The following is a 922,746-nucleotide window of genomic DNA, read 5'->3' as shown; positions in this document are numbered from 1 at the left end:
TCTCAATTTTGGCAATGCTGATGCTTTAGGCGAAAATGTTACAACAGCAGGAACACTTACTGCAAAATGGTTATTCGGCGCAACTGCACAAAACCTGAAAGCAAAAGTGGACGCACAGTTATATAAAAGAACAACCAGTTTTCCTAAATTTAAAGATTATGTTTTTGATGATCCTACTTCATCATTCACACCACAATCAAAAACAATTTTTGATGGCACTTTAAGCGCAGAAGGTACTGCACCGGTTAATCCAAAATTCGAAGTTGGTGAAGATGCTCCCGGACAATTACTCGCCAACCTCATGGTAAAAGTATTTGAGCCCGGCGGCAATTTTAGCATTGATAATATTTCCATGCCATTCAATCCATACTCATCTTATGTGGGTGTGCATGTGCCTGAAGGTGATAAAACATGGGGCTTTTTATTAAGTGGTAAAACACACAAGTTTGATATTGCAGATGTTGATACAAAAGGCTCTCCAACAAATGGCTCTACAAGGCTTGAAGTACAATTATATAAAATTCGTTGGAACTGGTGGTGGGATAACAGCGGTGATGATCTTAGCAACTTTACACAGAACGAATACAATAAGCTGATTAGAAAAGATACATTGAACATCAGTAATGGTAAAGGTTTTTATAATGTTCATTTTGATGAAGATGATTGGGGTCGGTATCTCGTTCTCATAAAAGACACACGCAGCGGTCATACAACAGGCAGCACATTTTATGTAGATGATTATGGTTGGCAAAGCCGTGGTGATAACAATGATCCTTCTGCCGCAGCCATGTTATCTTTTACAGCTGACAAAGAGACCTACAACGTTGGTGACGATGTACAACTTACTATTCCTACAAGTAAAGATGGCAAGGCATTGATCAGTATTGAAAGTGGCAGCAAAGTTTTAAAAACTTACCAGGTTAAAACAACACAGGGACAAACAAAATTTTCTTTCAAAGCAGATGCGAGTATGAGTCCGAATATTTATGTAAATGTAAGTTTGATACAGCCACATGCACAAACAGTCAATGATCTGCCGATAAGAATGTATGGTGTAATACCGATAATGGTAGAAGATAAAAGCACCATACTAAAACCTGTTATAAGAATGGCTGATGCGATAAGACCGGAACAAAAAAGTACGATCACTGTTTCGGAAGCATCGAATAAAAACATGACCTATGTAATTGCTATTGTTGATGAAGGCTTGCTCGATCTCACACATTTTAAAACACCAAACCCACATGATGCATTTTATGCCAAAGAAGCATTGGGTGTAAAAAGTTGGGATGTATATGATGATGTAATCGGTGCATGGGGCGCAGAACTGCAACGCATCTTAACAATAGGTGGCGATGCTGAAGCTGAGCTTGCAAGCAAAACAAGGAGAGCCAACCGCTTTAAACCTGTTGTGCAATTCATGGGACCATTCAAATTAAATGGCGGCAGCAAAACACATGAGTTTACATTACCTCCTTATATGGGCAGTGTAAAAGCAATGGTTATTGCCGCAGGCGATAATGCTTACGGCATGGCAGAAAAAGCAGTTACTGTAAAGAAGCCGTTAATGTTACTAGCAACAATGCCACGTGTACTCGGACCAAATGAAGAATTGAAAATTCCTGTTACAGTTTTTGCTACTGATAATAATATTCACTATGTAAGTCTCAGCCTCCAAAGCAATCCATTCATACAGGCTGGTGGTACACAAAATATAAGCTTTAGTGGCACTGGTGAACAGCTTGTTTACTTCACCGCCAAAGTAAAGCCCAATACCGGCATTGGTAAAGTAAAGATCGTTGCAACAGCAGGTAAAGAGCAATCTGTAACAGAAGTTGAAATAGATATTCGTAATCCCAATCCACCAATAACACAAGTTACAGAAGCAACACTACAGGCGGGACAATCATGGAACAGCAATGTTGCTATGATCGGCGATGCAAGCAGCAGTAAAGTAACGTTAGAAATCTCCAGCATACCTGCGATTAATCTTGCAAAGCGCTTGGACTATCTTATTCAGTACCCTCATGGTTGCATTGAACAAACAACATCATCTGTATTTCCCCAACTGGTATTGAATCAGCTTATGGATCTTGACGAACAGGATAAAGTAAGAATCGATGCCAATATCCGTGCAGGGCTCGGTAAACTCAGCAACTTCCAGCAGAGCGATGGCGGCTTTAGTTACTGGCCCGGCGGAGACAACAGCGATGAATGGGGCACCAACTATGCAGGCAATTTCTTACTCGAAGCATCTGCACGTGGTTATGTGGTTTCATCATCTATGTTGCAGGCATGGAAAGTTTATGAACGCAACAAAGCAGTTGCATGGAATGTAACATCAGCGCCATGGTATGGAACTGATCTCATGCAATCATATCGTTTGTATTTGCTTGCATTGGCAAAAGCTCCTGAGCTTGGTGCAATGAACCGTTTAAAAGAATTTAAATTCTTAACACCAGAAGCAAAATGGAGACTGGCTGCAGCATACCAACTTGTTGGTCAGTCAAAAGTTGCCTTACAACTCATCAGTGGATTATCAACTAATTTTCCAAAGAGAGATTATACAGGTATTACATTCGGCAGTGATCTCCGCGACCAGGCAATGGTGCTCGAAACACTTACGCTCATGAACCGCAAAGCAGAAGGCGAACAATTGGTAAGAACTGTTGCCAATAAATTATCGCAGGATGATTGGTACAGCACACAAACAACAGCGTATGCATTAATTGCTATTGCAAAATTCAGTGGTAACAATAAAGATGAAAAGAAGATCATCGCAACGGGCAATGCAGGCACACAAAAATTAAACATCAATTCAGGCAGTGTTGTTTCGCAAACAAACATTGCATGGCAAAATAATAAAGGCGCTGTGCAGTTAACCAACAAGGGCAGCAACACGTTGTATGTGCGCATCATCAACGAAGGCAAACCATTGAGTAACGATACCATTCCCGTTGTCAACAATCCGAATATTTTATTCGTGTCTGTAAATTATCTCAACACCGCTGGTCAATCCATTGACATCAGCAAAGTAAAGCAGGGCACAGATTTCATGGCAAAGGTCACTATCAAAAATCCCGGTCTGCGCGGCACTTATACAGAGATGGCGCTTACACAAATATTCCCGAGTGGGTGGGAAATTCTCAACACAAGATTATACAATAGCGAAGGTGCATATCAATCTTCGCCCAGCGATTACATGGATATACGCGACGATCGTGTGTATCATTATTTCGATCTCAAACAAAATGAAACGCTCACTTATTATGTGCAGTTAAACGCAGCATATCCCGGCAAATATTTCTGGCCCGGCGTATATGCAGAAGCCATGTACGATCATACCATCAGTGGTGGCGTAAGAGGCAAGTGGGTAGAAGTGCAGGAATAATTTTTCTTGTACACCGAAGTTTTAACGAAGGTGTATGAACCAAACATAAGTTTTTCATAGCATCAACTCTTGCGTCGCACTCTTGTACAGTTGATGCTATGAGCGGCTTAACAGAAGCTAAGTATGTAGGACATTACAAAAGGTAAATATTTAGAAATAACTTTACATGGAACTCTTTTACAGTAATCCCCGAAATGACTTATGAATTGGAGCTATGTTTTTTGGTATTGTTTTGAAGAAGCTGCAAACCTAATAGGTCTGGTTGTATGCTATTTTATACCACGTTTCCTTATCAGCTATTATAATAAAACTTTTCTTAAACCAATTTCATTAATAAATAAGATTATTACAATTGCATGCAGTTTTGCAGTTTTAGCTCTTATTTGTTATCATTTTTTTGGTTTTAAATACAATATGGAGAGGCATGAAATAACTACCCCTGAACATGCACTCGCTGTTTTCATTGTTTCTGGAATTGCTTTAGGAATAGGTTTCAATAGTGCGATAAAAAGAGACACAAAATTGACACCACAAGAAAGATGGCAAGATCAAAACCCTCAAAGCAGTAGTGAAAAATTTGGCGATTCTTAATTTTTTATGTTAGACTTAGTGTGTGAAATATCCCAAAGTTCAGAACAGGCAATTATAATAATCTCACATCCTTAATATTCAAAGGAAAAGTTGCGTTACCATTATATGTGTAATTGAATCCTTCATAATCTAAAAATTCTGCCTCAAAGTTTTCATTGTTCCAAATCTCAAGTATAACACCTATCATTCCTTTTTTGATTACAGGATTTAAGTCAACTAATAATTCAACAATTTGATATTGTTTCATAATTGAAGGCTTATAATAATCGATACGCAATGTCGCCATAATTTCTTCAGTACAAGTGTGCGACGCAACGAAAGCTTGGCTATTGGCTAAGTTGGGAAAAGATATTCTTATAAAATACAGCTTTCTAATTCCATTTAATTTTTTCGTGATAGTTTAGCAACAGGTTTTTATCAAAAATTAAGCAACAAGTAAAAATGAAATAAGTAGTTGTTTGTATATTAGCCATTCCTTAAAAAGCAACCCCCGATGAAAACTAAAATCATTTTTCTTTTTTCCGTTTTAAATTTTTTTGCTTTCAATTTTCTAGCTGCTCAAACATTAAATAAACAATTTTATTCTACCAACGGAACCGTATATACCACTGTGCTTGACAATAAGAAGCTGTATGTAGGAGGCCAGTTTTCTGAGGTTGGAAGAAGTGTTAACGGCGTTGCTCAATATTACTCCGGGTCCACAATTCCTGACAATAAATTTCCTTATATAAACGGATATTTTTATCCTGAACCTGATGGCACTGGCGGATATTATTTAGCAGGCACCATATATAGCTACGGCAATATATGGCTTAGCTCTGTTGGGGTGAATGTTATACATATTTTATCTGACTTTTCTTTAGATACAGTTTTTAAGCCTGTGGATGTGGTTAATTCAATCACCTGTATTAAAAAATATAGTAATCGCATTTACATTGGAGGTGATTTTGATTTTGTAAATGGAACAGGTAGAGTTAGAATAGCCGCATTAGATGCAGTGTCCGGCGCCCTTTTAGATTGGCAGGCGCCTTATCCTGATCAGCCAATTGATAAAATTGAAGTATCAGACTCACTGGTATTTGTGCACGGAAAATATTTGAGTAAGATCGGAACAATTAATATTTCTGGTGGTCACGTAGCGACGATAAGTGCTTTTACAGGGAATGTAATACCGGGCATGTTTAATGCGAATGGAGATATAAGCACAATGCAAGTAAAAGATAGTTTAATGTATATGGCCGGACAGTTTACAGAAATTGGAAAAAGTGCTCCTGGTATTATAGCGTTGAATAAAACCACCAATATTTTAAAGAATACTTTCCCGTTTACAGATGGAATAGTGTATGCATTAGCAAGTGATAGCCAAAATGGATACTATATTGGAGGATCATTTAATATTGTTGGAAACGAACCGAAGCAAAATCTTGCGCATATTCTTGCTGACGGTAGTGTTGATAAAAACTTCGTATTTGATATTTCTGGCACAGTTAAATGCCTTGCAATCGATGGGGCTAATTTATATATTGGAGGAAGTTTTACAAAAATAAACAGCCTCAACAGAACTAATGCCGCCGCTATATCGATTCCAACTAACCAGGTCACGTCATGGAATCCAGCCCCAAATGGCATAGTAGAATGTATGCAGTACAATAACGGAGTTGTATATATGGGGGGTTCTTTTACTCTTGTTAAAGGAGCGGCAAGATTTTATGCTGCTGCTTTGACTATATCCAATCAACTTACGCAATGGAATCCAAAGGCAAACAATGTGGTTAAGCAAATGCTGATCAACCAAAATAATAGTAATATATTCTTATGTGGAGCTTTCACGTTCCTTAATGGTAGCTTACATCCATATATTGGAAAAGTGGATATAATTGAAGGCAAAATGGATAGCCTATGGAATCCTTCGCCTAATTCAGTGGTAAACTGCATTAAGCTTATTAACAACATTATATATTTAGGTGGTGATTTTACAAAAATAAACGGAGTTGCTAAACAAAGGATCGCAGCTATGGATACTGCCTCCAATAATCCTTTATCTTTTGAGCTTGATGCAAACAACACAGTTACCAGCATAAGTGTATCAGGTAGCAAATTATATATAGGCGGAACTTTTAGTCAGGCAGGTAACATTACCCAAGATAATATAATACGTTATGATCTTAGTACAAATGCCATTGATTCATGGAACCCATTTTTAGATAATGCGGTATATGGTATTTACGAAGGGCAAACGGATATCATATTATATGGGGCCTTTTCCGCTTGCAACCTTGTTAAAAGAAATCATATTGCCAATTACAATATACCCAGTAGAAAAATTTCAAACTTTAATACAGAAATTTCTTTCCCCTATGTTGGCACAGTAAGCTGCTTGCATACTTATGAAAATGAAATTTTTGTTGGTGGAGATTTTAATTACGTTGATAGCATTACGTTTAAAAAAAATGTTGTATCAATTAATTTAACTACACAAAAATTATCCCATCATTTTAATAGAGACCCTGATGATATCGTATCTGATCTTATATTGTCAGATAACAAACTAATAATCGGCGGTTATTTCAACTTTTTTTATGCACCTTGTATTTTACCACCGGTAAAAAGAAATCATCTTGCGTCATATGATCTCCTTACTGACAGCCTTTCTCCAGATATTTATAACTTGAATAATAATGTGTATAACATACTGAAAGGGCAAAATAATGAACTCATAGTAACAGGTAGTTTTACACTTACTAATTATGAAAACAGATCTGCTTTTGCTGTTTTTGATATCAATAGCAATACACTAGATTCAACCTACTTTCCTATTGGAGGAGAGATAAGGAGTCTTGCAGTAAAAGACTCCTTAATTTTCTTGGGAGGAAATTTTTCAATACCTGACTTACCCAAAAATAATTTTGCTGTTTACAATTTAAAAAACAGTAATTCATTGTCGTGGAATATAGGGTTTAATAACACGATTTATAGTATGGCATTAAAGGATAGTGTGCTTTATATTGGCGGCGATTTCAGAACTGCAAATAGCATCAGTAGAATAAGGGCTGCCGCAATTAATATAAAAACGGGAATATTAACACAATGGAATCCCGGTGCAAATAATATTGTATTATCTATTCTTCCTAACGGCGATAGTGTGTATATGGGAGGACAGTTTAAAACCATTGGCAATATTTCCCGGCCTTATTTGGCAAAGGTTGATAACAAAACAGGCATTCTATCAAACTGGAACCCAAATCCTAACAACACTGTCTATGCTCTTGTAGCGGATTCAGCCAGTTTTTATGCTGGCGGCCAGTTTTCAAAAGTGTTTGGCAAACCAATTTTTTCATTAGCTTCTTTTGATTTAAAAAATGATTCGCTAAAATCTTTTGATGCAAGATTACTAAACAGCTCGGGTACTGCACCTACAATACTTTCTCTTGCCTCAGGAAATAACGCCATATATGTTGGCTCTAACGATGTAAATGGCATTTCTTCTGTTAACAATATTTCTCAAAAACATTTTGTTGCAATTAATAAAACATCACAAACTCCTATAAATTTTGCGTACCAACCTTTAGCTTCAGTAAATTCAATAACTTTAAACTCTTCTACTTTATATACAGGTGGAAGCTGGGTCAATCTAACAGACGATACTTTAATTCCACTGCCCAATGCTTTTTTGAGTGAATATTCATTAAACAACTCAACAGATTGTAGTAATAGTATTAAGCCTACAATAACCTATTCGGGTTCAATTGAAAATGTTTGCCCTGGTAATAATATAACTCTGACCTCTTCAGTTGCAAATACGTATTACTGGAATACAATGGATACAACACAAATTATTACAATTTCAAATGCTGGGGCTTACCAAGTTATTACAACTGATGTAAACAATTGTAAGGACACTTCTCTTGCACTCAACGTCTCTTATCAAAGTTGTAATAAACCTAGTGGATTAATAGTTTCAAATATTTCAACTACATCCGCAAAATTTAGTTGGGATAGTGTATCATGTGCTGTAGGTTATCGGCTCCAGTATAGAAAATCGGGTATACTATTATGGACATCCGTTAACGTTCCAATAAATAGTAAGACAATTAAAACGCTTACGTTGGGCTCTACATATCAATGGAGGGTACAAGCTATTTGTGTTCGCACGCCATTTATTTCAAGCGATTTTTCAAACGGGAATGAATTTACAACACTTACTGGCAGTTCTCTTTTGGAGAATATTTCTAATGTCCGGACCAATTCAGAAGACATAAAAATATATCCAAATCCCACGAGTAGTGATGCTGTTTTAAAACTAAATAACGAATATCAAAATATAACACTAAGTATTATTAACATTAATGGTCAATTAGTCTGGGAGAAGAAACAAACAAAAGCAGGAATAATTTATTTGCCAATAAAAAAATTGCCGAAAGGTCTTTATATTATAAAGGTTCAAAACAATACAAAGCTTAATTTTTTGAAGTTACTTAAGCAATGATTTCTTTTAAAAACAATATTTGTTTCGTCCTAGATTCTGTGATAACTTCTAAATGTTCTCAACTTTTGAGTTATAAATAAACAGAGTCACTAGATTAAAAACTCCTGATTTAGCCACGAGACATTCCATTTTTTAAGAATACTGCTACTTGTGCTACAGTACAAATGTGCGACGCAACGAAAGCATAATTATATTCCCCAGTTTGGCACGTAAAAAAATTCACACTTATATAAACTGAAAAAAGAATTTGTTCTTACTTTAATAAACTATGAGTACTGTATTAAGTGATAAAGACATTGCACAATTCATTAATGAAGGATATGTAAAACTCGAAAATGTTTTTTCTGAAGCAACTGCAGAAGAAGCAAGAAATATTTTATGGAAAGATGCGGGCTGCGACCCAAATGATGCAAGCACATGGACAAAGCCGGTGGTAAGGCTTGGAGATTATGCACAGGAGCCATTTAGAAAAGCGGTGAATAATGAAATGTTGCATACGGCATTCAATCAGCTTGTTGGTAAAGGAAGATGGTTGCCGAGAAATAGTTTAGGAACATTCCCTGTTCGGTTTCCTTCTAATGAAGAACCAAATGATACTGGCTGGCATGTAGAAGCAAGTTTTCCCGGAGATGACCCGCAGGATTATTTTTCATGGAGAATAAATGTGCATTCAAAAGGCAGGGTATTACTGATGTTGTTCCTGTTCTCCGAAATAACAAAAGATGACGCACCTACCAGAATAAAACCGGGTTCGCATATTTCCGTTGCAAAAATATTGCAGCCTTATGGCGATAAAGGTTTATCCTTTTTAGAACTCGCTCAAAAATTAAATGCAACTGCATCGGTTTATGATGTGTTAGCGACAGGCAAACCCGGAACTGTTTATTTATGTCATCCTTTCCTGGTGCATGCTGCACAGCCGCATCATGGAAAGAATGTGAGATTCATGGCGCAACCTCCGTTACTACCCGTCGCAGATCTGCAACCAGAAAGATCAGACGGGAATTACTCACCGATGGAAACCGCTATCAGGAAAGGACTTGAGTGATTTGTATCACTCTGTTACAGTGTCTGTATCATAAGCGAACACTTTGTTTATAGCGAAAGAAAGCCCACGAAAGGCATCCAACAATTCATCACTATTATTTTACCATTCATCACCGGATTTCCGCCATTTGTTACGTGGTTAACATTCTTTAACGGCTTTCGTCATGGCATTTGCCAATGTATAAGCAAATGACCGATTATGAAAAAGATCAAAGTTTTAATACCGATAATAATTGCAGCAGCAGTGGCAGTTTATGCAATGAGTGGCTCAATTAAAGAAATTATAACACCCGCAAAGCCGGTTGAAAAAAATATATCCTTTGCTTTATATAAAAGCAGCGACTATAGTTCTGACGTGTATAATAATACATTAGCAACGGTGCACATTACAATCGAAAAAGTAAGCAGCAATGGACGTTCAACAGTTTGGGAAAAAACCTTTGATGCGCAAACGCTGAAGCAATATCCATCGCTGCAGGAGGCTATAGCGCAAACAGTAAAAGTTCCCAACGTATTTGATTCAAAAGAACATCTTGAAGTTTCTTATACGCTTACATACAATTCAAAAGGTAGCGAATTGCAAATGCAGAATGGTATAATGGTTAATGGCAACGGAACAGATAAAGTATACATAAGCATTTAGGCTACCTGCAAAAAACACCACTTAATATATATCGGTTAGAATTGAGGAGAACGGCGGAGGATGAATGTCCTCCTTTTTTTATTTATAGTATTCATTAAATATTCAAATGCTTTTCCAATAAAAAACAAAGCCCCGCAATAATTGCGGGGCTTTGGATATATGTGTAGTTGTTGTTTTATATTTTATGGATATGTCCACTACCTGATATATGCGAATTGATTGATGCATTACCTGTATAATAAATATCACCGCTGCCGCTGATACGCAGATCAATTGATTTTGCTGCATTCAATTTCATGGTACCGCTGCCACTGATGTTTGCAGTTGCATTATCGCAGGGAGCATTGATGCAGTTAATATTTCCGCTGCCACTCTGGTGCATATCGAGACTGCCGTTGATGCTGCCTTTTAATTCAATTGATCCGCTGCCGCTCATAGAAATATTGGCGCCATTGAATTTTGCAAACGTAAGTTCTATCCTGCCAGAGCCAGACATGCTAAAATCAGTAGCGCCATTATTTTCAAAGTTGCCATTACCACTGATCATGCCGCTGCCACTTTGTGAGATGGCATTGATTGATGTCATACTTACCTGTACCCTTAACTTTATTTGCGGACTAACGGAATTTAAATCTTTCACTTTTATTTTTAGTGTGCCATCCTTTACATAAGTTTCAATGTATGGCAAAATATTTTCATCTCCTTCGATCTTTAGACTAGTAGATGTGCCATATGAAATCTCCACACTCATCGGCCCGCCTGATGAAAGGCCCGTAAAAGAACCAACTTCTCTTGTTTCACTTTTAAGAACACCATTGCCTCTTATGTTTTTACCAATAGCAAAACTGTTCATCGTTATTGCGAGACATGCAAACAGGAATACTTTTTTCATTACCTCAGGTTTTTAATGTTGGAATATTTTCTATTTGGTACGTTTAGCTTTTTAAAAAGTTACAGGCCGGATAAAATTAAATTTCAAAATAACAAGGCTTTATTCAGTACCATGGCCAAACCTGATGATATGTCCATCGGGGTCTTCAACCAGCATCTCTCTCATAAACCATTCTTTATCGCCTGGTGGAGATAATATTTTTGCACCCCTTGCTTTGATGATCTCGTAATATTCATCAACATTATCAAGGTTAATAGCGATCCATGTTCCGGGGCTTCCCTGTGCATTCAAACAAAAAAATAAGCGAACACAATCTTTGGATACGCCGCCGAATGTTGTTGGTTCATCCCACTTCCAGCTATCATCGAATGCAAGCTCGTTCGTATAATAGTTAATACTTCTTGTAATATCTGATGAATATAATATTGGTACGATGCTTTCGAATGACATGCTTATAATTTTAAATATTCAGAAATTTATTCGAGTGGTCTGCCTATCTCCCAGTGATGCCCGTAAGGATCAACCAAGCGTCCTAATCTCCAGCCATACTCTTCGCCAACAGGGAATACTTCTGTAGCTCCTGCTGCAATTGCTTTTGCGAAGACTGCGTCAGGATTAGTTACCGTTAAGATCATGCGAATCCTTTCTTCATCATGTGGTTGTGCTGCATCATCACCTGGCTCAATACTGATCCAAAAATCTGCACCGTCTGCAGAAAGTTTGGAAACAATGCCACCACCTGGATCTTCAAGATGATACGTTTCTATTGCACCAAATGCAGTTTTATAAAATGCAATTGCTTTTGCGCTGCCTTTTACAGATATCCACGGCGCAATGGAAGTGGGAATGGCTTTATCCTGCATATTTTATTTTTTGTATGGCTAAATATTTTTTTGTACTCAGCTGCATAGCTGCTATCACCGTTCCTTGCGTCGCACACTTGTACTGTTGAATATAAGTCAAAAGTAAAAATGCAAAAATCAAAAAGAAAGCAACTGCATTTTGACTTTTTATTTTTGAATTTTGACTTTGCCAAACAACGTTCCGGACGTACAAGTGAGTGACACAACAGGCGATAACAAAAGCACTGTAGCTGGTAACAAAATATCAATAATCTGTTTTTATATTTTTATCGAAGGGAATTTTTAGCATAGTAACAATGTTCACATCATTTTTATTTTGCAATACATCGAGGCCATAGCGAATATCTTTCATCGGTGTATTATTGTACGTGCCAAAGAGCCTGTCCCACACAGAAAAAATATTACTGTAGTTGCTGTCTGTTTGAGGCCGCACAAAGTGATGATGTATGCGATGCATATTTGGTGTTACAATTATATAACGCAAAGGTCTATCTAACCATTCGGGCATGTTAATGTTTGCATGATTAAACTGCGACAACACGACACTTAAACTCTGATACAACATCACCAGCCAGATAGGTGCACCGGTAACCCATACAGCGATGATAGCAAACACAGCACGAAAAACACTTTCACCGGGATGATGACGATTGGCTGTTGTAGTATCAACATAGGTATCTGCATGATGCACCATGTGAAATTTCCACATCCATTTTACTTTGTGTTCTATAAGATGAATGGTGTATGCGCCAACAAGATCAAGCAGCAATAAACCAGCGATCATTTCAAGCCACAAAGGCATATTGATCCATTGAAGTAATCCAACATGGTGAGCAATACACCAGTCGCTTGATAAAACGATCAGTATTGCAAATCCAAAATTTATAACGAGGGTTGTGAAGGTGAAGAAGAAATTTACGCCTGCATGTTTCCATTTGTTGTAACCAAAACGAAATAGGGGAACACCACTTTCAAGCAGCCAGAAAAAAGTAATTCCGCCCGCTAATATCAATGCGCGGTGCAATGAAGGGATAGTTTGAAAATAATTAATGATCTCGTTCATACAACAAATACATTATACCGTAAGTTATAAAATTTCACTGCGTTACGAACAATACTCAATAAATTTAAGAGGCTTGTAAGGGTAACCGAATAACACTAAATGATAATTATTAATCAGGTTGTAATCCCCCATTGCACTAACTTTCAATTTATAAAACGGCTGCTTATATGAAAAGAATACTCTGCATTTTATCATTGCTCTTTTGCGCAACACTTATTAATGCACAAACGTACCATGCGAACTGGCAAAGCCTTGACACAAGGCCTGTTCCGGAGTGGTACCGCAACAGTAAATTCGGCATTTTTATACACTGGGGTGTATATGCAGTGCCAGGGTTTACCTCAAAAGGAAATTATTCTGAGTGGTACCAATACGCAATGGAACATGGCGACAGCGCTACCAAAGCATATCATAAAGCAAACTATGGCAACAATACTTACTACCAGTTTGCAGATCATTTTACAGCAGATCTTTTTAACCCTGATGAATGGGCTAAACTTTTTGAAGCATCAGGCGCAAAATATATTGTGCTTACTTCCAAGCATCATGATGGTTTTGCCTTATGGCCAAGCAAAGATGCAACACGTGATTGGGGATTTCCCTGGAATGCAGTGGATGCGGGCCCTCACAGGGATTTGCTCGGCGATCTTTTTGCAGCAGTAAGAAAAACTTCTGTACATCCCGGTATGTATTTTTCTTTATACGAATGGTTCAACCCAATCTGGTTAAAAGATCATCAGCAATATGCAACACAACATGCATGGCCGCAAATGCTTGATCTTATAAACACATATAAGCCTGATGTTTTCTGGACAGATGGTGAATGGGATGAATCTGATACCACATGGCAGTCAACAAAGTTTCTTGCATGGTTATACAATGAAAGCCCGGTAAAAAACAGCGTGGTTACTTTTGACAGGTGGGGCCGCGGTATTCGTTTTAAACATGGCCAGGTCTTTACGCCGGAATATCAACCAGAGCTTGATTTTGCTGATCATTATTTTGAAGAGAACCGCGGCATGGGTTTCTCGTATGGCTACAACCGCAATGAAGATGCATGGGATTATAATACAGCGCAATCACTCGTATTGCAATTGGTTGATAAGGTTAGTCGTGGTGGAAATTTTTTACTGGATGTTGGTCCGGATGAACATGGAAAAATTCCACCAATCATGCAGGAGCGTTTGTTGCAGATCGGCGACTGGATGAAAGTAAACAATGAGTGCATTTATAATACGGTGCGCTGGAAAAATACCTGCCAGTGGAGTGAGGGAAAAACAGATTACAAACCTGTGCGCAAGGAAGGTGATTTCAGAGCAAGCGGAGATTACATGTTGAAACTTACCATTGATCCCGATCCGGGTTATGCAGTGAAAGAATTTTTCTTTACTTACAATCCAACTGCAAATAATCTGTACGCTGTTTTTGCACAGTATCCTTCCAATAAAAAGTTATTGCTGAAAAATATTAAGTTGCCAAAAGCAACCAATATTAGTTTCCTTGCTACTAAAGAGAAACTTACGTGGAAACAAACAGGCAATAATGTAGAAGTAACGTTACCTGATTATGATCCTAATAAAATAAAAGCGCCGTATGCTTATGTAATAAAGATAGAAGGATACGGTAAATAATTTTTGTACTTAGCTGTATTGCTGCTATTAAGCTTCGGTTGTGTCACTCACTTGTACGCCTTGCACTTTGTTGAGCATTGATAAAAGGTACAAGAGTGCGACGCAACGAAGATGCTATGAAATACTACTGTTTGTCACAAAAATATTATTTTAATAAATTAAATTTTATAAACCACTTGCATGAAATTTATTCCACTGTTATTTTTTATTTCAACTGCTCTATGTGCAAAAACAAAAAGTATTACAAATATTTCCCGCAATAATGTAGTAACGCTTTTTAACAATGGTTATGTAACGCCAGTTGCAGATGTAAGTGACAGTGTAGTAATTGATGAAACAGGTTTACATAAATGGTCTTCAGAAAAACAGGTTATCAAAACATATGCATTGTTTACAACAAAAGGAAAAGTGAATATAAGCATCAATGCAAGATCGCCTGTTGGAAATAGTATTATATCCGTTAGTATTGGAAATAAAAAAACTGAAGTAAGTATTCCAAAATCAGCAGACTTTAAAAATATCAGCATCGGAATGTTTGATATTAATGAAACAGGGTATGTGCATATAGATATGCAGGGTGTAAAGAAGAGTGGTGTTTATTTTCCTGATGTTGCTTCTTTTGTTTTATCAGGCGATGCAACAGAAGGTTTAAAGTATAATAAGAGTGAGTATCGCGGTGCGGCCTCTACGCATTTAAGATACAAAATACAGGAAGGTGATGAAGTAGAATGGTTTTACAATGAAATAAAAGTTCCGGCAGGTTATGATAACCTGAATGCATATTATATGGTAAATGGTTTTAATGGTGGGTACTTTGGCATACAGGTAAATTCACCAACAGAAAGAAGAATTCTTTTTGCAGTATGGAGTAATTACAACACAGATAACCCAACTGAAATTCCTTCTGAGTACGCCGTAAAATTATTGAAGAACGGCAGTAATGACATTCTTTCAGAACCCTTTGGTGGTGAGGGTTCCGGCGGTCATAGTTATTTAAAGTTTAACTGGAAAACAGAGACTGTGTATAAATTCCTGGTGCATGCAGAAGTATCAGGTGCTGATAAGACAATTTATACCGGCTATTATTTTGCACCAGAAAATAATGAATGGCGCATGATAGCGAGTTGGGAAAAACCGAAAACAGGCGGTAAGCTTTTATCAGGCCTTTATTCATTTGTAGAAAATTTTTCAGATAATGGAAATGATGCTTTTAAAGCATACTATGGCAACCAGTGGATCAAAACAAAGCAACAGCAATGGAAAGAATTAACGCAATGCACACTTACTACAACTGCCAGTGAAGAAAAGCATCAGCGTTACGATTGGGGCGGCGGCAGCGAAGATGGTTGGTTCTACATGTTTAGTGGCGGCTTTAACCAGGTTGGTGTTTCAAAATCTAAAGACGTTTTTACAAGGCCTGCAAAAGGCATTGCACCTGAGATAGATAAACTTCCGTGATATTATATTAATTGTTATGCAAAGAATATTAATTTTCTTTTTTATCATCATTGTGTTGCCTGTATTTGGTCAACAAAATTTTCCGGTATTCAATAAAAACAATCTATCAAATCCTAAAGATTGGCTTATAACAAAACCTTTAGAGAAAGCTGCTGTTTACAGGTCTGCAGATAGCAAAGACATTATTCTTTACAATGGATTATTAAAAAGGAGTTTTCATATATCTCCAAATGTTGTTTGCACAGATTTTACCAATATGGGTAACGGGCAACAATTACTACGTGCTGTAAAACCGGAAGCAAGAATTAAAATCAATGGTAAAGAATATAATATCGGTGGTTTGTATGGGCAAACAGAAAATGCATATCTCTTACCTGAATGGTTGAAAAATTTTAAAGATGATGCAAATGATTTTCATCTTACAACTATTACATCAGGAGATATAAAACCAAGACTCAACTGGCAATGTAAAACATGGGCATCCAATAAAAATCAGCCAATAGGTGTTGAACTTGTTTTTCATTATGCACTTAACCAGAAAATAACAAAAGATATAAATGTGTCTGTTCACTATGAATTATATGATGGTATTCCTCTAATGGTAAAATGGGTAGAGATTACCAACAATGGAAATGTTTGTACTATTAATCGCGTAGTAAATGAATCGCTTGCTTTAGTGGAAGAAGAAAGCGCAGTAGTTGGTTCACCGGAACAAATGAAAAAACAACATGGTATTTATGTAGAAACAAATTATGCATTCAACAATGCCATGCGTTATGATATCAGTGATCAAACCACCCATTGGAAAACAGACAGTGTGTATACTTCGCAGGTAAATTATAATTATCAAACACCATGTTTACTGGAAGTATACCCGGAAAAAGTTACGGGTGTTGAATTGAATAAAGGAGAAACATTTACTTCTGTCCGTACCTGCGAATTGTTAATGGATAGTTACGATCGTGAAAGACGCGGATTGATGATCCGTAAGATGTATAGTACGATTGCACCATGGACAACACAGAATCCCATCTTCATGCATCTTGTAAGTAAGAATGATGAAGAAGTAAGAGCTGCAGTAGATCAATGTGCTGCTACGGGTTATGAAGCATTGATCTTAAGTTTCGGTTCGCATTGTAATATGGAAGATACATCTGCGGCTAATATTCAGCAATGGAAATTTTTGGCAGATTATGCACACAGCAAAAACATTTTGATAGGTAGTTATTCTTTATTCAGTTCCAGAAAGATCAGTGATGAAGATGATGTAATAGATCCTGTAACAGGCAAACCTGATGCTGCAGCGTTCTTTGGAAACGCCCCCTGCATGGGCAGCAAGTGGGGATTAGCTTATCTTGAAAAACTCAAATACTTTTTAAGTAATACCGGTTTCAACATTTTTGAAAATGATGGTCCTTATCCGGGAGATGTTTGTGCTTCCACGACACATCCCGGTCATAAAGGTTTGGATGATAGTCAATGGAAACAAATGGAACTTCAAAAAGGCCTTTATCACTGGTGTAATGAACATGGCATCTATGTAAATGCACCTGACTGGTATTTTATGGATGGTACAAATAAAATAGCTATTGGCTACCGCGAAGTAAATTTTTCTTTACCAAGAGAAAACCAGAAAATACTTAACAGGCAAAATATTTATGACGGTACATGGGAGAAAACACCTTCTATGGGTTGGGGTTTTGTACCCCTTACTAAATACCAGGGCGGTGGGGCTGAAGCCGTTTTGGAACCGCTGTCAGAACATTTGAAGGATTATGAACAACTGATGATGCAATATTATGGCGCCGGTGTGCAGGCCTGTTACCGCGGGCCAAGATTATATGATGCAGAAACGACCAAACAAACAGTAACCAGCGTAATTGCATGGTATAAAAAATACCGGGATATACTCAACTCAGACATTATTCATTTGCGTCGCGCAGATGGCCGCGATTGGGATGGTATTTTACATGTAAACCCGCACTTAAAAACAAAGGGGCTTCTCCTGTTATACAATCCATTGAAAGAAAAAATTACGAGAACCATAAAAGTTCCGTTGTACTACACTGGTCTTAATTCTATTGCAGATGTAAGTGAAAAAGACAAGCCAGCCAAAAGATATCAACTCAACCGCAATCACACAATTGACCTAACCTTTACTCTTGAAGCGGAAGGCTTTACATGGTTCATAATAGAATAATATTAGCGGTATAATAATTGCAGAATGGGTTTATTAAAATCATTAACAGTAATAGTACACGAAAAAGACTGTTTCCACGTTAATACCACATCAACTATCTTGCAAACATGTTGAAAAAAATATTACTTGCAGCAGCAATTGGCCTGGCAACTACTACTGCAAACGCTCAACTTTATGAAAGTAATGTGCACCAGGGAGAGTTTGGTGTAGCAATTGGTCTTGGGCATTATTTTGGTGACCTTAATACTTCCGCTTCAATAAGCCGCCCAAAATTTTCCGGTGGAATATTTTTTATAAAACAATTTAATAAGTATGCAGGGCTTAAAGTAGCTGCAGATTACTCCCGGCTTGGGTATTCTGATATATATAGTAAAAATGAAGTAGAGAGAAGACGTAACCTTAGTTTCAATAGCAACGTTTGGGAAGCTTCATTAAGCGGGTATTTTAATTTTTTTAAATTTATTCCCGGTATTGAAGGATATAATTATACTCCTTATGTTTCGTTAGGTGTGGGTGTATTTACTTATGATCCTTATGCTTATCTCGGCGGTCAAAAATATTTTTTAAGGCCGTTAGGTACGGAAGGCCAGGGCCGGGATACGTCGGTAAAAACTGCTCCTTACAGCACTATGGGTGTTTCTTTTCCGTTATCAGTAGGCTTTAAATACAGCATCAATGAAAATATTAATGTGTTTGCAGAATTAACCTACCGGTTTACGAATACAGATTATATTGATGATGTAAGTACAACCTATGCTGATCCAAACTCTTTTCCTACTTTACCAGATGGCAGTCCTTCACCTGAATTTTTATTGCAGGACAGAAGTTATGAAACAGGCACACCCATTGGCATAAAGGGCCGGCAGCGTGGTAATAGCTTACAGAAAGATGCGTTTGCAACACTTCATTTTGGTGTATCTATAAATTTGTCCAGTTATAAATGCCCTCCCAACAAATAATTACCTGGTCATTTTATTCTTTTGTTCCCGGCTTTCATTTTTCATGTCATCGCCTGTTGTGTCACTCACTTGTGCGTTTGGTACATCTATGAGCTATGAGTTATCAGCATGCATAGCATTTTATAATTGAATCCTGGCTGCTAATTGCTGAAAGCAATTCATCAGTACAAGAGTGCGACGCAACGAAAGGCTAATAGAAAATTGAAGCCGGGCTCCCTAAATGTCTGGCTTCTATACGGAAAATCTAAATATGGGCTTAGGTACTTAAACTTTTATAAATTGCGGGATATTGCTAATTTCATTGTTTTCTTAGAACGATTGCCTTGTCAAAATGAAAACGCTTTGTTTGCAAAGTGTATTCATTCATTTGACAAACGAATATTGGTATGACCGCAGAACAACAGCGCCTGAAAGTTAATGCTGCAAAAAAGGTTCCACTTGAACAATGGGGACCGTATGTATCAGAGCGCCAATGGGGCACAGTACGCGAAGATTATAGTGAGAATAATGATGCGTGGAATTATTTTCCATTCAATCATGCACATGCCCGTGCTTATCGCTGGGGAGAAGACGGGCTTGCAGGTATCTCTGATTTTTTCCAGAACCTGTGTTTCAGTGTAGCGTTATGGAATGGTAAAGACAAAATTCTCAAAGAACGTTTATATGGTTTGGGTAATTACCAGGGAAATCATGGCGAAGATGTAAAAGAGCTTTATTATTATCTCGACAATATTCCTTCTCACTATTATATGCAGATGCTTTACAAGTATCCGCAACAGGCATTTCCTTACGAAAAATTAGTTGAAGAGAATAGCAAACGCAGTAAGCTTGAGCCTGAATATGAATTACTCGATACAGGCGTGTTTGATAACAATAAATATTTTGATGTTTATGTAACCTACGCCAAACATGGCAAAAAAGATATAGCAATACGTATTGAGATCATTAACCGCGGCAATACGGCAGCACCAATAACTGTATTACCAACATTATGGTTCTATAACCGCTGGCAATATGGTGGTATAGATAAAAAACCTGTAATAAAAGAAGTAAATGACTGTACGGTAAAAGCAACGCATGAAAGGCTTGGTACTTATTACCTGCATTTTCAAAAAGCCAATGACAGGTTCTTTACAGAAAATGAAACCAACAATGAAAAGTTATTTAGTAAGCCTAACGTAACACCTTTTACGAAAGATGCATTTCATGATGCTATAATAGAGCAGAAGAATGTTGATGCACTGCGAAAGAAAAAAAGCGGTACTAAATTTTCACCGGTTTATAGCGGCACTATAAAGGCTGGTGGCAGCAAGGTTATTTACCTGCGTTTATGCGATACATTAACAGATAATGTTTTTCATAAAGGCTTTGAACAGATATTTAACCAACGAAAGGCTGAGGCAGATGAATTTTATAACGATATCTTTCCACAAAATATTTCTGATGATCTCAGGAATATTCAGCGCCAGGCTTTGGCGGGTTTGTTGTGGAGCAAACAATATTATCATTATGATATTGAAAGATGGATTTCTACAAGTGACGGTATCGCACCATTAAGTGAACAAAGGAAACATGGTCGTAATCATGATTGGCCGCATTTGAAAAATCAGGATGTAATACTAATGCCTGATAAATGGGAGTATCCCTGGTACGCAGCCTGGGATCTTGCTTTTCATTGTATTGCGATGGCGGTTGCCGACCCGGTTTATGCAAAACATCAGCTTATTCTTATAATGAGGGAATGGTATATGAAACCCGATGGACAACTGCCTGCGTATGAATGGAATTTCAGCGATGTAAACCCGCCTGTGCATGCCTGGGCTGCTTTGCAGGTTTACAGTATCGAAAAAGAAAAAACAGGTAAAGGTGATATAGCTTTTCTCAAACGCATCTTTCAAAAACTGTTAATAAATTTTACGTGGTGGATAAACCGAAAAGACCCCAATGGTAATAATATATTCGAAGGTGGATTTCTTGGTCTTGATAATATTGGTGTATTCAACCGCAGTATACAGCTTCACAGTTCGATGGAATTAGAACAGGCGGATGGTACAAGCTGGATGGGAATGTATGCACTTAATCTCATGGATATGGCTATTGAAATTGCGATGCATGATATTTCATTTGAAGATACCGCCACCAAATTTTTTGAACATTTTGTATTTATTGCAGAGGCATTAAATGAAATGGGTTTGTGGAATGATGACGACAAGTTCTTTTACGATATTCTTGGAGCACCCGGCGCACCGCCTATACAATTGCGGATACAAAGTATTGTTGGCTTAACCACATTGTTTGCAGTTTCGATAATAAACCGTAATGTATTGCACAAACTTGAAGATTTTACCAAACGTATTACCTGGTTTGAAAACTACCGTTTAAAAAATCATAAGTTCTGGCCCAATGAAGAGCGTGCAGAAGAAGGTAAAATTTTGCTGTCTCTTGTACCAAAGGAAAGGTTGATCGCATTACTTCAAAGACTGTTAAGCGAAACAGAGTTTTTATCACAAGGCGGTATACGTGCATTATCAAAGTACCATGAGCAGCATCCTTATTCCGTAAACATTGATGGAAGTAACTATTCTATCCAGTATGATCCCGGTGATTCAACTTCAGATTTTTTTGGGGGCAACAGTAACTGGCGTGGCCCTGTTTGGATACCTATTAATTATATAATTATCCAAAGCATAAAAAAATATGGCGAATTCTATGATGGTACATTAACCATAGAATATCCAACAGGTTCAGGCAATTTTATGGAGCTTCAGCAGGTGGGACAGGAAATTACGAAAAGAGTTATCAGTGTATTTGAACTGGATAGTGAGGGGCACCGCCGTTTGCACGGCAATGATAACTGGTTCTACAATAAACCCGAAAATCAACAGCTTGTTTTATTTTATGAATACTTTCATGGTGATACGGGCCGTGGTCTTGGTGCATCGCATCAATCGGGATGGACAGCATTGGTAGCAGAACTTATTAATGAGATAGCAGATAAATTACCAAAAAAGGAAAAAGAAAAAGTTGTTTATGAAGAAGAAGATTAATCTTTATTAAGAGTGCGGAAGGAAGTCTGTTTTCTAAAAAAATGCTTCCAGAGCTTCAGATATTCTGGTGTAGAAAATATCGGGCTTAAAAGATTTGGACAGACTTCCATAAAATCCTTTTTTAATTAATAATTGTTCGGACTCCTCATCGAGAAAGGAAGCTGTAAATGCTAGCACTATAAGAGTGGGATACTGTTGCCTTATTTGTTCTATTGTCATAAAACCATCGAGTTCAGGCATTTTTATGTCCAATAAGATTAAATCTGGTTTTAAACCATTTTCAAGCATTTGTAAAACTTCATTGCCATTCACAGCTTTAGAAATAGTAGCTTTTCTTGCAATTAGCATTTTAGAAATAACCATCATATTAATTGGCTCATCATCGGCAATCAAGATGTGCTTACCTGAGAAATCGCTTTTAGTTTCTTCAGAATAGTTAAATGGTGATGAAGTTGGCATAAATCGTAAAAAGGGGTTCAAGGGATATCTTATATTATTTGCAAATTATCTAAGATGTTTTATAAAATATTCAATTTGAGCTTAAAAACTACTCAAAAATCCATAAAAGTATTGGTTTGCTGGCCGAGTCAATACTTTTTGAAAGCATGCAAAGAAAATTATACGAAACCATTGCGCAACCAAGGCTGTTGCACACCGGTAAAAGGTAAGTTTCTTTATCAGGAACTAAATAATAACTATGCAAACCGATATTTCTTTTAAAAGCATTACTATTTGTAGAGTCGAGTCCATATAATTTATATGCTGCGCCAAACATGCCTTTATATTTAAAACCAATTTCATACTTGCCTAAAGCTGTGCAGCCGCAACCAGGTTGATTAGAAAATTTAGGGTCTGAAAGAAAATTCTGGTTGCAGGAACCATGTGCAACTATTCCAGCATTTACAACAGAATCTCCAATAAGGTTATATGTAAAAAATCGATTCTTACCGCTTGGAAGTTTCATATCAATGAGAAAGCAGATATAATGATTATAGCCATTCGGCAAAATATTTTTGCCTGCGTAGCCATTCGCTGTAGTCTTTCTATTTCTTTATTATCTTCCTCTTTATTAACCTTTAAATAGAAGTTTTCATTGCCTGTGAATGCATAACCGTAATAACAAATAATTAATCTAAGCGCAAGTATTACCGAAGTGAGCAATATTTTCATTACCTTTTTCAATCTTCGTTTAAGATGCATAAATACTGAGTTTCCATACAGTATTATGCTTGGTAACGTTGATCATTTATTTGTACATATAACAGGATATTGCACTTGCAGCAAACTCACTTTTATTTAACAAAAAAGCCACCATGCTAAGCATAATGGCTACTTACTAACCCATAGTAAATTCTATTCTTCTTCAGCCGCAATAGTTGCCGGTTGTGCTTCTATTAATTTTGCCCTGATCTTTCCTTCAATTTCCGCTGCCAATTCAGGATTGTCGTGCAACAATTGTTTTACTGCATCTCTACCCTGACCAAGTTTGTTGCCATCATAGCTAAACCAGCTGCCACTCTTATTTACCACACCCAATTCAACACCCATGTCTAATATCTCACCAATTTTACTAATACCTTCTCCAAAAATAATATCAAACTCCGTAGCTCTGAATGGTGGAGCAACTTTGTTCTTCACCACTTTTACTTTTGTACGATTACCTATTGCTTCATCGCCATCTTTAATTTGTGCAATACGTCTTATATCTAATCTTACCGAGCAATAAAACTTTAGTGCATTACCTCCGGTCGTTGTTTCGGGATTACCAAACATTACACCTATCTTTTCACGCAATTGGTTGATAAAAATACAGACTGTGTTTGTTTTGCTAATAGTAGCTGTAAGTTTACGTAAAGCCTGACTCATCAGTCTTGCCTGCAAACCCATTTTACTATCGCCCATTTCCCCTTCCAGTTCACCTTTTGGTACCAGTGCTGCAACAGAATCTATTACTACAACATCTAATGCCCCGGATAATATTAAGCGATCTGCTATTTCCAAAGCCTGTTCTCCATAGTCCGGCTGAGATATTAAAAGGTTATCTACATCCACCCCTAACTTTTGTGCATAGGCACTATCAAAAGCATGTTCCGCATCGATAATAGCGCAAATACCGCCTTTCTTCTGTGCTTCTGCAATTACATGCGTGGCGATTGTTGTCTTACCAGAAGATTCAGGACCGTATATTTCCACAATCCTCCCTCTTGGTAAACCGCCAACTCCTAATGCTACGTCAAGACCGATGGAGCCCGTAGATATAACTTCCATTTTACGGTCTCCCTTATCACTCATCATCATCACACTACCCTTCCCAAAATCTTTATCTATCTTATCTATCGTAAGCTTTAGCGCTTTTAGCTTTTCTGCATTACTCATGTTAATTTGTTTATAGTTTCAAAATTAAGCAGGCAGTAAAAGTAAAGTAATTTTAATTATCAACACTAATTTATTTAGTATTTTTTTGATAATTTTTTTGGGATGCTTCCCCGGCTTTATTGAACAGAGATGATTTTACTCATTTCGGTAATTATTTTATATGGAATTAATAATTTAATTAATGAAGAACTGAAATGCTTCCGCATAATCCCTTACTTTTTGCATTAATTACAATAGGAAATGATGCACCGAATGATAATATCTGTTTTAGGATAAAGGGAAAACCTTTAGCTTCTTTTATTATTTTCAAAATTTCCGATTTTAATAACTAAATACTTTCTTAGTATGATTTATGACCATCGCTTTTTTGCAGAATAAACTTAAAAGTCATTTTCATCAGGATCAGCTAAATAAATTGCCAATAGCGAATACCAAAGACAGAAGTTTTAAATAAAGATTTTCTTTAAGATAATTTAATAGTTATTTACAGTAGTAGCAGTTATTGGTTAAAAAGAGGTGCCTATATTTTGTTATTTATTATTTTGCACTTTTTACAAAGATCTTATATGAAAAAAAGATTGTTATTAATTCTGGCTTTCATTACCCTAATTGTGTTGTCAACTTATATTTTTATACCTGCCCATATTCAATTAAATAATTCTATACTAGTTAAAGCCAATTCAAAAGGATTATATCGCCGCCTTCAAGATAAAGAAAGCTTGACACGGATTTTTAATACCAGCATGGGAATGCAATTAAACGAATTCGTTTATAATGGTTTTTCGTTCCATATTCAACCTGGCATTTTTGAAGATATTCCCATAAACATCAAAGATCAAGGCATAACATTGAGCAGTTTACTTAAATGTTTTAAGGCAGGCAATGATTCAACGGGTCTAACATGGCGCGTAGATATTGAAACAGGCAGCGACCCTTTTACAAGGCTTATAAAATATTTTACAGCTCAACAATTGAAAGCCACAATTGCTAACATATTGATGAATACAAAAAAATTTGCAGAGGAAGAAGCAAGTGTGTATGGTATTGTAGTAAAACAAATACAGGTTGTTGATACTTTATTGATTACTACGAAGCAATATTTCAAAACTTATCCTTCAGACACAGTTGTTAATGAAATGGTCAATTCTTTAAAAAAATATATTGCTGCAGAAAATATAAAACAAACAGACCCACCTATGCTAAACATAAGGTTAGCTTCTGATAACAGTTATGAAACAATGGTTGCAATACCAGTTAATAAAGCAACAGAAAATGAAGACGAATTCATTTTCAAACGAATGTTCCCGGGCAGGATACTGGAAGCAGAAATAAGGGGGGTGCAAGTACGGTTAAAAAGGCTTTTACCGCCATGGACCTTTATATGCAGGACCACCAGTATTCGGCACCGGCTATACCTTTTGAATCGATGATTACGGACAGGATAAATGAGCCTGACACTTCCAAATGGATAACAAAAATTTATTACCCTATTTACTAATCTTTTTTGCTGCCATTAATTAAACAGCACAAGTGTGCGACGCAACGATGCTCAATTCCTATCCAAAAGACCCAAAAAATTATTTGCATAACTACAGTTGCACTTATTTAAAAGATCCTGCCTTGTATAGGGCGGGGTAATCATCATTTCGGAGAAATAAAATATTTTTTTCTCCTTTAATATTGATAAGCTTTATATCCCGTACCTGACCATCGAGCTGTAAGCCTGACTCTGCATATTCCAGATAGCTGAAATTTTCATTGCCATTATTTTTGAGCACACTACCATAGCTTGCATCGAGGCGTCCGAATTGCGGTTGAAAGCCGAACTTGTTGCCACCAATTATTATATCGCTTTTGTCATCATTATTTATATCAGTGCAGAGAATGGCATTTACACTGGAGAACTGAACCTGTTGTGGCAATGCTGTTATTTTAAACTTTCCATTTCCTTCATTATATGCAATACATGACGATGGATAATTAAATTGTTTAACAGCTGTTTTCTGCAATACCTCGGGTGCAAAAAGTTGTTGAAAAGATTTATCAGCAAATTCTTCATAGCGCAAATTATTTTTGCGTAAAGATGGGATTTGGTCTGTAACATCTTTCTTCAAAAACACTGTTACATCTTTTCCATTAACTGATCTGGTAAGTATTTTATCAACAGTTCCATTGTTATCAAAATCATTGATCCAAAGTTTAACAGGATTATTATTATTAGGCTTCAAATAAAAATTTTCTCCAATATTTCCTAATACAATATCCATATCACCATCACCATCCAGATCTGCAGCAGCAACGGCTTGCCATAAGCCAAACATGTCGGATAGGTTTGTTTTTATTTCAGTAAAATGATCTCCGGTGAAAGAAAAAATACGTGGATTCATCCATTCACCAACTATGATAAGGTCTTCCTTTTTATCACCGGTAACATCTGCCCATATAGCGCCAGTTACAAGTCCAATATTAGCGATATCTGGATTCTTTGTTTTGGCTATATCAGTAAACATTCCTTTCCCATCGTTGATGTAAATAAAGGAATAAGGTGAAGGGCCATAATTTTGCGGAATACTGCGGCTTCCTACGAAAAGATCTACATCACCATCGCCGTCGAAATCTGCAGCAACAACTGTAGCATTATTCATTCCACTCGCAGGTAAAGCTTTTGAATCTGCAGTAAAATTTCCTTTACCGTCATTTCTATATAAGCGGTTCTGCATTTCAAGTCTACCTACCGGATGATCATTTCCGCCAGAACCAACGAACAGATCGAGATCACCGTCGCCGTCACAATCAAAAAAGAATGCAGCAATATCTTCAAACATTGCATAACGCTTAAAATCTTCTTCTTCTTTTTTTACGAAACCCTTAGCTGATTGCAAATATATCTGGCCGGGATTGCCTGCGGTACCCCCTATAAATATATCGGAAAGACCATCGCCGTTCACATCACCAATAGCAGCTTTTGGGCCTTCTTTGGAAAGCATAAACGGTATATTACGCTCTTCGTAAAAATCTATATAATCATTTTCTGTGTGTTTCTCGAAATTTTGCACAACCGGCTGTAGCAGGGCGACACTGTTGCTGGATTTTCTTGGACCTGTATGTATTGTTGTATATCGGGCAGTAGTATCATTGTACCTGATTGAAAGGATCTTATTTAGCGTTGGATTATTGATAGTTGTTATTGAAAGATCTGGCCATATAATTTGAAGAGAATCCGGTTTCTTATTTCCCAGCCCGATGACAGTCTTATAATCAACAGAAGATTGAAAACCCCGGCTGGGCATTACTTCACGAGTTAATATGTCTTTTCCGGCATACACTAATATAGCACTTCCAATTGCAAAAGTGTTTTTTGCTGTACCTTCTAATTTTATTTCCAGGTAATTATTCCTGTGTAACTTATCGCCATTATTTTTATAAACAAACGCCTTTTCATTTACATTATTTACTACAAGATCAAGATCTCCATCATTGTCAAGATCTCCATATGCTGATCCGTTTGAAAAAGAAGGCTGAGCAAGCCCCCATTCATCAGTACTATCAGAGAAAGTAAGATCACCATTATTACTAAATGCTTTATTCGGAATAGGTACAGAAGGCATTTTATTAATAATAGTATCCACCTGCTCTTTCTTACCTGTGAGAGCCATTTTTTGCATTACGTCATTGGCGAAAAAATCAATAAAATCCTGATTTGTAACATCGTGGTATATACCATTACAAACAAAGAGATCATTATTGCCATCATTATCTGCATCAAAAAAAATGCCTCCCCAACTCCAGTCGGATGCAGCCACACCACTGTAGTGAGCTATTTCAGAAAACTTATCATTCCCGTTGTTTAATTGCAAAGTGTTTTGCATGAATTGATGATAAAATCCAGATTTCTCTTTAAGCCTGTATACATCAATGTTATCAAAAGAAGATGTTGTTTTTAAACGATAATCATCACTGGGCAGCATGTCAGTAGTAAATATATCAGGGTATCCGTCATTATTTATATCGCCAATATCTGCACCCATCGATGCCAGGCTGGAATGTTGTACCCAATTCTCTATATCATCATGAAAAGTTCCATTCTTCTGGTTAATATATAAATAATCCCTTTCAAAAAAATCATTCGAAACATAAACATCCGGGTAATGGTCTCCATTTACATCACCAACCGTTACGCCTAAACCAAAACTTATAAGGCTACCATGGATGCCTGCCTTTTCGCTTACATCAACATATTTTCCATTATCGTTCCTGTATAAGTGATCGCCACCACCTTTCAAGAAATCAGCTACAGGCCAATCCTTTGCTCTTAAGTCACGTTTATTGGCATAGTTAAGTGTATTAACAGGAATAAAGCTATTGTTAATAATAAAGCAATCAAGATCACCATCCAGGTCATAATCAAAAAATGCAGCATGCGTTGTGTACCCTCCTCGGTTGGTCAGACCATAAGCAGCAGCCGAGTCTGTAAAAGTAAGGTCATGATTATTGATAAAGAGTTTGCATTCCGGAACCTGATTGTTTTCGTAACCAGCATTGCAAACAAATATATCCAGCCAGTGATCATTATTTACATCTACCATTACAACTCCGGTGCTCCATTGATGTAACTGTTGTATACCTGCTTTTGCGGAAATATCTTCAAATTGAAAATTGCCTTTATTAAGGTAAAGCTTATTGGTTGACATATTTGCAGTAAAAAAAATATCAGCCAGCCCGTCATTATTAATATCTCCGATAGCTACTCCACCACCATTATAAAAGTTCCTATAAGTAAAAATATTAAAGTCCCTTTCATTTTGAACATTGTTTATAAAATCAATACCGGTATTTGTTTGCAGTTGAAATAAAGGAATTGCTGCATTTCCTTTTTTCCCGCAAGCCCAAAAGAAGGTTATGAAAAAAAACAGGAAAAAATGAACAATTATTTTTATAGACATCATGCGCTGAATTAATTTTCGCATTTTCATATTAAGTCAAATGTATTGAATTACAAAAAGGCAATACAAACATAACATCCTGCTCAATATTTAATACGTGCTTATAAATGGTATTTTTTACAATTACGCAAAGTCATTGATGAATCGCATAACGCAGTATAAGTGTGCGACGCAACGATGTTGAATAACGATATGGAGTTTTGGAACAAAAAAATAAAGCTAAAAAACAATTTTATTTTGATCCCAACCGCAGGAACTCCGGTTAGGCATCGTTGCGTCGCAATCCTTTCATCGTAAGAGTATACTTAAAGCCATTTTCCAGAATTATCCTACATTTTTTCAGAGATATCTTAATTAAAATTATCTATACAGAAAAGAGGCTGACCAGTTGGCCAGCCTCATATAAAATAAAAATAATTTGAATTAATAACCAGGGTTCTGTTCCAGATTAGCATTAACCGCTAACTGATTACTTGGAATCGGGAACAACAGATTTTTAGGATCATCAGCAGTTTTTTCCTGCCACAGATCTAAATATTTTCCAAAACGAATTAAGTCCTGTCTTCTCCATCCTTCCCAATAAAACTCCCTACCCCTCTCATCCAATAAATTAGCTTCGTTCAAAGATGTAAGGCTAGATGCACCACGTGCTGTTCGGAGAGAATTAACAATGTCCAATGCACCGCTAGCATCACCTGTTCTCAAAAGTGCTTCAGCCTTCATCAGTAATACATCTGCGTACCTGAAAAGTGCCCAATCATTGTTATTCTGGCTGTTATAATGGTTGTAATCATAAGCGTATTTAACAGCCCTTATACCAGTTACCTCAAGGTTATTACCAGTTTCACGAAGGCTAACTTCACGAGTAAAAGATAAAGGATTGCCTTTTCTATCTTGTAAAGCGGCATCTGTTGTTAGATTGTATTGCTGTCCTATAAAGAAGCCAACATTTCTTCTATGTCCTGGATTTGGACGTGCACCTGGATATATATATTCTTCGCCTATCCTTTTATCGGTTGGTTCAAATTTATCATAAAAGTCTGATAGAGTAGCAAATCCATTCCATCCACCCGGATCCATATTATAGTGAGATATTTGAAACCATGTACCTTGAACATTTCCTCCACGATCTCCATTCTGATTATAAAGTGTGAAAATATTTTCAGTAGATTTTGTATCATTATCCGGAGAAAAATTGTCGTAGTAATCTGCACTAAGAGCGTATTTACCAGAACCGATTATTTGATCTGCCAATGTTATAACCTGATTCATGTTACCGGCGTCAAAACTTGGGTTTGCTCTGTCGGCAAATGCTCCATAATTTAAATACGTTTTCATTAGGAGAAATCTTGCTGCATTCTTATTTGCAGTATACGCTGGTCCTGAATCAGGAAGATCATTTAGAATTGCATTCAATTCAGAAATTACAAAATCGGCAGCTTCTGTTCCTTTAAGCGTAGTAGGATCTAACCTGTAATCATTCAAATCCTCCCTGTAAGGGACTTGCCCCCAACCATCTAGTACAAAAAAGACAGTTAATGCTCTTATAAACCTGGCTTCAGCAGCCTGTTGTGCGGAGGGATTAAATTGCAAAACATTTGAAGCTGCAAACTGAGCACTCAACAAATCACTAAATGCGCCACTCACAATACCATGATCTGCATTCCATGTGTGTGCGTGTAAAGCCCTCCATTGCCCATTATCATCCCAGTCGGGACCACGGGTAGGTCCCAATATTTCATCTGAGGTATGCTCTTCTAAATGCCAGATATTCCCGGTTTGAAATGTACCTAAAGAATTGTAAGCATTGATTAATAATTCTCCCGCAGTAACACTACCTGAAGTGTTTTGCGACAATTCACTTCTAAAAGTTTCATCCAATTTGGTACAGGAGAAAAATGCACCAATAAGAAATGAAAAGAATAATATTTTAATATGTTTCATAAAATAAATTTAATATGATATAACTACTACAATGAGAAATTAACACCTAAAATAATCGTCCTTGCTGAAGGGTAAGGAACATAATCAATGCCAAGGGATGGAATACCATCTAAGCCACCATCCGTATTTACCTCTGGATCAAACCCTGTATATTTTGTAATAATAAAAAGGTTTTGTCCTGTTAGTGAAATATTTAAGTTCTTTATCACTTTCCCTAAATTACCAATGCTGTAGCTAAGTGTGGCATTAGACATTTTTACATAATTTCCTTTTTCAAGATTCCTTGTTGATGGAGCCGGAGCATTTGAAATTGCCTCCTGAACATCTGAATTTATCACATTTTTAGCAACATTCCTGCTTCCAAGATTTCCAATTCCAAGTACAGTTGCTTCAGTATTATTAAATATGTATTGCCCAAAGGAACCATTCATGTTAAGGGTTGCTGTAAATTTCTTGTAGCTAAAGTCTGTAGATAAGCCTAACAGGAATTTAGGATTAGGGCTTCCTACATAAAATTTATTTGCTGAAGGGTCCCCGCCTGTGTAAATACTTTGCCCTGTTGTTTTATCAATTCCTTCAAATATTCCAAGATACCAAACATTTAATGGTTGCCCGCTAACTACTCTTTGTCCATAAACATTGGAGAAACCCTGCCCTCTCAACACTCCGGTTTCATAAAAGCCCGTTAATCCTTTTACTATATTATTTAGGAAAGTAGCATTACCGGTTATATTCCAATTTATATCGCTTTGTCTGATGAGGCCACCAGTGACAGATATCTCAACACCTTTATTTAGAACGTAGCCATCCAGGTTTACCCATATTTTTCCATTAGGTGCCGGTTGTGCTAATGTTCTTTCAAATAATACATCGGTCGTTTTTTTATAGAAATAATCCACAGAACCAGTCAATCGTCCTTTGAACAAACCAAAATCAATACCTCCATTACTAGTAGTTGATGTCTCCCATTTTAAGTCAGGATTTCCAAAATTCGTACGGGAAATGGATTGTTGACCCAAAGAAAACCTGTTCAAAGAAGCTCCGGATGGAAATTCTTGATTACCAGTTTGACCCCAACCCAACCTTAATTTAAGGTTATTAAAAATATTATTTCCATTCATAAAAGATTCATTCATTATATTCCAAGCCACGCCTACTGATGGGAAATAACCATACTTGTTATTTTCACCAAACTTTGTTGAACCATCAGCCCTAAAAGTTCCTGTAACTAAATACTTGTCTTTATAATTTAAAATAGCTCTTGCAAAAAACGATTGAAGTTCTGTGGAAGGAGATGAATAAGAACCGATCGCCCTGTCTGAAGAAGTTGAATATTGTAGATAATCATAATAATTTAAACCAATATTATTAAAATCGTATCCACTTTCATAATTGCTCCTTGAGTCATATATTAGCCATTCATGGCCGATCACGGCATTAATATTCAATGCGGATGAAACTTCTTTATTAAAGTTCAGTGTATTGGTAATTTGTTGATTGGTCTGTTCATTATTTGCAATAAATGCTGTACCTCTGTCCTGAATACCCTGTAGGTTCAATAATCGGTTTGCATAACCTTTTCTTACACCAACCTGACGATTAACGCTATAGATGAATTTATATTCCAACTCTTTGGTAATTTTATAAGACGGAGATATGCTTGCTATAATAGTATTTACATTTGCTTTGTCTTTATAATATTCCAGTGAAGCCAGTGGATTAATAGTAGTTCCTCCCAAATAGGTTATTGAATCACCATCTCTTACTTTTAAAGTAGGATTCCATTGCAAAGCTTGGGCTATTACATTTCCGGTAAATCCAACAAAGGATGAAACTGGTGCAATATCTTCATTTGTCTGTGTTACTAACACATTAATGTCTAAGCCAAGCTTTTTACTATCTAAAAATTTAAAGCTACTAGTTAAGTTTGCTGTTATTTTTTTTAGTTCAGACGTTTCAATTATACCCTGCTGATCTAAATAACCAGCTGAAAGACGGTATCTTCCATTTTCATTACCGCCTCCAATAGCGATATTATAGTTCTGTGTTAATGCAGTTCTGGAAATAGCATCCCATGCATCTTCACTTTGGCCATAATCTCCACTGGTTAAATTGTACTTATTTAACGCACTTCTGTATTCGTCTCCTGTCAATACTTCTAACTTTTTTAAAGTGTTGGAAATACCGGAAGAAGCAATTAAATCTAATTGTGGAATTCCTGATTTACCTCGCTTGGTAGTTATAAGTACTACCCCATTGGCGCCTCTTGAACCATATATCGCTGTAGCAGAAGCGTCTTTCAGAATCTCCATGCTGGCAATATCACTGGGATTGATAAAGGCGAGAGGATTGCCGCCATCACTACCAAAGTCCCCTCCAGTTGCGCCAGGCCGTGCAGACCCACCTGACAAAGGAACTCCATCAATGACGAACAAGGGTTGATTCCCGGATCTTATTGAAGAAGTACCACGAATTCTAATAGTTGTGGAACCGCCAGGTTGTCCTGAATTATTAATTACAAGAACACCTGCGGCCTTACCTTGAATTAACTGATCAGGAGCCGTAATAACACCTTTATTAAAGTCCTTTTCCTTTACTGATGCAACTGCACCGGTTAAATCTTTCTTACGTGCAGTACCATAACCAACTACCACAACATCACTAAGTGAGCTGCTTTCCGGTTGTAGCATCACCGTAACATTTTGTGTAGAAGAAATACTTACTTCCTGAGAAACGTAACCAACATAAGAGATCACTAGTACAGAAGCTGAAGATGGTACGTTTAAGGAAAAGCTACCAGACGCATCTGTTGCAGTTCCTACATTTGTCCCTTTAGCAAGAACAGAAGCACCCGATATTGGATTACCCTTTTCATCTGAAACTTTACCTGAAACAGTTTTGTTTTGTGCCCATGATTGCTGTAGAATTAACATAAACAGCGGGCATAAGAGAAGTACTCTTAGCAATCGAGTTGTAGTCATAATAACAAGCAGTTTAATTTGTTAAAAATAGGTAATCTGTGTAAATTTTACACAATTTATTTTATAAAAAAATTCCATGTGAATATCCCCGAAATATATAAGACAACTTTTTTTCCGTTTGGCTGCACAAATATTTTTTATGGAAGCACTTCAAAAATATAGTTCAAATTTAAGCTAGTAACTAATAAAATTCAGAAAATCCGTACACCCTTTCGTAATATAAAACTCAAACAATTTTCGAAAATTACAATCATTTAAATTGGAAAAAATATTCATTAAAAAACATCAATATCCCGCAAACGTTTGCGAAAATGTTTGCTGTGGAAAATTTAAAAACAGTAATGCTTTTGAAATCCAAAATATCTAATCTTACTCTATGTCTACTCCAATTACAGATTCCAGCATCATTACCTTAACCCTCTAAGTTCTAAGAAAACTGAATAAGTATAGAATTATGAGAATCGATACCTTGTAAAACAGTTAATTATAAAAAACGCCTACCCGCTTTCGATTTCCATATTTACATAAGCACAGCAAAAATGATTTTTTTAAAAATAAAAATATTCATCCATATTACTATTTTCTTCTACTACATTAAGTAGTATTCATATATATTTGAAAGCCTAACGATAATTTAAATGAATGTTGAATGCGAAATTATCCTTCCCGATGAAGGCAGTTCATTCAGATTGCTGCATACAAAAGCAAAAGCAGAACAATTTCCCTGGCAATACCACTATCACCCTGAATATGAGATTGTATGTGTATTAAAAGGAGGTGGAACACGTCATGTAGGCAACCATTTCAGTAATTATGAACAAGGCGATCTTGTATTTATTGGGCCCAACTTGCCACATGCAGGATTTGGCTTAAATGCACATGGCATACACGAAGAAATTGTAATACAAATAAAAGAAGATGTTTTAAAAAACCTTGTCTTACCGAGACCTGAAATGGCCTCTTTTGCTCCATTACTTGAAAAATCTAAATATGGTATCTCTTTCAAAGGATCTGCAAAAGCAGATATAACAAAAAAATTACAAAAGCTTTTAAAACTTCCCCCATTTGAAAAATTTTTAGAGCTACTGAAAGTTTTACATAGTATGGCCCTAACTGAAGAATATGAATTGCTTAATCCATCCTCCGTATTGTCGCAATTAACAAGAAAGAATAATGGAAGACTACAGGATATACTCAATTATGTTGAAAAACATTACAATGAAGACATCGATATTAAAAAAGCAGCTTCCATTGCTAATTTATCAGTTCCATCTTTTTGTAATTATTTCAAAAAATTAATGAGCTTCACATATACCGATTTTATTAATCAATACCGCATACACCGCGCTTGCATAATGATGAAACAGGAAAAGACAATTGCAGAGATAAGTTTCGATTGCGGGTTTAATAATGTTGCATACTTCAATAAAGTGTTCAAAACCATTATCCATAAAACCCCTTCGCAGTATAAAAAGGATAACAAAGTATCCTGGTAAATCCCTGCTGTCAGTGCCTGAGTAATACTGTATCTTCAATTATCATACTTGTCGCATGAGTCAAAATACCACTTTAAAAAAAATTTCTCAAATATTAGACATAAGTATATCCACAGTTTCAAGAGCACTTAAAAACCATCCTGATATTTCAGAAAGAACCAAACAAAAAGTAATTGAACTTGCTGCCGCACTCGAATATGAACCCAACGCGTATGCCATCAATTTGCGAACGAATAACAGCAAAATATTAGGGCTTATTGTACCATCTATATCATATTACTTCTACGATACATTTATTTCATCAATAGAAGAGGAATGCAGAAAAAATAATTACACTTTACTAATACTTCAATCAGGTGATGATACAGAAACAGAGATCAGTAATATTAAAATATGCAGGCATAATCGTGTTACAGGAGTGTTTGCCTGCATAACACCAAACACAAAAGATATTTCTGCGTTCTTAAAACTGGCAGAATCAGAAATACCACTTATTTTTTTTGACAAAGTACCTCCTTATGAAAACTGCAATAAGGTATGTATAGCAGATGCAGCAGCAGCAAAAATGGCCGCTGATCTTATTATTCAAAAACATAAAAAAAACGTGCTAAGTTTCTTCGGGAACAAAAGTATTTCCATAACTCAAAAAAGGTTACCGGCTTTTATCGAGGCTTTCGAACAAGCCAACACTTCTGCAAACCTTGACATAGATTTTGCATTGAGTTTTGAAGAAGCTTATGAAAAAACGCTATTTTATTTAAATAAAAAAAATAAACCCGATACTATTTTCTGCATGAGTGATGAAATCCTGATTGGTGTAATGAAAGCTATACAGCAGCTTCAGTTGAAAGTGCCTGAAAATATAGCTATCGTTGCCCTAAGCAATGGAATTATGCCAAAATGGTATTACCCTGAAATAACCTATATTGAAACAAGCGGAGACAAACTGGGCAGGCTTGCTTTTGCACGTATGATGGAATGTTTGTCAGGCAATATACAACCACAGGAATTAATTATAGGATCAATGCTTGTAGAAGGTGGATCAATTTAAATTTTTATGATCCAAACAATTGATTTTTCAATTAAGCATTGGTTGCGTCGCACTCTTGTACACTTTTATCATAGGTCAGCTAATGATTGCTGATAATTAATCCGAACGTACAAGTGAGTGACACAACAGGTGATACCATGTAGTACTACAGCACACAATAAAAATTATAACACGCATGAATACAGTTAAACTCGAATTTCTGGAAAATGAAATGATCTCTTTATTTAAAAAAATTAGTCCGGATACAAAGCCTTTGTGGGGAGTTATGAATGCGCAACAAATGGTAGAACATTTTAGCGAAACAACAAGATATGCAAATGGTAAAATAAAACTGCCATTGTTTACAGATCTGGATTATTTGCCAAAATTACGCGTCTTCATGTTAAGCGAGAGGCCGTTTAGGGAAAATACAAAAAACCCTATGCTTGGGGAAACACCCGCTGCAACAAGAAATGCATCGCTGCAGGAAGCGGTTGCGGAGCTTGAAAGTGAGGTAAATCATTTTTTTGCCGCTTTTGCACGGAATGAAAATTTAATTACACAAAATCCAATATTCGGCGAACTAAACTTTGAACAGAACGTACATCTTATTCATAAACATGCTTTACATCACTTAAAGCAATTTGGCATGTTATAGTAAGTAACATTTACAACCTTTTATAAGGTAGCAGTTATAAGTTGACTTGCGTGATTGTTGGAATCACTGGTGATACTTTCTTTACCAGGAATCTGTGGTGAATTTGTAACAGGCCAGTTAAATCTGGCACTTAATATTGCTGAGGTTGACGCATACAATTTGTCGTCAGCATATGCAAAAAAGCAACTACCGCCTTTTATAGCATCAATTATTTTTCTATGCTCATTATATGGTACCGCAGGGCAGCCATAACTCCTGCCCATAGCACTTCCTTCATCAGCCCTCTCTTCATTTACATAATCGCTGCCATGCATTACAATTGACCTTGCTTTTACATTATTGTTGATGCCTTTTTCAATGCCGTCAAAACACATACTATAACCAGCTCTGCCTATGTAGGTATTACCAGTTATCATAAAACCAAGCGAGCTTTTATGAGAATCTGCCTTATTGGAAAAACTTGTTGCAAATTCATTACCTGAATTTTTGCCATGCGATACATAGGTGTTGTAAAGCACTTCTCTTTTTTCCATATCAATTACATAAAGCCTTTTATGAGTGCTGCTTTGCGTGTAATCACATATTGTAAGCAGAGAAGTCTTCTGTAGTTTTTGTTGACTTAAAAGGTATTCGTAACCTTTACAGGCGTAGAAAAAAACATTCTTCTGGAGGCCTAATGAGTCTAATTGAAGGGAGTTGTAAACAAAATCTATCCATTGAGAAACGGCCGCACCTTCATCAGATAAAGACGGTAAAAGTGATGCAAATTTTTTATCTCCGGAATTTATATCCGCTGGCGCCATAGAACTGAACCCACATAAACAAACCGCACAAATAATAACCAGTTTCTTCATTTTCATAGTTTTTCAATGATTAAGAATTTTGGATTGAAACAAAAGAACGCCTGTCAATCTCTTTTTATTGCAGGCAGGCAAAGATAACACAGAGTATTAAGATACTTTATTGTTATATAGTAGTTGCTTTCAAATTTTCACATACTAGTTTAAAAATTATATTTAAACTCCTTATTTACAGGTTTTTATTCTCTGATACTTGAATTAAATTTTACATTTTTTCATTAAAAAAATCTTACCATTGCCAAAATCAGGTACAAGGCCAACATTAAATTGATAAAAAAAAAGGTTGATCGTTAAAATATGTAAGCGAATATTCGAATACCTCTTCTCATGTGCTTATGATTTAATAATAAGCACATATTCAGTTAAAAAAAGTATTTTAGCATGTATTTAAAACCAATAATAAAATAGCTATAATCAGGTTTTTTCAATTCATTTCTTTTTATTTGTAGTGATCATAAAAATTTTGCAGGAAAAAACAGCCGATGAATTACGAGGTAAAACAAATTGATAAGTTCAGGTTCATTGAAGAGGGTGAAGGAGAACCACTGGTATTGCTGCATGGATTGTTTGGTGCGTTAAGCAATTTCATGGATCTGATAGAGCACTTCAAAAAATCATATACAGTAGTAGTGCCTATATTGCCTTTATTTGATTTAGATCTATTTCATACATCTGTAGGTGGTTTGCAAAAACACGTTCATAAATTCATTGAGCTACGTGGTTATAATAATATTCACCTGTTAGGCAATTCTTTAGGAGGGCACGTAGCCCTCGTGCACGTTCTAAAACACCCGGAAAGAATTAAGTCTCTTACGCTTACCGGCAGTTCAGGTCTTTTTGAAAACGGAATGGGAGACAGTTATCCAAAGCGCGGGGACTACGAATATATAAAACGCAAAACTGAACTTACATTTTACGATCCCGCAACAGCCACACGGCAACTGGTTGACGAAGTATACGAGATTTGCAATAACAGACTTAAAGTTATAAAGATTATTGCGCTGGCTAAAAGTGCCATTCGTAATAATCTTGGCGAAGAATTAAATCAGATTAACCAGCCAACATTACTTATATGGGGAAATAACGATACAATAACTCCACCATTTGTTGCTAAAGAGTTTAATAATCTTATTCCAAACAGTGAACTTTTTTTTATTGATAAATGTGGCCACGCCCCTATGATGGAAGTACCAGGAGAGTTCAATAAAATACTTGAACAGTTTCTTACTAAACTCAAACACCCTGCTGCAACAATTGCGTGAGTTTTTTTGTCATATAGCTGCAACATTTAATACATGCTGGTATCACAAATTATAGAATCGGGATTTCCTTTACTTACGTTAACAGATAAAGTTGTCTTTGCCTTACAGTTAATGGATGACTATGACATTCTTCATCTTCCCGTAATATCTGCCGAAGAAAAATTTGTCGGCATCGTAAGTAAAGATGACCTGCTTGATGCAAACGAAGCCGACACACTAAGCAGTATACAAACCCATTTTATTGTAGCATCTGTGTTCCCTGAAGAGCACTTTCTCGCAGCACTGAAAATTGCGGGCCGATTTGATGTTTCCATCATACCTGTAATCAGTCGTAGTGGTGAAATTACGGGATGCATCAGAAGAAAGACACTTATACAGGTATTAGCGTCCTTTTTAAACGTTGAAGAACCTGGAGCAATGGTGGTGCTGGAAATGGATAAGCGCAATTTTTCCTTTGGAGAGATTTCAAGACTTATAGAAACAAATAATGCTTTTATTACACAATTAAATACCTACACAGAAAATACAACCGGTTTCTTTATCGTTACTATCAAGATCAACAGGATTGAAATATCCGATATCATTGCCACTCTGCAACGCTACGATTATGTTGTACGGTATTATTTTGGAGAAGAAGAATATGAAAATGAATTAAAGGAAAATTACGATCTGCTTATGACCTATCTTAAAATATAACTGCTGTATCATTAATTTTTTAGTCAAAGCCTGTGCTGTTTGTTAAAAAGTTAACATTCATTCGTCAAAACAATACAATACTCTATTTTTACCGCTCACCAACAACCGGGAACTATTATTGATGAATTTCTGCAAACGTATAATACTGGTTTGGATATGTAGCTGCCTGTATATGTTTGCATCTGCGCAGGCTTACCAACCGGTTCAACAGGATACCACCGGAATCAGCGCGTTATTAAACAGCATTACAAAAAGTGAAAATGATACTTCGCTTGTACTTATTGCTGATGTATCTGTACATGGCAACAAGAAAACTAAACCTTACATAGTTGATAGGGAAATACCTTTTAAACAAGGACAATACATAAGATATAACGAGCTGAAACAACTCCTTACTCTTGCACAGCAACAGGTTACTAATACCGCTCTTTTTACAACAGTTGCGGCATACATATACAAGAGGCAAAACGATCTGGTTTTTATAAACATTGATGTTAAGGAACGCTGGTACCTCTTTCCTCTACCCTATTTTAAACTAGTCGACCGCAATTTTAACCAATGGTGGGTAGAGCAGAAGGCCAGTCTCAATCGAACCAACTATGGCATAAAGTTTATGCAGAATAATGTTAGTGGCCGTAATGATAAACTAGCCATTAATCTTATTTCAGGATACAGCAATCAGGTGCAGGCCAAATATGAGCAACCTTTTGCCGATAATTCGCTAAAAAGAGGCTTTAGTGTTGCTTTCAATTTTTCGCGTCAGCGCGAACTTAATTTTCGCACTGACCAAAGCAAACAGGCCTTTTATAAGCAGGATAAATTTGTAATGCAGGGCATCCGGGCAGAAGTTGCCTATCTCTACAGACCTGCCATAAAAACAAGGCATTCACTTAAACTCGCTTATGTAAATAATCGGATAAACGATACAATAATCCAATTAAATCCCAATTATTATCCGGGTAGCAAAAGTTTAATTTCTTATCCTGAGCTTTCTTACACGGTGCAATATTTTAATGCAGATTATAATGCTTACCCTACAAAAGGTTTTATTGCAGATGCGTCTATCATAAGGAAGGGCTTTTTTAATTCAGCTATGAATCTGACACAGTTACAGTATCACACTAATTACACCGTACCTGTCACAAAAAAAATGCAGTTATACCTGCAAAGCTCCGGCATCATAAAATTCCCATTTGACCAGCCTTTCGTTAACCAGCAACTATTTGGATATGGAGATGCTTACCTTCGCGGTCTTGAATATTATGTAACAGATGGCGTGGCTGGCATTATGAGCAGGGTTACTTTTCGCAGAGAAATATTTTCAACAACACTTAGAACTCCTCCCGAGACAAAAAAAACCATTTCAATACCCTTACGATTTTTTATAAAAGCAGGAGAAGATCTGGGGTATACCTACAGTAAAACACCGGGCAACAGCCTGCTCAGCAATAAGTTTTTATATACAGAATGCTTTGGTGTCGATGTGGTGATCCCGTCTTATGATATTGTACTAAAATTCGAATACAGCTTTAACCAGTTAGGTGGTAATGGTCTTTTTTTCCATGTGCGCACAGATTTCTAAAAAATTATGTACCCGGCTTTTTATTACTATTTTGCTTTTCTTGCGTCGCACACTTTTACGCCTTATTCTTTCATTTGGCAAGATCAGTATCACGGTAATTTATTCAGTACTTTTTTACAAAGGGTGAAAATAATTTTACTACCAGTTATTAAAGGCGCATCTTAAATTTACAAAATGAAAGTAGCTATTTACAGCCGTGGTTTAGACCATGACCTCAAAGCACAATTGATCATACTGTTAAACGCATTACAAAAACACGATATCAATATTTTATTGTTAGATTCACTTGCAGCCTATAATCTTGAGGTAGATGCCAAGGGCATTACGCTTTTTTCTCACTCAAATGAATTAGACAAAACCGTTGATTGTCTCATAAGCCTCGGTGGTGATGGAACCATATTAGATGCGGTAACATTAGTACGAGATAAAAACATTCCCATACTGGGCGTTAATTTTGGAAGACTTGGTTTTCTTGCAGGCATTGGTAAAGAAGAACTGGTAGTAGCTGTAGAAGCGCTTATAGCCGGTACTTATGTAATTGATAAACGTACACTCATACATTTAGATGCAAGCATTCCTTTGTTTGGTGAAACCCCTTTTGCATTAAATGAATTCGCCATTCATAAAAGAGATACTTCTCCTATGATAAAAGTACATACTTATCTCAATGGAGAATTTCTTAATACTTATTGGAGCGACGGTGTAATTGTAGCTACACCAACTGGTTCTACGGGCTATAATATGAGTTGCAACGGACCAATTGTCTTCCCCGAATCTTCAAGTTTTGTAATAACTCCGGTGGCGCCACACAACTTAAACGTAAGACCAATTGTTGTGCCCGATAGCAATGTTATTTCTTTTGAAATAGAAGGCAGGGCAGAACAAATAATATGTGCTATGGACGCAAGACGTGAGATTGTAGATAAAGAAATTCAGCTGGCAGTAAAAAAAGAAAAATTTTCTATAAGCCTTTTACGGCTCAATGAAAATAATTTCCTTTCTACACTTCGCAGTAAACTTACATGGGGACTTGATAAAAGAAATTAAGAAAAGCAATACAGTACTTAGAAATATAATAAAAAATTATTTAGTCTATTCTTTCTTTTCACTTGCTGAGCTTAGTACAAAACGTACAAGAGTGCGACGCAACGAAAGCTTCATATCAGTTATAGAGCAGGGTTCAAAAAAATATTTATATATAATGTTAACTATTCTTATAAAATTGAATGTTACTTCATACGTTGTTAATAAAATTTTTTGTTGAATTTTATGCTGATGTCTGTAAACAATCAGCAATTTTGCACAGGTAATCATATCTTTCATCTCATACATATATGCCGGTATATAATCAGTCGAGGAGCAGGGTAATTCAATTAATTTTCATTGCTATTTTTCTTGTAATTATAGGTCAGTTGCTACACCTGCAACTATTTTCTACTGACCTGAAAATACAGGCGGAAAATAATGCTATTTTCAGGAAAGTGGTTTATCCTGACAGGGGTATAATTTACGATCGTAAAAAACGTGCGGTACTCGAGAACACCATCATGTATGATCTTGTTGTTACGCCTAACCAAATAAAAGGTACCGATACTGCTGCATTGTGTAAAATTCTTTCAATTGATACTGCGGAGTTTAGAAAAAGAATGCTTACTGCCATTCTGAAAAATACGTCTTATAAACCCAGTGCTTTTGCAGCTTTGGTGAGCCCTGATACTTATGCAAGGTTGAATGAGAACATGTATAAATTTCCGGGTTTTGTTTTACAGGAAAGGCCTGTGCGATCTTACCCATACAGTGCAGCAGGTAATGTACTTGGATATATTGGTGAAGTTGATACCAGTTATTTGCGCAGGCATAAAGAAGAAGGTTATGAAATGGGTGATTATGCTGGTTTAACAGGTCTTGAAAGCAAATATGAACCCGTACTTATGGGTGAACGTGGCGTAAAGCGTTATATACGCGACAATAAAAACCGGATACAGGGCTCTTATGAAAACGGCATGTACGATACTGCTGCTGTAGCGGGGAGAAATCTTTATACCAGCATGGATGTAGAACTGCAACAGCTTGCAGAAAAATTATTGGGCAACAAAATAGGCAGTGCTGTTGCTATTGATCCTAAAACAGGAGGAATATTAGCAATGGCAACAAGCCCAAGTTATAATCCTAATCTGCTTACAGGTTCAGAACGAAGAAAAAATTTCAGCCAATTATTTTTAGATACATCAAGGCCATTATTGAACCGTGCTATAAAAGGGCAGTATCCTCCAGGCTCTACTTTTAAACCAATGGGTGCATTGGTTGCATTGGATGAAGGATTGATAACACCTTCTTATGGCTATGGTTGCGGTGGCGCCTATTATGCATGTGGCCGCCCTGTAAAATGCGAGCATCATGATGCAGGCCATGCTGCTTCTTTAAGACTAGCATTGGCACACTCCTGTAACTCGTATTTCTCCCAGGTATTTAGAATGGCTATTGATAATCCTGCATATAAAAGTCCGCAGGAAGGTTATTTAAAATGGAAAGAATATATGAATGCTTTTGGAATGGGTGTAAGGCTGGATGTCGATCTGCCGAGTGAAGACAAAGGAAATATTCCCGATACATCAAGATACAATAAAGATTTTGGTGGAACACGCTGGAACAGTTGCAATATATTAACGCTGGGCATAGGCCAGGACAGAATGCTGGCAACACCTTTACAACTTGCAAACGTCATGTGTTTTATCGCTAATAAAGGATATTATTACACACCACATTTTGTTGACAGTATAGAAAATGAAACAGTTGCAGATTCTGTATTTGTAGGTAAATACAGGCGCAAACACCAGGTAACACATATATCAGATGAAGACTTCGAAGCTGTTCAGCTTGCTATGCTTGATGTAACAGTATCAGGTACTGCCATGATAGCCCGAATTGATGGTATAGATATTTGCGCAAAAACCGGTACCGCACAAAATCCTCATGGAAAGAACCACTCACTTTTTGTGGCTTTCGCACCAAAAGAAAATCCAAGAATTGCTATTGCAATAGTTGTTGAAAATGCCGGCTTCGGTGCTACATGGGCAGCACCTATCGGGTCTCTCATGATGGAAAAATATCTAAACGATACTATTTCTGCAAAACGGTTACCGGAAGTAGAACGCATTTCAAAAGCAGATCTTATACCTGTTGCGATTAAACAGTGGTACGCAAAACAGGATTCTATAAAACTTGCCAAACTGGCTAAACAGATTGACGCAGATAAAGCTCCTGTTTTTGAAAATACCAACGACAACCGTAAGCACACATTCGATCCGGAAGCAGATCCAAATGGCAAGGATTCTGACACTACAGATACGATCAAAAAAACAGGCCCTGCTGTTAAACCTGAAGAAAAACAATTAAAGAAACCAATAAAAGGTAATGGCTAATATATCTCCTATTTCGAAAGGTGTTGACTGGCTGGTGGTATGGCTTTACGCTATATTAGTTGCTATTGGTATACTTTGCATTTTTATGGTAGAATATAACCCTGATACTTTTACCTTTTCTTCTTTTATTTCTTTTAACACTAATTATAGTAAGCAGTTATTGTTTGCAGGTATTTGTGCTATTGTTGCTATTTTCATTTTACTCAGCGATAGTAAATTGTATACCGCGTTTGCCAACTTGTTTTATGTATTTGGCATTGGGTTGATGTTCTTAACTTTTGTAATAGGCAAAGACATTAATGGCTCTAAAAGCTGGATACCATTAGGCGGTGGCTTTAACCTGCAACCGGCAGAGCTTTGTAAAATCTTTACTTCACTTGCATTGGCAAAATATTTATCACAGCTTGATCTTGATTTTACAAAGACAAAATCTCAGGTTATTGCTGCTGCTATTGCTTTGTCGCCGGCCATGCTTTCTATTATGCAAAATGAAACAGGTCTTGCATTAGCCTATTCCAGTTTTTTTATTGTTATGTATAGGGAAGGTTTGCCTGGCATTATCCTTATCATTGGTTTTTCTGTAGGTGCACTGGTTGTAGCAACACTTGTAATGGAGCCAAATACACTGGCTATTATTTTAACGGTTATCGCTGCGGGCTTTATTTATTTCCTGCGTTGGCAAATAAAAAGAAACCGCGGCATGCTTATATTAATCATTGCAGTGTGGGGTTTATCTGTAGGCATACAGCGCTTTGCGGTGCCTTATGTTTTCAATAATGTTTTTCAGTGTTACCAGGCGCAACGTATCTATAGCATGGTGGGTAAAGATTATGATTGCAGCCAGAACCGCAGTGCAAAGATCAGCGAGGCGAATGACAAAAAAGTAACCAAGCCCGATGATTATAATGTGCGTCAAAGCAAGATTGCCATTGGCTCAGGTGGGATCATTGGAAAAGGATTTTTAAAAGGCACGCAAACACGCGGCAAGTATGTTCCGGAACAGCATACAGATTTTATTTTTACTTCCTTGGGCGAAGCATTTGGTTTTACAGGTTGTTTAATATTTCTTGGATTATATTTTCTATTGCTATTCAGAATAATATTTATTGCAGAGCGGCAACGCAGTACATTCAGCCGTGTATATGCTTACTCAATAGCGAGCATTATCTTTTTTCATATCGCTGTTAATGTATGTATGACCATTGGTCTTTTCCCAATTATTGGTATACCGCTGCCATTGATAAGTTACGGCGGTTCTTCATTACTAACTTTTACTGTATTAATTTTTATTCTTGTAAGATTGGATGCAGACAGGCAAATGGTATTAAGGTAATTTTTTGAAGCAAGCTGTAGTGCTGCTAATAAACTCCTGTTGTGTCACTCACTTGTACTACACATCTTTATTTAGCATTAAATTAATATTCCAAAGAATTATAAGGCATTTTGAAAATTGTTTTGGTAGATAAATTCCCAAAGAAACTTCAAAAGGCTATTTAAACATTTATAGAAGTGTTTTTTTGGCGTTATTTATTGCTTTTAAATACGCTACTTTAAAGTTGTATATTTGAAATAACTCAATCTAACAACTTAAAAACTAAATTACATGTACCCAAGCCTTCTGAAAACCATCTTCAAAAAGTTAACCTTTATTTTTTTATCAACCCTGTTTTTAGTTTTAGTAGAAAAAAGTTATAGCCAAATTGCCTTTGATAAAACCTTTGGTAACAATGGTTTTGTTATGTCTGACTTTGGGGAAGATGATGTGTGTTATTCCATTAAATTATTAGACAATAACAACATACTTGCTGTTGGTTCAATAACTATATTCGATGGCTTTAATCACAGAGATTTTGCCTTAGCAAGATACTTACCTAACGGTAATCTCGATCTTTCTTTTGGAGTTAATGGTTTAATACATACTGATATAGGCTCAAGATCAGACGATGTTGCTAAATGCGTTGAAATACTACCAAACAAAAAAATATTGGTAGCAGGTTCGACCAAAACCGATGCTGACTTTGCCGTACTACGTTATAGCGAATCAGGTATAATTGATTCAACGTTTGGCGAAAATGGTAAATCATTAATAGATTTTGGAGGTTGGGATTACTGTACTTCAATAGCAATTCAAAAAGACGAAAAGATATTACTTTCCGGGTATAGATTTCTGAATGAAACTGAACCAGCTATAGTTACAGTAAGAGTAACTTCGGAGGGGCACATAGACTCAAGCTTTGGGCATGAAGGTAAAGTAATAACTACTTTTAGAAATCTGACTTACGGAGTTTCGCTTCTTATCCAAGATGACTCAAAAATTATTGTATCGGGCTTTGAACCCTATTACGATGATTCACTCCCACAACCTGTTGTTATTCGTTATAATATGTACGGTGCTATTGATTCCTCCTTTGCAACAAATGGAGTATTTAAAAAAAGCTTTCCCAACATAATATCCGAAGTATCATCTTCCGTGCTTACTACAGATAAAAAAATTCTTTTAGGCTGTTCTGGTGTAAGTTTTGGTCATTGGAATGCCAGTTTTTTGCAGCTAAATAACAATGGCACAATAGATTCTTCTTTTGGAGAAAATGGGTTATCAATTTCTTCATTTTCAGGGCTTAATGTGTATTCTCAAAAAATTATTCTGCAAAACGATGGTAAGTTTATTGCAGGAGGGACAGCCGAAACGGAATCGTCTAACAAAGACTTTATTTTAGCAAGGTATTCAAGCAAGGGAATATTAGATTCTTCTTTTGGCGTTTTTGGTAAAGTAGTTGCAACGATCCCTGAAAGAAATGAATACTTAAATTCACTTGCGATTCAACCCGATAAAAAAATTGTCATTGGAGGTTCATCACAAAATTTGCATCACTACAATGGCAAATTTGCATTAGCTCGTTATAGTAACGAAATTGTTCTTGCCACTTCATTACAAAACTTTACAGTGTCAAAAATCGACCATAAAGCTTTACTTACCTGGCAAACAAAATCTGAACAAAACAACAATTACTTTTCCGTTCAACGAAGTATTGATGGCAATACCTTTTTTGAGATCAGCCAAATCAAATCCAAGGGTAACAGTAATACTTTACAGTATTATAGTTTTACGGATATCAAACCGAAAGCAGGTACTAACTATTATCGTTTAAAACAGGTAGATGCAGACAATCATTTTATTTATTCTTCGATTATTAAAGTTGATTTCAATGAGACAACTGCAATAAAAATTACTCCTAATCTCGTACAGCGTTTACTTGTGGTGAAAGGTTTGGGGTCAGCAAAAAGTCTTGTGATAGCAGATATAACAGGAAACATTAAAGGTAAAGCCAATTCAGTTAATGATGTATATAATTGGGATGTTCAACAATTGACTGCAGGTACCTATTATTTGATTGTTGAAGATAAAGGAAAACAAATCGTTTCACTAAAATTTATAAAACAATAGAAATAAAAACTGCGCTTATAATCAGCGCAGTTTTAAAAAAAAAGATTGATCATTCAAGATTCTTCAGTAAAAGAGTGCGACGCAACAGAAGTTCAATATTTATTTCAAAGTTTGGCTCATAAAATCATTCACACATTTACAAATCTGCACATCCCCGTATTAATTCAATACACTCTTTTCCTTTTCTGTTTTTATTTTTTTCTCTTCTTTTATTGCAGCCCATCCGCCGGTGATGTTGCGGATATTATGAATGCCCTGCCGCTTTAACATAGAACACGCAATTACACTGCGATAACCACCTGCACAATGCACATAAAGATTGTCAGTGTCGTTTATATTGGCCATGCTGCCGGGATCAACAAGATCATTTAAAGGAAGGTTTACCGCATCTTTTACATGACCATCTGCAAACTCGGGTTCTTTACGCACATCTAACACGACAAGATGGTTATCAAAAGGAATATCCATCGCCAGTTCATCCGGGGCAACATCTATAATTATGTCAACTGTATTGCCACTTTTTTTCCATGCTTCAAAACCTCCTTCAAGGTAACCTGCAAATTTTTCAAATCCAACACGAGCAAGCCTTGTAGCGGTTTCCTTTTCTTTGCCGGGTTCCGTTACAAGTGCTATTTCCTGGTCAAAAGGCAAAAGACTTCCTGCCCATTCTGCAAAGCGACCTTCGAGACCTATGAATATACTGCCAGGCACAAACCCGTTAACAAATTCGTCTGCATGTCTTGTATCAAGAATAATAGCTTCTTCCTTATCAACAATGGCTTTGAAAGCTTCTACAGTTAACGGCTGTAATGCTTTTTCCATCACGGCATCGAGACTTGAATAACCTTCTTTATTGATCTTTGCATTTACAGGAAAATATTGTGGTGGCGCTGCAAGCCCGTCTGTTACTGCTTTTATAAATGCTTCTTTGCTTTGCTGCTGCAATGCATAATTGGTTTTCTTCTCTTCACCAATAGTGCTGTAGGTTTGAGGGCCAAGATTTTTACCACAACTACTACCTGGACCATGCGCAGGATATACAATAACATCATCTGCAAGAGGAATTATCTTTTTCTGCAGGCTTTCATACATCATGCCTGCAAGATCATCCATGGTAACGGTTGCGCCTTTTTGTGCAAGATCAGGGCGGCCAACATCGCCCACAAAAAGTGTATCACCCGTAAACACTGCATGCTCTTTTCCTTTTTCATCTTTTAAAAGATAGCAGGTGCTTTCTAATGTATGGCCTGGTGTGTGTAAAACTTCTATGGAAACATCGCCTAGTTTAAATATTTCTCCGTCTTTTGCTAAGTGTATTTGAAAACCGGCCTCTGTATTTGGACCATAAATAATTGGCGCACCGGTAGCTTTGCTAAGATCAATATGACCGCTTACAAAGTCTGCATGAAAATGTGTTTCAAATATATATTTGATCTTGCTTTTTCTTTCTTCTGCCATTTGCAGGTAATCTTCAATGTCACGCAACGGGTCTATAATCGCTGCTTCACCCTTGCTTTCTATGTAATAAGCTGCTTCACTAAGGCAACCGGTATATAGTTGTTCTATGTACATATTCACTGTTTTGGCAAAGATAAGGAAGGGTTTACAGATGTTAGTTTTGGAACTTAGGCAGCATAAAATTAATAGCTAAAAAAGATGCAACACGTTCAGTAGTATAAGTGTGCGACGCAAGAAAAGCTTCATTCATTTTATTAAGATGGGCACAAAAACTTCTTAGTGCAAAAACAATACTTGAAAAAATAACTGCACAGCTTATTTTTGCCGCTCAACAACAAATACTATTCAATGGTTGATGTTATTTTAGGCTTGCAGTGGGGCGATGAAGGAAAAGGAAAAATTGTAGATTATTTTGCCCCTAAATATGATATTGTTGCACGTTTCCAGGGCGGCCCAAACGCAGGCCACACGCTATATGTAGGCGATAAGAAAGTGGTGCTGCACCAGATTCCTTCCGGCATTTTTCACCAGGGCACAGTAAATATTATTGGTAATGGTGTTGTGCTTGACCCTGTTACACTGAAAAGAGAATGCGATACGGTAGCATCTTTCGGTATAGATGTGCGTAAGAATCTTTTTATTGCTCAGCGCACCAATATTATAGTTCCAACGCACCGTGCATTAGACAAAGCTTCTGAAATGCAGAAAGGCGATAGTAAGATTGGCTCTACTTTAAAAGGTATTGGCCCGGCATATATGGATAAAACAGGTCGCAACGCGTTACGTGTAGGCGATTTACTGGATAAAAGTTTTACTACCAACTATATAAAGCTTCGTTTGAAACACCAGAAACTTTTAGACAACTATCATTTCATCGAAGATATTTCTGCCTGGGAAGAAGAATTTTTTGATGCCATTGAATTCTTACGCACACTGAATATTGTAAATGGTGAATACTTCATCAACAACAAAATAAAAGAAGGCAAAAAAGTTTTGGCCGAAGGTGCACAAGGAAGCATGCTTGATATTGATTTTGGTACGTTTCCTTTTGTTACTTCTTCAAGCACTATTTCTGCTGGTGTATGTAACGGTTTAGGCGTGGCGCCGCAGCAGATCAATGATGTGCTCGGCGTTACAAAAGCCTATTGCACACGTGTAGGTGGCGGACCTTTTCCCACTGAACTGGAAGATGCAACAGGTGAAGAACTAAGAAAGATCGGCAGCGAGTTTGGCGCAACTACAGGCCGTCCACGCCGTTGCGGGTGGATAGATCTTGTTGCACTTAAGTACACCTGTATGTTGAATGGCGTAACCAAAGTGGTAATGACCAAAGCAGATGTGTTGGATAGTTTTGAAGAACTGAATGTTTGTACAGCTTATAATGTTGATGGCAAAGAAACAGAAGAAGTACCCTTTCAGCTAACAAGGGTAAAAACCGAACCCATCTATAAAAGTTTTGCAGGCTGGCATACAGACAGCACGCAACTCAAAGATGCAGCACAATTGCCGCAGAACATGTCAACTTATATTGATTTCATAAACAGCTATGTTGGCGCTCCTGTAAAATATGTCTCAAACGGACCTGGCAGAGAGCAGATCATTCATTTGTAAGTATATTTATTTACTAATTTTATTAAAGAATTTTTTGAACCGGGCTTTTGTAGTTCTTTTATACTTCCGTTGCGTCGCACTCTTGTACGGTTAGAATATTAGTTTAGCAATTCTATCAGTAAGAGGTGTCACGGAAAAATTATTAAAAGAATTATGTGTAAAAGCGTTGTATTTCTGGTTTAAAAAAGTTTTTTTTGCTGAATCAAAAACTCGTTGAAATTTTACGATTATAATCTTTTAGGATATGGCAAAATCTGCTAAAGAAAACAAAAGCACTGGCAGCAAACCTGCAGCACCAAAAAACAGTGAGAAACCATCTTCCAAACCAAAGAAACAATTGGAAGAAGATGATGATGATTTTGATGACGATGATGACGAGATGGATGTAAAACCCTCGTCTGCAAAAGCATCAAAAGGCTCATCAAAAAAGAAATCTGATGATGATGACGATGATGCGGACGTACCCGATGAACCCGATGATTGGGAGAAACCAGAGGAAGAAGATAGCTGGGATCCCGATTTTGAAGAATTTGATATTCCAAAATCAAAAGGAAAGAAAGCCACAGGTGGCGGTGCAGGCACCGGCAAGAAAGCCGCCGGTGATGATGATCTTGGCCTTGACGATGATTTTAAAGAATTCGATCTCTTCAACGATTCAGGTTTTGATGGAGATGATGATGATGATTATTAACGCCTGCATATAATGGTGCAAAGGATCATTGAATCTTTTCCCGTACAAGATAAGGAAGCTTTTAAACAACAGATGCTTTGTTGGGCAAACCAATATAGCATCTGTTGTTTTTTTGATAACAATGCATACAGCAGCAAACATCATAGCTATGAATGGCTCGTAGCCGTTGGTGCTGTTAAAACATTATCACCTGCAGAGCATAAATTGGATGTATTAAAATATTTCTGTGCAGAACACAAGGATTGGTTATTCGGCCATATAGGTTATGATCTTAAAAACGAGATCGAAGCGCTTACTTCAACCCACACCAATTATATTGGTTTTCCCGATCTTTTTTTCTTTCAACCCGAAATAGTTATTCAGTCAAATGCAAACTCAGTAAGCATTGCAACCCTTACAAAAGATTCATCTGAGATATATAGTTCTATTGTTGAAATGCCTTTGCAGAAAGCAACGCATTTACCGCAACCGGATATTCAACTGCGTACTGTAAAGTGGCAATATATCGATACAGTAGAAAAATTACGCAACCATATATTGCGAGGTGATTGCTACGAAATCAACTATTGCATAGAATTTTTTGCAGAAGATGCTGCAATAGAACCACTGCATGTATATGAACAACTCATAAAAATTTCGCCTAACCCGTTTTCCTGTTTTTATAAACTACGTGATAAATATTTATTATGTGCAAGCCCTGAAAGATATATAAAGAAAACAGGCAACACTATCATATCTCAACCTATTAAGGGAACGATCAAAAGAAATACAGCAACAGAAGAAGATGAGAATAACAGGCAACAACTCCTGCACAGTGAGAAAGACCGCAGTGAAAATGTAATGGTGGTCGATCTCGTAAGAAATGATCTGAGTAAAATTTGCAAAGATGGCTCTGTAGTAGCAGATGAATTGTTTGGCATTTATAGTTTCCCACAGGTGCACCAGATGATTTCTACAGTAAAAGGAGAATTAAAAGATGATATAGACTTTGCAGATATAATCAAAGCTACATTTCCTATGGGTTCTATGACAGGGGCGCCAAAGAAACGTGTGATGGAACTGATAGAACAATATGAGCATACAAAGCGCGGTATTTTTTCCGGTGCTGTTGGTTATATTGATCCCGATGGAGATTTTGATTTCAATGTGGTTATACGAAGTATAATGTATAATGAAACAAATAACTACCTGAGTTACCAGGTAGGAAGTGCTATCACTTTTTACAGCAATGCGGAGGATGAATTTGAAGAATGCTTATTAAAAGCAAAAGCAATTGAAAAAGTATTAGGATAATTTTTATTACGCGGATAAAAGTTATTCCATTCTTGTTGCATCATTCTGTTGTACGTCTTTATCATTACCCATCTTTCTTGTCGCAAAATAAATGATCATAAATGCGGCTAATACAATTATGCCTGTTAATGCTGTATTAGGTGTTTGAATGGCAATGCTGATGGCCACAAAAATATAAGCGCAGATAAATATAATGGGCAGCAGTGGGTATAGTTTCATCTTATAAATACCTGTCCCATCAAGATGCCTGGTGCGTTTACGCAGCCAGAATATACTGGCAGCAGATGCAGCCATACCAATACAATCCAGGAAGATGGTAAAATTTAGTATCTGCTCAAATGTTTGCGCAAAAAATAAAATAACAATACAAAGCGCGGCAAAAGTTGTTAACGAAATAACCAGTACGTCTTTCTTTTCAGATTTTTTTTGAAACAGTTTCGGCAACACACCATCTTCACTCATGGCAAACATAACACGGGGATTACTCATGAGCAATACATTTACATAGGCCAGCACAGACAGGAATAATAATGCTGAAAATATGGTAGCGCCAGCCTGCCCAAACATTTTACCTGCAACGATAGATGCTATCTCCTTTTCATTTTTTAATTGTTCAAAACCTATAACATTATAATAAGAAAGATTTACCAGCAGGTATAAACAAATAATAATAGCAATACCCATAAATATACCGCGTGGAATATTCTTCGAAGGCTTATCCACTTCACTACCGAAATTGATGGTTTGCTGATAACCTCCATACGTAAAGGAAACGGCAATAAGGCTAAGACCGAAAGATTGTATCCATTTTAAATGATCGGTTGGTTCGTTTACAGGTTGATATGTAGTGGCCGTGTGTATAGAAGGTATGAACAATGCTGCAATCAGCATTAGTATCATGCTTATCTTAATGATCATTAAAATGTTTTGCGTCTTTGCGCTCATCTTTAATCCCATCAGGTTCACACAATAAAAAAGAATGATAGCACCAGTTGCTATCAAAGCTTTTGTTACATCAGTAGCTGGCTCATTAAAAAACACCTGGCTTATATAACCAGAACCTATCAGTGCTACACCACTCAATGATGCAGCATTCGAAATAAGTATGATGCAGTTTATAGAGAATGCAATGGACGGATGGTAAGCGTAAGAAAATATCCTGTAATAGCCGCCCGTAACGGGGTAGCGGCTACCGATCTCTGCATATGTAAGCGCACCACATAAAGCTATCAAACCACCTGCTATCCATGCAGAAAAATATATACCGGGGTTCAATGCTTCTTTTGCAGATGTGGCAGCCGTTCTGAAAATGCCCATACCAATCACCAGGCCAACCACGATCATCGTAAAATCAAAAAGAGAAAGTTTCTGCTTCATAGTCTTTTTGTGAATGATGAAAATAGGTATTCTTTACCATACAGAATCATAGAGAGAGTTTTTCTTATGAGCCAAACTGTATTGCAGCTATTGATCGTCCCTTGCGTCGCACACTTGTACTTGTTGAAAAAGTTTCTACAGTTAACGGTTTACATGTTTAGCCGTTCTTTGTATTTAAATAACCCGTAAACTTTTGAACCGGTGAACTCATAGACTTGTTCACTTTTCTTCCAAACGCACAAGTGAGTGACACAACAGGTGATGCCATAAAATACCAAAGCTGGTATCCTAAAAATTTGCAGCAATGCCCATTCATTTTTGATAGTACCCCACCATCGATAAAATTCGGGCTTTGAACACATTAAAATACGCTTACTGGTCGTTTATACCGATATTCTTTACAGAGCCTTAACAGGCTCAGCACACAATTTGGATATATTTACTTTTCAATATCTTGCATTGATGAAAAATTTTATTGCTTTTTTTATTCTTTTATACACCTGCAATAATGCACTTTCCCAGAATACTGCTGCCAAAACCGTTGTATCAAAAGACGGTTATAAAATAGACGCTACCATAAAGCCGTACAAAAACTGCTGGGTTTATTTAGGCAACTATTATGGAAAAAATAAAGTACTGGCAGATAGTGCTCATTTCGATGAAAACAGCCACGGCATTTTCAAGGGGCAGAACAAACTGCCAAAAGGTATTTACTTTTTTGTAACGCCGGCACATAGCCTGCTGTTTGAAATTCTGATGGATGACGCACAGCATTTTACCATAGTTGCAGATAGTGCGCATCTTGAAAATCTCTCTGTTACCGGTTCGCCGGACAATGAAATTTTTGCTGCCTATTCAAGGTATCTTACTTCCATAGCCCCAAAGCTTAATGGCTTACAGCAACAACTGAGAAAAGCAACTACTGCAGCAGATTCTGCAGCCATACAACAGGAACAAAAAAAGATAAACAAAGAATTGAATGATTACCGCGATAATGTAATTAAAAATAAACCCGAATCGATGGTGGCTGCATTCTTTCAATCGGTAAGAACGCCAGAACTAAAAGAATGGCCGAAGAAAGCGGATGGTACACCGGATTCACTGGCGGCATGGCGTTATATGAAAGATCATTTTTGGGATGGCGTAAATTTTTACGATAACAGTTTAATAAGAACACCTTTCTTCGATCCCAAACTGGAAGACTATTATAAGTATTATGTGCCGGCAGATCCTGATTCTATTATCAATGAAGTAAACTATATGCTGCTGATGTCACGTGCCGGTAAAGATATTCACCAATACCTTCTAGGAAAGTTTACGGATAAATATATCAACCCCGAAATAATGGGGCAGGACAAAGTGTTCCTGTTCTTATTCAATAATTATTTTTCCAAGGGAGATACTTTGTGGCTGAATGAAAAGCAGCGTAAATATATTTTTGACCGGGCCTATAGTTTGATGGCAAACCAGTTGAATGAACCTGCACCACAACTGGTATTGAAAGATACATTGGGAAAAGTTTCTTCTTTGTATGAAGTAAAAGCGCCTTTTACATTTATAGTTTTCTGGGACCCAACCTGCAGTCATTGTAAAGTAGAAGTTCCCAAACTGGATTCTATTTATGAAGCCAAATGGAAAGCTCTGGGTGTAGCAGTGTTTTCAGTGAATACCAATGAGAACACATTTGATGAATGGAAAAAGTTCATTAATGAAAATCACCTTGAAGGCTGGCATCATGCGTGGCAGGCAAGAGAAGAACGGCTGGCAGATGAACAGTCTGGTGTGGCAAACTACCGCCAGTTATTTGATATCTATCAAACACCAACAATGTACCTGCTTGATGCAGACAAGCGTATAATTGCAAAGAAATTAAGTCTTGAACAATACGATGCTGTTATAGAAGCAAAACTGAAAACAAAAACCTCAACTCAATAAATATATGCGCACCATTAAGATGCCATTGCTGCTTTTATCCTTATTCCTTTTTTCATTCGCCGGCAGGAGCCAGACTTTATTTACATACGGAACCAAAACCGTTAGCAAGGATGAGTTCCTGAAAGCATACAATAAAAACCCTGATACAACCGGTGAGCGTTCTGATAAAATAAAACAATACCTTGATCTTTATGTAAACTTCAAACTTAAGCTGCAGGCTGCTACAGATGAAAAGCTGAGCACTGATGCAAATTTTAAATACGAAGCAGACAATTTCAGAACACAGCTCACAGAAAATTATATCAATGAGCAGGCAAACATACATGGACTTGTGAAAGAAGCATTCCAACGCAGCCAGAAAGATATTTTGCTTGCACATGTATTTGTGGAAGTAAGACCGGGTGGCGATACGACCGATGCTTACAAAAAAATTAAAGAAGCTTATGCAGCATTGCAAAGTGGCAAAGATTTCACTGATGTAATTACTACCTATGCATCCAATGCTGCCGTTGATCCTTCAAAGGGTGTAATAGGTTATATAACTGTTTTTTCGCTGCCTTATGAAATTGAAAATTTAGTGTACACACTAAAGCCAAATACTTATTCTGCTATTTACAGAAGCAGTGCGGGTTATCATATATTTAAAAATCTCGGAGAAAGGCCTGCTGCAGGCAAAAGAAAAGTACAGCATATATTATTAGCAGTTCCTGATTCATTTACACCCGAAGAAAAAGCGAAAGTTACAGCACTTAAAGATTCCATATATAACCTGCTTCAGCATGGTGCTTCTTTCGAAAAAATGGTACAGCAATACAGTGCGCCAAATAACAATTATGATGCTACTAATAACATTGAAGTGGGTGTCGGTCAATATAGTCCGGATTTTGAAAGTCATGTATTTGCTTTGCAAAAAGCAGGCGATATAAGTGAGCCTTTTGAAACAGCTTATGGTTATAACATTTTAAAACTTACAGAGATCATTCCTGTTAATAAAGATGAGAACGATGTAGTAGGTAAAGCAAAATTGCAGGAAAAAATCGAACAGGATAACAGGCTTACTGCTTCAAGAGAAGCATTGATACAAAAGTGGATGCAGCTAACGAAATATACACCTGGTAGTTATAATGCTAAAGACCTTGCAGCTTATACAGACAGCTCTTTGAAGAAAGGTAAACCGCTTCCACTGTATAAAAATATAAATCCTAATACCGTAATTTTTTCTTTTGCAAAAGAAAAAATTACAGCAGAAAAATGGTTCAAGTATAACAAAGACCTAAGGGAAATGAGCCCTTACGAACAATACAATTATGAAACCCTGATGAAGCAATTTATCAAAGCTTCCTGCGATAAATATTACCGTGCACATATAGAAGAATATTACCAGCCGATCGGCGCACAGTTAAAAGAATTCAATGAAGCAAACCTTTTGTTCTCTGTAATGGATAAGCATGTATGGAGTAAAGCTGCAGAAGATTCTGTTGGTCTGAAAAATTATTACAACCAGCACAAGCAACAATACAAATGGCAGCCAGGTGTAAGTGCGTTGGTCGTTTCATCTGCATCAAAAGATGCCATAGATTCTATGGCAGCTGCACTTAAGCAAAATGCAAAAGACTGGCATACTATCGTTGCCGCTTATAGCGAAATGGCAACAACAGACAGCAGCAGATTCGAAGATGGACAATTACCTCTAAAGCAAAATGTACCTATGCTAAAAGGATTTATTTCAACTCCGGAACAAAATGAAACAGGTGATGCTTATACATTGGTATATGTGTTCGATGTATTTAACCAACCCGGCCAAAGAAGTTTCGAAGATGCACGGGGTATGGTCATTAACGACTATCAGCAGGTATTAGAAGAAAAGTGGATAGCAGAGCTGAAGAAAAAATATCCTGTCAAAATCAATGATACAGTTGCGAAAAATCTATAAATTTTAAATACGCTGATAAATGAAAAGCTGGTGTGATTCACCAGCTTTTTTTATTGATCAAGCAGTACTTCATTGTTTTCTCCCGGCCATTTACCGAAACGCTCCTGCACTACTGCAAAGCGAAAAGAAAATATTTTCCTTAACTGTGCACGTACAAAAAGTGTATTCGCAATATCACCGATAAACCAGAATGGAATTTTATAATGCACAATATCCGTCATTTCAACGCCGCCTTCAATGATTTTAAAATGATGCTGGTGATGCCATAAACTATATGGCCCATATCGCTGTTCATCCACAAAATATTTTTTCTCTTCCACATGCGTTATCTCCGTCATCCAATAAAGTGGAATGCCCAGCAAAGGGCTTACCTTGTATTCAATGATCTGCCCTGCATACATCTTTTCTCCATGATATTTACTGGTAACTTTAAAACCAAGATCAGCAGGCGTTATATCTTTTAAATTATCCGGCTTACAAAAAAAATTCCATGCTGTACCTATATCCACGGGCATTCGCTGAATGGTCTTCAACGCGTACACTTTACTCATATTATCTGTTTGCAGGTATAAACAAGAATAGCATAAATAAGTTTAACCAATAATAAATATTTTGAGCCTGGCAGTTGAATTATTATTAAGCTTTCTTTGCGTCGCACACTTGTACGTTTTATTCATTAAGGAGCAATGCGCTTATTTCTTGGGTATCAAACTCATCACTTCATCAGCCCCATTCAATAAGCTTAGCGTATTTCCATTGAGCTTAAGATTTGTTACCTGTTGTGCGGCAGATAAAAAATCTGCTTCGCCATTTCCGGGGCATGCCATTCTTGTCATAGCGCCGGGATCTAGCTTAACACTCATGCCATCTAATTTAAAATTTCCGGTAAAATTATTACAACCTGTTGAACCGGTAAGTTTTCCATCTGATCCAAAAGTCATGCTTGGCAAGCCTTTCAGGTAAGCAGATGGATCAAGTTGCTTACCTGATAAAGAATTTACCACCCAACTGTTTTGTGTGAGAGTGTTCATAACGTTCAGGTTTTTTGTGCTGCTGCAGGAACTGTTCACCACTGCAAGAATGACCAGACCAAAGATTAGCTTTTTCATTTTGTATAGTTTGGTGTAGATGTAACAGTCTAAGATAATTTTTGTTGCCAATAGTTCCAAACGTATAAGTGAGTGACACAACAGACGATGCCATGTTAATACAAAAGTTGGTATCCTAAAATATTATCTTTGAGGTTATGACGGGTAAACAACAGCAATTAGAAAAATTTAATGAAATATATAAAGGGCTAAATGAACAACAGCGTATTGCTGTTGATACTATTGAAGGCCCTGTGATGGTAATTGCAGGACCTGGCACGGGCAAAACACAAATACTTTCTGCACGCATTGGAAAAATATTGATAGATACAGATACGCAACCTGAAAATATTCTTTGTCTTACTTATACAGATGCAGGTGTGGTGGCTATGCGCAAAAGATTACTGGGTTTTATCGGGCCTGATGCATACAAGGTGAACATCTATACATTTCATGCATTTTGCAATGATGTGATACAGGAAAATCTCTCACTGTTTGAAAAAACTGCGCTTGACCCTATTTCTGATCTTGAAAGAATTGACTTGTTCAAAAAACTGATCGATAGTTTTCCAAAAAATCATCCGCTGAAACGCTACAGGGGCGATGTGTATTTTGAGATAAACAACCTCCAGAATTTATTCAGTGCGATGAAACGTGAAGGATGGACCGCAGCGTTTATCAGCAATAAAATAGATGAATATATTGCATCGCTGCCGGAACGTGATGAATACATTACTAAACGAGCCACGAAAGAATTTAAGAAAGGTGATGTACGCACCGATAAAATTGCAGAGGAAAAAGAGAAGATGGAAAAACTACGTGCTGCAGTAAATGAGTTTGATCGTTTTCAACAAATGATGCGGCAAAACAACCGCTATGATTTTGATGATATGATCAACTGGGTGCTGAAAGCATTTGAAGAAAACAAAGAACTGCTTGCTCGATACCAGGAACAATATTTATATATACTCGTTGATGAATACCAGGATACCAGCGGCACGCAAAACAGGCTCGTCGAGTTACTGATCAACTACTGGGATAAACCGAATGTATTTGTAGTAGGTGATGATGACCAGAGTATCTATCGTTTCCAGGGTGCGAATGTGGAGAACATGCTTGCGTTTGCAGACAATTATAAAAACGATCTGCTGACAGTTGTACTTACCAATAATTATCGTTCCACACAACCGATACTGGATGTTTCAAAATCATTGATCGACAGGAATAAAGAACGACTGGTAAAACAGATTGATGGCTTGAGTAAAGCGTTACTATCGTCAAACGAAAAATTGAATCAACTTATTCATGCACCTGTTATAAAAGAATATGAAACGTGGCGACATGAAATGATTGATATAACGCTACAGGTGGAAAAGTTGTTGCAGCAAGACATTCAGCCTGGAAGGATCGGTATTATTTATAAAGAAAATAAGTATGGCGAAGAACTGGCGCAGTATTTTAAATTACGCAATATACCTGTGTTTAGTAAACGCAGTTTAAATATACTGGATATACCCTTAGCTCAAAAGATCATATTACTGGTGCGCTATCTTGCAGCGGAACATGACACACCGTATGGCGGTGATGAAATGTTATTCGAGTTGTTGCATTTTGATTGGTTCCATGTTCCGCCCATTGAAATTGCAAAACTTACGATGGAAGTGGCAGACAAACAATTCAGCGAAAACAAGACTTCTATACGCAGGTTGTTGTATGAGAAAAGTAATACGCCACCAAAAGATCTTTTCTCACAAGGCATACATCCGCAGTTAAAGAAAGTAAGTACCATTATCGAAAATCTTATTGCTGATGTTCCGAATATAACATTACAGGTATTGATTGAAAGAATTATTCGTGAAGCAGGCGTGTTACAAACCATTATGCAAAGCGAAGAAAAGATCTGGCAGTTGCAGGTGCTCACTGGTTTCTTTGACTTTGTAAAAGAAGAAACACACCGCAGGCCCACTATGCATTTGCAGGAACTGGTGAGTATAATTGAGTTAATGGAAAAGGAAGGATTGTCTATGCCGCTGGTGCAGGTAAGTGGCAATGAAAAAGGTGTAAATCTGTTAACTGCGCATGGTTCCAAGGGTTTGGAATTTGAATATGTTTTTTTAGTTGGTTGCAACTCCTCATTTTGGGAAAAGAAAAGAAAGCCATCGGGAGGATATACATTTCCTGATACGATTTTTTCTTCTTCCTCCCTCACCGGGGGGGGGCAGGAGGGGGCCGAAGAATTGCGCAGGTTATTTTATGTAGCATTAACAAGAGCAGAAAAATATTTGCAGATATCCTATAGTCGTTTTAAAAATGATGGAAAGGAAGTAGAGCCTTCCATGTTTATTGCGGAGATACAGGAGCAGTTTCCTGATTTAAAGGCGGAACCTGCTAAAGTGAGTGAAGAAGATGTAGTAGCATTCCAGACTTTGCAATTTATAGAAGCTGCACCTGAGATCGCGAAGATAGAAGAAGAATATATCAGCAGGTTACTGGACAAATTTGTAATGAATGTAACAGCGCTTAATAATTATTTAAAGTGCCCATTGGAGTTTTATTTTAAAAATCTTATCCGCATTCCTTCTCCAAAAAATGAAGCAACAGAGTTCGGTTCTTCTGTGCATTATGCATTGGAGCAGTTGTTTAAAAACATAAGAGGCAACAATGGTGTGTTTCATTCCAGAGAACAATTCATCAGCGACTTTGAATGGTACATGCATCGTCACCGTGAAAGTTTTACCAAAGAACAATTTGCCCGAAGGCTGGAATATGGGCAGGAAGTACTTGCTAATTACTACGACAAATACATTAACACCTGGAACAAAATAGTTGCTGTAGAACGCAACATCAGAAACGTTATAGTGAATGGTGTACCATTAAAAGGCAAACTAGACAAACTGGAATTTGATGGTAAATCTGTAAATGTAGTGGATTACAAAACAGGAGACCCGGATAAAGCAAGACCAAAATTGCAATCACCAAATGAAAAAGAGCCTAATGGTGGCGATTACTGGCGGCAGGCGGTATTCTATAAAATACTTGTAGATAATTATGAAACCAGGCAATGGAATGTTGTAAGCACCGAGTTTGATTTTATAGAGCCAGATAAGAAAAAGAATTATCAAAAGATGAAAGTGGTTATAACGCCTGAAGATATTACCACGGTAAAAGAACAGATCAAAACAGTTTGGGAAAAGATTCAGTTAAGAGATTTTTATACAGGCTGTGGCAAAGAAGATTGCCACTGGTGCAATTTTGTAAAGACCAATAACCTTGCTGTTGCATTGCATGAAATTGTTGTAGAAGAAGATGAGGAAATATAAAACCGGATCATTGCTGCATATAGAACAAAAAAGTACAAGAGTGCGACGCAAGAAAAGTATAATATGTGTTATGTTGCCTGGTTCATAAAGATACTCAGCCGATTTTTACAGGATCATTAGCAATAAGAATAGCGCAAAGCATCTATGTTTGCATACTTTTTATGAAAAAGATTTTTCCCCTGGTTATAATTGCTGTTTGCTTTTTTAACGTTGCAGGTTTAGTTACTGCCAGCGGTTGTGCCAATATTATCCCGCCTACCGGTGGCCCAAGAGATTCTTTACCACCTGTATTAATGGAGGCTTTGCCAAAAGATTCTACTGTAAATTTTAAAGACTATAAGATAACACTTACGTTTGATGAGTATGTGCAGCTTGATAATAACCTTAATGACCAGCTGATCATCTCTCCCAACCCAGAAAAAATTCCTGTTATAGAAGGAAAGCTGCGCAACGTAACTATAAAATTGAAAGACTCTTTAAAACCTAACACCACTTATTCCATCAACTTTGGCAGGGCATTAAAAGACGTGAATGAAAATAATGTGCTGAAAAATTTTACCTATGTTTTTTCTACCGGCGATAAACTGGCTGATGGTATGATAACGGGCAATGTAAAAATTGCTGAAACAGGTGATGCAGATTCTACTTTATTGGTGTTGTTGCATACCAACACAACCGACTCTGCTATAAAAAAATTAAAATCAGATTATTATACAAGGCTTGACAGCAGCGGCAATTTTCGTTTTAAATATTTGCCCAATGAAAAGTTTGCCGTGTATGTGCTGCCCAATGATTATTCTAAAAAATATGATGACAGCACAAAGATGTTTGCTTTCTATAATGAACCCGTAGAAGCCAGCACCAATCCTGCTTCAATACAACTGTATGCCTACCAGGAATACAAACAGGTTAATAAACCAGTTTCTGCCTCTTCCGGTAGTGATAAAGAAAAAAAGGGTAACTCAGATGAAGATAAACGACTAAAATTTGGAACCAATCTTGAAAATAATGAACAGGGCCTGCTCGATAGCCTCATCTTTAATTTCAACAGGCCAGTTGCTAAATTTGATTCTTCAATGGTATTACTCACAGACACGAGTTTTAAAGCCATAAAGAATTATAGCGTAATACAGACCGATACAACTGCAAAAAGATTTGCGCTCATTTACAAATGGCCCGAGAATCAACGCTATAAACTCATTATTCAGAAAGCAGCGTTTACAGATAGTGCAGGCATAACAATTGCGAAGGATGATACTTTGAATTTTAAAAGCAAACGTGAAAGCGAGTATGGAAGTGTGCGGCTTCATTTCAACAATCTTGATCTTTCAAAAAATCCTGTACTACAATTAGTAAAGAACAAAATTGTTGTTCAATCTGTGGTACTCAGCACCAATGAATGGTATCAAAAATTATTCGAGCCCGGCCAGTACGATATGCGTATTCTTTTTGATGACAATAAAAACGGCGTTTGGGATCCCGGAAATTTTGATACAAAACACCAGCCCGAAATTGTACAAAAAATACAGAGGCCCCTGATTACAAAAGCCAATTGGGATAACGAGATAGATATTAACCTGTAATTTTTTTATGAGCCCGGCTTTTGCACGTTATTAAGCTTTGGTTGCGTCGCACTCTTTTACTCCAGAGTGTGTATCAACAGGATGATGTCAACAAATTATTTTGTTAAAAGCAGCACCCAACGGCCATTACTACACCGGATTCTCTATTTTTGAAGCTATTTGCATTTTATGAACAAGAATATTGTACTACTGCTGGCTGCCTTTTTGAGTGCTAACGCTGCATTTGCACAGAAAATGGTTGCAGATAAGATCATAGCGCAGATCGGCGACAAAATAATATTGAAATCTGATATAGATAACGCTATAGCCGATTATAAAAGACAGGATATGGCTGATAACCTGCCACCCAACCCGGAATGTGCTTTTTTGCAGGGCCAGCTTATTCAGAAAACTTTAGTGATCCAGGCAGAAAAAGATTCCCTTTTTGTAGAAGATGATGAGCTGGAAGCCTTGCTGGATAACAGGATCCGTTACTTTATAAGCCAGTATGGTTCGCAGGATATGCTCGAACAAATAGCAGGGCGTTCTGTGTATGAAATCAAGGAAGACCTGCGCCAGCCATTCAAAGAAAAAACCATGGCTGAAAAAATGCAAAACAAGATCCTTGAAAATGTAAAGATCACACCCACCGAAGTAAAAGAATATTACGATAAAATTCCCAAAGACAGTTTGCTTTATTATGAAAGCGAGATCGAAGTAAATGAACTGGTGATGTATCCAAAAGCAAACAAAGATTTGGAAGATTATGTATCTGCCCAATTACTGGATTATAAGAGACAGGTAGAAAGTGGCCAGAAAAAATTTGATGCGCTGGCAAGATTATATACTGATGATCCCGGCAGTAAAGACAATGGTGGACAGTATAGCGTAAACCGTTTGGATAAATCATGGGATCCAACCTTCATTGCAGCTGCTTTTAAATTAAAAGAAGGACAAATATCTCCCGTTATAAAATCTAAGTTTGGATTACACATTATACAAATGGTTAGCCGTGCCGGTGATGATGCAGTAGTGAGGCACATTTTAAAAATTCCACCCGTTACAGATGTAGAAGTAAAACTCGGCCTTGCAAAACTTGATAGTTTACGTTCAAAAATAATTGCAGGTGACCTGTCTTTTGCCGCTGCAGTAACCAAGTATAGCGATGATGAGAACAGTAAATTCAATGGCGGCGCTAAAACAAATAATGAAGGTTCTACCTACTTAAAAATTGATCAGCTTGATAAAGATGCAGTAGTAGCCCTTAAAGGTTTAAACCCCGGTGATATATCAAAACCACAAACTTATACTGATGAGCGTGGCCGCAAAACAGTGCGTATTCTTTATTTAAAAACACGTACAGAACCTCACCGCGAAAACCTGAAAGACGATTATAACAGGGTGGCACAAAGAGCGCTTGAAATTAAAAAACAATCAGTGCTTGAGAAATGGTTTAAAGATCATATTCCTAACTACTATGTAACGATCGATAAAGAGTACACAAGTTGCGAAAGCATTAGCGATTGGCTTCACGCAGCGAGTGCTGCCAGCAGGTAAAAAAATATTTAATAAAAAGACCTCATTTATATAAACCATAAATGAGGTCTTTTTATGTGTATTATAAATAAATACTTTTTTTGGAGCATGCTGTTGTAGTAAAATTATGCTTTTGTTGGGTCACTCACTTGTACGTTCGGAACAAAAGCGAAAAGGTTATAGAGCTTACTGGTTCAAGAATTTACAAGTGTTTAAATACGAAGAACGCGTAAACATGTAAACGCAGAAACTGCAGAAACTTTTTCAACAAGTATAAGAGTGCGACGCAACAGGTGATGCCAGATGCATTACAGCCGGAAGCAAAAAATAATAAAAACAGAGCCGCTATTGTTGTAGCGGTCCTGTTTTTATCATCTGACTCTTTATGGTTTGAATTTAAAGCGCAACATATTTAAAGGAGTATTGCCATTATTTTTTATGCTGAAAGTATAATAACCATTTTCCGTACCCGAAGATCTGATAGTTGTTTTATTAACGATATCCTCCATCTGCGGTTCGCTTATGCTTCCCTGCTTTATGTAAATTATGTAATTTCCTGAAACTGCTTTTGTTTGTTCTCTTGTAGGAACAGGCAATGTAATTTTTCCACCTTCTTTTACAGGTACTATCAGGTCTCTTGCAGATATAACATATAAATACCCATCGGGGTCAGTAAAGTAATTAATGTGAATATTTTTATTTTCTTTTTGTGCAAATATGGGAGCACCCAAGCTTATTGCCATTTGCTTTTCATTTCCATTGGGTATTGCAGAGAAATCAACAAATTTATTTTCCTGTGCGGCAAGTCTGTTAGGCACATTTGTAAGAGACTTATTACAATAAATATTTTGCAGGCGGTCTATATTTTCTTTTGTCATAGATCCATCTGATACAATACGTAAAGGAATACCAGCCGCATATAATTTTTGGAAATTAAGATAAGCAGGCATTAATACATTCTGCCATGCTTTATCGGGTGTTTTAATAAATGCATTACGCTCTTTTTCTGAAACTAATACGCCTTCAAATGCATAAGGTGAAAGATTCTTAAAATATTTTCCATATTCAAGATTCCATTGTAATGGAATTTTAAAATTGTTGGGATCAGAAGTTTTGACATCAATATCAAGATTGGCTATGCAACCTAAAGAAATAAGCGCCGCTGCCGCTAATTCAGCATCATCTGCGGTTTTAATGCGTGGACACCAGATATGTGGCGGGCCGTAAGAGTTATCCCGCATTAAAGAGTAGCAAAAAGCGTTTAAACCAAATAAGGATACATTGCTTTTAAGATTATCAGGCATTTTGAAATTACCTTCCTTTAATGTTGTTTTAAGAGGTATATCAAATTCTGATTTTAGAATAAAGTGCTGGTAAAATTCGCTATTCATATGCAGGTCCGTCTGTGTCGGCCAGCTATTGCCGCTCACCAATATAACAGGGCTTTTTCCATCCTGTGCAAGACTTGCACGTATGTCTGTAAAGAGCTGTTCAATGGTTTTATTGCGGAATTCAAAATACCTTAATTTATTTCCTTTCTTAAAATCACTGACCATGTCTGTGCCATATAACTTTTTGTATGCAGCTTTAGAATAATCAGAAAAATCTCCTCTTAAAGGAATATGCACTTCATCAAAATAAAAACCATCTGCACCATACGAGGCAAGTTCTTTAAGGCGCTCAATTACAACATCACGGTAAGGAGAGTTAAAAGACATGGTAACACCTCTTCTATCTTTTATAGGTTTACCATTTACATCCTTACATGCCCAATCAGGATGTTGCGCATACATTTCTGCATCTTCAAGATGGCGGTAATAAATGATTGCCTTCATATTTAATCCGTGTAATTGGTCAATGATTTTTTTTGCAAGATTTTGGCCGTTAGCATTAAGGCTGGCAGCTTTTGGATTCAGTTTGCCTTCTTTAGAAGGCCACCATGGTTGTTCGTCACCAAATTTTATTTGCCGTGTTAGTACAGTGGCATGATATTTTGCGAGCTTCTCCGGAAAGCCGAAAAAATCTGCATTATTTATATCGTCTAATGAAAGTCTCGTATGTATCTGCACACGGTTGGTAAGATACCAGTCAGGTATATTGTCATATGCATTTTCAAGCTGGGGATTATCATCTTTTGCAGCATAAACAATGTTGTTTTGGACACTGGTATGTGCAGTATCAGCAGGAACAAGTTTATCAGTCTGTATACCTGCAGGTGAGCAAGTAAGCATAAACTGTAAGAGCAACGTAAAAATCAATGGATGTAACATAGTGAATTTATTAAATGATGCAGGTTTGTTATAAGGCATATACTTTGCCAATTATTTATACAGGCACTAAAACAGCATTAAAGACTGATTACAAATATATTTGCTTAACCGGATATTCAGTTTACACAAATATTTAGCTTTTTATGGCGCAGCGGATTCTTCTAATAGGTGGTAATTTTTCCCCGGAACCTACAGGAATAGGAAAATATAATGGAGAAATGATACAATGGCTTAGTGATAACGGATATGAATGTGGTGTAATCACCACATACCCCTATTACCCTCAATGGAAACTGAAAGAGCCTTATAAAAATCATTCTTGGTATAAAAAGGAAATAATAAAACAACCTGGTGATAAATCTTTTGGCACTATAACTGTTTACCGTTGTCCACATTATATACCATCCAACCCTACCGGCAAGACAAGAATATTACATGACCTGTCATTCTTTATCTCTGCGCTTTTTCAATTGCTTATGTTATTACCGGGAAAAAAATATGATGTTGTAATAAATGTTAGTCCACCCTTAATGCCGGGTTTGCTTGCTATACTATATAAGAAAATCAAAAATGCCCGGTTCATTTATCATATACAAGACCTGCAGGTGGATGCTGCAAATGACCTGCAGATGATACGATCAAAAAAATTGATACGTTTTCTTTTTGCACTTGAAAAATATATTTTAAAACATGCAGATGTTATTAGTAGTATATCGCCGGGAATGATCAAAAAAATTAAAACTAAAATCGACCAACAGATAGTTTTTTTTCCAAACTGGTCAGATACTTCTTTTTTTTACCCAATAAATGATAAGACAGATTTAAAAAAAGAGTTCGGTTTTAAAAATGAAGACAAAGTAGCTTTGTATTCAGGTGCAATAGGAGAAAAACAAGGTCTTGAATCCATACTCTTTGCTGCAAAAGCATTCCAAAATTTTTCAGGCCTGAAATTTGTTATTTGTGGTAGCGGTCCTTACAAAGAAAAACTGGAAGCCATATCAAAGGAGATGGAATTGAATAATCTTTTTTTTCTGCCTTTGCAACCCCTGGAAAAATTTAATCGTTTCCTTAATATGGCTGACATGCATCTGGTTATACAAAAAGTAAATGCTGGCGACTTGGTTATGCCATCAAAGCTGACAAATATTCTTGCTGCAGGAGGTCTCGCAATTGTTACCGCAAACCAGGGAACAAGCTTATATGAACTCATAGATGAATACAAAATGGGTATTCTTACAGAAGCAGAAAAACAGGAAGCATTGAACAATAGCATAAAAATTGCGTTAAACAGCAATTCATTGGTAATAATACAAAATGCAAGAAAATATGCAGAAGAAAATTTGTCGGTAAACAAGGTCATGCAACGATTTCTATTTGATAGTTCTATAAAATAATTTATTACGTAGTAATCTGTAAATCAACATCATTTGAAAGATATGTCTTGTTGTTCATAGTATAATATTGATAGAGGTTAACTTTTTAGCCTATTTTTGAAACATCCGAAGACATTTTTTTAAAGAGATGAATTTCTACATACTAGTACTATAATAAAGCCTATGGCATCATTGTATTCAATATATTTTCGCATTACCTGTTTCTTTACGGACCTGATAATTATTAATTTCTCTTACCTGTTTAGCTATTATACAGTTGCAACATTCTACCATGAGGATCTTAAATGGAATAATCGTTATTTGGTAGGTATAGCTGCATTTAATATTATCTGGCTCTGCTCCTCTTTTGTTATGCGTCTTTACACGCAAACTACTTTTAGCGTAATTGAATCTTTTTTCCGTCGCACCTACCGGGCAGCAATAATGCATTTTGTGTTATTCATGTCGTTCCTATTTTTTACTAAAAGTAATATTCTGCAAAGTGTTTTTTTAAGCAGCTTTCTTTTAATGTCAGCATTCTTTGTGATAAGCCGTTTCGTATTGGTATATGCTTCTGAATTTTTCCAAAAAAGAACAAAAAAGGGAAAGAAAATAGCCATACTGGGATATAATTCAACTGCAGAAAGATTGGCTGCTTATTTCCAGAAACGAAAAGGCGATTATGTTTTTGAGGGGTTTTTTGATGATGATTTTGCAAGGTCTACTTCACGTAACAATGCCAACTTTATTGGCAACATGCAAATTTGTTTCGATTATGTAGAACAGAATCTTGTAGAAGAAATATATTCCACTATTTTGCCTAATCAAAATATGCAGGTAGAACAGCTAATGCTTGCTGCAGAACAAAAATGTGTGCGGGTAAAATTTGTGCCTGATTTTTCCAGGCAGCTTGATGAACGCTTTTACATAAGCTTTGTAGAAGACTTTCCAATTATAACGCTACGCAAAGAGCCGCTGGACCAGATTAACAATCGTGTAAAGAAAAGAGTGTTTGACGTTATTTTTAGTTCGCTGGTTATCGTGCTCATACTATCATGGCTTACGCCCATTCTTGCCATACTTATAAAAATAGAAAGCAGAGGCCCGGTTTTTTATATGCAGAAAAGATCTGGCAGAGATAACACGCCTTTCTGGTGTCTCAAATTCCGCAGCATGCATGTTAACAATGATGAGATGCGGCAGGCAACCAAGGGGGATCCGCGTATTACTAAGATTGGTGCATTTATGCGCAGAACAAGTCTTGATGAGTTACCCCAATTTTTCAATGTGTTCGCCGGCAACATGAGCGTAACCGGCCCACGACCGCACATGCTTGCTCACACCCGCCAATACAGCACCGTTATCGATAAATTTATGGTACGTCATTTATTAAAACCCGGTATTACAGGCTGGGCGCAGGTAAATGGCTATCGCGGCGAAACCGAAGTACCTGAACAAATGCAGAAAAGGGTTGAACATGATCTTTGGTATATGGAAAACTGGTCACTTATGCTTGATGTAAAGATCATTTTCCTTACTATTATCAATATGTTCAAAGGAGAAAAGAACGCATATTGATTTTGTGTTCCCGGCTACAATGCAGATAGCATCTTCGTTGCGTCGCACCCTTGTACGGCTGTAAGAAATGCAGCTATTTTTTTTGAAGACTTAATTTATCCTGCTCCAAATATTGCTGAACGTACAAGTGAGTGACACAACAGGCGATGCCAGGTGTTACATGAGTCCGCTCAAAAAAATCGTTTTAAATCAGAAGCCTGTCAAACCATTTTTGCTTTGTGCACATTATTTGCAGTAATGCTTCTTATTTTAAGTTAATTGTCTTCTATTTGCAACAGTATTAAATATTGCTTCATGCATATACCGCTTAGTAAAACCCATTTATTGAAAAACATACTGCAACATTTCCTGCCTTTTTTTATTAGTGTACTTGCTTGTTTGAATAGTAGTGCTCAGGCACCTGCTATGCTGCTTACAAATAGTTATAATGAGCAACGTATTGTATATAACGATGACTCGCTGTTGCATACAGCATGGAGGCCAATGCTCTACACCGATTCAACAGCTGCTGCTGCAAAAGGACCCTGGTTTAACCGTAAGTTTTTTAAAGAACACCTTGTACAGGTAAGAGACAAAGACTTTAATCTTAATGCAGATATTATTTTTGATGAATACATAGGTAACAGTAAAAGACCTATAAAACCTAATACCCCGGGTATCCAAAAAACAAGCAATACACCGATGATAAACACCCGTGGTTATGAAATATCGGGTAACGTGTCTGACAAATTTTATTTTGAAACTGCGTTTTACGAAAACCAGGGCCGCTTTGGTGGTTATGTTGACAGCTTTATAAGAGGCAGCCGTGTAATTCCCGGCCAAAGTGCTTATAAAAATGTAGGTGATGGCTTTGGTTTTGATTTCAGCAACTCAGAAGCAAGGCTGATGTACAAGCCATCAAAATATTTTTTGTTTGACCTTGGTTATGGAAAAAATTTTATCGGCGATGGCTATCGCTCTATGCTGCTAAGCGATTGGGCCTATAATTACCCTTACTTTAAAACATCTATCAATCTCGGTAAGTTCCAGTATAATTTTATGTGGTCTCAATATATCAGCGACCGTGACCCTACGCTGAATAATTATGATGAGCAATTCAGAAAATGGTCACAAACATTCCTCATAGACTGGAAAGCCACCAAACATTTATCAGTAAGTCTTTTTGAAACCGTAATGTGGCCAGATCAGGATTCTATGCGCAGGTCAGACAGAAGTGCCTGGATAGCCAGCCCCATTATTTTTCTACATGGCAGCAAATCACCAGCGGGTGTAAATAACAATGTTATTGTAGGTACTAATTTAAAATACCAACTGTTTAAGCATACAACTCTTTACGGGCAATTTGCGGCCGATCAACTTGGAGATGCAGGTTCCTGGCAAACACGCTATGCAATACAGGCCGGTATACGTTCAGGAAATTTGTTCAACATCAATAATCTTAATGGCCTTATTGAATTTAATACGGCAAGGCCATACATGTATGCCACCAATTCGCTAAACACCAACTATGCACAACTAAAACAACCGTTGGCACATCCACGTGGCGCCAATTTTAAAGAAGGTTTGGTGCTGGTAGATTACAGTATAAAAAGATGGTATTTCCGTGCAGAAGGTTTTGTGACAAAATATGGCGCTGATTCATCTGCTGCAACAAACTACGGCAGCGATATTTTTAAACCTGTATCAACAAGAACTGTTTCAAATGATGTAAAAACCGGCCAGGGTGTCTCCACAAATATTTTATACGGAGACCTAAGAATAGCTTACATCATAAACCCTGTAACCAATATGCGCATTGAAACAGGCTTTACTTACCGCAATGAAAAAAGCGATCTGTTCAATTATCGCGACAGGATATTTTATATAGGCATACGTATGTCATTCAGAAAGATCAGTTACGATTTTTAAGCAATACCTTATCTTAAAAAGATAATATCATGAAGTGCATCGTTATAAAAAAAATATTGCCGCTCTTTATAATCACTATGGTTTGCTTTACGGCAAAAGCGCAACAGGTACCACTTGATGCAGCCGTGCAAAACCGTTTCAATGAAATAACCATTTCAGCAGATACAAATATCTTCACCGGCTTTCGTGCTATTAACTGGCTTGAATTAAAACCTTACCTTAACACGCGTGGTACAGATATTATGGATAGTGTATTTGGCATTTCCAACGACGGAACCAGTTATGCATTCAAACAGATGGGCACAGATAATTGGATAAAAGCAGCATCAGATAAACACGTATTCACAGTTGATCCTTATATAACACTTGCAGGCGGATATGCAAACAATGGCGTTGGCGGTTTATTGCAGGCGGTTGGTGGTGTTCAGTTCCAGGGCGTTTACAATGATAAACTTTCTTATAGTTTTGGTATAACAACTGGCTACAGGCAGTTTCCCGGCTACATTGATTCTTACATCGTATCTAATCAAAATTATCAACCCGGTTTAGGTAAAGGCACCTTGCAGAACAATGGTTACACCTCTACACAATTCAATGCCAACCTTACTTATATAGGTGGTAAACATTTTGTGCTGGCTGCAGGTTACGGCAAAAATTTTATTGGTGATGGCTACCGCAGTCTTATTTTATCAGACAATGCATCCAACAATCCTTATGTAAGATTGCAAACTAAATTGTGGCGGTTTACTTACAATGTTTTGTATACGCGATATGAAAATCCACGTTTTCAAAGTTTTGGTAAGAATGAAGTAAAATACAGCACGGTACATTATCTGGGCATTAACCTTTCCAAAAAATTACAGCTGGCTTTGTATGATAATATCACCTGGCTCAAGAATGATACTACCTCACAGCGCGGCTTCGATGTGCAGTACCTGAATCCGCTAATTTTTATGCGCCCCATTGAGTTTACATTTGGCTCGCCGGATAATGCATTTGTAGGCATTACCGGTAAATATCATTTGTATAAAAATGGGTTCATCTATGGCCAGCTTGGTCTCGATGATCTTAACCTTAGCACTTCACTCGATCATCATTCACAGAACTATGGTAACAAATATGCATTGCAGTTTGGTATCTGGAACAAAGATCTGTTTCATGTACAAAATCTTTCCTGGCGTCTTGAGTGGAATGGTGTAAGACCCTATACCTACGGTCATGGTTTTGGAAAAGTTGGTTTGAATTACACACACAACAACCAGTCGCTGGCAGATCCTTTCAATGCCAACTTTAATGAATTTATTTCCATGTTCAATTATCATAACGACCGATGGTATGGCATGTTGGAAAATCTTTTCACTATACGCGGCGAGAACCCCGGTCTTCCTTATAACAATGGTGAAGATCTCTGGGGTGGCGAAGTTGGTGTACCACCATTTGGCGCAAAGACCATGCAGGGCATAAGGCATCACTATATATACAACCAGCTTTCTGCAGGTTATCTACTTAATACCCGTAACAGGCTTGCAGTACAGGCCGATATTGTTTACCGCAAACACACTGCGCCAGGTATTTCTAGCTCAAATGTGTTTTTTATGCTGGGCATACAAACAAGACTCTTCAATAATTACCACGATTTTTAAATGCAACCAATAGATGTTATAATTCTTTTGTTGCGGGCTGTAGTTTTTCATAGCATCGCCTGTTGTGTCACTCATTTGTACGGTTGGAAGAATGGGGAGCAAAATGAAAAGATAACAATACAATAGTTGATTGAAACAAAGAAACAATATCAGGCTCATCAGAAATGGCCGCAAGTGCAAAGCTTCCTGGACATTGTTAAAGTTGAATATGTTGAAAAGAAGGTTTTTCTTTGGTTGGTATTAGCACAAGCCGAAAAACAAAAGAGTAAATAATTACAGTCTGTGAGGATATAAACCGATAGAAAGTAATCTTCTTTTCTTCCGAGCTCAATAACACTTCAACCGTACAAGAGTGCGACGCAACGAAAGCTTACTATTTATTCAACAGCAGGATACAAAAAAATAATTGCGTCCACGCTTAACATTATAAACATTACCGACAATAAAAAATGCAGCCCCTGGTTTAGAAGCTGCATAATTAATGTTGACTAATGCTAACTTACATGTTTATCATTTCGCCCATTACTTCCTGTGGGCTTGTTGAATTTCCCATTGCATTTACCTGTTCAAAATAATTGTACCAGCCTGCTCCCTCAACCATTTTTTCGAAATTTTGAGCAGCTTCCAGGTTTGGAAATGTCCAAACCGCGAAGTAATCATAATCTGCCCTGCTAAAAGTAGCAGCTGAGTTATTTCCCCAACTTACAATTTGAACACCACTTTCCATAAGCTGCTGTATTGCGGGCCCCAGGGCAGTTAAATAATTGCCTCGTTCTTCTTTTGAAAGATCAAACCATGCTTGTTTTGATTTCCATAATTCAATGTAAGTGATCATGTGAGTTATATTTATTATTACTGGTGAATATAAGAATCTTTCTCTGGTGTAAAATTTATTTGTCGGCGCAGCGCAGTGTGTCATACGATCTATAATCCTCACTTTTTCACAAAGCTCAATACATTGAAATTGCACAAGAGTGCGATGCAACGAAAGCTTACTATTTATTCAATAGCCGGGTACAAAAAGGTAATTGTTTTATTATTTCAACACAGTGCAGATAATTGGCAAACGCAATTATGATTACTGATGTTGTGCTAAAAAAATATAGTTGTAAAAGAGGTTATAAGCAGTTTACCATAGATATTTTTGATTAACAGTTTTCAATTTAAACACCACTTTTATGATACCCGAACACAAACAACCTGCCGTAACAAAAGCATTGCAAACAGTTTTTAACACAGATGCATTTGAACACATTGAACAACTAACAAAAGGTCTTTCAAGTGCATTGATCTTTAAAATTATGGTACGTGGAAAACCTTACCTGCTAAGGGTTATAACACGCACGGATGCTATGGGAGATCCATCGTTCTATTATGGTTGCATGCAAGTTGCTGCCGAAAATAACATTGCTCCACACATACATTACATGAGTGTTGAAGACAGGATTTCTATAACTGATTTTATTATTGAACAACCATTTTCTATTGCTGCTGCAAAAGAAATGATGCCGCATTTATTAAGGAAATTACATGCGTTGCCAAGGTTTTCTTTTCGCATGAATTACTTTGACACAATGGAAACGTTTCTACCGAAATTCAGCGATGCAAACATTTTACCTGCTCATGAAACAAAAGATCTGTTTGAAATATACGAACGCATTATGAATGTTTATCCGCGAAACGATGTGGATAATTGGGTTTCCTGTCACAATGATTCAAAAGCTGAGAACATTGTATTTGACGGGCAGCGTCCATGGTTTGTAGATTGGGAGGCCGCCTTTTTAAATGATCGTTATCTTGATCTTGCTATTGTTGCAAATTTTGTAGTGATAAATGAACAGGATGAAACCACTTTTCTTGAAACATATTTTGAGGAAGCGGTTGATGCATACAAACATGCCAGGTTCTTCCTGATGCAGTTAATATTGCACTTCTACTATTTTATATTTCTAACTGTGGTTGACGGTGGAGGGAAACCAATTGACATAACTACAATAAACAAACGCCAGTTCAGGGAGTTTCATAACGGCATGTGGAATGGAGCAATCAGTTTAGCTGATACTGATACAAAGCGTGAATACGCCATGATTCACCTGGAACAATTTCGGTTAAAAGCGCAAACCAAACTTTTTGAGGATTCGTTGAAGATACTTTCAAAACATATGGTGATGAGTTGAAAGAAAAATAATTTTGTTGTCGGCAAAAGTTTTTATTTAGTTATTTGTTATTTTATTTTAGCCAAAATGAATGCTGCATTTTTTATATTACAAGCGACAGCATTTCATGGCATCGGCGGTTGTGTCACTCACTTGTACGGTTGGAAGAATAAGGAGCAAAATGAATAATTGTTTATAGATTTATTGCGGTAATAGAAATGTTATCCATTATTTATTACAGTCTTTATGCAAGAACAAGTTTTGTTAGATTATTTGCAACACAAGATTTCTGTTGATGAGTTAGCAACCAATTTAAAAGAGGCTCAACAAAAGACAAGTTACGATACTACATCTGTTTATGTTGACAAAATTGAAAATGATGGTGAATTCAAGGTGAAAAGAGAACATTTATTACGTTTATGCAATGAAGTTATAGACGGTAGAATTACTCTTGAAGATTTGAATACAATTGCTTTTGTAATATTAATGTCAGAGTATTTTACACATGATCATGATGATGAAATTGCAGACCGTGTCTTATTTGATTGGGATAATCCAGAAATAGGATTTCCTTTGTCTCTTGACAACATGCAGAAATGGAAAATACTTTTGGAGAGTGATGAAGATGTCTTTGATAGTAGAGAATTAAAAGAATAGAGAAAAAGTAACGATTAACATTATATCTTTCACACAGCACAATGCATTCCAAACCGCACAAGAGTGCGACGCATCAAAAAGCTTAATATTTATTCCGCTGCCGGGTACAAAAAAATAATTGCTTTATTGTCTCCATTGCATGTCTGCAATAACGGGATAATGATCGGATAATTTTTTTTGTTCGCGTTTGCATTGCAGCACCTGCAGGGAAGTATCGGGCAGGCAAAAATCTATGCGAAGCGTTGGCCCAATTTTATAAAAGGTATTGCCCATGCCTGAACCCTTTGCCAGGAAAGCATCCTGCAGGTTATTGCCTTTTAAAAAACGGTAGTTGTAAGAGGTGGGTGTAATATTCATATCGCCGCAATAAATAACAGGATAAGGACTTTTATCAATTGCATTGCGAATGATCTTTACTTCTTTTTCGTGATGAATTTCTGTTTCTCTTATTTTATAGCTGGCCTGTCTTTTTCGTTTGTAGGTGATCTCGTAAATATTATCCTCTTCATTATTGGTGGCGGTATCTTCATAAATGTAAAACGACTGCAGGTGTGCAGTAAAAATCCTTACGCGTTTGTTGTTGAACAGTACATCTGTATAAATAAGATTCTCGATCTTATCGTCATGATTTATGTTGATGCGGCCACTGTCTAATAATGGATATTTACTATAAACCGCTACACCATCCGTAACCTTTGCATATTTGTTTTTAGCAAGCGGTGTAACCTTGTCGTTAGAACAATAATAAAATTTATACCCAAGAGAATCAAGTTGCTTTTGTACAGGATAGCGCCGCATGGCATTCTCAATATTCCGGTATTCCTGTATGCAAAAAACATCGGGGTTATAATCATGAATGGTTTGCAATATGCCGTCTCTTGAGGTTTTATAAGCAGCGGCTGATTTTTTACGCAGGTTATTGGTGAAGCTTTGCACGTTCCACGTCATAACGCGAAGTGCAGTGCTGTCTTTCTTTGTATTCCATGTTGCTGAAGTATGGAACGCAAATGTGTTTACAATATTGAAATATGCAAGCGGCAGTAAAAACATACGCAGCAATGCCTGTTTAATATTGATAAACAACCCTGCTATACAACAAAAAATAAATACAGTTAATATATATGGAAAGCCAAGACCTAAAACACTTGCAAAAGAAAAAGAAGATGGTGGTATAAAAGTGCTGAGCGAGGAGATAATAAAACTGCATGTAACCAGGATGCATAGTATACGCCATGCAGTTCTAAAAAATCTTTTCATTTGCTGTTGGGTAAGGTTGTTTAAATATCTTCCTGGCTTGCTTTTTTCAAGAATTCTTTTTCTTCTTCAGAGAGTGAAGCATACCCTTCCTGGTTTATTTTATCGAGTAATTCATCCAGTTTTTGCTGTGTTATCCTTGGGGTTTTTTCGAAAGGCTTGCGGGAAACTTTGTAGAAGCGTTGTTGTGCAACAGGCTTTCTGCGGTATTTTTTTTCAGGATTAAAAAGATCGTTTGCCCAGTTATAAAGACTATTCATCCATGCGCCCATATCATTTCCACGTTCCATCTGAAACGCAAAAATAAAACCGATCAATCCACCGGCAAGATGAGCAATAATTAAACTTCCATTTGAACGTGCTACAAAAGCAAGGTCAATAGCTACAAAAACAATTGTAATAATCCATACAGGTATGCCACCATTGATCATGGGGAATATCTTATATTTTGGTGCAACTGTTGTAGTAGCAATTGCAACAGCCATTACAGCTACACTACCACCCATTAAGGGAAGTGCACCAACATTCATTCCCGGAATAAGATTTGAAGCAATTGTAAAAAAAATAGCACCCGCTAAACCACCATATATATATACAGGAAAAAGTTTGGTGTTGCCGGTAAGGTCCTGGAAAATATATCCAAAACCCCATAACCATAAAACAGTGCCTATCATTTCCCATACATCTTCATGCGAAAACATATACGTAAGTACTGTCCATGGACGGCCGGCAAGTTTTTCAGCGCTGGCTGGCAAAGATATCCAGTCAGTGATCTGTATGTGAAAATTTTCTACAGCCTCCATATGGCCATCGTAACCAAGACGGTAAACAATATTTATAAACCCAAGTATGATGAAAATGACAGCATTAATAATAAGCAACCAGGTAAGGGCATTATTGTCCTGGCCGAGGAGTATGGGATTTCTTCTATTTTGCTGTATTACGCCCATGATAATTATTTACCAAAGTTAATTGCTATTAAAATGTTTTCTTTTAATAAAACGTTTTTTTGTTGGTTTTGTTCCAGAAATAAACCATAAGAAAACCTGCCAATGCGCCACCAAGATGAGCTACATGCGCAACTGTATCTCCGGCACTGTTTTGAACAGCCGAAAAAAGTTCAACGCCTGCATATATTATTACAAGCCACTTTGCTTTTATAGGTATTAACCCCATAACGTAGAGGTTGTCATTGGGAAATAAATAGCCAAATGCTGCCAAACATCCAAACACGGCTCCTGAAGCGCCAATGGTAGCAGTATTGAGCCTATCCTGCAAAGCTGCTGCATAATATTGCTGCTGTGCCAATGACCATGTATTATAGTCATTGATTATTTGCTGGTTCTCAAAATACAATACAATCATATGGCAAAGCGCAGCACCAAGACCACATACAATATAAAAAGTAAGAAACCTTTTAGGCCCCCATACATTTTCCAGCACAGAACCAAACATCCACAATGCCAGCATATTAAAAAAGATATGAGAAAAATCATCCGTGGAATGCATGAACATATACGTTACAAACTGCCATGGTTTGAATAAATCACTTTGCCACGTATGTAACGCAAAAAGGTCGTCAACATTCACACCTGACTTTGGTAGAACAAATTCTGCTGCAAATACCAGTACGTTAATAATGATCAGGTTCTTAACAATGGTTGGTAATATTTGAAATCTGCTTGGCCTGAAATCTGTCATGTCTCTAATGGTTAATTCAATAATTAATTTTTCAATTTCAACTGTACCACATTTTCTATATGGTGTGTATGTGGAAACATATCTACCGGTTGTATTTTCTCCACCGTATATTTTTCTCCTAACAATGCAAGATCCCTTGCCTGTGTAGCAGGGTTACAGCTTACATATACTATAAGCGGTGCAGCCATCTCCAGTAATTTACTTACCAGTTTTTCATGCATACCTGCTCTTGGCGGATCGATAATTATAACATCTGGTTTTCCGTGCATTTCAAAAAAAGCGTCATCACATATCTTGGTCACATCTCCACAAAAAAAAGATGCATGAGCTATGTTATTAAGCGTTGCATTTTCTTTGGCATCTTTAATAGCATCTTCAATTACTTCTACACCAATGATCTTTTTTGCCTGCCCGCTTACAAAAATACCAATACTCCCTGTTCCGCAATAAAGGTCATAAACAGTTTGATTGCCATCAAGCTCCGCAAAATCTCTTGTAACCTGGTATAAACGTTCTGCCTGTTTGGTGTTTGTCTGAAAAAACGATTTAGGACTGATCTTAAATTGAAAATCTTCCAGCTTGTCTGTAATAAATCCTTTGCCAAAATAAGTTATCGGTTCAAGATCATTTAGGCTATCGTTAAACTTGGGATTGATCGTGTACAATAAAGTTGTAATGGCAGGAAAAGTTTTTAGCAAATGATCAAGCAGTTCTTTGCGTTCTTTTTCTTTTTCATACCCGAGAATAATATTCACCATTATCTCTCCTGTTGCCGCAATACGCACCTGCATATTACGCAACCAGCCTTTGTGTTGCTTAATATCATAAAAAGGCAAACCAAGTTGTTGCACAAATGCCGCTACACTCTTTCGTATAAGGTTAGTTGGTTCCGATTGCAGGTGACAGGTATCTATCTCAACCACTTTATCAAAAACACCTTTTGCGTGAAACCCTCCCACCTGCTGCATTATAGCTGCATCTATATCTACGCCCTGCGCTTTCATGATCTTGAATTCAGCGTCAGGAATAAATTTTTTTGTAGCAAAAGTATATTCCAGTTTGTTGCGATAGTGTGTGGTTTGTTCGCACCCAATGATCGGCATTATTTCAGGTAAAGGAATTTTACCTATCCTGCGCAGGTTATCAGCTACTTGTTTTTGTTTATAAAAAAGCTGCCGTTCATAAGGCAGCATTTGCCATTGACAACCACCGCAGGTACCAAAGTGAACGCAAAAAGGTTCAACCCTTTGTGGCGCATATTCTTTAAAATGCATGGGCCATCCTTCTGCCCAGTCCTTTTTATTTTTAAACAGGAACACATCTACCACATCGCCTGGAACTGTATTTTCAATAAACACCACTTTACCATCCACTTTTGCAAGCGACTTACCTTCGGCGGCATAATCTTCCACTAAAACATTTTCAAGTATTACAGGTTTATTCTTTCTCACCCCGCAAATGTAACCATGATTGACCTCAATTTTATACCGCACAAAAAGTTTAGTTTTTTATGTTTCCGGCTGCTGATTTTTATGGCATCGCCGGTTGTGTCACTCACTTGTACGTTCGGAACAATTTGGAACAAGCCGTGAGCTTTGAGCTATGAGCTTCGGGCAAAACACAATAGCTCATAGCTCGCAGCTATCAGCTCATAGCTGTTTCGTCAGTACAAGTGTGCGACGCAAGGAACGATAATAGTACTACCAAAGTCCGGCTCATAAAAATGCAGCAAATAATCCGTTACCGCTATTTATCAAGATGACATTGTATGTTTGCAAAATGCCGGGAGTAGAAAATATTAAGACCATTTGTGTATGTGGTGCAGGTACCATGGGCAGTGGTATCGCGCAGGTTGCAGCGCAGGCTGGTTTTAATACTATTCAATTCGATCTTAACGAATCGATGCTGGAAAAAAGTAAGGCAGGTATCGTTGCCTCGCTTGAAAAACTTGTTGAAAAAAATAAGATCAGTATTACACAAAAAGATGAAACGATCAGCCGCGTATTTTTTACAAACAATATAGACGATTGCAAAGCGGATATAATCATAGAAGCCATCATTGAAAATAAAAATAAAAAGACCGAGCTTTTTAACAGGCTTGCACTCATTAACGATGCACACACCATCTTTGCTACCAATACTTCCTCTATCTCTGTGCATGAAATTGCATTGTCAACAACAGCTAAAGAAAGAGTGGCGGGCATGCATTTTTTTAATCCTGCTCAATTAATGAAACTGGTTGAGGTGGTTCATCATGCAGATACTGATGCAACAGTAATTGACACGCTTGTAGCAGTGGCAAAGCAAATGGGTAAAATACCTGTTGTGTGTAAAGATTCACCGGGCTTTATTGTAAACCGTGTGGCACGTCATTATTATCTCGAACCAATGTTGTTGGTTGAAAAAGGATTGGCAGATGTTGAAACAGTTGATGCCATCATGGAAGCATCCGGATTTAAGATGGGGCCGTTTAAACTGATGGATCTTATCGGCATGGATGTAAACTACTCGGTAAGCAATATTGTTTGGGAAGCATTGGGTAAACCCGAACGTTTAAAACCATCTGCTTTACAAAAACAAAAAGTTGACAAAGGTGAACTGGGCAGAAAGACAGGCAAGGGATTTTATAATTACTGATCTTAAGTATACGTATGAACCTGGATGAGCAAAGAAATATTTTAGTTACCGGTGGCAGTGGTTTGGTGGGTTCTCACCTGATACAATTATTGGTGCAACAAAACAAAAAAGTAAAAGCATTATACAGAAATACTATCCCCTCATTTGAATATGCAGATAAAGCAGAATGGGTTCAGGGAGATATTCTTGACATTCTTTCTCTTGAAGAAGCTTTATCAAATGTGCAGCAGGTGTATCATTGCGCAGCGATGGTTTCTTTCAACCCAAAAGATAAAGCAGCGCTGCATACCGTTAATATAGAAGGTACAGCCAATATAGTGAATGCCTGCCTGGATGCCGGTATTGAAAAGTTAGTATACGTTAGTTCTGTTTCTGCAATGGGACGTATAAGAGAAGATCAGCCTGTTACAGAAAAAATGAAATGGTCTGCCGGGACCAGCAACAGCGTGTACGGCAAAACAAAATACCTTGCTGAAATGGAAGTGTGGCGCGGCGTTGGTGAAGGTCTCAACGCAGTGATCATTAATCCAACAATTATTCTTGGTGCAGCCGACTGGACCAAAAGCTCAACAGCTATTTTTAAAAATGTGTACAATGAATTTCCATGGTACTCAGAGGGTATTACCGGTTTTGTAGATGTTGCAGATGTTGTAAAAGCAATGACCATGCTGATGGAAAGCAATATAAATGGAGAACGTTTTATAGTAAGTGGCGAGGATGCAACTTACCGCAACCTGCTCAATCTTATTGCAAAAGGCTTTGGCAAAAAACCACCATATAAAAAAGTAACTCCATTTTTAGCATCGCTTGTATGGCGTGCTGAAAAATTGAAATCAATATTCACCGGAAAAAAACCTTTAATAACAAAAGAGACTGCAAGAACAGCACAGGCGAAAGTGCATTTTGATAACAGTAAGCTGCTGCAATATTTACCTTCATTTAATTATCAGCCGTTAGAGCAAAGTATACAACGCATTTGCGCTGAATTCAAAAAACTGTATAAACTGCCATAAGCAATACCATCTTCCTCTTCTTTGTAAAAAATTCTTTGATGATTATTTCAGCTCCTATACGATGATGATAAAAAATTATAATTACTGCTGAAGCGTTTACCAAAGTTTAATTTTTATGAGCCCGGCTTAATTATTTCTATGTAGCTTTTGTTGCGTCGCACACTGCAACGTTCAGACAAATAAATGAACAGTAAGCACAAGTGTGCGACGCAACGGAAGCTTTATGCATATTCTATTGCCAGGTACATAAAAATTATTCCATTACTTTCTTCCATAATTCGGGGATACGTTTAACCCAAACCAATTCCTTCTTTTTTACCTGTGCATCTTCGGCAGGGCTGCCAAAATAAACTTTACCACCTTCCAAAGAAGCCGGAACACCGCTTTGCGCATACACCACTGCATTAGCGCCGATGGTTAGTGTTTTACTTACACCAACCTGGCCCCAAAGCACCACACCATCTTCAATAGTTGTGGCGCCGGCAATACCTACCTGTGCAGCAAACAAACAATTCTTTCCAACATTGGTATCGTGACCAATATGCACCATGTTATCTATTTTGGTTCCTGCGCCTATACGTGTGCTTGCTGTAACACCACGATCGATAGTGCAGCCAGCACCAATTTCAACGTCATCTTCAATTAATACATTACCGCAACTCTGCATGCGGCGGTACCATACATCGCGGTTCTTTTTGGTGTTATAATAAAATGCATCGCTGCCGATAACAGTACCTGCCTGTATAACAACATTATTACCAATCTCTGTATAATCAAGTAATGATACGTTAGGATGTATAACGCAGTTACTGCCGATCTTAACATCTTTACCAATAAATACATTGGGCATAATAACTGTTCCTTCACCAATAACAGCAGTATCACTTACAGATTTTACTGCAGCGGTAAATGGCCTGAAATGATTTACAATAGTTAAGTATGCTTCAAATGGTTCTGCAACAACAAGCAATGTTTTACCGGCAGGTACTGTTACTTCCTTTGTGTTGATGATGATATGTGTAGCATTACTGTTAAGACATTTATCATAATACTTTGGATGATCTACAAAACAAAGATCACCATCTTCCACTTTATGAATTTCATTGATGCCATAAGCATTCATGGATGCATCACCAATTGCTTCTGCATTTATAAGATCTGCAATCCATGCTACAGTAACAGGCTGCGGGAATTTCATTTTTTAAATTTTTACAAATGTAAAAGTGATTCTCTTTATATACTAATGTATTAAACGGAACAAGGCAGCTTGCTTTTTACAGTCACTAAAGTTTATGGAACAATGATCAAAGGAGTATTTATACTTCAAAAGCCTTTCAAACGCACTATTTGCAAAAATATTTTTTCAACTTTTTTAAAGTGGTTATAACTTGTGTAAAACGATGAAGCATTAAAAAATAAAATTCAAAAAATAAAATTAAGTGCTCATCTATAAACATACTGCTATACTGAAACGCTTTGTATATCTATGTTTCAGCGCATGCTATTTTTTTCACTTCTTCCTCAAAGCTTTATTGTTGTATTAAATGAGTATGAATAGCAAGTAGTTTGCATCTTCATAATTCACACTCACGTAAAAAATGTTAATAAAATTGTTTGAAAAATTTTTTGTGTTAGAAAAAACAATTTATAATATTGTGTTGGGAATTTGATTCCCCTTACTTACTAACCCATCCATATACAGAATCCCGCTTCGGCGGGATTTTTGTTTTCAAGAAAAACTTGTGCTAAAAACATGATGCATTAAATGAAACAGTACTTCATTGTATACAAACCTTACCTGGTCTTATCGCAGTTTACTTCAGAGTTAAAGAAGCAAACGCTTGCTGATTATTTTGCAGTTCCTAAAAATGTTTATCCTGTCGGAAGACTGGATGAAGACAGCGAAGGCTTATTGATCTTAACCAATGATGAACAATTGAATCATCGTTTATTAAATCCTTCCTTTGCACATGAACGCGAATATTTTGTACAGGTAGATGGTGCAATAACACAAGAAGCTATTCAACAATTACAACAAGGTGTTGAAATAAATTTGAGTGGCAAAATGTATAAAACAAAAAAATGCAAGGTTGAATTATTTAAAGAAGCACCAACAGTTCCGGAAAGAAATCCACCAATACGCTTTAGAAAAGAAATTCCTGCACCATGGATAAGGATGATCTTAACTGAAGGTAAAAACAGGCAGGTAAGAAAAATGACGGCAAAAGTTGGTTTTCCTACCTTGCGTTTGATAAGATACAGGATCGAAGAAATTGAACTTGGAAATTTGCAACCGGGAAAAATGATCGAACTTCAACAAAAAACAATTTATAAAAAACTGTTCCATGAATGAACATTATGAAGCTGCGAAAGATAATTACCTTATCAGCACCGATAAAGAAAAACTAGATCTGGAAACCATCTATAATTATATAGCTTTTGAATCTTACTGGGCGCAGGGCATATCAAGGGCGGTTGTAGAAAAATCAATAGCCAACTCTTTGTGTTTTGGTCTGTATGAAGGAACAAAGCAAATTGGTTTTGCAAGACTGGTTACAGACAAAGCCACTTTTGCCTACCTCGCAGATGTTTTTGTATTGCCTGAACATCGTGGTAAGGGTTTGAGTAAATGGTTAATGGCAACGATTCATGCACACCCTGAATTGCAAAAACTAAGAAGATGGTGGCTGGGTACTAAAGATGCGCATGGTTTATATGAACAATTTGGCTGGACTCGTATAACGGAAGATGTAGCCAAACGTTTTATGCAGAAACATAACCCGGATGTTTATAAGAAAGCTGAATAAAGTTTCGAACGTACAAGTGAGTGACACAACCAAAGTTTAATAGTACTACAAAAGCCCGCCACCAAATATTCTATTTCCATTCGCGCATCAACACATTTGCACATCCGCACATTCGCATTATCTTCGCGGCATGGAAGCATTGTTGCAACAGATAGAAAATTATAAAAAGGAAATAAACGCTTACGAGGCTGCAAATGCAGAAGCGGTGGAAACGTTCCGCATAAAATATTTAGGTACAAAAGGCCTTGTAAAAACTGTAATGGGCGAAATGAAAAATGTGCCCAATGAACAAAAAAAACAATTTGGCCTGGTTCTTAACGAGTTTAAATTATTTACAGAAGAAAAGTTTGCATCACTGCAGGCCCAAACGATAAACGACAAACAGGAAACGATAAACAATTTTGATTGGTCGCTGCCCGGTGATTCATTTGCTGTTGGTACCCGTCATCCTTTGATGATCGTTCGTAACGAGATCGTTTCTATTTTCAAGCGTCTTGGTTTTGCAGTTGCCGAAGGCCCGGAAATTGAAGATGACTGGCACAACTTTGGCGCTATGAATTTACCGGAAGATCATCCGGCACGCGACATGCAGGACACATTTTACATTAATCAAAATCCTGCGTGGTTGTTGCGTACACATACCAGCAGCGTGCAGGCACGAGTGATGGAAAAACAAAAACCGCCGATTCGTGTAATTTGTCCGGGTCGTGTGTACCGCAATGAAACCATTAGTGCAAGAGCGCATTGCTTTTTTCACCAGGTAGAAGGTTTGTACATAGATGAAAATGTAAGCTTTGCCGATCTAAAACAAACGCTGTATTTCTTTGTGCAGGAAATGTTTGGCAAAGAAGTAAAGGTTCGTTTTCGTCCTTCTTATTTTCCCTTCACAGAACCGAGTGCAGAGATGGACATCAGTTGTTTGATCTGTGGCGGTGATGGTTGCAATGTTTGCAAACATACCGGTTGGGTAGAAATATTGGGCAGCGGCATGGTGCATCCAAAAGTGTTGGAGAACTTCAATATTGATTCGAATAAATATACCGGTTTTGCATTTGGTATGGGCATAGAACGGGTGTGCCAGTTAAAATATCGCATCAACGATCTTCGTTTGTACTCGCAAAATGATGTGCGGTTTCTGAAACAGTTTACAAGTGCATTGTAAATTTTTATAAACCAAGCCGCACTTATACCATGATGCTTTCGTTGCGTCGCACTTTTGTACTATAAATCATTAAGCAACAGTTTAAAGAATTGTTGCTTTTTTATTGCGTCAGATTAGGAATGCAAGACTATCATATAATTGCTATAATTTTATTTCCGCCAGAATCCTATATGTAGTATTTACACCTATAATGTGTCTTTAATAAAAAAGATGGTCTTGTAAATAAGACATCAAGCTTTATAAAAACCAATCTTATTCTCCACGGTTTGCAAAGCGATGCAACTGCAGGTCGCTACAACAGCCTGCATAATTCAGGAACTGCAGAGTTAACAGATATTACGTTGTTGTCAGATTATTTTCCCAAACCATTTATTAGTTTGCCGCCATTTGGTATTCTTGGTATTCCATTTACTGTTGTTGGTACACAAGAAGATCCGCAGGTAAAACTCCGCTGCGAAAAAGATTCCGATAAGTTAGAAGAAACGCAGGAAAAAGCCGATCCTGATGAACCGCAATAAGAAAATTTTTATGGGCCTGGGCTATAGATTTTTATGGCATCGGTTGTTGCATCGCACTTTTGTGCTTTCTGTTACTTATTGATCTGAAAGATGAAGTGAGTGACACAACCGGCGATGCCATGAAATACAAATGCCGATAACAAAAAAATATAAAACAAAAAAAAGCCCCATCCCAAAAGAGACGGGACTGTAATATGTACCCCCAAAAAAAGTTATATCATTTATACAATGCTATAAAGTTTTATGCAACAATAACACCTGTTTCTTTATAACATAGTTTACAGACCATGCTGTATAAAGGAAGTTTAATAAACAGAAAAAATTTTTCAATGTTTTAAGAATTGGCCCGATTCTTCTTTGCCTGCATCCATCAGCACATAACGGTCTATCATGTTTATCTTTATCTCATCCAATGCATCTACCACATTGCTGTAAGTGGCGTCGGGCAAGGGTTTTATCAGTACTACTGTTTCTTTTCCATCGCCATATTTTTGCTGTACCTGCAGTTTCTTATTTCGTATCACTGCTCTTAAACCCTGCGATGAAAAATTAGTGTTGTGCATATTGTTTATACTATCGCCATAATAGTAGTAAACAACATTGTCGGCAGCAAGCAATACGTTCAACGTTTTGCCTCCGGCGGTAACCAGAGAATCGGGACTGTCATCCGGCATATTAAGTTTCATTACTGTTGCCTTGCTGATTGAAGTGGTAAATACAAAAAAGGTAATGAGCAGGAAACCAAGATCAACCATTGGAGTAAGATCGACCTTGGTAGAAAGTTTTTTGCTGCGCTGTATGCCTTTCTTTTTATGCGTTTCGGAAGTTTGTACATCTGCCATAGTGTTGGTTTTATAATAAGATGCAACACTTGTTTTAATCCACATAATTAGCAGTGATACCTTTTATCAAATTAGTTATATGCGGTGTATAAAATTCTGCATTTATTTGCTGTATATTTTACAGTAAAAACAAAACATTATGATACGCAACCATGAAATTGATTACCGCATTTTTGGTGAAGAAATGCAATATGTAGAAGTCGAACTTGATCCCGGAGAAACGGCTGTTGCAGAGCCAGGTGCTTTTATGATGATGGATGACAGTATACAAATGCAAACCATTTTTGGAGATGGAAGCCAGCAACAAAGTGGTGGGTTATTGGATAAACTCTTCAGCGCTGGCAAGCGGATGCTTGTTGGAGAAAATTTATTCATGACTGCATTTACAAATGTGGGGCAAGGTAAAAAACATGTAAGTTTTGCATCGCCCTATCCCGGTAAAATAATTGCGCTTGATCTGCTAAGTTTAGGCGGAAGAATAATTTGTCAGAAAGATGCTTTTCTCTGTGCCGCAAAAGGTGTAAGTATTGGGATAGAATTCCAGCGCAAACTAGGCACGGGTTTATTTGGCGGTGAAGGTTTTATTATGGAAAAACTGGAAGGTGATGGTATGGCATTTATGCATGCCGGTGGTCATGTGTTTCAAAAAGATTTACAGCCGGGAGAATTACTAAGAATCGATACAGGTTGTATTGTTGCATTTACCGGTGGTGTTGATTATGATATCCAGTTTGTAGGTGGCATAAAAAATACTTTGTTTGGTGGTGAGGGTTTATTTTTCGCTACACTGCGTGGACCGGGGAAAGTATGGATACAAACTTTACCTGTAAGCAGGCTTGCTGCACGTATTCTTTCTTACGGCACATATAACCGCAAAGAAGAGGGCAGCATACTTGGCGGTCTTGGTAATTTGCTGGACGGTGATGGATTCAGGTAATTAGAAATAAAAAAATATAAAGCCTTCACTTTTTAGTGAGGGCTTTTCGTTTTAATTTTTTGTACTTAGCCGTAGTGCTACTATTAGGCTTTGGTTGTGTCACTCACTTGTACGCTATAACTTTATTGAACAAGAAATACAACGTACGTTTCCTTTTTATTAAGCTTTATGCTTTATTATATTCACTGCTCTTTCTTTTCTTCCTTTCTTTTTACCAGTAAATACCAATCACTTTCTAATGGTAAATAGCCATACTCAAAACAGAAAAAGTAAATGTCTCCTTTTTGATTTACATATTGATGTGTATGATAGCTAAATTGAAAACCTGCCTGTAATAATTTGGTTTTTGCAACTTTTGTGATTCCTTTATCTCCTAAAAAGTCAGCAAGAATACGGCGGTTCTTTTTTAGTGTATTAATTATCTGGCGCACCAATGTACTCTCATCAAGTTTAGTTTGGTTGTTATAAACATTGCGACAATAATCATCGCAGAATTTTTTGTCAATACGGCCCTTCACAGGCTTTCCGCAGGCGAGGCAAGGACGGGTTGTAGCTGGTTCCATGCATTCAAAATACGGTAGTGTCTCAGTTTGAAATTTTATGACTTTTGGCTATGCTTGACCGAATAAGCAACGTAAATTTGCTTCATGGCAAAGAAAATCAAACTTCCGGCTGATGTAAACAAGAAAGCTAAAAGCATAGTTGATCTTGCAACAAGTGAAGAAGAAATAGTAAGTGACGGTAAAAATCCGGCTGCTGTTGCTTTGGGTAGGTTAGGAGGTTTAAAAGGTGGTGCAGCAAGGGCTAAAGCATTAACTTCAAAAAAGAGGTCTGAGATAGCTAAGAAAGCAGCTAAGGCAAGATGGAAGAAGAAAGATTAAGAAATTATAGCAGGGATGCTAATGTATTTTGATACGGCTTTATAGTCATGGTATTCGTAAATATTAATACCACCTACATTAAAAAACTCCTCTTCACAAACAGCACATTCTAAATCTATGTTTCTGCATATTGGATAAAACGTTTTATGATCTGCTGTTAATGCCAAATCTATATTCCTGTTTTTCCCCGACATAGCAATCATATAATCTCTATTTATCCATTCTCTTGCCATCATTAACTCATGCGTTTTCCATCCTATTTCTTGTGCAAACCGATGCAATTCGGTTCTTGACAAATGATGGGAAAGGCTATTTGCTATCTCAACACCTATTTTATCGTCAAATGCAATCAATTCAACATTCTTACTATTTACCACACTTAGTACCTGCATAATTAATTCTCTCTCTGTTTCATCTGAGAGTAATTCACTTAAAGTTATAGTTGAAATGTAAAACTGTCTTTCTTTGCCTGAAGCAGTATTATTATTTACCAAATAGGACATTAGCTTTTGTATAAAAAGGCATATAGGATCATTTGATCCCTTCTTAGCAAGAAATAAGTTTATAATTACAGTAGTATCTAATAGAATTTTCTCCCACCCGGTTAATAGTCTTGTGTTAATCGCCATATAGTTTTTTTATTACATCACTTGATTCTTTTATATCACTCAGGATTTTTAAATTTTTGGCATCAAGTGAATTTATATTTTCTAAAAGGTTGAAATTAGAGAGTGGGTCAAATTCAATCAATTCTGCACTTATTACATGGCCATCTTTGGTAGATATTTTTTGTCTTAACCTGAACCGTAATTTATGAGTTTTATAATACGGTTTAAGTAGTAAATCTTGTTCCTCATTTATATATATCTTGAATTCCAAACCACTAATAAATATATGCGGTTTGGCTTTCAGACTTTTTGCCCCATGTTCAGAGAAAATACCATAAACTAATTGTGTATTATAATAATGCTCTATTTCCTGGGCTATTGAAAGACTTCTAAGTTTAGCTACTTCAGCACCTGTTTTATCATATGCTTTTAAATAAAACTTATCTCCAAGTATTCCCTTTAATGTTTTTGCGTATTTCTGTTCTTTGTCTCTTAAATCAACCTCTGAATGTTGCTCTAAGTTTTTATGAACAACAACAAAATTATCATGCATTTTTTCATCTTCTGTATAAAAATCAAGTGCATAACAATTACCCCTGATTTCCCCTAAAGTACACTTGATACCTAACTTGGTTTCAATTGCATCATATAGGTCTTTTAGAAGCACAGCAATTTTGTCAAAAGAAATACCATTTTCTTTTGAGAGAGTATGATTATCATCGTCTATTTTAACTGAAAATTTTAGCATGGTTTTCATCTCAGTAAATTTTGAGCAAAAGAAATATTGTTAGTAATTTTGCTTTTTACTAAGTATGAAATAGGGCACAAAAAAATAAACAAAATATTGAATTAAAGGGGAACGGTTGCAGCCGTTCTCCTTTTTTATTATATCTAAGGTATAAAATAAACTCCCAAAATGTTACTTCATAGACATTCTTAACCATATAAAAGTTAAAAAAGCAGAAAATAAAATTAAAATGAACAAAATGCTTAACCGTTCAAGCATAATACCATATCTTTATGATATGAACAGATTACCACTACATAAAAAAGTACAGATTATTACTTTACTGGTTGAGGGTAATAGTCTCCGCTCATGCTCTCGCATAGCTGATGTAAGTATCAATACAGTTACTAAGCTATTGGTAGATGTTGGTATTGCTTGTCAAAAATTCCACGATGAAAAAGTTGTAGGTATTACATCTCAAAAAATTCAGTGTGATGAGATTTGGTCTTTTGTTTATTCAAAAGAAAAGAATGTACCTGATGGCATGGAAGATCAAGCCGGAGACGTTTGGACTTGGACGGCTTTAGATGCTGATACAAAACTCATGGTAGCATGGAATGTTGGGAGTAGAGATGCAGAAACAGCAAATGAATTTATGTATGATGTTGCGAGTAGATTAAACAATAGAGTGCAGTTAACTACTGACGGACACAAACCTTATTTACAAGCTGTTTCAGACGCTTTTGGCACTCAGATAGACTTTGCTCAGTTAATCAAATTATACGGTGGTAGTGAGGGTACAACAAGCACAGAAAGAAAATACAGTCCGGCTGAATGTACAGGCTGCAAAAAGACTATTGTTACTGGCGAACCTGATGCAAAATATATAAGCACTTCTTATGTTGAAAGATCAAATTTAACTATGAGAATGGGTATGAGAAGATTTACAAGATTAACTAATGCATTCAGCAAAAAAATAGAAAATCATTGTCACGCAATAGCACTTCATTTTGTGTATTACAATTTTGTACGCATACATAAAACATTACGTGTGCCACCTGCAATGGCTGCTAAGTTGATAAAAAGACTAATGACTATTGAAGATATTGCAAGGTTAATACCTGATGAAGCACCAAAGAAAAGGGGTAATTATAAAAAGAAAGAGGGCTAAAATAGCCCTTTCTTATTAATTAATACCCATATAATAGCATTCCATAAAATGTTACATTTTCCCTATCATCTAAGACGTTGCTAATCGAAATATTAATTGGAACAATATCTTGCTGTTGGCGTATAAAAAGATTAATCTTATCTTCTAACCGCTTGTGCGATTCAGCTTCAAAACTTTCCACATTGTAATTACTCATTTTTTGTTTTTTTAATTTAAAAATAGCAATTAATCATAATAAGGGAAGAACAAATAGAATACACACTTAGCATAAAAGATAAGTAGTCGTATTATATATGGTTTCTTTTTTCTTCTCATTTTAAATCTATTTAGGATATGGTATCATTTCATCTCTCCATGTTTTCATTATGAAATTATAATTATTCCCATTTTGATCTTTCATACTATTTACAATATCAACTAATTTTTTTACTGAATTCGGATGAACTGCTGAAATCAGTATGCCTACTTGTGGGTTTATTCCATCTATTACACATCCATCCCAATACATTCTTAATTGGTACACATCTTTAAATGTTGTCTTGTCTTTTTTGCCTTCATAAATTGTAACATCATTTCTAAAATCCATGTACAAATCTATTCTTGCGTTTTCACCCACTGTATTGAAAACATATTGTTGAGTAGTAGCATTACAACCTACTAAATGAGTGTTTTTTTGATCTCTTAATGTTTCAAATAGGCTAATTTCATCTTGGTCTTCGTCCCTTACGTCTTCGTCTGTATCTGGTTTTTTATATTTCTTTCTTACCCACTCATATATTTTTTCAAGTTTGCCGTCTCCTTCTCTGATTCCATTTTTTGAAGTTCTTGTAGTTGGTAATCTACTTTTATCATTTGAGATAATATTCAACTTAATAAGCAAATGATTGTATTTAGGGTGGGGTTCTAAATTCCAAATGTCTTTAAATATATTATAGCTTAAAAGCCTTCCATTTATTCTAATTTCTACACCAGACGAAGATTGATTTTTCAAATAGTATTTATTATACATTGCTTCATTAGTAGCACCAAACTGGTAATTTATAGTAACGTTACCATTCCCTAAATCATAATCTTCATTTCCTGATTTTGGGCCTATAAATTCTTTCCAATTTGGTTCTACTGCCGCAACTACATAACTATTCTTTGGAGTGACGATTGATATAGTAGCATACCCATCTTTAAGAATGTTAGAATAAACAAATCCTAAGTCTTCTTTAAAAAATGCCATAAACCCATCTATACTTAATGGCAAAGCACCTTTTATTCCTTTCCTTAAAGTATTAAACATTTCTCTTTTACATTCAAATCTTACAAATGTTCCTGATGAATTAAATTGTCCGGGCCATTTTTCTTCATCTATTGTTATTAAGTCTGCTTCAAAATCTACAATCTTATATGGAGAGGATATTTTTTTAAATTGATTTTTATCAAAATCTTCTTTAGTTCGAGTATAAACAGCCCAATTATTATTTTGTGGATTTGCTGATGCTAATGCATGTTTCATTCCAAAACCATGTTCATTAAGTGGGGAATCTCCAATTGAAGTATTGCCTAAACAGAATGCTACATTTAAGTCTTTAATACCTGTTCCCTGATCTTCAATCAGTACTTCAACATTATTGCCAATATCTCTAAAAGTTATAAGAATATTTTTAGCCAAAGAATTATTGCCAATAAAATTAGAGATTGAATTATCAATAAATTCATGAATTATTTGACTTAAAAAGTCAAAATGGCCTCCGATACCTTTCCATACTTCATTCGCTTGCGGAGTATTGTTAATTGGAATTTTTTGACCCATAATATCATTTTGAAGGGACGTTAAAGATATATCTTGAAAGTTGCTTTTCATAATTTTAAATAATTAAATGAGTGAATGAATTTTGCTATATTTATATAGCTCTTAAAGTAGATATACTTCGTAGTTCTGGCCGTTATGCTATGGGCTTAGGTTCATTCCTAATACAATAGCAGAGCGTATTTGCTGCTCTTTTACTTCAATGAGAAATATGATTTTGACACGCTCTTTGTGTCCTGTACAATGTCAAGTATTCTGAGACTTGAAACCATATTTTGTCCCCTAAACATCAAATTTTTAAAGGACTTCCGGGGGAGCATATTTTCAAACTGAGACACTACCCAAAATACAAAAATTATCCGTTTTTAAACGTTTAAAAACGTTTATATCCGTAAGTAAACCGCAACTATGTTCGTGTTGGGACAAAAAAATTTAGAAAAGTAAATTGGTGAGGAAAGTGTGAAATTTCAATAGTTAATCCAAGTCTCGAAATACTTGCTTTGTACAGATTAGGGAACTTACCCCTTTAAACTAACTTTTGAAAACGGCTTTTGAATGAAAAGCCTGTAGTGGGAAAGAGCAGTATTACAAATATGCCGATAGGTTATAGCTCTAATAACCCCTGAGCGGTACGTCAATAAACGTTATTATGTAATACTCATTTAGGCTTGGAAACGGGCGGCTTTGTTGGCGTTGCTAACTCTTTCAGTAATTCATCGAAAGTCCCATTAATTTTGAGCTTTTCATCGTACTTCTTCGCACGTGTTTTTACTGTTGTTTGTTCATCCGCTTTCCCAGTCCCCTTAGTGTTTTTAGCCATGTAATTTTGTTTACAAACTAAAGGTAATAAGATTTACCATTACTTTTCGGGAGATATTTCATTTTTGCCTGTGAGAGTGTTATATGTTAACCTGCCATTTACTCTTTCTAATGTAAGATTAAACCTTTCCTTATCAGATATTTTACGGGAGTTGTACCTATAGCTAAATTCATCAGCATAGCGTTCAAGGTGCTTAAAACTTATTTGATGGTATATACCATAAACACCTCTTTTCATTACACCCCAAAAGTTCTCTACATTATTAACATGCACCTTATCAACTATCATACTTTCCTTTACCCACTCTTTTTTCGAATGGATAACTTTCTCTCTAAAGTATTCGTCCTCCACAGAATTGTATAATTCGCTTCCATCAGTATGTAATACGCTCCCTTGTGATACATTTTTTCTTACTGCATCCACTACAAATTCAGTCTTATTACTTTCAAAAACTTTTACTCTTATTGTGCCATTCTTTCTATCTGCTAAACCTAATACAGCACCTTTATTTTTTATTTTAGAACTTAACTTATGGTCTATTTCTTCAGGTTGTAAACCTTTGTAATCTGCTCTATATTTACGACCCATGTATGTTTCATCTGCTTCTATTGTGCCGTCCAATAATGGGCTATTCTTTTCTTTTAAAGCCTCTCTTATTCTATGGTTCATGAACCATGCTGTTTTCTGTTCAACACCTAAATCCCTTGCTAACTGACAAGATGAAATACCTTTCTTATGAGCAGTAATAATGTGCATTGCAGTAAACCACAAAGACAAAGGAAGTTTGCTATTTTCAAATATTGTTCCTGTTGTTGCGCTGTATTTTTTATAGCATTTATTATTCGCACATTTATATCTTTTACCACCTTCAATAACGTAGTATTTTTCATTACCACAAAAAGGACAATGTGGCTTACCATTTTCCCATCTTGATGCTTCGAGCATTTTTCTACATTCATCTTCTTTCTGAAATTGTGAAAAAATATTAGGCATAGCAGATAATTTTCATAAAGATAAAACTTGTCCTGCATTATACCTAATTTATTTTTACCCGCTCAACATATTTACATTTTGTCATGTTCCTTAAAAATATTATCTTACAATTCAAGTATCCGGCCATATAAAATATATAATGATTGTCATACGTTTATAAAATGAATACATAAAATAAATACAACTTTATTCACAAAGTGTTATTAAGTATCAAATTTGATATATATCTTGCGAACCGTAAAGCGAATTAAATCATGAGTACCACAGAAGCAAACATTAAAATTGCCCGTCACAATGGGATAGTTACTTCTATTTCGGTATTTATGCCGATTTGGAGTAAGACCTCAGATCATGGCAAATTACTTATTCAACTTCCTTTGTTGGGTATAGATACTATTGCCAAAGATGAAGCAGATTCAGAAATAGCTATTAAAGAAGCTATTCAATCATTCTGCATTGTAGCAGAGAAATTCGGTCAAGGAATTGAAATAGAACTACAGGCATTAGGTTGGATTGCTGTAGATGGCGAAAGTGGAGAACCTCTGCTTGGATACAATGTAGAAGAAACTGATGAATTACTTGAACGTTTATTTCATACAGGAGAAAATTATGTAAATCCACACTTAGAGATTGTAGCTTAATTTATGCCAGATACCTTTTACCCGTCTGTTGATATGGACTTTATAGAAACCCACATGAAGACAATGGGTAAACTTGCTAAAGATGGCATAGTAAAAGTGGGGACTACCACCACTTTTATAATTGAAGGAACACAAGCAATTTACAAAAGAAGCATATTAATACGTGAACTTGAACCAGGACAGGTATGTTTCGAACAAGCTACTGGATTAGCGGCAAGGTTTGGGTTTATGGGAGCTTTACTTGAATGGTTAGAAACAAATCAAAATTGGAAAGAAGGCGCATATATTGTTGCTGAATAATAGATAGAGCGGTTAATTATAACCGCTCTATCTATTTTATAATACGTATCCATAATATCCAATCAATTAAATAGATAATAACTATTATCGCTATAATAATAGCCCAAATTTTGAGCATCCAATGCGCTTGTTGTAATCTCCAATTTCTCATACACTATTAAGATAATACATTGTATTTATTAATGCAAATAACCGCATATACATACTTGTTGGGACTGATATTTGAATTGAAAGTCAAGTATTTAATGTAAATCAAAAAACCCAAAAGACATTTTTTCTAAATGCATTTTCGTAAGTGTTATTCAGGCTTATTTATTAAGTAAATTGTAATAAATATATTTTGTATGATTGATTTAGTGAAAACAAAAATTGAAAGTCTATCTTATAAAGATAGAAACAGCATATCTGAATTGAAAAAATTAGCAGGTATTGCAAACTTTGTAATTCAAGATGAAGGCAGAAATATTTCACCAACGCCCGAAGAATTTAGTGATGCTATGGGCAAAATAAGCGAAGCTATTTCTTTATCTACTGATAATTATGAGTATGAAAAGCTGTTTAGTCAACAGAAAGATGCAATGCTAAAAGCATTAAATGAGTTAGAAATTTTTTTAGAAAGTAGTGGATTAAAAAATAGAAGTATGAGTGGTATGTTACATGGTCAAAAGTATGTTACACTAACTAATGAACTGGACTTTGCCCTATTAATGGTTGAGCAAAATAATTTAGATTATTTTATACAACAACCTTCTGATAGATACATTCATGATAGATTGGCTTACCATATGTGGACACGATATAACCAGCCAATTTTTGAGTTTGGTTTTATCGATTCAGATTTGCCGCAAAAAATAAAAGATGATGTTACGATGGCATTTGAAAGCTGGAAACAGTGGGCTGCGAAGCAATAAATTCTTTAACTAATTCAAATACCTTTTTCCCGCTTAATGTAATACTTTCTTTAGTTTCCATATTTGCAATTGTTATAGACCCATCTAAGGAAAGTGGTTGCTGATTTATAGTATCGTAGATTATATATTGCATATTTGCATTCAATCAGTAAACCTCGCACACAATTAATTCACATTCTCCTGTTGATAAGTTTCCAACGCAAAATACATCTTGCTTTGTATTAGTATTTTACAGTAGGTTTGCTATTTAGATGCAAAAAGGTTGCATTAAGCAACCTTTAAACAATTCAAAAATGGGGGATGTTCTGGTGACCGTTCGCCTCCTACCCAGTTGGTAACGGCCAGTTCGATTCTGGTATCCTCCTTCTTTAAACCCTCACTTATTTAGCTTGGAAGGCAAAAACCGCAAGGTTTACCCGGTATAAAAACCGGGTTTTTTATTTGTACCATAAAAGTACCAATAAATTGGTACAAATGTATTGCTTTTGATGATACTAATAGTTTCTTTATTGCCACTTTATAAAACATGTCAATTAAGCGTGAACTACATTATAAAACACCCGCTTTATTATTCAAACACCACTTTTTGAGTTAATTTATTAGACCTATTATGTGGTACTGGTGGCCTCTCTCTGTTGCAAGCTACTTATAAATAGGATGTTATGAACAGGGTAATATCCCTAAAAGTTAAGTTTGTCCTTTATGTTTTTTGTAATATGTTAGTGAGTTTGCAATACTCTAATTATCAATTAATTGCAAAACTTGTATTTGTACCAACAGGTACATAGTTCCGAAGTAAACGACTAAACACCGGGTAAGGCTTTTGTGTCATCGCAATTTTGTGTCATCATCGGTTGGCCGCCGCAGTTGAGCAATCAAATTTGAAAATCAAGTAAAAACAAAAGTCATGAACAACGTAAGGAACAAAGTACAATTGATCGGAAATCTTGGTAATACACCGGAAGTAAAAGTATTGGATAGTGGTAAAAAACTGGTCCGTATAAGCCTTGCCACAAACGAAACTTATAAAAATGCAAAAGGCGAAAAAATAACCGAAACACAATGGCATAATGTTATTGCATGGGACAAAGCCGCTGAGATAGTAGAAAAATATTTCACCAAAGGCCTTGAAGTATTAATTGAGGGTAAACTGGTGAACCATAGTTATACAGATAAAGAAGGTATAAAAAGATATGCTACAGAAGTACAGGCAAACGAATTGCTGATACTTACCAAAAAATAAGATCCAACTTCCCTATTCCATATACAAGGTGTTTGTGCGTGTTCGCATGAGCACCTTTTTTATTAATATCATTTTCAAAAAAGGGTGCAGATTTATTAGAATTGGAAAGAAAATATTTTGCTCAGATTTTTAATGAAATGTTTCAAGAGACAGCTATAGATCTTATCGATTACCTTCTAGTTATACTTTTCTATTATTTAAAATTGATAATGGTTTATCTACAAGCTTACGTATTTATTAATAGAAAAGACCCATTGTAGAAACAACAGGTCCTCTAACGATTGCTTGCCATATGAAATTCGTCAATAATTTTTATAAGACAATTAAATATTAAAAAAATACTATATTTTATATTTTTTATTTATTGTAAAATATAATGTATAAATCCACGTAAAAATATGTATTTTAAATCAAAATATTATAATTATTATAAGAAAGTAAATTAATATATATATATATTACATTTGTAATATTATAAATATATTTGATATAACTGGGAGCAAAATAAAAAACCCGGATTATTATAATCCAGGTTTTTATAATTATGTAAGCACTCGTTAGTTAAAATCAGTCGTTAAAAATAATAGTATTTTGCTTAACAGGAACAAAAATTCCCTATTTTTTATCAAAACCTAGTAAAATATTGTCAGATTATTAAGGACTGAAAGTTCTGAACAATTCACAAGAAAAACTCTGCTCAACTTCATAAAGTGATGACAACGCAAGGATGCTATGAAAAACCATTACCTGTATCATTATCATCGAGTAACGCCAGTATCTCTTTGTCTATAGCTTGTGGTTCAGCAGATTCTTTTACTCTTTCACTGTCGAAAGAACCTTGAATATTATTAATCCACACTTCAGAATAAGAAAACTGAAGAAAGTCCAACATTCGTTTGATCTCGTTATGATCATTCATAATATTTTCCATGCTGAATGTTTGCATATTTTTTCCATATAATTCACTGTAAATTTTTTTATACCTCTGGGCTGCTTTAAAAACGGCGACGTGATAATACAACAAACCTTTCTTTTTTACAATAGTTGCAAAATTTTTTAGCTTAGGGCCGAAAGGCAGGGTGCCCGCTACTTGGCGCAGGTAAAACATTCTGGCTGTGTACTGCAAAAAACGAGGGATATCTTTAAAAGAGATTTGTTTAAACAACCCTCGCTCACTAATAGCTCCTTTCAAATCTTCGGAACCAGTGTAAACAAAATATTTTTTAAGAATGATGGATAATTTAAAGGAATCTCTTTTCAAAGAGCGGGTATAATTGGAATAAATACAGCGAACAGGATTTCTTTCTATATAGACGATCTTTGCATCAGGGAATACTTTGTAGACAAGATTTGGCCGTAAACAATTGATAGGCGACTTTTCTATAAGCACTTTGCCAGACAAATCTTTTGTAAGCTTATTACGGATACTTGCAGCAATTTTATCTCTATCATCATATTCCTCATCATTTAAGTATTTAAAATTACCTGATTTCCAAAGCGCATGCGGTTCCACTTCTATATGTACCCCTGGTAGGCTACCTAAAATATGGGAAACTAAGGTAGTTCCGGAGCGAGCCATACCAACAATCAATACAGGTGCTTTATTCATTCATTTTAAGATTTAAAGATCTCCAGCAATTTTGGTAAAGTAATGTTCCGTTGATAAGTTTCGAGATAAGATTTGCGGGCATTACAAGCCATTTGATGCCACGAAGAAAACTCAAATAAAGTTTCTATTCTATCAGCAATTTCTTTTGGTGATCTGGCCTGTATCAAAAATCCGTTTTTGCCTTCTGCTATCATGTCTGGAATACTTGCATGATATGTAGATATTACAGGCGTTGCAGCATTAAAAGCTTCAATTATAGAAAGAGGTTGTGCTTCTACAGGATAATAGGTTGGTAATACCAAGACATCTGCTTCCAAAAAGAAAGATTTTATTTTAGCCCTATCGGTAACAGTTCCATAAATGTTTACCAATTCTTCCAACTTTTCTTCTTTTAATTTTTTTTCGAACTCTTCTCTTATACCATCTGAAGGCCAGCTTCCTACAAGATGAACTGAAAATGATTTTGTATTCTTTTGTTTCAAAATTTTTGCTGCAGCAATTAAATCTTCATAGCCTTTTTCAATTATCATATTGCTAATAAAAAAAATCCTGAATTGACCTTCATTTTGTCTCGCACTCAGCTTTTCTTCAACTTCTTTATTAGTACAAACAACATCAGCTGATATCATATTTGTAAGAAAGAAAGTTTTCTCTGCGGGATACTTAAAATGCTTTAGCAAAGGGCTCAGGAAAATAAGCTTGTTTGTCTGCTGCAACAGATAATCGAATAATTTTTTTTTGATGCCCTTTTTAAAATTGTCTCCGTAGTTACCGCAATGCAAATGAGCAATTAAAACAGCTTCACTTGATCGTTTAATGATTATCGTATATGCTAAGTCTCTTAATAAGGAAAAAGTGTATGGCGCAAAAACCACGTAGACAATATCATAACTTTTTGTCTTGAGCTTTTTTCTCAGTTCTACAAATTTCTTAACCAGTGTAATTACTATCGAAAAACTGAAAGCTCCTGATTTTCTTTTGAATCGGTTTTCATCAGCAATGTTAATTACGTCTATTGAGTAATAATCTGCAAGTGCATCATGAATAAGTTTTGTAGCGATAGTTTGTCCTGTATTGGGCGGTGGGAAACTACAAAAGAAAAGTATGTTCGCTTTCTTGTCACTCATCAACTTCTACTTTTTATTTTCTGAATCTCTTTTTGAAATAATAGTAGCCTTCGGAGCAAAAACAATTGAATACGGGGGAATCTTTTCAGATATTACAAGTGCATTAGCACCTATTTTCGTTCCTTTCCCAATTTTGCATTTTCCGATAATTTTAGCACCAGCACCAATAAAAACATCATCTTCAATCAGGATATCCCCAAAGGAATATGTTTCGCCATCAATTATACCAATAGTAACATCATGATAAATTGTTACATTCTTACCTATTTTAGCAAAAGGTGTTATTATAACATTGTCAAATGCATGGGGTATCCTTAAACCGGGGTCAATAACCACTCTTTCAGTTGGTATATTGGATCTTATGATGTAAGACACAAAGAGGCTAAATATTTTTGAAAGGAACAACATTACCCTGTTCTTTCTAATTTGAAAATAATAGAATTTATACCTGTAAGCTTTAATTGCAAGGCGTCTTTTCCAACCCTCTTTATTAATTTCAAGCTCCTGCTTTAACACACGCTTTAAATTAAAATCAGCTAACTTCATAATCATTATATAAGTTAATCGAATACCTGTTAAGCGTATCTTTAATATAATTCAAATCTTCAGCAGATAGCATCTCTTTCCATTGACCTGTTTTACCGGAACGTGCAAACTTAAAATTACTATTCACCTTTGATGGATCTGCAAGCCCTCTGGATTCTTCTATTTTCTTTATGTTCTCAAACCGGGATTGTTCTACTGACTTTAAAAAAACATTTTTATCTACAGATAAGCTGAGGAAATTATTCATCTCTTCAAAAATATTTATATCTCTTTCTTTTAAATCCTCATACTTTACTATCATGGCTGTATATCTCTGCCAGGAAAGAAAATGTTTACACCATGCTTCTATACCGAATTTTTGATTTTTAATAAATGCACTTATGTTATCTCCGGTAAAATTTGATACTGACTTGGTTTTTTCAAATTTAAAATAAGATACCATGACATCTCTGGGATCACGCACCACTAGTATTGTTCGGTGTTTACCCAAAACCGGTTTATAAGCAATATGAGTTTTTATTATCCGCGGAAACCCCTTATAGGGCCATGAAACGGTAAGATTATTTTTTCCTAATTCGGGCATTATATCATCCAGGATCTTAAAATCAATTGGCTGATCTGTAAAATGTAATGATGGTATATTATTAAGCAAGTTACAAAGATAAAAACGAACCCAAGTATTGCCGGACTTTGGAAATGATACAAGAAATACATCTGTTGATTTAAGTGCTAATATATTTCTTGCATAAATGCTTATTTTACTTATTAAATACTTCATGTTTTATTTATAAATGCTTATTCCAGATATTAAGTACATCACTTTTTATAGGTTGATTCTTTTCAGGCAAGGCTTTTATAATTTTGTTTGTTTCTATTACAGAATTTTCAAAAAGTTCTGCAAGTAAACTATAAGCTGCTTTTTTCTCAGGTGATAACTCCTGTTTTGTTTTAGGAGAAGAAGTCAGTTGATTTAATTTGTTTGAAACAGCTGCGATTATTTTGGATTTAGGAGCAATCCTTTCAAATGCAACAAGCCATTTTGAATAACTGTTTTGTTTCGGTCTTTCATTAATAGCAACAGGAACAAAATTTTTATCAATATTCAAAAAATTGTAGATCTGCTCTAACACTTTTCCAGGCTGCTCTTTAATTTCCTCATACAATAAAACCAGTATTTGCTGCGGTTGAAATAATGCAGTATACCTCGCAAGTTGTGTATGATACATGCCCCGTTCTATAATATCTACTCCCTGTACATCTCTTCTTCCTTCAAGGTAACAGGTTTTCAGATATTGAAATGTTTCTAAAATATTCTTATCTGATGGTAAGAGATTCTTGCGCAAATACCAATAATATGCAGAGATAGCTCTATCTGCCGGATTACGTAAAGAAGCAATAAGTTTTACATCAGGCAGTAATTCCTTTACTAACGACGGCGAGCTTGGATCCCACATATATTCTACTGATACATCTCCTTTCAGCTGATTTTGTTTTGCATGTTCCACCAGCGAAAAATACCAATCAGTACCTTTTTCCTGAAAAATTTTGCCCCCTATATATTCTATTTCTTTTTTATCTGCAGGTAAACATATCTGAGGATGCTCTTTAAGGCATTCATACAGCCATGTAGTTGCCCCTTTTTGAGTACCAATTACTAAAAAATCAAGTTGATTATTCATTCTCTTGCTGCATCTTTTACTTAATAAATATTCGATCAATTTTATTATACGATAGCATTATTTTATATGAACATAAACCTACTTATTGCCGCAAAGAATAATTTTTGACCGAATGATAAGATGTTTCGATATATAAATTCCTTTTTGCTTTCCTTTTTTGAAACCAGTTCAGCATATAACCCAAAATAATTCCTATTATAAGATAACGAAAGCAATTTCTCACGGGATATCCCTGCATCTTAAAGAAAAACAAAAAGGCAGGAGAGAGTAGCAGCATGCCAAGCAAATTATATCGTGCAACAATTTTATTGCAATATCTCACTGCGAAATATAAAAAAAAGATGGCAAAGAGAAAGAACCCTGCTCCAAGGAAATATGTCTCACCTATAAAACCTACCGGTGCGTAAGGACTAAGTAAAAGCCTGTTCTTATCTTCTAGTTTGTCGTTATACCCGTCGATACTTGATATTAAAGGAGAAAAGACAAGCATCTTATATTTCAGATCAAATGACACATCTTTAGTTTCAAACTTCTTCAATGACAAGCTTAGGTTCCATCCACTAGAAAAAGCAGTAGTAGCAATTTTTGGAAAAAGTAAAGCCGCACCTTCAATTCCATTTCTTATATTACCCGATATTGCTGCGATACCTTGTGTATTGCGATTTGCCGCGTTTCTTCCATACAATACACCTATATAAAGCAGTAGCGTTAGCAATAAGCATGCACTTATAGAAATTACAGATCTAATACTTTTAGGTTTATAGAGAAATGGTAAAGCTGATACAACTATCAATGGTGCCCACCGCGAATTGCCTGCTACTTTTAATAGTAAATAATACAGAAAGAAAGGAATTAGTAATGTTCCCATAATATATCTGCCGCTTTTATACATCAACAGAGAAAGTATAAGAACAAGTATAGCAATGATGCCTGCAGCAAAATGTATGATGCTTGCAATAGGGGGAAGATTTAATTCATCAGGATTACCTAATAATAAATATTGATTATTCTGCCATAGTATTTTAGTATCTAAATTACTGAAATGATAGAGCGTCATTGCCAAAAGTCCAACAAACAGTATATAAAAAAAACGAAGTGTTTTTTCATTGGCAGGAAAATATTGTTTGTTTAATATTTCTGTAATTTTTCCACTAACCTTGTTTGCTTTTTCATTCCCCGTTTCTACCTGGTTTACTTTTAATTTATACATAGAAAGAAAACACATCACCATATACAACTGGTGTATAAGATAAACTCTATAGTCATATTCAAACTTGGTGTAAACACCTATTTTAAAACCATTTGCCAGCTCAGGATATATTGAAAAATAATAGTACACTGTTTGGCCAACCATAAGAACAGAGGAAAAGAAAAGTCCGGGCATTAATAAATAGGCATCAAAGTTTTTCTTTGCATACCTGAATGTAAAAACATATATCATTAATGACAGAAAGAACATCTATGCTTTCGAATATTGTAATTGAAAAATAATACTTATCAAATATTATAAACCCGTCTTTAGTTTTTTAATTAAACTTTCGTTGCGTCGCACACTTGTACGCTTTGTTATTAATTTATCAGAATTTTATAATTTCGTCCGATCTAAACTTACTTCACCAATTGCTGATTTACGTAAAAAAGTACAAGAGTGCGACGCAACAAAGCTTCTATTAAAAACTTTTGATGGTAACCAAAAACGATTTTGAAAATTTTCTTAGAAAATACATCACCCTATAAGATGCTCAAACTGCGTTTTATTTTTTTGTTTAAAAACTTCAATATCTGCAGTAACCATTTCTTTTACCAACTGATCAAGTGTGCACTCAGGCTCCCATCCTAATTTTTGTTTTGATTTGGAAGGATCGCCAATCAACAGATCTACTTCTGTTGGCCTGAAATAAGCGGGGTCTACCGCTACAACACAAGTGCCTGTTTCCAATGGAAAATCTGCATGTGTGCTTGCAGCAACATAACCTTTTTCATTAACGCCACTTCCCCGAAACTCAAGCTGCACACCAATTTCGGCAAAAGCCATTTTTACAAATTCTCTTACCGGTGTAGTTATGCCTGTTGCTATTACAAAATCTTCCGGTTCGTCTTGTTGTAATATTAACCACATAGCCTTTACATAATCCCGTGCATGACCCCAATCGCGGCGTGCATCAAGATTTCCGAGAAATAGCGTTTTTTGCAAACCCAATGCAATAGCCGCAACTGCTCTCGTTATCTTACGTGTTACAAATGTCTCTCCACGCAAAGGACTTTCATGATTAAATAAAATGCCATTGCAGGCAAACATCTTGTATGCCTCACGATAATTTACTGTTATCCAGTAAGCGTATAATTTAGCCACAGCATAAGGGCTGCGTGGATAAAAAGGCGTTGTTTCTTTTTGCGGTACTTCCTGTACCAGTCCATATAACTCAGAAGTGCTTGCCTGGTAAATACGTGTTTTTTTCTCAAGGCCAAGTAAACGCACAGCTTCCAATATGCGTAGGGTGCCTATGCCATCTGCATTGGCAGTATATTCAGGTATATCAAAACTTACTTTTACATGGCTCATAGCAGCAAGATTGTATATCTCATCAGGCTGCACTTCCTGTATAATGCGTATAAGATTGGTACTGTCTGTCATATCACCATAATGCAGGCGAAAGCGTACACCCTGTTCATGCGGATCCTGGTATAAATGATCTATTCGTTCTGTATTAATAAGAGAAGCACGGCGTTTTATACCATGCACCATATAACCTTTTTCAAGCAGGAGTTCCGAAAGATATGCACCATCCTGTCCGTTCACGCCTGTAATTAATGCTGTCTTCATTTGCTTATTTTTATAACTATAATTAAGATCAGTATTATTTTAAAAAGTATTTATTGTCTATACTTTATTACTGCTATTATGCATTTGTTGCGTCGCACACTGCAGCAGCAGTAGTATCTTCAACAAAACGCAGTCAACAATAAACAATCAATTAGCCATATTTTCAACTGATTGTTTACTTAGAAAATCTTCATATGCAAGCTTTATGCCTTCTTTAAGTGTTGTATGATATTTCCACCCAAGTGTATTCAATTTAGAAACATCCATTAGTTTGCGTGGAGTGCCATCCGGCTTGGATGCATCAAATACGATCTCTCCTTCAAATCCAACAGTTGATCTTACCATCTCTGCCAAGTCTTTGATAGTAAGGTCTTCACCTGTACCAATATTTACAAATTGTTTTTCACTGTAATTTTTCATTAAGAAAATGCAGGCTTCTGCAAGATCATCTGCATATAAGAATTCACGCATTGGCGTACCCGAACCCCAAACTGTAACAAAAGCCTCGTCGTTTTCTTTTGCTTCATGAAACTTGCGTATCAAGGCAGGCAGTACATGAGAATTTTGGGGATGATAGTTATCTCCAATACCATACAAATTGGTTGGCATGGCGCTTATAAAATTACATCCATACTGATCTCTGTACGCTTCACATAATTTAATACCGGTGATCTTTGCTATTGCATAAGGTTCATTAGTAGCTTCTAAAAAACCAGAAAGCAGGTATTCTTCTTTTAATGGTTGCGGCGCAAGTTTCGGGTAAATGCATGAGCTTCCCAGGAACATTAATTTTTTTACTCCGTTTATATAAGCTGCATGAATAATGTTTGTTTCGATCATCAGGTTATCATACAGAAATTCTGCACGATAGGTATTATTGGCCATTATACCACCAACCTTTGCAGCAGCAAGAAATACATAAGCAGGTTTTTCCTGTTCAAAAAATTCCATTACTGCCGCCTGGCTTCGGAGATCGAGCTCTTTTGATGTACGTGTAAGCAGGTTTGTATATTCAAGTTTTTCCAGGCAACGTTTTAGTGCCCCGCCTACCATACCTCTGTGTCCTGCTATATATATTTTATCGTCTTTCTGCATAGTTTCTGAGTTATTCTTACAACTATTATTTTAGTTTTTAAAGTTTCAGAAGGCAATAAAATCGTAAGCTCATTTAAGGATCAGTACTTACAAAATCTGCTCTTTATTTTATACGAGCTGATCAGCGATTGGGTTGTATAAGTTGCGTGCATATTCTTTAGTACAAGAGTGCGACGCAAGAAAAGTTCAATTGAAATACGAAAGCCTGGCTCATAAAAAATTCTTAGCTTTTAAACCCAAACCATTTTTTCTTCGATTTCTTTTCAGCCTCGGTATAACCATAGCCATAACCGTAACTGTAACCATAGCCGTACCTGTAAGATGAGCCTTTTTTTACATCGTTAACCACGAGATAAAGATTAGAAAGACGCTCATGCTCAAGCAGGTCGTTTATAATATCGAGATTATGTTTCAATGTGTAATACTGCCTTATTACGTAAAGATTAATATCACTATACTTTGATAATATTTGAGCGTCTGTAACGGCGCCAATCGGTGGTGTATCGAGTATAATAATATCAAACTCTTCATCAAGTTGTGCAAACAGATCACGCATTTTATCAGACATGAGTAATTCAGCCGGATTGGGTGGGATAGGTCCCGAACTCATAAGAAAAAGGTTATCTTTTTGAGGCACGGGTTTTATAAAGTCCTGATAAGGTTTGTTTGAAATAATATAATTAGATAAACCGGTATTATTAGGCATGTTAAGCATAGAAGAAAGTTTGGGCTTTCTAAGATCGAGCTCCATTAGTAAAACCTTTTTGCCACTATAGGCATATAACATACCAAGATTAGATGCGATAAATGATTTGCCTTCTCCTGTCATGGAAGATGTTATAAGTACATGTGCAGGTTTTTTGTTGGCTATAAGAAAATCCATGTTGGTACGGAACATTCGGAATTGTTCTGCAATTACAGAACGGCCTTCCGTATCCGGTGATAATACACCTTGCTTATCGCTATGCCCGATTTCAGCTAAAATAGTAGCATGAGTAGTATTAGTGATATCTTCTCTTGCCAAAACTTTTGTATTGAAAAGCTGTTTAAAAATAATAAAACCAGTAGGAACAATTAGCGCCACAAGCACACTTAAAGCAAGTATTACAGGCTTATTGGGAAAATATGGAAGAAAATCGGCTCTTGGTTTTTCAATAATAGCAGCGCTTGACATATTTGAGGCCTTGGTAATTGCTGTTTCTTCTTTCTTTTGTAACAGGTAAAGATAAAGCGCCTGCTTTACATCTCTCTCACGGGAAAGATTTACATATTCGCGCTCCTGTGCAGGTACGTCGTATACTTTACTTCCTAATAAATTGTTTTCTTTAACTATTCTGTCTCTACCTATTTCAATTGTTTTTTGCTGGTTCTGAAGACTTTTTACAATATCATTTCTAAGTGTTGTGATTTGATTTGTTATATTTTGCGCTATGGGGTTTCCTTCTTTTACAGAAAGTAACACCCTGCTTTTTTGTATAATCAGGTTATTGTATTCCTGTACAAGGCCAAGGAAAGTGGGATCGTCTGTAAGTAATGCAGGAACAGGACGGTCGTTATTGCTTTCGTTCACTATATAGCCAAGCATAGTTTTTACTACGCTTAACTGCACGTCAAGCTCATTAAGCTTTGCATAATATGTACTGCCATTATCAATCAAAGCCTTTGATTGCTCTGTAATATCTGCGATCTTATTAGATTGTTTGAAATGCTGAATATCCGTTTCTATAAGACCCAGTTCTTTTGAAACAATATTTATACGACTGTTTACAAAAGCGATTGTACTATCTGATATTTGGTTTTTTTCATTAAGATTTCTATTGATATAGGAGGTGATAAGATTTTGTAACATATCTTCTCCTTTCTTAGGGACATTGGTATTATAAGAAAGAAAAATGACCGTAGTCTCTTTGTCTTTAATATCAATACTGAGGTTCTTTTGGATTGCATCAATTACAGCATCCACTGAATTCAATGAAAGTATGTAACTATTACTTTGAAAAGGCATTCCTGAACGTGTAAGAGTTAGCTTACCAGTCGGGATATTTAATACATCACCGAATTTTGCTGTATAGCTTGTATCACCAATATTAATAGTAAAGCTATTATCTTTATTCTGTTGTGGAAATGTAAGATATATGGTTGTGGCAAGTATCGTATCTACAGAAGGTTGAAAATTTACTGTGAAAGGTGCTTTTTGATAGACCTCCACATCTCTTATATCGCCCTTATTATAACAAACCACATTTAGATTCATTTCTTTCACTACTTTTTCAAGCAGATCTTTAGTTTGTAATATAGCAAGCTCGTTATAAACGTTATTTTGCACGTCAAATAAATCCCCAAAATCACTCATAAGGTCCGAAGAAGGAAAGGAAGAAGAGCTTGCTCCCTGATCTTCCTGTACCAGCACCTGAGCATTAACTTCATACAATGGCGTTGAGTATCTTATATACATTAATCCAAGAAAAACAAAAAAGATTATAGCAATAACATAGAATTTCCAATATCCGAGAAAGCGGCCGATAAGTTTTTTTACATCGAATTCGTCTTCCTTTTTTTGAAACCCCTGTTTATGATTCATATTATTATTCATCCGGATCGGATTTTTCAAATTATTTATTATTTTCCAATACGTGTTACAAGAACAAGCAAAATTGTTAATGCAGAAGCTGCAAGTGTAATATTCCTGTTTCTTATCGCATCTACACTGGCAATTTTGTATTTGCTTGGTTCTACATACACAATGTCGTTAGGTTGTAAATAGAAGTAAGGGGAGCTTACTATATCCTTTGAATTAAGGTTTAGTCTTATCATCTGCTTATCACCAAGTGTATCACGCAACAACAATACATTTTCTCTTTTTCCAAATATGGTAAGATCACCTGCCATTCCTAGTGCATCAAACAGATTTATTTTCTCGTTCGGTGCAATGTAAGAGGCCGGCCTGTTAACCTCTCCAAGCACGGTGATTTTAAAATTTGCAAATCGCACATTTACCACAGGGTTATTAAAATATTTATTGGCTTCTTTTTTTATAAGATTATGAGCTTCAGATGTGGTTAGTCCGGCCAATTTTATTTCTCCGATAAACGGAAGTTCAACATTTCCCGCTTTGTCCACTAAATAACCGGCAATCGCTGATTGATTAGGTGTGCCTGGTGTTGTGGAGCTACCTGCTACAGGTAAACTACTGTTTCCACCATTAACCCCATTATTATTATTCAGCAAATTTGTTATGTCATTATCAATTGTTTGGATAGTAATCGATAAAATATCATCAGACTGAATAACCGGCGTTTTAAAAGGAATTGTTTTAATAATTGCAGGCTTTGCTGTATCCGGGAAATCCTGAAAATAAGGCACATTTTTATATGTGATACAGGACTGGAAAAAAAACATTGACAGAAAAAGTATGCATGATACAGGAAGAACAACTTTTTTTATTTGCATTGGACAATTAATAGGTAAAATAAAAATTATAATAATTACGAATTCTCAATATTTTATGCCTTCTGACCAAGAAGGCTGTGGGCAAAAAAGATAATAAAATACATGCCATATTTGTTCAAAAAGAGCTTCTATCCAAAAAATCATTAAGTCTTACTAACCACAACAATTGAGATATTATCTATCAAACAATCCTATTAGTTATCAAAAAGCATTAAAGCATTTTGATACCCTTGCTTTGAAAAGGCTTGTTAAGTAATTTTGCAATTCAGCTTTTCCTGCGTGCGAAACATGACCAGTTGAATGTTTCGCGAAAATAGCATGTTTTTGAGTGTGTAGGTTATTTTTCGTAATTCTTTATTGATTAGTAAGCACGGCTCTTATCATTAAATATCTTTATTAAAGTCAAAAAAATAATTTTTATATCCAGCCATAGGTTGCCATTTTCTGTATACCATAAATCATGATACACTCTTTCCTCCATAAATCGTATATCTGCTGTTTCACCTCTGTATCCTTTAACCTGGGCCCATCCTGTCAATCCCTGCCTTACGGTTAGCCTTTTCATATAATTATCAATTCTGGCCCCATAAAATTCAGTATGTAAAAGCATATGCGGCCTTGGGCCAACAATACTCATTTCTCCCTTAAGTACATTAATAAACTGAGGGAACTCATCAATACTTGTCTTTCTTAAAAATGCACCTATTGCTGTAACTCTGCTATCACCTTTTGTAGCTTGTAATTCATCGCTGCTTTCATTTACATGCATGCTTCTGAATTTATAACACCAAAAAGGTCTATTATTACGCCCCGATCTAAGTTGCCTGAACAATACAGGCCCGCGGCTTTCCATTTTAATTAACAGGCCTATTAATGGTACCATCCATGAAAGAAAAAATACAATTACAAATAAACTCACAATTATGTCAAACAACCTTTTTAATAATCTATTGATCACTTTCTTTACTGCTAAGTCACCTTTGATTCCAATGTTATATGGGTTTAAATATTGTTTGCCAACAGCAATTCTATCACCAAGGTTTACCCTATCAAATGTATATTCCGCATTTTCTAATACTTCATCTATTTGAATTTCACCATTTATCGAAACCCTGCTTATCTTAGATATATCTCCTTTTGAATTATAAAGAAGTGTATTCATTTTTTTATTTTCAAATCCCGAAATAGATGGTTGAAAATTGCTGTCATAGAACTCATTGCCAAAATAATCTTTTAGTCTACTGATTATTTTAGGTTCAGGCCGTTCCCTGTCTTTTTTATATAATATTAATAACAGTATTTTTTTTAATGCTTTTCCAAAAAAATGCAACAACAAAACCGATAAACTAAATACACCATAAATAATCAAAAAGAACTTCCGGTTCATCCCAGGTATCCAGAAGATTGAATTAAGTAAATAAAAAGAAATAAGCTGAAATAGTAAAGCCTCGGCTTTTTTTGAAACAAAAAGAGCTCCATTATTTTTAAAGTAATTGAAGATCATAAATAATAGGAACCACATAGTATTAACCAATAATAATAATGGGATAAGGTAAGCGCCAGGATCGTGAGGAAATGAAATAAAAATTAACCCAGTTAAGGCCACATTAACGATGATATTATTAACAGCAGATTCGAAAAAATATAAGGTGTAATGTTTATCAAGGTTCATAAGATAAATTTTGGATTCACTTAAAAATTTTGTAAAACAACTTTTCATAGCTGAAAATCACAAAAATTTAAGTCCTATAACGCTTCAAAAATATATTATTATATCCAAACAAGACATCATATTTTTTAACTTAATCTATTTTATATTACTACAATTTGATTATTAAATACTTATGAATAAATTAAGGTTTTTATTAACCCGAAAATTGCAGGTTTAGTTCTACCCGACTGCAGCAAATATATCATCACCTCTTGCGTCGCACTCTTGTACCGAAGAATGCATTTCTGCAAAAACCGCTCATTCATAATTGCTGATAAATGTTCCGATAGTACAAGTGAGTGACACAACAGGCGGCGCTATGAAAAATTGCAGCAGGTAAGAAAAAATTATTCCAGATTAGGTCTTAACCAACGATTGGCCTCTTCATTATTCCAGCCTTTACGTTTGGCATAATCCTCCAACTGATCTTTGGCTATTTTGCCCACACCAAAATACTGGCTCCGGGGGTGGCTGAAATACCAGCCACAAACACTGGCCGCCGGATACATTGCCAATGATTCGGTTAGTTGTATACCTGTATTCTCGGTTGCGTTGAGCAAATTAAAAAGCTTGTATTTTTCTGTATGATCCGGGCAAGCGGGGTAGCCCGGTGCAGGGCGAATGCCTGTATATTTTTCTTTAATAAGGTCTTCATTGCTAAGCTGTTCATCTTTTACATAACCCCAATATTCTTTACGTACTTTTTGATGCAGGCATTCAGCAAAAGCTTCCGCAAAGCGATCGCATAAAGCCTGCAACATGATCTTATTGTAATCATCATGCTGCGCCTCAAACTTTTTGATATGGGGTTCTATTCCTTTGATCGTAACTGCAAATGCACCGATATGATCATGTGAAGTTTCAAGTGGAGAAATAAAATCTGCCAGTGATAAATTGGGTTGATCAGCGGCTTTCTTTATTTGTTGCCTTAATGATTCAAGTTTTACCCTTGACTTTTCAGTCTTCACTTCTATTGTGTCTGGTGCTGTGCGTACTGCTTCCCAAAAGCCGATGACACCTGTTGCTGTCAACCATTTTTCCTGAATGAGATTATCCAATAATGCATTGGCATCATTATACAATTTAGTAGCTTCCTTACCTACTACTTTATCAGTAAGAATTTCAGGAAAGTTGCCATGCATTTCCCATGCTATGAAGAAAGGTTTCCAGTCTATATAGTTGCGTAATTCTGTTAATGGAAAATCATCAAACACTTTTGTACCTGTAAAAGATGGAGCAGGTGCTTTATAATTCTCCCAATCTATTTTTACTGCATTGTTTGCTGCATCTGTATAAGACAAATATTGCTTAACAGATTTTTTGTTATCAAACCCTTCTTTCAATTTAACGTACTCGTTGCGGATATCATCAAGGAATTGCACTTTCTGTTCTTTGCTTAATAAAGAGCCCGCTACAGTTACACTTCTTGAGGCGTCTAATACATGCACTACACCATTATCATATTGTGGTGCAATCTTTACTGCAGTATGCATACGGGAAGTGGTTGCACCACCGATCAACAATGGCTGGTTCATATTGCGTCGCTTCATCTCGTGAGCTATATGTACCATTTCATCAAGCGAAGGAGTGATCAACCCACTCAACCCAATAATATCAACATTTTCTTTTACAGCAGTATCCAGTATTTTATCAGCGGACACCATTACGCCAAGATCGAGGATATCGTAACCGTTACAACCCAATACAACGCCAACAATGTTTTTACCAATGTCGTGTACATCACCTTTAACAGTGGCAAGCAATACTTTGGCAGCACCTGCGCCTTCTTCATTTTTTGTGCCGTCTGCAATATGTTTTAGTCTGCGTTCTTCTTTTTCTGCCTCAATATAGGGTGTTAGTATAGCCACTGATTTCTTCATAACCCTGGCGCTTTTTACCACTTGCGGCAGGAACATTTTTCCGGACCCAAAAAGGTCACCTACCACATTCATCCCATCCATTAATGGACCTTCAATAACTTCAAGTGGCTTACTATATTTCTGCCTGGCTTCCTCTGTGTCTGCATCAATATAATCGGTAATGCCATTTACTAATGAATGTGTTAAACGCTCCTCCACACTACCATTGCGCCACGCTTCATCTTTTACCGTTTCTTTTCCTTTTGCTTTTACTGTTTCTGCAAAAGCAATCAGTTTTTCTGTAGCCTCATTATTATCATTATTTCGGTTAAGTAACACATCTTCACAAAGATCTCTTAGTTGTGGTTCTATTTCATCATACACTACAAGCTGCCCTGCATTTACAATACCCATGTCCATGCCCGCTTTAATGGCATAATAGAGAAATACACTGTGTATGGCTTCACGCACATGATCATTACCACGGAATGAAAAAGATACATTACTTACACCACCGCTTACTTTGGTAAGTGGCATTAATTTTTTGATCTCTCTTGTTGCTTCTATAAAATCAACTGCGTAGTTGTTGTGTTCTTCAATACCCGTGGCTATTGCAAAAATGTTCGGGTCAAAAATAATATCCTGCGGTGCAAAGCCCACCTTCTCTGTAAGTATTTTATAAGCGCGGTGACATATCTCCACTTTACGCTTTTTTGTATCAGCCTGCCCTACTTCATCAAAAGCCATAACTATAACTGCAGCACCATATGCCTGGCATGTATATGCCTGTTGTATAAATTTCTCTTCTCCTTCTTTCATAGAGATAGAGTTAACTATACATTTGCCCTGCACACATTTCAACCCTGCCTCTATGATCTCAAACTTCGAAGAGTCGATCATGATCGGAATCTTTGCAATATCTGGTTCGCTTTGCAGAAGGTTGAGAAAGGTGGTCATAGCCTGCACACCGTCTAATAGCGCATCATCCATGTTTACATCTAATACCTGTGCACCATTCTCTACCTGTTGCCTTGCAACACTCAATGCTTCTTCATACTTATTCTCACGAATAAGCCTTGCAAATTTTTTAGAACCAGTAACATTGGTTCGCTCACCAACATTTACAAAATTCATTTCCGGACGAATAACCAATGGCTCCAGCCCTGATAATCTTAAGTAAGGTTTTATAGACACCGTTTCGCTCATAAAATAAAAATCTCTTATTTAATATACTTCCTCAACAACAGGCAATTGCCTTGGCTCAAATTGTTTCACATGCTCTGCAATATGTTTAATGTGATCAGGCGTAGTACCGCAGCAGCCACCAACAATATTTACAAAACCTTCCCGTGCCCACTCTTCTAAGAAATGCGCAGTTTGTTCTGGTTGCTCATCATATTCACCCATTGCATTGGGCAAGCCTGCATTAGGGTAAGCAGACACATAACAAGGTGCTATCTGCGACAACTCTTCTATATGTCCACGCATTTCTTTTGCGCCCAATGCACAGTTCAAACCAACACTTAATGGTTTTGCATGTGCTATGGATGTATAAAAAGCTTCCAGGGTTTGACCGCTTAATGTTCTGCCACTGGCATCAGTAATTGTTCCGCTGATCATAACAGGCAATTCTGGCTTGCCTGTTTCCCTGAAATATTTTTTGATGGCGTAAATTGCTCCTTTTGCATTGAGTGTGTCAAAGATGGTTTCTATCAGCAACACATCTACGCCACCATCTACAAGACCACGTACCTGTTCATAATACGCCTCAACAACTTCATCAAAAGTTACGGAACGATAACCCGGGTTATTTACATCCGGTGAAAGACTTAATGTTTTATTCAACGGGCCGATAGCACCCGCCACAAACCTTGGTTTAGATGGATCTTTTGCAGTGAATTCATCTGCTGCTTTACGTGCAATTTTCGCACCGGCAACATTCATTTCGTATGCAAAAGGTTGCAGGTCATAATCTGCCTGTGCGATCTTTGTTGCAGCAAACGTATTGGTCTCAATAATATCTGCACCTGCTTCAAGATACAACTTGTGTATGCCTTCAATTATTTGTGGCTGGGTAAGATTCATCAGGTCGCTGTTGTTCTTAACATCTTTATGCCAGTCTTTAAATCTTTCACCGCGGTAAGTTGCTTCTGTGGGTTTATGACGTTGTATCATGGTACCCATTGCACCATCGATGATTAGAATCCTTTCTTTTAAACAATCTTTGATCGACTTCATATCACACTAATTTTTTTGAGCCAGGCATTTGTATTGCTATGATACTTCCGTTGCGTCGCACTCTTGTACTGAAGAATAGTTTCAGCAGTTTACAGGTTTACAAGTTCACAAGTTTGATAAGTAACAAACAACATATAAACTTTTTGAAACACGTAAACGCGTAAACTTGTTCAATAATGTTCCGAACGTACAAGTGAGTGACACAACAGGCGATACCATAAGCATTACTGCAGGCCAACAAAATATTACTGTACTGATTAAACGTTGGGAAACCGTTAAGTGGAGTTTCTGTGGCGTTTATTAGTTCAGATTTTTTGCAGGCCGAACAATAAACAAATCTGCCTGAAGTGGCTGCAAGTTAATGCAGATATGAATGCTACACAAATTCTATTCTCCTGCCAGCCAGGATTTGAATGCAGCAGAGCGTTCTGTGCTAACAATGGTTTCAAATTTTGATGGCGGATTAAGTTTAATAAGCACCCTTGATTTTGAGTAGCTGACCATTTCTGTAATGGAGTTGTAACCAATGATAAACTGGCGGTTGATGCGGAAGAAACTTTTTGGGTTAATGAGTGTTTCAAGCTCATCGAGGTTATGATCTACAGGATATCTTTTACCATCTTTCATAACGGCATAGTTGGCTTTGTTCTCTGTATAGAAATAAGCTATGTCCTGTGTTTCGATTGTCTTGATATGCTCTCCAAAGCGAATGATGAACCGCTCTTTATAGTTTGCAGCAGGTTGCCTGAAAGACATAAGCATTTTTTCAATATCAATATTATTATTTGCTTTGCTGGCATGCATTTTTCTAAACTTGGCAATTGCTTCTGTAAGGTCTTCCTTCTTAACCGGCTTAAGCAGGTAATGGATACTGTTGTGTTTAAATGCTTCCAGTGCATACTGATCGTAAGCTGTAATGAAAATAACCGGGCAATCCAGTTTTACCTGCTTAAATATTTCGAAGCTGGAACCATCGGCAAGATGTATATCTGCAAAAACAAGATCCGGGTGCTGGTTATTTTTGAACCAGTTTACTGCAGCATTTATGCTTACAATAATATCAGTGATTGCAGCATCTGGCATAAGTTCTGCAAGAAGTTTTTGCAATCGTTTTGAAGCGGCTACTTCATCTTCAATAATTAAGACCTTGATCATACGGGAGTTTTTAATAACGGTATTTTTACAGTAAAATATTGCTCGTCTTTTTCAACAATAACAGACTTGCGTGAAATAAGCGCATAACGTTTCTGAATATTCTGCAACCCCATACGGCTTCCTTTCTCTTCCTGTAATTTTTTTGAAACGCTGTTCCTTACAACGAGATATTCATTTTGATCTACGAAAAGCTCTATTATAAGGGGTTTCTCAAGTGAAACAACATTATGCTTAATTGCATTTTCAATAAGTAACTGTAAAGCAAGCGGTGTTATATAAAACGCTTTTTCCTGCTGTTCTGTTATCTTATTGTTTACCTGAATTGCCTGCCCATATCGCTTTTTTTGAATAAATGCATAATCATCCAGTATAGACATTTCTTCCTGTAATAAAATCAGATCTTTCTCACGGTTCATAACTATACTCCGGTAAAAGTCAGATAGCTTTTCTACATAAGTAACTGCCTTTTCAGGGTCTTCTTCTATCTCTGAGATGAGTGTATTAAAACTATTGAAAAGAAAGTGAGGGTTGATCTGGCTGCGTAATGTTTCCAGTTGTGAACGTATTTTTTCCCTTTCCAGTTTATTGAATTTATTAATAGCTCTTTCCCTGTTCTTAATAATAAGAAAAATAATACCAACCACTAAAGCAATACAAAACAGGATAAACCAGACATTGGTCCAGAATGGTCTTTCGATTGAAAACATGAAGCTCGCTTCAGGTGCTGCAGAAAAATTATTATTGAGTGATACCCTTACACGAAACGTATAATTGGCTGGTGGCAACTGAGGAAAATTCTTGGTTTTATCCTTTGTATCAACCCAATCTTTATCGTAACCTTCCAGTTTGTATTGATACATTACTTTTCCAGGTTGTGAATAATACAAGCCGTCATAATGAAAGCTGATAGTATTCTCGTCATAATCAAAACTGTGGCCACTTTGCACCTGTACATCATGAAGGAACAATTGCACATTATCTATCAGGATCGTTGGTTGCAAGGCAGTATGATAAGAAGAATGATACCTGCAAATAGTACTGTCGGATATAAAATAAAGATTACCTTCTCCATCCGTTGTATAAGCATTGAAATCTGTGTTAATATTACCAATGCCCTGTTCATCATCTACAAAAGTAATTGCACCTGTTTTGGCATTTATAATGTCAAGCTTATCCCGGTGTAATACAATGATGTTATCTCTTGCAGTTGCAAGGCCTGTAATATTCATATCACTCAGGCCTTGTGCAGTAGTATAATTATACCATGAGTTACCATTGTATTTTACTATACCATTTCTATACGTTGAATACCAAATATTACTGAACGCATCTTCTACGATGCGGTAAACAACATTCCCAAATTTTGATGTCTGTTGCTGCAGGCTTGTAAATTTCTCCTTGTCAAAAAGTGTTAGCCCCTTACCATCGGTAGCAAACCAGGCGCGGCCTTTACTGTCGGGAAGAATATAATTTATATAATTACTGCCTATATCTTCAATACCAGTATAATTGGTATATCTGAAAAAATCATTACTGATCTTTGCGCAAACAATTCCTTCAAAACCAGAAATCCATATTGTACTATCCCTACCGGAAATAGATATAATATTGCTATTCACCAGCAGGCTGTCCTCTTTTACCACACTTTGCTTTCCGGTAAAAGGATCTAACAAAACAATTCCTTTACCAAGGGTTCCTATCCATATAATACCACGTTTATCCTGGTACAGGCAACTAATATCCGTATTACCAAGATTTTTGATGGGATAATTTTTTTGTTGCCAGTTGTTTCCTTCACGAAAAATAGCTGAAACATTATTACCCGCATTAAACCAAATACTTTTATCGGCGGCATACAACAGGCTGTGCACTTTTTCCACTGCTGTTTTAGGTAAGTTGTACAATGTCTCAATAGTTGATCCGGCAGTCCTCATCAGGAAATTATCTCCCGATGCCCAGACATTATTTTCCCTGTCTCTAAGCAGGCAGTTTATTTTCTTAAGATGCTCTTCTTTGTAAGATAAGGTTGTAAGGTTGTTATGTTCATCATGGTCATAAACAATCATTCCATTGTCTTCTGTGGCTATAAAAACCTGCGAGGAAGTTGTAACAATATCGTTTACCTGCCCATAGGGCCACTTAGTTGTTGCAGTTTGCGTGGTCATGGTTTTGTCCAGACAAATAACACCTGCATCCTGCATACCGAGCCATGAAAAAGAATTGGATGTTTCAAAAATGCAACGTAGAATATTATCAGGCAGTCCATCTTTGGAGGAATATACTTTTACATTTTTTTTATTGCCTGAAAGCGAAATAATATTAAGCCCCCTGTCTGTAGCAGCGCTTATTGTGCCGTTGATAGTAACAGCAATATCATAAACATAATTATCGCTTAGGCCATCATCTTCATTTATATTATACATGCGTTTGTTGCGCAGATAATACACGCCTTCCCCTGCCGTTGCCATCCAAACAATATTATTCTTATCAACAATTATTTTTTTAATAGCTTTTGTAGGATGGCCTTCTTCAAATACAAGCGGTAGTATTTTGTTGTTTTTTACCAAACCAAGCTTTCCATCTTCAAAACCTACCCAAAGCTGGTTATTATAAACTTCACTTATTGTTGTTACAGCGGCAGGTGTATCAATAGCATACTTGAAAAAATCCAGGCCGTCAAACCTGTACAGACCTTTGGTTGTACCTGCAAGAATATAACCCTGCTTGTTTTGATACAGTGAGAGTATTTTAGGTTCATCGCCTTCGGGGCCGCTAATAGCAAATATTCTTTTGCCGGTGCTTTGTGCATGTAATGAAAAGGCAATGGCTGTAAGTGCAAAGACAGTAATATATATTCTTATTCCAAACATTAGCGGGGTTCAAGTATAGTATTTACTTCTACTTTAATTTCATTTGCCAGTTTTTTATACACCACAATAGGTATGGGGATGTTATGATCACTTAATAACACACTAAAATTACCTTTGATCGTAATCTTTTTATTTTTTACACTCACGTTCGTTTTTATAATTCTTTCCTGCGCTACACCATGAATGGTAAGCAAACCTTTGGCCCTTACTTCATACTCACCGTCTTTATTAAGATCTACTTCTTCTATTATTTTGCCGCTAAATGAAGCCTGTGGAAACCTGTCGGACTCCATATAATTCTCATTAAAATGTTCTTTCTGCAAAGGGCTGTTAAAGCCCTGGAACGATCTTATGTTTATCTTGAAAGAGAATGTTCTTTTATCATTATCAAGCAAGCCTGCTAACTGATCAGACGAAGCCCTGATCAATTCAAGAGGCGCTTCTGAACTAAAAGATATTTTACCACTTACCGTTTGATAAATAGATTGTGCCTGCACAAAACCAAAGCAACCGGTTAGCAGGAACAAAAAAGTTATGACAGCATATTTATTCGTTGATCTCAAAAACATAACGCAGTTTACACATAATTTCCCGTTTAGTGTATGATTTGCATTATGTAAACGTTTTTTTGCAGTTGAGATTGCTATTGCTGCTGCCTGCAATGCAGCACAGGAGTGCGACGCAACAGAAGTTTAACAGCATTACTAAGGCCCGGTTCATTATTGTATTTCTTTAAATACCAGCTGCAGTTTTTTTATAGCCGCGTCCCTTGCGTCGCAAGCACTTCATCTGTATCTGTTTTGGCTACAAAAAGTGCTGAATTATTCATTAACGCTTTTGGCTTTTTTTACTACGAATACCCTGGAAATATTAAAACCGAAATGAATATCGCCTTTGTTCCAGCGGCCTGTGGTTTCTGCAATAAAGGTCCGGTCAGTCATGCCGGTAGAATTTGTAACATGCAACTGGAATACATGGCCGCCTGTTTCAATTTCATAGCCAATAGAAAATGAATTATAAGTACCAGGTAACTGGTGGCCAGGCAATTGGTAATAGTATTCGAAGGTAAGGTATGTGCTTGGTGTAACCCTTACTCTTGCACCAGCACCAAGTGCATATACATCATTTGAAATATTTGCGGCAGGTGCTACATTGTAATGTATGACTGTAGGCATTAACTGCAAGGAAAATGGTTTGCCAAATTTGCGTGCAAGTATTGCCTGGAAAGAATAAGAATACCTGTCGGATGCGTTTATTTTTATTGAATCGGAAGCGTCGCTTTTAAGTGTTTTTAGATTTACAGATGAAGCAAGTGTTAGGGATAGTGGTATTGTGCGCTTGCCTTCTGATTGCCATAATAAACGATACTTAAGCATCCCATCATATTGCTTTTCAAAAGTACTTCTGCCAAACCCAATGGCCAACCTGTTAGTAATACCATATTCAAACCCTATGCGCATAGATGCAGCATCTAAGCCAAAAGCATTATAAAAACCAGAGTTTAGTGTGCCAAAACGATGCAGTATAATAAAATTAAGTATACCCTTTTGTGTCGTTTCTATACTCTGCCCGTTTATAATATGCGTACCGGCAAAGGTGCTCTGCACAAAATACACTTTAGAAGAATCAGGTGTTTCATTTGGTGTATAGGTACCTGCATGCTTATCATTTTTGGCTGAAGTCGCATTCAGATCAGGCAACTCTCTTCGCTTTGTATTTATATTGAAGACCCTTGAAATATTGAAACCGAAATGTATGTCGCCAGCATTCCAACTGCCTGTTGTTTCATTAATAAATGTTGGCTCCGTCATACCGGTAGAATTGGTAACATGCAACTGGAATACATGGCCGCCGGTTTCTACTTCGTAACCCAAAGAAAAAGAATTATGTGTATTTGGAAATCTGCTGTTAGGCAACTGGTAATAATATTCAGCCGTTATGCTGGAACGTTTTGTAAGTTTAAGTCTTGCCCCTGCTCCTATAGAGTAAAAATCATTGGGCATATTGTCTGTTGGTACTATATTATAATGTACAAGAGTGGGCATTAATTGCATAGAAAAACTACTGCTAAATTTTCTGGCTATCAATGCCTGGAATGCAAAGCTGTACCTGTCAGACGCATTTCTCTTTAAAGAATCTGTTGCATCTGCGTTCTTTATTGTTTTGAGTATGGATGATGCAACCAGTGTTACGGACAAGGGAATATTTCTTTTACCGCTAGACTGCCATAATAAACGATACTTAAGAAAAGCATCATACTGCTTTTCAAAAGAACTTCTGCCACCACCAACAGTAAGCCTTTTTGTAACGCCGTAATCGCCACCGATACGTACACTTGCCTGGTCAAGACCAAATAATTGGTAAGGACCCTGGTTAAGTGTTCCAAAACGATGTGATATTTTGAGATCAAAAACACCCGGCTGTGTTGTTTCTACAGAATGCCCGTTAATAAGCCTGCTTGTTTTAAAAGTTGCATCTGTGTATTGTATTTCACTTTTGGTTTTCTTGCTCATTTCTGCATCAAGCAAAGAATCAAGATTTACATCCTGCGCAAATACATGCACGCAGGTAAAAACACTTAAAAATATGATCAGACTTTTTATACGGTACATACTTATTACATTATACTTTACACACTATCTTTTATCGTACTGACAGTTAACTGTGACCTGAATTTCGTCAGCAATTTTTTTCTGCATAAAAGATTCCCCTACTATATGAAAGTCGAGTCTTTTTACACTAAAGTTTGCTTGTGCAATTACCTTACCATTGCTTACAGTAATAACACCTTTTGCAGCAACTGGCTTTGTTACATCCTTAATGGTAAGATTACCTTCAACCGTTACATCGTAAGCACCATCCTTTGTAAAATTAACGGCTGACAAATTCGTGATCTTGCCTGAGAATGAAGCTTTGGGATATTGCTCGCTGTTCATATAATCGCTGTTATTAAAATGATCCTCCATTGCCTGTTTCGGGAAATGAAAACTTTTAATAGCTATTTTGAATTCTATTGAACCTGTTGTTGTGTTTAACAGGCTTACTACTTCATTATTACTACCCTTTATATCTTCAACCGAAGTGTGTGAAAACAAACTAACATTCCCATTTCGTGTAAGGTAATCCTGTGCATTAGCGTAGTGGCCCATTAAAAGACAAATTATAAGGCATATTTTTTTCATAGTAGTAACTATTAATTGATAGTGCTTAATTCTCAGGAGCACCGGCATTTATCCAGGCACTGAATTTATTAATATTGCAATCAGACAATTTTGCGCCGCTCTGTGGCATAGGTAAAGCAAGAATACCATCCTGTTTTATAGAAGATAAAAGCTTTCCGTTTGACGCTGCTGTTTTAATCGTATTATAGTCTTCAAGGTTATAATTACCACCAAATGAGGACGCATTTGCACTGCTATGGCAACTAAAACAACTTACTGACATAATATTATTGAGATCAGTACTGAGTTGCACATTAGTAGTATCGCAGCTTTTACTGCTAGGATATACCAGTGATGCTTTATCGTAGTAACAACTTGTATAAATTAATATACATGAAAGCACAGCAACGAAATATAAAACATACTTTCTCATCATAACACTCTTTTTTAATTATGCAAGGCTCCGGCCTTTATCCATTTATCTATTTGCGAAAGTTTACAATCACTTAGTTTATCAGCATTCTGCGGCATGGGAATAAGGCCGTCATCATGATTTACAGAAGCCCGGAAATTATCGTTATCTACCTGTGTTTTTATTGCCTCATAGCTACTAAGATCAACATTTTTATTTTCGCTTGTAGCTGAATAATGGCATCCTAAACAATAGGTTTTAACCAGTGGTTCTATGGCACCGCTATAAGTATAAACTTCTGGGTTGCATCCTGTCTCACATCCTGTTGTATTTATTGCACCCTGATTTATCCAGGTTGCAATAAATTGTATCTGTACTGCACTTAATGCAGGAACTGGTGACTGAGGCATTTTGCCCGCCAAAAAACCAGTAAGTGATTTTACTATTTCACTTTTATTCGCATCTCCTGAAACAATTCCTTGCTTAATGATATTATCATAGCTGTCTAACACATATCCACCCTGATGCGAGCTTTCATCATGACAGCCACTTTGCGCACAGGATGATTGAAAAATTGGAAGCACCTGTTCTTCAAAGCAAATTTTGGTAGTATCACCATAAGGATTTGCTATCTGGTGCCTACATGAAAAAATTAAAACGCAAAGGGTTAAAAGGCTGAATAATTTCTTCATTAAGTTCTCTTTTGGTTTTAGTTGTTAGGCGTTCCCGAATCAATCCATTTCTGTATTTGTTTAATCTCACAATCACCCAATTTAGCAGCGCCTTGCGGCATGGCAACATAGCCTGTAGAATGCGTGATTGTGCCCATTAACTTTCCTGCAACTGCAGCACTTTTAACACCATTATATGTAGAAAGATCTACGCCACCATTCTTTAAAGAGGCTGAATGACAAGCTACACAATTATTCTGCATAATTCCGTTTACAGCACCGCTATAAGTGTAAATGCTTGTATCGCAGCCACTGCAACCCGTGGTATTATTTGCACCTTCCAATATCCATTGCTTTATAGTAGCAACCTGGTCTATTGTAAGGTTTGGTTCACCGGCAGGTGGCATCTCCCCGTTAACAATTACCTGGTATATTTTACTGCCATCGGGGTTACCAGCCTTAATACCTCTCTTCATGATATTCTGATAAGAGTTGAGCACGTAGCCTTCTGCTTTAGAAGAAGGATCATGACAACCACTTTTGGCGCAACTGCTTTGAAAGATCGGTAATACTTCTGCTTCGAAACAAATGACACTGGATGTATCTGATCCTCCATCATTGTTTCCTGTTGTATCTGTAATACCACCATTTCCATTATCCTGTGGACCAATTACCTGGTGTTTACATGCAAAAAGCAATCCTGCTGTTATTATAAACAGCAAAAACATTTTTTTCATAAGATGAACATTTTAAAACGGGGTTATTACTTAATAATGATTCCCTGGTTAATTATAACATCACTCAAATAGCCTGTACAAATTCCTTTGAATGTTACAATAGTTCCTGTTTCTAAAGGCCCAGGGTCTTCTTTAAAAGTGCAATTAACCCCGAAAACGGGATCACTGGTTTTCAGGTAAACAACGGCTTGTCCATCCTGGTTCTTTTTCATTCCCGATACCTCACCAGTTACCTGGATGGCTTTATTTAAATACAGTTCATTAGCTCTCGTTTCATTAACTGTAAATGAATCAAAAATTGCAGCGGCAGATATTATAACACCTTTTTCGTCTTTTACATCCCTGTGCGGCTTGTTCCAAACATACAATCCATAACTAACCCCTGCCAGTATTAATGTGATAAATATGATCAATATTCTTTTGCGCCCTTTCAACATAAATGCAAATTCTTAACCAAAATAAACTGATAGATTGTTAATGCACAACGAAGCAGTACCGAGCAGGAAAAAGAAGCTTCTGAACCGGCAGAATGCCAAATTAAAAAATTATGATTTTACGTATTGCTGCACAGGCAGGCGATTAGCTAGACTTCTGGCAAGTGTCATTTCATCTGCATACTCAAGTTCACCACCAAATGCAATTCCTCTTGCAATGGTAGTAACAGTGCATGGCAGGTGCTGAATTTTCTTTTGAATATAATAAATAGTAGTATCGCCCTGTATGTTTGGGCTTAATGCAAAAATGAGTTCTTCTGTTTGTTCTTTCTGTATACGATGTACCAAAGATTCTATGTTCAACTGATCTGGTCCTACACCATCGAGCGGAGAAATAATACCACCTAATACGTGATAAGTGCCGTTGAATTGCTGTGTACTTTCAATCGCAATTACATCTCTTATATTTTCAACCACGCATATTATATGTTGCTTCCTTTGAGAGTTTGCACAGATAGAACAAATATCAGCATCACTCACATTAAAACACCGCTGGCAAAATTTTATTTCCCTGCGCATCCGTCCAAGTGTTTCACTGAAATATTCCACTTCATTTATATCCTGCTTTAATAAATGTAATACCATACGCAACGCCGTTTTCTTACCAATGCCAGGCAGTTTGGCAAATTCGTTCACAGCATTTTCAAGTAAAGAAGAAGGTAATTGCATATAACAAAGATAGTAAGGGAAAGAAGATTTTTTGGTAACAAGCTTTTGATCTTTGTGGCATCGGTTGTTGTGTCACTCACTTGTACGTTTAGAACATTATAGAACAAGCTTACGCGTTTTACGTGTTTCAAAAGTTTACATGGTGTTGGTTACTTACCGAACTTGTAAACGTGTAAACTGCTGAAACTATTTCTTCAGTACAAGCGTGCGACGCAAGGAAAGATGCCATGAAATATCATTGCCGGAAACAAAAATCAGTATTGATCTTACGACACAATACTGATTTTTAATTTTTATAATTATGTTTTACAACGTACGTTTTACTTCTTCTTCTTCATATGCTTCTACTATATCTCCCACTTTAATATCGTTGTAATTCTTAATGGTCAATCCACATTCCATACCGGATACAACTTCCTTCACATCATCTTTATAACGTTTAAGTGAAGCAAGTTCAGCGCCGCCGCCTTCACCCGTTGGGTATACCACGATACCATCCCTGATGATACGCACTTTGTTGTTGCGGTTGATTCTTCCATCGAGTACAAAACATCCTGCAACAGTTGCTTTATCAAATTTGTATACTTCACGAATCTCAACATTGGCAACGATCTTCTCTTCAATCTTAGGCTCAAGCATACCTTCCATGGCGCTCTTGATCTCTTCAATTGCGTTGTAAATAATGGAGTAGTTTCTTATTTGTACGCCTTCATTTTCTGCAAGCCTCGATGCCTGCATGGAAGGTCTTACATTAAAGCCTACGATCACTGCATCAGAAGCTGTGGCGAGTACCACATCACTTTCAGATATTTGGCCAACACCTTTCAAAATTACCTGCACAGCTATTTCTTCAGTAGAAAGTTTCTGCAACGAATCACTCAATGCTTCTACAGAACCATCCACGTCACCTTTAATGATCAGGTTAAGCTGCTTAAAGTTGCCCAATGCAAGACGACGGCCAATCTCGTCGAGTGTAATATGTTTTCTTGCACGCAATCCCTGTTCACGGGATATCTGTGCACGTTTAACCGCAACCTCTTTTGCCTCTGCCTCGTCTTGGTACACTTTAAATTTCTCACCGGCTTGTGGTGCACCATTAAGGCCAAGAATCTGTACGGGTGTTGATGGAGGTGCCGCATCAGAGCGCTGATTTCTTTCATTGAACATGGCCTTGATGCGTCCATAATATTGGCCACTCACCATTAGATCTCCTAGTTGTAATGTACCATTCTGTACTAGTACAGTAGCAACATAACCACGGCCTTTATCAAGTGAAGCTTCAATAACAGTACCCACAGCTTCTCTTTCAGGATTTGCTTTGAGATCAAGCAGATCTGCTTCGAGTAATATTTTTTCAAGTAACAGGTCAACGTTCAAACCCTTCTTTGCAGAGAGTTCCTGGCTTTGGTATTTACCACCCCATTCTTCTACCAGGATATTCATCTGGGAAAGTTGCTCATATATCTTAGTTGGGTTTGCGCCATCTTTATCAATCTTATTGATCGCAAAGATCATGGGCAGGCCAGCAGCCTGCGCATGGCTTATTGCTTCTTTGGTTTGAGGCATCACCGCATCATCTGCAGCAATTACAATTACGGCGACATCGGCTGCTTTGGCACCACGTGCACGCATGGCTGTAAATGCTTCGTGACCAGGTGTATCAAGGAAAGTTATTCGTTTACCTTCTGCAATAGAAACCTGGTATGCACCAATATGCTGTGTGATACCACCTGCTTCACCAGCAACTACATTTGCGCTTCTTATATAATCCAGCAAGGACGTTTTACCATGATCAACGTGACCCATAATAGTAACCACCGGAGGACGAGGCACTAATTCTTCAGGAACATCTTCTTCTTCTTCATCGTCTTCCTCCACTTCATCAAGACCAGTAAATTCCACTTCATAGCCAAACTCGCTTGCCACTAATTCTATTACTTCTGCATCGAGACGCTGATTGATAGAAACCATTATACCGAGACTCATACATTTACTGATAACATCAGTAAAACTTACATCCATCAGGTTAGCAAGTTCGCTTACTGTTACAAATTCCGTAACCTGCAATTTATTATCATCAGTCACATCACCTACGGCATCTGCCATTTCCTGGCGTTTTTCACGACGGTATTTTGCCTTCAGGCTTTTCCCGCGGCCACCGGACCCGGCAAGTTTTGCCTGTGTTTCACGTATTTTTTCCTGTATTTCTTTCTGATCTATTTCTTTATCCTCACGCCTTATATCTCTGCCGCCTCCTCTTCTATCATTGCGTCCTCCCCTTCCCTGCTGTGGGGCTGCGCCTCCGCGGTTATCGCCAACTTTTTGTATCTGCATCGCCGGGCGGTTTTCCCTGTTTGGTGCAGCAGTTTCAGGCCTTTTATTTCGATCACCACCACCTCTGTTGGGTCCGCCTTGTCCACCACCTTGTTGCGGGGCCCTATTATCTCCTTTCTTGTCTATTGGGATTCTCTTCCTTTTGCGCTTTTCATCACCACCGCGGAATGTAGGCTTAGGTCGCGTATCACTGTCTATGGGCAATTCTATTTTGCCCAATATTTTAGGTCCTTCAATTTTTTCTGCTTTAATGTTTTCAATTATGGGACCATGTTCGTCTTCCTCAATATCTGCCTCATCAAAATCTTCTTCCAATTCCGGTTCATGAACTACCTGAGGTTCTTCAACAATTAGGCTGGCTACAACTGGTTCCTCTGCAGGTTCTGCTTCTGCAACAGGTGCATCATCCTGCTGTTTCTTCTTTATATTCTTTTTGGGCCTTGTAGAAGAGTCTATGGCTGAAAGATCAATCTTACCGAGTGTTTTTGGACCTTCTATCTCTGGTGCATCGATCTTTATTATTTCTGGTTCCTGTGGTTTAGGTTCGGAAATTATTACAGGTTGCTCTACTGCTACAGTTGAAGGTGTTGGTGCCGTTACAGGTTCTGTTACAGGTTCAGCCTGCTTTTCAATTTTCGGTTCTTCCTTCTTAAAAATAAATTCTTCTTCCTCTTTCTTTTTTCTTTCTCCTCCGGCACCTTTGGGGATCTCAATTTGGTCAGCTTTTGTTTTGGCTACCTTATCGCTTTGAAATCCTTGCTGCAAAGAACGGTACATTTCTTCCGTAAGCTTAGCTGTAGGTTTAAGATCATCACGATTAAATCCTTTATTGGCCAGGAAGTCCACAAGGGTATCCTGACCAATATTAAATTCTTTGGCTGCGGCCAATAACCTGGGTAATTTCAGTTCAGACATTCAGTATTATTAATATTTAGCCTGCATTTTATACAGACATCAGATTCTTAATTCTCCGTTACCTTATTTAGTAACCCTTCTGATACAACATCAAGTGAATAAATTCTTATTGATGAAGGGTTAAAAAAAGGCAACGAACAATTATTATGTTTTTCTTTTTCATGTAAATGTACCAAAGGTACTATACCAATGTACCTGTTACGTAAGAATTGTTGAACAAAGATCTATCTGCTGAAGTGTGCGACGCAAGAAATGTTCTATAGCAACACTACAGCCGACCCACAAAAATCTTCCTTACTATTCTTTTTCAAATTCTTCCTGTAAGATTCTCCTGATCTCAAGTATTGTTTCTTTTTCAAGATCGGTTCTTCTTTCCATTTCTTCTGGTGTTAGTTTCAATACGCTGCGGGCAGTATCGCAACCAACACGTTTCAATTCATCAATTATCCAAGGCTCAATTTCATCTGAGAATTCTTCCAGGTCAATATCAAATTCTTCTTCTTCTTCACCTTCGTTTTCGCGGAATACATCGATATCATAACCTGTTAACTCACATGCAAGTTTAATATTTACACCACGGCGGCCAATTGCCAAAGAAACCTGGTCTGCTTTTAAATAAACATCAGCATGTTTCTTTTCATTATCGAGATCCATGTAGCTGATCTTTGACGGCGTTAATGAACGCTGGATCAGCAACTGAATATTAGTGGTATAGTTGATTACATCAATGTTTTCGTTTTTCAATTCACGAACAATTCCATGGATACGGCTACCTTTCATACCAACGCAGGCACCTACCGGATCAATCCTGTCATCAAAACTTTCTACGGCAACTTTTGCCCTTTCACCGGGCTCACGAACAATTTTACGAATGGTTATCAAACCATCAAATATCTCCGGAACTTCTATCTCCAATAATTTAGCCAGAAAATCAGGACTGGTGCGGCTTAGAATGATAACCGGTGAATTATTTTTCATATCTACACGGCGCACAACTGCACGAATGTTCTCGCCCTTTTTGAAATAATCCTGTGGAATTTGTTCAGATTTGGGAAGAATGAGTTCATTACTTTCTTCATCAAGCAATAACACTTCTTTTTTCCAAACCTGATAAACTTCTGCAGTAATTATTTCACCAATCCTATCGCTGTATTTCTTAACCAGCACATTCTTTTTAAGATCGCCGATGCGGCTTGCCAATGTTTGCTTTGCAGCAAGAATGGCGCGGCGACCGAAATCCATAATATCCATTTCCTCATATAATTCCTCACCCACTTCAAAGTCTGGTTCTATTTTCGTAGCATCTGTATAACCAATTTCTGCAAGCGGATCCATTACTTCGCCATCTTCTACGATCATGCGGCGACGGATCATTTCAAGGTCACCTTTTTCAGCATTTACGATCACGTCAAAATTTTCATCGCTTCCGAATCTTTTACGAAGTAAGGTTTTGAACACATCTTCCACCACTTTCATCAACGTTGGGCGGTCTATATTTTCCGCATCTTTAAATTCCTGGAATGCGTCAATCAGGTTTATACTAGCCATAGCTCGAAATGTTTTGATACGAATTCCACATAGCGAAATTCGTAAGAATTAGAATTTGATTTGAACTGTTGTTGTTTTTATATTATTAAATGGTATAACCAATTGCTGGATTGCTGCTTTTTTACCTTTCCCAGTAGTTAACTCTAAAATAATGTCTGCTTCTGCTACCTGTAAAAGCTTGCCTTCTTTTTTGCTACCGTCAATAAAAATAACTTCAACAAAACGACCGATATTCTTATTGTACTGCCGGTGCATTTTCAAGGGCTCATCAACACCCGGTGAAGAAACCTCCAAAGAAAAATCTCCATCCGGGAATAATGCTTTTTCTTCTAGTATCTTGTACAGCTTGCGATTGAACTGCACACATTTTTCTATAGATACGCCTTTATCGCCATCTATAAAGACTTTAACATTATTGGTAGGCTTTATCTTCACATTCACCCTGAAATACTCAGGTTCCGGTGCCAAAACCTCGTCTGTAAGCCGCTCAAGTTCCTTTATAAGTGTATCTGTTGCCATATGATAAAAAGAGAAGGGAACGATTTCGTTCCCTTCTTCCGTTTTATTTCCGATTGCAAATGTAATGGAAATAATAAATAGCTTCCAAATTTACCTCACCTCTCTTTCCTCTCTCCTTAAGGAGAGGAGACGGCTCTGTGTAATAAAATGATAATTTTTATGCTGGTTGTTTGTTGAAATTGTTATGATTTTTTGATACCGGCATTTGCTTTTCATGGCGTCTTCGTTGCGTCGCAATCACTTTATCTGTACAACTTATGGCGACAGTTATGCAAACAGTTCTTCAGCTTTTAGAATGCTTTCGGGTTTGCCAACATCGATGAATTTACTTTCAGAATGATCAAAACATTTGATGGTTTCTGTTGCAGCCAACGATAAGTAAACATCAACCATAGAAAATTTTCCCTGCTGCTGCATTACATCAAATATTCTATTGCTCAATACATGAATGCCACTAAAAGCTTTTTGATAATATGAATCTGCGGATTTTGAGATTCTTTCTTCACCGGTTGTTGTATTACGCCAGCCACATAATTCACCATTATCATTAAATAAAAAGTAGCGGGAAGTTTTCCTGTTTGTTACAGCCAATGTTGCTAAAGAATCCTGTTGATTATGATAGTTGGTAAGCTTTGAAAGATCAAGATCGGTTAAAATATCGCAGTTTATTAGAACGAAAGACTTTGAATCTTTTAAATATGGCCCGGCTTTTTTTAAACCACCACCGGTTTCTAATACAACATCTGTTTCATCGCTGATAATTATGTTGCTGCCCCAGCCTTTGTTTTCTTCGATTGCATTAATGATCTGGTCTGCAAAATGATGCACGTTTACAATTACGTCATATATATTATTTTGCTGCAGGTATTCAACATTGCGTTGTAATAAACTTTTACTGTTTACTATTGCCAATGCTTTGGGATGCTTGTCTGTCCAGGGTTTTAAGCGCGTGCCAAGTCCTGCCGCGAGAATCATGCCTTTCATGAAAATATTTTTACTGTGCTTTGCTGAATTGAATTACTTAAGTACAAGCGTGCGACGCAAGAAAAGCGTCATACTTGTTCCGCAGATAGGTTCATAATCTTATACTTTTATTTCTTTTACCCAATTGGCTTCATTGCAATGCTCCAACTCCACTTTTACTTTGTACTTATTCTTTAAATGTCTTGCAGTTTGCTCGGCTGCATAAACGCTTCTATGCTGACCGCCGGTGCACCCAAAATTGATGGAAAGGCTTTCAAAATCTCTCTTAATATAATCTTCAACTGAAATATCAACAATGTCAAAAACGCTGTTGAGAAAATCGTTCATTTTGGTTTGCTGTTCAAGAAAATCAATAACTGCTTTATCCTTGCCGGTAATAGTTTTGTACTGCGCAAAACGACCGGGATTTAAGATACCGCGACAATCAAAAACAAAACCACCGCCATTGCCACTCGTATCTTCGGGAATACTTTTTTTGTAAGAAAAGCTTTTGACTTTTACAACAAGCGGTGTGTTTTCATTTGCCTGCATTGGCTGAAAATGCTCAATGATCTCATCGCTGACAATTATATTTAGCATCCTGTCAAACTCTGGCAGCACAAGCCCCATAGGTTGATCTTGTAAAAAATATTTTAGATTTTTCAAAGCCAGCGGAATACTTGCTAAAAAATGTGCTTTGCGTTCAAACAAACCACGAAAACCATAAGCGCCGAGTACTTGCAACAAACGAATCAAAACATATCCATTGAACTGGCTGATAAAAATATTTCTATCAACAGGTTTCTCTAAAAGAGCATCAATTTTATTCATGTAAAAATTGAGTAAACTGTTTTTCCATTCATTGCTTAGCTCTGCTTTTGCCTGCCACAGAAGACTTGCAACATCATATTGTAATGCGCCCTGCATACCACCCTGGTAATCTATAAAAAAAACTTCGTCATTATTTACTATGATGTTCCTGCTCTGAAAATCCCTGAACATAAAATATTTATATTCTGTTTTAGTTAAGTAAATACTTAATGCGTCAAAGTCGTCGAGCATTGCTTGTTTATCGTAAGGCAGGCGAAGTGTATCAAGAAAGTAGTATTTGAAATAAAGCAGATCACTTAGAATTGCCTGTTTGCCGAACTCTTTGGCTGTAAGGCACCAATCGTAATTTAAGTCTGCATGTCCTTTGATCTGGATATTGGCAAGTTGTTCGAGGCTTTTGCAAAACAGGCTGTACACATAATCATTATGCCCATGTTGCTCAAGTTTGTTCAACAAAGATTCGTTGCCAAGATCCTGTTGTATATAAGCAGTGTATTCTTCATTTACAGCAAATATTTTAGGAACAGGCAAACCTTGCTTTTTAAAATGCCCGCTGAAGTTTACAAATGTGCTATTCTCTTTTACGTTTAAACCAAAAGTGGCTATGTAAGAAATATCATCATCAAGAATACGAAAATAAATTCTATCGCTGCCACTTTGCGGTAGTTTGGTTAATTCGCTGTATTGTCTTCCAAAATGCTGCTGAAATAATTTTTCTATTGTTTGCACCGTAGCATCCATGCACAAAAGTTTGGCGGTAAAAATAGACGATTATTTGTTTTACAACAGCATGACAAACCTTAACGTTTAAATTAAGTGTAGATACATTAAATTTGCAGCCTGATGTTACAGGCTTTAGACATATTAAAGGTAGCACACCGTAATACAATTGATCCGGTAATGAATCTCTTACACATGAAAGAGCAACATATTCCCGGTTCAATTCAATATGTTATACGCAGGTATTATCCGCAACAGAAGTGGCAAAGCGATGATACAGGCATGCTTGTATATCATTATAATCCAAAAAGGGCAGAAGAAAATTTTCTTGAACTTCGCTTCTGCATAAGTGGCAATAAATATTGTTTTGAAAGAAATTGTTCCGAATGCAGTGAATTACCTACCAATAACTGCAGTGGAAAACATGATACAATAGATGTTTTTTCTTTTCATTTCTCTTCTACTTTCCTGCACCAGTTTGTACATAATGTAAAGCTTAGCAACAGGAAAGATGAAGTACTGGCATTTAAACACCCTAATTCTTTTACGAAGATATTTCCAATCTGTAGCCGCAAACGCAGGAGTCTTGATGGTTTATTAAATCATAGTTACAGTGGATCGCTTGAAAATATTTTTGTGAATGCCAAAGTACATGAATTACTGTTGTATAGTCTTGAATGTTTGGTAGATGAAAAAGAAGATGGTTTTACCTGTAAATTTCTTGCAGATGAAGCAGGCCGTGACCGTATCTATTTGGCAAGAGAAATTTTATTGCAGCATATAGGCGACCCCATCACCATTAAGGAGTTGAGCCGAAAGGTTGCCATGAATGAATGTTACTTAAAGAAAGGCTTTAAAGAAGTATTTGGCACAACCATATTTGATTTCTATCAGCAACAACGCATGGAGCATGCCAAATATCTATTATACGAAAAAGGCTTGAGCGTTACTGATGTTTCTGCCCTGCTTGGCTATTCGTCCATCTCACATTTTTCTGCAGCATTTAAAAAACATACAGGTTTGAAACCTTGTGATCTTTTAAGATAATAAGATTATAGTTACCTATCTCTTTATTTAAAAATGGTTGTGAATCTTAGTTGTTTCGTATAACTTTTGTATTCGTCCATTTATCATGCCACGGATAACCACTAAAAGCACTAAGTACATCGAAAGGAACGATACGGCACAAACTACGCATAAAAGCATCTTTGCATGTTATAGCAGTTTCATCTTCTCTTACCGCCTTTGTTCTTGTTACCAATTTTCCTATAGTACGACCTCCTGAAGCGCCTTCACAAAAAGTATAGAAAATTACATAGATAGAATAAGAGATAAGATAATTGAATAATTGATTTCCTGATAATGTATCGTTGCCAGCATCTTCATAAGTAACTCCTGCGACTGCAAAAAGAATTTGTATTATTACTGATATCCCCGCAATAACAATAAAAAACATAATCAGATCGATAAAATAATTTATGAATCGTTGGCCTACCGATGCACTTTCTGTTGCAAACATTGTTTCTTGTTGAAAAGATTCCGGGTTACCGAAGAAATTCTCCTGTTGGCTCATGAGGTTTAGTTTTGGTTGATATTTCGAAGATAATATTCCTATTACAGGTGGCCATTTTTACAGTTATATATTTTTAATCTGCTGCGATAACCTTAATAGTTTATGATATAAATATCTCAGCCTGCACTAAAAAATATTTTGGTATACGCATAAAAAAGCTGTGACATATGTGGTCACAGCTTTCCTAATTAATTATAAATATTCAGTTAAGATTGAGTAGACTCCCCTCCTTCTGCAGGAGCAGCAACCGGTTCAGCAGGAGTTTCAACAACTACCGGTGCTGGTGCCGGAGCAGGTTTGGCTTTTTTAGGAGCTGCTTTTTTTATTGCTTTTTTTGGTGCAGCTTTTTTCGGTGCAGCTTTTTTCGGTGCAGCTTTTTTCGGAGCTGCTTTTTTAGGAGCTGCTTTCTTTACTGCTTTTTTAGGAGCAGCTTTCTTTGCCGCCTTTTTAGGAGCTGCCTTCTTTACTGCTTTTTTAGGAGCAGCTTTCTTTGCCGCCTTTTTAGGAGCTGCTTTCTTTACTGCTTTTTTAGGAGCAGCTTTTTTAGCGGCCTTCTTTGCAACTTTCTTAGGGGCTGCCTTTTTAGCGGCTTTCTTTTTATTTGCTTTTGCCATGGGAGAGGAATTTTTTAAAAATTATATATAAGTTGTTAAGGTAAAAATGTTTTTCAAATAATAACATTAACTCATAAAAAAAATTTCATTTTATATCTAATTATTTTTTTGTTAGGATGTTTTTTATCCTTCCTGCAACAGTAAAGAATTAGAATTATCTTATTAACGCATATTTTGCTGAAGAAAGATTAAAGCGCTAAAGTGTGCGACGCAACAGGTGTTACTAAAAGTAATGGAGCCTGGTTACCAAAAAAAATCCCTGCTTTATTCATCACAATAAGTGCAGTTTCGTAAATAAAATATTTTACTTTATCTTCTTAAAACTACAACTATGGAACTTGGTAATGCGCTTAACTGGTTCGAGATACCAGTAAATAACTTTGACAGAGCAAAAAAATTTTACGAAACTATCTTCAGTTACCAGATGCCTGAAAACACAATGGGGCCTGCCCGCATGGGCTTTTTGTTATATGATTTTCCCGGTGGAAAAGTTGGCGGCGCTATTGTGCATAATCCAGGCCTCTATACAGCCTGTGATAACGGGTCTTTAATTTACCTGAATTGTCAGCCAGATCTGCAAGTTGTGCTCGGGAGGGTAACAGATGCAGGCGGTCAGATTCTTACACACAAAACAGCTGTAGCGCCCGGTCTTGGTTTTTGGGCGCTAATAAAAGACAGCGAAGGAAACAGAGTGGCCTTACATTCTATGGGATAAAAATCGTATCAGTTAATTTCATTGGGAAATTTTGCTACCAGCTGTGTTTTTTATGGCATCGTTCCTTGCGTCGCACACTTCAACATTATATCGTAGATAATGCTTTATTGATTGCATTGCTATTCTAAAAATCAAGTAAAATACATTTAGCTATCGATAGAATTCGTAAGCCTTATAAATTTTACTTTCAATAAATTTTGAAAATTCAGAAAACAAATTTAGTTTTACACCATGAAACTAAATGAAGCTAAACAACAATTTATACATAGCTGGGGGGTGCTTGGCAGTCAATGGGGGATCAACAGGACCATGGCACAGGTTCATTCTTTACTGCTTGTAGCAAGCAAACCGCTAAGCACAGATGATATAATGGAAGAACTAAGCATCAGCCGCGGTAATGCCAATATGAATATACGTGACCTGATGGAATGGCAATTAGTGGATAAAGTAATTGTACCCGGTGACAGGAAAGAATATTTTACCGCAGAAAAAGATATATGGAAAGTAGCCACACGCATTATGTACCAGCGAAAAAAACGAGAACTGGATCCTATGCTGAAAGTGCTAAACCAGTTAAGTGATATTGAAGGTGATAAACGCAATGCTGATGTAAAAGCCTTTACAGAAACTGTAGACAACATAAAAAAATTTGCAGGCCAGGCAGAGAAGACAATGGATATGATGATAAAAGCAGAAGAGAGCTGGTTCTGGAGCAACTTTTTAAAGATGCTCAAGTAGCCCATATGTAAGCCGGTTATACCGGCTTTATTAAAATATTTTATTTTCAATTTTTACTGAAATTATAAAATATACAGTATGAAAAATTTTAAACAGTTTGATTGTTGGCTGCAACTGCTGCCAATAATAGTTTGCACGATGCTCATTGTTACAGGTACTATGGATTTCTATTATGGCTATTTTATTATTGGGGGCCGGCAATTCATAAGTATGTTGGTGCATGAATTTACAGAAAGCTTTACATATAAGGGTTCTGCAAGACGTATCTATCAAAATATAACTTATATAATTGTTGCCTGCATGGTATTAACGCCGCTAGTATATGTAACAGGAATTGTGTTTGTCCCAATGCTTTTTGCTGCGCCATTTATGGCGGCATATTATACAGGAATGTGTTACAGGGAAACATTTATTTATAGTAAGAGACCATTGTCAATGCTTAAATAAAAATCGGGTACTGCACTATTTTATTCTTAAAACTTACGACTATGAAATTCGAAATACCCAACTGGCTCATTCTGCTCGGTGCAGCCGGGCAAATGTTCACTGCATTTATTTATCCATATATAAGACATAAAGTTTTTGATTGGTACAACGACATAAAAAAACTAAAACCTCTTAATCAGGAAATTGCTAAAACATATGGTCGTTATATTCAAGGTCTAAATTTTTCTTTCGGCCTCATCTCAGTCTTGTTTACAGAAGAACTCAAAAACAAAACAGGTTTAGCGGTTGCGTTAACAGGTCTTATTGCAGCATACTGGACAGGAAAGTTAATAACACAATTCAGTTATTATCCGATGTATCAAATACCAAGGAAACCCTTCTTTAAGGTTGGTGAAGTGCTGATGAATACAATGTTCGTTTCATTCTGCCTGATCTTTGTTGGACTTTTCGTATCCAACTTGTCTGGATATTTGAATAAATAATTAAACCATGAAAATAATTATTGCAGGAGGTACAGGTTTTATAGGACGCTATGTAGCTGAATATTTTGGCGAAAAAAACGAGGTTGTTATCTTAACAAGAAACATTAGTACCAGTATCAACAATGCTTTTAAAGATTTTTGTATAGCAGATAATCTGAAAAGTAATATTCGTTTAGTTCAATGGAATGGGGAAGATAATGGTGATTGGTGCAAAGAAATTGAAAGTAGCGATATAATAATAAATCTGGCAGGCAAATTAGTTAACTGCAGATACACTGAAACCAATAAGAAAGAAATATTTGATAGCCGCACTAAAACTACCAAAGCGCTTGGTGAAGCAATAAAAAAATGTGTCATGCCCCCAAAACTTTGGATCAATGCAGCATCAGCAACCATATACCGGCATGCAACAGATAGGCCGCAGGATGAATATAATGGCGAAATCCAAAATGACTTCAGCGTGCAGGTTTGCAAACTTTGGGAAAAAACTTTCTTTGATCAGCAAACACCCTTTACTCGTAAAGTCACCCTACGAATGGCAGTTACACTTGCCGACGGTGGTGTTATGATTCCATATATTAATCTTTGCAAGTTTGGTCTTGGTGGTAAACAAGGCAATGGCAAACAAATGTACAGCTGGGTGCATATAGAAGACATTTGCAGGGCAATTAATTTTATATCGCAACATTCTGAACTTGAAGGTATTTTCAATGTATGCAGTCCAAATCCTGTAACTAATGAAACATTCATGCGTAGCTTGAGAAAAAAAACGGGCAATAGTATTGGTTTTCCAGCCGGAAAATTATTGTTGAAGATTGGCGCTACGTTAATAGGAACAGAAACAGAATTATTATTAAAAAGTCGTTGGGTCTTACCTGCAAAATTGCTTCAAAATGGCTTTGCTTTCAAATATAATAACATTGATGAAGCATTCGAAAATATTATAGCAAACCTTCCGCGCAAAAGATACCATTTGTAGCTATTGTAACAGAAGAGTATAATACATCCCCTTAATTTTACATAAACTTCTTGTTCATGCAACATAAGAAAACATTGGTATTAGGCGCGTCAGAAAATCCAGGGCGGTATAGCTATCTTGCCATTAACCGTTTGCGTGCAAAGGAACATCCTGTGGTTGCTATTGGTAGAAAAGCCGGCAAAGTTGCCGATATAAATATCATTGCAGAACATCCGCCGGTGAATGATGTAGATACAGTAACACTTTATCTCAATCCAAACAATCAAAAAGAATATTACGATTATATACTCTCCTTACATCCCAAACGAATAATCTTCAATCCTGGTGCAGAGAATGATGAGCTTGCTGCAATTGCCACACAGCAAGGCATACAGCCAATCGAAGCTTGCACACTTGTATTATTAAGTACGGGCCAGTATTAATAAATTATTTTTGCGCAGGCTGCATTACTACTATTATGCTTCTATTGTGTCACTCACTTGTACGTTCAGAACTTTTTTCAGCAAGCTTAGCATTTTCACTAGAATAAAAGCTCTTCTATGCAAAGAGTAATTCAGCAAACAGAAGACGGGTCGCCAACAATTGTTGTTCCGGATTTGCAACTTAGCTATCACAGCAAACATGGCGCATTGCAGGAAAGTATACATGTATTTATTAATGCAGGGCTACTACCATTATTCAATACAAAAGAAACGATACATATTTTTGAAGTGGGTTTTGGTACAGGGCTAAATGCTATATTAACACTACAACAATCAATACAAAAACAGCAGAAAATTCATTACTCCACAATTGAGTTATTTCCACTGGAAGCACTTATTTATGAAAATCTTGATTATACAATCTTGTTGAATGATCCATCCCTTCAATCGTATTTTATCGCAATGCATAATTGTAAATGGGAGGAACAGGCAAATATTCATACCCTATTTACATTGTGTAAGTCAAAAACATCGCTATCATGTTTCTCAACAGATCAGTTATTTGATCTTATTTATTTCGATGCATTTGATCCTGTTGTTCAACCAGAATTGTGGACACAGGAAATATTCGAAAGATTATTTTCCAGTTTAGCTCCAAACGGCATTTTGGTTACTTACTCCAGCAAAGGCGATGTAAGAAGGGCTATGCAAGCCGCTGGTTTTTTGGTGGAAAAATTAAAAGGTCCTGCGAAAAAAAGAGAAATGATTAAGGCCATTAAAAAAGCCTGACTTTAATAACCTGCTTATGTCAGCAATTTAGTACCACGCAACGATGCATTTACTGGAATCTTTGTCTGAAAATAAGTGAAAAAAATAGCAGAAAAATTTGCGTAGTTAAATAGCTACATTTAAATTTGTAGTCAAATAGCTACATAAATGAATCTTAGACGAGACGTATTTCAAGCCATAGCAGATCCCACAAGAAGGGCAATACTGCTGTTAGTTGCAACACAGTCAATGACAGCAGGTGCAATAGCTGCAAATTTCGACACCGCACGACCTACAGTTTCCAAACATTTACAAATACTTACAGAATGCGAATTACTTGAACAGCAGCAAAACGGCAGAGAAATTTTCTATTACATCAATGCAAAAAAAATGAAAGAAGTGTCGGACTTTATTGAGCCATTCCGTAAAATGTGGGATGACCGATTTAATACGCTTGAAGCGGTAATGAAAAAATATAAAGCCAAAAAATAAAACCATTATGGAACAAAAAACAAAGATCAATGCAGAAGATGGCAGACAGGATTTTCTGATAACAAGGGAATTTGAGCTACCATTGGAATTATTGTTTAAAGCGTATGAAGATCCAGACATCGTTGAACAATGGATGGGAACAAAAGTGCTAAAGCTTGAAAGCAAAAAACAGGGCAGCTATCAATTTGAAACAACCGATCCAAAAGGAAACAAGCATGGGTTTAATGGCGTAATACATGAGTTTATCCCCAACAAGAAGATAATCCGAACGTTTGAAATGGAAAATACGCCAATGGGCGTTCAACTTGAGATCTATGAATTTGAACAACTAACCGACGATAAAAGCAAGCTCACCATGCACGTGATATATGAATCAGTTGCACAAAGAGAGCAGGTATTAAAATTGCCTTTTGCGCAAGGCATTAATATGGCGCATAACAGGATTCAAAACATTTTAAATAAACTAAAATAACATACTGTGGCAAAGAGAAATAAGATCATCTATTGGATAGCTACCATCTGGCTGGCGTTAGGAATGGTATCCACAGCTGCAGTTCAGTTATGCAAAGCGAAAGAGGGACAAGGCGGCGCAGACATGATTGCACATTTGGGTTATCCTGTTTATTTGCTCACATTGTTGGGCGCCTGGAAAATTTTAGGAGTTGTAGCAGTTCTTATTCCTAAATTTCCTTTATTAAAAGAGTGGGCCTATGCAGGTTTTTTCTTCATTATGTCCGGGGCTATATTTTCACATATTGCCCTGGGTGATTCTGTGAAAGAAATATTACCTGCTTTGTTACTTTTAGCCCTTACGGTGGTATCCTGGTATTTAAGGCCTGCCGGTAGAAAGATTATTTTAAAAACTGTTTAAATTATTTTTTTATACAGGTATTTTTTTTAGCATTCGGTGAATGCCGTATTTATTATTTGTTTTCATCGGTGGCTTTTCATGGCATCGCCTGTTGTGTCACTCACTTGTACATTTAGTTTTCATTTCAGATGTTTATAAAAATATGTTTACGTATGAATCCTAAAGTTGATTTCTATTTTGATAAAGAAAAAAAGTGGCAGAAGGAAATTGAACAATTAAGAACAATCGCTCTTGATTGCGGGCTTGAGGAAGAGTTAAAATGGGGTTGCCCATGCTACACGTTCACTGGCAATAACATTGTTTTAATACATGTCTTTAAAGAATACTGTGCTTACTTATTTTTCAAAGGTGCATTGCTAAATGATGCCAATGGTATCCTTATCCAACAAACAGAGAATGTACAGTCTGCAAGACAAATTAGGTTTACCAATGTGCGGGAAATAGTTAAGATGGAAAAAATGCTGAAAGCCTATATATATGAAGCTATAGAAGTGGAAAGAGCCGGCTTGAAAGTAAAACTAAAAAATACATCAGATTTCAAAATTCCTGAAGAACTTCAAAACAAACTGGAAAAGAACGCTGCATTGAAAAAAGCTTTTAATGCATTAACACCTGGGCGACAAAGAGGATATATTTTTTATTTCTCTCAACCCAAACAATCCAAAACACGTGAGTCAAGAATTGAAAAATATATACCACAGATTCTCAATGGAAAAGGCCTAAGTGATTAGTTTCAGGTAAAATATTTGAAAAATAATTTTACTAACTAAATTGAATAAATAATTTGTTTCTCAATTTTTGTTCTTTAATTAAACTTCATTGCATTGCGCTATATTCATCTTTCGGATTAAGCATTAAACAGTGTGTATTTTTATTAATGCAATTATATTGATGCTAAGAAAGCTAAACGATGAAGTGCTTGCGACGCAACAGGTGATGCTATGAAAAACCTTAGCTGGAATTAAAAAGAAATATTTAAAATAATTTCTTGATCTATAAAATACACTTCACTAACGATAATAAAAGTATGAACAAGAATAATATTAAAAAGAAGTTGTCACCCCAACAATGCAATGAATTAATTAAAGTATTGAAAACCCGTTTTGATAAAAACCTGAAACGCCATAAGGGTTTTGAATGGGATAAAATTCAGGCAAAACTGGAAGCTAATCCGGCAAAACTGTGGTCGCTCAATGCAATGGAAGAAACAGGTGGAGAACCTGATGTTGTAGGTTTTGATAAAAAGACAGGTGAATATATTTTCTATGATTGCTCACCGGAAAGCCCCAAAGAACGCCGAAGCCTCTGTTACGACCATGATGCGCTGGAAAAAAGGAAAGAACATAAACCTGCAGATAGCGCCGTGAATATGGCTGCTGAGATGGGGATTGAGCTTTTAACGGAAGAACAATACCGGGAACTACAACAGCTTGGCGCATTTGATACAAAAACATCGAGCTGGGTAAAGACGCCTGCTGATATTAGAAAGCTTGGTGGTGCTGTTTTTTGTGATCGTCGCTACAATACTGTTTTTGTTTATCACAACGGCGCGGAATCTTATTATGCCGCCAGAGGGTTCCGTGGTTTGCTAAGAGTTTAAATTATATGCATCGAAATAGTGATCGTGGATTTTTTCTGCATATGATAATTCAAAACCTGGAAAGAACTCGTTCTGAAAAGGGTGGCGAAAAAATGGTAAGTTATAAAAACACAAAATAACCTTTCAATCTAGAACTTTTCCAAGTCCTTCCTTTACGATAAAAAAAATTCCCGTCGCACTATTAAAATTAATGCATCCGGGAATTTGTTTGGTAGTCCCGACAAGAATCGAACTTGTATCTAAAGTTTAGGAAACTTCTATTCTATCCATTGAACTACGGGACCAACAGGGCGCAAAAATAATAGTTTCTATTGTTTTCCAGCATTTAAAAAATCACAATTAGGCTCAACCATTTTTCAAATGTGTTGAATAAAAAGATTGAATGTAATTGTTGAGCATTTTATCATTTATCTGGTAAAATTGTAAAAGCCAGTTGTCTTTCATGAATTGTTATCGGTAAATCCGGCTGTCAGCACATTATACATTCTCCTATCTTTGCGCTCCTAAAATGTGCGTATGAAGTTTTATAACATAATTATTAAATATCGTTTTCAGCTTAGTATACTTGCATTGGTATTGGCCATTGTTGTAAATATTTATGCAGGATTCTGGCCTTCTTTTATTTTATACTTCCTGGCAGTAATTGGTTTATTCAGTCATTTTTTTATTGGCCCTATGCGTTTGATACAGGAACCTATGGAAAATGGCGATGTGGAAGCTGTAGAGAAAATATTGAAAAGCATTTGGTTCCCGGGTCTTTTGTATAAACCAATCCGCTCCACCTATTATACCGTAAAAGGTAACCTTGCAATGATGGCGCAGGATTTTGATACCGCCGAAAAACATTTAAAGAAAAGTTCTGCATTAGGTGCTGCAATGCCAGAAGCTGAGGGCGCCAATAAGCTACAGCTTGGCATGATGGCCTTGCAAAAAGGTGATTTCAGAAATGGTGAACAATATGTGCGTGCAGCCATTCGTGCAGGCATACCAGACAAAGAAAGTGAAGCAGTTGCTTACCTGAGCATGTGCCAGATCTTTATGAATAAACGTGAGTTCCGGGCTGCAAAAGATTTTTTTAGAAAAGCAAAAGCCTGTAAACCAAAAACCAAGCAGGTATTAGATCAGATAAAAGAAATCGAAAAATACATTTCAAGAATGCCTGGTTAAAAAATTAATGAGACATAAATAAAAATGCTGAATGATACCATTCAGCATTTTTTATTTAAACAACTTCTTTTACAACATCTCTTATTAATCTCGGCTTACCCAATGTATAATAATGCAATACCGGAACACCGAACACTTTCAGTTCTTTGCTCTGTTGTATCAGCCATTCTGTACCTACAATCTCACAATCAGCATCAGTCTTGCATTTCATAATCTCTGTAGAAAGATCGGTAGGAATATCAACATGAAAAATGCGTGGTAAAACAGATAATTGCTTTTTGGTAGTTATAGGCTTTAAACCTGGTATTATGGGCACATGAATATCGTTAGCACGGCATGCATTTACAAATTCGAAGAATTTATTATTATCAAAAAACATCTGCGTCATAATATATTCTGCACCGGCATCAACTTTTTCTTTTAAACGACGCAGATCAATTTCCAGGTTGGGTGCTTCAAAATGTTTTTCAGGATAACCAGCTACACCAATACAGAATTTTGTTTTGCCACCATCGCGTATATCATCGTCAATATAAATCCCGCTATTGAGGTGAACTACCTGTTTTAATAGATCAATCGCATATTTGTTTCCACCCGGTTCCGGTTCGAAGGATGCTTCATTCTTTGCCGCATCTCCACGCAGCACCAGCACATTATCAATGCCTAGAAAATTAAGATCGATCAATGCATCTTCTGTTTCCCGCATGGTAAACCCGCCGCAGATCATATGTGGCACAGCATCTATCTGGTAATGGTTCATGATGGCCGCGCAAATACCAACCGTGCCGGGCCTTTTACGCACTTCCACTTTTTCAAAATTACCATCTGCCTTTTTCTTGAAAGCCGTTTCGCTTCGGTGGTAGGTAACATTTATCCACGATGGTTTGAATTCCATTAAAGGATCAAGGTGATCATAAATAGATTGAATGCTTTTACCTTTTAGTGGCGGCAGAATTTCAAAAGACAGTAATGTATCTTTTGCCTGTTGTATATGATCGGTTACTTTCATTTGCTGTTGCTTCTTGCTTTTACCTGGTATTTTTTGGTAATGTACTATTGTTCTTTTGGCATCGGTTGTTGTGTCACTCACTTATACGTTCTGATCTTTCATCAGCAATGTTATGCTGTACAAGTGTGCGACGCAAGGAACGATGCCCAATGATATAATGCCGGGCCCCAAAAAAATTCGCCGTGCAAAGTAATGTAAAAAACAAGTGTTAAGATGCACATTACTGTGCCCGTATTGTATTAGTTACTATATTTTTGCCCAAATACTATACACGTGAGCCTTGTTATTACCACAAAAGACCTTATTAAAAGCTATCGCAGCCGTACTGTCGTAGATCATGTATCTATAGAAGTAAAGCAGGGAGAGATCGTTGGTTTACTTGGACCAAACGGTGCAGGTAAAACAACTACTTTTTATATGGTGGTAGGTCTTATAAAACCAGATGTGGGCAAAGTATACCTGAACGCGGAAGAAATAACCAAACTGCCGATGTATAAAAGAGCGCAGATGGGTATTGGCTACCTGCCGCAGGAAGCAAGTGTATTTCGTAAACTGAGTGTAGAAGATAATGTAATGGCAGTACTGGAAATGACAACTCTTACAAAAAAAGAGCGCCGCGATAAACTGGAAGCTTTACTCGATGAATTTAACCTTCACCATGTGCGTAAAAATAATGGTGACAGTCTAAGTGGCGGTGAGAGAAGAAGAACAGAGATTGCCCGTGCACTTGCAGTTGACCCTAAATTTATTTTATTAGATGAGCCTTTTGCTGGTGTTGATCCTATTGCAGTTGAGGATATTCAAAGTGTAGTTGCCAAAATGAAATATAAGAATATTGGTATCCTTATTACCGACCATAATGTAAACGAAACACTATCCATCTGCGACCGTGCTTACCTGCTTATAGATGGAAAAATATTTAAACACGGCACTGCAGAGCAGCTCGCAGATGATGAACAGGTGCGCAGGTTATACCTCGGAACCAACTTTGAATTGAAACGCAAAGACTGGATCATTGACATGGCAAGAAAGGGTAAAGAAGGCATTACTTCAGGAGAAATCATAGATGCATTACCTGAAGAATGAATTTTTTATAAAGCGAAAAGACACTTTAATAATTCGCTATCTCCTCAAGATTTCTTATTTTGCTGTTGTCGGTAATGAAAATCTTATCTCCCGCAATATCAAGACTGGCCCGCTTCCGTTATTGGAAGATCGAGCATTGGGTTAATGATCCTGTTGCCGCACAGCGGGAAGTATTACAGGATCTTATTACACATGCACAACATACCGAGATAGGGCGCAAATATGGTTTTCATGAAATATTTAAGATTTGCGATTTCAAAAAACGTGTTCCCATTCATGAGTACGACGATCTTAAACCTTACATAGAGCGATTGATGAATGGAGAACAAAACCTGCTCTGGAACACGCCTGTTTATTGGTTTGCAAAAAGCAGCGGCACTACCAGCGATAAGAGTAAATTCATTCCCATAACAGAAGACAGCCTGGAAGATACACACTACCAGGGTGCCAAAGACGTACTTACTTTGTATTATCAGCAACACCCGGATAGCGATTTACTTACCGGTAAAGGTTTAGTAATTGGTGGCAGCCACCAAATCAATTCTCTTAATGAGGAAACCCATTATGGAGATCTGAGTGCAGTGCTTCTCCAAAACACTCCTTTCTGGAGTACGTGGATACGCACACCTGAACTTTCCATTGCATTGATGGATGAATGGGAAAGTAAGATTGAAACTTTAGCACAGTCCACTATAAACGAAAATGTAACTTCTATATCAGGTGTTCCTACCTGGACATTGGTGCTTATAAAACGTATACTTGAATTAACAGGTGCTGCAACTTTAAAAGAAGTATGGCCCAATTTCGAACTATATATTCATGGCGGCGTTTCCTTTACTCCTTATAAAGAGCAATTCAAAAAATTGATGGGCGAAGACATCAACTATCTCGAAATGTACAATGCGAGTGAAGGCTTTTTTGCAGCACAGGATAACCCACATGAAGATGGCATGTTGCTTTATCTTGAACATGGCATTTTCTACGAGTTTATGCCGGTGGAAGAATATGGAAAACCAGATCCGCTAACAATTGGTTTACGCGATGTGGTGATCGGTAAAAATTATGCGCCTGTAATTAGCACGAATGGTGGCTTATGGCGCTACCTGCTTGGAGACACTATTCAATTCACCTCTTTGATTCCCTACCGTATAAAAGTAAGTGGCAGGCTAAAACATTATATGAATGCATTTGGCGAAGAAGTGATCGTTGATAATACTGATAAAGCTATTGCGATTGCCTGTGAAAAAACAAACAGTATTGTTATTGATTATACAGCAGCGCCTGTTTATTTCAGCGATGAAAGTAATGGTGCGCATGAGTGGCTTATTGAATTTGAAAAAGAACCCGAAAACCTTCCCCGTTTTATATACGAACTTGATTGTGCACTTAAATCAGTCAATAGTGACTATGAAGCAAAGCGCCATAAAGATATAGCGCTTAGAATGCCCATTATTCATAGTGTAGCACACTGCACTTTTACATCCTGGCTGCGCAGTAAAGGCAAGCTTGGCGGACAACACAAAGTCCCAAGACTTTCGAACGACCGAAAATATATTGATGAGATCATAAGTATGATGAACAGCAAAGATTAAATTTTTTTCTGGCTTCACCACACTATTAAGCCTTCGTTGTGTCACTCACTTGTACGCCTTGTTCTTATTCAGCAATTACTCACATATTATTCTGCACGCTCAATTTTACAGATAAAGCAACAAGCTTCCGCATTACGTGCATGTAAATATGCAACATCAGGATGTTCATCAAATATTTTCACGATCAATTCATCAATATCTGCGTCACCAACAAGCCGGGTAAACACCATCATCTGGTTGCTATTATAGCCAATGAGTGTCAGATGAAAATGTTCCTTATCATTTTTTATTTCAGCAGGAAATGTATAAACATCTTTATAAGGTTCAACTTCGTCTGCATTTATAAATACAGGCCCGCACTGGTTATACGCATTGTCAATTTCGAAAGGGCTGTGTGTAAACAATAAACGTTTATCAACATTTCTTTTAAAAGGTTTTAGTGACACTCTACATGGGCCAAGACCGGTAGCTAATTGTTCAATTACTTCATGGCCAAAATCATCTTTTCTTTTGTTTCGTATAGTTTGCGCATATTCAGCAGATAGTGGAACGATCCTGAACTTATTCATATCATTTTATTTTTGTTACACAAATTTCTGCCGGAATAAAAAAGAAATCAACCCGATAATTGCGGAGTTTGAAAGCCCAATAAAGTTCTGAACGTACAAGTGAGTGACACAACAGCTGTGTAATAGCAGTAATGCAGTTCGGTTTAAAGAAATAAAAAAGGTCATACTTTTCAGCATGACCTTTTTATAAAGAGATTTAAATTTTTAGTTTCTTCTTCCTGCAAAACGCATTAATAGTTTGAGTATTTCGAGATATAACCAAACCATTGTTACCAGCAAGCCAAATGCGCCATACCATTCCATAAATTTGGGTGCACCCATATCTGCGCCTTTTTCTATCATATCAAAATCGAGAATAAGATTCAACGCAGCTATTGCAATAACAAACAAAGAAATGCCAATACCCAATGCGCTTGAATCGTACATGAAAGGCATGTTAACGCCAAACATTCTCAGCACAAGTGTAATGAGATAAAATACCGCTATACCCATTGTTGCTGAAATGATAATGGATTTAAATTTCTCTGTTGCTTTAATGATCCGGAAATTATATAACAGGAACATAGCGATTGCAACACCAAAAGTTAAACCAACAGCCTGCATTACAAGGCCGGGATATTTTTCCTGGAAGGCATCATTTACAATTGCTGAAAGTGCTCCAAGAAATAGCCCTTCCAGTATACCATAAGCCGGTGCTATATAACCAGCCCAATTAGGTTTAAAAGAAATTGTCAGTGCACAAATCAATCCACCAATCATGCCTATCCATAAATAAGGCATAACTGATTGCGCTGCTGTTTGTACCAATAATTGGTCGTAGTACTTACTCCAGGTAAAAGCTGCGCCACCAAGTACCATTAATAACAGGAATCCAAATTTATTGATTGTGCCACGCACAGTCATTACTTCAGCAGAAACTTCACCTGCAGATCTGCTGAATATTTTCTGCGATAATGTAGGGTTGCCTGATTCAAAAAGTGCCATAGTTTATAATTTTTATCAATTTACAAATTTACATGAAAAACGAAATTTCTGCCTGTTAATTATTTGAAGCGACACCGGGATAATGGTCTATTGTTTCAAACACATTCCGGGGGTCCTGTTTTAGCATTGTTATGAATTTACTAAGCGAATCCGCGTATTGCCCTTTTTGAAACATACGGTCGTGAGCTAATATTACCAGATGATTCTTTATGAATTCTTCATTATGATCGAAAGCAGCGTTTACTTCCCGCAGCATTTCATTAACACTCTGTACAGGGGTTGTGCAGCCTTTAAAATTCCACACTACATCCCAGCCAATACCTTTATAACCTGCAGAATCTGCCGTACGGCAAAAAGCTTTGGTTAAATCAGGGCTGCGAAGCCTTCCGTTTAAAGCCCATGAATTGTTTGCAGGTGTGCGAAATATTTTTATTGGTACACGAAGGCTAACCTGTGCTTTTTCGAGGTCTTGTAAAGCAGAATCTGTATGACTATAAAAATATTTATACTTATTAAAGAAAGCATGCGTGTACGTGTGGTTGCATAGCAAAAACTGTGGATAGGCATCCCTGATGCTGTCTACCTTCAATTTCGATCTTTGTTCCACACCCTGCACACCGATCATAAAAAAGCTTGCCTTTACATTAAGATCAAGCAGCAAATGATAACAGTTCATGGTGCCTGGTTGTGGCCCATCATCAAGTGTTATGTAAATGTATCTTTTCGTACTGTCGTAAGATATGGGAGTACCGGGAATGGCTTCCCTTACTGAAACATCTGCATTTTTTAGATAAAGAGTATCTTCATTAACAACAGTACTGTCGGTATTATTTTGTTGTGATAGATTAGAACCACAGCTGCATAAAGCGCTGATCAAAGAGAAGTAGAAGGTCGCTATCAATATCCTGCTACACCTGCCGGTGCCATCGTCCATAAAAGGGTTATAAATAATTTTCAATACAAAGATAGTGGCGATGCCATTGAAACAAAAAACAAGAACAATTTAATTATGTGTTAATTCATTTTTTTTTATGCGTTACAGTTTTGTCTGCATAAAATAATTAATGATTTTGTCTATTGCCGAATACAGTTTAAAGCGCACAAGTGAGTGACACAACGAAGTATTATAGCAGCAACAGAGCCTAAAAACCATTATTTAAAAAATAAAATATTTAAATAAATCACCCGTTAATAACCATAGCAAAGTTTTTTACTTACAACCATTAACTTTGCAATAACCATTCTAACGATTCTTCAAAATTTCAATTCGATGGACAGACAACAGGTAGTATTGAATGATGTAGTTATAAAATTTGCAGGCGATAGTGGAGATGGTATGCAACTTACCGGCTCCCAATTTACCAACAGTACCGCATTGCTGGGGATTGATCTTGCTACATTCCCGGATTTTCCGGCAGAGATTAGAGCCCCAATAGGCACGGTGCCTGGTGTAAGCGGCTTCCAGCTACGCTTTTCGAGCGAACAGATATTTACGCCGGGTGATCTTTGCGATGTGCTTGTAGCTATGAATGCTGCCGCATTGAAAGTAAACCTTAGGGGGCTAAAACCAGGCGGCAAGATCATCATTAATACTGATGGCTTTGATGCGAAAAACCTGCGCCTTGCCAATTATCCCGAAGGTGTAAACCCATTAGAAGATGCAAGCCTTGATGGTTACGAAACAATAAAAATGGATGTAACCAAAATGACCCGTGAAGCATTAAAAGAGTTTACTGACCTTGGTATAAAAGAAAAAGACCGTGCAAAAAATATGTTTGTGCTGGGCTTTCTGTATTGGATGTACAACCGCTCTCTTGATACTACCATTAATTTCCTTACTGATAAATTTAAAAAGAAAGATACTATAAGGCTGAGCAACATAAAAGCTTTGCAGGCCGGTTATAATTTTGGAGATACCACAGAAACCTTCAGCAGCCGCTATATAGTTGAGAAGGCAAAACTTCCTTCCGGCTTATACAGGAGTATCATGGGTAACCAGGCCTTATCATACGGTATTATTGCAGCTTCGCAGAAAAGTGGGCTGCCATTATTTTTAGGTTCTTATCCTATTACGCCTGCTTCCGATATTTTACACGAATTAAGCAAATACAAAACATTTGGGATACGCACTTTCCAGGCAGAAGATGAAATTGCAGCTATCACTTCGGCCATTGGTGCTGCTTATGGTGGTAGTATTGGTTTAACTACTACATCTGGCCCAGGCATGGCGCTTAAATCTGAAGCTATGGGTTTGGCTGTAATACTTGAAATTCCCCTGGTGATTGTAGATGTGCAACGTGGCGGGCCATCAACCGGTTTACCTACCAAGACTGAACAAAGCGACCTGTTGCAAGCTTACTACGGCCGCAATGGTGAATGCCCTATGCCTGTTATCGCTTCTTCTACTCCAAGCGATTGTTTTGAAGTTGCATACGAAGCCGTGCGTATTGCAGTACAACACATGACACCAATTATTATCTTAAGTGATGGTTATATTGCAAATGGTGCCGAACCCTGGCGTTATCCAAAGGCAGATGATTTGCCTGCTATTCCTGTTACATTCAAAAAGGGTTTGGATGAGGGGGAAGAGAAATTTTTGCCTTACAAACGCGATGAAAAACTGGTGCGCCCATGGGCAATACCCGGTGTTGCCGGGCTTGAACACAGAATTGGCGGTCTTGAAAAGCAGGACGTGACCGGTAATGTAAATTACGAGCCCGAAAACCATCAGCACATGGTATTTACCCGCCAGGCAAAGGTTGACAGGATTGCTCAATATATTCCCGAACAGCAATTAGACAGCGGACCGGAAAAAGGTAAAGTGCTTGTTCTCGGCTGGGGCAGTACTTATGGCGCCATAAAAAGTGCAGCATTGCAATTACAGGCAGAGGGCCACAAGGTTAGCCACGCTCACTTGCGTTACGTAAGGCCTTTCCCCCGTAACCTGGGAGAAATACTCAAAAATTTCGATCATGTCATTGTGCCTGAAATAAATAATGGCCAGCTTGTAAAAATTATACGCGATCAATTCTTTATAGACGCCCAACCTTATAATAAAATAATGGGTGTGCCTATTACAAAAACTGAATTACTTGATGTGATCAGGAAATATTTGTAAATACATTCTTACAATATTTTTAAACCCATGCTCTTGCATGGGTTTTCTTTTTTGTACCGAACACTATACTTTCAATTGAGCATCGTTGCGTCGCACACTTAAAGTTTCAGAACAATTATGTGCAGGCTTATATGCCTAATAATTATGAGTTGCTGCAAATTTATGCCGGAGTAAAAGAGTGCGACGCAACCAGGATGCCATGAAATGCTGCAGTTTGAAACAAAAAAATTACTGCTCTTATTAAAAACAGAAAAATAATAAGTGCCGGCATAAAAGCAAAACCAAGTACACAAAAATTACTTGCTACCTTTTATAATGATTTCCGGATTGGTTTCAGGTTTAATAACGCTGCTATCAGTGGATGGAACTGCGGTTACGGGTATCGGAATCTTGTCCTGGGGAAAATCGAAGGAATAAGAAATGCTTACGCCCTGGCGTATGCGACGTCCAATGATGCCGGTGGTAACATCAAGGCTGCTTTTATTGAATACAATAGCACGAAGTTTACGATCAGTGGAGAGAATAAACTCTATAGAGATGTCTGGCAAAAACTGGAAGTTACCTGTTTGTACTGCAGAACTGCCAAGGTTAAAGTCGAGACCAGTGCCGAGTGTTATAATGACCTTATCATTCAATATGCTTTGGTTTACTTTAAGATTTACTACCTGCCTGTCTAAACGGTTCTGTGTATTAGAAGTTCCGTAAAGAGTAGAGCTGCTGTAGGTGGAAGTATTAATATCAAACTGAAGACTTTTATCGCCGGTTATTTTGGTAAGAAGATTGGAAACAAGTTTATTCAGCTCATTGGTTATCTGCTGGGAAATAGTATTGATGCCAGTACTCTGCGCAATGTTCCCTCCATTGCCCAATTGCCCATAAGGAGCAAAGGAACCAAATACAATGAGAAAAGTCACCTGCTTGATCATCTCATTATCATCGTTCTCTACTTTTGCAAGGAAGAGCTGGAGGTTATTATCATTCTCTATAGGTGAACCACCCGGGAAATCAAACGAAAATCTGATATCGGGATTGCTAAGATTGCCGGTTAAGTGCGCAATAACGTAAACTTCGCCACGATAACCGCTTACGGCGCCGCCAAGATTAATACCTGTGTTGCTCAGCAGTTCATTAAATGAGACATTCTTTGCAGTATACTGTGCATCAATCTTCATTTGCGCTTTATAAGGGTCGCCGTTCCATTCAATGTAATTACCTGCGTTTCTTCGGAGATCAAAAGGTTTGCGTAAAAAAGACTGGAAGTTGAAATTATAACGACCACTTTCTATATTATACCGGCCGTTCATGGTCATGCTGCCGGTTGCCGGTACATTAATACGCATCCTACCCTCACCGGTAGCGCTGATAACATCGCCGGTTAACTGGTCGAGAATTACATCGATCTGCGCTTTATTATTTGCAACAAGATCGAGTGCAATATTTAGCTTTGTATCAGATTGCTTTTCTGGTGCAATTATTTCCGTACCATATTTTTTAAAGACAATAAAATCTGCATCCGTGCTTTCTTTGCTACCCGAAGTAACGATAGAGATATGGGTGGTATCAACAGGTTCGCCGCTAATATTCATTTTCATGTTTTCCTGCGGCCCCTTTATACTTAGGGTGGCTTTAGCGATTGCCTTACCATAGAACTGCTGGTTGTCTTTAAATTTTGTATCAAGCACCAGTAATTTGTCAGTAGCCATATCAAAATCATAACGCATATTCTTAAAGCCATTTTCATATAGAATACCACGGACAGAACCTTTATTATTGTATTTGTCTTTGATAGAAAACCGACCGAAATCGATAGAGCCTTTATTGAAGGTTAATATTGCAGAATCAACAGTATAACGTACCTGGGTATAATCAACGGTAAGGCCCGCATTTCTTAAAGTGGCCTGTCCTAAAAGATCAGGGGAACGGGGATCTCCTTTTACTGTAAGGTCACCTGTGGCAAGACCTTCAATATTTGAAAATATACCAGCAAGGAAAGTATTTACAAAAGTGATCCTTGTACCCTTCATATGCATGGTTGTATTTAAAGGCTCGTTTGTAGAATCTTTTACATTGTAGAAACCATCGATATCAAAATGATAATCTTCATTATCTGATTTTACTTTAAAAGATACTTTACCTGATTCACTACTATATGCGCCATTTAAATTAACTACGCCAACAGAATCATCATCAAGTCTGAATTGTTCTACCTTCAAACTTGTTTGCGCATTGAATCTGGTATAAAAATCACGCAGGTAAACAACTCCATTAGCAAGGCCCTCCAATCTTGGATTAGTGGTTACAAGGGATGTGAAGTCTCCCATATTTACATTCTTCAATCTTACCACCAGGTTGCTGGCATTGGTACCCTCTTCTTCTTCAGTTTCAACTGTTATCTCCTGAAAACCCTGCGAAAATTTTACATTCTTTGCTGATGCAAAATTCTTCCTGATGATCAGCTCGCCTTCTTTATTCAGTTCCCATTTTTTTGTATTCACTACAAAGGAAGATGGCTGAAAATTGATGCGCACACCGTCTTCCAATGTAACCACATCTGCGTTAAGATCTGCATTATTAAGTGTTTCACTTGCGCTGGTAGAAATATGTACACCAGAGTGATCGTTTGCAGATAAAATATTCAGGTAAGTATTTGGGAAAAAAAGGCTGTCGCCTATATAAATGCGTTCTACGTCGCCGGTAAGGCGAAGACTATCAGCGCTGCCAATACCTTTTATATTGGCATTTTCAAGTTTATATTTATCAAATTTTGCATAAGGAACTTCTGCACGCAGATAGAAACCTGAATCCCTGTTGATAGTATTCACTCCGCCTGAAAGTTGCATATAATCCAATCCTGATAAACGTGGATCAATAACCCTTGCATATTTGTCAAAATCTTTTGTGTTTATCTGAACAAAAAACCGCTGATCTTTTGGCTCTTTCGCAGGCGCATTGATGTATGCAGGATAATATCTGCTAAGAAAGGATTGAAAGCTATTGGGAAGATCAAGGATATTATATTGCCCGGTGACCTTTACATCGAACTGGTTACTCTCTGCGCTCAACACTTTCCTGTTTGCATCGTCGATATAAGCATTTACAGATAATGAATCAAAATCAAGTTTTGTGCTATCATGCAGTAGCGTAGCATTAAGGATTTTTGCAGAACCCAGAAAATCATCAATGTTATGACCGGTAAAATTTAAATCGAATAACCCGGTAAGCTGAAAATCTTTGTTTGTAAAATTGAGGCTCCTGAAATTGGCTTTTGCAAGGTCACCAAGAATATTGAAAGACGGTTGTTTATCCGAAAGATCGATTTGGATGCTGCTAAGAAAATCGAAATTGGGATCATCTGCCTTAAAGTCGCCATCAATTTTTTCTTTTGCTATTGCCCCGCTAAAGGTAAGGTTCCTGTATGTGTAACCATTGAACTGCAAAGAATCAAAAATGCCATCCAGGGTTGTTTTTACTTTATCTAATTCAAAGCTCCTGCCTTCCACTTTTCCTTTGAAACTCATTTTACCAAGCGTACTGACTCTAACAAATCTGCCCAGGTCAAATTGTTTGGTTTGTATGTTTCCTTTGTAAGAAGGTTCACCTTTTGCTGGAAGGTTCATATTAATGTCTGCATACATGCCGCCAAGCATACTACTTAATGTACCTGTAGTGCTGAAATTATTTATCGTACCCTTAAAGTTTCCCCTAAATAAAACATTACCCAGAGCTGCCATATCTGGCGTGGTGATCTTTGTAATTCCGGGATAAAGGAATGCTATTTCCCTGTTATTAGTTTGAACAGTTGCATCGTTAAAAGTGATAATGGTTTTACCAACATCAGGAAGACCTTTCATAGTTAAATCCCCCGTGGCATAAGTGTTAGCATCTGTGCGCACAAAAATATTGTCTACTTTAAAATCATCTACAGTTCCTAGAAATTTTCCACTTATGGCAGCCTTCTGTTTCCAGGTGGATAATTCAGGCGCAAAAAAAGCGATATCATCACTGCTTACTGTTGAATTGCGAAAACGTGCATCCATTATTACCTGCTCGATATACGCAGACATATCTTCATTGAAATCTTTATACCGCATAGCGTAATAGTCTCCAAGCCTGCTGTGTGGTGTTCTTATATCCAGTTTAGCAAACTCCATTATCTGCGGTGTTAACCTGAAGTCTGCTTTCAGTTTACTCAATTCAAATCCGCTGCGTTCAAATGCAGAAAGGCTAATCTTTGCCTTAATGGTATCCTTTATAAAGCTGACGTTTTCTATATTGCCGTTTATCTTACTAACTCTTATATTGGTTCCATCAAATACACCTTTATCCGGTACATCTCCACGTTTCATGCTTACGAAACCTCCATCTGTCATTTTAATTGAGGCCACTTTTAACAACAGATCGCCGGTATTAAAATACATGCCGGTATCTGTATTTTTTTTTCGCAAACTATCGGGTCTGTAACCATCATAATCTTCAATAGAGAAATAGGGCCTATCAAGATCAACTGTATTTACAAGAATAGTATTATGTTTAAGATCAGTTTTACTAATATCAGCTAGCATACTACCAATCTTAACGGTCATCGTTTGACCTATCCAATCATCCTGCTGCACAAAGCGCACTTTCTTAAGATCGATTTTTTGAAGGTTTAAGGTAATGTTCTTACCGTCTTTACTCGTTGTTGTATCAGATGATGCAAAATGATCCGCAATGAACTGGTAATTCCATACAGAATCTTTTCGGTTCATTTTTATCAAAGCATTTTCAAGGCCAATATATTTCAGGTCAATATTATTTTTTAAAAAGAACCAGTCTGTTACACGCACTTTCATAGTACCTGCATAAAGAAGCGTGTCTTTTTTATTATCCCGTATCAATGTCCCGTCAAGATCAAGCTTATCAAAAAAAGAAATGCTTACATGCTTAATGCTTACTTCTGTATTAAGATCTTTTGAAAGCCGCTTTGTAACTGCACCAATAATAATATTTTGCACATAATCAGTTTGCAACAGCAATAGCACCAGCAATAGCAAACCAAGTATGCCAAGCAATACTTTTCTTCCAATTCTGCTTAATAATAATACCAACACAGGAAGTATAAAAAAGGGAAGCAAATTATCCGCATAACCTGCTATGTATGCAAGCAGGTATAAACCCAGCAAAGCCAGAAGGATAATAGAAGAGATCCTGAGAAATTTATTGTTCAATGATGCCGGATTTATTCGGTAAAAATAAAGATAAACCCTGAAGGGCAAAACCCACTGCTCCTGGCAAAAGAGTTTAGATAAATTTGAGTGAATATTTGGAAGTGATCTGTCTGATATCTATTAAGCTTCTGTTGCGTCGCACCCTTGTACTGTAAAACAAGTTTCATCAGGTTGTAAGTCCACGGGTTCATAAATTCTCTGTATTTAAAAAAGTGTAAATATTTTAAGCTCGTAAATGTATAAGCTTGCCGATGTTTATTCTGAACGTACAAGTGAGTGACACAACAAACGATGCCACGAAAAAAAGCAGCTGGCATACAACTACTATAAAATTTTATGCAACAGGTTTGCCAGCAATTCAAGATCTTCTTTTGTGTGCAATGCACTTAAAACAATACGGTTTATTCTTTTACCCTGTACATCGGGGTAAGCAAAGGAAGAAATAATGATGCCTGCTCCGAACAGTTTTTGCTCATTAATATTTTCAGGCAAAATAAAAACGGGCAACTCGGGATGATAAGAGATACAGGTTAAATCTTTTACAAGCTGCTGAAAATATTGCCTGTTGTTTTGCAATTTTTGTCGCTGCGCTGCATAAATATACTGACCTTTTATAAAGGCATACAGCAATGCTGGTGATGGCGCAGTAGCAGATGTATATGCATGATCTTTTTTATAATTGGCTGCCATTTCTTTACTGCAACTGATAGCGCCTGCGTTTATGTGAAAGGCCTTTGACAAAGAATAAGTGAGTATATATTGCGTGTAGTTATTTTGAGGAAGCCTGCTTATAATACCTTCACCTTCGTCACCAATTAAGCCAATACCGTGTGAATCATCCACAATAATTGTTTTACTAATTGTGCTCCCGGTAACAAATGAGAAATCTGTAACAGAAGCATTAAGCGTTTCCACCGAATCAACTGCAAAAATATTTGTATGCTGATGATCGTTGTTTCTTTGTATGGCCGGATGCGAAGGATGAAGATTAACGATTGTATCTGCAAAAGCTGCGGTTGCAATACGGCCCGCTATATAACCTGAAGCAACTATAACTGATGCTTCCATGCCTGTAATTGCTGAAAGCAATAGCTCTGCTTCTTCAAAAATTTCCAGTCTTGTATTTGATATGCGTGATGATGGAAAAAGCCACCCATATTTATCAATACCCTCTTTTACCAACGCTGCAAATTCAGGTACCTGTTGCATACCAAGGTAACTGTAACCGGAAAAGAAAAGATATTCCTCCCCTTTTATTAATGCAGTTCTTCCCGGTATTGCATCGAAAGCAAAAAAATTCATGCAGACATTATTTGTAGTTTTACTTTTTTTGGGTATCCGCCATCTTTGCATTAAAAACCTGGCTTCCACCTTTTGGTATACTTAATGTTTGCCAATCTTTACCTTTTAGCATTTTACCAATATACAATATCTGACCTACATGATGCGGGTAATGCGCCAGTTGTCTTAATATAGCATCGTAAACAAGCAAAGGTTCGGTACGTATATAAATTGTTTTAAGAAGGTCTGCAGGTTTTAAACTTTCAAGCGTTGTAAAAACGCAGTTCCAGCCTGAATTCCAGAAAGAAAGCACATCTTCTTTGGTTATATCAAATACATCAAATTCAGCATCACGTTGCCGCCATTCTTTCTCACCATCTTCCGTTAAAAAATTAGTGAACCTGCTTAGCATGTTGCCATATAAATGCTGAACAATAATGGCTATACTATTGCTTTCTTCATTGGGCCTGTAGAAGAAATCCTGCTCTTCCAGTTGTTCAAATGTTTTATCACCCAATTCTTTATAATACTTTAACCGCTTAATGGAATCTTTTAAAAACCCTTCTTCTAAATTCATAGGTTCATTATTTATAAAAAGTTTTATAACATAAGTAATAAATTTAAAATATCCATTACTATTTACTTTAGGTTTTAGAGCCTAATATCCTGCTACACTATCATCACCCCTTCCATCTGCAGCAGATTCTCTTTTACCATCAGCAAGAATTTTTATTAATTCAGTCCTGCCGATTCCGCCACGATCAACCATTTTATATCCCATTTTTTCCAAAGTCATTTTTGTTTCTGCAGAAAAATTGCTTTCGACCATTACCTCATCCGGCAGCCACTGGTGATGAAACTTTGGTTTGTTAACAGCATCAGTTGCATTCATATTAAAATCAATCACGTTGACGATGCTTTGAAACACTGATGTTGGAATAGTTGTTCCCCCTGGCGTTCCTACCACCATAAATGGTTTGTTTCCTTTTAATACCAGTGTAGGTGTCATGGAGCTTAACATTCTTTTACCCGCAGCAATAGCATTAGCTTCACCTCCTATTGCACCATACATATTGGGCACGCCTGGCTTTATACTAAAATCATCCATTTCATCATTCAAAATAAATCCTGCACCATCCACTACCGTCTTACTTCCATAGCTATTGTTAAGTGTAGTTGTAACTGCAACCATATTACCCTGTTCATCAATAATGCTTATATGTGTTGTCTCTTCGCTTTCGTGTATAGTACCGGCTTTTATATCTGCGCTTACCGATGCTTTATTGGGATTATAATCTTTCATTCTTTCTGCCAGGTATGCATCGCTCATCAATGTTTTTTGCGGCACTTTCCAGTAATCAGGATCGCCCATATGCTGCGCCCTGTCTGCATAAGCACGACGCTCTGCTTCTATCATCAACTGCACACTTTTTGCAGATTGAAATCCATAACTACCTACAGGATATTTTTCTATCATCTTCAGCATTTGTGCCAGCAAAATACCGCCGCTGCTTGGTGGAGGAAAACTGATAATGTTATAACCACGATAATCAAATGCTATTGCAGTACGTTGTTTTACGGTATAATTTTTCAGGTCATCGTAAGATATCATACCATTACCCCGCTGCATTTCTTCCACTATAAGCTTTGCTGTCTCACCTTCGTAAAAACCTTTGCTGCCATTATCTCTTATCCGTTTTAATGTTGCAGCAAGCTGTGGCTGAATTAATGTATCACCCGCTTTCCATGGCTGGTCTTTTATAAAGGCAGATGGCTGGCTGCTGTATTTTAGAAAATCTTCTTTTGTGCTGTTCAATGCTGCAGCCTCATGTGCAGTAATTACAAAGCCATATTCTGCAAGGTCAATAGCAGGTTGTATCAATGCTTTAAAAGAAAGTTTCGCAAATGGCATGGTTGCAAATAAGCCAGCTACGGTACCCGGAACACCAGAAGATAAATGACCGTTCTCTGATAATTCATTTTGTGCATTGCCATCTTTATCCAGGTACATATCTCTTGAAGCCTTTGCCGGCGCCATTTCACGGTAATCCAGCGCCACTGATTTACCATCGCTTTTCCTTGCTATTAAAAAGCCACCACCACCAAGATTACCTGCCCCGGGATATACAACCGCTAATGTGAGTTGAGTGGCAATCATTGCATCAAAAGCATTACCGCCCTGTTTCATGATGGCTGCACCAACTTCACTTGCCAATGGATGTGCACTTGCTACAACAGCTTTATTGAACGTTACAGATTTTACAGATGCATAATGATAAGGATCAACTGTTTTTCCCGCGCCAACAATAGACGCAGACTGTTGAGCATTTGCCGTACTAGTTATAAGAAATAATATAAATACAATTGTCTTCTTCATGTACACAAAAGTAGGAGAATAAAGAAGATTAATTATGTAGCGGGCTGTAGTTCTTTATGCATCATCCCTTGCGTCGCACACTTGTGCAGTCAGCTATTTTGCAGCAATAACATTTTATTGCTGAATATAGTTATGCAAGTACAAGTGTGCGACGCAACAGGCGATGACACAAGCATCAAATGCCGGGCTCATAAAAATAAAATTGCAATAAGCAATTCGTGCAAAAAAATTACTGGAACACTCTTACATAATCCACTACCATGCGTTGCGGGAAACTGGTATTACTGTCAGGGCTGCCGGGCCAGTTGCCACCAACAGCTATATTAAAGATGAAAAAGAAATCCTTATTAAATGGATAATCACTGCCTGTAAGATCTGTTTTGGTTACTGTGAGATATTGCACATCATCCACGTATAGCTTTATAGTGTCTTGTTTCCATTCCATACTGTATACATGAAACTGTTCATCAAAAGAACCGCTGCTGAGCACATAGTTATTGCCTTTTGATTGATGCACTGTGTAATCTGCACCCCAATGTAAAGTGCCATACATTTTGTTGGGCTCCTGGCCCAGCAATTCCATAATATCTATTTCTCCGCAAGCGGGCCAGTTTACTGCATCAATATTATTGCCCAGCATCCATAATGCGGGCCATACACCTTTTCCTTTGGGCAATTTTGCACGAATATCTACGCGGCCATACGTGAATATTTTTTTGTTTTTAGTGATCATGCGTGCAGATGTATAATCACTGGTTTGGTAGGTCTCCTTTCTTGCTTCAATTACAAGATTGCCAGAAGATACAAACGCGTTCTGTGTGCGGTTTGTATAATTCTCCAGTTCGGCATTGCCCCATCCGTTATTGTTACCTTGCTCAAAGGTCCAATCGGCGCTGTTTATACTGTTGCCATTAAATTCATCACTCCATGTAAGTGTATAACCCGGATAACTATCTGGTGTGCTGTAACCGGTATTATCCACAGGAAAGTAAAGTCCGTTCTCATTTAAAATATTTCCTGAGCCTTTAGCAGCTGCACCGAGTTTACAATTCTTAGGGTCACTAAGCTGCACATAAAAAAATTGGTTTTCTTTGCGTATACTGTCGCCTGTAACTTCTACATCAAAGCTTGCCTGCTTTTGTCCGGCTGCTATTGTTAGACTACCTGAAACGGGTTTATAATCTTTATTTTCTTCCGCAGTTGCAGGCAGAGTAGCATAATGTACAATGGCATCTGAAGTAGCTGCTTTATCAAGCGATACAGTAAAATGAAAATTACTGGTAGTAAGTGTACGATCCTGGGAAAGGCTATTGATTGTTACAACAGGCAAAGTATCAACAGGAGAACTGCCGCCGCCTTTGCTGCAGGCAGTAAATAATAAAGCGGTATAACTACAAATAAAGAAGTTACTGGCAATGCGCATAACGAAAAATAAGTGTTTAAGATATGGTTGACGATTTCGCAAACAATATAAGGAGTTTCTTTTGTTTTTGACTATTGTGTTAAAGCGGCTTTATAGTAAATGCTTTTCTTTTTGTGCCAGGCTGCATTTCTTTTATGATGCTGTGGTTGCGTCGCACTCTTGTACTTAAGAACAGCTATGAGCTATGATGTATTGCTCAAAGCCAATAGCTCATGGCCCGAAGCTAGTTGCTAAAAGTTTCGGAACGTACAAGTGAGTGACACAACAGGTGATGCCATGAAACACTATAGCCTGTATCATTAAGTCCATAAAAATGATTTCCACTCTTCAACCTCATTTGGCAGCGAACATTTCTTTCAATATTTTCACCACTTACTATATTCAACTATGAGAAAAATTTTCTTTGCAATATTGCTGCTGCAGGTTTGTATAGCTCATGCACAAACGCTGCAATCTCCCGACCAGTTTCTTGGCTATAAAGTAGGCACTGAGTTTACAAAGCACTTTAAGATAGTGGATTATTTTAAAGCCGTTGCCGCTGCCAAACCAGATATGGTGAAAGTTGAAAAATATGGCGAAACATATGAGGGCCGCGATCTTATGCTTGCATATATAGCATTGCCGGAAAATCTTCAAAAACTGGATGCAATACGTTTGAATAATTTACGCATGGCCGGTGTAAACAAAGATAAAATGGCGCCGGTAACGGATGGTGCACCTGCCATTGTATGGCTTAGTTATAATGTGCATGGTAATGAGCCTGCATCTTCCGAAGCAGCGATGAAAGTATTGTATGCCCTGGTTGATCCAAACAATAAAGAAACAAAAGAGTGGCTGAAAAATGTAGTGGTCATTATTGATCCATGCATTAACCCCGATGGCCGCGACCGCTATGTAAACTGGTATAATAATGCTGCAGGAGCAACTTATAATCCCAATCCATCGGCAAGAGAGCATCAGGAACCATGGCCACAGGGCAGAACCAATCATTACAACTTTGATCTCAACCGCGACTGGGCCTGGCAAACACAGATAGAAACGCAGCAACGCTTAAAAAAATATAATGAGTGGTTACCGGAAGTGCATGTTGATTATCATGAACAAGGTTATAACGCACCTTACTATTTTGCACCTGCGGCAGAACCATACCACGAAGTAATTACCAAATGGCAGCGTGATTTTCAAACACAGATCGGTAAGAACAATGCAAAATATTTTGATACCAATGGCTGGCTGTATTTTACTAAAGAAGTATTTGATCTGCTGTATCCATCTTACGGAGATACTTATCCTACTTACAATGGCAGTATTGGTATGACGTATGAGCAAGGCGGTATTGGTGCAGGGCTTGGTGTAAGAACAAATGACGGTGATACGCTTACACTTGTTGACCGTGCCACGCATCACTACACAACAAGTATGTCTACTATAGAGATCAGCGCAAAAAATGCGGCAAGGCTTGTAACTGAATTCAAAAAATATTTTGATGATAACAGGAATGCCATTGGCAGCGATTATAAAACCTATGTGCTTACTGCAAAAGATCCTAACAAAATACAGGCTGTAGCTAAACTGCTTGATGCAAACGGCATTGAATATGGAAATGTAAGCAACACTGCATTTCGCGGATACAATTATTTTACAGGTAAAGAAGAAGCTTACAGCGAAGAAGGCTACCAGCTGGCGATATCAGCTTACCAACCCAAAAGCAGGATGGTAAAGGTTTTATTCGAACCAAAAAGTTTCATCAGCGATTCGGCCACTTATGATATTACAGCGTGGGCAGTACCTTACAGTTATGGCATAAAAGCTTATGCTTTAAAAGAAAAATTAGATGTTGGCCCTTTCAAAACAGCGGCGGCTATTACGAACGTTGCAGCCGATTATGGCTTACTCATTCCCTATACTTCGATGAATGCAGTTAAGCTACTATCAAATTTATTACAGCAGGGTGTAAAGGTTCGTTATTCAGAAAAACCTTTTACTTATAATGGTAAAAATTATGCACAGGGAACTTTGATCGTTTTAAAAGGCAACAATATTCAAAACTGGGAGCAGCTTACCAATGATGCCTGTAAACAATTTAATGTGCAGGCCGATGAAGTTGAAAGCGGATTTGTAGATAAAGGTGCAGACTTTGGTTCTTCCTATATACATTTTATTACGGCGCCTAAAGTGGCATTGCTTACAGGCCGTGATGTGTACAGCGATGCAGCCGGGGAAGTGTGGAGTTTTTTCGATAACACTTTGAACTATCCGGTAACACAATTAAACGCAGAGAATATTGGCAATACCTTGAGCGACTTTGATATATTGATCATGCCGAATGGATCTTATAATTCTTTGAACAACAAAGAAGCACAGGATAAGATAAAAGCGTTTATAAAAAACGGAGGCAAGGTAATCGCTTTAGAAAAAGGCGCTGCTTTTATTGCAGGTATGGATCTCGGGTTCAAATTAAAAAGCAATGATGATGATAGTGCCAGGAACAAAGATGAATACGCTGACCTGAAAAAGTACGCAGACAGAGAACGGGACGTTTTGCCACAAAGTATTTCCGGCGCCATCTATAAAGTGGAGTTAGATAATACACATCCACTTGCTTTTGGCTACCCTGATTTTTATTACACGTTAAAACAGGACGACCGCCTGTTTGAATTTTTAAAAGACGGCTGGAATGTAGGCGTTCTAAAAAAAGCAGGCTACACTTCTGGTTTTGCAGGCAGTAAAATAAAACCACAGATACAGGATGGCCTTCTTTTTGGTGCTGTGGAATCTGGCAAGGGCAGCGTTGTAATTATTACAGATGATGTGTTGTTTCGGCTCTTTTGGGAAAACGGAAAAATGCTTTTCAGCAATGCTGTTTTTCTGGTAGGTCAATAAATACAAATATCAAGAAATAAAAGCTGTTGCAGGTATTGCAGCAGCTTTTATTTGCATCTACATTTTTTGTTACCAAACAACACTACTACTATTAAGCTTTCGTTGCGTCGCACTCTTCAACTGCTAAAGCTATTTGCAGCAATGCGAAATATAACATCCAATAAAAAAGCCGTACGTAGATTGTTTTACCAACCCGATACGGCTAAAGGAACAACTACCAGCTATTTAAAATAATTCAGGAATATTATCATTTTTCCAGGAAGCAAGTTACCAGCCTTCCACGCAAAAGAAACTAACCAAAATCATCTTTTTACATGATCTTCGCCATATAACTTCCATCTGAAATATACTTGTATTGAATTACCAGGTAAAAAAGATAAAATGCTTTTGCCTCAATCTGCTGCAATGTTTTATAATTACCTGCTATTTAGCCAACAAAAGATATACTGATGAAGTGATTGCGACGCAAGGGACGATGCTATAAAATTCCACAGTTGGTATCATAAAAAATTTTCGAACGCACATTATTTTACACCGTTAATATCCTATTGAAATATCAATTCATGCTTTCAATGCCGCAATACATACACGTATTGCTTGATAAAAGTGTTACATAGATTTTGATTTGCGTTATCATTTTTATAGCTAATCTGAATATATGAAACACACGCTACACTTTTTTTTATTTGTGCTGGTATTTACTACTGTTGTTAATGCACAGGTTACAAAACTTGCCAACAATAATAACATACAAACAGGTTTTGCATTAGGTAGTACAGGTATTCTCATCGACAACAATGATTCTTTATGGAAAACGGATGGTACTGCTGCAGGTACAAGTTTATATGCACATAATGTAAGAGTGAATACAGAATCTGGCTTTGCTATTCTAAATAATAAATTATACTTCTCTGGCACCAATGCTGCTGATGGGGTTGAATTATGGGTAACAGATGGTACTGCCGCAGGAACAACAATAGTAAAAGATATTGTGGCAGGTTTTTATAGTTCATCACCCGCAGAGTTATATGTATTCAATAACACTATTTATTTCTTCGCATCTACTGCCGCAGAAGGAACGGAGCTTTGGAGATCTGATGGTACCGCTGCAGGAACAATACTTGTAAAAGATATTAACCCGGGTATTAACAGCAGTCTTGATAATTATGCCAACTTCTTTATAAACAATAATATTTTATACTTTACTGCCAATGATGATGCGCATGGTACAGAGCTATGGAAAACAAACGGCACAGCAGCAGGAACAGTTTTAGTAAAAGATATTAATAATGGCAGTGGCTCTTCGGATTGCACGGAGTTCACCGCTTTTGGAACATTAGCCATATTCGCTGCAGATAATGGTATTAACGGTAAAGAAGTTTGGGTAACCGATGGCAGTGCCAATGGAACTAAAATGGTAAAAGATATTGTGGCAGGTGCCGGGCCTTCTTCTCCCACACAATTTATTCTCTTTAAAAACAAAATATATTTTACTACTGTTGAAAATTTTATTCAGTACAAACTATATGTAACAGACGGCACAGATGCAGGCACTACGGTTGTAAAAGATTTTACAGGTGGTTATGCACAGGTTGCATTTGCCATTTACATGCAGGATAAATTTTATTTCACCGCACTTAACAGCACCAATGGCACTGAGCTATGGAATTCAGATGGAACGGCTACAGGCACCACATTATTCAAAGACATACAGCCAGGTAAAAAATCTTCCAACGCTTTTGTTTTTCCAAACATAACAGGCATTACAGACTACCACCAGGTACATAACAATTTATACAACGGAAAAATATTTATGATGGCTGATAACGGAACCAATGGCAATGAGCTCTGGATCAGTGATGGTACCGATGGCGGCACTAAGATGGTAAAAGATGTTAACCCGGGAACCGGCGCTGCATTTGATTTTCCTGCTTATTATTATACATCAAAAGGATTATACTTTGCAGCAGATGACGGTACTAACGGCACAGAACTTTTTAAATCAGATGGTACAGACGCAAGCATGATAAAAGATATTAATACAGGTTCAGAAAGTTCAAATCCAAACTTCATTATGACGCTGAACAACAAACTTATCTTCACTGCCAATGATGGCGATAATACAAATGGTGATATTGATCTTTACCAGGTTGATGAAACAATCCTGCCGCTAACACTGCTTGATTTTACAGCAGTATTAAATGGTAAAGCAGCGCAACTGGAATGGAGCACTTCAACTGAGGTTAACACAAAAGATTTTACTATTCAGCGCAGTTTTGATGGATACAATTTCCAAAGCATCGGCTCAGTAACAGCAGCAGGCAACAGCACACAAAAAAGAGATTACAAATTCATCGATGCCGGAGCATTGGGCACAGGCTACACTAAAATTTACTACCGATTGCAGATGAATGATAAGGATAACAAATTCACCTATTCAAAAATTGAAATTGTTACGATCAAAAACAATGCTGTCGACTATAGTGTTTATCCTAATCCCGTAAAAAATATATTGACCATTTCATTTCCCAATGCGTTGACACATGTTAGTATTATTATAACAGACCAGCAGGGAAAAGTTCTCCTGACGCAGCAACTGAATAATATACAGCAGGGTTACAAAGCTTCTATAAATATGGCGGCATACAAAAGCGGCATTTACTACCTGCAGGTAAAAACTAATGATGGCGCACAAACAAACAAGATCATAAAATTTTGATAGGTGAATGCGGGTGAAGGAAAAGAGGCAACATAAAGTTGTCTCTTTTATTTTATGCACAAAGCTAATGTGCTGCTATGAAGCTTTGTTGCGTCGCACACTTGTACCTCTTATTAATTACCCGGCAATTATTCAAACTATTTAAAATGTAGTATTACAGGTAAACCTGGTCACATAAAAAAATTGAACTAATTAGTTTTAGAAAAATCATTCATCAGTTCTGCTTCGTTATTATGAACAAGTACTGTTTTCATTGAGTTTGCATTTTCAATATGAACTACAAACACTTCGTCCTGGCCAGGCTGGCTTATTTTTTCCATTCCTGAAAAATAATAATTCGCAAAACTACGGCTTACCACATCCATAATATTTTTTGCAAGACTTTCCACCGGATAATATTGAATGGAATAAATAATTTTTCCTTTTTTGTCATAAGCAGACACTACTTTATAGCCGTCTATTAATGAATGCACAGTGTAACTTTTGTCTGCTGTATTTTTATCATTTGCATAAGTGGCAGATGCAGATAACAGAACAATTATTATAAGTGCAATTGCTAAAATTTGCTTTTCCATTTTAATTTTTTTTATTTCTTATTGATTATTTGTTTTGCTGAAAGCTTTGCTGTTATTGGTTTACTTTCAATTGCAGAACAAAAGTATATTACTGCACAGTGATAATGTTTGCTAATGAGACAAACACTTAAAACACTGCTGCGAAAGAAGGAAAATCAGCGTGAGGAGAAACTTTTATAATAAATATGTTATGAAAATGCAAACGCCTTTTCTAAAATAGTTACGGGTAAAAGCTTTAATAAATTAAAATAAAAATTAAAGATTCAGTTAACTTAGATACATTAAAATGATACTATGAAAATTGCATTGGCATCACCTGCATTAACCAAAACAATCACTGAAGGTCTAACACAATTGGAAATACTCGTAAAAGAAGCAGCAGAACAAGAAGCAGTAATAGTTTGTTTTCCTGAATCATTTATTCCCGGTTATCCAACAACAGAAAATAAAGTAGAAAAAGCAACGGCTGATGATCTGCAAAATGCTTTACAAAAAGCATGTGCAGTTGCAGCAAAGAATTCAATCACTATTATATTGCCAATGGATTGGTACGAAGCAGATAAATTTTTGAATGTAGCATTTGTTATCTCAGCGAAAGGAGGAGTATTAGGTTATCAATCAAAGAATCAACTCGATCCTACAGAAGATGGTATTTGGGATGCGGGAACAAAACGCCAACTCTTCGAAGTAAACGGAATAAAGTTTGGAATCACTATTTGCCATGAAGGTTTTCGTTATCCTGAATCGGTAAGATGGGCAGCAAGACATGGAGCAGCGATAGTATTTCATCCCCATTTTACCGGAAGTAATATAAGCGGACCACAACTGACAGAATGGGGTAATATGAATAATCCTTACTACGAAAAAGCTATGATGATCCGTGCCATGGAAAATACAATTTACTTCGCCAGCGTAAACTATGCAACCACATTCCAGGAATCTGCAACATCATTAATAGCGCCGGATGGAAAATGTATTGCACACCAGGAATATGGAAAGTCGGGCATTATAGTCGTAGATATTGATCCATCTTTTGCAACAGGTCTGTTGGCAAAAAGATTCAAGCCTGATTTGTATGCTTAAGTGTTTCTGTATTATTGCTGGACAAACTATAAGTTGCAATAATGTTCCATTTATCAGTATCATGTTGCAGTAAATAAAAAGCATCTACTTCAAAGTCCTCGTTGAAAGATTTGTGCTTGTATTCTTCCCATGCTTTTTCAAACATTGCAGGCTCAAGATCTCTGTATGCAATAGTAACATGCGGTTTGAAGTCTACATCAACAGGATGAATATCTCCCGGAAATAAACTGCTGAAGCTTGCAATAATTTCTTTTTGCATAAACTGCAATTCTTTTGACTGCATTGGATTTATATAGACAACCGGATTCTTACTATTAAGAAATGCACCGAAGTTTTTTAACTGAATAGCAAAGGCCTTTTGTTTTATATGCAACTCGCTAAACCATTTCAATAATTCTTTATGTGCGTTTTCAACACATTTGAAAGGAGCTTTCAATGTTATATGCGGGTATACTTTTAAAGCTTTGCTACTGTTAAACCTGTTTGCAAAGTCCTGTTTAAATGCATTGATCTTTTCAAGTAGTTCTCTTTTAGGTATAAGAGCAATGAAATAAAGATTTTCTTTAGGCATGACTCTAAAATTCAGATATCAAAATTCGACTTCTTCTAAATTTTCAAGAGCCGGCATCTCGTCATAAGTTTTTCCGTTAAGTATTCTACCAGTTTTCTTTTTGTTTGTCCCGCCCCATTGTTTAAAGAAGAATGCGACTTCACTTTTTTCACATTGGTGTTGAATATCCAAAACCCAATCAACATTCATTGGTCTAGGTTTTCTTCCACTTTCGCCACCAACAATAACCCAATCAATATGCTGAAGATTCATATTTGGCAATGGACCAATCAATGGCTCGCATGAAAGGAATTTTACTCTTGCATGTGTTTGTCTTAAGTAATCAATCCGGTTAACTACTTTATCATTTTCTACAGAAACGCCCATCCAAATATTATGCGACCAGTTAAGATGTTTGTCATGTTTCAATAGAATATCTGCACGTTTGGTAAGTACCTGGAAAGTATGCTGCGGATTTTCATTCATTGTTTTAAAAACTTTTTGAATAAAAGAAAGCGGAACATCTTTGTGAAACATATCGCTCATGGAATTAACAAAAACGACTTTCGGAGATTTCCATGAATAAGGAATCAACAAGGCATCCTCATGCAATCTTAATTCAAAGCCATCTTTATATTTGTCGATTCCCATTGCCTGCAATCTTTTCGACATCACTTCTGCATAACAAAATTTACAACCAGCAGATAATTTATCACAACCTGTGGTTGGGTTCCAAGTCATTTCGGTCCATTCGATGCTAGATTGAGCCATCTTTTTTTATTTTATAATCTAATTTTCTTTTGTTTTTATAAACATTTTCGTAGGTGACCAAAGGCGACAAGCCTTCATAATCAATCTCGCCATTCTTCTTCATTTCCTTTAAACAGTCTGAAGCATGCTTACCAATGTGCCCTTCGTCATGAACAAAACCTAAAGCTTCAATATTGTTTTGAATTTCTTTTGCTAAAACCTTTGCGCGCAGGTTTTCTTTAAATTTTTCAATTTTGGTTAATTTTTTGTCACCAAACAAATCTAGTTGATTTTTCTTCGAGTCATCGTCAATGTCAAAGTTTGCATCGCCATTTATAGGATTACGACTCCAAGCAATATTTAAAAATTTATCAACTGCTAATGGATGTTTAGCTCCAAATACAATTCCAAAAATATTTGCTCCCTTTTTTAAAGAATATGGATACAGTTTTAAATTTGAAGTTATTGGTAACTTTTTCCTTAATTGTCCAATCACATTTCTATGAATAAACTTATACGGATTATTTTCAATTCCTCAATATCTAGATTTACATGTTTTCTAAACTCTTCAGTATTGCCAAGCCATTTGAAATAAGAAGATGAAACAAAATATAGAAAATCAGTTTGGCTTGTCTTTTCAAGTTCCATTAAATATTTTTCAGATAAAAATTTGATCCCATTTTGGTCAAGATAAACTAATGAAGGAAATTTTTTTATTTCTGAAATTAATTCTGGAAATAATATTTCAAAATCTTTATTGAAGTATTCAATTTCAATTGCACGTTTAACGTCTTTATATTCTTCAAGATATTCTAGACATGCCTTTTGAAGAAGTTCAAATTTCTTTTGCTTCTTTTTAGCTGGCTCAAATTCATTTAAGTAAACTTTTATTTTGACTTTTTTTTGAAAGATATAGCCAATTTGCTCTCTTATTTTTTCAAGAATACGAATTGGACTTCCTGCAACGCCATTGTTATCATACCCAGTTCCAGCAAAGAAATCAAAAATGCATATTATAGGAGTTCCTTGCATTACAAAAGTTGGAATCCAAGCCTGAGCATAATCTTCAAATATTTCTAACTTAGCGATTGTACCGTCATCAAACGGATCTTCATGTAAATCTTTTTGTGCCATAATTAGGGTTGCTTTTTGTATTTGAAGCTAAGCTATTTTCTCTAAAACAACCTCCCTTGCTCTCCCAGTCTTTCAAACAATCTTCTCTTTTTGATGTTCAATATTCCTTTTTTACATCCTTACAAGAAATATTACCACAAATCCATTCAAAACTTTCTGCCCACATGTAAACCTTTTTTATAAATTCCATTTTCCATTCTTCAGAAACTATTATTGCATCGACATCTTCAATGAATTTGTCTTTTAAAAATGTTTTCAGCATTTCATCGAAATAAGGATTTGATTCAATGAAGCTTATTATATCTGTTTTTGTAACAACAATATCATATTCATTATAAAATTCATTTTGTTTTACTCCAAGCGACATAGTAATCATTTCGATGATGATATTATAAATTGTGATCCTTAACGCCGATCTTGTCACAACATTCATAATAATTAGAATTTAAAACAACTTCCCCTGAACATCTCCCGGTCTCTTAAACAAGCTTCTATCCAAACTCCATTCTTCTGCATTCATGCCATATAACTTACCATACTTGCGATACTGTTGTGCTACCAGTTGTGCAATAGGTCCTTCGCCACGCATACGCACACCAAAGCGTGTATCATTTACTTTTCCGTCATGACTGTTTTCTATCAAATGCCATACCTTATCCGCACGGTCAGGAAAGTTTTTATACAACCAGTCGTGAAATAAAAATTTAATGGCGCCATTCAAACGAATAAATGTATATGCTGTAAACGTAGCGCCATTATCTCTTGCCGCTTTCATGATGCGTTGCATCTCATGTTCATTCAATCCGGGGATCATTGGTCCCATCATAATACCCATGCGTACACCTGCACTGCTTAATTCATTGATGACTTTTAATTTTTGTTTTGCTGTTGTTGTTCTTGGTTCCATTACTCTTCTCAGATCTTCATTGAAAGAAGTAATAGAAACCATGGCTGATACAATTTGCTTCTTACCCATTTCCTGTAACACATCTTTGTCTTTCAGGATCCATGAATTCTTTGTAAGAATCCCAACCGGCTGATTAAACTCATTACATACTTCAAGCATGCCGCGTGTTAAACGATACTTTTGTTCTGCGGGCTGGTAACAATCTGTATTACCGCTTAGCATGATCGGCGTGGCATCCCATTTTGGATGCATGAGAAACTTGCGCAGCAATTGTGGCGCATTTTTCTTTACAATGATCTTTTGTTCAAAATCCATTCCTGCGCTGTAACCCCAGTATTCATGGACGTTTCGTGCATAGCAGTATATGCAGCCGTGCTCACAGCCTGCATAAGGGTTCATGCTATAGCTCATCCCTACATCCGGGCTGTCAACTTTGTTGACGATTGTTTTCACTTCTTCTTCTATGTATTGCGTGGGTAATGTTATGTCTTCCCAATCGTCTATGCCTTCAATATGCTCCTTCGTTATTTCATTTACCAGGAATTTGTTCTTTGTATTGAACTGCGCTCCACGACCCGTATGATATTGCACTTCATCATCTTTGTTTTTTGGTTGTGGTTTTGCATTGGGATTGTGTGTGATGTCTTTCATTGGTTAAATGTTTTGCTGATTATTTTATTATTGTTCTTTTGCCTTGATGCAAAAGAACCAAAAGATCAAGGCTCCAGAAAAATGGCCAAAATTTATTGCATGCAGCTACAGCGAAGAAGCTTACTATCATCTATTGAATATTATTGTGCATAGACTTAAATCATCTTTTGTTTATAACTGTACATCTTCGCTGTTTAACGCTGCATTACATAAATTTAGCTCCGGCATTTTTATGTTTTTATTTGCCTCGCTGAACCTCCTTCGTCGGTTTCTTAACGCCATTTTTCTAATGCCATTGGTTGGTGTTGATCATAGGTAATTATTTATGAGATGGTGTTTTTCGATTTTTGACTTACTTCTCTTTGCCTCCTTGCCTCTTGCCTTGTTGCCTCTTCTTCCTTCAGTACAAGAGTGCGACGCAACGGAAGCATCATAGGTTTGCAACAGCCTGGCTCATAAAAAATTTCTTACTAATACAAAATGCGGAAGTCTTCACTTTTATGTTTGGGGTTTTTATTGTGGTCATTATTATGTGTCAACAACCTGCTCTCAAGAATGTGAATGACGCATGTTACAACGCCCCACACGCTCATGTCTGCAAACTCTGTTAACTCTATATTGCTGTACCGCGGATTATCTGCCTGCAGGCTTACACCATTAAAATGCGATTGTATGCGCCGCACCATCAGGTCGCCATTTACCGCTATCACAGCGATCTTTCCATTCGTTGCTTTTATGCTGCGGTCAACGATCAACACATCGCCGCTATTGATGCCGGCGCCCGTCATTGCCTCTCCATTCATTCGAAAAAAAAACGTAGCAGGTTTGTTTAAAATGAGTTGCTCGTTGAGGTCTATGCCGCGTTCTGCATAATCATCTGCAGCTGCAGCAAAACCATTGGCATTGGCGGTTCTCGCCTGGTGCTGGGTATAACCCTTTGAGCCGCTGTAAGCGGCATTGTACATAAATTCCCTTTCCATATACTTAAAAATTTAATGACTAAATTATTTAGTAAAATTAAACTAAAATATTTATCTTTATCATCAAATAGGGAAAGAAAATTTTTTTGGTCAGTAAGTAACTCAAAATAAATGTATATGGAAAAGGGATTTGCAAGAACAGCTCCTGCATTGAGCTTTGCTATGCAGGAATATTACGAGTATTTGCTCGTGGTGCATCCTGCAGCCGATGTGTATGCGCAGCTGATGCAGGAGAAACAATATTTCTTTGAGACATACAAAGAAAAGGTTGCCATCAAAACAAAGCCACACATTACGGTAGCAAATTTCATGGCAAAGGAAGCGATGGAAGATACCATCATCCGCTACATGCACCGCATCCTTAGTATGCAAAAAAATTTTACGGTCACGCTTAATAATTTCAGCGGATTTCCGCCACATACGGTGTACGCACGTGTGCTAGATCATCAGCCGTTCAAGCACCTCGCTGCGATGTTAGCACCGGTTGATCATTATGTAAAAGGCAACGGTTGTCCGCCGGCAAAATTCATCACGCATCCGCATGTGTCAATTGCACGGAGGCTTAAACCCGACGTGTATGATAAAGCCATGTTTGAATTCTCGCAACGCACATTTTTTGCTTCGTTCAATGTAGAAGAAATGGTGTTGTTGAAGAGGCAACACCAGTTTGATAAATGCAGGCAGGTGAATGTGTTTAAGCTGTTGTTAACCTCACCCTCGTTCCCTCTCCTTAAGGAGAGGGATACCTTTGCGTAGCAGTGATTAGTTCTTTGTAACAGGGTTTATTTGATTGTATTGCGACGACGAATTTTTATGATACAAACTCTAGTGCTTATAGCATCACCTGTTGTGTCACTCACTTGTACGTTCGGAACATTGAGCCGCAATTTGTCTGAACCATGATTTGGGGAGATTAAAAGGATTTGCGGATTTATAAGTAGAAGTGAAATAATACAATTCTTCGCATGATAGCTAAAGTTATTCTGCTGAAGTCACAATAATACTACAGCTTAATCAAGGCGTGTGCACGGATGTGTTGTATCCTCATCTGTGCTTGAACTTTTTGGTACTTTTTCTTTCAAGAGAAAAAGTACAAGGAAGAAAATTAAATAAAAATGATACTTAATAAAATTATCATCGCTGAAAGAGGCTTGGAGAAACTTTTTAAATATGAAGTTGCTCCATGGCAATCTATACGAAGAAATACCAGCAAAAGAAAAAGTACGTAGAGCAAGGCTTACTTACATCTTCGGGTTATTTGGTAAATGAATACGCAATTGTATTGCAACCACATGAAGAACTAAGTAATGCAATTATGGAAGAGAAAAAAATGTATGCAGAAACATACCAATGTCCGGAAGCACTCTATGTAAAACCACGCATAACACTGGTGCATTTTAAACAGCATGAACTGATGGAAACGCATATTGTAAGATTGGTAAAAAATATTACAGCAACGCTTTTAGATTTTAAAGTAGAGTTGAAAAATTTTGGCAGTTTTCCGTCACACACGATTTATATCAATGTGGTAAGCAAAGTGCAGATCATGGATATAGTAAAAGAATTAAAAGCATCTCAAAAGCTTATGAAACTGGATGATGAGAACAAGCCCCATTTTCTTACAGAGCCAAATATTAGTATTGCAAGAAAACTATTGCCCTGGCAATATGAGAAAAGTTGGCTGGAATATGAGCATAAACATTTTCATGGAAGATTTATTGCAGATCATGTATTGTTATTGAAGCGGAGAGAAAACACCAAGATGTGGAAAACAGCAAACAGGTTTGATTTTGAGCATATAAAAACCGATGTAAAGCAAGGCGCATTGTTTGCTGCACCAGCCAATTATAAAAAGAAATAGCTGCGTATTGCTGTAACAGTACAAGAGTGCGACGCAAGAAAAGTTATATAGCGATACAACAGTTGGGTATATAAAATTATTTTTATGCAAACAGCAGAAAACATTTCGAAAAAATATGCAGCTTATAATGCAGTTAAAGAAGGGAGAGAACTTTCTTTCACCGCCGTTGTTGACTGCAATAGTTTTTATTGTTCTGCAGAAAGAGTGTTTCGTCCCGATCTGCATAAGAAACCTGTTGTTGTATTAAGCAATAATGATGGTTGCATAGTCAGCCGTAGTGATGAGTCGAAAGCAGTTGGTGTTGGTATGGCTGATCCATATTTCAAATCAAAAGAAATAATTGAACGATATAATATAGAAGTGTTTTCATCCAATTATAATCTATACGGCGATATGAGCTGGCGTGTAATGGAAACATTGCGCATTATTATGGGAGAAAATAAAGTAGAAGTATATTCTGTTGACGAAGCTTTCATTAATATGGATGATGTGCCGTTTGAACGATTGCACAATGCCGCATTGCAACTAAAAGAAACCGTTGAACGCTGGACAGGAGTTGAAGTTTCCGTTGGCGTGGCGCCAACAAAAACCTTGAGCAAAATTGCCAATCATATTGCCAAGAAAGATAAATCTGCAACAAATTGTGTAACCGTTTTAGACAGCATAGAAAGTGTAAATGAAGCATTGTGTAATACGCCCGTAAAAGAAATCTGGGGCGTTGGTACACAATATGCAGAAAAGCTAAAAGGGTTCGGCATTTACGATGCATATCAACTGAGCCAGATGCCCGAAGAATGGGCAAGAAAAAATCTTGGCGGTGTTGTCGGTGTGCGCTTACTAAAAGATCTGAAATGCGAACCGATCATTGGCCTGCATGAAGAATTAGATACAAAAAAAATGATCGCTACAACACGCATGTTTGGTACGCCGGTATCAAAGCTGAGCGATATAAAAGAAGCCGTTGCAACCTATACATCAAGAGCTGCAGAGAAGCTGCGTCGCCAGTATGGCGCGGCTTCGATGATCAGCGTATTTGTAGTGCTGAAAGAAAAAAGAAATCCCGGAGAACACTTTCGTCATGGCTCTACTGTTAACCGTGCAATGACGTTGCCACATGCAACATGTGTAACCAGCGAGCTAATAAAACCTGCATTGCAATTAGCTGAACAGGCTTACGACAGAGCAGTAAATGATTACAAAGTAAACCTTTTCCAAAAAGCCGGTGTAATGCTCAGCGGTATTGTACCAGACAATACATTACAGGGAAACTTATTTGTGCCTGCAGCAAAGAATAATAGTCGTCTTTTGATGGATATGATGGACAACATCAACTTCAGCATGCGGGATGATATGCTGAAATTTGCAGCAAGCGGCACAGTACGCAACTGGAAGATGCGACAGGAAATGCGCAGCCCAAGATATACAAGCAGGTGGGATGAATTGAGAGAAGTAAAATAAATTTTTGAGCCGGGCTTTAGAATTTTGTAGCATCTTCGTTGCGTCGCAATACTTTTATCTGCACTACATAAATTGAACTTTAAGAAATGCACTAAATTCCTACCCCATGGTAACAGCAGAAAATGCAAAAGCAATAGCATTATCATTACCGGAAACCGGCGAGCAACGGCATTTTAACCGCACTGCTTTTACAGTAAAGAAAAAAATATTTGCCACGCTTTCCTTTGAAGATAAAACACTCAATTTAAAATTTACTCCTGAAGCCCAGTTTATCTTTTGCCCCCCTGGCAGTGATATAATTTTTGCCATTCCAAATGGCTGGGGCAGACAGGGCTGGACAACAATCAATCTTGATAAAGCATCAAAAAAATTAGTTATGGATGCTTTGAAAGAAGCATACAGGATAAGAGTTGCAAAATAAAGAATAAACATACTTACTCGGTGTAACATACCTGCCGATATATAATCAACCCGTACAAGTGAGTGACACAACAGCAGCTGAATAGAATTACTGTTGCCCACTAAAAAATTATTACGAAAGCAAATATTATTTTGATCATCTGCAAACAGCAGTAAAGTAAATTTCTCTTTAAACACGTATCTTTCATTCCTGTGTTAGTGGCACGTGTTATATGAATTTTTCTGCAAGCAAACGATCAACATGAATACTAACGACTCTAAAGGAATCTGGAAAGTTATTGGTGCTTCTTCTGCAGGTACTTTAATTGAGTGGTACGACTTTTATATTTTCGGCAGTCTTGCCACGGTTATTGCGAGCCAGTTCTTTCCGAAAACAAACCCAACGGCTGCACTGCTTTCAACGCTTGCAACATTTGCTGCAGGATTTATCGTAAGACCGTTTGGCGCATTGGTGTTTGGAAGATTGGGCGACATCATTGGAAGAAAATATACATTCTTACTCACGCTGATCATTATGGGCGGATCAACATTTGCTATTGGTCTTGTGCCGGGATATGAAACGATTGGTTTTGCTGCGCCTATCATTGTTTTATTATTGCGTTTATTGCAGGGGCTTGCCCTTGGTGGTGAATATGGCGGCGCTGCTACTTATGTAGCAGAACATTCGCCTGAAAATAAAAGGGGCTTTTATACTTCATGGATACAAACCACCGCTACGCTTGGTTTGTTTGTGTCGCTTGGTGTGATATTGATTACCCGTCATAGTCTTGATACGGACGCAGCAAAGTCCATTGCAAAATTCAACGACTGGGGCTGGCGCATTCCTTTTCTTGTTTCGATCATTCTTGTTATCGTCTCCATTTACATACGCATGAAGATGAAAGAATCGCCGCTGTTTGCAAAGTTGAAAACTGAAGGCAAAACTTCTGTGAATCCATTGAAAGAAAGTTTTGCACATAAAACAAACCTGAAAATGGTTTTGCTTGCATTGTTTGGAGCAACAATGGGCCAGGGCGTTGTTTGGTACACAGGACAATTTTACGCGCAATCATTTATTGAAAACGTTTGCAAGGTTGATTTTGATCAGTCGCGGACAATTCTTATTTGGTCAATTTTATTTGCAACGCCATTCTTTGTTGTGTTTGGTGGTTTGAGTGATAAGATAGGCAGAAAATGGATCATGCTTGTGGGTATGTTGCTGGCTATTTTTACTTACATACCATTATTTGGAAACTTACTTTCAACAACAGATATAAAAACAAAAACGGAGATAACTGAGAAAAAACAAATTGATTCATCAATAACAACTATTGCAAAAACAAATGATGCGTTAAAGAAGACTGTTATAAAAACATTTTATACAGACGGCATGCAAATGACTGAAACAAGAACAGACACATTATTTGCCCAGGCAGGAAAGAAAGAAGCAAAACCTGATATAAAAATTTCCAAACTTATTTCAGACGCAGATTACTGGTACATGGTACTCCTTGTTTTTGTAATGGTACTGTACGTAACAATGGTTTATGGGCCAATCGCAGCGTTTCTTGTAGAACTGTTTCCCACAAAGATCCGCTATACGTCTATGTCTTTGCCGTATCACATCGGAAATGGTGTGTTTGGTGGCCTAACACCATTCATCGCAACATTGCTTACAACAATTTATACTGACAACAAATTAGTTGGCCTTAATTATCCCATCATTGTTGCAGCGATATGTCTGGTTATCGGCACATTGTATATTTCGAACAGGATAGATAAAAATGTAAACGACTAAACATATTTTATGAACAGTATAAAAAAATTTGCAGGCATTATATGGTTCCTGCTTGCACCGGTTGGAATGTATTTTCTTATCATCACTGCATTACACGAGATCGAAAAAACGCCGGTCATTGATACAAAAATTCAATGGAGTGTTTTCATCATCGTATTCGCTCCAATTGCAATTGGCATGATGATCTTCGGTTATTACGCCATGAAAGGCGAATATGATCATTTGCCCACAAGTTCTGATGAAATAACAGATTAATTCACGCACTTAACTTAAGTACTTATAGCATCACCTGTTGTGTCACTCACTTGTACTTCCTGTACAACATGCAACAAATAAATGCAGTAATAAGAATAAGGCGTACAAGTGTGCGACGCAACGAGGCTTAATAGCAGCACTAAAGCTAAGTACAAAAATATTTAACTAATCATCATCATCTTTCTTTGCACTAAGTTTTACAAACGCTGCTCTGCGTGGCGCAGGCATTACAGAATTTTCTCCTTTTACTGCTTTCCATATTACTTCGCTGAACTGATCATCAGGGATACGATCTTCTTTTGTAAAATCAAATGTTTCACTCCTGCGTTGCCATGCATTCGATACTTTGTTTCTTTCATTTAGATCAACAAGAGCGGGTTTTGCATGAAATGCAGTAAGATCTGCTGTGTTGGAAAAGCAGCGCCACATAGGCGTTGCAGCGGCATCGTACTGACTCATGGGCGGCATACCAAGAATAAGTTCAATCGTACGTAACATAGAAGCAGTTGAATACATTGTATGATCAACATAATGACGTTTTACAAAACCACCTGCAACATATGCTGTGCTTCTGTGCGCATCTACATGATCCGGACCATCCTGTGCATCATCTTCTAAAATAAATACAACGCTCTCTTTCCATAAAGGGCTTTCACTTAAATGTTGCAGGAACATGCCTACTGCAAGATCATTGTCTGCAACCTGTGCAAAAGGTGTAGGTGCACCTTTTGAAAGTCCGCTTGTATGATCGTTTGAGAATCGCAAAGAATTAAAATGCGGCACTTCATTGATAGCCACGAGTGAATCAAATTCTTTTGTCCACTGCGCATATCTTGTTGTGTCCCGAACTGTAAGATCCCAAGGTGCATAGTATGGACAGAAATGATTGTTCAAAACAGGGATAACTGCTTTGTAGCCATCAGCAAATTCTCCATAGGTGCGATAGCTTACATTGGATTGTTTACAATCGTCCCAGATATACATTTTATTATTTGCTACAGGCCTGGAGCCTTCACCATCATATTGACCACCGCGGCCGCCGTAATTTGTAGGCCAGTTCTTCTCAATAAAATCAGTTGCATAAGCACCCATGCTCCAGCTATGCCCATCTTCACTTACTTCTGCATTTACATAAAAATTATCCAGCAGTACAAAGTCTTTTACAATAGCATGCTGGTTGGGTGTTATTTTTTCACCGAAGAGAACAATACTGCTGTCGCCATTGCCTGCTGATACATCACCGAGCACCTGGTCATAAGTCCTGTTTTCTTTTATGATATAAAAGACATATTTAATAGGAGAGGTATCTCCAATATGCATGGGTATAGGGTTTCCGGCTTCTCCCATTGCATTTTTTTCCTGTTCCTTTTTGTAAGGCGTGTTTGTATAAACCAATTGAGAATATTCACTCAATTGAGAATCAGTTGGAGTATTGATAATGCTTAATGTTCCTTTAAACAAGCCACCGATATACCATTTATCATTGTCGCCTTTTTGATAACCCATTGTTGAGTTGGTATGGAAGGGATCAAAGTGAGTGTTTGCCATCGAAGTAAACCCTTTTCCATTCGCAACATAAATTTTATTCCCGATCACACGTACACAAGTAGGGTACCAGCCCACAGGAATAAAGCCTTTTGATACACTCTTACCTTTAATTGTTACATCAAACACTGCAAGACAATTGTTATCTGCGTTTGCTATATACAAAGTTTTTTCATCTGCACTTAATGCAACACTGTTTGGTGTAGAACCAACAGGCGCATGTGGATATAATGCAGTATTGAGTGTTTCCACCACTATACGCTGTTTGATATTGATAACAGAAACACTATTATCATTTGCATTGCATACATATAAGTATATTCCGTTCTTTGATAAACAAATTTCATTAGGATTATCGCCAACAGGAACCGAGGCGATCAATTTTTTCTGTACAGTACTATATACAAGCAGTTTATCGCCACCCCAAAGAGAAATATACAATTCTCTTTTATCAGGAGAAAGCAGGCAGGTATAAGCTTCAGCGTCAAGATTCAATTTACCTGTAATTTTTTTCGTCTTAAGATCAAGGGTATATAAACTATTATTTTCTTTTGTTACCACATACATTTTCTGTTGCGCATCATCAATATCAATCCCTGCAGGAGAGATTTTCTCCGGCCATTTATCACCCAGTTTTATGCTGTCTTTTAGAATAAGCCTGTTGTTTATGATTGCGTATTTCAATATCCAATTGTCATTGCCGCCGCTTGCATAAAGGAATTTTTCATCAGCGCTGAACTTCAGGCCCAGCCAGCTTTTTGGGATGTCAATACTGTCAAGCCTTTTGTCTGTGCGTGCGTCTATCAATTGAATACTTTGCGTGCTTTGACCGTTATTGGTAACCGCAATAAATTTCTTTGTTGAGGAAACAGCAATATTTAAAGGCAGATCACCCAGTTGCAAACATTTGCCAACTGGTGTAAGGCTCCACCCGTTCGGTAAGCCAATTCTTTTTTCTGCTAATTCATTTTTTGTTTGAGCGCTAATTACTGCGCAGGAAAAAACAAATACAATGGTCAACAAATTTCTCATCCCGGATATTTTAAGCAATAAAGGTAAATGCATCCGCATTAAAGTGCATGAAGTAATAATGAATTAATAGAAGTTTTAGTAAATCAGCTTTTCAACTCTGTTGAGCCTTTGTTGTGTCACTCACTTGTACATTCTGTTCTGTATGCGGCAACCTGTCCCCGTTCCCTATTCTTAAGGAGAGAGAGGTCAATCTTTAGTTCATATCTCATCGCATATTAATCAAATCTGCTTTTGCTTTTTAATCAGCAACGATCTCAATGATGCCCTTTCTCTTTTTATGATTGTATTTTTGCAACAGCATGATAACGCATAAAACCAAAGGCATTGTATTGCGTACAGTAAAGTATGGCGAGACCAGTGTTATTGCTACAGTGTACACAGAGCTATTTGGCATACAGAGTTACATTGTAAAAGGCGTACGGCAAACATCAAAAAAAGGCTCATCAAAAGCATCTTATTTTCAACCGGCTGCAATGCTGGAAATGGAAGTGTATCATAACGAATTAAAGAATCTGCAGTTCATTAAAGATTATCAATGGAGTTATTTATATACCGCACTTTTCTTTGACGTAATTAAAAATGCGGCAGCCATGTATTTAATAGAATTATTACAGCATGCACTAAAACAACCCGAAGCCAATCCTGAATTATTTTATTTGATTGAAGACAGTTTAAAACAATTGGATAAGGGCAATGAAACATTAACCGCAAACATGCCTTTATATTTTACGCTGCATCTGCTAGCTGAATTAGGTTTTCAGGTGCAGGGTGAATACAACATGCAAACACCTGTGCTCGATCTGCAGGATGGCAATTTTGTTGCAGCTATACCAGATCATAATTTTTATGTTACAAATGATCTTGCCAAAACCACTGCTGCAATTAATAATATCAACTTCTATAGCGATCTCGAAAATTTTCAACTTAACCGTAATACACGCAGACAACTGCTGGAAGCTTATGCGCAATATCTTGCACTGCACATTGAAGGCTTTGGCGAGTTAAGAAGTTTAAAAGTGTTGCAGGAAGTGTTGAGTTGATAGTTGAATAAAGACCTGAATGTACAAGTGAGTGACACAACAAAAGTACAATAGGAGCAATGGAGTTGATACACAAATAAAAAAATCCCGGAGTTTATGCAGGACTTCTATTTTATAGAATGATGCTACTATATTTTTCCATTCTTTATTTCTTCCACAACACCAGGATCGAGTAAGGTAGTCGTATCACCAAGGTTTTGCGTTTCACCTTCTGCAATTTTTCTTAGAATCCGGCGCATAATTTTACCGCTTCTTGTCTTGGGTAAACCACTTACAAACTGAATTTTATCTGGCTTCGCAATAGCACCAATAATGCGTGTAACAGTTTGCAAAATATCTTTTCTTCTCATTGCTTCGTCGCCATGTGATCCCTGGAAAATTACGTACGCATAAATGCCCTGGCCTTTTATATCATGCGGGTAACCAACCACCGCACTTTCAACAACACCTGCATGCATATTGATAGCATTCTCAACTTCTGCCGTACCAATACGGTGACCGCTTACATTCAACACATCATCAACACGACCGGTGATGCGATAATTACCTTCCTCATCTTTCAATGCGCCATCTCCGGTAAAATATAAATTTTCATACGTGCTGAAATAATTTTTTTTACAGCGTTCATGATCTCCATATGTTGTACGTATGGTTGAAGGCCATGGTGCTTTAATACAGAGATTTCCTTTATACAGCCCATCTTCTTTTTCTGTTACTTCTTTACCATTCTCATCTACAAGTATTGGCTGTACGCCGGGCATTGGAAGCGTTGCCCAGCTTGGTTTTGCCAGTGTTACACCCGCCAGGTTAGAAATAAGTATACCTCCTGTTTCGGTTTGCCACCACGTATCTACAATGGGACACTTTTTCTTGCCAATATGTTCATCATACCAGTGCCATGCTTCTTCATTAATGGGCTCACCAACTGTGCCCAGTATTTTTAATGAAGAAAGATTTTTCCCCTGCAATGGGCCTAGACCAAAACCCATTAAGCTTCTTATAGCTGTTGGCGCGGTGTAAAGAATGTTTACTTTGAATTTATCAATAATATCCCAGAATCTTCCTGCATCGGGCCATGTAGGAATGCCTTCAAACATCAGCGAAGTGCCGCCAGCGCTTAATGGACCATAAACAATGTAACTGTGTCCGGTGATCCAACCAATATCTGCAGTGCAGAAATGAATGTCTCCACGCTGGTATTGAAATACGTTTACAAAAGTATAATTGGTATAAACCATATAACCAGCACATGCATGCACAACACCTTTTGGTTTTCCTGTAGAACCTGAAGTATATAAAATGAATAACGGGTCTTCTGCATCCATTTCTTCTGCAGGACAATCAACCAGGCCAAGTGTTTCAACTTTCTTTACTTCATCTTCCCACCATACATCACGGCCTTTGATCATAGAAACCGCTGTTCTTGTTCTGGTGCAAACAATAACACGCTTTACTGTTCTGTTGCCAATCAATGCATCATCAATAACACTTTTCAGCGGAATATCTTTTGCACCACGATAAGCACCATCACAGGTTACAATATATTCCGCCTGCGCATCGTACAACCGATCTGCAATACTTTGTGCACTAAAGCCGCCAAATATTACAGAATGAATAGCACCAATTCTTGCACACGCTAACACAGCAATAGCAAGCTCCGGTATCATACCCATATAAATACAAACACGATCACCTTTTTTTACGCCATTGCTTTTAAGCACATTCGCAAACTGGCAAACCTTTGTATAAAGATCTTTGTAGGTAATTACGCGGTGATGTTCTTCCGGATCATTTGGTTCCCAGATAATAGCGGGTGTGTTGGCTAATGTTTTCAAATGCCTGTCGAGACAATTCTCCGTAATATTCAGTTTTGCACCTTTATACCATTCTATTTTTGGCTCTGTGAAATTCCACTCAAGCACTTTTTCCCACCTGCGTTTCCACTGAAAATAGCCGCCAATATTTCCCCAGAAAAGATCGGGGTTATCTACACTTTGTTTGTAAGCCTCTTTGTATTGTTCCAAAGATTTTATCTGGTAAGGATATGACATGTCAATCGTGTTATTTAAGGGGCTAAATTTACAACCAAAGTTTAATGGATGCGCATACTTGCTAAAACGTTTGTGATTTTTTTGGTTACAAACATTTGTTCTTTGGGCATCGCCTGTTGTGTCACTCACTTGTACGTTTTGCACAGATCTCAGCTATCAGGTATCAGCATTCAATGAGTCACGGATATTTAGCTTAAACCTGATTGCTGAAACCTATTCTTCTGTATAAGAGTGCGACGCAAGAAAAGCTTAATTTATATTCATGTGTATGGCTTCAAAAAATCTTCCTGTCTTTATACTTCTTATATTTGAATCATGTCAATCGTTGTAAACAGTTTACTTAAAACATACGGCGCACAGAAAGCAGTAAACAATATTTCGTTCTCTATTGAAAAAGGTGAGATTGTTGGTTTTCTTGGGCCGAATGGTGCAGGAAAAAGTACCACTATGAAGATCATTACCGGTTATCTTTTGCAGGATGCGGGTGATGCAAGTGTTTGTGATATTAATGTTATAAAGAGGCCGATTGAAGCAAAGAAAAAAATCGGCTACCTGCCCGAATCTAATCCATTGTATTACGACATGTACGTAAAAGAATATTTGTCTTTCGTAGCAGGAGTTTATGCTATTCCAAACAGAAAATCTGCAGTTGATAAAACAATTGAGCTTGTTGGATTAACACCTGAGAAACATAAAAAAATAGGGCAACTTTCAAAGGGCTACAAACAACGTGTCGGTCTTGCTGCTGCATTGCTTCATGATCCCGAAGTATTGATACTGGATGAACCCACAACAGGTCTCGATCCCAACCAGATCATTGAAATAAGAAATGTAATTAAAGAGCAAGGCAAGCATAAGACCGTATTATTCTCTTCGCATATTATGCAGGAAGTACAAGCCATTTGTGACCGGGTAATTATTATCAATAAAGGAGAACTGGTAGCAGATGATTCTGTAAATAACCTGCTTGGCAGAAAATATAAAAATGAAGTTGTTCTTGTTATAAAAGAAAATGTAGCGCAAAATATTTTTGAAAATATTCAGAACGTACAACAAAAAAATGAAAATACCTGGCATTTTACAACGGATGATCCTGAAAGTCTCAAAAGAAGATTAATGGAAATTTCTTTACAGAAAAATTTAAGTATCGTTTCGCTTAATAGCGCTGTTAACAATAATCTTGAGGAAATATTCAGAACACTTACTACAGCATCAGAACAAAATTAATTTTATCTGTTCCTTCTACGCTGTCTTCTTCTGTCCCGATGTTTGAGAATAGGCACTTTACTTTCTGTACCATTAAGAATGCGATTAATGTTTTTCTGGTGTGTAAGAATTACCAGCAATGCTACGGCTACGGAGAATATGCGATAGAGCGTAACATCATCATTAAATATGAAGAGTATAAAAATTGCGAATGAAATACCGGCTAATATCGAACTCAGCGAAACGAAACGGGTAAGATAAAGTACCAATAAAAAAACACCCACACAACAAACTGCAACAAGTGGTTGAATTGCTACGATCATACCAAACAGCGTAGCAACACCTTTACCACCTCTGAAGCCCGCCCATATAGGAAAGATATGGCCAATAACTGCAGCAAGACCAAGGCCGATCATCAGGTTTGTTCTGTCCCATTCATTATTGATGTTTGCGTAATAAGGAAGTAAAAAACAAAGTAATGCGGCAGCGATTCCTTTTGCCATATCAACGATCATCACAATGGTACCCCATTTAGAGCCAAGTACACGAAAAGTATTGGTAGCCCCGGCATTACCACTGCCATAATCGCGAATGTCTATTCCGAAAAATCTTTTGCTGACCCAAACCGCTGTGGGGATTGAACCAATCAAATAAGCCAATATTATGAGTAAAAATTCATTCATTGGTTAAAGTTGGAATGGCAAATATAAGGGACTATTATTTAAATAATAATCTATTAACATGTGCATTATTTAGAAATTAATTAAAAATCTGTACGCATATCCAATTATTTTTATGCGTCGTAGATATGTGATTGACGGCCAACGCTTTGATTGCTTGTAAAATATCTGATTCGTCTTCTTTTAATAACCCGCTCAATAATAATTGTCCGTTTTTATTTAAACGGCCAACAAGCAAAGAAATGTATGTAAGGATCACATTTTTATTGATGTTGGCGAGAATGATATCAAAATTGCTTTTTTCGCCTGGTTCCTTTTCCAACGAAATATCTATTAAGCTGCAATTATTTTTTTCAGCATTTTCCCTTGCGTTTTCAATGCTCCATTCATCATTGTCAATAGCAAAAATATATGCCGCACCAAGTTTTTCTGCAAGAATAGCAAGAATCCCTGTGCCTGTTCCAAAATCAAAAACATTTTTATTTTTAAAATCAATTTCTCTCATTTGTTGCATCATCAAAAAGGTTGTGGCATGATGCCCCGTTCCAAAGCTCATCTTTGGCGTAATGATGATCTCATACTGGACTTCTTTTACAGGTGCATGAAAATCAGCCCGTACAGCAACAAAATCATCCACAACTACAGGCTCAAAATTCTTTTCCCATTCTTCATTCCAGTTCTTTGAAACGATTGCTTCTATTGAATATTCCAACTTCATCGGCACCAGCATTGTTACAACTTCTTCATTAGAAAATTTATCTACTGTTGCAAAAGCTTTCAATGCATTTTCCGTTTCTTCAAACCCATCAAACCCTAATTCAGCAAGCTTTGCAACCAACAAGTCTGATTGTTCTGCAGAAACATTTTGAATCGTTACCTGGATATAATTTGTAGGCATTTTATTTTTTTTTCTTTTTGAACCGGGCTGTGGTTATTATGGCATCGCCTGTTGCGTCGCACTCTTGTAGGTTCCTTTCAATGTCCAGCGATGAACAAAACGTACAAGTGAGTGACACAACTAAAGTCAAATAGTATTGTTACAGCCAAGTACATAAAAATAAAAAGTCTGCAGAACTGGATTCCGCAGACTTTCAAGTATAATTATTAGTAATTAATTATTGTCCTGTCCACCTTCAGTCTGCGGTGCACGTTGCTGCTGACCTCCAGGGTTTGGCATCAACACTTTGCGACTTAGTTTGAACTTGCCTGTCTTGTGATCGATTCCAATCAATTTCACTTTCACAGTATCGCCTTCTTTCAAAACACCTTCAAGGCTGTCAAGACGTTTCCACGAAACTTCACTAATGTGCAACAACCCTTCTTTCTTTGGAAGAAACTCAACAAACGCACCATAAGGCTGAATGGTCTTTACTTTAGCTTCGTAAGTTTCGCCTACAGAAGGCACAGCAGTAATACCTTTGATCCAGTTTACTGCTTTATCAAGACCTTCTTTAGCAGGTGAGAAAATGCTTACTTCACCATAATTACCCACTTCTTCAATATTGATAGTAGCGCCAGTTTCTTTCTGGATCTCCTGTATCACCTTTCCTTGTGGTCCGATAACCGCTCCGATAAATTCTTTATCGATGAACAGTTTTTCCATACGTGGTGCATGAGGTTTTACCTCTGCACGGGCAGCAGGAATACATTCATACATCGCATCAAGAATATGCAAACGACCTTTGCGGGCCTGTTCCAATGCAGCACGCATCACATCCATACTTAAGCCATCTACTTTAATATCCATCTGCACACCACAGATACCATCACGTGTACCGGTAACTTTAAAGTCCATATCCCCAAGATGATCTTCATCACCAAGTATATCTGTAAGGATTGCGTATTTACCATCTTCTGCCCTGGTTATCAAACCCATTGCCACGCCACTTACGTGTTTTGGGATAGGTACACCTGCATCCATCAATGCCAGTGAGCCTGCGCAAACAGTTGCCATAGAAGACGAACCGTTTGACTCAAGTATATCGCTTACTACACGCACTGTGTAAGCATAATCATTACCCGGCATCATTTGTTTTAATGAACGCTGTGCAAGATTACCATGACCAACCTCGCGGCGGCTCTGGCCACGCATCATTTTTACTTCACCAGTGCTGAACGGAGGAAAATTATAATGTAGGAAAAATTTGGAATCAACAGATTTTGCAGCGCTTTCGATTAACAACTCATCTAATGGCGTACCGAAAGTTACGGTAGTCAAGGATTGTGTTTCACCACGGGTAAACAATGCAGAACCGTGTGGTGTTGGTAGCGGATCAACTTCCATAGCCAACGGGCGAACCTGATCTAATTGACGGCCGTCCAAACGGGTACGGTCATCAAGTATCATATGGCGAACTACTTCCCATTGAAGGTCTGCGTAATATTTCTTCGCTAATTTTTTATCCGTATCGGTAATATCTTCACCAAGACTAGCAATCAGTTCATCTTTCAATACACTGAAAGCATCACTACGGTCGTGCTTTGCAGTAGCACCTTTGGCTATTGCATAAATCTTATCTTTTGCAAAAGCTATTACCTGAGCTTTGAGTTCTTCGTTTTCTTCCGGTTTTTTATAATCACGTTTACCGGTAACACCTTTCTTTTCTCTCAGTTCATGTTGCGCTTTGATCTGTACACGAATAGCATCATGTGCCAGTTCCAACGCTTTTACCAGGTCTTCTTCGCTGCACTCTTTAGCCTCCCCTTCCACCATCATCAGGTTCTTTTCGGTAGCAGCAATGATGAATTCCATATCTGCTTTACCCAGTTCGGTGCGGGTTGGATTTACAATAAACTCTCCACCAATACGGGCTATACGTACTTCTGAAATAACTTCTTTAATAGGAATATCGCTTACAGCAAGGGCAGCAGATGCGGCTAAACAAGCCAGCGCATCAGGCATTACTTCCATATCGCTGGAAACAAGGCTGATCAATACCTGCACATCGCAAAAATAATCTTCGGGGAATAGCGGACGTAATGCACGGTCGATAAGACGACTGGTCAAGATTTCATAATCGTTTAAACGAGCCTCACGTTTAAAGAATGAGCCTGGAATACGCCCGGCAGCAGCAAATTTTTCCTGATAGTCCACACTCAAAGGAAAAAAATCCTGACCTTCTTTCGGATCTTTATTGGCAACAACGGTAGCTAATATTACACAATTGCCCTGACGAACAGTAACGGCACCATCGGCCTGGCGGGCAAGTTTGCCTGTTTCAATAATTACTTCTGCACCATTTGGCAGTTTGAAACCGGCCTGAATAGGTTGGGATAACATAAATCAATTTGAAGTTTGAGGATAATGATCACGTTTGCGCAAGGCAGGAATGGCAATTAAAGCGCTTCACGTAACCGTAAATAATGTGATAAGTAGCGAAAAAAAAGGCATGAATAGAAAAAACGATTCCCAACCGTTGTTATAATCAGTTGGGAATTGCTTTTACATATATTATAATTATTTCCTTAGACCTAATTTTTCGATCAATGAACGGTAGCCCTGCAGGTTATGTTTTTGCATATAAGCAAGGAGGCGCTTGCGCTGGCCAACCATTTTCATGAGGCCGCGGTGTGTTGAAAAATCTTTTTTGTTTGCTTGCAGGTGCTGGGAAATACCCGAAATGCGCTCAGTCAAAAGAGCAATCTGTCCTTCGATTGAACCGGTTTTCTCTGCTGTTCCGCCATAGTTAGCGAAGATTCCTGCACGTTTTTCTGTTGTTAAGTAAGGCATCTCAATAATTTTTAAAAGGCATCCAATTAGTTACATCTTTTTTTAGTGGCGGCAAAGGTAAAGAAAGATTTCTGATATTTTGAAATGAAAAACGATATTTTTTGGAACCCGGCAGTTGTACAAGTAGCATCCCTGTTGCGTCGCACTCTTGTATCTTTTGAAGAAAAAGCAACAGGAATGCACGTTCAAAAGCTTTGTTTAACATGGTTCTGAACCCTGAAGTGAGTGACACAACAGCAGATGCTATGAAAAGCCGCAGCTTACTAGCCAAAAATCTATTGTAATACTTCGGCAAGTTTTTGTTCCAATTCCGGGCCACGCAAAGAAGAAGCGATGATCTTACCACTTGGATCAAGCAATACATTAAATGGAATACCATTGAACTGATATGAAGCAACCGATTCATTCTGACCGCCATCCAGGCTGCTTATCTGTGACCAAACCAGGCCATCAGTTTTAATAGCTTCGAGCCATGCTTTTTTATCATCATCAAGTGAAATGCCCAATATTGTAAAATTTTTATCTTTGAATTTATTATAAGCTGCAACCACATTAGGGTTTTCTTTTCTGCATGGCTGGCACCAGCTTGCCCAGAAATCTACTAATACATACTTCCCTTTAAAACTGCTAAGACTTACAGGCTTGCCATTTGCATCGTTCATGGTTAACTCCGGAGCCTGTTTATTAAGTAGTGGGTAATTAGCTCCGGTTGGAGGCTCTGCACGTTGCGCTAATTCCTGGGCCAGCAAACTTTTAAAGATAGCAAGACCTGCATGCTCTTTAAACCGTTCAGAGGTAGTGCGTGTAAGTGAATCCAGTTCCGAAATATCAAGTACATTTCTTGAACCAGCAACTGTTAATGCATAGTAAGCAGCGGCAGGGCTTTTGGTGCTCATGATATATTTTTTGATGTACTCTTTTATATCAGTAGCCATTTTTGTTCCCTGCACCTGCATTACTGCCAACGTACTATCGTTGGGATTGATTTGGTATATCTTATTCATTTCTGTGAATACTACTCCTAATGCAGAATCTTTTGCACGGAAATCGTTCAAAAAATTGTAAACACTTTTAGTGGCGTCACTATTGGAAATATACGGTTCGCGGAAACCAGTACCAAGATTGGCGCTGATCTTTATATCATTATTATCATTAATGAAAAAAGAAACGGGTTGATGATCCAGTGTAATTATATATAATGACTGCTCTTTGGCAATGGCTTTAAGGCTATAACTGCCGTCGGTAGCTAGTTTGCCGGAATCTATAACTTTCGGTTCGGTATTATCATAAGGAACCTGCTCTAAAAAAATATTTTTAGACTTGCTGTTTTCAATTTTACCGCTGACAGTAAAATTTGTTCCGTCACCGCTTCCACTGCTGCAGGATGTAATTACTGCAGCGATCATGAGCACAAATGCGAATTGCTTTTTCATTATATCAGTTTATTCAGATTAGTTATTTTAGTTTTTCTTCCAGTAATTCTGTTACTTTTTTAGGGTCAGCTTTTCCTTTACTCATCTTCTTAACTTCTCCAACAAAAAGCCCAATCAAACCCTTCTTACCTTTTTTGTATTCTTTCACTTTATCCGGCATTCTTTCAATAGCAGTGTTTACCCATGTTTCCAATTCATTACTATCACTTACTTGTAAAAGATTTAATTCTGTGGCAAGTTCAAATGCAGATTTATGCTGATCTTTTATAAGCGCATGGAGCAGTTTTGTTGACGCAGCAGAAAAGCCAACCTTACCATCCTCCACCAATTTGATAAGCTCAGATAGTTGTACCGGTTGCAATGCAAATTCAGCAATAGTAAGTTTGCTTTCATTGAGGTAATGTCGCACAGGGCCATTCATCCAGTTCGCAACTGCTTTGTAATTAGCGGTATGCTCTATTACCGCATCAAAATAATCTGCATTTTCTTTATCATGACATAATTGTGCAGCGTCATATTCACTTAAACCTAAGCCCTTGTATTTTTCCATTAATGCATGCGGCAAAGCAGGCAAGCTATCACGAATAGATTTTATAAAAGATTCTTCTAACAAAAAGGGAGCAAGATCTGGTTCCGCAAAATAGCGGTAATCATTAGCTTCTTCTTTATCACGAATAGCAAATGTAGTATCGTTATTTGCATCAAAACTTCTTGTTTGTTGAGTAATGGAGCCACCTGCTTCTACCACTTCGATCATGCGTTCGACCTCAATTTCTATAGCACGTTTTACATTGCGGATAGAATTAAGATTCTTTACTTCTACTTTTGTTCCCAGCTTTGTTTCTCCTTTCAAACGGATGGAAACATTGGCATCACAACGTAAACTTCCTTCTTCCATGTTGCCATCACAGATATTTATCCAGCGCACCAGCCTTCTTACTTCGGTAACATATTGATAAGCTTCTTCCGCATTATGCAGGTCAGGTTCAGTAACAATTTCTATCAATGGCGTTCCTGCACGATTGAAATCCACACAGGTATAATCTTCATCCATATCATGAATGCTTTTGCCTGCATCTTCTTCCATGTGGATCCTGTTTAGCTGCACATTACGCTGACCATGTTCTGTTTTAATCATCACATAACCACCTTTACAAATAGGCGTTGTATGTTGTGATACCTGGTAACCTTTTGGTAAATCAGGATAGAAATAATTTTTGCGGGCAAAATAATTATACCGCTCAATTTCGCAGTTGCAGGCCAACCCCATTTTAATTGCATATTCAACTGCTTTCTTATTGGTTTTCGGCAAAGTGCCCGGATGCCCTAAAGTGATCGGGCTTACATGTGTATTAGGTTCGGCGCCAAAAGCCACACTGTCTCCACAAAACAATTTGCTTTTCGTAGCCAGTTGCGCATGCACTTCAAGACCAATTACCGCCTCATATTTATCTGATGGGATGCTCATAAAATTGCTGCAAAAGTAATATAGCAGGCTGTTATGAAAGTGATATTTTTTGGGAGACGGGCTTTTGATATTCTATGGCAGCTGCGTTGTGTCACTCACTTGTACGTCCGGTTAGCATAGCATCAACAGCAACTATTGCTTTTTCAAGCCTTTGTTCATAATCTCCGCTAATATCGATCCATGGTGTTTGCTGGTTGATCATGATGTCTTTATATATCTGGTATAATTCCTTACGTGGCTCTTCATTGGGATATTCCCGCAATTCATCTGCTACCCAGAGAAGATCAATATTGCAAAACAAATAGAGATCATATTTTCTTGCTACAATCTCATCCAATATAAACTGGTGACATTTTCCAAAAACGTACTCGCACCAAACCTTCATTACATACATGTCTGTGTCAATGAAGATTTCAGATTGCCGATTGCGGATTGCAGATTGTATTGTTTGCTCTTCTAAAGAAAGTTGCCCTTTTGCAATGGTAAGCAAATCATCAAAGTTGTAAGCAGTGCCATGCTTCAGTAAATATTCACGTGCATATTCAGCGCACCAAACAGTTTTATAATGTGCTGCAAGTTGCTCACATAAGGTACTCTTACCAGTGCTTTCCGGACCTATAATGACAATTTTTTTAAGCATGTGCAGGCTTTATTTTTTTGATCCAGGTTATCAAGCCCATTACTGCCAGCACTAAAAATACAACGTATTGTACACTGGTGAAAACAGCTCCTTTATAAAAATAAAGCGGTATAGATACAAGGTTGGTAATGATCCACCAAATCCAGTTCTCTACTTTTTTTCTTGCCATTTGCCACATACCTGTATAAGCCGCTGCAGAGGCAAAAGAATCTCCCCATGGCACAGTGCTGTTGGTATGATTTTTTAAAATATAATACAAGGCTATCCAGCTTATTATAAAAAAAGAAACACTGATCAGCCAGTCTTTTTTATTATTCCATGTTATGGGAATAACCTTGCCTTCTTTCTTTCTCGTCCACACATACCAGCCATAAATACTCATTACCGTATAATAAAAATTCAGGCTGCCTTCTGCATATAAATTCCACCAGGAAAAACAAAACCAGGTATATAAAACAGTATTAATTATGCCAGTTGGATAAACAAGAATATTCTCCATTCTTGAAAAAAGTACACTGGCAATACCAAAGAAAACCGCCACGTATTCAAGCCATGTAGTAGTTTTCATTCCGTCTATAAACTCCTGAGTAATTTGTTCCAAACTCATGGCGTGAAGATACGTTGCAGAATGATTTATTTCTGCCGACATGAAATACAATTGTACAAGTGTGCGACGCAAGAGAAGATGCCATGAATTAAATAGTGCCGGGCTAAAAAAGTTAGACAAAAAAGCCCCGCATTACTGCAGGGCTAATAGTATATTCATAGAAATAATATTTTATTCCGCTTCTGCTACTACTTCTTTTACTTCGGGTATCATTCGTTTCATCATGCCTTCTATACCTGCTTTCAGTGTTATCATAGAAGACGGGCAACCACTGCAACTTCCCTGCAGCATAAGGTTTACCACACCTGCATCATAACTTTTGAATTGTATGGCACCGCCATCCATTTCCACCGCGGGTCGTACGTAATTATCCAGCAATTCTTTTATACGTTTTACCACATCATCATCATCCGCATCAACGGTATTGGTAGCTTCCTGTTTTATCTTGGCCACTTCTTCTTCATTTACCACGGGGCCGCCGTTTTCAAGATAATCTTTCAAAAATTGTTTCACAGATGGTATCACATCCTGCCAGTCTTCTGTTTCAGCAGTTCTTGTAAGTGTTACAAAATTGCTGGCGATGAACACACTTTTTATAAAAGGAAAACTAAATAATTCTTTTGCCAGGGGCGATGGTGCAGCGGTTGTCTCATCAGGAAAATCAATACTCTTTCCCGGATAGAGCAACTTGTTGGCCACAAACTTCATGGTTTCCGGGTTAGGCGTCATTTCTGTATAAATGCTAATTACCGGGTTGCCTGTTTTGATCATATCACACTTTTTTGTTGTTCCTTTTAAGAAATTTAATGAGCCCGGCTTTTGTAAAAACGGGCATCGTCCCTTGCGTCGCACACTTGTACAATTTGTACATAGTGCGGCTAAGAGAAGGGCAAAAATAATGCAACAGTGCTGTTTTCTGTTTACGAATGAAGAAAAGAACCAAAAACTCAGCCATACCGGTCAACATTTTAAGCTCATTCTTTGTTCTTTTGCAAAAACTTGTACATGAAGAAGATTTATCATCTCAGTACGTGTGATACCACACAAAATATTTTAAAAGAAGTAGAAGCAGTAAAAAAAAGTGCAGACCTGCAGGACATAAAAACAGAAAAAATAACTCCTGCTCAATTGGATGAAATGAAAAAACTAGCAGGTAGTTATGAAGCATTGTTTAGTCGCCGTGCTTTAAAATACAGAAGCATGGGTTTAAATGAAAAGAAACTTACGGAAAAAGACTACCGCAACCTGATACTGGAAGAATACACATTTCTTAAAAGACCTGTCGCTATTGTTAACAACAAAATATTTATTGGCAATACAAAAGCGGTTGTTGCAGAGTTAAAGAAAGCGTTGTAGTTAATTGTTTAATTGAAAGAAGAACCCTGAAGTGAGTGACACAACAGCCGATGCCATTATAGTTGAAGCTTGTTCCATAAAATTAATTCACAAAAATCTCATCAATAAAGAACCAGCCTTTATCTCCTTTACCCCGGTGCCATGCCGGCAAAACCCTTACTGCATCAGCTTTTACGCGGATATATTTTACTTCTGTTGCCGGGAAACTGCAATCGTAGCCGCGCAGGTACCCAGCTTCTGTTTTATTTGGTTGCTGCGGCGTAATGCGGCTTAGTAATTTTAAATGATTGGTGTCTGTTCCACCCCACACTTCTATTGATTGTGCAGGCATTATATAGGCATCGATATCGATCAGCGTGCTGATGGTTACTGTCTTTGCTTTTACAGGTTGATTGAAGCGCATGGTTGCAACCATTTGTTTTCCCTGGAACCCGATCCACTTAAATGTTCGTGAACTAAGATCTCCCTTTTCATGATCGGTCAATGATTTTGCGCCATCTGCTTTATAGAGATAATCACCTTCCGATGATAAGTAAATAGAATCCGGTGTGTAAGTTGATCTGTAAAACCATGCCTGCAATATGTCGCTGCTGATCCATCCTTTCTTAAACGCTTTCGCTTTTAGCAATGCAGTAGTATCAATAATGGTGTTATTTGCATAAACAGGAGAATTGATGCTGTCAGGGTCTTTGCCGTCAAGCGTATATCTTATTGTTGTTCCGTTAATGTAGTGTTTCAGTTGCAATGCAAGCGGGCTTGTTAACACCTGCGTTTCGTTTTGCAAAATGGGTGGCGTTAGTTTCATTACAACGGTGTCGCTGTAAAACCCTGTCTGTACTATATAATTGGCTTTTATTTTTTTTGCCGCTTCCTCTGTAATTGAAGTGTTCCAAACGTAAACATCTTTGAGTTTTGGAAATGAGTGCAGCACATCAAGATCATTGAGCTTAACGTCTGTTCCCGATAAAGAAAGTTCTTTTAGATTAGCGAGCTTATTTAACTGTCCAATGGATTTGCCTGTGATTTTTGAAAAATTCAAATTCAATTTTCTAAGGTTGATGAATTGTGCAAGTGTTGCAACATCTTCATCTGTTGCAGGCATATGCGCAAGATTGATGGAAACAATTTGTTCTTTCAGTTTCAACAGTTCTTTTAAAGATTGTGCTGTATAATTTTGACTGTTATAAAAATCAACCGAAAGCGCAGGTGAATTCAATGCAAGTGGAACAATAACGCGATTGTTATTCGAAAGTTGCTGAATCATTTTTTCATCTGCTGCGGCAAAATCATATTGCTCTTCCACATTGGTTTTAAAGATTGCCAACGCCATCATGCGCAAAGTATCCGCAGCAGGCAGGTCTGTAACTTTCGTGGTGAAATTTGAGCCGTCTTTCAACCAGTAATACAAGATGTTCATTTCTTCCTGGCTTAGCTGTGGCTTGCCTTGCGGCGGCATGTGTTTTTCATCTTCTTCGGGTAAATGAATTCTTTTTAGTAAAAGGCCCGCATCAACATTTGTTGAATCCCACAACTTACCATCTTTACCACCTTTCAATATTAGTGCAGGCGACTCCATTATCAATTCACCTTTTGCTTTCTTGCTGTTGTGGCAACTAATACATTTAGATTGTAATATTGGTTGCACCATATCTGTAAATACAACTGCATCTTCCAGCGCTACTTGTCTTGGCTCCTGTTTTGGCAGTACAGGTGCAATCAAATAATTCTCTCCGTGTGTAATACCTGCACCAAGATCACCGGTAATTAACAGCAATGCAAATACAACTAAACTCATAATTGCATTGGCAAGTTTTATTTTATCAAACTTTTTTACAGCTACACACCATATAAATGAAACAAAAGAAAGCGATACACCTGTGTATTTATGAAATGCCAGCGCATCGGGGTCATAGCCTTCTTCTTTTGATAAAAGCAACCCAAACAATGCAGTAACAGCAGCAGATAAGGCTGCGGCAAACAATAATATTTCTGCAATACTCTTCGATTGTTCCGTTTGAAATTTTCTTATAAACCACAATTGCCAAAGAATATAAAGTACCAATAACACTACCGGGAAGTGTAATATCAAAGGGTGCATGCGACCAAATACCTGCACCCATGCAGACACTGCAATGTGGCTATAAAACAAAAGCAAAAACAATAAAAGACAATTGAAAAATAATGTGGCGTTGAAAAGTATATTCCTGGTCCTTTGCATTATGGCTGAAAAAATTTATTGCTTTATATAGTAAGCTTGTTATTTTATGTTGAATATATTATCTACAGTACAAGAGTGCGACGCAAGTAAAGCATTATAGCATTGCAACAGTTGGGTTCATAAAAAATTATACAACCGGCATAAGTTTATACGGATAAACATTGCCGCTGTTCCATTGCGCCACATACATATTTTGATCATCATCTATGCATACATCGTGCGGGTATTGAAACACTGCATCAGTTTGCTGCATCTCTGCAAGTGTGCCATTATTATAAACAGGTTCTGTACCGGCAAGATTCGACACTACCTTGAAATCCTTATCCAGCACGGTTATAAAGCCTGATTGCTTCCACAACTTTGCATTGCTCTGCAAAACGGCGGCGTATAAATGATCTCCGTTTATAACAGGTCTGCAGACCCATGCTCCGGGCATTGCAATTGTGTTAAGATATTTTCCTTCCATGGTATAACGCTTGAAAGCATTCTGCTGACGCGATGTTACAATAAGCGTTGGATTATTTTTATCACGGGAATCTATGCACACACCATGCGCATTCAATAAATGTGCATCAGTATTTCCGCGCCCACCAAAGTGACGAATGTATTTTCCCTTGCTGTCGTACTGAATTACAAAATCTTTCCCGTAACCATCGGCAACATAAATATCGCCGTTTGCTGCAATAGCAGTTTCTGTTGGAATATATTCATCTGCTTTTGTGTACTGGCCAGTTTCTACAGGATAATCCAATGTCATCAACACTCTTCCATCAAGTGTTGTTTTAATAACCTGGTGACGATTGTTATCGCAGATAAACAAAACTTCTGTTCCATTCTCATTGAACAATGTTAGTCCATGTGCACCCGGGTATTCTTTGCCCCATGTTGTTAAAAGCTTACCAGACTTACTATAAATGATAACATTGTTATGCGTTTCATTGGTAAGTAAAATAATGCGTCCCTGGCTGTCCTGCACCATTTCGTGGCAATCTTTTACAGGGTATTGCGCAAAGTCGAGCTTACCCCAGTTGGTATCAAGCTTATAACGTTTGTTGTTGTGACCAAGAATAATATCTCCACCTTTTGCTGCACGTGCCGATGCACCAATGGCCATAGCAGAAGCAGCAAATGTTGACTGTTTAATGAAATTACGGCGTTGCAATGTGTTAGAATTTTTTTGAAATTACGGCATTTAGTTTATCCGCAAGTCAATTGCTAATTTTCTCTGTAAGCGGGGTAATTTTTTTGAACTAAGCTGCAGGAATACTATTAAGCTTTTGTTGCGTCGCACACTTGTACGATACTTACATTATTCACCTTATTTATTAAGAAATGAAAGCACAAGTTTTATAAGTGCAACTCTTTTATTGGTAAAAGGATGATCTGTATCCCAAACTTCGTAATCGAAGTAATTTTTATTTTCTGCTTTTAAAGCTTCCGCAGTTTCTTTATTGCCATTGTGTTCATCAAGCATGATGATTTGCTTACCTGCCAATGCTTTACCATCATTTGCAAGATTGTAGAATTGCTTGTTGTTCCACACAGGTTTAAATATTTCAGCAATTGGAGTATTTAATACAAAATAATCACCACCATTTGCTTTTTCTTTGGCAACAAATTCTGATTCTGATTTTACATCTTTGGTGTCGTCGTAAATATTCCATGCAGATAACGCAAAGCCTTTTTTAATACCAGGCAATCTTTGTAATGCTTTTAAACAAACCCAACCACCCATGCTATGCCCAAACAATACAATATTGGAAGTATCGATCTGTAGAGAGTCGCTGTATTTTTTGCAAAAGCTTACTACATTCACTACATCCTGCACGCAATTTTCGAAACTGAAATTTCCCTGGCTGCCCCATGAACCACGATAATTAAAATAAATAACATTCCATCTACGGGCTCTTGCAACCTGTGCCAGATCAAGGTTTCGTTCATTGCCCGGGTAACCATGCAGCAATAATAGCAATGGATGTTTTTGCGCACCATTCGCTTTGTACATAAAACCCTGCAATAAACTTTTGTCTGATGGTATATTCAGTTCTATCTGCGATGCACTGGAAGTTTGATCCCATTCAATATCTTTAAGAACAAGTGTGTCGTTCTGCGTTTGAGCAAAACTGCAATTGAAAAATAAAACAGCAAATATTGTTGTTACTAGAAACTTCATCATGAAATTGATTGATTATTGAAAGATTTGCTAAATATAATTATTCAAATCAATTTCTTTAATACAAATAGATGAGTTGAATTAACTGATGTATTACAAGTGAGTGACACAACAACCGATACCATGAAAAACGTCGTTACGCCGCACTCTTGTGTTGTTGGGAAGGTATAGGGCTGTTGAGCGTAAATTATTACAAAGGACCTCTTGTTAACGTCATATACTAATTTTTCTTCTTAAAAAGATAGCCATTTATTAATAGTCCGTTACTTCTTATAACTGCAGTCATTTTTTTGCGCTGCTCAATTTCTTCAAATTGTCCGTTATCCAACTTTTTTACTTCGTGGGGACAATAATCGCAATGATCCATTTTAAAATCAATAGTTATTATACTGTCTTCAGTTTTATAAATTCCATTATAATAATAAAATGCCCCATCAGAAGTAGAAAAGGAGGTGTCTTTTTTATAAATTGAAATTGGATTTTGTTCAAGAAATATACTGTCGCTTTCAATTGTTAAATAACTTAAATGATACCATTTCCGATTTGGTTTTGAAGGATCCTCATAACATTCTTTTTTTCCAAAGCTGTCTACCAAACACATTTCTTCCAATCCTATATAAACTCCATTCAAAGCACCAACAATTGTGTCTTTGATAAAATCTTGTGTGATTTCAGGAGCGTCAGATTTTGTTGAGCAGGAGTTATAAATAACAAATGTCACAAAACATATTATTGATATTACTTGGAAGGGTCGCATCATATCGTCGTCAAGGCTTGTATTTGCCCAATAAATCTATAAAACAATTATTGATTCTGTTCATTATTCTTCCGACCGTACAAGTGAGTGACACAACAACCGATGCCATGAAATACAAAAGCCGGTAACCAAAAAATTACACACCCAAAATAACCGGCTCGATCGTTTTATTCAGCCTGCTTTTTTCTGCGGCAAATGCCATAAGGTGGCTCTCTACAGAAACATCAATAGTAGAAGAAAGTATCTGCGCATTTTGATGGCCAACTGCCTGCACCCAATCCTGCATCAGGCGATGATCTCCGCCCCCGTGATAATCTGTCTTTAGCGACCAGCTTGTTTCGCGGCCCGTTTTAAAATCGGTTACGGTATAGGTTTCCATATTGCCAACGATATCTCCCTTGGTGCCCATGATGCGTGTGCAGCGGCCCTCGTAAGAAGTAAATGCTTCCATAGAAAAAGAAGCAGTGATATTTTTATCGAACTGCATGTTTACGGTAAGATGGTCGGGTTGGTCATTATCCATGCGGTACACGCATTTGCCATAATTGGTTTTCTTAAGATTACGCAGGATGATCTTGTTCCATTTGCGTGTATCATCGGGCAAATCAAAAACATACAATCTTTTTTTATCGCGGTAATAGATCTGCAATGCAGAGAAGGGACATTCACCTTCCACCGCACAACCATCTATGCACCGTTCGGTGCTTCCTTCAGGCGCATTAGCAGCTTTGAACCAGGAGAGACCACCAAAACATTGTACATGCTGTGCAGGTTCATTGATAAGCCAGCGCAGGATGTCTGTATCATGACAGGATTTTGCAAGTATAATAGGCGATGTTGTTTTGCTGTTGCGCCAGTTGCCGCGTACATAGGAGTGCGTCATGTGCACATACTCGATAGGTTCAAGATGTTGTACACTGATAATTTCGCCAATTGTTTTTGCTTCTAAGATCTGCTTTAGCTGCCGGAAGTATGGAGAATAACGCAACACATGGCAAACACTTACAATGCGGCCTGTTCGTTTGGCTGTTTCAAGAATAATCCGGCATTGCTCTTCGGTAGGCGCAGCAGGCTTTTCAAGCAAAACATCATAACCCATTTCAAGTGCTTTTATGCAAGGTTCAAAATGCAAATTATCAGGCGTTGCGATAATAACTGCATCTGCAAATTTTTCTCTTTTAAAAACATCTTCCCAATTGTAAAAGCGATTTTCAGCAGGCAGATCATGTTTGCGTGCAAAGCGGCCATTACGCACAGCGTTAGGATCTGCAATACCCACCATCTTCACTTCATCAGGACGGATGAAAGCATAATCTGCATAAATATTGCCACGATGCCCCGCACCAATAAGTATGGCTGTAACAGGTTTTGCAAGCGGCTTGTGTAGTGGATTGGTATAAATATCCTGGTTAAGACCAAACAATGATGCAATTTCTTTCCACGTAAGTATCAACGATTCAGTTGCAAAACTGAGCGTCTTCAATGCTTTTACTGGTGATAATAATTCTTTTAGTGTCATGCCTGTGTTTTTCCAATTAATAAATTCGAGCTACAAAAGCAATTGGTTACAGCAACTTTAAAGCCATATAGCTTATAATGATATTATAAAGTTATAGACTCTGTAATAACAAGGATTGTTTATGTGTGTAGAAATTTTTATATGCCCGGCAATATCATTGCTATTAAGCTTTTGTTGCGTCGCACCCTTGTACATTTTTGTCTTTAGGCAGCATGATGAACAAGCTTACGGAGTTATATTAATTTACCACTAATTGATAAGTTGTCTCAAAAGAATATGTTTTCCCGGGCTTAGCAATGATCAACCCGATTCCATTGTTAAAAGCATCTGGTACACTGCTCAGGTTTTCTATTGCAATGCTATTGCGATGTGGTGGTGTATAAATCTGCAGGTAAGGATAGGCAGCAGAAGGAATGATATTTAATTGCAAACCGTTGCTGCTGTTTTTTAAAGTGCAGGCAACAGTGCCTGTTTCATTTAGCTCAAAACAATTATCAAGAAAAGTGTCGCCAAATTTTTTCATTTCGTTGAAATGATCATAAGGCAGGTAATTACCCGTGGGAACCAACTTGTCATCAAACTCAACCATACGCTTGCTGTTGAATTGCACATCGAGTTCATCTACTGCTGATCCCAGTGTAAAGTAAGGATGCCATCCATCACTTAGTGGCATATCTGTGTTGCCTGTGTTGGTAATTTTTGTTGTAAGCGAAAGATTATTGTTTGCTGTTAAAGTATATATTATTTCCACCGCAAAAGAGAATGGGTAACCTTCATTTTTTTTGTTGTATTGATAATGAAAAACACTAAACGCTTTTTCATTATCTGCGCCTGTATTTCTAACTGCAAATTCCTGGTCAAATAATAAACCATGTATGGCTGAATCGCCCATATAAAATTTATCGATCTTATAAGAAGAATTATTGAATTTATATTCTCCTTTTGTAAGCCTGCAAACAAATGGGCTAAGCTTGGTGCTTTTAAAACCCTTTGCAATGTTTTGTTGTGCATCCGCAACAGAAGTAAAGCCATCAATAACATTAACGCTGCCTGTAGTTGAAAATTTATTAAGTAGGGCACCGAAAGAATATAGTTCCGCTTTACAACCTGTGACATCATCACTTAATGTTATAACCTTACTGTTACCTTTCTCCTCTATTGATACAGAAAATGCCATGCTATGTATTTTTGCGCAACAAGCTAATAAAATTTACAATGCAATAAAAATTCTATGCGGGCACTAAATAAAAGATGTTTCGCATTAGAGTGTAGAAAGAGAATATTTTTAATATTCTCCAGATGCACCTGCACCACCGGAACTACCGCCGCCAAATTGCACACCATCCTGCTCCACCGTAGCTTTTTTGCCGACTACCTGTGCAATGATCAATGCTTCAGCATTAAGCAGGTTTTTGTTTCTATAGCCATCATCTTCAAACGTAAATCCTTTTTTGGGTGTAGAAAGGTATTTGATCAATGTATAGCTTATAGCTATAAGCAGTATTCCAAAAATGATCATGGCTACTTCTGCGGAAAGTACAGTATGATAGTAGCGAACCGTTAATATACCTGCCACCATTAACACAAAACCCGTTCTGTAAAACATGTTTTCTTTTTGCTTCAGCCCATAAAAAATATATGCCGGAGGGGCACCTAAAGTAAAGATCCAAAACAGCCATCCCATCACTATAGATGTACCAAACATTTCCATGCTTAACCGATCTACTGCAAAATAATTTCCAGCTGCATAAAAAGTTATGAGTGTAAGCAAGGTTACCCATTGCATACAATACTTATATATAACCAGTTTATGTATGCTTAACAATTGCTGTATATACAGGTATATCAATACGGCAAATACCATCAAAACAAATGGTGCAGTTAATTTACTTACAGAACCAAGTTTGATATATAAAAGAAAAAAGAAGGTGATCGTTGCCGCATAAGCAAGAATGGCCATAAATGCATCATTAAACCTGATAGCAAGCCATAGACATACAAGCATTGTGGTGCAACTGATCACTTCATAATTATTGTCAAAATCATTGACGAGAAATGCAGAAATGATCAATAATACAATTGCTGTCATTAATATATTATCGATACCAGCGTTATAATATTTTTTTTGCTTTACCATTAATTCCAGCAAGCCATAGCAAAGCACTGCAAAGAATATCAGTAATCCTATAATTGCATCATCAGAAGAGGCTCTGGTGATCAACCATAATAATACCAAAGAAAATGTCAGTGCCATTATCGTTAGTAATGCCAGCCCTATTCTTATAAAATAATTTGGCGTGTACAAAGTATGCGCATGTTTTTCAAGAATGTTTCGATAAGCATTTTCATCAATACATTTATTGCGAAACGCAGCTGACGCCTGCTCCTGTACATATTTGTTATACAGGTTTGTATTACCGTATGCTGTCATTTGCTTTAATGATTTTATTGTAGTACATCAGCAATCTTATTAATACAATGCCTGAACCTATGAAATAAAATAAGCCAAGATAAACAGCGCCCATGCCGCCACCTGTGGCATCTAATAACCTGATAATAAAATAACCTGCGGCTATATAACTGTATAGAAATGTAACAACCAAAAAATAGAATGAGTTTTCTTTTACTGCATGCCTGTAAAAGAAAAAAGCAATAGCACCAAATACTGCAATACCTAAAAGGTAAATATCTTCAAATTCAAACAATGCAGCCAGTAAGGATATGAATAAAATATGCGCACCAAAATTTTTATACGTAAAAGCAAAATGACTTTTTATATTTCGCTTTACTGTTACAATTGAAAACGCGATAAGGCCTGCCCCTAAAACAATACCTGACAAAATTATACGCTCATTGCTGAAATCATTGTCATCTAATATCTGCATTGGTGTTACGGTTATACCAATCCATGCAGCAAGATTGGTGATGGCCAAACTTAAAACGCCAAGGTGATCAAAATAGTAAGCGGTAATAAACAATATTACCATTGGCATAAACGTGGCCAAACCCCAGCGGCTGCCAAATGCACTGTACTGGAATTGCACATAACCAATTAGTGTAAGGAGCAACAAACAACCAAGAAGCAGAATATAATCGAACCATACATTGGATGATTCGACCTTTTTATTGGCATATCCTTTTGCTTTCCGGGTACAATAAAAAAAGCAGGCAGCACAGCTTACCGTAATAGCAGTTATAATGATATCGTGCCCAATGGTGTCGATGTTCTTGTAAACAATAATACCAATGCCGGTTGTAAGCAGAAAGATTCCCAGGTAAAGCAGTGTACGCAGATCCCAATGCACGGAGACTGGTTGCGATGCTTCAAACGTTTTTACTTTTTCAAGATCAGCATCAGTAATAATTTGCTGATCCCGCAATTTTTCAAATGCTGGAATATCCATAAAGGTTAATTACGATTGAAAGTAAGCACAATCCTTTGTTTCACTAATAGAAAAATATTCCAGGCAATCAAAAACTATAATAAAACAGCCGCATAAAAGATTAAGCTGTTGTTTGAATTTGATATAACTGGTATAATTGTTAAACTGTGAACAGGAAGTACACGTGTGCGACGCAAGAGGCGATGCTATAAAAATATAAAGCCGGGTTCATAAAAACTCAGGAAACCCTTGCTTTCGTTGCCAGTAATGCAGTACCAAAACCTATTACTGCCATTAAACCAAATGACCATTGCAGGCTTAGTGCCTCAGCTATATAACCAATAAGTGGAGGGCCAAATAAAAATCCTAAAAAACCAACACTTGATACAAGTGAAATAGCTATACCGGCAGATATTTTTGCAGACTTACCTGCAAGCCCATAACTCAAGGGTACCACAGAAGAAACACCAAAACCCGTGAGAAAAAAACCAAAAGCGGCAGCATAAAAATTTGGAAATGCAACGGCTATGAGCAAGCCGGATGTAATAAGCGTTCCGCTTGCCTGCAACACACGTGTGGTACCAAATCTTGTAACCATGGCATCTGCTATAAAACGGCCCGTAGCCATGGTGGCCATAAACACTGTATAACCCACAGTAATAAGATGAGCAGGCGCTTTCACAATATCGCGGAAATAAATACCACTCCAGTCAAACATGCAACCTTCGCAACCCATACAACAAAAAGCTATAATGCCAAGCGTAATTATTGATTGTACATTACTCCAGCTGAATTTGAATTTCGTTTTTTCACGGCCATGATCATCTTCTTTAAGTGTGTAACGAAAAAAAATAATCACAGCAATACTCATAAGTGCTGCAACGATGAGAAAGTGTGTAAGCGTAGAAACGCCGAGTGAAACCATTAATGTACCTATAGCGGCACCTGTAAATCCTGCAAGACTCCATAAACCATGGAAAGAAGCCATAATGGAGCGCTTATATAAAGCTTCTACACCAACTGCCTGTGTGTTTACAGATATATTCATGAGGTTGCCCGACATACCAAAAAAGAACAACGCGGCAACTAGCTCCCACACTGTATCCACGAGACCGATGGAGCAAAGTATACCTGCATAAATAAAAGAACCAACTAATAAACAATTACGACTGCCAAATTTTGTAACCAGCCAGCCTGCAAGCGGAAGACAAAGCATAGAGCCAACAGGCGAAGCAAATAGCACCGTACCCAGTTCGGCTTTACCCAGACCAATATGATGTTGAATATCCGGGATGCGTGATGCCCATGTAGCAAAACATAAACCTGAAATAAAAAAGAAATTACTAACCCCAATACGTGCGGGGCGATGTAAAGGCATGCTGCTTGCTAACATGCTACAAATTTAATGTCAAAAATATTCACTCATTTGATTTGAATTACCCATTTATAGTACTTGTTTAATATGAATGTTGTTTTGTATTTTCATTGTACTAATTAATGTTTCATGAAAAATTCAAACAGGAGAAAATTTATTGCCACCGCAGCTTCACTTGGTGCTGCTGCAGCAGTTTCTGCAATGCCATTAAACCATAAAGTAAAAACCAAGCAACTGGCACACCATGCATTGTTCTGGTTGAAGAATCCCGATTCAATTGAAGATCTTGATAAGCTGGTAGAGGGTATAAAAACTTTATCGAAGGTCGAAACAGTCCGGGAATTACATGTGGGTGTTTTAGCCAGCACAGAAAAGCGTGATGTGGTTGATACAAGCTGGCAGGTATCTGAAATTATGTTCTTCGACGATCTTGCCGGGCAGGCTGCTTATCAAACGCATCCTGTTCATCTTGATTTTGTAAAGAATTATGGACACTTATGGGCTAAGGTGATCGTGTATGATGCTATGGAAGTATAATTATTTTTTTTGAACCCAACTGTTGTACCAATGGCATCGCCTCTTGCGTCGCACCCTTGTACAGTTTGTTATCAGCCGGGCATATTAACGTAGCAATAAAACTGTTCCCTGTTTCACCAGTCTTTTGTTTTGATCACTCACCAATTCCAGATGATAAACATAGGTACCGGGTGGTTGTACCATACCATTAAATGTTCCATCCCAGCCATTGTATTTATCATTTGTTCTGAATAATAATTTTCCCCAACGGTTATAAATAATAAGCTGAACCAATTTATAATTATCAAGCGGCAATACACGAAACTTATCATTATTACCATCTCCATTTGGCGTAAACGCATTGGGTATTTTTATTCCTTTATATACTGTTACCAATACTTTATCCATGCCTGAACCACAACCAACAGTTGATGTTGCCGATACGGTATATTCTGTACCTTCTATGGGAAATACTTTTGGCCTTATAGCATGCACATCACTTATTGCTGTGGGCGGAGACCATGTAAAATCAATTGCAGTACCTTTTATCGTTGCATCAAGTGTTGCAGTATCTCCTGCAAGTATTACTTTATCAATGCCTGCATTGAGTTCAAGATTTCTATATACATTAATCGTTAAGTAAGCAGAATCTTTACAGCCAAATGAATTGGTAACAACTACTTTGTATTCCGTTGAATCGGTTGGCCTTGCTATGGGGTTTGGAATTGCATCATTTGATAACCCTGTTGAAGGATACCATTGATACGTACCGCCACCTGATGAAGAAACAGAAAGCTGCTGACTTGCTCCTTCGCAAACCGGATGCGGCGGTATGGCAGATATTGTAGTGCTGGGATAAATTTTCAAAAAGAAAGAATCAAATGTGGTGCAGCCAAAATAAAAATTTTGTTTAAGTGTGTACAATCCGGTGTCTGCATATTTTATTGAAGGCACAACTGCCAGAGGGTCTGCCAGGCTATACGAGTAATTATTTGGGCCTTTCCATAAGATCTGCAAAGCGCTGGGGTCAGTTGCGGGAAGAATCAAATTTTTATCAAGGCAACCAAGTATATTTTGTGGTGGATTATGCAATGGCACCGGATGAATTTCTGTATAGATATCATTGGATGCAGTGCGGCAATTCAAAGAATTAATATTGGCTCGTTCTGCAACCACCATCCTGTAATTAATAACACCCGTCATTCTTCTGGGTATGGCATAAGTGGTGGTGGTCTCACCTGGTATATCCTGCCAGGTTTTGCCGGTATCCACACTGCTTTGCCATTGCACTGCAGGATCATTATAGTAAGCGCTATATGTACCTTGCAAAATAAAAGGGTTGGTATAATCTGCGCATACATTACCACCATCTGTAGCCCCATCAAGTGTGACAGTAACCAACGGGCCGCAGCTTCTGAAAGTAATATCATCAATTACAAAACCACTGCCGCAACCATAGGTAGGATTGGTAGTTATGCTTACAATTACTTCTGGCGTATTGGCTGGAGTTGTAAATGCCAGTCCATATTGTTTCCATATTCTGTCATCAGCAACAGGTATATCTCCTGTGCTTGAAGTGGACAATACAGTGCCATCTAATTTTTTTACCGTGAACGTAAGATTGGCAAGTACAGGGTTACCACCACAGGTAAAATTCTGCATGGCATTTGAGACCCAAGCCGTGAAAACATAATTAGTATTATCACAAAGATCTTTTGCAGTATCTGTATAAATAGTGCCCGGTGTGCTCTCGGCATTTATAAGCATGTAATTACCATCCAGATCTCTTGTATGATCTCCTATCATTTTTATCCAGGAATGATCATTGTTGCTGCCGCAGCCAAATAAAAAACTACTGATGACGAATTGACCTTTATTGGGGCAACCACCTGCCTGCTCAAAAGTTGTGGTGTTCTTTGGCATTACAAAACCTTTTGCACCAAAGGTCATGTTCAAAATAGGGTCCCCTAAATTTCCATTGCATAGTTGCGCCGTTGCCTTTATGGCAAAACAAAACAACAAGCCTGCAAACAGAATGGAATATTTCATAGTAATTGTTTTCTGGTACGGATTATATCAATTCATTTTTAAAACCGTTCTTTCTTACCTCATTCTATAAGGTGTGCCAAACCGTATTGGTTGTGGCATCGCCTGTTGCGTCGCACTCTTGTGCAGAAGAACCTGAATCGTCAATCATAAATCGCAGGTGTAATTGTTCTTAACAACCGATCTACAACTACCATCTTGCGTTGCTAATATTGTTCTGAAAGTACAAGTGAGTGACACAACCGGCGATGCCATGAAAAACATTGGCCGGTATAATTATCTTCGTCTTTCTTACAAATTCTTTTATTACTGCATACCTATTTTCTTCAACAAATTATTACCTACCATTGCGCCGTGTACAAGACCAGTATCAAGACTTGGACGATAATGTATGCCACCATACAGCCTGCTTATAGAAGCTTCTGCCGCTGCCTGTTTGAATGAGGTGAAATCTCTCGTCATGCCAATATAAGCTGAATCGCTGTTATCATGAAAAGCAAAATTCTGGCCGAACAAATCAGACAGCACTGTTGAAGCCGAGCCGGAAATACTGGCGTGGCCCGCAGTATATTCAGGGAATGGCGGTGTTTGCAAATATGCATTCCAATCTCTGTCGATCCAGGCATTAATTAATGTGATAGGACGCACGTATTCATACGTAAATTTCGAATCCCAGCAGGAGATGAAAGCATCCAACAAAGAAATAGCTGTGAGGCAATAAGCCTGGGCCGTTTTTACTTCGTCTGCATTTGATTGTCTGCATGCAATTGTTGTAATGCCCATCCAATGTCCGCCAGGTGTAATTTTCTTATTAGCAAACATCAGATGACCCGAATGCTGCACTACAAAGGGATTGTCATCCCAGTAATCGGCAATTGTTTTTTGCGAGTCAGAAAGATTTTTATTTACGGTATATACTTCTTTTACCATTTTATAAAAAGCGCTGTTTGTGTCTTTGCTGAATGTAAAAGGTGGCGCTGGCCTAAACTGCGAACATGTATCCAATGAAAATGATTTTATCATTTTCCAGTAGGGTTCTGTACCATCAAAATAATCCGGTGGTGTTGGCTGCCATTTACCATCTGCGTCGCTTCCCAGGTATTTGGCCATACCGCGTGTTTCTTTATACATGTCTTTTTGGGCACGCATCAATATTGTTTTGCCGATCGTATCTCCAAATGCAATGGAGCGGTTATATATATCTTCAGGAATAGCGGCTTTAAATACGTTTTCCAGTGAGTCTTCATAACGATGTAATACTGTATCTGAGAATATTCTAATGTTATAGGCAACCGTACAAAATGCTTTGGATGCAGCCAGTGTGTAATTATATTGCTTACCATTTTCAGGTTGCGGCATTTTACCAAAGCCATTCAGCTTTTCAGCAATGGATGCATAACCAGGTTTTGCAAAACGTATGGCTTCATAAGATGCCAGTGACGTATATGCATAAATACGTGAGGCAACAGGTGGAGAAAAAACATCATAAATAATGATCTGTGTTAACTGATCTTCATTTTGGTGAAGTACTTCGGTATCATTTATTACAGGTTTATTTTTTTCGGTGCATCCGAATAATAATACACAGCATAGGAAGACCTGTATCGAATAAATAACATATTTCATGTGGCGCTTATAAATTTAATTTTGAAAAATAAACTAAATAACTAACATAAACATATTACCGCAATTACCTGCCAATATTTTTCAAAAAAAGGAAGGGCGGCCCTTTTTCAAATGGCACTAACGATTTTATCATTGCAGGTGCAGAAAAATTGCCCAGTACTATATCTGTCTTTCCATCTCCGTCGAGATCGCCTGCATCCATGGTAAGCCATCTACCCTTTTGTGTTTCCGGAAGATTGTATGCTTTGAAATTAAAGTTTCCATTATTTTCCAAGTATACAAAACCTTCTTCGGGGCGATGCTGATAATCTGCAAAAAAAGAAATGGCGGCAATATCAAGGTCACCATCATTATCAAAATCCCTTGCCATAGCTTTAAAGCAACCATTTATGTGAAAGAAATATTTCTGTGTAAAATTATTCTTACCATCATTGAGGTAAATATAAATTCCATGATAAGGTTTTAATATGGCAGAAAAATCTGCATTATCTCCACAGGTGTAAACAATATCAGGAAAACCATCTTTATTAAAATCTGCCAGTTCAAAATAAGTAGAGCCATAAACAGGTGGAAAGCGCAGCAATTGTTTCTCTTCAAACTTTCCGTTGCCCTTATTAGTATATAAAAAAATACTTTCATCGCCCTGGGCAAATAAAACATAAATGTCAGGAAGACCATCATTATTATAATCCTGTACATATGCTTTTATTGCACCAGGCACTTCTCTTATTACATGCCTTTCAAATTTATTATTACCAAGATTTTCATTCCATGAAAGCGCACCTTTAAGATTGCCATATTCACAAACAAGATAATCCTCCTTGTCATCTTTATTTATATCAGATACAATTATTTGCACAGGCCTTCTAAGACTGTCAAACATAGGAATTGTGTCATAAGACATTTTATTATTTCTGCTTATAGCAAGATTATTTATTGTTCCATGCTTTCCGTTATTAGGAACCATTATCCCAATATTACATGCCACTGCACTGGCTTTTTTCATACTCATATCCACAATACTGCCTACAGGATAAAGTGAATCGTGCAACTGCAAATCGTTGTTGAATCGAAAAATGCCTTTTCTGTTTACCTCACATATAATGACATTATGTGGCGCCATAACTGTATCGACATTAATATAACTTATGCGGGGTACAGGATCATTAAATGCGGGCACTATTGGTTTAAACTGTGAAAGGTCTGATGAAATACTTACATCATCTTTATTTGCAACCAATGTATCAGGCGCAAGCGCTGTATAGTAATCAAGAATAGCCTGCCACTGCACCACATTCAATATTGGTTGCGACGGATAAAAGTCTTTATCAACATCCTTATCTCTTCTGTACGACGGATACTGTTCAAAGCCATTATTAAAAATGCCAAGCCTTGGACCCATCATGGGCAATACACCTTTTTCCCAACTCTTTGCGTCGAGCAAAGATGGATCGGGCAGGAGATGACAGGATTGACAATATGTTGCAGCAAGCTTCTTGCCCATATCAATACTTTCATCGCTTACATTTTTATGTGTGCTGTTTTTTTGATATTGCTGACACGAAACAAAACAAGCAATAAAAAAACTCATGCAAACAACTCCAACTACATATCTTTTATATTTCAACAAAACACTCATCAATATTTTAAGGTTATAAGCTCTGATAAATTATTTAAAAACCATTTTTGTCCCTGCAATTACTCTCTATTCAGCTTCTGTTGCGTCGCACACTTGAACGCCCAATACTTTGCTGAACATATATGCTGCCACACTATCATTAAATTTTATATAGCAAAAACATTCCTTACTTTTTACTGCTTACAGAATCTTTAATGACCTCTCCTATAAAAGCGATCTTATGGTAAGCTTCATTTGTTGTATTTGTTCTTACACTGATCGTTTTCCTGATCGCTCCCAATTGCCCGTTCCATTTATAAGCAGAAGTTACGATTCCTTCTTTACCGGGCTGTATCGGTTCCCTGGGATAATCAGCCACCGTGCATCCGCAGGAGGGTGCAGCAGTAATAATGAATAAAGCTTTATCACCAATATTTTTAAACCTGAATTTTATTTTTGCTGTATCAGTTGTTTTGATAGTGCCAATATTTACCAGTGTATCCAGCCAAAATATTTTTGTATAATTAGCCGTATCCATCTGTGCTATTAATGAAGGTTCAATACCTAAATTATTTTCATACGGGTTTTTATTACTGCTGCAGGAAATAAAAGTTGTTATACAAATAATAAAACAAGCCGCTATATTTTTCATTCGCTGGAATATCGATCGTTATTTTATTTTTGTTTAAATGCTGCACAATGATATCCGGTACAAGAGTGCGACGCAAGTAAAGCTAAACAGGCTTTCTGCAGCCCGGCCCATACAATCAATAGCAAATCATTTACAGAACTATCTTTCGTTGATTTCCATTTGCATCTGTTATGATTACTGATGCCATGGTATTATCTGCATTTATAAATCTTGCGGACTGCGAGAGAAATGAACTGCCGTAATAACATTCCTGCTTTTGTGTTTTGCCATTCCTGTATTGTATTACAGCGCTTATATCGTTTGGCTGCAGCGCTATACAATGCACATCTCTTTTAAGTTTAAATATTTTTAACGGTCCGCGGTTTTGAGATGCAGCAAGCAAACAGCTGCCTGTTTTACTTCTGAGTTTTACAAGTGCTTTGCCATTACCAGGAATATAAATGCCGCTTTGCAAAATTGTTTGTGGTACAAAATTGCCTTTGCCATCTCCCTTCATAAATAAGCCATTCAATGCATCATAGCGGCCAGTTGAAACATCGGTGCCATAATCATTTCCATTGATCACTACGTCCAAATTTCCATCGCCATCAAAATCTTCAACTGCCATGCCACAGAGCATAGATAACTGCGCTTGCATTGGCAATGGTTGTAAAGTGAATTTACCATTGCCATCGTTGCGTATATAACATGACTTTAAATTATTTGCATGATAGATGATGGCATCTTTACGCTGATCTGCCAAAAGCACAGAATCCATTGTAGCGTTTGCATAAGTGCGGTAGCTTTGAAACCTTGAACGCATAGCAATCATCTGCTTGATAAGATCGTCTCTCCCGTATGCAGGAAATTCTCTTTTTGTTTGGTCTTCCATGCTTGTTGGAAGATACAGCGCCGGTATAGCATCATAGTTTCCATTGTTGTCAAAATCTTTTGCATACACAGCAATCGGGTATTGATCGCTTGCTTTGTAAAAAGAATTTTCTCCTACGTTGCCTGCGATATAATCTATGTCGCCATCATTATCAAAATCGCCGGGTGCAATAGTATTCCACCAGCCAATCTGGTTATTAATACCTGATGCTGATGATACATTTTTAAAAACACCTTTATCATTTTTCAAAAATGTGATGGGCATCCATTCGCCGGCGAGTACAATATCTGTCCAGCCATCGTTATCAAAATCCGTAAACACAGCATCGCAAACAAGTCCAATATTGTTCAGGTCTTTTGCAACAGAAGCAGTAACATCTGTAAATTGAATCTTTCCATTTTTAGTATCGTTCCTGAAAATAAAGCTGGATACCGGTTTAGGATAGTTCCATGGATCTACACGACCGGCAACAAAAAGATCGAGATCGCCGTCTTTATCATAATCAATCGCTCTTACACAAAATTTGCTGGTGAGATTTTTGGCCAATGCAGTGGTATCTTCTTTAAAAATTCCTTTACCATCATTAATATAAAACCTATCGCGGTATGATGCATCATTATGATTATTCTGGTAACCACCGCTTGCAATATAAAGATCGGGGTCGCCATCCTTATCTGCATCAAATAAGAGTATGCCAAGGTCCTGTGCTTTTTTCTTATCCATACCTGTGTCTGCAGTAAGTGCTCTTTGTATAAAATGGCCATTGCTTTGTTGCAAAAATATTTGCGCACTGTACCCAATAGACCCTCCGATAATAAGATCATCAAGACCATTGTTATCTACATCGCCTGCTGCTAATGCAGGATCAAATTCAGAAAATTTATGTGGTAATAATTTTTGTATGTTGAAGTCAACAAAATCTTTTTCATGATGCACATAATGTATGTTTACTGAATCAGAGAAATCTTTGAATAAAGTATTTTTTGCAAGCATTTCATGCGAAGATGAATACTCAATTTTTGCATCATTGATATTTACTTTCAGTAATTGATCAGCTTTAATATTGGGAATACTTTGCTTTTTTCCATTGGGCCATTTGATCACAACAGAGTCTACCATTGTTGTTTTACCAAGACCAAACTGCGCACGGCTGTCAACAGAAGAAAGATATCCACGGTAAGGTGTATTCTCCCAAAACTGTATTTTGCCGTGATCATAATATACATAAGCATAAGCACCGACGCCGTTTTTGTTTTTGCTATCTCCTGCAAATTGAATTTTTAGATAGTGGCTGCTATCAATAAATTTTTGTCTTGAACTATTATTATACACTATTGCCTCGCTGTTGATATTATTTATCACTACATCAAGATCACCATCATTATCAAGATCAACATATACCGCCCCGTTGGAAAATGTTGGTTCGCTTAAACCCCATTTATTAGTTACATCAGAAAAGGTAAGATCTGCATTATTTTTAAATGCATAGTTGTGCAGCTTTACCTCTGGAATCTGTTGAAGAATGATTTTTTTAGAAGCAATATTTGTTGCCTGGTTTCTGTAAGAAATAAAATCATGATCTGTAAGATCTTTGGGATACCCGTTGGTAACTATTATATCACGGTTACCATCATTATCAAAATCTGTAACGAGCGGCGTCCAGCTCCAATCAGTTTCAGCCATACCGGCAAAAAAACCTATATCACTAAAAGCAGGAACACCAATAGAATCATTAGCGCCAACTCTTGGCCCCTGGTTTAATTGTAGTGTATTACGCACATACTGATAATTATACCCAAAACGGTCACTATTCTGGTATCGCTGATAGCTGATAGAATTCAGCATCATTTTCTTCCTGAAATTATCTTCAGGATCCATGTCCAGGGCCACTACATCGGCAAGGCCATCATTGTTTATATCCACGATGTCATTACCCATGGCATTTGCTGAAGTATGCTTGAAATATTTTGAAAGTTCTTCTGTAAAAGTGCCATCATGATTATTAATCCAAAGAAGATCATTGGAGATAAAGTCATTGGTCACATAAATATCTTTCCAGCCATCCTGGTTGATATCAGTAATGTTCACAGAGTGACCATAACCTTCTGTTTGTATCCCGGCCTGTTTAGAAACATCTGTAAAGAACGGATGCTTTAAAGAATCACTCCAGTCATTTCTGTAAAGCCTTCCGGTGCTGGGGTTCTCACCATTTTTTAAAACAGGATGAAAGTTATCGGGAAACTTAACTGTATTAACTGCATTCGTTACTACATATGCATCAAGATCACCATCATTATCGTAGTCAAAGAAAGCTGCCTGGGTTGATTGACCTGTATCTGCCAAACCATACGTTTCAGCCATCTCTTTAAAGTGAGGCACATTATTTTTATCGTTTCCCTGATTTATATACAGTAAATTTTTGCGCTGATTAGCTTCATGTTTTAATGTTGCACATACATATATATCCTGCAGGCCGTCATTGTTTATATCAACAACAGCAACACCCCGGCACCATTCACCATTACCATCAACCTTAGCAACATCCGTTATGTCTTCAAATTTAAAATCGCCTTTGTTCAGGTACAACTTGTTGCTCACTATATTGCCCGTAAAATAAAGATCCTCCAAACCATCATTATTAAAGTCTCCAACGCCTACACCGCCTCCATTATATATATTGGTTATATCCAGCGGATTTATGGTATCATTTTCTACTATATTATTCGAAAAATCAATACCTGATTTACCGGAACTTACCTCAGTGAATAAAGTATCGTTACCAATACATGCAGAAAATGAAACTATCAAACTAAAACAAATCAGAAAATTAATAACCCTCATTCTAAAAGTTTTACTTAATGCATCATTACGATGCGCATATAATAAAAAAATGTACCCGGCTTAAACACATATTGCATCTTTACTTGCGTCGCACTCTTGTACTTTTAGTAAGCACCTCGGCAAGATCGAAAATTCTAAAAGTTTTTTTCACCTTTTAAAACCTTTTTTATTACATAATCCAATTGCAGCAGCTGGCTCTTAACAATGTTCAAAAGTGTTCAGAACGATGAAAGGATTGCGACGCAACGAAGATAAATCTGTGTTATATAGCTGGTATCAATAAAGTATTTCTTTAGATATAAAATAACATTACGAAAAAGAGGCAGAGTTATTAGCTCTACCTCTCTTATAAAAACTAAATCTATTTTATCTATTATTAATATCCTGGATTTTGAACTAAACGTTCTGTTCCATCAGAATTCAGGTTATCAATTTCTCCTTGCGGAATTGGGAAGTATTCGTTCTTTCCTGCTGTCCAGTGTGCATTTGCTTTTAACGGCATGATTGATCTGTACCTGTCATAATAAGCATTTAATACTGTACCTGCAGTCCCGTATCTTACAAGGTCAAAGAAACGATGACCTTCCATAGCAAGTTCAAGTCTTCTTTCAAATTGTACCGCTTTTATAGCATAATCTTTCGAAGGGAAAGAAGTATATAATCCAATCTTATAAGTATCAGCATTGGTACCTCCGGTATAAACTGCATTTGCGGCATCATAGCTTCCACCTTTTTTAACCCATGTGTTTGAATCTGTAACCCTGTCGCGAACCTGGTTTACATAATCCATAGCAGCAGCAAGATCACCTGCATCAGCGGCACATTCTGCAGCCCAAAGTATTACATCGGCAAAGCGTATAATATTCACATTGTTTGCAACCAGTTCAGTTGGCCCCCAATAAGCACTGCCAACATCTGTATAAGAATCTTTCTGAGAAGCTGCATAAACATTTTTTATTGGACTGAAATGACCGTCGGCACCTGGGTTTCTGATCCATGCATCGCCTGGATGGTTACCCCAATCCAGATAAGGAATACCCTTTCTTCCCATTGTCCAGTCAATTCTTGGATCTAAATTACCTACATAAGGAGTTGTAACATCGCTAACGTGATTACCGCTATACCAGGTGTCAAGTAATGGAAGACCATTTGCGTCAGTTTTAAATGCATCAGCCAGATCCTGTGATGGATTATAAAATCCACAGCAGGCACCCGGGCCACCTGTGTAAGGGAAGTTTAGGATATCACCGTAATTTCCGTTTGGATCACCACCCCAGTCAACTGAAGAACCATCCTGTACAGAAGTCTGTGCAGCAAATACAGACTCTGCACTGTTTTTCTGAGCGGGGTTGAAATTAGAGTAGAAGTGTGGCAGGAGCGCATACTTTTCGCCTTTTGTAGTTTTACCGTTGGCGATGATATCTTTCAACAAAGTATAAGCATCAGAATATTTATGCTGAAACATGTATGTTTTAGCCAATAATGCTTTTGCCGCCCATTTATTCACTCTTCCTTCGTCGCTAAATGTTTCAGGCAGGTTATCTACAGCAAAATTAAGATCAGCTTCAATATTTGGCCAAACATCTGTTGTATTTGTAGTATTGTCTAATGTTAGATTTTCGTCAGCATAAACAATATTTCCAAATATTTTCTTTAATTCAAAATGATAAAATGCTCTTAAAAATCTTGCCTGTGCAGAGATTTGGGTTGCTTCTTCAGCAGGAATATCAGTTGCAAGAGGCAATACTCTTAATACATCGTTACACCGTTGTGCACCTGAATAACAAAGTTTCCATTTTTGCGGTATAGCACCATTTGTGGGGGTTATGGTCCAATCTTCCATTGGTGCTGCATCCGCCACATCAGATGGATCGGAACCCTTATTAGCATCGTCCGATGCTACACCACCAAATATCCAGTTTGAAGCGCCGGAAGCAAATCCATCACCTGATGCGCCTTCCCCATCAACAAGGGAATAAGCGCCAATTAATACACCCTGAACTCCTACCTCAGACGCAACAATTTCAGGGTTTAATGTTCCTAAAGGTGGCTTGTTAAGAAAGTCTTTGCTACATGCGGCAAGCACCACAATAACAGAAAGACTTGCAGGAATAATAATTTTATATTTTATCTTTTTCATATAGACTAAATGAGTTAGGAATTAAAAATTAAGGTTGATGCCAACAAGATATGACGGTGTATGCGGGTAGTTACCCTGATCTATACCTAAGTTATTAGCATTCGCAGAAGAAGGATCTGTTGATGTCAACTCGGGATCAAGACCGTTATATTTTGTTATTGTAAACAAGTTTGCTGATTGCACATATATGCGCAAATGCTCAATTCCGAATCTTGATAATAAAGTACCGGGCAAAGTATACCCAAGCTGCATTTGTTTACAACGGAAATAAGAACCTTTGCTGATAAAATAGCTACTGGTTGACTGATCAGAGCTAAAGCTTCCTGTATTATACAAAGCAGGTATGGAAGTATTTGTATTTTCCGGTGTCCATGAATTAACTGCAGCTTCTCTTCTGATGCCTCCCTTGAAAAAGTCTGGAAAATCTGTATAATACAACGTTTGGTTATATATATCATTTCCTTTAGATCCGAAGAAAAATGCAGAGAAGTCAAAACTCTTATAGCTCATCGCCAAATTTAATCCATAAGTAAAATCAGGATGTGGGCTTCCGATATAAGTTCTGTCATTGGCATCAATGGTACCGTCATTATTCACATCCCTGTATTTAAACAATCCTGGTGCTGCACCAGGTTGTGAAGGGGATTTATCAATATCATCCTGGCTTTGGAAAAGACCTATAACATCATATCCAAAGAAAGCTCCCAAAGGATGACCAACTTCATTACGCTGAATAACAACGTTTCTGATACCGCCTGCATCAAAATATCCGGAACCAGGTATAGAAACGATCTTGTTTTTATAAGAAGTGAAAATACCTGTAACATCCAGCTTAAAGTCTTTAGATACATTTGCATGATAAGTCAGACTTAAGTCTAAACCGGAGTTCTGATTATCAGCGATGTTAACCTGTGGAAGACCTGCATCACCTACATATAATGAAGCCCATTGAGGACCCTGAGCGCCATATAGAAGGTCATTTACTTTCTTCTTATACCATTCAACAGTGAAATCGATTTTATTTTTAAGGATAGTCGCATCTACGCCGATGTTGGTAATTATATCACCTTCCCAGGTTGTACTTGGGTTTCCTACGTTGCTCCTGAAGAAGCCGGCGTATGGTGATGTACTTGTACCTGAAATATCATAAGCAGAGCGTCCTAATCTTGTGCTATACAGGTTAAAAGGATTCGTTGCACCAACGTTTCCTGCAGTACCCATTTTACCCCAGCTCCCGCGCAATTTCAGATCGTTTATAAAGGAAACTCCTTTCATGAAGTTTTCCTGTGATATTCTCCAGGCAGCAGAAACACCGGGAAAATAGCCATATCTAACATCTTCTGCAAAAACAGAGGCACCATCCCTGCGTATGCTAGCATTCAGAAGGTATTTTCCTGCATAGCCATATTCAAGTTTTGCAAACTGAGACCAAAGAGAACTTTGATAGGCGCCACCTGCGTTAGATTGAGTACCAGTACCTGCACCAAGTACCCAGTAATTTGGGTTTTCCGAAAAATAATTACTTCTTGTTCCAGATAAATTTCTGCCGTAATAATTTACAGCTTCAGTACCTACAAGCACCTTTACATTATGATTACCAAAAGTATTACCATATGTTAAGGTATTGGTATAAGTCCAGCTGGAATTATAACCTGCTCCTTCTGTAAAAGAATTAGCACCAGTATTGCCTTCTGCATTTTCGTAACCAACATAACTAAAATAATAGTAATAATTGTTATCAACCACTCCACCAAAACTTGTGCGGGCAGTAAAATGTTTCAGGAAGTCAACTTCGGCGTATACGTTTCCTGTAATATCCCAGTTATTACTCTTGTTATCCTTACTTCTGTATATGTTGGCATAAGGATTTTGAGCATTTCCCAGATCCTGTGATTTAGTACCAGCAAAATTGCCAGCAATATCATAAACAGGAATGATAGCGTCCTCGCGAAAAGCAACACTAAAAGGGCTGCCTTCACCCTGATTACCATAAGTAGGATTATTCTTGTAGAAGACATATGCGTTTTCCCCTACACGAATTTTATTACCGATATTAAATTGAGTATTTGCCCTTACAGAGTATCTTTTATTATACTGAAACCTGGCAATACCCTGTTGATTAAGATAACCAAATGAAAAGAAATAAGAACTCTTATCAGAACCAGAGCTTACAGATATATTATGGCTTTGTGTAGGTGCATTTCTCGTAATAACATCATACCAATCAGTACCTGCTTTATTAGCACGTGTAATCTGATTAGAATTGATATTGTAAGTAGCCGGATCTGTATTTGGATCACCTTCAAAAGCTCCTGTTGGAGTTATATAATCAGGAATAACAGGATTTACACCGGTTCCATATTGTTTACTACCCCAACCTTCGTCACCGGGTTGCAAACCAGAATTGATGCGCTGTTGCCAAATAGCATTAGCTTCTTCCTGTGTATTGGCCATGTCAAAACCAGGGCCTTTTGTAGTAACACCATAATAACCATCATAACTAACCCTGGCTTTACCGGCTTTACCTTTTTTGGTAGTTACAATAATAACACCGTTTGCACCTGCAACGCCATAAATGGCAGCAGAGGCATCTTTTAATACCTGTATTGATTCAATATCCGAAACGTTGATGTTGTGAAGATCGCCTCGCACTCCATCAACCATTACAAGCGGCTGATTATTACCAAAAGTGGTAACACCGCGAATACGAAGATCACTTGCAGCTCCAGGCTGACCTGAGCTAATTACTGTAAGACCGGAAGCGCGCCCCTGTAAGGCTTCTTCACCTGTTCCTACAGGCACTTGCTTCATGTCTTTTACATTAACCACAGCAACAGCACCGGTAATTTCTTTTTTCTTCTGTGCAGTATAACCTGTTACTACGATCTCATCTAATGAAGATGTTTTTTCTTTTAATGCCACAGAAATAGTTGATTGACTTGATACATCAATTTCCTGATCATCAAAACCAACTGAAGAAATAACTAAGATTTTTTTACCAGCAGGAACATTAATGCTAAAAGTTCCTGTAGGAGAAGTGGCAGTACCAACATTGGTACCTTTTACCAGAATGGAAGCACCATTAATTGGCTGATTATCTTTTGCACTCGTCACTGTACCTGTGACTGTTTTCTGTGCAAACGCCGTAGCTGCAATAAACATGAAGAACACGGCTGCGCATAAACGCACAGCCAAGCAATCGATTTTTTGTCTCATAAGCGGGCAAGTTATGGTTGTGTTATTAAATTGGGACGGCTAAAATTAGGGAATTAATCTTTTGTTAAAGAAAAAAAATAAACTTTTTTTTATTGTGTCATACGTACACATTATAAATTGTGTGTTACTGACACAATGAATTCTTTATAATATTGATATATTAGGCGTTATGCTATTTTCATTTTTTATGCCTGATGCCAAATAATCATTAATATCTGTTAACAATGTATAACTATTACCCCACTTGATATTAGGATCTTTTTTAAACCAGGTTATCTGCCTTTTTGCATAATGTCGGGTATTAATTTTCACTTTCTCAATTGTTGTGTCTAATAACAACTTTGTATCGAAGTACTCAAACAGCTCCTTGTAGCCAACAGTCTGTAATGCATTCATATTTCTAAAAGCTTTTAACGATGTAACTTCTTGTATTAATCCTTGCTCAAACATTTCAGTGGTACGCTGGTTTATATTTTTATGTAATTGTTCCTTTGAAATTTCAATACCAAGTTTAATAATATTAAAAGGCCGTACTTTTTTTTCTCCCTTGTGAAAATCTACAATAGATTTTCCTGTGGTGAATTTTACTTCCAACGCCCGCATTAACCTTTGAGGGTTTTGGCGTTCTGCTATTTGCCAGAAATCCGGATCATGTATCTGAATTTGCTTTTGAAGCCAGGCTATTCCATTGATCTTATAATTATTAATTACCTGGAGTCTTATTTTTTCGTCTGCTTCCGGTATTATGTCCAGTCCTTCGCAAAAAGCTTTTATATACAATCCTGTGCCGCCAGCCATAATAGCTACATTATTATTTCTAAAAATTTCTGCTGCAGCATCAAGCGCATAGCGTTCAAAGGTCTGAGCTGTAACATTTTCATGAATTGAATGTGAGCTGATAAAATAATGTTTTACCATACTCAATTCCCTTTCAGAAGGTTTTGCCACACCAATATTTAATTCTTTAAAGCATTGACGGGAGTCGGCAGAAATAATAGAAGTATTAAATCGCTGCGCAAGTTTTATAGCCAGAGCAGTTTTCCCGGAGGCTGTTGGCCCTGTAATAATTATAACTGTGTTGTTATGATGGCTCATAAAATAGTTATAAAGACTATTAAGAGGTTTAAAGAAATTTTTATTTACTAAACAATGTAGATATATTTAGCTCCTGTTGCGTCGCACTCTTGTACCTGTAGCAATAATTTCAGCAATTAACAATCATTGCTTTTTGATGCCATTATTTACTTATAATTTACGCAATACCTCCTGCTGATAATTGTTTTGAAACCTGAAGTGTGCGACGCAACGGGTGATGCCACATATAATGCTGATGGGTACAATAAATTATGCAGGCAAAACATAACTTTTTATATCTTCCATAGTAATAGTTTTACCGGAAAGTATAACCAGTCTTTCCACTACATTTCTTAACTCGCGAATATTACCTGTCCAGTTATGTTGCTGAAGTAGCTCCATTGCCTTAATATCTATTGATTTTTTTGCCTGGCCATAATCCTCCGCAATATCTTCCAGAAATTTATTTATTAGCAAAGGAATATCATCACGTCTATCATTTAGTGAAGGCACATGTATCAATATTACGCTTAGCCTGTGATAAAGATCGAGCCTGAATGTTTTGGCTTCAGTTTCTTTCAGCAGGTCTTTATTGGTTGCGGCAATAACGCGTACATCAACAGGTATTTCTTTATCGGCACCAACCCTTGTAATTTTTCCTTCCTGCAAAGCGCGTAACACTTTGGCTTGTGCACTTAAACTCATATCGCCAATTTCGTCAAGAAATAAAGTTCCACCATTTGCCTGTTCAAATTTTCCGATACGCTGTTTAATAGCTGATGTAAACGAACCTTTTTCATGACCAAACAATTCGCTCTCTATAAGTTCGCTGGGGATAGCAGCGCAGTTTACTTCTACCAGCGGTCCTTCAGCGCGATTGCTTTTTTCATGGATCCATTTGGCAACAAGTTCTTTTCCTACACCGTTCTCCCCTGTTACCAAAATCCTCGCATCTGTTGGCGCTACTTTTTCAATAGTATCTTTTATACGCATGATGGGTTCGCTAACGCCAATCATTTCCTGCACGCGGTTTACTTTGCGCTTGAGTACTCTTGTTTCTTTACTAAGATTATTTTTATCAAGTGCATTACGTATTGTAATAAGCAGCCTGTTAAGATCCGGTGGCTTTGCTACATAATCATAAGCACCTTTTTTTACAGCATCGACTGCCGTTTCAATTGTGCCATGCCCGCTGATCATGATAACAGGCACATCCGGGCTTTTTTCTGCAGCACGTGTTAAAAATTCAAGCCCATCGATCTTTGGCATTTTTATATCACATAACACTACATCATAATTCTTCTCATTAAAAAGTTTCCAACCTTCTTCGCCATCAGCAGCTTCATCAACTTTAAAACCCTCATACCCCAATATTTCGCTAAGAGTTTTACGTATCGCCCTTTCATCATCAATAATCAAAATATTCGACATATTATCAAAGTTTACGTGCTAAGATATATTTATTTACTTGTGCAACCAGCAAAAGAAACTAACCGGTTTAAATATTAAAGTATTTTACAGAAATGAGCAAATGGCAAGTGAAATAGTTAACGTGGTTACTCATTAGAAATATGAAAGATGCAGTGTGCGACGCAACGAAGCTTAATCCGTGTTACAATAGCTAAGTTCAAAAAAATATTTATTTATAAAAGTTATGCGACTATCTGACGATATTGCCTCTTACGTCCGCTGATGTATTTCTCATGAATAATATCGCTCATTGTTTTATTATACACTTTACCTTCTACCCATGATATTACATCCAGATAAGCAAACGCTCTTGTTTCAAAACGGTTCTTTTCAAGATGTTTGATCTTATGCAGGAATTTTTCGAGCTCTGGTTTTAGCTGCTTGTTTGAAAGGCTGAAAGAGTTGCGCACAAACCGAAACATTTCTTCTTCAACAACTGTAAGGTTCTTCATTTTAGCCATAAACCGATAGACAGATTTCATAAGGGACTCGATGATATCATCGTTGCCCATTTCATAATGCGCCATAAGATGCAACAGGCGTGCATAACACTGCAGATCTATGCGCAGATCTGCATTATCTGTAATGATGCGGTGAAGATAATCTATAGACTTGCTGTACTCGCCGCTGCCAAAATAAAGTGATGCAATTTTATAATTGAAAACAAGAATACGATGCCTGTCTATATATAATCCATATTCATCCAGCTTTTCTTCTATGTATGGTATAATAGTAAGCCCATCTTTAAAAGTGCCTGTCATAAGATGCCAGTTTATTTTTGCACTGTAAATGTATATGAATGTGTGTATCCGAAAATTATCGTGAAGATTTGCAGCCGGTGTTTGAGCAAATGCTTCAAATTTTTTAAGTGTGATTTGGAATTGTTCAAAATTACGCAGATCAAAATGTGCATTCAGCAGGTTATGCATGCCTTTTATAAAGTGGCCCGTTTCAACACTTTTCATAGATGGCTCATCTTCAAAAAGATTAATCCATTTTTGACTATAACGGTAATACATCAAAAAATCCTGTTTTATAAAAGCATACCAGCTATAACTCTGGTATAGATAAAGCAGTTCATAAAAATCTGTAATGGTTTCTGTGTGCTTGGGCAGACTACTTTTAAAAAATTCATTAATAGCTTTTACATCCTGCCCATGTCGGGCATGACCATTTTTAACGTACCACCTGTAAAGCAATAATGCAAGATTAGATAATTGAGACACCCTGTCTATGTGTCTGCTTATATCTTTCGCTTCAATTGCAAGCTGTTCAGTCTTTTCCAGTGAACTACGAGTTATATGTAAGGTTTCAATTTTTTTTTCCAATGATATTACCTGGGCCAGGTAATTGAATTTATGATTGGTCTTGGCTAATTCTTTAGCTTTTTCCAATATTTTAAGACTTTGCAACTTAAGACCTTTATTGTAGAGTATACGGGCATGATCAAGGTGCTCACTCAACTGCAGATCAATGTTATCAGATGTCTTCAAAAGTCTTAAGCTACCTAATAATTCTTTGTATAAATGTACTTTTAAATTGGCCAGTTGAGGTTTGCTTACAGGAGAAAGCCTTTTTATCAATAATTTTTCATCATAGTCCTGCATTTTATCCATCGCATCGAAAAGCTGTATGATTTTAAGGTCTTCTTTGGCTGAACTACGTTTAATATATAGCTTAAAATGCCGTTTTTCAGCCTTTTCCAGGGATCGAACCAGTTGAAATAATGCGTCTGTAAACCTGTTGGACATCATAACGAAAATCTCCTAAAACTCAATGCCATTAATCGTTTTAACAAAATTTATTCCGCTTTGGCATCATTAAACACGGACTAAATTGATTGTTGTGTTGTAAATACGCGTTATACATTTGTACTGCTAACGCGATAATCATACGGCAGGCAATCGTTAAAGCAAGCAAATGTTGGAGGCCTGAAAATTATACAAGCAGCTTGGCTGCAAAAATAAAAAGATTCTATTTAAGATTTTCATATGGCAAGCAATCGTTAGAGGCCGTCCTGTTTCCACAGGAGGGCTTTTTCATTTGGCCGCCGAATGTACAGCCAATTATTCTATCCAAAAAAAATTATCAGTATTTTTTTGCCATCTATGAGGATTTTTTTGTCATATGCTTCATATCTCTGTACATTTTTTTCTGAGTCACTCACTTGTACTAAACACTACATTCAACAACCGTTCGTTTAACATATTGGTATTTACTTCTCATTCTTAATACAGCATCCAGATTCCAGCAAAATCCGGAATGATATTTGGCTTTACAGAATTGATCATAAAATTTAAAACATTTATTATGAAAACACGATTTTTCAGATTACTCTTCGCACTCCTGATTATTTGTTCTTCAGTTGGGTATGCCACAGCGCAAAAAGAAAAAGAAATAGAGCCGGCAGAAAAAGGGACATGGCAGCATATCGGAACCGCAACTGTTGGTTTTAAGACGGACAGAGATGTAGTAGTGGTAACAGGAGCCGATGCATTCCGAAAACTTAAGTTCAAAGTAAAGGATGCTAAAATTGAAATACTGGACATGGATGTAATTTTTGAAAATGAAGAACATCAAGACATACAGGTAAGATCCATTATAGAACGTGGAGGTGAAAGCAGGGTAATTGATTTGAAAGGTAATTCAAGACGAATAAAAAGAGTTGCTTTTGTTTATAAAACAATACCGGGCTTCAATTTTGAAAAAGCAGAAGTAACTTTATGGGGCGAAAAATAATTGTAGGAATTTATTAGAATTTAAAAAATCTTAGAAATGAATATCAAATTTAAAGAAACTATTGGCATTATACTTTTAGCAACCGCAGTCATAACTACATTAGCATGGTTCAAAAACAAGAGCAAAAAAAATGCTGACGATTATGATTGGATAATGTGGTAATAAATATTTATACAAATAAAAGCTCCTGAAAAGGAGCTTTTATTTGTTTGGTGCAAAAATTACAAAGAAACCTTAAAATAATAACACTTATGGGAATTTGGTTGCTCACTTAATTACTCACTTTATAATCCAATTACTGTTTATAAATTTTATCTGCCGTCCATACTTAATAAAAGCCCCACAAAAAACTGACTGTGTAAAAGGCTTCCAAAATAAAACGGCATTGTGATTTTTCACCACTTCATATGTGATTTTCCACATTGATGCAATAGTTTATACAATTAATTTTGCGTTCTCAAAAACTTATGAAAATGGAAAACATCAGTGAGAAAGTTATGATGTGCATGATCGCAATAGCCGCCATTCAGTTCATCATCATTTTTATTATTATTAAGTCTGGCGTTAAACAGACTCACCCGGATTATGAAGCATGTAAAAAAAATTTAATCGAACTCCTAAATAATTCTACAAATGTTTCTGATGCCCAATACTGAAAATGCTTTTTAGTATTACTTTAAGAAGTATGTTTAAATATATAAGCTAATCCTATGAAAACAATTCACCGCAAACAAAATAATACTCATTTAAATTTAAAAATTGCTACTGAATTTTATATCGCTCTTTCAGTTATATAATATTGAATGCAAAGAGGGATTTAGTAAAATGCCCAAGCTTTCCAAAACAGATAAGAGGAAAATACTTACATCTTCCGTATCCATGCAACGAAAAAATAATGTAATACAACAGTTAAGCACACATTTATCTTCCTGGGCCGACATATTTTGTAAAAAATAACTGATAAGCTAAAAATGAGGGCGTACAAAAAATGCAGTGCAAAAAATTATGTTACCTGCTGTTGCCAAGTGTGTCATCTGCAGTTGTGTCACTCACTTGTACGTTCATAGCAACATTCAGCTACGAATTGTAGGCAATAACTTTTTATACTTATTAATTGCTGCAATTCTTTCTTAAGTACAAGAGTGCGACGCAACGAAAGCTAAATTTTATCACTGTCGCTCGACAACAAAAAGTGATATTGGCATAAATAAAAAAGCCACCTTAAAAGGCGGCTCTATTTTTTCTTTGTTTTTATGTAGGGTTATTGGCTAGTAGTTTTAATGATCTTAATGTTTTCAATATGCACACCTTTTAGTATACGAACAATATACATACCCGAAGCAAAATCACTACCGAAACGATATTGCTGGCTGGCACTTCCACTCGTTTTGTATACTACTTTTCCAGTCATGTCAACAACGAGAATATCTATCCTTTCCGTGCTATTTCCATTTGTAATAAGTGTAAAAGCAGATGGTGATGGGTTAGGCAATATCATTGCTTTGAACAAGCTGTCGTTTGGATTGAATACGATTGACAAATCCGGTCCTGAATTACTACAATCTTCTGTTCCAGGCATCATTTTTACATCAATCGTAGCTATGCAAGCTTTACTATCTGTTACTGTAATAGTATGAATACCTGCTTTTACGTTTCCGAATATATTTCTTGTTATGAATGGCTTGCCATCAATGCTGTATTGGTAAGGTGCAACGCCACCGATTGTTGTTATGGTAATCGTTCCATCTGAACCACCTTTACAACTTATTGCAGTTGTATCAGCTTTAAGATGCATTTCTGATGCTTTACCAATTGTTGCAATTGCAGATGCAATGCAATTTCTGCTGTCTCTTACCTGCACTGTATAAATTCCTGCAGGGAGGTTATTGAATACATTTGAGGATTGAGAAACGCCGCCGTTAATACAAAACAGGTAAGGGCCTGATCCACCGCTAAACCCAAGTGTAATTGCGCCATCGTTTTCGCATGCACCCGCATTAGTGATGCTTTGAACCTGTGCAACCAATGGTGGCAATTTTGTCATATCCACATTTATGGATTTTGTACAACCACGCCAATCTTTTACTGTAATAGTGTATTGCCCTACACTTAAATCTGTAAATGTGCTACTGCCTTTAAAAGGTTGGCCATTTACACAGAATTGATAAGCACCGCCTCCACCTGAAGCCATTACTTTTATTTCGCCATTGCTATTCTTACAGCTACTTACGGGTATCAGGCTGCTTACCTCTAAAGCGAGTTGGCTATTTCTTCTAATATTTGTTGACGCAGAAGTTTCGCATCCCCGACTATCTTTTACTACCACCGTATATTCGTTTTCCGGTAATTTGGTAAACACATTTCCACTTTGGAAATCTTCGTTGTTAATACTGTATTCAAAAGGTCCAATACCGCCTTGATTAATTACTGTCCCTGAACCATCAGCAAATCCACAAGCACTTACATCAGTTACTTCACTAAACCATGCTTTCATTGGAGCACTCTTTGTTACAACTGTCGGAACAGAACTAATGCATCCATTACTATCTTTTACGATAACTGTATAGGATCCATCAGCAAGATTATTAAATTCATTACTGAGCTGGTAATTACCTGCATTCAAGTTGTATTGGTAAGGAGTTGTACCGCCCGTTACATTTACAGTTATAGCACTAGACAATCCTTTGCAAGCACCATCGTCCGCATTGCTTGAAATACTCACGTTTAGCGGGGCAGGTTCCGCAACTGTAATATTTGCATTGCAAATATTCCCAAGTGCATCTTTAACTGTATAGGTATAGGTGCCCGCAGTAACGGTATATATACCCGTACCTGTATAAGGAGCCAAGCCACCGGTTGCATTTACTTTTACGGTAGCAGTACCGCCGTTACATAAAATTGATCCCTGTGTTGCTGTTGCAGCCAACTGAGCTATTTGAGTGTTGGCTATCATAATGGAATTACTTGCCTGGCAACCGTTGGCATCAGTAACTGTATAACTATGCTGACCTTCTGTTGCAGTAAAATTACCTGTACCTGTGTATGGAGTGATTCCTCCATTAGCCGTTACGGTTACAGTTGTTGCCTTTTGATCATTGCTAATAGGTTCAGCTTTCACAAATACTTCTAATGCTGAAGGCTCTGACAGATTAATTGCTTGTGTTGCAGAGCAGCCATTGGCATCAGTAACCGTAAAACTATAACTGCCTGCCAGAGCTGTAAAATTGCCCGTGCCAATATAAGGGGCAGTACCGCCTGATGCAGATACAACAATATTTGTTGTGCTGCTATTACAAAGAATAGGATCGGCGGACAGACTGACATTTAATTTTTGAGCCGGCTCAATAATATTAATCGTCTTTACCGCAGTACATCCATTTCCATCTGTTAAAGTGTAAGTGTAAATGCCCGCATTAACGGTAAAGTTACCAATACCTGAATACGGAGTAACTCCTCCGGTTCCAGATACATCTATATTAGTAGTCCCGCCGTTACACATTATTTTTTCAGTGGTCACAATAGCGCTAAATGCTGGAGGCTCGTTTACAGTTATGGTTATAGAACTATTAGTACCATCAGCATCCGTTACAGTATAAGTATAAGTACCTGCAGCAACTATAAAATTACCTGTACCCGAATAAGGTTCAGTTCCTCCTGTTGCAGTAACTGACACTGTTGTAAAACCACCATGACAACTGATATTTTGTGAAGAAGCAAAAGCTTTGAGGGAGCTTTTAGATTTTGTAACAGTAAGTACAGTATTCGAATTGCAGCCGTTGGCATCTGTAACGGTATAAGTATATGTACCTTCTCCCGCAGAAAAACTACCCACCCCTAAGTAAGGGGAGGTGCCTCCAGTTGCTGATACAGTAACCATAGTAGTATTTTGATCTACCGAAATTTGAGAAGCTTCTGCTGTAACCTGCAATGCAGTTGGGCTTGTTATCTGTACAGTTGTTTTTGTAAGACAACCACCAAGGGAATTTACCGATACAGTATACGTTCCCGCAGCTAATCCACTTACGTCCTTAGTAGTGGCTTTGAAATTAGAAGTTCCTGACCAGTTATAGGTAAACGGTCCTTCGCCGCCACTACTTACAAGGTCAATGGCTCCATCTTTAGTACCAAAGCAACTTATTGATTTTACAACTGGTTGTAATGTAGGACTACTGTTTACTGATGTAGCCTCTACCAAAACATTATAGGTGGGAACATTGTCTCCACGAACCGGAATATTTCCATTATAAACACCTTCCTTGATAGGCTTAAACTTTACAAAAACTTTTTCACTAAATACTGCCCCCCGATCTTTTATAATTACAGAATCAGGATAAGTTTTACCACTATCAATTGAAAAGGCAAACCCATTCAGAGGACCAATTATGGTATTTCCCTGAGGCAGGAAACTACCGCTAACATAAAGTGTTTGGTAAGCAGATCCCTGTATGCACATTGGCGAAAAAGGTTTAAGCGAGGAGGCTGAAAAACCAGCTACCTCACCAACATTCGGTCTCTTTAATTCTACAGTGGAAAAAATAACATCCTCCGTTCCGGTACTTTTAATATAAAAATCTGCACCATTTTTTGCTCTATTTCCAAAATAAGCATCATTAATGGTTACAGACGCTCTTTTCCATGAATTGGTATTGGTTCCTGTTACCTGTATAGACGATTGATCGGTATTTACTGCACCATCATAAAATAACTCCCAGCTACCGTAAGAATTATCAAAATATATTATTTCAATAACCACCGGTTGTTTGCTATCAAGTGGGACATCATTAAAAAATGCATCTTCAACATTAAAGTATAAAGCATTTTTCCCTTTTGCTAAATCAAATCCTCTGGCAAACCTGCCATACATATCATTCTTATTAGCAGACTGAACATTCCAATATCCTACGCTTGTTTCATTGGCCTTTATCTGGTGAAGATACCTTTCATAATTACCTGGAAAAATATCCCAGCCAACATCATTAATACCTTTGGCGCCAAGATTACTTATTTCGTCATTCATAGCACTGTGCACATCCTCAAGTTTTGCACCATGTGAAGCAAATTCATTCGCGATTTTTGTATATCGGTTGGGGTTTCCCCTTACAGCCTTCCCATATAAATTTTCAGGAAATCTTACCGCGTCAGAAGCATCAAGACCATCTCGTAAAGCACACAATGCATGAGCACTTTTTGACGGATCTTTTTCTCCTGCATATTTATTAAAAAAACCATAGGCAGAATCGTATACTTTATTCCCAATCTGCTCATATCCCTGGTTATTCCAGTCAAGTCCCCAATATATATCATAACACATTAAAGCAAACATGTTCATTGCTGGTGCCTTTGTCCACCATGCAGATTTTGTAGCACCACCTGTTATCTCTGAGCGTGCTCTGATATATTCACCTGCAATTTGCTGATTCAATATCGGATACAGCCATTCAGCTTTAGATCCTTCATCATTTAACTGGTACCCTTTTCCAATAGACCCTGCTTTTAACCATCCGCCGGGACAATTACTTAAAAGCCAAAGCGCCTGATCAGGGCCATTATTTTTGGGGTTACTTAATACATATATTTTAGGATTGGTATTCCTGTATTCATCGTAATAAGCCTGACTGAATTCCTGGAAAAGCGCATAAAAACCAGCATTTGTTATCCTGTATTGTCTGTCAACATCTCCTTTATAACTGATATAATCTCCGGTGCTGCCAAAACATGCCTGCACAGCCAGTACCTGATTCCGAACGTTGGACGGCAATGTTTCTACATGTTCACGCACCCTTTGGATCATGCGCTTAAAATAAAATTTGTAGTTAGGATCTTCATAAAAAGGACAATAAGCAATTACATTCCCCCTGTTATCTTTTTCTGCAACTTTTGGTACGCCATTACTGTATAGCCATTCCGGCGCATCCTCTTCCGTAAATACCATAAATATCAGGGGTAAACTATCAGCAGCTCTTAAGGCAAGATTATAATCAAATTCCTTCCAATCCCATTTATCAGGAGCAATTTCAAGTTTTGCCCATTTGAAATTGCATAAGCGTCCACGTATTTCAGGATTAATGGTAGAGGAAACAGGGTCTCCATATGTTTGCCAAATCCCATATTTGGTTTTTGAAAGATCAGTTACCTGCGAAAATACAGGCACCGACATTAAGGTGAGTATGATTGCACAGAGGCATACCACGCGGTTTTTCATAAACCAGAATTTGGATATTAGATATTGGATAAAGCCTGCATCGCAGGTAATGCAAAAATATATATCAAACGCAGCAAACCCCTTTGGTTACAATTAAATAAAAATTAATAGCCCGTTAATGATCTGCGTCGTCTATGTATTATCACGCACCTAACTAATACGCTTAAAGCAACAAATAATTGTATGCACCCCGGTATTTTTACCCACAGAAAACAATGTTAATACAGCATATTAAGGTTTTTGTCCCTGGCAGCAGTACATTTTTAATCTTGCGTTGCGTCGCACTCTTGAACTTTCTGTTGATCACTAATCAGAACGATCCAGTGTGCGACGCAACGAAAGCTCCATTTTTGCACTGGTGCTGACTACCAAAAAATCATTCCTAACTTTGCCCCTATAAATTTTTTTATGGCCGAAGATCTAAACATTATAACAGGAACAAAGAAAGAACAGTATGAGACGTTGATACCGCAGATAAATGGATTACTGAAGGGCGAAACAGACCTTATAGCTAATCTTGCAAATATAGCAGCAGCGCTAAAAGAACAATTCGGCTGGTTGTGGGTAGGGTTTTATTTGGTAAAAAAAGATGAACTGGTTTTAGGGCCGTTCCAGGGACCGGTTGCCTGCACACGTATTCGTAAAGGGCGTGGGGTATGCGGTACAAGCTGGGCCAAAGCTAAGACATTGATTGTTCCGGATGTTGAAAAATTTCCGGGGCATATTGCCTGCAGCAGTCTTTCGAAATCTGAAATTGTTGTACCTGTGTTATTAAATAATGAAGTGGTAGCTGTACTGGATGTTGATAGCGAACTTTTTAATCAGTTTGATGAAACCGATCAATTATATCTTGAACAGATCATAAGTTTTATTTCCTTCAATTAAAATGTAGGGTAGGATTTAACAGAAACCCATTTCGATGCAATGGGTTTCTCTGTTGTAAGAAAACATGTTATTCAAAAGTGCTATAGAAATATGGGGTTTTAGCCTCAAACTCTGCACTGCAGGTATCTACCATTTTGTAAACACGGATTATTCCAAGCGACTTTCTTTTCTCGTAAATCTGCTCTTCGGTTGTATTGCTGTGGAGAATACGGGCAATCTGCTCGTCTCCAAAACCGTTTTGTTTGGCTTCTTTCAAAAGATCTGCTGTTAAGCTTTCCAACGAATGATTGGCCAATTCTTTTTCAATACGGCAAATCTCCTGAATCTGGTAAATAAACCAACGGTCAATACCTGTTGCCTTCACGATGCTTTTAACTGTAACACCCTGCATCAGTGCATCTTTTATACGGAAGATTCTGTCCCACTTCGGCACTTTTATATATTCGATCAGGTCATCGCTTTTCATAAGGCTCTTGCCATAATAACCAAGACCAACCGCTTCATTTTCCAGGCTCTGACAGGCCTTTTGAATAGCTTCTGTAAAGCTTCTGCCGATAGCCATTACTTCACCCACGCTTTTCATTTGAAGACCTAAGGTATCATTGGCGCCTTTAAATTTGTCAAAATTCCAGCGTGGAATTTTGACGATCACATAATCGAGCGCCGGTTCAAAATATGCCGAAGTTGTGCCGGTTATCTGGTTCTTCAATTCGTCCAGTGAATAACCAATTGCCAATTTAGCTGCGATCTTTGCAATAGGGTAACCGGTAGCCTTACTTGCCAACGCGGAGGAACGGCTTACACGTGGGTTAATTTCCACGGCAATCAGTTCTTCTGTTTCGGGATTCAACGCAAACTGCACATTACAGCCACCTGCAAAATTGCCTAACGAGCGCATCATCAGCATAGCCTGGTTACGCATGTCCTGGAAGGCTGTGTCGCTCAACGTCATTGCAGGTGCTACCGTTATAGAATCACCGGTATGAATACCCATCGGGTCAAGATTTTCGACCGTACAAATGATCACGACATTATCATTCTTATCACGCAATAATTCCAGTTCGTATTCTTTCCAGCCCAGCACAGCTTTTTCTACCAGTACTTCATGTATTGGTGATGCCTGCAAGCCACGCTGCAAAGCTTCATCGAGTTCTGATTTGTCATGTACAAAACCACCGCCGGTACCGCCAAGCGTAAATGAAGGACGAATTACCAGTGGGAAACCAATCTCCTGTGCAAATTCTTTTCCTTCCAAAGAACTGTTGGCAACCCTGCTTGGTGCCACTTTTATCCCGATCCTCATCATCAGCTGGCGGAACTTTTCCCTGTCCTCCGCTGTATCAATGGCAGCCACATCTACCCCGATCATCCGCACATTGTATTGCTCCCAAATGCCCAGTTCTTCCGCTTCTTTGCAAAGGTTCAAAGCAGTTTGACCGCCCATAGTAGGCAATACTGCATCGATATTATTTTCTTTTAAGATCTCCTCAATACTTTCCACGGTAAGCGGCAACAAGTATACTTTGTCGGCCATCATCGGGTCAGTCATAATGGTGGCGGGGTTACTGTTTATAAGTATCACTTCAATTCCCTCCTCACGCAGACTTCTTGCCGCCTGGGATCCCGAATAATCAAACTCGCAGGCCTGACCAATAATAATGGGCCCTGAACCTACTATCAGCACACTTTTAATCGAATTGTCTTTTGGCATGGTATAGATAAATTGCGCAAATGTAAGGGCGTTTAAAGTTTTTTACGGAGTTAAATTTTAATAACATCAGTTAGTATGAGAAGTTCTGTGGATAACCAGGTTTTTATGAGCCATGGTGCTGTTACAAAGATGGGGCTGCCGTTGCGTCGCACTCTTGTACTTGTTAAGCAGCTATGAGCTAATAGCCGCGAGCTTTGAGGTATTTATGTTTTGCTCGAACCCCACAGCCCGGATATAGAGGCTTGCTCCCGATAGTTCAGAACGTACAAGTGAGTGACACAACAGGTGTTGCTATAAAATACAAAAGCCGGTAACAAAAAAAAATTAAGAATTCATACGCCACCATTATTTAACCAGCGGGCTTATTTTTGACGCATGGGAAGATTTGTATGTGTTGTTTTATTTTTCGATTTATTGTTTTCGGTTGATACATCGGCGCAGATAAAAAGTCTTTATCCGCAAAATTATTTTCGCAGCCCGCTTGACATTCCGTTAGACCTTTCTGCAAACTTTGGTGACCTGCGCAGCAACCACTTTCATATGGGTCTTGATATAAGAACGAAAGCCAGAGAGAACTTAAATGTATATGCTACTGCGGATGGCTATGTAAGTCGTGTGAAAATTGAAAAGTGGGGTTATGGAAAAGCGATCTATATAACGCACCCTAATGGCTATACCACTTTATATGCGCACCTGAATTCGTTTTATAAAACACTGGAAGATGCTGTAAAAGCAAAACAATACAATGATGAACAATGGGAACAGGACATTGCTTTTTTGCCGGAACAGTTCCCTGTAACTAAAGGGCAATTCATTGCATTAAGTGGCAATACCGGTGGTTCGGGCGGGCCGCATTTGCATTATGAGATACGCGATACAAAAACAGAGAACAACCTTAACCCTGAATTATTCGGTTATAATATTCCCGATAATTTAAAGCCAACCGTGAATGGTTTGTACTGGTACGACAGAAGATACAGCACCTATCAATCACCTGCAAAATCTATTGCCGTAAAAGCAAGTGGCAGTGATTATACAACTGCACTAAAAGTGGTGCAGGTAGGCTCTCCATTAGTAAGTCTTGCTGTGAAGACATTGGATAGACGCATGAATTCTTCTTTTCGTTTTGGCATTTACCAGGCAGAGTTGTGGATGGATGATTCGTTGCTGAATGCTTTTCAGTTAAATGACTTTTCATATCCTGATTCTCGGTATATTAATGCTTGCACAGATTATAGTGTATATGTAAAAACAAAAAGTTTTATACAACATCTTTCTATACTGCCCGGCAATTTATTAAAAGTATTTTCCGAGGCTGGTGGCAGCGGCATAATAATCCTTAGCGATACTGCTATACATAAAATGCGTATTGTATTAAAAGATGTGCATGATAACACAACAAGTATAAATTTTTTGTTGCAATATAACAGGGCGTTACAACAAAACATTACTTATCCTGTCAACGCAAAACCTTTTGTACCGGGCCGTGCCGACAGCGTGATCGGTAAAAATGTAAAAGCATATTTTAGTTCCACCGCTTTTTATGATGCCGTCCCGTTTCAGTTAGCAGAAAATACTTCACCCTCGCCTAAGGCTGTATCCCCAATGGTTGCATTGCACAATTATACAGTTCCGGTGCAGGATAGTTTTACCGTGCAATTGAAAATTACCAAATTTCTCACTGCGTCTTTAAAAGATAAAGTAGTAATGCAACTGATCAGTAATAAGCATAAGGAAGTTACCAAAGGTGAATGGAACGGAGATTGGATGACAGCAAAATTCAATCGCCTTGGCTTCGTGCAATTATTGCTTGATACAATTACACCGGTAATTAAACCAATTGGCTGGGTAAATGGCACCAAATTCACTACTCAAAAAACATTGCGGTTGCGCTGTACAGATGAGCTTGATGAAGTAGAAAAATTTACTGCAACGCTAGATGGACAATGGTTGCTATTTGCTGAAAAAAATGATGATTTTATTTACAGCTTTGATCAATACTGCAAACCTGGAACACATATATTAGTAGTTACTGTCACAGATAAGGCGGGAAACATTGCAAAGCAAAATTTTAAGATCATTAAGCAGTAATCTTTACTCTACCACAAAGATTGTTTGATAAAAATTATTTAGTGCAGAAATAGGTTTAAGTTTTACATAGAAACATTCACGGAAAAGTTTTACTGCATAGAATTCATGGTTGGGTACATTGAATTCGTCAAAGATCAGCACATCACCTTGTTTTAAATAAGGATATAGTTGAGACAATACAAACAAGGTGGATGAAAAAAGATCTGCATCAAGGTGAATGATCTTTCTTCTTTGTTTTTCAAGCAGCGCTTTATTATCATTTATCGCTTTTACTAAAGTATCCTGGAAAATGCCTTTGAAAAAAGTGTGCCTTTTATCTGCAATCTCTTTCATATCATGCGCCATAGCTCCCTTCTTAAAAAACAAACCCCAGTCTTCTGGCAAACCTTCAAACGTATCAAAGCCAAAGAAAACAGCGTCGGCGTTTTTTACATGATTCAGCCACCATTCAAATGAAACACCTGATGCCACACCAAATTCCAGATAGGTTACAGGCGCATTTTCCAGTTGAAATTTATTGACCACAAAATCAAAACCATTTATTCTTTTAGTATAATTTCTTTTCCAGACAAAAAAGTCTTTTTGCTCAACATTTTTTTTATTCTTTTGTATCCATGCAGTAAGCGCTGCAAGATTAGAAAGGAATAATAAAAATTTTCTGAAGGGATAAAATAGATAAGCAATACGGCTTGCGAGAACAATATCTTTTACAAAACTGTTTATCTTTCCAAACATATTTATAAATTAATTATAAAGCGCCCAAATATAGCGCAGCTAAAATTATTTCACTTATAAATAATAACAAACATGCCCGTTTTAAAAGAAGGCGATAAAGTACCTGCAATAAAAGGCGTTGACCAGAATGGCAATAATATTTCGCTTGCAGATTATAAAGGGAAAAAAGTGGTACTCTACTTTTATCCGGAAGATGATACACCAACATGTACGATACAGGCATGCAACCTGAGAGATAATTATGCCTTATTGAAACAGCAAGGTTTTGAAGTAATTGGTGTAAGTCCCGATGATGCAAAAAGTCACAAAAAATTTGAAACAAAATTCAATTTACCATTTACACTTATTGCAGATCTCAATCATAAGATCATTGATAAGTATGGATTGTGGGCGCCCAAGCAAATGTTTGGTCATAAATACATGGGTGTTTTAAGAACAACATTTCTTATAGATGAAAAAGGAAAGATCAGGAAGATCTTTGCAAGACCAAAAAACAAAAGTCATGCAGAAGAAATTATTAAAGCATGGAATGAGTTGAAATGATTTTTGTTTGCAGACTTTAGAATAAACAGGAAGCTTTTGTTGTGTCACTCACTTGTACGCTTTGTTCATAGCCCAGCAAAGTACAACATGTACAAGAGTGCGACGCAACAGTTGATGCCATGAAAATATACCGATGGGTCAATAAAATTATCAGATAAAATTTAAGTAATCATATTGTTGCTTCAATATAAGCTTATCATCAGTTGCAAGCCATTTATTTAAAATTGTGGCATACACATTTTTAAAATCAATTTTATGCTGCAGGTCTCCATCCTGCAGATTAGTAAGATCAGGAAGTTCGTTAATAATACCTTTTTGATTTAGTGCACCACTTACTAAAAACATATTATTAGCAGTTCCATGATCAGTGCCGCCACTTGCATTTTGCGCAACACGTCTTCCAAACTCGCTGAATGTAAAAAGCAACACATCATCAAAACGGTGATTGTCTTTCATGTCCTGCACAAAACTCGTAACTGCATCATTCATTTCTCTGAACAAACGCTGTTGCGTATTTTGCTGGTTAACATGTGTATCAAAACTACCGAGACTTACATAATAGATTTTTGTGTTGATGTCTGAAAGAATTAGCGATGCAATTGTTTTGAGGTTACTACCCAATTCCGTTTTTGGATAACTTGCTTTTGTGGGTCTCAATTTGCTTTGCTCAAAAATATAATCAGCGCTGCTGAGTGTTTCAGCCATTATTTTATAGAGATAATTAACCGGTGCATCGTGATCATGAAAATCATGCGCATCAACCAATTTCTTATAATCCTTTTCGCGACTTGCATTATATAACCTGCCCGGATCTTTTACTGCGATCGCTTTCTGTTCTGCACCTTTTAGTGCAAGGCTTAATACATCATCAATTTCCAAAGCCTGCGTAGGATGTGCACAGCCACTGCATTGTGCGTCGAGATATCTGCCTATCCAACCAGTGTTTACATATTCATCACTCTTTGATGCACTTTGCCAGATGTCCATACTGCGAAAATGACTCCTGTCAGGATTAGGATAACCAACATTATTTAATATTCCCAGACTACCATCATCAAACAAAGATTTAAAACCCGCTAACGCAGGATGAATACCTGTTTCATCATTCAACAATAATGCTTCTCCTTTGGCAATGCCAAGCTTTGGCCTTGAACTATAATAGATATCATTACGTACTGGTATCACTGTATTCAACCCATCATTGCCACCACTTAACTGTAATACCACCACCACTTTGTTACCCTGCGGAACAAAGCCATTATTCTTTTCAAATGCTTTCAAAAATTTCGGCAGCATAAAGGAGGCTGTTGCAAGCGAACCTGTTTGTAAGAATTGTCTGCGTTTGATGTACATGATTCGTATATAAAGTATGTAAAGTATATAGTGTAACGAAACTTCGAAGGCATCCTTCTTAAACTCCCCTTTAGGAGGTTTGCCGGCTTAACACATCTGGTATTCCGGTGTACACATCAATGCCAGGGCAATTGATTGTATATATTCGTCTCTTGATTGTTTACCTGAACCAACACCTGCATAGCCAATATCAATTTTATTGTTTGCTGTTTGCAGTATCACCTTATGCACTGTGTTGTACAGTTCTTTATCGGATATCTTTTTAAATTGTTTCGTGAATTTTTCCCAGTGTATATCCGCAAAACCCGTTGTATCGTCTTTTACTTTTTTTAAACGCGTTATCTTTTCGTTTTGCATACCCATTTGTATGTCATCATCTGTCTTGGCAGAAATATTTACATTGTCATATTGCATCATTTGCGGAATACGTAAGCGGGTCATCAATGTTGAACTGTCTATCCAATTCTCACCACCAGGCCATCCTGCAACATTTGGCGGATAAAATAATACCTGTCCTAAACTTCTTTGTATCAGCAATTGCATTTCGGCAAGCTGCATATCCATGGGCAATGCTCTGCGCAAACCCACCAGCAATGCTACAGGAGATTTTATAACAGCGCCAATATTCTTTTCATCGTAAAACCAATCTGATGTGAAAATATTTCTCATCAATGCTTTTATATCATAATTACTTTCATAGAAGTCATTGGCAAGCGCGGATACTCTTTCTTCATCTACATTATTATTTACAAAATATTTATACAATTTATTAGTGATGAAAAAAGCTGTTTGTTTTTCCTCCAATAAAATGTTCAACACATCATCACCGGAAAAATTACCGGTTCTACCAAGAATAGTTTTGCTCTCATCATCATGAAAAATTTTCCTGAAAACAAATTCGCCCCTCAGGTTGGAACCCCATCCCGTAAAGGCTCTTGCTGCTTCTTTTACATCTGATTCCGTATAATGGCCACGACCCATGGTAAACAACTCCATTACTTCACGTGCAAAATTTTCATTGGGATGTTGCTTTTTATTTTGCTGATTATTCAGGAACTGCAGCATAGCTGCGCTGGTACTCACAGATTTTAAAAGATCCCCAAAATTACCCAGCGCATTTTTGCGTATTACATTTATCAATGCCTGCTGGTAATAATAATTTGAAAGCCTGCATGCAAAATGACCGTGCCAGAACAACGACATTTTTTCAACTAACTGTGCCTCGCTATTTACCATTGTGTCTATCCACAAAAGATTCAGCTTTTTTATATTCTCTGTACTCTTTCGTCTTATCTCCCTGCGCTCTGCATCAGATAATTTTTGTTGCATGCTCATGTCGCCGTTTTCTTTACCATCCATCAAATCTGCTATATTACCCGCACCGGCAACTTTTAAGATATCAGCATTTTCGGAAGATCTTTCTAATTGTTGGTATACCTTTTCTTCATTGGTTGAATTAAGCAAACTAATTTGTTCCGCAGCAGGGCCAAACCCGGCACGCCATAACAAATGCTTATTTCTTTCAAACTGCTGTAAAGACATAATGTTTATTGAGATTTATTTGAACCCGGCTTTTAATTTTCAACTGATCGTTCTTTGCGTCGCACACTTGTACAATATAAGTTATTCAGCAGGAAGCGAATAAAAGAAATATGTATTACACGCAGTATTGCAATCGCCTCGCCTGTTTAAAATAAATAAGCCTTATTGACCAAATTTTATACTAAAGGTTTAACAAATTTCAGAAGCGCCTGATGCCTTTTTCACACTTAGATTCATAAGAAGCATTTTCACAAAATAAAAAAGCATCCGTTTTACAGGATGCTTTTGAGAGGTTTTTTCAAAGAGATTATGACGGCATCAGCACAGTATCTATTACATGAATAACACCATTGCTCTGATAAACATTCTTAATAGTTACTGCAGCCATATTACCTTTTTCATCAGTAAGCATAAGTTTAGAGCCTTTCATCGAGAACGTAAGCGTACCGCCACTTACAGTTTTAAGCATTGCTTTACCGTTACCTGCTTTAATAAGATCAGCAATTGCTTTTGCATCATAATTGCCTGCAATAACATGGTAAGTAAGGATCTTTGTAAGTATGGCTTTATTCTCTGGTTTTACAAGGTTGTCAACGGTTCCCTTTGGTAATTTGTCGAAAGCTTCATTGGTTGGTGCAAACACAGTGAAAGGCCCTTTACTTTGTAAAGTCTCTACAAGACCGGCAGCTTTTACTGCAGCAACCAATGTTGTGTGATCTTTAGAATTTACTGCGTTCTCAATAATATTTTTTGATGGATACATTGGAGCGCCGCCTACATTTACAGTTTTCTCACTAGTCATTTTTTCCTGCGCGTTTGCAGTGTTTACTAATACTGCTGCACCTAAAAACAGTGCGAAGATTTTTACAAGTTTCATACGTTTGATTTTTTTAGTACCTGTTCACAGGCATATCTTTTATTTTTTTTGTTTTAAGAATTGTTACATGTAATCAACGCAAACAGATACGGCAGATGAAGAAGGTTGGATTTACCGGAGTTGAAAAATTTTTGAGCCAGGCAAAAGTATTTCATGGCATCACCGGTTGCGTCGCATACTTGTACTGGTGAACATAAGTAGTCATAGCGAGGAGCGAAGCAAAGATTTGTGCGACGGTGCGACGTGGCTATCTGTTTATTGAGATTGCCACAGCTTTGCCATACACAAGACTATGAGTAAAGCTTCGCAATGACGATAAGTGAATTCACTGTACAAGTGTGCGACGCAACGAAAGCATTATACCGGTACTGCAGTTGGGCTCACAAAAAAATTAATTGATCAATGTAATGGGCAAGATAAATTCCCATTGATTTGGTTGCAAGCCAACAAGCTCATGATCTATAAGCCTGCTGTAACGAATGCCGAATTGCAGTGGTTGCTGGTTCCACCACTTGGTATCGAAATAAATTTCTGCACCGTAGGAACGAAGCTGGTAATGCGTTTGATAACGCAAGCTTTTTAGATCTGTATAATCGTAAAACACATTTGCCCGTATGCGTGTGAAATAAACAATGTTTGCAAAACCCCAATCAGGATACACAATTGGAAAATGATAATTGGCACCAAGTTTAAACATGCGTGGAAAATTTATCGCATCATAACCTCTCGAATACGGAAAGCTGTTGGTATAGGAATATTGTTGGGCAGTATCGCGACTTTGATAAGCTGCATTCAACACAATGCTATGTGTTTTTGCAACGCCGGGTAAATACAAATTTCCACTGGCAAGAAACTGATGTGCTACAACATTGGTAGCACTTGCACGATATTGCAGCAACAACGACTGCGCCCAATGCGGGTAAATTTGTTTGGGTGCTTTTTGTATTTGTCCTGAATAGCTAAGACTTGCTTTTATGTAACTAAGATCGTTGAGCAATTTTTTAGTGTCGCTTTTCCATTCTATACTGTTGATGTTGTAAGATGCAGAAAGTGTTAGGCTTCTGTATTGCTTGCCACCGGTTAGTATCAGCGGTAAACGAAGCCCGCCAGAAGCAAGTACCTCATTCCATTTAACAGTTAGTGAATCATTAACAACCCCACTGCGGTTAAATGTTTTATTGATATCGATATAAGGTTGTATGTACCATCCGCCAAACACAGAAGTAAAACCTGCCTGGTGATATTTTTCATTTGAATTGTATGTGTAATACAGCTGACTTTGTAAAGTATTTAAGACATTCTCTCCATATACCGTGAAAGAATAATCCGGATCGCTATAAGATGGAACCCAACTGTGGAAGTTGAAAGGGTTATAAAGCTTAGGATATTTTTTTGTTGCAAATGTTCGTGAAGAAAGATTTGTCAAAAGATCATTGTCGGTTGCACTGAATGGTTTTGTTACATATTGTGGCGTAAGTGTATCGCTGTCGATATTCACTTCCTGCCACTGAGGTTGAAATTTTGCCAACCTGTAACCATTGCTTGTAAAAACAGTACTTATTAATTCTCCATTCGTATTAGTGCTTGCCTGGTATAAGCCTGTCGTATAAGAGGCAAGCCTGTAATTTTTTTGTATTGCATTGATGTAGGCAAATATTTCGTCGCGACTATTATTGGAGCAGGTATAAAACAATGTGTCTCCCTTAACCAGAGGAAAACCGATAATCCGATTGGCGTAAGGAACAAGTATAGTAAGAGCATCTTCATCAACAGTTTTTTTAAGTAAAGCCATCTCTCCCCTTGCATTTCGGTCTATAACAAAAATGCTCTTATCATCTGCAGAAAATTTTGGATAAGAAAATACGTGGCCGCTTTCCGCGTTAGTCGTGTGTAATATACTCCCATCTGCAGTAAATAAAATAAGTTTTGATTTTTGCTCAGGTAAAAACTCAACTGCAGCAATGGTTTTGCCATCATGCGAAATATCTGGTGAAAAATATTTTGTGTGATGACTGATCTTTTTTTCTTTACCGGTATTTATATCCAGCATTTTTATAACGCTGTAATCCCGGTTACCCCATCTGCTATCAGGTTCAAGTACAGCATAAATTATTTTGCCATTGTTGTAAGAAAAATAATCATCATAAGCAATATCTCTCACCGCAATTTTTGTTTCGTTGCCTTTTGCATCTATTTTATAAAATGCAGGAATTATTGCTCTCGTAGTTTTCAAAACTATTGTTGAACCGTTCTGTGTAGAATATGGATATTGATAATTTATTACATCATTTTTCTTGGTATCTGTAATCCATTCAGGTTTTGATAACCCATTATCTTTCTGCCATTGCTGCTGATAAAATTCAAAAGCATTCTTTACAAACTTATCATAAGAAATACCGGCATATTTTTTCAATGCACCCTGCATAGGATAAAATAATGGCTTGTATGAAGCGGCATCATGCGTTATTTTCTGCCAGAAATCTTCTCCATATTTTTCTTTGCCATAAGCATTTAATAAATAACCTAATTCATAATGACCTGGAATATAATGTTGCAAAGAACCATTACGCATTTGCATATAACTATAATGCCTGTTATCTACATACAAACTTTTATAACTGTTAAGAAATAGCGGCAATCGTCCACGACCCTGAATACTATATTTTGTTTCATTGTAAACAGCATCACCTTCAAAGAACCAATCTGGTACTGCTGCTGAATTTGCAAGTGCTTCTCCATATTGTCCAAACAATACAGAAAACACTTTTGATAATCCAACATTGAAATTGCTGTATTGCTGCACATGGCGGTATTCATGAATGGCGAGATTGTCAATCCATCCTTGTGCACCAAGGTCAAATGCATCCTGTGGTGGCATTAAATAATATTCGCTGCGGTAGGGACCGAGCTGTACAAAAGCATTTGAAACAGTAACATCTTTCTGCAGTACGATATTTATTTTTTTTATTTTAGCACCAATGCCTGTTGTGTAATTGTGTTGTAAAGTATGTGTAACATTTGCTACGCGCTGTGCTGCAGAATCGAGTCCCTCAGGATAAATAACACGAAGTGTATCTGTATTGATCTGTTTCCATTTTACAGAAGATGGATTACCACCGAACTGCTGACTAAACCCAAAGTGAAAAGTGAAAAGTAAAAAGTAAAAAAGCAGCAGTGCAGAGCGTTTATGCATGAAATATTTTTTATGAAGATAAAGATATGTGGAAACAAAAAACCATCACACAGCAGTGTGATGGTTATATAAGGTTATTTAAAAGTCTATTCATCCCCACATTCGCACATCCTTATGCCATTACTTCTTTTGTCAAATGCACTTTGGTCATTTGCAAATAATGGTTTTGCAGTTGATGCACATAATGCACATCAGGATGATCTCTCCGGTCTTCGCGGTACCACATTTCCACAACAGAAAAATCACCTTCTTTTGGTATCACCATCCTGAAAGATCCTTTTTTATATTTCACTACGCCATCCGGCATTATTTCTTTACTGAAGTTCAGATTTTTCATGGCTTCATCAGACATTGGTATTGGGTAAAGATCATCCGGTTCATACCAGAATTCCTGCACTTCTGTTTCCACACAAACCTGTTTTTCATCACCATTCAGGCGTACCACTTCACCTTCACGCCTGCTGCCTTCGTATTCGGCAATTACGTAATCACCTTGTTTAAGTTCGCTGAATTTTATCATAGTTCAATCGTTTTAGAAATTTAATTTACGATTCTTATCCAACCTGTAAAAAAAAGTTTTTGTGAAGATTTATTGTGAACCCAACTGCATTGCTGCTATTAAACATCGTTGCGTCGCACTCTTGTGCGCCTTGATATTCTGTTCAGCATCTAATAAATAAGTATAATGCTAACACTTGTAAAAATCTTTTTGGTATATAATTTTTCGTGACTACTTTCGCAACCGCGATGAAAATAACAATGAAGCATACAAAGGGAACAAAGAAGATCTACTCAAACGAGGAAGGTGTTTAAACTTTTGTGTGTAGCAAAAATATAACTGAAAGCCTTCCTCGAAACAGGAAGGCTTTTTTTGTTTCGCTTTTATTGCTGAATAGAACTACCGAACGTATAAGTGAGTGACACAACAGGCAATGATAGTAGTACAATAGTTAAGTACATAAAATATAAAACCATAAAACAACAATAAAAATTCCATTACAATGAAAGTAGCAGTTGTAGGCGCAACAGGTCTTGTAGGCACAAAAATGCTGCAGGTATTGGCCGAAAGAAATTTTCCCGTAACAGAGTTGGTGCCGGTGGCATCTGAAAGATCAGTTGGTAAGGAAGTAACATTTAAAGGCAAGCAATACAAGGTTGTAAGCATGGCAGACGGAATAGCCGCAAAACCAGCCGTAGCAATATTTTCAGCGGGTGGCAGCACTTCATTGGAATGGGCGCCAAAGTTTGCAGAAGCAGGCATTACTGTTATAGATAACAGCAGCGCATGGCGCATGGATCCGACAAAAAAATTAGTAGTTCCTGAAATAAATGCAGATGCATTAACGGCAGAAGATAAGATCATTGCAAACCCTAACTGCTCTACTATTCAAATGGTAGTTGCGTTGAATCCATTGCATAAAAAATATAAGATCAAAAGAATTGTGGTAAGCACTTATCAAAGTGTTACTGGTACCGGTAAAAAAGCCGTTGATCAATTGATGAATGAACGCAAAGGCGTGGAGGGAGAAATGGCTTATAAATATCCGATCGATCTGAATGTAATTCCGCAGATTGATGTGTTTCTTGACAATGGTTATACAAAAGAAGAAATGAAAATGGTTAAAGAGACATGCAAGATAATGCGTGATGATTCAATTCGTGTTACTGCTACAACGGTGCGTATTCCTGTAATGGGCGGTCACAGTGAAAGCGTGAACATTGAATTTGAAAATGAATTTGATCTTGATGAAGTAAAGAGTTTGTTGAGTAATGCACCTGGCGTTGTGCTTCAGGATGATCCTGCAGCGCAGTTATACCCCATGCCAATGTGGGCACATGATAAAGATGACGTGTTTGTTGGTCGCCTCCGCCGCGATGAAACGCAGCCAAAAACATTAAACCTCTGGGTGGTGAGTGATAACCTGCGTAAAGGCGCTGCTACCAATGCTATACAAATCGCAGAATATTTGGCGTCTAAAAATATGTTGTCATAGATTTTTTGTGAGTGAGCAACCGAAAATGTGTAATGCCTCCTTTTAAAAAGTGAGGCATTTTTGTTGTGTAACAGGCAGTTGAATAAGTATAATACTTTTGTTGTGTCACTCACTTGTACTGCTGGCAATTCTTATCAGCATTAATTAAATTTGCTTATGGATATCGAAACACTACGCGAATATTGTCTTGCAAAAAAAGCTGCAACAGAAGGTTTTCCTTTTGGAGAAGACACACTTGTATTTAAAGTAATGAACAAAATTTTCTTACTTGTATCCCTATCATCAAGCCCGTTGCAATTCAATGCCAAGTGTGATCCTGACAAAGCCATTGAATTGCGTGAACAATATTATGCTGTGCAACCGGGATATCATATGAATAAGAAACACTGGAATACCATCATTATGGATGGAAGTTTGTCAAATACATTACTTAAAGAAATGATCAATAATTCTTACAATCTTATTGTACAATCATTACCAAAAAAAAGATAAAGAAACGCTTAGCTAAATTCATTCTTCGATAGCATGGTTTAAAAAATTTATTAATGGTTGCAGCGCCTCAAATGCATCTGCTATTTTCTTCACCAGGTTTTTATCTGTTAGTTCTGTATCTGTTATTGGTGCCATTGCAATAAAACTTTTCAGTTTTATGTATTCAATGGCAGGGTTCTCTGCTTCATAATCTTTTGGAGGACGGCTTAATTTCATTTCACTACTGTGATCAAGGTCTTTGTAAGTGAAGGCAAATTTTTTATTGCCGATTATTTTTTTGAAGTCGTTGAAATTATAATCGATCTCCTGTCTTACTTTTTTTAGTATTCCAGGTTCAGGCATATATAACCCTCCACCCACAAAACTGCCACCTGGCTCAAGATGAAAATAATAACCTGCCGTATTCCAGGCTTTTTTACCAGCTTTATTTATGCTGGCGCCCATATTGGTTTTATAGGGAGACTTGTCTTTACTAAAGCGCACATCTCTGTTGATGCGAAACATACAATCCTTTGCTATTAATGTGGCGATAGTTTCATCCTTTTTACCAAATTTATCAATAGCGGACTGTACAATCTCAGCAAAATCAGCTTTGGCTGCTTCATATAGTTTCCGGTTTTTATCAAACCATTCTTTGGTATTGTTCTTCTTTAAATCTTTCAGGAATTTGATTGTGGCTGGTTGTAGCATAAAAAAAATTGAGGAACAAATGTAGTAGCTTATTGCTCAAAAAGTACAAGTGTGCGACGCAACAGGTGATGCCAAAAATATAAAAGCAGGGGCAATAAAAATTATTACACCCAATTTTTCAAACCTCAATACATAGTTTTGCATTTAATTTGGTACACAAATTGAAAAACTAATTAAAAAATTATATGCGCTATAAAATCGTTGGTCTTCTTGCTCTGCCTTTTATTATTAATAGTTCATGCACACACAATGCCATTACAGGGAGAAACCAGCTTACATTGGTATCAGAAGAACAGGTAGAAACTACAGCCGTTACAGAGTATAAAAGTTTTCTTTCAAAAAGCAAGGTTGTGAGTAGTACTGGAAGCAAAGATGCAGAAATGGTAAACCGGGTGGGTACACGTATTGCCAATGCGATTAACGAGTATTATAAAACAAAAGGTCTTACCAATGAACTTGCCAATTACAAATGGGAATTTAACCTTGTTGACAGCAAAGAGGTCAACGCATGGTGTATGCCGGGTGGCAAGGTGGTGGTTTATACGGGGATTTTACCGGTAACACAGAATGAAGCTGCGTTGGCTGTGGTACTAGGTCATGAAATTACACACGCCGTTGCGGGGCATGGCCGCGAAAGAATGAGCCAAAGCATGCTTGCCCAGGGTATCCAGATTGCAGGTAATGTGGCTTTAGGCAGAGATCCGAAGACGCTAAATATTTTCAATAATGTATACGGCCCTGCAGCACAGGTTGGGGTTCTGTTACCCAATTCCAGAAATCAGGAATATGAAGCTGATCATTACGGGTTGATATTTGCTGCTATGGCAGGATATAATCCACAGGAAGCCATTCCATTCTGGCAGCGTATGGCCAAAATGGGTGGCGAAAAGCCTCCTGTTTTTTTAAGTAGCCACCCCGCCGACGAGGACAGGATAAAGAAATTACAGGAACTTATGCCAGAGGCGTTGACCTATTATAAGCCTGTTTCTAAATAACTATAAATCTAAAAACCTTATTAAAATAAGCCACATTCTTAAAATAAATGTGGCTTTGTCATTTATTCTATTATATATTGGTTACTTTTGCACTCCGTTTTTTACATTAACCTTAAAAATTTCTTTAAGGATGTCAACACAAAGTTTCTTTGAAAAATTACAGTTAAAAGATGAGAAAAACCTACTAATTCAGGGTCTTCCATCTTCGATCGAGAAGCAGTTTGCAAAATTGTCTTACGCAAAAAATGTAACGCCACTTTTAAAGAGCCGGAAAATTGATTTTGCACTGGTATTTGCGGTTAACCACAACCAGTTGTGCAATATTTTGCACGAAATTTTCCCCGCACTTCATGCTGAAAGCAAACTGTGGATCGCCTATCCGAAATCGAGCAGTAAGATTGCAAGTGACCTTAACAGGGATTGCAGTTGGCAGATTTTGAGTGATAATGAGTATGAAAGCATTACAGAAGTTACACTCGACCATGTGTGGACTGCAATGCACTTTAAGAAATTCGAACCTTTGCCTGTAAAAGCTAAAACAATTGCAAGGCAAAAAGCGAAACTAGAAATGGTTTAGTTACCGTTAAAAATTAACGGTCTTAGATGAAACACATTAATATCGAAATCAAGGCAAAATGCTTCCACCCCAAAAAGGTGGAAGCATTTTTAGTTTCTGCAAACGCTGTTTTCAAAGGCACAGACCTGCAAAAAGACACGTACTTCAATGTGTCCGATGGCCGGCTGAAATTGCGACAGGGTAATATTGAAAACAATCTCATCTTCTACAATCGCAATAATCAGAAGGGCCCGAAACAATCAGATTTTCAACTTGTGGCCGTTTCCAAAGCCGGAGAACTGGAAACTTTACTTATCGAAGCACTAGGTGTGAAAGTGATTGTAGAAAAAAAACGAAAAATATTTTTCCTTGATAATATTAAAATACATCTTGATGAGGTGCCTAAACTTGGGTCTTTTGTTGAGATAGAAGCAAGCAATCTTTCAAATCCTTCACTTACTGTTGAGCATCTGCATCAACAATGCGCAGATCTTATGCAGCAGTTTGACGTAAAATATGAAGACCTCATTGAACACAGCTACAGCGACATGTTGATGGGCTTGTAATTTTTATTACCGGCATTTCATTTTCATAGCATCACCGTTGTGTCACTCACTTGTACTTTCAGAACAATAAGCATCATTCATTATTGTTTCAAATAGTACTTGCATTTTTAAATTCTCTTGAATATCTTGTATACAAATGTGCCCATGTTCCGACTCTATTTGATAACAGGTATAATTTTCATCCAACTTATTTCGGCCGCCCAACCATATGTAGATCCGCTTAATATAAGGTACACGCATGCTTTTAAAGGGAAAAATAAACCGGCTACACCTTTCCAACATCTTTATCTTGGATCAGATTTGCCCGTAAAGCTGAAGAACAATGCCCTATTTGTATTCAGTCCTTTTTATGAAAGCTGGAATATAGATTCTGCAGACAAAAAGGATTTTCTTCCTGAGGTAAGCAGCATTGCTTTTCCGATAATTGCACAGATTCCTTTACAAAACAAAAGCTTGTCACTCACATTGGCTGCCATACCAAAGTTTAATAGTGAAGGATTAAAACTCAATGGCAATACATTTCAAATGGGCGGCATTGCAACCATTAATTATAAGTATAATGAAACACTAAAGTATAAGCTTGGTGTATATGTAAATAGTGACCAATTTGGTTTGTTTGTAATACCACTGGGAGGTGTTGACTGGAAAATAAATGCCCACAATTATCTTTTTGGCTTATTACCGGGGCGTTTAACCTATGAACATAAGATAACTGATCACTTTTATACCGGCGTTAACTTTAGAGCATTAACCTTTTCTTACTTATTGAACAATGGGAGCTATTTGCGTATAGATGATAACCAGCTCTCTGCTTATCTTGATTGCTATGCCACAAAAAATGTCGTTATATCAACTGAAGCAGGTTATGGCATTATGCGCAAACTTAGGGCAGGGAATGGTCATAATAAAAACTACACAACAGATTATAACTGGGGGGATGGCCTGTTTGTAAAACTTTGTGCATCTTATAGGATAAGGTTGTGATTTTTGCTGCTTGCCTATATGCTGTACAAGAGTGCGACGCAAGGAACGACGCCATAATAATAATAAATGCCAGGCCCATAATCTTTCACTATTTCCGCTAATACTCATTTCCCGCTTACCCATATCTTTGCAGTCCTTTTTAAAAAGCAAGTATGAGCCAACATTTATCTGAACAGGAGATCATCCGCAGGGATAAGTTAAAAGAATTAGAAGCGGCTGGCATTAATGCATACCCGGCGCCATTGTATCCTGTTTCACACTATTCAAAAGATATTAAAGACGCATTTACAGAAGAAACAAAAGATGCATTTGCTGCAGTTTGTGTTGCAGGACGCATTATGAGTATAAATGATAAAGGCAAGGTTTTCTTTATAAAGATCCAGGACAGCAAAGGCATTATACAGTTATATGTAAAACGTGATGAGATTTGCCCAAGCGAGGATAAAACTTTTTTTGATACAGTTGTTAAGCGTGGTCTCGATTTGGGCGATATTATTGGTGCAACCGGTTATGTATTCATTACCAAAACCGGCGAAACATCTTTGCATACACAAACACTTACTTTACTAACCAAGTCATTAAAACCTTTACCGGTTGTAAAGCGTGATGAGTCGGGCCACGTGTTTGATGCAGTAACTGATCCTGAGTTTCGCTACAGGCAGCGTTATGCAGACCTAATTATTAATCCCTCAGTAAAAGACACATTTCTAAAACGCACAAAACTTATTAATACCATTCGCGAATTTCTGAATGAGCAAGGTGCATTGGAAGTTGATACTCCTGTATTGCAGGCCATTCCCGGTGGTGCTGCCGCAAGACCATTTGTTACACATCACAATGCACTCGATGTTCCTTTTTATTTGCGCATTGCAAATGAACTGTATCTAAAACGTTTGATTGTTGGCGGTTTTGACTGGGTATATGAATTCAGCCGCAACTTTCGCAATGAAGGAATGGACAGAACACACAATCCAGAATTTACTGTGCTTGAATGGTACACGGCATACAAAGATTATTTCTGGATGATGGAAATAACAGAGCAACTTTTTGAAAAACTTGCGCTGGCATTGCATGGCACAACTGATGTGAAGGTGGGTGATAAAACAATCAGTTTTAAAACACCATTTAAACGTATTTCTATTTATGATGCCATAAAAGAAAATACAGGCATTGATGTAAGTGAAATGCATGAAGAACAATTGCGTGATATATGCAAACAACTGCACTTGCAGCATGACGCAAGCATGGGCAAAGGAAAACTGATTGACGAACTCTTTGGTGAAAAAGCCGAAGGTAATTATATACAGCCCACGTTTATTATTGATTATCCTGTAGAAATGAGTCCGCTTACCAAAAAACATCGCAGCAAAACCGGACTGGTAGAACGTTTTGAGCTTATGATCAATGGTAAAGAATTAGCGAATGCTTATAGTGAATTGAATGATCCCATTGATCAGCGTGCGAGGTTTGAAGAGCAGTTACAGTTAATGGAGCGTGGCGATGATGAAGCGATGTTTATCGATTATGATTTCTTACGGGCATTGGAATATGGTATGCCACCCACAAGCGGAATTGGTATTGGTATAGATCGTTTGTGTATGTTGCTTACTAATCAGCCTTCTATACAGGATGTATTGTTTTTTCCGCAGATGAGACCGGAAAAAACAGAAGAATAAATTATAGAACTTTGCTAAAATAAAAGCGCCCCGTTTTGGGGCGCTTTTTCAATTATACTTCTGCAACATCAAGTTTATGCTTTTTAGCAAATTCATCACGATATTGTTGAAGTTTGTCAAGCAACTGAGAGAGGCGCTCAATATTCGAATCGGCCTGTTCATGCACATCTGGCAATTCATTATCCAATAAACTAACGCCAACATTAATGTTTTCTGCCTCTATCTGCGCAACTTTTTTCAGCAGAGATTCCTGACTGTTTTTTACATCTTCTAATTCGCGTATCATTTTTTCGATCGCATCTAATTGTTGTCTTTTCTCCATAGGTTATATTTTAGTTTAATAACACAAACACCATACTTAAGTTCATATCTTAATGCAGGTTCCCTCTTTTTTAACAGTCCTCGCTTTGAATGTTATTTTTTCGGATTACCATCATTTACTTTTCATAGCATCATCGTTGCGTCGCAAATCGACGAAGAAGATTCGTAACCCCCCCAAAACAAAAGATAGGTGAGCAATCACTTTATCTGTGGAAATAATTGCAGCCTTAGTTTGGGTATACGATCATGCGCAAAATTTACCACACTTCATTTCATGTAAAAATGAAAGCATAAAATTTTTATCTTGTTGCCATGGAACATGTAGCACACCTCAAAAAGGATAAGAAGCTTTCACTGATAATTACGGAGCCTTATCATGAACTAAAATTTCATAAGAACATTCCACTGCATCTGATTGCAAGTATTATGAGTCAGCAATTAAATACTAAAGTTGCAGATGTAATATATCGCAGGTTTCTCGACATATATAAAGGAAAGGAACCAACACCAAAGCAAGTATTGAATACAGCACCTGAAGCATTGCGTGCAATTGGTTTATCAAATGCAAAGGTGAGTTATGTACATAATGTTGCAAGATTTTGCATAGAGCATAAAATAACAGACACAAAGTTACTTGCCATGAGCAATGAAGAAGTTATTGCACTGCTTACGCAAATAAAAGGTGTTGGTAAATGGACTGTTGAAATGTTATTAATGTTCACATTGGGTCGCGAAGATCTTTATGCAATTGATGATCTTGGTTTGCAGAACGCTGTAGTAAAATTATATAAACTCAAAATCGAAAATAAAAAACAATTGAGAGAAAAGATTTTGAAGATATCTGCTAAATGGAGCCCTTACAGAACATACGCCTGTCTTTACTTATGGAAGTGGAAAGACAATAAACCAGTTACTTAAAATTAAACTATACAAACATGCTATTAACCACAACGAACAACATCGAAGGAAAACCTATTCAGCAATATATTGGCATTGTTACAGCCGAGGCTATTATAGGTGCAAACATCTTTAAAGATCTATTTGCAGGTATAAGAGATATTGTGGGCGGTCGCAGCGGCACTTATGAAAGAGTTATTGAAGAAGCAAGAGCTAATGCCTTACAGGAATTACAGGGAAAGGCGCAGCAGATGGGTGCTAATGCAGTAGTAGGTATTGATCTTGATTTTGAAACCGTTGGAAGCGGCGGAAGTATGCTAATGGTTGTTGCTACCGGCACCGCTGTAAGAATATAAAATAAAAAGCATGCAGCAAAAGCTGCATGCTAATTTTCTTGTTGTGTTGAAATTACAATTTTGTTACTACAACATCATCTACTGTTTTTATAGCTGTGTTAACCTCGAAGCTGTTCTCAAGTGCCTTGTTAGAAGACCTGATCGTGAACTTATAGCTTGTGTTATCACCACCTTTTAACAGCTTTACTTTTTTAGTAAAGTTGGCATCAGTGTATTCTTTGTTGAATAACACTTCACCATCTTCTGCCTGGATAACAAGTGTGAACTTGTCTGCTTTAGGATTGCTGATCTTCACATCGAAAAGCAATGCACTTTCTGTACTTCCGGCAAATTGTACAGACGCTGTATTTTCAGTAGATAAAATTTCAATGGCAGCTTTTTTGTTATCGTTAGCCTTGCTTACTACAGGTGTTAATACAGCTACAGATGCTGCGATAAACACAACTGACATAAATTTCCTGCTTGTAAATTTCACAAATGACCTTTTCATAATTCTTACATTTTAGTTTTAACAAAAAAAGTTCACTACGGCAATCAAACGATGCAAGAAATCATTAAGGCTTAAACAATCGGGGAAGTTCTCGTTAAAAGTTCTACAATGAAGTTGTAGTTTTTCAAAGCTTTGAAATATTGGAAAGGCTGTAACCCTTTGCGTAATTGTGACACAAATATATACCTGAAACTTTGAAAAGTAACCTGTCTTCACAAAAATTTAATAAACAAATAAGTGTTAGCCAGACAATTATCAATAATAGCAATTGATTAAAGCAAATAATATGATCTGGGTAATATCGCTTAAAAAAGTATTATGCTTTTTTATTCAGTAATTGCCAAAGCATATCTTTTAATTGCATAAGACCTTGTTGTGTTACAGAAGATATAAAAACATGTGGAATATTTTCAGGAAGCTCTTTTTCAATAGCCGTTTTTAGTTCATCATCAAGCATATCAGATTTACTGATGGCAATCAAAAAATCCTTCTGCAGCATTTCAGGATTATATTCTTTCAGTTCATTTAATAAAATATCAAACTCTTTTCTATGATCTTTACTATCCGCAGGAATCAAAAATAATAACACTGCATTACGTTCTATATGTCTCAGGAAACGATAGCCCAATCCTTTTCCTTCTGCAGCACCTTCAATAATTCCCGGCAAATCTGCAATGCAAAAAGATTTACCATCACGGTATTCAACCATTCCTAATTGAGGAATTAATGTTGTAAATGCATAATCTGCAATCTTGGGTTTAGCTGCAGTAATTACAGACAATAATGTTGATTTACCTGCATTAGGAAAGCCCACTAAACCCACATCAGCTAATACTTTTAATTCAAGTATTTTAAAACCTTCCACACCAGGCTCCCCGGGCTGTGCATGTTCAGGCGCCTGGTTTGTTGGTGTTGCAAAATTTGAATTACCTAAACCACCACGACCACCGGGCATCAATATAATTTCCTGCCCATCTTCAAGTATCTCCGCATTAATTTCACCGGTTTCTTCATCACGTGCAACAGTTCCTAACGGCACTTCAATAATAATATCTTTTCCAAAACGGCCGGTACTATTGTTCTTGCTGCCATTCTCTCCATCTTCTGCAATCACATTTTTATAATAACGCAAATGCAGCAATGTCCACAACTGGCTGTTGCCCTTTAAAATAATATGCGCACCTCTGCCACCATCTCCACCATCAGGCCCACCAAATGCAGTAAGTTTATTACGCATAAAATGTTTACTACCTGCGCCGCCGTGTCCACTTTTGCAGAATATCTTTATGTAATCAATAAAATTTGACTTGTCCATTGTTTTGTAAAAATGCAAAGATATACTTATGGAGCCAGCATTGGCTTTTTATGGCATCGGTTGTTGTGTCACTCACTTGTACCTTCGGAATAAATGTGAGCAAGTTTACACGTTCACGAGTTTAAAAGGTTTACGTGTTGTTTAAATACTGAGAACTTGTGAACATGCGAACTTCTAAACTGATGAAACTTATTTTACAGTGCAAGAGTGCGACGCAACAAAAGCTTAATAGAATTGATACAGCCTGGTACAAAAAATTATTCTTCATTTTCTTTTACGGGCACAGCTCTCTTAATTTTCTCAACTGTTTCTATAAAGAGTTTTCTTTCTGTGTTACCGGGGCAACATTCTTCAAAATAAGCAGGCTCATAGTAAGATGGATCTGTGATCTTATCTTTGGTAATGATCAGCATGCGCCAGGTAACGCCATCGTTAATATTGCAATTCTTCTTTTCGGAGCCGCTACAAAAATCTTTTCCGTTATCGCCTTTTATTTTCCATGCTTGTTGAGTTTGAATAAATTTCCATACTCCATTGCAGCTATCATTTGAAACATTGATAGTTTCATGCTTTTCAGAAACGCCGCCTGTTGTACGTTTATAATAAGTATAGCCTTTCCACACACCTTTATTTAATGTGATTATTTTATAATCAACAGACCTTACCCATGCATAACTTTCCACCGCAAATGCAATCACCACTTCATTTTGCTGTTGAAGAGAAAGGAGGAATGAATCTGTAACCTGTTCTGTTCTTGCATATTGGTCAAAACTATTGGCAGACATTACACGTGTGTTATTACATGATAAAATAACAGCTACAAACAATACAATCAAACTACCTTTCATAAGAATCTTTTTATTAAAGATGCATTGCTGATAAATATTACACAGCCATCATATTCTTTTTTTTAAAGAATTCCAAAACTGGTACAACATTTCCTGTGCAGGTCTTTCTTGCGGCACTTCGCGCAAAGGTTCACATTCCTGCCAATGCGCTTTCATATCTGCGGGTAACGACTGGTACAATTTTGTGCCATCCGTTTTCCATGCGATCATTTCATCGCTTACCTCTTTTATTTTCTTTGCAGGATTTCCAACGATCAAACTCCGTGCATCAAAATGTTCATCTGCTTTTATAAAACTCAAGGCGCCAACAATACATTCGTCACCCAGCATAACATTATCCATCACCACTGCATTCATACCAATCAAACAATTTTTTCCGATCGTAGCACCATGTATCACAGCACCGTGACCAATATGTGCTCCTTCTTTCAGCATTACAGTTACACCAGGAAACATATGAATCGTGCAATTTTCCTGCACGTTACAACCATCTTCAATAACAATGCCACCCCAGTCTCCCCGTATAGCGGCACCTGGACCAACATACACATCTTTCCCAATAATTACATTTCCTGTAACACATGCCTGCGGATGAATAAAAGATGATTCGTGTATAACGGGAATAAAATCTTTGAAAGAATAGATCATGTAGTATTTTCTTTATAATAAAGATTTCTCAGTCTTATAACAAGTGCCTTTAAACAGTGCAACTAAATCATTATTTTGATTTCTCACTTCAATCATATACAAACCTGTTCGGTTTGTTTTATTAATAAGCTTTGCTTCTGCTGTAAGTACATCACCCTCTTTACCTGCCTTAGGAAAAGAGATACTTACATCAAGCGCAACTGTTACTTTACCATCACTATTACAGGCAAAAGCAAAGGCGCTGTCTGCAAATGCAAATGTTATTCCACCATGTGCAATACCAAAACCATTCAGCATTTCTCTGCGCAGCGTCATTTCTATTTTACTGTATCCTTCTTTTACATCCAGTATTTTCACGCCCATCCAGTTGCTAAAATGATCGGTCTCTATCAACCTCACAGCAACCTTGTTGGCAAGTACATCTTTATCCGTCATATATACAATCTTTAATGATAGTTATTCGCCCGTATATTCAGGAACGCGTTTTTCAAGAAATGCTTTTACGCCTTCTTTATAATCATGTGTTTCTACAGCCTTCTGCTGAAAAACATCTTCAATTTTCAACTGCTGTTCAAACGTATTGCTTACAGAAAAATTAAGCGCATGTTTTATCAATGCAAGGCTGCGTGTAGGCATATGCGAAAGCTTTTCAGCGATCTTTATACTTTCTTCCACAAAAATTTCATCGGGAAAAGTTTTGTACAGCATACCCATTTTCTCCGCTTCTTCAGCAGGTATTTTATCTGCCAGCATCATCAATGCACTGGCACGTTGCCAGCCGATAAATCTCGGGAGAATAAACGTACCGCCGCTATCCGGAACCAACCCAATTTTCGAGAATGCCTGTGTGAAGTAAGATGACTTTGTTGCAACAACTACATCACAGGCCAGCGCCATATTTGCACCAGCACCTGCAGCCACACCATTGATCGCACCAACAACAGGTTTTTCCATCATGCGAATTTTCCATACAATGGGATTATATTGTTCACGCAGCATTTTATTCACTTCCTGTCCGTCTGTCTCTACTACTTCAGAAAGGTCCTGCCCGGCACAAAAACTTTTGCCTGCACCGGTTATATAAACGCAACGGACATTTTTGTCATGTTGACACTCATCAAGCTTTTGCTGAAAAAGTAACGCCATTTCCCTGTTAAAAGCATTCAGTTTTTCAGGACGGTTCAGTGTTATAAAGGCAATCTGGTCTTTAACCTCAAAAAGTATAGAAGGCATAGCAGGCATTTTTTACAAAGCTATTGTTTCTGCCGCAGTAAATTTTGCAAAAACTAATGAATGTTAATATTAAAGAAAGTGTGTGGATTTATGGGCCAAACCAAAGTTCTTTGGGCATCAACTGTTGCGTCGCACTCTTGTACTGCCAGTAGTAGGAGCAGCAAGTGAAATATCGAAAGTGAAGAAGCACAAATGTTTTGACATTTTTACCTTTTCACTGTACAAAAAATTTCCGAACGTACAAGTGAGTGACACAAGGGAAGATGCTATGAAACTCCACAGCACGCCAAAAAAGTATTATAACAAGCTAAACGCGTAACAGTTACCTCGTGCAGTTTCAGTAACTTTAATTTTTTCAGTATCATGCGCATAACTCCAAAGAAACGATTGCTCACAGTTATATCTGTATTGGCCATACTTATTCTTTTAAGTGCGTGGATGATTCATGCCTCTACAGATAAAATTGATTTCAGTACACAGGTAAAACCTATCATCAACAAAAATTGCATTACCTGTCATGGCGGTGTAAGAGCCAAAGGCGGTTTTAGTTTGTTATTCCGCGATGAAGCGCTTGCAAAAACAAAAGACAGCAACTATGCAATTGTGCCAGGAGATGCTGATGCAAGCGAAATGATCAAACGGCTTACATCAAAAGATCCTGAAGAAAGAATGCCTTACCAGCATAAACCTTTACCGAAAGAAGACATTGAAATTTTGCGTAAATGGATTGACCAGGGTGCACAATGGGGCGAACATTGGGCTTATGTTCCACTAAAACCAGTTGAAGTGCCACAACCAAAAACATTCTTTGGTTTATTCAGTTCAAAAAGTGGTTGGGCGCAAAATGAGATTGACCATTTTATAGAAGATAAATTTAAAGAAGCTAAACTAAAACCTTCTCCGCAAGCAGATAAAGCAACATTACTTAGAAGAGTTAGCTTGGATATTATTGGTATGCAGCCTTCTGAAAGTATTGCGCAAAAGTTTTTAAACAGCAATGATCCGAATGCATACAATGAACTTGTTGATTCATTATTATCATCAAAACATTTTGGGGAAAAATGGGCAAGTATGTGGCTTGATCTTGCACGCTATGCAGATACCAAAGGTTATGAACGTGATGACAGTCGCAGCATTTGGCGCTACCGTGATTGGTTAATTGATGCATATAACAATGACATGCCTTATGATTCATTTCTCATTAAACAAATTGCCGGTGATCTGTTGAAAGATCCAACCGATGATGATTATATAGCCACAGCATTTCACCGCAACACCATGACGAATGATGAAGGCGGGACCGACAATGAAGAATTCAGAACCTCTGCTGTGCTTGACCGGGTAAACACAACATGGGATGCGATCATGGGAACAACATTTGCTTGTGTGCAATGTCACAGTCATCCTTATGATCCGTTCAAACATGAAGATTATTATAAATTCATGGCTTTTTTTAATGATACACGTGATGAAGACACCGAAGCAGATTATCCATTGCTGCGCACTTATGATAACGATACGTTGAAACAAGATCTTGCAACAGTTGTAGGCTGGATTAAACAAAATGTTTCTGCCGATAAAGCAAAAGAAGTTTATACCTTTTTAAAAACATGGCAGCCTTCTTACAACTCACTCACGTGCGATAGCTTTACGAACAGTGAATTGAATGACACCAAGTGGACATCATTCCGCAACCATGCTATTTGTCGTTTAAAGAATGTTGACTTAAACAATAGAGATCATTTAATATTTCGTTACCAGGGTTGGGTCGCAGGCGGCGTTTGGCAAATACATCTTGATAGCGCAAAAGGGGAAGTGATTGCTTCAACATCTTTACCAAAAACCAAAGATTGGCAAATAACGGAAACCAATCTTAAACCTTCAACTGGTGTACACAATCTCATATTCACTTACGAAAATAATAATTTAAAAAAGCCTGTAGATGCAGGTGCACTGCTTGACTGGTTATACTTCACACAGGAATTTCCGGGCAAAGACAAACAAGATTATGCTGATATAAAAGATCTTTACTGGAAAGTATTAAGAGCAAATGTTCCAACAACGCCGATCATGATGGATGATCCACCGGATATGCATCGTGCATCTTATGTTTTTGAGCGTGGCAACTGGTTAGTGAAAGGTGATAAAGTTACACCTGCTGTACCTGCATCATTACACCCTTTGCCAAAGAATGCGCCGCAAAACCGCCTGGGGCTTGCCTTGTGGCTTACATCAAAACAAAATCCTTTGACTGCACGAACAATGGTGAACCGTGTTTGGGAACAATTGTTTGGAAACGGCTTAGCAGAAACATTGGAAGACCTGGGCACACAAGGCGTTCCGCCAACACATATGGAGTTGCTGAATTATTTAAGTTATCAATTTATGAATGATGATCAATGGAGCATGAAAGCACTCATCAAAAAAATTGTAACGAGTGCAACTTATAAACAGGATTCAAAGATTACACCTGAGCTGCAGCAAAAAGATCCGGAGAATAAATATTATGCAAGAGCATCACGTGTTCGATTGTCTTCTGAACAAGTACGCGATCAATCACTTTGCATCAGTGGTTTGATAAGTACTAAAATGCATGGTCCGGGTGTTATGCCTTACCAGCCAAAAGGCATCTGGCTCTCGCCGTGGAATGGAGCAGATTGGGTGCAAAGCAAAGGCGAAGATCAATATCGTCGTGCTATTTACACGTATTGGAAACGCTCTTCTGCTTATCCTTCCATGTTAACGTTTGATGGTGTTTCAAGAGAAGTTTGCACGGCTCGTCGTATACGCACTAATACACCGTTGCAGGCGCTTACAACTTTAAATGATTCTGCTTTTATAGATGCTGCAAGGAACTTTGCTTACCGGATGCAAGAAAACAGCAAGGATATTAAAACGCAGATCAGTAAAGGGTTTACGCTTGCAACTTATAGGCAGATCAATGATAAGAGTTTGAATGCGTTGATGAATTTATATAACAATGCTTTAGCGCAATTCAGGAATAATGATGAAAAAATTTGTGAGATGACAGGCGGAGTTAGCAATCATACCAATGCAGAAACAGCAGCACTAATCGTTGTTGCAAATGCCATGTTGAATTTAGATGAAGTGGTAACAAAGAATTAGGTTTTACAGAAATCAGTTTTGTAAACATTAAATAAAAATCTATGGCAACTAAAAAAGATAATCCCGCTGTGGTCGTTCCGCCACCACTTATTTATGTGGCTGTGTTTTTTTTATCATTGATGCTGCAAAAATATTTTCCGATAAATAATTCTTTTTTTACATCTGGCTCTTCAAAAATTACCGGTCTTGTGCTTATGGCAATTGCGCTTTTATTTATACTTCCTGCATTATTAAAATTTGCACAATCAAAGAACACACTAATGACTATCAGACCAGCAAACTCGCTTCAAACAAATGGTATTTATAAAATATCAAGAAACCCGATGTACGCAGGTCTTATATTTCTTTATTCCGGTATTGGCATGTTGAAAGGGAATTGGTGGACATTTATTCTTATACCAGTAATAATTATTATAGTGCAATTGTATGTTATCAAGGGTGAAGAAAATTATTTACAAAGAGCATTCGGCGAAGCATATATACAATACAGGAAGAAAGTAAGAAGATGGATCTGAGTCTTACAAGCATTATATCATATAGCATCGCCTGTTGTGTCACTCACTTGTGCGTTTTGAACAATGTTGAGCAAAGAACAAACCGTACAAGAGCGCGACGCAACAAAAGCATCATTCAAAAACAAAAAGCTCGGCTCATAACAACAGAAGAATTGATATACAAAAATGATAAGTTACTACATCAATATAATTAATAATTAACAGTTCGGCCTCCTTCTCCTTAAGGAGAAGGAACGAGGATGAGGTTTTATGACACAAAAAGAATTACATAACCAGCGGTTGCTGCGTGAAGCGGAGCGAAAAGTTTTGCAATCGCATACACGTAGACATTTCATAAAAGAAAGTGCGATGGGCTTGGGTGGATTGGCAATGGCTGCATTATTTGGTTGTGGAGATAAAACAAATGCATCAACACAAATTGCCTTTGATCCTGCGCATCCGCTGGCACCAAAGCTTCCACCGTTTCCTGGCAAAGCAAAGAGTGTAATTTATTTGCACATGGCTGGCGCGCCATCGCAACTTGAGTTGTTTGATTATAAACCCGAGTTGATGAAAATGGATGGACAACTTTGTCCGCAATCATTACTCGAAGGCAAACGCTTTGCATTTATTCGTGGTGTGCCGAAGATGCTCGGTCCGCAGGCAAAGTTTGCACAGCACGGACAAAGCGGGGCATGGGTAAGTGAGAACATGCCGCATCTTGCATCGATCGTTGATGAAGTAAGTTTCTTAAAAGCAGTAACAACAGATCAATTTAATCATGCACCTGCACAACTGATGGTGCACACCGGTTCGCCGCGTTTGGGCAGACCAAGTATTGGCAGTTGGGCTACTTATGGTTTGGGAACAGAAAATGAGAATCTTCCTGGCTTTGTTGTGTTAACGAGTGGTGGAAGAAATCCTGATGCGGGCAAAAGCGTGTGGGGCAGCGGGTTTCTGCCGAGTGTGTATCAAGGTGTGCAATGCAGAAGCGAAGGTGATCCTGTGTTGTTCTTAAATGATCCTGATGGCATGAGTCGCGATCTGCGCAAAGCAAGTATTGACGCGATCAACCAGGTAAATGCGGAAGAATATAAACAGTATAATGATCCTGAAATTCTCTCACGCATTTCGCAATACGAGATGGCATATAAGATGCAGATCTCTGTGCCCGAAGTAATGAACATTAACGACGAACCACAATATATTCATGATATGTATGGCACAAAGCCCGGGCAGGCTTGCTTTGCAAACAATGTGTTGCTTGCAAGAAAGCTTGTTGAAAAAGGTGTGCGATTTGTGCAGTTGTTTGATTGGGGCTGGGATAGCCATGGTACCGATGCAAATCTTGCCATAGATGTTGGCTTCATCAACAAATGCAGACAGGTTGATAAATGCATAACGGCTTTGATACTCGATCTTAAACAACGTGGTTTGCTCGAAGAAACGTTGATCGTGTGGGGCGGAGAGTTTGGCAGAACTCCAATGATGGAAAACCGTGAAGGCAAACAAAATCCATTCAAAGGAAGAGATCATCACACAGAAGCGTTTACAATATGGATGGCTGGTGCAGGAATCAAGAAAGGTGCAGTGCATGGAGAGACAGATGAGATTGGTTACAGTGCTATCAGCGGCAAGGTAGAAACATTTGATGTACAGGCTACAATTCTTAACCAGATTGGGTTTGATCATGAGAAGTTCACTTATCAATTCCAGGGAAGACCATTCAGGTTAACGGATACAAGAGGTAAAGTGATTAATGAAATAATTGCGTAAAATTATTTTGTAACAAGCTTTCGTTTTTTATGGGATCGTCTGTTGTGTCACTCACTTGAACCTTCGGAATATAGATTAGCAAAGAGCAAATTACAAAAGTGTGCGACGCAACGAAAGCTTAATTCATATTCCAATGTTTGGCTCATAAAAAAATAACAATATAAAATTGAACAGAAGAAATTTTTTACAAACAACTACTACTGCAACATCGGCATTAATGCTTTCATCATTGAAAACATTTGCAACACCACAATCAATCAGCAATATGAATAATAATTTTCAATTGAAAATTTTAGCCACCAACTGGGGCTTTAACGGTACGATAGATGAATACTGCGCCAAAGTAAAAAAAGAAGGTTACGACGGCATTGAGATCTGGTGGCAAACAGAAAAGAAAGACCAGGACGAAGTATTTGCAGCATTGAAAAAATATAACCTCGAAGTTGGGTTTTTAACTGCCGGTCATGAAAGTGATTTTAAACAACACTTTCAAACTTTCACCAACATGATAGATGCGGCGGCAAACAATACCGTGCAAAAGCCGCTGTATATAAACTGTCATTCGGGAAGAGACTATTTTACGTTTGAGCAAGGCAAAGCATTTATTGAACATACCACTGCATTGCACAAATCAACAGGCATAAAAATTTGTCATGAAACACATCGGTCAAGATTAATGTATGCAGCGCCTGTTGCAAGACATTATTTGGAAAATGTTCCTGAACTGCGTTTTACATTAGATATATCGCATTGGTGCAATGTGCATGAAACTTTACTCGAAGATCAAAAAGAAACAGTTGATCTGGTGTTGTCAAGAGTAGATCATGTGCATGCAAGAATTGGTCACCAGGAAGGGCCACAGGTAAATGATCCACGGGCCCCGGAATGGGATGACGCAGTAAAAGCGCATTTTGCATGGTGGGATAAAATTGTTGAAATGAAAAAACAACAGGGCGATATGCTTACTGTATTGACAGAGTTTGGTCCGCCGAATTATTTGCCAACCATTCCATACACACAACAACCTTTGGCAGACCAATGGGCAATTAATGTGTATATGATGCAGACATTGAGAAAGAGGTATGCTTAGAACAATTATTTTTTACGCTTAAATTAATTCGTGTAATTCGTGTATTAAATCTAATTCGTGTTATTAAGCATTACAGAATTTCTCGGACACTTTCATCCACTTCTTGTTCATCTTCCAATTGGTATTTTACTAATTGGTTTATTGCTGCAATTCCTTGCGCGGAAGAAGAAATACTATATGCTGCAACATGCAGTTCCTATAGTATTATTAACCGGTGCAATAACAGGTTTATTCTCTTCCGTTACAGGCTACTTATTATCTATCAGTGATGATTATGATAAAACACTGGTAAGCTGGCATATGTGGATGGGCATTTCTACAACGCTTGTGGCACTTGTGTTATATGCAAAAGAAAAGAATGATCAGTTTAAAGTAAACAAGACTTTTTTGTCGGTTGGCTTATTTATATTGATCATGATCACCGGGCATTTGGGTGGTTCGCTTACGCATGGCTCTGATTATTTATCAAAACCGTTGAAAAATATTTTTAGTGATGATACGGTATCTGCTGCTTCTATCAGACCAATTGCAAATGTGCAGCAGGCGCAGGTTTATACAGACGTTATCAAACCGATCTTTGAAACAAACTGTTATTCCTGTCATGGTGCTAATAAACAGAAAGGCGGTTTAAGAATGGACGACAGTTTAAAACTGATGAAAGGTGGTAAAGACGGCGTTGTAATAAAACCCGGCAATGCAGATGCAAGTGAGATGCTGAAAAGATTAATGCTGCCAACAGATAATGACGATCACATGCCACCAAAAGAAAAATCACAGCCTTCGGAAAGCCAAATTGCGTTGTTACACTGGTGGATAGCGAATGGTGCTGCAATGGATAAAAAAGTAAATCAACTTCCTCAGGACTCCACAATAAAACCCAAGTTGCTTGCTTTGCAAAATGTAAGCAGTGAAATAAAGCAAGCATCTGATCTTCCAACAACACCTGTTGATCCTGTAGATGCAAACATTGTAAAACAACTAAAAGACAGAAACATTTTAGTATTGCCTGTTTCGCTAAACAGCAATTACGTTGCGGTTAATTTTATTAACGATACAATGATTGATAGTAATGACTTGCTATTAATTACGCAATTAAGTAAGCAATTGGTTTCTTTAAAATTAAGCAGTACAAATATTACTGATGAAGGCTTGAAAACGATTGCTAAATGTACAAACCTTATAAAATTATTTTTAGATGATACGCCTATAACAGATAATGGATTACAAAATCTAACTACGATTACAAATCTTCGCTACCTGAATCTTGTAAACACAAAAGTTACTGCCAAAGGCATTATGCAATTAAAAACGATGCCTAAACTTGCATCGATCTATTTGTATAAAACATCAATTACAAAAAGTGATTGGGCTACATTACAGCAGGCATTTTCAAAAACACGACTTGATTCAGGTGGTTATATAGTGCCTACGCTGGTAACAGATACTACGCTGGTGAAAGTAAAAAAGGAATATTAATTTTTGTACTAAGCTTTGGTATTGCATAGCATCGCCTGTTGCGTCGCACACTTTAACTGTATAACATTGCTCATCAAATAAAAGGAAGTACAAGAGTGCGGCGCAACGAAGACGCCATTTGCAATGCAACTGGGTACATAAAAATTCCTGCTCAACAAAATACTTTCCCTGTTCAACATCAATTTTTTCTAAATTTCAGGTTACAAAACCTTTTTCAGTTAATACAAATAAATGTAACCGCATGGAGGTTGTTAGAAATTACTCAGATACGGAGCTGATACATATTCTAAAAGATAACAGGCAAATAGATGCGGGTATTAAGTTCATTTACAGGGAATATTACGGTTTGCTGGAAAATTATGTAACGAATAACAAAGGCTCAAGAGAAGACGCTGCCGATGTGATACAGGAAACAATAGTCGCGTTTATTGAAATAATAGCAGAGAATAAATTTCGCGGCGATTCGAGTGTAAAATCTTTCCTGTATTCCATTACGCGAAATCTCTGGCTATCTGAACTTAGAAAAAGAACAAGCACCGATAACAGGAACAGGATTTTTGAAAAAGCAAAAGACACAACAGAACAGGAAACTGTACAACATCTTGTAAAAAGAGAATATTACAACTCAATACAACAGGTTTTTGAAAAACTTGGTGATAAATGTAAACAGCTTCTAATGCTGGTTTATTATGAAGATCTTTCTATGAAAGACATTGTTGAAAGAATGCCTGACTATCAAAATGAACAGGTGCTGCGTAACAAAAAATATAAATGTATGAAGCAGCTTGAACAAATGATACAGGATAATGAACAATTACGAACACAATTTAAAAACGCACTAAGACATGCAGGATAATTATACATACGATGAAATGGAATTATTGATTCGCTACATGGATGGCGAAGCTGATGCAGAAGAAAAAGCCGCAACAGAAAAAATGTTGCAGGAAAATACTTCACTGCAGGAGCGTTACGAAAATTTGCTTACAGCAAAAGGAGCAATAAGATCACAAGGTTTAAAAGAAAAAGTGCAGGCTTTGCACCAGCAATACTTTAGTGAAACGCAAATAGCAAAAACTGAGCCGGCAAAAATTATAAAACCAGCATTTGGCATTAAAACATTTATGCGTATTGCAGCCGTGCTTATTCTTGTGATTGCTGGTTATGGTGTTTATCAGTTTACCTCTACGAGCAATGATTCTTTGTATAAAGCAAATTTTGAAACCTATCAACTGCCTGTAATGCGGGGCGAAACTACAACCAATAGTATCGACTCATTGTACAACGCAAATAATTTCACTGCTGTAATAGCAACAGCTAGTTCAAAACCTGTCAAAACTCAAAAGGATTATTTTCTTACAGCACAATCATACCTGCAAACCAATAATGCATCGGCAGCTATCAATGCATTTAAAAATGTTGAGCAGCTTAACAATACATCTGCTGAAAAATATTTTGTACAGGAAACGGATTATTACCTGGCACTTGCATACATAAAGGCCAATGATATTTACGCGGCAGAAAAGCAATTAAGCAAAATTACTGCCAACAAACAGCACATGTTTTATAGCAAAGCGAAAGAAATAAGTTCTACAAAATTGATGATACTTAAATGGAAGGAGTAATATTATGAGTCGGGCTTTTGAATTACTATTAAGCTTTACTTGCGTCGCACACTGCAACAGCCTTTTATATACTCAACAATAACAGCTACTGTTTTTTCTTTCTTATTTTAATGTAAGCAATTACCGAAATAATTGTGAGCATCAGTGCAATTAAAATAAGCCATAAAAGAAAATCAGAACTTTGTTCCTGCACATCACCTATAAAAATAAGATGGCTCCAGTATTGCGGGGAATGAAACTGGCTCATAGAGGCATCCTCCAGCATATCTTTTTTTGCAAGCTGTAATGCTTCAGCATAACCATAACCTTTTTCTGCATACTTATAAAAATGTTTGCTGATATAGGCTGTCGATCTGTCTTCTGCTTTCCATAAAGAAGTGACAATATTTGGGCACCCTGCAAACGCAAATGCTCTTGATAAACTAAGTGCTCCTTCACTCTGCGAAATTTTCCCCGTCCCCGATTCACAGGCGCTTAAAAAAACAAGACTGGCATTGGGTAACTGCAGGTTATACAATTCGTGCGCAAATATTTTATACCCGGTATCGGCATTTCCCTGGTTGTAAAAGGCTATATAAGAATCTGAAGGTTCATCATAATTTACTGAAGCATGCGTGGCCAGATGCAAAACCGAAGCATTACTTACCCTTGCCATAAAATTATTTTTTGTAGCATCTGCATTTAACAGTTGCGATCGTTTTGAAAATCCTCCTATTTCATCAGCAGAAGAAGACAATACAGCCATTTTTGTATTGCCATTGTTAGCAGCGAATGGCGCAACTGCCAATGCGTTCGTTTCATCAAAATCAATTTTATCTTTTTTTAGAAACGGCAATGCGTACTGGTAGGATATCGCGTAGTCTTCTACCAGGTATTTATCATCTGCAGGTTGTAATGCTTCAAAAGGCACGTTGATCAACTCCTGGTCAGGGATAATGATAAGGGAAGTTATACCGGCAAGATACTTTAGCAAAGGCTGCATTAAAACAGTATACAAATGTTTTGCAGCGCCGGCGTTATAAGTTTGACCGGCATTTGTTGATACAAGCCCTTGCATATACCTGTTAATATTTTTTTGCAGTGTTGAATCTGCAGCAACCTCCTGCACTATAATATTATCATGCTTTATAATAAAGACCTTAATATTATCGGCGCCCCTGAAATATGACAGCACAGCAGTCTTGTCACCGATCACATTTTTTTGTATCTCACTTATATCAACATTATCCGAAGCAAATTTTTCTTTGTAGTAAACAGGATATTTTTTAAAACTATTATTAAGCGATTGTAATTGCAGCGTTGCTGTATTAATCGCAGAAAGCAGGTTGCTTTGGGTAGTACTGTCTGTGGTACGCTGCAATTGCAACTTTAATCTTGATATATTGATCCTTGTATTTTTTTCTTGCTGCAGTAGTGAATCCGGAAGCCCTGCATATTTTTTTATGGTATTTTCCTTCAGACTTATAGCAAGAGAAGTAGCACGGCTCTTACTGATCCACTCAAGTGCATGAATAGTAAGCTTCTTATCCTGTTTTGTATTTGCCTCCGTTAAAAAATCAACAGCTTTTCTGTACGCATCAAAAACTTTATCTGCTATAAAGAATCTTGCCTGGTCATTATCAATTGACTTCTTGATATAATCCGCTAACACAAATGCTGAATCATAAGTGCTTTTGGCTGCATCAAAATATTTTCCTTCCTTTTTCTGTACAAATAGTAAACTAAAGCAAGCAGCTTTCGCTGTTAGTGCTTCAAATAAATTATAGCTTGCAAAGTCTCCTATAAAATTACCCGGGTTGATAAAAACGTCTCTGTCATTAAATTTAAAATTATACTGTATAATGGCCTGCTGGTAGTAGTTTAAGGCATCTTCTGGTTTGTGTTCCATCATCAGCAGGTCGCCATAATATTTACAGGTAGCACCATAATAATTATTTTTTAATTGCTGTTCATTCGCTTTATATATTGCTGTGGCCGTATTCAAATGTAAAGCTGCGTTTAACGTATCTCTTTTCAGCATATAAGCCTGCGCAATGGAGTTATGAAAAATAATTGCATAACTCCCGTTTATTTCTTTGGCGGTATTTAAGTAATAAAGTGCACTGTCAGGCATTTTTTTAGTAAGATAAATACCTGCAAGATTGTTCAGTACAGGAAGCGATGGAGCAGCAGGATCCAGTAATTCTTTATACAAATGAATTGCAGAATCTACGTAACCAGTAACCTTTAATGCAAAAGCAATATTGGCAGACATTGCAAATATTGCTTCCTTAAGTTCCGGCTTTGTTTTTTTAGTTATCTCTAAGGCTTTGCTAAAATAGTTTCCACTCTGCATATAGTCGCCCGATTCATTATATAAAGCCCCAAGTGAATTATACAGATCTCCTGCAAGCCCTGCGCCGGGATATTGCTCAATGATCTTTTCTGCAAGTGATAAATAATATACAGAAGAATCAAACAGACCTTCGGAATAATACAGGTTACCTGCAGAAAGCAGCAACCGAAAAGAAATAGAATCCGCAAGATGATACGCATGCTGAATATTCAAAGCTGTATAATATTCCGCTAATACATCTTTTGAATCATACCCGAGCCCTTGTTTAAGAATGCCCATTCTTTCGTAGCAATCATATAATAATTTTGCATACCCCGGTGCTGCAGTTAATTTCTGTGTAATTAAATTATAATAACCGATAGCAAGTGAATCTGTAGCTTCTGTTGCCTGGCCGTTAAATAGTGTATCAGCTTTTTTAAAAAGCGCATACCATAAACTGTCATTGCTTTTTTGCTGACTTTGCAGTTGTAAAAACACGAATATTAATATTGCTGCGGCGGGCAGTATAAATTTATTTTTCATGCAGAGGCAATACACTAAAATACATGAAATATGTTTTATAACTATTTCGATGCTTGTTATGCCGCAAAAAAAGAAAATGGATTCATTATGAACCCATCTTCAGTAATACTATTTAACATTGTTGCGTCGCACTCTTATACGCTTTATTCCTTCTTTAACTGTTGAGACTATTCCTTACGTACAAGTGAGTGACACAACAGGCGAATGGCATATGCACTACTGCCGGCTACAAAAAAATTATTGTTGCACCACGATTATATAAGGCGGCCTGCATTTTACCTCTCCTGTGCCATTTTTATTTGTGATAGAAGTAAATACTGGTGCAGAAAGTGTAAAATTTTGAGTGCTTCCGTCATTCAAAATTACCTGCGACTTTTTAGCGGCCAGTTGTTTCTTTAAACGTGCAGGTATTTGTGTTTTATTTTGAAAATAATACAAACGGAAAGAAAGTTTATTCAATGTTTTAACACTCTTATCGGAAATGCGATAGTTTAAAACAAAATCTTTGAATGTACCCGGTAATGGATTGGGACCCAGTGCTCCATTTGCAATTGTTTGCCTGAGGTTAATTGCCCCTGTTGATTTATCAAGCGCAACGCCTTGCGGTATTACTTCCTGGCCCGTAGGTGGTTCATCTAAAAAGCCATCACCATCATCGTCATCGTGGCCATCATCAAATTCCGCATTACTGCCGCTCGACAAGCCCGGCGTTGAATTATAAACCGGCTTTGCAACACCAGGTTTGTTCTTCAAAGTGTAAATGCTGTCTGTATAATCTATTCCTGAAACTGTTATAAATTTTCTGCAGGTATCTGTGGTACCTGTTGGCACAAACCACACTATGTATTTAAGTCCTGTTTCGCCTTCTGTAATATCAATATCACCATTCAGGGGGTTCATTTTTAATTCATCGGGAAAACAGCCAAACGTTCCTGACAACGGCGTAAGCGTATGAATAATGTAATCATTCGGCAATTCCTGTGGATAGAAAATTGTATCTCCATAGCTAAACTGGTCGCAAATATTTGTTACAACATTCTCAGGTTGTGCAGATGCAAAGCTTGCGTTGGAAACATTATTGTTACGAAGGCTGTTCTCTTTACTGCAGGCAAGTAAGCAAACTGCTGCTGCGGTAATACTTGTGAAAATAAGTTTTTCAGTTTTCATACTACTCGTTTTGGGTTACTAATGGCTTTTTCAAATGGCAGCGTAATGATAGTCTGTAAATGTAAACTGCAAATTATGATTACTCAATGCATTACCTGTTGAACAGGAAATTTTACGTGTTGACCCGGTATATACTTAAACATACATTGCACAATCATTTATTTAAACTAAGTATTACCAATTACTAAAAATGTAACCATACAACAATCATCAGTTCCTGTAAAACAAAAGCCATACCCCACGTAGGGCATGGCTAATTGCTACTTTAATCAACCATTCTTAACGTGGGCCTGCGCTTAATAATGTACCGTTTGATGCAAATACTGCTCTCCAGCGTTGGCCATTCATAAGAAAGTCTGCCTGGTACTGAGTTCTGCCATGCTCAGTTTGTCTTTCCCATCTTACATTGGTAGCTGTTGGAAAGTTTGCGGCAAAAGAAGCACGTACTGCAACCGGAACCTGTGAAGCAGGTATATGTACACCTCCTCCTGATTTTACTGAAATAGTTACTGCAGCATGAGCACTGCTAAATCCTGTGAATGTTGCTGCAGCGATAAGTAATGATGCTGCTAAAAAGATCTTTTTCATAAATGTGTTTTTGAAATAAAAAAGTTATTTAAATGCGGACAAGCGGAGCGGTGTTTTTGTATCCTCTTCATCCGTTGTACATTATTATGTTGCAGCCCGGGAAAAGGATGTAACCAGCAGGTAAAAAAAATCTAAAAAAATTTTTCTGTTTCTTCTGCAACAGTGTATGTTGATTAACTTTCAGTTTTATTCATCTTAAAATAAAACCAATGAGAAATTTAGTTACGGGCTTAATGGGGTTATTATCTCTTTCGTTTGCCATTGGTTGTGGAAGTGGTTCCGGCACGTCAGATACAAAAGACACAACAGTTGCCGCACCAGACACAACAAATTCTTTTGACATTGCTTCCAACTGGAAGATTGGTATTCAAACATGGACCTTCAATCATTTTACACTTGCACAGGCTTTAGACAAAGTTGACAGTGCTGGCGTAAAAGATATAGAGTGCTATTGGGGTCAGCCCTTAGGTGCGGATATGAAAGGGGAGTTTGGTATAAAAATGAGCAATGATGCAAAAGACAAACTAAAACAATTGCTGCAGTCAAAAGGCATACAGATCGTGGCAATGGGTGTTATCTCTCCGGATAATAAAGACCAATGGATCAAAGCATTTGATCTTGCAAAAGAATTTGGTTTGAGTTATATAACTGCAGAGCCAAAGAAAGACCAGTGGGATATGATCGATAGTTTAGCTGGTGCATACGGAATAAAAATTGCTATTCATGAGCATGGAAATCCAAATCCTTACTGGAGCCCTGATTCTGTTTTGGCTGCAATAAAAGGCCATGCAAATATTGGCGCCTGTGCAGATGTTGGTCATTGGGAACGTAGCGGCCTCGATCCTGTTGATTGTTTGAAGAAATTGGAAGGTCATGTTTATGGCGTGCATTTGAAAGATATTAAAGTGTTTAACGATGTAAATGCGGAAGACACCGTCGTTGGCAAAGGAGTAATAAAGTTCGAGCCAATTTTTGCAGAACTTAAACGCCAGCAGTTTCATGGGATGATCTCTATAGAGCATGAATCTAACTGGTTGCACAACCTGCCCGATGTTATTGAAACAGTAAAATTTTATAACGACCAGGTTGCAAAACTTAAATAGTATTTTTATGTACCCGACTGTAGAATAAGCATTGAGCTTTTCTTGCGTCGCACTCTTGTACTGCATAGCACTATGCAGCAAGTAAAAAGTCAAAAGTGAAAAATAAAGATGTGATAAATACTTTATCTTTTGACCTTTCACTTTTCACCGTCGTTCCGAACGTACAAGAGTGCGACGCAACAGAAGCATCATAGCAATGCAAAAGCCGGACTCATAAAATTGATCTTAACCTTAACCACTAATGAATGAGAAGCATTTTTACATTATTTAGCTTATGTTGTTTTGTGTCATTGCTTCATGCGCAAAAAACAAATGAACCTGTACCTTCCGCCAGACAACTGCAATGGCAGGATATGGAGTTTTATCTCTTTACACATTTTGGTCCTAACACATTCACTGATCTTGAATGGGGCAAAGGCACAGAGCAGGAAGAAGTATTTAACCCAACACAGCTCGACTGCAGGCAATGGTGCCGCATTGCAAAAGCTGCAGGCGCAAAAGGAATTATTATTACTGCAAAACATCATGATGGTTTTTGCTTGTGGCCTAGCGCATACTCCACACATACCGTTGCGCAAAGCAAATGGAAAGACGGCAAAGGCGATGTGCTGCAGGAGCTGAGTGATGCATGCAAAGAGTACAATTTAAAACTTGGCATTTATTTATCGCCGTGGGATCGTAATCACCCAAAGTATGGAACTGATGAATACAATGATGTTTTCATAAACATGATGAAAGAAGTGGTTACACGTTATGGCCCTTTATTCGAATTTTGGTGGGATGGTGCAAATGGTGAAGGCCCTAACGGTAAGAAACAAATCTACGACTGGCATAAGTTTGAACAAACTATGAGGACCATTGCACCTAACACACCAGTGTTTAGCGATATTGGTCCAGATATTCGCTGGGTAGGTAATGAAAAAGGTTTTGCCGGAAAAACCAACTGGAATTTATTAGATACTGCTGGTTTTAAAAGAGGCGAAGGTTCGCCACCAACAGATACACTGAATAGCGGCAATTATAATGGAAAGAACTGGATTCCCGCAGAGTGCGATGTCAGCATAAGGCCGGGTTGGTTCTATCATGCGAATGAAGATGATAAAGTAAAAACACCGCAGGAACTTTTTGATCTTTATTTAAAATCTGTTGGCCGCGGAGCAAGTCTTTTATTAAATGTACCGCCAGACAGAAGGGGTCTGATAAATGAACATGACAGTGCAGCATTAATGGGTTTTAAAAAACTGCGGGATGAAAGTTTTGCAACTAATCTTGCAACCAATGCAAAGAAAGAAACCTATTATGATAATGTGCTTTTTAAAAAACAGTTCTTTGCAGATGGCGATGTAAACACTTATGAAAGAAACATCAATTATAAAAAAACATCGTATTGGCTCAGGTTTACAGACGGTCAAAAGATCAATTGTATCGTACTTCGTGAGGCAATAGAACATGGGCAAAACATTAGTGGTTTTAAAATTGAATTGCTGGATGGTGCAAAAGTTTTACAAACCATCAACGGCACCACTATTGGCAGAAAACGGATCATTACATTTCCTGCAGCAGAAGTAAGTGCTATACGTTTTATAATAACAGCCACAAAAGATCTGCCACTCATTAGCGAAGTAGAAGTGTACAATATTAATGATGCACTAATTGAAAAGAATAATTGATCGATTAAATAAGCAACATGAAAGCAGAGCGTTTCTCATGGATAAAAAAATTAATGGCTTTGCATAAAGTTGGTTTATGTTTAGCAATAGCATTACTGGTCTTTTTTATTATTCCATGGGACATGGTAGATGTTTTGTCGCATGTAATGATAGGGTGGCTCACATTTAGCCTCGCCATTCTTACTATTGACTGGCTTGTTTTTTATACAACACCTTCGAAGCAAATTCGTAAACAGGCGCAGGTACAAGATGGTTCACGCTTTATAATATTTGCTATTGTATTAGTGGCAACATTGGCAAGCTTGCTGGCAGTTGGTTCTTTACTTATCCAGGAAAAAGACTCACATAAACTTCTGCATATTTTTGTTGCAGTTCCTTCTATGTTGCTTTCATGGTCATTAGTGCATACAATTTTTACTGTTCGTTATGCACACTTATATTATGGAGATCATAAAGAAAAAGAAAATACTCCTGCACGTGGCTTAGATTTTCCTGATGAAGAATCAACGCCAAATGATAACCCAGATTTTATTGATTTTGCTTATTTCTCTTTTATCATCGGCATGACCTTCCAGGTATCAGATGTGCAGGTTACCTCACGCCGTTTACGCAGGCTGGTATTAATGCACAGCCTTATTGCCTTCGGCTATAATACAGTGCTGGTGGCGCTTACTATTAATACACTTGCCGGTTTAAGAAGTAGTTGATTTTTTGGGGCCTGGCAGTCGAAAATAAATTAAGCTTTTGTTGCGTCGCACTCTTGTAGGTTCGGAACAATTGTGAAAAGTGAAAGGTCAAAAGCCAAAGTATTTATCACATCTTTATTTTTCACTTGTTACGTTTTACCTGCTGCATAATATTATGCAGTATAAGTGTGCGACGCAACAGGTGATGACATGAAATATTAAAGCAGGAAACAAAAAATTATTCCCCTTTAAACACAGGTTTCCTTTTTTCAAGAAATGCATTGGTGCCTTCTAACTTGTCTTTTGTACCAAAGCATTCGCCGAATGCCTCTACTTCAAAAGCAAATCCATCTTTTGTTTCATCAAACACAGCATTGGCGGCGGCAATACATTTGCCAACTGCAATTGGCGCTTTGCTAATAATATTGTGCAGAATATTTAAGCCTTTTGCAAGCAATTCTTCCTGTGGCACCACATAATTTACAAGACCATATTGCAAAGCAGTTGCAGCATCGATCATATTACCACTGATCATTAGTTCTATGGCGCGGCCCTTACCGATCAGCTGTGTTAAACGTTGTGTGCCGCCATAGCCTGGCAACAATCCAAGGTTTACTTCCGGCTGCCCAAATTTTGCATTATTACTGGCTATGCGAAAATGACAGGCCATCGCCAGTTCGCAACCACCACCCAATGCAAAGCCATTTACACAGGCAATGATTGGCTTTGCGGAATGTTCAATCTTAAAAAATATATCCTGGCCTTTTTTTGCAAGTGCTTTGCCTTCTTCCACACTAAGCCCGATAAACTCACTGATATCGGCACCTGCCACAAAACTCTTTGGCCCGGACCCTGTAATGATCGCAGCTTTTATTGAAGCATTGCTGTATACTTCATCAACAGCAGTATTTATTTCTTCCATCACTGTTTTGTTCAGTGCATTTAATTTATCAGGCCTGTTAATAGTAATGATGCAAATACCGTTTTCTATGGAGGTGAGCAACGTTTGATACATAAAATAGTTTTGCCAAAAGTAAAAGAAATGTAATAACTGCTAACAAAAAAGCCTCTTCGCGAATACTTCACTCAGAGGCCTGTTGTTAGTGGAAAACAAACACCGCCGTTTATGGCATATCGATAGCTCTGATGTTTACATTGTTTTCAATTTTACCGTTGCCGTTCTTGTCCCAGAAAGTAACATTTACCGCATACGTTTCTTCCCATTGCATGGGCGCACCGGTATTTACCGTGCATTTGAGATAAGTGATATCTTTATTGAATAGGCCTGCATCACCCGTTAAAAGATCTGGTTCATTTAGTAATTCTTTACCATTTTTATCTTTTATAACTAATGAGCAGCCAACATTTACTTTACCATCTTTTTCTTTTAAGCCTTTTACATTGTCGTTCACCAATATAAAACTTTCGCCCAAAGGAATATCTGTATGGTCAAGCACTTCTCCATTCATAACAAGCATTACTTTTTCAGGTTCAACGTTATTATATTTTGCTGTAAGCCCTGTAGTAAGATCTTTTTTAATACCCGCAGAGACCTGGCTACTACAGGAAGCAAGCGAAATAAATAAAAATACTACCACTGCACCCGCAAGAATTTTTCCGGGTAAAACAAAAGATGCTTTATTGCTTAATAACACCTCAGCAATTTCTGTAAGAAAATATATTGCAAATAATGAACTACCCAATATGCTGCCGATCAAAATTGTTTTTGAAAATATAGATGCTTCTTCACCCATTTGTATATTATAATCATGAAATAGAGATCGTACTAAAATATAAATGGTAATGGCTGCAAGGTTGCAGAAAAACAATAATGCCTTAAGTACGTGAAGATTTTTGATAAATTTCTGCCCAATAAGGCCGAAGATCTGTTTGTTCATAAGTGTAACGTTTATTGTGTGATTTTGTGGGTGCAAATATGGTGTGGCATAAAGCCGGTTTGCAATTATTACTCGCCGGAGTGTAGCAAAAAAAGATTGAAGTGTTTTTATTGCAAAGCAGGACGCAAAGGGGCTTTCATAAAAGGCAAACCAAAAGCGTTTTATCTTTTCCTTTACTATAATATAGCCCCAAAAAAGTTACTTACTCTTTAGTATTTATACTTTCCTGCTTCAATCAATGATCCATACGGTTTATTGGAAAAAATACAAGGTTGAGTAGTATAAATTTCTTTACGGTACTTACACATATCATTTTTGTGCAACAATTCATTTAAATATTCATTCTTGTTGTATGACAAATAATCAAATTCAGATCGTAAAAAAAACATGGAGCATAGTAGCTAAGCTAGATCCTTCCGTTGCAGGCACGTTATTTTATACACGCCTTTTTGCAGGCAGCCCCGAAATAAAAAGTATGTTCAAAAAACCCATACAAGAGCAATCTGCAAAGCTTATTAGCATGATTAACTATGCAGTTAGCAAACTTGACAGGCCTGCCACGATGCTGAAAGATGTGGCAAAACTGGCAAGACGCCATGTGGAATATGGTGTACAACCAGGCCACTACTTATTAGTAGGCAACGCTTTGATATGGACATTGGCCCAGGCACTTGATGAACATTGGACAGAGGAAACAAGAATGGCATGGGCCAGTTGCTACACTTTGCTGTCCAATACAATGATAGAAGCCGCTTACAGAAATCTGAGCTCCGAAGCTGCATAAATAATGTTTAGTTTAGGGGGTGAGAGCCCGTGTATTTGCATGGGCTTTCTTTTAAAGTTTACAGCAAAATTGTGAGATATGACAGAGGAGCAGGTAATATTAGTAAAACAAAGTTGGAAAAGCTTCTACAATGTTGATGCGCATATTTTAGGCGATCTTTTTTACAGCAAACTTTTTTTTGATAATCCGCGTTTGCGCAAAATGTTTCCCGAATCAATGGAAGCACAGCATTACAAACTTATCAATATGCTTACTGCTATTGTGCGCAGGATCGATGATCCGGATGCATTGGCAGAGGATATAAAAAACATGTCTATGCGCCACACCGGTTATGGTGTAAAACCAGATCATTATCGTTTGGTGGGTAATGCATTGCTGTGGACATTGGAAAAAGGTCTTGGCAATAGCTGGAACGAAAAGGTGAAAGATGCCTGGCGTGCATTTTATGAAATGATCGCTGCGATGATGATAAGTGCAGGCCGTGCGCAGATGGCATAATTTTTTTGGAGTCATGCTGTTGGATAAGCATTTAGCTTTTGTTGCGTCGCACTCTTGTACTGCATAACAGTAGTCGGCTGTCGACAGTTGCTCCGAACGTACAAGTGAGTGACACAACCGGCGATGCCCAAAGCTTTACTGTCGGCAACATAAATATATTCTTCATTGTTTTTGCTGTATGCTTTATTTGAAATAAGCAACACTTCATTTTATTTTTCGCAGGCTGCATGCAGAATGTTTTTATAAAGCAAGTGTTTTCACTAATTTGAAGGTTAATTACCAACTGCATGTTTGCAATACCAAAACATAGTTTTTTTTTCCTGTTTATTTTATTTGTTTTCCCTGCAGTTGCATTTAGTCAGTCAGAAACATTTGAAGTAACAAAGTTCGATGAAACATCGGGTCTGCAGAGCAATGCCATCAATACCATGCTGCAGGATTCTCATGGCTATTTGTGGTTTGGTACTACTACTGGTTTGTACAGGTATGATGGCTATAGTTTTAAGGTATTTAGAAAAATAAAAGGCGACAATAGCTCTTTACCTGAAAATACAGTACTCAAAATTTCAGAAGACAAAACAGGCAGGTTATGGCTTGGGCTTAACAAAGAAAAGATCTGCAGTTATGACCCCGCAACAGGGATATTTAAGAATTATAATGTAACAAGTTTCGATACTACTGCGCATGTGGCATCATACATATCTATGTTATACGTTGATAAAGAAAATTCCGTTTGGGCAGGTCTTTCGCAAAAAGGTTTTATTAAGCTTGACCCTGTAACAGGTAAGGTTGAGCATTACAATATTATTTCAGACACAAACCATTTTTATTCTGATGAACTCAGGGTTATTTATAACTCTGTGTATGATATGCTGGAAGGAGATAATAATATTTACTGGCTGGCCACACATGATGGCTTATATAAATTCAATGCGTCTTCAAAAGAAATAATACCGGTACGGGCAAAACCATTGGAACATGACCAGATAAGGGACGACCTGTTCAGTGTAATGCTCCCTGATGAAAATGGTTTCTGGCTTGGTTCCTGGGCAGGCGGTTTAAGTTATTATAATATTCGCACCAACCAATGGAACACTTACAAATTTGATATGCACAAAACAAGCGTTGCTACTACAAATATTGTAAGTGATATGAAATATAAAAACAAAAAAGAATTATGGATAACCAGTAACGATAAGGGATTTGGCAGTTTTAATATAGAAACCAGGCAGTTTCATTTTTTTGGTGGTGACAGCAACAAAGAAAATAATATACCGGGACAATTATGCTACCACTTAATGATAGACAAGCAGGATAATATATGGCTTTCGTTTCCTGTTGGTTTATTAAAAGTAAGGCAGGATGATTCAAGGTTTCATTATACAGGGATACCCGTTACCCGAACTGACAATGGGGTGTATTGGGGTGTAAACAGTATGCTGGAAGACAAGGCTGGCAGATGGCTTTTTACAGGTACCGGATTTGCAGATGGGCTGCATGTGACTGATAAAAAAACAGGCAGCACTAAAACCTTTTCATTTGATGTATCGCCACAAGAAGAAAATATTCTTTCTGTACCAGATATGATGGAAGACAGTAAGGGGAATATCTGGATCGTAACGAGGGATTTTATTTATCAATATGATCAGCAAAAAAATAAGCTTGTCTTAATAACACAGCCACCTCCTTATACCAGTACGCTCAAATCAAATTACTTTATACATATTGCAGAAGACAAAGAAGGTAAGGCATGGATTGCCTCTGAACGAAATGGTGTTTTTTGTTATGATGAAAGTAACAAAACATGGGATCATTATTACAATAATGCAACAGACAGTAAACATCTTTTACCTTCAAATATTATCAAAGGTCTTGTAGTAGATGCAACGGGAAGGATATGGATAGGCGGCACAAGAGGTTGTTTTGGATATTACGATAAAACATTGGGCAGGTTTATAAGTCTTGATGTAAATGCAAAGCCTTCTTCCAAAGTATCAGACAACCGTGTCTTTTCTTTATTTGCTGACAGCAATGGTGATGTCTGGGCAGGAACGGATGCAGGCTTGTCTTTTTATAATACGCATGAAGCTTTTCCTAAACTCAATACAATTATTGATGCAGAAGCGGGCCTTATGGGCAATATGATTACAAGTATAAGGGAAGATAAAAAAGGAGATATATGGTGCAGTTCTGCTTCTGGTGTTTGCAGGATAACGAAAGGTACTTATAACGTTACCAGTTATGGCGCAAGGGATGGTATTACAGCCAACACAGGTGATAATAATCTTTATGCCTTCCGCAACGGAAATATGGCCATTTTTTCTTCTGCCGGATATTATGTTTTTAACCCTGCTGAAGCAGACCTGAAAAGCTATAAAGTTCCACTGACTATAACTTCTTTTAAAATAGATGATAAAGAACAATTTTTCAACAGTACTATAACTGCGGGTAAAAGGTATACAATACCGTCAAACGCAAATGTTGTTTCTTTTGAATATGCTGCATTGGATCTTGTAAGGCCGGATAAACAGGAATATACCTATATGCTTGAAGGTTTTGATAAAGATTGGGTAAATGCAGGCAAACGTCGCTATGCGGGTTATGCAAATTTGCCCGGGGGTGATTACACCTTCAAAGTAAAGTCAACTAATAAACCTGGTCATTGGGACAGTGCCATAATATCGATACCAATACATGTAGAAGAGCCTTTTTATAAAACATGGTGGTTCTTTGTATTGCTTGCTATCATTATAGCTAACTCAACTTATATTTTTTACCGTTACAAATTAAAAAAGCAGCAACAGATCATGCAGCTTAGCGGAAAGGCAGATGCTTTGGAAAAAGAAAAAGCATTGGTGATGTATGAAAGTCTGAAGCAACATCTTAACCCGCATTTCTTATTTAATTCACTAACATCTTTAAGTAGCCTTATACGCTTTGACCAAAAGCTTGCAGTGGATTTTTTAGATGGCCTGTCAAAGATCTATCGTTATATACTCAAAAGTCGCGACAGGGAAACTGTGCCGCTGATGGAGGAAATAAAATTCGTAGAAACCTTTATTCAACTGCAGCAAACCCGGTTTGAAAAAGGACTAGTGGTAAACATTAATGTTCCTGAAGAATATTATACCTATAAGATAGCGCCTGTTACGTTGCAGAATCTTATTGAAAATGCCATCAAGCACAATATCATTGATGAAGACTCTCCATTGATAATAGATATTCTAATCGAAGATGAATACATCGTTGTAAAGAATAATCTGCAAAAGAAAAATTTTCTTGAAACAAGCAACAAACAGGGCCTGTTAAACATGAAATCGCTTTACAATTTCCTAAGCCATAAACCTATTATTATTGAAGGAACTGATCAATATTTTTTCGTAAAAGTTCCATTAATATAATTGTACCACATTTAAACTCAAACTTATATGAAAGCTGTGATCCTTGAAGACGAAACACTCATTGCAAAAGAGCTGCAGAATAAAATACAAACAGTAGCCAACGACATTACTATTGTGGAAGTATTGCCCAGTCTTAAAACTGCTAAGAAATGGTTCATGCAGAATGCAGAACCCGATCTTATCTTTATGGATATACAGTTAAGCGATGGCGTAAGCTTTGAACTGTTTGATATTTATAAACTCAATTGTCCGATTATTTTTACTACTGCTTATGATGAATACGCGTTGAAAGCATTTAAAGTTAACGGAGTAGATTATCTTTTAAAACCTGTAGATGAAGATGAATTAAAAAAGGCCATTGAAAAATGCAGGAGCATTGTAGAAAGCAAATCTGCAGCACCAATAGATATTCAGCAACTGGTAAAAAATCTTAAGCAGGGCAACACAACTTCTTTATACAAAGAAAAATTTATTGTAAGTGTCCGTAACAACTGGATACCTGTAAACACCAATGATATTGCCTGTTTTATGCGGGAAAACCTGAACTATCTTTTTACCTTTAACGGCGATAAATATATTCTCGATTTCACCACGCTTGAAGAAGTGGAGGAATTGCTTGATCCGAAAAAATTCTACCGTGCAAACAGGCAATATATTATTCATATTGATGCCATACAAAGTGTAAAGCCGCATGAGAATGCAAAGCTTACCGTTTCGTTAAAGGCACCCTTAAAGTTTGAAGTAGATATCAGCCGCGAAAAAGCGCCGACATTCAAAAAATGGTTCGACAGATAACAACACTCCGTTGTTAACCAGCTCAATTTATATTCATCAGATGAAAGGATTGCGACGCAAGGAACGATGCCATAAAAACAAAGCTGGTATCATAAAAGCTTTTCTATCCTGCTACTATTGGAATATTAAGTTCTCTGCCCGACGGTTCATTCATAGTTTTAAACACTTCGTTACGCGTTTTGTGTTCCCTGTCTTTATTTACTTTCCTTGTTTTGTTTTCTGTTGCAATTTTACATCGTAATAAATGATTAACACTTAAAACAAGCAACCATGGAACACCAGAAAAGAAGAAGGATGCAGCACAAAGTAGAGCTCTCTACATTGTTAAGATTGGTTGTTGCATCTTCAAATGTAAAAGTAAACAATAGTGAACGTGCAGAAACTGTGTGCAGAAACCTGGCAGAAGAGGCCATTGAATCTGTAAAACACAACGACCTGTCATTTAAATCATATAAACTATCAGCTTAGTACACTGGTAGATAATAAGAGCTTACAGGACCGAAAAACCTTCTCGCAAACAACCGTTGCTAACTTCGTAACCCGCTTTATAAGCGGGTTTTTTATTTTTGTAACGCATCATTAATTTCATTGCTTAATTTGTTCCATGAATTTTCTTGACCTGCTTGCATACGCCGGTATTTTTATCTTCGCCATTACAGGCGCATTTAAAGCAAGAACCTATAAGATGGATATTTTCGGCGCTGCAGTGCTTGCATTTGTTACCGCTTATGGTGGTGGCACTTTACGGGATCTGCTTATTGGCGCAAGACCTGTAAGTTGGGTAAATGATAATATTGCTTTATTACTTGTACTTGCTTCGATTGTTATTACTTTTTTGTTTCAACTTAATTACCGGCAGTTCAGGCGCACAATCTTTTTTACAGATGCTGTTGGAATCGGTCTCTTTACTGTAACAGGTATTGAAAAAAGTTTAGCATTTGGATTAAACGATACGTATGCAGTTGTTATGGGCGTTATCACTGCTACTTTCGGTGGATTGATCGCCGACATCTTATGCAACGCCGTTCCCAATTTATTAAAGCGTGGAGAACTTTATGCCACAGCCTGTGCTATTGGCGGCGTTATATATATTCTGTTGAAAAAAATTCCGTTAGAACATCATATCAATCTTTCCATCTGCATTATCATTATTGTTGCAGTAAGAATCTATTCTAAAAGAAAGAGATTGAGTTTGCCTGAGATTTAGTTTTTTTATGAACCCGGGTGTTGAATAAAAATTTAGCTTTTGTTGCGTCGCACACTTGTACGTCTGAAACTGTCGTCAGCTATTTATTATCTTTATAGGAACCAAACTTCCCTGCTATGAAAAAATTATCCGTACTCGTTACACTCCTTACCTGTGCTATACTAGATACAAATGCACAAAGTAATACACTCAACAATGTGGCCACCACGCTTTTTAAAAATGTAAAAACAAAACTTACTGTTGCAGAAAAAAATGAAATAGCAACAAAACTGGGTTTTATATTATCAGGTAATAAAGACCAACCATTTGCTTCAGATAAAGACAGTAAGGATTATCCATTCACTGCAACAGTATTACCTACCGATATGAATAAAGATGGCAAGGAAGAAATTTTTGTTTCATTCGGCAATTCGTATACTTCAGGAAATGCAGGCACCAGCATAGCATTGTTTATAAAAGATGCTAAAGGCATTTATGTAAATCACCTTGGTTTTCCGGGCATGGTGCCTGACGCACTTGCAACCGCAAATCTTGGTTATCCTGATTTGTTGATTGGTGGGCCCGGCATGGAATATCCTGTGTGGAGATGGAACGGCAAAGCCTATGCTTTCAACAGGCAGGTTAAAGATGCAGCTTATGAAAAATTGAAGAAGCAAAGCATTGAAGATGTAAGCAAGGTTTATCAAATTACTATAAAAGAATAATTGTTGCGGCATATTGATAAAGTACAAGTGTGCGACGCAACAACAGCTTAATAGTAGCAATAAAGATTGGCTCAAAAATTATTTACTTTCTGTAACCTGCAGTACCACACTTGTTCTTCTGCTATTAACATCAGGGTTAATACCTACATTCATTAAAAATGCGCCACTATAAATTTTACTTTCATCAATTGTTGTTCTTGTGCCGGGATATAAATTGATTTCTTTCACAGCATATTTTTTATCCTCATCAAGGCCATTTAATTTAACAGGTCTTTCACTGGCTTCATTCACACGTGTATTGTGCATGTAAGTAAACATGATGGCATTGCTTTTATTTTTATCTACATACATGAAAGATGCAAAAGGATTTTCATATGGGCTTGCCAACCGATATTGATCTCCATGCCACACAATATCTTTAAAGCCATTATAATTTTTTACTGCCAGCTTGCAATACGCAAGATCATTTTCGCTGAGTTTGCTGGCAACAATATCAAATCCAAGTTTACCCATGCTTGCCACATCTGTTCGAAATTTTATAGGCTGTTTTCCCCAATCAGTAACGTGACAATCTGTTGTAATCGATGGAAAGAAATAGGAATAATTCCATTGCTGAAAAATGCGTTCAATTGGTTCCGTATCATCGCTTGGCCAGAACTCTGTAAAGTATTTTAGTATTTCATAATCGCCACGGCCACCTCCGCCGGAACACAGCATCATCGGCGCTTTCGGATATTTTGCTCTTATGCGTTGCAGCACTTTGTATAAACCATTTACATACTCAACATACAAATGTGTCTGCGGAATTTTATTCTTTTCGAGATAAGCAGAGTAAGCATTGTAGATAACTGCATTGCAATCCCATTTTATAAAAGCCAGTTCAGGATTTTTTGTAAAGAGATTATCAACCACACCAAAAACATGATCCTGCACTTCAGGATTTGTAAGATCCAGCACGAGTTGATTACGATAATATTTTTCAGGACGCTCTGGCTGACGTATCACCCAATCCAAATGCTTTTCATACAATTCACTTTTAGGGTTTACCATTTCAGGTTCTATCCAGATACCAAATTTTACACCAGAATCTTTTGCTGCTTTAACAAGGTAGCCAATACCATTCGGCAATTTTTTTTCATTTTCCTGCCAGTCGCCAAGACCAGCATTATCACCATTGCGTGGATATTTATTACCAAACCATCCATCGTCCAGCAGGAACATATCAACTCCTAAATTTTTTGCATCTTTAAATAATGCAGCTAATTTTTGTTCATTGAAATTAAAATAAGTTGCTTCCCAGTTATTAAGCAATGTCAACCGCTCTCCTTCCCCATCAAGTACCTGATATTTTCTTGCCCAGCTTTGTAACTGGCGGCTTGCCCGACCTGTACCATTATCAGAAATGGTATAAATAAGTGAAGGCGTTTTAAAAGATTTACCTGCAGCCAGTGTATATGCAGATGCATAAGGATTGATGCCTGCTATCAACCGCAGATTCTTATAAGAATCAATTTCAAAATCTAATTTATAATTACCACTCCATGCAAGTTGACCCAACAAAACTTTGCCACTGTTTTCGTCTGCAGGTTTACCAAACGATACCATAAAATTTGGTGTACCTAATAACATAGCACGTGTACCCAGCTTGCTTTCTATTACACGATTGCCTTGTAATAATTTTTCTTCCTGCGGCTGCATCTCTGTAAGATATTCTCCCTGGTAACTGGTGAGATAAAAATCTTTCTCAGAAAAAAATAAATTAGCAGATGCATATTTCTGCATCACCACCGGGCCTTTTTCATTGTTTACAATTTCGCTCCATTGCTCAATTACATTTTCATTTTTCCATGTTTTATAAAAAAGATTCACAGCAAGTTTGTACAATGGATCCTGCAAGTGAATGGTAGTAAGACTTGTGTTATCATCTAATGCTGTTGCTTCATAATTAACATATTTCAGATCAGTTGATGGATTGCCATCTGAATGTGTAACCTGTATCGCAGGCTCCGAAAGACTCCATGTACCAGCAGGTGTATACGCATTATTATAACTGCCAGCATTATCTGTAGAAAATTTAAACATACCTGCAATAGCGCCATAGTCTTTCACTTCATTTATCCGGTCTCCGCAATACACCATGCTGAGGTAGTTATTTTTATCTGCCTGCAGAACAATAGCGTGATCTTTTGTTTCAATAGGAATAAATGTTTGTGCAATAAGTGAATTGGAAATGCAAAGCAAGCTTGTTAGTGCAGTGAGGAGATATGTATACTTCATCAAAAAAAGTTTGAGAGTGAATATACATATTGTTTTAATTATGATCCGGGCTGTAGGTTATAAATAATGCTTTTGTTGCGTCGCACTCTTGTACTGTAATAATTATGGCAGCAATGTGATACTAAAAACTTCTGTTTCTACTAACCCAATCTTTTATATAATCAGCAATCTCCGTTGTAGCGGTACCAGGTGCAAATAATTTTCCAACACCCATTTCATTGAGTGTATTCATGTCATCATCAGGAATAATGCCACCGCCGGTAAGTAATACATCATTCATTTCTTTTGTTTTCATCAGTTGCAGGATCTTTGGAAATACGGTCATATGTGCGCCGCTGAGAATACTTACACCAATAGCATCCACATCTTCCTGTAATGCAGTGTTCACAACCATTTCAGGGGTTTGACGCAGGCCTGTATAGATCACTTCCATACCCGCATCGCGTAAAGCAGTAGCAATTACCTTAGCACCGCGGTCGTGACCATCGAGTCCAACTTTTGCTACCAAAACTCTTACCGGGCGATTTAATATTGTACTCATGCAACCGTTTTATTGACGAGCAAAAATAAGCATTTGGATTTTGTATTATCTGCAGAAGAAAATTGTGCAGTACAAGAGTGCGACGCAACAATGATTAATTGAAATACAAAAGCTGGTAACCCAAAAATTATTTAAACTCGTCTTTGTCTTTTTGAATTTTCTCTTTAAAGAATTGATTGAATTTTTCATTTGCGCCTTTTAGTAAGATCACAAAATCTCCATGCTCCCTTGCAAATGGAGTAGTGATGCTGTCAGTTAACACTGCCGAAGAGAAATCTTTTATAAAATCATGCTGCATTTCATTGGGATCATCAGTAAGTAGCAACAGGTTGTCAATATGCATTGTATCGGGTAGCCAATACAGGAAGCTTGCATTATCACTATATGCTTCCGGCAGATGATATTTTTTTGCGTAGAAAGAAACTGCACCCGCCATGCCATAATTATCGCAGAATAAAACAGTATGTTTCTTTTCAGCGCTGTCAAGTGTTTCATACGCCTTACTCATTTTCTGCGCCATTTCTTCCCAGCCAAGCATATCAGAAAAATCCTGCGGTAATGGATGATCTTTGAGATCCTCCCATTTTAATGCGCCTGTGTTCTTTGTTCCCATCTTTTCGTATAGATCTGCAAGTTGTTGCGGAGGAAAAATTGGCAATGCAATTGGTATCATTAATGTTCCCAGCACGACCGGGAAAATGATAAATGCATAACACAATATTTTTCGCTTTTCGCTCGTAAATTTTTCCAGATTGTAGGCACCAAAAGCAAATAGCACAGGATAAACGCCCAGTGAATAATAATTTTTTCCATGCCCGATAAGAAACAAAATGATTACAATAAAGTAAGCATAGCCAACAAAACGAAACCGTTTCTCTTTGTGCGAAAAGAGCACATACCACAAACCTGATACCCATATGAATACACATGGAATATTCATCAACAATTGGTCTTTCAAAAAATCCAGTGGGCTTATATACTGCAATTGTGTATCGCGCAATTCCTGCATATGATGTGCAACCGGAAAATCTCTATTGTACTGCCATAAAAGATTAGGCAAAAAAATGATAAACCCGATCACTGAAGCATACCAAAAATGCTTATTGCCAATAACACTTCTGTATTTTGTAAACATCAACCCAAGCAACACACTTACTGTAATAAACGCAACAGAATATTTACTCATCATGCCAAGCCCTACGCTTATACCAAACAAGTAAAGCCATTTATTCTGCTCCGTTTGAATAAAGCGAATAATGCTGTACATGATCAACGTCCAGAAAAAAATTTCAGGTGGATTTGGCTGAAATAAAAAGAATAGCCGCAGGTAAACGCCGAATATGAATGGCAGAAACAATAATAACAACGAGAAACTTTTGCCACCAAGAGATAAAACAATTCTTCCGGCAACAATAAAAGTTGCAGCGCCAAATATTGATGGCCATAGTTTTATCCAAAACATTCCATCACCAAAAATATGTGTAAACCATGCAAACACTGAAAGCAATGGCGGTACTTCCATAAAACCCCACGCCATATGATGCCCTTCTGCCAGGTAAAGAAACTCATCTCTGTGCGGCCCGTACACATTATTCTGAAGTAAATAAGGAATGATAATTTTTAGGAGTGCCAGAAAATACAAAAGCCTGTTATTCTTATTCATGCAGTTTATTTGCAGGAAGATACAACAGGCTTCGATTATAAAATACAGGTTTTTATTAACGGAATTGCCAAACGCTGAATGGTAATTATGACTGCAATAAAGACAAAGTATGTTGAATACGTTTAACCGTGTCTTCTCTGCCAATAATAGTTGCAATATCGAATACACCTGGACCAAACTTACCACCCACCAACATAATTCGTAATGGCAGCATTAATTCCCCCGGTTTTATTTGATGTGCAGCTGCCATTTCTTTAAATTCTTTTTCCAGTTCATCATGCTCCCATAAAGTAGCAAGCTCAAATGCACGGATCAATTCGGTGAAGAAAAGATTTTTCTTTTCATCCCATTTTGGCTTGATAGCATTTATATCAATATCAACAGGCGATTGAAAAAAGAAAGATGCCTGTTGTACAAAATCGGGGAGTAATGTACAACGCTCTTTTACTAATTCTAAAACAGTTTCAAATTTTTTATCATCACTGGCAACAATATTTTTTTCATCAAACAGCTTTTTTATCTGTGCCTTATAATTTGAAACAGGTAATTTTTTTATCCATTCATGATTATACCATTTTGCTTTTTCAAAATCGAATTTGGCACCGCCCTTGTGCACACGGTCCATTGAAAATTTACTGATCAATTCATCAAGTGTAAAAATTTCCTGGCTTGTTCCATCATTCCAGCCGAGCATTGCAAGCATGTTTACAAATGCTTCTGGTAAAAAACCTCTTTCCCGAAAGCCTTCTGTCAGTTCATTCATTTTGGCATCCATCCAATTCATCGCAAATACAGGAAATCCAAGACGGTCTCCATCACGTTTACTTAGTTTACCATTACCATCTGGTTTTAAGATCAAAGGAAGATGCGCCCATTGCGGCATATTTTCCAAACCAAATAAATATTTCCAGAGTATTACATGAACCGGTGCGCTTGGCAACCACTCTTCTCCACGAAAGGCATGTGTGATCTTCATTAAGTAATCATCCACCACAACTGCCAAATGATAGGTAGGCATGCCATCAGCCTTTAGTAAAACTTTATCGTCCACCTGTGAAGAATTAAATGAGACTTCACCACGGATCATATCAGTAAAAGTAATGGTTTCATCAAGTGGCATTTTGATACGGATCACATAAGGCGCTTCCTCACTTAACAATCTTGTTACCTCGTCATCTCCAAGCGTTAATGAATTACGCATCTTCTCACGCAGCACATAATTATATTGTGGCGAAGTATTCTCCGCAGTTTTAAATTTGCTGCGCATTTCGTCCAGTTCTTCAGCTGTATCAAATGCATAGTAGGCGTAACCATCTTTTATTAACTGTTCTGCATATTGTTTATAGATTGGCTTGCGTTCGCTTTGCCTGTAAGGTGCATATGGGCCACCATGCAATGGGCTTTCATCTGGTTCAAGGCCACACCATTTTAAACAATCGAAAATATATTCTTCTGCACCAGGAACAAAACGTGTTTGATCTGTATCTTCTATACGCAGAATAAAATCGCCACCATTATGTTTGGTGAAAAGATAATTGAATAACACTGTTCTCACACCACCAAGGTGCAGCCCTCCCGTTGGTGAAGGTGCAAAACGGACTCTTACTTTATTATCGCCGGGCATAGATTTATTTTAAATACTAAAACTTTTTTAGGATTGCAAAGATAATCCTTGTAAGGGCTGCAACCCAATTCTGTGTTTTATGCTTTTATATTGAAATAGTAATGTAGTTTCGTTTCCAGTCAGCTAAATCATTGATCAAAACGATGAACGGAATGCGACGCAACAGGCGATGCCATAAAAGGCAAAAGCCGGTACCCAAAAAACCACACAACATATTTTTCAGCAAAGTTTTTTTTGCTGTTGTATTTTTCTTTTCATTTTCTTCAGCTTCTTTTGCACAATTAACATACGCTACATTATCTGTTCAGTATGATTCGCCATGGGTTTGTAATAACCTGAAATTGATACCTGTGAAATTCAGGGATACTGCTGTTGCAAAGAAAAGCACTCAAAGCAATAATATTATTTCTTTTGAAGATGCTTTGAAAGAGGGAAAAATAACGGTAAGAGAAATGACCACACAGGGTGGTGCAGATGTTGGTATGCTTGAGTTGAGAAATCATTCGAAAAAAAATGTTCTTATTGAAAGCGGCGAGATGGTTGCAGGTGGCAAACAGGACAGGGCATTTGCAGAAACAACAATAATTCCACCGGGTGATGATGAAAATTTTGTGCCAGTATTTTGTGTAGAGAAAGGGAGATGGGAAAACAGGCTGCGCAATTTCAGGTATGCAGGCCCAGCCAATTCATCATTGCGAAAGCAAATGAATATTACCAAAAAACAAAACAAGGTTTGGAAAGAAATTGACCGGCAATTGGCAGATGATAAAAAACAAAGTGCAACAAGCGCATATCTTAATTTATACCGTGATACATCTGGCGCAGATTCTGCCTGTCTTGCTTTCTTCAGGAAAAAAATGAAGGACAGCGATAGTCTTTATGCGGGTTTTGTAGCACTTTCAGGAGATCATATTATTAATTGCGAACTCTTCGGCAGCAGCGATCTTTGCATTACTTCTTTTGAAACAATGCTAAAGGGTTATATGCGTAGTGTGCGTGATAAATCAGGTACTGTAAGCGTTTCAGACGATGAAGTAAAAAAATTCCTGGACAAATTTTTAAAGACAGAAGAACAGCAACAAAAATATCTTGCTGACCATGGTGCTATTTTTACTTATGATAAAAAAGTAATTCATCTTATTGCTTATAGTGATTAATGTTTTATACTTAGCGGCTTTACTACTATTAAACTTTCGTTGTGTCACTCACTTGTACGTTCTGTTAACTATTCAGCAAAATGCCATTGCATTGTAATATTCTGACATGTTTGCTTAGTATTTTACCTGTTTTATTTTTTGTGCATGCAGAATAATTCTCATTTCGAATGCTATACTTATCTTTAAACAAATACATGCCGCATGAAAAAAATGTACCTGCTCATATTATATGCATGCATAGCAATTTCTTCTTACGCACAAAGCAATTACACACCTGCTCCCGAAAATCTTAAAGCAAGGCAATGGTTTGCAGATGCAAAATTTGGATTATTTATTCACTGGGGGCCTTTTAGTATTCCCGGTGATGGAGAATGGGTAATGAACAACCGTAATATTACCGTAAAGAATTATACAAGGCTGATGGATTTTTTTAACCCGATTGAATTTGATGCAGCCAAATGGGTTGGCATGGCTAAAGATGCAGGCATGAAATACATAACGCTTATTACAAGGCATCATGATGGGTTTAGCATGTGGGATACAAAGTATTCTGATTTCAATATTATGAATACGCCCTATAAAAAAGATATTGTAAAGATGATGGCTGATGAATGTCATAAACAGGGCATTAAATTATTTCTTTATTACTCTTTACTTGATTGGAGACGAGATGATTATTCGTGGACAACCGGAAGAACTGGTAAAGGCACCGGCAGAACAGTGCAGGGCAATTGGAACGACTATATTGCTTTCATGAAAAATCAATTAACGGAATTGCTAACTAATTATGGAGAGATAGGTGGCATCTGGTTCGATGGCCATTGGGATCAAACAGCACCGGAAGGTGCGGCAGACAGGAGTGCAAGAATTGACTGGCACTATGATGAGATCTACGGCCTTATTCATAAACTGCAACCACAATGTATGATTGGGAACAACCATCATTTGACTCCCTTTCCCGGTGAGGATTTTCAAATGTTTGAGAAAGACCTGCCCGGGGAAAATAAATCAGGTTTAAGTTACCAGGAAGCTTCTGATAAGTTACCTGTTGAAACTTGCGAGACGATCAATAATTCATGGGGTTTTAATATAACTGATACAACATACAAAACGCATGAGCAACTATTGCAATACCTGGTAAAAGCATCCGGGCTTGGTGCAAATTTTTTATTGAATATTGGTCCAATGCCTAATGGTGAAATTCAGCCTGAATTTGTGGAACGTTTGCATTGGATGGGCGAATGGTTGCGTGTGTATGGGGAAAGCATTTACAACACTACTGCGGGGTACGTAAAACCGCAAAGTTGGGGATGTATGACACAAAAAGAAAATAAAATATACCTGCACTTTTTTGACAAACAAAGAGCTTCTGTGATCTTAGAGCAATTTCCATATAGGAAAATAACAAAAGCATATTTGCTGAAGGATAAGAGTTCTGTAAAGACACAATTAAAGAATGGAACTGCACAACTTTTTCTTCCGGATAATGATATGGAACCTGACATGGTTGTTGTAATGGAAGTAAAGAATTAATCATTCAAATAAAATTATAAAGACGCTGTATTGATAATACAGCGTCTTTATAATTTTACATCATTATTTTCTGATTTATTTTTGATATATGTTCTATACCGTGAAAGTACCGTGGCTGATTAAAAAATTATATCCTTCGTTGACCTGGGAAAAACCAACGAAAGAAAAAGTACTTTACCTCACCTTCGACGATGGCCCGCATCCGACTGCCACTCCTTTCGTGCTTGATCAATTAGCAAAATATAATGCAAAAGCAACCTTCTTCTGTATAGGGAAAAATGTAGTGGACCAAACTGACATTTACAAACGCATTCTTGATGAAGGGCACAAAACAGGAAACCACACCTACAATCATCTTAATGGATGGAAAACAAGCAATGAAAAATATTTTGAAAATATTTTCGAAGCTGCCAACTACATCGATAGTGATCTGTTTCGCCCTCCTTATGGAAGGATCAGTAAATTTCAAATAAAATTATTACAGGAATCAAAAGAAAATAAATACTATTCAAGACCATTTAAGATAATTATGTGGTCTGTTCTTAGTGGAGATTTTGACCTGGAGCTATCCCCGGAAAAGTGTCTTCAATATGTATTACTCAATGCAAAGCCTGGCAGCATCATTGTATTTCATGACAGCACGAAAGCATGGGATAGAATGAGATTTGCATTACCTAAAGTATTGGAGCATTTTAGCAAACAGGGATATCAATTTCATTCGTTGCAATAAATAACTGTTTTGAATAATTTATATCTGAAGTACAACTAAGTTCAATATAGATTAGAAAGTGAAAATGTGCGACGCAACGGAAGCTAAATAAATGATTCCAAGGCTGGGTTCAAAAGTTTAGTAAAATAAAATGAAAACGTCTATAAAAAAAGAGAGCTAAGGTAGACACCTCAGCCCGTTTTTAATCCGTACCCTATGAAAACTTTACGAAGGTAAATCTTTCGATTTAATTACCCAAAGGTTTTACCAAATTATTTCAAAAATATTTCCGTTAATTGTTAGTGTGGCTTTCCTGTCGCACGTGCCATCGCCAAAATCAAGTGTACTTTTCACATTTACACTATTAATTTCTATCTGACCAGATACATTCCACGGGCAAAGGAACTTATGTATAAGAGGCTGAGTTATTGATGCAGTCCATTGAAAACTGCTTGCTCCAACATAGACTGTACCATTTGAACTACCTGTGATATTATATACATCATCCAAAGGGATATAAGGGGTACCGTTTCCTTCTGTTTGTGTCCAGGTACGTGTTCTGTTCCATACCACATAATTGCCGGAAGGGCTTGTAATTTTCCCATCCTGTATCACAGAATTAAAAATATGATTATCTGCTGTACTGTTATTAGTTAGTGTATGCGTGCCTTCAACATGTAATGTATCAAAATAAAAATCTTGTAACGTTGTAGTAGCTATACTACCTGCCACGAACATAGGGCCGGTATATACTGTAATAATTTTCCCTTTACGCATATGCCCATCCCGACCTTCGCAACCCGGGCCAAAATCAAGTGTAACTGTTTTTGGATATACGCCAATTGCTTCAGGACTGATCGTAACTGTAAAGCAATGTTGCCAGCCTGTTTCCCATGGCGCAACATTATTGGCATCTGCTACAAAAACGCCGATCCCTGTTCCCAAACCTATTTCGCTGTTAACACCCATCACATTGCTTGTAACATCGTTATAAACAGCATCAGCCTGGTTATCAGCAGAAGCGCTGGCGTTTAAGGCAACCTGGTCTGTGGTCTGCGGAGTTGAATTACCTGACTTTGAACAGGCTGTAAAAATTGAAACAAAAATAATAGAAGCAGCAACCATGCAGGCAGGAGCGATGGTCAGTTTTTGCATAAAAAATTTATTTTGGTAATAAATGATTGAAAGCCCTTTAACGGGTTAATGCGTTTAAACATTATAAATAAATACTTAAAATTTGTGAAGATTTATATATAAACCATTTAAGGTAAAATGTGTTTTTGTGCCAAGCTCAATTATTTCATAGCGTCATAGTTGCGTCGCAAGTACTTCATTTGCAGTAAAAAAGGCATCTGCGGTTTCCGGTGTCACACTTACACATAATAAATGAAAAATACACTAACAGCAGGTGGTTTAATAATAAAGAAGTTTGCAACTTTGTCGCCATTATAGAAACACATGAAATTTATTGATACACATTGCCATTTATATCTCGAAGATTTTAAAAGTGATATTAACGATATTATAGAAAAAGCAAAAAAAAATGGTGTTGAAAAGTTTTTTTTACCTGCCATAGATAGCAGTATAATTGAGGCAATGCTGACAATGGAAACAAAATTTCCAGGTGCATGCTTTGCAATGATGGGCCTACATCCCTGCTCAGTAAAAGCAAACTATAAAGAAGAATTAAAAATAGCAGAAGACTGGCTCATAAAAAGAAAATTTGCAGCTATTGGGGAAATAGGTCTTGACTTTTACTGGGATAAGACTTTTACCCCGGAACAATACGCTGCTTTTGAAATACAAATGCAATGGGCGCTTGAAAAAAGTATGCCCATTGTTATCCATACCCGTAATGCCATGCAGGAAACTATTGATACTGTAAAGCCCTTTGCAGAAAAGGGTCTTAGGGGAATCTTTCATTGTTTTAGCGGCACCTATGAAAATGTAAAAGCCATTATAGATATGGGTTTCCTGGTTGGTATTGGTGGAGTACTTACTTACAAAAATGCCGGGCTGCAACAGGTAATAGAGAAGATAGGCCTTGCGCACATAGTATTAGAAACAGATGCTCCTTATTTAACGCCGGTACCTTATCGTGGGAAAAGAAACGAAAGCAGTTATATTGTATTTATTGCAGAGAAGCTGGCCGAAATTAAAAAAGTTACCATTGAAGAAGTTGCTGCTATTACTACTGCAAATGCTGAAAAAATATTCGGCTGCTGAAAAGAGAACGATTATTTTTGCAACCCCTAAAAACGGAGAGTTGTCCGAGTGGTTGAAGGAGCACGCCTGGAAAGTGTGTATACGGGAAACTGTATCAAGAGTTCGAATCTCTTACTCTCCGCACAAAAATGGTTATGAATTTCTTCGTAACCATTTCTTTTTGAACAGCGTGTTGCCTTGGCTATATAACAACAGTCTAACTAAGTTCTATCTGCAAATCATTTCAAAAAATTCCAGATGCTATTTTTACAACAGTTAAAGTGATTGCGACGCAAGGGACGATGCTACATAATCCGTTGCTGGTATTATTAAGAATATCAACTCAAAGTACGGTTCAAATTTTTACACAGCTTTACAGAGTATTTTTTTACTGACTTATTTTTTAATTAAAAATTCAGCCCCTCATAACCAATGCTCTTTAGCTTGCGTTCTAGTCAAAATTACTTCATTTCTAATATTTATTTAAACGACCCATGTGTACATTAAGACCCTTACTTACTGGTTTAATTGTTCTTTTCTTTACTTTAACTGTTAGGGCACAGGATAAAGAAGAACCCGTAAACAGCGGAGCTATCCTTGAAAAATGCAGCAAGTTATATGAAGATGGTGCTTATACTAAGGCCATTGAATTATATAAAACAGTTTCCCGCAATGATACCAATTACAGCACCATACTACATGAGCTAGCCTATGCCAGCTACATGGACAGCGACTATGAAAAAAGCATCAGCTATGCAAAACAAGGTCTTGCTGAATTTCCTGAAAAATCAGGGGATTGGTACAATCTTATAGGCAATACTCTTGATATTACAGGAAAAAGAAAAGAAGCGGTGGTTTATTACGACAGTTTGCTTTTAATAAATCCAAATAGCTATTTAGGGTGGTACAATAAAGGCATTGCATACTCAAATATGGAGAACTATGCAGATGCAAAAAAATGTCTTCAGAAAGCATTACTCATTTACCCCTTTCATACATCATCTCATTATTTTCTTGGCGTAATAGCTGCAAAAGAAGGAAATATTGTTCCTGCAATGTTGAGCTTTTCAACCTGCCTTTTAATGAACCCTGAAAGTAAATATTCAGGTAGCTGTGTTACCTTCTTAAATAATATTGCTAAGGTAACCGATGATATAGCTGAAAAGATCGGCACAACCAAAATCTCTACAGACGACGACTTTGAACTGCAGCAGGAAATTATTTTAAGTAAAGCGGCTTTAGACAAAAAATATAAACTTCAAACAGATCTTGAAGATCCCATTACCAGGCAGCTACAGGTAATGCTGGAAAAACTGGAATATAATGCTGCAGACAATGGTTTCTCTATGCAGTATTATGTCCCTTTTTATACAGATCTATATAAGAACGGTCAATTCAACATTTTCCTTAATTATATATTTAGTGGTCTTGATATAAAATCTGTAAAAAGTTTCAACCAGAAAAATGATAAAAAAATATATGCATTTGTAAAAAGTGCTACAGACTATTTTAGTGCGATAAGAAGAACAGAAAAGCTGCAATACACAGCCAGAATGGCAAACACGCAACAATATTATTTTAGTGACGGAAGCCTGCTGGGCATTGGCAACTGGCATAACAATGGCAAAGAAGATATATTCACAGGCCCGTGGGTTTTTTATTATGAAAATGGCCTCGTAAAATCAAAAGGCAATTTTGATGATAATGGAGAAAAAACCGGAGACTGGGAATTTTATTTTGATAATGGAAAGCTGAAACAGAAATGTTCATTTATAAATGGCATGCTGGAAGGCAAGGTTACTACATGGTTCAGCAACGGAAATATCTCTGATGAAAATATATATGTGCATGACAAACTAAATGGTGAAAACAAAACATATTTCTACAACGGGCTATTACAAACTATTAATCACTACATAGACGACAAAAGAGAAGGAGAAGAAAAAGGCTATACTTACGATGGCTTTTTGAACTATACAGCTACTTACAAGAATGATGAACTGGAAGGAACAGTAAATGTTTATCATAACAATGGCAAAACTTCGCTGATAAAAAATTATTCAAATGGAAAATTAAACGGCGCCTATAAAACCTTCAGTTCAAATGGTGTCTTAACAATGGAAGGTACATATGACCAGGATAAACTTAGCGGGCAATGGAAAGAATATTATGATTCAAAGGCCTTAAAAAGTGAGTATAGTTACAACAATGGTTCTATAAATGGTTTATATAAATCCTATCACGAAAATGGAAAGCTTTCTGAAACATTACAGTATGCAAATGGCAAAGCAGATGGCAAAGAAGAAGGCTTTGACGAAGACGGTATTAAATACAGCGAAAGCATCTACGAAAATGGAAAACTAAGAGAGCTTACATTCTTTGATAAAAAAGGGCAAACAGTAAATTCATTTACTACGCGGAAAGGGGCAGGTAATCTTGCTTTCTATGATGCGTTTGGAACAAAAGATAATGAGGCATCTTTTAATAAAGAAGGTTACCGCGATGGAAAAAGCACCTACTACTTCCCTTCGGGCAAAATAAGCACAGAAGCTAATTACAAAGAGGGTTCTTTGGACGGTGAACGCACCATTTATTTCGCAAACGGCCAGATCTCAGAAAAAATGAATTTTACAGATAATGAAGAGAATGGCATGTTAAGAAGTTTTCATATCAATGGCAATCTAAAGTTTACAGGTTATTTCAAAAGTGGACGCAGGGAGGGAGAGCATATCTCTTATAACCAGTTTGGCACTCCTGTAGTTTCTTATTACTATTTAAATAACGATCAGGATGGATATACAACATACTACTCTGCTAATGGCAAAAAAGATTACGAGGAGCAATACTACAGAGGATGGCTCAAAAAAGCAGTGCAATATGATACACTTGGCAATGTACTAGCTGTGTCAGATTTCCCGGGTGGCACTGGAGAACTTATATACAAACATTACAATGGTAAAGTTTACATAAAAGCATCCTACAAAAATTATATGACGCAAGGTAAATACGAAGCCTTCTACTTTGATGGCGCTCCCCGCATGACTTTGTTCTATAAAAATGGCTATAAAGATAGCATTGCAAAAACATATTATTATAATGGTAAACTACAGAATGAGGGCCGCTATACACTTGGCGAGAAAACAGGAGAATGGAAATATTATTATGAGAATGGAACAATTAATTACACAGAAAATTATGTAGACGGAAAAGAACAGGGTGAGGAAATCTTATATAAAGAAGATGGAACAAAAGACAGGATACTTACTTACAATAAAGGCCAGCTTGATGGTACTTATATAGTTTATGGGGATAATAATGAAATTGCAATACAACTAACCTATCATAATGACGTTCTTATAAATTATACTTATTATGGTAAAGATGGGAAATTAGTAACCCCCATTCCTGTAAAAAATGGAACCGCTATGGTTACTGCCTATTACAAAAATGGCAATAAAAGCGCAGAAGTAAATTACGAGAACAGCGACGTAAACGGCGTTCGCAAATTCTATTATACAAGTGGTGCGCCCTATATTGATGGTGCAAGATTATACGGCTACGATAATGGAATAAGAAAAACGTATTATACAAACAACAGGCTTGCAAAAGAAGAAAATTATTATTATGATAATCTACACGGCACTGTAAAAAGTTATTACCCTAATGGAAATATAAAAGCAGAGGAAAACTGGTATAATGGTGAACTAAATGGTGCTTCAAAATATTACGACGAAACAGGCAAACTGAAAGAAACACGCACTTATTATTATGATCTTCTGTTGAGCGTTTCAAAAAATTAAAGTTCTTTCTAAATAATAATAATATTTATAAACCATGCTGCATAACTGATATAAAGCTTTGGTTGCGTCGCACATTTGTACGCTTTGTTCGCTGCGCTGCATATGGCAACTTGTTTATATTTGCTGCGCATCAGCGGTTGAATAAAGTTATAGGGGTACAAGAGTGCGACGCAACCGGGTTTAATAGTAGTAATACTGCCCGGTTCAAAAGAAACTCCACTTTGCATAAATGGCTAGTTTATAAAACGATATTTAAACACGAACATTAAAGAAAATTATATTGAAAAAGATACATAGACCATACATCTACTTTTTTTTATCGGCAGCTGTAATACTGTTCTCACGCAAAGCGAATGCACAGTCGTTTGAAGAGCTTGCTGCAAAGTATCCAAACGATTATGCCGTTATACAAAACATCAGCAAGTCGCTTACAATATTTATGAAAGACGGCCAGCCGTATGCAGAAAGTAAAAATGAGCAGGACATACTTGTACTGGATGATAAAGCTAACGGAGCTTACAACAGGCAATACATTTATAATAATTCATACAACAGTCTTCTTGATTTTGAAGCATACACAAAAGTGCCCGATGGCAAAAAATATAATAAGATAAAAGTTACCGATGTAAAAACAGAGAGCGCAAGAAGCAGGAGTATTTTTTATGATGATACAAAACAAACAGGTTTTGATTTTCCATCGCTTGTTAAAGGTGCAATAGCACATATGGAATATTCAGAAGCTTACAAAGACGTGCATATGCTTATTCCGTTTTATTGTGAATCTTATATACCTGTGGTAAATGCCGTTTATACAGTTACACTTCCCACCGATATGCAATTAAAATACACCGTGCTGAATGATGCGGCAAAAAAAATAAACGTAACAGAATCAAACAGAGGTCGCCAGCATACCTATACTTTTACCGCCAGCGATATAAAACCTACGGATAGATTTTCCAATGCTCCCGCAGCCTCTTATTATGAACCGCATATAATTATACAGCTCGTTTCTTACAAAAATGATAAAGGAGAAACAGTAAATTTCCTTGGCAACGTTAATGACCTGTATAAATGGGATTATGGATTTATAAGCCGCGTAAATAATGAATCAAAGGAATTGAAACTGCTGGCAGACAGCCTAACCGCCGGTGTTACAAATGATCTTGTAAAAGCAAGAAAGATCTATGAATGGGTACAATCAAATATAAAATATGTAGCTTTTGAAGATGGTCTTGAAGGTTTTGTGCCGAGGCCTGCTGCCGCTATTTGCACACGCCGCTATGGTGATTGTAAAGATATGGCCAGCATATTAACCGCATTGTTGCAGGCTGCAGGTTTAAAGGCTTATTTTACCTGGATCGGAACCAGGGATATACCTTACGATTATAATGATGTGCCATTACCAATTACAGATAATCACATGATAGCTGCATTGAATACCGGCAATGATTGGATATTTCTTGACGGCACTGATCCTAATTGCATATTTGGTTTGCCCAGTGCTTTTATTCAGGGCAAGCAGGCAATGATAGCTATCTCTGCAGATGAGTATAAAATAATAAGAGTGCCGGAAGTTGATGTAAACAAAAGCACACTGGTAGACAGTACATATATTACTTTAAGCGATAATGGCATCAAAGGATTTTCAAGTGTGTATTATGACGGTTATTTTGGATCTGACATTTATACAAAGCTTATGTACAGCGATCCAAAAGAAACAAAGGATTATGTAAAGTATCGTATGGGCAAAGCAAGCAACAAATTTATTCTGGGTAATTTCAACATCAGCAAACTTGATAACATTGCTAAGTCAGTTAATATACAGGCAGATTTTGAAGTGCCTGATTACAGTAAAAAGATCTCTGATGAATTATACATAAATCTTAATCTTGAAAAGCTCTTTACTGATTACAGCATTATTGATACAGCAAGAAGAAAAATACCAATGGAGAATGATTATAAATATTCTATTAAACAATATACCGTGCTGGAAATACCTGAAAAGTATAACGTAACATATATACCAAAGGATTTTACTGTAGATAATCCATCATTCAGTTTTGCTATAAAATATACAAAACAGGGAAATAAAATAATAGCTATGCAGGAGTTTCGCAACAACTACCTGCTGATGCAGCCGAAAGATTTTCCTGATTGGAATAATGCAATCAAAAAGATCAATAACCAATATAAAGAACAGGTTGTGCTGGAAGCACGCAAATAACTACAAGCCCTTATCATGAAGAAATTAATATTATTAGGTTTATTAAGCAATGCGGTGATCTGCTTGCATGCACAGGGTTTCAATTATGATCTTAAACAGTCCTGGGCAGAGAAACCGGTATTGCATAGTGTAAATAAAATATTTGATTCAGCAAGTGCGGTGGCAATACTGGATGAACGCACCATTGAATATGTAAAGGTCAAAGAAAGCCTTGTTATATATGAAACAGATCATGCTATTATTAAAATAATAGATGACAAAGGAATAGAGATGTATAATAAAATATACATCCCGCTTTACTCACCTTCAGGAGTAAAAGACATTAAAGCAAGGGCTGTTTTAAAGAATGGTAAAGTAATTGATCTTCCTGCAGGCAACATAAAAGAAATAGAGGAAGACGGCAGAAAATATAATTTGTTTGCAATGGACGGCCTTGAAAAAGGCTGCGAAGTTGAATATACATGGTTAGAAGAAAAGCCCCTTTCATTATTCGGCTCAGAAATATTTCAGCGTAGCAACATACCGGTACAGGAGGCAAGATTTTTACTGATTACCCCAGACTATTTAAAGTTTGATGCAAAAGGTTATAACGGTTTTGCAGTAAGTAAAGATTCAGTAATTGGTGAGCAGCGTGTTATTGCAGGTATAGGTACCAACATGAAAGAAATGGAGGAAGAAAAATATTCCTTTACAGATCCCTATTTGCAACGTGTAGATTATAAACTAAGCTATAATATCTCAAAGAGTGCGAATGTGAGGCTATATACCTGGAAAGATCTGGCAAAGCAGGTTTATCCATATTACACAGAACGCACTTCCAAAGAAGAAAAAGTACTGGATGGATTTGTAAAAAAGATTCCTGTTACAAACAGCAGCGATGTTGCATCAACGGTGCTTGCAGTAGAAGATTATCTTAAAACAAACATTAACATCAATGAAGAGTTGATTGCAGATGAAGCAACGAATATTGAAGCCATCATAAAAAGCAAAGCCACCAACCATAATGGTATCGTTAGGTTATTTGCAGGCATTTTTGACAAACTGAATATTAATTACCAACTGGTATACCCTGGCACCAGAACAGGCTTTACCATAGATGAAGAATTGGAAGATTGGGACAGGGCCGATGATATGTTGTTATATTTTCCTTCAACCAAAAAATTTATTTCCCCAACGAGTGTAGAACTACGTTATCCTTACATCCCTTTTGAATATACTTATACAAAAGGATTATTTTTAAAAGGCACTGTGCTTGGTGAATTTAAAACAGCCATTGGTGTATTTGGAAATATTACTGCAGAAGATTTTAGCCAGCATGCCATCAACATGGAAGCAACCATAAAATTTAGCGAAGATCTTGATACCTTATTACTAAACAGCAGACAAATATTAAAAGGTTATGGCGCCACATCATACCGCCCTATTTATACTTTCCTTCCCAAAGACAAGCAAGATCAGGCAAATAAAGAAATTATAAAAGCAGTTGCAGGCAGTGAAAATATTTCCAACATAAAAATTGAAAATGCAGCGCTTACAGATTATTTTGATAATAAACCGCTGATCATAGGTGCAGATATAAAAAGTACAACTTTGCTTGAAAGGGCCGGCAATAAGATTCTTTTTAAATTAGGAGAAGTAATAGGTCAGCAGGCCCAAATGTACCAGGAAAAGCCACGTCAGTTACCCGCAGAGCTTCCTTTCCCGCATGTGCTTGAAAGAAAGATCATCATCCAGTTGCCCGATGGCTACACCGTCAAAAATCTTAACGACATTAACATGAATATTGTACACAAAGACAACGACGAAATAACAATGGGCTTTGTAAGCAGCTATACACAAACCAATAACACCATCACTGTCCAGATAAAAGAAACTTATAGTAAGGTATTTTATCCGCTTGATCAGTTTGAAGATTTTAAACGTGTTATCAACGCTTCTGCAGACTTTAATAAAATTACACTCGTGTTACAAAAAGCTAATTAAGCAAAAATTTTATTCTTTCAGAATTATAAAAAGGGTTGCACATCTTTTGCGCAACCCTTTTTTGCTTGCGCCTGTTAATGAAAAATAATACATCCCTGTAAAATCTACATGTTCCGCATTTGTGTAATTTTTTTCTCAAAATATATTCCGCTCTCTACAACCTTCAATAAAAACAGGTTAAGTAGCTTAACTTTTATACATGGCATAAAATTTTCAAAGCATTTATAATTACTCATTTAAAAATAAAACACTATGAGAAGTTTGTTGTACATCATCGCCGTAATACTTGTGATAGGCTGGCTTTTAGGGTTTTTTGTTTACAGCTCCACAGGTCTCATTCATATATTATTAGTGCTTGCTGTAATTTCTTTATTGCTGGCTGTCATTCAAAAAGCCTGATACATAATGTTTTACATATATACCTCACTATTTGAGGTATATTTTTTGTATCTTAACAGGAAAGAAATGCCTGCCATGATTTACACACAACCTACATCCTCCGAAAGGATGAATATGCGCTACACCATTGCACGATTAGAACCACTGAAGTTATTATTATCTGCAGTACGCTTAAAGATGGAACAGATAGCATTACAAACGGAAGATAAAAGCCTGCGCGGTAACATTTTGAATTTTGTTATTGAAACAGGTCCTTGCGAAGAGCAGGTAAAAAGTTATATGGATTCTTTAATGCAATTGTTTCCTGTAAATGACCTTTCACCTGTAGCAAAAAATGAGAATGATACAGTTCAGATCAGTTGCCCTTTTGAGTGCGCAAGATTCTATGAAAAAAAGATCCTGAAAGTTTTCAGGAACATTATCAATGATTATAAAGTTATACAAGAAGTAAGAGAGCTGATGCGCACCCAGCTAAATGAAATACTCTACGCATTTCTCAAAATAAAAATGATCAGCAGTTTTTCTACTAAAGAATTGAGAGCAGAAACAAATCTTTTTTAATTTATTAGCCGTAAGCCGATACTGCTATTGAGCATCCGTTGCGTCGCACTCTTATGCGTCCAGATCTTTATTGTACATATAGCAGTATAAGCAAAATTTTGCAACGCATTTTTAGAAACACAACAACCATCTTACAGAAATTAAACATGTAAATAATAAAACATGCCCCTGTTGAAGCATGTCATTTTTAAATTTTAAACAGTTAACCATGAATTACAAAAAAACAGCAAAATCAGTTGCCGCATTATTAGCAGCAGGACTCCTGATATCGGCCTGTAACAATGCAACAGAAAACAACAAAACAGAAAATCCCGCAAAAGCCGCAGAAGAGCAAAACGACAAGAAGTTCAGTAAAGCAGATGAAAAAGATGCACAGCTTATAGTAGATGCATGGCTTGGTAGTTCTTTTGAAATGCGCATGGCAGACTCCGCAAAAAAGTATGTGAATACAGATGAGGGTAAAAGATTAGCCGGAATGCTTGCTGATGCGCATGCTAATATTAATAGCCGCATACAACAACTGGCCGCCGATAAACAAATAACGCTGCCAGCAGATATCACAGACGATCAGAAAAAAAAGATAGAAGACATAAAAAATAAAAAAGCAAAAGATTTTGATGAGGAGTTTGCTAAAGCAATGGTAGAAAAGCATGAGGACGCCATTAAGATGTATGAGAAATGCGCAAATGATGCTACAGATTCAGATATAAAAGCATTCTTCACTTCAACGCTTCCTGAACTGCGCAGCCATCTTGACATGGCAACAAAAAGCAAAGACATACTGGATAAATAAAGTGTGGAAATAAATAGACATTTGTTTAAGCCGGTTATCATAAACCGGCTTATTTTGTAAAAGCATATATCAACAAAACATATAAAATTTCGATGGCATTTGTTTTGTACAATAGCGGGCAGAATGCCGCAGTGTGCGACGCAAGAAATGCTTAATATTAATTACTACGGCTGGGGCCATAATTTTTTTAAACTAAGTTCATAAATACGCCAATATGGAGAACGCAACTTTACTACAATTCTTTCACTGGTATTATCCGCAAGACGGAAGCTTGTGGAACAAATTAAAAACTGACGCAAAGCAACTGGCAGAAAAAGGTATCACAGCAGTGTGGTTGCCACCTGCGTCAAAAGCTTCGGCAGGTGGTTATTCTGTTGGCTATGATGTTTACGATCTTTATGATCTTGGCGAATTTGATCAGAAAGGTACAGTGCGCACAAAATACGGAACAAAAGAAGATCTGATAAATGCGGTAAATACCGCCCATGATGCGGGTTTAAAAGTATACGCTGATATTGTAGTGAATCATTTAGGGGGTGCAGATGAAACTGAGAAAATATTTGTAAAAAGGGTTAATCCTGATAACCGGAAGGAGTTTACGAGTGACGCATTTGAAATAGAAGCGTATACAAAATTTACTTACCCGCAGCGCCACGGAAAGTATTCAGATTTTGTTTGGGATCACCGTTGTTTCACCGGAACAGATTATGCAAGTAACCTGCAGGAAAAAGGCATTTTTTCTATCCTGAATGAATACGGAGAAGGTTGGGAAGAGGTAGTTGATGAAGAAAAAGGAAATTTCGATTACCTGATGTATACGGATATTGAATTCAGAAATAAGGCAGTGCGGGAAGAATTAAAGCGTTGGGGAAAATGGTATTATGATACTGTTCATTTTGATGGTGTAAGACTCGATGCCGTAAAACATATCGCCCCGCAATTTTATAATGAATGGCTCGATTATATGCGTACCGAAGTAAAACCGGATCTTTTTGCGGTAGGTGAATATTGGGCGCCAGGCTATCTTGATTTACTGCAAAAATATATTACTGCAACAGAAGGCAGGATGAGCTTATTCGATGCATCACTCCATCATAATTTGCACCGCGCATCAAAAGCAGGAAAAGATTTTGATCTTACTACTATTTTCAACGATACACTCGTCGCAGCTAATCCGTTACTTGCAGTAACGATTGTGGAAAATCACGATACACAACCATTGCAGGCGCTGGAAGCTCCGGTAGAACTCTGGTTCAAGCCAATTGCTTATGCGTTGATATTGCTTAGACAGGATGGATATCCCTGTGTATTTTTTACGGATCTCTATGGCGCATCGTATATTGATAAAGGAAATGACGGGAACGATTATGAAATATTTTTACCAAAATGTGAAGAACTTGATACACTGCTATATGCAAGAAGGCAATTTGCTTATGGCACGCAACGCGATTACTTTGATCATGGCAATTGCATTGGCTGGACAAGAGAAGGTGATGATGAACACAATGGTTGTGCAGTGGTACTATCGAACGGTGAGGAAGGTTTTAAAAATATGGAAATAGGTAAACGTTATGCAGGCAAAACATTTATTGACCTATTACAAAAACATCAGGCAAAAGTTGCAATAAACGAGGATGGATGGGGGGAATTTTATGCACCCGCGGGTTCAGTAAGTGTGTGGATAGAGAAGCAATAGTATTATTTTAATTTTAAGAATAACAGGGAAAGTAAATTCCATTATCTTTAAAAGGTATTGCTAACCACTGTTGCACATGTTAAAAATGTGTTGTATTCATAACCAATTTCTTCATGAAACTACAGATTGAAAATCGCGTAAAGGCAGGTTATATCGCAGTCTTCCTGCTGCTAACACTGTCATACATTTCTTTTTTTATCTCTACCAGTAAGCTGAAAGAACAGACAACCCTGGTTCAGCATACCAACATTATCATCAACAGGTTACAATCCCTATTATCTCATCTTACAGATGCGGAAACGGGTTCACGCGGATACATGATCATAAAAGACACGCAGTTTCTTTCGGAATATAATGAAAGTTTTTCCCTGTTAAAACCTGATTTTCTTGCATTAAGGGAATTATGGAAAGACAATGAAATGCAGGAAACAAGGCTTGAAACACTTAAGACAAGGATAAATGAAAAATACAGGATAATGAAGGAAATGATTATATCCTTCGATAATCATGACATGCAGACAACTGATTCACTTAAATCAATGTCATACCACGGTAAGGAAGTTATGGACACTATAAGAGATATGGTAAATACAATGGAGAATACGGAAAAAAATTTCCTGGCGGAACGCACAAATAAGATGAACAGCGTTTTAAAAACGCTTAATGTATTTATTATTACTTCTATTATAATTGCTGTAGTGCTTGCGCTCTATTCCTGGGTGGTTTATAATAAAGAAAACAGGGCTAAAAAAATCGCAGCCTCGCATGCAACGAGATACCGCATTGAGCTTGAAAAAAGAGTTGATGAACTGAATGAAGCCAACCGCGAATTAAAGGAATTGAGAAGTATTGAAAAATTCGCGGCCAGTGGCCGTATAGCCAGGCAAATGGCACATGAAATAAGAAACCCCTTAACCAATATAGGTCTTGCTTCAGAACAATTACGCAGCGATCTTAATGGCAATGAAGATTATGTTATCTTTTTTGATATGATAGACCGCAATGCAAAACGTATTAACCAATTAGTGTCAGACCTGCTTAATTCTACAAAATTTGCACAATTACAGGTAGAAGATATTTCTATTAATGATTTGATTGACGAAGTGCTGATAGATGCCAACGATCGCCTGGAATTAAAGTCCATCAAACTCGTAAAAGGCTATGAAGATGGAATGTGCATGGTTTCTGTAGATAAAGAAAGGATGAAGATAGCCCTGTTAAATATCATAGTAAATGCCATAGAAGCAATGGAAGCAGAAAAGGGCATTTTAAAAATAGGTACTGCCAATGTAAATAATAAATGTTGCATTACCATAATCGATAACGGCTCTGGCATAAACAAAGAATCTATTGCTAAAATATTTGAACCCTACTTTACAGGGAAACCCAAAGGAACCGGCTTAGGACTTACATCCACGCAAAACATAATATTAAACCATAAAGGAACTATTGATGTAGAAAGTGAGGAGGGAAAAGGTTCTACATTTACCATCAACTTAAACTTCGCTGAGAACTGCTAAGTATAAAAATTTCTGGCAGCATTTTTTCTTATCATACTGGTTACAGGTATTGCAAATAATTATGCAACACATATATAACAGTAATTATTTACCAGAAATTTAAACTTATGAACACAACAAATGAAATGACAACCCTCAGCAGCATACTGGAAATGCTCCGTTTAAAAAAAATGGATCAGGAATTCAGGTGGACCAGCGAAGGTTTTACAGCAAATAAAGGAAAATTTTACCAGCCGGAAGAACTAACCATTATCAAAACCTATCGCTTCGAAGGGGATTCTGATCCTGGCGAATCATCTATTCTTTATTTAATAGAAGCAAACGACGGACTTATCGGTTACAGCCTTGATGCATATGGCATGTACAGTAATCATGAAGATGAAGAAGGATACGACAATTTTATTCGTCAGTTGAAAGTGGAGAACAGGGATGATCAGTTGATATTTGAATTGTAAAGATTTTTGAAACTTACCCGTTTTGCATAATTATGCAAAACGGGTTTTTTATTTTATGTATCCGGCTGCAATACTTTATTCAACTTTATTGCGTCGCACTCTTGTACGTTTATCTCGTTATTCAGCACACTGAATATTATAGTTACTTTCAAGCCTGCGTTACCCGTGCAAACGCATGAATGTATTGCTGAATATAAAGGTCTTTTGTTTTCAGCTTGTACTGCATCACAAATCTTGGATGTGAAAGTGCTTTTATCTCATCAAACCATGCATGTTTTTCATTCAGTTTTTTGAGGTATTTAAAATTTTCTCCTTCACCAATGCAGAAACAAATGTTTCTTTTAATACCAAAAACAATTTGCTTCTCCATGCAATCAATTACAAATGGTTCTATACGTTGTTGTAATACCTTATCATCATAATAATTCAGGTTCTTTCCTGCTCTTACAAAACCCAACGGACTAACTGCTGAAATATAAAACTTACTGTAGAATTTTTGTGTGCCTCCATACGCATTGATCATATCATAAATAAAAACAGAAGAAAGCTCCTGTTTCTTTTGAAAGTTATTTTCAATACCGCAATCATTTTGTAAACGTACAGGGTCTGTAAACGGAATACCGGTTACGCCACCACCGAAACGGCCGGGGTTAATGCCAATAAGCAAGTATCTTTCATTATGATCTGTATAAAATTTTTCATAAAAAATTTTACAGGCTGCATGTACTTCAGGCAGTTTGTGCGCATCTAATACTTCTATTTTATTGGGCAGTTTAAATGGTAGTTCTAAATCAAATAGAAAATCAAGTATGTTCTCTGCAAATGTTTTCATGCTTCAAAAGTAATTACAGCAAAGAAGGCTTTACAACTTATTTTCATTTTTGTACGGTTCGTTCAAATGAAAATACGTTTCATACAAATGAAATATTTTTCTGTTGATCAATTCTGCAATTTTACGTCGTTAGAAACTTACGCAAAAACATACATAAGCAATTGAAGACGGGCGGCAATTCTTTGCTGCCTTTTTGTTTGCCCCTACCTTAAAGGGAGCTATTTAGATACATAATCTTTGTTGAAGAATGATAAAACGTACAAGAGTGCGACGCAAGAATGTATAATAGTAGCAATACAGTTGGGTAAACAAAAAAGAAGGTCTTTTTAGACCTTCTCATAAATATTGTTTGCTTAATGCTGCTAGAATTTAGCCATCAATGAAACACCAATTGTTCTTGGATCAGCCAAATGCACCGCACCAAAATCATATGCATAAGCTATGTAGTGTTTGTCTGTAATATTTCTTGCCCAGAAGAAAAGATCAGCATGTTTGCTGCTTACACCAATACGTGTATTCAGCAACTGGTAAGGCGACTGGCTGATATTATTGGCAAGATCAAAATATGTAGTGCCAAGATAAAACCATTCAGCACGTGCAACTAATTTTACCTGCTGTTTTTGATTGAGCAACAAACTGTATTGGGCAGCAAGCATAGAAGTTACATCCGGCGTAAAGATCTGTTTGTTGCCATTAAGATCAATAGATTCTCCATTACTGGAAACCTTTAGTGATTTATATTTTGCATTGGTGTAACCAAAATTATAATCAAGCTGCAGGCCTTTTACGGGTGTGGAAGATACTTCAAGTTCTGCGCCTTTACTGGTAAGCTTGCCCGTATTTTTAGTAATGGTAATTGCTTCGGGTAATACCAGTGTTGGCACCTGCGCATCGGTAACGAAAGTTATGAACGCAGTAATGTTTACACGCAAACGGTCATTAAAGAAATTATTTTTTATGCCCGCTTCAATATTATCGCTGTACTCAGGCTTGTAAGGATAAAGCGGCGGGTTCGATGGATCAGAAGATAATTGGGTTAAGCCGCCTGTTCTGTATCCGCGGCTGTATGTTGCAAAAACTAGATTGTTTGCCGTTGCATGGATATTGATGCCCAGCTTTGGCGAAACTGCATTGAAGTTGGCTGTTGCACTTGTATCGGGCAATGTAACAATAGTTCCAACACCTGCTTTTTCATACTCACCCAGCACAGATAATTTTTTGCTCTCATGATCGTAACGCAGGCCAGCTATCAATTCAAACTTTTTACTGAATGTATAATTGATCTGTCCATATGCTGCTATGCCGGTATTCTTGCCGGTGCTTGTACTGATGGTAGAGAAATCGGTATCCGGAATACCATAATAACCGGCATCTTCGCCGAAATAAGTTGCTTGTTTATTCGGAACATTTTGATGAAAGAAGTATGCGCCGGCAGTCCATTTTAATGCAGCAGCATTATTGGCTGGCGAACTGAAGCGTAATTCCTCTGTAAATACTTTTACGTTGTTCCATTTTTTACCATAATCATTAATGATACTAATTATATCAAGAGTGGAAAAATCTCCATCGAGTGGTGCATTATAATAACGGTGATTTTGTTGCCATGCTGTTTGTGAAGAAAAATTAAATCTATTGCCTGTATGATTAACAACCAGCGATGCGTTGAAAGTATTATCGATCATTTTCGCCAATGCATTCTGCGAAAGTTTATAAGGATTATTGAATGCTTCATCAACACCATTTACCAAGGGAAATGCGCCATTGTTTCTTGTGTTCTGATGTTTGGCGTTTAATGTTATTACCCATTTTTGATTGGGTAAATATTTCAGATAGTAATTACCGGTGAAACCATTTTGTTTATCGTAGGAAGAATTATTGAATTCATTGGTATAAAAGCCATCGCGTTTGTTGAACATGGCTGCTGCACCAAAGAATAATTTATCTTTTATAACCGGCAGGCGAACACCAAGATTGTAACGCTGCTGGTTATGATTACCAATGCTTATTTCTGCAAAACCACTTGCTGTGTTGGTTGGTTGCTTGGTAATGATATTGATCACGCCTCCCATTGCATTGCGGCCATACAATGTGCCTTGTGGCCCACGAAGAATTTCTATTCTTTCAACATCCAGTAATTGCGGCATGTAAGTATCAAGACTGAATTGATTCACGCCATCAATGTATGTTGTTACCGCAGGATCGTATGATGTAGTAGTTATACCTCGAATAGATGTAACATTTCTTTCATCACCGGAATTATTTGAATAAAGATTAGGCACGATCGCTGTTAATTCTTTGCTGTTCCAAAGCCTGTATTGCTGCACTTGTTTGGCAGAAAGTGAGGTCATACTTAAAGCCGTTTGCTGAAGGGATGCTTCTCTTTTTTCTGCACTCACAGTTACATCATCTAACTGTTTATAATCTTCTGATAATAAAATTTCTAAAGACTCACCTGTAGAAATTATCTCATTTTTTGTTGCATAACCTAATGCTTCGATTGTGATCGTGTAAGAGCCTTTTGCAATATTGCTGATCGTAAAATTTCCGTGTGCATCCGTAATGGTTACGGCATTCGAATTAAGCACATGTACTGTTGCACCCTCTACCGCATTAGATTTAGATCCTTTTACTTTCCCCGAAATGGTTGCCTGTGCACAAACCGCGTTAGTTAGTACTACAAAAACAGCAACCTGTAAAACCTTTGTAAGCATTCTTTGTTGTTTAAAAATTTCTGACACTGTTAGTTAATTTATGAGCCCGCCTGTAGTTTTTTATGCATCGCCTGTTGCGTCGCACTCTTGTACTTTCCGAACTACAGGCAGCAAACCATGGCAATTCACATACTGCCTTAAAAAACTGCAAAGCTATTTGTCAAAACAACACAAAGCGCAACAACTTTACAATCGTTTTATTCTGACTATCTTTATCTATATAGGATTAATTTAATAGTTATGAACAATAACAATGATCTCAGGCTTGCCGTTTTAATTGATGCTGATAATGTTCCATATGCCAGCGTAAAAGAAATGTTTGAAGAAATTGCGAAATATGGAACACCTACATTTAAAAGAATTTATGCAGACTGGACAAAACCAACTGTTTCAGGCTGGAAAGGTGTACTGCTGGAAAACGCCATTACACCCATTCAGCAATACAGTTACACCACCGGAAAGAATGCCACCGATTCTGCAATGATCATTGATGCAATGGATATTTTGTATTCGGGAAAAGTTGATGGGTTCTGCATTGTATCAAGCGATAGCGATTTTACCCGGCTTGCCACACGCTTACGTGAGGCCGGTATGAAAGTGTTTGGCTTTGGGGAAAAGAAAACACCCAAACCTTTCATTTCTGCCTGCGATAAATTTATTTATATAGAAATCCTTACTGCCGAGCCTGAAGTGGAAGAATCCGAAACAGGCAAACCTGCTGCGGCTAAACCATCTTCCCAGCATCAAACAAAGCCTGCACCAAAACAACCGATATTAAAGGCTGATAAGAAACTGATCAAACTTATTTCAGACAGCATTGAAGATATTGCCGATGAAAATGGCTGGGCTTTCCTAGGTGACCTTGGAAATATACTTATTAAAAAGATGCCCAATTTTGATAGCCGTAACTATGGATTTGGCAAATTGGTGCAATTAATAAAGAACATGAATGTTTTTGAAATAGATCAGCGCGAAACCGGAAAAGGAAATATTAAACATGTTTATGTGAAGAGAAAATAACCATTTAGGAATAATACAATTACTTGCTCATAATGATCTGAACGTACAAGTGAGTGACACAACCAAAGCTTAATAGTAGCTCAAAAGTTTGTCCTAAAAAATTTCTTACCCCCTTTAGGGCCGGGTATCATCACCAGTTGCCCATATGTTCTTCCACTATTCTTTCCTGTTTGCCAACAGGATGATTTTTCCAATCGGGATCGTATTTAACAAACCAGCTAAACCACATGCTACGCGACAAGCGCATGAAAACAGGTTGCAACAATAACATAGAAATGGAATTGAAACCGAGCCAGTAAAATATGCTGTTATCGTAAATGGAAAAGCCAAGCAGTACCCACCAGGCAATAAAAGTGGCTACAGAATAAGCAACCGTAAGCGTATAACTAACATAACTGGTGCCGTAATAAAACCCAACTTCAATTTCTGTTGGTTGACCGCACACCGGGCATTTCTCCGGCATTTTTATATAAGAGCTTTTCTTTAATGCGTAGGCATTTTTTGATTCGAATATATAACCTTCGCGGCACCGCGGACATTTGTTCCCCAGCACGCTCAACAAATAAGATGGTTTTGCTTTCTGCTCACTCATGATCTGTAATTTCGCCTGCAAAGTTCGTGTTTTAATTGCTCAGGTAAGTAAATTTTATGCAGCAAGCACCGCATGTTGTTTTATAACTTTAACCAACTGGTTTGCAGGCATAACCCCTGATTGCCGCCATAATACTTTTCCACTTTGGAATAAGATAAGCGTAGGCACACCACTTATATTATATTGAGCCGCAAGCTTTGGGTTCCTGTCCACATCAATTTTTAAAATACGCACCGCGCTGCCCAGCATACCATGCAGTTCTTTAAGTATCGGCGCCATCATTTTACAGGGTCCGCACCATTCTGCAGAGAAATCTACCAGCACAGGCGTTGTCCCGTTGATGATCTCGCTATAAGTTTCGTTTACTGAAGTTGCCATAACAAAAATTTTTATAAAAGCATCAAACTTACTGCCAGTTATCCCATGCGCCACCGTTGAAAGCTTTTACGCCTTCTTTCTGCAACATCGTCACCGCCATAGCACTTCTTGCGCCACTTTTGCAAACGGTTATTACGTTTTTTCCTTTCAGCCTGTCTGTTGACTGAACCAACATTTGCAATGGAATATTAATTGCTTTTGGAGCATGACCAGCATTAAACTCTTCCCTGCTGCGCACATCAATCAATAATGCGCCTCTGTCGAGTAAGACCTTTAATTCATCTTTGTTGCCGTTGCCAAATAATTTTTGAAAGAATCCCATATTTTTTATTTTAGGCAAAGGTCAGCCTTGCATTTTAGAATAAAAGTGACTAACGTCACAGAACTGCTTTTGCATTCAATTCTATGGAGTTCCTGTTAAGTACAACCAGTCCGCGTTGCTCCATTTTTTTCAGCAACCTTGAGATCACTTCCCGGGAAGAATTCAGTTCGTCGGCGATTTGCTGGTGAGAGAGAGAAATAATATTGGAGTGATTCGTTTCTGTATAGCGTTTTAAATAGAAAAACAAGCGTTCATCCATGCCTCTGAATGCAACATTATCAATAACAATAAGCAATTCCTCAAACCTGTTGCGATAAGTCTCCAGAACAAAGTAGTACCAGCTTTTGTATTTGCTCATCCATTCATCCATGAATCTTATCGGCACCATCAAAGCAGTTGTGTCTTCCATTGCCACGGCGCTTATCTGGCTTGTTTCTGCTTTTGATGCACAAATAATAGAGATGGCGCAAGCCTCACCCGGTTGCAGGTAATACATCAAAAACTCTGCACCTTCCTCATCTTCCCTAAAGATTTTTACAATGCCTTCTAGTATAAGTATGGTGCTTTTGATGTATTGACCTTTACGCATCAGTATGTCGCCTGCAGTAAATTCTTTTATCATGCCTTCTGTTTCCATTTCATTGATCAAGGCGGGTTCCAGCTGAGGAAATTTTTCACGAAGATTCATAGTTATTATTTTTATGAGCCGTGCAATTGTTTTTATGGCATCACCTGTTGCGTCGCACTCTTATACGTTCTGCTCATTGTTTAAAAAAGAGAAAGAGTATCACGCAGAGCAAAACATAATGAGGAAAGCTGCAACGCGTATTTTCTCGCTTCTTTGGCCTTGGCGTCTTTGCGGGAAAAAAGCTACACAGGCTGCAAAACTTTTTCCATTGCCATACTTCTCGATCCTTTTACAAGCAGGTAAGTATTTTCAAAATGTTGCTGCTGCAACCATACTGCAGCTTCTGTTGAATTAGCAAAGAAAGTATAAGCATGATCAATCTTAGCAAAATCTCCACCCACTAATACAACAGCATCCCATTTATATGCATCAATTTGTGCAATAATATTTTTATGCTCTGCAATGCTTTCTTCGCCAAGTTCCATCATTCCGCCGAGCATTAAAACTTTTTTATCAGCATGCAGTTTGGCAAAATTTTCTATCGCCAGTTTCATGCTGCTTGGATTGGCATTATAAGCATCAAGAATAATTTTGTTGCTTCCCTTTTCCATTAACTGAGACCTGCTGTTAGATGGTATATAATTTTCAATGGCCGATCTTATTTTTTCATCAGGCACATTAAAATGTTTCCCTACAGCTACCGCACACAAAACGTTTGGCAAATTATAATCGCCTACCAATTGCGTTTTAAGAGAAGTAAAAGAACCTCCTTTTGTAAACGCCACTTCCAAAAATGGTTCGCTTTGCAACACATGACCAGTAACAGTTCCTTTTTTTGATCCATACCATTCAATGTGTTGAATGTCTTTGCTCATATCGTGCAAATAATCGTAATCATCATAAGCAAATACAGTCCCATTGCGGGCTCTTATATAATCAAACAATTCACCCTTTCCTTTCCTTACACCTTCAATGCCACCAAAACCTTCCAGGTGTGCTTTGCCGCAATTGGTGATGATGCCATGTGTTGGTTGTGTATAAACACAGTAGCTTGCAATTTCTTTCTGGTGGTTGGCACCCATTTCTATCACGGCCATTTCAGCATCTTTTTGTACACTTAGTAATGTAATAGGAATGCCAATATGATTATTCAAATTTCCCTCTGTAGTATATGTTTTAAAATGTGAAGCGAGCACAGTGCTCACTAATTCCTTTGTGGTGGTTTTACCATTACTCCCGGTGATAGCGATAAAAGGAATATTAAATTGTTCGCGGTGGTATTTTGCGAGTTGCTGTAAAGCAGTTAGTACATCGTCTGTCTTAATAATGCTGTCATTTGCACCTTCAATATCTTCATCAACGATTGAATAAGCCGCACCCATTTCGAGTGCTTTCAATGCAAAAAGATTACCGTTGAAGTTTGGTCCTTTAAGCGCAAAGAAAAGGTCGCCTGGTTTTAGTTTGCGTGTGTCTGTTTGTATAGATGGATGCTGCAGAAATATCTGGTATAATGATTCTATGGTCACCTGTAAAAATTTGTGGCAATTTACGGAAACAAAGGAAGATGTAACTATTGCTGCTCATTGAACCGGACGTACAAGTGAGTGACACAACCAAAGCTTTATAGCAGCACTGCAGTTCGTTCCCCAAAAATCCAGAATCATAAATCACAAATCCGAAATGTGAATTCCCTACCTTAGCTGCATGGCTAAGAAATTATTTTTACTGGATGCGTATGCACTTATTTTTCGTGCATATTATGCATTGATACGTAACCCACGTATTACGTCGAAAGGTATTAATACCAATGCGCAGTTTGGTTTTACCAATACATTGTTTGACCTTATGAATAAAGAAAAGCCCTCGCACATGGCCGTTTGCTTTGATGTAGAAGGTGTAACAGAAAGACATACCGACTTTGCGGATTATAAAGCAAACAGGCAGGAGACACCGGAGGATCTTTCGGCTGCAATTCCGTTTATCAAGCGCATTATTGAAGGATTTAATATTCCCGTAATTGGTGTTACAGGTTATGAAGCGGATGATGTAATTGGAACGCTTGCATGGCAGGCGCATGATGCGGGTTACGATGTGTATATGGTTACACCGGATAAAGATTATGGTCAGTTGGTTAGAGATGGAATATTTATTTATAAACCCGGTTACCAGGGCGGAGATGTTGAAATAATGGGTCCGAAAGAAGTATGTACGAAATGGGATATTGAAAGGGTTGACCAGGTAGTGGATATTCTTGGGTTGATGGGTGATGCAGTAGATAATATTCCGGGCATTCCGGGAATCGGTGAAAAGACAGCAGCAAAGCTTCTGAAAGAATATGGCTCTATAGAAAATATTCTTGCAAATGCAGATAATATAAAAGGATCGCTAGGTGAAAAAGTACGCAATGGAAAAGAAAGTGCCATCATGAGTAAAAAACTGGCAAGAATAATTACCAATGTGCCTGTTGAATTTCACGAAGAACAATTCTGTTTGAAAGAATGGAACAAGCCTGCATTAATAGAAGTATTTACAGAGCTTGAATTTAAAACGCTTGGTAAACGTGTGTTGGGAGAAGAATTCAATGTGTTTCAAACTGCCCCGGTAGGTGTTCAGACTGACTTGTTTGGAAACGTTGTTGAGCAAAGCGAAAAGTCAAAAGCAAAAAGTGAAAAGAAAGAAGTTGCTGCAAATACAGATGGTAATGCAGATGTTGAGGCTACTGGTTTTGGTGCTGATAAAAATATCAACAACACAGCACACAATTATATTCTTGCAGATACACAAGAAAAGATTGCTGCATTAGTAAAGGACCTGTTGCAACAAACAGAAATATGTTTTGACACAGAAACAACAGGCATTGATGCAAATGATGCTGAATTGGTGGGAATGAGCTTTTCTTATATTCCGCATGAAGCTTATTATATTCCTTGTCCTGCAGATCAAACAGCAACTAAAAAAATACTGGAACAATTTACGCCGTTGTTTAATTCAGAAAAGATTACATGGATCGGGCAGAATCTTAAGTACGATATGCTTGTATTAAAGTGGTATGGGATTGAATTGAAGGGAAATATTTATGATACGATGCTGGCACATTATGTAATAGAACCTGAAGGCAGACGCAGTATGGATTTGTTAAGTGCACAATACCTGGGCTATGAGCCGGTGCACATTGAAGAACTTATCGGCAAGAAAGGCAAGAACCAGGGCAACATGCGTGATGTGGAAGTCGAAAAAATAAAAGATTATGCTGCGGAAGATGCAGATATAACCTTACAACTGAAACATGCACTGCACCCGGGTTTGAAAGAAAAAGAAGTGGAAAAAGTTTTTTATGAAGTGGAAAATCCTTTGGTAAAAGTGTTAACTGACATGGAATTTGAAGGCATAAAAATAGACGAAGGGTTTTTAAAAGATTATTCCAAAGAATTAGAACGCGAAGCAAGATTAGCTGAAGAAAATGTGTATGCAGGAGCAGGTGTAAAATTCAATCTGTCTTCTCCGAAACAATTGGGTGAAGTGTTGTTTGAAAAATTGAAACTTGATCCCAAAGCAAAGAAAACAAAGACCGGCCAGTATGCCACAGGCGAAGATGTGTTGTTGAAACTTTCTCACACAAACCCAATCGTTGCGGATATTCTTGTTTACAGGGAATTGACAAAATTGAAATCAACTTATGTAGATTCATTGCCTTTACTGATTAATAAAAAAACTGGGCGTGTGCATACATCTTACGCACAGGCTGTGGCAGTCACAGGAAGACTGAGCAGTAATAATCCTAACCTACAGAATATTCCAATCCGCACAGACCGCGGTAAAGAAATTCGTAAAGCATTTATACCAAGAGATGATAAACATGTTTTGGTTAGCTCAGATTATTCGCAGATTGAATTGCGCATAGTCGCCGGCATCAGCGGTGACCCTAACATGTGCGAGGCGTTTAAAAGCGGCATAGATATTCATACTGCCACCGCTGCTAAAGTATATAACATAGAAGCAAAAGATGTAACGAAAGAAATGCGGTATAAAGCAAAGAGCGTAAACTTCGGGATCATTTATGGCCAGGGGGCGTTTGGACTGGCAGATAATCTTGGCATCAGCAGGTCAGAAGCAAAAGAGATCATTGACAATTACAAGAAGGAATTCATTGGCATTACAAAGTATATGGATGACACCATCAACTTTGCAAGAGAACATGGCTATGTGCAAACACTGATGGGGCGTAAACGCTGGTTAAGAGACATCAATTCATCAAACTTTACAGTTAGGGGTTTTGCCGAAAGAAATGCCATTAACTCTCCTATACAGGGCACTGCTGCTGATATGATAAAACTGGCAATGATAAAAATTCATGCAGCCATGAAGAAAGAAAAATTACAAAGCAAAATGCTTTTACAGGTACATGATGAGTTGGTCTTCGATGCATTGAAAGAAGAAATGGATACACTTAAGCCTTTGATACTCGAAAACATGAAGGCAGCATTACCATTACCACACGGCGTGCCAGTTGAAGCAGAAGTTGGTTTTGGTGATAATTGGCTGGAAGCACATTAATCAATGAACAATTTACAACGAGCACTAAACAATAAATTAAAATAGTTTGATCATCGTTATTCAATGTAAGGACCAGGTAGGATTAGTTGCGGCAATTTCAGGTGCGCTGGCAAAAGAAAACATCAACATTATTTCTATGCGTGAACATGTAGATAAAGAAGAGAACCGCTTCTTTATGCGTGTAGAAATTGAACAATATTCGGATGCACAAAATTTAGAAGAAAAAATAAGAAATGTATTACCAACTGATGCAATAATAAAAGTTGACCCAAGTCCTGAGAAAAAAATAATTGTACTCGTTACAAAAGAATATCATTGTCTTGCTGATATTCTTATCCGCAATCATTTTAAAACATTGGGCGCATCTGTGCAATGCGTAATTGGCAACCACATTACATTAGAAAACATTTGTGATCGCTTTGATATTCCTTTTCATTTCATTTCGCATGAAGAAAAAGATAAGGTTGCATTTGAAGAAGAATTGCAAAATGCCATCGGTGCTTATAACTACGATTACCTTGTGCTTGCAAAATTCATGCGTATTCTCTCGCCGGAATTCGTGACTTATTTTCCTACTCAAATCATTAACATTCATCATTCGTTTCTCCCGGCATTCATCGGCGCTAACCCTTACAGGAAAGCGTTTGAGCGTGGCGTAAAACTGATTGGCGCAACTGCGCATTTTGTAACAAACGATCTTGATGAAGGTCCCATTATTGCGCAGCAGATCATTCCGGTTAACCATACATTTACAGCAAGTGGCATGATGAAAGCCGGTAAAGAAATTGAAACAGCTGTGCTTGCAAGAGCTTTGCAACTTGTGTTTGATGATCGTGTGTTTGTCTACAAGAATAAAACAGTTGTGTTTGAATAAATACATAAGCGGTGCAACGCCCGGTTTTTTTTCTTTGTCATTTTTAAAAACATTGCCAAATGAAAAATGTATTTCTTACGCTTCTTACAGCCGCTTTGCTTATTACTTCCTGTAGTAAAACTGCTGACAAAGAATCTGCAGTAAATACCTCTGACAATTCATCTGAAAAATCCACCGGAACAATTACAGGATTGAATCCGGACAAGTGTGCCTGTTGCTGGGGCTGGCTTGTAAATATTGACGGCAAAGAATATAAGTTTGACAAAATTCCGGAAGGCTCTTCTTTAAATGTGAACAATATCAGTTATCCCACCAAAGTAAAAATTGAATGGAAAGATGCCGGAGGCGATTGCAGCGGTAAACTCATTGAAGTGCTAAATATATCTCCTTTATAATTTTTTTGTTGTCAACTGCATGTCTTTTGGCATCGCCTGTTGTGTCACTCACTTGTACTGCAGGATAAATAGTATCGAAGCAGAAGGCAAAAACTTGTCGCCTCTGGTTTGATTTCTGATTTTTGAATTGCATTCTTCAGTTCAAGTGTGCGACGCAACGTAAGCATCATGCATATTCTATCGCCAAGCTCATAAAAATTATTACCTTTCTGCATCAAAACAGAACACCATGGTGCACCGCTTGCTGCAATTATTTTTCTTATTATTTATTCTTGCCTATTATGGTTGTGGTACAACAAGCGCTGTAAAACAGAATTACACTTTTGAAGACAAACAGGTATTTGACCTTGTTGATCGTTTGAAGAAAAACCCAAATGATGAAGAAGCGAAACACTTGCTGCCAGAGGCTTACAGGGCAGCATTAAATAAAAGAGATAGCCTTACAGATGCAAAATATTATAATCTTGGCGGCGGTGACAGGCACATTGCTTTAGCCAATGAATGGCTTGTAATGCAACACATGTATGAAGCGATTCTTTCCACACCTGCAGCAAAAGAAGCATTGCCCAACCCATGGGATCCGTCTTATAAAATACAGGAAGAATATAATCATGCGGCAGATGAATATTATGAACAAGGAGTTTCCAATTTAAATTACAACACAAGAGAAGGTGCACAGAAAGCTTATGATTATTTTGTAAAAGCAAACAAAGCGGTTCCCGGTTATAAAGATGTAAAAGACCTGATGGCGGAAGCTTATGATAAGTCTTATATAAAAGTTATTGTGAATCCGGTTAACTATTACAACAATGGTTATAATTTCTGGGGGTTTCAAAATGACTGGCTGCAACAACAAATGGTTCGTGATCTCAATTTTCGTTCTTACCGCAACGTAAAATTTTTCAACGATTGGGAAGCAAGATCTCAAAACATACAGCCCGATAAAATTGTTGATCTTAATTTCACACGCATTTTTATAAGCCAGCTTTTTACACAATATTATACACTTAACAGAACTGCACAGATAAAAACAGGAGAAACAAAAACAAACCCGCCAAGACCAATCTACACAACAGTTACAGCAACTGTATATGTAACCAAACGCTACATGCAAAGCAATGCCACATTGCAATGCCGCATTTATGATGCATACAGCAGCCGAAATAGTTTCTATGATAATTTTTCCAACACTTACAACTGGGAGATTCAAACTGCAACATATCGTGGAGATAGTCGTGCATTGACTGCCGATGATCTTAGATTGATCAACAATAGTTTCGTAAATGAACCACGCAGAGAAGATATTGCTGATAAATTATTACGTGACAGTTATAACATGTTGCTAAGCAGAATAAATAGCCGCGTAAGTTTTTAAAATGTTATGAGTCACGCTTTAGAATAACTATTAAATTTTTCTTGCGTCGCACACTTGTACACCTGATCATAATTCATCATATTGATAAACCACCTTGCGTTCTTCCGTTCATTCTTACAAATGCTTCTGCAGCTTTTACACCAATTTCTCTTCCACGAAATTCTTCCATAGCCGCATGGCCGCAGGCATAGATGCCCGGCGGCTCCTGGCTGGTGTGGCAATACACCGCTTTTCTTTTTTGTTGCTGTGTATCGCTGATATCAATATAATCTGTTGGATGAAAAGTCATGGTTTGTTCGCCGGTACAAACTTCAAAAAAATACAATGGGAATTTTTGTTGTGCACGCATCCATGTTTGTATAGTTAATAAACTTGCGCATTGATGATCTTTATGTGAATCAATCGACCAGTGTGCAAACACAATATCAGGAGATTCATTCTTGATGAGTTGTTGCAGCTTTTGCAACCATTCATTATTTACAATCGTATCTCCATCTATTTGTCCGGCAAATACAGGTTTTGCATTTAATATTTTGCATGCATTAATGGCTTCCTGTTTTCTAATTGCAGCTGCTTCATCATGAGATTTGCCTTCTATGCCTGCTTCCCCTGTTGTTAAATAAATAATTGTTACATCATGACCTGCATTTGCAAACTTAGCAAGCGTGCCGCCACAGCCACTTTCAGGATCATCCGGATGGCCGCCGACACAAACAATTTTCTTCTTGTCTTTTTTATTCGTAACCTGCGCATTTAATAAAGCAGGCAATGATAACATTCCCAATCCTGTTGCTGATTGTTGCAAAAATTTTCTGCGATTGTTTTTGAAATAACTCATAACAAATGTTTGATTGAAGCAAGTTTTGTAAACCTAATCAAAAAACTCTTTGCCTCCTTGCCTGTCGCCTGGTTGTTTTGAATTTCTTCAGTACAAGAGTGCGACGCAACGAAAGCTCAATAATAGCAATACTGCCGGTTACATAAATAATTTCAATTGCATCAAAAATCCTGTTAACATTGCTGAACGGTTTTAATTTCTTTTGCTGCAATAATATCTTCACTCAAACATCTGCTATGTATAGATCCCTTCTGCAAACAATTGTGGCATTTGCGTTCATTGCGCAATCTGCACACTGCCAGACCACCGACAAAATGGGGTTTGAGGAATATGAACCAACATCAACACTGGTGGTTCCTGAACATCATATAACAAAAGCAAAATATCCTTTCATTGACGTGCACAATCATCAATGGAATATGGGCAGCGGCAGTCTTGATGGTTTGGTGAAAGACATGGATAACCTGAATTTAAAAGTGATGGTGAATCTTAGTGGGGGCAATGGTGGTTCTTTGAAACGCATGGCAGATAATGTGAAAAGCCAATACCCAAATCGCTTTATCATTTTTGCAAATATTGATTTCGACAGGGTTGGCGCACCAGGCTGGACAGAAAAAGCAGTTAAACAATTGGAAGAGGATGTGCATAATGGCGCGAATGGTCTGAAGGTCTTCAAAAATCTTGGCTTCTCAGTAAAAGATGTGAATGGCAAACGTGTAACAGTTGATGATCCGAGACTTGATGCCATTTGGGAAAAATGTGGTGAGTTGAAAATTCCCGTGCTCATTCACACTGCAGACCCTGCACCTTTCTGGGAACCAATGGATGAACACAATGAACGCTGGCTTGAATTAAAAACACATCCGGAAAGAAAAAGAAGCGCAACCAATCCTGCGCCCTGGGAAACCTTGATTGAAGAACAACACAGAATGTTCAAGAAACATCCGCATACAACTTTTATAGCGGCGCATTTTGGATGGTATGCAAACAATCTTTCTAAACTCGATTCCTTGCTTACAGATATGCCGAATGTTGTTGTGGAATTTGGTGCTGTGATTGCGGAAATTGGTCGCCAGCCAAAAGCGGCAAAAGCATTCTTTACAAAATACCAGGACCGCATTATGTTTGGCAAAGACAGTTGGGTGCCCGAAGAATACCAGACTTATTTTCGTGTGCTCGAAACAGAAGATGAATATTTTCCTTATCACAAAAAATATCATGCATTCTGGCGCATGTACGGAATGGGATTAACAGATGATATTCTGAAAAAGATCTATTATAAGAATGCGCTGCTTATAATTCCAAACATTGATAAATCTCTTTTTCCTTCTGACTAAAAAAGATAAAGCCACATAATTTTTATGTGGCTTTATTATCAGAGAATCTATGGCAGGCTTAATCTTTTCCGCCCCAGTTATCCTCCATCTTTTTATACGACTTTTTCGAGATCGTAGATTTTTTTCTGCTTCTTGAGATTCCCTTCTTCTTTCTTGCATTTATGTTATTTACAAGCGAGTTTTTAACGCCAGGCTTATTCTTCTTTATTCCTTTCTTTTTAACTGGTTTAGCCATACAATTCGCTGTAAAGAAATAAATGTATATATAGATCCGGAACTTACGGGTACCGGAAGAATTATGCTGTCAAAACTCCTGAACTCAATAATCTTGAAATTGAATAACCAGCTTCTTTAAACAGTTGCTGAAATTTTTCGATGGTCATATTGTATTTGTTTGCCCAGTAAGCAATTTCTTTTGATTGATTGAAATTCACATTTACGTTTTCGCTTAACGCCGATTTTGTTCTTATGCGTGTCATAGGTAATTAGTTTAATTGTTATGCAGGTAATAATTCAAATGCTGTGCCAGTAAAAAATTAAATAAAAATGAAGTAAAAATGTGTGGAAGTTTTGATGTAAAATTTCTACAGGAATGAGATAAAATAAAATTTGTTGGCCGGCTGCAGTATATGTGGCATCGCCGGTTGTGTCACTCACTTGTGCGTTCTGAACTCTTTTCAAATTTTGCACAAAGTACCGTAACACGTAGCTAATGCTCAAGGCTATTCATGAGTACAAGAGTGCGACGCAACGAAAGCCTAATACTTGTGCAGGAGATTGGTAAAAAAAATTATGTATTTTCTTTTTGTATTTCAACCGTTCTTTCATTTTGTGCCCGCAATCTTTTGCATAACATCTTTATGGCGCCTTTAATGATCTCGGGCCTTGTTTCAATTAATTCATAAAACGGAAGTTGCTCTATTTTAAACAGAAAACAATCTGTGTTTGCCGTTGCGCTGGCAGATCTTTTTTCTGCATCAAAGAGTGAGAGTTCGCCAAACACATCGTTTTCTTTATCCAGAATAGTAAGCGTTGTGGTACCCTTGTGTATGCGCACACTGCCCTGGTAAATAATATACATGCTATCGCCAATAGCGTTTTCTGCAAATATTTGCGTGCCTTCTTTAAACTCCACTTCCTGCATAAGGGGTGCAAGGTCTGCGAGTATGTGTTCCGGTGTTTCGGAAAAAATAGCTGTACGCTTTAATACAAGTACTTTTTCCAGAAGTAATAATTTGCTGTTCATAACATTATTGAGTGTGAAGTTTGCGGTCTCTTTCAGGACAGGGTTTTCTGCATACAAATATCTTTTTACCAGTGCACTGTCATACGGAATTTTATTTTTTTGTAAAGTATAGGCAGCGCATGACTTTGACCAGTCGAGGAAAATTGTTTCGCTGCTGCGCAAGATATAAGAAGATATTTCAGCGGTATCTTTTGCGACAGTATTTTTTTTATTATACAGCATTGCAACACGCTGTTCAATATCTCCTTTTTCGTAAATGGCAATAAAATCGTGTGATAGCTTTTTTGGCACAGATATTTCCAGCATTTCAAAAGCATTGGCTGTTTGTTCTTTACTGTTAAGTGCCAGCGTGCGGCGTACGTTTTCAATTTCGGTAGCCTTATAAAGAATAGAAAAAAGATATAGCAGGCTCTCTCTTGTTTCATCCAATTCAATGGTAAGTGTATCCATCAATAGCTTTAACTGTTGGTGGCTTGAATATAGCTGATGCTGCATTTGCAGAATTTCTGCAGCTTCCACAATACATTTTTGTGCAACGGCTTCCAGGAATATATGGTTGTTTACAATCGTCTTTTGGCTGCAATTATAAATGGCTTTTATAATGGTATGCGCATGTTCAGGAAGCTTATTATAAATATCTGTAAGGGTGTTGATACTTATTTCACCACCTATTGCGCCACATACTTTTAGCAATTGCTTACGTTCATCATAATTTGCTTCGTTGCTTATTATATAAGCCGCTATATAAGGAAGTGCAATAGGGCCTGCGGCAAGTAACGCATGGCAAACTTCATTTCTTTTTGTTTTTATATGTTTAAGTATAGCTATTACTAGTTGTTCGTTGGGCCAATTGCCGGATGCATTGATCGCTGTATTACTTACAATACTGTTTGGATCATTTATTAACTGAATCAATTGGTCTTTGAATACCTCATTCTTTGATTTTGCAATAGATATTGCGGCAGTAATGCGGTTTTGTTCATCATCAGAAATAATAAGGTCAGTAATAATGATCCCGGCATTTGCAAAATATGCTGATTGAGGGCTTGCCAAAAGTTTACCCAATGCTTCAGAGCGAATAAGATCATCATTATTTTGCGCATGTAAAAAAATTGTTGCATCATCTGCATCTTTACTGCACAATATGGAAAATGCTTTGCGTTTTAATGGCAGTGCAAGCGTGGTATCTGCAAGCATCTTCTGAATGGCCGCAGCGGAAATATTTATAATGCCAGCCTGGGATAACGTCAGCATCTCATCTTTTATTCCATCTGAATTATGGTACAGCAATTTTTCTATAAGCACTTCATTTAAAACAGGGTCTTCTCTAAACCGTATAAGTCTTAGTATATGTATGATTTCTAACTCGCTGCCTGATTCAAGCGTTTTCCTGATAAATGCGATGGTGTCTGCATCATCAATTGCCAGATCTGATCTGTTATAGAATTTACTGGTGATAGCTTTTAAAACGGTGGCGTAATACTCTTTATCAACGAAAAAAATTCCTATTATCCAGCATAAAGCAAACGCTAATAAAAAATAAGAAAGTGCCGTAAGATTAATACCATGTTGAATTTTTATGAGTTCAAATAAAAAAGCGCCTGAAAACAAATACGCAAAAGGGTCCATAATGCCTTTTACAATATTATGAGAACGCAACCGGTCATGTATAGGAAGCGGTTGCATTATACTAAGAAAGACAGGAGAATTGATGGACGTTTTCAATACATCAAGTACTATACATGTAGCGCCAAACATATATAACACTGCCTCTTCCGCATGAAATACATACCTGAGTAATATTACCATGACAATACAGCCCGTAAATATTATCGGCGTTAGCAGCAATGAACGTTTGATGCCCAAAGACGCTACCAGCCTGCTTGTAAGTAATAACTTAACCAGTAAGGCACATATGCGTATAACTGCGAGGAAAGAACCTATAAATATAGCAAGCTCAATATCACTATGGTAGGCTTCCTTTATTTTACTGTAAAAAGAAAAATTAGCTACAACCAGACATACAGACATAATGAAAGAAAGTATGGCAAGCCATAAGATCAGTTTATCCGAAGTGAACTTTTTTATAAATGTCTTGATCATCCCTTCACCATGCTCTTCTTCATGCCCATGGAAGTGATGGTGTGCATGTTCGTGCAGTGTACCAGATTTTACAATCTTATGGAGAAACGGAAGGGATGCAAGTACACAGACAAAAGAAGGAATTAATAAATTGGCCGTGCCCACATAAGATACTGTTAGCGAAGCAAGTGTATATCCAATAAACTTCGCCGGAATTTCCCCTGCACTTATAATACTAAAAAGTCTTTTACTCTGCCTTACTTCAAACACAAGCGCTGCAATACCCCAGAACTCAAGATTACTCAACAGATAAAGTACGTTGAACCATATCAATATAAAATAATCAAACCCCGGAATAGGTACAGAATAGCCAACTATTCTTATCAGCAGAATACTCCCGGCCATGAACCAGACTATATACCTGCTAAAATCTGAGACGTGGTATTTATGCTCCAGTTTACCATAAATAAGCCCGGTTAACCAAAGTAATATAGCTGTGTATATGTATACAAAAGAGAGATCAGATACTTCATGATTATTAAGAAATGTTGCATACGCTGATGTGAAAAAAAATGCTACACCTGCACCCTGGAAAAACTGTATCCAGAAAAGTTTTGCAACCAGCCATCTTTCTTCCTTACGCACATTCAATAAACGTGCTAATGCTGCTATTGTCATGGTTGTTTTTTATAAGCCATATTGCAAGCTGAAAATCGTTTTTAGTTCCTGAAGCCGTTCTTGTTTCCTGGAATTTCTTTTGCTATTGGATGTTGCAGTAAAGTATTTGTGCTGTTCAAAAAAACTGATCTGTTTTTCCTGCCATTCACGGTCATTTTTCACAATATTATTGGCAAGAAACTCAAGCCGCAATGCATTGCTTATAGGCCCAAAATCTTCCCTTCCTAAATAGTCCAGGTCTGCATCGCAAATGATCTCTTCAAGAGGCGTCAGAGGTTTTTGTGGAATTTTTGTAGCCATTATTAATCCGCATATCTTCTCAAGCGCAGCTTCATCAAATATGTGTTGCATTTGTACACGCACTATGGCACAGCCTTTTGCTTCATGATTCTTATATACCTTCAAAAAACCTGTATCATGAAATAATGCAGCAATTTTCAAAAGCATTATTTCTTCTTCATTGGTAAAACCTTCCTGCTGTGCAATATATTGTGCCTGCTCTAAAACATCTGCTGTATGTGATGCGTTGTGGTAAGTAAGGTTCTCAGGTAACTGATCTTCCAGTTGCCTGAGAACCTTACGCTTTATTTCTTCAAACTCAGCAACTGTCATATTGATCGCTGTTTATCTTATAGCCCTAAATATAAAATTTTATATGCTACAAAATAAATAAGCAAAAAAATATGAAAGATTTATTATGTACCATGCAATATAATTTCATAGCATCGCCTGTTGCGTCGCACGCTTGTACGTTACAACTTTATGCAACAATATATAGCTTTACTCAGACTAACTGCTACTAAATAATAGCGCTATTGCAAAGAACAATTATCACTATAAAAAAAGGCTGCAATCAATATTGATCGTTAGCCTTTTTGAAATTTGATCATCTATTTTAAAAAACATTTATTCCATCCTCGCTTTTATAAAGTCTTTTACTTTGGTATAAGCATCTGCAGTAGCATCTTTATCATAATTGGGATTACTTGGGTTTGCGAACGCATGTGTTGCTTCATAACGATTCACCATTAATTTTACGCCTGCAGCATCTGCAGTTTTTACAAATCCATCCACCATGGCAGGGCTTGGATGCGTGTCTTTATTACCAAAAAATCCAATGATATCGCAGTTAATAGTTTTTAACCTGTTTACATTTTCTTCGGGCTGACCATAATACATAATACACCCTGCCACTTGTTTGCCACCTTCTATAGCGGTTTGCAAACTCCAACCACCTCCAAAACACCAGCCAATCGTAAACACTTTTGCATTTGCGCCAACAAAATTGTACGCTCCATGAATAATAGCCATAGCTCTTTCTGTTTTTACAGTTTGCATAATTTTAGCCGCATCGGCAGGCGTTGTAGCAACCTGATTGTCATACAAGTCCAGTGCTATTACGTTTATACCAAGATCATTGGCCATTTGCTCACTTTGCTTTTTGATATAATCATTCAAACCCCACCATTCATGTATTACGAAAAGATAGTAATCAGTGGGTTTATCAGCCTTAATCATCCATCCATGCGCATCAGTGCCATCAGCAGCTTTATAAGTAAAATCAGCGCCGGGGCCAACATAAGTATAAGGCAATGGAGAAAGGTGTGCTGCTACAAAATCTTTGTCATTGGCATTAAGTGCATATTTTTCAGTTGCATTAACGGGCAAACAACAATTCATGTTCATTTGTGCATAGGTAGCTGTAACCGAAATACTACCAAACAGGAAGACAATTAACTTTTTCATGATACCAATTTGTTTTATTTAGTGATAGTTAACAACATATTAAAGTTAAAACAGTTCTGTTGTTTACAATTTTTTCACACAGCAGTAACCGAAATTTTTTTGAGCCGGAAATTTGGTCTAAGTTTGCACGACCTCTGAGAATTTATTTTTCTCCCGTTTAGGTCAACCGAAAAGCATTCAATTTTATTGAAAAATTTTGCAGGAACAAACAAGTTTTGTTGGTGCATTTTTTTTGTTTTATCGGTATATAAAAAGCAGTGGGCATAGTTAATTAGACTGCACCGGATCTGCCCGGCAAAGAACAAAGCGCTGAAGAGTGCGACGCAACAGGCGATGACAAGAGAAGATAAAGCTGGGCTCATAACAAAAAAATTCAGCTTATTAAAGTATAAACTAATTAACCATATAATATGGCAAAGTATATTTTTGTTACCGGTGGTGTAACGAGCAGTCTGGGTAAAGGAATTATTGCGGCTTCGCTGGCAAAGCTGCTGCAGTCAAGGGGTTTCAGTGTTACGATACAGAAGTTTGACCCCTACATTAATGTGGACCCCGGTACGCTCAACCCATATGAACATGGAGAGTGTTATGTAACAGAAGATGGTGCAGAAACAGATCTTGACCTTGGCCACTACGAACGTTTCCTGAACATTTTTACCACACAGGCAAACAATGTAACTACCGGCCGTATTTATCAAACCGTTATAAACCGTGAAAGAAGTGGCGATTTCCTGGGTAAGACCGTGCAGGTAGTACCGCATATTACAGACGAGATCAAACGTCGTATGCTGAAGCTGGGTAAAGAAGGCAAATATGATATCGTTGTTACAGAAATTGGCGGAACCGTGGGCGACATTGAAAGTCTTCCATTTATTGAAGCAGTGCGCCAGATTCAATGGGAATTGCCAGAAGATGATGTAGTGGTAATTCATCTTACATTAATTCCTTACTTACGTGCAGCAAAAGAATTGAAGACAAAACCTACCCAGCATAGTGTAAAAATGCTGAGCGAAACAGGTGTACATCCCGATATTATCGTGGCAAGAACAGAAGAACCTTTGGGTAATGATATCAAAAGAAAGATCGCTTTGTTTTGTAATGTAAAACCAGAAGCGGTTATTGAAGCCATGGATGCACCCACCATTTATGAAGTGCCATTGGCTATGCTGCGTGAAAAACTGGATGTGATCACCATGAAAAAGCTGGGCATTGGTATTTTCCCGGAACCAAATCTCAATAACTGGAAGAATTTTCTCGACAAGCTGAAATATCCAAAAAGCACGGTAACGGTAGGTTTGATAGGTAAATATGTAGAATTGCAGGATGCCTACAAATCAATACTGGAGAGTTTTATACATGCAGGGGCTATTAATGAGGTAAAAGTAAAGGTGGTAAATGTACACAGTGAATTCATTACCGATGAAAATGTTGCTGAAAAATTAGATGGTCTTGATGGCTTGCTTGTTGCGCCTGGCTTTGGCCACCGTGGTATTGAAGGAAAGATCACCGCTGTAAAATATGCACGTGAAAATGGCCTTCCATTCTTTGGCATTTGCCTCGGCATGCAAATGGCGGTTATTGAATTTGCAAGAAACGTTTTAGGTTTAAAAGAGGCACATTCCACGGAGATGGATGTAAATACGCCGGATCCTGTTATTGATATGATGGAAGAGCAAAAGAAAATAAAGATGATGGGTGGTACTATGCGTTTGGGCGCTTATCCATGCGAGATCGTTGAGGGCAGCCTTGCATACAATATTTATGGTACTACGCATATCAGTGAAAGACACAGGCATCGCTATGAATTCAACAATGCCTACCTTGAGCAGTTTGAAAGCAATGGTATGATCGCCAGCGGAACCAATCCGGATACGGGTTTGGTGGAGATCATGGAAATTCCTGCGCATCCTTTTTTTATTGGTGTGCAGTATCATCCTGAATTAAAAAGCACTGTTGAAAAACCTGCGCCTTTGTTTGTAAGTTTTATTGCCGCAGTAAAAAAATATAGTGAGCAGCGCAGCTCTGTAAAAAATCCATTGTTGCAAAGCGAGATGATCTGATAATATCTTGTACTAAGCCGTAGAATAAGTATTAAGCTTTTGTTGCGTCGCACTCTTGTACGTTCTGTACATTCATCCGCATAAAGAGCAGTATAAATTTTAAACACTAAGCATCGCACAGTGCGATGCTTAGTGTTTTGATACATCCGCTCATCAATTTCACAATCTTTAGTACAAAAGATTCGTGCAGAAACTTTACTTTCAGCATTCTAAATCTTTCTTTATGCTCAAACGCGGAATTCTATTATTTACCCTTTTTGTTTGCTCCCATATAATTGTAATTGCGCAACCGCCAAAAGGTGTACACTGGACATCTGATGGAACTGGTTATTATGAAGCCGGCCAATCAGGAATTGTTTTGCATGCATTACCCGCTGATACCAAAACGGTAGTTGTAGATAAATCCCAACTTACTCCTACGGGTACATCAACTTCACTAAAAGTGCGCAACTTTTTTTTCTCGGAAGATGGTAAAAAAGTATTGATCTACACCAACTCAAAACGTGTGTGGCGCTACGATACAAAAGGAGATTACTGGATTCTTGATCTTAGCGATAACAAGCTTACGCAAATAGGAAAATCATTACCTGCATCATCACTGATGTTTGCAAAGTTTTCTCCTGATGCATCTGAGGTTGCTTATGTAAGTGGCCATAATATTTACCTGGAAGACTTAGCCACAAATAAAATAACACAGCTTACAAAAGATGGTACAGACCGTTTGATCAATGGCACATTTGATTGGGCATATGAAGAAGAATTTGGCTGCCGCGATGGTTTTCGCTGGAGCCCCAATGGCAAAAGCATTGCGTACTGGCAAATTGATGCATACAAGATCAGGAACTTTTTGATGATCAATAATACAGACAGTATTTACTCCTACACTATTCCTGTTGAATATCCTAAAGTTGGCGAAAGCCCTTCCGCATGCAAAGTTGGTGTTGTTGACATTGCTACACAAAAAACAACATGGATGAATGTTCCCGGAGATCAGCAGCAGCACTACATTCCGCGCATGGAATGGGCAGCCAATTCAACAGAGTTGATATTAGAGCAACTCAACCGCAAACAAAATGAAGCAAAAATATTTGTATGCAATGCAAAGACTGCAGAAGCAAAAGAAATATACAGCGAATCAGATAAAGCATGGATCGATATCAAAGAAAGATGGAATGATGGGGATCCCGCAGGTTGGGAATGGCTGAATGATGGCAAACAATTTCTGTGGGTAAGTGAAAAAGATGGCTGGCGGCATATTTATATTTTCAGTCGCGATGGAAAGAAAGAAACGCTTGTTACAAAAGGTAATTATGATATCATCACCATCAAAGCAATTGATGGCAAAAGCGGCTATGTTTATTTTATGGCATCGCCTGATAATGCAACACAGCAATATTTGTATCGCACCAAATTAGATGGCACCGGAGATAAACAATTGCTTTCGCCCGCTGCAGAAAAAGGCACGCACGAATACATCGTTTCTCCCAACGGCGCATTTGCACAACATAAATTTTCCAATGCAAATTTCCAAGGCTTTAAAGAATGGGTAAGTCTTCCTGAGCACAAGTCTTTGGATGGCAACAACAACAAATTTGATCCATCTACAATAACAAAAAACGTACAATTCTTCCAGGTTATAACAGAAGATAATGTAGCACTCGATGGTTGGATGGTGAAACCAAAAAATTTCGACAGCACAAAAAAATACCCTGTAGTGTTTTATGTGTACACAGAACCTGCAGGCCAAACTGTTACAGATGAATGGGGCAGTGGAGATGACTTTCTTTATGCAGGCGATATGCCCGCCGATGGTTATATTTATGTAAGCCTTGATGGCCGTGGCACGCCGGCGCCTAAAGGTGCTGCATGGCGCAAAGCTATCTATAGAAACATTGGTCGCATTAACATTCGCGACCAGGCAATGGCTGCAAAGAAATTATTGCAATCACCCTACTTCGATACAAGCCGCGTTGCTGTATGGGGCTGGAGCGGCGGCGCATCCACAACGCTCAATCTTTTGTTTCAATATCCTGAAATTTATAAGACAGGTATTGCAGTTGCAGCGGTTGCCAATCAACTTACTTATGATAACATTTACCAGGAACGTTACATGGGTTTACCACAGGAGAACAAAGAAGATTTCATTAACGGCTCACCGGTTACTTATGCAAAAAACCTGCAGGGGCATTTGCTGTATATACATGGCACCGGCGACGACAATGTGCATTACCAGAATGCGGAGATGCTCATTAATGAACTGGTTAAATTCAACAAACAATTCCAGTTCATGAGTTATCCGAACCGCTCTCATGGTTTAAGCGAAGGCGAGGGAACTATGCGCCACCTTGCCACATTATACACAACATTTTTGCAAACATGGTGCCCGCCGGGACCAAGATAATTTTCTTACTATAAATGATAATGCCGGATGAATATTTTCATCCGGCATTTTTTTATGTACTAAGCTGCATTGCTACTATTAAACTTTGGTTGCGTCGCACTCTTGTACGTTTCTGCTCTTTATGCATCAGTGAATGACCATCATCAATAACTTCCATTCATTATTTTCTTTTACCCATAAGCGCATGTGCGCTTGTTTGGTATCTCCTGTTTGTGCTTTACCATAAACAGCAAACATATCTGTGTTCTTTGAAACAACAATATGATCTATAGGTAAGAATTTAATCCCCGCAGGTAAAATATTTGCCGATGCTTTTATAGCCGTAGCACCCTTTAATGGCGCACTGCCATTTATGCTAAACCAGCTATCATCTCTTACTGCCTTTTTTATTGCGGGAGTTTTGTCTGCAACAAATTCATCGGTGAAATTCATATCAACATTCATTAATAAAAAAAGCTCGCTGTCTTTTTCTTTGGGTTTATTCAAAACCAACTTTGCAGCCTCGCTATTGTTGTTGATCTTTTCATTATAACCAATCCCCATATCAAATACAGCTTTCCATTCTCCTTTGTCATTCTTCTTCCAGATGGTTGCAAAATGTCCATGCGCAACAGATGTATCCTTTAAAGATGTTTGCCTGTATTCCCACGGACCGGTTGTAGCACCTAAATCTCCCGACGAAGATATAATTGCAAACTCTGGCGCCCAGGTAAGTTTACTGCTGTCTTCTTTGCGTTTACTGTATTCTTCAAAAAGATTTACCTGCTCACCATTACGATAGCCAATACAATTGCTATCGAGGAAAGAAAGGAATGCAATTTTTGTTGTTTGCTCTTTACTTGTTGCTGCAAAACTTTTTTCTGTAGCAATTAATTTGTCAATTGGTTGTTGTGCATATAATTGGGCGCCAGTAAATGCTATTGCCAAAGAAAGCAAATATGATTTCATCATTAAATATAAAAATATCTTACCGCTATTACAGGAAATTATATTAATGGCATTTGCCTAATTGAAAGATGAACTTTGAAGAGTGCGACGCAACAGTTGATGCTACTTATTTTTAAGCCCGCTTATAAAACTATCTCTTCCAAAAAGCATTTATTCTTTGCTGTGCATTTTCTCTTACGCTTAAATAATAAAGATTGTAATCTGCAATATGGTAGTTGGGATTCTTTAGAAAAATACTGCCGAAGAAATGCGGCCGGTTTGTCCACAACACACCATTATGCACGGCAGCGCCTGCAACATTTGGTTTTAGTTTATTGAACTTCTGCAATACGGCTCCTTTGTTTTCAAAACGACCTGCAGAAGTTTTTGAGCTATCCCATGTAAGCGGGTTGGTAACGATAGCAGTGAATTTCTCTTTATCGATAAATGAATCGGTGTGCCCTTCGCGAAAGGTGCGCCAGCTACAGATGCAACCTGTTTGATTGGGATTGGTGCACACAGGAATGTTATAAAAATAATCAGGCTCCACAGGCATACCTGCAAGATACGCAACCACCATGCGGTTTTGCAAAGGCTTGCCTTCTATATACTCTTTTATTAAACGTTTTGCATGCGTGGTGCCCTGGCTATGCGAAGCGATGATGAATGGTCTTCCGTTGTTGTAATGTGCGAGATAATATTCAAAGGCTGCTTTTACATCATCGTATGCAGTGTCGAATGCAGCGATTGCTTTTGCTGTATCAGTTGGAAAGTAAGCGAAATAATTTGCCTGCCTGTAGCGTGGCGCAAATACTCTGCCCGCTGTGTTGAAAATACTTGCCTGGTAAAGAATAGTAGTAAAATCGGTTTTGTGATTGATAGCTGAATCATCTATACCAGCATTCCATCCGCGTTTCATTGTCTTATCGCCAAATGTTGTTGGATGCAGGAAAAAAATATCTACAATAGAATCTGTTGTATAATTTTTTTGCAGTGCTTTTGGCAAACTGTCTGATGGATCTTTCTTCCAGGGATGTGCAGCCCAATAATCTAAGTTACTATAGTCCGGAACACCATTTGGCGATTTGAAATCATAATTTGTATAACTGATATTTTTGTTTGATGCACACGAAGCAGCTACAATAATAAAAATCGACAACAGCATTTTTTGCATGCGTCAAACTTAGAGAATCTTTAGCAAAGGAATGCTTATTGATCGTATATCTCCATCAGTTTTAACAAGACCCCATTCGTCCAGCCGAAACCGTCCTGGGATGGATATTCCCCGCCGCCAGCATCAAGCGCAGTATTATAGACATTATACTTTTCCATGAGTTTGCCGGTGCGTTGGTAAACTTTTTTATTTAGCGAGATCCATCTTATAGCTATTTCTTTTGCAAGATCATGCATACCATAGTTTTCCAAGCCTTGAATGGTTATCCATTGTAAAGGTGCCCAGCCATTTGGTGCATCCCACTGCTGACCTGTTGCTTCAAGTGTGGTTGTTACGCCGCCGGGTTGTAAAAAATTCTTTTCAGTTATTGAAGCAACAGCTTTTGCTTGCTTTTGTGAAGCAACTTTAAAATAAAGTGGAAACGCGGCAGCAATAGTTTGCAATTCTTTTTGTTTACCAGAAACAAAATCATAATCGAAGTAAAATTGTTGCTCCTCATTCCAGCAATATTGTTGAATAGCAGTTTTACGCTTTTCTACCCTTTCAGCAAAGAAAGTTTGTTGCAATTTATTTTCTGAATGCTTATATGCTTCGCACAATGTTTCTTCCAGGTGCAGCATTAAACAATTGAGATCAACAGGAATGATCCCGGTTGTGTGAATAGTAGAAAAATCATTCACATCTTTAAACCAGCGGCAACTGAAATCCCAGCCACTCTCTGCTCCAGCCCTTAAGTGCCTGTACATTGTTGCTTTATCTTTTGTATGATGCGCAAGTTCTACATCTTCTCTGTATGATTCTGGTCTTGGTGTATCATTTTCATCCCAATAACGGTTTAGTAAACTGCCATCGGGCATGTGTACAGCATGATGCGCCGTTATATTATTTTTGTTCAATGTCTCGCTTCCTTTCATCCAGAATGTATATTCTTTTGCCAACTGCGGCAGATACTTTATTAATATATCATTTCCCTTTTCATCTGCAAGTAGCCTGACCATTAATGAATAGAACGGTGGTTGAGATCTACCGATAAAATAAGTGCGGTTACCATTTGGTATATACCCAACATGATCTATAAGAAAAGAAAAATTATCGACCATGTTTTGTATTATATCAACTTTTCCTGACGCCTGCAAACCAAGCATGGTAAAGAAACTATCCCAGTAATATATTTCTCCAAAACGTCCACCAGGAACGATATACGGAAAGGGCAATGCAATGAGTGAAGTAACTCCCTCCTGACCCCCCCCAGTGGGGAAGGAAATTGCATCAGCACTTCTTGTAAGTACAGTCCAAAGATTATTGATATGATCTTTCACATCTGCTTCATGCGCAGCATAATTACTTTGTGGCGCAACCGGGGCAGTAAAATTTTCATACACAAATGTTTTAAGATCGAAGTCTGCATTGTTTTTTTGTTGCTGATATTTTTGATCAATTTCTTCCAGTGGAAATTTTGCTATGCAATCTGTAAATGTTTTGCCATCAGCAAAAACCTGTTGCATTTGTACAGCTTCGAAAAGGTCTGTGTATTGAAATAATTCTTTCTTACTCATGACATGTTTTTTGGTTGGTAAACATGTTGCCGTTATGTTGAATAGCATTGTTGCAGTACAAGAGTGCGACGCAACGATGCTTAATATTTATTCAAAAGTATGGTTCAAAAACTTAATGACCAGCCATCGTATTGAATTCAGCCACATCATTGCCTTTCTTTAATTTATTAAAAAAGAACAGGCACATAATTAAAAGCGCCATCGGTACCAGTGAGAAATAAAATGCTGCCTGCCCGCCATAAACATCAAAAATATTTCCTGTAAGCAATGAACCAACTGTTCCGCCAATTGCTGAAAAAATAATAATAAGCCCAGACATAAAACCATGATGTGTTTTTGGCAATGATGTTAGAATAACAGAATTTATGGCAGGATAAATTGGTGCCAACAAAAGACCGATCAATGGAAAAATATATGCGGCGATTGGTGCACTTAACCATCCTGTAGCTGCTGTACCTGTTTCTTCTTTAGCAAGCGGCATTGCAATAAGCACAAGCGTTGCAGCAAGCAAAAGACAAGCAACCAATACATAAAACCAATTTAATTTTTTCAATACAATTCCGGCAAGAAAACGGCCAAGTGCAGTTGAGCCCGCAAGAATGCTTCCCATTTGTATGCTTAATGTTGCAGGCAGCAGCAACACTTTATTATTAAATGTGGGCAGAAAATTTTGTATGCTTTGTTCTATTAAAACATATAAAAAGGCAGAGGCCAGAAACGCAAGTACAACAGGCTTTAGAAATAGTTTCAACATATCACTCAACTGCTCGGTGATGGGTTTCTCGGCTTCAGATTTTATAGCAGATTCATCTAATACAGAACTCAGCAATAACAAGAATGCAAGCAATGAAAGTATACCCAAAACATAATAAGCATTCAGCCAGTTTGTAGATTGGGGGTTATTGTTATCAACAAAAGAACTGAAAACAAAATACAATGTAAGATTACCGATCATAAAAAATGATTCAATAAAATTCATAAAACTAATATGCTCCTTTGAATCTTTCGTTATGATGCCGATAGTACTATAAACACTCATTTTTATCAATGCAAAACAGGCGCCTACTGCAATGAATAATAATTTAACTGCAAAAAAACTGGGCACATTTGGTATAATAAAACAGATACCGGCAATAGCTCCCAACGCAATCAGCATAGCACGCCTGTAACCGATCTTTGTTATGTAAGAAGACACAAGAAAAGACATAATAGCAATACTGAAATCTTTACAGGGATCGATCCAGGCAGCAGAACCTTTGGACACACCAAAACTGTTCTGCACCTGCAATATTGCAATGCCGGAACTATTCAGTAAAATAGCAAACACAAAATAGTTGAGGAAAAGAGAAACCTTTATTTTCCAGTTATGCATAGCAGTCGTTTTGGCGGTTATAATGATAATGAAAGATACAATTTACCCTTATAGCAAATAAGAATTTTTTGAGCCCGTCCCAGGGCATGTAGCATCGCCTGTTGCGTCGCACGCTTGTACTGTAATTCATTACTGAGCATAAAAAAACACCATGTAGAAACACAGTGTTTGCTTCTTATTATTACTTTTATTATTTACATATTCATTCCAAGGCCTATATAAAAAGTTCTGCCATCTGCCGGTAAAATTCCAGGACCAGGATAGAAAGTAATCCTGCGATTGAAATAATGCGCATTGGCAAGATTGTTTACACCACCGGAAAACCGAAAGGCTTTTGCAAACTGCCAGCCGAAATTCCAGTCCCAAACATGATATGCAGGAATAGCGCCTAGCACACCATTACTGCTGTATTCGGTATTGAAAGCGTCGTTATATGTTTTACTTGTATAACTGTATTGCAGGCTGGTACTGATATTTTTTACACGAAAGTCGATACCGCATTTATTATTCCATGCCGGAATGTTCTCAACATAGTTTCCGGCTACGCTTGTGTTCACGCCACTTTTATTTATTACGCCGCTTGTATATGTAGCATGCGTGTAGGCCAAAGAATTAAATAACCGAAGATCAGTTTTGTTATTACGGGCATTAACTAAACGCAGTAATGATAATTCAACGTAAGCTTCTACCCCTTTTGAAACAGAGTTACCAATATTGGTTGTAAACAAAAAGTTGTCACCTGCATTATCCTGCTGCGTTATCAAACCAACGCGGTCTCCGTAGAAAAGATAGAAAGCATTTACATCAAACCTGAATATGTTTTTAACACGGCCGCGATAACCGAGATCAATATCATAGCCTTTACTATCTTTCAAAGAAGGGTCTATTTTATCAATCCTGTCTGCAGGAGTTACATTTGCATACAGGTACGGTCTGTACGCCTGTGATATGTTTCCATATAACTGTGTAAGCGGCGTAGCCTGGTATTGTACACCTGCACCAAACAACGGAAAATTTCTTTTGCTTTTGTAAGCCACCGCATCTGCTGCATTATTAATTACGCCATCAAGATCCGTTTTTATTATTTCGTAACGTATGCCCGGTGTTACGGAAAATTTTGGCGTAAGCTGAAAAATATTTTCAGCAAAAGCTGCATAGTTATGCGTTGTAAGGCGAAGATTAATTCCATAATCGTTTGCAAGCGATAAATCAAAATCACTTCCCGTTGTGCCAACGCCTTTTTGTTTTCGTTTTGTAAGTTCTGTAAAATACCGTAAACCTGCAGCCAGTGTACTTTTTACATTTCCTAATTTGTACTGGTGCAGTATTCTTGCTTCGGTAGTAAATGCTGAATAGTAATCTCTGTCTACCTGTCTTGGATTGTAACTGTTCAAAGCAAGATTAAATGTATCAGCAATGTTTGCCGTATTTATGAACTGTACGCTGTTTCTTTCACCAAATAAACCATGAGATGTAATTTCCAAACTCGTTGCTTCATTCAATTTATACCTGAACAACAACGCAGGAATATTTATAACCGGTTGAAAGAAATTTCTTGATCGTTCGGATTGTTTTGGATCAGCAGCAAATTGTGCGTCTGTTAAACCGCCTGCTATTTGCTGTACATAATCCATTCTCGAAAACTGGAAAGCAAGACTTGCTTTACTGTTAAAATGATAGTCAAGATTTATGTAGTATGCGTGATAGTTGAATTTCGCATTGTCTCTCCATCCATCACCGTGGCGGTAATCGAAATACGCATAATAATTAAGCTTGCCTTTTGTACCACCGATTGCATTGTAAGAATTGAAAAGATTGTTGCTGCCTGTGGTTTGTTCACTTTGTATTTCAAAAGGTTTGGTGCTATCGCCTTTGCGCATTACAAAATTCATCATACCACCAAATTGTGGTCCATACTGCAATGCGGCAGAGCCACGTACAAGCTGCACTTCCTGCACGGCCTGTAATGGAACGGTATAGTGATTCTCAGGATAACCAAATATATCAGAATTGGTGCAGTATCCGTTTTGCCGCATATTCATTTCAATACTGCGATGCGAGTCTGTGCCACGGGAACCAATATTTAATTGAGTGCCTGCGCCATCCATATCCCACATGGTTAAACCCGGAATTTGTGCAAACGAATTTCTTGCTACATTCTGTGCAAGATTATAGCCATTGGGATTTAACTGAACAGTATTCGTTTTCTTGCCTGCAAAGATCTGCACACCATTTACATCAGAAAGAAAAGTTTGTGTTCTTATAAAAGAGTTCACCACCACACTATCCAGCACTCCTGTTAAAACTGTATCTGCTGATGCCACTTGCGTTACATTTTGCGCTTTGCCCACTGCAACCTGGAAAAAACAAAAAACAAATATCCCAATCCTGTTCTTAACCGAATATTTCATAGCCTGATATTTTTATAAGTTATTCTTTTTGCAGCAAGCTGTATTACTAATGTCATCTTCTGTTGTGTCACTCACTTGTACCTTCATTTCTATATTCAACCTTATGCATCACTGTTCATTAATTGCGTACTTGCCTTGTTCTGCATTCCACAAAACAACAGCCACAGCAATGAACACAATATTTTTAATAATGTATTGCCCTGTAAGCGTTAAGCCATATGGTACGTGGCGAAATGTTTCTTCCGGGAAAAATATAAAAGGTGTAAATGTGCAAATCATATGCAGGAACAGCAACACCAATACTGGTTTAATGAATTTTCCAATTATAAGCATTACACCAATCATACATTCCCAGGTTGCAAGCATCATCAAATTCGTATGATCGTTTATTAAACCAAATGTTATTCTATGAATTGTTTCAGCAGCAAGCTGCTCGGCAGGACTTACTCCCTGGAAAAATTTTAATGCACCAAACCATAAATACACTATACCGACGCTTACTCTTAAAACAGATAAGGATGAGTAAAAATTTTTATTTGCTGCTGAAAGTACTTTCGTTTGCATAAGCTGTTTAAGTTTTAATGATGGCTTCAAAAATAGAAGCACCTCCGATTATAACAGATGATGAAAATCATACATCTGCTATTAACGTAAAAAATAGTTCTTTCCCTAAACCTAATACTGCAGCAGGTTTTAGCGTATTTACAATAATGCATTTATTGCTCAATAAAGAATAAAACGTTGCAGTGTGCGACGCAACGATGCGGATTATTTGTCTGGAAGATGATACCATAATACTTCTTTTTAGAAAATATCCTTCCTGTAGAAACAGGAAGGATAACCACTATAACTGCCTTAATCTATATGAGAAAAAATCAATCTCTGTTTTGTTATCCCACTAGTCATTTGCTCATTTTATTATAGAAGGCCCTCCCCGTAGAAACAGGGAGGTATCCTATAATCGCTTATTATTAGACAAAAAATTTAATTTCATTTTTATTCTGCTCCATCTGTTAATGCACGCTGTACAGCATAATTACCCACGTTCTTTCCTACATCCATACCTACTTTACAATCACTTGCATTATAATGAATGCCGCCAAGCAATCTTGATTTAGCTGCCTCCTCGGCCATCGCCATATAGGCATCTGCTCTTTCCGGAATTATGTGACCAAGTATTACGGCAGCAGCACCGCTAAATGTTGAATGACCTGATATATATGATGGAAAATTAGGAACGCCTGTTAATGTTTTTATAGCAGGATTCAATTGGCTTGGACGAGGATTGAAATAAGCATATTTAGCATCCCAGCAAACTATCGCAGCATCCATTTCTGCCATATTGAGCAAGGCAAAATTGCGTGCCCATCTTACTTCACTGAAATTTTGTTTTACAAAATCTTCCGCTGCAATAGCATCCCAATGACCCGCCGGTGTAAATGTTCCTGCGCCATCTGCCCAGAACTGTACTATCTTAAGATTCTCTGCTGTGGCGTTTGAAGTATAGCTATACACTTCCTCTGTTTGCTTTTTCATTTCATCGCTTCCTGTAGATGGTGGTGGGCCCGGGCGCAATACATTTTTTACAGTCAATGAATCAAACAGGAATGGTTTTACGTTTCCAAAGAAAGGTAACATTGGCGGACGTGCAGGTGTTTCCAGACTATGCCATGGAATTTCTCCTTTAGCTGCAGTAGCTGTTGCAAGACTGTCCCACTGGGCTTGTGTCCCCCCAGCTTTTGAAGTATTGTCTGTACGGCCACGCGCAGCAAATACAGATGCTATTTGCCTTCCAAGTGTTTCGCCTGCAACCCAATCGCTACGCACACATGCGCCTGAAGCCATTGTTGCTGTTTGCAATTCATCAACTTTTGAATTTATATAAGCAATCTCTGTTGGGAAAAGCATCTTCATCATTTCTGCTGTAACACCTGCCAGCACTGCCTGCTCAGAAGGATAAGAGGGCAGATCTGTTTTTACCGCGATTGCATTAGCTCCAATAGTTGAATCAACTTTGTAAGGCGCAGGCCTGTTATATAGTTTTTTATAGTACCAGCAAGCAACAAGCGCGTCATATTGTGCTGCGCTTACATAACCGCAAGCACGTGCTGCATAAGGTGGATTTGAAAACGGGAATTGTGGATATGCAAAAGGGTTGGCACCATTTGGTGCCGGATAACTGCCGTCTTCATTTTGATAAGGTGGAAGATTATATTTTGCAACAAGTTCACGCATGATCTCATTCCATCTTAAAGTTGCACCTGCACCCCAGTATTTTATTTTATCTCTCTCATCATCAGAAAGGTTTGCCTGTAACCCTTTTACTTCATTTAGTTCCCCGATATAACCAGGAAGATTTGTTGCAGCCGGTGCTGCCACCACAAAAGAATCGGGGCGTGATAATAATACAAGTTTCCATGAACCTGCATCTAAGTCAATGTTTGAAGGATTCAATGCAGGCAGGTCGTCAGTTCTTCCATGAATGTCTTTTGAACAACCGAGATATACAAGTCCTACGGTTGTTGTTAATGCAATAGCAAAAAATATTTTTTTCATTTCTTATTATTTTGAATTATCAGAGGAGGTAATAATTTTTCAATTTTATTTTGAGCATAATTTGCATGAATGAGATGTAGCAGCAGATTTGGACATTTTGAATATATAGAACACACCTCCATTGAACATGGTGCTTTGCCCCACATTCCTTCCATGCAATACATAATTGCTACCACCAACCAGGGATAACCCCGGAACTTTTTTGAAATTGTATTTTATGTTCACACCTAATGATGTCCAGTCCATATTGTTACTGGGAAAAGGCATATCATTCTTTCTTATATCAAAGCCGCCAATAGTATTATTGTAATCAAATAATGCTTCTGCGATCCAACGATTTGTTCTATACCCCGCTCTGAATTGTGCAGCAACCATATCAGGCATATCTACTTCATTTGTATAATGCATGGATGTGGTATAGTAAGCATCCCTGTTTATAGTAATATTATTTCTAAGGGTGTAAGTACCCGATGCGGTAGCAAAGAAATCTCCATGCTGAATATCTGCAATCACTCTTCCGCTAAAAGTTGTGCTGTGCAGGCCTAAAGCAAGCGGCAAATAATCACCTTCATAGTTTGATAACGGCGTACTAAAACCCCCTACGCCATAAACGGCATAAGTAGTTTTTTTACCGATCGTTTTTTCAAGAGGCATCCATTTCAGCCATAAAGAAAGATCCTGTATCCCATCTGTTCCGGCCATTGTTCCTGCAGAAGCTTTTGTTTTCACATATGGAGCGCCAAAGAGGAAATTAAGTTTACTCGTGATACCGTAATCACCCATTACAGAAACCATTTGGGATGAAACAGTACCAAGGTTCAGGGCGCTTCTTTTATACGTTCCTTCCCAATAATTTTCCCAACTGCCGTAGCCATACATAGGACCGACACAGAAATTATTTTTCGCCATCATAATGGCATCAGCATCTGTTTGTGCATTTGCAGTTTGTGTTTGCAGTGCAATTACCAATACTGCTGCAATCATATATTGTTTTGTACGTTCACTAATTCTCATAATGCGGTTTTTTTGTTTCATTGATAGTTATGGTTGTGGTATGTTTACTTTCTTTTGGATCCCCTCTTTTCGTTCTTTCTTCGTCTTTACTTGCGTCGCACTCTTGTACTTCCGGTAATCTTATGCAGCAGTGCGAACTATCAATCTGTATTAGGATTTTTTTAAATCCTAATACAGATTTGAATGAATATCAAAATTTAATTGCCACACCCATATTGATAGTGTAATCAGCAAAGGCTGCATCACCTTGTTTGAATGTGTGATATTTTTCTGAATATTGTTTATCTGTTACACTCTGTGTTCTGTTACGCACTAAAGCTATTGGCACAGCTGCATATACATTTACTTTTTTAAAGCTATAACTAACCGTAGGCTCTGCAGACATGATGTAACCTGGTCTTCTGAAATCGCCGCTGCCACCAATAAGATCATAAACAGGAATTCCTTCCCAACGCACACCTGCACTAACCTGCAAATGATTTACAGCATAGTTAAACCCAAACCTTGCCATATATTGGTCCGGCACACTCATAATGTTTTCATTATATAAAGAAGGAGCCAATGTTTCTCTGTAAGTTCTTACCCCATTCTGTTCTCTTGGATTAGAGAGATAATAGAAGTTACCATAGAAGTTAAAATGGTGGGTTATGTTGTAAAAAGTGTTCAGCTCAAGCGTAATGCCTGTTCCACCATCACCTAATTGTATTGACTGGTCTACAGTACGCAATTCTTTTGTTGTATCCGGGCCAACGTTGTACCAGTAATCCTGGTAGTCATCCTGGCCTGTTGGAAGTTTAATACCAAGGCCTAACTGAAAGTTGAACTTTTTACTTTTTGCAGGATCAAGCATCCACCTGTACACTGCAAAGCGTATATCTCCTACACCATAAGAATGTGTTGAATGTCTTTCCTGTTTTATATATACACCGTTTACGAGCCCATGCTCATAAAGAGAGGAACGTGTATTTGCAAGCATTGGCATATCTATCATAACAGACCACCTGTTAGTTAGATTTCTCGTCAGTGTAAGGTCTACCGCTGTTTGGTAATTGATTACATTTGAGCCTTGCTCCACACGTTCGAATTGTTCGTCTTTTCCTTTATAATGTTTATAAGATCTGAAATAACGATAATTGGTTCCAAAAGTCCATTTTGGTGCGGTAGAATCGGGGTGTGCTAATAAGCATGTGGCGCCATTACCACGAATAGCCACACAGCCCTGCGCATTAGCATTAAAAGAAATAATTAAAGAAAAAATAATGATAGAAGTAACGCACAATATATTTTTCATAACAGAAAGTTTGGTTGTTGCTGATAATTTTAGTTCGTTAATAGTGCTCTGATAACTCCATACAGGAGGCTGCTCAAAAAAATAAATTTTGAAAATGTTACACTATCAATTTCCCGTACAATGCCCTGCTGCATGATGCACAACAGTACAAGTGTGCGACGCAACAGTTGATGACATGTAATACAAAAGCCGGCTACATAAAAAATTACTTCTTCATGTGCAAACGCTGTATCACCAACTGGCCAACGAGCTTGCCCTCTGCGTTACCAACATCGCAGGAATTTTTGTAATGGATGCCGCCGTATACCCTTGATATAGCGGCTTCCTCTGCAGCTTTTCGAACGGAAGTAAAGGAGCGTGGTGCAATACCAAACTCTGTTTCTGAAGTATCTGTATAGGAAATATTATCGCCAAAGATATCTGTCATTACTTCCGCCGCTGCTGCAGATATTACTGCATGCCCGCTTGTATACTCGGGAAAAGGCGGTGTTTGAATATAGGGCCTCCACTCAGGATCAAAATATTTATTGATCACTGTTTCGGGCCTTACATAGTTGCTGCGGTATTTTTCATCCCAACAACTGATGAAACCATCGAATAACGCGATTGATGCCTTTGCATATGCATAAACGGTTTCATCGAAATCTGCTTTCTTTTTATCGGCAATGATGCCTACAATATTCATCCAGTGGCCGGGAGGTGAGAACTTTTTGGTAGCGTACATTACGTGACCGCTTACATTAAGTTTAAAAGGATTATCGTCCCAGAAATCAGCTGTAAATTTTTGTTCATCATTCAGACTATCTACAATTCCTTTTACTTTCATTAATTCTTTCATGAAAGCGCAGTTCTTGTCCTTAATATTATATACAGGGGGGCGAACCGGCATGAACTGTGAAGCAGAATCGAGCACCAGTGTTCTTACCTCCATCCAATGAGGTTCAACAGCCTGCGCATACATAGGCGGTGTAGGTATCCAACGGCCTTCTTCTGTTGTAACAGTATATTTTGTAGCAGACCTTGTTTGCGCATAGTTATCTTTTTTGCTCCAGCTTAAGATGCTGTCTGCAACTTTATTACCATAAGCAATACTGCCTTCAAAAGTTGATGAGGGCATACCGGCATCCTTTGCTTTTTGTTTCAGCTCATCCACATAAGTATCCATACTGCCTTCAGGAAAAGTAACGGCATTGCCTACTTTACAAAATGCAATAAGCGCAGCAAACTGAAAATCTACTTTGTCGTCCTTTGATGGCTTAGGCATGGGCGGCAAACTCCTGATCTGCCCGCTAAGCGAAATATAATTGCTGTCTCCGGCTACTATTACTTCATACGCGGCAATATTTGCATACGCATAATTACGTGCACCGACCATCGGAGGAAAATTATTTTCCAGTACAATATCATTCAGCTTTTTTACCGTTTTATTGTACAAAATCGGGTCATGTATTTCCTTAATGTATGCAGTATTATCCGAACAGGATACTAAAACAAATGCTGCTGCAATGGCTGCGAAAAATATTTTCATTGCTTATTGGTAGAAAATGATACAGTTGCTGTTGTTGGTCAATTACTATTATAATCCATGTAAGTTGTTATAGTTACAGGTATAATATTACCGGCATTATTGTTAATAGTTAACAACTGTTTTTAAAAGCGGACCGGATAAATATTATGCCATCACTTCAGGTGGCTGCCCGTTTACAGGAAGAAATTGTTGGGACAAGATAGTGTTTCTGTATAGGTTAGTAACTGCTTGTACATTTATGCTGCTTAAAGAAGCGGCATTTTCGTTGATATCAAAATCAACAGTAAGTTGTTTAAATACTTCTGCTTTTTTATTATTATCGTTTGATGGCAGATCATTTACTTTACCTGCAAATTCGCTGGCTTTGTTTTGTAGTGCCGTCTTTTCGTAGTGTGGGATACAAAGCAGGGTCATGGTGTCACTCTGTACTTCACGCATTACATAACGATATACTTGGCCATTTACGTTAATCTCCCCATCTACCCTTTCAAATCCTGCACGATTTACCTGATAAGGCATATTGATAGGGACCTTGATGGTAATGAGGTCTTCCTTATTATATCTCCCATTATCCAGTTTTGCTGTAAAAGCCGCGTCTGTACTACTTTCCAGCATATCAAAAAGAAACCTGTAACCAACGGTGTTGAATACGAAGAGAGTGAGGAGTAATATGGCAGCTAATTTTTTCAAAGCGGCACAATATACGTTTTTTTTAAAATCAGCATGGGACTGCAAAAAAAATTTCCACCTATTTTAAGACCTCCGGGAATACTTTATCGCTGCATGCACAGCTATTGCAGCTGCAGTTGGTTTAACTGTTGCACCACTATCTGCGGCTTTTCTTTAAAGATATCTATCCTTCCAGTAATACAAATAGTTTTATTTTTTAGATACTCTTCGGGTTTGTAAGAAAACAATTTTCGCGTGTTGCACCATATAACAATGGTCAGCAATTGCTTGGGGTATGCAGCACCCATGTTTAGAAATGTAGGCTGGTTTTTTGCTGCATCTAAAAATTTGCCTCCGAAGATTTTACCGCATACGGTTACACTATCGCCGATATGTTTATTTATTTCTGCTAAAGTTATTTTTTGCTGGGCTTTGCTCTGCATGCCAAGCATGAAGCAGATTATAAAGCTTAAAAGGGTTTTGCGCATAAAGGGATTTTGAACAAGATAAAAAAAAGATGACTTAAAATACAAATAATGCATCTTAAAAGCCAGTAATGCTAAAGATACTCATTCTCTTAAAGTTGTTCCATACTTTCTTTGTCTTAATATAAAGAAAACAGGAAGAAGGAAAAGGAAATACTGACTGCACAAGTTTAAATACTTTACAAACCTTTTTTATTTTTCTCTTGTATCAGTTCTTTTACGCGTTGCAGTTTAGGATCAATGCCCTTTGAGATATCAACTGAAGAAGGCGGTATATACATATCTGGCGCAATACCTTGCCCGTTCTTTATTTTGTTACTGTTAAACACCAGTCGGTATAAAGGCAGTACCACGCGTACCTTACTGTTTGGCAAAACAATATCCGGAAGATATACAGCGCTGGTGCCATAATCGCCGCCACCCGTTTCTTCGCCGGTAACTGTTACATTCTGCTGACCTTTTAACTGTAATACAAACATTGCTGCTGCTGAAAAAGTATAACCACCCTGTATAATAAAAACATTACCATCGTAATGAATATTTTTAACAGGCTTACAATTGTGTTGCTCGAGCTGTTTGAAATGAAATTTGCCGTCTTTCTTTTTGGCAGTAGTAAACCGCATGGCCATCCTGTAAGGAAAGGAAGGTTGTATATATCTGCTGTAACTAAAGCTGCGGCTAATGGCAGCCGCAGTATCTGCTGTGTGAAACGTTTTATTTTTTATATACCGTGTAAGAAGTGTGCTCATATTAATATTACCGCCACTGTTTTCGCGAAGATCAATTACCAGATTACTTAATTTATTTTCATGCAATTCTTTAAAACTCTGTCTGAAAAAGCGGCGCAGGTTACCCCCGCTAAAGGTGGCCAGCCGCATGTATGCAAGATTATTTACAGAGTCAAAGATCATACTGCGTTTTGACACCAGCATTATTTGCTTTATTTGTTTGCGTGATGGTTTAGGTGGCGTAACAGCAGCTGGTGTTTTCTTGCTTTTGCTGATATCAATAAAGGGTTTGTTCAATTGAACATAAGTTTGTTTTTCTATACCAGAATCTATATAACGAACAAAAAAAGAATCTTTCAGCGGAAAGGCAAAACTGTAATAAAGGGGGAAATTAAAACTTACGGCCTGGCTTTTAAAATTATCGCCATGCCCATCTGTGCTTATAAAACGAAACAAAGAATCGAGCAGTGTCCGGTTGTCATAATTTTCAATGGATGTTATAACAGTGCCCCGTTTAAATAATGTGTCCTGTTTATTTAAGCTGCCAAGAAAGATCAGTGAATCATTCCACGTTTTAATGAGCAATGGAAAGCGTGGCTGCTTATGTGCAATAGCGTAATCGCTGTAGGCAATAGATGGCCTTACAGATGTATGACCACATTTGATTTTTGAAATGAACCAGGCTACTTTATTTTTGAATTGTATTTCAGTAAGTGAGTCATTGATGCTTTGCATCACTTCGTTGAAATATATATCCACGCTGTCTTTGGGCGTATACCAGTAAAGACTTGGGTGGTTTGCTTCCAGTATTTTTTTTAGCAGTGAAAAGTCTTCTTGAAGTTTAGCAGCAGGGATTTTTGCAGCGGGATTATAAGTGCTGTGTTTTGATGTAGCACAACTGCTTAATAAAAGCAATATGCCTGTAAAATATAAAAGCGAAATAGTTTTTTTTGTTACCGGCAATTGATTTTTATGGCATCGTCCCTTGCGTCGCATTCCGTTCATCTGTATCTCGTTTGGCATCAAAACGATAACCGTATAAGTATTGTTGTTTTTTAATCAGCGTTTATCCCCGGAAGGCATTCCAGCCTTGTGCTGTTATATCAAAAGTATTGCCTCCTTTTGTTAAGAGTTTACAACCTTCTTCCAGTTCTGACATGTAACCAATTACAGCAATTTCTTCATTGAGCGTTATCTTGTCATAGTCTTCCTGCTTTAAAGTAAAGATCAGTTCATAATCTTCACCGCCATTTAATGCACAAACAGTTGGGTCAAGGCCAAATTTAAAAGCAGCCTGTCTTGTTAATTCAGCAATAGGAAGTTTCTCTTCATACAACCTGCAACCTAGATTACTTTGTTTGCAGATATGTAAAATTTCACTGCTGATGCCATCGCTTACATCCATCATGGCAGTAGGCACGATATCATTTTTTTCAAAAAACTCAATAATATCTTTTCTTGCTTCAGGTTTTAGTAAGCGGCCAACTATATAATCTTCATTCTCTAGGTCTGGCTGTATTTGCGGGTTCTCTAAATAAATTTTCTTTTCTCTTTCCAGTAAAGTAAGGCCAAGAAAAGCGCCACCAAGATCACCACTAACACAAACAAGATCACCTTTTTTGGCGGTACTTCTTTTTACAAACTTATCAGGAGCAACTTCACCAACGCCAGTAACAGAAATAATAAATCCTTTCTGCGACGCAGATGTATCGCCTCCAACAAGATCAACATTATATTTTGAGCAGGCTGCATATACACCTTCATAAAATTCATCCAAAGCTTCCACACTAAAACGATTACTGATACCGATACTCATGGTTATATGCGTAGGAATCGCATTCATGGCATACACATCGCTAAGATTTACAATTACACTTTTATAACCAAGATGTTTCAGCGGTGTATACATTAGATCAAAGTGAATACCTTCGATTAGCAGGTCTGTAGTTATTACGGTTTGCTTGCCAAAATGATCAATTACGGCAGCATCATCACCTACACTTAAAATGGTAGATGCATTTTGTATCTCAAAATTCCTGGTAAGATGATCTATTAAACCAAATTCACCTAAAGAGGATATTTCTGTTCTTGTTTCACTCATTTAAAATAATTTTTTATTCAGGTGTGTATGTCGACATATATTTTACAGATGAAGTGATTGCTCACTTATCTCATATTTTATTTGGTGTTCGCGAATCTCTTTCATCGATTTGCAACGCAACGAGGGTGCCATAAAAAACTAATGCTGGTATTATAAATTTGCAATCCGCAATTGACAATCATAACTTTTTTTCATTGTTCACAACTGCCATCAATTCATCGTGTATTAAGCCATTCGTAGCTATAATCCCAGGTTGATAAGGATTATAGTAATTGCCTTTTAAATCAGTAACTTTTCCACCTGCTTCTTCAACTATTAAAAAGCCTGCAGCACTGTCCCATGCCTGTAATTTGTGCTCATAAAATCCATCAAACCTCCCTGCAGCAACCCAGCAAAGATCGATAGCAGCGCTTCCTAATCTGCGCACCGGTATGCCTGCACGGATAAGCCTGTCGAATACTTCAAGCGGGCCGTTTGTCTGGTCCAGATAGGTGTACGGGAAACCGGTAACCAGGCAACTTGTTGCAACATTATCCTTATCACTAACATGAATTATTTGATCATTTAATGTGGCACCATAGCCATGTTGTGCAAAAAAGAATTCTTCAATAAATGGGTTATATACTGCACCCAGAATCATTTTGCCATCCTGCTCTACACCAATGGAAACACAGCAGATCGGAATGCCATTGGCAAAATTGATGGTACCGTCAATGGGATCGATGATCCATTTATAATTGCTATCCTGTATAATTTCGCCTGTTTCCTCACTTAAAATATAATGATCCGGGTAATCATTTTTTATAACTTCAAAAATGGCTTTTTCCGATGCGTGATCCGCCTCTGTTACCAGGTTATTAATACCTTCCTTGTGTGATATTGTAAACTTACCGTTGAAATATTGCTTCAGCACAGCTGCGCCTGCCTCCGTTGCTTTTAATAAAGTTTGTTTGAGCATGCGCAAAGATAAGTGAGATGCATATTATGGTTTAGACTGTACTTATAATAAAAGATTCATTTTAGATTTGCAAAATGAATTGATAGAAACTGCTGCAACATTAAAATTTAGTTTGTCAATAAAGCAATTAACTACCTTTCCTGTTGCCTAACAAGTTAATATCTGATGAACCTCTCTGTTATTATAGTCAGTTATAATGTAAAATACTTTCTTGAACAATGTTTGTGCGCTGTTGAGCGGGCCATTGCCAATATAAGATCAGAAGTAATAGTTGTAGACAACAATTCTTCAGACGGAACAGTTGAATACCTGCAACAAAAATATCCCTGGGTTAATTTTGTTTGCAATGAAAAGAACGAAGGTTTTGCCAAGGCAAATAATAAGGCTCTTTCAAAATGTAATGGTGAATTTGTTTTGTACCTGAATCCGGATACAATAATTCCTGAGAACATATTAGTCGACTCACTTGCCTTTTTTAAAACGCATAATGATGCAGGGGCAATTGGTGTGCATATGATTGATGGTCGTGGCGTTTTTCTACCGGAAAGTAAACGTGCTTACCCTTCACCATTGGTGGCGTTTTTTAAGCTTAGTGGTTTATCTGCTCTTTTCCCATCATCTGGTTTTTTCAATAAATATGCCTTGGGCAATCTTGACAAAAATACTATACACGAAGTAGATGTGCTTTCAGGTGCATTTATGATGGTTCGTAAAAGTATTTTGCAGGAATTAAGTGGGTTTGATGAATCCTTTTTTATGTATGGGGAAGACATTGATCTGTCATACCGCATACAACAACTGGGCAAAAAGAATTATTACCTGGGTAACCTGAACATGATACATTTTAAAGGAGAAAGTACTGGTAATAGTAAAAGAAAGCATACTCGTATTTTTTACAATGCCATGAATGTTTTTGTGACAAAACATTACACAGGAATCAATGCATGGGCCTTGAAAATATTTTTATACACAGGTATTTTTTTAAGGGCAGTTATAAGTTTCCTGGGGCTTCCAATAAAGATAATAATGAATGATATCAGGCAGGCTTTGAAGGAAGACCAGGTAAATGTTTATCTTGTAGGAGATGCGTCATCAGCAGAAGAAGCAAAAAGAATTATGCTTAAGCATAAATTGCAGAAAACATTCAAAGGATCATTGTTGATTGAAAAAAGAGATATATATATTCCTACTAAAGGTTCTGAAATTATCTTCTGTACAGGTGCGCTTTCCTTCGCTGATACTATTGGTATTATTACAAAATACCCGAAGAAAAATAAGTATATGTGGCACGGATTAGATTCCAATAGTATTGTTTTTAGTACGGATAAAAATGAATGCGGAACTGTTTATTCAATTGAAGAAGTGAAAAGTGACATAAAAAATAGAACTGCAGAACCGGAATTTATATCAGGGAATTGTCTTAGATATGCTGACAGCGATAAGAACGTACAAGTGAGTAACACAACCAAAGCTTAATAGCAGTGCTATAGCCCGGCAGCAAGAAACTTTTACCACATAAAATAAATCACCTAAATTTAATAGTCTCTTTAATGTAGTTTCGCCAATTAAATATTCCCAAACGCATGGCGTTATTTGATATTCAGTTACCATTAAGTATTGCAAGGGCGCTTCGGTTGCCGCAAAACGATCCACGCAGGCAACAATTACGTGTTTTAAAAAAACTTTTGCGCAAAGCAAAATTTACAGAGTTTGGGCAGAAATATCGCTTTGATGAAATTTTGATGAGCCGTCACATCGGTAAAAAATTCCAGGAATTGGTGCCTATTTATAATTACAATACTATCTATGAAGAATGGTGGCATAAAACATTGGAAGGGGTGCCTGATGTGTGCTGGCCAGGCAAGATAAAATATTATGCACTCAGCAGCGGAACGAGTGAATCTTCCAGTAAATATATTCCTATTACCAATGATCTTTTAGCAGGCAACAGGGTTGTCATGATCAAACACATACTTACATTAAGAAACTATCAGGATATTCCCGTGAGGTCAATTGGGAAAGGCTGGTTAATGATCGGTGGCAGTACCGCACTTCAAAAAAATGCTGGCTATTACGCCGGAGATCTTAGTGGTATTACCGCTAAAAAAGTGCCCTTTTGGTTTCAGCCATTTTACAAACCCGGAAGAAAAATTGCCCGGGAAAAAGACTGGAACAAAAAGCTGGAAGATATTGTAGAGAAAGCTCCTGAATGGGATATTGGTTTTATTGTAGGTGTGCCTGCATGGATACAAATGTGCATAGAAAAGATCATTGAGCGCTATGAAGTGGAAAATATTCATGATATATGGCCCCACCTGGCATTCTTTGTACATGGTGGTGTAAGTTTTGAACCATACAAAAAAGGGTTTGAAAAATTATTGGGTAAACCCATTACTTACATTGAAACCTACCTTGCCAGCGAAGGGTTTATTGCTTACCAGGATCGTCAGTATGCAAAAGGTATGAAGCTCGTAACCAATGAACATATCTTTTTAGAATTCGTTCCTTTCGACTATAAAAATTTTGACGATAATGGTGATATTGTCCCTAACCCTGAAACACTCATGATTCATGAAGTGGAAGAGGGTAAAGATTATGCATTACTCATTAGCACCAGTGCAGGTGCCTGGCGTTATCTTATCGGCGATACAGTAAGGTTTACCGATAAAAAAAGATGCGAGATCATCATTACGGGACGCACCAAACATTTTCTGAGTTTGGTAGGCGAGCATTTGAGCGTTGACAATATGAACAAAGCCATCCAGACCGTTAGCGAAGATCTCAATATTTCTATTCCTGAATACACGGTTGTAGGCAAGCCTTACAATAATTTCTTTGCGCATCACTGGTATATTGCAACAGACGATAAAGTAAATGCGGAAGAATTAAGACTACGCATTGATGCAAAGCTTAAAGAGATTAATGATGATTATGCAGTAGAAAGAAAAAGTGCACTAAAAGAAATATTTTTAGACGTATTGCACGAAGAGCGTTTCATGGAATTCATGCGCCTGAAAGGAAAGATTGGCGGCCAGCATAAATTTCCCCGTGTTTTAAAAGGCCGTATGCTCGAAGACTGGAATAAATTTTTAAAAGGAGAATTAGTATAATAATTTCTTTGATCCCATTTTAAGAATAAGTATTAAACATTCTTGCGTCGCACTCTTGTGCATCCTGTCCTTTGCTCAGCAATAAAATCACAATGACAATTCGTGTAAGTCGTGTTTCAATTTGTTAATTTAAGTTCCAAACGCACAAGTGAGTGACACAACCAAAGCTGACAGTAGCACTATAGTTCGCAAAACACTTCATTTCGTTCATCTTTCAAACTTTGCACAAACACCTATTTTTTTGCCATTCAGTTATTTAATTTTTTCAACCAACCGCTTTGCTATAAATTCATTCCTTCATATTAGTATCAGATTAAATATAAAACCTAACGATTTAATTCATGAACAACAATCAATCAAACAACAAAAGCGGTAATTCCCGCAGAACATTTATCCGCAACTCGGCTGCGGCCGCAGCAGGTTTTTACATTATTCCAAGACATGTAATGGGACGTGGTTTTATTGCTCCAAGTGACAAATTGAATCTTGCCGGTATTGGTGTTGGCGGAAAAGGTAACTCTGACATTAACAATGCATGGAACAATGGTTCAGAAAATGTAGTAGCACTTTGCGACGTGGATTGGGGCTATGCAAAGGCACCAGCTCAGAAATTTGCTGACGCAAAAAAATATAACGACTACCGTAAGATGTTCGATGAAATGGGCAAAAGTATTGATGCTGTTACCATCTCCACACCAGACCATATGCATGCGCCTATAGCAATGGCTGCAATGCAGCTGGGCAAACATGTCTATGTTCAAAAACCACTTACACATGACATCTACGAAGCAAGAATGCTTACTGAAGCAGCACATAAGTATAAGGTTGTAACACAAATGGGAAACCAGGGAGCTTCAAGTGATGGCTCATCCCAACTGGTTGAATGGTTTGATAAAGGCATCATTGGAAAAGTTGATACAGCTTACATCTGGACAAACCGCCCGGTTTGGCCACAAGGGATTCCATTCCCAACAGAAACACCAGCTTTACCGTCAACCATGACAAAAGAAGACTGGGATCTTTGGATCGGCAGTGCTCCATATTTTGATTATAACCCATTGTTTCACCCCTTTAAATGGAGAGGCTGGTGGCCTTTTGGTACCGGTGCACTAGGTGATATGGGATGCCATCTTATCGACCCCGCTTTCAGAGTGCTAGGGCTTGGTTACCCAACTGAGGTAGAGTGCAGTGTAGGGCAGGTTTTTGTAAGAGATTGGAATCCCGAATATATTCCTAACGGTTGCCCCCCATCTTCTCATGTACAGCTCAAATTCCCGGCTTCAAAAAAGAATCCCTCAGAATTGAAAATGGTTTGGTCCGATGGTGGTATTCGTCCATTTCACCCGGATCTTATTCCGGCAGATGATTTCATCGGAGAGCCCGGCAGTGCCAACGGCGGTATGCTTATTGGCGAGAAGGGTATTATGACTTTTGGCACTTATGGAATGGCGCCACAGGTTTATTTAAAAGATGGTACCAAACTTACCCAGACAAACACTAAGACAGAATTGCAGAAAATGCCTGAAAGCGGCCACCAGGTTGCATGGACACGCGCCTGCAAAGCCGGTTTTGAAAGCAAGGAGCATAAAAGCCTTACTTCTTCATTTGATTATTCAGGCCCGCTTACTGAAACAGTTTTAATGGGTAATCTTGCTATCCGTAGTTATGGTGTAAGAGTTAAAGAAGGTAACAATGGATACGCAAACCCTGGTCGCAAGAAATTGCTTTGGGACGGAAAAAATATGAAGATCACAAACTTTGATGATGCTAACCAGTTTGTAAAACGTACATACCGCGATGGTTATAGTTTAGGCGTATAGTATTTTTGTAACCAGTCTAAAGCTTTTCATAGCATCAACTGTTGCGTCGCACTCTTGTACTTTCAGTTCAATAGGCAGCCCGGAGAAAGTGAATAAGTTTCTCCGGGCTTTTTTATGAATAATGGTTTATTTGTACTGCGTAGTTCGGAACGTCAAAGTGAGTGACACAACCGGCGATGCCATATATTTTTAGCTTGTTCAAAAAATATTGAGAATAATTTGGAAAATTAACAATGTTAAGTATTTTTACATCGTAATTAATTTATCATGGGTATCGCAGAAAGGAAAGAAAAGCAAAAAACGGAGATCAGGAAAATGATTCTTGATGCTTCTATGAAGCTTTTTGTGGAAGAAGGTTTTGAAAATGTTACTATCCGCAAAATTGCGGATCTTATTGAATATAGCCCCACAACAGTTTATCTTTATTTTAAAGATAAGAACGAGATCTTTTACCAGCTTCATGAATTGGGTTTTCAAAAAATGGCAGAAGCTAATCAAATGCTCGCCGGTATGGAAAATCCACTGCTTCGTTTACATAAAATGGGCGAGAACTATATCAACTTCGGTCTTTCTCAGCCTGAGTTTTACGATGTAATGTTTATTCAGCGTGCACCTATGCAGGTATTGGAACAAATGGATGATTGTGACTGGCATCATGGTGAAAATGCACTTAATTTTTTGCGTAGCACAGTTGGTGAGTGCATGCAAAAAGGATTGATAAAGAAAGGTAATGTGGACTCCGTTTCTATGGGTATATGGGGCATGGTTCATGGGTTGGTGTCACTGGCTATCCGCCAGCGACTTGATAAGCTTTGCCCGGCTGACCAGGAAAATTATAACAGCGAAGAGATAAAAAACATGATGCACGAATCATTGAACTGGTTGATCAATTCTATTGATCGTTCAGGAAGGGGGTAACCTTTTTTTTGCCTTTTAACTTAACGTTGTTAATTATAATAACAATATTTTAAAACTAAACTTATGATCAAAAAGGCACAATTGAAGCTAATTCTTTTGCTGCTGCTAGCTTTGCTTGCAAAACAATCTTTCGCGCAGCAAATACTGAATACTTACGTAAAAGAAGGCTTGGACAGCAACCTAGCTATCAGGCAACAAAGTTTTGACCTGGAAAAAGCAAAGCTCGATCTTGATAGAGCTAAAGCATTGTTCCTTCCGCAGGTGGGTGTAAACGCGCAATACACACTTGCTTCCGGCGGAAGAAAAATAGACGTGCCTCTAGGAGACCTGCTTAATAGTGTTTATAGTTCCTTAAATGAAATAACTTCTTCAACAAAATTCCCGCAGGTACAAAATCAAAGCATTCAATTTTTACCCAACGATTTTCAGGATACAAAGATTGAGTTGAGTGTGCCTATTTACAATCCATCCCTTGGCTATAATAAAAAGATCAAAGAAGAACTGATCAATACTAACCAGCTCGAATTGAATAAATACAAGCGGGAACTAGTCTTCAATATTAAGCAGGCATACTTTCAATATTTGCAGGCAGTAAAAGCAGTTGAAATTTATAATAATGCTTTGGCAACAGTAAATGAAAGCTTGCGATTGAATGAAAAGCTTGTAAAGAATAATGCCGCTACAAAGGATGTTATACTGAAAGCAAAAGCAGAAGTGAGTAAAGTAGAAACATCTTTAACCGAAGCAGAACAAAACAAAAATAATGCTGCTGCATATTTCAATTTCTTACTCAATAAACCTTTGGAATCTTCCATAGATGTTGATTCAGTTCTTGTTCGAACATTACAAAAAGAAATGGAAGTTTTATTAGATGTTCCCTCAAACCGAGAAGAACTGCAACAACTAAAAATTTCAGAAAAAGTTTTGGAAACAAATCTGAAGCTGAACGACACATACAAACTACCAACACTTAACGGCTTTTACAATGCAGGCTTCCAGGGTTATGGTTACAAGTTCAATAATGATCAATTCTATCAACTTGGCGGTTTGCAATTAAAGTGGAATATTTTCAGTGGTAACGATAATAAACTAAAATTTAAGCAAGCACAAATTGATATTGAGGCTTTACAAAATCAATACAGTGATGCGGAGAAAAAATTACAATTACAGTTAACAACTGCATACAATACTTACCGGGCTGCATTGAAAGCATTGCGTAGTTCAAATGATGAAGTAATCTCGACAAAAGAAGTCTATCGTCTAATGCAAAGTCGTTACATACAAGGTTCTGCACTACAAATAGAATTAATAGATGCACGAACTGAAATGACTACTGCTGAACTTAAATATTCACTCGCACAACTAACTGTTTTAAATAAAGCTGCTGAACTCGAAAGAGTAATGGCAACATACAAACTTGATTAATCTATAAAAACTATTTTATGAATAAGCTATTATCAATTCCACTTGCATTACTTATTGCTGCATCTGCATTATTCCTTGCATCATGCAGCGAAAACAAAGCCCAAACAAAACTTGCTGAAGATGCAGTTGTTGTAAGAACTCAACCGGTAACATTCACTGATTATGCATCAAAGCTTGAATACTCTGGCTCACTTGCATCAACAAGTGAAACAAAACTTTCTTTCAAGATCGGTGGTATTATTTCAAAGATCTATGTAAAAGAAGGAGATCATGTAAGCAAAGGCCAATTGCTTGCTACGCTTGATCTGACCGAGATCAACGCACAAGTGCAACAAGCAAGCCAGGCAACTGAAAAAGCAATACGTGATGAGAACCGCATTAAAAATTTATTTGCAGATACTGCTGCAACATTAGAACAATTGCAAAATGTGCAAACGCAATTGAATGTTGCGAATGAAAGTTTACGCATTGCAAAATTCAACCAGCAGTATGCACAAATAAGAGCAACTGAAGATGGAACAATCATCAAAAAATCATGAATGAAGGAGAGCTTGCATCAACAGGTTCGCCAGTGTTGATGATGAACGGCACATCAAACAATGATTGGGTTGTACGTTTTGGTGTGAGCGATAAAGATTGGGCGAACCTCCGGAAAGGAGATGTAGCAACAGTTTCACTCGATGCATATCCTGATGAAACATTCAAAGGCATCATTAACAAAATGGCTGAAGCAGCAGATCCGCAGAGTGGCACTTATGAAATTGAAGTAAAAGTTTTACCTGGCGATAAAAAGTTTGCGGCTGGGTTTTTTGCAAACATTCAACTCAACAGCACCGCGGTCCAAAAGGTTACCATGATTCCTATCGAAGCACTTGCAGAGGCAGATGCAAAGACAGGTTATGTATATGTGCTCAATGCAGATCAAAAAACGGTAACAAAGAAAAAAGTGCAGATCGCTTTTATTGATAATGACAAAGTGGCTGTAAAAAATGGTCTTGAAAATATTGCTGCGGTCATAACAGATGGCACAAGTTATCTCACAGAAAATGCAGTAGTAAAAAGAGCCCCCAACCCCTAAAGGGGAGTAAAAAGATAAGGCAATTTTTTGTAACCAAGCGATAGTATTTCATGGCATCGATTGTTGTGTCACTCAGTTCAAAGTTCTTCGCAATGCTCAGCAATGAACAAAACGTTGAAGAGTGCGACGCAACGAAAGCTTCATAGAACTTCAACCGCCGGGCTTATAATAAATAGTAAGAAATAAATTTATTTAATAATCATCTTAAGTCCCTTTAGGGATTTAGGGCAAGAGTTCTCTTATGAAAATAACAGACTTCGCTGTAAAGAATTATCAGTTTACACTCATTGTGTTTGTAATGCTGATTGCAATTGGATTGAATTCTTTTTTCAATATGCCGCGTGGTGAAGACCCGGACTTCCAGGCGCCGCAATTCAATGTGGTGGTGGTTTACCCGGGAACGAGCCCTCGGGATATGGAGCAACTTGTTGTTGACCCTATCGAGAAAAAAATAAACGAGCTCGATGATATTAAACGAATAAGGTCGCAGATGAACGACGGACTTGCTGTGATAACTGTTGAGTTCAAATATGAAACCGCTCCTGATAAAAAATACCAGGACATGGTACGTGAAATGGATGCAATTCGTCCTGATCTTCCTGCAGATATTTTTGATATTGATGTAATGAAATTTAGTCCGAGTGATGTGAATATTATCCAGGTCGCGTTAATGAGTGAGACTACTCCATATAAAGATCTGGAAGAGTGGAGCAAGAAACTGAAAGAACGTTTGGAAAAAATAAAATCACTGAAGAACGTTGATAACTGGGCATTTCCACAGCAGCAGGTGCGCATATCACTGAACCTTGATAAGATGTCGCAACAAAAAATTCCATTAAATAAAGTGATTGGTGCCATCCAAAGTGAGAATGTAAATATCCCTGGTGGTAGTATCGATATAGGCACAAGAAAATACAATATAAAAACAAGTGGTGATTATAAAAGTCTTGATGAAATAAATAATACAATCGTTTCAAGTGTGAATGGGAAGTCTGTTTATGTAAAAGATATTGCTGATGTTTCGTTTGATTATGAAGAACAAAATTATATAGGAAGACTTAATGGGCATCGCGGTGTATTTGTAACTGCAAGTCGCAAGATGGGTACAAACATTTTTGATGTAGAGAAAGAAATGAAACCTGTGCTGGATCAGTTTCAAAAAGAATTACCAAAGAGCATAAAATATGATCAAAGTTTTGATAATGCAGCTAGCGTTCACACAAGATTAAATCACTTCAGTAATGATTTTGCCATCGCAATTTTTCTTGTGTTGCTAACACTGCTGCCACTTGGTTTTCGTGCAGGTTTAGTGGTAATGATCTCTATTCCTTTATCCCTTGCCATTGGCTTATTCATTCTGGATTCATTTGGCTTTACGATTAACCAATTAAGTATTGTTGGTTTTGTTGTGGCACTTGGGTTATTGGTTGATGATAGTATTGTAGTTGTAGAAAACATAGAACGTTACTTACGCAATGGTTACTCCAAACGCGAAGCTGCAATGGCTGCAACAAAACAAATTGGTTTGGCAGTATTGGGTTGTACTGCTACACTCATCTTTGCTTTTCTTCCATTATTATTTTTACCGGAAGGTGCAGGAGATTTTATAAGAAGTTTACCTGCTGCTGTTGTTGCAACAGTGCTTGCATCATTATTTGTGTCCCTGACCATTATTCCTTTTTTATCAAGCCGCATTCTCAGCAACCATGAAAATCCTGAAGGCAATTTATTCTTACGTGGTTTGAAAAGATTGATCAGCGGATCTTACAAAAGATTGTTGCATCGTGCCCTGGCAAAGCCTTATATAACATTGCTTATTGCATTGGCAATTTTTGTCGGAGCTATTGCATTAGTTCCCGTTGTAGGTTTTAGTGTGTTTCCTGCGTCAGAAAAACCAATGTTCATGATCAATATTGAAACACCATTGGGGACAAATCTATCCACAACAGACTCAGTTGCACACTATGTAGAGAGCAATATCAAAAGCATTCCTGATCTAAAGAATTATGCAACAAATGTTGGTCATGGTAATCCACGTATCTACTACAATGTTGTACCAGTTGGCAATGCAGATAACAAAGCGCAAATATTTGTACAACTAAAAGAAACACCCCCTGAAGATAAAAGAAAATTGATTGATCAGTTGCGTACCAAATTCAAAGATTATCCAAATGCAAAAATTGAAGTAAAAGATTTTGAGCAAGGTCCGCCGGTAGAAGCACCCATAGCAATTCGTTTGTTCAGCGAAAACCTTGATACATTAAGGGCTTTATCATTTCGTGTAGAAGATATTTTAAAGAAGACAGAAGGCACGATGTATGTGAACAATGATCTTACAACATTGAAAACAGACATAAAAGTAAAAGTAAATAAAGACAAAGCTGCAATGCTTGGCATTGCTGTCAGTGAGATCGACAGAACCATCCGCATGGCTGTAACAGGCTTAAACATTGGCACTTACAGGGAAGATGATGGTGATGATCATAATATCAACATCACATTGCCACATGAAGACAAACAAACTTTTGATGTGTTTAAAAAGATTTATGTTGCTTCTTACAGTGGAGTACTCGTTCCATTAAATCAAATTGCAGATATAGAATTTCAAACATCACCAACAAATATTAAACATTACAACAAAGACCGCTACACGATCGTTACATCATTTGTGCAGAGTGGATACAACACTGCAAAAGTTACAGACGTTATTCTCCAAAAGCTTGGTGCCATGCAGTTTCCAAAAGATACGCATTATGTTGCGGCAGGAGACATAGAAGCAAGCCAGGAAAGCTTTGGCGGACTTGGAACCATTATTCTCATCACCATCTTTGGTTTGCTTGGCATATTGATTTTAGAATTCAAAACATTTAAAGGCACACTCATTGTTTTATCTGTAATACCGCTCGGCATCATTGGTGCAGTTGCTGCATTACTAATTTCGGGAAATACTTTTTCATTTGTTGCAGTCATCGGTCTCATCGCACTCATCGGTATTGAAGTAAAAAATTCCATCCTGCTTGTTGATTATACAGATCAATTGCGCAGAAACGGCAAGAGCATCAACGAATCAATTGAAGAAGCCGGAGAAACACGTTTCATACCGATCATCCTTACAACATTAACAGCCATCGGCGGTTTAATACCTTTGGTGCTTGAACACAATCCATTATATTCGCCACTTGCATTAGTGATCATTGGGGGATTAATTAGTTCAACATTATTAACAAGAGTTGTTACGCCAGTGTTGTATAAACTCTTAGCGCCAAAAGTTATTCATGATGAAACCAAAGAGAAGAAAATAATTGTGAGTCCGGCTATAGAATATGCATAATGCTTTTGTTGCGTCGCACACTTGTACAGCATTGCCTCAGGCAACAAGTAAAAAGGCAAAAGTTAAAAGTGAAGATGCAGAGATGCTTTGACTTTTCAGCTTTCACTTCTCATCTGATCATAAAAGTTCCGAACGTACAAGTGAGTGACACAACAAAAGTTTAATAATATTGCAAAAGCCCGCCCCCATAAAAGCTACCCATTATTAATTGTAAATAAATTTTTGTACACTATGAATCTTCATACCATACTTGGTGCAGGTGGTGCAGTAAGTAGTCAATTAGTTCCTGTATTAAAGGCCAATAACGAAAGCATAAGACTGGTTTCGAGAAATCCAAAACCGATAGAAGGTGCGGAAATTTTTGCAGCTGATATTACCAATTATACACAAACTCTAAATGCAGTAAAAGGATCATCTGTAGTGTATTTGCTGGCGGGCCTGCAATATGATGTGCGTGTATGGAAAGTAAGCTGGCCAAAGATCATGACGAATGTGATCAATGCATGTAAAGCAGCTGGAAGTAAATTAATTTTCTTTGACAACGTTTACATGTACGGTAAAGTGGATGGTGTAATGACAGAAGAAACACCATTTAATCCGTGCAGCAAAAAAGGAGAAATACGTGCAGCCATTGCAACGCAACTGCTTGATGAAATGCGTATGGGAAATATAAAAGCGTTGATTGCAAGAGCTGCAGATTTTTATGGGCCTGTAGGTTTTAAAACCAGTGTACCTAATATGCTGGTTTTTGAAAATTTAAAAAATAGTAAAAAGGCTCAATGGCTGGCCAATGCAAAAGTGCCACATTCGTTTACGTATGTACCTGATGCCGCAAAAGCTTTGTATATGCTGGCTAATGATGACACTGCATTTGGACAAACATGGCATGTGCCTACCGCAGGCCATCCATTAACCGGGGAAGAATTTATTAAACAGGCTGCAGAATATATGAAAGTGTTTAATAATTATTCTACCCTGCCTGTATGGATGATGCAACTGGCAGGTATATTTAACAGGCCCATTAAAGAATCTGTTGAAATGATTTACCAGAGCCAGTTTCCGTATATATTCAACTCAACAAAATTTGATAAGGCATTTAATTTTGAACCCACTTCTTATCAAGATGGAATAAGAGAAACAGCAATATGGACGATGGAGCAGTAAGACAAAACCTGTTAGGTTTTAAAAACCTAACAGGTTTCTATAAGCTAATTATACTCCATCACAGGATGTCTTTCAAAAGGATTTCTATTCGTATCAAAAATATAACGGTAAGTAACCATGCGGCGGCTTTGGCTTCCACCAAGGCTTTTATAAATATTCAGCATCTTGGGGTTCCAGTCCGCGGCCCAACCCATTTCATAAGTGTGATACCAGCCTTTGAACTGGATCAGTAAACTTCCCTCATAGATCATAAAAGAATCGATGCCCAGTGCCTGGAATTTTGGAACAATACCAAATGCTACACCCGTAAATTTTTTACACATGCCTTTTTTCTTCATCCACAACAGGCGTAGTTTTTCGATCAATCCAAATTTGCCATTGAAGTGTTTGAAATATTCATTCAGGTCAGGAATGTTGATCCACATGGCAATGGGCTCTTCTTTATAATAAGCAAACCAGATGAGCCTTTCATCCATGATTGGCTTCATTTTTTTGAAAAGCTTCATTACCTGTTCAGCAGTTATTTCTTTCGCTTCTCCATGTTGGGCCCACGCAGCGTTGTAAACAGTGGCAAATTCCTGTGCATGTTTTTCCAGGTTTTTAATAGAGATATGTCTTGCAGCATAACCAGGCTTTGCAGCAAACTTTGCATGGCGTTCGGGGAAACGTGCAGGCAAAGGATCATCCACATTCATTGCATAGTAATACTGGTTATAGTAATTCTGAAAGCCATAACCTTCCATCAATTGTGCATAGTAGGATGGATTAAAAGGCATTCCATAAATAGGAGTTTTGTCAAAACCTTCTACCATTAGTCCCCACCATTTATCGCGATCACCAAAATTAATGGGCCCGTCCATTGCTTCCATTCCCTGGCTTTGGAGCCATTGCTTTGCCGCATCAAATAAAAGATTAGCTGCAATTTGATCATTGATACAATCAAAGAAACCAACGCAACCCGTTGAAAACTCCGTGCCCTTATTTATATACTTTGAATGTGTAAAAGCGGCAACGCGGCCAATCAATTTTCCATTGTTATCTTTTAATATCCAACGTTTTGTTTCGCCGTATTTGTAATGTTTATTTTTGGCTTTATCAAATACTTCATCTACTTCGTTATCCAGCGGACGTACATAATTCGGGTTTGATTGATTCATCAACACATTTACCTTAATAAAATCTACAGCTGTAGCTGCATTAGTCACTTCAATTAATTGCATAAAACCCTTTTTAAAGCTTAGTGCTGCACAAGATATTTATTTTACCGAATTTGCAACTAATCTTTCACAAAGCTTTTATATGCGGAACCTTACTATCATTTTATTTTTCTTATCCGGCACCACTTTTTGCTATGCACAAAAAAGTCATTACGACAGTATCAAAAGAATACTTCAACAGGATAGTATAGAATATGAACAGGAGTTAAAAGATGCAGATAAAGTAAAAAAGCAAACCGACAGTATATTACAAAAAGAGTTGGGTCACATGGAGAGAATTACCCCCGGCCCTGATAGTGCTACGCTTGCAAAAAATATCAGGGCAATTGCAGAACAGGAGATACAAAAACAAAATGAAACAGCGAGCAAACAATATTATTTATTTGTAACGGCCTTTGCTGTTTTACTAATAGTAGCAATAATACTTTTTAAAAGAAACCAGTTTACAAAAGAAGATACAAAATAAAAAAGCTTAATTACAAACCTTATCCGCGCAGCAACTGCTGGCAAAGGCTTCAGGCTTGGCTTTAAAGGCAAAACCCATTCCTAATATGTAACCCATGGCTTCACGCAAGGCATCGTTGCTTTTGAATTGCGGATTGGTATTAATGTCAGCGTGCACTTCCATATCTACATCGTACTGAATAAAAAGGTTGCATAGCTCATATGCAACCTCAATGCTCTTCGCAACTTCTACCAGCATACGCTCTTTAATGTTATACTTATGCCTGGTCTTTTCGTTGTGAATGTACATGAAGCCCCCACTGTGTTCGCGCAGAAAAACAATTACAGTTGCAAACTCTGTTTCAGCGCCTTTTACCTGGCTGTCTGTACCAATGCAAACTTTGAGATGAATGCCTTTTTCAGCTTCTTTTTTTATGGCTTCTTCTACGGCATCTTTGATGGGCAGGTTAATAGATTCGCCATTAAATTTTCTCCAACGCATATAAATGAAGTTTTTTCAAGTTACGTATCAATTACTTTACAAAAATGAATTCATCGTTATCTTCTTATTAACAGCCGTGGATAACGGTAATGAACTAATCTCTAACACGTAAGTTACATATTTGTTTTTGAAAAACTTTATGTACCAGGCATTTGAATAGGTATGAAGCTTTCGTTGCGTCGCACTCTTCAAAGCTTTGTACTTCTGTCGACAGTCGACTGTCAACTGTCGACGGCTTTCCCGAACGTACAAGTGAGTGACACAACAACCGATGATAAAAGTACCGTTGTTAAGTACAAAAAAATCAGGCAGTATTTCCTGCAATGCCTCCAAAGAATTCCTGAAGATCTTTAAACATATCTTTAAAGAAGGGAAGAATATAACCCAGCGCATTGATGACCTGCGGGCCCCAGGGTTCAATAATAGCGTATGTTTGAGAAGCTTGTATGGTTTCTTCTTTTAGCAACCCCATTTGTGTTGCATAAAATAAAAGCACGCTGTACACCATCATGTAAAGCAGCATGTAAAGTATGATGCCGCCTAATTTATTTAACCACCCCAGCAATACAACTTCTATCGCGGCCTGTGCAAGATTGGCTATCCATCGCACCAGTAAAATAACAAAGATCATAATGATGATGAAAGAAAGAAAAGGCAACCATTGGGTACCGACATTGGTATTGTTTTGCAGCCACGCTGCTACAGTAACAGACAATTTCATTGCTGCTGCAAGACCAATGATGATGGCAAAAAACGAAAGTATAGAAACAATAAGGCCACGGCTGTATCCTTTAAAGATTGCCATGGCCAGTATAATAATTGCAATGATATCGATGAACATAGCAGCAATTTAATAAAGTAATAAACGCTGCTGCCGATAATTTATTTGCTAAGTAACTCTTTTACAGCAGCGGAAATTGCTTTGCCATCAGCTTTGCCTGCAAGCTGTTTAGTGGCAGCGCCCATAACCTTACCCATATCAGCAGGAGATGCTGCACCAACTTCTGTAATGATCTTTGCCAAAGCTTCTTTTAACTCAGCCTCACTTAATTGTTTAGGAAGAAATTTTTCTATTACTGCAATTTCTTCTACTTCTTTTTGCGCAAGGTCTGCACGGTTTTGCTGCTGGTAAATTTCCAATGAATCTTTACGCTGCTTTACCATTTTCTGCAACATTTTTAATTCCGTGTCTTCAGAGATCTGGCCGTTTGCACCGGGTTCTGTCTTTGCTTTTATGATCTCTGCTTTTATAGCACGCAGGCTACGCAAAACAGCTTCGTTCTTAGATTTCATGGCATCTTTCATTTCGGCCATGATGTTTTGTTCTAAACTCATATGTAAAGTTTATAGTTTAAAATTCTTTTTTTCTTACTTGCTTTCCTTCAACTGTTGCTCACGAAACTTATTATAAAAATCTTTGGCAAATTTTTTCATATCATCTACCATCTCCTGGTTGTGTGTGGCCCGGTTGTAAGTATCAGCCATGGTGATGAGCGTTTGATAAAAGAAATCGGCCATTTCATCTACCATCATATCTTTTGTCCAAAGGTCAATGCGTAAGGCACTTTTATCTGCACCATCCCAGAAAGAAAGCATTACTGCTTTTGCATGCTGAGCTTCTGCGGCAGTGCTGCTGTCTGCTTTCCAGTTGATCTGCTCGGGTACTTTGTCATTATCCAGATGTACGTCAATTGTAATTGTTGATGTTTGCATATTGCTCTAATGTTAAAACGGTGCGCAAAACTAAGTCAAAAGATATACCATCTTTTATTACTGTTGTTGTGTCAGTAATTGCCATAGTTGTTCTGTGAAATCCTGCTGTTTATAATTGGCCGTTTGAAGTGCAGCGGCTTCCACCATTTTAGTTTTCTGCTCTTCTTCTTTGTATAGCTGATTAAGTTTATCACCAAAAGCTTCGGGATCTTTTTCTGCAACATACACAGCCGCTTCGCCACCATATTCATTTAAACTTTCCTGGTTTGTTGTAATAACCGGCGTATTACATTGCAATGCAATGATCATCGGCCAAAGGTCTGCATCGTTCATAGCCGGATGTAATAAGGCGTAAGCAGCGGCAATCAGATCGGCAACATCTTTTTTGTCTGCATCATTTACCAGACTTACATCTTCGCGGTATTTATAAGTATCCAGCTTTTGTTCTATAGCTTTTGAAAAACCTTCTTCTTTGGGCAACAATATCAGTTTCATACCGCTTTGCTGCCACTTCTTGAATTTTGAATAGGCTTTTAACAGGTCAACAAAAACAGCTTCATTGTTATCTGGTAAGATAGCAATAAAATATTCCTTGTTCTGTGCATACCGGCTTTTTACATAGAGCTTGTTATGCCATTCCATAGGCACAAAAATCTCTGGGGCTGTATAGGGGATCACGTTTATTTTTTTTTCAATATTTGTAACGGCCCTTACAGCTTCTGCAGCAGTGGCTGAATAAGTTAATACGGAAGCGGCCAGTTGTAAGCTTTCCTTCATTTTTGAAGTGGCGAACTGTTGCCACAACAACATTCCTTTTTGCGGCCGCAGCAAAGCCATATCCGGCACAACCAGTATTTGATCAATGTTGGAAGAAGTGCAAACACCATACAGGCAAAGCGTTTTATCCATCCTGTATTTCTTTAAGATGCGTGCCAGTTTATAGCTATACCAGTACTTTAAAGAAAAACTACTGTTTGCGGGAATAACGATGTGGAGTAAAACATTTTCTTCTTTGATGCTTTCTCTTGCATTTACCACATGATCATAATCTTTGATCACATATTCTTTTGAAGTGGCTATTTCATCCAGTAATGCCGCAAGGTAAGCGGCATAATCATTGGAGAGATCATCACTGTGATGTATAAGTGCTATACGCATATACCCCGGCCCCTGAGATTTTTTACTGTTCAATATATATTCCCCTGTACAAGTGTGCAACGCAAGGAACGATGAAAAAAGAGTTTTAGTTTGGCTCCAAAATAACTCCCGTTTATAAAAGTAAACCTCAAAAATGTCTAATTCTGTTTTACCATTTTCTCTGCATTCTCCGCTACTTGTAATGCTTCTATGAATTCATCTATATCGCCGCCGATTACAGCGGGCAAATTGTATGATGTAAGCCCGATACGATGATCGGTAACCCTTCCCTGCGGCCAGTTGTATGTTCGAATCTTTGCGCTGCGATCTCCTGTACTCACCAGTGTTTTACGATGACGCGCAATTTCCTCTTCATGTTTACGCACCTGTTCCTCATATAGTCTTGTACGTAACATCGTCATAGCTTTTTCGCGGTTGCCAAGCTGGCTGCGTTCCGTTTGGCACACAACTACGGTTCCTGTTGGAATGTGTGTCAACATAACTTTTGTTTCCACTTTGTTCACGTTCTGTCCACCAGCACCACCACTTCGTGCTGTTTCCATTTTTACATCGGCGGGGTTTAATTCAAAATCTACTTCTTCTGCTTCGGGCATTACAGCAACCGTTGCAGCAGATGTATGCACGCGGCCCTGTGTTTCTGTATCAGGTACACGCTGCACACGATGCACGCCGCTTTCAAATTTCAAAGTACCATACACATCCTCGCCCTGCACTTCAACCACTACTTCTTTATAACCACCAACTGTTCCCTCACTTTCACTCACAATAGCTGTCTTCCAGCCCTTCTTTGCACAATATCTTAAATACATGCCCAGCAGATCACCGGCAAATAAAGATGCTTCATCTCCACCGGTTCCTGCACGAATTTCAAGCACTGCATTCTTATCGTCCTGCGGATCTTTTGGAATCAATAATTTAGTTAGCTCTTTTTCGAGTGCCTCTTTTTTATCTTCCAGTTCGGGCAATTCCATTTTTGCCAGTTCACGCAATTCTTCATCGCTGCCATTCAAACTTTCTTTGGCAAAAGTGTAGTCAGCAGATACCTTCTGATATTCCTCGTAAGGCTTCACAATTTTTTCTAACTGCCGGTATTCCTTGCTGTATTGCTGAAACTCCGTCTGGTTATTAATAATTTCAGGATTCGTTAAAGCAACGCCCACCTGCTCAAACCTGGCTTTTATAGCATCTAACTGGTCTAACATTTTTTTGAGAATTTTTATGAGCCGTACAGCAAAGCTCTGATTAAGCTTCGTTGCGTCGCACTCTTGTACGCCTTTATCGCTAATCGGCGATTAAGGGCAGCAAAATTAAGCGTTTTTGGCACTTTATACATCTGTTATCTTTACAGCATGAGTTACAGGAAATTCCAGGCAGACCAGATTTTTACAGGTACACAGCTGCTTGACGGTAATAATGTATTGATCACGGACCAAAAAGGTATAATAGAAGATATTGTTTCAACACAGGATGCCGGTGATGACATTCAAAAATTCAGCGGGGTATTATCACCCGGCCTTATCAATTGCCATTGTCACCTGGAATTAAGCCATATGAAAGGATTAATTCCGGAAAAAACAGGATTGGTTGATTTTGTTTTTAAAGTAATAACTGAAAGACATTTTAGCGAAGAAGAAATTTTAGATGCTATTGCAAAAGCTGAAGATGAAATGCTGATTAATGGAATTACGGCTGTTGGTGACATCTGTAATAATGCATTAACCCTGCACCAGAAATTAAAACAAAGATTAGCGTATTATAATTTTATAGAAGTAAGTGGCTGGCTGCCGCAAATCGCAGGAACACGTTTTGAAAGAAGCAAAAGTTTTTATGATGAGTTTACTCATTCACAATTCACAACTCACAATTCGCAACCCAAAACTTCTCTAGTTCCCCATGCCCCATATTCTGTTTCCAACGAATTATGGAAATACATACAACCTTATTTTGACGGGAAAACAATCAGCATTCACAACCAGGAAACTGCTTTTGAAGATGAATTGTTCCTGAGCAATGCAGGAGATTTTGTGCGTATGTATGAAATGATGAAGATCGATCATAGCCATTTTGTATTAAGTGGAAAAAGTAGCCTTCAATCTTACTTTGATAAATTGGCTGCAGCAAAGAATGTAATACTGGTACACAATACATTTACAAAGCAGGAAGATGTGGCCTTTATTAATGGTGAATCGGCAATCGGCAATCAGCAAACTTTTTTTTGTATATGCATCAATGCGAATTTATATATTGAGAATTCTGTACCTGCAATAGACATGCTGATGAAAAATAATTGTAAAATGGTTTTAGGCACAGACAGCCTTGCCAGTAATCACAGCCTTAATTTGCTGGATGAAATGAAAAGCATAACACAACATTTTCCACACATAGCGTTACAAACATTATTGCAATGGTCAACGATCAATGGTGCAAAAGCTTTGCAGATGGATGATGTATTAGGTAGTTTTGAAAAGGGGAAACAACCCGGAGTGGTACTGATTGATGAATTATATAATCAACATATTACTCTCAGCTCTGCAGTAAAACGAATTATATGATCAAAAATGAGATGAATGCAGAAGTGTGCGACGCAACGATAGTTTAATGCTTGTTCATTAGCCGGGCTCAAAGTATTTTACCATTTATTGGTTTGTTTTATACTTCTTCCACATTGCTTTTAAAAAATGTTTATTTTACAAGTCTTCCAATAAGCACTTCAATTAAAATTTATGGCAGGCAACTATTCCAGATCAAGAAGATCATTTCTCAGGAACGCAGCAGGCACTGTTGCAGCATTTACAATAGTTCCAAGACATGTATTGGGCCGTGGATTTATTCCACCTAGTGATCAGCTTACGAAAGCTGTGATTGGCGTAGGTTCTATGGGCCGCAACCATTTTGCTTATGCGGGCACCCGTGTGGTGGCAATTTGTGATGTGGACAGCAATCATTTGAAAGAAGCGGCTGCGATGCTGGATAAAGATGTAAAAACATTTGCTGATCACCGCGAAGTACTTGCCTTACCTGAAGTGGACATTGTACATATTGCTACACCACCACACTGGCACGGTATTATTGCAGCCGATGCAGCACGTGCAGGTAAAGATATCTGGTGCGAAAAGCCAATGACAAGAACAATTGGAGAAGGTAAACGGTTGATAGAAGTGGTTCAACAACATCAACGCATCTTTCGTTTAAATACATGGTTTCGTTTTACCGACGAATTCTATGGAATGAAAACAACCGTTGCACCAATAAAAAAATTAGTGCAAAGTGGTTTGCTTGGCTGGCCATTAAAAGTTACCGTGAATAAAGCCACCGGGTTCGACTGGAAATTTTATTGGGTGGGTAAAACAAATCTTGAAACATTGCCTGTTCCACCAGAATTGGATTATGACCGCTGGCTGGGACCTGCACCACTAAAGCCTTACAACCCGCATCGTGTGCACCAGACATTCCGTGGTTACTGGGATTATGATGGTGGAGGATTGGGTGATATGGGCCAGCATTACATTGACCCTATTCAGTATTTTTTGGGTAAAGATGATACCAGTCCTATCTCTGTTGAGATCGATGCGCCTGTGCAAGATAAAGATGCAGTGGGTATTTTCAACCGTATTGAATACACGTATGCAGATGGCTGCAAAATAATTTTAGATGGTGAGAATAAAGATGTAAACGCTGCTTACATAGAAGGACCAAAAGGGAAATTATATCCTGAATTCAGGTCTGATATTCCGGACCTGCAAACGAAGCTTGCGGCATTTCCGGACCCTGCACCACAGGTAACTGATTTTGTAGAAGCAGTAAAACAACGTAAAAAATTTGCATTGAATGAAATGAATGGTTTCCGCTCCTGCACTATTGTAAACATGGGAAAGATTGCGTGGGAACTGAATCGTTCATTAAAGTTTGATCCTGTTAAGCAATTATTTATTGATGATGCTGAAGCAAACAGCTATATAGATCAACCGATGCGGGGTGATTGGAAAATATGATTTACTTTTTTGTATTGACACAAAAAAAGTCAAGAAAGAAAAGATATACTGCCCGTTTCTTTCTTTCGCCATGATTAAGCTGTAATGCTACTGTGACTTCAGCAATTAATTATTTAATCAACAGTGCGAAGATTGATTAGTATTTGATTCTTTGCAGAACGAGTTTTGAGTATTTACTTACTGCCGAGGTAATAAGCACACACTGTATTCATAACACACACTTCGCATTTGGGGTTGGTAGGCCTGCAAATTTCTCTGCCAAGAAAAGACATGGCCATGCCTGCATCCCATTGCTTTTGCGGCAATACATCCATCATTTGTTTTTCAATTTTCTTGGGATCAGTACCCGTTGCAATACCAAGCCTTGGTGCTACACGTACCACATGCAGGTCAACAATAATTCCTTCTGCTTCCGCACCAGATTCACGTTTGATAACATTAGCAGATTTGCGGCCGATGCCAGGCAGCTCAGTCAATTCATCAAGGGTTAGCGGAATATTTTTATCCTTCTTTATTTTCTTTGAAAGCTCACTTAACCATTTTGATTTATTGCCAAAATTTCTCACATCACTGATGAGTTCTGCAATTGCATCAGTCGTTGCTTGTGAAAGTGCTTCCATATTTGGAAATGCTGCAAAGAATTGTGGTGCAATCTGGTTGATGTGTTTGTCAGAGTCCTGTGCTGATAAAACCACCATTACCAATAATTGATAGGTGTTGCCATAATCAAGTGGATGTTTTGTGTCTTTGTATTTTTTGAGTAAAGGTTTTACAGCTTCCGGCCAATCTACTTTTGACATACTAAAAATTTATAACCATAAATCTACTATAAATAGTAATTGAGAAAAGAAGAATATGAAGAGTAATTTTTATGTAGTCAACTATATTACTACCGTCATCACCTGTTGCGTCGCACACTTCAGGTTCTTCTTCTTTACTGTGCAATGATCATTATCATAAGCATAAAAAAACATTCCTTCATTTTATAGAAGGAATGCTTAAAATAAAATGATCTTATTTTTACTTGATGCCTTTTTTATTGCAGTACAAGAGTGCGACGCAACAGCAGCTCAATCGATGAACTGCTGTTGGGTACACAAAATTGTTTCTAATTATTCCCATACGCTTTATCTAAGAAAAGATAACGTGCATCATCTGTTGCCTTCACTGCTTTTGATTCTACATTAATGATCATTATATCAGGGTCAGGTGCATCTTTTAATGCAGCAGGCCAGTTAGGCAGGTCTTTGCCGTTAGGGTTTCCTGTTTTGATAAAGTTTGCAAAATATTCTTCCATTGTTGCTGATACTTTATAATCATCATCCGTCCATGCGTAATCTTTTACAAGGTATACATTGCCCATGCAATATTCGATCTCGGAAGCATGTGCAGCACCAACAGGAGCGGGCATTTTAGATGCGTTTGCATCTCTTTTTACTGTGCCGCCTGCGAGGCCCGGTGTAAGAGAATTATCAGCCAATGGTGGTCTTATGCGTGAGAACATATACCTGTACACAGGCTGGTTGCTGTACTTTCTCTGCAGATCAAACCATTTCCATGTGCTGTAAGCAATAAACCTGTCAGAAGCCAATGCAGTAGCAGATAATTCAATTTCTTTTTCAGAACCATGCGGGTATAATTTCAATACTTCTTCATAATCTTTAGGGTAGGCTTCCTTTACTTTTTTTACATAATTCTCATCCGTGTAAGGCCCCTGTGTAAAAGCCATGCCGGGAATTTCAGCAGAATTCCAGCCCACAAGCAAAGGAACTTTAGATTGTTCACCGGCTTTAAAAGTTTCAGGAACTGTTTTGGTGTAGAAATAACCATCTATAACTGTAGGGAATCCAAATCTTTTTGAAGCAATATAATATTCATATAATTCCTGTGTACTCATAGCTCTAAGCTGTGCAAGTGTTGGCGCATTAATGCTTTTCGCAAAATCAAGTCCTGTTTTTTCTGCGTCTTTAAGTGGTACCGGAGATAAGGTTGGATTAATCGATGCACCACTTTCACCAATAGCGCCTGCAAACAATCCTTTTGATAATGGCGAGGCCATTTGTGCAGTTACAGAAATAGAACCTGCAGATTCACCCGCAATAGTAACTTTTGAAGGATCACCACCAAAAGCTGCAATATTTTTTTGCACCCATTTTAACGCAGCATTCTGATCAAGCAAACCATAATTGCCGGAACCTTTATAAGATGCTTCTGCACTTAATTCAGGATGTGAAAAGAAACCGAAAATATTTAACCGATAATTTACCGTTACTGCAACGATCCCTTTCTTTGCCATGCTTGCACCATCATATCTTGGCTCAGAGCCATCGCCTGCTACAAAGCCACCTCCATAAAAATATACCAGTACCGGGAGCCCTTTGGTGTCATGCTTTGCAGACGTCCACACATTGAGGTAAAGACAGTCTTCACTCAGGCCTGCAGATCTAGAGCTCATATCTCCAAATACAATTCCCTGAATTGGCCTTGGCCCAAATTTTTTTGTCTGTAAAACGCCTTTCCAGTTGTCAACAGGCTGTGGTGCTTTCCATCTAAGGTTTCCCACAGGTGGCTTGGCGAATGGGATACCAAAGAATAATTGTAATCCTTCTTTGGTATTGTAGTTCCCTTCAATAATACCGTTTTCAATTTTCTTTTGAACAGGAAAATTGTAATCGGTTTGCGCTACGGCCACAAAGCAGCCCCATACAGCAGCAAACAAGAGTGTGATCTTTTTCATTAGCAAATTATTAATATTTATTGTCTCAAATTGAGACAATAATAAAAACTTTTTTTTACATTGGGCTTATTTATTTTTGAGAAAAGAAAATAGCAGCATGCAAGTAAAACTAAAGAACCCGGCAGAGGATAAGGAAGGGGATAATTATCTTAATAACATAGCCTACGATTCCGTAGTATTCGGGTTCTCGGGTGAGAAGCTAAAAATATTATTGATGGAGTATCACAACACCGGTTTTTTTGCATTGCCTGGCGGGTTCGTGCGTAGAAAAGAAAACCTGAATGATGCAGTACGCCGTGGCTTAAAAGAACGAACAGGTCTTGATAATATTTACCTGGAACAATGCTATGTATTTGGTGATGTAAGCCGTTATAAACCCCAGGTAATGAAGACCATTCTTAAAGCCAATGGGCATGATACTCCAGAGAATCATTGGCTGCTTGACAGGTTTATAACAGTTGCTTATTATGCACTCATCAATTATGAACATGTGGTTCCAAAGCCCGATGCTCTATCAGACTCCTGCACATGGTATAACGTGGATGCACTGCCCACACTTATGCTTGATCATAAAGACATTGTTGAAAAAGCATTACAGACATTGCGTGCTAACCTTGATCAAAAAATTGTGGGGATGAATTTATTACCTGCACGTTTTACTATGAAAGAACTGCAGCAGGTTTATGAAGCTATTCTTGGCGAACAAATACGTCGCACAACTTTTCAAAGAAAAATACTAAGTCTTGGTATTGTAAAACGGCATGGAAAACATTTCTCAGGTAGCGCTAATAAAGCACCTTACTTGTATAGTTTTAAAAAATAGATTTTGCTGCAGTCAACAGAACAGATGGCATCGCCCGTTGTGTCACTCCCTTGTACGTTCTGAATTTTTTGCAGCAATAGAAATTTATAGAGCGCTGATTATAGAAAATTACCAATCATTAAACGCAGGCCTACCAACCCAAGACAAACCGCTAATATTCTTACAATAATATTTGTTTTTATCTTGTGTGAAATATAAGCACCAAGTTGTGCGCCCACTATTGCACCCACTCCCAGATAAATAACCATACGTAATACAGCAGGATCGTCATAGTTGCCTTGTATCACATGCACTATAACACTTACCACAGACATGATGGATAGAATAAAATGCGAAGTGGCCGTGGCAACATACACCGGAAAAGAAAGCCATTGTATCAATGCAGGAACATGTATAATACCTCCGCCAATACCCAACAACGGAGAAAGAAATCCAACAAGAATGCTTATCAAAATGCCTCTACGCTGGTTATAACTGTAAGAAAATGTAATACCCGCTTTATCAGTTATTGTATGATGCTTCCACCCTTTGGGCAGGATACTCAACTCTTTTGCCGGCTTCTCTTTCTTTTTAATAAGTAATACCGCTGAAAGCAGTAACAGTAATAAACCAAAAAAAATTCTAAATGCATTTTTAGGTATATAGGCTGTAAGCAATACACCTAAAATAGATCCTGGTAGCGTAAACAATGCAAATAACAACCCTGCCCTGTAATCTATTCGCCCAGATCTTGCATAAGCTATGCTTCCTGAAAGAGCATTTGCAGCCACAATAGCAATAGAAATAGCCGTAACAATTTCAGGTGTTAGAGAACGGTCTGTGAGTAATAAAAAAGGTACCAGTATAAAGCCTCCGCCTGCACCGATCAATGTGCCAAAGGTTCCAATAAAAAGTCCAATGCTTAGCAACTCAATTGTAGTATACATCCGGATGTGAGTTTAACTGTGAGTGCTGCCATCTATGCGCATGATAAAATATGCAACAGTATAGAAGATAATTAAAGGTATACGATAATAAATTACTAAGGTTACATAGATATTGAAATCTTTAAGTGTATCCGTTATTTTTATACTAAAATATTAGTGATTGATTATATTACATACTTTTTTCCTAACACTTCTTTTATGAAATCAAATGCAATTGCGTGTTTGTCACTGCTATCCTTTTTTATTACCACATACACTAATGCACAAACAACTTCACCTGTGCAGCATATATTTCCCAAGGAAACTGTTACGTACAGTAATATTCCTTATGCTGATGATACGCTCACAAAGCATACGCTTGATGTGTATCTTCCGGCCAAAGCAAAAAATAATTTACCTCTTGTTGTATGGATTCATGGCGGTGCCTGGATGCTGAATGATAAGTATGCAGACATGAGTTATATGCAAAATACGGTGCGTGGTTTTATAGATAGTGGCTATGCTTTGGCGTCTATTAATTACAGGTACAGTACAGATGCTGTTTTCCCTGCACAAATACAGGATTGCAACAAGGCGCTTGAATTTCTTTACCAGCATGCTGCACAATATCATATTGACAATAGCCGCATCGCTGTAATTGGTTTTTCTGCAGGCGGGCATCTTGCATCGTTAATGGCGTTATCAAATAATAATGATGTAAAAGATTTTTATCCGCCGGGCCTAAAAACACATTTTCACATAAAAGCCTTACTTGACTTTTATGGGCCTTCCGATTTTATTGCTATAGCATCAAATCCTGATACCTCTGTAAACAATGCACGCAACCCTGTCTCCATATTATTAGGAGCCCAACCTGTAAACAGGCCTGATCTTGCAAAACATGCAAGCCCTGTAACCTATGTAGATAAGAATGATCCCCCGGCACTTATTGTGCAGGGCGAAAAAGATGAATCCGTGCCTAACACACAGTCAAGGTTATTAAGTTCATGGCTAACAATCGCAGGTGTAAAAAATCAATTGATCATTGTGCCTAATGCACCTCATTATGGTGTAATGTTCGATACAGAAAATATCAGAAGAAATGTGTTTGCCTTTTTAGCAACATACCTGCGTCAATAAATTATGACAAGTATATATTAGTCTTTTTTTTCGTAGAAACGTAAAACTTTAAAAGTTAAACTTCCGTTTTCACCGTTCATTATTTTATATTGTACCACACGTGTACCGCCGGTAGCAATGTCTGTATCCCCAGGCTTATAAACAGGAAAACTTTGCATCAATGTACTAATCATGGTTGTGAATTCATCATGCCCTTTATAGCCTTCACTAATTTTAAGATCACTGTATATATCCGGAAAGCGAACAGGCACAAAGGATTTATTACCGCTTGAAGCAATGCAGGTAATATTACCTATTTCCCCATTTATACCGCCATAAATACATAACAGCAGGTCCGGGTAGCCATCACCATTTAAATCGTCAACCAATATTTTTCGCAACCGCCCTCTTATCATAAAAGCAAGATCCCTTACCTCTTTGTCAAACCCTTTCGGAGAAACCGAAACCTGGTTTTCACCTTCATCTTTATTACTGCACTGAACACGATAGCCTATACTCCCTACAGTTGCAGTAGTGTCAATTTTTTTAATCTGCGCATCAGCCGTTACAGATAACCCTGTTATAAGTAGAACCAGAAAAATAATTTTTAACATAGCACAAATTAAAAGTATTTTTTGTAAAGTATATTTATGTTGCTGTATTTGAAAAATTATTAAGCCAGCGTTACCAATACTATTTAACTTTAGTTGTGTCACTCACTTGTACGTTTAGCTATCTGTTCAGCTTTTATTCATAGATCTATATAATTAAAAGTAGCGGTTAGTATTTCAACAATTCCAATATTATTACATCCTGTCAATAAAACTAATGACTAACTTAGTTTTTTGTAATTACAGATTGCTTCAAATTCCCTTGATAAAATTTTCCATATGATTAAAAAAATTATTCCATCAATCGTTTTTATTATTTCTTTTTCAGCTTGTTCAAACATTCCTAATCAACAATCAAACACGTTAACTGCAGAAGAAAAAAGGGAAGGCTGGCAGCTACTGTTCAATGGGAAAGATTTAACAGGCTGGCACTCTTATTTATTAAGCAACCCAGGTAAAGCATGGCAGGTAAAAGACGGCGCTATTGAATTGAATAAAAATGATGAAAGTGTTTATGAAGATTTTGCAGACCTTACTTCAGATGCAGAGTTTGAGAACTTTGATCTTAAGTTAGAATTTAAAACAGACACCTGCGCCAACAGTGGTGTTATGTTTTATGTACATGAATCACCTGAATATAAAAATACCTGGGAAACCGGTCCTGAAATGCAGATAGATGATGTCATCTGCGGACCCGACCATCTTTCTAAAATGAACAGAATGGGAACGCTGTATGATTTGTTTGCAGTAGATTCAGAATATGTAGGTGCGGCCAACACCTGGTATGAATATGAAATAAAAGCTGATAAAGGCCATTTACAAATGTTTCAGAATGGTCATAAAGTAATTGACACTTACATGTGGAATGATCATTGGAAAGAATTGATAGCTGCGGTTAAATTCAAAGACATGCCTGGTTTCGGAACTTTTAAAAAAGGCCATATTGCATTTCAGGGAACAGAGAATGGTAAAATATGGTTTCGGAATATCAGGATCAAAGAGCTGTAATCTCAATAAAATCACATAGATAAGTTGCCAAATGTGCAGAACGATGAAGTGCTTGCGACGCAACGAAGTTGCTATAAAAAACTATAGCTGGTATCTTAAAAATTTCTTCAACACATTTTCAAATTTGCCATTATGAAAAAGAATTCAAAAAATAAAATCAGTCGCGGAAGCTTTATAAAAAATGCTGCACTTGCAACCGCAGGATTTTACATTGTGCCAAGACATGTGCTGGGCAAAGGTTTTACAGCCCCGAGTGACAAACTCTATATTGCTGCTGTTGGCTGTGGTGGCGAAGGCGAAAATGATATTCATCATTATGCAACCGCGCCAAAGAAGAATGCGGAGATAGCATTTCTATGCGATGTAGATGATCGCATGGCTGCGCCACGCCGCAAAGAATTTCCCAAAGCCGGCTTTTATTACGACTGGCGTGAGATGTTTGAAAAAGAACACAAAAATTTTGATGCAGTTTCTGTTGCTATACCAGATCACAACCATGCGATCGTTGGTTTAAGTGCGATGCAACTACATAAACATTTGTATTTGCAAAAACCACTAACGCATGATATTTATGAAGCACGTATTCTTACACAGGCTGCATCAAAATATAAAGTCATCACGCAAATGGGAGACCAGGGTGCATCATGTGATGGCATACGCACCATGCGTGAATGGTTTGAAGCAGGATTGATTGGTGATATACAAACCGTGTATAACTGGACGAACAGACCTGTATGGCCGCAAGGCATTCCATGGCCTACAAAACATCCGCCGGTTCCTAAAGAATTGAAATGGGATCTTTGGCTGGGCACGGCGCAATACACAGAATATTTTGATAACCTGGTTCCATTCAACTGGCGTGGCTGGTGGCGTTTTGGGACAGGTGCATTGGGCGATATGGCTTGTCATATTATCGGTCCCGCATTTAAATTATTGGAGCTTGGTTATCCAACAGAAGTTACCTGTAGTGCAACTACAGTTTACTCGGGTATTTTCAAAGAAGCAGATTTTCCGGAGAGTATTCCGCCATCGAGTAAGCTTTGTTACAAGTTCAAATTAAAAGATGGGCGTGATCTGAAATTATACTGGATGGATGGTGGTATTGTGCCTGATCGTCCTGATGAACTGGATGCAGATGTAAACATGAATGAAGCGTTAGCAGATGTGCCTGAAGAAAATGATTTTGAAGGTGGCAGTTTATTCATTGGCACAAAAGGAAAAGTTTCCTGTGGCTGGGGTGGAAGCCATCCAAGATTGTTGCCACTTTCTTTAAATAAAGATGTGAACGTTCCAAAAAAATATCCGCGTGTGGAAGGCGATATGGACGGGCATTGGTGGCAATGGATAGATGCATGCATTGCAGGTTATGGCAATGCAGAAGTAGATTCTCCTTTTGAGGGTTATGCTGGTCCGCTTACAGAGACAGTATTGATGGGCAATTTGTTATTGCGCAGTTTTAATCTTCGCAAGACCATCAAAAGAAAAGATCCTGTGTACGGAGAAATGGAAGATTATGAAACACCAGGGCGCTATGTTGCATATAAATGGGACGGCGAAAATATGCGCATCACCAATTTTGAAGCAGCCAATCAATTTGTAAAAAGAGAATACAGGAAAGGCTGGGGAGAATTGAAATTATAAGTGCAAAATATTTTTTGCCGTCTTTTGTTTTTCATAGCATCAACTGTTGTGTCACTCACTTGTGCGTTCGGAATTTCATTGAGCAATGTTTTGCTTAGTATGTCATATATTTTTTTTAGTGGACTGATTTGGTCCTTAGCTTAACAGCAGGCACTAACATGGGAACCTTTGAGACATATTTTTTATAAGTCTCACCGTATTTTATGAGCAGTTTTTTCTCTTCAAATTTTATCCCGATCATTACATACAGCGTAATGATAATGCAGACTATCAGGCTGCTTGCATCAGCAGAAAATAGCACTAAAGACCAGGCTGATAATAAAGTACCTGCATATAAGGGATGCCGGATAACTGAATTCATTCCGCTATAAATAAACTCATCTTTAAACTCATTCTTTCGTAAAATCTTCATACCCGTTACTTGCAAAAAATATTTTTTTGAAGCGCTGATCATAATTATTAATCCGGCAATAAGTGTAAAGGTTGTCAGGAGTTTGATAGTATTATTAACAGGGAATAATAATAATTCGGAAAGTTGAAACTGGTATTTTAGGAGTAATACTAAAAATATAAAAAAGAACAACGAGTACAATAATCGATAATACTTAAAATACTTTCCCAGCAAGTTTTTTATAATGGCTTTAAACCACAGCGTTGCCATTATGCTATGCAGTAAACAAAATGCCAGCCATCCTGCTGCCAGGTAAGTATATAATTCAAGCATTTCTTTGCAATCAATGATGTTATCTAATACTATTCAAAAATATTAATATCACTTAAACCGCATCTCTTTTAATTTTCGGGTACCAATGTTTGGGTACATCAGGATCCGTAGGCTGCGGGGCTTCCTGCATATCAACAACAGGGAATAATTTGGTTTTATATCCGTCAAAATCTTTTGCCCATTCTTTATGATGATAGACACAAACAGGTAAACAAGCAGAGCAATAGTTGTGTTTGGCAAAATAAGGAAAGCATTTTCCTGTATCAACTTTATAACGGTAATTACCAAGATGATCTTTGCCGGCTTCAACAGAACGCTCATCGGGTATCGCATTGGCAGGACAGTAAATTCTGCAGGCTTTGCAATTGTCGCAGAACGCTGCAATGCCTGCATCAATAGGATGATCGATTGCAAGTGGCATATCAGTAATAACACTTCCCAAACGAAATAACGGACCCATCTTTGGATGAATGATAGAACCATGCCTGCCCAGTTCGCCAAAGCCTGCTTTTAATGCCAGTGGAATATGCAACACATCGCTGTCTCCTATCGGGTGCTCAACCGTACATGCATAACCAAGGCTGCGTATATAATCTGCCAGCTGTATCACCACTTCACCCAGCGAAAAATATATACGCAAACATTCAACGGCAGAATTATGAGAAGGCACTTGCTGGAAATTGCGCCAAAGCATTTTTTGCCCTACTACGATCGCATATTTTTCTTTTATCTCCCTGCCTTTATAAATGTCAGATGGTTCTATTTCTGCGACACCCACTTCATCTGCGCCTAATGCAAACGCTTTTTGTTTAATAGCTTCAGATGCAGCTGCAGCATTTTGGAAAAAAGTTTGTTGCGGGTTAACTTCTCCTTTGAATTTTGGATATTGATATTCTTTTATCTGGTAAAGAATATTATCTACTTCTGCAATACTAATAGTTCTGCCACCAACGGATTGATACCAATCGTCCCAGCTAAATGCGGGTGCTGATGTTTCAGAGCCTTTCATGGCACATATTTTAAATGCTAAATAAAATTGAAGATAATTTTTTTTGATGATTAGAATTGCACCGGCAAATAATGAAAGCAAATAACATATTTTTTTTTGTAACCGGCATTAGTTCTTTGTGGCATCGCCTGTTGTGTCACTCACTTGTACGTTCGGAACTGTATTGAGTAAGTTTACGTGTTCACTCGTTTCTTAAGTTTACGGTTGCTTCAGTCGAAGAACTTGTAAACTCGTAAACTTGTAAACTGCCGAAACATCTTATGCCGTACAAGAGTGCGACGCAACGAGAGCTTCATACATGTACTGAAGCCTGGTTCATAAAAATGTATTTTGCAATAGGTAAGTGTTGCATAACTTTAAAAGATCTCTTCAATATTTATTTTTATTAGTATGAACAAAGATGATATATCGCTTGCCCAATGGGCATTGGTAGAGGAAATACAAACGGGGAAATGGAAGACACTTGATTTCCCTAAAATAGCCAGGGAAGATTTTGATCTTAACGGCATTGAGTTTGTAAATACGTTGTTTGAAGTGCCCACGGCAACATACTTAAATGCATTAAAAAGAAATGCTGATGATTATGGTGTTGCCATGGTGCTGATTATGGTAGATGATGAAGGAGATGGATGTGCATCCACAAAAGCAGAACGAAAACAATTTGAGATCAATCATCGCAAATGGATAGATATAGCACATTATCTCGGTTGCCATGCTATACGCACCAATTGCAGAGGGAATGAAATTATTTCTAAAAAGGATGCATTGCGATATGCTGCAGAATCTTACAATTTATTATTGCAATATGCAGAAGAAGCAAGCATAAAAGTGCTTATAGAAAATCATGGCGGCGTGTCAAACGATCCCGATTTCATGCTGGCGTTAATGAAAGAAGTGAGTCATCCTTTGTTTGGTACGTATCCTGACTGGCGCGAACCAGCTGATGATTTTGATAATTATGCTTACCTGCAAAAAACTGTTCCTTTTGCAAAAGGAATGTCTTACCGCAACCAGCCTTCAGAAGCGCTTACTGCAAAAATGATCGGGCTTTGTAAACGAAGTGGTTATCACGGGTGGTATGGCATTGAATCGGATGGAAGAGCAGCAGTACAAGAAGGCAAACGTTTATTGCAAAAATATCTTTTTAATGAAGTGTAGGTTAAGCTGTTGCCAAATTAAAAAGTATAATTGCCAAGACCTGGTTACTGATTGCTGAAACCTGTTTTTTAGTACAAGTGTGCGACGCAACAATGCATCATATTTATTCAAATGTTGGGTTCATAAAATAAAAAAAGCCTCATTGCTGAGGCTTTGTAAAAATTATTAACGGATTTATTTTGCAAACTTTATCCAGTCAAGTAAGCACAAACCTTCTCCAGCTATTTCGCCATCTTTCTTAAATACAAAATACAGATCATGTTTGCCACCGGGGTCAGTAACTGCGGCTGTGGCTTGTTTGAATTTGTTCCAGTCGCCGGATGATGTGTAGTTGAGCGTGCTTACTACTGCGCCTTTTGTTGAATCAAGATGTATCTCAAGTGTTGCGGCATTATCTTTTGCAGCATAATTATACGTAACCTGTTTGATGTCTTTAAGATCAATACCCTTTAGCACAAAATATGATCTGCTTTTTACTACGCCCAGTTTATTATCATAGCGTTCAATACCACCCAGAACATCTGCATCCTGCGCAGCGATCATTGGCTGACGTAACACGATCTGCTGTGTGCCGGTTAGTGGAACAACGCCATTGCCGTTATCTGTATATGCAGCAGACAACACATAAGTACCGCCTTGTTTACCTGCAACAGATACTGTTCCTTTTGCAGGTAAACTGTCCTGGGTCTGTTGCTGTTTAAGTGAAAGGATATATTTCACAATGGTGCTTGCCTGGTCTTTGCTAAGCTGAGGATGCGCTGTCATATAATGTGTATTGCCCCACACACCAGCGCCACCGGTGATGATCTTATTGGCTAACTTAGAAATTACATCAGGCCTGGCTTCGTAACTTTTGGCAACTTCTATAAATGCAGGGCCTAAAACAGTTTTATCAATTTGATGACATGCTTTGCAATCACTTGCCTGTATAAGATCTTTTGCAGGAGTGACCCATACGCCTTGCCCGTTTACTGTTTTGAATGTACCCGCTTCTTTTGGTACATATTCCAGTTTTACATTTATTTTCTGCGGGTCAATATTGGCGTCTTCTTTGTCCTTTACATCAACAGTATAATCAAGTGATACAGCATCAAAATAAAATGAACTATTGCCTGTTGTGTTGATACTTACCTGCGGCGTTGTATTACCTGCTTTCATTTCCATGGTATCAACAGAACTTAAGCCAGAAGGATCAGTTACTTTCAACGTTACTTTATATACACCTTTGTTATTAAAAGTATATTCAGGGTTTGCATCGGTTGAACCAACTTTATTTCCTTCAAATGTCCATTCGTATTTTAGTTGATCATCTTCATCATTGTCATAACTCTTATTGCTATTGAAACTTACTTTTAATGGTGTTAAACCAATGGTATCCTTTGCACTGATCTTTGCAACCGGTGCACGGTTACCATCATTATAATCCACTCTCACCAATCTTGCATCATCATTATCTGCGCCGTAAACAGTACCATATTCCAGTACATACATAATACCATCAGGTGTAATATCCATGTCTATCGGTCTTCTGAAATCCCCTGTTAAAGGCATGAAGGCTTCCATGCGTTTATAGTTTTCATGCTCATCAAAACGTAAAGCAAATACCCAGTTGCGCATCCAGTCAAAAACAAATAAACAATTATCATAGTAAGCAGGAATACTGTTTTTCTTCGCAAGACTTTTGTTGTAATGATAAAAAGAACCTGCCATAGCAGCTCTTCCACCTTCACCAAGCTCAGGGAACTCTTTATAGAAACCATAAGGATACCAGATCATAGGCTTCGTTGGAGCAGGCAGCTTTTTTAGTCCTGTATTATTTACAGAATTATTGGTTGGCCCATTTACATCGAAAAGATCACCTACTGCTTTAGTAGCAAAATCAGAATCGTGGTATGCTTTGCTGTCTCCTACAAAATAAGGCCAACCATAGTAGCCCGGCTTTTTAGCCTGGTTAAATTCATCATAGCCTCTTGGTCCGTGACGCGAATCATCACCTGCATCAGGACCAACCTCACCCCAATACAAAGTGGAAGTTTCCTGGTTTATAGAAATGCGGTAAGGGTTTCTGCAACCCATTGTATAGATCTCTGGTCTTGTGTCCGCGGTGCCTTTGGCAAACAGGTTTCCCTCAGGTATGGTATAACTGCCATCAGCTTCAGGGTGAATACGTAAGATCTTTCCGCGCAGGTCATTGGTATTGGATGCAGACCGTTGTGCATCGAATGTTTTTCTTCCTGCTCTTTCATCCAAAGGTGCATAGCCATCCGATTCAAATGGAACGGTGTTGTCGCCAGTGGAGATAAAAAGATTTTTATTTTTATCCCACGCCAGAGAACCACCGGTATGTGCACTTACTTCTCCGTCAATGGGCACCTGTATAATTATTTTTTCTGAGGCAAAATCGAGTGAATCATCACCAATCATTTTAAATCTTGAAATGTTCTGGTGATAATTTTTATCAATAGGTGTGTAAAAGAAATAAATGAATTTATTGGTTTCAAAATCCGGATCAATAGTTAAACCTAATAAACCATTACCAGACACTTGTTTGGTATCCAATAACACAGGAAACTTGTGTACAAGCTTTGTAGTATTTGCTACAGGATTATAAGCATAAAAATTGCCGGAGCGCTCAATGATATAAACCGTTTTATTTGCAGTAACGGCAATCTCCATTGGTTCATTTAAATCGTTGGTAAGAACAGTTTTGGTAAACCTGTTTTCTTCAGGAGCTTTTACAGCGTATGCTTTTGAGTAATCCAGCTTTGCTGTATCAGCCCCCATTGCATATTTTATTCCACCTGCAAGATGTTTCAGAAATAAAGGCTCACTAAAACTTTCTTCAGTATGCCCGCCACCGGTATAGAATGCCCTTCCGCCATCATAATCATGATACCAGGCAATAGGGTGATCCTTTCCATTCTCACCGCCTTCGTAACTATCTTCATCAAGTGTTGCAATTACATTAAGGTCTGCATTGATGTTTTTATAATTATACCATTCATCTGTACGTTCCCATTTTCCAGGAATACCTTTCATAGCTATATTGCCTGTATCTTTTACTACAACGGTTGCCTTTCTTACATTCGGATTGCCGGGATGGCTTTTAAAATATGCACCCACCAGTTTATTGTACCATGCCCAGTTGTATTCTGCATCAGCCGCCGCATGTATGCCCATAAAACCACCTCCGGCTTCAATATAGTGTTGAAATGCCAGCTGTTCGTCGCTATTAAGAATATTGCCAGTTGTGCTTAAGAAAATAACAGCTCTATATTTTTTGAGATCTTCATCATTGAATACACTTGAGTTGGAGTCAACATCTACACTAAAATTATTTTCTTTACCAATCTGCTCTATTGCTGCAACACCTGCCGGAATAGAAGCATGATGATAACCTTTTGTTTTTGTAAACACCAAAACTTTGCGGGCATCAGAATCCGTTTTACAACCGTTAAAGAATATTACAACAGTTAAGAGGCAAATGAAGGAAGCAATCTTTTTCATGATAAGTTGATAAGCGAGTTAATTAATACAACCGAAAGATATTCTAAAATGTTTGATTGGCACTTATACTTTATTATCGCTTTTTACAGCAGTTTTGTCTTATTTGCCATTAATAATCCCATTAACCAATAGCTTCATTTTTTGGAGGCCTGTTTTTGCAACCAATAAGGCATCTTGTTTCCAGTAGTTCTCATTAAACAATTCAAGGGATAAAACCTTTGTTCCGCCCATTGTCATCAGGTCACGAAGCAATTGTTTTAGTGGAGCAGTACCATCTCCCGGATACACACGATCACCGTCTGTTTGTTCTTCTCTTGGTTTAGAAGCAGGATAATCATTCATATGAATAATGTCGATCATTCTGCCATTTAAGAGCTTTAAACTATTAAAGCCTGAACCGCCACGGAATAAATGATACACATCCGGTAATATCCGCGCATCTGCATCATCTGCGGCAGCAGCAATGGCAAGGGCCTGGCTAAGATTATAAAGTGTACCCGATGCGCCCCAAAATTCAAGCAATGGCATTACATTATATTTTCTGCCTAGTGCAAGTATGTCATGATATCGTTTACCTGCAGTTTGAAAATTTATCGGCTCATTGCTTTCCACGCCAGCCGGTGGTGCTGCTATACGATGGCAACCGAGTACTGCCATCATTTTCATTTCTTTTTCCAGTTCAATCAACCCATCTTTTCGTTTAGTTTCATCATCCACCATCCAGGTTGTAAAGCTGATAGCATCTTCCACAGTAATGCCCCTTGCTTTTATAAACGTTGCTAAAGATTGAATGCTGTTTCCCTTATCTAAATAATCTTTTACGTCGCTTACCCAAAGCTCCACGCCATCATAACCGGCTTGTGCTGCTATGTCAATATACTTTAACAGGCCCACTTGCTGACCGCTTATGGTACTCGTATTAAGGCAAAAACGAAAAGGTGCTTTAGAAGTTATAGCTGCCCGCACCAACGATCCCGGCAATAACGTTGCAAGTGTTGCTGCACCCGATAGTTTTAAAAGCTCCCGTCTGTTAAGCATAAAATATAACTGGTAATACCAGTGAAATAATTGTTGTTCTGCAAGACTACCGGAAAGATAATTAAATAAAAAATGCGATCTGCATTTTTACAAAGAAGCATGTAAGTGAGAGAAGGAAATATGGTACAGGCTGAAAAACTTTATTAAACTTTTGTTGTGTCACTCACTTGTACGTTCGGTTATTTGTGCAGCAAATCAACATATACTAATGATTTTTTGTAAGAATTCTTTTAGCACCACTGCCTGATTATGTTGTTCATCTTTTGCGCCATATATCAATGTGACTTTTTTATGTGTCTTTGTCAGCCTTATAATTTCTTCAATAGCTGTTGAATGTTTAAGCTCAGCATTGTATTTAGCTGTAAATACTTTCCATTTTTTTACATCATGATTAAACCATTTACGTAATTTTGAAGAGGGGGCAATTTCTTTTAACCAAACATCAACATGCATATCTTCTTTTTTGATGCCGCGTGGCCAAAGCCTGTCAACCAATATTCTGAATCCATCTGATTTTTCTTTTGGCTCATATGCTCTTTTAATTTGTATAGTCGCCATATAAAAAAAATTAACACAAATATACTATCGCTTCAATCAAAGATCCATTAATGATCTAACCGATGAAAGTAGTGCGACGCAACGAAGCTAAATCAGGGCTTTACAGCTGGTATCAAAATAAAATTACTTTTGATTTTTTATTATCATACACAACAAATCAATGATCAGGAGAAATTTTTTGAAAGCAACTTCTACGATTGGTGCAGCAGGTTTACTGCAATTCAATAAAGCACGTGCTAAATATACTGCTGAAAATTTTGATAGCGACCGTGCATATTGGGTGCATATGCTTACAAAAATTACACTTCCGGGCTTGCAGGCATTGAGTGCGAAAAGGCTGAAAATATTAATGCCCGTTGAAGCAAAAGAAGGCGCACTTAATGATCGTAAAAAAGTAACTTACCTGGAAGCACTTGGCAGAACTCTTGCAGGGCTTGCACCCTGGCTGGAACTTGGACCTGATGATACAAATGAAGGAAAGCTTAGAAAACAATTTATTGAACTTGCTGCTGCATCTGTAAAAAATGCGGTCGATCCTTCATCGCCGGATTATATGAATTTTACAGAAGGGGGTCAGTCATTGGTTGATGCTGCATTTCTTGCACATGCATTGATACGTGCACCCAAACAACTTTGGGGTAATCTTGATACAGCAACACGCATACTTTTAACCAATGCGTTGCAATCAACACGAAGTATACAACCTCCACAAACCAACTGGCTATTATTTTCTGCAATGATAGAAGCAGCGCTTTTAAAATTTACCAACACGTATAATGAGTCGCCCGTAACTTATGCTCTGCAACAACATGAAGCATGGTACAAAGGAGATTCGATATATGGTGATGGTGCAGAACTTGCATTTGATTATTACAACAGTTTTGTTATTCAACCAATGCTACTTGACATTACAGCTACAGTTAATGAAGCAACTCGACAATACGGGGACAGAATGTTGTTGTATGAAAAACGCTCGCAACGCTATGCAGAAATACAGGAACGTTTTATCTCACCTGAAGGTGCATTTCCACCGGTAGGCAGATCATTAGCATACCGCTGTGGGGCATTTCAGTTACTGGCACAACTTGCATTGCAACAAAAGCTTCCTGCATCATTGCAACCTGCTCTGGTGCGCAGTGCATTAACTGCTGTGATAAAAAAAAGTATGGACGCACCGGGTACTTTTGACAACAACGGATGGCTTACTATTGGTTTTTGCGGACATCAACCAGATATTGCTGAGCTGTATATTTCCACAGGCAGTTTGTATTTATGTACGGTTGCTTTTCTTCCGCTTGGGTTGCCTGCTACAGATGCATTCTGGGCAGATGGTGCAATGGAATGGACAAGCAAAAAAGCGTATTTGGGCAAAAGTTTTCCAATCGATCATGCCTTAAAATAAGGAGCAGTATGAAAAGAAAACAAATTTTTATTTCCATTTGAAACCTGAATTTTACAATGACTTTTGTCGCATATCGCCCCTCTAAATGTCTCAATAGCCTCATTATACTGTTAACAGGTATAGTATCTTTATGTAGAATTGAAATTCCGTAAAGCTTTTATAAAATGACAACAAAAGAATTAGCCATTCGTTTGGTGGATTTATGTCGCAATGGCAAAATAGAAGAAGCCAAAGAAGAATTATTCGCGCAAGATATTGTTAGTCTTGAACCATATGAAGGCATACTGCCAAAAGAAACAAAAGGCATGGATGCTATAAGAAGGAAAGCCGAGTTGTTTATTTCAATGGTAGAAAATTTTTACGGTAGCATTATATCTGATCCGGTGGTGGCAGGCGATTATTTTTCCGTTGCATGGGATACTGATCTGCAAATAAAAGGAGAGCCCCGCAAAACAAACAGCGAATTATGCGTGTATAAAACAAGTGCTGGTAAGATTATTTCTGAGCAGTTTTTTTATTAAGTCAATTGTTTTTCCCACACAGCAATATTTACGCCTTTAAAGATCAACCACAGGCATAATGATAATTCCGCGATGAACGGAGGCAGCAGTATTGCAGGAAATATTTTATCAGAGGATTCTGGTGCAAAGATGTTTGCCAAATAACACACGCCAGCAATTTGCATCAATACGCCGATGGTCTTTGGTAAGTAGCCACTCTTGAAGATAAGGTAGCCCATAATAAGACATGTGCAGCCAAAAAACATAAGGCCAAGCCCAAAACCATATCCATGCGCTTTTATAGAAAGATAAGCAAGTGTATAGAGTTGTTGCGCATCAAAAGACTTGAGATAATCTCTACTACTTAAAGGAAACAGCGCTACTATAAGACTTAATTTATTAACTACCAAAACAGCAGTTTGTATTAAATTGAAAAGCAATGACATTAGCGCAAGGTTCTTATCCACCGGTTTAAGTAATAAATAAAATATCAGCATCAAAGGAATGTCACAAATATGCATTAGCAGGTCTGTTGCAATACCACTGCGCCAAAGTAATTGCGAAGTGATAATGTTATTGGCAGTAGCAGCAGCATTGCCTGACACAATAAGTTTAGAACGCACAAACATTTCGCCATAGAAACCGGCTGCTATAATAATTAAATAAAGTATTCCACCAATCCTAGCGGTCTTGTTAACAGAAGTACTCATATGCTAAAAGTTAGGTGTAGTGTTCTTCAAGAAACTAAATAAATATCAAAGTTTTTAAGACATACTAGATAGACGGCTCATTTGCATCTTTAGTGGCTACTGCGTTTTAATAAACAGGGCAGCCCAATCGCTATTTTATCATTTAATTTTACTGCTATAAAGAATTAATCTCATGAAGCGATTGTTGTGTATAGTTGCTATAGTTGCCATAACCACTTCTTTTACAAAAAAAGAAATTACCTGGACAGCCATTGGCGATTCCATTACGTATCTGAATAACCATGTTGATGAAACAGGCAACCGCATTACCAAAGGTTATATGACATTGGTCACAGAAAGATTGCCATACATCCATTACATTAACCAAGGACATAACGGCTGGACATCCGGAGGTATTGCAAATGAGATCGAACATCTAGGCCTTTCAAAGAGTGATGTATATTCCGTATTTCTGGGAACGAATGACTGGTGGTCCGGGCGTACATTGGGTATACTTGCAGATTATCAAAACAACACTGGTAATAATACTGTATATGGATCGTTTCGTATTATTATTAATAAGCTGAGGAGCTTGAATAATAATGCTAAGATCATACTTATTACCCCTATGCAAAGAGTGGATTTTATTTATATCAACGATATGAAAAATAATGCGTGGGGTTCTTACAAGCAGAAAAACGGTCAAATGCTTTCACAGTTTGCGGATGCCATTATTGGAATTGCAAAATACGAGCACTTTGATGTTGTTGACCTCTATCACAAAAGCGGTATGGATTATCCAAACCTCGTAAACTTTAAGCGTTTAAAAGATCCCAAAACGGGTACTTACAAAAATTATCCATATCCTGATTTTATTGATATCCCCTTTAACGCGAATACAGACGATTATCCTTATCCTTTAGATGCGGTCAACATCACATATGATGGATTACATCCTTCTGATAAAGGCTATGCTATTATTGCCGCCATGTTGGTAAAAATAATGAAGAGGTATTGAGATGAGGCAATTGGGTACAGATATATTTTTTAATTAATCAATTAATTATAACTTGAAGTTTCATTATCCAATTTTATCATTTACCAAAATCAGATCAAAACATGAGAAAGTTTATGAAAGCAGTCGGGATTGCCGGCATGGCATCAATTTTAATTACTGGTTGTAAAAAAGAAACAAATACTGTTGCTCAGCAGGCAGTTGTTTCAGATGATGTATTAGCTCAGATCAAAAGTCTCGGTTTTTCCAACACAAATGTTGAGAAAATTGACGAAGGCTATTTGGTAGAAGGCGATATCATTTTAACGCCGCAGGATCTTGCTACCCGAAATACAGTTATGGCAATTCGTGTTGCCAATACAGAGCAGTACCGTACCACAAATCTTGTAACTGGTTTACCACGTAATATTACGGTGGCTATATCAAGTCAGTTACCTTCATCATATACAGCCGTCCTGGATGAAATGGTGAGGCGCTATAATGCAGAAGGTTTGCGAATTACATTTACACGTGTTTCAAGCGGCGCTACTATCACTTTTGCAAAAGCAAATGGATCTTATCTTGCATCATCAGGTTTTCCTGATGCTGCAGGTAATCCTTATCCTACAGTAAAGGTTAATTCAAGAGCCATCGGAACAGGCACAAGTACAACATTTATTAATTATGCGGCAACTATTTTTGCTCATGAAGTGGGTCATTGCATTGGCTTCCGGCACACAGACTACATGGATCGTAGTTATAGCTGCGGTGGTGGCTATTCAAACGAAGGTGCATCTACTGTGGGGGCAATTAATATTCCGGGTACGCCTACAACGGCTGAGCCAAACTCATGGATGCTGGCTTGTATAAGTGCCAATCAAAACCGGCCTTTTGATTCTTATGATAAAACGGCTTTATCGTATTTATACAAGTAATATAATCCTTCAAAAATAAAAAGCGGCATTCTGTTTTCCAGAACGCCGCTTTTTATTTTACTGACACAAAACCTTCGTTACGCCAAGTTCCGGACGCCGAAGAGTGCGACGCAACAGGTGATGCCATAAAAGGTAAATGACGGACTCATAATAATTCACAGCTACAATATTTGTAACGGATGAAACTGCATATGCTTATGCACTGCCGAATGCAGCCTGTATTTATTCTATACAATCAACTCTTATCCTATCTTTAATCATTACTTACTCCAACAAGGTAAAACCTTACTTAAAAAAAGTTTATGACCTCCGAAATGTTAAGAAAGATCCCATTGTTTGCAACACTCAATCCTGAAGAATTAGAGGATTTGTTGAAGCAGCTTATAACTGAAAAATATCCACCTCATACAGTTATTTTCTGGATGGATGAACCAGGCGATAAACTTTATTTAATTGAAAAAGGAGAAGTGCGCATAAGTTATACCAATAAAAATGGCAAGGAAATTACACTTGCAACACAAGGCGAAGGAACTTTTTTTGGAGAGCTTTCATTACTTGATGCGGGGCCACATACAGCAACGGTGCGTACAATCAATGAAACAACTGTACTTTACATAGATCAGGGCACCTTTTACAGTTACCTGGATAAGCATCCTCAATTTTCACGCACCCTACTTGCAGTACTTGTTGACAGGCTTCGGACAAATATTGTGAATATGCATTTGCATACGACAGAGAAGCCTGTTGTTTCTTACCAGCCTGCTTCATTTAGAAGATTTGTTGACAAAGCTGCAAGCCTTGTATCCAGCAGCCGTTTTCTTATTTGTGCAGCTATTTTCGTGGCAGGGTGGATTATTTTCCAAACATGGTATTACCAAAAGCTTCACAATGGTGTTATTAGTTTTGCAGATAATCCTCCTACATTTTTCTTTTTGGGGTTTATGCTTACGCTTACATCTTTTTTGTTAACTATTCTTGTGCTTACCAGTCAACGGCGCTTGGCAGAGCAGGATAGAATAAGAGCAGAAATTGAATACCAGGTAAACTTAAAAGCGCAGGCAGAAATAATGCGGCTGCAGTTGAAGATGGATGAAGTATTGAAGTTGCTGGAAGAAAAAGATGACCACTAAATAAAAAGGTAATGCTCAGTATGGTTGATAGCAGGTACTAATTTATTCCAGATTAACAGCTAAAGATATTTCTTATAATATGGGCTTTCTGAGGTAGGGTTTTATTATAAAAAAATAGAATAGTGTAGCCGCCAGCATTACAATTATAAAGAACAAATAATAATAAGAACCGGTGAATCGGGAAAATAATCCGTCGTTAGCTATGCTACCATTTATTAAAGACAGTATAATATTTCCAATAGACAGAGAGAGCAAAAAGAAAGCCATGATAGTGCTTTTCATACTTTCTGGCGCCTGCGTATAAGCATATTCTAATCCTGTCTGGTATATTAGTACTTCTGCAATGGTAAGTAACATATATGCAAAGAATTGCCAGCCAATACTCGGATGAAACCCTTTGTCTATTTGTGTCTGCAACCAGTAAATCCCAATAGAAAATAAGCTTACAATAAAGCCAGGACCAAACTTGTTAAGTGGATTTATCTTCACCCCATTTTTCTCGAGAAAAGGAAAGAGCACAAATGTGAAGAAGGGAATAAAAACAAGCACAAGAATGCCATTGGCCGGGTTAAAAAATTGTCTCACTAAAAAAGTAGTAAGTATGGCACTCATTCCGTAAAAGCTGAATCGTTCAGCTATCTCATTACTCATTATATATGGAATACCTGCGGGCAGTTTATTTTTTTGTGTTGGCATGGTGTCAGGAAGATACATTTTTTTGCATTCAACTATTGCTGTTATTGAATATGGCTTCTCACTCATATACAAACAAAAATTTCAACAGCATACACTTTCCGAAAGGCAAGGTTTTGTTGGCCCCTGCTTTTGAATATCATTAAGCTTCCCTTGCGTCGCACTCTTGTACATTCGGATTTTTGCTCAACCCTCAGTTTTGCTTCTGTTCTAAAACTCTAGCTATAAAAATTAAGTAACAGGTGGGTGTAGGTCTTATAAGACCCTCAATTAAGAAAACATAACTGCGCAATTTTGGGACGGTAAATTCCCAGTATCGGAATAGTTTCATTTGATCAATTTTTAAAAACATTGATAATCAATAATTTATAGCGCAAAAAAAATTGGCATACAGCTTGGCTTTTCTAGAATGCTTTTATATCCTAAGAAATGAAAGCCTATATAAAATCCAATAGTATGAAAAAGTCGTTATCTACACTTAGTTTGATTTTGCTAATTTCATGCGCTGCCCTTTGTCAATGTTACGGACCAACTACTACAGGTACTTATCTTAATGGCAAAAAACCTTCTGTAAGCAGTAATTATTTTGTAAATCATATTTTCAGCAGCTTTACTGATACAACAATGGCTGTTTTGAACGGAAATTCATTTACAGTTTCCAGCCAAGGCGGTGCAACAAGCAATACTATCAGTTCTTCTATTGCGCCGGGAGAGAGCCTTGTGACAGGTTCCGGATTCCCTCTATCAGTCCCAGCCATGCAAAGCATAAGTACAAATAGCACTAATATTAGACTAACGCATACATTTTCATCAGATCTCCAGGCAGGAACACACGTTTACCTGCAGGACATTGATATGCAGGAGGGATGGTCAATCGTGTTTAAAGATGCTTCAGGTACGGTAATAAATCCTTCTGATTTTACCCCATTTAATGTGTCTACAACAAATTTGCCTTCCACTTTTACAACAGGTATTACCAGTCTTTCATTTAAGTCAACATCGGGTGGCAACAGATCAGAACCACTTGTGGGTATTATTATAACCAGTTCTATTGTAAGAACAATTGTATTTTCTGTAACTACTGTAGCAGGATCTGCTTCGCAAACAGAAATCTATTACTCAGTTCCTGTAATGCCTTCATTTACTGCAACTGCAAATAGCAATAGTATTGTTTGCTCGGGAAGCACATTAAGCCTGACAGCAGGTACATCAGCACTTGCATCCACAGTACCTACGCCCCTTACATATATGTGGAGTGGTCCTAACAGCTACTCAAGCAGTTCGACATCAAATTCCTCAACTATTAGTTCGATAACTACAGCGGCTGCAGGCACCTATACCTTGCAGGTAAAAGATGCTTTTGGATGTTTTACAACGACAGCAGTTACAACTTCTGTAGCGATTAATACGTCTCCTGCCATAACAGCGACGGGAAATGGGCCGGTGAATTATGGCAATACAATAAATCTATCTTCATCTGTTTTGAATGGTGTAGCTCCTTACACATTTATATGGTCGGGACCAAACAGCTTCACGGCAACTACGCAAACGGCGTCTATCAGCACTGTTAGTTCTGCAAACGCAGGGGTATATAGTGTAAAAGTAACAGGCGATAATGGCTGTAGTGCAACTGGCAACGTTTATGTGGCAGTAAAATCAGCATGGATCTATATTCATGATAAGAATATTAATGAAGAATCTTCGGTAAATTTTACTTACAAGGTAAAAGATTCAACAGGATCTGTTGTGAATTCTTTTATAACAAATGATTCCGCAGGTAATACGCTTAATGTATATGATCTGGGTGCGGGTCATGATGATGGTGCAGGAACACTATGGACAATTGCGGGAACAGCAGTTGGCACTTCTAATACGGGTACTGTTTATAAAAGAATCACAGGTAGCAGTAACTGGATTTCAACCACAGTAACAACTGCTACAGCAATTGATGGAGCAGGTTTGAACCAGTTTGTTTATGTAAACAATTCAGGTAACGCCTATTTTTATAATGCCGGCACTTCTACCCTGATCTTTGATCATACAATTTCGCATAATGGCCAAACAGCCAATGCAAGTGATATTGCTTATGGCGGCGGAAAAATAGCCTTGCGAAACGCAAACGGCAGGGTATATCTATATACAGGAGATTTCTCGAATGATAGTTGGACAGATATTTCATCTAATACCAATATTGCAGACAGAATTGATATAAGCAGCGATGGATCAAAGATCGTATACATCTTAAGCGCAACAGTAAAAACTTATACCATTTCCACTGGCTCTGTCACAACCTTTCCTGTATTTACTACGACTTCCGGCGCAGGTGCTGCCAGCCTTATAGATGTAGCAATAGATGATAATGGAACTATTTATGGTACAGGTACAACAGGCAATACTTCTTGCTGCGGCAACACTTCTATTGTCTATAGCTTTGCTCAAGGCGCATCAGCATGGATAGCTGAGCCCGAAGCCAGGGGTGTGCAAAGATTAACAGGGGGACCCGCAGGAGAAGCTTGGGGTGGAGTAAATATCGGCACTACCTTTCCACAAACCATATACACAAGAGTATCTGACAATAACGGTGTTCACATCTGGTTAGATGATGAAAGGGTGAAAAATTCTGCTACACTATACAGTAACAGCATAATAATGGAATATAATGCGGGGACCTATAAGATTAGTGCAGTTATGCCTGACACTACCTGGGATGCTACACGTTTTAATATATATGATCCTTCGGGAAATACAACAGGAAACTCCACAACGAATACAACAACAATAAAGGCTGATTATGGTGAAGTAGTGAATGTCGAATTCATCGTTGAAAAATTAAATCCAAAACTTATCGATAATGGCAACTGCAATACAAGCATTTTACAAAGCTTTGACGCTGGTAACGGAACACGCCAATTCGGTAATGGTACTTTTGGAACACCATTGGAAGGAACCGCTTATCATTATTTTAGCCAGACAAGTCCTCAGGATGGATACTATTACCTTACCAAAACCACAGATGGTAATTGGTTTACTTCACCTGGCGTAACTGATCACACTGGTAATGATGGTTATTTCTATTTGGTAAATGCTTCCTATGCTAAAGATGAATTTTATCGTCAACGTATTACAGGCCTCACAGAAAATCTTACCTATAGAATTCAGTTTTATGTTTCCAATGTTTTACCTACAAATCCCATAAGACCTAAGATTCGTTTTGGTATGCAAACTCTCGGTGGCGTTATATTTGGCGACAGCACAACAGCAGAAATTACTTCAAGTGCTTGGCAGCTCTTTTCAGTTTCTTTTACAGTTCCTGCAGGTATTACTACGGCCGACTTATTTTTGCGTAATGAAAATATCGGGGGTTTAGGCAATGACCTGGCAATTGATGATATTTCTATAAATCCTATCCCAACCCCCCTGACCCAAAATGTAATTTCGCCTTCTGCTAACCTTTGCGTAGGATCTACTTATACAATTTCCAATTCCGTCACAGGAGGCTCATGGAGTACCAGTGATTCATCAATTGTTACAGTTGATTCGGCAACAAGTAGTATTACAATCCATAATATGGGCACGGCTAATGTTACGTATACTTACATCAACAATATCTATTGTGTAAGCAAAGCAGTAAGCACTGTTGCTATAAGCACTCCTCCACAGGTAGTTGTTACTACAAGTTCAAATGATGCTTGCAAGAATGGCATGGTTACACTTAATTCAAACACTACAAGCGGTACTGCACCCTTTACTTATGTATGGTCCGGAAATGGAGGTACGTTGAGTTCGACGACAGCTGCCAATCCTGTTTTAACTGCTCCATCAACTGGCGGCACATATAACTATTCAGTCAAAGTAACAGATAGCTTTGGCTGTACATCACCGGTTTCTACCACTTCAGTTACCGTTCATGCTCCGGCTGCAGTTATATATCCATCTTGTTTTGAAAATGCAGCACATCCTTATACAACTTTACAAGAAATTGGTGGTACAACAGGCTCCTCCTGGCTATGGTCATCTTCATCGGATGATGCGCTCTTTTATTCCGGCATTGATATGACGAATGGTACTGCTACTTCAACGCTACAGGCTCCATATGTCAATTATTCTTCAAAATATAAGGTTGTCCTTACAGATGCATTTGGCTGCAAAGATTCTACCACTATGTTGTTTACAAATAGCATGTGCTCTATTTTATCTGTTTCACTTTTAAACTTTACAGCTGTAAAGAATAATAATGATGTACAACTAAATTGGTCAACAGCCACTGAAGCCAACAGTAAATATTTTGTAATAGAAAGAAGTACCGACCAACAAACATGGTCACAGATAGGTTATGTAAATGCTGCTGGTAACAGCAATACCATTAAAAACTATTCGTTTGTTGATTCTTTGCCTTTTACAGGTTTAAATTATTACAGGTTAAAGCAGGTGGATATGGATGCCAGGTATTACTTGTCTTCTGTAAGATCTGTGCAGATCAGTAGTAAGTGGAAAATAAATATTTATCCAAACCCGGTAACAGGTAATGTGCTGCAGCTTACAAGTAATGCGCAGTTAAAGACAATTATTATATCAGATGTTTATGGCAGAATATTACTGAAAAGAACAGCTTCAGATATAACAAACGCTGACCGTGTAAATATTGCAGGCTATGCAGCGGGTTTATATTTTATCCAGGTGAGTAGTGATGAAAATAAGGTACTTCGTACATCTTTTATTAAATACTAACATACGCCTGTGTACTTGTCTGTTAAAAAATACAGGGATTGCAATTCTGAATATGAAAAAATAAAGTAAAATTTTCTTCCGTCATTTGTTTTTATGGCATCGCCTGTTGTGTCACTCACTTGTACGTTCAGCTCTTTATGCAGCTATAGGTTTTCTTATCTCTTTTACATTGCTTATTTGTATCAGGTGCGTCAATTGACGCACTTAATACTTTTATTCTGCAGGTAAAAGCTAATTTTTAATCCACCTTAGTCACGCATTAAATGTTTGTTGAAGCCTGACACAATAAGTTGTTCATATGCCTCCCATATACCTGCAGGAATTTCCTGGAAAACCTGGAACCCTTTTTCAGGGTAGAGCTTTATCCGTTGAAGATCCCCAACCATAATGTTAATGACTTTTTCAAGCGGTATCTCTTCTGTTGGATATGCTTCAAAAGAAATCTGTGGAGAGGTAACGTATATTTCTTTGTCAGGCCAGTGTTTTTTAAATGTGGCATAGCTTCTTCTTTCCATGTAAGGTTTTTGTACAACAATAAATGATTGCGGATTGAGACCTTTTTGTGTAAGCAATTGTTGCGTGAAAAGAATATTTTCACCAGTGTTAGTTGATTTGTTTTCAATGAGTATATCATATTCCGGAACACCCATGTTTATGGCTATTGCAGCAAATTGATCTGCTTCACTTTCTGTCCACACTTCTTTTGTAAAATTACCTAGGCCTCCCGAAAAAATGATCATGGGTGCCCATCCTTCCAAATACAATTCAGCTGCACGTTCTGCAACACGAAGATCATGACTGCCTAATACCAGAATGCAATCTGCTTTTTCAAGCGCATGATGCATGTGGTGATAATCCCAGAGTTTCTTTGCTAAGTCAAGTGTTATATTGTTCACCATAAGAACTACGAAAATACAGAAGTAAAAATCATTAATCTTTTTTGCAGAAGCACTTGTCATCTTTGCTTATATAAAAAGCTTAATAACAATAGTGCAGATGAACGTAATGCGACGCAACGATGATGCCACAAGATTTACCGCTGGTTTCAAAAAAAATCCGTTTACCTTTCAAATTAATAATTCATCTTGCTTACTGTTCAAATTGCACTGCATAATGCCAAAGCTTTTTCTTTCATTGTCTTGCCTGCTTATGATTATTAAAGTTTCTGCACAGGTAAAATTACCAAGGCTTATAAACGACAGCATGATACTGCAAAGAGATATAGATGTGCAGATTTGGGGCTGGGCTGCTGTTGATGAAAAAGTAGCGGTTACTTTTCGCGACCAAACATATGCTACAACAGCAGGCAAAGATGGCAAGTGGATGATTTCACTTTCTCCTATGCATGCCGGCGAACCTTATGATATGCAGATCGATGCCAGCAATCACATCACGATAAAAAATATCCTGGTTGGTGACGTATGGATTTGCTCGGGACAATCAAATATGGAGTTGCCTATGGAAAGACTAAAAGATAAATATCCTGCAATTATTTCCGCCGCTAACAATTCAAACATCAGGCAGTTTAATGTCTCTACCAATTATAATTTTCATGCAGCACAGCAAGACCTGCCATCGGGCAACTGGGAAACAACAACACCGCAATCTGTTTTGCACTTTACGGCTGTCGGATATTTTTTTGCAAAAGCTTTGTACGAAAAATATCATGTGCCGGTTGGTTTAATAAAAGCCGCAGTCGGTGGCTCACCTGCAGAAGCATGGCTGAGTGAAGATGCATTAAAACAATTTCCTGCTTACCTCTATAAGACAGATACTTTAAAAAACGATGCTTATGTTGACAGCATAAAAAAATCTGACAAAGCCAACAGCGATGCATGGTATAATAATATCTGGCAAAGAGATAAAGGTCTGCATGATGAAAAGAAATGGTATGATACTGGCTACGACGCATCATCATGGCAAACCATGCAGGTGCCCGGTTACTGGAAAGACGCAGGGCTGCCAGATACAAATGGTGTTGTATGGTTCAGGAAAGCATTCGATGTTCCGGCAAACATGCGCAACAAACCACTGCGGTTATTTTTGGGTACCATTATTGACAGGGATTCTGTTTATATCAACGGAACATTTGTTGGCGCCACCCAATATCAATACCCGCCAAGAAAATATATTGTGCCCGCAGGTTTGCTGAAAGAAGGAAAGAATATACTTGTTGTTCGTGTGATCAACTATGCAGGTTCAGGTGGCTTTACCAAAGACAAACCTTATAAATTATTTACCGGAAATGACACGATTGATTTAGCCGGAACATGGCAATATAAACTGGGTGCTGCAGCAGGGCCTATTCCGTCTTCGACAACTTTTAACTATATGCCCGGTGGCTTGTACAATGCAATGACGGCGCCGCTTACCAGCTATTCCATCAAAGGCGTAATATGGTACCAGGGCGAATCAAATGCATCAAGAGCTTCGGAATATCATCAATTATTTGCCGCCGTAATAAAAGATTGGCGCCGTCAATGGCAACAGGGCGATTTTCCTTTTTTATATGTGCAGCTCGCCAACTTTATGCAAACAAAAGAACAGCCATCTGAAAGCGATTGGGCGGAGCTGAGGGAAGCACAGCTCAAAACATTAGCTGTTCCAAATACAGCCATAGTTGTAACTACAGATATCGGCGAGTGGAATGATATTCATCCTTTGAACAAAGAAGATGTAGGAAAACGTTTAGCGCTGGCTGCAGAAAAAATCGCTTACTATGAAAAAGACATTGTTTATTCAGGGCCGCTTTACCAGTCAATGAAAATTGACGGCAATAAAATAATTATCAGCTTTACAAATACGGGTAGTGGGCTAATGGCGAAGAACGGCGATCTGAAATATTTTTCCATTGCCAGTAGCGATAAAAAATTTATTTGGGCAAAAGCGACGATCAAAAACAATACCGTGATTGTTTGGAATGATGCGATCAAAGATCCTGTTGCGGTTCGTTATGCATGGGCCGACAATCCGGAAGGCGCCAATTTGTATAACAAGGAGGGCTTGCCTGCATCAGCATTTGCAACCGATAAATGATGCAAATTGCGAATGTGCTTTTTATACTGCAGGCTTCTGCACTTCGTGGCATCGGTGGTTGTGTCACTCACTTGTACTAAAGAACTGCAATCAGCTATCAGCATTGAGCTGCGAGCTTATTAATGTTTTGCTCGAAGCTCATAGCTCGCCGCCCGAAGCTATACTGCACAAGAGCGCGACGCAACAGGAGTTTAATGGCAGCAATGCAGTTTGGCTCATTATCAAAAAATATCCATACTAAGTGCTGTTCCCATTCTTATTCATAAATCACAGTCAATGAAAAAATATTTTCTTTTTGTAATGCTTGTTTCCGCTGCAACGCTTCATGCCCAGAATAAAATGTCAACGGAAGACAGTTTGCGTTGGGAGAATTTTAAACGGGAACAAAAGTTGATTCAGCAGGCATCGGAAGTAGATTACAAAATAATGCTGAAACAATTAAACATCGATTCGACAAGACCCGGACCTTCAGGAAATCCGCAGGCACCCAATGCTGCAAATGCTGATGAATCAAAAGTTCCTGCCTATACTTTACCCGATCCTTTACTATTGAAGAATGGCAAAAAAGTAACCGATGCAAAAATATGGTGGACACAACGAAGGCCCGAAATTGTGGAAGATTTCGATAAAGAAATTTATGGCCGTGTTCCTGCAAATACCCCTGCAGTAAAATGGGAAGTCATCAGCAGCACAGATACAACCATCGGTAATATAAAAGCGATAACGAAAAATTTATTGGGTCACATCGATAATTCAGCTTATCCAAACATAAAAGTCGATATACAGCTTTCGCTAACTACGCCGGCAACAAACAAGCCCGTGCCTGTTATGATGGAATTCAGTTTTATATTTCCACCGGGTTTTAAATTACCAACAGCGCCCGGACCAACATGGCAGGAGCAGGTGCTCGAAAAAGGCTGGGGTTATGCCATATTAATTCCCACGAGTTACCAGGCAGATAATGGAGCAGGATTAACAAAAGGCATCATTGGGTTGGTCAATAAAGGCCAGCCCCGCAAGCCCGATGATTGGGGCACATTGCGGGCATGGGCATGGGGCACCAGCCGTGCGATAGACTATTTTGAAACAGACCCTTCTGTCGATACAAAACATATAGGCATCGAAGGTTTGTCGCGTTATGGCAAAGCCGCATTGGTTACCATGGCTTACGAGCCGCGTATCGCCATCGGCTTTATCGGTTCCTCAGGTGCTGGTGGTGCAAAAATTTTGCGTCGTGTTTTTGGCGAACAGGTGGAGAATCTTGCGGGCTCAGGAGAGTATCACTGGTTCTGCGGAAATTTTATAAAATATGCCAGCACCCTTACGCCAAATGACCTGCCTGTTGATGCACATGAACTCATTGCATTATGTGCGCCGCGGCCCGTATTTATAAGTGTTGGTTCCCCTGCTGTGGAAGGCAATTGGGTGGATGGCAAAGGAACTTTTATTGCCAGCATAAATGCCGGGCCTGTGTATAAACTGCTTGGTAAAAAAGATCTTGGCACGACTGAGATGCCGGCCATGGAAACTTCGCTGATTGATGGTGAGATCGCATTTCGTCAGCATAGCGGCGGCCATACCACGGGACCTAACTGGCCAACATTTCTTGCCTATGCAGAAAAATATTTTAAACAGTAACCGGATTAAGACTGGCCGCCGACAACCAAGTATTCTAAATTTATTGTGACCCCAGGTTTTGATGTAATCCAGCTTTGATAACGCATGCATTAACATTACTTTTTGTCGGGGATAAGGGCATGCAAGATCGGTGCGACCCATTCGTCTTTGCCGATATCATACACAATAAAATCAGAATCGAATTGCCAGTAACTCCAGCTCCATTTGCGTGCTTCAGCCTGCCTGGCAATGTAGTTAGTCCATCTTACACGGGAAGGCATATCCGCCTTTTCGTAGGCGCCAAATTCACCCAAAGTAAGTGGGCGGTTATACGTCTTTGACCATTGCTGTGCCATATCGAAATCGCGCTGTACTGCCTCGATTTCTGCGTCATTTCCCGTCCACGTTATGCCACTCAGGTCTTTGCTTTGTTCTGACCAAGGAGCTCCCTGGTGGGTAAAATGAATGGGACTGTAATAGTGAATCGCCACAATGACGTTGCGATCGTTTTCAGGTAAGACCAAATCCTGCAGGAACCTGATTTGATTACCATAAACAGTACCAATAATTAATGTTCTGCCGGGATTAGATTCCCTGATTATTTTATATGCCTCCCTATAAACCTGGTTCCATAGTTCAGGCTTCATGTTCGGCTCATTGGCTATTTCAAACAACACATTATCCGGGTAATCTTTACAATGCGTTGCGATCTGTTTCCACATGGCCAAAAACATGGGCTTCGTACCAAGCGGATCTTTGCCCATGGCGTTGTGCTCGTGAAAATCCACTATAACCATCAAGCCATTTTTCAGCGAAGTCTTGATGGCCCAATCAAGTGTTGTAAAAAACATTGGATTGATCGTAAAGTCAGTGTCGCCCATCGAAAACCTGAAGGGACTTATCACAATGCGAACATTGTTAAAGCCGGCTTCTTTTATCAGCTGGAAATGTTTTTCTTTCATCCTTGCTTTGGAAGAATCTTTCCACAGCGGGTCATAACCAATAATATTTACACCACGTCCAAGCTTTGCGTTTTGCTCAAATGCAAAACCTTTTCCCGCTGTATCCTGTGCTGAAACGCTTATCGCATTTATCAGAAATGCGAACAACACAAGAAATGGATGATTGAGTAGTGCAAGTTTTCTTATCATGATTTATATTGATTACAAATTTTGAAGCTTATTGATACGCCTCATTAATCGCAGCTGTCAATTGCTGCAGCATTTGAGGAACCAGCGTAAAAGGGTCGTAAGGTTTTCCTTTTACCAGCAAGGTTTCAATGGGTAAGTAACCTTTGTACCCACCATCTTTTATTATTTTAACCAGGCGTTTAAAATCTGTAGGCACTTCGTTTCCTAAACCAAAAACACTTTCTTTTATCTGCCAGTTAACGGCATAGGGAACCACCTCTGCAATGTCTTGATAGGGATCTGCCGTTTTGAAATTGCCGGTGTCTATAATCAAGCCAACCCACTTTGAGTTAACGGCTTTCAGCACATAAATACATTGCGCTGCGGTTTGCAACATATCTCCATGATTCTGGATGCCGATCTTAATGCAATACTTTTCGGCGAATACTGCACATTGTTTGTAGCAATCGATCATCCAACCAGCGACTTCTTCCCATTTATCTTCATAGCCTTTTGGAATTTCACCGGCAAATAATCTTACTACGGGGGCACCCATTTTTGATGCGGTAATGATCCAGTTCCTGGCAAGTTCAACGCCTTCAGCACGCACTTTAGGATCGGGCGAAGCAAAATTATTTCGTATGCCTGTGCCGCTTATTACAATGCCTAACTCCGCTGCCCGATTTTTGAATTTTAGCAGGTATTCATCTGTTGGCACTTCCGGGTAAGTGGGGAAGAAATAGGCGGTAGGATCCAGTGCTTTTATTTTTTGCGCCGCACACCAGTCAAGCAGGTTGAACAGCGTATAAACTTGTAGGTTATTGTGCGCATCTTTTGCAGACAGCAAATCACTGAAAGAATAGGCATTCAATGCGGGAATCAACGGCAGATCCTTTTGCTTTTTTTGTGCAATAGCAAATGAATTAAACAGGCTTAACAATAAGACTGCTGTAACGATAAAGGGCTGAGCTTTTTCACCCCGGTTTGTTTTGACAAATGGCTTTTTCATACGCTGATATTTTTCTTAATTCGTATCAATCGAAGAGACCGTTTGTATTTGTTCATAATGAGAAAGGCGCACAAGAGTGCGACGCAATTGGGCTTTATAGCAGCAATACAGTCTGGCTCATAAAAGAAATTACCATTTTGCAATCATTAAAAAATGCTATTGCTTACAAACGCTATCTTCTTATAGTTGGGCGACTAGCTGGGAACATTGATCTTTCCCTGCCCGCCCTACAAATAAGAATCATTTGTATTGCGTTATTGTTTAGCGTAAAATATTATTTATCCTTGCCAGCTCTTCACCGGTAAATGAATAATTGTCAAGACAACGGATGGAATCCAATATCTGCTCCGGCTTACTTGCACCAATTAATACACTCGTAATGCGCTTATCTTTCAATATCCATGCAAGTGCCATTTGTGCAAGATTCTGTCCGCGTTCTTCTGCCAGTGCATTTAATTGACGCACTTTATTTATTTTTTCATCGGAGACCTGGTCTTCATCAATGGCGCCATTGCCGCGGTGACTGGCTGCTCTGGAATCTTCGGGAATGCCTTTTAAATATTTATTGGTTAACATGCCCTGGGCCAATGGAGAAAAGGGAATACAGCCAACTCCATTTTCTTCGAGCACGTCGAGTAACCCATCTTCCACCCAACGATCGAACATCGAATATTTAGGTTGATGAATTAAACAAGGTGTACCTAATTGCTTTAAAATACTAAAGGCCTTCGCAGCTTCATCGGGTTGGTAGCTTGATATACCAACATAAAGACATTTTCCCTGGCGCACCATCAGGTCTAATGTACCCATCGTTTCTTCCAGCGGGGTATTGGGATCGGGACGATGATGATAAAATATATCTACATACTCCAGACCCATTCTTTTTAAGCTCTGGTCAAGACTTGCCACCAGGTATTTTTTGGAGCCCCAGTCTCCATAAGGCCCGGGCCACATGCCCCAGCCGGCCTTGGTGGAGATGATCAACTCATCGCGATAGGCGGCAAAATCATCTTTAAATATGTTGCCGAAATTTTCTTCTGCAGAGCCCGGAGGTGGCCCGTAATTATTGGCTAAATCAAAGTGCGTAATGCCGTTGTCAAAAGCCACTCTTAAAATATTGCGGGCATTTTCCAGGCGATCAATATGTCCGAAGTTATGCCAGAGCCCCAGTGATAAAGCAGGCAATAACAACCCGCTTTTGCCGCAACGGTTGTAGGTCATTTTTGTGTACCGGTCTTCAGAAGGAGTGTATCTCATGTTTTAGTATTTATATCGTTAATGATGGTTGTTTCTATAAAGTATTTATGGAATGATTTTTATGAGCCAGACTGCATTACTGCTATTATACATTGTTGCGTCGCACTCTTGTACTGAATCAATTTTATTCAGCATGAATAAGCAAGCCTACCAAGCCCGATGCCATTAAACCTTTTCTGCCTCAGCAAGTGCTTTTACCATTATTTCCAGGTCCGTAACACCCCTGAAACCACTAAATCCAACAAATAATTTCGCTCCGTTATGCATGGTCAATGGTTGTCCACCCTCCCATCCAATCAGGTCCGGCGCTTCTATACCGTTTCCATTTTCTTCCACTTCTTTATTAAAAACCATTCTTTCATATTCGCCGGTCCTTACTCCTGTAAGCCATACCTGGTTTGCCTTTGTCCATGCCACTTTATAAGATTGCCTTAACCTTGCTTTATTACTGCCAAACATTCTACCATACAATATTCCGTTTTCATCGATCAAGCAAGCGGCAACATTTCCATTCGATATAGCTTTATCTTCCGGGTCTTCTATGTACACCGGAATCATTTTTTCAATAGCATCGAACAGGGCATTTATCACTGCCTGGATTTCTTTGTTCTTCATGTTACTTGTTCTAAATATTTTTTGATATGGTGCAATGATGATACTTATTAATTGTAAGAATAAGATGCCAAAAGTTATTCAGATGAACGTAATGCGACGCAACGATGATGCCATGAAATGCTGCTGCAGGTAACATAAAAAATCAGTAGCTTTTATAAAGATCATTAAAAAGAAAAGTGCATCGAAATAAAAGACAGTTTTGAGCCTCACAAAACATAAAAGCGCTTAAACATTTTTCTGTTACCGTTCGTTAAAGGGCCTTGTTTTTAATCTATTCTTTTAAAGTTGATAAAATCATAATTCATGTTCCCGACATCAACAGTATGAATGGTGAATGTCTGCAATCCCTTATCCAAATGAATTGATGCGATATTGTCAATATAATTCCAGTGATGCCATTGCCGCCAGGCCACCGTATCAGCAGCCACAAAAGTGGACGGAACCATAATAGGCCCGGTAACATCCTTATCATTCACGGCAAATGATATCTTACCATTTTTATTGGAGGTGAACATTAATCCCAACTGGTAGTTGCCGGATTTTTCAACCTGTATAGTATACTTTATCCACTCGCCGGGTTGGGTCCACCCAACATAAAACTGATCTTTATCGGGCTGTACAAAATTGTAGGGCGTATTGTCTATAGCAGGGTCGCGGAATTTGGTAAAAGAAATATCCACGGCCTCGTTAATGCGGAATTCGTGCAAATAGCTTCCGTCTGCCGGATTTAATTTACCGCTCCCTGAATTGATGGAATCATTATCGTGATAAGCTACGCCTTCACCACCGAAATCATAGTACTCGCACTGGAGTTTTCCGGGAATCTTTTGCGCCCCTTTTTTATAAACACTGTCCTCAAATGGAATACCCTTGTAATGCATTGACTGACTTCGCGCATCATTAACACCAACTGTTAAAAGACCAAACCCGGTAACAAAAACTAAATGACCGTATTTTCCCGGCATAGCTGTATCGTTTAAACTCAGAGCTTTATTTCATAGTTTTTCAAAAGTAGGATTAATCAGACATTCAATAAAAATGAATTTAAAAAATCTTTACAGGCTATCTACACTGTTTCTTATTTACTCTATTCAATATGATAACCCAAAAGTGGTCAAATAAAAAACTAATATTAAATTAACTATCTAATTATCAATTATATTTTAATAATATAAATTCATACATACATTTCGACGTCATCGGCAAATAGTCTTAAGAAGAGTTTAGCAAGGAATAAAAAGTTTAATTTATTTCAAAATATACAAAAGTCTGACTCACTTATTATAAAGAATCTTAGATGGCCTTTTCGAAATTAGTTTCCATCAACTGAAATATTTAGTTTTGACATTGATCGCATTATTTGCAAAAGCGATGAAATTAAGATGAAGGAAATGGTTGCACAACAGGACAAGTTTGATTTCCAGTCCAACCTGAGTAAGATAGCCGTACTTAGGCTTATAAGGAATGAGAAGAAAATAACCAGGGCAAAGATTCTTCAGCAAACGGGGCTGAGTGCACCCACGCTAACACGTATTATAGAAAGCCTTGTTCAAATGAACCTGCTGCAAACAGACAGCAAAGGATTATCAGGAGGAGGAAGACCACCACAACTGGTAAGGTTTAATTCAAAAGAGAATTATGTGATCGGTATTGATATAGATGCCAGTTTTATACGCGCAGTACTCTCGAATTTAGCTGGTGAATTTATTTTTGAAATACATATTCCTACCAACTTCAAAGATGGTTTTGATGAAGTGATGACACAGGTTGGCGGCCTTATCGGGAAATTAGTTGACCGTGTCCGCCAAAAGAAATTACGGCTTTGGGGCATCGGGATTGCAGTGAGTGGAATGGTCAATAAAAGTTCAGGGATCATAGAGTACTCACCCATCTTTAACTGGAGAAATGTAAATATCCGCGAAGCGCTTTCTAAATATACGGATTTGGAAATAGCCCTGGGAAATGTGGTTGACCTTGTAGCAGTAGGGGAATTGTTGTATGGCGTCGGCAGGCAATATGCAAACTTTATTTGCCTCAATCTTGGCTATGGTATTGGTGCAGGTATTATTCTTGATAGAAAACTGTTTTCCGGTGCGGATGGCTTTGCCGGCGAGATCGGGCATGTAGTAGTTGATAAAAACAGTACAAGAAAAGGAATGGAAGGAGTTACCGGCACCCTTGAGGCATTGGCCTCCGGATATGGCATTGCAGAAATTGCACAAGCGCAGGCACCTCTCTACAATAAAAGCATTTTACACAAACTGGAGGCGGGTAAAATTGATGCTGCACTCGTATTTGAATCTGCGAGAAAGGCAGATCCATTAGCAATAGAAATCGTAAACAACGCAACCGCTTACATTGGTATCGGCATTGATACGTTGATAAAATTATTCAATACAGAATGTGTGGTGCTTTACGGAGAGTTAATAGAATATGAGCCACAGTTGATTGAAAAAATCAGCAGGCAATGGGACCAGTATTCCATGAAGGCCATCTCCCGTAAAGTTCCGGTACTCTCTTCAAGCTTTGGCGAAAACGCTGCCCTAATAGGCTCCTTCTCCCTGATACTAGAGAAAATTCTTCAGCTGGAAATATCATTACCCGGTATGCCGGATTAAAAATGCTTTATCTGTAAGATACAATACAAGTGTGTCGGTTGAAATAATTTGACTGCCTTTCTGTTGTTATTACTTATAAGAATCATTAAAAAGGATGGCTAAATCAATGCACTATTTAATTTAAATCCACCAATCAAGGGCCGATATATCGGGAGGTTTTGTATCAGACGCTGCCACACATGACACGATCTGGAAATAAAACTAAAACAGGGATTACAGCAACACTTTTCGAATTAAACCATAAACAAGTGTATAGATAAAAGTGACTATTCCCCACGTAATAAACAAGGTAATAATAGCGTTAGATTTAGCAAGTAAAATATTTAACCTTACAAGTAGTAAGTTATACCAACAGCATTTAGCTTGTTGATTCTTTTTGAGGTTTCGAAATGCTGTTACTTATATTATCCAAACCAATAAAAAACCAATCGCTATGCTTAAGAAGATTTTAAGCACCAGTTCGTTTATCCAATTATCCTTGAGGCCATTCATCAAAAAAAGCCGTAAGGTAATTTCACATTTAGAAGAGCCATTTTACCGAACTGACAACCCCATGGGTTATGCTATTTTAACTGGGATTATTTTAGGAAGCCTGATATTTATGGTCCTGAGTGGAAAGAGTTTATTCGGATCTCTGCATTAAATGTATAGCCATTAACCACAGATAAGCTGCAGTACAGGATGTCCTTAAAGAAAATGATAAAGAAATAAAGTATCACCTGCAAAGGCAAGCTTTGGCTGGTCCTTTATTTCCAGTTGAATAAAGAGCGTGCATTTGGTAATACCTCTGAGGTTGATGATAGATTTTAGCAAAACCCTGCATCTTACTTCGCTGTTTACAAGTACAGGCTGCCCAAACTTAAGTTGCTCTATCCCATAATTTACTTCCATCTTAAGATTCTGCACATCACAGATCTGTTTCCAGAAATATGGGATAAGAGAGAGTGTAAGGTAGCCATGTGCTATAGTAGTTTTAAAAGGGCTTTCTTTTTTGGCTCTTTCTACATCAATATGTATCCATTGATGGTCCAGCGTAGCATCGGCGAAATTGTTGATCTGTTCCTGGGTTATTTTATGCCAGGGAGAGACGCCGATCTCTTTGCCTAAGTGCGCTTCGAATTCTGCATGACTTTTTATGACTACCATAGGTGGCTAAGATACTGGAATGATTTGTTTTTTTTGTAATGTTTTTGTTCTTTTCAGATTCTGCGAAGATGGTAATATTTTTTTGACCAACACTTGTACATCTGGCATCGCCTGTTGCGTCGCACACTTGTACGTTTGGTTCTTTATGTTGCACATGCAGTTCTTTTACACCATCCCGGCTTTTGAGAAATTGATAGAGAAAATTATTGAAATTATAGGCAGCATCTTAGACCATTTGGGAAAATCTCATTTTTTTTATGGACGTATCCAACTAAATGAATAACCTGTTTCTGTATTGCTTCTGGTGGCAATTCTTTGCAATCTGTCTGGTAAGCCGATAATATAATCTCTTGCCTTTTCGCCGGCATCGGTCAGGGATCTCATCCCGGTAATCTTCCATTCTGTAATCAATGATCTTAAAATATTTACATAATCAGTAGAGGTGTACACGCCAATACGTTGTGCAGCATCTGAGAAATGGCTAAAGGTTTGGCCCTTAGGCAATCCCATTTCCCGTAAGAAATGAGCAGGCATTACAATCTTTTTTCGCATCATATCTTCAAATGCCAGCATCATTTCACTGGGGTCTATCTCAAAGACTTTTGCAACAAATGATTTGTAGGCGTTGGCATGTCTTGCTTCATCACTTGCAACATTGCCACAGAGTTTTGCCAATAAAGTATCACCATATTCTTTAGCAAACTGTGCAACTCTTCTGTGTGACAGATTAGTGGCTAATTCCTGAAAACTGGTGTAAATAAAATTGCGGTAAGGATCCCTTGATGTACCTATATCAAAACCGTCTGCAAGTAAATATTGCGTTGATATTTCCATTTGCTGCATGTTCACTCGCCCAGAAAGGTACAAGTACTTATTCAATACATCACCATGGCGGTTTTCTTCCGCGGTCCACGCCCTTATCCATTGGTTCCATCCACCTTCCCTGTCTTCTGTTATATCGTTTAAAGATAATAACCATGATTCATAGGTAGGAAGCGCTTCTTCCGTAATAGTGTCACCAATCAGCACCGCTAACAGGTCATTAGACAAACCTTTAGCACTTTGTTGCAGTTCTTTTACATCTTCGTAAAAGCTTTCACTACTGGCATCTGGAAGCAGGTCTGAAGGTTGCCAGATATCATCAATTGGTTTTAAATATACTGTTACTGCATTTTGAATATCCTTTTCCAAATGCTTCAGCACATCAAGTCTGGATCGTAAATTAACTTTCATATACGTAAGTTACTTAAGATATTTGGTATGGCATTTTGATCAGATAACTGGGTAAAAAAATTTGTAAATGAAAATTATGAGGTAATGAAATCAGCGTAACAGAAACGCACACCTATACATATACTCCCTCAAGCCCATCATTAATATTAATAAACAGAAAGAAAATTTATTTTATTGTACTTAACTACATTTACTATTAAGGCGGGACGTGTTACTAAACTTATACAATTGATTCTTTATACAGCAGAAACAAAACAGACTTGGGATTAGCTTCTTGTTTTTATATTAACATTTTTAGATTAACGGAGTAACCAGAAAAATGACGTAAATCAAACGCATAAATGATTTGCCTCATTCAATAGCATTTTATAATAAGTACATTTGATTCAATAAATTAATCATAATAAATAAAAACAAGCATCATGGGAAATTTATTATATATCGTAGCAGTAATATTAATCATTGCATGGGGCATCGGATATTTTGGAGGCTATGCTACTGGCAATCTCATCCACATTTTGCTGGTAATTGCTATAATTGCAATAATATTAAGAGTTATTCAGGGAAGGAGAATATAACCTGTTTTAAGTTTACAACATTCACTCTTCAACTTCCTCTTACCCTTAAGTTTTATGATTTACGCTATCAGGTAAGCAGCATCTTCACTTTTTTTATTTTTTTAAAATCAAACGGTTTATATATGAAAGGACATAAAAGCAATATTGAAAAGGATACTTTGGAAAACAATAATTTTCGTAAAGTATTATACACTGGCCATCACCTCCAACTTGTTCTGATGAGCATCAAAGCTGGGGAAGACATTGGACAAGAGGTTCATAAAGATCATGACCAGTTTTTCCGTTTTGAGAGTGGGGTTGGAAAATGTTTTATTGACGGAAATGAGTACGACGTGAAAAATGGAGATGTAATTGTTGTACCGGCAGGCGCAAAACATAACATTATCAACACAGACGATAAGACAGCATTAAAATTGTATACAATTTACAGTCCGCCTAATCACAAGGACGCTATTGTAAGAGCGACAAAAACAGATGCTGAAAATATTCCTGAAAAATTTGACGGAAAAGCAACTGAATAGGTTGCATTACCGGGAAGCATTTCTCTTTCCTCAATATTATCTCTTAGCTAAAACTTTAAGAGTAGCAAGTCCATGAAGGCCTTGGTATGTGGTTACTGTTATCATAGACTCTAAAAAGGTACCTCTTAAGATCCTTGTATACAAAATCTCACATCAGTCTTGCATTAGCATCTTGTTTTTATATTGCTATTTTTAAAAAAACCGGTATAAGAAAAACAAAAATTATTTAGTTGCTCTCACAGAATCTGCGGAGAAGATATATTAAATTGGACATACAAAATAAATCTAAAGAACTATCGCATTCCAAGATCACATATACGAGGCGGCATCACTTTTTATTGAACAGGCCAATAGCTTCTTTAGCCGTGATAGAAAATGCTCTATCATACTTGACAAGGATCTTTTTGATGGAGCGATATATTCAGCAGAAGAATTCTTTGAGTACGTAAAGCCAAACTTCAACAGCCCTGAACTTTTCTATAAACGCTTCAACAGTGAACAAGGAGAAAACATAAAAGAACTACCATTTAAAAATAAGAATGGTTACAGGCTTTACTCCTTTCCTTCGCCTGTTAAAACACCATGGCCAGAAAACAATACTGTTTATTGCCGGATGTTTACTTCAATACCTGCTGCAGACACCATCATTATTTTTGTGCCCGGATGGGCAAGGGCTAACCTTGAAGCGGAAGAAGGAATGTGCAGGCAGTTTTTAAAAACAGGTATCGATACCTGTTTAATTACTAAACCATTTCACCAAGAGAGAAAGGCTATAAATACTTTTTCAGGGGAGTTATTTATAAGTGGAAATGTTTTTTTAACGGTCATGAACTTTCGTCAACTGGTTGCTGAATTAAGATTATTAATTCATGAGTTTAGAAAAAAATATAAAAATATTTGCCTGCTCGGAATGAGTAGCGGAGGCTTTCAAACTGCGCTTGCCGCAGATGTAGAAGAAGTAGATTTTTATTTTCCTGTAATTACAGGAGCCAAATTAGGAAGTATAACATGGGAAGGTAAACTAAGCAGGTTTGTAAAAAAAGATGTTATTAAAAAAGGCATATCTGAAGATCAATTGAATCAGGTGTGGGCCATTGCAGACCAGGAATATCTTGGTCATAATTGTAAGGCAAAACATGTTAAGCAATTCATTAGCCTGTATGATGAAATTGTGCCTACTAAATATCAATATATGTTATGGGAGATATACCATAATCCACCATCTTATGAAATGCAATGCGGACACGTAAGTGTTGTTTTTTATTTTAAAAGAATTGTACAGGAGATCGCTGATTTTATTGCCGAGCGTTCCTGATGCAACCGCAACAACTTCTAAATAAGCAAGCTAATTGAGCATGCCGAAATTTATTCTGCAGTACAAGTGAGTGACACAAGGAACGATGATAGCAGTAATACAGTTTTGCCCAAAATGAAACCAACAAAACAATAATACCGGGTTGCAATTCATAATTCAGAAATTTCATTTCATACACATCTCACTTCTTATAGTTCAACTGTCATTATAAGTTTGCACTCAAAATAATTAACCATGAAAAATATTCTTTTGACTACGCTATTAATCGTAGTACTTGCAACAGGCACAAGTTGCAAAAAAGACAGTAGTGAGCCGGATACAAACTTTGATCTGCCTGCAACACCTGCACCTGCGGGTTTAACAGGTAACTGGTCAAGCGGCTTCGGATCAATGCTGCAACTGTATGACGCGTATACAGGTGATTTAGTTGGCCCCTCATGGCAGAGTGGAAAATTTTTCAAGATCACTGCAGATGGAAAGAATGCAGAGTTCTATTATATAGCAGAGACGCAATACCTGCAATCAGCAACAAAAGCAGTTGGCACTATAGCGTTTGATGCAGGTTCAACAGCCACAGAAGGCTCTTTCACGTTTTACGCAGGATGGGCACACTACAACGGATGGGGAACTACCAATGTAAACAGGGACGCTACCAGTGATGAGCTTTCTAATAATCTTACCGGCAGGTATTATTATAAGATGGAAGGGCAGTGGCTTAGAATAGAACCAGGTGCGCCAGTTAATGAATATACCAGCAGTTTCGAACAGATCAACTAAAATGCTTCTGGCAAATATGGTTTAGTGGAGACATTTGGTTTCTTAGCCAGCAATCTTATTATGATTGCTGGTTTTTATTTTATGTAGTAAGCTGCAGTAATACTATTAAGCATCGTTGTGTCACTCACTTGTACATTCGGTCCTTTATGCAGCACTTACAGCATTTGGAAACTGTTGTTATTGTTCGTCTGCACTAGGTCCGTACATGCTCGGTATTGGTACATTTAATAACCGCAGGTAAACCGAAAGCTGCCCGCGGTGATGTACCAGGTGGTTTAAACCCCAACTGCGGATAGCTACTTTTTTTGGCAGCTGCATCATTACGGTGCCGTTACGTTTTACCGTCCATATTTTATCAAAGTCTGCATCTGTAGCCTGCTGTAAACTTTCCAATGCTGCATTTAGTTTTGATTCAAAATTCTGCATCAGCACATCCTTTTCTTTTGCGATATTAATAGGTGGGTTGTTTACAAAATCAAATTCGTCTGCGCTAAGAATACGGGTTATCCAACCCGGTATATCTGCAATATGTGTGGCCAGTTTTGCAAGGGGCATTGATCTTTCATGCGGTACCCATGCCGGATTTTCAAAGGGTACACGTTCCAGCAGCTTTCGTGTGCTGGCAGATTCAAAAGTTAGTTCTGCAATGAGTGGTGCGTTGATAGCCATAAATATTTTTTTGCAAGTTAGTTGAAATGGATTTTTTAAAAGTCATCTTTTTCTCAGTCTTACGCACCTTCTTGTTTTTATCAATATTCTTAAATTAGGATGAAGAATAACCTGTTATATTTTCGCTTTTATTATAACTGCCACTCTGGTCTTATATAATGACACGTGTATCCATAAGGATGCTTCTGTAAATAATTCTGATGCTCTTCTTCTGCATCCCAAAAGTCACTGGCAGCAACTATTTCGGTTACAATGGTGCCAGGCCATTTACCGGATGCATTCATTTCACTGATAAGATCCTGTGCAGTTTTCTTTTGTTCTTCGCTGAGATAAAATATTGCTGAGCGATAAGAAGTGCCCACATCGTTACCCTGCCTGTCTCTTGTAGTAGGGTTGTGGATCTGGAAGAAAAATTCCAGCAGTTTGCGATACGATAATTTTTCCGGATCGAAAGTGATTGCTATTGCTTCTGCGTGAGTACCATGATTACGATACGTTGCGTTTTTTACATTCCCTCCGCTGTAGCCAACCCTTGTTGATAATACACCCGGGAGATTTCTTACCAGTTCTTCTACGCCCCAGAAACAACCGCCTGCTAATATTGCTTTTTCGCTTGCCATATATTTGTGTTTATACTGTGCTTAATAAGGCAACTTTAAAGCCAATTTCTTTTACTGGCAGCTTGACATGCAATAGCTTTTAATCAATGGCAATATTTCTGCCTGTGCTCATAGATTTTTGGAGGTATGGCAAAGAACAAAAAGTTTATTTTTTGCTATTGTTCTTCATGGCATCGGTTGTTGATTCACTTACTTGGTTTAATCAATAAGTTCGATCTTCCTTTATCATTTATTTTCCGAAAGACTCCACGGAGAAGGGAACTTAGGCGTATCAGGAAACATTGCTATATGTTATAACAATTGAAAAGGACCAGCTATCCATTGTTGAGTATTCACTGCTGCGCAAAGATTCAGCGTACAAGTGAGTGACACAACGAAGTCTAATAGTACTATTACAGCCTGCTCCAAAATATTATGCATGTATGCTATGTACTTAGAATTTCAGTCTCTAAGTCTTCTGCGGGGCTATACAAATTAACTGACCAAGGGGCATAAATGCTTATACCAATTTTTATGCAGGCATTGCATACCCGGGAAAGATTTTTTACATTAGATAGGTGCTTATTATCAAATTCTTTCAACAACCACTATGACTGAAATAACAACACTGGGCGAATATATAAATGAGGTGAATAAAATTCAAACCAGGTGGACCAAAGAAGAAAATGGAGAATTTATCTTTCCATGGTTCAGAGGTCATGCTAATGAAGCTTACCACCTGATGCCAAGCCTATACAGGGAAAAGGGCCTTCATGAAAATGAAGATAGTTACAGGCATGATTTTCAACAAAAAGGTTTTCCGTATTTATCTGATACAACATTTGGTGTTCCGGTGGCAGATTGGGAATGGTATTTTCTTATGCAGCATTATGGGCTGCCGACCAGGTTGCTGGATTGGACAGAGGGTAGTCTTATAGCATTATATTTTGCTCTTTTTTATAAAGCAAAAGAGGATGAAAGCAACCCTTGTGTATGGATGTTAAATCCTTTTGCACTTAACAGGATGCTGCACAGGAATGAAGCTATATTCTTATTTACAGATAAACAGGTAGACGACTATTTACCTGCTATATGGTCAGGAAAAAATTTACCGGTTCACCCTATTGCATTTCAACCGGCATTTAAATCTAAAAGAATCGCCGCACAAAAGGGATGCTTCACCATTCATGGTGCGAATCAGGAACCGCTTGATAAAACAGGTACGCTTGACAGTTGTTTAAAAAAAATAGTTATTAAGTATTATAACATTAACCTCATCAAAGGAGAATTGATTGTAGCAGGCATTACAGAATCTTCATTATTTCCTGAATTGAGCGGGCTTGCCAGAGAGTTAGTAGAATATTATAAGAAATAATGTATCGAAGTAGCAAAGGTAACTTTCGGTACAACGAAATACAAAAGAAACAACTTCAGCCCCGGTGCCGTGTTGTAATTATATCTTACTAAATTTTTGAATAACGCAGATTTAATTTTTACTGAGCAAACAGGTTCCGCGAGTATAACCAGACATATTTATCCCTGCACTGCTTTTTATAATACTTGCAAAGATTATTTTACTGATTAACTGATAACGTGCCGGTGCCATGTTGATTGTAATGTATAAAGCCTCTACTTCTAGTCACAAAGCTGTAATGTTTCGGTGCTTCTGGTGCTGATCTGCAGCTTATTGATCTTACCGGTTTTATTGTAATACAGCACCAGGGTCCCGAATTTGGTTTGATAAGCATCCCAGTTAACATCTTTTATCTTTGGGCTGCCCAGCAGCCTGAATAAACTTTCACGACTGGCGCCCATAAGAGCCGGAACCAGTTTACCGGTAAACCTTTCTCTTATTTCAATATAATTCCTTGTAGTAAAAAAACAAATATCCCTGTCTTTATACAAAACTGCTCCACAGTCTTTGGCAGCGGTTGAATTAAGGCTATCGGCAGTAAAACAGGGGAAAAATTTTTTTACTTCACCGGCGGTAGAGTTACAATCAAGTTTGCCGCTAACGGTACCTTCCAGGAGATCAACTGTAAACGGCGGACATACAACAGTTGTTTTTAACTGGGCGCCTGCAAACTGTATATCAATAACCAGGACTGCTAGCACGAAGAGCATTTTTAGATTCATTCTTTTTTTATTTTATGATGCTTATTACGAAAAAGATACCTGTTTACAATAGCAAATTCCCTGCTAAATTTAGTTAAGGATGTATTGTTCACAAAGCAGCAAATAATTTACAGAGACCTTATAACAACCAAAAAATGTTGCTGCAGTTGAAGTGTGCGACGCAAGCAAAGTTTAATAGTACCACAACTGCCGGTTACAAAATTGCTTTTACTTTATTCCTCAGATATTACTCATCAATTTTTACAACGGCAACAAGTTTTAAAAGCTCTGCGAAAACTTCTTTATTTAAAGTGGCTGCATTGATAAAAGCGCTTTGATTGGAACGCATGTAAGGATCAAAATCTATATCATCCTGTTTATCGAACATTGCTTCATCTGCAAAAAAAGTAAAGTTGGAATAATTGTAATCAGAGCCTGCTTCGGGGTAAATAAGCCGGTTAAAATTATGAGCAGTTTCAAATTTCTTTTTGATAAGATCCTGGTGAATAGGAAGCCAGTCTGCTGTTTCGAGTTGCTCGTATGGCCTTTCTTTACCCGGTGTTGCTTTTACATATTTAACCAGCAATAATTGTGGTTGTTTATTTAACGCGCCTGCTTCTGTAACTACTTCAGATATGGGTGTATAAATAATATCGAATGAATCACTTTTATGTATGCTGGCACTATCCATTCTTCCTTTTGTTAAGCTGTAGAAAACTCCTTTGGAATCGCTGTTTTTATATTCGGCCAGCCAGTCATTGAAATTCCTGAAAACAGTAGCTGTTATATAATCATACTGGTTTTTATTATGGGCCGGGTTTGCTACCTGCCACACACTGCTCCACACAACCGACTTAAATTTTTGTTCCTGTATATTTACTCTTTCACGGGCATATTTCATCACAGCGGAAGTATCGGTAACACCTGGTTTCATTTTAATAAACTCCATCAAAAGGTATTTACTGCTTTGTGCATGGCCGGTAACTACTGCTATGGAAAACAGGAAAATGAATAAAAAAAAGGTAAGCGCCTTCATAGAATGATTTTGACAACATTAATAAAAATCTGTGCCAGATTTAAATGACAGGGCATATTTGTATTACCCGCTTTATTTTTAAGCTAATAACAATCTCTCATTCATGCGTCTTTTTGCAACGCAAGATATTGACAGTTGCTTTTATGCCTTATGAGCTTCATCGCATCCCACCTGCCTTAATAGAGATAATAAAGTAAAAATACAAATACATAATTTTTGGAGCAGGCTTTCAAATTACTATTGAGCTGTGGTTGCGTCGCACACTTGTACTGCCCAAAGTAACAGCGACAAAAAACATGTTTATAAAAGATATAACCGAATAAGTGCAGGCAAAAGGAAATTATTATTATCGCCTATAAAATGACTATATTTAGTATGCTTCTTTTATTCTTATTTATTCCTCAACTCAACAAATGCATATGAAAACGATGATCCTTTTTATTACCGTAATAATGCTTTGCAGCAACTGTTATGCGCAAAATGATGTTCCCTCTGCCGACGTACAAATAAAAGCTGCGTTATTGGCTGCACCAAAAGAAAAGAAAGATAGCTGCACGGTATACGGTTACGACACTAATAAACAATTTATCCTTTTAAGAAAGGGCACCAATGAACTTATTTGTCTTGCTGACGATCCTAATCAAGCCGGGTTTTCAGTTTCCTGTTATCATAAAGACCTGGAACCCTTTATGCAACGGGGACGCGAACTGAGAAAGCAGGGTATGAATGACCAACAGGTATACGATGCACGTGAGAAAGAAGTAAAGGATGGCAGTTTGCAAATGCCCAAACAACCGGCAGCGCTCTATGTGTATTCTGCAGAAGATAAAGATTTTGATCATGCAACAGGTGAAGTAACCAACGGCTATCTGCGTTATGTGATCTATATTCCTTATGCAACATCTGCAAGTACAGGTTTACCTGAAAAACCAACCGGGAAGGGTATGCCATGGATCATGAACCCAGGCACTTACAGAGCGCATATTATGATAAATCCTTAGTGACAATAAAAATCTTTGAGGTGTAAGTATACAAGCTTTACACTTGTATACTTACACCTTTATATTTTAGCTGGGTGTATAAGGCCAGCAGCGCAATTGTATTTCGAAAATCTAACTTCCTTTGCTTCAATGAATATAGCTGCGCCTGTTGCAACGCAACAAAAAGCTCATTGCTTATTTTTCTCCGGATACATAAAATTTCATGCAATTCCACATTCATAATTTTCCTTTACCTAACACTCCATAAATTGCGTTTGCATTAACAATAAATATTATGATGAATATTGATGAAAGCCTGTTAAAAAAATATGCAGCGGTGATGGTACTTTATGCATTGAATAATGGCAAGGGTATTAACAAAGGCGACACTGTTTTTTTGGTAGGGCAGGAATGCAGCAAAGATCTGTATATAGCCGTAGCCAAAGAGATTTATGCAGCGGGTGGCAATGTTATTACTAATTATCTGCCCGACAATATCCGTACACAAAGCCTTACACGGTATCTACTGCAGCATGGCAACGACGAGCAATTGTCATTCTTTGCAAATTCTTACTGGCAGGGTATTGTAGATGCCATTGATCATATTCTGTTTATTATTGCAGAACCAGATATTCATGTGTTTGAAGGTTTACCTTCTTCAAAGATCAGTATGATGAACAGTGCAAGGGCACCATATATGGCCATGCGTGAAAAGAAAGAGCAGGCTGGAAAATTATCGTGGACATTATGTCTTTACGGTACGCAATCTATGGCTGACGAAGCGGGACTTACACTGGAAGAATACTGGGAGCAGATCATTGAAGCATGCTATTTAAGAGAAGATGATCCTGTAACAAAATGGAAACAGGTGCAGCGGGAGATAGAAACAATAAAAGATAAACTGGATGCTTTGGCTATCGAAAAGCTGCATGTAAAAGGCGACGATGTTGATCTTGAAATATTAATTGGTAAACATCGTAAATGGTTAAGTGGTGGTGGCAAGAACATCCCCAGCTTTGAAATATTTACATCGCCTGACTGGAGAGGAACAAATGGTTCTATCCAATTTAATCAGCCATTGTATTATTCGGGCAAACGTATTGCAGGCGTATCACTGCAATTTGAAAATGGTGTGGTGGTTGCATCTTCTGCAACAGAAAATGAAGATGCCTTGAAAGAAATGATAGCACAGGAAAATGCTGATAAAGTGGGAGAATTTTCGCTTACTGATAAAAGACATTCCCGAATTACCAGATTTATGGCTACTACCTTGTTCGATGAAAACATGGGTGGTGCATTTGGCAACACACATATTGCACTGGGTAATGCTTATAAGGATACATTTGCCGGAGATATGTCTGTAGTAACAGATGCGCAGTGGGCTGAAATGGGTTATAATAGTTGCCCTAAAGTGCACACAGATATTGTAAGCACAGCCAACAGAATTGTTACAGCCACAGTTGCTGACGGCTCAGAAAAAATTATTTATAGAAATGGCATGTTCGTTTTATAAGCGCCGGCAATTAGCCAAAGCGTTATAAACCAAAATACCAAAAGCATCACCTGAAAGTAATGCCATGGCATTTGCAAAGTGCTATGTATAGGTTATATAATAAATATTTAGGTAAGTGAAATCGTAGCATACAAAAACCCGCATTAAAACATTTACCCTGGTTTTGTTATTGGCTTTGCGGCCGTCAATACTGCCCCGCATATAGGGCATTTGCCCGTTTCGTTGCTCACCACATCTTTATGCATAGAACAGCTATAAATCTTGCCTGCCTGTTTAGAGCCTGTTCTGTTAATAACCAGTTTAGATTTGCACTTTGCGCATATTCCTTTATGATCACTCCCCACTTCGGGATGCATGGGGCATATATATGTATGCGTAACGTCCTGCTTCATTTGTTCTTTTAAAGAAGCTGTTAACGGCATATTGCATTTTGGACAGTTGCCCGGCTTATCACTCACAACATCCGGATGCATGGAACAAGTATATCTTGCCTGTGCAGCCGAATCTGCTTTTGGCGGAACAGACTTACTCTTTTGTGCAAAAACAGCTGTTGTTGCAGTTAATACAAACAATAATAATATTATCTTTTTCATTTTTTTATTTTTTGATTCACCATTCACTATATTATTTTCTCTGGTAAACACTCGATGAATCAAAGTTAAGTGCAGTGATAGTTTTGTGCCATGATAACAAGCAATACAAAATATGATATTTGTCAACAAAACAGGAAGTGTAGTAATTGCTTTTCTTTTATACTATTCTATTTACAAACCATAAAAAAAGAGACGTTAAAACTATTTAGATACCTTGAGTATATATTTTACCTGTTTCGTTGTTAACTGAAATTATTGTTATCAACATCTTAATCTCCTGTATTTAATGCTTGCTTGTGTTTATTAATAATCTGTTTGGCAGTAACAGCTTGTGTACTGTATATTTAATGATCTAATTTACCTTAATAACATGCAAATCCTGGCTATAGATATTGGCGGCTCTAACATAAAAGCAATGATCCTTGACGAAAAAGGTGCTCCCGTTTCTGAATACAAAAAATTAGAAACACCAGCACCTTCTACTCCTGCCAATGTAATGGAAATTATAAAAACGCTGGCAAAAAATTTTACCGGTTATGATGCCATCTCAGCAGGCTTTCCGGGCTATATAAAAGATGGTGTTGTAAAAACAGCACCTAATCTTGGTACAGAACAATGGAAAGATTATGACCTGCAGGCGGCATTAACCACAATGTTTAAAAGACCTGCAAAAGTGGTAAATGATGCAGACCTGCAGGGTATTGCTGTAGCGAGTGGTAAAGGTTTGGAAATGGTCATCACGCTGGGAACGGGCTTTGGTACTGCATTGCTTAAAGATGGCAAACTATTACCACACCTGGAGATTGGGCAGCATCCGATCAAAACAAACAAGACCTACGATAATTATATAGGGCAGAAGGCATTTGAAAATAAAGGGAAAGCGCATTGGAATGAAAGACTTAAAAAAGTGATCAATATTTTAAAGACGGTTTATAACTATGATCGTTTGTATATCAGTGGCGGCAATGCAAAGAATATAGACTTTAAGCTTGATGATAATATTACAATTGCTAATAACCGCGATGGTATTAAAGGCGGCGCAATGCTATGGAAAGACGAGCATAAAAATGCAAAGTAGTTTTTTGGGCTGAGCTAAACAATGCTATTAAACTTTGTTGCGTCGCACACTTTAGCTTCCTTATCATTATTGAACAAAACAGCAACTGTAGCTAAAGAAAGTTATATAATAATTAAGCCTGGTTATCTTCTTCTCTTTCAACAGAAATAGTACATTCTCCAATTAATGCTGCCAATGCACCGACTGCTGCCAGTACAGGCGCTAATACAGCACCTACTACACCAATGGTTAACGGAAATGACATAAGTTCTTTTCCTGTCTTATCATGAATAGTTATTTTTCTTACGTTACCCTCTTCTATCAGTTCTTTAATTTTATGCAGTAACTGTTCACCTTTCAACGTAAAAGTTTCTTTAAATGTGTTGGCCATAACAGCATATTTTGGTTAAATGATACCGGAAGTTAAATAAGTATCCTCAAAAAAAGTATGAGGTAAAATATTTTTTGCCCTTGCCTGTACGCGGATATTAGTTACCCAGCTGAATATATTTATGAAGCCTCAGAAAGTAAATAACTGCTTCAACTGAGGGATAATAAGACATTACAAATACTTCAAAATTTTCATCAGAATCTATTTTTGCAATAGCCTTTTTATTATCATTTCCATTACACCACCAATCGCTAAAAACCATTTTTAATTTTTTTGGCGGGGTTATCAGCAAGGAAGTGATTTTTCTTTCATCAAGAAAATTCATCTTATTAAGCATGGCTTTGCCTATTATACCGGCATACTTTTCCGCCTCTGCTTTTGCTTCATTATATGTCATAATTGTCTTTTAAAAGGGGGGATCAATTTTTATACCTGGGAAGAAACATCATTATTCTGCTACCGTTTATCGCATTACCGTATCCATTAAATGCATAACCCCATTTGTTATCTTAGCTTCCCGGGGAAATACAGGGATATCACCGATACTTGCCTGCCCGTTCTTTACACCTATCTTCAATACTTTGCCATTTACAGTGGTAAGTATATCTCCGTCTTTTAATTCAGCATAGCTTACTTTACCTGTTACCACATGATTTTGCAACAAGTCGGCAAGCTTTGCCCTGTTTTGCGGTTCCAGTAATGTATCAAGCAACCCCGATTCTAATTTTTCAAATGCAAGATCTGATGGTGCAAACATAGTAAAAGGTCCGGTGCTGCTAAGCAGCTGGTCTGTATCTGAAGCATGCACGCTTTTCTTCAGCATTTTCATATTCTTATCTACATTAATAACCTGTGTAATATTTGACATTGTATTGATTTAACTGCCCATAGTATTATGAGTAACAGAGTAAGGTAATCTTTTTGTAACCAGGGATACTGTTAATGTTTATTATGTTCTGCATAAACTTACAATCAGGCAGATATTGTTTGTATTGAACTGAACAGATAGAAGCTTCTTAAACAATAGAACTATTAAGAAATTCAGCCAGGATAGAGTGCACCGTTCTTTTCAGCTGTTGCGTAATGATATATGGTACAAGAGTGCGACGCAAGAAAAGCATCATAGCATTAATACAGACCAGTTCAAAGTATTTTTATACTTATCCCTTGCTAATTAGGTGCAATAAAAGGGTTTTGTCTTGCAGTATTCATTTGATTATATGGATATACCGTGTAGCTGCTTCTTTCAATACCAATACTGCCAGAAATAGAAAAAGTTTTTTGATCATTGACATACATAAGTCCCATCTCTGCTCTTGAATACATATCAAAACTGTTAGATTTAAAAACAGCATTATTTGAATAAAATTTGCCGGTATTTGAAGCAAGAAAAGTACTGTTGAAGTTTACATAAGCAGGCGCTACAGACACACCTGCAAAAACGTATAGGTTGTTATTTAGTTTGCGGTTTAATTGTAAGCCCATTGGCGCAGCAACAACAGTTGCATTACCACCTTTAAAAAAACTAAAGCTTGTAGAAATTCCGCTGTACCTGCTTAAGAACCATTTCTTATTATGGGTGCTGTCATTTAGGTGAATATTATGAACAAAGGATTGCCTTTGTGTGTAGTCCATAAAGCCAGACGGTAAAGATGTTTGTGCGTTTAATGTTGCGGAAACAAGCAATACCATTAATACCATCATTGTGCGCATACACTTAAAATTGTACTATAAAAGTACGTGTTATTAAAGTATAAGAAGTCAAAAGCATAAAAGTTAACATCTACTGATGGAAAGAATACTCAGGTCTTGTTTTAGTATTATGAACCGGCCTTCATTGTTATCATGAGACGCCGGTTGCGTCGCACTCTTCAGCATTCCTTCCTTTACTGTGCATTAAAAAAAACTGTATCATTCTAACATATAACCTAAATTGATATTTGAGCCCAGCTTAAATTTTGCAAACGCTTGATCAAAAGAAAACAGGCTGCCATCAACAATGGAATTAATACCCATAATAACCACGGAAGTTTTAGAAAAATCAAAAGATAATGCAAACCCACTGTAACAGATACAATGATCAGTTGCAAAAGCGCTTTTAAAAATTTGCCTGTTTGCTGTTGTGTATTTGGCTGACGCGAAAAGGGTAAATAATGATCTGATAAATTGGCAAAAATTAAAAAGCAAAAAAGATTATTACAAAACGCAAACAATGCATCATCAATAACAGGCAACCCCCATACATATAAACAGAATATGGTAATACATGTAAATACCGGTACAAAGAATTTAATGAACAATGACTTTGCCATGCCTGAAACAAGCATGCCGGGTTTACCCACCGGCATACTGTGATATACCCAGGCGGCAAGATAATTTTCATTGAATGAAGCGATCATTAAACTGCTGCTTACCGTCATCATAGGAATATAAAAGAACCAGAGAAAACTACTGGATGCAGGCAGGTTGTTCCATACAGCAGCAATATTATTACCGCTGTTAAAAACAAAAATAAAAATGAATACAGCTATATAAGCCAGGCCTGGGTAGAACTGCAGTTTAAAACTTTTATCCCTGCCGGTAATTTTCCAGGTGATTTCAAAACTACTTTTCTCTGCCGGGGCTTTACATATTATGTGTGAAACTATTGAGGACACAGGTTTTTTTTCTTTTTGAATAATAGTGGTGCTGTTGTCTTTCTTAATGCTGTCCCCATTATTCATAGCTGCCAGCTTTTGGGCAAAAGAAGGGGCCAGATATTTATTCATGACCCAAAAAGTAAGTATTGGTACTATAAATGCCAGTACAATCATACTAATATGCAATACATCAAAATTGAGTGTGACTATTGCTTCAATTGTTAATGCCATCCATACAGGGGGTAATAGATAGGCATACCAATGCAATTCGAACTGCATACTAAGCTGCGACAGATTAATCATTCTTGGCAATACCTGGAATGATACCATAAATATTACTGCCATAAAAATCTGGGAGTATGTAACGATATCTCTTACCCTGCTTTCATTGCTGAATCTTATAATTAAGAGATATAAAATGTATGTACTAAAAACTGCCATTAACACAGTGAGAATTACCGTAATGATCATAACTATGCCTGCTGCAAATCCATATTTATAAAATGTTACCGCCAATGGAAATATTGCAATGGCAATAGTAAATTGAAGAAGATAAATTAAAATATGCACCAGCCTCGCCATAAATAAGGTTCTGCTGCTAACCGGCCTTGGTAATATCACCTGGTTATCTGTGGTATCCAGTAATACAGTAGAGAAATCAGTGATCAGTGTCATAGACATCATAAACAGTACATAAGTATGTACCAGTATCATGCCCAATAGTAAAGAAGGCACAGCAAATAAAAATGTGGCTATAAACAAGCCCATCACAGTATAAAAAAACAGCACACTGTTTAAATGATTGGTGTTTTCTTTTTGTTGCTGTCTTTGCCGCCAGTTCATATACACACGACGTTTATCCATAGTGAGCTTGGCTTCTACTATGGTTATCATACGTGCATAATCAATCCCCTGACTATTGAAGAAGCCTTTGAACAAACCCACCAGCCTTAAAAGTATTTTATCCATCAGGAAAAAGTGTAGTTAGAAATAGGTTTGGTAAAATGGTTTTTTAGAACCCTTTTAATTCTTTAGTATATCTACAAAATCATGTGCAGTACTTTCATAGCCGGTATCACCTGTGAGTGCCGTAAAAATATTTTCAAGAGAACCTTTATGCGCTTCAGATTTTAATGATTCAAATGTGCCATCAGCAATTACTTCACCTTTATTAATGATGATGATCCTGTCTGAAATTTTTTCTACCACATCCATAATATGTGAAGAATAGAAAATGGTTTTGCCTGTATTTTTTAGCTGTGCCAGGATCTCCTTTACCAGTATTACTGCATTGGCATCAAGACCACTCAATGGTTCATCAAGGAAAATAATTTCTGGATTATGAATAAGTCCTGAGATCAGTAATACTTTTTGTTTCATGCCCTTACTAAAGCTATTCATGCGTATGTTTGCCTTATCATCCAGCTCAAATAACTTCAGCAGATCCATGCTTTTTTTATAGATCAGATTTTCATCCAATTGATACAACTTGCCAATAAAATTTAAATATTCTATGGGTGATAATACTTCATACAAAGCAGCCTGTTCGGGTATATAGCCAATGCGTTGTTTTATTTCAACAGGATTTTGTCTTACATCCATCTCCAGTACAGTGGCATTACCTTCAAACTCATTGATGATACCTGTTAATATTTTAATAGTGGTACTTTTGCCTGCACCATTGGGGCCAATATAACCAACGATCTCGCCTGCGGAAAAGCTAAGGTCTATTCCTTTTAAAACATAAGTTCCGTTGTACTGTTTTTTAACCTGGTTTAGTTGTATAATACTCATAACAGCTTAATTATTGTCAGGTGAAAATAAGGCAAGATTTTTACACACAATTATAGCCGGCGTTATCTTTTCAGCACTAAAGCACTTGAGTTGGGCAGCTATTTGCCGATTAATTTAAGCAGAAGTTTTTATTAGCTGCATAAAGCATTCAACAGTACAAGAGTGCGACGCAACATAAGTTTAATAGCAGCACAAATGCAGGGAACAAAAAAGCTATAACGAATGCTTTTTTAGCCTTGGAATAATTGAGCAAATACAACACATACTAATCTTTCAGCTCAATCCATACAGGAGCATGATCGCTAGTTTTTTCCCAACCACGCACCTGCCGGTCAACACCCGCTGCAATAAGGCGGTTGCTGATTTGCGGGCTCAACAAAAAATGATCGATACGTAAACCGGCATTGCGTTCATAAGCATTGCGGAAATAATCCCAAAAAGTATAAATAGTTTCATCGGGATATAGTTTGCGTATCGCATCGGTCCAACCCTGGTCTACCAATGTTTTAAAAGCAGCTCGTACCTCAGGCCTGAACAATGCATCATCTACCCAACGCTCGGGTTTGTACACATCTTTTTCGGTAGGCATTACATTGAAGTCGCCGGTTATCAATACAGGCTCACCTGACTTCAGCAGTTGTGCTGCATGTGTGGTAAGTCGTTGAAACCAGTTCATTTTATAATCAAACTTTGGGCCCGGCGCAGGGTTGCCATTGGGCAGGTACAGGCAAGCTATCAGGAGGCCATTTACATGTGCTTCTATATAACGGCTATGCGTATCATCATCATCACCAGGCAGGGCACGGCGGACTTTCTGTGGCTCATTGTTGCGTGACAAAATTGCCACACCGTTCCAGCTTTTTTGTCCGTGCCAGATAGCATGGTAGCCAGCGTCTTTTATTGCCTGCTCAGGAAAATTTTCCTGTATAGCTTTTAATTCCTGCAGACAAACAATATCGGGTGTTGCTTCTTTAAGCCAGCGTAGCAGTACAGGCAATCTTGCATTAATACTGTTTACATTGTAGGTAGCTATTTTCATTGGATTATTTTAATTTGAAACGATAGCAATAAAGATAATAAACAGCAAACAGGCAGCCATAAATAATTGATCTCTTATGTTACCATACAAAAACTTTTTGTTATTTACTTTACTGGTTTTGACCGGGTACATATATCCTGCAATAATACGGAGCAATAGTGTCTCTTTTTATTTTTTGGATAAGCTTTTGCAACCTGTGTCATCGCCTGTTGTGTCACTCACTTCAGCGTTATCATCAATATGCAGCATAAATGAATTAGCCCTGTAATAAAACCTCATCATAAAAAAAGTTTATATTCAATGATAAGAATTCTATACATGAAAAAATATACCCCTTTATTGCTATCAGCCATTTTTGTTTTGCAATGCCAGTCTTCAAAAAAAACAATGCTGACAAGCGATGGTTTTCCTCAGGAGCTGGTTCAATTTATTCCTTACAAAAATAATCCTGTTTTTTCTGCAACAGGTGCCAGCACATGGGATAAAGAAATAAGGGAAAGAGGTTATATACTCCGCGAAGATGGGATATATCATTTGTGGTATACAGGTTATACAAATATTGACAGCGTGAAATGGTTGGGCTATGCTACATCGCCTGATGGTTATAACTGGACACGCTATAAAGAGAACCCCATTTATAATCTCGGATGGGTAGAAGATATATGTGTAGTTAAATCTGAAGGCGTTTATTACATGTTTGCAGAAGGCAAAGGAGATACAGCCCATATGCTTACTTCAACAGACCGTATTCACTGGACAGAACAAGGCAATCTTGATATACGCAGAGCTGATGGCAATAGCATTTCAAAAGGTTCCTTCGGAACTCCATTTGTGATGAAAGAAAAAGATCTGTGGTATTTGTTTTATGAAAGAGAAGATCTTGGCATCTGGCTCGCTACTTCAAAAGATCTGAAGATATGGACCAATGTACAAGACGAGCCAGTATTAAAAATGGGGCCTGAATCTTATGATCAATATGCAGTGGCAATGAACCAGGTTGTAAAATACAAGGGTCGTTATTATGGCTACTATCATGCTTCTGCATTTAAAGACTGGCATGAATGGAGTACCAATGTAGCTGTTTCAGATGATCTGCTGCATTGGAAAAAATATGCTGGCAATCCTGTTGTGGGCAACAACAAATCAAGCGGTATTTTGGTAAACGATGGCAAGCGCTACAGGCTGTACACAATGCATCCTGAAGTAAATGTTTATTTTCCCGAAGTAAAGAAGACTCCTAAATAATAAACAATTCTTTGAGCAGTCTGTTTATACTAAAGTATGAGCATGTTTTACAACACATCGGAGATACAATCATGGGAACGTTTTTACCGGGCCAATTTAATCAACAGTCTTACCGGTTTTAAATCAATAAGCCTTATTGGTACCATTAATAAAAACGGGCAAACTAACCTTGCGCCGTTTAGTAGTATTGTACATATTGGTTCTGATCCTTCGCTGGTAGGCTTTATTAACCGACCGCTTAAAGCCGCACCACATACTATTGCCAACATTAAGTCAACAGGTGTTTACACGATCAATCATGTTCATCCTGCATTTCTTGAAAAAGCACATCAGGCAAGTGCAAAATATGATGCATCAATAAGTGAGTTTGATGCTGTAGGATTAACTACAGAATTTATGGAAAATATAGTAGCGCCTTTTGTAAAAGAAAGTATAGTAAAGTATGCGCTAAAATTAGAGGAGATAATACCCATTAAAATAAATAATACTTTCCTGGTAATCGGGCGCATAGCGTGTATAAAACTGGAACAGGATATTTTAAGGGCTGACGGCTTTCTTGACCTGGATAAATCATTATCTCTTTGCAGTAACGGCGCTGATAGCTATTACACAACAAAACTAATTGGGCGTTACGCATATGCAAAGCCAGATACAAGAACAGAAAAAATAATGTAACATGAACCGGGGAATTTTTTTATCGGCCAAATGGGAATATCTGGCAATGTTTAATTATGAAGTTGACGCTGCAGTACTGGAAGAACATTTACCTCCCTATACTGAAGTAGATTATTTTAATGGCATTGCACTGGTGAGTGTTGTTGGATTTCTATTCAATAACACAAGCGTTATGGGCGTTAAATGGCCGGGCTTTGTAAACTTTGAAGAAGTAAACCTGCGCTATTATATAAAACATTTTAATGGCAACCAATGGAAAAGAGGTGTTGGCTTTGTTTCGGAGATCGTACCTTCTGCTATTGTTGCAGGTTTGGCCAACCGTTTGTACAATGAACATTACAGCACTGCTAAAATGAAACACAGCATTGATGTGAAAGATGATCAGTTGCATGTAGAATACAAATGGAAAAGAAAAAATGAGGAATGGAATACTATGCAAGTAAAAGCAGCAGATAGATTATATGATATAGAGCCGGGATCTGAAGAGGAATTCATTTTTGAACATTATTCCGGTTACAATAAATTGAATAGAAATACAACAATTGAATATACAGTAGCACATCCCCGCTGGCAGGTATACCCTGTTAAAGAATTTATACTATCCTGTAATATTGAAAAATTATACGGCAAAGCATTCATTCCATTTATTACAGACCGGCAACCACATTCTGTGTTTCTCGCAAAAGGTTCTGAAGTGAGTGTAGGCAAGCCTTTAAGGATAACACATTCAACGGTAAAAAAGCATTACAGTTTTATATAGCTATTATTATAATACTTTTTTTACTGCTGAAAAAGATGCCTTAAAAACAGGAATTTGAACCGGGCGTGGCAACGAAGTTTAATTACAACTCAATAGTCTGTGCCAAAAATCACTTTACATCAAACGGCTTTTATGTACCAAAACGCTCCGCTCTAAAACTGTGTAAGCTTTTTCACTACCTTCCTGCTAAATTATTTTGTATGAAACATACACGATTGCTTTTAATTGTTTTACCAATGTTGTTTGGTGCATTTCAATCCGGGCAGGTTGTGGTTGAACAAGAGAGCACCAGCAAATGGGTTACGCTTTTTAACGGGAAAGATCTTAACAATTGGTTGCCAAAAATAGTGGGCCATAAACTGGGTGAAAATTTCGGTAACACCTTTCGTGTAAAAGATGGAATACTAAGTATAAGGTATGATGCTTATGATAGTTTTAATAACAGGTTTGGGGCTTTATACTACAATAAAAAATTTACCAATTACCGTTTAAAAGTTGAATACAGGTTTGTCGGTAATACTACGCCGGGTGCACCTTCATGGGGGTATAGGGATGGAGGTATTCAATATCATTGCCAGGACCCTGCTTCTTTAGACATTAACCAGCCCTTTCCTGTTTGTCTTGAATATAATTTGCTTGGCGGCAATGGTAAAGATGAAAGACCTTCCGGTGAAATATGTGCCAACGGCATTTATGTTGAAATCAATGGAAAAAGAAATGCAAGCTATTGCACGCCGCCCACCGTTAAAAAAACTTTGCACGGTGATCAATGGGTTACTGCAGAGATCGATGTGCAGGATGGAAAAATAAAACACTACATCAATGGCGAAGAAGTGCTCGAATTCGAGAACCCAAACTACGATTCAGCAAATGCACTTGCAAAAAAATTTATTTTAAATGGTAATGATCTTGTAAAAGATGGCTATATCTCTTTGCAATCAAACAGTCATCCGATGGATTTCAGGAAGATTGAGATTATGGAATATCGATGAGATTTTTTGATACAAGCTTTCTGTTTTCATGGCAGCTGTTGTTGCGTCGCAATCACTTTAGCGGCTTGTTATTAATCAGCATATAATTGATTTTTCTTTAGACGATATGAAGAATGGTTTCTTTTAAAAATTATAATGTTGTACATTTAAGTTGAAAAATAATTGATGGATAGACAGCTTACAAATACCGGGAATTCCAGATACTATTTATTTAAACAGTTTGAATACCTTGACCTGTTTCCCTATACCATAGCGCTTATTATGCTAAGTGGAAGTTTTTATATTTTGAATGCTTTTATTACAATAGCCCACTCCATGGAATAATAATTTTACTTCTTACAATCTTTCTCTTTTACATTTATTCCATAATTTCTGCAAGCCAAACTGTTTTAAGTAACTTTAGCAATGTTATAGCGTGTCTAAATAAATGAAGTATGAACAGTGCAGTTGCAGATAATAAAACAACCCATATTTTTTTTGTGGAGAAAGGCTCTATTGTAAGAGCGATATGGGGTAAAGCGGATACGATACTTTTTATTTTTGCAGGATCTGCTGCAGAATTTGCGTTGAATAAAGCTGTGGATTGGTTATACTTCACAGGCAAATTGCCTGCCGATCCTTTGGGCAGGTTATTTTCTACAGTAAGCTATGCAAGGCAAATTGTATTTGCTGACAAAGAAGATGCGCTTCGTGCTATTGACAGGATCAGCGCTATACATGCGGGTGTTGAAAAAAATCGTGGCAGCAATATTCCGGACTGGGCGTACCGCGATGTGCTTTTTATGCTGATCGATTATTCCATTCGTGCGTATGAATCTTTGGAGCGAAAACTTACTGCCGCCGAAAAGGAAGATGTCTTCCGGGTATTTTATAAGATAGGATTACGCATGAACTTAAAAGGATTGCCACACAACTTTAATGATTGGCTATTAATGCGTAAACAACACCTTGAAGAAGACCTTGCTTCCAGTTACTATACACTTGATCTTTTTAAACAGTATAAAAAACATCTTGGCGCCTTTCGTTATACAATATTGCTGGAAGTGCAAAAGCTTATTGTGCCAAAAAAAGTAAGACAGCTTCTTCAATTTAGTAATGTTAATCTTATTACCCCTGTCCTGGCATCTTATAAATTAAGCCGTAAATTAAAACTTGATTGGTTTTTGAAATCATTATTTCTGCCAGCTGATTATAAAACGCAAATAAAAATGCTTGACCAGTATGATGCATAAAATTTCGCTGCTTAACTTCTTTCACCAAATAGATGTTGTATGTGCTGAAATATGTACAGGATGTACAAGAGTGCGACGCAACCAAAGCTTAATAGCATTACTACAGCCAGTAACAAAAATTCTTCCCAGTTATTACTGATTGTTTTATAGTTGAATACTGTTGGCAGCAAATGATCTTTATGCTAACTTGGAAGCAATAAAACACAATAAACATCATGCGCAACAACTATCCTGACCGTCGCAAATTTATACGTGGCGCTTCTGCAACGCTTGCCCTTGCTGCATTGCGTGCTAATGGAATGCCTGCATCAATTGCAGCACAAACAAGACGTGTAGCATTGATAGGCACAGGCTGGTATGGTAAAAGTGATCTCTTCAGGTTAATGCAGGTAGCGCCTGTAGAAGTTGTGGCATTGTGCGATGTGGACAGACATCAATTAGAACATGCAGCAACAATGGTTGCAGAAAGACAACAAAATAAAACGCAACCTAAACTCTATAATGATTACCGTCAACTGTTAGCTGAAAATAAATTAGATATTGTACTTATTGCAACGCCCGATCACTGGCATGCACTAACAGCTATTGAAGCCATGAAGTCTGGTGCAAACGTGTATGTCCAAAAACCTATCAGCGTTGATGTTATCGAAGGTGAAGCAATGGTTGCTGCTGCAAGAAAATACAATCGCGTAGTACAGGTAGGTACTCAACGTAAAAGCACACCGCATTTGATAGATGCGAAGAAAAACATTGTAGATGCAGGCTTGTTGGGCAAAGTTTCGCATGTTGAAATGTGTTGTTATTATCATATGCGCGATAATGGAAATCCGCCGGTAACTGCAGTGCCTGATTTTTTTGATTATGAAATGTGGACCGGTCCTGCACCAATGCGACCATACGATGGATTGCCACATGTAAGGTGGTGGCGCACCTTTATGGAATATGGCAATGGCATTATGGGAGATATGTGTATTCACATGTTTGATACCGTTCGCTGGATGCTGCGCATTGGCTGGCCCAAACGCGTCAGTTCAAGCGGCGGCATTTATGTTGATAAAACAGGTAAGAGTAATATTGCCGATACACAAACGGCATTGTTTGAATATGATGGCCTTAATTGTGTGTGGACGCACAGAAGCTGGGGTACGCCTGCAGATCCTGAATATCCCTGGGCTTTTAAATTGTATGGCGAGAAAGGAACATTATGCGCCAGTACTATGCAGTATGATTTTATTCCTGAAGGCAAAGGAGACAAAATTCATAAAGATGTAGTGTACGAAAAAGAGAAGTACCCTGAAGATTTGAAAGAACCAGACATTGAATTAAATGCTGCGCCAGCTACGCGTTTGCACATGCTCAACTTTCTTGATGCAATAGATAAAAAAATAAAACCGATTGCCGATATTGAAGAAGGTCATATTTCCACGGCCAGTTGCATTATTGCCAATCTCTCTATGAAGCTGGGCCGGCCATTAAGTTATGATCCGTTAAAGAAAGAAATTATTGGTGATGCAGAAGCCACAAAACTTTTGCAAAGAGAATACAGGCAACCCTGGATACATCCGCATCCTGATACGGTATAAAATAATTGTGTACTTAGCTGTATTGTTGCTATTTAGCTTTGGTTGTGTCACTCACTTATACGTTCGGTTCGTTATGCGTCAATCGTGAATCGTGAGTGTTGAAAATTTATTGACGATTCACGATTGACCATTCACGATTCCTCAGCACAAGAGTGCGACGCAACAGTTGATGCCATTTACACTCTTGCCTGCTAACAAAAAACTCCTTTTTTATAAGCATTTTCTAAGCTGCATTAATGCATATTTCACAAGCGCAGGCGTTAATGCATAAAATACTTTATCCAACAGAAAAACAAAGTACCATGAACAAACAATTTAAACCAGGCGATGCTGTTAAACTAAAGATCAGCGATATGCAAATGATGATAAGGGGCATTGCCAATATTCCATCGGAGCAGGAGTCAATTGCAAAAAAAGAAAGATATGAATGTGTTTGGTATGATAATGCAAAACTGCAGCATGCTATTTTTTCTAAAGAACTTTTAGAATGGCTGGCGCCCAATTATGATGTGTTGCATTTTGGTAATTATGAATAATCAAAAACAGCAGTGTATAAAATAAAATATTAAAGAAAGAGCAGTTTAAGAACAAAAGCAAGTGTAATACCGTATGCCATTGTAAATATCAAAAAGTTACGTTTCCTGGTTAAGTATTTGGCTCGGCTGGTTTGTGTAGTTTTGTTTAAGTTAGTATTTCTTTCAAGCATAATGAAAATGTTGGCGTTTGCAGTTTGCATACTAAACAGGTTTTATGCTGCAAAGAAACTACGTAAAAAGGCCGGGGAAAATAGAGTAAACTACTTTACTGTCATACAATTTTTTTCTCCCGGCTTGTAGATTTTTTACTACAATACTTTTTACTAACTATAATTCGCCTTTTTTCATCTGGCTCATGGCATAATCTGCAGCCCGTGCCGTTAAAGCCATATAAGTAAGCGATGGATTCTGCGTTGATGTGGAAGTCATACAGGCTCCGTCAGTTACGAATACATTTTTACATGCATGTAACTGGTTCCACTTATTCAGTATAGAAGTTTTGGGATCGTTGCCCATTCTTGCGCCACCCATTTCATGAATATCAAGACCGGGAGCCTGTTTGGAATCGTTCGTTTGTATATCTGTAAACCCAGCTGCAGTAAACATTTCTGTCATTTGCTCCAGGTAGTCCTTTACCATTTTTTCATCATTTTCATCGTAATCAATACTCACTTTTAGTAATGGCATATCCCATGCATCTTTTTTGTTGGCATCAAGACTTACGGTGTTGCTTTCTTTTGGAATAGTTTCACCCATCATATGCGAACCTACGCGCCATGGTCCTAATTCTTTTGAAGCGAGATTGTTCTTAAGTGTTTCTCCAAAACCATCTCTGTTTATATTTGGGTAACGGCCTGCAGAAAAACCTGCTGCATAACCACGCAGAAAATCTGTTTCCTGTTTTTTTACATTTCTGAAACGCGGCAGGTAAGCACTTGTAGGGGTTCGACCATCTGTTTTAGAATCTTTAAAACCATCATATTTACCTGAGATATGTGCACGATAATTATGAAAAGCCACATACTTGCCCAGTACGCCGCTGTCATTTCCCAAACCATTGGGGAAACGTTTAGAGGTAGAGTTTAGTAAAACAAGATTTGTATTTAAGGCAGCGGCGTTTACAAAAATAATTCTTGCAAAATATTCAGTGGCGGCCTTTGTATTTGTATCAATTACACGCACGCCTGTTGCCTTTCCTTTCTGATCATCATAGATAATAGAATGCACTACAGCATTTGATCTTAATGTAAGGTTGCCGGTTTTTTCAGCCCATGGAATAGTAGAAGCATTACTGCTGAAGTAGCCGCCAAACGGACATCCACGCTGACAAAGATTTCTTTTCTGGCATTGCGCTCTTCCCTGATCAAGATGAATTTGTTGCGGCACTGTTAAGTGTGCGCAGCGTGCATAAATAACATGTCGATCTGTATATTTTTTGGCAACAAATTCTTTGAAATAATTTTCAACGCAACTTAATTCAAGCGGCGGTAAAAATTCTCCATCAGGCAAAACATCAAGTCCATCTTTATTACCTGAAATACCTGCGAATTTTTCTACATAACTATACCACGGCGCAAGATCATTGTAACGAATAGGCCAGTCTACTGCAAAACCATCACGGGCCGGTCCCTCAAAATCGTAATTGCTCCAGCGCTGCGTTTGCCTTGCCCATAATAAAGATTTGCCACCAACCTGGTAACCGCGTATCCAGTCAAATGGTTTATCCTGTACGTAAGGATGGTCTGTATCTTTTACAAAAAAATGCATGGCATCTTCGCGAAATGCATAGCAGCGGCTCACTACAGGATTATCTTTTTGAATAGCATAAGGCACTTGCCCACGATGTTCAAATTCCCACGGCATCATATTCGTTGTGGGATAATCTTTAAGATGTTTAACATCTTTACCACGTTCGAGCACCAATGTCTTCAACCCTTTTTCAGTAAACTCCTTTGCAGCCCAACCGCCGCTGATACCAGAGCCAATTACTATTACATCAAATGTGTTATTATCTGCCATGATTAAATGTTAGAATATTTTTTAAGCCAGCTTTTGTATTTTAATTAAGCATCGTTGTGTCACTCACTTGTACGCTTTGTTATAAAGCAACCCTTATGCACCAGCTTTTACAGGTACACAACCATGATACCTGCCGGGCACCAATTCGTAAACCTGCACTTTGGTAAGGTAAAATTGTGAAGAGGTGTAAGCATGCACCGTTAATTTTTTTACAGTGCCATAAAATTGCGCAGCATCATCTTTTTGGTCCTTATCCTTTTGCGTTTCAAGTTCTGTAAGAACTTTGCCTCGTTCAGTTGCTGTTGCAGCTGTAAAAGATTTGCCCAGTTGTTTGTTGCTATAACTTTCAAAAGCAGTAAGCCCTTTTAGAAATTTATCCTGGTCTTCTTTGCTGCTGCAATCATCTATCATCTTTAAAGCAAACAAATGCGCAGAAATATCCTTTGCGCCTGGTGTATCTGTTTTGGGAATGATTGTTTCAGCAAGTTCTGCAAGTAATTGTTCCTGTCCTGCAGTAATAGAAAAATTCTTCAAAATAACAGATGCTTTATTTTTATCCTGCATACATGCTGGTATCAGCGCTGCGCCTGCAGAAACAAAAAGCAATTGTTTAAAAGCTGTGCGACGGTTCATATGCATAACAAATGTTGTGAGCTAAAGATAATTATAAACTACAAACCTACTGTGCTGCTGATGATAATAATTGTTTTGTGTAATGTTTATCGGGAATGGAATAAAAAAGTGTGGGCCGTTTTTAAAAAACGGTCCACACAATTATTGCACAATAAATTTATGCAGTACAAGGGTGCGACGCAACAGTTGATGCTATGGAAAATTACAGCCTGGCTCAAAAAAATTAAATCACATACACATCACCGGTACCACCAATATTGAATGAGAATTGTTCTTTAAATGCGCGTAGTTCATGCTCCAGACTGCTATCTGCAAGTGGTACGTATTCCAGTAACTTTGAATTACGTTCTACCTGTAGATCATGCCCTGCATAATTCTGGTTAATAAAGAATGATTCAAGCTCAGGATAAATATTTTGCAATGCCTCACTTATATCAAGTATACTTAAAGTTTTATCGGTAAGATTATATAAACCACTTGGAATATTTCTATGCAGCAATTGTGATAAAACAAAAGTTACTTTATCAATATGTATGAATGATCGATGCTGGTTGCCGGTACCATTGATGGTGATACGACCTGTGTAATGCGCATCGAACATGATGCGGTTAATGGCTGCGTCAAAACGCATGGACTTGCTGTAGCCATATACATTACCTAACCTTATAATGATGGCATTTGTTTTATTGAACAAACGTTGCACATGTTGTTCTGCACGATGCTTGGAGATAGAATAAAAACTATCTGGTCTTGGTTCTGTGGCTTCCGTTGCAGGCTCTGTAGTACTTCCATATACCGCAGTACTGCTTACAAATATTAATTGTTTCACAGGATTTTCTTCCAAAGCGTACATTAGTTCTGCAGTGCCCCAGTGATTTACCTGTTCAAAAATATGGCCATCAAGATTGGCAAATGGCGTAGTAACTTTTGCTGCAAGATGATACACGATATCTATATCTTTTAGAACCTTTCTAAGATTGCGGCTATCCAATAATTCGCCGTGTACAAACTTTACTTTCTCGCTGTTAACGGGCTTGCCAAGAAATAAATTAAAGTTGCCACGACTAAGATTATCATAAACAGTTATGCTTTCGATTGCATTGTTATTTGCAAGAGCATATACGAGTTCAGTACCGATGTAACCGGCCCCACCTGTAATTAAAATGCGCATGAAAAATTATTTTGTAACGAGTTCGGTATTCAATCCACATTCCGTTTTCTTGAGGCCAAACCAGCGGCCACCGCGGCCATCTGCCGCATCAAGATCAAATTTACGGGTACATGGTTCACAGCCAATGCTGAAATATCCTTTTTCTTCCAGCGGATTGCGTGGAATGTTATATTCATTAATGTATTGGTAGATCATCTTGCCATTCCAGTCAAGCATGGGATGAAAACGTGTAACACCAAATTTTGCTTTTTGCTCTATTGCAAAACTTTTACGGGTATCGCTTTGATCTGCACGTACACCATTGATCCAAACATCATGTTCGGCTAATATCGGTTCAAGTGGGGCAACTTTATTTAAGTAACAACAGTAATCAGGATCGCTTGCAAAAAGCAGTTTACCATTTACATCACGCTGGTTAATTTTTGCAGTTGTTGAAAACACGTTCCGCAGGTTTAAGCCAAACAACTCCGTTATCTGGTCGCGGTATTGCAGTGTTTCAGGAAAGTGATAACCGGTATGAATAAAATATACCGGGATGTTTTTGTCGATGCGGCTGATCATATGCAGCAGCACCATACTGTGTGTCTGAAACGAAGACGTAGTAAAAATCTTAAGTCCTTGCTCATTATAACTTTCCAGCTTCTCTTTTATCTCTTCGAATTGCATAAGAGGGCAAAGATAATGCGGCAAGCGTTAATAGTCCACTAATTTTGTGGGGATATAGTTTTATTTCCTTTTTCGAAATTATTATGAGCCCTGCGCATTTAAAAGCATTAAGCTTTTGTTGCGTCGCACACTTGTACAGTTATATCTTTATTGATAACTAAAATTTGAAATAATGAGAAAGATCATCCTGAATGTTGCAGTAAGTATGGACAGTTTTATTGAAGATGCAAATGGTGCATACGACTGGTGTTTTATGGACCAGGATTATGGCATGAAAGATTTTATGAACAGGATAGATACCATTTTCTTTGGCAGAAAAAGTTATGAGCTTGTATTAAAAACAGGTCTAGGATATTATGCAGGATATAAGCATTATGTTTTTTCCAAAACATGGGCAGATAGTTCCACTAATAATTTTACGTTGGTAAATAAAGATCTATCGACAGCGGTAGCAAACATCAAAGAAGAGGCCCGGAAAGATATCTGGTTATTTGGCGGTGCAAGCCTTGTAAGCAGCTTTATGAATGAAGGTCTTGTTGATGAATTAATGTTAGCTGTACACCCTATTTTATTAGGATCTGGTAAACCATTGTTTCAAGATCTTAGCGCCAGGACAAAACTTGCACTTACCGATTCCAAAACATATGATACCGGGCTTGTACAACTGCAATACGATATTTTAAAATAATTTTTATTGCTCAACAAAGTTCAGAAACCTGAAGTGTGCGACGCAACAACTGATGCAATAAAAACTAAAAGCAGGGCTAAACAATTATTTCTTCAAAAACTTTATTCAGTAGATTTTGGGGAAAATGAAACACTAACTAAACTGTTTTTATCATTATATTCGGGTGAACCAAACTACACTTTATGAGAATAATTAAAATGCTGCTGGCGTTTACGCTATTATTATGCATACAAACATCGTTTGCTCAAACTGTTACAGGTAAAGTTACTGATGCCTCTTCGGGTATTCCGTTGGAAGGCGTGGCCGTAAAAGTAAAATCCGCTTCAACCGGAACTCTAACAAACAAACAGGGGGAATTTAGCATTAAAGCGGCTGCAACAGATATTCTTGTATTTAGCTTTATTGGTTATGCAGACCAGGAAATTACTGTTGGCAGTCAAACTGCCATAAATGTCCGTATGGCCTCTACCATCGCAGATATTGGACAGGTAGTAACGGTTGGTACGCGCAGTGGTGGCCGCATAAAAACAGAATCGCCGGTACCGGTTGATGTTATAAATATTCACCAGGCAGGATTGCCTACAGCAAAAATGGATCTTACCTCTATATTAAATGTATCTGCTCCTTCTTTTAACTACAATAAACAAAGTGGTGCTGATGGTGCCGACCATATTGACATTGGTACATTACGCGGTTTAGGTGCCGATCATACACTCGTACTCATCAATGGAAAGAGAAGACATCCTACAGCGTTTGTTGGTTTGTTTGGAACAAGAGGACGTGCAGGCTCGGGTGTTGATATGAACGGGTTCCCTGAAGAAGAGGTTGACCGTATTGAAATATTACGTGATGGTGCTTCGGCCCAGTATGGTTCGGATGCCATTGCAGGTGTTATAAATATTGTTTTGAAAAAAGACATTAATCATCTTACAATAGATGCAGGTTGGAGCGGTTATTGGGATACAAAAAATAATTCCAGAAAGTATAACGCCAACAATGATTACTACAGCGCAGGCGCACTCGATGGAAACACATTTTCTGTTGCATTAAACCACGGCGTTGGTATTGGTAAGAATGGCGGGTTTATCAATTATTCAGGTGCTTACCGTACACAAGGCAAAACATACAGGGCTGCTCCTGTATCAGAAGATTTTGCTACAGATAAATATGCTTTGCCCGATGTAAACTATGGAAGAAGAGCTTTTGGTGATGGGTCTCTTACCACAGGCGGTATAATGTACAACATGGAAATACCTACAAGTGCTACAAGAAAAACTTCGTTTTATTCTTTCGCAGGTTACAACTATAAATCATCGGATGCTTTTGCTTATACAAGATCATGGGATGCCAAGCCAGAGCGATACCCTGTTAATGCAGATGGCAGTATAATAATGGTTCCATCTATCATGCATGTTACAGGGGATGGCAGCATTTACTACAACCCGCATATTCAAACACATATTACAGATGCTTCTTTTGCCGCAGGCATGAAAGGTTCAATGGTCAGTGGCTGGAACTGGGATCTGAGCAATAGCACAGGCTACAACAAGTTCCACTATTTTGGAGACAAAACATTTAATGCTTCTATTATTGGAGATGCTTCTCAAACACATTTTGATGATGGAGGTTTCAGCTTTCTGCAGAATGCAACCAATCTTGATTTCAGCAAATCTTTCAAGACCATAGCGCAGGGAATGAACCTTGGTTTAGGCGCAGAGTTCAGGTATGAAAATTACGAGATATTTTCGGGCGAAGAAAAATCATATAAAGGTTACCACCCCGATGCGCTATATTATCCCAATGTAGATGAAAGCAGAACACCGGCATCAGGTTCACAAGGCTTTCCTGGCTTTAGCAACACGGATGCTGTAACTGCAAACCGCTCTAACATTGGCGTGTATGCAGATGCAGAATTGAATGTTACAAAACAATGGCTGATAGATGGAGCTGTGCGTTTTGAAAATTATTCGGATTTCGGGTCAGTGCTTACGGGGAAATTTGCTACACGTTTCAAAATAACGGACAACTTCAATATTCGTGGTTCTGTAAGCACAGGTTTTAGAGCACCTTCATTAGCTCAAATACATTTCAGCAATACGCTTACTTCTTTCAGCACCGGTGCATTGGTACAATCCCTGATTGCACCTAACACAAGCAATATTGCAAGAGCGGCAGGTATACCCGAATTAAAGCAGGAAAAATCAGTAAACGCAAGTCTCGGCTTTACAGTTAGACCTGCACCAAAATTCACTATAACAGTAGATGGTTACCTGGTTAAAATGAAAGACCGGGTTGTGTTATCAGGATTATTTAGCAAAGACGATGAAACATTGCCTGAAGAATTCACATCGCAGTTTCCTCCTGATGTAGCAACTGCTCAATTCTTTGCCAATGCAGTTAATACAACCAACTATGGTGTTGATCTGGTTGTAGATTATACGCATAAATGGGGAAAGAATAATTTACGGTTTTTAGTGGCCGGTAATTTTCAACACATAAACATTGATAAGATAAATGTGCCTGCCCCACTAAATGGTACAGAACTTAACCGCAAAACTTTTTACAGCGATCGTGAAGAAGCATTCCTGAAAGCATCTGCACCGGGCAGTAAAGTTTCGTTAGGTATTGATTATGCAACAGGGCCATTAGGTTTTAAAGTTCAATTCACATCTTTTGGAAAGGTTGTGCTCATGGGATTTGGCGATGGTGAAGCGCCTCCAGGCGATAATCCAAATTATTCAGGCATTAATCCGCAGGTGCCTGCAGATGATGGTAGTGGTTATGTTCCCGAAGTGTTCAACTATAATCATAAGATCACAACAGATGTGTCAGCGTCTTATAAAATCAGCAAGAACATAACCATGTTTGTTGGCGCAGATAACATTTTCAATGTTCATCCTGATCTTGGTGTAAACCCTAAAGCAAAATGGTGGTACGGAGATAATGAATCCGGCGGACCATGGGATTCTGTACAAATGGGTTTCAATGGTTGCAGAGTGTTCACCAAACTGTCCTTTAATTTTTAACTTATCGTATTTTACAAAATAAAAAAGAGTATTCTCATGAATGCTCTTTTTTATTTTGCGTACTTAGCTGTATTCCTACTATGAAGCTTTGGTTGTGTCACTCACTGGTACGCTATATCTTTATGCAACAAATAAATATTGTACCGAAGCAAAACTATGGGGTTACATTCTGTTGTTTGCTCACCAATGTTCAGAACGTTGAAGTGAGTGACACAACCGGCGATGCCATTTGCTTTGCAGCCGGCAACCAAAAATTATAAATTATTCTTTTGCCCTATTGCTTCATAAAACACATCCTGTATAGCGCCACGAATATTTAATTCCCCAAGTCGTTTATTAACGCCGCCGTCAGGATACACACGGTTTGAAAGAAAAATATATACAAGATTATATGCAGGGTCTACCCACACACATGTACCCGTATAACCTGTGTGGCCGTACGTTTGCGGCGATGCGAGTTTGCTGGGATAAGGTTCTTCGCGTGTAGCGTTATCCTTTTCAGGTTTGTCAAAACCATAACCGCGGCGACTGATTTCGCTATGATAAGCCGTAAAAAAATCAATCGTTCCTTTCTTTAAATATTGCTTGCCATTGAATGTGCCGCCATTTAATAACATCTCGTATAATTTAGCAAGATCATATGCATCGCTAAACAAACCCGCATGCCCTGCTACGCCACCAAACATTGCTGAGCCGGGATCATGCACGGTACCACGCAATTGTTGCAATCGAAATTTCCTTTCTCTTTCTGTTGGGGCAATATTATTTAATTCGAATGATTGGTCAGGAAGAAAGCCCGTGGTACGCATGTTCATGGGATCATAAAAAGTTTCTTTTGCATAAGTATCCAAAGTTTTACCTGTTATTTGTTCAACAACTTTTCCCAGGAATATAAAATCATTATCGCTGTAAATGTATGCGCCTTCTTTGGTCAAAGGACTTTGTAATATGCGTGCATACATCGTGTCTCTCCAATCGTGGCGCATATATAATGTATCTGCAACACGAATATCGAATGTGTCATCGGGCATGGATTTATAGAAACCCGGTTTTTGAAGGCCGGTAACGGTATCTATTGTTTCTTCGTAAAAAGGAATGAATGCTTTTAAACCCGCCTGGTGCAATAAGATATCGCTGATTACAAGTTTTGCTTTATCAGTATTTGCAACCCATGGCAGGTAATCGCCCAATGTTTTATTTATATCAAGCAAACCATCTTCATACAACTTCATTACACTTACATTGGTTGCAGAAATTTTTGTAACAGAGGCCAGGTCAAAAATGGTGGTTGTTTTTACGGGATCGGTACTATCGTATGTCATGTAGCCATAGGCTTTATCAAAAAACACTTTGCCGTCTTTTGCTGCAAGCACTACACAACCCGGATAAGCTCGATTAAAAATACCTGCGTTTGCAATAGAATCAACTTTGTATAAAAGACCATCATTAATGTTTAATGCAGCAGGTGTAGTAAATGGTAATGCATTGTCTTCAAGAATTAATTTACCATCGCCTGCCTTAAAACTACAAACACTTACAGGCAGTGTTCCTTTTGCTATAAACTTTGCACTTAGCCAGTCAAATGCTGCCTGCTGAAAGATCGCATCATCTTCATAACATATCGCAAGATCTGTTGCTGTGCACAGATACTTCACAGCATAAGGATTACCAAACAATAAGGTAGCAGCAGGTGTAGCCTGCTGCAGATCCTTTACCAGCTGTATGGCTGCATTACTTAATCCAAATTGTTTTGCCGGATACTTTGATAAATTATGCACACCAATAATAACCTTATCATATTTTGCTTTCAACGAATTAACCAACGATGTTGCAGCATCACTGTCTTTTGTGTAATCGAAGTAATACAGATCTGCATTGTAGTTATCTTTCAAAAGTGTTGCGAGTACATTAGGTTTGTACGTGCCCACGCCTACATAAGCAATCCTTGCTGTTTTATTCAAAGGCAACAAACCAGGCTGTGTCGATTTTAAAACAGTCAATGCATTTTCTGCGATCGCTTTTCTTAATGCAGGCACATCTTTATTCAGATCAACAGTAAGGTGGTCAATATCTACCCATGGTGCACTGGCTAAACCCATATGATATTTCACCAGCAACACTTTTTTTATTCTTGCTTCCATATCATTTTTATCAAGCTCACCTTTTTTTATGGCAGTAAGAATTCTTTTAATTGTGCCCGGCACATCTCCCGGCAAGCACAACATATCGTTACCTGCAATGATAGATTGAAAGCCCGCTTCGCCTGCAGGATAGTATTTTGCCACGCCCTGCATCTCCAGCGCATCTGTAAATGAAATGCCTTTAAAGCCCAGTTCATTTCTTAATAAACCAGTTACATTATTCTTCGACAAAGAAGTAGGCTGATGTGCTGTTGAATCAATAGCAGGAATACTCAGGTGTGCTATCATTACACTGCCTACACCTGCTTCAAATAATTGACGAAACGGATACAACTCCAAAGAATCTAATTGCTCTTTTGTTTTATTGATCACGGGCAGATCAAGATGCGAGTCAACACTTACATCTCCGTGACCGGGAAAATGTTTGGCTGTTGCCATTACACCCACATCCTGCAAACCCTGCATGATCTTTGTTCCATACAACGCCACTTTATATTTGTCTTCCCCAAAAGAACGGTAACCAATTACGGGATTATCAGGATTGTTATTAATATCAACTACCGGCGCATAATCAACCTGTATACCTGCACGCTTGCATTGTTCACCCATTGCTTTACCCACATTATAAATAAGGCCTGCATCATTCACTGCACCCATAGTTAGCTGGTCGGGAAATTTCATTACACTATCATACATTCGCATGCCCACACCTGTTTCACCATCAATGCAGATCATCAATGGGGTTTTAGCCATGCGCTGAAAATTATTTACAAATGTTGCCTGCACCACAGGGTTTCCCTGAAACAAACAAATAGCGCCTATATTGTATTTTTTTATTTGCTCCGTTACTTTATCATCAAAGAATTTAGCGCTGCCATCGGGGTTGCGGCTGCTGAGGCGCACCACCATCAGTTGTGCAATGCGTTGCTCTTTTGAGAGCGATTTGTACACGCTGTCAACCCAGTGTTTTGCTTGGGATGTTTCACTGTAAAAAGAAGTTTGCGCAAAAGAAATAATGCCGTATAACATAAAACTTAAGCATATCATAAAGCCTTTCATCAGCAACAATTTTAAAGCACAATTTATGGATTAATGTGTAAGAGAAATGTTATCCGCAGAATTCTCTGAATGTACCTGGCTGAAGTTTTCTATGGCGGTGGTTGTTGCGTCGCACTCCTGTACAAAAAAATAAAAGGCAACAAAGCATTAAGGCAAAGAGTATAAAGAAAAGTTTCTGCGAAAGTTATTTGATCTTTAATGAATTTAGCATTTCATCAGCAGTCTTTCCCTATATTGCCTTCGCCATGGCACATGTGACGCGCAACATGGCAGGGATAAAATGCTCTGGCTTTTGCCGTTTTACTTTGCTGCCTCTTCTTCCCCGAGTACAAGTGAGTGACACAACGAAGTTGCCATAAAAAGCAAATGTCCTGTTCATAAAAAATATAAGATTATGTACCAGAAGTGCCTGCTGCAAAAATGATGATTATCATTTTTGAATGTTTTGAAATGCACTTAAAATCAGTTTGCCTACGTTTTATTTTAAAATAATTTCACTTAATTACTTTTTTATTTTGACGCACATATTTTTTTATTACCTTGCTCTACATTTCAATCCCAAAATCCTATCCAAAGCCATAACTGCAATCTCCTGTAGAGAACCAACTAATTTATAATCAAAACACAATTACATGAAAACAATCCGTATCGGTGTGGCGTTGCTTGCCATTACCCTAATTGCCTTTAGCTGCAGTAAAACAGAGTTAAACAAACCGCAATCACAAGCCTTAAGTGCTGGTGCATTAAATGATAATTCCGTGGCCGGTGTTTGTGGCGAGCCCATTGTTTACACGCTTTCAGACTGTAACGGTCTGCAATATGGTACTCTTTCCGTAAGTAATGACGATGTAAATCTTTTTGTAACTTTTGACGTTACCAATCCTGATTACAAGATCCAGAAATCTTCTCTTGTAATTGGTACACTTGCGCATGTAACTGCCGCAACAGATGATGTTGCCTGGCCAAAATTGCCAAAGGGACCATACCCTCCGGATTTTAGTAACCAGTTTAAACCGGAATTGAGTTCTTATACTTATACTATTCCACTTTCTAATTATGAAAGCTGCTTTGATATTTCTGCTTTTGCAAAACTTTTAAAACGCGATCCTGTTACGCACAAACCGGTAGATGCCCAATTTATTATTTTGCAAAGCAGCACAAAAACAGGTACAAAGAAATGGTCAACCTATGTTGAATATTGCAAACAGGATTGTCCTCCGCCACCATGCGGCCAGCTTACCACTTATACACAAGGTGGCTATGGTAATGACCAGGGTAACGGAACAGGAACTGCATACATGATCGCAAACTTTGATGGTGCGTTTCCTGGCGGTGTAACGGTAGGTTGTTCAGGTGGATTTACTATGGTAATGACAAATTCTGGTGCCGTTCAAACATACCTGCCTTCCAGCAGCACACCAGCAGTACTTACCCAAAACTATACAGACGATGGACCTAACACAGTTCTCGGCGGGCAATTACTTACACTTGCTTTGAGTGTTGGCTTTGACAATTATGATCCAAACTTTGGTGCAGGCACACAACACCTTGCGGATATGGTTATTGCCAGTGGTGATTTCCAGGGAATGACCGTTGGAGAATTCCTTGCAATTGCCAATGATGTATTTGGTGGTTGCAGCACTGATTATACACCAGATCAAATAAATGTAGCTGCTACAGCTATCAATGAAAATTATGATGAAGGCAAAGTGGACAATGGCTTCCTTAACTGCCCAAATAATTAATATTTAAAAGATCAGTTTTATAAAGACCCGGTTATCAGCCGGGTCTTTTATTTTCAGGGATGTTATGCAACCGGCTGAAGTTTTTCATGGCATCGGCTGTTGTGTCACTCACTTGTGCGGGTGGAAAAATAGGCAACAATGAATTGCTATTAGTAATTAATAAATTTTGTAGGTTTATTGCAAATACAAACGTTAGCCCCCTCGCCTTACTTGTCCCACGTACCACAACTCCGCTTTAATCGAAGCCGCTATATAATCCAACAGTACAAGAGTGCGACGCAACGAAAGCCAAATGGTTGCAGTGCAGCCCGGTTCATAAAGATCACTTCTCCACACATTCGGCAAATAGTGGCAATAAGGTTATTTTTGCTGTTCTAAAAAATTCTGAGGATCGTTACTGTGGCGGATATCATACAATTATTACCCGATAATATTGCAAACCAGATTGCGGCAGGTGAGGTGATACAGCGCCCTGCCAGTGCAGTAAAAGAATTACTTGAAAACGCCGTTGATGCGGGTGCCACGCATATTCAACTGATCGTAAATGATGCGGGCAAAGCGCTGGTGCAGGTTATTGATAACGGCAAGGGAATGAGCGAAACCGATGCACGGATGAGTTTTGAACGCCATGCTACCAGTAAGATAAAAGTAATTGACGATCTGTTTCATATAAAGACCATGGGCTTTCGTGGCGAGGCATTGGCATCTATTGCCGCGGTGGCGCAGGTGGAATTAAAGACCCGTCGTGCAGAAGATGAGCTGGGTACTTACATAGAAATTGAAAACAGTGCGGTGAAAAAACAGGAACCTTGTGCAGCAGCTATTGGTACCAGCATTTCTATGAAAAATGTTTTCTTTAATGTGCCTGCAAGAAGAAATTTTTTAAAAAGTAATCCTGCAGAAACGCGGCATATTGTGGATGAGTTTATTCGTGTGGCACTTTCATTTCCGAATATATTTTTCTCTTTAACCAGTAATGGCCAGCAGGTGTTTCACCTGGAAGCAGGTACATTGAAACAACGTGTAACACAGATACTCGGCAATCAATATGCAGCCAAACTGGTAAACATAAAAGAAGAAACAGATTACATGAACATCTACGGTTTTGTAGGCAAACCCGATACGGCCCGCAAAACACGTGGAGAACAGTATTTCTTTGTGAACAACCGTTTCATCCGCAGTGCTTATTTGAATCATGCGGTGATGAGTGCATTTGATGAGATGATCGCAAAGGATAGTTTTCCAATGTATGTCTTGTTCATAGATCTTGATCCTTCACAAATTGATATTAATGTACATCCTACAAAACAGGAAATAAAGTTTGAAGATGAAAAGATCATTTATGCTTTTGTGCAGGCAGCAGTAAAACATGCACTGGCACAATTTAGCATTGCACCTTCGCTTGATTTTTCATTGAATGCAGAGATACAGCAATTAGATGCAGTGAGTAAACCATTTACAAGCGACAAACAGGAATCTGTTGCAGCGTCATCTTCTTTATTCAAAACATTTACACAAAAGAACCAGGCGCATTTTATAGAACCAACTGAAAGGAGCGAGTTAAAGCACTGGAAAGATTTTTTTGTGAATCGTGATTCTTCAATGACGAATGGAGACGCAGAGAAAATACAATCTACTATTGACCGTCAACTATCCACAGATAATCTTTCGAACAGTAAAAATAAACTGGCAGCTGATGCTTTGTTATTGCAATTGCACAACACTTATATAATAGCTCCCACACAAAGTGGTTTCTTATTAGTACACCAGCAACTGGCACATGAACGTATTTTGTATGAACGCTATAGTGCAGCTATTCATGGAAAAAAAATGGCCACACAACAAAGCCTCTTTCCCGTAACAGTCGAGTTAGGTGCACAGGATGCCGCATTATTGCATGATCTGATACCCGACCTGCAATCATTGGGTTATACAGTAGAACCTTTTGGCAACAATGCATTTGTTATTCAAGGTACGCCTGCAGACGTGCAACAAGGCAATGAAAAGCATGCGATAGAATTGTTGGTAGAGCAGTTCAAACATTTTAGCAGTGATATAAAATTCAGCAAGCGTGAAAAGCTGGTACGCTGTATGGCAAGACAGCAGGCTATAAAAGCCGGTCAGCAATTAACACAAAAAGAAATGACAACTTTGGTAGAAGCATTGTTTGAATGCACTACAGCCAACGTTACTGCAACAGGAAGCCCCACTTATATAGAATTTAAAGAAGATTATTTGGACAGGATGTTTGGGAGATAAAGCCCCCTCAAACTCCCCCGGGTGGGGGGAGAACTAATACGCATTAATTACAGACGACAAAAATGCATCTATTTTTTTTCTCATTATAGTTGCTGTACTCATGTTATTATTGACGAGTACTGAGAATATCAGCGTCTTTCTTTTATTGGTAATTATATAACCACTTAAACAAGTTATGTTGCTCATAGAGCCACTCTTTGCATAGACCTTTCCTGTAAGATCTGTTCCACTGCCACCTGTTGGGAAAATACTGGTGATACGATTCCATGAAAACTCTTTGCGCATTTTATCCAACACGAAAACAAAGTCCTGTGGCGTAAAATTATTATAACGGCTGAGTCCGCTGCCATCTACCCAACGCGGCTTTTGAGGCATGTTTTTGAAATCTGTTTTTAATAAGGTATCAATTATTTTTTCATCGCTCATTACATTGAGTTCTTGATCACTCACCATGAGTAATGCTTGTTCTGCATAGAAATTATCGCTGCGGTGCATCATTATTTTGAGGAGCGAATCAGTGGGTTGGGAATGGATTTTATAAGAAGCAACAATTGGCGGAAAAGCATGCCATCCATCAGATAATGTGTATATCTCTTTATGAATGGTATCAGCGAGAATCTGCAACACTAATGAGTCACTTACAATAAAAGGTATTGAGGGATTGCTTTCTTCTTTGCTATACTTATCAGCTACGAATTCATTTGCATTCAGCGCTCTTTTTATATGGCTAATGAATAAAGCCGAGTCCGTATAAGAGTTGCTGAAATTTTTTATACAAGCAGCTGGTTGTATTGCAACGCTGCCATTGTTTCCATACACTGTAACAACATTGCCGTAAACAGGTAAAGCACTTCTTTCCATTGAATAATAATCCTGGTAATCATCCCAGGCCCAGCCTTGGCCTAAAGCAGTTTCCTCCCATTTTCCTTTTAAATATACAAGCTTACTTGTTTGGGCCTTTAGGAAATCCACAACAGGATTAGTTTTAAAATCGGAGTGTAATAAAGTAGGATCGCCGGTTGGATATAAGAGTAAAGTATTCTGGCAATCATCTACACGCAACCCTACCAAACTATCTCCCAAATATTTCATGGCAGTATAGCAGGTAATGATCTTGGTATTACTCGCAGGTGTAAAATATTTGTCGCTTTGATAATTGCAGAGATATTTATTTTCTGAAGGATCGTATACAGCAATACCTACATGAGCCGTTGATAATTCCTGACAGTTGATTAGTTCATTTGCAGCATTATCAATAATGTTTGTAGTTCCAGTTTTATTTATTTGCCTTTGCACAGAACAGGAAGCAAGCAGTATAAAATATAAAACAGCAATTAGTCTTTGTGATAAAAAGAAATGCAAACAAAATTTTTTCATGTTACTTTTTGTTTGATGCTATTTGTACAAAAGATGAAAGGATTGCGACGCAAGGAACGATGCTATGAAAACCTATAGTTGGTATTATAAAAGGCTATCCTCTTTCTACAGCTCTTAACCATCTTTCCGGAATATCATTTTGCGAAGCAATTATATAATCATGATGACTGCAGGCTATATAATTTCCTTCAGGTAGCTGCACCCACCAGCGACCCGTTTTTTTGCTTTGCAAAAAAGTTGTTTCCACTTCTGCAAATGCAATGCGGAATTCGTTGAAGTTGTGTTGCTCTGTTAAACGTGCTTCTTGCTTGCCTTTCAGAATGCCATCCATTAAATACCAAAGCATGTGGCTGATCTGTTTTGCAGTCAACGCATTTGTATCAAGCTCTTCTCTATAACCATAAATGCCAATGGAACTTACATTGTTGCTCATACCTGCATATTGCATCAGCATGCAGGCTTCTTCGCCGGTAAAACCATTTGGTGTAAGATGATTGGCCGGTGCATGTGCATGCTGAATAGCGCTGATGTCGAAAGAGAACAAATCAGCATTGCGTACTACAGGCTCCATATCTTCCATGTTCTCTTTTACTTTACCTACACGGAAACAATCGAAGCGCAGTTTATCAATTGTTTCCAACATACCCGGGTGTACAAAATAACTTTGAAAGCCGATATGATTGTAATGACGTATAAAATTTGGTTCACTTGTAAGTAGCTGCATCAAAAAATTATCGGCAGGTAATACACTGTCCATATTAAGATCAATGGCTGCATCTACAACTACAGCTTCAATGATCTTATTTTGTTTTGCGTACACATCATACTGCGCCAATGTAAGATCATGCGAGCCGCCAATGATCAAAACTTTACGACCATGTTTCATTAGCTCACTAACTACAGTTCTTAATGCAGCATAAGTATCCTGCATAGTTGCGCCGGGCTTTATATTACCCGCATCAGCCACATGCACTTCTTTATGCCATTGAAAAAGTTTATACAACTCTTTGCGCACGGCGTCGGCAGACGATGTTGAATTCTTCTGAAACACGCCACCACCACGATTTTCATCGCAGCCTACTATTACAAGATCCGCATGTTCTATATCAGGAAAATTGTTTTCATATGCGGCAATATTATTTCCGAGTTGTGTGTCTTTATACCCTTCATCATCACTCAGCAAATGTTTATTCACCGGCTCAAGAAAATCAAGAATGGTATCAATAGAATCAAATGCCATGACATTTCGTTTGTAAACAAACATACAGCAAAGCTGTGAATGCTGCTCAGGCTATAGTGAATAGTGCATAATTAAAACAGGAAGATTTTTTTGTTCCCAACCGGTGTGCATGTATTAGACTTTTGTTGCGTCGCACTCTTGTACTAAAAAATATATTGCAACCGAAAAAGCTGTAGACTATAAATATTTTACAGAAATAATTTTACGTATAACCACACAACCGGCGTAGTAAATAATAAAGAATCAAAACGATCAAGAAAACCGCCATGACCGGGCATTATATTGCCACTGTCTTTTACACCTGCCATTCTTTTTAGTTTGCTTTCAAATAAGTCACCGGTGGTGCCTGCAATGGCAGCACTAGCCGAGATAACAATAAGTGTTATATAATCAGTCATACCAAAAGCAAAATAACCAAGCAGTGTAACTGTTGCTACAGCAAGTATAGCACCGCCCAATGTTCCTTCCCATGTTTTCTTGGGGGAGATGGAGGAAAAAGGTGTTTTACCAATAACTGATCCTACCATGTATGCCATTGTATCATTTATCCATATTGCAGCAATCATTACTACGGGTAACACCCAACCAAGATCGAGTGTAAAAAGATTGCCGAATATTAATATGCCTTCAGATCTAAGATCCATCATTAGCCCCCAGCACAAGGAAATATAAACAAGACCGCTCAAAGAATAACCAATGTTTTTAAGATTCAAATGCCTGCTCAAAACTATTTCCGCAACAGGCATGGTAAATGCCAGTATCAGCATTAGCCACCAGCCTATTTCAGAGAGTTGGAGGTTGCCGACAAGATAGGCGTCGTTCGTCATCCACATCATAAAGCCCCAGCCAAACAGCATTACACCATACCTGTGAATGCCCATTATTTGTTTATAATCCGGATCGATAATTCCAACCAGCTTCTGGTATTCAGTCCAGCAACCAAAATGAATAAATGTAAACAATAAAAAAAAGGACCATTGATCAATAAACAGTCCACATGCCATAACCAATATAAAAACAAGAGCTGTTAATGCCCTGGTTTTAAAAACAACAGGATTAAGCGCCATTTACAACGAGCTATTTAATGAGGGCAGCTTTTTACCTTTAAGAAAAAGTTGCCAGAATTATTTATTAAAGATAACTGATAAAAATAATGGGCTTTATGAGAAGTTGAATATTGTTATTTGGATAAGTTTTGATTATTGCTGTTTGTTGCTATTAGCAATGCAGTAAAAGAGTGCGACGCAACCTGGCTTCATGGCAGCAATACAGTTGGGTTCATAATTGCCTTTACTAATATATTAACTGTTCCACCGGTTGGTTGCAATATCTAAGCCGGCAAGGTCAAGCACACGATCAACTACGGTGAGTGAAACATCTTCAATACTCTTCGGCTTATGATAGAAGGACGGCGTTGCGGGGCAAATAATGCCACCAGCCACAGTTACCGATTCCATGTTCTTTATATGAATAAGGTTATAAGGCGTATCTCTGACCATTAGTATCAGTTTGCGTCTTTCTTTCAACATTACATCTGCGGCACGTGTTACAAGATCATCGCTTATGCCATTGGCAATACGGCCAAGCGTGCCCATACTGCAGGGCGCTACGATCATAATATTATATTTTGCAGAACCAGATGCAAATGGTGCAGAAAAATCATGCTTTTCAAAATAACTTACTGCATAATTATTATAGTCTTCATTTCCTAATTCTGTTTTCCAAACTTCTTTTGCGTTGTTGCTCATCACAACACTTAATGCACTCCACTGCTCTTTTAGCGATAATAATTTTTCGATCAGCAGTTTTGCATAAATAGCACCGCTTGCTCCTGTAATTGCCACAACAATTTTATTGTTCATGCAAATGATTTATAGTTCAACAAAAGTAGAGGGTAAAAGGTTATGTAATTTACCAGGAGAAATAAAGATTTTTTACCGGGCCTTTGTGCGGGTATTAAGCATTTGTTGCGTCGCACTCTTTTACGTTCGCTTCTTTGTTGAGCTAGTGATGACTTTGAAAAAAATAAAAACCCCGCATAAAAGCTGCGGGGCATATATATAAAACATCCATTTCAATTTATCTCATCAATAACATTTCGCGGTACTTGGGTAGTGTCCACAATTCATCATTAATAAGTTGCTCCAGTTTATCCACCTGGTAGCGTATATCATCAAAGAATGCTTCTTTAACCTGGCTGCAATAGGCAATTGCCTTGGTTCGTGTATCTTCCATGTTGTTTACAACTTTGCGCGCCTCAACCATGGCATGAACTTTTTCATAAACAGTTTGCACACGTTCTGTCATTTCTTTTAGTATGGCCATTTGGCTTGCGCAGGCACTTTCCGGTAAACCTGTTGCTTTTATACTGTTGATATTGGCGGTAAGTTTATTCATGTATTCAATAGCCGAAGGAATGATGTGATTCAATGCAAGATCGCCCATTATCCTTCCTTCTATCTGCACCTTCTTAATATATTTTTCCAGTTCAATTTCGTGACGGGCCTCTAACTCAATGTGATTGTATACATCATTTGATTCGAAAAGTTGTTTTGCTTTTTCAGTGATCATTGCGTCAAGCGCAAGTGGTGTTGTTGGCACATTTGGTAACCCACGCCGCTCTGCTTCATGATGCCATTCTTCGCTATAGCCGTCGCCTTCAAACAACACCTTTTTACTTTCAACAATATATTTCTGAATGATATGCATGATGGCAATTTCTTTCTTCTCTCCTTTCTCTATTAATGCATCTACATCCTGTTTAAAAGTGCGCAATGTTTCTGCCATAATGGTGTTCAATGCTATCATAGCGTTGGCACAATTGGCTGCAGAGCCCACAGCGCGGAACTCAAATTTATTGCCTGTAAACGCAAAAGGTGAAGTACGGTTTCGGTCTGTATTATCCAGCATTAATTCAGGGATACTACGATGAAGATCCAATTTGAGAATTGCTTCATCCTGTTCATCAAATTTATCACCTACACGTGTTTCTATATCGTATAAAACTTTGGTAAGGTATTCACCAATGAAAACCGAAATGATAGCAGGGGGCGCTTCATTAGCGCCAAGCCGAAAATCATTTCCTGCAGAAGCAATTGACGCTCTTAAAACATCTGCATAATCATGTACTGCTTTTATAGAGTTTACAAAAAATGTGAGGAACATTAAATTCGTCTTCGGCGTTTTTCCCGGTGCAAGCAGATTTACACCTGTGTCTGTAGCCATGCTCCAGTTATTATGTTTACCACTTCCATTAATACCTGCAAATGGTTTTTCATGGAATAACACTTTCAGTTTATGCCTGCGTGCCACACGTTCCATTATGTCCATCAAAAGAATATTATGATCAACCGCAAGGTTAACTTCTTCAAAAATTGGGGCACATTCAAACTGTGCCGGCGCCACTTCATTATGTCTTGTGCGTAAAGGAATACCAAGTTTATAAGCTTCCTGCTCAAAGTCACGCATAAAAGTGTAAACCCTTTCAGGAATGGAACCAAAATAATGATCTTCCAACTGTTGCCCCTTGGCAGGGGATGCACCATAAACAGTCCGTCCACATTGAACAAGATCCGGTCTTGCATTGGCAAGACCTTCATCAATTACAAAATATTCCTGCTCCCAGCCAAGTGTAGGGGTAACCTTAGCCACGTTCTTGTCAAAATAATTACAAACATCTACTGCTGCCTTATTTACAGCCTCAATAGCTTTTAATAAAGGTGCTTTATAATCGAGTGACTCTCCTGTATACGATACAAAGATCGTTGGAATGCAAAGTGTTTTACCCTGACCAATTTCCATGATAAAAACAGGCGAAGACGGATCCCAGCCTGTATAACCACGTGCTTCAAAAGTTGCCCTTAAACCACCACTTGGAAAAGAGGAAGCATCAGGCTCCTGCTGAATTAATGCCGCTCCATCAAATTCTTCCAGTGGATTACCATCACTTTTTATGGTAAAAAAGGAATCGTGCTTTTCGGCTGTACTACCTGTTAACGGCTGAAACCAGTGGGTAAAATGTGTAACGCCCTTTTTTTCTGCCCACGCACGCAGACCATTAGCGATCTGGTTGGCTACAGCACGGTCAATTTTTTTGCTTCCTTTTATACTTGCATTAAGGCTTTTAAAAGCTTCGTCACTAAGATATTCACGTGCTGTTTTTAATGTAAAAACATTCTCTCCAAATATTGCCGTGATCTTTGAAGGACTTTCTACACTTACATCTGTATTGTTCAAAAGATTATTGAGTGCCTGAAAACGAAGTGACATATGTATATTATTTTGAGATTAACAAAGAAAATAATTTTTAGATGAAGCAGCAATTTAATCTCTCCACAAAATATATTGTTCTTGCTTTTATGTACCGGGCTTTTACGCTATTATTAGGCTTTGGTTGCGTCGCACTCTTGTACTTCTTTTTTTTGCTCACCAATGAACAGAAACCTGAAGTGAGTGACACAACAGCAGCCTAATAGTTTTACAACAATTAAGTTCAATATAAAAAAAGGCTGTCTTAAGACAGCCCTTTATATTTTGAAATTGGTGCAGTACTAAGAAACTGATTTAACAGTCTTAATAATGCGGGCTGCCACTTTATAAGGATCTGCTGCAGAGTTAGGACGGCGATCTTCCAGGTAGCCTTTCCAACCGTTAGCTGGTACGCCAACAGGAATACGGATAGAAGCACCGCGGTCAGAAACACCATAACTGAAATCATGAATACTTGCAGTTTCATGTTTGCCTGTAAGGCGTAAATGGTTATCTGCACCATATACTTCAATATGCTCTTTAACTACAGGGCGGAAGGCTTCACATACTTTATCAAAAATCTCTTTGCTTCCAGCAGTTCTCAACAATGAGTTGGAGAAGTTAGCGTGCATACCTGAACCGTTCCAGTCAAGTGCACCCAAAGGTTTACAATGCCAGTTTACAGCTACTCCGTATTTCTCACCGATTCTTTCCAAAAGATAGCGAGCTATCCATATCTGGTCACCAGCCTGTTTAGCACCTTTGGAGAATATCTGGAATTCCCACTGGCCTGCAGCAACTTCTGCGTTAATACCTTCTACATTTAAGCCAGCCTCTATAATTGCGTCGAGATGTTCTTCAACAATCTCACGTCCGAATGCATTATAAGCGCCAACTGAACAGTAATAGGGTCCCTGTGGAGCAGGGAAACCGCCGGCAGGAAAGCCAAGAGGCTTATTTGTTGCTGTATCCCAAAGGAAATATTCCTGTTCGAAACCAAACCAGAAATCATTATCATCGTCTTCAATAAGTGCTCTGCCGTTAGACACGTGTGGTGTCTTATCTGCATTTAATACTTCACACATTACAAGATATGCATCTTTGCGTTGTGGGTCTTTTACAACATACACAGGTTTGAGCAAGCAGTCAGAAGAGCCGCCCGGTGCCTGTTCTGTAGATGATCCATCAAAAGACCACATAGGTAAGTCTTCTAATTTTCCACTAAAATCTTTTTCAATCTTGGTTTTGCTACGGAGACTTTGAGTTGGTTTATAACCATCAAGCCAGAGGTACTCAAGTTTTACTAATGACATGTTGTTAGTTGTTTATAAAATTAAAGAAGATGTAAATGAATTTTGATAAAATCATTTTTTGAGCCACAAATTTACAATGAAACGTGGAAATAAATAATATTTTTTTATGTTTTCAGCGAAAACATTGCGAAAAATGAAACATTTATTTTTTTAATATTTATTTGAGATTGATTTTAGATTTACTCTGAAAAGTTTGCACGAATATTTTAATTCCTGCTGCCGTAACAAAAGCTATAGAAGCTTACAGAATATAAATATGGACTATATTAGTAAAACTAAAAATTGATGCTATGCCAATTCGAATGGTCGATGATCCTAATGATCAGTTTGACAACAGCGGTAATGATAACGGAGGCGGTGGCAGGAGAACTTCGGGTGGCGGGGGAGGCTTATTCCAGTTATTGCCTTTGCTTTTCGGATTAATAAAAAATCCGATTGGTTTAGTATTGGTATTGCTTGTAGGTGGCTTTCTCTACTTTAAAGGAGGGTGTACCGGTCTGACACAACAAGCGTCCTCTGTATTTTCTACCGGCGGCATATTAGACCCAAAAGAATTTGATAAGGCGCAAGTATATGAGGGTCTTGATGAGAGTAAAAATAATTTACCCGAAGCGGTTTCTTTATTAAAGTTTGCGCCACATCCAGGCAACCAGGGTCAGCAAGGAAGCTGTGTAGCATGGAGTAGTGCATATGGAGCAAGAACAATTCTTGAGGCAAGTTCTACAGGTGAAAATCCTGATCAAAAAGCTTTTAGCCCTTCATTTTTATATAACCAGATAGGCCTCGATGGATGCCAGGGAAGTTATATTATCCGGGCAATGGAAAATATGACCAAGGTCGGTGCTGTACCACTTGATCAATTTCCATACGATGAAACGGATTGCAGCAGACAGCCATCCCCGCAGTTAAAAAATGAAGCTTCGCAATATCGTATGTTGGGCTTTACAAGACTCACTAGTGGAGAAAGTGTAAATAACCTTGATCTCTATGCAATCAAACAGCACCTTGCTAAAGATGTGCCAGTTGTAATTGGAATGATGGTAGGAGGCAGTTTTATGCAGGATATGATAGGCCAGGAAGTATGGCATCCAACAGATGACGATTATTCTATGATGGGGTTTGGCGGACATGCAATGTGTGTAATTGGTTATGACGATCGTAAAGAAGGTGGCGCGTTTCAAATCTTAAATAGCTGGGGCAGCGAATGGGGACAAAATGGTGTGGGATGGGTGCGCTACAATGACTTCAAACATTTTACCAAAGAGGCTTATGGATTAAATCCTATGCCTAAAAGCGGAAGTGCTGACGCCAAAGATCTGGAATGTAGTATTGGCCTGGTTGAGAACAAAACAAAACAATATATATCGCTTAAGTTGAGGAACAATAATATTTTCGAGACCACTGATCCCATTATAAAAGGCACCCAGTTTAAGATAGAAGTTAAAAATTCAAGTTCATGTTATGTATATGTTCTCGGAATGGAAACAGATGGCAGCAGCTATGTGCTGTTTCCTTATCCCATGAAAACCGATCCTACACGCACAAAATTTTCTCCTTATTGTGGCATTACAGGCTACCGTTTGTTTCCGCGTGGCATGAGCATGATGGCAGATAGTATTGGCAATAAAGATTACATGGCAGTAGTAGTAAGTAAAGATTCATTAAATGTTTTTGCTTTTAATGATGCTGTCAATAATAAGCGTAGCAACGGTTTTGCACAAGCTATAAATACTGCAGTAAGCCAGTATGCAATCACCGGTGTTAATTTCAGTAATACTTCTGATGGAACCATAAGTTTTAAGACAGAAGCTGCAAATAAGGTGGCGGTAGCCTGTGTGGTGGAAATAGACAAGAGATAGTTTTTGGCAGACCGGCTTTAGTACAAATATTAAGCTTATGTTACGTCGCACTCTTGTACTTTAAGTCAGTAACTCTACATATAAATACATCATCACAATTTTATTACACAAAAGGCTTTACTTACATAAATCAATTTCGTGAATCCGCAATTCCATCTCTTCAGAAAGCAAATCATCAGTCCTTTTAAGTTTCGTTTGTTTATGCTAAACAAATTACCGGCAGCATTCTTTGCTGGTCTCAGAATTGAGTTCTTTAATGAAACAAAAGCTGCTGTAGCTGTAAAGCAGAAATGGTTTAATAAAAATCCTTTCGGGTCTGTATATTTTGCCGTATTAACAATGGCTGCAGAAATGAGCACAGGTGTTTTGTGTATGGCAAATATTTATAAACGAAACCCGGCAGTAAGTATGCTGGTAATAAAAACGGAAGCAGTTTTTTATAAAAAAGCAACAGGTAAAATTTTGTTTACCTGTTTAAATGGAACAGCTATCACTGCGTTAATAGACGATGCAATTGCAACTGGAGAAGGAAGAACTATTGCCTGCCAGTCTACAGGTAGAAATGAAGCCGGAGAAATTGTTGCTGAGATATATTGTACATGGAGCTTCAAAGTTAAAACCATAAAACAATAACATGCATTCTGCAAAATAAAAGTGCTGAAATTGCAATAGTAAAAGCCCTATTTATGTTTACAGCTCAAGTGTGCGACGCAAGGAACGATGCTATTAACAACAAAAGATGACGACACAAATAAATACTTAACATACCATAGAAATATATCTATGATGTTTTGATCAAAGTATTTACAGAAGGAAAAAGATGTCAGATCTTCTTTGCATTACTGGCAATATACATTGCAAATGCAGCCATTGCCAGATTCTGCAGAATATCAATAAAAGAAGAAGTTTTTAAATCCGGGTCTCCGGCATTTAGATAATTGGGCAGATGAAAGGTAAGCACAATTATGATCAGCAATAAGGCTAAAAGATAACCTGCAAGCTTTACCATTTTATGAGCTATAAAAGCAATTGCTGCAAGTATAAGGGCTATTCCTGTTATGTATACCCAAATAATTCCGCCGGGTAAAAATGAAGGGATAAAAGTTATCATGTTACCCGGATACATTAAATGATAAACTCCAAAAATTGCCAGAATAATCGCTAGAATAACTACCGCAATGCGGGAAATAGTATCTTCTTTCATAATGCAAGCTTTTATCCTATTAAGTTACCATTTTTGTTTTACATGAAAATAAATTTTTTCTTCATTGAATAAACCTGCTTCAAAAGTTTTTAAACCAATTATGTAGTATTTAATAATTATGATAAATTGAGTGTTACCATTACCTTTAATAAATCATCAACGATCATTCTATGAAGCTTGCATTTCATGGCGCTGCACAAACAGTTACGGGTTCAAAGCATTTATTAACGCTCCATAATGGAAGGAAAATATTATTTGATTGTGGCATGTTCCAGGGCATGGGCAGAGAAACAGATGCTCTTAATGCAACCCTTGGTTTCGATGCAAAAGAAGTGAACTATCTTTTATTATCACATGCACATATCGATCATTCAGGCCTTATTCCAAAACTGGTGAAAGAAGGCTTTAACGGAAAAATATTTTGCACGCCAGCCACTAAAGATCTTGCTGCAATCTTACTGGAAGATTCTGCAGAAATACAAAGAGACGATACGAAATTTATCAACAAGAAAAGAGCTAAACAAGGTTTGCCGCCCTATGAACCATTGTATACACCCGATGATGTAACCGCCGTGCTTCCATTATTAAATGAAGTGCAATATGGATCGTGGTTTACAATTGAACCCGGCATTGAAGTTTTATATACAGATGCAGGCCACATTATTGGCAGCGCTGCTGTACATGTACGTATAAACGAAAATGGCAACACAACACAAATAAGTTTTAGTGGAGATGTTGGAAGATACAGGGATGTGATACTTCGTTCACCGGATGTATTTCCGCAGACAGATTACATTATTATTGAAAGCACTTACGGTAATAGTTTGCACGAAAATATTTTCAACTCTTCTGATAAATTATACGAGTGGATAGATAAAACATGTGTACAGAAAAAAGGCAAACTTATTATTCCGTCTTTTAGTGTAGGCAGAACGCAGGAGTTGTTGTATTTCCTTAATCAATTAAGCAATGAAGGCAGGTTGCCAAAAATAAAAGTATATGTAGATAGTCCACTTAGCAAAGAAGCTACAGATATAGTAAGAAGTCATCCTGAAAATTACAACAGCAGGCTGCAAAAATTATTGAAGACAGATTACGATCCTTTTAGTTTTGATGAACTCACTTTTATAAAAACAGTTGATGAAAGTAAACGGCTTAATGATCTTCCTGAACCCTGTATTATTATCTCTGCAAGTGGCATGGCAGATGCAGGCCGCATAAAACATCATATCGCCAATAATATAAACGATAGCCGCAACACTATTTTATTGGTTGGATATTGCGAGCCCAATTCGCTTGGTGGCCGTTTAATGAATGGTGCTAAAGAAGTAAAAATATTTGCCGAGTATTATAAGGTACAAGCCGAGGTTGGCAGTATGCGCAGCATGAGTGCACATGGAGATTATGATGACCTCAGCCAGTTTCTTGCATGCCAGGTTCCCGCTACGGTTCGCCAGCTATTTATTGTGCATGGCGAGTATGACGTGCAACTCGATTTTCAGCAACGTTTATTAAAGAAAGGTTTTAAGGAAGTTATAGTGCCTGCATTACACCAGGAGTTTATGCTTGAATAACTAATTTTTGTTTTACCGGCTTTTGGTTTTATTAATGTATCTGTTATTTTATTTTTATTATTAATGAATGTTGCAATTTTTATTATACGGGCTGCAGCATTTCATGGCATCTTCGTTGTGTCACTCACTTCATAGTTCTGTTCATTGATGAGCGAAGGACAGTACGTACAAGAGTGCGACGCAACAAATGAACAATAGGTGTACGTAAGCACGGCACATATATCATGCTAACCAACGTTAACTTAAAATTTAAATTAATTATCCCCATTTTATTCAAACATCATTAACTTTACGTCCTCAAAATTTTTAGATCACAATTTTATGCTGAACTGAAATTGAAACAGAACACAACACATAGTAGCCTTTTATCTTTCCATCCTGCAATGATGGGTGTTGTTAATTTGCCAAACCCTTTCTGCTTCCGACCGGTACGACGACCTCGTATCTGATATTCCCACAGCATACCGGAATCTCATACACAAAACAGACGCTTTACGTAAAAAGCATTCGTGTATCATTATCTCCTAATCATCAGTATTTACAACAGTGGAACAAAATATAAACGTACGTGTAGCCAATAGTGGCGACGTACACTACGCAGAAACGATTACTACCGAAATGGAAGCTTCCGCAAAAGCCCGTGGCACCGGCATTGCAAAGCGCAGCCCCGAATATATTGCCAATAAAATGAACGAAGGCAAAGCCGTGATTGCACATCTTAACGATGGTACATGGGTAGGCTTTTGTTATATAGAAACATGGGAAGGTGAATATGTTGCCAACAGTGGACTTATTGTAGCTCCGGAATTTAGAAAGAGTGGTGTGGCAAAGCAGATCAAGAGAAGGATCTTCAATCTTTCAAGAGAAAAATATCCAAACGCAAAAATATTTGGATTGACTACAGGTCTTGCTGTAATGAAGATCAACAGTGAGCTCGGTTATGAGCCCGTTACTTACAGCGAGCTTACGCAGGATGAAAAATTCTGGGCAGGCTGCAAGAGCTGTGTTAACTATGATATTCTCATGAGCAAAGAGCGTAAGAATTGCATGTGTACTGCAATGTTGTACGATCCTGCAGATCATTACACACCAGAAGAAACAACTCAGGAGTTTGAAAAGAAGAGTAAAGTGTATGAGCGTTTGATGCACATCAAGCAACTGGTGTTTGGCAAGAAAGAAAAGAACATAAACGGAGGCGCATCAAAACCGAAATCACTGATGCATTATTTCTTTGGGTATTAGAAGAAGAATTTTGAGCCTTACTTTTGAATAAGCATTAAGCTTCCGTTGCGTCGCACTCTTGTACGTTCTTATCGCTATGAAGCAATTAAAGAAAAAATATCGCTGCTGATTAAAGATAAAAAGTTGAAGTCACAGATGTTACAAAAGCTTAATCACTGCGAATGAAGAAATGTGTTGTATATCATTTCTTCTTGACTTTTTTGCTACTTTTTGAGTCAAGACAAAAAGTAAATAAAGAATAAAGTTGACCACAAAAAATAAGACATGAAGAAAGTTGTATTAGGTTTTAGCGGCGGTCTCGACACCACTTACTGTGTAAAATACTTAACCGAAGAAAAAGGCTATGAAGTACACAGTGTAATTGTAAACACAGGTGGCTTTGATGCATCAGAATTAAAAAAAATAGAAGAACACGCATATAAACTTGGTGTAAAAACACATACTACAGTTGATGCAGTAAAAGGTTATTACGATCGAATTATAAAATACCTGGTGTTTGGCAATGTTTTAAAGAACAACACATACCCTTTAAGTGTAAGTGCTGAGCGTTTAGTGCAGGCACTACATATTGCAGAGCATGTACAAAAACTCAATGCAGATGCCGTAGCACACGGCAGTACAGGTGCAGGTAATGACCAGGTACGTTTTGATATGGTATTTCATATCATGATTCCAACTGTTGAGATCATTACTCCAATCCGTGATTTGAAATTGAGTCGTGAACAGGAAATAGCTTATCTGAAAGAGAAAGGTATTGAAATGAATTTTGAAAAAGCAGCTTACTCTATTAATAAAGGTTTGTGGGGCACGAGTGTTGGCGGAAGAGAAACATTAAACTCAAAAGGTTTGTTACCCGAATCTGCATGGCCTACACAGGTAACAAAGCATGAAAGCGAAGAAGTAAAACTGCATTTTGAAAAAGGTGAACTGACTGCAATTAATGATAAAACATTTTCCCATTCAAGCGAAGCGATACAATATTTACAAACCATTGCAGGCGCTTATGGCATCGGCAGAGATATACATGTTGGTGATACGATCATTGGTATAAAAGGACGTGTTGGTTTTGAAGCAGCTGCGCCAATGGTTATTTTAAAAGCACATCATGCGTTGGAAAAACACGTGCTTACCAAATGGCAGCTTAGCTGGAAAGATACTATTGCCAACTTCTATGGCAATTGGTTGCATGAAGGTCAGATACTTGATCCTGTTATGAGAGATATAGAAGCATTCTTGCAAAGCTCTCAGCAAAATGTAACGGGCGATGTGTTTGTACAATTACAGCCTTATCGTTTTCAAATCATCGGTATAGAAAGTAAGTATGATCTGATGAGTAGCAAGTTTGGTAAATACGGGGAAATGAACAGCGGCTGGAGTGGTGAAGATGTAAGAGGCTTTAGTAAAATATTCGGTAATCAAACAGCCATGTATCATTTAATAAAGAATGCTGCTGATAAATAAAAGTGGAAACCAATTCGTCAGTACAAGAGTGCGACGCAAGGGACGATGATAGCAGTTCTCAAGATCGGCTTATAAAAATAAATAATTACTCATTAATGAGTGCAGTAAGTAAACATAATTCTTTATATCACTACAAATGGGGAAATGATTGTGATGGCTGGGTATTGGTTGATACAAATGCGCTTTCAGTAAAACAGGAACGCATGCCTGCTCAGACATCGGAGGCATTACATTATCATGAAAAGGCGCAGCAATTCTTTTTTATACTAAAAGGAATTGCCACCTTTGAGGTAGAAAATGAGAGCTATACAGTTTATACTCAGCAGGGCTTTCACATAGAGGCAGGAAAAAAACACCGCATTATAAATAATACAGCAGAGGACATAGAATTCATTTTAAGTTCTCAACCCAGCACTAATAAAGACAGGTTTAATTGTGTTTAGCATGAAAAAAATTAAAGTAGGCATAGTTGGCGGCGCTGGTTATACCGGCGGAGAATTAATAAGGTTGCTGCTTCACCATCCACATGCAGAAATAAGTTTTGTACACAGCAAAAGCAACAGCGGCAATCCTTTGCACAAAGTTCATCAGGATCTTATTGGAGAAACAGGCATTCTTTTTACAAGCGAATTAAGTGAGGACATTGATGTGTTGTTTCTCTGCACAGGTCATGGTGAAGCAAGAAAATTTTTAGAGTCAAATATAATTGCCGCGAACATAAAGGTTATTGATCTGTCTAATGACTTCAGACTTTCCTCAAATGCATTTTATCATGGACCAGTCAAGGCAAATGGAGAAGATATTATAACAAGATATTTTGTTTACGGCTTACCAGAATTGAATAAGGAACAAATTCAATCTGCACAAAATATTGCGAACCCTGGTTGCTTTGCAACAGCAATACAACTTGGTTTATTGCCTTTGGCAAAAGCCGGTTTACTTGAAGAAATTTATACGACAGGCATTACGGGTTCTACTGGTGCCGGTCAAGGATTAGCAACCACTTCTCATTTTAGCTGGAGAGCAAATAATATTCAGGCTTATAAAACATTAACGCATCAACATCTCGCAGAGATCGGGCAGTCATTATTGCAGCTACAATCTGGCAGCAATATAGATTTAAGCTTCGTTCCATGGCGTGGTGATTTTACCAGGGGTATTTTTATCAGTTCCACATTACATTGCGACTTATCGCTGGAAGAAATAAAAAAACTTTATAAAGATTTTTATTCAGGTCATCATTTTACAATTATCAGCGATGATGCCATCTTTTTAAAACAAGTGGTTAATACTAATAAATGTGTGATACAATTAGAAAAAGCAGGAACAAAATTAGTGGTTCACTCTGCAATAGACAATCTTCTGAAAGGCGCATCAGGACAGGCTGTTCAGAATATGAACTTAATGTTTGGTCTTGATGAAACAGCTGGTCTTCATCTTAAAGCAAATTATTTTTAAATCAATTACAATGAAATTATTTGATGTATATCCTTTGAATGACATCACCATTACAAAAGCGCAAGGCTCTTATGTATGGGATGAAAATGGTGCGCAGTATCTTGATATGTATGGTGGTCATGCTGTAATTAGTATTGGTCATACACATCCTCACTGGGTAAAAAGAATTGAGGATCAGTTGCACAAGATTGCTTTCTACTCAAACTCTGTACACATACCTATTCAAAAAGAACTGGCAGAAAAGCTTGGCAAGATCAGTGGTAAAGAAGATTATCAACTCTTCCTTGTAAACAGTGGTGCAGAAGCAAATGAAAATGCATTAAAACTTGCATCTTTTCATACAGGTAGAAAAAAGATTGTTGCTTTTGAAAAAGCATTTCACGGCAGAACATCTTTAGCTGTTGCAGCAACAGATAACCCAAAGATCGTTGCGCCTGTTAATGAAACAGACAATGTTGATTTTCTTCCTTTCAATGATGAAGCTGCACTCAAAACATATTTCCAAAAAAATGGAACCAGTGTTGCTGCTGTTATCATCGAAGGCATACAAGGCGTTGGCGGCATCAACGTTGCAACGGAAAGTTTTTTACAACTCATCCGCAGTTTGTGTGATGAATATGGTGCGGTTTATATTGCAGACAGTGTGCAATGCGGTTATGGTCGCAGCGGTAAATTTTTCTCGCATGACTATGCCGGTGTAAATGCAGACATCTACACCATGGCAAAAGGCATGGGCAATGGTTTTCCTGTTGGTGGTATTCTTATTGCTCCGCACATTAAGGCAAAGCATGGAATATTGGGCACTACGTTCGGTGGCAATCATCTTGCATGCGCTGCGGCATTGGCTGTGCTTGAAGTTATCGAAGAAGAAAAACTCATTGATGTTGCCAAACAACGCGGACAATATTTATTCAACCGGCTCAAGGCAATTGATGGCATTCAAAATATTCGTGGTCGCGGCATGATGATCGGCTTTGATGTGCCTGAAGAAATAAAAGACCTGCGCAAAAAATTATTTAATGATCATTTTATCTTCACCGGCGAAGCAAAACCAAATGTTATCCGTTTATTGCCCGCAATGAATATTTCAAGAAAACAGGTAGATGAATTTTTAGATACGTTGAAAGAAGCGATCGCCGAAATGAAAGCAGCGAAAGAAGTAGAAGCATAGAAGAATTGTTTTGATACTAGCTTCTGTATTTCATGGCATCGTTTGTTGCGTCGCAATCCTTTCATCGTTCAGTTCAATAATGAACAGAACGCAAAAGAGAGTGACACAACAAAAGTTTAATAGTAGCAATGCAGCTTTGTACATAAATAAATATATCAGCAGAAGTGAAACAATTTATTTCCGTTCATGATGTAAAAAACATTAATGCATTGGTAGAAAAAGCATTGATGTATAAAGCAGACCCGTTTAAAGACAGAACACTTGGTGCGGATAAACGCATTGGGTTGCTGTTTCTGAATCCCAGTCTGCGTACACGTTTGAGCACACAGGTAGCTGCAAGCAATCTCGGCATGGAAGCTATTGTTTTCAACGTAGATAAAGAAGGCTGGGCGCTGGAATTTGAAGAGGGCGCTATCATGAGTGGCAGTTCAGTAGAGCATATTAAAGATGCTGCACCAATACTCGGAAGTTATTTTGATATACTTTGTATAAGAACGTTTCCTTCATTGAAAAACCGTGAAGACGATTACAGTGAATTGTATATTTCTCAGTTCATAAAATATTGCGGCGTGCCGGTGATTAGTTTAGAAAGTGCAACACTACATCCATTGCAATCATTAACGGACATTGTTACCATCACAGAGGAATTACAAAAGTCAAAAATCAAAAATCAAAAATCAAAACCAAAAATTGTTCTCACCTGGGCGCCGCATGTAAAAGCATTACCGCAATGCGTTGCCAATAGTTTTGCGCAATGGATCAATGCATGGGGCGAAGCGGATTTCGTTATTACCCATCCGGAAGATTATGAATTGAGTGAACAGTTTACAAAAGGTGCGACCATCATTCTTAACCAGGATGAAGCTTTGAAAGATGCAGACTTTGTGTATGTGAAGAATTGGAGCACGTATAAAGATTACGGAAAGATCTACGAGAATGATCCGCGCTGGATGCTTACAGAAGAAAAACTGAAACTTACCAATAATGCAAAAGTGATGCATTGTTTACCTGTAAGAAGAAATGTAGAATTGAGTGATGAAGTATTAGATAGCGTTAACAGTATTGTTACGCAGCAGGCAGGAAACCGTGTTTGGGCGGCGCAGTCTGTGATAAGTGAAATACTGCGCACCCTCTAAATCTCCCCCGTTGGGGAGACTTTAATATACATCTTAATGCTATGGCAAAGTCGAATAATTTGGAAGAGGTTACAAACTCTTCCCCCACAGGGGGAAGCCGGAAGGGGGCTTTATATGTTATAAAGATTGGCGGCAATATAATAGATGATGATGTAAAACTTCAAATGTTCTTATCATCATTTGTTGCAGTAGAAGGAAAGAAAATATTGATCCATGGGGGAGGAAAGCTTGCTACAAAACTTGCCGCGCAATTAGGAGTTGAACAACAAATGATTGATGGCAGAAGAATAACAGATGCAGAAACTTTGAAGATCGTTACGATGGTGTATGCAGGATACATCAACAAAAATATAGTTGCACAATTACAATCACGCGGCAGCAATGCACTTGGTCTATGCGGCGCCGATGGTAATGTGATACAATCACACAAACGCAAACATGCAACTATTGATTATGGCTTTGTGGGTGATGTAGATGCTGTAAACACTTCTTTACTGAGAAGTTTATTAGATCAAAATGCAGATGTAGTATTAGCGCCGATCACACATAACAAAGAAGGTCAGTTACTAAATACTAATGCAGATACTATTGCACAGGAAATAGCGCAAGCCATGAGTGCATTGTATGAAGTACATTTAATTTATTCTTTTGAGAAAGCAGGTGTTTTGATGGATGCAAATGATGACAACACGGTTATAGCTTCTATCACACCTTCATCATACACAGAACTAAAACAACAGAATGTAATTTTTGCAGGTATGATACCTAAGCTTGAAAATGCTTTTGCAGCATTGAACAAAGGTGTTCATCGTGTAATAATTGGCAAAGCGGAAGAACTGCAGGAATTAATACAACAACAATCAGGTACAAGTATCATAGCCTCCCCAAACCCCTCCGGTGGAGGGGCTTAAAGAAAGCTCGTTTTATGTACATAGATAATACTTATCAGGATGGTTCGAAGGTCTCTCCCACCGGGGGAGATTTAATGGAGGCTGCAATCGACCTTTTAAAAAAGCTCATTAGCACACCTTCATTTTCAAAAGAAGAAGATAACACGGCAGAGATCATTGATAATTTTCTCGATTCAAAAGGAATTACTACTTATAGTTATCTCAATAATATCTGGGCGAAGAATAAATTTTTTGATGAAAGCAAGCCTACGATTGTTCTCAACTCACACCACGATACAGTTAAGCCAAATAAAGCATATACACTCGATCCATTTACGCCAATCGAAAAAGATGGAAAGCTTTATGGTTTGGGAAGCAATGATGCAGGCGGTTGTTTGGTTTCATTGATCGCAACATTTATTCATTATTACAAACAGGAAAATTTAAAATACAATCTTCTTATTGCTGCAAGTGCTGAAGAAGAAATTTCCGGGCATAACGGTATTGAAATTTTGTTGCCGCGATTACCTAAAATTGATTTTGGAATTGTTGGGGAACCAACATTAATGAATATGGCTGTTGCCGAAAAAGGCTTGCTGGTGCTGGATTGTATCACGCATGGCAGAGCTGGTCATGCGGCAAGGGAAGAAGGTGAGAATGCTATTTACAAAGCATTAAAAGATATTGAATGGTTCAGAACATATAAGTATGATAAAGTTTCTGATTTGCTCGGACCGATGAAGATGAGTGTAACCATTATCAATGCAGGCTCACAACACAACGTAGTTCCACATGAATGTAAGTTTACGGTTGATGTTCGCGTTAATGAGTTGTATACTTTTGAGGAAGTGCTCGGCATTATCAAAAGCAATGTTAGTTGCGATGTTCAGCCACGCAGTTCACGATTGCGTTCCACTTCTATTGCATTGGATCATCCGCTCATTAAAGCTGGCATTGAACTGGGGAGATCATATTATGGTTCGCCCACAACAAGTGATAAAGCATTAATGAATTTTCCTACATTGAAAATGGGTCCCGGCGATAGTGCACGCAGCCACACAGCAGATGAATTTATTTATGTTGATGAAATAAGAAACGGAATTAATTTGTATATAAAACTGCTTGATAAAATATTATTGTAGCATTATGTGCCGGGCAGAAGAGTAACTATTAAACTTCGTTGCGTCGCACACTTGCACAGCAACAAGTATTTCAGCAACGAGGCAATAAATAAAATGAACATGAAACTCTGGGCAAAAAATACAGCATCATTAAAAGAAGTGGAACAATTCACTGTTGGCAAAGACCGTGAGTTTGATTTATTACTTGCACCATTTGATGTGCTTGGAAATATTGCCCATGCAAAAATGCTTGCAACAGTTGGCTTGCTTACAATTGATGAAGCTGAGTTACTTACAAAAGAACTAAGAGAAATTTATAAATCTACGCAAGACTCAACATTTAAAATTCACGATAATATTGAGGACGTTCACTCGCAGGTTGAATTTTTGCTCACTGAAAAGCTTGGCGACGTTGGTAAAAAAATACATTCTGCACGCAGCCGTAACGACCAGGTTTTAGTAGATGTAAAATTGTTTCTAAGAAGCGAATTGGAAAAAACAGTACAATCTGTTCAATCATTTTTTGACTTACTCATTACGCAAAGCGAAAAATTCAAAACGCATTTATTACCAGGATACACGCATTTGCAATTGGCAATGCCATCATCATTCGGTTTGTGGTTTGGCGCTTATGCAGAAAGTTTGGTTGATGATACAATAACGCTAAAAGCTGCCTTCGATATTGTAAATAAAAACCCATTAGGTTCTGCTGCTGGCTATGGTTCTTCATTCCCCATTAACAGAACACTTACAACAAAATTACTTGGCTTTGCAGATTTAAATTATAATGTTGTTTACGCACAAATGGGTCGCGGTAAAGCAGAAAGAATTGTTGCATATGCATTATCAAACATTGCAGATACGTTGAGCAAACTTAGCATGGATGCTTGTTTGTTCCTTAATCAGAATTTTAGTTTTGTAAGTTTTCCCACACAGCTTACAACAGGCAGCAGCATTATGCCGCACAAAAAAAATCCTGATGTTTTTGAATTGATCCGTTCTCATTGCAACCGCATCAAAGCGTTGCCAAATGAGATCATGATGATGACCACCAATCTTCCATCCGGCTATCACCGGGATCTTCAATTGCTAAAAGAACATTTATTTCCTGCATTTGAAACATTGCGCAATTGCATAGATATGGCTGGACTTATGCTAAGCAATATGGAGGTAAAAGAAAATATTCTCGAAGACGATAAATATAAATTCCTCTTTAGTGTAGAAGAAGTGAACAAACTTGTTTTGCAAGGCACACCTTTCCGCGACGCTTACAAAAAAATTGGCTTAGATATCGAAGCAGGCAACTATACTTACTCCACCAATGTCAATCACACACACGAAGGCAGTATTGGAAATTTATGCAATGAACAAATTGCTGCCAACATGAAAAAAATAATGAGCAGCTTTACTTTTGAAAATTATCATAACGCCATTGATCATTTGCTGGGTAAGTAATTTTTTTTAACCTGCTGTATTACCGGTATTAAACTTTTGTTGCGTCGCACTCTTGTACTGTTACAAATCTTTGCAGCAATTCCATAACTTTAATTTCTCCTGCCATTCTGCATGAGGAAAAATTTATGAAATACAATCCCGTTCAAAATTATATCAACGGAAAATTTGTTGATGCCACAACCGATAAAACATTAGATGTTATTTCTCCCTTAGATGGAACACGTTTATCAACTGTTCCTTTGTCGTCTTCCGACGATTTAAACAAAGCAGTTAAAGCAGCCAAAGAAGCATTTCCAAAATGGAGCAAAACGCCCATCAAAGAAAGAGTACAGGTGTTCTTTCGTTACAAATATTTACTCGAAAAAAACCTGGATGAGCTTGCTGCATTGATCAGCGAAGAAAATGGGAAGACCATTGGTGAATCTGTTGCTGAAATAGAAAAATGCATTGAGCTCACGGAGTTTGCCTGTTCATTACCCCAATTAGTAACAGGCGAATTATTAGAAGTGAGTAAAGGTATAGAATGCAGAACAGAGCGTATTCCGCTTGGCGTTGTAGCATCCATCGTTCCGTTTAATTTCCCTGCAATGGTTCCCAATTGGACCATCCCTAACGCAATCGCACTTGGCAATTGCATGATCATAAAACCATCAGAAAAAGTCCCATTGACATTGACACGTATTGCAACTTTGTTAAAAGAAGCAGGCCTGCCAGATGGCGTTTTCAATATAGTAAATGGTAATAGCGAAATTGCAACTGCAATTTGTGCCCATCCGGATATTGAAGCCGTTACATTCGTTGGTTCAACTAAGGTTGCGAAGATCGTTTATCAAACGGCTACATATAACTTTAAACAATGTCTTGCATTGGGTGGTGCAAAAAATCACCTCATTGTTTTACCTGATGCCAAACCTGAAATGACCGCACAAAATATTACTGCATCCATGAGTGGTTGTGCGGGTCAGCGCTGTATGGCAGCATCTGCAATGGTAGCAGTTGGCGATGTTGACCACATCATCAATAAAATTTGCGAGGAAGCAAAGAAAGTAGTGCCGGGAAAAAATCTTGGTGCTGTCATTAGCAAGCAATCAAAAGAAAGAATTGAACAATACATTACAGAAGCAGAACAGCAAGGAGCAAAGATTTTAGTGGATGGCCGCGGTGCAACTGTTGAAGGAAAAGAGAATGGCACTTATGTTGGTCCTACTGTAATTGATTTTGTAAAACCCGAAATGTCTGTTGCAAAAGAAGAGATATTTGGTCCTGTTATCAGCATAATGCGTACAAATAGTTTGGAAGAAGCTGTTGCGATTGAGAATAACAATCCTTATGGCAATGCTGCAAGTGTATTCACACAAAACGGTAGTTACGCAAGGTTTGTAATTGACAAAGCAAGTGCAGGAATGATCGGCGTAAATGTTGGTGTGCCTGTACCGCGTGAACCTTTTTCTTTTGGTGGTTGGAATGAAAGTAAATTCGGCAGTGGTGATATCACAGGGAAAAGTTCAATTGAATTTTTTACCAGGTTGAAAAAATCAACGATCAAATGGAATCCTGAAGCTGGAACGAATTGGATGAGCTAATGTCGTGAATGGGGAATTGTCAATTGTGAATAATTTTTGTTTGTCGGCTTTAGTATTTTATGGCATCACCTGTTGTGTCACTCACTTCAAAGGTTTGTTCATTGTTAAGCAAAAAATGGAACGCACAAGTGTGCGACGCAACGAAAGCTCAATGCTTATTCTTCTGCCGGGTTCAAAAAATATTTTATTATATTTATTATCTGACCTTTTCATACCAACTTTCAAATAATACTATATGTACAAACTGCTTATTCTCTTTGTATGCGCAGGCATAAGCGCCGCTGCGCAGGAAACCCTGTTGCTGCGTTCGCCGTCTGTAAGTAATAACAAAATTGCATTTGCCTATGGCGGAGATGTGTGGACAACAGACCGCGATGGGTCACATCCGCAAAGGATCACTGTAAATCCCGGCGTTGAAAGTAACCCAATGCTTTCGCCCGATGGAAAGTGGATTGCATTTAACGGAAACTACGATGGAAATGAAGACGTATATATTGTTGCTGCAAGCGGTGGTACACCAAAAAGATTAACGTATCATCCTTCACCGGATGAAGTGCGCAGTTGGGATGGCAACGATAAAATTGTTTTTTCTTCTTCAAGATCCGTATGGCACAACTTTAACCTGCAGCTTTTTGAAGTAAGTATTACTACTGGCATAGAACAAATGTTGCCTATGCCTGAAGCAAGCCAGGGTAGTGTTTCACCTGATGGAAAATATACTGCCTATATACGTTCTGTTGATGTAAATGAATGGGCGAACTTTAGATTGTATCGTGGTGGAGATAAACTGCGCATCTGGATCTTTAATAATTCAACACATGATATAGAAGAAATTGCCGCTGCAAATTCAAACAGCAGCAGACCTGTATGGACAGACAATAACACGATCTATTTTTTAAGCGATCGCGATAATCATTACGTGAATGTTTATAAATACAATGTGCAAACAAAAGCTGTGTCGCAGGTTACATCGCTAAAAGATTTTGATGTAAAAACACTTTATTCAAACGGAAGTGAATTGGCGTTTGAGCAGGCGGGGAAAATATTTTTACTAAACCCGTCTACCGACCAGGTTACACATGTGCCTGTGACAATACAGGAAGACATGATATCAAAACGTTCATACTTTGCAGATGCTGATGGCAGCATTACGAATGTAAATATTTCTCCAACAGGATTAAGAGCGTTAATGGAAGTGCGTGGTGAAATATTTACTGTACCACTTGACAAAGGCGATGTAAGAAATATTACCAACACAACAAATGCCAACGAAAGAGATCCTGCATGGAGCCCCGATGGAAAATGGATCGCATACTTCAGTGATGAAAGTGGTGAGTATACTTTGAAACTGAAAGATCAGAAAGGAGAGAAAGATGCTGTAACGATAAAGCTTGATAGTATTGGTTTTTATTTTCATCCTGTGTGGAGCCCTGACAGCAAAAAGATTGCATACACAGACAAACAAAGAAAATTATTTATCATTGATATTACAGAAAAGAAGCCTGTTGAAATTGATAAAGACTGGTACACTCCCGGAGCCCCACAAATAAGTTACTGCTGGTCTACCGATTCAAAATGGATAACGTATAATAATCGCGTTGACAACCATTTTGGAGCCATCTTCCTATACAATATTGCTGATAAAAAGAAATACCAGTTAACAGATGCAATGAGCGAAGCAAACTTTCCTGTATTCAGTAAAGATGGTAAATATATTTTCTTTACTGCAAGTACAAATTATGGCCCGGGCGAAGCATGGCTTGATCTAACGAGCTATGATCATGAAACAAGAAGCAATATCTACGCTATTGTTCTATCAAAAAAGAATCCATCCATACTAAAACCCCAAAGCGATGAAGAAACAGTAGCTGCTACAGCAGAAAAACCAGCAACTACTGATGATAGTAAAAAAAATAAAAAAGACAAACCTGCAGACAAAACAGATTCTTCAAAAGAATCAGCTGTTGTAATTGATCTTGATAATATTCAGCAACGTATAGAAACATTACCAATTCCAGCGAAAAATATTTATGCATTAAGCGCTCTTGTTGATGGTCAGTTGTATTATCTAACGCAGGATTATCATGTGCCGACTGCAACATTAAATGGTTATGATATTGAAAAAAGAAAATCAGATGTGGTAATGAGCGGCATAAATTATTATATAGTAAGTAATGATGGGAAGAAAATGCTTTATATAGCTAATGGTTCGTATGGAATTGTTACAACTAATAAAGCCAATGTTGGCGATGGTGCGTTGAATACTGCCGCTATAAAAGTATATGTAGATCCTGAAAAAGAATGGGCACAGATGTACAATGAAGTTTGGCGCATTGAAAGAGATTTTCTCTATGTAAAGAATGCTAATGGTGCAAACCTCGAAGCATTGAAAAAGAAATACTCGATATTTCTTCCATACCTCGCACACAGAAGCGACCTGGAATATGTGATCAGGCAAATGTTAGGTGAACTTGTGCTGGGTCATGTGTTTGTTGGTGGTGGAGATTTTCCTAAAACAAAAAGCGTTAGCGTTGGTTTGCTTGGCGCAGATTATGAAATCGTAAGTGGATATTATAAGTTTAAAAAAATATATTCAGGTCTTAACTGGAACCCCAATCTTACTGCGCCGCTTACACAGCCCGGTATTGATGTAAAGCAAGGTCAATATTTGCTTGCCGTAAATGGCATTCCGCTTGATGCAAAAATAAATGTGTACAGTCTCTTTCAAAATACAGCAGGAAAGCAAACAAGAATTACAGTGAATGATTCTGCATCGATGAAAAGTGCAAAAGATTTTATTGTAGTGCCTGTGCCATCTGAAAGCGGTTTGCGGTTCATGGACCGCGTAGAAGAAAACCGACGTATTGTTGATTCACTAAGCGGCGGAAGAATTGCTTATGTGTATTTGCCAAACACTGCTGATGGCGGTTACGATTTCACGAATCGTTATTTTTTCACTCAGTTAAATAAAGATGCAGTAATTGCAGATGACCGCAATAACATGGGTGGTTATGCTGCTGATTATATTGTTGACCTGCTTGCACGCAAAACGGTTATGTATTCCAATCAGCGCGATAACAAACCTTTCTCAATTCCAAATGCTGTCATCAACGGACCAAAAGTTATGCTTACCAATTCACATGCACTATCCGGCGGAGACCTTATGCCATATATGTTTCGTGCAAAAGGGGTAGGCAAACTTGTTGGTACAACTACGTTTGGAATTCTTGTCGGCAATGCCGGCAATCCCGGCTTAATGGATGGCGGTTATATAACATCGCCAAACATAGGCATCTTTAGTACAGATGAAAAATGGATCATTGAACAAACAGGTGTTGCGCCGGATGTTGAAGTAGAAAATTATCCAAAAGATTTACTCAATGGTCATGATGCGCAATTAGAAAAAGCAATAGAAATTATTATGAAAGATCTGCCTCCACATAAAGAAGTGCATCAACCTGCAGATCCGATTCGTGTAGCAGATTATTAGTGAAGAATTTTTTGTTACAAACTGCAGTGCAGGTGGCATCGGTTGTTGTGTCACTCACTTGTGCGTTCGGTATAATATTGAACAGAACGTACAAGAGTGCGACGCAACAGTTGATGCCATGAAATACAAAAGCCGGGTACAAAAAAAATCAAAACTGTTTCAAATAACTTACTTTAAATATTACATGATCTTCTGATTGCTTTACATGTTGAAGATCTGTAAGGCTTCCATGATTGTAAATAAAATAAATGTAAGACAGCGGAGAATATTCCCATGAAAAACGAATGTTGTAGCTATCAGAATTATCGAGTGAATTTTTTTGATAGAACCCAATCAGCTGCATGCGTGGATTCAATGCAAAGCGACCTTGTATAATGTAGAGATCAATTGTTGAATTGGTTTTTGGCTCACCAACATCTATAAAATGATTTCGGTTAAATTCTGCAAGCAAAGAAATGTGCGGAATAGGCGCAAACTGTAATTTCCAGTCACTGGCATTTAGTTTCCCGTTAAAGTAGGTTCCCCATTTGTAATCACCCGCAATACTCAGCACCTTCGAAGGATCGCTTGTAAAAATTATTTCATTTTGGAAATAATTATAATCGCCTGGATTGATTGTTATGCCAAGCGGTTGAAATGGTTCTGTTAATCGTTGAAAGACAGGTGTAATTGAATATCCCAAATATGCACCGTTTTGAAAGTTCAGCCACACGGGCCAGAAGTATAAACTTCGTTCAATAAATTTTCCGGTAGATGTCTGCCAGTAAAATTCGGGAAGAAAGCCCGGTTCGTAGGCACGTAATATTTTTTTAAAGGGTAATAATTTTCCGCGATAATACCAGTTCATACCAGGTGTGGTACCAATAACATCTTTGCGTGATACAAAACCCATTTCAGGATCGAAATTTTTTGTAACAACAGATTGTGTCCACCAGAATTTATAGTGATTGGTAGAATTATAATATTGTGCAAAGCCTGCAAACCCCTGCTGATTGGCATTTGTAGAGATTGTGTGTGTAAGAATTGTATTCAGAGATTGTGATTCTCCCAAACGAAAGAATCCATCAATTGTACTTTCAATATTTGAACCTGACGGAGTATTTTTTATGCTTGATAAAATGCCAATGCGATTTTGCTGGCCAAAATTTTGAGAATATCTGCCCACAAAATAATTCGTTGCAGGGCTGTTGTTTGTTTCTTCCTGGCGCATAACAATTGCTCCATAATTTCTTTTTGAAGAACGGTTCACAAATCTTCCACCGGCAACGATTGGTATAGGATTACCGAGCGTATCCAATCCAATCGTTCTGCTAAAGAAAGGTTGTATATGCATAAAGCCACCGGAGCCATCACCGGCTTGCTGAATAGCCGGGCTAAATAACGAAGCATTCTCTAAAAAGAATTGACGCTTCTCAGGAAAGAATACAGAGAATCTTGTTGCATTATTTACCTGCAGATCTGCATCTGCCTGTGCAAAATCTGTGTTAACGGTAAGATCGAGCACTGCGTTTGTATTGACAGCCCATTTTATATCGCCACCAATCTTTGTTTTTGTTTGATTTGGTTTTACAGACTCATCAAAATTTTTATAATGATCAAATGAACTAAGCACATATGGCTGAATACGAATATTAGGCTTTGGTGGCGGTGGTTGCAAATCTTTAAGTACACCTGCATACTCCATTCTTGAATTACTGAATACCCGTGGAAAAGGTGAGAACGCTGATATCTCGTTTGTAAGCCGCCTGTTCCTATAAACATTCATTCCCCAATTCTGAATACTGTCTTTTGTTCTGGGGTAACGAAGCGTTTGCCATGGAATGGCGATTTCTGCATACCAGCCAGAATCAGTTCTTGTAGCACGTACACGCCAAAGACCATCCCAGTTCTCGTCAAAATAAAGATCATCAAAACTCAGGTAATCGCGCTGTACACCATAAGCATTAACTGCAAAACACATGGCATTGCGCTTATCGTTGAATCCATCAAACGAAAAATTTATAAGATCATGCTGGCGGTAGTCAAAATCTCTTTTAAAATCTGTAGCACGAATTGCTTTTCTGCCGAGTGAATCATGTGAAAAAATTCCAAGGTATAAATACAGCTGGTTGTATAAAACTTTTACATCAGTTCTAAAATTTGACAATTGACCCTGGTAAGGTTCAATCTGTATAAAATCAGGAGATGGTTTTGCAAGGTTCCATTCGGGTTCATTCAATATACCATCGACATGTAAGGTGCTTTTTATTTCTACAGCATTCAATTCTTTTTTTATGGAATCTGGTTTAAATATTTCTGCTTGCTGGCAAAATGATCGTAATGAAATGAACAACAGTAATAGTAATGGCAGCTTCGAATACATGGGCCTCAATATACAACTTGTATCTATTCCGTATATTTTACAGGATAATATTTTTTTGGTACCGGGCTTTTGAATCAATGATTAAGCATTGGTTGCGTCGCACTCTTGTACGCTTTGATCTTTGCTCAGCAATGCTTATAATGCTAAAGAGTGCGACGCAACAAAAGTATAATAGCAATTGTGAAGTTGGGATAATAAAAATTTCGTCTACATTTATAATTGAATATTCAACATACATTTTATGCCGCAAACAATTTCTATTTCTGAAGCACAGGAGATCATAAAGAATAATCTTGATTATACTTTGTTTTCATGGAGTAAACAAAAAGGGCTTAGCCCGATTGCAGTTAAGTATGCAAAAGGTGTTTACCTGTACGATTATGATGGCAAACGTTATATAGATTTTTCTTCCGGTTTGATGAATGTAAATATTGGTCATGGAGATCAGCGTGTAACAGATGCGGTGGTAAAGCAAATGCAGCAAGTAAGTTATGTTACGCCTGCATGTGCCACTAAAGTGCGTGGCGATCTGGGGAAGAAGATTGCAGAGATCAGTCCGGGTAATCTTACCAAAACGTTGTTCACGATTGGTGGGGCAGAAGCTATTGAGAATGCCATTAAAATGGCGAGATTGTATACAGGCAAACATAAGATCATTGCACGTTACCGGGCTTTTCATGGAGCAAGTTATGGCGCTATGACTGCGGGCGGTGATCCACGTAAACTGGCAAGCGATGCGCAACAAATGCCGAATGTAATTCATGTGGAAGATCCTTATTGCTATCGTTGTCCATGGGGCAAAGAGATAACAAGTTGTTCAAGAGAGTGTGTAAGCCATATTGAAAGAGTGATACAATTTGAAGGCCCGGAAAATATTGCTGCATTGCTAATGGAAGGAGAGAGCGGTTCATCAGGTTGTATAAAATATCCTGCTGATTATTTGCAAAAGGTAAGAGCACTGTGTGATAAATATAATATTCTGCTGATAGCAGATGAAGTAATGAGTGGGCTTGGCAGAACGGGCAACTGGTTTGGTATTGACACACATGGTGTAGTGCCTGATATAATCGCAACAGCGAAAGGGTTGACATCGGGCTATTTGCCTTTTGGTGCGCTAATAGTAAGTGATAAGATAGCTGCTCATTTTGATGATAATGTATTGTGGCTGGGACTTACTTATTCAGCACATGCCACGTGCTGCGCTGCTGCATTGGAAGTGTTGAATATATATGAAGAAGATAACCTGATAGAGAATGCAGAAACAATGGGAAAATATATTGAAGCGGAAGTAGAAAAATTAATGGCAAAACATCCAAGCATTGGAGATTTCAGGAATACAGGATTGCTTGGTTGCATTGAATTGGTAAAGAACAGAGCAACAAAAGAACCGATGGCGCCATTCAATGCAAAGCCTGATCAAATGACCATCATGAATAAAGTAGCAGCAAAATTAAAAGAGCTGGGTATGTACACTTTTGTAAGATGGAACTACATTTTTATCGCCCCACCATTATGTATTTCAAAAGAAGAAATAGATGAAGGTCTTTCTATTATCAGTGAAGCGTTACAAATAGCAGATGAATATGTCTCACGATAGATATAAAAAAAGGACGCTGGTACTAACGTCCTTTTTTAATGAATTTGTTCTTTTTCCTTTTCGGAAAGGAAAATATTTTTGAGGAGATCTGGCGTAAGTGGTTTTACAATGTAATCTGTTATTTCAGGATTTGATTTTGCTTTTTGAATATCCTGGCTGTCTGTTGATGAACTTAAAATATAAATGTCTATTTTCTTTTGAATGGTCGACCTGATCTTTACAAATTCATCCATAAACTCCCAGCCATTCATAACCGGCATGTTAATATCTAAAAAGATCAGTTCAGGAATTTCACTATCTGAATGTGGTGTTTTAAAAAAATTAATGGCATCAAGACCATTTGAAAACTCAATAACTCCTTCCGATGGCTGATATCGTTGTATCATCCTTTTCATTCCAAACTGGTGGATAAAATCATCGTCAATAAGGCAGGATCTGACCTGCCTGCTGTTTGTTGACATCATCTTAGAATTTAATTGTAAAGGTTGTACCTGTTCCTGGCTCACTTTCTACATTAATAGTGCCGCCCATAGCTTCTATCTGGTTCTTCGTAATCAACAAACCAATGCCTCTTGAATCCGGATGATTATGGAATGTCTGGTGCATACGGAAAAGTTTATCTCTATGCTTGGTAAGGTCTATGCCCATTCCGTTATCCTTAATAGTGAGCATGGTTTTACCGTTGTCCATATAGGATCGTAAAACTACATGCGGTGTTCTCTGCGGGCTGCGGTATTTAATAGCATTGGATACAAGGTTCAGTATGATACTTTCAATATAAGCGGGTACATAATCAATGATCGGGCATTTACTAAAATCAGATTCAATAGTTGCTTTTGTATCATTAATCTGTTGAGATAATGTGCCTGTCACATTATTAAGTACTTCTTTAAATGAGATAGGCACCCTTGAAATATTTAACTCTGTTTCTACAGCCATAAGGTCATTTAGGTTACTAATACTTTTTGAAAGCGATGTAGAAATTTTCTGCAATGAATCGAGACAGAATTTGCGCTCTTCTTCATTCTGCGTAGTACTTAATACCTGCAATATCATTTGCAGGTTGCTTGCATGACTTCTAAGGTTATGCGAAGCAATATGTGCAAAATTCAGTAACCTTTTGTTTTGCTCACCCACCTGGTTTGAAACGGAACCCGCTAATTCAGATTCTGTTGCTTTTCTGCTATTGAGCTCTTCGATAATACCTTTTAAAGCCACAACCTTACCTGTGCTATCAATTACAGGGCCGGCTTTTTCCCGCAAAGTTTTGATATTACCTCTTGGTGTAGTACAGGTGAGAATTATTTCATATTGCTCTCTTGCATATACTGCTTTATTAAATCCTTCCTGGAAAGCCTCCTGCGAAGTATCTGTAAACATATTATTTATCGGCTCAAACTTTAGAGGTGCTTCCACTCCCAATTCGAGTATTTCCAATACTTCATTAGAGAAAGTGAACCTTGCACGGTTAAGGTCGTATTCAAATTCTCCCGAAGGCAATTGAACAGGTGACGCAGCAGCAATATTTTCCAATACAGGGGCCGTTTCAACACGCTCTTTTCGTTTAACTATAAAACCCGTTATTTTAGATGGTTGATTTTCTTCATTATAAGAAACCTTTCCTGAGGTTTCAAACCAGTTGTATACGCCGTCTTTATTTTGTAGTCTGACATCAAGCGAGTAAGGTATCTTATGCTTTATGTGGTCATCAATTGCTTTTACAAGCCTGCTATTATCTTCCGGGTGTGTAAGTACATGCAAGAGGTTAAAATAAGTTGGCGCAATCTCTCCCGCATTATAACCTATGGCGTTGTAAAAATTGTCAGACCAATATTGTTTCCCCTGATAAATATCATAAGACCATATACCGGCGTTCATAATATCGATTACAGTTTTATACTGTTCATGATGTTCTTCCAGTACAGTATAATCTTTAACGATGCCTGTTATATCTGTGTCATAACCAATCATGCGCACAGGATTGCCCATATAATCCCATTCTGTTATTTTTCCTTTGGAAAGTACATGTACTATGCTGCCGTTCTTGTGCCTGAAGCGGGCACGTACTTCATAAGGGTAAGCTCCTTTTGAAGAAACATGTTTCTGATAAGAATTAATCACAGTAGGCTGATCTTCTTTCAGAATCAGGTTTATCCAGGTATCCGGATCATCGGAAATTTCGTGATCTTCATATCCCAGCATGTTTTTGATTACAGGGCTGAGATACTTTTTTCGTGATGAAATTTCCCAATCCCAGAACCCGATTAGTTCTTGTTCTTGAATGAGGGTCATTGCGTTTTCATTACTACTAAATCCATTGAAGTTTAGTAGGATATTTTGGTACGGTTAAAAATAAAAAAGATAACCCTGGGTGTGTCGGTTATCTGTGTGCAATCTAAGATTTTATCTATTCATCGTGAACATTTTTTTTAAAAAAAATAAATCCACATGTCTTAATAAGTCCTGTCCCCACACCATTTTAATTTGTTTTAAAGCATCGGAATATATTCTTGTAAACCCTTCGTGGTTTTTTAAAAATGACTACTCTCTAAAATCATATATCTAAGGTAACATAAGCCAGTACAGCTATTTAGCCACGGTTGCGTCGCATTACATTCATCGTTCTGTAGTATTATTCAACTTGATGCAATGTTTTCCACATTAAAAGAAATTCAATTATAAATGCCTTTATTAAAAAATGATTTGTATTCTATTTCTATTAATCTAAAATCAAAAAGATGAATAAATATTCAACAGATGAACGTAATGCGACGCAACGAAGATGCTACAAGATACAGAAAGCTGGCACCATTTAAATGCAAGTTGCTTTACCGGTACTAACATTCAATAAAAAAGACAGCCGATTAGCTGTCTAATATTTTATAGCATTAACTGAATTTATAAGCCACTTATCGTTAGTCCTATTGAGTATGGATTGGTAGAAGATCCGGATGCTGATTTTAGCAATCCCGTTAAACTATAGGAACCATCTAACGAAAAATTACCCATACCTATCCTTGCTGTAGCAGCTACACGACTGGTATTAAAGAATTTTTTATCATATTCTTTTTGTGCATATGATTTGCCATATAAAGAAGTGCCGGAAGCATTTTGCAGGTCTTTCCCTTTAGTGTATGCTTTAAGCATAAGCCCGAATTTCAAACCCAAAGCTGCTTTCCAACCCTTATCTGGTGTTACCGGGTTTGATGCATAGCGGAATTCCAAAGGTGCTTCAATCCAGGTAGTAGTAAGTTTATAATGCTTAAAATGATCTGTAGCAGATACATTTTTAAAAGGCAGTGTGGTAGAAGTTGTAGACTTGAGGTCTATATAAGTATTGCTAAAGAAAATATTGCTGCTGGCAAACCCGGCTCCTATACCAACACTATAATGAGGGTTGGCTTTGAAAGGCTTGTCAAGCATAAAATAGAAATTGAAATGTCTTGAAAAGCCACCTGGGTTAGCGGAATCCGGAGCATTTGACCATCCATCATATCCAAACTGGATCATAAAATGATCATTGGCCCTATTGCTCAGATCAAGTTTTTTCCAGTCTGTTTTAGGTTTTTCCTTTGCTTTTTCCAAATCTTTTATTGCAGACGTGTCTTTTATTTGAGCGTTTGCAAGCGTAAAAATACCCACACCTAATATTGCCAGCAATATTTTCTTCATTATGCAGCTTTTGATAATTAAATTTGTTTCCGGATTTTGACCAGCGCCGACAAAAATAGTAGAATTGAAGCCATGTATCTGGTTAAAATAAAGTCAAAACGTAAAAGTCTTGTTTCTAAATAATTTGAATACTCGTTATTTCATGCCAATACACAATTATTTCCATGATGTAGCTATATCCTTAAAAACCAAAAACCCATGAAAATATTAATTGCAGAGGATGACCCACTGATGATGGTAGTTATAAAGCAGCAGCTTACTAATGAAGGGTATACGCTGAGTATAAACACGGATGGCCGTGAAGCATTGGAAGCACTGGAGTCATTTAAGCCTGATCTTATTATTACAGATATATTGATGCCTTTTACTTCAGGCCTTGATCTCATAAGTGTGGTGCGGTCTTCCGGAAATAAAGTACCCATACTTGTACTTTCTGCTATGGACCAGGAAGCTACTGTGTTGGAAGCGCTAACACTTGGTGCCAATGATTATATTTCAAAACCATTTAAGCCGGCAGAAATATCTGTGCGTGTGAAAAGATTGCTTAAGATAAAATAATTATTGGCCCTGTGCAAGGCTATATGCTTTTTTATCACCCAGCATCAGTAATAGTTCCGAAGAGCATATTTTGAAGTTGCCGCTCATGCTTACGTACAGCCCTAGCACATCCTGCTGGTTCAGCGGAAAATCATCAATGCTTTCAAAACGTACATTGTACTGGTTTACCAGGTTTGTATAAACTGAACCTGTTGGCCAAACCTGTGTGCCACGGTTACTGATATTAATAAGCTTAAATTTAACACCGGCATGACGCATACATTTATTAGCTATAGTAATGGGTTGTTCATTGCTTTCAATAAAGAAATCCACGCCCACAATTTTTTCATTAGCCACATCTGCAGATTCCATCATCGGATTTTTCTCTAATTTAAAATATGTTTGAGTGGTGGGCAGATCTTTCAATAAAGGTTTGGCACCCTGTTCCGGTACTTTACCAAAATTGCCAATAATTGCTTCCGCAAACTCAGTGGTATTTAAAGACGGGATTGATTTATTTCCAAAGTCGCCTGTATGGATTCCCTGTTCCAGGGTATATAACAAAGCATTTTCTATAATCGCCGCACTTTCCATCATCCCAAGGTGACGAAGCATTCCAAAACCACTTAATAATAATGCAGTTGGATTTGCAATATTTTTCCCTGCGATATCAGGCGCTGTACCATGCACTGCTTCAAAAATACAAATATGATCGCCTATATTCGCAGACGGGGCAAATCCAAGCCCGCCAACCAATCCGGCACAAAGATCACTTACAATATCACCCTGTAAATTGGTTAATACAACCGTATCAAATAAATCAGGTCTTGTAACGAGTTTCATACAAAGGTCATCAACGATTACATCATCTGCTTTAAGTTCAGGATAATCTTTGGCAACTTCATAAAACACTTCAAGAAACAAACCATCAGTTATTTTCATAATGTTTGCCTTGTGCCCACAGGTAATGCGTTTGGCCTGTTTTTTCTTGGCCATTTCAAACGCATACTTTATCAATTGCAAACTTCCGGGTCTTGTTATAAAGCGACGGCTCAATGCCACATCATGAGTAAGCATGTGCTCTACGCCACCATAAGTGTCTTCAATATTTTCACGCACAACTGTAATATCAATTGGAATACCCGCTTTACTAAAAACAGTATCTACACCATGCAATGTTTGAAAGGTTCTTTTGTTGGCGTAAGTGTTCCATGTTTTACGCGCCGTAACATTTACGCTTTTTACACCTTTACCTTTCGGGGTTTCCATCGGACCTTTAAATAAAATGCCCAATGTTTCAATGCTGCGTTGCGCATCCGGTGTCATCCCATTGCTGTAACCTTTGTCAAAAACCCATTTGCCCATATCCACAAATTCATATTCCAGCGGTACTTTTGCGGCATCAAATATTTTTAACACCGCGTCCATAATCTCCGGGCCAATACCATCGCCTTTAGCTACAGCAATTTTTGTCATAACAATAAAATTTGTTGTGGAATAATGTGCAGCAAATGTACGGCTGCAAGGCATGTTTGTAACTAAAAGCGATAAGTATTTTTTGGTTACTAACCCTTGTGCTTTGGGCATCGCAGGTTGTGTCACTCACTTGTGCGTTCGGAACTGTATCGTCCTAAAATAGTGAACAATATTTCTATTCGCAAGCTACACAAAGATCATTTTGTTAATAAACCTCATGCTGTTCTTATTTACAAAATATTTTAGTTGCTAATTTTGATTCCCCTCCACCCAGGTGTGCGACGCAATCAAAGCTGCCATGAAATACAAATGCCGGCTCCAAAAAATTTCTTCTCATGCAACCAGCATTATAATACTAACAAAAATAAAAAAACCGTCTCGTTAAGGAGACGGTTTTAGATCAAAAGAAAACACATCTATTGAACCATAACTTTTACCAATTTTTTTCCGTTGCCTACAATCATTTCCACATTATAAAATCCTTTGGCATATTTGCTGAGATTAATACTTTTTATATTGGTTCCGGGGTTTACAGCAAATTTTTCTGTGCTTATTTTTTTACCGGTCATATCGTACACATTAACAATAGCGCTACCACTTTTTGCAGCACTTACAGAAAGTCTTACTAATCCTTTTGTGGGGTTTGGAGATGCTGCAACGCTTATATCATCTTTTGTAATTAAGGATGACGAAGTAACCGCTGTTATTTGCGTGCCTTCAGCGCCGCATTTTATTTTCAGCGTGCATACAACAATACAGCCGTTTGCGTCTGTTGCTGTTACAGTATATGTTCCTTTACAAAGACCATTTCGTGCAACACCTATATAGCCATCATTCCAAACTACTGTGTAGGGTGCTGTTCCTCCTTTTACTTTAATTTTGGCCGCGCCATCACAAGCATAATTTCGAAGGGAGAAAGACTGCAGCAATAAATAATATTGCCGCGAAAGATAAAATTCGCTTCATAGTTAAACGGATTAATGATTAATTAATAGATATGCAACTGCCAAACAATGCTGGAATAACGGGTTTAGATCTTGAATAATCAGAAGTCGTTATGCTGAATGCTTAGGGCAGAAAAACATACCATACGGATTACCCGGTAAAAGTAGATTCTTTTATATAAAGAAAACGGGTTTTAAGTTTTTACGAAATTGTTTTAATGGATAATTAAAACAAAGGGCGGCTTTTAAAAGCCGCCCTTTGTTTTACTGATTAGGTTTTTGTTTTATTTAGGATAATGGTTTTATTTTCCAAGATCGCCACATTCCTGCAGGCAATAATTAGTACCACCATACCATTTACCGTTTGTTATCTGCATAACATTGCCACCCCATGCTGTTTGTGTTTCTGCTATAGAACTACCATCGCATCTTACTACAACAGCGTGTGGATAAACGCAAAAACATGTACATGTGCCTAACTCAGCTCTGGATATAACAAAAGTGTAACTGGTAGGTAAACCCGTACTAGGATCACAAGGACCGGCCGTTCCAGCATTAAATACCATTTTGTAAGGAAATTTACCAGGTGCCAGATCAGAGCTCTTTGCCTGCGTACAATCTCCATTGGTATTGCAGTCAATGCTTAAATGAACTTCTGATAACTTCCAGTCGCCACTGGTATTATAAGTTACATACACATTGTTCGGATCATTTTGAATAGAGATTGAACCTGCTGGAATTGTTTGCCCTGCTGTTAATGGAGCTTCAAGTGCGATGCCACACATAGTAGTAGGGTCAAGATCGAGATTACTTGAGCTTGTAGCAGAAACCCTTGATACAGGAGCAACGGTTCCTGTTGCGCTTTTAGAACATGCATAAAAAAGACTGATCGATGCGGCTAGCATTGCCGTTAGAACAAAAGTTCTGTTGGTTAACTTCATAAAAATTGGATTTTAAATTGAAAAAATATTTAATTGTTTATCAGTTACTGAAAGTCTGTAAGTAGATACTCAAAGAAACAATACTAACCGAAAAACAAATAAATAATACTTATAGGCAAAAAAGTTTTTTTATGGTTTATAATGTTGGTACAATAAAAAATCCGCCATTGTCAGTAGCGGATTTGTAAAGTAAAAGTAGTACAAACAAACAGCATAAGCAATTAGTGGGGCTTAAATAACTATGAAGATTGTATAAACGATCACTGTAATTTTTAATGTGCTGACTGTTTGCTTCTCAATTATTTTTTGTAAGCAATAGTTTATAATGGCATCTGTTGTTGTGTCACTCACTTGTACATTCAAAGCTTTATTCGTCAATTGGGAAATGAAAATGGTAGATACAGAGAAGATTAAATTGACGATTCGCGTTCAACAGTACAAGAGTGCGACGCAACGAAAGCTAAATAGTTATTCAATTGTGGGGCTAACAAAATTCATTATTGCTAACATTACATTCACAAACAGATCACAATGGCTTAATGTTTACATAACATGTACGTAATATAATCTTGGGACTTTTGTAAAACCCCAATACTATGGAGCGCAGATATGTTGATGTTGTGGTAATGAGTGACCTGCATCTTGGCACCTATGGCTGCCACGCCAATGAACTAGTTAATTACCTGAAAAGCATTACCCCGCGTATTCTTGTTTTGAATGGCGATATTATTGATGGCTGGCAATTCAGTAAAAGATATTTTCCTGTGGCACACATGCAGGTTATAAAAGAAATCATGAGCCTGCTGGGAAAAGGCACACGGGTAATTTATATTACCGGTAACCATGATGAAATGCTGCGCCGCTACAGCGATATTGAAATAGGTAATTTTCAACTTACCGATAAAATGGTAATGGAAATAAATGGTAAGATGACGTGGATTTTTCATGGAGATGTATTTGATGCAACAACAAAAGGCAGTGCAAAAATGCTGGCAAAACTTGGCGGACATGGCTATGATCTTTTAATACTCATCAACAGTTTTATAAATTGGGGTTTAAAACTGATGGGCCGTGAAAAAATGAGCTTTAGTAAAAAAGTAAAAAACAGTGTAAAGAAGGCAGTATCATGGATCGCTGACTTTGAACAAACAGCTGCAGAGCTTGCCATTGAAAAGAAATATGATTATGTTATCTGCGGGCATATACACCAGCCGCAACAAAGAATCGTTGAAACAAAAGATGGTAAAGTAACATATTTAAACAGCGGAGACTGGATTGAGAACCTTACCTCACTTGAATACATGGATAATGAATGGAAGATCTATCATTATGATGAAAAGGCATTTGAGGCCCAGAAAGCAACAATAGTAAAAATGGAAAAAAAATTGCCCGAATTAAATGTGCTTACCAATGAAGTGGCTATGTTTATTACCTCACTTAAAGTAAAGGCAGATTGAAAATATTTTATGCAGTACAAGCAACGGGCAATGGACATATAGCAAGAGCCGCAGAACTGTTGCCCTTTCTTCAACGGTATGGAACAGTAGATATTTTTCTTAGCGGAAGTAACAGTGACCTGCAAACTGCCCTTCCTGTAAAATTCCGCAGCAGAGGATTAAGTTTGTTTTATCATAAAAATGGCGGGCTTGATTACTGGCGCATGCTAAAGGAATTGAACGTAGTAAATGCTTATAAAGATGCAAAGCGATTGCCTGTAGAAAAATACGACGTGGTGATCAACGATTTTGAAAGCATAACTTCTTTGGCCTGCAGGCAGAAAAAAATTCCTTCTATAAGTTTTGGTCACCAGGCAAGTTTTCAAAGCGATAAAACACCACGACCTTTAAGGAAAGACCCGGCAGGTGAATTTATTCTCAAAAAATTTGCTACTGCTACAAACTATATTGGCCTTCACTTTGAACAATACGATGATTTTATTTACAACCCTGTTATAAAAAATGATATTCTTGCCGCCGAACCTGCTGATAAAGGGCATATAACCGTTTACCTGTCTCATTATGCAGATGAGGTTGTTGCGCCACAATTGCATAAAGTAAAAGATACACGGTTTGAAGTATTCTCTAAAAAAGTAAAACAGGTAACAGTTGATAAGCATATTACATTTATACCAATCAGTAATCATGCTTTTAATGAAAGTATGATCAACTGCACGGGCATTATTACCGGTGCAGGTTTTGAAACACCTGCAGAAGCATTATACCTTGGTAAGAAATTATTATGCCTGCCTATCAAAGGGCAGTATGAACAACTATGCAATGCAGAAGCGTTGAAAAATTTTGACGTGCCGGTAGTTAATGGTATTGATGAAAACTTCTCAACGCATGTAAACAACTGGTTACAAAATGATCCTCCATATAAATTACTTCTTACCCATACAATAGAAGAAATTGTAAGCACAGTTATGCATAAAGCAATACATTGTTAATTTGAATATGCAGGAACTGGGTAGATGTTTTTCTTATTGAGTTGGTACTACCTGTGATTGCTTCTTAGGTTTAAATGGTATCATAATACCCGTTGAATAATTTACATTGTCTATACTTAAAGCTGAATTAGACGGAACAGCTATTGTAAGGCTGCCCTGGAATTTCAAACTTTTAAATCCTCCTCTCATCATAATTCCCGGCTCCCATATAAAAAATGATTTGGTGTTTTTTAGCAATTGTATGTCATCGTAATCTACCGGAAATGCATCTTTATTTACAGAGGAGTTCTTTACCTTAAAGTTTGCCAGACTAAATTTTGAAGCAATCGCTATATCGAAATAGGGGTTCGTAAAACCAAAGGAGGGCTGTACAAAAAATTTGGTTACCCCTGCTTTTGAAGTTTCTGCAGATCCATACTTATTATTAACGACCCCAGTTCCAATACCTGCATATGTTTCAAAGACCCATTTATGATTAGTGGTGGGTTTAAAATACCCGCCTGCTGCTTCTATATAGGAGCCATTTCCTGATCCATAGTCTTCCTCACTTTCCGATGCTGTAAAAAAATTCAATTGTACACCTACATGGTTCCCAACTGCATAAGCGCTTTGGACTTCAACTCCCTCGTAATAATTTCCTACACTATATTTAAGTTCAATATTCCCATCATTTTTTTCTTTTAGTAATGGAATGTTATTTGAACTGGGAGCATAATAATAGTGCATGCAGGAACTTGTAAACAAGCTAACTGCAACTGCAATCAGCAGTATTGTTGATCTGTATTTCATGGCAGTTTTATTTATTGTTTAAATGTTATAAGTACTATGAAGAGGTTCTTAAAGGGCGCCTGGAAAGGCACCCCTTATACTTCAAACCCCTAAACAGCATTCTATTAATTACAAGTTGGCAACGGATCTGGCGAGCTTGTTTTAAAAATATTATTAGCCCAGCAGTTATTAATACCTGCTCCATCCCATAAAAGATCAACACCTGGTAATTCTATTGGTAATGGTGGCGGTGCAGAACCATTTCTTTTTGCCTGGTTCTTGAAAATGTAAGCACCATCCGGATTAGGTTCTATATCTGCAAAATATTCCGGTGGAAGACCCGCCAGTTCACCAAGCACCAATGTGCTAAATACTACAATGCCTGTAAAATTGTTATCTGTTACGTTGTTGTTATCAACCTGTGTATTATCAGTACCAAGTATTAATATGCCAATACCAACAGGCACTACAGATTCAAGAGAACCTTCTTCACCAAAGTTTATATGGTTGTTATTGAACACATGGTTTCCGCTTACATGAACATTGTTCGATGTCTTAATGTCTTTCTGTGGAAGCAGATCTACCATTATACCTGTGCAGTTATCGTAAGACTGGTTATGGGTTACTTCTATATCATCTGAATTCTCTGCTTCCATTCCTATTACATTGCCAAATGCAGTGTTGCTTTCCATAGTTACATTATTGGATTGACCAACGTATATACCAGTGTCGCTGTGCCCTGTTGCACTGCAATGAGATATAGTGCCATTACTGCAATGCAGCGGAAACAGACCATACTCTCCATTGCTAATGGTAGCAATATGAATAAGCGAAAAGCCATCTACGCTGTCAAGATAAACACCGTTTTCTTCAAAATTCTGTACAGTAACATTTCTTAGTAAAAAACCATCACCTGCATCTGTAACAGTGATACCATTTTCTTCATCACCAGGATTTTGAATAATCACTTCGCTGGTTGCGGTTGGAAGACCAATGATCTTAATGTTTGCTTTTTCTATATGCAGGGCCTCTGTATAGATACCAGCTTCAATTTTTATAACATTTCCCGGCTGTGCGGCATCAATTGCAGCCTGTATAGAAGTGCCTGCCTGCACAATTATATCAGCTTTGATATTGCTGACATCAGCAGATGTAAGATCCTGGCTTGTTGATTCTTTCTGGAAAGCTGTGTCTTGTTTTTTACAGCCGAAGATCGTAACGATCACCAGGAAATTAATAATGAGTAACAGACTACCAACGCCCGGTTTTTTTTGTTTAGTACCGGTAACTTGCTGGACTTTGTTCATAAGAACCTCCTTTGTTTTGATTGTTTATAATTGTGTGGACATAGTATTAGTGTTCAGTTATTTCAGGCTAACTGTTAAGTAGCTTTTAGGAATGTTTGTTGAATTTTTTCTATGCCAGCTTACCATACACTGGCAGCGATTTTTTTGAGAAATTTTTTGGGTATAAACTGCAGTTCTTTATAGCATCTCCTGTTGCGTCGCACATTTGTACTGCAAAATATTGTTCATCATTTTATTCATTTCGTTTTCGTGCTGAATAAAGAACAGAAACCTGAAGTGAGTGACACAACAGGCGTTGCTACCTGTATTGCAGCATGGAAACAACTAATTCACCGTCTTATCTGTAGCCATAAACAATCATTGATTTTGTATAGCTGCAATAGCAATCGGGGCCCTGCGTACAACATAAATATGCGTGTACAGAAACTGCATAAAACTGTACTAACAGTTTTGTCAATGGGAGGCGTTGCATGGCTGAAGTATTGAGGTTAGAAGAAATTTTTTTGTTGGTAACAGATCCGGTCAAAAGTTTGCTAACACTTAATTGCTGAAAAAGTATTTACCGTATTTTTTTGCAGCATAAAGCTAAAAACACCGGGATGCAGATGCTAATTGAATATTGCGGTTCTACTCAATTTTTTTGCATTTTATACTAATAACAACGGCAGTGGTACAAAGAATAAGTACGAAACCTTAACGGGCATTATAAATAAGTTGTTTATTACGCTAAACAATTAATAAGAGCTTCGGGCATCCCGGAGTTCACAAAATCAAGTTTTGTTGCCCCAAAAATCAAAGCTGCCCCTGCTATCTTGTGATTTATCACCGGAAATATTTGAGTTGGAAAGCCCACCTCGTTCATTTGATAACAGTGTAATCCAGTCTGTAGAAAGAGTAAGAAACTTTTTATGTTACCAGCATTTGTACATGCATCATCGTTCTTTGCGTCGCACTCTTGTGCTGCATAATATGTATCCCGCAACGAGAGAGAAATCGCTATGTTCTGATCTTAGGTTTATTTATTACCGAACACGTAGCCCAATTTTATTCCCCAGTAAGCATTGTAAAATTTTGATGTATTGTCGTTTGAAAGATTTACAAAACCTGTATTGATATTTGTTGCTACAAATAAACCATTTTTAAAACGAAAGCCCGCAAGCAGGTCTACACCCGCATCAAAACTCTTAAGATCATCGTTATCGCCACTGCCAAACTTTATGTCCATTGTGGTATGTTCGTTGCCGGCGCTTAATTTATCTTTTCCTGAAATACCAAAATCCAGTGATGGACCGATACCAAAATAAAAACGGTTTCTTCTGCTGTAAATAAAATCCAACGGTAATTCAAGGTAATTAAGTGTAAGTGTACTTTTGAATTCAGTGCCTGTAGTATTATCAGTTTCTATACCACCTTTTTGTACAAAGGACAACCCTGGTTCGAAAGCAAAATGTTTTCCCATAGCAATATGTACATTAATACCTGCGCAAAACCCTGCTTTAAAATCGGCAGAAGATGATTGATTATAATAATCATCACTTGTATAATAAAATGAAGGTGAAAGCCCTGCCCATACAGCAAATTTTGTTTGCGCCATACTATTGCCTGCAAATACAAGCAACAAAATAATCAGTATTGATTTTAAAGTCTTCATGGTTGAAATGTTTTGATTAATAATGAATGTTACTTTTCTGAAATGATAATTTCATTTCAATAATCAAGCTATTATCTATTTACTGCTGTATCAACAGAGAGTTAATAAATATGCTGTTACAATTTATATAATGCAGTAATTGATGTATAAAAGAGTTTGCATAATAAAAGAAAACGGTTGCCAGGCAGGAATGAACAGCCGTAATACAATTATGTAAAGAAGTATGTGAATCCGGTTGATAAATTCTAAACCCGAAAGAATAATTTATTTAGGGGGAAGGTAAAAATATTGATGTCTTGTTTTTTCTGCCAGGAAAGAAATTAAGAGAGAACCAGCAGTATTCCATAAACCTGTTGAAGAAGATCCTTGATAGGTATTATCATAAAAAAATAATGGCATTCTTTTATAATCCTGCATTGTATCTGAAGGGAAATGAATATAGTAACCATTTGACAGTGCCGATGATTTGCCCATGAATATATTTACACTACTATGCAAACTGTCTTTTACTGCTATCTTTTTATTTGTAGAATCACCCTGTGCAATTGCATGATATGCGACAAATATTAAAGCAATAGAAATAAGGATCGGCTTCATACATGTTATAGATTATGTCTGGCATTTTCATTTTAAGTTATACTCCCGATAAGTATCATCAAATATACATTTAGCAGATAGTGCTTTTCACTTGGCAGTTTGCCTCTTTAAGCTAATGGTGCTAAAAGTAAATAAACAGTTGTCAGCCCGGATCGGTATGTTATAAACCCATATCGGAGGTTTACTTAAACGCATTATGAAATAGAGTAAAAGAATTTTATATTTAGAAGATGAATAAATGTTATTCATGCAGTGTAACTACCAGTAAGCATATGTCAAAACCATTTCGAATATTAATACTTAGCTTGTTCATTTATTCCGCTGCTTTTGCCCAGCAATTTGAAACTATTCCACAAGATGTTTTTTCAGGTATAAAACTGTTGAAATTTGGCAATATTCTATGTACTACAAAAGGTTCTGTATTGGTTGCTCATTCCATGGGTATAGCTGAAATAGACAGAATGCAAATTGAACTTGTTACAACTTCAGGTCCTTTAATTAATGACAAAGGAGGGAAATCATTTCTAGGTAAGAATTCAAATATTTTTAAAGATCAGTATGATTCTCTTACAGGGATAAAACTAATGTGTGAAGGCCCTGATAAAATAATGTATGTTGTAAGCAACCATAACAATTTTGGATGTATAAATTATAATCTAAACAAAGCCATTGGCTGTGCACCTTTTAATTTCCCCACTGACAATGGAGAACAAAAAGTAGTTACCAATATATGGATTGATGGCGAAGGCAATTTGTTCGTTGCAACAAATAATGACAGCATTTACATCATTGAAAAAGCGACAAAGTTATTTAAGTCCGATAACAGTAATAAAGTATTACCAACATTTGTGCCTGGGATCGATAAGGATAGCAATTTTGTTGTTATCACCGGCGCGCTGCCTGTAAAACGTTTTAGCCTGGGGCCTGGCATTATACCTTACTCATTTGCACAAAACTCTGATGATACAAGAATCATATTAATCGGCACTAACAACGGGCTGTATGGATATGATAAGCAAACCGGACAAAACATTAATTACTTTAAAGATGAAAAAAATAATAAACTCACAATTACAAACATTGAGGAAAATAAGATTGGTTCATTCATCTGGTTTAGTACATTGGAAAAAGGAATGGGAAAATTTAATATAGCAACGAAAAACGTTAACTTTTTTGAATATCAAAAAAAGAGGTCGGGAAATGATACAATGTACCCAATAAACACTTTTTCAAGAAAATCTGCTAATGAACTTTTTGTTGCTGTCGCCGATTCTCTTCCCGCAGTTTTCAACACCAGTACAGGTGAATATTTATTTATAAACGATACTATATTTTATCATACCGCAAATAAAACAACCGATATTAAAGCAGATGCTTTAGGCAATTTATTTATAACCAAAGGTGATGGCTTTTACTGGAGCAAAAACTGGATGCAAAATAATTCATCATCATTTAAATCAGACAGCAGTTTGTATGGCCCGTTTGTTACTGATATCCTGCTTAATGGTATTCGCTATAATTCCAGGTATGAATTTTATGGCCGGTACGAATCATTAAAAAAGATCAATTTAAAATATAATGAAAACTATATCCAGATTTATTATTCATGTCGCGGTATCAATCCTGATAGTCTTATATATTCCTGGAAGATGGATAATTTCAGCAGCGAATGGCAGGTAATGCCGTACTCAATTTTTGGTGACGAACTGAACATAATCAATTTTGAAAACCTTAAACCCGGAACTTATAACTTGCGGATAAGAGCAAAAAGCGGAAGTCGGCCCTGGCTAAAAAATGAAGTACAATTAGTAATTACTATTGCTCCACCTTTCTGGCAAACATGGTGGTTCTGGTTATCAGTAATTATAGGCGTTTTATTACTTGTATTTGTAATTGTAAAGTGGCGCGTAAATGCTGTAAGAAAACAGGAAAGGGTAAAAGCAAAACATGAAAAGGATATGCTGCAACTCGAAGCAAAAGCGCTTCGTGCACAAATGAACCCACATTTTATTTTCAACTGCATGAACTCAATTAAAGCACTGGTGCTACAAAAAGAAGAAGACAAAGCGGTGAATTATTTAACTACTTTTTCTAAACTGATACGAACCATTTTTCAAAACTCAGATAAGAGAGAAATTACATTGTATGATGAAATAGAGACCTGCAAACTATACACACAATTGGAAAGCATGCGCTTTGGAAAAAAATTCAGTTATCACTTCAATATTGATGAAACAATTGATTTAAAATCTATACAGGTACCTGCACTTATCATTCAACCTTTTATTGAAAATGCTATCTGGCATGGCATTATGCCAAAAGAAGAAGGCGGAAAACTTACTGTCTCTGTCACCAAAAAAGGAGATGCTATTTCCTGTATTATAGATGATGATGGTATCGGCAGAGAAATGTCCAAACAAAATAAATTCAAAGGCGAGCCTTCCACGCACCAGTCAAAAGGTGTGCATTTAACACAAAGCCGCCTCGATCTGAATAATGCATTAAATCAAAGAAATGCTTCCGTTGAAATTATTGATAAGAAAGATACAGCAGGTAATGCTGCCGGTACAAAAGTAGTCCTGACCTTTGTGGAATTTTAGTAGTAATTTTTGTACTTAGCTGTAATACTTTGTGCAGCTGTTGTTGCGTCGCACACTTGTACTGCAGAATATTGCTTACTCCTTAATTCTTTTAGGCCTGAATGTTTTTAACTTATATAGATATTGAAGCTATAAGGAGTTATTTACCTCTCACGATTGCAAACAATCCGTTCAAAAACTTAGATAAAGTAAAATAATTAAATGAAAATTAAAGTATCATCATATTGGAAATGTCAACTAATTGGGTGGAATATTTTTGCATTCTTCCTATATTTCGTAAATGTTCTTACCAACCCTGGAGGGTCAGGTTTTTTTGTACGTGCACTTACAACTGTATTCTTTGGAATTGTATTTAGCCATTCGTTAAGGGTAACCATAAAAGCTTTTAAAATATTTCAAAAAAACTTTGCACATCAAATAGTTTATTTGTCTTTGCTAAGTGCCCTCTGGGCTTTTTTGGGAACTGTATTTTTTCTTTGGGTTCTTACCATTACAGGTATACAGCAAAGCACAAACCCTCAGAACCCTCTTACAGATGAATTTTTTGGTTTTACCATCTATGCTTATTATCAAATATCAATCATTACGACCAGTTGGACAGCAATCTATTTTTTAGTTCATTATATAAAAGAAATCAGGCAAGTTGAACAAGAAAGAGCTTCTCTCAAAATAAAACTAATCGAATCAGAAGCACAGGCTCTTCGTGCACAAATGAACCCACATTTTATTTTCAACTGCATGAACTCAATTAAAGCACTGGTGCTACAAAAAGAAGAAGACAAAGCGGTGAATTATTTAACTACTTTTTCAAAACTCATCCGCACCATCTTTCAAAACTCAGATAAAAGAGAGATCACTTTATTCGATGAAATCGAAACCTGCAAATTATACACGCAGTTAGAGAGCATGCGCTTTGGAAAAAAATTCAGTTATCACTTCAATATAGATGAAACGATCGATTTAAAATCTATGCAGGTACCCGCACTCATCATTCAGCCTTTTATTGAAAATGCTATCTGGCATGGCATTATGCCAAAAGAAGAAGGCGGAACGCTTACTGTCTCTGTCACCAAAAAAGAAGATGCCGTTTATTGTATAGTAGAAGATGATGGTATCGGCAGAGAAATCTCTAAACAAAACAAATTCAAAGGCGAACTATCCACGCATCAATCAAAAGGCGTGCACTTAACACAAAGCCGTCTTGATCTGAATAATGCATTGAATCAAAGAAATGTTGCTCTTGAAATTATTGATAAAAAAGACGTTAATGGTAACCCTTCAGGAACAAAAATTATTTTGACGTTTATAGAATTTTAATTGCTTGTAAGCATGCGTTAGTAATAAACTCTTTTGTTGAATAATATTGTATATGTACAAGTGTGCGACGCAACAGAAGCTTAATTGAAATATCAATTGCCGGGTACAAAATAAAGATCTATTTTTTTATTACTTGATAAATACAGTGATCAGTTAATAAGTTATCTGTCCTGTATCAAGATCAATCCGCAAACCAAGGATATTAACACCAGGCTCTAAGGACAACGCGATCATGGGAACTTCGGGTATAGGAATAGTGCTGAATCCATCGAAATATAAGCCATCTTTTGCTGCAATGCTTGTTGACAATTCAGCAAGCCCTATGAGAAGATTCCAGGCTGCCTTGTTGGAATTGCGCCTTGTGGCGTCTAATGTAGGGGCAATATAAAATGCAGCATCTCTTCTTTCGAGCTGGTAGAAATTGTAACCGTAACGTACATACATATTCCTGCCATCGCAATAACCCCAATAGGAAGTGTCAGGAGCTTCATTGCTGATGTCTTTATCAACACGGTAATGCATTACTTTCAATAAGTTTTTTAAACTTTCATTGTTCTCATAAAGAAATGTTGGTTCATTGTTTACAAATTCAGTAAAGTTTCGGTAGAAGCCGGGTTTAAGGCTGTCTGCAAGTAAGATAGGTTTATCTCTTTTTTGTAAACCTTGTTGCTGTATTTCTGTAGCAGTAAAATATTTATTTGCTTCAATTGCTGTGCTGTCAGTTACAGCAGATGAGTCTGTAAGCATTGCATCGCATAAACGTAAGAGATAATAATCCCAGAAATCGTTGTTGGAGTGTTTACCATTTTTATGTGAACGAAGTGTTTCATAGCTATATGTCTCTTTAATTATTGTATCAACTAACCTGTAATACTGATAAGCATTATTGCCACCATAATATTCTTTGCAGGAGACATTTCCTGCTGCATAAACAAAATTGCTGTGCGAAATAATATTTTCCTCTACACTGAATTTTTCCAGCTGGATAAGTAACGTGTCTTTACCGGGTGTATATAACTGATGATAGTATTTGTCAATGATATGTTGCAATGCGACCTGCTGGGTTGAATCCTTTAAAACAAGATACCCATCTAAGTATAAACCGATATTAGTTGTATCGTAACGGCAATCAATAATATGGATAGCTGAAAAAGGAATAGAATCTTTTAACTGGATGGTTTCATATTTATCAGTAATAGACCGGTTAAGTGTTTCAATGGGTTTCTTTGGCGTAAAAATAAACTGGCCTGCAGCATTAAGAAATATAAATACTGTAAGAAGTATTACGAAAAAATATCTTATATGCATAGTTGAGCGTTATGAAGTAGTTATATTATGCTAGTAGTCTTTTATGCTAAGTATAACTGCAAACAAAGTAGCAATGGCCTGCTGGTACGACAGATCGATATTTTTACGAATCCATATAGTCGGATGTTTCTGTTTAAATGCAAGTGCAGCAAGATGTTCGCCTTGTTGATTGATGAGTACGAGATCAGCTTCAAATGAAGAATATGTTTGCATATAAAGAGAATCATGTTCATTCTTAAGGAAACCTCCGGCAATAGAAGCTGGATTTGAAAATGGCCCCTGGCTTTGTCCTGACCCGCTAACAAAATCATCAATAAAAAATTTCCATACTATTGAATCAATGCCTTCTCTTATAATTCCAGGTACATCCCTGTTTTCATCAAGTATCTCATCTTTATCTTCATCATTTTTACTCATCATTTTTCCGAGAAAGGTTTGTCTTTTTTCATGCGAAACAGAAGCAATAGCAAAGACGGCTTCTGCAGCGCCCGAAGCTGTACCAAGTGATAGTTTATAGAACTTTGTTTTTTCAATGGTCATGAATTTGCTCTGATCGAAATCTGTTCCCTCACTTGAAATTTCTGCGCCTATATAAGAACTATCTTTTGTTTTCTTTTTTATGACAGCCGAGTCAAGTTTAGAAACATTAAGTGTGGCATAATTACCAAAGGCTGGCTTCGATAACCCAAACAAGCCTTTATTCAGTTTTACGGAAAGCCTTTCGCTATTTGCAATTATCAGGGAATCATCGTTTGCCTGGCTAAAGGCAGTTAAATAACAACAAAAGAAGGTTGCAAAAAATAAACTGGTAAGGGTATCAGTTCTTCTCATAATTCCTGTGTGTGTTGTTTTCAAATTTTAAACCGCTTAATTAAAACACAAGTTCTTTATCAATTGCCGTTTTAGACACGCTATCACTGGTTTCACTTCTCTTTCTACCCATTACTTTTAAATACCTGTAATGGGACTTAATTGCATTGATCAATGTAAGCTTATTATACTGCACATTAAATTCAATTGCCTTTTGTTCGATAACGGGAGTAATATAAGGGTAAATAGTATGCGGTAACTTTGGATACAAGTGATGTGCAGCATGCGAATTAAAACCCCCAAAAATAAAATTGAAAAATTTATTGGTAGGGTAAAAATCAAGTGAAGTTGCCAGTTGGTGAGCATGATAATCATGTGGCAGGTAGCCATGCTTATCCGGCTTGGGAAATTGTGTTTCCATACATAAATGCGTTGCTATCAGAGAATGAATGAAGAATAAGGAGTCAGTCACATGCATAATCAAAAAAGCGATCAGAATTTTTTCAAAAGGGTAACCAACTAAAACAGGCAGCGCCAGCAACAGGAATACATACAATAGTTTCCAAACAAAGAACAGGATCCATTCATGGGCAGGATGTTTTTTATTTTCAAGATTTGCCAGTCTCTTTTTTGTAAGGTATAAAAAGTCTTTAAACAGAAACCAGTGCAATGTATAAATGGCATAAATAAAAAAGGAGTAAATGTGCTGAAACTGTTGGTGCCATCTCACCGGGTGTTGCGGAGAAAGGCGTATCATCGGGTTATTGTCTATGTCTGCATCGCAACCATCAACATTTGGAAAAAGGTGATGAGATGCAGTGTGACGAACCTTCCACAAATAGGCATTGGTACCTTGTGCGTTGAATGAAAGATGATAAAGCCAATAATTGATGCTCCTGTTCTTTGAAAATGTTTCATGGCAGGCATCATGAGAAACATTGTATGCCAGCAGCATTCCCGAAAGACCGATAAAAATATAATTCGAAATAAAGCTTAGCAGGCTTACATGTGGAAATGCATACAGCATTACATATGCGCTTAGGTGCAGCGAAAAATAAAACATCATTTTAACCCAAAGTAACCGCCTGGCTTTATTTAAATAATCATTGGTTTCTATCAAATCTTCCACTTCCTTATTAAGTGCACTAAAAAAAGGAGAGGTAGAACCAACATGAAATTTAATTTTTTGCATGATTAATGATTTAAATAAAAGGTACAAAGACCCTAAGTCTTTTGATCAAGCCATTCAAAATATTATCTACGCCAAATAACTTATGAACCAGACGACAGTATCACTTTCAGGCTTCCGTTGCGTCGCACACTTGTACTATAGAATTGCCATTGAGCTTTACTTACCGGTAGTTTCAAAAGGCTGTAACGGCTTATTAAAGTGAATACATAAATATGTATAAACAAACCGTCTTTTCACAGGTACTTGCTTTGACTTGGCGGTTTGCTTTTTTTAATTGATGACTGACGGGAAGCGAATCGGTTACCAAGCTAATTATATGAATTATTAACCCGCAAGTGGCATTTGTCATAATACAATATGCATTTTAGTAAACAGTGTTTAACTTTAAATCGTATAGCATAACTAAATACTCGGATGGCTTCTTTTTGGTCATCACTTCCTATGCCGTAAAAAATAAAAAATGATCAATGCAATAATCATAGACGACGAACAGCATTGCATAGATGCGCTGGCTGCAGATATTTCAAAGCATTGCGGCAATGTGCAGATTGTTGACAAATGCAGCTCTGCCAAAGAAGGTATTCTTGCCATAAAGAGAAATAAACCACAGCTTATTTTTCTTGACGTAGAGATGCCCTGGATGAACGGTTTTGAAATGCTGGAAATGCTTGATCATATTGACTTTTGTATCATCTTTACCACAGCCTATGATAAGTTCGCGGCAAAGGCTTTCCGCATAAGTGCTGTTGACTATTTATTGAAACCCGTAGATGCCGGCGACCTGAAGGCCGCAGTGCAAAAGGCGGAAGAAAAAATTTTATCATCAGCGGGTAATGTAAATATTCAAAACCTGTTGCACAATATAAGGCAGCCATCGCAACAACAAAAAATTGCATTACCCAACAGGGAAGGCTATGAATTTACACAGGTAAATTCTATTTTGTATTGCACTGCCGAAGGTGCTTACACAAAAGTTTATCTTACAGAAAAACGTTCTTTATTGATATCGCGAACATTGGGTGATATTGAAGAAATGTTGCCGCCTGAAATATTTATCCGCATACATCACTCCACTATTGTAAACCTGAATGCAGTAACTCATTACCTTAGAACAGACGGCGGTTATGTAGTAATGAACACCAATGAAAAGCTGATGGTTTCAAAAGCAAGGAAAGATGTACTGCTGCAAAGATTGGGGCTTAAGAAAGATTGATAAATAACGTGTTATTTTTTTATTAGCCTATCTGTGTTACTGCTATTAAACTTTTGTTGCGTCGCACACTTGTACGTTCAGATCATTTTGCTGCAGGTATTGTTACAGTACAAGAGTGCGACGCAACGGTTGCTGCTTTGAAAAGCCGGTGCCCGGCTCATAAAATTATTTAAACACACCGTCATCAATACCTTTGTTGATAGCATAAGAACTATAAGTAATTTCTACTTTCCCTTTTTTGTTCTTCAGTTTATCTGTGTTGGGATTTTTTTCTCCCTCATCAAATTCAAGTGTTACACCTTTGGGCAGTTTATAATCTTTAGTATTAAAACTGAAAACGATCTTATCAGGCAAACCATAGTTACTGTATTTGCCATAAGTTAAACCGATCTCGTAAGTACCGTTATCTTTTGTTGTTGTAATTGTTTTTCTCACCAAAAGATTTGTTTCGTCAATATACAGCGTTGAAAGAACAATATCACTATTTTCATCGGTGGGCAGCATTTTTACGACCTTGGTTTTAACACCCTCTACAACAGATTCCCCGGCAGCTAATGCTACAAAATTATCTGTCATGATCATGCTGCCCGTGTTCATACTTACACCACCTTTTGGTAGAATAGAAATACCACCATCTTTTTTTAGTTTGAATTTATCAGGCTTTTTAAAATACACTTTTACTTTTCCTGCCGGGGCCTTGATGAATGTAACATCAGTTTTCAAAACGCCTTCTGCAGTGTAGTCATTTACTTGGTCAAGCTTTGCTTTTACTTTATTGATCAAAGCACTCATATCCTGTGCTGTTGCCCTAACACAAAAGGCAATCATCAAAAAGAAAATCAACAGGCGTTTCATTATGCAAATATTTTTAAAGTTGTTAGCTCAAAACGTCCTTCTTTTTAAATACAATAATAGAGGCAGTCACCAGCAAGATAATATGACCCGCCAGCATCAAAGCTGAATCAATTATTTTCTGCGGGTCCTGAACGCTGCCTCGTATTACTATATTCTGATCATTTACCCGTTCATCAAAAAACTCTTTCCAGTTCACCATATGCGTAGTAAAAAGATAAGGTTGTATTTTCTGGAATATCGGAATGGTCATGGTGCTAAGTATTGTAAACACAATAATGATACTCATGGTTGTGACAATTGGTCCAATAGAGTTCTCTGCAAAGTTTGATAAAAAAAATGCCAGCGCAGTAACAGTAAGCATGGATAAAAAAGCAAAACAAAATGCACCGGCATAGCGCCAGAATACATCGTCCTGCGAGATCTGCACTACATAAGAAGTTTTCTGAATAATGAGATCATCTGTGCCAAACAACCAGATACTGCCGCCAAGTGCAAGGAATGCTATCCACACCAGCAATATGAATGTGTAAATAGAAGAAGCAAAAAACTTTGCCAGCATGAATGATGTTTTGCTTACCGGTTTTGTAAGCAGCAGGCGAAGTGTACCCATGTTGGCTTCGCCGGATATCATATCTGCAGCTATCAGTGAGATCAGTAAAGGCACATGGATTAAAAGTAATTGCAGTATCACATAACAAACAAGATAGCCATTGAGAATCTTGCCATCAAATTCAAACGTGTCTTTCAGGCTGCTCATCAAAAAATCTACATACGCATCACCATCCATCTTTAGACCAAGCTGAATTACACATATCAGCGCAGTAATAGCTGCGAAAGAAATATAGGTTCTCGGCCTGCGAAATATTTTATATAGCTCAATCTGTAAAAGCTTCCACATATTGTTTTCCTGAGGTTACCTGTAAAAAGAAATCTTCCAATGTATGTCTGGGTTGTAAAGAGATTACATCAATATTTTGTTGTACCAGCCATTTATGTAAATGCGGTAATTGATCACGGCTTGTTTTTAATAAAATACTATGGTTACGCTGCTGTTGTAATGCTTTATTCCATTCACTTTGCTGTAATAACTGTAAACATGCCGTATTGTTGAGCGTATCAAGTTCTACAATTGTTTGCGAAGGATCAAACAGTTCGGCTGAAGTGCCTTCCACCAGTTTTTTCCCCTTATCAATGATCAGCAACCTCGTAGCCACCTGTTCAATCTCACTTAATAAATGAGATGATACCAGCACAGTTTTTTTTAGTTCGCGGCTCAGGTGTAATATAAGATTGCGAATGTCTGCAATGCCCTGAGGATCCAGCCCATTGGTGGGTTCATCAAGAATAATCAGTTTAGGATCATGCACCAGCGCAACGGCAATACCTAATCTCTGCTTCATGCCCTGGGAAAAAGTTTTTACTTTATCATGTGCCCTTTCCGCAAGGCCAACCATCTCAAGTTGCTGCATCAACGTCTGCTGCGAATATTTTATACCACTAAGCTTTGCAAATAATTTCAGGTTTTCATATGCAGAAAGATAACCGTACATGTCCGGCTTTTCTATAACTGCACCAACCTGTCTTAGAATTTCTATACGGTGCTGCTGCAGGTTGTAGCCAAACAACTCCATACTCCCTTTTGTTGGCGCTATCAATGTAAGCAACATGCGGATCGTAGTAGATTTACCTGCACCATTTTGACCCAGGAAGCCATATACATCACCTTCCTGTACAGTAAAAGAAAGATCATCTACGGCGGTTAAATTCCTGAACTGTTTGGTGAGAGAAGTAACTTTTATTATTTCCTGCATTACATCGCTTATAACAGTAAAGTTAGATAAGTGGTTGTGTATAGGTTGATAAAAAACTTTTAATCATTTTGTCTGCTAAAACCTGATGGGCACCGTTACTTTAATGGTATCCCACATTATAACAAGATTGGTTCCGTCTTTTACATCTTCAAAATACATGGTAAAGGCTTCAATAACTTTTGTGCCCATCATAACATCGACATCCGTGCGCAATACGTCTTTCTTAGGGTTATAATACAAGCCCCATACATCTTTTTCGCTGTTGAAAATAATGGTCCATTTTGTTTGGTTGCAAATGGCATACATTGTATACTTCCCCTTTGGAATAGTTTTGCCGTCTATTTTAACATTTTTAAAAAATTCAATTTCTGTTGCTTCATTTGCACCCAATCTCCACACCTGGCCATAACTGATGATGCCGCCAAAAATATCCCTCCCTGCTTTTTGTGGCCTGCTGTAAACGATCCTGCAATTAGGCTGTACAGTTGTTTTACCATTCATTTTTAAAATAGGATAACCCTGCGGCGAATAATTCATATCCATTGGGCTTTTATCAAGATCGGTAGGTTGCACCTGGGCAAAAGAAGAAAAAGAAATAAACAAAAAAACTACTGCTACAATATTTTTCATGTTGAGTTTTTTATGCGCTTATAACGTATATGCTTTTTTAAAGTTGCAAATATTTACAAATATCTTACCACAACCAATACTATTATCAGAATGATCTATTAACTATTTTTTATGGGCCGGACTTCATAACCTTTTTCAACTTCTGTTGCGTCGCACTCTTGTACAATTGATGCACTACTCAGCAAAAAAGCCAAAGACTTTTATAAGGCCGTAATAATATTGCGTTGAGACTGTACCATTGCCTTAACATCAGGAAAAAACTTGTTATAACAGTTATTAAGAGAAATATAATTTTCTTTAAAGCAGTTAAATGCCGCTTCAGTATATTCAATATATTTTGCCCTTCTGAATAATCCGCCAAAGCTGTTTTCTATACCTTTTGTTGTGCGGTAATTAAGCAACCAGTTTTGATCCATCATATACGGCAACATCTTTTGAAATCTTTCGGGTAATACATTATTAAAGCTATTTAGCCTGCTGTATGTGCGATCTGCAAAATCAGCCAGGCCATTGCTGTGAAATTCATTTTCATCATTGGCAAGAAAATGGTCATACACCACATCAACAAAAGCGCCTGCATAAGCACCAACCACGGGTTTAAAAAAAGTAATGGCAGTTTTGGTAGCCGGATGAGCATCTGTAAAAGTATCGATCATTCTGTGCAGCATAATTCCATGCTGTATGGGTAACGGATAATCAAACTTCTTTTTCCCTTTTACAAAATCACTGATCATATTGCCCACCAGTATTTCGCTGCTGTCAAAAGAAAGATATGCATGTGCCAGGTAATTCATTGTTCCAATATAATGAAAGCAAATCGTAAAGTGCAGCGGCGGAATTTGAAAATAATGCTTTTCATATAAACGCATGTATTTTAACGGCACATTTACAAACTTTATAATTTCGTTAAGGATTGCCCTGAAATTCAATGCAAGCAATACTTTTCCTCAAAAGACGCGTTCTTTTCATCATCTCTTTTTGCCGCTTATATCATTAAAGTACGAAAACCTTCTTATTTATCACAATCCTTACATTAACATAGGCAAGGTTAATACTTTTGGTCTGTCTTTAAAAACAAAAAACACCTGATAAAAAATTATTCAAGAAAAAAATTAAGAACCATGAAACCTCAAATCAATTTGCTTATCAAAAAGGCACAGAAGTCCTTCAGCAAAAAAATAATGATCGTTGCCGTTGCAGCCACTCTCATTGCCACCAGCGCTTTTGCAGGCGGTGAAGAAAACAAAGCAAAAGCCATCAGCAGTCTAAAGAAAGAATTCAACACTGCAAAGGATATAGAATGGAAGGTTACAGACAATTATATTAAAGCAAGTTTTAACTGGAATGATCAGCAACTGGAGGTATTTTATAACTATGATGGCGATATGATCGCAAAGTCGCGTCACATTAATCCCTTAAGCCTCCCTATAGATGCTCAGCAAACTCTTGCAAAAAAATATGCCGGTTATAAATTTGATGAAACAGTGGAATATAATGGCCAGGAAGGCGACCATTATTTTTATACTTCTATGATAAAAGAAAACACAAAAATTTTATTGCAGATAACACCTGAAGGTTCTGTAAGTGTTTTCCAAAAATAAATGATATGCTTTAATAATAAAGCCGGAGCAAATTTGCCCCGGCTTTATTATGTATTAAATGCTGAGTAGCGTACTTAATGTAAAAGTGTGCGACGCAACTAAGCTTAATAGCAGCAATATGGCTTAGTACATAATTCAACTATTCAACAATTCTAAGCTTTGCATAGTTCAGCATGATCTTTTTTTCTCCATTCAACTCGAACTGCACTGTAGCGATTGGATTATGTGCACTGCCTTCCATTTTACTTACCATACCAAAACCAAATTTCTGGTGCTCCACTTTTTGACCAGCCTGTAAATTAGAAGTATCGCTTGCCACAAAATCTGCAGCAGGCTTATGCTCTACCACTTTTGGTGCCTGTGGTTTAGGTGGCAGATAAGAAGGTGTTTCTTTCTTTCTTGCAGGTGGTGGCCCATAGGTTTTTTCTGCTTGTGCAGCAGCGCCAAACCCACCATGCATTCTGTCAAATGCGGAAGTATTGTTAAAGCTGCTGCCCTGGTTGCGGGCTCCACCACCGGCAAAAGTTCTGTCTAAAAATTCTTCAGGGAGTTCTTCCAAAAAGCGGCTGCCTTCATTCTGAACAAGACTGCCAAAGCGATAACGTGCATTGGCATAGCTTAACCAAAGCCTGTTCTTGGCTCTGGTAATGGCTACATAAAACAATCTTCTTTCTTCTTCCAGTTCTTCGCGACTATTAATGCTAAGCCCACTTGGAAAAAGCGTTTCCTCCAAACCTGCCACAAACACACATTGAAACTCCAGACCTTTTGCAGCATGCACGGTCATAAGTTTTACCACATCTGCATTTGGATCTTTCTGGTCTGCGTCCGTAAGTAAAGTAATTTGTTGTAAATAAGCACCGAGACCTTTATCACCAACTTCACCATCTTCTTCGTTCAATGGCGTTTCGATCCATTCTTTTATGGAGTTGAGTAACTCCTGTATGTTCTCATAACGGGCAACACCTTCTGTACTTTTATCATTAAATAATTCTTTTACAAAATTTGTTTGTTTACCAATGTGAAATGCAATTTCATAAGCATTGTGTTTTACCATCATGCTTTGTGCACTGCGGATCATCAACACAAAATTTTCTATTGCTTCAAGTGTACCTGCTTTGTAACCAAATTCTTTTGCACGTTCCAGCACATCCCACATCGTAATGTTATTTTCATTGGCATACAAAATGGCTTTATCAATAGTTGTTTTGCCAATGCCACGAACCGGATAATTAATAATGCGCTTTAATGCTTCTTCATCTTTTGGGTTTACAATTACACGCAGGTAAGCTATATAATCTTTGATCTCTTTGCGTTGATAGAAACTAATGCCGCCATAAATAATGTAAGGAATGCCCATCCTGCGCAGGCTTTCTTCAAATGCCCGGCTTTGCGCATTGGTTCTGTAAAGCACGCAAAAATCTTTGTTGTTATAATGATTGCGCAGCTTTTGTTCCTGTATGGCATCAGCAACAAATTTTCCTTCATCATTATCTGTCATTGTGCGCACCAGTTTTATTTTTTCACCGGTTGCATTTTCCGTCCAAAGGTTTTTTGGTATCTGTCCTTTATTGTTGGCGATAATATCATTCGCTACTTTTAAAATGTTTTGTGTGCTCCGGTAATTCTGTTCCAGTTTAATAATGCTTACATCATCATAGTCTTTCTGGAACTGTAAAATATTTTGAATAGTTGCGCCTCGGAAACTATAAATACTTTGCGCATCATCCCCAACAACACAAATATTTTCATGTTGTGCAGCAAGTAGTTTTATGATCTCGTATTGTGCCGGATTGGTATCCTGGTACTCATCAATCAATATATACCGAAACTTGCTTTGATATTTTATTAAAGCTTCCGGAAATTCTTTCAACAAACGATACATTAGAAACAACAGGTCATCAAAATCCATTGCACCATTTTTAAAACAACGCTTTGCATAAGCATCATAAATATTTGCTATCAATGGTCTGTTGCTGCGCATGTCTTCCTGCTGAATATAATAATCGTTTTTATATTCTACCGGACCAACCAAAGCATTCTTTGCTGCAGATATCCTGTTGTAAACAGTGTTGGGTTTATAATGTTTATCATCAAGGTTCAACTCATTGATCACCGTTTTCACAACACTCTTTGCGTCATCCGTATCATAAATGGTAAAACTGTTTGGGTAACCAAGCCTGTGCGCTTCAGCACGTAGTATGCGTGCAAACACGCTGTGAAATGTACCAATGTATAAATTACGTGCATCACTGTTGCCAAGAATATGTTCAATACGCTCTTTCATTTCTTTGGCAGCCTTATTGGTAAAGGTCAATGCTAATATGCGAAACGAATCAACACCATTTGCCATAAGGTGTGCAATGCGTGTAGTAAGCACTTTTGTTTTGCCGCTGCCTGCACCCGCCACGATCATCAGCGGGCCCTCAGTATGCAGTACGGCTTCCCGCTGCGGTTCATTCAATCCTTTCAAATAATCGATCATGCGGCGAAGTTAAGTTGAATGGTTGAGCAGTTGAAATGTAGTAATTGTTTGGGGAAATTTTTATGTACTTAGCTGCAGTAATGCTGTTGGACTCTTGTTGCGTCGCACACTTGTACTGTTGTTTTACATGTCCAACAAATAACACTACAGCTATAGTAAGATAGCCAGTAAGAAATATTTATTGTCTTTTATTCGTTAGAAGATTAACAAAATCCTTAATGTGTGAAAAACTTTTACTTAATCATCCTCCTATTTCCTGTTGTATTGCAGGCGCAAAGGAATGTAGATCTTGACCGCTATAATTTTACTGTACAATACCGTTCATTGCCGGCTATAAAATTAGACAGCTCTTACCGCACTTATAATGTAGAGATTGAAAGCACTAAACTAATGCAGCCGTTGCTTAATGAAATACACCCGGAAAATAATGTATTACTCGAAGGCTGGCGCAAAATGGAATCAGGCGGGCACATAACTGTACATGTACAACTGGAGGATCTCTTGCCCGAGTCCGTTTCTGTAAAAGAAAGAGTAGAAAACATAAAAGACAAGAATGGACAGGTAACAGGCACAAGAATATTTTATAGCGAAGAAGTGATCTACACTTTTGCTGCCACAGCTGCCATCAACGACTATAAAGGAATACATATTATGGATGAAGTACTGGCAAACCGTAGTTATAAACAGGTATATAGAAGCCCTGAGTTCCAGGTAAAAGCATTGGCGCAGGGTTATTTTGCTGTAAATGCACTAAGCGTTACAAAGAACCTTTATGAAAGATGTGTAACCAATGCCATGCATAATCTCAGTGAAAGAATAACAACAAATTTTGGGTTCCCGGTAGTAACAGCGCATGATTTTATGTGGATCATAGATAGCAAAAAAGATCCCGAATATACTGCGCACCGTCAGGCTTTTCTTACATTAACAGATGTGTTATTTGGAATGAACGCTAACACATCCATTGAAGGAGCAAAAGAGCAATTAAAACCTGTGATGGAGTATTTTGAAAAAGTAAAACATTTATACACTTCTTCCGGTAAGCACGATCGTAAAATAAGATACGCCAGCTATTATAACCTGGCTGTGTTGTATTACTATCTCGATGATCCGCAGCAAATGATGAGAGAAGCAAACGGACTTGAATTAAATGATTTTGATGCAGGTGATGCAAAAGGCTTTCAGCAAACAGCCACCTGGCTCAAAAATATTTTTGTGCAATCAAATATTTATACGCGTCATTTTGCTATTGATACTGCTGTTTTTAAAGGACCATATGAAAAAGACGCAGTTACCATAACTCATTAAATTTCTGCAGGTAGAAAGTTTTTGTATAAATTGCTTATGCAGCTAACCCAGGCATAATTCCTAGTAAATATTCCTGATGTCCGAGAATACTTTTCTGCTATTTGCGAAAAATACAAAAGAGCAAAGCGGTAATGCGGGATTCAGTTAGTGTTCACCTGTTGTAATGAATAGCTTGGCAGTATAAAACTGTAAGCAATGAAAAAGATCACTACAATAGCACCCGTACTTTTTATTACCGTAATCTTATTATTTACAAGCTGCACAAGTGATGGAACTTTTGACTTCAGTTCATCTGGTGGAGGTGGGTCCGGCGGCCCCTATTTCACGGCACTTGATAGTGCAATAGCAACAGAGTGGTTTGCTGAAGATAGTTCGCAGTGGTATGAGAGCCACAATGAATCAGGTAAAAAGATGATATTTTGTACTCCTGATATTAATACAAGATATTCGAACTCAATTAAGCTGTTTGGGTACGTGAAACGTCTGGATACAACAGACATTGCACATTCAATGTCATATACCCTGGGTGACTATAAAATTAGCCTTGTAAATGCCAGCGGCCAGGAGCAATTACAGATTACCAATATTGCAAATGATGTATACCCTGATCCCGCAGAAATAGCTGATCTTTTACAATTCAGGGTCTTTATTATACCTGTTGAACAATGGTCAGCAAGTCTTAGTGTCTATCATTATGATGAAATATGTGCTTATTATAATATAGGACCTTAAGTTAGTTGTGCCGCCTTCTTCAATAATCTGAAGCATCTGAACTTTAGCTTTATGCATTTATCTTTTCGCCTTTGACATTACTTTGTGAAACCAACACAGGCATAACAGCAACAATATTTTTCCTATAAAATGAATTTTCGAAATTGAAAAAATAGTTTAAGTAAAACCACTATAATTCTGCAGAATATTAAACAAGTTGTACAAGTGTGCGACGCAACAAAGCATTATAGCAGCACTATTGCCGGGCTCATAAAAAACAAAAAAGTGAGCAAAAAATACCCCGTTCCCCTCCCTATCAATTAGCCAAAAAACCTGTTACCATCAAATTTTTTTTCCAATTCTTTCTGCACAAGCTTATGTGCATTAATGCTGTAAAAACAGCGTAAAAGTTTTTGATATTCTGTAAAAACCGCACATTCCTGTGTATAAACCATATTAAAGTGTGAACTTCGTGTGCACATGGATATGAATAAAAAATATGTACTGGAAATTATTTATTGAGGTTTTAGTGCAGTTATATTCGTTCCCCCTTACTCAACGGGATGATTTTTTGGAGCAAGTAATGCAGCCGGTTCTTCAAAAAAATTTTAATCTCTGTGAGCATTGGTGAACGAAAAAAGTTTACTAACCCGTATCGATTTTTTATTGCCTGATGGAACTTACAAATTTTAACAAAGACAGAAAGAAAGGAAGAAAGCCCGCTATTGATCTTAGTACAATGGTGTATGGAAAAGTGCCGCCCCAGGCCAAAGATCTGGAAGAGGCTGTACTTGGCGCCATCATGCTTGATAAAAGTGCATTTGATACGGTGATAGAAATTCTTAAACCCGAATGTTTTTATGTAGATGCCAATCAACGCATCTTCCGCGCATTTCAAAACCTGGCGCAGAAAAGTTTACCGATCGATATCCTTACTGTAGTCGAGCAACTAAAAACTACCGAAGAATTAGATATGGTTGGCGGACCATACTACGTAACCAAACTTACCAATGCAGTTGTGTCAACTGCAAACATAGAAGCGCACTCAAGAATAGTTCTGCAAAAATTTGTACAAAGAGAACTGATCCGCATAAGCGGTGAAATTATCGGCGATGCATATGAAGACAGCACCGATGTTTTCGACCTCATGGATGATGCAGAAGACAAGATCTTCCAGATCACCAACAACTTTTTAAAGACCGATTACAAGGAAATGAGCAGTGCACTTGCGCAAACGATTAATCGCATAGATGAATTGCGCAAACGTACCGATGAAATTTCCGGCGTTACCAGTGGTTTTGCTTCGCTTGACAGAATTACTTATGGCTGGCAACCGACCGATCTTATCATCCTTGCTGCAAGACCTGCGGTGGGTAAGACAGCCTTTGCATTGAACCTTGCACGCAATGCGGCCATGCATCCTACAAGACCTGTTGCTGTTGGTTTCTTCTCGCTTGAAATGAGTGCTGCGCAATTGGTGCAGCGTATTCTTTCTGCCGAGAGTGAGATACTGATGGAAAAAATTGCACGTGGTAAACTTGAAGAACACGAATACCAGCAATTGCATAAACGCGGTATTGCACGTTTGGAAAAAGCGCCGATCTATATTGATGATACTGCAGCGTTGAATATTTTTGAGTTTCGTGCAAAAGCAAGAAGGCTCGTAAACAAACACAAAGTTGGTATCATCATCATCGACTATTTGCAGCTCATGAGTGGCAGCAACGATAACCGCAATGGCAACCGTGAGCAGGAGATCAGCACCATCTCAAGAAACCTGAAAGCACTTGCAAAAGAATTGAATGTGCCAATCATTGCACTCAGCCAGTTAAGCCGTGCGGTGGAAACACGAAAGGAAAGCAAGATGCCGCAGTTGAGTGACCTTCGTGAATCCGGCGCCATTGAGCAGGATGCCGACATGGTTATGTTTATTTACCGCCCCGAATACTACGAGAACTTCGCCAACGAAAATGGTGAAAGCACCCGTGGCGAAACGCATATAAAAATTGCCAAGCACCGTAATGGTTCGTTGGATATTGTAAAACTCCGCGCCTTACTGAACATACAAAAGTTCGAAGAGTGGGATGATAACAGTGGTCCCGGTTTTACGCCTCCTTCCGCCGGCAATTGGAAACCGCTTGGCCCATCGCCTGTGCCCGGAAACACTGGCGGAGATGAAGATGCAGGCCGCTTCTTTATTCAGAAAGGAAGTAAAATGAACAGTGGTGGTTTTGATGATGGTGTAGATGAGCAGCCGCCTTTCTAATACAATTTATTTTTTGTTTACCAGCAGTAGTTTTTCATGGCATCGGTTGTTGTGTCACTCACTTGTACGATTGGGAACTGTGAGGGATCTTGTTTAAAGCGCGGGTTTGTGTATCAAATATGTAAAGGCAAATGCAATGATATTGATTAACTATAGTTTTTCAAGAAATGGAAGATGAAAAAATTATTAGGCAAGAAGGTTTGGATTTTTATAAATCGAAAATCGAGCCTTCACAAAAATATCACGCAGTTGATGATTTTCATGAATTAAAAATGCGCTTGGATGATTTCTATGCACCAGAAAGTAAGGCAATTTTTTTAGATGAAATTGCAAATAAAATTGCTGAAGATCTTCAGAAACATCGAGACAAATCACATGGAGGCCAGCCCGGAATCAATTGTGAGAAGGAAAGAAAGCCTCCAAAATTATTATTTTATATAAAGCAAGAACTAGGAACGCTACCCCTTGTTGCACATCAGCGAAGTTTATCAAATCCTCAACAAACAAGAAATAAGGTATTCATTAGCTATAGTCATTTTGACAAAGATATTTTAGTTGATGTACAAAGACATTTTAAGCCTTTTATAAACCAAATTGAAATTTGGGATGATTCAAAAATTTTGCCTGGTCAAAAATGGAAAGAAGAAGTAAGAAAAGCTATTGACCAAACTAAAGTTGCAATCCTTTTAATTAGTACAGATTTTTTGGGTTCTGAATTTATTGCGAATAATGAATTACCTCCATTATTGCAAGCAGCAGAAGAAAATGGTGCGGTTATTTTAATTGTGATTCTAAAGCCTTGTCTATTTGAGGAGTTCGACAAGCTTAATCAGTTCCAAACCTTAAATCCGCCAAATAATCCAGTTATTAAAATGGATAATACTGAGAGAGAAGAGACTTTTGTGAATCTCGTTAGACAAACAAAAAAAATTCTATCAGCAGAATAAATTCCAACTCCGCTTCAATTAAAGCCGCTATATAATCCAGCCGCACAAGAGTGCGACGCAACGATGCTTAATTGAAATTCCAAAGCCCGGCTCAAAAACTTTCTCTATACATTAGTAGCAAATAATAACTTCACTGTCATTAAGCATATAAACTTCGCTGTATGAAATATTTGCTGCCTTTAATGTTGTTATGTGCGGTTGCTGTGGCAGGCAATTCGCAACAAAAAACCTATTGCAATCCCATCAACATAGATTATGGTTATACGCCCATTCCCAACTTTTCTGAGCAGGGCAGGCACAGGGCCACGGCAGACCCGGTGATCGTTTTATTTAAAGACAATTATTATTTGTTCTCCACCAATCAATGGGGTTACTGGTACAGCAGCGATATGCTAAACTGGAAATTTGTGTCGCGTAGATTTTTAAAACCATACCATCATGTGTATGATGAATTGTGTGCGCCTGCAGTGTGGGCACAGCATGATACATTGCTGGTAATTGGTTCAACGTACTCGCATAATTTTCCGATCTGGATGAGCACCAACCCAACGGTTGATGATTGGAAAGAAGCAGTTGATTCATTCCAGGTAGGCGCATGGGATCCGGGATTTCTTGCAGATGATGACGGCAAATTATATGCATACTTTGGATCGAGTAATACATTTCCAACTTACGGACAAGAGATAGACAGAAAAACATTCGACACCATTGGGCCAAGAGTTCCATTGCTGCGTTTGAACGACAGCATTCATGGCTGGGAACGTTTTGGAGAGTATCATGACAACACTTTTTTAAAGCCTTTTATAGAAGGCTCGTGGATGAATAAATACAATGGTAAATATTATTTGCAATACGGCGCGCCTGGCACAGAGTTCAGTGGTTATGGAGATGGCGTGTATGTGAGTGATCATCCGCTTGGGCCGTTTACCTATCAAAGTCATAATCCATTTTCGTATAAAGCAGGTGGCTTTGCAAGAGGCGCTGGTCATGGAGCAACTTACCAGGATAAGTTTGGTAACTGGTGGCACGTAAGCACTATTGGCATTTGCGTAAAAAATAATTTTGAACGCCGCAATGGTATATGGCCAGCGGGTTTTGATAAGGATGGTATTTTATACAGCAACTCTGCATTTGGTGATTATCCATATTATCTGCCAACAAAAAAAGAAGACAACAATAAAGTGCATGAAGCTTTTACAGGATGGATGTTGCTCAACTATAATAAACCTGTTGTAGTTTCTTCAACACTTGGTGCTTATGCTGCAAACAATGCAGTAGATGAAAGTATTAAAACATACTGGAGTGCAGCAAGCGGCAACAAAGGCGAGTGGTTGCAAACAGATCTTGGTGCAGTAAGTACTATAAAAGCAATACAAATAAATTATGCAGACCAGGATGTTGACAGTAGTTTTCTTGGTAAGATCAATGGCATTTATCACCAGTATATTTTATACGCATCCAACGATGGCAAAACATGGAAAATATTGGTTGATAAAAGCAAAAACAAAACAGATGTGCCGCATGATTATGTTGAGCTGGCAACACCTGCGGAAGCACGTTACATTAAATTAGAAAACATACACATGCCGGGTGGAAAGTTTGCTATCAGTGGTTTGCGTGTGTTTGGTAAAGGTCATGGTGCAGCGCCGGATACCGTTAAAAATTTTATTGCATTACGTGGCGATAGTGAGCGCAGAAATGTGTGGTTCAAGTGGGAAGTAAATACCAATGCAACCGGCTATAATATTTATTTCGGCGAAGCACCAGATAAACTCTACAACAATGTAATGATCTATAATGCAAGCGAATATTATTTAAGTGCGCTTGAAAAAGACAAACCTTATTATTTCCAGATAGAAGCGTTTAACGAGAATGGTATTTCAAAAAGAACAACGATCATGAAAGCGGAGTAGAAGTATATTGGTCTGACGCTTCAAAAGCGTCTGACCAATAAAGAAAACTATTATGTACTTAGCTTTTGAATAAGTATTAAGCTTTTGTTGCGTCGCACACTTGTGTTGCGTTGCACATCTCAACTTATCTCACGCAAAGACGCAAAGTAAATAAGCAGCAAAGTTTTTCTTTGCGACTTTGCATTTTATATTTCTTTGCGTGAAAGGTTGCACGAAGTTCTAATGTACAAGAGTGCGACGCAACAAAAGTACCATAGCAGCAATAAAGTTTGGCACAACATTTATTTTTGGGTTTGGCACAATTCAATCAGCACACCATTTGTATTTTTAGGATGCAGAAAGCAAACTAATTTATTATCGGCACCTTCTTTAGGCACTTCATTCAGTAATTGAAAACCTTCATTTGAAAGACGCTGCATTTCTGCTTCTATATCTTCCACTTCAAACGCAATATGATGCACGCCTTCTCCCTTGCGCTCAATAAATTTTGCAATTACACCATCGGCATTCATACTTTCCAGCAATTCAATTTTTGTTTCGCCCTGTTTGAAAAAAGCAGTGTTGACTTTTTCGTTTTCTACTGTTTCCAGTTTATAGCAAAAGGTATTTAATAATTTTTCAAACAATGGAACAGAAACGTTCAGGTCTTTTACAGCAATGCCAATGTGTTCAACTTTTTGCATGTGAATTGATTTTCGATATGCGCAAATAGATTCTTTCGATCAGAAGCGGGGACTAAAATAGAACCATTTGGCTTAAATTTGTTATTAGCTTTTAAACAATTTGTAATCATGCTGAAATTGCCCGTTTATCTTGACAATAATGCTACAACGCCAATGGACCCAAGGGTGCTGGAGGCGATGCTGCCTTATTTCACAGAGCATTTTGGCAACGCGGCAAGCCGCAATCATGCCTATGGCTGGGAGGCAGAAGAAGCAGTAGATTATGCAAGAGAGCAGGTGGCAAAATTAATTGGCGCAGAAGCGAAAGAGATCATTTTTACCAGTGGTGCAACAGAAGCAGATAACCTGGCCATCAAAGGTGTTTTTGAAATGTATGCCGGTAAAGGCAATCATATTATCACCTGCGTTACAGAACATAAAGCCGTTTTAGATACTTGTCATCATTTAGAAAAACTTGGTGGCGAAATAACATATTTACCGGTAAGCAATGATGGCCTTATTGATCTTAAAGAACTGGAAGCTGCAATAAAACCTGAAACCATACTTATTGCTGTTATGTACGCCAATAATGAAATTGGTGTGATACAGTCTGTAAAAGAGATCAGCAATATTGCAAGAAAACATGGCGTATTGTTTTTTACAGATGCTACGCAGGCCATAGGAAAAATTCCGGTTAATGTTCAAAATGATGGTATAGATATCATGGCTTTTTCCGGGCATAAATTATATGGCCCAAAGGGAGTGGGTGCGTTGTATGTACGTCGTAAACATCCACGTGTAAGGCTTACAGCACAAATGGATGGTGGTGGTCATGAAAGAGGCATGCGCAGCGGTACATTAAATGTTCCCGGCATCGTTGGTTTTGGAAAGGCTTGTGAACTTTGTCGCCTTGAAATGGAAGCAGATGCCAAACGAATTAAAGTATTGCGTGACAAACTGGAAGATGCTTTATTACAAATAGAAGAAACATATCTCAACGGCAATAAAGAATTGCGACTGCCGCATGTTTCAAACATCTCCTTTAAATATGTAGAAGGCGAAGCGCTGATCATGTCTTTTAGTAAATACATGGCACTCTCTACAGGCTCTGCCTGCACTTCTGCATCAATAGAGCCAAGCTATGTTTTAAAAGCATTGGGTAATAGTGATGATATGGCGCATGCCTCTTTGCGTTTTGGACTTGGCCGTTTTACTACAGAAGAAGAGATAGATTTTGCTATTGAGCAAATTACAGCAGCAGTATATAAACTCAGGGAAATGAGCCCCATGTGGGAGATGTTTAAAGATGGTGTAGATATGAATTCTATACAATCAACGCAGGCCTCGTAATTTTGCTGCATTACATCGAAAGGGTTGTGAGTTGAAATATAAAAAATTGCCGGAGTGTAACAGCGCTTCGGCTTTTTTGTTTTTAACCGCAGAGACGCAAAGACAGAGAGATAAGCCTTTGTGTTGTTCTCTGCGCCTTCATGCCTCTGCGTAAGGAAATCTCTGCGGTAAACAAAAAGCAAAACTTGTTTTGTAAATACATTATTTCTTATAGCTTTGAACCATGTGGATGATCTGCACAAAAGAATGGCGACAGTTTTTTAGTTCACTTTCAGGATACATAGCAATGGTGGTGTTTTTACTGCTCTGCGGTTTATTGCTTTTTGTTTTTCCTGATACAAGCTTACTTGATTTTGGATATGCATCTCTTAATGGATTCTTCGATATTGCTCCATGGATCTTATTATTTCTTGTGCCAACAGTAACTATGCGCAGCCTTGCTGATGAATACAAGGGTGGTACATTCGAGTTGCTTAAAACAATGCCGCTGAAACCATCGCAGATCGTTTGGGGGAAATTCTTTGGCGCACTGCTCATTATTACTCTCACTATTCTTCCAACCATTGTTTATGCATTTTCTTTACAGGCATTAAGTGCAGTTGGCGGTCTTGATATTGGCAGTACCATCGGCAGTTACATCGGTCTTTTAATGTTAGGTGCTGTGTATACATCAGTGGGTATTTGTACGAGCAGTTTTACGAATAATACAGTCGTTGCATTTATAAGCGGCGCATTTGTTTGTTTTCTTTTGTTCACTGGTTTTGAAGCAATAAGCAAACTGCCCGTGTTTGCGGGAGGCACCGGTTATTATATAGAAATGCTTGGCATCAGATTTCATTATAGCAGTATCAGCAAAGGCGTAATAGATATTCGTGATGTAGTTTATTTTCTTGGCGTGATTTTTATTTTTTTATTGATCACGCAAAGGAATGTAGCAAAGCGATAAAAGAGATTTTATGAACCCGGTATTTGAATAAGCATTAAGCTTTCGTTGCGTCGCACTCTTGTACGTTCTGTTCAATTGTGAACGGATGCGGCCTCAGAAAAAAGGCGTTAAGAAATTTTATAAGTGCAGCGTTAAGCAGCGAAGATGTACAGTAACATTCTAATGCCGTTCATAAGTCTTCTTTGAAAAACGATATATAGTTAAATGCTTAGCTTCTTCGCTGTAGCGAAACGAAGAAAATTTTAGTCTTTTTTCTGGAGCCTTGACTTTTTTGTTACTTTTTGTGTCAAGACAAAAAGTAAATAACAAGATAAAACAAACATGAACAAAATATTACAACATAAGTATTGGTGGATAGCAATTTTGTTGTTGTTCCCTGCTATTACTTATGTGTCTTCTTTATTTCGCTATCGAATTGATCTTACCGCAGAAAAAAGATTTAGTCTTACACAGCCTACAAAAGAATTATTACACAATCTTGATTCCACCATTGACATACAGGTCTTTCTTACCGGCGATCTTCCTGCCGATTATAAAAAACTCAGCATCGCCACGCAGGATCTCTTGAATGAATTCCGTGATCTTAGCAATAATCGCATACAGGTGCATTACGAAAATCCCGGCGAAGGATTAGACGATACAAGCAAAGCATATTTGTACGACAGTCTTTCCAGTCTTGGTGTGGTGTTCGATCAAACACAGGACGTTTCAAGTGCAAACGATAAAGCAACGAAACAACTCATAATTCCATCTGCATTGGTAACTTACGGCAACCGCAAACCATTTGCCATCGACCTGCGCAGTAGCCGGAAAGTGTATAAGAATTTCAATGTTGTAAACGATATTCCACAGGAAGATAAAGAAGCCACACTCAATGCCGCAGAGGCTTTGCTGGAATTTAAATTTGCCAATGCTGTAGATAAACTTACAAGAAAGTATGTGCCTGTTGTTGTATATACAATTGGCAACGGAGAGCCTTTACCACTAAGAGATCCGCGTGTAAATGATATTGGAAAGAGCCTTGAAAATGAATACCGGTTAGGCATCTTCGATCTTAAGCAAGGCTATCCTGATCCACAACAAATAGATGCGTTACTCATTGTAAAACCGACACAGCCTTTTACTGATGAGGACAAACTAAAAATAGACCAGTATGTAATGCATGGTGGCAAAGTGGTTTGGTGTATCGATAAATTATATGCAGAACTTGACAGTCTGATGCGCAGTCAAAGTGATTTTGTTGCCTTCGACCGCAACCTGAATGTAGACGATATTTTATTCAAATACGGTGTTCGCATCAACGGTGATCTGTTGCAGGATCTTAACTGTGCAAAGATCCCGATTGTTGTTGGTCAGAACCCTGATGGCAGCCCGCAGATGCAACGTTTTCCATGGCCGTATTATCCGTTTGTAAGTACCACGAATAATAATCCTATTTCAAAGAATCTTGATCGTGTATTACCTATATTTCCGTCAAGCATAGATACAGTAAGTGCACCGGGCATACAGAAAACTATTTTATTGGCAAGCGATACCAATAGCCGCCGTCTTAGTTCACCCGCAATAGTAAGTTTGAACAGTATAAAAGATGATGCGGAGTTTCAAAGCTTCAACAAAAGTTATATACCGGTTGCAGTTTTACTCGAAGGGAATTTTACTTCACTTTATGCAAACCGTTTAACGAAAGATATACAGGATTCTGTAACACGTGCATTGGGCAAACCTTTTGCACGTGCATCAGAAAAGCCCACCAAACAAATCGTAATGAGCGACGCAGATATTGTAACCAATACTGTAAGTCAATCAACCGGTCCATTATCCATGGGCGAAATTCCGTTCGAAAATTATCGTTTTGCTAACCGCGAATTCTTTCTCAATTGTATTGATTACCTCGTAAGCAACAATGGCATTTTCCAGGCACGCAACAAAGATTTTACGCTGCGTTTACTCGATAAGAAAAAAACCGAAGACCAGCGCAGCATGTGGCAGCTCATTAACATTGCAGTACCGATAGTTGTAATACTTTTGTTCGGTGCGTTGTATCAATGGAGAAGAAAACAAAAGTTTAGCGTATAGATCTTTTTGAGCCGAACATTTGTATTTTATGGCATCATCTCTTGCGTCGCACACTTGTACTTTCAGAAATAATTGAGCAAGTTTAAGCGTTCACAAGTTTCGGAGTTCACACATTGTTTAAATGCAAAGAACTTGTGAACATGCAAACTTGTAAACTGCTGAAACTTTTTCTACAGTACAAGTGAGTGACACAACGATGCTGAGCAGTGTTACTTCTGCCGGCTAAAAAATATTTTATAAAAAAGCAATCATGACAACAGACCAGTTAGTGTATTTGGTATTTGGCGGCGTACTTGTATTAGCGCTTGTATTTGATCTTGGCCTGTTGAGCAAAAAAAATAAAAAGATTACATTGAAAGCTGCATTGATGCAAACCTTTTTTTGGGTTGCACTGGCATTATTATTCTTCGTGTTTTTATGGTGGCAGGAAGGGCAGAAACCTGCGCTTGAATATATAAGCGCTTATTTAATGGAGTGGAGCCTGAGTATTGATAATATCTTTGTGTTCATCCTTATTTTTAATTCATTCCAGGTAAAGGAAAAACATTATTCAAGGGTATTGCTCATTGGCATTTTAATGGCTATTATTTTCCGTGTATTATTTATTACCGTGGGTGTGGCGATTGTAGAACGCTTTGAATGGGTGTTGCTTTTGTTTGGTGCATTCCTGGTGTACACAGGTTATAAAATGTTTACGACAAATGAAGATGAAGAGTTTGATCCGCATGAAACAAAGATATACCGCTTCCTGAAAAAATTTTTACCATTGGCCAATCATGATGGCGATGGAAAATATGTGGTAAGAGAAAATGGAACGCCTGTTTATACTTCATTGTTTGTTGTGGTAATACTACTGGCTTCTATTGATCTTGTTTTTGCGCTCGACTCTATCCCTGCGGTAATGGGTATTTCAAGAGAAAAGCTCATCATTTACACCTCTAATATTTTTGCAGTACTGGGTTTGCGTTCCCTGTTCTTTTTATTAAGAGGGGCCGTAAACAGATTTGATTATCTGCAACAGGGTATTGCTGTTGTGCTGGTGTTTATTGGTTTAAAAATGCTGGGTGAACATTGGGTAAATGAATGGATAAGTAAAGAAGTGCAGGTATTTATTTCATTAGGCGTGATACTAGTTTGTATCACCGGCTCCATTTTTTATTCCATATTTATGGATAAGAAAAAGGAGGATGCGGATGTTCCTGACAAAGATATTTATTAAATCAATTTTCGATCTTGATCTATACTGCTGAAAATATTGCTGAAATACTTTGTGCAAAAGCTACACTTCAAAATGCTAATGCAATTATTGAACATTTGATAACAGACAGCAGGCGAATTTCTTTTCCTGCTACTTCATTATTCTTTGCACTACAAACAGCAAGAAGGGATGCACACAATTTTATACAGGAAGTATATGAAAGAGGTGTCAGCAATTTTGTAGTAAGAACAGGTTTTGATACCGGTGCTTTTACTAATGCTAATTTCATTTTTGTTGATGATACATTGAAAGCGTTGCAGAACTTAGCTGCTCGTCATCGTGCACAATTCAACTATCCTGTAATTGGCATTACAGGCAGCAATGGTAAAACAATTGTAAAGGAATGGTTGTATCAATTATTATCTCCTGGTTATAATATCGTTCGCAGCCCACGCAGTTATAACTCGCAGGTAGGTGTGCCACTTAGTGTGTGGCAGATGGGCGAAGAAAATAACCTTGCCATTTTTGAAGCAGGTATTTCTATGCCGGGAGAAATGGCAGCTCTCGAAAAGATCATTCAGCCAACGATTGGCATACTTACAAATATTGGTGATGCACACAATGAAGGATTTAAAGACCGCGCAGAGAAATTACAGGAAAAACTGAAGCTCTTTAAAAATTGTAAAACCTTTATTGGTCGTGAACAGGATCTTGCTGCGTTGGACATTTCAAATGGCATATTAACCTGGGGAAGCAGTAACAAGAATACATTCATCATCTCTGGTGTAGATAAACGGAAAGAAAGCACGCAACTAAACATTACTTATAAAGAAACCGTACTAAATCTTTTCATTCCTTTTACAGATAACGCATCCATAGAAAATGCCATCAGTTGTGCATGCGTATTATTACAATTAGGAATAGACAAAAATATTATTGCAGAGCGCATGCGGCAACTGCAACCGATAGATATGCGTTTGCAGTTAATTCATGGTATCAATAACTGTGTTGTTATAAACGATAGTTATAGTTTTGATATCAACTCTCTTTCCATCGGCCTTGACTTTTTATTGCAGCAGCAACAGCATGCACAAAAAACAGTCATCATCTCAGATATTCCTTCTGCACAAAACAGCGAGCCTTACGAAGAAGTAGCTGCCATGTTGCAGGCAAGAAATATAGAACGTGTAATAACTATTGGTGAACAATGGAATCATTACCAGCAATACATAAAAGATAAAATTGCTGTCACACAACATTACCAAAGCACGGCTTCATTCATTGAGCATTTTAGCGCCAATCATTTTCGCAATGAAGCAATACTGCTGAAAGGTGCCAGGGTATTTGGTTTTGAAAAGATCGTTGCGTTGCTGGAGAAAAAAGTGCACCAGACCGTAATGGAAGTAAACCTGAATGCTATTGTTCATAATCTCAATGAATACCGCAGTCGCCTGAACAAAGGCGTAAAGCTGATGGCGATGGTAAAAGCTTTTGCGTATGGCAGTGGCAGTGCAGAAGTAGCCAGCTTATTACAGTTTCACAAGGTTGATTACCTCGCTGTTGCTTATGCTGATGAAGGTGTGGAGTTACGTAAGGCTGGTATTCATTTACCCATCATGGTAATGAATGTAGACGAAGCGGCTTTTGAAACCATTATCGAAAACAATCTTGAGCCTGAACTTTTCTCATTGAATATCTTCAATGCATTCATTAGCTTTTTGCAGAAGAACGGATTGCAGCAGTATCCTGTGCATATTAAATTAGATACAGGCATGCACAGGCTTGGCTTTGAACAAAAAGACCTGCCTGCATTGTTGCCTTTGTTAAAGGGTAATCACTACATCGTTGTGCAGTCTGTGTTTAGTCATTTGGCAGCCAGTGAAGACCCCAATGAAGATACATTTACCACGCAGCAATCAACATTATTTGAGGCCTGTTGCGCACAAATTCGTGAAGTATTGGGTTATCATTTTACCATGCACATCTCCAACTCCGCTGCTATTTTCAGGAGGCCGGAACTGCAGTACAATATGGTGCGGCTTGGCATTGGTTTGTATGGTGTTGACAGCAGCAATGCGCAGCAACTTGCGTTGCAAACAGTAGCCACGCTTAAAACAACCATTGCCCAACTGAGAACTGTTGTTGCAGGCGATACCATCAGTTATAACCGCCGCGGCAAAACAACCCGTGATTCCCTCATTGCTACCATACGCATAGGTTATGCAGATGGCTTTAGCCGCAGGCTTGGTTATGGCAACGGCAAGGTTTTTATACATGGCCATGAGGCGCCTGTTATCGGCACTGTAGCTATGGACATGACGATGGTAGATGTAACCAGCATCCCTAATATAAAGGAAGGCGATGAAGTGGAGATCTTTGGCAAATATATCCCCGTACAGCAAGTAGCCAAATGGTGCGATACGATTCCTTACGAAATACTCACCGGCATTAACCAGCGTGTAAAAAGAATTTATCTGGAAGAATAGTTTTATGAGCCGGGCCGCAGTAATGCTATGATACTTTCGTTGCGTCGCACACTTGTACAGATTTGCACAACTCGACAATAATTTACCCAAACATAATAAGGATAAAGCTTCGTATATTTATTTTCATAAATTTTTATTTTGAAAACTCTAATACTCTTAACTCTTTTATTTGTAAATGCATTTCCATCTGCGGGTCAGCCAACTAAAGATAAACAGCAAAAAATACAAAAACTAAAAGGCGATTTGAATTGTGTTTATAAACCCAAATATTCTGAAACACAACGTAATCAATTTTATCCCTTCAATATTGCTGATACTATTAAATTAGTTTCGTTTCGTTATCACAATCATAATTATCCTATCAAGAAAGATACTTTAATAGCTGATAGTCTAATTGAAATAAAAAGTTTGACAAAGGATGAGGTAAATGTGCTAACAGATATTTTGTATAATAATTTTTACAAACAAAATCCTAATTATGGTGAATTAACACAATGCTATTTTCCAAGGAACGCCATTTTATTTTTTGACAAATCAGGAAAACTAAAAGAGTATATCCTTATTTGTTTTCATTGTAACAGACATGAAGAGAGTTCTGATAGCGTTGTATTTGGCAGTGAGTGTACGCAAAAAATAGAAAAGTTGCGACAGTTCTTTGTTTCTACAGGTCTGAAGTTTGGGACAGACAATAATATAAATATATATGAAGGAGAAAGTGATGAATATGATGTTGTCGCTCCTCCAATCAACAATTGATAAAAATGGCCATGCTATCTCGCTTCTTTAAAAGCTAAATTAATTTTCCGAACGTACAAGTGAGTGACACAACAGCCGATACCATGAAAAACATCAGCCGCTAAACAAAAAAATTACTGCACGGCTTTCTCTACACGAATACCTGCATTCATAATATTCTGCAAAGGATCTTCACGCATGATCTGCTGAACGGAGAAAGTATATTGCCCGCCTTTGAGTTTAACGGGAAATTTGGTAAGCAATACACGGTGCTCTACAATATCATCCATGCTGGTGCCGAGCCAGCCGGAGTTATTTCCCAGCGTAAGATTTACTTTTTGGTCCGTTACTTTTTTATCAGGCGTGATGGTGGTAACGTTGAGCCAGATATTGTTGAAATGATAAGCATCTTCGTGGCGGATAACCGCAAAGATGTTGTACAAAGAAGTGGTATCTGTAATGCTGAAATTGAAAGAAAGTTTTTCTTTACTGCTCCATGCATGCGAAGGAAAAGGTTTTGTTTGCTCATACACATCAATGGTGTCGCATGCAAAAAATGTAACGGCCGTAAATGCGAAAAATAATAACTGCTTCAAAGTTGGTTCAAACTAAGTTTAAAGAATATTGAGGATCTGTTCTTTTGCTTTTTCCAGTTCATCTTTCATTAATACCACGCATTTCTGAATGGTGGAATCATAAGCTTTGGAACCGGTAGTGTTGATTTCTCTGCCTATCTCCTGCAAAATAAAGGAAAGCTTTTTGCCTTTGCTTATTTCCTTTTCGTTTAAGATGGTGCGGAAATAATCGCAGTGATTTTTTAAACGCACCTGCTCTTCACTGATGTCGATCTTTTCAATGTAATAAATGAGTTCCTGCTCCAAACGGTTGGGGTCATAATTTTCTTTGCCTACATTTTCTTCCAACACTTTTTTCAAGCCGTCTTTTATTTTTTCTCTTCTTGCAGGTTCAAGCGGTGCGATGATGGCTTGCTGAAATTCTATATTCTGTATGCGTGCCAGCAGATCGTCTTCCATTGATTTGCCTTCATCTCTTCTATGTTCATTTAACTGGTCAATTGCTTGTTGTAATACTTTTTGGAAACCGTTCCAATCATCATCGCTGAGCATTTCATTGGTTGGAGAAACCACTTCCGGTAATTTCAACAAAGCGCTTAAAATATTTTCTGTACCGATCCCGAGTTCTTTGGCCGTTTCCATAACCGGCGCATAATATGCTTTTAGCAATGCAGTATTAATAGATACCGGTTTTGATGAGCCATTCTGTTTGAGACTTATATTACATTCAATGCTACCTCGCACAAGGCCTTCGTTCAGCATGCCGCGAATGTCCATTTCAAAACTCTTCAAAAGGCCGGGCATGTTAAGCCGTATATCGTACTGCTTACCATTCAGCGAACGCACTTCTACCAGGAACACTTTATCATTGATTGTTTGCTCTGCACGCCCATAACCCGTCATTGAATACAGCATAGTAATTATTTGTGTGTTGGTAAATTAACGGCAAATATCCAAGATAAAAAAACAAACCGCAAAATCTGCATTTTGCGGCCTGTTTTACTTCTTCTTATTGATGTCTTTAAAGCGGTGTTTTTGTTTACTTTTTTGTCTTGACACAAAAAAGTAACAAAAAAGGTCAAGGCTTCAGAAAAAAGGCTAAAATTTTCTTCATTCCGCTACAACGAAGAAGATTACTATGTAGCAATAATTCATTTTTCAGCTATGACTTATAAATATCTTTTATCTATAACTTAGCATCTTCGTTGTTTAACGCTCCATTCCGAAAATTTCTTAACTCCTTTTTTCTGAGGCCGCCCACTGTGTACTACAGTAGCACCTAAGAATAAATACTATTGCAATATTTCTTTTGGAACTGGTTTTTCTAATAAGTATTTGTAATAATATTTTGCTTTCTCATTGTTGAAATGCGCCCAACGATCTTTGAGATTACCCCATCCGTGACGGCCGCCGGGGTAGAACATCATCGTGAAGTCTTTCTTCGCATCTTCTAAAGCTGCTATGAGTTGCAAACTGTTTTGCATGTGTACATTATCATCCATTGTTCCATGCACAATAAAAAGATTGCCTTTATATTTATTTACATAAGTTAATACTGAATTGCTTTTGTAGCCTTCTACATTTTCAGATGGTAAGCCCATATAACGTTCTGTATAATGGGAATCGTACAACGCCCAGTCCGTAACACTGCCACCTGCAATACCATGTGTGAAATAATCAGCGCCGCGTGTTAATGCCATGCAGGTTACATAACCACCATAGCTGAAACCTGTAATGCAGATCTTGTTTTTATCTACATAAGATTTTGCATCCAGCCATTTTACTACTTCACTGTAATCTTTTATTTCCCAGTTACCAAGGTCTTTGTAAATATAATTTTGACCAACCTTTCCAAAATGTCCTGATGCCCTGTGATCGATAGATACCTGTATCAATCCTTCTTTTGCCCACCATTGTGCCTGGCCCAAACCTTTCCAACCATCATACACAGTGCCTGCATTAGGTCCGCCGTAGATGCTGATGAGTACAGGATATCTTTTACTGCTATCCATATTCAATGGCCACGTGATCAATACAGGCAATTCAAAACCATCTGGTGTGGCAACACGCAGCAAGGATGTTTTGGCAATATTATAATTAGCCAGCTCTTCAGTTTTACTATCTGCTATTATATTTATTTTTCCTTTTGTATCTACCAATGCCATTCGTGTTGGAGAGCTGACACTTGAATAAGTTGTAATAAAGTAAGAGCCATTGGTAGAAACATTAGGTGCATGTGTGTATTCACCAAAAGTTAAACGCTGTAAACCTGTGCCATCCATTTTTATTTTATACAAATCAAAACGTGCAGAATTTTCTTTGCGTGCTGTAAACCAGATGATGCCTTTGGGTTCATCATACTTAACGATATCTTTTACGGTCCAGTTGCCATCAGTAATTTGTTTTATCAAATTACCATTCATGTCATACTGGTAAATATGCATCCAGCCACTCTTATCGCTTTGTATTATATATCCTTTGTTGTTGGCAAGAAAGTGAATATCATCAAGCCAATCAACCCATGTTTTTTGTTGCTCATCATACACAGATTTTTTGGCACCGGTTGCAGGATCAATTGCATAAACGACCAAGTGATTTTGATTGCGGTTCATCCACTGTAACCAAAGAGAAGAGCCATCAGGTGCCCAGAAAGGAGTTCCAAAATATTGATCATCTTTTTCATTAAACTCACTCCACACTGTTTGCTTACTGGTAATATCAACAACGCCAACTTTTACTTCAGGGTTTTTATCACCTGCTTCAGGATATCTTGTGTTTTCAATATATCCATGCTGACCATCCGCCCCAACAATTGGGAATAAAGGAACCTGGCTGTCATCAAAATGCATATAGGCAATGCGTTTGCTGTCAGGGTTCCACCAGAAAGCCCTGTAATGTGATGACCTGCCTAATATTTCTTCATAATAAACCCAGCTTGCCCAGCCATTATAAATTAAGTCGGTTCCATCTGTTGTTAAGCGGTCTTCTTTACTAGTGGCAATGTCTATTACATAGAGGTCATTTTTTCTTGTAAAGGCAACTTTAGTTCCATCCGGAGAAAGTGTTGGATTTTTTTCTTCGTCCTTGTTATCGGTCAATTTTTTTTCCGTCCCGTCTGCCGCTTTATATACAATGTCATTTTCTTTTACACTTACACTTGCCTTCGTTTCAACAGGCGCAGTGTAATGCATTTCTTTCCCTGATTTTGCATCCACCAAAACCGTATCATACTTTTTGTCGCCGAGTGGTTTATAAAGAATATAATGCGTATCATCTTTCCATCCACCAACTCTTGGCAGTTCATTGAGCAGGCCTTTTGTATTCCCCCTCAACATTTGATCTGTTGTTAATTCTTTCAATTGTGCGGATGCATTAACTGCGTAGAATGCAATACCGGCAAGCAGTATAAACGCTTTTCTCATGTGCTGATTTTTTTGAAGCTGGCAATATAACTGAAAATGCAATTACTCTTTCTTAAATGTGATGGAAGAATTATTATGAACCCGGCGAAAGTATTTTATAACATCGCCTGTTGCGTCGCACTCTTGTACTGTTCAATAAAAGGCAACAAAGCAACAAGCAAAGAGTTTTAGTTGTTCAATATTGTTCCGACCGTACAAGTGAGTGACACAACAGTCGATGCCCAATGGGAGGAAGCTGGTAAACAACTAAGATTTATTATTAAGATTTACGATGCCATTCTTTACGGCATAAAGTGCAAGTCCAACCCTTGTCTTGATATTTAATTTTTCAAACATGGCATCCCTGTAACCATCAATGGTGCGTGGACTGAGAAACATTTTATCAGCAATTTCTTTGTAACTTAATTCAGAGCATACGTATTGTAAAAATTCAAGCTCACGGTCGCTAAGCAGCAGCGCGGTTTTTGCTTTAGGATCTTCATCAAATTTGTTAATGGTGTTGATAAGATGACCCGTTACGAGTTCGGAATAATGATAACCTTTATGTATGATAGAATCAAGCGCCAGCTTTAACTCGGCAGGTTCTGCATCTTTTAGAATATAACCTTTTGCCCCATTCTTTAACATGCGGATAATGTAATTTTCATTATCATACATACTTAATGCAAGAATTTTTACCGATGGATGATGATGCCTGATCCAGTTAGCGGTTTCGTAGCCATCCTTTTTGGGCATGTTAATATCAAGCAATGCTACATGCGGCAGATCATGCAAAGGAAGCTGATCAATAAAATCCTGACCATTTGCTGCCTGAAATAACACTTTGTAATCAGGGAAACTATTGATAAGACCTGCAAGACCATTGCGTATCAAAACATGATCGTCTGCAAGTGCAACAGTGTAAGTTTGTGCACCATTATTTTCTAACGGCATGCGTCGAAAAGCGGGATTGGAGTAAATCATTTTTGGGAGGTTAGTTTTCAGCCAGGTTGTTTTTGTAATGCCGGTGTTTATAATTAAAGTAAAGAAGTTTTTGGTAATTCCATAAGCACTTTAGTGCCACTGCCGGTGATGCTGGATATCTCTATTGTTCCACCTATCATACTCATACGGTTTGCCATGTTGCGCAAGCCAAGACTGTTTTTATTTTCTGCGGAGCGTGCAGTGCTTATATCAAATCCCTTACCATTATCCCTTACTGTAATAATAAGTCTTTCTGAAAGATACTGCATTTCTATATCAATAGCGCTGGCTTCAGCGTGTTTCACAATATTATTGAGCAATTCCTGCACAATGCGATAAACTACCAGTTCGCGTTGTGCATTGTTTTTGAATACAATGCCTTCAACAAGAATAGAAGTTTTGTATTGTCCTGTTTTGTCGAGTATCTGCAATAGTTGTTCAATAGCAACCTGCAAACCTATCTCACTTACAAAATCTGTATTAAGGCTGCGTGCCAGGTCCCGGAGGTCCTGTATTGTTTTTGTAAGCAGGTTTTTAGATTCTGATAATTTATCTATTACCAATGAAGCATTGTGTGGATCAACCAGGTTAAGATTAAGTTTTACAAAGCTCAATGCCTGTCCAATATTGTCGTGTATTTCCTGGCTTATATTGCGAAAAGTTTCTTCCTGTATTTCCAAACGTGTTTTAAGCAGCTCCTGCTGAAAACTTGATTGCAGTTCCTGCCTTTCTTTTAGGTTGGTGTAGTATCTTTTTTGATAGAGAGAAATAAAAAGAATGATGAATACCACAAGAATAGAAAGGAGTGCAACGCCTCCAATAATTAAAGCAATTTTATTGATCTCAAAGAAGTGCATTTACAAAATATTGAGTTCATTTTTTTTATTTACCCAAAAGCCAACAGAAATAATGCAGTACATCAATGCATTTATAACACTATGTATGTTCCACAAATTAAAATTTTTCGAAAGCGGATCATGTATCTGATCGTAAAAAACGAAAAGGAAATAAGTGGTTGGTGCATATATTAATATTCCCAGGCAAAACCAAAACAATGGTTTGGTTTCTATCCTCGATATTTCATAGCTTTTGTATTGCTCATAAAAATATACCGTAACCCATAATACCTGTATTACACTTGTAGCGCAAATCATTTCTTTAAAAAGAACATGGTCAATTTTTTTTATACTTATCAGGTAAAGCCAAAGTGCTACTTGTACAAAGGGTATGAATGCGACCAATCTCCTGAGCTTTTTATTGCTGATATTCCTGAAAAAAAGAATGCTCCAGACTAATGGATCTGCGAGTGAATAACAATTTCTCAATGTTAAATTAAATGCATTGTATTTAGGTTCCGGAAAGAACCCATATGCAAGCTGCGGCACACCGGCAAGCAAAATCAGAATGAACATGATACGTGCATTTTTATCAAACTGTCTGAAATACAAAAGCCCTACAACAATAGGCAGCAGTATGGAATACGCTGATATTTTTGAAAGAACATCAGACATAAAAAAAATTTTTCCAAAGGCTGGTTAAGACTGCCATTTTGAAATTGATTGCGCCGTCATGCATTGAAATAAATATACAGCAATTTGCAGAGCCGTGACGCGAATCTTATTCAACTTATTCTTACATACTTGTATGTTTTTACACTACTGCTATCTTTCAAAACAGATATTTTTTGTTACCCGGCTTTTACAGCTTTGAGCATCATCATTGCGTCGCACTCTTGTACGGTTTGTTCTCTATTAACTGTTGAGCGTTTTCAGAAAGTACAAGAGTGCGACGCAACGATGTTTAATATCGATTCATCTGTATGGCTCAAAAATTTTTTTTACAACCTAAAAAGTATCGTCAGCTAAATCAAAGTTGGTTTGGTTGTAACCAGACTTTGGACTTATTGATTTTGGATATTGTTTAGCAGGTACGCTGCTGGTAGTGCTTGTTTTGTTAACTGCTGTTATTATATCGCCCTGGCCATTTTGTGATACAAGGCAGGCAGTAATAATAATAGTTGGCTCAGGTATAGTGCCGTCGGAGTTTAACCCAAAATAGATGCGTATGGCATTTGCATCTGTGTAGGTGCTAAACAATTCATCGATATGTTCTTTTTTAAAAGCAAATGAAAGCTTGTCTGACATGAAGAATTGTTTCATCTTTTCCAGGTTAGAACCTGGCGTTGGACTTGGGAGGTATGTGTCTAATGAATCTTTCAATTTGTCGTGTACCAGCAAATAATCTTTGATTTCCTGAACCGCTTTAGGGTACGTAACGGTATCGCCGGAGAGTGGCATAGGGAATAGGTTTAATGGTTAAGAAATTTTGTACCTGTATTAATACAACTACAAGATATTCTACAGTATAATTATTTGCAATGTGAAAAAAACCCGATTATATCTGTGTTTTAACGGTAAGTAACCCGAAGGAGGAACCAATATAACATCATTTTCTGGATCTTAAGCAGGTATAAATCACAAAATAAGATGTGAAAAATCACATGTATTTTGGTGAGAAACCACCTTGTACAGACTTAATAAGGTTTGCATCTTTGTGTGGCAGTTATGGTTCTCTCATGTGCAATTATAACTGAATCTCATTGGGGGTTATATGCTGACACAATCACAGCGGTTTTCTAGCCGCTGTTCTTTTTTTATAGATATTTATAATTCCAGTTCGAGCACCGTTTTGGGGTGTGTAAGATGGATAGTCTGCAATCCTACCGCTTTAGCGCCTTCTATATTTTTAAAGGTATCATCAATAAAAAGTGTTTCAGTTGGCTGCAGGTTTTGTTCATCGATAATATATTGAAAAGATTCCGGGTAAGGTTTTCTCAATCCTATTTCGTGGGAATAATAAGCCTTTATAAAATTGCTGTTAAAGTCAGTAAGGCCAGTTTGTTCAAAAAAACTTACTACAAAAGCATCATAGTGTATCTTATTGGTATTAGAGAAAAGAAAAACCTTATACCGTTTATTTATTTGCTGCAGCCAGTGTATTCTCTCAACAGGAAAATCAAGAAGTAAGGCATTCCAGGCTGTTATTATTTGCTCATCTGAAAGTTGCATGCCTGTCTCTTTTCGAAATGCTGTACAAAATTCTTCAGGTGAAACATGCCCGGTTTCCAGCTTTTCAAAAAGATCGGAAGCGTGATGTTGTGTAAAGAAGGAATTGAAATTTGTTATGCCAAGATCGGTAAATGCTTTTTCTGTTTTAGCAAAATCAATATTAAGGAATATGCCACCAAGATCGAAGATGATATTTTTGAATTGTTGCATAGCACAAAACTAAGGTCGAAACTTTTTATTCTTGGAAAGTATGCTATTTTTTCTATTTTTGCGCTCCCAAAGTATTCCTGCAAAAGGAATACCGGGCCTATAGCTCAGCTGGTTAGAGCACCTGACTCATAATCAGGGGGTCCTTGGTTCAAGCCCGAGTGGGCCCACAAGCGAAGTCTGAAAATGGCTTCGCTTTTTTTAATAAGCCAGGCCCCTTTTTAACATACAGGGGCGTTAGTAAAATGATTATTGACTATCTTCAATATTCATTATTTATTTTAATCCAAATATCTGGATAGTGGTTAGGTACCTCTATATATTTCTATTATTATCAGTGGGCTGTTCATCGCCTGTTTATAAAAATCCTCATGTACAAATAGAAACAAAATTTGGTAAAATAGAAATCGAACTTTACCCTGACCAGGCCCTAAAACCGTTGCAGCATTTCTGTCTTATATTGACTCTGGCTATTATAATAATGCTTCTTTTTATAGAGTACTCACTGATGATAACCAGCCGTCAAACGCACCAAAATCCGAATTGATACAAGGCGGTATTTGGAAAACCAATTATAAACTGGCTTCTTCATTAAAGGGTATTGAGCATGAGCCTACTAATCAAACTAAGATCCTACATAAGAATGGTGTAATATCTATGGCCAGAGCAGCACCAGGCACGGCAGGAGCAGAATTTTTTATCTGTGTTGGCGATCAGCCCGGTTTTGATTACGGGGGTGATAATAATCAGGATAAACAAGGTTATGCTGCTTTTGGAAAAGTAGTAAGGGGTATGAATGTTGTGCATGCTATTTATGATGCTCCTGAATATGATCAGTCACTTGACCCGCCTGTAATGATTTACAGTATTAAGCGTTTGTAATGCATATCCATTTTTAAAAAATTATTTACCGTATATGATAACAAAATTTATTTCAACTCTATAATTATGCGTGAACCAAAATATATCTGGTACAAAATTGCTGAATCCGAGAATGAATTACATTTTAACAACAATAATCTTATTGTAGCTATTGCCAATAAAAAGAAAATAACTATTGGAAAATTTAAAGAAAAGCTACTGGCTTGTAGTTATAATTGTCCGCATGCAGGCGGTATATTATCTGATGGGCATATAGATGCACAAGGGAATATTGTTTGTCCGCTGCACCATTACAGGTTCAATATGGTAAACGGACATAATATAACTGGTGAAGGATATTTTTTAAAGACCTATCCTGTTGAAGTTCGTGAAGATGGTGTTTATATTGGTATGGAGGAGAAAAAGTTATTTAGCTTTTTATAGCTGGGCATTAGCAAGGTAAATACCTAATTTAACTTGATTGGGATTAAGTGTAAAAATAATTATGATACCAGCTTTTATACCCTGATTGATCTTCGTTGCGTCGCAATCCTTTCATCGTTCTGATTATGAAAGGAACTTTTAGCAGATAAAAAAGATATATTGATGAAGTGCTTGCAATGCAAGGGACGATGCTATGAAATTCCACAGTTGGAATTATTAAACAATAAATTCTTATTCACAATGCACATTATTTTTTTCTAAAATGTGATGCAATAACCGAGCATAATATTTTTTGCAGCATTCTTTGCCGGAAATAAAAAAAACCTATTTTTGCAACCCCAAAAGGAAAATGCATTAATCCCGAATAGCTCAGTTGGTTAGAGCATCTGACTGTTAATCAGAGGGTCACTGGTTCAAGTCCAGTTTCGGGAGCAACAAACCCCGCATAAATGCGGGGTTTGTTATTTATAATCAGGATATAAAATATAAAAGGAGTTCTGGTTTTTGTTTTCTTTTATAGGTGACAAAAAAATAGGCCCGCCCTGGAAAGAGCTGGCCGTTGCTAACCTATGAAAAACACCTATTTAAATTAGTTTACTTTTCTTGATTTGACACCTCCATTTTTAGGAAGTCGTTGCTGAATACCCGGCAGCCTTTTACGTCTTTGCCTGTCCTGCCATTCTTTTTTGAAAAGATCCCGTAAATTTTTCTCTGAAACAAATACTTTATTAACCCTTTTATCCGAATTCAATACAGTTCTAAACTGACCTTGGTATTTTTTTCTTATTTGTAATTTTTTTTCTTCAAAGGCAACCTCATCATTTCCATAGGTAGCCTTAGCCTGCCTTATTTCGTTAAAGTAATTATTATAAACTGGCCAAAACTTCTTTGATTCATCAGGAGTAAGGTTTAACTCCTTTGTCATATAAGCAACCGTTACATCCTCAGCCTTATTTGAATTATCGATTGATTGTGTCTGAGCGACACAAATATAATTACCTAAAAATAATAAAGAAACAATAATAAAAAATTTTTTCATCTTTAATGCTATTTAAATCCCCTTAATAATTTCTTCACCGCTATCACTTTCAGTATCAAGGTATCGCTCAATTTCAGCATCACTTGCATTAATCAGCATGTGGTTAATATCCGGGTCATTATCAGTGGAAGTAGCAGTATTTGGATCAAAATCACCAAGATCGTTCTGCAGGTAATTGATAATTTCTTCATCCTTAAGTGTCGCCATCCTTTGCCCAATAGTAAGAGATTTGTCAATACCCTTTAAGTGATGATTAATGTATGCATACGAAGCTGTTGATAAAATAAATAGTACAGATGCAGCAGCAGCATAAGTCATCCATTTTCTAACAGTTGTTGTAGCACTCATCAAAATAACCTTAGGCTCTTTATTTTCTCCAAAAGGTTTAACTTTCAGATTATCAAAATAATCATCCGGAACTGACAATATATTTCTTTTGCTTATTGTGTTTAGCAGAGGTGTTACATGTACCAATTCATCAAAAACTTCTGAATGTTTTTCCCTTTGTATGCTATCAATTCTGATAAGTATATTGTTTGCCAATCCCTGGAAGTAATCCTGTGGAACAGTATAAGTTTGCTTTTTTAATGTACGTATCTCTACTAATGATGGCACTTCTAGAACTTGTTTCATAACATTTTCAGCAATGTTATCAAAATAACCCATAGGCACGGAGTATGGGTTATTTTTAACGAGGTTTGCAACGGCCGGGGCTATTTGCTTTAACTCTTCTGATATGTTTTGAACATTTGACATTTTAACATTTCGTTAGACTGTGGAGTCAAAAAAAGGTTTAATTATTTTTGATATAATCCTCGATCTTTTTTGCTGCATGATGATAGCTTGCTTTCAGCGCTCCTTCGCTTGTTTCCAGAATACGACTCATCTCTTCGTAGGGCATTTCATCATAATATCTAAGATTAAATACAACTCTTTGCTTTTCAGGTAATTGCTGTATTGCTAATTGTAGCTTCCATTCCAAACGGTTAGCATCAAAATTTTTATCCGCAATTACTTTATTTGATAGCCCTGTTTCTACGTCACTTAAACTCACAGAAGCTCTCTTCTTAGATTGCTCAAGAAAAGTAAGAGACTCGTTTGTAGCAATACGGTAGAGCCAAGTGTATAATTGGCTATCCTCACGAAAATTATTTAACCCATTCCAAACTTTTATAAACATATTCTGGAGTACGTCATTTGCATCGTCATGATCTATAACCATTCTCCTGATGTGCCAATAAAGTTTCTCCTGGTATTTTTTTATAATCGCTGTAAATGCTTTTTCTTTCGTTTCAGTTTGCCTGAATTCGTGTAAAAGCTCTTTATCTTCAGCATGCATGCAGAGTTTGCTTTAGACTATGAAATTAAAAAACCCATCTCTATCAAAGATGAGTTTTTATAACTAAGGTTTAAACTAAATTTTCGTTTTATGATTTTTTTCTGGCCATTGCTTTTTCAGCAGCAACAATTATATCGGGGGTGTCTAACCCGTATTTCTTCAGTAATTCCTCAGGTTTGCCACTTTCGCCGAAAGTATCTTTAGTGCCAACCATTTCTATTGGTATAGGCTTGTGATGCGATGCGACCCTGGCTATACTTTCGCCCAGGCCACCAAGAATATTATGTTCTTCGCAGGTAACGGCACAACCAGTTTTTGTGATAGATGCAATTATTGCATCTTCATCCAAAGGCTTTATCGTATGTATATTAATAAGATCAACTGTGTATCCTTTTTCTTCCAAGATCCTTCCTGCTTCTATCGCTTTCCATACAAGATGACCACAGGCAAAAATGCTGATATCCTTTCCTTTGCCCAAAACCTGTGCTTTACCAATTACAAAATCGCTTCCATCTTCTTTGGTAAAATTGGGCCATTTAGGTCTTCCAAAACGCAAGTATACAGGCCCTTCATAATCTGCAATTGCCATTGTTGCAGCTTTAGTCTGATTGAAATCACATGGTACAATAACAGTCATACCCGGCAACATTTTCATCAAACCTATATCTTCTAATATCTGGTGTGTAGCACCATCTTCACCAAGCGTAAGGCCTGCATGGCTTGCACAAATTTTTACATTCTTTCCGCTGTAGGCAATGCTTTGACGAATCTGATCGTAAACCCTGCCTGTGCTAAAGTTTGCAAATGTTGTTGTATATGGAATGTGGCCTCCAATAGTTAAACCAGCTGCTATGCCCATCATATTGGCTTCTGCAATACCGCATTGTACGAACCGCCCCGGAAAATCTTTTATAAATGGCCCAAGTTTAAGAGAGCCTGCAAGATCTGCAGTAAGCACTACCACCTTTTCATTTTTCTTACCTGTTTCATAAATGCCTTCCCCGAAGCCGCCACGTGTTTCTTTTTCGTTTAAAACCTGAATGTCTTTCAGCATAATGTATGTTGTTGTTTAGTTGTTCTGTTTAATATTTTTGAGCCCAGCTTTTGCACTTCGATTATGCTTTTGTTGCGTCGCACTCTTGTACATTTAGTTCAACCTTTCACATTGCTGATTTTTATGCTGAACGCCCAAGTGAGTGACACAACAGGCGATACCATGAAATACTACAGTCTGTATCAAATTCTTGAAAAGCTAATTCAGTACCGGATTTTGTTTCTTTATCAATTCTTCGTCCTCTTTTATTTTGAGTTCCCATTCCCATGCACTGCGCATCATATCTTCAAGATCGTATTTTATATTCCAGTTCAAAGATTTTACCGCATGATTATTATTGGCATAAATGGCAATAACATCTCCCTGCCTGCGAGGAGCAATAGTATAATTAAGTTTTACACCACTAACCTTTTCAAATGCCTTTATCGCTTCTAGTACAGTTACACCATTACCTGTTCCTAAATTAAAAACATCGCAAATGGTTTCGTTCCTGTTTTCCATTAAATATTGCAATGCCAGGGTATGTGCATGTGCTATATCGCAAACGTGGATGAAATCGCGGACGCAACTGCCATCTCTGGTATCATAGTCATTGCCCCAAACGCTCATCTGTGGTATTTTACCTATAGCCGTTTGTGTAATGGCTGGTACAAGGTTTTGCGGTCTTCCAAGTGGCAGTTCGCCCAGTAAAATTGATGGGTGAGCGCCAACCGGGTTAAAATAGCGCAATAAAATAGATTTAGTGTTATTTGCCCTTGCAAATTCCTGTATGATATCTTCACCCATTTGTTTGGTAGCACCATAAGGCGATTCTGCTTTTTTTATGGGAGACTTTTCTGTAACAGGTATAGAATCGGGATTGCCGTAAACTGTGCAGGATGAAGAGAAAACAAAATTAGGTACAGAAAATTCTTTCACGCACTTAAGAAGATTAATAAGTGAAAAAAGATTATTCTCAAAATAGTCTAATGGCTTTTCAACAGATTCACCAACAGCTTTGTAAGCCGCAAAATGTATAACGCCCGTTATGTCTTCGTTTTCCTGGAAAACAGCAAGCGTTTCATCAAAATTCTTGAGATCTACCTTATAGTTCTTTAATTTTTTCCCGGTAATTTTTTCAATCCCATCTATCAGGTAGGTAGTGGAGCGGGAATTATCATCGATAGAGATAACATCAAAGCCGTTTTCTATAAGATCAACAACTGTGTGCGATCCTATATAACCGCAGCCACCTGTAACAAGAATTTTTTGCATACGCTTATTTTGGTGCTGCAAAATAAATAAAACTTGGCTACATAACTGTTATATGAAAAGCTTAATGAGAGAATAAATGCCGGCAGCGAGCAATCCACTCACAGGAATAGTAAGAATCCATGCCCATATAAGACTTACCGTAACACCCCAGCGAACAGCACTAAGACGTTTTGTGGCACCCACACCGATAATAGAACCCGTAATTGTGTGTGTAGTACTTACAGGTGCACCAAGATTAGCCGCGGCAAAAAGTGTTATTGCTCCGGCTGTTTCTGCACAAACACCTTCCAACGGCGTCACTTTAGTTATTTTTGTACCCATTGTTTTTACAATCTTCCAACCTCCGCTCATGGTGCCAAGACCTATTGCAGTGTAACACACAAAAGGAACCCACACTGGTATGTCTGCAATTGTGGGTATATAATGTCCTGCCACCATTGCTGCCCCAATAATACCCATAACTTTTTGCGCATCACTACCGCCATGACCAATGCTTAATCCGGCAGATGAAACCAACTGCAGGCTTTTGTACATGTTAGCCGTGCGATAGGCGTTTTCTCCTTTCAGATAATTATAAAAATAAGAAGCAATAAAGATTACCCCTAACACCAGGAGCGCCCAAAATTCGAAAGGCTTTTTGAAGTTAATAAATATCAAACAGCTTGCAACAACAGCAATTATAATTGATATTTTAAGCCAAAAATTTTTCTGTATGGTAACTAAAGTGATGAATATAGAAATGATCATTCCAACAATTGGCGCCAATAAGATGAAAAGTAAAGTAAGGCTTATACCTCCGTCCAAAGACCAGTTTACACCACTGAATCCTGAATGAGCAACAGCAGCACCAGCAAATCCTCCAATTAATGTATGTGATGAAGAAGATGGAATGCCGTACCACCACGTCAGCAGGTTCCAGCAAATGGCAGCAATAACTCCTGACAATACTACGTAAAGGTCATAGCTACCTTCATGAACTGTTTTAGCCACGGTATTAGCAACACTGTGATCACTAAAAATAAAAAAAGCGAGGAAGTTAAAAAAAGCTGCCCACACAACGGCCTGAAAAGGTGTAAGTACTTTTGTAGATACGATGGTGGCAATAGAGTTGGCTGCATCATGAAAGCCGTTAATAAAATCAAAGCCTATCGCAAGAATAATAATTGTAATCAGTAATATAGACATATCGATTGCTTATGGTATGGTTCAACTTTATTGCAGTAAAGATGAGAGCTTTGTTTAAGCGTATTTTACAATAATTGATTCAATAACATTTCCTGCATCTTCACATTTGTCTGTTGCATTTTCCAGGGCCTGGTATATTTCTCTTTTTTTGATCACTTCTTTTACATCTGGTTCTGATTGGAATAAGCGATCAATGCTCATGTCGTAAATATCATCTGCCTGATTTTCTATGCTGTTCACTTTTACCAGGGCATCAGTAATCTGTCGCATATTGCGCATATTACGCAATTCCATTACTGCACTTTTTACATGTTCTGAACTCATCTCTATTAAATCAGCCATTTTTTGAATACCCGGGTCATTAGGATTTACGCGGTAAAACCTGATCTTCTTTGCGGCGTTATATATATAATCAGCAATATCATCGAGAGCACTGGCAAGATAATGTATATCCTCACGATCAAAAGGAGTGATAAAATTGCGACCAAGCTCTGTAAAAACCTTATGTGTAAGTTCATCATTTATATGCTCCATTGTTTCCAGCTGCGAAACCAAGGCATTGCGTTTTTCTACATCCGTTTCGTAAACAAGCTGTTTCAATACCACACCCATTTTTGCAACCGTATCTGCTATTTCTTCAAAAAGTGAATAAAATACTTTGTCTTTAGCCGTGAAGAATTTGAGGAGATTAAATGCCATATAAAAATTTTGGCAAAAATATATCCCTTTGTCCTAAGGGATAAGTATCGCAAGTTTTGGTAACAATTTCTTAATATAGGGTTTTTAATGCAATTTTACTTTTTCGCAATATTATTATTTTATGAATAAATTGTTAAGACTCTGGACTTTTACCGCTGCTCTTTTTCTTTTCTCCGCAGGGCAAACCCTTAAAGCGCAGTTTCTTATGGACATGGTAGATACTACAAAAGATGTGGGTAAGGGGATACTTTCAATCTACAAAAAGTATGATCATATACGTATAAGTGGCTATATGCAACCACAATTTCAGGCAATCCAGACGAAAGGCGCAAAAAGTTATAGTGGTGGAGATTTTGCCCCAAATGTTGATAATCGCTTTATGATGAGAAGAGGTAGGCTTCGAATAGATTATATACATTTCAGCGATACTAAAAAGCCATCTGTGCAATTCGTTTTCCAGTTTGATGGCTCAGAAAAGGGATTTTTTACCCGCGACTTCTGGGGAAGGATCATGGAAAATAATACCAAACTATTTTCATTTACAGCCGGTCTTTTTGCGCGACCATTTGGGTATGAGCTGAATCTGGGTTCGGGGGACCGTGAATCACCCGAACGTGGCCGCATGTCTCAATCATTAATGAAAGTAGAACGGGACCTTGGTGCCATGGTATCTTTTGAACCTCGGGAACGCACCAATTGGTTGAAATATGTAAAGCTCGATGCTGGTGTTTTCAATGGCCCGGGTTTAACCGCTACAGCTGATTATGATTCTTATAAAGATTTTATAAGCCGGGCTACTTTAAAACCGTATCCTCTGCAAAAAAACCTTTCCTTATCTGCAGGTCTTTCTTACTTTAATGGTGGACTTATACAAGGAGACAAATATTATTACACACTCTCTTCTGAAAACGGACAAAAGCAATTTACCATAGATTCAGCGCAAACAAATATTGGCCGTAAATTACCAAGAAAATACTACGGTATTGATGCACAGTTAAAATGGAAATACAAAAATGGTGGGGCTACAGAATTGCGGGCAGAATACTGGCGGGGTACACAAACTTCTTCCGCCGCTACTTCTGAAACACCTGCTGCAGTATTCTCTACAGACGCTTATTATGCAAGACAATTTAATGGTGCTTTCTTTTACCTGCTGCATTCCTTTGATAGCCATAATCAATTGGGTATAAAATACGACTGGTACGACCCTAACACAAAATTATCCGGCGATGAAGTTAGTACTGCATCCGGCAGCCATGCAGGAGATATCAGGTACAATACACTTGGAATGGGGTACATACATTATTTTGATGAGAATCTTAAGCTGGTGGCCTGGTACGAATTTATAAAAAATGAAACTACTGCATTAGATGGGTATACCAGTGATATTAAAGACAATGTGCTCACGTTAAGACTGCAATTCAAATTTTAAAATGCCTGTTCTGTTATTTCATGTTGCCAGCTTTGACACTGCTATTATACTTTTGTTGTGTCACTCCCTTGTACGCTTTGTTTATTGCTCAGCATAGATAAGAACGCCGAAGTGAGTGACACAACAAAAGCTTAATAAATATTCTAAAACTGACTAGCAAAAAATAATGCAGCAAAAGAAACCAGACTATTCATTAGCACAGCTTACCAAATATTTTCTCAAATTAGGCACGACAGGTTTTGGTGGCCCTGTGGCACTTGTAGGTTATATGCAAAGAGACCTTGTAGAAGATCGTAAATGGATATCAGAAGAAGAATATAAAGAAGGGCTTGCATTGGCGCAGTTGGCGCCAGGCCCATTAGCTGCCCAGTTGGGTATGTATATTGGTTTTGTACATTATGGCTGGTTGGGAGCAACACTTGCCGGGCTTGCCTTTGTGATACCATCTTTTATTATAGTGGTGCTTATTGGGATGGCGTATAAATTGTTTGGCGGGTTGCCGTGGATGCAGGCTGTATTTTATGGGGTAGGTGCTGCGGTAATAGGAATTATTGCCATGAGCTCTTATAAACTTACTACAAAATCGGTAAGCAAATTTGAATGGAAAGCTGTTAAAGATCGCTGGCTATTATGGTTGTTTTATATCCTTGCTGCAATAATAACTATTGTAATACAAACAGAAGAAATACTACTATTTGTAGGTGCTGGTCTTATTTATATGATGGTAAACGCACCTCCCAAATGGATACAAAAAAATACGGCCGGTGTATTACTTACAGGCATTGGTTTTTGGGAATTTAAAAGTAGTACATTGATTGAGATAGCCATATTTTTTGCAAAAGCAGGTGCTTTTGTTTTTGGCAGCGGACTGGCTATTGTACCTTTTTTACATGGTGGCGTTGTTAAAGAATATCACTGGCTGGATGAAAATCAATTTGTAGATGCAGTAGCCGTGGCAATGATTACCCCTGGCCCGGTGGTGATAACAGTTGGTTTTATTGGGTACTTAGTCGCTGGCTTTCCAGGCGCATCGGTTGCAGCTTTAGCAACTTTTCTTCCCTGTTATTTATTTACAGTTCTTCCCGCACCTTATTTTAAAAAAATTGCTAAGAATGTGTCAATTAAGGCATTTGTAGACGGCATTACAGCTGCTGTTATCGGTGCGTTAGTTGGTGCAGTAATAGTGATCGCAAAACGGTCAATAACTGATATTCCTACGGGTATTATTGCTGTTGCCACTATTTTGACGCTCATTTATATTAAAAAAATACAGGAGCCATATATAATATTAATTGCTGCGATACTGGGCGTAATTATTAAAACACTGCAATAGTCGTTTATATTCTTATCTCGCTTGGGTAAGTTCGATGTCTCCAATCAATAAAATTAAACAACCCCGATTTTGTCCGAATTATTAAAAAAAATAAAAATAAAGCGCACTTTTAGACTTTTTTTCAAATATTAAAATAATTGGTTCAGTTTTTGAGTTAACTTTAATAAGTTTTTTAAGGGTTTAGGGTTGAAAAAATTGCCCCGTTATTCTTATCGGGGCTTTTTTATTTTTTTATCCTTTCATTTTTCTATTGCCTAAATAAGCCTGCCTTATTATTCATCTTATATATGCTTCCGTTATTATCATTATTTCGCTCGTACTTTTATGATAACTGGAAACAGAGAAAAATTGAAAATAAATTAAAACAAAAACTGCCTAAAATATTATATATTTAAGGGCTTTTTTAAGCGCTCGGAAATTTGAGACATGAAATATACCAGTAGGAGTTGCCTCATAGACCTATGAACATTTACCAGATTATTTCAGTCAAAATTTATTTCAACTTTTTAAAACACTTAATCCGTTGAGTTATGAACCGAATTCTATCACTTATAGTTGTAATGTTTTTTACAATTTATCTGATTCCCTGTAAATCATCTGCACAGCAAAAGCCTTCAGGCAGAGTAGCAAAAATTATTCGCATCAAAGATCTCAAATGTAATATCGAGATAATAGGTGTGGTAACTGACGTAAATTGTTTCGGTGACAATACAGGTGGAATAGACTTGACTGTTACAGGTACAAAAGGTTCAGTAAGTTATTTATGGAATGATGGAAGTACAGAGCAGAACCGTGATGGATTAAGCGCAGGCACTTATACTGTAATGGTGAAAGATGAAACAAAGCGTAAATCTACTGCATCTTTTACTGTAACACAGCCCGATGCACCACTGACAATAGATCCCATTATAAAACAACCATCTTCTGACACTAAATGTGATGGTTCGGTGGTATTGGATATAGCCGGTGGAAATCCGCTTTATTCTATTTCGTGGAGCGATGGGTATACAGGCAGTTGCAGAAAAGGACTATGCCCCGGAAGTACATACAGAATATGTGTAACTGATTCAAATGGTTGTTCCGCTACTACTAAAGTAAAACTAACAGCACCATCAAATCTTATAAGTCAATCAATAGATGCTTCCACACTGGTTACAAAAGATATTACAACAGTTGTTGCATCGCCAAATCCAACAAAAGGAATGGTACAACTGGCCATAACTGCTAAAACAAATGGCACCGCGGTAATCAATATCTATGATGCAAATGGTAAAATATTAATGAACCTGAAATCAAATGTATTACAGGGTATTAATAACAAAACCGTTGATCTTACAAAATATTCAAAAGGTATATACCATATTGAGATGCTCGTTGATGGACAGAAAAAAACTACAAAAATTATGTTGCAATAACTGAGTGATTGCTTTATTAAAAAGCCATCTCTGTATAAAGATGGCTTTTTAATAAATTTTCTTTTCTGCACATTTAAAAAAGTGAACGCCGCATATCGTTGCTATACTCTGCCTGGCAATCTATTGTATCATACACCACCACTTTTTGCCACAGATGCGAACACTCCTTCACAAAATTCAAATGAATAGGATCAACCTGGTAACTGTCCTGGTCTGCCTTGTTTTTAAATAACAGGAACCATGAAAATGAATAAGAGCCATCTATAACTTCACGACTCGTTGCAGCTGGTTTGCCAATGTGAAATTGTTGAATAGTTTCAACTGCAGATAATTTTTCAAGGCCGGCTAGCAATGCAGCAAGGTCTTCTTTGCTACCCGGATTTTTTAACCAGAAGAACACATGGTGAATAAAAATGTTTTTCAATTGCATGCTATTTTTTTTGTGCAAGTTATTATTCAATCGGCATACTGTCAAGCAAAGGATTTTATTCTTACAACTGATTTAAGTAAATTTTTTGTCCCCGGCTTTCTAATTACCTGGGGAAACTTCCGTTGCGTCGCACACTTCAACTACAACAAATTTATGCATCAAGCCATGCCATTATTACTTCATCAAGAAACCTGTTCTCACTTTTAAGATGTGTAAATTTTCTAAATATACCTTCTTTTACAAAGCCTGCTTTTTCATAGAGATGAACAGCTTTTTCATTAATGGTAGCAACACTTAGTTCTACACGCAGAAATCTTTGCTGTTTTGCATAAGCAAGTATTTCATTCAGCATTGCACAACCATAACCTTTACCTGCAAATGCAGGATCGATGGCTAAGCCGCCGAGATAAGCTATATGAGAATTGCGATGCGCCAATGGTATAAGTTTAAACATACCAACTGCATTATCCTTTCTTCAAAAATATATTTAAAGCTTTTTGATATAAGCTCATCATAGATTGGTTTAAATGATGCTGCATCCATGATTTCATATAACAGAAAAGGATTTACCTGCAGATGCATGTATAGACTATAGATAAAATCGAAGTCTTGTAAAGCAGCTTTGCGAATCATGGTAACATTATTGATGCAAATACATTTTGGCGTACAAGAGTGCGACGCAACGAAAGCTTCATATTTATTCAACCCTCTGGTTCAAAATACTTTTCTTCATTTTACATCTGCACATTTCCACACTAAAGGTTCCCTTTCTTTAATTCCCCGAATGCAAAATCTGCGGCCCTTGCGGTAAGCGCCATGTAGGTGAGTGAAGGATTCTGGCATGCGCTGCTGACCATGGCCGCACCATCTGTTATAAAAACATTCTTTGCATCCCAAACCTGGTTGTTGCCATTGAGTACAGAAGCTTTTTCATCCCGGCCCATGCGTGCTGTGCCCATTTCGTGAATGCCCTGGCCAACAGCATAAACTTTACTATCCCACGTAGTAACATTTTTTATACCTGCCACATCAAACATAGCAGTAAGTTCTTTGATGATGTCTTTGCGCATTTTTAATTCATTTTCTTTCAACTCGGCATCCATGGTAAGCACAGGCAAGCCCCATTTGTCTTTTACATCTTTGCTTAAATAAATTTTATTTTCATGATAAGGCAGTATCTCACCAAAACCTGTAGCACCAATATGCCATGCACCGGGCTCAGTTAATGCTTCCTTGAATTCTGCACCCACATTGAGTTCTGCAATGTCGCGGCTCCATCCATCGCGGCTTGCACTGCCCTGGTAACCATAGCCACGCAGAAAATCACGCTTATCGCCGTTCATATTTACAAAACGTGGAATATAAAACCCATTTGCACGTCTGCCATAATAATACTTGTCTTCAAAGCCTTCTATCAAACCACTTGCACCTAACATGTAATGATGATCCATTACATTATGACCAAGCTCTCCGCTGCTACTGCCCAGGCCATCAGGCCAAATATCTGTTGCAGTGTTCATAAGTATCCATGCGCTGTTTAATGCAGATGCGTTTACAAAAACAACTTTTGAATAAAACTCATAAGTCTTATTTGTTTCCGCGTCTAATATCTCTACACCTTTTGCTTTCTTGGCATCTTTATCGTAAATAAGTTTGGTAACTATACTCCATGGCCGCACAGTTAAATTCCCTGTTGCCATTGCTGCAGGCAACGTTGATGATTGTGTGCTGAAATATCCACCAAAAGGACACCCTTCCCAGCAACGATTTCTGAATTGACATTTTGTTCTGCCAGGAATTTCTTTTGTAAGATTTGCAACGCGGCCAATGAACATATGGCGTTGCCCTTTATAATAATTTTTTATTCTGTCTGCAACATCTTTCTCTGCACAATTCAAATCCATTGGTGGCAGAAATTGTCCATCAGGTAAATGAGACAATCCTTCCTTACTCCCACTGATGCCTGCAAAGGTTTCAACATGATCATACCACTTTTCCAAATCTTTATAGCGTATGGGCCAGTCAATAGCAATACCATCTTTGGCGTTGGCTTCAAAATCAAGATCGCTCCAACGGTAACTTTGCCTGCCCCACAAAATAGAGCGGCCACCCATTTGATAAGAGCGCCACCATGCAAAAGGTTTTACCTCCACATATGGAGAATCTTTTTCCTTTACCCAATAATCCATGATGGCCTCCTGTGCCGCTGTTCCATACATTGCCCAATCTCTTGATATAACAGGATTATCTTTTTTGTACTGCAATGGTGCACGTCCACGATGTTCAAATTCCCATGGATTTTTACTCGCTGTTTTATAGTCGGTAATATGATCAAATTTTGGCCCGCGTTCGAGCATTAATACTTTCAAACCTTTTTCAGTCAACTCTTTTGCAGCCCATCCGCCGCTTATGCCCGAGCCTATAACTATTGCATCGAACGTGTTTTGCGCAGCAGCTTTATTGTTTACATTTAATGAATCACCAGGCATAGTTGTATGTTTTAGTAATGAGTAATGTTATTTTTTATAATACCAACAGTCGTTTTTTATAGCATCGCCTGTTGCGTCGCAATCACTTTATGGTTCTGAATCTTATGGCAACAGATGAGGCAATTAAATTACCATTATTGTACATCTATAATTTCAACAGGTGCATTATTTTTTGCTACAATAATTAATTCTTTTTTTCCTTTTTTAATGAGCTGCATATCCCTCACTGCGCCTTTGATGCTGATGCCACTTTGTTGAGGTGTCAGAGAGGTAAAGTTTCCTTTGCCATCACCTTTTAAAACAGTGGCATAGCTTGCGTCGTAAATACCCGCTTCCGGTTTGCTTTCGTAAAAATTGCCACCCATCAGTATATCAGTGTTGCCATCTTTATCAAAATCAGCTGCTGCTATTGCGTACATGCAACTGAGCTGTGCAGATGCGGGTAATGGTTTTGCAGTGAATGATGCATTCTTATTGTTTATGAACACAGTGCTCTGCATTGTATAAGCTTCAAGTTTTGTGGCGCTGTCTAACTGCTCTTTAGAGAATATATCTTCTATAGTCTGGTTTTTATAGCTTTCGTATTTAAGGTATTTCTTTTTAAGTGCGGGCAACACGGCTACAAGATCATGTCTTAATACCATTGGGTAAGCACTGTCACCGTTGTAGCAGGTTACAATCTGCTGGATGGTACCATTATTACCAAAATCTGCTGCATACATGCATACGGGTTTTTGCTGTGTTGCCCTGAACCTTGAGTTGAGCCCGTGATTAGCGGCAATGATATCGGGGTAACCATCATTGTTTACATCTGCAATTTGTATCCTGTTCCACCAGCCATTTGTGTTTTGCATATTGAGTGTAGCCGTTACTTCTTTTAATTTACCGCCTTCATTGTGGAATATTTTTACAGGCATGTATTCGCCTGCCATTACAAGGTCCGGTTTGTTGTCTTTATCATAATCAAACCACCTGGCATCAGTTACCATACCTGCTTTCAGGAGTTCAGGGGCTGCTGTGTTTGTTACATCGGTGAAAATACCTTTACCATTATTCTGCAGTATATATCCTTTGCAGGGATAACCATAACTGAAAGGTTTTAGCCTTACACCAACAAAGAGATCAATGTCACCATCCGCATCATAGTCTGCAGCTGTTACACAACTGCTGCTTTCAAAAATATAAGAAGGCAGCACCTGTGGAGATTTGGTAAAATTGCCCCTGCCATCATTGATGTACAACCTGTCAATCAGGGCTGTGCTGTTAGGAGAGAACTCATTACCCCCGCTGCATACATAGAGGTCTTCATCACCATCACCATCTGCATCAAAAAATAAGGCATCTGTGTCTTCGCTGACAGCATCTTTTGCAAGCAGCGTTTCATTACTTTTTTTAAAACTGCCTTCTTTTGTTTGAATATATAATACACCGCTTTGATCTTTGGCGCCGCAGATATAGATATCATCAAGCCCGTCTTTGTTCACATCACCTTTGGCCATCCTGGGTCCTTGCGTGGAGAGCATATGGAAGATGAGCCTGTCACGGTCAAAATCCACAAAGTCATTTTCTTTATGGGTAAAGCCGATGCCGTAATGATCATGTTCAATAGTGAAGATTGTTTTATCCGCTGCCGGCTGATGATTGACGGGAGGCAGAACCGCATCCTTTTGTTTAATAGTTAAGAGCTGGTTTGGTTTTACATCTTTGAGGATGTTTGTTTTCCCATCATTCCATACCACTGCCACAGAATCTATCTTTGCTGTTTTACCCAGGCCGAAAGTAAGCCTGGTATCAACTGTTGATTCAAAGCCACGCATGGGCATCTGCTCCTGGTAAGCCATGGTATTATTGTAATGCACAGTTACTTTTGCACCAATACCAAATGTGTTACTGCCATCACCTTCGAGTTTTATTTGCAGGAATTTGTTTTCGGGATGTTGTTGCACTGCCTCGTTTCTGTAAATAAAGCAGGGCATATTTACATTGTTAACCACCAGGTCAAGATCGCCATCATTGTCAAGGTCTCCATATGCGGATCCATTGCTGAAACCAGGTTGTGACAAACCCCATTCCTTTGACTTGTTGGTAAAAGTCAGGTCCCCATTATTACTGTATGCATAATTAGATATTGGAGTAGAGGGAATTAAATCAATTAACTTCTTGAAATCTGCTTTACCTTCTACTACCTGTCTATAAAAATTTTCATTAGAGACATATTGTATATAATCTTCATTCGTGAGATCCTGGTAGATACCATTGGCTATAAAAATATCTTTCTTTCCATCATTGTCAAGATCTGTTATTAATGCGCCCCAGCTCCAGTCTGTTGCACTTACGTTTGCAAAGCGGCCGATCTCACTAAAATTAACCTCTCTTTGTCCTCCTTTGGCAGAATAAGCGGAGCCATTGTTTAGCTGTAGCATGTTTCTTGTGAACTGGTGATAATAATCATACTTGAGATCGAGTTGATATTTATCCCAGTTTTCGAATGTTGTTTTCGTTTTGAGGCTTGCATCATCTTCAGGAAGCATTTCTGTAACAAAAATATCGGGGTTACCATCGTTGTTAATGTCTGCCATATCTGCACCCATAGAAGCATTGCTTATACTCATCATTTCATTTTCGAGGTCTTCTTTAAAGGTTCCGTCATGCTTGTTTATATAAAGATAATCCCGTTCAAAAAAATCATTGGATACATAGATATCCTGCCAGCCATCATTGTTCACATCACCGACGGTAACACCCAAACCAAAACCTATCACGCTTCCATAGATGCCAGCTTGTGCACTTACATCTGTGAAATGATGACCATCATTGCGAAAGAGTTTATCACCACCAATTGAATCACGAATATTTCTTTCATTTCGCTGAAGATTAAAACTACCAATAGCTTTAAAAGAATTATTGAGCAGAAACATATCAAGATCCCCATCGTGATCATAGTCAAAGAAGGCCGCATGCGTGGAAAGACCTTTATCATCTAAACCATACTCATGTGCCTTCTCAGCAAAAGTTCCATTACCATTATTAATATATAATTCGTTCTGCCTGTTATCGCCTTTTATATCGCCACTGTTGCACACATATATATCAAGAAAACCATCTCCATTTATATCGGCCATACTTACACCCGTTGACCATTTTCCGATTTTACCTATGCCTGCTTTTTCTGTAATATCCTCGAACTGCATATTACCTTTGTTTAGGTATAGCTTATTAGGCAACATATTAGCCGTAAAAAAAATATCGGGTAAACTGTCATTATTAATATCGCCTATTGCCACGCCACCCCCATTATAAAAATTTCTGTATGTATAAATATTGAATTTAGCATCGTATTGAAGATCATTACTGAAATTAATATGCGTATAAGAAGCATCTAGTTTTTCAAATAAAGTATTGGTAACTGTCGGTGCATTGTTATTACAGGATGTTAGTAAGAGTAATGATATAAATAAAGCCATCGACATCCGCCCATTTCTGCTACCAAAATGAACATATGTATATGACTGCCCCGGCATGATTACTTTTTCACCAAGTTTTTTATTTTTTATTGAAATGCTGTTTTGTTTTTGCTGAGTATTGTTAGACCCGGCAGAAGAGTGCGACGCAACAGGAGCCTGATAGCAGGAATGCAGCCGGGCTAAAAAAAAATATTTATTAAGTAATTGTATGTATACTCTGTTTGGCATTTTAATTTTCTCATTGTTTGTCTACCAGTAAATCTGCGTAATCAACTTTCACTATCATATCATTGTAGCGGCCTATAATGATGCGCCTGTTACCATCTACCTTTACATAGATGGTGCCACGCTCCTTATCGTGCATTTCGATAAAAGGGTTGCCACTGCTATACCATGTTTTGTATAACTTCAACAACTCAGGCAGTAAACTGTCTGAGTACATGTGCTTGTTCCATGGCGCCCAGCCATCGTATTGAAAAGTGGCCCACATTTTATAGATTTTGTTCTCCCGGAACTCAGGATAAAAATTCATGGAAGCGGGGTACTTTAATTCATTTTTATTCAGCTTATATAATACTGCCGTATTGTTATTACCATCCGTAAAAATACCTTGCTTATTAAGTTGCCAACACTGCGTAAAAAATTGTTTACTTGTCATGCCTAAATAGATGCCAAAAAAAAGGCTATCTGCGCGTTTGCCGCTTGACACTTCTTTTGCCATTAATGATTCGTAATCGTTTGCATCATTATTACAGGAAATGATAAACGATAATGCAGCTATGAAAAAAAATACTTTCATACTAATGTGATACTACCTGTACCTGATCGTTATTTTTTGCTACAATAATTAATTCTTTTTTTCCTTTTTTAATGAGCTGCATATCCCTCACTGCGCCTTTGATGCTGATGCCACTTTGTTGAGGTGTCAGAGAGGTAAAGTTTCCTTTGCCATCACCTTTTAAAACAGTGGCATAGCTTGCGTCGTAAATACCCGCTTCCGGTTTGCTTTCGTAAAAATTGCCACCCATCAGTATATCAGTGTTGCCATCTTTATCAAAATCAGCTGCTGCTATTGCGTACATGCAACTGAGCTGTGCAGATGCGGGTAATGGTTTTGCAGTGAATGATGCATTCTTATTGTTTATGAACACAGTGCTCTGCATTGTATAAGCTTCAAGTTTTGTGGCGCTGTCTAACTGCTCTTTAGAGAATATATCTTCTATAGTCTGGTTTTTATAGCTTTCGTATTTAAGGTATTTCTTTTTAAGTGCGGGCAACACGGCTACAAGATCATGTCTTAATACCATTGGGTAAGCACTGTCACCGTTGTAGCAGGTTACAATCTGCTGGATGGTACCATTATTACCAAAATCTGCTGCATACATGCATACGGGTTTTTGCTGTGTTGCCCTGAACCTTGAGTTGAGCCCGTGATTAGCGGCAATGATATCGGGGTAACCATCATTGTTTACATCTGCAATTTGTATCCTGTTCCACCAGCCATTTGTGTTTTGCATATTGAGTGTAGCCGTTACTTCTTTTAATTTACCGCCTTCATTGTGGAATATTTTTACAGGCATGTATTCGCCTGCCATTACAAGGTCCGGTTTGTTGTCTTTATCATAATCAAACCACCTGGCATCAGTTACCATACCTGCTTTCAGGAGTTCAGGGGCTGCTGTGTTTGTTACATCGGTGAAAATACCTTTACCATTATTCTGCAGTATATATCCTTTGCAGGGATAACCATAACTGAAAGGTTTTAGCCTTACACCAACAAAGAGATCAATGTCACCATCCGCATCATAGTCTGCAGCTGTTACACAACTGCTGCTTTCAAAAATATAAGAAGGCAGCACCTGTGGAGATTTGGTAAAATTGCCCCTGCCATCATTGATGTACAACCTGTCAATCAGGGCTGTGCTGTTAGGAGAGAACTCATTACCCCCGCTGCATACATAGAGGTCTTCATCACCATCACCATCTGCATCAAAAAATAAGGCATCTGTGTCTTCGCTGACAGCATCTTTTGCAAGCAGCGTTTCATTACTTTTTTTAAAACTGCCTTCTTTTGTTTGAATATATAATACACCGCTTTGATCTTTGGCGCCGCAGATATAGATATCATCAAGCCCGTCTTTGTTCACATCACCTTTGGCCATCCTGGGTCCTTGCGTGGAGAGCATATGGAAGATGAGCCTGTCACGGTCAAAATCCACAAAGTCATTTTCTTTATGGGTAAAGCCGATGCCGTAATGATCATGTTCAATAGTGAAGATTGTTTTATCCGCTGCCGGCTGATGATTGACGGGAGGCAGAACCGCATCCTTTTGTTTAATAGTTAAGAGCTGGTTTGGTTTTACATCTTTGAGGATGTTTGTTTTCCCATCATTCCATACCACTGCCACAGAATCTATCTTTGCTGTTTTACCCAGGCCGAAAGTAAGCCTGGTATCAACTGTTGATTCAAAGCCACGCATGGGCATCTGCTCCTGGTAAGCCATGGTATTATTGTAATGCACAGTTACTTTTGCACCAATACCAAATGTGTTACTGCCATCACCTTCGAGTTTTATTTGCAGGAATTTGTTTTCGGGATGTTGTTGCACTGCCTCGTTTCTGTAAATAAAGCAGGGCATATTTACATTGTTAACCACCAGGTCAAGATCGCCATCATTGTCAAGGTCTCCATATGCGGATCCATTGCTGAAACCAGGTTGTGACAAACCCCATTCCTTTGACTTGTTGGTAAAAGTCAGGTCCCCATTATTACTGTATGCATAATTAGATATTGGAGTAGAGGGAATTAAATCAATTAACTTCTTGATCACATCATTTTTCTTATCTAAAATTTGCTGGCGTATTTCTGTGTAGGCAGCAGCCGTATACTGAATATAATCCTGGTCAGTTATGTCTTTATAAATGCCATTTGCCACGAATATATCTTTCTTTCCATCATTGTCAAGATCTGTTATTAATGCGCCCCAGCTCCAGTCTGTTGCACTTACGTTTGCAAAGCGGCCGATCTCACTAAAATTAACCTTGTTAGAATCAGGCATTGGGCCATTATTCAATTGCAGTGTATTTCTTACAAATTGTTTATAATAACCATTTGAAATATTTGAGTGATACTTATCCCAGTTCTCAAAATTTGTTTTCGTCTTAATGCGTGCATCGTCTTCAGGTAACATATCAGTTACATATATTTCAGGATAGCCATCATTATTAATATCTGCAATATCAGCACCCATTGCATTCATACTTATTTCATGAATATATTTTTCAAGGCATTCTTCAAATGTGCCGTTATGCTTGTTTATATAAAGATAATCCCGTTCAAAAAAATCATTGGATACATAGATATCCTGCCAGCCATCTTTATCAATATCAGCAATTGTAACACCTAAACCAAATCCTACCTTGCTGCTGTAAATACCAGCCTGCTGTGTTACGTCAACAAAATGATTATCATCGTTGCGATATAACTTATTTCCGCCGAGTGTATCAACAATCTTGCGCTGATCTTTTACAAGATCATAGTTGCCTACAGATTTAAACGAGTTGGTCAGTAAATAACAATCCAGATCGCCATCTTTATCATAATCAAAAAAAGCTGCATGCGTGGAAAGGCCTTTGTTGTCTAAGCCATACTCGTGCGCTTCATCAGTAAAGTGAAGGCTCCCATTATTTATATATAAAGAATTGCTTCTGTTGTGACTGGAACTGTCCCCTGATTTACACACGTAAATATCCAGCAAACCATCTCCGTTTACATCGGCCATTGTAACACCGGTATTCCAAACATTCTCAGAGGCCACACCAGCTTTATTGGTAATGTCTTCAAACTGCATATTGCCTTTGTTTAGATAAAGTTTGTTTGAGTGTTGGTTGCTGCAAAAAAAAATATCTGGCAGACCATCATTGTTAATATCACCAATGGCAACGCCGCCACCATTAAAAAAATTACGAAAAGTATAAGGATTGAAATCTTCTGTATAAGTTACGTTATTAGAGAAATCAATGCCGGTATGTTTTGTATCCAGCAATGTAAAAAGGGCAGATAGTTTTTTATCTGTATTGCACGAAATGATTACAACAAAAAAAATAAAAATGCTGCATACATATTCATTAAGAAAAAGCAAACAGGTACCAGAAAATTTTCGCCTCGCCATGCACTAAAATTAGTTGCTTGTTTTAAGTATCGCTTCGAATATCATAATTCTTTTGTTGCCAACTTTACAACTTCAGGCATCGCCTGTTGTGTCACTCACTTGTACTTCTGATAAAACTCAGCAAAATCAGAAATACTATGTCTATTTTAAACCCTTTCAACACTTTTAGCCGTGCTGCTTTACCGACCAGAACGTACAAGAGTGCGACGCAACGGAAGGCCATTAAAGAAATAAAAGCCGGCACACAAAAAATATTTTTAAATACATATATAGGTTTTATTTTAAAAAGAAAGCAAGCAATAGAAATTGCCTGCTGTTTTAAACTGCTCGATATTAATAAAAATTAGTATCCTGGATTTTGCTTTAAATTATTATTCGCATCTATTTGAGCTGATGGAATAGGGAAAAGATTAACATGCGTATCAGGATCTGCAGCATGAAATTCAAACGCACTGTTGTATGTTCCAAACCTAATCATATCCTGTCTTCTCCATGCCTCAAAAAACATTTCTCTGCCACGTTCTGCAAGGAATGTAGCCGCGGTTAGAGAGGCAAATGGAGAAACACCACCATGTTGTGTTCTTATTTGATTTATGACAGCCAGAACAGTAGGATCGTTCCAATTACCTTCTTTTCTTGCAGTTGCTTCTGCTTTTGTTAAGAGAATATCTGAATAACGGAAGATGGCAAAATCATTATCCAGGTCTGGTGTCATTCCCTGGTAAAACTGCCATTTGCCAATTCTTGCACCAGACTGACGCCATGCGTTAGGCTCAAGCTCGTTAATGTAAGGTGTAAAGGTAAAAGGAGCACCATCGGGATCATCGGGCTCTGCGTTGCCAAGTAATCTTACACCTGTGGAAGAATATTGCGGGCCTACAAGAAAATTAGCAGTCATTCTTTTATCTACTGTAGCTGTTATGCTGTCGCCTTTTGGATCAAGACCTACAACCTGTCCCTGCGGACCAGGGTTTTGTACGGGATCTATATAAGAATTATAAAACTCCGCCGTAGTTGCAAAACCATTCCAGGGCTGGTTATTTATATTATAGGTTTGTTGATTAAGATAACTTAGTGTCATCATGCCAACATTAAATCCTGTAAATTTTATATGATCATAAGGAATGGCCCATATAGATTCTTTAGAATTCTGGTTGTTTTGTATAAAATTCTCAACGTAAGTAGGAGATAAATTATATATACCTGAGTTGATTATCTCATCACAAGCTGCAATCGCTTTGTCCCATTGCGGCGTGCCGGTATACACCTCTGCATTTAAGTATAATTTGGCAAGGCAAGCTTCGGCAGTGTAATAATTTACGCGGCCATAAGTAGCAATATCCGGTATAGATACTGGTTTTTTTAGCAATGGGGCGTTAGTGGTAAGCTCTGATTCGATAAAATTATATACTTCCTGTTTTGAAGCATTGGCTGGCGGGTCTGTATCTGCAAAATCTATACTTAAGGGAACATTTCCGTACCAGTCGAGCAACCAATAATAATAAATAGCGCGTAATGCTTTTAGTTCGGGAATATAGGCTAAGGAAGTCTCAGTGTTAATAGTGGTTAAAGTAGCTATTAGCCGGTTACAGGTGGTTATACCTGTATAGCAAAAATTCCAGCCATTACTCGGATCCGGATCAGTAGCAGTATACGTATGTTTTTTTAATCTCACCCAACGTCCGCCATCACCCCAGTCCGGGCCACGGGTTGGTACCACTACTTCATCTGTGGTAACTTCATTCATGGTGAGATAATGATTGTTAGAAGCAACTCCTGACAAATTTGAATACGCAGCACCAACTGCCGAACTTATTTCAAGATCTGTTTGACCAAACTGGTCTCCCGTAACCCTGTCGTACAGGTACTTGTCTTCATCTAATTTGGTACAGGATAACCCTGAAATTAGCAGTACCACAGCCAAAATCTTTATAAATAATTTACTTTTCATATAGTAAGTATGTAAATGAATAAATTTATTTGTTATAAACCAATGTTAACTCCCAATGTGAATGAACGGGTTAGTACCCAGGTCGATCTTCTGTCGATGCCAGGTGCCAATATGTTTCCATTCAAATTATCAGAGTATCTCACTTCCGGATCTGCACCAGTATAACCGGTAATAGTGAACAGATTATGACCCGTAATAAAAGCCCTTATGCTTCTTACAGAGGCCATACCACCTTTCTTGCTAATATTGAAATTATAACCCAGAGTGGCATTGTCTAATTTCACGAAATCACCTTTTTCCACAAACAGGCTGCTGAATATTTGGGCATCATTCAGGTCCGGATTAAAGTATTTTGTGTTTACAACATTATAAATTGAAGCGACGTTGGTATTTTCAAAAAAGGCCCGTTCGGTATTAATAAGATCGTGCCCAAAAGAACCGCGAAGGAAAAAGTTCAGATCAAAGTTTTTATAAGTAAACGTATTGGTCCAACCCATTTCAAACTTAGGTAACCCATGGCCAATTACTGTTTTATACGTGGTGGCACCAGAAAGAACCGCGTTTCCATTACCATCATCAAATAAAAACTTTCCATCCTTATCAACACCCCTATATACTGCATTGTAGAATGCACCAATTTCAGCACCTTCATAGGACCTTGTTATTAAAGTCGCTTCCTGACCCGGTGACCCCAGATTGGTTTCACCAATATATGAGCCCGCAGAAGGATCTAGCCTGGTTAATACCACATGGTTGTGAGAATAGTTTATGCCTGTGTTCCAGTTTAATTTTCCACTTTTCAGCACCTGATAATTCAGCGCTATTTCATAACCAGTACCCCTTAAATCACCAACATTCCTCCAGGCTCTGTTAAAGAGTGCAGGAGGTGACGGAACTGTAACATTAAAAATAAGATCTGAGGTTTTGCGATTATAGTAGTCGATTGTACCGGTTAATCTGCTGTTAAATGCAGCAAAATCAAGACCTATATCAATTTCAGCTTTCTTTTCCCATTTTAAATCAGGATTTTCATTTTGATTGGGTCCATAAGTTGCAATCCAGGCGCCATTAATCAGATAATTTCCTCTTCCATTAAAGGTTAATTCAGACAAACCTGAGAACGGAGGTAGCGCTCCGGTTACACCATAGCTTCCTCTGAGTTTAAGTGTACTAAAACCTGGTACGCTTATTAATTTATTCAAATCCACACCAGCACTTACTGCAGGAAAATAACCCCATTTATTGTTAGGTCCAAATTCTGAAGATCCTTCTCTTCTCAAAGAAGCGGATAGGAATGCTATGTTATTATAATTAAGATTAACACGGCCAAAAAAAGCTACAAGCCTGTTGCCATTTTTATAACTGCCTACTGAGCCGAGGCCATTTTGAAAATCCTGTGCGGTAGAAAAATCCTGGCCAGATAAATCAGTAATAAAATTTCCTCCACCAGCATTAAAGCCCTGATAAATAAAATCCTGGTAAGAGTAACCGGCAATCGATGATATCTCTAGATTTGAAATTTTTCTTTGATAGGACAACGTGTTTTCATATAACTGGGTCAGGGCTTCATTATCGCTTTTATAAGAGTATCCATGACGGCCAACGCCTGTTACACCATTGTAAAATCCACGATCAATAAAAGCATCACTTGGACTATAAGCCGTGAGATAAGTGCTGGTAGACTGTTGTGCATACCTTACCAGGAATTTCAGTCCTTTTAGAATTTCATATTCAGCAGAGCCGGCAAAATTGAGCCTTTTTAAAGTTTGCTCATTGGTATTTTGCTGCAACATTGCAACAGGATTTGAATATTCCGTAGCACTTACTTCAAAATATCCTCCACCAGCTAAATCCTGATCAGGGGTTTGTGCATACACAGGGGAAGTAGGGTTATAAATTACTGCATATTCAAAGGCATTAGAAAACCCCAGATCGGCGATTTTACGGGTTGCGCCAAATTCTACATTAAAAACTAATCTATCATTTAAGGCCTTGTGTGTAATATTTAAACGGCCATTCAATTGTTTAAAACCCGTTGTAATAGCTATGCCTTCCGCATTTCTATAATTTAAAGAAGCATTGTAAGTAGTATGATCATTTCCACCGGAAAAAGAAAGATTGTGCTGATGAGAAAGAGCAGGCCTTGTAATCTCATCATACCAATCTGTATTAAAACCATAGTCTGTGCCGGCACCTAAATTTTTTATAAGCGCCCTGTATTCATCAGCAGACATGTGTTTTGTTAACCTTGCGGCAGTTTCCACACTAACAGAACCATTGTAGTTAACCTGAGATGTACCACGTTTTCCTGTTTTGGTGGTAACGATAATTACGCCGGCAGAACCGCGGGTGCCATAGATGGCTGCGGAAGAGCCGTCTTTTAAAACATCGATGCTTTGAATATCATTTGGATCAATTGAATTAAGATCAGCTCCAACCTGACCATCTATTACAACCAGTGGCGATGTGCCTGCGCCAAGTGTGGAAAGCCCCCTCAACCTGATTTCAAAACCTCCATTAGGATCTCCACCCGGACGAGCTATGGAAAGACCTGCAACCTTACCCTGCAGCAACTGAGCCACATCATTAATGTTTCCTTTATTAAATTGTTCCGCAGTTACGCTGGTAATAGCACTTGTTATTTCCTTTTTCTTTTGGGTGCCGTAACCTACCACTACTACGTCAGTAAGCTTGTCTATACTTTCATTAATCTTTATTTCAACCTCGCTTTTGTTGCTTACATTAACCTCCTGTGTCTCGTATCCTATTACCGACACTACTAATACTGAAGACCCATTTGGCATAGTTATAACAAATACGCCATCTTTATTACTGGTAGTACCAATGCTGGTACCTTTTACCAATATACTGGCACCTTCAACAGCAATGCCAGTTGACGCATTCAAAATTTTTCCTGAAACTTTTTTTGATTGTGCGAAAATACCTGTACTTGCGAAAGTGAACAGAAGGACAGATATAAACACTCCCTTCAGAAGTAGTTTGATCCTCATAAAGCAATCGTTTTAGAAGTTAATTAGTAGTGTGATTTTTAAGTGTAAAAAACACATTTATTTAATAAATGTATAAAATACACTTGATTAAAAAAAATAATTTTAACAATTCCATAAACTTTTTACCGGCAACAACAATAGCATAGTATTTATAATAAGTGAGGGCTAAATACTACACAGCGTTAAAATTCAGTAATACAAAGAGATAAGTATGTAATTACCGGGATAAGTTAGAATTGAAATGAAGATGGAGGCTTGCAATTGGTTGTGCTGCAAACAAACCATTTACCTTATATATTACTAGAGCCTTCTATTGTAACTTGTATTTTCTGAAAAAATTTTCTTTGGCATCTATCACCCATAAAAGTGTATCTGGTTGTTGATTTCCTTTTTCATCAAACACACCAAGAATGAAAAAATGTGTGGAGTCTATCCAGCGGCCATCAATAAAATTTCCTGATGCACCAAGGAAAATCAGTTGTGCGGATGAATCAGCTTTCGGAAAAAGCAAAGAAGCCTTTGTATCCACTTCGCCATCTTCTATTTTGGTATTGCCCATTTTATCTTTCACCAACACCTTGCCATAAGTTCCAATATCCAATATATAACTGCTGTCCGGTGACCATTTTAATAAGGGGGCATAATCTTTATAAAATCCAGGTTCAGGTTTAAAATATTTTTTCTGCATACTTTCCTCGTACCAAAATTCCTTTAGTTTAAATTTTTTCCAGGTACCGGCATTATTATGAAGTGATAAGTCTAACCATTTGTCTGCATTGTTTTCAAAGATCAATGCGCTATCTTCAGAGGCAATATCCTGTACCACAGTTACAGAATCTTCTTCTGTTTTTGTTTCTTTTTCCTGAGAATTGTTGCAGGATAATGCCAGCATAAAAAGCAGCAGCTGCAAACAAGCCAGCCAATTTTTTTTTCTTTTGTTGGTATGTATAAAGAGATCTAAATACTTCATGTTATTAAATTTATGCAGAACCTAAGTTTTTCAAATTCCCGTTCTAATGCCTGTATTATTTTTGCTCAGTAATATTGATTTGCAGCAGATCTTCTAATCTTTCTTTTATAAGCCTAAGGTGGTGTTCATCTTTGTTTGCAGGAGGAATGCTTAACAGCAGAATTGATTTACCTGGTTTGATATTCATTACAAATAATACGCTTCCCGGCATACCCCTTTTTCTAACCAATTTAATATTGTTTATATCACTTCTGTTGATATTTTTTTCCTTCGTTCCAAAGATCGTTTTTTGTACAATGTACAGCTCTTTGTGTTGTACAATCTTTAACTCTGTTATATAAGAGCGTGTAAATAATAAAACAGCTACAAATAAAGTAACTGCTATCAATACGTAATTCCAGCCCATAGGTATGGAAGCGCCAACCTGCTGTAAGAAAAACCATGTAAATAAAATAAGAAAAAGAGGAACCAGTCTTGTTACAATAAACTGGTAGCGTTCCCGGTTTTCACTTTCCTTCAGGTGCAGGCAATCCTCCGTATCAGCCAGCGCTTCGTATGGATGATAGATATTCATAATTGCAAGTTAGCAAGTATAATATAAATGAAATGTGATGATTGTCAGTTCGGTTGCTCCTGTCGAAGGGAATACTGAACGTACAAGTGAGTGACACAACAAATGAATAATAGCAGTAATGAAGCCGGTTAAATAAATTACAAAAGTTTTACCCAAATATGATCATCCATTAGTACATTATTTTTTACAACAGATCTTCGGCGGATGCCTTCCAGATAAAAATTATTTTTCTGCAACACACGCATAGAAGCTTTGTTGTGTGCAAACACTTCTGCATAAATGCGCACCACGTCAAAACGATGTTGCACATACTCCAGTAAAATACGCACCGCTTCTGTGGCAATGCCGTTTCCTTTAAACTGTTCACCAATAAAATAACCGATCTCTACGCTCTTGCGGTAAACATCTGTCTTTGGTACACAGCCAATGCTGCCTGCAACTTTGCCGTTATAAGTAACTGCAAAATTAATTACAGGATTCTGTTCTTTACAATGTGCAATCCACTGCAGTGCATCCATTACGGTGTAAGGATGTGGAAGATGATCGCGAAGGTTATTAAATATGTTGCGGTCATTTGCAATAGCGGCAAGCGCCTGTGCATCTTCGCGCTGCCATGGACGCAAAGAAATATTATGCATGCTCATCTTCTACAGGATGTTTTAAATAATCTGTGTAATAAGGAAACACTGCTTCAGTTAACAAGCTGCATAGCTATGATTTTTTTTGATACAAAGAAATTATTTATGAACCCGGCTACAGCATTGTAATCATGCTTTCGTTGCGTCGCACACTTCAGCGGTTTGTTCTTTATGGAACATGTAAACCGATTACCTACTTTTGTTTTATGAAATCTTTTGATGAACAACTGGAGCACCTGGTAAGAGAAGCATTAGCAGAAGATGTAGGCGATGGCGATCATTCAACACTCAGTTGCATACCTGCTGATAAAAAGGGCAAAGCTGTTTTAAAAATAAAACAGGATGGTATTCTTGCAGGTGTGGAGGTTGCAAAGAAAATATTTACCATTGTTGAACCTGCAATGCATTTTCAACAATATAAGCAAGATGGGGATACGATGCAATTTGGAGAAAAGGCTTTTGAGGTAGAAGCGTCTATTCATACTATTTTGATCTGTGAAAGACTTGTGCTTAACTGCATGCAACGCATGAGCGGCATTGCGACACTTACACACACTTATGTTGAAACGCTAAAAGGTTACCACACTAGAATACTTGATACAAGAAAGACAACACCCAACTTTCGTTTACTGGAAAAAGAAGCCGTGAAAATTGGTGGCGGCATGAATCATCGTTTTGGTTTGTTTGATATGATCATGCTGAAAGATAACCATATTGAATATGCAGGCGGGCTGGAAGCTGCTATCAACAAAGCTTACAACTATACACAAACAATAAAGCCCGGTTTAAAAATAGAAGTGGAAACAAGAAGTATGGATGATGTAAAAACAGTTTGCAACATTGGTAAAGGAAAAGTATTTCGCATAATGCTGGATAATTTTGAACCGGTGCAAATAACAGAAGCATTAACTATTATTAATAGAGATTTTGAAACAGAAGCCAGCGGTGGAATTAACCTTGATAACATTATTTTTTATGCAGCAACAGGCGTAGATTATGTAAGTGTTGGCGGATTGATACACCAGGCAAAAAGCCTTGACCTTAGTTTAAAAGCAGTGATTATTTAATTTTCAATTCTTATGAGCAAGAAAAATAAACCGGATACAAGGGGGTTTGTATACAGCACAGATCCCAATTTTGGTTTTGAACCGGAAGATAATGCAGAGCAGGAAACATTGCCGCCTGCGCAACAAAAGCTGCGTATAAAATTAGAAACCAAACATCGTGCTGGTAAAGCTGTAACATTGATCACTGGCTTTATTGGTACAACAGATGATCTTGAAAAGCTGGGCAAAACGTTAAAGAATTTTTGCGGCACAGGTGGCAGCGCAAAAGATAAGGAGATCATTATACAGGGAGATCAGCGTGATAAAGTTTTGCACTGGTTGCTGAAAAACGGTTACAGTAATTCAAAGAAAATATAGTAAACAATATGCTCTTTACCTTGTTTCTACTATCATGCAATTACTTGATGCTCTAAGTGCACTCTTTTATTTTTATGTATTAGCGTTTGCCATAACAATACTCATTTTATTTATTGGTCTTCGCATGGCTTATGTGGCATGGACAGAAAAGAACGATAACCTGATGCGGCGTGCAAAATTAATTTTACTGTTTTCTATAATTACGATATTATGTATTGCTATTGTAAGTTTTTTTGAAACGGGGAAGTTGCCGGTTGAGTAGTTACAAGAGTTTGCATCTTAGTTTACTTCCTGAAAATTTTAATTTGCTCAAGTCTTATCAAAGCTTGTTCTTTTGTATAATCTTCTTTTCTTAATGTTTCGACCCATTCGTAGTTCCCAAAATGGATTCGCTTAATTCCAGGTCCAGGTGAAATCAAATTTAACCCGCTGCAATTTTTGCATTTCACGATGAACCAATCAGTATCAGGAATACCTTCCTGTTTTTTAGTATTAAGGTTTCAAGTTGAGTCTTACAGTTACTGCATTCTTGTAATTGCTTTTCTATCACTTTTTCACTCTTTCGAAAAAAGCTACTTAACTTTAGAAGAATTGTTAATACTGAACCATACATCCACGTACTCAAAGCATCATTAAAAGCTACATTTACAATTGTCGCTAATTCTAAAAAGAGATCGCAAATGAATTCTCGTTCTTCAGTGTCATAGTCAAACTTATTGAAATGGGAAAGTTCAGTTTTTAAAATTACTTTTAATTTTTTCTCAGTATAGTTTTGATTAACTGCATTAATTAAATTATCTGTACAGGAGTTAAAAAGTACTGTCAGTTTTTTACACAACTCGTCGTCAGAAGGAATTAGCCCTCTTTTATCCCAGGCATCTGCAGAAAATTTATCTCTTTGTTTAAATGCTAAAAGTTTATCTATAGTTTTTTGCATAAAGTTTTGAGTTGGGTTGTGAGTTTGTTTTAGTTGAATTATTTATCTGGACGTACAAGTGAGTGACACAACAACCGATGCCACAAGTACAAAAGCTTGTAACAAAAAACTAACTCAAATACTTACCTACAATCGGCACTCTTCGTCCTACACCAAATGCTTTTGGAGACACACGTATAATAGGACAAAACTGGTTGCGCTTGTATTCATTTGTGTTTACGAGTTTCAAGGTTCTGTCAACAACAGCGGCATCGAAACCCATATCCTTTATTTCATTTGGTCCCATGCGCCGCTCAATGTATTGGTATAAAATTTTATCAAGAATGTTGTAATCGGGCAGGCTATCACTGTCTTTTTGATTGGGTCTTAACTCTGCACTCGGCGCTTTGTGAATGATGCTATTTGGAATAATTTCTTTGTTGCGGTTGATATAATGCGCCAACGCATACACCTGCAGTTTATAACAATCGCCGAGCACACCAAGGCCACCCGCCATATCTCCGTAAAGTGTACCATAACCTGTTGCGAGTTCACTTTTGTTGGAAGTATTGAGTAAGATATATCCAAATTTATTGGAGATGGCCATCAGTAAATTTCCACGTGTTCTGCTCTGCGTATTTTCTTCGGCAAGCGAAAAAGGCAAATCACCAAAGATGGGTTTGAGTGTGGTTAAAAATGATTCGTAAATATCATTGATGCGAATGATGTCGTAAGGATTATTGAGATTCTTACTCAGTTGCACTGCATCATCAACAGAATGTTCTGTTGAGTAAGGAGAGGGCATTAACACCGCACGAACATTTGCCGCACCAAGTGCTTGGCATGCAAGTGCCAGCGTTACTGCGCTGTCAATGCCACCCGAAGAACCAAGTATGGCTTTTGTAAAACCCATCTTCGTAAAATAATCTTTGATGCCCATTACCAGTGCATCATGCACCTGTTGAATATTCAAATATTCATCCAGTGTTGGAGGATTCAATTCATGATCGGGAATGCGGTCTGCAGTTTCAAGAATGGGTGCCTCAATAGTGCCATCATCGTTTAATGTAACAGTTTCGATGGCTTCTTTAAACATGGACAGCTTCTTGCATAAGTTTGCATGTTTATCAAATACTAGTGATGCTCCATCAAATACGATCTCTGTCTGGCTGCCAACACCATTACAATAAAACATGGGTAATTTATATTTCAGTACGTTTGCTTTTACAATGGCTTTGCGATCTTCATCATGTGTGTAATCAAATGGTGATGCGCTGATGTTGATCATCAGGTCCGGGCTTTGTTCCATTAATATATCCATTGGGCAAATGCGATAGATAGGATTATCGCCCAGATTCCAGATATCTTCGCAAATTGTTAATGCAATGCGCTTGCCTTTGAAGTCGATTGTTTTCCAATCATAAGCAGGCTCAAAATAACGGTATTCATCAAACACATCGTAAGTAGGTAAGCAAGTCTTATGAATTTCGGCTTTTACTTCCTTCTCATACAAAAAGAATGCGGCATTGAAAAGATCTTTCCCTTCTTTGATAGGGTTACGTGCAGGTGAGCCAACGATTACCGCAATCGTGTCTGCGTGCTCCTTTATCGCATCAATACCCGCATAACATTTATTGATAAAATCATTGAACTCTACAAAGTCGCGTGGCGGATAACCGCAAACACATAATTCACTAAACACTACAATATCGGCCTGATGTGTCTTGGCTTCTTCTATAGCCTTTATGATTTTATTGATATTGCTTTCAAAATTGCCAATATGATAATTCTGTTGTGCTAAAGCGATCTTCATGGTGCAAATTTCACGAATATTAAAACACGAATTTCGCGATTAACAAAATCATTTCACCGCTTTATCGTTAATTAGCGGTATGAAAAGAATTGCATTTGCATTATTGGTAATTATTTGTGCTTATTCCTGTTCAGATAAAAAGAGCATTCCCAATGTCTCGAATATAAAAGTGCAGATAGATGTAAAACGTTTTGATAAAGATTTTTTTGCACTTGATACAAATAATGTAGAAACATCTTTGAACAAACTGCAACAGCAATACCCAACATTCCTGAATGATTATCTCTACAACATACTCGGTATAGAACCAATACCTGATAGTGTTACCAAAAAAGTTAAACGATTTATTTACGATTATAAATCCGTTTATGAGTCTGTGCAATCAACCTTTACTGCAACAGAAAAAATGCAAAAAGAAATTACAAAAGGTTGCCAGTTTGTAAAATATTATTTTCCCGAATACAAACTGCCACAACATATAATAACTTATATAGGCCCTATAGAAGGTTATGCCAATGTATTAACCAATGAAGGCCTTGCAGTTGGTTTACAGCTATATCTTGGCAAAGATTATTCACTTTATCAAACAGGTTTTGTAAGAGAAGTTTATGCAGAGTATCAGTCACGTCGTTTTGAGCCGGCTTATATTCCTGTTAACTGCATGAAGAATATGATGGATGAAATCTATCCTGCAGCTAACCCTGATCAGCCATTGATATATCAAATGATAGAAGCAGGCAAACGGTTATATATGCTTGATCAATTTTTGCCGGAAACTGCAGACAGTCTTAAAACCGGTTATACACAGGCACAATTAGATGGTTGTTACGAAAGCGAAGCAACGATCTGGAATTTCTTTCTCCAGAATAATTTATTGTATATAACAGATCCATCGCAAACAAGAGATTATGTAACAGATGGGCCACGTACAGAACTGCTTGGCGAAGCATCCCCTGGTTTTATTGGCCAGTTTGTGGGCTGGCAGATCGTAAAAAAATGGATGAGTGAAGATTCAAAAAGAACTTTGCCGCAACTATTGAAAACACCTGCTAAGGAAATTTTTGAAGAAGCGAAATATAAGCCGAGATAATTGGATCAATTAGGTAATTTGAAGATTTGAAAATGCTTTTTGTTTTATACAAGCAATTAACATTTTATTTTCAAATTAGTTGTTTTTAAACGGCGCAATCATTTCAAACGGTGGGATCTTTACTTTAAAAGTAACTTTCGAGTTTTGGTTCTCCATAATATATGTGCCATACATGCGGCCCATTTCTGTACGCAGGTTACAACCACTTACATACTGAAATTGTTTGCCTTGTTCCAATACAGGTTGTACACCTACAACACCTTCGCCATCTACTTCCCGCTCCTGGCCATTACTATCAAAAATATGCCAGTGCCTGTGCAGTAACTTTATGGTAAAGTGATTGTGATTCTCAATTGTAATGCGGTAAGCAAACATAAACTCATTATTCACCGGGTTACTGTAGTCCGGCTGGTAGAAAGTCTCCACGCTAATTTCAACGCCTTCGGATATTTTGGATACCATGTTACTGATCGTTTGCCTCTTGTAAAGGTAATGATTAGATTCTTTAATTGAAATACAGGTCATACATCCAACGATGCAAAATAAGTGGATATTGTTTTTGTGCCCGGCATTTGTAGAAGCATTTAGCATTTGTTGCGTCGCACTCTTGTACTACAATGCAGATAGCTGCAAGTGAAAAGACAAAAGTGAAAGGAGAAGAATGCACAATGGTTTTGACTTTTCACCTTTCACAGGTCATCATTCCAACTGTACAAGTGAGTGACACAACAGCCGATGCCATGAAATGCTGCCGCTGCAAAATAAATAATGAATAAAGCATTCAGTGAAACTAAAAATAAAAGCCGCAAACCAAATTAATTAATACATCTCTTAACGTATCAATACAATCGTACCTTTTTTTGTTACAACTCTACCGGTATAATCTATTGCCTGCACCATATAAACATAAGTGCCTGTGGGTTGTGGCGTGCCCGAAATATTTCCATCCCATCCCTGGTCAAGCGCTGAAGTAGCGTATAGCATTTGCCCCAGACGGTTGTAAATTCTGAAGTAATTAAATTGTTTCATGCCTACTACTTTTGGTCGTATAATATCATTGCGTCCGTCACCATTTGGCGTAAATGCAGAAGGCACAAATATGTTGGGCTCCGTTTTGAATACGATCACTTTTATATCGTCGCCTGCAGAACAACTATTAATGCTTACTGTAACATGATAAGTCATGGAATCATATTGCGTACCAAGTGTAACAATTGGATTTGCTACATAAGGATCATTCATACCTGTAGTTGGCGACCATGTATAAGAAGTACCACCCGTTGCATTTAATTGCAATGGCTGGTTGGCAACAATTACTGTGTCGTTGCCCCCAAATGCAGATATAGGTGGGGTTACAGTAATGATGGTAGTATCGCTTGCCGGCTTTGGGCAGCCATTATTATCTGTAACAGTGATAATGTATGCAGTTGTTGATGTAGGTGCCGCAGTTGGCGTCAGTGTGTTTGCATTCAATAAACTATTTACAGGGTTCCATGCAAAAGACGGTGCTATTGTTTTGGCAAAAAGTACAACTGTTTTTCCATAACAAATAGAGGTGTCTGCACCCGAAGTAACCTGTGGATATGGTGCCACATTTATTTTTATGCTGTCTGATGCGGTGCAACCCCCAACAGTTGCTGTCAATTTATATTCAGTATTAATTAATGGTTTTGCAAAAGGGTTTTTTATTTTACTATCGCTAATGCCCGTTACCGGAAACCATGCAAAATAAATGGCATTCGTGGCAGGGAAAAGCTGGATGCTGTCTGTTAAGCAAATGGTAGTATCTGCACCGAGATCGAGTGTGGCAAACGGAACAACATTCACTGTAACAGAATCATTAACGGTGCAGCCATTATCATTAAGTGCAACCTGGTAAATGCTGGTTGATTTTGGATAGACAAATGGATCAGGAATATTTGTGTTGTTAATGTTTATTGCAGGCGACCAACTAAATGCAGGGGTATTTGCTAATGAGTCTGATGCATGTAATTGTAAAGTATCTGTTGCGCAGATAAGCGTGTCTTTAAAAGCTAATTGCAGTGGCGGTTTGTCATATACAATAATCTGTTTCATAATAGTATCGAGACAACCTTTTGTATCACCTACAATTAATGTAACTGCTGTTTGCTGTGGTGATGGATATAAGTATTGCGGGTTTTGAATGATTGATGTATCTGATGTTACCGGGTAATCCCCAAAGTTCCATTTCCAGTTGCTTACCGTTCCATATTTTGATCTGGTAAGATCCATAAATTGATACGGCACCAATACACAGCCTCCCTTTGCATTAAAATCAGGAATAAAACCCGGGTAAATTTTTGCAAGTGTTGTGGTAGAATCAGAGCATTGTGCTCCCCTGTTTGTAATAAGTGTAACCTTGTATATACCTGAATCAGGAAAATTATAGCCCGGCGTTGGATTTGTTGAGGTGTCCAAAGCATTTGTTGGATCACCAAAATCCCAGTAGTAAGAAAAGATAAGCGGCGATGTAGATTCGTTTTCAAAATTAAGATGAAAGCCATCGCAGGTTAAATAAGATGGTTCAAGTTTGGCTTTCGGGATATTGCATTCTTCTACGCGGATGATAAAATCTTTTTGGTGCGATGCGATCAATTTACCATGCCGCCATTCGTATACAAACACATTTACAATATACCGTCCCGCTACAGAAGAAGCCGTTCCACTTATTATGCCTGTAACAGGATCTATGCTAACATCTTTGCCAAGTGGTTGCGTGCCTGAAAAACCAAAAGCCGTATTATAAGTAATAGTATCATATGGTGGCGGGCCCGCACAAGTACCTTCACAGACAAGGCCTGTCTCAGGTGTAGCTGTACATCCATCCGACCAAAAAATGCCGCCATTATACGCAGAGGCAAAAGCATAACTTAACGAATCTCCGTTTGCATCATCGGCACCAAAATCAATGGCAAACTTAGTTCCCGAACATACAAGGGCAGTATCTTTTAGATTGAAAACAGCGCTGCTGTTATGCTCTGCAGGTAAAACATTTTTTCCCGGAATGTTTGCTGTGTAAGTGACACCTGGTACACCGCTGGCCGTAAATTCAACACCAAATTGATTTTTAGATGCTGCCCTGCAGCAATTTTGATAAGCCATTATATAACCAACATCATTATCTGCAAGTGATACGGTGTCTGAATATGTTTTTACTTCATAGCAAACAGGCGGTTTGTAAGCAACACAGGGCGGATAAGTAGTAAGTGTTATAGATAAAGAATCTCTTAGCGGTAAGCCAAGTATTCGCATACGTGAATATGGCAATGTACCAAGGTAAATTGTTACAACTGCTCTTACAGGCAGGCAGGCAACATTTGTACTATCTCCACAGGGAACGTTACAATCACGGAATAACCGCAGTGAAATTTCATAAACGCTTGTACCTGCAGAACTGCCAGGGCCTATATATTTATAATACACTTCCCCGCCCACAATATGCGATGCAAAAATTTTTGTTGCACAAAAGAAAAGCAGGATAATTAATATAGTTCTTTTCACGGGTAATATTGTTACAGCAAGGGAAGCTTCATGAAGTTACATTTTGTTAGCGTAAAATATTGTTGTAAGAAGTGAGTAACTTTTAATGTACCCAACTGGAATGCATCTATTATGCTGCTGTTGCGTCGCACACTTGTACTGCTGCACATTACGCAACAATCAAAAAACAAATGAATATTATTGTATTGATACAAGCTTATAAAAAAGCAAAATGCTGATAATATTACTGGTTTTACACAATCCTTTATTTATACATTTGATAATAAAATCTGCATCGCATCATGAATAAACTTTTATTCTTCTCACTGTTATTTATTACTTCGTCGGTTTGCGGACAGGAGAATTACGAGATACAGGTGTATGGCGCACAAACACAGCAAAAGAGCAGTACCATATTTGAACTGCACAGCAATTACACTTTTGATGGGGAACGGCAGGAAATAAAAGGTGTGAGACCCACTTATCATGCACTGCATGAAACGATTGAAATAACACATGGCATTACAGATAATTTTGAACTAGGTTTTTATCTTTTTATGAATTACCTGCCAGGTTATGGGTTTAACGTTATTGGTACGCATTTACGTCCACGCATTATGGCGCCTGCAAAATGGAAATTACCGGTGGGTTTAAGTTTATCCGCAGAAATAGGTTACCAAAGTGCACATTATTCTGCTGAAACATGGAGCATAGAATTAAGACCAATTATAGACAAGCAATGGGAGAAATTGTATATTTCATTGAACCCTACATTAGGTGTGCAGTTAAAAGGAATTGAGGAATCATCCGCGCCGGCATTTGCTCCCAATATAAAAGCCAATTATGCTTTTTTTAAAAATGGCGCCATAGGCGCAGAATATTATGGAGATCTTGGGCCGTTAAATGCATTTGAAAAGGGGCCGCAACAAAGCCAGGCCATCTTTGCCACTTTTGATCTTTTGAATAACACACACTGGGAGCTAAATACAGGCGCAGGTTTTGGACTTACTGATGCTACTGATGGTTTTGTATTTAAGGTACTGGTAGGCAGAAGGATCTACTGGAACAAAGAAAAGAAATGATCTATTTTTTGTTGCCATAAAAGTAGACAGTACAAGTGAGTGACACAACAAAAGATGCCATAGCATACAACTGTCTGTTCCCAAAATTATTCTCCGCTAGCAATTACATTTCTGCTAAAGCTTTCGTCGAGGGATATAAATGTTTCGGTGCGTTCGATGCCTTTTATTTTTTGAAGTTCATCGTGCAAAACGAAACGCAGTTGCTGGATGTCTTTGCATACTACTTCTGCAAACATGCTGTAGTTTCCTGTGGTATAATTAAGGCGCACAATTTCAGGAATTTTTCGCAGGTCTTTGGCCACGGTATCGTAGAGAGAACTTTTTTCAAGGTAAATGCCAATAAAAGCGATCACATCATAACCCAATGCTTTGAGGTCGACACTTAGTTTTGTACCTTTAACAATTCCAACTTCTTCCAGTTTTTTGATACGTACATGAATAGTGCCGCCGGAGACAAATAATTTTTTGCCCAGATCAGCATAAGAGATTTCGGCATTCTCCATCATTTCCTGAATGATCTGGTAATCGAGCTTATCCAAATTTACTTTATGACTCATTTTCAAGGCAGGTTTTTTGATGTTTTCGAATAGATGGTGCAAATATTTAGAATTTATCTATATTTTCAAAATTTTTATTGAAATATTTGTAATGAAAAGAATTCTTTCTTTAATATTGCAGTTCCAAAACGCAAGATAAGCGTTTAAAATTGTGGGGTGATGAAACTCTTTGGCAGACATGCCCTCTCGTCTCGGGGGTGGGGATAACAGGATAAACGAAGTGTAGAGCCGACCGACCAATGGTTAGGCCGACCAGGGTTGACCACTAAAATCTTCTTTGCACTTTGGCTAACTGCCCCGTGTAGGTTCGAATCCTACCCCTACAGCTAAAATAAAAAGCCACTGAACTTTTCAGTGGCTTTTTTTGTAGAACTCCATTGGCACCTGTTGTGTATCATAATTTTTCTGCTCACAATCTTTTACTTTTGTTGCAACACTTTGCTCACCAAAATAATAATTATGAAGAAAGCACTAATGGTCATTTCATTCATTATCCTCACTGTTGCTATAACCTATGCGCAAGACCAAACCATCAAAACTCTGCAAACAGAATCCGGCAAAACAATTGCAAAAGATCCAAACGACACCATACCTAAACAGTGGAAAACGGGCGGCACTTTTAGTTTGAATATAGCGCAGGGCTCATTAAGCAACTGGGCAGCAGGTGGAGATGAATTCTCCCTTTCTGCCAATACTTTTATAAATGCACACGCTTTTTACAAAAAGGATAAAAACAGTTGGGACAATAATGTTGATTTTTATCTGGGTTATGTAAAAACAACCAGCCTTGGTACACGCAAGGTAGATGACCGTATAGATATACTCTCCAAATATGGCTATGCTTTAAATTCAAAACTCAACCTCAGTTTATTGGGGAATGTTAGAACACAATTCTTTAAAGGATACAGTTATCCTGATGCTACTACAAAAATTTATACTTCTAATTTATTTGCACCTGCTTATGTATTACTAAGCCCGGGTCTTGATTATAAACCAGTTCCCAATCTGTCCATCTTTGTTTCACCGGTTACAGCAAGATGGGTACTGGTAAAAGATACTGTACTATCCACACTATACGGTTTGGAAGCAGGCAAAAAAAGTGATTTTCAGTTTGGCGCATACGTAAGCATTAATTACACGGCCCAACTTGGTAAGGTTGTTACATACCAGGGAAAGCTTGATCTGTTTTCAAATTATCGTCATAACCCAGGTAATATAGATTTATACATGACCAACCTTTTTACTGCCAAGCTTTCAAAAGTGCTGTCTGCTACTTACAGCCTCGCAATGATCTATGATGACGATGTAAGGCAATTCGGCCCAAACAAAAATTCACCCCGCTTGCAAATACAATCATTATTTGGTGTAGGCATACTGGTAAAACTGTAAAGTATCTTCAGAAAATACTTAGAACCATCATAGCGCTTATGATGGTTTTTTTGTTTCCGGCCGCATTGCTGCTATCAGGCTTTCGTTGTGTCACTCACTTGTACTTCATAATTTTACTCGGCAATAATCCATACCTTTCGCCAACTATAATTTATTCGTAATTGGTATGAGATCCAAACAGCCAACTATCAAGGAAATAGCAAAGCGTTTAAACATTTCTGTTTCTACGGTATCAAGAGCATTGCATGATCATTCCAGCATTGGCCTGCGAACCAAAACACAGGTAAAGCAACTAGCCAAAGAACTAAATTATGAACCTAATCAAACCGCTATCTTTTTTCAGCAGCGTAAAACATTTACTATAGGTGTTATCTTACCACATCTTGCAGAATCATTTTTTTCAGAAGCCATTAGCGGTATAGAAGATGTAACTTATAAAAATAAATACACAGTATTATTAGGGCAATCGCACGATGATGTGGAAAAAGAAAAGCAACTGGTAGAAAAGATGAAGATACATCGGGTGGATGGTATGCTTATTTCAATTTCAAAGAACACTGCCACTTATGAGCATTTTGAAATGCTAAAGAAAGCGAACATTCCTGTAGTCTTTTTTGATAGAATCCCTAAAGTGCAGGACATACATTATGTAGCCTGCAATATGATTTCTGGTACTATGCAGGCAGTAAAATTTCTTTTAGAAAAAGGCCATCGCGTAATAGGTTTACTAAATGGCCCCGAAAACCTTTTTGCCTGCAAAGAAAGACAGGAAGGGTATGTGCAGGCATTAATAAAGAACAGAATAAAGTTCGACCCATCACTTGTCGTAAATACAGATCTTTCGCCGGAAGGAAATATCAAAGCAACAAAAGAATTGCTTGCGCACAAAAGAAAAGTTACGGCTATTGTGGTATTCAACGATTATGTAGCCATGGATGCCATGCATTACGCACATCAGCAAAAAATAAAGATCAATAAAGATGTGTGTTTTGTAAGTTATGCCAATCTTCCTTTTACGCACTATCTAAAGTATTGTCCTATGGCGTCGGTAGAACAATATCCGTATAAACAAGGCCAGAAAGCAACTGAAATGCTTTTAGAGCTTCTTGATAAAAATGAAGAAGAAGCTGCACCCACCAATTATAAGATCATTCTCGATTCCCAGCTTGTAGTGTACAATGGCTAAGACTTATAGTTTTTCCGTGCAAACGTTTGATTGTGCTAACTTATCTTTTCATACCTACATTTGAATGGTATTGATCATTTATCATTTGCCATAATTTAGTATGACGTCCGATATTTTAAAGGAGTTCAACATAAAAGGGGAAGATGTCGAAACAGAGGATTTTGGCAGCGGTCTCATCAATCATACATGGCTGATAAAACATGCAGGCAAAAAGTACATCCTGCAAAAAATAAATAAGCATGTTTTTACTGAACCACATGGTATAGATAATAATATAAGATCACTTGCAGAATACTTAACTATTCATTATCCTGATTATCTTTTTACAAAACCTATTTATACAACAAACCAGAAAGGCCTTGTAGAACCGGATGATCATTCAAGTTATCGCCTGTTCACTTTTGTGGAGGGTTCCCATTCTTATACAATAGTTGAGCGTAAAGAACTGGCCTATGAAGCAGCAAAACAATTTGGAAAATTTACAAAACTGTTGTCTGGTTTCGATACTTCGAAACTTAAAATAACCCTTCCCGATTTTCACAATCTTTCTTTACGTTATCAACAGTTTGAGCAATCAGTTTCTAAGGCTACTAAAGAAAGGCTTGCCAATGCAGCCAGCTTTATTGAGACACTTATTTCCTACAGGCATATCGTTGATGAGTATGAAAATATTCTTGTTAACCCATGCTTTAAAAAAAGGGTTACACATCATGATACCAAGATCAGCAATGTATTATTTAACAGCAATAACAAAGGCCTTTGTGTAATTGATCTTGACACTGTAATGCCGGGGTATTTTATAAGCGATGTCGGTGATATGATGCGTACTTATCTTTCACCTGCAGGTGAAGAAGAAACAGATTTTTCTAAAATAGATATACGCGAAGATTATTTTGAAGCTATTGTAAATGGCTATCTCAGCGAGATGCAGCAAGAACTTACTGAAACAGAAAAAGATCATTTTATTTACGCAGGTAAGTTTATGATCTATATGCAGGCGCTCCGCTTTATGGCAGACTATCTTAACAATGATATTTATTACGGTGCAAAATATGAAACACATAATTTAAACCGCGCCATCAATCAAATTACCTTGCTGAATAAACTTTCAGAAAAGGAATCAAAACTGAAAGAAATTATTGCAAAGGCGCTTTTAGTAAATGATGTATAGGAATTTTATGAGCCTGGCTATTTACAGCTATTGAACTTTACTTGCGTCGCACTCTTGTACACTTTGTTCATTGTCCGGCATAGATAAGAACGTACACGTGAGTGACACAACAATGCATCATAGAAATATTGCAGCTTGTTTACAAAATTTCTTGTTCATTGTTTTTTGTTTTCAAATATTCTAAAGAAGCAATTACCAGTTTTATTTCTCCATAACTGACATCATTTCCCAATTGTTGCTTTAAAGGATTAACAGCATTGCCTTCAAAATTTTTTGCCAGCGGTTCTATTAATAAAATCTTTTCTTTGCTAACAAGCTCTTCAATAGAAATATTTCCCTGCGAAACATAATGCGCAAGATGACCTTCGATTGTGCCGACAGATAAATTTCTTGCTTCCGCAATTTCCTTAATTGTTTTCCCTTCTTGATACAACTTATAGGTTTCAAGTTTTGTATCAGTCTTTTCTTTATTTGGATCTTTTTCCCTCCTTTCTTTTTTGGGTATCTTCTCATGTACCTGAGAAGTAAGATTGCGTTGGTTGCAATACGCTATAATTATATCAAGAAATTGCTGGCCATAGCTTTCGAGTTTTGCTTTTCCAAAACCGCTGATCTGTGCAAGTTCCTGCACTGTTTGCGGCAGGTAACGTGTAAGTTCATCCAGCGTGGCGCCTGAAGCAACAAGATAAACGGGTATGTCTTTCTGTGCGCAAATCTTATCACGCAACACCCTCAACTGCTGATACAGTGCAGGATGTACTGAATCTGTTTTGAATGTTTTATTGGCAGCAGAATATGCATTTACTTTTAAGTTTGCCGACACAAATTTTTTCTTGTGCATCGCAAATGCTTCTGCATTGAAACCATGCTCTAATCCTTTCATTGCATGCAGTTTTTGTGCAATGGCTATGTGCACATCCTGTAATATCATGTTATACACCATGGCTTTTTGTTTGCTGTCTGTAACAGCAACAGACGAAAGCAAATACTGTGAAAGGTTTTGCAAATGCTCAGCAAAATACTTTGAAGCAGCGATTATTCTCTTCTGTAAATTTTCATTTTGTTCGGGTAATGCTTTTTCATCCAGTAATAGTTTTAATTGCGGCTGAAATTTATCAGCCACTTCCTGCAGTTGAGATATTTTTTCTTCAAGCATTTCCGTCCATACTAAAGCTTCTTCGTTAAAATCTTTGAGCGTTTCTTGAACATATTTTTTAAAAGGTTCAACAGCTTTTGAAATTGCATTCAGATCAAACAATGTCTTCAGCACAACAGACTGGTAAGCTTTCTTTGATTCATTTAATGCATATGCTAATTGTGTGGCTACGTCTTTTTGCCTGGAAAATTGTACAATGCGTTCGTCATTTTTTAAACCGTTATTATTAATCCTGCTTTTTAAAACAATACCACCAAGTGTTGTACAACGGCTTAATGCAACATATACTTGCCCGCTTGCAAATGCAGCACCGGCATCGATTACGGCTTTTTCAAAAGTCAGGCCCTGGCTTTTATGAATAGTAATTGCCCATGCAAGCCTTAATGGAAACTGCTCAAACGTTCCGATAACATCTTCTTCAACCTGCTGTGTTGACGGGTTTAACGTATAACGGATATTCTCCCACTTTTCCCGTTTTACTTCAATGGGAAAAGTATCGCCCTTACATTGCACATGCACAATTTCATTTTCCAGTTTTGTTATAGTGCCTATCTTGCCATTGAAATATTTTTTCTCTGCATCATTCTTTATCATCATTACTTGTGCGTCAACTTTCAGTTGCAGCAATTCTTCTGCGGGGTAACTTTTTTCGTAGAACTCACCTGTTATTATTGCTTTGTAAGAAACAAAATTGCTCTTTAATTTTCCAACCTCTTCCGCATTAATTATATCTGCTTTGTGATTGTGTGTTGTAAGCGTTATGTAACCATCATGCTGCGAAGGCTGAAAGAATGCATCATACCTGCTGTTCAGCAAATTGAATCCTTCTTCATCCATTTCATTGTTGCGCACTTTATTCAATAAATCAATAAACCGTTGTTCATTCTGCCGGTAAATTTTATTCAATTCAATATGCACCGGTTCATCATCTTTTAAAACTTTACTATCAAAGAAAAAAGGGCTTTTATAAAATGGTGACAATATTTTCCATTCATCATCCTGCACAACGGGTGGCAATTGAAACATATCACCGATAAACAATAACTGCACACCACCAAATGGTTCATTGTAACGAAAACGAAAATGTCTTAACACCACATCAATCGCATCAAGCACATCACAACGCACCATGCTTATTTCATCAATGATCAATAGTTCCAGTTGCTGCAAAACCTTTCTTCTGTCGCTGTTCATTTTTATTCTGCCCAGTAAATGATGCCTGTCAATACTTTCCTCACTGCGCTGAAAGCCTTTACTTTCGGGCACATACGGTGTAAACGGTAGCTGGAAAAATGAATGAATGGTTGCTCCTCCTGCATTGATTGCTGCCACACCTGTTGGCGCTACAACCGCAGTTTGTTTGTTCGTGTTTGCTTTTATGTATTTTAGAAAAGTTGTTTTGCCAGTGCCTGCACGCCCGGTAAGAAATACAGACCGATTAGTGTAATGTATAAAATCCGCGGCAAGGGTAAATAAGGTATTTTGATCATCGTGCAGCATAAATACAAAACTGTTGATGGAATATAAATATAAGATATTGTGACGGGCAGAAGAATAAGTATTAAGCTTTACTTGCGTCGCACTCTTGTGCGTTACCTAATATTTCAACGACTGTAAAGATTAACTCTCTTCTTCAAAATATAGTTTGTAAAATTTCTTCCCCGTTAATTCATCATAACCTTTTTCGATCATATCTCTTCGGCCATGAATATAAATATGGAAATTCTTATCAAGCTTCAACACACTCTTAAAAACTTTTGCCTGTTTCTTTACAGCAGCAAGATCAATATCAAATTCATCATCCATTTCAAATTGCCTTGACACTTCATAATTCTTTTTGAACTGTACAAACGAATCTGCAACTTCAGGATGATGAATTACTTCTTCAGTGAACTCATTTAAACTAAACTGCTCTTTGGTTTTAAAATATTCAGCAGAACGGTTCATCAGGTCTATCTGGTCTGTTTTATTTACATCAAATTTATCTGCGTAATCATTGGTGATGAAGAGCCTGCACATATCCATATACTTATTTGTATTGTGATAACTATCTGCATAAGGTTCAACCTGTAAAAAATCTTTTACCCAGTATTGTGCGTCCTGCTGTTTGTTGGTTGCATCAACAACGCAAACAACATAACCATCTTCTTTGTTTGTATTAAATACCAAACACCCTTTATCCAGTTTATTGATATTGATACCTTCTTCACCAATAACTTCCCAGCTTTCGCCATGTTCAAATACTTTTAAGAAAGTTTCTTTGGTCTCGCTTTTAAAAATGCCAACTGCATCAATGAAGTCGTTACCAAAAGGAACATCTTTAAATGAGGCAACATACAATTCGCCTTCTTTCACTTTTACATGGGTACTTTTGTTATAAAGAAAATGTGCAAGCAATGAGGATTGTTGAGTAAAGCTTTTTTTGTCCTGAAAAATACTGGTAACATAATTATATACTTCATTCATTCCTACATCACTCAGGTGTGTGAAATGATAGTGTTCATTTTCATTAAAGGCGCCAAGAAAATATTTGTTGAGCATGCTTTTTACCAGCTCATCATTCAGCGTAAGCGGGTTTACAGAAAGCTTTAATTGCTCACCACGGGAAGGATTACCCACTTTATGAACGATCACCTGTTCAAGTTGAACATTGTCTATACCAGTCATGCTGCAAATATAAAACGCCAAACCCCTAAAGGTGAGTAAAATTAGAACGCCTTTTGTTAACACATAATCCGACCGTACAAGTGTGCGACGCAACGGAAGCTACATTCCTGTTCAAATGCCTGGCTCATAAAATATTGAACTTTCATTCAATCCTCAAATTGCGCAGTAATATGTAAACAATACAGTTTGTATTTCTTTCTTGCTTATCTTTTCGCTTCAAAATGTTGCATATGAAAAAAATGTTGCTCTGCTCTCTTGTATTAGTAAGTGTGTTTGCAAATGCACAGCAAACCAGTACTGTTAAAAATATTATTCCTGTTCCTGCATCGGTAACGGAAAAACCGGGAACATTTATTTTAAAAAATAATTTCAGCATCAGTGCGCCAAATGACGCTGATGCCATGAACGTTGCCAAACAATTATCTGCGGCCTTGTCTGCGCCAACAGGATATGCGGGCACCATTAAAAACAGTGGCGGTAATATACAATTACAATTGTTATCTGCAACAGATAATACCATTGGCAATGAAGGTTACAAACTTTCTGTAACATCAAAAGCAGTAACTATCAGCGCAAATAAACCTGCCGGCCTGTTTTATGGCATGCAAACATTACTGCAATTGTTGCCGCCATCAATTGAAAGCAAAACTACTGTTGCCAATACAAACTGGACAATTCCCTGTGTGGAGATAACTGACGAGCCGCGTTTTGGATGGCGTGGTATGATGTTCGATGTAAGCCGTCACTTCTTTACCAAAGCAGAAGTGAAACAATTCATCGATGATATGGTGAAATACAAATACAATCTGCTGCACTGGCACCTTACCGATGATGAAGGCTGGCGCATTGAAATAAAAAGTTTACCAAAACTTACAGAAGTTGGTGCATGGCGTGTAAACCGTGAAGGTAAATGGGCCAACACAGGAAACCCTTTTCCAAACGAACCAAAAACTTACGGTGGTTTCTATACACAGGATGATATAAAAGAAGTTATTCAATATGCCAAAGAGCGCTATGTAACAATCTTACCTGAAGTTGATGTGCCCGGCCATAGCCTTGCCGCACTTGCTTCTTATCCTGAACTTTCCTGCACCCCTGGTCCTTATGAAGTGAGCAGTGGAGCGCCTTTTATGAATTGGTTCAATGGCGGTCATGAAGGCTTAATAGATAACACGCTTTGCCCGGCCAATGAAAAAGTGTACGACTTTTTAGACAAAGTATTTACAGAAGTGGCGCAGCTTTTTCCTTTTGAATATATACACATGGGTGGCGATGAAACAGCAAAAAATTTCTGGGCTAAGAGCGATCAGATAAAAGCACTGATGCAAAAAGAAAATTTGAAAGACATGAATGAAGTGCAAAGCTATTTTGTAAAACGTGTAGAAAAAATTGTTGAAAGCAAAGGCAAAAAACTAATTGGCTGGGATGAAATTCTCGAAGGTGGTTTAGCACCTTCTGCTAACGTAATGAGCTGGCGCGGTATGAAAGGGGGCATCACTGCAGCAAAGATGGGCCACCAGGTTGTAATGACACCGACAGATTTTGTGTACATGGATTATGTGCAGGGAGAGCCTTCTGTGGAAGCGCCTGTATACGCTTCTTTGCGTTTGAATAAAGCGTACCAGTTTGAACCCGTGCCTGATGGTGTTGATCCAAAACTTATTCTTGGCGGACAAGCCAACTTATGGACAGAACAAATTCAGCGCTACCGCACCGTGCAGTATATGATGTGGCCACGCAGCCTTGCTACGGCAGAATGTTTATGGAGCCCTAAAGAAAAAAAGAACTGGAACGATTTTGCCAACCGCGTGCAGAATCAATTCCCACGCATGGATGCCGCAGGCATTCGTTATGCACGCAGCATATACGATCCCATTATAAAGGTGAAAGATTTTAAAGGAAGCCCTGAAGTAAGCATCAGCACAGAGATTGAAGGGCTTGATGTTTATTACTCCATTGATGAAAGTATTCCTGATAATTATTTTCCAAAATACAGCAAGCCAATTGTTATGCCTGCTGATGCAGAACATTTAAAAGTGATTACATACAAAAATGGCAAACAGGTTGGCCAGTTAATCAGTTTATCTATTGATCAGTTAAAGAGCAGGGAAAGAGGAGAAGATTAAATTTTATTTGCTTAATATATTTCGAACGTTGCAATAATAACACGTTGCAACGTTTTTTTATTTTATATACTCAGCTTAAGGAATGCTATTAAGCTTCGTTGCGTCGCACACTTATACAGTTGAATTCAGTTCAGCAAAATAAAATAAGGTTCACTATTACTTATTAAACTGTCCGAAGTGCCAGAGTATACCAGATGGGTCGTGCAAAAAACATTCGCTGCCCCATGACAATGTACGTATAGGCGTTACCCTTACATTTTTATATTTCGCCGGCAGATCCAAAGCAATAAGTTCGTTCCAGAACTTACTCACATCCTCCACTTCCATAAAGATCATAGAATTATCTACCCAGTCTTTTACATAAGCGTTCTGCAAATAGAATGCAGGCCCCTCTTTTGTTTTGAATACACACATATCGTCTCCCAACACAATTTCTTCAAAACCCAGATCCCGGTAAAAACTTCTTGATATTTCATAATCCTTAGCGCCGATAAATGGCCGGATTGATAATGTTTTTTCTTGCATCGATTTTTGTTTTTGTAACCCTAATGTAGATAATACATTTTATTTCTATATTGGCCTTAGGAGGCAGAAATGATAATGCTTACTGTTTAATAGAAGTTGTATTACCTGCAACATCTTTTCTTTTTATGCTGTTCCATATAAACATTGCTGCTGCATAGCAAAGCCATACGGCAGAGAAATAAATCAACCCCTGCAGGTTGGCATGAACATCTTCCGGATCAAAATTGCCATGAATTTTTTTATGCAGGTAGGTGTTGGAGTATTGTTGTACATATTCTATACCAACACCGAAGATGTACAACAAACCAAAAATAATAGCATGTATCAGCAGGTTTCTTCTTGCAAATAAAATATTGAGAAAGGCAGCGGCAAGGAAATAAAAAAGCGTGTGCATTTCTTTATCCGAATGCGAGAATACAGATGGCAGTCTTACCATAAAACCTACCAGTGCAATAGCAAAGAATGCTATAGTTAATGTTATTTTTTGCCAAAGCTTAATACGCATTTTTAACAGGGGTTCTTGTATTGACCGTTTTAATGGTACAATTTGTTTTGCATTGGTAAGATAAGATTTGTTGCTGCATATTTTCCAGGATATTGTATAAGAAAACAAAAAACTTTTCCGGGTGCGGTGTTATGCTCATCTTTCCAAACTAAAAAAGGTGGCCATATATTGTTGCGTACAAGAGTGCGACGCAACGGAAGTATTATTGAAATACAAAAGCCGGACTCATTATATTCCCGGCTTTTAAAATATGAAGCACTTATTAATTATAATAAGGCATATGTGCATCGAGAAAAGTTTTTTGCGCTTCATTCCATCTTTCTGTTGCTTCTTTGCGGCTGTTGTTGCTCTTCTCGTTGGTTTGGTTATATATGTTTACAGCAGCGTTCAAATCATTTACACCTTTGTTGTAAGCATCCACATCCTGTCGGGTGCGGTCTTTTTCCTTCTTTGCTTCGAATGCCTTTTTGATCTTATCGAAATTGGCTTCCTTCAACAAAAAGTCTGTAAGTTTTGGAGCATCTTTTTCTGCAATGCTTTTGTAATCATTCAATGCAAATTTACATGCAGTGGAAAGGTTTCGGTCTCCTTCAAAAGCCTGCAGGCTATCCAGGGCAGCAAGGCCTTCATTTGCATAAGCAAGCAATGCATTACGTGCCTGTTCAATATTATTGAGATTTTTTGATTCCACTGCATTTACCAGTTGCTCATCCTGCCAGTTACACTTAAAAAAGAGCAGGTATAACTGGTGTGTGTAGTGATTTACCTTACCACTCTTTTCCATCTTTTCGCTCAGTTCATCTTTTGCATCTATTAGTTTCACATTGTATTTATTAGCAAAAGTTTTTATAGCAGAGTCGATAGTTACATTTGCTTCTTTTAGTTTTTGGTTTGTTTTTTCCTGCATCAGTATATATGCTTCCATTTCATCGAAAGACTGCTCTGCTATTTCTTCCATATTTACAATGTGTGCATAATCGTCATTAAAAACTTTATAACAAAGATCTACGTAACTCATGCTGCTTTGGCGCAGGGAATTATCTCCTTTATAAAGTGGCAGGTCACTTATTTTATATTTACAATTGAGTACACTTTCTAATGTTTTCTCACGCATCTTCTCCACTTTCTTTGCATTGCCGCTGTGCGCTACGGCACTAATGTAAGACATATAGTTTTGGTTCATTTCCTGTTGTGCATTTTCAATAGCACTTAAATAATCAACAGGACTGTCAAGATTCTGCGCATAAGAAGAAAAGGTTAGAAAGGAAACAAGGAAGAGAAGAAAAAAAATTTTCATACACTTTAGTTTTTAAGGATTTTTATAAAACTCAAAAGAAATATATTTTCGGTTTCATTTCCATTAAATTCTTACGAAAATTTTATTTTATCTGTACCAGTAAAACTTTATATGCAATATCCAATGCATGGTCTGATGCCAGGTATTCTTTTATTTCATCATTCAGTTCTTTTAGCGAACTGTCTGCTTTTAGTCTTTCATTTTCAAATTGATTATTCTCTACAGTAAAACCAGGCTTCCACCCGTTTATTCTTTTTGTTAATATTGGTATAGTAGCATCTTCTTTTTTATAATTACTTATGGCATCTTCCCATTTTAAATTCATGTCTTTGGGTTGTTGCAGTAATTTATTGGTCTCTATATATTGTTTAAGTGTGATGAAATAATCATCTGACGCTATTTCTTTTGTTGCCAGCGATTTTGCTTCCGCATAATCTGTTTCGGGATAAGGCCTGTAAAATTTATTGGGGTCTATTTTATTTACGTTAAGTGCCAGTGGTTCATTTAATTCCCGTTCACTGCTCATGTCCAAAATATCGGGTATTAGAATATCGGGCTCCACGCCTTTCTTTTGCGCGGTGGTACCATTTACACGAAACAATTGTTCTATTGTAACTTTTAGAAAAGCAGAGGTTGGCTTCATATTGGAAGGGCTGCCTGATAAACTTACCGTTGTATCCAGAGGTAAAATCACCTGGCTGGTTGCTTTACCATAAGTAGGTGTGCCGGCAATTAATGCCCTGTTGTAATCCTGCAAAGTTCCTGCAACCATTTCCGATGCAGAAGCACTGTAACTGTTTACCATCAGCAATAAGGGGCCACTGTAAATAGTGCCTCTGTTTGCGTCTTTTAATGTATATACTTTTCCTTCTTTATCTTTTATTTGTTCTACCGGGCCGGCATCTATAAATATTCCTGCGAGCTCCATTGCTTCACGCATGGAGCCCCCGCCATTATACCTGAGATCAAGTATAAGACCTTCAATATTTTCTTTTTGTAGCTTTATTATTTCGGTAGCAACATCATTAGCACAGCCATGAACATTATTGTCATCATTATCCCAATCTGAATAGAAGGCAGGTAATGATATATACCCAATGGTTTTACTTCCTTTTAGTAAAAAACTTTTTACACGGTTGTCCTCGTCGTCGGGATCTATTCCCTCTTTTTGTAAGGTTAGCTCCCGGACAGCGCCATCTGCTTTTTTTACAGTAAACACGATCTTGTCATGATTACTGGCACTTAATATATCACCCACTTCCTGTCTTGAAGCATCAGATACATCAATACGATCTTTGCCTTCCCATTGCAGTGCCATTATCTTATCTCCTTTATTTAATAACCCGCTTTTAAATGCAGGGCTGCCAGGTTTAAGGCTGTTGATTACAACGCCTCCGTTTTCCTCATCATCATCCATCCCAAAACCAAACCTGAAAATATTATTGCCGAGTTGAGCTTCAAGATTTTCTTTTTCAGCAAGTGGTAAATATTCTGTGTGCGGGTCGTAACAGGTGGCCACTGCACTACAATACACTTCACCAAGTACCTGCGGTAAGCCACCGGGATATTCCATCTTCATTTTAATGGAACGTTTATACAAATGCTGTGTTCTCTTCCTGTATTTTATTTCCAGTGCATCCAGTTCTTTTTTAGATAACGTATGCGATGAATCTTCAGCATCGATAACATCTTCTGCCATAGATTCCAGCACTGCACGTTTGATACTTTTATACATCTTACTGTGCATGGCTGTTGCATTTGCCGGGTAGGAAGTATCTTCTTCAACAGTAAATTTTTCGGCTGTAGAAAAATTAAATGGTTGCTTACAGATATTATCGATCATAGTATCGGCTTGTGCCATGCGGCTTTGGTATAACGACAGTAGCGTTTGCAGAAAATCATTTTTTCTTTGTTTTACCTGCTCATCCAAACTGCTGCGAAAAGCATTTAATTTGTTCATGTCTTCCAAAGTAAAATAAATACGTTCCTCATCCAGATTTTTGAGTATGCTGGTAAACATGTCTTGTGAAAAATCATCATCCACCAGTCTTGGCTGCACATGAAATTTTGCCGCCATACGTGTAATGATGTATGCGTCTGAAGTGGCCTGGTTTAAGGGCTGTGTTTGGGCAAAAGAAAGTAGGGAATCAAGGAGCAACACAATAACAAATAATACTCTCATAGTAATAAAGATAAATACAGGTTTATAGGTAATTTCATTTCAGAAAAAAATTTTTGTATTAAGCTGCAGAACATTTGGCATCGCCGGTTGTGTCACTCATTTGTACTGCAGAAACATTATTGAAAAGTTTACATGTTGTTTGTTCTTATCCAACATGTGAACGTATAAACATGTAAACAGCTGAAACTATTTCTTCTGTACAAGAGTGCGACGCAACAATGCTTAATTATTATACAACGGCCGGGCTCAAAAATTGCTTTTTATTAATCATCAAACTTGCTTTTTGTTTTAGGTATATGCACAAGACTTTTGCGCAGTGTTTGTTTTAATTGTGTTTTTACCAGCTGCCCCATTGTTTTGCAGCGCAAAAAAGAAAGCTCATGAAAATGATCGGCAAGCTCTACGCGTAACTGGTGTATTTTTTCGTAGCTTGAAATATCTGCACTGTTCATAATGTCGAGCAACTCCATAACGCGATACCTGGATGAAACCAGGCGGAACGTCATCATGGTACGCTCTTCGGCCTGGTACTGTGCAATAGACTCGAGGTCCAGATGCTTTAGCACAACATCTACAAAAGGTTTATTCTCTTTAAAAAATTGTGGCAGGTATAAATTTTTACGGCCTTCATAACACTGCTGATCAAAATCTATGGCACGTATGCGATACTGAAAATCTTCATCAATATCTGGTGTAACGTTTATTACGAAATTATAGCTGCGCATATCGCCCAGCAACCGCACAAAACAGCGTTCATTAAACTTTACAAACTCTTTGGCAAAGCGAATGATATTTGTTTTACCATCATGCAGCTGCTGTTCTGCAAACACGTCGCCGGGGATACCGGGGATATGTTCTTCTACCAATGTATCATGATGTGTAAGAAATGTAATTCGGTTGGGAGATAAAAGATGTTCAAGCTCCAGCCCGTATACACGGCTTGCATCTGCCTGTTTTATATAATAATGATCGTGGTTGTCATTGAACTTATTTACAATGCGTATGCGAAATGGCTGACTGTTGCCAAAGCTGCAGAAATCTATGCGTGCCACATCGAGGTGACTGGTAAAACTAAGATCGCCTTCCGTTTTAAGAATGGCGTATATCTGCACAAGACTATCACGCAGGTATTCCCATTCGCGCATATCATAAGTAACCGTTTCCCATAATGAAGGTTTACCGCTCTTATCTTTCAGTGGTAATGAATAAGTGAAGCGTAAAAGATCTTTATAAGCGGCAGGTAGTTTTACTTCGCGGCCATATTTTTTCAAATAGCTGCGTAGCCTGTTGTTTACATGAAAGATAGGCTTCTTCCTCGATGGACGTATGCTACCAATTTCTTTTGCTGTTTCGAACATGAAGGGAAATTACAACTTCGCGGGTTATATGGTTAAAACCGGGTTGGTTTTATTTAGCGGATCCTGGTTTAATAATTCTTTCAGGTTTTCAAAAAGCTCGGGATAGCATATTTTCATTGCTTCCGGTCTTTCAAAAAATAACTCTATGCTTTCTGCCCAGAATTCCTGCAAATTTTTATAAGCATTATCAGAATAAAGTATTTTGTGCTTATGTTTAAGTGCATAAATATCTTCACTTTCTTCCATTACTTCTGAAAGTTCTTTGATGAATTCATTCTTCTTACTTTTGTTTACTATCACCTGTTGGTAGTATAATGCATGCGCCATCTCGTGTAATCCAACATTCACACCATCATGATCATCTTCTATACCCTTAAGAAAATGGTTCCATGCCACGGTAATAATATTGCTTTCCACATGACCTGCCAATACACGTAATGCATTCGGATCGTCTGCAAAATATTCTTCCGCGTGTATTCGAATGTATTGAAACCAGGGAAGCTCAAATTCCCTTAGACCAAAGGTTAGCTGCACAGCAGCAGCAGCTAATAACACAGGCACATCTTTATATGCTTCTGTACCGGGAATTACAAATGTTTTCAGCGTTATAAACCTCTTCACTCTTTTTTCAAAAGATTCTTTCATTTCCGGAGAAAGCGAAATGTAATAAGGAAATCGTTTCGTAAGTATCTTCTTTATGTCTTCATCGCTTATGTCGAGTTGCTGACCGTTATAAACATATATATCCTTTAAGCCGGTTTCGCCTGCAGGTATTTCTCCTTTTGGCTGAATACGGGAAGATGGTTTTAAAATCCTTGAAAGTTGCAACAACAGCAGAAAAATAACTATGCCTATAAAAATAAATATTTCAGCAGCCCCGCCAATTGAAGCATTTATTTCATTGTTATGGCTAAAGCCCTGCAAGGCCTTGCCTGAATAAACCGGAAGGTCTTGAATTTTAGCCGGGGTTGAAAGATGTACTGTATCAGACATAGATCAATCTAAAAGATCTGGCTCATTATCTTCGAGTAAATTAAGGTTAACAGCATCTGCGCCTGCAATACCCTCAATTGAACCTTTTATATGAGCTGCATTTAGTAATACTTTTTCCAGTTGTTTTTCACGGGCTTTCCATAATTTCTCCATGGCATCCCGCTCTTTTTGTATGCTTAGTTTCATGCTCATGAAACCTTCCCGAATAGCTTTCCATTGCTCTCCAAATTCATTGCCTATAAGATAATCGTACAGCATTACCATTTTATCGCCCCTGTTTTCCTGGCTCTTCTTCGTATCGGCAATTTTTAAAATAGCATTTCTTAACAATAAAGCTACACTTCTTACTTCTGAAAAGGAGCATATATATACCCCATTCTTTTCGCCAAACCTGTCCATATCTTTTGGAAAAGCCTGCGTCACAATAACGGCTACATCCGCACCTAAAGTGCGCATATCATGCTTTAATTTTTCTATCCAGTCGCCGCCAAAATCTTTAGTACGTTTGCTTTCATAAATGATCTTTCCTGCCTCACTGCCAAATTGGTTACGAACGATTTGCACACAATCGGCACCCCTGACACCCTTACCCACTTCTTGTACCTTGTCAAACGGAAAAGTTGACTGCAATATTTCCTCCAGTAATAATTCCTGCGCCTCTCCCTGCAGCTGCATGCTGCCCTGCTCCGCTTTGCGTTTCATCTCATCAACCAGTTTTTTCTGGTCTTCGATCTGCTTTTCCATTTCCCGCATGCGCAAATTATATTCCTGCTCTTTCAGGCTCATTCTTTCCTGCTCTTCTTTTTGCAATTGTTCTTTCATCTTCCCTCTTTCTGCCATCAACTGTCTTTGCAACTGCAATTCCATTTCAGATTCCTTCTCTTTTAATGCCTTTTCTCTTTGCAAAAATTCCAGTTCTTTTTTGCGGGCCTCTTTTAATTTTTCCTCATTCTCTGCAGCAGAATCTTTTAGCATTCGGAATTGATTCTCATAATCTGCAGACAAAGATTTGCGGATGGATTCTTCCATGTACTGATTCTTTTTCTTCAATTCATCATCAAGTCTTTTTTGAAAGCTATCTTCCTGGAATTGTTTCTGCCGTGCAAAATCTTCTTCTTTTCTGCGCAGTTCTTCCTCCTTTGTTTTCTTATAATCAAGCATTTGCTGGCGCAATTGTTGTTTTTCCTTTTCAATAGATTCCTTCAATTCATCGTTCAATGCATCTTCCAACGGAAATTCAAAACCACAATTAGGACATTTTATTAGCGTAGCCATCGGCTTATTTTTTCACAAATTAATCGGAAGCGGTTAGATAAAAAAGCAAAGATTTTTGATGCCGGCTTTGGAATTTCAGGCAGCTGAGGTTGTGTCACTCACTTGTACGTCTGAAACAATTTTGAGCAATGAACAATAAATAATGACAGACTCATAGAAACTCTTTGTCTATTCTTTGCTCTGTTGCCTTTCTTGTTTCAGTACAAGAGTGCGACGCAACGAAGCTTAATAGCCGTAATAATGCCGGCTTATAAACAATATCATACGTGTGTAATTATATACCCATTTAGTGTGGCGCAGGAAAAGAATAGTTGGTTGTCTTTCCTTCCATGGCATCGCAATACGGAACGGATCCAACCCTGAATTTAACGGGAAACTTTACGATTTTCTGCACCTGGATTTCCTTTTTGCAGAAAAAACCAAGGTTGGAAGCATAATAATCCTGTGCCAGCAAACGCATTGGAACGATTTTTATACTGTCTTTTGACATTTTGATTACACGAAATGCAGTATCATTGCGCCGCTGAGCATTTGCAGCTATACTACTGTATAAAAAACAAGTAAGAAACAAACAAATTAGTTTCACGTTTATGTTAAATGTATTTGTATGTAAATTTACGGCGTTCAGTAAAGAAAGGTTGTTAAAGGCACAGTTATATTATATTATTGAAAAGCGGCACCATTTAGGTATTGATTCGGAGAGATTTAACCTATGGCATTAAGTCAATCGTTACAACAAAAGTTATTACAGAAATTATCCCCCCAGCAGATTCAGTTAATGAAGCTGCTGCAGGTTCCTACTGCCCATCTTGAAGAACGTATAAAAGAAGAACTGGAAGAAAACCCCGCTCTCGAACAAGGCGAAGAGGACCATGATGAAGATTTTGACAGCGACCTGACCGGTGAAGCAGAAAATTTTTCTGAAGACGGTGATAAAGAAGAGTTAGATGGCAGCCAGGACGAATACGAAAACATAGACATAAGTGAATATGTTTCTGACGGTGATGACGATATAGCCGATTACAGGACAAGGGACGACAATTATCCCGAAATGGATGAGCAGAAAACCCTGCCGCACAGAGTTGAAACCTCCTTTCACGAATCTTTGCTCGACCAGTTGGGTATGCTTTCACTTGACGAAAAAAATTACAAGATAGCAGAACAAGTGGTTGGCAGTATTGATGATGATGGCTACCTGCGCAGAGAACTTTCCTCCATTGTTGATGATCTTGCTTTTCGCCAGGGGGTAGATGCAACGGAGGAAGAAATAGAAGAGATTATTAAAAAGATACAGCATTTCGATCCACCTGGCATTTGTGCAAGAGACCTTAGAGAATGTTTATTACTCCAGCTAAACCGTCAGCTCGCCGAAGGAAAAGATGTTTATTTAGCTATACAGGTACTCGACAAATACTTTGATGAGTTTACCAAAAAACACTACGAAAAAATACAGCGTGGCTTAAACCTTAGCGACGAGGATCTCAAAAATGTTATTGGTGCTATTATACGTTTGAACCCAAAGCCCGGTGGCAATATGGGTGAGCTTAACAAAGCAGAAAGCTATATTGTGCCTGACTTTTTTATACTTAACAATAACGGCAAACTGGAGCTTACCCTTAATTCCCGCAACGCGCCTGACCTGCGCATCAGTGAAGGGTACCGCGACATGCTGAAGGAATACGACAAAGGAAGCAAGAAAGACAAACGCCAGAAAGAAGCCGTGCTTTTCATAAAGCAAAAAATAGATTCTGCCCGCTGGTTTATAGACATGATCAAACAGCGGCAACACACTTTGCTTAGCACCATGAGTGCCATTATGAACTACCAGGAAGAATTCTTTCTTACCGGCGACCAGACCAGCCTGAAACCAATGATCTTAAAAGACATTGCAGAAATTACAGGCCTGGATATTTCCACAGTTAGCCGTGTGGCCAACAGCAAATTTGTGCAAACAGAGTTTGGTACATACCGTCTTAAATTCTTCTTTAGTGAATCACTTAGTACAGACAGTGGTGAAGAAGTAAGCACAAGAGAAGTGAAAAAAATTCTCAGCGACCTTATAGAAGGCGAAGACAAAAAGAAACCGTTTAGCGATGAGCGCCTTACCGAACTGCTGCAGGAAAAAGGTTATAATATTGCACGCCGCACGGTAGCTAAATACCGCGAGCAATTAAATATACCGGTAGCAAGATTGAGAAAGGAATTATAAGTCTTAAAAAAACGGCAACCAAGATTTATGCAGGAAGTATCAGCCAATAAAAGTATTAGTGTTTTTACAGTTACAGCAAAGATTTTTTCTTATATTTTTCATCCGCTGTTTATACCAACCTATGTTTTCTTTTGGTTGCTCATTCGTTTCCCATACCAGTTTGGGGGCATTACACCAATGGCTTTGTTTGCAAGAAAGATCACTGTATTCTGGATGACAGCTTTCTTCCCGGCATTCTCAGTTTTCCTTCTATGGCGTTTGAAGTTTATAGATAATATAATGCTCAGAACGCAAAAAGAACGTATTGCGCCTTACATGATCACTATGATCTTTTACTGGTGGATGTGGTACCTCAGTCGCAATTTCACAGACCAGCCCATTGTACTCAGGTTCTTTTTTCTCTCCATATTTTTTGCCACAATTCTTGGTTTAGTGCTAAACAGTTTTTTTAAAATAAGCATGCATGGTATGGGTGTTGGCGGACTACTTGTTTTCGTACTCATCACCAATTTTTATTACCAGACTTTCCTCGGTATAGATGTAGCCATCGTTACACTTATCACCGGCATTGTTTGCACCGCCCGCCTTTTACTGAGCGAACATGATAATTTCGAAGTTTACAGCGGGTTACTTATTGGCGCACTCTGCCAGTTAATAGCCTTTTGGGTTTCCGCGTAATTTTCTGGTTATCAGCTTTTGCACTTTGGGCAACTTCGTTGTGTCACTCACTTGTACGTCCGCAACTAAAATGAGCAAGACAGTAAATCAATCGGTAAAGACTGTGTAACAGTGATTTTATTTGCCGGCTACAGCAAACTTATTTTTTATAAGATAATCCTGGCTTTTTTTAATGGCTTCAAAAACATCTGTTGCAACCACATCCATTTCAATAACCATCCATTCTATGTTGGGCTTTGCGGCAGCAGCTATCGCCGGAATATTTTGCGTGCCCTTGCCAAGTGCTACCATCGGTTCCGGCTTATCTGCGGAAAGTGAAGCTGTATATTTTGCGGGGCCATCTTTCATATGAAGGTACTTTGCCCTGTTGCCAAACTGTGTAATAATTTTTGCAGGGTCGTGGCCCGCTACTTTTACCCAGTAAGTATCTATCTCGAAGAATATGTTGCTGTCAACTCCTTCCAATAACCATTCGTACACAAAACGGCCGCCTACTTTATTGCGGTATTCCCACCAATGGTTATGCAGACCAAATTCCAAACCATTGGCTTTGGCAAATTTGCCGGCCTCGTTGTATATGCCAATGAGCTCTTTGGTGCCTTCTAAGCTACTGTAGCGCTTATCTTCGGGCCAGCCATGCCAGATCATACGTTTACAATTATATGCTGCTGCAGTTTCCAGCATGGCGGTTTTGCTTTTTTCATCAACCGGAATTTCTATATGGCTTGAGCATACTTTTAACCCGGCATCTTTTATATATTCTGCCGCCTCTTTTACCGTTACATTTTCAGTCCAAAAAGCGGTTTCAACGTTTTGTATGCCAAGGCTGGCTAAACGTTTAAGCGTTCCGGGTATATCTTTAGCCAGTTCGTTTCTTACAGTATATAACTGCAATGCAATAGCAGGGCTTATTGCGGCTGGTGCAGCAAAACCGGTACCCGGCAATACAGCTGTTCCCACAGCTGCCATGCCACCTACTTTTAAAAAAGAACGGCGGGAGAATTTTTCTTTCATACACTTACTTTTTAGGCAATTAGAAACATTTAAGATAGGTTATTTTCAAACAGTACAAGTGTGCGACGCAACAGCAGATGCCATAAAAAACAAAAGCCGGGTACCAAAAACTATTTTGCATCCGGCAATGCAAATGCCACATAACTATCGCCGGAATGCTTGCCCAGTTTACCGCCACCACAGGCAATTACAAGAAATTGTTTGCCATTTACCTGGTACACTGCAGGTGTGGCATAACCACTGGCGGGCAGATCAACCTCCCACAACAGTTTGCCGGTGCGTTTGTTAAAGGCACGCATTTTTGAATCGCTGGTAGCAGCAATAAATACAAGCCCGCCGGCTGTAACAGCAGGTCCGCCATAATTTTCTGTTCCTGTATGAATGCCTTTTGCTTTGAATTCGGGAACATCTCCAAGTGTGTCTTTCCAAATAAGTTCGCCGGTGCTGAGGTTAATGGCATTCAATGTACCCCATGGTGGCAGAACTGCGGGATAACCTTCTTTGGTTAAGAATTTATTGTAGCCGGTAGCGCTGTATGGCATTTTGTTCCATTCATCATCAGGGCGAACAGGAACAACAAATTTTTCTGTTTGTTTTGATTTGAGATCGAGCACAAAAGAAGCCAGCGCTTTTTTCTCACTCTCTGCAAGTTGATTGAACGCAGGCATCATTCTTCTGCCTGAAGAAACAAGTTGCATAAATTGTTCTTCAGTATATTTTTTACCTGCACCGATAAGCGTGGGATTGTTGCCACCGCCTTGTCTTTCGGGACCGTGACAAGCCATACAGGTTGTGGTGTACAATCTTTTACCAGCCTGCAAATTTGTTTCAGCAACAACAGGTTTATCTTTCAGGTCAACCATGGTAAGCACCCATGGCATTTCGCTTGCATTAATGTAAAGAATACCTGTTTCGGGATCAACAGCCGGACCGCCCCATTCGCCGCCGCCATCGTAACCGGGAAAAATTACCGTTCCTTCTTTTGATGGTGGATTGAAAATAAATCCAGTTTTATATGAAGCGAGTTTTTGCTTGATATCTTTATAAGAAGAATCGGGAACAAGATTGTTGAGGTCTTTTTCTGTTAATGATTGCCTCGCAAAAGGCAAAGGCAATGAGGGAAATGGTTGTGTAGGGTTTGGCTTTTCGCCAACCAGTTCTGTTGCTGTTGGCACTTGCTTTTCTTCAATTGGATAAATTGGTTGTCCTGTTACACGATCAAACATAAAAACAAATGCACTTTTTGTTGGTTGAATTGCTGCGTCAATTTTCTTTCCATCTTTTGTAATGGTTACAAGTGCAGGCGCCATAGGAAGGTCACGATCCCAGATATCATGATGCACTGTTTGAAAATGCCAGATTCGTTTGCCGGTGTTTGCATCTAACGCAAGTAATGAATTCGCATAAAGATTTTGTCCTGTTCTTTTACCGCCATAAAAATCATAAACAGAAGAACCGAGTGGTGCATATAAAATTCCGCGCTCTTCATCCAAACTGAAGCCAGACCAGCAATTGGCGCCACCAACATGTTTGTAGGCTGTTGAATCATCCCATGTTTCAAAACCGGGTTCCCCGGGTTGTGGTATCGTATGAAATATCCAGCGCAGTTTTCCCGTGTGCACATCATATGCTCTTATATGTCCCGGTGCTGCAGGCATTTCTTCATTTACGCGATCACCAATAATAATCATGTCTTTATAGATCATTCCGGGCGTTGTTGCTGCAACATAAAGTTGTGATGCATCAAAGCCAAGATCGTTGTGCAGATCAATTGTTCCGTTATTTCCAAATGTTATTACAGGTTTACCTGTGTTTGCATCTATGCAAAATAATCTTGGTCCTGCTCCATAGAAGATTCTTTTATCGTCTTTTCCATCTGTGTAGTAGGCAACGCCGCGACAAACATTCATCATAAAATAATAATTGCCAAAAGCTTTTAGTTGTACAGAATCTGCGGATGGATCGAAAATCCATTTCTGTGCACCTGTTCCTGCATCTAATGCAAAGAGTTTCAGCTTTGGCGAAACTCCATACAACACACCATCAACCATAATGGGGTTTACCTGAATCTGTGTTCCTTTATCAGAATCATGCGTGTGATATTCCCACGCTACCTGCAATTGCGTAACATTATTTGTGTCGATCTGTGTCAATGATGAGTAGTGATTGTTCTCTTTATTGCCGCCATACACGCCCCATGTATCGTAAGCTTTTTCCGGCTTTGATGTACATGAAGCAACAAGCAGCATAATTGATAAAGCCGGCAGAAATCGCAGTGTCATTTTATTTTGGTTTTATGAAAAGTTTTATGAACCCAGCAGTCGAATGTGCATGAGGCTTTGGTTGCGTCGCACTCTTGTACCGAGGACCGGTAGTCGTCAATCGGGAATCGCAAGTTTGATCTTTCTTTACTTGCGATTACGACTACCGACGTTGCTCAAAATTGTTCCGAACGTACAAGTGAGTGACACAACCAAAGCTAAATGAAAGAACAGAAACCGTGGCCAAAAATGATTCTTAACAAACATTTCATGCCCAAAAGATTTATTTCATTTCTACTTCTGCCAATAATTCCTTTACTTTTGCAAATTGCCCTTTTCTGAACGTTTGTTGTTGTTGGATGCACATAAAACAGCCTCAAACTGTAAACTATAAACTCATAGATGGCTCTACCGCATTTAGTTAAGTACATATACAATAACGGCACAGATGAAGTTATACGCCGTGGAAAGAAAATACACGCAACAGGCAGCGTAGAACTGATTGAGCACGATGACCTTTTAAGTTCTGTAACCTTTCGTGTAAAAGATGATGCCTACTCTACTTATTATAAAGTTTATATTAATAAGTTCAAGGATGCAAAGACATTGTCTATACGTTGCGGCTGCCCCTATAACTTAGGTGAAATATGCCGGCATGAAGCTGCTGCTTTGTTTCAAATGCAGGAGATGCTTGACAAAAATTTATTCGGCGAAAAAGAACCAGAATATAATCAGCGTCATACCGTAGTAAAAATGAAGCAGCTTGAGCTGAAACTCATCAGGCTGCTTACTGCTCCTGAATCTTATACAGAAGCCGAAGATTATTTGCGCAGCAATAAAGCAAATATTACCGAAGCCGCAAACGAACGTGTGGTTGCAGACCTTGAATTTTTTGGCAGTGAGTATAAAGTTGTGATTCAAAAAAATGAGGAAAGGAATTTTGATACCAGTTGCACCTGTCATGCAGATTCATCTCATCCGCTTTGTACACACAAGACGATCGTGTTACTGCAATTACTAAATGCATTCGGTCCCAATTATTTTGATACCATTCGTAATCTTGATAAAGAAAAAAATAAACTGCTTGCCTTATATGGTTACTCAATGGATGATGACATAAAAGGTAAATTTGAATTTACTTATAAAGAAGGTAAACCTTTTTTGCGTGTACTGGACACTTCTATAAAAAGAGTTGTGTTACCCGCTCAACCATTAAGGCCAAGACCAGTTGTTGAAGAAACGATAACCGCAGTTGCAGAAGAAGAAGAAAGCATAAACAAATCCAAACTAAGGCTGGGTGTGGTTTTCAGCTACAATGCGCACCAGTATCCTTATATACAAATTGATGCGATACAAGGTGAGACCGATGAAGAAGGAATTTCTTTTGCTGGCAAGGTAGAGAGGCTTGATCTTACAAAATTCATCAATACTGATATTTTAGAAGAGAATGATAAGACGTTAGTACAGCAATTGCGTAAACTACTTCCCGGTGAAGTAAGCCGCTATCTGAACCGCAATTCACCATTCAGTGGAATATGGGAAAATATTATTCAGCAGCATGATGATGAATTGCCTGAAGAAACAAGACATTTAATTGCAGAATACCTGCAACCGAAATACAAAAAAATATTTAGCGATCTTGCAGAAAGCAATTTTGTTTTCTTTTTGCCACCACGCAAAAGTTTTCAAACTGCTAATCTCGAAAAAGGAAAATGTTCCGGTACTTTTTTATCGCCGGAGTTTTCTGTTAAGTTGGTAAATGATGCATATGAAGTAAGCTGCATGGTTAAATTACCGGAAGGGCCTTACTCTGTTGCCAGCAATGAATTGTCTTCTTCTTTTGTTTATAAGTTTCATGACAACCTGTATATGTGGCAAAAGCAGGAAGACGCGGTATTGGTAGAAAAATTTTTACCATCAGGTAAGCTCGTTATTACAAAAGAAGACTGGAACAAACAGCTTGTTGAATTCCTGTTACCCCTTTCAAAAGAATACAATGTACAATTCACCAATGTACAACGCGAAGAAATAAGAGACGAAAAACCTGAAGTAAAAATATTGTTGAGAGAACGTGGTGATTATTTGTTGTTTCAACCTGTATTTAATTATCGCGGCTACGATGTAAAACCAGCCGATAAAGAAAAAATTATTCTTCCGCTGGTTGACAAGTTGCTGGTGATCCACCGCAATACTATCGCAGAATCTGAATTCATAGATAAGATTGAAAATCTTCATTCTTCTTTTATACGCCCCGAAGAAGGAAATACGCTTGCCTTAAGGGGTACCGATGTTTTAAAAAATAACTGGTTCTTTCTTTTTTCTGATGCTGTAAAAGAAATGAACATACCGGTATACGGTTATGAAGCATTAAAGAATTTTCGCTTCAATACAGCAAGGCCATCTACTAAAATTTACATCAGCAGCAACACTGACTGGTTCGATGCAAAAATTGATATTCATTTTGGCGAACAGAAAGTAACGGTTGCAGATGTAAAGAAAGCGCTTGCCAATAAACAACAATACGTGCAATTGGAAGATGGCACATTGGGTATTTTGCCTGAAGAATGGATACGCAAATATTCATTGTTGTTCCGCGTGGGAGAAGGCAAGGTAGGCAACATGAAGCTGAGTAAATATCACTTCAGCATCATTGAAGAATTATACAATGAACGTGATGAAGAAGAGTTGTTTGTAAAGCTGGAAGAGAAATATGACAAGCTTCGTTACAATCATTCTATTGAAGCGATAGAGCCTCCTGCACATTTAAAACCTGTATTACGCCCTTACCAGTCTTCTGGTTTTCAGTGGCTTAATTATTTAAGCGAAGTGCATTGGGGTGGCATTCTTGCGGATGATATGGGTTTGGGTAAAACCATACAGGCATTATCTTTCCTGCATCACCTGAGGCAAAAGAATGGAAAACTGAAAGCATTAGTTGTTTGTCCAACTACATTGATGTATAACTGGGAGAATGAAATAAAAAAATTTACCCCCAATCTTACTTATTATATACATCATGGCGGTGCAAGAACACATGACACATTACTTGATCCTACAATTGATGTTATCATTACCACTTATGGCACATTGCGTAGCGACATCAGGCAGTTTGTTGATGTGCCGCTTGATTATGTAATACTTGATGAAAGCCAGGCCATCAAAAATCCGTCAAGCAAAGTTGCAAAAGCAGCAACCTTATTAAATGCAAAAAACAAATTGTGTTTAAGTGGTACGCCACTACAGAATAATACATTCGATATTTATGCGCAGATGAATTTTCTTAACCCGGGCATGCTGGGCAGTATGGAATTTTTCAAGCATGAATTCTCTGTGCCGATTGATAAGTTTGGAGAGAAAGAACAGAAAGAACATCTGCGCAAACTCTTGTATCCATTCATTTTGCGCAGAACAAAAGAGCAGGTAGCAAAAGATCTTCCTGAAAAAACTGAAATGATACTCTTCTGCGAAATGGGTAAAGAGCAACGTGATATTTATGATGCATACCGAAATGATTATCGTGATAAGATCCTTGGTGTGGTGGAAGAACAGGGAGTACAAAAATCTCAGCTTACTATTTTGCAGGGCTTAATGAAGTTGCGGCAGATTTGTGATAGCCCTGCTATCATGAAAGATGAAGAAAAATTTCCGAATGTTTCTGTAAAGCTGGAAGAAATAGGCAGAGAGATCACAGAAAATATCAGCGATCACAAAGCACTGGTATTCTCTCAATTCCTTGGCATGCTGGCGCTCATCAAAGAAAAGCTCAATGAACTTGGGGTGGCTTATGAATATTTTGATGGCAGCACCTCAGCACCGGAAAGGCAACGTGCCATTGACCGCTTTCAAAACGATCCTGAATGCCGCGTGTTCCTGATCTCATTAAAAGCCGGCGGCGTGGGTTTGAATTTAACTGCAGCTGATTATGTGTACATCGTTGATCCATGGTGGAACCCTGCCGTAGAGCAACAGGCTATTGATCGTACACATCGCATTGGGCAAACGAAAAATATTTTTGCATACCGCATGATCTGCAAAGACACAGTTGAAGACAAGATACTTTCGCTGCAGGAAAAGAAACGTTTACTAGCAGCAGATCTTATTACAGATGATACGGGATTTGTAAAGAGCCTTACAAGAGAAGACATCGAATACCTATTCAGTTAATTCAGTCATTTTATTTATTTGAAGCCGGTGATATTTATGTTACCGGCTTTTGTATTTTATGGCATCGCCTGTTGTGTCACTCACTTCTGCGTTCTGAAAAATTTCATCAGTCAAAAATGAAATGTCAAATTTTATTAAGCTTTCACTTTTGACCTTTATCTTTTCATTTGTTGCTTTACTTCCTTAAGTACAAGAGTGCGACGCAATCAAAGCCAAATAATAATTCTACCGCCGGGTTCATAAAACAAATCCGCTATCTTTAGTCAAACGATCCTGTGTATGTCAGCATTTTTTATTGACCCCAACATAGCAAAAGCAAAAACAATAGACACAGATTATTACACAAGCCAGCATTACTTTAATGAATCAAAAGAAAAAATATTTGCACCATCCTGGCAATTCATTGGTGACACTGATCTTGTAAAAGAAAATGCATCAGCATATCCATTCACTTTACTGGAGCATTATTTAAATGAACCTTTGTTGCTTACAAAAGATAAAGATGGCGCATTGCGTTGTATGAGCAACGTGTGTACACACCGTGGCAACCTTGTCGTGTATGAGCCCTGTAAGCTTAATCAATTGCGTTGCAAATATCACGGACGCTTATTTTCACTGGATGGAAAATTTATTTCTATGCCTGAGTTTAAAGAAGTAGAAAATTTTCCAACAGCGGCTGACAACCTTCATCCAATGCCCTTATTTCAATGGGGTAGATTATTATTCACCAGTTTAAATAATATAATACCTGCAGAAAATTATTTTAAAGAAATGATCGATCGTGTTGGCTGGTTGCCGATGGATAAATTGGAATACCGTTCTGATCTTTCCAAAGACTATCATGTAAAAGCAAACTGGGCTTTATATTGCGAGAATTACCTGGAAGGCTTTCATATTCCATTTGTGCATGCTGGTTTAAATGCCGTTCTCGATTTTGGTGAATACACAACAGAAGTATTTCGCTATTGCAATCTGCAATTGGGCATTGGAAAAAAAGGTGATGTATGTTTTGATCTTCCAGAAGAGTCTGTAGACTATGGCAAGGAAGTAGCAGCATATTATTTCTGGGTCTTTCCAAATATGATGTTCAATTTTTATCCATGGGGTTTGTCACTGAATATTGTACAACCACTTGGTGTAAGTGAAACAAAAGTTTCTTTTCTTACTTATGTTTTTGATGAAAGCAAACTCGGAAGCGGTGCAGGCAGCGGGCTTGATGAAGTAGAACATGAAGATGAAGAAGTAGTAGAGAATGTACAAAAGGGAATTCGTTCCCGTTTCTACACACATGGCAGGTACGCGCCAAAGAGAGAACAGGGCACACATCATTTTCATTCATTAATTGCTGAATTCATCCGGTAAAACAAATAAATGAGTTCAACACAATCCCTCAACCGTACCATTGGATTTTCTACAGCAATGTCCGTTGTTATTAGTGGCGTAATTGGCTCGGGTATTTTTATGCGTCCGGCTGAAATGGCCGGCCTGCTTGGTTCTCCCTTACTAGTGCTTGGCACATGGGTTATCGCCGGAGTTTTTTCCGTCTTTAGTATCATGGTGCTTGCAGAGATCGGTGCAATGATGCCTGCAACAGGTGGTCAGTATGTGTTTATGGAAAAAATGTATGGCGACTTCTGGGCATACCTGTATGGCTGGGCAAATTTTGCTGTTATCAATACCGCATCCGGTGCCGGTATTACTTTTATTTGTGCGCAGTATGCACAGTATTTTTTTAAACTGCCCCGCTTTTCAACAGAAGTTGAGCAATCAGTTGTATTGCATGTTCCACTGATCGGAGATATATTACCGCTTGAAGATTTTGGTGTAAAAATGCTTACACTTTTACTTGTGAGCATATTTTCTTTTATTGCTTACAGAAGTACTAAACTTGGTGGCAGGGTGCAGGTATTTTTTACAATTGCAAAAGTGCTTGCCATTATTTTGCTGGTAGGTGGGCTGTTTTTTTCCGGCAAAGGAGATGCCTCAAATTTTATTACCAGTGCACCTTCCATTGAACCAACAGGGTTTGTACTACTACTGGCTTTGGTGGCGGCGTGTAATGGTGCATTGCAGGCATATGATGGCGCTTACCAGATCGTATATATGGCCGGCGAAGTAAAGAATCCCGGCAAAACTTTACCACGCAGTTTAATACTCGGGCTTTTTATCTGCATGATCATTTATATGCTGATCACTGCAGCAATGATGTACATATTGCCTGTGCAGGATATGGCTGTATCGAAGCTTGTAGCATCAGATGCAGCGAAAGTTGCATTTGGTACAATTGGCGGTGGTATTATAGCCTTGCTTATTTGTTTATCCGTTCTCGGCGCAACAAATTCAACAATACTGAGCGCTCCACGCCTCACTTTTGCCATGTCAAATCACAGGAATTTTTTTTTATGGGCAGGTAAGATCCATCCTAAATTTCAAACACCCGGCAAAGCCATTATGTTGCATTTGGTGTGGATGATATTTATGGTCATCAGTGGTTCCTTCAACATACTTGCAGACATGTATATTTTTATCGTTTGGGTTTTTAATATTATGCTCATGTATGGCCTGTTTATTCTCCGCAAAAAAATGCCTGGTGCAGAACGGCCTTATAAAGTGTGGGGTTACCCCTGGATGCCAATACTTGTAATACTCTTCAACGCTTTTTATTTGATCGTAATGCTATACAACGATATCAGTAATTATATCAACGGCAAAACGCATATCATGAATTCGGTATTTGGTCTTGTACTTACCGCTACAGGAATTCCGTTGTACTGGTATTTTAAAAAGAAATACAAAACCAAAGAAGCCGTGTAATTTTTTATGGAGCCTGGCTTTTGTCTTCGGTGGCTTCACCTGTTGCGTCGCACTCTTGTACACTAAACCTTTTCGCAGCAATACTGAAGACGAGATCATAACTTCTTTTCAAAGCAAATGCTGTTCTCAACATTTAAATACTGACCATAATTAGGGATATTAACATAACCACTTTTGTTGTACAATGAAATTGCTTCAGGCTGTTTCTTACCTGTTTCTAAAACACATTTTGAATAGTTTAATTCTTTTGCCCATCGCTCAAGTTCAGCAAGCACTTTTGATGCAATGCCTTTTCCACGCTGCTCCGGCAGAACATACATGCGTTTTACTTCCACTGTATCCGGCGCAAATTCTTTTATAGCGCCACAGCCAACGGGTACTCCATTTTCATAAGCAACAATTGCATGTTTTAGGCTGGTTATCTTATTGAACTGATTATAAAAAGCATGTTCCTCGCCATCAATGATTGCAAGGTACGTATCAAGTTCTTTTACAAGTGTTATAAAGTCTGTATTTACTGAATCTGTGCGGAGTAAAGTGAACATAAAATTTTGTTTTTCATGCCAAACAAATATGTCTGCAATAGTTCGGAACAATGAAGTGAGTGACACAACAGGCGATGCCATTTGATAAACTGCTGGCTTCAAAAAAATTCTCTAATTAAACCTTCCGAATTGCTCGATCTTTCTGTACGGTTGTACAAAAAAATTATGCACCGTTTCATTAAACTGGTCTTTGTAAAAAATAGGTGTGGAGTGCCCTGAGTTTGGCAAGATCCACAAATAAGATTGCGGAATATTATCTGCTATAAGCATAGTATGCTTTGGAAGCAAAACGTCATGATCGCCGCCAATTATCAATGACGGACATTTTATGGTTGCGAGTTGCGCCAGTGAAATGTGTGGCTCAAACGATAAAAGATGAAGCAACTTTAATTGATGTTTTACTTCCGGTGTTTGTTTCATTTTGGAGGCAGAATCATTCATTTGCCGCGCCCAGTTATATACCCAGGGATCAACTGCTGTGGTATCTGGTGTAAGATTGGCGCCGGTAACAGCAAGCTTTTTTACTTTATCGGGATGACGGATGGCAAGCAACAAACCATTGATGCCCCCATCGCTCCAGCCGATGACATAACAGGAATCGAGATGCAAAGAATCAAGCAATGCATTAAGATCATCCGTCATCATTTCATAACTCAATGAATCGCCGTCATCAATTGACTTGCCTTGTGAGCGGCTATCTGCAAGAATTACTTTATAATATTTTTCAAAATAGGGAATCTGATAAAAAAAATTATTGATAGAGCCGCCATTACCGTGAATGATAAGTAAAGGTTCTCCTTTGCCATAGGTTTCATAATACATATTAAATCCACGTATTCGTATGTATTTACCTGCCTCTTTGTTTCGTCCATAGATAGTAGTATCAAAAGGTGATTGAGCTCTGGCAGATAAAGTAGCAAGCAACAAAATAATTACTGCAAGCAAATTTTTATTTCTCATGTTTATTTTATTTGCTTAAAAATAGGAAATTATAAAAGAGGCAGCGCCATTTTATTAACTACACAATATAGCAGTTCATAAAAGTTCCGAACGTACAAGTGAGTGACACAACAACCGATCCCATGAAAAGTAAAAGCCTGCAGCCAAAACATTCTTCCTGCTTTAACCCATCATTAACCGGATTGTAAAAAATACCTGAACAGTAGTATATACTTTTGTGTTCTTATAAAATGAAGAGCAGGTTTACTATATTATTGATCTGTACATTCCGGTGTATTTTCTTGTGGGCACAACAGCCGCCTGCGCAATTGCCTTCCCTGCTTGACGATGGCTACCAGTCGCCAGTATTGAAAACCGGTGAAAGCCCTGAAACTGTTATGCGCAAAAGCATTTATGTAAAAGCATTTGCAAGCAGCAAAAGCGTGTATACCGGCGAGCCTGTAATGGTTACCTATAAATTGTATGCGTCTATTTTTTGCAGGTCGCGTGTAAATAAACAACCATCATTTAATGGGTGCAGTGTGATGGAGCTTTCTTACTCAGGCGATCCTGATATTGAAATAATCGACGGCAAAACCTTTCATGTTTTCACGGTAAGAAAGCTGCAGGTAATACCATTAGAGGATGGCCCGCTGCATTTGGGAGAAGTGGAGATAGAGAACATTGTTCCGTTTATAACTGCGGATAAGCAACAGGATAATTTTTCTATGACCAGCCGTAATGAACCATTGATCATAGATGTAAAACCATTGCCGCTAACAGATAAACCAAAAGATTTTTCGGGCGTTGTTGGAAGCTTTACCATGCAGGCAAACGTTGACAGCAATAGTGTACCTGTTGGTGATAATGCAACACTGAACATTACGATAAAGGGTAGTGGTAATTTTACAGGTATTCATGTTCCTGCTATACAATGGCCACATGGCACAGAGCATTTTGAAGTTTCAGATACGCAACATGTTGACCAAGATAATTATCCAGTTGAAGGGGATAAAACTTTTTCTATTCCTTTCATTGGGGCTAAAGAAGGAAAGGCCGCAATCGGACCAATAAGTTTTAATTTTTATGACCCTTCCACAAGCAGCTACAAAATATTAACTACGGAAGTTCCGCTAACGTTTACAAAAACAGTAAGCAGGGATGAGCAGATGCAGGATGTTGTGCAGGAAGATGTGGGTAACAGTAAATATTTATGGATCGTTGCCGGCATAGCCGCAGTAGTTATTGTTACACTAATGGTTAGCATGCAATTGAAAAGCAGGAAACAATCTTTGCAGATAAAAGAAAGCGTCATTGTCCCAAAACTGGAAGCCGTTGTTGCTGAACAAAAAGATTATGGTATAGAAATATTGTCTGCTTTAAACAGGTTAGGCACTGTAGAAGAGGATAAAAAGTTTTTGGCTGCTGCCGGATATTTACTTATTGCAAGTTTGCAAATAAAACTTGGGGCGCCTGAAAATGCCACAGCAGATGAACTAACTGAACTACTGAAAAAGCATGATAACACAGATCTTTCAAGAACCTGTAGTAAGATCTTTGCAGACTGCAATCGCAATCTTTATTCCCCCGATGCAGAAGAAGGCATCAAAGAAAAAATTTATTTTGAGTTAAGCGCGGTTATAAAAAAACTCTTTCCAATAACATAAGTTTTTACTTATTGGGGCGCAAAGAAAGAGAGTAATTTTTTTGATACCAGCTACAGCATTTCATAGCATCGTCCCTTGCGTCGCAATCACTTCATCTGTGTAACTTTTGGGTACAGAAAATCAAGTGGGTTTTCGAAGCCTCCCTTGGGTTTACTCCGTAAACTTATACCCCATGCCTCTTACTGAATGGAAATGTTTTGGATTGCGGCTGTCAGGTTCAAAATATTTTCTGAAGCTTAGAATAAAATTATCGATGGTTCTTGTGGTAGGATATACGTTATAGCCCCAAACCATTTGCAATATCCTTTCACGGGTTACAACCTGGTTCTTGTTTTCGATAAGCAGTTTCAGCAACATGATCTCCTTTTTACTAAGTTCAATTTTTGTATCATTCCATGTTGTTGCAATCTGCGCTTTGAAGTTTATTTTATTACCGCTGAATGCATAATCATCGCCAATCGTTTCTTTTACCTGTATCTTTTTATTCTTGTCGATGAGTTTTTCTACACGCAATAATAATTCTTCAAGATTAAAAGGTTTAGTAAGATAATCATCAGCGCCTTTCTTTAATCCCAACACTCTGTCTGCCCCGGTATTCTTTGCGCTTAATATTAGGATAGGCACATCATTTTGCTGGAGCCTTATATTCTCTGTAATGCTGATGCCGTCTATACCCGGGAGCATAATATCCATAATTATGAGATCGAAGTATTCATTTTGCACAGCTTTCAATGCTTCATTCCCATCGAAAGAAGAAGTCACTTCATAGCCTTCAATTTCAAGATTCAGCTTCAACGCTTCATGAAGATTCTCTTCATCTTCTACCAATAAAATACTCAACTTATTTTCACTGCTCATATTACAGGTATAGTTACGGTAAATACAGATCCAACGGGTTTGTTATCTTCTACACTTATTGTTCCTTTATGATCTTTCACGATCCGTTTGCAAAGATACAAGCCAAGACCCGTGCCTTTTGTTGTTCTTACCGATTCATCGCCGGACCGGTAAAATTTATCAAATATTTTTTTCTTTTCTGAGGATTGGATCCCTGCACCTTCATCAATAACCTTTAGTACCGCATTACCATCACTATACAGCTTTACCCAAACAGGCTTATCTTTTGACGAATACTTCAACGCATTTTCAACAAGATTATTGATGAGCATTTGAAGCAACATTAGTTCTCCTTCAATAAAAATATTATTTGTCACTTCCGCTTGAATAGTCCGGGTGCGAAATCGTTTTGTAAAATCGGCTATCGCCTCTCTGGTTATTGCACTAAAATCAACACGCTGTTTGTTTACAATATAATTTCCCGATTCAAGTTGCGAAGCAACAAGTATATTATTCGTTAACAGGTTAAGCCTGTTTGTTTCATCCAGCGCAAGAGAGATGAGTTTTTCCTGCTGTTGTTCATCCAGTTTTCGCTTTTGAAGTGTTTCAAGATTAAGTCTCGTTACAGCAATCGGTGTTTTCAATTCGTGCGTAACTGCCATCATAAAATTCTGTTGCTGTTGAGACAATCTTATTTGTTTACGCGTAGCACGATAGACAAAAACAGCACCCAACAAAATCAACAATAAAAATGTGCTGCCTTCTCCAATATATTGTGCAGTCTTTCTTTCTCTTTCCTCCTGTAGCTGAGTTATTTTTTGTGTGTACGAAGGGTCGTCCTTATTTAATTCGCTCAAACGATAAGAATACATCAGGTCGTTCTGTTGCTCAAGCGAAATAAACCACCACACCAACGCAGCAATAATATAGATGAGCAGAAACCAGTAAACAAGGGTAATGAAAGCAAGTCTTTGTTTTCGTAATCTTCTTATCATGCCGTATATTTATTCACCGCAAACGATTGCAACCAATACACAAATGTATAACTGTATTTTGTTTTTGCTGATTCGCTAAATTTAGTGTCCCCAATAACGATCGCTTATGTCATTTTTTAAGCCCCGGCTAAGCTTCATGCAGATCATTAATATGAATGTCGGGTTCTTTGGCATTCAGTATAGTTTTGGTTTGCAGCAAAGTGCAGTCAATCCTATTTACGATTTTCTTGGTGCGCATCCTGATCAGATTCCCATACTTAATCTTGCCGGACCGATGACAGGTCTGCTCATTCAACCCATCATCGGTGCAATGAGCGATAAGACCTGGCATCCACGATGGGGTCGTCGTAAACCATATTTTTTTATTGGGGCTTTATTCTGCAGCCTTTGCTTGTTTGTGTATCCATTCAGCAGCAGTCTTTGGATGGCTGGCGGTTTATTGTGGGTGTTAGATGCTGCCAATAATACAGCAATGGAACCTTACCGAGCATTTATTGCAGATAAACTTCCTTCCGATCAATTGGCAACAGGCTTTTTAACCCAAAGTTTTTTTACAGGGCTTGGTATTACACTCGCCAATATTTCTTTGTTTGTTTTTCAAAAAGTAACTTATCTAAAACAAATGCATGGGCAAATACCTTACTGGGTATTTGCATCTTTTTTTCTCGGTTCTGTATGTTCTATTTCATCAGTGTTATGGTCTATCACAAAAACGCCTGAAATCCCACCAACAGAAGAGGAACTCGCTAAACTAAGAGCAAACAAGCATAGTATTCTTGATCCTTTCACAGAAATTCCACACGCTATAAGAGACATGCCTAAAGTAATGTGGCAGCTTGCGTTGGTTTATTTGTTTCAGTGGTATGCGTTGTTCTGTTATTGGCAGAACGCAGCAAAAAGTATTGCTCAATCTGTTTGGAAAACCTCCCCGTCAAAAGATCCTACACTTTACCAGGAAGCTGTGGGATGGGCCGGACTTGTAAACGGTTGGTATAACATTGTAACATTTGTTTCTGCATTCGGGCTTGTATGGTTCACAAAAAAATTCAGCCCAAAACTTGTGCATATTGTTTGCTTGTTTATGGCTGGAGTAGGCTTACTTATCTTTCCTCATGTCGAAAACAAATATTTACTCTTTGCTCCCATGACTGGCTTTGGCATTGCGTGGGCGAGCATGATGGGCGTTCCTTATCTTATGGTCGTAAACAATATTCCAAAAGAAAGATACGGCGTATACATGGGCATCATCAACATGATGATCGTAGTTCCAATGATATTACAAACAACAACATTCGGCTTTGTGTTAGATCATTTTCTTGATAATGATCCGGGCAAGGCAATCGGTTTTGCAGGAGTATTGTTGTTATTGGCTTGCGGCGCCACAATGCTTATCAAATCTACAAAGCCAACAGATGATATAGTAATGCCCGTTGGCGGAGGACATTAGAAAAGATTATGAGCCAAACAACAGATGAGGCATTAAGCATCCGTTGCGTCGCACTCTTGTACGTTTAGTTCTTTATTCATCATTACGAAATTTAAACACGTTACAAATCAACAAATCGTAAACGTGTTTATAAAACCCTCCCCTTACCAGGGGAGATGGAGGGGGCCTTATGAAAAAAATACTCTGCATCGGTGAAGCATTAATAGATATGATCTGCGTTGACAAAGGCAAATCATTATCTGAGGGCAATAACTTTTTAAAAAAAGCAGGTGGCGCTCCAACAAATGTTGCAGCCGCCGTTGCTGCATTAGGCGGGCAAGTAGAACTTGCTGCAAAAGTTGGTATTGATCCATTTGGTAAACACCTGATAGATGTAATGCAATCTTTTGGTGTATCAACAAAATGGATGCTGCAGGATGAACACTACTTTACAACGTTTGCATTTGTATCATTAATGGAAAATGGCGAACGTGATTTTTATTTCAATCGTGGTGCAGATGGACAATTAAGCAGACAAGAAGTAGAAGGCATTGACCTTGATGAATTTTCTATTATTCATTTTGGTTCTGCAACAGGTTTTTTACCCGGGCCATTACAGGCTGCTTATGCAGGTCTTATGCAGAAAGCATTACAGCAAAATATTTTTATCAGCTTCGATCCAAATTACAGGCACCTGCTGATAAAAAATGATACGCAAAACTTTGTTGACCAGAGTTTGAATTTTGTAGAAAGTTGCCATTTCTTTAAAGTAAGTGATGAAGAGGCAATGTTGCTTACCGGTAAACCAACATTGGAAGATGCGGTTCATTCATTGTTTCAAAAAACAAACGCGGTTTTTACCATAACACTAGGAAAGGATGGAACAATGCTTTGTTTAAATAATAAAACTGTTATTGTACCAAGCATTGCAGTAAGCCCTGTCGATACAACAGGTGCAGGCGATGCATTTGTTGGTGCTGTGCTTTACCAGTTAAGAGAAAAGTCATTGACAGAAATAAGATCAATGGACGAAGAAGCATGGAAAGCAATTGTTGCAAATGCAAATAAAGCCGGTGCGAGAACCTGCGAATACATGGGCGCTATGGAGGCATTCAAACATTTAAGCAATGATATTTTTAAGTAATCGCTAAGGCGGAAAGGCGGAAAGAAATTTTGCTATATTCTCTTAGCATCTCTCCGTCTTTGGTTTAAAAACAGTCGCTCAAAGTTCTGAACGATGAAGTGCTTGCGACGCAACAGGCGATGCTATAAAAAACTCCTGAAGGTATTATAAAAGAAAAGGTATGTACGACTACAAACTTCATGAACACATTAATAAATTACTGCACGCCGAAACGGATATTGCAGGTAAAGACAATTTGTTTTATACACGTTTTCTAGCCAATGCATCGGCGATAAAAGAATTGTATGATGAATTGTACACGCAGCATTCGAATGGCGCTGCGGCATTTGATAAAATGTTGCAAACAATTATTGCTGCAAATACAAATCGTGCAGAGGTTTTAAAGCAAAGAGATCTTGTAAAGAGTGAAGAAGGTTATTGGTTCTTGTCGAACAAGATCGCAGGTATGAGTTTGTATGTTGATCGTTTTTGTGGCAGTTTAAAAAGGCTGGGCACAAAACTTTCTTACTTTGAAAGACTTGGTATTAATTTTTTGCATTTGATGCCTGTATTTGAAAGCCCCGCAAATGAAAGTGATGGCGGATATGCAGTAAGTAATTTCAGGAAAGTTGATGAACGTTTTGGAACACTTGGTGACCTGAAAGCTGTGCAGGAAAAGATGCTGAAAAAGGGCATGTATTTGATGATAGATATTGTACTTAATCATACATCGCACAGGCATGAGTGGGCGCAGAAAGCAAAGGAGGGTGATGCATATTACCAGGATTTTTTTTATTTCTTCAACGACCGCACATTGCCTGATGAATATGAGAAAACAATGCCGGAAGTCTTTCCTGAAGCGGCTCCGGGAAGTTTTACTTATGTGCCCGAATGCAATAAATGGGTGATGACAGTGTTTCATAATTATCAGTGGGATCTGAATTATCGCAACCCCGAAGTGTTGGTTGCAATGCTTGATACAATTTTCTTTTATGCAAATCTTGGTATTGATATTATCCGCATAGATGCGCCGGCTTTTATCTGGAAAGAGATCGGTACAACTTGTCAGAATTTACGTGAAGCACATACTATTCTTCGTTTGCTGAAACAATGCGTGCAGGTGGCAGCACCAGGTGCCGCATTACTTGGTGAAGCGATCGTTGCACCAAAAGAGATCATGAAATATTTTGGTACAGGTTCATATACTGCAAAAGAATGCGACTTTGCTTACAATGCTACGCACATGGCATTGCAATGGGATGCATTGGCAAGTGGCAATACAAGAGTGATGCTTGCGGCGCAACATGAAATTTTGAAGAAACCACATGGCACGTCGTGGATTACGTATACACGTTGTCATGATGATATTGGTTTGGGTTATGATGACTACATGATAGAAAAAGCAGGCTTGAATGCTTATGAACACAGAACATTTTTGAAGAATTTTTATTCAGGAAATTTTCCCAACTCTCCTGCAAAAGGTGCGCTGTTTGCAAGTAATCCAAAAACGGGTGATGCACGTATCAGTGGTTCGCTGGCTTCTTTGTGTGGATTAGAAAAAGCGTTAGATGATAAAGATATTTATCATACAGAATTGGCGATAAGAAAAATATTACTGATGCAGGCGCATAGTTTTTTTCTTGGTGGTGTGCCAATGATTTTTTATGGTGATGAAGTTGGTTACACAAATGATTACTCTTATTTAAAAGATAAAGGAAAAAGCTATGATAACCGCTGGATGCACAGACCTGTTATTGATTGGGAAAAAAATAAACGCATCGAAACAAAAGGAACAATTGAAGAACGTATATTTTCCGGAACTCAGCATCTGCTGAGTATTCGCCGTAAACTGAGTATTGTGGCGGATCACAGCAACATTACGTGGCTTACACCGCACAATATTCATATTGCTGCATACATGCGCGACTTTGATGATAAACGAATGTTCTTTGCATTTAATTTCTGTGCAGATGTTGTTTTTCTTACATGGTTTGCATTCAAAGAAAAAAATCCTGCGCCTGCAAGGTTGTACGATCACTGGAGTAAAACATATTTAACCGTTGGTGGTGATCATGAATATTTAATCATGGAGCCTTATAGCTTTTATGTTTTAGAACCGGAATAGGATATTTATGTACCATGCAAAAGAATAATAATAAAGCTTTCGTTGCGTCGCACTCTTGTACGTCCTGTTCAATATTGATCTGAACGCTGAAGTGAGTGACACAACAGGCGATGACATAGTAAACCGAAGCCAGCTAAATAAAAAAGGGATGCAATGTTTGCATCCCTTTAAATTTTACTAATTATTTTATTGCACGTTCATGTGCATCATTTTTTGAAGTCGCTTTGTTAGTAAGAATAAAATAAGTGAAGCCAGACCTGCCATGCCAACAAACAGCATAAAAAATTCATGGAGATTACTCATCTGATAACCGAAGAATGAAGTGGTTTTATTATCGGGATACAATGCGCTTAATACACCGGCAAGTTTATTAGCTGCGGCATTGGCAAGAAACCAAACAGCCATTAATAGTGATGCGAATTTGAATGGGGCAAGTTTATTAACCAGCGAAAGACCGATTGGAGACAGGCACAGTTCGCCGCATGTATGCAAGGCATACATACCTGTTAACCAAATCATGCTCACCTTAATTCCGGGAGCTACATTATTTACACCAAAGGCTATCCACAGATAGCCAATAGCAAGCAACAATAATCCAAGCGCCATTTTTGTCGGAGAAGACGGTTCCTTTTTACCAAGCTTTAACCATAACCATGCAAATAAAGGCGCTAATGAAACTACAAATATTGAATTGAGAGATTGAAACCAGCTGGCAGGGATTTCATTTAACTCTATTGACATCATGCCTTTGGAAAGTAAATAAATATTGCCTCCAAGAATGCTTAGGCCAAATAGCAAAAGAAGTCCATGCACTGTTTTACGTAATTCTTTATCGTTATCCGAACCAAGTGTCTTTTTTGTTTTTACGAACAGTTTATAGATGTAAAACAATAATGCAGCTGAAGATGCAATTATTAACCATATCGGGATGTTTAATCCTACGATCCTATTGGTTTGTTCATCCGCAAAAAAAGTAAGTGACGCTCCAGCCTGTTCAAAGGCACTCCAGAAGAACACCACAAAAAAAGATACAATAAAAATTACAGCTATTCTTTGTTTTTCAATTCCTGAAAGTGACTTATCGCTAAAAATGAAAAATGCAATAAATACAACTGCTGCAATCAGCAAATAGGTAAGATAGCTAAACACTTTTGCATCAATATACAAAAGCCCGATTGTTACAAATGAGAGTCCTAATAAGCTACCTATAACAACAGCCGGGCTTATCGCTCTTTTGGTTGAAGTAGCGGGAGTTAATCCAAGCGTCTTGTTTTCAGGGCTAAGCACATACTTATCGTGAAAGATTTTTTGAACTACAACACTTAGCGACATTGCTATCCCGCCTGCAAGAAATGCCCATTTAAAATCGTCAGGGTTGCCAGTGTTACCTACCAACCCACAAATAAAAGGCCCTATTGCGCCACCCGTATTTATACCCATGTAAAAGATAGTATAGGCTGCATCACTTCTGTGGTCACCTTTTGGATACAACTGACCAACCATTGAAGAAATATTAGGTTTAAAAAAACCATTGCCTGCAATCATTAGGCCCAACCCTACAAAAAATAATATAGAAGAAATATCGGCATTAGACTTATATAGAGAAGCACAAAAAAACAAAATGAATTCTCCAATTGCCATTACAATACCTCCGGCGATTATGGATCGCTTATTGCCCCAATATTTATCTGCGATATAACCTCCAAGCAGTGGGGTTAGATAAACAAGCCCCGTATAGCTACCGTAAAGATTTGAAGCAAAGACCTTATCAAACATTAAGGCTTGCGTCATAAACAACACCAGAATCGCACGCATACCATAATAGTTGAACCGCTCCCACATTTCTGTTGCAAACAAAATATAAAGACCTTTAGGATGTCCCTTTTGTTCAATAGCTTGATTCATAGCAGGCAGTTTTGAATTTCAATTGAAGGTTTGATAATAATTAAGTGGCTCAAAATACAGTAAAATTCTAAATGCTAACGTTCATTTATAAATACTGCTTTACTTTCGCGCAACTTTATTCATTTTTAACTGCATATTTTATGAATATCCTTCTTTTAGGTGGCGGTGGTCGTGAACATGCATTGGCATGGAAGATGGCACAAAGTAAACTTTGTGCTAAACTGTTTATTGCACCGGGAAATGCAGGAACGCTTCAATACGGTACTAATCTCAATGTAAGCGTTACAGATTTTGAAGCACAGAAAAAAGTGTGTCTTGAAAATAAGATCGATCTTATCGTAGTCGGTCCCGAAGAACCACTTGTAAAAGGTGTATACGATTTTTATGAAAAAGAATTGCCAGGTATTCCTGTTATTGGCCCGGCGGCTTATGGCGCACAATTGGAAGGCAGCAAAGCTTTCTCAAAAAAATTCATGCAGCGTCATAAAATACCAACGGCAGGTTATGCAGAATTTACCAATGAAAATTTTGAGGAAGGAAAAAAATATATTGCTCAACATACATTGCCCATTGTTTTAAAAGCAGACGGGCTTGCTGCTGGTAAAGGCGTTGTTATCAGCACCACACACGAAGATGCTTTAACAACTTTTGAAGAAATGATCATCAACAAACAATTTGGTGATGCAAGCAGCAAAGTAGTGATAGAAGAATTTCTTGATGGCATTGAAACAAGCGTGTTTGTTTTAACTGATGGGAAAGATTACAAAATCATTGGTCATGCTAAAGACTATAAAAGAATTGGTGAAGGCGATACGGGTTTAAACACAGGTGGCATGGGTTGCGTAAGTCCTGTACCTTTTGTTGATGATATATTTATGCATAAAGTAATTACAAAAATTATAGAGCCTACCGTCAACGGGCTCGCTGCGGAGAATATCATTTACAAAGGCTTTATATTTTTTGGGTTGATCAAAGTAAACAATGAACCTTTTGTTATTGAATATAATTGCCGCATGGGAGATCCTGAAACGGAAGTTGTAATGCCACGATTGCAAAATGATATTGTTGAGTTATTTCTTGCTATACACAACGGAACACTTAAAGAAAAAAATATAACCTACAATGATAAAGCTTATGCAACTGTTGTTGCGGCAAGTGGTGGCTATCCCGGTGACTATAAAAAGAATTTGAAAATCGGCGGACTTGACAATTTAAAAATGGCGAACGATTCAATCGTGTTTCATGCGGGCACAAAACAAATGGATGATACGGTTGTAACAAATGGAGGACGTGTATTAACGGTTACTTCTTCCGGCGCAAATATCACAGATGCAGTAAATAAATCAACTGCCATATTGCAGCAAATTTATTTTGATGGCATGTATTACAGGAATGATATTGGTTACGAGTTTAAATAATTTTATGAGCCTGGCTACAGAATAAATATTAAGTTTTTCTTGCGTCGCACGCTTGTACGTTTAGTTCTTTCTTCAACAATCAATTTATTATTGCAGGTATTTATCCAATTGGGCGTACAATGAATCTTTATCACTTGGGTGTTTTGCACTGGTAATAGCAACTTTGCCTTGCTTATCAATAATCAAATAATGTGGCATAAGAACGTTGGTATCTTTAGTTGAAGCTTTGTAAAGCTCATCATATTGTTCGTCTTCCAGGAATACATGATAGCCATCTATTCCATACTTGTCTATCTGCTGTTTCCATAAATATTTATTTCCTCTTGAAATGTATAAATAATTTATGTCTTTGTTCGTCTTGTACCGTTCTTTAAGTGGCTTAGTAAAATCTCTGAATTCTGCAAGACAAGGACCACACGTGGTCCCCCAGAAATCTACATACACAACCTTGCCTTTAAAATTCTGGTCATACAAATTTTGAAATGAATATTCATTTGCAGGTAACGTTAGAAAATTTGTTTTGTCATTAGTGCTAAACATTATTACTGAAAGAATTTTTCCAGACAAAAAGAACGCAATAACAATTACACAAACAGCAACAGATTTAAATGGATTTACCAGCTTTTCTTTTTTGTAAAGCCTGAAAAAATATATGCTTAATAAAAGCAGCAATATGCTGCAGAATATTTTTGTATAAAATAGAAAAGTCAGTGTTTCATTGCGTTCAAAGACTTTATCAAGTAAGGCAGTTTTTTGCTCTTTAGTAAATGAATAAACATCCTGTACTGCATAAATAAGTTCTTCTCTTACTTCTTTTTGCCAGTCCACATAATGTTGTGCAATATCAATGCTAAGCAAAGGAATAATGGCTAAAGCAATTGTTGCTACCCAAAAGTTTTTAGATTTTATCATTGGCAAGGTTTGACTTTTTTTCTTGAATTGCTGTTTTGGAATTTTTTAGCAAAGAAAATCCGATAGCCATAGTTGGTACCAGCAATAACACATCTGCTACATGTGCAATCCATTCTACTCTTGGTATTCTGCTTGCCGGAAAAGCAATTGCCCCCAGGCATAATAAAATGGCTATCCATGCTGCAACAGTTTTTGTACGAAATAAAATAATGCCTAAAATCAGCAGACTTAAAGGAAACAATGGACCGGTTGCAAACAATAATAGTTGCGATGAAAAAGGATATTCGGAAAGCTTTTGTAAGTATGCAGAGTGAGAAATATTAAATATGGTTGTTAAGTAACCAAGAAACATAAAACATACGCCAGATATGCATCCAAACACAGCGATCCATAATCCATAGGTTGCATAACGTGGCATTTTATTTTTAAGCAGGCTGAACAGACCTGTTAATGCAGGTATCCAGAAGAATAATGAGATTATTCCAAATGTTGCAGCTGCAATACCGTATTCTCCATTTACCCAAAAGAAAGTAGAAGCTGCAAATAATACAGGAGCAATTATTAGTGCCATGGCCTGAAAATTTTTTTCGATTAATAATGCATTTGAATTGTTCATAGCAATTATGTTTTGGTGGAAGTTTAGTTTGCTGAATAAAGAACAAGACGTACAAGTGAGTGACACAACGAAGCTTAATAGTAATGCAGAAGCAGATTCCATAAAATAAAAAACCGCAGCTATAAAAATAACTGCGGTTCGATTGTGTCAGCGAAAGAGAAAAAATTTTAGAAGGGAAGAACCCCGATCCGGAATTGGTTCAGGGTTCTTTTGTTCCCAACCTTAACCGAGTTTATATAGCAGTTCTTTCAATAAACGTTGTTGCCAGATCGTGAACATTTATATTCATTATTCTTTTTGTTGCCGGTTCTTCTATAGCTACTTTAACTTCTTTTTGTTGCTGTTCTTCTTTTGCAGGCTGATAATGATATCGCGTAGAATCGTTGCTGTTGTTTTTGATTGTGTCTATACGATCTTTATAATTATCTGAAGGTGATGTTTTATCATTGTCGTTATTGTCATCGTTTTCGTCATTATCATGTTTCTTTTCTTCGTGTGTACGTTTCAGCCCTTCTGCTGTCATTGTATATTCAACATTGCTTTCCCAGTTATAACCATCTTCATCGTATCTCCAGCGCCAGTCATCAACATCATTACCAAGTTCGATATGAAACCTGTCGCTCCAGCCTACATTGTCTTTGATAAGAATTCTTTTTCCTACGGGAACATATACAGTTATGTAAACAGTCTGGTTGCGAAATTTGTCTTCTTTTGAAATTGGTATGCCCCTGTCAAATAAAAGGCTGCTGTCTTTTTGTGTAATGTTGAACTGCATTCTGTCTGCCTTTTCATCAGCTTCTGTTTTAGTAGCTGCATTCACCATTTTCAGTATAGTAGCATGGAAGCTATCACTCTCTGATTTCATCACACGTATGTGTATATTCTGAACGAAAGCAGTGTCTTCATCAATGTTTGCAAACGGTTCAAAGTGCAGGAAGTTGTTGCTAAAATAATAACGGGTGTCTTTCTGCAGTTTTAATTCCAGTTTACCAATACCAGGATTAGTAAGTGGAATATTAGCCTCAACAGGAGAGTTATGGTAAGAGAAATCATTTCTTAAAGAAGCGATCAAACCAATCACGCAAAACAAACCTACTATCCACATGGCAGCGAAGCTAAAACGCATTACACTGCTGTTGCTTTTGATCCTTGCTATTCTGCGTATTATCCAGGTAATGATGCCAATTACAGGAACCCAAATGAAGAATATATAGGCACCCCATGCTAATGTATTCTGCCAGCCATCATTGATAACATAAGATTTCAAAGGAAGTAAGCCTGTAAAAGCTATGCCTACTCCGAATAATGCCCCTACTATTGCGATCAGTACCACCGCAAGAATAAAGTAGGCAAATATTTTAAAGATCAGAACGATAATATCTCCTAATGTTGTGCCTGCTTTTTTTGCCACACCGCCTGCCTCTGCACTAAATTGCTTTCCCCTTGCACCTATATTGCTGCCAAGTTCTGCGGCCCTTTCGCCCACTTCTGCACCAAACGCTTTTGCTCTTTCACCAAAACCTTCCATATCTTTTTGAATTGTATTCTTGATGCTGTTAAGATCTACTTTCTCTCCTTTCATTTCAAGTTTATCTGAAGTAGTTGAAGCCTCAGGAAGCACAAGCCATAAAATGATATATATTAAAGTTGCACCCGGACTAAAAGATAAGTTGATGAAGTTGGGAAAATCAAAGACGCCCCAATGATTCCAGCTTGTAACGATTGATAAGAATGGTATCAGGAACAAAATTCTTGGTATCCATATGTTCACACCAAAATAGGAAGCAAGACCACCACAAACACCACCAATTAGTTTATTTTCGGGATCACGAAAAAGGCGTTTACGCACAGACCCAATAGTAGTAGAAGCAGAGCTTGGAATGGCTACCCATAAGATCAGGTAAGTTATGAATCCAAAACCAAAACCAAAAGTGAAGATGATAAACAGGATCCGAACCACCAGTTTATCAATATTAAAATAGTTAGCCAAACCAGCACACACACCACCAAGGAGTTTGTTGTTCTCATCCCTGTAAAAACGCTCTGGTCTAACACTACCAGTACTTTCTGAATATGTTTGAGATGATGAGGTACTGCCTGTATTGGAATACTGTTTTTGTTCGCCACTTAGTTGTTCACGCACACTAGCTTCTTCTGTTTCAAATTCTTCAGGGCGCCCCATACTGTTTATGATTGCATTTACATCGTCGTCAGTAATACAGGTGCCCCCTTTCTTTAATGTTTCCCCAAATAGTTCAGCAATACGGCCTTCTATATCATTTATGATCTCATCCTTTCCTTCTTCATTGGCAAAAAAGCGGCGAAGACTTTCAACATACTGCTTCAGTATGTCGTAAGCAGTTTCCTCAATGGGAACCACTCTGCCCTGGAAGTTTATGTTTATTACCTTTTTCATTGTTCATCATTTATTTGGTTAAGGTGGGGGTTTCGTTCTCGTTGTGGTTAGGCTGTGTAAGTGCATGTACTGCATCTGCCAGTTCTTTCCATGTTCTTTCCAGTTCACCGTAAAATTCAATCCCCTTGTCGGTCATCAGGAAATATTTCCTGGGGGGGCCGCTATTGCTTTCAACCCAACGGTAAGTTAAAAGCCCCGCGTTCTTTAGCCTGGTAAGCAATGGGTAGAGGGTGCCTTCCAAAATCTGCAGGTTGGCAGATTTCATTTGTTCCACTATATCACTTGGGTAAACTTCACCCTGACGTATAACGGATAGAATGCAAAACTCCAATACTCCTTTCCGCATCTGGCTTTGTGTGTTCTGAATATCCATATTCCGGGAGTTTTTGGTTGTTCCTCCGTTGCTTACTTCATTTTGTAAACAATGGCGGAACGGTTATTAAATCTTGTTTCGAATTTTTTGTTTGTCAGCTTTTGTTTCTTTGTTCATCGTCTGTTGTGTCACTCACTTGTACTTTCTGAACCTGCTCATCTAAGTCTTATTTTGACAACACAAAGATGAGGAGTTTTTTAATACTATGCAATACAAAGTACCAAGTTTTTTCAAGTAATCGGCGGTGAGAGATAATAGGCTAAGAATAAATTCATTACTAATCAATCATTTATAAAAAATCAGGTGAAATATTAAGTCCTTACAAAATGATGAACGGCAAAATAGAGGGATGAAAATTAATTGGAGGGAGGCTTTTAAGAATAAATAATATTGTAAATAAAAAACCCCGCCATTACTGACGAGGCCTTTTAAAGCGTGGTGTGGGGCGGGATCGAACCGCCGACACAAGGATTTTCAGTCCTTTGCTCTACCGACTGAGCTACCGCACCATTCACTTTTCCCTTTCGGGCTGCAAATATAAGTTGTAAATCCAAATCCCAAAAACAAATTCTAATTGTTATGGGTCGCATTATACCTATTCTATTCCAAGCTAAAACTCGCAGTTCTTAGGCGTCCTTGCAAATGGAATTACATCGCGAATATTGGTCATCCCTGTAACAAATAAAACCATTCGTTCAAAACCTAATCCAAAACCTGCATGAGGCACCGTACCAAAACGCCGGGTATCCAAATACCAACTCATTTCCTCAACAGGAAGATGCATATCTGTCATACGTTGTTCCAGTTTTTCCAAACGCTCTTCACGCTGACTTCCCCCGACAATTTCACCAATACCAGGCGCAAGTATATCCATTGCTGCAACCGTTTCTTTTCCGGGCTCACAACCATCATTCAATCGCATATAAAATGCTTTAATAGCTGCCGGGTAACCAGTGACGATCACCGGCTTTTTAAAATGTTTTTCTACAAGATAACGTTCATGTTCACTCTGCATATCTATTCCCCATGCCACGTCATACTTAAACTTTTTCTTTTTATACGCAGGTGAATCCAATAAAATATTAATTGCCTCTGTATAAGTAATTCGCTCAAATTTATTTTCTGTTACAAAACGAAGTTTTTCGAGCAGTCCCATTTCGCTGCGTTCTGACTGAGGTTTTTGTTTCTCTTCATCGGCAAGACGCTGATCAAGAAAAGCAAGATCCTCTCCATTATGCTCCATTGCATATCTTATAAGATATTGAATAAACTCCTCCGCAAGATTCATATTATCTTCAATGTCACAGAAAGCCATTTCAGGTTCAATCATCCAGAATTCAGCCAGGTGGCGGGTTGTATTGGAATTCTCTGCACGGAAAGTTGGACCAAATGTATATATTTCACTAAATGCAGTAGCACCCAGTTCACCTTCGAGTTGTCCGCTTACAGTTAGGTTGGTGCTTTTACCAAAAAAATCCTCTGTAAAATCTACATCACCATTTTCTTTTCGCGGAGGATTATCAATTGGAAGTGTTGTAACACGAAACATCTCACCGGCACCTTCTGCATCACTTGCAGTAATAACTGGTGTATGCAGGTACACAAACCCTTTATCATTAAAAAATTTATGAGTAGCAAAAGCCAGCGAATGCCTTATGCGAAATATAGCTCCAAATGTGTTGGTGCGAAAACGCAGGTGTGCTATTTCTCTTAAAAATTCAAGGCTGTGCTTCTTTGGCTGCAAAGGGTATTTTTCCGCATCACTGTCACCAAGAATTTCTATTGCTGCTGCTTTCAATTCCATTTTTTGACCCTTACCCGGGCTTGGCACTACTTCTCCAATAACTTTCAAAGAAGCACTGGTAGTAATACGTTTTAATGTTTCATCATCGAGCAAGCCAAGCTCAACCACAACCTGCAAATTATTATTGGTACTCCCATCATTCAATGCTATAAACTGGTTGTTACGAAATGTGCGCACCCATCCCATTACTGTTACTTTGTGTCCTGTTTGCTTACTTTGTAGCAGCTCCTTTATTTTAATTCTTTTATTGAACATACCCTTTTCTTTAATGAAATTTATTTTTTGTTACAGACTGCGGTAATGCTATTTTACTTTGTTGTGTCACTCACTTGTACTGCTTGTAAGTTTATCAGCATTTAACTGCTAGGAATGTCACAATTTGGTAATACCCTTTACTACAACTGGCTTTGGGGCAGCAAAGATAAGGCTGGACAACTACAGTATAATACCATAAAATCACGAATACTTGTTACGGGTATTTTTCTACACTTCTGCAACTTTAGTTTCCTGAAACTAAAGTTGATTTTATGCATTCTGGTGCTTATATATAACTGGAAAAAACCGCTATCATTATGTTTTAACTTTTTGTTTAACGATTAAAGATTCTCTTGCTGCCATCTCATCTTACTGAACACGCTGTGCGACGCAACGAAGATGCCAAGAAAACATACAGTCCGGCTCATAAAAAAAATCTTTGGCTTTAAACATTTTGCCGTATCATTGCAGCGGAAACAAGCTGAATAGTCTGTGTCAAGCCCTCTCAGCTCACTCGTTTTCTCAATCAACCGATCATTAATCTTCAATTTTTTAGACGGGTAAAGATTTAACATCAATTATTCTTTTTACAATATTTTTATGTACGACATTCTGCAATTGAACGACATGCTGGTGCCTGAATTGCTCGACATCGCTGATCAACTAAGCATCCCTCATGCTAAAAAAGCCGATAAACAGGAACTTATTTATAAGATCCTTGACAAACAGGCTCTTACATCAGGAGAAGCAGCTAAAAACGGTGCTGAAAAACCAAAGCGTAAACGCATTATTAAAGCAAATACAGCCAACGTAACTGAGGAGGCTGAAGTTATAAATGAACCTGAAACAACTGCAAATACTGATGCAGCTGATGTTGCTAAAGACGACAAAAAGAAAAGGGGGCGCAAACCCAAAGAAAAAGAGGAAGCAGAAAGTGCAGATGCAAAACCACCTGTAAAACCCGAGAAACCAGCTCCAGTAGAGCTAGATCTCCCTGACCTTGAAATGGGGAGCAGGTTGATAAGCATGCTGGGTGATGATGAACCTTTAATACTCGATGATGATCCTGTTGATCTCATGGATGAGGTGGAAGAAGTAGCAGCTCCTAAAACTTATAGTAGCAAGAAGGAGCCCGCTTTTAATATTGAATTCGATGGAATTATACAGGCAGAAGGTGTATTGGAAATGATGCCTGATGGCTATGGATTCCTGCGCTCCTCCGATTACAATTATCTTTCTTCGCCTGATGATATTTATGTCTCTCCTTCACAAATAAAATTATTCGGTTTAAAAACCGGTGATACTGTTTTTGGTGCAGTGCGTCCTCCAAAAGAAGGTGAAAAATATTTTGCATTGCTGAAGGTTGAGAGTATTAATGGAAAAAGTCCTGAAGAAGTAAGAGACAGGGTACCATTTGATTATTTAACTCCACTATTCCCATTTGAGAAACTTAACCTGTTCACCACTCCATCTAATTACAGTACCAGGATCATGGACCTTTTTACACCAATCGGTAAAGGTCAGCGTGGTTTGATAGTAGCCCAGCCAAAGGTTGGTAAAACAATGTTACTTAAAGAAGTAGCGAATGCTATTGCAGCTAATCACCCTGAGTGCTATTTAATGGTAGTGCTTATAGATGAACGTCCGGAAGAGGTTACTGATATGGAACGCAGTGTAAAAGCAGAAGTAATTGCTTCTACTTTTGATGAACCCGCAGAAAAGCACGTTAAAGTTTCTACTGTTGCTTTACAAAAAGCAAAACGTTTGGTAGAGTGTGGCCATGATGTGGTGATATTGCTTGATTCAATTACCCGTTTGGCCCGTGCACACAATACAGTAGCACCTGCAAGTGGCAAGGTTTTAAGTGGAGGTGTGGAAGCTAATGCAATGCAAAAACCTAAACAGTTCTTTGGTGCAGCCCGTAAAATTGAACACGGCGGATCATTAACTATTCTTGCAACAGCGCTTATTGAAACCGGTAGTAAAATGGACGAGGTGATTTTTGAAGAGTTCAAAGGCACCGGTAACATGGAACTTGTTCTCGATCGCAGATTGGGCAACAAACGTATCTATCCGGCCATCGATCTTGTGGCCTCATCTACCCGTCGTGATGATTTGTTATTAGACAGAGAAGTCTTGGCAAGAATGAATATTCTCCGTCTTTATATCAACGATATGAACACAGAAGAAGCAATGTCTGAATTATTGAAACGTATGCGTGGCACCAAGAGCAACGAAGAGTTTCTTGCCAGCATGAATGGATAAAAAGATTTGTATTGCCTGCAATAAAAAAGCCACCTGTTAACGGATGGCTTTTTATTTTTTTGAGCCTAACTATAGTCCTTTGTGCGTCTTTGTTGCGTCGCACTCTTTTACTTCAATTGCTTTATTTAGCAGGAAAAAGTTAAAAATTATACTTATAAAAAATCCCGCCGGAATCTGGCGGGATTTAAGAATTAGCTGATTCTTATCGAAATAATCGATAATTTATCACCCCGGTCTTTCATCAATAAGGTTATATTATAACTTTTAGAACCACCTTTAAGTTTGCCGGTAAGATACATGGTGCCACCCATTTCACGCTGGGATGTTTTTTCAAAACCGCTAACGCTATTATCACTAAAAAAGCTTTTAACGGTAATAGTAGCCTGATTTTTACCAACGTTCTTTATTTCGTCCTTTTCAGGAAGTTTTATATCAAGAAAGTCATCAAAGTAATTACTGAATTGGGCTGCGTTACCTGCATTAAGGGCATTGATTATTTTATCAATATCACCGACAACAATAAAGGAGTTCATCGAAAGAACTATCCCCATCATTATCATCATTTTTTTCATAATAAATTTTTATTGTTCTTGATAGGACTAAAAGTATGCCAAATTGCAGAATTTTACAGTGCTATCATTTATTCCACTCCGGCAAATTATCAAATTAATGTAGTTTTACCGCAACAGCTTTCACAATTAATATAGAAAAAAATGAAAAATAAAAAAGCAATACTGGTTATCATGGATGGATGGGGTTTAGGAAAAGTAAAGACCTCAGACGTTATTCAAAATGCAAATGTTCCTTTTGTAACATCTTTATACAAAAAATATCCCAACACTACCCTAGTTACCTGCGGTGAAGCTGTAGGTTTACCAAATGGACAAATGGGTAATAGTGAAGTTGGACACCTAAACCTTGGTGCAGGTCGTGTTGTTTACCAGGAATTGCAACGCATAAATGTTGCTGTAAGAGATGGAGAACTTGCAACAAATGAAAACATGCTGGCTGCCATCCGTTATGCAAAAGAAAACAGCAAACCTTTTCATTTACTTGGCCTGGTAAGCGATGGCGGTGTACACAGTCACATCAGGCACCTGGAAGCTATTTGTGATATCTGTAAAGCAAATGGCCTTACAGAAGTATATATTCATGCGTTTACAGATGGTCGGGATACAGACCCAAAAAGTGGTCTTGGATTTATAAAAGAGCTGCAGCAGCATCTCAACTCTTCTGTTGGTAAAATAGCTTCTGTAAGTGGCCGCTATTATGCTATGGACCGGGATAAAAGATGGGAACGTGTAAAATTGGCTTATGATGCATTGATAAAAGGAGAAGGTCAAAAAGCAACTGATGCAATTGCTGCTATTGAACAATCTTACGCTGCAGAGATTACAGATGAATTTATAAAACCTACCATAATAGTTGCAGAAGACCAGCAACCATTGGCTACCATAAGAGATGGAGATGTAGTAATGTGCTTCAATTTTCGCACAGACCGCTGCCGAGAAATAACGGAAGTATTAACTCAAAAAGATTTCCCTGAGTTTAACATGCATGCTTTGCAGCTGCATTATACTACCATGACAGAATATGATAAAACTTTTAAGAATGTACACATCATTTTTGAGAATGACAACCTGAACAATACAATTGGTGAAGTATTACAGGCAAATAATAAGAAACAAATACGCATTGCTGAAACAGAAAAATATCCCCACGTAACTTTCTTTTTCAGTGGTGGCAGAGAAACACCTTTTACCGGTGAAAGCCGCATCATGGTGCCTTCGCCGAAAGTTGCAACTTATGATCTGCAACCTGAAATGAGCGCTGTGGAAATAACAGATAAACTTATTCCTGAAATTGAAAACGAAACAGCAGATTTTATTTGCCTCAATTACGCAAACGCAGATATGGTTGGTCATACCGGCGTTTGGCAGGCGGCTATCAAAGCTGTTGAAACAGTTGATAGATGTGTAGAGCGTGTTGTAACCGCAGCATTAGCGCATGGTTATACAGTATTCCTTACAGCAGATCATGGTAATGCAGATTATCTTATCAATGAGGATGGATCACCGAATACAGCACATACATTAAACCTGGTTCCGTTGTTTGTAATAGACAGTGACTGGCATGGCACTGTTAAACCAGGTAAATTAGGAGATCTTGCACCAAGTATACTAACTATGATGGGTCTTTCGATTCCAAAAGAAATGACAGGTGAAATATTAGTTAGTTAATATGACAATCATCAGTATTTTGAACTCATAATCTTTTCTATCTTTCAGGGTGTAAAATATATATTTTACACCCTTTTTTTAAGTAAAAACTCCTTTGCATGAAAAAGAAAATATTTATTGTCCTCGTAGTATTAATTGTAGTTATACAATTTTTCAAGCCCGCTAAAAATCTAAGTACCTCAAAAAGTCCAAACGATATTTCTAGTGTATACAATGTGCCAGAGAACATAGGTGTAATACTTGACAAAGCATGCAATGATTGTCACACTAACAATACTGTGTACCCATGGTATGCGGAAATACAACCAGTAGCATGGTGGCTTAATAACCACATTGAAGAAGGCAAAGAAGAACTTAACTTCAGTGAATTTGCATCCTATTCCCCCGCACGTCAATACCGCAAGCTGGAAGAAGTAAAGAAACAGATCGATGAAGGTGAAATGCCAATCAGTTCTTACACGCTTATTCATACCAACGCAAAACTTACTGATGCAGAAAAACAAACTTTGCTATCATGGACCGAAGGAATTCGCACTGAAATGAAAGCAAAATATCCGGCAGACAGCCTTGTTATTAAAAAAGGGCCACGTCCTCCTGAAGAATAGCAATATTAGATTCATTAAAGTCCATCGCCTCTTTGTTACTTTGCATGCATGAAAATAAAAGAAGCGGCATATGTTATCTCAAGCCCATCAGTAGAGCAATGTCCAAAACCTGATAAGCCTGAATATGCTTTCATTGGTCGTAGTAATGTAGGAAAATCTTCACTCATTAATATGATCTGCGGAAGAGACGCGCTTGCAAAAATTTCCGCTTCTCCTGGTAAAACAAAACTCATCAATCATTTTATTGTAAACAAAGAGTGGTACCTCGTGGATTTGCCTGGATATGGCTATGCAAAGATTTCACAAAGCGAAAGAAAGAAATGGGAAAAGATGATCGAAGATTACCTGCGCAAAAGAGAAAGCCTTGTAAATATTTTTGTTTTGATAGATAGCAGGCACATGCCACAGAAAATAGATATCGAATTTGTAAACCAGTTGGGCGAATGGCAAATACCTTTTACACTTGTTTTTACCAAAGCAGATAAAGAAAAGCCCGGTGCCGTCGATCGCCATGTAAAAGCATTTCTTGATATCATGCGACAGACCTGGCAGTTTCTTCCACAAAGTTTTGTAACAAGCGCAACAAAGAAACAGGGAAGAGATGAGATATTAACTTTTATAACTGAATGTAACAAGCGTGTAAAAGAAGGTTAAGAATTTTTTGTACTAAACTTTGTTACTGCTATTAAGCTTTTCTTGCGTCGCACACTTCAGTGTTTTGTTCTTTGTTCAGCAATAAACAGAACGTACAAGTGAGTGACACAACAGGCGATGCCAAAAGATATAAAGACGATAATATAATTATTTAAAAAAATATTTTCATAATTAAGAAACAATAGTAATATTCTCTTCTTTCAATAAAGGAAGATTTTTGAAACGCAACAGAAGGTTAGCTACAACAACTACATCACGCTGACAATAATCAACAATACGCTGCAGGTTTTTTTCTTTATAATATACATGCTGCACATCAGCGCCATTAATATCTGTTTTCGAAGTGGGCACATCCAGTACATTGGCCAGCAGATGAAGCGATGTGTAATGCTTATAATCACCAAACTTCCACCATTGCAATGTATCAATCATTCTTACTTCCCAAGGTTTAGCGCCGTGCAGGTTTAAATAAGCAGGCAGATTTACTTTATTGATAAGCATGCGGCGACAGAGATATGGAATATCAAACTCTCTTATATTATGACCTGCAAATTGAAAATTTTTATTATGTTTATACAATTTATCTGTTATCTCTATAAATGATTGCAGCAACGACTTTTCATCATCGCCGAAAACGCTTTTCAAGCGAAGTGTTAATACTTTATTCTCATTTAAACAAAAATAACCAGTGCTTATACAGATTACTTTTCCAAACTCTGCAAGTATGCCGGCCCTTTGCTGGTAAGTGTCTTCAGCCGAAAAATTTTCTGGCACGGTTTTGGAAATCTTGTCGCACCAGAGGCTTTTCCATTGTTCCGGTAGCTGCGCATATTCCGGGTACTGTGGTACAGTTTCAATATCAATTACCAATAAATCATATACAGATAAATCACCATTAACTATATTCATAACTTTTTAAATTTCGTAAATATGAGCTATACAAATTATCCAACCACCGGTAGCACCGAACAACAGCAACCTCCAAAGGACAACCGTAAACTAATTTACGGATTATTAATAGCCGCATTGCTTGGCACGTGGGGTTATGTTGTTTATGATAAGAGTAAATCTAAAGAAACGATCACACAATTACAAACGCAATATTCAAATGTTGACTCTGCACGCAATGAGATTCAGGATGAGTATAATGATGCACTTGCACGCATGGATTCTCTTACAGGTAGTAATACACAAATGAGCGGTGAGTTAAGCGAACGCCAGAAAGAGATCGACAAACTAAAGGCAAACATTAAAACTGAGCTGGCAAAAAAAGGCGCTGATTTATCTAAAGCCAAATCAATGATTGCCGAACTTAATGGCAAGATCAACGATCTTGTTGCTGAAGTTGACAGGTTAAAAGCAGAGAACCAGGAATTGACAACAACTAACCAGCGTGTTACCGCTGAAAGAGATACCGTTGCTGCGCAAAAACAGGTAGTAGAACAAACATTGTCTACTACACAACAGGAAAAAGCGCATGTAGAAGATATTGGATCTACATTACATGCTTCAAACATAAATATAACAGCTATTGATATAAAGAATAGTGGTAAAGAGAAAACTACTACTACTGCAAAACGTGTTGATGTTTTCAGGATTTCTTTTGATCTTGATGAAAACCGTATCTCACCAAGTGGTTCTAAAGAATTGTATGTATCTGTTACAGGGCCTGATGGAAAGCCAATAACAATGCCTTCTACCAGCGGCACATTCACAACAAGAGATGAGGGTGATAAAACTTTCACAAGTAAAGTAACAGTAGAATATGAACAGGGTAAACGTACACCGGTAAGTTTCGACTGGAAGCCAGAAGCAGGAAAATATCAGACAGGAAATTATAAAGTAGAAATATATCAGAACGGTTTTAAAATTGGAGAAGGCACCAAAGCACTGAAGAAGGGTGGCATATTTGGGTAGTTAATGTTTTATCTAATAATATATTCGAATAAAACCCCGCAGTTTGCGGGGTTTTTTATTTTTTAGGCGTACAAAGATTTTCTATTTTAGAAGCATGATACAATACTGGTTGAATGGCAGAACACTTTTATTCATAATCGCAGTAAGCATTGTTACGGGCACAATTTTTTATTCTCAATACCTCTCTAAAAAAATTGCGGCAGATGAAAAACAAAGAGTTGAAACCTGGGTAGAAGCACAAAAAACAATTATGAATGCTACAGACCAGACAAGTCTTAATCTTGCTGCAAAAATATCTTCTGAAAATAAGGATATACCAATTATAGAAACAGATGAAAAGGACAAAATAAATCCGGGCAATTGTGTAAATCTTGATTCAGCAAGTATAGCCAGTGATAAACATTATCTGTCTAAAAAATTAGAAGAATTTAGAAAACAGAATGACCCCATAACACTTATATTAATAGACAGCCCCTATACAGCCAATAAATATTATTTTGGTGAAAGTGTGTTACAAAAGGAAGTACGTTATTATCCTATCGTACAACTAATTATTGTAGGTCTCTTTATAATTATAACGGTAATAGCACAACGAACTTCTTATATAAGTACACAAAACCAGTTATGGGCTGGGATGGCTAAAGAAACAGCACACCAGCTTGGCACGCCGGTAAGCAGCCTTAAAGGATGGATTGAAGTATTAAAAGAAATTCCAGGCAATGAAAAGGTAAATACTGAAATAGAAAAGGACGTAAAGCGTCTTGAGCTTATCACCGATCGTTTTGGCAAAATAGGCAGCAAACCAAGTCTTGAACTTTGCAACCTTTCAGAGCAGGTGAGCAGCATGGTTGAATACATTAAAAAAAGGTCTGGTGGCAAAGTTGATTTTATTTTCAACACAAATGGAGCAAGTGAAATAATTGCAATGATATCTCCGCCATTATTCGATTGGGTAATTGAGAACCTTTTAAAGAATGCCCTTGATGCCATGGAAGGAAAGGGGAAAATTACTATAAATATGACTGATACAGTAAGCCAGGTTAAAATAGACATAACAGATACCGGAAAAGGAATTAACAAAGCCAATCTTCAACATGTTTTTGAACCCGGTTTTACTACCAAGAAAAGAGGTTGGGGTCTCGGTCTTACACTCGCCAAAAGAATAATTGAACAATACCACAAAGGTGCTATTTACGTAAAATCAAGCGAGCCTGGAAAAGGCACTACTTTCAGGATAGAATTGAACAAATAGCAATGGAAAAATAATGCTATCCCCTTACATTTGCATTCCCAAGTTGCGGAGGTGGCGAAACTGGTAGACGCACTACTTTGAGGTGGTAGCGCCGTAACTGGCGTGGGAGTTCGAATCTCCTCTTCCGCACTTAAAACTTCTTCATTAACGAAGAGGTTTTTTTATTTATGTGCCTGGCAATGATACTGCTATTAGACTTTTCTTGCGTCGCACTCTTGTACATTCTTATCAATGCTCAGCAAAAAACAAAGCGTACAAGGGTGCGACGCAACAATGCTTCATTGAAATGCAAAAGATTGGTTCAAAGATTATTCAATCAATTTTTCAATATGTGCAATTCTGCCATCTTTTGTTACTCCTTCAACAATTACCCGAAAGCTGTTTGTAATATCGTTATTATAAAAAGTTAGCCTGACCAACCGGTTTTTACCGGTAGTTATAACCATAGGGTTCCAATATAAAGTAGAACGCAGATCTTCATATTCATTGCGCTGGTCGAAAGTTCCGTAATTAGGAGAATAGAATTGTTTTTCCGGCGCATAACCAATAACCAGTTTTGAAGGCAGGCCTTTGCCTTTAGCCGCTGTATTCGGTCCCCCTTTTTTTGTGTAAACAGCAATGGCTCCGCTTCCGCCACCGCCAAAAGCTCCAAAAAAAGGTGGATTGAAAACTTTTATGAATGCAACATCACTCATACTTATACTTGTTAGCTGTGTTACATCAACATTCATTTCATTTAAATAAAAAGAAGGTGTGCCGCCACGCCAGGAAACAGAAGCCTGACTGCCTGGGCCAGTTTGCCCTGAAATATTTAACCCGGCTACACGGCCTTTTAAGTAATTCAGTACATCCATTGAACCCTGGGCAGATACATCATTTTCCACATCAAACTGTCTTGCCTGCCCGCCGGAAAAAAGACCCGAAGTATATTTTTCATCAAGCACTTGCTCCCTGCTTTTTGTTTTAGTAGTTACCGTTACTCCCTGTAAAGTGTTTCCTTCCATTAACTTTGCAAGGCGTGCTTCTGCATTTGCAAAGAAAAGAGTGCGGTTTTCGGCAGCGCTATCCAGAAAATAGCGGCTTTTACTTTTATCAAAATAGATTTTCGCCGGGGAAGGTAATGTGCCATTATTAAAGGCAACTTCGGTAGAGTTGACCATGTCTTTATTAGCAACAAACTGATAATATATCCTGGTAGTATCAAAAAGAATAACATTGGGGTCAGAAAAATTACCGTCCTTATCCAGTGTTACTTGCAGGGCATTACGTGTACTATCACTTTTATGATCTAGTATTAGAAATAATATTGCAGATTGTCTAATGTCTGCAGCAGAAATTCCAAATACTTTTCCTGCAAGAGTCAGATAGGATGTATCATTTGGATATTTTATCGTTGGCATTTTTCCAGCTGTAAGATCATCCCATTTTATACGTCGCCAGCCATTGGTAAGCATAACAAGATCTAACTGATTCTGCAATGAATCACTATTGTCTGAAAAATAATAGGCTGGTTTATAAACATTACCTTTCAATTCTCCTGTGAGCAACAAACGTGAAACGATATTATCGCTGCTATCAATGCCAATAGCTGCATCCGTTACAGCCACGGAAAGATTTGCTTCAAGCGTATCAGGAACATTTATTATCAAAACATTTTTTCCATGCTTTGAAGTTCCCAGTGTGGAAAAACCAACTTCAGGTTCAAAAATGTAATCGTTGTTATTAATAAAAGTAATGCGCTCTGCTACAGCTACCCAGTTTGAATCAAACACAGTTAGTTGCAATATACCGGTTGGAAGTTCCGAAACAGGAATCGCACCACCTGCCACCAGGGATTCTTTTAGGTTTACATTGGCCATATATACAAGCTGCTGATCCATTGTTGCCACCAGCTGTACCTGTTGCAGGTTTCCGGCGCTTGCCGCATTTCGCTTTATAACAAATCCTCTCTTACCTTCTGCTATCTTAACTTCAAGAGAAATGCCTGTATTCTTAACCGCAGGCAATGCAGTTTCGTATTGTTTGCCTTGTTCATCTTTCCATCGTGCTGTATATTTTTCATTTATTTTAGCATCAAGGTAGAAGTACCCCATACCATCATGAATTGTTTTTAGATCTGCAACTACTTCTCCTTTAGAATTTACAACGCTGCCTTTTACAGTAAAGGGTCTTCCGTTATCATATATTGCTTTAAATGCTATTTTACTATTTATTCCTGCAATACAGTCTCCACTTTCTGGAAAAAAATCTACAATAGGCTTGTTAATTGCCGGTATAGTTTTGACTGCAGCTTTTTGTTGAATTATTCTTATGTCTTTTTCAAAAAGAAAAGCAGAATCAAAATTCAACATCCACTTAGTGTACGCCCTTATGTGTATGCTACTACCCCCATAAGTTGCAGGTATATCGAAATTACTTTTTGCAGAAGATTGTAAAACAGGCAGTACCATATGTGATAATACTTTACCGGCAGGATCAGCACAGTCTACATACAAATTGGCACTGATTAGTGAAGGTGTTGTACCCGAAACGATATACGCTTTATACCAGATAGTTTCTCCTGGGGCATAGGCAGGTTTATCGAACTGTATATAAATTTTTTCCTGGGGAAACCCATTGCCTAATTGCTGGAGATTAGTAGTGAATGCTTCTTTGTTTTTTACCTGTGCAAACAAGGATAAGGGCAGCATTATAATAAACAATAAAAAAAAAGGCTTTTGCATATCAATTTCTTTTATTCAAAATAGATGGCTCAAAATAATTCAAGAATATTATACATTCAGCACCTTAACAGTTTAGCAACAAAACTTGTGAAGCAAAATCAGCGCAAGTGCTTTTTTAAAATTAGTTAACTTCAAAAATTCAATTAATATAATTATGCTACGACCTACTTTATTACTTCTGTTATGCATTCCATTAATATTAACAGCACAAAAAACAGATACAAAATTACAGTCGCAGATAAAATTTTTGCTGCAGGGTTTTCATGGTAATGTTGGCGTGTTTGTGCATGACCTTAAACATAATAAAATAGTAGCCTTGAATGCTGATTCCGTTTTTCCTACGGCCAGTATTGTAAAGATGCCTATTCTGCTTGGCATTATGGATAAAATAACTACAGGCCAGCTTAATTATCATCAGCGGCTTACTTACACAGATTCGCTTTTTTATGATGAAGGAGATGATATCCTTTCCTCTTTTAAAGACAGTGCCACAATAGAGCTTAGTAAAGTAATGATGCTGATGCTTACCATAAGTGATAACTGCGCCAGCCTTTGGCTGCAGGGCTTATCAGGCGGTGGTAAAAGGATCAATGAATTGCTCGATAGTCTAGGTTTTAAAAATACCCGTGTTAACAGCAGAACACCAGGGCGGGAAGCAGACAGAAGTCAATACGGGTGGGGCCAGACAACACCACGGGAAATAGCCGGATTTATGGAGCGGGTTGTAAATAATCAATTATTGGATAAAGCATCTGATGAAAAGATGTTACGGTTGTTAGGGCGCCAGTATTGGGATGAAGAAGCTCTTTCTCAAATTCCACCTGGTGTTTTTGTTGCTGATAAAAATGGCGCTGTGGATGAAAGCCGCAATGAAGTAGTGTACGTAAACAGTAACAACAACCCCTATATCTTCAGCATTTTTTCAAAAAATAATGCAGATACAAGCTGGGAATATAATAATGAAGCCTGGGTGCTTACCAGAAAATTATCTTCATTGTTGTGGCAGTATTACAATCCAAAAAGTAAATGGCAGGCAACATCAGTTTCAGAAGTTAAATGAATCATTATGTTTCCGGCTTTTTTGCATTAATGGGGCTTTTGTTGCGTCGCACCCTTGTGCTCCATAACAGCCATGAACGGTCTGTCGACAGTTCTTCCGGACGTACAAGTGAGTGACACAACAGGCGATGCCATGAAAGGCTAAAGCCTGTAACCAAATAAAAAAGCGATTGTGGGAACACAACCGCTTAACCATAACTAACTGCTTGTTAGCGAAAAACGACATTTGTATTTATCCAGCTAATCCGAATAGGGATCTTGCTTACTTATATTTTTATGATGAAACATTAGTAATTTACTAAACCGCTCGATCTTTTTCAAAAAACTTTTCACAAATCGGTGCAAGGTTGCGGCTGGTGGCAGAATCGTAGACATTGGAAAGACTGTTTGTGGTTTTGAAAGGAATTGCTACAAAAGCCCGTTGCAATTTCGCTTTAGTGGCTTTCTTTTCCTATTCAAACGATTTAAGAACAGTTGTTCGTATACCTGCAAATATTTTAATTACTTGCAAAGTAATTTTATAACATGCTGCTTTCAATTATACCTGACTACTATTTTCAAAGATCATTCATAATTCTATTGTCAACCAACAGATTCACCTGACAAACATACATTTTGAACAGTTATTAAATGTACACAATCGTTTGCCCAATTGCAATTAAATATTAATCGCAATTAAATATATACGTTACAGATAATGATTTTTGGACCCGGCTTTTGTTAGAGACACTACATTTGCAGCTTTATGGGACAAAAAAAACTCATACGTTTTGCAGAGATCAAAAGTTTTTCAAATGTGCTGGAATATCCGGCAGGTATAAAAGGCAAGTGGAACGATTTTTTTAAAAATACAAGCCCGATTATTTTAGAACTTGCCTGCGGCAAAGGAGAATATGCTATTGGATTAAGCAGGCTTTACCCGCAAAGAAATTTTATTGGTATAGATATTAAAGGAAACAGGATATGGCGTGGTGCAAAAACAGCGCTTGAGGAAGGGCTTTCCAATGTTGCTTTTGTACGCTCACAGATAGATAAGGTTACTGATTATTTTAGTAAGGATGAGGTTGCAGAGATATGGATAACTTTTCCAGACCCGCAGTTGCGTTTATCAAGAATGAAGAAGCGCCTTACGCACCCAAGGTTTTTAAGATTATACCAGCAGTTTTTGCAACATAATGGACTGGTTCATTTAAAAACAGACAGCCCGGTACTTTATAATTTCACCAAAACTGTTATCAACCTTTACGACCTTGAATTGTTAGATGATTATGATGATGTGTACAGGCAAACCACCCCAGGAAAAGAATTAAGTATAAAAACACATTATGAAGGATTGGATATAGCCGGTAGCAACCGCATTCATTACCTGCAGTTTCGATTGAATAAGATAATTGATCCCTTAAAAGACAAAATACTAAAAAACATGATCGGTGAGCAGCAAATTGATTGAACAAACACATTATTATTTTAATGAAGCTGGTTTAATGGTTTTTACAAGTGCATACCACCTGGAACGCGGTTATTGCTGTGGTAATGGCTGTTTACACTGTCCCTATAATTTTGAAGCTGTTCCCGAACCGCAAAAAACCTATTTATTACAGCAAAGAAAGAACAATGCTATTGCAAAAGATTCATCCGAATAGTTGCTAACTTTCAATCATGAAGAAAAGCGCAATACTAAAAAAGCAAAAAGAAAAAGTTCCTGTAAAAGATAAGTCAAAAGAATTTTCTTTCTTCGAAGATGTATGGGCTGTAGTAAGACAAATTCCTAAGGGACGTGTCACTTCTTATGGCGCTATTGCCAGCTATCTCGGCACAAAACTTTCAGCCCGGATGGTTGGATGGGCCATGAATGGTGCATCGTATGCTAAACCAAAAGTTCCGGCACAAAGAGTTGTAAACAGAAATGGAATGCTCAGTGGCAAGATGCATTTTGAAACACCGACCCGAATGCAGGAGCTTTTGGAAAAAGAAGGGGTTAGGGTCGAAAAAGATAAGGTAATAGATTTTGAAAAACGGTTCTGGAATCCTTTAAAAGAGTTAGGGTTGTAATTTGTATAGGTCGCTCAAGCAGTATTGATCAATTTTTGTAGCCAGGCAGCGTAGCAACTATTTAACTTTTGTTGCGTTGCACTCTTATACGTTCAAACATTATTCAGCTACATGGCTTTTTATTGCCTGTGTTTAAAAAGATATTTCTCTTTTTCTTCTTCCACGTCATTCAGCACTTGCTGCAAGTGATAAGTTAACCGCAGTTGTGCAATATCATCAAGTGTTTGCTGTAATAAGACCGGTGTATTCCATGCTTTATATTTAAACAACAATGGCTGCATTTTTTTCATACCAATTAAATAATATCCCCCTTCCTGTGCAGGCCCTATCACAACGTCATAATTATTCAGATGATCATAAGCATGTATAAGATGAGTAGTTTCTGTTTCTATACTGTCACTGCATATCATTACAACTTTTGAATAACCCATTCTAAAAACTGTTTCAAAAGCATGCATCATTATGTCTCCTCTTCCCCAGCCTCTCTGCATTCTTCTAAGATAAATACTCCTGTTCCATATATCATCATCCGAAGATTCATTTACAAAAAGAAACTTGTCTGCATCCAAATCAATAGTAATATGCCTGGTATGCATTAAAAGCTGACGACGCATGGCAAAGGACTCCTGTTCACTGATGAAATCAACCTTACCGGTCTTTACTGTACAGGGAACGGGATCATGTACCAATATGATCAATGCCGCTTTCATGCAATTATAAGAGTGCAGTTCGCAGATTTTCGCTGCATGTCTTAATCCTCAACGCAAAGTATTTACATCATTTTTAAGAATGAGATCGTTCTTTCATTTATTGTTCGCATGTAGGTGGGTAGTTATATTTGCAGCATGTCCGCAGAAAAGATCATCTCAGAGTGGAAAAAGAAAAATTTCAAATCGCTTTACTGGCTGGAAGGCGAAGAGCCTTATTACATAGATATGGTAATTAATTATGCGGAACACCATATTCTCAATGAAAGCGAAGCAGGCTTTAATCTTACTGTTTTTTATGGACGCGATGCTGACTGGGCATCTGTCGTAAATGCCTGCATGCGTTACCCCATGTTTGCCGAAAAACAAGTGGTATTGCTGAAAGAAGCGCAACAGATGAAAGATATTGAAAAGTTGGAAAATTATGTGAGCAGGCCTTTGGTCTCTACCATTTTTGTAGTAGGCTATAAAGACAAAAAATTAGATGCACGTACCAAATTTGCGAAGCTCATTAAAGAAAAGGGCGAAGTCGTTACTACCAAAAAGTTATACGATAATCAGCTTCCTGAATGGACGGGACAAATGATCGCATCGCATGGTTTAACCATTAACCCAAGAGCATTAGCATTATTGGTAGATCATATTGGTAATGATCTTAACCGCTTACAAAACGAAGTAGAAAAGCTTTCTGTAAATCTTGGCGCCAGGAAAAGTATTACAGAAGAAGACATTGAAAAATATATTGGCATCAGCAAAGAATTCAATGTATTTGAACTGCAGGATGCGATTGCGCAAAAGAATCTTGCAAAAGCTATACGCATCATTCAATACTTCGCTGCTAACCCTAAAGCAGCTCCCATACAATTATTACTGCCAACATTATATAGTTATTTCAGTAAAATATATTCTATCTATGGCATGGAAAATAAAAATGAACAGGCGCTGTTTGGAATATTCAGAAATAATTTTGCTGTAAAAGCGGCACAACTTTCTATGAATAATTACGGCTATGATGGTGTAGAAAAAATATTGCTTTTGCTGCATCAATACAATTTAAAAAGTATCGGTATTAACGACAGCGGTACGGAAGATGCTGACCTGATGAAAGAAATGGTTGTGAAGATAATGGCGTGAGCATGTAGTTAAGTATATAGCGTAAAGAAGTAAGTTGGCTGCGATTATTGTGGAAATTCAAAATCGCCGCATCTAATAGAAAAAGCTTTTATGCTTAAATCAGGTTTATTTCTTCTTGCCTTTTATTTACTTTCATGTGGCACCAATAGACAACAGCTAATAACATTTAGCGCCCTAGATGATACATCTCTGAAAATCTTCACGACAGGGATTCCAGATTTAGAAGCAATAACTCAAATGAACTTTCTCGCTAAAAGTTATGGATTTAAATACTCTCCAATTGGTTGCGTTGTGACAAAAACAACAATGGACAGTGTTCAAAAGGCAAATGATTCGGCTTACAAAATTTTGGAAAAAAGATTTGGTAAGGAATGGAAGACAAATTTCTATTCACAATTTGATACAATAAATCAAATAAGACAATACGCTGATAGCGTATTTATTTCGCAGGTCAAAAACAATGAGAAATACTTTTATTACTTAGTCATGCCTGACTCTATAAATAAACAATACAAGATAAAGTTATACAGCAAGGATTCGCTGAATTCGAAATCAGAACTAATAGTGCATTATATAATGACAATTACTTTAAAACAAAAACTAAAAGCTAATATTTATAAAATTGTAGAGAAATTATAACTGCAGACAACATGAGTAAAATATATAGTTGCCAGACAAAGAATATACGTTGCCTATAATTTGCTCAGTAATATTTCAAAAGTTGAAGTGAGTGACACAACAGGCGATGCTATGAAAAAATGCAGCTTGTAACAAAAGAAAAAGCCGTTCATTTAAAACATGAACGGCTTTGTTGTAAAAAAACTATTTTGTTTTAAAACCAACTTCCAATAAATGCTTCATTTACATTTTTATTATCCTTCAATTTTCTTGCACGTCTTTTCCTTTCAATCCTGTGATAAAGTGAAGTAACAATTACCATTGGTATAAATAGTAATGTTAGTGGCGGTATGCCCATAAAGCTTACCCATTTACCGCCATACATGCGGCGCATTGGTCTGCGCAAACGTTCTACAATTATATACATACTGGGCACCATGAACAACGTCATAAAAAATGCGAATGCAAGGCCAAAGATGATTGTCCATGAAAGCGGTTTCCAGAATGCTGCGCTATCTCCACCAAAGAAAATATGCGGGTTCAATTCTGAAAATAGTGTTATAAAATTTATATTGAACCCAATGCCCAATGGTATCAATGCAAGTATTGCTGCAAGTGCTGTAAGCAACACAGGAATGATACGTGTTTTACCTGCTTCTATAGCCGCTTCTCTTGTCTTCATGCCTCTTGCACGTAACTCATCTGTAAATTCAATTACAAGAATTCCATTCTTTACCACGATACCTGCAAGACCAACAATGCCAATACCCGTCATTACAGCACTTAATTCCATACCTGTAAGTGAGAAGCCCAGAATAACACCAATAATGCTGAATAATATTTCTGTAAGAATAATTATTGATTTACTTACAGAGTTAAACTGAATAACCAATACTAACAATATGATCAACATGGCTGCTACCATTGCCTTTTCAAGAAAGCTGAATGTTTCCTGTATCTGTTCGTTGGCGCCTGTTTGTTGTATACTAACATTATCAGGCTTCTGTGCGCCATACTGCTGTATAGCCGCTGCGATTTGCGTGTTTATTTCACTCTGTTTGCTCTGATATTCAGTAAGCAGGTTAGAACGCACAGTAATTACACGTTTGTAATTTTTGCGCTTAACACTGCCAAGTGTATTGGTATAGTCGAAATTTACCAACGATGCAATGGGAACATTTTTAACCGAGCCTGTTGCAAAATCGCGGAAGGTAATGGACATATTTAAAAGATCAGTAAGATCTCTACGTTGCAACTCATTATTGCGCAATTGAATTTTATATTCGTCTTTGCCATCTTTTATTTTGGAAACTTCTTTACCAAATAAAGCCGTTCTTATTTCTGTACCAACCTGTGCACTGCTCAGACCTTCACGCATACAACGCTCCCTGTCAACAGTAAGTGTTATTTCAGGATTACTGAGATCAACATCCATTTTTAATTCCTCTATGCCGGGAATCTGTAATGAATCAAGATAATATTTAAAGCTTGCAGCTGTTTTAGTAAGCACATCAAAATCATCACTGGAGATTTCTACGTTAACAGGTGGTTCTTCCGGTGGGCCGCCTTGTTCCTGGGCAACAGAAATTTCTGCACCGGGAATTCCTTTTATAGCATTGCGTATAGAATCAAGATAAGGTCTTGAACTTAATCCATTACGCTTGGAAAATTCTAAAAAGGAAACCTGTACGCGACCCCATTCAGGATGGACACTCTGGTCTCCGTTAAAAGGATCGCCTGCGCCCTTTGCCACATTGCTGATAACACTTTCAACAATTGGGTTTGTTTTGTTGTGCGCTTTGTCAATACCCAGCACCCTGTTTACTTTTGCTTCAATGGTATGTGTAACAGAATCTGTATAATCTACATCAGTACCTACAGGCAGTTTTAAATAAACATAGATCTGGTTGGGGTCAGCTTTTGGAAAAAGTCCCACAGGTGGGCTTACTATTGCGAAAAGTATCACAGAAAATATGAGTAACCCAAATACGCTTATCAATAAATATACAGGCCTCCATCCTTTCAAGGCCCAGCGAAGCAACGATTCGTAATGACCCATGATCCATGGCAATGCTTTTTTCTGAAAACTATGGATCGCACCTGCTAACACAAATCGATTGAAAAGCGATAAGATCACAAGCGTAAACAATAGATTGCCCCAAAAAGTCTGACCAGCTATATCAAGAATAAAAGCCAATACAACAGCTATCCATAATCCTGGTTTTTTGAATATGGCTGTTTTCGATTTTCCATCATGTTCTTCATGATTCATAAAGTCAACTGCAAAAACCGGATTCATAATAAACGCTACGATCAGCGATGCCACAAGTGTAAAAATGAGGATCGTTGGAATATATATCATGAACTTACCGATCAATCCCGGCCAGAATAGAAGAGGAAAAAATGGCGCAAGTGTGGTAACGGTTCCTGCCAGTACCGGAACAAATACCTCCCCGGCAGCCATCATTGCTGCTTTGTCAGATCGTAACAGCCCTTTCCCTTGAACAAAGATCCTATGCGTATTTTCAATTACCACAATGGCATCATCTACTATTATACCCAATGCAAACAGTAATGCAAACAACACCATGAAGTTTAGTGTTACATGCGTACCCACTATATAATCTGCTGCGGGCATAAACATAAATGCAACAAACACACTCAGCGGCACACTCAATGCTACAAAGAATGCATTTACCACGCCCATAAAAAACATCAGTATCACCAATACAAGTATAAACCCGATAACGATTGAATTAACCAGGTCATTCAAAGAAGTGCGTGTAGCATTACTCAGATCGCTGGTAACAATAACATCAAGCTTGGGCGGCAACTGAGATGCCTTCATACGCTCTACTACCTGCTTTACCTGGTCTGATGTTTCAATTAAGTTTTCTCCGGGCCTTTTTAAAATGCTAAGCGTAATAACAGAATTGCCATTCAGCCGCGCATAACTTTCGCTTTGCTTTATGGTATCTTTTATGGTAGCAATATCCCGTAAATAAATTGGGGAACTTCTTATATTATTTATAACAACCTGCTCTATATCGAAAGAAGTTTTAAATTGACCTTTCAATTGCAGGTTGCGTTTCATATTCCCTACCTGCAGCAAACCTCCTGATATATCTACATTCTCTCTTGCTACAGCATTGGCAATATCATCATAAGTAACACCAGCAGCCTGCATGCGTGGCCTGTCAACGTTTATCTGGAACTCTCTTTCAGGTGCACCTATTTCATCAACACGATTGATCTGCGAAATATTTTCCAAACTGTCTTTTACATCATCAGCATATTTTTTCAATTGCATCAGGTCAAAATTCCCGCTCACATTTACATACATGATCGGGAAATCAGAAGTACTGATCTCCAGTGCAGTTGGTTGCTGTGTAAGATCTGTGGGCAGATCCTGTTTAGATTTATCTACCGCATCTTTTACTTTCTGTAATGCCACATCTGTTTTTACATCGGTACTAAATTCAACTATTATCACAGAAAAATCCTGTTGCGATGTACTTGTAACCTTATTAATCTTTGCGCCGCTGATACTTTTGATCTGTTTTTCAATGGGCCTCGTTACAAGATTCTCTATGTCTTTAGGAGAGTTACCAACATAAATGGTTTGTACATAGATCTGCGGCTGCACTACATCAGGATATTGTTCTTTCGGCAATGATATAAACTGGTAAACACCTATAATGCTCACAATAAGCATTAGCAGGTATATAGAAGTTTTATTTTTTATACTCCACGTAGTGGGCTTAAACTGTTTAAACTTATCCGTAAAATTTTCTAATGCGCTCATAAAATGCTTTTGAAATATTTTGGTGTCATCTTTCTGTTCTTTGGTCATCGCCGGTTGTGTCACTCTCTTGTATGTTCGGAACAACTATCAACAGTCGACCGTCATCAGTCGACGGCTGTTATGCTGTACAAGAGTGCGACGCAACAGAAGCATCATAGATATTCTGCTGCAGGGTTCATAAAATTTATTTCGCTTCTATTGTTATTGGTTGTCCGTCAAATAAACCCTGGTAACCATCGGTAATTATTTTATCACCTTTTTCCAACCCACTTTTTATTTCTATAAAACTGCCATACAACTGACCGATCTCAATTGGTTTTTTCTTTGCTATCCATTTGCCGTTTTCGTTTACAGCAACCAATACAAATTTTCCTTTTTCATCTGTTTGTAAAGTATTAACAGGGATAGTGATAGCGTTGGTTGCAACATAATCCTGCAACTTAACGAGTGCAACCTGATTTGGCCTGAGATCCTTGTCTGACGGTAGTTTCGCGTCAACATAGAATGAGCGGCTGTTGGGATCAATGATCTTTCCTGAAACCGATGCAGCTGTATTATAAGTCTTATTGGCATCAGGCAATGAAACGATCATGTTCGTTCCGGTGTTTACACGATCTGCATAATTTTCAGGAACCTGCACACGTACTTTTAAATGCTCATTGTTTACAATTGCTATCTGTGGCGTTTGACCAACATAACCAGTAAAGAATTCTCCTACACGTACATTTACCTGCTCTGCAATACCTGATACATCTGCATAAATATTGGTCATGCTCCATTGTTCTTTTATGGTAGCAATCTGGTCGTTTAACTGATCTACATTTTGTTTGGCTTGTATCAACTGCAACTCTGTTCCTATCTGTTGATCCCACAGGTTTTTTTGGCGGCGATAGAGATCTTGTGCATAAGACAATTGTGTTTGCGCCTGCTGAAGATTTTTGAGATATACAGCATCATCCAGCTTTAATAACTGCTGTCCTTTACTTACATGATCTCCCTGCTTCACGAAAATCTGTTTTACCAAACCGCCTTGTCCGCGTGGAGAAACATAAGAAATATTGTCAGATGTTACTGTGCCCTGCAGATCTATATAGTGTGTGAATGTTCCTGTTTCAACAGAGTCTATTGCGACAAGTTTTGTTTTCTCTGTCTTTGCAGAAGATGGATCGAGTTTCGCAATATCTGCCTCAAGTCTGGTAATATCATCTCCTATTTTCTGTTGTTGTTTTTTCAGTTCTTCCAGTTGCGCTTTTTTAGCTGCAAGACCACCGTTATTCGTTGCATCACTTTTTGCACCGCATGATGCGAGAAAAAGTGCAGAACCAAATAAAACAATGTTTACGATCTTTTGCATATAGTTGTCTTTAAAATTCATTTTACAATTAGAGTTTACCCGTTGCTTTTAAATAATCTACTTTGGCTATAATTGCCGTGTACAAGGCGTTGATGTAATTGTTTTGAGCAATGCGAAGGTCCGTCTGGGCATTCGTTATTTCTGTTGTACTGCCTGTGCCTATTTCATATTTTTTCTTTGATTGCTCATATACTTTTTCAGCTAGCTCAATATTTTTTTTCTGGAAATCCAGCGTATTCACAGCATTCCTGAAATTGTTGGTAGCTTCTTCTACTTCTTTATCAATAGAGAGTTTAAGAAAATCTATCTGATCATTGGATTTCTGTACATCAAGCTTTGCCTTTTCAAGATTAGATTTTCTTGCAAAACCATCAAACAAAGAGAGGTTTAGGTTCAATCCAACATAAGCTGTGGTAAACCAATCTCCCTTGCCAAAAACATCGAACCTGGTACGTTGTGCGTTTTTACTGTAATCGCCATTCAATCTTAATGTAGGTAAAGCACTTAGTTTATATCTTTTTACATTAAACTCATTTAACCGTTTACCAAGTTCTGCATATTGATATTCCACCCTGCTCTTGTAATCATAAACGCCTTCATTTAGCAACCCTTCTTTTACTTTTTCATCAGAGATTGAATCGGTGAGTACGAGTGAATCTTTTACAGACATACCCATTAACAATTTCAATCCTAAGTATCCGTTTGCAATCTGGTTAAGTGCTGATTGTTTTTCTGTTTGCAGATTTGCCAATTGTACGCTTGCTTTGTCTACATCAATCTTTTCTGCAAAACCATTTTTAAAAAGTTCATTGGCATCGTGTTCCAGTTTTGTAAGACGCTCTATGTTTGCATCTATTTGTGCAATCTGTGTGTTGCTGGCTACAAGCTGGTAATAAACCTTATAAATGTTTGATTTCACATTTTCAAGAACTACATCAATGTTCTTTGTGTAAAAATCCACCGCTGTTTTTCTTGCCTGCAAGCCAACAAAAACCTGTCCGTCAAAAACTACCTGCTGTAGTGTAAGTGCTGCATTTGCGTTATACTGTGTACCAAATTTCACAGGAATAAAAGTGCCCGCCGGCTGCCCGAAAAATTCACCGGGCAATAGGTTCGTCGGTATTTTTAAATAATCAGTAAGGCTTCCGCTTGCTGCTACATTTGGTAATGCCGCAGAAGTAATGCCCCTGTTTGTTTGCACCTGTTCTTTAAGATCTGTGATGGCGTTTTTTACCTGTACATTATTTTTCGCAGCAAAATCAACGCATTGCTTTACAGAAAATGTATGTATGGTGTCGTTTTGCTTTTGATCCTGTGCCTGCGTCTTAACTGAAAGCACAAACAGGCCAATAATAAATCCCTTTCTCCAATTCATATTGCTAATGATTTATTTTTTTGTCTTTGCTGTATATTTTTCTCAATCAGTTTTTTACCCTTTGCCGTAGCTATGCCATGCATATAAAGAAAATATATTTCGTTGGAAACCTGCAGCAGGTTGTATTTACCAAAAGGAAAAGTCTCCTGGCTAAATGCTACAAAGGAGCTTTCGAGCCTGAATCTTGCAATAATATCAATATCAAAATCATTGCGGTACAGTTCTTCCTGTATACCTCTCTGCAGGTTCTTTTTTATAATATCAAGCAGAAAAGTGTGCTTATGCTTTTTAAATTTTTCAAAGGTTTTTGGATAGAATTTTTCCAGGTCGAAAATGATCTGTGGATTCATACTGTCCATCACTTTTTCCATAGAATCCATATCCTTGAAAATTTCATCAATAGCGTTGTCTGATTCCCGCATTTGTTTCATGCATTCATCATGCATGTAATTCATTTCTTTCTGCATTACCGCTTCAACCAGACTGTCTTTATCTTCAAAGAACTGGTAAACAGTCTTCTTGCTTATGCCAAGCTGACCGGCAATCTCATCCATTGTTACAGACCTGAACCCATAACGCATAAAGAGTTCTTTTGCCTTTTGTTGTATTCTTTCTTTCATTTCCATATTCACTTAATAATTGCGGCCGCAAAACTATGGAAACTTTTTTTGTAATTCAAGTTTCCTTGAAATTATTTTTATTCCGCTGTATAAATGGTTATATGATTTGATTAATGGAAAAACAACTACACCTCTGCCGAATAATCGTTTACTTTATCATTAAATTATCCGCTTATGTCTGACTGGAAACACCGCGTATCAGATTCCTTCCACTGGAAAAAACTGCTGCAATATTTTTTCCAGGGGCTTATTATAATTGCACCATTGGGCATAACTATTTACGCTGTATGGTGGCTGTTTACTACTGTCGATAATATACTTCCCAATATCATCCACTCACTATTTCCGCAACTGCTTGGCACAGATGGAGAAGGTGAACTAAAAAGAATCCCCGGTCTTGGTTTCATCGTTGCTATCCTTATTGTATTATTCGTAGGACGGGTATCTTCTTCCTTTGTTATGAGCAGGCTGGTTGATCTGCTGGATGGTTTACTGGAACGTACCCCAGGTATAAAATTTATTTATAAATCGGTAAAAGATTTTCTTGAAGCGTTTACCGGCAACAAAAGAAAGTTTGATAAACCCGTACTGGCAAATGTTGATGGCGCCGATATCTGGCGTCTTGGTTTTATTACGCAGGAAAGCGCTGCCAACTTTCAGATGGCCGAATACTCTGTTGTTTATATTCCTTTGTCGTATGCACTTACCGGTGTAATGTATTTTGTACCCAAAGAAAAAATAAAAATACTTGATCACATCAGTTCTGCAGAAGCAATGAAGTTTGCGGTATCAGGCGGAGTATCTGAAGTGGATTGATTTTTTTGTTACAAGCTGCATCACTTTGGTCATCGCCTGTTGTGTCACTCACTTGTGCGTACCGTTTTTAATTCTGCAACCAAAAGTACCCATAAGGGACGGTTACACAGCCTTTAAGCAAGAATTTGAGCAAGCTTTTAATGACAGAAAAAGTTATAACGAAAAATAGGTCATGCAAAAAATGACAGACCAAACGTTACACCAATTTTTGTTTTTCTGACGCAACACGGCTACGTGCAGTGAGCTTTGGTAATAGTGAAAGTTACTTGTACAAACGAATTAAAAATTCTTTATACGCTAAAATAAAAGCCAAAAAAAATTCCAAACGTACAAGTGAGTGACACAACAACCGACGCCATAAAATACAAAAGCCGGTAACCAAAAAATTACCGGCTTTATTTGTTTCAATTTAAATTTATGCAGGATCGTAAGCCCATTTCAATAGCGTGGCGCCCCAGGTAAAGCCGCCGCCAAAAGAAACAAGAATAATATTATCTCCTTTCTTTAAACGTGGTTCCCACTCCCACAAACACAAAGGAATTGTTCCGGCAATAGTGTTGCCAAATTTCTCAATGTTCAGCATTACCTTTTCCATAGGCATGCCTACTTCTTTTGCAACCGCTTCAATGATGCGCAGGTTAGCCTGGTGCGGCACCACCCATGCAATATCATCAGGAGTTAGATTGTTGCGATGCATAACTGTAGTAATTGATTCGCTCATGCAGGTTACGGCATATTTAAATACCGCTTTGCCATCCATATAAGCAAAATGTTCACGTGCTTCTACGGTTTCATGTGTGGCAGGTTTTAAAGAACCGCCTGCTTTCTGGTTCATCAACTGGCGGCCATAACCATTGCTTCCAAATTTGCTGTCGATAACGCCAAGCCCTTCTGTATTGGGTTCCACCAATACCGCTGCACCACCATCGCCAAAGAGTATGCATGTATTGCGATCCTGGTAATCAACAAAAGCACTCATATTATCTACACCAACAACAATTATCTTTTTATAACGGCCACTTTCGATATAGCTGGCTGCAGTAGTAAGTCCGAAGATAAAACCGCAACATGCTGCTGTAAAATCGTACCCCCATGCGTTCTCTGCACCAATTTTCCAGGCAATATAAGCTGCAGTTACCGTGAGCTGCATATCTGGTGTCATGGTGCAGCATATGATACATTCGATCTCTTTTGGATCAAGATTTTTCTTTCGCAACACTTCATTGATCGCTTCAATAGCAAGATCACTGGTTGCTTTTTCCGGGTCTTTTAAAATGCGGCGTTCTTTGATGCCGGTACGGGTAACGATCCAGTCATTACTGGTAGCTACGAGCTGCTCCAGTTCCTGGTTGGTTAAACGATAATCGGGTACATATCCACCAATGGCAGTAATAGCGGCGGTAAGCTTTTGGTCAGGCATAGTTGGGATTATTTTTAGTAAAACGCATTTTCTAAATGTTTCATTATAGGTCTTAGCAGGTTTACCTTAAAATAGTGAAGATACCAGAAGAATTTCCCTGCATTAATCAGTAAAACTGCGGCCGCAAGATACAACCGAAAAAGTTATAGCTGGCCAATCCTGCCATTTGTTAGCTTTGCTGACGAAAATTTAAAGCCATGCAAAAACTGGGAAATTATGTAACAGGCAAATGGATTAACGGAGATGGTGATGGGCAAGCATTATACAATGCAGTAACAGGAGAAACAATAGCAGCCGCTTCTACAAAGGGATTGGATTTTAAATCTGTGCTTGAGTATGGAAGAAATGTTGGCTCACCGGTTTTGCGCGGCATGACCTTTCAACAAAGGGGCGCTATGCTTAAATTGCTCGCTTTACATCTACGCAATCATTTGGAAAAATTTTATACCATCAGTTATCAAACCGGTGCAACTAAAGCAGATAGCTGGGTTGATATTGAAGGCGGCATCGGAAATCTTTTTGCCAACGCCTCTTTGCGCCGCAAATTCCCTGATGAAAGTTTTTGTTTGGACGGTGAAGGTCACAACTTAAGTAAAAACAATACTTTCATGGGGCATCATTTGCTTGTACCAAAAGAGGGTGTGGCTATTCATATCAATGCTTTTAATTTTCCGGTGTGGGGCATGCTGGAAAAAATTGCGGTGAATTTATTGGCAGGTATGCCTGCTGTGGTGAAACCAGCAACCGTAACTTCTTTTCTTACCGAATCAGTGGTAAAAGAAATTATTGCATCAAATATTTTACCTGAAGGGGCATTACAATTAATCTGTGGTTCCGCAGGTGATCTTCTGGATCATGTAACATCCCAGGATGTAATAACTTTCACAGGCTCTGCATCAACAGGATTAATGTTGAAAAGTAATACAAACATTATGCGTGAAAATGTTCCATTCAATATGGAAGCGGATTCTTTGAATTGCATTGTGCTTGGAGAAGATGTAACGCCTTCAATGCCTGAGTGGGATATTTTTATAAAAGAAGTGCGCAAAGAAATGACCACGAAAGCGGGGCAAAAATGTACTGCTATCCGTAGAATATTTGTTCCTGCAAACAAACTGGAAGATGTACATATTGCATTGGGCAAAGCATTGGCACAAACAACCATCGGCAACCCATTGAATGAAAAAGTAAAAATGGGTTCGCTTGCCGGGCAAGGTCAAAAAGAAGAAGTAAAAGCTCAGGTGCAAAAATTATTGGCTTCGTCACAAATTATTTATGGCTCATTGGATAGTGTTGAAGTTATTGACGCAGATGCAAACAAAGGTGCTTTTATAAGTCCGCTATTATTACTGAATGAAAATCCATTGCGTACAACGGAATCGCATGAAGTGGAAGCATTTGGCCCCGTCTCTACCCTAATGCCATACAGTTCAATAGATGAAGCCATTCATCTTTCAAAGATGGGTAAAGGCTCTTTGTGTTCATCAATAGTTACAGCAAATGATAGCATTGCGAAAAAATATGTATTAGGTGCAGCATCACATCATGGAAGAATTTTGGTATTGAATAATGATTGTGCAAAAGAAAGTACCGGTCATGGCTCGCCGCTGCCATTGCTGGTGCATGGCGGACCCGGCAGGGCAGGGGGCGGTGAAGAAATGGGTGGTGTGCGTGGCGTAAAACATTATATGCAACGTGTAGCTATTCAAGGTTCGCCAACAACTATTACTGCTATCTCAAATGTTTATCAACCCAATGCAAAAGGCATAACAGATAACATTCATCCTTTCAGAAAATATTTTGAAGATGTAAGAATTGGTGAGCAAATTATTTCAGGAAAAAGAACAATCACTGATGCAGATATAAAAGCATTTGCCAATCTCAGCTGGGATCATTTTTATGCGCATACAGATCATACTTCACTTGCAGGAACATTGTTTGAAAAACCTGTTGCGCATGGCTATCTTATCATGAGTGCTGCTGCGGGTTTGTTTGTAGAGAACAGCGCAAAATGCCCGGTATTGTTGAATTACGGCATTGATGAGTTGCGTTTTACAAAACCCGTGTATGCTGACACAACCATATATGTACGCTTTACATGCAAAGAAAAAATTGCGCAGGAATTAAAAGATGAAAATGATATTACAAAAGGCATTGTTAAATGGTATGTTGAAATGTTTGACAGCAATGATGAACATATTGGCATTGCAACAATTCTTACAATGGTGAAGAAAAAAGAAAAGTAATTTTATTTCCCATCTTCTGATTTTTATAGCATCGCCTGTTGTGTCACTCACTTCATCGTTCAGATCATTATTGAACAAAGCGTACAAGAGTGCGACGCAACGAAAGCTTGATGCTTATTTAAATGTCCGGTTTAAAAAAGTTTACAATTTTCTTTCGCTTTGCTAATATAAAATTTGATTAACTTAATACTATCTTTCAAAACTTTAATGCTTACACTATGATACAGGAATTTAAAGAAGGATATGTAAAAGTTGAACGCGAACATGGAATAGCAACTATTGAATTTTTTCATCCGCAAAGCAATTCTTTACCAGGCAAAATACTGGAAACACTTGCACACGATATTCATAGTGAAGGTTTGAATGCTGTTACCAAAGTTATTGTGCTGCGCTCTGCAGGGGATAAAGCATTTTGTGCAGGCGCATCCTTTGATGAGCTTGCGGCGATTACCACAAAGGAAGAAGGTGTAAAATTTTTTAGTGGCTTTGCAAATGTTATTAACGCTATGCGTAAATGTTCTAAGCTGATCATTGCACGTGTGCATGGCAAATGTGTAGGTGGTGGCGTAGGTATTGCTGCCGCTGCGGATTATGCCATTGCTGCAGAAGGCGCGGAAATAAAACTAAGTGAACTTGCACTAGGTATTGGACCGTTTGTTGTTGGTCCGGCAGTTGAAAGGAAGATGGGTACATCTGCATTTTCGCAGTTAGCAATTGATGCGGGTTTGTGGAGACCTGCAGACTGGGCAAGACGCAAAGGTTTGTTTGCAGAATTGCATGCAGAAATTTCAGGCATGGATGATAGCATAACAAGATTATCTACTTCGCTTTCTCACTATAATCCTGAAGCAATGCACGAACTGAAAAAAGCTTTATGGAAAGGCACAGAACACTGGGACGAATTATTGCATGAAAGAGCTGCGATTAGTGGCAGGCTTATTCTTAGCCAATTCTCCAAAGACTTTATAGAGAAATTTAAAAGCAAACAGAAAATTGCTTAGTCGTAGTTTTCATTCCAGGTAACACTTATTGATTCTACTTTGTTCATATTCGTGTGAAACTGTATGTTGTTGCCTCCATCGTCACTTTGTACCCAGATTGTTGCACGTGTTTTACTTCTGGAAGTGTAATTATTTTCATAATCAGGAACGATCCAGATAGTATATGCTTCATAGGTATTAATGATCTTTATCTTATCATCGCCAATCGTAATGCCGGATGGTGTTTTCAAGAATGTAGAATTGCTTTTTATTTCGCGGAGAATGATATCATAATTTTTCTCGTCTGCCGATTGCCTGTCAAATACAAACGTGAAAGAAATGTTGTTGTAATCATAAGAAACGGTATCATAAGTCCAGTCTTCTTTTAATAGATTTTTCAATTTTATTTCTTTACCAAGTATCTTTTCCAGATCAGTTTTTTTCATATTGAGTTTAAAAGGGCCAATGCCATTCATAGTTACGCTGTATGTTTGCTGTGCATAAGAGTATACTGTTATAACTAAAAACAGCAGCGATAAAAATTGTTTCATTTTGAATCATTTCAGGGTTAACGAATAAATATGGAGTGTTTTAACGAAGATAATTTTATTTCGCTTTGCGATAAACTTGCTAAAAAAGATAAAGACCTCAAAACGGTAATCAAGCAGTATGGATATCCTCCATTCTGGAGTCGCATCCCTTCTTTTGCCACACTCATTCACATTATACTGGAACAACAGGTTTCCCTTGCTTCTGCAAAAGCAGCCTTATTAAAGCTTGAAGCAAAGATTGGACACATTACTCCTGAAAAAGTTTTATCGTTATCAGATGAAGAAATGAAAGCTTGTTACTTCAGCAGACAAAAAATTATTTATGCAAAACATCTTGCCTTGTCAATTGTAAATGGTGAATTGTTGATAGAAAAACTTATTGAAATGGATGACGAGTCTTTAAGAACAGAAATGAAAAAATTAAAAGGAATTGGAGACTGGACCGTTGATGTTTTCATGATGATGGCATTGCATCGCTGCGATTGTTTTCCTACCGGAGACATTGCTTTAATGAAAAGCGTTAAAGAAGTAAAAGGATTAGATATGCAGACAGACAAAGAAGAAATTCTTTTGCTTGCAAATGGTTGGAAACCTTACAGAACCCTTGCTGCGTTTATATTGTGGCATGCTTATATAAAGAAAAGAAATCTTGTGATTTAAAAAATCTAAAAGGCTTTGCAAAGAATCATCGGAGCAACCCACCAGCCCATTGCACCGCATAGTACGTTTTCTGATACTTGATTCTTAACTCAACTAATTTTTGCCCCGCCTCTATCATTTTATTTTCCCGGCTGTTTACAATAAAGAGCGAAGACTCTCCATTACGAAAGCGAAGCTCTTCCTGCTTTAATAAAATATTGTAATTATTGAAAGCGCTTTGCATTATTGCTAATTGGTTTTGCATCTGTGTAAACTGATTATAGTAAGAACGTATTTTATTTTCAGTTTCGCGGCGCTTTACTGAAAGTGCATAATTTGCTTCTTCTATTTTAAGCTTAGCTTTTTGGTAATCGCCACGCCCTTGCCTCAGAAACAAAGGCAATTTGAAATCTATTCCCCACTTGTAATTGTTTTCTATAAATCCAGCGTTTAATCCTTTAAGTACGTTATATTCCCTGTTTAAAATATTTACTTTTGCATTTATTACAGGTAAGAGATTTTGAAATTTTAATTTCTTTTCTACCTGCAATGCATCAAGCTTGTAGTTATAAATATTTAGTAATGGGTTTTGCAAAAAAGCAGTGTTTACAAGCTCTTCCTGCGACTGATATTGTAATGGTTCGCCGAAGCGAACTGTATCAGGAATAAATGTTGCTGGCAATGTGTATGCACTATCGTTTTGCTGCCACAGAAAAGTAGAAAGCTCCAGGTATGCGTCATTAAGTTTCATAAATGCATCTGTCTGTAACATTTCAAAATTTTGCAGTTGCGTATATGCTTCAAGCGTATCCATTGAAGAGCGGTCGCCATTTATAAAAGCAATTTTTACCAGCCTAAATCTTTGGGATGCTGTTTGCAAAAACCTGTTGTATAAATTATACAAAGTGTATGAGCCTGCCCATTGCCAGTAAGTTGTATACGCATCAAATAAAAGGTCATTTAAAATTTGTGCCCGCTCCTGTGTGCTTTGGCTTTGAAATATTTTCGCCTGTTGTATGGCAGCCCTTCTTTTGTCCATAAACAATCCTTTTGCAAGCGGCACTTCTACACCCATATAACTTGTATTGCCGCTCGTTACTTCGGGGTTAAGATATGCACCGCCATTACTTTCAAGCCCGGCTTTTATATCTGCACCGATCCATATAGGAATTTTCAATTCGGGGTTGGTGTAGAAATAATAATTTTTCCCATCAAATGTTTTTCGGGATGCATCAAACATAATTGCAGGATCAAGATTTCCCCTGGCTGCCGTAACCGCTGCTACTGCCTGTTTTGTAATAAGGTTTGCCTGTTTTGCAACAGGATGAAATTGTTTAACCTGCTGCACAAAGTCATCTACGGTAAAAACATTTTTTTCCTGTGCAGTTAAAATGCAATGCACGTAACAATAAATAATACTTAATAAAAATTTTTTCATTACTGAAATGTGTTTATTTTTTGTAGGAGGCATTTGTTTTTCTCATTTTCTCTTTAAGGCTGGATTATATTGCACTCTTGTACTGAATAATACAAATCAAATAGACTATAACTAAATCTGAATTTCTTCGGGACTTTTAGTCTTGCCGAATCGCGGACCAGACGTACAAGAGTGCGACGCAACGAAAGCTTTATACTTATTCAACGGCTGGGTACATAAATTACTGCTTTATTGTTTCTGTTTGCTGTGGTTTATAATATTCCGGCGGAAAACCATTGATGTTTCTCCATAGCTCATACCATACCGAAACGGTTTTCAGCAATGCAATGCCACTGGCTCCGCCGCCAATACGCAATTGCGGCGGCCAAGTTTTATCTGTACTGTCTTCTGTAACCAGTACACGAAATTTTCCGTCTTTATTTGTATTGTTTTCAATTGCGGTTACAATACCGCCAAATGTTCCGTAAGATGCAGCGGGCCAGCCCTGGAAAACAATTGCGGGAAAACCATCAAAAACAAAACGTACTTTCTGTCCGGCAGCTATAAGCGGCAGATCCATTGGATTTACAAACATCTCAACTGCATATTGAAAATGATCGGGGACTATTTCCGTAATCAGTTCTCCTTCTTTTACAATTTCACCGATGCCTGCTTTTTTTATTTGAATAATTTGCCCGCTTTGCGGAGCCAAAACATAATAAAGCTTGTTACGTGCATCATACCCTGCATATACATTTTGCAGTTTTGTAACATCTGCATCTGCAGATGCCGCACTTGACAAAGAGGCAAAACGATCTCCTTGTGCCTTGGATATTTTGTCTGTATAATCCTGAATGGTATTATTTTTTTCCAAAGCAATATTTATTAATTCCTGTTTTGACTGCAGCAATTTATTTTCTGTACTAATTCTTTTTGCAAGGGCGTTTTGAAAACTTATTTTTCTTTTTTCAAAATCTGTGAGCGCAATTACGCCGCTGTCGAGCATTTGCTGCGCTGCATCTGCCTGGCGCTTAGCAATACTTAATTCATTGTTTGCTGTTATAAGATCTATGCTGTCGTTTTGCACTTTCAACAGCTGTTGCTTTTGTTTTATATCAACCTGGCTAAGTTTAAGATCTCTTGACTGTGTTAATGCGGTAATCTGTGTAACGGCAGTTCCTGCTTTGCTTTTATAGTTTTCTGCACTTATAGATTTTGCATCAATTTGTTCCTGTGTACGTTTTAATAATTGCGGGTCGAAATACTCCGGCTTTACTTCGCCAAGTTGCAAAATGGTATCGCCCTTATTTACATGATCGCCCTCTTTTACATACCATTTTACCACACTTCCGGCAATAATATTGTTGAGTTCTTGTGTTCTTTGTTCGGGGCGAAGCGTGGTAACATTTCCTTTTGTTCTTACATTTTGCGTCCACGGTAAAAAAAGAATTATACCCAATGCAATAAGAATACCTGCAACCCATTTTTTTATTGCACTTTTTTTGTGTATCCTATAAATATGCTCAAATGATTTGTATGTGCTGTTTTCAGCAATTTGTTCAATGCTGTTTTCAAGATACCTGTTCATACATCAGAGTATTTTATTTTTTACTTCATGCCACGGGCCTTGTGCATAAATAATCCCATTTTTTAACAGTAATACTTTATCGCAGGATGCGGCTACTGTTTCATCGGTTGTTGCAATTACGATGGTTGCAGTTGTATCATTCTTAAGAAACCTGAGGATTTTTTGTGTATTTATTTTATTGAAATGCTGGCACGGTTCTTCTAATAAAAGCAACCTGTGTTCACCCAACAGAGCACGCATCACTAAAATAGACTGAATAAATTTTTTTGGAAGTCCTTGCCCGGCCGGGTCGAGTATAAAATCATATCCTTCTTTTTGCTGCTCTGTCAGTTCAGACAGACCGGTTATTTCTGCAAGTGTTGTTATTTCTTGTAGTGAAACCGCTTCGTTGCCCATTGTGATATTTTCAAGAAGCGAGCCTTTAAAAATGTCCTGCATACTTAGCAGTATACCTGTGTGAGCACGCAAAGACTGCAGGCTGTAATTGCCAATAGGAATTTCATCTATTAAAATATTACCATCAAATTTTTTAAATGCACCCGTAAGTAACCGAAGAATTGTTGATTTACCTGCGCCCGAATCTCCCATAACAGCAATATGCTGTCCGGCTTCTACTTTAAATGAAAGGTTGCGTAAAACGGGGTTTATCGCTGAATATTCAAAACTTACATTATCAAATTTTAAAGCAACGCCGCTTTTAAAATCCGGTAGTATTAAAGAACCCTCAGATTCTGTTTTGCTGCCGGTTACTTTGCCGAGTTTTTCCAATGCAGTTAAAACATCGTACACTTTATCGAGGTTAATAATAAATTTTTCAACCGCTGCAATCACCATTATTATTACCAGTTCTGCTGCTACAAACTGCCCTATGTTAAGCTTTTGATTTATCAGCAGAAGTGCGCCTACTATAAGCATGGCTGCTGTAATAAGTACTTTAAAGGCAATGAGGCTCCAATATTGTTTTTGCAGTATTTTAAAATGTTCTGTTCTTGCATTGAGATACCCTGTAGTAAGTGTGTCTGTTTGTTTAAGGTGTATCGATGTTCCTTTTGAATATTTAAATGTTTTAATGGTGCGTGCAATTTCTTCAATCCAGCCCGCAACTTTATACTTGTAATCACTTGCCAGCATATTTGTTTCCATACCTTTAACGGAGGAAAACCTAAGAATAAGAATTACCAGTAAAAAAAGAGAAACACCAAATGCAATAAAAACCGGATGATAAAATGATAAGAGGATAAGGCCAAATATAAGCTGAATAAATGCAGCAGGAATATCAAGCAACAGTTTTGAAATGCCTTTCTGCAGAGACATTGTATCGAAAAATTTATTTACCATTTCAGGTAAATAATAGCTGTTCACTCTTTGCATATCTATCCTGGGCAACCTGTCTGTAAATTCAAAGGCATATCGTAGAAATAGCTTTTGTTCAATTTTTTCAATTACCTGCATTTGTTTTACCTGCAGCAGACCTGAAAAAAATACGCCTGTAACAACTAAAACAATAAGAACAATCATAGATGCAGATAATACACCTGCCATTACAAAACCAATAATGGTTTGTATGCCTAAAGGAAGTGAAAGCTGTAAGAGGCCGCTAAAAATAGCATAAGCATATATTGAGTAAAAGTCTTTCCGGTCAGCTTTTATTAATGTATAAAATTTATACAATGCGCCGCCAAGCGCATTGGCGCTTTTATCTTCCATCTCAGAATATTTTCAAAGAGAGTTAAAAATATTAAACAAATCTTACCTGCCAAAAACAACATTCTTATAGGTCATCATATTCATATATGTCATCTATATGCGTACCCGCTTCCATTTCAAAAACAGGATTTATAATGCCATCTTTTAATCCATAGACCCACCCATGCAAATGCGGTCTTTGTTCATGTTTCCATGCACGCTGTACGATAGATGTTTTGGCAAGATCCATCACCTGCTCCCTCACATTCAATTCGCAAAGTCTGTCTGCACGCGCATCAAAATTTTCTATCGCATCTAATTCTTTTCTGTGCAACCGATAAACGTCTTTAATATTGCGCAGCCACATATTCAGTACTTGCTTATAATCGTGATTACTCATCGCTGCTTTTATACCGCCGCAACCATAATGCCCGCAAACAATAATATGTTTTACTTTAAGATGATTAACTGCATATTCAAGCACGCTTAGCACATTAGAATCTGTATTCACCACCATGTTTGCAATGTTACGGTGTACAAAAATTTCACCCGGTTGTGTGCCTGTTATTTCGTTTGCCGGCACGCGGCTGTCGCTACAGCCGATCCACAAAAATTCCGGCGTTTGTATATGTGCAAGGCGATTAAAATAATCAGGATCATCTGCAACTCTTTCGTGCGCCCATGCCTTGTTTTCAAGTAAAAGTTTTTGATATGATTCCATAGTAGTCAATTTTTTATTTACTGTAGTTTGTAAAGTTATTAATGAAAAAATGTTGAGGAATTTTTTTTTGAGCCTGGCTCCAATGCCTGTGGCATCGCCCCTTGCGTCGCACACTTGTGCCGTTGAACAATTCTCTGCAAAAAACTGCTCATTAAAGAACAAAACGTACAGGTGTGCGACGCAACAACAGCTCAATAGGTTTACAACGGCCGGGAACAAAAAATTACACTGTTACCAATTGTAATTTTTCTTCGATTAACTGATGATCTTTTTTGTAAAGACTTTTTCTAATTTCCACGCGTATATTTTTAAGGTGTGCATGATGTTGAAAATCGTTGATGACTTCTATTACATCTTTGTCTAAAAAATCTGTTCTCGAAAGATCTATTAACACGTATGCATTTGCAGGAACTTCTTCCAGTTTTGCCTTTAGAATAGGTTTATTAAGAAACGAAACATCTTTGCGCAGGCGAAACAAATATTTATTATTATCATTTACAACAAAGAGTGCCGTTTTAAAATTACTGCGCAACACAAAGAATAAACCAACCACAATGCCAATTAATATTCCAATAAGAAGATCTGTGAAAATGATGGCAAGTATTGTAATTACAAAAGGCACAAACTGGTCAAACCCTTTGTGGTAAAAAGATCTGAAAATGGAAGGTTTGGCAAGCTTGTACCCGGTATAAATAAGTATTGCAGCAAGTGCCGAAAGAGGTATCATCTTTAATAATCCGGGTATCAATGCTACACTTAACAGTAGCAGTATACCATGTGCAACTGCAGACATTTTTGTTTTTGCTCCTGCATTTACATTCGCTGATGTTCTTACAACAACAGAGGTTACAGGTAGCCCTCCAAGTAAACCTGAAACAATGTTTCCAATGCCTTGTGCTTTTAGTTCCCGGTTTGTTGGTGTTACTCTTTGATAAGGATCCAGGTTATCTGCAGCTTCAATATTTAATAGTGTCTCAAGGCTTGCCACAATGGCAAGCGTAAGTGCCGTAGTCCATACCAAAGGATTTGAAAAGCCACTCCAGTCGGGCATTGTAAAGAATGTAAAAAATTCTGTTGCGTTTGAAGCAACAGGAAGGTTTACCATCTGCTCTGGCTTTAATACATTTCCGTTACCTGCCGCGAATTGATAAATGAATATCGAAGCAACCACTACCACCAATGGCGCGGGAATCAATTGAAAGAATTTCCCCTTTTTTACCAGCACCTTGTCCCACACAATTTGTATTGCGAGTGAAATAGCCCCTATTATTAATGCAACTGGCGTTATGCGCTGTGCGGCCATTATGATCTCACTAAATGTATTCTTACTATCTTTTTGCACAAACTCATAGTCACCCTGAAAATCTGCATCATACCCCAGAAAGTGTGGCAATTGTTTTAAAATAAGAATTATACCTATTGCACTAAGCATTCCTTTAATAACACTCGAAGGAACATAATCGCCAAAAACGCCTGCTTTTATAAACCCAAGAATTATCTGTATAACCCCTGCTAAAACAACAGCTAATAGAAATGTTTCATAGGCTGGCATCTTTAAAATTGCTGCTGCAACAATTGCGGTTAAGCCGGCCGCAGGACCACTAACACTTAAATGGGAGCCGCTTAAACTCCCCACTATAATTCCACCAACAACTCCTGCAATAATTCCCGAAAATAACGGAGCCCCGGAACCCAATGCAATACCTAGACATAATGGTAATGCCACCAGGAAAACAACTACAGATGCGGAAAGATCTGCACCTGCATTTTTAAACATATTTTTCATTGAATAAAATGCTTTAAGTACATGAATAAAACAACACATTATTGAAATGATCAATAATAGCAAGCAAAAAATAATTAATGTACTTAAGCTATGTTTGGAGGAGGTGTATGAATTTCACCGGCATGATTATGCGGAAGTAAGCTGGCAAAGTGAACATATTCACTTATGTTGCCAGAGACAAAATCATTTTCAGCGAAAGTGTTTAAAAAATAATCATCTTTTAGCAGCAGTTTACAGGGATTATCTTTTCCTATATCCAGTGAGTGAGGAATTTCTTCGTTTATCTGGTTGCCAAAAAGAACTGCACCAATTGCCTTTACAGGCAACATTTGCGTTGACAATGTCAACAAACAAAAAAGTGCTATGATCTTTTTAAATTTCATCAGGTGCAAAGAAACAATATAATATGCTAAACCACAACAATGAAATGATGTTTAACAAAAAGGCTTTCCCGAATAAAAAAGCGGCCAATTACCCATCTTTTAAATATTCAGACCTCCGCAAACGCTAAGTGTTTGGCCGGTAATATAAGATCCCATGTCACTCGCAAGAAATAGTGTGGTATTGGCTATTTCTTCAGAAGTACCAAAACGCCCAAGCGGGATTCTTTTCAAAAAATCTTCTCCTGCTGCGCCATCTTTTAAATAATGTGTCATATCTGTTTCCACAAAGCCGGGCGCAATTGCATTGCAGCGGATATTACGGCTACCCAGTTCATGCGCAATAGATTTTGTAAAACCAATAATGCCTGCTTTACTTGCAGCATAACTGCTTTGCCCTGCGTTACCGCGCATCCCTATCATCGAACTCATATTTACAATGCACCCTTTTTTTGCCTTCATCATAGGGCGCATCACATGCTTGGTCATGTTATAAACGCTTTTAAGATTTGTATCCATAACATTGTCCCACTCCTGTTCAGAAACACGCAGCAATAAATTATCCTTGCTTATTCCAGCATTATTAATGCAGATATCAATTGCTCCAAATTCTTTCAATACATCATTCACCAAAGATTCGCATTGCGCAAAATCAGACGCATTGCTTTTATATGCTTTTGCTTTTATACCCAACGCCTGCAATTGTGTTTCCAGTGCTGCTGCTTTTTCTGCACTGCTGTCGCTTACATAAGTAAATGCAATGTTAGCTCCATGCTCAGCAAACTTTACAGCAATGCCTGCACCAATACCACGTGCGGCGCCGGTTATTATAGCAACTTTACCTTCGAGTAATTTCATAATGTTGATTTTGGTATGCGCAAAAATAAAGGTTTATATTATGCGATTTTTTTTGTTCCGGCTAATGTACTTGTGGCATCTTCGTTGTGTCACTCACTTGTACGCTTTACTATAAACTGAGCATAAAAATTCATTTAATAATTCACTACCTGCTCTACGATTGTCTCAGGAATTTTCCTCCATTCATATTGCTGGTTGCGCAACTGCGGTTCAAAGCCTGCCTCTTTAATGGCTTGTTGTATTGACCTATAAGTAAACCTGTGTGGCGCACCTGCAGCACTTACTACATTTTCTTCTATCATGATGCTGCCAAAATCGTTGGCGCCGGCATGCAAACAAATTGATGCCGTTTGCTTGCCTACGGTTAACCAGCTCGCCTGTATATTTTTTACATTAGGCAGCATAATGCGACTAAGCGCAATCATACGAATATATTCATCCGGTGATGTAAGATTATGAACGCCTCTTATTCTTGCCAGTAATGTATCTACATCCTGGAAGGTCCATGGAATAAAGGCTAGAAAGCCTTTTGCATGTTCCGGCTTTTTTGCCTGTATTTCTCTTATGCGTGCAAGATGAATAAATCTTTCCTCTATTGTTTCCACATGACCAAACATCATCGTAGCACTTGTTGTGATATTTAGTTTATGTGCCTCGTGCATAATGGCCAGCCATTCATCTGCCCCGCATTTTCCTTTGCTGATCAGCCTTCTTACACGATCAATTAATATCTCTGCACCTGCGCCGGGCAGTGAATCTAATCCTGCTTCTTTCAATGCTACAAGCACATCATGATGACTCATTTTTTCCAGCTTGCAAATATGTGCTACTTCGGGTGGCCCTAAGGCATGCAACTTTAGTATTGGATATTCCTGTTTTATCTGGCGGAAAGTTTTTGTATAAAAATCCAAGCCCAGTTGCGGATGATGCCCACCCTGCAATAAAAGCTGATCTCCTCCGTATTTAAATGTTTCTTCTATCTTCTTACGGTAAGTATCCATATCTGTAATATATGCTTCTGCATGGCCGGGAATGCGATAAAAATTACAGAATTTACAATTGGCAATACACACATTGGTGGTATTTACATTACGGTCTATCTGCCAGGTAACTTTTCCATGCGGCACCTGCTTTTTCCTAAGTTCATTGGCTACAAACATAAGGTCGGCCAACGGTGCCTGGTGAAAAAGAAAAACACCTTCTTCCACACTAAGGAATTCAAAATCTAATGCACGCCGGTACAATGAAGAAAGATCCATACAATCACTTTTTTTGTTCGGCGCAAAATTACGGCTTGTTGCAGCAGAAAAATCTTTTGCCTAAAGTATGAGTAGTAGAATAACATTATTAAAGGTTTTGCACTATGTGCAGCGGGACGTAACTTCAATATGTCTGGAATATTAACTGACGATTGTAAACCCAAAAGTACAAGAGTGCGACGCAACGAAAGCTTAACCAGGGTATCTGTTGCCTGGTACATACTTTTTCTTTGTTGTTTTATATGCAATCAAATGCATGCGCAGGAGGAATTTGTTCCACCTGAAGCCAGGCACATCACCTTTGTTCCCTTTTCTATGCTTACCGGAGGTATCATGATTGTAAGGGCTACGCTTGATGATCATAAAGACTCGCTGAACTTTGTACTCGATACAGGCAGTGGCGGCATTTCATTGGATTCTGCAACTGCAGCTTACCTGCAGGTAGAGCAAAAAATGAGCGACAAAACTGTGCGTGGCATTGCCGGAGTTAAAACAGTGATGTTTACCTATAATCACACGCTTCATATGGAGGGGATATCTGTTGCGAATCTTGATTTCCACATCAATGATTATGATATTCTTACCAGTGCTTACGGTGTGCGCATAGATGGCATTATTGGTTACAGTTTCCTGCGCCGCTATATTGTTTCTATTGATTATGAAAAAATGATTTTTGAAGTACTTACACCGGGAACCTACAAATATCCCCGTGGCGGTTATATGCTTAAACCCCAATTCTCAACACTGCCCATGCAGATGATTGGAGTAAAAGACAGTAAAGAAATTCTTAGCAAGTTTTATTTAGATACCGGCGCAGGGTTATGTATGCTGCTTAATGAAGATCTTGTGGAGGATAGTGCTTTGCTGCGATCTAAAAGAAAATTATACCCTACAGAAGCGGAGGGTTTAGGGGGTAAAAAATCTATGAGCCTTACTGTTGTAAAAGAAGTAAAAGTAGGTCCGTATAAATTCCGTAATGTACCAGTGTATGTTTTTGATGATGAGTTTAATATTACCCAGTATCCTGTTTTGGGCGGCCTGCTTGGCAATGATATCTTGAGGAGGTTTAACGTAACGCTTAATTATCCTGAACAACAGATCTATATAAAACCCAACAAACGCTACTCCGATTCTTTTGATTATTCTTACTCCGGGCTTGGCATGTACCTGATTGATGGCGCTATTACAGTAACGGATATTATGAAGAAGTCTCCGGCCGAAGATGCGGGTTTTGTGCCAGGAGATATTGTTATGGGTGTTGATAACGATCTTTCAGGAAATATACAATCCTATAAGACCCGCCTGCAAAATGCCGGCGAAAAAGTAAAAGTGCTTATAAGCAGAAAAGGGGAGTTAATGGTAATTACCATGAAGATCCGAAGTATACTCTGATATATTTATTCTGCGTTTTTTGAGCCAGACTTTAGAATAACTATTTTACATCGTTGCGTCGCACACTTAAACGCTTTATCCGCTGTTCAGCATTTATGCATTGTTTCGTTAGCAGAAATTCTTTTTTGTTACTGCACGGTTTACACCTTTCTAAACTTTTCATTAATTAAATTGCATGTCAGCAATTAAGAAAGCTATGATTAATTATAACAGGTTTGTTCTCGATAATGGTTTACGTGTACTGGTGCATGAAGATGATTCTACGCCAATGGCGGTAGTAAATATAATGTACGATGTGGGCGCAAGGGATGAAGATCCGGAAAAAACAGGCTTTGCTCATTTGTTTGAACACCTGATGTTTGGCGGCAGTATTCATATAAAAGATTACGACGAACCTTTGCAAAGAGCTGGTGGAGAAAACAATGCCTACACAACAAATGATCTTACCAATTATTATTGCCAGCTTCCTGCGCAAAATATTGAGACAGCTTTCTGGCTTGAAAGCGACAGGATGCTGAGCCTTGCATTTGGTAAGAAAAGCCTGGAAGTGCAACGCAAAGTAGTGATCGAAGAATTTAAAGAACATTACATTAATCAACCTTACGGAAATGCGTGGCATAAATTGCGTGATCTTGCTTATACAACGCATCCTTATCGATGGATGACAATTGGAAAAGAGCTAAGCCATATTGAACATGCACAACTTGATGATGTAAAGAATTTTTTCTTTAAACATTACCGTCCGGTTAATGCAATACTTGTCGTTGCAGGTAATATAAAAACAGAAGAGGTAAAACGTCTTGCAGAAAAATGGTTTGGCGATATACCCATGGGTGAAAAATATAACAGGCAATTACCAATAGAACCATTACAAACGGCTGCACGCAAATTAGAGCTTACCGGTGATGTGCCTTTGGATGCATTTTATAAAACCTGGCATATGCCCAGCCGGCTTGAAACAGGTTATTATGTTGCTGAACTAATAACAGAAATTCTAGGTGGTGGTGCATCATCGCGATTATACCAGAGCTTAATAAAAGAAAAGAAATTATTCAGCAATATTGAATGCTACCAGTTTGGCAGCACTGATGCGGGCCTACTGGCTATTGAAGGAAAATTGATAAAAGGTGTTAAGCCCGATGCTGCAGAAGAAGCAGTAGAAGAAGAGCTTTCAAAAATAAAAGAGTCAGCCGTTGGCGAAACCGAACTGGAAAAAGTAAAGAATAAAACAGAGAGCATTATTACGTTTGAAGATATGAGTGTGATGAGCCGCGCCAATAGCCTCGCTTATTATGAATTGCTCGGTAATGCAGAACTGATGAATGAAGAGATGGGCAAGTATGCTGCTATTACAGCTGATGAAGTTGTAGAATACAGCAATAAAATATTTGATAAGAACAATGGCAGTACGTTGTATTATTTGAGTAAAAATTAAATTAATTTCACACTTATAAACAAAGCCTGAAATTCTTTCAGGCTTTGTTTATTTATGAATGTTCATTTTAATTTTTCCTAATCAATGATTGCAACCCATATTTTTTCTTCTTCTGAATATTCAACAACACCTGTTGTAACAAAGCCTTCATTGTCGTCTAATAAAATTGTAAGCCCTGAATACAAGTGTATATTTTGATTTTTAATATCATCCAACGTGCCCTTTGTAATTAATCGTACTCTTCCGCTTTTATCAGCATTATTAAAATCTACAAATATTTTATAAAAAGGATTCATTATACATTAAAGATATACCGTACAAGTGAGTGACACAACAGGCGATGCCACCTGCACCATTGCCGGTCACAAAAAAAATTTACGCCTTTATTGCTTTTAAATAATTTCATAGCATGATAGAGGAGACAAAAAAATACCTGCACTTAATTCTTCCATTTTTTAATACCAAGCGTACCAAAGAAATTTTCAGGATTAATCCTACTGTTATTCCTGCAAGAGAAGAAGCTGCTGATGTAGCGATCTACGTGTATGACTATGATCAAAGCGAAATGAAAGAATATGAACTGGAAAAAGTAACTGATGCTTTTAATTGCCGCGATAACAACAAAATAAGCTGGATAAATATTGATGGCATCCGCAAAAGCGATGTGGAAGCAATCTGCAAGCATTTTGGTGTGCATATGCTGCTGATGGAAGATATTCTTAGTGTTGGTCAACGACCAAAAATGGATGAGATCGATAACATTCTTTTCTGCCTGATGAATATGCTTTATTTCAATGATCATAACGGCGCCGTAGAATCTGAACAGATAAGTATTGTATTGGGTAAAAATTTTGTGATCAGTTTCCAGGATGATAAGAACAGGGATGTGTTTGACCAGGTGCGAGATAAATTGCGGATACCTAATTCAAAGCTGCGACAAAGCGGCGCAGATTATCTATGCTATGCAATGATAGATCTTGTGGTAGATCACTACTATCTTGTAATGGAAAAACTTGGCGAAAGAATTGAACAGCTTGAAGAAGAAATTATTCGTTACGGCAATTCACGTTCTCTGGCGCGCATTAATAACCTGCGCAAAGAGCTGATCGTACTAAAAAGAAATATGGCTCCTGTAAGGGATATGATAAATGGCTTTTTGCGCAGCGAAAGTGATCTGTTGCAGGATCGCACAACCAAATACTTTAAAGATGTGTACGATCATATAGTGCAGGCCAGCGATCTTGTAGAAAACTATCGTGATATGATGATGACCTTGCAGGATCTTTACATGAACAAAGTAAACCTCCGTTTGAATGAAGTAATGAAAGTAATGGCCATTGTAACATGCCTGCTTGCGCCTGCTGCTGTTATTGGCGGCATTTTTGGAATGAATTTCGAAGTAATTCCTTTAACACATCAGCGCGAAGGTTTTTATGTTGCAGTAGCATTAATGTTCATCATACCAATATGGATGATCCGGGTATTTAAAAAAAGAGGGTGGTTTTAATAAAATGAATTTTGTACAGGGCTTCATTACAACTATTAAGCTTTTCTTGCGTCGCACTCTTGTACAACTGTATCGGTACTATGCAGCTGGTATTATGCTTCGTTATATTTTCAGAACCAGTGTATATTTGTTTTTTATTTTATAGTTTTTTTGAAAAACACGTCTGCAAAAACTTCTCCGGAACAAACCTTTATACCATGAGTAAGATTATGATATTTGATGATGATAAGGATATACTGGATATATGCTCTATTATTTTAAAAGCCAAAGGTTATAAAGTATTTACTGAAACTTCCTGTGAAAACGTGATAGAAAAAATAAAGGCCTGTGAACCCAAAGTAATTTTGATGGATAATAAAATTCCCGAGACCGGTGGTATTGCTGCCACACGTTTTATAAAACAAACAGAAAGCACCAAAAATATTCCCGTAATTTTTTTTAGTGCCAACACTAATGTGGCGCAGCTTAGTAAAGAAGCCGAGGCAGATTATTTTCTGCAAAAACCATTTGATATAACTGAGCTGGAAAATATGATTGAACTTGTTGCGGGAATATAATTGCATAGTTTTTACGCCAGGCTGTTTATGAATGCGCCAATATCCCTGCTGTTTAAAATGTGATCCGCTGTGGTAAGTTCAAGTGCCTGTTCCGGCATGTAAGAAACTTCTGCTTCTGCAGGATCCTGCACAATTATCAGCGATCCCTTTTCTTTTGCATAACGCAATCCTTCCGCACCATCGGCGTTTGCGCCTGAAAGTAATATACAAAGCAGTTTATTTTTATACACTTCTGACGAAGATTTAAAAACAACATCTATACTTGGCCTGCTGAAATTAATTTTCTCAGAATAATCAAGCGAAAAGCTGTGATCATTTTCTATCAGCACATGATAATCTGCAGGGCATATATAAATTTTCCCCTTATCTATTTTTTCTTTCTCTTCAATTTCTTTTACCGGCATACTTGTTTTAAAAGAAAGCAGTTGCTCAAGTGCAGAGTCGTAACTTACATTCCGGTGCAGCACCAGTAAAAATGGGATGGAAAAGCCTGGTCTTATATTTTTAAAGATCCTGAATATAACCTGCAGGCTACCGGCAGAGCCCCCAATCACAATAAGTTTATAAGAATCTTTCATTTAAGCTTTCTCCATATTTTTTCACGATCCTCCAGCTGTTTGTATTTATGTGCAATGGATGAGAAACGTAAAGATTCTTTTGAGCCTAATGCAAGAAAGCCAAGCATGTCCAGGCTGTTGTCAAATAAGTCTAATACTTTACCCTGCAAATTTTTTTCAAAGTAGATAAGTACATTTCTACAAAAGATGAGCTGGAAAGAATTGAAAGAAAAATCAGACACGAGGTTATGTGTAGAAAAGATCATTTTGCGCTGAAATATTTCGTTGAACTTTGCAAGATTATAATTTGCAGTATAGTAAGAAGAGAATTCCTGCAAGCCGCCGGATAGTATATAATTCTTTGAATACTGCTGCATTTGGTTTACCTGGAAAATCCCATTTCTTGCTCTGTCCAGCACCAATGGGTTTAAATCTGTGCCATACAATAATGACCGCTCTAACAGATTTGCTTCTTTCAATAAAATTGCCATTGAATAAACTTCTTCTCCTGTTGCGCAACCTGCGTGCCATATACGTATGAAGGGATGTGTGGCAAGTACCGGTATAATTTTTTCTCTTATTACTTTATAGAATAGTGGATCGCGGAACATCTCGGTTACATTAACGCTTATCTCGGTAACTGCATGATTAAAATAGTCCTGGTCTGTTTTTATACGATATCTTAAAGCAGCAAACGAAGAAAATTTATCCATTATAAAAAGACGTTGTATCCTGCGCTTAAAAGATGCTTTTGAGTACTCTGTAAAATCATAACCGTACTGCTGCAGCATATCATCAAGCAACACTTCTATCTCTTCGTCTGTTATTATAACCTCCACATTTTCTATTTTAAATATTTTTCTACCAAAGCAAGTAATGCATCTACATCTACAGGTTTTGCAATATAGTTGTCGGCTCCGGCGGCAATACATTTCTCTCTGTCACCTTTCATTGCCTGCGCTGTTACTGCAATAACAGGCAGTTCCTTAATTTGCTCTTCATTTCTTATTACACGCAGCGCTTCGTACCCGTCCATTTCAGGCATCATCATATCCATTAACACGATGCCTATTTCTTCTTTTTCTTTCAATTGCTGTATACCTTCTGCGGCGCTTGTGGCAGATACGGTTGCATACCCTTTCGCTTTTAATGTTGCTGATAGAGCAAATATGTTTTTATTATCATCATCAATGATCATAATCTTTTTCATAATAAGAAAACTCTTGTTTCTTTTTTGTTACAGGCTTTTGTATTATTGTGGGGCTTCGTTGTGTCACTCACTTGTGCGCCTTGTTCTTTGCTCAGCAATGATTAACAGTACAAGTGTGCGACGCAACAACAGTTTAATAAACAGGTTACAGCAAGGTTCACAATTATTCCTTATGCATTTTCATAAAGCCAGATGCGCATTAACGATATTAACTGGTCTGTATCCACCGGTTTTGAAATATAATCTGATGCGCCGGCCTGAATGCATTTTTCTCTATCGCCTGTCATTGCCTTTGCTGTAACGGCTATAACCGGAAGCTTTTTCCACTTAACATTTTCCCTGATCTTTTTTGTGGTTTCATAACCGTCCATTTCAGGCATCATCATATCCATTAGCACAATGTGTACATTGTTATTACTTTGCAATGTTTGTAATGCTTCTTTCCCATCCATTGCAGAAAGAATATTCATCTTATGCTTTTCAAGGGCTTTGGTGAGAGAGAAAATATTTCTTACATCATCATCTGCAACAAGCACCGTTTTATTTTTTAATACCTGGTCTACCGAACCTAATTTTTTTGATGTATATCCAGGTTTCTTTTCGTGTGAATTTTCTTCTACCAAATGCAGAAAAAGCGAAACTTCATCTAATATGCGCTGGTAAGAATGCGCTGTTTTTATCACGATAGAATCTGCATATTGTTTGATCCGTTGTTCTTCTGCCCTTGATATATTCTTACCTGTAAAAATGATGATCGGAATATTCTCCAGATCTTTATTTTTTCGAACTGTTTCCAATGTTTCATATGCTTTCATGTCGGGCACTCCCATATCGAGTATTACACAGTTTACTTCTTCCTGTTTAAAAGATTCTATTGTATCGTTTACATTGCCTGAGATAGCTGCATTAATATTGTTCGTTGACAAAAAGTACGACAACGCTTTTGCATGTTTAGAGTTATCTTCTACTATCAATACTTTTTTCTGATCATTTTTAATTACGTGTTCAATTTTTTTAAACACATGGTCCATTTGTTCGTAGGCAAATGGTTTGCTTATAAAATCAATAGCGCCTTTTGATAGGCCTTCTCTTTTCACTTCAAAGGAAGACATCATATGGACGGGTATATGCCGGGTGCGTGGATCATTTTTTAATTCATCAATTACCTGCATTCCATCTTTTACCGGTAATTGAATATCTAACAAAATTCCCTGTGGCTTAAACAATTGTGCTAATTCAACCCCCTCGTCTCCTCTTACCGCTACAATACCTTTATAACCTTTTTGCCGTGAAAAATCCAGTAGCGCTTTTGCGAAAGCAGTATCATCTTCTACAATAAGTATGATTTTGTCGTTTGGTTCAATCAACTTTCTGTCGTCGGGAATATTTTCAGGTATCTGCGTGGTAATATACTGTGGTATTGGTTTAGCTAATGCTGTTATTGTTTTGTCTGGGGCTGGTGACTGCAGTATAAAAATTTCACTTTCGCCGTTTCCTTGTTGTTTTGATATGGCTAATTTATTTTCCGGAATTATTAAAATAAATTCACTTCCGTAGTTTGGTTTACTTGTTAGTGTTATATCTCCAAATAGAAGCCTTGCCAATTGACGGCTTATAGATAGACCTAACCCTGTGCCACCATATTTTCTTTTGGTTGACCCATCTGCCTGCTGAAATGCTTCGAAAATAAGTTGTTGCTTTTCTTCCGGTATACCAATACCAGAATCTCTTACCGAAAAACAAATATGCCTGTTTTCATTAATGGTCTGCACAGAAACCGTAAGGTCTATCGAGCCTCTATTTGTAAATTTTAGTGCATTAGAAATAAGGTTGCGTAAAATTTGTTCAACCCGTAGTTTGTCTGTTTCTATCTGATCCGGTACATTTTTTCCCTTGTGAATATTGAATGCAACATTTTTTTCGTTTGCCATTGGTTTAAAAAGTAATTGAATGTCTCTTAGAATTTCTTCAACCGAAACGAACGCATATTCTAATTGCATTTTGCCAGACTCAATTTTTGAAAGATCAAGTATTTCGTCTATCAGTTGTAACAGTCCATGGCCAGAACTTCTTATAACATTGGCATATTCAACTTCTTCTTTGTTAAGTGTTTTATTATTGTTTTCAGATAGTAGTCTTGATAACAGTAAAATAGAATTGAGTGGTGTTCTAAGTTCGTGAGACATATTTGCCAGGAACTCTGATTTATATTTGGTACTCAGGGCGAGCTCTTCTGCTTTTTTCTGAATCTCCAGATTTCGTACTACAATCAAATGATTTTTTTCTTCCAGTAATCTTGAGCGCTCTTCAAGCTCCTGGTTTGTTTCCATTAATTCTTCCTGCTGCACTTTTAATTCCTCTTCTGATATCTGTAATTTTTCTGTTTGGGCTTCCAGTTCGGTATTTAAGTTTTCCAGTTCGCTATGTTGAGCTTGCAACTCTTCTGTCTGTGCCTGGGTTTCCTCTAATAACTCCTGAAGTCTTGTGCGGTTATATGCTGTATTAACTGCAGTGCCAATATTTCCCGCTACATTTTTAAGAAACTCTATCTCTTTACCCCCATATATATGTATGCTTCCTAATTCAATAACACCAATTACTCTTCTCTCAAAAAAAATGGGGCAAGCAACAATATTTTTAGGTTTAATATTGCCAGCACTCACATTTATGTAAAGGTCTTCCTCGATCTCGTTTAATAAAACTTCGGTACCTGCAGAAAAACTTTGACCCACGATTCCCTCGCCCGCTGAAATTTGGTTCTTTACATTTCCAGATATCCCATAACTGCTCTGCAGGTATAATTGCGTATTATTATTTGTTAAGTAAAAAGCTCCGATCTGGCTGTTTGTGTAATGTACTATAAAATCTAAGGTTCCTGCGGAAAGCGAGTGAACGTCTTTTTCACCTGCCATTCTCTCGCCCAGTTGCGCTGATCCTTTTTGTAGCCATTCATTTTCTGTAATTAGACTAAAAGAGTTGTCCAGTGATTCTGCCATTTTATTCAAGGAAACAGAAAGGTCTCCAAGTCCATCGTTATCTTTATTGTCTAGTCTTATTTTATAATCTCCCGCAGAAATTTGTCTGGCTATTTTTTCAATAATATTTATTCTCGTTATAATCTCTTTCTCTTTTCTGTCAAGCGTTTCATTTAGTTTTACTTTTTCTGCATATTCATCATTTATTTTTTTAAAAAAAACTATTGTAATGGAGAGAGCAAGTAAAGCGGCTATGATAATGACAGGTGGAGTGTATGCTGAGTATTTATTAAGGGATGCAGTTCTTTGTGCCAATAAGTTTTTTTCTGCATTCTGAATCTTTATAACAACCTGCCTTGCCTGGTCCATAAATATTTTCCCATTTCTAAGCAGGAAAAAATCAACCGTTCGGTTTTGTTTGAACTGGTCTATGCCCTGTTGAATAAAATTATAGCGTCTGATTATTATAGTGTAAAGGCTATCGCATCTTGCCTGCTGATCTATATTATCGCGGGTAAGCTCTTTTAAATTGTCCAACGCAGCTTTCGTTTTTTCAAAAGAGCCATTGTATGGCTCAAGAAATTCCAAATCATCAGTCACAAGAAATCCGCGCTGGCCGGTTTCCGCATCCTTCATATATGAAATCACATTCTCACTTTCCTGTAATACCTGGTTCGTATGATTTAAAAGCTCAGAACTTGATATAAGATTTTTTATGCTGTAATATGAAGCTATTGAACTCAATAAAAGCAGCAATAAAGAAAGGCCGAAACCAATTTGTAAATTTCTTGTAAAGCTATTCTTCATAACATTTTTTGTGTACCCTATTAATTAATCTCTAATGGAATCAAAAAATAAAATAACGAGCCTTTGCCTGGTTCGCTTTCTACACCAAATTCAAAATTGTGTCGTCTCAAGATTTCCGCGCAGATATATAAACCTATTCCAAGCCCCTGAAAATTATGCGTAGAAACTTCTGTTCTGTAATATTTATCAAAAATATTTTGTTGATCTTTTTGCGAAATGCCAATGCCAAAGTCTTTGATGCCTATAAATAATTTATTGCTTGGTTTTCGCTTGGTTATAACCTCAATCTTTTTTGATTGCGGGGAATATTTAATTGCATTAGAAAGAAAATTGAACAGTACTTGTTCCAGTCTTATTTCATCACCAAAGACTTTTACATTAGCCTTACCTGTTCGTTCAACTATATAATCAGTATGCGTTTGACTTGTTATCTCAATAGTGTTCTCTATCATACTGTCTATATCAAAGAGCCGCATATTGAATTTAAGTTTTCCACTTTCTATTTTTGAAATATCAAGAAGGTCTGCAATTAAACTATCCAGTTTTCTAATTTGTAACAATGTTCTTTCAATGTACAACCTTGATGCATTGTCGTGGCTTATTCTATCCAGTAGTTGTACATATCCCTTTATACTTGTTAATGGCGTTTTTAATTCATGGCTGGCAATGCTTATAAATTCATCTTTTCTTTTTACAGTTTGTTTCTGGTCTTCTATATCTGTAAATGTGCCTACCCATTTTACAATAGCATTCTTTTCTTTAACGGGTAATACCCGCAATAAATGATATCTGTATTGCTGCTGATCATGTTTTTTTACCCTTACTTCCAGTTCTATTGGTTTTCCTTTTTTTACCATTTTTTTTAATTCTTCCGCAATACAAACATCATCCGGGTGTGTTACAGGAAAATCACTTTCAGAATCTGCATAAAGCATCCATTGACTATTTCTGTATTCTATTGTTCCATCGGCTTTGGTAGTAAAAGCAATCTGCGGTATAGATTCAAGCACAAACTTTAATTCAAGTGCTTTGTCATTAATTTCCTGCTGCGCCTTTTTCCTGAATTCTATTTCCGAACGCAGGCTGTCCTGCATTTCATTTAGCTGTCTTGTTTGTTCATAGAGTTTGTAAAATGTCTTGACCTTTAATAAAAGAATTTCGGGATCTATAGGTTTTGTTATGTAATCTATGCCTCCAGAATTATACCCTCTTGTTATAAATCTCTTGTCTGTATTTACCGCCGATAAAAAAATAATAGGTACATCTTTCGTTTTACTATAGCCTGAAATTGCTTCTGCTACTTCAAAGCCGTCCATATCGGGCATTTGAACATCCAGTATAATAAGTGCGTAATTATTCTTCAGCACTTTTTTTAGTGCCGCTTCACCACTGGATGCACTGTCTGTAGGAAATGAATGCAACGACAGCACCGATTTAAGTGAAAGAATATTTTCTGGTTTATCGTCTACGATAAGTATCATGAATACGGGGGATATGATTGTTGATTAGCTAATCTCAAGACTTTTGTGTTAGTAAATACATTTTACAAAATTGATGCCTTGCTTATTTTGTTTTTTGGTATAGTTTTTTGAGCCATGCATTTGTCTGGTATAAAGCTCCTGTTGCGTCGCACTCTTTTGCTGCAACAATTATATTGAGCAAAACGGGAAGATTGAATTAGTTAATTGGGATTTACAAACTAATTAAGTGTTGATATAATTCTACAGTGATATAGTCGTGTGTGGATTTGAGTAAACACGGCAGAATAAACCTTTAAGCAATATTATATACAGTTTTGCTGCTATAAAAACAAGCAGTACAAGTGAGTGACACAACAGGTGATGCCATAAAAACAAAAGCCTGAATTATACATTATTTCTTTTTAAAAATGGGTACCGTACTGCAGGGTTCGCCGTACATAATACTTTTAGCATAAGGTCTTAGTTTAGCAGTTATGGTAAGATATGCGCTTTCGGGAATCTTTATATCGCCACAACCTTTTATCACCACACGCTTATCGGTGAAAGAAGAAACATCAAGTGCATTGATATTCTTTTGCAATAAAGATGTTATCAACGTTTCGCTGTTTCCAAAAACTATTTCTTTTGAAACGGGCTGCAGATAACTTGCCACAAGCATATACGCCCATACAGGAATAACAGCATCGGCTGTGCAGGTAACTGCAACATTTTTATCATAGTATAGATTCCAGTCTGTAGCAAGTAAGGCAGCGCGAAAATCTTTTTCTTTCAATATAAGACCCCTGAACAAATGATCTTTAAGATCGTAGACGACGATCTCCCCATGCGGATAATACGTTTCAAGATTAAGTGTAATAATGCCACTCTCCGCAACCTTATTCACAATTGTTTCCTGCATAAATCATTTTTTTGCAAAGCTAATCAAGAATAATGCAAACAGTATCGAGGGCAAATGCTTTTCCGTAATACGAAAGAACCCCGCATAATGCGGGGTTCTTTCCAACTTATCTGGAAGAAGATTAATAAAATTTGGAGCGATAATCTTCAATATCTGCTGCATCTTTTACTGCAGTCATAGAACGATAGCCCATTTGCTGTTTCATTTGATTTTGCAATTGAGCGCGCAGCATTTCTGCATTTAATCCCAGCGAAGGAGCCGCATAAACACTTTCTCCCTTTACTACAAATACTGCTGACATGCCTGCAATTGGCGTACTTGCCTTTCCTTGTAATTGTTTATTGAACGCAGCACCAAGAATTTTTGGTTCATTACCAACGCCGTTTATTACAAACGACTGGTAAGAAATACTATCAGCAATCTTTATAGAAGATCCTGTTGATTGTGCTAATTGTTCAAGAGTTGTGCCTTTGAATTTGGTATTAATGATCTGCTGTGCTTTTTTCTCGTTTCTTATAATCGGCTCTACCATTGGCTTTGCTATGGTTACGCTTTGCAGACCCGGTTTGTTTATGCCAAGTATAACCGCTACCACATATTTATCGCTTACTTCAAAAGGTTCTGATACGTCTCCCGGATCGTTTTCTGCTATCCATTTCACCATTTGCCTGTTATCACCTATTCCCTGTATTGTAAAATCGTTTGGCTTTATATCTGTTGCAAACTGTGTTGATTTATTTAATTTTTTAGCATTTGCATCAAATTGATCTTTTGTTCTGCTTGTAGCAGCAAACTGTGTAGCAGCTGTGCTTGCGGCATTTATAGTTTCCTGGCTTGCTACAACAGGTTTTGCAAGATAAGCGAACTTATACCCTGTTTCAGAACCCTTTTGACCAAGCACTTCTATGTAGTGATAACCGTATGCGGTTTTTACAATATCTTTTGCGCCAACAGGATTATTAAATGAGAAATCATTAAACTCTTCCATCATTCTGCCTGATGCAAAATAATCATATACTCCCCCTTTATCTTTGCTGCCCGGATCATCAGAATAAACAGCACACACCGAATCGAAGTTGCTTCCTGATTTTATTAATGCAATAGCGCTATCTAATCTTTTCTTTGCGGTACTGTCATCTCTTACTCTTGAAAACTGGCCGCTCTGTGTCTGCTGCGCTGTAGCAACAAGTATGTGACGCACTTTTACTGAATCTGGTATTTGTCTTTCTGCAACAAGTTTTGCCAGCACATAATTATTATTATCTGCATAAGGCCCATAAATAGAACCGACAGATAAAGAGAATAAAGAATCGTTTATAGCCTGCTTGATCTCTTTTTTATTCAGGTAACTATCATAGTAAGTAAGCTCACTGTTGTTTCTTGCAAGAAAAGATTTTTCATCTCTGGTAGAAGCAAATTCTCCCTTCAATTGATTGAGCTGGTTGATAACTTCAACAGTATCTGCTTTACTAGGCGCAGCATCAAAAGAAACATAAGCAATCTGTCTTGTTTCATCTTTTTGCTGGTATTGTTTGGGATGCTTTTTTATGTACGCTGCAATCTCATCATCAGAAACTTTTATTGTACTGTCGCTGATAGTTGCATAAGGAACACTTACATAAGATATTTTAGCCAATGAATTATTATCTGCATTTGTTTTTTCTGCCATCCATTTTGGTACATAAACTGCACCCGTAAGCATTGACTGATATTTTTCGCGTAATGTTTGTAGAATAGTTGGTTCTAAATAGCCTTCATATAATTGTGCATTACGCGGATCATCTGCATTTTTCTTTATCTGTGCAAACTGTTGCCTTGCTGTTTCAGGATTATAAACACCTGTTTTAGGATCTGTAAACGCCTGCTGCATCCATTGTGGCGGATTATCACCAAACAATACGTCACTTAATTCGTCAGAATTTACTTTAAGCCCTAATTCATCATATTGTTGCTGCATCAATGTTTGCTCTACCATATAATCCCATACGCTTCCCATCAATTGTGCACGTGGTGTTCCGTTTGCCTGTTCATAAAAATCAAGCTTATGTTCATACAGATCTCTATCAATGGTTACACCATTTATTTTTGCAAGCGTAGTACTGCTGGAGAAATATCCACCACGTCTTGTAAAGGCATCCTGTAAAATAAATGCGATAAGTGACAGCGCAATCGCACCGAAAACGAACCAGGCAGCTTTATCACGTATTCTTTGAATAACTGACATAATATTATATATGGTTTTTAGAGGATGGCAAAAATAGGGTAATAAAACATTTGAACAAATTGTGAATAACTTGAGTGGTAAGTATAAGCTATTTTTAAACCCTAAAACTGTTTATAAAGCTTTGTTACGGGCAAATATTATTATGGCAGCTTCGTTGTGTCACTCACTTGTACAAAATATCAATAATGGGTTTTTCTCAAATTATTTAATATAAGCTTCCTTTTGTATAGGCAATTATTAATATTATTAGCATTAATAGGTCATATTTATTTTCAAACACAAAGCTGTTAATAAGATGATTAACCTGTTAATAAAAGCGCATAATAAGAAATTGAAAAGGGGAAAGAGGTGGAACAAATTGCCCTCTTTTCACTCGTCTCTTGTTTTTGAAAAAATTGCTGACATTTTCAGACATCTTAATTAACAGTGCATTTAATGTGGGTTTGCATTTGTGGAAATTTGCAGATATTTTATCAACGCTTGTTAAGAACCAGGCAAAAACATTACCAGCATTGAAATGCTTCTTGTGGATTTTTTGTTTATTCCTGTTAGTAAATCAAGTGTAATTAACTTTGCACTCTGGGGATAAATAAGTTATTCCGATATGAACAGCCGTAATAGTAATAGGTCTTTATAATAATAATGTATTAATATATTTATTACAATGGAAATTAACATTGCAACAGCAAAAAGAAAAATTCAGGAAAAAGGTTTTCTTGATGTTGACATTGATCCAACGCTGGACCTTTTTCATGAAATAGAGCGATTAAAAAAAGAAAAGAATGCTGTGTTGTTGGCGCATTACTACCAGGAACCAGATATACAGGATGTTGCAGATTATATTGGGGATAGTCTTGGCCTTGCGCAACAGGCTGTAAAAACAAATGCAGATATGATCGTTTTTGCAGGTGTTCATTTTATGGCAGAAACAGCAAAGATTTTAAATCCTTCAAAAAAAGTTTTGTTGCCAGATCTTAAAGCTGGCTGTTCGCTTGCTGATAGCGCACCTGCTGATTTGTTCAAAGCATTTAAAGAGAAACATCCAAATCATATTGTTATTTCTTATATAAACTGCAGTGCTGATATAAAAGCACTTAGTGATATTATCTGCACAAGCAGTAATGCACAAAAAATAATTGAAAGTGTTCCTGAAGATCAACCCATCATTTTTGCTCCTGATAAAAACCTGGGAGCATATCTCAATAAGAAAACGGGAAGGAATATGGTTTTGTGGAATGGTGCGTGTATGGTACATGAGATATTTAGCCTTGAGAAGATCACCAGGTTGAAAATAAGACACCCAAAAGCAAAGTTGATAGCTCATCCTGAGTGTGAGGAAGCGGTGCTTAAAGTGGCTGATTTCATCGGCAGCACTACACAACTTTTGAAATATGCCATTAATGATAGCTGTAATGAATTTATTGTTGCTACGGAGACTGGCATATTGCATCAGATGCAGAAAGATGCTCCGAATAAAACATTTATTCCTGCACCTCCAAATAATGCTTGTGCTTGTAATGATTGCCCACACATGAAATTAAATACATTGGAAAAATTATATCTCTGCATGCAATATGAACAACCGGAAATTTTGATGGAGGAGCAATTAAGAGTTGCTGCTTTAAAACCTATTGAAAGAATGCTGGAAATTAGTAAGGCTGCGGGTTTGGGAGGATAATCAAATTCTGGTTGTTGATATATATTCGGGAGATGAAAGGATTGCGACGCAAGAGGTGATGCTATGAAATGAATTTGCTTGTATCAATATTAATTGTCTTCTTTTTTTAATATTGCATCTTCTATGCGTCCGTTATTCTGATAAATGGCAAATATTTTTTGGATGTAGTAGCCAAGTTCAATTTCATTCATTGTAATTAGTAATTCATAAGAAGGCTTACTTATTTCTATAAACGAATCAAGTGCATTGAATTTTAAACCTGTGAGTTTACCAACCAGATATTTTGTATAACGATGATTGACATATTTTTCACGCTCCTGTTCTTCTAAACGTTCCTGCATAGAAAGTATTTGTCGGTTACGTCTAAAACGAAACATGTTTATAAATTCATTTATATCCAGGCCAACAGTAACAGCGCCGGGTGTATAATTGTTAGGAGAGGCAGAGTTCAATCTTACTGTAGGTTTTCTGAAGTTAAAAACCTTTGCGTAATCTTCCCTGTTTTGAATGGAATCCTGAGTATAATTTTTGTTACGTACTTTAACTGCGGGAAGCCATTTCGCATCCACATATAATGCAATCTCAAAATTTGATAGATCTCTTATTGTATCAACAGGATATTTTAATGTATTTTTTGAAAGAAAAGAAAACCATACAGAATCTTTTGATGAAACCGTTACTGTAAATTTTCCCAAAGAATCTGATATAGTATGTAAACCTGATGATGTCATTACTGTTACTGCATCAAGAGGTTTTTTACTAAAATAATCATACACAGTCCCTCTTAATTTTAACTGAGCATATGATGCTTTTGAAAAGCAAAAAATATAAAAAAATGAAAGAAAAAAGTGTAGTATTATTTTCAACAGCGAATTATTTAACTGTAATATTAAAACATATCATGCTTAAGAAATATCACAATAATTCTATTTAACCGGAATTTAGATTTTATGTACCAGGCTGTATTTCTAGTAGCGTCAATTGTTGCGTTGCACTCTTGTATTGATGAGTAATAAGTGAGCTTATTTAATATAAAATAATTAACGGCCCATGTAAACCATTAATATTTGTACATCGCTCGGATTAACACCGCTTATCCTGCTGGCTTGTCCTAACGTTCTTGGTTTTATTTTTTTAAATTTTTGTAAAGCTTCATTACTGAGTGCAGCTATTTTATCGTAGTTAAACGAATCCGGAATTAATAATTCTTCCATAGCAGACATGCGGACTACGAGGTCTCTTTCCTTTTCTATGTAGCGTTCGTATTTTATTTGTATTTCTGTTTGTTGCAATGAATCGATGGTGAATTTTTCTTTCAGTTCTTGTAATTTAGGAACTGAATTAAAAAGGGATTCAATATTCACATTAGGTCTTAATAGTATTTTTGCTGCTTTTTGTTTATCTGATATTGTTGATGAACCAATTTGGATTAAGTAAGTATTTATTTCGTCGGGTTCTATATAAATGTTTTTAAGAAGTCCATGAATAGATTCTACCTGGTTTCTTTTATTAATTACTTTTTCCATTCTCTCCTGAGAAGCAAGACCAAGGCGAAAACTTTTTTCTGTTAACCGTAAATCCGCATTATCCTGTCTTAAAAGAGTTCTATATTCTGCACGGCTTGTAAACATGCGATATGGCTCTTCCGTTCCTTTACTTATAAGATCATCTATTAATACGCCTATGTAGGCTTCACTGCGTTTTAAAATAAATGGGTCTAGATTGTTAACTTTTTGATGTGCATTAACACCTGCCATAAAACCTTGGCAAGCAGCCTCTTCATAGCCTGTAGTTCCATTTACCTGCCCCGCAAAGAAAAGATTAGCAACCAATTTTGTTTCTAACGAATGATTTAATTGTGTGGGAGGAAAGTAATCATATTCTATTGCATAGCCAGGACGGAAAATCTTAGCGTTTTCAAAACCTTTAATATTACGAAGCGCTTCGTATTGTACTTCTTCCGGTAAAGATGTAGAGAAGCCGTTTACATATATTTCAATAGTATTAAAGCCTTCGGGTTCAACAAATAATTGATGTCTATCCCTTTCTGCAAAGCGATTAATTTTATCCTCAATGCTTGGACAATATCTGGGTCCTATGCCGTCTATTCGACCGGTAAACATCGGGCTTCGATCGAAACCAGTTTTTAAGATATCATGAACTTTTTGATTTGTATAAGTTATATGACAACTCTTCTGTTGTTCGGGCCTTATTTTTTTTGTATCTAAATATGAAAAACCAACGATTTCATCATCTCCTTTTTGCTCTTCCATTTTAGAATAATCAAGGGAACGACCATCAATTCTTGGAGGAGTTCCGGTTTTTAAACGATTGCTTTCAAAGCCATATTCTATTAATTGTTCAGTAATTCCGCTAGCTGCTTTTTCTGCCACCCTTCCTCCGCCAAATTGCTTTTCCCCTATATGAATAATACCATTCAAAAATGTGCCACTTGTCATCACTACAGCTTTAGATACTATTTCGTGCCCTAAACCAGTTATCACTCCACAGGCCCTCCCCTTTTTTAGAACTATTGATTTAACCATGTCCTGGTAGAAATCAACATTCGGCGAGTCCTCCAACATTTGTCTCCAGGTAGTTGCAAATAACATGCGATCACTCTGTGCTCTCGGACTCCACATTGCAGGTCCTTTACTTCTGTTCAACATTCTGAATTGTAGCATACTTTTATCTGTAACGATGCCACTATATCCTCCCATTGCATCTATCTCTCTCACAATTTGACCTTTTGCGATTCCACCCATTGCCGGATTGCAACTCATTTGGGCAATAGTTTGCATGTTCATTGTTATCAATAAGACATTACTACCAAGATTAGCCGCGGCTGCGGCTGCTTCACAGCCAGCATGACCTGCTCCGACGACAATCACATCATATTCTCGGAACATAATTTTTGATTTTGAATGATAATTTGCTTCACGTGAAACAACTAGCGCCTCTAGCCTTTTAAATGTTCCACGGGAAACTTTTTAATGAGATGAAAAGCTTTAATGTAGTAGTTTTCTTTCGCTCTCATGATTTTAATTTCTGTTTTCTTCTTGTCCTTATAGCCACATAAATGTAAGGCTCCGTGAAACAAAACCCGCAATAATTCCTCTTTAAAAAAAACGCCCCTTTGAATTGCATTATCTTTTACACGGTCTAAGCTTATATATATCTCTCCGATGGTCTTATTTGTTTCTGATAGATCGAAGGTTATAATATCGGTGTAAAAATCATGGTTAAGAAATTGATTATTTATCTGCAATAAATACTCATCGGAGCAAAATACATAGTTAAGCTTGTCCAGCTTTAGTTTCTCTTTTCTGAATAGGAATTCAACTGTCTGCTTTATTTTGTTTTTACCTGCTATCGTAAGCTTTCTATCTGCGTAATGAAAATAAACTTTTTGCAATGCATATTCTTTTTTGACTTCCAAAATTCGTAATAAAAAACTGTTATACAGCACTACATTTGCATTCTTCAATTATGAAAAGATTATCACAGATAGCTGTTGGCAAAAAAGTAATTATAAAATCATTTGAAAAAGACGACATCTTTATAAAATTGATGGAAATGGGTTGCATTCCCGGCGAAATAATCAGAGTAGAGCAGGTTGCACCGCTTGGGGATCCAATTTCCATATCAGTAGCAGGTTATAATTTAAGCCTTCGGTTGAATGAAGCCGATCAAATATTTGTAGAAGATTCTGAATAATTCCCCTTCTTATCTTTACCTGCATGAAAATCGGTCTGTATTTCGGTTCATTTAACCCCATTCACATCGGGCATTTAATAATTGCGAACCATGTTCTGAACAGCCTAGATATTAAAAAAATATGGTTTATTGTTTCTCCTCAAAACCCGCTAAAGCATTCAAATTCACTTTTGAATGAATACCAGCGACTTCATCTGGTAAGACTTGCCATTGAAGACAACCTCTCCATGGTAGCATCTGATGTTGAGTTTAAATTACCTCGCCCATCCTATACCATTGATACACTTGCTTATCTTAAAGAAAAATACCCCGGACATGAATTCTCTATTATTATGGGCTCCGATAGTTTCCAGAACATTCATAAATGGAAAAATCCTGAGCGAATTATTGCCAACTACAGGATCATTATCTATAATAGACCTGGTTTTGAGATTAAAGACTCAAATCCAAATACTGTAATTCTTAAGGACGCACCCAGGCTTGATATCTCTGCTACGGCTATCAGGGAGCTTATAAAGAACGGAAAATCAATAAGATACCTTGTTCCAGATAAGCCCGTTGAAGAAATTAAAGCTTGTGGCTACTATAAGAAATGAGAAAGCCTTTCTTTTTGCTGACCAATAATTAAGCCCTGATGTATACGACGCATAAAATTAAATAGTTGTATTGCAAACCGGTTTCAAAAATCTTCATCTTATTATTACAGCAGCCTGCCGAGCAAAAGACAGAAAAGTACAATAAAGGGGGCTCGTATTTTCGTGAAGCTTAATGCAAGAAAAGTTCCGGTGATAACGATGATATTCATCAGCGGTATAGCTGTTCCGTCTATTATATCGAAGGAAATACTCTTCATCAATACAAATGTCGCAGCAATCATAATGCCTACGACTGCAGCATTTATTCCTTCAAGTGATCGAAAAATAACTGCGTATTTTTTTAGATTATGCCATACTGGAAAAAAGAAAAGCACCAGCAAAGCGCTTGGTAGAAAAATGGCCACCGCGCCAATAATACAACCGAATATCTGCATCGTAGGTTGGGGTTCTCTATCTTTTAAGGCCATACCACCCATGTAAGCGCCAATTGAAAATACAGGGCCAGGTATGGCTCGTACCATTCCCGAGCCAGTAAGAAAATCCTCCTTACTGATTTTCAACACTTTAGGGTTTTCGGTTTCTATCCGTTGCACATCTGGCCTTACTACATACTGCTGGTACATCATAGGCATAAGCACATCCCCACCCCCAAATACCAGGCTGCCAAAACGATAAAAATTTTCAAACAGATTATATGCCCCCCTATTTTTCCAGTCTTCTTTACGCGCAGTTTCACTGAAGTAACCAGCAATAATAAACAACCCAAGAAAAATAACCATATTTCCCCAATTGATCTTTTTAGGTGGAACCCCTTTTTGAGGAATTCGTTTATCACTAAAGTTGGTGACAATTCCACCCAACACAATAATAATTGGAAATATAAATGGCGTGTTAAAAAGCAAAAAAGTACTAATTGCCGCCACTACCATTATAATTCTTGTAATAGTATTATTAATGGAGATTTTAGACATACGAAAAGCTGAAAACGCAATAAATCCTACTGCCATAGGTTGAATAAACTTAAACAATTCTGTACTCATATAGCGCTTATCTAAGTACTCCAACAGAAACGATAACCCGCCCATTAACAAACTGGCGGGCATGATCCAGATGATCAAGGTAATTATTGCAAGGGTTAGTCCACCCCTCTTATAACCTATAAGCGTAAGCGTTTGCGTAGATGAGGCGCCAGGTAGCATTTGGCAGAAAGCATTATAATCCAACAATTCCTGCTCCGTTAGATCGTGGCGACCGTGCACAAAAGTCCGCAACATCATACCAAAATGGCCTTGAGGCCCGCCAAAGGCAGTAAGGCTATGTAAAAAAACAGCTTTCAAAAAAGGTCCGTGGCGTAAGAGTACCAAAAGCTAAGGTTTTTTAGAGTGAGCAAGAATGAGATTAAAATTAGAGTTTTTTTATGTTTCCCGGCGATAGTATTATAATCATCATTTGTTGTGTCACTCACTTGTACGTTCTCTTTTCATGGCGGCATTGTAATCCTACACTCTCTACATGATAATCACATCCTTTTATTTGCCAGAATATAAATTAATTAACTATGTAAATGCAAGTAAACCAGCATTTTAATTTAAAAATCATAAGCAAGATCTAATTATCAGCAGAGAAACGCGGCTATCGATGATGCTCTTATTCCCGGTTGCTGAAGAACGAACTTTTATCTGCGGAATTGAAAATTGTACGCAAAAATTGGTACCACAATTCTCGACCGCTTGAAAAAAGGTACGGCTTATTAAAAAGTATCCAGGTGCTCATAAATACAATCTGTAAACTCTTTTATCTTTGCCGCCCTATGAGTATGCAACAGGAAAACAGGTTCCAGGCGATAATTGCCCATGCAAAAGAGTACGGTTTTGTATTTCCCAGCAGCGAAATATATGACGGGTTAAGTGCTGTATATGATTATGGTCCGTGGGGCAGCGAGCTTAAAAAGAACATCCGCGATTATTGGTGGAAAAGCATGACGCAAATGCACGAAAATATTGTGGGCGTTGATGCAGCTATTTTTATGCATCCGACAACGTGGAAAGCCAGCGGGCACGTGGATAATTTCAGCGACCCGATGATCGATAACAAGGATAGCAAGAAGCGTTATCGTGTTGATCATTTGATTGAAGCTTATGCAGATAAGCTAAAAGAAGCGGGAAAAGAAAAGGAATCAGAAGACCTGCTTTCCCAAATGGATGTACTACTTTCAAAGGATAATTTTGCTGGGTTAAAGCAATTAATAGACGATAATAAGATCTCCTGTAGCATAAGCGGAACCAGCAACTGGACTGATATTCGCCAGTTTAACCTTATGTTTAAAACAGAGTTTGGTGCAATTGCATCTGATAATCCCGAGGATAGTATTATTTACCTGCGCCCTGAAACAGCCCAAGGCATTTTTGTAAACTTCCTCAATGTGCAAAAGACCGCAAGGATGAAAATTCCTTTTGGTATTGCACAAACCGGTAAAGCGTTTAGAAATGAAATAGTTGCACGCCAGTTCATTTTCCGTATGCGTGAGTTTGAACAAATGGAAATGCAATTTTTTGTACGCCCGGGTACAGAAAGTAAATGGTACAAATACTGGAAACAAGAAAGGCTGGCCTGGCATCTGAGTTTGGGGACTCCTGCAGATAAATATCGTTTTCACGACCATGTAAAACTTGCCCACTACGCAAAAGAGGCCTGCGATATCGAGTATGAATTCCCAATAGGATTTAAAGAGGTGGAAGGTATTCATAGTCGTAGTGATTTTGACTTGAGCCAGCACCAGCTTTACAGCAAAAAGAAGCAGAATTATTTCGACAATGACATAGATGAAAAGACCGGAAAACCATATGGCAACTACATTCCATATGTTATAGAAACATCCATCGGTTTAGATAGAATGTTCCTTTTGATCATGAGCCAGGCATACGATGAAGAAACGATTACCAAAGAGGATGGATCTCAGGATAGAAGGGTGGTGATGCGAATTCCGGTTAAGCTAGCACCTAATAAACTTGCTATTCTACCTTTGGTTAAAAGAGATGGTCTGCCAGAATTAGCCAGACAGTTAATGGATGAGTGCAAACCACATTTTCGCTGTTTTTATGAAGAGAAAGATGCCATCGGGAAACGATATCGCAGACAGGATGCCATTGGTACGCCTTTTTGTGTAACAATTGATCACCAGACCAAAGAAGATGGAACTGTTACGATTCGGGAAAGAGACAGCATGGAGCAAAGACGTATTAAACTTAGCGAAGTAAAACAGGAAATAAGTAAATTTTTATAATATAAATGGTATTTTTACGTAGTACGGTTGCTCAAAAACGGAACATACCTTTTTATAATTCAGCACTTAAAAATCTTTAAGTAAACCTTTTTAGGATAAATCCCGTTTTTAAATATTACCTCCCCTAAATGAAAAAGTAATAATATGACAGAAATGCTCAACATTTTAACCCCGTCTACGTCCAACATATTCTTTATGACGGCGGTTGCAGGTATAGGCGGTTTTGCTGTGGGATTTTTAATTAAATCGGCTGCTATTGCCAGAAACAAGAAAAGAGTTATTAGTCTTGAAGATGAAATGCTCGCAAATCATTCTCGTATCCTTGATCTCGAAAAACAGCTGGCAGAGCTTAGGGAAGAAAAAGCAAAATTCAGTAACGCGTCAACGGTCCCGAAAGTGGAATTAAAAGTCTCCTGATATTAGTTAACCGTATAACTCCAGGTGAATATCTTTTCGGTCATACCCAAGCCCGGTTATTCTTTGTTTTGCTTCATCAATCATGTTTTTCCAACCACACAAAAAGAACTTAGCTTCAATATTTCCTGTGCTCAATATTTCCTCATAAACATTGTGCACATAACCCGTTCTTTTATTTGCTTCGGGTTCTTCACGGGAGAAAGTCGGTAAATAATGAAAAGAGGGCATCTGTTTTTCTAACTCTTCTAATTCATCTCTGTATAAGGCATCGCATTCTTTTCTGCAACCGAAAATGAGATAAAGATTTTTGTGCGGAATATTATGTTTGTGAATATAATGTGCCATAGACCTAAAAGGTGCAATACCAGTGCCTGTGCAGATTAGAAAAAGATCCTCATTGATTGTTTCTGGTAAAGTAAATACACCCTGTGGTCCTCGTAATAAAATTTCCGAACCTTCTTTTATTTCTTTGAAAAGATAAGTGGTACCTGTACCCTCTTCCAGCAAAACAATGATCAATTCAAACACATTGGTGCCATCTGGCGCCGAGGCGATAGAATAGCTGCGCCATCTTTTATTTTTTTTCTCGTGTATGGGTAGATCAAGTGTTACGAACTGGCCGGGTTTAAAATCAAATTTTTCAAGCTCGGGAATTTGTATCCAGAAACGTCTTGTAGAAGGGGTTACATCTTCAAGTTTAATCACTATTCCCGTGCGCCATGGCTCAAGCATAAATAAAAATTTTATTCAAAATACAAATTCAAAAAAAGAGTGTTGTGGACAAACTGCAAATTTTATAGCACCTTCCGTTGTGTCACTCACTTGTACGGTCGGAACATTATTGAGCAATGGATAAAACGTACAAGAGTGCGACGCAACGGAAGCTTAATTTATATTCTGTTGCATGGGTTAAAAAATTATGCTAAAGTATAACTGATGTTGCCATCCTTTTCATCTTTCAACATTACGCCCAACGATTCTAACTCTTTTCGAATTTTATCACTGGTTACATAATCTTTACGGTTCTTTGCTTCTTTTCGCATGGTAATCAATACCTGCAAAACGCCATCGAGCTTACTATCATCGGTTGCAGCTTCATTCCTTAATCCAAAAATATCTTCTAAATAAACTTTCAGCTTCTTTTGTAATTGTGTAATGATGTTACCACTCAACGCTACTGCTGAAATATGTTTGTCCTTTATGCCATTGATAACAGGCACGAGTTCAAATATGTTAGCGAGCACTTTTGCCGTGTTGAAATCATCATCCATAAATTCATCAAATTCGCTTGTAAGTTTCTGCACTTTTGTTTCCAGTTCTTTATCTGCAGAGTCAGCAGTATTATCAGTTGAAAGATTTTTAAGATTATCATAAGCTTCCCATAAACGTTTCAAACCCTTTTCTGCTGCTTTTAAAGCGTCATTACTAAAGTCGAGCGTAGATCGGTAATGTGTTTGAAGAATAAAGAATCGAATAGTCATGGGATGATAAGCCTGCTCCAATGCAGGATGATTACCGGAAAAGAGCTCTGTAAACTTTATAACATTGTTATAGCTCTTACCCATCTTTCTTCCGTTAATGGTGATCATGTTATTGTGCAGCCAGTAGCGTGCAGGCATAACATGATTGCAAACAGAGCTTTGCGCAATCTCACACTCATGATGAGGAAACTGAAGATCCATACCGCCACCATGAATATCAAATTGCTCACCCAAATATTTTACACTCATAGCAGAGCATTCAATATGCCATCCCGGGAAACCCTCCCCCCACGGGCTTTTCCAACGCATGATATGTTCGGGAGGTGCGTTTTTCCACAAAGCAAAATCTGCCTTGTTACGTTTTTCTTCCTGGTTATCCAGTTCTCTTGTTGTTTCAAGCATATCTTCTAAAATACGTCCGCTGAGTATTCCATAAGGCATTCCTTTTTTTGAAAAGTCTTCATTGTATTTTTCCACATCAAAGTAAACAGAGCCATTGGCAACATAGGCATAACCGTCCGCAATGATCTTTTCTATCATTCCAATCTGTTCTACTATATGGCCAGTGGCAGTAGGCTCAATGCTTGGATCAATATTATTAAAAGCCCTCATGGCTTTATGAAAGAGGTTGGTGTATTTCTGCACCAGTTCCATCGGTTCCAGTTTTTCAAGTACTGCTTTTTTACTGATCTTATCTTCTGCTTCACGGCCTTCCTCTTCAAAATGCCCTGCATCTGTAATGTTACGCACATAACGAACCTTATAACCGAGATACATGAGATAGCGATAAATAATATCGAAGGTTATATAGGGACGTGCATGACCAAGATGGCTTTCGCCACTAACTGTTGGGCCGCACACATACATACCGACGTGGCCTGCTGTAATAGGTTCGAATACTTCTTTTTGTCTTGTTAATGAATTATATACTTTGAGTGACATGCGTTTGATTATTGATATTTTATTGTTGAGTTGTTTAAGATTAGAGCGAGCAAAAAATGCTGATGTTTTAGCAACAGCAACAACAACAATATATTGAGGAGTGGATCATAGTACAGCGAAGATATTTTATTTTTTCATACTAATATCGGCAACCAAAAGATGATGGTCGCTAAGGCCTTCGTCTACCATTTCAAACTGGTCTATTGTAAAATGGTCATCTGGCATGATGTAATCAATACGAAGCGTAGGCGCAAGTGCACTATAGCTTTTGCCAATACCGAAGGCCGAAGAAAGAAAGGCATCCTGCCTTTTATCCCTTATATGAAAATAAGTATAGGAATTCGGTACGTCATTAAAATCTCCGCACATAACAGAAGCATATGGGGTTTTATCCAGCTCAGCTTTTACTATTTCTGCCTGTTTACTTCTTCTTGCAAAAGCTGTTTTCATTTTAGAATAAATGCTTTCTGAAGCATCAAGCACTTCTGCATCTGTTTCTTTTATTTTTTCTATGTTAGCATAATCTTCCTGGGTAAATTCAAAAGATTGTAAGTGGCTGGTAAATATTCTTATGGTGTCGCCTCCTTTTACTATGTCTGCATAGATGAGACTTTCCGCACGGCGGCCCGGATATTTTATTTTTACAGGAGATATAAGCTGGTGTGTTGAAAATATAATAGTTCCGGAAAAATATTTTGCAGAGTTGGTTTTAAAATCTTCTGAAAAATAATAATAAGGATATTTCTTTTTTAACAGGCCAATATTCTCATCATCCGGGTTTTTAATATTAATAATGTTAGCGAACTCCTGCAGACATACAACATCAGCGTCAAGCTTATTTACTAAATTGGCTATCTCCGTACGATTACGTTGCTGCGTGTATGCACTGTTGCTTATACCATACATACCACGAACATTCCAGCTTATTACACGTAAATTGTTACTTGTATCGGTTCTTTTTTCATTAAAACTTTTCGATGGATGCCATGCAACAATTACTACCAATTGGTTCCAACCGATCAGTAACGTTATAAAAGGAAGTAATGCCAGCCAGGGTTTTGCTATCAGCCAGAAAATAATATACAATAATAGTATTACTGCTACGTAAGGAACAGCAAGCGAAAGAAAACCTATAGGCGCCCATTGTGCAGGACTTATAAAAAAAGCAAGTAAAGAAAGCAAAAACAGGATGCAGCAAATAATATTAAGTACAAGAAAAACCCATTTTGTAAATTTTCTTATGATACGACCTGCCATCCTGTAAATTTAATGATTTATCATTTTTGCAGTTATCCAATTGCGGCAGGAAGTGTTAATAAAACGAAGAGTACAAAGAAATTATTTTGGTTGCGACTTGTAGCAAATATGGCATCGTCCCTTGTGTCACTCACTTGTACTAGTGTACATAGAGTAACTTTTAGTAGAGCAAAATTCCCATAATAGTTATTTGTTGATAAAAGTTCCGAACCTCGAAGTGAGTGACACAACCGGCGATGCCATAAAAACCCAACAGCTCGCTATAAAACTACAATACTTTTAGCGCAGAAATTTTATCAAGAGCCAGCTGTTCTTTCAAAGCATCAAGACCATTAAACTTAACTTCGCCACGCAAATATTGTTTTATATATACGCGCAGAATTTTGCCGTAAATATCCTGGTTAAAATCAAAAATATTTACTTCAATCATGCGCTTTGTGCCATCTACAGTTGGACGCACACCAATATTCATCATGGCTTTATATGAACTCTGCTCAATGGCTGCTATTACTGCATATACGCCGTTTCCGGGAATTAATTTTTCTGTTGTTTCAATTTGCAAATTGGCTGTTGGGTAGCCAAGTGTTCTACCTAATTTATTGCCTTCGATAACAGTGCCCTCAAAGAAATAATCATAACCAAGATAATTATTAGCGGTAGTCACATCACTATTCAAAAGCGCTTCTCTTATTTTGGTAGAACTAACGGCAATGTTATTCAGAACATGTTCCGGAATTTCTTTTACTATAAAACCGAGCTTCCCGCCAAACTCTTCCAACAAATGATAATCACCTTTGCGGCCCTGCCCAAAACGATGATCATACCCGATTATCACTGTATGGGGATGAAATCTTTCAAATAAAAAATGCTCTACATATTCTTTTGCTGTTTGTTGCGCAAAATGCTCATTAAATGGTACCACAACCAAATGATCTATTGCTTTTTCCTGTAGCAATTCTATTTTTTCGGCTAATGTATTAAGGATAAAAACTTCTTTATGCATTACTACTTTCCGGGGATGCGGATGGAATGTAATGATAACCGTTTCGCCGCCGATCTCTGCGGCTTCCTGTTTCAATTGTGCAATGATCTGCTGGTGACCGGTATGTACACCATCAAAAGTGCCGATGGTAACAACAGCATTCCTGAAAACAGGCAACATGTTTATATTAGAATGAACCTGCATAGAGTGGCGCAAATATAAGTCCCATGGCATTAAAGGGATCAGAAAATTAGCAGTCGTTCTTTAAGGCAGCAAGACTTACTTTTGCAGCGCAATCTGCAATCTCAAATTTGCAATCTCAAATGTCGCTATATACCAAACGCGGAGTTTCCGCCCAGAAAGAAGAAGTACACGCCGCCATTCAGAAACTCGATCAGGGTTTATACAAAAACGCTTTCTGCAAAATGTATCCCGATTTCATAGGCGGGGATAATGATTTTGTAAATATCATGCATGCTGATGGTGCCGGCACAAAAAGTATCCTGGCCTATCTATACTGGAAAGAAACCGGCGACATAAGTGTATGGAAAGGAATAGCACAGGACGCTGTAGCTATGAATCTTGACGATCTTCTGTGTGTAGGTGTCTATGATAATTTATTATTTTCTTCCACCATTGATCGTAATAAAACCATCATACCTGGCGAAGTGCTTGAGCAAGTAATTAATGGCACACAGGAGTTTTTTAATGAACTAAAAAAATTCGGTGTAAACGTTCATTATCTCGGTGGTGAAACTGCAGATGTTGGCGATGTTGTACGTACCATTGCAGTTAATGGAACTATGACGGCACGCTGGCCAAAAAATAAACTTATCACAAACGATAATATTAAGCCAGGCAATGTAATTGTTGGTTTTGCAAGTTATGGCCAGTCGGCATATGAAACAGTATACAACAGCGGGCTTGGTAGCAATGGATTAACGAGTGCAAGACATGATGTGCTGCAGAAATACTATGCGACAAAATATCCTGAAACATTTGAACCAACGCTGAGTGATGAAGTAGTATATATTGGTAAAAATAAAATGAGCGACATTACTGAAACGGGAGTCAATATCGGTAAGCTTCTGCTTTCTCCTACCCGCACTTATGCTCCGCTCATGAAAGTACTGTTGGAAGAATATTTCGAAAACATTGATGGTGTGATACATTGCAGTGGCGGCGGCCAAACCAAGTGTATGAAATACCTGCCTCAGCCTTTACGTGTTGTAAAGAACTATCTTTTCGAAGCGCCATATATTTTTAAATTGATCCAGGAAAATTCCGGTGCAGACGAACGCGAAATGTACCAGGTATTTAACATGGGCCACCGCCTCGAAATTTTTACCAATGAAAATGCTGCCATAAAAATGATTGATGCAGCTAAACAATTAGGAATTGATGCAAAGATTGTTGGCCACACAGAAGCTGCTGAAAGAAAAGAATTAATACTTTCTGTTAATGGAAACCAGATTATTTATTAGTATTCATTTCTTTTTTATGTACTCAGCTGTAAAGCTTTGTGCATCTGCTGTTGCGTCGCACACTTGTACAATAGTTTCATTGTGCAACACTCATTATTGTTGAGCAGAAAACACGAAAATTTACTTGCATATATGATTTCCAAACTTCCTGATGTTGGCACTACTATTTTCACTGTTATGAGCCAGCTTGCCGTTGAACACAATGCTATCAACCTTGGTCAGGGCTTTCCTGATTTTCCAATGAGCAGTGAGTTGACCAATCTTGTAAACAAAGCCATGCAGGATGGACATAATCAATATGTGCACATGAATGGTTTGCCGCTGCTTACGCAACGTATTGCAGCAAAGATTGAAAAATTATATCAAACATCTATTGATGCCGCTGCGCAAATAACTGTTACACCCGGCGGCACATACGCCATTTACACTTCACTTACAACAATATTACATGCAGGCGATGAAGTGATCGTTTTTGAACCGGCATATGATAGCTATATTCCAAATATTGAGATCAATGGTGCAAAAGCGATCCGCATTTCACTACAATATCCAACTTACAATATTCCATGGCATGAAGTGAAACAAAAAGTGAATGCAAAAACTAAAGCCATCATTATTAATTCGCCACACAACCCAACCGGCGCAGTGCTGAGCAAAGATGATATGACGCAATTGCAATCAATTGTTGATGGCACTTCTATTTATATTGTCAGTGACGAAGTGTATGAACATTTGATCTTCGATGGCATTCGTCATGAAAGTATTTTGCTTTATCCTGAATTGTTGAAAAGAGCCTTCGTATGTTTTTCTTTTGGCAAAACATATCATTGCACAGGATGGAAGATTGGTTACTGTATAAGCGCCGCAGATATTATGAAAGAGTTTAGAAAAGTGCACCAGTTTAATTGCTTCTCGTGCAATTCACCCGTGCAGTTTGCGCTTGCAGAATATCTGTTGAATGAAGATGCATATTTATCGTTAGGTGATCAAATGCAGCAGAAGCGTGATTATTTAAGAACATTAATGCAAGCAACACCGTTCAAATTAATTCCATCGCATGGCAGTTATTTTGAGTGCTATAGTTATGCAGGATTCAGCAATGAAACAGATAAAGATTTTGTTATGCGATTAACAAAAGAGAAAGGTGTTGTTGCCATTCCGATAAGTGCGTTTTATAAAGAAGCAACAGACAATAAAGTAGTACGTTTTTGTTTTGCCAAGAGAGAAGAAACATTGAAGAAGGCTGTAGATAAAATTATGAGCTAAGCTTTCTGTTCTTTATTCTTCTTCGTTGTGTCACTCAATTGTACTTCCTGTTCAGTATTGAGCAAAGCGTACAAGAGTGCGACGCAAGTAAAAACTTAATAGTTATTCCGAAGCCCGGCTCAAAAAATTACTCCACGATTAAAGCACCATCTTTATACTGTGGCAAGACATTCGCAACATCTGGTGTTACACAATATTCAAGATCGCTTTCGAGACCATAGGAAGCAAGCCTGTGCCAGTGCGTGGTTTTACGAATGAAACTGTACATGTCTTGCTTATGCATGTTGTACATATCTTCAGCCATAAGACTGCTATCGCAATGCATAATAAAATTTTCTTTTATTCTATTAATAACTGCGCCTGCAAATAGTGTGTCTTCAAGATTGAAACGGTTCTTCCATGCAGAGCAACCAAGAATTACATTTTTATTCATCGCAAGCAAATGATCACACACCGCAGAAAGATTGGGAAATGATCCTGTAACAACTTCAGACGCGCCACTTTCTAACGCCATATGCAAAAGCTTCGTGCCATTGGTTGTCGTAAGCACCAATGTTTTTCCTTTTATAAAAGAAGCAGAATATTCTGCAGGCGAGTTGCCATGCTGTAATCCTTCAATTATTTTTCCATCTCTTTCGCCGGCAGTAATAGCATTCAATTTTTTGCCAATAGCAATGCAATCTTCAACTTGTGCTACGGGAATAATTTTAGTCGCACCATTATACAATGCAGTGGCAATAGTTGAAGTAGCACGAAAAACATCAATGATAACAACAATACTGTCTTTTACTTCGTAAAGATCTAAAAGACCTGGAGATAATATGGTATGAAGCGTAGATTTCCTGTTCATAATTCGGCTGCAAATATACACAGAGAGCAGAAGAGATAAATTTTGAATGTAAAATGAGAAAGATTGCGCCATAACCAACATAGTTTGTACTTACATTTGGTAACGATCATTACAAAAAATTCATCATGAACACACGTAGGGATTTTTTACAATCAGCAGGCATAGTTGGTGCAGGATTATTATTAAGCAATAATCTTTTTGCAAAGAATAAATTCGAGTTTACAAGTAACAGACCTCCGCTTGCGCAAAGAAAATTTACAAGCGAAGCAGTTGAAGCAGCTATTCAACGCATCAAGAAAGATATTCCCAATCAGGAACTAGGCTGGCTGTTTGAAAATTGTTTTCCAAATACACTTGATACAACTGTTGATTTTGAAATGATCGATGGCAAGCCTGATACGTATGTCATAACCGGTGACATAGATGCCATGTGGCTGCGCGACAGCAGTGCGCAAGTTTATCCATACCTGCCATTAATGAAAGAAGATGAAAAACTGCAACAGTTGATTGCGGGTGTGATTAACAGGCAAACAAAATGCATTTTGAAAGATCCTTATGCCAATGCGTTTTATAAAGATGAAAATAAGATCAGCGAATGGAAACAAACAGATATCACCGACATGAAGCCTGGCATTCATGAAAGAAAATGGGAAATAGACTCTTTATGTTATCCTATTCGTCTTGCATATAATTATTGGAAAATTACCGGCGATGATGTCCCCTTTGATATTGACTGGATCAAAGCAATTGAACTAACTGTAACAACATTTAAAGAGCAGCAAAGAAAAACAAGCGAAGGTCCTTATATATTTCAAAGAAATACTTCATGGGCAACAGATGGCGTGCCGCTGAGTGGTTATGGTTATCCTGTAAAACCTGTTGGTCTAATCTGCTCTATGTTCCGCCCAAGTGATGATGCCACTATCTTTCCTTACTTAATTCCTTCAAACTTTTTTGCAGTTGCTTCTTTGAAACAAGCGGCAGAAATGATCAGTAAAATCAGTGGAGATAATAAGTTTGCAAATGAATGCACACAACTTGCAACAGAAGTAAACAATGCACTGAAACAATATGCAATTGTCCAGCATGTACAAATGGGTAGAGTGTATGCGTATGAGGTAAATGGCTTTGGCAGCTTCAATCTTATGGATGATGCAAATGTGCCAAGTCTTCTTTCGTTGCCTTATCTGAATGCTGTTTCGTCAACAGATCCGCTTTATCAAAGCACAAGAAAATTGTTGCTCTCTTCATATAATCCTTTCTTCTTCAAGGGCACGGCTGCAGAAGGTATTGGCGGTCCGCATGCAGGCATGAATATGATATGGCCATTAAGTATTACTATGCGTGCACTTACCAGCGTTAACGACGCAGAAATAAAGCAATGCGTGCAATGGTTAACAAAAACACATGCAGGTACAGGCTTTATGCACGAGTCTTTTCACAAAGACGATCCAAAAAAATTTACGCGTAAATGGTTTGCATGGTCAAACACTTTGTTTGGAGAATTGATCATGCATTTGCACGAAAACAAAAATGCTTTACTGAAAAGTATATGAGAATTTTATAAGTCCTGCATTATATCATGTGGCATCTTCGTTGCGTCGCACTCGTGAACTTCCTGTACATTAATGATCTGAACGTTGAAGTGAGTGACACAACAGGTGATGCTACAAAGTACAGAGGCGGGTAACAAAAATTATAAACCCAACTTCTCTATAGCAAGTTGTGCTGCAACCTGGCTGGCATCTTTTTTATTAAAGCCTTTTCCTTCAGAGAGTATCTCGCCGTCAAGCACGGCAGCTATTGTAAAAATACGGCGACCGTTTTCCAGTTTTTCCTGTACCGTTTCAAAGCCAAGGTTCTTACCATTCTTGCTTGCCCAGCCAATGAGTTTATTTTTGAGATTAATATCGATCAGTTCGAGATCCTCAACAAACAAGTGTGGAATAACGATGCGTTTGAGTACCCATTGTTGTGTTTTCTTGTAACCTTTATCGAGATAAACCGCACCAACAACAGCTTCTAATGTATTGCCAAATATCTGGCTCGATTTAAGCGCATTATCGAACTTATTATACATAGTAAGTTTCTTTAAACCCATCTTCAGTGCAACTTCGTTTAACTGTTGCCTGTTTACCATTTTGCTGCGCATTTCGGTTAAAAAACCTTCGCCTTTATATGGATATCTTTTAAAAAGGTAATCGGCTATAATAGCGCTCAGCACTGCATCTCCGAGGTATTCAAGTCGTTCATTATTTTCATCGGCGCCTTCTTTAACGGAACGATGACTTAGTGCAGTTTGGTACAGCGTATAATTACCGGGCTTTACACCCAGCACATTTTCTAATTGCTTTGCAAACGATGGGTTGGACGAAGACTGTAAAATTTTTCTAAGGAAATTCACAATGGTCAAGCTACGTATTTTTTTACAATTACGCATGCATTGTGGCCACCAAATCCAAAAGTATTACTAAGGGCGGCACGTATAGTTTTTTTCTGCGCTTTATTGAAAGTGAAGTTTAATCTGGAGTCGATGTCGGGATCATCGGTAAAGTGATTAATGGTTGGAGGCACTATATCATGAACAACACTCATTACAGAGGCGATAGCTTCAATAACGCCGGCAGCGCCGAGACAGTGGCCAGTCATAGATTTAGTAGAACTGATATTAAGTTTATAGGCATGCTCTCCAAATACACCAAGAATAGCTTTTACTTCAGCACCGTCTCCCAAAGGAGTTGAGGTACCATGCGTATTGATGTAATCGATATCTTCAGGGCGCATACCCGCATCTTCGAGAGCTGCTTTCATAACATTCCGTGCACCAAGACCTTCAGGATGAGGGGCTGTTACATGAAAGGCATCTGCTGTTGCACCTGTTCCTGCTACTTCGCAGTAAATCTTTGCACCTCTTGCAATTGCGCTTTTTAATGTTTCCATTACAATAATACCACCTGCCTCGCCCATTACAAAACCATCACGGTCTTTATCATAAGGGCGGCTTGCAGTTGTGGGATCATCATTTCTTTCGCTTAAGGCTTTCATAGAAACGAAACCACCCATGCCCGCTTCAATAACCGCTGCTTCGCTGCCACCCGCAAGTATAATGTCTGCCTTATTCAGGCGGAGGAGATTGTATGCTTCCATTATGCAGTTAGTGCTGGTAGCGCAGGCGCTAACCACGGCAAAGTTGGGACCACGAAGATTATGACGCATAGATATTTGGCCAGAGGCAATATCCAAAATCATTTTTGGAATGAAGAAGGGACTAAACCTTGGCGTTCCATCCCCCCTGGCAAAATCAGACACTTCCTGTTGAAAGGTTTGTACACCACCAATACCGCTGCCAAAAATAACACCTACCCTGTCAGGGTTAATATTATCCTTTGATAAACCAGCATCAGCCATGGCCATATCACTTGCAACCAATCCAAACTGGGTAAAGCGATCTACTTTGCGCGCTTCTTTACGATCAAGATAGTCTTCGGGTTTGAATCCTTTTACCTCACAGGCAATACGGGTTTTGAACTTGGAAGCATCATAGAGTGTGATTGGACCGGCACCAGAAACACCATTTACCAGATTATTCCAATAGTCATCAAGATTATTGCCTATTGGTGAAATAATGCCTATTCCTGTTATTACTACTCTGTTTAGCTCCATATGACGTGCCTTAGATTGAGAGAAAATCCGCCATGCGCAGTGCAAAGCATGTGCATGGCGGATTTAAATAAAAATATCTTAACCGGGGATTATTTGCTATTTAGCATGTTCTTCTAGGTAAGTCACAGCCTGACCAACTGTAGTAATGGTTTCAGCCTGCTCATCGGGAATTGAAATGTTGAATTCCTTTTCGAACTCCATTATTAACTCTACGGTATCCAGAGAATCAGCGCCTAAATCATTGGTGAAAGAAGCTTCTGTAGTAACTTCTGCTTCGTCTACTCCTAATTTATCTACAATGATTTTCTTAACTCTTGTTGCGATGTCTGACATTGTTTTATGTTTTGTTATGGGTGCAAAAATATAATTTTTGGACAATTAGCAATAAGTTAAGTTTTTTTTGTTTAAAAGTGATAAAATGCTTTGTAAATACGATGTTTAAAATATCCGGTTTACTCAAAAATCATTAAATTGAAGTCTCATCATTAGCTATGGCAGTAAAAATCATCGACTACGGCACAAAAGAGTATAAACAAATGGTAGACCTGCGCTATCATATTTTGAGAAAACCGCTTGGACTGTCGTTTACACAGGAGGAACTGGAAAGTGAGAAAGGAAATATTCATGTGGGTTGTTTTGATGATGACAAGCTGGAAGGATGTTGTATGCTTGTGCCTAAAGATAAAACCACTATCCAATTAAGACAAATGGCTGTAATATCAGGATTGCAGGGAAAAGGTATTGGCAAGGTACTTATGCAGTTTGCTGAAAATATTTCAAGGGATCTCGGGTACAAAAAATTAATTATGCATGCCAGGAAAACTGCAATTGGATTTTATGAAAAGCTTGGTTATTCAAAAACAGGCAATGAATTTTTAGAAGTAACCATACCGCATTTTGCTATGGAAAAAGAACTTTAAATCGCAATTCTTGATACCAGACACTTTGAGTAATAATTAAACATTGGTTGCGTCGCACTCTTCAGCATTTAATTCTTTGTTGAACTGAGTATAATACAATTTCCTGTTTTAACTAAACATGGCCTGGATAATAAATTATTTATTTTGCTGAATTTTTTCATTCAGCAATCCCCGCAGGTTATGCCTGAAATCATCATCCATATTATCTTTTGGAACAAGAAAAAAAGACTTGGCAGAAAAATAAAGATGGAAAAAATGAGGGCTTTCAATAAATTTTGTGAACTGGCCCCATTGCCACTGCATATGTCCTCTTTCATTTTGCAGGGTTACCGCACTGTTGCCGAAATCAATTAAAAAATTATCCTGGAAAGTGGCAGACTTCTTATAAATATTATTTGGCAGCATAAACCAGAAAGAAATAATAAATACCAACCAGATAAAAGAGCCCAGCAAAAAGGGTTCAGGCCGAACTTTACCAATCATATAAAGCACTGCAGAAATAATATCAAAAATAATAACAACAATAAGTAATATTCTTATTTCCGGTTGCCATATAAAATGATAACGTAATGCCTGCAAAACTTTCTTTTTATTGTAGGTAAATCTTAATTGCATGTAATTTATTGAGGCGTCAAAAGTAGATAATAATCAGGTACACCACAATCCGGATAAATGAGTATTCATATATCAGAAATTTAATAGCTTATTACCGCACTGTTTATTTACAGCTACACACTGTGCAATTTTTTTATCACAATATTGCCCGAAATCAATAGATAATTATTTAAGCACAGTGTTATGTAATCTGGTATTTAGTTTGTACCTTATTTGTATGAAAGCGATCTCTACACAGAAAGAAATTCTAATTATGACGGGCACAACATTCGTTGACAGAGAATGGTGCAGTGATAATATTATGGACAAAAAAAATTATCTGACAAAGCAACAAATGCTGAAAGAAGCCGATTGCTGGAACGGAATACTGCATGAACTTTTACCTGAAATACCCAATGATATTCATGAAGAAGAAAAATTATATTTGTGGCTTGTAAGGCAAGGCCATGCTTTTATACAGCTGGAGTTATGCCCAGAACCTCTTGTTATAGAAAGGGAATTTTCTCTTGACCCCTACCTGTTCCTTTCTGCACAAATAAATAACTAATATTTTGCTTAATAAATATAGAGGCGCACAAGAGTGCGACGCAACGAATGCTTAATTGTATTCGAACCGCTGGCTCCAAAATCACAGCCATAATAAATGGCAAAAGCTTACTACATTCACTGTATAATTATGAGTTATGTCTATACGCATTTTTATTACAGGTGGAACATTTGATAAAGAATACAACGAAATTACCGGGCAGCTTTTTTTTAAAGATACACATATGAGCGAATTGTTGAAACTGGGGCGCAGCCGCATTCCTGTTGAGATACGTACGCTTATGATGATCGATAGTCTTGAGATGACAGATGCAGACCGGAACCTGATAGCAGAGAATTGTCTAAAAGCAGCAGAGAATAAAATTATTATTACACACGGCACAGATACGATGGCAGAAACCGCAAAAGTGCTGGCTTCAAAAGCTATGAAAAAAACAATTGTGCTAACAGGCGCCATGATACCATACAAGTTTGGTAGCTCTGATGGATTGTTTAATATGGGTAGCGCCTTGGCTTTTGTACAAAGCCTTCCGCATGGTGTTTTTGTAGCTATGAATGGCCGGTATTTTAATTGGGATAACGTGCGCAAAAACCGGCAAACAGGCGCTTTCGAAGAGCTTAGATAGCTGATTATATTTTGTAGTAAAGGGTTTCTTCGCTACCATTTAATAATACTTATACACTCATAATAATTTTTAAAATAAACTTTTTATGCGGCTTACCTGTCTGTTTTTATTTGTCTTTTTTGTGGATAGTTTGTTGGCTCAATCAACCTTTACATCAGGAGGAAAGCTTAGGCCGGAACAGGCTGTTATGGATATTCGACATTACACCATTGCACTCGATGTAGATGTGCAGCAACACACTATAAGGGGGTATACTATTATTGATGTAGATATGCTTCAGCCGACGAGCATTTTGTTATTTGATCTGCTTGATTCATTCAATATTAAAAGCATAACCGTTAATGATAAAAATCAAAAATTTGTTTATAAGAATAACCTCATTACTATTAACCTGTCACAGGAATTACCTGCAGGCAAAGCTGCTGTAAAAATTGAATACAATGGCAAACCACATGTAGCTATACGGCCACCATGGGATGATGGCTTTACCTGGACAAAAGATTCAAGTGGTCATCCGTGGATTGCTGTTACAGCAGAAGGAACAGGTGGGAAATTGTATTACCCCTGCAAAGACCATCCATCTGATGAACCGAATGAAGGTGTTGATCTTACTATAACCGTACCCAAGGATCTTGTAGTAGCAGGGCCGGGATTGTTGCAAAAAATAACAAAGAAAAGAGACAAAGCAACTTATTACTGGAAAACAAATTATACCATCAACAACTACAGCATTGTTTTTAATATTGGCAATTACAAAGTTGTAAGCAAAAATTATATAACTATAAATGACAACACAGTACCCATGCAGTTTTACGTGTTACAGGAGCATGCAGCCATGGCAGAACATCATCTAGATGTTTTTGAACAATCAATGCATGTGCAGGAAAAATATTTTGGTGAATACCCGTGGATAAAAGAAAAAATAGGAATCGCCGAAACACCACATCTTGGTATGGAACATCAAACTATGAATGCGTATGGCAATAAATTCAGGTACACAAAGATCGGGGGCAAAGACTTTGACTGGCTGATGCATCACGAACTTGGCCATGAATGGTGGGGCAATAAAATAACAGCAAAAGATTGGGCTGATTACTGGATACACGAAGGCATCTGTAGTTTTGGAGATGCATTATATACACGGGAAATGGAAGGAGAAGCCGCATATATAAAGTGGTTTAAAAACAGCTCACTGCATTTTGAAAATAAACAGCCTATTGTGATTGGAAAAGATATCGATGAAGAGCAAGCTTATCATGCCGACATTTATGGTAAAGGTGCATTCTTTATGCATACGTTGCGTTATGTACTTGGTGACAGTATTTTTTTCCCCACATTAAAACAGTTTGCTACAAATGCTAAATATAATTACGATAACCTGGTAAATACAGATGATGTTGAACAATTTTTCAGCAAGACTAAAGGCACAGATCTAAAGCCGCTATTCAACTTGTATCTGCGCACAACAAATAAACTAGAGATATTAGTAAAGCGAACAGGCCTTACTGAATATAATGTAAGCCTGGGCAATATTGATATGGCGCTTCCGCTTGATATTGCAACAACCAACGGGTTGAAGAAAGCGATGATTAATAAAAAAGGAATTACGATTAAGAGCAGCACCTTACCGGTAATAGATCCCGACATGTTTTATCTTACTAAAATTATTATTGAATAAATTATTGAGCCAGGTTGTAGTAACACTATTAAGCCTCACTTGCGTCGCACTCTTGTACTTTCTATTCATTATTGAGCAATTCATTCTTTTTCATGAAACATTATGAAAGGGAGAAAAAATTTTATTTTCTTATTCTGGCTTCCTCCAGGTCAAGTTCTCTTTCCTTTTCGCGTAATAATTCATCGCTATATAATTTTGAATTACGCATTTCATTTAACTGCGCTCTTCTTACCTCGATCATTTCGTAAAGCATTTTATAATAGTTAGGTAAAAAAGAAGGAGGCTCGTCTTTTACCTCAGCTGCATCTAATTTTTTTTCTGCAATTTCAACCATACGTTCATAACGTTCTTTTACTCTTTTGTAAGCTTCAATGTTTTCTGTTTCATCCGAATAATTATTTATTAAATGCTTAAGTACAGCAACTGCCAATTTATATCTTATTTCTCTCTCTTGTTGTTGAGGAGACTCTGTTGATTCGATCCCTAATTTGCGTATGATCCACGGCAAACTTAAACCCTGAAGAACAAGTGTAAACAATATCACCACAAAGGTGATGAACAAAATAAGGTTGCGGTGCGGAAATGCAGTTCCATCATTTAATACAAGCGGTACGGCTAATGCGGAAGCAAGTGACACTAAACCACGCATGCCACTCCAGCCGGTTATAAAAATAAGTTTCCAGCCGGGGTTAGCTTCTTTTTCTCTTATGCCTTTAAAAAGAAATCTTGGAATATATGCACCTGGGTAAACCCAAAGCAGTCGTATAACTATTGTAAGCAAACTAATAACTACTGCATAGGTTATTGCTTCAGTTATCGAATAATTATCAAGCCCTTTAATGATCTCCGGTAGTTGCAGACCGATAAGAATAAACACTATTCCATTTAACAGGAATACCAATGTTTGCCAAACACTGATGGCCTGTAACCTTGTATCGTAAGAAAAAATTTCATGAGACCTGAATGTAAGAAACAAACCGCCACTTACTACCGCCAGCACGCCTGAAAAATGAAAATGCTCGGCAGTTATATACATGAGATACGGAGAAATAAGTGTAATGGCTGTATCAATGCTGGGGGTGGTTGGCAAAAACCGGTGCAAAGCATAAATGATATGTGCAATAGCAACACCTATGAGAATGCCCATGATAACAACAAGAAAGAAATCTCCAGTTGCATTCCAGAAAACAAATTGTCCTGTTGAAATAGCTGCCAATGCAAAACGAAAAACAATAAGGCTCGATGCATCATTAACCAGGCTTTCTCCTTCAAGAATGGTAACAACCCGCTTCGGCACTTTTAGCTTTTGAATAATACTTGTAGCCGCGATAGCATCGGGAGGAGAAATGATGCCACCTAATAAAAAGCCCATTGCCAGTGAAAAGCCTGGTATCATTGCATGAGCTGCAAAGGCAACGGCTCCTGATGTAAAAATAACAAGTCCGAATGAGAGCATTGAGATCGGTCTTTTTGCGGACCAGAACTCATGCCAGGAAGTATTCCATGCTGCTGCGTATAGTAAGGGCGGCAGAAAAATGAGGAAGACAAGATTTGGATCGAGTTTTATAACAGGCATACCTGGTATAATGCTGATCAATAAGCCTGCTATCACAAGAAAAATGGGATAAGGAATGTGTAGTTTCTCGCTAAGCATAGAAAGCATAGACACACAAAATAGCAATCCGATAATAAGAAGCAGCTGGTCCACTATCATAAGTTCAATTTAATATATGCAGTTGAAATTACTATAAGAGATAATGCACAAGACGAAATAAATTATCGAAATGCCTTGCGCTTTGCTCATAAATTTTCGGGACGCTGAAGTGAGTGACACAACCGGCGATGCCAAGAAGACCAAATGCCTGTATAAAAAATAAAAAAGCAGCCTTTAAAAAAGACTGCTTTAAATAAAAATATTTTAGGAATTAATAATCTCCAAGTGTTTCGGGCAATTGTGCCAATGCTTTTGCAAGCTGTTCATCATTTGGTGCAATGCCATGCCATTCGTGATGGCCTTCCATAAAATCGACGCCCTTACCCATTATGGTTTTCATGAGAATGCAAATGGGGCGACCGTTCCCAGTTAAAGATTTCGCTTTGTTAAGGGTGGCAATCACATCCTCCATATCGTTTCCATCCATTTCAAGAACCTGCCAGTTGAATGCTTCAAACTTGGCATGCAGATCTCCAAGATTCATAACCTTGCTGGTAGGGCCATCGATCTGCTGGCCGTTCCAATCTATTGTGCTGATAAGATTGTCGACTTTTAAATTCGGTGCACTTAAGACTGCCTCCCAGATCTGTCCTTCATCCAGTTCTCCATCGCCATGCAATGAATATACAATATGGGTATCGCCATTTAATTTTTTACTAAGTGCCGCACCGATAGCCACGCTCATCCCCTGACCAAGAGAACCGCTTGCTACTCTTATACCGGGAAGGTGCTCATGCGTAGCCGGATGGCCCTGCAACCTTGAACCTAGCTTACGAAAAGTGGATAACTCCTTTACATCAAAATAACCTGAGCGTGCCAGCGTTGCATAAAATACCGGTGAAATATGACCGTTGGATAAAAAGAAAACGTCTTCATTTAAAGCATCCATGTTAAAGGATGGATCATGTTTCATAATATTAAAATAAAGGTCCGTAAAAAAATCTGTACAGCCAAGAGAACCACCGGGGTGGCCACTTTGAACAGCGTGCACCATTCTTACAATATCCCTGCGTATTTGCGTGGCAATATCTTTTAATTCGGTTACTGATTTCATGTTCGCCTTTTAGGTGTGCAAATCTAAGGGATAAACGTTTACCTACTGCAATAGCATGCTTGTGTAAAAGGAATATTATTTTAAGTTTTTTTAAAAATTATACTCTATTTTCGTGATGGTTTTGATCGCTGCTGTATTGCCGTATGAAGGAAAAACAGTTGATCATTAAAATTTACCCTAAATGATTTTAGTTGCTGTAGGGATGTTCATTGCTTATATTATTACTTTCTTATTAATGCCTTTTATCATTAGAGTTGCAAGAATAAATAAGCTTTACGACAAGCCCGATGAAAGAAAAACACACACGAATTCAGTTTCCTCACTTGGTGGTGTGGGTATGATTGCAGGCCTGTCAATCAGCCTTCTTCTCGTATCAGATTTCAGAATTGGAGATTCTGCATTCCAGTATTACCTGGCCGCTTTTTTTATTATTTTTATGCTGGGTGTTATAGATGATCTATTTGTTCTTCATCCTCTTAAGAAATTGGCAGGTCAATTATTGGTGGCACTGCTTGTAACTACTAAATCACATTTGCTGATTACTAATTTGCAGGGGCTTGGCGGATTTTACGAAATAAGCAATTCAGTAAGTTATATACTCACCTTTTTTACAATACTGCTTATTATAAATTCATTTAACCTTATTGATGGTGTAGATGGTCTGGCAGGATCACTAGGGCTAGCATCTTCTTTTTTCTTTGGATTATTTTTTTATCTGAAAGGCGATATGCCTTATGCTATTCTTGGTTTTTCTATGGCTGGCACACTTATGGCATTTCTTGTATTTAATTTTCCCCCTGCAAGAATATTTATGGGTGATTCCGGATCTATGCTGATTGGCCTGGTAAACGCTATACTTGTTATACGGCTTATCGAAGAAGGGACCTTTACTACTGGCATTTCTGTATATTCTTCATTTGCATTAGGGTTTAGTATCCTGCTTATTCCGATGCTTGATGTGTTGCGTGTTTTTATTATCAGGCTTACGAAAGGAGCATCCCCTTTTGCACCGGACCGTAATCATATACATCATCTTCTGTTAAATAAAGGATTTAATCATACCCAGGTAACAGTAACCATGTTATTGTCAAGTATTATTTTTACAGCTGTGGGTTATTTTGTCAACGACCTTAATATTAACCTGGTTGCCGGTATATTAACCCTGCTGTTCTTCAGTGGAGTGTTTGTTATTAAATTCCTTACCTCTTTTAATCCATTGCATGTTGTGCAATCCAAAGACGGAATTGGAGCCGATGCAAAAGTGCTTACGCTGTATGGTGATGAGAATGATGTGAGTAAGATCGCTCCCAAAAAATCCAACCCCGAGAGCTTGAATATACATCCGCCTAAAACCAAAGCAGAATAATAAAACTTGCCCTTACACGGTAAATTATCGAAAGGAATTATTAAAATCCTCCGGGCATTTTGTCATTGCATCAGCTATTATTAGTTTTGCTGCACTTTAAATCAAGTAATATGTCACTGGAAGAACTGGAGCTGATAACGGAAGATGCAGAATCATCAATGCAAAAAGCTATCGCACATCTTGAAACAGAACTTACTAAAATAAGGGCTGGCAAAGCAACTCCTTCCATGCTGGATGGTATTTCGGTTGATTATTACGGGTCGGCAACCCCTGTTAACCAGGTTGCCAATATTAGTGTGCTTGATGCAAGAACGGTTAGTATACAACCATGGGAGAAAAATATGCTGGCGCCAATTGAAAGAGCAATCCTTCAGGCAAATATTGGCATTACGCCACAGAATGATGGTGTTCAGATACGCCTCTTTCTTCCGCCACTTACCGAAGAACGCAGAAGAGATCTATTTAAAAAAGCAAGTGCAGAAGGCGAGCATTCAAAAGTTGCGATTAGAAATATCCGCCGCGATTCTATAGAGCATATAAAGAAACTGCAGAAAGATGGCTTAAGCGAGGACGCAGCAAAGGATGCAGAGAAAGATATACAGAACATAACCGACAAGCATATAAGTTTGGTTGATAAACATCTTGCCGCCAAAGAGAAAGAAATGATGGCCGTTTAAACAATAGCAATGATAGAAGTAGTTGTAACCATATTAATTTTATACCTGATCTATAAACTGGTCTTCGACTTTGTAGTACCCGTTGCCAGAACGACTTCGCATTTTAAAAGCCAGGTAAATGAGATGCGCCGCATGCAGGAAGAACAAATGCGCAAACAGCAGCAACAGGCTCAAAATCCAACTCAACAATCAAAACCTTCTTCTACAAAAAATACAACCACGACAGATGGCGAGTATATAGACTTTGAAGACATAAAATAATTTTCATTTTCAAAGAAGTGTATGTGTCATGCTTTTGAATAAGTATTAGGCTTTGGTTGCGTCGCACCCTTGTACTGCAAAAATATTTCATCAAAGAAACATGGTAGTAAAACCGCAAAGTCTCCCTGTGCCTTAAAAACTTTGCATCTTTGCGTGAAATTCTTTTTATCAAAATTTGTTCAAATCTTATACATACAAAAGCGCTTTCATCAAAAGACTACTGAAAAACAAAGGAGCTGTTTTTGGAACTGTTGTTATCCTCATTGCTTTTGTAGCTGCAATGTTTGCTTACTTTATTGCGCCGGATAATTCGCCTTATGCAAACAGGATCATTCCTGAAATTGCGAATAAGAAAGCGGGCTTTACTATTCAACTCGTGCAAATAAAAAAAGACAGTGCTGCTGCTACACATGTAAACTTTTTTGAAAAGCTTTTAAACGGCGAACCCGATACTTACAGTTTTGTTCCTGTTGTTTCTTATTCAAAAACCACTGACAGTATTATCGCACAAAAATTTATTGATGATGGTATCACAGAACGTGTAAGTTTCTCTTTATCGCAACTTGCGGCAATACCTGTTATTGAACAAAAGTTTACGCTTGGTACAGATAAGTTTGGAAGAGATATTGCCAGTCGTCTTATTGTTGGTACAAGAGTTAGCTTAAGTGTTGGATTAATAACCGTAATCATTTCTTTGACCATAGGTATTTTACTTGGTGCATTAGCAGGCTACTTTAAAGGGTGGGTTGATGATGTAATCATGTGGCTCATTAATGTTATCTGGAGTATACCGACATTGCTGCTTGTATTTGCAATCACTTTATTATTAGGGAAAGGTTTCTGGCAGGTTTTTATTGCTGTTGGGTTGACCATGTGGGTAAATGTTGCAAGACTTGTACGCGGACAAGTTCTTGCCGTTCGTGAGCTGGAATACATAGAAGCAACAAGAGCATTAGGGTTCTCTTATACAAGAACAATTGTATTGCATATTTTACCAAATATACTCGGACCGGTTATGGTAATTGCTGCAAGTAATTTTGCATCTGCTATTGTAATTGAAGCGGGCCTTAGCTTTCTGGGTGTCGGTGTGCAGCCACCACAACCAAGCTGGGGTTTAATGATAAAAGAGAATTATAATTTTATTATTACCAATAACCCCATGCTTGCATTAGAGCCGGGCATTGCAATTATGTTGTTGGTACTCGCATTTAATTTATTGGGCAATGGACTAAGAGATGCATTAAATGTGAAAGAGAAGATTTGATGTTTCTGCCCATTTAATTTTCAACCGCACAAGTGAGTGACACAACGAAGATGCCATAAGCACTGCAGTCCGTAACAAAAATTTATTCTCCCTTCTTAAACGTTCCACCATCTACATCTTTAATAAACTTTATAACGCCGGGATAAAAATGTTTTTGATCATCCCACATGGCAAGATGGCTGCCTTCGGGGCAATATAAATAAGTGCCATTCTGTACCTGTGTGCTCATCCATTTCATGTGATCAGGATCCATGGTATCGAACTTTGCACCAACTGTAAGCGTGGGCACTTTTATTTCTTTTAGTCTGTCTTTGATATCCCAGTTTGCAAGCCTGCCTGATATACCAAACTCGCTTGGTCCCTGCATCATAGTATAGATAGTCATGTTAGCATGTTTAAATGCACGCTGCACAGGATCAGGGTTTGGCACAATGCGGCAAAGATGTTCATTGTAATAACCTTCAAGCAACGCTTCATATCTTGGATTAGATGTTTGCCCTTTGTTTTGCAAAAGCATAATACTGTCAACAACTGTGTTATTCATCTGCTGCTGCAATACAAGATTATATTTACCATAATCAGGGCAGCTTGCCATCATGTTGCAGATGATAAGACCTTTCAAATTATCCTGGTACTTCAATGCATACTCCATGGCAAGAATGCCACCCCATGAATTGCCAAGCAAATACAAATTGTCCTTGCTTAAACCAAGTGCTTTACGTACCTGTTCTACTTCTTCAACGAATCGATCTGTCGTCCACAAACTGCTGTCTGTAGGTTGATCAGAATAGTAAGAGCCAAGCTGGTCGTATTCTATCATTTCAAAACCTTCACGCGGAAAAAAACTTTCAAAACACTCCATGTACTCATGCGTCATGGCAGGTCCGCCATGCAGCAGCAACACTTTTATACGCGGATTATTGCCAATTGTTTTTGTCCATACATTGAATTTTCCAACCGGCGTTTCTATCGGGATCATTTTTATACCGGCACTTTGCACGCCTGAATCATGCGGCGCAAAATAATCCTGCACCGTAACGCTCTTCGATTGTTCAGCAGCGGGTTGATTGCATGATGCAATGATGGCAGCAGTTAGTACTACAAGAAAGTATTTCATAAAGCGTGTTTGAATAATTAATATGTTGAAGTTATGAGTTTGAGTTTTTGTAGCAAGTTTTTGTGGTGCTATTATACTTTGGTTGCGTCGCACTCTTGTACTGATGAATACGTTTCAGCAATCAGCAGTCAGGTTTAAGCTAAATATCAGTTGCTTATTGAATGCTGATACCTGATAGCTGACACCTTTTCCAAACGTACAAGTGAGTGACACAACAGGCGATGCCATATGTACTATAGCCGGTAAACAAAAATCACTTCTTGTCTTTATCTTTTTTGAATTTCTTCTTTGAAAGCCTTGGTGTAAATTTTATTTCGCCATATTGATCGTTCTTTGCGCCGATCCAAATACTAAGACCGGTTTTGGCATCAAGCCCTTTGTTCTTTGCGGGTACTGTTTCATCGCGTTCACCAAAGTTGCTAAAGGGAACCTGTATCAGCATGTCTGTATTCTTACCATAAATATCGTACTGGCCTTCGAGGTACATGCTGATGGCGGTTGATTGAATTTCCATTCTGTTGATGTATAAATAATCGGGTGTTATATCAAGCCGGTCTTTAAGTTCCGCAAAACGAACATTGCTCATGTCACGATTCTTGAGAAAAAGTATTTTCATTTCTTCAAGCCCTTTGTGATTAATGATGGCGCCGTTCTTTAAAGAAAAATCTATTGCGCCCGTCATTGACCTGGGAATTACAACGCCTGTACCTGAATTAATTGTCATATTAAGATGCGCTTCGGCGTCCAGCACTCCTCTTAAATTTTTTCCTGTAATGCTGTTTTGCCCGAAATTATTAAAGCCGGTAAGCAATTGTTGTATATTTATTTGCTGTACTTTGATATCTGCATGTGCCGCAGATGTTTTTGCATTGCGCTGGTATAATTTGCCAGTTGCAGAAATAGAACCGCCTGCATGATAAAGTGATAAATAATTTACGTTCCAGTTGTTTTCCTGCATGGCAAGTTGAACCTTTAGTTTCTCTGCATAAAAAGGACCCTTACTTACCTTATCTGCGGCAAGATTAATGATCCAGTTACTGTTAGCAAAAAAATCGTCTATTTTATTAGCCGTAGCGGCAAACTGTGCTTTTCTTTTTTTAGTGGTTTTTTTCTCTGTTGGTTGCAATACCTGGAATATCTCGTCAAGATGTAGATAGGGGCTGCTAACGTTCAACGCCAATGCTGCTTTATAATTGATGTTTTTTGAAAGCCCACTCATATCATTGCCCTCAACATTTACCGCAAAATGACTGTTCTTAAAATCAAACTCAAAATCTTTGAACAATAGTTTATTGTCGCCGATAGATACAAAGCCCGTACAATTTTCCAGCATTATATTCTTAGGCTCATATAAGAGCTGGCCGTTTTTTAGTTGTAATGCTGCTGTAAGATTTTTTAATTGAGAAGGATCGGCAATAAGAGGCCCCTTATAAGACAATCCGATAGATGCTGTGCCTGCTAGAAAAGTTATTGCATCAGAGCCAATAGCATTATCAACATCTGTAAGAGATGCAAACGAAGACAGGTTAAACTGAACAACCGGCTGCTGCAGATTATTCACCTTTATATTTTTACCGGTAAGTTCCAATCCCCGCCATTTGCCTGAAAAAGTTTGCATAGTTATTTCAGAGAATTGATCTGTATGTGGCAGTGTATCCGAAATATTATTGGTAAAGCTTCCTGTAAAAGAACATTCATCAAATGTAACAGGCCCACTGCTCAATTGATTGTTCTCGGTTTTCCAGGAGGCAGTAACGATGGGTATTTTTCCATTCGCTAATGGGCCGTTTAGCGCAACATGTACCGCGAGCGGTTCTGTAATCTGTATGGCACTTAGCCTCGTTCTTAATTTAGGGGTAAGTACTACATAGGTTTTTTCAAACTTTGATTCATTGCCTGCTATATCAAGATGAAAAGAGGGTTCGCCGGAAAAATTGAATAATCCGGTTACAGTATATGGTTGCTCATTGATCTCCATTTCACTTCTTTCGCAACGCAATGTTTTGGATGCTCTGTTGAAGTAAAGATCCAAATTACCTTCTACAGCCATGTTTTCAAGATAGCTGCCTTTTGCACGATTAAAGATCATTTTCATTACCGTTGTCTTATGCTCAACAGCGATATGCAAAAGGGTATCTGTTTGTTTCAGCTTTGCAGTAAAATCTTGTATATGAAAATCAAAGTCTTTCTTTTTTTGCTCATTGTCTATAACAAGATCAATACGTTCAAGCATTACGGTGCGGATCACAAAACCCTCTTTCTGTTTTTGTGTTGTTTCTTTTTTGGGTTTTAAAAACATACCAAGATTGCTATATCCGCTGCTGTCTGTATAAATATGTATGCGCCCCTGTTTTAAAACAACTTTTGAAAGCTGGTGTTGTATATCTCCTATTTTAAAAATATTGATGCGGCAACTGAGCACGCTGCATTTTAGAAATGGCATTTGATAAACAGAATCGATGAGCTCTACATTTTCAAGGTCAACAGCAATATCGGGGAAAGTGCTGATGGTACTTATACTGATATCTTTTACTTCTAGTCTACCCGCTACATTATTGCCAATTGTTTCTTTAACCTTGCTTAACAAAGAATCCTTATTAAAAGCGAGATAAATATTTACTGCCGCCAGTAATAAAATAATAATCAATAGCAGGCTGCTAAACACCCATGCGGTTATGCGTAACGCTTTATTTTTTATAAATGAAAAGATCATGTAATAAAATGCTGTGACAATAATATTCAATTAACGTACCCGCAAACGAAATTGGTGTTTGAAAGGTGCAGAACAGGGATAAAAAGTACAAGTGAGTGACACAACCACAGCTTAATAGCAGCAATGCAGCCGGTTCAATAAAAATTAACTGCATTGTTACGGGTAAAACTAAGTCTTTAAAACTTTATATCGATAATATAAGGTAGCATTGCCCTCCATGTTGGCCAGTCATGATTTATATCCGGCCCCCAAATGTCCAGGTCGTGCCAGATGCCTTTGTCCCACAAAACCTGTGAGAATCTTTTATTTGCTTCGGGGTCTTCATGCGCACCACCGCCGGTATAAATATGTATATGATGCGATGCTTTAATTTTATCAAGATACCATTGATCCTGCAAATTGGGCACATAATGAATGGGGCTGTTGAAATAAACCTGTTCATCCCAAAAACCTTTTGTGTATTCAGTAAGATCGTACACACCACTGAGGCTGATAGCGCCATTAATGAGATCGGGTTTTTTGAGAAAAAGGTTCATTGCATGTAATGCACCAAATGATGCGCCACTGGTATAAATAAAAGTATCGGGGCTGGTATTATTGCGGATGTAGGGAATTACTTCATTGAACACATAGTCGTTGAACTGGTTGTGACGAATAGCTTTATGATCGGGAATCATTTCATGGTTCAGCCAGCTTTCTTTGTTCATGCTGTCTATGCTGAATACCTTTAGTTTCCCGGAATCTATTAGTGGTTGTAGTACATCTATCATTTGAAAACGCTCATATTCCAGGTAATCTGCTGCTGCTGTGGGTATCAATAATAACGCAAAACCAAAGTGACCATAAGAAGCGATAGGCATTTCTTTACCAAGGGCGGGGCTGTACCATGATGTAATTTGTCTGTTCATAGATTTTTATTTGCTGTATAAATTTTGTAGCTGATACAAAAATCAAAGGCATGTTTTCTTTATTTCATTCCATAGATCGCGGTAGCATTGCGCAGCATAACTGCTATTGGCAAATTCAAAAATGGGTTGTTGGTGCGTACCCATTTTCTCCACGTCACTCAGGTATGGGATATAATTTTTAAAGAATAGCTTGTCTTTATAAAACTCCTGCATCACTTCATGGTGCAGGTTCTTGCGGTGATCTACCATACTAAAAAAACATTTCAGAGTGCCTGCGTCAAGATCATTTTCTTTAAAATAATTCATTACCGTTTCAAACGACCGTATGGATAAAGTAGTAGGAATATTAGGCATCAGCACCCAGTCTGCCGCATTAAAAATATTTTCGTGTAGGAGTGATATGCCCGGCGGGCAATCCAGTATTACCAGGTCGAACTGTTTTAAACCGGTCAGTACGCTCTTCAGTTTCTTTTTACTTTGTTTCAAATCATCCAGCGCCAGGTCTGCATTGCGTGCTGAAAGATCGGCCGGTATTACCCAAAGGTTTTCAAATGCCGAATCCTGCGCGGCATCTTTGGCCGCCAGTTCGCCGGTTATCAGTTTGCGGCTTTCATTTTTTACATCTGCTTTTACATTCAGGTAAAATGACGAAGAGCCTTGTGGGTCAAGGTCCCACACCAATGTTTTTAAACCATCTGCAGCGGCCAGGTAGGCCAGGTTTACGGCAGCGGCAGTTTTGCCCACACCACCTTTTAAATTGTAAAGTGCTATAGATACCATAAAATAAATATACAAAAGATTTATTGCTGTTAACCGAGGGGGAACAATCTTTTGGATGGAGAACTTTTTTATTGGCCCGGCTCCAGTGCATAAGCGGGGCATTGGTTGCGTCGCACTCTTGTACTACTAGAACTTTATGCAGCTTTATTGATGGTGCCGCAGCCCGTAAATATAACTGACGGCTTAATTCCGGCAACCAAACGAAAACGCAGGTTATAAGAACCTGCGATGCTGTTTTATTGTCCGTATTTTAGAATAATGCCGAGTTGACCCGCATGATAAGCCGTATGTGTAACAATTCTGCCCAAAGCCTCTGCCATCGTTTTTGTGCCAAACTCCTTTGTGGTGATTGATTGCTCCCAACTTTCTTCCTTTACCTGAAGGATTGCCTTTCTTAATACAGTTGCAGACTGGTGCACATATTCTTTTAACTCAGCAAGGGTTATCCATTCTCCTGTATCTTTTTGGGCAATCACTGTTTTAGCATGAACCTGTATTTCCTTTAGTTGAAATACATTTTTGGCAAACAGCATTTCCACATCACCAATATGGCGAATAAGAAATCCTATACTATTTGGTGATGGCGATAATTTCTTAGGTAAATCATCTTCGGCTACAACATCCAATAGTTTAGTAAAACGGGTTCTGCCTTCTTCCCAAAGCATCAAAAGATTTTCTGTCATCATGGTTGTTAAATTATATGGATAAATAATGGGCTAAAATAATAGGTTAGTAAGTTATTGATTTTATTCGGCAGTAAGAATGATGAGGAATTGCTTCCTGTTGCCATAAAAAATCAATAGTATAAGTGAGTGACACAACGAAGATGCCACAGTGTATTACAGCCGGCAACATAATAAATGATAGCATTGTTTACCCGGAAACTGCACATAAATAATATGTTTGGGTATGCGAAAATTTTTTTTCATTTCAATTATGTTATTGGCATTGGTTAGGGTTGCGGCCCAGAATAACAAAAAAGTTACTATAGCCGTGGCAGCCAATATGCAATATGCGATGAATGCATTGAAAGCAACATTTGAACAGCAAACAGGTATAAAAGTAGAAGTAATATTGGGCTCATCGGGCAAGCTTACCCAGCAGATCCTGGAAGGCGCACCTTACGATGTATTTATTTCTGCCGATACCAGCTACCCGCAAACACTACACAGGAACAAATTTGGTACGGTTCCACCACGCGTTTATGCAAAAGGTGTGCTGGTATTGTGGACAACAACGCCGGGCATTGTGCCTTCAAAAGATCTTAAGGTGCTGCTTACCGGCAATGTAAAAAAAATTGCCATTGCCAATCCCAAAACAGCGCCTTATGGTGTGGCGGCAGAAGCAATATTAAAGCATTATAATATCTATGATAAAGTAAAAGATAAACTTGTTTTTGGCGAAAACATTACACAAACAAATCAATTCATTTCGTCTCAGGCTGCCGATATTGGTTTTACAGCAAAGTCTGTAGTGCTGTCGGATGAGATGAAAGGAAAAGGCCGTTGGATTGACCTTGATATAAACACCTACGCACCCATTGAACAGGCCGCCGTTATCCTTAAGCATGGCGCAGAAACCAATAAAGATGCATCGGAAAAGTTTTACAGCTATCTTTATTCCAAAACTGCAAAAGATATTTTTAAACAGTTTGGGTATATTGTAAACTAGTGAAGTATTTATTTTAGGAGCCGGGCTGCAATGCAGGTGGCATCGCCTCTTGCGTTGCACACTTGTACTGAAGAAACAAAATTGAACAATAATGACCGCAGAACCGCCGAGACGCGAAGAAAAATGGAAAAAAATTCCTCTCCGTTTTTGCGCCTCAGCAGTATAAACTTTTATATCGATAGCCAAACAAGCTTATGATAGAATTTGAACCATTTTGGTTAACGTTGAAACTGGCTTTTGTTACTACACTTATATTGCTTGTTATTTCTATACCACTTGCCTGGTGGCTGGCATATAAAAAGAATAATTTTAAAACAGTTATAGAAGCAGTGGTAAGTATGCCGCTGGTATTGCCGCCTTCTGTTATTGGTTTCTATCTTTTGCTAGCCTTTAGCCCATCTCATGCATTTGGCAAATTGCTGCAGGATTATTTTGACATAAGGTTTGCATTCTCTTTCCCCGGTTTGGTAATAGCATCTGTTATTTACAGTTTGCCTTTTATGGTACACCCGGTGCATTCGGGTTTTAATTCTTTATCTCCCAATCTAAGGGAAGCATCTTATTCATTGGGAAAAACAAAATGGCAAACACTGTTCAATGTGTTGCTGCCAAATATAAAATCTTCATTGCTTTCTGGTATTGTACTAACCTTTGCGCATACTATTGGAGAATTTGGTGTGGTGTTGATGATCGGTGGTAATATTCCTGGGCAAACAAAAGTGGCATCTATTGCAATCTATGATGAAGTGGAAACAATGAATTATGATGCAGCAAATACTTATGCCCTGATTCTTTTTATTACTTCATTTATTATACTGCTTACATTGTATCTTGTTAACCGCCGTTTTGATAAGATAAAATTATTATGATCTCGTTTTCTCTGCAAAAGAAATTACATGCCGCCAACGGGAATATGCTTTTTGATATTAGCCATAATATTAAGCCGTGTTCTTTTATTGGTATCTATGGCGCATCAGGTGCAGGTAAAACTTCTTTATTAAGAATGCTTGCAGGTTTTCTTGAACCGGAAAAAGGGTTTATAAAAGTGCAGGAAAATAACTGGTATAGCAGCAATAGAAAAATAAATCTTGCTCCCCAAAAAAGAAGTATTGGTTTTGTATTCCAGGATTATGCCCTGTTTCCCAACATGACGGTAAAAGAAAACCTGTTGTTTGCAATAGATAAAGCTTCTCCTAAAAATCTGGTGGAGGAATTACTTGCTTTAGTAGAACTTGAACAACTCCACAACCGTAAGATACAAACACTTTCCGGCGGACAAAAGCAACGTGTGGCACTGGCAAGGGCACTGGTACGCAAACCAGACCTGCTGTTGTTAGATGAACCACTTTCTGCATTGGATGAAGAGCTAAGAGACAAACTACAGTCGCTTATTTTAAATGTACATAAACAATTCAATTTAACTACGCTGCTGGTAAGCCATGATATTGCAGAGATGATACGGCTTGCAGATGAGATCCTTTTTATTAAAGATGGCGTGGTAGAAAAAAGTGGCAGCCCGGTGGAAATGTTTGCTGCGCATAACAATGGAACGCTTCAGCTTGGCGGTATTGTAATAGACAAGATAAATGATGAATTGTGTTTGTTAATTGGCAGGGATTTGTTCAGGATAAAAGTTGATGCTACAAAATTAATAAGTTTTGAGAAAGGGGATAGTGTGATGGTGAATTTGGAAACGAAGGATGTTAAGTTGAAGAAATTAGTATAATATGCTTTTATTATGTTAGCTTTTTCTCCTTTCAGTAAAACTATCGTGAATTCTCATAGAGTTTTCTGATCAGGGCAGGTAGCCCATTTAAAGTGCCGCCGTAATACTCACCTTGTTTGAATAATGGTATAAAGTCATTGTCAATTGTTTGTTTGGTCTCACTATCGCTTAGTATGTTTTCAAGTCCATAGCCGATCTCGATTCTTATTCGCCTATAATTTGAAGAAATGCCTATAACTATACCGTTCTCCTTTACTTTTTACCTACTCCCCACATTCTAAAAGTAAATAATATAAAGTCTTCAAAATTTTCTTTTGTTGCAATGTTGTGTCTATGTTAGAATGCAGATTTCAATAGTTTTTTATTTTCAAAATCAGTGATAATACTGTCAAGTTTGGCTTTGGTGGCTTACTATTGCCTTCGATGACACTCTTGTTGTATTATTTATTTGGTAAAGGGCAGATTTTGTGCCGAAATAAATTACTTCAATTCTCAAGATTGTATTTAGACAAAACAGATCAAGAACTTGATAAAAAGAAGCAACTAAGTTTTATTGCTATTAAATTAATCAGCTTCCAAAACTCATTAAGTCATTAAAACTTATTAGTCCAGAGTTCCACACTTGGGATAATTTATTTAATTATTATAGAATGAAAACAAGTTGTACAAGAGTGCGACGCAACAGGCGATGCCATTATAACCTCAGCCAGGCTCAAAAAATCACTTCTTCTTCAATTACTTATGGAGTTAACATTGGCGTAACATTGCGGTAATGATTGCTTAACATTGGGGTAACATGCCCATAACATTGCCGGTATTCCTTTGCACAAAATTTAACACATGCAGGCGATTAGATGGGTAAACCGTTTAGTGATTGTGGGATTCTTTATTTTAAGTGCACAGGCTGTAAACGCTCAGAATGGAAAAGTTTCAGGCACCGTTTCAGATGAAAATAACAAACCGGTTATTGGCGCATCTGTAAAAGTACTCTCTCTTAATATTGGTGTGGCCACAGATGTTGATGGCCACTTTGAACTTACACTTCCTTCAGGGAAAAAATACGAGATTGAAATATCTGCTGTTGGTTTTGGTACCAAAACATTGACGGATGTTGAAGTAACTGCAGTACAGGTCAATAACCTGAATATTGCCCTGGTTGCAAAATCTGGTAACCTTGAAAATGTAACCGTAAAAACTTCTGCAAGAAAAGAAAGCACCAATGCTTTGATCACCTTCCAGAAAAATACCAATGCCGTTGCACAGGTTATTTCTGCGGAAGCTATACGCCGCTCACCAGATAAAAATACCGGGGAGGCCCTGAAACGCGTTACAGGGTTATCTATACAGGAGGGAAGATATATTGTGGTGCGTGGTTTAAGTGATCGTTATAACCAGGCAATGTTAAATGGAGTGTTGCTTTCCAGTACTGAACCAGACAGGAAGACTTTCTCCTTTGATATTTTTCCGGCAGCTATTGTTGAGAACATTATTGTAAACAAAACTTTTATTCCGGAGTATTCAGGTGAGTGGGCCGGTGGTTTGATACAGGTAAATACCAGGGATATTCCTGCCAAAGGATTTTTCAATATATCTATAGGAACAAACTTTAATACCAATACAATTGGGAAAGATATTTATACTTATCCCGGTGGTAAATTAGATTTTCTTGGTATCGATGATGGTTCAAGAGCATTACCTAATGGCTTTCCTACAAAAAATGCCTTTGGTGCATTAGACAATGCAACAAAAACACAACTTGGTGTAAGTCTTGCTGCCAAAAGCTGGGCACCGGAATTAAAAACAAGCTTTCTTAACACGCTCGGTCAGTCATTCCAGGCAAACGGAGGTTTCGTAACAAAGTTATTTAAGAAAGATTTAGGCGGTGTTGTTACGGTTACCTATAACAGAAGCGTAAAGAATCTTGATTACCAGAACAGTTTTTTTAATATCAATGATAACAAAGCAGATGCTTCTTTTATTTACCAGAACAATAAATATACCCAGGATGTATTGTGGGGAGCATTAGCGAATTTTTCTTTGAGACTTAATACCAATAATAAGATCAGTTTTAAAAACCTGATCAATGTAAACACTTCTGATTATGCTACGCTGCGTACGGGTAAAGACTATGAGTTTAACTCCCAGTTAGGGGAAAATATTAAAGCATATGAATATGGGTTCAGAAACAATACTTTCTTTAATACGCAATTAAACGGGGAACATAATATGCCCTCGCTTAAGTCTAAGTTTAACTGGTTTGGCAGCTTCAGTATTCTTGACCAGTATATTCCTCAACAGCGCCGTATCCAATATAACCAGGATCCTACTGATCCTAACGCACCATATCTTGCTTTGTTATCAAATACCCTTTCACAGAAAACAGGTAGCGTTTATTACAGCAACCTAAATGATTATATCTACAATTTTGGCGGTGATATAACTAACAATTTTACAATTGGCGGTAAGAAGCAATCGATAAAAGCAGGTTACAATTTCCAGGTAAAAGACAGGTTGTTTAATGCAAGACCGTTCTCAATATCTCTTGCATCAGATAATCCAACATTAAGAGCGCTTGATCCTTCACAGATATTTGCTGCTCAAAATTTTGGACCTGCAGATAATCAATTTCATTTTGATGAATTGTCAGGTATTTATTTCCGCTATTTAGCAAACACCATTTTAAATGCGGGATATATACAGTTCGATAATAACCTGACAGATAAATTGAGAGTTGTATGGGGTGTGCGTTATGAAAACTATGACCAATTAGTGGGTAGTACAAGAAAATCTGATCCAAGATACAGTTATAGTAAAGTAGGAGATTTTCTCCCCGCTATAAATACAACCTACAAACTAAGCCCAAGATCAAACCTTCGGTTTGCTGTATCACAAACCGTGGTAAGGCCTGAATTCAGGGAATTAACAGGAACAGCGTTCTATGATTTTGAAGTAGGTGCCACTATTATTGGTAATCCTAACCTCGAAAGGACAAAGGTTTCCAATATTGATCTTCGTTATGAAATATATCAAAGGCCCGGAGAATTATTTACACTTGGTGCTTTTTACAAATACTTCAATAACCCCATCGAGCTCGCCTTTAACCAAACAGGTGCAGGTTCTTCCAGCACATTCAATTACCTGGATAATGATAAGACAAGCGCACAAACCTACGGTGCAGAAATTGAATTCAGAAAGAAGCTTGATTTTATGCAGGCATTCAAAAGATTTACATTGGCTGGCAACTTCTCATATATCTACAATCGTGTAAAGTTCGATCAGCAATCTTTGAACAGGCCAATGCAGGGCCAGTCACCTTATCTGATCAATGCATCAATGCAGTATGATGTAGAAGAAGCCGGTCTTTATGCCACGCTCCTGTTTAATGAAGTAGGCCGTCGTATCCTGTATGTAGGTAATGAGCAATTGCCTCCGGTATGGGAAGCACCAAGACCATTGCTTGATCTGCAGATAGCAAAAAAGATTATGGACAAGAAGGGCGAATTAAAATTAAACATTTCTGATTTGCTTAATCAAAAAGCAAGATACTATCATGATCTTGATGGCAGCAAGAAGTACAACAGTGTAGATGCACTTGCTTTATCAAGAAACTATGGAACAAATGTGAGCTTAAGTTTTGCATACAACTTTAAATAAATCATAACTCATTATTAAGATCATTCAAACTCTTTAAATCTATAACACTTTATGAACAAGTTTTTGAGTCTATTAGTTGCAGCAGTAGTTTTAACTACATCGTGCCGCAAAATTGAAGAAGACGTAACTGTTATCGGGGGTAATAACGGCGGTACAGATTCTACGGCCGAGAATACTATTCTCGAAGGAAAGATCTCATCAGACAGAACATTGAAAGCAAATTATACTTACAAACTGAGGGGTATTGTATATGTTGTAAATGGTGCGAAACTTACTATTGAACCAGGTACCGTAATACAAGGGGAAAAAGGCACAAACTCAAGAGGCACACTCGTTATTACAAAGGGTTGTCAGATCATTGCAGATGCAACAAAAGATAATCCTATCGTTTTCACCTCAGATCAGGCAAATCCTGCGAGAGGCGATTGGGGTGGTATAGTCATTCTTGGTAATGCAAAAACAAACGCGTCTTATAATGGTGTGGCAGGCGTTGGTTCTGTTGAAGGTGGTGTAAATAATGCTGAGGGTCTTGGTTTATATGGTGGCACAAACGATGCCGATAATTCAGGCACACTCCGTTATGTACGTATTGAATATGCAGGTTATGCATACCTGCCCGATAACGAATTGAATGGGCTAACACTTGCCGGTGTAGGTAATGCAACTACTATTGATTACGTAGAAATTTTCAAAGCAAATGATGATGCTATTGAATGTTTCGGCGGATCAGTAAATCTTAAACACACTATTTTCATCAGCACACTTGATGATGATTTTGATACAGACAATGGATGGAGCGGTAAAGTTCAATGGGGGATTGTAATGAGAGATTCATCTGTTGCCGATATTTCAAAATCTGAATCTTTTGAAAGTGATAATGATGCAAATGGAAGCTCTCTTTTACCACAAACATCAGGCGTGTACAGCAATATTACTGTTATAGGGCCCAGAGCTACTACAGCAAACATTGGTAACAGCTTGTTCCTTGCAGGTGCACAAATAAGAAGAAATTCAACCATCTCTATCTTTAATTCTGTTATCATGGGTTATCCTACAGGATTGTTGATCGATGCAAGCAAGGGTACGCCAACAGATAATAATATTGCTGCAGGAACCTTATTCGTACAACATACAACTATTGCAGGTTGTGCTACACCGGTTAGCTATTCTGAAAGCACAAGTTCACCAACAGGATGGAAATCAGAATCCGCTGCACTCTGGTTTGCTACAACTGAATATGGTAATAGTATATTAGCTGCAAATGATGATGTAAAACTTGCGGCTCCTTATAATTACAGCAGCCCTGATTTTACTCCACAGGATGGTTCTCCGTTACTTACCGGTGCAGATTTTACCAATAGCAAACTTGCATCAGGATTTACGCCTACCAGTTATCGCGGTGCTGTTGGGCCAGTAGGCAGCGCAGATGCAGATTGGTGGAAAGGCTGGTCTAAACTTAATTTAAGCCTATAAGTTTTATAATACTGAAGCAGAGTTAATAATTAGATTTTATTCTGTTCACGCAAAATTTAAAGAGCATAAAGAATTTTGCAAATCAGTTTGTTCATATAGCATACAAACAACGAAGCAAGCAGATTATTTCTCATGTAACGGTCCCGGTTTTTACCGGGACTTTTTTATGAGCCAAGCGCTCAAACATGCATTAAGCTTTTGTTGCGTCGCACTCTTGTACTAGTGAATTGGTTTCAGCAATCAGCAGCCATGGTAACCTGTATATCCCTAGCATATTGAGTGCTGATACCTTATGGCTGACACCTGTTCCAAACGTACAAGTGAGTGACACAACAAAGATGCCATGTAATGCAAAAGCTTGTCAACAAAAATTAATGATCACAATCACTACTGTGTGCATGATCGTGTACACGGCAATAACTGTAATTAATAAAGTGTGCGCTTACAATAAGCAACACGGCGGGAATAAGAAACCAGAATTGATATTTGTGCCAGGCCTGTTTGCAAAACAACAAAGCAATACCAGTAGCAAATAGTAGAAATGGCAGCCAGCTGTGGTGGTGTTTCTTCCAGCCATGGTAGAGGGAGTAAGAACCAATGACCAATGCAAGCAAGATCATAAACACTTCGAAAGAAACATTGTCAATAATATTTACACCAAACAGGGGAAGCGAAGAAAGAAATAATGGCAGCAACGCACAATGTATAGCGCAGGCAAGCGATGTAGTAATTCCAAGTGCGTCCCAATTAATTTTCCTGTTCATCCGGTTATTAGGTGTTAGCCTGCAAAAATAATGGTTTGCAACTTTGTTGCAAAACAAAAGTTAACTTGATTTACCATACCTGCAGGAGCTTTAACTTTGCGTTGTAATTTTCTGAGGTAACAACACATGAAAAAAAAATTCATCGGTTATAGCATCTTCTTTGTAATACTTACAGGCTTGTTTCTGCTGTTTTCTTTTTGGGGCACCGATAACTGGAGGGCAAAATCACCGATAATAAGCAATGTAAAGCCATTTACTTTTTTAAACCAGGATGGTAAAGACTTTACAGAAAAAGATATGCAAGGAAAAGTGGTGGTGGTAAACTTTTTTTTTACAACGTGCAAGGGTATTTGCCCAAAGATGAATGGCAACATGCATAAGATCTATGATGCGTTTAAAGATGAACCGGGGTTTATGATCGTATCGCATACCTGCGATCCTGAAACAGATTCGGTGCCGGTAATAAAACATTATGCAGATTCTTTGAAGATTGATGAACACAAATGGGTTTTCTTGACGGGCAGGAAGGACAGTCTTTATGCACAGGCAAGAAATAGTTATTTGCTGGATGATCCAAAGAATTCACTCGTGAATATTAACGACCAGTTTTTACATACACAATTCTTTGCACTGGTTGATAAAAATGGTGATGTACGCGGACAGGTATACGACGGATTAAAACAGGAAGAACTTGACAAACTAAAAGATGATATAAGAACCTTATTGAAAGAGAAAGCAAATGGCACAACGTTTAGTAATAATCTTTTTGGTAATTAATCTTTAGTATATGAAAAACGAAGTTGCAGAAATTCTGAAGCGCAATCAACTAAGCATTACAGAAAGCAGGAGAAAAATACTGGAGTTGTTCAGGCTTACAAATGGCGCATTGGCACATGCAGATATTGAAACAAAAACCGGTGAACATTTTGACCGCGTTACCATTTACCGTACACTGCAAACTTTTGTAGAAAAAGGTATCATACATACTATTCCAACCGTTGATAATTCTGTGCTGTATGCTTTGTGCAAAGACCAATGCAGCGAAGGCCATCACCACGATAATCATGTGCATTTTATTTGCGATGATTGCGGCACTGCTTATTGTCTGGAAAATATTTCTATTCCTGAAGTAAAATTGCCGGCAGGTTTTAAACAGTCACAGACAGATGTTTTGGTAAGTGGTGTTTGCGATAAGTGTTCGTAGATTTTTTATGAGCCCAGCTCAGGAATATAAATGAAGCTTTTGTTGCGTCGCACTCTTGTACGTTCTGTACTTTATTCTTCCCACACTTTCAAACCTTCACTGCAGTTAGCACAGATATCAATATTCTTGCGGCTTGTCATTAACTCTTTTCGGAATTGTTTGTAGTTATCATTGTTCCATGTTTCTTTAAAAGACTGCATTTTTAAATTACCCAGCTGGTGCGTTGCGTCTTTATCAAAACAACAGGGCACAACTAAACCATCCCAGGTAATTACATTGGCATGCCACAGCTTCCAGCAATGATTATTTAGGCCGCTTTTTATTTTCATCTTACCATCTTTGCCAACTTTATAGCGGCTGTATTTTTCATTTGTTGGAATTAACTGGTTGGGATCATTTTCATAATCGTAGACCTGTGCAGTTTTAAAACGCACCTGATCCACACCAATTTCTTTTGCCAGTTTTTTTATGTCTTCTATCTGGTGCTCATTTGGTTTAACTACAAGAAACTGGAAGAATACAAAGGGTGTTTTGCTTTTTAATTCTTTTTTCCATCTTACAATATTGCGTGCACCTTCCAGTACTTTATCCAGTTTTCCACCAACGCGGTATTGTTGATAAACATCCTGCGTGGTACCATCTATGGAAATGATCAAACGATCGAGGCCACTTTCTACCGTTTTCTTTGCTTTCTCATCTGTTAAGTAATGTGCATTGGTTGATGTAGCGGTGTAAATACCTTTATCATGAGCATACTTTACCATGTCGAGAAAATCAGGATTTAAAAAAGGCTCTCCCTGGAAATAAAAAATAAGGTAGAGCAGCTCTTTATAAATATCATCAATGGTTTCCCTGAAAAAATCTTTCTTAAGCATACCCGTTGGCCTTGAAAATTCTCTTAAGCCGCTGGGGCATTCGGGGCATCTTAGGTTGCAGGATGTAGTTGGTTCAAATGATATAGAAACAGGATAACCCCACTGCATGGGCTTACCGGTAAGTTTACTTAACTGATAACTAGCCATTACACGTGTAGCATTCCATACACGGCGTATGGTAAGTTTGCTAAATAAGTTAATGGTGTCGTTCCAATTGAAATAAGGCATAGAGTGACAAAATTAAGCCTATAATAATATACATGGTTTACGAATGGAGGTATATGTTTATTATCTTGCAACTGCTGACAATTGTTAGTTTAAATGTTGCTGGATTAAGTTGATACCGTACAAGAGTGCGACGCAATAGGAGCCCAATGTATATTCTGCTACCCGGTTCAAAAAAAATTGTATTTCAATATCCTGTTGCTTAAATAAAAACTAATCAGTTCTGTATGAAAGACAAATTATTTTTTGCATTATTTCTGCTGGCAACAAATTCTTTGGATGCGCAACAGCTTTGTAAGGAAGTAAACAATATTGCTGGCATTGAAAGAGCTGCGCATGCAAAATTATTGAACAAGGACTTGTCGTCTTTAACGCAGGCTTCGGGCAATTACAATGTTACTTACTATAAATGTGAATGGAATATTGATCCTGCAAATTATTATATTTCAGGAAAGGTTACACCTTATTTTATCATAACAGCGCCAACAGATAACATTGTATTTGATCTTTCCACTGCATTAAAAGTAGACAGCGTTATTGTGCGTAAAAGAAAGCTTTCTTTCTCGCAGGGTTCGGATGAAACACTTACAATACAATTGCCAAAGGCCTACAGGAAAGGCAAAAGGGATTCTGTTGCTATTTATTACAGAGGAGTTCCAGTTGGCAGTGGTTTTGGCTCTTTTATACAATCTCAACATAATGGCGTGCCGGTACTGTGGACACTGAGTGAACCTTATGGGGCAAGGGACTGGTGGCCCTGCCGTAACGGCCTTGATGATAAAGCAGACAGTATTGATATTTATGTTACCCATCCAAACCAATACAAAACATCTTCAAACGGTGTATTGATTAGTACAATACCAAATGGTACAAATATTACAACGCATTATAAGCATCGTTATCCGATCGCAAGTTATCTCGTAGCAATTTCGGTTACCAATTTTAATGTGTTTACAGATAATGTACAATTGGGCAACATTTCTCTGCCCGTAATTTCTTATGTGTACCCGGAAGACTCTGTTTACTTTCATAACAACACACATTTAATGCTGGATGCAATGCGCTTATACAATCAGCGCTTTGTTCCTTATGCTTTCATGAACGAGCGATATGGCCAGACTGAATTTGGATGGGGCGGCGGTATGGAACATCAAACCAATTCATTTATTACTTCACCTGGCGAAAACCTGATGGCACATGAACTTTCACATCAATGGTTTGGTGATCGTGTTACCTGTGGCAGCTGGGAAGACATCTGGCTGAATGAGGGGTTCGCTACTTTTTGTGCAGACTTTTTATATACAGAAACATATCATCCTGATCAACTGGCAGAATCAGTAAAAAATAATCTTGATTATATTGTTTCAGAACCCGAGGGCTCTGTGAAAGTGGATGATACTACAAGCGTGGGACGCATCTTTGACAGCAGGCTCTCTTATTCAAAAGGCGCCTTTCTCTTGCGTATGCTGCGATGGACATTGGGGGATACCAATTTCTTTAAGGCTATCCATAATTACCTGAACGATCCAAAATTACGGTATGGCTTTGCACGCACTTCAGATCTTAAAATAAAGCTGGAAGCAGTAAGTGGCAAAGATCTTACTTACTTTTTTGATCAATGGTTTGCAGGTCAAGGGTATCCCAGCTTTACAGTAAATTGGAGCCAGGATGCTGCTAACAAAGCAAGTATAAATATCAGTCAAACCACATCCAATAGCTCCGTAAGTTTTTATAAAGTGCCGCTGGCATTGAGATTTAAAAATGCAACACAAACAAAAACTATTGTGGTAGACCATACTACAAATAACCAGTCGCTTGTGGCTGATATCGGATTCAAAGCAGACTCTGTATTCATCGATCCTGATATGGAACTTATCAGTAAAAATAATGTATCCATAAAAACAATGCTCTCCCAACCAGCGCCTGCACTTACACCGCTTCTGGTTTCACCAAATCCATTTACCAACACTATTAATTTTTCTTTGCCTGATTCAGGAAACAAGAAAGTATTGATCCGCTTGTTTGATATGTATGGCCATCTCGTACTAACAAAGTCCGTTGTCACAATAACAGCCAATCAAAAATACAGTATTGATGTGCCTGCTTTTGCAAAGCCTGGAATATACATGCTATATATTACTGTTGACGGCAAATCAACCTCACATCTTGTAATTAAGGAATAGTACATTTTTATCAGCGTTTGTATTTGCTTGGATATTTATTATTTTATTTTGAACTAAGCCAATGCCGCTGATTTTTATTTTACAAGCTGCGGCATTTCATGGCAGCGCCGGTTGTGTCACTCACTTGTGTTTTCTAAACATGACGCGTCAGTACAAAAGATATTTTATTTACAATTTTCTTAGATGATCGTCACTTTAAAGGCAATCATTTTTGTTTTATCATTGTGCCATTCAATATGGCAAAACCGGCAGCAAAGAAAAAGCGTAACAGGTGGTGGCTTATACCCTTTATAATTGTAGCATTGTTGTGTGCATACATTGCTGCATTTTACTGGTGGCAGCAACAGTCAGAAAACAAAGCAAAATTTACGATGTATCCCGGCTTCGGTATTGAACTTCCTTCCAGTTATGCCATACATGGCATTGATGTAAGCACTTTTCAGCAAACAGTTTACTGGCCCTCTGTAAAAAGCATGCAGGTTAAAGATGTAAAAGTTGGCTTTGTTTTTATAAAAGCAACTGAAGGTTTACTCAACACAGATAAACAATTCAGGAGAAACTGGCAACAGGTTAAGGCAGCAAATATTCCACGGGGTGCTTATCATTTTTTTCTTGCAACAAAAGATGGCAAAGCACAGGCCAATAATTTTATCAATCGTGTAAAGTTGGAACCCGGCGATCTTCCACCGGTACTTGATGTAGAACAACTTTATGGCGTTGCTCCAGCCCTTATGCAGCAGCGTGTAAAAGCATGGTTACAAACGGTAGAAGCTGCGTATGATATAAAACCAATTATATATTCTTCTGCGGATTTTTATAACCGCTATCTCGGTAAAGATTTTGATGATTATCCATTGTGGGTGGCGCATTATTTTGAACAAAAGCAGCCACATGTAGAAAGAACGTGGCAGTTTTGGCAGCATAGCAGCATTGGGCATGTAAACGGAATTACCACAAATGTTGACTTTAATGTTTTCAATGGTGATTCAGCTGCGTTCAAAACAATATTGGTGAAATAAATTTCCCAGACCTGTCAACAATAATTATTTGTGTCATAAACACACTTCCAAAATTTCCATTCATCATATTTTGCATATTGCATTCAAATCAATTGCGTAAAGAGTACAGATTCTGCTATATCTTTATTTTTTAATCACCTGGGAAAAAACTTATCATGCATTCAATGCAACGCTTCATTGCATTATTATTTATAACAACGCTATTTTTCTTTTCGTGCAAAAGTAAAAAGCAGGCACCTCAAACTCCCCCAGCCTCGCCACCTGTGGAAGTAGATGTAATTGTTGCAGCAGGTGAGAACATCAGCAATTCTATTGAAGTAAACGGAACAGTAGTAGCCAATGAATCTGCGGAACTGCGGCCTGAAATAAGTGGACGGCTTACTTATCTTAATGTTCCTGAAGGTAAGCCGGTTCAGCAAGGTACCGTGCTTGCAAGGATCAACAGTGCAGATCTTGAGGCACAGATAAGCAAAAGTAAAGTGCAGTTAGATCTTGCGCAGCAAACAGAAGAGCGGTTGCGTAAACTACTGGATATACACGGTGTAAACCAGGCTGACTATGATGCTGCATTAAATAATGTAAACAGTTTAAAAGCAGATATAAATTATACAGAAGCGCTCATCGATAAAACAGTGATCCGTGCGCCTTTTACAGGCGTTATAGGTTTGCGCCAGGTAAGCCCAGGGGCTTATGTTACACCTGCTAATATTATTGCTACCATACAACAGGTTAATAAATTAAAAATAGATTTCACTTTGCCGGAAGCATACGCAAATGCTGTGCAGCGCGGCGCTTATATAGATGTACTCACAGATGAAGCTACCGGAAAAAAAGAAAAGGCGCTCATCATTGCAACAGAGCCACAGGTAGATATTAACACACGCAATCTTAAAGTACGTGCAGTGCTGGAATCTTCTAATGCAAACCCGGGTTCGTTTGTAAAAGTTTACGTGGTTACAGGCAAAGACCGCAGCAGTGTAATGGTTCCAACGAATGCAATTATTCCTGACGCAATGAATAAAAAAATTGGTACTGTAAAAAATGGTAAGGCTAAGTTTGTAGATGTAGAAACCGGCGTAAGAAAGCAAGGCACCATTGAAGTAACAAAAGGGGTGCAGGCAGGTGATACAATCATTGTGAGCGGCGTTTTATTTGCACGCCCCAACTTACCGGTACAAATAAGAGCCGTGAAAAAAATTGATGAAGTTGTAGAGCATTAATTTTTTTTGTGATCAGTTGTACATGCAGCATCACCGGTTGTGTCACTCACTTGTACGTCTAGTCCAAAAGTCAGCAAGGTCCGAGATTCGGCTACATTAAACGATGGTCTTTTGACTTACCGACTTTCTGACTTGTATACTTCAGTACAAGAGTGCGACGCAAGGAACGATGAGCAAAGAGCAAAACGGCAGGCTCATAAAAAAAGAAAAAATTTTTGATAAATAATTCTTTGCGGTAAAAAATAGCATACTAACCAGATGAATATTTCAGAACTTTCATTGAAACGCCCGGTATTGGCAACAGTTATGAATCTTGCCATTCTGTTATTTGGTGTGGTAGGCTACACTTTTCTTGCATTGCGTGATTATCCGGCTATCGATCCTCCCATTATAAATGTACGTACCAGTTATGTAGGGGCTAATGCTGATATCATTGAAAGCCAGATCACCGAACCAATAGAGAAAGAAGTAAATGGTATTCCGGGTATTAAAAGTATTACTTCATCAAGCCAGGTAGGCTCCAGTAACATTACAGTAGAGTTTAACCTTGATGTAGACCTTGAAACTGCGGCTAATGATGTTCGCGATAAAGTGAGCCAGGCCCAGCGTAGCCTGCCGCAGGATATAGATGCGCCTCCCGTTGTAAGCAAAGCAGATGCTAACGGTGATTTCATTATTCTTATGGCTATACAAAGTCCAACGAAGAGTTTACTGGAGTTGAGCGATTATGCGGAAAATGTGCTTCAGCAAAGACTCCAGACTATTAATAATGTAAGCGCCATTAATATTTTCGGCCAAAAAAGATATGCCATGCGCATCTGGCTGGAGCCGGATAAAATGAGTGCTTTTAATATTTCTTATACAGACATTAATGATGCGCTCAACAAAGAAAATGTTGAAATACCCGCCGGTAAAATTTACGGCAACAATACTGAGTTAACAATAAGAACATTGGGCAGGCTTACAACAGAACAACAATTTAACGATGTTGTTATTACAGAAAATGCTACCGGCATTGTGCGTTTGGGCGATGTGGCTAAAATTGAATTAGGCCCCGAAGTACTTGAGCAATCCTGGAAATATAATGGCGTAAATGCTGTGGGTATTGCGGTAATTCCGCAACCGGGCGCCAATTATGTAAAGATCACAGACGAATTTTATAAACGACTTGCTGAGATAGAACAATCAAATAAAAGCGATATAGTATTCCATGTGCTTAATGACAATTCAAAACTTGTTCGCCAGTCAATCTCAGAAGTGGAAGAAACATTATTGATCTCTTTTAGCCTTGTGGTATTAGTGATACTTTTTTTCTTCAGGAATTTTTTAATAGCTATTCGTCCGCTGATAGATATTCCTATTTCTCTGGTAGCCACATTTTTTATTATGTACCTGGCAGGGTTTTCTATCAATATATTAACGTTGCTGGGTATTGTGCTGGCAACCGGTTTAGTGGTAGATGATGGCATTGTTGTTACGGAAAATATTTTCAGAAAACTGGAGCATGGGTTTCCCATACGTAAAGCAGCATTAGAAGGAAGTAAGGAAATTTTCTTTGCAGTTATTTCTACTTCTATCACACTCGCCGTTGTTTTTTTACCGGTAATATTTTTGGAAGGATTTGTAGGAAGTTTATTTCGTGAGTTTGGTATTGTAGTAGCAGCAGCTGTATTGATCTCCGCTTTTGTATCGCTTACAATAACACCGGTGCTAAATGTGTATTTAACAAGCAAGAATGCACAGCATGGTTGGTTTTACAAAAAAACAGAACCATTCTTTGCAGGCATGGAAAATGGGTATAAACGAACATTGCAAAGATTTATGAAAGTGCGGTGGATGGCATGGGTTATTATCGCCATTTGTGGTATTATTATCTGGTTCGTTGGATCACAGTTGCAAAGTGAACTGGCGCCGATGGAGGATCACAATGTTGTTCGTTTTTCATTGACTGGCCCTGAAGGAACCAGCTATGATAAAATGCAAAGTATCTCAGACAGTGTAGTTAATTTTTTATATGACTCTGTGCCGGAACGGGATTTTGTTTTTGCAGCTACACCAGGCTTCAGTGGAACCGGCGCTAACAGTGGTTTTGGCCGTTTGGGACTTACACCTTCTGCAGATCGTGTAAGAAGCCAAAATGAAATAGCGCAGGACGTTAGCAAAAAAGTTTCCCGCTTTAATGATGCAAGAATCTTTGCCATACAGGAGCAAACTATTGCTGTAGGATTTGGTTCGCGGGGAGGGTTGCCTGTTCAATTTATTTTACAAAACCTCGACTTTCAAAAACTACAGGATGTAATTCCTAAGTTTCTCGAAGAAGCAAGAAAAGATCCAACCTTCCAGAATGTTGATGTGAATTTGAAATTCAATAAACCGGAACTCCAGTTAACGGTAGATCGTGTAAAAGCAAAAGATCTGGGACTTTCCACAACGGATGTAGCGGGTGCTGTGCAGGCTGCATTCAGTGGAAGAAGGCTTGCTTACTTTATCATGAATGGAAAGCAATACCAGGTGATAGGACAGGTAGAAAGACAGGACCGCAACAAACCTGCAGACATAGAAAAATTATATGTACGGAATAACCGCGGTGAAAATATTCCATTGAGTGCCGTAGTTAATTTAACGGAAAGCAGCAGCCCGCCTACATTATATCATTACAACCGTTTTAAGAGTGCAACCATTTCTGCATCACTCGCTGATGGTAAAACAATTGGTGATGGTGTAAAATCAATGCGTGCAATTGCGTCAAAATTATTAGACGAAAGTTTTCAAACATCACTTAGCGGCCCTTCAAGGGATTATGAAGAAAGCTCTTCTAATACAGCTTTCGCATTTGGGCTTGCACTAATGCTCATTTATCTTGTATTGGCCGCACAGTTCGAAAGTTTTCTTGATCCTTTCACTATCATGTTAACAGTGCCATTGGCGTTGGCTGGCGCATTGTTAAGCTTATATATATTCGATCAAACGATCAATATCTTTTCACAGATCGGTATGATCATGCTGATCGGTCTTGTAACAAAGAATGGTATATTGATCGTTGAATTTGCCAACAAAAAAAGAGAGAATGGTATGTCGCGTATGCAGGCAGTTGTAGAAGCTGCAACACAGCGTTTGCGCCCCATCTTAATGACAAGCCTTGCTACTTCTTTTGGTGCATTGCCAATTGCATTAAGTTTAGGAGCATCAGCCACAAGTCGCATACCATTGGGTATTGTAATTGTTGGTGGTATTATATTTTCACTGATACTTACTTTGTTTGTAATACCTGCTGTGTACACATTCATATCCGGTATTCATAAAACAAAAACAATAGAAGTTTCTGAATAATTTTTGAGCCGGCTTTAGAATAAGAATGCAGCTTTTCTTGCGTCGCACACTTGTACTTGTGAATGGTGAATCAGATAGCAGTACCAATTTATTGACCATTTACGATTGGCGATTCTCGTTCCAAAAGCACAAGTGAGTGACACAAGAGGCGATGAGTAAAGGACTTTAGCTGGCTTCAAAAAATTGATTTGTATAATAAACAGTAATGAAAAAATTTCTTGTCGTATTATTATTGATCAGCTTTCAGGCAAAAGCACAACAAAGACTTACCCTGGAAGAAGCGATCAATATTGCATTGAAGAACAGTTTTGATATTCAGCTTGCGAAAAACAATGTAGAAGCAAACACTATATTAAATAACTATGGTGTGGCGGGCGGGTATCCAACAGTATCTGCTACGGCAAATGATAATGAACAGATCACCAGCCTCAATCAAAAATTGAGTAATGGCACCAACACAAACAAGAGTGGTGTTGCTGCAAACAATCTTACAGCTGGTGTTACCGGAAGTATTCTTTTGTACAATGGAATGCGTGTGGTAACTACTAAAAAAAGGCTTGAACAATTACAACAGCAAAGCGAGCAGTTGCTAAATGTTCAGATTCAAAATACGATCGCATTGGTGATGACGCAATATTATGACGTGGTACGCCAGCAGAGTTATTTAAAAACATTGAATGCTTCTATAGATGCTGCGTCGCAACGCCTCGAAATTGTAAAAGCACAACAGTCTGCAGGCTATGCTAATAATGCAGACCTGTTTCAATCGCAGCTTGACCTGAATACTTTGCAATTAAGTAAGCAGGCACAACTGGTAATTATTGACCAGGCAAAAACAGATTTTCTGACTTCATTAAATCTGAAAACCGACAGTACCATAACCATAAATGATACCATTATTACCGGTAAAAATATTTTGCTGGACAGTGTACTGAATAATCTTCCTGCAAGCCCTGAGGTTATTGCAGCAGAACAACAGATTAACATCAATCAGCTGGTAGAAAAAGAGATCACTGCACAACGTTATCCATCGCTGCGTTTAAATACGGGGTTTAATTACAACCGCTCTCAAAGTGCTGCAGGATTTACATTACTGAATCAAACATACGGCCCAACCTTCGGATTAAATCTCTCTATCCCAATTTATAATGGCTCTGCATATAAGCGCCAGCAGAGAGTGGCTGAGATAGACACAAAGAACGCAAAGATCCAAAAAGAGTCTTTACTTAAGGACAATGAATCCAATGCTGTAAAAAAATACCAGTCTTATGCAAGTGCCTTAGAACAATTGGAAACGCAAAAAGAAAATTATTCACTCGCACAACAATTGCTTGATCTTGTATTGAAAAAATTCGAGCTTAGAAACGCCACAATAGTTGACGTAAAAAATGCACAACAAACTTTTGAGAATGCCGGGTATTTATTGGTTAACCTGAATTTTGTTGCTAAGTCTGCGGAAATAGAATTAAAACGTCTTAGTAATCGTCTTGATTTTTAAATGTGTTAATCCGCATCTTTGCAATAAAGTTTTTCTATGAAGAAAGTTGCATTGATTCCTGCACGTTATGCGGCTACCAGATTTCCTGCCAAGCTGATGCAAGTGCTGGGTAATAAACCTGTGATAAGACATACTTACGATAATACAATTGCCACCGGTTTGTTTGATGAGGTGATCGTTGCAACGGACAGCGATATTATTTTCAATGAAATTACACAGCATGGTGGCAAAGCGGTAATGAGTAAAAGACCGCACGAAAGTGGCAGCGATAGAATTGCGGAAGCTGTTGCAGATATGAATGTGGATATAGTAGTGAATGTGCAGGGTGATGAACCATTTGTAAAACGTGAACCGCTAAAAAAACTCTTACACGTTTTCGAAGTTGATGAAGGAAAAAAGGTGCAGGTAGCAAGTTTAATGCAGGTGTTGAAAGAACAACAATACATAGAAGATCCTAATTACGTGAAAGTAGCCGTTGACAAGAATTGCAATGCCATTTTCTTCAGCCGTTCTGTAATTCCTTATCCCCGTAATAAAGAGATGGCCATTACTTATTACGAGCATATTGGTGTGTACGCATTTCGTAAACAGGCATTGATAAATTTTACCAACTGGCCCATGACTCCACTTGAATCTGCAGAAAAAATTGAATGCCTGCGCTATCTTGAAAATGGCATTCCGCTTAAGATGGTTGTTGTTGATTATATGGGTGTAGAGATAGATACACCGGAAGACCTGGCAAGGGCAGCAAAATATTTATAACTCAAGCCTGTTCGGCAATTTTTATTTTCAGTTTTATCATTTAATTTACCGATAAAAAATAATATGCCTGTAAAAACACATAAATATTCCAACGGAGAAGTTACTGTTGTTTGGAAACCCGATGTTTGTATTCATTCAGCTATTTGTTTCAGGGGATTGCCTGATGTGTTTAATCCGAAAAATAGACCCTGGGTAGAAATTAATGGTGCTAGCACAGATAAAATTATTGATCAGGTTCGCAAATGTACGAGTGGCGCGGTGAGTTATTTTATGAATGCAGAAAAGAACGATGAAGAATAATTGCAATCCTGTATTCAGGAAACACACAGTACAGCATTTTGCCTGTTAAATTTATATTCTGCAGATGAACGTAATGCAACGCAACAGGCGATGCACAAAGTACTATAGCCGGATCCAAAAAAATGATTAATGCACTACCATTAACGGTACATGGCTATGAAAGGCCAATGCTTTGGTATGGCTCTTGTGAAAAAGCGCATCGAACCAGCCCATCTTTTTTGGAATAGTAATAATAAGGTCAACTTCTTTTTCCAATGCAAATTTGTTGATGGCCTGTACAAAATCTGCATCATCAATAAAATGATATTCCGGATTGTAACCCTGCAATAAAGTGTCAAGCATTAAACTTTCAAAGGGGGTATCTGCAGTAAAGTGTTTTTGCCTGTGGTCGATGTTTACCACAAATAATTTTGCACTGGTTTCATTCAGTATTCTTTTTATAGGATCAACGGGTGTGGTTTCTACCACCTGTGAAAAATCGCAGGCCAGCATAATTTCTTTTATATCTGTATAGCCGGCGTCCGGAGGTACAATGATCACTGGCACTGTGGCTTTTCTTGAAACATCAATAGCGAAACTACCAATAAGATTTTCTGCAATTTTTCCGGTGCCGGTAACGCCCATCACTATCAGGTCAATATTATTATTTGTGCACACTTCATTAATATCCATGGTTAACACACCATATTCACTCAGTGTTTCTAACTCCATATTCTTATCACAAAATGCTTTTAGTGTTAGCTTAAAAGCAGTAAGATTTTCCTCGCTTGCCTTTTTCATTTCTTCTATGTCAATAGCATCCACTATAGCCATATTAGCATCTGTTACAATAGGTGTCTGGTAAGCATTGTAGAAAATGATCTTTTTACATTTTACCTGTTTTGCAAAATTGATAGCATACATGGCTGCATTTCTTGCAGCAGGCGAAAAGTCTGTAGGAACCAGTATGGTATTCATGGTGGTTTAATTTCTATACGAAGTTAAAAAAGGCTAACAGTTTAAATACTGACAAAAGTCATGCTGAATAAAGTTAACAAAAAAGGGTTCTACTCCAGGAGGAACCCTTTTAAATTAATATAATTGCCGAGACGGAGAGGCCAAAGCCTTAATACCTTTTTTCTATATGCCTTTGCTTCTCAGCAGTAGAAAAATTACACAATATTTTCAATGATGCCTGCAATGCCTTGTCCACCACCAACACAAGCTGTAACCATACCATATTTTTTGTTCAGTCTTTTCATATCACCAAGTAATTGCACGGTAAGTTTACAACCTGTGCAACCCAAGGGATGACCGAGTGCGATAGCCCCACCGTTGATGTTTACTATATCAGGATCTAAATTAAGTTCACGTATTACAGCAAGCGATTGTGATGCAAAAGCTTCATTCAATTCTATCAGGTCAATATCTGCAAGATTCATACTGGCCTGTTTCAAAACCTTTGGTATTGCAGCAACCGGTCCTATACCCATTATGCGCGGATGCACACCAGCAACTGCACTGTTCACCAAACGTCCTATTGGTTTAAGACCAAGTTCATTGATCATTCTTTCGCTCATTACAATTACAAAAGCAGCCCCATCACTTGTTTGAGATGAGTTCCCCGCAGTAACAGAACCACCCAACGCAAATGCGGGTTTCAATTTTGCCAATGCATCTATTGTTGTATCCGCACGTACGCCTTCATCTGTATCTATTACATAATTGCGTGTTGCTTTCTTGCCTTTTTCATTTAAGTAAACTTCTTCTACATTAACAGGCAATATGCCTGGTTTAAAATAACCATTCTGTATAGCATGCATCGCTTTTTTATGCGAGTTCAATGCAAATGCATCCTGGTCTTCTCTGCTTACTTTAAATTCTTTTGCTACAGCTTCTGCAGTAAGACCCATACTTAAATAATAATCAGGGTCGTCTTTGGCAATAGCATAAGAAGGAACTGTTTTCCAGCCAGCAGTTGGAACAAGGCTCATGCTTTCTGTGCCGCCTGCAATAATGCAATCAGCCATGCCTGTACGGATTTTGGCTGTAGCCATAGCAATGCTTTCGAGACCACTTGCGCAATAGCGGTTGATAGTAATACCTGCCACTTCTATGCCCAATGCTTTGGCGGCAATGATACGCCCAAACTGTAATCCCTGTTCTGCTTCAGGCACAGCGTTGCCTACAATTACATCATCCACACGTTTTGCTTCCAGTTGCGGTACCGATGCCATTAGTCCTTTTATCACTTCCACCGCAAGATCATCGGGCCTGTAAAAACGCAGACCACCTTTCTTGCTTTTACCTACTGCGGTGCGGTAACCGGCAACAATATATGCTTCCTGCATAAAATAAATTTTGATTATCAAATGTAATACAAAGTTGTTTATGCAACTAAATGCGAAAGTTAAGATTTTGGTACTGGCTGTAGTGCCTGTAGCATCGCCGGTTGTGTCACTCACTTGTACGTTCGGAATAATAAGCAAGCTGCGAGCTTTGAGCCATGAGCTACGAGCAAAACGCAATTGCTCACGACTCGCTATTAGCTCACATCTATTCTTCAGTACAAGTGTGCGACGCAACAATGTTAAATAGCATTGCTGGTGCTGGCTCAACAAAATAAAACCAACTATCTTTGCAGCCGCAGATTATGAACTTAAGTGCGTTGCTGGAACAGTATCAACAATCTCCCCGTCTTTTTCAGCTGACGGACAGGCTTCTTTTTGCCGATACCCAAAAAATCTTTCTCAAAAATTTACAGGGCAGCAGTGCAGAATTTGTGGTAAGCAGTGTGTTCATGCATACTAATACGCAGCAACTAAATCATCTTGTTGTTTTGAACGATGCGGAAGATGCGGCTTATTTTCACAACACGCTGGAGAATCTTACCAGTGCGTTGGACCTGTTTTATTTTCCGGCATCATTCAAGAACAGGAAGAATTTTAAACTGCTCAACTCTTCGCATGTAATGCTACGTACGGAAACACTTACGAGACTTGCTGCCGGCGGTAATAAGAAGATCATTGTTACTTACCCGGAAGCACTGTTTGAAAAAGTTGTTTTGCCAAAAACACTTAGCAGTAATATTATCAGTATAAAAACAAACGACACCATAAATCTCGAAAGTCTTTTGGAGTTGTTTGTAATGTATGGTTTTACACGAACAGATTTTGTGTATGAACCTGGCCAGTTTGCACTGCGTGGAGGCATACTGGATATTTATTCTTTTGGAAATGAAAAGCCTTATCGTGTAGAATTGTTTGGTAATGATGTGGACAGCATACGAATCTTTGATCCGGAAACACAGCTTAGTGAACGAAAGCTTTTGCAAGTAAGCATTATACCAAATATTGAAACACAGTTTGATAGTGGTGAGAAAGTTTCATTACTCGAATTTCTCCCCGAAAACACGATTGTGTGGTTAAAGGATTGGGATGTAATAAAAGAGAAGATCTTTTTGCAGGAAGAAGACCTGGAAGGTTTTATCGCTTTGCTTGATGACGGATATCGCATGCAGAACAGTGATGAAGACGATGATACGCAGGTTGTGAAAGAAATAAAATGGGATGATTTTGTAAAGCACGATGTGATTGAAAAGCAACTTGCGTCAAGACATATTGTAGAGTTTGGATTTAAGCCACAACTTGCAACATTTGAAATAGAGTTTGCTACCAAACCTCAACCTGCCTTTAACCGTCAATTCGATTTGCTGATAAAAGACCTGAAAGCTCATGAGTCTGCAAAATATAGCATTTACATTTTTGCAGAGCAGGCAAAACAACTGGAAAGGCTCAACAGCATCTTCAATGATCTCAATACTGAAATACAATTTGTACCTGTCGCAACTTCTATTCATGAAGGGTTTATAGATGAAGACCTGAAAGTTATTTGTTATACAGATCACCAGATATTTCAACGTTATCATAAGTATCGCGTAAAACAGGCATACAACAAAAACAAAGCTCTTACTTTAAAAACATTACGTGATCTGCAGCCCGGAGACTTTGTTACGCATATAGATCATGGTGTGGGTACTTACAGTGGCTTGCAAAAACTTGAAGTGAATGGCAAGCTACAGGAAGCCGTACGCATTATTTATAAAGACAGCGATATACTTTATGTAAATATCAACTCGCTGCATAAGATCTCAAAATACACAGGCAAAGAAGGAACGATACCAAAAATAAATAAGCTGGGTAGCGATGTATGGAACAGGCTGAAAGAGAAGACGAAGGCTAAAGTAAAGGAAATAGCATTCGATCTCATCAAGCTATATGCACAAAGAAAAGCGCAACAAGGCTTTGCACATTCTCCGGATAATTATATGCAGACCGAACTGGAAGCTTCTTTTATATATGAAGACACACCGGATCAAAGTAAAGCAACAGCAGATGTAAAAAAAGATATGGAAAGTCCATCACCGATGGATCGTCTTGTTTGTGGCGATGTAGGTTTTGGTAAAACAGAAGTAGCCATTCGTGCAGCATTTAAAAGTTGTGTCGATGGCAAACAAGCTGCTGTATTGGTACCAACCACCATTCTTGCATTTCAGCATTATAAAACTTTTAGCGATAGGTTGAAAGATTTTCCGGTTACCGTTGATTATGTAAATCGTTTCAAATCTGCAAAGGAGAAAAAAGAGACTTTAAAGAAATTAGAAGAAGGCAAAATAGATATCATCATAGGTACTCATGGTTTGTTGGGTAAAGAAGTAAAATTCAAAGACCTTGGCATCATGGTGATTGATGAAGAGCAAAAGTTTGGTGTAGGTCATAAAGAAAAGTTGAAAACGTTAAAGACAAACGTTGATTGCTTAACGCTAACGGCAACGCCAATTCCACGTACACTGCAATTCAGTTTAATGGGAGCAAGAGATCTCAGTATTATTAATACACCGCCACCAAACCGTCAACCTATACAAACAGAAGTACAGGTATTCAATCCTGATTTCATAAGAGATGCCATCTATTATGAAACAGAACGCGGCGGCCAGGTTTTCTTTATACATAACCGTGTACAGGGCCTGGGCGAAATGTCTGGGTTGATACAAAGTCTCTGCCCCGATCTTAGCATTGGGTATGCTCATGGGCAACTTGAAGGTCATGAACTGGAAGAACGAATCCTTGATTTTATTGATAAAAAATACGATGTATTGGTTTGTACCAATATCGTTGAAAGCGGTGTGGACATTCCAAACGTAAATACCATTATTGTAAACAATGCACATCATTTTGGATTGAGCGATCTGCACCAGTTGCGTGGCCGCGTTGGGCGTAGTAATAAGAAAGCATTTTGTTATTTACTCGCTCCTGCAATGAGTACGTTGCCAACTGATTCCCGTAAACGTTTGCAAACACTGGAACAGTTTAGTGATCTTGGAAGCGGCTTTCAGATCGCTATGCGTGACCTTGATATACGCGGTGCAGGCAATATGTTAGGTGGTGAACAGAGTGGTTTTATGGCTGAGATAGGTTTTGAAATGTACCAGAAAATTCTTGATGAAGCAATACGTGAATTAAAACGCACTTCATTCAAAGATCTTTTTAAAGAAGAGATCAGCAAACAGGATGATTATGTAAGTGATTGTACCATCGATACCGATCTGGAAATTCTTATCCCTGATGATTATGTAGAAAGCATTACAGAACGCTTATCGTTATATACAAGATTGGATAGTTGCGAAACCGAAGAAGACCTTGTTGCTTTTCATGCAGAGATGCTGGATCGTTTTGGTCCAATGCCAAAAGCTGTCGAAGATCTTTTTACAACGGTACGTTGCCGCTGGCTCGCTGTAGATCTTGGCTTCGAAAAAATGAGCCTGAAATCAGAAACCCTGCGTTGCTATTTTATTAACAGAAATGATTCTCCTTATTTTGAATCAGACATCTTTAAAAACACTTTGCAATATTTACAAACAGGTACCAACAAAGCAAGGTTAAAACAGGTAGCTAAAAATTTCCTGTTGGTTGTGGATGATATAAAAGGCATGGAAGCTATGCAAAGATTTCTCAAGCTAATGCATAATGCAGTTATAAGAAAGAAAGAAGTAATGGAGGCATAAGCTTTTGCAGAATTCATTTCATTTCTTTATCTTTCTCTAAAATCCCCCGCACTATGTCACAAAACTCTTTTCTCGGTACAGATAGTTTACCGGCAATTGTGCCTACCAGTGATGAAAAAACATTGGGCCTGCTTGCACACGTATTAACATTTGTAGCATCATTTCTTGCACCGCTAATTATTTATCTTATTAAAAAAGATCAGTCAGAATTTGTTGCAGATCATGCAAAAGAATCTTTGAATTTCCAGATAACACTTTTTTTAGCAGTAATGGTTTGTATTCCTCTTTCTATAATTTTAATAGGTATTCCTGTTCTTATACTTATTGGAGTGCTTTCATTGGTTTGGAGAATTGTCGCGACAATTAAAGCAAGCGAAGGCAAAATATACAGGTATCCTTATTGTTTACGATTGATCAAATAAAGGGAATCTTTTGTATCCGGCCGCATTACTACTATAAATCATTTCTTGCGTCGCACTCTTGTACAGTTTGTTCTTTAATGATCAAAATATTTTCAAAGCATACTATTGCTCAGGCATATATAAATAAAAAGCAGCGAAAACTTTCGCTGCTTTTTATTTGAATCTTGTATAGATCTTAGAAACCTTTCTTTGCCACACCATCAGCAATGGCTTGTAAAGCTTTCGCTTCGCTAAGAATGGCCGCCATTTTATTTCCTTTTCCATCATGACCGGAAGCCATATAACCGCCTTTTGCAGTTTTGCTTACAACAGCATCCTGCATAGGAACATTCTTTTCTTTTGTTTTAAGGCAGTATGCTTTAATCATTTTCGAAGTGTCCATTTTTAAGTATTTAATTGGTTAGTTAATAGATTTTTACCCTTAGAAACAGCACAATCTATATTTTTTTTTTATAATCTGCAACAGACGTAGAAAAAAGTATTGCACACAAAAACATTCACAAGTTTCCTGCCAGGACGAAATTTTACTCCAACGACTTCTTTTTTCCTGCCGAAATATCAACTAAAAGTACAAGTGTGCGACGCAAGAGAAGCCTCATAGCAAGAAAAATGCAGGACCCATAAAAAAGAAAACCATGCATAGTTTGCATGGCAAATATTTTTAAAAGAAACCGGAATTAGTTACACATCAATCCTCGCATACTTGGCATGCGATTCAATGAATTCGCGGCGTGGAGCTACTTCATCACCCATCAGCCTTGTAAAAATTTCATCTGCAGTTATCATATTATCAATGGTTACCTGCTTCAATGTTCTGCGTGTTGGGTCAAGTGTAGTTTCCCAAAGCTGTTCTGAATTCATTTCGCCAAGACCTTTGTAGCGCTGTGTAGTTACGCTGTCGTCTTTACCACCGCCAAGCTTGGTAATAAGTGTCCTGCGTTGATCTTCATTGTAGGCGTACTCCTGCTCTTTACCTTTCTTAATAAGATACAAAGGTGGCTGTGCAATGTACACGTAACCTTGTTCTACCAGTTCTTTCATGTAACGGAAAATGAACGTAAGAATCAGCGTTGCAATGTGCGAACCATCTACATCGGCATCCGTCATGATAATAAGCTTATGATAACGCAGTTTAGCAAGATTCAATGCTTTTGGATCTTCCGGCGTTCCAACGCTTACACCCATTGCTGTAAACATATTGCGTATTTCCTCGTTCTCGTAGATCTTATGCTCCATGGCTTTCTCTACGTTCAGGATCTTACCACGCAACGGAAGAATGGCCTGGTGACTTCTGTCGCGACCGGATTTTGCTGTACCACCGGCGCTATCACCTTCAACCAAAAATAGTTCGCATTTTTCAGGGTCACGTTCGCTACAGTCGGCCAGTTTACCAGGTAATCCGCTTCCGCTTAGAACAGTCTTACGCTGTACCATTTCCCTTGCCTTCTTTGCTGCCACACGTGCCTGCGCAGCAAGAACAACTTTACTGATGATGTTTTTAGCCTCTTTTGGATTTTCTTCCAGGTATGCTTCCAATGCACGGGCTACGGTTGTTTGCACAATACCGCTTACTTCGCTGTTACCAAGTTTTGTTTTTGTCTGGCCTTCGAATTGTGGCTCCGGAACTTTCACAGAAATAATAGCGGTTAAGCCTTCACGAAAATCATCACCTTCTACTTCCACTTTTGCTTTTTCAAATAAGCCTTGCTTATCACCATATGTTTTAAACACCCTGGTAAGCGCCTGTCTGAAACCCGTTACGTGTGTGCCACCTTCAATGGTGTTGATGTTGTTAACGTAAGAGAAAATATGCTCTTTAAAATCGTCATTGTAAGTCAGTGCTACATCTACTGCTACATTGCTTGCTTCATCATGTGCTTCCACATACAATGTTTTAGGGATAAGCGGCGTACGTTTAGCGGCAGTATCCAGCATTTCAACAAACTCTACAATGCCACCTTCGCTGTAAAAATTCTTGCTGTAATTATTACCGTCTTCATCCTTTTCACGAAGATCTGTGATAGTAATACTGATACGTTTATTAAGAAAAGCAAGCTCACGAAGACGGCCTTCAAGTATTTCCCTGTTGTAAATACCTGTCTGGAAAATGGTCATATCCGGCCAGAAGTGAACAGTGGTACCAGTTTTTTCGGTAACACCAATTTCACGAACAGGATATGCTGGTATACCCGTATGGTATTCCTGTTCAAATACTTTTCCCTCGCGGTTTACGGTTACATGTAAAGTACTGCTCAATGCATTTACACAACTAACACCCACACCATGTAAACCACCAGAAACTTTATAGGTATTTTTATCAAATTTACCACCAGCATGCAAAACAGTCATTACAACCTGTAAAGCGCTTACACCTTCTTTTTGGTGAATACCTGTAGGAATACCGCGACCATCATCACTAACACTGATGGAATTATCCTCATGAATAATAACAAATATGTTTTTGCAATAACCGGCCAGCGCTTCATCAATGGAGTTATCTACAACTTCGTATACCAGGTGATGTAACCCTTTTACACCTATATCGCCAATGTACATTGCCGGTCTTTTTCTTACGGCTTCCAGGCCTTCCAAAACCTGTATACTGTCTGCACCGTAGCCATTTTGTTGGGGAGATACGGCAGGCTTTAATTCTTCGCTCATATGTGTGTAATACCTGCATTTTTTGCAAGTGGGCGAAGTTAAGTAAAAGCAACTGTTTAACAGCTATCTTAACGGCCAATTTTCCCACAATTTTCCCGGTGATTTTTTGATAGATTTTGGTGTTTTTTGAACCAGGCTTTGCAGCATGAATAAAGCTTTCGTTGCGTCGCACTCTTGTGCTGGAGCAAATGTTGCAGCATAATTGAAAACATGCCTTAATTAACCCATTTATCCAATAATGTTTTATTATTACTGATCTTCCCAACGATTCTATATTTTGAATAGTAAAGAATGCCGGATTGTTCAGCTATTTCTTTTACAACAGCTTTCGGATTTACCCATTTGGAATGTATAAACCAACATGTTTTTCCATCGTAATAAATAAAACCAACATGACTGTCCAAACCAACAATAAATAAACCTGCACCTTTTTCTTTCACAAAACTCAATGTAGAATCAAGCGGTTTATTCGAAAATGTTTTGATGTCTTTCTTGTCTGCAAATGCTTTTATAATTTGTTGGGAAGCTGATTGACCAATCATTACCCTATTTAAAGAAATTCCTGCGTCACAGAAGTTCTCATTTGAAATGATTGAACTAGTTTGATGCATTCAACTCATTTTTTCATAAAACTTAGCTGTATCTTTTTCTAATACTAACTTAGTTAAATGAACGGCCTTATCATTTTCGTAATCTGCGGTGCTATTTTGTTTTGGATCCTCTTTGGAAAAAAGAAGACAAAAGAAAACAAAGCGGTGTTTCCTGAGAACTATCGCCAGTTACTTGAAGATAATGTTGCTTTCTATCGTTCACTTGATGATGCAGGTAAAATCCGCTTTGAAGAAAAAATAAAAGCTATTTTTTCATACATAACCATAAGTGGTGTAAATACAACAATAGATGACCTTGACAAATTACTGGTAGCAAGCAGCGCCGTAATTCCAATTTTTGGTTTTAATGAATGGCGTTATTACAACCTGCGCAATGTTTTACTTTACGAGGATACTTTTACTGCAGATCAGTTTTCTACTACAGATAAAGACCGAAATACTTTAGGCATGGTTGGTACTGGCGCTATGCAGCAAATGATGATACTCTCCAAACCTGCGCTGCGATTGGGATTCAAAAATGAGACCGATAAAAACAATACTGGCATTCATGAATTTGTGCATTTGTTGGACAAAGCAGATGGAGAAACAGATGGTATTCCTGAGCAACTTTTACAAAAACAATATACTATCCCGTGGCTAAACCTGATGAACGATTCCATTACAGAAATCAGAGAAGGAAAATCTGATATTAATATTTATGGGGCTACCAGTAAAACAGAATTTTTTGCTGTAGCGGCAGAATATTTTTTTGAACGACCCGATCTGCTGCAACAAAAGCATCCTGAACTTTTTGCGTTACTCGAACAAGCTTTCCATCAAATACCTGCAACTATTAAAACAAAGTGAAAGCCTTTTGTATTTGTAAAGCCGTTGACAAATGTTTGTCATCAAATAAAATTAAAGGCTCTTCATTTCCTTACTTTTGATTTATGTCTGCACAATTAGATGCTACAAAATGGGTAAATGATTACAGTGATATGCTCTACCGGTATGCACTACCGCGTGTAAACGACAGCGAAATCGCAAAAGACCTGGTGCAGGATACCTTCCTGGCGGCATGGCGCAATTATGATAATTTTAAAGGAGAGATATCGGAAAAAAATTGGTTGTACGCCATTTTAAAAAATAAGATTATTGATCATTTTCGAAAAGCTTCCACACGCTTAACGGATAGTTTGCCGGGAATGGCCGATGATGATCCTTACTTTGACGAAGCAGCGCATTGGAAACAATCAATGCACCCAAAAGAGTGGGATGACAGCGACAGCCTTGTTACAAAGAAAGAATTCTATGAAGTGCTCAGCAACTGCAAGAATAAACTAAAACAAATTCAGGATACGGTGTTCACTATGAAATATCTTGAGGGGCTCGACAGTGAAGAAATATGTAAGGTGTTAAATTTAACATCGTCTAACTATTGGGTACTGATACACCGGGCAAAGCTGCAATTAAGAGCATGCCTTGAAAAAAACTGGTTTACAAAATAGATGTTGTGCGTATGAAATGGATGATAACATGTAAGGAGGCCACTAATTTTATTTCTTTAAAAGAAGAAAGAAAACTCACGGTTAAACAACGCATACAGCTATTGTTGCATTTGGGCATTTGCTCTTTATGCAAGCTTTTTTACAGGCAAAATAAAATTATAACGCAGCGTGCAGCTCATCTTCATGAGCATACAAATGCAACACTTTCACAACCTGAGAAAGAAGCGATAATCCAAAGAATAAACGCAGAATAATTTTAATACCAACTGTAGTGCTTATAGCATCTTCTGTTGCGTCGCAAGCACTTCATCGTTCCGTTTTTATAGCTACAAGGAAAAACATTTCAGTGCATCTGGCTGAGTGTAGGCAAAGCCGCACAAGTGAGTGACACAACTAAAGCTTAATAGCATTCCGTAAGTCTGAAACTCATATAAACAAAAAGCGCCGAAAATTTTTTTCGGCGCTTAGATTTTATGTGGAAATGTTAGAAACAATAACAGCCTTCCTCTATCATCCTATCTGCAATGCGGCGGCGCGACGCTTTGGTGTTAAATGGTTCTGTTTTGGTAAAACGTCTCAGGCCAATTTGCATCATACGCAATTCATCGCCATCTGCAAAGGCATTTAATGCATCTTTGCCAGCTTTATTAATACTATCGGCTGCATCATACAGGTAAGTGTTCATCATATCTTTTTGAACCAATACTGCATTGGCACCATACAGTTCTGTTAACTTTAGTACACGTAGCAATGCACTTTCCGCCATAAAAGTATTGATGCACATATCTGCAATATTCATCAGCACTTCCTGTTCTTTATCAAGATTCATCATCAGCTTTTGTACGGCAGCACCAGCCACCATAAGGATGGCTTTTTTAAAGTTGGATATATACTTTCTTTCTTTTGCAAAAGGTGCATCATTTTCTTCTAATGTAGGAATGCTCATTAATTCTTTGCTTACAGCCATTGCCGGCCCCATTAGATCAAGCTTTCCTTTCATGGCACGTTTAAGCATCATATCAACAGTCAATAAACGGTTAATCTCGTTGGTACCTTCATAAATGCGGTTGACGCGGCTGTCCCTGTAGGCTTTACTTATTTCATATTCGTCACTAAATCCATTGCCGCCATGTATTTGTACCCCCTCGTCTACACAATAATCCAAAAGCTCGCTGCCAAATACTTTTAACATGGCGCATTCTATTGCGTATTCTTCTGCGGCACCTAAAAAGGCAGTATTAAATGGTTCGCCTGATTGCAGTAATTCTATATCACGCTCACTTATCATACTACCTACCCGATAGGTAGCGCTTTCGCCAACCCATGTACGGATGGCCATTTCAGCAAGTTTATGTTTAATGGCACCGAAATTTGAAATGGGTTGTTTAAACTGCTCTCTGTTCATGGCGTACTGGAGTGATAATTCTACAACAGATTTACTGGCGCCTACTGTTGCTGCGCAAAGTTTATAACGGCCAATATTTAAAATGTTGAACGCTATTATATGTCCACGTCCGATTTCTCCCAACACATTTTCTACCGGTACTTTGCAATCCTGAAAGTAAAGTTGTACAGTTGACGAACCTTTGATTCCCATTTTTTGTTCTTCTGTACCCTGCGTAAAGCCTTCAAAACCTCGCTCAACAATAAATGCAGTAAATTTATCTCCATCCACTTTTGCAAATACCGTATATACATTTGCAAAGCCGCCATTGCTTATCCAGCACTTCTGCCCGTTAAGAATATAATGTTTACCATCATCGCTCAGGATGGCCGTTGTTTTAGCACCTAAGGCATCACTGCCACTTCCCGGTTCTGTAAGTCCATAAGCTCCGATCCATTCGCCGGTTGCCAGTTTAGGTATATATTTTAGTCTTTGCGCTTCTGTACCAAAATATAAAATCGGCATAGTGCCAATTCCTGTATGAGCCAAATATGAAACAGAAAATGAATAACCACGGCCCAGGCCTTCCATTACGATACTGCCAGTAACAAAATCTTTTTCAAGCCCACCGTATATTGCCGGTACACTAACGCCCAACAAACCTTGTTCGCCGGCTTTTGCCAGAAGGGTTAAATTATAAAGCGGATCTTTTTCAATTTTTGCATGGTTGGGAATTATTTCAGTTTCCATGAACTGGTGACACATATCCATCACCATTTTCTGCTCTTCGTTAAATTGTTCAGGAATAAAGGTTTCAGCAGAATCACTTTCTTTAATAAGCCACTCACCTCCTTTTAAGGCGTGGTGTGTTAGTACGGTTGCGGATTTATCCATAGAATTGTTTTTAGTTGCTACTGACGAAAGAAGAAGTCATAGGTTTAAACGCTATATGTTATAAAATATTTCATTATGATAAACGGTATGTAAAAAGAAAGCAGGCGTTATTTAATCAGATGCAACCCGACAAGACTATGGCAATACTTATGCCACTAAATAATTTTATATGAAAATTTTAGAAGCAATATTTTTTTTCTTCAATCATTTTATCGGCAATACGCCTTCTTGCCGATTTTGTATCAAAAGGATCAAGTTTTGTAAAACGTTTTAGACCTATATGCATCATACGCAAGTCATCCCCATCTGCGAATGCATTCAATGCATCTTTACCGTTCTTATTTATTCTATCAGCAGCGTCATATAAATAAGTTTGCATTATGTCTTTTTGAAAAGTAACAGCCGCTTCCCCGAAAGTATCTGTAAGTTTCATTACGCGCAATAAAGCGCTTTCTGCATTGTAGGTATCAATAGCCATATCTGCTATATTCATCAATACTTCCTGCTCTTTTTCAAGATTCATCATTAATTTCTGAACAGCAGCCCCAGCCACAAGTAATATTGCTTTCTTGAAATTGCTTACATATTTTTTTTCTTTTGCAAACGGGGCGTCATCTGTGGTGAAATCAGGGATACTCATTAATTCCTTAGCGACTGCAGTTGCCGGTCCCATAAGATCAAGCTTACCTTTCATGGCACGTTTCAATACCATATCGACGGTAAGTAGCCGGTTAATCTCGTTGGTACCTTCATAAATGCGGTTGATACGGCTGTCGCGGTATGCCCTGCTTATCTCGTACTCATCACTGAAACCATTACCGCCATGAATTTGTACCCCTTCATCTGCACAAAAATCCAATACCTCACTGCCATATACTTTAAGCATGGCACATTCAATGGCGTATTCTTCAGCTGCGCCTAAATAAGCTTTTTCATAAGATAAGCCACTTGCTGAAAGTTCTGCTTCCTTGTTATCTATGTTATGACCAGTTCTGTATAAGGCACTATCACCAACCCAACAACGAATGGCCATTTCTGCCAGCTTATGTTTAATAGCACCGAAATTGGCAATGGATGTTTTAAATTGTTCCCGCTCAATGGCATATTTAATAGATCCATTTAAAGCTTCTTTTGAACCCCCTATAGTTGCAGCACACAGTTTGTAGCGACCAGTATTTAAAATATTGAAGGCTATAATATGACCTCTGCCAATCTCACCCAGCACATTTTCTACAGGCACCTTGCAATCCTGGAAATATAATTGCACAGTTGATGAACCCTTAATACCCATTTTATGTTCCTCAGGACCTTGTGTAAAACCTTCGAAGCCTCTTTCTATTATAAATGCAGTGAATTTGTCGCCATCGACTTTTGCGAATACGGTATATACATCAGCGAACCCACCATTTGTTATCCAGCATTTTTGACCGTTAAGAAGATAATATTTTCCATCCTCACTGAGTTTTGCTGTAGTTTTTGCCCCTAGTGCATCGCTGCCGCTGTTTGGTTCTGTAAGCCCGTAAGCGCCTTTCCATTCGCTGGTGGCGAGTTTCGTAATATATTTCTGTTTTTGTTGCTCTGTTCCAAAATAAAGTATGGGCATAGAGCCAATACCCGTGTGTGCGGTAAATGCTACAAGGTAAGAATATCCACGGCCCATTGCGGCATTAACAATAGTACCGGTTACAAGGTCTTTTCCTAATCCTCCATATGCTTCAGGAACAGCAATTCCTGTTAGGCCTAACTGTCCGGCTTTTTCTAGTAATGATGGCATGAGACCTTTTTCAAGATTTTCTATTCGCTGCATAATAGGATGTACTTCTGTGTTAATAAACTGGTGGGTCATCTCATTTATCATCTTCTGTTCTTCAGAAAAATCTTCCATGATAAAAATATCAGCAGGGTTGCTTTCTTTTATCAGCCATTCTCCACCATTTAACGCTTTTGTTTTTTGTGTTGTGGTGCTCATAAATTATAATTTCGCAAGAGTTAAAAAATATTTATTAGCTGTATTGTTTAATAGAATACAAAGCGTGGAAGAGTGCGACGCAACAATGCCTGATTTTTATTCCAAAGCCCGGACCAAAATCTTTCTTCACTGTTTTTTTAAATTCTCGTAGACCTGGTAGAGTACTTTTTTTGCCGTTTCTATTTCGCTTTTATTTAATCCTATAAGAGCTTCATCCATTGTTTGGTTAGCCAGGTCAACGGTTAAATTTTGCAAGTCTTTTGCTGCCTGCGTAAGACAAACAAGATTTATCCGTCTGTCTTCTTTGGACGCTATCCTTTTAACGAACTTTTGCTTTTCAAGATTGTCAATAAGTCTTGTCATACTGGGCTTGTCACGGTAAGTACGCTTACAAAGATCCTGTTGGCTAAGGCAATCTTCCTGCCATAAATGGTATAAAATACTCCATTGTTCAATCGTTATTTCCAGTGAAGCTTCCCTGAAATGCTTTTGCAAGCGACGGGCTATGGCACTGCTTGCAATACCATTAATAACACTGTATAATTCCTCGCTTTTAAAATGGTTGTTTGGCATACTGTTAGTTATGCAACTAATTCAAAATTCTGTTATCTTTATGAAACCACCAAACATTAAAGACTTAATTTTTTCGTATACATAATTAAATAATTAAGCCTAATTGCAAAAGCAATCTGAAGCATATAAAAACTCTGAAATTTGGTTTGGTGTTGAAGGCACCGGGCCATCTCTAATTGTATGCCTGCACGGTTTTGGTGAAAACATGGACAGCTTTGCTTTTTTAAATAATACAATAGATAAACATTATACTTTATTATGCATTGACCTTCCTTTTCATGGCGATACAAAGTGGCAGGAGGGTCTATTATTTGCGCCTGATGAATTGCTTCAAATTATTAACGGAATACTTGAAAGATCAGGGTTTAGCAGCAACTGTAAATTTTCATTGCTGGGTTATAGTCTTGGGGGGAGAATTGCTTTGCATTTACTGCGGATGATACCTGAAAGGATTGAACGCGTAGTTTTAATTGCGCCGGACGGCTTGCGTGTCAATTTCTGGTATTGGCTCGGTACCCAAACTTATATTGGTAATAAATTATTTCATATAACCATGCAGCATCCAGACTGGTTTTTTGCTATGACCAATTTTGCATATAAAACCGGATTTCTGAATAAAAGCATTATAAAATTTTTGCACTATTATCTTGATGATAAAGAAGCACGGCTTATGTTGTATAAGCGATGGACAACACTACGAAAATTTAAACCAGATCTTCCTTTGGTAAGAAAAATTATTAAAGAACGTAAAATACCAGTACGGTTTATTTTTGGCAACTATGATCGTATTATACTTTACAAAAGAAGTGATGCCTTTAAAAAAGATAAAGAGAACGTAAAAGTTTTAGTGCTTAATACCGGTCACCAGTTGCTCAAAGAAAAATATGCAGTTGACATAGCCATGCAGTTCTCTCAATAATTTGATTTTCTTTGCAGCCATATGTGGTTATTCATTTTTTACCTGTCTATTGTGTTAACAGCATTATATTGTTTGCTGATCCTGATTTATACCTTTTTTTTTAACAAGCTTGTTTTGTATAAAGCAGCTGTTTTATTGCAGCCTAAAACCCGCTTCAGCATTGTAATACCGGCAAGGAATGAAGCAGCCAACATAGAAGTATGTGTGTTATCTGTTTTGCAAAATGATTATCCGGATTATCTTTTTGAAATAATAGTGGTAGATGATTTTTCAACAGACGATACAGCGGCCATTGTTCTGAAACTGCAAAGAAAATTTCACAATCTTAAATTGATACAATTAAAAGATCATATTGACGGCAAACAAAATTCTTACAAGAAAAAATCAATAGAAACAGCCATCTCTTTTGCAGCATATGAATGGATCATTACAACAGATGCTGATTGTATTGTAAAACCATCATGGCTGCAAACGTTTGATGCATATATTCAGCAAACCAACCCGGTTTTTATAGCGGCGCCGGTAAAATTTATTAATACAGGATCTTTTCTTTCTGTTTTTCAATGTCTTGATTTTATAAGCCTGCAGGGCATTACAGCAGCATCTGTAAGTGCCGGTATACTTAGTATGTGCAATGGCGCTAACCTTGCTTATAAGAAAGATGCATTCTATGCTGTAGGTGGTTTCAAAAACATTGATGCCATCGCCAGTGGCGATGATATGTTGCTAATGCATAAAATAAAAAAACAGTTCCCACATAAATCAGCATACCTATTTAGTGAAGATGTTATTGTATCGACACCACCAATGCCAGACTGGAAAAGTTTTATTAACCAGCGCATAAGATGGGCAAGTAAGGCTACCAGCTATGATGACAAAAGAATTTTTTTTGTATTACTGCTTGTATATTTTGTAAATCTTTTATTGCTGGTACTACCTTTCCTAAGTATTTTTTATGCGCCAATATTTTTTTTGTGGCTTATACTTTTACTTTCCAAAATATTTTTTGAAACAATATTTATGCGTCAGGCCACAGCTTTTTTTGGCGAGCAAAAATTAATGTGGTGGTTTCCTGTAATGCAGCTTTTTCATATTGTGTACACTGTTGTGTCAGGGTGGCTTGGTAAATTTGGAACCTATGAATGGAAAGGAAGAAATGTAAAATAGTTTTTTGTTGCCGGCTTTTGTATTGCATGGCATCGCCTGTTGTGTCACTCACTTCAACATTCAAAACTTTAATGAACAAGCTACGAGCCTTGAGCTTTGAGCTGCGAGCAGAATATGAAAGCTCACAGCTCAAGGCTGTTTTAAAGTACAAGAGTGCGACGCAACGAAAGCTTAATGCTTATTAGTACGCCTGGTTCAAAAAAATAAAACGGTACGATTTTTATTCACAACAATGTACCGCAACAACAACATCTTACATTTGCAACATCAAATTGAACTCATACATGAAGAAGCTCTTATTGCTGATAGTATTATTTCCCTTATTAACTTTTGCACAAACAAAAAAGCAACGCAAGGCACAGGAAAAGGCCGATAAAATAACCATTACAAACATCCAGGCACATATTAAATACCTGGCCGATGACAAACTGGAAGGCAGGCGCACAGGCACTCCCGGGGAAACACTTGCTATGCAATATATAGTTGATCAATTCAATAAAAACGGATTACAACCAAAAGGCACTAATGGGTTTGTGCAGGAGTTTGAAATAAACGAAGGCAAACAATTTGAAGATTCCGGTAACGAATTTTCTATAAACGATACAAAGCTGGAATTGAAAAAAGATTACTTCCCGCTGGCATTTTCTGCAAACAAAACTGTTACCGGAATTGCATCACCGGGCTTAAGAGAAAAAGACGAACCATGGTTCTATGATGTAAAAGATGTGCTGGCAGAAAATAAAAGCAATCCACATTTTGATATTTATGATGCGATCATAAAAGAAGCAACAAACACCGGTAAAAAAGGAGGCACAGCTTTGATTGTATATAACAGTTCTTCTGCAGTAGATAACATTCAGTTTAACAAGAATGATAGTACAGCTTTGGCAGATATTCCTGTAGTTTTTGTTACAGGTGATGCTGCAAAAAAATTCCTTGATGATTCAACAGGCACGTATGATCTGGGAATAAAAGTTTCGCTTACCCATAAAACAAGAAAGGCGCATAACGTTGTTGGCTACCTGAATTTTAATGCGCCTACTACCGTAATAATTGGTGCACATTATGATCACCTTGGTTATGGTGAAGACGCCAATAGCCTTGATGGACAAGGCCAGATACACAATGGGGCCGATGATAATGCAAGCGGCACAGCTGCATTAATTGAAATGAGCAGGGTGCTTCAAAAAACAAAAGCACATAATAATAACTATTTGTTTATTGCTTTCTCAGGAGAAGAGCTAGGCTTGTTTGGTTCAAAATACTGGCTTGATAAACCAACGATGAACATTGTTCCAAATTACATGATCAATATGGATATGGTGGGCCGTTATGCAGATGACAGGAAGTTGACCATCGGAGGTTATGGTACTTCACCTGAATGGGGACAGGTATTTGCAACCGCAACAGATAAAAGGCTTGCAATAAAATTTGACAGCAGCGGCAGTGGTCCAAGCGATCATGCTTCTTTCTACAGGAAAGAAATCCCGGTATTATTTTTCTTTACCAATAGCCACCCTGATTATCACAAAGCAACTGATGATTGGGATAAGATCAATTATGCAGGCGAAGTAGAGATCGTTGATTATATCAACCAAATTATAGAAGCAACGGATACAAAAGGCAAACTTACTTTTACAAAAACACGTGATGCAGAAATACGTTCTGTATCATTACCGGTTACCCTTGGTGTAATGCCGGATTATGGTTACAGTGGTACAGGCATGCGTATTGATGGCGTAAGCAAAGGCAAAACAGCAGAGCGAATTGGTCTGCAGGCTGGAGATATTTTACTTCAATTGGGCGATTATAAATTTGTAGATGTAACTACTTATATGCAGGCACTACAGCATTTTAAAAAAGGTGACAAAACAAAATTGCATATTAAACGCGCCGATAAAGAAATTGATTTTGATGTTGAATTCTAAAGATGAAATTAAAACTGAACATAGATGAATTAACAGATGATTTTTTTGAAGACACCCGTTTGCTTGGCATTACGGCTACAACAAAAAGTTATCGTTTCTGCTGGGCCATCAATAACATGATCGGTTTTAATTTCAGGCTTAACCCAGATATTGAAATTCATTTGCAGAAAAAAGGCCGGCAATATTTTTTTCCCGTATACCAGTTCACGGTTCCAAATACAGATCTGCATCATTTCATTTATCACAATCAGTATGACGGTGAGTATCTTTTGCCCGAATTTAAGCATATGGATTTTTTGTGGCTGGTAAAAGGGGATTGCTTTCCTGATGAAGATTGTTACAACTTAATACAGTCTGTAAAAAAAATAAATGGCGTACAGTTAATAGCAGAACTAACTAATGAGCATATAAAAAATAAGGGAAACTTAGTCTTTTAATTTTTTTTGATACTGGCTGCATCTTTTTATGGCATCGCCTGTTGCGTCGCATTACGTTCATCTGTGGTATCATTATTGATCAAACTACTTTAAACATCTTTATTATGTGGACAGAACAAAACAATACACTCTATAAAAAATTTGAGTTCAAAAATTTTTCAGAAGCATTTGCTTTTATGACAAGAGTGGCAATAGAAGCAGAAAAAATGGATCATCATCCATTATGGACAAACGTTTACAATAAAGTAGAGATCTGGCTTAGCACACATGATGCCGGGGATATTGTTACAGAAAAAGACCGTAAACTTTCTAAGAAGATAGACGCATTGGTTGCATAGCGAATAAAACGTACAAGAGTGCGAGGCAACAATGCTTAATTTAAAATCATTCGTTGGGTTCATAGAAATTCACTGTAAAGTATTTACTGATACAGATATACAGATGTGCACGAAGTTTCGTTGCTTTGCACATTAATGACTTTTATGCAACAAACAAGTTCTATCAACGTAAGCTCAGAGATAGGCACATTAAAACGATTGCTCATTCATAGCCCTGATGGTGGTATTGGTAAAGTTGTTCCCGGAAAATTTAAAGAATGGCTGTATGATGATACAGTGCATCTTGCGCAAATGCGCAGGGAATATAATGAGTATATAAAGTTGCTGTTGTATTTTCTTGACCCGGAAAAAATTCCATACATACTGGAGTGCGAAAAGAAACAAGTAAACCAAAAACAAGCTGATTGTTTCAAACCCGATAATCCCGCATATTTCAACAGTGATAAGGTTTTAGAAACGCAATTTCTTTTAACACAGATATTGAAGAATGAAGCGTTGCGTCAGCGTATTATTTCCGGGGTATGCGCCTGGGAAGGCTGCAGCTTTGCAACAGAACGTACACTGCAAACCATTACAGATGCTGCAGAACTTGCCAAGGTTTTAATTACCGGCGTGCTACACAATAAAGATAAAAGCATTAAAGAATTTGTATTTGCACCTGTTCCTAATTTTATTTTTACAAGGGATATTGGCATTACTATAAACGATCATTTATTACTCAGTAATGCTGCAACTGCTGCAAGAGAAAGAGAAAACCTGCTGATGAAATTTATTTCTTTCTATTACCTTTTTGAAGGCAATGAAGATAAACTGATAGAAATTTCTGAATCAAGTGATTTCTTTTTACTCGATGAAAATGAACAGAAAGATTTTAAAACTTCTGTAGAAGGTGGGGATGTGATGATGATCGCTCCTAATCATTTGTTGATCGGCGTAAGTGAACGAACCACACCGTCTGCCGCAGATGAAGTAATACATAAAATATTTGCCAACAATAAAACAGGGATCGAAAAAATCACCGTGATAAAAATTCCGCATCACCGTGCTGTAATGCATATTGATACGGTGTTTACACATGTAAGAAAAGACACCTGGGTATTGTTTGGAAAATTTTCAGAGCGTGTAGGCCAGGAGAGAAATGATAAGCAGTTTGCTTATTACCGTTACCTTTTAGATAAAGATTATGTGCCAGAGCATGAAAGTATAGAAATATTCCGATTCTATAAGCCGATAGCTGAAACATACCAACCGGGTAAAGATTATCTTACTGATATAAGCGATAAAGTAAAGGGTCTTGAATCATTGTTGCGTAGCATAAGTATAGAAGATTTTGGTATTGCTGAAAGTGATGTGAAAATTATTTACAGTGGTAACAATGTTTTTCCGCATGATGAACGTGAACAATGGACAGACAGTTGTAACCTGCTTGCACTGAAAAATGGTGTAGTGGTAGGTTACGACAGAAATGAAGAAACCTTCAAAGGCTTTATGGCCAATGGTTTTACAGTGATAAAAGTTGGAGAATTATTGAAGAAATTTGAAAACAATGAATTAACACCTGCAGAGGTAAAAGATACATTGATCGTTTTACCTTCGGCAGAATTATCAAGAGCAAGAGGCGGTGCGCATTGCATGAGTATGCCTTTGCTGAGAGAAAAAATATAATCTATGAGCCAGATAGCATCTACCATACTAATGGTGCGTCCTGCAAGTTTTGGATTTAATGCAGAGACAGCACAGAATAATGTGTTTCAAAAAAACATAAAAGCTTCGCAGAAAGAAATACAGCAAAAAGCTGTTGAAGAGTTTGATAAGTTTGTTGCCACTTTGCGAAAAAAAGGAATTGAAGTAATTGTGTTTGAAGACACCGCAAAGCCTGTAAAACCCGATGCGCTTTTTCCTAACAATTGGTTTTGCACACTGGAAGATGGCACGCTTGCCGTATTCCCGATGTATGCACCCAACAGGCGTATAGAAAAAAGAAATGACCTGCTGCAGATGCTGGTTGATAAATATAATGTTCGGGATGTGGAAGACTGGAGCGAGTATGAAGCAGAAAGCCTTTTTCTGGAAGGCACCGGCAGCATGATTATAGACCAGCAATACAAAGTTATCTATGCATGCATCTCACCACGCACCAATAAAAGCGTACTTGAAAAATTTGCGCATGCACATGGGTATAAAGCCATGTTATTTTATTCGAAAGATGAGAACGGAACTGATGTTTATCATACCAATGTTATCATGCATCTTGGCGAAACATATGCTGTTATTTGTATGGAATCTATTACCAACGAAACAGAACGCATTGCTGTTTCACAATTGCTTATATCAACCGGTCATGAAGTAATTCCAATTAGTTTGAAACAGGTGCATGCCTTTGCCGGCAATATGTTGCAGGTAAAAAATACAAAGGGAGAAAAATTCACGATACTTAGTAAATCTGCATACAATTCACTTACTAAAGAACAGAAGAATATTTTACAACACCACACCACGTTATTACCAGTGGATATTACTACTATTGAAACAATTGGTGGTGGCAGCACACGCTGTATGATGGCAGAGATATTTTTAGAAAAGAAATAAATTTTTGGGCCGGGCATTTGTAATAATTATTAAGTTTTTGTTGCGTCGCACACTTGTACATTTATACACATAGCAGCAGGTGAAAAGACAAACGGTAAAAGTGAATATGTTTTCCCTTTTCAACTTTTATTTTTCCCTTGTTCAATCTTTTTCTGAAAGTACAAGTGAGTGACACAACAGGTGATGCTATGAAATGCAAAAGCCGGTAAAATAAATTTTTAGAAGATGTGGTACACCAGTAGGCTCATGAAGTATGCAAGGCCCGTCATATAAACAAGTTGTATAGCGGGCCATTTCCAGGAACGAGTTTCACGTTTTACAACAGCAAGTGTGCTCATACATTGCATGGCCAGTAAATAAAAAACCATCAGTGATAAACCAGCAGGCAAAGTGTATACTTTAGTGCCGTCTTCGCGTACAGCGCCTTCCATTTTTTGTTTAAGCGTGCTGTTGTCACTTTCTTCTACACTGTAAAGTGTAGCCATAGTGCCCACAAAAACTTCTCGTGCAGCAAAAGAAGTGATTAGTGCAATGCCAATCTTCCAGTCGTACCCCAAAGGTTTAATAGCCGGTTCAATTGCTTTACCAAGAATGCCTGCATAAGAATTCTGCAGTTTCTCCGAATTGTATTGCTTGGTAATTGATTTTGTTGATTCTGCCGTATTCGGTTGTTTCAACAATACCGCATATTTTGTTTCAACTGCATTCATTCTGCCCGAAGGCCCATAGCTGCTTAGAAACCATAACAACAAGCTTATGAGTATAATGATCTTGCCTGCGTCTGTTACAAATATTTTTGCTTTCTCTACCATGGTTATGCCAACATTCTTCCAGCGTGGTGCACGGTATACAGGTAATTCAAGTATAAAAAAACTTTTCTCTTTTAGCTGTATAAAAAACTTTAAAACATAACTAACTATAAGTGCCATTATGGTACCCAACAAATAAAGCCCCATCATTACAAGGCCTTGTAAACTAAGTATCCCAAAAAAATAAGTGTTTGGTATTACCAACGCAATAAGTATAGTAAATACCGGTAGCCTTGCACTGCAACTCATTAGAGGAGTTACCAATATAGTAAGCAATCTTTCCTTCCTGTTTTCAATATTACGGGCACTCATTATAGCCGGTACAGCGCAGGCAAAGCCGCTGATCATGGGCATCACGCTCTTCCCGTTAAGCCCAACTTTACGCATCAGTTTATCACTGAGAAAACTTATACGCGCCATATAGCCTGTATCTTCCAGCACAGTGATGAGCCCAAACAATATCATTATCTGCGGCACAAAAACGAGTATGCCATTTAATCCAGCAACCAATCCATTTATCAGCAGATCACTCCACCATACCTGCGGTAAAAAATCATTCAGTGCTGCCGTAAGTTTTGAAAAACTCCAGTCAATAGCATCCATCGGAAATTGCGCCAGCCAGAAAATACTTTGAAACAAAAGAAACAGTACTATCATTAAAATAACATAACCCCAAACGCGGTGTAATAAAATATTATCAAGGTATTCTGTAAATAATTTTTTCTGCAGCGGGTCAGGCTCTACCACATTTTGTTTCATTACTGTTTTAATACGCGTATAGCGTTGCATAATTTCTTCTGCCTGTGTTTTTACGGGGTTGAATTTATGTTCTGCTTCTATTTGCTCTATTCGTTCCTGGTTTGCATCGTTCAGTGAAAAATTTTCATGATTAATGAGGTAATGAATAGCCGCATAATCACTTAAATGCGGAAATATGTGCTGCACATTTGCAATGGCATCAGCAGCAAGTTCTTTGTTTGGAATAAAATCAAATTGTTGCGGAACAAACTGGTGTTTTGCTGTTTGTTGCAATTGTTTTTTTAATTGCGCAATGCCTTTGTTTTTCCTGGGATTAACGGGTATAACGGGTACACCAAGTTCTCTTTCCAATCCCTGCACATCTATTTCTATACCTTTTTTACGGGCAAGATCCATCATGGTCAAAGCCACAACCACAGGATGTTTTAAATCAATTATCTGGCTGCAAAAAAGTAAATTTCTTTTCAGGTTACTTGCATCAGCAATCAGTAGTATTATGTCTGGCTTTATTTCTTCATCAGCATCCATCAACACTTTATAAGCAACCCATTCATCAGCACGGCGCGGATACAAACTGTATGTGCCCGGAAGATCTATAAGTGTGGCACCTGTGTTATTATCTAATTGTGTATAGCCGGTTTTTTTATCAACCGTAACTCCGGGAAAGTTTCCTACCTTTTGATTTAAACCGGTAAGTACATTAAATAATGATGTTTTGCCACTATTGGGGTTGCCTACTAATGCTATATGTAAACCCTTTTCTGCCATTGAATGATTTAGCCTGCAAATGTAACAGGCATCAATAGCATAACATTACGAGATTGGGAGATTTGTTTTTATGACCAACGTCAGTTCTTTGTGGTGTCGCCTGTTGTGTCACTCACTTGTTCCTTTCCTTAATATGTCAACAGGCAAAATAAGTAAGGTATTTATATCTTTGCCCTCCTGCGTGCATTTATCTTTTGTATTTTATACTTAACACCAGAATAATAATTTTAAAATGCAGATTATCCGCTTTGTGCGTAAGAAAATAAAAGACTCGTTTGATAATATTCGTAATGAAAGAGTAAAGAAAAATATTCTGCAGGCAATTCCGTTTTGGTTGGGTTCCATAATTACCGGTCTTGTTGCAGTCTTTTATGCAAAGCTTTTTGCCTACGCAGAAACGGGAAGTATATATATTTATGATCATGCATCCTGGTGTTTTTTTATTTTAACGCCAACCTGTTTTGTGCTGGGTTGGTGGCTGGTAAAAAAATATGCACCTTACTCAAGGGGTAGTGGTATTCCACAGGTAATTGCGGCAATTGAGCTTGCCAATCCCCGCCACAATGAAAAGGTTGACAGGTTGCTAAGTTTACGAATTATCATTATAAAAATATTCTCTTCTTTGTTGGTTGTATTTAGTGGTGGTATTATAGGCAGAGAAGGCCCAACCATACAAATTGCCGGCTCTGTTTTTAGAAAAATAAATCAATGGCTGCCTGCATGGTGGCCCAAGATATCCAGGCAAAATATGATCATGACCGGCGCTGCTGCAGGTCTTGCTGCAGCATTTAATACACCGTTAGGCGGAATAGTGTTTGCAGTAGAAGAACTTACTAAAACGCATATCAGCTATTTTAAAACCGCATTGTTTACTGCTGTTATTATTGCAGGATTAACGGCCCAGGCATTTTTGGGACCATATCTATATCTTGGCTATCCTAATGTGAATGGTCTTTCTAAGTGGGTTTTTTTTCCGGTCTTGTTGGTGGCTTTTATTGCCGGCCTTTCAGGTAGCGCAATGTCTAAGCTTATGCTTGCACTTTTTAAATGGAAAGCTGGTTTTCGATATAAATACCAGTTTATATTTTATGCAATTGTTTGTGCACTGGTTATTGCCTCCCTGGGTTATTTTATTGGTAAAGAATCTCTGGGTTCCGGTAAAGAATTAATGGCCACTAAACTTTTTACTGCTGATAAATATGCGCACTGGTATGAGCCACTTATAAGAATGGCCGGCTCAGTAGTTACATTTACAACAGGAGTTGCAGGTGGTGTATTTGCACCTGCACTTGCAGCCGGTGCATCAATTGGGTCTGTAATTTCAGGTTGGTTCAATATGCTTCCTGCAGATGCTAACCTGCTTATACTTTGTGGTATGGTTGCATTTCTTACAGGTGTAACAAGAACACCTTTTACTTCTGCAATACTTGTATTGGAAATGACAGACAGGCACAATGTTATTTTTTATCTTATGCTGGCAGGCATGGTGGCAGGACTGGTTTCACTACTTATAGATAAACGATCTTTTTATGAGCACCTGAAACATCAATACATTCATGAACTTCATAAAGAAAATATAAAAACCCATGAGGTTGCTGTTCCGGCCACCTGAATAGTGAATCTATATTGATTCCCTCCCCTGAGTACTGAATTATTTTTTTACCAGGCAGCAGTATAACTATTAAGCATTGTTGCGTCGCACTCTTGTACTTTAATACAGCTATGAGCCGATAGTTGCAAACTTAGAGCTGGGTAGCTTGTTCATTAATGTTCTGAACGTACAAGTGAGTGACACAACAACCGATGCCATAATTGGCAAAGCCAACACAAATACAAAAGAAAATAAAAACATATTTGCTAAATGCAAGAGCCGGAGGAATAAATTGCCATGTTATAAAAACATGATTCCATGCTCCGTTTTTTAAAAACGTGTTTTTATTAACTGCATATTACCTTTGATAAAAAACAAAAGAGATTGATAGAGAAAAAGCAGAAAATAGAAAACGAAGACAGAACTGTACTGGTTGGGCTTGTGCAGGGGGAGCAAACCTATGAACAGGTAGAAGAATATCTTGATGAACTGGCATTCCTTGCAGAAACGGCAGGAGCGATTGCTGTAAAAAGATTTACCCAGAAATTAAAACATGCCGACAGTAAAACTTTTGTTGGTAAAGGAAAACTCGAAGAGATCAAGAATTATGTAATCAGTAAAAATATCACTCTGGTTATATTTGATGACGAGCTTACCGGCTCACAAATTTCTAATATTGAAAAGGAATTGGGTGTTGTAACAATTGACCGCAGTGACCTAATACTCGACATATTTGCCCGACGTGCAAGAACTGCGCAGGCAAAGGTGCAGGTTGAACTTGCGCAATATCAATATTTATTGCCAAGGTTAAAAGGTATGTGGAAACACTTAGAAAGACAGGGTGGTGGAATTGGTACACGAGGACCCGGCGAAACAGAAATTGAAACAGACCGCCGTATTGTAAAAGATAAGATATCACTCTTAAGAAAAAAATTGTCTGAGATAGACAAGCAATCATTTACACAACGCAAAGACCGTGGTGAATTTATACGTGTTGCTTTGGTTGGTTATACAAATGTTGGTAAGAGTACGCTGATGAACCTGCTTAGTAAAAGTGATGTATTTTCTGAAAATAAATTATTTGCCACACTTGATACCACAACCCGTAAAGTAGTATTTGAAAATACGCCATTTCTTTTAAGTGATACAGTTGGATTTATACGAAAGCTTCCACATCATTTGGTGGAAAGCTTCAAAAGTACGCTTGATGAAGTAAGAGAAGCTGACTTGCTCTTGCATGTTGTAGATATTTCGCATCCGCAATACGAAGAACAGATTGGTGTGGTAAATAAAACCTTGCAGGATCTAAAGGCATTTGATAAGCCTATAGTGATCGTATTTAACAAGATGGATCTCTACGAGGAAAAAAATATTGATGAATGGGTAGAAGCAGAAGTGCGTCTTGAAATACTTCGTGAACTTCATGAACGCTGGGAAAATGAAACCAACGGCAACTGCATATTTGTATCAGCAACAGAACGCATGCATATAGATGACCTGCGTGCTACAATACTTACAAAAGTGCGGGAATTGTATAAGATAAGGTATCCTTATAAAACAGCTTTCTTTTATTAGTTTTCCTGCTTGGTTAAAAAATCTTTTTTCAAATTTGTCCAAACGGAATCGAATGATCTGCCTTCGCTTTTTTTCCAGCGACCAAGCTTTTCCAGCATTTTTTCTTTTCGTTGTTGTTTGGCCTGTTCAAAGAAATCTTTTATAAATTCACTGTCCTGTTCAAAGGCAAGCTGGTTATACAATTCTTTAAGATCAGTTTCTTTTCTGGTGTTGCGTGCGGCAATTTCTCTTTCCATTTCTTCCTGCAATCTTACTTTTTCGTCATATGCACCAACAGGTAAAATTGTTTTTGCAATTACGGGCATCAGTTCTATCAGTACCAGTAAAATTACCAGCAGATAATAACGGAATGCCATAGCGCTGTTGTTTTCTACTAAGTGTTGTAGGGCTTCTATGCGTACCAGGAAGCCATCATTCAGTAATGCTTCGAATTTTTTTTGTTCTGCCTGCTTTGCTGTTTCGATTGTAGCAAGTGTACTGTCAATTGCATGCAAGCGGGGTTGCAATGCACCATTTAACTGCGTGTAATCATTATCCAGTTTGCTATACTCATTTTGTTTGGCTTTGGCAATATCGCGGAGACCTATTTTGCCGCTACCTCCTGTTCCATCTGTTTCTGCAATGAATGCTTCTCTTGCGTTGCTTACTTCATTGTATTTATTATTGAGTTGTAACTGTAGCGCATTCTTTTCATTTATAAGTTCTGTTTTCTGCGCAGCATATAAGCTATCCAGCTGTTGCAGCTTTAATCTTTTCTTGCCTTCGTTGTCCAGAGATATTTGCAGATGCACTTCCTTGTCGAATAGATATAACAAAGCAGGTTGCGCCATAAATGTGCCGATGGTTATGGCAAGTATAGCACGAAATAAAAGCGGTGTAATCTTGTTTTTGTTTGAGGCTGTGATACCTTTAATTAATGCGCGGTCAATACCAAGGATAATGCCTCCCATAAAAATACCGAGCAAGGATGCTATCCAGAAATCTGTTACAATAGTGGAAAAAAAATAAGTCCAGGCCAGTGTAGCAAAGAGCCATGTCCCCAGAACGGTCATACCTGTTATGGCATACCGGTTGCGGTCAACTTTGCAATCAATAACTAATTCTTTTTCCGCGGTGCTTAGCCACCATAGAAACCTGGTAAATAACGAGGGTTCATATTCCGCCCTTTGGGAGAGCGACTGTATACTTTCCTGCATAGCAAGGTTTTGTTGGGTAAATAAATTTGATACGAGTGGTTAAGGAAGGAACAACATGGCAGAGAACGTAATAAAGGTACCAGTAATTTTATGGTCTGATTGATTTTGGTTTATTTTAACGAGGATTATTAACCGCAAAGACAGAGAGATGCAAAGTAGATGTTTGGCCCTGGATAAATTCTGTTTCCATAATGCTTATAGCCAGGAAAAAGTAGAACAAGGTTCTGAAAGATGAAAGGATTGCGACGCAACAGGTGATGCTATGAAAAGCTGAAGCCGGTACTATACCACTCATATTAAAAAATTACAAATCATAAAAGCAAAACCGGCAATCCCGTTCCAATCCCTACCTTTGCCGCTCAATTTTTGAGATATATGAATATGGATAGAAATACCGTTATCGGTATGATACTGCTGGCGGGACTGTTTTTTATGTTTTTCTGGTACACAAACAAACAGCAGTCCGCGCTTTCTGCAGACAAGCAGCGAATAGCAGATAGTACGGCCAAAGCTGAAGCTGCTAAAATAACTCCCGAACAAAAAGCAGCCGCCTATAAAGATTCACTGAACAGGGATTCTGTTTCCAAATTAAGTGCAGCAGGTAATTTCCAGGGAGCGGCAATTGGCGCAGAGCAGTTGACCACGGTAGAAAACGAATTGATGAAAGTGGTTTTTACCAACAAAGGAGGCAGCCTGAAAAGCGTAGAGCTTAAGAAATATAATTCACTGGATAGCACACATAAAGTAATACTGGCAGGCGGGAAGGATGATAAGCTGGGCTACAGTATTAATACTGCTGGCAACCAAAGTGAAGAAACATCTTCTCTTTTCTTTACCAATGCACAGGTAACTAAAAATGCAGACGGTTCTCAAACCATTGTTTATACATTGGGTGATTCTGCAGGAAAAAGTATAACGCATCAATATATAGTTAAGCGCAATAACTATATGATAGACTGGAATATTATACTGAATGGCGCCGATAAATTGCTTACACAAAATTCATTGAACCTGCACTGGAACGTACAAGTGCATCAACAGCAGGTTTCTCATGCTTATGAAGTACAGCAGTCTAACATTAGTTTTTATGATGAAGACGGCTATGATTACACCACTGCAGCAAGTGGTGCAAACAATACATTCGATAAACCTGTTGAATGGTTTGGCTTTAAGCAACAATTCTTTAATACTACCATCGTTTCAAAAAATAAATTTGCTTCAGGTACAGCACAAATGGTAATACAACCTGATACGCTCAGAGAATTATACAATTCCACCGCAGCTGTTAAGATTCAGGTACCTGCGGCTTCTACAGCAACAATTCCGCTGCAATTATATTATGGACCCAATGAATACAAAACATTGCAGCAGTATGGCAATGGCATGGAAAATATTGTAAACCTGGGCAGTGGCATTTTCTCCTTTGTTAAGTATATTAACAGGTGGATCATTATGCCGGTGTTTAATTTCTTTGCCAACCTTATTGGCCACTATGGATGGGTAATTGCGTTGCTTACTTTATTTATCAGGTTGGTTACATCGCCATTAACTTACCGCAGTTATTTAAGCGGTGCAAAAATGAGGGTACTTCGTCCGGAGATCGATGCATTAAAGAAGAAATTCCCCGATCAGCAGACCTTTGGTATGGAGCAGATGAAACTGTTTCGCGAAGCAGGTGTAAACCCATTAGGCGGTTGTATGCCGGCACTGCTGCAGATACCTATTTTCTTTTCATTGTATAGTTTCTTCAGCAGTAATATTGATCTGCGCGGCCAGGGATTTTTATGGATAAAAGATATTTCTGCTTATGATGTAATGGTTAAGTTACCTTTCTCAGGAGATACCTTTAATCATATCAGCCTCTTTACACTTACTGCTGTTGCAACCAGTTTCCTTATTTCTATATATAATATGGCCATGACTCCACAACAGGACAATCCTGCTATGAAGTACATGCCATATATATTCCCTTTCATTTTGTTGTTTGTGTTTAACAGACTGCCATCCGCGCTGACATGGTATTATACCGTTTCAAATCTTATCACATTAGGTATACAATTCGTGATACAGAACTACATTATAGACCACGATAAAATACTTACACAAATGCAGGAAAAACGCAAAACACCTAAAACAAAAAGCAAGTTCCAGGAACGTTTTGAGCAAATGCAGGAAAGCCAAAAGAAACTGCAGGATATGAAAAATAAAAACCAGGGAAAGAAATAATTTCAAATTTTAAATCTTTATAAGACCCGTCAGTTATGACGGGTTTTTATTTGTAGGTAATGAACTGTTGTACTTATGGCATCGCCGGTTGTGTCACTCACTTATGCGTTTGGAACGGGTGTCTGCTATCGGTATTTATTAAGTCAAACATATAAACTGAAAACTGACTGCAGAAATCCATTCCGCAGTACAAGAGTGCGACGCAAGAAAAGCATGATAGCAATAATGCAGATGGGTTCAAAAATATTAATTCACTGCACTATGTATAAAGAGTTTGCAATTATGAAAAACTCTGTTTAATTTAACTCTCTGTAGCAACCGGCACCGTGTAATGAAATGTCTTCTCTATTTATCAGCACTTAACTCTTCAAATTTTAGAGCAAGTAATCTCATACCGTTAAAAGACGGTAATTGAATAAGTGATTTAACTATTGACACATGAATTTGATGCATGTAGTTTAGTGCTTGACTGTTTACATGAATAAATATACCCGGAAGCCGAAAAGGGGATTTAAGAGTAGGCAAAAAAATAAAAGATCATGACCGGCTCAGTAATACTTGATGTCATCATAGGATTGGTGTTCATTTATCTTTTATATTCCTTACTTGCTACTATTTTACAGGAATTAATTGCAACGAAGCTCGCATTCAGGTCGAAAGTTTTGGAGAAAGCAATTATAAGAATGCTTGAAGATGGTAACACAACCAATAAAACTACCTTGGGAGACAGGCTTGATGGCTTTTACCATTTATTGTTCAAACCCAATCGTTTAAAAACCAAAAAGATTGCTTCATGGTTTTATGCGCATCCACTTATAAAATATCTAGGGGAAGATAATTTCTTCAGTAAGCCCGCTTATATATCTTCTTCTAATTTCTCTAAAGTAATACTTGATCTCTTGCATGGCATTGATGGAAACGATCAGATGAATGTGCTGAATATAAAAAATTCCATACTAAGCGGAACGATCAATACTTTATCTGTAAGCCAAAAGGATAAAAACCATCCTGCCATTCAGGCAATTACTAAACTGGAAAAACATGATGGTATAGAATTTATTAATAAAGACACTGCATTATTCCTCAGATCTCTTTGGATGGAAGCTGAAGGTGATCTTGAAAAATTCAGAGCAAAACTTGAGAACTGGTTTGATGATACTATGGAACGGGCAACAGGTTGGTATAAACGTTATACTAAATACATTCTTTTTATTATTGGTTTTTTAGTTGCAGTTGCGTTTAATGTTGACAGTGTTGACATAGCAAAAAAACTTTCCAGAGACCCAAAACTGAGAGACCAGATGGTGCAAAATGCCAGTAATTTTTTAAAAGAAAATCAGCAGCTGGGTTTACAACTTCAACAAATGCATGATAAAAAACTTGATTCTACTCCTGTATTTCAATCTACACAACGGAATTATGATAGTCTTGCTAAAAGAAGCAAAGATTTAATGGACTCAGCCAATGCTCTTGTAAATGGGGACATAAAAAATACAAACACACTTTTAGGTTTAGGTTACAACTGCGATCATTATGCGTTATCTCATATTTTATTCTTTTTATATCCTGATGCATCGTTCAGGAATTTTATTGGATGGCTTCTTACTGCGCTTGCCATTTCTCTTGGTGCACCATTCTGGTTTGATATGCTAAATAAGCTTATGAAATTAAGAGGCTCAGGAACAAAAATAGATTCGAACGATACAGTAATCGACATTAATAAACCTGCTGCCCTACAGCCGGTAGTTGTAACAGTAAACTCAAATCCAGGTGAGGAGGCTGTAGGTTAGTTATGACAAATTTGATAGTTACTGTTCCCAAGCTGAACAAAAGAAAAGTAATTCCTGCGAGTTTGCCTGATGCTAGCAATGTAGCAGGAGTTGTGTTTAAAAATTTCAGTTTTGTCGGTGAAGAAGTTTCAAGCGGATTGCTGCCAAATCCTTCTCTTGGTTCATGGTTTAAAGATGCCGATGGATTTTTCTATTGGGCCGGGGGTCTCTCTATTGCTTCCTTGCCTGCTGCTACAGGAATCCGTACTTCATCTATACTCGCGCCTCCTGTGAATGTTCCACATGACCTGCCTTTAAGCCGAAATCAATGTTTAAAAGCCGCAGGCTGGTTAAAGCAAAATTTTGAAGAAAGAATAAAAAATGCAGTAAAAGATACACCTTTCGATAAAGAATTAATCTATGCGATTGCATGCCAGGAAACTGCTTATAAATGGTTGTTGTGGATAGACAATGAAAAATTCTCTGCCACTACTATTTTAGAAAGATGTGTATTTGATGCAAGTGGTGATTTTCCTGACACACACCGCTCTGCATTTCCAAGAAATAAAAAAGCACTCCTTGATGAATTTGGTCAGGAGATTACCCAAATGTTAGTAGATGAAGGAAATAAAATGCGTGCCATGCCACAACCCGGTTCACCAAATGGTTGGGGTAAAGCAGATTTTTTATATAAAGGTTATGGCATATTTCAATACGACCTGCAGTTTATAAAAGAAGATAAAAAATTCTTTACAGATAAAGGTTGGGCTTCTATTGATGAGTGTATTGCAAAAGCATTGAAAGAATTAAAAACCAAGTTTGCAGCTAAACACGGAAACATGTTTGAAACTGTAAAAGCCTACAATGGCAGTGGTGAAAGAGCTGAACATTATGCAGAAAATGTATCGCAGTTTTATACATGGATCAAGGCAGTTTCATAAACTTCTTTTGATGCCATTATATATAAAAGATGAAGTGATTGCGACGCAACGAAGATGCCACGAAAACATATAGCTGGTATAAAAAATGAACCCGGCATTTCCAATGCTATAAAGCTTTGTTGCGTCGCACTCTTGTACGCCTTATTCTTTTATCAACAGGTTTTATAAACCAAACTATGAACTAACATATGCAGCTAACAGTTAAAGCAAAGAAGCTATTTAAGCGAAAAGTTATTCCATCGTTTCTTCCAGATCCAAAAAATATAATTGGTGTTGTAAATGAGAATTTCACTTTTGAGGGAGAGGAAGTAACAACTGTCCCTAATCCTGATTTAGGCAAATGGTATGTAGATAGAGACGGACATTTTTATTGGGGTGGTGGGTTGAAATTGCCCGGTTCTGCTGAAAACTTTATTCCGCAGACATCGGTAAAAAGAGATACGGAAGTTGCTGTAAGAATTGACAATCCTTTATTAGGCAATTTAAAAATTGATCAAATATGGCAGGATGGTGAAATGGGTGACAGAGCTGTAGTTGCAGTATTGGACAGTGGTATTGCTTTTAATTGTCCCGATCTTGTAAATGCTATTGGGTTAAAAATTGGAGATGATATCAATAATTCACCCCGAGTAAGAAATTTTGTCAACGGTAGCACTTCGTTAAATGATGATAAAGGACATGGGTCTCATTGCGCTGGTATTGTCGCTTCCAGGAATAATGATCATGCTGTTGGAATTGCGAAACGATGTAAGCTTTATATTGGCAAGATTTCCGATGCAAATAATAGTCCTTCGGTTGCTAACATGCTTAAAGGATTAAGATGGGCAGGAGGTTTAGATGCTGATAGCCCACAGGATGTTGATATTATCTCTATGAGTGCAGGCAGTTTATTGAATATGCCAGACATGCAACCAACAATCAGTGAAATTTTAAATAAAGGAAAAATAATTGTTTGTTCAATTGGTAATCGCAGTCCTCAGAGTTTACCTTATGGAGGAACATTCCCTGCAAAATTCAAGGGAGTGATATCTGTCGGTTCAACAGATTTTAATAATGATTTTCAAAGCTTTTCTTATGAATTCCAGGATCTGACGATAGCCTGTGCAGGAACAAATATAGCATCGTACTGGATCAATGGAGAAACACATTTAGAAACGGGCACAAGTCAATCTACTGCTGCATGTGCTGGTATAATTGCTTTGCTTGTTTCAAAATTGAAAAAGAAAGGTGAGCAAAATATTCAATCTAAAATTTTAAATCTCTTAGCTAGTTCAAATACTAAAACTACAAACGGCTTTAATTATCATTTTCTTGAACCTCTTGTATTGTGTAATTCCATTTAAAAATATTTTTTATGCAACGAAAATTTTGTGTGCTATTAGTTTTTATTTTGACTTTTATCACATCTTCAATACGATCTCAGAATCCTTATTATGATGCTATAACCATTTCTCAACGCTTAGATTCAAAAAAACATTTTGGGCCACTTACGTTACCGGTATTTTATAAATATTTTCCTGGGAAAGATGATAATGAAATCGCTGAACTACTTCTTAAAAATCCTTTTTTAGATTCTTTATTTGATGCTTCAAGTGAAGCCAGTCTTGGTAATTTTTTAAATAGCAATATTCTCTCTCCTCTTGGAAACCTTGATGTTACCAACATTGCAGATGGTTTTGCAAAATTTCTTGTAAAGCGCACCAAAGAAGAACTGAATGTGACATTCTTTGAAAAGTTTAAAGACATAATTCATAAACCTGGTTATGAAGATGCGTTTATTTTATTTCCGCAAACCTGCGCAACATTAGACGCCATTGGCGACCAGATCTACAATTATGAATCCTACATGAATGTTCTAAGAGAATCGTTTGAATCAGATATAAATGCACTTGTAAGCAATCTGCCAAAAATAATTGACAACCCAAGGCATGCTGATTTTTTCAATCAACACAGAGAAATAAAGTCAACTTGCCAAAGTGTGTTGTTTGTTGCAAACGAACTCCTTAATAAAGTCCATCCCGGAAATATTCTTGCAGATTTTGATGCAGATTTTCTTGATGGCTTTGCCGCATCAGATGGCAACAATATAAAAGCAGCAGTACAAACATTACAGTTATTTTCCAACTCATTAAGATCTACTTCAAAAGATCATTATTGGTTAAGTGCAGATTCTTTAAAGTTACTTCTCAATGATCCAATTGCATTACAGATATATTTCGGTTTGATCTATCAGCAAGCGGGCAGTAATAAAATAACTTTTGCAGGAAATAAAGATCTGCAGACCCTTTTGAAAAATACTTTACTTCCGGCACAGAGCAAAATTGTCACACTAAACAATTTCATTCGTGGCTTTATAAGCCAGGCAACAATACTCACAAAAAGTATTCAAAACCTAAGCGGTAAAGAAGCAGATAAATTAACTTTCACGGATTACTATAGTTTTTACGCTTCCACAATTGATCTGTTTCAATACGCAACTCAAGTAACTCAGATACCTGAATTATCATCTCTAACACTTGGGCCTAAGTTTAATGATTATCTTTTGGCAGCAAAAGCTGCTGGTAATATTGCACTTGATATAAGCCGCAAAAATTATGGAGCAGCAATCATAAACTCTTATCAGTTATATTCTTTTGCGTTTCCGGGAGATGAAACTAATAGCTTATTCAAAAAATTTCTTTTACAATACGGTTCATTTATTTCTTCTGTAGCCCAAGCAGAAAATAGTGATGACGTTGAAAAAGCAATAGAAGCTGCCGCTTTGCCATCGGGAAGTTCACGTGTTAAACGCGAGACTGACTGGAATATAGCATTAAACGGGTATGTAGGTATTTACTATGGTTACGAAAAAATAAAAGGTGTTGATTCAGGCGGAAAATGGAACAGTTATGGAGTTACCGCACCCATAGGCATTTCATTAAGTAAAGGGAGCATATTAAAAGGAAAAGACGGATCGGGGGGCGGCAAATCAATTACTGCATTTATTTCGCTTATAGATCTTGGGGCTGTTACAGCGTTCAGGTTCACTAATGATAGTGCAGAAAAAGTTCCAACAATTGAATTAGAAGATATTGTTTCCCCGGGTATATTTTTATCCTACGGCCTTGGTAAAGTACCAATGTCTTTTAACGTAGGCTATCAATACGGGCCATTGTTGAGGAAGGTAAACCTGGATGAGAATTTATATGAAAAAAATTATTCTCGTTTTAGCATTTCACTTTGCGTAGATATTCCGTTTCTGAATTTTTATACAAAATCAAAATAAAAAAAATAAATATTGTAAAATTAATTTTTGGAAAGTAAGTTTGGTTTGCTATTCCATTTCAGAGTATTAAAAGTGAGTGACATTAAAGAGTTTTATTTTAAATCACAGCCTCAACACTTTGTCATTACGCTAAATCTTCGTATCTTAACTTTTCCTAAAATTCGCTTCCAAATGAGAAAAGTTGCAGATATACTCCGTCGTAAAGGAAATCACGTAACTACTGTTGAACCTGGTATAACAGTTATAGATGCCCTGCATATTATGGCAGAGCAGAATATTGGTTCCGTGGTAGTTGCTGAAAATAATAGATTTCTTGGAATCATGACAGAACGCGATTATTCCCGTAAAGTGATATTAAACGGCAGGTCATCAACCGATACAACGGTTGGTGAGATCATGACCAAAGATTTTCCACCAGTTGCTGCATCTGATACTGTTGAACATTGTATGGAACTTATGTCAAACCAAAATCTTCGTTACTTACCCGTTATGAATGGAGATGTTTTGGCTGGCATTATTTCTATTAATGATGTTGTAAAAGAAACCATACTAACCCAGCAGGAAACCATTTCTCACCTACAGGATTATATTCATTCCTAAAAAAAGTTTGAATTTTTTATAGAAAGTGTTCCGGCGGGCTATTACCGGAACATTTTCATTTTTATGCCCGGCTCAGACTGTTATCCAGCTAATCATTGCCCTGAACCATGAAGTGAGTGACACAAGAGCCGACGCCATAAAATGCTACCGCCTGTAAACCAAAAAAATCCACCTGATATCCACAATTTCCCTGATTTTACTTACTTTTGCCGCCCCGAACAAAAACATCGGGATTTTATATCATGAGTGAAAACAATATTGTTAACGAAAACGCTGATGTACAGGAGAATGCTCCAGTGGCTGAAAATGTAACCACCGAAGCTTCTGCAGCGACAACAAATGCACCTGTAGTGGAAGCTGCTGTAGCAGAATCTATACCTCAACCCGTTGAAGAAACCGTAGCTGCACATGATGATTTTGACTGGAGTATTGATAAACGCAATGTTTCTCATTATTCTCAGGAAGAAAAAGAAAAATACGACAAAGTGTATGACAGCACTTTCGTAGCCATTGAAGATGGTGAAATTGTAAATGGTAATATTGTTGCTTTGACCAAGACAGATGTTGTTATTAACATCGGTTTTAAAAGCGATGGTCTGGTTTCCCTGAATGAATTCCGCGATACGCCTAATATTAAAATAGGTGATGACGTGGAAGTGATGGTAGTTGAAAAAGAAGACAGAAATGGTCACCTTTTTCTTAGCCGCAAATCTGCCCGCATTTTCCGTGCATGGGAAAGAATTGTGGAAGTGCACAAAACTGGCGAGGTGGTTACCGGCCTGGTTACAAGCAAAACCAAAGGCGGTCTTATTGTGGATGTATTTGGTATGGAAACATTCTTGCCAGGCAGCCAGATCGATGTTAAGCCCGTTACTGATTACGATCAGTTTGTAGGTAAAACAATGGAATTCAAAGTGGTTAAGATCAATGAAGCCATTAAGAATGCTGTTGTTTCTCATAAAGCGCTTATCGAAAGCGATATCGAAGCACAACGTGCAGAGATCATGAGCAAACTTGAAAAAGGCCAGGTGCTTGAAGGTACTGTTAAGAATATTACAGACTTCGGTGCATTTATGGACCTTGGTGGTTTGGATGGTCTGTTGTATATCACCGATATTTCATGGGGCCGTATCTCTCATCCAAGCGAGGTGCTGAAGATGGACCAGAAACTGAATGTGGTGGTACTCGATTTCGACGACGACAAAAAACGTATCAGCCTTGGTTTGAAACAATTAACTCCTCATCCCTGGGATGTGCTGCCTGAGTGGATCCACGAAGGCGCTGTTGTAAAAGGTAAGGTGGTTAATATTGAAGATTACGGTGCATTTCTCGAAATTCAACCAGGTGTTGAAGGTCTTGTACACGTAAGTGAAATTACATGGGCAAATACACCGATCAACGCTAAAGAATACTTCAAACTCAATGATGAGCATGAAGCTAAAGTAGTAACACTTGATAAAGACTCACGTAAAATGAGCCTTTCTATCAAACAGCTTACTGAAGACCCATGGAGCAGCATTGAAACCAAATATCCAGAAGGCAGCAAGCACAAAGGTTTGGTGAAGAACATTACCAATTATGGCGTGTTTGTGGAGCTTGAACCAGGTATCGGCGGTATGATCCACATCAGCGATCTTAGCTGGTTAAAACGTTTCAACCATCCTTCTGAATACACTAAAGTTGGTGAACATATTGATGTGGTTATTCTTGGTGTGGATAAAGAAAACAGGAAACTGCAACTTGGGCATAAACAACTTGAAGAAGATCCATGGAATGCATTGCAGGATACTTTCGCAGTTGGAACTGTATTGGAAGCAACTGTTATCCGCAAAGATGATAAAGGCGCAATCGTTCAGTTACCTTACGGGCTTGAAGGTTTTGCACCGGCACGTCATCTTACAAAAGAAGATGGCAAAACTGTAACGGCTGAAGAAACTTTACCATTCCAGGTAATTGAATTCGACCGTAACGAAAAACGCATTCTTCTAAGCCATAGCCGCATATGGGAACAGGCAAAAGCTGAGGAAGCAGAAGCTGCTAAGAAGGAAGCAAAAGTAGAAGCAGATAAAACCAAGAAAGCCGTGAAGAATATTCAGGGAAAAGTTGAAAAAGCAACATTGGGAGATCTGGGTGCTTTAGCTGAGATCAAAGCAAAATTGAAAGAAGAAGAAGGCAATAAAGAATAAGAGTGGATGAATTATAACAAAGGCCCCGCAGTAATGTGGGGTCTTTTATTTTTATTGTGATTAGAAAGTTTTTTGAACTTAGCAAGAGTGCTGCTATCATCCTCGTTGTGTCACTCACTTGTACGTTCAGATCAGGCAGGAGCTTTCAGGTAAAGCAAATTGTATTTAGCTGACAGCTGATTACTGAATGCTGAGACCTATTCATCAGTACAAGAGTGCGACGCAAGCAAAGCTCGATGCCTAAGTAAAAGTTGGGCCCATTAAATTAAACTCTTATATAGATTTTCTTTTTATCGAGCATATAAACAATAAGCCAGTAAAAGGCTATCATGCAAAACGCATAAAATAAAGAACCGATTCTAAGATCAGGAGCAATGTTTTTACAAATATGTTCGTAAAACCATCCAAATGGTGTCGTGTAAAGTTGCTTTCCCTCTGCAGAAACTTCTGTGGGAATACGGATTAAAGCAAGCAACCTTGGAAGAAAACCACTCAATACAAAAATGAATAAAGGGTTCTTTCCAAACACATCAAAGAAGCGGCTCCACACGCCTTTTATATTTTTGAATTCAATAAGAAAGATGAAAGTAGAGAGTGTAAATATGGCCAGCCCCGTAGTATAAATGGTATAACTGCTTGTCCATATTTTTTTATTGATGGGAAATGCAAGCCCCCAAAACAAACCGGTGAAGGCAAGCACTGCCCCGGCCACAAAAAGATTGGAAAGCATTTCGTAAGTCTTACCTTTTTGTTGAATGTATTGCCCGACTAAATAACCAAAAATCACCTGAACAATTGGCGCAAAAATGCTTGCGAGACCTTCCGGATCAAATGCGACGCCTTCTCCTTGATACATGTGAGGCTCACCCAAAACAGTTTTGTCCACATGTGTACCAAAATATCCCTGCAAACTATAAGGATCAGTTTTATCACCAAATGCAAAACATAAGCCCCAATAAAATAGTAGTAATGCAGCTGCAAAAACATAAGCACCTTTTGTTTTAAAAAAGTAAACGATCAGTGATGCAAAACAATAGGCCAATGCAATACGTTGCAGCACTCCTAAGATTCTTATACCATGTTGTATGCCTTCCGCGTCTGTCCACTCCCATGATTTAAAAACAATTGTATCGTTTTGCCACATTAAAAAGGGGCTCCAGTTTAAGAACAAGCCGATTAGAAAAATAAGCAGTGTTCTCTTAAAAACTTTTTTCAAAAAATAGGCAGTTCCTGCCTGCTCCATTCTCGGCATTACAAAGGCCATTGCATTACCAACCGCAAAAAGAAAGAATGGGAATACAAGATCCGTAGGCGTACAGCCATGCCATGGCGCATGATCTAATGGAGCGTAAATGTGCTCCCACGATCCCGGGTTATTTACCATGATCATTAATGCTACTGTAGCACCACGAAATACATCTAAAGAATAATATCGCTGATTCATTTTAATGAAGTTAAACAAGTAACGAAGCTTATGTCTTTTTATTTGAAATGAATTGGTTCAGCATGCTGTTTAGTCATTTGTTAAAGCTGTCGTCCACATACTAAAATTACTATCTTTGCCACCGTCGTTTAAAAAAATGAGTATCTATATTGCTAACAGCTAAGTATCGGTCGGGGATGTAAAGTGACTGATACTTTTTTATATATGGGACTCACATGGCGAAGCTTTGCATTGATAGTTTCAAATTTTTTATATTGCGCTGCTTTTAGTTTTAGATACCGACCTGCTTCGACCCGTAAATAATTTCTTTATTACAAATAGTATGAAAAAACTTATCGTATTTTTTTGCTTACTGTTTTCAAGTATAACAATGCTTCAGGCACAAGGGTTACTTAATCAGGATTTGAGGCAAATACATGTTGATCAGTTAAGCGATGCTGAAATTCTTCTTTATTCTAATAAAATTCAACAGGCAGGCATATCGATAGAACAAGCTCTGCAAATGGCTGCAGCAAAAGGAATGCCTGCTACGGAAATACAAAAGCTTAAACAAAGACTACAGCTTATTAATTCAAGAACCGGTTATTCTACAAACCGCATGAGATCTAACGATACTCTTCCGGGTAGAGATAGCAGTCTTTATTATTATGATTCGTTAAGAGCTCAGAAACCATTAATAGATCCTAAAATATTCGGCTCAGAACTTTTCAATAATGCAACCCTGAACTTCGAACCGAATATAAGGTTAGCATCACCGTTAAATTATACAGTTGGCCCGGATGATGATTTGGAGCTTTCTGTTTATGGCTTGCAGGAAACAAATTTTTCTTTATCGGTAAGTGCAGAAGGCGCGGTTACTATTCCTAATGTTGGGCAGGTAAAGGTTGCAGGATTATCATTGGATGAAGCGACACAACGCATGAAAATTGCCATGCAAAAAACAGCTTACAGCTCATTACAAAATGGACGCTCAAAACTTTCTGTAACACTTGGTAATATCAGAAGTATACGAGTTACAATAATAGGGAGCAACAAGCCTGGTAATTATACATTGTCATCACTAACAACAGTATTCAATGCCTTGTTTGTGTGTGGGGGGCCGTTGCAAACCGGCAGCTTCAGAGAAATAGAATTAATAAGAAATAACAAGCTGTATAAAAAAATAGACTTATACAGGTTTCTTGTAAACGGAGATCAGTCAGACAATGTAACGCTAAAAGATAATGATGTAATTAGAATACCTTCTTACAAAACGAGGGTTGAATTGCAGGGATACGTAAAACGCCCCGGTATTTTCGAAATGCTTCCGGGTGAGACATTTGCCAATCTTCTCGAATTTGCATCCGGCTTTGCAGACAGTGCATACAGATCATCTATTAAAGTAACACAGTTTACCGAGAAAGAACTAACTGTAAAAGATGTAAGTAATACTGCGTATTCAACATATATACCGCAGGCAGGGGATAAAATTGAAATAGCAAAAATTCTTGACCGGTATACCAACAGGATAAAAATTTCAGGCGCAGTTTTTCGTGAAGGAAATTATGAATTAACTCCTGGTATGACTGTCGGTGACCTTATAAATAAAGCTGATGGATTAAGAGAAGATGCTTACATGAGCAGGGGCCAGATATTCAGGCTGAAAGATGATCTTTCAAAAGAGCTTGTTTCTTTTAATCCTGAAAGCAATACAAACATTCTTTTAAAAAGAGAAGATTCTATTGTAATTAAATCTATTCTTGAATTGCGCGATGATTATTATATATCTGTACAGGGCGAAGTACGGGTTCCGGGTTTTTACGAATACAATGACAGCCTTACACTCAAAGATCTTGTGTTGCAATCAGGCGGTTTAACCGATGCAGCATATCCACAAAAAATTGAAATAGCAAGGTTGATTCAAAGAGATACGCTCACTTTTGCTGATGTAAGGGCAAGTGATATTATTGAGATCAACGGCATGGAAGATTTTGCCGACCCTAATAAAAATGTTCTATTAAAACCCAATGATGTGGTAACTATTAGAAGAAAACCCGGCTTTCTTAAACTTGAATCAGTAACTGTTTCAGGAGAATTGCAATATCCCGGCCCTTACGTCTTACAGAAAAGAGAAGAACGCGTAAGCGATCTTTTAAAAAGAGCTGGTGGTTTTACACCGGAAGCATATCCTGCAGGAGCTTTCATTAAAAGATATAATCTTGATGATACCATCAGGCTTTTCAAGAAGCAGACTATTGCCAATATACAACAGCAATTAAACGACTCTACTACACAGCTTACGCAAAACATAGAAAGAGAGTACGACCAGATTCCACTTGATTTCAGAAAGATACTATCAAACCCAGGCTCACCGGACGATGTAGTTTTAAAATCAAGAGATGAATTAATTGTGCCAAAGTATAGTGCCCAGGTTAAAATAAGCGGCAGTGTTTTATTTCCCACACAAATAGCATATAACAAATCGTATAATTTTAAAGACTATCTCTCATCTGCAGGTGGTGTTTCAGACGCGGGCAGAAGAAGCAAGATATATGTAATAGCAGCAAACGGTAAAGCGCAATCAACAAGATCATTTCTTTTCTTTAAAAAGTATCCCGATGTAGAACCGGGTTCAGAGATTATTGTTCCCGCAAAGGAAGAAAGAACAAACAGGCTCACAACCGGTGAAGTAATAGGTATTTCAAGTGCACTTGCTTCTTTGGCCGGTGTTGTAATTGCGATATTGCGGTTGTAACGGCATCCTGAGAAATGGTTGCAATTTTATGATACAGGCAAAATTGCTGATGGCATCGCCTGTTGCGTCGCAAGCACTTCATCGTCCGGTACCTTATTGAGCAGCGAAAATACAGGCTGATGAACTAAGTATCCTCAGTACAAGTGTGCGACGCAAGGGACGATGCCATGAAATATCTTTAGCAGGACTCATAAAAATTCTTTACTAACTTCTAATTGTTATCAATATAAATTATAACGCCATGGAGGCTTCGGAAAAAGAAATAACCCTTAAAGAATTTGTTCATAAGATAAAAGAATCTTTTAAGTTCCTTTTTTCAAAATGGCTTATAATAAGTATTGTAGCAGCAGTTGCAGCCGGCATTGGTGTTATTACAGCTTATGTTATATCGCCTGTTTACAGCGCAACAGTGAGTTTTGTTTTGTCTAATAATTCATCTCCTGCTGGTGGGCTTATGGGTTTTGCTACTCAGTTTGGTTTAGATCTTGGCAGTAATGGTTCCGATGCATTTTCCGGCGATAATATTATTACACTGATGGGGTCAAAAAAAATGGTTCAGGAAGTGTTGTTAAAAAAGCCCGACAATAAAACTACTTTATTAAATACCATAACACAGAATCTTAAGCTGGATAAGAAATGGGATGAGACTGACCGTACAAAAAATATGTATCCTTTTCCTGATGCTGCATCAAAAATGACTCCCATACAGGATAGTCTTTTTAGAGAAGTATGTAAAGTAATACAGGATAAAATGCTGGATGTTTCGAAACCAGACAAGGACAAAAATATTTATGAAGTAAAAACAACATCTAAAAATGAGTTGTTCGCGTTCTATTTTACTAATTATCTTGTTGATGCTACTTCTTCTTTTTATATAGATACAAAAACAAGTACAGCAAAACGCAACCTTGATATGCTTCAAAACGAAGCAGACAGCCTAAGACATTTATTGGGTGACGTTATTGTTACAACGGGTGCACAAACTGATCAGACATTTAACTTAAACCCTGCTTACCAGGTACAGCGTTCAGGTGCACAGCAAAGCCAAGTAAGAGCTGCAGCACTTGGAGAAGCTTATGGTGAGGTTTTAAAAAATCTGGAAATCGCCAAAATAACATTATTAAAAGAAACACCTCTGTATCAGATTATAGATCAACCTTCGCTGCCATTATTAATAGAAAAGCCAAGCAAGTTATTATACCTAATTATTGGTGGTTTTATCGGAGCTTTCTTAATGATGATTTATCTTATTCTCAGGAAAGCACTTACTTCAGTTTAGAATAGTACTGCTTACTATATTAAAACCCATCATGTCTTTTAAAAAAACATTTCTCAGGAATCTGTTTGTTTCAGGCGGATTTACTTACCTGGCACAACTGGTAACTTTCCTGGCCAGTTTTATTACTTCGAGATTATTAAGTCCGAAAGATTTTGGGTTAGTGGGTCTTATTGCTGTGTTCTCAGGGTTTATTACAATTTTTTCAGATAGTGGTATTTCAATGGCTGTAATCCGATCTCCGTTTAAAGAAACTTATTACAGGGGGCTGCATTATCTTTCAATAATTATCGGGGCATGTTTAACCGTAATTTCTATATTACTTATTTATCCCATTGCTTTATTTTATGATAACAGAGACATTATTTTACCTGGTATTGCCATTGCCTTTCTTTTTATTATAAAATCCTTTTCCATTGTTCCTATTGCAGTGTTACAAAAGGAACTGCGCTTTGGAGCTGCAGGGCGTGCTGTATTTATCAGCACATTAATTGGTACGATCAGTACCATAGTTATGGCATTTACAGGGTTTAAATTTTGGTCACTTATCTGGTCACAATATGTAACTGCTGTAATATCTGGAATTCTTTTGTACAGCAACTCTTCTGCAATTTTTAAGAAGACAAAATTGAGCGTAGTAAAGAAATCATTCCTACTGGCTAAAAGACTTATTGGGAGTCTTATTGGTTTTAATATGATTAATTATTGGGCACGCAATGCTGATAACCTTATCGTAGGAAAATATTATGGCACTGCAGAGCTGGGCATTTATAACAGGGCGTATATGATGCTGCAGATACCACTAAATCTTATCACCGGTATATTTTCTACTGTTCTTTTGCCAAGTTTTATAAAGCATAAAGAGGCGGGTGGCGATATGGAGCAGGAATACTATTTTATTTTAAAAATAATATCCATATTAAACTTGCCTGTCGCAATTATTTTATTACTTTTTCCTGACAAGCTCGTTATGATTTTATGGGGGCCAAACTGGATTGCAGTAGCAAAACTGTTACCTTATTTTGGATTACTGGTACTTACACAAACCCTGACTTCTACACAAGCCAGTATCCTTGTTATTTTAAAATTTGAAAAAGATCTGATGTTTTTAGGATGGATCAATTCTGCTTTTATGGTTACAGGAATTATTATTGGTGCAACTATTTCTCTAACATCGATAGCAGCTTTTTATTCTTTATCATATATATTGCTGGTGCTGCCGCTTTACATTTTTTATTTGTTTAATTATAAATTACGCAGCGGTAGAAATGCGCTCCGTTTTTGGCTGCCAAAATTATTTCTGTCGGCATTTATCTGGTCAGGTATTTATTATTCCGTTTTTCCAATTGTTTTGTGCGGTCTTATTTTGTGGACAATAATAATACTCTGGGATGCGAGAAGTGGACTGGCAATAGTTTCAAAAAGATTTTTACCAGGCCTTTCAAAAACTTAATTTTCACAGAACATTCTTTCGATTTTATCAGGTGGATATTTTTTTTGATACCTGCTTTGTAATATTATGGCATCGTTTGTTGTGTCACTCACTTGTGCTGCATATTTTATAGCAGCAAAATAAACTGTAAACAAATTTCATGAAGTTAAACATCAGGAAAATTATTTATCCGCTATTTAAGATTAGTATCCTGGAAAAGATACTGCAGATTATTATGAGGGGCAGGTATTCAAACAGCCTGTTGGTGTCTTTTATACCACCACCAAACGCATACACCAATCCCACATACAGGATAGCAAAAAAAGGATCATTAAGATTATATGCCAACCTGTATGATTATAATGATTGGAAAGCATATTGGGGAATTAAAGAGATAGAAAGAGATGCACTTTATAAATTAGCGGAAAATGCAAAAACAGTAATTGATATCGGCACAAACAATGGTTGGGTCCTGATGAACATTGCCAGCATTATTAAGAAAAATGATGGCTTTATTTACGGCTTTGAACCATTTCCGGATACCTATAAGCGCTGTATTGACAATATTAAAAGAAGTAAACTTGAAAACACGCAGGTATTTAATTTTGGTTGTGGTGAATCAGAAAGTTCTTTTTATATGTCTGTAGTCCTCGACAGCAATAGTGGCCAAAACAGGATCGTTGATGGAAAAGAAAGCAATGAAAAATTAGTACAGGTTAATGTAACTACGCTTGACAAAAAATTAGAAAGTTTGGAAAGCATTGACCTTATCAAAATTGATGTAGAAGGTTTTGAGCTGCATGTTTTAAAAGGAGCAGGAAATCTTTTAAAAAAACACAGACCTGTAATATTTATTGAAATCAATGAACCGTTATTGCGGGAAAACAATACTTCGCCGTATGAGGTTTTGAGTTTTTTAAAAAATAATTATCAGTACAGTTTTGTAAATGCTGCGAATAAACAACCTGTTGATATAACGAAAAACTATAAAAATAGTCAGCTTGATGTTATCTGTTATCCTCCTTTAAACAAAGCTGCAGGTAACTAAAATATATTCATGAACGACTTGCAAAAATTCAGGATTATTTATATTACACATTACACTGAATTATATGGAGCAAACAAATCATTGCTTAACCTTATTGATGGGCTTACAAAAAAACGAATAACGGATCTTTTGGTAATATCACCTGCTAAAGGAAAAATAACAGAAGCTTTAGCCGATAGAAATGTTCCATATAAAATAATTCCTTTTGTAAACGAAATACATGAAGCTGACAGTAGGCCACCTTTTTTTAAGATGATGGCAAAACTACTCTACAATTGGTATCTCGTTTTAAAATTTGGAAATAAAATAAAAGGAAATAAAAGATCTCTTATTCATACGAATGCTTCTCCTGCTTTAATTGGGGCGTATTTTTCTTATTGGTTAAAAGTGCCGCATGTATGGCATATTCGTGAATTCGGCTTGGCAGATTATAATTTTCAATACAATTTTGGTGAGAGCTATTTTAAATACTGGCTTAATAAATCTAAAGCTGTTATTGCTATAAGCAGATCAGTTTATAACGAAAGGCTTTCAGAATGCAAAGTCTCTTTAAAGAAAGTTATCTATAATGGTGTTATTTTTCAATCTGAACTAAGTACTGAAAGGTCACATGCACGATCTAAAAAAGATACTGATTTTGTCTTTGGAATTATAGGATTAATAAGTAAAGAAAAAGGACACCTTGATGTAATAGAAGCATTTTATCTCTTTAATAGAAAAAATAAAAATTCAACACTGGCAATTGCAGGAGCAGGCAATGAGAAATTTATTGATCTTTTACAAGAAAGAATTGCAGCCTATAACCTAGAAAAAAAAGTGATCTTCTATGGATATGTTACTGACACAGAAAAATTCTATAACAACATAGATATACTATTGATGTGTTCAAAGAATGAAGGATTAGGCAGGGTTACAATTGAAGCGATGAGTTATAATGTACCGGTGATCGGGTATAATAATGCTGGTACAGCAGAAATAATTGAGCACAATTATAACGGATTACTATATAATGGAACAGTAAATGATCTTTACGAAAAAATGGAGTCTTCATACAATAATAAATACCTTGCCGAGATAAAGAAAAATGCTTTAAATACAGTGAAAGAAAAGTTTACGATTGAACAATATACGGATAGCATTTGTGAAATATATGAAGCCATAAAATTTGACTAACAGATGGATGGAAACTTGCCCCTGTTAACAGTAATTATAGTTGTATATAACGGAGCTGCTTCTATTGAAAATACTATACAATCAACCCTGCATCTTAATTATGAAAACAGGAAGATCATAATTATCGATGGCGGTTCTTCAGATGGCACAACTGATATTATTAAAAAATATCAGCAACAAATCTATTATTGGATCAGTGAGCCGGACAAAGGAATTTATGATGCAATGAATAAAGGCTGGGCACAAGCAGACCATGATAGTTATATTATTTTTTTAGGAAGTGGTGATAAAATCCTTCAACTGCCGGATCTGTCAAAAAACATAGATCATAACATTATTTATGGCAGTGTATGGATTGGTGAAAAACTATTTAATAGTGTTACTGATTTCAGGTTAAAGCTTGGAAATACTGTTCATCACCAGGCACTGCTAATCAAAAAAAGCATTCATCCGCAACCGCCTTTTTCATTAGATTATCCTGTATATGCAGATTTCGATTTTAATCAGCGTCTGTATAAGTCGGGTATACCATTCATTAAAGACAAATCCTTTTATAGTTATGCGCTCGAAGGTGGTGTTAGCGCTGTAAAGAATAAAAAAGAATCATTACGGGTCGTAAAAAAAAATTTTGGAAAATTATATTCGCTCTTAGCCAGTATCTATTATTTTTTGCAGGATGCACGAAACATTAAATAATCTATATGCTGTAATAGTTTTATATAAAACTGATTTGCAAAGTTGTCATACTTTCAATAGTCTTTTAAAAGCTGCACAATTCCAGCATGGCGTACTTGGTTTGTTATTGTATAATAATTCGCCTGATGTAAAAATAGATATTTCAATTTATGAAAACTCAAACGTCCATATTAAGGTGGTGGAGGACATGCAAAACTCTGGTGTAAGTAAGGCATATAATACAGCGTATATTTTTGCAAATGAACTAAAAAAAAAATGGCTACTGTTACTTGATCAGGATACATTGCTACCGGAAAATTTTTTCACTGATTTTTTTGCTCAAAGAAAACTTGATGTAAATAATATGGACCGGTTGTATTTTCCAATAATACTTTCTAAAGACAAGATAATATCACCAGCTACTTATATTCCATACAGAGGTATTATTAAAGAAAAAGTAGAACCCGGATATCAGGATATCCGCAAACTGGCAATAATAAATTCAGGAACAATAATTGACCTCTCTCTTTTTAATGCGGCAGGAGGATTTAATGAAGCTGTGGCCTTAGACTTTAGTGATGTTTCCTTTTTCAGGCGTGTAAAGCACATACAGAACAGCGGGATGCTTTTAGATGTAAAATGTATTCATGGCTTTTCCGGAGTTGAATATGATGATTACGAAAAGATCATGCACAGGTTTAAAATATTCAACCAAAATGCAATCGCATTCAGTAAAGAAAAAGGTGTCCGTAAAGGTTATGTATTTACAACCGTGTTTATACGCGCTATAAATCTTTCGCTTAGGTTCAAAACACTGAGTTTTTTAAAAGAGATAAAATTTTCATTTTAAAATTATCTATCAGTACTGAGTATTTTGATAGTCAGCTTCAATATGCTTGGCATCATCTGTTGCGTCGCACGCTTGTACAGCATAACATTATGCGGCAGGGAAAACAATTCTAACAAAACAAATCTGCTTCCTTTATAAAATATGCTGTTATATTCAGAAAACAGGCGTTCACTGATCTTTATTTTTTTCGTCTTCTTTTTTCTCGAGCTATGCCTCGGCGGATCAGGCGGGCTATTGAAGTATGACTTTATCACCTTGCGAAAAATCGATTTCATTATTGCATTGGTCATAACCGTATTTATTTACTCTTTTATTAATAAACTCGATTATGAGATAGTTTCTATAACCTTTGTTTTCCTGGTCCTTCTTTTGTTTAGCACTATAGTGGGGTTTTTAAATTATGGGAATGATGCAAGAGTGTACGAGAACTTTTTCATGCAATCGTTTTTTCTGCTACTCCCCTTTTATCCCTTGTTTATAAAAGGGAAAAGAGATGTTATACTAATAACAAAGCTTTTCATTTTTGCATCTGCTTTGCTGGCAATATCTTATACTTTATTATGGCTTTTAATGCTCACGGGAGTAATTCCTTTTTTATCTGTTTATGCAATCTTAACGCAATCAGATGAGTTTATGGGCAGGGGCGGCATAGCATTTTGGTACAAAGGCTTCTTATACTTATGCGTGGGAATTTATTTTGTGAGCCTCATTAACAATAAGCTCACAAAAAGATTTTTACAACTGATAATATTTATAGCGCTCATTCTAACTTTTACAAGGGGGTTCATAGCAGCATTATTTGCCACTGCTATTATTTTTAATTTCTTTTTTAAAAATATAGTGTGCAGTATTTTAATTCTTGTAATTGGAGTTTTGGGATTTGTTTTTTTAAGCAGTGCCTTCGAGCAGGTTTCATTTAATAGAGATGAATCAGACCAGGTAAGGTATCTCCAGATAGACCAGGTTATTCAGAGTACAACGCCTGTATCATTTATAGTAGGTCACGGTTTAGGAGAAGGCGTGAAAGTGAGGGAGAATCATATGGAGATTAATTATCTTGAAGTTTTTCACAAACAAGGTATAATTGGGCTGCTCTTTTGGTTTTTTCTGCTGGGGTATATAGTATTTATTTACTGGCAAATTAAACGTACAAACATTGCGAACGAGATCTATGCCCGGCCTTTCTTACTTGCAACAATATTCGTGTATATAGAATCATTCACAAATCCGTTTCTCACCAATTCTATTGGAATGAATATTGTAATGGTATCCCTTGTATGCCTGAATATTTTAAAAAAGCGGGAATCGGTTCCTGCTCATGTACAAGTACCGGAAATAGGATAAACGAAAATGTATTTAAAAAAAGAGTGTTTTGAGTTAATTATTTTTTAGCAAATTCCCCGCAAAGATGCCCACTGATATACAGATAAAGTTATTGCGACGCAAGGGACTATGCCATGAGTGATGTAGCTTGTATCAGAGCAAATGTGGCATTCCTGAAACTAAAATAAATAACTCGTGCAGCTCCTTTTTTCAAAAAATGCAAAATGAAAAAAAACCTTAGAAAAAAACACCGGATATATAACTTACTCTTTTGTTTGCTTAGCATTATATCCACTGTAAGCTTTGCGCAAGCACCTGCAGAGCGTTTTGCAGGTGTACATTTTGATTTTCATGCGAAAGAAACGGATAGCAATATAGGTAAGTCTTTTACGCAGGCCATGGCAGATTCTTTTTTGCAGCTTGTTAAACCTGATTTTATCCAGATAGATTGCAAAGGACATCCAGGCTATAGCAGTTATCCAACATCGGTAGGAAATGCCGCTCCAAATATTAGCAATGATCTAATGAAAATATGGAGTGATGCTACAAAGCAAAATCATGTAGGCTTATATGCACATTACTCAGGATTGCTTGATGCACGTGCATTAAAACAAAATCCTTCATGGGCCATAACTAATTCCGACAGCTCAAAAGAAAATGTTATTTCACCATTGAGCAACTACAGTGATGAAATAATGATTCCTCAACTAAAAGAACTTGCATTAAAATACAAAATTGATGGTGCATGGATTGATGGTGATTGCTGGGCTGTAAAAACAGATTATTCATCATCTTTAATAAATGCATTTAAAACAAAATATGCAAACACTAAAATACCTGTAAAACAGGGAGACGCTCATTATGCAGACTGGATACAATTAAACAGGGAATGCTACATAAAATATTTCTCGCACTATGTAGAAACTGTTCATAAATACAGGCCCGATTTTAAGATCATTAATAACTGGGCCTTTAGTGCTTACATGCCCGAAAAGGTAGATGTAAATGTAGATTTTTTATCAGGAGACATTCGCGGCAACACTCCATATGATGCAGCTTTTGAAGGCAGATGTATGGCTGCAAAAGGAAAGCCTTGGGACCTTATGACATGGTCACAGGTAAACCGCAATAATAAAATGGTTACCAAATCATACAGGCAAATGGCGCAGGAAGCAGCAAATACAATTGCTTTAGGCGGCGGTTTTCAAACATATTGGCCGCAGAGAAGAGATGGTTCTTTGCCTTCAGAACATTTTAAATTAATGGCAGATATTATTAGCTTTTGCAAACAAAGAAAAGAATACACTTTTAAAGGGAACATCGTTCCACAGGTGGGTTTGCTTTTTTCTGATGAGATATGGAAAAATGTTTTGATCACAGATCATTTATATGCTGAAACAGGTTTAGGTTATTTCAGACAGGTATTTAAAATACTTTCAGATGCTCAGTACAGCACAGATGTTCTCATGTACTACGACCTGGACAAAAGGTTGTCTTCTTATCCTGCAATCGTTGTTCCACTATGGAGCAGCCTAAGTCCGTCTGTTATTAAAAGCCTTATTAACTATGCAAACAATGGTGGCAACCTTTTGGTAATAGGCGCTAATGCTGTAAAGCAATTTGCATCTGTTTGTAATGTTACCCTTGTAGGAAATCCTCTTAGAACTGCAGATGTTAAATTGTCATTGGATTCATCTGCGGCATTTAAAACAGATCTGCAACCGGCATCTGTTAAAAGTGGTAATGCAGAAGTAGTAGGAAATATAAAAAATGGTTCAGCAGCAAATTATCCTGCCGCTACAATTCATAACATCGGTAAAGGAAAGATTGGATTAATATATTTTGATCCAAAAAATTTATATGGAGATGAGCATGTAACAATGGTAAAAGAATTTACTGCTACTGTTCTTGCAAAGATGTACAACAACCCTGTTGTTACTATAAAAAATGCACCTTCTGTTGAACAGGTAGTTACTACAAAAAACAATCATTTATTTATTCATCTCATAAACATGAGCGGTAACGAATCTGCTTATGATAACCCAATGAAAATACCAGCATTCCATGTAGTGGTAAATCGGCCTGCAAAACCTTCTTCTATTGTGTTGCAGCCTGAAAAAATAAATCCTGAATATACTTATAAGAACGGTAAACTTGATATTGTGATTCCCGGGCTGGATATTTATTCAATCCTACAGATAGATTAAACAAACTGCCTGTCGAATATTTTTTGAGCCAGGCAGCATTAGTGCTATTTAGCTTTGTTGCGTCGCACACCTTGTACGGTTGTATTATTGCGCAGCAAATTCAAAATTCCGGGCTAATATAGGTGATGCCAAAAGTTATGTGGATAAAGAGATTGCGACGCAACGATGATGCTATAAAATACTGAAGCAGGTATTCAAATTATTCTTTTAAAAGTAGCTCTAAAATGCCCCACGCGGAGATATCAATAGTAATTGCAACATACAATGGAGAGAAACATATAAAAGCCCAATTAGGTTCTATTCTGCATCAAATAAATGACAATACGGAAGTTGTTATATCCGATAACGGATCGACAGATAACACGGTTCAAATGATTAATGCATTTAATGATCCAAGGATTAAGCTATTACAAAATCTTGAAAAAAAAGGAAGCACCAATAATTTTGAATTCGGTTTACAGCATACCACCGGAAATATAATATTTCTTGCAGACCAGGATGATATATGGCTGGAAAATAAATTTAACACCTGTCTTGAAAAGCTTAAGCAGTACGACCTCGTTGTAACAAACTGTAAAGTTGTAGACGATCAGTTAAATGTGTTGTATCCCTCTTTTTTTGAACTCAATAATTCGGGAAAGGGAATAGTAAGAAATCTTAAAAAAAATGCTTACCTGGGATGTTGTCTTGCATTTAAACGTGAGGTGTTGAATATTTCAATGCCGTTTCCGCAAGGGATAGAAATATATCCGATGCACGATATATGGATTGGGTTTGTTGCTGACTGCTTTTTTTCAACATATTTTATTGATACGCCATTACTTTTATACAGGCGGCATCAAAATAATATTTCTACGGCATCAAACAAATCTCCGTTTTCCTTTACACGTAAACTTAATTTCAGATGGCGAATAGTTAAATATTTCCCTTTGATATTGTCAAGGTATTGGAAGGTAAAATTTGGGAAAAAGAAAAACTAACCTACGGTTATAAATAAAAAAGAACAGCATCTCAATCACCAAAAAGCTGCGAAAAAATTTCTATGAAAGTATCTATCATTACGGCTGCATTCAATAGTGAATCTACCATAAGGGATACTCTGCAATGCATTACAGAACAGGACTACCCGGAAATTGAGCATATTATTGTTGATGGAAAATCGACAGACAATACAATTTCTGTGGTAAAAGCTTTTCCGCATGTAGCAAAAATAATTTCTGAGCCGGATAAAGGAATTTATGATGCAATGAATAAAGGAATTTCAATTGCTTCGGGCGAAATTGTAGGTATACTTAATTCGGATGATATTTATACACACTCGAATGTAATTTCGAAAGTAGCTGAAATTTTTAAAGACAGTTCTGTAATGGCACTCTATGCCGATTTACAATATGTTGCTGCCAATGATTTAAACAAGGTGCTACGTTCATGGAAGTCTGGCCCCTTTAAGCGCAAAAATTTTTACTATGGGTGGATGCCTCCACATCCTGCATTTTTTGTCAGGAAAGAGATGTATAATAAATATGGCTTATTCAATACTTCTCTTAGAAGCGCTGCTGATTACGAATTAATGTTGCGCTTTCTGGTTAAACACGAAGTAACACCTGTTTACTTACCGGAGGTAATAGTTAAAATGCGTAATGGTGGCATAAGCAACGCAAACTTAAGGAACAGGTGGAGAGCCAACAGGGAAGATAATATGGCGTGGAAGTTTAATGAACTGAAACCCTATTTCTTTACCGTCTATTTAAAGCCACTAAGAAAAATCTCTCAATTTTTAGTTAGATAGTGAAAACAAAAAAAATTGATTGCATAAATTATGCAGAAGCACTAAAATGGTAAAATGAATGCAAAAAATTGATCTTACCATATCAGTTGTTCTTTATAAAAATCCACATTGGGAAATTGAAAAACTAATTTCCTGTATTATTCAAACGGGTTTAAACTATAAACTTTTTCTGATAGATAACTCACCAACAGATTTTTTACGAATTTTTGCTTTAACAAAGAACACAGAATATTTTTTCAACAATAGGAATGTTGGATTTGGAAAAGGGCAAAATATTGCTATTGATAAAGCACTTGGGCAAAGTAAATATCATCTTATTTTAAACCCTGATATAAGTTTCAATAATGGCACGCTTGAAAATATTTACACTTTTATGGAGCAACATCAGGATGTGGGACAAGTAATGCCAAAAATTTGTTATCAGGATGGCAGCAATCAGAAGTTATGCAAATTATTGCCTCACCCGATTGACCTTATAGGCAGACGTTTTTTTTATAACCTCTACTCGTTATCAAAGCGCAGTAAAGCTTATGAATTAAATGGGTTCACTTATGACAAAATGCTTGATACCCCAGCTTTATCTGGTTGTTTTATGTTTGTTAGAACCGCTGTTTTAAAAGATGTTCGTGGTTTTGATACACGTTATTTTATGTATATGGAAGATATTGACCTTACCAGGAGAATAAGTAGGATATCTAAAACAGTTTTTTATCCTGGTGCTATCGTAATACATGCATTTAACAGGGGATCCTATTCAAACCCCATACTTTTGAAATATCATATCATATCAGCTATTAAATATTTTTATAAATGGGGTTGGTTTTGTGATAGTGAAAGGGCAGTGCTAAACAAAAAAATTTTATTGCAGTTGCAGGGATGAGCGAACAAACCCATTCTGCAAAACAGGTAATAGTAATTTCGGGTGTTAACCTGACAGAAGGAGGTCCGCTTAGCATTTTAAAAGATGCCGCAAATAATTTTGTTACACATTTTATTTCAGGATATATATTGGTACTCCTGGTTAATAAAAAAAGCTTACTTGATGATATTTGTTTTGATCCACGTGTAGAGATACAGGAATATAAATATCCAAAACGATCATGGTTGCTACGTTTGTGGTTCGAATACATTCATTGTTGGTTCATCTCAAGAAAGATAAAACCCTTTATATGGCTTGCATTGCATGATATGACTCCAAACGTAAAGTGTGCAAACAGGATTGTTTATTGTCACAACCCGGCGCCGTTTTATAAGCCGGGGTTGCGTGAAATATTATTAGAAAAATCCCTACTTTTTTTTAAACTCTTTTATGGGTTGTTTTATTATATAAATATTAATAAAAACAAATTTGTAATTGTACAACAGGAATGGATCAGGCGTGAATTTGAATATAGGTATAAAATAAAAAATACAATCGTATCATATCCGAATGTTCAAATGGATGTTGACAAAAGTGAATCTGTATATTCTGCCGGCAGAAGCTTTTGTTTTTTATATCCTTCCTTACCAAGAGTGTTTAAGAACTTCGAAGTGCTTCTTGCAGCAGCAGAAATACTGAAAAAATCGAAATACAATTTTGAAATAATATTGACTTTTGACGGATCGGAAAATAAGTACGCTTCGATGCTGAGAAAAAAGTATGCTCATTTATCCTGCATAAAATTTACAGGCATTCAAAAAAGAAATGAATTAATAAACTTATACAACATTGCTTCGTGTATAGTATTCGCTTCAAGAATGGAAACCTGGGGCTTACCAATAAGTGAGGCCAAATTATTTAATAAGCCTATACTTGTTGCAGACCTGCAATATGCGCACGAAACAGTTGGAGATTATGATAAGGCATGTTTCTTTGATGCTGGTGATGCTGTCGCACTGGCATCATTAATGGAAAATGCTATGAATGGCTCTTTGCAATATCACAAACCCTGTTATACAAAACCTCTGCAACCATTCGTACAATCATGGAAAGAATTATATGAATTAATCCTTTCGGATAAATCGCAGGGTAATATTGATGCCGGTTATAAATTGTCAACCATATATGATGCATAATGTGCAACAGTACAAGTGTGCGACGCAACAGAAGTTTAATAAATGAATTATAGCTTGCTATATAAATAAGCCCTCTGCCATTAAAAAGACTTTAGTAATAATAACCAATCGCCTGGTAATAGGTGGCATTACAAACGATGTGATTTCACTGGCTCAGTATTTAAAAAGTGATTTCGATATAAAGATTTTATATGGTGAGAAAGAGCCAGATGAAAAAGAAGCAAGGCATCTTATAAAAGATGAAGAAGGTATTACTTTCAAAAAGGTTCCTTCACTTAAAAAAAGCATCAGCCTGTTTGCAGATATAAAAGCTTACAGAATGTTGTCAAAGCATATAAAGGATTCGGGTTGCGATATTGTTCATACGCATGGATCAAAGTCCGGGTTCCTAGGCAGGCTTGCAGCATATAAAAATAAAGTACCTTGTATCGTACATACTTTTCATGGCCATGTTTTTCACTCTTATTATAGCTCAGTTACTTCCTGGTTTATTATAAAATTTGAAAGATGGATGGCGGGTATTACTACAAAAATTGTTGCCATCGGAAGCGAGCAGCAAAACGAACTTGCAAATATTTATAAAATAGCGCCTCCGGAAAAACTTGCAACAATCTATCTTGGTGTTGATAAATGCCAGTTTGAAAATAATATTACAGATGACCTTTATTCAATTAGACAGCGCTATAATTTTCCTGCCAACACAATTGCTGTGGGAATAATTGGCCGTATGGTTGCAATAAAGAACTTTGACCTGTTTGCAGAAGTAGCGCATAAAATTTTAACTTCACACTCAGGAAAGATGGTTAAATTTTTTATTGTAGGTGATGGTGAACAAAAAGAAAAAGTACAATACCAGCTTGAAAAACTCAACATACAATGGTGCACTACAAAAGATTATTTTCCTGAGGCACAAATAATATTTACATCGTGGATATATTCTGTAAGCAGTATATTAAAGGAACTGGATATTGTGATGCTTACTTCAAGAAACGAGGGTACTCCATTATCATTAATAGAAGCTCAATTTTGCGGAAAACCTGTAATAGCAACTGACGCAGGTGGTGTAAGAGATACTTTCATCGATAACCAATCTGGCTTTTTAATTCCACAAAATGATGTAGAAATGTTTGTAGAAAAACTAAGTTTGCTTGTCAATGATAGATCATTGCGTGAAGAAATGGGAAAGAGAGCAGCAGTATTTGCGCAATCAAAATTTTCCAAGAGCGCCGAAGTAGAAAATACAAAACAATTGTACAACGATTGTAAAAACCCTTTTCATACATGACGATCCTTGTTACAGGCACCGCAGGTTTTATTGGCTTTCATGTTGCCAACCGTCTTTTAAAAGAAGGTCATGAAGTAATTGGCATTGATTGCCTGAACACTTATTATGATGTAACATTAAAGCATAGCCGTCTTGCACAGGCAGGCATCAACTCTTCAATTGTTCAGTATAACACTGCATGCAACGGTATAAGCTGTTATACATTTTACCAGGTTCAGCTGGAAGATAAAAATGTGTTAACACAGATATTTAATAACCACAAACCTGAAGTAGTGGTGCATCTTGCAGCACAGGCGGGTGTGCGTTACAGCCTGATAAATCCTGATGCCTATATCAGCAGTAATATTGTTGCCTTTACGAATATCCTGGAGTGTTGCCGCCAGTTCAGCATAAAACATCTTGTGTATGCAAGCAGTTCAAGTGTGTATGGATTGAATGACACTATTCCATTTTCCACTGATCAAAATGTAGATCATCCGATTTCATTGTATGCTGCAAGTAAGAAGAGTAATGAACTGATGGCGCATACTTACAGTTATCTTTTCAATTTGCCCACAACAGGTTTGCGTTTCTTTACGGTATATGGTCCGTGGGGCAGGCCCGATATGGCTTTATTCATTTTTACAAAAGCAATCCTTGAAGACAAGCCTATCAAGGTTTTTAATCATGGAAATATGCAACGCGATTTTACTTATGTTGATGATATTGTTGAAGGTATAGTTCGTGTTATGCATCATGTGCCGCAAAGAAATGATCAATGGCAGCAAAGCAATTCAGATGTTTCCTCATCAAGTGCGCCGTATAAGATCTATAATATTGGCAATAACGCACCGGTGCTGTTAACAGATTTTATTATAGCTATCGAAAATGAATTGGGCAAAAAGGCTATCAAAGAATTATTGCCATTACAGCCAGGAGATGTGCCTGCAACCTATGCAGATGTAAGCGATCTTGTACGGGATGTTGGCTACAAACCAAACACAACTGTTAAAGAAGGTGTTCAAAAATTTATTGATTGGTATAAAAAATATTATCATATAAATTAGTTGCCAATCTTTATTACTACTATTTGGTTGCTGTTGCGTCGCACTCTTGTACAATTTGTTCGTTATTCGGCAATATGAACACAAGTTTAAACGTATTAGCACCTGTAATTTCTAAAATGCAATAATTATAATGCAGAAAAGTATACTTATAACTGGAGGAGCAGGATTTATTGGTTCTCATGTGGTAAGATTATTTGTAACCAAATATCCGGAATATAAAATCGTAAATCTCGATGCACTAACTTATGCAGGTAACCTGGAAAACTTAACAGATATTGAGCATAGCAGTAATTATGTTTTCGAAAAAGTAAATATTCTTGAGCCTGAAAAATTGAAAGAGATCTTTCAGAAACATGCAATAACAGATGTTATTCATCTTGCTGCAGAATCTCATGTTGATCGCTCCATTCTTTCTCCAATGGATTTTATTTATACCAACATTATTGGTACAGTAAATCTTTTGCAAACAGCCAAGGATTTTTGGAAAGACAATTTATCTGCTCATCGTTTTCACCATGTATCAACCGATGAAGTGTATGGCACGTTAGGTAATGAAGGCTTCTTTACAGAAACAACAGCGTATTCGCCAAACTCTCCATACTCTGCAAGTAAAGCATCATCCGATCACTTTGTAAGAGCATATGGAGAGACTTATGGAATTCCATTTGTAATTACCAATTGCAGTAACAATTATGGCCCTAATCACTTTCCTGAAAAGTTGATTCCTTTATTCATCAACAATATCATCAATAATAAACCCCTGCCTGTTTATGGTAAAGGTGAGAATACAAGAGACTGGTTGTATGTAATAGATCATGCAAGAGCTATTGATACGGTTTTTCATAAAGCAGCAAATCATGCTACCTATAATGTTGGTGGTTTTAATGAATGGAAAAATCTTGATCTTGTTAAACTGCTTATCAGACTAATGGATGAAAAATTAGGCAGGCCATCAGGCACAAGTGAAGCATTGATCACTTATGTAAAAGACAGGCCTGGCCATGATCTCCGTTATGCGATAGATGCAACAAAGATTAATAAAGAACTGGGCTGGTCTCCATCTGTTACATTTGAAGAAGGATTAAGCGCCACTATAGACTGGTATCTTGCAAACACAGAATGGTTGCAACATGTTACAAGCGGTAATTACCAGAAATATTATGAAGAACAGTATGCAGTAAGATGATACAAGGATGTGCAGGCAAATAAATTTAAAAACGAAACCAAATCTGTTAGCATTTTTTCTTTTTCCTGATGCAATACTTTCTTCAGTACAAGAGTGCGACGCAAGGAACGATGAATAGAATTACTTGAGTTTGGTACATAAAAATATAATAGCATAAATGAGAATTGAGGAAACACCACTTAAAGATTGTTACATTATTCATGACACCGTTTTTGAGGACAGCCGTGGTTATTTTTTTGAGAGTTTTAACCAGCAAAAATTTACAGCGCTTACAGGAATAGCAAATCCTTTTGTACAAGACAATCAATCACGCTCAGTTCGTGGTGTATTGCGTGGTCTGCATTTTCAGCGGGGAGAACATGCGCAGGCAAAACTGGTGCGTGTATTGCAAGGCTCAGTGTTAGACGTTGCTGTTGATATAAGAAAAGATTCGCCAACATTCGGAAAACATTTTGCAATGGAATTGTCTGACACATCGAAGACACAATTGTATATACCACGTGGGTTTGCGCATGGATTTATTGTATTGAGCGATACTGCTGTTTTTTTTTATAAATGTGATAATGTTTACAACAAGCAATCTGAAAGTGGTATTATTTATAACGACCCGGCTTTGGGTATTGACTGGAAACTTGATGAAGCCTCTTTATTACTAAGTGAAAAAGATAAAGTAAATCCTTTATTAAAAGACATTACTGAAACTTTATAATATATGAAAGGAATTATTCTTGCAGGCGGTTCCGGCACGCGCCTTTACCCGATTACTAAAGCCATCAGTAAACAGATCATGCCTATCTATGATAAGCCCATGATCTATTATCCGTTATCTGTGCTGATGCTGGCAGGAATTAAAGATATTCTTATCATCACCACACCTGATGATTCAGCACAATTTCAGAAGCTGCTTGGCGATGGAAGCGCTGTTGGGTGCAACTTTACTTATGCGGTGCAGGCTGTGCCCAACGGACTTGCACAGGCATTTGTAATTGGGGAGAAATTTATTGGTAATGATAAGGTAGCATTGATACTGGGCGATAATATTTTTTATGGATCAGGCTTTAGCAAATTGGTTCAGTCATTTAATGATATTGATGGCGCAGCCATTTTTGCTTATGAAGTAAATGATCCTGAAAGATATGGAGTGGTTGAGTTTGACAAAGATTTTAAAGCGTTGTCTATTGAAGAAAAACCCAAACAACCAAAGTCAAATTATGCAGTTCCGGGTTTATATTTTTACGATAATGAGGTAGTGAGTATTGCAAAAAATATTGCACCGTCTGCACGTGGCGAATATGAAATTACAGATGTAAACAAAGTTTACCTGGAAAGAAAACGATTAAAGGTTGGTGTTATGAATCGAGGTGTGGCCTGGCTTGATACAGGAACATTCGAATCACTTGCAGATGCCAGTGAATTTGTGCGTGTGATTGAAAAAAGACAAAGCCAGAAAGTTGGGTGCATAGAGGAAGTAGCATACCGGATGGGATTTATTGATCATGCACAATTAATGAACCTTGCAAAGCTTTATGAGAAGAGCGGCTATGGTGAATATTTGAGAAGAATAAAGTTGTAACAAAATCTTTTTATAAGTTAAAACGCCACACAGTATACTGTGTGGCGTTTTTCGTTCTACACCATGGCATCAATTCATCACAAAACTTTTGTTCTTCTTTGCATCATCATTAAATTTTCTGAAACCATTTTCCATTCCAACAATAACATCCTGCAATTCAAAATATTCTTCACTGAAAATTCTTGAGCTTTTTAATTGCTGCAAAAAGTGATAATATTCTTCCATATTTTCTGTTTCAATATTGATCACATCTGATACAGATGCATGAAATGCTTCTGTGCTGAAAACCTGTATTTGAAGATCAGCAGTGTAATTTAGAAATAATGGATATACTACATCTGTAAACACTTTGTCCCTGTATGCTTTAGATAATCCCATCCATTTTGATGTTGCTTTCAACAGCAATAAAATCTGGTATTTCATAATAATTCCTTTTTATAATTAACAGGATGAAAACTATTTTGTTCAAAATTATGTTTCTAAAATTTTCCTGATTGTCGTACGTTTTACAACTGTTGAGGCTTTAAAATATTGCAGGCGCTTTCTTTCAAACAAAAGAGTAGCAGTGCATGGTAGCGGGAAGAAATTATTTTCTTTACGGGCTGCCTATCATTTGGCGTCTTCGTTGTGTCACTCACTTCAGGGTTCTGATCAATGCTGGTCAGTGGACAAAGCGCACAAGTGTGCGACGCAAGAGAAGTTTAATAGCAGCACACAGCCTGGTTCATAATAGTTACTGGTTATTGATTATAGTAATTATATGCGTATTATCTTATGTTTTCGCAATTCATCCAGTGTTAGTGGCTGGCCATCATTTAAATTCTTATAAGCAATCACACTACAGAGAAATAAATGATGATCCGGCATAGTAGTATCCGGCAGCAAAAGATCATGGGCTTGCAATTCTATAACTGCCAGTGCATGCTTAAGTATATAAAACCCATTCCATGGTTGCAGCAGATTTTTCTTTTCCAGGTAGATTATTTTGTTATAATCATTGCCGGATTTCCTGCCTAATATATTCACCAGTTTGTATTGCTCTTTGGAAAGTAACTGCAACACAAATCTTTTATGCGTTTGTACAAGCTCTAATGTTTTAGTGCCATAATAAATGCCACATATAAATTGCTTTGGCTGCATACTTACCTGCGATGCATATGTAATGATGTGCATGTTATGAAAGCCTTTTCCATCTGTGCTGCTAACGGAATATACAGGCAGATTTACACGATTCCATGGTTTTTTGCGAAGGCTCATACTTGCTTATCTGATTGTTGTAAATGATAATTACTTAGATGACTGCGAAGCCAACTTACAACAAATGCTTTGCCTAATTGTTGTTCGACCAATATTAAACGATCTCTTATGGAAAGTATTAAAGGGAAGAATATATTAATAGCAGGCGCAACAGGGAGTATTGGTGCAGCACTTGTAAAACTATTAATGGATAGCGGTGCCAATGTATTTATTACCGGGAGGAATGAAAAAAAAATTCGGCAGGTTGCTATAAGTAATAAAATTTCCGGGGAGAAAATCTTTGCAGCAGATCTTTCAAATGAAGAGCAGGTAAAGCAGTTGAAGGAAAGATATTTTATGGCAATGCCTGGTATAGATGTTTTAATTAATGCATCGGGAATAGGAATTATAAAGCCAGTAGAACAATTAACAGAAGACGATTTTATGCAAACGATTAACACAAATCTTTATGCGAGTTTTCTTTTGGTAAAAACTTTTTTGCCCCCCATGAAAGAAATGAAGAAGGGGCTGATCATTAATATTCCGGGTGTGTTGGGTAAAGTGCCGATGGCAGGTGCTGCAGCATATAGTGCTTCTAAATATGGATTGGTGGGTATGATGCAAAGCATCCGTGAGGAATTAAAACGTACAGAAATACGCATCACAAATTTATTTCTCGGCGGTGTTGATTCTGCTTTCTGGGACACTATTGATCTGCGCGTGCAAAGAGATAAGATGATCATAGCCGAAGAAGCTGCTAAAGCTATCTGGTTCCTTTGTCAACAACCTGCAAGCGGGGTTGTTAGCGAGATGGTATTACAACCATTTAATCATCAGGCAATATAGCTGAACAGATGCTTTACTTAGTTATTTAGGCTTTTAATGCTGCTAAGGTTGTTTCAGTAAACAGGAATGCTGCAGGTTTTAGTGAAACGTCATAAGAAAAGCCAATTGGAATACCGCAGGCCATGCTCTAAATATGTTTAATTTATTTATAATTTCTTTTAAACAAAAAACCAGTCATATTTGTAATATAATATATGAACGCGTTTACCATAAAAGATCTTGAAAACCTCTCCGGCATTAAAGCTCATACCATCAGGATTTGGGAGCAGCGTTATTCTTTTTTAAAGCCGCAACGCACTGATACAAATATCAGGTATTACAGTTCTCATGAGTTGAAAACTGTACTTAATATTTCACTGCTTAACAAATATGGCTACAAGATTTCGCATATTGACAGGATGAGCGAAGCGGAGATGAAAGAGAAAATTCTTTCATTGTCGCAGGCGCAGGCACAGCAGGAAAGGATAATTAATGAGCTGATACAACATATGGTTGATCTTGATCTTGATGCATTCGAAATGTTACTCGATAATTTTATTCTTGCACGTGGGATTGAGAAGACTATCACATTTATTATTTTCCCTTTTCTTGAGCGCATTGGTATTTTATGGGTTACTAATCACATCAATCCCGCACAGGAGCATTTGGTAACAAATATCATAAGGCAGAAGTTGATTACCGGTATTGAAAGTGCCAGTACACATCTTAGTGTAAACAAATCTGTGCTGCTTTTTTTACCTGAGGGAGAGCATCATGAGCTTGGTCTTTTATTTATGCATTACATGCTCAAAAGCCGCGGTGTTAAAGTTCTGTACGTGGGTGCCAATGTCCCTTTAAATGATATTGAATTTGTTGCAAAACTTAAGAAGCCCGATTTTTTATATTCACATCTTACTTCTGTAGCGCTGAATTTTAATTTTGAAAAATACCTTTCAAAGATATCAACGCGATTGCCGGATCAGCCTATTATTATATCAGGCCAACTGGCACAGCACTATAAGAAAAAAGTTCCGCCAAAAATTTCATTAAAAAAATCTCTGCACGAAGTAATGGAGTATGTGGCTGCTCTTGCCTGAAATAATTTTTCTTTTGTACCTGGCTTTATATCAATTATCAGCTTCGTTGCGTCGCACACTTCAACTTTTGCAACAGATGCGGCGATGAAGCACCACTTTTTATTTCTGTTTTTATATCTAGCACATTAAGTAAACTACCTTCTTAGCCTTCCGGGTCTGTTTTATTTTTGGTTAATCTTATATAGTAATCCCAATAGGATGTCTAGGAATCACTCCGTTAGTTATACTACTTCTCCTGATAATAAATAACATACATAGTCAAAATATTTTGTTTCATTTTTTAATAACAAATTTTAAACAAAATATTTGGAAACCTAAAAGAAATATGTTTAACTTTACTGGTATAATAATTAAACAATCTTTGCCATGTCAACTGTAGAATTTAACCAGATGCTGGTAAGTAATGCCGAATTTTTAAAGCCATTTGCAGCAACGCTTACCCGCGATACGGAGGCGGCAAAAGACCTCTTCCAGGAAACGCTTTACAGGGCATTGGCCAATAAGGAGAAATACAATGTCGGAACTAACATAAAAGCATGGTTATACACGATCATGCGTAATATTTTCATAAATAATTATCGTCGCAGGTCAAAACAGAATGTCGTTTTCGACAATACGCCCAATGATTTTCTGCTTAACCTTAACCAGGCATCCGTAACAAATGAAGCGATCAGTAAGATCAATATGAAAGAAGTGCATGAAGCAATATTTAACTTACCAGAAATATTTAAAAACCCGTTTCTTTTATACTACGATGGTTTCAAATACCATGAAATAGCAGATATGCTTAGTGAACCATTAGGCACCATCAAAAGCCGTATACACTTTGCAAGAAAATTGTTGAAAGCGCATATAGAAAGATTCTAAAGAACTTTACCTAATTTCCTGTTCTCGCTTGTGAAAAAAAAAGTACTTATTATCGGCAGTGGTTTTGCCGGCTTATCGGCTGCATGCTTTATGGCCAAAGCCGGTTGTGAAGTTATTGTGCTGGAAAAACATGCAACACCAGGTGGCCGGGCAAGACAGTTAAAAGCTGATGGGTTTACTTTCGATATGGGTCCAAGCTGGTATTGGATGCCTGATGTGTTTGAACACTTCTTTAATGCTTTTGGAAAAAAAGTTGCTGATTATTATACACTGCACCGTCTTGACCCTTCCTATCGTGTTTATGAAAAGAATAACATAATGGATATTCCGGCAGGTTATGAAGCGCTTAAAGACCTCTTTGAAAAAATGGAATCAGGCAGTGGAAAACAATTAGATAAATTTCTTAACGAAGCTTCATACAAATACAAAATTGGCATTAATAAACTGGTGCATAAGCCAGGTCAGTCACTCAGTGAATTTTTAGATTGGGATTTGCTCACAGGTATATTTAAGCTGGATGTTTTTAATTCTATAAAAGCCCACGTGGGTAAGTATTTCAAACATCCTTCAATTCAGCAATTGATGGAATTTCCTGTATTGTTCCTGGGTGCACTGCCAGAAAAAACACCTGCATTGTACAGCCTCATGAATCATGCTGATATAAAAGGCGGCACATGGTATCCCGGTGGGGGCATGTATAGTATTGTAAAAGCCATGCATGAACTTGCTTTGGAGCTTGGTGTAAAGTTTTATTTTGAACACGATGTATCAACGATTAGTATAGAAAAAAATGCAGTAAAAAAAGTGATCACTTCCTTTAAAGGAGAAGTCGTTTCTTTTGAAGCTGACGCAGTAATTGGTGGCGCAGATTACCATCATATAGAAACTGCCTTATTGCCCGCTGAATATAGATCCTATACGGAAACTTACTGGAATAAGAGAATTATGGCTCCGGGTTGTCTTATTTATTATATTGGCCTAAACAAAAAACTCAATGATCTAAAACATCATACATTATTTTTTGACACATCTTTTGAGCAACACGGAAAAGAAATATACGAGACAAAACAATGGCCAGCAGATCCGCTATTTTATGTAAGTGCTACTTCTGTTACAGATAAAACCGTAGCGCCGGAAGGTTGTGAAAATCTTTTTTTTCTTATACCCGTAGCCACAGGATTGGATAATGATACAGAAGAATTGCGTGAATATTATTTTGACAAGATCATTACACGAATGGAGCAAAAGACCGGCCAGTCAATTAAACCGTATATCGTTTACAAAAAGACTTTTGCGCACAGCGATTTTGTTCATGAATACAATTCCTTCAAAGGAAATGCTTATGGCCTTGCCAATACCTTAATGCAGACAGCTATTTTAAAACCGGCATGTCGGAGTAAGAAAGTGAAAAACCTGTTTTATACCGGCCAGTTAACAGTGCCCGGCCCCGGTGTACCGCCCAGTTTGATCAGCGGGGAAGTTGTTGCAAAAGAAGTGTTGAAGAGTTTTAAAAGCTAATAAATTCAATGCTTAACAAAAATATTTTTTGTATAAGATTAAGGTGGTAAAGCTGAACTTTTAATTTGTTCATGGGTTATAAATCAGATATTGTATCACACAAGTAAAGTGTGTAAGAAAATCATTATACAGTTATGATGAATCTTTTTCATGAAGTAAGCAGGGAGTGCAGCCGTATAACAACAGAACGTTACAGCACTTCTTTTTCATCGGCCATCAATCTGTTGCACAAAACGCTACGGCCGCATATCCACAATATTTATGGCTTTGTGCGTTTCGCAGACGAGATCGTTGATACTTTTCATGATCATGATAAAGCTATATTGCTTAATGAATTCAAACATGAAACCTATTTAGCCATTGAAAGGAGAATAAGTCTTAACCCTATCTTACATAGTTTCCAGGAAACCGTTAACTACTACAATATTGATCTTAAATTAATTGATTCTTTTTTTACAAGCATGGAGCAGGACCTTAATAAAATTCAATATGACAAAACAAACTATGAACAATACATTTATGGTAGTGCAGAAGTAGTTGGATTAATGTGTTTGTATGTTTTTTGTGAAGGCGATAAAGTTTTATACGATCAGTTAAAATCCTACGCACAAAGCCTTGGCGCTGCATTTCAGAAAGTAAATTTTCTGCGCGATATAAAAAATGATTTTGAAGGTCTTGACCGGATGTATTTTCCTTCTTGCGATTTCAGAAATTTTAGTGAAGCAAATAAGTTTGCGATAGAACAGGATATTCAAAAAGATTTTGATAATGCATACCAGGGCATTGTCAGGTTACCTGTAAAAGCAAGATTTGGCGTGTATGTAGCGTATAAATATTATCTCTCCCTGTTCCGTAAAATAAAAAAACTGCAGCCTCAAAATATATTAGAGCGTCGCATCCGTATACCCAATTATGGAAAAGCCATGATACTTGCCAAAGCAGGGCTAAGAAGTCAGTTAAATCTATTATAGTTTTTTGTGCATTGGCTTACTCCTATTTGGCATCAACTGTTGTGTCACTCACTTGTACGTTTAGCCCATAATTCAGCAAATAAATACCACCCTTTAAATATACAAAGCTGCTAAACTTTTCACAGGTTGCAGGCTAATACTTATTTTTAACGCATGGAAAATGTAATACTGGTAAATGAGCATGATGAAGAGATTGGTATAATGGAAAAAATGCAGGCGCATGAAAAGGGGTTGTTGCACCGTGCATTCAGTATATTTATTTTTAATGCAGAAGGCCAGATGTTATTGCAGCAAAGAGCTAAAAAGAAATACCATAGCCCTAATTTATGGACCAACGCATGTTGCAGTCATCCCCGTCCGGGAGAAACAACCTTACAGGCTGCAAAAAGAAGGTTGCAGGAAGAATTGGGCTTTGAGACAGAATTGCAGGAAGTGTTTGAATTTACTTACAATGCACCTTTCGATAATGGTCTTACAGAACATGAATTTGATCATGTATATACAGGCACATACGATGGTGTAATAAAACCTAACATTAATGAAGTGCTGGATTATTGCTACAAATCAATGGAAGATATTCAGCAGTCTCTGGATTCACATCCACATAAATATACAATTTGGTTTGCCATAGCATTTCCCCGCATTTTAGATTGGTGGAAATTAAAGTATGCTGCATAAACCAGGCTGTTCGTAATAACTTTCGCAAAATTCTAATACGTGTCTCATTCCCTTCGTGCAATAGTTATAGGCAGTGGTGTTGCAGGCTTGGCAAGCGCTGTAAGACTTGTGCTGCAGGGAATAGAAGTAACGGTGTTTGAAAAAAATAATTACCCCGGCGGCAAGCTCAGCCATTTTGAAATGAATGGTTATCATTTTGATTCAGGCCCCAGTTTATTTACACAACCTGAAAATATTGAAGAACTATTTGAGTCGGCCGGTGAAAACATCTACGACTATTTTGAATATGCCGCAGTAGATGTTGCCTGCAAATATTTTTATGAGGACGGCACAAAACTTACTGCTTACACAAACAAAGAAAAATTTGCCAAAGAGCTTGCAGAAAAAATTAATGAGCAACCGCAAAACATTCAGCAATACTTGCAGCAATCAGCAAATTTGTATAATAATATAGGCACTGTTTTTCTCAATCATTCGTTACATAAAAAAAGTTCGTTGTTCAAAGCGCCGCTTGGCAAAGCAGTAACTACCGTTAGATGGAATTATTTGTTTGGGACATTAAATAGTGTAAACAAGGCTTCATTCACAGATGAACGTACCGTGCAACTTTTTAATCGTTACGCAACATACAATGGCAGTAACCCTTATAAAGCACCTGGCATGCTTTCGCTAATACCGCATCTTGAATATAACCAGGGAACATATTATCCAAAAGGCGGTATGATTAGTATTACAAATTCGTTATATCAGCTTGCATTAAAAAAAGGCATCAAATTTGAATTTAACCGCCCTGTTCAACGTATCATTAACAGTGAGGGAAAAGTAAAAGGCGTAGTGGTAAATAATAAAAATATCCCTGCAGATATTGTTGTAAGTAATATGGATGTTTATGGAACATACAAGTATCTGTTAAACGATAATTCAAAAGCTAACCAGTTATTAAACCAGGAGCGCAGCAGCAGTGCATTTGTTTTTTATTGGGGCATCAATAAAACATTTGATGAGCTTGGCCTGCACAATATTTTCTTTAGTAAAGATTACAAAGCAGAATTTGAGTCTTTGTTTGCATATAAAAAATTCTACAACGATCCTACCGTTTATATTAATATCACGGCTAAATGTGAACCGGGGATACAGGCACCAACAGGTAAAGAAAATTGGTTCGTAATGGTAAATGCACCTGCAAATGTTGGACAGGACTGGAAAGCATACCAGCAACAATACAGGGCAACTATTATTGCAAAACTGAATCGGTTATTGCAAACAGATATTGAGCCATTAATAGAATCAGAACAAATACTGGATCCTGTTTTAATAGAAGAGAGAACTGCCTCATATATGGGTTCGTTATATGGCACAAGTTCCAACAGTCGCATAGCTGCTTTTCTGCGGCATCCCAACTTTACCAATAAAATAAAAGGATTGTATTTTGCAGGAGGCAGTGTGCATCCGGGCGGTGGCATTCCTTTATGTTTAAAGAGCGCAAAGATCATGAGTGAACTGGTAAAGGAGGATATAAAAAAATGGAGGCATTAATTGTTTAATAATATTGTTGCTGTACAAGCGTGCGACGCAACGGAAGCATTATAGCAGCAATGTAGCCCGGTCACAAAAAATTCAAAAAATAAAAATTGATCACAGGTAACCAGAGACAAAATATTGCATTATTTCTTGCCATACTTTTTCATGTATGTGGCGTTATTGGCATTTTGTTTACACCGTACAAGCAGTGGTTCATCAACAATACACCGCTTACACTTTTGCTGATGGCAGCCTTACTGATCTTTACACAAAAAGATAAAACAATTTCTTTCTGGATGTTTGCAGTATTATGTTTTGCAACTGGTGTTATTGTGGAAATAGTTGGTGTTAACACTGGTTATCTTTTTGGTAATTATAGTTACGGCACAGTGTTAGGCCCGAAGATATATGCAGTGCCATGGTTGATTGGTGTTAACTGGTTTACTACCGTTTTTTGTGCAGGCAATATTATACACAGGCTGAATGAATGGTTGCTACAAAAGATTGATGTAGAAAAGCGGCCATCTGCTACAGTACAAACGCTTTCCTTTCTGTTCGATGCAGCTACCCTTACCACTGTTTTTGATTGGGTGCTGGAACCTACGGCTATAAGGCTTGGTTACTGGCAGTGGCAGCCCGAAGGGGAAATTCCGCTCTTCAATTTTGTTTGCTGGTTTGCAGTAAGCGCGGTACTCTTAACAGTTTTCCGCCTGCTTAAGTTCGATAAACACAACCAATTCGCTTTACATTTGTTTATCATACAATTGTTATTCTTTCTTGTATTACAAACATTTTTATGAGCTGGATCATTTGCCCAATAATTGCCTTGTTAACTTTCCTGCTTATGGAAGGTATTACATGGTGCACACACAGGTATGTGATGCATGGATTTTTGTGGTACCTGCACGAAGATCATCATAATCCCAACCAGCATCATGTATTCGAAAAGAATGATGCATTCTTTCTAATATTTGCAATACCGGCTTGGCTTTGCATCATGCTTGGCTGGATGCAGGAAGCATGGTGGGTGGTAAGTATTGGTTCAGGCATAACCATGTATGGCGTTGCATATTTTATGGTGCATGATGTAATTATTCATCAGCGTTTCAAATGGTTTACACGCAGTAATAACCGTTATGTAAAAACCATACGCTGGGCACATAAGATGCATCATAAACATACAGGCAAAGAAGAAGGCGAAAGTTTTGGTTTATTATATGTTGCGAAAAAATACTGGGAAAAAGTAAAGCGTGATGAAGCAATAAGAAAGAAGAAGATAATGAACCCGGCAGCATAATTTACTTACAGTGAATGCCGCAATAATAGTTATGAACTTAGCTGCGGCATTTTATGGCATCGCCTGTTGCGTCGCACGCTTGTACTGTTTATCATTACGCAACTATTTTACTCATCATTTACTCATCATCACTACTGTCAACTCAATACGATTATATCATCACCGGTTCTGGCTGCGCAGGTCTTTCATTGCTGCACCGCATGATGCAACATTCTTTTTTTCATGACAAGCAAATACTGGTAGTAGATCAATCATCAAAAAAAACAAATGATCGTACCTGGTGTTTTTGGGAAACCAATGCCGGAGCCTTTGAAGAGATCATTCATCATCGCTGGAAACAAATAGATTTTTTTTCAGATCATTTCTCTGCACGTTTTGATATTGCACCTTACGAATACAAGATGATACGTGGAATAGATTTTTACAATTATGTTTTGGATAAAGCAAAACAACAAAGCAATATTCATTTTTTGTATGGCGATGTTCAATCACTTTCCAATGATGCAGGCAAAGGAAAAGTTACCATTGAGGGCAGGCAATATTTGGCAAATTATATTTTCAACAGCATCATTTTTAATACCACCATTAAGGTTCCTCCTTTAGGTGGAGGCGTGAGCTTCTATTATTTTCTGCAACATTTCAAAGGCTGGTTAATAAAAACACCTACCAATATTTTTGATGAACGCATAGCCACCTTCATGGATTTTCGTATAAGCCAGCAGCGCGGTACCAGCTTTGTTTATGTATTGCCTGTTGCACCAAATAAAGCGCTGATAGAATATACTTTGTTCACAGAAAAAGTATTGGAGCAATACCAATATGATGATGCTTTAGAGGACTATCTCAAAAATTATCTTAAGGTCTTTGATTATATAATAGAAGAAGAAGAATTCGGTGTAATCCCCATGACCAATTTTCCTTTTTCAAAAGGTGAAGGAAGTATTGTAAATCTCGGAACTGCCGGCGGGCAAACAAAAGCCAGTAGTGGGTTTACCTTTCGGTTTATTCAAAAACATACAGATGTTATTATTAAGGCTCTCATACAAAAGAAAGACCCGCATATTGATACTGCTTTTATCCAAAAACGTTTTGCTGTTTACGACAATACATTGCTTAATATACTCCATCACAAAAAATTAAGTGGCGATAAAATATTTGCAGATCTTTTTAAAAAGAATCCTCCGCAACGTGTACTTCGTTTCCTCGACAATGAAACAAATCTAAGCGAAGAGTTAAAACTTATGAGCACTGTACCAACTGCTGTATTTTTGCCTGCAGCGGTACGGGAATTGTTTCGTTAAAAGAAAAGATCTATGCGTAAATTTTTTACACTACTTCTTCCGGCATTTTTTTTAGTGTCATTTATATCAGCCGATCTTAAACCGGTTGATGCTGATAATGCAGTAAGCTTTGCTATCAAAAATTTTGGTATCAATACCAATGGAGAATTTAAAGGCCTGAAAGGAGTTATTAAGTGGGATAACGCAAATCCTGCTGCCTCTGTATTCAATGTTACAGTTGATGCAAACACAATTAATACGGGTATAGACATGAGGGACGATCACCTGAGAGATGAAGACTATTTTAATGTGAAAAAATATCCTGTTATCAGTTTTGTAAGCACAGCGGTAACCGCCGGGAACATTACGGGCAATCTTACTATAAAAGGTACAACCAAACAAGTAAGTTTTCCATTTACTGTAACCCCATCGAATGGCAGTTATTTATTTGAAGGTTCATTTACTATTAACCGCAGAGACTTTGGTATTGGAAGCAGCAGCATGTCATTAGGAAACAATGTAACGGTAACTTTAAAAGTTCAGGCAAAATAATTAAGTCTAGCCACCATTTATAGAGTGCGCTGCTTTTAAAAGCAGCGCACTCTTTTTTTATAAAAATGAAAAGCTACATTTGCAGCAACCGGCCTCGTAGTACAATGGATAGTATAAGAGTTTCCGAAGCTCCAGATACAGGTTCGATTCCTGTCGAGGCCACAAAGCGCAAAAACCTAAGCAACTGCTATCAGATAATGCTTAGGTTTTTTGTTTTGGTAAGACTTTATGTAAGAGTGCCAACTCCCAGGAATCATTACATAGCTTACCGCTTTCGTTTTTTGAAAAGTGCATTGAGCAGGTAAGAAACAATAAAGCTTGCTCCTCGATAGCTATGCGCAGAGCCAGGGATGTTGCGGATTCGGTTAGTGCCTATTATCTTTATTGCATGCCGGTAAGAAGAAATATAGACAATACAAGCGGTATTTATTCAATTACGTTCACCTGCACCAATTGGCTCTCTTTGTTTGAAATAGCAGATGCATACCAAAGTGTTTACAACTGGTTTAATATATTAAAAGAACAAGGGCATTATATTGTAGGGTATACCATTATGCCTAATCATTTACATGCAGTAATTGCGTTTTGCAATCGTGGTAAATCTATTAATACTATTATCTCAAATGGCAAGCGGTTTATGGCTTATGATATTGTAAACAAATTGAAAAAACAGGATAACACTTCAATACTGCGTTTATTAAGTAACGCAAGAAATGAAACAGAGATCAAAGCAAATAAGCAGCACAAAGTATTTGAAACATCTTTTGACTGGAAATGGTGCAACAGTGATAAAATGCTGGAACAAAAACTCAGCTATATACACAGCAATCCATGCAAAGGAAAATGGAATCTTGCAAACAGCCGAGGTGATTATATACATAGTTCTGCAAAATATTATTTAACAGGTGAGCAAGGATTTTATGCAGTTACACATTATAAAGAAATTGAAGAAATAGATTTGCATACATTACGGTAACCGAACATCTCCTCCATAGCATATGCGTAGAGCCAGGGATGTTGCGGATGGTTGCCATGGCTAAAATTTCTACTACAGTTTGCTGCCATAAAAACAGAATGCACAAGTGCCCGCCTGTTGGTTTAAGAATATATACGAGATGTTGGCCCTGTTGGTTTAAGAATATATAAGAGATGTTGGCGCAGGAATGAGGGGCTGGATTTGTGTGTTAGCTTCCTGTGCCTTGGTTAACGTAATTATGAAGACCGATGCCATAATAACAGAGCGCACAAGTGAGTGACACAACAGGTGATGCAATGAAAAGCAAATGCCGGTAACATAAACATTTTATAAAAATCTTTTATTCAAGCACGATATATCCAAAACTAAATTATTATTTTCGATAGCTTGTAAATTGAAACCCAACAACCATTTTATGAAAATCAAATTAATCCTTATTACCCTTTTATTTGCATCCTGTTATTCCTGCAAAAAAGATATTGCAACATCTGCAACTGTTTCTTCTTCAACAATTGATGAAGCCAATATTTTAAAAGGCGGGCTGGTTATTTTTACTGCTGATTACGATAGTAAAACTGTTGTACATGCGGTTGATGCCATAACAGGTGCAAGCAAATGGATACGTGAATTATATGATGAGAACCTTACATTGGGTGGGCCATGTGTAGCCAACGGGATGGTATTTGTGGTAAGTACAAATCCCAGTCCACATGTGTATGCATTGGATGCTAAAAAAGGCGTTCAGATCTGGAAGATCAATCTTAATGAAAATATTTATTCCGCATCATGCCCGTTCTACAAAGATGGTTATTTGTATGTGGCTTCCCAACGCGCCATTTATAAAATAGATGCCAATACAGGAGCAAAGATCTGGTACCTGCGTGATCCCATTACAAGCGACAATGGCACATTTAATTCTCCTGTTGTAATAAATGAAACGGTGTATTGCAATAACAACAAAAAACTGTACGCAGTAGATATTAATACAGGTATTACAAAATGGGCGGACTCGAGTGAATATTATTACGCCACTTCTCCATGCTATATAAACGGCAACTTATATTTTGCACCAAAAGATAATGGGCTTAAATGCATTGATACATTGAATCACTTCAGATGGACATATCCTTTTTCATCAACAGCAGATGGATCCTCTGCGCCCACATTTGCCAATAATCTTATCTATACACATACCAACTATCAAAACGGTGATATACCTATGTGTGATGTGTATGCAGTAAATGCAAAAACGGGTGTACAGGTATGGAAATATACTTTAAACAAACCCCCTTATTATGCCAGGAATAAAAATGAATTTACAAATGGCAAACTGGTATTTGTAACTGCGCCTGACAGTTTAATAGCATTGGAGGCTAAAACAGGTATAGAAGCATGGAGCTTTAAAACTCCGTCATCATTCTATACCCTACTTTCATCTCCAACTTCTCTTGGTAATGCTGTGTACGTTAGCGCCGCTAACAGAATTTTCGCTATTAATACCAGTACTGGTGCATTTTTATGGGAGGCTGGTTTTGGAGATACATCAGGGTTAGAAAATGTTTCTGCGCCGGTAATTCTAACAAGCACGGGTATTGCTGTACATCCTGCAGAAAGTGGGATGACGCAGTAGGATGGGCTAAAAATTGAAAATATTTGAAGAACTCATGTCTCCCAAACATCGAACTTTTTATTCATGTTTATGCATATAAATGCCATCAAATTCAGGAAAATTCCTTCAATGCTTCCAATATAAGGTTCGAGTTTATAATCCTTTGGAGTCACTATAAATACATGCATTCATCAATTATCTGAACGCTGAAGCGTGCGACGCAACAGGTGGCGCTATGAAAAACAAATGTCGGGTACAAAAAATTTACACCGCTAATAGCTATAACTATTTAGTGATCCTGCAGCAACAAGCAAAAAATAAATTACATATACAACTATACCTGCAATTGCTCCATACATAGCCCACTGCTTTGCTTTTTTTGCTTCATCAACAGCCTGTTCGTATTGGCCTGTATTATAAAGACCATCGACTTTAGTTGCATGAATGATGGAGACAATACCAAGTGGCAGACAACAAAGTATTGTTACAAGGATGCCCCACAACAGATTATTATCCGGCTTCGGAGTTGTATGGTAAGCCGTACCACCCTGGTTACCGGGATTTGGCGGATTGGGTTTAGGCTGAGGTTGTGGGCCGGGCTTAGGATGAACCTGCTCTTCATCTTTTGGCAATATCTTCTTCAATGCTTCGGCCAGGTTACGCACATCATCTTCAAAACGTTTGGGATCTATTTCTATAAACTGACGCCTGCAAAGCAGTCTTAAGTTTTCGGGCAATTCTTCGGGTTTGGGCATTGGTGTTCCGTCAAACAAAACAGGCACTACCGATATGCCTCTTTCAAGCGCGGTGGCCACTTCGAGTCTTACAAAATCATCAGGATCATCAAGCCTGCGTTTACCATCTGCGCCTTCCATGTGCAGCCAGTTCCTGCCAATTACAACCAGCAACACGTTACATTTATTCAATGCATTTTGTATGCTAACCACAAAATCATCGCCGGGAAGAATGGCGTTGAAGTCTTTAAACAGTTGTTCTTTTTTAAAATATTTCTGCAGGTCGTTGTACAAAGCCAATGCATTCCAGTTACTGTCGTCTTTGCGGTAGTTGATAAAGATTGTTCCTGGATTGTTTGACATGGCAGGTGTTTTTTGTAAATGTTGAGATGTATAAATTTAATTACACTTAAGAGAAAATGCAAATCATTTATTTAGCAAAGAAAGATCAGCTGTCTTTTACAGCGGCATAAGAAAAGTTACAAAGTGAAATTACTAATAGCTTTTTTGATACCAGCAATAGCTTTATTGAAGTGTCTGTTATTTATTCTAGTTTCAATGAAATGAAATTCGAGGATACTTTTTTAAATAAAAGAGTAATCCTCAATGCCGCAATTATTATGATACAAGCGTCGGCATTTCATGGCATCTTCGTTGCGTCGCAAATCGACGAAGGAGATTCGCGACCACAAAAATAAAATTACAGATAGGTGAGCAATTCGTTCATCTCTATAACATCAGTTAAACTGTTTTAAAGAGCAGGTTTGCCACTAAACAAAAAAGCGGCTTCACATTTTGTGAAGCCGCTTTTTTGTTTTATAAACCATGTATACACTATATACTTTTCCTTTACTTCAAACTATACTTATATTTATATTTCTCGTATAATTGTTTCTGTTTGTCATCAAGATTTATTTGCCTGCCCTGTATAAATGCGTAAATAATGTTACTTGTTTTCATATCAAGAATGTCTCCATCACTTACTACAATGTTGGCGTCTTTGCCGGTTTCTACAGAACCCGTGCGTGCATCTATGCCTAATATTTTTGCTGCGTTTAATGTAATAGCCTGTAATGCCTGTTCTTTGGTTAAGCCATAGCCCACAGCCACGCCCGCATTAAATGGCAGGTTGCGGTAACGGCTTTGTTCGTCCTGGTCAGAGATGCAATAAGTAACGCCAGCCTGCTGCAAAAGATAAGGCAACTTATAGGGAAGATCAACATCATCATCCTGCATGTTGGGCAATGTGTGCATTTGGTCAACAATAACAGCAATATTGTTTTCTTTTAAATAGTCAGCGATCTTCCAGCTGTCAGAGCCACCAACAATCACTGTTCTGAAACCAAACTCTTTGGCAAATTCTGATGCAATCATCATTTCTTTCACCAGCTCGCAATGCACAAAGAAAGTCTGTGTTTTATCAAACAAACCTTTTACCGCTTCGAACTTTAAATTCGTGTGCTCATGTTTTGGTTCATCAAAATATGCTTTTGCTTCACGGAAGAAAGTCCGTACTTCATCAATATTTTTCATCGCATCTTTCATTGGGTCATTATCTTCTGAAAACCGTACAAGAAAAGGCATACGAAAATGAATGCCACCATCCATTTTGTAAACAGCATCTTCCCAGTTCCAGCCATCAAGCTGCATTACAGAAGATGAGCCACTGATGATGCCGCCATTGGGAATAACATTAGCTAATAGTATTCCATTATTTCTAACTGTGTTGATAATCTTTGAATCTGTATTGTAAGCAATAACAGAACGAACACTTGGATTGATATTACCTAATTCATACTCATCTCTTGTGGAACGCACTGCACCAATCTCGTTCAAACCAAGATTGGTTGCTGCAGAAATAAGCCCTGGATAAATATGTTTGCCGCTGCAGTCTATAATTTTGGCGTTATCTTTTATTGGCTCGGTAGGTCCCACACTCATAATTTTCCCGTTGGCAAATACAACCATTGCATCCTGCAAAACAGTTCCATTACCAATATGAATAGTAGCATGTGTGAGTGCAATATTGCCTTGTTGCGCCGGAGCCGGGTAGACAGTCTCCTGCGCTTTTGTTGTTATGATTGTTGTGAGTAAACAAATACTCAATAATATTTTTTTCATTGTATATGTATTATGCTATTTGAAAGAGTCTATAAACACTGTCTTGTATGTTGAAATGTTTGTTGCAGTACAAGAGTGCGACGCAAGAAAAGTTTAATTGAAATACCGTTGCCTGGTTTAAAATTTTTTTCATACGATTTATTTTTACTGCTGTTGCCATATTGAATGATTATGCTGCATATCTATTTCGCATTCGTTGATAACATCGAATGTTACAGTAGCTGCTGTTGTTTTAGCGCCACCTTTTTTTGCGTTAATCATTTTTTGTATCAAACAATTTCTTTCTGCGGCTATCTGTTGCTGCATTTGTTTGTCTTTTTCAATATCGAAATAAACAACGCCATCAACGATTGTCTTTTCTGGTTTTGCGTAAATGCTTACCGGGCTTGCGCTCCAGAGCACTACGTCTGCATCTTTACCAACTTTTATACTGCCGACCCTGTCTGCAACATGCAGCATGGTAGCGGGATTAATGGTATTCATATTGAGCGCCTGTATTTCGGAAAGATTACCGTACTTGATACTCTTGGCCGCTTCCTGGTTAAGGTGTCGCGCCATCTCTGCATCATCGCTGTTGATGGCAACAATAAGCCCAACTTTTTGCATAATGGCAGCATTGTATGCCATGGCATCCTGCACTTCCATTTTGTAAGCCCACCAATCACTAAAGGTTGAAGCAGCCACACCATGTGCTTTCATTTTGTCTGCAACTTTATAGCCTTCGAGTATATGCGTAAATGTATTTACCCTGAAACCAAAAGTATCTGCCACATGCATCAGCATATTTATTTCACTTTGCACATAAGAATGGCAGGTAATAAATCTTTTCTTTTCAAGAATTTCTGATAGCGCTTCGAGTTCAAGATCCTTGCGTTTGTTTGGACCAAGTTTTTCATAATCTCTTGCACGTGTGAATGCATCCATCAATACCTGTTCAACGCCCATACGTGTATCGGGGAACCTGTTGTTTGATTGGCCAAAAGAACGTTTTACGTTTTCACCCAATGCAAATTTTATAAAGCCATCCCAGTTAGCAAACTTCATCTCTTCTGCATCTTTACCCCAACGCATTTTAATGAGTTGTGTTTGCCCGCCAATCGTATTACAACTGCCATGCAATATATGTGCACTGGTTACACCACCTGCAAGCTGGCGGTAAATTTGAATATCATCAGGATTGATAACATCCGCAACCCTTACTTCTGCCGTTACTGATTGAGAACATTCATTTACGCTACCTGTAACAGCAATGTGTGAGTGTTCATCAATGATACCTGCAGTTAAATGTTTTCCTGTGCCATCAATAACTTTTGCATTACCTGCAGTAAGATTTTTTCCTATGGCTGCGATCTTTCCACCTTTTAACAGCACATCTGTATTTTCAAGAATACCTTCTTTTTCACTTGTCCATACTGTTGCATTTTTGATCAGCATGTCTTCCTGTTTGGGTGCTTCTGTCCAGCCAAAACCAAGAAAAGGATACATTACTTTAGCAGTTACACTATCTTTTTTCTTTTCTTCTTTTTTGGGTGTATCAGGCTTTTCAATAAACGTTGATACATACTGCATGTTCCAGCTTATGGCATTGCCTGCACTGCTGTAGCCGTTACCCATCCATAATTTTTCATTGCTAATTAAACCGGTAAGCCTGTTAAGATTGCTGCTATCTGCTTTCAGGCTCCACGTCATTTTTACCATCTTATCATTTACAGATAATTTGACATCATTTTTTACAGAGTCACCTGGTGTTTGTAAAGTTGCTGAAAGATCATCAGGTTTTCCTTTTACTTCAACATTGTAAGTGGTGCTTTGATTATTTTGCTTTACAGTTAGTTTATAGTTACCGCGATAATCATTCCAGCCGCTTTCTGTAAGTGTATATTTTTTACCCTGAACCCAGTTTTGGAAAAAGGTTGTTTTTTCATCAAACACAGGACCACTGGTGATGATGAAATTGGCAAGCTTTCCTGCATCAAGACTACCCACTTTATCATAAGCGCCGATCATAATGGCGGGTGTCTTGGTCAATGCTTCAAGCGCTTTTGTTGCACTTAATCCATTATCGATTGCTTTACGGAGATTGCTAAGAAAGTCTCCTGTGCTTTTCAAACCCGACGCTGTCAAAGCAAAATTGATATTGGCTTTTTCAAACATCCCTGGCTCCAGTGGCGCCATTTCCCAATGCTTCATTACACTCAATGCTACAACCCTTGCATCATTGGGGTCTTCAATATCTATTGCCAACGGAAAATTTACCGGAAGGATGAATGAAGCTTTGCTTGCTTTCATTTCATCCATGCGCTGGTATTCATTACCACCACCTTTTATAATGTATTGCACGCCAAATTCATTGGCAATCTTTACAGCCCGCAGATCATTCCATTTATCACTTGCATCAAATATTTGTGGCAGGTTTTGGTTATCATCCCATGCCTGTAAACTTAAATTAGTACCTTCTGTTGCAGGGCGTGTTTTGTACCACTGTGCATCTAAATAAGTTTGTCTTAATAAAGCAATACAACCCATTAATGAGTTGGGATAATCCTGTGTTGATGTGCCTGTATTAAAAGAATAAAAAGCTGCTGCTTTATCTTTCAGCATGGCAAAATTTTCTCTTTCATCTGTTAGCGTCACAAGTGTTCCTGTACCTCTTGCAATACCATCCTGCTGGTGCGTAAGCACCACGCCAAAACCTGCACTGCGCAGGTCGCCGGCTTTACCATTATCTGCAGCAAAAATTTTTGAAGCGTCGGTCTCAGGTTTCAAAGACTGGTTCCACCCATACGCCCCCTTTGTAGGACTGCTATTGATATAATTAAAAAAATCACCACCACCGGATGACTTTGGTGCAGCAATACCATAATCGCTGAAGATGTCAATAAATGAAGGATAAATATATTTACCCTTACAATCAATTACCACGGCATCTTTGGGTATTGCAATGTTTGCACCCACTGCAACTATCTTTCCCCGCTTAATTAAAAGCGTTGCATTTTGCAAAGTGGTTTGTGCATCTTTTACAATAGTGGCATTGGTAAATACAAATTGATCTGAACGCAGATCCGAAACACCATTGACCGGAAACGTTTCCTGTGCCGCTGCTATTATGTACATACAAAAGCATAGCACCAATAAGCTTACATGTTTCATAAGTAGTTAATTGGAAAAATTGTGTGTTGACTAAATGAGCAATAAAACTAAGTGTTTGTGAAATTAGTTGTTGATAAAATCTATCAGCGGTTAAAATAAGTATTGATTTTTATGTTACCAGCTATTGTACAGGTAGCATCGCCGGTTGTGTCACTCACTTGTACTGTTGAGCTTTGAGCAGCGAGCTTTGAGCTTCGGGCTGATAATGCTCATAGCTGTTCTTTAAGTACAAGAGTGCGACGCAACAAGCGATCAACATAAAAACAAAAGCCGGGCTCATAGAATTTCTTCAAAATAATATCAGCACAAATGTTCTTAACTTGCCCGCTCTGAAAATGAAATATATGAAACCTGCCACAAAATTTATTCATGCCGGTGTAGAGCCAGACCCAACAACCGGTGCTATTATGACGCCTATTTATCAAACGTCAACGTATGTGCAAACGGCGCCGGGCAATAACAAAGGATATGAATATGCACGGTCGCAAAACCCAACGCGGTTTGCATTAGAAAAAGCCATGGCTGAAATTGAAAATGGAAAATATGGTTTGGTATTCAGCAGTGGCGTAGCGGCAACAGATGCAGTAATAAAATTATTATCGCCGGGTGATGAAGTGATTGCTGCGAATGATATGTATGGCGGTACATACAGACTGTTCACCAAAGTGTTTGAAAAATTTGGTATCGTGTTTAAGTACGTGAACATGCAGGATGCCAATAATATTGCAGCAATAATTAGCAATAAAACAAAACTGATCTGGACAGAAACGCCTACCAACCCTTTGATGAATATCACAGATATTGCTGCTGTTGCTGCTATTGCAAAACAACATAATGCATTGCTTTGTGTGGACAACACTTTTGCTTCCCCTTATTTACAAAACCCGCTTGATCTTGGGGCAGACATTGTAATGCATTCTGCAACAAAATATCTTGGTGGCCATAGTGATGTGATACAAGGCTCGCTTGTAATGAACGATAAAGCGTTAAGAGATGAATTATATTTTATTCAAAAGAGCTGTGGTGCAGTTCCCGGTCCACAGGATTGTTTTTTGGTATTACGTGGTATAAAAACGTTGCATGTGCGTATGCAGCGGCATTGTGAGAACGGTGAGAGGATCGCCTATTTCTTACGCAATCATAACAGAGTGGCAAAAGTTTATTGGCCGGGCTTTGAAGATCATACAAATTATGCAATTGCTAAAAAGCAGATGCGTGGTTTTGGTGGTATGATTAGTTTTGAATTGAAAGATGACAGCGCTGACGAAACAAGAAGAGTTTTATCTTCTACAAAAGTTTTTGCATTAGCGGAAAGCCTTGGTGGTGTTGAATCTTTGATCAATCATCCTGCAAGTATGACGCATGCATCCATACCAAGGGAAGAACGGATTAAAAACGGGTTGACTGATTCTCTTATAAGATTAAGCGTAGGCATTGAAGATATAGATGATTTGATAGAAGATCTGCAGCAGGCAATTTGTTAGCGCAGAATATGAAAATATGGGAAGGTGAAAATGAAAGAAAAAAATGAGCTCAAGGATTTTTTAGACAGTAAAGTTGAATTATATAATCAGCGTGGTTTTATAAAAGATGATCCTGTTTGCATTCCGCATTTATTTACTAAAAAACAGGATATTGAAATAGCGGGGTTTTTTGCAGCCATATTTGCATGGGGCGGTAGGAAAACCATTATCAATAAATCAACAGAGCTTATGCAGTTGATGGATATGCAGCCACATCAGTTTGTTGTAGGGCATAACGACAAGGAATTGAAAAGCCTTTTACAATTCAAACACAGAACGTTTAATCCAACAGACCTGCTTTATTTTATTGAGTTTTTGAAATTTCATTATACAAAGAATGATTCTCTGGAAACCGCTTTTTCAAAATGGATATCACCAAAAGATGATACAATAGAGAAAAGCCTGGTTGGGTTTCATCATTATTTTTTTTCTTTGGAAGATGTTCCCGCCAGAACGAAGAAACATATTGCCACACCGGAAAAGGGATCGAACTGTAAAAGATTAAATATGTTCCTGCGCTGGATGGTACGGAAAGATAACAAAGGAGTGGATTTCGGAATCTGGAATAAAATAAAACCTTCGCAGCTTATTTGCCCCGTGGACCTGCACGTAGCCAGGGTGGCAAAAAAGCTTAATTTATTAATAAGAAAGCAAACAGATTGGCCTGCGGCTTTGGAATTGACAACTTATTTACGAACTTTAGACCCCTCCGACCCCGTAAAATATGATTTTGCTCTGTTCGGGCTTGGAGTTATTGAAAAATATTATTGAACTTTTTAAAGTCATACATATGAAAATAACAGAACTCATCGCACAACACATTACCGAAGTGTTTGAAGGAAACAACTGGACCGATGTTAATATAAAAGATACCATTGACGATATTGATTACCGCGAAGCAACTACTGTAACAAAAGCATCTTATAATACTATTGCAGCATTACTGCATCATCTCAATTTTTACAACGACGTAGTATCTATGCGCTTAATGGGCATAAATCCTGAGATCGATGAGGTCAATGGTTTTAATGTGCCAGCTATAAAAAATGAACATGACTGGCAGCAATTGAAAGATGCGGCTTTTGCATCGGCAGCAAACCTCGCAGATGCAGTAAGAAAATTTCCGGAAGAAAAGATCTATGACCTTACTGTAACAGGTCACTCCACTTATTATAAAACATTGCATGGCATTACAGAACATGCGCATTATCATCTTGGCCAGATAATGCTTATCAAAAGACTTGTAAGGGCTGCTGTTCTGCATGGCGCAATGAGCAACAGTTTATGACAACAGAAGACAACCAGCTTCTGCAGCAGCAGATAATACTTGCAACGGACGACAAGCTTGTGCTTCAAAATTCTGAGCAGCTTTTCAGAAAAGAACTGGCTGAATACATTCATTTTCTTATTAATAATGACTTTGAAAAACTGGTGAGCATTTTATACAGGCTGGATGTAAATGAAAAAAAATTGAAAGCCTTACTTGCAGAAAAAAACACTGATGATGCTGGCTTGCTGATCGCGGATGCTATTATTGAAAGGCAATTGCAGAAAATTATTTCACGGAAAAAATTCAGTGACTTTAATAAAGATATTCCGGACGAAGAAAAATGGTAGCAACTATTCTGCTGAATAGAATAAAAGCAGTACAAGAGTGCGACGCAACCGATGCATAGTAGCAGCACTTCAGCCCGGCTCAAAAAAAATCACATTATAACTATTATTTTCAGCTGTTTAACAGGCAAAATTCTACACAATTCATTGCGTATTTTGTATTTACCTATATTTACAAAAAAGCATTGCCTGCCTTTTATAACAATTTCTTCCGCAGATAAATTTTTATGGGTCAGTTCAGAACAATAATAACCGGAACAGGATGCTACATCCCTTCTGAAATTAAAACAAACCGTGATTTTGCCATCAACACATTTTATGGTGAAGATCATTTTCCTGTAAAAGGCTCGCAGCTTGAAGTGGTGGATAAATTAAAATTAATAACAGGCATAGAGGAAAGGCGTTATGCGCCTTGTGATCTTTCCACATCAGACATAGGCGCCATAGCCGCAAAAAAAGCAATAGAAGATTCGAATATTGACCCTGAAACGCTGGACCAGCTTATCGTTGCACATAATTATGGCAACGTAATGAAGCATAATATACAGTCTGATACAGTGCCTTCTATTGCTGCACGTATCAAGCATACACTTGGCATACGTAATCCAAATTGTGTTGGGTATGATGTGTTGTTTGGTTGTCCCGGTTGGCTTCAGGGTGTAATACAGGCAGATGCATTTTTTAAAGCGGGTATTGCAAAAAAAGCATTGGTGGTAGGTGCAGAAACATTGAGTCGTGTAATAGATGTATATGACCGCGACAGTATGATCTTTAGTGATGGTGCAGGTGCATGTGTATTGGAATTTAACGACGATGCGGATAGCGGTATTTTGAGTTGCTCCACGCAATCTCATTCAATGGAGGAAGCTTACTATATAAGTTTTGGTAAATCTAATTTCCCCGGCGCAGATCAGCGCATACGTTATATAAAAATGAAGGGCCGCAAAGTATATGAATACGCGTTAAAGCACGTACCCGAAGCAATGAAAGATTGCTTTGATAAAACAGGATTACCGCTTGATCAGCTTAAGAAAATATTCATTCACCAGGCTAATGAAAAAATGGATGAAGCCATTTTAAGGGCTTTCTACAAATTATATAATAGTTCTATGCCCGCTGATATTATGCCTATGAATATTCATAACATGGGCAACAGCTCCGTAGCTACTATTCCTACCTTGTACGATATGGTTAGAAAAGAAACCATCAGCGGTCATCGTGTAGCAAAAGGTGATGTGATCATATTTGCATCTGTAGGTGCAGGTATGAATATTAATGCTGTTTGTTATAGGGTATAATTTATTTGCCCTGCATTTGTATAAATGGCATCACCTGTTGCGTCGCACTCTTGTACTACTTGTTATTAATTCAACTGTAGTGTTTAATCCTAAATTAGTTCACAGTAATAATTTGTATTATAATACTAAAGTTTATTCTGTATAGTTTTAAAGTCTCCCTTTAGGGAGATTTAGAGGGCTTCATTAACATTCATTAACCTTACACTCAGGTTACTTAACCATGTTTGCAAAACAGCGCAGCTATTTTTGAAACAAATATGCTGCTATGCAAAAACTGCTGTACATTTTCTTTTCATGTTTTGTATCTCTTTCTTTATTCTCACAAAAAATTACCATACAAGGAAGAGTATATGATTCCATCATAAATAAAGGACTTGCCTATACAACTGTTTCCCTGGTGCGGCAAATAGATTCTACACTCGTAAGTTTTTCAAGAGCAGACTCTGCAGGTAATTTTAAAATGAACGGCGTTGAAAAAGGCAAATACCTTATCTCCACTTCTTATGTTGGTTATATTGCGGTTTGGAAACCTATAGAAATTATTGGCAATTCAAACCCGCAGGATATTGGCGATGTATATATGCAGGATCTTAGTTCTGCAGGTGAAGTAACTGTAAATACTAAACGTCCACCGGTTACCATCAATAATGATACACTTGAGTTCAACACAGAAAATTTTAAGACACAACCCAATGCAGTTGTAGAAGACATGCTGAAGAAAATGCCTGGTGTAACAGTTGAAACGGATGGTACAGTAAAAGTAAACGGACAAACAGTAAAACGTGTGCTGGTAAATGGCAAAGAATTTTTTACTGGCGATATAAAAATGGCTACAAAAAATCTTCCTGCAGATGCAGTAGATAAGGTACAGGTTTTTGATAAACAAAGCGACCAGTCTTCATTTACAGGAGTAGATGATGGCAATGCAGAAAAAACCATCAACCTCAAACTAAAAAAAGATAAAGCCAACGCATTGTTTGGAAAAATAGCAGCCGGTGCAGGCAACGATAAACGTTATGATGCACAAACCAATATCAATAAATTCAAAGGTGACGAGCAATTGTTTTTAATTGCTATGGCGAATAATACAAACAGGCAAGGGTTTTCTATTAGCGATGTTTTAAATTTCACCGGTGAAATGAGCCGGGGTATGCGCAATGGTGGCGGCATTGTAATAAGAACAGATGATGATAACGATAATAGCTTACCAATCACAGGTCTTGGTCAAAACCAACAGGGTGTTGCCAATACAACAGCAGGCGGCCTTAATTATAATAACGCATGGAATAAAAATAAAACTGACCTTAATGCTAATTATACAGGCAGCGATATTCACCTTCTTACTAATAAACAAATCAACACGCAATACATTGCAGGGGAGAATAGTTATAATCGGTTTCAAACAAGCAACAGTATTAATGATAATACCCAGCATCGCTTGAACGCTATACTAGATCAGAAAATAGACAGCAGCCTTTCTTTAAAAATAACAAGTGCAGCAACCTGGCAGCAAACAAGTAAGCAAACTGCTTCAACCTATACTTCAGAAGATCTTAATAAAATAAAATTGAATGAAGGCTATAGTAATAGCACTTCAAATGCCGATGCATTTAATCTTGTTAATACGGCATTATTAAGAAAGAAATTTAAAAAGAAAGGAAGAACGTTGTCTTTAAATATAAATTCAACCTATAACCATAGTACATCTGCTGGAACTTTATATTCAGAAAATAAATTTTATACGGATGCGGGCAGTAACGATTCATTGATCAATCAAACGAACAGCAGAGATGCAATCACAAGAAATGGTGGCGCCAATCTTACTTATACAGAACCAATCGGGAAAAAATCACTGCTGGAATTCTCTTCATTTATTAATGCCAATATTGGTAACAGCAATAAGCAAACTTATGATTACAATACTGCATCGGGCAAACATGACGTACTGAATACCAGGCTCAGCAACGATTTTAAAAGTAACTATACCTATGCAGGAGGCAGCATCAACTTTAGAACCAATATGAAAAAAATAAATCTCACAGTTGGTTCTTCACTGCAGTCTGCTACTTTAAGAATCACTGACAATACGCATAGCCAAAATACACTGCAAAATTTTACTGACTTGTTGCCCAATGCTATGCTGCAATACAATATCAGCAAAATGAAAAACATAAGGTTGCAATACAGCACATCCACCACTCAACCTGGAATTGCACAATTACAACCGGTGGCAGACGTAAGTGATCCACTCAATATCATTATTGGTAACCCTTTGTTGAAAAGACAATATAATCACAATATCATGCTCAATTTTTTTGCAGCTGATCCAATAGAGCGGAAAAACCTTTTTGCGTTTTTTAATTTCACTACTTCATCAGGCAATATTGTTCAGGCACAAATAATTAATCCAAATGGATCAAGAATCAGTACTTACACTAATGCAAATGGTATTTACAACCTGATGGGTAACATCAATTATGGTTTTCCTTTAAAGAAACTGAAATCAAGAATAGAGATTGGCACGAGCACCACCCTCGGCAAAAGTGTCTCTTATATAAATGCACAGCGTAATAATATCAGCAATACTTCGTTCGGTCCAAACATTGCATACGATTTTAACCTTGAAGAAAAACTCGACATTCGTGTAACCGCCCGGCTAAATTTCAGCAGCAGCAAATACTCACTGCAACAAAATGCTGGCAACAATTACCTGCAGCAACGTTATGGACTTGAAATGGTCAATTACTTTCCCGGTAAGATCACCGTAAGTAATGAGTTCAACTACACCATTAACAGCGGCCGCTTCGATGGTTTTAATACCAGCATACCACTTTGGAATGTATCTGCTGCAAAATCATTATTAAAGAATAACCGGGGGGAAATAAAATTCAGTATTGCTGACCTGCTAAAGAAAAATACAGGTATCAGCCGCAGCAGTAACCTTGGTTATATCACTGATGAAAAATATAACGTATTGCAACGGTACTTCCTGCTTACATTTACCTATAGTCTCAACAAATCCGGTCTGCATGGCGGCCCCAGAACAGTAATAAGAACACTGGATAATTAGTTTGAAATCTATCTGGCAAAGAAAGTGTTATCAAAATATCGGTGGCACTTTTCTGCAAGACTTTCGGATTCAAAAAAAATTTCTGCCTGGGGAATAATAAATGTCATAATAACACTTATCTTTAAATTCTGCTTTTGTCATATTTAAAGAATAAAGCTGATTTTATTATGAAACGATTACGCTTGTCACTATTAGCCGTGTCATTATTTACTTACTCGTTTTTGTTTGCTCAGCAGACAACAGTTGTAATAAATAGCACTTCCGGTACAACTATCAACAAAAACATCTATGGTCACTTTGCAGAGCATCTTGGCCGCTGCATCTATGGTGGTTTTTATGTAGGCGATACCAGCAAAACCATTCCTAATACAGATGGTGTACGCAATGATATTATTGATGCGCTAAAAAAATTAAAGATACCCAACCTGCGCTGGCCAGGTGGCTGTTTTGCCGATACATATCACTGGAAAGATGGAGTTGGCCCAAAAGACAAAAGACCAACTATCGTAAACAAATGGTGGGGTGGTGTAACTGAAGACAACAGTTTTGGTACACACAATTTTTTGAACATGTGCGAATTGCTTGGCGCCGAACCTTATTTGACTGGTAATGTGGGCAGTGGCTCTCCGCAGGAAATGGCCGACTGGGTACAATATGTAAACTTCGAAGGCAAAAGCCCGATGAGCGACTGGCGTAAACAAAATGGCAGGGAACAACCCTGGAAAGTAAAATTTTGGGGTATCGGTAATGAAGCATGGGGCTGCGGTGGTAATATGCGTCCGGAATATTATGCAGATGAGTTTCGCAGGTTTGCAACTTTTATGACAGACTGGGGAAACACTGGCGGATTGATGCGCATTGCATCAGGCGCAAGCGATGCTGATTACAACTGGACAGAAACTTTAATGAAGAATATTCCCGTTGATATGCTAGGTGGTCTTGGTGTGCATCATTACTCCATTATTGACTGGGGCCACAAAAGTTCTGCAACAGATTTTACCGAAGACCAATACTTCGCAACCATGAAGAGTGCTTTGCAGATGGATGAACTGGTTACAAAGCATGCAGCTATCATGGACAAATACGACCCTAAGAAAAAAGTGGCGATGATCGTTGACGAATGGGGCGGTTGGTATGACGTGGAGCCAGGTACGAATCCAGGGTTTTTATATCAGCAAAATACTATGCGTGATGCTATGATTGCCGGTGTTACGCTTAACATTTTCAACAATCATGCAGACCGTGTTCGCATGGCTAACCTTGCACAATGCATCAACGTATTGCAGGCCGTTATTCTAACCGACAAAGAAAAAATGATCCTTACGCCAACATATCACGTAATGGAAATGTACAATGTGCACCAGGATGCAGCCTTATTGCCGGTAACTGTTAAGACAAACGATTATAGCCTTAATAACCAAAAGCTGCCGGCGGTTTCTGTTTCTGCATCAAAAGACAAGAGTGGCCTGGTACATATTTCACTGGTAAATATAGATGCACACAAAGCACAGAATATTAATGTTGATATAAGCAGCTTAAAACTAAGTAATGTTACAGGAAGAATATTAACCTCTTCAAAACTGCAGAACTACAACTCATTTGATGAGCCTGATAAAATTAAACCTGCAGTTTTTAATGATGCAAGTATAAAAGCAAATACATTGAATGTAAAGCTGCCGCCATTTTCTGTAGTGGTACTAGAGTTAAAATAAATTTTTTGAACCGGGCATTGGAATAAGTATGTAGCTTTCGTTGCGTCGCACACTTGTACTTTAAAAACAGCTATGCGCTGATAGCGGCGGGCTTTGAGAGGCGTGTAGCCCGCTCATCAAAGTTCTGAACGATGAAGTGAGTGACACAACAGGCGATGCCACAGGTACTATAGCCTGTACTACAAAAATAATTTTCATCAATTGCGCGATATGGAAAAAATAAAAGCGGTTTGTTATTTGCTTGCATCATGGCTGTGCATAAATACAACGAATGCACAACACACTTTAATTGTAAAAGTTAATGAGCCAAAAGCTGATATACAGCCCACGATGTGGGGCATCTTTTTTGAAGACATTAATCTTGGTGCGGATGGTGGTATATATGCAGAGCTTGTAAAGAACCGTTCCTTTGAATTTATAAAGCCAATGATGGGATGGACGATTCAGCAGTCAAAAAAAGCTGATCCGCAAATTGCTGCAATGAATCCGCCCGTGCTGGTGATAAATAAAAAAGATGCAAACACGGCAAATCCCCGCTACATAAGGGTTACAGTAAACGACGCAGCAAAAGGAGATATCGGTTTAACAAATGAAGGTTTTCGCGGCATGGGTATAAAAAAAGATCTGCGTTATGATTTCTCTGTTATGTATCACCAGGATGCGCCGGGAATAAAAATGCATATTGAATTAGTTGATAGCAACAATAATGTTTTGGGCGGCACAACAGTTACACCATATGAAGCAGGAATTGTATGGCATAAAATTGCAGCAAGTTTTACGGCAAATGCAACAGTGATGAAAGCAAAGATGAACATCTGGTTTGAAGGCAATGGTGTTATAGATCTTGATATGATCTCTTTGTTTCCATCAGATACATGGAAGAACAGACCGGGCGGCATGCGTGCAGATATGATTCAAAAACTTGCAGATCTTCATCCTGGGTTTATTCGTTTTCCCGGCGGTTGTATTGTGGAAGGTTACGATCTGGAACATCGCTACCAATGGAAAAAAACACTCGGACCAATTGAAGAACGGCAACTCATCATCAACCGCTGGAACACAGAATTTGCAAACAGACCGGCGCCGGATTACTTTCAAACATTTGGGCTTGGCTTCTTTGAATATTTTCAACTGGCAGAAGATATTGGCGCAGAACCATTACCTATATTGAATTGCGGTATGGCTTGTCAATTTAATTCTGCAGAAGTTACAACAATTGATGAGCTTGATCCTTATGTACAGGATGCTTTGGATCTTGTAGAATTTGCAAACGGCGACGTATCAACAAAATGGGGAAAGGTTCGTGCAGATATGGGTCATCCTGCGCCATTCAATTTAAAGATGATGGGAATTGGTAATGAAAACTGGGGCCCGCAATATGTAGAACGCTTAAAGATTTTTACCAAAGCGATCAAAGCAAAATATCCAAACTTCAAATTGATCAACAGCTCTGGCTTTGCGCCGGATGGAAGTTTGTTTAATTACCTGAACGATACATTGCGTGCTATGCATGCAGATTTTATTGATGAACATTATTACCGCTCACCGGAATGGTTCTTCTCTAATGTAAAACGCTATGATACTTTTCCCCGCAATGAAACAAAAATTTTCGCCGGCGAATATGCATCGCATGTAAACGGTACAAACGCCGAACAAAAAAATTGCTGGCTGTCTGCTTTGTCAGAAGCAGCATTTATGACCGGGTTGGAACGCAATGCAGACGTGGTTTCTATGGCATCTTATGCACCGCTTTTTGCACACATTGATGGCTGGCAATGGACGCCCGATCTTATCTGGGTAAACAACCTGCAATCTTATGGTACGCCTGATTATTATGTGCAGCAAATGTATTCGCTTAACAAGGGCACAAAAGTTATTCCTGTTACAATGGACAATAATGCCGTTACAGGGCAGGACAGTTTATTTGCGACAGCCGCAATTGATGCAACGACAAATGAAGTGATCATTAAACTGGTGAACGCATCAAACAAATCACAAAAGAATACCATTTCCTTGCAGGGAATAAAGAAACTTGCTGCAGAAGGAAAATCGGTCGTTTTAAAAAGCAATGATCTCTATAGCGTAAATTCTTTTAGCGAGCCAACAAAGATTTCGCCACATGAATCAGCTATAACTATAAAAGGAAAAAGTATTGCATTAGATGCTGCACCTTACTCATTTAATATTATAAGAGTAAAGATGTTATAAGTATCATTACTTTTAAAATTCAAAAAAGCTATATGAAATCTATTTCGTTCATCTTATCAGCAGCATTAATCTTATCAGCAGTTGCCTGTAACAATGCAACCAAAACAGAAGAATCATCTGCTTCCGCAAAACCAGGCATTACAAAAGCAGATTGGGGCGCAGTTGACAGCAACAAAGTGTATCTCTATACGCTTACCAATTCAAAAGGCACGGTAGTTACCATATCAAATTATGGCGGCACTGTTACATCGTTTGTAACTGCTGATAAGAATGGAAATCGCTCCAGTGTAATTATCGGATTCGATAGTTTAAGCGGTTACCTGGCACATCCGCCATATTTCGGAGCGATTGTTGGTCGCTATGGAAACAGGATCGGTGATGCAAAGTTCACGCTTGATGGTAAACAATACAAGCTCGCAGCTAATAATGGAAAAAATAGTTTGCATGGTGGCCTTAAAGGTTTCGATAAAGTAATATGGACACCAACTGTGATGAACGACACCGTTCCAATGCTTATGCTTACCTACTTCAGCAAAGATGGAGAGGAAGGTTATCCAGGTAATCTAAAAGTAATGGTGCATTACACGTTAACCAACGATGACGAGTTGAAGATCGAATACACTGCAACAACAGATAAAGCAACGCCTGTAAATTTAACAAATCACAGCTACTTCAATTTAACAGGCGATGTAAGCAACACAATTCTCAATCATACATTGATGATCGATGCAGATAATTACACGCCTGTGGATACAACACTTATCCCAACAGGCGAGATAAAATCTGTAAAAGGAACTGCATTTGATTTCACCACTGCAAAAGCAATCGGCAAAGACATTGATTCAGTAAAAGGCGGTTACGACCACAATTTTGTTTTAAACAAAAAGGATAATTCGTCACAAAAAGTTGCAGTGTTGTCAGACAGCACAAGTGGTCGCATATTGGAAGTTTATACAACAGAGCCCGGGCTGCAATTTTATACCGGGAATTTTCTCGATGGAACGTTTAGAAACAGAGATGGCAAGCCAATCAACCAACACACGGCGCTTTGCATGGAAACGCAGCATTTTCCTGATTCGCCAAACAAACCAAGTTTTCCATCAACCATTTTGCAACCGGGTCAGGAGTATCATTCAGAAACGGTTTATAAAGTTGTAGTGAATAAATAAGATGAGGTACTTAGCTGCAGTGCATGTGGCATCTGCTGTTGTGTCACTCACTTGTGCGTTCTGACCATAAATGAACAAGGCGTTGAAGAGTGCGACGCAACAAAAGAGTATAGCAGCACTACAGCTTGGTTCATAAATTTTTTTATAACAATCAAAATAGTTCATGATAAAAGCATTTCTTTTTGATCTTAATGGAACGATGATAGATGATATGGAGTACCATGCAAAAGCATGGAGCGATATTTTGAATAACGATCTTAATGCAGGACTTACTTATGATGAAGTAAAAGCGCAGATGTATGGGAAGAATGATGAATTACTGGTGCGTGTGTTTGGCGAAAATTATTTTGAGCCGCAAAAGATGCAGGAGCTGTCTATAGAAAAAGAACGGCGTTACCAAAGTGCCTATAAACCTAATCTGAAATTAATAAGAGGACTTAAAGAGTTTTTAGAAGAAGCAAAACAGCAGGGAATAAAATTGGCGATTGGTTCCGCTGCAATTCCTTTCAACATTGATTTTGTTTTGGATAACCTGGATATAAGAAATTATTTCAGTGCAATTGTGAGTGCAGATGATGTTGCAGTTAGCAAACCTGATCCTGAAACATATTTAAAATGTGCGAAAGAATTAGGTATTGACCCTGCACATTGTATTGTTTTTGAGGATGCACCAAAAGGTGTGGAGGCTGCTGCCAATGCAGGAATGAATACAGTTGTAATAACTACAATGCATGGAATAGATGAGTTTGGGCAATATGAGAATGTAGTAGCGTTTATTGATGATTATAGCAACAGCAGTCCTTCAGATTTTATGTAGAGATTGGATTATAAATGTAAACCTGACACTTCTGTAAATTTATTTTACTTTGCTTTATTAAAGCTTCTCATAAGAATATGCAAACACGATCATTTGTAATAGGGGTTGATTATGGTACAGATTCTGTACGCTCCATAATTGTAGATACTTCCAATGGAAATGAAATTGCATCTTCGGTATTTTATTATCCCCGCTGGAAAGACGGTTTGTTTTGCAATGCCGCGGAAAATCTTTTCAGGCAACATCCTTTAGATTATGTGGAGGGTTTGGAATCAACGATAAAAGATTGTTTGCAAAAAGCAGGTGCAGGCGTTGCTTCAAACATAAAAGCAATTTCTATAGATACAACAGGCTCAACTCCGGTTGCTGTAGACAGGCATGGAACACCACTGGCATTGCTGCCCGATTTTGAATTGAACCCGCATGCCATGTTTATTTTATGGAAAGATCATACTGCAACAAAAGAAGCTGCTGAAATAAATGAACATGCAAAGAAATATCCGGTAAATTATTTACAATTTGTTGGTGGTATTTACTCTTCAGAATGGTTTTGGGCAAAGCTGTTGCGTACATTGCGTGAAGATGAACAGGTGCGCAATGCATGTTATTCGTGGGTGGAACATTGCGATTGGATTCCTTTCCTGTTAACAGGCGGCAACGATGTTCACCAGATGAAAAGAGGTGTTTGTTCCGCTGGTCATAAAGCGTTATGGGCTGCAGAATTTGGCGGCTTGCCACCAAATGATTTCTTCAGAGAGCTGGATACTTTGCTCAATAATTTTTCTTCAGGATTATTTACAGAAACATACACTGCAGATAAAGCCGCAGGAAATCTTTCTGCAGCATGGGCAGAAAGGCTTGGTCTTTCAACAAATGTTGTAATTGGTGTTGGCGCATTTGATGCGCACATGGGTGCGGTAGGTGGGCAAATAGAGCCTTACCACTTAAGTAAGGTAATGGGCACCTCCACATGCGATATGCTTGTTGCACCAATGGATGAAGTAAAAGATGTTCTGGTTAGGGGAATTTGCGGACAGGTGCCCGGCTCTGTTATTCCAGGTATGATGGGCATGGAAGCCGGTCAGTCTGCATTTGGTGATGTATATGCGTGGTTTAAAAATGTTTTATCATGGCCGCTAAATACTTTATTGAAAAATTCTTCTGTAATTGATGCTGCCACAGCAGGAGCTTTGCAAAAAGAGATCAGCGATAAAATGATCAAAGAACTTTCTGCTTCAGCATCAAAATTACCTTTAAATGAAAAAGATGAACTGGCAGTTGATTGGCTCAACGGCAGAAGAACACCTGATGCGAATCAATTACTCAAAGCATCTATCACAGGTTTGAATCTTGCAACAGATGCACCACGAATTTTTAAGGCATTGGTAGAAGCAACATGTTTTGGTGCAAAAGCTATTGTCGAAAGATTCAATAATGAAGGCGTGCCTGTAAAAGGATTAATTGGTCTTGGTGGCGTTGCAAGGAAATCTCCATATATCATGCAGACGATGGCAGATGTAATGAATATGCCTATTCGTATTCACAAATCGGAGCAAACATGTGCAGCCGGGGCAGCCATGTTTGCTGCAACTGCCGCAGGGATATACAGCAAAGTAGAAGATGCAATGGCAGCAATGGGACAAGGATTTGATATGGAATATTTTCCTGATCAAAGTAAAGTTGGGATATATGCAAAACGATATGAGCAATATAATGCGCTCGGCAAATTCACTGAATAATAAATGAAATACGAACATATACAACAGGAGGCTTACGAAGCCAACATGCAATTACCAAAACTCGGTTTGGTATTGTTTACGTTTGGTAACGTAAGTGCAGCTGACAGAAGTCTGGGTGTATTTGCAATCAAGCCAAGTGGTGTGCCTTATGAAAATCTTTCGCCTGATAAAATGGTTGTAGTAGATTTTGATGCAAACGTTGTTGAAGGAACACTGCGACCGTCCTCAGATACAAAGACGCACGCTGTATTGTACAAATATTGGGAAACACTTGGTGGCATTGCGCATACACATTCCACCTATGCTACATCCTGGGCACAGGCGCAAAGAGACATACCAATTTTCGGAACCACTCACGCAGATCATAATACGGTTGATATTCCCTGTGCACCGCCAATGCACGATGACATGATCAAAGGAAATTATGAACACGAAACAGGTTTCCAGATCATGAATTGTTTTAATGAACGTAAACTGGATTATAAAGAAGTGGAGATGATACTTGTGGGTAATCATGCACCTTTCACATGGGGCAAGAACGCCGACAAGGCTGTTTACAACAGCGCGGTGCTTGAGCAAATTGCACACATGGCTTTTATTACAGAATCAATAAATGCAGATGCACAGCGGTTAAAAGAAACATTGATCAAAAAACATTTTGAGCGTAAGCACGGACCTGATAGTTATTACGGACAATAGGCTGATTCTCTGATTAAGCTGACAAGAAAAAAGTTGATCAGTCACATCAGGTTAATCAGGTTAGAATCATAGTTTAAATGATGCATAAAGTTCCGGACGTACAAGTGAGTGACACAACGGATGGTGCTATGAAAATCTATAGTTGGTAACAAAAAAATTCTAACAATCATGAAACGGATCATTCTCTCTTTTTCATTACTCTCAACAACTTTTTTGTTTGCGCAAAAAAAGGATTATCCTATACAGGCGGTGCCTTTTACGAGCGTAAAACTTACCGATAATTTTTGGCTGCCACGTATAAAGATGAATGCCACTGTTACTATTCCTGCATCGTTTGAGCGATGCGAAAGCACAGGTCGTGTAAAGAATTTTGTAATGGCGGCAACGCACCAGGGAAAGTTTTGTACCATCTATCCTTTTGATGACACAGACATTTATAAAACAATTGAAGGCGCATCTTACTCATTGAGTTTATTTCCGGATGTAAAGCTTGCGGCGTACTTAGATTCATTGATAACGATCATTGGCAAAGCGCAGGAACCAGATGGATATTTATACACTGCAAGAACAATCAATCCAAATGATGTTGGTGCGTGGGTGGGCAAACAACGTTGGGAAAAAGAGAGAGAGTTGAGTCATGAATTATACAATGCCGGTCATTTATATGAAGCAGCAGCAGCGCATTATATGGCAACGGGCAAAAGAAATTTGTTAGACATCGCATTGAAGAATGCAGATCTCGTTTGTTCTGTTTTTGGTCCGGGTAAAAGACATGTGGCACCCGGTCATGAAATAGTTGAAATGGGGCTGGTAAAATTATACCGTATCAGTGGTAAGCCTGAATATTTAGCAACAGCAAAAGATTTTATTGAATATCGCGGGCACTATAATGGTTACGATTCAACGAGTAAAGATGAATGGAAGAATGGCATGTACTGGCAGGATGATAAGCCAGTTGTTGATCAACGGGAAGCAGAAGGTCATGCTGTGCGTGCAGGTTACTTATACTCCGGCGTTGCAGATATAGCAGCACTTACAGGAGATCAGCAATTGCTTGCAGCTGTTGATAGCATCTGGACAAATGTTGTTACAAAGAAAATGTATGTACAGGGTGGTGCAGGTGCAATTGGAGATGGTGAACGTTATGGTGAGAATTATGAATTGCCCAATGAAACTGCATACAATGAAACGTGTGCAGCTATTGCAAATATATTCTGGAATCAACGTATGTTCCTTTTGCATGGAGATTCAAAATATATTGATGTGATGGAGAAAATTTTATACAACGGGTTTATCTCAGGAATCGGTTTGGATGGAAAATCTTTTTTCTACACCAATGCGATGCAGATAAAAAACACTTTCTCGCATGCTGATATGGAAGCACAACGTTCAGGATGGTTTCCTTGTTCCTGTTGCCCTACCAATGATGTGCGCATACTTCCATCAATTCCCGGTTACGTGTATGCCCAAAAAGATGACAAGTTGTTTGTAAATCTTTTTATCAACGGCACTTCAAACATGAAAGTGATGGATAAAGATGTTTCTGTTGAGCAGCAAAATAATTATCCATGGGATGGTGATCTTAAGTTCATTGTCAACACAAAGAAGCCTTCAAATTTCTCCATGCTGGTGCGCATTCCGGGCTGGGCAAAAGGTATTGCAATGCCTTCAGATCTTTATACTTTCAAAAATCAGATGCGCATACAGGTGCAAATTCCAATCACGGTAAATGGTCAGCCTGTTGAGTATGAAATGGAAAATGGTTACGCAGTCATCAAAAGAATATGGAAGAAAAATGATGTTGTTGAAGTAAAACTTCCAATGAATGTGGAGCGTGTTGTTGCAAATGAAAATGTAAAAAGTGATATTGGAAAGGTTGCATTACAGCGTGGCCCTGTTATTTATTGCGCAGAGTGGAAAGACAATGAGGGCCGTGCAGCAAATATCGTAATGCCAGACGCAGCAACTTTTACAACAGAATTTAAACAGGATATGTTAAATGGTATTCAGGTTATTAAGTCCACAGTTCCTGCGGTTATTGTTGATGCAAACGGGGAAACAGTTCAAACCAAACAACAGCCTTTTGTTGCTATTCCATATTATGCATGGGCAAATCGCGGCAAAGGTGAAATGATGATCTGGTTTCCGGAGAAAGTAAAAGATGTAGACATTATTGCGGGTGAATAATTTTTTGTGCCCGACAATTTGTGCATGCATCAGGCTTTCGTTGCGTCGCACTCTTGTACTATAGCAATCATTTCGGCTTTAATAAAACATAAATTAAATACTTACAGCTTCTATTTCATTTTAGGAGTCAGGACAAAATAACTTTTATGAAGAATCTTATTTATACAGATGGAAGCAAACCTTTAGGTAAACTGGAAGTGTGGTTTATTACCGGAAGTCAGAACCTGTATGGCGAAGAAACGCTGCGGCAAGTAGCAGAACATTCCAAAGAAATTGCAGCAGCATTACATGCTTCTGCAGTAATCCCGGTGAGCGTGGTGTTTAAACCAACAGTAAAATCAACAGAAGAAATTTATGCGCTTTGCCAGGAAGCAAATACAGCAAAGAGCTGTATTGGTATTATTACATGGATGCATACTTTCTCTCCTGCAAAAATGTGGATCAATGGTTTGAAGATCTTGCAGAAACCAATGCTGCATTTGCATACACAATACAACCGCGATATTCCATGGAGTGATATTGATATGGACTTCATGAACCTTAACCAAAGTGCACATGGTGACCGTGAATTTGGTTTTATGATGAGTCGTATGCGCATGAGAAGAAAAGTTGTAGTGGGTCATTGGCAGAGTGCGGACGTACATGAACGCATCAATGTATGGAGCCGTGCAGCAGCCGGATGGCATGATTGGCAGGGTGCAAAGTTTGTACGTTTTGGAGACAATATGCGTTATGTTGCTGTTACGGATGGCGATAAGATAGAAGCAGAATTGAAATTTGGTTTTTCTGTAAACACATATGGTATCGGGGACCTGGTGCAGGTGATCGATGCTGTGAAAGATGAAGATATTGATGCGCTTTGCGCTAAGTATGAAAAGCTGTACAAGGTACAGGACAGTTTAAAAAAAGGCGGTGCAAGACATACCTCTTTGAGGGATACGGCAAAGATCGAAATTGGCATGCGCAAATTTTTGGAAGATGGTAATTACAAAGGATTCACAGATACATTTGAAGATTTGCATGGAATGGCACAATTGCCGGGACTTCCTTCGCAACGCTTAATGGGTGAAGGTTACGGCTTTGCGGGAGAAGGTGACTGGAAAACGTCAGCACTTATAAGAGCTATGAAAGTAATGGGCACAGGTTTAAAAGGCGGTAACTCTTTTATGGAAGATTACACTTACCATTTTGAACCCGATAACGAAATGGTTTTAGGTGCGCATATGCTGGAGATATGCGAAAGCATCGCAGATGGCAAACCATCGTGTGAGATACATCCATTGGGGATTGGTGGCAAAGCAGATCCGGTGAGACTTGTATTCAATGTTACAGGAGGTACAGCCTTAAATGCATCAATAGTAGATATGGGTAGCAGGTTTCGTTTGCTTGTAAATAAAGTAGTGGCAGTAGCGCCACAACACGATTTGCCTAAACTTCCGGTTGCAAGAGTATTGTGGAAACCGTATCCCAACATGGCAGATGGTTGTGCTGCATGGATCTATGCAGGCGGAGCCCATCATACTGCATACAGCCAAAACCTAACTGCAGAGCACTTAGAAGATTTTGCAGACATGGCAGGCATTGAATGTATAATGATAGATGAGTATACCAAACTGCGTGAATTGAAAAATGAATTAAGATGGAGTGACGTATACTACCAGTTGAATAAGTAATAAAAGAATTATAAGTGTACTTTCTGTTTTTTAATTTTTTGAAAACAATAAAACTGTATTTTGTGTAATCGTTTGTTCATTCTTTGTAATGTTATTTTTATTTGCAGTGGACCATGCTGCATAAAAACCAGAAAGTAGAAGAGTGCGACGCAACGAAAGCTAAATAGTAGTATCAGAGCCTGGCTCAATATTATATATAACCTCTAATAACGATTGATCTGTTATGAACAAACTTCTCTTCCAGGACAAACTCATCTTTGTTGTTTACTTTATTATTGTTGCAGGCTACGGTTATTACATCTATCGCAGGAAAAAGAAAGCGGTGATGGATACACACGACTTTTTTCTTGCAGAAGGATCACTTACATGGTGGGCTATTGGTGCATCACTGATTGCTTCTAATATATCTGCCGAGCAATTTATTGGCATGAGCGGTAACGGGTTTACTATTGGTGTAGCAGTTGCTGCATACGAATGGATCGCTGCCATTGCGCTTATCATTGTTGCGGTGTTTTTTATGCCGGTATACCTGAAGAACAAAATATTTACTATGCCGCAGTTTCTTAAAACACGCTATAATGAAACGGTGGCATTGATCATGGCGATCTTCTGGTTATTTTTGTATGTTTTTGTAAACCTTACTTCTATCTTATATCTTGGAGCAGTAGCCATCAATAATCTTGTGGGCGGTTCTGAAAATAATTTTCATCTTATTATTATAGCATTGTCTGTATTTGCCATTTTCATTACACTTGGCGGTATGAAAGTGATCGGGTTTACTGATGTAATACAGGTAAGCGTTTTGATTATTGGCGGGCTTGCTACAACTTATGTAGCGCTTACGGTGGTGAGTAAAGAATTTGGTTACGGAGAAAGTGCATTGGAAGGATTTAATCAACTACTTAAAAATGCGCCAGATCATTTTCAAATGATCTTTTCAAAGCCTGACGCAAATTCTACGCAGCAGCAGGTAACGAACTACTTAACTATACCCGGTTTGCTTTCTTATGCTGCAGGTATCTGGATCATTAATCTTAATTACTGGGGATGCAACCAATACATTACGCAAAGAGCTTTGGGTGCAGATCTTAAAACAGCACGTAAAGGAATTTTATTTGCGGGTTTTATAAAATTAGTAATGCCAATCATTGTGATGCTTCCCGGTATTGCTGCTTATGTGTTATATCAAAAAGGATTGCTGCAAAATGAAATGATGGCACACAGCAAGAATGGAATGGTTGTATCAGACAATGCATACTCTGCTATTCTTGGCTATTTGCCAAACGGGCTTATAGGTTTATCGCTTGCCGCATTAACTGCCGCCATTGTTGCATCGCTTGCCGGTAAAGCAAACAGTATCTCTACCATCTTTACTTTAGATATTTACAAGAAATATATTAAGAGAGATGCAACAGAAACGAAGATGGTATGGACAGGCCGCATAGCCATTCTTGCAGCAATGATCGTTTCTATTTTATTAACATGGAAAGATTCACTGAACATAGGTGGTGAAGGAGGCTTTACATTCATTCAAAAATATACAGGCTTTATTAGTCCTGGTGTTTTTGCCATGTTCATTTTGGGTATGTTTTGGAAGAGAACCACAGGTGCTGCAGCCGTTGCTGGTGTAATAGTAGGGTTCCTCTTATCGGTTGTTTTCAATGTATATGCAGCATCATGGTTTGGACCGGATACATGGTTTTATACAGCATATAAAAATGCAGACGGTATTTATGAAATACCTTTCCATGTATGTATGGGTCTTGCCTTTGGTTTTACAATGCTTGTTATGATCTTAATGAGTCTTACAGGTCCTAAAATAAATCCCAAAGCATTTGCACTGGACAAATCCATGTTTAAATTACAACCAGGCATCCTTGCTATGATTGTAATTACTTTACTTATTATTTCACTGCTTTATGTAAGGTTCTGGTAGCATCATTTTTTGTTACCGGCTGTGGTATTTCATGGCATCAACTGTTGCGTCGCACTCTTGTACAGGTTACAGGTTATTGATAAACCGGGCGTAAATACTGATCAAGTTTTTATTGGCTGGTTAAAATTTTCCGGTAAACTTTCAAATTGATTTCCGTCAGTTATTAATATTGCATACAATTTTATATTTAAAGCCTTACAAAGTTTGCACATAAAATGCCCAGTATAATACAGTATAAAGACCACGACCGTTTTCTGCTTGCAGTAGATTGTATCATTTTTGGATTTGACGGGGAACGGTTAAAAGCACTCTTTATTAAAAGAGGCTTTGAACCGGAAACAGGTAAATGGTCATTAATGGGCGGCTTCGCAAAAAAAACAGAAAGCGTGGAAGCCGCTGCAGCACGTATCCTTAAACAACTTACCGGTCTTGATAATATTTACATGGAGCAGATCGGCTGCTTTGGCGATGTTGACAGAGATCCTGGTGGTCGTGTTGTATCCATTGCCTATTTTGCATTAATAAAGATTGCAGACTATAGTGAAGAAATAATGAAAGAACATAATGCAAAATGGTTTACCATAGATAAGATCCCGGCCCTCATTTTCGATCATAAAAAAATGGTTTTACTGGCAAAAGAAAGATTACAGCAAAAAGTTGCCAATCATCCTATAGGCTTTGAATTGCTGCCCGAAAAATTTACGTTGCGCCAGTTGCAGAATTTGTATGAAGCCATTTATGGCAATGAGCTTGATAAAAGAAATTTTACCAGGAAAATACTTTCGCTTGGCATTCTTCATAAGTTGAATGAAAAAGAAAAAACATCTTCGCGCAAAGGTTCATACTATTTTGTATTTGATGAAAAGCGGTACAAAAAATTAGAAAGCGAAGGCGTGAAATTTATTTAGCCAGCTGCAGTTTTTTGTGGCATCTTCGTTGTGTCACTCACTTGTGCGGTTATATAATAATCAGCAAATGAATCTTACACTATAATCCGTATTAAAGTAAATAAATGCCATTAAGCCGGAAGCATTCCGGAAATGCCCTTGCCACCATGCAAAAGCCGTTTGGAAATTTTTGCAGCGAATAAATTGATTTAACGGCATAGAAGATGATGTAAAGGAAAATCTTATAAAAAGTATTTAAACATCTTTATTTTTTAATCTGCCTGTTGCGTAGAGGGTTTGAAATATAACATTGTTTTGTTGAAATAATTTATAGACTTCGGTGCAATAGTTTTTAACAAGTAAGCGTTATTAATTGCGGATTTCAAGTGTACTTGTGAGCTTTAGGAATAAGGGTATAGTAACATTAATACCTGGACGATTCCATGAAGAATTCGTTAACGCTCTATTGCTTTCGGAACATTATTGAACGGAAAAGTCATGGCTATAAAAGCTATGGCTTTTTTGCTTTTAGTGCAACTATATGTTGAATATTGTTTTAACTGCACAAGTGTGCACGCAACAAAGTTTAATAGCAGAAATGCAGCCTGGCTCATAAAAAAATAAGAGGAAGTTTTTTCTTCCTCTTACTAATTTATTTTAGAATGGTGTATCGGTTTCAAAAATAAACCTTTCCGGTTGTGGCAAAGGTTTACGCGGCAACATTTCATCCCGCATGGCAGCATTGTAAACAAACGCTGCAACAATAGTAGCAGCTTGTTTTAAATCATCAATAGAAAGATGATCGTAATTGTCCATATTGCTGTGGTGTGTGCGTGTTTCATATTCAAGAGGATCCTGAATAAACTGGAACGCAGGAATACCAACCGCATCAAATGAAAGATGATCTGTAGAACCCGTATTGCTGCTGGTAATTCCTGTTGCACCCATGTCTGCGAAAGGTTCTAACCATGCTTTAAATATATCGCGAACAGCTTCATTGTTTTGCAGAAATATACCACGTATTTTTCCGGAACCATTATCAAGATTGAAGTAAGCAGAAACATCTTTTTGCTCAGGTTTCAGCTTCATGTCTTTTGGATCGCCATAATGATTTTTTACGTAACCAAAAGAACCATACAAGCCTTGTTCTTCACCACCCCACAAACCAATGCGGATAGTTCTGCGTGGTTGTACACCCAGGGTTTTTAAAATACGCATCGCTTCCATCATTACAATGCAACCTGCGCCATTATCTGTTGCACCTGTGCCGCTGTGCCATGAATCAAGATGGCCGCCAAGCATAACAACCTGGTTCTTTAAGTTTGGATCAGTACCAGCAATTTCACCAACAACATTATAGCCTGTCAGATCATCATCATAAAATTTATTCTGCACATCCATTTCAAGCTGCACATTTTCTTTATCTGTAACCATGCGTTGCAATCTTAAATAATCTTCCCTTGTAATAACAAGTTCCGGCAATGGCGCATCATAACCTTTTGCATAAGCAGATGTACCATCAACAGTAATGGTACCGTCTCTGCCACTTGAATTTGATTTTAGTAATGCTGCTGCACCTTTCGATTGCAAATACAAAGTTGTTTTGTATTCATTATTTACAAGCGGAACAAAATAATCTATCTGCTTCCTGTTAAGCATATATGTATCAGGCATTTTGTTTAACACAGAATCTTCATATCGTGTTGAATAAGCTTTAGCTGCAGATCTAAGATTGATGTTAGCTGTTTTTACCATTACAATTTTTCCTTTCAGATCTGCACCCAGTTTATCAATGTTTGCAGAGTCTAATTTATCGAGCAATATTACCGGTGCTGTAATTTGTTTTTTTGTTCCATTGGTCCACGCAACAGGATAGGCGATCATTGGCTGATAGTATGGTTGCTTCAATGCTACATAAGATTTCTCTGTGCTCCATCCTCTGCCGAATTCTCCCCATGCTTCAGGCCCTGTGTTTACTAATCCCCAATCTCTGAATGTCTTTGTAATAAGATCAATTGCTCTTTTGTAACCGGGTGAATTGGTAAGTCTTGGACCACATACGTCAGTTATGTTGTGTGCAATAGTTGTGATCTGCGAATTATTTTTTTCTTCGTCTTTAATTTTTTGCATCATACCCATATCAACTTTTTCCTGGGCATGAAGCATTGTTGAGAGCAGCAGAAGCATAGCAACAACAGGCAGCATTATTTTTCTCATGTGTATTATTTTAAATGAATATACAAATTATGAAATCGAAACCAAACGATGTACTGTAATTATGATAACCGGAATAATTATTTTGCACTTAGCTGCATTGCTGCTATTAAGCTTTTGTTGTGTCACTCACTTGTACGTTCTGAATAAAACTCAGCAGGCATCAACCACGCTCACTAAGATCAACATGATTGGATGATACCTGTTCGCCATAAAATGCAGCGGCATGTTTATCAAAATCCAGCGTATCATCAGTGGTATAAAATACGCGGTTATTATTTTTGGCTAATCGTGTTTCTATTTCGGGATGACGATGTAAATAATCTGCAAGACTGTTCGCAACAATTTCTCCTTGTGTAAGAATGGTTATATCAACGGGCGTATATTCTATTATTTTTTTGATCAGTAAAGGATAATGTGTGCATGCCAGTAAAATGGTATCGATCAACGGTTCTTTTTTTAGCAACTGGTGTATATTTTTCTTAATAAAAAAATCTGCACCGTGACCCTCATGTTCATTGTTCTCAACAAGCGGAACCCACATAGGGCATGCTTCCTGTGTAACTTTAATATCGGGAAAGAATTTTTCAATTTCTATTACGTAAGAATTGGATTGCACCGTACCATTTGTTGCTAATACGCCTACTTTTTTTGTCTTGCTGTATTCTCCCACAACTTCTGTTGTAGGCCTTATTACACCAAGCACCCTTTTATCGGGTGCTATTTTAGGAAGATCATTCTGTTGTATGGTGCGCAGCGCTTTTGCTGATGCAGTATTACAGGCAAGTATAACCAGTGGGCAACCCTGTTTAAAAAACCATTCCACACACTGCAGTGTATAATGATAAACTGTTTCAAAAGACCGGTTGCCATAAGGTGCACGGGAGTTATCGCCGAGATAGATATAATCGTACTGCGGCAGTTTTGCCACTATTTCTTTTAGCACAGTAAGACCACCATAACCTGAATCAAAAACGCCTATGCTACCCTGCATAACAAAAAGAATTTTATTGAAGTTACTGCAATTAAGTTTACAAGTTTACAAGCTGATGATTCTTTGCATTTGTAAAATTGTTGAAATAGATACAGGTGTACAAGAGTGCGACGCAACAGTTGACGCCCTTTTTATAGATGCTGAATACCTAAAATAAAAAACCACGCCAAATGACGTGGTTTTTATAACTATTATAAATAGCCGCTTAATTCGTTTTTGGTTTTGCACCAGTTGCAGGTGGTTTAGTACCAGCAGGTGCTGTTTTTGCATCGGGATCATCACCAACCTGTAATAATTCCTGTGGCAGAGAAGTAAGCTTTAATTCTTTTGCAACGGAGATAAAAAGATTGTCGATAGGGAAACCAAACTCATAAGTCTGTGGTTTTAGAATAAGAGCATACTTTTTTGTTTCCAATACTTTTTGATAAGCATTGGCAACCTGTACGTAAAGTGGCTGGGCTAACTGACCTCTTTTTGCTTCAGATTTTCTTTGTGCTATCTGCTGCCAGTACACAAGGTTCATGGCCATTTCCTGGCGTTTGCCTGCAGTATAGTCTAATATCGCCTTTGCTTTTCCTGCAGCAGAGTCTGATTTGAATGTGCTGTCGAGCCGCTGATATTCGCTTTGGTAAATATTGTATTCAGTAGTAAGAGAATCCTGCTGATAGATCTGTAAGAGACTGTCTACGGCAGCATAGCCGGGCATAGCCTGTACCATATAATCAATATCAAATACTGCGACCTTAAACTGCTGTGCCTTTACGTCTTCGCCTGCAAACATTACAGCAGAAAGAACGAGCATTGAAAAGATAACTTTTTTCATGAGTGTGCTGTTGATTTTATTAATTGATTTTTTGATGACTTATTTTATTCCCAATTCACGTAATATATCGTCGCTCTTGTCCAATTTTGGGTCGGCAAATATAACGGTAATTCCTTCACTTTTATCAAGTATGAAATCGTAACCCCTTGCCACCGCAATTTTTTGCACGGCGTTGTAAACTTTGTCCTGTAAAGGTTTTACCAGTTTCTCTCTTTCTTTAAAAAGATCGCCCTGGTAACCAAAACGTTTTTTCTGGAGGTCTCGTAATTCTTTTTCTTTATTAAATAATTCGTCTTCGCGTTTCTTTTTCAGGTCGTCGCTGAGCATAAATTGTTCTGCATCGTAATCTTTATACATTTTATCTAACTCAGCTTGTTTATTGTCGATCTCTTTTTGCCATTGTTCGCTAACTACCTGTAATTTTTTATCTGCGTCGGTATACTCAGGCATTTTGTTGAGGATATACTTTGTATCAATAACTGCATATCGTTGTGCATATGTAGTTGCAGTGAGCAGCATAAAGCCTATGGCAATGATCAATATTTTTTTCATATAGAAGTTTTTATGAAATTAAGTGATTATGCGATAATGCATCAATCAGGTTCAAAGCCAAGCATAAAGGTAAATCGTGATGCATCTTTGAGCGTTCCGCCAGACCTATACCTGTCTAAACCTACGCCATAATCAAAACCAAGTAACCCAAACATAGGCAGGAAGAAACGAACACCCACACCCACAGAACGGCGTAATTGGAAAGGATTGTAATCTTTGAAGGAATACCATCCGTTCGCAGCTTCAAAAAATGTTAAGCCATAAATAGTACTACTGGCACTGGTGCTGAAAGGATAACGCAGCTCCAGCGTATATTTATTGAACATCGTAAAATACTGGGAAGCGCCCTGCTGATCAGGATTTACACGAGGATCAGAGTTTTCGTAAACCGGGTAACCCCTATGTGAAATGATATCATAACCAAGTAATGCATAAGTATTACTTAAACCCGCATCTCCCACCTGGAATCGTTCAAAAGGCGATACTTCAAGGTCATTATTATATCGGCCTATATAACCAAATTTAGCTGCCATCTTTAATACAAACTGCCTGTTGTGCTCTTCACCTGCTGGTTTACCGATGGGTACATACCACTCACCAGTAAAACGCCATTTGTGATATTCAATCCATTTATAAGGGTTAGAAGAATTCACCAGGTTTTTGTTTAATAAAGAAAAAGGCGGTGTTAATGCGAGACTCAAACTAAAGTTAGAACCCGTACGTGGAAATATCTGCTGATCGAGTGAGTATCTTGTAAGATTCAGTCGGAGACTTAGGTTATTGGAGTAACCATTTCTGAATAAAGTGCCATCAGGAAGTGCAAGTGTTTGAGAAATAGCATAATTTCTAAGCTTGTACCTCGCATAGCTTATAGATGCTCCAAAAGAGAAATAATCATCGGGCCATTTCAATTGTTTCTGCAAGCCAATAGAAGCACCGGTTGTTTTAAAATAAGAAGTATCTGCTGCAGTTTTTGTGTATTGTCCGGTAGCATAATCATATGCATTGGCAAATTTAGTATCGTAAAAACTTACGGTAAATGCATTTCTTTTTTTGCCTCCCAACCATGGTTCTGTAAAGGAAATATTATAAGAGCGATAAGCACGGCCATTACTTTGGATACGAAGGCTTAATTTCTGTCCGTCCCCAACAGGCAATGGGTCCCATGCCTTTTTATTCCAGATATTTTTTACAGAAAAATTGTTGAATGATACACCCACAGTGCCGGTTAAACCAATACCACCGCCAAAACCAGCACTCAATTCAAGCTGATCACTTGATTTTTCTACCACATTCCAGGTTACATCCACAGTTCCATCTTCAGGATTGGGAACAATATTAGGGTTGATCTTTTCCTGGTCAAAGAAACTAAGATTGGCTATTTCACGTTGCGAACGGATTACATCACTGCGGCTAAATTTTTCACCCGGTAAGGTTCTCAATTCACGGCGTATTACATATTCTTTGGTTCTGTCATTACCGGCAATGCGCACATTTTTCCATCTTGCCTGCGGGCCTTCCTGGATCTTTATTTCAAAATCGATGGTATCGTTATATACAGCAGTCTCAATAGGGTTTACCTGGAAGAAAAGGTAACCATCATCCATGTAAAGGCCACTAATGTCACCACCTTCAGGAGATATGCTTTTACCAAGTTTCTTATTGAGTAATTCAGCATTGTATATATCGCCTTTTTTAATACCGAGCAAAACTGTAAGCAATGAATCAGAATATTTAGAGTTGCCTTTCCAGGTAATATCCCCGAAATAGTATTTATGACCTTCATCCAGCTTAATATCAATATTGATATTGCCTTTATTATTTGGATATACTTTGCTGTCAACTATGGCGGCATCACGGTTGCCAAGTGAGTTATAATAATCTATGATCTTTTCTTTGTCGTCCTCATATTTCTTTTCATCAAACTTAGCATTGGTAAAGATCTTAATGCGTATATACGGATCAAGTACACGTTTTGTCTTTGTAAAAGTGAGGTAACCTTTCTCGTTTAAATAATCACTAAAAGTGTAACGTGTAGGGTTAGCTAAACCACCGGAATCTCTGGGAGGATAAAGGGTTAAACGGCTCATTTCTTTAGTGCCCTTCATTTGCTTCTTCAACTTCAGTTCACTAACTGTTTTGTTATCTATAAAGTTGATCTGGTTGATTTTTACTTTACTTCCTTTATTAATGTATAAATACAGCACAACCGAGTTTTCGAGACCTGTATCTTTCTGCGCATCGATATTCACCTTTACATTGCGGAATCCTTTCTCAAAATAAAATTTATCTATGGCATCAATTGCAGTACGTTTCATATTTTCCGTAACTACTCTTCCTTTTATCAGCCCTGTTTTTGGGCCTAGATCATCCTGCTCTGATTTATTGATATTTTTTAGGAAATAGTTAGAAAGCCTTGGTCTTTCTGTAACATTTATTTCCAGGTAAATATTGGTTCCTTCCAGTTTAGTTATGTAAATGGCCACATCGCTAAAATAATTCTGTGCCCATAATTTGTTGATCGCTTTAGAAAAATTATCGCCACCGGGAATTGTTATTTCATCACCAACACTTATGCCCGCAACAGAAGTAAGTAATGCCTGGTCAAAGTATTTATTGCCGGTAACCTTAATCTCTGCTACCTTATACTTTTGTGGATTTTTTTGATTGAATATATTCAGCAGGTCTGCATCTAAAGAATTGATTGTTGTGTCTGTAACCTGTGCATGAACTGCAAGGCCCGATAAACCAAAAATAAAAAGCGGTAATAAAGACTTATAAAATCGCTGCATCCGGTTCATGTTTGAAAGGCTTCTGCAATTAGTTTTAAGATTACTGCAGTTGCTTAAATTTAAGTTGGGCAAATTAAAGGGAATAATCAGAATTGTGTCAAAACTGTTTGTTAAAACAAATAGTGCTTATTTTAATTTAATGCGTTACCGGTTCTGGTCTTAGCTGGTCGCTTGTTTTGCCAAATCTCCGTTCACGGTTTTGAAAATCAAGAATGGCTTCATAAAGGTTTTCCTTTCTGAAATCCGGCCATCGTACATTGGTAAAATACAATTCAGCATAAGCAAGCTGGTACAGTAAAAAATTACTGATGCGGTATTCGCCGCTTGTTCTTATCATCAACTCGGGATCGGGAAACTCACTGGTGGTAAGATAACTTTGCAGAGTATCCTGGTTAATGGTAGCAGGGTCAACTTTACCTGCCTGCACATCAAATGCTATTTGCTTGACAGCGTTCACCAATTCCCAACGGCTGCTATAGCTAAGCGCCATTATCAGGTGCATGGTGGCATTATCCTTTGTTTCTTCCAATACTTCTTCCAGCTCTTTTCTTGCATTTTCAGGAAGCATATTCATATCGCCGATCACATGCAGTTTTATTTTATTTTTTTTCAGATCGGCAGCTTCTTTCTTGATCGTTTCAACAAGTAATTCCATCAAACCGGTTACTTCATATGCAGGCCTGTCCCAGTTTTCCGTACTAAATGCATACAATGTAAGGTATTCAATACCTAGCTCACCTGCACCCTCCACAATATTGCGTACACTTTCCACACCATGAAAATGGCCGTACAACCTGTCCTGGCCTTTTTCTTTAGCCCACCGTCCATTGCCATCCATTATAATGGCCACGTGACGTGGAAGCCTGCTTTTATCAATTTTTTCCAGAAGATCCTGCATACATTGGTGCATTAAAGGATGGCAAAATTAATAAAATACACTGGTTAAGCACAGTAAGCGGGAATTTTAATTATTACTTACCGTTTAAGCCCTTGCTAATGGCAAGTATTTTTTGGATGCAGGTAGTAGGTTTTCATGGCTCCGCCTGTTGTGTCACTCACTTGTACTTCCTAAACTGTGTTGAGCAATGAACAAACCGCAAAAGTGTGCGACGCAACAAAAGTTTATAGTATTACAAAAGACCGGCTCAAAAAAATCCTTTAACCATGTGCACAACTTAACCGAAAACCGGAAATCCAAAACGCTTAACATTATTATCTTGCAACCTGTATGGATAAGTTTATTGTTTCAGCAAGAAAATACAGGCCGCAAACTTTTGATACAGTGGTTGGGCAGACACATATAACCACTACGCTAAAGAATGCTATAAAGAATAATCAATTGGCGCATGCATTTCTGTTTTGTGGTCCGCGTGGTGTGGGTAAAACAACCTGTGCACGTATTCTTGCCAAAACAATCAACTGCGAAAACCTGCAATCAGATGGAGAAGCATGCAATGAATGCCATTCCTGCAAAAGCTTTAATGATGGTATTTCTTTAAATATTCATGAGCTCGATGCCGCATCAAACAATTCTGTTGATGATATACGGGCATTGGTAGAACAAGTGCGTTTTGCACCACAGGCAGGTAAATACAAAGTGTATATAGTAGACGAGGTACACATGCTGAGTGCCAGTGCCTTTAACGCGTTTTTGAAAACGCTGGAAGAGCCTCCACCTTATGCTATTTTCATATTGGCAACAACAGAGAAGCACAAGATATTACCAACGATTTTATCACGCTGCCAGATCTTCGATTTTAAACGCATTACTACTAATGATACAGTTGAACATTTAAAAGAGATCGTAGAAAAAGAAGAGATAAAAGCAGAGAAAGGAGCATTACAGGTAATTGCGCAAAAGAGTGAAGGTTGCATGCGTGATGCACTAAGTATTCTAGATAAGATTGTAAGTTTTACAAATGGTGAAGTAACTTATCAAAATACACTAGAGCATTTAAATATTCTTGATCATGATTATTATTTTAAACTGCTTGATAATCTTCTGCAGCAGGATCTTGCAGGCGCTATGTTACTCTACGACGAAATAAATAAAAAAGGTTTCGAAGGTGATATGGTGCTGAATGGTTTTGCTGAATTCATCCGCAACCTGCTTGTGTGTAAAGATGCGAAAGCCGCAGCGTTATTAGATGTGGTAGAAGGCATGCAGGATAAATATATTTCTGTTGCTAAAACTTCTGGTCTTTCTTTTCTGATAAGCGCCTTAAATATTCTGAGCGAAGCCGAGATAAGCTACAAAATGGCCCGCAACAAAAGACTGCATGTTGAAATGGCGCTTATTAAATTAAACTTTCTGCAACAGGCCATAGAGCTCTCTATGGATAATGGTAGTGTTGTTAAAAAAAAACGGGTTGATTCACCCATAGCTTATAAAATAAAATCGATCAACTCTTTACAGGTAAAACCTGCAGAGGAAACAAAAGCCGCACCTAAATTATATATACAGGAAGCAGGGCCCGAAGCACAAAAGTTTTTACCAAAAACTGAAACGGCTGTTATAAAACAACCGGAACCACCACTTGCTTCGAAGCAAATAAAAGCTGTCGCAACAAACGCAAAGCCTTCAGGAGGTGGTAAAGTAAGTTTGCTGGAATCTTTAAAATCTAAATACGGAGATCAATACCTGATCGAAGAAATAAAAGAGGCAGAAGCGCTAAACGTTGAGAAGCTTAACGATTACTGGAACCAGTACGCAAAAAAAATGGATGAGCAGCAAAAGCACTCGTCTGCCAACACTTTCAAACTTGCCAAACTAAAAATAGAAGCCGACAACTTTTTTACCGTAACGGTGAATGCGCTTACGCAGCAACGGTTTATTGAGCAGGAGAAAATGTTGCTGGCCGATTTTATTCAACAGGCATTCAATAACCGCAGCATAACTTTCAAGGTTTTGGTTGAAGAGGGCGAACAGGATGCAGTGCCGGCGCATCTTTCGCTAAACAGCCGCCAGCGTTTCGAAAAATTAGCAGAGCAATATCCATTGCTTAAAGAGTTAAAAGATAAATTGCGGCTGGAGCTTGATTATTAATCTTTTGAACCCGGCATTTCATCCTTGGGCATCTGTTGTTGCGTCGCACTCTTGTACAGCATACCATTGCATATCGAATAACCGTTGCATGCATCTTTACAAAAAACCGAACACTAACTTGTATCTATTGCATTTTACTGTAATTTCACGGCTCGAAAAAAATTGCTGCAAAGCGTTCCTTAAGTATAAGTGAGTGACACAACCGAAGTACAATAGTAGCATTGCAGCCGGTTACAAAAAGCAAAAAAAGAATATTTAAATCATATATACCAATGGCAGAAGTGATTTTAATGCCCCGTTTGAGCGACACCATGACTGAAGGTGTAATTGCTGCATGGCACAAAAAACCAGGCGATGCAGTTAAGAAAGGTGATCTTTTAGCTGAAATAGAAACGGATAAAGCTACCATGGAACTGGAAAGCTACCAGGAAGGCACGCTGCTGCACGTAGGCGCTGATAAAGGTGGCAAACTACAGGTAAATGACCTGCTGGCAATCATTGGTAAAGCCGGTGAGGATGTAAGTGCTTTAGTTGCACAACATGCAGGTGGCGGAAATGGGGCTGCTGCGCCAAAAGTTGAAGAAGCTCCAAAAAAAGAAGAACCAAAAAAGGAAGAAGCTGCTCCCAAAAAAGAAACTGCTGCTGTTGATGTTTCATCAATGGAAGAAGTAGTATTAATGCCGCGTTTGAGCGATACAATGACCGAAGGCGTAATAGCCGGTTGGCATAAAAATGTTGGAGATGTTGTAAAAAAAGGCGAAGTGCTGGCTGATATTGAAACAGATAAAGCCACCATGGAACTGGAAAGTTATAAAGAAGGTATCTTATTATACCAGGGTGCAAAAGCCGGAGAAAAGATACAGGTGAATGATTTACTTTGCATTATTGGCAAAGAAGGTTTTGATGTGAATGGTGTTGTGAATGCTTTGAAGAACGGTGGCGGTACTGCTGCACCTGCTGCTAAAACCGAAGCTGCGCCAAAAATTGAAACAGCTTCACCTGCTGCGGCAGCTTCATCAGCACCCGCTGCAGAACAACAAGTGGTAAATGAAGGAAGAATATTTGCTTCGCCACTTGCCAAAAAGATTGCATCAGAAAAAGGCATAGACCTTAAATATGTGAAAGGCAGTGGCGATAATGGAAGGATCACTAAAAGTGATGTAGACAGCTTTACACCATCTGCTGCACCTGCAGCCGCCGCTCCGGCAGCAAAAGCTGCTGCGCCAGCCGCACCATCTGTACCGGCGGGCCAGGAAAATTTTGTGGAGACACCGGTTTCTCAAATGCGCAAGACCATTGCCCGTCGTTTAAGCGAAAGCTTATTTACTGCGCCGCACTTCTATCTTACCATGAGTATTGATATGGATGCATGTGTGGCTGCCCGTGGTAAGCTTAATGAAATGAGCAAAGTGAAGATCAGTTTTAATGATCTTGTGCTGAAGGCTGTAGCTGTTGCGTTAAAGCAGCATCCAAAAGTAAACAGCAGCTGGTTAGGGGATAAAATAAGAACCAATTATCATGTAAATATTGGTGTTGCAGTTGCTGTTGATGAAGGCTTGCTGGTTCCTGTAATAAGATTTGCAGACACAAAATCTTTGAGCCAGATTGCCGCCGAAGTAAAAGACTACGCACAAAAAGCAAAAGATAAAAAGCTGCAGCCTGCAGATTGGGAAGGCAGCACATTTACTATCTCTAATCTCGGTATGTTTGGTATTGACCAGTTCACTGCCATCATCAATCCGCCGGATGCATGTATTCTTGCGGTAGGTGGAATATCACAGGAACCTGTGGTTAAGAATGGTGCAATCGTTCCGGGTAATGTGATGAAAGTGACCCTGAGCTGCGACCACCGCGTGGTAGATGGCGCAACAGGATCGGCATTCCTGCAAACGCTGAAAAGCTTGCTGGAAGAGCCTTTGAGAATGATGATCTAAAAGTGAAATTGAGTTGAATATAAAAGGTGAGTTAACTGCTCACTTTTTTATTTTTATGAACTAAGCTTGCTGTTCTTTGAGCAGCAGTTGTTGCGTCGCACTCTTGTACTGTAGCAAATATGGCAACATTAGTATCCGTTAAATAAAAGCTGAATATTAGTACAGGTGATGAACGTAATGCGACGCAACAAAGATGCTACAAGGTATAAAAGCTGGTATCATAAAAAATTACATTTTCCTTGCTTCGAGTGTAAAGCCAATGGTAGTTCCTACATCTGGTTTGCTGCGTACATGGATGGTTTGCCCATGCGCTTCGATGATATGTTTGCAAATGGAAAGTCCCAGGCCCGTACCGCCTACATTTCTGCTGCGGCCTGTATCTGTACGATAGAAACGTTCAAAGATGCGGGGCAAATGTTCTTCGGAAATGCCAATGCCATCGTCACTTATTTCAATAAGCACATGACGATCGTCTGTGTTGTATACACTGGCAACGATGTTGCCACCATGGCTTCCGTATTTAACGGCATTCTCAACAAGATTGGTTAACACCCGGCCTATCTTTTCTTTATCGGCAAAAACAAATACCGGTTGTTCACATCCTTTTTTTATGCCGGCTTTTATATTACGCTCCACCATTTTTAGAGAAAGGGTTTCGAATACATATTTTATCAGATCCTGGATGATAAAATTTTCTTTATACAATGGTTGCTCACCGCTTTCAAGCTTTGTTATCTCATCAAGATCACTTACAAGATTTACCATTCTTTCAACATTCTTATATGTGTTCTCCAAAAATTTCCTGTTCACGGCAGGATTTTCAAGGGCTCCGTTTAATAGTGTATCTACATAGCCCTGTATACTAAAGATGGGTGTTTTAAATTCATGCGAAAGATTTTGCAGAAATTCTTTACGGAAACTCTCATTGCTGCGCAAGGTTTCTATCTCTGTTTTCTTTTGTTGTGCCCATTCTTCTACATCTTCTCTTACCTCGTCTATGCTTTTGTTGGGTAGAATGTATTTATAATACATTTCCTCTTTTTTACTGGCTTTTGTCTGGTAAATAAATTTGTAAATAAGTTTGATTTTGCGGTATATAAAAGACTCGAGTACAAAACGTATCAGCAGATAATTACCTAAAAGTGTTACAGCCAAAGCAACAATTCCGGCATAAACATTTTTGCTGACAATATAAAAAGCGATGCTTACAGGTATCGAGAGCACCATCGCTGTAAAAAGCGATAAGTTAACCGGTGAAAGATTTTTTGTTTTAAACGTTGCCATACAGGTACCGCAATTTAGTTGAATTCAGTTAACCCATAAATGGACGTTGAAAAGTATTGAACACTAAAGGTTGAATTTATATCCCACGCCTTTTACCGTAGTGATACAATCAAGGTTGAGCTTCTGCCTTATTTTGCGTATATGTACATCGATGGTTCTATCGCCAACAATTACTTCCTGCCCCCATACCTGACTCAATATTTCATTGCGAAGGAATACACGTCCTGGTTTGGATGCCAATAAATAAAGTAACTCAAATTCCTTTTTGGCAAGAATAATGTCTTTGCCTTTTAGTGTAACTATAAACTTTACAGGATCAATGATTAGATTGCCAATCGTTATTGCTTTTTCTTCTGTGTCTTTGTGTATTCTTCGAAAGAGTGCATTTACGCGACTTACCAAAATTTTAGGGCTTATTGGTTTACTTACGTAGTCGTCACCACCTGATTCCAGTCCTTTTATATGGGATGTTTCATCGCTTAGTGCAGTGAGGAAAATAATAAGCGTTTCTCTGAACTGCTCATCGCTTCTTAATATCTGGCAAACTTCGATACCTGTTTTATAGGGCATCATTATGTCAAGGATAATAAGATCAGGATGTATTTTCCTGGCCATATCAAGCGCTTCATTACCATCTTTTGCGGTATAGATCTCGTATCCTTCACCTGAAAGGTTATAACTGATTATTTCCAGTATATCCTTTTCATCATCTGCTATCAAAACTTTCTTTGCCTTGGTTTCCATTAACAATTCCTTTACACAAAAATAATTTTACAAAATCATTCTGGCACGGATAAAGCATTATCTTATTGTTAAGCGAAAACTATAGCTAAATTTGCAGGGATAAGTACATATTGAGAAGCACTACAATTACTAATGAAAAGAAATTTTATACTAATAGCATTACTCGTTCTGTTTTATTCAGTAAAAGCACAACCCTCTGCAGATACTAATATTCCGCTTTCCCGTTTATATTTTCACGAAGCTTTAGACGCTGCCCAGCACAAGTTACTGGCAATGGACGGAAAAGCAGATAGTCTTTTTACTGTAACCCCTAATAATGGCCTAAACAATGAACTGACCATTACAATTACTGACGGAGTAGATAAATTAAGTGCCGGCATAGAATCAGATTCATTACTTGATAATAATGGGAAAATAAAATTTCTTCGTGGACTTACAGAACTGCTTAACGGTTATATGTTTGGTTGCCGAATGGACTCTGTTAAATATGCTACGCTTCCGGATATTCTAGATGCATACAAAGAATGTATGCCACTTGAAAGAGAGGGCGAGTCTATTGAAAATAATATTTATAAATATCCTTATGAAACCGGAAATCTTTTATTGCATACAATAGCATTTAGTCAGAATACTGGTTTTGAACGCTCATATAACATGGTGCTGCTAAAGTATTGCGATAAGTACAGGAATAAGGCCTTGCCATTGTTAAGCCAAAACCCGTTGCTTCCATTTACAGATAGTCTTGTGGCGCAAATAGCCAAACGCGATCCTGAAAGTTTGTATACTTACGCAGCTGCTTCAAACCTGCTGGCATCAAAGATTCGCAACAATCCTGATTCATTAGTACGCATCATCAGTCGTATGGCGCAGTTAAAATCAGGCAGGCAACTCTTTCCTTTCCTGGATAATCTTTACAGAGGTAAACTTAGTTTCGAGAATGTGTCTGCTGTAATGGATGATGACGTAAAGTACTATAAACTGCTGGTGCAAACAGCCATTGATTATGCTGATATGGTACGCAGAAGAGACACGCCAATGGCAGCACAGAGCCTGCGTATTAAAATACAAAAAAAAGCTGCAGATCCTTTTATTAATACCATTAACGGGCTCCATGATGTAAACGATGAACGTGTAAGATTTAAGATACTTGAACCTTTTACCCCCGAAGAATTATATTACATGGCCGTTGAAGGTGAAGAAATCATCTATACATCAAGCTATGTAAAAGGCGTGTATCCCAGGATCTGGCAGCGCATGAAAAGTCCTAAGTCTGATTCATTGCTGATGAGTGTGCGCTTTGATCATTTTAAAAAATGGATAAAAATTGCTTCTAACTATAATACGCTCGATGATTTTTTAAAGCGTATGGACAACAACAATGCGCAACTGCTCATGAAAGCTTTTGTAAATAATCTTCATAATACGGAAAGTCTTGAAGATGCTGTTGACGTTGCTAATTCCTACGCAAGCATAAATGATCCTGCTGTTCGTAACCTTATACTTAATCAGGTGCAATGGAACATTCAGCAGGCCGTGCAAACAAATAACGAAAAACGAAAAGATATTTACAGCATCCTTAATACATTGTTTCTTTCTATGGATTCTTCCAACAATATCAATGTATCAGAAGTACTGGGTATACCACCTGTTTACTTTATGCCAAATAAAAGTTTGCAGGATGCCTCAGGTAAAATTATTGTGCAGCAATTCTTTTATGGCGATAAAGACGGGAAATCCGTATTCAGCAGTTTCCTGAACAGTTTTAGTAAAGCCAATTGGAAAATTACCAATAGCGAAGAGTGGGTTACAGTATCTTCTACCAAAGGGGTGCCTGTTATTATATATGCAAACAAACCTCTTGATGAAAGCAAAAGCCTTGATGCAAAAGCACAGTCAGATCTTAACGATTATCTTTTTAATAAAGACATAAGCCCTACAATTGTTATACACCGTGGGCATAGTTATTGGTTGCCTTCCACCATCGATCAGCTTGCATCATCCGCCAAAGTAGTGTTGCTTGGTAGTTGTGGTGCTTACCAGAATCTGGATAAAATCTTAAAGATTTGCCCGGCAGCACAGATCGTAGCTTCCAAACAAACCGGTAGTGGTTTGGTAAACGGCCCCATGATCAGCTTAATTCTCGAATCGGTTCGCCAGGGTAAAGATCTTAACTGGCCGCAGCTTTGGGCAAGTCTCTCCAAAACACTCGCAAAGAATGAACTCTTCGACGATTATGTGCCGCCCCATAAAAACCTCGGCGCATTATTTATCATGGCATACAAAAAATTGCAGGAAAAAAATGCAATTGAAGCAGGTCAGGTAAAAAAATAGATATTGCCTTTAATAGTGGTATTATTTTTTGGACCCTGTCTGTAGATCAATAATGAAGCTTCCGTTGCGTCGCACAGTTGTACACTTTGATTATCTACTCAGCTCTTGTGTGTGTATCCAAACTTTGTTTGAGTAAATAAAAAATTCATTCCCGGCAAACAAAAATTCATTTCATTTCTTCCGGCAACTGTTCCTTATTATTCCAACAGTACAAGTGAGTGACACAACAGACGATGACAAAAGCACAACTGTTGGTTACATGATTATATAAACAGGTTAAGAAAATTTTTTCATGATCACTTCTTCTATTACCAGCGGAAAATGTGCATGCTCCAGTTCATGAATACGATGGGCAAGTGTGGCAGGTGTATCATTAGGATAAACCGGGCAGGTAACCTGCAGAATATGATCGCCATGATCGTACAACTCATCTACAAAATGAATGGTTATGCCACTCTCTTTTTCTTTGGCTGTAATTACGGCTTCGTGCACAAATGCGCCATACATGCCTTTACCGCCATATTTCGGCAAAAGCGCCGGGTGTATATTAATTATATTACCAGTAAATGCTTTTATAAGCATGTCGGGGATCTTCCAGAGAAAACCTGCCAGCACGATAAACTGTATGCCATGTCCCTTTAATTCCTGTATATAAGCATCGCCGCGAAAGAATCTTTCGCGTTCGATAAGTAAGATTGGTAATTTATTTTCGGCAGCAATATGTAATACACCTGCTTGCGGCTTATTACTAACAATAAGTGATACTTCTACCAGTTCATGTTTTCTAAAATACTCTATGATCTTTTTAGCGTTGCTTCCAGCTCCCGATGCAAATATGGCGATCCTTACTTTTTTATTTGTCACGTTGTTTGTTTTACTGTCTGTGATCTGAGCTATGCAAAGAGGTTTGTTTTGCTATAAGTCTCCACAAAAATGAAAATATTTTTTTGCTAACAGTAGTTTTACAAAATAAGTATTTAAAAGCGGTAATAATTATTTGAAAGTGTATTTGCTTCAGCATAAGATAAAATCTGTCTTACAAAACAAACAAATGAAGTTCGGGATATAGGTGTTAATAAGCGAAAAACAAAATTTTTAAGTATGAAAATGCATGTCAAAAAAAAATTTCAAGGGATAGTGATTTGTCAAATTCCTGTCATACTTTTGCTGCCATTCAGGTACATTTTTCCACATCTTTACAACAGAATTGTGAATATGACCCACATTAGAAGCATGATCACGAAACTAACTTTGATTGCGGCTTTCGGTTTTACAGTGCTTTTCAGTAATAGTTCATTTTCGCAGGATGGCAAAGCGCTTTTTTCGCAGAACTGCGCCTCGTGCCATGCGGTAAATAAACAATTAACCGGTCCTGCATTGGCAGGTGTGGAAGATCGCTGGCCAGATAAAGCCATGCTTTATTCCTGGATCAAAAATAACCAGCAGGTTATTAAAAGCGGCTATCCTTATGCAGTGAACCTGTATAACAGTTTCAACAAAACAGCAATGAACCTGTTTCCTGCACTTACTGATAAAGATATTGATGCTATTCTTGGTTACATAAAGACAGAAGCTGCTAACGCTAATGCACCCAAGACACCGGCACCAGGAGGTGCAGCTCAAGGTGCCGCTGCAGAAAGCGGAGATAATACATTACTCTTTGGTATACTTACTTTAATTCTTGCAATAGTTGCCTTTGTTTTATTACAGGTAAATGCTAATCTCAAAAAACTTGCTGCAGACAAGGAAGGTGTTCCGGCTCTTGAGCCAGTACCGGTTTGGAGGAATAAGGTATATATAATGTTCGGTACACTTGTATTGTTCCTTATTGGAGGATATTATACTACTATGGGACTTATCGGTCTTGGGCGTCAGCAGAACTATGAACCCGCACAGCCCATTTTCTACTCTCATAAGGTACATGCCGGCATTAACCAAATAAACTGTTTGTACTGTCATGGTGGCGCACAGGATAGCAAGCACGCAAATATACCTTCAGTAAATGTTTGTATGAATTGTCATATGGCCATTAATGAATATGCCGGAGAGCAGCTCTATACTGCAGAAGGTAAGGAGGTAAATGGTACAGAAGAAATTAAGAAATTATATTCTTATGCCGGTTACGAGCCCGGTAAACCATGGGATGCTTCAAAAGCAAAACCAATTGCATGGACAAAGATCCATAACTTACCTGATCATGTTTACTTTAATCACTCGCAGCACGTAATGGTAGGCAAAGTTCAATGCCAGACCTGTCATGGAGAAATCACCAAAATGGATGAAGTAAAACAATTTGCAGAATTAAGTATGGGCTGGTGTATCAATTGTCACCGCACTACAAAAGTTCAATTTGCTGATAATGGTTTCTACAGTATATATGAAAAATATCATGAAGATTTGAAGAATGGTGTGAGAGATAGCATTACTGTAGAGAATATTGGTGGTACTGAATGTCAGAAATGTCATTATTAAAGACTGCATTTTTTTAAAAGAATACGCAGTTAATCAATAATAGAATTTTATTCAATCATACAAAAGTCCCTTCAGGGATTTAGGGCATATGAGCAACAATAAGTATTGGCAAAGTTTCGGAGAGTTAAATAATTCAGAAGCATACCAGAAAACTGCTAAAGACGAGTTTAAGGAAGAACTTCCTTTTGAAGCAGAAGACGGTAAATCTTTTTTACATGCTGCTGCTCCAAGGAGAGATTTTCTTAAATATCTGGGATTCAGTACTGCTGCTGCTGCATTGGCGGCAAGTTGTGAGATCCCTGTGAAAAAAGCTATTCCTTTTGCCAATAAACCTGAAGATATTATTCCGGGTGTTGCCAATTATTATGCTACTACTTATATACAAGATGGTGATGCGGTAAGCATACTGGCAAAAGTTAGGGATGGCCGTCCAATTAAAATAGAGGGTAACGATCTTTCACCTGTTACAAAGGGAGGAACTTCTGCAAGAGTACAAGCATCGGTTCTTGATTTGTATGATACAGCACGTTTAAGGTTCCCTACAATAGATGGAAAAGAAGTAACACTTGAAGCAATTGATAAGGCATTGGCTTCTGCAATGGGTAGTTTGGGTGGAGCGCCTGTTGTTTTACTAACAAGTACTATTAACTCTCCTTCTACATTAGCCGTAATCAGTGAATTTTTAGCAAAATATCCGGGGAGCCGTCATGTAACATACGACGCGATTTCATATAGTGGTATGTTGCTGGCTAATGAAGCTACGTATGGTAAGAAAGCTATTCCTTCATATCGTTTCGATTACGCAAAAGTTATCGTAAGCATTGGTGCTGATTTTCTTGGTACATGGTTAAGTCCTATTGAATTTTCAAAGCAATATGCAAAGGGCAAAAAGATCAATGAAAAAAGCCCTGGCATGAGCAAGCATATTCATTTTGAAACCATAGCCAGCTTAACAGGTTCCAATGCCGATGAAAGATATTTACATCGTCCATCTGAAACAGGAGCTGTTGCCGCTGCTTTATTAAGCGCAGTAAACGGACAAGGTGTTTCTGGCATAGCAGACGCTAAATTGAAAGCAGGTATTGATGCTGCGGCAAAATCTTTAGTATCTGCAAAAGGATCTGCTGTAGTTGTTTGCGGCAGTAATGATGTAAACACGCAGGTTATTGTAAATGCAATTAATGAAGCAATAGGTGCGGGGGGCTCTACGATTGACTGGTCTTCAACTTTGAATTATAAAGCAGGTATTGATGCTGATTTTGCGAAGCTGGTAGAAGATATGAACGCAGGATCAGTAGGCGCATTATTGGTACATGGAGCTAATCCTGTTTATTCATGGTTTGATGCGGAAAAAGTAAAAAGTGGGTTGAAGAAAACGAAAGTTACTGTTTCATTTAATCCAAGACAGGATGAGACTACACTTAATTGTAAATATGTAATTCCTGATCATCACTTCCTCGAAAGTTGGGGTGATGCTGAACCTAAAACCGGGTATTATTCACTGATGCAGCCCACAATATATCCATTATTCAAAACCCGCCAATGGCAGGATAATCTTTTAAAATGGACAGGAGCTGCTACTGATTATTTAGCCTATGTAAAAAACTTTTGGCTTACAAAGTTGGGTAGTGAAGTGGCATGGGATAAAGCGTTGCAAGATGGCGTGATCAATGCGGCTGAGGTTGCTGCTTCTGGTGGAACATTTAATAGTGCTGCTGTTGCAGGTGCTATTGCTGCTGTAGGTAGCGCGAAGAAAGGCGGAGCAACTGAATTAGTTCTATACCAGAAAGTTTCTGTAGGCGTTACAGGGGCAACAAATCCGTGGTTGCAGGAAATGCCTGATCCTATTACAAGAGCTACATGGGATAATTATCTGATCGTTTCTCCTGCAAAAGCTAAGTCTCTTTTGAATATTGACCTTGCTAATGGTGGTCAATCAGATGCATATGAAGTGCATCCTGAAAAGCAAGTTGTAAGTGTTACGGTAAATGGCAAGACAATAAATCTGCCAGTACTTATTATTCCGGGAACACATCCAGATACGGTAGGTATTGCAGTAGGTTATGGGAGAAATGCTGAAGTTGGTAAAACTGCAAATGGGGTAGGACAAAATGTATTTCCATTTGCAGGGTTAAGTAATGGTACTGTAAGTTTTGCGGTGGCAAATGTTGATCTTAAAGTAACAGGTGATACATTTAAGGTTGCGCTTACGCAAACACACAGCTCTTACGATACAAGCCAGGGTAAACGTACGGAGGTGATGAAAGAACTTACGCTTGCTGAATTTATAAAAGATCCAAATGAAATAATTGAAGACAGGGAAGAAGAATTAAAACCATTTGGTGGTATTGAGAATTTTGAAAAACAGGGAACGATATATCCTTACTACGATAAGCCCGGTATTAAATGGGGAATGAGTGTTGATTTAAACTCCTGTACTGGTTGCGGGGCTTGCGTTGTGGCCTGTAGTGCTGAGAATAATATTCCTGTAGTAGGTAAGAGCGAAGTGGCCCGTTTCCACGATATGCAATGGATGCGTATTGACCGCTACTACAGCGGTGATCTTGAAAATCCTAACGTAGTGTTCCAGCCGCTGATGTGTCAACACTGCGATAATGCTCCATGTGAGAATGTTTGCCCGGTTGCTGCCACCAACCACAGTAGTGAGGGGTTAAATCAAATGACTTATAACCGTTGTATTGGTACCAGATATTGTGCCAACAACTGTCCATATAAAGTGCGTCGCTTTAACTGGGCTGATTATACCGGAGCAGATAGTTTCCCTAATAACCAGGATCAACAGATCGTTGGTCATTTGGATGATGTTGTTCATGTAATGAATGATGATCTTTCAAGAATGGTATTGAATCCGGATGTTACGGTACGTAGCCGTGGTGTAATCGAGAAATGTTCTTTCTGTGTACAGCGTTTACAAGAAGGTAAACTGAAAGCAAAGAAACTCAGTCGTCCTCTTGAAGATACTGATATAAAGACAGCTTGCCAGCAGAGTTGCCCAACGGATGCTATTGTATTTGGAAATGTAAATAACTCAAAGAGTGCAATTGCAGTGAGTCGTATGGAAAATAAACAACGCAATTTTTATGTAATTGAGCAAGTGCACACTTTACCCAATGTAAATTACCTGGCTAAAGTGCGTAATAAAAAAGAAGAAGAGGAAGCGCATCAGCAAGGATAATTTGAATAGGGTTACCATTATTGCTGAGAAATGAACAAAGCGTACAAGTGAGTGACACAACAGAAGCTGAGAAAAGATTTTTAGTTGATGTAATAAAAATTCTCTTTCATTAAACCGTAAGAGAAGTAATAAAAATAACCAGATTACAATGAGTCTTAAGTACGAATCACAATTAAGAGAACCGCTGGTATATGGCAGTAAGGATTATCACCAGGTTACAGAAGATATTTGCAGGCCTATTGAAGTAAAGCCCAGCAAGCTTTGGTATATAGGGTTCTTTATAGCTGTTGCTTTGCTCATGTTTGGTAGTTATTCTGTTTTTAGCGAAGTTACCTATGGAGTTGGACAGTGGAATCTTAATAAAACAGTAGGTTGGGGATGGGATATTACCAACTTCGTTTGGTGGGTTGGTATTGGCCACGCAGGTACACTCATTTCTGCGATTCTTTTACTTTTCCGCCAGGGATGGAGAACGGGGGTAAACCGCGCAGCAGAAGCGATGACCATCTTTGCTGTAATGTGTGCAGGGCAATTCCCTATCTGGCATATGGGTCGTGTGTGGATGGCCTTTTTTGTAATGCCTTACCCAAATACACGCGGTCCTTTGTGGGTAAACTTTAATTCACCGCTTCTTTGGGATGTATTCGCGATCTCTACTTACTTTACTGTTTCTCTTTTATTTTGGTACAGTGGGTTGCTTCCAGACTTTGCTACAGTTCGTGACAGGGCCAAAACAAAATTGCGTAAAAAATTATACGGTATTGCTTCATTCGGATGGAGTGGTTCAACCAAACATTGGCAAAGGCAAGAATCTTTAGCACTGGTATTGGCAGGTCTTGCTACACCGCTCGTACTTTCCGTGCACACAATTGTATCATTTGACTTTGCAACATCTGTTATTCCGGGCTGGCATACAACTATTTTTCCTCCTTACTTTGTGGCAGGCGCTATCTTCTCTGGATTTGCAATGGTGCAAACGCTAATGTTGGTATTGCGTAAAGTATATTCACTGGAAGATTATATTACGCTTGGTCACATCGAGGCCATGAATAAAGTAATTGTTCTTACAGGCTCAATTGTTGGTTGTGCCTATCTTACTGAATTGTTTATGGCATGGTATAGCCAGAATAAATATGAAGGTTATGCTTTTTGGTATAGCAGAGCCAATCTGTTTAGCCCTTATGGCTGGGCTTATTGGGCAATGATGTCTTGCAATGTAATCAGCCCGCAAATATTCTGGTTCCGTAAGATGAGAAGAAACATATTTGTAACTTTTTTCATGAGCATTATAGTAAACGTTGGTATGTGGTTTGAACGTTTTGTGATCATCGTTACATCTTTATATCGTGATTATCTTCCGTCAAGCTGGTCTGTGTATTACAGTCCATCTATTTGGGAAATCGGATTTTATCTAGGTACATTTGGTTTATTCTTTACCTGCTTCTTCCTGTTTTCCAAATATTTCCCTGTAATAGCTATAGCTGAGATCAAACATGTGTTGAAAACAACAGGTGAAAGTTATAAGGAAAATGTAGGGCACATTGAAGAGAAAGAAGTTGAAGAATTTGTGCATGAGTATGCACATGCTCATTAAAAAATAAGTCCTTTTTGATACATGCTTTTGAAACCATAATTGGACTTCTGTTGCGTCGCAATCCGTTCATCGTTCTGAACATTGTGAAGCAAAAAAGGCAGGTATTGTATATAAATTTTTGTACGCACGGGTTCACAGCTTAAAGCGCAAGTATATGGCAAAAAAGAAATTTGTAGTAGGCTGTTTTAAAGATGAGGATATTTTATTTCCTGCCGTAAAAAAAGTACGGGTAGCAGGGTATAAAATACATGATGTTTACACACCGTTTCCGCTGCATGGTCTCGATCATGCAATGGGTTTGCGTGAGACAAGTCTTCACACAGCAGGATTTATTTATGGTATTACGGGTACTACAACTGCAATAAGTTGTATTAGCTGGATACTTACAAAAGACTGGCCTTTGAATTTTGGCGGTAAGCCCCATTTTTCTTTGCCGGCATGGATTCCTATTATTTTTGAATTGACGGTACTTTTCTCTGCAGTGGGTATGGTAATTACTTTTTGTTACCTATGTCAAATGGCTCCTTTTCTTAAAAAACACGTTTTTCATCCCAGGTCAACTGATGATACATTTGTTATGGTTATTGAATGCACAACTAAAACCAATGTAGAGGATCTGAAAGGATTTTTAGCAAGCGCCGGAGCAAATGAAATAAATGTACAGGAAGCAGAGCCGGGCTGGTGGTTGGGTACATATGATAAAGAACAGCAATTGATAAAAGAAACAGCAGTTAGTGTTGCATAAATACAAAACGAACTGAAAAAACGGAAGATGAAAAAAATATCTGTTATAGTTTTTATTACATCAGCAATTGGTTTAGCCGCCTGTAGTGATATCAGGCGCGATCCGGGAAGTGTTTACATGCCTGATATGGCTTACAGCCGGGCGTATGAAACTTATGCAGCTCGTGATTCATCGTTATTTTCGACTGATGAAAAGCGTACAGATGATAAAATATTTTACAACAATATGCCTGTTGCAGGAACCATTGCACGCGGGGAAGAAATACCGTTTCCTTTAAAGAAAGATGCTCCCGGCGATACGACTAATTATATAGCAGCAAAAGCAATTACAAATCCTTTGCCTCCTTTAGATGATGCTCAGATGAAAGAGGCAGAAAGACAATACCTGATTAATTGCGGTATTTGTCATGGCCCCAAATTAAATGGAAACGGTCCTTTATATAAAGACGGAAGCGGGCCATACCCTGCAAAACCAGCGACTTTGGTTGGGGATGTCAAGTATGAGTCGATGCCTGAAGGACAAATGTTTTATTCCATTACTTATGGCAAGAATTTAATGGGTAGCTATGCATCGCAATTAACAAGAGATCAGCGTTGGGCAATCATCCATTACATAAAATCGAAACAGGCTAAAACTGTTGCTCCTGCGGTAACAGACAGCACAGCTTCAGCAAAAAAATAAAGTTTAACCTGAGATAAAAGGAAATAAAATGGCTTCATTCAGAGCACAATTCGAAATGCCTTCAAGAACGAAAACATGGTCACTGACCTTAATAGCTATTGGAGTTTTGGCATTGATCATTGGGTTAGTTACAAAAGGATTCAGCAGTGATGAACAGGAGAAATCTGTTTTCTGGGGTACACTGATGTACAACAGCATTTTCTTTACGCTTATCTGTAACGCAAGTATGTTTTTTATTTGCGCAACAACTTTAGCAATGGGAGGCTGGCAAATGGTATTTCGCAGGGTTCCTGAAGCTATTTCAAAGGCAGTAATTACTTTAGGAAGCATCACATGGCTTATTCTTTTCTATATAATCGTTATAGATCATAATCATCATATTTATCACTGGTTAAGTGAGGATGCTAAGACAGATCCGGTACTTAAAGGGAAACTAGGATTTCTTAATCCTATATTCTTTCTTATATGGACGACACTTGCAATAGGTCTGTGGATATTATTAGGAGCACGCATGCGAAAACTGAGTAGTGAAGCAGACGAAGGCGTAATGGATTCGGAGAAAGGTAAAAGTTATATTTGGAGAAATACGGTTACAGCTTCATTATTTATCGTTTGGTTTGCACTTACAGTAGGTTCTACTATTCCATGGTTATGGCTAATGAGCCTTGATGCACATTGGTATTCCACCATGTATAGCTGGTACACTTTTGCAAGCGCATTTGTAAGCGGTATGGCATTAATTACATTATGGGTTATTTTCCTGAAAAATAAAGGCTATTTGGAATACGCTAATAAAGAGCATTTACATAACCTTGGTATATTCATGTTTGCATTTTCTATATTCTGGACATATCTCTGGTTTTCCCAATACATGCTGATATGGTATGGTAATATTTCAGAAGAAACTATTTATTTTAAAGATCGCATACAGGGACCTTATAAGGGTATCTTTTTTTTAAACCTTATAATCAATTTCGTGTGTCCGTTGTTAATTTTAATGAAGCGCTCTACTAAAAGAAATTATACACTGGTTACTTTTATGGCTGTGTTAATCATATTTGGTCATTGGATAGATTTTTTCCAAATGGTTATGGGAAGTGTTTCAAAAGATCATGTTTCGCTAGGCTGGTTAGATTTTGGAGTAGCCGCTTTTTTTGTAGGACTAATTATATTCCTGGTTAGTAAGGAACTTGCAAATAAACCTTTGTTAGGCAAGTATCATCCTTTCCTCAAGGAAAGTATTATACACCACACAATATAGAAAAGTGGAAATACTATTTGAGTAAAGCTGTTTTAATTATACGTGTAGATTTAATAATTAAGTTATGTCATTCTTTTTTGTAATAGCCGTTATCATTCTTGTTTTTCTGATCATATTTCAGATTGCTAAAGCCAGTGAATATGTAGCAGTGCTGAAGGGCGAAGACCGTACAAGAAAAGAGAATAATAAGATCAATGGCTTTTTCATGATAGCATTTCTTATTGCGGGTTTGATCGGTGTATATTTTTGCAATGATGCATTGGTTGGTAAAACTTTGCTTGTTCATGAATCTGCAAGTCTACAGGGCGAAAAAGTTGACCAGATGCTTTGGGTTACTTTAATCATTACCGGGATTGTATTTGTAATTACTCAATGTATTTTATTTTGGTTTGCATACCGCTACCAGGAAAGTGAAAAGCGCAAGGCATTCTTTTTCCCGCATAACAATACAATGGAAATAGTGTGGACCGTGGTGCCCGCCATTGCTCTCACAGTTTTAGTAGTAATTGGTCTTCGCAACTGGTTTTCCTTTACCGGAGATGCGCCTAAGAATGCGATGCAAGTAGAAGTTACAGGGAAGCAATTTGGTTGGATATTTCGATACTCAGGAAATGATGGTGTGTTTGGAAAAAAGTACTTCAGAATGATTGATCCTGCGGATAATTCACTTGGTTTGAACTGGCGTGACAGTGCTGGAATTAATGTTAAAGATGATGTAGCCGCACATGATGATATTGTTACAGAGCAAACAATGTATGTAGTAAAAAATAAACCGGTAAAACTCATCATTGGTTCACGTGATGTAGTACATGATGTAGGTTTATCCTGGTTCCGATTAAAAATGGATGCCGTTCCTGGTACGCCTACAACTTTGTGGTTTACGCCGAAGTTTACTACTAAAGAAATGAAAGAAAGTACGGGCAACCCGAATTTTCAATACGAAATTAGTTGTGATCAAATGTGCGGAAACGGACATTATTCAATGAAAGGGGTTATTGAGGTGGTTACGCAAGCCGAGTATGATGAATGGATGGCTAAACAAAAGCCTGCTTATTACGCTGCTTTTCCTGATAAAGACCCCGCGAATATTAAACCTGCTACTCCGGCTTCTGATACCACAAAAGCAACTGCTGTTCGATTAAAGCCTGACTTAGAGGTAAAAAAAGAGAAAATTTAATATCCGCTCAGGCAAGAGGCCTGTTCGATCATAAGTTTTAATATAATTTTAAAGAACCTGAGATATGAGTAACGAAGCTGTTTTAGATCCTCACGTTGGTGGAATCATTCATCATGATACAGAGCATGGTGAACACCATGAGCATCATCACCATGAAACTTTTATTACGAAATATGTTTTTAGCCAGGATCATAAAATGATCGGTAAACAGTTTTTGATCACCGGTATGTTTTGGGCTGTAATGGGTGGTTTAATGTCAGTCCTTTTCCGCTTGCAACTGGGATATCCAGATTCAACATTTCCATGGCTTGAAGATATTTTAGGTAAATGGGCAAAAGGGGGGCATATAACAGCAGAAGCATATTATGCACTTGTTACTATGCATGGTACAGTGATGGTTTTCTTTGTATTGACAGCAGGGCTTAGTGGAACTTTTGCTAATCTTTTAATTCCCTTGCAGATTGGTGCAAGAGATATGGCATCGCCATTTATGAACATGCTTAGTTATTGGTTCTTTTTTATAGCAAGTGTAGTAATGCTGTCATCCATATTTGTAGAAACGGGTCCCTTTAGTGGTGGATGGACTGCTTACCCTCCACTTAGTGCATTAGGGGATGCATCGCCAGGTTCTAAAACAGGTATGGATCTTTGGATAATAGCGATGGCACTATTTGTTGTTTCTTCATTACTTGGGGGTCTTAACTATATTGCTACTATTTTGAATATGCGCACCAAAGGGATGAGTATGACCCGGTTACCACTCACTATTTGGGCATTATTTTTCACTGCCGTATTAGGCGTGTTGTCATTCCCTGTATTGCTTTCAGGGTTTATACTTTTGATATTTGATAGGAATTTTGGAACAAGTTTTTATCTCTCCGATATTTTTGTCAACGGCGTCGGTGCACTACCAAATGAAGGCGGAAATGCTATTTTATTCCAGCATCTATTTTGGTTTTTAGGGCACCCTGAAGTATATATTATTATTTTACCTGGTATGGGAATAGTATCTGAGGTAATGAGTGTTAATGCCCGGAAACCAATTTTTGGTTATATGGCTATGGTTGGGTCATTGTTTGCAATAGCAATTCTTTCATTCTTGGTTTGGGCGCATCACATGTTTGTAACAGGATTGAACCCATTTCTGGGATCAATATTCGTATTGTTAACATTATTGATAGCAGTACCATCGGCTATTAAAGTTTTTAACTGGCTAACCACATTATGGAGAGGAAACCTTCGTTTTACACCCGCAATGTTATTTGCAATTGGCTTTGTGAGTATGTTTATTTCTGGCGGGTTAACCGGTATATGGCTTGGGAACTCTGCATTGGATATTCATCTTCACGATACATATTTTGTGATTGCACACTTTCATATAGTAATGGGCGTTGCAGGAGTGTTTGGTATGTATTGTGGTATTTATCATTGGTTCCCTAAAATGTATGGACGTTACCTGAACAACAATCTTGGTTATATACACTTTTGGTTAACAATGATTGGTGCATACCTTATTTTCTGGCCAATGCACTATGAAGGTCTTGCGGGAATGCCGCGTCGTTATTACGATTACAGCGTTTGGGAAAGTTTTAAGCAATTTGCAGACCTCAACAGATTTATAAGTACAGTTGCGATGATAGTGTTTTGTGTCCAATTGTTATTCCTCTTTAATTTCTTCTTTTCAATATTTCGCGGAAGAAAGGTTACCAATCCTAATCCATGGGGTTCAAATACACTTGAGTGGACTACACCCATTAATCCTGGTCATGGGAACTGGGTTGGAGAAATACCTGAAGTTCATCGCTGGGCTTACGATTATGGAAGGGATGGTAAAGAGTTTGTTCCGCAAACTACGCCTATTGGGGCAGATGAAAGTACCAATCATTAGTCTTGAAGTATTACAAAATAAGATGTAAGTATTCTTAAATAGTTAATGCCCTGACTTATTCAGGGCATTTTCATAAAGCTTAATTTCTGGTTTGATGAAGAGTTTTCAATCTTCACATATAATGAGTAAATCACTTAATACTTCTACATCTTTTTCCCTTGCATCAAAGGTTAAAGATTATTTTTTGCTGATTAAATTCACGCTCAGTTTTACAGTGGTTTTTTCATGTGTGATCTGTTATCTGCTGGCTCCAAATATTGTAGCTTATGATCTTAAAATGATCATTATTTTATTTGTTGCTGGTATGCTCGTAACAGGAAGCGCAAATGCTATTAATCAGGCTTCTGAAAAAGATACCGATGCATTAATGAAAAGGACAATTAAACGCCCTGTAGCAAGTGGAAGGATGAATGTCACCGAAGCTTATGCGTTTGCTTTTATTGCCGGTATCGTAGGTGTGTGGCTGATGTATGAATTTTTCAATCTTTCATCTGCACTACTTTCTGCTTTCAGTCTTTTCTTATACGCATACATATACACGCCTTTAAAAAAAATCAGCTCAGTTTCCGTATTGGTAGGTGCTTTTCCCGGCGCTGTTCCGTGTTTGATAGGTTGGGTCGCGGCAACAAATGCATTCAGTCCTTTTGCAATTGTAGAGGGCACCTCAGTTTCAAATGCTGCAGGCTGGGCTTTATTTGGAATACAGTTTTTATGGCAGTTTCCGCATTTTTGGGCAATTGCCTGGGTTGCACATAATGACTATTCAAAGGCCGGGTTTAAATTATTACCTGGTGGAAATGAACCCACGAGAATGACTGCTTTGCAGGCAATAGCATATGCTGTAATGATGATACCTGTTGGCATACTGCCATTTTATTTTGGACTTACCGGTACCGTAAGCATGTGGATCGTAATTGCTGCTAATGTTTTTATAGTTATACAGTGTGTGAGATTATACATAGAAATGGATGTAAAGGCTGCAAGACGAGTAATGTTTAGCAGTTATATTTATCTTCCTGTTGTGTTTCTTGCACTACTTGCTGATAAAATCCCTTTAAATACATAGCAGCTACTGTTGAATACAGAGAAGGAAGTACAAGTGAGTGACACAACGGAAGATGATAAGAGAATCTAAGCTTAGACAAAAAATATTATTAAACATAAAGTGATGATGACAACAGTGAGCAGTAATCAACGAAGCAGGATACACCCGCATAAATTTACACTTTGGGTGGCCATGGGCAGCATTGTAATGATGTTTGCAGGATTAACAAGTGCATACATAGTTAGAAGTAACCAGGTAAACTGGCTTGAATTTTCTTTGCCTGTTATATTTTGGTATTCCACTGCTGTTATTATACTAAGCAGCATAACTATGCATCTTTCCGTAAAAGCTTTTAAAGCAAGGGAAATGCAACGTTATCGCAGACTAATAACAATAACCGCCATACTGGGCGTTACATTTGGAGTATTGCAATTTATAGGATTTCAATACTTGGGCAATCATGGTGTGCAGCTAATTGGTCAGGGTAGTAATCCAGCTGCTTCTTTCCTTGCTATAATTACAGGCCTGCATGTTTTGCATGTATTAGGAGGCGTAGTAGCCATACTTGTAATTTTTTTCAGGGCATTTAGTGCAAGATTTAAAAGTTATGATACTGTGCCGGTTGAAGTAGTAAGTACATACTGGCATTTTGTAGATATTTTATGGATATATTTATTTGTGTTTTTTAGCCTAACTCATTGATGAGTTAGTGTGTCTGTAGCAGGCTCTACAATATTTATGTAGCTGCTGTTGCGTCGCACTCTTGTACTGGAGAAAAGATGGCAGCAGATTGTGTTAACCGCAAAAAATAAGTAGAGACAGGCAGAAAAAACTTAACATTTTATATGCTCGTTTAACGGGTAGCCAATAAATTTGCAAACGAAACTGAATTACCAACATGTCTACTTCAACAGCAACAGCACCGACTAAATACTGGAGTGGCGGAAAGAGTCCGTTCAATGTAGAGTATGGAAAATTAATGATGTGGTATTTTCTTATGAGCGATGCCTTTACGTTTGGTGCATTTCTCATTTCTTACGGAACTACCCGATTTGCTACAACAGGTTGGCCAAATGCGAATGAAGTATTTAGTACATACCCGTTTAAACCGGAAGGTTCCGGGCCAGCCCCATTGATCTTTGTAAGTATTATGACCTTCATTCTTATTATTAGTTCTGTTACAATGGTATTGGCCGTTCATGCAGGACATAATATGGATAAGAAAGGCGTTGTTAAGAATCTTATTCTTACAATCATTGGAGGTCTTGCTTTTCTGAGCTGCCAGGCATGGGAATGGACGCATCTACACAATGAAGGTGCATGGTGGGGTCGCAATCCTTTTCCTAACGCTGACGGTACCATTTCAACTACAAATTTTACAAACTTCTTTTTTACTATAACTGGTTTTCATGGCTTTCACGTATTCTCGGGTGTAGTTATAAATGTTGTTATGCTTATAATGACACTTAGAAATAAATTTGAACAGAGAGGTCATTATCTTATGATTGAAAAAGCTGGACTGTACTGGCATTTTGTAGATCTTGTATGGGTATTTGTATTTACCTGTTTTTATCTTCTTTAATTGCAAACGAAAAATTCAGTATAAATGGAACACACATCTGCTGTTTTGCACCAGGATCACAATGTTGGCGGGGGAGTTAAGGAAATATGGAAAGTTACCTGGATCCTTACTGTTTTTACAATAGTCGAACTTATCATCGGGTATGGAATTTACAAACTTTGGTTTGGTGTACATGATTCTACGATGGTTCATTTCATGAAAGGTGTTATCATTATTCTTATGCTTGCAAAAGCTTTTTACATTGTGGGTTTTTTCATGCACCTGAAACATGAAATAAGAAATCTTATCATGACTATTGTAGTTCCTTTGTTGCTATTTGTGTGGTTTATTGTTGCTTTTTTGTATGAGGGTAACTCTTACCATAACCTTAAAGAAACATATAATCCGTATTATAAAGAGAAAGGAGCCATGCAGATGGAAAAAAAGGAGCATGACGAAGGGGAGCATAAAGAAGAAGAAAAGAAGCCAGAGTCTCTGCATTAAAATTATATTGCTATTACTTATCACAAGGCTGTAAAATTTATTTGATCTTTAAACCATCGCCTGCAGCGGTGGTTTTTTATTAGGAGAGTATGTATGAATAAAAAAGCGTTACTAGCTATCTGTATAGCCGTTCTTATTCCTTTAATCAGTTATTTGCTTGTAAAGGATGCTGGCGACAATGCAGTTGTGATGCCAAGGCATTATCTGCCCGATTCAGTTGTGACTTCTGTAAATGATGGAAAAATTACTACTGATACTGCATGGCATAAAGTAGCAGATATAAAACTTTTAAATCAATTAGGGGATACTGTAAATCTTTATGACATAAAAGGAAAAGTAATTGTAGCAGATTTCATTTTTACCAGTTGTGCTTCTGTCTGCCCCAAGCTAACAGCTAATATGGTTAAGATGCAACAGTCTTTTATAAAAGGCGGAGATCCTATGAAAAAGATTGATACATCTATTGTGCAGTTTTTATCTTTTACAATAGATCCTGACAGAGATTCTGTTGCAAAACTTAAGCAGTATGCAGATCACTTTGGAGTAAATTCCGATAATTGGTGGTTACTTACGGGGTCAAAAGACTCTATTTACAATTTTATTTTCCAGCAGTTGAAGGTTGATAAGTATGAAGAAGATGGTCCCCTTGATCCTGATTTTGCCCATACTACGAGGTTTGTTTTATTGGATAAAGATTTCAATGTGCGTGGTTTTTATAATGGCCTTGATTCTTCTTCACTTGGGCAATTATCCCAGGATGTTGGATTGCTAATGCTGGAGAAAGCAACCAATCCTGAACCACTGCCTTTCGATCCACTGCAGATGGGCGTCTTTTTTGCCATTACATTGATAATAGTTGTCGTGATTATAAGTATTTTATTTAAAAAAAGATCACCAAATAATTCTTAGCTATGCTCCAGGCAACCATACAAAAAAATGATAAAAAGGCAAAGCAACTGATATGGCTATTTTCAGCAGTAGTATTTTCAGCAGTAGTATTGCTGAGTAATTTTAAACTAAATGTTGACCTGGGGTTTGATGTGCACCTGTTTGCAAAAGCAAATGCAATTATAAATACAATCATCGCTATTTTATTGCTAACAGCTTTAATTGCTGTTAAGAATAAAAATTACACAATGCATAAGAAATTAATGATAGGCGCATTGGTACTTTCTATATTATTCCTTGTTTCATACATAGCACATCACTTATTGGCAGGAGAAACAAAGTTTGGAGACAGCAATCACGATGGCACTGTAGATGCAGCGGAACTTGCTAAAGTGGCTAACCTGCAGATTGTATATTTTATTATCCTTTTCTCACACATTTTTCTTGCGGCAATAATTTTACCGTTCATTCTTTTTACGGCTTACCGTGCCTTAATAGCAGAATTTCCTGCACATAAAAAACTTGCCCGTTATACATGGCCATTATGGTTTTATGTAGCTGTAACGGGTCCTGTAATTTATTACTTTATTAGCCCTTACTATAATTAGCGGAATAAGCAAATTGTAATCACGTAGTTGACAAAATACCAAAACCTCAACTTTGTGTTAACAATCTCTTCATGTTAAATTTGCATAAATTTTTTCCTATGCAATTGCGCCCGGTAGATATTCTAACAGATATTACACCAGCGGACTTTAAAAAAAATTATTTTGATCCGCGCATTCCTGTAGTTATTAAAGACCTTGCAAAAACATGGCCTGCTTATAATAAATGGAATTGGGATTATTTCAAACAAATAGTTGGTAGCAAAAAAGTAGGCATCTATAATAATGTAAAGAGTGATGCATACACCCCCATAAACAAGGCAGATGCTTATACCACTTTCGGAGAATATATAGATATGATAAGCAGCGGCCCTGCGGCATGGCGCATTTTTTTATTCAATATTTTCAGCCATGCACCACAGTTGGTTAATGATTTTACATGGCCGGATCATTTAATGAAAGGCTTTGTAAAACAAGTGCCCATGCTGTTTACAGGCGGACAGGGTTCTATTACACATATGCATTTCGATATTGACCTAAGCCATATCCTGCACACACAATTCGCAGGCCGTAAAAAGGTTTTGTTGTTTCCATATGAAGAGCAACATAAGCTTTACAGAAAGCCTTTTGAAGTATTGAGCATGGTAGATTTTAGTAATTTTTATGAAATATCAAAAAGTAAAATAGATCACGGGAAATTTCCTGCCCTTGCATACGCAGAAGGTCTTGAAGTAACGCTTGGTCATGGGGATACACTCTTCATGCCGGGCGGGTATTGGCATCATATGGAATATCTTGACAGCGGCTTTGCTATGAGTCTTCGCGCCTTGAATAATTCTTTTGCAGGAAAGATGAAGGGAGCGTGGAACTTAATAGGCATGCGCAATATAGATACACTTATGAAAAAAGTTGCACCGGTAAAATGGTACAACTGGAAACAAAATAAAATCTTTGAAACAGCTGCAAAAGAAATTCCTGCAAACGAAATTGATTACACGCTAAATACTGCTGAGTAGAATAAACTTTTCGTATGAACTAAGCTGTTTTGCTGCTATTAAACTTTTGTTGTGTCACTCACTTGTACGCTTTGTTCCTTACGCAGCATCTAAACATCTATTGTTTCAACTGCATATTCTTTTATCCATTTAACCACCGCATTAACCCAAAACGGATGTGTATTTAAACAAGGTATCATAGTAAAGCTTTCACCACCTGCGTGAAGAAAAATTTCTTTTCCTTCTTCTGCAATTTCTTCAAGCGTTTCCAGACAGTCACTTACAAATGCAGGACAAGCAACCAGTAATTTTTTTACGCCCTCAGCCGGTAATTCTTCAAGACGTTTAGCTGTATAAGGGGTAAGCCATGGGTCTCTGCCAAGCCTGGACTGAAATGTTTGCTCAAATTTTTCTCTCGGTAATGCAAGCTTTGCAGCAACAAGCTCTGTTGTAATAAATGTTTGATGCCTGTAACATTGATTATGTGCAGGTGAATCTACATGGCAGCAGTCACTAACTTTTAAACAATGTTGTTTTGTGATATCGCCTTTATAAATATGCCGCTCAGGAACACCATGATAGCTAAATAATATTTTATCAAAATCTTGCTGCAAATATGGCTTAATACTTTCTGCTAACGCATTTATATAGTCTGTGTTCTTATAATAAGGCTCAATGGTGGTAAGCTTAAATCTGTAATTATACTTTTTGTGAACTTCCTTCATATAAAGTACCGCAGTTTCGTAACTGCTCATGGCATAATGCGGATATAATGGAAGCATAATTACTTCTTCCAGATCCGGCACCTGCTGCAATAATTTATCATACGCAACTTTCGGTGATGGGTTTCCATAACGCATAGCAATTTCAACAGGCATATCAAAATTTTTCTGTACAGCATCCTGTAATTGTTTACTAAGTACAATTAATGGAGAACCTTCTTTCCACCAGATAGATTTGTATGCAGCAGCACTTTTTGGTGCGCGGAATGGAACGATAATTCCTTTTACTAACAAGGCACGTAAAATGTAAGGCTTATCTATTACACGCTCATCCATAAGAAATTCATCGAGATAGCGGCGAACGTCTTTTACTTCTGTGCTGTCAGGAGAGCCTAGATTTACAAGTACAATGCCTTTTTTAGTCATGCGTATATAATTGTAGTATGCAAATGTAGCAGAACAATCCGCTGCACAAAAAGATCGTTTAAGAGCAGATTTTTTCAAAGTTTATATTTTCGCTTGCTGAAAAAAAGTACCAGGCGTACAAGAGTGCGACGCAACAATGCAACATAGCAATACGTAAGCCTGGTTCACAAAAAAAATCCTGCTTTTTAATAGCAGGATTTAAATTCTATGACGTAATTTTTATTTCTTGTGTTTATCGGAAAGAAAATGATCAAGCGCAGCAATCATACTTGGTGCCAGTGGTGCAGGTGCTTTTACTTCTACATTTAAACCTGCTTCTTCAATTGCTTTGATGGTATTGTTTCCAAACGCACCTATCAAAGTGCCGTTTTGAGAAAACCCCGGATAATTGTCAAAGAGGCTACGCACGCCACTTGGTGTAAAGAAACAGATCATGTCAAACTCACGGCTTTCCATTACTTCTTTTACATCGTTACTTACAGAGCGATACATAAATGCAAGCTGGTATTCGCAACGATTATTTTTTAACCAGCCAACAATATCGTTATCCTGCTGATTTTCGCTACACACATAAAGAAATTTTTCATTCTCTTTATGTTTGTTTATTACATCGAACATGCTTTTATTGGTACCATCAGCGCCATAAAAAACCTTTCGTTTCCTGTATAAAATAAATTTCTGCAGGTACAAGGCAACTGCTTCTGTAATGCAGAAATATTTGGTGTCCTGACTAATGACAATTTTCATTTCCTCGCATGTGCGAAAAAAATGATCAATAGCATTACGACTGGTAAATATAACTGCAGAGTAAGAAGCAATATCTATCTTCTGGCGGCGGAATTCCCTTGCAGGAATTGCTTCCAGTTTGATAAACGGATGAAAAGTCAGTTCAACACTGTATTTCCGGGCAAGCTCAAAATAAGGAGATTTTTCGCTTTCGGGTTTTGGCTGAGTAATTAATATACTCCGTGCTTGTTTTGAACTGCCGGATTTTTGCGCCCCATTCTTTAGCATGCTTTTTTTCTAAAGGTTATTATTAATTGCTTTTGCCTGTTAAATTGAACAACACCTTGTATATAATCAGCATAGGCATTAATTCAACCGCGCAAAGATAGATAAAAAAATGTAAAGGATTAATGTTGAGCGCTCCACGAATGATGCGCAATGAAATGATATACCTGAATATCAGTAGTAAAATGACTACTCCTGCGGCTATTGTAACGGTTATATCCCATACTTCCCCGCTTGAAAATGCTAATAACAAAAGCATAGGAAGCAATAATACCCCAATCATTTTATTAATTAAAAAAACTATAAAACTGTAAGTAGAGGCAGACTCCCTTGCATTAAACACCCAACCTGTAAATTGTATTACAATATACTTAAACATATATACCAGTGCAAGAATGGTAATTGAGTACAATACAAGCCACCAAAACCCTGTACGCAGCCAGCCATAATAATTTGATAAAAGTGCAATGAATAAGCCCCCCACCAATATGAATAATATATTCATTAAAAGCGATGGTAATGTTTCCTGCATTAATTGCTCTCTTCTTTGTTTTTGCCTGAAAGATGCTTCAAATAAAAGTCTGAACAGGTTGGCAAAATATTTAGGGAACAATTGTTTTATTATGGCTACCAGCAATATAATACCAGCCAGCGCATAAAATAAATAGTCGTTATTTAAAGGCATTCTTAGATCTCCATCGTGCAGTACGGGCTGAATTTTTTTCTTTATATAAGGTATTTTCAGCAGGTTCATAAATGCTGTATCCTGCAACCAGCTGAGTGGTTTTTTTATTTCGGCAGGTATTGCTATAGCGGCAGAATCGACCGTTAATGAATCTGAAAGACCTTTTAGTAAACTATCATCAGCGAATAAAGAATCAGTTTGTATAGAAACTGTTTTTACAGAATCTTTTTTTATAACCGGTGTGTTATTATGTTTAGTTGTGTCTTTTTTTACAATTGCGGGAGATTGTATTGCAGGCGCTGTTTTGGCACTGTCAAGTAATCTTTGCAACATACTGTCGTCCTGTGCAAAACCCTGAAAAAAAAGCAGCGAGAGAACTATGGATAAGATTGGTTTCAATGAAAATAATATCGGCAAAAATACTTGTACAATTTTATATCGCCATGTGATTTATAAGAATAGTTTTTGTTGCAGGCTTTTGGTGCATATGGCATCGCCTGTTGTGTCACTCACTTGTACTGTTGAATATAGCAGCAGCACATAAGTAGCGCCAATCAAAGTTATCTGCTTCATGTGCAGCTTTTGGTTGTATTGGTGTATTTGTAACAGAAGGCATTAATACCTTTTCTTTTACCAGTTTTTTTCTTCCTTCGATTATCATTTCCTGTACCCGTTTATGTTGCATCCATTCCTTTTGTGGTGGTTCAAAACCGACCTTACCTTTGCGCCATATGATCTCTTTTGGAATATACTCTTCCATGCTTTTACGTAAAATCCATTTTGTAAAGCCATCTTTTATTTTGAAACCTGCCGGTAAAGAAAAAACAAACTGAACCAGTTCGTGGTTTAAAAAAGGTAAACGCACTTCTCTTGAATGCGCCATACTGTTGCGGTCTGCATAACGCAATAATTCTGGCAAGCCTATATTGAAAGTATTATAATACAATATGTCTTCCAGTTGCTTTACAACTGGTTTTTGTAATGTGTCTTCGTTGCGGTAATTAAAAAGAAAATCACGGTTTATAAAAGCATTATTGTTTTGCTGTTTTATAGCTTTTTGCTGTAATGCATGTGCAGCTTTATCAGGAAACATAGCAGCGGCATAATTGCGCCAACCCCAGCTTTCCAGCAGATCGTGTTGCTGTAATAATTTTCGTTCTTTAAAATATTGCGAAGTGTCTTTTATGAAAAGTTCCTGTAAATACCAGTGTGCATACTTTTTATAACCTCCAAGTATTTCATCTGCACCCTGACCATCAAGTAGCACTGTTATATTATTTTCTTTTGCCAGTTTATATACCATAAATTGCGTAAGCACACTGCTGCTTTGCAAAGGCTCTTCCTGGTGATACATTAATTGCTGAAAGTATTTCGCCCAGTCATCAGCAGATGGGTCTATTATTTTTTGATCTATATTAAAATGTTTTGCGACTTGACTACTGTATGCAGTTTCATCTTTTTCAAAATCAGGGAAAACTGCGGTAAAACCAATATGTTTCCATTGTTTGGTTACGTCTTTAACGGCGTTGATTGCTGCAATAATACAAGAGCTGTCGATGCCACCGCTTAAGCTTGTGCCTATGCTTACATCACTTCTTAATCTTTTTTCAACTGACTTTAGTAACAGGCTGTGAAATGTTTCTACATAAGTATTTGATGCTTTTGAAAAATCTTTTGCAACAGTTTCAAACTTATACCAGCGTTTCATTTGCACACGGCCTTGTGATGTATTCACAGTTAAATAATGACCTGGAGGCAGTGAGATTATGTTACTATAGAAGGTAGCTGTTTTCTTTATTGGGTTTTGTACATAACCCAGTGTAAGGTAATTCAGCATCATAGTGCCTTCTAAATGTTTTGGTACACCCACCGCCCATAATGGCTTCATTTCACTGGCAAATAAGAATTGTTGGAACCTGCCACGTTGTAGATAATCCGCATGATAATAAAGAGGCTTCTCACCAAAACGGTCTCTTGCAAGAATTAACTGTTGCTCTTTTTCATTCCACAATGCAAAAGCGAACATGCCATCAAAATGATCAAGACAATTTATTCCCCAGTAATCGTATGCAGCAGGAATTACTTCTGTGTCTGATGCTGTTTTAAAATGATACCCTTTAAGCTGAAGTGTTTCTTTAAGTTCCGAATAGTTGTAAATCTCTCCATTGAAAATAATTGTGTAATGCAGATAATGCAAAGGCTGAGCGGCAGCGTCACTTAGATCAATAATCGCAAGCCTTCTGTGCGCAAAACCAATTGTTTGTTGTGTATTTATCCAAAAACCTTCACCATCAGGGCCGCGATGTTTAAGTGCATTGGCCATGCTTTGCAAACGATGCTGCTGTACCAGTGAATGACCGGGAGAAATAATACCTGCTATACCACACATAATAACCGAAAATAACACGAATTAAATAACAACTGTTGAAGATTTATTTATTGCCCTCGTTCAATTGAAACACGAACGTACAAGTGAGTGACACAACAGGCGATGCTATATATATCAACTGTCGGGTCAAAAAATTATTTAATTAACTCTATAATTTCCTGGAAAGAACTTTGGTTTGATTTACTTTCCATAGCTGCTTCAAGATCAATTTTTTCAGTGGCGGTTAAATGAAAACTTAGTGCTGCAGTGGAATTGATAGCTAAAGGATCATATTGGAAAGAAACTTTTTGAAACTGTTGACCAAAAGCCTGCGAAAGATAATTAAGCTGATCTGCCTGGTAATAATCCTGTAAACGATACCAGTTGTTTTGCAGCAACAAAAATGGTTTAGTTACGAAACTTAACATGCTGGTTGGTTCATAAGGCCGCTCCCAATCTCCTAATTGCCTGTCACGAATTTGTATAAGCACCACTTTTGAAGTATTTTGTTTGAGCCAGTCTTTAAAATAATTGATAAAACGCAAAGAAGTTTGCTGGCCAAAATTGTCGCGAAGGCCTGCATCCATTACATCTACAACAGGATCTGTTGGCAATATTACATTTGGTAACACGTAAGGGAAAGTTGCATTCATACGCATGGCAGAAAGAATACGCAGGTTAAGCGGATTTTGCCTGTAGAAAAAGGAAGTATAATCAATTGCGTCAGGATCTAATAATGGGGCATTTACAGAATCATTAAATGGCTGCATCAGGAACCTTGCAGGATGCGTACTAATGACAAGTTCTCTTGCATCTCTGGTAATCATGGAATTGAAAAAGGCAACAGGTATAGTAGCGTCTTCTTCGGCTTGTTTATAATCAATTAATTTTTTATCAAGGATGCCTTTTGTATTGTCATTGAGTTTTTGCTCAAAAGCATAACCGCGGTCTCTTGTATAAGTGTAATCATTTACCTCAAATTTTCTTACAGGTCCCACAAGATCACGGGAAATAAATGAAGAAAATAAGGGATTAAGCAAATCTCTTGCAATGTTTTTTGAGTAAGCATTACTATCAAGACTTTTGATATTGCCTTTTAATTTTTCCCAGTATAATTCCCTGAAGTATGTAGCACCAAGCATACCACCGGAAGCGCCATTTATAAGAAAAGTGTGTGGCATTAACTGGCCGCCGGTAACACTGTCTAGTCTTTGCAATACGTTCAGCGTAAACGTTGCACTGCGGGTGCCACCACCACTTGTATTGATGATAAACATAACCGGCTTATCTGCGTTTTGTTTGCGTTTCCAGTTATTGAGCATCGTGAGAAATACCTGTTTATCTTTTTCAAGATTTTCAGGCGCAACCAATTGTAAGATACTATCCCTTGAATAGGAAGGCCGTTCATTTTTATTATCGTAATTAAGGCCATATGCTTTATTACGGGGATCAATGATGTTTTGCTGATACATCCAGTTTAGCAGTACATATATTATTAAAATTACCGGCATGCTCCAGCTACGCAGAAATAGTGACACAGCACCTGCAACAGCTATAAGTATAGCAAAAAAAACCGTAATGCTTGCAGCGGCTGGCACCTGAAAAATTTTGTTATCGGAAAAGAAACCTACTGTAAGCAGGAAGATAAAAGAAATAAGAATGGCAATTACGGCGGCAAAGTGATGGCGTTTAAAAATGGTATCGAGAAATTCCTCACTGTAATGCTGCACATTGCGAGGCTTTCTAAGACCAAATTTTGCACTAAGGAACCAGTCTACACGTATATCAGTTTTCCCATTACCGGTTAATGTTTTCGTTTTTGCGGCTTTTTCATATCTGCGGTTTGCGGCTATAATATGGGTGCCAAATCTTTTATAAATATTGATATCTGCGCCAAAAAAATAAGCGAAGGATATTATAAGTGCGAGAATAAACCCACCAAGGAAACCTCCAATCAAAGCAAGAATTTCCCATACATCAAGCAACTCTTCGTTTGCATCATACGAAATCGCATTAAAAAAATAAAAGACCAGAAAAGTAACTGGTATAACAGCATTGTTTACACAGAATTTTAAAAAGGGTTGTTCTGTAGTGGCAAGAAACCTGATTTGTTTTGTATGAAGGATAAAGGTGGTAATGTTCCAGCTCATGATGAAGATGCCTATTGCAAAACCAACCAACATGGTACTTAGAGCGCTTACCTGCGTAAGATACTCGGGGGCGAGATAAAGAGAATTGGCGCCGTAAGGCTCCAGGAAATTTCCGCTAACGGTAGCAAAAAGAATATACCAGAAAATTAGCAGGATATGATAGCGTCGAAAATGCAGCAGCAATAACTGCACAGGCAACGAATACAAAAATCCAACCAGGTATTTCTTCATGTTCTATTGGTATACTATTAAAAGCAATTAATTGTTGTTTTCAGAAGGTGGCTTTGATAAAATAAAAACAATTCATTTGTAATAACATTGTATTTCAACGCCTATGGAGACGGTTTAGTATTGTGTGCACTAAGTTTCCATAACAATAAAGCTATTATGTTATAACTGCACTCTAAAATACAATATTATCCGCGTGTATCCCAAATTGCAGCTGCCGTTTTAAAATTGCTGAATAATGATGTGCGTGTACAAGTGTGCGACGCAACAAGAGCTTAATAGCAGCAATGTTATATGGCTCAAAAAAATATTATGTTGTAAGGAAATCTTTATTAAGCCGGATTGTTTTTCAATATGTACATAACTGATGTGAAAGATAATAACAACAGCATCCCTGTTAATTGATGCAACTCTGCAAGAAATTCAAAAATCCCAAATTGGCCCAACACAATATTGGTGCTGCTAAGTACTGTAAGTATACCTAATAAAACTTGTGTGCACACCAATATCAACGGCCATTTTTTTGCTTTATTAAATGTTGCTGAAGTGGTTGTTTTTACAGCTTTGCGCCACCAGATTATAACCAGTATAAAAATAATATATGCAAGTGTGCGATGAATAAAATGAATAGCAATGGGGTTGTGTAAAATGCCTTCCACAAAACCTTTGCTGAACATATCAGCCGGATACAACGCACCATTAATATCAGGCCATGTTGGTGCTGCGCTGGCAGCTTTAAGACCAGCCATAAAACAGCCATAGATCAATTGAAACGATAATAATATGATAATACTCAATGCAAATTTTCTAAGAGTTGGATTATAAACACGTTGGGCGGATGGAACAAGAAGCGACAATGCAAAAACTAATGTATAAACGATCAATACCATAGCAGCCATAAAGTGAATGGCCAGGCGAAAATGACTCACATAAAGATTCTCATCGTTGAGTCCGCTCATTACCATCAGCCAGCCAATCAAACCCTGTAAAGCACCCAGCACAAACAGCATAATAAGTGGTGTTACCATCCATTTTTTAAACCAGCCTTTGATCAGGAAATAAATAAAAGGTAACAGGAATACAACACCCATAAACCTTGCCCATAGCCGATGAAACCATTCCCAGAAAAAGATGAATTTAAAATCGTTGAGTGTAAAATGATTGTTGATGTATTTATACTGTGCAATCTGCTGATAATTGTGAAATGCCTGCTGCCATTCAGTTTCATTTAGTGGAGGCAACGCACCCATCAGCGGATCCCATTCTGTTATAGAAAGTCCCGATCCCGTAAGCCGGGTTACACCGCCCAGTAAAACCTGTATCACCAGCATGCCAACACCAATCAGCAACCAGTTTGCAATAATGCGCTGCGATCTTTCTGTAGTCATGTATAAAAAATAAGCTTTTATAATTTTTTTTGAGCCATAATGCAGTATTATTGTTAAGCTGCTGTTGCGTCGCACTCTTGTACATTCTTATTATTGCTGAGCAAATGATATGTGCCGGGAACTATCAACATATACCCTAATAAGTACACTATGGCTAACCGGTGGCAAAGTTATTGGCATAACTACTTTAATAATTTTTTTGAGTAAAGTTTCTGATGATATTTCGATATTCGCAACACAATGCTAAAAACGTTTTACCACGAAGAATTTATAGAAGCAGGCTGCGATGAAGCAGGCCGGGGCTGTTATGCAGGACCCGTATTTGCAGCAGCAGTAATATTGCCAAAAAATTTTTATCACCCGGTATTGAATGACAGTAAGCAGCTTTCTGCAGTTCAAAGAGAAGAACTGAAAACTTACATAGAGGCAAATGCTAGTGCTTATGCAGTAGCTATGATAGACAATCTTGAAATTGATAATATCAATATACTCAAAGCATCGTTTAAAGCTATGCATATTGCCCTGGATACACTAACTATTAACCCCGAGATATTATTAATTGATGGGAACAGGTTTACAAAGTATAAAAAAATTCCGCATCACTGCGTTATAAAAGGCGATGGTATTTACGCAAGTATTGCAGCTGCAAGTATTCTCGCCAAAACATATCGCGATGCTTATATGGAGCAATTGCATCATGAATTTCCACACTACAACTGGAAACAAAATAAAGGTTATGGTACGCTTGAACACCGGACCGCCATTGATGAATTTGGGTTATGTAAATACCACAGGAAAAGTTTTAATATAGAACCTAACCAACTATCAATTGAGTTCTGATCATTCCATTTCTTCCCATACACCTGCACCCATTCTTATTATTTCATAAGGTTCTTTTGTACAATCTATAACAGTAGAGGGCTCCATACCTCCGGCACCACCATCAATAACAATATCTACAAGGTTTTTGAAGTTTTCATACATCATATCCGGATCTGTATATTCTTCTACCATTTCTCCCGGCAGTGATGCTGAAAGAATAGGGTGACCTAACTCATGTACAATTGTTCTTGCAATATTGTTATCAGGTACACGTAACCCTATCGTATTTTTTTTGCTCTTTAAAATTTTAGGCACTTCTTTACTGGCCGGTAAAATAAAAGTATAAGGCCCCGGTAAGTAACTTTTTAATAATCGGTATAGAGGAGTCGAGATGCTTTTTGTATATTGGCTAAGATCGCTAAGGTCATAACATATAAAACTAAGCTGCGCTTTTTCGGGTTGCACATTTTTTATTTTACTGATACGTTCAATGGCTTTATGTTGAAAAATATCGCATCCCAAACCATATATGGTATCGGTAGGGTAAATGATGACACCACCATCCTGTAAACATTCGGTAATTGTTTTTATATGTCGCGGATTTGGATTATCCGGATGTACATGTAGTAACATGCTGATAAAAATAAACCGAAAAATTATCATGAAAAAATGAAACACCTATGTGCTTATAGCAAAGAAGGCTTAGCAACACATTATTTGTTCATTCAGGAATGAACAGAAATTTTACATACACAACAAATATCACTTATGTCTGATGGAGAATCTTACCGCGCCGGCAAGTACGATAGCAATACTGATCCAGGTTGGTGTAAATACATACAACCAATCAATATTAACCAGGTGCAAGATTTTGAAATTAATAAGCAAAGCATTTAGAATGGCATTCAATGACAAGAGAATTAGGGTGTAGTTTTTCCGGGACATGTTATTTCATTTAGGTACAACATAAAATTACATTCTCTTTCTACATAATTTAATTAAAAACAGGTTATAGCCCAACGCTCGTAAGTGTTTTATGTAGAATTTAATAAAGAGCTTAAATTTCTTCAGGAAAGATTTTTTAGGAACGCTGCTGCCACCAAACCCGCTGTTTCTGTTCTTAGTCTTGTAGTGCCAAGTGATATAGCTATATAATTATTTTGCAATGCAAGGGTTATTTCGTCTGTAGTAAAATCTCCCTCGGGGCCAATTAACATAATTGTCTGGTCATTTGTGTTGATCTTTGTTATATCCTTTTTTTTGTCTTCTTCACAATGCGCTATAAGTTTTGTGGTATAAACACTCTGCGTAATCATTTTATCAAAAGAAGTGGGTTCATGTAATATGGGCAACCATGCTTGCTGGCTTTGCAGCATAGCAGAAATAACTATCTGTTGCATTCTTTCTAAACGAAAATATTGTTTCTCGGTGCGTTTACAGATAAGCGGTATTATTTCATCAATGCCTATTTCTGTTGCTTTCTCCAGAAACCATTCAAAACGACTGGTGTTTTTCAACAGCGACATAGCAATAGTGAACTTTTTTTTATTTTGCTTCTTATACTCACGCGTATTTATTTTAACTGCACAATGCCTGCGGTCTGCATTAAGAATGGTTGTTGTAAGAAGTTTACCTTTACCATCTGTAAGAACCATTTGCTCTCCTTCCTGCATACGCAAAACCTGTATGCAGTGCTTACTGGTGTCTTCAGGTAATATTAGCTGATCTTCCGCTGAAAGGTCTTCTGCAAAAAAATATGGTAGCGACATGGATTAACAGGATGCTTGCTTTTGAATTAAAGATGTATGAAGATAAAATTGTTTGGGAAAATACAAGTGTATATTAAATGTTGATGAGGGTATAAGGCGTACAAGCGAGTGACACAACGAAGGTTTAATAGCAGCTATACAGCCTGCACAAAAAATTTTACAATCTTCAAACACTGCCCGGCTACTGAAACAGCATTTGATAATTTGGAGCAGGATGCACATAAAAAGTGATAATCAGATAACCGGCTTGACCACACGCATAATATAAATAATTTTATCTTCTCTAACGCCTTCAGCTATTTTGTATGTTTGTTCTCCGAAATAAAAAGCATCTTATGCAGTTTGGTATCATTGGAAGCGGCAGCTGGGCTACAGCGTTGGCAAAAATTCTTACCGATAACAATCATCATATCAACTGGTGGATTCGCAACAGTGATACCATCAGTTATGTGCAGCAGCGTCGACATAATCCGCATTACCTGCACAATGCGCATTTCGACAGCAATATGCTAAACATGAGCAGTAGCCTGCATTATATAGTAGAGCAATCAGATGTGTTGGTTGTTGCCGTACCAAGCGCTTATGTACATAGCGTTTTTAGTGAACTTAACATTGATGCATTTGACAATAAAAAAATTGTATCTGCCATTAAAGGTTTGTTGCCGGACAGTAATCAACTCTTCAACGAATTTCTCGAAAAGCAATTCAACTTTAAGCTGGAAAATTATTTTGCGGTAGTGGGCCCTTGCCATGCAGAAGAAGTAGCTGCAGAGAAATTATCCTATCTCACTTTTTCAGGTATTGATGAAGAAATGGCCAAAGAAATCGCTACTCATTTTCATAATGAATATTTGAATACTGTAGTAAACCATGATATCATGGGTGTGCAGTATGCTGCTGTACTAAAAAATATTTATGCACTCGGCGCAGGTATCGCACACGGGCTTGAATACGGGGACAATTTCCTCAGTGTTTATATAGCCAACTCAGCTCATGAAATGGTGCGTTTTGTACGTAAAGCAAGAATTGATGAAGATGGAACCGGACTTAATTATGCTGCATCCGCTTACCTCGGTGATCTGCTGGTGACATGCTATTCTCTTTACAGTCGCAACCGCACTTTTGGCAATATGATCGGCAAAGGATATTCTGTAAAAACTGCCCAACTTGAACTGAATATGGTGGCTGAAGGTTATAATGCCAGCCGCAGTATTTACCACTCAGCACAGGAGCTTGATGTGCAAATACCCATTGCACAAGGTGTGTACAGGATACTATGGGAGCATGTGCCCGCCGCTCATGGATTTAAGGAAATAGAAACAATGCTCGTATAAGATTAATTGTAACTTTAGGTATGCCAATTTCAATTACATTATATGGCTCCATTGGGTTAATATTGCTCTGCGTAGTAGGAGCGGTTAATCTTATTCGCAAAATATTCTCTCACGATCGTCATTAATTTTTTTCTAAGCTGCATTGCTGCTATTAAACTTTTGTTGTGTCACTCACTTCGGGGTTCTTATCATTGCTCAGCAATGTGCTGCAGTATAAGTGTGCGACGCAACAACCGATGCACAAAGTATTAAAGTCCGTACCAAAAATATCTGTTTAAAAGAACATCGATGCAGCAATGCCATCTGCAAATAATTTCCCTTTTTGTGTAAGTATTAGCTGGTTATTTTTTAGCGTGATCATTTGCTGCTCTAAATATTTGGTTGCTGTCTTTTCAATAGTGGCCACTTTTTCTGGCCCCCATTTTTCATACACAAAAGAAAGATTTAAACCTTCTATTGTTCTTAACGCCGTCATGATATATTCATTCAGCTGCTCAGTATCTGTAAGTTCTTCAATTTCCGATGGCACTAAACCTTGCTCAATACTTTTTATATACAAACTATTGTTGGAAACATTCCATTGCCTGCTTATTCCATTGAATGAGTGTGCTGAAGGCCCCAATCCCAAATAAGGCTTCCCCTGCCAGTAACTGCTGTTGTGCTTACTTCTAAGACCTGGTTTTGCAAAATTGGATATCTCGTAATGTTCGTAATCTAAAGCAGCTGTCCATTCCATTAATAATTCAAATTGCCGTCTTTGTCTTTCAGGATCCACTGCTTCTATTTTATGTGTAGCAATCATTTTTTCCAAAGCCGTCTTTGGTTCTACTGTAAGCGCATAACAGGAGAGATGAGGCACATTCAGTTCAAAAGCTTTTTCAACATTCTGTTTCCACTTCTCATCTGTAAGTGGGGGCGTGCCATAAATCAGGTCAATTGTAATATTATCAAATCCATATTGCTGCGCCAGTTGTATACTTCGCAAAGCCTGCACTGCATTGTGTGCCCGGTTCATCCACTGCAGGTCTTCTTCAAAAAATGATTGCACGCCGATACTCAAACGGTTAATGCCAATTGTTTTCCAGGAAAGCAATTTATCTGCTGTTATATCATCCGGGTTTGCTTCTAAAGTTATTTCTGCATTCGGCTCAATGGTAAATAATTGCTGAAACTTTTCAATCTGCAATTGCAAATCCGCAATCTTCAACAAAGAAGGTGTACCGCCTCCAAAATAAATAGTAGTAACTCTATCGTTTATATAGGTGCGTCTTAGTTCAGCTTCTTTGCAAATGGCTTTTGCCATATCGCTGGTTTGTTTAACAGAAGTGGAGAAATGGAAATTACAATAGTGGCAGGCTTTCCTGCAAAAAGGAACATGAATATAAATACCTGCCATAGTTATAGTATCTTTTGTAAACTTGCGCTCTGCAAATGGCAAAAATAAAACAATACATCCTTTGCCTCTTCTTAATAGTTTGTTGTTGCACTATACAGTCAACTGCACAAACAAAATGTAGCCTTGTAATTCAAGGCTCAGATAGTTCCATTGAAATAATTAATGCATTACAATTAACTACAAGCTTTAATTCAAAAGCTGATTGTCTTGCATATGTTCAAAAATTACCCGGTCTGCTAACAACCAAAGGTTATATAAGCAGTTCTATAGATGCTGTAAAAGAAGATAGTGCTCATGTTTACATAACACTCTTTGCTGGCAGAAAATATATTTGGGAACAACTAACAATTGAAGAAAAAGACTGGCCTGTTTTAAACCAGTTAGGTTACAGCAGCAATTCCTTTAACAATAAACCTTTTGATCAACAAAAAGTAACAGCAGTATACAATAAGCTGCTGGATTATTTCTCAAACAATGGTTATCCTTTTGCGCAGTTATCCCTTGATAGTATGGTTATCAATGGTAATCTTATAAGTGCTAAGCTAAATATCAATAAAGGCGCTTTATATAAAATAGATACTATAATTATAAGAGGCGATGCAAAGATCTCGAAAGAATACCTAACGCGTTATCTCGGTCTTGAAGAACATAGCCTCTATCAGCAGGAAGTATTAGATCAGCTTGATACAAGACTCGCAGAACTTCCTTTTATTGTACAATCACAAACGCGTAATATTACCATGCTAAATACCGGTGCAGAAGTAAATCTCTTTCTGCAAAACAGGAAAAGCAACCAGGTAAATGTGCTGGTAGGCTTTTTACCTTCTAATCCACAGGTTGGCGGTAAACTATTAGTTACAGGTGAGGCAAACCTAAACCTGCGTAACCCATTTGGCTACGGAGAAACATTAGGCATTAACTGGCAGCAGTTACAATCAAAATCTCCAAGATTAAATCTTTTGTTTCAACGCCCTTATCTTTTTCATACACCTGTTGGTGTAAATATGAATTTTGAATTATACAAGCGCGATTCTTTTTTCTTAAACATTCATGGCCTGTTGGGGGCACAATACAATGTGTCTACAAAAAAATCTGTTACAGTAGCTGTTCAGGTATATAGAACCAGCCTGCTGAGCGTTGATACAGCTACCATTAAAGCAACAAAGCGATTACCTAATATGATAGATCTTACTTCTACTACTTTATCATTTCAGTATGATTATAACAATACCAATTACCGTTTCAATCCCCGCAAAGGAAACGAGCTGCAGTTCGTAGTAGGATTCGGACAAAGAAATATCAAAGAAAACAATACTATTCTTTCTATAAAAGATCCTTCGTTTAATTATGCTTCTTTATATGATACTGTTCAGACCAAAGCTTACGTTTTTCGAACTACAATAAATGCTGCACATTATTTTCCCATTGGTAAGCAGGCTACTTTTAAAACCGCATTGCAGGGCGGATGGTTCCAGTCGCCTAACTATTACGATAATGAATTATTCCAGATCGGCGGTTTTAAAAAACTCCGCGGCTTTGATGAAGAAAGTATTTATACCAACCGTTATCTTATTGCCACATTAGAATATCGTTACCTGCTGGCGCAAAATTCCTGGCTGTTTGGATTTACAGATATTGGCCGCGCAGCATATGAAAGCAATAGCGCCAGCTATGCGCATAATTATTATGGTTTTGGTGCGGGTATCGCTTTTGAAACCAATACAGGCATTTTTAATATTTCATGGGCCGTTGGTAAACGAAATGATCTGAACCTTGATTTGCGCCAATCAAAAATTCATATTGGCTTTGTGAGTTTATTTTAGAAATATTTTGAGCCATGCTCCAGAATAACTATTAAGCTTTACTTGCGTCGCACACTGCAACTTGCATTTCATTGTTCAGCAACGAACAGAACGTACAAGTGAGTGACACAACGAAGACCATAGCAGCAATACAGCTAAGTACATAAAACAAAAAAGACCGTTTTTTGAAAACGGCCTTAAATTTCACTCCTCAATTATTACTGTTTTTTCTCCTGTTCGTTGTAATTCTTTTCTATTTCCTGTGCCTTCTTAAAATCGAGTACCACACCATTGATGCAATAACGCAAACCTGTTGGCGGCGGACCATCATCGAACACATGACCAAGATGCGATTTGCAGCGCCCACACATTACTTCTGTACGGCTCATACCGTATGTGTTATCCTGCGCATAAATAATAGAGCCCTTGCTGATTGGTTGATAAAAACTTGGCCAGCCACAACCACTTTCAAATTTGGTATCACTCCTGAAAAGTGCATTGCCACACACAGCGCAATAATATGTGCCCACTTCTTTAAACGCTTCATAAGCACTTGTGTAAGGGCGCTCTGTGCCTTTTTGCCTTGCCACATTGTACACTTCAGGCGAAAGCATTTTCTTCCATTCATCGTCTGTTAACACTACCTTATTGGTGTCTGTGTTGGAATAAACGGGGTTTTTCTTATTGTTAGAACTATCCATAGCAGGTTTTTTTTGGGATGATGTATTTTGGGAATAACAACCCTGTGCAGCAAATAATAATATTACAGCAGTGGTTAGCAAACCAAGACTTTTCATAATGTAATTTTTCATGACCATCATTAATATAAACAATGTAAAACTAAATACGTTCAATAAACTTCTACCTTACATATACGAAATCCAAATGATTGACGGTTCTGTTAAAGGAAATTTAAATTGCAGGCCTTATATTTGCCAACATCCACCATTTAGATAAGCAACATGTTTCATATAATCCTGTTTGGCCCTCCGGGCAGTGGTAAAGGTACTCAAAGTGAAAAACTTATTGCCACTTATGGCTTAAAGCACCTGAGTACCGGAGACCTTTTAAGAAGCGAGATCAATAACAAAACGGCGCTCGGCATGGAGGCCAAAAGTGTGATGGACAAAGGCCAGCTTGTTCCCGATGAAGTGGTTATAGGTATGATCAGCTCTGCACTCGATGCCAACCCGGATGCAAAAGGGTTTCTTTTCGATGGGTTCCCCCGCACAAAAGCGCAGGCCGAAGCGCTTGATAAATTACTGAAATTGAAGAATGGCGAGATAGGTGTTTTTCTTGCCCTGCAGGTAAGCGAAGAAGAACTGGTAAAACGCCTGCTTAACCGCGGATTGACCAGCGGCCGCAGCGATGACACCGACGAAAGTGTTATAAGAAAGCGCTATGCGGAATACATAGCCAAAACCTCGCCGGTGGCAGATCATTACGCACAATCCGATAAAGTGGTAAACATAAAGGGCGAAGGCACTGTGGATGATATCTTTGCCGCCCTGCAAAAAGAGATTGACGCCAGGATGAAATAAATGCCGAAACAAAACCAACTGCAAAGCCGCCGCATGCAAATGCCGGCGGTTTGTTTTTTGTTATAGAATTATGTATTTTATGGCATCGTCCCTTGTGTCACTCACTTGTGCGTTCCGGTTTTATGGCAACATTTTATGCAGGAATATTCAGGTTAATGGCATTTGAAATAATCAAACGGTTCTTTGCAATCTCCGCATTGGTACAAGGCTTTGCAGGCTGTAGAACCAAAGCGGCTGATCAATTTTGTATGGTATGAATTGCAGTGTGGGCATTGAATGGCTTCTTCCTGCTGAAAACTATCCGGGGTACAAACTGTTTGCTGTGGTTTTGGTGGTGCGATGCCGTATGCTTTTAGTTTTTCTTTGCCAGCTTCAGTCATCCATTCTGTGGTCCAGGCAGGTGAGAGTACCGTTTTCAACTGAATATTTTTATAGCCATTCTCCAGCAAGGCCATTCTTATATTCATATTTATTACATCTGTAGCCGGGCAGCCTGAGTAAGTTGGGGTAACGGTTACTATGACAGTCCCCTCTAAATCTCCCCCGGTGGGGGAGACTTCGAACTTTACATCTCTCACTATACCAAGATCAATTACAGACAATACAGGAACTTCCGGATCATTTACCTGTTCCAGTATTTTCCAGATAGCTGCTGTTGATGTGGTAGTTGTTGTTGTCATTATTTATTATCTGCATCGCTGATTAATAACCTAAAGTACAAGTGAGTGACACAAGGGACGATGCCCAAAGTGATGTTGTTGGTTGCCAAAATATTTTACCATGCGCAACCCGGATAAGTGCGTTGCAGGTATTGCATTTCTGCAAGTATATATCCAAGATGTTCTGTGTGCACGCCGTCTTTACCGCCACGCTGCATGTAAATGTCATCTTTTGGCAGAGGTAAAGTGGCTTCTTCAAAAACCGACGCCACTTTCTTTTGCCACTCTTTTTGAATGATAGCTACATCTGCACCAACAATTTCTTTTGCAACCTGTATTTCAAACGCTGACGGCAAGAAAAGCTCTCCTGTGAAAGGCCAAAGTTCATCTATAGCTGCGAGCATACGGTCTTTGCTTTCTTCGGTTCCATCACCCAAACGAATTACCCATTCGCTGCTCCAGCGTAGATGATAGGTAACTTCTTTCAGGGCCTTTTCTGCAATTGCAGCCAGTTGTTCATCCGTGCTGTTTTGCAATTGCAGGTATAAGAAATACTGGTAAGTACTGAAAAAGAATTGACGGAGCGTTGTACCGGCCCAATCTCCATTAGGTTGCTCAACGAGCAAGAGATTTTTAAATTCTCTTTCTGTTCTAAGATAGGCAAGTGAATCTTCTGTTGCAGGGCCTCCAATTTGCGAAGCTGCATATTGGTAGAAATTTCTTGCCTGCCCAATGAGATCAAGTGAAATATTGGTAATGGCTATATCCTGCTCCAGCACCGGTCCATGGCCGCACCATTCGCTGTTGCGCTGGCCAAGGATAAGGGCGTTATCTGCCAGAAAGAGTGTGTAGTTAATAAGTTGACTGGTTGATAAGTTGACTGGTTGATAAGTTGACTGGTTGATAAGATGATTAGTTGCCATAGACTACAAATTGTTTCTTAGAAATGAAATATAACCATTCAGAAGTCTTTCAACTTCATCAATCTTTGTTTTATAGTAAGTGAGTTGTTCCCCGTTTATGTACCTACAATCCAAAGCATCAATCAAATGATTATATGTTTCGCTTAAAGAACCTCTTGCCTGGATACAAAAATGTAATTGGTCTTTATATGTAAACCTGCCATGGCCTTCAGAAATATTGCTGTTTATGGATCGGGAACTCCTGATCATCTGATCTGTTAGCCGGAATTTTTCTTCTAGTGGAAAGGTTTTTACAAGTTCGTAAACTTCATTTTTTAGTAATCCTGTTTTTTTCCATACTTCCAGTTCTGTAAAGCTTTGATGTGCATTTTCATTCATTTCAATATAATTAATAAATGATGGATGATATTACAATTCAACCTATCAACCACTCAACTTACTACATGTAATTAACATCATCGGGTAATTGATAAAATGTAGGATGCCTGTACACTTTATCATTAGCAGGTTCATATAAGCTTTCGGCTTCGTCAGGGTTGCTGGCGTGAATGTATTTGCTTTCCACTGCCCAAATACTTACACCTTCCTGCCTGCGGGTGTAAACATCCCTTGCATTTTCAATGGCCATTTGTGCATCTGTTGCATGCAGGCTGCCTACATGT

At 37.8% G+C, this 922,746-nt stretch carries 748 protein-coding genes, 7 tRNA genes and 1 pseudogene (2 of these 756 running past the window's edge); 380 read left to right on the top strand and 376 right to left on the bottom strand.

Features of this window, described 5'->3' with window-relative positions:
- Both FRZ67_RS15475 and FRZ67_RS15470 read left to right on the top strand, forming a co-directional pair.
- On the top strand, window positions 1-3,391 hold the 3' portion of the coding sequence (locus FRZ67_RS15475; protein WP_225975359.1) for an alpha-2-macroglobulin family protein. The gene continues 2,141 nt to the left of window position 1, outside the view; 3,391 of the gene's 5,532 nt are visible here — the last part of the coding sequence; its start codon lies beyond the left edge, outside the window; its stop codon occupies window positions 3,389-3,391.
- Window positions 3,392-3,592: 201 nt separating this feature from the next.
- Window positions 3,593-3,982: a hypothetical protein gene (locus FRZ67_RS15470; protein ID WP_147190862.1), complete on the top strand. Its 390-nt coding sequence runs from the start codon at window positions 3,593-3,595 to the stop codon at window positions 3,980-3,982.
- Window positions 3,983-4,034: 52 nt separating this feature from the next.
- On the opposite strand, the gene FRZ67_RS15465 is transcribed toward FRZ67_RS15470, so the two are convergent.
- Complete coding sequence (locus FRZ67_RS15465) at window positions 4,035-4,229, bottom strand: DUF4926 domain-containing protein (RefSeq protein WP_147190860.1); 195 nt, start codon at window positions 4,227-4,229, stop codon at window positions 4,035-4,037.
- A 246-nt stretch (window positions 4,230-4,475) separates the two neighbouring features.
- Here FRZ67_RS15465 and FRZ67_RS15460 point away from each other — a divergent pair, with 246 nt between their 5' ends.
- The 3 genes from FRZ67_RS15460 to FRZ67_RS15450 all read left to right on the top strand — a co-directional run bounded on the left by FRZ67_RS15460 (window position 4,476) and on the right by FRZ67_RS15450 (window position 10,158).
- A complete protein-coding gene (locus tag FRZ67_RS15460) occupies window positions 4,476-8,468 on the top strand; it encodes a T9SS type A sorting domain-containing protein (RefSeq protein WP_147190858.1) in 3,993 nt (1,330 codons plus the stop codon).
- A gap of 268 nt (window positions 8,469-8,736) precedes the next feature.
- On the top strand, window positions 8,737-9,516 hold the full coding sequence (locus FRZ67_RS15455; protein ID WP_147190856.1) for a phytanoyl-CoA dioxygenase family protein: 780 nt from the start codon (window positions 8,737-8,739) through the stop codon (window positions 9,514-9,516).
- A gap of 198 nt (window positions 9,517-9,714) precedes the next feature.
- Window positions 9,715-10,158, top strand: a complete 444-nt coding sequence (locus FRZ67_RS15450) for a hypothetical protein (RefSeq protein WP_147190854.1) — start codon at window positions 9,715-9,717, stop codon at window positions 10,156-10,158.
- 175 nt (window positions 10,159-10,333) lie between these two features.
- Here the strand turns inward: FRZ67_RS15450 and FRZ67_RS15445 are convergent, their stop codons facing one another.
- The 4 genes from FRZ67_RS15445 to FRZ67_RS15430 form a co-directional block, all read right to left on the bottom strand.
- Complete coding sequence (locus tag FRZ67_RS15445; RefSeq protein WP_147190852.1) at window positions 10,334-11,050, bottom strand: head GIN domain-containing protein; 717 nt, start codon at window positions 11,048-11,050, stop codon at window positions 10,334-10,336.
- 99 nt (window positions 11,051-11,149) lie between these two features.
- The gene (locus FRZ67_RS15440; protein ID WP_147190850.1) at window positions 11,150-11,500 is read right to left on the bottom strand and encodes a glyoxalase superfamily protein; all 351 of its coding nucleotides are present in this window, start codon (window positions 11,498-11,500) and stop codon (window positions 11,150-11,152) included.
- 26 nt (window positions 11,501-11,526) lie between these two features.
- Complete coding sequence (locus FRZ67_RS15435; RefSeq protein WP_147190848.1) at window positions 11,527-11,913, bottom strand: VOC family protein; 387 nt, start codon at window positions 11,911-11,913, stop codon at window positions 11,527-11,529.
- A gap of 244 nt (window positions 11,914-12,157) precedes the next feature.
- Window positions 12,158-12,976 carry a sterol desaturase family protein gene (locus FRZ67_RS15430; protein WP_147190846.1) on the bottom strand — a complete coding sequence of 273 codons (819 nt, stop codon included), beginning with the start codon at window positions 12,974-12,976 and terminating at the stop codon, window positions 12,158-12,160.
- Between the two features lie 167 nt (window positions 12,977-13,143).
- Here FRZ67_RS15430 and FRZ67_RS15425 point away from each other — a divergent pair, with 167 nt between their 5' ends.
- From FRZ67_RS15425 to FRZ67_RS15405, 5 genes are all read left to right on the top strand, one after another.
- Complete coding sequence (locus tag FRZ67_RS15425) at window positions 13,144-14,607, top strand: alpha-L-fucosidase (RefSeq protein WP_147190844.1); 1,464 nt, start codon at window positions 13,144-13,146, stop codon at window positions 14,605-14,607.
- A 180-nt stretch (window positions 14,608-14,787) separates the two neighbouring features.
- Window positions 14,788-16,065: a DUF3472 domain-containing protein gene (locus FRZ67_RS15420; RefSeq protein WP_147190842.1), complete on the top strand. Its 1,278-nt coding sequence runs from the start codon at window positions 14,788-14,790 to the stop codon at window positions 16,063-16,065.
- A 16-nt stretch (window positions 16,066-16,081) separates the two neighbouring features.
- Window positions 16,082-18,265: an alpha-galactosidase gene (locus FRZ67_RS15415; protein WP_147190840.1), complete on the top strand. Its 2,184-nt coding sequence runs from the start codon at window positions 16,082-16,084 to the stop codon at window positions 18,263-18,265.
- A gap of 107 nt (window positions 18,266-18,372) precedes the next feature.
- Entirely contained in the window at window positions 18,373-19,224 is an 852-nt protein-coding gene (locus FRZ67_RS15410) for a DUF6089 family protein (protein WP_225975358.1), read from the top strand.
- Between the two features lie 386 nt (window positions 19,225-19,610).
- Window positions 19,611-22,271 (top strand): MGH1-like glycoside hydrolase domain-containing protein, encoded by a 2,661-nt coding sequence (locus FRZ67_RS15405; RefSeq protein WP_147190838.1) that lies wholly within the window; start codon window positions 19,611-19,613, stop codon window positions 22,269-22,271.
- Between the two features lie 33 nt (window positions 22,272-22,304).
- Here the strand turns inward: FRZ67_RS15405 and FRZ67_RS15400 are convergent, their stop codons facing one another.
- The 4 genes from FRZ67_RS15400 to recA form a co-directional block, all read right to left on the bottom strand.
- Window positions 22,305-22,730, bottom strand: a complete 426-nt coding sequence (locus FRZ67_RS15400; RefSeq protein WP_147190836.1) for a response regulator — start codon at window positions 22,728-22,730, stop codon at window positions 22,305-22,307.
- A gap of 88 nt (window positions 22,731-22,818) precedes the next feature.
- A complete protein-coding gene (locus FRZ67_RS15395) occupies window positions 22,819-23,235 on the bottom strand; it encodes a murein L,D-transpeptidase catalytic domain-containing protein (RefSeq protein WP_147190834.1) in 417 nt (138 codons plus the stop codon).
- On the bottom strand, window positions 23,232-23,471 hold the full coding sequence (locus FRZ67_RS15390; RefSeq protein ID WP_147190832.1) for a hypothetical protein: 240 nt from the start codon (window positions 23,469-23,471) through the stop codon (window positions 23,232-23,234). The genes FRZ67_RS15395 and FRZ67_RS15390 overlap by 4 nt, the downstream gene beginning before the upstream one ends.
- Before the next feature lie 153 nt (window positions 23,472-23,624).
- On the bottom strand, window positions 23,625-24,647 hold the full coding sequence (recA, locus tag FRZ67_RS15385; RefSeq protein WP_147190830.1) for a recombinase RecA: 1,023 nt from the start codon (window positions 24,645-24,647) through the stop codon (window positions 23,625-23,627).
- Between the two features lie 743 nt (window positions 24,648-25,390).
- On the opposite strand from recA, the gene FRZ67_RS15380 reads away from it, so the two are divergent.
- Complete coding sequence (locus tag FRZ67_RS15380) at window positions 25,391-26,077, top strand: hypothetical protein (RefSeq protein WP_147190828.1); 687 nt, start codon at window positions 25,391-25,393, stop codon at window positions 26,075-26,077.
- A 171-nt stretch (window positions 26,078-26,248) separates the two neighbouring features.
- Here FRZ67_RS15380 and FRZ67_RS15375 read toward each other — a convergent pair whose 3' ends face one another.
- The 3 genes from FRZ67_RS15375 to FRZ67_RS15365 all read right to left on the bottom strand — a co-directional run bounded on the left by FRZ67_RS15375 (window position 26,249) and on the right by FRZ67_RS15365 (window position 34,467).
- On the bottom strand, window positions 26,249-29,620 hold the full coding sequence (locus FRZ67_RS15375; protein ID WP_225975356.1) for a VCBS repeat-containing protein: 3,372 nt from the start codon (window positions 29,618-29,620) through the stop codon (window positions 26,249-26,251).
- A gap of 393 nt (window positions 29,621-30,013) precedes the next feature.
- The gene (locus tag FRZ67_RS15370) at window positions 30,014-31,534 is read right to left on the bottom strand and encodes a RagB/SusD family nutrient uptake outer membrane protein (protein ID WP_147190826.1); all 1,521 of its coding nucleotides are present in this window, start codon (window positions 31,532-31,534) and stop codon (window positions 30,014-30,016) included.
- Between the two features lie 26 nt (window positions 31,535-31,560).
- Window positions 31,561-34,467 carry a SusC/RagA family TonB-linked outer membrane protein gene (locus tag FRZ67_RS15365; RefSeq protein ID WP_225975355.1) on the bottom strand — a complete coding sequence of 969 codons (2,907 nt, stop codon included), beginning with the start codon at window positions 34,465-34,467 and terminating at the stop codon, window positions 31,561-31,563.
- Window positions 34,468-35,153: 686 nt separating this feature from the next.
- On the opposite strand from FRZ67_RS15365, the gene FRZ67_RS15360 reads away from it, so the two are divergent.
- From FRZ67_RS15360 to FRZ67_RS15350, 3 genes are all read left to right on the top strand, one after another.
- Complete coding sequence (locus FRZ67_RS15360) at window positions 35,154-36,011, top strand: AraC family transcriptional regulator (RefSeq protein WP_147190822.1); 858 nt, start codon at window positions 35,154-35,156, stop codon at window positions 36,009-36,011.
- Window positions 36,012-36,066: 55 nt separating this feature from the next.
- Window positions 36,067-37,062 carry a LacI family DNA-binding transcriptional regulator gene (locus tag FRZ67_RS15355; protein ID WP_147190820.1) on the top strand — a complete coding sequence of 332 codons (996 nt, stop codon included), beginning with the start codon at window positions 36,067-36,069 and terminating at the stop codon, window positions 37,060-37,062.
- Between the two features lie 175 nt (window positions 37,063-37,237).
- Window positions 37,238-37,699, top strand: a complete 462-nt coding sequence (locus FRZ67_RS15350; protein WP_147190819.1) for a hypothetical protein — start codon at window positions 37,238-37,240, stop codon at window positions 37,697-37,699.
- A gap of 20 nt (window positions 37,700-37,719) precedes the next feature.
- On the opposite strand, the gene FRZ67_RS15345 is transcribed toward FRZ67_RS15350, so the two are convergent.
- On the bottom strand, window positions 37,720-38,553 hold the full coding sequence (locus FRZ67_RS15345) for a murein L,D-transpeptidase catalytic domain family protein (protein ID WP_225975354.1): 834 nt from the start codon (window positions 38,551-38,553) through the stop codon (window positions 37,720-37,722).
- Window positions 38,554-39,041: 488 nt separating this feature from the next.
- Here FRZ67_RS15345 and FRZ67_RS15340 point away from each other — a divergent pair, with 488 nt between their 5' ends.
- The 7 genes from FRZ67_RS15340 (at window position 39,042) to FRZ67_RS15310 (ending at window position 48,966) form a co-directional block, all read left to right on the top strand.
- Entirely contained in the window at window positions 39,042-39,821 is a 780-nt protein-coding gene (locus FRZ67_RS15340; RefSeq protein WP_147190817.1) for an alpha/beta fold hydrolase, read from the top strand.
- A 33-nt stretch (window positions 39,822-39,854) separates the two neighbouring features.
- Window positions 39,855-40,517, top strand: coding sequence for a CBS domain-containing protein (locus tag FRZ67_RS15335; protein ID WP_147190814.1), 663 nt, complete (start codon window positions 39,855-39,857; stop codon window positions 40,515-40,517).
- Between the two features lie 172 nt (window positions 40,518-40,689).
- Complete coding sequence (locus FRZ67_RS15330) at window positions 40,690-42,099, top strand: POTRA domain-containing protein (RefSeq protein ID WP_158638381.1); 1,410 nt, start codon at window positions 40,690-40,692, stop codon at window positions 42,097-42,099.
- 174 nt (window positions 42,100-42,273) lie between these two features.
- Window positions 42,274-43,146 (top strand): NAD kinase, encoded by an 873-nt coding sequence (locus tag FRZ67_RS15325; RefSeq protein WP_147190810.1) that lies wholly within the window; start codon window positions 42,274-42,276, stop codon window positions 43,144-43,146.
- Window positions 43,147-43,433: 287 nt separating this feature from the next.
- Window positions 43,434-45,521: a penicillin-binding protein 2 gene (mrdA, locus tag FRZ67_RS15320; RefSeq protein WP_147190808.1), complete on the top strand. Its 2,088-nt coding sequence runs from the start codon at window positions 43,434-43,436 to the stop codon at window positions 45,519-45,521.
- Complete coding sequence (gene rodA, locus FRZ67_RS15315) at window positions 45,514-46,854, top strand: rod shape-determining protein RodA (protein ID WP_147190806.1); 1,341 nt, start codon at window positions 45,514-45,516, stop codon at window positions 46,852-46,854. The genes mrdA and rodA overlap by 8 nt, the downstream gene beginning before the upstream one ends.
- A gap of 270 nt (window positions 46,855-47,124) precedes the next feature.
- On the top strand, window positions 47,125-48,966 hold the full coding sequence (locus FRZ67_RS15310) for a T9SS type A sorting domain-containing protein (protein ID WP_147190804.1): 1,842 nt from the start codon (window positions 47,125-47,127) through the stop codon (window positions 48,964-48,966).
- 159 nt (window positions 48,967-49,125) lie between these two features.
- Here FRZ67_RS15310 and FRZ67_RS15305 read toward each other — a convergent pair whose 3' ends face one another.
- The gene (locus tag FRZ67_RS15305; RefSeq protein ID WP_147190802.1) at window positions 49,126-50,538 is read right to left on the bottom strand and encodes an MBL fold metallo-hydrolase; all 1,413 of its coding nucleotides are present in this window, start codon (window positions 50,536-50,538) and stop codon (window positions 49,126-49,128) included.
- Window positions 50,539-50,772: 234 nt separating this feature from the next.
- On the opposite strand from FRZ67_RS15305, the gene FRZ67_RS15300 reads away from it, so the two are divergent.
- The 3 genes from FRZ67_RS15300 to FRZ67_RS15290 all read left to right on the top strand — a co-directional run bounded on the left by FRZ67_RS15300 (window position 50,773) and on the right by FRZ67_RS15290 (window position 54,019).
- A complete protein-coding gene (locus FRZ67_RS15300) occupies window positions 50,773-52,035 on the top strand; it encodes an adenylosuccinate synthase (RefSeq protein ID WP_147190800.1) in 1,263 nt (420 codons plus the stop codon).
- Window positions 52,036-52,279: 244 nt separating this feature from the next.
- Window positions 52,280-52,726 (top strand): hypothetical protein, encoded by a 447-nt coding sequence (locus FRZ67_RS15295; RefSeq protein ID WP_147190798.1) that lies wholly within the window; start codon window positions 52,280-52,282, stop codon window positions 52,724-52,726.
- A 12-nt stretch (window positions 52,727-52,738) separates the two neighbouring features.
- A complete protein-coding gene (locus tag FRZ67_RS15290) occupies window positions 52,739-54,019 on the top strand; it encodes an anthranilate synthase component I family protein (protein ID WP_225975353.1) in 1,281 nt (426 codons plus the stop codon).
- Between the two features lie 21 nt (window positions 54,020-54,040).
- On the opposite strand, the gene FRZ67_RS15285 is transcribed toward FRZ67_RS15290, so the two are convergent.
- Entirely contained in the window at window positions 54,041-55,396 is a 1,356-nt protein-coding gene (locus FRZ67_RS15285; RefSeq protein WP_147190796.1) for an APC family permease, read from the bottom strand.
- A gap of 462 nt (window positions 55,397-55,858) precedes the next feature.
- Here FRZ67_RS15285 and FRZ67_RS15280 point away from each other — a divergent pair, with 462 nt between their 5' ends.
- Together FRZ67_RS15280 and FRZ67_RS15275 are read left to right on the top strand one after the other, a co-directional pair.
- Window positions 55,859-57,331 (top strand): TlpA family protein disulfide reductase, encoded by a 1,473-nt coding sequence (locus FRZ67_RS15280; protein WP_147190794.1) that lies wholly within the window; start codon window positions 55,859-55,861, stop codon window positions 57,329-57,331.
- A gap of 4 nt (window positions 57,332-57,335) precedes the next feature.
- Window positions 57,336-59,264, top strand: coding sequence for a peptidylprolyl isomerase (locus FRZ67_RS15275; protein WP_147190792.1), 1,929 nt, complete (start codon window positions 57,336-57,338; stop codon window positions 59,262-59,264).
- A 50-nt stretch (window positions 59,265-59,314) separates the two neighbouring features.
- Here FRZ67_RS15275 and FRZ67_RS15270 read toward each other — a convergent pair whose 3' ends face one another.
- The gene (locus tag FRZ67_RS15270) at window positions 59,315-59,815 is read right to left on the bottom strand and encodes an SRPBCC family protein (RefSeq protein ID WP_147190790.1); all 501 of its coding nucleotides are present in this window, start codon (window positions 59,813-59,815) and stop codon (window positions 59,315-59,317) included.
- A gap of 141 nt (window positions 59,816-59,956) precedes the next feature.
- Window positions 59,957-60,373: an META domain-containing protein gene (locus FRZ67_RS15265; RefSeq protein ID WP_147190788.1), complete on the bottom strand. Its 417-nt coding sequence runs from the start codon at window positions 60,371-60,373 to the stop codon at window positions 59,957-59,959.
- A gap of 137 nt (window positions 60,374-60,510) precedes the next feature.
- Here FRZ67_RS15265 and FRZ67_RS15260 point away from each other — a divergent pair, with 137 nt between their 5' ends.
- The 3 genes from FRZ67_RS15260 (at window position 60,511) to FRZ67_RS15250 (ending at window position 66,791) form a co-directional block, all read left to right on the top strand.
- Window positions 60,511-63,672, top strand: coding sequence for an ATP-dependent helicase (locus tag FRZ67_RS15260; protein ID WP_147190786.1), 3,162 nt, complete (start codon window positions 60,511-60,513; stop codon window positions 63,670-63,672).
- A gap of 161 nt (window positions 63,673-63,833) precedes the next feature.
- Window positions 63,834-65,255, top strand: a complete 1,422-nt coding sequence (locus FRZ67_RS15255; protein WP_147190784.1) for an Ig-like domain-containing domain — start codon at window positions 63,834-63,836, stop codon at window positions 65,253-65,255.
- 168 nt (window positions 65,256-65,423) lie between these two features.
- Window positions 65,424-66,791: a peptidylprolyl isomerase gene (locus tag FRZ67_RS15250; protein WP_147190782.1), complete on the top strand. Its 1,368-nt coding sequence runs from the start codon at window positions 65,424-65,426 to the stop codon at window positions 66,789-66,791.
- A gap of 362 nt (window positions 66,792-67,153) precedes the next feature.
- On the opposite strand, the gene FRZ67_RS15245 is transcribed toward FRZ67_RS15250, so the two are convergent.
- The gene (locus FRZ67_RS15245; protein WP_147190780.1) at window positions 67,154-69,079 is read right to left on the bottom strand and encodes an alpha-amylase family protein; all 1,926 of its coding nucleotides are present in this window, start codon (window positions 69,077-69,079) and stop codon (window positions 67,154-67,156) included.
- A 104-nt stretch (window positions 69,080-69,183) separates the two neighbouring features.
- On the opposite strand from FRZ67_RS15245, the gene FRZ67_RS15240 reads away from it, so the two are divergent.
- The 4 genes from FRZ67_RS15240 (at window position 69,184) to FRZ67_RS15225 (ending at window position 75,542) form a co-directional block, all read left to right on the top strand.
- Window positions 69,184-70,434, top strand: coding sequence for a WcaI family glycosyltransferase (locus FRZ67_RS15240; protein WP_147190778.1), 1,251 nt, complete (start codon window positions 69,184-69,186; stop codon window positions 70,432-70,434).
- Between the two features lie 162 nt (window positions 70,435-70,596).
- Window positions 70,597-71,991: an undecaprenyl-phosphate glucose phosphotransferase gene (locus tag FRZ67_RS15235; RefSeq protein ID WP_147190776.1), complete on the top strand. Its 1,395-nt coding sequence runs from the start codon at window positions 70,597-70,599 to the stop codon at window positions 71,989-71,991.
- Between the two features lie 294 nt (window positions 71,992-72,285).
- Entirely contained in the window at window positions 72,286-73,899 is a 1,614-nt protein-coding gene (locus tag FRZ67_RS15230; RefSeq protein WP_158638380.1) for a hypothetical protein, read from the top strand.
- A gap of 29 nt (window positions 73,900-73,928) precedes the next feature.
- Window positions 73,929-75,542 (top strand): hypothetical protein, encoded by a 1,614-nt coding sequence (locus tag FRZ67_RS15225; protein ID WP_147190772.1) that lies wholly within the window; start codon window positions 73,929-73,931, stop codon window positions 75,540-75,542.
- A gap of 499 nt (window positions 75,543-76,041) precedes the next feature.
- On the opposite strand, the gene FRZ67_RS15220 is transcribed toward FRZ67_RS15225, so the two are convergent.
- A complete protein-coding gene (locus FRZ67_RS15220) occupies window positions 76,042-76,377 on the bottom strand; it encodes a DUF6616 family protein (RefSeq protein ID WP_147190770.1) in 336 nt (111 codons plus the stop codon).
- Between the two features lie 343 nt (window positions 76,378-76,720).
- Here FRZ67_RS15220 and FRZ67_RS15215 point away from each other — a divergent pair, with 343 nt between their 5' ends.
- Complete coding sequence (locus FRZ67_RS15215; RefSeq protein ID WP_147190768.1) at window positions 76,721-77,719, top strand: phosphotransferase; 999 nt, start codon at window positions 76,721-76,723, stop codon at window positions 77,717-77,719.
- A 225-nt stretch (window positions 77,720-77,944) separates the two neighbouring features.
- Window positions 77,945-78,355, top strand: coding sequence for a hypothetical protein (locus FRZ67_RS15210; RefSeq protein ID WP_147190766.1), 411 nt, complete (start codon window positions 77,945-77,947; stop codon window positions 78,353-78,355).
- A 123-nt stretch (window positions 78,356-78,478) separates the two neighbouring features.
- On the opposite strand, the gene FRZ67_RS15205 is transcribed toward FRZ67_RS15210, so the two are convergent.
- Genes FRZ67_RS15205 through rlmD form a run of 4 tightly spaced genes read right to left on the bottom strand, consistent with a single transcriptional unit; the run spans window position 78,479 to window position 82,761 of the window.
- Window positions 78,479-79,612, bottom strand: a complete 1,134-nt coding sequence (locus FRZ67_RS15205; RefSeq protein WP_147190764.1) for an endonuclease/exonuclease/phosphatase family protein — start codon at window positions 79,610-79,612, stop codon at window positions 78,479-78,481.
- A 20-nt stretch (window positions 79,613-79,632) separates the two neighbouring features.
- Window positions 79,633-80,559, bottom strand: coding sequence for a rhomboid family intramembrane serine protease (locus tag FRZ67_RS15200; RefSeq protein WP_147190762.1), 927 nt, complete (start codon window positions 80,557-80,559; stop codon window positions 79,633-79,635).
- A 43-nt stretch (window positions 80,560-80,602) separates the two neighbouring features.
- Complete coding sequence (locus FRZ67_RS15195) at window positions 80,603-81,310, bottom strand: rhomboid family intramembrane serine protease (RefSeq protein ID WP_147190760.1); 708 nt, start codon at window positions 81,308-81,310, stop codon at window positions 80,603-80,605.
- 23 nt (window positions 81,311-81,333) lie between these two features.
- Window positions 81,334-82,761 carry a 23S rRNA (uracil(1939)-C(5))-methyltransferase RlmD gene (gene rlmD, locus FRZ67_RS15190; protein WP_147190759.1) on the bottom strand — a complete coding sequence of 476 codons (1,428 nt, stop codon included), beginning with the start codon at window positions 82,759-82,761 and terminating at the stop codon, window positions 81,334-81,336.
- Window positions 82,762-83,089: 328 nt separating this feature from the next.
- Between rlmD and FRZ67_RS15185 the strand changes: the two genes are divergently transcribed.
- A complete protein-coding gene (locus tag FRZ67_RS15185; protein WP_225975352.1) occupies window positions 83,090-83,947 on the top strand; it encodes a 3-hydroxyacyl-CoA dehydrogenase family protein in 858 nt (285 codons plus the stop codon).
- A 14-nt stretch (window positions 83,948-83,961) separates the two neighbouring features.
- On the top strand, window positions 83,962-84,960 hold the full coding sequence (locus FRZ67_RS15180) for an NAD-dependent epimerase/dehydratase family protein (protein WP_147190755.1): 999 nt from the start codon (window positions 83,962-83,964) through the stop codon (window positions 84,958-84,960).
- 253 nt (window positions 84,961-85,213) lie between these two features.
- Here FRZ67_RS15180 and FRZ67_RS15175 read toward each other — a convergent pair whose 3' ends face one another.
- Entirely contained in the window at window positions 85,214-86,158 is a 945-nt protein-coding gene (locus tag FRZ67_RS15175; RefSeq protein WP_147190753.1) for a UDP-3-O-(3-hydroxymyristoyl)glucosamine N-acyltransferase, read from the bottom strand.
- A 567-nt stretch (window positions 86,159-86,725) separates the two neighbouring features.
- Here FRZ67_RS15175 and FRZ67_RS15170 point away from each other — a divergent pair.
- From FRZ67_RS15170 to FRZ67_RS15155, 4 genes are all read left to right on the top strand, one after another.
- Window positions 86,726-87,313 carry a pseudouridine synthase gene (locus tag FRZ67_RS15170; protein ID WP_147190751.1) on the top strand — a complete coding sequence of 196 codons (588 nt, stop codon included), beginning with the start codon at window positions 86,726-86,728 and terminating at the stop codon, window positions 87,311-87,313.
- On the top strand, window positions 87,306-87,767 hold the full coding sequence (locus tag FRZ67_RS15165; protein WP_147190749.1) for a GNAT family N-acetyltransferase: 462 nt from the start codon (window positions 87,306-87,308) through the stop codon (window positions 87,765-87,767). Before FRZ67_RS15170 ends, FRZ67_RS15165 begins: the two co-directional genes overlap by 8 nt.
- 130 nt (window positions 87,768-87,897) lie before the next feature.
- Window positions 87,898-88,929 carry a phenylalanine--tRNA ligase subunit alpha gene (gene pheS, locus FRZ67_RS15160; protein ID WP_147190747.1) on the top strand — a complete coding sequence of 344 codons (1,032 nt, stop codon included), beginning with the start codon at window positions 87,898-87,900 and terminating at the stop codon, window positions 88,927-88,929.
- 266 nt (window positions 88,930-89,195) lie between these two features.
- The gene (locus FRZ67_RS15155; protein ID WP_147190745.1) at window positions 89,196-89,447 is read left to right on the top strand and encodes a hypothetical protein; all 252 of its coding nucleotides are present in this window, start codon (window positions 89,196-89,198) and stop codon (window positions 89,445-89,447) included.
- 326 nt (window positions 89,448-89,773) lie between these two features.
- Here the strand turns inward: FRZ67_RS15155 and FRZ67_RS15150 are convergent, their stop codons facing one another.
- Window positions 89,774-90,334, bottom strand: a complete 561-nt coding sequence (locus FRZ67_RS15150; protein ID WP_147190743.1) for an ExbD/TolR family protein — start codon at window positions 90,332-90,334, stop codon at window positions 89,774-89,776.
- A gap of 94 nt (window positions 90,335-90,428) precedes the next feature.
- On the opposite strand from FRZ67_RS15150, the gene FRZ67_RS15145 reads away from it, so the two are divergent.
- On the top strand, window positions 90,429-91,226 hold the full coding sequence (locus FRZ67_RS15145; RefSeq protein WP_147190741.1) for a TIGR00266 family protein: 798 nt from the start codon (window positions 90,429-90,431) through the stop codon (window positions 91,224-91,226).
- Between the two features lie 182 nt (window positions 91,227-91,408).
- Here FRZ67_RS15145 and FRZ67_RS15140 read toward each other — a convergent pair whose 3' ends face one another.
- Window positions 91,409-91,789, bottom strand: a complete 381-nt coding sequence (locus FRZ67_RS15140) for a hypothetical protein (protein ID WP_147190739.1) — start codon at window positions 91,787-91,789, stop codon at window positions 91,409-91,411.
- An 84-nt stretch (window positions 91,790-91,873) separates the two neighbouring features.
- On the opposite strand from FRZ67_RS15140, the gene FRZ67_RS15135 reads away from it, so the two are divergent.
- On the top strand, window positions 91,874-92,107 hold the full coding sequence (locus tag FRZ67_RS15135) for a hypothetical protein (protein WP_147190737.1): 234 nt from the start codon (window positions 91,874-91,876) through the stop codon (window positions 92,105-92,107).
- Here FRZ67_RS15135 and FRZ67_RS15130 read toward each other — a convergent pair.
- A complete protein-coding gene (locus tag FRZ67_RS15130; protein ID WP_147190735.1) occupies window positions 92,104-92,736 on the bottom strand; it encodes a type II toxin-antitoxin system VapC family toxin in 633 nt (210 codons plus the stop codon). The genes FRZ67_RS15135 and FRZ67_RS15130 overlap by 4 nt on opposite strands.
- Complete coding sequence (locus FRZ67_RS15125) at window positions 92,726-93,472, bottom strand: hypothetical protein (protein WP_147190732.1); 747 nt, start codon at window positions 93,470-93,472, stop codon at window positions 92,726-92,728. Before FRZ67_RS15125 ends, FRZ67_RS15130 begins: the two co-directional genes overlap by 11 nt.
- Before the next feature lie 268 nt (window positions 93,473-93,740).
- On the opposite strand from FRZ67_RS15125, the gene FRZ67_RS15120 reads away from it, so the two are divergent.
- Window positions 93,741-94,613 (top strand): DDE-type integrase/transposase/recombinase, encoded by an 873-nt coding sequence (locus tag FRZ67_RS15120; protein ID WP_147193235.1) that lies wholly within the window; start codon window positions 93,741-93,743, stop codon window positions 94,611-94,613.
- A gap of 322 nt (window positions 94,614-94,935) precedes the next feature.
- Here the strand turns inward: FRZ67_RS15120 and FRZ67_RS15115 are convergent, their stop codons facing one another.
- The 3 genes from FRZ67_RS15115 to FRZ67_RS15110 all read right to left on the bottom strand — a co-directional run bounded on the left by FRZ67_RS15115 (window position 94,936) and on the right by FRZ67_RS15110 (window position 98,224).
- Window positions 94,936-96,414, bottom strand: a complete 1,479-nt coding sequence (locus tag FRZ67_RS15115; RefSeq protein WP_147190730.1) for an ATP-binding protein — start codon at window positions 96,412-96,414, stop codon at window positions 94,936-94,938.
- Between the two features lie 655 nt (window positions 96,415-97,069).
- A complete protein-coding gene (locus FRZ67_RS23435) occupies window positions 97,070-97,231 on the bottom strand; it encodes a hypothetical protein (protein WP_158638379.1) in 162 nt (53 codons plus the stop codon).
- Between the two features lie 39 nt (window positions 97,232-97,270).
- Window positions 97,271-98,224 (bottom strand): IS1595 family transposase, encoded by a 954-nt coding sequence (locus FRZ67_RS15110; RefSeq protein WP_147190728.1) that lies wholly within the window; start codon window positions 98,222-98,224, stop codon window positions 97,271-97,273.
- Between the two features lie 254 nt (window positions 98,225-98,478).
- Here FRZ67_RS15110 and FRZ67_RS15105 point away from each other — a divergent pair, with 254 nt between their 5' ends.
- The 4 genes from FRZ67_RS15105 (at window position 98,479) to FRZ67_RS15090 (ending at window position 101,319) form a co-directional block, all read left to right on the top strand.
- Window positions 98,479-98,865 (top strand): hypothetical protein, encoded by a 387-nt coding sequence (locus FRZ67_RS15105; protein ID WP_147190726.1) that lies wholly within the window; start codon window positions 98,479-98,481, stop codon window positions 98,863-98,865.
- Between the two features lie 3 nt (window positions 98,866-98,868).
- Window positions 98,869-99,165, top strand: coding sequence for a hypothetical protein (locus FRZ67_RS15100; protein ID WP_147190724.1), 297 nt, complete (start codon window positions 98,869-98,871; stop codon window positions 99,163-99,165).
- A gap of 344 nt (window positions 99,166-99,509) precedes the next feature.
- Window positions 99,510-100,076 carry a hypothetical protein gene (locus FRZ67_RS15095; protein ID WP_147190722.1) on the top strand — a complete coding sequence of 189 codons (567 nt, stop codon included), beginning with the start codon at window positions 99,510-99,512 and terminating at the stop codon, window positions 100,074-100,076.
- A gap of 907 nt (window positions 100,077-100,983) precedes the next feature.
- Window positions 100,984-101,319 carry a single-stranded DNA-binding protein gene (locus FRZ67_RS15090; RefSeq protein ID WP_147190720.1) on the top strand — a complete coding sequence of 112 codons (336 nt, stop codon included), beginning with the start codon at window positions 100,984-100,986 and terminating at the stop codon, window positions 101,317-101,319.
- Between the two features lie 730 nt (window positions 101,320-102,049).
- Here FRZ67_RS15090 and FRZ67_RS15085 read toward each other — a convergent pair.
- The 28 genes from FRZ67_RS15085 to FRZ67_RS14950 all read right to left on the bottom strand — a co-directional run bounded on the left by FRZ67_RS15085 (window position 102,050) and on the right by FRZ67_RS14950 (window position 137,477).
- Window positions 102,050-102,928: a sulfotransferase family protein gene (locus FRZ67_RS15085; RefSeq protein WP_147190718.1), complete on the bottom strand. Its 879-nt coding sequence runs from the start codon at window positions 102,926-102,928 to the stop codon at window positions 102,050-102,052.
- A 5-nt stretch (window positions 102,929-102,933) separates the two neighbouring features.
- On the bottom strand, window positions 102,934-104,055 hold the full coding sequence (locus tag FRZ67_RS15080) for a glycosyltransferase family 4 protein (protein ID WP_147190716.1): 1,122 nt from the start codon (window positions 104,053-104,055) through the stop codon (window positions 102,934-102,936).
- A 6-nt stretch (window positions 104,056-104,061) separates the two neighbouring features.
- Window positions 104,062-104,601, bottom strand: coding sequence for an LbetaH domain-containing protein (locus tag FRZ67_RS15075; RefSeq protein WP_158638378.1), 540 nt, complete (start codon window positions 104,599-104,601; stop codon window positions 104,062-104,064).
- Window positions 104,588-105,379: a sulfotransferase domain-containing protein gene (locus FRZ67_RS15070; protein ID WP_147190713.1), complete on the bottom strand. Its 792-nt coding sequence runs from the start codon at window positions 105,377-105,379 to the stop codon at window positions 104,588-104,590. The genes FRZ67_RS15075 and FRZ67_RS15070 overlap by 14 nt, the downstream gene beginning before the upstream one ends.
- Window positions 105,380-105,386: 7 nt before the next feature.
- Window positions 105,387-106,280: a sulfotransferase domain-containing protein gene (locus FRZ67_RS15065; RefSeq protein ID WP_147190711.1), complete on the bottom strand. Its 894-nt coding sequence runs from the start codon at window positions 106,278-106,280 to the stop codon at window positions 105,387-105,389.
- Window positions 106,281-106,362: 82 nt separating this feature from the next.
- Window positions 106,363-107,721, bottom strand: coding sequence for a hypothetical protein (locus tag FRZ67_RS15060; protein ID WP_147190709.1), 1,359 nt, complete (start codon window positions 107,719-107,721; stop codon window positions 106,363-106,365).
- A 285-nt stretch (window positions 107,722-108,006) separates the two neighbouring features.
- On the bottom strand, window positions 108,007-109,104 hold the full coding sequence (gene gmd, locus FRZ67_RS15055) for a GDP-mannose 4,6-dehydratase (RefSeq protein ID WP_147190707.1): 1,098 nt from the start codon (window positions 109,102-109,104) through the stop codon (window positions 108,007-108,009).
- Window positions 109,105-109,251: 147 nt separating this feature from the next.
- Window positions 109,252-110,199, bottom strand: coding sequence for a GDP-L-fucose synthase (gene fcl / locus FRZ67_RS15050; RefSeq protein ID WP_147190705.1), 948 nt, complete (start codon window positions 110,197-110,199; stop codon window positions 109,252-109,254).
- 223 nt (window positions 110,200-110,422) lie between these two features.
- Complete coding sequence (locus FRZ67_RS15045) at window positions 110,423-112,792, bottom strand: GumC family protein (protein ID WP_147190703.1); 2,370 nt, start codon at window positions 112,790-112,792, stop codon at window positions 110,423-110,425.
- 26 nt (window positions 112,793-112,818) lie between these two features.
- Window positions 112,819-113,562, bottom strand: coding sequence for a polysaccharide biosynthesis/export family protein (locus FRZ67_RS15040; protein WP_225975351.1), 744 nt, complete (start codon window positions 113,560-113,562; stop codon window positions 112,819-112,821).
- Between the two features lie 448 nt (window positions 113,563-114,010).
- Window positions 114,011-115,321, bottom strand: coding sequence for a sugar transferase (locus FRZ67_RS23645; RefSeq protein ID WP_225975350.1), 1,311 nt, complete (start codon window positions 115,319-115,321; stop codon window positions 114,011-114,013).
- A 386-nt stretch (window positions 115,322-115,707) separates the two neighbouring features.
- A complete protein-coding gene (metH, locus tag FRZ67_RS15030; RefSeq protein ID WP_147190695.1) occupies window positions 115,708-118,425 on the bottom strand; it encodes a methionine synthase in 2,718 nt (905 codons plus the stop codon).
- Between the two features lie 18 nt (window positions 118,426-118,443).
- Window positions 118,444-119,457, bottom strand: coding sequence for a homocysteine S-methyltransferase family protein (locus FRZ67_RS15025; RefSeq protein ID WP_147190692.1), 1,014 nt, complete (start codon window positions 119,455-119,457; stop codon window positions 118,444-118,446).
- A gap of 387 nt (window positions 119,458-119,844) precedes the next feature.
- Complete coding sequence (locus tag FRZ67_RS15020) at window positions 119,845-120,612, bottom strand: LytR/AlgR family response regulator transcription factor (protein ID WP_147190689.1); 768 nt, start codon at window positions 120,610-120,612, stop codon at window positions 119,845-119,847.
- Entirely contained in the window at window positions 120,609-123,482 is a 2,874-nt protein-coding gene (locus FRZ67_RS15015) for a sensor histidine kinase (RefSeq protein ID WP_147190687.1), read from the bottom strand. The genes FRZ67_RS15020 and FRZ67_RS15015 overlap by 4 nt, the downstream gene beginning before the upstream one ends.
- Window positions 123,482-124,045 (bottom strand): YceI family protein, encoded by a 564-nt coding sequence (locus tag FRZ67_RS15010; RefSeq protein WP_225975349.1) that lies wholly within the window; start codon window positions 124,043-124,045, stop codon window positions 123,482-123,484. Before FRZ67_RS15010 ends, FRZ67_RS15015 begins: the two co-directional genes overlap by 1 nt.
- 258 nt (window positions 124,046-124,303) lie before the next feature.
- Window positions 124,304-126,094, bottom strand: a complete 1,791-nt coding sequence (locus FRZ67_RS15005) for a DUF5777 family beta-barrel protein (RefSeq protein ID WP_147190682.1) — start codon at window positions 126,092-126,094, stop codon at window positions 124,304-124,306.
- Between the two features lie 24 nt (window positions 126,095-126,118).
- Window positions 126,119-126,664: a YceI family protein gene (locus FRZ67_RS15000; protein ID WP_158638377.1), complete on the bottom strand. Its 546-nt coding sequence runs from the start codon at window positions 126,662-126,664 to the stop codon at window positions 126,119-126,121.
- Window positions 126,665-126,689: 25 nt separating this feature from the next.
- Window positions 126,690-127,079: a hypothetical protein gene (locus FRZ67_RS14995; RefSeq protein WP_147190677.1), complete on the bottom strand. Its 390-nt coding sequence runs from the start codon at window positions 127,077-127,079 to the stop codon at window positions 126,690-126,692.
- 11 nt (window positions 127,080-127,090) lie between these two features.
- On the bottom strand, window positions 127,091-127,747 hold the full coding sequence (locus tag FRZ67_RS14990; RefSeq protein WP_147190675.1) for a c-type cytochrome domain-containing protein: 657 nt from the start codon (window positions 127,745-127,747) through the stop codon (window positions 127,091-127,093).
- Window positions 127,748-127,764: 17 nt separating this feature from the next.
- Entirely contained in the window at window positions 127,765-128,463 is a 699-nt protein-coding gene (locus tag FRZ67_RS14985) for a c-type cytochrome domain-containing protein (RefSeq protein WP_147190672.1), read from the bottom strand.
- A gap of 26 nt (window positions 128,464-128,489) precedes the next feature.
- Window positions 128,490-128,900, bottom strand: a complete 411-nt coding sequence (locus FRZ67_RS14980; protein WP_147190670.1) for an OB-fold protein — start codon at window positions 128,898-128,900, stop codon at window positions 128,490-128,492.
- Window positions 128,901-129,008: 108 nt separating this feature from the next.
- Window positions 129,009-129,626, bottom strand: coding sequence for a recombination mediator RecR (recR, locus tag FRZ67_RS14975; RefSeq protein ID WP_147190668.1), 618 nt, complete (start codon window positions 129,624-129,626; stop codon window positions 129,009-129,011).
- Between the two features lie 306 nt (window positions 129,627-129,932).
- On the bottom strand, window positions 129,933-132,875 hold the full coding sequence (infB, locus tag FRZ67_RS14970) for a translation initiation factor IF-2 (RefSeq protein WP_147190665.1): 2,943 nt from the start codon (window positions 132,873-132,875) through the stop codon (window positions 129,933-129,935).
- A 297-nt stretch (window positions 132,876-133,172) separates the two neighbouring features.
- Window positions 133,173-134,423 carry a transcription termination factor NusA gene (gene nusA / locus FRZ67_RS14965; protein WP_147190663.1) on the bottom strand — a complete coding sequence of 417 codons (1,251 nt, stop codon included), beginning with the start codon at window positions 134,421-134,423 and terminating at the stop codon, window positions 133,173-133,175.
- Between the two features lie 48 nt (window positions 134,424-134,471).
- Window positions 134,472-134,942 (bottom strand): ribosome maturation factor RimP, encoded by a 471-nt coding sequence (rimP, locus tag FRZ67_RS14960; RefSeq protein WP_147190661.1) that lies wholly within the window; start codon window positions 134,940-134,942, stop codon window positions 134,472-134,474.
- Between the two features lie 267 nt (window positions 134,943-135,209).
- Window positions 135,210-135,926, bottom strand: a complete 717-nt coding sequence (locus tag FRZ67_RS14955; RefSeq protein WP_147190658.1) for a nucleotidyltransferase family protein — start codon at window positions 135,924-135,926, stop codon at window positions 135,210-135,212.
- A 99-nt stretch (window positions 135,927-136,025) separates the two neighbouring features.
- Entirely contained in the window at window positions 136,026-137,477 is a 1,452-nt protein-coding gene (locus FRZ67_RS14950; RefSeq protein ID WP_147190655.1) for a RapZ C-terminal domain-containing protein, read from the bottom strand.
- Between the two features lie 102 nt (window positions 137,478-137,579).
- Between FRZ67_RS14950 and FRZ67_RS14945 the strand changes: the two genes are divergently transcribed.
- Window positions 137,580-138,503 carry a helix-turn-helix domain-containing protein gene (locus tag FRZ67_RS14945; protein ID WP_147190652.1) on the top strand — a complete coding sequence of 308 codons (924 nt, stop codon included), beginning with the start codon at window positions 137,580-137,582 and terminating at the stop codon, window positions 138,501-138,503.
- Window positions 138,504-138,549: 46 nt separating this feature from the next.
- On the opposite strand, the gene FRZ67_RS14940 is transcribed toward FRZ67_RS14945, so the two are convergent.
- Complete coding sequence (locus tag FRZ67_RS14940; RefSeq protein ID WP_147190650.1) at window positions 138,550-139,029, bottom strand: RDD family protein; 480 nt, start codon at window positions 139,027-139,029, stop codon at window positions 138,550-138,552.
- Window positions 139,030-139,326: 297 nt separating this feature from the next.
- On the opposite strand from FRZ67_RS14940, the gene FRZ67_RS23430 reads away from it, so the two are divergent.
- The 13 genes from FRZ67_RS23430 (at window position 139,327) to FRZ67_RS14875 (ending at window position 147,157) form a co-directional block, all read left to right on the top strand.
- The gene (locus FRZ67_RS23430; protein WP_158638376.1) at window positions 139,327-139,674 is read left to right on the top strand and encodes a hypothetical protein; all 348 of its coding nucleotides are present in this window, start codon (window positions 139,327-139,329) and stop codon (window positions 139,672-139,674) included.
- A 300-nt stretch (window positions 139,675-139,974) separates the two neighbouring features.
- Entirely contained in the window at window positions 139,975-140,358 is a 384-nt protein-coding gene (locus tag FRZ67_RS14930) for a VOC family protein (RefSeq protein WP_147190644.1), read from the top strand.
- A gap of 231 nt (window positions 140,359-140,589) precedes the next feature.
- On the top strand, window positions 140,590-141,096 hold the full coding sequence (locus tag FRZ67_RS14925; RefSeq protein WP_147190641.1) for a GbsR/MarR family transcriptional regulator: 507 nt from the start codon (window positions 140,590-140,592) through the stop codon (window positions 141,094-141,096).
- Window positions 141,097-141,174: 78 nt separating this feature from the next.
- Window positions 141,175-141,543, top strand: a complete 369-nt coding sequence (locus tag FRZ67_RS14920; protein ID WP_147190640.1) for a hypothetical protein — start codon at window positions 141,175-141,177, stop codon at window positions 141,541-141,543.
- A 41-nt stretch (window positions 141,544-141,584) separates the two neighbouring features.
- On the top strand, window positions 141,585-142,025 hold the full coding sequence (locus FRZ67_RS14915; RefSeq protein WP_147190638.1) for a hypothetical protein: 441 nt from the start codon (window positions 141,585-141,587) through the stop codon (window positions 142,023-142,025).
- A gap of 7 nt (window positions 142,026-142,032) precedes the next feature.
- Entirely contained in the window at window positions 142,033-143,004 is a 972-nt protein-coding gene (locus FRZ67_RS14910) for a TIGR01777 family oxidoreductase (protein ID WP_147190636.1), read from the top strand.
- A 56-nt stretch (window positions 143,005-143,060) separates the two neighbouring features.
- Entirely contained in the window at window positions 143,061-143,426 is a 366-nt protein-coding gene (locus FRZ67_RS14905; protein WP_147190634.1) for a CoA-binding protein, read from the top strand.
- Between the two features lie 117 nt (window positions 143,427-143,543).
- A complete protein-coding gene (gene mnmC2 / locus FRZ67_RS14900; protein ID WP_147190632.1) occupies window positions 143,544-144,215 on the top strand; it encodes a tRNA (5-methylaminomethyl-2-thiouridine)(34)-methyltransferase MnmC2 in 672 nt (223 codons plus the stop codon).
- Window positions 144,216-144,362: 147 nt separating this feature from the next.
- A complete protein-coding gene (locus tag FRZ67_RS14895) occupies window positions 144,363-144,686 on the top strand; it encodes an ArsR/SmtB family transcription factor (protein ID WP_147190631.1) in 324 nt (107 codons plus the stop codon).
- 7 nt (window positions 144,687-144,693) lie between these two features.
- Entirely contained in the window at window positions 144,694-145,158 is a 465-nt protein-coding gene (locus FRZ67_RS14890) for an SRPBCC family protein (protein ID WP_147190629.1), read from the top strand.
- Window positions 145,159-145,164: 6 nt separating this feature from the next.
- Window positions 145,165-145,557, top strand: coding sequence for a DoxX family protein (locus FRZ67_RS14885; protein ID WP_147190627.1), 393 nt, complete (start codon window positions 145,165-145,167; stop codon window positions 145,555-145,557).
- Window positions 145,558-145,709: 152 nt separating this feature from the next.
- The gene (locus FRZ67_RS14880) at window positions 145,710-146,288 is read left to right on the top strand and encodes a YdeI/OmpD-associated family protein (protein WP_147190625.1); all 579 of its coding nucleotides are present in this window, start codon (window positions 145,710-145,712) and stop codon (window positions 146,286-146,288) included.
- A gap of 296 nt (window positions 146,289-146,584) precedes the next feature.
- Window positions 146,585-147,157, top strand: a complete 573-nt coding sequence (locus FRZ67_RS14875; protein ID WP_147190623.1) for a DUF4256 domain-containing protein — start codon at window positions 146,585-146,587, stop codon at window positions 147,155-147,157.
- Between the two features lie 209 nt (window positions 147,158-147,366).
- Here FRZ67_RS14875 and FRZ67_RS14870 read toward each other — a convergent pair.
- Window positions 147,367-147,441, bottom strand: a tRNA-Arg gene (locus tag FRZ67_RS14870).
- Window positions 147,442-147,673: 232 nt separating this feature from the next.
- Between FRZ67_RS14870 and FRZ67_RS14865 the strand changes: the two genes are divergently transcribed.
- Window positions 147,674-148,324, top strand: coding sequence for a tetratricopeptide repeat protein (locus FRZ67_RS14865; protein ID WP_147190621.1), 651 nt, complete (start codon window positions 147,674-147,676; stop codon window positions 148,322-148,324).
- Window positions 148,325-148,379: 55 nt separating this feature from the next.
- Here FRZ67_RS14865 and FRZ67_RS14860 read toward each other — a convergent pair whose 3' ends face one another.
- Window positions 148,380-149,414: a methylenetetrahydrofolate reductase gene (locus FRZ67_RS14860; protein WP_225975348.1), complete on the bottom strand. Its 1,035-nt coding sequence runs from the start codon at window positions 149,412-149,414 to the stop codon at window positions 148,380-148,382.
- A 192-nt stretch (window positions 149,415-149,606) separates the two neighbouring features.
- Here FRZ67_RS14860 and lptB point away from each other — a divergent pair, with 192 nt between their 5' ends.
- Window positions 149,607-150,419 carry an LPS export ABC transporter ATP-binding protein gene (lptB, locus tag FRZ67_RS14855; RefSeq protein WP_147190619.1) on the top strand — a complete coding sequence of 271 codons (813 nt, stop codon included), beginning with the start codon at window positions 149,607-149,609 and terminating at the stop codon, window positions 150,417-150,419.
- 74 nt (window positions 150,420-150,493) lie between these two features.
- Window positions 150,494-152,011, top strand: a complete 1,518-nt coding sequence (locus tag FRZ67_RS14850) for a GH3 auxin-responsive promoter family protein (protein ID WP_147190617.1) — start codon at window positions 150,494-150,496, stop codon at window positions 152,009-152,011.
- A gap of 86 nt (window positions 152,012-152,097) precedes the next feature.
- On the opposite strand, the gene FRZ67_RS14845 is transcribed toward FRZ67_RS14850, so the two are convergent.
- The 3 genes from FRZ67_RS14845 to FRZ67_RS14835 form a co-directional block, all read right to left on the bottom strand.
- Complete coding sequence (locus tag FRZ67_RS14845) at window positions 152,098-152,580, bottom strand: DUF1203 domain-containing protein (protein WP_147190615.1); 483 nt, start codon at window positions 152,578-152,580, stop codon at window positions 152,098-152,100.
- Window positions 152,581-152,784: 204 nt separating this feature from the next.
- Window positions 152,785-153,564, bottom strand: coding sequence for a Bax inhibitor-1/YccA family protein (locus FRZ67_RS14840; RefSeq protein ID WP_147190613.1), 780 nt, complete (start codon window positions 153,562-153,564; stop codon window positions 152,785-152,787).
- Between the two features lie 55 nt (window positions 153,565-153,619).
- Window positions 153,620-154,498 (bottom strand): polysaccharide deacetylase family protein, encoded by an 879-nt coding sequence (locus FRZ67_RS14835; protein ID WP_147190611.1) that lies wholly within the window; start codon window positions 154,496-154,498, stop codon window positions 153,620-153,622.
- A gap of 336 nt (window positions 154,499-154,834) precedes the next feature.
- Between FRZ67_RS14835 and FRZ67_RS14830 the strand changes: the two genes are divergently transcribed.
- Window positions 154,835-156,682 carry a 2-oxoacid:acceptor oxidoreductase subunit alpha gene (locus FRZ67_RS14830; protein ID WP_147190608.1) on the top strand — a complete coding sequence of 616 codons (1,848 nt, stop codon included), beginning with the start codon at window positions 154,835-154,837 and terminating at the stop codon, window positions 156,680-156,682.
- Between the two features lie 296 nt (window positions 156,683-156,978).
- Here the strand turns inward: FRZ67_RS14830 and FRZ67_RS14825 are convergent, their stop codons facing one another.
- From FRZ67_RS14825 to FRZ67_RS14805, 5 genes are all read right to left on the bottom strand, one after another.
- A complete protein-coding gene (locus tag FRZ67_RS14825; protein WP_147190600.1) occupies window positions 156,979-161,889 on the bottom strand; it encodes a translocation/assembly module TamB domain-containing protein in 4,911 nt (1,636 codons plus the stop codon).
- A gap of 324 nt (window positions 161,890-162,213) precedes the next feature.
- Window positions 162,214-163,191 carry an aminotransferase class I/II-fold pyridoxal phosphate-dependent enzyme gene (locus FRZ67_RS14820; protein ID WP_147190598.1) on the bottom strand — a complete coding sequence of 326 codons (978 nt, stop codon included), beginning with the start codon at window positions 163,189-163,191 and terminating at the stop codon, window positions 162,214-162,216.
- Window positions 163,192-163,210: 19 nt separating this feature from the next.
- A complete protein-coding gene (locus FRZ67_RS14815) occupies window positions 163,211-163,747 on the bottom strand; it encodes a DUF1572 family protein (protein WP_147190595.1) in 537 nt (178 codons plus the stop codon).
- 81 nt (window positions 163,748-163,828) lie between these two features.
- Window positions 163,829-165,547 carry a gamma-glutamyltransferase gene (gene ggt / locus FRZ67_RS14810; protein ID WP_147190592.1) on the bottom strand — a complete coding sequence of 573 codons (1,719 nt, stop codon included), beginning with the start codon at window positions 165,545-165,547 and terminating at the stop codon, window positions 163,829-163,831.
- Window positions 165,548-165,776: 229 nt separating this feature from the next.
- Complete coding sequence (locus tag FRZ67_RS14805) at window positions 165,777-166,970, bottom strand: family 16 glycosylhydrolase (RefSeq protein ID WP_147190591.1); 1,194 nt, start codon at window positions 166,968-166,970, stop codon at window positions 165,777-165,779.
- Window positions 166,971-167,357: 387 nt separating this feature from the next.
- Here FRZ67_RS14805 and FRZ67_RS14800 point away from each other — a divergent pair, with 387 nt between their 5' ends.
- Both FRZ67_RS14800 and FRZ67_RS14795 read left to right on the top strand, forming a co-directional pair.
- A complete protein-coding gene (locus tag FRZ67_RS14800; RefSeq protein WP_147190589.1) occupies window positions 167,358-169,853 on the top strand; it encodes a M14 family metallopeptidase in 2,496 nt (831 codons plus the stop codon).
- A gap of 658 nt (window positions 169,854-170,511) precedes the next feature.
- Window positions 170,512-172,572, top strand: a complete 2,061-nt coding sequence (locus FRZ67_RS14795) for an ELWxxDGT repeat protein (protein ID WP_147190587.1) — start codon at window positions 170,512-170,514, stop codon at window positions 172,570-172,572.
- Between the two features lie 188 nt (window positions 172,573-172,760).
- Here the strand turns inward: FRZ67_RS14795 and FRZ67_RS14790 are convergent, their stop codons facing one another.
- The gene (locus tag FRZ67_RS14790) at window positions 172,761-173,147 is read right to left on the bottom strand and encodes a hypothetical protein (RefSeq protein ID WP_147190585.1); all 387 of its coding nucleotides are present in this window, start codon (window positions 173,145-173,147) and stop codon (window positions 172,761-172,763) included.
- 294 nt (window positions 173,148-173,441) lie between these two features.
- On the opposite strand from FRZ67_RS14790, the gene FRZ67_RS14785 reads away from it, so the two are divergent.
- On the top strand, window positions 173,442-174,230 hold the full coding sequence (locus FRZ67_RS14785; protein WP_147190583.1) for a carbon-nitrogen hydrolase family protein: 789 nt from the start codon (window positions 173,442-173,444) through the stop codon (window positions 174,228-174,230).
- Here FRZ67_RS14785 and FRZ67_RS14780 read toward each other — a convergent pair.
- The 7 genes from FRZ67_RS14780 to FRZ67_RS14755 all read right to left on the bottom strand — a co-directional run bounded on the left by FRZ67_RS14780 (window position 174,208) and on the right by FRZ67_RS14755 (window position 179,202).
- Window positions 174,208-174,801 (bottom strand): 2'-5' RNA ligase family protein, encoded by a 594-nt coding sequence (locus FRZ67_RS14780; RefSeq protein ID WP_147190581.1) that lies wholly within the window; start codon window positions 174,799-174,801, stop codon window positions 174,208-174,210. The two genes, FRZ67_RS14785 and FRZ67_RS14780, sit on opposite strands and share 23 nt — an antisense overlap.
- 18 nt (window positions 174,802-174,819) lie before the next feature.
- Complete coding sequence (locus FRZ67_RS14775; RefSeq protein ID WP_147190578.1) at window positions 174,820-175,551, bottom strand: DUF5131 family protein; 732 nt, start codon at window positions 175,549-175,551, stop codon at window positions 174,820-174,822.
- Window positions 175,538-176,026: a hypothetical protein gene (locus FRZ67_RS23640; RefSeq protein ID WP_225975347.1), complete on the bottom strand. Its 489-nt coding sequence runs from the start codon at window positions 176,024-176,026 to the stop codon at window positions 175,538-175,540. Before FRZ67_RS23640 ends, FRZ67_RS14775 begins: the two co-directional genes overlap by 14 nt.
- Window positions 176,023-176,664, bottom strand: a complete 642-nt coding sequence (tcmP, locus tag FRZ67_RS23635; protein WP_225975346.1) for a three-Cys-motif partner protein TcmP — start codon at window positions 176,662-176,664, stop codon at window positions 176,023-176,025. Before tcmP ends, FRZ67_RS23640 begins: the two co-directional genes overlap by 4 nt.
- Before the next feature lie 97 nt (window positions 176,665-176,761).
- On the bottom strand, window positions 176,762-177,031 hold the full coding sequence (locus tag FRZ67_RS14765) for a hypothetical protein (protein ID WP_147190576.1): 270 nt from the start codon (window positions 177,029-177,031) through the stop codon (window positions 176,762-176,764).
- Window positions 177,032-177,109: 78 nt separating this feature from the next.
- Window positions 177,110-178,222, bottom strand: a complete 1,113-nt coding sequence (locus FRZ67_RS14760; RefSeq protein ID WP_147190574.1) for a PA0069 family radical SAM protein — start codon at window positions 178,220-178,222, stop codon at window positions 177,110-177,112.
- Between the two features lie 470 nt (window positions 178,223-178,692).
- Window positions 178,693-179,202, bottom strand: a complete 510-nt coding sequence (locus FRZ67_RS14755) for a LexA family protein (protein ID WP_147190573.1) — start codon at window positions 179,200-179,202, stop codon at window positions 178,693-178,695.
- A 117-nt stretch (window positions 179,203-179,319) separates the two neighbouring features.
- Between FRZ67_RS14755 and FRZ67_RS14750 the strand changes: the two genes are divergently transcribed.
- From FRZ67_RS14750 to FRZ67_RS14725, 6 genes are all read left to right on the top strand, one after another.
- The gene (locus FRZ67_RS14750; protein WP_158638375.1) at window positions 179,320-179,958 is read left to right on the top strand and encodes a 2'-5' RNA ligase family protein; all 639 of its coding nucleotides are present in this window, start codon (window positions 179,320-179,322) and stop codon (window positions 179,956-179,958) included.
- 427 nt (window positions 179,959-180,385) lie between these two features.
- Window positions 180,386-181,063 (top strand): 2'-5' RNA ligase family protein, encoded by a 678-nt coding sequence (locus FRZ67_RS14745; RefSeq protein WP_225975345.1) that lies wholly within the window; start codon window positions 180,386-180,388, stop codon window positions 181,061-181,063.
- An 84-nt stretch (window positions 181,064-181,147) separates the two neighbouring features.
- A complete protein-coding gene (locus FRZ67_RS14740) occupies window positions 181,148-182,521 on the top strand; it encodes a Y-family DNA polymerase (RefSeq protein WP_147190569.1) in 1,374 nt (457 codons plus the stop codon).
- Between the two features lie 106 nt (window positions 182,522-182,627).
- Window positions 182,628-182,942, top strand: a complete 315-nt coding sequence (locus tag FRZ67_RS14735) for an MmcQ/YjbR family DNA-binding protein (RefSeq protein WP_147190567.1) — start codon at window positions 182,628-182,630, stop codon at window positions 182,940-182,942.
- 240 nt (window positions 182,943-183,182) lie between these two features.
- Entirely contained in the window at window positions 183,183-184,718 is a 1,536-nt protein-coding gene (locus FRZ67_RS14730; protein WP_147190565.1) for an MFS transporter, read from the top strand.
- A 9-nt stretch (window positions 184,719-184,727) separates the two neighbouring features.
- Complete coding sequence (locus FRZ67_RS14725) at window positions 184,728-184,973, top strand: DUF6814 family protein (RefSeq protein WP_147190563.1); 246 nt, start codon at window positions 184,728-184,730, stop codon at window positions 184,971-184,973.
- Between the two features lie 165 nt (window positions 184,974-185,138).
- Here FRZ67_RS14725 and FRZ67_RS14720 read toward each other — a convergent pair whose 3' ends face one another.
- Window positions 185,139-187,550, bottom strand: a complete 2,412-nt coding sequence (locus tag FRZ67_RS14720) for a bifunctional YncE family protein/alkaline phosphatase family protein (protein WP_225975344.1) — start codon at window positions 187,548-187,550, stop codon at window positions 185,139-185,141.
- Between the two features lie 299 nt (window positions 187,551-187,849).
- Here FRZ67_RS14720 and recO point away from each other — a divergent pair, with 299 nt between their 5' ends.
- Entirely contained in the window at window positions 187,850-188,590 is a 741-nt protein-coding gene (recO, locus tag FRZ67_RS14715; RefSeq protein WP_147190560.1) for a DNA repair protein RecO, read from the top strand.
- A gap of 128 nt (window positions 188,591-188,718) precedes the next feature.
- Here the strand turns inward: recO and acs are convergent, their stop codons facing one another.
- Complete coding sequence (gene acs, locus FRZ67_RS14710) at window positions 188,719-190,770, bottom strand: acetate--CoA ligase (RefSeq protein WP_225975343.1); 2,052 nt, start codon at window positions 190,768-190,770, stop codon at window positions 188,719-188,721.
- A 186-nt stretch (window positions 190,771-190,956) separates the two neighbouring features.
- Here acs and gldA point away from each other — a divergent pair, with 186 nt between their 5' ends.
- Entirely contained in the window at window positions 190,957-191,868 is a 912-nt protein-coding gene (gene gldA / locus FRZ67_RS14705; RefSeq protein ID WP_147190558.1) for a gliding motility-associated ABC transporter ATP-binding subunit GldA, read from the top strand.
- Window positions 191,869-191,870: 2 nt separating this feature from the next.
- Here gldA and plsY read toward each other — a convergent pair whose 3' ends face one another.
- From plsY to FRZ67_RS14660, 9 genes are all read right to left on the bottom strand, one after another.
- Window positions 191,871-192,530 carry a glycerol-3-phosphate 1-O-acyltransferase PlsY gene (plsY, locus tag FRZ67_RS14700; protein ID WP_147190556.1) on the bottom strand — a complete coding sequence of 220 codons (660 nt, stop codon included), beginning with the start codon at window positions 192,528-192,530 and terminating at the stop codon, window positions 191,871-191,873.
- Window positions 192,531-192,606: 76 nt separating this feature from the next.
- Window positions 192,607-193,425 carry a 50S ribosomal protein L11 methyltransferase gene (gene prmA / locus FRZ67_RS14695; RefSeq protein ID WP_147190554.1) on the bottom strand — a complete coding sequence of 273 codons (819 nt, stop codon included), beginning with the start codon at window positions 193,423-193,425 and terminating at the stop codon, window positions 192,607-192,609.
- Window positions 193,426-193,638: 213 nt separating this feature from the next.
- On the bottom strand, window positions 193,639-195,807 hold the full coding sequence (gene pnp / locus FRZ67_RS14690; protein WP_147190552.1) for a polyribonucleotide nucleotidyltransferase: 2,169 nt from the start codon (window positions 195,805-195,807) through the stop codon (window positions 193,639-193,641).
- A 177-nt stretch (window positions 195,808-195,984) separates the two neighbouring features.
- A complete protein-coding gene (gene rpsO / locus FRZ67_RS14685) occupies window positions 195,985-196,257 on the bottom strand; it encodes a 30S ribosomal protein S15 (RefSeq protein WP_147190550.1) in 273 nt (90 codons plus the stop codon).
- Window positions 196,258-196,532: 275 nt separating this feature from the next.
- Window positions 196,533-197,690 carry a TlpA disulfide reductase family protein gene (locus FRZ67_RS14680; protein ID WP_147190547.1) on the bottom strand — a complete coding sequence of 386 codons (1,158 nt, stop codon included), beginning with the start codon at window positions 197,688-197,690 and terminating at the stop codon, window positions 196,533-196,535.
- 22 nt (window positions 197,691-197,712) lie between these two features.
- Entirely contained in the window at window positions 197,713-199,158 is a 1,446-nt protein-coding gene (gene gatB, locus FRZ67_RS14675) for an Asp-tRNA(Asn)/Glu-tRNA(Gln) amidotransferase subunit GatB (RefSeq protein ID WP_147190546.1), read from the bottom strand.
- Window positions 199,159-199,249: 91 nt separating this feature from the next.
- Window positions 199,250-199,798 carry an AAA family ATPase gene (locus tag FRZ67_RS14670; RefSeq protein WP_147190544.1) on the bottom strand — a complete coding sequence of 183 codons (549 nt, stop codon included), beginning with the start codon at window positions 199,796-199,798 and terminating at the stop codon, window positions 199,250-199,252.
- Complete coding sequence (gene pnuC / locus FRZ67_RS14665; RefSeq protein WP_225975342.1) at window positions 199,791-200,447, bottom strand: nicotinamide riboside transporter PnuC; 657 nt, start codon at window positions 200,445-200,447, stop codon at window positions 199,791-199,793. The genes FRZ67_RS14670 and pnuC overlap by 8 nt, the downstream gene beginning before the upstream one ends.
- Before the next feature lie 129 nt (window positions 200,448-200,576).
- On the bottom strand, window positions 200,577-201,176 hold the full coding sequence (locus FRZ67_RS14660) for a NifU family protein (RefSeq protein WP_147190542.1): 600 nt from the start codon (window positions 201,174-201,176) through the stop codon (window positions 200,577-200,579).
- Window positions 201,177-201,410: 234 nt separating this feature from the next.
- Here FRZ67_RS14660 and FRZ67_RS14655 point away from each other — a divergent pair, with 234 nt between their 5' ends.
- A complete protein-coding gene (locus FRZ67_RS14655) occupies window positions 201,411-201,761 on the top strand; it encodes an arsenate reductase family protein (protein WP_147190540.1) in 351 nt (116 codons plus the stop codon).
- A gap of 82 nt (window positions 201,762-201,843) precedes the next feature.
- Here FRZ67_RS14655 and FRZ67_RS14650 read toward each other — a convergent pair whose 3' ends face one another.
- From FRZ67_RS14650 to FRZ67_RS14610, 9 genes are all read right to left on the bottom strand, one after another.
- Window positions 201,844-203,979, bottom strand: coding sequence for a c-type cytochrome domain-containing protein (locus tag FRZ67_RS14650; protein WP_147190538.1), 2,136 nt, complete (start codon window positions 203,977-203,979; stop codon window positions 201,844-201,846).
- Between the two features lie 127 nt (window positions 203,980-204,106).
- Complete coding sequence (locus FRZ67_RS14645) at window positions 204,107-205,141, bottom strand: NHL repeat-containing protein (protein ID WP_147190536.1); 1,035 nt, start codon at window positions 205,139-205,141, stop codon at window positions 204,107-204,109.
- Between the two features lie 156 nt (window positions 205,142-205,297).
- A complete protein-coding gene (locus tag FRZ67_RS14640) occupies window positions 205,298-206,155 on the bottom strand; it encodes an alpha/beta hydrolase family protein (RefSeq protein WP_147190534.1) in 858 nt (285 codons plus the stop codon).
- A 217-nt stretch (window positions 206,156-206,372) separates the two neighbouring features.
- Window positions 206,373-206,873, bottom strand: coding sequence for a hypothetical protein (locus FRZ67_RS14635; protein ID WP_147190532.1), 501 nt, complete (start codon window positions 206,871-206,873; stop codon window positions 206,373-206,375).
- 172 nt (window positions 206,874-207,045) lie between these two features.
- Complete coding sequence (locus FRZ67_RS14630) at window positions 207,046-208,428, bottom strand: Gfo/Idh/MocA family protein (RefSeq protein ID WP_147190529.1); 1,383 nt, start codon at window positions 208,426-208,428, stop codon at window positions 207,046-207,048.
- Between the two features lie 238 nt (window positions 208,429-208,666).
- Window positions 208,667-209,605: an aldose 1-epimerase gene (locus FRZ67_RS14625; RefSeq protein WP_147190527.1), complete on the bottom strand. Its 939-nt coding sequence runs from the start codon at window positions 209,603-209,605 to the stop codon at window positions 208,667-208,669.
- A gap of 108 nt (window positions 209,606-209,713) precedes the next feature.
- Entirely contained in the window at window positions 209,714-210,859 is a 1,146-nt protein-coding gene (locus tag FRZ67_RS14620) for a hypothetical protein (protein WP_147190525.1), read from the bottom strand.
- Window positions 210,843-211,832: a DUF2157 domain-containing protein gene (locus FRZ67_RS14615; protein WP_147190523.1), complete on the bottom strand. Its 990-nt coding sequence runs from the start codon at window positions 211,830-211,832 to the stop codon at window positions 210,843-210,845. Before FRZ67_RS14615 ends, FRZ67_RS14620 begins: the two co-directional genes overlap by 17 nt.
- Before the next feature lie 217 nt (window positions 211,833-212,049).
- Window positions 212,050-213,204 (bottom strand): MFS transporter, encoded by a 1,155-nt coding sequence (locus FRZ67_RS14610; protein WP_147190521.1) that lies wholly within the window; start codon window positions 213,202-213,204, stop codon window positions 212,050-212,052.
- Window positions 213,205-213,315: 111 nt separating this feature from the next.
- Here FRZ67_RS14610 and FRZ67_RS14605 point away from each other — a divergent pair, with 111 nt between their 5' ends.
- Window positions 213,316-213,723 carry a Dabb family protein gene (locus FRZ67_RS14605; RefSeq protein ID WP_147190519.1) on the top strand — a complete coding sequence of 136 codons (408 nt, stop codon included), beginning with the start codon at window positions 213,316-213,318 and terminating at the stop codon, window positions 213,721-213,723.
- An 84-nt stretch (window positions 213,724-213,807) separates the two neighbouring features.
- Here FRZ67_RS14605 and FRZ67_RS14600 read toward each other — a convergent pair whose 3' ends face one another.
- The 10 genes from FRZ67_RS14600 to FRZ67_RS14555 all read right to left on the bottom strand — a co-directional run bounded on the left by FRZ67_RS14600 (window position 213,808) and on the right by FRZ67_RS14555 (window position 233,010).
- The gene (locus tag FRZ67_RS14600) at window positions 213,808-215,751 is read right to left on the bottom strand and encodes a T9SS type B sorting domain-containing protein (RefSeq protein WP_147190517.1); all 1,944 of its coding nucleotides are present in this window, start codon (window positions 215,749-215,751) and stop codon (window positions 213,808-213,810) included.
- A gap of 303 nt (window positions 215,752-216,054) precedes the next feature.
- Window positions 216,055-217,374, bottom strand: coding sequence for a vanadium-dependent haloperoxidase (locus tag FRZ67_RS14595; RefSeq protein WP_147190515.1), 1,320 nt, complete (start codon window positions 217,372-217,374; stop codon window positions 216,055-216,057).
- 64 nt (window positions 217,375-217,438) lie between these two features.
- A complete protein-coding gene (locus FRZ67_RS14590; protein WP_147190513.1) occupies window positions 217,439-219,013 on the bottom strand; it encodes an FG-GAP repeat domain-containing protein in 1,575 nt (524 codons plus the stop codon).
- Between the two features lie 166 nt (window positions 219,014-219,179).
- Window positions 219,180-219,644: a DUF1573 domain-containing protein gene (locus FRZ67_RS14585; RefSeq protein ID WP_147190511.1), complete on the bottom strand. Its 465-nt coding sequence runs from the start codon at window positions 219,642-219,644 to the stop codon at window positions 219,180-219,182.
- A gap of 130 nt (window positions 219,645-219,774) precedes the next feature.
- On the bottom strand, window positions 219,775-223,356 hold the full coding sequence (locus FRZ67_RS14580) for a VCBS repeat-containing protein (RefSeq protein ID WP_147190510.1): 3,582 nt from the start codon (window positions 223,354-223,356) through the stop codon (window positions 219,775-219,777).
- Window positions 223,357-223,732: 376 nt separating this feature from the next.
- Window positions 223,733-225,496, bottom strand: coding sequence for a RagB/SusD family nutrient uptake outer membrane protein (locus tag FRZ67_RS14575; RefSeq protein ID WP_147190508.1), 1,764 nt, complete (start codon window positions 225,494-225,496; stop codon window positions 223,733-223,735).
- Window positions 225,497-225,517: 21 nt separating this feature from the next.
- Window positions 225,518-228,712 carry a SusC/RagA family TonB-linked outer membrane protein gene (locus tag FRZ67_RS14570; protein WP_147190506.1) on the bottom strand — a complete coding sequence of 1,065 codons (3,195 nt, stop codon included), beginning with the start codon at window positions 228,710-228,712 and terminating at the stop codon, window positions 225,518-225,520.
- A gap of 144 nt (window positions 228,713-228,856) precedes the next feature.
- Complete coding sequence (miaA, locus tag FRZ67_RS14565) at window positions 228,857-229,807, bottom strand: tRNA (adenosine(37)-N6)-dimethylallyltransferase MiaA (protein ID WP_147190504.1); 951 nt, start codon at window positions 229,805-229,807, stop codon at window positions 228,857-228,859.
- A 249-nt stretch (window positions 229,808-230,056) separates the two neighbouring features.
- Entirely contained in the window at window positions 230,057-231,217 is a 1,161-nt protein-coding gene (locus tag FRZ67_RS14560; RefSeq protein ID WP_147190502.1) for a sigma-54-dependent transcriptional regulator, read from the bottom strand.
- A gap of 221 nt (window positions 231,218-231,438) precedes the next feature.
- A complete protein-coding gene (locus FRZ67_RS14555) occupies window positions 231,439-233,010 on the bottom strand; it encodes a BRO1 domain-containing protein (protein WP_225975341.1) in 1,572 nt (523 codons plus the stop codon).
- 556 nt (window positions 233,011-233,566) lie between these two features.
- Here FRZ67_RS14555 and FRZ67_RS14550 point away from each other — a divergent pair.
- The 3 genes from FRZ67_RS14550 to FRZ67_RS14545 all read left to right on the top strand — a co-directional run bounded on the left by FRZ67_RS14550 (window position 233,567) and on the right by FRZ67_RS14545 (window position 234,651).
- Entirely contained in the window at window positions 233,567-233,995 is a 429-nt protein-coding gene (locus FRZ67_RS14550) for a DUF2541 family protein (protein WP_147190500.1), read from the top strand.
- A gap of 36 nt (window positions 233,996-234,031) precedes the next feature.
- On the top strand, window positions 234,032-234,157 hold the full coding sequence (locus FRZ67_RS23780) for a hypothetical protein (RefSeq protein ID WP_262713643.1): 126 nt from the start codon (window positions 234,032-234,034) through the stop codon (window positions 234,155-234,157).
- 311 nt (window positions 234,158-234,468) lie between these two features.
- Entirely contained in the window at window positions 234,469-234,651 is a 183-nt protein-coding gene (locus FRZ67_RS14545) for a hypothetical protein (RefSeq protein WP_147190498.1), read from the top strand.
- 605 nt (window positions 234,652-235,256) lie between these two features.
- Here the strand turns inward: FRZ67_RS14545 and FRZ67_RS14540 are convergent.
- On the bottom strand, window positions 235,257-240,197 hold the full coding sequence (locus FRZ67_RS14540; protein WP_147190496.1) for a T9SS type A sorting domain-containing protein: 4,941 nt from the start codon (window positions 240,195-240,197) through the stop codon (window positions 235,257-235,259).
- A 408-nt stretch (window positions 240,198-240,605) separates the two neighbouring features.
- Between FRZ67_RS14540 and msrC the strand changes: the two genes are divergently transcribed.
- Complete coding sequence (msrC, locus tag FRZ67_RS14535) at window positions 240,606-241,082, top strand: free L-methionine (R)-S-oxide reductase MsrC (protein WP_147190494.1); 477 nt, start codon at window positions 240,606-240,608, stop codon at window positions 241,080-241,082.
- Between the two features lie 67 nt (window positions 241,083-241,149).
- Here msrC and carB read toward each other — a convergent pair whose 3' ends face one another.
- Entirely contained in the window at window positions 241,150-242,793 is a 1,644-nt protein-coding gene (gene carB, locus FRZ67_RS14530; RefSeq protein WP_147190492.1) for a carbamoyl-phosphate synthase large subunit, read from the bottom strand.
- Window positions 242,794-243,168: 375 nt separating this feature from the next.
- Between carB and FRZ67_RS14525 the strand changes: the two genes are divergently transcribed.
- Window positions 243,169-244,884 carry a M23 family metallopeptidase gene (locus tag FRZ67_RS14525; RefSeq protein ID WP_147190490.1) on the top strand — a complete coding sequence of 572 codons (1,716 nt, stop codon included), beginning with the start codon at window positions 243,169-243,171 and terminating at the stop codon, window positions 244,882-244,884.
- Window positions 244,885-244,887: 3 nt separating this feature from the next.
- On the opposite strand, the gene FRZ67_RS14520 is transcribed toward FRZ67_RS14525, so the two are convergent.
- On the bottom strand, window positions 244,888-245,619 hold the full coding sequence (locus FRZ67_RS14520; RefSeq protein WP_147190488.1) for a class I SAM-dependent methyltransferase: 732 nt from the start codon (window positions 245,617-245,619) through the stop codon (window positions 244,888-244,890).
- A 72-nt stretch (window positions 245,620-245,691) separates the two neighbouring features.
- Here FRZ67_RS14520 and bcp point away from each other — a divergent pair, with 72 nt between their 5' ends.
- On the top strand, window positions 245,692-246,162 hold the full coding sequence (gene bcp, locus FRZ67_RS14515; protein WP_147190486.1) for a thioredoxin-dependent thiol peroxidase: 471 nt from the start codon (window positions 245,692-245,694) through the stop codon (window positions 246,160-246,162).
- Between the two features lie 150 nt (window positions 246,163-246,312).
- Here bcp and FRZ67_RS14510 read toward each other — a convergent pair whose 3' ends face one another.
- The 5 genes from FRZ67_RS14510 to FRZ67_RS14490 all read right to left on the bottom strand — a co-directional run bounded on the left by FRZ67_RS14510 (window position 246,313) and on the right by FRZ67_RS14490 (window position 253,647).
- Window positions 246,313-247,515, bottom strand: a complete 1,203-nt coding sequence (locus FRZ67_RS14510) for a DUF1501 domain-containing protein (protein ID WP_147190483.1) — start codon at window positions 247,513-247,515, stop codon at window positions 246,313-246,315.
- 87 nt (window positions 247,516-247,602) lie between these two features.
- Window positions 247,603-249,057: a DUF1800 domain-containing protein gene (locus tag FRZ67_RS14505; protein WP_147190480.1), complete on the bottom strand. Its 1,455-nt coding sequence runs from the start codon at window positions 249,055-249,057 to the stop codon at window positions 247,603-247,605.
- 307 nt (window positions 249,058-249,364) lie between these two features.
- The gene (locus tag FRZ67_RS14500) at window positions 249,365-249,934 is read right to left on the bottom strand and encodes a fasciclin domain-containing protein (RefSeq protein ID WP_147190478.1); all 570 of its coding nucleotides are present in this window, start codon (window positions 249,932-249,934) and stop codon (window positions 249,365-249,367) included.
- 391 nt (window positions 249,935-250,325) lie between these two features.
- Complete coding sequence (locus FRZ67_RS14495; RefSeq protein ID WP_147190477.1) at window positions 250,326-253,127, bottom strand: TolB-like translocation protein; 2,802 nt, start codon at window positions 253,125-253,127, stop codon at window positions 250,326-250,328.
- Between the two features lie 112 nt (window positions 253,128-253,239).
- Window positions 253,240-253,647, bottom strand: coding sequence for a hypothetical protein (locus FRZ67_RS14490; protein ID WP_147190475.1), 408 nt, complete (start codon window positions 253,645-253,647; stop codon window positions 253,240-253,242).
- A gap of 481 nt (window positions 253,648-254,128) precedes the next feature.
- On the opposite strand from FRZ67_RS14490, the gene FRZ67_RS14485 reads away from it, so the two are divergent.
- A complete protein-coding gene (locus FRZ67_RS14485) occupies window positions 254,129-255,121 on the top strand; it encodes an aspartate-semialdehyde dehydrogenase (RefSeq protein ID WP_147190473.1) in 993 nt (330 codons plus the stop codon).
- A gap of 156 nt (window positions 255,122-255,277) precedes the next feature.
- Entirely contained in the window at window positions 255,278-255,613 is a 336-nt protein-coding gene (locus FRZ67_RS14480) for an MmcQ/YjbR family DNA-binding protein (protein ID WP_147190471.1), read from the top strand.
- A gap of 18 nt (window positions 255,614-255,631) precedes the next feature.
- On the opposite strand, the gene FRZ67_RS14475 is transcribed toward FRZ67_RS14480, so the two are convergent.
- Complete coding sequence (locus FRZ67_RS14475; RefSeq protein WP_147190469.1) at window positions 255,632-256,303, bottom strand: DUF2461 domain-containing protein; 672 nt, start codon at window positions 256,301-256,303, stop codon at window positions 255,632-255,634.
- A gap of 185 nt (window positions 256,304-256,488) precedes the next feature.
- Here FRZ67_RS14475 and FRZ67_RS14470 point away from each other — a divergent pair, with 185 nt between their 5' ends.
- The 5 genes from FRZ67_RS14470 (at window position 256,489) to lysS (ending at window position 261,080) form a co-directional block, all read left to right on the top strand.
- Window positions 256,489-257,298 carry a M48 family metallopeptidase gene (locus tag FRZ67_RS14470; protein ID WP_147190467.1) on the top strand — a complete coding sequence of 270 codons (810 nt, stop codon included), beginning with the start codon at window positions 256,489-256,491 and terminating at the stop codon, window positions 257,296-257,298.
- A gap of 130 nt (window positions 257,299-257,428) precedes the next feature.
- Entirely contained in the window at window positions 257,429-257,875 is a 447-nt protein-coding gene (locus tag FRZ67_RS14465; RefSeq protein ID WP_147190466.1) for a hypothetical protein, read from the top strand.
- Window positions 257,876-257,901: 26 nt separating this feature from the next.
- Window positions 257,902-258,420 carry a class IV adenylate cyclase gene (locus tag FRZ67_RS14460; protein WP_147190464.1) on the top strand — a complete coding sequence of 173 codons (519 nt, stop codon included), beginning with the start codon at window positions 257,902-257,904 and terminating at the stop codon, window positions 258,418-258,420.
- A 144-nt stretch (window positions 258,421-258,564) separates the two neighbouring features.
- On the top strand, window positions 258,565-259,404 hold the full coding sequence (locus FRZ67_RS14455; RefSeq protein ID WP_147190462.1) for a DUF6268 family outer membrane beta-barrel protein: 840 nt from the start codon (window positions 258,565-258,567) through the stop codon (window positions 259,402-259,404).
- A 152-nt stretch (window positions 259,405-259,556) separates the two neighbouring features.
- A complete protein-coding gene (gene lysS / locus FRZ67_RS14450) occupies window positions 259,557-261,080 on the top strand; it encodes a lysine--tRNA ligase (protein WP_147190460.1) in 1,524 nt (507 codons plus the stop codon).
- 52 nt (window positions 261,081-261,132) lie between these two features.
- Here lysS and FRZ67_RS14445 read toward each other — a convergent pair whose 3' ends face one another.
- Window positions 261,133-261,402, bottom strand: coding sequence for a hypothetical protein (locus FRZ67_RS14445; RefSeq protein WP_147190458.1), 270 nt, complete (start codon window positions 261,400-261,402; stop codon window positions 261,133-261,135).
- Window positions 261,403-261,713: 311 nt separating this feature from the next.
- Between FRZ67_RS14445 and FRZ67_RS14440 the strand changes: the two genes are divergently transcribed.
- Window positions 261,714-262,319, top strand: a complete 606-nt coding sequence (locus FRZ67_RS14440; RefSeq protein ID WP_147190456.1) for a DNA-3-methyladenine glycosylase family protein — start codon at window positions 261,714-261,716, stop codon at window positions 262,317-262,319.
- 17 nt (window positions 262,320-262,336) lie between these two features.
- On the top strand, window positions 262,337-262,654 hold the full coding sequence (locus tag FRZ67_RS14435) for a heavy metal-binding domain-containing protein (protein ID WP_147190454.1): 318 nt from the start codon (window positions 262,337-262,339) through the stop codon (window positions 262,652-262,654).
- Window positions 262,655-262,706: 52 nt separating this feature from the next.
- Here FRZ67_RS14435 and FRZ67_RS14430 read toward each other — a convergent pair whose 3' ends face one another.
- The 6 genes from FRZ67_RS14430 to FRZ67_RS14405 all read right to left on the bottom strand — a co-directional run bounded on the left by FRZ67_RS14430 (window position 262,707) and on the right by FRZ67_RS14405 (window position 267,188).
- Window positions 262,707-263,144, bottom strand: coding sequence for a hypothetical protein (locus FRZ67_RS14430; RefSeq protein ID WP_147190451.1), 438 nt, complete (start codon window positions 263,142-263,144; stop codon window positions 262,707-262,709).
- Between the two features lie 316 nt (window positions 263,145-263,460).
- The gene (gene obgE, locus FRZ67_RS14425) at window positions 263,461-264,459 is read right to left on the bottom strand and encodes a GTPase ObgE (protein WP_147190449.1); all 999 of its coding nucleotides are present in this window, start codon (window positions 264,457-264,459) and stop codon (window positions 263,461-263,463) included.
- A 257-nt stretch (window positions 264,460-264,716) separates the two neighbouring features.
- Complete coding sequence (locus FRZ67_RS14420) at window positions 264,717-265,307, bottom strand: hypothetical protein (RefSeq protein ID WP_147190447.1); 591 nt, start codon at window positions 265,305-265,307, stop codon at window positions 264,717-264,719.
- A 48-nt stretch (window positions 265,308-265,355) separates the two neighbouring features.
- Window positions 265,356-265,955 carry an acyltransferase gene (locus tag FRZ67_RS14415; RefSeq protein ID WP_147190445.1) on the bottom strand — a complete coding sequence of 200 codons (600 nt, stop codon included), beginning with the start codon at window positions 265,953-265,955 and terminating at the stop codon, window positions 265,356-265,358.
- Between the two features lie 12 nt (window positions 265,956-265,967).
- The gene (paaI, locus tag FRZ67_RS14410; protein ID WP_147190442.1) at window positions 265,968-266,390 is read right to left on the bottom strand and encodes a hydroxyphenylacetyl-CoA thioesterase PaaI; all 423 of its coding nucleotides are present in this window, start codon (window positions 266,388-266,390) and stop codon (window positions 265,968-265,970) included.
- Between the two features lie 21 nt (window positions 266,391-266,411).
- Window positions 266,412-267,188, bottom strand: coding sequence for an enoyl-CoA hydratase-related protein (locus FRZ67_RS14405; RefSeq protein WP_147190440.1), 777 nt, complete (start codon window positions 267,186-267,188; stop codon window positions 266,412-266,414).
- 363 nt (window positions 267,189-267,551) lie between these two features.
- Here FRZ67_RS14405 and FRZ67_RS14400 point away from each other — a divergent pair, with 363 nt between their 5' ends.
- The 7 genes from FRZ67_RS14400 (at window position 267,552) to FRZ67_RS14370 (ending at window position 276,775) form a co-directional block, all read left to right on the top strand.
- Window positions 267,552-270,314 carry a DUF1553 domain-containing protein gene (locus FRZ67_RS14400; protein WP_192903876.1) on the top strand — a complete coding sequence of 921 codons (2,763 nt, stop codon included), beginning with the start codon at window positions 267,552-267,554 and terminating at the stop codon, window positions 270,312-270,314.
- Window positions 270,315-270,355: 41 nt separating this feature from the next.
- Entirely contained in the window at window positions 270,356-270,829 is a 474-nt protein-coding gene (locus tag FRZ67_RS14395) for a methyltransferase family protein (RefSeq protein ID WP_147190438.1), read from the top strand.
- A gap of 249 nt (window positions 270,830-271,078) precedes the next feature.
- On the top strand, window positions 271,079-272,584 hold the full coding sequence (locus tag FRZ67_RS14390; protein WP_147190436.1) for a DUF1501 domain-containing protein: 1,506 nt from the start codon (window positions 271,079-271,081) through the stop codon (window positions 272,582-272,584).
- 166 nt (window positions 272,585-272,750) lie between these two features.
- Window positions 272,751-273,674 (top strand): sugar phosphate isomerase/epimerase family protein, encoded by a 924-nt coding sequence (locus FRZ67_RS14385; protein ID WP_225975340.1) that lies wholly within the window; start codon window positions 272,751-272,753, stop codon window positions 273,672-273,674.
- Between the two features lie 57 nt (window positions 273,675-273,731).
- Window positions 273,732-275,150 carry a c-type cytochrome domain-containing protein gene (locus tag FRZ67_RS14380; protein WP_147190432.1) on the top strand — a complete coding sequence of 473 codons (1,419 nt, stop codon included), beginning with the start codon at window positions 273,732-273,734 and terminating at the stop codon, window positions 275,148-275,150.
- Between the two features lie 241 nt (window positions 275,151-275,391).
- Window positions 275,392-276,006, top strand: a complete 615-nt coding sequence (locus tag FRZ67_RS14375; protein ID WP_147190431.1) for an RNA polymerase sigma factor — start codon at window positions 275,392-275,394, stop codon at window positions 276,004-276,006.
- Window positions 275,996-276,775 carry a tetratricopeptide repeat protein gene (locus FRZ67_RS14370; protein ID WP_147190429.1) on the top strand — a complete coding sequence of 260 codons (780 nt, stop codon included), beginning with the start codon at window positions 275,996-275,998 and terminating at the stop codon, window positions 276,773-276,775. Before FRZ67_RS14375 ends, FRZ67_RS14370 begins: the two co-directional genes overlap by 11 nt.
- Before the next feature lie 85 nt (window positions 276,776-276,860).
- On the opposite strand, the gene FRZ67_RS14365 is transcribed toward FRZ67_RS14370, so the two are convergent.
- The 3 genes from FRZ67_RS14365 to FRZ67_RS14355 all read right to left on the bottom strand — a co-directional run bounded on the left by FRZ67_RS14365 (window position 276,861) and on the right by FRZ67_RS14355 (window position 281,387).
- A complete protein-coding gene (locus tag FRZ67_RS14365) occupies window positions 276,861-279,632 on the bottom strand; it encodes a CHAT domain-containing tetratricopeptide repeat protein (protein WP_147190427.1) in 2,772 nt (923 codons plus the stop codon).
- A 237-nt stretch (window positions 279,633-279,869) separates the two neighbouring features.
- Window positions 279,870-280,799 carry a hypothetical protein gene (locus FRZ67_RS14360; RefSeq protein WP_147190425.1) on the bottom strand — a complete coding sequence of 310 codons (930 nt, stop codon included), beginning with the start codon at window positions 280,797-280,799 and terminating at the stop codon, window positions 279,870-279,872.
- A 279-nt stretch (window positions 280,800-281,078) separates the two neighbouring features.
- The gene (locus tag FRZ67_RS14355; RefSeq protein ID WP_147190423.1) at window positions 281,079-281,387 is read right to left on the bottom strand and encodes a PepSY-like domain-containing protein; all 309 of its coding nucleotides are present in this window, start codon (window positions 281,385-281,387) and stop codon (window positions 281,079-281,081) included.
- A gap of 209 nt (window positions 281,388-281,596) precedes the next feature.
- On the opposite strand from FRZ67_RS14355, the gene FRZ67_RS14350 reads away from it, so the two are divergent.
- From FRZ67_RS14350 to FRZ67_RS14340, 3 genes are all read left to right on the top strand, one after another.
- The gene (locus tag FRZ67_RS14350) at window positions 281,597-282,490 is read left to right on the top strand and encodes a sugar phosphate isomerase/epimerase family protein (protein ID WP_147190421.1); all 894 of its coding nucleotides are present in this window, start codon (window positions 281,597-281,599) and stop codon (window positions 282,488-282,490) included.
- 245 nt (window positions 282,491-282,735) lie between these two features.
- The gene (locus FRZ67_RS14345; protein WP_147190419.1) at window positions 282,736-284,160 is read left to right on the top strand and encodes an alpha-L-fucosidase; all 1,425 of its coding nucleotides are present in this window, start codon (window positions 282,736-282,738) and stop codon (window positions 284,158-284,160) included.
- A gap of 17 nt (window positions 284,161-284,177) precedes the next feature.
- Window positions 284,178-284,867, top strand: coding sequence for a DUF1345 domain-containing protein (locus FRZ67_RS14340; RefSeq protein ID WP_147190418.1), 690 nt, complete (start codon window positions 284,178-284,180; stop codon window positions 284,865-284,867).
- A 217-nt stretch (window positions 284,868-285,084) separates the two neighbouring features.
- Here FRZ67_RS14340 and FRZ67_RS14335 read toward each other — a convergent pair whose 3' ends face one another.
- Complete coding sequence (locus FRZ67_RS14335; RefSeq protein ID WP_147190416.1) at window positions 285,085-285,861, bottom strand: enoyl-CoA hydratase/isomerase family protein; 777 nt, start codon at window positions 285,859-285,861, stop codon at window positions 285,085-285,087.
- 109 nt (window positions 285,862-285,970) lie between these two features.
- Window positions 285,971-286,744, bottom strand: coding sequence for a hypothetical protein (locus FRZ67_RS14330; protein ID WP_147190414.1), 774 nt, complete (start codon window positions 286,742-286,744; stop codon window positions 285,971-285,973).
- 352 nt (window positions 286,745-287,096) lie between these two features.
- Between FRZ67_RS14330 and FRZ67_RS14325 the strand changes: the two genes are divergently transcribed.
- The 7 genes from FRZ67_RS14325 to FRZ67_RS14295 all read left to right on the top strand — a co-directional run bounded on the left by FRZ67_RS14325 (window position 287,097) and on the right by FRZ67_RS14295 (window position 294,133).
- Window positions 287,097-287,528: a globin domain-containing protein gene (locus FRZ67_RS14325; RefSeq protein WP_147190412.1), complete on the top strand. Its 432-nt coding sequence runs from the start codon at window positions 287,097-287,099 to the stop codon at window positions 287,526-287,528.
- Window positions 287,529-287,606: 78 nt separating this feature from the next.
- Complete coding sequence (locus tag FRZ67_RS14320) at window positions 287,607-288,026, top strand: globin domain-containing protein (RefSeq protein ID WP_147190410.1); 420 nt, start codon at window positions 287,607-287,609, stop codon at window positions 288,024-288,026.
- 287 nt (window positions 288,027-288,313) lie between these two features.
- A complete protein-coding gene (locus FRZ67_RS14315) occupies window positions 288,314-291,427 on the top strand; it encodes a sensor histidine kinase (RefSeq protein WP_147190408.1) in 3,114 nt (1,037 codons plus the stop codon).
- Between the two features lie 27 nt (window positions 291,428-291,454).
- Window positions 291,455-292,222 (top strand): LytR/AlgR family response regulator transcription factor, encoded by a 768-nt coding sequence (locus FRZ67_RS14310; RefSeq protein WP_147190406.1) that lies wholly within the window; start codon window positions 291,455-291,457, stop codon window positions 292,220-292,222.
- Between the two features lie 270 nt (window positions 292,223-292,492).
- Entirely contained in the window at window positions 292,493-292,690 is a 198-nt protein-coding gene (locus tag FRZ67_RS14305) for a hypothetical protein (protein WP_147190404.1), read from the top strand.
- Between the two features lie 136 nt (window positions 292,691-292,826).
- Window positions 292,827-293,429: a trimeric intracellular cation channel family protein gene (locus tag FRZ67_RS14300; RefSeq protein WP_147190403.1), complete on the top strand. Its 603-nt coding sequence runs from the start codon at window positions 292,827-292,829 to the stop codon at window positions 293,427-293,429.
- A 116-nt stretch (window positions 293,430-293,545) separates the two neighbouring features.
- Complete coding sequence (locus tag FRZ67_RS14295; RefSeq protein ID WP_147190401.1) at window positions 293,546-294,133, top strand: hypothetical protein; 588 nt, start codon at window positions 293,546-293,548, stop codon at window positions 294,131-294,133.
- Between the two features lie 78 nt (window positions 294,134-294,211).
- Here the strand turns inward: FRZ67_RS14295 and FRZ67_RS14290 are convergent, their stop codons facing one another.
- The 4 genes from FRZ67_RS14290 to gltX all read right to left on the bottom strand — a co-directional run bounded on the left by FRZ67_RS14290 (window position 294,212) and on the right by gltX (window position 300,238).
- The gene (locus FRZ67_RS14290; protein ID WP_147190399.1) at window positions 294,212-296,410 is read right to left on the bottom strand and encodes an alpha-galactosidase; all 2,199 of its coding nucleotides are present in this window, start codon (window positions 296,408-296,410) and stop codon (window positions 294,212-294,214) included.
- A gap of 121 nt (window positions 296,411-296,531) precedes the next feature.
- The gene (locus FRZ67_RS14285; RefSeq protein ID WP_147190396.1) at window positions 296,532-296,951 is read right to left on the bottom strand and encodes a cobalamin B12-binding domain-containing protein; all 420 of its coding nucleotides are present in this window, start codon (window positions 296,949-296,951) and stop codon (window positions 296,532-296,534) included.
- Window positions 296,952-297,078: 127 nt separating this feature from the next.
- Entirely contained in the window at window positions 297,079-298,614 is a 1,536-nt protein-coding gene (locus FRZ67_RS14280) for a glycosyltransferase family 39 protein (RefSeq protein WP_147190394.1), read from the bottom strand.
- Window positions 298,615-298,699: 85 nt separating this feature from the next.
- Complete coding sequence (gene gltX, locus FRZ67_RS14275; protein WP_147190393.1) at window positions 298,700-300,238, bottom strand: glutamate--tRNA ligase; 1,539 nt, start codon at window positions 300,236-300,238, stop codon at window positions 298,700-298,702.
- Window positions 300,239-300,381: 143 nt separating this feature from the next.
- On the opposite strand from gltX, the gene FRZ67_RS14270 reads away from it, so the two are divergent.
- From FRZ67_RS14270 to FRZ67_RS14260, 3 genes are all read left to right on the top strand, one after another.
- Window positions 300,382-301,395, top strand: a complete 1,014-nt coding sequence (locus FRZ67_RS14270; protein ID WP_147190391.1) for an ARPP-1 family domain-containing protein — start codon at window positions 300,382-300,384, stop codon at window positions 301,393-301,395.
- 201 nt (window positions 301,396-301,596) lie between these two features.
- Complete coding sequence (locus FRZ67_RS14265; RefSeq protein WP_147190389.1) at window positions 301,597-302,928, top strand: alpha-L-fucosidase; 1,332 nt, start codon at window positions 301,597-301,599, stop codon at window positions 302,926-302,928.
- 88 nt (window positions 302,929-303,016) lie between these two features.
- The gene (locus FRZ67_RS14260; protein ID WP_147190387.1) at window positions 303,017-303,658 is read left to right on the top strand and encodes a polysaccharide deacetylase family protein; all 642 of its coding nucleotides are present in this window, start codon (window positions 303,017-303,019) and stop codon (window positions 303,656-303,658) included.
- A gap of 243 nt (window positions 303,659-303,901) precedes the next feature.
- Here the strand turns inward: FRZ67_RS14260 and FRZ67_RS14255 are convergent, their stop codons facing one another.
- On the bottom strand, window positions 303,902-304,792 hold the full coding sequence (locus tag FRZ67_RS14255) for a hypothetical protein (RefSeq protein WP_147190384.1): 891 nt from the start codon (window positions 304,790-304,792) through the stop codon (window positions 303,902-303,904).
- Between the two features lie 303 nt (window positions 304,793-305,095).
- Between FRZ67_RS14255 and FRZ67_RS14250 the strand changes: the two genes are divergently transcribed.
- The 11 genes from FRZ67_RS14250 to FRZ67_RS14200 all read left to right on the top strand — a co-directional run bounded on the left by FRZ67_RS14250 (window position 305,096) and on the right by FRZ67_RS14200 (window position 319,273).
- Window positions 305,096-305,863 (top strand): TatD family hydrolase, encoded by a 768-nt coding sequence (locus FRZ67_RS14250; RefSeq protein ID WP_147190381.1) that lies wholly within the window; start codon window positions 305,096-305,098, stop codon window positions 305,861-305,863.
- Window positions 305,864-305,897: 34 nt separating this feature from the next.
- Window positions 305,898-305,984 (top strand) — tRNA-Ser (locus FRZ67_RS14245).
- Window positions 305,985-306,336: 352 nt separating this feature from the next.
- Window positions 306,337-309,642, top strand: coding sequence for a tetratricopeptide repeat protein (locus tag FRZ67_RS14240; protein ID WP_147190379.1), 3,306 nt, complete (start codon window positions 306,337-306,339; stop codon window positions 309,640-309,642).
- 280 nt (window positions 309,643-309,922) lie between these two features.
- Window positions 309,923-311,866, top strand: coding sequence for a DUF3857 domain-containing transglutaminase family protein (locus tag FRZ67_RS14235; RefSeq protein ID WP_147190377.1), 1,944 nt, complete (start codon window positions 309,923-309,925; stop codon window positions 311,864-311,866).
- Between the two features lie 15 nt (window positions 311,867-311,881).
- Complete coding sequence (locus FRZ67_RS14230; RefSeq protein WP_147190374.1) at window positions 311,882-313,849, top strand: DUF3857 domain-containing protein; 1,968 nt, start codon at window positions 311,882-311,884, stop codon at window positions 313,847-313,849.
- A 252-nt stretch (window positions 313,850-314,101) separates the two neighbouring features.
- Window positions 314,102-314,248: a lmo0937 family membrane protein gene (locus tag FRZ67_RS14225; protein ID WP_147190372.1), complete on the top strand. Its 147-nt coding sequence runs from the start codon at window positions 314,102-314,104 to the stop codon at window positions 314,246-314,248.
- A gap of 75 nt (window positions 314,249-314,323) precedes the next feature.
- On the top strand, window positions 314,324-314,809 hold the full coding sequence (locus FRZ67_RS14220) for a hypothetical protein (protein WP_158638374.1): 486 nt from the start codon (window positions 314,324-314,326) through the stop codon (window positions 314,807-314,809).
- A 208-nt stretch (window positions 314,810-315,017) separates the two neighbouring features.
- Window positions 315,018-315,602: a DUF4142 domain-containing protein gene (locus FRZ67_RS14215; protein WP_158638373.1), complete on the top strand. Its 585-nt coding sequence runs from the start codon at window positions 315,018-315,020 to the stop codon at window positions 315,600-315,602.
- Window positions 315,603-315,816: 214 nt separating this feature from the next.
- Window positions 315,817-317,298: an alpha-amylase gene (locus FRZ67_RS14210; protein ID WP_147190366.1), complete on the top strand. Its 1,482-nt coding sequence runs from the start codon at window positions 315,817-315,819 to the stop codon at window positions 317,296-317,298.
- A 113-nt stretch (window positions 317,299-317,411) separates the two neighbouring features.
- Entirely contained in the window at window positions 317,412-318,818 is a 1,407-nt protein-coding gene (locus tag FRZ67_RS14205) for a CHASE3 domain-containing protein (protein WP_147190364.1), read from the top strand.
- Window positions 318,819-318,925: 107 nt separating this feature from the next.
- A complete protein-coding gene (locus FRZ67_RS14200) occupies window positions 318,926-319,273 on the top strand; it encodes a hypothetical protein (protein WP_147190362.1) in 348 nt (115 codons plus the stop codon).
- Window positions 319,274-319,421: 148 nt separating this feature from the next.
- Here FRZ67_RS14200 and FRZ67_RS14195 read toward each other — a convergent pair whose 3' ends face one another.
- Window positions 319,422-320,105 (bottom strand): uracil-DNA glycosylase family protein, encoded by a 684-nt coding sequence (locus FRZ67_RS14195; protein WP_147190360.1) that lies wholly within the window; start codon window positions 320,103-320,105, stop codon window positions 319,422-319,424.
- A gap of 362 nt (window positions 320,106-320,467) precedes the next feature.
- Complete coding sequence (locus FRZ67_RS14190) at window positions 320,468-322,816, bottom strand: TonB-dependent receptor (protein WP_147190358.1); 2,349 nt, start codon at window positions 322,814-322,816, stop codon at window positions 320,468-320,470.
- A 240-nt stretch (window positions 322,817-323,056) separates the two neighbouring features.
- On the opposite strand from FRZ67_RS14190, the gene FRZ67_RS14185 reads away from it, so the two are divergent.
- Entirely contained in the window at window positions 323,057-323,836 is a 780-nt protein-coding gene (locus FRZ67_RS14185; protein WP_192903875.1) for an NYN domain-containing protein, read from the top strand.
- Between the two features lie 130 nt (window positions 323,837-323,966).
- Here the strand turns inward: FRZ67_RS14185 and FRZ67_RS14180 are convergent, their stop codons facing one another.
- From FRZ67_RS14180 to FRZ67_RS14160, 5 genes are all read right to left on the bottom strand, one after another.
- Window positions 323,967-324,428, bottom strand: coding sequence for a DUF983 domain-containing protein (locus tag FRZ67_RS14180; RefSeq protein ID WP_147193228.1), 462 nt, complete (start codon window positions 324,426-324,428; stop codon window positions 323,967-323,969).
- 54 nt (window positions 324,429-324,482) lie between these two features.
- The gene (gene trxA, locus FRZ67_RS14175; protein ID WP_147190354.1) at window positions 324,483-324,806 is read right to left on the bottom strand and encodes a thioredoxin; all 324 of its coding nucleotides are present in this window, start codon (window positions 324,804-324,806) and stop codon (window positions 324,483-324,485) included.
- Between the two features lie 28 nt (window positions 324,807-324,834).
- Window positions 324,835-325,128: a rhodanese-like domain-containing protein gene (locus FRZ67_RS14170; RefSeq protein ID WP_147190352.1), complete on the bottom strand. Its 294-nt coding sequence runs from the start codon at window positions 325,126-325,128 to the stop codon at window positions 324,835-324,837.
- Window positions 325,129-325,183: 55 nt separating this feature from the next.
- Window positions 325,184-325,816, bottom strand: coding sequence for a Crp/Fnr family transcriptional regulator (locus FRZ67_RS14165; protein WP_147190350.1), 633 nt, complete (start codon window positions 325,814-325,816; stop codon window positions 325,184-325,186).
- Window positions 325,817-325,998: 182 nt separating this feature from the next.
- Window positions 325,999-327,282, bottom strand: a complete 1,284-nt coding sequence (locus FRZ67_RS14160) for a UDP-N-acetylmuramoyl-tripeptide--D-alanyl-D-alanine ligase (RefSeq protein WP_147190348.1) — start codon at window positions 327,280-327,282, stop codon at window positions 325,999-326,001.
- Window positions 327,283-327,460: 178 nt separating this feature from the next.
- Here FRZ67_RS14160 and polA point away from each other — a divergent pair, with 178 nt between their 5' ends.
- The 4 genes from polA (at window position 327,461) to FRZ67_RS14140 (ending at window position 332,954) form a co-directional block, all read left to right on the top strand.
- Entirely contained in the window at window positions 327,461-330,310 is a 2,850-nt protein-coding gene (gene polA / locus FRZ67_RS14155; protein WP_147190346.1) for a DNA polymerase I, read from the top strand.
- A 46-nt stretch (window positions 330,311-330,356) separates the two neighbouring features.
- Window positions 330,357-331,184 (top strand): formyltetrahydrofolate deformylase, encoded by an 828-nt coding sequence (gene purU / locus FRZ67_RS14150; protein ID WP_147190344.1) that lies wholly within the window; start codon window positions 330,357-330,359, stop codon window positions 331,182-331,184.
- A 59-nt stretch (window positions 331,185-331,243) separates the two neighbouring features.
- A complete protein-coding gene (locus tag FRZ67_RS14145; RefSeq protein WP_147190342.1) occupies window positions 331,244-331,579 on the top strand; it encodes a hypothetical protein in 336 nt (111 codons plus the stop codon).
- Window positions 331,580-331,808: 229 nt separating this feature from the next.
- Window positions 331,809-332,954 (top strand): hypothetical protein, encoded by a 1,146-nt coding sequence (locus FRZ67_RS14140; RefSeq protein ID WP_147190340.1) that lies wholly within the window; start codon window positions 331,809-331,811, stop codon window positions 332,952-332,954.
- 76 nt (window positions 332,955-333,030) lie between these two features.
- Here the strand turns inward: FRZ67_RS14140 and FRZ67_RS14135 are convergent, their stop codons facing one another.
- On the bottom strand, window positions 333,031-333,792 hold the full coding sequence (locus FRZ67_RS14135; protein WP_147190338.1) for a PIG-L deacetylase family protein: 762 nt from the start codon (window positions 333,790-333,792) through the stop codon (window positions 333,031-333,033).
- Between the two features lie 236 nt (window positions 333,793-334,028).
- Between FRZ67_RS14135 and FRZ67_RS14130 the strand changes: the two genes are divergently transcribed.
- Window positions 334,029-335,129: an amidohydrolase family protein gene (locus FRZ67_RS14130; RefSeq protein WP_147190336.1), complete on the top strand. Its 1,101-nt coding sequence runs from the start codon at window positions 334,029-334,031 to the stop codon at window positions 335,127-335,129.
- 58 nt (window positions 335,130-335,187) lie between these two features.
- Here FRZ67_RS14130 and FRZ67_RS23500 read toward each other — a convergent pair whose 3' ends face one another.
- From FRZ67_RS23500 to FRZ67_RS14110, 5 genes are all read right to left on the bottom strand, one after another.
- The gene (locus FRZ67_RS23500; RefSeq protein WP_192903874.1) at window positions 335,188-335,364 is read right to left on the bottom strand and encodes a hypothetical protein; all 177 of its coding nucleotides are present in this window, start codon (window positions 335,362-335,364) and stop codon (window positions 335,188-335,190) included.
- Between the two features lie 61 nt (window positions 335,365-335,425).
- Complete coding sequence (locus FRZ67_RS14125) at window positions 335,426-335,608, bottom strand: DUF3606 domain-containing protein (RefSeq protein WP_147190334.1); 183 nt, start codon at window positions 335,606-335,608, stop codon at window positions 335,426-335,428.
- Window positions 335,609-335,919: 311 nt separating this feature from the next.
- Complete coding sequence (locus FRZ67_RS14120) at window positions 335,920-339,135, bottom strand: cyclic nucleotide-binding domain-containing protein (protein ID WP_147190332.1); 3,216 nt, start codon at window positions 339,133-339,135, stop codon at window positions 335,920-335,922.
- Window positions 339,136-339,144: 9 nt separating this feature from the next.
- The gene (locus tag FRZ67_RS14115) at window positions 339,145-339,747 is read right to left on the bottom strand and encodes an HD domain-containing protein (RefSeq protein ID WP_147190330.1); all 603 of its coding nucleotides are present in this window, start codon (window positions 339,745-339,747) and stop codon (window positions 339,145-339,147) included.
- A gap of 294 nt (window positions 339,748-340,041) precedes the next feature.
- Window positions 340,042-340,881, bottom strand: a complete 840-nt coding sequence (locus FRZ67_RS14110) for a dienelactone hydrolase family protein (RefSeq protein ID WP_147190328.1) — start codon at window positions 340,879-340,881, stop codon at window positions 340,042-340,044.
- Between the two features lie 410 nt (window positions 340,882-341,291).
- On the opposite strand from FRZ67_RS14110, the gene pyrG reads away from it, so the two are divergent.
- Window positions 341,292-342,941 carry a CTP synthase gene (gene pyrG, locus FRZ67_RS14105; protein WP_147190326.1) on the top strand — a complete coding sequence of 550 codons (1,650 nt, stop codon included), beginning with the start codon at window positions 341,292-341,294 and terminating at the stop codon, window positions 342,939-342,941.
- A gap of 223 nt (window positions 342,942-343,164) precedes the next feature.
- Entirely contained in the window at window positions 343,165-345,342 is a 2,178-nt protein-coding gene (locus FRZ67_RS14100) for a S9 family peptidase (protein WP_147190323.1), read from the top strand.
- Between the two features lie 126 nt (window positions 345,343-345,468).
- On the opposite strand, the gene FRZ67_RS14095 is transcribed toward FRZ67_RS14100, so the two are convergent.
- The 16 genes from FRZ67_RS14095 to FRZ67_RS14025 form a co-directional block, all read right to left on the bottom strand.
- Window positions 345,469-346,293 (bottom strand): Cif family virulence factor, encoded by an 825-nt coding sequence (locus FRZ67_RS14095; RefSeq protein ID WP_147190321.1) that lies wholly within the window; start codon window positions 346,291-346,293, stop codon window positions 345,469-345,471.
- 127 nt (window positions 346,294-346,420) lie between these two features.
- Window positions 346,421-347,443, bottom strand: a complete 1,023-nt coding sequence (locus FRZ67_RS14090; protein WP_147190319.1) for a DUF3089 domain-containing protein — start codon at window positions 347,441-347,443, stop codon at window positions 346,421-346,423.
- A gap of 35 nt (window positions 347,444-347,478) precedes the next feature.
- Entirely contained in the window at window positions 347,479-348,999 is a 1,521-nt protein-coding gene (gene treF, locus FRZ67_RS14085; RefSeq protein WP_147190316.1) for an alpha,alpha-trehalase TreF, read from the bottom strand.
- A 112-nt stretch (window positions 349,000-349,111) separates the two neighbouring features.
- The gene (locus tag FRZ67_RS14080) at window positions 349,112-350,371 is read right to left on the bottom strand and encodes an MFS transporter (RefSeq protein WP_147190314.1); all 1,260 of its coding nucleotides are present in this window, start codon (window positions 350,369-350,371) and stop codon (window positions 349,112-349,114) included.
- 194 nt (window positions 350,372-350,565) lie between these two features.
- Window positions 350,566-352,782, bottom strand: coding sequence for a TonB-dependent receptor family protein (locus tag FRZ67_RS14075; protein ID WP_147190311.1), 2,217 nt, complete (start codon window positions 352,780-352,782; stop codon window positions 350,566-350,568).
- A 108-nt stretch (window positions 352,783-352,890) separates the two neighbouring features.
- A complete protein-coding gene (locus FRZ67_RS14070) occupies window positions 352,891-353,346 on the bottom strand; it encodes a DoxX family membrane protein (RefSeq protein WP_147190310.1) in 456 nt (151 codons plus the stop codon).
- Between the two features lie 67 nt (window positions 353,347-353,413).
- Entirely contained in the window at window positions 353,414-353,575 is a 162-nt protein-coding gene (locus tag FRZ67_RS23425) for a hypothetical protein (RefSeq protein WP_158638372.1), read from the bottom strand.
- A 203-nt stretch (window positions 353,576-353,778) separates the two neighbouring features.
- On the bottom strand, window positions 353,779-355,338 hold the full coding sequence (locus tag FRZ67_RS14065; protein ID WP_147190307.1) for a vanadium-dependent haloperoxidase: 1,560 nt from the start codon (window positions 355,336-355,338) through the stop codon (window positions 353,779-353,781).
- Between the two features lie 45 nt (window positions 355,339-355,383).
- A complete protein-coding gene (locus FRZ67_RS14060; protein WP_147190305.1) occupies window positions 355,384-356,352 on the bottom strand; it encodes a hypothetical protein in 969 nt (322 codons plus the stop codon).
- 190 nt (window positions 356,353-356,542) lie between these two features.
- A complete protein-coding gene (locus tag FRZ67_RS14055; RefSeq protein WP_147190303.1) occupies window positions 356,543-357,643 on the bottom strand; it encodes a hypothetical protein in 1,101 nt (366 codons plus the stop codon).
- Window positions 357,644-357,848: 205 nt separating this feature from the next.
- Window positions 357,849-359,171 (bottom strand): vanadium-dependent haloperoxidase, encoded by a 1,323-nt coding sequence (locus FRZ67_RS14050; protein WP_147190301.1) that lies wholly within the window; start codon window positions 359,169-359,171, stop codon window positions 357,849-357,851.
- A gap of 144 nt (window positions 359,172-359,315) precedes the next feature.
- Window positions 359,316-359,861, bottom strand: a complete 546-nt coding sequence (locus FRZ67_RS14045; RefSeq protein ID WP_147190299.1) for a hypothetical protein — start codon at window positions 359,859-359,861, stop codon at window positions 359,316-359,318.
- Window positions 359,862-359,962: 101 nt separating this feature from the next.
- Window positions 359,963-360,328, bottom strand: coding sequence for a hypothetical protein (locus tag FRZ67_RS14040; protein WP_147190298.1), 366 nt, complete (start codon window positions 360,326-360,328; stop codon window positions 359,963-359,965).
- 176 nt (window positions 360,329-360,504) lie between these two features.
- The gene (locus FRZ67_RS14035) at window positions 360,505-362,058 is read right to left on the bottom strand and encodes a S41 family peptidase (RefSeq protein WP_158638371.1); all 1,554 of its coding nucleotides are present in this window, start codon (window positions 362,056-362,058) and stop codon (window positions 360,505-360,507) included.
- Between the two features lie 61 nt (window positions 362,059-362,119).
- Window positions 362,120-363,154, bottom strand: coding sequence for a thiamine-phosphate kinase (thiL, locus tag FRZ67_RS14030; protein WP_147190294.1), 1,035 nt, complete (start codon window positions 363,152-363,154; stop codon window positions 362,120-362,122).
- A 178-nt stretch (window positions 363,155-363,332) separates the two neighbouring features.
- Window positions 363,333-364,112 (bottom strand): inositol monophosphatase family protein, encoded by a 780-nt coding sequence (locus FRZ67_RS14025; protein ID WP_147190292.1) that lies wholly within the window; start codon window positions 364,110-364,112, stop codon window positions 363,333-363,335.
- Between the two features lie 165 nt (window positions 364,113-364,277).
- Between FRZ67_RS14025 and FRZ67_RS14020 the strand changes: the two genes are divergently transcribed.
- The 9 genes from FRZ67_RS14020 to FRZ67_RS13980 all read left to right on the top strand — a co-directional run bounded on the left by FRZ67_RS14020 (window position 364,278) and on the right by FRZ67_RS13980 (window position 376,958).
- The gene (locus FRZ67_RS14020) at window positions 364,278-365,588 is read left to right on the top strand and encodes a glycosyltransferase family 2 protein (RefSeq protein WP_147190290.1); all 1,311 of its coding nucleotides are present in this window, start codon (window positions 364,278-364,280) and stop codon (window positions 365,586-365,588) included.
- A gap of 107 nt (window positions 365,589-365,695) precedes the next feature.
- Entirely contained in the window at window positions 365,696-367,222 is a 1,527-nt protein-coding gene (locus tag FRZ67_RS14015) for a GH3 family acyl-acid amido synthetase (RefSeq protein ID WP_147190288.1), read from the top strand.
- 341 nt (window positions 367,223-367,563) lie between these two features.
- On the top strand, window positions 367,564-369,042 hold the full coding sequence (locus FRZ67_RS14010; RefSeq protein ID WP_147190286.1) for a Gfo/Idh/MocA family protein: 1,479 nt from the start codon (window positions 367,564-367,566) through the stop codon (window positions 369,040-369,042).
- A gap of 267 nt (window positions 369,043-369,309) precedes the next feature.
- A complete protein-coding gene (locus FRZ67_RS14005) occupies window positions 369,310-369,960 on the top strand; it encodes a TetR/AcrR family transcriptional regulator (protein ID WP_147190284.1) in 651 nt (216 codons plus the stop codon).
- A gap of 63 nt (window positions 369,961-370,023) precedes the next feature.
- Window positions 370,024-371,385 (top strand): TolC family protein, encoded by a 1,362-nt coding sequence (locus FRZ67_RS14000; RefSeq protein WP_147190282.1) that lies wholly within the window; start codon window positions 370,024-370,026, stop codon window positions 371,383-371,385.
- A gap of 17 nt (window positions 371,386-371,402) precedes the next feature.
- Window positions 371,403-371,924 carry an efflux RND transporter periplasmic adaptor subunit gene (locus tag FRZ67_RS13995; protein ID WP_147190280.1) on the top strand — a complete coding sequence of 174 codons (522 nt, stop codon included), beginning with the start codon at window positions 371,403-371,405 and terminating at the stop codon, window positions 371,922-371,924.
- On the top strand, window positions 371,921-372,463 hold the full coding sequence (locus FRZ67_RS13990; protein WP_147190279.1) for an efflux RND transporter periplasmic adaptor subunit: 543 nt from the start codon (window positions 371,921-371,923) through the stop codon (window positions 372,461-372,463). The genes FRZ67_RS13995 and FRZ67_RS13990 overlap by 4 nt, the downstream gene beginning before the upstream one ends.
- 241 nt (window positions 372,464-372,704) lie before the next feature.
- Window positions 372,705-375,794, top strand: a complete 3,090-nt coding sequence (locus FRZ67_RS13985; RefSeq protein ID WP_147190277.1) for an efflux RND transporter permease subunit — start codon at window positions 372,705-372,707, stop codon at window positions 375,792-375,794.
- Window positions 375,795-376,025: 231 nt separating this feature from the next.
- Entirely contained in the window at window positions 376,026-376,958 is a 933-nt protein-coding gene (locus FRZ67_RS13980) for an NAD-dependent epimerase/dehydratase family protein (protein ID WP_147190275.1), read from the top strand.
- A 44-nt stretch (window positions 376,959-377,002) separates the two neighbouring features.
- Here the strand turns inward: FRZ67_RS13980 and FRZ67_RS13975 are convergent, their stop codons facing one another.
- On the bottom strand, window positions 377,003-378,178 hold the full coding sequence (locus tag FRZ67_RS13975; RefSeq protein WP_147190273.1) for a hypothetical protein: 1,176 nt from the start codon (window positions 378,176-378,178) through the stop codon (window positions 377,003-377,005).
- A gap of 79 nt (window positions 378,179-378,257) precedes the next feature.
- Here FRZ67_RS13975 and FRZ67_RS13970 point away from each other — a divergent pair, with 79 nt between their 5' ends.
- The gene (locus FRZ67_RS13970; RefSeq protein WP_147190271.1) at window positions 378,258-378,641 is read left to right on the top strand and encodes a hypothetical protein; all 384 of its coding nucleotides are present in this window, start codon (window positions 378,258-378,260) and stop codon (window positions 378,639-378,641) included.
- 6 nt (window positions 378,642-378,647) lie between these two features.
- Here FRZ67_RS13970 and FRZ67_RS13965 read toward each other — a convergent pair whose 3' ends face one another.
- From FRZ67_RS13965 to prfA, 6 genes are all read right to left on the bottom strand, one after another.
- Window positions 378,648-379,121, bottom strand: a complete 474-nt coding sequence (locus FRZ67_RS13965) for a ribonuclease H-like YkuK family protein (RefSeq protein WP_147190269.1) — start codon at window positions 379,119-379,121, stop codon at window positions 378,648-378,650.
- Between the two features lie 304 nt (window positions 379,122-379,425).
- Entirely contained in the window at window positions 379,426-379,962 is a 537-nt protein-coding gene (locus tag FRZ67_RS13960) for a CvpA family protein (protein ID WP_147190267.1), read from the bottom strand.
- A gap of 41 nt (window positions 379,963-380,003) precedes the next feature.
- Window positions 380,004-380,456 (bottom strand): GatB/YqeY domain-containing protein, encoded by a 453-nt coding sequence (locus FRZ67_RS13955; RefSeq protein WP_147190265.1) that lies wholly within the window; start codon window positions 380,454-380,456, stop codon window positions 380,004-380,006.
- A 33-nt stretch (window positions 380,457-380,489) separates the two neighbouring features.
- Window positions 380,490-380,834, bottom strand: a complete 345-nt coding sequence (gldC, locus tag FRZ67_RS13950; protein WP_147190263.1) for a gliding motility protein GldC — start codon at window positions 380,832-380,834, stop codon at window positions 380,490-380,492.
- 57 nt (window positions 380,835-380,891) lie between these two features.
- On the bottom strand, window positions 380,892-381,992 hold the full coding sequence (locus FRZ67_RS13945; RefSeq protein ID WP_147190261.1) for a glycosyltransferase: 1,101 nt from the start codon (window positions 381,990-381,992) through the stop codon (window positions 380,892-380,894).
- Window positions 381,993-382,129: 137 nt separating this feature from the next.
- Window positions 382,130-383,194: a peptide chain release factor 1 gene (gene prfA, locus FRZ67_RS13940; protein WP_147190259.1), complete on the bottom strand. Its 1,065-nt coding sequence runs from the start codon at window positions 383,192-383,194 to the stop codon at window positions 382,130-382,132.
- A 147-nt stretch (window positions 383,195-383,341) separates the two neighbouring features.
- Here prfA and FRZ67_RS13935 point away from each other — a divergent pair, with 147 nt between their 5' ends.
- Both FRZ67_RS13935 and FRZ67_RS13930 read left to right on the top strand, forming a co-directional pair.
- Window positions 383,342-384,544 (top strand): amidohydrolase family protein, encoded by a 1,203-nt coding sequence (locus FRZ67_RS13935; protein ID WP_147190257.1) that lies wholly within the window; start codon window positions 383,342-383,344, stop codon window positions 384,542-384,544.
- 171 nt (window positions 384,545-384,715) lie between these two features.
- Entirely contained in the window at window positions 384,716-385,984 is a 1,269-nt protein-coding gene (locus FRZ67_RS13930) for a Gfo/Idh/MocA family oxidoreductase (RefSeq protein WP_147190255.1), read from the top strand.
- 173 nt (window positions 385,985-386,157) lie between these two features.
- Here FRZ67_RS13930 and FRZ67_RS13925 read toward each other — a convergent pair whose 3' ends face one another.
- Both FRZ67_RS13925 and FRZ67_RS13920 read right to left on the bottom strand, forming a co-directional pair.
- Entirely contained in the window at window positions 386,158-386,784 is a 627-nt protein-coding gene (locus FRZ67_RS13925; RefSeq protein ID WP_147190253.1) for an endonuclease III domain-containing protein, read from the bottom strand.
- Between the two features lie 308 nt (window positions 386,785-387,092).
- Complete coding sequence (locus FRZ67_RS13920) at window positions 387,093-388,721, bottom strand: carboxylesterase/lipase family protein (RefSeq protein ID WP_147190251.1); 1,629 nt, start codon at window positions 388,719-388,721, stop codon at window positions 387,093-387,095.
- A gap of 97 nt (window positions 388,722-388,818) precedes the next feature.
- Here FRZ67_RS13920 and FRZ67_RS13915 point away from each other — a divergent pair, with 97 nt between their 5' ends.
- Entirely contained in the window at window positions 388,819-389,544 is a 726-nt protein-coding gene (locus tag FRZ67_RS13915; protein WP_147190249.1) for an NUDIX hydrolase, read from the top strand.
- Between the two features lie 98 nt (window positions 389,545-389,642).
- On the opposite strand, the gene FRZ67_RS13910 is transcribed toward FRZ67_RS13915, so the two are convergent.
- Window positions 389,643-390,470, bottom strand: coding sequence for a sulfite exporter TauE/SafE family protein (locus FRZ67_RS13910; protein ID WP_147190247.1), 828 nt, complete (start codon window positions 390,468-390,470; stop codon window positions 389,643-389,645).
- A 198-nt stretch (window positions 390,471-390,668) separates the two neighbouring features.
- Here FRZ67_RS13910 and FRZ67_RS13905 point away from each other — a divergent pair, with 198 nt between their 5' ends.
- Window positions 390,669-391,589: an alpha/beta hydrolase gene (locus FRZ67_RS13905; protein WP_147190245.1), complete on the top strand. Its 921-nt coding sequence runs from the start codon at window positions 390,669-390,671 to the stop codon at window positions 391,587-391,589.
- A 17-nt stretch (window positions 391,590-391,606) separates the two neighbouring features.
- On the opposite strand, the gene FRZ67_RS13900 is transcribed toward FRZ67_RS13905, so the two are convergent.
- Window positions 391,607-392,182, bottom strand: a complete 576-nt coding sequence (locus tag FRZ67_RS13900; RefSeq protein WP_147190243.1) for a hypothetical protein — start codon at window positions 392,180-392,182, stop codon at window positions 391,607-391,609.
- A 276-nt stretch (window positions 392,183-392,458) separates the two neighbouring features.
- Between FRZ67_RS13900 and FRZ67_RS13895 the strand changes: the two genes are divergently transcribed.
- Entirely contained in the window at window positions 392,459-393,187 is a 729-nt protein-coding gene (locus tag FRZ67_RS13895) for a 3-keto-disaccharide hydrolase (RefSeq protein ID WP_147190241.1), read from the top strand.
- A 132-nt stretch (window positions 393,188-393,319) separates the two neighbouring features.
- On the top strand, window positions 393,320-394,828 hold the full coding sequence (locus FRZ67_RS13890) for a Gfo/Idh/MocA family protein (protein ID WP_147190239.1): 1,509 nt from the start codon (window positions 393,320-393,322) through the stop codon (window positions 394,826-394,828).
- 115 nt (window positions 394,829-394,943) lie between these two features.
- Here FRZ67_RS13890 and FRZ67_RS13885 read toward each other — a convergent pair whose 3' ends face one another.
- Together FRZ67_RS13885 and FRZ67_RS13880 are read right to left on the bottom strand one after the other, a co-directional pair.
- Complete coding sequence (locus FRZ67_RS13885) at window positions 394,944-395,552, bottom strand: methyltransferase family protein (protein ID WP_147190237.1); 609 nt, start codon at window positions 395,550-395,552, stop codon at window positions 394,944-394,946.
- A gap of 52 nt (window positions 395,553-395,604) precedes the next feature.
- Window positions 395,605-396,561 carry a reductive dehalogenase domain-containing protein gene (locus FRZ67_RS13880; RefSeq protein WP_147190235.1) on the bottom strand — a complete coding sequence of 319 codons (957 nt, stop codon included), beginning with the start codon at window positions 396,559-396,561 and terminating at the stop codon, window positions 395,605-395,607.
- Window positions 396,562-396,951: 390 nt separating this feature from the next.
- Between FRZ67_RS13880 and FRZ67_RS13875 the strand changes: the two genes are divergently transcribed.
- The gene (locus FRZ67_RS13875; RefSeq protein WP_147190233.1) at window positions 396,952-397,719 is read left to right on the top strand and encodes a sugar phosphate isomerase/epimerase family protein; all 768 of its coding nucleotides are present in this window, start codon (window positions 396,952-396,954) and stop codon (window positions 397,717-397,719) included.
- A 174-nt stretch (window positions 397,720-397,893) separates the two neighbouring features.
- Here FRZ67_RS13875 and FRZ67_RS13870 read toward each other — a convergent pair whose 3' ends face one another.
- The 3 genes from FRZ67_RS13870 to FRZ67_RS13860 form a co-directional block, all read right to left on the bottom strand.
- A complete protein-coding gene (locus tag FRZ67_RS13870; protein WP_147190232.1) occupies window positions 397,894-401,226 on the bottom strand; it encodes a ThuA domain-containing protein in 3,333 nt (1,110 codons plus the stop codon).
- Window positions 401,227-401,325: 99 nt separating this feature from the next.
- Entirely contained in the window at window positions 401,326-402,264 is a 939-nt protein-coding gene (locus FRZ67_RS13865; protein WP_147190230.1) for a TIM barrel protein, read from the bottom strand.
- 195 nt (window positions 402,265-402,459) lie between these two features.
- Window positions 402,460-402,822 carry a DUF488 domain-containing protein gene (locus tag FRZ67_RS13860; protein WP_192903873.1) on the bottom strand — a complete coding sequence of 121 codons (363 nt, stop codon included), beginning with the start codon at window positions 402,820-402,822 and terminating at the stop codon, window positions 402,460-402,462.
- 160 nt (window positions 402,823-402,982) lie between these two features.
- On the opposite strand from FRZ67_RS13860, the gene FRZ67_RS13855 reads away from it, so the two are divergent.
- Both FRZ67_RS13855 and FRZ67_RS13850 read left to right on the top strand, forming a co-directional pair.
- The gene (locus FRZ67_RS13855; RefSeq protein WP_147190228.1) at window positions 402,983-404,224 is read left to right on the top strand and encodes a DUF2264 domain-containing protein; all 1,242 of its coding nucleotides are present in this window, start codon (window positions 402,983-402,985) and stop codon (window positions 404,222-404,224) included.
- Between the two features lie 164 nt (window positions 404,225-404,388).
- On the top strand, window positions 404,389-404,745 hold the full coding sequence (locus tag FRZ67_RS13850; protein WP_147190226.1) for a SnoaL-like domain-containing protein: 357 nt from the start codon (window positions 404,389-404,391) through the stop codon (window positions 404,743-404,745).
- Here FRZ67_RS13850 and FRZ67_RS13845 read toward each other — a convergent pair.
- The gene (locus FRZ67_RS13845; RefSeq protein ID WP_147190224.1) at window positions 404,742-405,434 is read right to left on the bottom strand and encodes a DUF4386 domain-containing protein; all 693 of its coding nucleotides are present in this window, start codon (window positions 405,432-405,434) and stop codon (window positions 404,742-404,744) included. The genes FRZ67_RS13850 and FRZ67_RS13845 overlap by 4 nt on opposite strands.
- A gap of 172 nt (window positions 405,435-405,606) precedes the next feature.
- Between FRZ67_RS13845 and FRZ67_RS13840 the strand changes: the two genes are divergently transcribed.
- The 3 genes from FRZ67_RS13840 (at window position 405,607) to FRZ67_RS13830 (ending at window position 408,472) form a co-directional block, all read left to right on the top strand.
- Window positions 405,607-406,431 carry an SGNH/GDSL hydrolase family protein gene (locus FRZ67_RS13840; RefSeq protein WP_147190222.1) on the top strand — a complete coding sequence of 275 codons (825 nt, stop codon included), beginning with the start codon at window positions 405,607-405,609 and terminating at the stop codon, window positions 406,429-406,431.
- A 101-nt stretch (window positions 406,432-406,532) separates the two neighbouring features.
- Complete coding sequence (locus FRZ67_RS13835) at window positions 406,533-407,342, top strand: M57 family metalloprotease (RefSeq protein WP_225975339.1); 810 nt, start codon at window positions 406,533-406,535, stop codon at window positions 407,340-407,342.
- 302 nt (window positions 407,343-407,644) lie between these two features.
- Window positions 407,645-408,472, top strand: a complete 828-nt coding sequence (locus tag FRZ67_RS13830) for a cyclic nucleotide-binding domain-containing protein (protein ID WP_147190220.1) — start codon at window positions 407,645-407,647, stop codon at window positions 408,470-408,472.
- A gap of 72 nt (window positions 408,473-408,544) precedes the next feature.
- Here the strand turns inward: FRZ67_RS13830 and FRZ67_RS13825 are convergent, their stop codons facing one another.
- Entirely contained in the window at window positions 408,545-409,234 is a 690-nt protein-coding gene (locus tag FRZ67_RS13825; RefSeq protein ID WP_147190218.1) for a POT-type proton-dependent oligopeptide transporter, read from the bottom strand.
- 387 nt (window positions 409,235-409,621) lie between these two features.
- On the opposite strand from FRZ67_RS13825, the gene FRZ67_RS13820 reads away from it, so the two are divergent.
- Complete coding sequence (locus tag FRZ67_RS13820; RefSeq protein ID WP_158638370.1) at window positions 409,622-413,893, top strand: T9SS type A sorting domain-containing protein; 4,272 nt, start codon at window positions 409,622-409,624, stop codon at window positions 413,891-413,893.
- 248 nt (window positions 413,894-414,141) lie between these two features.
- Here FRZ67_RS13820 and FRZ67_RS13815 read toward each other — a convergent pair whose 3' ends face one another.
- Window positions 414,142-414,792 carry a YdcF family protein gene (locus FRZ67_RS13815; RefSeq protein ID WP_147190213.1) on the bottom strand — a complete coding sequence of 217 codons (651 nt, stop codon included), beginning with the start codon at window positions 414,790-414,792 and terminating at the stop codon, window positions 414,142-414,144.
- A gap of 214 nt (window positions 414,793-415,006) precedes the next feature.
- On the opposite strand from FRZ67_RS13815, the gene FRZ67_RS13810 reads away from it, so the two are divergent.
- Both FRZ67_RS13810 and FRZ67_RS13805 read left to right on the top strand, forming a co-directional pair.
- Window positions 415,007-416,929 carry a sialate O-acetylesterase gene (locus FRZ67_RS13810; protein ID WP_147190211.1) on the top strand — a complete coding sequence of 641 codons (1,923 nt, stop codon included), beginning with the start codon at window positions 415,007-415,009 and terminating at the stop codon, window positions 416,927-416,929.
- 276 nt (window positions 416,930-417,205) lie between these two features.
- On the top strand, window positions 417,206-418,567 hold the full coding sequence (locus tag FRZ67_RS13805) for a glucuronyl esterase domain-containing protein (protein ID WP_147190209.1): 1,362 nt from the start codon (window positions 417,206-417,208) through the stop codon (window positions 418,565-418,567).
- Between the two features lie 95 nt (window positions 418,568-418,662).
- Here FRZ67_RS13805 and FRZ67_RS13800 read toward each other — a convergent pair whose 3' ends face one another.
- From FRZ67_RS13800 to FRZ67_RS13780, 5 genes are all read right to left on the bottom strand, one after another.
- Window positions 418,663-419,697, bottom strand: a complete 1,035-nt coding sequence (locus tag FRZ67_RS13800; RefSeq protein WP_147190206.1) for a glycoside hydrolase family 5 protein — start codon at window positions 419,695-419,697, stop codon at window positions 418,663-418,665.
- Window positions 419,698-419,725: 28 nt separating this feature from the next.
- Window positions 419,726-420,685 carry a sugar phosphate isomerase/epimerase family protein gene (locus FRZ67_RS13795; protein ID WP_147190204.1) on the bottom strand — a complete coding sequence of 320 codons (960 nt, stop codon included), beginning with the start codon at window positions 420,683-420,685 and terminating at the stop codon, window positions 419,726-419,728.
- A 261-nt stretch (window positions 420,686-420,946) separates the two neighbouring features.
- Entirely contained in the window at window positions 420,947-421,942 is a 996-nt protein-coding gene (mgrA, locus tag FRZ67_RS13790; RefSeq protein WP_147190203.1) for an L-glyceraldehyde 3-phosphate reductase, read from the bottom strand.
- Window positions 421,943-422,107: 165 nt separating this feature from the next.
- On the bottom strand, window positions 422,108-422,557 hold the full coding sequence (locus tag FRZ67_RS13785) for a hypothetical protein (protein WP_147190201.1): 450 nt from the start codon (window positions 422,555-422,557) through the stop codon (window positions 422,108-422,110).
- Window positions 422,558-422,823: 266 nt separating this feature from the next.
- The gene (locus tag FRZ67_RS13780; protein WP_225975338.1) at window positions 422,824-423,522 is read right to left on the bottom strand and encodes a carbohydrate-binding protein; all 699 of its coding nucleotides are present in this window, start codon (window positions 423,520-423,522) and stop codon (window positions 422,824-422,826) included.
- A 417-nt stretch (window positions 423,523-423,939) separates the two neighbouring features.
- Here FRZ67_RS13780 and FRZ67_RS13775 point away from each other — a divergent pair, with 417 nt between their 5' ends.
- A complete protein-coding gene (locus FRZ67_RS13775; protein WP_147190199.1) occupies window positions 423,940-425,175 on the top strand; it encodes an ROK family transcriptional regulator in 1,236 nt (411 codons plus the stop codon).
- Between the two features lie 687 nt (window positions 425,176-425,862).
- On the opposite strand, the gene FRZ67_RS13770 is transcribed toward FRZ67_RS13775, so the two are convergent.
- On the bottom strand, window positions 425,863-426,321 hold the full coding sequence (locus FRZ67_RS13770) for a MaoC family dehydratase (RefSeq protein ID WP_147190197.1): 459 nt from the start codon (window positions 426,319-426,321) through the stop codon (window positions 425,863-425,865).
- Window positions 426,322-426,576: 255 nt separating this feature from the next.
- Window positions 426,577-427,554, bottom strand: coding sequence for an acyl-ACP desaturase (locus FRZ67_RS13765; RefSeq protein WP_147190195.1), 978 nt, complete (start codon window positions 427,552-427,554; stop codon window positions 426,577-426,579).
- A 422-nt stretch (window positions 427,555-427,976) separates the two neighbouring features.
- Here FRZ67_RS13765 and FRZ67_RS13760 point away from each other — a divergent pair, with 422 nt between their 5' ends.
- The 4 genes from FRZ67_RS13760 (at window position 427,977) to FRZ67_RS13745 (ending at window position 430,745) form a co-directional block, all read left to right on the top strand.
- Entirely contained in the window at window positions 427,977-428,132 is a 156-nt protein-coding gene (locus FRZ67_RS13760; protein ID WP_147190193.1) for a lmo0937 family membrane protein, read from the top strand.
- A 122-nt stretch (window positions 428,133-428,254) separates the two neighbouring features.
- Window positions 428,255-428,653 carry a cupin domain-containing protein gene (locus FRZ67_RS13755; protein ID WP_147190191.1) on the top strand — a complete coding sequence of 133 codons (399 nt, stop codon included), beginning with the start codon at window positions 428,255-428,257 and terminating at the stop codon, window positions 428,651-428,653.
- A 613-nt stretch (window positions 428,654-429,266) separates the two neighbouring features.
- Entirely contained in the window at window positions 429,267-429,968 is a 702-nt protein-coding gene (locus FRZ67_RS13750) for an alpha/beta hydrolase family protein (RefSeq protein ID WP_147190189.1), read from the top strand.
- 234 nt (window positions 429,969-430,202) lie between these two features.
- Entirely contained in the window at window positions 430,203-430,745 is a 543-nt protein-coding gene (locus FRZ67_RS13745) for a hypothetical protein (protein WP_147190187.1), read from the top strand.
- 177 nt (window positions 430,746-430,922) lie between these two features.
- Here the strand turns inward: FRZ67_RS13745 and FRZ67_RS13740 are convergent, their stop codons facing one another.
- Together FRZ67_RS13740 and msrA are read right to left on the bottom strand one after the other, a co-directional pair.
- Window positions 430,923-431,414 (bottom strand): DinB family protein, encoded by a 492-nt coding sequence (locus FRZ67_RS13740; RefSeq protein ID WP_147190185.1) that lies wholly within the window; start codon window positions 431,412-431,414, stop codon window positions 430,923-430,925.
- Between the two features lie 131 nt (window positions 431,415-431,545).
- Window positions 431,546-432,034: a peptide-methionine (S)-S-oxide reductase MsrA gene (gene msrA, locus FRZ67_RS13735; RefSeq protein WP_147190184.1), complete on the bottom strand. Its 489-nt coding sequence runs from the start codon at window positions 432,032-432,034 to the stop codon at window positions 431,546-431,548.
- Window positions 432,035-432,623: 589 nt separating this feature from the next.
- Here msrA and FRZ67_RS13730 point away from each other — a divergent pair.
- On the top strand, window positions 432,624-433,388 hold the full coding sequence (locus FRZ67_RS13730) for an FRG domain-containing protein (protein WP_147190182.1): 765 nt from the start codon (window positions 432,624-432,626) through the stop codon (window positions 433,386-433,388).
- Between the two features lie 260 nt (window positions 433,389-433,648).
- Here FRZ67_RS13730 and FRZ67_RS13725 read toward each other — a convergent pair whose 3' ends face one another.
- Complete coding sequence (locus tag FRZ67_RS13725) at window positions 433,649-434,128, bottom strand: hypothetical protein (protein ID WP_147190180.1); 480 nt, start codon at window positions 434,126-434,128, stop codon at window positions 433,649-433,651.
- Window positions 434,129-434,375: 247 nt separating this feature from the next.
- A complete protein-coding gene (locus FRZ67_RS13720; RefSeq protein ID WP_147190178.1) occupies window positions 434,376-435,164 on the bottom strand; it encodes a hypothetical protein in 789 nt (262 codons plus the stop codon).
- A gap of 419 nt (window positions 435,165-435,583) precedes the next feature.
- On the opposite strand from FRZ67_RS13720, the gene FRZ67_RS13715 reads away from it, so the two are divergent.
- Window positions 435,584-436,165: a hypothetical protein gene (locus FRZ67_RS13715; RefSeq protein ID WP_147190176.1), complete on the top strand. Its 582-nt coding sequence runs from the start codon at window positions 435,584-435,586 to the stop codon at window positions 436,163-436,165.
- 274 nt (window positions 436,166-436,439) lie between these two features.
- Window positions 436,440-437,657 carry an aminopeptidase gene (locus tag FRZ67_RS13710; protein WP_225975337.1) on the top strand — a complete coding sequence of 406 codons (1,218 nt, stop codon included), beginning with the start codon at window positions 436,440-436,442 and terminating at the stop codon, window positions 437,655-437,657.
- Window positions 437,658-437,809: 152 nt separating this feature from the next.
- On the opposite strand, the gene FRZ67_RS13705 is transcribed toward FRZ67_RS13710, so the two are convergent.
- Complete coding sequence (locus FRZ67_RS13705) at window positions 437,810-438,250, bottom strand: heavy metal-binding domain-containing protein (RefSeq protein ID WP_147190174.1); 441 nt, start codon at window positions 438,248-438,250, stop codon at window positions 437,810-437,812.
- Window positions 438,251-438,620: 370 nt separating this feature from the next.
- Here FRZ67_RS13705 and FRZ67_RS13700 point away from each other — a divergent pair, with 370 nt between their 5' ends.
- On the top strand, window positions 438,621-439,328 hold the full coding sequence (locus tag FRZ67_RS13700) for an ROK family protein (RefSeq protein ID WP_147190172.1): 708 nt from the start codon (window positions 438,621-438,623) through the stop codon (window positions 439,326-439,328).
- 112 nt (window positions 439,329-439,440) lie between these two features.
- Here FRZ67_RS13700 and FRZ67_RS13695 read toward each other — a convergent pair whose 3' ends face one another.
- The 7 genes from FRZ67_RS13695 to xth form a co-directional block, all read right to left on the bottom strand.
- Window positions 439,441-439,698: a DUF4342 domain-containing protein gene (locus FRZ67_RS13695; RefSeq protein ID WP_147190170.1), complete on the bottom strand. Its 258-nt coding sequence runs from the start codon at window positions 439,696-439,698 to the stop codon at window positions 439,441-439,443.
- Between the two features lie 97 nt (window positions 439,699-439,795).
- Entirely contained in the window at window positions 439,796-440,095 is a 300-nt protein-coding gene (locus tag FRZ67_RS13690) for a hypothetical protein (protein WP_147190168.1), read from the bottom strand.
- A gap of 66 nt (window positions 440,096-440,161) precedes the next feature.
- Window positions 440,162-440,566, bottom strand: a complete 405-nt coding sequence (locus FRZ67_RS13685; RefSeq protein ID WP_147190166.1) for a fasciclin domain-containing protein — start codon at window positions 440,564-440,566, stop codon at window positions 440,162-440,164.
- A 302-nt stretch (window positions 440,567-440,868) separates the two neighbouring features.
- On the bottom strand, window positions 440,869-441,411 hold the full coding sequence (locus FRZ67_RS13680) for a hypothetical protein (RefSeq protein ID WP_147190164.1): 543 nt from the start codon (window positions 441,409-441,411) through the stop codon (window positions 440,869-440,871).
- 215 nt (window positions 441,412-441,626) lie between these two features.
- Window positions 441,627-443,306 carry a hypothetical protein gene (locus tag FRZ67_RS13675; RefSeq protein ID WP_147190162.1) on the bottom strand — a complete coding sequence of 560 codons (1,680 nt, stop codon included), beginning with the start codon at window positions 443,304-443,306 and terminating at the stop codon, window positions 441,627-441,629.
- A gap of 54 nt (window positions 443,307-443,360) precedes the next feature.
- Window positions 443,361-444,131, bottom strand: coding sequence for an ABC transporter ATP-binding protein (locus FRZ67_RS13670; protein WP_147190160.1), 771 nt, complete (start codon window positions 444,129-444,131; stop codon window positions 443,361-443,363).
- Between the two features lie 265 nt (window positions 444,132-444,396).
- A complete protein-coding gene (gene xth, locus FRZ67_RS13665; RefSeq protein ID WP_147190158.1) occupies window positions 444,397-445,170 on the bottom strand; it encodes an exodeoxyribonuclease III in 774 nt (257 codons plus the stop codon).
- Window positions 445,171-445,488: 318 nt separating this feature from the next.
- On the opposite strand from xth, the gene FRZ67_RS13660 reads away from it, so the two are divergent.
- From FRZ67_RS13660 to FRZ67_RS13630, 7 genes are all read left to right on the top strand, one after another.
- Window positions 445,489-446,415 (top strand): glycoside hydrolase family protein, encoded by a 927-nt coding sequence (locus FRZ67_RS13660; RefSeq protein ID WP_147190156.1) that lies wholly within the window; start codon window positions 445,489-445,491, stop codon window positions 446,413-446,415.
- Window positions 446,416-446,457: 42 nt separating this feature from the next.
- Complete coding sequence (locus FRZ67_RS13655; protein ID WP_147190154.1) at window positions 446,458-447,090, top strand: flavin reductase family protein; 633 nt, start codon at window positions 446,458-446,460, stop codon at window positions 447,088-447,090.
- A 1-nt stretch (window position 447,091) separates the two neighbouring features.
- On the top strand, window positions 447,092-447,850 hold the full coding sequence (locus tag FRZ67_RS13650) for a YqjF family protein (protein WP_147190152.1): 759 nt from the start codon (window positions 447,092-447,094) through the stop codon (window positions 447,848-447,850).
- A 200-nt stretch (window positions 447,851-448,050) separates the two neighbouring features.
- A complete protein-coding gene (locus tag FRZ67_RS13645) occupies window positions 448,051-448,842 on the top strand; it encodes a 3-keto-disaccharide hydrolase (protein ID WP_147190150.1) in 792 nt (263 codons plus the stop codon).
- A 434-nt stretch (window positions 448,843-449,276) separates the two neighbouring features.
- Window positions 449,277-450,074 carry an oxygenase MpaB family protein gene (locus FRZ67_RS13640; RefSeq protein ID WP_147190148.1) on the top strand — a complete coding sequence of 266 codons (798 nt, stop codon included), beginning with the start codon at window positions 449,277-449,279 and terminating at the stop codon, window positions 450,072-450,074.
- Window positions 450,075-450,289: 215 nt separating this feature from the next.
- Window positions 450,290-451,657 (top strand): Gfo/Idh/MocA family protein, encoded by a 1,368-nt coding sequence (locus tag FRZ67_RS13635; protein ID WP_147190146.1) that lies wholly within the window; start codon window positions 450,290-450,292, stop codon window positions 451,655-451,657.
- Between the two features lie 302 nt (window positions 451,658-451,959).
- Entirely contained in the window at window positions 451,960-452,193 is a 234-nt protein-coding gene (locus FRZ67_RS13630) for a YodC family protein (RefSeq protein WP_147190144.1), read from the top strand.
- Between the two features lie 327 nt (window positions 452,194-452,520).
- Here FRZ67_RS13630 and FRZ67_RS13625 read toward each other — a convergent pair whose 3' ends face one another.
- From FRZ67_RS13625 to FRZ67_RS13610, 4 genes are all read right to left on the bottom strand, one after another.
- Window positions 452,521-454,212 carry a GMC oxidoreductase gene (locus tag FRZ67_RS13625; protein WP_147190143.1) on the bottom strand — a complete coding sequence of 564 codons (1,692 nt, stop codon included), beginning with the start codon at window positions 454,210-454,212 and terminating at the stop codon, window positions 452,521-452,523.
- Between the two features lie 93 nt (window positions 454,213-454,305).
- The gene (locus FRZ67_RS13620; RefSeq protein ID WP_158638369.1) at window positions 454,306-454,845 is read right to left on the bottom strand and encodes a gluconate 2-dehydrogenase subunit 3 family protein; all 540 of its coding nucleotides are present in this window, start codon (window positions 454,843-454,845) and stop codon (window positions 454,306-454,308) included.
- Between the two features lie 223 nt (window positions 454,846-455,068).
- Entirely contained in the window at window positions 455,069-456,016 is a 948-nt protein-coding gene (locus FRZ67_RS13615; protein WP_147190139.1) for an NAD-dependent epimerase/dehydratase family protein, read from the bottom strand.
- Window positions 456,017-456,022: 6 nt separating this feature from the next.
- Window positions 456,023-456,682 carry a phosphoadenylyl-sulfate reductase gene (locus tag FRZ67_RS13610; RefSeq protein ID WP_147190137.1) on the bottom strand — a complete coding sequence of 220 codons (660 nt, stop codon included), beginning with the start codon at window positions 456,680-456,682 and terminating at the stop codon, window positions 456,023-456,025.
- Between the two features lie 172 nt (window positions 456,683-456,854).
- Here FRZ67_RS13610 and FRZ67_RS13605 point away from each other — a divergent pair, with 172 nt between their 5' ends.
- Window positions 456,855-457,370, top strand: a complete 516-nt coding sequence (locus tag FRZ67_RS13605; RefSeq protein ID WP_147190135.1) for a dihydrofolate reductase family protein — start codon at window positions 456,855-456,857, stop codon at window positions 457,368-457,370.
- Between the two features lie 182 nt (window positions 457,371-457,552).
- Window positions 457,553-460,396, top strand: a complete 2,844-nt coding sequence (locus FRZ67_RS13600; RefSeq protein WP_147190133.1) for a TonB-dependent receptor — start codon at window positions 457,553-457,555, stop codon at window positions 460,394-460,396.
- Window positions 460,397-460,650: 254 nt separating this feature from the next.
- On the opposite strand, the gene FRZ67_RS13595 is transcribed toward FRZ67_RS13600, so the two are convergent.
- Window positions 460,651-463,596: a serine hydrolase domain-containing protein gene (locus FRZ67_RS13595; RefSeq protein ID WP_147190132.1), complete on the bottom strand. Its 2,946-nt coding sequence runs from the start codon at window positions 463,594-463,596 to the stop codon at window positions 460,651-460,653.
- A gap of 632 nt (window positions 463,597-464,228) precedes the next feature.
- Between FRZ67_RS13595 and FRZ67_RS13590 the strand changes: the two genes are divergently transcribed.
- Both FRZ67_RS13590 and mutL read left to right on the top strand, forming a co-directional pair.
- Window positions 464,229-465,341 (top strand): hypothetical protein, encoded by a 1,113-nt coding sequence (locus FRZ67_RS13590; protein WP_147190130.1) that lies wholly within the window; start codon window positions 464,229-464,231, stop codon window positions 465,339-465,341.
- A 399-nt stretch (window positions 465,342-465,740) separates the two neighbouring features.
- On the top strand, window positions 465,741-467,600 hold the full coding sequence (gene mutL / locus FRZ67_RS13585; RefSeq protein WP_147190128.1) for a DNA mismatch repair endonuclease MutL: 1,860 nt from the start codon (window positions 465,741-465,743) through the stop codon (window positions 467,598-467,600).
- Between the two features lie 33 nt (window positions 467,601-467,633).
- Here mutL and FRZ67_RS13580 read toward each other — a convergent pair whose 3' ends face one another.
- From FRZ67_RS13580 to FRZ67_RS13555, 6 genes are all read right to left on the bottom strand, one after another.
- Window positions 467,634-468,977, bottom strand: a complete 1,344-nt coding sequence (locus FRZ67_RS13580; protein WP_147190126.1) for a D-alanyl-D-alanine carboxypeptidase — start codon at window positions 468,975-468,977, stop codon at window positions 467,634-467,636.
- A gap of 94 nt (window positions 468,978-469,071) precedes the next feature.
- Window positions 469,072-470,217 carry a formimidoylglutamase gene (locus FRZ67_RS13575; protein ID WP_147190124.1) on the bottom strand — a complete coding sequence of 382 codons (1,146 nt, stop codon included), beginning with the start codon at window positions 470,215-470,217 and terminating at the stop codon, window positions 469,072-469,074.
- Between the two features lie 188 nt (window positions 470,218-470,405).
- Complete coding sequence (locus FRZ67_RS13570; protein ID WP_147190122.1) at window positions 470,406-471,284, bottom strand: phosphatidate cytidylyltransferase; 879 nt, start codon at window positions 471,282-471,284, stop codon at window positions 470,406-470,408.
- 234 nt (window positions 471,285-471,518) lie between these two features.
- Window positions 471,519-472,079 (bottom strand): UbiX family flavin prenyltransferase, encoded by a 561-nt coding sequence (locus FRZ67_RS13565; RefSeq protein ID WP_147190120.1) that lies wholly within the window; start codon window positions 472,077-472,079, stop codon window positions 471,519-471,521.
- 217 nt (window positions 472,080-472,296) lie between these two features.
- Window positions 472,297-474,486, bottom strand: a complete 2,190-nt coding sequence (locus tag FRZ67_RS13560) for a glutamine synthetase III family protein (protein ID WP_147190118.1) — start codon at window positions 474,484-474,486, stop codon at window positions 472,297-472,299.
- 281 nt (window positions 474,487-474,767) lie between these two features.
- Entirely contained in the window at window positions 474,768-475,778 is a 1,011-nt protein-coding gene (locus FRZ67_RS13555; RefSeq protein WP_147190116.1) for a glutamine synthetase beta-grasp domain-containing protein, read from the bottom strand.
- Between the two features lie 290 nt (window positions 475,779-476,068).
- Between FRZ67_RS13555 and FRZ67_RS13550 the strand changes: the two genes are divergently transcribed.
- Window positions 476,069-477,637, top strand: a complete 1,569-nt coding sequence (locus FRZ67_RS13550) for a C1 family peptidase (RefSeq protein ID WP_147190113.1) — start codon at window positions 476,069-476,071, stop codon at window positions 477,635-477,637.
- Window positions 477,638-477,838: 201 nt separating this feature from the next.
- Window positions 477,839-478,270, top strand: coding sequence for a DUF4442 domain-containing protein (locus FRZ67_RS13545; RefSeq protein ID WP_147190111.1), 432 nt, complete (start codon window positions 477,839-477,841; stop codon window positions 478,268-478,270).
- Window positions 478,271-478,460: 190 nt separating this feature from the next.
- Here FRZ67_RS13545 and FRZ67_RS13540 read toward each other — a convergent pair whose 3' ends face one another.
- Entirely contained in the window at window positions 478,461-478,841 is a 381-nt protein-coding gene (locus tag FRZ67_RS13540) for a DoxX-related protein (RefSeq protein ID WP_147190109.1), read from the bottom strand.
- 170 nt (window positions 478,842-479,011) lie between these two features.
- Here FRZ67_RS13540 and FRZ67_RS13535 point away from each other — a divergent pair, with 170 nt between their 5' ends.
- The 12 genes from FRZ67_RS13535 (at window position 479,012) to FRZ67_RS13480 (ending at window position 495,422) form a co-directional block, all read left to right on the top strand.
- Window positions 479,012-480,415, top strand: a complete 1,404-nt coding sequence (locus FRZ67_RS13535) for an MBL fold metallo-hydrolase RNA specificity domain-containing protein (protein WP_147190108.1) — start codon at window positions 479,012-479,014, stop codon at window positions 480,413-480,415.
- 546 nt (window positions 480,416-480,961) lie between these two features.
- Window positions 480,962-481,657 carry a GNAT family N-acetyltransferase gene (locus FRZ67_RS13530; protein ID WP_147190106.1) on the top strand — a complete coding sequence of 232 codons (696 nt, stop codon included), beginning with the start codon at window positions 480,962-480,964 and terminating at the stop codon, window positions 481,655-481,657.
- A 264-nt stretch (window positions 481,658-481,921) separates the two neighbouring features.
- A complete protein-coding gene (gene argG / locus FRZ67_RS13525) occupies window positions 481,922-483,118 on the top strand; it encodes an argininosuccinate synthase (RefSeq protein ID WP_147190104.1) in 1,197 nt (398 codons plus the stop codon).
- Window positions 483,119-483,213: 95 nt separating this feature from the next.
- A complete protein-coding gene (locus FRZ67_RS13520; RefSeq protein ID WP_147190102.1) occupies window positions 483,214-483,561 on the top strand; it encodes a cupin domain-containing protein in 348 nt (115 codons plus the stop codon).
- A 1-nt stretch (window position 483,562) separates the two neighbouring features.
- Window positions 483,563-484,576, top strand: a complete 1,014-nt coding sequence (gene argC / locus FRZ67_RS13515) for an N-acetyl-gamma-glutamyl-phosphate reductase (protein ID WP_147190100.1) — start codon at window positions 483,563-483,565, stop codon at window positions 484,574-484,576.
- A 10-nt stretch (window positions 484,577-484,586) separates the two neighbouring features.
- Window positions 484,587-485,747, top strand: coding sequence for an aspartate aminotransferase family protein (locus FRZ67_RS13510; RefSeq protein ID WP_147190098.1), 1,161 nt, complete (start codon window positions 484,587-484,589; stop codon window positions 485,745-485,747).
- A gap of 164 nt (window positions 485,748-485,911) precedes the next feature.
- Entirely contained in the window at window positions 485,912-486,883 is a 972-nt protein-coding gene (locus FRZ67_RS13505) for a Rossmann-fold NAD(P)-binding domain-containing protein (RefSeq protein ID WP_147190096.1), read from the top strand.
- A 41-nt stretch (window positions 486,884-486,924) separates the two neighbouring features.
- On the top strand, window positions 486,925-487,794 hold the full coding sequence (argB, locus tag FRZ67_RS13500; protein ID WP_147190094.1) for an acetylglutamate kinase: 870 nt from the start codon (window positions 486,925-486,927) through the stop codon (window positions 487,792-487,794).
- 14 nt (window positions 487,795-487,808) lie between these two features.
- The gene (locus FRZ67_RS13495; RefSeq protein ID WP_147190092.1) at window positions 487,809-488,915 is read left to right on the top strand and encodes a M20 family metallo-hydrolase; all 1,107 of its coding nucleotides are present in this window, start codon (window positions 487,809-487,811) and stop codon (window positions 488,913-488,915) included.
- A gap of 99 nt (window positions 488,916-489,014) precedes the next feature.
- Window positions 489,015-490,349: an argininosuccinate lyase gene (argH, locus tag FRZ67_RS13490; protein ID WP_147190089.1), complete on the top strand. Its 1,335-nt coding sequence runs from the start codon at window positions 489,015-489,017 to the stop codon at window positions 490,347-490,349.
- A 125-nt stretch (window positions 490,350-490,474) separates the two neighbouring features.
- On the top strand, window positions 490,475-491,932 hold the full coding sequence (locus tag FRZ67_RS13485; protein WP_147190087.1) for a CoA-acylating methylmalonate-semialdehyde dehydrogenase: 1,458 nt from the start codon (window positions 490,475-490,477) through the stop codon (window positions 491,930-491,932).
- A gap of 235 nt (window positions 491,933-492,167) precedes the next feature.
- Window positions 492,168-495,422, top strand: a complete 3,255-nt coding sequence (locus FRZ67_RS13480; RefSeq protein ID WP_147190085.1) for a S41 family peptidase — start codon at window positions 492,168-492,170, stop codon at window positions 495,420-495,422.
- Between the two features lie 148 nt (window positions 495,423-495,570).
- Here FRZ67_RS13480 and FRZ67_RS13475 read toward each other — a convergent pair whose 3' ends face one another.
- Complete coding sequence (locus tag FRZ67_RS13475) at window positions 495,571-497,784, bottom strand: DUF5916 domain-containing protein (protein WP_147190083.1); 2,214 nt, start codon at window positions 497,782-497,784, stop codon at window positions 495,571-495,573.
- Window positions 497,785-498,025: 241 nt separating this feature from the next.
- Between FRZ67_RS13475 and FRZ67_RS13470 the strand changes: the two genes are divergently transcribed.
- Window positions 498,026-499,381, top strand: coding sequence for an aminotransferase class III-fold pyridoxal phosphate-dependent enzyme (locus FRZ67_RS13470; RefSeq protein WP_147190081.1), 1,356 nt, complete (start codon window positions 498,026-498,028; stop codon window positions 499,379-499,381).
- Between the two features lie 35 nt (window positions 499,382-499,416).
- On the opposite strand, the gene FRZ67_RS13465 is transcribed toward FRZ67_RS13470, so the two are convergent.
- The 3 genes from FRZ67_RS13465 to FRZ67_RS13455 form a co-directional block, all read right to left on the bottom strand.
- Window positions 499,417-499,845 carry a response regulator gene (locus tag FRZ67_RS13465; RefSeq protein ID WP_225975336.1) on the bottom strand — a complete coding sequence of 143 codons (429 nt, stop codon included), beginning with the start codon at window positions 499,843-499,845 and terminating at the stop codon, window positions 499,417-499,419.
- A gap of 1 nt (window position 499,846) precedes the next feature.
- Window positions 499,847-501,673, bottom strand: coding sequence for a PAS domain-containing sensor histidine kinase (locus tag FRZ67_RS13460; RefSeq protein WP_147190079.1), 1,827 nt, complete (start codon window positions 501,671-501,673; stop codon window positions 499,847-499,849).
- A 606-nt stretch (window positions 501,674-502,279) separates the two neighbouring features.
- Window positions 502,280-503,053 (bottom strand): outer membrane beta-barrel protein, encoded by a 774-nt coding sequence (locus tag FRZ67_RS13455; protein ID WP_147190077.1) that lies wholly within the window; start codon window positions 503,051-503,053, stop codon window positions 502,280-502,282.
- A gap of 198 nt (window positions 503,054-503,251) precedes the next feature.
- On the opposite strand from FRZ67_RS13455, the gene FRZ67_RS13450 reads away from it, so the two are divergent.
- Window positions 503,252-503,611, top strand: a complete 360-nt coding sequence (locus FRZ67_RS13450; RefSeq protein WP_147190075.1) for a response regulator transcription factor — start codon at window positions 503,252-503,254, stop codon at window positions 503,609-503,611.
- Here the strand turns inward: FRZ67_RS13450 and FRZ67_RS13445 are convergent, their stop codons facing one another.
- From FRZ67_RS13445 to FRZ67_RS13435, 3 genes are all read right to left on the bottom strand, one after another.
- Entirely contained in the window at window positions 503,612-505,066 is a 1,455-nt protein-coding gene (locus FRZ67_RS13445) for an isocitrate/isopropylmalate family dehydrogenase (RefSeq protein WP_147190073.1), read from the bottom strand.
- Window positions 505,067-505,482: 416 nt separating this feature from the next.
- Window positions 505,483-505,995 (bottom strand): T9SS type A sorting domain-containing protein, encoded by a 513-nt coding sequence (locus FRZ67_RS13440; RefSeq protein WP_147190071.1) that lies wholly within the window; start codon window positions 505,993-505,995, stop codon window positions 505,483-505,485.
- A gap of 317 nt (window positions 505,996-506,312) precedes the next feature.
- On the bottom strand, window positions 506,313-506,951 hold the full coding sequence (locus tag FRZ67_RS13435; protein WP_147190070.1) for a hypothetical protein: 639 nt from the start codon (window positions 506,949-506,951) through the stop codon (window positions 506,313-506,315).
- 596 nt (window positions 506,952-507,547) lie between these two features.
- Here FRZ67_RS13435 and FRZ67_RS13430 point away from each other — a divergent pair.
- Both FRZ67_RS13430 and FRZ67_RS13425 read left to right on the top strand, forming a co-directional pair.
- Complete coding sequence (locus FRZ67_RS13430) at window positions 507,548-508,408, top strand: UDP-2,3-diacylglucosamine diphosphatase (protein WP_147190068.1); 861 nt, start codon at window positions 507,548-507,550, stop codon at window positions 508,406-508,408.
- Window positions 508,405-509,397: a glycosyltransferase family protein gene (locus tag FRZ67_RS13425; RefSeq protein ID WP_147190066.1), complete on the top strand. Its 993-nt coding sequence runs from the start codon at window positions 508,405-508,407 to the stop codon at window positions 509,395-509,397. Before FRZ67_RS13430 ends, FRZ67_RS13425 begins: the two co-directional genes overlap by 4 nt.
- A gap of 33 nt (window positions 509,398-509,430) precedes the next feature.
- Here the strand turns inward: FRZ67_RS13425 and FRZ67_RS13420 are convergent, their stop codons facing one another.
- From FRZ67_RS13420 to FRZ67_RS13405, 4 genes are all read right to left on the bottom strand, one after another.
- Window positions 509,431-510,186: a hypothetical protein gene (locus FRZ67_RS13420; RefSeq protein WP_147190064.1), complete on the bottom strand. Its 756-nt coding sequence runs from the start codon at window positions 510,184-510,186 to the stop codon at window positions 509,431-509,433.
- 104 nt (window positions 510,187-510,290) lie between these two features.
- Window positions 510,291-511,472: a parallel beta-helix domain-containing protein gene (locus tag FRZ67_RS13415; RefSeq protein WP_147190062.1), complete on the bottom strand. Its 1,182-nt coding sequence runs from the start codon at window positions 511,470-511,472 to the stop codon at window positions 510,291-510,293.
- Window positions 511,473-512,487: 1,015 nt separating this feature from the next.
- A complete protein-coding gene (locus FRZ67_RS13410) occupies window positions 512,488-513,123 on the bottom strand; it encodes a porin family protein (protein ID WP_147190060.1) in 636 nt (211 codons plus the stop codon).
- Window positions 513,124-513,387: 264 nt separating this feature from the next.
- Complete coding sequence (locus FRZ67_RS13405; protein ID WP_147190058.1) at window positions 513,388-513,720, bottom strand: hypothetical protein; 333 nt, start codon at window positions 513,718-513,720, stop codon at window positions 513,388-513,390.
- Between the two features lie 272 nt (window positions 513,721-513,992).
- On the opposite strand from FRZ67_RS13405, the gene FRZ67_RS13400 reads away from it, so the two are divergent.
- On the top strand, window positions 513,993-516,320 hold the full coding sequence (locus FRZ67_RS13400; RefSeq protein WP_158638368.1) for a sensor histidine kinase: 2,328 nt from the start codon (window positions 513,993-513,995) through the stop codon (window positions 516,318-516,320).
- A gap of 201 nt (window positions 516,321-516,521) precedes the next feature.
- Window positions 516,522-517,637, top strand: a complete 1,116-nt coding sequence (locus FRZ67_RS13395) for a sensor histidine kinase (protein WP_147190055.1) — start codon at window positions 516,522-516,524, stop codon at window positions 517,635-517,637.
- 153 nt (window positions 517,638-517,790) lie between these two features.
- Here the strand turns inward: FRZ67_RS13395 and FRZ67_RS13390 are convergent, their stop codons facing one another.
- The 3 genes from FRZ67_RS13390 to FRZ67_RS13380 are packed head-to-tail and all read right to left on the bottom strand — an operon-like array spanning window position 517,791 to window position 520,947.
- Window positions 517,791-518,945: a hypothetical protein gene (locus FRZ67_RS13390; protein WP_147190053.1), complete on the bottom strand. Its 1,155-nt coding sequence runs from the start codon at window positions 518,943-518,945 to the stop codon at window positions 517,791-517,793.
- Window positions 518,946-518,975: 30 nt separating this feature from the next.
- The gene (locus FRZ67_RS13385; protein ID WP_147190051.1) at window positions 518,976-519,776 is read right to left on the bottom strand and encodes a hypothetical protein; all 801 of its coding nucleotides are present in this window, start codon (window positions 519,774-519,776) and stop codon (window positions 518,976-518,978) included.
- Window positions 519,777-519,816: 40 nt separating this feature from the next.
- A complete protein-coding gene (locus FRZ67_RS13380; RefSeq protein WP_147190049.1) occupies window positions 519,817-520,947 on the bottom strand; it encodes a fatty acid desaturase family protein in 1,131 nt (376 codons plus the stop codon).
- A 460-nt stretch (window positions 520,948-521,407) separates the two neighbouring features.
- Here FRZ67_RS13380 and FRZ67_RS13375 point away from each other — a divergent pair, with 460 nt between their 5' ends.
- A complete protein-coding gene (locus FRZ67_RS13375; RefSeq protein WP_147190047.1) occupies window positions 521,408-522,160 on the top strand; it encodes a LytR/AlgR family response regulator transcription factor in 753 nt (250 codons plus the stop codon).
- A gap of 165 nt (window positions 522,161-522,325) precedes the next feature.
- On the opposite strand, the gene FRZ67_RS13370 is transcribed toward FRZ67_RS13375, so the two are convergent.
- The 5 genes from FRZ67_RS13370 to FRZ67_RS13350 form a co-directional block, all read right to left on the bottom strand.
- The gene (locus FRZ67_RS13370) at window positions 522,326-523,015 is read right to left on the bottom strand and encodes a hypothetical protein (RefSeq protein ID WP_147190045.1); all 690 of its coding nucleotides are present in this window, start codon (window positions 523,013-523,015) and stop codon (window positions 522,326-522,328) included.
- Between the two features lie 22 nt (window positions 523,016-523,037).
- On the bottom strand, window positions 523,038-523,913 hold the full coding sequence (locus FRZ67_RS13365; RefSeq protein ID WP_147190044.1) for an ABC transporter permease: 876 nt from the start codon (window positions 523,911-523,913) through the stop codon (window positions 523,038-523,040).
- On the bottom strand, window positions 523,891-524,826 hold the full coding sequence (locus FRZ67_RS13360; protein ID WP_147190043.1) for an ABC transporter ATP-binding protein: 936 nt from the start codon (window positions 524,824-524,826) through the stop codon (window positions 523,891-523,893). The genes FRZ67_RS13365 and FRZ67_RS13360 overlap by 23 nt, the downstream gene beginning before the upstream one ends.
- A gap of 75 nt (window positions 524,827-524,901) precedes the next feature.
- On the bottom strand, window positions 524,902-525,456 hold the full coding sequence (locus FRZ67_RS13355) for a DUF2911 domain-containing protein (protein WP_147190042.1): 555 nt from the start codon (window positions 525,454-525,456) through the stop codon (window positions 524,902-524,904).
- A 200-nt stretch (window positions 525,457-525,656) separates the two neighbouring features.
- Window positions 525,657-526,250, bottom strand: a complete 594-nt coding sequence (locus FRZ67_RS13350) for an acyl carrier protein phosphodiesterase (protein WP_158638367.1) — start codon at window positions 526,248-526,250, stop codon at window positions 525,657-525,659.
- 327 nt (window positions 526,251-526,577) lie between these two features.
- Here FRZ67_RS13350 and FRZ67_RS13345 point away from each other — a divergent pair, with 327 nt between their 5' ends.
- Window positions 526,578-527,057, top strand: coding sequence for a hypothetical protein (locus tag FRZ67_RS13345; RefSeq protein WP_147190040.1), 480 nt, complete (start codon window positions 526,578-526,580; stop codon window positions 527,055-527,057).
- 139 nt (window positions 527,058-527,196) lie between these two features.
- Here the strand turns inward: FRZ67_RS13345 and FRZ67_RS13340 are convergent, their stop codons facing one another.
- Complete coding sequence (locus FRZ67_RS13340) at window positions 527,197-529,542, bottom strand: ATP-dependent helicase (protein ID WP_192903872.1); 2,346 nt, start codon at window positions 529,540-529,542, stop codon at window positions 527,197-527,199.
- Window positions 529,543-529,764: 222 nt separating this feature from the next.
- On the opposite strand from FRZ67_RS13340, the gene FRZ67_RS13335 reads away from it, so the two are divergent.
- The 5 genes from FRZ67_RS13335 to FRZ67_RS13315 all read left to right on the top strand — a co-directional run bounded on the left by FRZ67_RS13335 (window position 529,765) and on the right by FRZ67_RS13315 (window position 536,687).
- The gene (locus FRZ67_RS13335) at window positions 529,765-530,850 is read left to right on the top strand and encodes a hypothetical protein (RefSeq protein ID WP_147190039.1); all 1,086 of its coding nucleotides are present in this window, start codon (window positions 529,765-529,767) and stop codon (window positions 530,848-530,850) included.
- 195 nt (window positions 530,851-531,045) lie between these two features.
- Window positions 531,046-531,582 (top strand): hypothetical protein, encoded by a 537-nt coding sequence (locus tag FRZ67_RS13330; RefSeq protein ID WP_147190038.1) that lies wholly within the window; start codon window positions 531,046-531,048, stop codon window positions 531,580-531,582.
- 652 nt (window positions 531,583-532,234) lie between these two features.
- Window positions 532,235-533,827 (top strand): replicative DNA helicase, encoded by a 1,593-nt coding sequence (gene dnaB, locus FRZ67_RS13325; RefSeq protein WP_147190037.1) that lies wholly within the window; start codon window positions 532,235-532,237, stop codon window positions 533,825-533,827.
- A 167-nt stretch (window positions 533,828-533,994) separates the two neighbouring features.
- Window positions 533,995-534,774 (top strand): toll/interleukin-1 receptor domain-containing protein, encoded by a 780-nt coding sequence (locus FRZ67_RS13320; protein ID WP_147190036.1) that lies wholly within the window; start codon window positions 533,995-533,997, stop codon window positions 534,772-534,774.
- A 161-nt stretch (window positions 534,775-534,935) separates the two neighbouring features.
- Window positions 534,936-536,687 carry a family 43 glycosylhydrolase gene (locus FRZ67_RS13315; RefSeq protein ID WP_192903871.1) on the top strand — a complete coding sequence of 584 codons (1,752 nt, stop codon included), beginning with the start codon at window positions 534,936-534,938 and terminating at the stop codon, window positions 536,685-536,687.
- 281 nt (window positions 536,688-536,968) lie between these two features.
- Here FRZ67_RS13315 and mce read toward each other — a convergent pair whose 3' ends face one another.
- Entirely contained in the window at window positions 536,969-537,370 is a 402-nt protein-coding gene (gene mce / locus FRZ67_RS13310; RefSeq protein WP_147190035.1) for a methylmalonyl-CoA epimerase, read from the bottom strand.
- A gap of 108 nt (window positions 537,371-537,478) precedes the next feature.
- On the opposite strand from mce, the gene FRZ67_RS13305 reads away from it, so the two are divergent.
- The 6 genes from FRZ67_RS13305 to FRZ67_RS13280 all read left to right on the top strand — a co-directional run bounded on the left by FRZ67_RS13305 (window position 537,479) and on the right by FRZ67_RS13280 (window position 546,161).
- Window positions 537,479-538,699 carry an IscS subfamily cysteine desulfurase gene (locus tag FRZ67_RS13305; protein ID WP_317131430.1) on the top strand — a complete coding sequence of 407 codons (1,221 nt, stop codon included), beginning with the start codon at window positions 537,479-537,481 and terminating at the stop codon, window positions 538,697-538,699.
- Between the two features lie 223 nt (window positions 538,700-538,922).
- Window positions 538,923-539,645 carry an ABC transporter permease subunit gene (locus FRZ67_RS13300; protein ID WP_147190034.1) on the top strand — a complete coding sequence of 241 codons (723 nt, stop codon included), beginning with the start codon at window positions 538,923-538,925 and terminating at the stop codon, window positions 539,643-539,645.
- 321 nt (window positions 539,646-539,966) lie between these two features.
- Window positions 539,967-541,721 (top strand): gliding motility-associated ABC transporter substrate-binding protein GldG, encoded by a 1,755-nt coding sequence (gene gldG / locus FRZ67_RS13295; RefSeq protein WP_147190033.1) that lies wholly within the window; start codon window positions 539,967-539,969, stop codon window positions 541,719-541,721.
- A gap of 250 nt (window positions 541,722-541,971) precedes the next feature.
- Window positions 541,972-542,940 (top strand): TerC/Alx family metal homeostasis membrane protein, encoded by a 969-nt coding sequence (locus tag FRZ67_RS13290; RefSeq protein ID WP_147190032.1) that lies wholly within the window; start codon window positions 541,972-541,974, stop codon window positions 542,938-542,940.
- Between the two features lie 14 nt (window positions 542,941-542,954).
- A complete protein-coding gene (locus FRZ67_RS13285) occupies window positions 542,955-545,405 on the top strand; it encodes a bifunctional UDP-N-acetylmuramoyl-tripeptide:D-alanyl-D-alanine ligase/alanine racemase (protein ID WP_147190031.1) in 2,451 nt (816 codons plus the stop codon).
- 138 nt (window positions 545,406-545,543) lie between these two features.
- Window positions 545,544-546,161 carry a hypothetical protein gene (locus FRZ67_RS13280; RefSeq protein ID WP_147190030.1) on the top strand — a complete coding sequence of 206 codons (618 nt, stop codon included), beginning with the start codon at window positions 545,544-545,546 and terminating at the stop codon, window positions 546,159-546,161.
- A gap of 113 nt (window positions 546,162-546,274) precedes the next feature.
- Here FRZ67_RS13280 and FRZ67_RS13275 read toward each other — a convergent pair whose 3' ends face one another.
- The 8 genes from FRZ67_RS13275 to FRZ67_RS13240 all read right to left on the bottom strand — a co-directional run bounded on the left by FRZ67_RS13275 (window position 546,275) and on the right by FRZ67_RS13240 (window position 554,378).
- Window positions 546,275-546,736, bottom strand: coding sequence for a gliding motility lipoprotein GldH (locus FRZ67_RS13275; protein WP_147190029.1), 462 nt, complete (start codon window positions 546,734-546,736; stop codon window positions 546,275-546,277).
- Window positions 546,737-546,754: 18 nt separating this feature from the next.
- Window positions 546,755-547,630, bottom strand: coding sequence for a YicC/YloC family endoribonuclease (locus FRZ67_RS13270; RefSeq protein ID WP_147190028.1), 876 nt, complete (start codon window positions 547,628-547,630; stop codon window positions 546,755-546,757).
- 377 nt (window positions 547,631-548,007) lie between these two features.
- Entirely contained in the window at window positions 548,008-550,137 is a 2,130-nt protein-coding gene (locus FRZ67_RS13265; RefSeq protein ID WP_147190027.1) for a S9 family peptidase, read from the bottom strand.
- Window positions 550,138-550,383: 246 nt separating this feature from the next.
- Window positions 550,384-551,100 (bottom strand): response regulator transcription factor, encoded by a 717-nt coding sequence (locus FRZ67_RS13260; RefSeq protein WP_225975335.1) that lies wholly within the window; start codon window positions 551,098-551,100, stop codon window positions 550,384-550,386.
- Window positions 551,101-551,153: 53 nt separating this feature from the next.
- Entirely contained in the window at window positions 551,154-551,957 is an 804-nt protein-coding gene (locus FRZ67_RS13255) for a sensor histidine kinase (protein WP_147190026.1), read from the bottom strand.
- Window positions 551,958-552,611 (bottom strand): hypothetical protein, encoded by a 654-nt coding sequence (locus FRZ67_RS13250; RefSeq protein WP_147190025.1) that lies wholly within the window; start codon window positions 552,609-552,611, stop codon window positions 551,958-551,960.
- A 333-nt stretch (window positions 552,612-552,944) separates the two neighbouring features.
- Window positions 552,945-553,397, bottom strand: coding sequence for a hypothetical protein (locus FRZ67_RS13245; protein ID WP_147190024.1), 453 nt, complete (start codon window positions 553,395-553,397; stop codon window positions 552,945-552,947).
- Window positions 553,398-553,763: 366 nt separating this feature from the next.
- Window positions 553,764-554,378 carry an HAD family hydrolase gene (locus FRZ67_RS13240; protein WP_147190023.1) on the bottom strand — a complete coding sequence of 205 codons (615 nt, stop codon included), beginning with the start codon at window positions 554,376-554,378 and terminating at the stop codon, window positions 553,764-553,766.
- Between the two features lie 93 nt (window positions 554,379-554,471).
- On the opposite strand from FRZ67_RS13240, the gene FRZ67_RS13235 reads away from it, so the two are divergent.
- From FRZ67_RS13235 to FRZ67_RS13220, 4 genes are all read left to right on the top strand, one after another.
- Window positions 554,472-554,545: transfer RNA gene (locus FRZ67_RS13235), tRNA-Ile, on the top strand.
- Between the two features lie 280 nt (window positions 554,546-554,825).
- Window positions 554,826-555,257 (top strand): peptidylprolyl isomerase, encoded by a 432-nt coding sequence (locus tag FRZ67_RS13230; RefSeq protein ID WP_225975595.1) that lies wholly within the window; start codon window positions 554,826-554,828, stop codon window positions 555,255-555,257.
- Window positions 555,258-555,323: 66 nt separating this feature from the next.
- Complete coding sequence (locus tag FRZ67_RS13225; protein WP_147190022.1) at window positions 555,324-555,680, top strand: Rieske (2Fe-2S) protein; 357 nt, start codon at window positions 555,324-555,326, stop codon at window positions 555,678-555,680.
- Window positions 555,681-556,038: 358 nt separating this feature from the next.
- Window positions 556,039-556,112: transfer RNA gene (locus FRZ67_RS13220), tRNA-Asn, on the top strand.
- A 157-nt stretch (window positions 556,113-556,269) separates the two neighbouring features.
- On the opposite strand, the gene FRZ67_RS13215 is transcribed toward FRZ67_RS13220, so the two are convergent.
- The 7 genes from FRZ67_RS13215 to FRZ67_RS13185 form a co-directional block, all read right to left on the bottom strand.
- A complete protein-coding gene (locus tag FRZ67_RS13215; protein ID WP_147190021.1) occupies window positions 556,270-556,719 on the bottom strand; it encodes a hypothetical protein in 450 nt (149 codons plus the stop codon).
- A 12-nt stretch (window positions 556,720-556,731) separates the two neighbouring features.
- Window positions 556,732-557,352 (bottom strand): hypothetical protein, encoded by a 621-nt coding sequence (locus FRZ67_RS13210; RefSeq protein ID WP_147190020.1) that lies wholly within the window; start codon window positions 557,350-557,352, stop codon window positions 556,732-556,734.
- Window positions 557,353-557,512: 160 nt separating this feature from the next.
- Window positions 557,513-558,058: an RNA polymerase sigma factor gene (locus tag FRZ67_RS13205; RefSeq protein WP_147190019.1), complete on the bottom strand. Its 546-nt coding sequence runs from the start codon at window positions 558,056-558,058 to the stop codon at window positions 557,513-557,515.
- Window positions 558,059-558,146: 88 nt separating this feature from the next.
- Window positions 558,147-559,112, bottom strand: a complete 966-nt coding sequence (locus FRZ67_RS13200; protein WP_147190018.1) for a transketolase family protein — start codon at window positions 559,110-559,112, stop codon at window positions 558,147-558,149.
- Window positions 559,113-559,310: 198 nt separating this feature from the next.
- Window positions 559,311-560,366: a UDP-glucose 4-epimerase GalE gene (galE, locus tag FRZ67_RS13195; protein WP_147190017.1), complete on the bottom strand. Its 1,056-nt coding sequence runs from the start codon at window positions 560,364-560,366 to the stop codon at window positions 559,311-559,313.
- Between the two features lie 48 nt (window positions 560,367-560,414).
- Window positions 560,415-561,551, bottom strand: coding sequence for an inorganic phosphate transporter (locus FRZ67_RS13190; protein WP_147190016.1), 1,137 nt, complete (start codon window positions 561,549-561,551; stop codon window positions 560,415-560,417).
- 54 nt (window positions 561,552-561,605) lie between these two features.
- Window positions 561,606-562,250: a DUF47 domain-containing protein gene (locus FRZ67_RS13185; RefSeq protein ID WP_147190015.1), complete on the bottom strand. Its 645-nt coding sequence runs from the start codon at window positions 562,248-562,250 to the stop codon at window positions 561,606-561,608.
- Between the two features lie 121 nt (window positions 562,251-562,371).
- On the opposite strand from FRZ67_RS13185, the gene FRZ67_RS13180 reads away from it, so the two are divergent.
- The 3 genes from FRZ67_RS13180 to FRZ67_RS13170 all read left to right on the top strand — a co-directional run bounded on the left by FRZ67_RS13180 (window position 562,372) and on the right by FRZ67_RS13170 (window position 566,430).
- Window positions 562,372-563,682 carry a putative porin gene (locus tag FRZ67_RS13180; protein ID WP_225975334.1) on the top strand — a complete coding sequence of 437 codons (1,311 nt, stop codon included), beginning with the start codon at window positions 562,372-562,374 and terminating at the stop codon, window positions 563,680-563,682.
- 166 nt (window positions 563,683-563,848) lie between these two features.
- Window positions 563,849-565,015, top strand: a complete 1,167-nt coding sequence (locus FRZ67_RS13175; RefSeq protein WP_147190014.1) for a chromate transporter — start codon at window positions 563,849-563,851, stop codon at window positions 565,013-565,015.
- 530 nt (window positions 565,016-565,545) lie between these two features.
- Window positions 565,546-566,430: a T9SS type A sorting domain-containing protein gene (locus FRZ67_RS13170; RefSeq protein ID WP_147190013.1), complete on the top strand. Its 885-nt coding sequence runs from the start codon at window positions 565,546-565,548 to the stop codon at window positions 566,428-566,430.
- Window positions 566,431-566,503: 73 nt separating this feature from the next.
- Here the strand turns inward: FRZ67_RS13170 and FRZ67_RS13165 are convergent, their stop codons facing one another.
- From FRZ67_RS13165 to FRZ67_RS13115, 11 genes and pseudogenes are all read right to left on the bottom strand, one after another.
- Window positions 566,504-566,860 carry a Dabb family protein gene (locus FRZ67_RS13165; protein WP_147190012.1) on the bottom strand — a complete coding sequence of 119 codons (357 nt, stop codon included), beginning with the start codon at window positions 566,858-566,860 and terminating at the stop codon, window positions 566,504-566,506.
- Between the two features lie 151 nt (window positions 566,861-567,011).
- Window positions 567,012-567,317, bottom strand: a pseudogene (locus tag FRZ67_RS13160) (GNAT family N-acetyltransferase); the annotation flags it as partial.
- A 298-nt stretch (window positions 567,318-567,615) separates the two neighbouring features.
- Window positions 567,616-569,349: a GMC oxidoreductase gene (locus FRZ67_RS13155; protein ID WP_147190010.1), complete on the bottom strand. Its 1,734-nt coding sequence runs from the start codon at window positions 569,347-569,349 to the stop codon at window positions 567,616-567,618.
- Window positions 569,350-569,483: 134 nt separating this feature from the next.
- Window positions 569,484-572,813, bottom strand: a complete 3,330-nt coding sequence (locus FRZ67_RS13150; RefSeq protein WP_225975333.1) for a VCBS repeat-containing protein — start codon at window positions 572,811-572,813, stop codon at window positions 569,484-569,486.
- A 238-nt stretch (window positions 572,814-573,051) separates the two neighbouring features.
- Window positions 573,052-573,612, bottom strand: coding sequence for a hypothetical protein (locus FRZ67_RS13145; RefSeq protein WP_147190008.1), 561 nt, complete (start codon window positions 573,610-573,612; stop codon window positions 573,052-573,054).
- 1 nt (window position 573,613) lies between these two features.
- Window positions 573,614-576,985, bottom strand: a complete 3,372-nt coding sequence (locus FRZ67_RS13140) for a VCBS repeat-containing protein (RefSeq protein ID WP_147190007.1) — start codon at window positions 576,983-576,985, stop codon at window positions 573,614-573,616.
- A gap of 343 nt (window positions 576,986-577,328) precedes the next feature.
- Complete coding sequence (locus FRZ67_RS13135; protein ID WP_147190006.1) at window positions 577,329-578,936, bottom strand: RagB/SusD family nutrient uptake outer membrane protein; 1,608 nt, start codon at window positions 578,934-578,936, stop codon at window positions 577,329-577,331.
- A 32-nt stretch (window positions 578,937-578,968) separates the two neighbouring features.
- Entirely contained in the window at window positions 578,969-581,947 is a 2,979-nt protein-coding gene (locus FRZ67_RS13130; protein ID WP_147190005.1) for a SusC/RagA family TonB-linked outer membrane protein, read from the bottom strand.
- 310 nt (window positions 581,948-582,257) lie between these two features.
- Window positions 582,258-582,917, bottom strand: a complete 660-nt coding sequence (locus FRZ67_RS13125) for a hypothetical protein (RefSeq protein WP_147190004.1) — start codon at window positions 582,915-582,917, stop codon at window positions 582,258-582,260.
- 55 nt (window positions 582,918-582,972) lie between these two features.
- Complete coding sequence (locus FRZ67_RS13120) at window positions 582,973-583,491, bottom strand: hypothetical protein (RefSeq protein WP_147190003.1); 519 nt, start codon at window positions 583,489-583,491, stop codon at window positions 582,973-582,975.
- 137 nt (window positions 583,492-583,628) lie between these two features.
- The gene (locus FRZ67_RS13115) at window positions 583,629-584,135 is read right to left on the bottom strand and encodes a GNAT family N-acetyltransferase (protein WP_147190002.1); all 507 of its coding nucleotides are present in this window, start codon (window positions 584,133-584,135) and stop codon (window positions 583,629-583,631) included.
- 200 nt (window positions 584,136-584,335) lie between these two features.
- Here FRZ67_RS13115 and nadC point away from each other — a divergent pair, with 200 nt between their 5' ends.
- From nadC to FRZ67_RS13100, 3 genes are read left to right on the top strand one after another with little or no spacing between them, the layout of a single operon-like run.
- Window positions 584,336-585,196 carry a carboxylating nicotinate-nucleotide diphosphorylase gene (gene nadC / locus FRZ67_RS13110; protein WP_147190001.1) on the top strand — a complete coding sequence of 287 codons (861 nt, stop codon included), beginning with the start codon at window positions 584,336-584,338 and terminating at the stop codon, window positions 585,194-585,196.
- A gap of 12 nt (window positions 585,197-585,208) precedes the next feature.
- A complete protein-coding gene (locus FRZ67_RS13105; protein WP_147190000.1) occupies window positions 585,209-585,553 on the top strand; it encodes a translation initiation factor in 345 nt (114 codons plus the stop codon).
- 34 nt (window positions 585,554-585,587) lie between these two features.
- Complete coding sequence (locus FRZ67_RS13100) at window positions 585,588-585,815, top strand: hypothetical protein (protein WP_147189999.1); 228 nt, start codon at window positions 585,588-585,590, stop codon at window positions 585,813-585,815.
- 183 nt (window positions 585,816-585,998) lie between these two features.
- Here the strand turns inward: FRZ67_RS13100 and FRZ67_RS13095 are convergent, their stop codons facing one another.
- Together FRZ67_RS13095 and FRZ67_RS13090 are read right to left on the bottom strand one after the other, a co-directional pair.
- A complete protein-coding gene (locus FRZ67_RS13095; protein ID WP_147189998.1) occupies window positions 585,999-586,490 on the bottom strand; it encodes a DUF4844 domain-containing protein in 492 nt (163 codons plus the stop codon).
- A gap of 109 nt (window positions 586,491-586,599) precedes the next feature.
- Window positions 586,600-588,282 (bottom strand): NAD+ synthase, encoded by a 1,683-nt coding sequence (locus FRZ67_RS13090; protein WP_147189997.1) that lies wholly within the window; start codon window positions 588,280-588,282, stop codon window positions 586,600-586,602.
- A gap of 79 nt (window positions 588,283-588,361) precedes the next feature.
- Between FRZ67_RS13090 and gldB the strand changes: the two genes are divergently transcribed.
- Window positions 588,362-589,372 (top strand): gliding motility lipoprotein GldB, encoded by a 1,011-nt coding sequence (gene gldB / locus FRZ67_RS13085; protein WP_147189996.1) that lies wholly within the window; start codon window positions 588,362-588,364, stop codon window positions 589,370-589,372.
- A gap of 75 nt (window positions 589,373-589,447) precedes the next feature.
- Here the strand turns inward: gldB and apaG are convergent, their stop codons facing one another.
- Together apaG and FRZ67_RS13075 are read right to left on the bottom strand one after the other, a co-directional pair.
- Window positions 589,448-589,834, bottom strand: a complete 387-nt coding sequence (gene apaG / locus FRZ67_RS13080; RefSeq protein WP_147189995.1) for a Co2+/Mg2+ efflux facilitator ApaG/CorD — start codon at window positions 589,832-589,834, stop codon at window positions 589,448-589,450.
- A gap of 369 nt (window positions 589,835-590,203) precedes the next feature.
- Window positions 590,204-592,894, bottom strand: a complete 2,691-nt coding sequence (locus FRZ67_RS13075; RefSeq protein ID WP_147189994.1) for a PKD domain-containing protein — start codon at window positions 592,892-592,894, stop codon at window positions 590,204-590,206.
- Window positions 592,895-593,175: 281 nt separating this feature from the next.
- On the opposite strand from FRZ67_RS13075, the gene FRZ67_RS13070 reads away from it, so the two are divergent.
- A complete protein-coding gene (locus FRZ67_RS13070; RefSeq protein WP_147189993.1) occupies window positions 593,176-593,955 on the top strand; it encodes a hypothetical protein in 780 nt (259 codons plus the stop codon).
- Between the two features lie 86 nt (window positions 593,956-594,041).
- Here FRZ67_RS13070 and FRZ67_RS13065 read toward each other — a convergent pair whose 3' ends face one another.
- The gene (locus FRZ67_RS13065; protein ID WP_147189992.1) at window positions 594,042-594,512 is read right to left on the bottom strand and encodes an Lrp/AsnC ligand binding domain-containing protein; all 471 of its coding nucleotides are present in this window, start codon (window positions 594,510-594,512) and stop codon (window positions 594,042-594,044) included.
- Between the two features lie 459 nt (window positions 594,513-594,971).
- Between FRZ67_RS13065 and FRZ67_RS13060 the strand changes: the two genes are divergently transcribed.
- From FRZ67_RS13060 to FRZ67_RS13050, 3 genes are all read left to right on the top strand, one after another.
- Window positions 594,972-595,901 (top strand): DUF3078 domain-containing protein, encoded by a 930-nt coding sequence (locus tag FRZ67_RS13060; protein WP_147189991.1) that lies wholly within the window; start codon window positions 594,972-594,974, stop codon window positions 595,899-595,901.
- Between the two features lie 166 nt (window positions 595,902-596,067).
- Window positions 596,068-597,087: a LacI family DNA-binding transcriptional regulator gene (locus FRZ67_RS13055; RefSeq protein ID WP_147189990.1), complete on the top strand. Its 1,020-nt coding sequence runs from the start codon at window positions 596,068-596,070 to the stop codon at window positions 597,085-597,087.
- A 100-nt stretch (window positions 597,088-597,187) separates the two neighbouring features.
- Entirely contained in the window at window positions 597,188-598,258 is a 1,071-nt protein-coding gene (locus tag FRZ67_RS13050; protein ID WP_147189989.1) for a phosphotransferase enzyme family protein, read from the top strand.
- A gap of 139 nt (window positions 598,259-598,397) precedes the next feature.
- Here FRZ67_RS13050 and FRZ67_RS13045 read toward each other — a convergent pair whose 3' ends face one another.
- Together FRZ67_RS13045 and FRZ67_RS13040 are read right to left on the bottom strand one after the other, a co-directional pair.
- A complete protein-coding gene (locus FRZ67_RS13045; protein ID WP_147189988.1) occupies window positions 598,398-600,914 on the bottom strand; it encodes a helix-turn-helix domain-containing protein in 2,517 nt (838 codons plus the stop codon).
- 120 nt (window positions 600,915-601,034) lie between these two features.
- A complete protein-coding gene (locus FRZ67_RS13040) occupies window positions 601,035-602,081 on the bottom strand; it encodes a nucleoid-associated protein (RefSeq protein ID WP_147189987.1) in 1,047 nt (348 codons plus the stop codon).
- Window positions 602,082-602,311: 230 nt separating this feature from the next.
- On the opposite strand from FRZ67_RS13040, the gene FRZ67_RS13035 reads away from it, so the two are divergent.
- A complete protein-coding gene (locus FRZ67_RS13035; RefSeq protein ID WP_147189986.1) occupies window positions 602,312-604,207 on the top strand; it encodes a beta-N-acetylhexosaminidase in 1,896 nt (631 codons plus the stop codon).
- Window positions 604,208-604,363: 156 nt separating this feature from the next.
- Here FRZ67_RS13035 and FRZ67_RS13030 read toward each other — a convergent pair whose 3' ends face one another.
- The 8 genes from FRZ67_RS13030 to FRZ67_RS12995 form a co-directional block, all read right to left on the bottom strand.
- A complete protein-coding gene (locus FRZ67_RS13030) occupies window positions 604,364-604,732 on the bottom strand; it encodes a VOC family protein (protein ID WP_147189985.1) in 369 nt (122 codons plus the stop codon).
- 79 nt (window positions 604,733-604,811) lie between these two features.
- Complete coding sequence (locus FRZ67_RS13025) at window positions 604,812-605,237, bottom strand: VanZ family protein (protein ID WP_147189984.1); 426 nt, start codon at window positions 605,235-605,237, stop codon at window positions 604,812-604,814.
- A gap of 262 nt (window positions 605,238-605,499) precedes the next feature.
- On the bottom strand, window positions 605,500-606,534 hold the full coding sequence (locus tag FRZ67_RS13020) for a hypothetical protein (RefSeq protein ID WP_147189983.1): 1,035 nt from the start codon (window positions 606,532-606,534) through the stop codon (window positions 605,500-605,502).
- Window positions 606,535-606,616: 82 nt separating this feature from the next.
- Entirely contained in the window at window positions 606,617-608,716 is a 2,100-nt protein-coding gene (locus FRZ67_RS13015; protein ID WP_147189982.1) for a S41 family peptidase, read from the bottom strand.
- 263 nt (window positions 608,717-608,979) lie between these two features.
- Window positions 608,980-610,074 (bottom strand): hypothetical protein, encoded by a 1,095-nt coding sequence (locus tag FRZ67_RS13010; protein WP_147189981.1) that lies wholly within the window; start codon window positions 610,072-610,074, stop codon window positions 608,980-608,982.
- A gap of 24 nt (window positions 610,075-610,098) precedes the next feature.
- Window positions 610,099-611,067 (bottom strand): zinc-dependent peptidase, encoded by a 969-nt coding sequence (locus FRZ67_RS13005; protein ID WP_147189980.1) that lies wholly within the window; start codon window positions 611,065-611,067, stop codon window positions 610,099-610,101.
- A 3-nt stretch (window positions 611,068-611,070) separates the two neighbouring features.
- Window positions 611,071-612,342, bottom strand: coding sequence for a DUF2130 domain-containing protein (locus tag FRZ67_RS13000; RefSeq protein WP_147189979.1), 1,272 nt, complete (start codon window positions 612,340-612,342; stop codon window positions 611,071-611,073).
- A 286-nt stretch (window positions 612,343-612,628) separates the two neighbouring features.
- A complete protein-coding gene (locus tag FRZ67_RS12995) occupies window positions 612,629-612,832 on the bottom strand; it encodes a hypothetical protein (protein WP_147189978.1) in 204 nt (67 codons plus the stop codon).
- Between the two features lie 222 nt (window positions 612,833-613,054).
- Between FRZ67_RS12995 and rpoN the strand changes: the two genes are divergently transcribed.
- The gene (gene rpoN / locus FRZ67_RS12990) at window positions 613,055-614,551 is read left to right on the top strand and encodes an RNA polymerase factor sigma-54 (protein WP_147189977.1); all 1,497 of its coding nucleotides are present in this window, start codon (window positions 613,055-613,057) and stop codon (window positions 614,549-614,551) included.
- A gap of 27 nt (window positions 614,552-614,578) precedes the next feature.
- Window positions 614,579-615,229 (top strand): hypothetical protein, encoded by a 651-nt coding sequence (locus tag FRZ67_RS12985; RefSeq protein ID WP_147189976.1) that lies wholly within the window; start codon window positions 614,579-614,581, stop codon window positions 615,227-615,229.
- Between the two features lie 117 nt (window positions 615,230-615,346).
- Here FRZ67_RS12985 and FRZ67_RS12980 read toward each other — a convergent pair whose 3' ends face one another.
- Both FRZ67_RS12980 and FRZ67_RS12975 read right to left on the bottom strand, forming a co-directional pair.
- Window positions 615,347-616,243 carry a TIM barrel protein gene (locus FRZ67_RS12980; RefSeq protein ID WP_147193217.1) on the bottom strand — a complete coding sequence of 299 codons (897 nt, stop codon included), beginning with the start codon at window positions 616,241-616,243 and terminating at the stop codon, window positions 615,347-615,349.
- A 110-nt stretch (window positions 616,244-616,353) separates the two neighbouring features.
- Window positions 616,354-618,525 (bottom strand): outer membrane protein assembly factor BamB family protein, encoded by a 2,172-nt coding sequence (locus FRZ67_RS12975; RefSeq protein WP_147189975.1) that lies wholly within the window; start codon window positions 618,523-618,525, stop codon window positions 616,354-616,356.
- Window positions 618,526-618,906: 381 nt separating this feature from the next.
- On the opposite strand from FRZ67_RS12975, the gene FRZ67_RS12970 reads away from it, so the two are divergent.
- The 3 genes from FRZ67_RS12970 to FRZ67_RS12960 all read left to right on the top strand — a co-directional run bounded on the left by FRZ67_RS12970 (window position 618,907) and on the right by FRZ67_RS12960 (window position 625,482).
- A complete protein-coding gene (locus FRZ67_RS12970) occupies window positions 618,907-622,668 on the top strand; it encodes a DEAD/DEAH box helicase (protein WP_147189974.1) in 3,762 nt (1,253 codons plus the stop codon).
- A 279-nt stretch (window positions 622,669-622,947) separates the two neighbouring features.
- On the top strand, window positions 622,948-624,030 hold the full coding sequence (locus FRZ67_RS12965) for an aromatic ring-hydroxylating oxygenase subunit alpha (protein WP_147189973.1): 1,083 nt from the start codon (window positions 622,948-622,950) through the stop codon (window positions 624,028-624,030).
- A gap of 9 nt (window positions 624,031-624,039) precedes the next feature.
- Complete coding sequence (locus tag FRZ67_RS12960) at window positions 624,040-625,482, top strand: APC family permease (protein ID WP_147189972.1); 1,443 nt, start codon at window positions 624,040-624,042, stop codon at window positions 625,480-625,482.
- Window positions 625,483-625,577: 95 nt separating this feature from the next.
- Here the strand turns inward: FRZ67_RS12960 and FRZ67_RS12955 are convergent, their stop codons facing one another.
- Window positions 625,578-626,027, bottom strand: a complete 450-nt coding sequence (locus tag FRZ67_RS12955; RefSeq protein WP_147189971.1) for a GNAT family N-acetyltransferase — start codon at window positions 626,025-626,027, stop codon at window positions 625,578-625,580.
- Window positions 626,028-626,138: 111 nt separating this feature from the next.
- Window positions 626,139-626,987 carry an alpha/beta fold hydrolase gene (locus FRZ67_RS12950; protein WP_147189970.1) on the bottom strand — a complete coding sequence of 283 codons (849 nt, stop codon included), beginning with the start codon at window positions 626,985-626,987 and terminating at the stop codon, window positions 626,139-626,141.
- A gap of 281 nt (window positions 626,988-627,268) precedes the next feature.
- Here FRZ67_RS12950 and FRZ67_RS12945 point away from each other — a divergent pair, with 281 nt between their 5' ends.
- Complete coding sequence (locus FRZ67_RS12945; RefSeq protein ID WP_158638366.1) at window positions 627,269-628,633, top strand: BatD family protein; 1,365 nt, start codon at window positions 627,269-627,271, stop codon at window positions 628,631-628,633.
- Window positions 628,634-628,783: 150 nt separating this feature from the next.
- Here the strand turns inward: FRZ67_RS12945 and FRZ67_RS12940 are convergent, their stop codons facing one another.
- A complete protein-coding gene (locus FRZ67_RS12940; protein ID WP_147189968.1) occupies window positions 628,784-629,491 on the bottom strand; it encodes a response regulator transcription factor in 708 nt (235 codons plus the stop codon).
- Window positions 629,488-630,465 (bottom strand): sensor histidine kinase, encoded by a 978-nt coding sequence (locus tag FRZ67_RS12935; RefSeq protein WP_147189967.1) that lies wholly within the window; start codon window positions 630,463-630,465, stop codon window positions 629,488-629,490. The genes FRZ67_RS12940 and FRZ67_RS12935 overlap by 4 nt, the downstream gene beginning before the upstream one ends.
- Before the next feature lie 106 nt (window positions 630,466-630,571).
- On the opposite strand from FRZ67_RS12935, the gene FRZ67_RS12930 reads away from it, so the two are divergent.
- From FRZ67_RS12930 to FRZ67_RS12920, 3 genes are all read left to right on the top strand, one after another.
- Window positions 630,572-631,912, top strand: a complete 1,341-nt coding sequence (locus FRZ67_RS12930) for an MFS transporter (protein ID WP_147189966.1) — start codon at window positions 630,572-630,574, stop codon at window positions 631,910-631,912.
- A 169-nt stretch (window positions 631,913-632,081) separates the two neighbouring features.
- Window positions 632,082-633,035: a carbohydrate kinase family protein gene (locus FRZ67_RS12925; RefSeq protein ID WP_147189965.1), complete on the top strand. Its 954-nt coding sequence runs from the start codon at window positions 632,082-632,084 to the stop codon at window positions 633,033-633,035.
- A gap of 160 nt (window positions 633,036-633,195) precedes the next feature.
- The gene (locus FRZ67_RS12920; RefSeq protein ID WP_147189964.1) at window positions 633,196-635,139 is read left to right on the top strand and encodes an amylosucrase; all 1,944 of its coding nucleotides are present in this window, start codon (window positions 633,196-633,198) and stop codon (window positions 635,137-635,139) included.
- A 186-nt stretch (window positions 635,140-635,325) separates the two neighbouring features.
- Here FRZ67_RS12920 and FRZ67_RS12915 read toward each other — a convergent pair whose 3' ends face one another.
- On the bottom strand, window positions 635,326-637,044 hold the full coding sequence (locus tag FRZ67_RS12915; protein WP_147189963.1) for a peptide MFS transporter: 1,719 nt from the start codon (window positions 637,042-637,044) through the stop codon (window positions 635,326-635,328).
- Window positions 637,045-637,184: 140 nt separating this feature from the next.
- Between FRZ67_RS12915 and purD the strand changes: the two genes are divergently transcribed.
- Window positions 637,185-638,462 carry a phosphoribosylamine--glycine ligase gene (gene purD / locus FRZ67_RS12910; protein WP_147189962.1) on the top strand — a complete coding sequence of 426 codons (1,278 nt, stop codon included), beginning with the start codon at window positions 637,185-637,187 and terminating at the stop codon, window positions 638,460-638,462.
- 87 nt (window positions 638,463-638,549) lie between these two features.
- On the opposite strand, the gene FRZ67_RS12905 is transcribed toward purD, so the two are convergent.
- The 6 genes from FRZ67_RS12905 to asnS all read right to left on the bottom strand — a co-directional run bounded on the left by FRZ67_RS12905 (window position 638,550) and on the right by asnS (window position 644,838).
- A complete protein-coding gene (locus tag FRZ67_RS12905) occupies window positions 638,550-639,374 on the bottom strand; it encodes a TlpA family protein disulfide reductase (RefSeq protein ID WP_147189961.1) in 825 nt (274 codons plus the stop codon).
- On the bottom strand, window positions 639,361-639,945 hold the full coding sequence (locus tag FRZ67_RS12900) for a hypothetical protein (RefSeq protein ID WP_147189960.1): 585 nt from the start codon (window positions 639,943-639,945) through the stop codon (window positions 639,361-639,363). Before FRZ67_RS12900 ends, FRZ67_RS12905 begins: the two co-directional genes overlap by 14 nt.
- A gap of 277 nt (window positions 639,946-640,222) precedes the next feature.
- Window positions 640,223-642,406: a PspC domain-containing protein gene (locus FRZ67_RS12895; RefSeq protein WP_147189959.1), complete on the bottom strand. Its 2,184-nt coding sequence runs from the start codon at window positions 642,404-642,406 to the stop codon at window positions 640,223-640,225.
- A gap of 10 nt (window positions 642,407-642,416) precedes the next feature.
- Window positions 642,417-642,779 carry a PadR family transcriptional regulator gene (locus FRZ67_RS12890; protein WP_147189958.1) on the bottom strand — a complete coding sequence of 121 codons (363 nt, stop codon included), beginning with the start codon at window positions 642,777-642,779 and terminating at the stop codon, window positions 642,417-642,419.
- A gap of 436 nt (window positions 642,780-643,215) precedes the next feature.
- A tRNA-Phe gene (locus FRZ67_RS12885) sits at window positions 643,216-643,288 on the bottom strand.
- Between the two features lie 101 nt (window positions 643,289-643,389).
- On the bottom strand, window positions 643,390-644,838 hold the full coding sequence (asnS, locus tag FRZ67_RS12880; protein WP_147189957.1) for an asparagine--tRNA ligase: 1,449 nt from the start codon (window positions 644,836-644,838) through the stop codon (window positions 643,390-643,392).
- A gap of 600 nt (window positions 644,839-645,438) precedes the next feature.
- On the opposite strand from asnS, the gene rho reads away from it, so the two are divergent.
- Window positions 645,439-647,103: a transcription termination factor Rho gene (gene rho, locus FRZ67_RS12875; protein WP_147189956.1), complete on the top strand. Its 1,665-nt coding sequence runs from the start codon at window positions 645,439-645,441 to the stop codon at window positions 647,101-647,103.
- 191 nt (window positions 647,104-647,294) lie between these two features.
- Here the strand turns inward: rho and FRZ67_RS12870 are convergent, their stop codons facing one another.
- A complete protein-coding gene (locus FRZ67_RS12870; protein ID WP_147189955.1) occupies window positions 647,295-647,675 on the bottom strand; it encodes a DUF4783 domain-containing protein in 381 nt (126 codons plus the stop codon).
- Between the two features lie 141 nt (window positions 647,676-647,816).
- Between FRZ67_RS12870 and gpmI the strand changes: the two genes are divergently transcribed.
- From gpmI to yihA, 3 genes are all read left to right on the top strand, one after another.
- Complete coding sequence (gene gpmI, locus FRZ67_RS12865) at window positions 647,817-649,343, top strand: 2,3-bisphosphoglycerate-independent phosphoglycerate mutase (RefSeq protein ID WP_147189954.1); 1,527 nt, start codon at window positions 647,817-647,819, stop codon at window positions 649,341-649,343.
- Window positions 649,344-649,441: 98 nt separating this feature from the next.
- Entirely contained in the window at window positions 649,442-649,948 is a 507-nt protein-coding gene (locus FRZ67_RS12860) for a heme-binding domain-containing protein (RefSeq protein WP_147189953.1), read from the top strand.
- 48 nt (window positions 649,949-649,996) lie between these two features.
- Window positions 649,997-650,602, top strand: coding sequence for a ribosome biogenesis GTP-binding protein YihA/YsxC (gene yihA / locus FRZ67_RS12855; protein WP_147189952.1), 606 nt, complete (start codon window positions 649,997-649,999; stop codon window positions 650,600-650,602).
- A 171-nt stretch (window positions 650,603-650,773) separates the two neighbouring features.
- Here the strand turns inward: yihA and FRZ67_RS12850 are convergent, their stop codons facing one another.
- Window positions 650,774-651,511, bottom strand: a complete 738-nt coding sequence (locus FRZ67_RS12850) for a ribonuclease H-like domain-containing protein (RefSeq protein WP_147189951.1) — start codon at window positions 651,509-651,511, stop codon at window positions 650,774-650,776.
- A gap of 21 nt (window positions 651,512-651,532) precedes the next feature.
- Between FRZ67_RS12850 and FRZ67_RS12845 the strand changes: the two genes are divergently transcribed.
- From FRZ67_RS12845 to FRZ67_RS12835, 3 genes are all read left to right on the top strand, one after another.
- Window positions 651,533-652,519 (top strand): DUF8428 domain-containing protein, encoded by a 987-nt coding sequence (locus FRZ67_RS12845; RefSeq protein ID WP_147189950.1) that lies wholly within the window; start codon window positions 651,533-651,535, stop codon window positions 652,517-652,519.
- 94 nt (window positions 652,520-652,613) lie between these two features.
- Window positions 652,614-653,771 (top strand): sensor histidine kinase, encoded by a 1,158-nt coding sequence (locus tag FRZ67_RS12840; RefSeq protein ID WP_147189949.1) that lies wholly within the window; start codon window positions 652,614-652,616, stop codon window positions 653,769-653,771.
- A gap of 45 nt (window positions 653,772-653,816) precedes the next feature.
- Window positions 653,817-653,900, top strand: a tRNA-Leu gene (locus FRZ67_RS12835).
- 179 nt (window positions 653,901-654,079) lie between these two features.
- On the opposite strand, the gene FRZ67_RS12830 is transcribed toward FRZ67_RS12835, so the two are convergent.
- On the bottom strand, window positions 654,080-656,494 hold the full coding sequence (locus FRZ67_RS12830; RefSeq protein WP_147189948.1) for a TonB-dependent receptor plug domain-containing protein: 2,415 nt from the start codon (window positions 656,492-656,494) through the stop codon (window positions 654,080-654,082).
- Window positions 656,495-656,648: 154 nt separating this feature from the next.
- Between FRZ67_RS12830 and FRZ67_RS12825 the strand changes: the two genes are divergently transcribed.
- The 4 genes from FRZ67_RS12825 to FRZ67_RS12810 all read left to right on the top strand — a co-directional run bounded on the left by FRZ67_RS12825 (window position 656,649) and on the right by FRZ67_RS12810 (window position 659,605).
- Window positions 656,649-657,554, top strand: a complete 906-nt coding sequence (locus FRZ67_RS12825; RefSeq protein WP_147189947.1) for a serine hydrolase — start codon at window positions 656,649-656,651, stop codon at window positions 657,552-657,554.
- Window positions 657,555-658,298: 744 nt separating this feature from the next.
- Entirely contained in the window at window positions 658,299-659,003 is a 705-nt protein-coding gene (gene trmB / locus FRZ67_RS12820) for a tRNA (guanosine(46)-N7)-methyltransferase TrmB (RefSeq protein WP_147189946.1), read from the top strand.
- Window positions 658,984-659,196 (top strand): C1orf53 family protein, encoded by a 213-nt coding sequence (locus FRZ67_RS12815; RefSeq protein ID WP_225975332.1) that lies wholly within the window; start codon window positions 658,984-658,986, stop codon window positions 659,194-659,196. Before trmB ends, FRZ67_RS12815 begins: the two co-directional genes overlap by 20 nt.
- Before the next feature lie 16 nt (window positions 659,197-659,212).
- Complete coding sequence (locus FRZ67_RS12810) at window positions 659,213-659,605, top strand: MGMT family protein (protein ID WP_147189945.1); 393 nt, start codon at window positions 659,213-659,215, stop codon at window positions 659,603-659,605.
- Window positions 659,606-659,724: 119 nt separating this feature from the next.
- On the opposite strand, the gene FRZ67_RS12805 is transcribed toward FRZ67_RS12810, so the two are convergent.
- A complete protein-coding gene (locus tag FRZ67_RS12805) occupies window positions 659,725-660,315 on the bottom strand; it encodes a TIGR04282 family arsenosugar biosynthesis glycosyltransferase (protein WP_147189944.1) in 591 nt (196 codons plus the stop codon).
- A 135-nt stretch (window positions 660,316-660,450) separates the two neighbouring features.
- Here FRZ67_RS12805 and holA point away from each other — a divergent pair, with 135 nt between their 5' ends.
- Both holA and FRZ67_RS12795 read left to right on the top strand, forming a co-directional pair.
- On the top strand, window positions 660,451-661,446 hold the full coding sequence (gene holA, locus FRZ67_RS12800; protein ID WP_147189943.1) for a DNA polymerase III subunit delta: 996 nt from the start codon (window positions 660,451-660,453) through the stop codon (window positions 661,444-661,446).
- A 90-nt stretch (window positions 661,447-661,536) separates the two neighbouring features.
- The gene (locus FRZ67_RS12795; protein WP_147189942.1) at window positions 661,537-662,085 is read left to right on the top strand and encodes an FEKKY domain-containing protein; all 549 of its coding nucleotides are present in this window, start codon (window positions 661,537-661,539) and stop codon (window positions 662,083-662,085) included.
- Window positions 662,086-662,278: 193 nt separating this feature from the next.
- Here FRZ67_RS12795 and FRZ67_RS12790 read toward each other — a convergent pair whose 3' ends face one another.
- The 4 genes from FRZ67_RS12790 to FRZ67_RS12775 form a co-directional block, all read right to left on the bottom strand.
- Window positions 662,279-665,869: an efflux RND transporter permease subunit gene (locus FRZ67_RS12790; RefSeq protein WP_147189941.1), complete on the bottom strand. Its 3,591-nt coding sequence runs from the start codon at window positions 665,867-665,869 to the stop codon at window positions 662,279-662,281.
- 184 nt (window positions 665,870-666,053) lie between these two features.
- Window positions 666,054-667,244: an efflux RND transporter periplasmic adaptor subunit gene (locus tag FRZ67_RS12785; RefSeq protein ID WP_225975331.1), complete on the bottom strand. Its 1,191-nt coding sequence runs from the start codon at window positions 667,242-667,244 to the stop codon at window positions 666,054-666,056.
- A gap of 7 nt (window positions 667,245-667,251) precedes the next feature.
- Window positions 667,252-668,598, bottom strand: coding sequence for a TolC family protein (locus FRZ67_RS12780; RefSeq protein WP_147189939.1), 1,347 nt, complete (start codon window positions 668,596-668,598; stop codon window positions 667,252-667,254).
- A complete protein-coding gene (locus tag FRZ67_RS12775) occupies window positions 668,595-669,224 on the bottom strand; it encodes a TetR/AcrR family transcriptional regulator (protein ID WP_147189938.1) in 630 nt (209 codons plus the stop codon). The genes FRZ67_RS12780 and FRZ67_RS12775 overlap by 4 nt, the downstream gene beginning before the upstream one ends.
- Before the next feature lie 168 nt (window positions 669,225-669,392).
- On the opposite strand from FRZ67_RS12775, the gene FRZ67_RS12770 reads away from it, so the two are divergent.
- A complete protein-coding gene (locus FRZ67_RS12770) occupies window positions 669,393-670,034 on the top strand; it encodes a DUF502 domain-containing protein (protein ID WP_147189937.1) in 642 nt (213 codons plus the stop codon).
- 415 nt (window positions 670,035-670,449) lie between these two features.
- Here the strand turns inward: FRZ67_RS12770 and FRZ67_RS12765 are convergent, their stop codons facing one another.
- Window positions 670,450-671,454, bottom strand: a complete 1,005-nt coding sequence (locus FRZ67_RS12765) for a beta-ketoacyl-ACP synthase III (RefSeq protein WP_147189936.1) — start codon at window positions 671,452-671,454, stop codon at window positions 670,450-670,452.
- A gap of 197 nt (window positions 671,455-671,651) precedes the next feature.
- On the opposite strand from FRZ67_RS12765, the gene paaZ reads away from it, so the two are divergent.
- Both paaZ and FRZ67_RS12755 read left to right on the top strand, forming a co-directional pair.
- Entirely contained in the window at window positions 671,652-673,700 is a 2,049-nt protein-coding gene (paaZ, locus tag FRZ67_RS12760) for a phenylacetic acid degradation bifunctional protein PaaZ (protein WP_147189935.1), read from the top strand.
- A 218-nt stretch (window positions 673,701-673,918) separates the two neighbouring features.
- Window positions 673,919-674,701 carry an enoyl-CoA hydratase/isomerase family protein gene (locus FRZ67_RS12755; protein ID WP_147189934.1) on the top strand — a complete coding sequence of 261 codons (783 nt, stop codon included), beginning with the start codon at window positions 673,919-673,921 and terminating at the stop codon, window positions 674,699-674,701.
- Here the strand turns inward: FRZ67_RS12755 and FRZ67_RS12750 are convergent.
- Window positions 674,698-675,231: a hypothetical protein gene (locus tag FRZ67_RS12750; protein ID WP_147189933.1), complete on the bottom strand. Its 534-nt coding sequence runs from the start codon at window positions 675,229-675,231 to the stop codon at window positions 674,698-674,700. The two genes, FRZ67_RS12755 and FRZ67_RS12750, sit on opposite strands and share 4 nt — an antisense overlap.
- A gap of 30 nt (window positions 675,232-675,261) precedes the next feature.
- On the opposite strand from FRZ67_RS12750, the gene FRZ67_RS12745 reads away from it, so the two are divergent.
- Complete coding sequence (locus FRZ67_RS12745) at window positions 675,262-675,891, top strand: DNA-3-methyladenine glycosylase family protein (RefSeq protein WP_147189932.1); 630 nt, start codon at window positions 675,262-675,264, stop codon at window positions 675,889-675,891.
- 25 nt (window positions 675,892-675,916) lie between these two features.
- Here FRZ67_RS12745 and FRZ67_RS12740 read toward each other — a convergent pair whose 3' ends face one another.
- The 8 genes from FRZ67_RS12740 to mqnC form a co-directional block, all read right to left on the bottom strand.
- Complete coding sequence (locus tag FRZ67_RS12740) at window positions 675,917-677,308, bottom strand: TolC family protein (RefSeq protein WP_158638365.1); 1,392 nt, start codon at window positions 677,306-677,308, stop codon at window positions 675,917-675,919.
- A 220-nt stretch (window positions 677,309-677,528) separates the two neighbouring features.
- Window positions 677,529-678,875 carry an HlyD family secretion protein gene (locus FRZ67_RS12735; RefSeq protein WP_147189930.1) on the bottom strand — a complete coding sequence of 449 codons (1,347 nt, stop codon included), beginning with the start codon at window positions 678,873-678,875 and terminating at the stop codon, window positions 677,529-677,531.
- A gap of 3 nt (window positions 678,876-678,878) precedes the next feature.
- Window positions 678,879-680,582 (bottom strand): peptidase domain-containing ABC transporter, encoded by a 1,704-nt coding sequence (locus tag FRZ67_RS12730; RefSeq protein WP_147189929.1) that lies wholly within the window; start codon window positions 680,580-680,582, stop codon window positions 678,879-678,881.
- A 64-nt stretch (window positions 680,583-680,646) separates the two neighbouring features.
- A complete protein-coding gene (locus FRZ67_RS12725) occupies window positions 680,647-681,282 on the bottom strand; it encodes a carbonic anhydrase (RefSeq protein WP_147189928.1) in 636 nt (211 codons plus the stop codon).
- Window positions 681,283-681,505: 223 nt separating this feature from the next.
- A complete protein-coding gene (locus tag FRZ67_RS12720) occupies window positions 681,506-683,068 on the bottom strand; it encodes a SulP family inorganic anion transporter (RefSeq protein ID WP_147189927.1) in 1,563 nt (520 codons plus the stop codon).
- Window positions 683,069-683,151: 83 nt separating this feature from the next.
- Complete coding sequence (locus FRZ67_RS12715; protein ID WP_147189926.1) at window positions 683,152-683,451, bottom strand: hypothetical protein; 300 nt, start codon at window positions 683,449-683,451, stop codon at window positions 683,152-683,154.
- 99 nt (window positions 683,452-683,550) lie between these two features.
- Entirely contained in the window at window positions 683,551-684,306 is a 756-nt protein-coding gene (gene fabG / locus FRZ67_RS12710; RefSeq protein WP_147189925.1) for a 3-oxoacyl-[acyl-carrier-protein] reductase, read from the bottom strand.
- A gap of 134 nt (window positions 684,307-684,440) precedes the next feature.
- Complete coding sequence (mqnC, locus tag FRZ67_RS12705) at window positions 684,441-685,565, bottom strand: cyclic dehypoxanthinyl futalosine synthase (protein WP_147189924.1); 1,125 nt, start codon at window positions 685,563-685,565, stop codon at window positions 684,441-684,443.
- 129 nt (window positions 685,566-685,694) lie between these two features.
- Here mqnC and FRZ67_RS12700 point away from each other — a divergent pair, with 129 nt between their 5' ends.
- Window positions 685,695-686,957, top strand: a complete 1,263-nt coding sequence (locus FRZ67_RS12700; protein WP_225975330.1) for an aspartyl protease family protein — start codon at window positions 685,695-685,697, stop codon at window positions 686,955-686,957.
- A gap of 175 nt (window positions 686,958-687,132) precedes the next feature.
- Window positions 687,133-688,392: a M16 family metallopeptidase gene (locus tag FRZ67_RS12695; protein ID WP_262713642.1), complete on the top strand. Its 1,260-nt coding sequence runs from the start codon at window positions 687,133-687,135 to the stop codon at window positions 688,390-688,392.
- 77 nt (window positions 688,393-688,469) lie between these two features.
- Here the strand turns inward: FRZ67_RS12695 and FRZ67_RS12690 are convergent, their stop codons facing one another.
- On the bottom strand, window positions 688,470-688,688 hold the full coding sequence (locus tag FRZ67_RS12690; RefSeq protein ID WP_147189923.1) for a hypothetical protein: 219 nt from the start codon (window positions 688,686-688,688) through the stop codon (window positions 688,470-688,472).
- A gap of 113 nt (window positions 688,689-688,801) precedes the next feature.
- Here FRZ67_RS12690 and corA point away from each other — a divergent pair, with 113 nt between their 5' ends.
- Together corA and FRZ67_RS12680 are read left to right on the top strand one after the other, a co-directional pair.
- Window positions 688,802-689,899 carry a magnesium/cobalt transporter CorA gene (corA, locus tag FRZ67_RS12685; protein WP_147189922.1) on the top strand — a complete coding sequence of 366 codons (1,098 nt, stop codon included), beginning with the start codon at window positions 688,802-688,804 and terminating at the stop codon, window positions 689,897-689,899.
- Between the two features lie 197 nt (window positions 689,900-690,096).
- The gene (locus FRZ67_RS12680) at window positions 690,097-690,456 is read left to right on the top strand and encodes a response regulator (RefSeq protein ID WP_147189921.1); all 360 of its coding nucleotides are present in this window, start codon (window positions 690,097-690,099) and stop codon (window positions 690,454-690,456) included.
- 11 nt (window positions 690,457-690,467) lie between these two features.
- Here the strand turns inward: FRZ67_RS12680 and FRZ67_RS12675 are convergent, their stop codons facing one another.
- The 7 genes from FRZ67_RS12675 to FRZ67_RS12645 form a co-directional block, all read right to left on the bottom strand.
- The gene (locus tag FRZ67_RS12675) at window positions 690,468-691,034 is read right to left on the bottom strand and encodes a chemotaxis protein CheB (protein ID WP_147189920.1); all 567 of its coding nucleotides are present in this window, start codon (window positions 691,032-691,034) and stop codon (window positions 690,468-690,470) included.
- Complete coding sequence (locus FRZ67_RS12670) at window positions 691,031-691,852, bottom strand: CheR family methyltransferase (protein WP_225975329.1); 822 nt, start codon at window positions 691,850-691,852, stop codon at window positions 691,031-691,033. Before FRZ67_RS12670 ends, FRZ67_RS12675 begins: the two co-directional genes overlap by 4 nt.
- 5 nt (window positions 691,853-691,857) lie before the next feature.
- Window positions 691,858-692,223, bottom strand: a complete 366-nt coding sequence (locus FRZ67_RS12665; RefSeq protein WP_147189918.1) for a response regulator — start codon at window positions 692,221-692,223, stop codon at window positions 691,858-691,860.
- 170 nt (window positions 692,224-692,393) lie between these two features.
- Window positions 692,394-696,005, bottom strand: coding sequence for a response regulator (locus FRZ67_RS12660; protein ID WP_147189917.1), 3,612 nt, complete (start codon window positions 696,003-696,005; stop codon window positions 692,394-692,396).
- A gap of 20 nt (window positions 696,006-696,025) precedes the next feature.
- Entirely contained in the window at window positions 696,026-697,486 is a 1,461-nt protein-coding gene (locus tag FRZ67_RS12655) for a hybrid sensor histidine kinase/response regulator (RefSeq protein ID WP_147189916.1), read from the bottom strand.
- 391 nt (window positions 697,487-697,877) lie between these two features.
- Window positions 697,878-698,384, bottom strand: coding sequence for a DUF2480 family protein (locus FRZ67_RS12650; protein ID WP_147189915.1), 507 nt, complete (start codon window positions 698,382-698,384; stop codon window positions 697,878-697,880).
- Between the two features lie 121 nt (window positions 698,385-698,505).
- A complete protein-coding gene (locus FRZ67_RS12645; protein WP_147189914.1) occupies window positions 698,506-700,608 on the bottom strand; it encodes a peptidylprolyl isomerase in 2,103 nt (700 codons plus the stop codon).
- Window positions 700,609-701,272: 664 nt separating this feature from the next.
- Between FRZ67_RS12645 and nadA the strand changes: the two genes are divergently transcribed.
- Window positions 701,273-702,286, top strand: a complete 1,014-nt coding sequence (gene nadA, locus FRZ67_RS12640) for a quinolinate synthase NadA (protein ID WP_147189913.1) — start codon at window positions 701,273-701,275, stop codon at window positions 702,284-702,286.
- 89 nt (window positions 702,287-702,375) lie between these two features.
- On the opposite strand, the gene FRZ67_RS12635 is transcribed toward nadA, so the two are convergent.
- The 3 genes from FRZ67_RS12635 to ybeY form a co-directional block, all read right to left on the bottom strand.
- Complete coding sequence (locus FRZ67_RS12635; RefSeq protein ID WP_147189912.1) at window positions 702,376-703,062, bottom strand: hypothetical protein; 687 nt, start codon at window positions 703,060-703,062, stop codon at window positions 702,376-702,378.
- A gap of 264 nt (window positions 703,063-703,326) precedes the next feature.
- Window positions 703,327-705,195 carry a tRNA uridine-5-carboxymethylaminomethyl(34) synthesis enzyme MnmG gene (gene mnmG / locus FRZ67_RS12630; protein WP_147189911.1) on the bottom strand — a complete coding sequence of 623 codons (1,869 nt, stop codon included), beginning with the start codon at window positions 705,193-705,195 and terminating at the stop codon, window positions 703,327-703,329.
- 50 nt (window positions 705,196-705,245) lie between these two features.
- On the bottom strand, window positions 705,246-705,773 hold the full coding sequence (gene ybeY, locus FRZ67_RS12625) for an rRNA maturation RNase YbeY (RefSeq protein WP_225975328.1): 528 nt from the start codon (window positions 705,771-705,773) through the stop codon (window positions 705,246-705,248).
- Between the two features lie 2 nt (window positions 705,774-705,775).
- Here ybeY and FRZ67_RS12620 point away from each other — a divergent pair, with 2 nt between their 5' ends.
- Together FRZ67_RS12620 and nadD are read left to right on the top strand one after the other, a co-directional pair.
- Window positions 705,776-706,003, top strand: a complete 228-nt coding sequence (locus FRZ67_RS12620; RefSeq protein ID WP_147189910.1) for a FeoA family protein — start codon at window positions 705,776-705,778, stop codon at window positions 706,001-706,003.
- 23 nt (window positions 706,004-706,026) lie between these two features.
- Entirely contained in the window at window positions 706,027-706,599 is a 573-nt protein-coding gene (nadD, locus tag FRZ67_RS12615; RefSeq protein ID WP_147189909.1) for a nicotinate (nicotinamide) nucleotide adenylyltransferase, read from the top strand.
- 104 nt (window positions 706,600-706,703) lie between these two features.
- Here nadD and chrA read toward each other — a convergent pair whose 3' ends face one another.
- The gene (gene chrA / locus FRZ67_RS12610; protein WP_225975327.1) at window positions 706,704-707,936 is read right to left on the bottom strand and encodes a chromate efflux transporter; all 1,233 of its coding nucleotides are present in this window, start codon (window positions 707,934-707,936) and stop codon (window positions 706,704-706,706) included.
- Between the two features lie 473 nt (window positions 707,937-708,409).
- Between chrA and FRZ67_RS12605 the strand changes: the two genes are divergently transcribed.
- Window positions 708,410-709,882: a glycine--tRNA ligase gene (locus tag FRZ67_RS12605; protein ID WP_317131420.1), complete on the top strand. Its 1,473-nt coding sequence runs from the start codon at window positions 708,410-708,412 to the stop codon at window positions 709,880-709,882.
- Window positions 709,883-710,026: 144 nt separating this feature from the next.
- Complete coding sequence (locus FRZ67_RS12600) at window positions 710,027-710,299, top strand: hypothetical protein (protein WP_147189907.1); 273 nt, start codon at window positions 710,027-710,029, stop codon at window positions 710,297-710,299.
- A 6-nt stretch (window positions 710,300-710,305) separates the two neighbouring features.
- On the opposite strand, the gene FRZ67_RS12595 is transcribed toward FRZ67_RS12600, so the two are convergent.
- From FRZ67_RS12595 to FRZ67_RS12580, 4 genes are all read right to left on the bottom strand, one after another.
- Window positions 710,306-711,031: a ferredoxin--NADP reductase gene (locus FRZ67_RS12595; RefSeq protein WP_147189906.1), complete on the bottom strand. Its 726-nt coding sequence runs from the start codon at window positions 711,029-711,031 to the stop codon at window positions 710,306-710,308.
- Between the two features lie 185 nt (window positions 711,032-711,216).
- Complete coding sequence (gene cysS, locus FRZ67_RS12590) at window positions 711,217-712,722, bottom strand: cysteine--tRNA ligase (protein ID WP_147189905.1); 1,506 nt, start codon at window positions 712,720-712,722, stop codon at window positions 711,217-711,219.
- A 126-nt stretch (window positions 712,723-712,848) separates the two neighbouring features.
- Window positions 712,849-713,979 (bottom strand): endonuclease/exonuclease/phosphatase family protein, encoded by a 1,131-nt coding sequence (locus tag FRZ67_RS12585; protein ID WP_147189904.1) that lies wholly within the window; start codon window positions 713,977-713,979, stop codon window positions 712,849-712,851.
- A gap of 268 nt (window positions 713,980-714,247) precedes the next feature.
- Complete coding sequence (locus FRZ67_RS12580; protein ID WP_147189903.1) at window positions 714,248-715,165, bottom strand: bifunctional riboflavin kinase/FAD synthetase; 918 nt, start codon at window positions 715,163-715,165, stop codon at window positions 714,248-714,250.
- Window positions 715,166-715,284: 119 nt separating this feature from the next.
- Between FRZ67_RS12580 and FRZ67_RS12575 the strand changes: the two genes are divergently transcribed.
- Together FRZ67_RS12575 and FRZ67_RS12570 are read left to right on the top strand one after the other, a co-directional pair.
- Window positions 715,285-716,445 carry an AIR synthase related protein gene (locus FRZ67_RS12575; protein ID WP_147189902.1) on the top strand — a complete coding sequence of 387 codons (1,161 nt, stop codon included), beginning with the start codon at window positions 715,285-715,287 and terminating at the stop codon, window positions 716,443-716,445.
- A 132-nt stretch (window positions 716,446-716,577) separates the two neighbouring features.
- Window positions 716,578-717,711: a methionine aminotransferase gene (locus tag FRZ67_RS12570; protein ID WP_147189901.1), complete on the top strand. Its 1,134-nt coding sequence runs from the start codon at window positions 716,578-716,580 to the stop codon at window positions 717,709-717,711.
- A 127-nt stretch (window positions 717,712-717,838) separates the two neighbouring features.
- Here FRZ67_RS12570 and FRZ67_RS12565 read toward each other — a convergent pair whose 3' ends face one another.
- The gene (locus tag FRZ67_RS12565) at window positions 717,839-718,561 is read right to left on the bottom strand and encodes a 2-phosphosulfolactate phosphatase (protein WP_147189900.1); all 723 of its coding nucleotides are present in this window, start codon (window positions 718,559-718,561) and stop codon (window positions 717,839-717,841) included.
- 125 nt (window positions 718,562-718,686) lie between these two features.
- Between FRZ67_RS12565 and FRZ67_RS12560 the strand changes: the two genes are divergently transcribed.
- Window positions 718,687-720,117 carry a glycoside hydrolase family 125 protein gene (locus tag FRZ67_RS12560; protein WP_147189899.1) on the top strand — a complete coding sequence of 477 codons (1,431 nt, stop codon included), beginning with the start codon at window positions 718,687-718,689 and terminating at the stop codon, window positions 720,115-720,117.
- Between the two features lie 140 nt (window positions 720,118-720,257).
- Here FRZ67_RS12560 and rnc read toward each other — a convergent pair whose 3' ends face one another.
- The 3 genes from rnc to FRZ67_RS12545 form a co-directional block, all read right to left on the bottom strand.
- Window positions 720,258-720,965 (bottom strand): ribonuclease III, encoded by a 708-nt coding sequence (gene rnc / locus FRZ67_RS12555; RefSeq protein WP_225975594.1) that lies wholly within the window; start codon window positions 720,963-720,965, stop codon window positions 720,258-720,260.
- 5 nt (window positions 720,966-720,970) lie between these two features.
- Window positions 720,971-722,224, bottom strand: a complete 1,254-nt coding sequence (gene fabF / locus FRZ67_RS12550) for a beta-ketoacyl-ACP synthase II (RefSeq protein ID WP_147189897.1) — start codon at window positions 722,222-722,224, stop codon at window positions 720,971-720,973.
- A 96-nt stretch (window positions 722,225-722,320) separates the two neighbouring features.
- Window positions 722,321-722,557 (bottom strand): acyl carrier protein, encoded by a 237-nt coding sequence (locus FRZ67_RS12545; RefSeq protein WP_147189896.1) that lies wholly within the window; start codon window positions 722,555-722,557, stop codon window positions 722,321-722,323.
- A 158-nt stretch (window positions 722,558-722,715) separates the two neighbouring features.
- On the opposite strand from FRZ67_RS12545, the gene FRZ67_RS12540 reads away from it, so the two are divergent.
- Window positions 722,716-723,144: a GNAT family N-acetyltransferase gene (locus FRZ67_RS12540; protein WP_147189895.1), complete on the top strand. Its 429-nt coding sequence runs from the start codon at window positions 722,716-722,718 to the stop codon at window positions 723,142-723,144.
- A gap of 135 nt (window positions 723,145-723,279) precedes the next feature.
- Here the strand turns inward: FRZ67_RS12540 and FRZ67_RS12535 are convergent, their stop codons facing one another.
- Window positions 723,280-723,759 carry a YcxB family protein gene (locus tag FRZ67_RS12535; protein ID WP_147189894.1) on the bottom strand — a complete coding sequence of 160 codons (480 nt, stop codon included), beginning with the start codon at window positions 723,757-723,759 and terminating at the stop codon, window positions 723,280-723,282.
- A 217-nt stretch (window positions 723,760-723,976) separates the two neighbouring features.
- On the opposite strand from FRZ67_RS12535, the gene FRZ67_RS12530 reads away from it, so the two are divergent.
- The 3 genes from FRZ67_RS12530 to FRZ67_RS12520 all read left to right on the top strand — a co-directional run bounded on the left by FRZ67_RS12530 (window position 723,977) and on the right by FRZ67_RS12520 (window position 726,609).
- Window positions 723,977-724,306 (top strand): hypothetical protein, encoded by a 330-nt coding sequence (locus tag FRZ67_RS12530; protein WP_147189893.1) that lies wholly within the window; start codon window positions 723,977-723,979, stop codon window positions 724,304-724,306.
- Window positions 724,307-724,442: 136 nt separating this feature from the next.
- Complete coding sequence (locus tag FRZ67_RS12525; protein ID WP_147189892.1) at window positions 724,443-724,931, top strand: asparaginase domain-containing protein; 489 nt, start codon at window positions 724,443-724,445, stop codon at window positions 724,929-724,931.
- 85 nt (window positions 724,932-725,016) lie between these two features.
- Window positions 725,017-726,609: a M1 family metallopeptidase gene (locus FRZ67_RS12520; protein ID WP_147189891.1), complete on the top strand. Its 1,593-nt coding sequence runs from the start codon at window positions 725,017-725,019 to the stop codon at window positions 726,607-726,609.
- Window positions 726,610-726,730: 121 nt separating this feature from the next.
- On the opposite strand, the gene FRZ67_RS12515 is transcribed toward FRZ67_RS12520, so the two are convergent.
- Complete coding sequence (locus tag FRZ67_RS12515; protein WP_147189890.1) at window positions 726,731-728,323, bottom strand: Na+/H+ antiporter; 1,593 nt, start codon at window positions 728,321-728,323, stop codon at window positions 726,731-726,733.
- A gap of 211 nt (window positions 728,324-728,534) precedes the next feature.
- Window positions 728,535-729,377, bottom strand: coding sequence for a transketolase (locus FRZ67_RS12510; protein ID WP_147189889.1), 843 nt, complete (start codon window positions 729,375-729,377; stop codon window positions 728,535-728,537).
- 181 nt (window positions 729,378-729,558) lie between these two features.
- Here FRZ67_RS12510 and FRZ67_RS12505 point away from each other — a divergent pair, with 181 nt between their 5' ends.
- The 4 genes from FRZ67_RS12505 to FRZ67_RS12490 all read left to right on the top strand — a co-directional run bounded on the left by FRZ67_RS12505 (window position 729,559) and on the right by FRZ67_RS12490 (window position 732,945).
- On the top strand, window positions 729,559-730,743 hold the full coding sequence (locus FRZ67_RS12505; protein WP_147189888.1) for an MraY family glycosyltransferase: 1,185 nt from the start codon (window positions 729,559-729,561) through the stop codon (window positions 730,741-730,743).
- 110 nt (window positions 730,744-730,853) lie between these two features.
- Window positions 730,854-731,420: a ribosome recycling factor gene (gene frr / locus FRZ67_RS12500; RefSeq protein ID WP_147189887.1), complete on the top strand. Its 567-nt coding sequence runs from the start codon at window positions 730,854-730,856 to the stop codon at window positions 731,418-731,420.
- A 9-nt stretch (window positions 731,421-731,429) separates the two neighbouring features.
- Window positions 731,430-731,681, top strand: a complete 252-nt coding sequence (locus FRZ67_RS12495) for a DUF4834 family protein (protein WP_147189886.1) — start codon at window positions 731,430-731,432, stop codon at window positions 731,679-731,681.
- Between the two features lie 175 nt (window positions 731,682-731,856).
- Entirely contained in the window at window positions 731,857-732,945 is a 1,089-nt protein-coding gene (locus tag FRZ67_RS12490) for an ABC transporter permease (RefSeq protein WP_147189885.1), read from the top strand.
- An 82-nt stretch (window positions 732,946-733,027) separates the two neighbouring features.
- Here FRZ67_RS12490 and FRZ67_RS12485 read toward each other — a convergent pair whose 3' ends face one another.
- The 5 genes from FRZ67_RS12485 to FRZ67_RS12465 form a co-directional block, all read right to left on the bottom strand.
- A complete protein-coding gene (locus FRZ67_RS12485; RefSeq protein WP_147189884.1) occupies window positions 733,028-734,062 on the bottom strand; it encodes a proline iminopeptidase-family hydrolase in 1,035 nt (344 codons plus the stop codon).
- Between the two features lie 253 nt (window positions 734,063-734,315).
- Complete coding sequence (locus FRZ67_RS12480; protein WP_147189883.1) at window positions 734,316-736,775, bottom strand: AsmA family protein; 2,460 nt, start codon at window positions 736,773-736,775, stop codon at window positions 734,316-734,318.
- A gap of 176 nt (window positions 736,776-736,951) precedes the next feature.
- A complete protein-coding gene (locus FRZ67_RS12475; protein WP_147189882.1) occupies window positions 736,952-737,683 on the bottom strand; it encodes an esterase family protein in 732 nt (243 codons plus the stop codon).
- Window positions 737,684-737,725: 42 nt separating this feature from the next.
- Window positions 737,726-738,463 (bottom strand): ParA family protein, encoded by a 738-nt coding sequence (locus tag FRZ67_RS12470; protein ID WP_147189881.1) that lies wholly within the window; start codon window positions 738,461-738,463, stop codon window positions 737,726-737,728.
- Window positions 738,464-738,699: 236 nt separating this feature from the next.
- Complete coding sequence (locus FRZ67_RS12465; RefSeq protein WP_147189880.1) at window positions 738,700-739,149, bottom strand: DinB family protein; 450 nt, start codon at window positions 739,147-739,149, stop codon at window positions 738,700-738,702.
- Window positions 739,150-739,372: 223 nt separating this feature from the next.
- Here FRZ67_RS12465 and modA point away from each other — a divergent pair, with 223 nt between their 5' ends.
- From modA to FRZ67_RS12450, 3 genes are all read left to right on the top strand, one after another.
- Window positions 739,373-740,134, top strand: coding sequence for a molybdate ABC transporter substrate-binding protein (gene modA, locus FRZ67_RS12460; RefSeq protein ID WP_147189879.1), 762 nt, complete (start codon window positions 739,373-739,375; stop codon window positions 740,132-740,134).
- A gap of 194 nt (window positions 740,135-740,328) precedes the next feature.
- Complete coding sequence (modB, locus tag FRZ67_RS12455) at window positions 740,329-741,003, top strand: molybdate ABC transporter permease subunit (protein ID WP_192903870.1); 675 nt, start codon at window positions 740,329-740,331, stop codon at window positions 741,001-741,003.
- Window positions 741,000-741,860, top strand: coding sequence for an ATP-binding cassette domain-containing protein (locus FRZ67_RS12450; RefSeq protein ID WP_147189878.1), 861 nt, complete (start codon window positions 741,000-741,002; stop codon window positions 741,858-741,860). Before modB ends, FRZ67_RS12450 begins: the two co-directional genes overlap by 4 nt.
- Window positions 741,861-741,900: 40 nt before the next feature.
- On the opposite strand, the gene FRZ67_RS23935 is transcribed toward FRZ67_RS12450, so the two are convergent.
- A complete protein-coding gene (locus FRZ67_RS23935; protein ID WP_147193210.1) occupies window positions 741,901-742,101 on the bottom strand; it encodes a TPM domain-containing protein in 201 nt (66 codons plus the stop codon).
- Between the two features lie 599 nt (window positions 742,102-742,700).
- Between FRZ67_RS23935 and FRZ67_RS12440 the strand changes: the two genes are divergently transcribed.
- Window positions 742,701-745,514, top strand: coding sequence for a TonB-dependent receptor (locus tag FRZ67_RS12440; RefSeq protein ID WP_147189877.1), 2,814 nt, complete (start codon window positions 742,701-742,703; stop codon window positions 745,512-745,514).
- A 51-nt stretch (window positions 745,515-745,565) separates the two neighbouring features.
- The gene (locus tag FRZ67_RS12435; protein WP_192903869.1) at window positions 745,566-746,987 is read left to right on the top strand and encodes a beta-helix domain-containing protein; all 1,422 of its coding nucleotides are present in this window, start codon (window positions 745,566-745,568) and stop codon (window positions 746,985-746,987) included.
- Window positions 746,988-747,358: 371 nt separating this feature from the next.
- Here the strand turns inward: FRZ67_RS12435 and FRZ67_RS12430 are convergent, their stop codons facing one another.
- Window positions 747,359-747,751 (bottom strand): MerC domain-containing protein, encoded by a 393-nt coding sequence (locus FRZ67_RS12430; RefSeq protein ID WP_147189876.1) that lies wholly within the window; start codon window positions 747,749-747,751, stop codon window positions 747,359-747,361.
- A 126-nt stretch (window positions 747,752-747,877) separates the two neighbouring features.
- On the opposite strand from FRZ67_RS12430, the gene FRZ67_RS12425 reads away from it, so the two are divergent.
- Both FRZ67_RS12425 and FRZ67_RS12420 read left to right on the top strand, forming a co-directional pair.
- Window positions 747,878-748,528 carry an SCO family protein gene (locus FRZ67_RS12425; RefSeq protein WP_147189875.1) on the top strand — a complete coding sequence of 217 codons (651 nt, stop codon included), beginning with the start codon at window positions 747,878-747,880 and terminating at the stop codon, window positions 748,526-748,528.
- Between the two features lie 10 nt (window positions 748,529-748,538).
- Window positions 748,539-748,955 (top strand): Fur family transcriptional regulator, encoded by a 417-nt coding sequence (locus FRZ67_RS12420; protein WP_147189874.1) that lies wholly within the window; start codon window positions 748,539-748,541, stop codon window positions 748,953-748,955.
- 71 nt (window positions 748,956-749,026) lie between these two features.
- Here FRZ67_RS12420 and FRZ67_RS12415 read toward each other — a convergent pair whose 3' ends face one another.
- A complete protein-coding gene (locus FRZ67_RS12415) occupies window positions 749,027-750,058 on the bottom strand; it encodes a radical SAM/SPASM domain-containing protein (protein WP_147189873.1) in 1,032 nt (343 codons plus the stop codon).
- Between the two features lie 224 nt (window positions 750,059-750,282).
- Here FRZ67_RS12415 and FRZ67_RS12410 point away from each other — a divergent pair, with 224 nt between their 5' ends.
- The 7 genes from FRZ67_RS12410 (at window position 750,283) to FRZ67_RS12380 (ending at window position 760,367) form a co-directional block, all read left to right on the top strand.
- The gene (locus FRZ67_RS12410; RefSeq protein ID WP_147189872.1) at window positions 750,283-752,238 is read left to right on the top strand and encodes a M1 family aminopeptidase; all 1,956 of its coding nucleotides are present in this window, start codon (window positions 750,283-750,285) and stop codon (window positions 752,236-752,238) included.
- Window positions 752,239-752,474: 236 nt separating this feature from the next.
- The gene (locus tag FRZ67_RS12405) at window positions 752,475-753,257 is read left to right on the top strand and encodes a GH25 family lysozyme (protein ID WP_147189871.1); all 783 of its coding nucleotides are present in this window, start codon (window positions 752,475-752,477) and stop codon (window positions 753,255-753,257) included.
- Window positions 753,258-753,421: 164 nt separating this feature from the next.
- Window positions 753,422-754,477: an efflux RND transporter periplasmic adaptor subunit gene (locus FRZ67_RS12400; protein WP_147193209.1), complete on the top strand. Its 1,056-nt coding sequence runs from the start codon at window positions 753,422-753,424 to the stop codon at window positions 754,475-754,477.
- A 258-nt stretch (window positions 754,478-754,735) separates the two neighbouring features.
- On the top strand, window positions 754,736-757,807 hold the full coding sequence (locus FRZ67_RS12395; protein ID WP_147189870.1) for an efflux RND transporter permease subunit: 3,072 nt from the start codon (window positions 754,736-754,738) through the stop codon (window positions 757,805-757,807).
- A gap of 205 nt (window positions 757,808-758,012) precedes the next feature.
- Complete coding sequence (locus tag FRZ67_RS12390; protein WP_147189869.1) at window positions 758,013-759,305, top strand: TolC family protein; 1,293 nt, start codon at window positions 758,013-758,015, stop codon at window positions 759,303-759,305.
- Between the two features lie 36 nt (window positions 759,306-759,341).
- A complete protein-coding gene (gene kdsB, locus FRZ67_RS12385; protein WP_147189868.1) occupies window positions 759,342-760,067 on the top strand; it encodes a 3-deoxy-manno-octulosonate cytidylyltransferase in 726 nt (241 codons plus the stop codon).
- A gap of 63 nt (window positions 760,068-760,130) precedes the next feature.
- Window positions 760,131-760,367: a (4Fe-4S)-binding protein gene (locus FRZ67_RS12380; protein WP_147189867.1), complete on the top strand. Its 237-nt coding sequence runs from the start codon at window positions 760,131-760,133 to the stop codon at window positions 760,365-760,367.
- A gap of 126 nt (window positions 760,368-760,493) precedes the next feature.
- Here the strand turns inward: FRZ67_RS12380 and FRZ67_RS12375 are convergent, their stop codons facing one another.
- Together FRZ67_RS12375 and FRZ67_RS12370 are read right to left on the bottom strand one after the other, a co-directional pair.
- Complete coding sequence (locus tag FRZ67_RS12375) at window positions 760,494-761,324, bottom strand: universal stress protein (protein WP_147189866.1); 831 nt, start codon at window positions 761,322-761,324, stop codon at window positions 760,494-760,496.
- 194 nt (window positions 761,325-761,518) lie between these two features.
- Window positions 761,519-762,697, bottom strand: a complete 1,179-nt coding sequence (locus tag FRZ67_RS12370) for an acetyl-CoA C-acyltransferase (RefSeq protein WP_147189865.1) — start codon at window positions 762,695-762,697, stop codon at window positions 761,519-761,521.
- Window positions 762,698-762,999: 302 nt separating this feature from the next.
- Between FRZ67_RS12370 and mfd the strand changes: the two genes are divergently transcribed.
- The gene (mfd, locus tag FRZ67_RS12365) at window positions 763,000-766,410 is read left to right on the top strand and encodes a transcription-repair coupling factor (protein WP_147193208.1); all 3,411 of its coding nucleotides are present in this window, start codon (window positions 763,000-763,002) and stop codon (window positions 766,408-766,410) included.
- Between the two features lie 53 nt (window positions 766,411-766,463).
- Window positions 766,464-766,832, top strand: a complete 369-nt coding sequence (locus FRZ67_RS12360; protein ID WP_147189864.1) for a DUF4870 domain-containing protein — start codon at window positions 766,464-766,466, stop codon at window positions 766,830-766,832.
- Window positions 766,833-767,007: 175 nt separating this feature from the next.
- Here the strand turns inward: FRZ67_RS12360 and FRZ67_RS12355 are convergent, their stop codons facing one another.
- The 3 genes from FRZ67_RS12355 to FRZ67_RS12345 all read right to left on the bottom strand — a co-directional run bounded on the left by FRZ67_RS12355 (window position 767,008) and on the right by FRZ67_RS12345 (window position 770,035).
- Entirely contained in the window at window positions 767,008-767,214 is a 207-nt protein-coding gene (locus FRZ67_RS12355) for a hypothetical protein (RefSeq protein WP_147189863.1), read from the bottom strand.
- Window positions 767,215-767,513: 299 nt separating this feature from the next.
- Complete coding sequence (gene gyrB / locus FRZ67_RS12350; RefSeq protein ID WP_147189862.1) at window positions 767,514-769,493, bottom strand: DNA topoisomerase (ATP-hydrolyzing) subunit B; 1,980 nt, start codon at window positions 769,491-769,493, stop codon at window positions 767,514-767,516.
- A 215-nt stretch (window positions 769,494-769,708) separates the two neighbouring features.
- A complete protein-coding gene (locus FRZ67_RS12345) occupies window positions 769,709-770,035 on the bottom strand; it encodes a hypothetical protein (protein WP_147189861.1) in 327 nt (108 codons plus the stop codon).
- Between the two features lie 126 nt (window positions 770,036-770,161).
- On the opposite strand from FRZ67_RS12345, the gene FRZ67_RS12340 reads away from it, so the two are divergent.
- The 3 genes from FRZ67_RS12340 to FRZ67_RS24000 all read left to right on the top strand — a co-directional run bounded on the left by FRZ67_RS12340 (window position 770,162) and on the right by FRZ67_RS24000 (window position 771,845).
- On the top strand, window positions 770,162-770,950 hold the full coding sequence (locus FRZ67_RS12340; RefSeq protein WP_147189860.1) for a M90 family metallopeptidase: 789 nt from the start codon (window positions 770,162-770,164) through the stop codon (window positions 770,948-770,950).
- 83 nt (window positions 770,951-771,033) lie between these two features.
- A complete protein-coding gene (locus tag FRZ67_RS12335; protein WP_147189859.1) occupies window positions 771,034-771,591 on the top strand; it encodes a sigma-70 family RNA polymerase sigma factor in 558 nt (185 codons plus the stop codon).
- Between the two features lie 11 nt (window positions 771,592-771,602).
- A complete protein-coding gene (locus tag FRZ67_RS24000; protein ID WP_147189858.1) occupies window positions 771,603-771,845 on the top strand; it encodes an anti-sigma factor family protein in 243 nt (80 codons plus the stop codon).
- A gap of 230 nt (window positions 771,846-772,075) precedes the next feature.
- Here FRZ67_RS24000 and FRZ67_RS12325 read toward each other — a convergent pair whose 3' ends face one another.
- The 3 genes from FRZ67_RS12325 to FRZ67_RS12315 form a co-directional block, all read right to left on the bottom strand.
- On the bottom strand, window positions 772,076-773,869 hold the full coding sequence (locus tag FRZ67_RS12325; protein WP_147189857.1) for an acyl-CoA dehydrogenase FadE: 1,794 nt from the start codon (window positions 773,867-773,869) through the stop codon (window positions 772,076-772,078).
- Between the two features lie 178 nt (window positions 773,870-774,047).
- The gene (locus FRZ67_RS12320) at window positions 774,048-775,838 is read right to left on the bottom strand and encodes an acyl-CoA dehydrogenase FadE (RefSeq protein WP_147189856.1); all 1,791 of its coding nucleotides are present in this window, start codon (window positions 775,836-775,838) and stop codon (window positions 774,048-774,050) included.
- A 126-nt stretch (window positions 775,839-775,964) separates the two neighbouring features.
- On the bottom strand, window positions 775,965-776,411 hold the full coding sequence (locus FRZ67_RS12315; protein ID WP_147189855.1) for a MarR family winged helix-turn-helix transcriptional regulator: 447 nt from the start codon (window positions 776,409-776,411) through the stop codon (window positions 775,965-775,967).
- A 103-nt stretch (window positions 776,412-776,514) separates the two neighbouring features.
- On the opposite strand from FRZ67_RS12315, the gene FRZ67_RS12310 reads away from it, so the two are divergent.
- From FRZ67_RS12310 to ctlX, 7 genes are all read left to right on the top strand, one after another.
- Complete coding sequence (locus tag FRZ67_RS12310; RefSeq protein WP_147189854.1) at window positions 776,515-777,330, top strand: alpha/beta hydrolase; 816 nt, start codon at window positions 776,515-776,517, stop codon at window positions 777,328-777,330.
- A gap of 114 nt (window positions 777,331-777,444) precedes the next feature.
- Window positions 777,445-778,497: a glycosyltransferase gene (locus FRZ67_RS12305; protein WP_158638364.1), complete on the top strand. Its 1,053-nt coding sequence runs from the start codon at window positions 777,445-777,447 to the stop codon at window positions 778,495-778,497.
- A 284-nt stretch (window positions 778,498-778,781) separates the two neighbouring features.
- Window positions 778,782-780,425 (top strand): M28 family peptidase, encoded by a 1,644-nt coding sequence (locus FRZ67_RS12300; protein ID WP_147189852.1) that lies wholly within the window; start codon window positions 778,782-778,784, stop codon window positions 780,423-780,425.
- Window positions 780,426-780,427: 2 nt separating this feature from the next.
- Window positions 780,428-780,862 (top strand): IPExxxVDY family protein, encoded by a 435-nt coding sequence (locus FRZ67_RS12295; RefSeq protein WP_192903868.1) that lies wholly within the window; start codon window positions 780,428-780,430, stop codon window positions 780,860-780,862.
- 104 nt (window positions 780,863-780,966) lie between these two features.
- The gene (locus FRZ67_RS12290) at window positions 780,967-781,200 is read left to right on the top strand and encodes a 4a-hydroxytetrahydrobiopterin dehydratase (protein ID WP_147189850.1); all 234 of its coding nucleotides are present in this window, start codon (window positions 780,967-780,969) and stop codon (window positions 781,198-781,200) included.
- A 144-nt stretch (window positions 781,201-781,344) separates the two neighbouring features.
- Window positions 781,345-782,865 carry an arginine deiminase family protein gene (locus FRZ67_RS12285; protein ID WP_225975325.1) on the top strand — a complete coding sequence of 507 codons (1,521 nt, stop codon included), beginning with the start codon at window positions 781,345-781,347 and terminating at the stop codon, window positions 782,863-782,865.
- A gap of 3 nt (window positions 782,866-782,868) precedes the next feature.
- Window positions 782,869-783,789, top strand: a complete 921-nt coding sequence (ctlX, locus tag FRZ67_RS12280; RefSeq protein ID WP_225975324.1) for a citrulline utilization hydrolase CtlX — start codon at window positions 782,869-782,871, stop codon at window positions 783,787-783,789.
- Window positions 783,790-784,007: 218 nt separating this feature from the next.
- On the opposite strand, the gene feoB is transcribed toward ctlX, so the two are convergent.
- Window positions 784,008-786,125 (bottom strand): ferrous iron transport protein B, encoded by a 2,118-nt coding sequence (gene feoB / locus FRZ67_RS12275; protein WP_147189849.1) that lies wholly within the window; start codon window positions 786,123-786,125, stop codon window positions 784,008-784,010.
- A 232-nt stretch (window positions 786,126-786,357) separates the two neighbouring features.
- Between feoB and FRZ67_RS12270 the strand changes: the two genes are divergently transcribed.
- Both FRZ67_RS12270 and hflX read left to right on the top strand, forming a co-directional pair.
- On the top strand, window positions 786,358-787,737 hold the full coding sequence (locus tag FRZ67_RS12270; protein ID WP_147189848.1) for a chloride channel protein: 1,380 nt from the start codon (window positions 786,358-786,360) through the stop codon (window positions 787,735-787,737).
- Window positions 787,738-788,100: 363 nt separating this feature from the next.
- A complete protein-coding gene (gene hflX / locus FRZ67_RS12265) occupies window positions 788,101-789,291 on the top strand; it encodes a GTPase HflX (RefSeq protein WP_147189847.1) in 1,191 nt (396 codons plus the stop codon).
- On the opposite strand, the gene FRZ67_RS12260 is transcribed toward hflX, so the two are convergent.
- Complete coding sequence (locus FRZ67_RS12260; protein ID WP_147189846.1) at window positions 789,288-790,487, bottom strand: DUF4407 domain-containing protein; 1,200 nt, start codon at window positions 790,485-790,487, stop codon at window positions 789,288-789,290. The two genes, hflX and FRZ67_RS12260, sit on opposite strands and share 4 nt — an antisense overlap.
- 381 nt (window positions 790,488-790,868) lie before the next feature.
- On the opposite strand from FRZ67_RS12260, the gene yidC reads away from it, so the two are divergent.
- The 7 genes from yidC to rpsA all read left to right on the top strand — a co-directional run bounded on the left by yidC (window position 790,869) and on the right by rpsA (window position 801,474).
- Complete coding sequence (gene yidC / locus FRZ67_RS12255) at window positions 790,869-792,713, top strand: membrane protein insertase YidC (RefSeq protein ID WP_225975323.1); 1,845 nt, start codon at window positions 790,869-790,871, stop codon at window positions 792,711-792,713.
- 539 nt (window positions 792,714-793,252) lie between these two features.
- Window positions 793,253-794,503 (top strand): hypothetical protein, encoded by a 1,251-nt coding sequence (locus FRZ67_RS12250; RefSeq protein WP_147189844.1) that lies wholly within the window; start codon window positions 793,253-793,255, stop codon window positions 794,501-794,503.
- Window positions 794,504-794,505: 2 nt separating this feature from the next.
- Window positions 794,506-795,423 (top strand): hypothetical protein, encoded by a 918-nt coding sequence (locus FRZ67_RS12245; protein ID WP_147189843.1) that lies wholly within the window; start codon window positions 794,506-794,508, stop codon window positions 795,421-795,423.
- Window positions 795,424-795,611: 188 nt separating this feature from the next.
- Window positions 795,612-796,766, top strand: a complete 1,155-nt coding sequence (locus FRZ67_RS12240; protein ID WP_147189842.1) for a S8 family peptidase — start codon at window positions 795,612-795,614, stop codon at window positions 796,764-796,766.
- An 11-nt stretch (window positions 796,767-796,777) separates the two neighbouring features.
- Entirely contained in the window at window positions 796,778-798,688 is a 1,911-nt protein-coding gene (locus FRZ67_RS12235; RefSeq protein ID WP_147189841.1) for a hypothetical protein, read from the top strand.
- A gap of 171 nt (window positions 798,689-798,859) precedes the next feature.
- Entirely contained in the window at window positions 798,860-799,288 is a 429-nt protein-coding gene (locus FRZ67_RS12230) for a CBS domain-containing protein (protein ID WP_147189840.1), read from the top strand.
- 242 nt (window positions 799,289-799,530) lie between these two features.
- Window positions 799,531-801,474, top strand: coding sequence for a 30S ribosomal protein S1 (gene rpsA / locus FRZ67_RS12225; protein WP_147189839.1), 1,944 nt, complete (start codon window positions 799,531-799,533; stop codon window positions 801,472-801,474).
- Between the two features lie 265 nt (window positions 801,475-801,739).
- On the opposite strand, the gene FRZ67_RS12220 is transcribed toward rpsA, so the two are convergent.
- The gene (locus tag FRZ67_RS12220) at window positions 801,740-802,918 is read right to left on the bottom strand and encodes an acyltransferase family protein (protein WP_147189838.1); all 1,179 of its coding nucleotides are present in this window, start codon (window positions 802,916-802,918) and stop codon (window positions 801,740-801,742) included.
- A 370-nt stretch (window positions 802,919-803,288) separates the two neighbouring features.
- Here FRZ67_RS12220 and FRZ67_RS12215 point away from each other — a divergent pair, with 370 nt between their 5' ends.
- The 18 genes from FRZ67_RS12215 to rfbA all read left to right on the top strand — a co-directional run bounded on the left by FRZ67_RS12215 (window position 803,289) and on the right by rfbA (window position 824,570).
- Window positions 803,289-805,652 carry an SLBB domain-containing protein gene (locus FRZ67_RS12215; RefSeq protein ID WP_158638363.1) on the top strand — a complete coding sequence of 788 codons (2,364 nt, stop codon included), beginning with the start codon at window positions 803,289-803,291 and terminating at the stop codon, window positions 805,650-805,652.
- A gap of 241 nt (window positions 805,653-805,893) precedes the next feature.
- Window positions 805,894-806,931, top strand: coding sequence for a GumC domain-containing protein (locus FRZ67_RS12210; RefSeq protein ID WP_147189836.1), 1,038 nt, complete (start codon window positions 805,894-805,896; stop codon window positions 806,929-806,931).
- 31 nt (window positions 806,932-806,962) lie between these two features.
- Complete coding sequence (locus FRZ67_RS12205) at window positions 806,963-808,381, top strand: oligosaccharide flippase family protein (RefSeq protein WP_147189835.1); 1,419 nt, start codon at window positions 806,963-806,965, stop codon at window positions 808,379-808,381.
- A gap of 139 nt (window positions 808,382-808,520) precedes the next feature.
- Window positions 808,521-809,408 carry an FkbM family methyltransferase gene (locus FRZ67_RS12200; protein WP_147189834.1) on the top strand — a complete coding sequence of 296 codons (888 nt, stop codon included), beginning with the start codon at window positions 808,521-808,523 and terminating at the stop codon, window positions 809,406-809,408.
- Window positions 809,409-809,417: 9 nt separating this feature from the next.
- A complete protein-coding gene (locus FRZ67_RS12195; protein WP_147189833.1) occupies window positions 809,418-810,581 on the top strand; it encodes a glycosyltransferase family 4 protein in 1,164 nt (387 codons plus the stop codon).
- Window positions 810,582-810,584: 3 nt separating this feature from the next.
- Window positions 810,585-811,277: a glycosyltransferase gene (locus FRZ67_RS12190; protein ID WP_147189832.1), complete on the top strand. Its 693-nt coding sequence runs from the start codon at window positions 810,585-810,587 to the stop codon at window positions 811,275-811,277.
- The gene (locus tag FRZ67_RS12185; protein ID WP_147189831.1) at window positions 811,258-812,106 is read left to right on the top strand and encodes a glycosyltransferase family protein; all 849 of its coding nucleotides are present in this window, start codon (window positions 811,258-811,260) and stop codon (window positions 812,104-812,106) included. Before FRZ67_RS12190 ends, FRZ67_RS12185 begins: the two co-directional genes overlap by 20 nt.
- Window positions 812,107-812,361: 255 nt before the next feature.
- Entirely contained in the window at window positions 812,362-813,450 is a 1,089-nt protein-coding gene (locus FRZ67_RS12180) for an O-antigen ligase family protein (protein ID WP_147189830.1), read from the top strand.
- 203 nt (window positions 813,451-813,653) lie between these two features.
- Entirely contained in the window at window positions 813,654-815,636 is a 1,983-nt protein-coding gene (locus FRZ67_RS12175) for a beta-galactosidase trimerization domain-containing protein (RefSeq protein WP_147189829.1), read from the top strand.
- A 224-nt stretch (window positions 815,637-815,860) separates the two neighbouring features.
- On the top strand, window positions 815,861-816,616 hold the full coding sequence (locus FRZ67_RS12170) for a glycosyltransferase (RefSeq protein WP_147189828.1): 756 nt from the start codon (window positions 815,861-815,863) through the stop codon (window positions 816,614-816,616).
- Window positions 816,617-816,678: 62 nt separating this feature from the next.
- The gene (locus FRZ67_RS12165; protein ID WP_147189827.1) at window positions 816,679-817,425 is read left to right on the top strand and encodes a glycosyltransferase family 2 protein; all 747 of its coding nucleotides are present in this window, start codon (window positions 816,679-816,681) and stop codon (window positions 817,423-817,425) included.
- Between the two features lie 58 nt (window positions 817,426-817,483).
- Window positions 817,484-818,305: a glycosyltransferase family 2 protein gene (locus tag FRZ67_RS12160; RefSeq protein WP_192903867.1), complete on the top strand. Its 822-nt coding sequence runs from the start codon at window positions 817,484-817,486 to the stop codon at window positions 818,303-818,305.
- A complete protein-coding gene (locus tag FRZ67_RS12155) occupies window positions 818,302-819,480 on the top strand; it encodes a glycosyltransferase (protein ID WP_147189826.1) in 1,179 nt (392 codons plus the stop codon). The genes FRZ67_RS12160 and FRZ67_RS12155 overlap by 4 nt, the downstream gene beginning before the upstream one ends.
- Window positions 819,481-819,526: 46 nt before the next feature.
- Window positions 819,527-820,765: a glycosyltransferase family 4 protein gene (locus FRZ67_RS12150; protein ID WP_374728506.1), complete on the top strand. Its 1,239-nt coding sequence runs from the start codon at window positions 819,527-819,529 to the stop codon at window positions 820,763-820,765.
- Complete coding sequence (locus tag FRZ67_RS12145) at window positions 820,762-821,811, top strand: NAD-dependent epimerase (RefSeq protein ID WP_147189824.1); 1,050 nt, start codon at window positions 820,762-820,764, stop codon at window positions 821,809-821,811. Before FRZ67_RS12150 ends, FRZ67_RS12145 begins: the two co-directional genes overlap by 4 nt.
- Before the next feature lie 130 nt (window positions 821,812-821,941).
- Entirely contained in the window at window positions 821,942-822,997 is a 1,056-nt protein-coding gene (gene rfbB / locus FRZ67_RS12140) for a dTDP-glucose 4,6-dehydratase (protein ID WP_147189823.1), read from the top strand.
- Window positions 822,998-823,154: 157 nt separating this feature from the next.
- Window positions 823,155-823,706, top strand: a complete 552-nt coding sequence (rfbC, locus tag FRZ67_RS12135; RefSeq protein ID WP_147189822.1) for a dTDP-4-dehydrorhamnose 3,5-epimerase — start codon at window positions 823,155-823,157, stop codon at window positions 823,704-823,706.
- A gap of 3 nt (window positions 823,707-823,709) precedes the next feature.
- The gene (gene rfbA, locus FRZ67_RS12130; RefSeq protein ID WP_147189821.1) at window positions 823,710-824,570 is read left to right on the top strand and encodes a glucose-1-phosphate thymidylyltransferase RfbA; all 861 of its coding nucleotides are present in this window, start codon (window positions 823,710-823,712) and stop codon (window positions 824,568-824,570) included.
- A 69-nt stretch (window positions 824,571-824,639) separates the two neighbouring features.
- On the opposite strand, the gene FRZ67_RS12125 is transcribed toward rfbA, so the two are convergent.
- Window positions 824,640-824,993, bottom strand: coding sequence for a darcynin family protein (locus FRZ67_RS12125; RefSeq protein ID WP_147189820.1), 354 nt, complete (start codon window positions 824,991-824,993; stop codon window positions 824,640-824,642).
- A gap of 333 nt (window positions 824,994-825,326) precedes the next feature.
- A complete protein-coding gene (locus FRZ67_RS12120) occupies window positions 825,327-825,827 on the bottom strand; it encodes a flavin reductase family protein (protein ID WP_147189819.1) in 501 nt (166 codons plus the stop codon).
- A 108-nt stretch (window positions 825,828-825,935) separates the two neighbouring features.
- Here FRZ67_RS12120 and FRZ67_RS12115 point away from each other — a divergent pair, with 108 nt between their 5' ends.
- From FRZ67_RS12115 to FRZ67_RS12050, 14 genes are all read left to right on the top strand, one after another.
- Window positions 825,936-826,652, top strand: coding sequence for an SDR family oxidoreductase (locus tag FRZ67_RS12115; protein ID WP_147189818.1), 717 nt, complete (start codon window positions 825,936-825,938; stop codon window positions 826,650-826,652).
- Window positions 826,653-826,846: 194 nt separating this feature from the next.
- Window positions 826,847-827,728 carry a MerR family transcriptional regulator gene (locus FRZ67_RS12110; protein WP_147189817.1) on the top strand — a complete coding sequence of 294 codons (882 nt, stop codon included), beginning with the start codon at window positions 826,847-826,849 and terminating at the stop codon, window positions 827,726-827,728.
- Between the two features lie 366 nt (window positions 827,729-828,094).
- Window positions 828,095-828,595, top strand: a complete 501-nt coding sequence (locus FRZ67_RS12105) for an RNA polymerase sigma factor (protein ID WP_147189816.1) — start codon at window positions 828,095-828,097, stop codon at window positions 828,593-828,595.
- 30 nt (window positions 828,596-828,625) lie between these two features.
- Window positions 828,626-830,113 carry a bifunctional phytoene desaturase/3,4-desaturase gene (crtID, locus tag FRZ67_RS12100; protein ID WP_147189815.1) on the top strand — a complete coding sequence of 496 codons (1,488 nt, stop codon included), beginning with the start codon at window positions 828,626-828,628 and terminating at the stop codon, window positions 830,111-830,113.
- A gap of 134 nt (window positions 830,114-830,247) precedes the next feature.
- Window positions 830,248-831,084 carry a phytoene/squalene synthase family protein gene (locus FRZ67_RS12095; RefSeq protein ID WP_147189814.1) on the top strand — a complete coding sequence of 279 codons (837 nt, stop codon included), beginning with the start codon at window positions 830,248-830,250 and terminating at the stop codon, window positions 831,082-831,084.
- Window positions 831,085-831,237: 153 nt separating this feature from the next.
- Complete coding sequence (idi, locus tag FRZ67_RS12090) at window positions 831,238-831,762, top strand: isopentenyl-diphosphate Delta-isomerase (RefSeq protein ID WP_147189813.1); 525 nt, start codon at window positions 831,238-831,240, stop codon at window positions 831,760-831,762.
- A 39-nt stretch (window positions 831,763-831,801) separates the two neighbouring features.
- Window positions 831,802-833,298, top strand: a complete 1,497-nt coding sequence (gene crtD, locus FRZ67_RS12085; protein WP_147189812.1) for a 1-hydroxycarotenoid 3,4-desaturase CrtD — start codon at window positions 831,802-831,804, stop codon at window positions 833,296-833,298.
- Window positions 833,299-833,393: 95 nt separating this feature from the next.
- Window positions 833,394-834,083, top strand: a complete 690-nt coding sequence (locus FRZ67_RS12080; protein WP_147189811.1) for a carotenoid biosynthesis protein — start codon at window positions 833,394-833,396, stop codon at window positions 834,081-834,083.
- Window positions 834,080-834,580 carry a sterol desaturase family protein gene (locus FRZ67_RS12075; RefSeq protein WP_147189810.1) on the top strand — a complete coding sequence of 167 codons (501 nt, stop codon included), beginning with the start codon at window positions 834,080-834,082 and terminating at the stop codon, window positions 834,578-834,580. Before FRZ67_RS12080 ends, FRZ67_RS12075 begins: the two co-directional genes overlap by 4 nt.
- 53 nt (window positions 834,581-834,633) lie before the next feature.
- Window positions 834,634-835,881, top strand: coding sequence for a lycopene cyclase family protein (locus FRZ67_RS12070; RefSeq protein WP_147189809.1), 1,248 nt, complete (start codon window positions 834,634-834,636; stop codon window positions 835,879-835,881).
- Window positions 835,882-835,893: 12 nt separating this feature from the next.
- The gene (locus FRZ67_RS12065) at window positions 835,894-836,412 is read left to right on the top strand and encodes a YceI family protein (RefSeq protein ID WP_147189808.1); all 519 of its coding nucleotides are present in this window, start codon (window positions 835,894-835,896) and stop codon (window positions 836,410-836,412) included.
- A gap of 90 nt (window positions 836,413-836,502) precedes the next feature.
- Window positions 836,503-836,574, top strand: a tRNA-Arg gene (locus tag FRZ67_RS12060).
- A gap of 172 nt (window positions 836,575-836,746) precedes the next feature.
- Window positions 836,747-837,388, top strand: a complete 642-nt coding sequence (locus FRZ67_RS12055; RefSeq protein ID WP_147189807.1) for a hypothetical protein — start codon at window positions 836,747-836,749, stop codon at window positions 837,386-837,388.
- Window positions 837,389-837,803: 415 nt separating this feature from the next.
- Window positions 837,804-839,018 (top strand): outer membrane protein assembly factor BamB family protein, encoded by a 1,215-nt coding sequence (locus FRZ67_RS12050; protein WP_147189806.1) that lies wholly within the window; start codon window positions 837,804-837,806, stop codon window positions 839,016-839,018.
- 251 nt (window positions 839,019-839,269) lie between these two features.
- Here the strand turns inward: FRZ67_RS12050 and FRZ67_RS23630 are convergent, their stop codons facing one another.
- The 3 genes from FRZ67_RS23630 to FRZ67_RS12035 all read right to left on the bottom strand — a co-directional run bounded on the left by FRZ67_RS23630 (window position 839,270) and on the right by FRZ67_RS12035 (window position 845,002).
- Window positions 839,270-840,094: a CD225/dispanin family protein gene (locus FRZ67_RS23630; protein WP_147189805.1), complete on the bottom strand. Its 825-nt coding sequence runs from the start codon at window positions 840,092-840,094 to the stop codon at window positions 839,270-839,272.
- Window positions 840,095-840,580: 486 nt separating this feature from the next.
- Entirely contained in the window at window positions 840,581-841,852 is a 1,272-nt protein-coding gene (locus tag FRZ67_RS12040) for an amidohydrolase family protein (RefSeq protein ID WP_147189804.1), read from the bottom strand.
- Window positions 841,853-841,996: 144 nt separating this feature from the next.
- On the bottom strand, window positions 841,997-845,002 hold the full coding sequence (locus FRZ67_RS12035; RefSeq protein ID WP_147189803.1) for an amidohydrolase family protein: 3,006 nt from the start codon (window positions 845,000-845,002) through the stop codon (window positions 841,997-841,999).
- A gap of 344 nt (window positions 845,003-845,346) precedes the next feature.
- Here FRZ67_RS12035 and FRZ67_RS12030 point away from each other — a divergent pair, with 344 nt between their 5' ends.
- The 16 genes from FRZ67_RS12030 to FRZ67_RS11955 all read left to right on the top strand — a co-directional run bounded on the left by FRZ67_RS12030 (window position 845,347) and on the right by FRZ67_RS11955 (window position 867,555).
- On the top strand, window positions 845,347-846,486 hold the full coding sequence (locus FRZ67_RS12030) for a cystathionine gamma-synthase (protein WP_147189802.1): 1,140 nt from the start codon (window positions 845,347-845,349) through the stop codon (window positions 846,484-846,486).
- Window positions 846,487-846,516: 30 nt separating this feature from the next.
- Window positions 846,517-847,296, top strand: a complete 780-nt coding sequence (locus tag FRZ67_RS12025; protein WP_147189801.1) for a TIGR02757 family protein — start codon at window positions 846,517-846,519, stop codon at window positions 847,294-847,296.
- Between the two features lie 19 nt (window positions 847,297-847,315).
- Complete coding sequence (locus FRZ67_RS12020; protein ID WP_147189800.1) at window positions 847,316-847,813, top strand: DinB family protein; 498 nt, start codon at window positions 847,316-847,318, stop codon at window positions 847,811-847,813.
- Window positions 847,810-848,142 (top strand): hypothetical protein, encoded by a 333-nt coding sequence (locus FRZ67_RS12015; protein ID WP_147189799.1) that lies wholly within the window; start codon window positions 847,810-847,812, stop codon window positions 848,140-848,142. Before FRZ67_RS12020 ends, FRZ67_RS12015 begins: the two co-directional genes overlap by 4 nt.
- Before the next feature lie 224 nt (window positions 848,143-848,366).
- A complete protein-coding gene (locus FRZ67_RS12010) occupies window positions 848,367-849,437 on the top strand; it encodes a 3-oxoacyl-ACP synthase III family protein (protein WP_147189798.1) in 1,071 nt (356 codons plus the stop codon).
- Window positions 849,438-849,702: 265 nt separating this feature from the next.
- Window positions 849,703-852,507 (top strand): outer membrane beta-barrel protein, encoded by a 2,805-nt coding sequence (locus FRZ67_RS12005; RefSeq protein ID WP_147189797.1) that lies wholly within the window; start codon window positions 849,703-849,705, stop codon window positions 852,505-852,507.
- Between the two features lie 167 nt (window positions 852,508-852,674).
- A complete protein-coding gene (locus FRZ67_RS12000; protein ID WP_147189796.1) occupies window positions 852,675-854,219 on the top strand; it encodes an alpha-N-arabinofuranosidase in 1,545 nt (514 codons plus the stop codon).
- A gap of 210 nt (window positions 854,220-854,429) precedes the next feature.
- Window positions 854,430-856,427, top strand: a complete 1,998-nt coding sequence (locus tag FRZ67_RS11995) for an alpha-L-arabinofuranosidase family protein (RefSeq protein WP_147189795.1) — start codon at window positions 854,430-854,432, stop codon at window positions 856,425-856,427.
- 32 nt (window positions 856,428-856,459) lie between these two features.
- The gene (locus tag FRZ67_RS11990; protein WP_147189794.1) at window positions 856,460-857,596 is read left to right on the top strand and encodes an aldose epimerase family protein; all 1,137 of its coding nucleotides are present in this window, start codon (window positions 856,460-856,462) and stop codon (window positions 857,594-857,596) included.
- A 163-nt stretch (window positions 857,597-857,759) separates the two neighbouring features.
- Window positions 857,760-858,413, top strand: coding sequence for an HAD family hydrolase (locus FRZ67_RS11985; protein WP_147189793.1), 654 nt, complete (start codon window positions 857,760-857,762; stop codon window positions 858,411-858,413).
- Window positions 858,414-858,490: 77 nt separating this feature from the next.
- Window positions 858,491-860,152, top strand: a complete 1,662-nt coding sequence (locus FRZ67_RS11980) for a ribulokinase (RefSeq protein ID WP_147189792.1) — start codon at window positions 858,491-858,493, stop codon at window positions 860,150-860,152.
- Window positions 860,153-860,155: 3 nt separating this feature from the next.
- Window positions 860,156-860,851 (top strand): L-ribulose-5-phosphate 4-epimerase, encoded by a 696-nt coding sequence (locus tag FRZ67_RS11975; protein ID WP_147189791.1) that lies wholly within the window; start codon window positions 860,156-860,158, stop codon window positions 860,849-860,851.
- A gap of 168 nt (window positions 860,852-861,019) precedes the next feature.
- Window positions 861,020-863,038: a glycoside hydrolase family 127 protein gene (locus FRZ67_RS11970; RefSeq protein ID WP_147189790.1), complete on the top strand. Its 2,019-nt coding sequence runs from the start codon at window positions 861,020-861,022 to the stop codon at window positions 863,036-863,038.
- A 146-nt stretch (window positions 863,039-863,184) separates the two neighbouring features.
- Window positions 863,185-864,711, top strand: a complete 1,527-nt coding sequence (gene araA, locus FRZ67_RS11965) for an L-arabinose isomerase (RefSeq protein WP_147189789.1) — start codon at window positions 863,185-863,187, stop codon at window positions 864,709-864,711.
- 223 nt (window positions 864,712-864,934) lie between these two features.
- Window positions 864,935-866,647 (top strand): sodium:solute symporter family transporter, encoded by a 1,713-nt coding sequence (locus FRZ67_RS11960; protein ID WP_147189788.1) that lies wholly within the window; start codon window positions 864,935-864,937, stop codon window positions 866,645-866,647.
- A gap of 215 nt (window positions 866,648-866,862) precedes the next feature.
- A complete protein-coding gene (locus FRZ67_RS11955) occupies window positions 866,863-867,555 on the top strand; it encodes an NUDIX hydrolase (protein ID WP_147189787.1) in 693 nt (230 codons plus the stop codon).
- Window positions 867,556-868,191: 636 nt separating this feature from the next.
- Here FRZ67_RS11955 and FRZ67_RS11950 read toward each other — a convergent pair.
- The 6 genes from FRZ67_RS11950 to uppS all read right to left on the bottom strand — a co-directional run bounded on the left by FRZ67_RS11950 (window position 868,192) and on the right by uppS (window position 875,807).
- Window positions 868,192-869,751: a M20/M25/M40 family metallo-hydrolase gene (locus tag FRZ67_RS11950; protein ID WP_147189786.1), complete on the bottom strand. Its 1,560-nt coding sequence runs from the start codon at window positions 869,749-869,751 to the stop codon at window positions 868,192-868,194.
- Between the two features lie 160 nt (window positions 869,752-869,911).
- Window positions 869,912-870,742 carry a glutamate racemase gene (murI, locus tag FRZ67_RS11945; RefSeq protein ID WP_147189785.1) on the bottom strand — a complete coding sequence of 277 codons (831 nt, stop codon included), beginning with the start codon at window positions 870,740-870,742 and terminating at the stop codon, window positions 869,912-869,914.
- Between the two features lie 205 nt (window positions 870,743-870,947).
- Window positions 870,948-871,565 (bottom strand): OmpH/Skp family outer membrane protein, encoded by a 618-nt coding sequence (locus FRZ67_RS11940; protein WP_147189784.1) that lies wholly within the window; start codon window positions 871,563-871,565, stop codon window positions 870,948-870,950.
- 39 nt (window positions 871,566-871,604) lie between these two features.
- Window positions 871,605-872,117 carry an OmpH/Skp family outer membrane protein gene (locus FRZ67_RS11935; RefSeq protein WP_147189783.1) on the bottom strand — a complete coding sequence of 171 codons (513 nt, stop codon included), beginning with the start codon at window positions 872,115-872,117 and terminating at the stop codon, window positions 871,605-871,607.
- A 41-nt stretch (window positions 872,118-872,158) separates the two neighbouring features.
- Window positions 872,159-874,909 (bottom strand): BamA/OMP85 family outer membrane protein, encoded by a 2,751-nt coding sequence (locus FRZ67_RS11930; protein ID WP_147189782.1) that lies wholly within the window; start codon window positions 874,907-874,909, stop codon window positions 872,159-872,161.
- A 136-nt stretch (window positions 874,910-875,045) separates the two neighbouring features.
- Window positions 875,046-875,807: an undecaprenyl pyrophosphate synthase gene (gene uppS, locus FRZ67_RS11925; protein ID WP_147189781.1), complete on the bottom strand. Its 762-nt coding sequence runs from the start codon at window positions 875,805-875,807 to the stop codon at window positions 875,046-875,048.
- A gap of 330 nt (window positions 875,808-876,137) precedes the next feature.
- Between uppS and FRZ67_RS11920 the strand changes: the two genes are divergently transcribed.
- Together FRZ67_RS11920 and FRZ67_RS11915 are read left to right on the top strand one after the other, a co-directional pair.
- Complete coding sequence (locus FRZ67_RS11920) at window positions 876,138-877,955, top strand: DNA polymerase III subunit gamma/tau (protein WP_147189780.1); 1,818 nt, start codon at window positions 876,138-876,140, stop codon at window positions 877,953-877,955.
- Window positions 877,956-878,227: 272 nt separating this feature from the next.
- On the top strand, window positions 878,228-879,889 hold the full coding sequence (locus tag FRZ67_RS11915) for a pyruvate dehydrogenase complex dihydrolipoamide acetyltransferase (protein ID WP_147189779.1): 1,662 nt from the start codon (window positions 878,228-878,230) through the stop codon (window positions 879,887-879,889).
- A gap of 228 nt (window positions 879,890-880,117) precedes the next feature.
- On the opposite strand, the gene FRZ67_RS11910 is transcribed toward FRZ67_RS11915, so the two are convergent.
- Together FRZ67_RS11910 and FRZ67_RS11905 are read right to left on the bottom strand one after the other, a co-directional pair.
- Window positions 880,118-881,173, bottom strand: coding sequence for a sensor histidine kinase (locus tag FRZ67_RS11910; RefSeq protein WP_147189778.1), 1,056 nt, complete (start codon window positions 881,171-881,173; stop codon window positions 880,118-880,120).
- 63 nt (window positions 881,174-881,236) lie between these two features.
- Window positions 881,237-881,917: a response regulator gene (locus tag FRZ67_RS11905; RefSeq protein WP_147189777.1), complete on the bottom strand. Its 681-nt coding sequence runs from the start codon at window positions 881,915-881,917 to the stop codon at window positions 881,237-881,239.
- 132 nt (window positions 881,918-882,049) lie between these two features.
- Here FRZ67_RS11905 and FRZ67_RS11900 point away from each other — a divergent pair, with 132 nt between their 5' ends.
- Window positions 882,050-884,248 (top strand): hypothetical protein, encoded by a 2,199-nt coding sequence (locus FRZ67_RS11900; RefSeq protein ID WP_147189776.1) that lies wholly within the window; start codon window positions 882,050-882,052, stop codon window positions 884,246-884,248.
- A gap of 276 nt (window positions 884,249-884,524) precedes the next feature.
- Here FRZ67_RS11900 and purN read toward each other — a convergent pair whose 3' ends face one another.
- Complete coding sequence (purN, locus tag FRZ67_RS11895) at window positions 884,525-885,112, bottom strand: phosphoribosylglycinamide formyltransferase (RefSeq protein ID WP_225975322.1); 588 nt, start codon at window positions 885,110-885,112, stop codon at window positions 884,525-884,527.
- Window positions 885,113-885,481: 369 nt separating this feature from the next.
- On the opposite strand from purN, the gene FRZ67_RS11890 reads away from it, so the two are divergent.
- The 15 genes from FRZ67_RS11890 (at window position 885,482) to FRZ67_RS11820 (ending at window position 902,881) form a co-directional block, all read left to right on the top strand.
- Window positions 885,482-886,720 carry a c-type cytochrome gene (locus FRZ67_RS11890; RefSeq protein WP_225975321.1) on the top strand — a complete coding sequence of 413 codons (1,239 nt, stop codon included), beginning with the start codon at window positions 885,482-885,484 and terminating at the stop codon, window positions 886,718-886,720.
- Between the two features lie 88 nt (window positions 886,721-886,808).
- On the top strand, window positions 886,809-889,916 hold the full coding sequence (locus tag FRZ67_RS11885; protein WP_147189773.1) for a TAT-variant-translocated molybdopterin oxidoreductase: 3,108 nt from the start codon (window positions 886,809-886,811) through the stop codon (window positions 889,914-889,916).
- Between the two features lie 148 nt (window positions 889,917-890,064).
- Complete coding sequence (gene nrfD / locus FRZ67_RS11880; RefSeq protein WP_147189772.1) at window positions 890,065-891,510, top strand: NrfD/PsrC family molybdoenzyme membrane anchor subunit; 1,446 nt, start codon at window positions 890,065-890,067, stop codon at window positions 891,508-891,510.
- A 154-nt stretch (window positions 891,511-891,664) separates the two neighbouring features.
- Window positions 891,665-892,255 carry a DUF3341 domain-containing protein gene (locus tag FRZ67_RS11875; protein WP_147189771.1) on the top strand — a complete coding sequence of 197 codons (591 nt, stop codon included), beginning with the start codon at window positions 891,665-891,667 and terminating at the stop codon, window positions 892,253-892,255.
- 27 nt (window positions 892,256-892,282) lie between these two features.
- Window positions 892,283-892,936 carry a c-type cytochrome gene (locus tag FRZ67_RS11870; RefSeq protein ID WP_147189770.1) on the top strand — a complete coding sequence of 218 codons (654 nt, stop codon included), beginning with the start codon at window positions 892,283-892,285 and terminating at the stop codon, window positions 892,934-892,936.
- Window positions 892,937-892,964: 28 nt separating this feature from the next.
- Window positions 892,965-894,197 (top strand): quinol:cytochrome C oxidoreductase, encoded by a 1,233-nt coding sequence (locus FRZ67_RS11865; RefSeq protein ID WP_147189769.1) that lies wholly within the window; start codon window positions 892,965-892,967, stop codon window positions 894,195-894,197.
- 64 nt (window positions 894,198-894,261) lie between these two features.
- Window positions 894,262-895,374 (top strand): cytochrome c oxidase subunit II, encoded by a 1,113-nt coding sequence (locus FRZ67_RS11860; RefSeq protein ID WP_147189768.1) that lies wholly within the window; start codon window positions 894,262-894,264, stop codon window positions 895,372-895,374.
- A gap of 64 nt (window positions 895,375-895,438) precedes the next feature.
- Entirely contained in the window at window positions 895,439-897,262 is a 1,824-nt protein-coding gene (locus tag FRZ67_RS11855) for a cytochrome c oxidase subunit I (protein ID WP_147189767.1), read from the top strand.
- 121 nt (window positions 897,263-897,383) lie between these two features.
- On the top strand, window positions 897,384-898,328 hold the full coding sequence (gene cyoE, locus FRZ67_RS11850; RefSeq protein ID WP_147189766.1) for a heme o synthase: 945 nt from the start codon (window positions 897,384-897,386) through the stop codon (window positions 898,326-898,328).
- Window positions 898,329-898,430: 102 nt separating this feature from the next.
- Entirely contained in the window at window positions 898,431-899,009 is a 579-nt protein-coding gene (locus FRZ67_RS11845; protein WP_225975320.1) for a cytochrome c oxidase subunit 3, read from the top strand.
- 196 nt (window positions 899,010-899,205) lie between these two features.
- A complete protein-coding gene (locus tag FRZ67_RS11840; protein WP_147189765.1) occupies window positions 899,206-899,889 on the top strand; it encodes a cytochrome c oxidase subunit 3 in 684 nt (227 codons plus the stop codon).
- Window positions 899,890-899,913: 24 nt separating this feature from the next.
- A complete protein-coding gene (locus FRZ67_RS11835) occupies window positions 899,914-900,372 on the top strand; it encodes a cytochrome C oxidase subunit IV family protein (RefSeq protein WP_147189764.1) in 459 nt (152 codons plus the stop codon).
- Window positions 900,373-900,465: 93 nt separating this feature from the next.
- On the top strand, window positions 900,466-901,281 hold the full coding sequence (locus FRZ67_RS11830) for an SCO family protein (RefSeq protein ID WP_147189763.1): 816 nt from the start codon (window positions 900,466-900,468) through the stop codon (window positions 901,279-901,281).
- Between the two features lie 2 nt (window positions 901,282-901,283).
- Window positions 901,284-901,868, top strand: a complete 585-nt coding sequence (locus FRZ67_RS11825; RefSeq protein ID WP_147189762.1) for a DUF420 domain-containing protein — start codon at window positions 901,284-901,286, stop codon at window positions 901,866-901,868.
- A gap of 98 nt (window positions 901,869-901,966) precedes the next feature.
- A complete protein-coding gene (locus FRZ67_RS11820; protein WP_147189761.1) occupies window positions 901,967-902,881 on the top strand; it encodes a cupin-like domain-containing protein in 915 nt (304 codons plus the stop codon).
- An 89-nt stretch (window positions 902,882-902,970) separates the two neighbouring features.
- Here FRZ67_RS11820 and hemH read toward each other — a convergent pair whose 3' ends face one another.
- The 6 genes from hemH to FRZ67_RS11790 form a co-directional block, all read right to left on the bottom strand.
- Complete coding sequence (gene hemH, locus FRZ67_RS11815) at window positions 902,971-904,086, bottom strand: ferrochelatase (protein ID WP_225975319.1); 1,116 nt, start codon at window positions 904,084-904,086, stop codon at window positions 902,971-902,973.
- 141 nt (window positions 904,087-904,227) lie between these two features.
- Window positions 904,228-905,022, bottom strand: coding sequence for a uroporphyrinogen-III synthase (locus tag FRZ67_RS11810; RefSeq protein ID WP_147189760.1), 795 nt, complete (start codon window positions 905,020-905,022; stop codon window positions 904,228-904,230).
- A 22-nt stretch (window positions 905,023-905,044) separates the two neighbouring features.
- Window positions 905,045-906,103, bottom strand: a complete 1,059-nt coding sequence (locus tag FRZ67_RS11805; protein ID WP_147189759.1) for a DUF4271 domain-containing protein — start codon at window positions 906,101-906,103, stop codon at window positions 905,045-905,047.
- A 106-nt stretch (window positions 906,104-906,209) separates the two neighbouring features.
- Window positions 906,210-908,093 carry an asparagine synthase (glutamine-hydrolyzing) gene (asnB, locus tag FRZ67_RS11800; protein ID WP_147189758.1) on the bottom strand — a complete coding sequence of 628 codons (1,884 nt, stop codon included), beginning with the start codon at window positions 908,091-908,093 and terminating at the stop codon, window positions 906,210-906,212.
- 134 nt (window positions 908,094-908,227) lie between these two features.
- The gene (locus FRZ67_RS11795) at window positions 908,228-910,453 is read right to left on the bottom strand and encodes a hypothetical protein (RefSeq protein ID WP_147189757.1); all 2,226 of its coding nucleotides are present in this window, start codon (window positions 910,451-910,453) and stop codon (window positions 908,228-908,230) included.
- Between the two features lie 329 nt (window positions 910,454-910,782).
- The gene (locus FRZ67_RS11790; RefSeq protein WP_147189756.1) at window positions 910,783-911,838 is read right to left on the bottom strand and encodes a COX15/CtaA family protein; all 1,056 of its coding nucleotides are present in this window, start codon (window positions 911,836-911,838) and stop codon (window positions 910,783-910,785) included.
- A gap of 240 nt (window positions 911,839-912,078) precedes the next feature.
- Between FRZ67_RS11790 and rnhB the strand changes: the two genes are divergently transcribed.
- Window positions 912,079-912,678 carry a ribonuclease HII gene (gene rnhB / locus FRZ67_RS11785; RefSeq protein ID WP_147189755.1) on the top strand — a complete coding sequence of 200 codons (600 nt, stop codon included), beginning with the start codon at window positions 912,079-912,081 and terminating at the stop codon, window positions 912,676-912,678.
- On the opposite strand, the gene FRZ67_RS11780 is transcribed toward rnhB, so the two are convergent.
- Complete coding sequence (locus tag FRZ67_RS11780) at window positions 912,679-913,293, bottom strand: L-threonylcarbamoyladenylate synthase (protein WP_147189754.1); 615 nt, start codon at window positions 913,291-913,293, stop codon at window positions 912,679-912,681.
- 135 nt (window positions 913,294-913,428) lie between these two features.
- Between FRZ67_RS11780 and FRZ67_RS23775 the strand changes: the two genes are divergently transcribed.
- The gene (locus tag FRZ67_RS23775; protein ID WP_262713641.1) at window positions 913,429-913,557 is read left to right on the top strand and encodes a hypothetical protein; all 129 of its coding nucleotides are present in this window, start codon (window positions 913,429-913,431) and stop codon (window positions 913,555-913,557) included.
- A 170-nt stretch (window positions 913,558-913,727) separates the two neighbouring features.
- Here FRZ67_RS23775 and FRZ67_RS11775 read toward each other — a convergent pair whose 3' ends face one another.
- Complete coding sequence (locus FRZ67_RS11775) at window positions 913,728-914,429, bottom strand: 16S rRNA (uracil(1498)-N(3))-methyltransferase (protein ID WP_147189753.1); 702 nt, start codon at window positions 914,427-914,429, stop codon at window positions 913,728-913,730.
- A gap of 335 nt (window positions 914,430-914,764) precedes the next feature.
- On the opposite strand from FRZ67_RS11775, the gene FRZ67_RS11770 reads away from it, so the two are divergent.
- A complete protein-coding gene (locus tag FRZ67_RS11770; protein ID WP_147189752.1) occupies window positions 914,765-915,763 on the top strand; it encodes an NAD(P)H-dependent glycerol-3-phosphate dehydrogenase in 999 nt (332 codons plus the stop codon).
- A gap of 274 nt (window positions 915,764-916,037) precedes the next feature.
- On the opposite strand, the gene hemW is transcribed toward FRZ67_RS11770, so the two are convergent.
- Window positions 916,038-917,159 carry a radical SAM family heme chaperone HemW gene (gene hemW / locus FRZ67_RS11765; RefSeq protein WP_147189751.1) on the bottom strand — a complete coding sequence of 374 codons (1,122 nt, stop codon included), beginning with the start codon at window positions 917,157-917,159 and terminating at the stop codon, window positions 916,038-916,040.
- A gap of 35 nt (window positions 917,160-917,194) precedes the next feature.
- On the opposite strand from hemW, the gene FRZ67_RS11760 reads away from it, so the two are divergent.
- Window positions 917,195-918,982 (top strand): BamA/TamA family outer membrane protein, encoded by a 1,788-nt coding sequence (locus tag FRZ67_RS11760; RefSeq protein WP_147189750.1) that lies wholly within the window; start codon window positions 917,195-917,197, stop codon window positions 918,980-918,982.
- A gap of 197 nt (window positions 918,983-919,179) precedes the next feature.
- Here FRZ67_RS11760 and msrB read toward each other — a convergent pair whose 3' ends face one another.
- The gene (gene msrB / locus FRZ67_RS11755) at window positions 919,180-919,773 is read right to left on the bottom strand and encodes a peptide-methionine (R)-S-oxide reductase MsrB (protein ID WP_147189749.1); all 594 of its coding nucleotides are present in this window, start codon (window positions 919,771-919,773) and stop codon (window positions 919,180-919,182) included.
- A 150-nt stretch (window positions 919,774-919,923) separates the two neighbouring features.
- Between msrB and FRZ67_RS11750 the strand changes: the two genes are divergently transcribed.
- On the top strand, window positions 919,924-920,502 hold the full coding sequence (locus FRZ67_RS11750; RefSeq protein WP_147189748.1) for an adenylate kinase: 579 nt from the start codon (window positions 919,924-919,926) through the stop codon (window positions 920,500-920,502).
- Between the two features lie 152 nt (window positions 920,503-920,654).
- Here FRZ67_RS11750 and paaD read toward each other — a convergent pair whose 3' ends face one another.
- The 4 genes from paaD to paaB form a co-directional block, all read right to left on the bottom strand.
- Window positions 920,655-921,182: a 1,2-phenylacetyl-CoA epoxidase subunit PaaD gene (paaD, locus tag FRZ67_RS11745; RefSeq protein WP_147189747.1), complete on the bottom strand. Its 528-nt coding sequence runs from the start codon at window positions 921,180-921,182 to the stop codon at window positions 920,655-920,657.
- A gap of 95 nt (window positions 921,183-921,277) precedes the next feature.
- Entirely contained in the window at window positions 921,278-922,084 is an 807-nt protein-coding gene (gene paaC / locus FRZ67_RS11740; RefSeq protein WP_147189746.1) for a 1,2-phenylacetyl-CoA epoxidase subunit PaaC, read from the bottom strand.
- A 3-nt stretch (window positions 922,085-922,087) separates the two neighbouring features.
- On the bottom strand, window positions 922,088-922,462 hold the full coding sequence (locus tag FRZ67_RS11735; RefSeq protein ID WP_147189745.1) for a four helix bundle protein: 375 nt from the start codon (window positions 922,460-922,462) through the stop codon (window positions 922,088-922,090).
- Between the two features lie 61 nt (window positions 922,463-922,523).
- Window positions 922,524-922,746, bottom strand: partial view of a 1,2-phenylacetyl-CoA epoxidase subunit PaaB gene (gene paaB, locus FRZ67_RS11730; RefSeq protein WP_374728494.1) — the 3' portion only. The gene runs 164 nt beyond the window's last position; only the last 223 of its 387 coding nucleotides appear in the window; its start codon lies off the right edge, out of view; it ends in the stop codon at window positions 922,524-922,526.

This window comes from Panacibacter ginsenosidivorans (genome assembly GCF_007971225.1).
Lineage (GTDB): Bacteria > Bacteroidota > Bacteroidia > Chitinophagales > Chitinophagaceae > Panacibacter > Panacibacter ginsenosidivorans.
The sequence above is the reverse complement of the archived record's forward strand: the minus strand, read 5'-3'. Positions and strand labels throughout refer to the sequence as shown.

Coding starts and splice junctions, on each gene's coding strand:
- FRZ67_RS14295 (WP_147190401.1), top strand. CDS start 293,546: ATGAAAAAATTATCCGTACTCGTTACACTCCTTACCTGTGCTATACTA.
- FRZ67_RS14140 (WP_147190340.1), top strand. CDS start 331,809: ATGGTGCACCGCTTGCTGCAATTATTTTTCTTATTATTTATTCTTGCC.
- argG (WP_147190104.1), top strand. CDS start 481,922: ATGAAGAAAGTTGTATTAGGTTTTAGCGGCGGTCTCGACACCACTTAC.
- FRZ67_RS13715 (WP_147190176.1), top strand. CDS start 435,584: ATGAAAACGATGATCCTTTTTATTACCGTAATAATGCTTTGCAGCAAC.
- FRZ67_RS13205 (WP_147190019.1), bottom strand. CDS start 558,058: ATGCATGCTGAAGATAAAGAGCTTTTACACGAATTCAGGCAAACTGAA.
- FRZ67_RS12595 (WP_147189906.1), bottom strand. CDS start 711,031: ATGCTTGAGCCATGGCGCACGGGAATAGTGATTAAACTTGAAGATGTA.
- FRZ67_RS12390 (WP_147189869.1), top strand. CDS start 758,013: ATGAAAAAATTTCTTGTCGTATTATTATTGATCAGCTTTCAGGCAAAA.
- FRZ67_RS12395 (WP_147189870.1), top strand. CDS start 754,736: ATGAATATTTCAGAACTTTCATTGAAACGCCCGGTATTGGCAACAGTT.
- purD (WP_147189962.1), top strand. CDS start 637,185: ATGAATATCCTTCTTTTAGGTGGCGGTGGTCGTGAACATGCATTGGCA.
- FRZ67_RS14255 (WP_147190384.1), bottom strand. CDS start 304,792: ATGCAAAAACTGACCATCGCTCCTGCCTGCATGGTTGCTGCTTCTATT.
- gldC (WP_147190263.1), bottom strand. CDS start 380,834: ATGCAAACATCAACAATTACAATTGACGTACATCTGGATAATGACAAA.
- FRZ67_RS13660 (WP_147190156.1), top strand. CDS start 445,489: ATGAAAAAATATACCCCTTTATTGCTATCAGCCATTTTTGTTTTGCAA.
- FRZ67_RS13320 (WP_147190036.1), top strand. CDS start 533,995: ATGGAAGATGAAAAAATTATTAGGCAAGAAGGTTTGGATTTTTATAAA.
- FRZ67_RS11780 (WP_147189754.1), bottom strand. CDS start 913,293: ATGTTACTACATGTACATCCGGATAATCCAAATCCGCGACATATAAAA.
- FRZ67_RS15005 (WP_147190682.1), bottom strand. CDS start 126,094: ATGTACCGTATAAAAAGTCTGATCATATTTTTAAGTGTTTTTACCTGC.
- FRZ67_RS12295 (WP_192903868.1), top strand. CDS start 780,428: ATGAAATTAAAACTGAACATAGATGAATTAACAGATGATTTTTTTGAA.
- FRZ67_RS14405 (WP_147190440.1), bottom strand. CDS start 267,188: ATGCCTTCTATACTTTTTGAGGTTAAAGACCAGATTGCCTTTATAACA.
- FRZ67_RS12075 (WP_147189810.1), top strand. CDS start 834,080: ATGAGCTGGATCATTTGCCCAATAATTGCCTTGTTAACTTTCCTGCTT.
- FRZ67_RS13300 (WP_147190034.1), top strand. CDS start 538,923: ATGTGGATGATCTGCACAAAAGAATGGCGACAGTTTTTTAGTTCACTT.
- FRZ67_RS13460 (WP_147190079.1), bottom strand. CDS start 501,673: ATGACCCTCATTCAAGAACAAGAACTAATCGGGTTCTGGGATTGGGAA.
- FRZ67_RS14655 (WP_147190540.1), top strand. CDS start 201,411: ATGAAGAAGATTTATCATCTCAGTACGTGTGATACCACACAAAATATT.
- FRZ67_RS13480 (WP_147190085.1), top strand. CDS start 492,168: ATGTACAAACTGCTTATTCTCTTTGTATGCGCAGGCATAAGCGCCGCT.
- FRZ67_RS13775 (WP_147190199.1), top strand. CDS start 423,940: ATGAAGGAAATGGTTGCACAACAGGACAAGTTTGATTTCCAGTCCAAC.
- FRZ67_RS14250 (WP_147190381.1), top strand. CDS start 305,096: ATGAAATTTATTGATACACATTGCCATTTATATCTCGAAGATTTTAAA.
- FRZ67_RS13860 (WP_192903873.1), bottom strand. CDS start 402,822: ATGGCGACTATACAAATTAAAAGAGCATATGAGCCAAAAGAAAAATCA.
- FRZ67_RS13780 (WP_225975338.1), bottom strand. CDS start 423,522: ATGCCGGGAAAATACGGTCATTTAGTTTTTGTTACCGGGTTTGGTCTT.
- FRZ67_RS15355 (WP_147190820.1), top strand. CDS start 36,067: ATGAGTCAAAATACCACTTTAAAAAAAATTTCTCAAATATTAGACATA.
- FRZ67_RS14390 (WP_147190436.1), top strand. CDS start 271,079: ATGACACAAAAAGAATTACATAACCAGCGGTTGCTGCGTGAAGCGGAG.
- FRZ67_RS13640 (WP_147190148.1), top strand. CDS start 449,277: ATGAACAGTGCAGTTGCAGATAATAAAACAACCCATATTTTTTTTGTG.
- FRZ67_RS13100 (WP_147189999.1), top strand. CDS start 585,588: ATGCAATTACTTGATGCTCTAAGTGCACTCTTTTATTTTTATGTATTA.
- FRZ67_RS15120 (WP_147193235.1), top strand. CDS start 93,741: ATGAACAGATTACCACTACATAAAAAAGTACAGATTATTACTTTACTG.
- FRZ67_RS14575 (WP_147190508.1), bottom strand. CDS start 225,496: ATGAAAAAGATAAAATATAAAATTATTATTCCTGCAAGTCTTTCTGTT.
- FRZ67_RS13555 (WP_147190116.1), bottom strand. CDS start 475,778: ATGTCATTAGTAAAACTTGAGTACCTCTGGCTTGATGGTTATAAACCA.
- FRZ67_RS15420 (WP_147190842.1), top strand. CDS start 14,788: ATGAAATTTATTCCACTGTTATTTTTTATTTCAACTGCTCTATGTGCA.
- FRZ67_RS13000 (WP_147189979.1), bottom strand. CDS start 612,342: ATGGCTACGCTAATAAAATGTCCTAATTGTGGTTTTGAATTTCCGTTG.
- FRZ67_RS12665 (WP_147189918.1), bottom strand. CDS start 692,223: ATGAAAAAGATTATGATCATTGATGATGATAATAAAAACATATTTGCT.
- FRZ67_RS12725 (WP_147189928.1), bottom strand. CDS start 681,282: ATGGAATCATATCAAAAACTTTTACTTGAAAACAAGGCATGGGCGCAC.
- rodA (WP_147190806.1), top strand. CDS start 45,514: ATGGCTAATATATCTCCTATTTCGAAAGGTGTTGACTGGCTGGTGGTA.
- FRZ67_RS14840 (WP_147190613.1), bottom strand. CDS start 153,564: ATGGCACTTTTTGAATCAGGCAACCCTACATTATCGCAGAAAATATTC.
- FRZ67_RS12745 (WP_147189932.1), top strand. CDS start 675,262: ATGGAGTGTTTTAACGAAGATAATTTTATTTCGCTTTGCGATAAACTT.
- dnaB (WP_147190037.1), top strand. CDS start 532,235: ATGGAACTTACAAATTTTAACAAAGACAGAAAGAAAGGAAGAAAGCCC.
- FRZ67_RS11920 (WP_147189780.1), top strand. CDS start 876,138: ATGGATAAGTTTATTGTTTCAGCAAGAAAATACAGGCCGCAAACTTTT.
- FRZ67_RS13620 (WP_158638369.1), bottom strand. CDS start 454,845: ATGAACCGTCGCACAGCTTTTAAACAATTGCTTTTTGTTTCTGCAGGC.
- gldA (WP_147190558.1), top strand. CDS start 190,957: ATGTCAATCGTTGTAAACAGTTTACTTAAAACATACGGCGCACAGAAA.
- apaG (WP_147189995.1), bottom strand. CDS start 589,834: ATGGTATCCAAAATATCCGAAGGCGTTGAAATTAGCGTGGAGACTTTC.
- FRZ67_RS13340 (WP_192903872.1), bottom strand. CDS start 529,542: ATGATCGATTATTTGAAAGGATTGAATGAACCGCAGCGGGAAGCCGTA.
- FRZ67_RS15080 (WP_147190716.1), bottom strand. CDS start 104,055: ATGAGTGACAAGAAAGCGAACATACTTTTCTTTTGTAGTTTCCCACCG.
- cyoE (WP_147189766.1), top strand. CDS start 897,384: ATGAGTAAATCACTTAATACTTCTACATCTTTTTCCCTTGCATCAAAG.
- FRZ67_RS14440 (WP_147190456.1), top strand. CDS start 261,714: ATGGAACATGTAGCACACCTCAAAAAGGATAAGAAGCTTTCACTGATA.
- FRZ67_RS13840 (WP_147190222.1), top strand. CDS start 405,607: ATGAAGCGATTGTTGTGTATAGTTGCTATAGTTGCCATAACCACTTCT.
- FRZ67_RS14560 (WP_147190502.1), bottom strand. CDS start 231,217: ATGTCGAATATTTTGATTATTGATGATGAAAGGGCGATACGTAAAACT.
- FRZ67_RS14945 (WP_147190652.1), top strand. CDS start 137,580: ATGTTACAGGCTTTAGACATATTAAAGGTAGCACACCGTAATACAATT.
- FRZ67_RS13890 (WP_147190239.1), top strand. CDS start 393,320: ATGAAAAAGAATTCAAAAAATAAAATCAGTCGCGGAAGCTTTATAAAA.
- FRZ67_RS15340 (WP_147190817.1), top strand. CDS start 39,042: ATGAATTACGAGGTAAAACAAATTGATAAGTTCAGGTTCATTGAAGAG.
- FRZ67_RS14905 (WP_147190634.1), top strand. CDS start 143,061: ATGCAACATAAGAAAACATTGGTATTAGGCGCGTCAGAAAATCCAGGG.
- FRZ67_RS13740 (WP_147190185.1), bottom strand. CDS start 431,414: ATGGCTATCAACGCACCACTCATTGCAGAACTAACTTTTGAATCTGCC.
- FRZ67_RS14915 (WP_147190638.1), top strand. CDS start 141,585: ATGAAATTCGAAATACCCAACTGGCTCATTCTGCTCGGTGCAGCCGGG.
- FRZ67_RS14260 (WP_147190387.1), top strand. CDS start 303,017: ATGTTCTATACCGTGAAAGTACCGTGGCTGATTAAAAAATTATATCCT.
- FRZ67_RS15245 (WP_147190780.1), bottom strand. CDS start 69,079: ATGCCTTATAACAAACCTGCATCATTTAATAAATTCACTATGTTACAT.
- FRZ67_RS15250 (WP_147190782.1), top strand. CDS start 65,424: ATGAACAAGAATATTGTACTACTGCTGGCTGCCTTTTTGAGTGCTAAC.
- FRZ67_RS13130 (WP_147190005.1), bottom strand. CDS start 581,947: ATGAGGATCAAACTACTTCTGAAGGGAGTGTTTATATCTGTCCTTCTG.
- FRZ67_RS14820 (WP_147190598.1), bottom strand. CDS start 163,191: ATGAATTTTTTTGCTTTCGATGCAATACCGGGAAGAACTGCATTAATA.
- FRZ67_RS15085 (WP_147190718.1), bottom strand. CDS start 102,928: ATGAATAAAGCACCTGTATTGATTGTTGGTATGGCTCGCTCCGGAACT.
- paaZ (WP_147189935.1), top strand. CDS start 671,652: ATGCAAAAACTGGGAAATTATGTAACAGGCAAATGGATTAACGGAGAT.
- FRZ67_RS14955 (WP_147190658.1), bottom strand. CDS start 135,926: ATGAAAGGCATGATTCTCGCGGCAGGACTTGGCACGCGCTTAAAACCC.
- FRZ67_RS14890 (WP_147190629.1), top strand. CDS start 144,694: ATGGAACAAAAAACAAAGATCAATGCAGAAGATGGCAGACAGGATTTT.
- FRZ67_RS13565 (WP_147190120.1), bottom strand. CDS start 472,079: ATGAACAATAAAATTGTTGTGGCAATTACAGGAGCAAGCGGTGCTATT.
- FRZ67_RS12735 (WP_147189930.1), bottom strand. CDS start 678,875: ATGAACAGGTATCTTGAAAACAGCATTGAACAAATTGCTGAAAACAGC.
- FRZ67_RS12220 (WP_147189838.1), bottom strand. CDS start 802,918: ATGAATCAGCGATATTATTCTTTAGATGTATTTCGTGGTGCTACAGTA.
- galE (WP_147190017.1), bottom strand. CDS start 560,366: ATGCAAAAAATTCTTGTTACAGGTGGCTGCGGTTATATAGGATCGCAC.
- FRZ67_RS14620 (WP_147190525.1), bottom strand. CDS start 210,859: ATGACAGCATACGGTAATACAAACCTGTATAACAAATATGTACAGGAG.
- FRZ67_RS13330 (WP_147190038.1), top strand. CDS start 531,046: ATGAAAAAGATCACTACAATAGCACCCGTACTTTTTATTACCGTAATC.
- FRZ67_RS11860 (WP_147189768.1), top strand. CDS start 894,262: ATGTCATTCTTTTTTGTAATAGCCGTTATCATTCTTGTTTTTCTGATC.
- FRZ67_RS14040 (WP_147190298.1), bottom strand. CDS start 360,328: ATGCGCAAAACCCTTTTAAGCTTTATAATCTGCTTCATGCTTGGCATG.
- FRZ67_RS13560 (WP_147190118.1), bottom strand. CDS start 474,486: ATGTCACTTCGTTTTCAGGCACTCAATAATCTTTTGAACAATACAGAT.
- msrB (WP_147189749.1), bottom strand. CDS start 919,773: ATGAAAAATTACATTATGAAAAGTCTTGGTTTGCTAACCACTGCTGTA.
- FRZ67_RS13750 (WP_147190189.1), top strand. CDS start 429,267: ATGTTTACTTCAATACCTGCTGCAGACACCATCATTATTTTTGTGCCC.
- FRZ67_RS12020 (WP_147189800.1), top strand. CDS start 847,316: ATGAAAATAACAGAACTCATCGCACAACACATTACCGAAGTGTTTGAA.
- FRZ67_RS14310 (WP_147190406.1), top strand. CDS start 291,455: ATGAAAGCTGTGATCCTTGAAGACGAAACACTCATTGCAAAAGAGCTG.
- FRZ67_RS13850 (WP_147190226.1), top strand. CDS start 404,389: ATGACAACAAAAGAATTAGCCATTCGTTTGGTGGATTTATGTCGCAAT.
- FRZ67_RS13615 (WP_147190139.1), bottom strand. CDS start 456,016: ATGCGCATTTTAATTACAGGTGGGGCCGGTTACATCGGTACTGAACTC.
- FRZ67_RS15395 (WP_147190834.1), bottom strand. CDS start 23,235: ATGAAACTTCCAAGCGGTAAGAATCGATTTTTTACATATAACCTTATT.
- FRZ67_RS13945 (WP_147190261.1), bottom strand. CDS start 381,992: ATGCGTATAGCACTTATACATCACAGTGATGATCTCTCCAATGATTAT.
- FRZ67_RS15275 (WP_147190792.1), top strand. CDS start 57,336: ATGCGCACCATTAAGATGCCATTGCTGCTTTTATCCTTATTCCTTTTT.
- FRZ67_RS12070 (WP_147189809.1), top strand. CDS start 834,634: ATGGCATCGCCTGTTGCGTCGCACGCTTGTACTGTTTATCATTACGCA.
- FRZ67_RS13255 (WP_147190026.1), bottom strand. CDS start 551,957: ATGCACTTCTTTGAGATCAATAAAATTGCTTTAATTATTGGAGGCGTT.
- FRZ67_RS11855 (WP_147189767.1), top strand. CDS start 895,439: ATGAGTAACGAAGCTGTTTTAGATCCTCACGTTGGTGGAATCATTCAT.
- FRZ67_RS11910 (WP_147189778.1), bottom strand. CDS start 881,173: ATGGCAACGTTTAAAACAAAAAATCTTTCACCGGTTAACTTATCGCTT.
- FRZ67_RS15435 (WP_147190848.1), bottom strand. CDS start 11,913: ATGCAGGATAAAGCCATTCCCACTTCCATTGCGCCGTGGATATCTGTA.
- FRZ67_RS13450 (WP_147190075.1), top strand. CDS start 503,252: ATGAAAATATTAATTGCAGAGGATGACCCACTGATGATGGTAGTTATA.
- FRZ67_RS13165 (WP_147190012.1), bottom strand. CDS start 566,860: ATGCAATTGAAAAACATTTTTATTCACCATGTGTTCTTCTGGTTAAAA.
- FRZ67_RS12025 (WP_147189801.1), top strand. CDS start 846,517: ATGAAAGAAAAAAATGAGCTCAAGGATTTTTTAGACAGTAAAGTTGAA.
- FRZ67_RS14355 (WP_147190423.1), bottom strand. CDS start 281,387: ATGAAAAAGATCTTTTTAGCAGCATCATTACTTATCGCTGCAGCAACA.
- FRZ67_RS14215 (WP_158638373.1), top strand. CDS start 315,018: ATGAATTACAAAAAAACAGCAAAATCAGTTGCCGCATTATTAGCAGCA.
- FRZ67_RS12930 (WP_147189966.1), top strand. CDS start 630,572: ATGTCATTTTTTAAGCCCCGGCTAAGCTTCATGCAGATCATTAATATG.
- FRZ67_RS13675 (WP_147190162.1), bottom strand. CDS start 443,306: ATGGATAAAATACTTTTAAGGCTGGTGGGTTTGTTCAAAGGCTTCTTC.
- FRZ67_RS14735 (WP_147190567.1), top strand. CDS start 182,628: ATGGTAACAGCAGAAAATGCAAAAGCAATAGCATTATCATTACCGGAA.
- FRZ67_RS23630 (WP_147189805.1), bottom strand. CDS start 840,094: ATGTCAAACAATCCAGGAACAATCTTTATCAACTACCGCAAAGACGAC.
- FRZ67_RS13605 (WP_147190135.1), top strand. CDS start 456,855: ATGAGAAAGATCATCCTGAATGTTGCAGTAAGTATGGACAGTTTTATT.
- FRZ67_RS14790 (WP_147190585.1), bottom strand. CDS start 173,147: ATGGAAAAGCAAATTTTAGCAATTGCACTTATAATAATTGTTCTGTTA.
- FRZ67_RS13455 (WP_147190077.1), bottom strand. CDS start 503,053: ATGAAGAAAATATTGCTGGCAATATTAGGTGTGGGTATTTTTACGCTT.
- ctlX (WP_225975324.1), top strand. CDS start 782,869: ATGAGCCAGATAGCATCTACCATACTAATGGTGCGTCCTGCAAGTTTT.
- FRZ67_RS13770 (WP_147190197.1), bottom strand. CDS start 426,321: ATGGTAGTCATAAAAAGTCATGCAGAATTCGAAGCGCACTTAGGCAAA.
- mnmG (WP_147189911.1), bottom strand. CDS start 705,195: ATGTTCCGAGAATATGATGTGATTGTCGTCGGAGCAGGTCATGCTGGC.
- FRZ67_RS14505 (WP_147190480.1), bottom strand. CDS start 249,057: ATGTCTTTACAGCAGTTTGAAAGAAATAAGCATTTGTTATGGCGTGCC.
- FRZ67_RS13170 (WP_147190013.1), top strand. CDS start 565,546: ATGAACCGAATTCTATCACTTATAGTTGTAATGTTTTTTACAATTTAT.
- rnhB (WP_147189755.1), top strand. CDS start 912,079: ATGCTAAAAACGTTTTACCACGAAGAATTTATAGAAGCAGGCTGCGAT.
- FRZ67_RS11885 (WP_147189773.1), top strand. CDS start 886,809: ATGAGCAACAATAAGTATTGGCAAAGTTTCGGAGAGTTAAATAATTCA.
- FRZ67_RS14315 (WP_147190408.1), top strand. CDS start 288,314: ATGTTTGCAATACCAAAACATAGTTTTTTTTTCCTGTTTATTTTATTT.
- FRZ67_RS11830 (WP_147189763.1), top strand. CDS start 900,466: ATGAATAAAAAAGCGTTACTAGCTATCTGTATAGCCGTTCTTATTCCT.
- FRZ67_RS15465 (WP_147190860.1), bottom strand. CDS start 4,229: ATGAAACAATATCAAATTGTTGAATTATTAGTTGACTTAAATCCTGTA.
- FRZ67_RS13885 (WP_147190237.1), bottom strand. CDS start 395,552: ATGCTTGAATTATATACTTACCTGGCAGCAGGATGGCTGGCATTTTGT.
- FRZ67_RS13670 (WP_147190160.1), bottom strand. CDS start 444,131: ATGAGTATTATACAACTAAACCAGGTTAAAAAACAGTACAACGGAACT.
- FRZ67_RS14205 (WP_147190364.1), top strand. CDS start 317,412: ATGAAACTACAGATTGAAAATCGCGTAAAGGCAGGTTATATCGCAGTC.
- FRZ67_RS12680 (WP_147189921.1), top strand. CDS start 690,097: ATGAGTAAGATTATGATATTTGATGATGATAAGGATATACTGGATATA.
- FRZ67_RS15175 (WP_147190753.1), bottom strand. CDS start 86,158: ATGAAATTCCCGCAGCCTGTTACTGTAGCATGGATTGCAGATCTTATA.
- FRZ67_RS13965 (WP_147190269.1), bottom strand. CDS start 379,121: ATGCGTTGGAGAAAATTTAATGGCGAATCTATTAACCTGCCCATCAAA.
- FRZ67_RS14225 (WP_147190372.1), top strand. CDS start 314,102: ATGAGAAGTTTGTTGTACATCATCGCCGTAATACTTGTGATAGGCTGG.
- FRZ67_RS11750 (WP_147189748.1), top strand. CDS start 919,924: ATGTTTCATATAATCCTGTTTGGCCCTCCGGGCAGTGGTAAAGGTACT.
- FRZ67_RS11915 (WP_147189779.1), top strand. CDS start 878,228: ATGGCAGAAGTGATTTTAATGCCCCGTTTGAGCGACACCATGACTGAA.
- FRZ67_RS14280 (WP_147190394.1), bottom strand. CDS start 298,614: ATGAATAAGAATAACAGGCTTTTGTATTTTCTGGCACTCCTAAAAATT.
- FRZ67_RS12980 (WP_147193217.1), bottom strand. CDS start 616,243: ATGAAAGAAAAATTCTCCCGCCGTTCTTTTTTAAAAGTAGGTGGCATG.
- argH (WP_147190089.1), top strand. CDS start 489,015: ATGAAACTCTGGGCAAAAAATACAGCATCATTAAAAGAAGTGGAACAA.
- FRZ67_RS14115 (WP_147190330.1), bottom strand. CDS start 339,747: ATGACAGTTGCTGAGTTTGAAGAAATAAAGCGTAAGGTTCTCAGGCAA.
- ggt (WP_147190592.1), bottom strand. CDS start 165,547: ATGAAGAAGACAATTGTATTTATATTATTTCTTATAACTAGTACGGCA.
- FRZ67_RS14785 (WP_147190583.1), top strand. CDS start 173,442: ATGAAAATTGCATTGGCATCACCTGCATTAACCAAAACAATCACTGAA.
- FRZ67_RS13550 (WP_147190113.1), top strand. CDS start 476,069: ATGCCAATTCGAATGGTCGATGATCCTAATGATCAGTTTGACAACAGC.
- FRZ67_RS12785 (WP_225975331.1), bottom strand. CDS start 667,244: ATGAATTTTAAAGACAACTATATGCAAAAGATCGTAAACATTGTTTTA.
- FRZ67_RS11870 (WP_147189770.1), top strand. CDS start 892,283: ATGAAAAAAATATCTGTTATAGTTTTTATTACATCAGCAATTGGTTTA.
- FRZ67_RS14605 (WP_147190519.1), top strand. CDS start 213,316: ATGAAAAATTCAAACAGGAGAAAATTTATTGCCACCGCAGCTTCACTT.
- treF (WP_147190316.1), bottom strand. CDS start 348,999: ATGAGTAAGAAAGAATTATTTCAATACACAGACCTTTTCGAAGCTGTA.
- FRZ67_RS15370 (WP_147190826.1), bottom strand. CDS start 31,534: ATGAAACATATTAAAATATTATTCTTTTCATTTCTTATTGGTGCATTT.
- FRZ67_RS13025 (WP_147189984.1), bottom strand. CDS start 605,237: ATGCGTATTAAGCTTTGGCAAAAAATAACATTAACTATAGCATTCTTT.
- FRZ67_RS14305 (WP_147190404.1), top strand. CDS start 292,493: ATGGAACACCAGAAAAGAAGAAGGATGCAGCACAAAGTAGAGCTCTCT.
- FRZ67_RS13625 (WP_147190143.1), bottom strand. CDS start 454,212: ATGGCAGATAATAACACATTTGATGTAATAGTAATTGGCTCTGGTATC.
- FRZ67_RS13900 (WP_147190243.1), bottom strand. CDS start 392,182: ATGTTAAAAATTATTTTTCTGGTTCTACTTATAACAGGGTTATCTGTA.
- FRZ67_RS14435 (WP_147190454.1), top strand. CDS start 262,337: ATGCTATTAACCACAACGAACAACATCGAAGGAAAACCTATTCAGCAA.
- FRZ67_RS13045 (WP_147189988.1), bottom strand. CDS start 600,914: ATGCTGCACGATGATCAAAATACCTTATTTACCCTTGCCGCGGATTTT.
- rpoN (WP_147189977.1), top strand. CDS start 613,055: ATGGCATTAAGTCAATCGTTACAACAAAAGTTATTACAGAAATTATCC.
- FRZ67_RS13175 (WP_147190014.1), top strand. CDS start 563,849: ATGCAGCAAAAGAAACCAGACTATTCATTAGCACAGCTTACCAAATAT.
- FRZ67_RS12890 (WP_147189958.1), bottom strand. CDS start 642,779: ATGGATATTCAGAACACACAAAGCCAGATGCGGAAAGGAGTATTGGAG.
- FRZ67_RS13405 (WP_147190058.1), bottom strand. CDS start 513,720: ATGAAGCCGATCCTTATTTCTATTGCTTTAATATTTGTCGCATATCAT.
- FRZ67_RS13635 (WP_147190146.1), top strand. CDS start 450,290: ATGCGCAACAACTATCCTGACCGTCGCAAATTTATACGTGGCGCTTCT.
- gpmI (WP_147189954.1), top strand. CDS start 647,817: ATGAAAAATAAAAAAGCAATACTGGTTATCATGGATGGATGGGGTTTA.
- FRZ67_RS12570 (WP_147189901.1), top strand. CDS start 716,578: ATGATTTCCAAACTTCCTGATGTTGGCACTACTATTTTCACTGTTATG.
- FRZ67_RS11970 (WP_147189790.1), top strand. CDS start 861,020: ATGAAACGGATCATTCTCTCTTTTTCATTACTCTCAACAACTTTTTTG.
- FRZ67_RS13245 (WP_147190024.1), bottom strand. CDS start 553,397: ATGCCACTCTCCGGCGATACCGTTACGTACCCTAAAGCGGTTCAGGAA.
- FRZ67_RS14490 (WP_147190475.1), bottom strand. CDS start 253,647: ATGATAAAATTCAGCGAACTTAAACAAGGTGATTACGTAATTGCCGAA.
- FRZ67_RS12410 (WP_147189872.1), top strand. CDS start 750,283: ATGAAAGACAAATTATTTTTTGCATTATTTCTGCTGGCAACAAATTCT.
- FRZ67_RS15310 (WP_147190804.1), top strand. CDS start 47,125: ATGTACCCAAGCCTTCTGAAAACCATCTTCAAAAAGTTAACCTTTATT.
- FRZ67_RS13445 (WP_147190073.1), bottom strand. CDS start 505,066: ATGACAAAAATTGCTGTAGCTAAAGGCGATGGTATTGGCCCGGAGATT.
- FRZ67_RS12770 (WP_147189937.1), top strand. CDS start 669,393: ATGTCTGACTGGAAACACCGCGTATCAGATTCCTTCCACTGGAAAAAA.
- FRZ67_RS13865 (WP_147190230.1), bottom strand. CDS start 402,264: ATGCTTAACAGACGGGAGCTTTTAAAACTATCGGGTGCAGCAACACTT.
- FRZ67_RS14940 (WP_147190650.1), bottom strand. CDS start 139,029: ATGAGCCAACAGGAGAATTTCTTCGGTAACCCGGAATCTTTTCAACAA.
- FRZ67_RS12690 (WP_147189923.1), bottom strand. CDS start 688,688: ATGAATCCTTTTTATAAAATATTTGTAGATTTTAATAATGCTGATAAA.
- FRZ67_RS15145 (WP_147190741.1), top strand. CDS start 90,429: ATGATACGCAACCATGAAATTGATTACCGCATTTTTGGTGAAGAAATG.
- FRZ67_RS13305 (WP_317131430.1), top strand. CDS start 537,479: ATGCTGAAATTGCCCGTTTATCTTGACAATAATGCTACAACGCCAATG.
- xth (WP_147190158.1), bottom strand. CDS start 445,170: ATGAAAATAGCTACCTACAATGTAAACAGTATTAATGCAAGATTGCCT.
- rpsA (WP_147189839.1), top strand. CDS start 799,531: ATGAGTGAAAACAATATTGTTAACGAAAACGCTGATGTACAGGAGAAT.
- FRZ67_RS13680 (WP_147190164.1), bottom strand. CDS start 441,411: ATGCGCACAATGATGGTATTAATGGTATTGCTTGTTTCCGCAACATTA.
- tcmP (WP_225975346.1), bottom strand. CDS start 176,664: ATGGCACAAAAAGATTTACATGAAGATCCGTTTGATGACGGTACAATC.
- FRZ67_RS14345 (WP_147190419.1), top strand. CDS start 282,736: ATGAGAAGCATTTTTACATTATTTAGCTTATGTTGTTTTGTGTCATTG.
- FRZ67_RS15105 (WP_147190726.1), top strand. CDS start 98,479: ATGAGTACCACAGAAGCAAACATTAAAATTGCCCGTCACAATGGGATA.
- FRZ67_RS14100 (WP_147190323.1), top strand. CDS start 343,165: ATGCTCAAACGCGGAATTCTATTATTTACCCTTTTTGTTTGCTCCCAT.
- FRZ67_RS15115 (WP_147190730.1), bottom strand. CDS start 96,414: ATGGGTCAAAAAATTCCAATTAACAATACTCCGCAAGCGAATGAAGTA.
- araA (WP_147189789.1), top strand. CDS start 863,185: ATGAAGAATCTTATTTATACAGATGGAAGCAAACCTTTAGGTAAACTG.
- FRZ67_RS12935 (WP_147189967.1), bottom strand. CDS start 630,465: ATGATAAGAAGATTACGAAAACAAAGACTTGCTTTCATTACCCTTGTT.
- FRZ67_RS15125 (WP_147190732.1), bottom strand. CDS start 93,472: ATGAAAACCATGCTAAAATTTTCAGTTAAAATAGACGATGATAATCAT.
- FRZ67_RS13520 (WP_147190102.1), top strand. CDS start 483,214: ATGAGTGCAGTAAGTAAACATAATTCTTTATATCACTACAAATGGGGA.
- FRZ67_RS15185 (WP_225975352.1), top strand. CDS start 83,090: ATGCCGGGAGTAGAAAATATTAAGACCATTTGTGTATGTGGTGCAGGT.
- FRZ67_RS14025 (WP_147190292.1), bottom strand. CDS start 364,112: ATGCTCAAACAAACTTTATTAAAAGCAACGGAGGCAGGCGCAGCTGTG.
- rfbB (WP_147189823.1), top strand. CDS start 821,942: ATGCAGAAAAGTATACTTATAACTGGAGGAGCAGGATTTATTGGTTCT.
- FRZ67_RS14090 (WP_147190319.1), bottom strand. CDS start 347,443: ATGCAAAAAATGCTGTTGTCGATTTTTATTATTGTAGCTGCTTCGTGT.
- FRZ67_RS12540 (WP_147189895.1), top strand. CDS start 722,716: ATGGCAGTAAAAATCATCGACTACGGCACAAAAGAGTATAAACAAATG.
- modA (WP_147189879.1), top strand. CDS start 739,373: ATGCGAAAATTTTTTTTCATTTCAATTATGTTATTGGCATTGGTTAGG.
- FRZ67_RS14630 (WP_147190529.1), bottom strand. CDS start 208,428: ATGACACTAAAAGAATTATTATCACCAGTAAAAGCATTGAAGACGCTC.
- FRZ67_RS12190 (WP_147189832.1), top strand. CDS start 810,585: ATGGATGGAAACTTGCCCCTGTTAACAGTAATTATAGTTGTATATAAC.
- trmB (WP_147189946.1), top strand. CDS start 658,299: ATGGGACAAAAAAAACTCATACGTTTTGCAGAGATCAAAAGTTTTTCA.
- hemW (WP_147189751.1), bottom strand. CDS start 917,159: ATGGCAGGTATTTATATTCATGTTCCTTTTTGCAGGAAAGCCTGCCAC.
- FRZ67_RS15375 (WP_225975356.1), bottom strand. CDS start 29,620: ATGAAAATGCGAAAATTAATTCAGCGCATGATGTCTATAAAAATAATT.
- FRZ67_RS13590 (WP_147190130.1), top strand. CDS start 464,229: ATGAAAACAATCCGTATCGGTGTGGCGTTGCTTGCCATTACCCTAATT.
- FRZ67_RS12905 (WP_147189961.1), bottom strand. CDS start 639,374: ATGATAAAATCTAAAAACTTTTGGGTAGCAACAATTGCTTTAGCCATT.
- mrdA (WP_147190808.1), top strand. CDS start 43,434: ATGCCGGTATATAATCAGTCGAGGAGCAGGGTAATTCAATTAATTTTC.
- FRZ67_RS14805 (WP_147190591.1), bottom strand. CDS start 166,970: ATGCGCATTGCCAGTAACTTCTTTATTTGTAGTTATACCGCTTTATTA.
- FRZ67_RS14895 (WP_147190631.1), top strand. CDS start 144,363: ATGAATCTTAGACGAGACGTATTTCAAGCCATAGCAGATCCCACAAGA.
- metH (WP_147190695.1), bottom strand. CDS start 118,425: ATGAGCGAAACGGTGTCTATAAAACCTTACTTAAGATTATCAGGGCTG.
- FRZ67_RS13870 (WP_147190232.1), bottom strand. CDS start 401,226: ATGAAAAAGATTGCTTCCTTCATTTGCCTCTTAACTGTTGTAATATTC.
- FRZ67_RS15065 (WP_147190711.1), bottom strand. CDS start 106,280: ATGAATAATCAACTTGATTTTTTAGTAATTGGTACTCAAAAAGGGGCA.
- FRZ67_RS14210 (WP_147190366.1), top strand. CDS start 315,817: ATGGAGAACGCAACTTTACTACAATTCTTTCACTGGTATTATCCGCAA.
- FRZ67_RS11795 (WP_147189757.1), bottom strand. CDS start 910,453: ATGAAGAAATACCTGGTTGGATTTTTGTATTCGTTGCCTGTGCAGTTA.
- FRZ67_RS14540 (WP_147190496.1), bottom strand. CDS start 240,197: ATGAAAAACCGCGTGGTATGCCTCTGTGCAATCATACTCACCTTAATG.
- FRZ67_RS13190 (WP_147190016.1), bottom strand. CDS start 561,551: ATGTCTATATTACTGATTACAATTATTATTCTTGCGATAGGCTTTGAT.
- FRZ67_RS13970 (WP_147190271.1), top strand. CDS start 378,258: ATGCGGAACCTTACTATCATTTTATTTTTCTTATCCGGCACCACTTTT.
- FRZ67_RS12050 (WP_147189806.1), top strand. CDS start 837,804: ATGAAAATCAAATTAATCCTTATTACCCTTTTATTTGCATCCTGTTAT.
- FRZ67_RS14660 (WP_147190542.1), bottom strand. CDS start 201,176: ATGATCAAAACAGGCAACCCGGTAATTAGCATTTATACAGAAATGACG.
- FRZ67_RS13910 (WP_147190247.1), bottom strand. CDS start 390,470: ATGTATACTACAATTGAGTTGCTAAGCATTGGACTTTTTATTGGAACC.
- FRZ67_RS12185 (WP_147189831.1), top strand. CDS start 811,258: ATGCACGAAACATTAAATAATCTATATGCTGTAATAGTTTTATATAAA.
- FRZ67_RS14230 (WP_147190374.1), top strand. CDS start 311,882: ATGAAGAAATTAATATTATTAGGTTTATTAAGCAATGCGGTGATCTGC.
- FRZ67_RS15290 (WP_225975353.1), top strand. CDS start 52,739: ATGGTGCAAAGGATCATTGAATCTTTTCCCGTACAAGATAAGGAAGCT.
- FRZ67_RS14265 (WP_147190389.1), top strand. CDS start 301,597: ATGAAAAAAATGTACCTGCTCATATTATATGCATGCATAGCAATTTCT.
- mnmC2 (WP_147190632.1), top strand. CDS start 143,544: ATGCAAAGAGTAATTCAGCAAACAGAAGACGGGTCGCCAACAATTGTT.
- FRZ67_RS11790 (WP_147189756.1), bottom strand. CDS start 911,838: ATGACTACAGAAAGATCGCAGCGCATTATTGCAAACTGGTTGCTGATT.
- FRZ67_RS14510 (WP_147190483.1), bottom strand. CDS start 247,515: ATGTACATCAAACGCAGACAATTCTTACAAACAGGTTCGCTTGCAACA.
- gldB (WP_147189996.1), top strand. CDS start 588,362: ATGAAAAGAATTGCATTTGCATTATTGGTAATTATTTGTGCTTATTCC.
- FRZ67_RS14065 (WP_147190307.1), bottom strand. CDS start 355,338: ATGAAAAAAATATTTTTTGCTATTGCATTAACAACAACCGTAGGACTT.
- FRZ67_RS12720 (WP_147189927.1), bottom strand. CDS start 683,068: ATGAAAAATATGTTTAAAAATGCAGGTGCAGATCTTTCCGCATCTGTA.
- FRZ67_RS14445 (WP_147190458.1), bottom strand. CDS start 261,402: ATGGAGAAAAGACAACAATTAGATGCGATCGAAAAAATGATACGCGAA.
- FRZ67_RS12925 (WP_147189965.1), top strand. CDS start 632,082: ATGAAAAAAATACTCTGCATCGGTGAAGCATTAATAGATATGATCTGC.
- pyrG (WP_147190326.1), top strand. CDS start 341,292: ATGGCAAAGTATATTTTTGTTACCGGTGGTGTAACGAGCAGTCTGGGT.
- paaC (WP_147189746.1), bottom strand. CDS start 922,084: ATGGCAACTAATCATCTTATCAACCAGTCAACTTATCAACCAGTCAAC.
- FRZ67_RS12145 (WP_147189824.1), top strand. CDS start 820,762: ATGACGATCCTTGTTACAGGCACCGCAGGTTTTATTGGCTTTCATGTT.
- FRZ67_RS14395 (WP_147190438.1), top strand. CDS start 270,356: ATGGCAACTAAAAAAGATAATCCCGCTGTGGTCGTTCCGCCACCACTT.
- FRZ67_RS15130 (WP_147190735.1), bottom strand. CDS start 92,736: ATGGCGATTAACACAAGACTATTAACCGGGTGGGAGAAAATTCTATTA.
- FRZ67_RS14725 (WP_147190563.1), top strand. CDS start 184,728: ATGAACAGTATAAAAAAATTTGCAGGCATTATATGGTTCCTGCTTGCA.
- FRZ67_RS13710 (WP_225975337.1), top strand. CDS start 436,440: ATGATGAATATTGATGAAAGCCTGTTAAAAAAATATGCAGCGGTGATG.
- FRZ67_RS13430 (WP_147190068.1), top strand. CDS start 507,548: ATGGAGCGCAGATATGTTGATGTTGTGGTAATGAGTGACCTGCATCTT.
- FRZ67_RS13150 (WP_225975333.1), bottom strand. CDS start 572,813: ATGGCTTTATTTATATCATTACTCTTACTAACATCCTGTAATAACAAT.
- FRZ67_RS15090 (WP_147190720.1), top strand. CDS start 100,984: ATGAACAACGTAAGGAACAAAGTACAATTGATCGGAAATCTTGGTAAT.
- FRZ67_RS12510 (WP_147189889.1), bottom strand. CDS start 729,377: ATGAAATCAGTAACCGAATTAAAAGATATTGCCACGCAAATACGCAGG.
- FRZ67_RS14240 (WP_147190379.1), top strand. CDS start 306,337: ATGTGTACATTAAGACCCTTACTTACTGGTTTAATTGTTCTTTTCTTT.
- FRZ67_RS14875 (WP_147190623.1), top strand. CDS start 146,585: ATGAACAAGAATAATATTAAAAAGAAGTTGTCACCCCAACAATGCAAT.
- FRZ67_RS15170 (WP_147190751.1), top strand. CDS start 86,726: ATGAAACAGTACTTCATTGTATACAAACCTTACCTGGTCTTATCGCAG.
- trxA (WP_147190354.1), bottom strand. CDS start 324,806: ATGGCAACTTCAGTAAACGAAACTTATAGCGAGATCATCAACGGGACA.
- FRZ67_RS11820 (WP_147189761.1), top strand. CDS start 901,967: ATGCAATTGCGCCCGGTAGATATTCTAACAGATATTACACCAGCGGAC.
- gatB (WP_147190546.1), bottom strand. CDS start 199,158: ATGAGCATCCCATCAGATAAATATGAGGCGGTAATTGGTCTTGAAGTG.
- FRZ67_RS13125 (WP_147190004.1), bottom strand. CDS start 582,917: ATGAAGTATTTAGATCTCTTTATACATACCAACAAAAGAAAAAAAAAT.
- FRZ67_RS14835 (WP_147190611.1), bottom strand. CDS start 154,498: ATGGACGATGGCACCGGCAGGTGTAGCAGGATATTGATAGCGACCTTC.
- FRZ67_RS15410 (WP_225975358.1), top strand. CDS start 18,373: ATGTTGAAAAAAATATTACTTGCAGCAGCAATTGGCCTGGCAACTACT.
- FRZ67_RS12400 (WP_147193209.1), top strand. CDS start 753,422: ATGCAACGCTTCATTGCATTATTATTTATAACAACGCTATTTTTCTTT.
- rfbA (WP_147189821.1), top strand. CDS start 823,710: ATGAAAGGAATTATTCTTGCAGGCGGTTCCGGCACGCGCCTTTACCCG.
- FRZ67_RS23435 (WP_158638379.1), bottom strand. CDS start 97,231: ATGGCTAAAAACACTAAGGGGACTGGGAAAGCGGATGAACAAACAACA.
- FRZ67_RS11840 (WP_147189765.1), top strand. CDS start 899,206: ATGTCTACTTCAACAGCAACAGCACCGACTAAATACTGGAGTGGCGGA.
- FRZ67_RS13060 (WP_147189991.1), top strand. CDS start 594,972: ATGAAGAAAGCACTAATGGTCATTTCATTCATTATCCTCACTGTTGCT.
- recA (WP_147190830.1), bottom strand. CDS start 24,647: ATGAGTAATGCAGAAAAGCTAAAAGCGCTAAAGCTTACGATAGATAAG.
- FRZ67_RS15235 (WP_147190776.1), top strand. CDS start 70,597: ATGGCATCATTGTATTCAATATATTTTCGCATTACCTGTTTCTTTACG.
- FRZ67_RS12005 (WP_147189797.1), top strand. CDS start 849,703: ATGCAAAAACTGCTGTACATTTTCTTTTCATGTTTTGTATCTCTTTCT.
- FRZ67_RS13855 (WP_147190228.1), top strand. CDS start 402,983: ATGATCAGGAGAAATTTTTTGAAAGCAACTTCTACGATTGGTGCAGCA.
- FRZ67_RS13920 (WP_147190251.1), bottom strand. CDS start 388,721: ATGAAAAAGATCACACTCTTGTTTGCTGCTGTATGGGGCTGCTTTGTG.
- FRZ67_RS14795 (WP_147190587.1), top strand. CDS start 170,512: ATGAAACACACGCTACACTTTTTTTTATTTGTGCTGGTATTTACTACT.
- FRZ67_RS13655 (WP_147190154.1), top strand. CDS start 446,458: ATGTTTTACAACACATCGGAGATACAATCATGGGAACGTTTTTACCGG.
- FRZ67_RS14750 (WP_158638375.1), top strand. CDS start 179,320: ATGGAAAAGGGATTTGCAAGAACAGCTCCTGCATTGAGCTTTGCTATG.
- FRZ67_RS14995 (WP_147190677.1), bottom strand. CDS start 127,079: ATGATGAGAAAGTATGTTTTATATTTCGTTGCTGTGCTTTCATGTATA.
- FRZ67_RS13545 (WP_147190111.1), top strand. CDS start 477,839: ATGCTAAACAAATTACCGGCAGCATTCTTTGCTGGTCTCAGAATTGAG.
- FRZ67_RS12565 (WP_147189900.1), bottom strand. CDS start 718,561: ATGAACAGGAAATCTACGCTTCATACCATATTATCTCCAGGTCTTTTA.
- FRZ67_RS13145 (WP_147190008.1), bottom strand. CDS start 573,612: ATGAAAGTATTTTTTTTCATAGCTGCATTATCGTTTATCATTTCCTGT.
- FRZ67_RS12970 (WP_147189974.1), top strand. CDS start 618,907: ATGGCTCTACCGCATTTAGTTAAGTACATATACAATAACGGCACAGAT.
- FRZ67_RS14765 (WP_147190576.1), bottom strand. CDS start 177,031: ATGTCGCTTGGAGTAAAACAAAATGAATTTTATAATGAATATGATATT.
- FRZ67_RS13315 (WP_192903871.1), top strand. CDS start 534,936: ATGAAATATTTGCTGCCTTTAATGTTGTTATGTGCGGTTGCTGTGGCA.
- FRZ67_RS15210 (WP_147190766.1), top strand. CDS start 77,945: ATGCAAGAACAAGTTTTGTTAGATTATTTGCAACACAAGATTTCTGTT.
- FRZ67_RS12035 (WP_147189803.1), bottom strand. CDS start 845,002: ATGAAACATGTAAGCTTATTGGTGCTATGCTTTTGTATGTACATAATA.
- FRZ67_RS13540 (WP_147190109.1), bottom strand. CDS start 478,841: ATGAAAGAAGATACTATTTCCCGCATTGCGGTAGTTATTCTAGCGATT.
- FRZ67_RS13465 (WP_225975336.1), bottom strand. CDS start 499,845: ATGATGTCAACAAACAGCAGGCAGGTCAGATCCTGCCTTATTGACGAT.
- FRZ67_RS12380 (WP_147189867.1), top strand. CDS start 760,131: ATGCCTGTAAAAACACATAAATATTCCAACGGAGAAGTTACTGTTGTT.
- gltX (WP_147190393.1), bottom strand. CDS start 300,238: ATGCCCGGCGATAATAAAGTAAGAGTCCGTTTTGCACCTTCACCAACG.
- FRZ67_RS13805 (WP_147190209.1), top strand. CDS start 417,206: ATGAAAAAATATTTTCTTTTTGTAATGCTTGTTTCCGCTGCAACGCTT.
- FRZ67_RS12360 (WP_147189864.1), top strand. CDS start 766,464: ATGTCACAAAACTCTTTTCTCGGTACAGATAGTTTACCGGCAATTGTG.
- FRZ67_RS15335 (WP_147190814.1), top strand. CDS start 39,855: ATGCTGGTATCACAAATTATAGAATCGGGATTTCCTTTACTTACGTTA.
- FRZ67_RS15360 (WP_147190822.1), top strand. CDS start 35,154: ATGAATGTTGAATGCGAAATTATCCTTCCCGATGAAGGCAGTTCATTC.
- FRZ67_RS12450 (WP_147189878.1), top strand. CDS start 741,000: ATGATCTCGTTTTCTCTGCAAAAGAAATTACATGCCGCCAACGGGAAT.
- FRZ67_RS12505 (WP_147189888.1), top strand. CDS start 729,559: ATGATTTTAGTTGCTGTAGGGATGTTCATTGCTTATATTATTACTTTC.
- FRZ67_RS13930 (WP_147190255.1), top strand. CDS start 384,716: ATGGCAGGCAACTATTCCAGATCAAGAAGATCATTTCTCAGGAACGCA.
- FRZ67_RS12495 (WP_147189886.1), top strand. CDS start 731,430: ATGATAGAAGTAGTTGTAACCATATTAATTTTATACCTGATCTATAAA.
- FRZ67_RS15440 (WP_147190850.1), bottom strand. CDS start 11,500: ATGTCATTCGAAAGCATCGTACCAATATTATATTCATCAGATATTACA.
- FRZ67_RS12095 (WP_147189814.1), top strand. CDS start 830,248: ATGATGAATCTTTTTCATGAAGTAAGCAGGGAGTGCAGCCGTATAACA.
- FRZ67_RS12105 (WP_147189816.1), top strand. CDS start 828,095: ATGTCAACTGTAGAATTTAACCAGATGCTGGTAAGTAATGCCGAATTT.
- FRZ67_RS11905 (WP_147189777.1), bottom strand. CDS start 881,917: ATGGAAACCAAGGCAAAGAAAGTTTTGATAGCAGATGATGAAAAGGAT.
- FRZ67_RS13090 (WP_147189997.1), bottom strand. CDS start 588,282: ATGAAGATCGCTTTAGCACAACAGAATTATCATATTGGCAATTTTGAA.
- FRZ67_RS14135 (WP_147190338.1), bottom strand. CDS start 333,792: ATGAGTTATTTCAAAAACAATCGCAGAAAATTTTTGCAACAATCAGCA.
- FRZ67_RS12870 (WP_147189955.1), bottom strand. CDS start 647,675: ATGAAAAAAATGATGATAATGATGGGGATAGTTCTTTCGATGAACTCC.
- FRZ67_RS14455 (WP_147190462.1), top strand. CDS start 258,565: ATGTTCCGACTCTATTTGATAACAGGTATAATTTTCATCCAACTTATT.
- FRZ67_RS14015 (WP_147190288.1), top strand. CDS start 365,696: ATGGCGTTATTTGATATTCAGTTACCATTAAGTATTGCAAGGGCGCTT.
- FRZ67_RS14555 (WP_225975341.1), bottom strand. CDS start 233,010: ATGATGTCCAACAGGTTTACAGACGCATTATTTCAACTGGTTCGATCC.
- FRZ67_RS12955 (WP_147189971.1), bottom strand. CDS start 626,027: ATGTTCACTTTACTCCGCACAGATTCAGTAAATACAGACTTTATAACA.
- FRZ67_RS15405 (WP_147190838.1), top strand. CDS start 19,611: ATGACCGCAGAACAACAGCGCCTGAAAGTTAATGCTGCAAAAAAGGTT.
- FRZ67_RS14285 (WP_147190396.1), bottom strand. CDS start 296,951: ATGAGTACAATATTAAATCGCCCGGTAAGAGTTTTGGTAGCAAAAGTT.
- FRZ67_RS13495 (WP_147190092.1), top strand. CDS start 487,809: ATGTACATAGATAATACTTATCAGGATGGTTCGAAGGTCTCTCCCACC.
- FRZ67_RS12755 (WP_147189934.1), top strand. CDS start 673,919: ATGATACAGGAATTTAAAGAAGGATATGTAAAAGTTGAACGCGAACAT.
- FRZ67_RS14925 (WP_147190641.1), top strand. CDS start 140,590: ATGAAACTAAATGAAGCTAAACAACAATTTATACATAGCTGGGGGGTG.
- FRZ67_RS14470 (WP_147190467.1), top strand. CDS start 256,489: ATGCGCTATAAAATCGTTGGTCTTCTTGCTCTGCCTTTTATTATTAAT.
- FRZ67_RS13895 (WP_147190241.1), top strand. CDS start 392,459: ATGATTAAAAAAATTATTCCATCAATCGTTTTTATTATTTCTTTTTCA.
- FRZ67_RS13535 (WP_147190108.1), top strand. CDS start 479,012: ATGAAGCTTGCATTTCATGGCGCTGCACAAACAGTTACGGGTTCAAAG.
- FRZ67_RS15205 (WP_147190764.1), bottom strand. CDS start 79,612: ATGAAAAGATTTTTTAGAACTGCATGGCGTATACTATGCATCCTGGTT.
- lysS (WP_147190460.1), top strand. CDS start 259,557: ATGAGCCAACATTTATCTGAACAGGAGATCATCCGCAGGGATAAGTTA.
- FRZ67_RS14075 (WP_147190311.1), bottom strand. CDS start 352,782: ATGAAATATTCGGTTAAGAACAGGATTGGGATATTTGTTTTTTGTTTT.
- FRZ67_RS12915 (WP_147189963.1), bottom strand. CDS start 637,044: ATGAATCAAGCTATTGAACAAAAGGGACATCCTAAAGGTCTTTATATT.
- FRZ67_RS15300 (WP_147190800.1), top strand. CDS start 50,773: ATGGTTGATGTTATTTTAGGCTTGCAGTGGGGCGATGAAGGAAAAGGA.
- FRZ67_RS11865 (WP_147189769.1), top strand. CDS start 892,965: ATGGCTTCATTCAGAGCACAATTCGAAATGCCTTCAAGAACGAAAACA.
- FRZ67_RS12300 (WP_147189852.1), top strand. CDS start 778,782: ATGAAGAAGCTCTTATTGCTGATAGTATTATTTCCCTTATTAACTTTT.
- FRZ67_RS13880 (WP_147190235.1), bottom strand. CDS start 396,561: ATGAAAGGCTCTGAAACATCAGCACCCGCATTTAGCTGGGACGATTGG.
- FRZ67_RS12805 (WP_147189944.1), bottom strand. CDS start 660,315: ATGAAAGCGGCATTGATCATATTGGTACATGATCCCGTTCCCTGTACA.
- carB (WP_147190492.1), bottom strand. CDS start 242,793: ATGCCAAAAGACAATTCGATTAAAAGTGTGCTGATAGTAGGTTCAGGG.
- FRZ67_RS12235 (WP_147189841.1), top strand. CDS start 796,778: ATGCAACGAAAATTTTGTGTGCTATTAGTTTTTATTTTGACTTTTATC.
- FRZ67_RS13415 (WP_147190062.1), bottom strand. CDS start 511,472: ATGAACAAAGTCCAGCAAGTTACCGGTACTAAACAAAAAAAACCGGGC.
- FRZ67_RS15180 (WP_147190755.1), top strand. CDS start 83,962: ATGAACCTGGATGAGCAAAGAAATATTTTAGTTACCGGTGGCAGTGGT.
- feoB (WP_147189849.1), bottom strand. CDS start 786,125: ATGGCAGAAAAGGGTTTACATATAGCATTAGTAGGCAACCCCAATAGT.
- bcp (WP_147190486.1), top strand. CDS start 245,692: ATGCCCGTTTTAAAAGAAGGCGATAAAGTACCTGCAATAAAAGGCGTT.
- FRZ67_RS13115 (WP_147190002.1), bottom strand. CDS start 584,135: ATGAGCATGCATAATATTTCTTTGCGTCCATGGCAGCGCGAAGATGCA.
- holA (WP_147189943.1), top strand. CDS start 660,451: ATGTCCGCAGAAAAGATCATCTCAGAGTGGAAAAAGAAAAATTTCAAA.
- FRZ67_RS14120 (WP_147190332.1), bottom strand. CDS start 339,135: ATGACAATAGCAGCATTAGCACGTTTATTGAATGTGCGTAAGGAAGAA.
- thiL (WP_147190294.1), bottom strand. CDS start 363,154: ATGAGTGAAACAAGAACAGAAATATCCTCTTTAGGTGAATTTGGTTTA.
- fabF (WP_147189897.1), bottom strand. CDS start 722,224: ATGGAGCTAAACAGAGTAGTAATAACAGGAATAGGCATTATTTCACCA.
- FRZ67_RS12215 (WP_158638363.1), top strand. CDS start 803,289: ATGCTTCAGGCACAAGGGTTACTTAATCAGGATTTGAGGCAAATACAT.
- FRZ67_RS14020 (WP_147190290.1), top strand. CDS start 364,278: ATGAACCTCTCTGTTATTATAGTCAGTTATAATGTAAAATACTTTCTT.
- FRZ67_RS14035 (WP_158638371.1), bottom strand. CDS start 362,058: ATGAACGGAATGCGACGCAAGGGACGATGCCATAAAAATCAATTGCCG.
- FRZ67_RS12765 (WP_147189936.1), bottom strand. CDS start 671,454: ATGCCTGACCAAAAGCTTACCGCCGCTATTACTGCCATTGGTGGATAT.
- FRZ67_RS14415 (WP_147190445.1), bottom strand. CDS start 265,955: ATGATCTATTCTTTCAAAGATTTTATTCCCGTTATACACGAATCATCT.
- FRZ67_RS14585 (WP_147190511.1), bottom strand. CDS start 219,644: ATGAAAAATATAGCGGCTTGTTTTATTATTTGTATAACAACTTTTATT.
- FRZ67_RS14520 (WP_147190488.1), bottom strand. CDS start 245,619: ATGTTTGGAAAGATAAACAGTTTTGTAAAAGATATTGTTCTCGCAAGC.
- FRZ67_RS13510 (WP_147190098.1), top strand. CDS start 484,587: ATGAAATTATTTGATGTATATCCTTTGAATGACATCACCATTACAAAA.
- mfd (WP_147193208.1), top strand. CDS start 763,000: ATGAACTTAAGTGCGTTGCTGGAACAGTATCAACAATCTCCCCGTCTT.
- FRZ67_RS13760 (WP_147190193.1), top strand. CDS start 427,977: ATGGGAAATTTATTATATATCGTAGCAGTAATATTAATCATTGCATGG.
- FRZ67_RS14320 (WP_147190410.1), top strand. CDS start 287,607: ATGACAGAGGAGCAGGTAATATTAGTAAAACAAAGTTGGAAAAGCTTC.
- FRZ67_RS13435 (WP_147190070.1), bottom strand. CDS start 506,951: ATGAAGTTAACCAACAGAACTTTTGTTCTAACGGCAATGCTAGCCGCA.
- FRZ67_RS13270 (WP_147190028.1), bottom strand. CDS start 547,630: ATGCTGTATTCAATGACGGGTTATGGGCGTGCAGAGCAAACAATCAAT.
- FRZ67_RS14625 (WP_147190527.1), bottom strand. CDS start 209,605: ATGGCATTTTCTGTATCAATAGAGGAGAAAGGTAACAGTAAGGTTATA.
- FRZ67_RS13700 (WP_147190172.1), top strand. CDS start 438,621: ATGCAAATCCTGGCTATAGATATTGGCGGCTCTAACATAAAAGCAATG.
- FRZ67_RS14570 (WP_147190506.1), bottom strand. CDS start 228,712: ATGAGACAAAAAATCGATTGCTTGGCTGTGCGTTTATGCGCAGCCGTG.
- FRZ67_RS12250 (WP_147189844.1), top strand. CDS start 793,253: ATGACCGGCTCAGTAATACTTGATGTCATCATAGGATTGGTGTTCATT.
- FRZ67_RS15325 (WP_147190810.1), top strand. CDS start 42,274: ATGAAAGTAGCTATTTACAGCCGTGGTTTAGACCATGACCTCAAAGCA.
- FRZ67_RS12740 (WP_158638365.1), bottom strand. CDS start 677,308: ATGAAAAAATTTTTATTAAGTATTATTTATTGTTACGTGCATTGCATT.
- cysS (WP_147189905.1), bottom strand. CDS start 712,722: ATGTCACTCAAAGTATATAATTCATTAACAAGACAAAAAGAAGTATTC.
- FRZ67_RS12775 (WP_147189938.1), bottom strand. CDS start 669,224: ATGGAAATGAAAGAAAGAATACAACAAAAGGCAAAAGAACTCTTTATG.
- FRZ67_RS14080 (WP_147190314.1), bottom strand. CDS start 350,371: ATGCATAACTGGAAAATAAAGGTTTCTCTTTTCCTCAACTATTTTGTG.
- FRZ67_RS13720 (WP_147190178.1), bottom strand. CDS start 435,164: ATGAAGGCGCTTACCTTTTTTTTATTCATTTTCCTGTTTTCCATAGCA.
- FRZ67_RS14545 (WP_147190498.1), top strand. CDS start 234,469: ATGGAAAACATCAGTGAGAAAGTTATGATGTGCATGATCGCAATAGCC.
- modB (WP_192903870.1), top strand. CDS start 740,329: ATGATAGAATTTGAACCATTTTGGTTAACGTTGAAACTGGCTTTTGTT.
- FRZ67_RS13095 (WP_147189998.1), bottom strand. CDS start 586,490: ATGCAAAAAACTATAGATAAACTTTTAGCATTTAAACAAAGAGATAAA.
- FRZ67_RS13580 (WP_147190126.1), bottom strand. CDS start 468,977: ATGAAAAAATTTTGTTTGCATTTCTTTTTATCACAAAGACTAATTGCT.
- FRZ67_RS11810 (WP_147189760.1), bottom strand. CDS start 905,022: ATGCTAAAGAATGGGGCGCAAAAATCCGGCAGTTCAAAACAAGCACGG.
- FRZ67_RS12440 (WP_147189877.1), top strand. CDS start 742,701: ATGCAGGCGATTAGATGGGTAAACCGTTTAGTGATTGTGGGATTCTTT.
- FRZ67_RS13005 (WP_147189980.1), bottom strand. CDS start 611,067: ATGTCTGATACAGTACATCTTTCAACCCCGGCTAAAATTCAAGACCTT.
- FRZ67_RS13360 (WP_147190043.1), bottom strand. CDS start 524,826: ATGCAGGAAATAATAAAAGTTACTTCTCTCACCAAACAGTTCAGGAAT.
- FRZ67_RS11990 (WP_147189794.1), top strand. CDS start 856,460: ATGAAATCTATTTCGTTCATCTTATCAGCAGCATTAATCTTATCAGCA.
- FRZ67_RS13185 (WP_147190015.1), bottom strand. CDS start 562,250: ATGGCATTTAATCTCCTCAAATTCTTCACGGCTAAAGACAAAGTATTT.
- FRZ67_RS13990 (WP_147190279.1), top strand. CDS start 371,921: ATGAATGAAGGAGAGCTTGCATCAACAGGTTCGCCAGTGTTGATGATG.
- FRZ67_RS15450 (WP_147190854.1), top strand. CDS start 9,715: ATGAAAAAGATCAAAGTTTTAATACCGATAATAATTGCAGCAGCAGTG.
- FRZ67_RS12435 (WP_192903869.1), top strand. CDS start 745,566: ATGAACAAGTTTTTGAGTCTATTAGTTGCAGCAGTAGTTTTAACTACA.
- FRZ67_RS15455 (WP_147190856.1), top strand. CDS start 8,737: ATGAGTACTGTATTAAGTGATAAAGACATTGCACAATTCATTAATGAA.
- FRZ67_RS13215 (WP_147190021.1), bottom strand. CDS start 556,719: ATGAAAAAATTTTTTATTATTGTTTCTTTATTATTTTTAGGTAATTAT.
- FRZ67_RS12205 (WP_147189835.1), top strand. CDS start 806,963: ATGTCTTTTAAAAAAACATTTCTCAGGAATCTGTTTGTTTCAGGCGGA.
- FRZ67_RS14185 (WP_192903875.1), top strand. CDS start 323,057: ATGAACAATAACAATGATCTCAGGCTTGCCGTTTTAATTGATGCTGAT.
- paaI (WP_147190442.1), bottom strand. CDS start 266,390: ATGACGGATAAAGATGTACTTGCCAACAAGGTTGCTGTGAGGTTGATA.
- FRZ67_RS14005 (WP_147190284.1), top strand. CDS start 369,310: ATGGGTATCGCAGAAAGGAAAGAAAAGCAAAAAACGGAGATCAGGAAA.
- FRZ67_RS11950 (WP_147189786.1), bottom strand. CDS start 869,751: ATGAGAAAAATAATGCTGCCTGTTGTTGCTATGCTTCTGCTGCTCTCA.
- FRZ67_RS15445 (WP_147190852.1), bottom strand. CDS start 11,050: ATGAAAAAAGTATTCCTGTTTGCATGTCTCGCAATAACGATGAACAGT.
- FRZ67_RS14720 (WP_225975344.1), bottom strand. CDS start 187,550: ATGAGAAATTTGTTGACCATTGTATTTGTTTTTTCCTGCGCAGTAATT.
- FRZ67_RS12175 (WP_147189829.1), top strand. CDS start 813,654: ATGAAAAAAAACCTTAGAAAAAAACACCGGATATATAACTTACTCTTT.
- FRZ67_RS12320 (WP_147189856.1), bottom strand. CDS start 775,838: ATGAGCACCACAACACAAAAAACAAAAGCGTTAAATGGTGGAGAATGG.
- FRZ67_RS13400 (WP_158638368.1), top strand. CDS start 513,993: ATGTCAAAACCATTTCGAATATTAATACTTAGCTTGTTCATTTATTCC.
- paaD (WP_147189747.1), bottom strand. CDS start 921,182: ATGACAACAACAACTACCACATCAACAGCAGCTATCTGGAAAATACTG.
- FRZ67_RS12010 (WP_147189798.1), top strand. CDS start 848,367: ATGGGTCAGTTCAGAACAATAATAACCGGAACAGGATGCTACATCCCT.
- FRZ67_RS13960 (WP_147190267.1), bottom strand. CDS start 379,962: ATGTTCATCGATATCATTGCAATTATTATACTGGCCATGGCAATCTTT.
- FRZ67_RS12415 (WP_147189873.1), bottom strand. CDS start 750,058: ATGCCTTATTTCAATTGGAACGACACCATTAACTTATTTAGCAAACTT.
- nadC (WP_147190001.1), top strand. CDS start 584,336: ATGAAATCTTTTGATGAACAACTGGAGCACCTGGTAAGAGAAGCATTA.
- FRZ67_RS14335 (WP_147190416.1), bottom strand. CDS start 285,861: ATGTATCAAACGTTGCTCACCTCCATAGAAAACGGTATTTGCATCATT.
- FRZ67_RS15060 (WP_147190709.1), bottom strand. CDS start 107,721: ATGATATATGTTTTTACATTCAGGTATGCAAAGAAAAACTTTGATGCC.
- FRZ67_RS14000 (WP_147190282.1), top strand. CDS start 370,024: ATGATCAAAAAGGCACAATTGAAGCTAATTCTTTTGCTGCTGCTAGCT.
- FRZ67_RS13380 (WP_147190049.1), bottom strand. CDS start 520,947: ATGCAAAAAATTAAATTTCATGTTGGTTCTACCTCTCCTTTTTTTAGT.
- FRZ67_RS12030 (WP_147189802.1), top strand. CDS start 845,347: ATGAAACCTGCCACAAAATTTATTCATGCCGGTGTAGAGCCAGACCCA.
- FRZ67_RS12315 (WP_147189855.1), bottom strand. CDS start 776,411: ATGCCAAACAACCATTTTAAAAGCGAGGAATTATACAGTGTTATTAAT.
- FRZ67_RS14290 (WP_147190399.1), bottom strand. CDS start 296,410: ATGAAGTATACATATCTCCTCACTGCACTAACAAGCTTGCTTTGCATT.
- FRZ67_RS12700 (WP_225975330.1), top strand. CDS start 685,695: ATGTCTGGAATATTAACTGACGATTGTAAACCCAAAAGTACAAGAGTG.
- pnp (WP_147190552.1), bottom strand. CDS start 195,807: ATGTTATCCCAACCTATTCAGGCCGGTTTCAAACTGCCAAATGGTGCA.
- FRZ67_RS12840 (WP_147189949.1), top strand. CDS start 652,614: ATGATACAATACTGGTTGAATGGCAGAACACTTTTATTCATAATCGCA.
- FRZ67_RS15260 (WP_147190786.1), top strand. CDS start 60,511: ATGACGGGTAAACAACAGCAATTAGAAAAATTTAATGAAATATATAAA.
- FRZ67_RS14525 (WP_147190490.1), top strand. CDS start 243,169: ATGGGAAGATTTGTATGTGTTGTTTTATTTTTCGATTTATTGTTTTCG.
- FRZ67_RS13250 (WP_147190025.1), bottom strand. CDS start 552,611: ATGTCTGATGTTCTTTCAAAAATATCAGCGTATTCCATACTGCTGCCT.
- FRZ67_RS15015 (WP_147190687.1), bottom strand. CDS start 123,482: ATGTTTGGAATAAGAATATATATTACTGTCTTTGCACTTACAGCCATT.
- FRZ67_RS14050 (WP_147190301.1), bottom strand. CDS start 359,171: ATGAAAATATTTTTCGCAGCCATTGCAGCAGCATTTGTTTTAGTATCC.
- FRZ67_RS14800 (WP_147190589.1), top strand. CDS start 167,358: ATGAGAAAAATTTTCTTTGCAATATTGCTGCTGCAGGTTTGTATAGCT.
- FRZ67_RS15215 (WP_147190768.1), top strand. CDS start 76,721: ATGATACCCGAACACAAACAACCTGCCGTAACAAAAGCATTGCAAACA.
- FRZ67_RS15425 (WP_147190844.1), top strand. CDS start 13,144: ATGAAAAGAATACTCTGCATTTTATCATTGCTCTTTTGCGCAACACTT.
- rimP (WP_147190661.1), bottom strand. CDS start 134,942: ATGGCAACAGATACACTTATAAAGGAACTTGAGCGGCTTACAGACGAG.
- FRZ67_RS15045 (WP_147190703.1), bottom strand. CDS start 112,792: ATGAATAATAATATGAATCATAAACAGGGGTTTCAAAAAAAGGAAGAC.
- idi (WP_147189813.1), top strand. CDS start 831,238: ATGGAAAATGTAATACTGGTAAATGAGCATGATGAAGAGATTGGTATA.
- FRZ67_RS13020 (WP_147189983.1), bottom strand. CDS start 606,534: ATGAAAATTTTTTTTCTTCTCTTCCTTGTTTCCTTTCTAACCTTTTCT.
- FRZ67_RS14370 (WP_147190429.1), top strand. CDS start 275,996: ATGCAGGATAATTATACATACGATGAAATGGAATTATTGATTCGCTAC.
- FRZ67_RS14775 (WP_147190578.1), bottom strand. CDS start 175,551: ATGGCTCAATCTAGCATCGAATGGACCGAAATGACTTGGAACCCAACC.
- FRZ67_RS11940 (WP_147189784.1), bottom strand. CDS start 871,565: ATGAAAAAAGTTATCTTTTCAATGCTCGTTCTTTCTGCTGTAATGTTT.
- rpsO (WP_147190550.1), bottom strand. CDS start 196,257: ATGCCTTACTTAACAACAGAAAAACGTGCAGGAATCTTCGCTAACTAT.
- FRZ67_RS12155 (WP_147189826.1), top strand. CDS start 818,302: ATGAGCGAACAAACCCATTCTGCAAAACAGGTAATAGTAATTTCGGGT.
- FRZ67_RS14480 (WP_147190471.1), top strand. CDS start 255,278: ATGGATATCGAAACACTACGCGAATATTGTCTTGCAAAAAAAGCTGCA.
- FRZ67_RS12620 (WP_147189910.1), top strand. CDS start 705,776: ATGAAAAGATTATCACAGATAGCTGTTGGCAAAAAAGTAATTATAAAA.
- miaA (WP_147190504.1), bottom strand. CDS start 229,807: ATGAGCCATCATAACAACACAGTTATAATTATTACAGGGCCAACAGCC.
- FRZ67_RS12560 (WP_147189899.1), top strand. CDS start 718,687: ATGAACACACGTAGGGATTTTTTACAATCAGCAGGCATAGTTGGTGCA.
- FRZ67_RS14745 (WP_225975345.1), top strand. CDS start 180,386: ATGGCAATCTATACGAAGAAATACCAGCAAAAGAAAAAGTACGTAGAG.
- FRZ67_RS12375 (WP_147189866.1), bottom strand. CDS start 761,324: ATGAATACCATACTGGTTCCTACAGACTTTTCGCCTGCTGCAAGAAAT.
- FRZ67_RS14460 (WP_147190464.1), top strand. CDS start 257,902: ATGAAACACATTAATATCGAAATCAAGGCAAAATGCTTCCACCCCAAA.
- FRZ67_RS15195 (WP_147190760.1), bottom strand. CDS start 81,310: ATGACAGATTTCAGGCCAAGCAGATTTCAAATATTACCAACCATTGTT.
- FRZ67_RS13645 (WP_147190150.1), top strand. CDS start 448,051: ATGAAACATACACGATTGCTTTTAATTGTTTTACCAATGTTGTTTGGT.
- FRZ67_RS13610 (WP_147190137.1), bottom strand. CDS start 456,682: ATGCAATTCGAAGAGATAAAAGAGAAGCTGGAAAGTTATAATGAGCAA.
- FRZ67_RS15280 (WP_147190794.1), top strand. CDS start 55,859: ATGAAAAATTTTATTGCTTTTTTTATTCTTTTATACACCTGCAATAAT.
- FRZ67_RS14780 (WP_147190581.1), bottom strand. CDS start 174,801: ATGCCTAAAGAAAATCTTTATTTCATTGCTCTTATACCTAAAAGAGAA.
- FRZ67_RS15285 (WP_147190796.1), bottom strand. CDS start 55,396: ATGAAGCAGAAACTTTCTCTTTTTGATTTTACGATGATCGTGGTTGGC.
- FRZ67_RS12920 (WP_147189964.1), top strand. CDS start 633,196: ATGTACGACTACAAACTTCATGAACACATTAATAAATTACTGCACGCC.
- FRZ67_RS13800 (WP_147190206.1), bottom strand. CDS start 419,697: ATGATAAGAAAACTTGCACTACTCAATCATCCATTTCTTGTGTTGTTC.
- FRZ67_RS12695 (WP_262713642.1), top strand. CDS start 687,133: ATGTCAGCAATTAAGAAAGCTATGATTAATTATAACAGGTTTGTTCTC.
- FRZ67_RS14580 (WP_147190510.1), bottom strand. CDS start 223,356: ATGAGGGTTATTAATTTTCTGATTTGTTTTAGTTTGATAGTTTCATTT.
- FRZ67_RS14755 (WP_147190573.1), bottom strand. CDS start 179,202: ATGGAAAGGGAATTTATGTACAATGCCGCTTACAGCGGCTCAAAGGGT.
- plsY (WP_147190556.1), bottom strand. CDS start 192,530: ATGAATGAATTTTTACTCATAATATTGGCTTATTTGATTGGTTCAATC.
- nadA (WP_147189913.1), top strand. CDS start 701,273: ATGGAAATTAACATTGCAACAGCAAAAAGAAAAATTCAGGAAAAAGGT.
- FRZ67_RS12985 (WP_147189976.1), top strand. CDS start 614,579: ATGCAGGAAGTATCAGCCAATAAAAGTATTAGTGTTTTTACAGTTACA.
- FRZ67_RS14980 (WP_147190670.1), bottom strand. CDS start 128,900: ATGTTGAAAGGGCGCAAAAGAATATTGATCATATTTATCACATTAATA.
- FRZ67_RS14990 (WP_147190675.1), bottom strand. CDS start 127,747: ATGAAGAAATTATTCAGCCTTTTAACCCTTTGCGTTTTAATTTTTTCA.
- FRZ67_RS15100 (WP_147190724.1), top strand. CDS start 98,869: ATGCCAGATACCTTTTACCCGTCTGTTGATATGGACTTTATAGAAACC.
- FRZ67_RS14640 (WP_147190534.1), bottom strand. CDS start 206,155: ATGATGAAGTTTCTAGTAACAACAATATTTGCTGTTTTATTTTTCAAT.
- FRZ67_RS12345 (WP_147189861.1), bottom strand. CDS start 770,035: ATGATTGGTCAATCAGCTTCCCAACAAATTATAAAAGCATTTGCAGAC.
- FRZ67_RS12285 (WP_225975325.1), top strand. CDS start 781,345: ATGCAACAAACAAGTTCTATCAACGTAAGCTCAGAGATAGGCACATTA.
- FRZ67_RS14730 (WP_147190565.1), top strand. CDS start 183,183: ATGAATACTAACGACTCTAAAGGAATCTGGAAAGTTATTGGTGCTTCT.
- FRZ67_RS14495 (WP_147190477.1), bottom strand. CDS start 253,127: ATGCATAAACGCTCTGCACTGCTGCTTTTTTACTTTTTACTTTTCACT.
- FRZ67_RS12525 (WP_147189892.1), top strand. CDS start 724,443: ATGTCTATACGCATTTTTATTACAGGTGGAACATTTGATAAAGAATAC.
- FRZ67_RS12515 (WP_147189890.1), bottom strand. CDS start 728,323: ATGATAGTGGACCAGCTGCTTCTTATTATCGGATTGCTATTTTGTGTG.
- FRZ67_RS13570 (WP_147190122.1), bottom strand. CDS start 471,284: ATGGCGCTTAATCCTGTTGTTTTTAAAACCAGGGCATTAACAGCTCTT.
- FRZ67_RS13035 (WP_147189986.1), top strand. CDS start 602,312: ATGAAAAAAATGTTGCTCTGCTCTCTTGTATTAGTAAGTGTGTTTGCA.
- msrA (WP_147190184.1), bottom strand. CDS start 432,034: ATGGCAAGCGAAAAAGCAATATTAGCAGGCGGTTGTTTCTGGGGCGTA.
- FRZ67_RS13030 (WP_147189985.1), bottom strand. CDS start 604,732: ATGCAAGAAAAAACATTATCAATCCGGCCATTTATCGGCGCTAAGGAT.
- FRZ67_RS12240 (WP_147189842.1), top strand. CDS start 795,612: ATGCAGCTAACAGTTAAAGCAAAGAAGCTATTTAAGCGAAAAGTTATT.
- infB (WP_147190665.1), bottom strand. CDS start 132,875: ATGTCTGAACTGAAATTACCCAGGTTATTGGCCGCAGCCAAAGAATTT.
- FRZ67_RS13210 (WP_147190020.1), bottom strand. CDS start 557,352: ATGAAACAAGTTCTAGAAGTGCCATCATTAGTAGAGATACGTACATTA.
- FRZ67_RS11995 (WP_147189795.1), top strand. CDS start 854,430: ATGGAAAAAATAAAAGCGGTTTGTTATTTGCTTGCATCATGGCTGTGC.
- FRZ67_RS13350 (WP_158638367.1), bottom strand. CDS start 526,250: ATGAATTACCTGGCACATGCATATCTTTCTTTTGACAGCAGCGAAATA.
- FRZ67_RS13955 (WP_147190265.1), bottom strand. CDS start 380,456: ATGAGTTTAGAACAAAACATCATGGCCGAAATGAAAGATGCCATGAAA.
- FRZ67_RS13240 (WP_147190023.1), bottom strand. CDS start 554,378: ATGCAACAATTCAAAAATATCATCTTCGATCTTGGTGGCATATTCCTT.
- FRZ67_RS14845 (WP_147190615.1), bottom strand. CDS start 152,580: ATGAATAAGTTCAGGATCGTTCCACTATCTGCTGAATATGCGCAAACT.
- FRZ67_RS15430 (WP_147190846.1), bottom strand. CDS start 12,976: ATGAACGAGATCATTAATTATTTTCAAACTATCCCTTCATTGCACCGC.
- FRZ67_RS11890 (WP_225975321.1), top strand. CDS start 885,482: ATGATCACGAAACTAACTTTGATTGCGGCTTTCGGTTTTACAGTGCTT.
- FRZ67_RS12475 (WP_147189882.1), bottom strand. CDS start 737,683: ATGAACAGACAAATTACATCATGGTACAGCCCCGCCCTTGGTAAAGAA.
- FRZ67_RS12170 (WP_147189828.1), top strand. CDS start 815,861: ATGCCCCACGCGGAGATATCAATAGTAATTGCAACATACAATGGAGAG.
- FRZ67_RS14930 (WP_147190644.1), top strand. CDS start 139,975: ATGGAACTTGGTAATGCGCTTAACTGGTTCGAGATACCAGTAAATAAC.
- FRZ67_RS14340 (WP_147190418.1), top strand. CDS start 284,178: ATGAAAGCAGAGCGTTTCTCATGGATAAAAAAATTAATGGCTTTGCAT.
- FRZ67_RS14680 (WP_147190547.1), bottom strand. CDS start 197,690: ATGAAAAAGCAATTCGCATTTGTGCTCATGATCGCTGCAGTAATTACA.
- FRZ67_RS11775 (WP_147189753.1), bottom strand. CDS start 914,429: ATGTCGCTACCATATTTTTTTGCAGAAGACCTTTCAGCGGAAGATCAG.
- FRZ67_RS12290 (WP_147189850.1), top strand. CDS start 780,967: ATGTGGACAGAACAAAACAATACACTCTATAAAAAATTTGAGTTCAAA.
- FRZ67_RS15255 (WP_147190784.1), top strand. CDS start 63,834: ATGAAAAAGATTTTTCCCCTGGTTATAATTGCTGTTTGCTTTTTTAAC.
- FRZ67_RS12065 (WP_147189808.1), top strand. CDS start 835,894: ATGCGTAAATTTTTTACACTACTTCTTCCGGCATTTTTTTTAGTGTCA.
- FRZ67_RS15270 (WP_147190790.1), bottom strand. CDS start 59,815: ATGAGTAAAGTGTACGCGTTGAAGACCATTCAGCGAATGCCCGTGGAT.
- FRZ67_RS13985 (WP_147190277.1), top strand. CDS start 372,705: ATGAAAATAACAGACTTCGCTGTAAAGAATTATCAGTTTACACTCATT.
- FRZ67_RS15305 (WP_147190802.1), bottom strand. CDS start 50,538: ATGTACATAGAACAACTATATACCGGTTGCCTTAGTGAAGCAGCTTAT.
- FRZ67_RS13365 (WP_147190044.1), bottom strand. CDS start 523,913: ATGTGGAAGCTTTTACAGATTGAGCTATATAAAATATTTCGCAGGCCG.
- FRZ67_RS12110 (WP_147189817.1), top strand. CDS start 826,847: ATGAACGCGTTTACCATAAAAGATCTTGAAAACCTCTCCGGCATTAAA.
- FRZ67_RS13835 (WP_225975339.1), top strand. CDS start 406,533: ATGAGAAAGTTTATGAAAGCAGTCGGGATTGCCGGCATGGCATCAATT.
- FRZ67_RS14650 (WP_147190538.1), bottom strand. CDS start 203,979: ATGCAAAGGACCAGGAATATACTTTTCAACGCCACATTATTTTTCAAT.
- FRZ67_RS13705 (WP_147190174.1), bottom strand. CDS start 438,250: ATGAAAAAGATAATATTATTATTGTTTGTATTAACTGCAACAACAGCT.
- FRZ67_RS13070 (WP_147189993.1), top strand. CDS start 593,176: ATGAATAAACTTTTATTCTTCTCACTGTTATTTATTACTTCGTCGGTT.
- FRZ67_RS13200 (WP_147190018.1), bottom strand. CDS start 559,112: ATGCTGAAAGACATTCAGGTTTTAAACGAAAAAGAAACACGTGGCGGC.
- FRZ67_RS12895 (WP_147189959.1), bottom strand. CDS start 642,406: ATGAAAAAGGTAATAAACATAAACTTCCAGGGCAGAGTGGTTCCCATT.
- FRZ67_RS14920 (WP_147190640.1), top strand. CDS start 141,175: ATGAAAAATTTTAAACAGTTTGATTGTTGGCTGCAACTGCTGCCAATA.
- FRZ67_RS12420 (WP_147189874.1), top strand. CDS start 748,539: ATGAAAAACGAAGTTGCAGAAATTCTGAAGCGCAATCAACTAAGCATT.
- FRZ67_RS11875 (WP_147189771.1), top strand. CDS start 891,665: ATGGCAAAAAAGAAATTTGTAGTAGGCTGTTTTAAAGATGAGGATATT.
- FRZ67_RS14220 (WP_158638374.1), top strand. CDS start 314,324: ATGATTTACACACAACCTACATCCTCCGAAAGGATGAATATGCGCTAC.
- yidC (WP_225975323.1), top strand. CDS start 790,869: ATGGATAGAAATACCGTTATCGGTATGATACTGCTGGCGGGACTGTTT.
- FRZ67_RS15350 (WP_147190819.1), top strand. CDS start 37,238: ATGAATACAGTTAAACTCGAATTTCTGGAAAATGAAATGATCTCTTTA.
- FRZ67_RS23780 (WP_262713643.1), top strand. CDS start 234,032: ATGAATATCAAATTTAAAGAAACTATTGGCATTATACTTTTAGCAACC.
- FRZ67_RS11825 (WP_147189762.1), top strand. CDS start 901,284: ATGCTCCAGGCAACCATACAAAAAAATGATAAAAAGGCAAAGCAACTG.
- FRZ67_RS14200 (WP_147190362.1), top strand. CDS start 318,926: ATGAACACAACAAATGAAATGACAACCCTCAGCAGCATACTGGAAATG.
- FRZ67_RS12950 (WP_147189970.1), bottom strand. CDS start 626,987: ATGAGAAATAAAAATTTGCTTGCAGTAATTATTTTGTTGCTTGCTACT.
- FRZ67_RS14365 (WP_147190427.1), bottom strand. CDS start 279,632: ATGAAAAATAAATTTATACTGCCCGCCGCAGCAATATTAATATTCGTG.
- FRZ67_RS12650 (WP_147189915.1), bottom strand. CDS start 698,384: ATGCAGGAAACAATTGTGAATAAGGTTGCGGAGAGTGGCATTATTACA.
- FRZ67_RS13260 (WP_225975335.1), bottom strand. CDS start 551,100: ATGATTTACTCCAATCCCGCTTTTCGACGCATGCCGTTAGAAAATAAT.
- gmd (WP_147190707.1), bottom strand. CDS start 109,104: ATGAAGACAGCATTAATTACAGGCGTGAACGGACAGGATGGTGCATAT.
- FRZ67_RS13925 (WP_147190253.1), bottom strand. CDS start 386,784: ATGTCAAAAGTAGATTGGCCGGAAGCTGTAAAACCTTTACTCAAAAAA.
- FRZ67_RS13105 (WP_147190000.1), top strand. CDS start 585,209: ATGAGCAAGAAAAATAAACCGGATACAAGGGGGTTTGTATACAGCACA.
- FRZ67_RS13810 (WP_147190211.1), top strand. CDS start 415,007: ATGCCAAAGCTTTTTCTTTCATTGTCTTGCCTGCTTATGATTATTAAA.
- FRZ67_RS14400 (WP_192903876.1), top strand. CDS start 267,552: ATGCGCATAACTCCAAAGAAACGATTGCTCACAGTTATATCTGTATTG.
- FRZ67_RS23500 (WP_192903874.1), bottom strand. CDS start 335,364: ATGGCTAAACCAGTTAAAAAGAAAGGAATAAAGAAGAATAAGCCTGGC.
- FRZ67_RS13935 (WP_147190257.1), top strand. CDS start 383,342: ATGAGTTACAGGAAATTCCAGGCAGACCAGATTTTTACAGGTACACAG.
- FRZ67_RS14070 (WP_147190310.1), bottom strand. CDS start 353,346: ATGCAAACGAAAGTACTTTCAGCAGCAAATAAAAATTTTTACTCATCC.
- FRZ67_RS13595 (WP_147190132.1), bottom strand. CDS start 463,596: ATGAAAGGCTTTATGATATGCTTAAGTTTTATGTTATACGGCATTATT.
- FRZ67_RS12470 (WP_147189881.1), bottom strand. CDS start 738,463: ATGGTATCTATAGCACTTTACAATTTAAAAGGTGGTGTGGGCAAAACT.
- FRZ67_RS11960 (WP_147189788.1), top strand. CDS start 864,935: ATGAACAAACTTCTCTTCCAGGACAAACTCATCTTTGTTGTTTACTTT.
- yihA (WP_147189952.1), top strand. CDS start 649,997: ATGAAAATAAAAGAAGCGGCATATGTTATCTCAAGCCCATCAGTAGAG.
- FRZ67_RS14615 (WP_147190523.1), bottom strand. CDS start 211,832: ATGGATATTCCAGCATTTGAAAAATTGCGGGATCAGCAAATTATTACT.
- FRZ67_RS15200 (WP_147190762.1), bottom strand. CDS start 80,559: ATGGGCGTAATACAGCAAAATAGAAGAAATCCCATACTCCTCGGCCAG.
- prfA (WP_147190259.1), bottom strand. CDS start 383,194: ATGTTAGACCAGTTAGATGCTATAAAAGCCAGGTTTGAGCAGGTGGGC.
- FRZ67_RS15150 (WP_147190743.1), bottom strand. CDS start 90,334: ATGTGGATTAAAACAAGTGTTGCATCTTATTATAAAACCAACACTATG.
- FRZ67_RS12325 (WP_147189857.1), bottom strand. CDS start 773,869: ATGGATAAATCCGCAACCGTACTAACACACCACGCCTTAAAAGGAGGT.
- FRZ67_RS13140 (WP_147190007.1), bottom strand. CDS start 576,985: ATGGCGAGGCGAAAATTTTCTGGTACCTGTTTGCTTTTTCTTAATGAA.
- FRZ67_RS13040 (WP_147189987.1), bottom strand. CDS start 602,081: ATGACTGGTATAGACAATGTTCAACTTGAACAGGTGATCGTTCATAAA.
- mce (WP_147190035.1), bottom strand. CDS start 537,370: ATGCAAAAAGTTGAACACATTGGCATTGCTGTAAAAGACCTGAACGTT.
- FRZ67_RS15225 (WP_147190772.1), top strand. CDS start 73,929: ATGAAGTGCATCGTTATAAAAAAAATATTGCCGCTCTTTATAATCACT.
- FRZ67_RS12485 (WP_147189884.1), bottom strand. CDS start 734,062: ATGAAATACTTTCTTGTAGTACTAACTGCTGCCATCATTGCATCATGC.
- FRZ67_RS12120 (WP_147189819.1), bottom strand. CDS start 825,827: ATGAGCCTTCGCAAAAAACCATGGAATCGTGTAAATCTGCCTGTATAT.
- FRZ67_RS11835 (WP_147189764.1), top strand. CDS start 899,914: ATGGAACACACATCTGCTGTTTTGCACCAGGATCACAATGTTGGCGGG.
- FRZ67_RS14130 (WP_147190336.1), top strand. CDS start 334,029: ATGTATAGATCCCTTCTGCAAACAATTGTGGCATTTGCGTTCATTGCG.
- FRZ67_RS12200 (WP_147189834.1), top strand. CDS start 808,521: ATGAAGTTAAACATCAGGAAAATTATTTATCCGCTATTTAAGATTAGT.
- FRZ67_RS14165 (WP_147190350.1), bottom strand. CDS start 325,816: ATGAATCTTCGTGAAAAATTTCCTCAGCTGGAACCCGCCTTGATCAAT.
- FRZ67_RS15140 (WP_147190739.1), bottom strand. CDS start 91,789: ATGGAACCAGCTACAACCCGTCCTTGCCTCGCCTGCGGAAAGCCTGTG.
- FRZ67_RS14110 (WP_147190328.1), bottom strand. CDS start 340,881: ATGAAAAAGTTAATTGTCTTCCTGTTTGGTAGTATTTCGGTTACAGCT.
- FRZ67_RS14420 (WP_147190447.1), bottom strand. CDS start 265,307: ATGAAAGGTAGTTTGATTGTATTGTTTGTAGCTGTTATTTTATCATGT.
- FRZ67_RS13630 (WP_147190144.1), top strand. CDS start 451,960: ATGAACAAACAATTTAAACCAGGCGATGCTGTTAAACTAAAGATCAGC.
- FRZ67_RS14190 (WP_147190358.1), bottom strand. CDS start 322,816: ATGCTTACAAAGGTTTTACAGGTTGCTGTTTTTGTAGTACTAACTAAC.
- FRZ67_RS13015 (WP_147189982.1), bottom strand. CDS start 608,716: ATGAGAGTATTATTTGTTATTGTGTTGCTCCTTGATTCCCTACTTTCT.
- FRZ67_RS14590 (WP_147190513.1), bottom strand. CDS start 219,013: ATGAGTGTTTTGTTGAAATATAAAAGATATGTAGTTGGAGTTGTTTGC.
- kdsB (WP_147189868.1), top strand. CDS start 759,342: ATGAAGAAAGTTGCATTGATTCCTGCACGTTATGCGGCTACCAGATTT.
- FRZ67_RS14815 (WP_147190595.1), bottom strand. CDS start 163,747: ATGAATTTAGAAGAAGGGTTTTTAAAAGATTCCATTAAGCGGTTAAAG.
- FRZ67_RS14550 (WP_147190500.1), top strand. CDS start 233,567: ATGAAAACACGATTTTTCAGATTACTCTTCGCACTCCTGATTATTTGT.
- FRZ67_RS15000 (WP_158638377.1), bottom strand. CDS start 126,664: ATGAAAAAAATATGCCTTATAATTTGTCTTTTAATGGGCCACTACGCT.
- FRZ67_RS15460 (WP_147190858.1), top strand. CDS start 4,476: ATGAAAACTAAAATCATTTTTCTTTTTTCCGTTTTAAATTTTTTTGCT.
- FRZ67_RS12960 (WP_147189972.1), top strand. CDS start 624,040: ATGAGTTCAACACAATCCCTCAACCGTACCATTGGATTTTCTACAGCA.
- FRZ67_RS11985 (WP_147189793.1), top strand. CDS start 857,760: ATGATAAAAGCATTTCTTTTTGATCTTAATGGAACGATGATAGATGAT.
- FRZ67_RS15020 (WP_147190689.1), bottom strand. CDS start 120,612: ATGATCAAGGTCTTAATTATTGAAGATGAAGTAGCCGCTTCAAAACGA.
- FRZ67_RS14850 (WP_147190617.1), top strand. CDS start 150,494: ATGAAAATCTTATCTCCCGCAATATCAAGACTGGCCCGCTTCCGTTAT.
- FRZ67_RS12260 (WP_147189846.1), bottom strand. CDS start 790,487: ATGCAGGAAAGTATACAGTCGCTCTCCCAAAGGGCGGAATATGAACCC.
- FRZ67_RS13765 (WP_147190195.1), bottom strand. CDS start 427,554: ATGAAAGTTAATTTACGATCCAGACTTGATGTGCTGAAGCATTTGGAA.
- FRZ67_RS12480 (WP_147189883.1), bottom strand. CDS start 736,775: ATGATCTTTTCATTTATAAAAAATAAAGCGTTACGCATAACCGCATGG.
- FRZ67_RS14060 (WP_147190305.1), bottom strand. CDS start 356,352: ATGAGAATTAGTGAACGTACAAAACAATATATGATTGCAGCAGTATTG.
- FRZ67_RS12195 (WP_147189833.1), top strand. CDS start 809,418: ATGAACGACTTGCAAAAATTCAGGATTATTTATATTACACATTACACT.
- FRZ67_RS14950 (WP_147190655.1), bottom strand. CDS start 137,477: ATGGATGCTACGGTGCAAACAATAGAAAAATTATTTCAGCAGCATTTT.
- FRZ67_RS12465 (WP_147189880.1), bottom strand. CDS start 739,149: ATGATGACAGAAAATCTTTTGATGCTTTGGGAAGAAGGCAGAACCCGT.
- FRZ67_RS11955 (WP_147189787.1), top strand. CDS start 866,863: ATGCCCAGTATAATACAGTATAAAGACCACGACCGTTTTCTGCTTGCA.
- gyrB (WP_147189862.1), bottom strand. CDS start 769,493: ATGAGCGAAGAATTAAAGCCTGCCGTATCTCCCCAACAAAATGGCTAC.
- FRZ67_RS13370 (WP_147190045.1), bottom strand. CDS start 523,015: ATGAAACGCCTGTTGATTTTCTTTTTGATGATTGCCTTTTGTGTTAGG.
- FRZ67_RS12430 (WP_147189876.1), bottom strand. CDS start 747,751: ATGAACAGGAAAATTAATTGGGACGCACTTGGAATTACTACATCGCTT.
- FRZ67_RS13825 (WP_147190218.1), bottom strand. CDS start 409,234: ATGAGTGAGAAGCCATATTCAATAACAGCAATAGTTGAATGCAAAAAA.
- FRZ67_RS23645 (WP_225975350.1), bottom strand. CDS start 115,321: ATGAACCTTGATAAACATTACACCTTATATTTTTTCGAATCTGCTGTT.
- FRZ67_RS13065 (WP_147189992.1), bottom strand. CDS start 594,512: ATGAGTCATAAAGTAAATTTGGATAAGCTCGATTACCAGATCATTCAG.
- FRZ67_RS12900 (WP_147189960.1), bottom strand. CDS start 639,945: ATGGCACTAATAATTGCTCCTGTATTATTTGCAGCTTCTACTTTCTTT.
- FRZ67_RS13905 (WP_147190245.1), top strand. CDS start 390,669: ATGAAATCAAATGCAATTGCGTGTTTGTCACTGCTATCCTTTTTTATT.
- FRZ67_RS12370 (WP_147189865.1), bottom strand. CDS start 762,697: ATGCAGGAAGCATATATTGTTGCCGGTTACCGCACCGCAGTAGGTAAA.
- FRZ67_RS23775 (WP_262713641.1), top strand. CDS start 913,429: ATGTCTGATGGAGAATCTTACCGCGCCGGCAAGTACGATAGCAATACT.
- FRZ67_RS13915 (WP_147190249.1), top strand. CDS start 388,819: ATGCAAGTAAAACTAAAGAACCCGGCAGAGGATAAGGAAGGGGATAAT.
- uppS (WP_147189781.1), bottom strand. CDS start 875,807: ATGCAGGATCTTCTGGAAAAAATTGATAAAAGCAGGCTTCCACGTCAC.
- FRZ67_RS11735 (WP_147189745.1), bottom strand. CDS start 922,462: ATGAATGAAAATGCACATCAAAGCTTTACAGAACTGGAAGTATGGAAA.
- FRZ67_RS13120 (WP_147190003.1), bottom strand. CDS start 583,491: ATGAATATCTATCATCCATACGAAGCGCTGGCTGATACGGAGGATTGC.
- FRZ67_RS13975 (WP_147190273.1), bottom strand. CDS start 378,178: ATGCAATTAATTGAAGTGACTAATGCAGCTACAGCTGTAGATTTTATT.
- FRZ67_RS12055 (WP_147189807.1), top strand. CDS start 836,747: ATGCGCAGAGCCAGGGATGTTGCGGATTCGGTTAGTGCCTATTATCTT.
- FRZ67_RS14475 (WP_147190469.1), bottom strand. CDS start 256,303: ATGCTACAACCAGCCACAATCAAATTCCTGAAAGATTTAAAGAAGAAC.
- FRZ67_RS15025 (WP_147190692.1), bottom strand. CDS start 119,457: ATGAAGTCGATCAAAGATTGTTTAAAAGAAAGGATTCTAATCATCGAT.
- FRZ67_RS13650 (WP_147190152.1), top strand. CDS start 447,092: ATGAACCGGGGAATTTTTTTATCGGCCAAATGGGAATATCTGGCAATG.
- FRZ67_RS15110 (WP_147190728.1), bottom strand. CDS start 98,224: ATGCCTAATATTTTTTCACAATTTCAGAAAGAAGATGAATGTAGAAAA.
- FRZ67_RS12335 (WP_147189859.1), top strand. CDS start 771,034: ATGTCTGCACAATTAGATGCTACAAAATGGGTAAATGATTACAGTGAT.
- FRZ67_RS13410 (WP_147190060.1), bottom strand. CDS start 513,123: ATGAAGACTTTAAAATCAATACTGATTATTTTGTTGCTTGTATTTGCA.
- FRZ67_RS14985 (WP_147190672.1), bottom strand. CDS start 128,463: ATGAAAAAAATGTTTTTGCTGTTTATAATAACAGCAGGATTGCTTTTT.
- FRZ67_RS13470 (WP_147190081.1), top strand. CDS start 498,026: ATGCCGCAAACAATTTCTATTTCTGAAGCACAGGAGATCATAAAGAAT.
- argC (WP_147190100.1), top strand. CDS start 483,563: ATGAAAAAAATTAAAGTAGGCATAGTTGGCGGCGCTGGTTATACCGGC.
- FRZ67_RS12940 (WP_147189968.1), bottom strand. CDS start 629,491: ATGAGCAGTGAAAATAAGTTGAGTATTTTATTGGTAGAAGATGAAGAG.
- FRZ67_RS12580 (WP_147189903.1), bottom strand. CDS start 715,165: ATGCAGGTTCATTCTAATATAAACATGTTGCCTGTTTTCAGGAATGCT.
- FRZ67_RS13755 (WP_147190191.1), top strand. CDS start 428,255: ATGAAAGGACATAAAAGCAATATTGAAAAGGATACTTTGGAAAACAAT.
- FRZ67_RS12125 (WP_147189820.1), bottom strand. CDS start 824,993: ATGAAATACCAGATTTTATTGCTGTTGAAAGCAACATCAAAATGGATG.
- FRZ67_RS13055 (WP_147189990.1), top strand. CDS start 596,068: ATGAGATCCAAACAGCCAACTATCAAGGAAATAGCAAAGCGTTTAAAC.
- nadD (WP_147189909.1), top strand. CDS start 706,027: ATGAAAATCGGTCTGTATTTCGGTTCATTTAACCCCATTCACATCGGG.
- rfbC (WP_147189822.1), top strand. CDS start 823,155: ATGAGAATTGAGGAAACACCACTTAAAGATTGTTACATTATTCATGAC.
- FRZ67_RS15135 (WP_147190737.1), top strand. CDS start 91,874: ATGGCAAAGAAAATCAAACTTCCGGCTGATGTAAACAAGAAAGCTAAA.
- FRZ67_RS12845 (WP_147189950.1), top strand. CDS start 651,533: ATGAGCTATACAAATTATCCAACCACCGGTAGCACCGAACAACAGCAA.
- FRZ67_RS12860 (WP_147189953.1), top strand. CDS start 649,442: ATGAAAAAGAAAATATTTATTGTCCTCGTAGTATTAATTGTAGTTATA.
- FRZ67_RS13265 (WP_147190027.1), bottom strand. CDS start 550,137: ATGAGAAAAGCGTTTATACTGCTTGCCGGTATTGCATTCTACGCAGTT.
- FRZ67_RS13225 (WP_147190022.1), top strand. CDS start 555,324: ATGCGTGAACCAAAATATATCTGGTACAAAATTGCTGAATCCGAGAAT.
- FRZ67_RS13575 (WP_147190124.1), bottom strand. CDS start 470,217: ATGGCATTTGATTCTATTGATACCATTCTTGATTTTCTTGAGCCGGTG.
- FRZ67_RS12355 (WP_147189863.1), bottom strand. CDS start 767,214: ATGGACACTTCGAAAATGATTAAAGCATACTGCCTTAAAACAAAAGAA.
- FRZ67_RS12825 (WP_147189947.1), top strand. CDS start 656,649: ATGCTACGACCTACTTTATTACTTCTGTTATGCATTCCATTAATATTA.
- FRZ67_RS14170 (WP_147190352.1), bottom strand. CDS start 325,128: ATGGGATTCTTTCAAAAATTATTTGGCAACGGCAACAAAGATGAATTA.
- FRZ67_RS13995 (WP_147190280.1), top strand. CDS start 371,403: ATGAATAAGCTATTATCAATTCCACTTGCATTACTTATTGCTGCATCT.
- FRZ67_RS14180 (WP_147193228.1), bottom strand. CDS start 324,428: ATGAGTGAGCAGAAAGCAAAACCATCTTATTTGTTGAGCGTGCTGGGG.
- FRZ67_RS12995 (WP_147189978.1), bottom strand. CDS start 612,832: ATGTCAAAAGACAGTATAAAAATCGTTCCAATGCGTTTGCTGGCACAG.
- FRZ67_RS13180 (WP_225975334.1), top strand. CDS start 562,372: ATGAATAAATTGTTAAGACTCTGGACTTTTACCGCTGCTCTTTTTCTT.
- FRZ67_RS13155 (WP_147190010.1), bottom strand. CDS start 569,349: ATGCCTGGTGATTCATTAAATGTAAACAATAAAGCTGCTGCGCAAAAC.
- FRZ67_RS11845 (WP_225975320.1), top strand. CDS start 898,431: ATGATGACAACAGTGAGCAGTAATCAACGAAGCAGGATACACCCGCAT.
- FRZ67_RS13475 (WP_147190083.1), bottom strand. CDS start 497,784: ATGTATTCGAAGCTGCCATTACTATTACTGTTGTTCATTTCATTACGA.
- recO (WP_147190560.1), top strand. CDS start 187,850: ATGATAACGCATAAAACCAAAGGCATTGTATTGCGTACAGTAAAGTAT.
- FRZ67_RS12530 (WP_147189893.1), top strand. CDS start 723,977: ATGAAAGCGATCTCTACACAGAAAGAAATTCTAATTATGACGGGCACA.
- asnS (WP_147189957.1), bottom strand. CDS start 644,838: ATGTTCAATAAAAGAATTAAAATAAAGGAGCTGCTACAAAGTAAGCAA.
- FRZ67_RS12850 (WP_147189951.1), bottom strand. CDS start 651,511: ATGAATATAGTTAATGGTGATTTATCTGTATATGATTTATTGGTAATT.
- FRZ67_RS14350 (WP_147190421.1), top strand. CDS start 281,597: ATGAGAAATTTAGTTACGGGCTTAATGGGGTTATTATCTCTTTCGTTT.
- rho (WP_147189956.1), top strand. CDS start 645,439: ATGTACGACATTCTGCAATTGAACGACATGCTGGTGCCTGAATTGCTC.
- FRZ67_RS14195 (WP_147190360.1), bottom strand. CDS start 320,105: ATGAAAACATTTGCAGAGAACATACTTGATTTTCTATTTGATTTAGAA.
- FRZ67_RS11935 (WP_147189783.1), bottom strand. CDS start 872,117: ATGAAAAAAATATTGATCATTGCCATAGGCTTTATGCTGCTCACTGCA.
- murI (WP_147189785.1), bottom strand. CDS start 870,742: ATGCAGGGTAGCATAGGCGTTTTTGATTCAGGTTATGGTGGTCTTACT.
- prmA (WP_147190554.1), bottom strand. CDS start 193,425: ATGCCTACAAATTATATCCAGGTAACGATTCAAAATGTTTCTGCAGAA.
- FRZ67_RS13695 (WP_147190170.1), bottom strand. CDS start 439,698: ATGGCCAACACATTTAAAGAAACTTTTACGTTGAAAGGTGAACAGTTA.
- FRZ67_RS13980 (WP_147190275.1), top strand. CDS start 376,026: ATGAATCTTCATACCATACTTGGTGCAGGTGGTGCAGTAAGTAGTCAA.
- FRZ67_RS15400 (WP_147190836.1), bottom strand. CDS start 22,730: ATGCCAACTTCATCACCATTTAACTATTCTGAAGAAACTAAAAGCGAT.
- FRZ67_RS15070 (WP_147190713.1), bottom strand. CDS start 105,379: ATGAAGTATTTAATAAGTAAAATAAGCATTTATGCAAGAAATATATTA.
- FRZ67_RS15330 (WP_158638381.1), top strand. CDS start 40,690: ATGTTTGCATCTGCGCAGGCTTACCAACCGGTTCAACAGGATACCACC.
- FRZ67_RS14270 (WP_147190391.1), top strand. CDS start 300,382: ATGAACGGAATGCGACGCAACAGGCGATGCCATAAAAGGCAAAAGCCG.
- FRZ67_RS15415 (WP_147190840.1), top strand. CDS start 16,082: ATGCAAAGAATATTAATTTTCTTTTTTATCATCATTGTGTTGCCTGTA.
- FRZ67_RS12730 (WP_147189929.1), bottom strand. CDS start 680,582: ATGGAAGATAAAAGCGCCAATGCGCTTGGCGGCGCATTGTATAAATTT.
- FRZ67_RS13830 (WP_147190220.1), top strand. CDS start 407,645: ATGACCTCCGAAATGTTAAGAAAGATCCCATTGTTTGCAACACTCAAT.
- FRZ67_RS14300 (WP_147190403.1), top strand. CDS start 292,827: ATGAATTTTCTTGACCTGCTTGCATACGCCGGTATTTTTATCTTCGCC.
- FRZ67_RS13050 (WP_147189989.1), top strand. CDS start 597,188: ATGACGTCCGATATTTTAAAGGAGTTCAACATAAAAGGGGAAGATGTC.
- FRZ67_RS13685 (WP_147190166.1), bottom strand. CDS start 440,566: ATGTCAAATATTACACAGGTTATTAATGTAGATAAGAATATGAAAATG.
- FRZ67_RS13385 (WP_147190051.1), bottom strand. CDS start 519,776: ATGAGAAGAACTGATACCCTTACCAGTTTATTTTTTGCAACCTTCTTT.
- FRZ67_RS15365 (WP_225975355.1), bottom strand. CDS start 34,467: ATGTTAATTCTACAGCAATCATGGGCACAAAACAAAACTGTTTCAGGT.
- FRZ67_RS14610 (WP_147190521.1), bottom strand. CDS start 213,204: ATGTTAGCAAGCAGCATGCCTTTACATCGCCCCGCACGTATTGGGGTT.
- FRZ67_RS12795 (WP_147189942.1), top strand. CDS start 661,537: ATGCTTAAATCAGGTTTATTTCTTCTTGCCTTTTATTTACTTTCATGT.
- FRZ67_RS14740 (WP_147190569.1), top strand. CDS start 181,148: ATGCAAACAGCAGAAAACATTTCGAAAAAATATGCAGCTTATAATGCA.
- mqnC (WP_147189924.1), bottom strand. CDS start 685,565: ATGGATCTTTCTTCATTGTACCGGCGTGCATTAGATTTTGAATTCCTT.
- FRZ67_RS12810 (WP_147189945.1), top strand. CDS start 659,213: ATGAAGAAAAGCGCAATACTAAAAAAGCAAAAAGAAAAAGTTCCTGTA.
- FRZ67_RS14145 (WP_147190342.1), top strand. CDS start 331,244: ATGAAAAATGTATTTCTTACGCTTCTTACAGCCGCTTTGCTTATTACT.
- FRZ67_RS11760 (WP_147189750.1), top strand. CDS start 917,195: ATGGCAAAAATAAAACAATACATCCTTTGCCTCTTCTTAATAGTTTGT.
- FRZ67_RS14465 (WP_147190466.1), top strand. CDS start 257,429: ATGTCAACACAAAGTTTCTTTGAAAAATTACAGTTAAAAGATGAGAAA.
- FRZ67_RS14125 (WP_147190334.1), bottom strand. CDS start 335,608: ATGACACGCATAAGAACAAAATCGGCGTTAAGCGAAAACGTAAATGTG.
- FRZ67_RS12115 (WP_147189818.1), top strand. CDS start 825,936: ATGGAAAGTATTAAAGGGAAGAATATATTAATAGCAGGCGCAACAGGG.
- FRZ67_RS24000 (WP_147189858.1), top strand. CDS start 771,603: ATGAAATGGATGATAACATGTAAGGAGGCCACTAATTTTATTTCTTTA.
- FRZ67_RS14055 (WP_147190303.1), bottom strand. CDS start 357,643: ATGAAAAATATATTGTGCGTTACTTCTATCATTATTTTTTCTTTAATT.
- FRZ67_RS11975 (WP_147189791.1), top strand. CDS start 860,156: ATGAAATACGAACATATACAACAGGAGGCTTACGAAGCCAACATGCAA.
- FRZ67_RS13875 (WP_147190233.1), top strand. CDS start 396,952: ATGAACAAAGATGATATATCGCTTGCCCAATGGGCATTGGTAGAGGAA.
- nusA (WP_147190663.1), bottom strand. CDS start 134,423: ATGGCTAGTATAAACCTGATTGACGCATTCCAGGAATTTAAAGATGCG.
- FRZ67_RS13820 (WP_158638370.1), top strand. CDS start 409,622: ATGAAAAAGTCGTTATCTACACTTAGTTTGATTTTGCTAATTTCATGC.
- FRZ67_RS13690 (WP_147190168.1), bottom strand. CDS start 440,095: ATGACATATAATGAAGCAAAAGCAGAGGCGGAAAAGTATGCCGGTATA.
- FRZ67_RS13395 (WP_147190055.1), top strand. CDS start 516,522: ATGAAAATTAAAGTATCATCATATTGGAAATGTCAACTAATTGGGTGG.
- FRZ67_RS14485 (WP_147190473.1), top strand. CDS start 254,129: ATGAAAGTAGCAGTTGTAGGCGCAACAGGTCTTGTAGGCACAAAAATG.
- FRZ67_RS12425 (WP_147189875.1), top strand. CDS start 747,878: ATGAAAAAAAAATTCATCGGTTATAGCATCTTCTTTGTAATACTTACA.
- FRZ67_RS12230 (WP_147189840.1), top strand. CDS start 798,860: ATGAGAAAAGTTGCAGATATACTCCGTCGTAAAGGAAATCACGTAACT.
- FRZ67_RS12600 (WP_147189907.1), top strand. CDS start 710,027: ATGACAGAAATGCTCAACATTTTAACCCCGTCTACGTCCAACATATTC.
- FRZ67_RS14600 (WP_147190517.1), bottom strand. CDS start 215,751: ATGAAATATTCCATTCTGTTTGCAGGCTTGTTGTTTTGTTTTGCCATA.
- FRZ67_RS11930 (WP_147189782.1), bottom strand. CDS start 874,909: ATGCAGCGATTTTATAAGTCTTTATTACCGCTTTTTATTTTTGGTTTA.
- argB (WP_147190094.1), top strand. CDS start 486,925: ATGGCAAAGTCGAATAATTTGGAAGAGGTTACAAACTCTTCCCCCACA.
- FRZ67_RS12830 (WP_147189948.1), bottom strand. CDS start 656,494: ATGCAAAAGCCTTTTTTTTTATTGTTTATTATAATGCTGCCCTTATCC.
- FRZ67_RS12585 (WP_147189904.1), bottom strand. CDS start 713,979: ATGGCAGGTCGTATCATAAGAAAATTTACAAAATGGGTTTTTCTTGTA.
- FRZ67_RS11980 (WP_147189792.1), top strand. CDS start 858,491: ATGCAAACACGATCATTTGTAATAGGGGTTGATTATGGTACAGATTCT.
- FRZ67_RS13845 (WP_147190224.1), bottom strand. CDS start 405,434: ATGAGTACTTCTGTTAACAAGACCGCTAGGATTGGTGGAATACTTTAT.
- FRZ67_RS13345 (WP_147190040.1), top strand. CDS start 526,578: ATGAAACCTCAAATCAATTTGCTTATCAAAAAGGCACAGAAGTCCTTC.
- obgE (WP_147190449.1), bottom strand. CDS start 264,459: ATGGACAAGTCAAATTTTATTGATTACATAAAGATATTCTGCAAAAGT.
- FRZ67_RS13730 (WP_147190182.1), top strand. CDS start 432,624: ATGACTGAAATAACAACACTGGGCGAATATATAAATGAGGTGAATAAA.
- FRZ67_RS15470 (WP_147190862.1), top strand. CDS start 3,593: ATGAATTGGAGCTATGTTTTTTGGTATTGTTTTGAAGAAGCTGCAAAC.
- FRZ67_RS14670 (WP_147190544.1), bottom strand. CDS start 199,798: ATGCTTAAAAAAATTGTCATTATAGGTCCGGAAAGCACTGGTAAGAGT.
- FRZ67_RS14330 (WP_147190414.1), bottom strand. CDS start 286,744: ATGAACAAACAGATCTTCGGCCTTATTGGGCAGAAATTTATCAAAAAT.
- FRZ67_RS12975 (WP_147189975.1), bottom strand. CDS start 618,525: ATGACACTGCGATTTCTGCCGGCTTTATCAATTATGCTGCTTGTTGCT.
- FRZ67_RS14010 (WP_147190286.1), top strand. CDS start 367,564: ATGAACAACAATCAATCAAACAACAAAAGCGGTAATTCCCGCAGAACA.
- polA (WP_147190346.1), top strand. CDS start 327,461: ATGGCTAAGAAATTATTTTTACTGGATGCGTATGCACTTATTTTTCGT.
- FRZ67_RS12535 (WP_147189894.1), bottom strand. CDS start 723,759: ATGCAATTAAGATTTACCTACAATAAAAAGAAAGTTTTGCAGGCATTA.
- FRZ67_RS13390 (WP_147190053.1), bottom strand. CDS start 518,945: ATGCATATAAGATATTTTTTCGTAATACTTCTTACAGTATTTATATTT.
- FRZ67_RS12270 (WP_147189848.1), top strand. CDS start 786,358: ATGCAGATTATCCGCTTTGTGCGTAAGAAAATAAAAGACTCGTTTGAT.
- FRZ67_RS11770 (WP_147189752.1), top strand. CDS start 914,765: ATGCAGTTTGGTATCATTGGAAGCGGCAGCTGGGCTACAGCGTTGGCA.
- FRZ67_RS12575 (WP_147189902.1), top strand. CDS start 715,285: ATGTCGCTATATACCAAACGCGGAGTTTCCGCCCAGAAAGAAGAAGTA.
- msrC (WP_147190494.1), top strand. CDS start 240,606: ATGGCCGAAGATCTAAACATTATAACAGGAACAAAGAAAGAACAGTAT.
- FRZ67_RS14325 (WP_147190412.1), top strand. CDS start 287,097: ATGACAAATAATCAAATTCAGATCGTAAAAAAAACATGGAGCATAGTA.
- FRZ67_RS15265 (WP_147190788.1), bottom strand. CDS start 60,373: ATGAAAAAGCTAATCTTTGGTCTGGTCATTCTTGCAGTGGTGAACAGT.
- FRZ67_RS12645 (WP_147189914.1), bottom strand. CDS start 700,608: ATGTCAGTTATTCAAAGAATACGTGATAAAGCTGCCTGGTTCGTTTTC.
- FRZ67_RS15295 (WP_147190798.1), top strand. CDS start 52,280: ATGGCAAAATCTGCTAAAGAAAACAAAAGCACTGGCAGCAAACCTGCA.
- FRZ67_RS13135 (WP_147190006.1), bottom strand. CDS start 578,936: ATGAAAAGTAAATTATTTATAAAGATTTTGGCTGTGGTACTGCTAATT.
- FRZ67_RS12340 (WP_147189860.1), top strand. CDS start 770,162: ATGAACGGCCTTATCATTTTCGTAATCTGCGGTGCTATTTTGTTTTGG.
- FRZ67_RS12040 (WP_147189804.1), bottom strand. CDS start 841,852: ATGAAAAAAATATTATTGAGTATTTGTTTACTCACAACAATCATAACA.
- frr (WP_147189887.1), top strand. CDS start 730,854: ATGTCACTGGAAGAACTGGAGCTGATAACGGAAGATGCAGAATCATCA.
- FRZ67_RS12715 (WP_147189926.1), bottom strand. CDS start 683,451: ATGAAATTTAAAAAGATCATAGCACTTTTTTGTTTGTTGACATTGTCA.
- fabG (WP_147189925.1), bottom strand. CDS start 684,306: ATGAAATTACTCGAAGGTAAAGTTGCTATAATAACCGGCGCCGCACGT.
- FRZ67_RS11900 (WP_147189776.1), top strand. CDS start 882,050: ATGAAAAGAAATTTTATACTAATAGCATTACTCGTTCTGTTTTATTCA.
- FRZ67_RS13745 (WP_147190187.1), top strand. CDS start 430,203: ATGAAAAATATTCTTTTGACTACGCTATTAATCGTAGTACTTGCAACA.
- pnuC (WP_225975342.1), bottom strand. CDS start 200,447: ATGTCGGCAGAAATAAATCATTCTGCAACGTATCTTCACGCCATGAGT.
- FRZ67_RS23425 (WP_158638372.1), bottom strand. CDS start 353,575: ATGGTATCATCTTCCAGACAAATAATCCGCATCGTTGCGTCGCACACT.
- FRZ67_RS12655 (WP_147189916.1), bottom strand. CDS start 697,486: ATGATACTTATCGTAGACGATAAACCAGAAAATATTCTTTCACTTAAA.
- FRZ67_RS15390 (WP_147190832.1), bottom strand. CDS start 23,471: ATGCATCTTAAACGAAGATTGAAAAAGGTAATGAAAATATTGCTCACT.
- FRZ67_RS14500 (WP_147190478.1), bottom strand. CDS start 249,934: ATGAAACTTGTAAAAATCTTCGCACTGTTTTTAGGTGCAGCAGTATTA.
- FRZ67_RS13355 (WP_147190042.1), bottom strand. CDS start 525,456: ATGAAAAATATTGTAGCAGTAGTTTTTTTGTTTATTTCTTTTTCTTCT.
- FRZ67_RS14830 (WP_147190608.1), top strand. CDS start 154,835: ATGGACAGACAACAGGTAGTATTGAATGATGTAGTTATAAAATTTGCA.
- FRZ67_RS12605 (WP_317131420.1), top strand. CDS start 708,410: ATGAGTATGCAACAGGAAAACAGGTTCCAGGCGATAATTGCCCATGCA.
- FRZ67_RS14095 (WP_147190321.1), bottom strand. CDS start 346,293: ATGATGAAATCATATTTGCTTTCTTTGGCAATAGCATTTACTGGCGCC.
- recR (WP_147190668.1), bottom strand. CDS start 129,626: ATGCAATTACCTTCTTCTTTACTTGAAAATGCTGTGAACGAATTTGCC.
- FRZ67_RS12165 (WP_147189827.1), top strand. CDS start 816,679: ATGAAAGTATCTATCATTACGGCTGCATTCAATAGTGAATCTACCATA.
- FRZ67_RS14375 (WP_147190431.1), top strand. CDS start 275,392: ATGGAGGTTGTTAGAAATTACTCAGATACGGAGCTGATACATATTCTA.
- FRZ67_RS13420 (WP_147190064.1), bottom strand. CDS start 510,186: ATGAAATACAGATCAACAATACTGCTGATTGCAGTTGCAGTTAGCTTG.
- FRZ67_RS12780 (WP_147189939.1), bottom strand. CDS start 668,598: ATGAATTGGAGAAAGGGATTTATTATTGGCCTGTTTGTGCTTTCAGTT.
- FRZ67_RS13485 (WP_147190087.1), top strand. CDS start 490,475: ATGAAATACAATCCCGTTCAAAATTATATCAACGGAAAATTTGTTGAT.
- FRZ67_RS14760 (WP_147190574.1), bottom strand. CDS start 178,222: ATGAAAGACATCACACACAATCCCAATGCAAAACCACAACCAAAAAAC.
- FRZ67_RS12965 (WP_147189973.1), top strand. CDS start 622,948: ATGTCAGCATTTTTTATTGACCCCAACATAGCAAAAGCAAAAACAATA.
- FRZ67_RS13815 (WP_147190213.1), bottom strand. CDS start 414,792: ATGGTGAACAATATAACACTTGACTTAGCAAAGAAACTCTGGGATTAT.
- FRZ67_RS12405 (WP_147189871.1), top strand. CDS start 752,475: ATGGCAAAACCGGCAGCAAAGAAAAAGCGTAACAGGTGGTGGCTTATA.
- FRZ67_RS12520 (WP_147189891.1), top strand. CDS start 725,017: ATGCGGCTTACCTGTCTGTTTTTATTTGTCTTTTTTGTGGATAGTTTG.
- FRZ67_RS12210 (WP_147189836.1), top strand. CDS start 805,894: ATGGAGGCTTCGGAAAAAGAAATAACCCTTAAAGAATTTGTTCATAAG.
- FRZ67_RS15075 (WP_158638378.1), bottom strand. CDS start 104,601: ATGAAGTTAGCTGATTTTAATTTAAAGCGTGTGTTAAAGCAGGAGCTT.
- FRZ67_RS14430 (WP_147190451.1), bottom strand. CDS start 263,144: ATGAAAAGGTCATTTGTGAAATTTACAAGCAGGAAATTTATGTCAGTT.
- mgrA (WP_147190203.1), bottom strand. CDS start 421,942: ATGAGATACACTCCTTCTGAAGACCGGTACACAAAAATGACCTACAAC.
- FRZ67_RS14595 (WP_147190515.1), bottom strand. CDS start 217,374: ATGAAATATGTTATTTATTCGATACAGGTCTTCCTATGCTGTGTATTA.
- FRZ67_RS13795 (WP_147190204.1), bottom strand. CDS start 420,685: ATGAAAAAGCCATTTGTCAAAACAAACCGGGGTGAAAAAGCTCAGCCC.
- FRZ67_RS14360 (WP_147190425.1), bottom strand. CDS start 280,799: ATGAAAACTGAAAAACTTATTTTCACAAGTATTACCGCAGCAGCAGTT.
- corA (WP_147189922.1), top strand. CDS start 688,802: ATGATAGAGGAGACAAAAAAATACCTGCACTTAATTCTTCCATTTTTT.
- FRZ67_RS13375 (WP_147190047.1), top strand. CDS start 521,408: ATGATCAATGCAATAATCATAGACGACGAACAGCATTGCATAGATGCG.
- FRZ67_RS13010 (WP_147189981.1), bottom strand. CDS start 610,074: ATGTTCGAAACAGCAAAAGAAATTGGTAGCATACGTCCATCGAGGAAG.
- FRZ67_RS13600 (WP_147190133.1), top strand. CDS start 457,553: ATGAGAATAATTAAAATGCTGCTGGCGTTTACGCTATTATTATGCATA.
- FRZ67_RS12160 (WP_192903867.1), top strand. CDS start 817,484: ATGCAAAAAATTGATCTTACCATATCAGTTGTTCTTTATAAAAATCCA.
- FRZ67_RS15230 (WP_158638380.1), top strand. CDS start 72,286: ATGCATATACCGCTTAGTAAAACCCATTTATTGAAAAACATACTGCAA.
- FRZ67_RS12015 (WP_147189799.1), top strand. CDS start 847,810: ATGACAACAGAAGACAACCAGCTTCTGCAGCAGCAGATAATACTTGCA.
- nrfD (WP_147189772.1), top strand. CDS start 890,065: ATGAGTCTTAAGTACGAATCACAATTAAGAGAACCGCTGGTATATGGC.
- FRZ67_RS13785 (WP_147190201.1), bottom strand. CDS start 422,557: ATGAAGAACAAAGAAATCCAGGCAGTGATAAATGCCCTGTTCGATGCT.
- FRZ67_RS15380 (WP_147190828.1), top strand. CDS start 25,391: ATGGGAATGCAATTAAACGAATTCGTTTATAATGGTTTTTCGTTCCAT.
- FRZ67_RS12245 (WP_147189843.1), top strand. CDS start 794,506: ATGACAAATTTGATAGTTACTGTTCCCAAGCTGAACAAAAGAAAAGTA.
- FRZ67_RS13290 (WP_147190032.1), top strand. CDS start 541,972: ATGACAACAGACCAGTTAGTGTATTTGGTATTTGGCGGCGTACTTGTA.
- FRZ67_RS12000 (WP_147189796.1), top strand. CDS start 852,675: ATGAAACGATTACGCTTGTCACTATTAGCCGTGTCATTATTTACTTAC.
- gldG (WP_147190033.1), top strand. CDS start 539,967: ATGAACAAAATATTACAACATAAGTATTGGTGGATAGCAATTTTGTTG.
- FRZ67_RS15240 (WP_147190778.1), top strand. CDS start 69,184: ATGGCGCAGCGGATTCTTCTAATAGGTGGTAATTTTTCCCCGGAACCT.
- FRZ67_RS14880 (WP_147190625.1), top strand. CDS start 145,710: ATGAATCCTAAAGTTGATTTCTATTTTGATAAAGAAAAAAAGTGGCAG.
- FRZ67_RS12675 (WP_147189920.1), bottom strand. CDS start 691,034: ATGAAAGATTCTTATAAACTTATTGTGATTGGGGGCTCTGCCGGTAGC.
- FRZ67_RS15220 (WP_147190770.1), bottom strand. CDS start 76,377: ATGATCACTTACATTGAATTATGGAAATCAAAACAAGCATGGTTTGAT.
- FRZ67_RS12790 (WP_147189941.1), bottom strand. CDS start 665,869: ATGAGCGCATTAGAAAATTTTACGGATAAGTTTAAACAGTTTAAGCCC.
- FRZ67_RS12545 (WP_147189896.1), bottom strand. CDS start 722,557: ATGTCAGACATCGCAACAAGAGTTAAGAAAATCATTGTAGATAAATTA.
- FRZ67_RS15095 (WP_147190722.1), top strand. CDS start 99,510: ATGATTGATTTAGTGAAAACAAAAATTGAAAGTCTATCTTATAAAGAT.
- FRZ67_RS14865 (WP_147190621.1), top strand. CDS start 147,674: ATGAAGTTTTATAACATAATTATTAAATATCGTTTTCAGCTTAGTATA.
- pheS (WP_147190747.1), top strand. CDS start 87,898: ATGGAAGCATTGTTGCAACAGATAGAAAATTATAAAAAGGAAATAAAC.
- FRZ67_RS12750 (WP_147189933.1), bottom strand. CDS start 675,231: ATGAAACAATTTTTATCGCTGCTGTTTTTAGTTATAACAGTATACTCT.
- asnB (WP_147189758.1), bottom strand. CDS start 908,093: ATGTGTGGTATAGCAGGTATTATTTCTCCCGGTCATTCACTGGTACAG.
- FRZ67_RS15165 (WP_147190749.1), top strand. CDS start 87,306: ATGAATGAACATTATGAAGCTGCGAAAGATAATTACCTTATCAGCACC.
- FRZ67_RS12660 (WP_147189917.1), bottom strand. CDS start 696,005: ATGAAGAATAGCTTTACAAGAAATTTACAAATTGGTTTCGGCCTTTCT.
- fcl (WP_147190705.1), bottom strand. CDS start 110,199: ATGCAGAAAGACGATAAAATATATATAGCAGGACACAGAGGTATGGTA.
- FRZ67_RS14910 (WP_147190636.1), top strand. CDS start 142,033: ATGAAAATAATTATTGCAGGAGGTACAGGTTTTATAGGACGCTATGTA.
- FRZ67_RS15345 (WP_225975354.1), bottom strand. CDS start 38,553: ATGAAGAAACTGGTTATTATTTGTGCGGTTTGTTTATGTGGGTTCAGT.